The following is a 922,746-nucleotide window of genomic DNA, read 5'->3' as shown; positions in this document are numbered from 1 at the left end:
CCATGGCCGAGGTGATTCCCGCCCACATCACCCTCATCACCACCACCCCTACTTCCGACTGGGAAGCGACGAGGGACCATGTCCGTGAAGTCGCCCGCACCCAAGCGCCCTTCACCATCACAATCTCCGGAACCGGCTCGTTCCGTCCGGTGTCGCCGGTAGTGTTCGTCAACGTGGAACAGGGTTTTGAGGAGTGCGTGCAGTTGCACGAGAAACTCCAGAGCGGCCCCCTTGAACGGCGCCTCCCGTTCCCCTACCACCCGCATGTCACGGTGGCTCACGATGTAGCCCAGGAAAATCTTGATGAGGCCGAAACGGTCCTCAGTGATTACCGGGCCACCTTCCCTGTGGTTAGCATGGGTCTTTACGAGCACGACACCAATGGAATATGGCAGCTACGGGAAGAGCTCGACTTTGGCGGCGACACTGACGAAGCACAGCAGGCGGAACCCTCGTCCTCAAGCGGACAGTCCGCCGCTTCCAACTGAGCTCGCCAAGCTAAGGCTCGAACTTCTCCACAAACGGCAGGACTGGGGCAAAAGCAAACGGGCCGGGGACGGCCTGCCCCGGAAGGCCGGCGCATTCTTCGCCCTCGTCCTGGCCCGCCTGAACACCAACCGCGGCATGCGTTCCTTTCAGCACTACACGCGGCAGCATGGGCCGTTGCTCAGTGCAGGCATTGGTTTCAACATGTTCTTCTCCGTCACGGGCCTCCTGACCACCGGCTTCGCGGTTGCCGGCATCGTACTGGGCGGCAATCCCGTGCTTGAGGATGCTGTCATCCGCAGCGTCGCCTCCGCTGCTCCCGGCCTCCTCCAAGTTAACGGCGGGGAGGGCCTGGTGGATCCGCAGACCCTCCTGAATCCCTCCGGCCTCGGCTGGACTGCCCTGATCGCCGCGGTGGTCACCATCTTCACCTCGCTCGGCTGGATCGCCAGCGTCCGGGAAGGGCTGCGCGGGGTCATGGAGGAGGGCCCGCTGCAGCGCAATGCCCTCCTGCAGAAGCTCGTCGATGCCGGAACGCTGTTGCTTCTCGGAGTCATCCTGGTGGTGAGCGCCGGAGCGTCGCTCGTCTTCGGCACTGCGGCGGACTGGTTCTTCGAACTGTTGCGCTTGGATGAGGCGGTGGCCGGTCCTATTGCCGCAGTGGTCAAGATCGTTGTTCCGCTGCTGTTGAACTGCGCGACGGCGGCAGTCCTGTTCCGGGTCGCAGGCGGCCTTGAGCTGGGGCGCCGCGCATTCGTGGAAGGGGTGCTCCTGGCAGGCGCCGGTACTACGGTGCTCCAACTGTTCAGCACCGAACTCCTTGCGCGTGCCGGAAACAACCCCGTCCTTGCATCGTTCGCCATCATCATCGGCTTGTTGATCTGGTTCAACCTGGTCAGCCAGGTGTACCTCATCTCCGCGTCCTGGTCAGCCGTTCGCGAAGCCGACGCCCAGGCGGGGGAGGAGCCACGCAAGCGGTTCCTCGGTGCCCGGCGCGCAACTCCCCAGACCTGACCGAGCCCGGAGCCCCGCCATGAACAACCAGTTGTGGATTGCCTGCCTGATCGGAGCTGCGGCCGGGCTGGTGATTGGCCAGCTCGTGTTCAATTCCCCGTTCGTGGGCATCCTGGTCGGGGTGGGCTTGGGCGCTTTGGTGGGCGCCTCGCTCGGGTCCAAGCGGGAGTGAGAGCCTACGGTGCCTGTACCAGTCCCTCCCACTTCACGGTCCAGTCCGCAGGGAAACCTGGCGCATGCCGTGCCGGACCGTTGTCCCACCCCGCAGCCATGAGCGCCACTGCCGCCAACAGGCCGCCGTTGCCGGGAAGGTACAAGGGCAAGGAATCGGTCTGGCGGTTGTGTCCGTTGGCCAGGACAGTGTTCTTGCCGGCGGTCATGAGAAGTGCGTCGACGGCGGCCTCGGGGTCTTCGAGCCGCGCTGCCGTCATCGCCATCACCGGGTAGTCCCAACCCCAGGTGCTGGCCCAGTCCCAATCCGCCAGGACGTCGGCGAGGGTGGCTTTCATGATGGCCGGATCGATGAGCCCGGTGCGGGGCAGTACGCCCAGGGCGCAGAGCATCGAGGGATGATCGGTCCGGATGGTGAAGGGTTCCACGTCAATGGCTGTATAGACGCCGTCTGCCACGTGCGGCGTAACCATTTTGTCAGCCACTTCATCCCATAGTGGGAACGGGTCAAGGCCCAGCCTTTCCCGCCATTGGGAAGCGACGCGCAGCGCCCATTGCCAGTAGGCGAGCTCGAACGTGGGGTTGCTGACCTCACCGCGCATGAACCCGTAGCTTTCCTGTGCCGGAACCAGCGGCGGACCCAGCTCGAAGCCTCGCCCCGTGGGGTGGGCGAAACTGGCCATGAATGCCGCGGACTCGAACACAATCCCGGCGAATTCCTCCAGCACCTCGCGGTCCGGAGTGGCGCGGTAGGCGAGTTCAGCCAGGTAGATGGGATGTGGTTGCTGCCAGATCAGGAAGGTGCCGATCGTGCTGGGGCTCTCGCGCCCGTCCGGTCCCACCTGCTTCGGCCAGCGGACACCCTCAAAGCCTTGTTGTTTGGCTGTCTGCCGCGAGGCCTCCAGGATGGACGAATACCATCTCAACGACGGCAGCAGCAGTTCCGTGCGGTTCCAGAGCGCAAAATGCGCAGCATGCCACCAGTGCATCTCCAGATGGAAGCGGCCCCGCCAGGAGTTGCAAACCAGCCCGGTTTCCTGCGGCGGCAACGAGCCCGCACAGTTGATGGCGGTCACGTACTGGGAAAGGACAATCCGCCGTTCCAGCTCCTTTGCCCTCGGATCGTTCGTTGCGTTCAGTTCGATTGCCCCGCCGGAAGTCCAGAAGCGGGGCCAATGGGCGGCCGCAGCCGCCGTTACCCGGCTCCCGGCGCCGTCGGAAGAAGGTACGACGCCGGAGGCCGGGTCGGCGTCGAAACCTGCCGCAGGCGCTACCCCGCTGTGGCGGTTGTTGCCCCGCGGGGTGCAGTCGCCGCCTTCACCCGGGGTGAACGTGAGGGAGAAATCGAGGACCGTGTTCTGGCTTTGCGGCGCGATACGAAGCGAGTGCAGCCCGGTCTGCTCCACCATCAGTTCTTCTCCGGCAATGGCAACGTCGTAGCGCGAATCGTCCAGTTCCCTGTGCGCCACCCACTGTCCGTCCAACACCGTGCTGTGTGCCTCAGGCTTGGACCAGTCCGCGGCGTCATGCCATGATTCAGACCCGTAAGGAAAGTCGATGCCCACCACTAGGCCCGAGCCCAACGCGGGTGACTCGACTCGGAAGCCGAGCTCGTCGCGGGAGGGGTGGCACGCCGTCGTGACTTTGACCTGCTGGCCTGCCAGCGTGAAGGTGCTGGTCACTGTTCCCGACCACAGGTCCAGCGTTTGCGTGGCCTGCGTGATGTCCTCGGGGGTGATGCCGCGATCCAGCCCGTCACGGACCATCCGGAATCCGATGCGTCCCAGGTCCAGCCGGTGCGGGTTTGCCCGGAGCCATGTCTCCGCAGCGGACGTCCCGGTTTCGCGGTCATTGACGATGTCTCCCATCATGTCGACGTAGGGCACCGGGCCCCGCGGGGAGTCATAGAGGACGGTGGATCCGGCCAAATCGTGGGGCGATGCAGGTGGGATGGAATGCCATCCCCACTGGGCTTGCGTGCCCAGCAGGGTGCCCGCTGGAAGCTCGCCGCGGGCTCCCACGGGGTAGGAGGCGGGCAACGTCTGGAGGCCCGTCAAGTCCATGGTGAACGCGAACTCGCCATTGCCAACGGAAACGGGGCTGCGTGGATCGAGCTCCTGCTGCGTGACGTGGTGGCGGCGAACCAGGTCCTCACGGTCAATGGGGTTCCCTGCGCCCGGGAAGGGAACGTCCAGAATTACCGAGTCCTCGGTCTCCCGGAGGGCGAAGAATGCGGCCCGCTCGTGGGGACTCTGGTTGGGCTGGTGGAGCGTAAGGATGAGCCCGCCATCGAGTTTCCGGGCAATCATGCCGTGGCCGCCATCCCTGCCCCAGATAGGTTCGGGCTCCTGTATCCAGGGCCCCAGAACGGTGCCTGATGCACTGCGTGCGATTCCTATGGCATAACCGTGATCCCCGAAACCGGACCACAACATGATCAGCTTGCCGTTGGCCATCCGGTGGAGGAAAGGACCGTCGGTCACGTAGACGGGGGCTTCCCGGTCAGCTACCGCGGGCACATCCAGCGCGCGGGACCAAGGGGCCTCGGAGGCGGCGAACAGAACAGTCCGTTCACCCACGGTTGTCCGCAGATCGTGGCTCAACTGCTGGGCAACAATGGTGCCGTCATTGACCTGCTTCCATTCATGGCAGAAGACCAACCAGGGCGTTCCTCCCGCGTCGATATGCAGGGTCCCGTCCAGGCATTCCCAGTCCAGGGGAGTCACGGGTCCGTCGCTCCAGGGCGTGTAGGGACCTTCCGGTGACTCGGCGGAAAGGATCTGGGTTCCGCGGCAGTGTCCCGGTGCGGTGAACGTCGCGAACATGAAGTAGCGGCCTTGGTAGCCATGCACTTCAGGGGCCCAGTATTGCTCCTTGCTCCAGAACCCGGGGGAGGGACGGAACGCGGGAATGGGTCCGTCCCAATCCTCAAGGTCGCGGCTGCGGTAGCAGTCGAACCCTGTGGCAGGACCGGACCAGATGTTCTTGTCCGTGCTGCCGAAGAGCAAATACCCGGCGTCGTCGGGCAGTGTGAGGAGGAACGGGTCACGGATTTGGATGTCTGCCAGCTTGGTCAAGGGAGAGCCTCCGGGGCGTCGGCGAAATAGTTAACAGCGGGAACTATTGACGCACTCTATCGTAGTTGATACGTTTCAGGAACCGTTTTCTGAGCGTAAAGGAAGCTTACCCAATGGTGCGTAAACCTGTACTGAGTGTCCGAAAAACAATGGCCTTTGTCGTGGCCATGGGCCTTGCCGGCCTGGCCACGGGCTGTGCCGGCGGCGGCAGCAACAACCAGCCCGAGGATGGTCCGGTGGAGATCAGGTTCTCCTGGTGGGGCAACGCATCAAGGGCCGAGCTGACCAACAAGGCAATCGCGGAGTTCGAGGCCGCCAACCCGAACATCAAAGTAAAACCCGAGTATGGCGACATCAACGGCTACTTCGACAAGCTGGCCACCCAAGTCGCAGCCAATGACGCTCCGGACGTCATCACCATGGGTGGAGCCTACCCCGCCGAGTACGCCAACCGCGGCGCCCTCCTGGACCTGTCGAAAGTCAGCGGGTCGCTGGATCTCTCCAAGCTGGACCAGGGCGCCGTGGAAAACGGTCAGGTGAAGGGTACCCAGTACGGTGTGTCCACGGGCGCCAACGCCCTGGCGATCGTGGTCAACCCAGCTGTCTTCCAGGCCGCCGGCGTCGAAATGCCGGACGACAACGCCTGGAGCTGGGACGACTTCGCCAAAATCGCCAAGGAAGTTACTGAAAAGAGTCCCAAAGGAACGTACGGGACTGCGACGGTCCTGACGCACGACTCCCTGGATGCCTTCGCACGCCAGCGCGGCCAGTCCCTGTATACGCAGGACGGTCAGCTGGGCGTGGAAAAGGACACAGTGCAGGCCTACTTCGACTACTCACTGAAGCTCAGCGAATCGGGCGCTGCCCCCAGCGCCTCCGAGACAGTGGAAAAACTGAACGTCAGCACCGAGCAGACCCTTATGGGCATGGGCAAGGCCGGCATGATGCTGACCTGGAGCAATTCGCTCTCTGCTCTCAGCAAGGCCTCCGGTGCCGAACTGAAGCTGCTCAAACTCCCGGGCGAAACCCCCACGCCGGGCATCTGGCTCCAGTCCTCGCAGTTCTACACCATCTCCGCCCGCAGCAAGCACACCGACGCCGCAGCCAAGCTGGTGAACTTCCTGGTCAATAACGAGGCCGCGGGCAAGATCATCCAGAGCGACCGGGGCGTACCCGGCAACTCGGCCATTCGCAGCGCTATCCAGGACCAGCTCACGCCGCAGGGCAAGGTCGAGGCGGCCTACATCGACCAGATCGGCAAGATGGAATTCGCACCCACCTACATCGGCCCCACAGGTTCCACCGCCGTTTCCGAGATCACGGCCCGCATCAACACCGAGGTCCTGTTCAAGCGGCTGAGCCCGGAGAAGGGCGCAGAACAGTGGCTGGCCGAAAGCAAGGCGGCCATCGGCAAGTAGCACCCAACTAAGTAGCAGCAGAGCGCGTTCTGGACGTCCAGAACGCGCTCTGCTGCGACCCAGTTGGGTGCCTAGGAGGCTGGGTCTTCTTCGCGCAGCTCCACGTAGGGATCCGCCCACGCGCCGATGATCCGTGCCACCCGGGCAGCCTGGCCCTTGCCGGTGAGCAGGTGCTCACTGCCTTCAAGGGAAACGAAGCTCCGCGGATGCCGGGCCGTGCGGAAAATCTCGCTGGCGTTGTCGATCCCCACGGTGTTGTCCGTAGGGGAGTGCATCACCATGAGGGGCCTGTGCAAGGTGCGGATGCAATCGCGCAGGTCGGCCCGTTCCACATCCTCCACGAAGTGCCTGCGGATCTCCATCGGACGACCGCCGAGGTCCACCACTGCGCTGCCGTCGCGGCGGATGGCCTCGATCTCGGCGTCGAACATGTGCTCAACGTGCTTGGGCTCGTAAGGTGCGCCGACCGTCACCACCGCATTTGCCTCAGGAACGTCGCGGGCGACGGCAAGAACGGCCGCACCACCAAAGGAGTGCCCCACCAGCAGGGAGATTCCCCGGCCCTGCTCCCGCATGAACTTCGCGGCCAGGATGGTGTCCGCCACCTTCACGCTGAAAGAGCCGGCCGACCACTCTCCGGCGGAGCCGCCCAGCCCGAGGTTGTCGAAACGCAGCATCCCGATTCCCTGCTCCGCGAGGCCCTTGCAGATCCGGGAGGCGGCGGGGCTGTCCTTGCCCAGCGTCAGCCCGTGGGAGTAGATGCCCCACCCGCGGACGGGACCTTCCGGAACATCGATGATTCCCGCCAAAGCGTCCCCGGTGCTGCCCGTAAAGGTGATTTTCTCTGGGCGCGACATGCGGCCTCCTTGGTGATTGGATCCGGCACGCTGTGGCCGGTTGATGATTAACGACGACGGCGCCGCTCACCTGGAGGTGGGCGGCGCCGTTCTTCGCTGTGTTCCTTGGGGAACCGTGGATCAGATCTTGCGGGACAGGATGGCCTGCTTGACCTCGGCGATGGCCTTGGTCACCTGGATGCCGCGGGGGCATGCCTCGGAGCAGTTGAATGTGGTGCGGCAGCGCCACACGCCTTCCTTGTCGTTGAGGATCTCCAAGCGCATGTCGCCGGCGTCATCACGGGAATCGAAGATGAAGCGGTGTGCGTTGACGATTGCTGCCGGACCGAAGTACTGGCCGTCGGTCCAGAAGACCGGGCAGGACGAGGTGCAGGCGGCGCAGAGGATGCACTTGGTGGTGTCGTCGAAGCGCTCACGGTCTTCAACGGTCTGCAGGCGTTCCTTGGTGGGTTCGTGGCCCTTGTTGATGAGGAACGGCATGACTTCGCGGTAGGACTGGAAGAAGGGCTCCATGTCCACGATCAGGTCCTTCTCCACGGGAAGGCCCTTGATCGGCTCCACGATGATGGGCTTGGACGTGTCCAGGTCCTTCAGCAGGGTCTTGCAGGCCAGGCGGTTACGGCCGTTGATGCGCATGGCATCGGATCCGCAAACACCGTGGGCGCAGGAGCGGCGGAAGGAAAGGCTTCCGTCGATGTCCCACTTGACCTTGTGCAGGGCATCCAGGACGCGGTCCGTGCCGTACATGGTCAGCTTGTACTCGTCCCAGCGGGCTTCGTCCGAGATCTCGGGGTCGAAGCGGCGCACCTTCAAGGTGATATGGAACGTGGGGATCTCACCCTCGCCGGCAACGCTTGCGGGCAGCTCGATCTTGGAAGCGGGTTCCGCCATTTCGGTGGTCATTAGTACTTACGCTCCATTGGCTCGTAACGGGTGAAGACAACGGGCTTGGTCTCAAGACGGATGCCCGCAACGGACTCGGCAGACGAGTCGGCGGTGACGGTGTTGTCCAGGTAAGCCATGGAGTGCTTCATGAACTTTTCGTCGTCGCGGTCCGGGAAGTCCTCGCGGTAGTGGCCGCCACGGGATTCCTCACGGTGCAGGGCACCGACAGTCATGACCTTGGCCATGTCGAGCAGGAAGCCAAGTTCAACGGCTTCCAGGAGGTCCAGGTTGAAGCGCTTGCCCTTGTCCTGAACGGTGACGTTCTTGTACCGCTCCTCGAAGGAGGCGATGTCGCGGAGGACCTGCTCCAGGGATTCCTTGGTACGGAACACCTGCATGTTGGCATCCATGGTGTCCTGCAGTTCCTTGCGGATCTGGGCCACACGCTCGGTGCCGGTACCGCTGAGCAGGCTGTCCAGGATTCCGCGGGTCATTGCTTCCGGGTTCTCCGGGAGTTCAACAAAGTCCGCGGTCTTGGAGTACTCCGCGGCCGCAATGCCTGCACGCTTGCCGAACACGTTGATGTCCAGGAGCGAGTTGGTGCCAAGGCGGTTGGAGCCGTGGACCGAAACGCAGGCCACTTCGCCGGCGGCGTACAGGCCGGGAACAGTGGTGTCGTTGTCCTGCAGGACCTCGGTGGTGATGTTCGTGGGGATACCACCCATGGCGTAGTGGGCCGTGGGGAACACCGGCACGGGATCCGTGAACGGTTCCACACCGAGGTAGGTGCGGGCGAACTCGGTAATGTCCGGCAGCTTCGCTTCGATGTGCGCGGGCTCAAGGTGCGTCAGGTCAAGGAGGACGTAGTCCTTGTTCGGGCCGCAGCCGCGGCCTTCACGGACTTCGTTGGCCATGGCGCGGGCCACTATGTCGCGGGGCGCGAGGTCCTTGATGGTGGGGGCGTAACGCTCCATGAAGCGCTCACCCTCTGAGTTACGCAGGATGGCACCCTCACCGCGGGCACCTTCGGTGAGGAGGATGCCCAAGCCGGCGAGGCCGGTCGGGTGGAATTGGAAGAACTCCATGTCTTCCAGGGGGATACCGCGGCGGAATGCGATGCCCATGCCGTCACCGGTCAGGGTGTGTGCGTTGGACGTGGTCTTGAAGACCTTGCCCGCGCCGCCGGAGGCGAACACCACGGACTTGGCCTGGAAGACGTGCAGCTCACCGGAGGCGAGGTCGTAGGAGACGACGCCGGCAACGCGCTTCTGCTTGTAGGGCGTGCCGTCTTCGCGAACGGCATCTTCCTCAACCAGCAGCAGGTCGAGGACGTAGTACTCGTTGTAGAACTCAACGTTGTGCTTGACGCAGTTTTGGTACAGCGTTTGCAGGATCATGTGGCCCGTACGGTCTGCTGCGTAGCAGGCGCGGCGGACAGGAGCCTTGCCGTGGTCACGGGTGTGGCCACCGAAACGGCGCTGGTCGATCCGGCCTTCGGGCGTGCGGTTGAAGGGCAGGCCCATCTTTTCCAGGTCCAGCACGGCGTCGATGGCTTCCTTGGCCATGACCTCGGCTGCGTCCTGGTCAACCAGGTAGTCGCCACCCTTGATGGTGTCGAAGGTGTGCCACTCCCAGTTGTCTTCCTCGACGTTGGCCAGTGCTGCACACATGCCACCCTGGGCTGCACCTGTGTGCGAGCGGGTGGGGTAGAGCTTGGTCAGTACCGCGGTGCGTGCACGCTGACCGGATTCGATCGCGGCGCGCATGCCGGCGCCACCTGCACCGACAATAACGACGTCGTACTTATGGACCTGCATACCAGATGCTCTCTCTTTCAAAAATTCAGATGGTCGGCGGAGTCTGTTCCGCTGGTCGGGTGGCCGGTTGGAACCGGCCCGCCGGAACCGCTACGGTGCCGGGCAGAATCCACCCGGCAGCTGGACACCGTCGACTACGGGGCACGGGTCGAAGGTGAAGATCACCAGGGTGCCGAGGATGACGATGACGAACGTGGCGGCGTACAGGACGCCCTTGAGCCAGAAGCGCGTGGAGTCCTTTTCCGCGTAGTCGTTGATGATGGTGCGGACGCCGTTGGTGCCGTGGAGCATCGCGAGCCAGAGCATGGCGAGATCCCAGAACTGCCAGAACGGATCGGCCCACTTGCCGGCCACGAAGCCGAAGTCGATGGCATGGATGCCTTCGCCCACCAGCAGGTTCACGAAGAGGTGACCGAAGATGAGGACCACCAGCACGACGCCGGACAGGCGCATGAAGAGCCATGCGATCATCTCGAAGTTGCCGCGGCTGGAGCCGGAGCGGTTGTACTTGGGGGCGATCTTGCCCGAACGCGGGGCCTGGATAGTAGTCATGGCTTAGTGGCCTCCCAGCGCGAGGGAAAGGTGGCGGATAGCGAAACCTGCGAACGTAACCAGCCACAGTGCAAGTACGACCCACAGCATTTGGCGCTGGTACTTTGCGCCCTTCTTCCAGAAGTCGATGGCGATCACGCGCAGGCCGTTGAAGGCGTGGAAGATGATCGCAGCGACCAGGCCCGTTTCACCCAGGGCCATGAGGGGGTTCTTGTAAGCGCCAATGACGGCGGTGTAGGCCTCCGGGGACACACGCACCAATGAGGTGTCCAGCACGTGGACCAACAAGAAGAAAAAGATCACTACACCGGTAATACGGTGTCCAACCCAGGACCACATGCCTTCACGGCCGCGGTACAAGGTGCCAGCTGGTTTTGTCGGCACTGAATAAACCTTCCTGCAACACAGCGGCGCTGGCATGGGATCCACGCGGGGGGAACGCCTGCTGCGAGAGCACTCGTAGCTCACGCCTAAATCTAGGCTTCGCTCACAGCTTATTCAATTCAGGACCGGCTGCATTGCTTGGCCGTCCGGCGTTTCCTGCCTGTATTTCCGCCGATTTTCGGACAACATGAGACGAAAGCCACATCTGCGTCGTGCCCGGGTGCAAGGCACCGTGTCGGATAAAGTGTTGAGGTGAGTACAGAAGACGCGACAATTCCGGAATCGCCATTGGACCGCTTTCATGCGGTAATTCCAGCCGGCGGTGTGGGGACCCGGCTGTGGCCGCTTTCGCGGGCCGCCGCGCCCAAATTCCTCCATGACCTGACCGGATCCGGCAGCACGTTGCTGAGGTCCACGTACGACCGCCTGGAGCCGTTGGCCGGTGAGCGGGTCCTCGTGGTGACCGGCGAAGCCCACCGTGCAGCCGTGTGCCGCCAACTCCCCGAGGTAGGGGATGACGAGCTCGTGCTGGAAAGCGAGCCCAAGGATTCCGGTGCCGCGATCGGCCTTGCCGCCGCCATCCTGCACCGCCGCGATCCGGAGACCATCATGGGCTCCTTTGCCGCGGACCAGGTGATCAGCCCTGACGACCTCTTCCAGGACACCGTGCGCGAAGCGATCTTCACGGCCGCAACGGGCAAGATCGTGACCATCGGCATCAAGCCGACCCACCCATCCACCGGCTTCGGGTATATCCGCTCCGGAAAAGCCCTGAAGGTGGACGGCGCTCCGAACGCATTGGCCGTAGCCGAGTTCGTGGAGAAGCCCAGCGAAGACGTCGCCCGCAAATACGTGGAAGCGGGCGACTACGTCTGGAACGCGGGCATGTTCGTTGCACCCGTAGCCCTCATGCTCAAGCACCTCGAAGCCAACCAGCCCGAACTCTTCGCAGGCGTCCAGGAGATCGCAGAGGCTTGGGATACGCCGCGCAGGGCAGAAGTGACGTCCCGTGTGTGGCCCACCCTGCCCAAGATCGCCATCGACTACGCCGTTGCTGAGCCGGCAGCGGCAGCCGGGGATGTCGCCGTCGTGCCCGGTACCTTCCGGTGGGACGACGTCGGCGACTTCGCCGCGATTGGCCGCCTCAACAACGCGGGCGACGTCGACGAAGTGACCGTCCTGGGTGATGGGGCACGCGTTTTCGCGGAGAATGCCAGCGGCGTGGTGGTTACGGACACCAAGCGGGTGATCGCCCTCATCGGCATCAAGGATGTGGTTATCGTGGACACGCCGGACGCGCTGTTGGTGACCACCAAGGAGCACGCCCAACGGGTCAAGGGCGCAGTTGATGCGCTGAAGGCCAGCGGAGATACCGACGTCCTCTAGGTCCGATTCCCGGGCTTTGATCCCCGTACCGGAAGCCACCCTTGGTTGCCTGCGACTGAACGCAGCGTAACCAAGAGGTGGCTTTCGGTCTTCGGGGGCCGTGGATGGCTAGAGTTGTTTCGTGCGCAATTACACGACTGAAACCGAGCCAACACCCGTCGTGAGTCCTTGGGTGGATGAGCTCCTGCCCGGACTCATCGAATTCAGGCGTGACCTTCATGCGCACCCGGAACTGTCCTTCAAGGAATTCCGCACCACGGACAAGCTCGTCGAGCGGCTGGAGGCCGCAGGCCTGAAACCCCGCCGGCTCGAGGGCACGGGGCTGACCGTGGACGTGGGGGAGGGGCCCATCGCAACGGCCCTGCGCGGCGACATCGACGCCCTGCCGATCATCGAGGAGACGGGGCTAGCGTTCGCCTCCAAGAACCATGGCGTGACGCATGCCTGCGGGCACGATGTCCACACCACCACCATGCTGGGCATCGCGTTGGTCCTGCAGCGTATGCACAAGAACACCCCGCTGGGTGGATCGGTGCGCATCATCTTCCAGCCTGCCGAGGAAACCATGCCGGGCGGGGCGTTGTCCTGTATTGAGCAAGGCGTCTTGGAGGGCGTGCCGAGGATCCTCGCGCTGCACTGTGATCCGCGCATCAACGTGGGGCAGATCGGTACCCGCATCGGTGCCATTACCTCGGCGTCGGACACCATCAAGATCGAGTTGACGGGCCGCGGCGGCCACACTTCGCGCCCGCACCTGACCGAAGACCTGGTCTTCGCCCTGGCCCAAATTGCGGTCAACGTCCCCGCGGTCCTGTCGCGCCGCGTCGACGTCCGCAGCGGCGTGTCCGTGGTGTGGGGCCAAATTTCGGCAGGCTCCGCCCCGAACGCCATTCCGGGTACCGGCTACATGGCCGGAACCATGCGGTGCCTGGACCGCGATGCCTGGCACGATGCCGGCGAACTGCTGGACGAAGTGGTCAAGCAGGTTGCCGCCCCGTACGGAGTGGACGTCCATTTGGAGCACACCCGCGGCGTCCCGCCCGTAGTGAACTCCGAACACGAGACGGCGCTGATCGAAGCCGCTGCACGTGCGGAGCTCGGCGAGAGCGCCGTGGTCCTGACCCCGCAATCCATGGGCGGCGAGGATTTTGCCTGGTTCCTGGCGGACCTGCCGGGCGCCATGATGCGCCTCGGCACGCATACCCCCGGCGGCGAAGTCTATGACCTTCACCGTGGCGATTTCATCGTCGACGAGCGGGCATTGGGCTACGCGATCCGCGTCCTGAGCGCGGCCGCCTTGCGGACCATCCGCGACCAGCAGCAATAGACCCAACTGGGTAGCAGTAGTGCGACTCTTCTATGGTTGTCAACGGAACGATGGCATGGGGCTGTTGGCGTTGAGTGTGCGGTAGATCCGTCGGGCGAGGTAGCGTTTGACGCACCGGCGGATCTCCTTTTTGGTACGGCCTTCTGCTTCACGTTTTGCTGTGTAGTTGATGGTTTCCGGATCGAACGCCATCCTGCTCCGGGCAGCCATGTGGAGGGCTTTGTTCAGGGTCCGGTCGCCTCCGCGGTTGAGCCTGTGGCGGACGGTATTTCCGGATGAAGCGGGAATGGGGTTGGCCCCGGCCAGGGAGGCGAATGCAGCCTCGGAACGTACCCGTCCGCGATGGGACCATGCGGTGAGACAAATGGCTGCGGTGACTGGTCCGAAGCCGGGTTCTTGTAGCAGGGGCGCGGCTTCGCTGATCTCGACGAGTTCGGTGATCCGGTTGCCGTTGGTTTTGATGTCCGCGTCAAGGTCGTTGATGCGCTTGGCGAGCCTGACGGCTTCGGAGCGGGCCACCGACAGGGCAAGGGGTTCTTCACGGGCACGCCATCTGGAGATCTCCAGGATCTGGGTCCCGGTCAAGGGCTTACGGGCATCGGCACCCAAATCGTTGACCCGCAGCAGCGCGGTCAACGCGTTCACGGTCCTGGTCCGGTCGGTGGTCATTGACTGACGTGCACTGACCAGGACCCGCAGGGCTGCGCGGACCCCTTCGTTCAACCGTGGCCGGCGCAGCTTGTCCTCTTCCAGGGAAAGGACTGTTGAAGCGATCCGGTGCGCGTCCAACGGATCGGACTTACCGATCCCGCGACGTGTCTTGGCATCCATGCGGGCGGCTTCGGCGACCTGGTAGCCGGCAGCTGCGACAGCCCCGGCCAGCACCGCACCATAAGAAGCCGCGCCCTCGATCACCCACAAAGTGGCCGGATCGGCCCCGGTCAAGCGCGCTACCCAGGCAATGGCACGGTCGATCCCGGCCCCGGTGGCCGGGAAATCCCGGGTGTCGATCCGTTCGCCGCTTGGCGCGGCAAGGATGGAATACACATGTTTCCTGGCGTGGGTGTCGACGCCGACGACAAACGGGTGGGAATACGCAACGATAGTCATAGCGGTTCTGGCACTTTCCTCATTTCGCGGACATGGTCAGGGCCGTTACGGGCCGGTACCAGTCCGGGTAGAGGTCACTTCGGAACAGCACTGTGACGAGTCACGCCCCCGCGCCGGGGGCGGACAATCTTCTGATCAAGTCACCGAGGTGGGCCGGGCAGGTACCGGCCGCCCACCCCGCAGACGGACAAGTCGCACTAAAGGCACACCCAAGACAGGGGGCCAAGCGTTTTGTGAGTCACGACCGCGGGGTGGAACGACCTGCACCTACTCTGCCAGCCAATCCCAGACCAGCCACCCCAATCCTCACAGCGTTTTGAACGCTGAAAACGCGCACTAATGCGACCCAGTTGGGTGAAGTGCGGGAGATTAAGTTGTGCACAACTTAATTGTGCACTATCGTTTCCGGTATGAGTGATGCACCCCGGCTCCGTCATCAGGTTTGCTTTGCGCTGTACTCGGCATCCAAGGCTGCGACGGCGGTCTACCGCCCTGTGTTGGATGAACTGGGGCTGACTTATCCGCAATACCTCGTGATGCTGGTGCTGTGGGAAAACGATCCCCGCAGCGTGCGCGAACTTGGCGCCGAGCTCGGGCTGGATTCGGGCACGCTGTCGCCACTGCTGAAGCGGCTCGAAGCCCTGGGGCTCGTCGAACGGCGCAGGTCATCCGAGGACGAGCGCCGCGTGGACGTGGTGCTGACCGACGCCGGCACCAAGCTCAGCGAACGGGCCGGGGATGTGCCACGAAGGTTGGCGGACGCGGCGGGGCTCACGCCTGCAGAAATCGGGCAGCTGCACGCCACCCTGGGCAAGCTCACCGCCGCATTGCAGAAATCGCTCTGAATTTTCCTCGCAAGAAAAGATTTGCCACAACCAGAAAGGCAGACACCCATGAAGACCCTCTACACAGCCGAGGCGCTGGCTTCGGGAGAAGGCCGCGACGGCAACGCCCGCACCAAGGACGGCAAGCTTGATGTCACCCTCGCCAGCCCCGTCGAACTGGGCGGAAACGGACAGGGAACCAACCCCGAACAACTGTTCGCTGCAGGCTACGCCGCGTGCTTCCACTCGGCCCTGCGCTTGGTTGGACGCAAGGAACGCGCCGACCTCACTGATTCGGCGGTGGCGGCCAGGATCCACATCGGCCCCCTCGCCGAGGGAGACGGGTTTGGGCTCGCCGCTGAACTCGAGATCGCACTTCCTGCGCTGGACCGGGCCACGGCGGAAGAACTCATGGCCAAGGCCCACCAGATTTGCCCGTACTCGAATGTCACCCGCGGCAACATGGCGGTCGACCTCAAGCTCGTGGAGTTCGCCGCATGAGCACTTCCACAAGCACTCCTGTGCAGACCCGCGAAATCCACCTTGCCTCCCGGCCGGAGGGCCGTCCGACTCCGGAGAATTTCCGGCTGGTCTCCTCCGACCTGCCCGAACTCAAGGACGGGCAGATCCTGGTGGAGAACCGCTTCATGTCGGTGGATCCGTACATGCGCGGCAGGATGAATGACCGGAAATCCTACTCGGCCCCCTTCCGCCTTGATGCAGCGCTCGACGGCGGTGCGGTCGGTGAGGTGATCGCGTCCAGGTCCGGCGCGCACAAGGTGGGTGACGTCGTCGTGCATCAACTGGGTTGGCGCGAGCACGCGGTGGTGGACGGCTCGGCCGCCAGCACGGTTCCTGCCGGCCTGGCGCCTGATTCGGCGTTCCTTGGTGCTTTGGGCATGACGGGCCTCACCGCCTATGCGGGGTTGCTCAAGGTGGCCGAGTTCAAGGAAGGCGACGTCGTTTTTGTCTCCGGTGCGGCCGGGGCCGTTGGCTCCATGGTGGGGCAGATCGCCAAGGCGATGGGCGCCGGCAAGGTGATCGGCAGCGCAGGGTCGCCGGAGAAGGTGGCACGGCTGCTGGAACTGGGCTTCGACGCGGCTTTCAACTACAACGACGCTCCCGTGGTGGATCAGTTGCGCGACGCGGCGGGGGAGCGCGGTATCGATGTGTACTTCGACAACGTGGGCGGCGACCATCTGGAAGCGGCCCTGGAAATGTTGAACGTCGGTGGCCGGGTTGCCATGTGCGGGGCCATTGCCCAGTACAACTCAACCGAGCCGCCTGCGGCACCGCGGAACCTGGCCGTTGCCATCGGCAAGCAGCTGACGCTCCGGGGTTTCCTTGTTGGGGGACAGCGCGCACACGCGGCGGAGTTCCGGGAAAAGATGGCGGCATGGCTGGCGGACGGCACTGTCCGCTACGACGAGACAATCGTGGACGGGCTGGAAAATGCGGCCGGGGCATTCATCGATTTGCTCGAGGGTGCGAACACCGGGAAGATGCTCGTCCGCCTGTGACTTGCGGGGCGCCCTACTGGTTGGTAACAAAAAGTCAACGATCTGTGCCAGAGGCTGCTTTTGTGCTACCTCCATGTGTTTTTCGCCACTAGTCTGGTTGCATCAGTGCGCTTCGGCGCAGTGCTGCGAAGCATCAGTGAAAACAGAATTTCTGCCCCGGGGTTTTGGAAACGGACACTCATTGACCACCAGTCGTAGCGCCAAACACTTTCTTCCTGGAGGAACATTGAAGAAACCACTGCGTGCCACCCTTAAGCGCGGTTCGATGGCCGGAGTCGCCACCATGGGCGCGGCAGCGCTCCTGCTCAGTGGCTGTGGACAGGCACCCGACGCCGGTTCCAGCACCAACGCCGCCAGCGACTACACGGGCTGCATTGTCTCCGACTCCGGTGGCTTCGATGACCAGTCCTTCAACCAGTCCTCCTTCGAGGGCCTCAAGAAGGCAGAGAAGGATCTGGGAATCACCACGAAGTCGGCCGAGTCCAAGGCCAACAGCGACTTCGAGACCAACCTCAACGGCATGATTTCGGCCGGCTGCAACCTGACCGTCACGGTCGGCTTCCTCCTGGGCGACGCCACCAAGGCTGCTGCGGAGAAGAACACGGACAAGCACTTCGCGATCATCGACTTCGCTTACGAAACGCCGATCGCCAACGTCAAGCCCGTTGTCTACGACACCGCACAGGCTGCATACCTGGCCGGCTACGCGGCGGCTGCCACGACCAAGACCGGCAAGGTGGGCACGTTCGGCGGCATCAAGCTCCCCACGGTCACCATCTTCATGGACGGTTTCTATGACGGCGTCCAGGCCTACAACAAGGCCAAGGGCAAGTCCGTGCAGGTGGTGGGCTGGGACAAGGCTACCCAGGACGGTTCCTTCACGGGTGACTTCGAGAAGCAGGACACCGGCAAGCAGATCACCATCAACCTTTTGGACCAGGGCGCGGACATCGTGATGCCCGTTGCAGGTCCGGTTGGCAAGGGTGCCGGCGCTGCCCTGAAGGAAGCAAAGGCTGCCGGCAAGGACGTCAAGCTCATTTGGGTCGACTCCGACGGCTACCTCACCGCTCCGGAGTACAAGGACCTCATGCTGACCTCCGTGGTCAAGCAGATGGGTGAAGCCGTGGAGTCCGTGGTGAAGGATGACAAGGACGGCAAGTTCAGCAACGAAGCCTACGTTGGCACGCTGGAGAACGACGGCGTCGCCCTCGCACCGTTCCACGACCTTGACTCCGTAGTTTCGGCCGAAACCAAGTCCGAACTCGACGCCCTCAAGGCAGACATCATTTCGGGCAAGCTGGTTGTTGAATCGGCGGCCAGCCCGAAGAAGTAACAACTCTCGAACAAGCCGCCAGTACCGGGCCCCGGTACTGGCGGCACGTTTTTGCCCTGACTACGCTGCTGCCTACAGGTAGTGAGCAATACAGCCGTCCCTCGGACTCACAGAACGGTGGGAGTTGTGAAACTCGAATTGAAGGGGATCTCGAAGGCATTCGGGAGCTTCTACGCCAACCAAGACATCGACCTTGTGGTCGAATCCGGACAGATCCATTGCCTCCTCGGCGAGAATGGTGCCGGAAAATCAACCCTCATGAACGTGCTGTATGGACTTTATGAGCCTACGGCCGGACAAATCCTCGTTGACGACCAGCCGGTAGCTTTCCGGGGACCGGGGGACGCCATGGCTGCCGGGATCGGCATGGTGCACCAGCACTTCATGCTCGTCCCGGTGTTCACTGTCGCAGAGAACGTTGCGCTCGGCGCGGAACCAACGTCCGTAGGCGGCGTCCTCAGCATGGACGAAACCCGCCGGAAGATCCGCGATATCTCCGAAAAGTACGGCTTCGACGTCGATCCCGATGCTTTGGTGGAAGACCTCCCGGTTGGGGTCCAGCAGCGCGTGGAAATCATCAAGGCGCTGGTCCGGGAGGCGAAGGTGCTGATCCTGGATGAGCCCACCGCCGTGCTCACTCCGCAGGAAACCGATGAGCTCCTGGACATCATGAGGCAGCTTAAGGCCGGCGGGACATCGATCGTGTTCATCTCGCACAAGCTGCGTGAGGTCAAGGCTGTCTCGGACGTCATCACCGTGGTCCGACGCGGAAAAGTAGTCGGCGATGCCCCGCCTACTGCTTCTGCGGCAGAGCTTGCCTCCATGATGGTGGGCCGGCCTGTCAGCCTGAGTCTGCATAAAGCCGCGGCCCAACCGAAAGAGACCACTTTCAAGGTGGAGAACCTGACGGTGCGGGCGCCGAACGGCACCAACATCGTGGACGGAATCAGCTTCGACATCGCCCAAGGCGAGATCCTTGCGATCGCAGGTGTCCAGGGCAACGGCCAGACCGAGCTGACCGAAGCAATCCTTGGTGTCCAGGAACACGTGACCGGATCGGTCACCCTCGACGGAAAGCAGTTGCTGGGACTGCCGGTGAAGGAAGTCCTGCGTTCCGGCGTCGGCTTCGTTCCGGAGGATCGCACCGTCGATGGCCTGGTGGGTCCGTTCTCCGTGGCCGAGAACCTGGTGCTGGACCTTTACGACCAAGCTCCCTTTGCCCGCGGCGTCAGCATGAACCCGGGCAAAGTGGCCGAGAACGCCAGGGCCAAGATCGAGGAGTTCGATATCCGCACCCCGTCCGCGGGCGCTGCGGCAGGGACGTTGTCGGGCGGCAACCAACAAAAGGTGGTTATGGCCCGTGAGTTGTCCCGCCCCCTGCGGCTCTTCATTGCAAGCCAACCGACCCGCGGCGTGGACGTCGGTTCCATCGAATTCCTGCATAAGCGAATCGTCGCGGAGAGGGATGTGGGAACGCCGGTGATGATCGTCTCCACGGAACTCGACGAAGTCATGGAGCTCGCAGACCGCATTGCGGTGATCTACAAAGGCAAGCTCGTGGGCATCGTTCCCTCGGGCACATCCCGCGACACCCTCGGCCTGATGATGGCCGGCGTCAGCCCGGAAGGGGGCTCCGATGACACCCAGTGAACCGACCGGCAACCCCGGCGATCAGAAGAAGAACGAACCGGCCGCGGAAGCGGCACGGCAGGAATCCACCACCGACGTCCAGGCCGCCGACGTCGCACTGGACACTGCGGGGGGCACCTTGGAACCGTCCATTGTTCCGGTGTCCTCCCAAAGCGGAGACGTCGGGCGCCAGCAAGGCAGCCTGTTCCGCCGGATCGTCATGGGGAATGGATTCGTTTCCGTCCTGGCCGTCCTTGTTGCCTTAATCCTCGGCGGCCTGTTGATCGCCAGCACCGACGACAGAGTCGCCAGGACCGCAGGGTACTTCTTTGCCCGCCCCACCGACTTCCTGTCGGCGCTCTGGGGCGCCATGACCAAGAGCTACGTTGCCCTCTTCCAAGGAGCGGTTTTCAACCCCCGGCAGGGCCTCATGCCCTTGCTGGAGACCATGACCGTAGCCACCCCGTTGATTTGCGCCGGCCTGGGCGTGGCCCTGGCTTTTCGGGCAGGTTTGTTCAATATCGGTGCCCAGGGCCAGATCATCATCAGCGCCACCCTGGCCGCCTATGTCGGCTTCGCCTGGGACCTTCCCTTCGGCTTGCACCTGCTGGTGGTCATCATTATGGGTGTCCTGGGTGGAGCGGTCTGGGGAGGCATTGTGGGCATCCTCAAGGCCAGGACGGGCGCCCACGAGGTCATCGTGACCATCATGTTGAACTACGTGGCACTGTTCCTGCTCGACTTCCTCCTGAACACCGCGGCGTTCCGGCGTCCGGGGGACAACAGCCCCATTTCGCCCCGGCTGGATGAATCGGCTACCTACCCCGTGCTCATACCCGGCTCGCGGCTGCACCTGGGCTTCCTGGTGGCCGTTGCGCTGACGGCAGGTGTCTGGTGGATGCTCAACCGTTCCACCATTGGCTTCGAATTCCGTGCTGTGGGCGCAAATCCCGCTGCTGCGCGCACGGCCGGCGTCAAGGTTCCGCGGGCCACCATCCTCGTCATGGCGTTCGCCGGAGCCCTCGCAGCCTTCGGCGGCGTGGCGCAGGTAGCGGGTACCGAGAAGGTCCTGACCGGCGGGGTCGCGGCACAGATTGGCTTCGACTCCATCACCGTGGCCCTGCTGGGACGCAGTACGCCGTGGGGCACGTTCTTTGCCGGCCTCCTGTTCGGCGCTTTCCGCGCCGGAGCCGTGCAGATGCAGATCCAGACGGGAACACCCATCGACATTGTTTTGGTGGTGCAGTCGCTGATCGTCCTGTTCATCGCAGCCCCGCCGCTCATTAAGTCCATCTTCCGCTTGGAAAGCACCAAGAAGAAGAAAAAGGTCGCCCGGAAGGCCGCCCTTGCCAACGCCACCGGAGGTGCCAAATGAGCGCAACAGCAACCGCCCCCCGGGCCGGAGCTCCGTCCCTTCCGGGCTTCCGCCCCTCGTTGAAAGTCCCTGTTTCCCTCAGCGTCCTGGCCCTTGTTGCGCTGGTCTTCTTCGGATTGCTGGGCTCCGGGCAAACGGCGGAGATGAAGGTCAGCGATCCCGGCGATGCGGTCCAGATCCCTGCGCTGATGATTCCCGGACAGGCCGGCGGCATTGTGCTGGCCGTTTTGCTCCTGGCCATGGCCGCCTACTCGATCTACCTCTGGACGCGCGGAGAACGTTCACCGAAGTGGTTGCCCATTGCTTTCGCCGTGGTCTTCGTCTTTGCCGTGCTCGTGTGGATCGTGGCCGGCGCCCGGCAACCGTCCATCTCGTTGGCCGGCCTGGTGGCAGGCTCGGTGACGCTGGCGGTTCCCCTCGTCTTCGGGTCCCTGTCCGGTGTGCTCTGTGAGCGGGTAGGCGTGGTCAACATCGCCATTGAGGGCCAGCTGCTGGGCGGGGCTTTCACCGCTGCCCTCGTGGCCACCGTGACCGGCAGCCCCTACATCGGGCTGCTCGCCGCTGCTGCCGCGGGCGCCGCCGTCTCCATGGTGCTGGCAGTCTTCAGCATCAAGTACCTCGTGAACCAGATCATTGTGGGCGTGGTCCTGAACGTGCTGGTATCAGGCCTCACCGGCTTCCTGTTCGGCACGGTCATGGCACCGAACAAAGAGCAGTTCAACACCCCGGGCCGCCTGGACATCCTGCCGATTCCGCTGCTCTCCGATATCCCCATCATCGGGCCGGTCCTTTTTGAGCAGTCCGTGGCCGGCTACCTGATGTACATTGCAGTGGCTGTTGTGTGGTTCGGTTTGTTCAAGACGCGGTGGGGCCTCCGGGTCCGGGCCGTGGGTGAGCACCCGCAGGCCGCCGACACCCTGGGCATCAATGTCAACGCCACCCGCTTCTGGAACGTCACCCTGGGCGGGGCCATCGCAGGCATCGGCGGAGCGGTGTTTACGTTGGTGACCATCGACTCCTTCACCAAGGACATCTCCGGAGGTCGCGGCTTCATTGCCCTGGCTGCGCTCATCTTCGGGCGCTGGAACCCGATCGGCGCTTTCCTGGCGTCCTTGCTGTTCGGTTTCGCCTACAACCTGCAGTCGATTCTGGGCATTATTGGTACTCCGGTGCCCAGCCAGTTCATGGCCATGCTGCCGTACCTGGTGACCATCTTCGCCGTCGCCGGTTTGGTGGGCAGGTCCAGGCCGCCCGCGGCCAGCGGCATACCGTACGTGAAGGGTTGACGTGATGAGCCACATCGATTGGCAAGCGCTGGAAGCCGCGGCGAAAGACGCCATGGACCGGGCCTACGCGCCCTACTCCAAATTCCCGGTGGGGGCCGCAGCCCTCACCGACGACGGCCGGATCATTAGTGGCTGCAATGTGGAGAACGCCAGCTACGGGCTCACCCTCTGCGCCGAGTGCACGTTGGTGGGCCAGTTGCACATGGGCGGCGGCGGACGGCTGGTGGCGTTTTACTGCGTGGACGGCGACGGCAGCATCTTGATGCCGTGCGGACGCTGCCGGCAGCTGCTTTACGAATTCCGGGCGCCCGGCATGCAACTCATGACCAGTCAAGGCATCAAAACCATGGACCAGGTGCTGCCTGACGCCTTCGGTCCGGAACATCTGGAGGAAACCCCGTGACCAGCACCGAAGCCTTCGACGCCGTCCAGATCATCACCATCAAGCGGGACAAAGGCACCCTGACGCCGGAACAGATCGACTGGACCATTGACGCCTACACCCGCGGGGTCATTGCCGAAGAGCAGATGGCGGCACTGAACATGGCCATCCTGCTCAACGGCATGGACAGGGCCGAGATCTCCCGCTGGACGGCCGCGATGATCGCCTCCGGGGAGCGGATGGACTTTTCGTCGCTGACAACGCCCGACGGCGGCAGGAAACCTACCAGCGACAAGCACTCCACCGGTGGGGTAGGGGACAAGATCACTCTTCCCCTGGCTCCGTTGGTGGCCGTCTTCGGAGTGGCAGTACCGCAGCTGTCCGGCCGCGGATTGGGGCACACCGGGGGCACGCTGGACAAACTGGAAGCCATTCCCGGGTGGCGCGCGAACCTCAGCAACGCGGAAATCATGGCCCAGCTCCAGGACGTCGGAGCAGTGATCTGCGCGGCAGGCTCCGGGTTGGCCCCGGCTGACAAGAAGCTGTACGCCCTCCGCGATGTTACGGGCACCGTCGAAGCCATCCCGCTGATTGCGTCGTCGATCATGAGCAAGAAGATCGCCGAGGGTACGGGGTCGCTGGTGCTGGACGTGAAAGTGGGCTCGGGTGCGTTCATGAAGGACGAAGCCCGGGCCCGGGAACTCGCGGAAACCATGGTGGCGTTGGGCAAGGACGCCGGGGTGCACACTGTTGCGCTGATGACCGATATGTCCACGCCGTTGGGGCTGACCGCGGGCAACGCCATTGAGGTGGAGGAGTCCGTGGAGGTCCTGGCAGGCGGTGGCCCGGAAGACGTCGTCGAACTGACGGTACGGCTCGCTGAAGAAATGCTGGCCGGCGCCGGCATCCACGACGCAGATCCTGCCGCGGCACTGAAGGACGGCCGGGCCATGGATGTGTGGAACCGGATGATCGAGGCCCAGGGCGGAGATCCGCGCGCTGCCTTGCCCGTGGCCAAGGAATCGGAAGTGGTGTACGCCCCGGCGGACGGCGTCCTGGTGGAGCTGGATGCCCTCTCGGTGGGCGTGGCTGCCTGGCGCCTGGGCGCGGGCCGGGCCAGGAAGGAAGACACCGTCCAGGCAGCGGCGGGCGTCCGCCTTCACGCGAAGCCTGGTGCCTTGGTCCGTGCAGGGGAGCCCCTCATGACGCTGCTGACGGACACTCCGGAGAAGTTTGATCGTGCCAAGGAAGCCCTGGCGAACGCGGTGGTGATCGCACCGGAGGGATCCCGTCCCGCCCACCGGCTCATCATCGACAGGATCGCCTAGGCTTAATTACCGTGCAGGCCATCAATGATTTCATTCTCGCCGCGGCCGAACAGCCGTGGGTGTTGTTCCTGGTGCTGGCCTGTTGCCTGATCGATGGTTTCTTCCCGCCGATTCCCAGCGAATCGGTGGTGGTTGGTTTGAGTGCTGTCTCCGGCAGCAGCGGCTCGCCTAACGTCTGGCTGCTGGGGGTGGTGGCGGCCATCGGGGCATTCTCCGGGGACAACATCGCCTACATCATCGGCGCCCGCATCGGGATCCGGCGGTGGCGCTGGATGCGCACCCAGCGCATGCAGGGCGCCTTCCGCTGGGCCGGGAAAGAACTTCGACGGCGGTCGGCCTCGCTGATCATGGTGGCCCGGTTCATTCCGATCGGCAGGGTGGCAGTGAACCTCACGGCCGGTGCCACGCACTTCCATCACGGCCGGTTTGTTGCCCTCACTTCTTTGTCGGCCGTCTTGTGGGCCAGCTATTCGGTGGTCCTCGGGTATTTCTTCGGCGTTTGGTTCGAAGACAACCATCTGCTGGGAGCTGTGATCGCGATCGTGGTGGCCGTCATCCTGGGCATCATCATTGACCGCATCATCAGCAAAGTGCGCGGGGCCGCTCCCTTGGACGGAAAGAACCTTCTTGAGGACCAGAAACCAACGGAAGAAGGCACCGGGGCTCCACCTACGGTATGAGCCTGCAGGTAGCCCAAGATCACCCCGTCGGGTGACGCCGGAACCTCCGCCGCGCAGCTAGCGTTAAACGTGTGATCCCGAGGCTGGGGCGTAGCGAACGACGTCCCGGCCATGGGACACTAAGAGCGATCTACGTCACAGTGTCAAGTCACATTCATCTAGGAGCTACCGCCGCGTGGAGTTTTTGAACGAAATGCTCGAGCATGCAGCCGGGCAGCCCTGGATTTACCCGGTACTGCTGGTGTTCTTCTTCATCGACGGATTCGCCACCATCCTCCCCAGCGAAACAGCGATCGTAGGCCTGTCGGCACTGTCCCTCCACAGCGGCCAGCCGAACCTCTGGATCCTTGGGTTCACGGCCCTCATCGGTGCCATGGCGGGGGACAACATGGCGTACATGCTCGGCCGGAAGATCGGGCTCACCCGGTGGAAATGGATGCGCCGGCCCAAGGTCCAGAAAATGTTCGCGTGGGCTCAATACGAACTGGACAAGCGCGGAGCCGTGCTCATCTTCACCGCCCGCTACATCCCGTGGGGCCGCGTGGCCGTGAACTACGTGGCCGGCCAGACCGGCTTCCGCCACCGCACCTTCTTCATCCTTGATGCCTTCGCATGTATCACGTGGGTGGGCTACTCGATCGGCATCGGACTCCTCGCCGGCCAGTGGGTGCACAACAATCCTTTGCTGGGCGTTGGCATCGCCGTGGCGTTCGCGGTGCTTCTTGGCATCGTCGTAGACCACGCCCTTCGCTGGTGGCACAAGTACCTGGAGCGTAAGGACGCTGCGCGCGCAGCCGCCCGGGAAGCCTCTGAATCTGCCGCGCCCGCTGTGGACCGCAAGCCGGTTGTGGGCGCTGACCTCTCCAAGCCTGCTGGCTAAGGACCTGTCATCCCCCTAGAGTTGGTCTGTGACTGAGCCAATTGTTGACGCTGCCCCTGCCCTCGACTTTGATCTGAAGAGTCTTCCCAAGATTTCCCTGCACGACCATCTGGACGGCGGCCTGCGCCCTGCCACCATCATCGAACTGGCCGAAGCCGTGGACCACACCCTTCCTTCGACGGATCCGGTGGCACTGGGTGAATGGTTCCGCGAATCGGCGGATTCCGGTTCCTTGGTGCGCTACCTCGAAACGTTCGACCACACCATTGCCGTGATGCAGACCAAGGAAGGTCTCTTCCGGGTTGCCAAGGAGTTCGTGGAAGACCTCGCCGAGGATGGCGTGGTCTACGGCGAAGTCCGTTGGGCTCCCGAGCAGCACCTCCGGAAAGGCCTGACGCTTGACGAGGCCGTGGAAGCCGTCCAGGCCGGACTCGAAGCGGGCGTGGACGCAGCCGACGAAAGCGGCCGGCAGATCCAGGTGGGACAGCTGATCACCGCCATGCGCCACGCTGACCGTGGCCAGGAGATCGCCGAACTCGCCGTCCGCCACCGGACCCGGGGCGCAGTTGGGTTCGACATCGCCGGAGCGGAAGACGGCTTCCTGCCCTCCCGGTTCAAGGACGCTTTCACCTACCTGGCGGCCAACAACTTCCCGGCGACAGTCCACGCGGGCGAGGCCGCCGGCTTGGAGAGCATCCAGTCAGCCCTGGTGGACGGCCGCGCGCTGCGTCTGGGCCACGGCGTCCGCATCGCGGAGGACATCACGGTTGAGTTCGAAGACAACGCCGACGACGACGGCGAGGGCACGGTCGGCCTGGTCACCCTGGGCAACGTGGCCGGCTGGGTCCGGGACCGGGGAATTCCCTTGGAAATCTGCCCTTCGTCCAACCTGCAGACGGGTGCGATCGCCAACTTCGGCGAAGGCATCGAAAGCCACCCGTTGGACATGCTCTTCCAGCTCGGTTTCAACGTCACCATCAACACGGACAACCGGCTCATGAGCGGGGTGACCCTGACGGACGAGTTCGAACTCCTGGTGGAAACCTTCGATTACGACCTCGATGATCTCCTGGAACTGACGCTCAATGCTGCCGAGGCAGCTTTCCTGCCGCTGGATGAGCGCGAGGCTTTGGTGGAGTACATCAACGATGCCTACGCCAACCTCGGCTAAGGAGCCCGCCAACAGCATCGACCGGCTGCTGGGGACGATTGCCGCCCTGCGTGAGCACTGCCCCTGGATGGGTGCGCTCACGCATGAATCGCTGGTGGAATACCTGATCGAGGAAGCCTACGAGGTAGTGGATTCGATCGAAGCCGGTTCCGTTGATGACGAACTCCGCGGTGAGCTGGGCGACGTACTGCTTCAAGTGGTGCTGCACGCCCGGCTCGCCAAGGAGCGCGGCAGCTTCGACTTCGAAGCCGTCGCAGAGGGCATCAACGCCAAGATGATCCGGCGGAACCAGCACGTCTTCAAGGCCGACGGTTCCCTGCAGGAGAGTTTCCCGGCCAGCGTCGAGGAAATCATCGTCCGGTGGGATGCGGCCAAACGCGCCGAGAAACCGGAGCGCGCCGATCCGTTCGAGGGAATACCGCCGCACCTGCCCGCCTTGGCGGCGGCGCAGAAATCCCTGGACAGGGCCGCGCGCGCCGGCCTGGCCATCGATCAGCAAGGTGCGCCGGCCGCCGTCGGGCCTGTTGCGGTGCCGGACTCCGAAGAGGCGCTGGGCGAGCTGCTGCTGGCAGTCGTCGCCGGCGCCCACCGGCAGGGACTCGACGCCGAACGCGCACTCCGGAAGGCCGTGCGTGCCTTCCACGATGGTCACGAACGGCATTCGTGACGTGCTCCCGAGGAAACCGTTCCGTAACCTAAGCCACTCTCGACTACGCTAGTAGCGACGAGGACGTCGAGAATTCCCCTCTAGATTCCTGTAAATCGCTTCACCATAAGGAGCACATCCATGGCGCTTATCGATGCCATCCACGCCCGCGAGATCCTTGATTCCCGCGGAAACCCGACCGTAGAAGTAGAGGTCCTGCTCTCCGACGGCCAGATCGGCCGCGCAGCAGTTCCCTCCGGTGCCTCCACCGGCGAGCACGAGGCCGTTGAGCTCCGCGACGGCGACAAGGGCCGTTACCTCGGCAAGGGTGTCCAGAAGGCCGTCGACGCTGTGATCGACGAGATCTCCCCGGCCCTGATCGGCTTCGACGCCACGGACCAGCGCAGCATCGACCAGGCGATGATCGACCTCGACGGCACGTCCAACAAGGGCAAGCTCGGCGCCAACGCCATCCTCGGCGTGTCCCTCGCCGTCGCCAACGCCGCCGCAGCCTCGGCCGACCTGCCGCTGTACAAGTACCTGGGCGGCCCGAACGCCCACGTTCTTCCGGTCCCGCTGATGAACATCCTCAATGGCGGCTCGCACGCAGACTCCGACGTTGACATCCAGGAATTCATGATCGCTCCGATCGGTGCCGAGACCTTCTCCGAAGGCCTCCGCTGGGGCGTTGAGGTCTACCACAACCTCAAGTCCGTCCTGAAGGAAAAGGGCCTCTCGACGGGCCTCGGCGACGAGGGCGGCTTCGCTCCGAACCTGCCGTCCAACCGCGCTGCACTGGACCTGATCCAGGAAGCCATCAAGAACGCCGGCTACACCCCGGGCACGGACATCGCGCTGGCCCTGGACGTCGCTTCCTCCGAGTTCTACAAGGACGGCGCCTACCAGTTCGAAGGCAAGGCCCTGAACTCCACCGAGATGAGCGCCTACTACGCCGAGCTGGTTGCCGACTACCCGCTGGTCTCCATCGAAGACCCGCTGGATGAGAACGACTGGGAAGGCTGGAAGACCCTCACCGACACGATCGGCGACAAGGTCCAGCTGGTTGGCGACGACCTCTTCGTGACCAACCCGGTCCGCCTGCAGCAGGGCATCGACGCCGCCACGGCCAACTCGCTGCTGGTCAAGGTCAACCAGATCGGTTCCCTGACCGAGACGCTCGACGCCGTGTCCCTGGCACAGCGCGCCGGCTACACCACCATCACCTCGCACCGCTCAGGCGAGACCGAGGACACCACCATTGCCGACATCGCCGTTGCCACCAACGCCGGCCAGATCAAGACCGGTGCCCCGGCCCGTTCCGAGCGCGTAGCCAAGTACAACCAGCTGCTGCGCATCGAGGAAGAACTGGACGACGCCGCACGCTACGCCGGACGCAGCGCCTTCCCGCGTTTCAAGGGCTAGCCTTCCGCGAAAACAGCTGACCGGTGGCTATGGTGGAAAGACCATAGCCGCCGGTTCTGTTTAACGCTTGCCTGCTGGACCGCGGGCCAAGGAACCAACGCAAGAATGTCAGGCGCGAGGGCAAGCGCAGCAACCCGCCAGGCAAGCACCGGGCATTACAGGAGTGTCATGGCCACCCGTCGTCCAAAGGTACCCAGGGCCGACGCCCTCGGCAGGCCGTCCGGCTCCCCGCCCGCCCCCGAACGCCACCAGGCCGGCGGTCCCGCCGATGAAACGGCCGGTGAGATCATCGAGGCCTCATTCGGCAGCAGCCCCTCGACCACGCCGGCAGGAACGACCGGTAGCGCCATCAAGGGAAAAGCAGCGGGCGCGCAGGGCGGTGCCGGCGCCGCGACTGCCGTGAGGAAGCCGTCCGCGCGTACCGGCACGTCGTCGAAATCCGCTCCTTCCCTCCGCGGGGCCTCCGCTCCGGACAGTAAGTCAGGAGGCGCCAAACAGGTCCCGGGTGATCCTGAAAGCATCGATCCGGTACCGGCCAAGGCCTTCTCGGGACGCCTGTTGGCCTTTGCAGTGGTCATGATTGCCATCACGGTCATGCTGGCCCCCACGGTCAAGGTGTTCCTCGAGAAACGCTCCGAAATCTCGGCCCTGGAAGCGGAAATCGCGGCGAAGGAAGCCGAGCAGGAGGACTTGAACAAGCAGCTATCGCGGTGGCAGGACCCCAACTACGTGAAACAGCAGGCCCGCGACCGCATTAACATGGTTATGCCGGGTGAAACGGGATACTGGGTGTTTGGCGGGGAAGATGCCGCCGGAACGCCTGGGGGCCGCACCGGCTCCGGCACATCCGAAAACCCGGCCAACTTGCCCTGGGTGGATGCGCTTTGGGAGTCCATCAGACGATCGGCAACAGACTAGACGCGGTGCCCGCCGCCGTCGTGCCCTCCGGGGAGGCGACCACAAAGGGCAGGAAGGTTGGCAGCACAAGTGGAAGCAAACACGGCAGCCTTGCCGCAGGAATCCCGCCAGCCATCAGAACACGACCTGGATGTCCTGAGCCGCCAGCTCGGCCGTCCCGTCCGTGACGTCGTGGAGATCCCCGCCCGTTGCGTGTGCGGCAACCCGCTGGTTGCGGCCACGGCACCCCGGCTGAGCAACGGGACCCCGTTCCCCACGACGTTCTACCTGACCCACCCGGTCATTACGTCGGCGGTGTCCCGTTTGGAAGCAGCCGGGCTCATGAACCGGATGAACGACCGCCTGTCCGCCGAGCCAGATCTCGCCGAGTCTTACCGCGGCGCCCACGAGTCCTACCTCCAGGCCCGGGACCAGATCGCCGAACGTTCCGGTACGGGTGCGGTTCCGGAGATTGCCGGAGTCTCGGCAGGCGGCATGCCCACCCGCGTGAAATGCCTTCATGTCCTGGTGGGCCACTCACTGGCGGCCGGTCCCGGCGTGAACCCGTTGGGTGATGAAGCGCTGGAAGCCATCTCGGAGTGGTGGACCAGGGACCGCTGCTATTGCGACGGCGCATGGGACACTGAGGGTGAGGCCCCGTCGAGGGACCTCAGCCGCCATGGCCCGCAGGGCTTGCCCGGCATCGTTGGCCGGCCGGCCCCGGTGCGCAAGTCAAAGACCCCTGAGGACACCACTGCCGAAACGACGGAAGAGCATCCATGAGCCGTGTGGCCGCCATCGACTGTGGAACCAACTCGATCCGCCTGCTGATCGCCGATTCCCCCAACGGGGGATCCGGGCCATTGACTGACGTTGTCCGCGAAATGCGCGTGGTCCGCCTGGGACAAGGCGTTGACGCAACCGGGGAGCTCGCTCCCGAGGCCCTTGAGCGTACCTTCGCTGCCGCCAAGGATTACGCGGAACTGATCAACAAGCACGACGCCGGCAAGGTCCGTTTCGTCGCCACGTCGGCAACGCGGGACGCCCGGAACCGGGACGTCTTCGTCGATGGCATCCGCGGATTGCTGGGCGTGGAACCCGAGGTCATCTCCGGCGACGAGGAAGCCTCCCTGTCCTTCGCCGGTGCCAGCAGCGTGCTGCCGGTCAAAGACGACGACGCCGTCCTGGTAGTAGACCTCGGCGGCGGCAGCACGGAGTTCGTCCTGGGTGACTCCAACGGCGTCATCGCTGCCCGTTCGGTGGACATCGGCTGCGTCCGCCTGACGGAACGGCACCTCAAGGGCGATCCTCCCACCGCGGAAGAGATCGCAGCAGCGGAAGCCGACGTCGACGCAGCCATCAACCTCGCAGCGGAAACCGTTCCCTTCCACCGTGCCACCGCCGTCGTGGGCGTTGCCGGTTCCATTACCACCATCACGGCCCACGCCCTGGGCCTGAGCGAGTACCAGCCGAACCGGATCCATGGCGCCTACCTCGATTCCGCCACCATCAGTGATGCTGCGACCAACCTGCTGAACATGGGCCGTGCCGATCGTGCCGCCCTGCCCTACATGCACCCTGGCCGGGTGGATGTTATCGGAGCCGGCGCACTGGTGTGGCGACGCATCGTCGCCCGACTGGTCGAAACGGGCAACGGACGCATCACCGGGGCGTTGGCCAGCGAGCACGACATCCTGGACGGCATTGCACTGAGTATCCGGGGTTCTGCATGAGTATGCGGTTCCGGCGCAGCTTTTCCGCCTCGCTCGCGGCCTTCCTGGCCGGGGGAGCGCTGGTGGGCTCGCTGGCGACCGCACCGGCGGCGATGGCCGACTCGTGGCGGGACAAAGAGCACTGGCTCAAGGAATCGGGAATCACCAACGCCTGGCAGGTCTCGAAAGGGGCCGGCGTCAAGGTAGCCATCATCGACAGCGGTGTTGACGGCAACCACCCGGACCTCAAGGGAGTTGTCACCGGCGGCGCTGATGCCTCGAAAGCGGGAGCGCCGAACGGCCAGAAGAGCATCGGCGCCAAACCGGAGCACGGCACATTGGTGGCCACCATGCTGGCCGGCCGCGGACACACAACGCCGACAGCTTCCCCGTCCGCCTCGCCGTCAGCGGCCCCCACCACGCCACCTGCGGGAGGGCCTGACGGGATAGTGGGCGTAGCGCCGGAAGCCGAACTTCTGTCCGTCTCAACGTGGCTTGGCTCGCCGAACCCCGGCGGAAAAACGGACCAGGAACAAATCCCGGATGCCGTTCGCTGGGCCGTGGACAACGGTGCCAAGGTCATCAACATTTCCTTGGGCAGCACGTCTCCGGACTGGCCGCAGAGTTGGGACGCGGCCTTCCTTTACGCCGAACAAAAGGACGTCGTCATCGTTGCTGCCGCCGGGAACCGGGTTGGCGGCAACGTCCAGGTGGGCGCACCCGCCACCATCCCCGGGGTCCTCACGGTCGCAGGCCTGGACGGCGACGGCAAAGCCAGCGTGGATTCCTCCTCCCAGGGCATCAGCATCGGTGTGGCGGCCCCCGCTGAAGACCTCGTGGGCGGCATCCCGGGCGGCGGTTACGCCGAGTGGGCCGGAACCTCGGGTGCAGCGCCCATCGTTTCCGGGGTCGCCGCGCTCATCCGGTCCAAGTGGCCGGAGATGAGTGCAGCGCAGGTCATCAACCGAATTGTGAGCACCGCCAAGGATGCAGGCTCCCCGGGCAAGGACCCGCTGTACGGCTACGGGATCCTCGATGCCGAGGCTGCTTTGAAGGGCACTGTCCCCACAACCAGTACCAACCCGTTGGGCTCCATCGGCGATTGGATCAGGGTCCATCGACGCGGCGACCTCAGCGCTCCGACCCAGGCTCCGGTCGAGAGTCCCACCAGCGCGCCTCCCACCTTGGCGGACCCCACCGTTCCCGTGGCGCAGGCTCCGGCGACGGTCGACGATGCTCTGCCGGCCGCCGTCGTGCTTGGTTTCGGCGCCTTGTTCATCGCCATCATTGCCGGTGCCGCAATACAGTTGCGCCGGGCTTATAAAAACCCGCCGGCGACGCCGGAGGAGGCCGATACCGGCGTCATGGAAGCGGTGGATCCACCTACCAAACGTAGTTAGTGAAGATTTTCACAAAGTAATGTACTCTGGTGTCATGGCAACCACCCCAGAGCTCATTGACCGTCCCCGGGTTCTCGTCGTCGGCGGCGGCTACGTCGGCCTGTACGTAGCACTCAAACTGCAGAAGAAGATCGCGAATGCAGGTGGCATCGTCACCGTCGTGGATCCACTGCCCTACATGACCTACCAGCCGTTCCTCCCCGAGGTAGCCGGCGGCAACATCGAGGCACGCCACGCCGTTGTTTCCCACCGTCAGCACCTGAAGCAGACTGAGCTCATCCAGGGCCGCGTCACCAGCATCGACCACGCCAACCGCACCGCTGTGGTTGCGCCCTCGGACGGCGGCGCTCCGTTTGAGATCCCGTACTTCGACGTCGTCATGGCCGCTGGTGCCATCACCCGTACGTTCCCCATCAAGGGCCTCGCGGACAAGGGCATCGGCCTGAAGACCATCGAGGAAGCTGTTGCACTGCGCAACAAGCTCCTTGAGCGCATCGAAGCCGCATCCACCATGACGGACCCGGCCGCACGTGCCAAGGCCCTGACGTTCGTTGTTGTTGGCGGCGGCTTCGCCGGCATCGAGTGCCTCACCGAAATGGAAGACCTCGCCCGCGCAGCTGTGCGCAACAACCCGCGCATCCGCCAGGAGGAAGTCCGCTTCATCCTGGTCGAAGCCATGGGCCGCATCATGCCCGAGGTCACCGCTTCCCAGGCCGAGTGGGTTGTGGAACACCTCCGCAGCCGCGGCATTGAGGTCCTGCTGAACACCTCGCTGGACAGCGCCGAAGGCAACCTCAAGCTCATCAACCTCCCGGACAAGACGTCCGCCGGTGAAGTCGAAGCAGACACCCTGGTCTGGGCTGCAGGCGTGCAGGCCAACCCGATGATCCGCTCCACCGACTTCCCGCTCGAACCCCGTGGCCGCGTCCGCGTCCTCCCGGACCTGCGCATTGCAGGCGACGAAGGCATCATCGAGAACGCCTGGGCTGCCGGCGACATCGCCGCTGTTCCGGACCTGACCGGCAAGGGCCTCCCGGACGGTACCTGCGTACCGAACGCACAGCACGCACTTCGCCAGGCCAAGAAGCTCGCCAAGAACCTCTGGGCTTCCCGCTGGGACAAGCCGTTGCACGATTACAAGCACAAGAACCTTGGTGCTGTAGCCGGCTTCGGTGAGTGGAAGGGTGTTGCGAACATCAACCTGCTGGGCCGCATCGGCCTCAAGGGCGGACTCGCCTGGTTGGCACACCGTGGCTACCACGGCATGGCCATGCCCACCGTTGAGCGCAAGTTCCGCGTGGTCTTCGGCTGGATCCTGGCTTTCTTCGCCGGCCGCGACACCACGCAGCTGATGGACCTGGACAACCCGCGCGGTGCGTTCGTGGCCGCAGCAACCCCGGCCCCGAAGCCGGCTGCTGCCGCTCCCGCACCTGCTGAAGCCAAGCCCGCTGAGGTCAAGACCCCGGTAACGGCTGACGCCAAATAGCAAGAAGTACGACGGCGGCTGCTCCCCTGAGGGGAGTGGCCGCCGTCGACGTTTAACGCCCCGCCGTCACACCGTGGCGGGCGCGCCTAGACTGTACGCATGCCCGGCGAAACCGACTTGGAAACACTTCTCGAATCCATGCACCCCGTTGTCCGCGAGGGCGACTACGTCTACGCACTGTGGCCGCACGGAAAGCCGCTGGAAGGCGACATCGAGGCTGCGGTCCGGGAAGCGGAGGGCCTGACCGTGGTGCTGCGGCGCGACGAAGCGGACCGGCTCGGCCTGCACTATGACTTCGTGGCTGCATGGATCACCTTGCAGATCCATTCGGCCCTGGAAGCTGTTGGACTGACTGCTGCGGTCAGTTCGGCCCTCACCCATGCCGGCATCAGTTGCAACGTCCTGGCCGGCTTCCACCACGACCACCTGCTGGTACCGGCTGCCGAGGCCGGACGCGCCCTTGATGTGCTCCGCCTGCTGGGACGCGGAATAGTGCTGAGGGACGAGCAGCCGGAGGATCGTCCGGCCATCCTGGCACTCGCCGCGAAGGCGTTCTCCGTTTCGCCGGTCACGGGGGAACCCGTCCAAGGTACGCCAGCGGAGGTGGGCCTGCTGCGGGAGCTCTTCGAGTGCGACGAATACATTCCGAACCTGAGCGTCGTGGCGGAAATCGCCGGTGAGATCGTGGGGCACGTGATCAGTACCCGGGCATGGGTGGGGGACCTGGAACTCCTTGGCCTCGGGCCCATAGCGGTGGAGCCCACGCTCCAGCGGCGGGGGATCGGTTCTGCGCTGATGCGCGAGACCACGCTGCGGGCCACAGCGGCAGGGGAGCGCGGAATCGCTTTGCTGGGAAGTACCAGCTACTACCCGCGCTTCGGCTACGTCCCGGCGGCAACCGTTGGCGTCGCTCCGCCGGACGCCGCGTGGGGCGATCACTTCCAGTTGTTGCGGCTTCCGGCATGGCCCGACGGCGTGCGGGGAACCTTCCGCTACGCGGCGCCGTTTGAGCGCCTTTAGCGCAGGACATCTTCAGCTGGGATAACATGGTCCGGGCGCCCCAGTAGCCCAATTGGCAGAGGCAGCGGACTTAAAATCCGCGTGTTGTGGGTTCGAGTCCCACCTGGGGCACAACGGGAAAGGGAAGCGGAAATCCGCTTCCCTTTCCTGCTTTCTTTTTGAAGAGTTTTCCCAGCTGGCTCGTAGATTCCCCACAGGCAACGAGTGTTATAGGGATGTGACCTCAATCACTTATTTTCGCCGATCAATTGCACTAGTTTGAGTCTTAATCAGGAATACCTGAGTTATCGCATCAAAGGCGGTTCGCACCTTTCGATCGAGGAGACAACGAATGTTTGATCTTTCCCAAGCGGCGCCCCGGGCCGCCAAGCTGACAGCGCTTGGCATTGGGGTCGCTCTGCTCGCCACAGCCTGTGGCGGGTCTTCAACGCCGAGCCAGTCCAATACCGGCTCCAGCTCGGCCGCCGCAGCAGGCATTTCCTGCCCGGCACCCAGTGGAGGGGCGGGTGCAGGCAACAGCCAGGCCGCTACCAACTCTGGCCCCGTACCTCCCTCGACCACCACTACCTCCACTCCGCTCAAGATTGGATCGCTCCTGCCGACAACGGGGTCGCTGGCGTTCCTTGGCCCGCCCGAAATTGCCGGTGTAAACCTCGGCATCAAGGAAGTCAATGATGCAGGCGGCGTGCTCGGTGCTCCCGTCGAGGTAATCCACCGTGACTCCGGTGATACCAAGACCGATATCGCTACGCAGTCCACCACCGCCCTCCTGGGCCAGGGAGTCAGCGCCATCATCGGTGCAGCCTCCTCGGGTGTCTCAAAGACCGTCATCAACCAGATCACGGGTGCCGGTGTCATCCAGTTCTCGCCGGCCAACACCTCGCCGGACTTCACTACGTGGGGTGACAAGGGGCTGTACTGGCGTACTGCGCCTTCCGACGTCCTGCAGGGCAAGGTCCTCGGCAACTACATGGCCACCTGTGGAGCCCAGACCGTTGGCATGATCGTGCTTAACGACGCTTACGGAACCGGCCTGCAGAAGAACGTCAAGGAAGCCTTCGAGGCTGCCGGCGGCAAGGTTGTGGCTGAGGAACTGTTCAACGAAGGCGACTCGCAGTTCAGCAGCCAGGTGGACAAGGTCCTCGCTGCCAAGCCGGATGCCATTGCCCTGATCACCTTCGACCAGGCCAAGAGCATCGTTCCGCTGATCACCGGCAAGGGCATCAAGCCGACGCAGCTGTTCATGGTTGACGGAAACACTTCCGACTACAGCAAGGACTTCCAGGCAGGCACCTTGAAGGGCGCCCAGGGCACCATCCCGGGTACCTTCGCCAAGGACGCCTTCAAGCAGAAGCTCCTGGCCATCGATCCCGCCCTGAAGGATTACAGCTACGCAGGTGAGTCCTACGACGCCGTGAACCTGATCTCCCTGGCCGCCGAGGCTGCCAAGAGCACCAAGGGTCCGGACATCGCAGCCAAGCTGAAGGAAGTTTCCGAGGGCGGCGAAAAGTGCAACAGCTACGCTGCTTGCGTGACGCTCCTTCGCGAAGGCAAGGACATCGACTACGACGGCCAGTCCGGTCCGGTGACCTTCTCCGACGCTGGTGACCCCACCGAGGCGTACATCGGTATCTACGAATACCAGGATGACAACACCTACAAGCCGGTTCGTGAAGAGTTCGGCAAGCTCTAAGCCGCACGCTCCTCAGTAACCAAACGGGTCCCCCTCCAGCCGGAGGGGGACCCGTTGTGCGTGTCGGGCGCTGACGTCTGCAAAGTGGGTCGTGGCGGCACGCGGCCGTTCGGCCAATCACTCTCCGGCCTAACAAGAATCCGGCCCAACAAGCCGACTTAACAAGAACAGGTCCCCTTCCAACCGGAAGGGGACCTGTTTGGAAGCAGAGGCCTCCTAGACCTCGTCGGCCAAGGTGCCCAGGTAGAGCTGGATGACCTTGGGATCCTTCATGAGTTCGCGTCCGGTGCCCGTGTAGGCGTCCCTGCCCTGATCCAGGACGTATCCGCGGTCGCAAATCTGCAGGCAGCGGCGTGCGTTCTGTTCCACCATGATCACCGAGACGCCGGCACGGTTGATCTCGTGGACGCGCAGGAATGTCTCATCCTGCTTGACGGGGGAGAGGCCGGCCGAGGGCTCATCCAGGAGCAGCACGGCCGGGTCCATCATGAGGGCACGGCCCATGGCCACCATCTGCCGTTCACCGCCGGACAGCGAGCCTGCACGCTGCGCACGCCGCTTGCCGAGTTCGGGGAAGAGGCTGGTGACAAAGTCGAAGCGCTCGTTGAATACCTTGGGCCTCTGGAACAGGCCCATCTGGAGGTTCTCTTCGATGGTGAGGGTGGAGAAGACGTTGTTGGTCTGCGGTACGAAGCCCACACCCTGCGTCACCAGTTTGTTGGCTTTGAGGCCCGTAAGGTCCTTGCCGCGCACCACGACAGTGCCTGAGTGGACCTTGACCAGTCCGAACATCGCCTTCAGGAGAGTGGACTTGCCGGCACCGTTGGGACCGATGATTCCAATCAATTCACCCTTCCGGGCTTCAATGCTGCACCCGTTGAGGATATTGACGCCCGGCAGATAGCCGGCCACGAGGTCGGTGACCTTGACGACGGCTTCTTCCGTGGGACTGCCTGCGGCGGCAGGCATGGCACTGGTGGCGCTCACTTGCCCTCCTCCTGTTTGGTTTCGGTGACGTCGGTGGAAAGGATGCCGGCGTCCTCGGTTCCCACTACCGACTCGTCATCGGCAACGAGTTCGGCTTCGAGTTCCTTGATACCTTGGGCGTCGCCCAGGTCGACGTCGTGGTGGGCGCCGAGGTAGGCGTCGATCACGGCGGGGTTCTTCATGACTTCCCCTGGAGGGCCCTCAGCCACCACCTTGCCTTCGGCCATGACCACCACCCAGTCGGCGATGTGGCGCACCATGTTCATGTCATGCTCCACGAAGAGCACGGTCATGCCCTCGGCCTTGAGGTTCTTGATGTGGTCAAGCAGCGACTGGGTCAGGGCAGGGTTGACGCCGGCCATGGGCTCGTCCAGCATGACCAGCTTGGGACGGACCATGAGGGAGCGTGCCATTTCCAGGAGCTTCCTCTGGCCACCGGACAGGGAAGCGGCGTAGTCGTCCTTCTTGGCGTCCAGCTTGAACTTCTCCAGCAGGACGTTGGCCTGCGCGGTGATCTCCTTCTCGCGGCCGCCCCACATGCCCTTGAAGAGGGCCTTGGACAACCGTTCTCCGGGCTGGTTGGCAGCGCCCAGGCGCATGTTTTCCATGACCGTCAGCTTGCCCATCACTTTGGTGAGCTGGAAGGTCCGGACCATGCCCATGCGCGCCACCTTGTAGGAGGACACGCCCGCCAGGCTGTTGCCCTCGAACTGCCACTGCCCCGAGTTGGGGGTGTCGAAGCCGGTCAACAGGTTGAACAGCGTGGTTTTGCCCGCGCCGTTGGGGCCGATCAAAGCGGTGATCTTGTGCCGGGGAATCTCGAGGTACTCGACGTCGACGGCGTTAATGCCGCCGAAGGATCGCGTGACATTCTCCGCCACCACAATAGGATCGCGTTTCTTGCACCCGGGAGTGTTCTCGCCGACAGCGATCGGGCGGGTGTCGGTCATGTAGTCGACGTTCTCCGTTGTTCCGGAGCCGCCGATTCCGGGGCTGGTTTGGTTGTTGCTTTCACTCATGCGAATGCAAGCTCCTTCTTATTGCCGAAGACGCCTTGCGGGCGGAAGATCATCAGGAGCATCAGGGCTACACCTACAAGGATGTACCGCAACTGGCCTGCCTGGACAGTGGTCAGCCACGTGATGGCACCCGATTCGATGAGGCCGTACAGGATGCTCTGGGTCAGGGACAGGACAACCCAGAAGATCATGGCGCCGATCACCGGCCCGAGCACGGTAGCCATGCCGCCGAGCAGGAGGCAGGTCCACAGGAAGAACGTCAGTTCGGTTCCATAGTTGGACGGCTGGACGGCGCCGCGGGGGAGCGTGAAAATCATGCCGGCCAGGGCGCCAAGGACACCGCCGATGACGAGCGCTTGCATCTTGTAGGCATAGACGTTCTTGCCGAGCGAGCGCACCGCATTCTCGTCCTCGCGGATGCCCTTAAGCACACGGCCCCAGGGGCTGCGCATCAGGAGCCAGACGAGGAGGCAGCAGATGATCACCAGGGTCCATCCGACGACGCGGATGAAGAAGTCCCTGTTGTTCATGCCCAGGTAGGACCCCTCCGGGAAAGGGTTCATTGAGTAGAAGTCGCCTTCGAAGGCTGCCAGGCCATTGGCTGAACCTGTCACGCTGGTCAGTTGGTTCGTGGTCACTACATAGCGGACGATTTCCGCCGATGCGATGGTCACGATAGCCAGGTAGTCGGCCCTGAGGCGCAGTGTGGGTATGCCGAGGATGAAGGCGAAGATGACCGAGCAGAGAATGGCGATTAGCAGTGCTACGAAGAACGGAGCCTTGAACGTCAGGGTCGAGATCGCGAAGCCGTAGGCACCTACGGCCATGAAGCCTGCCTGGCCGAAGTTCAGCAGGCCTGAGTAGCCGAAGTGGACCGCAAGGCCCAAAGCGGCAAGTGCGTAGGCCGCCGTCGTCGGACTGTAAATTTCGCCAAGGGCGCTGGAAAAAATGAATCCGAAATCCATGGCCCGCTCCTAACCCACACGCTCACGCCGGCCGAGGATGCCCTGCGGTCGGAACAAAAGGACAACGATCATGATGAACAGGGCGCCAACGTACTTGAGGTCGGCGGGAAGGCCGAACACTGTTGTCAGCTCCACGAAGATTCCCACCACGATGGAACCGATCAGGGCTCCGAAGACGGTTCCAAGGCCACCGAGGGTAACGCCGGCGAAGATGAGTAGCAGGATCTGCGAGCCCATGTCGAACGTGACGCCGGGGCGGTAGTAGGCCCACAGGATACCGCCCAGGGAGGCGAGGATGCCGCCCGTTACCCACACGATGCGGATGACGGAGTCGACGTCGATGCCCGAGGCGGCGGCCAGTGCCGGGTTGTCAGCGACAGCACGGGTTGCCTTGCCGAGCCTCGTCTTCAAAAGGACGATTCCGATCACGGCAATGACCACGGCGCTGATGATGAGGGACCACAGGTTGTTGGGGGAAATGGAGACGGGGCCGATCTGGATCTCCGCGCTCTGTGCCCCGGGCAGCTGCTGCGTGGCGCCGCCGAAGAAGAACTGGATGACGTAGCGGACGGCCAATGCCAGGCCGATGCTCACGATCATCATGGGAACGAGGCCCGTACCGCGGCGCCGCAGAGGACGCCAGAGGCCCGCGTCCTGGGCGTAACCGAAGAGGCCGCCGCCCAGCAGCGCCAGGAGGATGGCGAGCCAGAAGGGGAATCCGAGTCCATTGAAAAGGAACACGAGCACGGCGCCCAGGGTCACCATCTCGCCGTGGGCGAAGTTGGTCAGGCCCGTGGTACCGAAGATCAGGGAGAGCCCCACGGACGCCAAGGCAAGCAGGAGGCCGAAGCTCAAGCCCGCCACAAGGCGGTTGAGCAGGTTTTGTCCGAAGTCCTGTTGCTGGACCACGATGCCTTCGCCGAAGGCGAAGATCACGGACAGATTGGACGTCTGGCTAAAGGTGACATCGCGGGGATTCTCTTGGCCGTCCGCGAGCTTGATGCCGTCCGGAAGGGTGGATTCGTCCAGTTCCACCTTGTAGGTGCCCTGGACCGGAACACCGATGCGCCAGGATCCGTTCTCGCTTGAGGTGGCCTCGCCTTCGAATCCGTTGCCGGTTGCCTTGATTTTGACGCCCGACAGTGGATTCCGGCTGTCATCGCGGAGGAAGCCGCTGATGCTGTTTTGGAAATTGGTGGCTGACGGCGAAGGCGAAGGGGTAGTTGCCTGCGCCGCGGGGGCGGCGATCAGCAGAACGGCAATGAGGGCGGCAAAGAACGCCCCCACGGATCTCTGCAGTCCTCTGGACCGTCTGGTAGACGGGTCGCGCAGTGTGCTTCTCAAAATGGAAAACCTCCACAGTGGGGGTGGTCCCGGCTGCGCCATTGCGGCCGGTGCGAACGGTTAGGGGGCTCGGAAAACGGTCATACCTAGTTGCCTCGAATGTGATCCAAGTCACCCGTGTGTGGCCTATGTTACCGCCCGGTGGGATTGAAAAAAGGTCCACGTCAGGCGCGCGAAGATCGCGATCGGATAACAACTGTGCCGCCACGGGCAACAAGGGTGCGGATCACGTTTCGGTTGCGGCTGGGGACGGCAGGGAACTATCCCTGCCGTCCGGTCGTGGTAATTGGTACCGTAAATTATCACTTAGCCCTTTCTCAGGAGGACACCCGCAATGGCCCTTGGCGGAAACCCGATCTTCAACGGAAAGAATTTCCGTGGAGCGAAGCAGGCCCCGCCTGTACCGCAGAATCCGTATGGCAACCCCTACGGTCAGCAGTTCAACCAGGCCCCCGGACGTGCTCCGAGCCAGGTCATGGACGGCCACGCCGCTTGGTCTGCGCAGCAGCAGAACATGACCAACGAGCAACTGCAGCAGATGTACAACCAGCCTGCGGCAGGCCCGGCCGACACCGGACGGATGACGTACGACGACGTCATCATGAAGACCGTCATGTGCCTTGTTGTCCTGGTGCTTGGTGCCGGAGTCACGCTCTTCGTGGCACCGGCCATGGCCACCATGCTCATGATCGTCGGCGCCCTGGGCGGTTTCGTCCTGGCCTTGGTCAACACCTTCAAGAAGCAGCCTTCGCCCGCGCTGATCCTCGCGTATGCCGGCCTCGAAGGTCTCTTCCTGGGTGGTCTTACCCGCTTCCTTGACGCCATGTACCCGGGCGTTGGCCTGCAGGCAGTCATCGGCACCTTGGCCGTCTTCGGCGTGACCCTCGCCCTCTTCAAGAGCGGCAAGGTCCGTGCGACCCCCAAGATGGTCCGCTTCTTCATGATCGCCACCATCGGCTACGCAGTATTCGCCCTGATCAACCTGGTGATGATGTGGACCGGCGCCGTGCAGGAGCCGTTCGGCCTGCGCACCAGCGTTGAAATCTTCGGCATTCCGCTGGGCGTCTTCATCGGCATCCTTGCGATCGGCCTTGCAGCCTTCTCCTTGATCATGGACTTCACCAGCATCGAGGAGGGCGTTCGTGCAGGCGCTCCGGAACGCTACTCCTGGACGGCTGCCTTCGGCCTGACGGTCACCCTGGTGTGGCTGTACGTCGAAATCATCCGCCTCCTGGCAATCCTGCGCGGCGACGACTAGCCCGGACCCAAGCAACGCAATGCCCCCGAAGAGTCTTCGGGGGCATTGTTGTACCAGCACGCGGCTGAGGGCCGGCCTGACGGCGCCCGGGGGCCGGGAGCCAGCTCCTCGGGCCTAGCGCAGGCGTTCCAGCACCACGGCCATTCCTTGTCCGCCGCCCACGCACAGTGTGGCCAGGCCCAGGGTTTTGTCGCGTTCCTGCAGGCCGTTGATCAGGGTGGTAGCCATCCGGGCCCCGGTCATGCCGAAGGGGTGGCCCAAGGCAATGGCTCCGCCGTGGACGTTGAGCTTTTCCGGATCGATGCCGAGCTCCCTCGCGCTCGCGATCACCTGCACTGCGAAGGCTTCATTGAGTTCCACCAGGTCGATGTCCGCCATGGCGAGTCCGGCTGTGGCCAGCGCGCGGCGCGTGGATTCAACGGGGCCCATGCCCATGAGTTCGGGGGAGAGTGCGCTGACGCCAGTGGAGACCACCCGCGCCAGGGGTTCAAGTTCCAACTCGCGGGCCCTGGCATCGCTCATGACCACCATGGCCGCGGCGCCGTCATTCAGCGGGCACGCATTGCCCGCGGTCACTGTGCCCTCGGTCCGGAAGGCCGGTTGCAGGGCCGAGACCGCCTCCAGCGTCACGCCGGGCCGGGGCGAATCGTCGCGATCCACCACTGATCCGTCCTTGCGGGTGTACGGAGTGATTTCGCGGGCGTAAAAGCCCGAAGCGATGGCAGCCTCTGCCCGGTTCTGGCTCAGCACGCCCCATTCGTCCTGTTCGGCCCTGCTGATGCCGTACGACGTCGCCACGTTCTCGGCCGTTTGGCCCATGGAGATGTACACGTCAGGCAGCCGTCCGCCGAGGCGGGGGTCGGTCCACGGAATGTTCGACGCCGCGCGGGCGGCGGTCCGCTGGGCGGCAGATTCAAAGGCCGGGTTGTGGTTGGCTGCGTCCGTTTCCCCGGCCCCGGCCCAGTCCCGGTAACGGGATACAGCTTCTACGCCTGCGGACACGATCGCGTGCGCTTCGCCGGCCTTGATGGCATGGAAGGCCATCCGCAGGGTCTGTAGGCTGGACGCGCAGAAGCGGTTGATGGTGGCGCCCGGAACATGGTCAAGCCCGGCGAGGACACCGACGACGCGGGCCATGTTGGAGCCGGCCTCGCCGCTCGGTTCGGCGCAGCCCAGCAGGAGATCGTCCAAGCCACGGCCATCCTCGGCTCCGGGATCGAATCCGGGCAGCTTGGCCAGGGCAGCTTCCACCATGGCGGTGGCAAGATCGTCCGGGCGCTCGTCCTTCAGGGAGCCCTTGAAGGCCCGCCCGATGGGGCTCCTGGCGGTGGAAACAATCACAGCCTCAGTCATTGCCCCAGCTTACGCCCGCGGTGCGGGCCGGGCCGCAGGCGCCTAGGCGAGACGAAAAGCCCCTTCGGCCGGCGTCACAGTGAAGATGTCCGGTGCGGTGTAGCCGGCTTCGGCGAAGGAACGCACGACGGCGTCGCGCACCTTGTGTTCCTCACCCACCGGTGTCAGGGCGATGGCCGAGCCGCCGAAGCCGCCGCCGGTCATACGGGCCCCGATGGCCCCGTTGGCACGGGCGGTGTCCACCGCAAGATCGAGTTCCGGGCAAGAAATTTCGAAGTCGTCCCGCATGGACGTATGGCTCGCATCCAGCAGCGGCCCGATGCTGGCCGGTCCTTGCGCACCAAGCAATTCCACCGTTTGCAGCACCCGGTCGTTTTCCGTCACCACATGCCGGACCCGCCGCATGGTCACCTCATCCAGCAGCCCGGAGGCCGCTTCCAGGTCTTCAACGCCAACATCCCGTAGCGCCGTGACTCCCAGTACCTGGGCGCCGAGCTCACAGGAAGCCCTCCGGGAGGCATATCCGCCGTCCGCGTGGGAGTGCGAGACCTTCGTGTCGATCACCAGGAGAACCAGTCCGGAAGCCTCGGCGTCGAACGGAACGAGTTCCACGTGCTGGTCCCTGCAGTCAAGGAACACGGCCTGTCCCTTGGCGCCGCGGAGCGAAGCGGACTGGTCCATGATGCCTGTGGGGGCGCCCACAAAGATGTTTTCGGCCCGCTGCGTAGCGAGAACCAGTTCTTCGGCCGCAAGGTTGGCTCCGGTGAGCTCATTGAGGGCGGTGATGACGGCGCACTCGATCGCATGCGAGGAGGACAAGCCGGCGCCGAGGGGAACGTCCGAGTCCAGCAGGAGTTCGAAGCCGGGGACGCTGACCCCGCGTTCCTTCAGTGCCCAGGCGACGCCCAAGGGGTAGCGCGACCACCCTTCCCCGGAACCGGGTTCAAGGCCGTCAAGGCTGGCTTCGACCAACCCGTGCCCGCCGAAGGTGGACAGCAAGCGGACCGTTGAATCGTCGCGGACCCGCACAGCGACCTTGGCTGTCTTATCGATGGCGAACGGCAGGACGAAGCCCTCGTTGTAGTCGGTGTGTTCCCCGATGAGGTTGACCCTCCCCGGTGCTTGCCAGACGCCGTCCGGGGCTGTTCCGAATGCTTCATGGAACGCCGCGGTCAGGGCGAAGACGTCGGTGCTGGTGGTCATGCGGGGGAGTCCTCCATGGTCTTGGCGGAGACTGGTGCCACGGCAACGCTGCGCAGTCGGTCAGCCACTGCCTCCGGGGTGGTGTCGTTGATGAATGCGCCCATGGCGGCCTCCGATCCGGCAAGGTACTTCAGCTTATCCGCCGCCCGCCGCGGTGAGGTCAGTTGGAGGTGCAGCTGTCCGGACGGCCGGAGCACCGGGTCCAGCGGGGCTTGGTGCCACGCTGAGATGTAGGGCATGGGCGTTGGGTAGAGGGCATCCAGGCGCTTGAGGAGGTCAAGGTAGACGTGGGCCAGCTCTTCCTTTTCCTCACCCTTGAGGCCCGCCAGGTCGGCCACATGGCGGTGGGGGACAAGGTGCACTTCGAGGGGCCACCGCGCCGCGAAGGGAACATAGGCACTGAAGTGCTTGCCTTCGAGGACCATGCGGCTGCCGTCCTCCCTTTCCGCCCGCAGAAGGGATGCCGCCAGCGTTTCTTTCGCACCGACGTCGTCATAGTAGCGGCGGGCGACCGCACCCAGGTTCGCTGCCCGCGGCGTCACGTACGGGTAGGCGTAGATCTGGCCGTGGGGGTGGTGGAGCGTCACCCCGATGTCCGCGCCACGGTTCTCGAACGGGAACACCTGTTTGACGCCGGGCAGGGCGCTGAGGGCTTCAGTCCGTTGAGCCCAGGCTTCGATGACGGTCCGGGCGCGGGTTTCCCCCAGCTCTGCGAAGGATCCGGTGTGCTGCGGGGTGAAGGCGACCACCTCGCAGCGGCCCAATGCCGGTCCCTTGAGTCCGTGGCCTCCGACCGCAGGCGCCGGAGGGATGTCGCCCGCAACCGGTCCCAGGGACGGGAAGCGGTTCTCGAACACCACGACGTCGTAATCAGGTGCCGGGATCTCCGACGGATTCGCCGCCGTGGTGGGGCAAATGGGACATTGATCGGCCGGCGGCAGATGGGTGCGGCTTTGCCGGTGGGCCGCGATGGCCACCCATTCTCCGGACAACGCGTCAAACCGGACTTCGCCGGGTTCCCCGCGGGGCGGGAGGTTGCGGTGGTCCACCAAAGCCCCTGGCGGGCGCGAGGGGGTTTCAGGGTCATCGAAGTAGATCAACTCGCGGTTGTCCGAGAGGCGGGTGCTGGTAACGCGACGGCTCATATGGACCATGATTCCACAATCGATCAAAAACGCATAATTACTAACAAAACTTAACATCGGTCGATGGTGCGGGCCGGACGAGTACGGTATTGCCATGCCCGATTCTTCCGCGCCCCCAGCAACCACTCCCGAAACCGCACCCCGCCGGTACGCCACCGGCCGCCAGTTCGAACTCCGGCGAGGTGACGCCGTCGCCGTCGTTACCGAGTTGGCTGCCGGACTGCGGCTCTATGCGCGGGCGGGCGTGCACCTGACCGAAACGTACGGCGACGCGGACATCCCGCCGGGCGGCACGGGAATCACGCTCGCACCGTGGGCAAACCGCATCGAGGACGGTGCGTGGTACCTCGACGGCGAGAAGCAGCAGCTGGACATCACCGAAGTCGCCCGCAACAACGCCAGCCACGGACTGCTCAGGAACACCGGGTACGCCCTGGTGGACGAATCTGAATCCTCCGTCACGCTCGAAGCCACCGTCTTCCCACAGCACGGGTACCCGTTCCTGGTACGGCACCGCGTCTGTTACGAACTGGACGCGGACATGGACCTTCGCGTCCGGCAAACCCTGGTGAACGACTCGACGGCGGACGCCCCCTTCGTCCTCGGCGCCCACCCCTATCTCCGGATCGGCGAGGTTGCGAGCGAGGACCTCACCCTCACCGTCAAAGCCGGTACGCGCTTGGTCGCCGACGATCGGCTGATACCCCGCAGCGCAGCTGCGGTGGACGGGGAGTTCGACCTTTCGGCAGGCCGGACCGTTGGTGGGTTGGACATCGACGCCTCCTACACGGACCTGGAGTTCGACGGCGGCATCGCGCGGCACACGTTGACGGCACCGGACGGACGCAGCGTCAGCCTGGTCCATGACCAGAGCGCCGGATACGTCCACGTCTTCGTGACCGACAAGTACCCTGGACGTCCCAAGTCAGTGGCCATGGAGCCCATGACCGGTCCTGCCAACGCCTTCAACAGCGGAGACGGGCTGCGCTGGCTGCCGCCGGGCGGTTCGTTCACCATGTCCTGGGGAATCACGGCGGCGCTTTAGCAGGACTTTCCGCGTCCGGGCCGCTCAGTTTCCCATACGGCCCGGGCTACGGAATTATGGGTTCATGACGCCAACACCGGACGCCAAAACCCGTAGTGACCGCCAAATTGCCGAAGATATCCCGTACGGCGTGCGCATAGCAGCAGCCTGGTCATGGCGGGTAGGCCTGATCCTGGTCATGATCGGCATCCTGGTGTGGTTGCTCGGCAAGGTCAGCTTCCTCATCATTCCCGTCATGGTGGCCTCGCTCCTGGCGGGTCTGCTGTACCCGGTGGTGGTGTGGCTCCGCAATCGGAAGGTACCCAACGGCCTGGCTGTGGCCATTACGGTCCTCGGCTTCATTGGGTTGATCTCCGGTTCGCTCGCTTTGGTGGGCCGCCAGCTTGTTTCCGGATTCGGGGAATTGTGGCAGGAAGCGCTCGCCGGCATCCAACAGATCCAGACATGGCTTGCTGACGGACCGCTGCACCTGACCGCGGACCAGATCGACCAGTACATTGCCGATGCCGCCAACGCCCTGCAGAACAACAGCAGCAGCATCCTCAGCGGTGCCCTGTCCTTCGGCAGCACCGCCGGGCATTTCGCCGCAGGCCTGGTCCTGGCGCTGTTCATCCTGATCTTCTTCCTCCTCGAGGGCCAGCGGATCTGGGCTTTCCTGGTCCGGCTCCTGCCGAAGAAGGCCCGTGCTGCCACTGACGGAGCCGGCCGGCGCGGTTGGACCTCGATGGTCAACTACGTACGCATCCAGATGTTCGTCGCCTTCGTTGACGCCGTGGGCATCGGCGTCGGTGCCGCCATCATCCAGGTACCGCTGGCGCTGCCCTTGGCCGTACTGGTTTTCATCGGTTCATTCATCCCCGTGGTCGGTGCCCTGGTTACCGGTGCCATCGCCGTGCTGCTTGCCCTGGTGGCCAACGGTCCGGTCAACGCCCTGATCATGTTGGCGATCGTCCTGCTGGTCCAGCAGCTGGAAAGCCACATCCTCCAGCCCCTGGTCATGGGCAAGGCCGTGGCACTGCATCCGGTGGCCGTCATCCTCACCGTCGCTGCTGGTTCCTACCTCGCAGGCATTCCCGGAGCGCTCTTCGCAGTCCCCATCCTCGCCGTAGTAAACACGGCCGTTCGGTACATTGCCGGCCGATCGTGGGAACATGATGGGGGACCGGGTGCCGTGGGAGCTCCAACGGCTGAAGGTTCGCCGGGACCGGACGGTGACTCCAACTTCAAGGACGTGGAGTTGCCCGTAGTTCAATCACGCGGCGCCACCGGTACCGAAAGCAAGGCCAGGGCTTCAGGAAGCATCCCCGAGGAGCGACCCGGAGCCGACACCACAAAAGGAGAATAGTCAGTGAATACCCTCGAAACCCTGCCCGTCACCCTGGACGATGTCCTTAAGGCGCAGGAGCTGCTCGAGGGCATTATTACCAAGACTCCCGTGGAGTCGTCCCGTGCCTTGGGAAGCCTCGTGGGCGGGAACGTCTTCTTCAAGTGTGAAAACCTCCAGCGCGCAGGATCGTTCAAGGTCCGCGGCGCCTATGTCCGGATGGCACGTTTGTCCGAGGAGGAGAAAAAGCGCGGCGTGGTTGCGGCCTCGGCCGGTAACCATGCCCAAGGCGTTGCTGTTGCTGCCAAAAGCCTTGGAATCAAAGCCCGGATCTACATGCCGTTGGGCGTGGCACTGCCCAAGCTGGCCGCCACGCGAAGCCACGGCGCAGAGGTGGTGCTGCACGGCCACAACGTGGACGAGGCACTCGCCGAAGCCGAACGCTACGCCAACGAGACCGGAGCGGTCTTCGTCCATCCTTTCGACAACGTGGACGTCGTAGCGGGACAGGGCACCATCGGCCTGGAGATCCTGGAGCAGATCCCCAACGTTGACACTGTTCTCATGGGCGTCGGCGGTGGCGGACTGCTGGCCGGCGTAGCCGTGGCCATCAAGGCGAAAGCCAAGGAGCTCGGCCGGGAAATCCGCGTCATTGGTGTGCAGGCGGAGAACGCTGCCGCCTATCCGCCGTCCCTGGCCGCCGATGCCTTGGTGCCGCTGAAGAAGGTTTCCACCATGGCGGACGGCATTGCCGTGGGACGGCCGGGACAGTTGCCGTTCAGCATCATCCGCGAGTTGGTGGACGATGTAGTGACTGTCAGCGAGGACTCCCTGGCCCGGGCACTGATCTTCCTGCTCGAACGCGCCAAGATGGTTGTGGAACCTGCCGGTGCCGTGGGCGTAGCCGCACTGCTGGACGGCAAGATCGAAAACCCGGGGAACACCGCCGTCGTACTTTCCGGCGGCAACATCGATCCCATGCTGATGCTGAAAGTCATCCAGCGCGGCTTGTCCGCGGCCGGAAGGTTCATGACCGTCCGGATGATGCTTGACGACCGTCCCGGCTCGCTGGCCACTATCGCCCGGATCATCGCCGAAAACGACGCCAACGTCACCGGGCTGGACCACACCCGCCTGGGCGGCTCGATCAGCATGGGCGATGTGTCCATCACCATCAACCTGGAAACCAAGGGACACGAACACGGCGAACAGGTCCTTGGCGCGCTACGGGCCGAGGGCTTCCAGCCGATCGTGGTGCACTAAGGGGGCGCCATGGTGCTTGGAAGACCTGACGGATCCAGTGCAGAGACCCGGGAGTCGCTGGCGGCCAGGGCCAGGGGCGGCCTGCTGTTCATGGGCGGCTTCGTGGCACTGCTCTACGCCATCGAGTTCGTGAACACCCTGATGCTGCATGGACTGAACCGCACTTTCGGCCTGCGGTCCCGCACCTTTGACGGCGTCCTGGACATCCTGACGTTTCCTTTGCTGCACGCCAACCTTAACCACCTGTTGTCCAACACCCTGCCCTTGCTGATCTTCGGGTTCCTGGTGTTCCTGGCCGGCCTGCGTGTTTTTATCACTGCCTTGGCCTTCAGCTGGCTGGGTTCGGGCCTGACCGTGTGGCTGATTGGCGGGGGAAGCGTCACAGTGGGCGCGTCCGGCCTGGTGTTCGGCCTGTTCGCGTTCCTGTTGGTCCGCGGGTTCTTCAACCGCAACTGGTGGCAGATCCTGCTGTCCATTGTGCTGTTCATGGCGTACGGCGGCATCCTCTTCGGAGTGTTGCCCACTGTCATGGGTTTCATCTCCTGGCAGGCACACCTTGGCGGCGCGATCGGCGGCGTCGTTGCTGCCATCCTCCTTCGCCCCAAGCCCCGGGACACTCCAAGCAGCAGCTCCCGCTTCCCCGTCTGACCCAACTGAGTCGCAGCTGTGCGACTCTTCTATGGTTGTCAACGGAACGATGGCATGGGGCTGTTGGCGTTGAGTGTGCGGTAGATCCGTCGGGCGAGGTAGCGTTTGACGCACCGGCGGATCTCCTTTTTGGTACGGCCTTCTGCTTCACGTTTTGCTGTGTAGTTGATGGTTTCCGGATCGAACGCCATCCTGCTCCGGGCAGCCATGTGGAGGGCTTTGTTCAGGGTCCGGTCGCCTCCGCGGTTGAGCCTGTGGCGGACGGTATTTCCGGATGAAGCGGGAATGGGGTTGGCCCCGGCCAGGGAGGCGAATGCAGCCTCGGAACGTACCCGTCCGCGATGGGACCATGCGGTGAGACAAATGGCTGCGGTGACTGGTCCGAAGCCGGGTTCTTGTAGCAGGGGCGCGGCTTCGCTGATCTCGACGAGTTCGGTGATCCGGTTGCCGTTGGTTTTGATGTCCGCGTCAAGGTCGTTGATGCGCTTGGCGAGCCTGACGGCTTCGGAGCGGGCCACCGACAGGGCAAGGGGTTCTTCACGGGCACGCCATCTGGAGATCTCCAGGATCTGGGTCCCGGTCAAGGGCTTACGGGCATCGGCACCCAAATCGTTGACCCGCAGCAGCGCGGTCAACGCGTTCACGGTCCTGGTCCGGTCGGTGGTCATTGACTGACGTGCACTGACCAGGACCCGCAGGGCTGCGCGGACCCCTTCGTTCAACCGTGGCCGGCGCAGCTTGTCCTCTTCCAGGGAAAGGACTGTTGAAGCGATCCGGTGCGCGTCCAACGGATCGGACTTACCGATCCCGCGACGTGTCTTGGCATCCATGCGGGCGGCTTCGGCGACCTGGTAGCCGGCAGCTGCGACAGCCCCGGCCAGCACCGCACCATAAGAAGCCGCGCCCTCGATCACCCACAAAGTGGCCGGATCGGCCCCGGTCAAGCGCGCTACCCAGGCAATGGCACGGTCGATCCCGGCCCCGGTGGCCGGGAAATCCCGGGTGTCGATCCGTTCGCCGCTTGGCGCGGCAAGGATGGAATACACATGTTTCCTGGCGTGGGTGTCGACGCCGACGACAAACGGGTGGGAATACGCAACGATAGTCATAGCGGTTCTGGCACTTTCCTCATTTCGCGGACATGGTCAGGGCCGTTACGGGCCGGTACCAGTCCGGGTAGAGGTCACTTCGGAACAGCACTGTGACGAGTCACGCCCCCGCGCCGGGGGCGGACAATCTTCTGATCAAGTCACCGAGGTGGGCCGGGCAGGTACCGGCCGCCCACCCCGCAGACGGACAAGTCGCACTAAAGGCACACCCAAGACAGGGGGCCAAGCGTTTTGTGAGTCACGACCGCGGGGTGGAACGACCTGCACCTACTCTGCCAGCCAATCCCAGACCAGCCACCCCAATCCTCACAGCGTTTTGAACGCTGAAAACGCGCACTAATGCGACCTGGTTGGGGGGAGTCGGGGACGCAAAACGCCGGCCCTCCCACGCAAAGGGAGGACCGGCGTCGTGCTTTAAGCGTTTGGTACTTTAGGCCGAGTACGGCTTGGCGGAAACGATCTCCACCGTGATTTCCTTGCCGTTGGGGGCGGTGTAGCTCAGCTTGTCGCCTTCCTTGTGGCCGATGATGGCGGCGCCCAGCGGGGACTTCTCGCTGAAGACGTCAATATCGGAGTCGCCGGCGATTTCGCGGGAACCGAGCAGGAACCGCTCTTCGTCACCGGCGATCTTGGCGACAACCAGCATGCCGGGCTCGACGATTCCGTCGTCTGCGGGAGCCTCGCCGACCTGGGCGTCGCGCAGGAGCACCGTGAGCTGGCGGATGCGGGCTTCGATCTTGCCCTGCTCTTCCTTGGCTGCGTGGTAGCCGCCGTTTTCCTTAAGGTCGCCTTCTTGGCGTGCGGCTTCGATCTTCTGGACGATTTCCGCCCGGCCAGCGCCGGAAAGGTGGTCCAGCTCAGCCTTCAAGCGGTCGAAAGCTTCCTGGGTAAGCCAAGCTGCTGTGGCGCTGTTGGTGGTAGACACGGATTTCTCCTTTTGATCTGACAAAGCAAAGACCCCGCCGAGGTGGCCACTCGTGAAACTCAGTAACCAACTTAACGGGGTTGAAGGTTTCATCCATTGTAGTAAATCCTTTGGATGAACCCAAACTGGTTGCGTCACGGGTCACATTCTTGTTATTTACCGCTATCCACGATCCAGCAGTTGTCCACTACGCCGGAGACTGCCGGGGATTCCGTGGCCAGGACCGTCCGCTGGGCAGTGGTCCGCCCGCCGTCCGCATCCTGCTCCGGATTGTTGGGACCAATTTCAACGACCTTCCAACCCACCACGGCGAACTTGGAATCCATGGCCTTGATGGCACACTTGGCCGTTGCTGAAGGGGACTTGCTGACCTGGTAGTCCACCTCGGCCTGCGTCCCGTCCACGGTGCTGTAGCCGATGTCCTTGAACGTCACAGGGGCAGTAGCGGATCCGGTGGCCACGTAGGCGGCGAAGCCGATGCTCACAACCAGGGCGCCAATGACGATGTTTCGCTTGGCCTTCCGGCTCAGGCCGCGCTTTTGACCGCCGTAGCGATTGGCTAGGCTGTTGCTTGCCGGAAATTCGGTGGCCGATGGATCCTCAGAAGTCACCCATCCAGTTTAGTGCCGATCCCGGCACCGCCGGCACAGCCTGCATCGCAACACCATGGAAGAGGAGCCGTCCCGTGACCGCGTCCAGCACTTCGGAGCAGCTTCGGTTGCTCGCCGTCCACGCACACCCGGACGATGAGTCCAGCAAAGGTGCGGCGACCATGGCAATGTATGCCGCCAACGGCGTCGAGGTCATGGTAGCCACGTGCACGGACGGCTCACGCGGTGATATCCAGAACCCCGCCATGGAGGACGCTCCGCATCCCAAGCGGGATATGGCAGGGGCACGCCGGCTGGAAATGGCCAACGCGGCCGCCGTCCTGGGCATCCGCCAACGGTGGCTCGGTTTTGTCGACTCCGGGCTGCCCGAAGGCGATCCGCTTCCCGCGCTTCCTCCGGGATGCTTCGCGTTGCAGCCGCTGGAGCGGGCCACTGCGCCATTGGTCCGGTTGGTCCGGGACTTCAAGCCGCACGTGATCATCAGCTACGACGAGAACGGCGGGTACCCCCACCCGGACCACATCATGGCCCACAAGGTCGCAGTTGAGGCCTTCGAAGCAGCAGGCGACCCCGCCAGGTATCCAGGCATCGGCGAACCGTGGCAGCCAAGCAAGCTGTACTACGATCGCGCTTTCAGTCCCGAGCGTTTCCGCGCCCTGCACTTCGCTTTGGAAGAGGCCGGCCTGCAGTCGCCGTACGCGGAAAGGCTCGCAGCGTGGTTGGAAGCCGACGCCGAAGGCCACACTCCGCCGGCCGCGGCCCATCAGACCACCACCCAGATCGACTGCGGGGACTTCTTCGGGAAGCGGGATGAGGCACTGAAGGCCCACAAGACCCAGATCGACCCCGTGGGTTTCTTCTTCGCGGTGTCTTCGGACTTCCAACGTACGGTGTGGCCGTGGGAGGACTACACCCTCATCCAGTCAAAGGTGGAATCGGAACTGCCGGAAAAGGATCTCTTCGCGGGGATAAGATAGGGAGAGCCGGCTTTCTATCGTTTGTAGAAGTTGCCCGGACGCCCCCAGGCTTCCAGTTCCGCCCGGACCGGTATGCATCAACTCCCATAGAAGGTTTGAACGTGCACCACTTGCTCCTCGCCCTGACCGTCAGCCCGTCGCCCGATCCCACCGGCACGCTGCGCCCGGGCCTGTCCGAGGACCAGGTGACGCCGGGAACGTGGGGTTTCGTCCTCACGGCATTCATCGTCATCCTCACCACCTTCCTGATCGTGGACATGGTCCGCCGGATCCGCCGCGTGCGTTATCGGGCACAGGTCGAAGAGGCCCGCTTGGCCGCGGAGGCAGGACCTTCGAGCGACGAGAACGGCAATGACGCTCCCGGGTCACGCTGACCGCCCGGAAGCACCATGGCCCGGCGCATCCAACGCGCTGGGCACCGAACCCTCTGCCTATCTGCGCCAGCATGCCGGCAATCCGGTGTTTTGGCGTCCCTTTGGTGATGAAGCCTTCGCCTTGGCCGCTTCCCGGGATGTTCCCGTCTTCCTTTCCATCGGATATGCGGCCTGCCACTGGTGCCATGTCATGGCCCACGAGTCGTTCGAAGACCAGGAAACTGCCGACTACCTGAACGCGCACTTCGTCCCGGTCAAGGTGGACCGCGAAGAGCGTCCCGACGTCGATTCGGTGTACATGGCCGCCACCCAGGCAATCAGCGGGGAGGGCGGCTGGCCGATGTCGGTCTTCCTCACCCCGGATGGTTTGGCCTTCCATGCCGGCACATACTTCCCGCCCGTGCCGCTGCCCGGCAGGCCCTCCTTCAGGAACGTCCTGGAGGCCGTCCATGAGGCCTGGGTGGAGCGTCGCGATGCCGTCGAGCAGAACGCCAGGGGGCTCGCCGCCAGTATGCGCAGCGCCCAGCTGAGTGCTGCCGTGAGGCTGGACGGCCCGCCCGAAACGCTCGACGCCGGGCTGCTGTCCGAGGCTGTCGGCGCGTTGGCGAGGTCGGAAGACCCCGACGCCGGCGGGTTCGGCACCGCCCCCAAATTCCCGCCGTCGGCCGTCCTTGAATTCCTGATCCGCCATGCCGCGATGCCCTCGGATACCGCCGAAGCCGCCCGCGACATGGCCGGCCGGGCATTGGCCGCCATGGCGCGGTCCGCCCTGCGGGACCAGCTCGACGGCGGTTTTGCCCGGTACTCGGTGACGGCGGACTGGTCCGTGCCGCATTTTGAAAAGATGCTGTACGACAACGCCCAGCTCCTGCGCGTCTACACCCACTGGGTGCGACTGGGCGGGAACCCGGCTATTGGCGCTGCGGAGGCCGCTGAGGTTGCCACCGGCTGCGCCGACTGGATGCTCGACTCCCTGGCACTGGAAGGTGGCGCGCTGGCGTCGTCGTTGGACGCCGACACGGTGGTTGACGGCGTGCACCACGAGGGCGCGGCGTACCTGTGGACGCCGGACACCTTGAGGGAGGTCCTGGGCCCCGGGGATGCAGCCGCCGTGGGTGCCCTGATGAACGTGTCCCCTGAGGGCACGGTGTCCGGTTTGGGTTCGCCGCTGCATCCCGGACGCGCCTTCGACGAAGCGGAGCAGGCCTTGTGGGAACGCGTCCGGCCGGCACTCCTGGCAGCACGGAATCAGCGGAATCAGCCCGCCCGCGACAACAAGGTGGTGGCAGGCTGGAATGGCTTGGCTGTAGCGGCCCTGGCGGAAGCCGGCGCGGTGATGGGCAGGACGGACTACGTGGACGCGGCAGAAAACATCGCCTCGTATCTGGAGCGCGTGCACTGGAACGCTCCGGACCGGCTCCTCACCAGGGTTTCGCATGAATCCGTGGTCCGGGGGATCGGCGGTTTGCTGGAGGACTACGCCTTCTGCGCCGAGGGACTCTTCGCCCTCTACGCAGTCACGGGAAGGACGCGGTGGTACGCGCTCGCCGAAAGCCTGGTGCTGGCAGCGGCAGACCGCTTTGAGGAGGACGGGAAGCTGGCTGATTCGGCAGGGGAGTCCGCCCAGGTCTTCAACGCCCAAGGGCAGCAAACGTCCTTGGACCCGTTCGACAACGCCGCCCCAAGCGGAGCTTCGGCCTTTGCAGGGGCGCTGCTGAGCTACGCCGCGTACTCCGGCTCCCATGCCCACCGGCTGATGGCAGGCAACATCCTCGGGTTGCTCCCACCGCTGGCCGTTCGTGCACCCCGCGTGGCAGGGTGGCTCCTGGCCACGGCGCAAGCCGCACTTGCCGGGCCGGTGGAAGCCGCCGTCGTTGGTCCTGCTTTACCGGCACGGGCGGAACTGCACGCCTCGCTGCTGGGCTCGCCAAGCCCGGGCTTGGTGGTGGCGCTGCAGTCCGATGACGACGGCGGGTCCCCGGCTGCCGGCGTCGAGGTGCCTTTGTTGCAGCACCGTTCAGGGGCTGCAGACGGCTCTCCCCGGGTGTATCTCTGCCGGGACATGGTGTGTGAGCGCCCCCTGCAAACGGCGGCTGAGGTGAAGGTCCGGCTGGCGGCGATGACTAGCTGAGCACGGCAATCATGATCGCGATGAAGTGGGAGGCGAAGCCAAACACCGTGAAGGCGTGGAACAGCTCGTGGAAACCGAAGTGGGTGGCACTGAAATTGGGCTTCTTGAGGCCGTAGAAGACTGCTCCGGCGATGTAGAAAGCCCCGCCCACGCAAATCAGAATCGCTGCTGCGGCATTCGCGGTGAAGAACTGCGGAAGGTAGAACAAGGCCCCGCAGCCGAGTGCAATGTAGACAGGGACGTAAAGCCACCTCGGGGCATGGGTCCAGATGACCCGGAAGAGGACGCCTGCGATGGCGGCGGACCAGATGATCCACAGGAGCGTTACGGCTTGGGAGCGTTCCAGCAGGGACCAGGCGAGCGGCGTGTAGCTGCCGGCAATCACCAGCATGATGTTGGTGTGGTCCAGCCTTTTGAGGACCATCCTGGCAGTCGGGGCCCAGTTGCCGCGGTGGTAGACCGCGCTCACGCCGAACAGGAGGACCCCCGTCAGGGCGTAGATCCCGGAGGTGATTTTGCGGTCCACGGTAGGGGCCAGTACCACCAAAACGATTCCCGCGGCCAAGGCAAAAGGCGTGGCTACGGCGTGGATCCAACCGCGCCACAGCGGCTTGTCATTGAGCAGTTCGACCATCCTTCCAGCATAACTTACGCTTCGGTAAGTTACTGGCTGGTAACCCCTCCTTGGCTTCACTCCGGAGTGCTGGCTGCACTGGCCGGGCTGTCCGGGCAGGTAGCCTTGACTGTGCGCGGTTGATCGAAAACAGGCGGTTGATCGAAACAGGCGGTTGATCGAAAACAGCAAGGAAGTCAGGTGAGAGTCCGGTGGAACTACCCGGTTTCCTCTATGGCTTCTATGAACGCCGCCTCCTCAAATCCCTGGACCATGAAAGAATTCCGCGTCACATAGGCGTCATGGTCGACGGCAACCGCAGATGGGCCAGGCAATTCAACGCCCCAACAAGCCAGGGCCACCAAGCGGGCGCGGACAAAATCCACGAGTTCCTTGGCTGGTGCCAGGAACTCGGAGTCAAGGTAGTCACCCTCTACATGCTGTCCACCGACAACATGAACCGCTCGGGGGAGGAACTCGACCTCCTGATGGGCATCATCGCCAACACCATGGACCGGCTGGATGAAAACGCCGACATCTCCGTCCATGCCATGGGCGCACCGGAGCTCCTGCCCGATTACCTCGCTGAACGCCTCAACAAGCTGACAGCCAGGACGCCTGTCCACGAGAAGATCCACGTCAACGTCGCTGTGGGCTACGGGGGCCGCCGTGAAATCGTCGACGCCGTCCGCGAACTTTTGCACGACGCCGTCGCCAAGGGCCGGAACATGGCCGACGTGGCGGACGAGCTGTCGGTGGACGACATCTCCCGCTTCCTTTACACCCGTGGCCAGCCGGACCCGGACCTGGTCATCCGGACCTCGGGCGAACAGCGGCTCTCCGGCTTCCTGATGTGGCAGAGCGCCTACAGCGAGTTCTACTTCTGTGAAGCCCTGTGGCCTGCCTTCCGCAAGGTCGACTTCCTGCGCGCCCTCCGCGATTACGCAGGCCGCCAGCGGCGCTTCGGTTCCTAGCACCACACTGCAGGCTTGGTCCTCGGTAGCCGGGACATCCGGTTTACGAAAAATTCATCCTCCCGACCCGCGACTTGCCGGGGGAGGACCACGGAAATGATTGTGGGCGGGATTACGTTATTCCCATCAGCAGGCAAAACCGCCCGCTGATCGGGGAGGCCAGTAGATGGAGCGGAACATCGCACCAGTTACAGGGGAGGCCACGCCCGGCCTTCCGGCCGAGCCGCTTTCACCATAAGGCCGGGCAAACGCCCGGGGCTGGAGTCGATGTGGCTATTTCAGAGCAACTGCCCGCAATGGTTTCCGACGGGGAAAGTGCAGCTACCTCCCGCGCCAAGCGCGCCACCAAAGGGACAATAAGCGCCGCGTCACCCACTGGCCACAGCTACGTCATCGACACTTCCGTGCTTCTCTCCGATCCGCACGCCCTGCTGCGCTTCGCCGAGCACGAGGTGATCGTTCCGATCGTGGTCATCAGCGAGTTGGAAGGCAAACGCCACGATCCCGAGCTGGGGTACTTTGCCCGTAAGGCATTGAGGCTCCTCGATGACCTCCGGATCGAACACGGCGGTTTGGACCACGCCATCCCCATAGGCTCGGAGGGCGGGATGCTGCGCGTCGAACTCAACCACATCTCCCCGGAGGTGCTCCCCGCGGGCTTCCGCGGCGGCGACAACGACAGCCGGATCCTGGCCGTGGCCAAGAACCTGGCCAATGAAGGACGCAACGTCACGGTGGTTTCCAAAGACCTGCCGATGCGGGTCAAGGCATCAGCCATGGGCCTCCAGGCTGACGAGTACCGCAACGAACTGGTCAAGGACTCAGGCTGGACCGGCATGGCCGAGATCGAGGCCAACGAGCAGGAGATCAGCACCCTCTACGGCCACGAACCCGTCTTCATCCCGGCGGCTGCGGAATTGCCCGTCAACACCGGGCTGGTGCTCCTCTCCAACCGTGGCTCGGCCCTCGGCAGGGTTGGCCACGACAAGCAGGTGCGGCTCGTCAAGGGCGATCGCGACGTCTTCGGATTGCACGGCCGCTCCGCCGAACAGCGGCTCGCCATCGACCTCCTCATGGACCCCTCCGTCGGCATCGTATCGATCGGCGGACGCGCCGGCACGGGCAAGTCCGCTTTGGCACTGTGTGCCGGCCTGGAAGCAGTCCTGGAACGCCGTGAGCACCGCAAGGTCGTCGTCTTCCGCCCGCTCTACGCGGTGGGCGGCCAGGAGCTGGGCTACCTCCCCGGGTCCGAGTCGGAAAAGATGAACCCGTGGGCCCAGGCCGTGTTCGACACCCTCGGCGCCTTGGTCAGCGAAGAGGTCGTCGAAGAAGTCATGGACCGCGGGATGCTCGAGGTACTTCCCCTCACGCACATCCGTGGCCGCTCGCTGCACGACGCGTTCGTGATCGTGGATGAGGCTCAGTCCTTGGAGAAGAACGTGCTCCTGACGGTCATGAGCCGCATAGGGCAGAACTCCAAGATTGTCCTCACGCACGACGTTGCCCAGCGCGACAACCTCCGCGTCGGGAGGCACGACGGCGTGGCCGCCGTCGTCGAAACGTTCAAGGGCCATCCGCTGTTCGGCCACATCACCCTCACCCGCTCCGAGCGTTCACCGATCGCGGCGCTCGTAACGGACTTGCTCGAAGGGGCAGAAATCTAGGGTGTCTGCCGCAACGGTTAGGTCCGCGCGACAGCGGCCTCCCGCCGTCGCTTAGACACAACGCATAAGGCCCCCTTCGGTCGCTAAGCGACCTTAGGGGGCCGATGCGTCGCGATGCGCTCCTTTCCGGGAGCCCGCCGTCGCGCTCGGGCTCGCCGTCAGAGGCCCAAGTAGGTTTTCAGCCCTTCGTGGCCTTGGACTTTGAGGGGCCAGTCGGGGCGTTTGAAGGTGGGTGGGGTGAGGCGGACCCTTTGGACTTCCTCTACCTCGGTGCCCCAGGAGTCCCGGAAGAGACCGTTGGGTTCGTAGCCGAGACTGGTGGAGACGCCCAGGGACTGTTTGTTCCAGGCGGCAGCTTCGGATTCGGCGACGTCGGCGCCCAGGTAATCGAACGCGAAGCTCACGACGGCGGCGCGCATCTCCCTGCCGATGCCGCGGCCCTGAGCCGCTTGCTTGAGCCAGGACCCGGTGCTGACCGTTTTGAGGACGGCGAAGTTCCTGGCCCCAAGGTCCTGGACGCCGAGGAGTTCACCGTCCTGCCAAACGCCCAGCAGGAGCGTCCATGATTCGCGGGTGAAGCCGGCACGGCAGCGCCAGTACCACTGGGCCATGTTCGGTGCCAGCTCGTCCTCCGGTAGCTCCGCCCACGGGGTGCTGAACGGGCTCTTGCCCGGCTGGTGGACGCCGGAACGGGCGGCCGCGACGGCAGCCGGGATGTCGGCGTCGAGAATTGGCCGCAAAGTCAGCCGCGGCGTGGCCAGGGTAAGGGCGAAAGGGGGCCAGATGTCTGCCAACGAGGTCATCGCCGTAGTCTAGCCAAGCTTCCCGTTCGGCGTGGTCAGGCTGCAGGGCCGATGTCCCAAGGGATGTGCCGGCGGACGTCTGTGAGGTTCATGGACTCGGCCAGGAAAAGGTCGTCCAGCATGTACTCGTCAACGCCCAGGATCTTGAGCCAATGACCTTTTCCGGACGAATCGCCGTCGAGCGACCGGCTCGCGACGCAAACGCCCGTCTGGATATCGATGCGGATGAGCGTGCGGCCCGGATGCGCCAAAGGCTGGTCCGGGTCCAAGGGGCGGTATGTCCGGCCGCGGGTGACAATGGCCTCCAAAGCCGGGCGGCCCTCATGGTCCACCTCGCGCGGCTCCGGAAAGGAGACCGGGTTGGACTCGGGAAACTCCAGGGGCACGGGGGCATTGCCCGCCAACTCCACGGGGTCCAGCGCCGCCGCCAGCCTGCCGTTGCCGAACGACGGTTCACCGTAGGCCGCTTCCGGCCGCCGCTGCACCAGGCCGGCGTCGTCATAGACAGGGGTCACCAGATGCGGAGGCAGGAGCCATGAACGGCGTGTGGAGCTGACGTAGAACTCATCCTTGGAGTCGTTGATGCCGGTGGTGCTGTAGAGCAGCTTGCCGGCGGGGCTCTCCAGCCTCAGGGCCCCCGGACGCCTCAACCAGGCACGGACCATGGCAGCGCCCGTTCCCGGCAGTTCGAGGTATTCGAAACGCAGGCTTGTCCATCTCCACGGTGAAGAGCGGCACAGGTTCCGGAACCCCATATCCACAGTGTACCCAGTGGTGCAATCCGGTCCCGGGCCCAATCCGCGGTAGCATCCGATGGTGATTCGACGACTTGCCGAGCTCTGGACCGCCAGCCCTTTTGGATTCTGGCTGGTGCTGCTGGCATGCCTGTTCTTCCTGGTCATGGCAGCGCGGCTGACAGTGATCGATATCCGAAGCCACCTTCTGCCCAACCGCATCGTCTTTCCCTCCTACGCAGTGGCAGGGGTTCTGCTTCCGGGCGCTGCGGTAGTCGCCGCCATAGGGGGTGCGGACAGGGACCTCGGCGCACCCCTCTTCGGCGTGCCGGGCCTCAATGTCCTTGCCGGAGGTGCGGCTCTGTGGCTGTTCTACTTCCTGCTGCGCACCGTCTACCCGCCGGGCATGGGGTTCGGGGACGTCAAGCTGGCAGGGGTGCTCGGCCTGTACCTGGGGTACCTGGGATGGGGGCACGTCTTCGCGGGCACGTTCGCGGCGTTCCTCCTGGGCGGACTGTGGGGAGTGGTAGTCCTGGTGGCGCGCCGGGCCAATCTTGGCTCCGCTATTCCGTTCGGTCCGTTCATGCTGGCCGGCGCGGCCGCCGTCATGGTGGTTTTGCCGGCTTGATCCCGCAGAGCTTGAGCCCACAGAGTACGACGACGGCCGGTTACCTTCCGTGCGGAAGGCAACCGGCCGTCGTCGTACTCACTCATGCCTCGCCGGAGGCGGCGGGGACTATGCCTTGTGCGCCGGGGCGGTCATGGTGGTGACATCCAGGGCGTTGTCCAGGTCCGCCTCGGAGACCTTGCCTTCGCCCTCACCCACGAAGCCAAGCTGTTCCGTGGCCTGGCGGACGGTCAAGCCGTCCTTGACGGCGAGCTTGGCGATCTTCGCGGCGTTCTCGTAACCAATGTACTTGTTCAGCGGGGTCACGATCGAGGGGGAGGCCTCGGCCAGGAAGCGTGCGCGCTCGACGTTGGCGGTGATGCCGTCGATCATCTTGTCGGCCATGACGCGGCTGGTGTTGGCCAGCAGGCGGATGGACTCAAGCAGGTTGGCGGCCATGACGGGGATGCCGACGTTGAGCTCGAAAGCGCCGTTGGTGCCGGACCATGCAATGGCGGTGTCGTTGCCGATGACCTGGGCGCACACCATGATGGACGCCTCGCAGATGACCGGGTTGACCTTGCCCGGCATGATCGAGGAGCCCGGCTGCAGGTCCGGAATCGCGATTTCGCCGAGGCCGGTGTTGGGGCCGGATCCCATCCAGCGGAGGTCATTGTTGATCTTCATGAAGGAGATCGCAATGTTGCGCAGCTGGCTGGAGCCCTCGATGAGGCCGTCGCGGTTGGCCTGGGCTTCGAAGTGGTCGCGTGCCTCGGTGAGGGGCAGGCCCGTGTCGGCTGCGAGGAGTTCAATGACGCGTTCCGGGAAGCCAGCCGGAGTGTTGATGCCGGTGCCCACGGCCGTGCCGCCCAGGGGAACCTCGGCAACGCGGGGGAGTGCGGCGTTGATGCGCTCAATGCCGTAGCGGACCTGGGCAGCGTAGCCGCCGAACTCCTGGCCGAGCGTGACCGGGGTGGCGTCCATGAGGTGCGTACGGCCGGACTTGACGACGTCCTTGAATTCAGCGGCCTTGCGCTCAAGCGATGCTGCCAGGTACTCCAACGCCGGGATCAGGTCGTTCATCAGGGCGGAGGTGGCGGCAACGTGCACGGAGGTCGGGAAGACGTCGTTGGAGGACTGGGAAGCATTGACGTGGTCGTTGGGGTGGACCACCTTGTCGCTGCCGGCAGCGGAGAGAGCACGCGAAGCGAGTTCGGCGATGACCTCGTTGGTGTTCATGTTGGACGACGTGCCCGAACCGGTCTGGAAAACATCGATCGGGAAGTCGCCGTCGTACTTGCCGGTGGCAACCTCATCGGCTGCAGCAGCGATGGCCTCGGCGAGCTCGCCATCGAGCACCCCCAGTTCGGCGTTCGCGAGTGCAGCAGCCTTCTTGACGCGGGCAAGGGCCTCAATGTGCGCACGTTCCAGGGTCTTGCCGGAAATCGGGAAGTTCTCCACGGCGCGCTGCGTCTGGGCGCGGTACAGGGCGTTCACGGGGACGCGAACTTCGCCCATGGTGTCATGTTCAATACGGAACTCAGTGGTGGAAGTCATGGGGCTAGCTTAGGGCGACTTCAGGCTCCATCGAAAACCAGGAGGTCAGTGCTACGTGCCCCGGCTGGAAGGCCGGGGCACCAGCCCTTAAACGTCGCCGATCGCGGAAACAAGGGCCGCCTGGCCCTCGCCGAGCTTGTAGGAAAGGCCGATGACGGCAACGCGGCCTTCTTCAATGGCGTCGGAAATCACACGGGAGCTGTCCGCGAGGCGCTGCGCGGTCTGCTTGACGTGCTCCACCACCATGTCGTTGACCTCTTCCTGGCCATTGCGCTTGGCCGTGAGCACCGACGGGGTAATGCGTTCGACGAGGTCCCTGATGAAGCCCGGGGGCATCTCACCGGTTTCCACGGCGCCCTTGGTGGCGGTGACTGCCCCGCAGCTGTCGTGGCCCAGGATGGCGATCAGCGGAACTTTGAGTTCGCTGATGCTGTACTCGAGCGAACCCAGAACCGCGTCATCGATCACCTGGCCTGCTGTCCGCACCACGAAGGCGTCGCCCAGTCCGAGGTCGAAGATGATCTCTGCCGCGAGGCGCGAATCCGCGCAGCCAAAGATGACCGCGAAAGGATTCTGGCCCTCAAGAAGCGACGAACGACGGGCCGCATCCTGGTTGGGGTGGCGCGATTCGCCGGAAACAAAGCGTTCATTACCCTCGCGCAGCCGGCGCCAGGCAAGGGCTGGAGTCAAATAAGTAGGCACCTTATTACTTTACGGCGCCCGACCCTTAGGTCACGAAGTGTTGCGTCCGGCGTCAGGGAGCCGGAGTCGTGGCCGGCGCACCGGCCGCAGGAGCCTCGTCTGCAGACTTCACGACGGCGGCAGCCAGGGCCGCGAATTCCTCAAGGTTCGCTGTGCCGCTGAGGATGATGGTGGTGCCTTTGTACTCGAGGGTCATGCTGCGCTTTTCCTTGCCGGAATCGCGAAGCTCCCAGTCTTGTCCGCCGGCGTTCCGGGTACCCGTCACGGGCAGGTTGCCGGTCTGCTGGAGGACCCAGGTGGGGTTCGCTTCCCGGGTCTGGGTCAGGCCGATGAAGGCTTCCTTCGGCGTCAGGTAGCCGACTTCCCACGTGGGGACGCCTGTGCCCGTGCCGCTTTCCCAACGGGCGTAGTTGGGCCGGAATGTGTCACCGGTATCCGGAGTTACGGGTGTGAATCCGGCCACATCCGCAGCGTTCCGGGCGATCGCAGGGACGTCGACGGCGGGCCGGAAGTTCTCGCCCTTGGGGGCCGGATTCATCAAGACCACAGGAAGGAATGCGAGGACGCAGAGGACCAAGGCAATAACCATGCCGACGACCGAAGCATTGGCGCGTTTTGCCGCCTTCGCCGCAATGACGGGTTTGTACGGGGCTTCCGAGGCGTCCGGGGCGTTGGTCGAATCGGGCTCCGGGGCGGTCCGGTCATTGCCGGCGGCGGGCTTGTCCTGCGTTTCACTCACACTTCCATAGTCCCTTATCGCCGCACCTAACACACAACCGGGAACCTCACCGCGGGTATTGCGGGCGGTGGTCATTCAGAGGCTCCAAGCCGCTCCGGCGACTATGATCGTTGGTAGGGACCCCGGGTTAGCCCCAGTGCAACCGTGTCCGGCCCCGTGAATCGTCACTCGAAGAAGAGGTTCAAGTGTCTCCTGCACCAATGACCCAGCAGTATTCCACGATTTCGCCGTCGCTCGCCGTCGGCACCGACGAACCCGACCGCAACCTCGCGCTGGAACTCGTCCGTGTCACCGAGGCCGCGGCTATTGCCGGTGGCCACTGGGTTGGTTTCGGCGACAAGAACAAGGCAGACGGCGCCGCCGTGGATGCCATGCGTTCGTTCCTTCACACCGTCCACTTCAACGGCGTCGTGGTGATTGGTGAAGGCGAAAAAGACGAAGCCCCCATGCTGTTCAACGGTGAGCAGGTTGGCGACGGCACCGGCCCCGAATGCGACGTCGCCGTCGACCCCATCGACGGAACCCGCCTGACCGCCCTTGGCATCAACAACGCCCTTGCAGTCCTGGCGGTTGCCGAGCGCGGATCGATGTTCGACCCCTCGGCCGTCTTCTACATGGAGAAGCTCGTCACAGGCCCCGAAGCCGCCGACATGGTGGACCTCCGCCTCCCGGTCAAGCAGAACCTGCACCTCATTGCCAAGGCAAAGGGCGTCAAGGTCAACCAGCTCAACGTCATGATCCTTGACCGCGACCGCCACCGCCCGCTCGTGGAGGAAATCCGCGAAGCAGGTGCGCGCACCAAGTTCATCATGGACGGCGACGTAGCCGGCGCCATTGCCGCGGCCCGTACCGGCACCGGCGTCGACGCCCTCATGGGCATCGGCGGCACCCCCGAAGGCATCGTTGCAGCCTGCGCCATCAAGTCCTTGGGCGGCGTGATCCAGGGCCGTCTCTGGCCCACCTCCGATGACGAGAAGCAGAAGGCCATCGACGCCGGCCACGACCTCGACCGCGTGCTGTCCACCAACGACCTCGTCACCTCGGACAACTGCTACTTCGCAGCGACCGGCATCACCGACGGCGACCTCCTGCGCGGCGTCCGCTACACCAAGGACCGCGTGGTCACCCAGTCGATCGTCATGCGCTCCAAGTCCGGAACCGTGCGCTTCGTGGACGCAGAGCACCTGGCGTCCAAGTGGGAGACGTACGCGCGCAAGGCCTAGTACCCCCGGCTCATCGCGCCCTGGGCGCGAAAGGCGCCCCATCGCTCTGCGGCTATCTCCTCGTTCCTCGTCGATTTGATGCCGCTGACGCGATGGGGCGCCTTTCGCTATCCCGGTGCGTTTGGTGCCGCGCTTAACCCTTGGCGCGTTTTGGGGTGATTAGGGGCGGGGGAGTTTGTTGCGGAGGGTTTTTGCTGCGTCACGGAGTTTCCTGGCCAGTTGGTAGGCGCCGTAGCGGGCTTTGTTGACCGGGAGGTCCCAGGTGCCGGGGTATGACACCTCGCGTCCGCCGAAGGACTTCTTGAAGGCCGTGAAGCCCGCCCACTTGTGGTCCGGTTCGCCTTCCGGGGCCACGCCCCACAGGTCCACGTGCTTGAGGCCCTTCTCCTTGGCATCGGCCATGAGGTTGACCAGCAAGGGGATGCCCGCGCTGAGCTTCCGGTGGGCGTCGTCCAGGGCTGCATGGGCGTAGACGCGGGTATCGGCGGAGTCATAGGCGAAGGCCGCCGCGATCGGCTCGCCCTCAAGCTCGGCGATGAACAACATGCCCGCGCCGGAGGGAAGCAGCGACTGCGCAACGGTGGTCAGGTACCCATCACTCTGCGGTTTGAACCCGTTCCGGGCCGCGGTGAGGTGCAGGAAGTGCAGGAGGACGGAAATGTCGGCGGGGTCCTGCGACGTCCGGAACGTCACACCCTTCTTGTGGATGTTGCGGTAAAGGTTGCGGTTGGTCGGCTTCATCCCGGCCAGCACATCCTTGAAGTCCTCTTCAAGGTCAACCACCCAGCTCAGCTCCGGCTGCTGGTTGACCGGCGCCGGCCGCAGCCCGCGGGCTCGCAGGAGGGGGCCGGCGTCGGACGCTGTGAATCCTGCCGCGACAGGCTCCATGCGCACAAAGACGGCATGGACCTCCTTGGCCAGGGCCACCAGAGCCGCCGTGGCGGCGTCGAACGCTTCCACGGAATCCGCCACGGGTCCGTAGGGGGAGTAGAGAACCTTGCCGGCGGGGTTTTTTTCCTCGATCGCGAGGAAGCTCCAGCCCGGTCCCGATTTCTCGTGGACCCGGCGGCCGAGGGCACGCTGGACATCGGCCCACGCGGGCGTCTGCAGGAAATGGTCCATGCTTATTTCCCCAGTCCGGTGGTCACGGCGAAGGCCACGCTGGTCCCCGTGGCACCCTGGACAGGGTGTACGTTGACCGGGTTCTCAATCTCCGGGATGAACGCGGCACCACCGCGCTGCACGCGGAGATCGCTCTTGGGGGAGTCGAGGACCACTGCTCCGGCAACAACCACGACGACGGCGGGACCGGTTTGTGCCAACGGCACCGGGGCTGCGTCCGGACCCAGTTCGATCCGTTGGAGCTGGAATTCCTTGAACGGCGGACGGTACAGTTCCTGCCCGAATTCCGTGCCCTCGGCCAACACCCTGGGCACGCCCAAAGACTCGAAGCGGACGGTCTTGAGCAGTTCGTCCACATCCACATGCTTTGGCGTGAGCCCGCCGCGGAGCACGTTGTCCGAGGACGCCATGACCTCAATGCCCAAGCCCCGGATATAGGCGTGGATGTTCCCGGCAGGGAGGTAGATTGCCTGCCCCGGCTCCAAGGACACAAGGTTCAGCAGCAGCGAAATGAGGACGCCGGGATCGCCGGGGAAGGCGTCGTTGATGTCCAGGAGGGTGGTCAGCGCTTCCTGGTGAGGTTCCCGCGGCGCACCTGCGCGGAGCACGGATTCCACGGCGACCACGGCTCCGGAAACCGTGCGTCCACCTTCAATCAGCCGGGTAAAAGCGGCCCGGAGCGCTGCCGACTCGTCAGGCTGGCCAAGATCGGCGATGACGCCCGTAATGGTGTCCGGGACATCCATGGCTGCCGAATCCAGGATCGTCGCAAGGTGTTCGAAGATGCTCTTCGCGGCTGCGGCGGACCGGAAACCGCACAGGGCCCGGAATGGCGTCAGGGCGAAGATCATCTCCGGCTTGTGGTTGTCATCGCGGTAGTTCCGCTCGGCGGCACCGGCGGGCAACCCCGCAGCATTCTCCCGCGCGAAACCCTCACGCGCCTGCTCCAGGCTCGGGTGTACCTGCAGCGACAGCGGCTGCTCAGCTGCGAGGACCTTGGTCAGGAAGGGCAGCCGGGGGCCGAACTCCGCCAGGCTCTCTGCGCCCAGATGGTGCAGCGGGTTCGAGGCGATCAATTCATCCAGGGACTGCGTCACGCCGTTGGGGTGGATGGCGGTGGACGGCGAATCCGGATGGGCCCCGATCCAAAGCTCCGCTTCCGGACCGCCCGAAGCGGGCCGCCCCAGCAAGTCCGCGATCGCCGTCGTCGAACCCCACACGTAGGGCCGCAAAACATTCTCAATCTGATACACGGAAAGAAGTCCTTATGTTGCTCGGAATGGGATGAAAAGGGGCGGTTAGAGCGGGGCGCACTGGCCATTGGTGGCCACGAGGTTACGGATACCCTGTTCGTCACCCTGCGCTTTGAGGCCGTTGAGCAGTTCCTCCGTGATCGGGGTGCCGTCAGGGGTGGTGGTGACCGGAGTGAAGTCCGACGACGACGGCGAGGGCTGCTGGCCGGCGGGCTTGAGTGCCGCTGGCTGGAAGGCTGCCTGTTGCTGGAGGGAGAGCTGCGGTTGAACCGGACCGGAGGCGGCTATCGGGCCCGCTCCCTGCACGGTGTTGGACACCAGGGAGTCGTTGGCCTTGGGCCCGTTGGAAGGCGTCAGCAGTTGCTGGACCCTTGAATGGATCAGGTCGAAATCGGGCACCGTGGAGAAGGAGGCGTCGAAGTCCGGCGGGCCGATGGTGAGGCGTTTGACCGGCTGGTTCTTCGATTTCAGAGCGAGGTCGACGAAGCTGCCCAGCTGGGAGGACGAGATGTTCGAATCCACCACCTTGGTTCCTGCGTTGGCGATGTCCTCGAACTTGGTCAGCAGGGTTGCCGGATCCAACTGCTTCAGCATGGCCTGCTGCACGCACTGCTGGCGGGCGATGCGGGCGTAGTCGTCCACGAACTCGCGGGACCGTCCGTACCACAGGGCGTGGAAGCCATCCAGGTGCTGGTCGCCGGCCGGGATCCAACCGTCAGGCATGCCGTGGATTCCGTTGGCTTCGTCGGTGACGGGACCGCTGATGGGAACCCAGCCGCCGGCCTTGATGCGGATGCCGCCCATGGCATCGATCAGTTTGGCGAAACCGTCCATGTCCACCAGGACATAGGCCTGGACAGTGATGCCAAGTGTTCCGGACACAGCCTCAAGGGTGGCTTGGGCCCCGGGGTCTGCCACACCGGGGTACAGGTCCTGGTATTTGTTGGTGACTTCCGTGTTGACGGCGTTGATGAGGCACTCGTCGCCGCAGTTGTACCCGTCGGGGTAGATCTTGCGCATCGGCGAATCTTCGCTGAACTGCGCGTTCTGGAGGTTTCGGGGCACCGAGATGATGGCGCTTTCGCCGGTCTTGGCGTCCACGCTGATGACGGAGAGGCTGTCCGGACGGCGGCCGGTGCGGTCATCTCCGGCGTCGCCGCCCATCATGAGGAAGTTGTAGCGTCCGTCCACCGGGTCAATGGCGGGCCCGGCATTGAAGATGCTGCCGATCGCGTTCCTGCTGACATTCAGGACGTAGGCGAGGTAGCCGAGTGAACCGCTCCCCAGGACAGTGGCAGCGACCAGCACGACGGCGATGATGAGCCGCATGCCCGGGGCCAGCAAAACCGGACGGATGATCCGGAGGGTGTTGAGGAACAGGAAGGCCCAGCCAAGGGCCAAGGCAATGAGCACCACGATGATCACAAGGGAGCCGACGGGGTGCGTGACTATGCCCAGCAGGAGGCTGCGGTTAAGGACGGCGATCAGTAAAGCCAGGATCGCTACCGCCCAGACTGCGAGGGTTACGCGCAGGGCAAGGCGGCCGAGTTTCCGGTCGCCGGCTACGATCTGGGCGCTGCCGGGGACGAACAAGGTGAGGAGGACCAGCACGAACGCGCGTTTGGTCCGCACCGGGGCGCTGGCCCCGGACGGATATCTGACGGGATCAGTCAGGGCTCCGCCTGGCTGACGGGTGTTCTGGTTCATGGTGGTCATCCGCGGCCTTCCTAGCGGGTGCTCCCCTCGGAAGTGTTTGCGGAAGCGAAGACCTCGCTGACTTTTTGCCGCAGGTTTTCGCCCTTCCTGGTGGCGGTATCGTTCAGTTCCCGGGCGAAGGTGAGGAGGTCGTCGCGGAGGCGGACAGCGAGGTCGTCAGTTCCTGATGCCAGCATCCGGACGGCCAGCAAGCCTGCGTTCCGGGCACCGGCGATCGAGACGGTGGCCACCGGAACGCCGGCAGGCATCTGGACGATGGACAACAACGAGTCCATGCCGTCCAGGGTCTTCAAGGGAACAGGAACACCGATCACGGGAAGGGGGGTGACTGAGGCCAGCATGCCCGGCAGGTGTGCCGCTCCGCCGGCGCCGGCGATGATGACGCGAAGTCCGCGCTCATGGGCAGTCTGGCCGTACCGGATCATCTCCGTGGGCATCCGGTGGGCGGAAACGACGTCTGCTTCGAACGGAATGCCGAACTCCGCCAAAGCATCGGCCGCGGCCTCCATGACCGGCCAGTCCGAATCCGAACCCATCACGAGGCCTACCAAGGGAGCGACTGTGGGGTTTGTCATGCGTTCTCCTCAGAGGATTCCGACGGGACGCGGCCGTCCCGGATGGTGTTTGCGACTGCCGTTGCGCGGGCACGGACGGAATCCACGTCGGAGGCGGTTGTGCCCAACAGGTTGACGTGGCCGATCTTGCGGCCGGGGCGCACGGACTTGCCGTAGCAGTGCACCTTGGCAGCCGGTTCAAAGGCCAGGGCCAGGGGGAAGGCAGCAAAAAGATCCTGGTTTTCCCCGCCCAGGAAGTTCTTCATGACGGCCACGGGTGCCAGGGCGTCCGTGGCACCCAGCGGAAGGTCCAGGACCGCTCGCAAGTGCTGTTCGAATTGGCTCGTGATGGAACCGTCCTGGGTCCAGTGACCCGTGTTGTGCGGGCGCATGGCGAGCTCGTTGATGAGGAAGCCGGCACCGACTCCCGGGGTTTCAAAGAGTTCGGCCGCCATAACGCCCGTGACGCCAAGCTCGGTGGCGATGCGCAGGGCAGCATCCTCGGCTGCGGCAGCCACTTCCACTGAGATGTTCTGGGCGGGGGCGATGACTTCATCGCACACTCCGTCCACTTGGATTGTGTGCACCACTGGCCACGCACGGGCTTCGCCGCTGGGTGTCCGCGCAACCAGGGCGGAGAGCTCGCGGCTGAAGTCCACCTTGGCTTCGGCAAGGAGGGGACTCATGGCTTGGAACCAGCTGGCGGTGTCTGCGGCATCCTCGGGGGAGTCGACGATGCGCACGCCCTTGCCGTCGTAACCGCCGCGGGGTGTCTTCAGGACCACCGGCCAGCCGATCTTGTCTCCGAACGCCACCAGCTCCTCCACCGTGTTCACGGCAGCCCACTCGGGGTTGGGAAGTCCGAGGCGGTCGATCGCGGCACGCATCACCAGTTTGTCCTGGGCGTTCACCAGTGACTCCGGCCCGGGTTGGACGTTCACGCCGGCGTCAAGCAGGGCGTGCAAGTGGTCCGTGGGAACGTGTTCGTGATCAAAGGTCAGGACATCCACGCCCTTGGCAAACTCGAGGAGGGTGTCCAGGTCCTTGTAATCGCCAACAGGCGCTGTGGCCACGGCGGCTACCGCTGAAACGTCCTCACCTTCGGCCAGGACGCGGAGTTCAAAGCCCAGTGCAGTAGCGGGCGGGGCCATCATGCGTGCGAGTTGGCCTCCGCCAACAACGCCAATAACAGGAAAAGTCACAAGGTTCAGCCTACCGAACCAGCGGCTCGATCACGGATTCCCCAGCGTAGTCAACTGTTTGCAGGAGCGTAGTCAACTGTGTTCAGGAGCGTAGCCACCTGTGTTTTAAAGGCCGCGGGGGACCCTGGAAGTACCGTCAAACAGCGTCTGCACAGGCTGCTCCAAGGCAACGCGAAAAAATCGGCGCTAAAATGGATGAGGCCCACCGGCCCTAATTTTCAACGGCCTTGGAGGGTCATGATCACCACACTTGCAGATCGCATCCGCGGACTTGCCTCGCTCTTCTGGCGCGAAGTAGCCAAGTTCGGCGCCGTTGGAGGTGTAGCTTTCGTCATTGACTCCGCCGTTTTCATTTGGCTCTTTTCGGGTCCCATGCACGGCAGCGAGGTCTGGGCCAAGGCGATCGCGACGATCGTTGCGAGTATTTTTTCCTGGATTGCCAACAGGTTCTGGACCTTCCGTCACCGGAAGCAAGCGAACGTTGTCCGTGAGGCCATTCTCTTTGCCGTGATGAACTTCGTCGGGCTTCTCATCGCGTCGGGCTGCGTGTGGGTTGCCAAGTACATCCTCAACCTCAATGACAAACCATCACTGTTCATTGCCGGCAGCGTAGTGGGCTTGATTCTCGGGACGATCTTCCGGTTCTTCGCCTACCGTTTCTGGGTCTTCAACGAAGAACTCGATGCAGAGCCCGAGTTCTCGCACGACCACGAGATCCTCGAGGTCCACCACAAAGGCCAGACCGGAACCGCCGGTGCCGGCCACGCCGGACCTCCGACGGGCGAGTTTCCCCGTATAAAGAACGGTTGACGGGCCTACGAACGGCTGACGCGCTCGTTCTCGAGCAGATGTTCGGTCACATCCACATCCTCGTGCACCAACACCACTGAACCGTCCCCCTGCCAGGCGCCAAGAGCTGCCGACAGTCCGGACTCCAGTCCCTCGGAGGCCCGCACCAGCAGGCGGACGCCGGGCTCGGCGGCTTCCGCAAACCGCTCCATAAGTTCCGCGTGGGCACAGCCGGCGCTGCCACGCACGGCTGCGAGTTCCGGGGTGGGCTCGTTGTGCACCATGAACACGTCACCGTGGGAACGCACTTCGGCAGCGTAGTCAACGACGCCGGGAGGCAGCTCGCCCGGCCAGCTCATGGCCAGCGCCGCGAGGGGTACCGCCACGACAGCGTCGTATGCCGCGCCCGGGTGGTCAGAGGGTTCATTGGTCACCAGCAGATCTGCGGCTGAGCCGTCCAGAACAACTTCCATGCCGAGTTGCCAAGCGGCCAGCGCCCACACAAAGGATTTCCAGTGCGCAGGGAGGTCGATCCTGATGGCCGTGCCCGGTTCGGCGTCGAGTTCGTCCTGCAGCAGGTTGCTGGTTTTGGCCACCCAGTTGTCCAGGACCCGGCCGGACAATTCCACCCGTTCGGAGTCGGGGCCGTACCACGTGAGCCTCGGCGAGGTGGAGTGGCCGGATCGCAGGGCGGACATCAAGTTGGCTGCCGGGATACTCATGGGTCCATCTTGGCACGCGTTGCACTGGCAGCGGGATGCCCTGTGTGAAATGCCGCACACCGGGATTAGTCCATTCGCTGGCGGGGCCGGCAGCCATGGCGGGAATCCGCGGAAAGCCGGGGTACGCGGGCGGCAAGCAGGATGTCGCTTTCGTTTTGGTTCCGCCACGCCCGGGGACCAGTACCAAAACGTTGGGCGTGGCGCAGCCCACGTTTCTACAGATTCTTGATTATTATCCCGGCGCGGCTTGACTGGCAGCTAGTTACACACGTGTAATTAGTAATCAAACGCCGCTGCACAGAGGACCGGAACGAACACCGGGAATCGGAAAACATCCAAGCAGCAGCTGCAAAATCAGGAGGGACGCCATGGGGCAAGCGTTGCGTATCCAGGAAGATGCAGTCGTCGCAGAACACGCGTCGGTAAAATACCGGTCGCGGGAAGTACCCGGGGATTGGTATGTGGATCCGGCGGATCCCGAAGCGGCAGAGAAATACAACCAGAACGTGCAGCAATCGCTGGAGGAGCAGGCAACGGCGCTCCTCGCAGCCCACGAGGCCTTGATCGGGGACGACCCCGCCGCGGCTGAGGACGAACTTGACGATCCACCCATGGAGTTGCGCCGTCCGCTTGAAAACCCGGTGCAGCCTGTCTGGATCGGGTTGCCTACGCACGCTGACTTCGATGATGAAGGTGAGCTTGGCTGGCAGACGGATGCGCTGTGCGCACAGACCGACCCCGAAGCCTTCTTCCCTGAAAAGGGCGGTTCCACCAGGGACGCCAAGAAGGTCTGCGGAGCGTGCAACGTCCGCTCGCAGTGCCTTGAGTACGCCCTCGCGAACGACGAACGATTCGGCATTTGGGGCGGCCTCTCCGAGCGTGAGCGTCGTCGGCTAAGGAAGCGAGCGGTCTAATTCTTAAGGAAGTGCACGTTACCGCCGTCGTGGTTGCCCACGACGGCGGGAACTATCTCCCCAGGACATTGGCGGCATTGTCGAACCAGACGCGTTCGGCAGATGCCGCCATTGGCGTTGATGCGGGATCGACCGACCATTCGGCGGAACTGCTCCGTAATGTGCTCGGCGATGCCAACGTGGTGGAACTTCACCACCACGCAAAAGCCGGGTTTGGTTCTGCCGTCCGGTCCGGATTGGAGCAGTTGGCTCCCGCCGGATCAACGTCGTCGGAAACAACGGAATGGATCTGGCTGCTTCATGATGACGCGGCCCCGGCCCCGGATGCGCTGGCGGAACTCCTCCATGCCGTTGAGCGGACTACGTCGGTAACAGTTGCCGGCTGCAAGCAGTTGGGCTGGGACGACGAGCGGCACTTGGTTGATGTGGGCTTGTCCACGAGCCGATGGGCAGAACGCCTGACGCTGATCGACGCTGACGAGGTGGATCAGGGCCAATACGATGCCCGCACCGACACCTTCGCAGTCAATTCGGCAGGCATGTTGATCCGACGCGACGTCTGGGAGCAGTTTGGCGGCTTCGACCCCGCACTGCCCGGGAGCGGCGATGACGTCGACTTCTGCTGGCGGAACTGGCTTGCAGGCAACCGCGTGGTTGTTGTTCCCAGCGCACGGATGTTCCACGTGGAGCACCGCCCCAACGGCCTGGGAACCTCCGCGGCTGCCCGTAAGGCCCAGATCCACCTCCGCCTCAAACACACTGCCTGGTGGAAAGTGCCGTTCCACGCTGTGGGCGCGCTGCTGGGCTCTTTGCTGCGCCTGGTCCTCAGCATCCTGGTGAAGGAACCCGGCTACGGCTTCTCGCAATTCACCTCCACGGTTTCCGCCCTAGCCCGTCCAATGGCAGTGGTGCGAAGCCGACGCTCAGCCGCCCGGACGCGGAGCCTGCACCGGACCGTGGTCCGGGGACTCCAACGCTCCTCGCGCGAGGTCCGCGCGCACCGGCGTTCCCTGCTGGAAGCCATCCGACCCCCTGAAGAGCGCCAAGAGGTCTCCGATCTCCTGGCACCGGAACCCAGCGGAGACTCCACGGACGACTTCGCGGCACTGGCCACGAACGAGCGCGGTTGGGTGGGAACGGGAGCGGTGGCAGCGGTCCTCGTCACCCTTGCCGCAGCGATGGTGGGACTTCTCGGGCTTCTCCGCACGGGAGCAGTTACAGGAGGAAGCCTCCTGCCGGTGTCCGCGACTCCGGGAGCCATGTGGGACAACGCCTCCACGTGGTGGATTTCCTTGGGCGCCGGATTGCCCGGCCATGGTGATCCGTTCGGATACGTTCTGTGGGCAATCTCCATCCTGGGCGGTGGCGACGGAAACGCAGCGATGAGCTGGCTGTTGGTCCTGGCCCTGCCCCTGTCCGCACTGGGCGCTTGGTTCGCCGTTGGTGCGTTGACCAGGCTCCGCCGTTTCAGGATGGTAGCGGCCCTTGTCTGGGGAAGCGCGCCTGCACTTTTGATTGCCGTCAACGAGGGCCGTCTTGGGGCCCTCGTGGCACATGTCCTGATGCCCTTGCTGCTCTTGGCGCTGTTGCGGGCGTCCGGTTCAGCACTGGCCAACGGTGGCCGTCACCAACTCCCCGCCCGTCGTCCCGCCCCGGGCCGAAGCAAGCCCGGGGTCAACGGAGTGCCCTCATGGACAGCAGCTGCTGCAGCGGGCCTGGTCATGGCTGCCATTACGGCATCAGCTCCCTCGTTGCTGGGGCCCATCGCCGTAGCCATTGTCCTGGCTGCCGTTGTTTTGGGACGTCGGGGAAAAACGCTGTGGTGGTCGCTTCTGCCCAGCGCCGCACTCTTCATCCCGTATGCGATTTCCGCCGCGGACCGTCCCCGCTCCTTGCTCGCCGATCCCGGCGTGCCCCGGTTCTTTGAAGCGGCACCGCTTTGGCAGCAACTCCTCGGGCAGCCGCTGGCGTTCGACGTCGACGGCGGACTAACCGGTCTGGGGCTCTTTGGGCCGGGGTCGGTTCCGTGGGCCCTGATCCTTGCATTGCTGATCGGCGTCCCGGTGCTGGTGCTTGCTGTCGTCGCCTTGTTCCTGCCCGGTAAGCGCATGGTCCTGGCCCGTATTTTCTGGCTGGCCGCCCTGGCCACTCTTGCCTGCAGCTGGTTGTTCGGGCATGTGGCTACGGGCGTGAACAACAACGTACTGGCCGGCCCCTTCACAGGACCGGCTGTTTCGGCGGCCGGGGTACTGCTGTTGGGTGCTGCGATGATCGGCGCCGACCGCATCTTCGGCACGTCCCGGTCCGCGGGTGCAGTGCGTTGGAAGCCATCGCTGCGCGGAGCCGTCTCGGGCGTCACCGTCGCCGTCCTGTTGGCTGGCCCGTTGGCCGGCATGGGCGCTTGGGTAGCGCAGAACGTCCTGCAACCGGATGCCCCGACGACGCAACGTGCGGAGGCCGGTGCGGCCGCCTCACTCGGCGCTTCACGACACGTCCGGGCGGTGGAGACCGCCACCTTGCCGGCCACCGCCGTCGACCGCGGCGTGGGACCCGAGCGCACCAGGACGCTGGTTATCACCAGCGGCGAGCAGGGCGAGTTCACGTCGTCATTGATGCGGGGTGCCGGGACCACTCTGGACAGCCTTTCCACGATCGCCTCGGCCCGCACCATCAGCGGTGCGCCGGGCCGGGAGGAAATGAACACCGACGACGCCGCAACCGCCTCGCTCCGCAGGGCCGTAGCGACGATCGTGGCCAGCACGGGCGTGGATCCACGTGCCGATCTGGAACAACTCGGCGCAGGTTTTGTGGTCCTCAAGGCTGCAGACAGCGCCGCGCAACTGACCGCCAGCCGGATAGACGCAGTTCCCGGACTTGTTGCTGTGGGGCAAACCGAAGCTGGATGGCTGTGGCGCGTTACTCCGCGCGGAGCGGCGGCCACCACGGTCTCGGACACCGCAGTCCGCGCACGGATCATTGACGCCAAGGACACCGTGATCGGTGCCCTGCCTTCCGAGGACGTAAGCGTGGCCGGGGACGTGCCCTCAGGCGACCCGGGACGCAAGGTAGTACTCGCTGAACGCTTCGACACCGGCTGGAAGGCGTGGTTGGACGGCAAGGAGCTCCCGGCCACGACGTCCGGCTGGTCCCAGGCCTTCGAACTTCCCGCCACCGGCGGGCACCTTGAAATTCGCCACACCAACCCTTGGGCCCTATGGCTGGGAATCCTGCAGGCACTGGTATTCGGGCTCACGGCACTCCTGGCCGTACCCGTACCCGCCCGCCGTTCCCGGACCGGCATGACAAGGGACGAAGTTTCCCTCCGTAAGGAGTACAGCAGTGTCTGACGAGCAGGAGAAAGCGGGCCGGGACAACCGGCGCAATTCCAAGAGCCGGCGCGGTTCCAACAAGGGCGTTGTCGGCGGCGTGGTGTCCGCGGTGGTGATCCTGGTCGCCGGGGGAGGCGCCGTGGCAGCATCCGGAATGGTTCCCGGTCCAACGGGCAGCAGCAACGTCGAAGTGAAGCAAGCCGATGTCCCTGCCGGGCGGTCGCTTGGCGTCTGCCCTGAGCCTGCCCGGTTGGTCACTGGAACCGATGTGGATACCGATGCCGACTTCAGCCCGGTATCGACAACCGCGACGAGTGCGCTCAACGCCGTCGTCCTCAGCAATCCGGCCGGAACGGTCCCCGGCAGCAACGTCACGTCCCTGGACGGCAAGGGCATAGCCAGGATCGCCCAGGCTCCCGCCAGCAAGCCTTCGCCCACGCCGGGTCCGCCCGTGCTGGCCGCAGCCGTTGCTTCCATCACGTCCGTGACGGCCCCGGCAGTGGTGGGCGCGGATCCGATCGGAAACGAACAAGCTTCCCTGTCTGCAAACCTCAGCTATTCGGCCACGGACGGTGACCTGCGGGGCATGGCGGCCGCGCAGTGCCAGCAACCCGGAAACGACTCATGGTTGCTCGGCGCCAACACGGCTTTGGGGCGGACTGCGGTGCTCAATCTCAGCAATGCGTCCGAGACCCCTGCCACGGTCAGCCTGGACCTTTTTGGTGCCCAGGGGCAGATCCAAGCCCCCGGCGCCAGGGGACTCCTGGTCGCGCCGGGGACCACGCGTTCGGTGAACCTGGCTGGATTGGCTCCGAACGAGTCGGAACTGGCGGTGCACGTCCGCAGTACCGGCGGGCCCGTGGCTGGAACCATCCAGCAGAGCGCCCTGCGGGGGCTTGTCCCCGGCGGCGTCGACTTCCTCTCGCCCGGCACGGCGCCGTCCACGCTTCAGGTGATGTCCGGCGTCGATATCCAGGACGCCGCAGCTGTTCAGGCGCTCGGCGGGAAGCCAGGTTTCACCGATGCTGTCCCGTCGCTCCAACTGGCCGTTCCGGGCTCCAGTGACGCCGTGGTGCAGGTGAAGGTCTACGGCGCCAACGGAGAACGGCAAATCCCCGACGGGGGAGTGGTGACCGTGAAGGGCGGCACTGTTGCGTCGTTGAAGCTGGATGGACTTCCTTCCGGCAGTTACACCGTCACGGCGAGCTCGGACGTGGCGTTCGTGGCCTCCTCCCGCGTTGTCCGGGGAGCCAAGGCTGACTCACCGGCCGATTTTGCCTGGTCCCCTTCTGCTTCCCGCTTGGGCAGCCAGCACTTGGTAGCTGCCCCGCGCGCGGGCCAGAGCTTCTTCAGTTTCGGGGTGCCGGAAGGGCGGGCAACCGTGAGCTATGCCCCGGTAACCGCCGATGGCAAGGTCGGGAAGTCCGTGGACGTCGATATGTCCGGCGGCACGACGTCCCTGATCGAGCTCCCGGCCACGTCGGGCGGTGCTGCGGTAGCCGGTTACGTGGTTTCAGCTGAAGGTGATCCCGTCTACGGTTCCGTGGTCCTGGGAAACAAGGACCGTCCCGACGTGTCCGTGCTGGCCATTCAGGACGCCGCGGACGGCCTGCGGAAGGTGCCCGTCACGGTCGGTTACTGAGCGGCCTGCAGCCGGTTCGGCCCGGCTTGAGGCTGCCGGCACACCGCCCTACTGATAACGACGGCGGTACACGGGGTCGAGCGTCTCAGGTGGCACTCCGAGCATCTCGGCCGTGTACTCCACCACAACGTCATGGACCAGGTCCTGGAGTTCCTCGCGGGTGCCCGCAGCCTGTTCAACAACCCGCCGGTACACCGTGATCATGGGAGGTTCGCCTCCACGGGCCGGCGTGTATGCCCCCATGGGCGCTGCCGTGCGTTCGGCGACCAGCTGCTCCAGCCGGGGCGGGATCTCATCCACGGCAAAGAGCACGCCATCGAGTTGCTGGCCCCACATCTCCTGCAGCCGTTCGGCCGAGTCGAGCACCATGTCATCGAAGCGCTCGGAGCGGGACCGGAAGCCCGGAAGGTTGGGGAGCATCAGCTCGCCCCGCAGGCCCCGCCCGTGACGGTTGCGACGGCGCCGCCGGAACCCGCGGGGGGCTTGCGCAGCAGGGTCAGTGGCCTGACTGCCGTTGGCGTCATTCCACTGGATGGTGAAGCCAGGAACCTGTGGCTGTGACTGCATACAACGACTGTAGTCCCGCCATACCGCCAGCGCGACATCATGGGGCCGGCGCCGCCGTCGGGCCCTGCTTCGGAGCCGAAATGCAGCCTGCTGTGCCCGTCAATGCACGCTCCAGGGGCCAACAGCGGCTAATCTGGGATGTTGTGGGTGCTATTCGCCAGTGTTCAAGATCAGCCTGCCGCCAGTCAGCGGTAGCTACTTTGACGTACGTCTATGCCGAGTCGACCGCCGTTCTGGGCCCGTTGGCAACGTACGCCGAACCCCACGCTTATGACCTCTGTGCCCAGCACGCGGAGACGCTGACAGTGCCGCGGGGATGGGAAGTGCTTCGCCTGGCCATGCCGGGCACCCCGCCGCAGCCGGGGCCGGATGATCTGCTGGCCCTTGCGAACGCAGTGCGGGAAGCCGCATCCGCAGCACCGGAAAGCCCTGCCCGTACCCCGCGCACACCGGTGGAACCGCCTGCCGCAGTTGAGGGCACCCGACGGGGACACCTGAGGGTCCTGCGCGAACCTTCCTGACCCGGCAGCCAGCCCGGGGACGGAGGCAATATTTCGCCGGCTCCGTGACGCATAGTCCCGCGCGGTAGGCTGGAACCTGCAGAATAATCAGCCCGTGGCGCCATGCCCGGCGCCATCCAGGGAGCATTCACCATGCCAAAGGTAAGTCCTGAACTGTTGTCCATCCTGCGTTGCCCGGTGACAGGGTCTGCGCTGGTGCAGGAAGGCGAGGAGCTCGTCTCCACGGAGGCCGACGCCGCCGGCAACAAGGTCCATTACGGAATCGAAGACGGAATTCCCCTGCTCCTGCCGCCGGACCTTCTTCCGGCCGCCGACGCCTGATTCTCCCAAGACACGAATTCCACAAGGTACATCGAAGGACACCCATGACTTTTGACTACAAAGTAGCCGACATCTCCCTGGCCGAGGCCGGACGCCACCAGATCCGCCTGGCCGAGCATGAAATGCCGGGCCTGATGTCGCTGCGCGCAGAATTCGGCGCCTCCCAGCCCCTGAAGGGTGCCCGGATTGCCGGCTCGCTGCACATGACCGTGCAGACTGCCGTGCTGATCGAGACCCTCACCGCTTTGGGCGCCGAAGTCCGCTGGGCATCGTGCAACATTTTCTCCACCCAGGATGAGGCCGCGGCCGCCGTCGTGGTTGGCAAGGGAACTCCGGAAGACCCGCAGGGTGTTCCCGTCTTCGCTTGGAAGGGCGAAACCCTGGAAGAGTACTGGTGGACCGCAGAGCAGATCCTCACCTGGCCGGGTGCCGACAGCAACCCGGAGCTGGGCCCCAACATGATCCTCGACGACGGCGGCGACGCAACGCTCCTGCTGCATAAGGGCGTTGAGTTCGAAGCCGCCGGGGCTGTCCCGGCCACAACGGAAGAGGACCCCGAGGAATACGGCATCATCCTGGACGTCCTTCGCCGCACGCTTGCCGAGGACCCGCAGAAGTGGACGCGCACCGCGGCCCGCATCCAGGGCGTCACCGAGGAGACCACCACGGGTGTCCACCGCCTGTACCAGCTCGCCGAGCAGGGCAAGCTCCTCTTCCCGGCCATCAATGTCAACGACTCCGTGACCAAGAGCAAGTTCGACAACAAATACGGCATCCGCCACTCCCTCCCTGATGGCATCAACCGGGCCACCGACGTCCTCATGGGCGGCAAGGTCGCCGTCGTTTGTGGCTATGGCGACGTCGGCAAGGGTGCGGCCGAGGCGCTCCGGGGCCAGGGTTCCCGCGTCGTGGTCACCGAGATCGACCCCATCTGTGCCTTGCAGGCCGCCATGGACGGATACCAGGTGGCCAAGCTGGAGACGGTTCTGGCGCAGGGTGACATTTTCATCACCACCACCGGCAACAAGGACGTCATCTTGGCCGAGCACATGGTGGGCATGAAGAACAAGGCGATCGTGGGCAACATCGGCCACTTCGACAACGAGATCGACATCGCCGGCCTTGCCAAGCTTCCCGGCGTCAGGAAGGTTGAAATCAAGCCGCAGGTCCACGAATGGGTCTTCGACTCCGGAACGGACAACGAGCGCTCCATCATCGTGCTCTCCGAAGGCCGCCTGCTGAACCTCGGCAACGCCACGGGCCACCCGTCGTTCGTGATGAGCAACTCCTTCGCCAACCAGACCATCGCGCAGATCGAACTGTGGACCAAGCACGACCAGCCTGCCGGCGAGCGTGAGTACGAGAAGCAGGTTTACGTCCTGCCGAAGATCCTTGACGAGAAGGTGGCACGCCTCCACCTTGACGCGCTTGGCGTGGAGCTGACCGAACTGAGCAAGGAACAGGCCGAATACCTGGGCCTTGACGTTGCCGGGCCCTACAAGCCGGAGCATTACCGCTACTAAGCCTTGTGACAAGAACTGGAAGGCCGGACACGCGAACCTGCGTGGCCGGCCTTTCGGCTAAAATTGACTGTTCAGTAAAGCTGCCGGGGGACAGGAAGACGGGAACCATGACCGAAGTCGCAAAGCGGAAGACAGGCAAGGTCGTTGCCATCATCGGGATCTGCGCGGCCATTGCGGCCGGCGGAATCGGTGTGGCCACCGTCCCCGGCCTCCTGCCGGGCTCCGCTTCCAATGACCCAGGAATGGTGCAGTCGCCCGCTCCCGAGGCCAAGCCCGTGGAGCTCGGCGTCACTCCGCTTGACGGTGCGGTGGAGTGGAATCCGGTGGTTGGTCCGCAGGTGAAAGCTGTCAACGGCAAAATCAAGGACGTTCGCCTGGTTCCTGCTGACGGAGGTACTCCCGTGCAAGGGAAGATCAGTCCGGACGGCAGCACGTGGACCACGCTGGAGGTCCTGAAGTTCAAGACCCAATACAACTACTCCTTCACGGTGGCTGACTCTGCCGGCAAGGAAACCACCAGAAACCAAACTTTCACCACCGTCTCGGCAGCCTATGAAGCGGATGCGTCCATCTACCCCCGCAACGGCACCGTGGCAGGTTCAGGGCAGCCGATCGAGATCAACTTCAGTGAACCGGTCCTGGACAAGGCCGCCATGGAAAAGCGCGTTGCCATCACTGTCTCCTCGGGACAGCCGGTGGCCTGGCACTGGTACTCGGACAAGAAAGTACGCATCCGGCCCGAAGCCTTCTGGGCCGCGGGAACCACTGTCACGGTGGACATGAAACTCCTGGGCGTCGACTTCGGCAACGGAATGATCGGCAACGGGGACGTCACGTCCACCTTCACCACCGGTCCGCAGCGCATAGCCGTGGTTGACGACACCACCAAGACCATGAACGTGTACATCGACGGCAAGCTGGCACACACAGCGCCGGTGTCCCTGGGCGGGGAGGACTGGCTCTCGCCCACGGGCTATGCGGTGATCATGGAGCAGGAACGCCACTCCAACTTCAACGCCGGGACCATCGGGCTGAAGCCGGGGGACAAGGGCTACTATCCGCCGCTGGTGGTGGAGTACGCCAACCGGCTGACGTGGTCCGGCGTCTACGTTCACCAGGCTTTGGAGGCCGCGTGGGGTGCCATCGGACGCGCCAATGTGTCGCACGGTTGCGTGGGTCTCTTGCCTGAGGATGCCGCCTGGTTCTTCAACAACATGAAGACCGGCGACGTCGTGCAGATCCTCAACACGGGCGCCCCCGCCGTCGAGCCGCTCGAAGGCTTCGGTGACTGGAACATTCCATGGGCAAGCTACGCCCAAAGGTAGGCCCCTAGCCCAAGTGGGTCGCAGTTAAGCGCGTTATGACGGGTCTAAACGCGCACTATTGCGACCTGGTTGGGTGCGGTCAGCGCTCCGTGAACGGCAGCTTGCGGAGCCTTTCACCGGTGGCCAGATTGCGCTGCTCGGCACGCTTGAGCCGCTCGTACTCCCGGTTCCGGCGTTCGCCCAGGACTGCCCCGATGTAGTCTCCGGGCATGGTTCCTGCCGGCGGGGGCGGAGCCACATAGCTGGCAAGTTCGGAAGCCAAGGCAATGGCCATGTTGGTTCGCGATGCCGGCGCCATCCGATATGCCTGTTGGACGAACGTCGCCGCACGGCGCGCGGTATTGTCCGGGATGCGCCCGATGTCGGCCATGGCCACCCACCCTTGAAGGTACGGTGGCGCGGCAGGCAGGATACGCGGTTCCACAGGAACCCTCTGGCGAAGGGAGTATGTTCCGGCCACGATGTCACCCAACCGTTTGGACTTCTCGCTGAACAGCGCCACACCAATGGCGAGTCCACCAAACGTCACGTAGATTTCGAGGAACCCGAGCAGCCCGCGGATCACCGCATGCCGGAACCGGATGGAACCGCCGTCGTCGCGGACAATGCGGAGTCCTGCGGCAAGTTTGCCCAGGGAACGACCACGGGTGAGGGTTTCCACCGTGACCGGGACGATGACGAACGAGAAAACGACGCAGGCCAGGATGATGGCCCGCGTTGCGGCCGCGTCCAGGTCCGGGGCGGCGAAGCCGACGAGGATGATCAGCAGGATGAGCAGCACGACGTTCGCGATGACGTCCAGGACCAGGCCCAGGGCGCGGGCGGCGAATGAGGCAGGGCGCAGTTCAAGGACTACTGCCTCGCCTGTGACGATTGAACTCAACCGGGCGCCGCCTCTCTCGTAGCTTTTTGCCCTGCGAAAGGCATGACCTGCCTTTGCTGCACTGAGTCTAGCCGCGTCCCCGCTGCCGCGCGCGCGTCAGGGGCTAGGGTGGAGCCGTGGACATCGATGCCTTCTCAGCCGTGAACGGGAGCAAATGGTCCAGGCTTACTTACCTGGCCCATAAACGGCGGCTGACCGGGGAAGAGGCCGACGAGTTGCTGCGGCTGTACCAAACCGTGTCAGCGCACCTCTCGCTGATCCGTTCCGTGGCGCCGGAATCGGCCTTGTCGTCGTCCCTGTCCGCAGCCTTGGCCCAGGCACGTACCCGGTTTACAGGGGCCAGGTCCAACTTCATGGAAGACCTGGCCCGCTTCTTTGTGATCGCGTTGCCTGCGGCTTTCTACCGGATCCGCTGGCTGACTGTGTGGTGCGGACTTTTCTTCCTGGCGGTGGGTGGGGCGTATGCGTTGTGGATCGGTACCTCGCCGGAGGCCTTGCGGGCGGTATTCGGCAGCGACGACAATATCCGCCGGTACGTCGAGGACGACTTCATCGACTACTATTCCGAAAACCCCGCAGCATCATTCGCCGGCGCCGTGTGGACCAACAACGCCTGGATCTCCGCGCAGGCTGTTGCCTTCGGCATCACCGGATTCTGGGTGCCCATGATCCTCTTCCTCAACGCCCAGGCGGTAGGAGCCGCGGCCGGAGTCTTCGTGGCGACCGGGAAGCTGGACATCTTCTTCAGTTACATCCTTCCGCATGGCCTGATGGAACTGACGGCCGTCTTCATTGCATGCGCAGCCGGATTGAAGATCTTCTGGGCCATGGTCCAACCGGGCCCGAGAACCCGGCTCCAGGCTGTTGCGGAGGAAGGCCGCTCCTTGGTGACCGTTGCGCTGGGACTGGTTTTGGTGCTGCTTGTCTCGGGCGTCGTAGAAGCATTCGTGACGCCCAGCCCTTTGCCGGTGTGGGCGAAGATCACCATCGGGGCGATGGTCCTCGCCGCCTACTGGGTGTACGCGCTGCTGCTGGGCGGACGTGCCTTCCGCGCCGGGGAAACAGGAGACCTGGAAACGAACGACGCCGGATACCGGGGCATAGCTGTGTAGGCACCTTACAGTTACGTTTCAATCTTGCCGACGGCGGGGTGGCTCCTGTTTCGGTGCAAGGGCGGACTGTAGGCTCGAATGCAGACAAGAATCCGGCAGCACGCAGTGGCCGGTCGATGCCTACGGAAGTGAAACCGCTGTGAGCGACAAGAGCCCGAAACCACAAGAACCGGACACGGACGTCCACGACGATCCCGATGAACCGGCCTTCGAATGGATGAAGCCCGCATCGTCCGACGCCACGTCGGCTGCGGGGAACTCCGCCCCAGCCGATGCAGCAACAAAAGCCCAGCCGGCGTCCTCGGCCTCGACTGGATCCCAGCCCGCGGCCCCGACTGGAACCCAGCCCGAAAGCCGCGCCGGCCGCAAGGCGGCCGAAGCTGCGGAAACTGAGCCCGAGCCCCCGCTGTTCGCAGGTTCTTCCCCTGCCGGCAAACCAACCGGCGGCGCGTCGCACTCGGAGCCGTTACCGACGTCGGCCCTTCAGGTCCGTCCGCCCGAAGAGGAAGTTGCCCGCCGCAACGCAGAGCGCGAGCAAGCGGCCAAGGTGAAGCCGCTGGCGCCCCGCATCTTCCAAGTGCTGCTCGCGATTTTCTTCCCCATCATCTTGCTGGTGCTTGCCGTCCGTGCAGTAGCCAGCCCCCTGTTCCTCTGGATCGAGTACAACCGGCCGGGTTTCCCCGGGGACGGCTACGGGTTCAGCACCGAAGACCGCATGACCTACGGCTCCTATGCAGTGGACTACCTCAGCAACTGGGCGGGTCCGCGGTACCTGGGCGGCCTGGTCCATGAGGACGGCAACCAGCTGTTCAAGGACTCCGAAGTTTCCCACATGGCCGACGTCAAGCTGGTCATCCTGTCTTCCTTCGGGGCCGGTCTCCTGCTGATTATCCTGAGCTTCATCGCCATCATGTACCTCCGGAAGAAGAGCGACGGCGGTGTCCGCCGCGGCCTGTTCGCCGGCTCGATCGTCACGCTTGTGATCATCATCGGTCTTGCCGTGTTGGCGGTCCTGAGCTGGCAGCAGTTCTTCACCGAGTTCCACCGCATCTTCTTCGCCAGCGGCACGTGGACTTTCTCGCTCGAGGATACGCTCATCCGCCTCTTCCCCGGCCAGTTCTGGGTTGACGCCGGAATCGTCATCGGCGCCCTGGTGTTCCTGGCAGCAACGGTGACCTTCATCCTGACGTGGCCCACGCGCCGTCGTCGCGGTCTGGGAGCCAAGTCGGCGGATGCCAACGAAGCTGCCGATGTTGAGGCCGAGGCTGCAGACCCCACCGAGGAATCAGCAACCACCAAGCGGTAAGGCTGCGTTCAGCGTAGGTGGCACTACTTTGCGTAAAGCTTCTCCACCAGCTTGGAAAAGTCGTTCGTCACTACATCGCGCTTCAGCTTCAGCGACGGCGTGAGGTGGCCCGATTCTTCGGTGAGTTCGCTGGTGATGAAGTCGAACTTCCGAATGGACTCTGCGGCGGACACCAGCTTGTTGGCTTCATCAACCGCGGACTGCACTTCAGCGCGTACCCGCGGGTCTGTGGATGCTTCCTGGAGGGAAAGCGCACCGAGCTTGTTCTCCGCGCACCAATCCGCAAGTCCTTCAGGATCGAGGGCGATCAATGCGGCAACGAACGGCTTTCCATCGCCGACGACCACTGCCTGGCCCACCAGTTGGTGTTCACGGAGCTTCTCCTCCAGCGGTCCCGGGGCGATGTTCTTGCCAGCGGCAGTGACCAGCAGGTCCTTCTTGCGGCCGGTGATGGTGAGGAATCCGTCCTGGTCGAGCTCGCCGAGGTCTCCCGTGCGGAAGAACCCGTCGACGAACGCTGCCTCCGTGGCGGCCGGGTTGTTGTGGTAACCCTTGAAGACGCCGATGCCCTTCACCAGGATTTCTCCGTCGGCGGCTATCCGGATGGTGGTCCCGGGGAGTGGAATGCCCACGGTGCCGATGCGGAACATGCTGGGTGTGTTGACCGTGCAGGGAGCAGTGGTTTCGGTCAGCCCGTAGCCTTCCAGGACGGGAACGCCGGCCCCGTGGAAGAAATGGTTCTCCCGAAGGCTGAGCGGGCTGGCACCGGAGACCGTGTAGCCCACGGCCCCGCCAAAGACCTCACGGACCTTGGGGTAGAGGAGCTTGTTGAACACTGCATGCTTTGCGCGCAACGTCCAGCCGGGCCCGGTGCCCTGCCCGCGCGAGGCGAGGTCCGCCGCCGTCGAATACTCCACAGCCGTTGACGACGCCGCGGCGAAGAGCCGCCCTTTGCCGCTCATGGCAGCCTTGTGCCCGGCTCCTGCGTAGACCTTTTCGAAGATGCGGGGGACAGCCAGCAGGAACGTCGGTTTGAAGGCCCCGAGGTCATCCATCAACCCGCTCGCTCCTGCGCTGTGGCCCATGGTGATCCCGCCGGTCATTGAGACCACCTGCACGGCCCGCGCCAGGACATGGGCCAACGGCAGGAACATCAGGGTCCTCGCCCCCGGCTGCATGAGCAGTTCAGGCAGGAAAGGAATGACGTTGCGGGTGATGCGGACAAAGTTGCCATGGGTGATTTCGCAACCCTTGGGCCTGCCCGTGGTGCCGGAGGTGTAGACAATCGATGCGACATCGGCAAGGTTCGCGGCGCTGCGTTGCCGTTCCAGCTCAGCGTCGGTAATGCCGGTCCCGACGGCGGACACGCTGGTCAGGTGCGGTGCCTCACCTTCGTGTTCCATGCGGATGATGGTGACCAGGTCATCACCCAGGGCGGCCGACTTATCCACCACAGTCCGGACCAGTTCAGCCTTGGCTGTGTCCTCGACGAAGACGCGGCGGGCTCCGGAGTCCACCAGGATCCATTCGATCTGGCTTGCCGATGACGTCTCGTAAATAGGAACGGTGACCCCGCCGGCCATCCAAATGGCGAAATCCAGCAGCGTCCACTCGAAGCTGGAGCGGGAGAGGACAGCCACCGGATCTCCAGGGTTGAGTCCTCCTGCAATCAAGCCCTTGGCGAGTGCGCTGACGTCGGCCAGGAACCGGGATGCCGTGACGTTCAACCAGCCGTTGGGTGTCTTGTGGGCATAGAGGATGCCAAAGGGATCTTTGGTGCACCGTTCCAGGAGGAGGTCCGTGACGTTGCTGTCCTCATCGGCCTCCACCAGAAGCTCTGTGCTTGCTTCCCTCACGACCCTCCTCGCTTCCTGGGCTTGGCTGTGTGCCCTTGCCTGCGCATTTCTTCCATGGATCAGCCTAAATCCATGAAGGCATCCACATCCTCATCCGCCAGTCCTGGTAACTGATGACCTCTGCAGTCAGGACGGGGTAGAAGAATGCCGTGGCAATCACAGCGAGCATCACCACGAGACCAACGACGTACAGCCCTGAGCGGCGCCGCCAGGGTGGATCGTTGCTCCGCCCCAGCGCCAGGCCGAGGACGTAGGTGAGGGCAAGGACCAGGAAGGGCTCGAAGGACACTGCATAGAAGACGAACATGGTGCGTTCGGGATACATGAACCACGGGAGATAGCCTGCGGCAACCCCGGCCAGGATGGCTCCGGCACGCCAGTCACGCCGGCCCGCCCACCACAAAAGAAGGATGACCAGGGCAATGGTTCCGCCCCACCACACGACGGGGTTTCCGACTGGAAGGATCGCCGAGGAGCAGGTTTCAACGACGCAACCGGACGTGCCCTGCTTGGGGGCCTGGTAGTAGAAGGACGTGGGCCGGCCCATCACCAGCCACGTCCAGGGACTCGATTCGTAAGGGTGGTCCGAGCTGAGGCCCTGATGGAACTTGTACGCCTCCAGGTGGTAGTGCGCCAGGGATCGAATTGGGTTCGGCAGCCAGTCCCAGCCGGGCGAAGGGTTGGTGGCAGCCCATTGGCGGTAATAGGCGTCCTTCGACAGGAACCACCCGGTCCAGGTGGCCACGTACGTCACGCATGCGACGGGGATGATGGTGAAGAAGGCCGCGATGCCGTCCTTGATGATCGCCCCGCTGGCCCAGCTCCGGATTCCTGCAATCCTGCGGGCGCTCATGTCCCAAAAGACCGTCATCAGACCGAATACGGCCACGAAGGAGAGCGCGGACCACTTGGTGCCCACCGCCAAGCCGAGGCAAAGGCCCGCAACCAGGCGCCACCAACGCATTCCCAGCCATGGACCGGAGAGGAGCTGAAGCGGGGATGGCACCCCGCCGGGCGAAGCAGCCGCTTGTGCGGCGAGCCGGGAAGCCAAACGACGGCGGCCGTCGTCGCGGTCCAACAGCAGGGCGCCGAACGCCACCAGGATCCAGAAGGCCAGGAAAATATCCAGCAAGGATGTCCTGGAGAGCACCAGGTGGTGGCCGTCCACTGCAAGCAGCACTCCGGCAACCATACCGAGGGTGTGCGAGCGGAAGAGCTTGAGCGCGATCAGGGACACCAGGAAAACCGTCAGTGTTCCGATGAGAGCCGCCCCGAAGCGCCACCCGAAGGGGTTGTCTGCTCCGAACAGCCACATGCCGAACGCGATCATCCACTTGCCCACAGGCGGGTGGACTACATACTCAGGACTGTTCAGGAGGACGTCGGGGTTGCCCGCGTTGAAGGAATCATTGGCCTTGGCCGGCCAGCTCCGTTCGTAGCCACTCACCAGGTAGGAGTAGGCGTCCTTGACGTAGTAGGTCTCATCGAACACGAGGCTGTGCGGAACCTCAAGGCGGACGAAGCGGAGTACGCCGGCCAGGACGGCGGTCAGGGCAGGGATGAGCCAGAACCAGAGACGCAACGACGGCGGGTAGTCCCGCCAGCTGTGTATGCCGCCAATGAGGCGGTTCCGGAGGCTCTTCGAGGTGAAGGCTTCAGCCGGCCGTGCGATCCAGGATTGCCGCTCCAGCCCGCGCGGCTTAAGCCGGGCGTCCTTTCGGTGGTTTTGCGGGAGCTCCCAAGTAGTCAGTTCCCTTACCGGTTCTTTTGTGTCAGCGGCCGCCGTTCCGTCGGTGTCCCGGGAGGGGACCGGCGTCTCGGCAGTTCCGGAATCGGTGGCAGGAACGGACGACTGGTTCACCCGCCCCATGCTACCTTTCCGTCCTTGGGAGAAACCGGAACTGCCTTTGAACGGCTGGCCGGGGCAGTAGGCTTGGCAAGTGGACGAAGAACGCAGCACCCCTGTTGAGAACCCCTTGGACGACGAATTTTCCGCAGGGGAAACCGTGCAGTCTCCGGAGCGGGGCACCCCCGGTATTGGCAGGATCGTCCTGGCCGCCACACCGATCGGGAATGTGGGCGACGCATCCTCGCGGCTGATCGAGCTCCTGGGCACATCGGACATCATCGCTGCGGAGGACACCCGCCGGCTCCATCGCCTGGTCCAGGCCCTTGGCGTTGAGGTATCCGGCCGCGTGATCAGCTACCACGAGCACAATGAGGTGGCCAAGACCGGCGAACTCCTGGACCAGGTGCGCGAGGGCAAGAGCATCCTCATGGTCAGTGACGCGGGCATGCCGGCGGTTTCCGACCCCGGCTTCCGTCTGGTCGAAGGCGCTGTTGCCGCGGGCCTGACCGTCACCGCTGTTCCCGGCCCCTCCGCGGTGCTGACTGCCCTGGCGTTGTCCGGCCTCCCGACGGACCGCTTCTGTTTTGAAGGCTTCCTGCCCCGAAAATCCGGGGAAAGGAATTCCCGGCTGGGCGAGCTGGCCGACGAACGCCGCACCATGGTGTTCTTCGAGGCCCCGCACCGGCTCGAAGTGATGTTGCGTGCCCTCCATGAGCGGTTTGGCCCGGAGCGGCGTGGAGCGGTGTGCCGTGAGCTGACAAAAACCTACGAGGAAGTCATCCGCGGGTCCTTGCGCGAACTCCTGGAATGGGCCGAGAACAACGAGGTCCGTGGGGAAATTGCCGTGGTGGTGGGCGGTGCACCTGAACAGGCGCCCGGAAAACCGGAAGACCACGTGGCGGCTGTCAATGAGCTGGTAACCCAAGGCATCCGCCTGAAAGAGGCCGTGGCCGCAGTTGCCGAAGACGCACGCATCAGCAAGCGCGAACTCTACGCGGCGGTCCTCGCGGCGCGCTAGGAAGTGCTGTGCAGCTGCACAATTACGGGGGCACTGTGCAGTGCGCACAGGCGTAGACACTCCTTCCGGCCGGGCAGTACCGTGGCAGTAATTCAAGCCACTTCTGGCAAGGAACCCTAGTGGTGCAACACTCCAAAGCACCCAAGACGAAGGAGTCGCCATGACTGTCACGGTTGAACGCGAAAGCGAACTGCTGGCTTCCGTCCCTACTGGCCTGCTGATCAACGGTCAGTGGCGCCCCGCGGGATCCGGAAAGACCTTTGATGTTGAGGACCCGGCCACGGGCAAGGTGCTGCTCAGCATCTCCGACGCCGGTCCGGAAGACGGCGCCGCTGCCCTGGACGCAGCCGCGGCTGCCCAGGCCGACTGGGCCCGCACGGCACCGCGCGAACGCGGCGAAATCCTGCGCCGGGCGTTCGACATGGTGACCGAGCGCGCCGAAGACTTCGCACTGCTGATGACCCTCGAAATGGGCAAGCCCCTGGCCGAAGCCCGCGGTGAAGTAACCTACGGCGCCGAGTTCCTGCGCTGGTTCTCCGAAGAAGCAGTCCGTGTCTCCGGCCGCTACTCCGCAGCCCCGGACGGGAAGAACCGCCTCCTGGTCCAGAAGAAGCCCGTGGGCCCCTGCCTGTTGATCACTCCGTGGAACTTCCCGCTGGCCATGGCCACCCGCAAGATTGCCCCCGCCGTTGCCGCCGGTTGCACCATGGTCCTCAAGCCCGCCAACCTCACCCCGCTGACGAGCCTCCTCTTTGCACAGGTCATGCAGGAAGCCGGCCTTCCCGCAGGTGTCCTGAACGTCATCCAGACCTCCACCGCAGGTGCCGTCACCGGCCCGCTGATCAAGGATGACCGCCTCCGCAAGATCTCCTTCACCGGCTCCACCCCCGTGGGCCAGGCCCTCATCCGTGAGGCCGCGGACAAGGTCCTGCGCACCTCCATGGAACTGGGCGGCAACGCCCCGTTCGTCGTCTTCGAAGACGCCGACCTGGACAAGGCCGTCGAAGGCGCCATCGCTGCCAAGATGCGCAACATGGGCGAGGCCTGCACAGCAGCCAACCGCTTCATCGTCCACGAGTCCGTCGCCGACGCTTTCGCTGAGAAGTTCGCAGCGAAGATCGGTTCCCTCACCACCGCCCGCGGCACCGAGCCCGAATCCAAGGTCGGCCCGCTGATCGACGGCAAAGCCCGTGACGGCGTCCACGCCCTGGTCAGCGAGGCAGTCGCAGGCGGCGCCGAGGCAGTCACCGGTGGTGCCGCCGTCGACGGTCCCGGCTACTTCTACCAGCCCACGGTGCTCAAGAACGTGGCCGAGGGTGCCCGCATCCTCAAGGAAGAAATCTTCGGTCCGGTTGCCCCGATCATCACGTTCTCCACCGAAGACGACGCAGTCCGCCTGGCCAACAACACCGAATACGGCCTTGTGGCCTACGTCTTCACCAAGGACCTCAACCGCGGCCTGCGCGTCAGCGAGAAGCTCGAGACCGGCATGCTCGGCCTGAACGCCGGTGTCATCTCCAACGCCGCTGCTCCGTTCGGCGGCGTCAAGCAGTCCGGCCTGGGCCGCGAAGGCGGCGCAGAAGGCATCGAAGAGTACCTCTACACCCAGTACGTAGGTATCGCGGACCCGTACGCCGACTAGCATCCCTTCCGTGTCCACCGCTCCCGCAACAAGCCGGTAGATGCAAGAAAGACCCTGCCCCTGGAACCACACGTTCCGAGGGGCAGGGTCTTTTTACTGTGCGGCCCTGTATGGGTCCGGTTGTGACCCCGCGCGGGTCAGCGGCGCTGGGGGAGCAGTTGCCGCAACCCCCGCCATGACCTGGCAAGCCCGGCACCGGCCCGCCTCGTGACCGAGGCCAGCGCCCGGAAAGGCGCGCCGAGCGCGTGGAGCCACCGTCGCATCAACGACGGCGGAAGCCAGTCCGCCCGGAAACGGACCCACCAGCCTGAATTGTTGCGCAACGACTCACGGACGACGGCGATCCTGGACGCTGCGGGCGCGGCGGCGGTATCCGAGGGGCGGCCATAGCGCTGCCGTTCGAAGTCGGCGGTGAGGGAGGCAACCGCCCGGTGGGCGGCGTCGTCGAATCCGCCGGGGTCACCAAGCACCGGGCTGGAGCGGAACCTTGCCGAGAAGTGCCGTGGGGTTTCGCTTGGTGTGGAGGGCACGCCAAAGTCCGCGGCCAGGTCCAGCAATTCGGCCCATGCCAATCCTGCGGACGGGTACTCCGGGAGTGGCTGGTCGTCCCCGGGTTTGCGGCGCTTCAGCCGGCGGCGGCGAAGCACGGAGCGGGTAAGGCGCGGAGAACCCAGGAACGCCGCCAGGAGGACGACGGCGGCGGATGTCGCGGCAATAGCGGGAAGCGGGTTCCCCTGAACAGGCCCTTGGGCCGGGGTGTCGATACCGGGCAGCGGGGCCGTGGTGGGAACGGGCGTCGGCGCCGTGCTGGGAACGTCCTTCTCATCGGTGTTCGTGCTGAGGTTTCCGGTGGTGGAAGCCTCGGTGGCATATTCGGGAACGACGCCGCGGGAAGGCGTCGGCTCAAAAGGAACCCACCCGAGGCCTTCGAAGTACAGTTCCGGCCAGGCATGGGCATCACGGGCGTCCACTTCATACTCGGGGAAGGATCCTTGGCCCACCAACGCCACGGATTCGCCGGTCAGCCGGCCCGGTGCGTATCCGACGGCGATTCGGCTGGGGATGCCCTCAACCCGCGCCATCACAGCCATCGCCGATGCGAAATGGACGCAGTAGCCGCTCTTGACGGAAAGGAAATCCGCCAGGACTGACAGGCCGTTGCCGTCATACCCGTTTTGGACCGGAGCCTGGAGGGAGTAGATGAACTCGCCTGAGCGGAGGTATTTCTGGATGGCCAGCGCCTTGGCGTAATTGTTGCCCGCCGATGCCGTCACTGTCCGGGCTGTGTCCCGGACGATGCCCGGGAGGTTTCCGGGGATGCGCAGGAAGTCTTCGGAAATGGAGCGGGGCGCAGCGTTCGCCTGCGACAAAGCCTGGGCCGTGACCTTGGGCGCTGCAGAAAACACAACATACCGCTGTGCCAAAGTGCTGGTTTCCGTGCTCATGATGGTCAGCGTGTCGGGGTCCCACGTCCAGCGTCCGTTGAGCCCGTTGACGGACACTGGTGCAAAGGGTGCAGGCAGATACGGGCTGGTGAAGAGTCCTGCGTTGATGGACGTGACGGCGTTGACTATTTCTCCCTGGACGGAGTACCCGGCCTCGATCCGGTCCGCCCCCGCCCGCCGCGAGCCGGCACGATCATCCGGCGCCCAGGTTTCGCCGTCGAAGTGGTCAATGGTGACCGAGCGCAGGTACAAAGGTCCGCTGGAACTGGTGGCGTAAGTAATCCGGCCCGCGCCGCTGGGGCTGCGGAGGCTGTTGCCCAAGGTGATCATGGGGTTGAGCCCGTTCGAGGTTCCCCACGGCGTGAGCCGCGAGCCTTGCGGGAAGGTACCGTTGTCGAAACCCGGTATTGCCAGCGGCACCACCATCGCCAGGCCAAGGGTCAGCACCCCTGTGACCACCAGGCGCTTGAACTGGCCCGCGCCCCGCGGAGCCCCGGATTGCAGCCGCGAGTCGGGAGCGAACCATTGGCTGCAGCCGAGGATCAGCAGGAACCCGATGGTCGCGCCAATAAAGCCCGGCACGCCGACGCTTTGCGGTTTGATGGTGGCCGGAACAACCATGATGGCCAGCAGGCCGATGCCGCTCGCCGCGGGCATGGAAAGGGGGACGGCCAAGGCATCGATCAAGACCACCAAAAGCCCAAGGCAAGCGCACGTGACGAAGACGATGCCGACGTTTGGAGCCACTGGAGCGCTCTCGGAAACCACGGTTTCCCCGGCACGCTTGATGAGCCTTCCCACTGCCTGGAGCGTCTCCGGCGTGGGGATGAACCCCAGGAGGCTTTCCTGCCGGCAGAACGTGAAGGCCAGGACCCCGATCAGGGAAGCCAAGGAGCCAATGGTGGCCAGCAACGGTTGCACGCGCAAGGAGCGCAACACGGCCAGCGTCAGCGCCACGGCAACCACGGTGGTGATCAGCGGCATGAACCACGCCCAGCCCCGGAAAACCCCGTTCAGTGAAAGCGCGGCACCCAGTACGCCCACGGAAATGGCCCCGGCCATCGCCCAAGGGAACGCGCCCGGACCCGGGCCCGAGGTGCGGCGCCGTGTGCCCGGCGTCGAAGTTTTGCTCCGGGGATCTGCACTCGGCCGCGAAGTGACGGTCATCGCGGCACCGCCGCTCCCCGTCGGACGTCCATGGCAGCCGCAGCCGCAGCCACCATTCCGCCCTCATCGAACGCGGCCCAGGCAGCCGCCAACGGCGTCCTTGACGTAACGGCGACGGCCCGCCATCCACCCTGCCGCAGAATCTCCAGGACTTGCTCGTTGTTGCGGGAGGCATCAGTAACCAGCAGCGCAAAAGCGTTGGCCCCGTAGGCTGCAGCCGGAGCCAGGGCTTTGGCCTCGGGCACGGTCAGGTTGCCAAGCAGCGCCAGGAGGGGGCCGCGCAACCGATGGGCCGCGAGCTTGTCCATGAGCAGGTCATCGAAAGCCGATTCTCCGCCTTCCGGCGATTCATCGACGTTCCTGGCGCCGCGGCCAGGGCCTCGGCCGGCAGCAGCGGTCCTGCCCGGGTTGCGCCGGTCCGCAGACGCTTCTTCGTCCTGACGGGCGTGCTCGGGCCGATGATGCCGGGGACCGGACAACTCAATTGCTGCCAGGCCCTCGGCGATGGCGTGCAGGCCGCCCGCCCCGTTGAATTCCTCCGCGGTGGCGTCAGGAGCGGATTTTGAGTGGCTGAAAGCGGGATGCCCCGAGGCGTCCAACATTCGCAGCGAATAGTTCCGCTCGGACAGGTGTGCGCTGATGGACATCGCAGCCGTCACCACCCACTCGAAACCGGGCGTGGTCAGCAGATCAGTGTCCTCGTCATGGCTCCCGAAGACCGATCCGGTGCTTGGAGCAAAGGCTGCCAGCCGCTGGTCCAGGACGATCGTGGCCTCGGGAGTGGTCACGGACTCTTCCTGGCGCACCATCAATTGCCCGTGGCGCGCCGTTGCCGGCCAGTGAACCCGGCGCATCGGATCACCATGGCGGTACTCGCGGGTCATGATGTCGTCATCGCTCGGGTTGGCGCGGATCCGGGTTGCCGTGACGCCGTCATTTCCCCGGGCACCGGCCAGTCCCGTCGCGGGAAGTTCGACGGCGGCGGGCGTCACGGTGAGGAGGTCGCCGTCGTCGATTGAATGGCGGCGCAAGGACAGGCCAAACGGATCGCTGAACTCCGCGGTGACCGGACCGATCCGGAATTGGCCGCGCTTCCCGGAACGGAGGTGGTACTCATAGCGGCTGGTTCCGCCGGTGGCGGAGCGGGCAGGGAAGCGGAACGCAGGCGGATCCCCGAAACGGGGCGGAAGCTGCTCCTCCATGACCACCTGGCCGGTGCCGTACGAGGTGCGGGCCACGGCCAACCGCACGGTGGTTGCCATGGCGGTTTCCACAGTGGAGGGATTGAACTCCCGGTACACCTGGAATTTAGGTTTGAGGATACGGACCCCCGCCAGTGCCACAAGGGGCAACAAAATCAGGAACACTGCCAAGGTGAGCAAGTCGCGCCGGCCCATGATGTGGGCACAGACGATGGACACCACGCCTGCGGCCAACAAACCCCAACCCCGGTTGGTGAACAGATGCTTGGGAAGCCGATCCACGAGTGCCATCCGGACCGCCTAGGCGCTTTGCTTATCCCTGCGCCACGCGCCGGGCGGTTCCTGGGCGACCGGGAGCGAGGCAAGGATTCCGCGCAGGACGGTCTGGGGGGTGTCGCCGGCGCTCGCCGCTTTCCTGTCCAGGATGATGCGATGCGCCAGGACGGACTCGGCGACGTCCACCACATCGTCAGGGAGAACGAAGTCCCTGCCGTCCAAGGCCGCGGTTGCCTTCGCAGCACGCAGCAACTGGAGCAAGGAGCGCGGACTGGCACCCAACCGCAACCGGGCACTTTCACGGGTGGCGCGGCCTATGGCTACGGTGTACTCCTTGATGGCGGGGGACACGTACACCTGCTGGACCGTGGCAATCATGGCTGCGACGTCGTTGGCGGTGACCACCGGCGTCACCTTGGCCAAGGGCGAAACAGCCTGGTGGGTCTCCAGCATTTCGATTTCCGCATCCCGGTCCGGGTACCCCATGGAGATGCGCGCCATGAAACGGTCGCGCTGGGCCTCGGGGAGCGGGTAGGTGCCCTCCATCTCGATGGGGTTCTGGGTAGCGACCACCATGAACGGCAGGGCCAACGGATAGGAGTGCCCGTCCACCGTGACCTGGTGCTCCTCCATGCACTCGAGCAGTGCGGACTGGGTCTTGGCCGAAGCACGGTTGATCTCGTCACCAATCACGATGTTCGCGAAAACGGCTCCGGGCCGGAACTCGAACTGCCGGGAGGACTGGTTATAGATGGAGACGCCCGTGACATCCGAAGGCAGCAGGTCCGGGGTGAACTGGATACGGGAAACCGTGCAGTCAACGGTTCTGGCAAGTGTCTTTGCCAGCAGGGTTTTCCCTACTCCCGGCACGTCCTCAAGCAGCAGGTGCCCCTGGGCCAGAAGGACCGTCAGGGCCAGCTTGGCGGCATCGGCCTTCCCGTCGATCACCTTGCTGATCGCACCGAGGATCCGTTCGCTGGAATCGTGGAAGCGTTCGGCATCCATGACGTGCGGCTTGTGCCCGTTGTGCACGGCGTCCGGGTTGCGCGAAGCATTCCCGTTGTCTGCAGCGTCCAGGGGCACAGCGCTGTACGCCTCGCCCTGAAAAGAAGCTGGTTCAACAGTGGCGCGTCGCTTGGACTCCATGGAATGCCCTTCAGCCGTGGCCGCCCGCCCGGCAACGTGCCGGCGTTGGCCGCCTTGTCCGTTCCAGCCTACCCAGACTTTGGGCGTCGCTGACATAGTGCAGGGGGAATTTGTGTGCTGCATGGAGTTCGTCACCGCGGGCCGCGGGGATGGGGGAGGACCGCGGTCCGATTAAGGTGGGAGCATGTGCAATTCCCTCGCCCCTGCTCCCTATCGCACGTCCGCAGACCCAGACGATGCCAAGGCATCGCGCAAGGAATATCCACCCGCGCCCCAACCGCTCCCCGTCCCCGTGATGGACAACCACACGCATCTGGACTTCCGGCACGGCCTGATCGAGGTAAGCGTCGCCGACGCCATGGACGCAGCCGCCGCCGTCGGTGTTCAAGGAGCCATCCAGGTAGGGTGCGACCTCGAGTCGTCCAGGTTCACCGTGCAAGCGGTGGAAGCCGACCCGCGGCTTCTGGGCGCAGTGGCGATCCATCCGAACGATGCTCCCGTTTACGCCGGACGCGGAGAGCTGGAGTCAGCGCTCGCCGAGATCGAAGACCTTGCCCGCCATCCCAGGGTCCGTGCCATCGGCGAGACCGGCCTGGACTTCTTCCGCACGCACGGCGAGGGACTGGCGCATCAGCGCTATTCCTTCCGGCGCCACATAGATATTGCCAAGCGCCTTGACCTCACCCTGCAGATCCACGACCGCGATGCCCACGACGACGTGGTGCAGGTGCTCAAGGAAGAGGGCGCTCCGGAGCGGGTGGTCTTCCATTGCTTTTCCGGCGACGAGGAGCTGGCGAGGATCTGCAATGACAACGGCTGGTACATGTCCTTCGCCGGGACCATGACGTTCAAGAACGCGCAGAACCTCAGGGACGCCCTGGCCATCGCGGAACCATCCAGGGTGCTGGTGGAGACCGATTCGCCGTTCCTCACCCCGCACCCTTACCGGGGACGTCCCAACGCAAGCTACATGGTTCCCTACACTGTCCGCTCCATGGCCGATGTGACTGGAGGTGACCTCTCCGAGCTGTGTTCGCGCCTCGCGGAAAACACCGTCAATGCCTACGGATCATGGGCATAAGGGCCATCTGACGTGCAGGTATTCGATGTGATGCTGAATACCCGGTATGCATTTTGATTGGCTCGTTTATAACAAATCGGTTACTGTGAACCAAATAGCCGGGGTCGGGGAAGGCCTTCGGACAACTGGTTCGGCAGGATCCGGACTCACCAGTTGAATGTCGTGACGGCGCAGCAGCCGGCAGTGAAGCGTGGGACCGGGCGTGAGCCAGGCCCCTCTGTTTTGCCGCTGGTGTGTTTCTTTGCGCTTTTCCCCGTGCCCGGATGGTCTGAGAGTTATGGGCAAACGTGATCAAGTTCTTCACAACGGACGGCAAGTTCAGTTTCCTCAAAGTGGGCGCCCAGGTGCTGGTGTTAGTGGCACTGGTAGCCGGTGTTGTTGCCTTCGTGGGCAACAACAAGACGGTCACCTTGAACGTCGACGGAAAAGTGAGCTCCATCCAGACCTTTGGCGGAACCGTCGACCAGGTGGTCAAAGCAGCCAAGGTTGAACTGAAGAACGATGACCGGGTGACTCCCGCGCTGGAATCCCGGGTGGAAAACGGCTCCGTGGTGAACGTCAACCTCGCCAAGGCCGTCTCCATCGAACTGGACGGCGCCCGGAAGACGGTCAACACCAACGCTCCCGATGTGGCAGGCCTGGTCAGCGAACTCGGCGTCGCCGGTTCTTCCGAAATTTCCCAGCCCAAGGATGCTTCCCTCGAAGTCCAGGGTTCCTTCGTGTCCATCTCCACGCCCAAGACCATCAGCCTCGTAGCCGACGGCAAGGACACCAGCACCACCACCACGGCCTCCGACGTCGCCGAGGTCCTCAAGGACGCCGGGATCACCGTGGGTGCCAATGACCGCGTCTCCCAGCCGAGCAACGCCCCCATTGTCCAGGACATGGTCATCAAGGTCTCCCGCGTGGACACCAGCAAGACTGCCGAGACCACCGAGGAAGTCCCGTTCGAGAGCGTCAAGAGCGAAAGCGCGGAGCTCTACAAGGGTGAGGAAAAGGTAACGCAGAAGGGCGTCGCCGGCTCCGTGGTCAAGACGTTCAAGCTGGTCCTCGTGGATGGCCGTGAAGCCTCCCGCACCCTGGTCTCCAGCAACGTGACCACCCAGCCCGTCACCGAGAAGGTGGCTGTTGGAACCAAGGCACGTCCGGTGGCGGCAGCGAAGGCAGCCGCTCCCGTATCCAGCGGCCCCACCGGTGCTCCCAACGAAGCAATGTGGGACCGTATTGCCCAGTGTGAATCCGGCGGCAACTGGTCCATCAACACCGGCAACGGCTACTACGGCGGCCTCCAGTTCTCCAGCCCCACCTGGCTCGCCAACGGTGGTGGCGCCTACGCACCGACCGCCAACCTTGCCACCAAGGCACAGCAGATCGATATCGCCAACCGCCTCTACGCCAAGAACGGCCTCCGCGACTGGGGCTGCGCGCACGCGGCCTAGCCCGGCGCAGACGATACGATACCTAGGTGACTGAACCGAATTCCGAACCCGCCGCCGTCGCGCCTTTGCTGGGCGCAACTGACATCCGACGGTTAGCCGAGGAAATCGGTGTCCGCCCCACCAAGACCCTGGGGCAGAACTTTGTGATCGACGGCAACACCATTCGCAGGATCGTGTCCGCGGCCGGCATCGACCCGGACGAGACCGTGCTGGAAGTTGGACCCGGCCTTGGCTCGCTGACGTTGGGCCTGCTGGACGCGGCCCGCGAGGTGGTCGCCGTCGAAATCGATCCAGTGCTGGCCGGCAAGCTGCCGGAGACGGTCCGTACCTGGCGGCCCCAGGCTGAGGAGCGCTTCCACCTGGTGCTGTCCGATGCCATGAAGGTGACCGAACTGCCGGTGGAGCCCACTGCCTTGGTGGCCAACCTGCCCTACAACGTGGCCGTCCCGGTGGTGCTGCATCTGCTCCAGCACTTCCCGGGCCTGCGCCACGGCCTTGTGATGGTGCAGGACGAGGTGGCCGACCGCCTCGCGGCGTCGCCAGGTTCCAAGATCTACGGCGTCCCGTCCGTCAAGGCCGCCTGGTACGGGCGCATGCGCAAGGCCGGTGTGATCGGCATGAACGTGTTCTGGCCGGCACCCAAGATCCATTCGGGCCTGGTGGAATTCACGCGCCACGAGCCGCCCGCCACCCACGTGACGCGGGACCAGGTCTTCGCCGTCATCGACGCCGCGTTTGCGCAGCGGCGCAAGACGCTCAGGGCTGCGCTGGCGGGTTGGGCAGGCGGTGCCGTGGAGGCCGAACGGTGCCTGGTAGCTGCAGGGGTGGACCCCACCGCACGCGGCGAAGTCCTGGACATTGGCGCGTACGTGCGGATCGCCGAAGCGCGCCACCCCGCAGCAGTATGACCCCGGGAATCCGCAGGCCCGGGGAACTGCCCTACCAAGGGGAGCGCTTCCGTGCACGCACGGTCCGGGTGAAAGCGCCCGGCAAAGTCAACGTCTCGCTGGCCGTGGGACCCTTGCGACCCGATGGCTACCACTCCGTGGCCAGCGTCTACCTGGCAGTGTCCTTGTACGAGGAGGTTGCTGCGACCAGCACTGAAGCCCCCGGGATCACCGTCAGCATCAGCCCGGCGAGCACCTTGGACCTGGACGGCGTCGATATCCCGCTGGATGAGCGCAACCTGGCTTACAGGGCAGCCGCTGTGATGGCCGAGATGTCGGAGAAACCAACCGGCGTGCACTTGGAGATCACCAAGCGCGTTCCCGTCGCCGGCGGGATGGGCGGGGGGTCCGCCGATGCCGCGGCCACGCTGTTGGCGTGCGATGCCTTGTGGAACAGCGGCCTCTCCCGCGAGGAACTTGCGCACGTGGCCGCCGAACTTGGCGCGGATGTGCCGTTCTCGCTCCTGGGCGGGACCGCGGTCGGGCTCGGGGTAGGGGACAAGCTCTCGCCGGCACTGGCCAAAGCACAGATGGACTGGGTGCTGGTTTTCGCCGACTACGGACTGTCGACCCCGGACGTATTCCGCACCCTGGACGGGCTGCGGGATTCGGAAGGCGCGGACGTTCCGGAACCCGTGGAGGTGGATCCAACCATCCTCCAGGCCCTACGGAACGGCGATCCTGAAACCCTGAGCCGGGTCCTCGTCAACGACCTGCAAAGAGCCTCGATAGCCCTGGCCCCGCAGCTTCGCGACACAATCGGGCTTGGGGAGGCGCAAGGCGCCCTGGCCGGCATGGTCTCCGGCTCCGGACCCACCGTGGCCCTCCTTGCGAGGGATCCCGGTGCCGCCTCCGTGCTGGCCGAAGACCTGACACACCGGGGGCACAACGCCATCGCTGTGCACGGACCCGTGCCAGGCGCCCGGATCATCTCCGATACCCTCCTTTAGTAGCTCCCTGCCTTTATTAGCTCCCTGCACACCAGCTCCAGAAAGTAGTACCCATTGGCCCACCTGCTTGGCGGCGAAAACCTCTCTGTCACCTATGGCACCCGCACCGTGCTCGACGGCGTCACCCTCGGTTTGGAGGATGGCGACCGGATTGGCATGGTCGGCCGCAACGGCGACGGAAAGTCCACCCTCATGCGGCTGCTTGCGCTGCGATCCACTCCGGACTCGGGCCGGGTCACCAAACGCAACGACGTCACTGTGGGCTACCTGGACCAAAGCGACGTGCTCGACGGCGACCTGACGGTGGGTGCCGCGATCGTCGGCGACCAAGCGGACCACGAATGGGCAGCGAACCCGAAGATCCGGGAAATCATGGGCGGCCTGGTAGGCGACGTTGACTGGCACGCCAACGTGCACTCGCTCTCCGGTGGCCAGAAGCGGCGGGTGGCACTGGCCAAGCTCCTGATCGGCGACCACGACGTCATCATGTTGGACGAACCGACCAACCACCTCGACGTCGAAGGCGTTGCGTGGCTGGCGCGGCACCTCAAATCACGCTGGCGCGCCAACCAAGGCGCGTTCCTGGTGGTCACCCACGACCGCTGGTTCCTCGACGAGGTCTGCAACTACACCTGGGAAGTCCACGACGCCATGGTGGACATGTTCGACGGCGGGTACGCCGCCTACGTCCTGGCGCGCGCCGAGCGCGACCGCATGGCCGCCGTCGTCGAGAATAAGCGCCAGCAACTGGTCAAGAAGGAACTCGCCTGGCTGAGGCGTGGCGCACCGGCCCGGACCTCCAAGCCCAAGTTCCGCATCGAAGCCGCCAACGAGCTCATCTCCGACGTCCCCGAACCCCGCGACTCCGTGGCGCTGAGCAAGATGGCCACCGCCCGGCTGGGCAAGGACGTGCTGGACCTTGAGAACATCACCCTCGACTTTGAGGGAGGCGAATCCGGGCAGAAGCTGTTCAACAACATCACGCTGCGGTTGGCGCCGGGGGAGCGTCTGGGGCTGGTAGGGGTCAACGGCGCCGGCAAGTCCACGCTGCTGCGGCTCCTGAACGGCGACATCCAACCAACGTCGGGTCGGCTCAAGCGCGGTAAGACCGTGGTCACGGCTGTCCTTACGCAGGACGTGAAGGAACTTGACGAGGTCTCGGACCTCCGTGTCATTGAGGTCATTGAACGCGAGAAGCGCTCGTTCAGCGTTGGCGGCAAGGAGTTCACGGCCGGGCAACTGGTGGAGCAGTTGGGCTTCACCAAGGAAAAGCAGTGGACGCCGGTCTCCGACCTGTCCGGTGGTGAGCGCCGCCGCCTCCAACTCCTGCGCCTGCTGGTGGGGGAGCCCAACGTCCTCATGCTGGACGAGCCCACCAACGACCTCGACACCGACACCCTGGCCGCCGTGGAGGACGTCCTGGACGGCTGGCCCGGAACGCTGGTGGTTGTCAGCCACGACCGGTACCTGCTGGAGCGCGTCACCGACCACCAAATGGCCTTGCTCGGTGACGGGAAGCTCCGTGGGCTGCCCGGCGGCGTGGACCAGTACCTTGAACTGCGCGAAGCCGCCCTGGCTTCCGGGTCCCTCGGCGGTTCCACCGCACCTACCGCCGGTTCTGCGGGAGGTTCCGCTCCGACGTCGGCGGATGGACCCAGCGAGGCCGAAAAACGCGAAGCGCGGAAGGACCTCAACAGGATCGACCGTCAGCTCGGAAAGTTGGCCCAGCAGGAGGAGAAGCTCCACGCCCAGATGGCAGCCAAGTCCGAATCCGGAGACTTCGACGCCCTCGGGGAGCTCAACGCCAAGCTGCAGGAACTCCTCGAGGAGAAGGAAGGCCTGGAGCTCGAGTGGCTCGAAGCCGCTGAAGTCCTCGGGGAGTAAGCCCGCCCCAGCAACGCTCTTTCACGTCCCGTCGGTTTGTGGGGGTTGCTCTGTCACGTCCCGTCGGTTTGCGGGGGTTGCTCTTTCACGTCCCGTCGGTTTGCGGGGCCGGTTCGTACCCCAGGAGCCAGTGCAGGCCGTAGCGGTCTATCACCTGACCATCAGATGCGCCCCACGGCTTCGGGCCCAAGGGATCGACTACCTTGCCGCCGTCGGCGAGTTTGTCGAACCACTGGTGGAGAACCGCCGGGGCAGCTGTGCCAAGGAGCGAGAGCATGAGGCCCTCCATGCGGACGCTCGGCCCACCCTCCGAGGCGTCGGCTCCAGCTAGGCTCACTGGTCCGTCGAGGACGCCGTGTGCGATTGCGTCTGCCGGTCCGTCAACGCGTCCAAATTCCTCATAGGAGTAGAGGGCAAGAGAGCCGCCGAAGACTCCCGCGTAGAAGGTAAGAGCCTCGCGCGCAGTGCCGGGGAAGAGGGCGTAAATCTGCAGTGGAGTCATTCCGGGATCCTATCCGCCGTGATAGAGGAACGCCCGTAGGCGGCCGGGATGTGATAGAGGAACGCCCGTAGGCGGCTGGGAAGTGATAGAGGATCAGGGGGCGGAGCGGAGGGCGGGCTCCTTTTGGAGGCCGGTCAGGCCGTTCCACGCCAGGTTCACCAGGTGTGCCGCTACGGCCCTCTTGTCCGGCTGCCGGCTGTCAAGCCACCATTGGCCCGTCATCGCCACCATGCCCACGAGCATTTGCGCATACATGGCACCGTCCGCGGCGCTGAAACCGCGGCGGGCGAACTCGTCGGACAGCAGGTGTTCCACCCTGGCGGTGACATGCGAGAGCAGGGTGGAGAAGGCACCTTCGGGTTGCGACGGCGGTGCGTCGCGCATGAGGATGCGGAAACCGTCGGTGCGTTCCTCGATGTAGCCCAGCAGTGCCAAGGCCGCCCGCTCCACGAGGACGCGGGGCTTGGCCTCGGTGCTGAGGGCCTCGGTGATGGAGTCCAGCAGGATCCGGAATTCCGCATCGACCACCTGCCGGTAGAGACCCTCCTTGGAACCGAAGTGCTCGTAGATGACCGGTTTGGAAACCCCGGCAGTCGCTGCGATTTCCTCGATGGTGGTGCCGTCCAGCCCGCGGGTAGCGAATAATGACCGGCCAATCCCGATGAGCTGCTCGCGACGTTGTTGGCCGGTCATCCTGGCACGGACCGTGGTGCCGCCGGAGGCGTGTTCCGAGGGCCCGCGGGACGGGATTGACCGGGAAAATTCAGTGCGCTTGCTCACTTGTCCATCATGCACCACCGGCGGTATTGGAGCCGGACAGGACCGCTGATACCGTGCCGAACGGGCATTTCCGGGCCGGTCCACGCCGGTCAAGTCGCGAAGCACGCAAAGGTCATGGCAAACTAGTTTCTTGTGTGTGCATCCCGGTTAGCCGGGAAGGCTTCCAAGCCTCAGGACTTGGGCTCGCCGGGCATGCACGGTCCGCTCTGGTGTAACGGCAGCACCCCGGCCTTTGGAGCCGTGGAGTATAGGTTCGAATCCTATGGGCGGAACGGTCGGAATGCGCTCCACTCTGTACCTGGAACGGCTCGAGCGGTGTCTGGGTCCAAGGCTTGGATGGCAGTATTCCGAAGCCGGGTCATCCGGGACAAACCGAGCAAGGAGAGCCAGTACGTGAGCCCCGAAACCACCGGTCCCGCAGCGGTCATCGTCCTGGCCGCAGGTGCCGGAACGCGAATGAAGTCGCGGACTCCCAAGATTCTCCACGAAATCGGCGGCCGTTCCATGGTTGGCCACGCCATCCTCGCCGCCCGTTCGCTTAACCCGCAGAGGCTTGCCCTTGTGGTCCGCCACGAGCGTGACCGCGTGGCCGGGCACATTTCCACGCAGGACCCCGAGGCCCTGATCGTGGACCAGGACGACGTTCCCGGCACGGGACGCGCCGTGGAAGTGGCGCTGAAGGCCCTCGATGCCCAGGGCGACGTCACCGGCACCGTGGTTGTAACTTACGGCGATGTTCCCCTGCTGACGGGTGAATTGCTGGGCGAACTGGTCTCCACCCACGAATCCCAGGGCAACGCAGTAACCGTCCTGACCGCGGTCCTGGACGACGCCACCGGCTACGGCCGGATCCTTCGTGCCGAAGACGGAACCGTGCTGGGCATCCGCGAGCACAAGGATGCCTCCGAAGAAGAACGCAGCATCCGCGAGATCAACTCCGGCATTTACGCCTTCGACGCCGCCGTCCTTCGCACCTCCCTGGAAAGCGTCACCACGGACAACGCCCAGGGCGAGATGTACCTGACCGACGTCCTTGGCCTGGCGCGCGACGCCGGTGGCCGGGTTGCCGCCGTCGTCACCACTGACCGCTGGCAGGTTGAAGGCGCCAACGACCGCATCCAGTTGTCCGCGCTGGGCGCCGAGCACAACCGCCGCATCATCGAATCCTGGATGCGCGCCGGTGTGACGGTAGTGGATCCTGCCACCACCTGGATCGATTCCACCGTGACCCTGGACGAGGACGTCAGGCTGCTGCCCAATACGCAACTGCACGGTTCCACCACCGTGGCGAGGGACGCCGTCGTCGGTCCTGACACGACGCTCACCGACGTGAACGTGGGTGAGGGCGCCAAGGTTGTCCGCACGCACGGATCCGGTTCCACCATCGGTGCCAAGGCAAGCGTTGGACCGTTCACGTACCTTCGCCCGGGCACGGTCCTTGGCGAAACGGGCAAGATCGGCGCCTTCTACGAGACCAAGAACGTCACCATTGGCCGCGGCTCCAAGCTGTCCCACCTCGGGTACGCCGGTGACGCCGAAATCGGCGAGGACACCAACATTGGTTGCGGCAACATCACAGCCAATTACGACGGCGAGAAGAAGCACCGTACGGTGATCGGCTCGGGCGTCCGCACCGGTTCGAATACGGTCTTCGTGGCCCCGGTGACCGTAGGTGACGGCGCTTACAGCGGTGCCGGCGCCGTGATCCGCAAGGATGTGCCCGCAGGCGCCCTTGCCCTGAACGTCGCCGCCCAGCGGAACGCCGAAGGCTGGGTCCTGGCCAACCGCGAAGGCTCCGTCTCCGCCCGCCTTGCCGAAGCGGCACTGGAACCGCGGCTGGCTGCCGCCCCCACATCTTCACCATCCCCGGCAACCACAGAAGAAGGCAAATAGGAATGAGCGAAATTACCGCACACGGCGAGAAGAAACTGGTTCTCGCCTCCGGACGGGCGCATCCGGAGCTGGCGCAGGAAATCGCAAAGGAACTGGAAACCGAACTCCTTCCGGTGGACGCGTACGACTTCGCCAACGGGGAAATCTATGTGCGGTCGGCCGAGAGCGTTCGTGGTACGGATGCGTTCGTTATCCAGGCGCACCCGGCACCGCTGAACAACTGGCTGATGGAGCAGTTGATCATGATCGACTCCCTCAAGCGCGCCTCTGCCAAGCGCATCACGGTGGTTTCGCCGTTCTACCCCTACTCCCGCCAGGACAAGAAGGGCCGTGGCCGCGAGCCCATCTCCGCCCGCCTGGTTGCTGATCTCTACAAGACCGCCGGCGCTGACCGCATCATGTCGGTGGACCTGCATACCTCGCAGATCCAGGGCTTCTTCGACGGCCCCGTTGACCACTTGATGGCCATTCCGCTCCTGGCCGACTACATCCGCACCAAGGTGGAAGCTGACAACATCACTGTCGTTTCGCCTGACACCGGCCGCGTCCGCGTTGCCGAACAGTGGGCCGAGCGCCTTGGCGGCGCCCCCTTGGCTTTCGTGCACAAGAGCCGCGACCTGACCGTGCCCAACCAGGCCGTGTCCAAGACCGTCGTGGGCCAGGTCGAAGGCCGCACTTGCGTCCTGATCGACGACATGATCGATACCGGTGGAACCATTTCCGGTGCCGTCCAGGTCCTGAAGAACGCCGGGGCCAAGGACGTCATCATCGCCTGCACGCACGCCGTGTTCTCCGATCCCGCAGCCCAGCGCCTGGCCGAGTCGGGTGCACGTGAAGTGGTGGTCACCAACACCCTGCCGATTCCTGCCGAGAAGCGCTTCCCGCAGCTGACGGTGCTGTCCATCGCACCGCTGATTGCCCGCGCCATCCGTGAAGTGTTCGACGACGGTTCGGTCACCAGCCTCTTTGACGGCAAGGCGTAACGCCGGACTGCTGTACGTAGACGGGCCATCGGCCGCCCCAGCGGCGGCCGATGGCCCGTTTTCATTTTTGCCCGGCACCGCTGGTAAACTTTCGGGGATACCTTGGCGAGGGAGAGCACCCCTGGTTTCGCAACCGGGAAAGTGTCTCCGTCATCGACTGGGTCTGTAACCTCCTTCGACGAAGGCGGGCCGGCGCTCAAGCCCGGGCCCGCGGGCGTGGAAGGTCACTCCAGACCTCCGCCCTTGCTGATCACCACGCCGCCTCAGCGGCACACCAGTAATCAAGGAGTACACATGTCTGAGCAGAAGCTCGCAGCAGAACTGCGCACCGAATTCGGCAAGGGCTACGCCCGCCGTGCCCGCGTCGCAGGCCGCATCCCCGCAGTCATCTACGGCCACGGTGCCGAGCCGGTCCACGTAACCCTCCCGGGCCGCGAGACCACCCTGGCAGTCCGCGTTGCCAACGCCCTGCTGAACCTGGACATCAACGGTGAAGCCCACCTGACGATCGTCAAGGACATCCAGCGCAACGCGATCAAGCAGACCATCGAGCACATGGACCTCCTGACCGTCCGCCAGGGCGAGAAGGTCACCGTGGACGTTCCCGTACACGTAACCGGTGAAGTTGCTCCGGGCGCCGTTGCCAACCAGGAAGCCGTCACCATCTCCGTTGAGGCCGAGGCAACCCACCTGCCGACCGCCCTCGAGGTTGACATCGAAGGCCGCGAAGCCGGCGCGCACGTCCACGCTTCCGACGTCGTGCTCCCCAAGGGCGTCAGCCTGCTGACCGAAGCCGACACCCTGGTGGTCAACATCTCCGAGGCCACCGCTTCCGCAGCCGGCGAAGAAGCTGCTGAAGGCGAAGAGGCTCCCGCAGCCGAAGAAGCCGCTGAGTAGTCTTCTGACTGCCTGAGGCTGTTATTGCCTTGAGAGTGGCCGGGTCCCATGGGGGTCCGGCCACTTTCCTTTGTCGCCTGACCTGCACCTTCTTCCATTCCCTAGGATTGAATCCATGACTGACACCTGGCTCATTGTTGGCCTCGGCAACCCCGGCAGCGAATACAGCGGCAACCGCCACAACGTGGGCCAGATGGTGCTGGATGAACTCGCATCGCGCATCGGCGGCAAGTTCAAGGTCCACAAATCCCGCGCCCAAGTGGTGGAGGGCCGTATGGGCATCGGCGGCCCGCGCGTGGTCCTTGCCAAGCCGATGACATACATGAATGTTTCCGGCGGGCCTGTCTCCGCGTTGGCCAAGTTTTTCGATGTGGCTCCGGACCACGTGATCGCCGTCCACGATGAGATCGACATCCCGTTCAACACGGTGAAACTGAAGATCGGTGGCGGGGAAGGCGGCCATAACGGTCTTCGCGACATTTCCAAGGCCCTCGCCACCAAGGATTACCTGCGGGTCCGCGTGGGCGTGGGACGTCCTCCGGGACGCATGGATACAGCCGACTTCGTGCTCCGTGACTTCGCCACCCCGGAGAAGAAGGACTTGCCGTTCCTGCTCGATGAGGCGGCTGATGCCGTGGAGCTCCTTATCACTGAGGGCTTGTTGTCTGCCCAACAAAAACACCACGCCGCACGATCTTGAGCAAATCTTGAGGAAAGCCTGATCAAAGCCTTACGGTCGATGGGACCCTTGGCCCTATAAAGTGTCGCGCCCCGGCGGTAGTGTGCATGGTACGCAGGTGCACGGGGGAACTGAGCGAGGGGTGCGGGTGTCGGCGGAGTTGCTTAACAGGAACCGGGGAGGCGCGGCCAGGGCTGCGGCTCCCGATCTTGTTGGCGGACCATCCGACCGTCAAACGTGGTCCCTCCTGGCCCGGAGCCATGACTTGGCGAGGGCCGGCAAGCACCTTGAAGCTCCGGACTCCTACGGCGTGATACTCACCGGAGACCGGGGCATCGGAAAATCCGGACTGGCCCGCGCTGTGGTTGCTTCCCTCGGTCCGAAGGTCCACAGCCTGCAGCTGCGCAACACTTTGGCCGGCGGACAAACCCCGTACGGGTGCCTCGGCTTTCTCCTCGCCCGCCTCCCTTCGGAAGCAGTGAGTACTCCCACCGGGATCCTGCACTCGGTGACGTCCCTGATCCGGGCGGAAGCGGCGGGACGCCAAACGGTGTTCATCGTGGATAACGCCGGAGGCATGGACCCCATGAGCACCGGCGTGCTGCTCAACCTCATGGCCACTGGAACGGCCAAGGTCATTGCCACCGTGCAACGCGCCAGCGACCTCCCTGCAGATTTCCATCGCCTGGTCCTGGAAGGCCAGTTGGGCGAGGTCCATCTGAACACTTTGACGGAGGAACAGACCAAGCAAGTGCTCGGCTCCGTGCTGGGACATTACGTGTCGTCCACACTGGTCGGCTCCCTGCACTCGGCCGTGGGCGGCAACCCGATGCTGCTGCACGCCCTGCTGGATGAACAGCGGCACTCCGGCAACCTGGTCCTCAATGACTCGGTGTGGACGTTGCGCGACCGGATCAAGCTCGAAGGTGCCACGGTGGTGGAGGACTTTGTCCGTTCCAGGCTGGCGCGCGAACCACAAACCAACCGGACCGTCATTGAAATCCTGGCGTGTGCGCAGCGCGCAACCCTGGTGGACCTCGCAGCGATTTTCAGCACCGAGACCCTGGTGGAGATGGAGGAATCCGGTTTCCTGACAATCGACCGGGCCGGTGAGCACTGGGTGTCGCTCCGTGATCCGTACCTCGGCGAAGTGGTCCGCGGTTGGCTCAGCACCAGGCGCCGGAGGGAACTGTGGTTGATGCTGCTGGGGCCAAAGGAACCCGAACTCGAGGGCCTGGCACCGCAGGACCTGTTGAGCTACGCGGCGTGGATGCATGCCTGCGAGGATGAGCCGTCGCCGTCGCCTGCCCACGCGCTTGCCGCCGGTCGGGCAGCCCTGGACGATTACGATCCCAACTTCGCCATCCAGTGCACCCTCTCCCTTGACCCGAAGGACCCCGAATGGGTGCCGGGGCAGCGGGTGAAAGCAGCCGCGTACCTGATGCTCGATCTGCCGCTGCATGCCGCCCAAGCCCTCGATGAGGTCACCGAGGACCAGTTGGCGGCATTGGAACCCGTTGAATTCGCGGAAATCATGGCGGCCAAGTGCCAGGCGATGACGTGGATCGACGGCCGCTCCGGTATGGTTCCCGGCGTCATTGCGGAGGCCAACGCTGCCCTGGATGACATGGAGGCCAGGGCCGGGCACGGAGCGCGGGCCTTCCGCCTTGCCAGAAACCGCATGCGCTTGTGCAACTACGAGTACCAGACCTACATGGGAGAGTACGCACGGATCATCGAGGACCTGGAGGCGGAGCTGCAGCAGGACCCGGACTTTGACCGGGAGCACTGGCTGCGGTCCGGCTTCTTCCTGATCGAAGCCCGCTGCATCCTGGGCCGGGAGCTGGAAGCCCAGCAACTGGCCCGGAGCATGTCCCAGGCTCTGCGTGAGGCGGGGAGCCCCGCGCCCTTGGAGGAGGCCTTGGCCCGGCATGCGTTCCTGGCCCTGTTGTTGTCCGGCCAGTGGCGTAAGTGCATCGAGCTCATGCGCCGCGCCCCGTCCAAGCCCTCCCGCCTCCAGTTCCGTGGAGCCATCACTGAGCTGGGCATCGGCCTGGCGTATGCCTATGCAGGCAAGCCCTCCAGCGCCATTGAACCGCTGCGCTCCGCGGCTGCCCAACTCGAGCTTCGCCCGGCCATGAACCTGGTCAAAGTCGCCTACGCCGCCACGGCCTTCGCCTACGCACAACTGGGCAATTCCTTGGAAGCCGGACGCTACCTGGACCTGTACCGGACCTGCCGGGGGACGGGCACGTTCTTCTCGGAATCCGTGGCCGGTTTCTGCGCGGACATGGCCGGCCGCTGGATGGGTGACCCCGACGTCAAGCAGCGGCTCCTGGCAAAGGTCCGCGAGGACTTCGACAACCAGCGGTTTACGACGGCGGGGATCTGCCTTTTCGGCGCGACGGTCGAAGGTACGGACGCCGAATACCGCCTGCTGGAGGACATCGCCGGGAACCGCCAGGGTCCCTTGGCCGAAATTTCCGGACAACTGGCCAGGGGCTCCCTGGGCCGCAGCTCCAAAGCCCTTTTGGCCGCCGCCGATGCCGCGGCAGCGCTGGACCTGCTGGTGGTGGAGGCCCGGTGCGTCGCCATGGCCCTGGACTTCGCCCGCGACGCCGGCGAGACCACCACGGCCCGGACAGCCCAGCTCCGCCTGGAACGACTCGAACAATCCGTGTCGGCCCTGCCGATCCAACCTCGCAGTGACGCGCCGGTGTTGACCGAGCGCGAACGGCAAATCGCCAAACTCGCTGGAAAGGGTGTCAGCAACCGTGAAATCGCGATGGATATTGGGGTGTCTGTGCGCACAGTGGAAGGCCACCTCTACCAGGTGTTTACCAAGCTCGGGGTGTCGTCGCGGGGTGAGCTCAATGGTCTCCTCTGAGCAGGCATACCCGATGACGGACTACTCGTTGAGATTCGCCGATGCAGGCTGAGTACCTGGTGGGCCGGGAAGCAGAGTTGGACCTGGCCACGGAAATTTTGACACAGGAAGGCGCGGGGGCAGTACTGCTCATCGCTGACCCGGGCATCGGCAAGACGGCCATGGCGGCAGAGCTTGCGTCCCGCCTGTCCGGCGAAATGGTGGTGATGCACGTCCACGGCAGTCCTGCATTGTCGGCTGTTCCGTTCGGCGTGCTGGCGCCGTACTTGCTGGACCTGCCCGTGGACCAAGCCACCTCTCCCGTGGCCATCCTGCGGGAGTTCTGGTCCCAGTTCGAAAAAAGGCGGGGCAGCGAAGGCAACCGCCTGTTGCTGGTGGTTGACGACGCCCACGATCTGGATGAGGGGAGCACGCAGATCCTCGCTGAGTTGGTGACGGCGGGTTGGGCCAGGTTGGTGGCTACGAGCCGCCCGAGGCCCGGGCTCCCGCCCGCCCTGCTCCAGCTCTGGTACGACGGCTTGGCCGAACGCCTGGAGCTGCACCCCTTGGAGCAGGAAACCGTCACGGAACTGGCAGAGAAGATGCTGGGCGGAACCGTCATGGCCAGCACCGCCGACGTCCTGCACACGGTCTCCGAGGGCAATCCGCTCCTACTCCGTTCCCTGGTGGAGGATGCCAAAGCTGACGGGAACCTCGTCAGGCGCAACGGAGTCTGGTTCCTGACCCGCGCCCTGACCGGTAGCGGCGAAGGGTTGGCAGAGGTTGTCCGGAACAAAGTCCTCCGGACCAGCGAGGCAGAACGCGAAGCGATGTTCGTGGTGGCGTTGTCCGAGCCGGTCCCGGCGGCCGTGCTGGATTCACTGGTCGGCAGGGAGACCGTCCGCTCGTTAATGGACAACCGGCTGATCCTGTCCACGAACGGCATCGGAAGTCCCCTGAAGATGTGGCACCCGATGTACGGGGAAGCCCTGCGCCAGATCGTGTCCCCGGCGCGCAGCCTCCAGATACGCCAGCGGATGGTCCACCACCTGGCCGCGGAGCCGGCCACCGCTGAGGGCTTGCTGCGGATGGTGAGCTGGGCGCTGGACTGCGGTGCCGACGTCGAGGACGAACAGCTCCTGCAGGCCGCCTTCCTGGCAGCGAAGCTGCTGCAAAACCAGCTGGCCATGGCGGCGGCCGCGAAAGTGCGTTCAGAGGTGCTGCGTCCCCGGGCCCGCGTGGTCATGGCAATGGTCAGCTATAACGACGGCGACTACCGCGCTGCCGTCCGGCTGCTCGAGGAAGATTCGGGTTTCCTGGACGCAGATCCGTCCGGTCCTTTGGGAGCAGGCCTCCTGTGGGCGGCCGCCCGATCGGCGCTGGGCGACTCGTCGGCAGATATTGCCGCTGACGCCCGGGCCGCTGCCGAGGGCCTGGCTGCGCGGCACAGCGCGGATCCGGCGAAGGTGGCCGAGATCCGCCGCCACGCAGACGCCTTGGAACTTGCCGCTTTGGCCCACTCGGGCCACTATGCGGAACTGCGCGAAGGGTTGGAAAAGTTCGAGGCGGGCATGGCAGCCGATGAGCCCGACTTCGTCATGAACCAACTCTTCCTGCTTGCCATGACGTGCGAGCTCCTCATGGTGGAGGGCCAGGCGGTCCAGGCCTTGGACAAGGGGCGGGACGCCCTGGTGCTCCTGGACGAACACAAGGATGATCTCCTCTACTTCAGTGATTTCATCGTGGTCCGGTACGCGCTGGCAGCCCTGGAAGCCGGGGAATGGCCGGCCGCGGAATCTGCGCTGGACCGTTACGCGGCGAGTTCTGCCATGGGACTGATCATCTTTGGTGGAGACATCCAGACGCTCCAAGGCTTGTCCCTGCTGCGTCAAGGCCGGCTGGAGCAGGCCGCTGCGGTGCTGACGCCCGCTGTGGAAGCACTCAAGGTCAGGGACCCCCAGCGGTTGCGGCGCCTGGGCGTTGCGCTGGCCTTCTATGCGGCGGCGCGGACGGGCGACAAGGATCTGGCCAGGCGCCTGGCCGGAGAAGTGGACACGGCCGCAGCCGGCGGAGCCTACATCGAAGCCCTGGCTGAACTGTTCGTACTGGCCGCCAAAGAACACCTGGACAGGGGCGCGGGGCTGGAAAAGCTGCGCGAGCTGCCGGAGTCGTCCGCCCTGCACCGGTTGCCCGGAGTCCTCCTGCAGAACGTCGTCCTCCGTGCCGAGCTCGGCGACCTTCCCGCCATGGAGGCCATCCGGGACACCGCTTCACCCATGGGTGGATCGTGGGCCAACGGCTGGGAGTCCTTGGCGGTGGCCCAGCTCGGCGGGGCAGGGGACGGCTTCGTCAACGCCGGCAACCTCCTTGCCGCGGCAGGCATGCCCGGGCCGGCCGCTGTGGCATTCGATAAGGCGGCCAACGCCTTCGACGCCGAGGGCAAGCGCCCCGAAGCGCGGCAGGCGGCGGTGCTGCGTGATGCCAGTGAAGCCAACCTCGGCAGTGCCCTGGTCCATGACCCGCACACGGAAACCGACCGGTCCGTCCCGCTGACCCGCAGGGAACAGGACATTGTTGCCCTCGCTGTTTCCGGACTCACGGACCGGCAGATCGCAGAGAAACTCATGGTCTCGGTGCGCACGGTGGAGGGTCACCTCTACCGCAGCTACGCAAAACTGGGAATCCGGCGTCGTGAAGATCTGGGTGCTGCGGTCCGCAGCTGAAGGCGCGTTCCGAGTACCGTCCAACCACTCGTGAAACCACTGGCCCGCGCCACTCAGCGGATTTTAACCAATGAATGGAGTAATACCTGCTTGCGGTGCGCCGTGACCAAGTAGTGCGCCCCGAAAGGACTGAGTACAAAGGAGTACCCGGGCCCGCAAACAGCGCAGGGAATCGAGTACCAACTACTGGTGATCCGGTTTCGGCCAGACGGTTAACTGTTTCTTGGAAGGACGGTTAGCCCCAAGCATCGCCGGAATTCCAGTCGCAACAGTCGCATCGGTGGTCTCTTTGAACCGGTGCTCCGGCCGTCGCAAGACGGTCCGGCCCTGGACGAAGCCGGCGGCGACAGAGTCTTCTGAGACCGAGACTCTCCCCCCAGCCGTCGCCGGCTTCTAGGCCAGGGATCCGCGCTCGCGGAAATTCAACCTTCTCCCCGAACAAGGGACTTTTGCTGCTTATTGGAGTGCGCATGTTGCCGGACCCTTGGCTGGACGAAGACACCGTCGCAGCAGGGTCGGGGCCATCGGCACTTCCGGACCGCCGGCAGCTCCTGGAGCTCATCGTCGGAGCCATAGCGTCACCGTCAACCAACGGCATAGTGGTGGTGGGGGACAAAGGCTCGGGCAAGAGCCACCTGCTGCTCTCCATCCAGGCCGGATTGCCCGAATCGATGGATGTCCGAACATACGCAGGCACGCCTGAACTCGAAGCGATACCTTTTGGAGCCCTGACATCGCGCGCTGAAGCTGCGGGGGAGTACTCCGGTCTTCCGGGGCTGCATGTTTTCCGGGCGCTCACCGCAGCCCTCGGTCCTGCCGACTATTTATATACGCCCGCGCCGCGCCGCCGCGGCCGGAAAAGCATGACGGCGCAGCGGCGTCCTCCGCTGGTGTTGTTGGTGGATGACATCCATCACGTCGACCCGGACTCGTTGGCCGTATTGTTGCAGTTGATGCCCGGCTTCGGTGCCACCTTGGTGGCTACCGCGGACAGCAGGAGGCCCTTGCCGCAGGACCTCTACCAGCTATGGGAAGACGGCTTCCTTGAGCAGTATCTCCTGCCGCCCTTCACCTTCCAGGAAGCCCAGGCGCTGTGCGAGGACCTCCTGGGCGGACGGATCCAGCGCCGGGTCAGCAGCGTCTTTGCGGTCATCAGCGGTTTCAACGTGGGTCTGTTGTGCCTCGCCGTCGAGGACGCCCGGCGAGCGGAGTTGCTGGTGCATCGGCGCGGATTCTGGACCCTGGACCCGCGTGCCCGCTGCCGGTGGCCGGGCGTGGTGGAACACGTTGCGGCGGAAAATGCACTCTGCCCGCCCGAGGAACGCCAGGCGTTGGAGGTCATCGCGCTGGGGGAGCCGGTGGCACTGGAGACCGTGGAACGCAGCTTCGGGCAGCGGACCATGGACAACCTGCTTGCGGCAAACCGGATCCGGCTGATCCCCGGCAGCCCGCCCATGGTCCGGACCAGTTCCTGGCTTTGGGGCGAGGGCACCCGGCTGTCCGTTCCGCGTTCGCGCAGCACGGCCCTCCGGATCGGCGTCGAGGGTCCCAAGCTGACCAAGGAGTCCGCTCCAACGATGCTGCGCTGGATGACCTGGACACTGGACTCCGGGCTGAGCTTGTCCGATGAACTGATCCTGTCTGCTGCGCCTGCCGCGGATAGTCCGTCCACCGCAGAGCTGGCCCTCCGTGCCGCCGCAGCCGTCAAAGAACCCGGGAATGTGCCTGAAGCCAAGCTCTTGAGGGCCCGGGCGCTCATTGCCGAAGGCCAACTGCAGGCGGCCACACCCGAACTGCGGGCACTGGCCACCGCGGATCGGCAGCCGGGTGTGAGGTCCGCGGCGGCCAACCGGCTGGCGGCCTTGAGCCTCATGGGCGCGGCCCCGGTGCCGGCAGCTGCTGATGTCTCCGAACCGGCAGCGACCATCGTCGACGTCGTCCGGGAAGCCGGACAGTTGCTCACGGCAGGAAACGCCCCGGAAGCCCTGGCGAGGTCGACGGCGGCCGTCCTGGCCATCGGTGCAGACCCGGATGCGGAAATCTTCCGGCCGGGTCTCCTGCTCCGGCACGCCATGTGCCTGCGCCACAACCTCGCGTGGGCGCCCTTGGAAACGGTGCTGCACGCACGGGCGAGCTATGCCATGCCCGCCCATCTGGCCGGCTGCCTTGAGGTTGCCCGGGGCTATGCACAGTTGAGCCAGGGACTTCCCCGCGCTGCCCGCCGGACGCTGGAACCGGTGGTTGCTGACATGGCCGACGCCGGCCTGCCGTTGGTAGTGGCTCTCGGCGCGGCCATGCTGGCGTTCTGTGAAGCACAGGACGGCGCCGGGCGGGAAGCACAGTCCAGCATCGCCCAAAGCCAGGCGGCCTTGGCCGAAGCAGGTCCGCGGGCAGCCGCCATGGACTCCGGGGTGTTGCGCGATTACTGTGCACTGTTCATCGCCGCCGCTCAGGACTACGTGGCTGGTCCAGGTGCCCTGCTTGCCCTCGCCGAGGAATTCCAGGCGACGAACTCCATGATCGCGGCCGAGGCCCTCTCCCTCCTTGCGCTGAAGGCCGGTGCCGCCGTCGTCGACGATCTGCCGCTGTTGAACCGCCTTGGCGGGCTTGCCGAAAACCTGGAGGGCGCGGGCGGGGTTTCCTTGCGGACGTTTGTGCAGGCCTGGTGCGACGGGGAGCCCAGGGCCCTGGAGGCCGCGGCCCGCAGCCTGTCCGGGAACAGGCAGTTCGCCCATGCTGTGCTCTGCTACGCCGCAGCGGCGGACAAGTATGAAGCGCGCTCACGCGGCGCAGCGAGCCGCCGGGCTTCGCTGATGGCGGAGCGGCTGCGTGCGGTGATCGACAGCGGCGATGTTCCCCCGCTCGGCTGGCTTCCGGGACCGGCGGGACGCTGACGTGCCCGAAAGCACATCAACGGTTGAGGCCACCCGTGGGATAATTGAGTGTCCCTGAAGGCTTTCCGAGGAGTCACCCTTGACCGTCGTATCAACTCCCGCATCGCTGCAGCAGTCCGTGCAAGCCATGGACAACGCCGAGGTGTTGAGGATCCGGAACGACTTCCCTGTCCTGAACCAGCAGGTCAACGGCAAGCCACTGATCTACCTGGATTCCGGCGCAACATCGCAAAACCCGTTGAGCGTGATCGAAGCCGAGCAGGAATTCTACGAACAGCGCAACGCGGCAGTGCACCGCGGCGCCCACCATCTGGCCGTCGAAGCCACGGAGGCGTTCGAGGACGCACGGCAGACGGTGGCGGACTTCATCGGTGCCCGTTACGAAGAGACGGTCTGGACCTCCAACGCCACCGAAGGCCTGAACCTCATCAGCTATGCGCTGTCCAACGCCGCGCTGTGGGCCGCTCAAGGGCGCGGTAGTTCGGCGCTGAAGGACCTCTCCATTGGTCCGGGGGATGAGATCGTGGTGACGGAAATGGAGCACCACGCCAACCTGATCCCGTGGCAGGAGCTGGCATTCCGCGCCGGTGCCACCCTCAAGTACATCCCCGTCACTGACGAAGGAATGCTGCGGCTGGATGCCGCGGCGGAAATCGTGGGGGAGCGGACCCGCGTGCTGGCCTTCACGCACGCCTCCAACGTCCTGGGCACCATCAACCCCGTGCGTGAACTGGTTGCCCTTGCCCGCCGTGCCGGCTCGCTGGTGGTCCTCGACGCCTGCCAGTCCGTGCCGCACATGCCTGTCAACGTCAAGGACCTGGACGTTGACTTTGCGGTGTTCTCAGGCCACAAGATGCTCGCACCCACCGGCGTGGGGGTGCTCTACGGCAAGCAGGAGCTCCTGGATGTGCTCCCGCCGTTCCTGACGGGTGGTTCCATGATCACCACGGTCACCATGGACCGGGCAGAATACTTGCCGGCACCGCAGCGCTTCGAGGCCGGCACCCAACGGATTTCCCAGGCAGTTGCCCTTGCTGCGGCCGTGAACTACCTGTCCGAAACGGGAATCGACCGCATCCACGCGTGGGAGGCCCAGTTGGGCGAGCGGCTGGTCAGGGGCCTGGAATCCATCGACGGGGTCAGGGTGGTGGGCCCGGCCTCCGGTTCCGAACGCATCGGCCTGGCCGCGTTCGACGTCGCCGGCGTGCACGCGCACGACGTCGGACAGTTCCTTGATGACCGCGGCATCGCCGTCCGCGTGGGGCACCACTGCGCGCAGCCGCTGCACCGCAGGCTCGGCCTTACCGCCACCACGCGGGCCAGCACCTACCTCTACAACACCACCGACGACGTCGACGCTTTCCTCGATGCCGTATCCGGCGTGCGGGCCTACTTCCAGGCCTGACGCCGGTCCTTCACCCTTCGACGAACAGGCAAGCACCATGAGTCTCGACCAGTTGTACCAGCAGATCATCCTGGACCACTCCAAGCAGCGCCACGGCAGCGGCCTGGCGCGGACCGCCGCACCCGAAGGCGCAGCAACCGGGCAATCACACCAGCTCAACCCGGTGTGCGGTGACGAGGTCACCCTGCGCCTTGCCGTAGCCGATGGCACGGTAAAGCAAGTGAGCTGGGACGGTGCCGGCTGCTCCATCTCCATGGCCTCGGCCTCGGTGTTGAGCGAACTGGCGGAAGGGCTGTCCGTGGAGGAGCTGCACGAGGTCATCGACAACTTCCGCGAGGTCCTCCGGTCCCGGGGCAAGGTCCAGGCGGACCCGGAGATCCTTGGGGATGCCGCAGCCTTTGAAGGCGTGTCCCGCTACGCGGCCCGCGTCAAGTGCGCCATGATTTCCTGGGTGGCGGCCGAGGACGCCCTCAACCAGGCCACAGCATAGGCCAGCCCAGGCCACAACGGCCTAGCCGCGGGCGAAGACGTCCGGTACGCCGTCGCCGTCGTCATCCCGTGCTTCTTCCGCCGCCACCAGCCGGTAGCGCCGGTTGCGGGCCTTGAGCACTATCGCGGCAAGCAGTGCCGAGATCAGCGAACCTGCCAGGATGGCTACCTTGGCGTGGTCGTTGTGGGCGGACCCGGACCCAAAACTCAGCTCGCCGATCAGCAGCGACACCGTGAAGCCGATGCCGGCGAGGAGCGCCAGGCCGAAGAGGTCGATCCATGAAATGCTGGGATCCAGGCTGGCCCGCGTCGTCTTGGTGACCAGGAACGTGGTACCGAAGACGCCGACTGCCTTGCCGATGACCAGCGCCGCGATGACTCCCACCGCCACAGGATCCTGCAGCGCAGCGGCCATCCCGTCAAAGCCTCCCAACGCAACGCCCGCGGAGAAGAACGCGAACACGGGGACGGCGAAGCCTGCCGAGAAGGGACGGAGGCGGTGTTCGAAGCTTTCGGCCAGTCCCTCCGCCGGTTCCCCTTTCTTTCCACTCGCGGCCACCGGCACGGCGAAGCCGAGGATCACCCCGGCAACCGTGGCGTGAATACCGGAGGCGTGCACGAAGCCCCACGTGGCGAAGGCCAGCGGGAGCAGCAGGTACCAGCTGCGGACCCGCTTCTGGACGAGGAAGGTGAACAGCGCCAAAGGGACGAGTGCGGCCAACAGCATGAGCGGCTGCAGCCCGGTTGAGTAGAAGAAGGCGATGATGCCGATGGCGATCAGGTCGTCCACCACGGCGAGCGTCAACAGGAAGGTCCGCAGGGCTGCCGGAAGGTGGGTGTTGATCACAGCCAGCACGGCCAGGGCGAAAGCGATGTCCGTGGCGGTGGGAATGGCCCAGCCCTTGAGGGTTTCCCCGGCAGAGCCCAGGTTCACCAGCACGTAGATCAGTGCCGGTATGACCACCCCGCCAAAGGCTGCGGCGACGGGAACAACTGCTTTGGCGGGAGAACGCAGCTCTCCAGCCACGAATTCCCTTTTGAGTTCAAGGCCGGCGAGGAAGAAGAAAACGGCCAGCAAGCCATCGGACGCCCAATGTCCGAGGCTGAGCTCCAGGTGCCAGGGCTCGTAGCCGATGGTGAAGTCCCGGAGGGCGAAGTAGGCATCGGCTGCGGGGGAGTTGGCCCAGAGCAGTGCGATGACTGTGGCGATGAGGAGGAGTGCTCCGCCCACGGTTTCCGTGCGAAGGATGGCGAGGATCCGGCGGTACTCGGGGTAGGTGGCGCGGGTGAAGATCGTGGGCGAGCGGTCAGCCACAGGGGCTCCTTGTCCGGTTCGGGGTATTCGGGGTATCACAATGACTCCGCCGACCAGACTTCCCGGCACACCAACGTCCATCCTACCCAACTGGGTCGCAGTAGTGCGCGTTTAGAGACGTCAAAACGCGCTTAACTGCGACCCAGTTGGGAGAAATTAGGGGAGCAAACCCGCGACGCCGATCGCCGCCGTCGCGAGGCCCAGCACCATGGAGATGGTCACCAGGACCACGTGCACGGTCAGGAACCGGGTCGCCTTGCCCGACGCGTCCCGCGCACGCGGATCCTTCATCACGCGTTTGAGGAACTGCGGCCACACAACCAGTGACCAAACGCCCGCGACGATCAGGACAACCGCCAGGATTGCGGGAAGTTCCACGCTAGTGGCTTTCGAGCCAGGCCTGGGCCTGCTGGGACTGGATGTTCAGGGCCTTGCCGACCATCGGTTCCGCGGCGTCGGCGATCTTGCCGCCGAGGAACGGAACAGAGGACTTCACGTTGCCCTCCAGCTCGATCCGGGTGCTGCCGCCTTCAGCCACCAGGCGCTGGACAGCGGTGACATCCAGGGGCGCACCGGCCACCTTCAAGGCGATGGTGCTGGCGCGGGATCCGTCAGCTGCCGGGGCCTCCCACTGCTCGGTCTGGGTGACCGTGAGGCTCTCGCCGACGAACTTGCGGGCGATGTCCGGCAGTCGCGTCGTGGGCAGCGTGCGGACGGTGGTGGTGCTGAACGCGCCGGCGGTGTCACCGTCGATCGTGAACGATTCCAAGGAGCCGCCCACCAGTTCGCTCGTGTGACGCAGGAAGTCCTCGTCGACGAATACAGCGGCGACGCGGTCAACGCTATGCGGCAGGGTGGTGGATGCGCTCAGGGCCATGGGTCCTCCGTGGATGTGGTGGTGTTGAAGCTCTTTTAGCTCCCAACATCCTACGGGGTGTCGCTGGCCGCGCCCGAACCGGCCCCGGCTGCACCCTGCTCGCGGGATGCTTCCTGCAGGGCCGTGGCGGCCGCCGAAATGTTCCGCGCCATGGACGGGAAGATCACCCCGTGGAACGGGTAAACGCCCAGCCAATACAACCGTCCTGCCAAGCCGCGCGGGAAGAAAATGGCGCGCTGGCGATACAGGCTGCCGTCGCCGTCGGGCTCTACCGCCAACTCCAGCCACGCGCGCCCGGGCGCCCGCATCTCCGCCCGCAGGCGCAGCAGGTGGCCACGGTCAATGGCCTCCACCCGCCACCAATCCACCACCTCCCCACTATTGAGTGTTTTAGGGTGTCGTCGCCCGCGCAGCAGGCCGGCCCCGCCCTGCAGTTTGTCCATCCAGCCGCGGATACGCCAGGCCAAGGGCAACGAGTACCAGCCGTTCTTGCCGCCGATGCCTTCGATGATGGTCCACACATGCTCCGGCCGGGCGGGGCTGTGGAACTTCCGTTCGTCCACGTACACCTTGTACCCGGCCCAGTCGGGGTCGCTCGGGAGGGGATCGGAGTCCACGCCGGCGTTGGCCCACGTGGTCTCCACCTGCCCGTCGCGTTCCTTGCCCAGCGCCAAGGCAACAGCGCGGCGGTACGGCGTCAGGCCGCCGTCGGGCAGGGGAATGTAACGGTCGACGTCGTGCTCCCGCGACACAGCGTCGTGCTGCAGTGACTGCACCAGCGGGAAGGACATGGACAGCGGAATCGGTGTCACCAGGGCAACCCATAGCCCGGCCAGCTTCGGTGCGGGAACCGGCAGGGCAATGACCAGCCGCCGGGGGAGGCCACGCTCCACGGCGTACTGGTTCATCATGTCCTTGTACTTCAGGACGTCGCGGGAACCGATGTCGAAGGTGCGGTTGAGCTTGTCCGGAAGGGTGGCAGCGGCAACGAGGTAGTGGAGCACGTCCCGCACCGCGATCGCCTCGATCCGGTTATTAACCCAACTGGGCGCCGGCATGACGGGCAGCGTGTCAGCCAGATGACGGATCATTTCGAAGGACGCGGAGCCCGAACCGATCACCACGCCCGCCTGGAACACGATGGAATCAACCCCGGACTCCAGGAACACCCGGCCCACCTTTTCCCTGGACCGCATATGGGTTGAAAGCAGCGCATTGTCAGGATGGAGCCCGCCGAGGTAAACGATCCTGGATACCTTGGCGGCGGACGCGGCAGCTGCCACCAGGCGGGCCATCGCTTCTTCCTTGGCCTCGTAGCCGCCGCCCGATGCCATGGAATGGACCAGGTAATACAGCACGTCCACGCCTTCCATGGCCTTCGCTGCGGTGTCCTGGTTGTCCAGCGAATCCTGGATGATTTCCACGTCGCCGTGCCACGGGACGTCAGCGATCTTCTGCGGGGAGCGGACCAGGACTTTTACCCGGTGGCCGGCCTCGAGCAACCGCGGAACCAGGCGGCCGCCGATGTAGCCGGTGGCGCCCGTTACCAGGACGGTCTTGCGGGAAGGCTGTTTTTCAAGCGGTTGCTGTTCGGGCGCTGGCTGCAAAGGAACTCCTGGGGCTGGAGGGAGGGGTAGGCTGGAATCAACCCGGCATTCATTCGAATTTCCGGGCATTTGTGTTGCCTGCCCTTGGACCCACCCTAGGAGTTTCAGCCATGAGCCTCAACGGCCTGCGCCGCGCACTGGCGGAAGACAAGACTTTTGCGCGCGTTCGAACAGAGGCTGGGCGGCCTTTCGAGTCCCGAAGCACCGACTATCAAATCAGCGCGCCCACGGGCATGCGATCCGTCCTGCTCGCCGAAATGGCCGACGCCCTGGCCACCGGTGCCGCCGGTGATCCGGTGGTACTGGCCGTGACAGCCACCGGGCGCGAGGCCGAGGACCTCACCGCCGCGCTCGCCTCCTACCTGCCCGCCGACTCCGTTGCCACTTTCCCCAGCTGGGAAACCCTCCCGCACGAACGCCTCTCGCCCCGCTCTGACACGGTGGGACGCCGCCTGTCGGTCCTGCGCAGGCTCGCCCACCCGGAAAGTTCGACGTCGGCCCCGCTCCGCGCGGTGGTTGCACCCGTTCGCGCCGTGGTCCAGCCGATTGTGGCCGGCTTGGGCGACCTCGTCCCCGTCACCTTGAAGGTAGGGCAGGAGCGCTCCTTCACCGACGTGGTGAGGGCGCTGTCCGACGCGGCCTACGCCCGGGTGGACATGGTGACCCATCGCGGTGAATTTGCGGTGCGTGGCGGCATCCTGGACGTCTTCCCGCCCACGGAAGACCACCCCATCCGCGTGGAGTTCTTCGGCGACGAAATCGACCAGATGCGCTGGTTCGCCGTGGCCGACCAAAGGTCGTTGTCCGCCCCGGGCATCCACCACCCCACGGAGCTCCACGCTCCGCCGTGCCGCGAAATCCTCATCACCCCTGCGGTCATGTCCCGCGCGGCCAAACTGAAGCCGGACATGCCGGCCGCGGCCGACATGCTGGAGAAGATCGCCGGCGGCATTGCCGTGGAGGGCATGGAATCCCTGGCGCCCGTGTTGGTGGACGCCATGGTTCCTTTGGTGGACCAGCTTCCCGCAGGCTCCATGACGGTAGTCATTGAGCCGGAGAAGGTCCGTACGCGGGCACACGACCTCGCGGCCACGAACGAGGAATTCCTGGAGGCGGCTTGGTCGACGGCGTCCGACGGCGGCGCCGCGCCTTTGGACTTGTTGTCCCGGGCGTCCACGGACCTGCATGCTGCAAGCTTCCGATCCCTCACCGACACCCGCTCCGCAGCACTGGAACACGGCGTTTCCTGGTGGTCCATCACATCCCTTGCCTCCGACGAGGACCTGGTCCTGGACATCGACGTCCTCAACCTGCACGCCCGCGAACCGCGCGGATACCAAGGTGACGTGGCTGAAATGCTGGAGTTCATCGGCTCCCGCGTCCGCGACCAGTGGCGGATCGTGGTGGTCACGGACGGCCCGGGCCCGGCCCAGCGCCTGGCCGAACTGTTCCACGACGCCGAGATTCCGTGCAGCCGCGTGGACTCCCTGGACAAGGAACCGCAGCCCGGAATCATCGAGGTGACCTGTGCCGCCGTCGGACGCGGTTTTGTGCTGGACGGGCTCAAACTGGGCCTCCTCACGGAAGCCGATTTGCTGGGACGGGCGTCGGCAAGTTCCACGAAGGACATGCGGCGCATGCCGTCCAAGCGGCGCAATGCCGTGGACCCGCTGCAACTGCATGCCGGCGACTTCGTGGTCCATGAGCAGCACGGAATCGGCAAGTTCGTTGAGTTGATCCAGCGCAAGGTTGCCGGTACGTCGGCCTCCGATTCGGGCCTTCGGGAGTATTTGGTCCTGGAGTATGCTCCCTCCAAGCGCGGCGCTCCGGGGGACCGGTTGTTCGTTCCCACCGACCAGCTGGACCAGGTGACCCGCTATGTAGGCGGCGACGCTCCGGCCCTGAGCAAGATGGGCGGCGCCGACTGGGCCAGCACCAAGTCCAAGGCGCGCAAGGCCGTGAAGGAGATCGCCGGGGAGCTGATCCGCCTTTACTCGGCGCGCATGGCCAGCCGGGGGCACGCCTTCGCCCCGGACACCCCGTGGCAGCGCGAGCTTGAAGAAGCCTTCCCGTATGTGGAAACACCGGACCAGCTGACCACCATCAATGAGGTCAAAGCGGACATGGAACGCGAGATTCCCATGGACCGGCTGGTGTCCGGCGACGTTGGCTACGGCAAGACCGAAATCGCGGTCCGGGCCGCGTTCAAGGCCGTCCAGGACGGGAAGCAGGTGGCTGTCCTCGTGCCGACGACGCTCCTGGCACAACAGCACTATGAAACTTTCACCGAACGCTTCAGCGGGTTCCCGCTGCGGGTGCGGCCCCTGTCCCGTTTCCAGACCTCGAAGGAGGCCAAGGAAACCGCCGAGGGCGTCAAGAACGGTTCCGTGGACGTCGTGATCGGAACCCACCGGCTGCTGTCCAAGGATTTCGAGTTCAAGGACCTCGGCCTGGTGATCGTCGACGAAGAGCAGCGGTTTGGCGTGGAGCACAAGGAAGCGCTGAAGAAGATGCGCACCAACGTGGACGTCCTGGCCATGAGTGCCACGCCGATTCCGCGCACCTTGGAGATGTCCCTGACAGGCATCCGGGAAACCTCCACCCTGGCCACGCCGCCGGAGGAACGCCACCCGGTGCTCACGTATGTTGGCCCGTACACGGACAAGCAGACCTCGGCTGCGATCCGCCGCGAGCTCATGCGTGAAGGACAGGTGTTCTTCGTGCACAACCGCGTCTCTTCCATTGAGCGTGTCGCGGCACAGATCCGCGAACTGGTTCCTGAGGCCCGCGTGGAAGTGGCCCACGGGCAAATGTCCGAAAGCCGCCTGGAAAAGATCATTGTGGACTTCTGGGAGAAACGCTTCGACGTGCTGGTGTGTACCACCATCATTGAGACCGGCCTGGACATTTCCAACGCCAATACCCTGATTGTGGACGGCGCGGACAAGTATGGCCTGTCCCAGCTGCACCAGCTCCGTGGCCGGGTGGGCCGTGGGCGCGAACGCGCCTACGCCTACTTCCTGTATCCCTCGGAAAAGCCGTTGGGCGAGGTGGCGTTGGAACGCCTCAAGGCCGTGGCTGCCCACAACGAGCTGGGCGCCGGCATGCAGTTGGCCATGAAGGACCTCGAAATCCGCGGTGCCGGCAACCTCCTGGGCGGCGAGCAGTCCGGCCACATCCAGGGCGTGGGCTTCGACCTCTACATCCGCCTGGTGGGCGAAGCCGTGGCCGAGTACCGCGGAGACGCGGAGGAGAAGGCCGCGGAGATGAAGATCGAGCTTCCCGTCAATGCGCACTTGCCGCATGACTACGTGCCCGGCGAGCGGCTTCGCCTGGAGGCCTACCGCAAGTTGGCGGCCGCCGTCACCAACGAGGCCATCGAGGAAGTTCTGGCCGAACTCGTGGACCGGTACGGCGCGCTCCCGCTGCCCGTGCAAAACCTGATCGCCGTGGCGCGCTTCCGTGTGGGGGCCCGCGAAGCCGGCCTGTCCGACGTCGCGCTCCAGGGAAACTTCATCCGTTTCTCGCCGGCGCAACTGCCCGAATCCAAGGTCATGCGCCTGAACCGCATGTACCCCGGTTCCCAGGTGAAGCCTGCGCTGGATGCCGTGTTGATCCCCAAACCCAAGACCGCCCGGATCGGCGGACGCGACCTGCAGGACGCCGAAATCCTGGAGTGGGCCAACAACGTCATCGAGGCGATCTTCGCCGATGTACCCGTGAAAGCCGGCTGACTTCAATGATGGGAGGACACCACGCCGCGTCGGGAGCCGCGGCGTGGATCGCTATTGCCTCGACCGGGCCGTACGCACTGGGCTGGTACCCGCTGGATTCCACGGGCATCCTCATCGGGGCCATGGCGACGGCGGGAACAGCACTCGTGTGCGACTGGGACCACCGGCACAGCACCATTGCGAACTCGCTGCCCCCGGTGTCCAACGTGATCGCCGTCGGCATCGAGAAGGCCAGCGGCGGGCACCGCCAGGGGACGCACTCGCTGCTGGGAGCCTCCGCCTTCGTGGTGCTGGCAGCAATGGCCGCCCAGTTCCAGATGGTCACGCCGGTGGGGAAGTTGTCCGTGGGCGCCGGACTCCTGTGCATGTTCATGATCAACCTCGCGGCCAAGGCCCTGAAGCTGTTTCCCAAGTCCGGCTGGATCACCAACTGGATCTTCGCCCTTGTCATGGCCGGATTGGTGACGTGGTTCGCCCCGGACCAGTGGGGTTGGCTGCCTCTGTCCATGCTGACGGGCGTGGTGGTCCACATCGTGGGGGACATGATCACTGTGGGCGGTGTGCCCCTCTTATGGCCCATCGTCATCAAGCCGCCCAAGTTCCTCCGCAAATCGGCCATCAAGGGAATCTGGCGGCCGAACGGCGCGTTTTCCCTGCCCTTGCTCGGCCGCGCGGGATCCCGTCGCGAGTGGCTGGTGCTGATCCCGGTGAGCGGCTACGCCATGGTGGGAATGGCCGTCTCCGCCTGGGCCCTTGCCCGGCAGCATTGGCCCGGAATGGTGGCTGCTTTGGGCGGTGCACTGCAGCTTCCTTGAGCTCCCCGTTTGGTCCATTGCTTGAAACGTCCATCAAATTCGCGTCATGACTCATGGCCTCCCTCCACATCCAAACGGGCGCCTTTGCCCCGGTAAGACTTTGGTTTGGGGAACTTGGAGGTTCACATGGACTTGTTCCGTTCGCACGGCATCCATTCAGGCAGCAAGGAAAGTGAGGCACAGCGACGCACCCAATCGTTGCGGCGCTCACACGTTGACCTTGAGGTAATTATTCCGGCGTACAACGAGGCTTCGAGGATGCCCGGCACGCTGCGACAGACAGCCGACTTCCTCGCCGCGCAGCCGTGGTCTTCGCGGATTGTGGTGGTGGACAACGCCAGCGTGGACGAAACAGGACCGGTGGTCCGGAAGCTGTCCAGGGAAGCGGGAAGCCCGGTGCCGATCTCGGTGATCGGCTGTGCCCGCCGTGGCAAGGGCGCTGCCGTCCGTCGGGGGCTCCTGAGCGGGACCTCGCGGTTCACTGGTTTCTTCGACGCCGACATGGCCACTCCCGTGGAGACCCTGGCTGCTGCCATGTCCCACCTGCAGCATGGTGCCGCAGCCGTGATCGCGTCGCGGCATGCGCCCGGAGCCACGCTCGTCCGGCCCCAACAGCTGGGCCGGCGCCTGGGCGGCAGGGCGTTCAGGGCCTTGACCAGGACAAAGGTCAAGGGCATCGCCGACACACAATGCGGCTTCAAGTTCTTCGAACGTGATGCGCTCACCGCTGCCATGGTGCAGTGCCGGGCAACGGGCTTCGCCTTCGACGTCGAGCTGCTTCTCAGGCTTCAACTCCAGGACGCACCGATTGTTGAACTGCCGGTCGCGTGGACGGATGGCGCATCGTCGTCCTTCCGGCCCCTCCATGACGGCGTAGCCAGTTTCGCCGCCGTTTTCCAGCTCCCAAAGTCAACGCCGTGACCGCGGTACTGACGCACGAAACCGCCGTCGCGCGGCTGGCTGGAAAGCACGTGCTGGTCCTCAACTGGCGGGACGTGTTGCACTCACAGGCCGGCGGGGCAGAGCAATATATGCACGAGATTTCCCGGAGGTGGGTTGAGCACGGAATCAAGGTCACCTGGTTCACCGGCCGGGATACCGGACAAGCCGCCGCTGACGTCATCGACGGCGTTCGGGTACTGCGTGCCGGCGGGCCCCTGGCCATCTATGCCCGGTCAGCACTCAAGCTTTTGAGGTCAGGCGAAACGTTCGATGCAATTGTTGACTGCCAGAACGGAATCCCTTTCTTCTCTCCGTTGTTCGTACCGGCCGATACCCCGATCGTCCAACTGATCCACCACGTCCATCAAGAGCAGTTCGCCACGAGGTTCGCTCCTCCCTTGGCAGCCCTTGGCCGCTTCTTGGAGAACAGCGGCGCGAAGGCGGTCTACGGTCAGCGGGCCATTGCGGCAGTATCGGTGTCCACGCGGCTGGAGCTGCGCAAGCTTGGCTTCACCGGTCCCGTGCATGTGGTCCCGAACGGCACCATCGACGTGCCCGCAAGGCCGGGGCCCAGGGACCCGGAACCAACCATTGGCGTCGTCAGCCGGTTGGTTCCCCACAAGCGGCTGGACTTGTTGCTGGGGCAGTTCGCGGTTGCGGCGCGGAGTATTCCGAATCTGCGCCTGGAAATCGTGGGAGACGGTCCGGAGAAGCCCCGTTTGCAGCAGTTGGCCATGGACCTCGGACTGGACCACGCAGTGACGTTTCACGGATACCAGCCAAACGAAGTCCGCGACGATCTCTTGAACCGCGCCTGGCTCACAACATCGACCTCCGCTTCCGAAGGTTGGGGATGCTCGGTAGTGGAGGCCGCAGCGTGGGGCGTCCCCTGCCTGGCATTGCAGGTCCCGGGAATCCGGGACTCAGTGGTGGATGGGCGGACGGGCTGGTTCGTGGACACACCCACGGAACTTGGCGCTGCCATGGTTTCCGCGTTGGAGGCTTTGGCTGATGCGAACATCGCCAAGGGCATCTCTGCCCAGTGCCAGGAGTGGGCCCGGTGCTTCACCTGGGACCGCTCCTCTGAATTGCTGGCCGGAGTCCTGCTGGAGGAGACCCTGCGCCGCCGGGGCGTTGATGGCTATGCCAGCGTTTCGGACATGTCCACCGTGGCACGCTTCGAACTTCCCGCGGGAGTGGACCTCGGAAGCATACGGAGCGTCCTCAGGCCCACGGATGAAGTGCGGGAGACCGAGGGCGACGTGGAAGTGCTCATCAAAGGGCGCGATGAATTCGAGGCGTTCGCTGCCTTGAAAAGCGTGGGTGTGATTGCCGCGGAGGTGCGGCCGGCAGGGAGGAGCAGCCTCCTCGCCGGACCGGGCAACGGGTTCACTCCTGCCGACGCTGTTCATGACCTATAGCGGGACACGCTCCGGCAGCGCGCCGGCATACCGAAGCCGTGCCAAAGCCGGCCAGGCAAGCAAAGTAGCGGAGAACAGCGGCATCCTGGCGGTCTCGGCGGGACTGGTGGGGGTAGTGAGCTACGTCTGCACGCTCCTCATGGCCAACAGGCTTGAGACCACCGACTACACGCATTTCGCCGCAGCCGCGATGCTCATGGGCATCGTGGGAATTGTGGCCTCGGCGTTGGTTCCGTTGCCGCTGTCCCACATCGTGGCGGTCCATCCTGCGGGTTCGGAGGAGCGCAGGGACGGGATGGCCTTCGCGGTTTTCGTTTCGTGGGCGGCGGGCGCGGCTTCGGCGCTGCTCACGGGAGGGTTGGCGCTTGTTTTCGCAGGTCCGGACCTGGCGGCAGCAGTGGCGTTGGGCTCCCTAGGGATCTTCGTCGTCACGGCGCATGCCGGCTGGCTTCAGGGCGAGCTGAGGTTTCCGTGGTATTCCCTGACCACCATCGTCGAGGTGTTGGTTCGGCTGCTCTTCAGCCTGGTGGTCATCGCCCTGGCATGGGGCGCAGGGGGAGCAGTGGCGGGATTTGCGGTGGGCTCCCTGGTGCAGTTTGCCGTGCCGCGGTCCTTCTACCGGGATCTGACGTGGCGTCCGGGAGTGCTTCGGGAGAAGTGGCGCTGGGCTGAAACCAGCGACATCGCCTCGGTCCTGTGCGTCGTGTCCGTCCTGGTGGGCATCGACGTCGTCGTGGTCGGTTTCCTGGGCGGCGGCTCCGCGGAAGCGGCAGGCTTCCAAGCGTTGGCCACCATCGCAAAAGGACCTGTCTATGTGGCCGCGGGGACCGCGCTGGTTGCGTTTCCCTTGCTACGCAGTCCGGGAGCAAATGTCCGGAAGGTCCTTGCAGAGGCTTTTGTCTCCTTCGGGCAGCTCGGGACGGTGGCTTTTGCCGTCATTGCCACGGCGCCACCGATGATGTCAGGGCTCATTGTTCCGCAGAAATACCACGGATCCCTGGGGCTCCTGCCGTGGCTCGCTGCGGCCGGCCTGGGCTATGCGGTCCTGATGGTCCTCACCACGGTCCTCCTGGCCCTGCGCGCCTACCGCCGCTGCCAATTGGGCCTCGCCATTGCCTCCGTCCTGGTGCTGGGTGGCTTGTGGGCCGGCTGGGAGTTCGATGGCGTGCGGGGCATGGCCATTGGTTGTGGCGTAGGTGCCGTGGCTGCGGCTTTGGCGCTGGCTGTCATTGCCCGGCCGGTTCTGGCCGTCCATGCCTCCTCCGGTTCGGGGCGGTCCGGCTTCGCTTGGGCGGCGGGCGTCCTGGCCCTTCTGGTGGTCCTCGGTGTGGCCGCCTGGCTGCAGCCCGTTGTGTGGTTGTTGCTGGCCGGCGTGGGCGGAACAGGAGTCCTTGCCCATCAACGGGGACTTCTGCCCACGCGCAACGACCTCCGGATATTACGACGGCGGCGGGCCGCGGGCCGGCGGTCCAAGCCCGTGGGCCGGCGGTCCAAGCCCGTGGGCCGGCGGTCCAAGCCGCAGGCACTTTCGGCAGGGCGGCTGGCCCGGATCGGAGCCCGCCTCTCCGCCAACACGGCCGCCACGTTCGTGCTGGTGACGGTGGCAGGATTCGGCGTGCGCGCCCTTGGCCTGGAGCGGGGCTTTGAACTGTGGGTTGATGAAATGCTGTACGTCAGGCTCGGCGAATCGGTGGGCGCGGGTGAATTTCCGACGTTGCCTGACGGTCCGTTCTTCCTGCACCCTCCGGGCTACTTCCTGCTCGAAGCCGGCGTCATCAAGGTGTTCGGCGTGTCCGGAGACATCATCCCGATGACCCTGCAGCTTCGCTGGCTTAACGCCGTCCTGGGAGCCGTCACTGTGGGTTTGGGCTACCTGCTGATCCGCAAACTGGCCGGCCTGGCCGCCGCGTGGCTGACTGCGGTGATTTTGTCCTTCGAGCCGTTCATCCTTCGCAACAACAGCCATGCTTTCCTGGAGACCTCGGCCATGGTGCCGGCGCTGGCCGGGTTGGTGCTCCTGGTGGGCAGCCGGGAGGGGGAAGGCCGTCTGCGTTCCTTTGCGAGGTTGGCAGGGGCCGGCTTACTGCTGGGGTACTCGGTGGTGTGCAAGGACTTCTTCCTCATTTGCACTATCGCTACCGTGCTTGCGGCCCTGGCGTGGAAGAAGACCCTCCCGTGGCGTCAAGGGCTGGTGGTCACTGGCTTCGGCATTGTTCCCTACGCCGTCTACCTGCTGGTGGTGACTGTCCATGGACACTTCCCTGCGTGGCAGTGGGCCAAGAGCCATGGAGTTGTCCGCATGTCCGGGGTGGAGAAGTCCACCGGGTTCACCGCGGAGGGGTCGCCGAGCATCGTCTCCCGGCTTGTGGAGCAGGTAGGGCAATTCGGTACCAGCTATCTCCTCCTGGTGTTGTGCCCTATTGCCGGATTGCTGCTGTGCTTCAGCATTCACGCCGGTCGGCGGCTGATGGGGCTGGCCGGCCTGGCGCTTGGCGCCGCGGGAACTTACAGCGCTTTGTTCGGCACCTTTGAGGAACAGTACGGGTACGGCGTCATGGTGGTTGGCGCACTGTGCGCCGTCCTGTTCGTGGTGGAGCTCAGGGAGAGGTTTCCGGGCACGCGCAAGGTGCTGGCCGTGATCGCCGTGGTCCACGTGCTGCTCACGGTGGCGCTGGGACTGCGGACCGCCCTGACCCAGGACAACGGATTTGTCCGCGCCGATGAGTGGATCCAGGCCAACCTCCCGGCCGAGGCGCGGATCAGCGTCACCAACAGCACGGGGCACTTCGCCTACATGCACGATCCCCGTTTTGGCATCTGGCCGGATGCGCCATTGATGGAACAGAACGGCGTGAGCTATGTCCTCACCCAATCGAAACCAACGAGGCAGGGATACGGATACGCCAATCCCGCCATGCTCGCCTGGTTGGAGGAACACGCAACGCCCATGGTCACCACGGCCGGCCCAACCAACGGCGAAACCACCATCTGGTATGTGGATCCGGCGAAACGTCAGGCAGCAGCCGCTGCCAACGTCGGGGTGCCCTCCAAGAGCTACGGGACAGAAAGGTAATCATGAGAGTTTTGCATCTGGGGTTCGAGGACCCCCGCATGCCCGGGGCCGGCGGCGGATCCGTCAGGACCCATGAAATCAACCGGCGCCTTGCCGCCCGGGGATTCGACGTTACTGTGCTCACCACTAGGTATCCCGGGTGGCAGGAACGGGTCCAGGACGGCGTCCGCTATGTGCCCATCGGCCTTGGCGGTGGCGGCACCAGGCTCACCAGACTGGTGGCGTACGTGCTGCGGTTGCCCTTCGAAGTGCGGCGGCGCCGGGTGGCGGCCGATCTGGTGGTGGAGGATTTTTTCGCACCCTTCTCCACCATGGCTGCGCCGCTCTGGACCAAACTTCCCACTATCGGCGTTGTCCAATGGCTGCATGCCAGGGACAAAGCACGGCAATACAAACTGCCCCTGCACTGGGTAGAAAGGTGGGGCGTTCGCAAGCACCGGAGGCTCATTGCAGTGTCCCGGGGCATCGCAGACAACCTTGCTGCACTGAATCCGGCCCTCCATGTGGACGTGATCGGAAACGGCGTGGATCCCGCCGCGTGGAAACCAACGCCCCACAAAGGCCAAAATGTCCTCTTCGTAGGGCGCCTGGAACTCGGTCACAAAGGTTTGGACCTGCTGATGGCGGCTTGGGCCAAGTGCTGCGCGGAAGTGGACGGGATGCTCCTCGTTGCCGGCACGGGCCCGGACGAAGCAAAGCTGCGTGTGCTCATCCGCGACGCCGGTCTCTCAGAGCGCGTGCGGTTGCTCGGGTGGCTCTCCGGGGAGGAGAAGTTCCGCGCTTTCAGCGAGGCGCGCCTGGTGGTGGTGCCTTCGCGGCACGAGACCTTTGGACTCGTGGCCATCGATGCCCTGGCGACGGGCACGCCGGTGATTGCCTTCGACATCCCGTGCCTGCGGGAGATCGTCCCGCCAGGGGTGGGGTGGCTGGTTGAGGCGTTCGACGTCGGCGCGTTCGCAGATGAGATAACGCGCCGATACGCACAACCCGGCTTGGAAGCCGTGGCTGAGGAAGGACGGAAGTTCGCGGCCGGCTACAACTGGGATGCGCTCGCGGACCGCCAGGCCGAGGCATACCGTGCCGCCTTGGAGGCACTTTCCGCAACAACCGGTCGGCAGGACAGTGCCGCTGAAAGGGACTAGATGACACAGCAAACACGGGTTGAACGCTCCATGGCAGGAAATGCTCCTTGGCTTGTGCTGTCGCCCCATCTTGATGATGCAGTGCTCTCCTGTGGTGCGCTGCTCGAGGCCCAGGCGCAAAAGCGCACCATCGTGGTGGCCACCGTGTTCACGGAGGAGGGCTCCCCGCCGCACACTCGCGCGGCGCGATCGTTCCTGGGCCAGTGCTGCATCACCGAGGCCGGGGGACTCTTTGAAGCCCGCAAGGCCGAGGACAGGGCCGTGCTGGCTGCCATGGGTGTCCAGTACCTGCACCTGGGAGAGGTGGATGCCCTCTTCCGGAAGCGCGAACCACTCCGCCATCGCAGGCCGTTCCTTAGGCAGGGGCTCGTGGACAAGGTCTGGTGCAAGCTGCCTCCTGAACTGACGCACCGTTACCCGACCTACCGGTTCGATATCGCTTTGGGAAGAGTGGCGCCGGGCGATCAAGCGCTCATTGGGGAGCTGAGGGACAAAGTTGCCGGGCTCATGGCCAGCACCCAGGCGGAGTTGCTTTTTTGTCCGGTGGGAGTGGGACGGCACGTTGACCATCTGATCACGCGGGAGGCGGCAGCAGGGCACCCGGACAACGTCGTCCTGTACTCGGACTTCCCCTATAACGTGGCGACACCACCGGACGCGGCATTGCTGGAGCGGCAGGGCTACCGCCCCTGGACGTGGGAGGCCGGCGCTGCCTCCAAGCTTTCGCGCATACGGGAATATGCCACCCAAGCTGATGCCCTGTTCCCGAGCGGCGTGATTCCCGTCAAAGCGGAAACGTATTTCGCTGCGGACTGATCCCGTGGGGCCGGACTGATCCCGTGGGGCCATTGAAACAGCAAGGATTCTGAAACAGCAAGGCCCGGGCGAATCCGCCCGGGCCTTGCTGTTGTTCGTCTTGCCGTTATACGAAGTTTAGTTTTCGCCTGCCGAGTCCGAACGGCCGAGGATGGTCTGCGGGATCCAGAACGCGAGGGCGAAGAGACCCAGGCACACGGCCATCGGCCACGGGTTGTCCAGCGTCAGGAAGGACAGCGAGTAGATTGCGCCGAGGAACAGGACGATGATCACCAGGAACAGGACAATGCTGGTGCCCAGGTTGTTCTCTTTTTCAATCGGGGCAGTGTTCTTGGACATTCATTCCTCCTCGGCCCCGCAGGGCTCAAATTCCGTGGCGGCTTCCGGAAGCCTCAGTAGTCGGATGAACCCTGTTCACCCTTGACGATGGCAATCCCGGAGCTCGCTCCGATACGTGTTGCACCAGCAGCTATCATAGCCTGTGCGTCGGCCAGGGAGCGCACTCCGCCCGAGGCCTTGACGCCGAGATCCGGGCCCACGGCCTTGCGCATCAGGGCAACGTCTTCTGCGGTGGCGCCTCCGCCGTTGAAACCGGTGGACGTCTTGACGAAGTCGGCGCCCGCCTCCACGGCAGCCTCGCAGGCAATGACCTTCTGCTCGTCGCTCAGCAAGGAGGTTTCAATAATGACCTTCAGGATGGCCTCGCCTCCGTGGACAGCCTCGGCAACCTTGGCGATGTCTTCCACCAGGGCGCCTTTGTCATTGGCACGCGCGGCGGCAATGTTGATCACCATGTCCACCTCGTCCGCTCCGTCCAGGACCGCGCCGCGGGCTTCGAACGCTTTGACGTCGCTGGGCGTAGCACCGAGCGGGAAGCCCACCACGGAGCATGTCAGCACTCCCGAACCCTTGAGGGCGTTCTTGACGGTCTTGACCCAGACCGGGTTGACGCAGACGGACTTGAATTTGTACTCGACGGCCTCAGCGCACACCTTCAGGACGTCCGCCTCGCTGGCCTCGGGCTTCAGCAGCGTGTGGTCGATGTAGGAGGCAATGCCGGCTTCAGTGCTCATGGGATCCTTCCGTGCCGGGCGTGGCCGGCCCGGTGGCCGCAGGGTTGTCACTGCCCGTCAAAGGACCATCTTGCCATAAGTGCCGTGGCCCGATCGGAGGTTGCACGGCCCGATCAGGTGGTTGTTCACGCCGCTTCCCGGGTGTCCTCCGCGTTCCCGAAAGCGGCCGCCGGGGCACCTGAAAGAATCCCCGCGGCACACAGCATTGCTGAGGATTCGGCCGAGAGGAGCAGCCCCAGCCGCAGGCCGTCGCAGGAAGCTGCGTCGCCGATCGCCCAAATGCCGGGCACCGAGGTGGCGAGGTCGCGCCCGACTGCGATGCCGCCGTCGGAGGCTATCCGCAGGCCCGCCGTCAGGGCGAGTTCGGTGCGGGCGATCCGGTCTTCGGCAAGGACCACGAGGTCGCCGTTCATGCTGCTGCCGTCCTCGAACAGGATGCCGGCGGCCGGCAGCGGGGAACCGGCCAGGGAAGGTACGACGGCGGCCGGGCGCAGCGTGGTGCGGACGGGACGGACTCCGCGGGCCCGGAGGACCGCCTCGGCTTGTCCGGCAGCGGGTCCGGTGCCTACCAATATTCCCAAAGGCCGGTGACCCACCACGCGCGTGGCGTCCTTGATGGCTTCCCCGATGGGCCCGGCGTCGTCGATGGTGGAGTAGCTCAGGCCGCAGTAGGCGCCCGTGACCGGCGGCAGCAAGGGAGCTGAGCCGGTGGCGATGACCAGTTGGTCGTAGGCGAACTCCATGCCGTCCACGGTGGTGACTGCCTTGGCTTCAGCATCGATGTAGCTTGCCGCCTGGCCGAAGCGGACGGACACGCGGGGGAGTCCGGCCAGTTCGAGGAGTTCCTGCGGGCATTCATCACGGTTGCTCAGGACCGTGATGGTGCCGTCGAAGAGGCGTTGGCCCTGCGGCCGGGGTCCTTTGCCCGCCAGCCGCCGAACCAAAGCCTGGGCGGCCGGACCTGCGCCTGCGATGACGATGTGCCGGGAAGAGGAGGACATGGTGGGCCCTTTCGCTGTGACCTGCCTGGTGCTTGTGTCCATCAGCCTAGGAGCCGGGTTTTTCGGGGGTGTTTCCCCGCTGTTGCCATTGGAGGCGCGTTTGTAGCGCGGCGTTTACCCGCCGGTAATAAGCTGGATCACACTCTCGCTTGCGGGGTGATGTGACCAAAGCTGCAGGTCAGTAGCGGTGGAGCAGTTCCCGGAGCCCGTTTGCGGCGAATCCCGCGGCGGCCCCGGCCCGGTCAATAAAGCCGTGGGCGCCTACCGGTTCAACGGAGGCCAGGAGTCCGGCCGCGTCCGCCAACGTCATCCGCACTTCGGTGCGCGTATCCCCGAGGGCCAGTTCTGCGCGGCGCGAGTCCATCCAGGCGTCCGGCCCGGGGTCGTCGTGGAGGGTCCGGGTCACGGTCAGTTCCTGCCAGGAACCGCCCAGCCGCACCTTTCCGCGGTAGGTGACCTGGTCGCCGTCGGACTCCACCCGCCCGTCTGCCACGAACACACGGCCGCCAACCCCCGCATGATCGACGTAGCCGGTGAACCGGGGCGGCCCTGCGACGGCAGCGGTAGGGAGTACCACGGTGGCCCGGAACGTCAGCGGGCTGCCGCCGATGTCTCCCCGCAGGGTGTCGTTGAAGCGGACTCCGGGGGGCGGTTCCGTCATGGCAGTACAGCCGGCGTCCTTGGCCACGCCCTCCGGTTGCAGGGAATCGAGGTAGCTGCGGGCGTCGCGGTACCCCATGCCGATCAACGTCCCGGCGTCCACCCGGTTCAGGTAGAACTCGGGATCCAGGGGAAGCGGGTGTTCGGGTTTGATGACGTGCAGCACGAAGTGCCGGCCCGTCGCCGCAGCTGCCTCGAAGTCCGCCAGCAGCGCGCCCATGGCACTCATTTCGATCATGTGGACGTACTGTTCCAGCGGACCGTCACCCCAATACGGGGAGTTGCCGATGCACCAGATGAGCCACACTTCATCGGCGCCCCGCCGGAGCGCCTCGGCGACGTTTGCGTCCCGGACCCAGACGGCGTCGGTCCAGATCCTGCCGTCGCGGCGCAGGGGAGTGAGGAAGATCGGCAGGGACATGCCCGCGGCCATGAGTTCGGCGTCGATGTCCCTGGCATCGATTGCGTGGCACCGCTTCTCGGTGAATTCAACAACGTTGAAGGAACCTTCGACGGCGTCCGGCGCAGTTGCGTGCCGGCGCACGGCATCGGCGTCGACGCCCAGGGCAGGGAACACTTTGTTGAGGATGCCGTCGGCGTCGCCGATGGCGGGCAGCGACCACGGACCCTTGAGGTAGTCGCCCACGGGCAGTGCGGAGCCGAAGTCCTTGACGTCCACGTCCAGCCACCGCCTGCACATGTCCTCCGGGGATACGCCGGACAGCAGCATCCCGGCAGTGAGGATACCCCCGGACGTTCCATCCACGTGATGGAAATCGATCCCTTCCTCGGCCAGTGCCCTGACCACTCCTGCCTGCCATGCAACGCGCATCCCGCCGCCCGCCAATACCAAGGACCGCTTCATGGCGTGAGTCCCGCCGGGGCCGCGGCACCGAGCCGCCGCCAGTAGATGAAGAGGAGCACCGCCGTCGCGAGGTCGAAGAAGGCAACCAGCAGGGCCAGGGGCGAGAAAACGCCGTTGAGGACCCCGATCCCTACGGCTCCGAAGGCCCCGGTCTTCTGCACGCCGGACCACAGGACCACCTCGGGAGAGGGCACTGTGTTGAGCAGGGTGTGAAGGAGGAGCCCGCCCACCACCACCATGAACATGCCCACCGTGCCAAACAGCTGCCGGGTTTCCGGGGTCGAGTCCGCGCCGAGCAACTGGAGCAGGGGGCCTCCGAAGGGCACTTCCACCACGCCCGTCAGCACCGTGATGATCGCGATGAGGGCCAGGACGGCCCGGAGGGGATCGGCCGTTGCCCAGGCCACGGTCCCCGGCGGGTGTGGTTTGCGGGACTCAGCGTGGGCGCTCACCCGAACGACTCCAGCAGCCGGCCCCGGTCAACGAGGAGCCACACCATGGCAGCCCACGTCAGGGTGGAGACGTAGAAACGGATGTCATTGAGCATCATCCACCGCTTGAGGAGGGAGCGCAGTTCGGCGTCGTCCTTGAAGTCGCCGCCGCGGATCCGGACGTTGATGGGAATGATGATGCCCTGTCCCACCCAGGTCAACACGATGATGCCAAGCAGGCAGATGATGGCCGGAACAACCCGGATGGTGCCCCACTCGGACCAGACGAGGATGCCGCCGGAAATGAACATGACGGGCACAACCACGGTGAAGAACTTGGTGGCGGCACGGGTGGGAATCCCGAAGTGCATGTCCACGTTGTCCTGCGCGAGTGAACGCCACGTGGGGTAGAGGAAGAACTTGAGGACCCACATGGTGCCCACGTACATGGTGGCGCCGAACAGGAAGTACAGGGCGTTGATGAGCAGCAGCCAGTTCATCGGGTACCGCCCGGGGTGTTGGCCGCAGCGCCCGGCACCCGGCTGCGGTCAGGCGGCGCCAGCCACTCCTGGCCCTGCCCGAGGTTCACCACGCTGTCCAGCATCTCTCCGCCCCGCAGGCCCGCAGCGCCGGCCTCGGTGGGCGCCGTCAGGAACCAGGCCTCATAGTGGTCGTCCAGGACGCCGTGCGCCGTGGGCAGCCACGCGGTGAAGATCGGTTTCGCTTCCGGCTCCAGGTTCTTCAAAGGTGCGACGCCGGGCGCGTCGCCAAGGATGAGGCGCGCCTTGGCCTGTGCCCCGAAAGCAATGTCTCCCGTGGCTTCAAAGTAGATGTCCGATTTCCAGAGCATGTTCCGGAACGCGCAGTAGTTTGACGCTGCGAGTTTCAGCGGGATGCCCAGCGGATCCGGGCGGTCGATCTCGATGTAGCAACCGAGCTTGCCGTCCTTGTCGTACTGGGCGGAGACCGTGGAATCGGTCACCACGAAGTCAAGGTTCGCCTGGTGCTTGGGCATGCCCCAGATGCCCTTGCCGCCCTTGACGGAGATTTCGGTGCTGACGGGGAGGTCCACCACGAACTGGCCAAGCTTGAACGTCTTCTGGAAGAGCAAGGGAAGCAGCGGTGGCGCAGGTCCCAGGCCGTGGGTAATGGCGATGGCCAGCGAATACTCGATGTACTTGCCTATGTCCGTGGACCGGTAATTGACCACCGTGACCACCAGCAAGCCCTTGCCGCCCAGGCTGAATGGCCGCAGCTCAGGTCCGGGAAGGATGGCGGCCGCAGCCTTCTTGTTGATGGGGAAGGCCGCCATGAGCACCGGTGAATCGTCGGAGTTGACGGGCATGACGTACTTGATGCCGTCCGCCAGGGCGTGTTGGCCCCGCAACCGCTCCTGGCGGCGCGGTACGGGAGAGGGCATGACCTTGAGCAGTGGGGTGATCAGCTCGGTGAGGGTTTTCATGGCTTGAGCTCCTGGTGTCCGTTCAGCTCGTCGATGATGATGGGGAAAGTGTCCTGCCAGGCGTGTTCGCCAAAGAAGACGTCCAGATGCCCGTAGCCGGGGATGAGGTGCAGGGAGTCCTTGCCCGGGCGGTGCTTGCGGAAGAACTCGTAGCTGCGCTGCTGGCTCTCGGGCAGGAAACACAGGTTGTCCAGTCCCGCGATGAACGCGAACCGTGCATCCGTCTGCGGGGCCTCGGCCACGTAGTCCTTCGGCAGTTCCGGATGGTTCCCCGCCGCGACCATGTGCCCGGCTTTGATGCTGCGGCCCATCTCCTCGAAGAACGTCACCGGCACTTCGGCGAACTCGCCGCTGAGCCACTGGTGCGTTGCGTCGTCGAGGTTTTCATGGGCCCACAGGGCCGGGCGTCCGCTGCCGTAGGTGAAGCTGACCATCTTGCACACGGTGTTGTCGCACTCGTGGTGCGTGGCCTTGACCAGGCCGCGGATGGCCCGGGTGAAGTAGCCCTGCGACTTGTAGCCCCATGCCGGTGACAGGTAGGGGGTAAAGAGTTTCACCACGGGCGTGAGGTAGTCGATCTTCAGGCGCGAGAACGCGGGGACCACAGGGTGCAGCGAGACCGCGTTGGAGACGATCGTGTCCACCTGTGGCAGCAGGCCTGCAACCGCGGACATTGTGAAGGACGTGGAGCCCTGGCAGTGGATCACTGCCTTCATGGTTTCGGCGCCGGTCTCCCGCAGCACGTACTCGACGGCGGCCGGGTGGTCATGGACCGCCGCGTCAGCGAGCGTCCAGGACAACGGCTCGAGGTCGATCGAGGCGCGCCAGTTCAACATCCAAACATCCCAGCCGTCCTCCAAGAGCACGTCCACGATGGTGGTCCGGATGGGCGGCCGGAACAGTTCGGCCCGGACGCCGGAACCGTGGACCAGCAGCACAGGGCCCTTGGTGGGTTCGGCCGGTGACGTGACGTGGACCAGGCTCAGGGGAGTGTTGTCCCGGGCACGGAACGGGATCACCTCGGTCCGGTGCGCGGCGCGGGTGATGGTCATGGCATGGTTCCCTTCCGTGCGATGGTGATCGGTTCTTCAAGAAGCCGCACGGCCGGCAAGCCGGACTCCGGAACCAGCCGCGCGCCGTCGTCGTTGTCTGCCAGCCGCCAGTCGCGGCAGATGGTGTCCACCACCAGCGGGTAGACGGTGAGGTTGCCGTCGGTGCCCAGATGAATGCGGAGGAAGCCCTTGTGGTCCTCGATCGACTGCCCGGACATCTTCCACGAGTCCACCTCGCCGCTGGGCGTGGCCAGGATGAACAGCGCGAACGCCTCACTCCCCAGCACCCACCCGCCGCCGTGCACCAGGGCCAGCGCCACGAGCACCACCAGGATGTCCGGCCAGTGGCGCGGCCACGGGATGAGGATCACGACGGCGGCACTCACCGCGAGCGCGGACAGTTGGTACAGCGTGCCGCGGGCAAAAACGACGATGCCGGCTGTGGCTATTCCCAGTGCCCGTGACAGCAGGGAGACCACGAGCAGGAGGACCGGCATGGCGAGGACCAGCACGGTGATGGTCAGGGGCAGGTTTCCGGTGCTTGCCCCGCGCAGGGCGTCCACGAAGGACTCGCCTTGGAACGCGCTGAACACGGTCCAGACGGTGAGTGCGGCCACGACGTGCACGGCTCCCATGGAAAGGCCGAAGCCGGGGTTGCGTACGGGAAGCCACGACGGCGAGAACGGGTTGGCCAGCCGCGGGCCCAGGAGGTGGGACTCGGATTGGTCGGGGTAGATGGTGGGGGCGCGGGTGAAGCGGCGTCCGGCAAGCGGAGTGTCCCTTCCTGTGTCAGTGTCCGTGCCTGGGCCAGTGTCCGTGCCTGGGCCAGTGTCCGTGCGGGCGCGGGCGCCGGAGGTTTCTCCTGCCCCTGCCGGTGCGGGGAGGAGCAGCTCCTTCGGGAGCCAGTGGGCGTCCGAGAGGTAGGCTCCGCCGAGGCCGCACGTGATCATCTGGGTCTTGGCGGCACCGGTGATGGGGTTGCTTGGTTCGGGACTGGCTTCTTCGTAGCGGGAGTAGTGGTGGAGGTCCCCCGTGAGCCACAAGCGGACACTGGCCCCGGTGGGTTCGAACAAGCCGGTCTCCGGGTTGAACCGTCGCCGCAGGTAGTCCTGTTCGAAGAAGTCGGCCTGGCGGAACTCGTTGGGCTTTTCCCCGGTGCGGTCAGCGTCGGCGTCCACCCAGACGGGAGCGGCAACGCACAGAATGACCGCGTCCCCGGGCTGCAGTTGGAGGGTGACATTGCGGTAGAAGTAGTCCAGCTGGGGTTCATCGATGTACTGGCCCAACTGGCTGTCCAGGCCCAGCAGCCACCAGCCGGGGGTGCCTTTGCGGCCGGGGCCGGGGCCTTCCCCTGTCAGCCGGACGGCGAAGTAGCTGCGGCTTTGGATGGTCCGCCACGCGCCGATGTTCCGTTGCCGGGTGAACGTCCGGATGAACGAGGTCAGGCCGTCGTACCAGTCGTGGTTGCCGGGGAGCGCGAGCATCACAGGGATCTGCGCGGTTTCTCCCGGGGTAGGGGTGCCCGCCGGGGACCGCGAGGCCGGGAACGCTGTGCGGTACGGCCCTACCATGCGGTTCTCATAGGCTGACGGGGATGCCACGGGGTACACCTCGTCGCCGCCCAGCACCAGCACCCGGCCGCGGGGAAGCTCGTGGCCGTCCACCCTGAGTGATTCCTGTGCCAGGAGCGAGGCCACGGTGTAGGTGGCGTCGAAGCCGTCGCCGAGGTCGGCAGTGAAGTCGAGCCAGAGCTCACCGGGCGTGGAACGCGGGCCCTCAGTGCGGGTGCCGGCGCCCATCCCGGGGGTCGGCATAGCCCGGCTGGTGACAGGCGGCTGGGCCGGTTGCCCCGGCACGGGAAGCTTGTCCAGGCGCAGCGGATCGTCCGGGAAACTGCCTTCGAGTTCGCGTTTGTCGCCGAAGTCCGCGAACACGGTGGCCGCCATGACCTTCAATGCCGTCCGCGCCAGGGACATGGGGGAGAGCCAGCGAACAGCCGGCTGCGGGGTAAATCCCAGCAGCGCCCGGTGCTTCCCGAGCTTCCGGCTTTTCATCGCGGGGTCATCGTCCTGGCCGCTTCGAGGGGCCGGCTTGGCCCCGGAAAGGGAAGGGCACCCGCCTGATCCCGTGGCCGTACACCCGCCAGAGCTCGCCCCCGAAGAGCTTCATGAACGCTGCCAGGCCCGCGGCCGGTGCGGGGCCTTCCGCCCGGAACGTGGTGAGCTGTTTGGCGAAGTCCAGGGGGCGGATATACAGGATGCCCGCACCGGAGGGTTCCGGTGCCTCCTGTGTGCCGTCCCCTGGTGGTACGTGGCCACGGAGGATCGTGGCATAGAGGATGGTGGTGTCCGGCCAGAGATCGAAGCCGGCCTCGTTGTGGATCTGCTTGTACCCGGTGAAGGTGAAAGGCGTGCCGCCGGGATCCCGCAGCCACAGCCGGTACAGCATGCGGCGCGCCGGACGCCCATCGGTGGAATCATCCTCGACGAACAGGTTGAACCAGCCCTGTTCCACCGGCATCCGGCCGCCGAAGTAATCGGCCAGCACGTACCCCTCCGCTTTTGCCGGATGGCTTGGATCGGCCACGAAGGCGTCAATGTCCTCGGCGGTAATGGTTAGTTCGAACATGATCTTCCGGTTGCGGTCCCGGCCCAGGCTCCGGCCTTTCTCCGGGTCTGTTACGCCGGGGCTGAACCAGCCGTGCATCTGCTCGGTGAAACTCACGGACGTGGAAGGCGCGGCGCTGGCTGCGTCCGGCGTCAGCCCACGGCTACGCGTTTGCGATGCGGGGACGCTTGCGGGTTGCTCCTGGCGCGCGCCCTTGCCCTTGGTAGCGTCCGGCGCCAGGGCGCGTGGAGCCAGCGCATCGACGTCGACGACGGCGCCCGCGGCTTCCTGCCCGACGGTCGCGTTTGCGGGGCCGCCGGCAGCATCCACCGGGCCGCCGGCAGCATCAGAGGGCACGATCCCGCGATGGGCCGGGGCGTTCACGATCCGGGCACACGCCCTCTCGGCGAAGGCGGCAATGGTCAGTGACGGGTTGGCGCCCACGGGCCCGGGCATCGCGGCGCCGTCCACGACGAACAGGCCAGGGTAGCCGAAGACCTCCCCGTACGAATCGCACACGCCCTCTCCGGGGTGCCTGCCCGCGGGGGCCCCGCCGATGGGATGAACGGTGATGACCCGTTTGGCCCACCAGAGCGGGTTGTCCACGAAGTCCCCGTCCAGGTCCCCGGCAATGGCGGACATCGTGGCCCGCACCCGCCCGAAGTACTCCTTCGAGGTGGACATGGTCCAGGACACGGCGAGCCGTCCGTCCCGGAGCGTCAGCACGCCGTCGGGAACGTCCCGGCCCATGCCCAGCAGCGGGACCGAACTCGAGGACAATCTTCCATCGCCGAGGGCAGCGGCCAGGTCGGCCGACACGTTGGACCGCCCTGCGTCAAAGAGCCGGTCCGTGAGCAATCGCGCGGCAACTTTGGCCGTGCGCTTGACGGTGGTGCGAAGCTGCGCGGTTTCCATGAGCCAGTTGATGAATGCCGGATACCCGGCGTCTTCCACGTAGTAACCGCGGCCGTCGCCGTCGTCGTCATTGCTGTCCGGCACCCGGATCGCAGTGGTGATGACCGGACCCCGGCTGCCGGTGAGGGTGCGGACGCCCGGAGGCATGCCGTTTTCCCCGGGCGTCTTCGCGCCCATGACGAACGTCAGGAGGTCGCCGTTGCCGCTGAACCGGGTGCCCAGGGCGTCGCTGAGGGCCGGGAGCGAACCCCGGTTGCGGAGGAGCAGGAAGTTGCTGCCGAACGTGCCGGCGCCAAGGAGGAGCCTGCGGCAGTGGATGATGTGTTCGTCCAGCAGCCCGCCCTGGTTGTCCGGGTGGTGGATGACATAGCGGACTTCATAGCCTCCGCCGTTCAAGGGCCTGATGCCCCGAACGTCGTGGAACGTCCGGACGTCGGCGCCCTTCGCGGCCGCGGCCGACAGGTAGTTGTGGTCCAACGTGTTCTTGGCGCCGGAGTTGCAGCCGATGTCGCACTCGCCGCTGAGGGTGCACGTGGTCCGGACGGTGTCCGGGCCGTGGATGCTTCCGTACTCCGGGAGGCGAAGCGGCCGGTTGGTCCGGGGTTCCTCGTTGGGTCCGGTGGCGAAGGTGACGGCGATGGGAGGCCTGCTGATGGACAACCCCAGGTTGGCCGCCGTCTTTTCCATGGCGAGCGTCTTGAGGGTGTCGTTGTAGGGGTAGGGCACGGGGCGGAGCATGTCCTCGGCGAGCTTGTAGTAAGGATCAAGGTCCGCCCGCGTGAACGGCCAGTTTTCGTAGCCGCCGCCCGGAATGGGGGATTCGTTGACGAACCACTTCTCGTCCTTGCGCAGCAGCACGTTGGCGTAAATCAGGGAGCCGCCGCCGAGTCCGCTGGATACCAGCCCCTCCGTGCCGCGGAAGGTCCATGCGTCGAACAGGCCGTAAAGGCCGCGGTCCGGATCCCAGAAGTTCCGGCCCATCTCCGACGGCGAGCGCGCGAAGCTGCCCGGCGGGTAGGGCTTGCCGCGTTCCATGAGCACCACGGATTGTCCGGCCTCGGCCAGGCGAAGGGCTGCCACGGAACCGCCGAAACCGGACCCGACCACTACTGCGTCCACCTTTTCCGGTGGGGCACCCCGCCGTGGTGTATCGACGGCGGGCTGTGGACCCGGGTTCCCAGTGTTCGTGTTCCCCAGCCGAACCATGGCCGTTCCCCTCAAACGAGAGCTGACCTGGAGTTACCCGAACGTGCCCCGGGTGATGCCTCCGCGGATTATGGCCCTTATGTTCCCACCGGTCCGGGTATCTGTCCATGCTGTGGAGTAACCCGGGTGTACAACATGTCGAAGTCATGTTCCAAGGGTCCGCCGGGGTAGGTGCCGCGTTCCAGCCGGGCGGTGATGGTGTTGCCGTCCTCGCTGAAGCGGCCGACGAAGCGTTGCGGCCAGTCCGGCCCGTCCCGGAAAAGGGTTAAGACGTTGTCCTTCAGCGTTATGTCGTAGATTCGTGCCACCCCGCGGGAGTCGTAGTAATGCTGCTGGAACGCGCCGTCCGATCCCGTGGCTCCGATGATGCTGACGGAATTGGGGTATTCGGGTCTCTCCACGGTGGATCGTTGGATGAGGAAGCCACCACCCTCCAGCCACTCGAAAGTGGTTCGCCCCCTCGTCTCCGCACCGGGAATGCTGGTTTCCCAGTCGCCGACCAGGACGTCGAGTTGCTCCAAAGCGGGTTCCGGTTCGCGTGCCATGGCCACCCCTGCCTTCAATGATGTGGACACGTTCAGCCTAGGACCGGTCCCGGTGAAGGAACAGAGCCGGCCGGACACGTAGGGTCGGATCATGAGCCCGCACAACCCTGCAAAGGTCGCCGTCATCACCGGCGTCGGAAGAAGGCGTTCCATCGGCGCTGCCCTGGCCACAGGTCTTGCCTCGGACGGCTGGAACCTGGTTATCAACTATTGGAAGCCTTACGACGACCGGCTCGGCCTCGAAGCGTCCCCGAACGATGCCGCCGCCATAGCCGCCGAATGCCGCGAACTGGGCGCCGGCGTCGTGCTGGTTCCGGGCGACCTCAGCGATCCCCGGTTTGCCGCCGAACTGATCGCAGCCGGACAGCCGCTTGGACAGGTGACAGGCCTGGTGATGTCCCACTGCGAGTCCTTGGACAGCAACATCCTCACCACGTCCGTGGAGAGCTGGGACCGACACTTCGCCGTGAACGCGCGCGCCACGTGGCTCCTCATCAAGGCACTCGCGGAGCAACTGCCCTCCGTCTCCCCGGGCGAGGCGGGAGGGAGAATCGTGGCACTCACCAGCGACCACACCGTCAACAACCTGCCCTACGGGGCGAGCAAAGGTGCGCTGGACCGGATCGTGACCGCAGCCGCCGTTGAGCTTTCCGGGCTCGGCGTCCGGGCCAATGTCATCAACCCCGGTCCCATCGATACCGGCTGGATGGACGAGTCCGTGCGCTCCTGGACCACGGCGGCCACTCCGGCCGGTCGACTCGGCACGCCTGCGGACACGGCGGGGTTGGTGCGGTTCCTGTTCTCGGATGCGGGCTCGTGGATCAACGGTCAGGTCCTGCACAGCAACGGCGGGTTCAACGCTTCTTGACCTGTGGCGCCCCGGTGGCAGGATGGGCGCATGAGCCAAGTTACATGTGACCTGACCGTGTCCCTTGACGGCTTCGTGGCAGGTCCCCACCAGACCATGGAGGCACCGCTTGGCGCGGGCGGTGAAAGGCTGCACCGCTGGCAATTCGAGGAGCAGGACGCCAACGCCGCCGAGATCGCCGGGATCCTTGAAGCGGGCGCCTACATCATGGGGCGGAACATGTTCGCCGGTCCAGGAGACGGGCCATGGCCGGATGACTGGCGCGGGTGGTGGGGTGAGGATCCGCCGTACCATGCGCCCGTTTTCGTGCTGACATCCCATGCCCGCGAGCCCTTGGAGATGCAAGGCGGCACGACGTTCCATTTCGTCACCGAGGGCATCGAATCCGCGCTGGCCCGTGCCCGGGACGCTGCAGGCGGGAAGAACATCGCCATAGCCGGTGGAGCGTCGACGGCCCGGCAGTTCCTTGCCGCGGGACTCATCGATGAGCTGCGGCTGCACGTCGCGCCGATTGTGCTCGGCGGCGGGGAACGCCTCCTGGACGGGGTGGGCGAGGTGCAGCTCGAGCCTGTGGAGGTTCGTGGGACGCCGCTGGTTTCACACCTGCGCTACAAAGTGGGCTGAACCGCCGTCGACTTCGCGGGAAAGCTGCCCGTTCGCTGTAGACTTCCCTGCGAACGGGCACTGTTCCAGCGAAGTCGGCGAGGTCGCGGGAACCTCACGCGGGACGCGCCGTCGAGCTCCGCACCACCAGGCGGGGAGTGAAACGGCGGTCGGCAGCCGGTGCCTCGGGGTTGCGGAGGCGTTCCAGGGCAACCTGGCCTGCTGCTTCCCCGAGCCGGGCGGCGTGGAGGTCCACGGAGGTCAGGTCGATGCCGTGCAGCCCCGCGGTCCGTGAATTGTCATAGCCGATGAGGGACAAATCCCGGGGGATCGACAGGCCCATGGCATAGGCAGCTTCCCGGGTACCGAGTGCCAGTTGGTCGTTGTGGCAGAAAATCGCGGTGGGCCGGTCCGACTGCCCCAAGAGGCGTGCTGCGGCCCGGTGCCCGGATTCCTGCGTGAAATCGTCCGCGCACAGTGTTTGCGGCACGAGGCCGGCCCGGCGCATTGCCTGCTCATAGGATCGGCGGCGAACCACGTGCCCGTCATGGGCGGGGCCCGCCAGGTGGGCTATCCGTGTGTGTCCCAGCGCCAACAGATGCTCCACCGCGGCGCGTGCACCGAAGGAGTCATCGGAGTAGACACTGTCAACCCCGGCCACCGGCCGGGTAACGCTGACCAGCGGCACCGAGGCGGCCATCTCATGGACGGCCTCGTCCGGATCCAGCAGTGTGGCGGCGATGATGATTCCCACCCGGGCTTCGATCAACGACTCCACGGCGCCGCGGTCCTCGCCGTCAACGGAGCGCGAGACGCTGAGGATCAGCCGGTTGGGCTCCTGGGAGAGCGCTGTGCGGACGCCGCTGAGGATATCGGCGTAGATTTCATTGCGGATGTCCAGGAGGTAAAGCCCGACGGCGGAGCGGTGTTTGCGTGCAAGGTCGGCGGCTACTGCGTTGGGCCGGTACCCCAGACGTTTGGCGGCGGCGAAGATGGCCTGCTTGGTTTCATCGCTCACTCCGGGCGCGCCGCGGAAGGCAAATGAAACGAGCGTGCGGGATACCCCAACCTCGCGTGCGACATCGCTTTGCGTGGCCGGACGTGGAGGACGGTCGGAAGCCATGGCTACATCCTGCCATGACACAAAACCGAACAATTAAAGTCATTTGTTAGTTTGACCTTACATTTAAGCCTTTCGCGCGTTAGTCTTGTTCCAGAGCGGGTGGGTATGACCCGCAACACACTGACAAAGGAGTCCTGATGTCTGCTACGCAAACGCAGCGGGAGAGTGCGCATAATGCGGTGTTGCCTCCGCTGACGAACGGCCCCCACCGTAAGCGGTTGGGCCTGGTAGCCCTGGTCGCCACGTTCGGCGGCCTTCTGTTTGGTTACGACACCGGTGTGATCAACGGCGCCCTCCGGCCTATGACGGTGGACCTTTCCCTGACGCCGCTGACGGAAGGAATCGTCACCAGCTCGCTGCTCTTCGGCGCGGCCGCAGGAGCGGTGGCGGGCGGAAGGCTTTCCGACGGCTGGGGCCGCAGGAAGACCATCATCCTGCTGGCCATCCTTTTCTTCCTCGGAACGCTGGCGTGCGTCTTTGCTCCGAGCTTCGAAGTCATGGTCCTGGGCCGCATCATCCTTGGCCTCGCCGTGGGCGGCGCGTCCACCGTGGTTCCCGTGTTCCTCGCCGAGCTCGCACCGTACGAGATCCGCGGGTCCCTGGCCGGCCGCAATGAGCTCATGATCGTCATCGGCCAGCTCGCCGCATTCGTGGTCAATGCCATCATCGGCAACATCTGGGGCGAATTCGGCGGGGTGTGGCGCATTATGCTCGCCGTTGCCGCCCTGCCGGCCATTGCCTTGTTCTTCGGCATGCTGCGGATGCCCGAATCGCCCCGCTGGCTCATCTCCAAGGGCCGGTCCGCCGAGGCGCTGGCCGTCCTGAAGACCATCCGCTCCGAAGACCGCGCCGAGGCCGAGATGGCCGATGTCAAGCACCTGGCCGATGAAGAGAAGGCTTCGAGGGCCACTTCATGGGCGGCTTTGAAGGACAAGTGGATCCTGCGCATCATCCTGGTAGGCATCGGCTTGGGCGTCGCACAGCAGCTGACCGGTATCAACTCGATCATGTACTACGGACAGTCCGTGCTCGTGGAAGCCGGCTTCGACTCCAGCGCCGCACTGATCGCCAACATCGCGCCCGGCGTGATCGCCGTCGTCGGTGGTGTCATCGCCCTGACGTTGATGCAGCGCATCAACCGCCGCACCACGCTGTTGCTCGGTTTCACGCTCACCACCATCTGCCACTTCCTGATCGGCATCGCGTCGATCGTCCTGCCGGTCGGCAACGAGGCGCGGCCGTTCGTGATCCTCTTCCTGGTGGTGGCGTTCGTCGGTTCGATGCAGACCTTCCTCAACATCGCGGTGTGGGTGATGCTCTCCGAGATCTTCCCGCTGCATGTCCGCGGCTTTGCGATCGGGCTTTCGGTGTTCTGCCTCTGGATCGCCAACGCGCTCCTGGGCCTGTTCTTCCCCACGCTCGTGGCCGGAGTAGGCATCACGGGAACGTTCTTCCTGTTCGGCGTGGTGGGCATCGCGGCCCTCATCTTCATCTACACGCAGGTTCCGGAAACCCGCGGCCGCACGCTTGAAGCACTCGAGGAAGATGTCACCACGGGTGCCATCTACCTGGTGCACAAGAAGTAGCCGGTCAACAGAAAAAGCCCGCCGCTCCATTCGTGGAGCGGCGGGCTTCTTCCGTTGCGGTCCCGGACCCGGTCAGGCTTTCTTCACGACGCTCGACTTCAGCTGCATCGGACCGAAGCCGTCCACCTTGCAGTCGATGTCGTGATCGCCCACGCCATCCACCAAGCGGATGTTGCGCACCTTGGTGCCCACTTTGATGGAGGTCGGGCTGCCCTTGACCTTCAGGTCCTTGATGATGGTCACGGTGTCGCCATCGTTGAGAACGTTTCCAACCGCGTCCTTGATCAGCCTCTCCGCGGCACCGGCGTCGGGGTCTTCGCCCTGGGGCTCCCATTCGTGGGCGCATTCGGGGCAGACAAGCAGCTCGCCCATTTGGTAGGTGTACTCGCTGGAGCACTCGGGGCACGGGGGCAGGGATTCACTCATGGTTCGGTTTTCTTTCTCTCGGTGGCTGCTTGGGCCGTTCGTGCTGCAGCGGCCCGGCTGACGTGGCTGCGTGCGTGTTCGACGGCGGCTGGAAGGTCGCTGAACAGGTGTTTATGGTGGCGAAGGGACTCAATCACGCCAACCTTTGTGGCCAAATGCAGGTGCCTGTCCTGGATGCCCTTGATCAGGACGGTGATCCCGCGCCGCTCCAAAGCCTGGATGATGTCCGTGATGACGCGGGCACCGGTCGCGTCCAGGATCTGCAACTGGGACATCCGGAGGATGACGACGTCGACGTTCCGGATGTCGGTGACGCGTTCGAGCACGCGTTCGGCGGCGCCGAAAAACAAGGCACCGTCAAGGCGGAACAATGCAATGTGTTCATCGCCGTCCATGATGGGGCCGGGGATTTCTTCCCGGTGGACACCGGAGGAGCGCACCAGGGAACGCAAGGCGAAGAACGCGGCAACGACGATGCCGATTTCCACAGCCTCGATCAGGTCGAACGAGACCGTGATGACGGCGGTGACGAAGAAGACGATCGTGTCAGCCCGTGTGGAGCCGATCACCGCCCGCAGCGTCGGCAGCGAGACCATCCGGGCCGCCGTCACCATCAGGACCCCGGCCAACGCTGCCAAGGGGATGCGGGACACCACGCTGGTTGCCAGGTACACGACGGCCAACAGCACCAGGGCGTGGGTAATGGCTGCCGCCCTGGTCCGGCCTCCGGAACGGATATTCACGGCGGTCCGCGCGATGGCACCGGTGGCAGGCATGCCGCCAAAGAACCCGGACGCGATCGAGGCAAGGCCTTGGCCGAACAATTCCCGGTCGGCATCGTAGGCGCCGGTATCGGAGATCGAGGACGCGACCCTGGCCGAGAGCAAGGATTCGATGGCCGCAAGCGCAGCGATGGTTGCCGCCGGACCAACCAAGGCGGACAGGACCTCCATGTTCAGCACGGGAAGCGCCGGGGCCGGCAAACTTGTGGGCAGTGCGCCGATCCTGGCCACCGGAAGCGCGAAAACCTCGGCAATAACGCTGGCAAGCACGATCGCCACCAAGGACCCGGGCAAGCGGGGATGGATTTTCGGGGCCAGCACCATGACCGCCGCCACTACGGCCACGATCCCCAGGGACGCGCCGGTCGAAACCCATCCCGCTCCGGCGGCGTTCACGGCACCTGCCGCGTGCACTGCGGCCAGCACGGCATTGGTGGAGTCACCGCCGTCAGTTGCCAGGGCAGCAGGCACTTGCTGGAGGAAGATAATGGCCGCAATGCCCACCGTGAAGCCCTCGATCACGGGCCAGGGAAGGAACGTCACCACGCGGCCCAGTTTCAACGCCCCTGCAGCCAGGACAATCAATCCGGCCAGCACTGAAACGGCGGCGAGGGCGCCCAGTCCGTGGGCGGCTATCACCGGGGCGAGGACAACAACCATCGCCCCGGTGGGGCCCGAAACCTGGACATGCGAACCGCCAAACACCGCCGCTACCAGGCCGGCAACCACTGCCGTAATCAAACCACTGGCCGCTCCGGCACCTGAACTGACGCCGAAGGCCAACGCCAACGGCAATGCCACGATGCCTACTGTCAGGCCGGCCACAAGGTCAGCACGCCAGGACGCACGCAGCCCGGCGTAATCGCCCCGGCCCGGCAATAATGCCCGGGCGGCAGCCAAGCCGGCGTGGACGGTTTTCACGGCGTGCCGCCCGGAAATGCCTCTGCAGCATCGGAGGATTCGAGGTTGTCCCGCGTGGTGCGCAGGATCTCTCCGAGCAAGGATCTGGCCACCGTCAACAGCTCGGCCACCTGCGGGTAGGCCAGGGAGTAGAACATCTGCAGAGCGCGCCGTTCGGACACCACCAGCTGATACCGCCGCAAGACCGAGAGGTGCTGCGACAAATGGGAGGCCTCCAGGCCGGTGGCGGACAACAGGTCCGTTACGGATACCTCGGGCGCTTCGGCCAGCAATTCAAGGACCCGGATGCGCACCGGGTGCGCCAAGCCCTTGAACAAGTTGGCTTTGACCTCATACAGCGGTGCCCGGGCATCCGAATAGGCCACGAGGCTCATCTCCAATACACGCTGATTGACTAATTGATGAATTCATCAATTAGTGTACCAAGCGTACGCGGGGATGGGTAGAAGGATGAGCCCGGAACCTAGGCGCGCAGCCGGTACCCGCGCTTGACGACCGTTTCAACGAGTTTGGGGTCCGGAAGGGACGAACGCAGCCGGCTCACGGTCATGTCCAGCGCGTGGACGGAACCACGGAGGTCCAGGAGGTCCGATAACGCCTCACGCGAGAGCACGGCCCCGCCGGCACCCAGAAGGGCGCGGAGCAGCAAGAGCGGGGCGGGGGCAAGCTCCACCACTTCGCCGTTGATGCGCAGGCAGCGGCCACGCAGCTCGATCGTGGCACTCTTCGTTTCCAGGCGGCGGACGTGGTTCAGGGACAGATGCTCGGTCACCAACCGGATCAAGGCACCCATGCGGTAGCGGTCCGGGATCAAGGGCGACAGTCCGGCGTCGACGAGCGGCTGGGCGGTCACGGGACCCACTGCCGCCACGGTTACCGGTCCCTTCAGGGCCTCGATCAGCTGGCGGTACAGGCCCATCTCGTGGGCCGTGCTCCACATCGCATCCACCGCAGGGGCGCTGGTGAAGGTGAGGACATCAAGGTTCCCGCCCACCACGGCCTCGATAAGGCGCGGCAGCTTGTCCTCGCCGTCGGGCTTGACCCACCGGTACGGGGTGACGGTGAGGACCGTGGCGCCGGACATGCGCAGCCGCTCCAGCTGCCGAACATCCGTGTAGCCGTGCAGCTGCACCGCCACGGTCTTGCCGCGGACACCCTCGGCCAGGAGCATGTCCACCAGCGTTGCGGTGGTTTCGTCACTGCTGATTCCGACGTCGGCAAGACCGGCCGCGCGGACGGCGCCGCGGGCTTTCGGTCCCCGGACGAACATCCGGCACGCCGCAAGGGTTTCCAGGAGCTGCTCGCCGATGCCGAACGAGTCAGCGGCCTCGCACCAGCGGCGCATGCCGTACGCGGTGGTCGCGATGCAGATGTCCGGCCGCGCCTCGATGATGGTGCGCGTATCCTCGATGAGCACCAGGTCTTCCTGGACGGGGGCTATCTTCAACGCCGGGGCGTGGAGCACGCTGGCGCCGCGGCGTTCCAAGGCCTCGATGAGGTCCCGTGAGCGGCGGTGCGAGGTGACGCCGATGCGAAAACCATTCAATGGCAAATCAGCGGAATCCGTAGCCTCGGACGGTTCTGCCGACGGGGTCACGGAGTCGAGGGCGTGTGCAACAGTCATGGAATTACCTTCAGGCTTCAAGGAGCGAAGCCGCCAGGCGGCTCAGTTCAGCGGACGCATCGGCATGGCTACGGTTGGCCTCGGCAACCCTGACTACCTCGCCGATGACCAGCACGGCCGGGTTGCTGCAGCCCGTAGCTGCCGTTTCGATGGTACCCAGATCAGCGATGGTAGTGCGCTGTCCGGGGCGGTACCCGCGCTCCACAACGGCCATGGGCATGTCAGGTTCCATGCCGGCACGGCGAAGGCCTGCCGCGAGCTGGGGCAGGGTGCCGATCCCCATGAGGACCACAATGGTGCCGCCCAGCCCGGCCAGGTGCAGGTGCTCCTTCTCGGTCAGCGGCGCGTGGCCGGAGACGACGGTGAACATGTGGCTTACTTCCCTGTGTGTCACCGGAATTCCGGCGGCCGCGGGGACGGAGATGGCGCTGGTGACACCGGAAATCACCCGCACCGGAACGCCCGCGGCAACGCATGCTGCCACTTCTTCCCCGCCACGGCCGAACACGTACGGGTCGCCGCCCTTGAGCCGGACCACGTTCCGGCCCAGCAGGGCCGCTTCCACCATGAGCTTCTCGATGTCACGCTGCGTCACCTTGTGATGTCCGGGCTGCTTTCCAACGTCCACCAACTCGGCAGAGGTCAAAGCGGCCAGTTCCTGGTAAGGGGCCAGCCGGTCGTAGAACACGGCGTCGGCATCGCGCAGGGCGGCGACGGCGCCCACGGTCAACAGATCCAGCGCGCCGGGTCCGCCGCCGACCAGGGTGACGTGGCCCTCCGGACCGGCAGCCGGTTCGTGTGCCACCGGGATGCCGGCCTCGCGGCAGCGTTCCAGCAGCGGAAGCCAGCCGTCGTCGCCGTCGTCCACTGCTGCCACCAGGAACGGACGCTCGGGGAGGGGACCGTCGGAAGCCGCGCCGGCCGGAGCGCTGAGCCGGTACACGGTAGCACCTGCCTGCTCGTAGCGGCGCACTGCCTGGCGGGCGGTCACGTCCGAGCCGGTGACCAGGACGTCCCGGCCGGTGAGGTCGATGGTGAGCTGCATGGAATTCCCCTAGTTCTCTGCGCCGGCAGTGCTGCGGACCGGGATGGTGGAGGCGATGAGTACGGCGCCCTTTTCCTCATGGGTTGCCGGACGGATCTGGCCGCGCTCGGGAACGAACGCGATGGAGTCGTCCTTCTGGTTGGGGGCGTTGACGAAGGAACGGAATCGGCGGAGGCGCTCCGGATCCTTCAGGGTCTCGGCCCATTCGTCCTCGTAGGTGTCGATGTGCTTGGCCATGGCTGCCTCAAGCTCCGCGGCGATGCCAAGGGAATCGTGAACCACCACGTCCTCAACGTGCTTCAGCCCGCCGTCGAGCTCTTCCTGCCACCGGGCGGTGCGCTGGAGGCGGTCCGCAGTGCGGATGTAGTACATGAGGTAGCGGTCGATGTACTTGATGAGTGTGTCGTCGTCCAGGTCCTTGGCCAGCAGCTGGGCGTGGGCAGGGGTGGCACCGCCGTTGCCGCCCACATAAAGGTTCCAGCCGTCGGCGGTGGCGATCACGCCAACGTCCTTGCCCCGGGCCTCGGCGCATTCGCGGGCGCAGCCGGAGACGCCCATCTTCAGCTTGTGCGGGCTGCGGAGGCCGCGGTACCGCAGTTCCAGCGCGATGGCCATCTGCACGGAGTCCTGCACGCCGAAGCGGCACCACGTGGAACCGACGCAGGACTTCACCGTGCGCAGGCTCTTGCCGTAGGCCTGGCCGGACTCGAAGCCGGCGTCCACCAGTTCCTTCCAGATATCGGGAAGCTGCTCCAGGCGTGCACCGAACATGTCGATGCGCTGTCCGCCGGTGATCTTCGTGTACAGGCCGTACTTCTCGGCAACGGCGGCGATGACGCCGAGGCCCTTGGGGGTGATCTCGCCGCCGGCGATGCGCGGAACCACCGAGTACGTGCCGTCCTTCTGCATGTTGGCCAAGGCCCGGTCATTGGTGTCCTGCAGAGTGCCGCGGCCGGCATCGAGCACGTAGGCGGAGTGCTGGCTGGCCAGGATGGAGGCGATGGTCGGCTTGCAGATATCGCAGCCTTCACCCGTGCCGTACTTGGCCATGATGTCCTCGAAGGAATTCAGCTCCAGGACACGGATGGTTTCGAACAGTTCCTGGCGGGAAAGGCTGATGTGCTCACACAAGGCCTTGGAGACCTCAATGCCGGACTTCTTCAGTTCACCTTCCAGGAGTTTCTTGAGCATCGGCACGCAGGAACCGCACTGGGTACCGGCGCGGGTGCAGCCCTTCAAGCCGCCCAGTTCCTGGACGGGGGCGTTCCCTTCGCAGCTGCCGCAGCCATTGATGGCGTCACGGATGGAACCTGCGGCCACGTTGTTGCAGGAGCACAGGATCGCATCATCCGGCAGCTCGGTCTCGGGAGCTTCGCCGCCCCCGGCTGCGCTCAAGTAGGCACCGGGCTCGGCGGGCAGTTCCCGGCCGAGCAAGGGGCGCAGGCTCATGTACGGGGAGGCGTCGCCCACGAAGATGCCGCCCAGGAGGGTCTTGGCATCATCGGTGGTCACGATCTTCTGGTAGACACCGCGGGCGGGATCGGCGTAGACGATTTCCAAGGCATGTTCGGTCTTGGCGAAGGCATCACCGAAGCTGGCCACATCCACGCCGGAGAGCTTGAGCTTGGTGGCCGTGTCGAAGCCCGGGAACGTTGCCTCGCCGCCGTGCAGCCGGTCGGCCACGATCTCCGCCATGGTGTTGGCCGGGGCTACCAGGCCGAGGCACATGCCGCCGAAGTTCGCTACCTCGCCGATGGCCCAGATGTTGTCCACTTCGGTGGCGCAGAAGTCGTTGATGACCACCCCGCCGCGCTGGCCCAGGCTGAAGAGCTGCTCCTCGCCTTCGGCTGCGCGGAAAAGGTCGTCGCGGGGCTTCACGCCGATTGCCACGATCACCAGGTCGGCAGGGATGGTGCGGCCGTCCGCCATCAGCACCCCGGTGACCTGGCCGTCGTCGTCGGTCAGTACCTCGGACGGGAACACGCCGCCGTGGACTTCAAAGCCCTTGGCCTCGATCAACCTGCCGAGGGCCTGGCCGGCGCCTTCGTCCAGCTGGGTGTTCATGAGCCAGGGGGAGCCGTTGATGACGATCGGGTTGGCGCCCAGCTGCTCGGTGCCGGCAGCGGATTCCAGTCCCAACAGGCCGCCGCCGATCGTGACGGCGTTGACCCTGCGGCCGAGCTTGGCGCCCAGGTCCGCGATGGCCTTGTTGATGGCCCAGACGTCCTCGAGGGTGCGGTAAACGTGGGTGTGCTCAGCGCCGGGGATGGGGAGCCGCGCTGCGTCCGAGCCGGAAGCGACCACCAGTTCGTCGTATTCGTATTTGTTGCCCGATGCGGTAAGGACGCTCTTGGCTTCAGCGTCGATCTTGACGGCGCGCTCGCCGGTCTTGAGCGTCAGGGCCTCGTGGTCCCACATGGACGCCTCGCCCAAGGTAAGGTCCACGCCGGTCTCGGTCAGCGCCTTGCTCAACGCCACGCGGTCGTAGGGGAGGTGGGCTTCCTCGGTGAGGACGGTAACCTGCCAGCCTTCGAGACCGCGGTTGTACATGGCATCGGCAAAGCGGTGGGCTGCTGGGCCGCCTCCGACAACGACGATGCGGCGCGGGTTCTCTGTGCTTGAAGTGTGTCCGGTCACTGGTGGGCCTTTCGCAAATGTCGCAGACGGATCTCCGCAACTTGTGAATTCAGCCTAGGGACGGGCAGTTTCACTTCAGTTTCCCTTTTGTTTCGTGATCTTAACTTCTGCATCACGAACGCATTTCGCAGGGTGTGAGGTCTCTTTTACCCATCGGACACAATGCGGGACTCCAGCTGAAACAGTGGCGTCCTAGCTTTGGAGAGTGGCCGCAGGCGTGGCCCGGTCCGGGGGAGTGACGGTGGAAAGTGCCAGCACCCGGACACTGTGAGAGGGGTTGACATGACCGTAATTCTTGACCGTGCAGAGGATCTGGCCACCACCGGCACATGGCACCGCGTGTGCCCGCTGGATGAGCTTGAGCCGGCGTGGGGCGAGGCAGCACTGATCGACGGCCGCCAGGTAGCGCTGTTCCGTACGGCGCCCGGTGAGGTCTACGCCGTCGTGCAGCAGGACCCCGCCACGTTCGCCAACGTCATGGCACGCGGCATCATCGGTTCCCGGGGCAGCCGGCCGACCATTGCCTCGCCGCTGCACAAGGAGGTCTACGACCTCGAAACCGGCGAGTGCTTCACCAACCCGGAACTGAAACTGGCAACCTTCGCCACGCGCGTCGTTGACGGTTACATCGAGGTTGAACTCTAGAGTCCCAGCGCTTCGCGGACATCCCTGAGGACGTTATCCAGGGATGTCCGCGCTGCCTGGCGGGCAGCGGGAAGTTCCGCCGCCGACTCCACAGCCTGGATGACCTCCAGGTAACACTTCAGCTTTGGCTCCGTGCCGCTGGGCCGGATGATCACGCGGCTCTGGTCCCGGGTCAGGTACAGCAGGCCGTCCGTGGGCGGCAGGGCTTCGCTGCCTTCGGCAAGGTCCGTAAAGACCTCGACGGCGGAACCCCCGAACGCTTCAGGCGGGTTGACCCGCAAGCGGTTCATCATGGCATCCAGCAAACCGAGGTCTGCCACGCGGATGCTCAACTGGTCGCTCGCATGCAGGCCATGCACAAGGTACAACTCATCGAGGGTGTCAAAAACGGTCTTGCCTTGAGCCTTGGCAGCGGCGGCCATCTCCGCGATCAGCACTGCCGCAGAGATTCCGTCCTTGTCCCGGACCAGGTCCGGCGCGACGCAGTAGCCGAGCGCCTCCTCGTACCCGTAAAGCAGGCCCGGAACACGCGAGATCCACTTGAAACCGGTCAGTGTTTCCTGGTGGGCGTAGCCGGCGGTGGCGGCGATGCGGGAGAGCAGCCTGGAGGAAACGATCGAGTTGGCGAAGACTCCCTCGACTCCATCGTCGCCGGCCTTTGCGGGCTCGCCTGTCTTGGCGGTCTCGCCGGCCTTGGCGGCAAGCCGGGCCACCGTGTGCGCTCCCAGGAGGGCGCCCACCTCGTCGCCGCGCAGCATGCGCCAAGCCTCGGTGGCAGGGTCCAGCGCGGCTACCGCGGCACGGTCGGCGTCGGGGTCGTTGGCCAGCACGATGTCCGCGCCCAGCTCTTCGGCGGCAGCCAGCGCCAGGTCCAACGCGCCAGGTTCCTCAGGGTTGGGGAACGCGACAGTGGGGAAGTCGGGGTCGGGGCGGGCCTGCTCTGCCACGAGCGTGACGTCATCGAAGCCTGCTGCCTTGAGGACCGAAACAGCAGTATCACCACCCACGCCATGCATGGGCGTCAGGACGATCTTGAGGTCGCGGGCCGGGAAGTGCTCCCTGTCCACCAGCCCGGCGACGGCGGCTTCGTAGTCCGCAGCGATCGATTCCGGCAGTACCGTCCAGCCGTCCCCGGCCAGGACAATCGAGGACAGCGGACCCACGGCATCGATTTTCGCCGCGATTTCAGCGTCGTAAGGCGCGACGATCTGTGCTCCCCGGCCGCTTTCCGGCACTGCATGCCGTCCCAGGTACACCTTGTAGCCGTTGTCCTGCGGAGGGTTGTGGCTGGCTGTGACCATCACGCCGCCGTCGCAATCCAGGGCGCGGACCGCATAGGCGAGGATCGGCGTCGGGAGCGCTGCCGGCATGAGGAACGCTTCGATGCCGGCGGCAGCGAAGATGGCTGCCGTCTCCCGGGCGAAGATGTCGGAGTTGTGGCGGGCATCGAAACCGACGACGGCGCGCGGCCGGGTTCCCGGCGAAGCCGCACCAACCGCGTCAACCAGGAAGGCTGCCAACCCTGCGGCGGCACGGCGCACTACCACGCGGTTCATGCGGTTCGGTCCTGGCCCTAGCGCTGCACGGAGGCCGGCCGTGCCGAACTGCAGTGTGCCGCTGAAGCTGTCTCCGAGCTCTTGTGCCGCCACCGCGTCACCTTCGGAGGCGAGGGTGAGCAGGTCGCGGAGCGTCGCGGATGTGGCTGGATCCGGGTCCTCGTCAGCCCACTGTCGGGCGTCGCGGATCAGCTGTTCAAGTGCGGCATCGCTCGAGGTCATAAGCACAAAACTATCCTCAATCCGGCCCTGACAGGCAACGAGGGGTGAGATCCCGGCATTACGGGGAGTCGTAAATGCCGGGATCCCACCCCTCAGCGCAAGCTAGAGAGACCGCGACCGCACCGCGAACGCGGTCTCGCCCTCCATGCTGAAGACGGAGGCGCCAATGTGGTCCCAATCCGGGAAGAAGGTATCGGTGACCACGGCCTGGCCGTCCTGGGCGAAGACCTCCACGGAGGACGTATCCAGGAGGATCCGCAGCCGCACCTTCCCGTCGGCAGGGCGTACGGTCACCTGGTGATAGGGGCTGAACTTCTCGGAGAAGTTGCTGGTTCCGGCGTTTGAGCGGTCCACCTTGAGGGTGCCGGAGTCCTTCTCATACGAGATCCGAAGGCCGTCTTGGGCGTCGGGGGAGTGCCGGAGCAGGATCCCCGCTTCCCTGGCCGTGCCGAGGTCCAGTTCGAGGTCGATCAGCTGGGTTCGCGCGGCGAAGTCCGTCCCAAGATCTTCACTTCCGGAGGACACGGTGAGGTCCTTGCCCTTTTCCTCACCGCGCTCCAGGACCTCCCGCGCTGCGGCGGCGACGCCGGAGCGCAGTTCGAACCGCTTTTCACCGCGCACCAAGGTCAACTCACGCGGAATCGCCATGGCACCGCGCCACGGTGTGGTGGGGACGTGCTGGGCGTAGTCCCAATTGCCCATCCAGCCAAGCAGCACCGGCTTGCCGCCGGGAGCTCCGGAAACGGAGTTCGCGGCGTAGTAGTCGGCGCCGTAGTCCAGCCATTGCGATTCCTGCAACGGAGCATCCGGCGCAGCGGCGTCTTCGGCCATAAACCGTGTGCCGTCGAATTCGCCGACGAAATACTGCATGCCCGATCCTCCGGCAATGCCGCCGGGGTTGATGCTGAGCAGCATGACCCACTTCCTGGCCGTGGAGCCTTCGACGCTCATCTGAAGGAGTTCGGGCACTTCCCACAGCCCGCCCTGTGCTCCGACGCCGGAGAAATCGCTCAGGAAGTCCCAGTGCAACAGGTCGGTGGACTTGAACAGTTTGACGACCTGCGCGTCGGCCACCACGGTGGTCATGACCCAGTAGCGGCCGGGCTCGTACCAGGTGACTTTGGGATCGCGGAAGTTGTTGTTGGTGGGCTCAAGGTTCAGCACGGGGTTGCCGCGGTGCTTTTGCCAGGTGGTTCCGCCGTCGGTGCTGTACGCGGCCGACTGCGCCTGCGCTCCCTGGGGAAGCGCCCCGTTCTTGCCGTAGGCGCTGGTGTAGAGGGCCACCAGGGGCGGGTTCTGTGCGGAGCCAAGGCCGGAGGCGTTGTTGGTATCCACCACGATGCAGCCGGAGAAGATTTCCTCGTCCACGCTCGCCTCCATGGCCACGGGCTGCTGTTCCCACTGCACCAGGTCCTTGCTGGTGGAGTGGCCCCAGGACATGTTGCCCCACGAGTTTCCGCGCGGGTTGTATTGGTAGAAGGCGTGGTAGGTGCCGTCGTGGTACACCAGGCCGTTGGGGTCGTTAAGCCAATTCTTTTCGGCTGTCAGGTGGACCGCCGGGCGCCACGGATCCGAAGCGGACGACCTGGGACCTCGGGAGACCGGGGCCGGCGTCGGGCTTTCACTGCCGCGCGGAGGCGTGCAGGAGGCGGCCGCGAAGGACACCACGACGGCGGCGCTTGCCGCCAGCAGGTTGCGGCGGGACAGGTGATGGCTGGGAGAAGTCATGGGGAAGATCCTGGGGTTGGGGGGGGCTGGTGTGCCCGGAGGTGATGGTCCGGGCACACCAGCCGTGGCTCAGGGCCGGTCTTGCCGGCCGGTGGCCGGTGTTACTTGTAGAGGCCTTCGCCGCCCACGCGCTTGTTGGTGGGCAGGTAGCCGAAGGGGCCGAGGCCGTTCTTGCCGAAGCTGCGGTCCACCTGTGTCACGCCGGCCTTGAAGTTCATCTTCACGGTGGGGGACAGGGAGCCGCCGCGGACGCCGTCCACGTTGTCGATGAACGACTGCACCAGGCCGCCGGGCTGGACGTAGTGCGAGTACGCCTGGAACTGCCGGCCGTTCTGGCGCGGGTCCGGACCTTCGGGCGCGTTGGCAGGCATGTTCAGGTCCGTGGGGGAACCCAAAGCCAAGCCGCTGTTGTTGACCGGCTGGTAGTCGGAGCGGACGCCGTCGCCGACGAAGCCGTAGACGCCATCGGGGCCGCGCATTCCGTCTGCGTAGGTGAACTGGTGGCTGATGGTGAACAGGTAGTACTTGTTCTTGCCGTTCTCGTTCTGGATGTAGATCTGCGGGCGCTCAGTCTGGTCGTTGACGCAGTTGGCGGACAGGATCGGCGGCAGGAAGCTCCACTTGGTGAGGTCCTTGTTGTCCGCCACAGCCAGTCCCACGTTCGCGGTCTGGTACCAGGCGCCGGTGGTGCTGTTCACCTGGTCCACGGTTTCTGCGTGGGGATCGCCCGGGCGGTAGCCGAGGTCTTCCTGCTTGCACTTGTACGCGCCGCGGTTGCCGCCGGTGTTGCCTTCGAACACCATGAAGGTCTTGCCGGGGTGTGCCGGGTCGGCGAAGGTGTACGGATCACGGAAGGCGAAGCCCGGGTTCTGGGCTTTGTTCTGGTAGAGCTTTCCGTCCGGCTCAAGCAGCTTTGTGTGCTGGAAGCCGTCGAACGTCACGCCGTCCTTGGTGGCGTGGATGTTCCCCAGGGCCTTGGCGATGACGGCGTCGGGAGCAATTCCGCCGCCGCCGGCGTTCCGCTCAGCCACATCGTAGAAGGTGGTGGCCGTGTAGAAGACGTTGATCTTGTTGCCCTGCATCAGGCGAGTGGAGCCGGACCATTCGGTGTTGCCGATGGACGTGTTGTCCAGGAACAGGTGTCCGCCGTAGTTCCACTTGTCCTTGGCGGGGTCGGCGTTGGTCTTGCGGAAGAAGTAACCGATCCGTGCGTTCCAGTGGCGCTGGTCGAAACCGTAACCGGCGTGGCGGTCAGCGACCAGAGAGAAGATGACGTCCCAGCCCTTGTAGCTGATCTGGTTGGCATTCTCGTCAGTCAGGGACCAGGTGTCCCAGACCCACACGTCGTCGTTCATGGCGGGGAAGTCCTTGGGGATTTCCGGCATGGTGACGTTGGGGCTCATGGAATTCTGTCCCGGAGCGACGTTGGGGTTGCTCTGCGCCATGATCTGCTTGGCGTCGGCGCGGGTCCACTTGGACGTAAAGTCGGCTGCCGGATCGTAGGCCTGCTGCGTGTGGACGGTCGGCAGCGGGAAACCGGGGGTGGGCGCCGGCATGGTGCTCGACGGCGGATCGGCAGGGAGGTTGGCCTGTGCGGCAGGCGTTACCAGCAGGATGCTGCCAGCAACGCTTGCCGCCGCTGCGACGGCGGCTGCCTTTCGCAAACGGCGGCGCGGCCGTAACGGGCTTGGGTGCGTGTTCATGCTTGCTCTTCTCGCGGAGTGTTGGACTTCGTGGAGGCAAGGATTCCCTTGATGAGGGAGTCCTCAGCCGAGGCGTCCGTCGATCCGCTGGTGGCGTCATCGAGGGACGCCATCGTTTCGAGGTGCGGCGGGCCGGATTCGGTGACCGCCGGAGTTGTCCCGGCACGTCGACTTACCGGAACTGTCTCCACGCTAAACACGTGTGAGGCGCGAGTGCAAAGCCTGTTTCTTCCTCCCGAAGGCGGCGGTGGCGCTGATGGTGCAAGCGCTTACATTGCCAGCACGCGCGCGTGCCACGGATGAAGGTGGGGAATCAAATGTTGCGTCTTAAAGCAGATTTATTCGGGGACTCTCTTGACCCCCGTCACCCAACTGGGTCGCAGTAGTGCGACTCTTCTATGGTTGTCAACGGAACGATGGCATGGGGCTGTTGGCGTTGAGTGTGCGGTAGATCCGTCGGGCGAGGTAGCGTTTGACGCACCGGCGGATCTCCTTTTTGGTACGGCCTTCTGCTTCACGTTTTGCTGTGTAGTTGATGGTTTCCGGATCGAACGCCATCCTGCTCAGGGCAGCCATGTGGAGGGCTTTGTTCAGGGTCCGGTCGCCTCCGCGGTTGAGCCTGTGGCGGACGGTATTTCCGGATGAAGCGGGAATGGGGTTGGCCCCGGCCAGGGAGGCGAATGCAGCCTCGGAACGTACCCGGCCGCGATGGGACCATGCGGTGAGACAAATGGCTGCGGTGACTGGTCCGAAGCCGGGTTCTTGTAGCAGGGGCGCGGCTTCGCTGATCTCGACGAGTTCGGTGATCCGGTTGCCGTTGGTTTTGATGTCCGCGTCAAGGTCGTTGATGCGCTTGGCGAGCCTGACGGCTTCGGAGCGGGCCACCGACAGGGCAAGGGGTTCTTCACGGGCACGCCATCTGGAGATCTCCAGGATCTGGGTCCCGGTCAAGGGCTTACGGGCATCGGCACCCAAATCGTTGACCCGCAGCAGCGCGGTCAACGCGTTCACGGTCCTGGTCCGGTCGGTGGTCATTGACTGACGTGCACTGACCAGGACCCGCAGGGCTGCGCGGACCCCTTCGTTCAACCGTGGCCGGCGCAGCTTGTCCTCTTCCAGGGAAAGGACTGTTGAAGCGATCCGGTGCGCGTCCAACGGATCGGACTTACCGATCCCGCGACGTGTCTTGGCATCCATGCGGGCGGCTTCGGCGACCTGGTAGCCGGCAGCTGCGACAGCCCCGGCCAGCACCGCACCATAAGAAGCCGCGCCCTCGATCACCCACAAAGTGGCCGGATCGGCCCCGGTCAAGCGCGCTACCCAGGCAATGGCACGGTCGATCCCGGCCCCGGTGGCCGGGAAATCCCGGGTGTCGATCCGTTCGCCGCTTGGCGCGGCAAGGATGGAATACACATGTTTCCTGGCGTGGGTGTCGACGCCGACGACAAACGGGTGGGAATACGCAACGCTAGTCATAGCGGTTCTGGCACTTTCCTCATTTCGCGGACATGGTCAGGGCCGTTACGGGCCGGTACCAGTCCGGGTAGAGGTCACTTCGGAACAGCACTGTGACGAGTCACGCCCCCGCGCCGGGGGCGGACAATCTTCTGATCAAGTCACCGAGGTGGGCCGGGCAGGTACCGGCCGCCCACCCCGCAGACGGACAAGTCGCACTAAAGGCACACCCAAGACAGGGGGCCAAGCGTTTTGTGAGTCACGACCGCGGGGTGGAACGACCTGCACCCACTCTGCCAGCCAATCCCAGACCAGCCACCCCAATCCTCACAGCGTTTTGGACGCTCAGAACGCGCAGTGCTGCGACCCAGTTGGGTGCCTACTGCAGACTTATTGGTGGTCCGCTACAGCTTCGCGATGATTCCCGCTAGCAAGGTCGAGATCCGCTTGCCTGCCGCTTCGCCCGCTTCCAGGACTTCGGCGTGGCTCAGGGGGACGGGGCTGATGCCCGCGGCGAGGTTGGTCACCAGTGAGATGCCGAAGACCTCCATGCCGGCGTGCCGTCCCGCGATGGCTTCCAAGGCCGTGGACATGCCCACGAGGTCGGCGCCGATGCGCTTGGCGTACTGGACCTCGGCCGGTGTCTCGTAGTGCGGTCCGGTGAACTGTGCGTAGACGCCTTCCTGCAGGGAGGGGTCCACTTCACGGGCCAGGTCGCGGAGCCGTGCGGAGTAGAGGTCGGTGAGGTCCACGAAGGTGGCGCCCTCCAGGGGAGATGTGGCGGTGAGGTTGATGTGGTCGCTGATCAATACGGGTGTGCCGGGCTTCCAGTCCTCATTGAGTCCGCCGCAACCATTGGTGAGGACCAGTGTCTTGCACCCCGCGGCTGCTGCTGTCCGAACGCCGTGGACGACGGACCGGACGCCCCTGCCCTCGTAATAGTGCGTCCGTGCGCCCAGGACCAGTGCGCGCTTGCCCTCGGTGGTGAGGACCGAGCGGATGGTGCCCACATGGCCAACCACAGCGGGCTTGTGGAAGCCCGGAACCTCCGAGGCGTTCAACGTGGCGGTGGTCTCGCCGATCAGGTTGGCGGCCTCGGCCCAACCGGAGCCCAAAACCAGGGCGACGTCGTGGGACTCGACGCCGGTCTCGGACGCGATGTAGTCGGCGGCGGCTTTGGCGGCTTCGAAGGGGTCTGTGTTCATCAGCTCAGTGTTACTCACTGGTACAAGCTACCTTGCGCGCGCGCCAAACCGGTAGGGACGCGTCCGGCCTCATCCGGGGCCGCCATGGAGGGTGAGGCAGGGCTGACTGGCAGCATGGGCATGGATACGCGAGAATTGGGAATTGTGACCACCCAAGTTGATTTCAGTTCCCCCCGAATCGCGATCCTGGGAGGTGGTCCCGGCGGATACGAAGCTGCCATGGTGGCTGCCTCCCTCGGTGCGAAAGTCACCATCATCGAGCGGGCCGGCCTCGGCGGCTCCGCGGTGCTGACCGACGTCGTGCCCTCCAAGACCCTCATCGCCACCGCAGACCTGATGACGCGTGTCAGCGAAGCCGATGAGCTGGGCGTCAAGTTTGACGATTCCGCGTCCAAGCCGCATGCAGACCTCAAACACATCAATGACCGCGTCCTGAACCTTGCGCGGGGCCAGTCCAACGACATCCGTGCAGGCCTCGAGCGCCTGGGCGTAGACATCGTCATCGGATCCGGAAAGCTGCTGGACAACAACACCATTGAGGTCCTCACCCTTGAGGGCACGCGCACTATCGACGCAGACGCCATCCTCCTGGCCGTCGGCGCCCACCCCCGCGAACTTCCAACGGCAAAGCCCGACGGCGAACGCATCCTGAACTGGGCGCAGATCTACAACCTGGACGAACTCCCCGAGGAACTGATCGTGGTGGGTTCCGGTGTCACGGGCGCCGAGTTCGCGTCTGCGTACAACGGCCTGGGTTCCAAGGTCACGCTGATCTCCAGCCGCGACCAGGTCCTCCCGGGCGAGGACACCGATGCCGCCAAGCTCCTGGAAGGTGTGTTTGAACGTCGCGGCGTGCGCGTTCTGTCCCGTTCCCGCGCCAACGCGGTTGAGCGGACGGACGACGGCGTGAAGGTCACCTTGGGTGACGGATCGGAAGTGACAGGCTCCCACTGCCTGGTGTGTGTTGGTTCCATTCCGAACACCGCAGGGATCGGGCTGGAAGAAGCCGGCGTGGCCGTGACGGAGTCCGGGCATATCAAGGTTGACGGTGTTTCCCGCACCACAGCCCCCAACATCTACGCTGCCGGCGACTGCACGGGCGTGTTCGCTTTGGCTTCCGTCGCCGCGATGCAGGGCAGGATCGCCATTGCCCACTTCATGGGTGACGGCGTGAAGCCCCTCAAGCTCAACCAGGTTGCTTCCAACATCTTCACGTCCCCGGAGATCGCCTCCGTGGGTGTGTCCGAGGCGGATCTTGCGTCCGGCAAGTACCAGGGCGACGTTGTGATGTTGTCCCTGCTGAGCAATGCCCGTGCCAAGATGCGCAACACCAAGGATGGCTTCGTCAAGATCATCGCCCGCAAGGGTTCCGGCACTGTCATTGGCGGCGTCGTGGTGGGGCCGAACGCCTCCGAGCTGATTTTCCCGATCTCCGTGGCCGTGGCGCAGAAGCTCCACGTCGACGACGTCGCCAGCACTTTCACGGTGTACCCGTCGCTGACCGGATCCATCTCGGAAGCAGCCCGGCGCCTGCACGTACACATGTAGCCGGCGGCGGGCCGGGCTCAGGCAACCGCCGCCTGGAAGTGTTTCTCGATGAGGCCCTTGATGTCCTCGTGGCAGCCGCCGCATCCGGTTCCGGCACGGGTGGCCTTGGAAACCTCGGCCACGGTGGAGCACCCGTCCTCCACGGAATCCCTGATGCTGGCCGCGCTGACTCCTGCACACCGGCACACAGTGCGTTGGGGGTCGTTGCTGGTGGCGGCCCCGGAGTCCAGCTGGTCAGGTCCATCCAGGCGCAGCAGCAGCGAGCGGTCCGCCGGGAGTTCCGAGGCACGCTCGAAAAGCACCACGAGCTCGGCCGCGGTCCGGGGCATTCCGACGGCGACGAGCCCTTCCAGCACTCCGCCGCGGGTGGTCATCTTGACGTAGCGTCCGTGTTCGGGATCCGCCCACTGGGAGACTTGCCGGCGGGCGCGTCCCGCCACGGCCCCGGCTTCGAGGAGTTCGTCATCCCAGGGATCGGCCTGGTTGTCTCCGGCCAGGGCCAGGTTGATGCCCCGGGCTTTCAGGATAATAACACCCGGTTTCTCGGTGGCGAGCGGTTCAAGGGCATCGGCTGCCTCCTGGCCGTCGCGTGCCAGGACCAGCAGGTAGTCGGCCAACCACTCGGCCTGGCGCCACCCCGGTCCCACCAGGCCGGAAGGACCGCCGGCTGTCCGGCACTCAACGCAGGAAGCATCAGGGCAGCGCACTTCCGCGCAGTCGCCGATGGCGAACATGTGGGGTTCGTGATACGTGCGCAGGTGGTGGTCAACCAGGATTCCCGTGCCGACCGGAAGGCCGCAGCCCTCGGCCAGCCCGATGCGCGGACGGACGCCGCAGGACAAAACCAGGAGGTCGCCGTCGATCGCGGAGCCGTCGTCCAGGAGCAAAGCTGAGAACGAACCGTCAGGACCAGACGTTTCCACTGCGGTGGAGCGGGCATTGCCGGCCATGCGGACGCCGCTGGCCCGCAGGCTGTTGGTCAGGACCGATCCGCTGCCGCGGTCGATGCTGCGGCCCAGGGGGAAGGGGCCGTTGTGCACCACCGTGGCCTGCGCCCCTTCTTCCGAGGCAGCAAGGGCCGTCTCCAGGCCGAGCACGCCGCCGCCGAGGACTACCACCCGCTTGCGTCCGGCCACAGCTTCGCGCAGGACGGCGGCGTCATTGAGGTCCCTGAGTGTGATCACGCCCGGGGGCAGTACCGGCCCGGCAGGATCCGGGTTCAAGCCCGTCAGGTTGGGGATAACGGGCCGTGATCCTGTCGCGAAGACCAACCGGTCATAGTGTTCGGCGGAGCCGTCCGACAGCACGACGTGCTGCCGGGCCCGGTCGATCCGGCGGACCTTGGTGCCCAGGCGGACCTGCACGCCGGCAGCCTCCAGCTCCGCGGCGTCGGCCATTGCCAGTGCCTCCACTGAAGTACGTCCCACGCCCAGTTCAGCCACCATCACGCGGTTGTAGGCAGCTTCGGCCTCCTGTCCAACAACCAGCAGTTGCACCAGGCCGGAGCGGACGGCAGGAACCAGTTCCTCCACCAACCTTGCGGCCACGGGGCCGAATCCAACAACAACAATGCGCTCGCTCATGAAGCCTCCTTGGAGTGCAAGGGCAGTCCCGCATCCGCAAGGACCGCGGGAACCGGGGTGGACGCTGCCCGCCGGACCCATACCCGGCTGGTCTTGAATTCCGGCATGCCGGAGATGGGGTCGGTCGCGGCCTCCGTGAGCCGGTTGGCGTTCTCCTGGCCGGGGAAGTGGAACGGCAGGAACACGGTGTCGGGCCGCACGGCGTTGCTCAGTTCGGCGCGGCACAGCACTTCGCCGCGCTCGTTGGTCACGGTGGCGTAGTCGCCGTCGGTGATCCCGCGTGAAGCAGCCGTAGCAGGATGGATCAGCAGCCGGACCTGGGGTTGGGCCGCCAACAGCTCCGCAACGCGGCGGGTCTGGGCGCCGGACTGGTAGTGCTCCAGGAGGCGGCCGGTTGCCAGGGCCAGCGAATCGTCGGCAAAGGAACGCGAGGCCCGCTTGGAGGGTTTCACCGGAACCATGACTGCCCGGCCGTCCGGGTGACCAAAAGCGTCGGTGAACAGTCTGGGTGTGCCACTGCTGCCAACGGGATACGGCCAGTAGGCTGCTTCGCCACGGTCCAGCATGGCGTAGTCGATGCCGGAGTAGTCGGCCAAACCACCGGCGGAAGCCAAGCGAAGCTCTTCGAAAACGGTCTCGGGGTCGTCGCTGAACGTTGAAGGAGCCTGAAGCAATTCCGCGAGCCTTGCCATGAGCCACAGCTCGCTGCGGACGCCCGGGGGAGGGGTCAGCGCGCGCCGGCGCCGGATGACCCGCCCCTCGAGGTTGGTCAGGGTGCCTTCTTCTTCCGCCCACTGGGTCACGGGAAGCACCAGATCGGCTTCCAAAGCCGTCTCCGACATGAAGAAATCGCACACTACCAGGAAGTCGAGGGCACGCAGCCCGGCAGTGACGGCATTGGTGTCGGGTGCCGAAACTACCACGTTGGCGCCGTGCACCAAAAGGCACCGGACGCCGTCGGGCTTTCCCAGCGATTTAAGAAGTTCGACGGCGGGCAGGCCGGGTCCTGGGATCAGCGACTCATCGATGCCCCACACCCGGGCGACGTGGGCGCGGGCGGCGGGGTCGGTGATTTTGCGGTAGCCGGGGAGCTGGTCTGCCTTCTGGCCGTGTTCCCGGCCGCCCTGGCCGTTGCCCTGCCCGGTGAGGGTGCCGTAGCCGTTGCGGGCCGAGCCGGGCAGGCCCAACAGCAGGCTGAGGTTGATGGCGGCCGTGGCGGTGTCAGTACCATCGACGTGCTGTTCCACGCCCCGGCCGCTGAGGATGTAGCTGCCCCCGGTACGTGCGCCCTGTGCCAGCCGCCGGGCGGTTTCGCGGATGAGGTTGGCCGGAACTCCGGTGATCGTTTGGACGCGCTCCGGCCAGAAAGCGTTCAAGCTGCGCACCACGGAGGCGTAGCCGGAGGTCTTCTCCTCCACGAAGGCCGAATCCACGAGGCCCTCATGGACCACCACGTGGCTGATGCCCAAAAGGAGGGCCAAATCGGTACCGGGCGTCGGCTGCAAATGGAGGCCGCCGCCGTCGGACGTGAACGCGGCAGTCGCCGAGCGGCGGGGGTCCACCACAATCAGGCCGCCCGCGTCCCGTGCGCCCTGGAGGTGCTGGACGAACGGAGGCATGGTTTCGGCGACGTTGGAGCCGAGCATCAGGATGACCGACGCGGAATCGAGATCGGCCACCGGGAACGGCAGCCCCCGGTCTACGCCGAAGGCGCGGTTCCCGGCAGCCGCTGCGGAGGACATGCAGAACCGGCCGTTGTAGTCGATCCGTGAGGTGCGGAGGGCCAGCCGGGCGAACTTGCCCAGCATGTAGGCCTTCTCGTTGGTGAGGCCGCCCCCGCCGAAGACTCCTACGGCGTCGTTCCCGTACTGCCGCTGCGTATCCTTCACGGCAGCCACGATCAGCGCCAGGGCCTGCTCCCAGGAGATGGGCTGGTGGACGCCGTCGGACCCTTTCAGCAGCGGTTCCGTGACCCTGCCGTTGTGGTTCAACAACGACGCCGACGTCCAGCCTTTGCGGCACAGCCCTCCACGGTTGGTGGGAAAGTCGCGTCCGGAAACGTCAAGGGGCGCGGTGGGCTTGGCAGGCTCTGCGGCGGGTGCGGGCGCTGCCCCCGCCCCGTGGTCCGGGGCAGGGGTCAGCGTCATGGCGCACTGGAGCGCGCAGTAGGGGCAGTGGGTATCGGCGCCGTTGGGCATCTAGATGTGTCCGATCATGTTGCGCTTCCGGGCGGGACGGATGTAGCAGGCCCAGCACACGGTGAGCATCAGGACATACGCTGCGACGAATCCGTAGAAAGCAGGGGTGTAGGAACCGGAGGCGGTGTTGGAGGCATTGAGCACCTGGGGGATCACGAATCCGCCGTAGGCGCCGATCGCTGAGATCAGGCCCAGGGACGAGGCCGCGAGCCGGGCGGTTTCAGCGCTGCCGGCGCCGGAGCGGGCGGCCCGGCTGGAGGTCGCGAAGATGACCGGAATCATCCGGTACGTGGCGCCGTTTCCGAAACCGCTGGAGACAAAGAGCAGGAGGAACAGGCCCAGGAAGAGCCAGAAGTTCTTCAGCGGCAGCGTCCAGATCATGGTGAGCGTGATGACAGCCATCGATGCGAACGCTGTGATACTCATGCGGGCTCCGCCCATCCGGTCGGCCATCCGGCCACCGTAGGGACGGGCCAGGGAACCGACCAGCGGACCGAGGAACGCCAGGGAGAGCGCCACCGCTCCGACGTGGATGGAGGAGAACTCCGGGAAGTAGTCCTTGATGAGCTTGGGGAAGACGCCTGCGAAGCCGATGAACGAGCCGAAGGTGCCGATGTAGAGGAACGCCATGATCCACAGATGCGGTTCCTTCAGCGCCGCAACGGATCCGGCGATGTCGCCCTTGGCGCTGGTGAGGTTGTCCATGTATTTCCAGGCACCGAACGCCGCGACCAGGATCAACGGGATCCAGATGAGGCCGGCCATGGGGAGGTTGACGGTTCCGGCGGCCAGTACCGTGACGGCGATGGGAACAACCAACTGCGCGACGGCGGCACCCAGGTTTCCTCCGGCGGCGTTCAGGCCCAGTGCCCAGCCCTTCTCGCGGGCGGGGTAGAAGAAGGTGATGTTCGCCATCGAGCTGGCGAAGTTGCCGCCACCGAAGCCTGCGAGCGCTGCCACGAGGAGCATGACCCCGAACGGCGTTTCCGGGTTGGAGACGCACATGGCCAGGCCCGAGGCGGGGATGAGGAGGAGCAGGGCCGAAACGATGGTCCAGTTCCGTCCGCCGAACTTGGGAACCATGAACGTGTAGGGGATGCGGAGGGTGGCTCCTACCAGGCTGGGGATGGAGATGAGCCAGAAGATTTGGTTGGTGTCGAAAGCGAAGCCGGCGGCGGGAAGCTGGACGACCACGATCGACCAGAGCTGCCAGACAACAAAGCCGAGGAATTCGGCGAAGATGGACCAGTACAGGTTGCGCTTGGCGATGGACCGGCCTGCGGCCTCCCACTGCTCCTTGTTCTCGGCATCCCAGTTGGCGATCCAGCGGCCGGGGCGGTGTTCAAGGGCGGGGGTGGTGGTCGCAGTGGACTGGTGGGGTGCCAGTTCTGCGGTGCGGTCAACAGTCACGGGAGTGCCTCCTTGGTGGGGGACGTTGTGATTCCAAGGTAGGTTTCGCGCATTTCGCGGACCGTCGCCCTTTGTAAACGTGCTGTGACATTTCCCTATCTGAGGCATCACGGATGCGTGAGACGATGGTGAGGTTGTGGCGCGGCCCACAGGGTGAGATTTTCCAACTTGTCCGAATGGCGGACGTGATTGTCCAGTCGATGGACTGCGGGAACTATTATTGAACTCTCAAATACGCCTTCGCCGGCAGCCCGCCTGGTGCGTGGCCGGCGTGAACGAAAGCTGCATTTACATGTCTTCCACCGCTACATCCCAGGGAAGCGGGTCCACTGCACCGGTGAACTCGCGGGGACGGGTGATCGTTGCCAGCCTCATCGGCACGACCATCGAGTTCTACGACTTCTACGTCTACGCCACAGCCGCAGTGCTGGTCTTCCCCAGCCTGTTCTTCCCGAACCTGAATGCCACCACTCAGCTCCTGAGTTCCTTTGCCGTCTTTGGCGTGGCCTTCGTAGCGCGTCCGCTCGGCTCCATCGTGTTCGGCCACTTCGGTGACAAGTTCGGCCGCAAGGGAACACTCGTGGCATCCCTGCTCACCATGGGCATCGCCACGTTCCTGATCGGTTGCCTCCCCACGGCCGAAGTCCCCGGGTGGACCATCCTGGCTCCGGCACTGCTGGTGGTCATGCGCTTCGCACAAGGCCTTGCGCTGGGCGGAGAGTGGAGCGGTGCCGCCCTGCTGGCCACCGAGAACGCACCCGCCAACAAGCGCGCCATCTACGGCACCTTCCCCCAGCTGGGAGCCCCCTTCGGCTTCATCCTGGCCAACGTCATCTTCCTGGTGTTCAGCTACACCCTGTCCCCGGAGGCCTTTGCGGCATGGGGCTGGCGTGTGCCGTTCCTGCTCAGCGCCGTCATGGTGATCATCGGACTCTACGTCCGGCTCAAGCTCATTGAAACTCCTGCTTTCACCAAGGTGGTGGAGTCCAACGAGGTGGCCAAGCTGCCCATCGGCCGCGTTTTCAAGAGCAGCTGGCGCGAACTGATCCTTGGCACGTTCATCATGTTGGCCACCTACGTGCTCTTCTACCTGATGACCACGTTCACGCTCACCTATGGCACCAAGCCCACCCTCGAAGGCGCCCAGGTGGCTGCGGAGAAGGCCGGCAAGCCCATGACCGAAGCCGCAGCCGCGGCATTCATTCCGGGCCTCGGCTACACCCGCAACGACTTCCTGTGGATGCTGATTGCCGGCGTCGTGTTCTTCGGCATCTTCACCCTCGTGGCAGGACCGCTCGCCGAAAAGTTCGGCCGCCGCAAGATGCTCATGGCCGTGACGGCCGGTATCCTCCTCTTCGGCCTGCTCTTCGTTCCGCTCTTCAGCGGAGGGTTCGTGGGAACCATGGGACTGCTGATCATTGGCTTCACCCTGATGGGCCTGACCTTCGGACCAATGGGTGCGCTCCTGCCGGAACTGTTCCCCACCAACGTCCGTTACACGGGCTCGGCAGTCAGCTACAACGTCTCCAGCATCCTGGGTGCGGCCGTGGCCCCGTTCATTGCCGTGTGGCTCTGGGAACTCGGCGATGGCAGCACGTTCTGGGTAGGTGTCTACCTGAGCATCATGTCCGTCCTCACCCTCATCGCGCTCTTCCTGTCCAAGGAAACGCGGGACACGGACTACGAAAACAACGTCGCCTAAGCAGCCCGATAACGACGCCGGCCCCGCACCGTTTGGTGCGGGGCCGGCGTCGTGATGGGGGTACTTGCCGTTAGTCCTCGATGGTGGCGATGACGGCGCCCGCTGAAACGGTCTCGCCCGCCGAAGCCGTCAGGCCGCGGACGGTTCCGGCCTTGTGGGCGGTGAGGGGCTGTTCCATCTTCATGGCTTCGAGGACCACGATCAGGTCTCCCTCGGCCACGACGTCGCCCTCGGCAGCGGCGATCTTGACGATCGTTCCCTGCATGGGGGAGGTCAGCGCGGTGCCGCCGGCTACCGCGGCGGAAGCGCCGGCGGAGCGTGAACGCTTCTTCGACTTGCCGGCCTTGGTCTTGGTTCCGGCTCCGGAAGCAGCTGCCATACCGGCGCCGAGGCCCGAAGGCAGGACGACCTCAAGGCGTTTGCCGCCGACCTCGACGACGACGCGCTGGCGATCACCGGCGTCGGAGGTTTCCGCATCCGTGCCGGTGGGCTGCCACGCCGGAATGTTGTTGACGAACTCGGTCTCGATCCAGCGGGTGTGGACCTTGAAGGGTCCTTCTGCCGGGGCGAAGTCGGGGTCGGTCACAACGGCGAGGTCGAAAGGAATGACGGTGGGAATGCCTTCCACCACCATCTCCTCGAGGGCGCGGCGGGAGCGCTGGAGTGCCTGTTCGCGGCTGGAACCGGTGACGATGAGCTTGGACAGCATCGAGTCGAAGTTGCCGCTGATGACATCGCCCTCTTCCACGCCCGAATCCACGCGGATACCGGGGCCGGTGGGGTTCTTCAACGTGCTGATGGTGCCGGGCGCGGGCATGAAGTTGCGGCCCGGGTCCTCGCCGGTGATGCGGAATTCGAAGGAGTGGCCGCGGACTTCGGGGTCCTCGTAACCGAGGGCTTCGCCGCGGGCGATGCGGAACTGCTCACGGACCAGGTCGATGCCCGTGACTTCCTCGGAGACGCAGTGCTCAACCTGGAGGCGGGTGTTCACCTCGAGGAAGGAGATGGTGCCGTCCTGGCCCACCAGGAACTCGCAGGTGCCGGCGCCCAGGTAATGGGCTTCCTTCAGGATCGCCTTGGAGGATTCGTAAAGGCGCTTGTTCTGCTCTTCGGTGAGGTACGGAGCCGGGGCCTCTTCCACGAGCTTCTGGTTGCGGCGCTGCAGGGAGCAGTCGCGGGTGGAGACCACAACGACGTTGCCGTAGGCATCGGCCAGGCACTGGGTTTCGACGTGGCGGGGCGCGTCCAGGAACCGCTCGATGAAGCATTCGCCGCGGCCGAAGGCTGCGACGGCTTCACGGACGGCGGATTCGTAGAGTTCCGGAATCTCTTCCATGGTCCGGGCTACCTTGATGCCGCGGCCACCGCCGCCGAACGCTGCTTTGATGGCTACGGGCAGGCCGAACTCCTCGGCGAACTTGAGGATCTCATCGGCATCCTTGACGGGGTCTGCCGTGCCGGGGACCAGCGGGGCTCCGACCTTCTCCGCGATGTGGCGTGCCTGGACCTTGTCACCCAGGGCAGAGATGGCCTCGGGGGAGGGGCCGATCCACGTGATGCCGGCCTCGATCACCTTGGCGGCAAATTCCGCGTTCTCGGCCAGGAAGCCGTAGCCGGGGTGGATGCCGTCGGCGCCCGCCTGCTTTGCGACGTCGATGATCTTGTCCATCACCAGGTACGACTCGGCAGCCGTGTTGCCACCCAGTGCATACGCCTCGTCGGCAAGGCGGACGTGCAGGGCATCGCGGTCCGGGTCTGCGTAGACGGCTACGGAGGCAATGCCTTCGTCCCGGGCTGCTCGGATGATGCGGACCGCGATTTCGCCACGGTTGGCAATCAAGACCTTGGTAAGAGGGCTGGAAATGGGCTGCGCCGGGTTAGCTGACAAGTTGTTGACTCCTTCTGTCCTTCAGGGAGCCTAGCGCGATTGTGAGGGTTCCGCCCATATTGATGGCGGATTCCGTGTGTGAAGCGCTGTTCCTTTGTAGGGTTGCTACAAAGCCGGGTTCGCGCCGGGCACAGCCCACAGTTCGGTGATTCCCACATTCGCGTGGCTGAGCAGCTCGCGGAGCGTGGAGATGGAAAGCCCGACGACGGCGTGCGGGTCGCCGTCGACCTTGCGGATGAAGGCCCCGCCAAGGCCGTCGATGGTGAATGAGCCCGCGCAGTGGAGCGGTTCACCGGTGGCAATGTAGGCGTCGATGTCCTGGTAGGACATCTCGGCGAAGTGTACTTCCGCGCTGGAGACGGCACCCAAAGTGGCGCCGGTCCCGGTGGCGGGCTCGTCGTCGTCGACGTCGGCGGCAGTCTCCCGGCAGTCCACCAGCCAGTGCCCCGTGTGGAGGACCCCTTTGGATCCGCTCATGCGCAGCATTCGTTCGCGGGCAACCTCGGCGGTGTAAGGCTTGCCGTGCGATTCGCCGTCGAACTCGAAGACCGAGTCGCAGCCGATCACCAGGGCGCCGTCCGCCTCGGGGAGCGCCGCTACGGCCTCTGCCTTGGCCCGGGCGAGCAGCAGTGCGGTGTCGTGGGGATCAGTGACGCCGTACCTGGCCTGCACCGTGTCCTCATCCACGTCCGACACCAGGATGTCGTGCTGGATGCCCGCTTCGGCGAGGAGCTTGGTGCGGGCAGGGGACTGGGAGGCAAGGATCAATCGGGTCACGCCACCAAGCCTAATACCCCCACCGCCCCCCGACGCTCTATCACTTCCCGCCCCCAAACGCCGGTTGCTCTATCACGTCCCACCCCTAAACGCCGGGTGCTCTATCACTTCCCGCCCCTAAACGCCCGATGCTCTATCACTTCCTTCAGGCAAGCGATAGAGCATCGGGGATAACCGGTGGTTATGTGATAGAGGAACCGGGGGTGTGGGTGGTGACGTGATAGAGGGTTAGTGGACGAGTTCCGCCGAGCCGGCCTTCGGGCGGTCGCTGCGGTTCAGCTTGGCGCCCTCAACGTCGACGTCCGGCAGCAGGCGGTCCAGCCACTTCGGCAGCCACCAGGCCTTCTCGCCGAGCAGGTACATGATCGCGGGCACGATCGTCATGCGGACAACGAACGCGTCAACCAGCACACCGAAGGCCATGGCGAAACCGAGCGGGCGGACCATGGTGAGGTGGCTGAAGATGAAGCCCGAGAACACGCTCACCATGATGATCGCGGCGGCCGTCACCACGGCAGCTGCGTGGCTGAAACCGGTCCGGACGGCGTGCCGGGCGTCTTCACCGTGCATGTAGGATTCCCGCATGCCCGAGGTGATGAACACCTGATAATCCATGGCCAGGCCGAACAGCACGCCGATCAGGATGATGGGCAGGAAGCTCAGCACGGCACCCGGATTGGCGACGTCGAAGATTCCGCCGAGCCAGCCCCACTGGTAAACAGCCACGACGGCGCCAAACGCTGCGGCCAGCGACAACAGGAAGCCTCCCGTGGCCAGCAGCGGCACCACGATTGAGCGGAAGACCAGCAGCAGGAGGATCAGGGACAGCCCGACGACGATCGCCAGGTACGGCGGCAGGGCGGCGCCGAGTTTCTCGGAGACGTCCACGTTGCCCGCGGTCTGGCCGGTCAAGCCGATGGAAACCCCGGTGTCCTCGCGGATCTGGGCGCCCTTTTCACGGAGGTCCGAGACCACCTTCACGGTGCTGGCGCTTGCCGGCCCCTCCTTGGGAATGACCTGGTAAACCGCGGTGCTACGGTCCTCACTCAGGGCAAAGGGCACGGCAGCAACCACGTTCTCAACACTGCGCAACTGCTCGGCGACATCGAACTGCTTGTTCTTGGCATCGTTTTCGCTGAGCCCGGCGGGCAGTTCGCCAACCACGATGATCGGGCCGGTGACGCCTTCGCCGAAGCTGTTGCGTGTCAGGTCATACGCCTTGTAAGCCTGGGAGTCCACAGGTTCGGACCCGCCGTCGGGCAGTGCCAGCCTCAGCTGCGAAGCGGGCAGTGCAACTGCCCCGAGCAGTACCACGCTGAGAATCAGCGCCACCCACGGATGGCGGGTGACCAAGCCACCCCAACCGCGCGTGCTGCGCTTCTCGTCCAGGTCGCGGTCGGCAGCTTCATGGCCCGGTTCGGCGTTGTGCCGGGCGGCCTTTGCCCAAGCCCGCTTGGAGATAAGCCGGCGGCCGATCAGGCTCAGGACGGCGGGTGTCAGGGTCAGGGCAACGACGACGGCGACGGCTACAGTCGCTGCTGCTGCCACACCGAGGATTGCCAGGAACGGCAGCCCGGGAATGACCAGGGCGGCGAGGGCGATGATGACCGTCAGGCCCGCAAACATGACGGCATTGCCCGAGGTGCCTGTGGCCAAAGCGACGGATTCCTCGCCATCCATGCCGGCAAGCAGCTGGTTGCGGTGCCGGTTGACGATGAACAGCGAGTAGTCGATGCCCACGGCCAGGCCCAGCATGAGTGCGAGCATGGGGGAGATGGAGCTCATGTCGATCACGCCGGTCAGCGCGAACGTGCCACCGACGCCCACGGCCACGCCGATCAGCGCCATGATGAGGGGCAGGCCCGCAGCAATGAGCGTGCCGAGCATCAGGATCAGGACCAGTGCGGCAACCGCGACACCAACGATTTCCGCCACGCCGAAGATCTGCGAAACGTCTTCGGTGATGTCCTTGCTGGCATAGGCAGTCACGCCTGCTGAGGAGACCCCGTGGACGATGTCCTGTACTTCCTGCCGGACGGCGGGCGGGACGGCGTTGATGGACGTCTTGAACTGGATCTGCGCGATTGCTGCCTTGTTGTCGCTGGAAACAAAGCGCAATCCTTCAGAGGCTTGCGCCTCCCGCTTGCCGAGGGCCAGCGCGGCGGCGCCGTCGGCAGCTTCCTTGGCTCCGGCGTCGAGCTTCTCCTTGCCTGCCGCGAGCTCGGCACGCCGGGGAGCCAGCTGTGCCTCGATCTGCGCCGGCGGCAATCCGGCCGCCGCAAGCTGCTGTTCGGCCGCGGCCAGCTGTTCTTCGCCTGCCGCAATCTGTGCGCGGGAAGCGTCCAGTTGGGCCTTGCCTGCTGCAGCCTGGGCTTCGCCCTCGGAGATCTTGGCGGCTGCCTGGTCCAACTGTTCCTGCGTGGTGAAGGGGTTGACCACGGACTGGACGTCGGGGAGTTTTTCGAGTTGGGCCAGGGCGTCGGCCACAGCGTCCTTGCCCGCTTGGTCGAAACCTGAAGCGCCTGCCTCGAACGCCACGCTTGCGGACCCGCCCGACGCGTCAGGGAGTGCTTCCTTCAGCTTGTCAGCCATCTGCTGGGTTTCGGTGCCCGGGATGGTGAAGTTGTTGGACATGGTGCCGTGGAACGCGGCGGCAGAGCCGCCCACAGCGACCAAAACGGCCAGCCATAGTGAGATGACCAGCCAACGGCGGCGGTAGGAAAACCGGCCGAGTCGGTAGAGGAACGATGCCATGTCAGAACCGATCTGTGGTGGGTGGAACGGAGGAAGTGCCTTCGGTGCGCGAAGACGGGGACGACGACGGCGCGAAGCCGGCTCCGAGGAGCCCCATCGCGTCGATGAGGTGCTGGCGGAGCACCGCCAGGGATTCGGGGGAGAGGTCCGGTCCGCATTCGGCGAACCAGACGTTCATGGCAGCCTTGCCGCAGGAAATGACCGAGCCGGCCAGGGCATGCAGGTAGAGCTCACTGACGTCCGGTCCCAGCCTTGTCCGTGCGGCGGCGATGATTTGTTCGGTGCAGTGGTCCCAGGCCTCGAGCTCGGACCGGGCCAGGGAGCGGTTGTCCTGGGTCAGGCTGAACAACTCGGCCATCGGAGCAACCGACATGGGGTCTGCCAGGGCCATGAGCGCGGCCTGGGCCGACTCGAGGATGGTCTCGTCGGCCGGACGTAGCTGGAACTGCTCGAGGGCACGGTCCATGAACCCGTCAGCCACCGACGCGAGGGCCGCCTCGAGGCTGGGGAAGTAGTTGAAGAAGGTGCGGCGGGAGACACCGGCGCTGGCCGCAATGTCCTCCACCGTGAAGTTTCCCGAGCCCTTGGCCCGGAGTAATTCAAGGGCTGCTGCGGCGATGGAACTACGGGTGGCGGCCTTGTTGAGCTCCCGCCGGGAAGGGGTGCTCGACTCGGTCGCAGGCTGCGTGGAGGTGTCCTCCTGGCTGCTTGTTTGGGTCACATAATTACACTAAGTGCAAACTTGCACTCTGCGCAATTTGCGGATTAGATGGCACGCGCAGGAAGGTGTCTTTGGGGTAGACGCGGGACTGACTGGACTGGGTGGCAGGAGGCGGGCGTGACTAAAACCAGTACTGCTGAGCTGGAAGTACGTCCCGCCCTGCTTCGCGACGTAGCGTCGATCGTCTTCTTGTTGCGCCAAACCGGCTGGGCTCAAACCGATCCTCATGCGTTGTCGGCGGCCGTGAATGACGAAAACCGGCACGTTGTCGTGGCCTGCCGTGGGTCCAATCTGATCGGATGGGGAAAGACGCACTTCTGGGATTATTCAGACGGAAACGCGCCCGCGGGTTATTACCTCGGTGGTGTCTCGGTTCTGCCTTCCGAACGCCGACGCGGAGTAGCGAGTGCCCTCACCGAGGCGCGGTTGCAATGGATCTGGTCCCGGGTGCCACAGGCCTGGTACGTCGTCAATGCCGGCAACACTGAGTCCATTGAGCTGCACAAAAGGTGGCACTTCATCGAAGTAGGACGCAGCCCACAGTTTCACACGACCACCTTCGCCGGAGGCGTGGGTCTCCTCATGAGGGCAGAACGACCCAGTCCGTGATACTGGGGGCCTAATAATGTCCGACCCCCTTGGCAGACTGGATTCATGGAGGACAGGCAGAGGCTTCGCGTGGAAACCAGGGCATCAGCGCCCGGGGCGGCGATGCTGCCTGTCTCTGACCAGCCTCTGGCCGTAGAGGCGTCAGTTGAGCCCCATGAGACCGCCCGAGCACTCATCGAACAGCTTCGAGTGTTGGAAGATATGAAGTCCGCCATCTCCGGGCTGCAGGCAAAGATCGCAGCCTCCTTCGAGCTCGCCCAACGCCAGGCAGATGCGGCGGCAGGCGTGCCCGCCCCGAAGCAGGGCGGGGGAGCTGCGGCGCAGATCGCCCTGGCCCGGCGCGAGTCGCCCCATCGCGGATCGAGGCTCCTAGGGCTCGCCAAGGCACTGGTCAAGGAGATGCCACGGACCCTCGCCGCCCTCGACTCCGGTTTGCTCAACGAGTGGCGCGCCACCCTTCTGGTGAAGGAAACGGCGTGCCTGTCCGCCGAGGACCGCTGCGCCGTGGATGAAGAGTTGGCTCCGGACACCGGGACTTTGGACGGCATGGGGGATCGGGCGATCATCGCCGCTGCCAAAGCCGCTGCGTACCGACGTGACCCGCGATCGGTTACCCGGCGGGCCGCACATGCTGCCAAGGAGAGGCACGTCAGCATCCGGCCCGCGCCGGACACGATGACGTATCTGACTGCTTTGCTGCCCGTTGCCCAAGGCGTCGCAGCCTATAAGGCTCTCAAAGAAGCTGCTGACTCAGCCCGATGCTCCGGTGACGAACGCTCCCGCGGCCAAGTCATGGCGGACACGCTAGTGGAGAGACTCACGGGTACGCCGGGCGGTATTTCCAAGGTGGAAGTGCAGCTGGTCCTGACGGATCGCACTCTGTTCCAGGGCGACAGCGAACCCGCAAGGCTTGAGGGCTACGGCATAGTGCCGGGTGGTTGGGCCAGGGAGCTTGTGGGACTGGGTAGGGGTGCAAGTCCCTCCGGGAACATCAAAGCGCTGCCAGCGGACCCAGGCTTCGTGGTCTGGCTTCGAAGACTGTACACAGCACCGAATACCGGGGAACTCGTGGGCATGGATTCCAAAGCCAGGCTCTTCCCACCCGGCATGCGGCGATTCATCGAGGCCCGCGATGCTTCATGCCGAACACCCTACTGCGATGCGCCTATCCGGCACATCGACCACATCGTTCCATGGCAAGGCGGTGGACCCACCAGCCTCGGCAACGGCGCAGGGCTGTGCGAACAGTGCAATCACACCAAGGAAAACCCCGGGTGGGCCGCGAAGCCACTGGCAGACGCCTCCGGGGTGCACGCCTTGGACCTGACCACGCCCACGGGCCACACGTACCGGTCCAAAGCACCACCGTTGCCGGGAGCGGTACCGTTGCCGGGGCATGGTCCTGCCTGGGTGTAGCTTGGACCCTGGCCCGGACGGCTTAGTACTGTGACTGGCCGGGGAAAGGCTGCGACTGGCCCGGCTGCTGCCCGCCCATTTGCGGCTGGACCGGGGGACCCGGCTGCGGGGGCGCAGGCTGGCCCGCTCCCTGCTGGGGTTGCTTGGTCAGGTAGATCGACTGCCCCGTGGCGCCCGGTTCCCCTTCGCCCAAGGGAAGCACGTAGACGGCAGTGCCGTAGGCGCACACTTCGGTCCAGTTGGTGCCCATCTCCGAGGTATCGAACCGCATGGCCACGATGGCGTTGGCTCCACGCTGCTGGGCCTCGCTGACCATGCGGGCCATGACTTCCTGCCGGCTCTCGTACAGGGCGCGCGTCATCTCGGGCAGTTCGCCGCCGCCCAAGGAGCGGAAGCCGGCCAGCATCTGGGACCCGATGTCCCGTGAACGCACGGTCAGGCCCATCACTTCGCCGAAGACGGCGTCGATGCGGTGGCCCGGAATTTCATTGGAAGTGACAATCAGCATGCCCCGAGCCTACTCAGGATCCGACCTTAAACGACGCAATCCCCCGGGGTTTCTCACCGGGGGATTGCGGAGGGGATTACGGAAGCCCTTAGCGCTTGGCGTCAGCCAGTTCGCGCTCTTCAGCAACGGCTGCAGCCTTGTCGGCAGCGAACTCGTCATTGAACGCGGCACCGTTGCGGGGAGCGTTGTACAAGGACTGGTCCAGGATGCCTTGGCGCTTGGCCACGAGGGTCGGCACCAGGGCCTGGCCTGCGACGTTGACGGCGGTGCGGCCCATGTCCAGGATGGGGTCGATCGCCAACAGGAGCCCGACGCCGGCCAGCGGCAGTCCCAGCGTGGACAGTGTCAGCGTCAGCATGACGACGGCGCCCGTGGTGCCTGCCGTTGCCGCGGAACCGAGGACGGAGACCAGCACGATCAGCAGGTACTGGCTGAAGTCCAAGTTGATACCGAAGAACTGGGCCACGAAAATGGCGGAAATGGCCGGGTAGATCGCGGCGCAGCCGTCCATCTTGGTGGTGGCACCCAGTGGCACGGCGAACGACGCGTAGCCGGAAGGAACGCCGAGGTTGCGCTCGGTGACACGCTGCGTGAGCGGGAGCGTTCCGATGGAAGAGCGCGAAACGAAGGCGAGCTGCACAGCCGGCCATACACCGGAGAAGTACTGCTTGATGGACAGGCCGTGGACGCGGACCAGCACCGGGTAGAGAACGAACAGCACCAGGGCCAGGCCGATGTAGATGGCCGCGGTGAACTTTCCGAGGGAACCGATGGTGTCCCAGCCGTAGATGGCTACAGCGTTGCCGATCAGGCCCACGGTACCGATCGGAGCAACGCGGATGATCCACCACAGGACCTTCTGGATGACTGCGAGGGCGGAGGCGTTGAAGGTGAGGAAGGCTTCAGCCTGCTTGCCTACCTTCAGCGCTGCAATACCGACGGCGATGGCCACAACCAGGATCTGCAGGACGTTGAAGGAAACGGACGTGCTGACAGTCGTGGCAGCGTTGGCGCTTTCGGTGACGGTGGAGCTAGCGCCCAGGCCAAGGAAGTTCTTGGGGAAGAGTCCGGTGAGGAAGGCCCACCAGTCACCGGTCTTGCCGGCGTACTCGGCCTTCTGCGTGATACCCGTGGCGGCGCCGGGCTGCAGCAGCACGCCCAGGCCGATGCCGATGAGCACCGAGACAAACGACGTGATGGCGAACCAGAGCAGCGTGTTCCAGGCCAGGCGTGCGGCGTTCGACACTTGGCGCAGGTTCGCGATGGAGCTCACGACGGCGGTGAAGATCAACGGAACGACGGCGGTTTGCAGCAGTGATACGTAGCTGGAACCGATCGTCTGGAGCGTGGCGCCCAGTCCGTTGGGAGCAGCCTTGGTGCTGCCCGTGTACTTGGCGACCAGGCCGAGGACCAGGCCGACGATGAGGGCGGTGATAATTTGGACGCCGAAGGAGCTCGCCCACTTGGGGAGCCGCGGACCGGCCTTGCCGGATGCAGGAGTGATGGTATTTGAGGTGCTCACCGGAACACGGTAGGTGCTTCGCAAATAACATAGCGAACGGACGTTTAGAAATGTTACGTGCGAAAAAGTTATTCCCTGTGCGTTTGTGACGTTACTCTCCCCGACAATACTCAGCCCAGCAGAGCCCTTCGCAGCACATCCAGGCCTACCGAGCCTATGTTCAGGGCCTTGCTGTGGAAGGACTTGAGGTCGAAGCCTTCGCGGGACTCGAGTTCGGCGCGGATTTGTTCCCACAAGCGCTGGCCTACCTTGTACGACGGAGCCTGTCCCGGCCAGCCCAGGTAGCGGGCGAATTCGAACTGGAGTTGGCCTTCGCTGATGTCGAGGTTGGCTTTGAGGAAGTCGAAGCCCTTCTCCGGGGTCCATGTTCCGGTGCCCCAGCGTTCGGGAACGGGCAGCTCCAAGTGCACTCCGATGTCGAACACCACACGCGCGGCACGCATGCGCTGGCCGTCCAGCATGCCCATGTGGTCGCCGGGATCCTTGAGGTACCCCAGTTCCAACATGAGCTGCTCGGCGTAAAGTGCCCAGCCCTCGCCGTGTCCGGAGACCCAGCAGACGTTGCGGCGCCAATTGTTGAGGAGTTCGCGGCGGTAGGTGGCCGTAGCTACTTGCAGGTGGTGGCCGGGCACGCCTTCGTGGAACACAGTGGTGGTTTCGCTCCACGTGGTGAACGTGTCTTCGCCGGCGGGGACGGACCACCACATGCGGCCTGGGCGGGAGAAATCATCGGAGGGGCCGGTGTAGTAAATGCCGCCCTCGTCGGTGGGGGCGATCATGCACTCCAGGGTCTTCATGACATCCGGGATGTCGAAGTGCACGTCGGCCAGCTCTGCGACTGCCCGGTCCGACAGCTCCTGCATCCAGGCCTTGAGGGCATCTGTGCCCTTGATCTGCCGGGAGGGATCGTTGTTGAGGATTTCCTTGGCTTCTTCGATGCTTGCCCAGGGCTTGATCTGCCCTGCCACTTTCTCCTGTTCGGAGATGAGCCGTTCCAGCTCCTGCACGCCCCAGGCGTAAGTCTCCTCAAGATCGACGGCGGCACCGAGGAAGGACCGCGACGCCAAGGCGTACCGTTCCCTCCCGACAGCATCCTTGTCGGGGGCCTGGGGGAGTAGTTCGTCCCGCAGGAAATCACCCAGCGAACTGTACGCTTCGCGGGCCGCGGAGGCTCCGGCGTCGAGCCTTGCCTGGACGTCCGCCGGCAACGGCGCCCCGCCGGCGAGGGCATCGGAGGCGAGTTTTGCGAAGAAACCGTCCGCGGCGGCGTAGCGGCTGGTCTGGTCGATGACGATCCGGACCTGGCGTGCTGCGGAAACCTTCCCTGCGGCTGCGCCGGCGCGCAAGGACGAGATGTAACCGGCAATGGCCTCCGGAACGTTGGCCGCACGGCCGGCAATGTGCTCCCATTGCTCCACGGTGTCCGTGGGCATGAGGTCGAAGATGGCCCGGATGTCCTGCGCCGGGGAAGCGATGTTGTTCAGGTCCGCGGCGTCCCAACCGGACTCGTGGATTTCCAGCTCCAGGCCCAGACGCTCGCGCATGGCGTCGAGGGTTACCGCGTCGGTATCGTCGCGCGGTTCCAGGGCCGCCAGCGCTTCCAAGGCTTTCCGGGTGGCTTCGGCGTGGGCTTCGGCCCCCGCCGGGGAGAAGTCCTGGTACTCGGTTTCGTGTCCCGGCAACCCCAAGGTGGTGGCGAAGCTGGGGTTGAGTTCGATCAGCTTTTCTGTGTACGCATCAGCTACGGCGTCGATGGCGGTCTTGGCGCGTACGGGGGTGTTTGCAGTAGTCACCCCCAGAGCCTAGCCGCCACCTCCGTCACGTGAAAGGGTTGTTGAAAGCTTTAGCCGCGGCTGCGGCGCCATGCGCCCGGACCCGGGGTCGGGTCCAGCCGCAATTGCTGGCGGCGCACCCAGTGGCGCACGTTCGGCTTGGCTGCCTCCGGCGTCGGGGGTACTCCCACAGAGGCGACGACGGCGGCAAGTGCCGCGAGTTCTTCCGGCGTGGGATCGCCTTTGACCACGGAAAACATGGGCAGTGCCGGCTCCTCGGCCGGCAGGGGGCTCTTTGCCGCGCTCACAGGGGAATGTTCCCGTGCTTCTTGGTGGGCAGGCTGGCCCGCTTGTCCCGCAGTGCACGGAGGCCCCGGATGATCTGCAGGCGGGTGTCCGACGGCGCGATGACGGCGTCCACGTATCCAAGCTCAGCAGCCTGGTACGGGTTGAGGAGTTCTTCCTCGTAGCCCTGGATGATCTCGGCACGGCGGGCCTCAACGTCGCCCCCTGCCTCGGCAACGGCGGCAAGGTCGCGGCGGTAGAGGATGTTCACCGCACCCTGTGCTCCCATGACGCCGATCTGTGCGGTGGGCCAGGCAAGGTTCAGGTCGGCTCCAAGCTTCTTGGAACCCATCACGATGTAGGCCCCGCCGTACGCCTTGCGGGTAATGACAGTGAGCTTCGGGACAGTTGCCTCGGCGTAGGCGTACAGGAGCTTGGCGCCACGGCGGATGATGCCCTGGAATTCCTGGTCCTTGCCCGGGAGGAAGCCGGGGACGTCCACCAGCGTGATGATGGGGATGTTGAAGGCGTCGCAGTGGCGGACAAAGCGGGCAGCCTTCTCCGAGGCGGAGATGTCCAGGGTTCCGGCGAACTGCATGGGCTGGTTGGCCACGATGCCCACGGTGTGCCCCTCCACCCGTCCGTAACCGATGATGACGTTCGGGGCGTAGAGCGACTGCATCTCCAGGAAGTGCGCGTCATCGACGATCTGCTCGATCACTTTGCGCATGTCATAGGGCTGGTTGGCGGAATCAGGGATGAGCCCGTCCAGGGCGAGGTCGTCCTCGTCCAGTTCCAGTTCCTGGTCGTGCTCCACCACGGGGGCTTCGGAGAGGTTGTTGGACGGCAGGAAGTCGAGCAGTTCACGGACGAACTCGATCGCGTCGGCTTCATCGGAGGCGAGGTAGGTGGAGGTACCTGTGGTGGCGTTGTGCTGGCGGGCGCCGCCCAGGGTCTCCATGTCCACGTCCTCGCCCGTGACGGTCTTGATGACGTCGGGGCCGGTGATGAACATGTGTGAGGTTTTGTCCACCATCACCACGTAGTCGGTGAGCGCCGGGGAGTATGCGGCGCCGCCGGCACACGGACCCATGATGAGGGAAATCTGGGGGACCACGCCGGATGCGTGCACGTTGTTGCGGAAGATGTCCGCGAACATTGCCAGGGACGCGACGCCCTCCTGGATCCGTGCGCCGCCGCCGTCGTTGATGCCAACCACCGGACAACCGTTGCGGAGGGCGAATTCCTGGACCTTGACGATCTTCTCGCCGTTGACCTGGCTCAGGGAGCCGCCGTAGACGCTGAAGTCCTGGCTGTAGATAGCGATCAGGCGGCCATCAACGGTGCCGTAGCCGGAAACGACGCCGTCGCCGAGCGGCTTCTTCTTTTCCATGCCGAAGGCGGTGGAACGGTGGACAGCCAGGGCGTCGAACTCGACGAACGATCCGGGATCAACCAGCAGCTCGATGCGCTCGCGGGCAGTGTTCTTGCCGCGCGCATGCTGCTTCTCTATCGCTTCCGGGCCGGAAGGCTGCTCGGCACGGGCCTGGCGGTCGCGGAAGTCGGCAATCTTTCCCGCTGTCGTTGTCAGATCGTGGCTCATCAAGTGTCTCCGGCTCTGTAGCTGATATTCGCTGGCGCGGTTCTGGTTCGGCAAACAGCTGATTAAGTAGCTTCCGTACAAAGAACAGGCCCTGATGGCCAGTCTAGTGACGCAATAGCCGCGAACCGCTGTAGAAACCCTACAATTTTCTGCGCCCAAGCCCGAAGCCCTGCCTGCGCTGCTTGCCGGGGCACGAGTGATGTTACCCGTCAGTAACATCTTTGGGTTAGAGTGGCTGCATGACTCAAAGCAATGCCGCTTACGTTGCCACCGGCTCGCTCAAAGGCCGCACCATCATCATGTCCGGCGGGAGCCGGGGGATCGGTCTTGCCATTGCCACCCGGGCCGCCCGCGACGGCGCCAACATCGTGCTCATGGCCAAGACGGGTGAACCGCACCCGAAGCTCGAAGGCACGGTTTTTACGGCCGCGGAGCAGCTGGTCGCCGCCGGCGGACAGGCCCTGCCGATCGTCGGGGACGTCCGGAATGATGACGACGTCGCCACTGCCGTGAGTGCCGCCGTCGAGCGTTTCGGGGGCGTGGACATCGTGGTCAACAATGCCTCGGCCATCGACCTGTCCCGCACGGACGCGATCGACATGAAGCGCTACGACCTGATGCAGGACATCAACGTCCGGGGCACTTTCCTGCTGTCCAAGCTGGCGCTGCCGGCACTGCGCGAGTCGGAACACGCGCACATCCTGACGCTGTCCCCGCCGCTCAACCTGGATCCCAAGTGGGCCGGGATGCACTTGGCGTACACCATGGCGAAGTACGGCATGAGCCTGACCACGCTGGGCCTGGCCGAGGAACTCAAGGATGATGGCGTCTCCGTCAATTCGTTGTGGCCCTGCACGCTGATTGACACTGCGGCCATCCGGAACATGCCCGGCGGCCGGCAGATGGTCAAGGCTGCGCGTGGTCCGGAGATCATGGCCGATGCAGCCCATGCGATCCTGACGGGTGCCAACCTTACGGCGGGCGGTTCCACGAGCGGCAACTTCTACACCGATGAAGAGGTCCTGCGCGCGGCAGGGGTTTCCGACTTCGCCCCCTACAGCCTCGGTGCGCCGGAGGACCGCCTGGTCCCGGACATCTTCCTCTGACCGGATTCATACCCTCGGAGGAGAGCCTGGAGCTCCTTGACTGGATAGGATTCAGCTATGGATGCCCAACAGCCCGCCCCACGTGAAAGCCCCGGTTCCGGGGAAAACCCCGCACTGGATCAGCGGTCGCTGTTGGCGCCTGATTTCCTGTCCGCTACCGGCATCTCCCGCCTCGACGTCGTGGAGTCCACCGGGTCCACCAATACCGACCTGGTGCGCGCCGTGACCATGGAACCCAAAAAATGGGCAGACCTGGCCGTCCTGACCGCAGAGCACCAGACCGCTGCGCGAGGCCGGTTGGACCGGCACTGGGAATCCCCTGAACGCTCCGCAGTTTCTGTTTCCATGGTGCTGCGGCCCGTCACGGCGGACGGCATGCCGGTCCCCACCCAAAGCTATTCATGGTTGTCCCTCCTGGCTGCCATCGCGCTGCGGGAAGCGCTGCAGGAGACGGCAGGCGTGAAGGCGCAGATCAAGTGGCCCAACGATGTCCTGGTCAACGGGCGCAAGATCGCCGGCATCCTGGCGCAACTAACGGCGCTTGGCGACGGCTCCGTACCTGCCGTCATCCTGGGTGTCGGCCTTAATGTCACCCTGACTGAGGACCAACTGCCCGTCCCGACGGCCACGTCGCTTGCCCTCGAAGGTAGCACGACGACGGATCGAACGGCGTTGCTGAAGGGTTACCTGACGCACTTCACCAGGCTGTACCGCAGCTTCTGCAATGCCGAGGGCGATCCGCACGCCGGGCTCGCAGGTGGTCCGTCTCTGCATAAGAGGGTGGAATCGGCCATGATCACCCTGGGCCGCGAAGTGCGGGCCCACCTGCCGGGCGACCATGAGCTGGTGGGACACGCCTCGCGCCTGGACGACCACGGATCGTTGCTGGTGGTGGACCACGGCGGGCGGGAGCATGTGGTGACTGCGGGGGATGTGGTGCACCTGCGTGCCACAGAAAGCGGTTATGCGTAAAGAACTGCTTCCGGGGGAGCAGGTCCTGACCATCACGCGCCAGCAGGCCCGTTCACTCGTTTTTCCGGCGCTGGTCTTCGTCCTGGTTCCGGCACTGGCAGGATACGCATGTGCTTGGATTATCAAGGGGAATCCACAGCGCCTGGCCCCGTTCATCACGGCGGCCTGGACTCCTTGGCTCGTAGGAGCCTGCCTTGGCCTGGCGGCATGGGTCCTGCTCGCATATTGCCTCAAACGGGTGCTGCGCTGGCATTCCGTTCGCTACATCCTGACCAGCCGCAGGGTCCTGGCCAAGTCCGGAATGTTCCGCCGCGGTGAGTGGCAGGTGTCCTTGATGGCTGTCCGGAATGTGGGAATCGAACAGGGCATGATCCAGCGGTCCTTGCGCTCGGGGAATATATCCTTGGATACCGGGCACTCGGGGATTTACCTGTTGAAGGATGTCCCGGAAGTCGGGAAATTCCGGGGCTTCATTCTTGATGCCATGGACCAGCTGCCCCGGGGCGAGGTTCTTGAAGGTGAAGTTCTGCCGGATGTCGATGTGAGTGGTTTGCCGTGGGAAGTGAGAGAAGGTGGAAGAGATGAGCGTTGAGGATCAGTCCGACGAGGACCTGGACCAGGAGTTCGACGCCGTACCCGAACCTTCAGAGAATGAAGACGCGGTACCGGAACCAGCCAAGGCCATACCCACCGGACCCCCTACCGGTGTCATGTCCGCAGAGCGCCTCGCGATCAAAGCGCTGGAAGCCAGGTTGCTGGGCGGTGAACGCAAGCTCCGCCGTCGTGAGATTGCTGCCGGTGCCGGCGTGTCGGTGCTTTCTGCCCGAAAACTGTGGCGCGCTCTCGGATTTCCAAACTTCGGTGACGACGACGTTGCCTTCACTGAGCGCGACCAGGCTGCCCTGACAACCATTCTTGACCTCGTCCGTGCCGGTCTCCTGACGGAAGAAGCCGCGATCTCCATCACCCGTTCCATTGGCCAGATGACGGACCGCATGGTGGTCTGGCAGATCGAGGCCCTGGTGGAGGACATGGTCCAGGAACAAGGGATCAGCGATGCCGTGGCGCGCAAGCAGTTGGTGGGCCAGCTGCCTGCCCTGGTGGATTCGCTGGAGGAGATCCTCGTCTACTCCTACCGCCGCCAGCTCAATGCCGGTGTGCAGCGGCTGGCAGTCAGGGCGGAAGCCGGACTGCAGGCCAGCGAAGAGGGCCGCGAAGGCGACGAAGACGATTCGCCGTTGCCGTTGGCCCGTGCGGTGGGCTTCGCGGACCTGGTCTCCTACACCAGCCTCTCCCGGCGCATGAACGAGAAGACGCTGGCGCAGATGGTGCAGCGTTTCGAGAACAAGTGTGCCGAGATCATTTCCATTGGCGGCGGTCGGCTGGTCAAGACAGTCGGTGACGAAGTCCTGTACATTGCCGAGACGCCTGCGGCCGGTGCGGAGATCTCCCTTGCCCTGGCCCAGGCCTTCACGGAGGATGAGATCCTCCCGCAGGCGAGGGTCTCCATGGTCTGGGGGCGCATCCTTTCCCGCCTTGGCGACATCTACGGGCCCACGGTCAACCTCGCCGCACGGCTCACCAGCCTGGCGCAGCCCGGCACTGTGCTGGTTGATGCCATGACCGCGGCCGCCCTTGGCCAGGATGAACGCTTTGTGTTGATCCCGCAGGCCTCGGAAAACGTCCGCGGCTTCGGGGAGATCCACCCCGTCATGCTGGCCCGCGGCCGGGGCAAAGGGCTCGTCCTGGACTGAGTGGAGGGGCGGCAGTAGTCCAGGTCACATCTTCGCAAATCGATGGATTAACCCGGTAGGCTTGGGGACTGTTCGCGTCAAGCCAGCCGCGCGGAGGGTGACGGCTGCCTACTTAACCGGGGGAAGTCCATGGCTCCGAGCAGGAGGCCCGCCCAACGAGCGCCCAAGCGGCAATCATCACGGAAGCGGCACGCCAGGATCCTGGGTGTCACCGCCTTCACGGCAGCTGCGGCTGTGCTTGTAACCGGAGCCATCCTCTACCCGGGTTTCAAAACCACCGAGGTGGACCTCAACGACGGCGGCGTCTGGGTTGTCAGCAAATCGAAGAACGCCGCCGGCCGGCTGAATTACCCTTCAAAATCCCTCGACGGTGCCGTCACTCCGGCCAGCGACGACTTCGAGATCCTTCAACAGGCAAGCGACATCTTCATTGACGACGCCGGCGGGGCGACGATCAACCCGGTCAGCGCCGCCAACATGCGCCTGGGCGGGGACCAGCAGCTTCCGGGAGCGGCCCACGTCAGCTTCGGCAGCAAAGTCCTGGCCGTCACTGATTCAGCCAAGGGCAAAGTGTGGGCCGTTTCGCCCACCTCCTTGGGCGGCTTCAGCGATGAATCCACGCCATTGTTCGAACAGTCCCAAGGCATCACGTCCGTTGTGGGGACGGACGACACCATCCACACCCTGGACCCCAAAGCAGGGAAGCTTACCGCCACCACAGTGGATGCGGACGGCAACGTCGTCGACTCGCAGGTCCGCTCCGACGATTCCCTCAAAGCCGACGGCGACGTGCAGCTCACGGCCGTTGGCGGCAAGGCGGTTGTGCTGAACCAGGCCAACGGCAACATCATCCTGCCGGGCGGTTCAGTGGTCCATCTCGCCGATGCCAGGGACGCCAAGCTGCAGCAGGCCGGTCCGGAGGCCGGCACCGTGGCCATCGCCACGAAGGATGCCCTGTTGCTGCAGCCCTTGGACGGCGGCACGGCCACAACCGTTCGTGCCGACGGGCAAGGGACCCCGGCGGCGCCTGTCCATGTGGGTACGTGCACTTACGGGGCGTGGTCCGGGGCCAACAAGTACGTCCGGGAGTGCAGCAATGAAGCCGACAACCGCCGCGCCGACGTGCCCCAGGCGAGTGCGTCGCCGTCGTACGTTTTCCGGGTCAACCGCGACCTCGTGGTCCTCAACGACGTCAACTCGGGCAACGTCTGGATGGTCAACCAGAACATGCAGCTGGTGAACAACTGGGACGATGTCATTCCGCCCCAGCAGACCTCGGACGATGCAGACAAGGACTCCGCCGACGAAGTCCAGCAAACAGTCCTTCCGGATCGCAGCAAGCCGAACACCCCGCCGGTGGCCAAACCCGATTCCTTCGGAGTGCGCGCCGGGAAGACCACCATCCTGCCGGTACTGGACAATGATGCCGATTCCGACGGCGACGTCCTGACCGTCAGTGCGGCCGAACCGCTCAAATCGGGAGCATTGTCCCCGGTTTACGGGGGGACGGGTTTCCAGATTGCGGTGCCGGCCGGCACCACAGGCACCGAAACCTTCAAATACTCCGTGGACGACGGCCGCGGAGGAACCGCTGCCACCGAGGTGGACCTGCGGGTGGTGCCGCCGGAGGAAAACAACGCGCCGCAGCCCAAGCCAAACCGCAACAACACGCTGGTGGTGCAGGCCGGCAAGATAGCCAACCAGTACATCCTGACGGATTGGATCGATCCCGACGGCGACGACATCTTTGCCGTGTCGGCCTCGAGCAGCGATCCTGCCGACCAGGTCCGGATCAGGCCCGACGGCCTGCTGACTTTCCAGGATTCCGGAACCGGTCCCGGCCGCAAGACCATCACGGTGACGGTGTCGGACGGCACCGACAGTACCGATGGGCAGGTCGTCGTGGACGTCCGCGCCCCCGGAGCCCTGCCGCCCATCGCCAACGCTGACCACGTCGTTGCGGTGGCCGGCCAGGACACCGTGATTGCGCCGCTCAAGAACGACACCGATCCCCAGGGCGGAACGCTCCGCCTGGCGCAGGCCCAACCCGATGGGCAGTCCACGGCGGTCATCGGGCCTGACCAGCAGACGTTCACGTTCAACTCCGGTGCCGTAGGCGCCCACTACGTGACCTACATGGTGACGAACGGGCCAGCGAGCGCGCAGCAGTTGGTCCGGGTAGACGTGGTCTCGGGAAACAGCGATGACGCGCCGGTTGCCGTGCGGGATATTGCCCTCCTGCCGAGCGGAGGCAGCACAGTGGTTGATGTCCTCGGCAACGACTCGGACCCGGCTGGAGGCGTGTTGGTGGTGCAGTCGGTGACGGCCGTGGACGGCCTGCCCGTCAGCGTGGCCGTACTGGACCACTCGGTCGTGAAGATCACTGACATCCGCGCCGAAGGCCAGCTGTCGCTGAAGTACACCATCTCCAACGGCAAGGCTTCTGCAACCGGTGACATCTCGGTCCAGGTGGTGCCGGCGCCCACCAAGCTCCAGGCGCCGCAGGCAAAGCCCGACGACGTCACGGTGCGGGCAGGCGACGTGGTGACCATCCCGGTGCTGGAAAATGATGCGGATCCCAACGGGGGCGAACTCACCCTGGACCCGGTCCTCGCACAGCAGCCGGACGAGGCGGACGGCCGGATGTTCGTGGCCGGCAAGACCCTCCGTTTCATTGCCGGAGAAGAGGCCAAGACCGTCTACGCGATCTACAAGGTCACCAACGCTTCCGGCCAATCGGATTCCCAACAGGTCACCATCCGGATCAGGGCCCGGGACGACGCCACCAACACCCGGCCGGAGCCGAAGAACCTGACGGCCCGTGCGGTGGCGGGAATGACAGTCAAGATCCCTGTTCCGCTGGATGGCATCGACGCCGACGGAGACTCGGTCCAGGTGATCGGCATCGACAAAGCCCCGTCCCTGGGGACCGCCGTACTCCGCGACGGCTACCTGGAGTACACGGCCGGCGGTAAATCGGCGGGGACCGACACCTTCAGCTACCGCGTGAAGGACCGCATCGGCGCGGAAAATACCGGCAACGTCATTGTCGGTATCGCGCCGGCGGAAGCAGACAACCAAAAGCCAATAGCAGTGGATGACGCCATCGACGTGCGTCCAGGGCGGCGCGTCGCCGTCGATGTCCTCAACAACGATTCCGACCCCGACGGCGACCCCATCGGCTTGGTGCCGACGTTCGATGCCAAACCCGGGCTGGAGGTCGAAGCCGTTGCCGGTAAAGCGGTGTTGACCGCGCCGGGTACCGCCGGCGTGGAGAGTATCGGCTACCGGATCCAGGATGACAAGAAGGCCGAAGCAAGTGCCGTGATCCGCGTCCAGACCAGTCCGTCGGCCCCGCTGCATGCACCGATCGCCGTTGATGACCATGTGACCCTCGCGGAGACGTTGGGGAAGACCGCGGTGGACGTGCCCGTCCTGAAGAATGATTCCGATCCTGACGGGGTAGCCGAAGACCTCAAGATCTCCTTGCCTGACGGCAACCCCAACGCCCGTGTGGGCACCTCGGGAAACGTGGTGGTCACGCTGGCGCCCCAGGACCAGCTCATTCCGTACACAGTGACGGACATTGACGGCCAAACGGCCACGGCTGTCATGTGGATTCCCGGACAGGGCCTCCAGTACCCGACCCTTTCCAAGACCGACGTCGTGGAAGTCACCGCGGGCAAGGAAGTGACGCTGTCACTGAAGGAGTGGGTCAAGGTCCGTGACGGCCGCAGCCCGCGGATCACGGTGGCGGACAAGATCAAGGTCCAGGGCGGTGACCCGCTGAATGTCATTGCGGGCGACGGCGGTGCCCTTCGCTACGCTGCGCAGGCGGACTACGTGGGTCCCGGCTCTGTGACGTTCGAGGTCACGGACGGTTCCGGTCCCGACGATCCCGAGGGGCTGAAGTCCACGCTCACCATCATGACCAAGGTCCTGCCGGATCCCAATGCCAACCATCCGCCGACCTTCAGCGGTGCCGTCATCGACGCTCCGCAGGGCGATGTCACCGAACTGGACCTGTCGAACCTCGCCGGCGACGTGGATGAGCAGGACCAGGGCAAACTGAAGTTCGAATTCGACGGCCAGCAGCCCGGCGGGTTCGAGGCCCGGATCGACGGCACGGTCCTGAAAATCACGCCCGGCGGATCCCTCAACCCGGGCGCACGCGGCGTGGTGCCGCTGAAGGTGACCGACGGCCGGTCCGATCCGGTCCGTGCGGCCGTGACCGTCACGGTGGTGTCCTCCAACCGGCCCAAACCGGTGGCCAACGACGACGCCGTGGAGAAGGCCGATGCCGGCAAGCCGCAAACCGTCAATGTGCTCGGCAATGACTTCAATCCGTTCAGCGAGCCGTTGGGCATCGTGTCCGCGGTGGTGGAGATGGGTTCAGCCGGGCAGCCCGAAATCTCGGGCGACTCCATCACGGTGACGCCGTCCGCGGGCTCAAAGGGCGTGCTGGTAGTCCGCTACACCATCAAGGACAAGACTGACGATCCGAGCCGCCAGGCAGTGGGCCGCGTCCGCATCACTGTCCGGGATAAGCCCGATGCTCCTTCCGCGCCTGCTGCCACCGATGTCCGGAGCCGCACCGCCGTCCTCAAGTGGGCCCCGCCGTCGGACAACGGCGCAGTCATCACCAAATACACCGTGAAGGCTGCGGGATTCCAACAGGAATGCCCCACCACCACCTGCACCCTGACGGGGCTCACCAACAACGTGAGCTACGTATTCACCGTGACGGCCACCAACGAGGTCGGAGAGTCCGGTGCGTCGCCGGCTTCCAACGAGATCAAGCCTGACGAAAAGCCGTCCCCGCCGGACGCTCCCGCCGTGAAAGCCGGGGACAAGGACCTGGCCATCACGTGGACCCCCGCGAAGACCGAGGGCTCACCCGTCAAGCACTACAACCTTGAGATTTCCCCGCCCCCGGGCAACGGAGTGGCGGTCAAGAACGAGGTCACCGGACTCTCCTACACCTGGACCGGACTCACCAACGGAGTCAACTACAAGGTTCGGGCCCAGGCGGTCAACGAGCTCGGACCTTCCGACTGGAGCCTGTACTCCGCCGAAGACCACCCGGCCGGTCTCCCCGGCGCCCCGGCGGCGCCCACCACCGCCGTCGTGTCTTCCGTGGGTTCGCAGAACCAGCTCCGGGCTGACTGGACAGAGCCGGACATCAACGGCGACCCCATCAAGAACTACTACGTCACCATGAGCGGCGGCAGCGGCGCTACGCAGACGCAGACCGTTCCGGGCAATACCCGTACAGCTACCTTCACGGCGAATAACTCGGAATCCGGCTACACGTTCACTGTTCAGGCCGAGAACAAGGCCGGCAAGGGTGCGGTCAGTGCGGCCTCTGCTCCACGGCGGGCAACCGGCAAGCTGGGAACCGTGGGCAACGTCAGTGCCACACCGGCCAACACCGGGGGAGCAGGCGGCCAGCTCACCATCAACTTCACAGTGTTGAACCAAGCCCAACGCAACGGTTCAAGCGCCAATGAAGTCAGTTACACCTACCGCGCCAGCACCGGCCAGTCCGGCCCCATCCAACCGGGGCAGACCGTTGGAGGTTTCGCCAATGGCCAGGCCATCAGCATCACGGTGACTGCCCAATCTTCCGTTGCACCGAGCTCGGATGCGAGTGCTCCCGCTACGGCCACGCCGTATGGTTCGCCCGGAACGCCGTCGGCATCGGGAACGAACGGTGCGATGAATGATCCCTCGGTCACCCTCAATTGGTCCTCGCCCTCAACATCCACCAATGACGTCAAGACCACCAAGATCAGGATCAACGGCGGCGCGTGGGAGACGGTTGCGGCATCCGGCAGCCGGACTATCAATACCGGCGGCTACGAACAAACACGGACCATTGACGTGCAGACCTTCAACTCCCTGGGTACCGGTGGGCCGGTAGCCAGCGCCAGCGCCACATCCGGCAAGAAGGGGGAATGGACCACCACCATGAACCCCGGTGCCGTGGAACGATCCTGCAGTTACACCCTTGGTGGAGCCAATTACGATCCAAACAGGTTCACGTGTGACGGCAAGGGCGGCAACCAGCCGCCATGGATGTACACCTCGGATCAAGGGAAGATTGTTGTCCGTTGCTACATCGACCAGTCGGATGGCTGGGTGGGCATGCAGCGTTGGTGGCGCATTGAATCAGGCTCCTACCGGAACGTAGGCCGGTACATCATTGCAGGTCACACCTATCTGGGTGATCCAGCAGGCATCGGAGCGCCCCGATGCTGACCCGTCGCAAGGCCGGCAACAGGGGAGAGGTCCCCATCGCCGCGACCGGGACTAAGACAGTATGCTGTCAAAGCCATTGGAGAGTCCGGTATCGGCTTTCCATGATGGGCCGTGTGGTGAGTGGGATAGTCTTAGGGACTGAAAATTCCGCCGCCGTATGGGGGTACTGCGGAATGAACGGCTGCCGGCGATTGCCGGTGGGCTCGGAAGCTGCTCGGGGCGGCTGCTATAAAAAGGGAATTTTGGGGTCGTGACTTCTTTCTTCGGCAAGCTGGGGCTGAAAAAGCGTCGAAACAGAAAATTGGTGTCCGCAACCGCGGCAACGGCAGCAGGTGCCGTGCTGGTGGCGGCAGCTGTGCTGTACCCGGGATTCAAGACCACCGAGGTGGACTTGAACGACGGCGGCGTATGGGTTGTGAGCAAGACCAAGAACGCCGTGGGCCGGCTCAATTACCCTTCACGGGTACTGGACGGGGCGGTCACTCCGGCCAGCACCACCTTCGACGTGCTTCAGCACGACAGCAACGTGTTTGTCGACGACGAATCCGGCTCCACCATCAACCAGGTCTCCGCCGCGAACCTGAAACTTGGCGGCGATAAGCAGCTTCCGTCGTCGGCGCAGGTCAGCTACGGCTCCACGGTGCTCTCGGTCACTGATCCTGCCAAGGGCAAGGTCTGGGCGCTTTCTCCCTCCACCGTCAACGGGTTCGATGAAGAAGGGACCGAACCCGTCCTGACCGGTTCCCAAGGCCTCGTGTCCGCGGTTGGCAATGACAACCGTATTTACACCGCGGATCCGGGCAAGGGCGAGATCACCGTTACCACCGTGGACGTCAACGGGGAAAGGACCGCCTCGGAAGTCACCAAAGTCGATGAGCTCAAGGGCGCCGGGGACTTGCAACTGGCTGTCGTGGGAGACAATCCGGTGGCGCTGGATGCCGCGTCCGGCAACCTGTTCCTGCCGGGCGGGCGCAAGCTGCAACTGGCCGATGCCCGTGAGGCCAAGCTCCAGCAGACCAGCGCGGAAAGCGGCTTCGTGGCCATCTCCACCCGCAAGAACCTGCTGAAGCAGCCGCTGGACGGCTCCACTGCCGATACGGTCAGCGCCGACGGCGAAGGTGTTCCCGCCGCGCCCGTTCAGGTGGGCAAGTGCGTCCACGCCGCGTGGGCCGGAGCCAACAAATACGTGCGTGATTGCGAGAATGACGCAGACGACAAGAAGAACGACGTCCCCAAGGCAAGCGCTTCGCCCAACTACGTGTTCCGCGTCAACCGGGACCTGGTGGTCTTGAACGACATCAATTCGGGCAGCGTGTGGCTGGTCAACCAGAACATGCAATTGGTCAACAACTGGGACGAGGTTGTCCCGCCCAAGAACCAGTCCGACGACCAGGACCAGGAGTCCGCGGACAACAACACCATCAACGTCCTTCCGGACCGGACCAAACCCAACCGGGCACCCGAGACCAAGCCCGACGAGTTCGGAGTACGGCCCGGACGCACCACCATCCTCAGTGTCCTTGACAACGACTCGGACCCCGACGGTGACGTCCTGACAGCCGCCGTGGGTGCCAATGCCCCCAAGGCAGGTGCGCTGGAGAACATCTATGGAGGGTCGGCGTTCCAGATCAAGGTCCCTGCCGAGGCTAAGCCCGGCACGGAGACCTTCGACTACAACGCCTCCGACGGGCGTGGACTCTCCGCTGCCGGCAGGGTCACGCTGCGGGTCGTCGGTCCGGAAGAGAACAAACCGCCGTTCTTCAAGCGCGCTGAGCCCACCACCATGCTGGTGGAACAGGGCAAGTCCGTCAGCCAGAACATCCTGACTGACTGGATGGATCCCGACGGTGACGACCTCGTTCTGCTCGACGCCAAAGCCGACAACGAACAGGACCAGGTGAAGGTCCGGCGGGACGGCCTGCTGACTTACCAGGATTCCGGCGCTGCCCCGGGCAAGAAAAACGTCACCATCACCGTCTGGGATGGACGGGACACGACGACGGGCCGCGTGGTGGTCAACGTCCAGCCGCCGGGAGCTTTGGCGCCGGTGGTAAACGCCGACCACGTCACGGCTGTTGTGGGCCAGGACCTGGTGATCTCTCCGCTGAAGAACGACGTCGATCCCAACGGCGGCGCTTTGCGTGTTGCCCACGTGGAAGCGGCCGGCCAAGCCGAGCTGGGTCCCATTACCGACGGCGGGACGTTCACCTTCCGCAGCAACACCCCCGGACCGGTGTACCTGACGTATATCGCCAGCAACGGACCCCAGAGCAGCCAGGGGCTGATCCGGGTGGACGTTGAATCCGGCAAGGACACCGGCGCACCCGTTGCCGTCCATGACGTGGCATTGCTGCCTGTGGGCGGAAGTGTCCTGGTGGATCCCTTGGCCAACGACTCCGACCCGTCCGGGGGAGTGCTCGTTTTGCAATCGGTCACCGTTCCGGAGGGCTCATCAGCTTCGGTGAGCGTGATCGACCACAGCGTCCTGCGCATCACCGACGTCCTCGGCGCCAAGGAACCGTTCGTCTTCAGTTACACGATGTCCAACGGCCGGGCCTCGGCCACCGGCACGGTGGGCGTCGTCCCGGTGCCTGCACCCGCCGTCGTGGAGGCTCCCCAGCCCAAGCCGGACGAGGTCAACGTACGCGTGAACGACGTCGTGACCGTTCCGGTCCTGGACAACGACACGCACCCGCAGGGCCAGGAACTCACCGTTGATCCGGTGCTGGCCCAGACCGTTGCCGAGGAAGACGGCAAGGCTTTCATCTCCGAGAACACGCTCCGCTTCATCGCAGGCCCCACGCCCAAGACCGTCCGCGCCATTTACAACGCCGTCGATCCCCAGGGCCAGAAGAGCGCCGCAGCGGTGACTATCCACATCCTTCCGCTCGAAGGCGCGCAAAACTCCCGGCCGCAGCCGCAAAACCTGACGGCCCGCGTGGTTGCCGGTGGAACCGTTCGGATTCCCGTCCCGCTGGACGGCATCGATCCCGACGGCGACTCGGTCCAGCTCACCGGCATCGACAGCACGCCCACCATGGGAACCGCGACGGCGGGAAGCAACTTCATCGACTTCGTCGCTGCAGGCGACGGCGCAGGGACGGACACCTTCCGTTATAAGGTGATCGACCGGCAGGGTGCCGTCAACACCGGAACCGTAACGGTCGGCGTCGCACCCCGGGGCGAAAACAACCAGAAGCCCACCCCGGTGGACGACGAGGTCCAGGTTCGCCCGGGCCGCCAGATCGCCGTCGATGCGACAGCCAATGACACCGACCCTGATGGCGACCAGATCCGCATCCTGACCGACAGCATTGAGGCCGACGCCGCCCTGGACGCCCACGTGAGCAAGACCAGCGGCCGCATCCTTCTGACCGCTCCGGCGGCCGAAGGCACCGTCAACGTCCGCTACGCAGTGGCTGACGATCGCGATGCCGTAGGACAGGCCACCATTCGCGTGGTGGTCGAGAACGACGTCCCGCTGCAGGCGCCGATCGCCCGCGATGACCGCGTCACGTCCGCCCAGACCCTCGGCAAGACCGCCGTGGATGTTCCGGTGCTCAAGAATGACGAGGACCCGGACGGAGTGGGCGAGAACCTCAAGATCGCCACCGACTCGCCTACCGCACGGCCTGGTGCCGAGGGGAACGTCTTTGTGGAACTCACCGAGCAGCCGCAGCTGGTGCCCTACACCGTGGAGGACGTGGACGGACAGAAGTCCACGGCCATCATCTGGGTCCCCGGCGTCGGCCAGCAGGTGCCCACACTCGCCAAGGACGAGGTAGTGGAGCTGGTCTCCGGCCAGTCCGTCACTGTCAACCTCTCCGAGTGGGTGAAGGTCCGTGAGGGCAAGTCACCGCGGCTTACCCAGGCCGACCGCATCAAGCTCATCGGTTCCGACGGCAGCGATCCGATCGCCGGCAATGGAACCGCCATCAAGTACACCGCCGGTGCGGAGTATGTTGGCCCGGGTTCCATCAGCTTCGAGGTCACCGACGGTTCAGGCCCGGATGATCCCAACGGCTTGAAGTCCACGCTCAGCATCCGGACCAAGGTGCTGCCGGACCCGAACAAGAACAACCCGCCGGAGTTGCTGGGCAGCGACCTTGAAGTGCCCAAGGGTGACTCCGCGAGCCTGGACCTGGAAAAGCTGACGTCGGACCCGGACGCGGACGATGTCCGGAACATGAAGTATGAGCTGGTGGGTTCCGCGCCCGGCGGCTTCCGCGTGCAGCTCGACGGCAAGACGCTGAAGGCATCCGCCAACGATTCGGTGCAGATCGGCCAGGGCGGCACGGTGCAGGTCAAGGCCAAGGACCCTCGCGGACTCGAAGCCCTGGCGAGCTACAAGCTGACGCTGACGGCGTCCAACCGCCCCAAGCCGGTGGCAAATGACGACGTTGAGCCGGACGCACAGGCAGGCAAGCCTGTCACCGTCAATGTCCTTGCCAATGACTCCAACCCGTTCCCGGATACGGCCTTGAAGATCGTCTCCGCCGTGGTGGAAACCGGCGAGGGCGCGGCTGAACCCGGCGGCGACAGTGTGACGGTCACCCCTGGCGGCGGTTTCACGGGCACCATGGTGGTTGCGTACACCGTGTCCGATAAGACCGGGGAGCTGTCCCGCTACTCGACGGCCCGCATCCGCCTGACGGTGAAGGACAAGCCGGCTGCCCCCACCACGCCGTTGGCGCAGAGCGTGGGCGATCAAACGGCATTGCTGACCTGGACTGCGCCGGCAGACCGGGGCTCACCCATCACCAAGTACACCGTCTACGGCGAGGGCGGATTCAAGCAGGACTGCCCGGCCAACACGTGTACGTTGACTGGCCTGACCAACAACGTGAAGTACCACTTTGCCGTGACGGCCACCAACGCAATCAATGAATCCGAGCGTTCACCGGTGTCCGCGGAGGTCCGGCCCGACGTTAAGCCTGACACCCCCTTGGCTCCGACCCTCAAGTTCGGCGACAAGCAGTTGTCTGTCGCGTGGGTTCCGCCGGCCAGCAAGGGCTCTCCGGTGAAGTCGTACGACTTGGAGATCTCGCCTGCCCCTGCCGGGCAAAACCCGCAGATCCAGAATCTGACCGGGGCCAGCTACGTATGGAAGGGCCTGACGAACGGCGTGGCCTACAAGGTGCGCGTGCTTGCCAGGAACGATGCCAAGGAACCGTCCGAGTGGAGCCCCTATTCGGCGGCAGAAACGCCTGCCGGTGTTCCGGCGACGCCGTCGGCACCGTCGGTGTCCGGCGCCGGGTCCGTGGGCAACCAGAGCCAGCTGAAGGTCAGCTGGGCAGCCCCCAACAACAACGGTGACCCGGTCTCCGCCTACACGCTGACCACCTACCGTGGCGGCGCCGTCGTGACGACGCAGACTGTAGCGGCCACCTCACAGAACGTGACCGTCGCCAACTCCGAGGCCGACTACACGTTCACGGTCTCCGCCACCAACAAGGCCGGAGTCAGCGGTGTCAGCCAGCAATCGGCGGCGATCCGTGCCGCGGGCAAGCCAGGGACAGTTGGCAGCGGGTCGGTCAAGGAAACGGGTACCAGCGGCCAGCTGCAAGTGACCTTCACCCCGCTGACAGCGGCCGAACGCAACGGTTCCCAGGACAACGAGATCACCTACCGCTGGCAGACGGCGTCCGGTTCCGGACCCATCGCGCGCGGTGGCGGTGTGATCGGTGGACAGCCGAACGGTACCAACGTGGTGGTCAATATCATTGCCACCTCCGTGAAGAACAACATGGCCGGCGACGCCAAAGCAGTTGGAACCGGCAACCCCTACGGTCCGCCGAACGCGCCCAACGTCAGCGGTGGCAAATCGGCCAAGGGTGACGGCCAGGTGCACTGGACGTGGAACAACCCGGCCACCAACGGTCGCCCCTTGGATCACTTCGAAGTCTCGCTCGACGGCGGCGGCTGGACCAGCGTTGGCAAGGCAAACCGCTACGACGTTTCCGCCGGAGGTTGGGAGAAGACCCGCAGGCTGAACGTCCGTGCCGTCACGGTTGTGGCAGGACCGCCCAGTGGGAACGTGACGGCCACCAGCGGAGCAGACCCCACGCCACCGCCACCACCGCCGACGCCGTCGCAGATCCAGGTGGAAGCAGCCAGCGTCCGGACGTGCCCGGGTAAACCGGGCCTGCCCGACTCCTACACTCCCGGCAGCCCGGCCAAATGCGGCGTCGGTTGGGTAGAGCGCTCGTGGGGCAAGATCACCATCGACTGCACCAAGAACATCTATGGCGGTAGTACTGCCTGGTACCGCCTCAAGGGCAGCCCCAAGGATGGCTGGTACGTGAAGTCCACCACCGTGGACCTTTACGGACCCCGGCCCGGTGGTTGCTGATGACCCGCGTGGCACCACCGCACTCAACTCCACAAGAACACTTCGGACTGAAGAAAAGGACTCCCAAGCGATGACCATGACAAACGAGCAGGCCGCGTGGTTTGCAGAAACGTTCGAGAAGCTCGTTGCCAACGTGGGCCAGGCAGTCCTGGGCAAGGAACACGTCATCCGGTTGACGTTCACCGCAATGCTGGCCGAGGGCCACGTGCTGTTCGAGGATGCGCCGGGTACCGGTAAGACCTCGCTGGCACGTGCCCTCGCGGCGACGGTGCAAGGTTCCCACAACCGCATCCAGTTCACCCCTGACCTCCTGCCCTCGGACGTCACGGGTGTAACGATCTACGACCAGAAGACGCAGAAGTTCGAGTTCCACAAGGGGCCGGTGTTCAGCAACATCGTGCTCGCTGACGAAATCAACCGTGCGTCGCCGAAGACCCAGTCCGCCCTGTTGGAAGTCATGGAGGAGTCCCGGGTGACCGTGGATGGCACCACGTACGACGCCGGCCGGCCGTTCATGGTCCTGGCGACCCAGAACCCGATCGAGCAGGCGGGCACCTACCGCCTGCCGGAAGCACAGCTGGACCGCTTCCTCATCAAGACTTCCATCGGCTACCCGGACCACGCCTCCACGGTGCGTCTGTTGGGCGGGAGCAACCTGAAGGACCGCTCCAGGGATCTCTCGGCGATCATCACCACCCAGGCTGTGGCCGACATGGCCGACCTCGCCGCTACCACCCACGTGGACACTGCAGTGCTTGAGTACATCTCGCGCCTCTGTGAGGAGACCCGCAACGCTTCCGAGACGCGCCTTGGCGTCTCCGTCCGTGGTGCCTTGGCGATGGTTCGCGCCGCCAAGGTGTGGGCAGCAAGCCAGGGACGCAACTTCGTCCTGCCGGATGACGTCAAGGAACTGGCGCCCGTCGTGTGGACGCACCGCTTGGTCATGGACCCGGAGGCTGAGTTCTCCGGCGCCACGCCCGAGGTAGTCCTGACGCGTGTCCTGGCTGACGTAGCCGCGCCGCAGCAACGCGCCAGCGCATAGTTCCTGCAGCTTCACACCCGCATCCCCGGCACGAACAAAGGTCTCCACATGTCCTCCAGCACACCCCTGAACAGGGCTGCTGATTCGCTCAAGCGTGCAACATCGGCGCTTGGCAGCAAGATCCGCTCAGTCGGCGGTTCCGGCAAGCACCCGGGCGGCCAACCCGGTGGCCAACCCGGCAACCGGCCCCGCGCGGGAAACGGCAGGGGCAAGCAGAGCAAGCTCCACCCGGCGGCCGTGTGGGCTGAAGCCGCGGGGACAGCAGGGGAGTTGCTTGCCCCGGTGTGGTCCAAGGTCCGGACCTACTGGTTGCGTTTTGCCTGGCCGGTGCTTTCCGTGGTGAGCGTCCTGGGCTGGGTCGTGCTGGCAGCGGCCATTGCTTTGTGGATCGCAGGGCAGTCCTGGGGCTGGCAGGAAGCGAAATCCGCCGCGATGGTGGCATTCCTGCTGTTCGTGTTCGCCATCGCTTTCATCGTGGGCCGCTCGGCGTACGGTGTGGTGCTGGACCTGGCCCGCACCCGTGTTGCCGTGGGCGATGACGCGGTGGGCAGCATCGCCGTCTCCAACGTCTCCGCACGGCCTTTGCTCCCGGCATCACTGGAGCTTCCGGTGGGGGCCAACACCGCCGTCTTCCACTTGCCCCGCATGAAGCCCGCGCAGGTCCATGAGGATCTCTTCACCATCCCCACTGCCCGGCGGGCCGTGATCGTGGTGGGTCCCGTGCGTTCCGTGCGCGCCGACCCCCTCCACCTCCTGCGCCGAAGGGTGCTGTGGACTGAACCTGTGGACCTGTACGTCCATCCCCGGACGGTGCCGTTGGGTGGTTCTGCCGCAGGTTTCATCCGTGACCTCGAAGGTATGCCCACCGCCGAACTTTCCAGCGCGGACGTCTCTTTCCACGCCCTCCGGGATTACGTGCCGGGCGATGACCGCAGGCACATCCACTGGAAGACCACGGCACGCACCAACAAGCTGATGGTCCGGCAGTTCGAGGAAACCCGACGGGCCCACCTCGCCATCTCACTGTCCATCAACACCGACGAATACGATTCCGAACATGAGTTCGAGATGGCCATCTCGGTGGCTGGTTCCATTGGCCGCCAGGCCATCCGCGAGCAGCGCGAACTGGACGTTCTGACGCAGAAGGGGCCGCTTCGTTGCGAGACCGGCCGCAACTTGCTCGATGACATGACGAGGATCGTCGGGGCACCCATGCGGAAAACCGCCGTCGACCTTGCCCGTACGTTGTCGGACACCGTCCCAAACGCCTCCGTGGTGTTCTTCGTCGTGGGCAGCCAAGTCACCGCGACGGAGCTGCGTTCGGCTGCAGCCTCCATCATGCCGGGTGTCCGGAGCCTTGCCGTGCGCGTCCAGCCGGGCGCGGCGCCGTCGAGGGCGAACATCGCGGACCTCACGGTCCTGACCGTCGGTGACCTGGATGACCTTGCGATTGTCCTTCGAAAGGCGGCAGCATGAGCACCGCGCCGAATCTTCGCACCCGCGACCGCAGCCGGAGCGCCAAACCTGTACCGTCCTTCTTCGCCGACGGCCGGCCGGCATGGCATTTCGCCATCGACTGCGGCGCTTTGGTTGTCCTGTTGTTCCTGGGCGTCCTTGGTTTCAGCCTGAGCTTCGGGGGAGACCCGCGCTACCTCATTGCCGGGCTGGGCGGCATCCTGCTGGGCCTGGGAATTGCCGTGCTGAATGCGCACCTTCGCCTGGGGCTGCTGATTACCACGGCGCTGGCGTTCGGCGCCTACATGCTTTTTGGATCGGCCCTGGCGGTCCCTGACACCGCAGTGCTGGGGTTCCTGCCAAGCCTCGATTCGCTCAGGACCCTGCTTCTGGGAATTGTCTTCGCCTGGAAGGACATGCTCACCGTCGGTGTGCCCGTGGGCACCGCGAACGGCATGCTGATTGTGCCGTTCCTCAGTTCGTTGATCACCGCGCTGGCGGCAGGCCTGTTGGCTTGGCGGCTCAAGAGCCCGTACTGGCCGCTCTTGCCGGTCCTGGCGCTCTTTGTGACGGGTATTGCCTTCAGCACAAGCGCCGGTTTCCTCAACGTGGAACGCGGCGTTTCCCTCACCATCATCGCGATCGTGTGGGCAACCTTCCGGCGCGACGCCCTGCGCCAGTCCAGCACCAAGACAGTGTCGGCCAACCGGACGGACCACGACGCCGGTGCGGCCCACCGCGGCAAGCTCCGCCGCCTGGGGACCGGGGCAGCGGTCATTGCCGCCGCCGTCGCCATTACCGCCGTCGCATCGCCGCTGGTGACCGCCAGCGATGACCGGAAGGTGCTGCGCAACACAATCGTGCCGCCGTTCGATCCACGCGACTACGTCACGCCGCTGGCCAGTTTCCGGAACTTCGTGAAGGACCAGAAGGACAGCACGCTCTTCTCGGTGAAGGGCCTGCCCAAGGACGGCAGGGTCAGGCTGGCCGCCCTCGATTCGTTCAACGGGCTGAACTACACCATGGATCCGAACAGCTCCGGCAACTTCAGCAAGGTCGGTGACGCCCGGTCGTTGAACACGCTGGCGGATACGGGCAGCCCCGTCGCCAGCACCAATTACTCGCTGGACATCACTATTGAGGACTACCAGGGGTACTTCGTCCCCGGCGGGCGCCACACCACCGGCCTGAGCTTCGCGGAGGCCGCGGGAGCGGCTTCGGGCCTGTACTTCAATGCCGGGACGGACACCGCGGTGACCACGCAGGGCCTGGGCAAGGGTGACTCGTATACGGTGCAGGTCTCGGACCCCGGGAAACTGGAGCACGGTCAGCTCACCCAGTACGACTTCGCCAAGATCACCCTGCCGGACGCCCAGGAAGTTCCGCCGATCGTGGCTTCGCAAGCGAACGAACTGTCGGCTGATGCTCCCACGGCGATCGACCGGGTCCGCCAGATCGAGGCGCACTTCCAGAAGAGTGGTGCGTTCAGTAACGGCCTGGTAGCCGAGGGCCAGTTGCCCAGCCTGCCCGGCCATAGTGCCGCACGTGTCCGCAACCTGCTCTCCGCCAAGCAAATGCTGGGCGACGACGAGCAATATTCGGTTGCCATGTCCCTCATGCTGCGCCACCTGGGCATCCCCTCCCGCGTGGTCATGGGGTTCTACCCGGACCCCAAGAGCCCGGAAAACGGTGCCGGCGACATCAAGATCACAGGCAAGGATGTGCACGCCTGGGTGGAGGTTGCCTTTGACCGGGTGGGTTGGGTGGCGTTCGATCCCACGCCGCCCAAGGACAACGTGCCCATCCCGCCGGACCCGGAGAGCAAATCCAAGCCCAAGCCGCAGGTCCTGCAGCCGCCGCCCCCGCCGCAGGAGCCCGCGGACCTGCCGCCGGACTCCACCCCGGACGCCCTGGATGCCGACGAGAAGAAGAACAACCCCTGGCTCTTCTGGGGTCCGCTGCTGGCCGCCATTGGCGTTGCCCTGATTCCGCTGGGGATCCTGGCCATTCCGCTGTTGCTGATCCTTCTGTTGAAGGCACGACGCCGGAAGGCGCGTTTCCGTGACGGCCACCCCGCCCAGCGGGTCGGCGGAGGATGGAACGAGGTGCTGAGCCTTGCCACTGACATGGGTGCGTCAATCGACAACAAGTCGACGCGGCGCGAATCGGCCTCGGTCATTGCGGATGCCTTCCCCGTGGCAGGCAGCACCACCACGGTGCTTGCCCACCGTGCCGACGCTGCCGTCTTCGGAGCCGGGCAGCCGAGCGAGGATGAGGTCAAGGAGTATTGGAAGATCGTTGACTCGTCGCTGGAGGACATCACGGGAAGCGTTGGCTTCTGGAAACGGCAGCAGGCCCGGTTCTCGCCGCGGTCCCTGCTGGCGGATGGACGCGCCGCCCTGAGGCGACGGGAACAGCGGGAGACCGTTCCCGGCAGCGGGCCGCGGACAAGCGTGAGCGTACTTGCCAAGCTGAAATCCCTCTTCAGGAAGGGCGGATCGGGTGAACAGTGATGTTGAACTGTGCCCGGCCTGCCGCCATGGAGTGCGGCCCGGCGCTGCTTTCTGCACCTTCTGCAGTTCTCCGTTGAGCAACCGGGGAGCGCGTCGGGAACGCAACGTGAACCATGCGCACCTGGCTGCCCAGGACCAGGCGAACCATCAAGGCGGGCCCGGTCCCGGTAGTATCTCGGTAGTGTCCGCTCAGGAAGCTGCGGGGCGGACAGCCGCGGCGATGCCTGCAACCATGGCAGGCACAGGGGTGAATCCAGGGGGAGGGACCACGGTGTCGACGAAGCTTGAACTTGTGCCGGCTTCAGCGGGCAAGCGCTTGGGCGCCGCCGTGCTCGACTGGCTTCTTCCCCTTGCCGTCCTGGTCACTACCTTTGCCATCGGCATTGCCGGGATCACGCAAACCCGCCGGAACGGTTTCATTGTGTATGACACCGGCCTGCTTGTGTTGCTCGGCAGCATCGGACTGGCCGTCACCGTGGCCTACATGTTTGTGTTGCTCGGCATCGAGGCCAAGTCCGGCAACACCATCGGCAACCAGCTCATGGGCATCCGGAGCTCTGACGCCGACGGTTACGCTCCCGGCGCTGGAGCCGTCTTCGTCCGGGGCATCGTCACCGGCGGTGGCCTGTTGCTGGGGGCAATCGTCGGTGCTGTGCTGCTCGCCATCGGCCAGCTTGGCCTGGTTCTTTTCATCGCGCTCCCGCTGATGGTGCTGGGCGCTATCTGGGCCATCCTCGTGGTGGTCTCCAGCGCCTGGGACAAGAACGGCAAGCTGAAGGGATGGCAGGACAAGGCAGCCAAGACCCTGGTCTTCGATGTCCATGCGGGTCGCAACCCCGTAGCCACCGGCGGCATCCAAGGACCGTACAGCTTCGCGCCGGTGGACTTGCCTCCGGTGCAGCCCGTTATCTCGCCGGTTCCGAGCCCGTCGGCAGCTCCGGCACCGGCTCCCGTCCCCGCACCGGCGGCGACCGAACCGGCGTCGGGCTCCTCGCCTGCTGTGCCCGCACAGGGCGCGTTGCCTCCGCACGATCCCAACCAGTGGCGTCCGCCCACTGCACCGCGTCCGGTCCCGCAGGCATCCGTGCCCGCCGTTGCCCATCCTGATGACGACCTCGACCGCACCCGGATGCGACCGGGTGCGGCACGGGCCGAGGCAGTCCTGCGGATCCGCATTGACGACGGCCAGGATGTCCAGCTCGGCGGCACGGTTCTCCTTGGCCGCAACCCCGCACGACAGCCCGGCGAAGCTACCCAGCAGCTGTTGCCGGTATCCGACCCGGGGCGCTCCATCTCCAAGACGCACCTGCACCTGCGGGTGGATGGTGACGGCGTCTGGGTCACCGACCGCAACTCCACCAACGGCAGCGCGGTCACCACCCCCGACGGCCTCCAAACCCGTTTGCAGCCAGGTGTTGCAGTTTTCGTCCGCCCCGGTTCCACCGTCCACTTCGGTGACCGTTCCTTCCACCTAGGACAAGCATGAATTCACAGCCGGCAACCCCCGATGCCGACGCCAACGCAGCCGCTTCCAGCTTCCAATTGAGCTACGGCTACGGTACGGACCGCGGTTTGCGCCGCGAGTTGAATGAGGATTCGTTCATTGCCTCGGATCCTGTCTTTGCCGTGGCCGACGGCATGGGGGGCCACGAAGCGGGAGAGATCGCCAGTGGCATGTGCGTTCGCACCCTGGGCAGCGCCCCGGAACTGGCAACGGGCACACGGACGGCGTCGGCCGGTGAGCTGCAGGGCTGCCTGTTGAAGGCGGACGCGGCCATCCGCAATGCCACCGGTGGACGCGCAGGGACCACGTTGTCCGGCGTCGTGGTGGTCGAGCAGATGGGTGTGCCGTACTGGCTGGTCATGAACATCGGCGATTCCCGGACGTACCTGCTGAGCCAGGGCCAGTTCTCGCAGGTCAGCGTGGACCATTCGGAAGTGCAGGAACTGGTGGATTCGGGGGACATCACGGCAGAACAGGCGGCCATCCATCCGCGCCGCCACGTGGTCACCCGGGCCCTGGGCACCGGCGATGAGACCGAGGCCGATTTCTGGCTCCTCCCCATCCAGGAGGGCGACCGGATCATGGTCTGCTCCGATGGACTTAACGGGGAACTCGGGGACGACCACCTGTTCCGCATCCTCAGCACCGTTGCCCACCCGCAGGACGCGGTGGACGCCCTGATCCAGGCGGCCCTCCGCAGCGGCGGCCGGGACAACGTGAGTGTCATTGTGGTGGACGCCAAGAACGTCCTGAACGACGCCGGTATTGCCACCACTGCGCCGCGCCCGGAAGTTGGCAACGACGTCGAAGAGGACACCCTGCCACGGGCTTGGGTCAACGGCGCGGATACGGAGGACGGTGCTGATGGCAAGTAATGGCGTACCTGCCGTCGCCCGCTACCGTCACGGCGACTGGTTTGGAGTGCTGCGCCGGGGAACAGTCGTCCTCCTCGGCCCGGAGACTCCGGAGTCGCTGGTGGAGTCCGTGTGGGAGCTCCTGGCCTCCGCGCCCGAGGCCCACGAGGTACTCCATGAGGTCACGGAGGCGTTCGGCGTATCCCTGACCCGGATTCCGCCCTTCGGCATCATCGATTCCAAAGACCAGCTCAGGGTCTTCCTTCGCGGCGACCTCGACCTTGAAGTCCACTCGGCCACCGGCGGCGAGCAGTTGTCCGGCCGGGACGTGACCACTTGGACGGAACGGCGGCTGCAGTCACCGGACTCCTTCAGCCTGCGGATCGGTTCCGGCGGAACCACGACGGCGGCTGGTACCGTCCCGCTGGGCCTGCCGGTGGTTGAGGGAGTAGTGCGGCTTGCCGCGCTGGAGGTCGTCCTTGCCGGCGTTCCGGCGGCTGCCCCGGCCCCCGGAACTGAAACACCCGCAGCCGACGCTGAGCCCGTGGTGTCACCGGCGGACGCTGAGCCCGTGGCGGCACCGGGCGGCGGACGGGTCTCGGATGAGACTGTGCTTGGCTACACCGACGTGGACCTTGGCTTGACGATCGCTCCGCACACGGACGGTCTGCCTGTTGTTGCCGGTCCGGAGGCCGCCGCAGCGTCTGCGCCGGAAACCGCTCCCGGGCCCGCGGAAGACGTCGTTCCAGGGGAGGACCCTTCAGACGAATTCCAGCCGGATGAGTCCGTGGACCCTCCTGCGGCAGCCGAAGCTTCCGAGGACTCCGGTGGCGTTCCGGTCCACACCAGCACCACGGATCCCATGGTTCCCACGCTGGAAACCACCACCAACTATGACCACCTGTGGGATAAGACCGTCATGCGGAACATCGAGGACGCAGCGGTCAGGATCGTGGGAGACGAGGACGACCACGACGTTCCTGCAGCCCAGGTGCCCTCGCCGCCGATCCCCGAAGGAGTGCCGCTGCCGGCGCCGAAACGGGCCGACGCGGAAAGCGACGGAGCCGCCGAAGGAGGGACCGGCGTCGTACTTGGTCCGGCCGGAGCCGTACCGGGTACCGGCGACGGGTCCGCAGGCCAGGCCCCTCTTGGTGTACCGGCCCTGATTGACTCCGTGCCGTGGCTGCGCAGCGGTGCCTCCTCCGAGGCTCCTGAACCGGCAGCGCCCGTTCGGCAGTTCACTTCCAGTCCACCCGCGGTGCAGGCTCCCGAGGAAAATGATCCGGACCATGATGGCCAGACCATCATGAAGAGCAGTGTTGCAGCGGACGTTCCTGAGGGAATGGCCGCAGGTGGCTCCTCAACCGGCACCGCAACCGGCCAGGAAGGCGCGGGCAACCACGCCACGGGACCCAGCGTTTTAGCACGGGTGTGCGGGCAGGGACATGCAAACCCGCCCACTTATCCGCAGTGCGCTTCCTGCGGCCTCGCGCTGTCCGGAGACGCGGTCCAGGTGCCACGCCCCAGGCTTGGCCGGATGCGTATCTCCACGGGCGAGTTGATCGACCTTGATAAGTCGTTGATCATCGGCAGGCAGCCGTCCGTCTCCAGGGTCCAGGGCGGCACCATGCCGCGCCTCGTCCAGGTGGAAAGCCCCGGGGGAGACATCTCCCGGTCGCACGTCGAGGTCCGCTTGGAAGGATGGCACGTCATGCTGTGCGACCTGAAGGCGACCAACGGCACCGTTCTTATCCGGGAGGGCCAGGCACCGCGCCGGCTCGCCCAAAACGAGATGGCCATCCTGCTCGACGGCGATATTGCCGAGTTGGGTGACGACATTTCATTGCGTTTCGAGGAGATTCTTTGAGTTCCAAGAGGCCCCCTGCACCGCCTCCCCACATCCCGGGTTTCAAGTACGTCAGCCTGCTGGGATCGGGCGGCTTCTCTGACGTCTTCCTCTACGAACAGGACAGGCCGCGCCGCAAGGTAGCGGTCAAGGTGCTGTTGTCCGACCTGAAGACCGAGGGTGCGCGCCGTCGCTTCGAGTCCGAAGCAAACCTGATGGCGCAACTTTCCTCCCACCCGTACATCGTGACCATCTTCGAAGCGGAGACCACAGAAGACGGACACTCCTACCTGGCCATGGAGTACTGCTCACGGCCCAGCCTCGATGTGCGGTACAGGCGCCAGCGGTTCAGCGTTGACGAAGTCCTGGCTGTCGGGATCCAAGTGGCTTCCGCCGTCGAGACCGCGCACCGCGCCGGCATTGTCCACCGGGACATCAAGCCGGCAAACATCCTGGTCACCGACTACAACCGGCCCGCCCTGACCGACTTCGGCATCTCCGGGACCATCGGCGGGGACAACGACGACGACGCCGGAATGTCCATCCCCTGGTCGCCCCCTGAGCAGTTCCGCGGCGGGCCCGTGGACGGCGTGCCCGTGGACATCTGGGCCTTGGGCGCAACCCTGTACACGCTGCTGGCCGGACGTTCCCCGTTCGTTTTGCCCGGGCAGGACAACTCGCAGCGGGAACTGATTTCCCGCATCACCAACTCCCCGTTGCCCCGCCTGGGCCGCGCGGATGTTCCCGAATCGCTGGAACTGGTCCTTGCCACCGCCATGGCCAAGTCCCCGGAGTCGCGGTATTCGTCGGCGCATGCCTTCGCCTTGGCATTGCAGCGCATCCAGGCGGAACTGAACCTGTCAGTGACGCCGTTCGAAGTCCTGGCGGACCCGGGGCACGGGGATGAACAGCACCCGGACGACAACGTGGAAGAGACCCGTGTCCGGAGCATCGCTTCGATCGATCCCGATGCGTCCGGAACCACAACCACCGGATCGGCCCCCACGTTTCCTGCGCGGACGTTCCCGTCCACCATGCCGGGTACGTCCACCAGCGCCGGCACTTCCACCAGCCCTACGCGGCCAAAGCAGCAGTTCCCGGCACCGCAAACCAACCTTCCGCAGTTCCAATCACCTGGTGTCCACGCGCCCAACGCCGCCCCGGAACCGGAAACGGCCGAGTCGACGGTTTTGCGCGGCTGGCAGCCGCCCGCGCACGATGACCTTGCCGCCACGGTCAATCGTTCGGGTCCCGCAGCCGAAGAAGCCGGGGCCCCGGAAGCCGACCACAGCAAACGCAACCTCTGGCTAGGCGTGAGCGGTGCAGCAGTGTTGGCTGTCGCCGTCGTCGTCGGTGTGGTGCTGGGCGGTTCCGCGCAGCCCAAAGTGGCTCCCAGCGAGACCGCGAGCAAACCGCCCGCAGACGCCATCAGCGACGGCAATGTGCCCGATGTGACGGGCATCCGCGCCGAGGTCCAGCAAGGCGGCGGCCCCGGGCTGGTGATCTTCAGGTGGGATCCGGTCGCGCTCAATTCCGGAGACACCTACAAGTGGCGGACCAAGTCGGCCAAGGCGGACGGACCGTACGAATCGACGTTGGCCTCCAACGTGGTACTCCCCGGTACCACGCAGTTGCCGGTGTGCATCCAGGTGATCGTTGTGCGGGCCGATGGCTCGGCGTCGCCGGGAGGTCCTGAATCCATCGGCTGCCTTGAAAAGTAGCCCGTTCCCGAAAGTAACAAACAGTCCTGCAAGGAGGCACAGATCATGGGGGATCTAGCAATAGATTTCTGTGGCGAATGGTACGAACCGTCAGATGAGGATGTATTCGACATCGGCCGCGAAGGCGACCTTGAAGTAGATGACAATCCCTACCTGCACCGCCGCTTCCTGCAAATTGCCCGTTACGACGGAATTTGGTGGCTGAGCAACGTGGGGAGCATGTTGTCGGCAACCATCGCCGACGGCTCGGGCGGCATGCAGGCCTGGCTTGCTCCGGGCGCGCGGATCCCGCTGGTCTTCAGCCACACCAACGTCATCTTCACGGCGGGCCCCACCACCTACGAATTCGCCGTCCACCTGAAGACTCCGTCCTTCCGGCACGAAGCCCGGGACGAGGACCAGGCGGGGGACACCACCATCGGGCCCGTTGTTTTCACCGATTCGCAAAAGGCGCTCATCGTGGCCCTGGCCGAACCCATGCTGCGACGGGATGGCACCGGATTCAGTGCCATCCCGTCGTCCGCGGAGGCCGCCAAACGCTTGGGATGGGCGCTGACCCGGTTCAACCGGAAGCTGGACAACGTGTGCGACAAACTCGATCGCGTGGGCGTCGTGGGGCTCCGCGGCGGCGCCGGGAAGCTCGCCACCAACCGGCGTGCCCGGCTCGTGGAGCACGCCGTGACCTCACACCTGGTCACCCCGGCCGACCTGTACTTGCTTGAGACTGAGAGTGGAGTCGACGAAGGATGAAGTTTCGCCTGACCCTGCGGCGGGATCCCGCGGAAGCCAAGGACCTGGCCGTCACGGTGGATGGCCGTGCCACAGTGGCCGACATCGCCACGGAACTGTGGGCCGCGGACCCCGCACGGAAGGGGACCGAACCGCCGTCGAACCTCTCCATCAGCGTGGATGAGGCGTTTGTTGGCGGCGGGCTGTCCGGGCAGGTCCTGCGCCCGACCGACAACCTGCTGGAATCCGGGCTGCGGCCCGGTTCCAAGGTGTCCCTGACACAGGTGAGCGAACAGTTCGCCTCGAACGCGCCCGGCACCAACCGCGGACCGGCGGCAGCTACCCTGCGCGTCATGGCAGGGCCCGACGCCGGCCGCGAGTTTTCGCTGCCGTTCGGTACCAGCTACATCGGCCGGGACCGGGACGCCGACGTCAGGCTGTCCGACCCCCTGACGTCCAAGCGGCATGCCCGCATCACGGTGGGGGAGACGGTGGAAATCGTCGACACGAACTCCGCCAACGGCCTCCTTATGGACGGGCTGCCCGTCACGCGGGCCACGCTGGAATCCTCGGACACCGTGACGTTGGGCGACACCACCGTGGGCGTCGTTTCGCTCTCGCGCAACCACTCCGGAGGACCCACCTCGCCGTTGGTCGACTTCAACAGGTCACCGCGGGTGGTTCCCCGGTTCGAATCGCCCAAGCGCGTGCCTCCGGCGGGCCCCAAACGCCCTGAACACCAGCCGTTCCCGTACATCATGCTGGTCACGCCGCTGCTGATGGGCGGCGTCCTTTTCGCCCTGACGCAAAACATCCTCTCCGTCATCTTCATGGCCATGATGCCGCTGTTCATCGTGGGGCACTACGTGGACCACAAGATGCAGGGCAAGCGCCAGGCCAAGGAAGGGCACAAGCAGTTCAACGCCGCCATGCTGGCGTTCCGGGAAGACATCGACCGGCAGCAGAACATCGAACGTGCGGTCCGCCTGCAAGAGGCGCCATCGGTCAGCGACACAGTGGATGCCATCTACAAGCTGGGTCCGTTGCTGTGGACCAACAGGCCCGAACACCAGCACTTCCTGAGCGTCCGCTTCGGCCTGGGCTCCGCGCCGTCCCGCATCCAGTTCGACGAGCCGGGGGCCAACGAAACCGAGCCGAAGTACATGCGGGAAATCCAGGAATGCCTGCAGCAGGTGCGGGTGATCGAAGGCGTGCCCATCGTGTCGCAGCTGCGCGCGTCCGGCTCCTTCGGCGTCGCCGGAGACCGCAGTGTGGTGGACGACGTCGCGCGCGGCATGGTGCTCCAGTTGGTGGGCCTCCACTCGCCCGCGGAACTCGTCCTCACGGCGCTGACGTCCCCGCGGTCCCGGGAACGCTGGGACTGGCTGCAATGGCTGCCCCACGTCGGTTCAGGCCACAGCCCCCTCACGGGCGACCATCTTGCCGCCGGCCCGGGTGCAGGCTCCGCGCTGTTGTCCCGGCTGGAAGACCTGGTGGAGCAGCGTGAAGCCCAGGCCAAGGAACCGGGCCAACAGCCCCGGCCCGGGCTGAAGAATGAGCACGAAGAGACTCCCGGACCTGTTGTGCCCACGGTGTTGGTGGTGGTGGAAGACGATGCACCCGTGGACCGTGGACGCCTTACCCGTTTGGTGGAACGCGGTCCCGATTTTGGCGTCCACGTCATGTGGGTGGCCGCCAACGTGCAGTCATTGCCTGCCGCATGCCGGGACTTCCTCTCGGTCGACGGCGATCACGGCACCACGACGGGCCAGGTCCGGCTGGGCCGGCACACCTATCCGGTGAGCTGCGAAAGCCTCGACGTTGAGCTGGCCACGCAATTGGCCCGCATGATGTCTCCACTGGTGGACGTCGGCAACCCGCTCGAGGACGACTCGGACCTCCCGCGCGCCGTTTCCTACGCCACGTTGATCGGCAAGGAACTGATGGACAACCCCCAGGCCGTGGCCGAGCGCTGGCAGGAAAACAACTCTGTCCATGCCACCGCCGTGCCCAACCGCAAGGACAACGGCAGCCTCCGGGCCTTGGTTGGTTCCAAGGGTGTTGAGCCGTTCTACCTGGACCTGAAGAACGAAGGCCCCCACGCCTTGGTGGGTGGAACCACCGGTGCAGGCAAGTCGGAGTTCCTCCAGTCCTGGGTCATGGGCATGGCTGCTGCGTACAGCCCGGACCGCGTGAGCTTCCTCTTTGTCGATTACAAAGGTGGAGCCGCGTTCGCGGACTGCCTGCACCTGCCGCACACCGTTGGCCTGGTCACCGACCTCTCGCCGCACCTTGTCCGGCGCGCCCTGACCTCGCTCCGTGCCGAGCTGCACTACCGCGAACGGCTCCTGAACCGGAAGAAGGCCAAGGACCTGCTCGCCCTGCAGCGCGAAGCGGACCCCGAGGCTCCGCCCTACCTCATCATCATCGTGGACGAATTCGCCGCGCTGGCCACCGAGGTCCCCGAATTCGTGGACGGCGTTGTTGACGTGGCCGCGCGTGGCCGTTCCCTTGGCCTGCACCTGATCCTTGCCACGCAGCGGCCGGCCGGCGTCATCAAGGACAACCTGCGCGCCAACACCAACCTCCGGGTCGCCCTGCGCATGGCCGATGAAGTGGATGCCGTGGACATTCTTGGTGTTCCGACAGCCGCCTACTTCGATCCCTCCATCCCGGGCCGCGGTGCGGCGAAGACCGGGCCCGGGAGGATCCAGGGTTTCCAGACCGGTTATGCCGGCGGGTGGACCACGGAGAAGCCGCAACGGCCCCGCATCGACATCGTGGAGATGGCCTTCGGCTCCGGACCTTCCTGGGAGCCGCCGCCCGCGACGGATATCACCGAGGAACCGGCCGGACCGAACGACATCGCACGGATGACGGCCAACATCATCAGGGCGGCTGACGTCCTGGCAATCGAGCCGCCGCGCAAGCCCTGGCTTAACGAGCTGGCCACCACGTACGACTTCTCCAAGCTGCCCAACCCCCGTACCGATGAACGCCTCCTTCTTGGCGTTGCGGACGATCCCGCCCACCAGGACCAGCCCACGGTCTTCTACGAGCCCGACAAGGACGGCAACATGGCCGTCTACGGCACGGGTGGTTCAGGTAAGTCGGCGGCACTGCGCGGCATCGCCATCGCCGCTGCCGTGACGCCCCGCGGCGGTCCCGTGCACGTCTACGGCATCGACTGCGGATCTTCGGGCCTGAAGATGCTTGAGGGCCTTCCGCACGTGGGAGAAATCATCAACGGCGACGACGTCGAACGCGTCGGCCGCCTGCTGCGCTGGCTCAAGGACATCGCGGATGAGAGGGCCACGAGGTTTGCCGAAGTCCGGGCTTCCACCATCGTCGAATACCGCCAATTGGCTGACCGGCCGGATGAGAAGCGCATTTTCATCATGGTGGACGGCATGTCCTCCTTCCGCGAATCCTACGAATACAGCAACCTTTCTTCGCTGTGGGATATCTTCCTGCAGCTCGCCACGGACGGCCGTCCCCTCGGTATCCACCTCGTGGTGAGCGGCGACCGTCCCAACTCCGTACCGGCGTCGCTCCTGGCCTCCATACAGAAGCGGCTGGTGCTTCGCTTGAGCTCGGAAGACGACTACATGACGCTGGACGTCCCCAAGGACGTGCTGAACGCAGCGTCACCTCCTGGGCGCGGGCTCCTGGACGGATTGGAAGTGCAGTTGGCGGTGCTGGGCGGCAATTCCAACCTGGCCCTGCAGGCGCGCGAAGTGTCCAAGCTCAGCCAAGCCATGCTCCGGCAGGGACTCAGCCAGGCTCCACAGATCCAACGGCTCCCCGAACTGGTGGACCTGGACATCCTGCCCGTGGGAGCCGTGGACAATCCCATCATCGGCGTCGACGACGAGACCCTCGGTTCCGCCGCCATTGCCGCGAAAGGCCCCTTGCTGCTGGCAGGGCCTCCGGGTTCCGGGCGAACGGTGGCACTGGTTACGTTGGCCTACGCACTGCGCCGGTCCAACCCGCGGACCGACCTTATCTACATCGGCTCGCGCCGTTCAACGGTTGCCTCCTTGAACATCTGGAGCCGTGCCCTGGTGGGTCCGGATGAGGTGTCCGACGTCGTGGATGACCTGGTGGACAAGGCAAGCGACAACCCGGGCACCATGGCGATCTTCATTGAGGGCCTCACGGAGTTCACCGATACCCTCGCCGAGTCCGGCGTCGGGCGCCTGGTGACGGCCGCCATCAAGGCCGACCAGTGGGTAGTTGGCGAGTCCGAAACCTCCACATGGTCGCAGGCGTGGTCCTTGGCGCAGCCCTTCAAATCCGGGCGCAGGGGACTGCTGCTCAACCCCGGCGACGTGGAAGGGGACAGCCTCCTCAACACGTCACTGGGACGGCTCAGCAAGGACTTCATCCCGGGCCGCGGGTACATCGTGGGACGCGGCAAAGTACGGAAACTGCAGGTTGCCATGCCGCCCGAAAACCGGAGCTAGGATTTGCGTCTTCGCTGGTGTGTGTAGGAGGATGCCGGAAACGTACCGCACTTCCGGACCGCTCAAAGCGCCCCAACGCCCCCAGCGAGGTCATGCCCCATGCAACCCACCGTTCCCCCTGCCGCTGTGCCCGCCTCCAGCCGGCGCCGCGTCCCTGCCGTTGTGGCGGGCGTCCTGCTCGCCGCCGCCGTATGGCTGGCACCGCAGGGCGCTGCCCACGCAGCGCCCTGCATCCCGGAGGCGGCGGGAAGTTGTCCCTCCTTGGAAGCCCCGGGAGATCCAACTCCCACCGAACAGGTCCTCGCACCTGAAGTAACGAATACCAAGCCGGCGCCGGACCGTGACGTGAAGCCCGCGCCTGAACCAACCCGCGTCCACGACCGGAAGCAACCGGCCGCGCCTGCTCCGGCTCCGGCAGCTCCCGCGCCGGCCGTCCAAGCGCCGCAGCCCGCCGTCGTCCAAGCCCCGGCGACGGTAGAGCCTGAGGTGGCCGAAACGCCGTCGGAAACTCCGACGGCGGCACCCACCGCTACAGCCACCGCCACGGCGAGTGCGACGCCGTCTGCCTCGCCGAGTCCCTCGAAGTCCTCCAATTGGGACACGCCGATCGATCAGGGCAAGGAAACCCAGGCCGCAGTCCTGGCCACGGGCAACTTCTCCGGGCCCAACATGCTGGGGCTTTTCGGCATCCTGGGCGGGGTACTGCTTGTTGGTTTGGGCGGCCTTGCGTTCGCGCTGTGGAGCAAGAACCGCCTGTCGTCGCACTGAGCGGCCCGCCACATAATGTCCGGGGTGTATAGCAAGATAGACCTGTGAGCACACCAGAGAATCCAGATCGGGTCAGCACCACATCCACGGCCGCCGTCGCCGTAGAGGAGGGTGCGCCGCCGTCGGAAAACCTCCGGGAAGAGTACCAGGAACTGGTTGACCTGGTCCGGAAGTACCGGTATGCGTATTACCAGGAAGACGCTCCCACTGTTTCCGACGCTGAGTATGACCTCCTGTATCGGCGCCTGGAGGAATTGGAAGCCCTCCATCCGGAGCTCGTCGCGAATGATTCACCCACCCAGGAAGTGGGCGGCGAGGTCTCCGCGGCTTTTGCCGCCGTCGAGCACCTCCAACGGATGTACAGCCTCGATGACGTGTTCTCGCTCGACGAGCTGGAGGCCTGGGTGCGGAAGGTCGAGGCGTCGGTGGCCAAGCTCGGGGACAGGGTCCCGCCGATCTCGTGGTTGACCGAGTTGAAGATCGATGGCCTGGCCGTGAACCTGCTGTACCGGGACGGCAAGCTGGTGCGTGCTGCTACCCGCGGCGACGGCACCACGGGTGAGGACATCACCCACAACGTCCTGACCATCAAGGAAATCCCGCGGCAGCTCAGCGGCTCGGGGTATCCGTCCGAAGTTGAGATCCGCGGCGAGGTCTTCATCCCGTCCAAGGCTTTCGCGGAGTTCAATGAGTCGTTGGTGGCAGCGGGCAAGGCGCCGCTGGCCAACCCCCGCAACGCCGCCGCGGGTTCGCTCCGGCAAAAAGATCCAGCGGAGACAGCCAAGCGTCCCCTCAGCATGTTCGTCCACGGCATCGGGGCCCGGGAAGGGCTGGAAGCGGCCGGCCAGTCGGAGACCTACAAGCTCCTGGGCGAATGGGGACTCCCGGTCAGTCCCTACTCGAAGGTCCTGGACTCTTACGACGGCGTCCTGGAATTCATTGCCCACTACGGCGAACACCGCCACGACCTCCTGCACGAGATCGACGGCATCGTGGTGAAGATCGATGACTTCGCCACCCAACGCGCACTCGGCTACACCTCCCGCGTGCCGAGGTGGGCCGCCGCGTACAAGTACCCGCCGGAAGAGGTCCACACCAAACTGCTGGACATCATGGTCAACGTCGGCCGGACCGGGCGTGTCACTCCGTTCGGGTTGATGGAACCCGTCAAGGTGTCCGGCTCCACCGTGGGCATGGCTACGCTGCACAACCAGGACGTCGTCAAGGCCAAAGGCGTGATGATCGGCGACATCGTGATTCTTCGCAAAGCCGGTGACGTCATCCCCGAAATTGTCGGTCCGGTACTGGCGCTTCGCGATAAGCAGGATCCGCCCGTCCGCGAATTCGTCATGCCCACCGAATGCCCTTCCTGCGGCACTCCGCTCGCGCCTTCCAAGGAGGGCGACGTGGACATCCGCTGCCCCAACGGAAAGTCCTGCCCTTCCCAGTTGCGTGAGCGGGTCTTCCACGTGGCCAGCCGTGGCGCCTTCGATATCGAGGCCCTGGGCTGGGAAGCGGCCATCGCGTTGACCCAGCCCGCAGTACCGGAGATTCCCCCGCTGACCAGCGAGGCCGCGCTGTTCGACTTGACCCGCGAAGATCTGGCAAACGTGATGATCCGCCGCGAGAAGAAATCCAAGGGCGTCGGCACAGGCCAGTACGAACTCGTTCCCTACTTCTATACGAAGGCCACGGCCAAGACGCCGTCCAAGCCCACTGCCACCACGGAGAAGCTTTTCGCGGAGCTGGAGAAAGCCAAGAAGCAGCCCCTGTGGCGGGTGCTTGTAGCGTTGTCCATCCGCCACGTCGGACCCACCGCCTCGCGGGCACTGGCAACCAACTTCGGAAGCATGGATGCCATTCGGAATGCGACCGAGGAACAACTGGCCCATGTGGACGGCGTCGGACCGACCATTGCGGCTGCCCTTAAGGAATGGTTCGCGGTTGACTGGCACAACGAGATCGTGGACAGGTGGGCTGCCGCCGGCGTTCGGATGGAGGATGACCGGGATACGGCTACTCCGCGCACGCTTGAAGGACTGACCGTGGTGGTCACGGGAACCCTGCCGAACTTCAGCCGGGATGAGGCCAAGGAAGCCATCATCATCCGTGGTGGCAAGGCGGCAGGCTCGGTATCGAAGAACACCAGCTATCTGGTGGCCGGTGAAAGCGCTGGTACCAAGCTGGACAAGGCGGAACAGCTCGGGATCCCGGTGTTGGATGAGGACGGATTCCGTGAGCTCCTGGCCAATGGGCCAGCTGCGCCGGAAGGTCAGCCCGCCACGTCCGAAGACCGGGAGAATGGCGATGAAGCTGCCGCGCGGGAAGGGGAATCCGAATGACCGCCGGGCATTCGCGCGCCGCAGTCCTGGAATTGCTGGAGGTCGCCAAAACGGCGGCCGCAGCGGGAGCCTCAGTGCTTGCCCAACGTTCGGTCACCGGAAGCGGTGGTGACGGCCTCGGAATGAGTAACAAGGGCGAAGCCGGGGACTGGGTAACGGAGTTCGATCTCGCAGCGGAGAACGCCGTCAGCCGGGCCATCGCCCAGGCACGGCCACACGACACGATCACGGGCGAGGAACAAGGAACCACCCGGCCGGAGCAGGCGTCCGGCTACCGCTGGTCCATCGATCCGCTGGACGGCACCACCAACTTCATCCGCAACATTGTTTACTACGCCACGTCCGTTGCCGTGGCAGATGCCGACGGCGTGTGGCTTGCCGGCGTGGTCCACGCGCCGGCGCTGGGCCGCGTCTACTCGGCTGCCCGCGGGCACGGCGCATGGGTTGAGGTTGCCGGGACCTCAACGCAGCTGACGGGCCCGGTCCCGGGGAGGAAAGGGCTGATCCTGGCAACGGGCTTCAGCTATGACCCCTCCACCCGCGCCAACCAGGTGGAGGGGCTGGGCGAACTCATGGAGGGCTTCGCTGATGTGCGGCGGTTGGGTTCGGCAGCACTGGACCTGTGCTTCGTCGCCGACGGCACCGTGGACGCCTTTGGCGAGCGGGGCTTGAACGAACACGATTACGCCGCCGGGGCCTTGATAGCCGAGGAGGCCGGTTGCTGGGTCCGCAGGCCAAAGCTGACAAGCCCGCTCGACGGCGGCCCAAGCACCGAAGACCGGTTGGCGGCCTGGACGTGCGCGGCCACGCTGGAGCTCTCCGGAAAGTTCCCTCTGTAGGGCTCCCATGATCCGCGCACTGGCCATCGCCAACTACCGCTAGAAGCCGGATCCGATCGAGGTCAGCTCCCGTGCGGGTGCGCCCGCGAAGCGGTTCACCGGCCGGTCCAGGCCATAGTGTCCCCGCAAGGTGGATGCCGTGTATTCGGTACGGAAGAGACCAAGCCGCTGAAGGATCGGCACCACCTGATCCACGAACACTTCCAAACCTGAAGGAAGCACCGGGGGCATGATGTTGAAGCCGTCCGCTGCTCCGGCGTCGAACCAGTCCTGAATGGCGTCCGCTACTTGTTCGGGGGTGCCGGAGAAGGTCCGGTGCCCGCGACCGCCGCCCAAACGACCGATGAGCTGCCGGACGGTGAGCTGCTCGCGCCGGGCCAATTCCACGATCAGGGTGTAGCGGCTCTTGGCGCCCTCGATGTCGTCCTCCGATGGAAGATCGGCCGGGAGTTGACGGTCCAGTGGGAGGTCTTCGGGTGCGAGCCGGAGAGTCTTGGCCAGCTGTTCGCGGGCGTATTCGGGTTTGATCAGTTCATCGAGTTCGCGCTCGAGCCGAAGGGCCTCGGCCTCGGTGGACCCGATCACGGGAACGATGCCCGGGAGGATCTTGATGCTGTCACGATCACGGCCCGCCGCCACGGTCCGTGCCTTGAGGTCTGCATAGAAGGCTTGCGCGTCTGCCAGTGTTTGGTGGGCGGTGAACACGGCTTCGGCGTAGTGCGCTGCGAGCTTCTTGCCGTTTTCGGAGGAGCCGGCCTGAACGATCAGCGGGTGGCCCTGCGGAGAACGAGGGACATTGAGCGGGCCGCGGACCCGGAAGTGCTTGCCCTCGTGTTCTATTGCCCGGATCCTGGTGGAGTCGCCCCAGACGCCGGCGGCCTTGTCCGCGAGCACGGCGTCGTCTTCCCAGCTGTCCCAGAGTTTTTGGGCCACGTCGATGAACTCGGCAGCGCGCTCATAGCGGACGGCGTGGGCCGGCTGGTCGGCGACGCCGAAGTTGCGCGCCGCGTCCGGACCCGCCGTCGTGACGACGTTCCACCCGGCCCGCCCGCCGCTGACCCAGTCCACCGAAGCGAAACGGCGTGCCAGGTTGAAGGGCTCGTTGTAGGTGGTGGAGGCGGTGGCGATCAGGCCGATCTTCTGTGTTGCTCCTGCGATGGCGGTGAGCAGGACGGTGGGTTCCAGCTTGCCTGCAGGGCGGCGCCCCACCTCGCCGAAGAGCACGGGGGAGTCGGCGAAGAAAATCGAGTCCAGCTTGCCGCGTTCGGCGGTGCGGGCCAGGTTTTGGTAATGACCGATCCTGGTGGAGGCCAAGGGGTCGCTTTCCGGGAGCCGCCAGGAGGCCTCGTGGTGGCCGGTGCTCATGAGGAACGCGTTGAGGTGCAGCTGACGCGGTGGTGTGGGCATGATCGAATCCTTTGGTTTTGGGGTGGCGTGGTCAGGTTTGCCCACTTCAACACGGCCGCGGCTCGGGGCGCCAGCCTTCCGAAACAAGGCCGCAACGGTGCGAAACCGGGCTTCATGGCGCGCAATCCGACTCAATCCCGCGATACCGGGTGACACACACAGGAGTGATAGTTCTGTCACGGAAAGCGCTGTTTCGCCGAATGCAACGCCCGGTTACCACTACCATTGACAGGTGCTTTCGCCGATTACTGTCCGTCCAGCCGTACCCGAAGACTACGACGCCGTTGCCCGCATAACGCAGGATTCGTACGTCACTGCGGGGTACTACGGCAGCGCGGATCACCCGTACCTGCAGCAACTTAAGAACGTGGCTGGCCGGGCGCAGCATGCGGACGTGCTGGTGGCCGAACGCGACGGGACCATCATCGGCTCAGTGACCGCTGCTCCCGCCGGAGGCGGCTTCTCCGACATTGGCTTGGACGGCGAGTTGGAGCTGCGGACCCTCGTGGTGGATCCGGCGGTGCAGCGCTCCGGCGCGGGCACTGCTTTGGTGAGTGCCGTCGTCGAGCAGGCCAAGGCGAGCGACGGTATCAATGCCGTGTGCCTCACCACCGGCGCCACGTGGGAGAGCGCCAACGCCCTCTACAACCGGACCGGTTTCGACCGGGTCCCCGAACGGGACTGGTTCGTCCCCGGCACCGACATAAAGTTGTTCGTTTACAGGCTTGAGCTCTCCCAGTCCTAGAGTTTTCCTCGGAAATCCCGGCAGCAGGCCGGGAGATGAACAGGAAGGCGCGGCATGCGCAAGACATACGGTTCAGGTTCGGTGTGGGAACAGACCCTTGGGTACTCCCGTGCGGTCCAGGTGGACAACACCCTTTACATTTCCGCGACGGCGGCCAGCGGACTCGACGGCATTGTGGGCGATGACTTCTACTCGCAGACCAAGTACATCCTCGAGAAGCTCGGCGCCGTCCTGGAAGAAGCCGGCTTCTCCTACGCGGACGTTGTCCAGTCCAAGCTCTACCTGACGGACATCAGCAAGTGGGAAGACGCCGGCCGCGCACACGGTGAAGTTTTCGGCGAAATCAGGCCCACCCTCTCCCTGGTGCACGTTCTGCCGTTCCTTGATCCGCAGATGCTGGTGGAGATCGAACTGGTGGCGCAGAAGTCCGCGTAGCGCACCCAACTGGGTCGCATTTAAGCGCGTTTAGCGTGCTCAAAACGCGCACAATTGCGACTCAGATGGGTCAGCCCGGGATGCCGTAACGGTGTTCCGGGCGGCCCGTGGTCCCGTAGCGCAGTTGGATTTCGACGGCGCCATCGTCCGCGAGCGAGGACAGGTACCTTTGCGCCGTGGCCCGGGACACGCCCACGCGGTCTGCGACTTCGGCAGCCGAGTACTGCTCGCCAGGCACCAAGGACTCCAGGACTGCTGCCTCGGTAGCCGAGCGGGGTTTGGCCGACGGCGTGACGTCGCCGGGGATCAGGGCACGCTTGGCCCGCTCGATGCTTGCCTGGTCAACGCTGGTTTGTTGCCCCAGGATGCGGCGGTACCGGGCGTAGGAGCGTAGCTGCTGGGACAGGGATTCCGCGGTGAAGGGTTTGAGCATGTAGCCCAGCGCACCGCGGCGCAGGGCCACCCGGATGGATTGCGCGTCCGAGGCCGCCGTCAGCATCACGGCATCGACGTCGAGCTGGCCCAGCAGGTCCAGCCCTGAACCGTCGGGCAGATAGACGTCCAGCAACACGAGGTCCGGGCGCAGGCTGTGGATCGCCTGCAACGCCTGGGACACTGAGCCCACGGGTGCCAGCGCCATGAATCCCGCCACGGAATCGACGTAGGCCGCGTGCAGCCTGGCCACGTGGAAGTCGTCGTCCACGATCAACACTCTCAAGTCCTCAGCCAATGCTGTCCTTCCTCGCCGTTGGCCCCGTCCCGGTTTCCGGTGCATCCATGTCGTCGTCCCGCACACCCGTGCCGCCCATGACGCCGGGAACGGTGGCCATGAAGACCGCCCCGGGTCCGCCGGGCGTGCCGCTCTCCAGAACCCTGACCTCGCCGCCCCGGCGACGTGCCAGGTTCCTGACCAACGCCAGCCCGAAACCTTGCCCGGCTGCCGCGCCGGACGGTTGCGCCGCCGTCGTGAATCCTTCCGCGAAGACCTCCTCGGGTCCGGCACCTGCCAAACCATCTCCCGAGTCTGCCACCACTATGTGCAGGGTCCCGCCGTGGCTGGCGTCGTCCAACAGTTCCACTTCCACCCAGCGTTCGGCTGCGGAACCCCCGACGGCGGCACTCACGGCGTTGTCGATGAGGTTGCCGAGCACTGTGGTGACGTCTTGGGGATCCACGACGTGGCCGCGTACCAGGGTTTCCGGACCGATGCGCAGGGTGACCCCCCGCTCGGAGGCTTCCACGCTCTTGGCGCCGATAAATGCCTGCAGGTAGGGATCCTGGAGCAACTCCGCCTGTTCCACAGGGAACTTCAGCGGTCCCGTGGCTGAGAGCCGTTCCAGGTATGTCTTGGCCTGTTCGTGCTGGCCGATGCTCATGAAGCCGGCAATCGTGTGGAGCTGGTTGGCGAACTCGTGGCGTTGGGCGCGCAGGGCCGTGGACATGGTTCCGACCGCGTCCAACTGCCGGGTGAGCTGCTGCAATTCGGTGCGGTCGCGCAGCATGACTACCCACCCGAGGTCCTCCTTGCGGTGCCAGGCCTTGCGGGCACTCGCCACGAGGACGCGTCCACCGGCCACAACCTCCACGGCCTCGGCGTCTTGGGCCGCAGGGCGGGTGAGTTGCTTGAGCTGGCCGGGAACGTTGGCGGATACCCAGTCCTGGCCGGTGATGTCCGGTAGGTCGAGGAGCCGTGATGCGGCAGCATTGAAGACCGAGATCCGACCGTCGGCAGAGATGCCGATCACGCCGTCGTCCACGCCCTGCAACACGGCCACCTGATCGTGGACCAGGGTGCTGATTTCCTCCGGTTCCAGCCCCAACGTCAGGCGCTGCAGGCGGTGGCGGAGCAGGAACGATGCCAGGACTCCGGCCAGCAGGGCGCCGCCGGCGGTCAGGGCGATCGGCACGATGTCCCGGGCAAGGCTCTTGGTCAGTGACTCCACTGAGTACCCCACGCTGACTTCGCCCACGATCGTGCCGGTCCGGTCCGCGGGGCCGGGGGCATAGACGGGAACTTTCGCGCCTGCGGAGGGGCCCAACGTGCCGGTGTTGCGCGTGGTGATTTCTTCGCCGCCCAGGGCAACGGAAGGATCCGTGCTGACCCGTTCGCCAAGGCGGGCGGGTTCGGGGTGGGCCAGTCGCAGGCCGGTTTCGTCGGTGATCACCACGAACAGGGCGCCGGTGCGGACCCGGGCCGCCTCAGCTGCGGCTTGGAGCGGTCCCTGCAGAAGGACCGGCGGGGGAGGAGTGCCTTCCTCCTTGCTGATTTCCTGGACGTCGGCCCGTACATCGGGGTCGGCGGCGACGGTCCGGGCGAGCGTCAAGGCCTGGTTCTCCGCCTCAGTGCCGATCCGGTCATAGACAAGCCAGGCGTGAACGGCGCCGCTGAGCAGCACCACCAGAAGCACGACGCCCAGTTGGAGAAGGAGCGTCTGGGTGGAAAACCGCATGCTGACATTGCTGCTGCGCACCTTCGCTCCTTTCCGTTATCTCCATTGAAGCATTGAGCACAATGCGCAAAACGTGCGCAACGAGCAGTACTTCCATCAATTCCCACAAACCCCGGCACGTGACCCGGACCACCCTAAGTTTGTAGTGCGCATCACACCGAAGTGTGCCATTCACAGTAGTAAGGAGCCGGCCGTGCTGGTTTTGCTTGGATTCGCAATGATTGCGGTATTCATGGTCCTGATCATGACCAAAAAACTGACGCCAGTCCTGGCGTTGATCATCGTCCCCACCGTTTTCGGACTTTTCGCCGGCGCCGGGCTGGGAATCGGGCCCATGGTCATGGATTCGATGAAGTCCATGACCTCCACGGCCGCGCTCCTCATGTTCGCGATCATCTACTTCGGTTTGATGATCGACGTCGGGCTCTTCGATCCGCTGGTGAAGTTCATCCTCCGGAAGCTCGGCAACGACCCCGCCAAAGTGGTCCTCGGCACCGCGATCCTCGCTGCGGCGGTTTCCCTTGACGGCGACGGCTCCACCACCTTCATCCTCACGACGGCCGCGATGCTGCCTGTCTACCTGCGGCTCAAGATGAGCCCCGTGGTCCTCACCTGCGTGGCAGGCCTCGCCAACGGCACCATGAACATCCTGCCGTGGGGCGGCCCCACCGCCCGCGCCGCCACCGCACTGCACCTGGACGTCAACGACGTCTTCGTTCCCATGGTCCCGTCGTTGATCGTCGGCCTCATCGTTGTCCTGGTCTTCGCCTGGCTGCTCGGCCTGCAGGAACGCAACCGCCTCCGCGCCACCGCTCCGGAAATCTGGGGTGACGTCGCCGGCGGTTCGGACGCGTTCGACGGCGGCAAGGGCCGCGGCGGTTCTGTCGCCGGCGGTTCGCGCAACGGCGGACCCCGCATTGGCCGCACCGGCACAGCCACAGGCGCCGGCAAGCCGGGCACCGGGGGAGGCACCGGCGTCGCAGTCCTCGAACGCACCGAAGAATTGGTGGACGAGCATGACACCGCCATGGCGGATACGGCACTGGACCCCAACCGTTCAACGCTTCGTCCCAAGCTGTTCTGGTTCAACCTCGGCCTGACGGTCGCCGTCATGGTCACCCTGGTTGCCAACATCGTCCCCCTGCCGTTCGTCTTCATGGTCGGTTCCGCAATCGCTCTGCTGGTGAACTTCCCCAAGGTCAAGGACCAAGGCGCACAGCTGATCGCCCACGCACCCTCGATCGTGGCAGTGGTCAGCATGGTCATGGCAGCCGCAGTCCTCACCGGCGTCCTCAACGGCACGGGCATGGTCAAGGCGATGTCCGAGTGGCTCGTTCAGATCATTCCCTCGGATATGGGCCCCTTTATGGCCGTCATCACCGGCGTGCTCAGCATTCCCATGACGTTCTTCATGAGCAACGATGCCTTCTACTTCGGTGTCCTCCCGGTCCTCAGCGAAACCGCGGCACACTATGGAGTCGATGCGGTCGACATGGCCCGGGCTTCCGTCACCGGCCAGCCGTTCCACTTGCAGAGCCCGCTGGTTCCGGCAATCCTCCTGCTGGTCTCCCTGGCCAAGGTGGACCTCGGCGACCATCACAAGAAGGTCCTGTGGCGCACCGCCGTCATCTCGCTCGTCATGCTCGCCGTGGGCATGCTGACCGGAGCCATCGGCATCGGCTGACCGTCGCACGTCCGTGCAGCCAAGCCAAGTAGACTGGTTCGGAAAACCATTTGAACTTTGCAGGGGAGATCCATGGCTGCGATCAACCGTGACGACGTCGCGCATCTTGCGCGTCTGGCTCACATTGAGATGAGTGACGAAGAGCTGGACAGGATGGCGGGCGAACTGGCCGTCATCGTGGACGCGGTGAAGTCCGTGAGTGAAGCCGCCGGGGATGATGTACCGGCCACGTCCCACCCTATTCCGTTGACCAACGTGTTCCGCGAGGACGTTGTTGGCCACACCTTCACGGCGGACCAGGCGCTGTCCGGAGCCCCGGATGCGGCCGAGAACCGCTTCAAGGTCCCGGCAATCCTGGATGAGGACTAACACGATGACTGAACAGAACAACGAACTCATTCGCCACTCAGCTGCCGACCTCGCCGCCAAGCTGGGCGCCGGCGACGTCTCCGCCGTCGAGGTCACCCAGGCGCACCTGGACCGGATCGCGGACGTCGACGGCCAGGTCAACGCCTTCCTGCACGTCAACGCCGAAGAGGCCCTGGCCGTCGCTGCCGAGGTGGACGCCGCCCGTGCAGCCGGCGAGGACCTGCACGCCCTCGCCGGTGTGCCGATCGCGGTGAAGGACCTGATCGTCACCATCGGCCAGCCCACCACGGCGGGCTCCAAGATCCTCGAGGGCTGGCACAGCCCCTACGACGCCACGGTGATCAAGAAGCTCCGTGCCGCGAAGATGCCGATCCTCGGCAAGACCAACCTTGACGAGTTCGCCATGGGTTCCTCCACGGAGCACTCCGCGTTCGGGCCCACCCGCAACCCGTGGGACCTGGACCGGATCCCCGGCGGTTCAGGCGGCGGGTCCGCTGCCGCCGTCGCTGCTTTTGAAGCGCCGCTCGCCCTGGGCACGGATACCGGCGGATCCATCCGCCAGCCCGGTGCCGTCACCGGAACCGTGGGCATGAAGCCGACGTATGGTGCCGTGTCCCGTTACGGAGCCATTGCGATGGCTTCGTCGCTGGACCAGATCGGTCCTGTGTCCCGTACGGTGCTGGACTCCGCACTCCTGCAGGAAGTCATCGGCGGCCACGATCCTTTCGACTCCACGTCACTGACCGATCCGTTCACCAACCTGGTTGAGGCTGCCCGCCTGGGCAACGTTGCCGGGATGAAGATCGGCATCATCAAGGAACTGCACGGCGAGGGCTACCAGGCCGGCGTCGAGAACCGTTTCAACGAATCCCTCGAGCTGCTCAAGGAAGCCGGAGCGGAAATCGTTGAGGTCTCCTGCCCCAACCTGAAGTACGCCCTGGGCGCCTACTACCTCATCATGCCCTCCGAGGTCTCCAGCAACCTGGCCAAGTTCGACGGCGTCCGGTACGGTCTGCGGGTACTGCCCAAGGACGGTCCCATGACCATTGAACGTGTCATGGCAGCCACGCGCGCCGCTGGTTTCGGCGACGAAGCCAAGCGCCGCATCATCCTTGGAACCTATGCTTTGAGCGCCGGCTACTACGACGCCTACTACGGTTCCGCGCAGAAGGTCCGCACGCTCATCCAGCGCGACTTCGATGCTGCGTTCGCCCGGGCGGACGTCCTGATCTCCCCGACGGCGCCCACCACGGCGTTCAAGCTGGGGGAGAAGCTCGACGATCCGCTGGCCATGTACCTGAACGACGTCGCTACGATTCCTGCCAACCTGGCCGGCATTCCGGGTCTCTCGCTGCCGGGCGGCCTGGCCGATGAAGACGGTCTGCCGGTTGGTATCCAGTTGCTGGCTCCGGCCCGCGAGGATGCACGCCTCTACCGCGTGGGCGCGGTGCTCGAATCCGCCCTCGAAGAGAAGTGGGGCGGCCCGATGCTTGCGCAGGCACCTCTGTTGAATAAAGCCGGGCTCGGCACTGTTACATCTACCGCCGGAGGTTCCAACTAATGTCCGTCGACGCAATCCTGAGCTTCGAGGAAGCCATGGAGAAGTACGATCCCGTCCTGGGGTTTGAGGTCCACGTTGAGCTCAACACCAAGACCAAGATGTTCTCCTCAGCCCCGAACGTTTTCGGCGACGAGCCGAACACCAATGTCAACGAGGTGGACCTGGGCATGCCCGGTGTCCTTCCCGTCGTCAATAAGGCGGCTGTGGAGTCATCCATCAAGATCGGCCTCGCCCTGAACTGCAAGATCGCCGAGTCCTGCCGTTTTGCCCGGAAGAACTACTTCTACCCGGACACGCCCAAGAACTTCCAGACCTCGCAGTATGACGAGCCCATTGCCTACGACGGCTACCTGGACATCGAGCTCGAGGACGGCACGGTCTTCCGCGTCGAGATCGAGCGTGCCCACATGGAAGAGGACGCCGGAAAGCTGACCCACATGGGTGGCGCCGCAGGCCGCATCCAGGGCGCCGACTACTCCTTGGTGGATTACAACCGCGCCGGTGTTCCCCTCGTGGAAATCGTCACCAAGCCGATTGAGGGCGCGGGCAGCCGCGCACCGGAACTCGCGAAGGCCTATGTGGCTGCCGTCCGCGAGATCGTGAAGAACCTTGGCGTGTCCGACGCCCGCATGGAACGCGGCAACGTCCGTTGCGATGCGAACGTGTCCCTGCGCCCGCACGGCCAGGAGCGCTTCGGTATCCGCTCGGAGACCAAGAACGTCAACTCGCTGCGCGCCGTCGAACACGCCGTCCGCTACGAAATCCAGCGTCACGCCGCGGTGCTGGATTCCGGCCAGCCGGTTGTCCAGGAGACGCGCCACTGGCACGAGGACACACGTTCGACGACGTCGGGCCGGGCCAAGTCCGACGCCGACGACTACCGCTACTTCCCGGAGCCGGACCTGGTTCCCGTGGTTGCCTCGCGTGAGTGGGTGGAGGAGCTTCGCGCCACCCTCCCCGAGCCGCCGGCCGAGCGCCGGAAGCGCCTCAAGGAAGCCTGGGGCTACTCCGACCTCGAATTCCGCGACGTCGTCAACGCCGGGGTCATGGACTCCGTCGAGGAAACCGTCGCTGCCGGTGCCACGGCCGACGTAGCCCGCAAGTGGTGGATGGGCGAGGTTGTTGGCCGCGCCAAGGTTGCCGACGTGGAACCGGCAGAACTCGGCGTCACCCCGCAGCTGATTGTTGAACTCAACAAGCTTGTTGAGGGCGGCAAGATCAACAACAAGATGGCATCCCAAGTACTGGACGGCGTCCTCGCCGGAGAAGGTACGCCGGAGGAGATCATCGCCAAGCGCGGCCTGGCCGTAGTTTCCGACGACGGCCCCCTCCTGGAAGCCATTGACGCAGCCCTTGCAGCCCAGCCGGACGTCGCCGAGAAGATCCGCGGCGGCAAGATCCAGGCCATCGGCGCCATCGTGGGCGGGGTCATGAAGGCCACGCGCGGGCAAGCCGATGCCGGACGCGTCCGTGAGCTGATCCTCGAGAAACTCGGGGTCCAGGGCTAGTTAGCCCAACCAGCTGGCAGCAGTGGTTGTTTTGAGCGGTCAAAACAACCACTGCTGCCAGCTATTTTTTTGTCTCAGCCGCGCGCTGTGACGAAAAGTGATTTCTAAACGCAGTTTCGATCACGATGTTGCAAAAAGAGATGCGAGTCACTTATGGTTTGTTAAACGGTTAACGAGCGTGGCTTGAATCACATCGATGGTTTCGCTCAGCACTTGAGGAGACTGCATGAACTCGACGACGGAACAGGCTCCGGTATTGCCCGAAGCTCGCCGAGTCCCGGATCGGGCGGGCGTAACAGTCCGCTCCTCCGGTCCGAAGAAGCGGAAGAGGAGCAACGTCCAGAAGCAGAGTTTCCGGGCCCGCCTGCGGAGCGACAAGCAGATGCTGCTCATGATGCTCCCGGGAGTGGCCTTTCTCCTGCTCTTCTTCTACATACCCATCCTGGGCAACGTCATCGCGTTCCAGGACTACCAGCCCTACCTGGGCATCGGTGACAGCCTGTGGGTGGGCTGGCAGAACTTCGTGGACCTTTTCGGCAATCCGGACTTCATCCACGCTTTCTGGAACACCTTGTACCTGGCCGCCTGGCAGTTGGTCTTCCTCTTCCCGGTGCCGCTGGTCCTGGCACTGATCGTGGATTCACTGATCAGCACCCGCGTCCGCCGGATTTTCCAAAGCATCGCCTACCTGCCGCACTTTCTTTCCTGGGTCTTGGTCATCGCGTTCTTCCAGCAGATGCTCGGCGGCGCAGGTTTCGTCAACAACGTGCTCCGGGACTGGGGCATGGAACCGATCCCGTTCATGACCAACCCGGAGACGTTCCCGGTGTTGGTGGTGGTCCAGATGATCTGGAAGGACGCCGGCTGGGCAATGATCATCTTCCTTGCGGCACTTGCCAGCATTGATGCCTCGCTCTACGAAGCGGCAGCGGCCGACGGTGCGGGTCGCTGGCGCAGGATGTGGCACATCACCCTGCCCGGCCTCAGGCCCGTGATCGTCCTCCTGCTCATCCTTCGCATCGGCGACATTCTTTCCGTGGGCTTCGAGCAGTTCATCCTGCAGCGCGACGCCGTGGGAGCAGGCGCCGCGGAAGTGCTTGACACCTTCACCTACTACACGGGCGTGGTGGGAGGCGGCTGGAGCTCGGGCGCGGCAGCCGGACTGGCCAAGGGCATAGTCAGCGCCCTGCTGATATATGGCGCCAACAAACTTGCCCACCGCTTCGGCGAAGACGGAATCTTCGCACAACGAGTGCGCTGAAAGCCACGCTGACCCGCGCGCCTGCCGCGCTGCGCCCGCCGCATTAGGAGAAACCCCATGGCAACAACACTTTTCACCATGAAACCCCGGGAGCTTAGCTACAACCCCAAGCGCCCCGTGTGGAAGGAGAAGCCTTCCGCCCTGTATCAAACGGTCAAAGCCGTAGTCCTGGTTGTCTTCAGCGTGTCCATCCTGACGCCCATTTTGCTGGTAGTCTCCACGTCCCTGGCTGACAACGAACAACTCGTGAAGGCCGGCGGGTTCGTACTCTGGCCCGAACGTCCAACCTTGGAAGCCTACGCCACCATTTTCAAGGGCCCCATGGTGCTGCAATCCCTCGGGGTCAGCATGCTGGTAACCGTGGTGGGTACCATCCTGGCGCTGTTCGTGACCATCACCATGGCCTATGCCACCAGCCGCACGGTCCTGTTTGGCCGGCCGGTGGTCCTTGCGGTCCTGCTGACCCTCCTGTTCGCACCGGGCCTGATTCCGTCCTTTCTGATGATCCGCCAGCTTGGCCTGCTGGATTCGTTGTGGTCGCTGATCCTTCCGGGCATTTTCGGGGCCTTCAACTTTGTGGTCATGCGTTCGTTCTTCATGAATATCCCGGGCGAGCTCATCGAAAGTGCCAGGATCGACGGCGCCAACGACTGGCAGATCCTGTGGCGCATCGTGATGCCGCTGTCCAAAGCCGTGATCGCCGTCGTCGGGCTGTTTTACGCAGTGGGCTTTTGGAACTCGTTCTTCAACGCTTTGCTCTACATCAACGACCACAGCAAGTGGCCCATCCAGTTGCTGCTCCGCAATTTCGTGGTCCAGGGCAGCGGTGCGGCGGACCAGCTGGGAATCACCACCTCACCGCCACCCCAGTCCATCCAGATGGCAGTGGTGGTGGTAGCGCTTGTCCCGATCCTGATGGTCTACCCGTTCCTCCAAAAGCACTTCGCCAAGGGCGTGATCACCGGCGCCGTCAAGGGCTAGCGCCCCGCCGGGAACACGCGTTCACCAAGCACTTCAATCACGCATATCAGCTATGAAGCAAGTAACCAGAAAGGGTTATGCCATGACCAGCACTACCTCTCAGGCTGGATTCAGCCGCCGCGGTTTCCTTGGCCTCGCCGGGCTGGCCGTCACCGCCGCAGGCTTGTCCGCCTGTGGTGGCGGCGGGGCCGCAGGCAACGGAGGCGCCGCCGCCTCCGCGTCGGTCACGTTGCCCACGTACAAGGAATTCACCGGCGTCACTCCGGATATCGCCGGTAACGCAAAGGGCCTCCAAGCCGCCTACTTCAAGCTGCCCACCGCCGTGCAGTCCGTGAAGGCGCCGCCGCTCAAAGGCAAAGTCACCGGCCTGACGGAAACCTTCGAAACCATGAGCCCCGGCCTGAAGGACAATCCCTTCTGGCAGCGGCTCAATGCCAAGCTCGGCGGCGACCTGGAGCTTCAGATTGCCGAAGACATTGGCGACGGCTATCCGGCCAAGTTCGCCACGGTGCTTGCCAGCAATGATCTTCCGGACATGATGTGGGTTCCGCCGAACCAGGGTATCCCCAACGTTGGCCCGATGCTCGAGGCCAAGTTCCAGGACCTGACGCCGTACCTTTCCGGTGACGCAGTCCTTGAGTACCCCAACCTTGCCGCACTGAAGCCCGATTCCTGGAAGACCGCCGTCGTGAACGGCAAGATCTGGGGAGCTCCCATCCCGAGTACCCCCTTCGGGCAGGTCTACGCGGGCAACCATGACGTGTGGGCGCAGGTGGGTGGCTTCGAAGCTGCCAACGCCGGGGAATTCCTGGAGAAGGCCAAGGAGCTGACCCGTCCCGGTGAACAGAAATACGCGCTGGAACCTGCCTACATCAACGCCCTCCACATGGTGACTGAGTGGTTTGGTGCGCCGAACAGTTGGGCCGTCAATAAAGACCGCACGCTGACCCATCTGTATGAAACCGACGAATATATGGCGGGCGTGGAGTTCACGGCCAAGATGTTCGCGGCCGGTGTCTTCTACCCGGACGCCAAGGCCTCGGACATCCGCACGCGGGTGGCCAACGGCAGCGTTGCCGCGCAGGTGCTGGTGGGCCCGCACGATATCCGCAGCTACCGCGCCCTGAACAAGAACGCGAAATTCGACATCCTGATCCCGTTCAGTGCCGACGGCAAGGTCAAGCCCGTCTACGACATGGGCTATGGAACGGTGGGCTTCACCCCGTTCAAGAAGGCGGAAGAGGGAAAGATCCGTGAGTTGCTGGCGCTGATGAACTACCTGTCGGCGCCGTTCGGCACGGTGGAGTACATGCAAAAGAACTTCGGCGAGCTTGGTCAGGATTACACCCTTGATGCTTCAGGGAATCCTGCATTGACGGAGGCAGGAGCCATCAATGCACCCGGTTTGGTGTCGGCGTTGAACATCATGTCCAGCCCCGAGAACGTCATTTTCAACCCCGGGTTCGACGACGACACCCGGTACGTCAGCCGGCAGGAAGAGAAACTGCTCGAGTTTGCCTGGCGCAATCCCACCAACGGCTCCTACTCGGACACCAACGCCAAGGTGGGTGCCAAGATCACCAAGCAGCTGCGCGACAAGGTGGTGGATATCATCACCGGCCGCGCAAAGATCGACGAACTCAAGGACGCGGTCAAGCGCTGGAAGAGCGAAGGCGGAGACAAGATGCGCGATGAGTACCAGGCCGCGTTGGACCCCAACGCGCCTGTCTTCAGGAGCTAGCCTCAAACCAACAACGAAACCACTCGGACGCGAAGAACACAGCAAGGGGAACCATGGCAAAAGCGGGCACCACAGGAGTCAGGCCCACCATCCGCATGGTGGCCGAACTCGCGGGCGTTTCCACAGCCACGGTTTCCTATGTGTTGTCAGGTCGCCGCGGTGAGGGCGGACCCGGGGTGTCGGATGCGACGGCGGACAAGGTCAAGGCGGTAGCCGAGCGGCTCGGCTACCGCCCCAACCAGGCTGCCCGGGCCATTCGGACAGGCCGGACAAATACGGTGATCCTGTCCCTGACCATGCTCTCCGACCCTTGGTCGCTGTCGGTCATCGAGGCCGTTCAGAAAGCGTCAGCTCCACTGGGCATCACGCCGATGATTTTGGGTGACGCCGACTGGGTCAAGGTGCTGGGCACGCACAATGCCGATGCGGTCTTCGTGGACGCAGTCCGTCCTGAGCAGCGGGAAGCCCTGCGCCGGCTCGCCGGGCACGGCACCACGCTGGTGGTCTTTGACGAGGAGCTGCCCGCGGAGGGCTTCGATGTCATCCGCTCCATCGCCGGACCAGGCTGCCGCGTGGCCGTGGAGCACCTGCTCCACGGCCACCGGCGGATTGCCTGCCTGACCCCGGCATCAGCGGGAGGCAAGACCGGAGGGACCAGGTACCAGGCCTACTCGTCCGCTTTGGCTGCGGCGAAGATCCCGGAAAGAGAGGATTACGTAGGCCTGTTCGACGGCACCACCGCCGGCGCCTACGCTGCGGCAACACGGCTGCTCAGCATGCCGGACCGGCCCACAGCTATTTACGCCACCACGGATTACGCCGCGGTCAGCGCCATCAACGCTGCCCAACGCCTGGGCCTCGCCGTGGGCACAGACGTGGACATCATCGGTGTGGGCAACACAGTGGAAGGCGAACGGATGTCGCCCTCGCTGAGCACTGTGGGCCCCGTTGATTTCTTCGACAAACTCGCCCGACTGCTCCTGCGGCGGGCAACCGGTCACGCCGTCCCGGAGGCACCCGGAGTCCTCGACTTCCCCTGGCACTTGTTCGTGCGCGAATCGGCGCCGCACCGAAATGCCGAAACCAGACTCAACTAAAACAGCAGAAGGAAAAATTACACGCCATGGAAAAGGATTTGAAGGTCGGCATCGTGGGTTTCGGCTTGCGTTCAGGGCTGTGGAAGCACGCCCACAAGCCGGGCCAAGGCTCCGAAGTCACCGTTGTTTGCGACCTCAGTGAACGTGGCCGGGCAGACGCCGCCGGCAGCATCCCGACGGCCCGCATCACTGGAGATCTTGAGGAACTGCTGGACAGCGGGATCGACGCCGTCCTCGTCCTGACCCCCGACAACCAGCACGCCGCCGTCGCCGTCCGAACGCTTAAGGCGGGCATCCCCACTTTCTGCGAGAAACCCCTGGACATCACGGTGCAGGCTGCGGACCTGATCCTGAAGACGGCCTTTGAAACCGGAACCCGTCTGTACGTAGGCCACAACATGCGCCACATGCCCGTGGTGGTCCAGATGCGCAACCTGATCGAGGAAGGCAGGATCGGCGACGTCAAAGCGGTCTGGTGCCGCCACTTCGTCGGCCACGGGGGAGACTTCTACTTCAAGGACTGGCACGCCCAGCGCGCCAACGTCACGTCCCTTCTCCTTCAAAAAGGTGCCCACGACATTGATGTCATCCACTGGCTGGCCGGCGGGTACACCAAGCGGGTTGCCGCCGTCGGAGACCTCGCAGTCTATGGTGAAGTGGCCAACCGCGGTGATAACACCGGCAAGCGCATGGGGGACTGGTTCTCGATCGACAACTGGCCACCCACCGAGCAGAAGGACCTGGCGGAGATCATTGATGTCGAGGACATCTCCATGATGAACATGGTGCTCGACAACGGCGTCCTGGCCAGCTATCAGCAGTGCCATTTCACCCCTGATTACTGGCGCAATTACACGGTTATCGGCACCAAAGGCCGGATCGAGAACTTCGGCGACGGGCCGGGGGAGACCATCAAAGTGTGGACCAGCCGGACCTCCGGCTACGCGGAGCCGGACCAGGTCATCCCCATTCAGGACGGCGAAGGCGGCCACGGCGGTGCGGACCCTCTCCTGATCGGGGAGTTCCTGCGCTTCGCCTCCGAAGGCGGCCGGACCCGGACAAGCCCGGTTGCCGCCCGGCAGGCAGTAGTGGCCGGCATCCTCGCCACGGAATCGCTGCGCAGTGACGGCTCGGCCCGGGAGGTACCGGAGCTTCCGGCCGATTTGGTGGCGTACTTCGACGCCGGCCAGCCCGCTCGCCACGCGGTTAACTGCGGTCTACCTGGGTGAGGAGAGCCCGGCCATGACGGTTTGAAGTGACTCGCAAACCATCATGACCGATTTCCGTTTGAGCGTTTCGGGCCGTGCAAGGATGTCGATCTTGCGGACCGAATTCACGCCCGACAGTGGACGCAGTACCACCCCGGCGTCCAGCACCCGCCGTGCCGTGAACCGCGGCAGCAGGCCGATCGCGCCACCGGCAGATACCAGCGCCGCCACGGTCGAATAGTCGTTGATGCGGTGCAGCACCTCGGCAGGCCGCCCGCTCACGGCAACGACGGCGGCAAGGACGTCCGCGGGCGAATAGCCATCGCGGCTGGTCACCCACGGTTCATCCACGACGTCGGACGGACCCAGTTGGCGCCGCGAAGCCAGCGGGTGTCCTGCCGGCAAAGCGACATCCAGGGGTTCATCGGCCAGCGGAATAACGGCAACTTTGTCTTCGGGCCATGGCGGGCTGTTGTCCATGCGGTGGGCGAGGACCAGGTCGTAGCGCGCTGCCAACCCCGGGAAATCCTCCTGGGCCACGTCCTCGTCTGCGAGGCGCAGGCGGGGTGACTTCCCGCCGTCGGACTCTGTTTTCGAAGCCAGCAGCGCTGCCAGGGGAGCGAACAGCGCCTGCCCGGCGCTATGGAAGGCGCTGACGCTGACGGGCGCGTCCGGGGCGTCGTGGTAGGCGCCAATCGCCGCCCGCGCATCCGCCATGGCGTTGACGACGGCGGCGCCCGCCTCGGCGAGGACGCGGCCGGCGTCGGTCAGCACCAGGGCGCGGCCCTCCTTGCGCGTCAACGGCACGTCCACGGATTTCTGCAGCAGCGCGAGCTGTTGGGATACGGCTGAGGGCGTCACCATGAGCGTGTCTGCGACGGCCTTGACGCTGCCCAGGTCGCCGAGTTCGCGAAGCATCTGCAGCTGGTGAATTTCCATTAGCAAATCCTAAATCGTTGATTGAGAAGATTCTAATTGTGCTAAATCGTTGGCGAGGCTCTAATAGAAGTCAGCAGCAGCGAAGCAGCCCTGGCAGTGAGGAATTCCATGAAGGCTCTCTACAAATCCGGACCACACGCAGGGTTCGAACTCGTCGAACGTCCAGAGCCCCAGGCGGGTCCCGGCGATGTCAAGATCCGTGTGATGACCACCGGCATCTGCGGCACCGACCTCCACATCCAGAGTTGGGACGCCTGGGCGCAGGGCATCATCGAAACGCCCCTCATCGCCGGCCACGAGTTCTACGGCGAAGTAGTGGAAATCGGCGAGGCCGTCCGCGACGTCAAAGTAGGGGACAGGGTCTCCGGCGAAGGCCACGTGGTGTGTGGAATCTGCCGCAACTGCCGTGCCGGACGCCGCCAGATGTGCATTCATACTGTTTCCGTCGGCGTGCAGCGCGATGGTGCCTTCGCCGAATACGTCGTTATCCCGGAAACCAACGTCTGGGTCCACCACGACGAGTCCGTTACCCCTGAACTCGGCGCCATCTTCGATCCCTTCGGCAACGCCGTACACACCGCGCTGAGCTTCCCCTTGGTGGGCGAGGACGTCCTCATTACCGGTGCCGGGCCCATCGGCCTCATGGCCATCGCCGTCGCCCGCCACGCTGGCGCCCGGAAAATTGCCATCACGGACGTGTCCGCTCCGCGGCTTGAGCTGGCCCGCCGGATGGGCGTGGACCTCGCCGTCGATGTTTCCAAGATGCGCGTCCGTGAAGCGCAGCAGGAACTGGGCATGCGCGAAGGCTTCGACATCGGGCTCGAAATGTCCGGACACCCCACGGCACTGCCTGAGATGATCGACAACATGAACCACGGCGGACGCATCGCCATGCTTGGCCTTCCGAGCCAATCCATCGACATCGACTGGGGCAAGGTTGTCACCCACATGCTCACCCTCAAGGGCATTTACGGCCGTGAAATGTTCGAGACCTGGTACGCGATGAGTGCCATGCTCTCTTCCAACCCCGTACTGCACCGCAGCATCTCCGCCGTCGTCACGGACAAGCTGCCCGCCACCGAGTGGGAGAAGGGCTTCGAGATCGCCCGCAACGGTGTGGGCGGCAAAGTGGTCCTTGACTGGACTGAACTGTAACCGCCCCGCACCGCATTCGACCCCGGAAAGACTGAGGAGCACCATGTATTCAGCCATCAAAGACCAACTGCAGGCCGAACTTGACGAGATCCGGAGCGCCGGACTCTTCAAGACCGAACGCCACATCGATTCGCCGCAGGCCAGCCACATCGCAGCGGGCCAGCTGGGGCAGCCGGCCAACCAGGTCCTGAACTTCTGCGCCAACAATTACCTGGGCCTGGCCGACCACCCGGACATCATTGCCGCGGCCAAGTCGGCAATGGACGAGCGCGGCTTCGGCATGGCTTCCGTGCGGTTCATTTGCGGAACCCAGGACCTTCACCTGGAACTCGAGGCCCGTGTTTCGCAGTTCCTGGGCACCGAGGACACCATCCTCTTCTCCAGCTGCTTCGACGCCAACGGCGGTGTCTTCGAGTCCCTGTTCGGGCCGGACGATGCCATCATTTCCGACTCCCTGAACCACGCGTCCATCATCGACGGCATCCGCCTCAGCAAGGCCAAGCGTTTCCGCTACGCCAACCGGGACATGGCTGACCTTGAAGCCAAGCTGCTTGAAGCCTCCGGTTCGCGGCGGAAGATCATCGTCACCGACGGTGTGTTCTCGATGGACGGCTACCTCGCCCCGCTCGAGGCCATCTGCGACCTCGCCGAGAAGCATGACGCACTGGTCATGGTGGATGACTCCCACGCAGTCGGCTTCATGGGCCCCACTGGTGCCGGCACGCCGGAGCACGCCGGGGTTTCCGGGCGCGTGGATATCTACACGGGCACGTTCGGCAAGGCACTGGGTGGCGCCTCCGGTGGTTACGTTTCCGGCCGCGGCGAAATCGTGGCGATGCTCCGTCAAAAGGCACGCCCTTACCTGTTCTCCAACTCGCTTGCCCCGGCGATCGTTGCGGCAACCATCAATGCGATCGAGCTCGTTCAGGGCTCGGGGGAGCTGCGCACCAAGCTCTTCGAAAACGCCGCGCTGTTCCGCCGCCGGATGAGCGAGGAAGGCTTCGAGCTGCTCGACGGCGAACACGCTATTATCCCGGTCATGTTCGGCGACGCCGTGGTCGCGGCCCGTATTGCCGACGAGATGCTCAACAACGGCGTCTTCGTGACTGCCTTCAGTTACCCCGTCGTGCCCAAGGGGGCCGCCCGCATCCGCGTCCAGCTTTCTGCCGCCCATAGCACGGACGACGTCGAAGCCTGCGTTCAGGCGTTCGTCAAGAGTCGCGCCGCGGTCGCCGTCGCCTAAACGCCCCACCCGTCCCTCTATCACTTCCCGTCGCCTTTCTGGCATTCCTCTGTCACGTCCCGTCGCCTTTCTGGCGTTCCTCTGTCAGGTCCCGCCGCTCCCAGCTTTCTTCAGGAGAGTGATAGAGCGATGGGGGTTTTGGGGTGGGATGTGGCAGAGCGGTGGGGGTTTTGGGTGGGATGTGATAGAGCGGTGGGGGTTTTGGGGTGGGATGTGAGAGAGGATGGTCCCATGGCTTCGATTTATGACGTTGTGATCGTTGGCGGCGGAATCGCCGGTTTGTCCCTCGCTTCGGTGCTGGCCGGGAAGTGTTCGGTGGCGCTCCTGGAAGCGGAGCAGGAGCTGGCCTTCCATACGTCCTCCAGATCCGCCCGCCAGCTGATTCCCAGCTATGGCCCGCCGGTGGTGCAGGAACTGACCATGCGGACCTTGGAACTCTTGAAGGCCAGGGACGACGACGCTCCGGAACCCGTCCTGACGCCGCGCAGCTTCATGCTGGTGGGCGATGAGGAAACCGTTCGGGCCGAGGCGAGCGGGAACATGACGCCGATTCCGCACGCCGAGGCGCTCGAATTGTGTCCCGTCCTCAAGCCGGATTCCTTCACTGCAGCCGGACTGGACAGCGGCTCCTTCGGTTGTAATGCCCCGCTGTTGCTCGAGGACCACCGCCAAAAGGCCGAGGCTGCCGGCGTCGACATCATCACCGGCGCGCGGGTCCATTCCGCACAGCGACTGGGAAGCGGCTGGGAGGTGGGCGCCGGCGTCGAGGCCTTCCAGTCCGCCGTCGTTGTTAATGCCGCGGGTGCCTGGGCTGACGAACTGGCCGTCATCAGCGGCGTGGAAAAACTGGGCTTGCAGCCCTACCGCCGGACCGCGGCGATCGTCAACGTGCAGACACCGCTCGCGCCGCAAACCCCTATGGTGTGCGCCGCGGACGATTCGTTCTACTTCCGCCCGGAAGGTCAGCAGGTTCTCATCTCGCCGTCGGAGCATGTGCCAAGCGGCGCCGAAGACGCCAAACCATATGCAGGCGACGTGGACAAGCTGATCAGCGTGCTGAATTCGGTCACCACCCTGGGCATCCAGGGCACGGACCGATCATGGACCGGCCTCCGGACCGAAGCAGCTGACGGCGTCCCGGTGGTGGGGTTCGACGCCGAGGCCAAAGGTTTCTTCTGGCTCGCCGGCCAGGGCGGGTACGGCTTCCAGACCTCCTCGGCAATAGCCGAGCTGGCCACCGCCATCATCATGGGGGACAGTCCGGAATCCCGGACAGCTGAACAGCTGGCTGCCGTCCGCTGGTCCATCCGGCGCTGAACAATAGGGACATGAGCCGAACAACCCCAGCCAGCACACTCATCACCAACATCGGGGAGCTGATGACCCAGGACCTGGAACACCGGGTCTTGAAGGACGCAGCTCTGGTGTTCGAAGGCGAGCGGATTTCCTGGATCGGGTCCAGCGCCGCTGCTCCCGCCGCAGATGAAAGGGTCGACGCCGGTGGCCGCGCCGTCTTGCCGGGCTGGGTCGATTCGCATTCCCATCTGGTTTTCGCAGGGGACCGCACAGCGGAGTTCGAAGCCCGGATGGCGGGGGAGAGCTACACCGCGGGCGGGATCGCCGTGACCACGGGCGCCACGCGCAGTGTCAGCGATGCCGAGCTGGCGGGCCTGGTCAGGGAGCGGGTCCACGAGGCCGTCTCCCAAGGGACCACGTACCTCGAAAGCAAGACCGGCTATGGGCTGGACGTGGCGAACGAGGAACGCAGTGCCCGCATCGCTGCGGAGCTGGTGGACGAGGTCACCTATCTTGGCGCGCACCTGGTGCCGGCAGGTGCGGACCCGGAGGAATATACGGACCTGGTGTGCGGAGCAATGCTCGACGCCGTCCTGCCGCATGTCCGTTGGGCGGACGTCTTCTGTGAGCAGGGCGCTTTCACCGAGGACCAGTCCCGGCGCGTCCTCAAGTCCGCCAAGGATGCGGGCTTGGGATTGCGCGTCCATGGCAACCAGTTGGGCGAAGGGCCGGGGGTGGCGCTGGCCGTCGAGTTCGGCGCCGCGAGCGTGGACCACGTGAACTACCTTTCGGACAAGGATGTGCTGGCGCTCGCCGAAACGTGGGCCCATTGGAACCCGGCCACCGGTACCGGCACGCGCGGCACAGTGGCTACCTGCCTTCCCGCCTGCGATCTCTCCACACGACAGCCCTTGGCGCCCGGCCGTGAGTTGATCGACGCGGGCGTGCAGATCGCGCTGGCGGCGAACTGCAACCCCGGCACGTCCTACACCACGTCCATGGCGTTCTGTGTCACCACGGCCGTGCTGCAGATGCGCTTGAGCGTCCATGAAGCGGTCCGGGCGGCGACATACGGCGGCGCGTTGGCGCTTGGCAGGGAGTCAGGGAACGACGTCGACGGTCAGCGGGCGGTGGGTTCGCTCGCCGTCGGTCATCGCGCGGATTTGCACATGCTGAAGGCTCCTTCGGCTACGCATTTGGCGTACCGTCCCGGGATTCCGTTGACGTATTCGGTGTGGCGGGCCGGCGTGCAGGCTGTTTGAGGACGATTCAGAAGTACAACAAAGAGGGGCTGTGTTCCGGGTGGAACGCAGCCCCTCTTTTGCTTTCCGGACTGCTGTCCGACGATGCGCACCGAGTGGGCAGTCCCATCCCCGCCAATGATCCTTGTTAGATCGAAAATGATCGTTTAGTGTTTCTATAGATCAGAAAACGTCATTAGATGAGCAGGGGCGGAAACGGACGATGAGCGAGAACATGCTGGGTGCCTTTATGGAAGAAGAGCTGGTTTCCCAGCCCGAGGTCTGGCAGCGCGCCATGGAACAAGCCCGCACCGAGCAGTTGCTGCCGGGGGACGGCAAACGGGTCGCCGTCATTGGCTGTGGCACGTCATGGTTCATGGCCCAGAGCTATGCCGCTGCCAGGGAAAGCGCGGGCAAAGGCGTGACGGACGCGTTCGCCGCGTCGGAAGCATTCCTGAACAGTAACAGCCCCGGGCGGAAGTACGACGCCGTTGTGGCCATCACCCGCTCCGGCACCACCACGGAGGTGCTCGGCATTCTGGCTGAGTTGCAGGGGAATGTCCCCACCGTAGCCATCATCGGCGACACTTCCTCGCCGATCGTCGGGCTGGCAGACACCGTGGTGGACCTCCACTACGCCGATGAACGCTCGGTGGTGCAGACCCGCTTCGCCACCACGGCCTTGGTCTACATGCTCACCAGCCTTGGCATCGACGTTCAGCAAGCAATTGATGACGCCCGTGGCGCCGTGGCAGCGCCGGTCTCCCGGGAACTTCTGGACGCAGAGCAATTCACTTTCCTCGGCACCGGCTGGACAGTGGGGCTGGCCCACGAGGCCGGCTTGAAGATGCGCGAAGCCGTGCAGGGGTGGACTGAGTCCTACCCCGCCATGGAGTACCGCCATGGCCCCATCTCCATCGCGGCACCGGGCCGCGTCACGTGGTTGTTCGGTGCACAGCCGGAAGGCTTGGACAGCGACATGGCCGTCACCGGCGCTCTTTATATCCACACGGACAAGCATCCGCTGGCTGAACTGGTCCGTGTCCATAAGGTCACTTTGGAACGTGCGCGCGTTCGTGGCTTGAATCCGGACCTGCCGCGAAACCTGACGCGCTCCGTTATTCTCGACGCCCCGGCCTAGGCAACCGGTCATGGTTCTCGGAACCGCAGAATCAGCGGTCTTGTGTTTCGACGTTGGCGGGACGGACATCAAGGCCGGCGTGGTGGATGCCAAGGGGCAGGTCCTGGGCATGCGCCGCGTCCCTACGCCGTTGGACCCTGCCCGACCCGGCGAAGCCGTCCTGGACAGGCTTGCTGAGCTAAAAGCCGAGTTGGCATCGGAATTTCCTGAAGCGCCCGCCAAAGCGGCAGGCATCATCGTCCCGGGAATCGTGGACTCCGTAGCGGGGGTGGGCATCTATTCCGCCAACCTTGGGTGGCGCAACTTCCCTTTCACGGCCGAAGCCACAAAAAGGCTTTGCATCCCCGTTGCGTTCGATCACGATGTCCGCTCCGCGGCCGCGGTTGAGCACAGCTTTGGCGGATCCAAGGAATTCAACGACGTTGTAGTGATGGTGGTCGGGACAGGGATTGCGGCAGCAGTGTTCTCGGGTGGCAGGGCTGTCACCGCAGGCGGTTTCGCCGGCGAGCTCGGCCACGCCCAGGTTCCGGACCCCGACGCCGCAGGCTCCACCATCCTGGAAGCAGTGGGCTCGGCAGGGGCGATTGCCAAGCGTTACCACCGGGAATCGGGAATCCGTGTGGACGGTGCACGCGGTGTGCTGCTCCGGGCAAACGCCGGAGATGCAGTTGCCGCCCGTGTCTGGGCTGATGCCGTTGATGCCCTGGCCTTCACTATCTGCCAATGCGTGAACATTATTGGAACCGAAGCCGTGGTGGTCGGTGGAGGGCTGGCTGAAGCAGGCGACGACTTGCTCGAGCCACTCCGGAAACGGGTGGACGCCATCCTGGACTTCCAGCGCAGGCCCCGACTCATCCGTGCCCAGCTGGGGCAGGACGCCGGTTTGCTCGGTGCCGCCCTGAATGCCCGGGCCCTCCTGGGAGGCACCCCATGAAACGAGCCAGCGTGAACCGCATAATTACGGTGACTGCCAATCCGGCCATCGACATGACCTACACCGTGCAGGGGATCACCGAGGGTGCCAGCCACCGGGTTCCCACGCCCTTGAGCCGTGCGGGGGGCAAGGGCATCAACGTAGCCCGGGTCGCCCACCAGCTGGGATACCCCGTACTCGCCATTGCACCTACAGGTGGCGCGGCAGGGCAGACACTCGCGGCCGAACTGTGGACCAGCGGTGTTCCGCACACGCTGGTGGCAGTCGCCGCCGAAACCCGCCGCAGTATAGCGCTGGTGGATACCGTCGCGGGGGAGACGTCCATCTTCAACGAGGAAGGCCAGGCCCTTTTGCCGGACGAGTGGCGTTCACTGCGGGTCGCCGTCGTTGATGCCGTGAGCGGCAACCGCAACCTGCCAGCCTCCGTCCTGGTCGGTTCGGGAAGCCTGCCGCCGGGTGCTCCCGCGGATTTCTACCCGGAGCTGGTGCGACTGGCCCACGACGCCGGCATCCCGGCAATCATCGACACCTCCGGTCCCGGCATCATCGCCGCTGCGAAAGCCGGCGCCGACATCCTTAAACCCAACCATCATGAACTTGCCGAAGCGACCGGGGAGCCCAGCCTCGAAGCTGCCGCCCTCGCCCTGATCGACATGGGTGCCCGCACGGTCCTCGTCAGCGCCGGCGCGGACGGCATGCTCGCCTTCGACCACGCCGCCCCGGGCGGATACTGGAGCGCCCGCCTGCCGGAGGCGCTCAGCGGCAACCCCACAGGGGCGGGCGACGCCGGTGTGGCTGCTGCCGCCGTCGCGCTCGCCGAAGGCATCACCGAACCGCGGGAAATCCTCCGCCGGGCCACCGCATGGTCCGCCGCGGCCGTGCTCATGCCCGCCGCAGGCGAAATCTCGCCGCGGTACCCGGAACTCCAAGACCAACTGATCGTGACATGGAAGGAGGTCCCGTGACCCTGGTCAACACCCGGGAACTCATGGACAGGGCCACCGCCACAGGAACCGGCCAAGGCGCCTTCAACGTCATCCACGTGGAGACGGCCGAGGGGCTGGTGGGAGGTGCGGAGGCGGCGGGGGTGCCGCTCATCCTGCAGATTTCAGAAAACTGCGCCAAGTACCACGGCGGGCTCGAAGCAATCGGCCTGGCAGCACTTGCCATTGCCCGGACTGCCGCGGTTCCCGTTGCGGTCCACCTCGACCACGCTGAATCCGAGGACCTGGCGCTGGAAGCGGTGGATCTAGGGTTCGGTTCGGTGATGTTCGACGGCGCCCATCTCCCTTACGACTGGAACGTGGAAGTCACCAGGCGCGTGGCCGCCTACGCGCACCAACGCGGGGTCTACGTAGAGGCGGAGTTGGGTGAGGTAGGAGGCAAGGACGGCGCGCACGCCCCGGGGGTCCGCACCGATCCCGCCGAAGCCGAAGCGTTCGTGGCCGCGACCGGCGTCGACGCCTTGGCCGTGGCGGTGGGCTCCTCACATGCCATGACCGAACGCCGCGCCGTCCTTGACCTGGACCTGATCACCAAACTGAAGTCCGCCGTCGGGAAGCCTTTGGTATTGCATGGCTCCTCCGGCGTCACAGACGAGATGCTCGTAGCGGCTATTGCCGCTGGTATGACTAAGATCAACGTATCCACACATTTGAACGGGTTCTTTACCCGCGCCGTCCGTGAGTACCTCGATGCCAACCCAGCAGTGGTGGATTCCCGAAAGTACATCAAGGCAGGGCGGGACGCCTTGGTGTTGGAATCTGCTCGTATGCTCACGCTGTTCGCCAAGGCGAAATAGCCGGACCGTGAAAGGCTAGTCATGACCCGCACCGACCGGTTGACCGCCATCCTGGACCTCCTGGCCGAGTCCGGCCGGATCGAGGTCGAGGACATCGTGACCCGGCTCGGGGTGTCGCCGGCAACGGCGCGACGGGACCTGGACAGCCTGGCCAAGCAGCGCCTGCTGAGCCGGACCAGGGGCGGGGCGACCACGGGCTCTGTTGCCTATGACCTTCCGGGCCGTTACAACCGTGACGACCACGCCGAGGCCAAGCAGGCGATCGCCCAGGCGGCCTCCGAGCTGATAGGGCCCGGCGCCGTCATCGGGCTCAGCGGGGGAACAACCAACACGGCCTTGGCCCAGATCCTCTCCACCAGGGAGGACCTCAACGCCCCCTCCAACCGGCCCACCCTCACGGTGGTCACCAACGCCATCAACATCGCCGCGCAACTGGCAGTGCGTCCCCACATTAAGATCATGGTGACCGGCGGGATCCTCAATCCGCGTTCCTATGAACTCGTGGGACCTTACACGGATGTCATCATGCAGAAAGTGGCCTTGGACATCGCGTTCATCGGCGTCAACGGCGTGGACCCGGAGCTGGGACCCACCATCACCGACGAGGGCGAAGCCATGGTGAATACGGTCATGGCGGGGAGGGCCACAGAGTCCTACGTGCTCGCTGACTCCTCCAAGGTGGGGCACCGGGCCTTTGCCGCGATGGCCGGCTACGAGTTCCGGCACCTCATTACGGACTCCGGGATCAAGCCCGCAGACCGCGCGGCGTTTGAAGCCAAGGGAACCGAGGTCATCGTCGCCGCCACGCACCTTGCGGACTGACCGCTCCCGGGGAAGCAACAGGATCTGAAGGCAAGATAGGAACATGCTCCTAGCCTCACGACGCCGCCTGCGCGCCGAAGTACTCATTGTTCTGGGTCTTTCGCTGGGCCAGTCTGCCGTGTATTCGGTGGTCCAGCTCCTGGACAAGATGACCAGGGCGCCGTTGTCGGAGGCAACCTCGACGCTCAACAGGTCCCAAAGCACGCGCGAGTACTTCGACCTCACCTACCAATTGCTGGACATCCTGTTCGCCCTGGTGCCGGTGGTCCTGGTTTTCTACTTCCTGTCCCTCCATGCCTCGGGAGGATCAGCATTTGCCCGTCTTGGCTTCAACTTCGCCCGGCCAGGCAAGGATGCGCTGCAAGGCCTCGGCCTGGCTGCGGCCATCGGGATTCCGTCCCTGGGCCTGTATGCCGCGGGCCGGGCACTGGGCATCACCACGGCAATCATTCCCAGCGGCTTGGACACGTACTGGTGGACCGTGCCCGTGCTGGTGCTCTCCGCCATCCGCCACGGGATCGTCGAAGAAGTCATTGTGGTGGGCTACCTGCTGGACCGTTTCGGCAAGTTCGGGTGGAGCACAGCCGCGGCAATCGTGGTCAGCGCGTTGCTGCGGGGCAGCTACCACCTCTACCAAGGGTTCGGTCCGTTCATCGGCAACGTCGTCATGGGCCTGGTGTTCGCGTGGCTTTATACCAAGACCAAGCGCGTGATGCCGCTGGTGATAGCCCACGCGCTGCTGGACATTGTGGCATTCGTGGGCTTCAGCCTCTTCGGGAAGGCCGTAGGGCTGGGCTGACCGGGTAGGCGTAGGACCGGGAGGCCTGTGGGCCTGGAAGCCCGGACCCGCCCCTTAAAGGTATTCGGCCGCCATCGGTGGGTGACGTCATTGGCACCCGCTGATGGCGGCCGAAGTATTGTGTGGAACAGCGTCAGATGGTGACGGCTCCTGCGGCGGTTTCGAAAGTGACGGACATGATGCCGGGGGTTCCGTGCGGTGCCATCCACTGGACGGCGACGTCCTCGAGCGGCTTCTCCACGGGTTCACCCAACCACTCGGTCACGCGCTCTGCGGAACCGGCAATGGTGAGGCTGGACATCTTGACGTCGCTCTCGTAGACCTTGGACGGGTGCAGGGACGGGTCGCCTTCCCACTTGAGCATGTACGGCACCTGGGGGTCGGCGATCAAGCCGAGGATGCCGATCTGCTGCCACACCAGTTCGCGGCCGTCCGGGAACTTGCGGTTGCCCGGGACTGCGGAGCGGCCGAGGCGTGCTTCGAACGGGGCAAGGTCGTCAACGGCGACGCACCAGCCCATCCATCCACCGCCGGCTGCCGAGCGTGCCCGGACTGCCTGGCCAAAGGGTGCCTTATCCGAAGCGGGGTGGTCCAGGACCTCCACGACTTCAAGGTATTTGCTGTCCGCCAGGGGAATGATCATGTTCCGGGTGCCGAAGCGGGGGTGCACTCCGCCCCGGACTGCGTCCACTCCCAGTGCTGCGGAAATTCGTTCGGTAGTGGCCAGGAGGCCATCTTTTTCACAAGCGTAAGAGACGTGATCCATGCGCATGGCTTCATCTTGGCACTTTGTGATTCGGGTCTCAGCTAAGTCTTGCCTAACTAAGGTGGGATGTTACGGTGTGCCCTGAGGCCGGGCACCGACCCCGGCCCTGTCCCGTCGCGGAAAGACCGAAAAATACTGTCTTCGTCATAAAGGTGGGTAATTCCGTGCCGGCTTCCTAGACTGGCCGCAGTTCCAAGCACTCCCCGTTACTAAACCCATGCGCTACGAAGAGGAGCCACGTCATGTCCCAGGGATGGTCTTTCGAAACCCGCCAGATCCACGCCGGCCAGGAGCCGGATGCTGCAACCGGTGCACGCTCGCTGCCGATTTACCAGACCACTTCCTTCGTGTTCCCCAGCGCGGAGAGTGCCGCCAACCGGTTCGCGCTGGCGGAACTGGCTCCCATCTACACCCGCATTGGCAACCCCACCCAGGACGCAGTGGAACAGCGCATTGCCAGCCTTGAGGGCGGGCTCGGGGCCCTGCTGCTCAGCTCGGGCCAGGCGGCGGAGACCTTCGCGATCCTGAACATCGCCGAGGCCGGTGACCACGTGGTGGCCAGCCCCAGCCTGTACGGCGGAACCTACAACCTCCTGGCGCACACCCTGAAGAAGTTCGGTATTTCCGTGACCTTCGTCGAGGATCCGGACAACCTGGAGCAGTGGCGCAACGCCGTGCAGCCCAACACCAAGCTGTTCTTCGGCGAAGTTGTATCCAACCCCCGCCAGGACGTGCTGGACATCGAAGGCGTCGCCGCGGTTGCCCATGAAGCGGGTGTCCCGCTGATCGTGGACAACACGCTTTCCACGCCTTACCTGATCCGTCCCATCGAGTGGGGTGCGGACATTGTGGTCCACTCGGCCACCAAGTACCTGGGTGGTCATGGTGCTGCCATTGCCGGGGTAATCGTGGATTCCGGAAACTTCGACTTCAGCCAGGACCCGGAGCGCTTCCCGAACTTCAACACCCCCGACCCCAGCTACAACGGCCTGGTCTACGCCCGGGACCTCGGCAAGGACGGCGCCCTCGGCGCCAACCTTTCCTACATCCTGAAGGCCCGCGTCCAGTTGCTGCGCGACCTCGGTTCCGCAGTATCGCCGTTCAACGCCTTCCTCATTGCCCAAGGCCTGGAAACCTTGAGCCTGCGGGTGGAGCGTCACGTGGCCAACGCCACCAAGGTGGCCGAATGGCTTGAAGCCCGTGACGACGTCGAAGCGGTCGCCTATGCGGGCCTGCCATCAAGCCCCTGGTACGACCGTGGCCGCAAGTACGGTCCCCGCGGCACGGGAGCCGTTGTTGCCTTCACCATCAAGGGTGGCGTCGAAGCCGGCAAGCGCTTCGTCGATGCCTTGGAACTGCACTCCCATGTGGCGAACATCGGTGATGTCCGTTCCCTGGTCATCCACCCTGCGTCGACCACCCACAGCCAGCTGACCGCTGAACAGCAGGCCGTTGCCGGAGTGAACCCGGGCCTCGTCCGCCTGTCCGTGGGAATCGAGCACATCGATGACATCATTGCCGACCTCGAGGCAGGATTCCGCGCGGCAAAGGGTGCCTGACCCCGCCTGACGTGCGTCGCGGCGGGCCGCCCGGACTGAGGATTCTTCGCCGGGCGGCCCCGTCACGTGCGCATTCGTGAACTAAAACGCCCTGAACCGTCATACTGCTGTCACATTCTTCGCCAGAACGGCCGTTCTCTTCCTAAACTCTAGGTGTTAGGTCATGAGTGCCAGCGATCAGCCCCGGCTTGCTGGCCGGCAACCCTCCTCCGCGGTGGGGTGCCCCGGGTGAGGACCTGGCCTGCCGCAATAACGGCGGCGGGCAAGCGCGAGGTTTAGGTGTCAAAGGAATGACCATTACTGCCACATCCCTTCCCACATCGGAAGAACAGGACGGAACCGTCAAATACGCCCGGGTGGGTTCCCTGGAGCTGGAAGCCGGCGGATTTCTCCCGGACGTTGTCCTGGCCTATGAGACTTGGGGCAAGCTCAATGCCGACGCCTCAAACGCCGTCCTCGTGGAGCACGCCCTCACGGGTAGTACGCACGTTGCACGCGGCGCCTCGGACGAGGAGGGCTGGTGGGAGCAGCTGGTTGGCCCGGGCGCAACGATCGACACCAACAGGTTCTTTGTCATTTCCATCAACATCGTGGGCGGCTGCTACGGCAGCACCGGGCCGTCGTCGCAAGCCCCGGACGGCAAGCCTTGGGGCTCCCGCTTCCCGCTGGTGACCCTGCGCGACAGCACAGTGGCCGAAGCCCGGCTCGCCGACGCCTTGGGGATCCGGCAGTGGCATGCAGTGCTGGGCGGCTCGATGGGCGGGGCGCGCGCCTTGGAATGGGCGGTGACCTTCCCGGACAGGGTAGAGCGCTGCGCCGTGATTTCCGTAGGTGCCTACAGCACCGCGGAGCAGATCGCGTTTGCGCAGGCACAGACGCTCGCAATCCGCCAGGATCCGAACTTCAACAACGGCGACTACTACCATGGCCCGGCACCTGAAACCGGCCTTGCCTTGGCGCGGCGGATTGCCCACATCACGTACCGTTCCGCGCTGGAGCTGGACCTCCGCTTCGGCCGGGAAGCGCAGCCGCAGGAGAAACCGCTGGCCGCCGCCGTGCTGGGGGAGCGGGGGCGCTACCAGGTGGAGAGTTACCTGGACCACCAGGGCACCAAGCTGGTGCGCCGCTTCGATGCCAACAGCTACATTGCGATCACCGAGGCCCTGATGTCCCACGACGTCAGGCGGGGACGCGGCCCGCTCAAGGAAGCGTTGTCCCGGGCCACGGCACAGTTTTTTGTGGCGGCCGTGAACTCCGACCGGCTCTACTTCCCGGCACAGTCGCACGAACTCGCCGAAGCCTTGCCGGGCGACGTCCCGGTCCACATCATCGAAGCCCCCATTGGGCACGACGGCTTCCTCACGGAGATCGGCCAGCTCGCGGGCCAGCTGGGCGCAGCCTTCTTTGCCGAAGACCTCAGCCGTTCATGATCTCGCCGCGCTGCTTCATGTAGTCCTCCATGGCGATCTCGCCGTTGCTGAACTTCGCGTCCAGCTCTGCGAGCTTCCGCGCCCGGTAGCCCTGCGGCGCAGAGCCTCCACTTGGCGGGGGCGGCACCTGTGGTGAAGCGCCCGACGGCGGTACCTCCGGCGGCGTTGCATCAGCCGGGCGGATGTCGGCTGGTCCCGTCGGGTACCCGGGGTAGTTCTGCGGGGGATAGGCCTGGCCGGGGTAGTTCTGCGGCGGGTAGCCTGGCCCGGGCAGGTTCTGCGGCGGGTAGCCACGGAAGCCGTCGTTATGGATTCGGCGCGCCTTGGACCGGTTGTACATGCGGATTCCAACTGGAATCACCCATGAGCAGACGATGATCCAGAAGATCAGATTGTTCACAGTGGAGCCCTCCTAGGTCCTATCCCAGCTTAGCCCCGTCGCGTCAGACCAGCCTGGTTCTCATTCCCAGGAACCGCCCGTAACGGTCCACTTCGGCTTCCAGGGCGGCCTGTACTTCGGGGGTGGCGGGGCGGTTCATGCGGACCTCCACGTCGCACCCTCCGCCGGCGAAGTGATGCCGCCACCAACCGGCCAGGCGCCCGTCCAGGAGCACTACGTGCATGGGGCCGTTGTCCTCGGGAAAATAGGGCGCAGTGCCGCCGAGGTAGTGCCGCGACTGGGAATAGCCCATCACGTACTCGTCGTAGCACTGGATGAGGTCCACGCGGGGATAGCCGGCGCCTGGGTCCGGTGCGGAAAAGCTCCGGTCATCGTTCGCAGCGCTGGCGAACCCCGCGTCCACGTAGTAGTCCACGTCGTCGATCCTGACGATGGACAGCGTTCCCGAAGACAGCGCGCTGGCCACCTGCAAGCCGCGTTTTACGTCCTTCATGGTCAGTCCCGACCACACTGCGCAATCCTTGACGGTGGCCGGTCCACGGCTGCTGAAGTACCGCAGCACCAGCCGTCCCAAGGCCTCGTCGCGCCCTTCGGCCGAAAGATCTGCCGGACCAACATCCGGAACCCGCTCCGAAAACAAGGCGTAGGTCTGCTTGAGTGCGCCCCCGGGGGACCGGACGGGGGTTCCGCTGACGAGGACCCTGCTGATCTCCGCGTGCATCAGGTGATACACGAACGCCAGTCCCTTGCCGGGCAGGCCTGCTTCTTCCATGGCCGCGCCAAGTTCCTCGCGGGTCTTGTGCGCACCGCCTTCCACGGCTGCAGCCAGCACAGCGGCGCTGCGTCCGGCACTCTCCCCATCGACGCCGGTCTGCCGGTACATGCCCTTGTTGCCCCAATGGAGCCGCTCCGAAGACAGGGCCATCAACCAGCCAAGATCATCCCGATGCACAAAATGCCACGTGGGGCGGAGGATGTGGGTCCGCAGGACAATCCCATCAGCCACCAGCGCCTCGACGTCAGCGGCGGTGGCACTGGCCGCGCGCTGTGCCACCGTCCACCGGGCGTAGGGGAACTCCTGGGCCTGGACGGCGAGGAGGTTGCGGACAACCTCTGCTGCGTTGGCGGCGAACGGGGCCCGGAGTTGCTGATGGCCCAGCCGGGCCCCGACCACATCGTCCGGCCGCCACTGCGATGCAGTCACCGGGCCCACGCACCAATCATCGGACCCATGCAGCAGTCACCGCGTTCACGGGAGGTTCACGCTAGCCGCGCGGCAATCCGGTGACATCCGGACCGAAGACGGGACCCGGCGTCGGGCGCTTAGGCGTGATGCCATCCCCGGAAGATTGGTGCCGCAACCTGCGGATGACCCACGGGACGAAGTACTCGCGGGCCCACACGAGGTCCGAGGACCTGGCTTCGCGCCACGTGCGCGGCGGGAGGGGTTTGGGTGCCATCGGTTCCAGGGTGTGTGGCACGTTCAGTGCCTCCAGCACCATGGTAGCGATGGTGTGGTGGCCCAGCGGCGAGAAATGCAGCCGGTCCACGTCCCACATCTGCGGATCAGCGAGTTGCCGCAGGGACCACATGTCGGCGACCACTGCGTCGTGCCGGGCGGCGACGGTTCGCAGGTTCTCGTTGTAGATGGCCACCTTGCCGCGGATCCGGCTCAGCACCGACGCCGCAGTATCAGGGCCGTTGAACAGCACCACGGTGGCGCCGCCGGAACTGAGTTCCTGCACGGCGGCATCGAGCTTGTTGGCCAGGACGTCGGGGTCGCCGCCGGGGCGGATGAGATCGTTGCCGCCGGCCGAGATGGAGACCAGGTCCGGTTGGAGTGCCAGGCACGGGCCCACCTGCTCGTCCAGGATCTGCTGCAGCAAACGCCCGCGGATGGCAAGGTTGGCGTAGGCAAAATCATCATGCCCTCGCCCGAGTTCCTCCGCCACGCGATCGGCCCAGCCGCGGAACCCGCCCGGGCTCCCGGGTTCAGGATCTCCAATGCCTTCGGTAAACGAATCTCCCAGCGCCACGTACCGGCTCCAGGGATGCTTTTGGACAGTTCCTCCGTGCGTCACCAATGAATTGCTCTCACTCACGATTCATATCCTGCCCCGTACATGCGAACCTACGCGACCGTAAGTTGTTACCCGCGGGTAACTGCAAGAATGGACCCATGACTGAAGCCGGAGCTTTTCCCTCACCCGTTGTCCTGTGGTCCCATGACGAAGCCGAACGGGCCGGCAAGCCCCTTCTGGTCCTGCTTCATGGATACGGCTCCAACGAGGACGATCTCTTCAGCCTCGCCGGCCTGCTGCCCGCCGACTTCGTCGTGGCCTCCCTGCGGGCTCCCATGCCCATGGGCCCCGGGTTCACGTGGTTCCCGCTGACCGCCTCGATCGACTACTCCCTGGACGCCGTGAAGCTGGCGGCAGAGTACGCCCTCGAATGGTTGGACACTGTCAAGGCGAACCACTCGTCCGTGACGTTGCTGGGGTTCTCCATGGGCATGGCCATGGCAACCACCATGCTCCGGTACCGGCCCGCCGACTTCGCTGCCGTCGTCGGGCTTTCAGGCTTCGTGATCGACGCCGGAGCTGACGCGGACTTCCGCGACGACGAACTGGACGGCTCGGTGCCGATGTTCTGGGGACGCGACCAGCAGGATCCGGTGATCACTCCGGACAAGATCGAATACACCATGGGCTGGGTCCGCAAGCATGTGGACCTCACCAAGGTGCTTTACACGGGAATGTGGCACGGCATCAACCAGCAGGAAATCGGCCATGTGGGCGAATTCCTCACCCACAAAGTACTCGGCTAGGAACGTCCGGCGATCCTGACCGTCTGGCCGTTCACTGTGACGGTGTCGCCGGGATGGAGCTGGCGGCCACGGCGTTCTTCGATGTCGTTGTTGACTTTGACCAGTCCGTTCTTGATGAGCTCCGTCGCCTCGACTCCGTCCTCCACCAGGTTGGCAAGCTTCAACAGTTGCCCCAGGCGGATCATGTCGTCGCGGATGGGAATCTCTTCGATTTCGGGATTGCTCATAGAGCAATAATGCCTGAAGTAGTGTGGTGACAGTGCCGAATCCTTCCCACCGTCCCGCGTTTCCGCTTGCCCTCGGGCTGCCGCTTGCCCTGGTGACAGGCCTGGTCCTGCCGCTCCAAGGCCGCATTAACGGGGCGCTCGCCGTCAAGCTCGAGGATGGCATTACCGCTTCCGTGGTGAGCTTTACCACAGGCCTGGTGGTGATCGCGGCTATCTCGCTCGCTACGCCCAGAGGCAGGTCGGGGCTGCAGAGTATTCTCCCGGCCGTCCGCAACCGCAGCTTCCCGCCGTACTACGTCATGGCCGGGGCCGTCGGCGCCCTTTTCGTTTTTGCGCAATCCTTCACGGTCGGCTTGCTGGGCGTCGCGCTGTTCACCGTTGCCACCGTTACCGGACAGACCCTCAGTGGCCTGCTGGTGGACCGCATGGGCATCGCTCCCGGCGGCAAGCGGTCCATCACGGGCGTACGGGTCCTGGGAAGCGTCCTCACCGTGGCCGCGGTCGCCTGGGCCGTGTCCCCGCGCTTTGGTGGAACGGCCGACGTCGGCGCTTTGGTGCTGCCGGTCATCCTGCCTTTGGTGGCGGGTTTCCTCATGAGCTTTCAACAGGCCATGAACGGGACCGCCACCGTCCACTACGGCACCCCCATCGCGGCCACGCTCGTCAATTTCCTGGCCGGCTCCGCAGTCCTCTGGGTGGCCTTGCTGATCAAGCTCGCGGTAGCCGGGGCCGGGAACCCCCTTCCCTCCGAGTGGTGGTACTTCGCCGGCGGACCGTTGGGCTGCATCGCCATCGGCCTGGCGGCCCTGCTGGTGCGGAGCCTTGGCGTCCTGGTCACCGGGCTTGGCATGATCGCCGGGCAACTGGTGGGGTCCTTGGTGCTCGACGTCGTGATCCCCACTGCGGGCACGGTGGTCGCCTTGCCCACGGTGCTGGGCACGCTCCTGACGCTGGCGGCGATCGTCGTGGCCAGCCTTCCCTGGCCCAGGGGATCCTTCCCCGGAAGGCCAAGCGCCAAAGGCCGGTAGGCTAGAACAGGCATTGTCCCAAGCAACCGCGGACCGCACCCAGCGGCCCTGTAGAAATATGGAGTACCCCATGGCAGCAAAATCCGTCCTCGACCAGGTCATTTCCCTCTCCAAGCGGAGGGGCTTCGTGTTCCAGGCCGGTGAGATCTATGGTGGCTCCCGCTCTGCGTGGGACTACGGTCCCCTCGGTGCAGAGCTGAAGGAAAACATCAAGCGCCAGTGGTGGCAGAGCGTTGTCCGCGGCCGTGAAGACGTGGTGGGCCTGGATTCCTCGGTGATCCTGCCCCGCCAGGTATGGGAAGCATCCGGCCACGTGGAGGTCTTCTCCGATCCCCTGGTGGAGTGCCTCTCCTGCCACAAGCGCTACCGGGCCGACCACCTCGAAGAAGAGTACGAGGAAAAGAAGGGCCGCCCCGCGGAAAACGGCTTGGCGGACATCGCCTGCGCCAACTGCGGAACCCGCGGGCAGTGGACCGAACCCCAGGAGTTCTCCGGCCTGCTGAAGACCTTCCTTGGCCCGGTGGCCAGCGAGGAAGGCCTGCACTACCTGCGCCCGGAGACGGCGCAGGGTATCTTCGTGAACTTCAACAACGTGCTCACCACGTCCCGGAAGAAGCCGCCGTTCGGCATCGGACAGATCGGCAAGTCCTTCCGCAACGAGATCACCCCCGGCAACTTCATCTTCCGTACCCGCGAGTTCGAGCAGATGGAGATGGAATTCTTCGTCGAGCCCGGCACGGATGAAGAATGGCACCAGTACTGGATGAAGGAGCGCATGGCCTGGTACACGGGCCTGGGTATCCGCGAAGAAAACCTCCGGTTCTTTGAGCACCCGCAGGAGAAGCTGAGCCACTACTCCAAGGGCACAACGGACATCGAATACCGTTTCGGTTTCCAGGGCTCCGAGTGGGGCGAGCTGGAAGGCATCGCCAACCGCACCGACTTTGACCTCTCCACCCACGCCAAGGCCTCCGGCACCGACTTGAGCTACTTCAACCAGGCCACCAACGAACGCTACACGCCGTACGTGATTGAGCCCGCGGCAGGCCTGACCCGTTCCTTCATGGCGTTCCTCATCGATGCCTACACCGAGGACGAGGCACCCAACGCCAAGGGCGGCGTCGATGTCCGCACGGTCCTGAAGCTTGACCCCCGCCTTGCGCCGGTCAAGGCCGCTGTCCTGCCGCTGAGCCGCAACGAGGACCTGTCCCCGAAGGCCAAGGCCCTGGGCGCCCAGCTGCGGAAGAACTGGAACATTGACTTCGACGACGCCGGCGCCATCGGCCGCCGCTACCGCCGCCAGGATGAGATCGGCACTCCGTTCTGCATCACCGTTGACTTCGACACCCTCGAAGACCAGGCCGTGACCATCCGTGAGCGCGACACCATGAGCCAGGAACGCGTCTCCCTGGACAAGGTGGAGTCCTACCTGGCAGCCCGCCTGATCGGCGCCTAGCAGTGGCCATCGAGTACCGCGAATGGAAGGAGGGCGACGACCTCGCCCTCCTGGAGATCTGGGGAGACCCTGAGACCCTGCCCGCGGAGCAGTTCCGTGCTGCCCTGGCGCCGTCAAGCAACCAGCCGTGGCGCCGGTGCATCGTGGCTGAGGACGTCGTGGACGGAGTCGGCATTCCGGTGGCAGCAGGCGTGGTCCATGAGGCTTCCTTGCATCCTGAACGGCTGTGGGCCTACATCGAGGTTGCCAAGGACCACCGTCACTCGGGCATAGGCGCCATGATCCTGGCCATGCTGCGCCGCGAAGCCGCGAACTCGCCGTCGGGCGTTTCCAAGCTCCGCAGTAAAGTGGAGCCGGGAACGCCGGGTGCTGCCTTTGCGCAGGCGGCCGGGCTTGCCCCCATCCAGCGCTCCAGGCTTGTGGTGGTGGATCCCGAGCCGCTGAAGTTGCCACGGTTCGGTGACGGCTCGGAAGAAGCCGCGTCCGAGCGCGTGGAAGACCTGGCCACCGGTTCGGTGGAACTGAGCGACGTCGTAGGACGGTACTACTCTGCCGTGCACCACTGGGACAGCCCGGGAGAGCTCAGCATCGCCACCGTCCAGCGCCTGTTCCTGCATGACCTGACAGGGGCTCACGGTGCGATTGTGCTCCGTGCGCCGAAGGCCAGCGCCTTTGGAGCCGGTGTGCCCGCTTCGAAGAAGGGCAAGCTCCAGGCGTTTGCCATCAGCTATGCCCAGGGGAACTCGGAAGAGCCCTCGGACGTGTTCCTCGGCCACGATCCCGAGCTGTCCGCGGAAGACGCCGAATCAGCCGTCCGGGACCTGCTGGCCCTCATTGCGTACCAGCACCCGGTGCTGCTGGAAGTGGACGAATCCATGACTGCCCTCGGCGCCGTCCTGGAACCGTTGCTTGAATCCGGCAAAGCGCATGTACGCGGCGCGGACACACTGATCGTCAGCGACTGAACTCGAGGTTGTATTCCTGATGGGCCACGGACACCCGCACTCCGGTACTGCCGCTCCAACCGCTGAAGCGGTCGCCTCCCGCAAACGGGCCAACTGGCTCCTCGCGGCCGTGCTGGTTCCGTTGGGAGTGTTGACGCTCGTGGCCATGGTGTTGATGTGGCCCTCGGGCAGCCGGGAAGGGATCTCGTTCGCGAGTCCCTACCAGGCAGCCCCGGGGGTCACGTTCGACACCGGCAAGATCCAAAGGGTGGTGCAGGAGAGCTGCACCCAGACCGGGCAGGCCACCGGTGAAACGGGGGGCCAGTCCGGCGGCTCGGAATGCACTTTTGCTTTCACCGGGCCGGACAAGGGCGGGGAACCCGTCAAGGTGGTCATCAACCCGGATGTCGCCAAGTCCCACGGCGTGGACGTGGGCGACTCCATCCGCTACCTGAATCTCTCCGGCGTCCAGGGCGCGGCGGCAAGCAATGGTTCGCCATCGTTCGTCTTTGTGGACTTTGTCCGCGACGTCCCGATCACCCTGTTGGCCGTCCTCTACGCCGTCGTGGTGATCGCCGTCGCCCGGTGGCGCGGCTTCCGGGCCCTGCTGGGCCTGGTGGGCGCGTACGCCGTCCTGGTCAGCTTCATCCTTCCGGGACTGGTGGAGGGCAAACCGCCGCTCCTCTTGGCGTTGGTGGGTTCCACGGTGATCATGATCGGGGTGCTCTACTTCGCCCACGGCTTCTCCGCCCGGACATCCACCGCCTTGCTGGGCACTATTTTCGGGCTGGGAATCACTGCGCTCCTGGCGGCGTGGGCCACCGACGCCGCTAATCTCGCGGGCGTAGGCAACCATGACGCCGCGACGCTCGTGAACATGTCCGGGAACATCTCCATTTCCGGCATCATCCTTTGCGGCCTCATCATCTCCGGGCTTGGAGTGCTTAACGACGTGACCATCACCCAGTCCTCGGCGGTGTGGGAGCTCTACGAACTCGCCCCGGACACGACGGCACGGAAACTCTTCACCTCCGCCATGAGGATCGGCCGGGACCACATCGCGTCCACCGTTTACACCATCGCGTTCGCCTACGCCGGTGCCGCACTTCCCATCCTCATCATCGTCATGCTGTACGACCGCCCCCTCGCCGAGGCACTCACCAGCGCCGAACTCTCCGAGGAAGTCATCCGCACGCTCGTCGGCTCCATCGGCCTGGTCCTCGCGATTCCGGTCACCACTTTCATCGCAGTGCTTGTCGTCAAGGCGACCGGCATGCGGCGGTTGGCCGGCACGTCTGCCGTGGGCCCGGACGACGTCAACGACGCCGGTTCCCTGGCTGCCGCGGCCGCCGTCGTCGGTTCCACTCCGGACGACACGCACTACGCCGGAACGCACGACGCCGGAACTCACCAGGACGGCACAGCCGCCGACGGCGGGTCACCGGCCAGCCCCGGCAGCAGGCGGGCCAGGCGCCAGGCCGAGCGCCGCGAGGCCGGATCCGACTGATCGGGATCAGCGGGATCGGCGGATTTGTTCTGATTTGCAACAATGGATAAGTGACCGTCGTAGCAACGCCCCCCACTCCAAAGCTTGAACTTCCGCCATTGCAGCTTGGCGGGATCACCGTGGACACCCCGGTGATCCTTGCTCCCATGGCCGGAATCACCAACTCCGCCTTCCGCCGCCTGTGCCGTGAATACGGAGGCGGGCTCTACGTAGCGGAGATGGTGACCTCCCGCGCCCTGGTGGAGCGGACTCCGGAATCGCTGCGCATCATTTCCCACGATGAGGACGAAAAAGTCCGGTCGGTTCAGCTCTACGGCGTCGACCCCAAGACCGTGGGCGCAGCAGTCCGGATGCTGGTGGAGGAAGACCGTGCGGACCACATCGACCTCAACTTCGGGTGCCCTGTGCCCAAGGTCACGCGCCGCGGCGGTGGATCCGCGCTGCCGTGGAAGATCGACCTTTTCACCGCGATCGTGCAAACGGCAGTCAAGGAAGCCTCCAAGGGCGGGCTGCCGCTGACCATCAAGATGCGCAAGGGCATCGACGAGGACCACCTGACGTACCTCGAGGCCGGTCGGATTGCCCGCGATTCCGGGGTGGCCGCCGTCGCACTTCATGGCCGCACTGCGGCGCAGTTCTACTCGGGCCAGGCTGACTGGTCCGCGATCGCGCGCTTGCGCGAGGCCCTCCCGGACATCCCGGTCCTGGGCAATGGCGACATCTGGTCCGCGGAGGACGCTGTCCGCATGGTCCGGGAGACCGGCGTCGACGGCGTTGTTGTGGGACGCGGCTGCCAAGGGCGTCCGTGGCTGTTCGGTGACCTTCAGGCAGCGTTCGAAGGCAGCGACCAGCGGCACCGTCCCGGCCTGCGCCAAGTGGCTGAGGGCGTCTACCGGCACGCCGAGCTCATGGTGGAGACGTTCGGCAACGACGAATACAAGGCCCTGCGGGAGATCCGCAAGCACATGGCCTGGTACTTTAAGGGCTACGTCGTGGGCGGGGAGCTCCGCGCCAAGCTGGCCACGGTTCCCACCCTGGCGGTCTTGCGGGAACTCCTGGACCAGCTGGACCTGGACCTGCCGTACCCGGGCGTCGATTCGGAAGGCCCCCGGGGCCGTGCCGGCTCGCCCAAACGGCCCGCCCTGCCCAAGGACTGGCTGGACAGCCGCCAGCTGAACGCTGAACAAAGTGCCGACATCGCCGCTGCCGAGCTGGACGTGTCAGGCGGGTAGCTTTCCGCGTGAAAGACTGGCTCAAGAGGCACCCACCCCGGCGCTTGAAGGAGGCAGAGACCCATGGGAACCGAAGCGACAATCGGCCGCACCGGCAACGCAGGCAACTATGTCCAGGCGATCCCCGGTTACACCGAGGCGGACTCGGCGCGTTGGGTCGAAGAACCGAGCAAGACCACCTACCGCTCGGACTTTGAACGTGACCGCGCCAGGGTCCTGCATTCTTCTGCCCTTCGGAGGCTGGGAGCGAAGACCCAGGTGGTTGCCCCGGATACGGACGACTTCGTCCGGACCAGGCTGACCCATAGCCTGGAAGTCGCCCAGGTGGGCCGGGAACTCGGGCGTTCGCTGGGGTGCGATCCGGACGTCGTGGACACAGCCTGCCTGAGCCACGATCTCGGCCACCCGCCGTTCGGCCACAACGGTGAATCGGCATTGAACGAGGTTGCCCACGCAATCGGCGGATTCGAGGGGAACGCGCAAACCCTGCGCCTGCTCACGCGGCTGGAGCCCAAAGTCCTGACCGATGACGGCCGTCCTGCCGGGCTCAACCTCACCCGTGCCAGTCTCGATGCCGCCTCCAAGTACCCGTGGTCAGCGTTGGATGCCCCCGTCATCCACGGCCACCGCACCAGCAAGTTTGGCGCCTACGAGGACGACCTTCCGGTGTTCGAGTGGCTCCGCGAAGGCGCCCCCGGCAACCGTTCGTGCATCGAAGCCCAGGTGATGGACCTGGCCGACGATATTTCCTACTCTGTCCATGACGTGGAGGATGCCATCGTGGCCGGACACTTCCAGCTCAAATGGATGGACAACCCGGACCACCGCGCACGCGTCGTCGGCTACACCCAACAGTGGTACCTGCCGCATAACGATCCCGCCGAGATCGATGCCGCCCTGGCACGCCTGGAAGCCACCCGTGTGTGGGTCCGGGAAGCCGATGGCAGCCGCAAATCCATGGCCGCGTTGAAGGACATGACCAGCCAATTGATCGGCCGGTTCTGCCAAAGTGCCATGGAGACCACCCGGGCGCACTTCGGCCCGGCCAACCTCACGCGGTACGGGGCCGAGCTCATGGTGCCCGAGGAGACCGTCACTGAAATTGCGGTCCTCAAGGGACTGGCAACGACGTTCGTCATCTCCACTGACCACCGGCAACCCGTGTACGAGCGCCAGCGCGAAGTCCTGCACGCCTTGGTCGGAGTCCTTAATGCCACCGGCGACCGTCACCTGGAGCCCATGTTCGCTGCTGACTGGCGGGCCGCCGTCGACGACGGCGCAAGGCTGCGTGTGGTGATCGACCAGGTTGCCTCGCTGACGGACGGCTCGGCGTTGGCCATGTACGAACGCCTTGTGGGCAGCCTTCCCTCGCTGTGGTAAGCACTAGGATGGTCACGTGGCTGGCTTGATCAAACGTGAAGATATCGACGAAGTACGCCAGCGCACGGACATCAAGGAAATCGTTGATGGCTACGTCACCCTCAAGACGGCCGGACTGGGCAGTTTCAAGGGCTTGTGTCCCTTCCATGATGAGCGTTCCCCGTCCTTCACCGTCCGCCCGCAGGTAGGCCGCTACCACTGCTTTGGTTGCGGGGAGGACGGCGATGCCATCTCCTTCATCCAGAAAATGGACCACAGCTCCTTCCATGAGGCCGTGGAGAAGCTCGCGGCCCGGATCGGCTACGAGCTCCGGTACGAGGACGGCGGAACGGGCCCCAGCCGCGAAGAAGTGGGCAAGCGGCAGCGCCTTCTTGATGCCCACAAAATTGCCGATGAGTTCTTTCGTGCCCAACTCCTGACTCCCGGTGCCGGGGAAGCCCGCAGCTTCCTGGACGGCCGCGGATTCGACCGCGCCGCGGCAGAACACTTCGGGGTGGGATACGCGCCGCAGGGCTGGGACGCGCTGCTGAAGCACCTCCGCGGCCGCGGCTTCACGGACGCGGAGCTGAAGCTGACGGGCATGTTTTCCGAAGGCAACAGGGGCATCTACGACCGTTTCCGCGGCCGGCTCATCTGGCCTATCCGCGATATCGCGGGGGATACCATCGGCTTCGGTGCCAGGAAGCTCTACGAGGACGACCAAGGCCCCAAGTACCTGAATACGCCCGAGACCACGCTGTACAAGAAGTCCCAGGTCCTCTACGGCATCGACCTCGCCAAACGCAGTATCGCCAAGGACCGGCAGCTGGTGGTGGTGGAGGGATATACGGATGTCATGGCCTGCCACCTGGCAGGAATCACGACGGCGGTGGCCACGTGCGGAACCGCGTTCGGCACCGAACACATCAAGATCGCCCGGCGCCTGCTTTCCGACGACGGCACCGGGGGAGAGGTGGTGTTTACCTTCGACGGCGACGCAGCCGGCCAGAAGGCGGCGCTGCGGGCGTTCGAGGAAGACCAGCGCTTCGTCGCCCAGACGTACGTCGCGGTGGAACCCACGGGCGCCGATCCCTGCGACCTGCGCCAGCTCAAAGGTGATCCTGCTGTGCGTGAGCTGATCAACAGCCGCAAGCCCCTGTTCGAGTTCGCCATCCGTGCCACCCTTCGCAAGCACAACCTGGATACCGTGGAGGGCCGGGTGGCTGCCCTGCGCGAAGCCGCTCCCGTGGTGGCACAAATCCGCGACACCGGAATCCGGCCTGCCTACACCCGGGAACTCGCCGGGTGGCTTGGCATGCCCATCGAGGAAGTCAGCCGCTACGTAGGGGCTGCTGCCAAGCGTGCTGCCTCAGGTGGCACCCCCAACGGCCAGCCGGAGCAGCCGACGGCGGCGACAGCACCGCCGTCGAACGCTCCGGCATTCAACCGTCCGGACCCGCGCGATCCCGTGGCGGGCATGGAGCGGCAGGCGCTCGAGGTGGTGCTTCAGGAACCCTCCGTCCTGGGCGGGGGAAACTGGGAACGCTTCGAAGCATCGCATTTCTCGACGCCGGCCTATGCCGCTGTTCATGCGGGAATCAGGGCAACCGGTGTTGCCCAGGCAGCGGACCCCGTGGCCTGGGTGGAAAAGGTGCGGCAAGAAGTGCCGGACCCCTTGCGTCCCCTCGTCTCTGAGCTCGCTGTCACCCCGCTGCCGGCGAGCACCCCCGAAGCGATGCAAAGGTATTGCCGGGACATTCTGGCCCGGTTGTTCGAATTGCAGATCACCCGCATCAAGGCGGACAAGATGGGGCAGCTGCAGCGCTTGGATGCGGCCGCGTACCCGGAAGAATTCCAGCGCCTGAACCGTGAGCTGATGCAGTTGGAGATGCAGCGGCGGGCGCTTCGGGCCGAGGCGTGAGGCTTCCCCGAAGGCGTCGCAGCCCGCGGAAGAGCCGATTTCGCTTTTCGGCCAGCCCCTGTTAAGCTAATTACCGCTTCATTCCTCCGTAGCTCAATTGGCAGAGCATTCGACTGTTAATCGAAGGGTTACTGGTTCAAGTCCAGTCGGAGGAGCGCGCAAAACCCCCGTTCCGGTCAGCCGGAACGGGGGTTTTTTCATACCCCCGGGAGGTATGCGGGGCCGATTTCGCTTTTCGCCGGAGCCCTGTTAAGCTAATTACCGCTTCATTCCTCCGTAGCTCAATTGGCAGAGCATTCGACTGTTAATCGAAGGGTTACTGGTTCAAGTCCAGTCGGAGGAGCGTACAGAACCCCGCACCGGATCTTCCTGGTGCGGGGTTCATTTTTTTATACGAAGTCCATCTCCACTTGGAGGAAGCGGGCCGCCTCCGCAACGGCCGCCTCAAAAGCTTCGTGCTCGGTGGGCGGCGTCCGCGGTTCCCGAGGATGCCATTCGTGCGGAGCCGAGTAGACGCGCGTGAAGCCACCCCCGGGCGGGGCGTAGAAAATTCCGAAGCGCTGCACAGGCCATTCGGGGGACGTCTCGGGGGCCACCAAGAGGGCGGCATCAGCATCCGGGTTGTACCACTGGGCTATGGGACGGCGACGATCATCCGTGAAAAGCCCTGCGGCATAGAGCGCCGCCGATTGGGGACTCGTGACGGAGCACAGCCTGTCCCACCACAGCGGCAGGATGCGTTCATCCCTGCGCTGCCACGGTGCCGGAAGCGGCTGCAGTTCTTGCCAGTGAGGCACACATCAACTTTATCGTTCGGGACGGGCCCGCAACAGGGGCCGGATTGCCTGCCGGACGGCCTGTTGCGGCTCAGGGAGCCAGCCCCAGCCGCGGATAGAGCACGTCGAATCCCTTGGTCAATCCTGCGTTCAGGGCGATGCCAACGTGGCCCCCGTTGGGTATCTCGTAATACGTCACCGCCATGCCGGACTCCCGGGCCGCCGCGGAAACGGCCTTGGCGGCAGCTACGTAAGTGACGTCGTCGGACCCGACCGTGAAGATGGCGGTGGTGTCCGGGAACTGCCGGCCCTTCATGATGTTGATGGGCTTCAGGGCATCGTACGCTGCCTGGTCGCCGTGGAAGATCTCCGCGAGGTTCCCGGACGGATCTTCGGCGCCGGGGAATTCTTCGCCGGAGATGTCAACCACGTTGCCCCACATCTGCGGGTACTTTACCGCGAAGGAAATGGCGCACTGTCCACCGTTCGAGTACCCGGCAATGGTCCAGTATTTGCGGTCCGGGAGGATGTTCAGGTTTTCCTTGGCCCACGTGACGACGTCCACGTTGATGTACTTTTCGACGTTGCCGTATTTGGCCGTGTCCAGGCAAAGCGTGTCGTCCTGGTCCGGTCCGATCTGGTCCGCAACGATCGCGATGGGTGCCAAGCCCTTGTTCTTCGCCGCGAAATCGTCCAGGGCAGCAGATACGTACTGGGGATCGGGCAGCCCCGGCTGCCCCATCATCAGCACATAAAGCGGAAGCCGTGGCGGGTTCTCCGTCAGCGCGGCAGGTGGCAAGTAGATGCCCGCCGGGCGCGCATTGAAGCCCGAGGCCGTGGCCGGGATGACCTGGGTGCCCACCCTGCCCGCCGTGGGCATGTCCGCCGGGGGCTCCCAGTTCTGCCACAGCGGTCCGGTTGGTATGGCGGAGTCCGGATTGGGCTTCTCCAGCTGGATCTGGCCCTCGGTTGAGATGCCAAAGGCCGATCCCAAGGTGTTGTTCAGACCGAACTCGGTGTTGATGCCCAGTGCCGGGACCACGAGGAAGACAGGGATGGAGAAAGCCGCCAGTACCTTCCGCCGGACTGAGCTGCTCCTGAAGCTCACCGTCGCCAGTCCGAGGGCAGCGAACGCAGCGATGGACCAGAACCACACCCATGGGGTCAGGCCCACGTGGAAGACATCCATGACGTCCTCCACGAGCCACACTGTCAGCCAGCCCAGCAGGCCGGCCACCAGGATCGCCAGGAGTGCGGTCCTGAGCCACCGCCACGACGGACGAAGGAGCAGCAGGAGAAAGAAGCCGACGCCGATCGCAATGGCTATGGACATCACCACGGGACCGGTGATGTCGGTCCTCAGGATGGCATTCACTGCGCCGGTTCCCGGGCCACCATGTGGCGCAGCAGTCCGGCGCTCCGGGCAGGGGACAATCCCGGCAGGTAGGCCGAGCCCACCGCCAGGCCGATCGACGGAAGGGACAGGGGATCCTGGTAGTACATGTACAGGGTCCGGTGCTCGGGCTGGAAACGGGATTTGAAGGCCGCGAGCGACTTGAAGCCATACATGGGTTCCAAGGCGTTCCCCAGGAGGGCAAGCACCCGGTCCAAGGCGCTGTGGTCGCCCTCGCCCGGGTCCGTACCGTCGCCGCTGCCTGTGGTGTTCCGGCCGTCAGTGTTGGCGAGCGGGGAGCCGGACAACGAGATCTGCGGCACGTCCTCCTTGAAGTGGTTTACCGCCGAAGCAATGAGGAATTCCATCACTCCCTTGAAGCCGGTTGTGCGCCGCCGCATGAAGTCCAGTGTCCAACCGGTCACTGCTCCATCAGTGAAGACAGGCAGCCAACTGGTAACACCGTGGACCAGGCCGTCATCGTCCACAGCCACGCAGCACAGGACCTCGGGGTCCTTGAGTTCGTCAAGGCCGCCCAGCGTGAAACCCATCTCCGGCAGGGCTTTGTCCGCCACCCACTCCTCGGAGATCTCCGCCAACTGTGCCCGGATGCCCGGCGGCATCATCCGGTAATGGTGCCACTGGTCCGTGATGGAAAGCTTGTCCGCGCGATTGAGGGCCGTGCGGACGTTCTGCCATTCCTTGCCCTTGAACGTCATCGTCTGGATGTTCAGGAGGGTCTCTTCGGCGACCTCGAGCTTGCGGAAGCCGCGGGGGAGGAGCGGGCCATCCAGCTCATCCGTTGCCGAATAGAAACAGGGAGTGAGGCCCAGGGCCGAGCAGTGGGCCAGGAATCCCGTGGCGGCGTCCGCATGGTGTTCCGCGGCACCAAAGGGCCCGGCCACCGTGAGGGCAACGCCGTTGTGGACCTGGTAGGCGACGCCTGCTTTGCGATCCGGCGTGAACCAGTATTGGTTGTTCTCCCACAGCGCCATCCAGGACAACGACCCGCCGCCGTCGTGGATCAGCTCGCGGGCGTGGCCAAGGTCGGCTGCAGGGTCGGTCGCGACGGCCCGGAACTTTTGGTAGTTGCCCAGCACCAGGAACAGGATGCACAGCCAGATGACGTCCCCGCCAAGGCCGTAGAGGACGGTGCTGAGAAGACCTTGGGGAAGTTCGGTGACGAACGGGACCGGGAATGGTACGAGGATGTGCGTCAGCTGCCCCGCAAGGTCCCACCCTGTGGAGCGTCCCGGATTTCCCTCGAGGAACCAAAAAAGCGCATAGAGGGCTACCGCCGCGCCAGCCATGATCAACGTGGTCCGGCCGAGCGCGCGATAGCTGGCGTCACTGGATTCGACCCTGAACTTATGCCGGTTGGCCAGGAGGAGGAAAGCGATGATCAGAGGGGCCACAATGGCGGGGATGGCGTACAGCAGCAAGTAGCCGACGTCGTCGTTGCCGAGCGTCACGTCGGGGTCGGTGACGTACTTGAGCACGGCGAAGGTAGTGACAGCTGCCAGGTACAACTGGATGGTGAGGGTCAGCCGGTAGGCAAGGCGGCGCCCGCGGCGCAGGCCCTCGGCGCACACCAGCAGCAGCAGGACCGGTATCAGGCTGAGGATGGTGGCACCAAAGCTTTGGACACCCACCACGCCTTGCAGGGTGACGCAGCTTTGGTCGTCGTCGCAGGCCTCGCGGACCTCGTCCGCCGTCGGACTGGCCTGCAGCATCACCTGCGACACCACCGACAGGGGACCGACGTCCAGGGTGCCGGTGAGCTGCGTCAGCAGGGGTCCCACAGCGAACACGCCCACCACGGTGCCCACCAGGAAACGGGTCTCCCGAAGGCTCGACGAATGGAGGTTCCCTGCCTGGCGCCGGAGGATCCACGATTGGGCGGCCCAGCCCGCCAGGATGCCGATGACTGCGCCGCTGAGGGCCTGCAAGGTCTGGGCCACGCCCACGAAGAGCGCAAACATGAGCGTCGCCGCCACCAGCCACGTCCGCAGCCGCCGGCGCCACAGGGACTCAAGCGCCGCCGTCGAGCATCCCAGGGCGGCAGCGGCACCGCCGTAAGCACCCACCACATACTCGCCGCCCAGGAAGCTGAGCCATTGATCGCTGTTGTCCGTGCCGTATTCCACCAGTGCCACCAGCACCAACGCGCTCAGGGCTGAACCCGCCACAAAGGCCGCCAAGGCAAGCCAAGGGCCCATGGTCCGCTCGGCGATGCCCACCCCGATGAGGATCATCACGGTGCAGGCGAGATAGTCCAGGAGGGAGGAAGCAAAGAACCCTGACGTAAAGACCGCCCACCAAGGCCCGGGCTCCACGGCCAAGCCGATTCCCACCTGTTCAAGAAGCGGTTCAGGAGGGCCGGCGAGCAGGCTACCGGTGGTTGCACCCACAATCCAGAGGACTGCGATGAGTCCCAGCGTCAACGGCAACTTGCGCAAGGCAGCCAAGCGTCGCCAGTTGCCCTTTTGTTCCACAGCCGTACTCATGTGATGTCCCCTCCACAGGCAGGCGCGGGTAACCCCGGCTGGCCACTATTCTGCCTTGCGGGCCCTTGGAAGGGGAGACGTTCCTACTCCCTGTTCCAGGGACCGGGGTTCACGCGGTACAGCAGGGCCGAGCCAATGACGGCGCCCAGGATGGCGCCAAACAACGCGCTGCCGGCGAGGCGGCCCAGCAAGGCTCCGACGACGGCGCCAAGCAAGGCTCCGAGGAACAGGCCACGGCCGTTGCGGTGCGGTTTTTTCGCCATGGGTTCCAGCCTATGCGCACCACGGGTGAATCGCGTCAGTGGATGGACGGGACCGAACGGGGACGGACCACCAGCCACAGCGCACAAATGGCTCCGGAGATGCACAAGACCTGGACAGCGCCCATGGGCACTGCCGAACTGACGCCGAGCCAACCGACCACCGGGGGCACGACTCCGGCCATGAGGAACTGGGCTGCGCCCAGCATGGAGGCGGCTGTGCCGGCCTGTGCTCCGTGATTGGCCAGGGACAGGACCTGGACGCACGGGAACATGAAGCCGGTGGCGCAGATGTAGAACCACAGCGGGACCAGGATGCCCCACAGTCCTATCTGCATCAGGTCCAGGACGATGATCAGCGCGGCCATCACCAGCATGAAGAGCGTGGCTCCGGCAACAATCCACTGCGGTGCCACCCGCTTGATGAGCCGTGAACTGATCTGCACGCCTGCCACGATGCCCAGTGAATTGACGCCGAACAACAGGCCGTACTCCTGGGCGGAGAAGTCGTAAATGTCCTGGAAGAGGAACGTCGAGGCGGACAAGTAAGCGAACAGGCCGCCGAAGTTCAGGCTTCCCACCATCAGCATGCCCACGAAGATACGGTCCGTCAGTACCTTCTTGTAGCGCTGGCGGACAGTGACGTCGGACTTTCCGCGCTGCTCGGCAGGAAGGGTTTCCTTGATGAAGAAGATGGCCGCCAGGATCACCAGCGTGCCATAGCAGGCAAGGAAGTAGAAGATGCCGGGCCACGGAAGCACCAGCAGCAATTGGGACCCGATGATCGGGGCAAGGATGGGAGCCAAACCGTTCACGAGCGACATGCGCGAGAACATCCGGACCATGGCGTAGCCGTGGAAGAGGTCACGGACCATCGCCATTGCCACCACGCCGCCGCCGGCCGCGCCGATGCCCATCAGCACGCGGAACAGGGAGAGGACGCCTATGTCCGTGGAAAGGGCGGCGCCCAAAGAGGAACCGATGTGAAGCGCCGTCGCAAGAATCAGCGGCAACCTGCGCCCGAATTTGTCGCTGAAGGGCCCCACCACCAGTTGTCCCAGGCCGAACCCGACCGTGGTGCCGGTCAGTGTCAGCTGGATAGCGGCCGCGGAAACGTCGAAGCTCTCCTCAAGGGCGGGAAAGGCCGGCAAGTAGAGGTCTACCGTGAAGGGGCCCAAAGCCGTCAATGCACCGAGGAGCAGGATATAGACAAGCTTTTCGCGTCGGCTCAGGGAATCGCCCGGGGTGAGGTGATGGGTCACGATTATCCATCCTATGGTGAAACATCATATTTATGGGCCCATGGCGGGCGCGCCGCAGGCTCGATGGCTGAAGTTCAGCACGAACCTGAATGATAGTTTTGAGGACAAGTGCCTGCGGCGTGCTGTTTGGCCGCTTTCACCCATCACGAAGCCCAGAGGAAGCAGTTAGGCGGAACCCATGAGCGGACGTCACACCAGTCGGACCGGCAAAGGCCCAGCCATCCGTAGTTTGCCGAAGACCCTCAAGCTCGTTGCCCGTTTGGCACCCAGGCAACTGAATGACGAACTGGCGCTGGCCAAGGTCGAACTCAAACGCAAAGCCGCACAGGTAGGTGTGGCGGGTGCGTTCTTCGGCGTTGCCCTCGTCTTCCTGATGCTCCTGGTCATTGCACTGGTGGTGGCAGCCATCCTCGGCCTTGCCACCATCATGCCCGGATGGCTCGCGGCCCTGATCGTTGCTGCGGTGTTCCTGCTGATTGTTGCCCTGGGTGCCTTGATAGGCACCGCCAAGTTCAGGGCAGCCATGCCGCTGGTTCCGGAGGATACTATCCGCGGAATCAAGCATGACCTGGGCATTGCCAAGGAAGGCTCGGCCTTCGACGAGTCCATCCTTGATCCCAATTCCCCCGCAGCCAAGGCGGCCAAGGCCCAAAAGGAAGCTGAAGCGCAAAAAGCGAAGGCTGAGAAAGCGGCCAAGGAGGCCGCGAAGGACGCCGATGCCGCCAAGGCACCCACCGAAGCTGAACTGCGGCGCCGGCTGGACAAGCGCCGCGAGCACCTTACCGGAGTCCGCGACGAACTCGGCGAGGAGCTTGACGTCAAGAAGCAGGGTCAGGCACTGCTGGAGACTGCCAACCAGAAACTGCAGGAAGGCCGTGAATTTGCGGCCGCCAAGTTCGCCGCTGCCGGCGAATCGGTTCCCGAGGACTTCACCGGACGCCTTGCCGCCCGCTGGAAGGACCTCGTGGCGTTTGCTGCCGCTGCCGCCGTCTTCGTGGTTGCGCTGCGGAAGCTGCTCAAGAAGTAAAAGCTTGCGGCAGTAACGCACACACTGAAGTAGAGGAGGGGGACATCATGAGGCTGATCGGTGCAGGGTCACGCCCCGACCGTCCCCAAGTGGACCACGACCTCATCGTCACCGTCCCGAACATCCTGACCGTCCTGCGCTTCATGGGTGTCCCGCTCTTCGTCTGGCTTGTCCTGTCCCAGCGGGAGTATGGCTTTGCCGTGCTGGTCCTGGTGGTCATGGGCAGCACCGACTGGGTGGACGGCTACATCGCCCGGCGTTTCGACCAGACCTCCAAGCTTGGCCGGATACTGGATCCGATGGCGGACCGGGCAGCCCTCATAGCGGTGGCCGTCACCCTGGCGATTGCCGGCGTCGTGCAGTGGTGGTACCTGGCCGCGCTGGTGGTTCCGGACATCATCCTGGCCACTGCCTCCCTGATCTACTTCCGCAGCCACCCGGACCTCCCCGTGAGCGTCGTCGGCAAGATCCGTACGGCGCTGTTGCTGCTGGGCACTCCGTTGTTGGTGCTTTCCAAACTCCAGATTCCCTTCACTGACGTGTACTTCGTGGCGGCGTGGACGTTCCTTGGCCTTGGCCTGGTGGGGCACTGGATCGCCGCCTACAACTATTTCTGGGCCATCCTGCGGAAAGGCAAGGACCTGCAAAGCGACGACGACGGCGGACACGGCTGATGGTTTGGCTTGCGGTCTTCCTGGCAGTGCTTGGCGCATTTTTCCTCGCCATTGGTGCCCAGCGGCAGGGCAGTGCGGTCAAAGCCGATACCGGCGGCCTCGCCCTCAGCTCCAACGGGTTCCTGCGCCTGCTCCGTAACCCGCGGTGGATGTTCGGCCTCCTGCTGCTGGCGCTGGGCATGGCAGCGAACGCGGTGGCCCTCGTCTCGGCGCCCCTGACCGTGGTGCAGCCCATCGGCGCGATTGCGCTGGTGATCACCACTGTGGTGAACGCAAAGGACCAAGGCCTCAGCATCAACCGCGCCACGGTAGTGGCCATCACTGCGTGCGTCACGGGATCGGCATTGTTCGTGCTGCTGGCGGTGACGGTAACGCAGGAAAACCACCATGTGAGCGCCGAGGACGAGCTGACCATTGTCTTGCTGCTGGCCCTGGCCGTCGGTTTGTTCGGGACACTGGCCGTGCTTTTCAAGCACAGGATGAGCGCCTTCATCTACATTATCGGGGCAGGTGTCCTGTTCGGTTTTGTCGCCGTTCTGACCCGGATCATCGGCAAGCACCTGCTGGATCCCAACGGTCTGTTCCTGCTCAATGTCCAGTGGTACACGCTGATCGCCATCGCCGCGGCGGGCGGACTCGGTTCCTGGTTTGTGCAGAGCGCCTACTCGAGCGGACCGCCGGACCTGGTCATTGCAGGATTGACCGTCATCGACCCCATGGTGGGCATTGCCATCGGCATCATCATCCTGGGTGAGCTTCGTCCCGATGTCCACACCGTCATGGCAATCGCCATGGCTGCGGCGGCCGTCCTTGCTATCGTGGGGGTAATCGCCCTGAGCCGCCATCACCCGGAAGTTACCAAGCGCAAGAAAGAAGCCAAGGGACCTCACCGGAAGGCCTAGGGGGTAAGCAGTACCTTGTGCCACCGCTTCGGCGGTCCGGCAAAACCGGCGACACCGCAGCATAGCCACCTTCCATGCTGTCCGCACCGTGACCATCAGGAGTTCTCCACGTGACCATTCCCGACACCAATAAACCCCTTACCATCCTGATTGCGGCGGACACATACCCCCCGCACGTCAACGGAGCAGCCCAGTTCGGGTACCGCCTGGCCAAGGGAATGACGGCGCGTGGACACAATGTGCACGTCCTGGCGTGCCGGCAGGACAAGGGCAAGAGCTTCACGGAGTTCCGGGATGAAGCCACGGTGCACCGGCTTCGTTCGCACAGCGTTCCCACGCACGAATACTTCCGCATCTGCTTCCCGTGGGAGATCAAGAAGGAAATCAGCCTTCTTTTCGACAAGGTCCAGCCTGACGTCGTCCACATCCAGAGCCACTACATGATCGGCGAGCATGTCCTCTATGAGGCTGTAAAGCGCGGTGTGCGGATCGTGGCCACCAACCACTTCATGCCTGAAAACCTGAACCCGTTCCTGCCCTTCCCACAGTGGTTCAAGGACATCGTCGGACGGATCTCGTGGAAGGACATGGGCAAGGTGATGGGCAAGGCGGACGTCGTCACCACGCCAACGCCCCTTGCGGCGAAGGCGATGCACCAGCACGCCTTCCTTCGCAAGGTCCTGCCGTTGTCCAACGGCATCGACTCGGCCGCCTACGAGCTGCAGCCCGGAGAGACCGTTGAGCGGCCTGCGCATCCCACCGTGCTCTTCGTCGGTCGCCTCGCCGAAGAAAAGCATGTGGACGTGCTCATTGACGCCGTCTCCAAGACCCCGCGCGAATTGAACGTGCACCTTGAGATCGTGGGAGGTGGCGAAGTCCGCCCGGCACTGGAAGCGCAAGTGGCAAAGCTCGGATTGCAGGATCGCGTGAAGTTCCTTGGCCTGGCCAGTGATGAAGAATTGCGGGAGGCCTACATCAAGGCCGATGTCTTCTGCATGCCCGGAACCGCCGAGCTCCAGTCCCTGGTAACGCTCGAAGCCATGTCTGCGTCCACGCCTGTGTTGCTGGCGAACGCCATGGCGCTGCCGCACTTGGTCCGCGACGGTGAGAACGGCTACCTGTTCACTCCTAATGACAGCAACGAACTCGCCGCGAAGATCACCGAGCTGGTGAAGCTTCCCGAGGACCAGTTGCGTGCCATGGGCAAGGTCAGCCGCGAGATGGTGGAACCGCACAGCATCAACAGCACCCTGCAGACTTTCGAGGACCTGTACCGGGGCGCGAGCTATGACGACATGGTGGTGTGACCGGAGCACTGCCTTCCAGCTATTAGTATTGCTAGAGTGCTTTGCCCTCCAAACGTCTTTCATGGCGGATTGAAGGGCTTCACGGGGCTATAGCTCAGCTGGTTAGAGCGCGGGACTCATAATCCTAAGGTCCTCGGTTCAAGTCCGAGTAGCCCTACCTCACGGGAGCCGTGGTTGACGTCCGGGACGTCAGCCACGGCTCCTTTTGTATCTCCTGATGATTCGGAGCCAGGGCAGCGGATGCTTAGTTGTCCAAGGCGTGCGACAACGCCTGCCGGATCCGGGCCTCCTCACTGCTGCCCGTAGTAGCCAGGCGGAGGAGAGGAAGCCCGTGCGCCGAACAGATGGCATTCTTATGGGCGTCACGCATCCGCTGGACGGCATTGTTCTCGTGGAATTCGAAGCCATCGACCTCTACTGCCAGGACTGCCTGCCGCGTGATGCGGTTGTAAATCACGAAGTCGAAAGTAGCTCCGTTATTGATGTAGCTGATGTGCTCCGGTGTGAGCGCCGTGGTCGCCCGCAGCAAACTCTTCAAGAGGACCTGGGGTGCCAACGCAAGGTCGGTGAACGGGGCTTCTGTGAGTATTTCGCTCAACACCGTGTGAATGATGTTCTCCGAAGCAAACGCTGAATCCTTCTTGAGCCTGTCCGCGAGGGGTTGCAGCACCGCCGAGTACTCCCTGTAGAGCAAATCGAATACCGACACGACCGTGCTCTCGACCACTCCTTCACCCGGATTGCTGTAGCGGATGAACAGGACGAGGTCCCGGAGGTGGCGGCTTTCGGGGACCATGTCGTAATTAGTGACCAACACGAACCGCTTTGTGGCCCGCGAGACTGCCACGTTGACGAGGTTGGGATCATCGACGAACTGTATTCCGCGGTGACCCTCTGCGGTTTCATCGACGACTGTGCTCATGATGACCACTTCCTTCTCCCGGCCTTGGAACTTGTGGACCGTGTCCGCCTGGATGTCATTGATCATGGCATCGTCCGTCTGGATGCGCTCGAGGAGGGCGTCCGTTATCTTGTCCACCTGCCGGCGGTAGGGACTTATGACGCCGATGTTCTCCCGGCGCACGTCCTGGCAGAAATCGCGGAGTACCTCCTGCGCGATGACCTCCGCTTCGCGTTGATTCGTGCGGCCTCCCGAGCTATGGGCCCGCATGTGATTGCCGGCCGTGGTCCGTACGACTACCAGGGCCGGGTGGTGTCGTGGACCCGCTGGAGGGACCGGTATCAATTGACCGTCGTAAAACTTCTTGTTGCAGAAGTCGATGATGGCGGGGTCGCAGCGATAGTGTTCCCGGAGCATGGTGCGGGGGAGTGATTGCCCGTACGCCGCGATGACGGCGGAGAGGATGCTGTGCCGTTTGTAATCGAAGTGGGGGACCGGAGGGGTTTTGGCGGCCCTGATTGGGGTGGCTATGTGCTGAAGTTGCTTCAGATCGCCGACGATCACTACGTTCTTGGCACATGACAATGCCAGCCCGGCAACGAGCAGATCCACCTGCGAGGCTTCATCGATAATCAGATAGTCCAGCAACTGCCCTCTTGGGACGTTCCGGCGGAGGGAGTGGCACGTGCTGAGAAGTACCGGGTAGTCGGCAGTAAAGTCTGCGAACTGTTTGTTATAGGTTTCCTTGGCGTAGATCCGCCGTGGCATGGCCATGTACCGCCGGCGGAGCAGTCCCTCCAAGCGCCGCTTGGAAGAGCTGCAATATTCCGTCTGAACGCGGGCATACTCCGAAGAAGCCAACAGCCCGGAAGCCTTCTCCACCTGTTTCTCAAGCTCGGCGACTTTGAGATCGTAGAAGGCCTTATGGAGGCTAAGGACTGTGTTGCTGTCGCCCAGGTCCAGTTGGCTAAGACGTCCATATCGAAGTCGAAGCCGGAGCCGGCGGATGAACTTCCCCAGCCTGCCAGGGGCTGGCGGTGCAGAGACCGTTTCAGCCAGGAACCGCAGTACCTGGCCGGAGGTTTGCAGACGTGAAAGGCCCTCCAACTCCGGCAAGTCTGCCCGGTCCACGCTGAGCAGGAAGTGATCCCGTTCAAGCTGGAAAGCATCCAGCTCCTGTTGCCACAGTGCCAGCTGCCGGGATGTCTCCTGCAGCGTCCGCAATTGCCGGGCGGAACTTTCCAGATCTTCATCGGAGATCTCTTCAGGTACGGGACCACGGAGCCAGGCGTCCAGGTCGGAGTTCCGTTCGCCTTGGCGAAGGAAGAACTCATCCCTTTTTTCCTGGCGGCCGAGGTCGGCCACGATATGTCCCAGACCATGATCAATGAGTTTGTCGCGGACGTTCTCCACCGCTGCGTTGTTCAAGGAGGCAACTCCGACGGTCTTCCCTTGAACGCTGACCAGGTTGGCTATCAGGTTCACAATCGTCTGTGTCTTGCCTGTCCCCGGAGGGCCGTCAATAACGGAGATCCGGTTTCCGAGCGCCATGTCCAAGGCGTCGCGCTGGCTGATATTGGATGAGAACGGCTCCAGCACTGGCGCGGCGGGATCTACGGACATTGGGGGCCTGCCCTCAAGTAAGAACCGCAAGGCGCTGTCAGCAGGGATGTCCTTGAAGTTCGAATACTCACGACGAACGAAATCGTTCAGCGCCAGGTTGGCAGCGAGGTCCCGCCAATAGTCCAGTACTGCTTCTGCTGCCTGGACCTCTTCCGGCTTTCTGGTCACCCTCAATTGGGTCTCAGGGCATGTCGTGTACCCGTCGCCTGACTCGCTGCTGTAGAAGACCCGAAACCAGGACTCTCGCCCGCCCGGAAAGCGGAGGATCTCCGTGACGCCCTGAATGGTCTCGCCCCGAATCTGTACCGCGTCCGCACGATGGATAGCGATGACCTCCGGATTGCCAAGGACGACGACATTCGTCGCTGCATAGCGGTAACTCCTGCCGCCGTTCCGTGAGCCCAAAGTCACGTTGATGACGTTTCCGGCTTCGTGGTACGCCAGCACCTGGGCTGTCTTGTCGTCAAACCCGCCCCGCTCCTTATTGCGGATGAGGACTACTTCCTGACGTGGATCGATCATGGCTGCCCCAATCATTCTTGCCGTTAAGCCCCGAGGCTACTGGCAGGAGTACCACTCCGGAGGGAAGACATTGCCCGAAGCGGGGGAGTGAGGTATGTTACTGACCAGTAACATACCCGTTGGTAACTTGCCGAACCCCGTCTTGGTCGCTGTGGACCAATCCAGGAGGAGAGAACATGTCGAACGCCCCCTTCGATCCCGCTACCCTGCCCTACGCCGACGGCGACTTTTATGCTTTCGAGCAGTTGCTGACAGGAAAGGAACAGGACCGCCTGGCAGAAGTTCGTGAGTTCCTGGCCCGCGAGGTCAAGCCGATCGCTGTGGACTGCTGGAACCGCGCCGAGTTTCCCACGGACCTGATACCCAAACTTGCCGAACTGGACCTTGTCAGCCCGGTCCGTCGGCAGGGCTACTCCAATGTGTTCGCAGGTATCCTGCATGCCGAGATGACGCGGGCTGACGCATCGATCGCCACGTTCATGGGTGTCCATGACGGGCTCTTCACAGGTTCCATCGAAGCCCTGGCTTCCCAGGAGCAGAAGGACGCGTGGCTTCCGGACATCTACTCCTTGAAGAAGATCGGAGCCTTTGGGCTGACCGAGCCGCTGGGAGGTTCCGACGTGGCCGGTGGAACCCGAACCACTGCCCGGCGGGACGGTGACAACTGGATTCTTAATGGCGCCAAGCGTTGGATCGGGAACGCGACGTTCTCGGACTGGGTTGTCATCTACGCGAAGGACGTTGAGGACAAGCAGGTCAAGGCGTTCCTGGTGGACACCTCCCTCCCCGGTTTCTCTGCGAGCAAGATCGAGAACAAGATTTCCCTCCGGACCGTGCAGAACGCGGACATTACGCTGGAGGACGTGGTGGTGCCGGACTTCTTCAAGCTGGCGCACGCCAACAGCTTCCGAGACACCAACAAGGTCCTGAAGGTCACCCGGCTTGCGGTTGCATGGCAAGCCGTGGGACTGCAGTTGGCAGCCTTCGATGTGGCGCGCAGCTACGCTGTGGAGCGCCAGCAGTTCGGCAGGCCTTTGGCCCGCTTCCAGTTGGTGCAGAACCAGTTGGTGCAGATCCTTGGCAATACCGTGGCTTCCATGGGCATGATGGTCCGCTTGGCCCAGTTGGAGGACGCCGGAGCTGCCAAGGATGAACAGTCGGCGCTGGCGAAAGCCTTCACTACAGCCCGCATGCGCGAAAGTGTTGCGCTCGGCCGCAGCATCCTGGGCGGCAACGGAATAGTCACCGACTACGGCATGGCCAAGGTCTTCGCTGATGCCGAGGCCATCTATTCGTACGAGGGCACGCACGAGATCAACACACTGGTCACGGGGCGCGCCATCACGGGAGTCTCCGCGATCGTCTAAGGATCGGGCGCGCCGGGGGTGGGCACAATGGTGCCGCGGCATGGGCCGGTTCAAGGGCGGGCCGGTCTGTTCAATCAAGCGGCAGCAGTATTGAGGGACGCAGGTCCTGCACGAACGCCAAGGGATTGACGTAGTCGTCGCCGCGCCGGACACCCCAGTGGAGGCACTTAGCTGCCGGGCAATGCCCCGCGATGTCCTCGATTGTGCCGATCACCTGCCCTTTCGCCACGGGGTCGCCCTGCTGAAGTTCGCTGGCCACCGGCTCGAAGCTGCTCCGCAGGCCGCCGCCGTGGTCGATGGTGATGACCTTCCTGTCAACAACGACGCCGGCGAAGGTCACCACGCCGTCGGCCGGGGCGAAGACCTGCGAATCCGCCTTCCCGGGAGTGCTGGAGGACTCTGGCGCCAGATCCACGCCGCGGTGCCCGCTGAGCCAAGGCTTGTCCGGAGGATCGAACTGTTGCGCCACCTTGGGTTTGGGGGACAGCGGCCAGTCCCAGCGTGGCTGCGCAGGAGCCGGTGCCGCGCCAGGCGCGGCAGGGGCGGAGCCTGCCAACACGGCGGCTGCCAGCAGGAGGTGAGCGATCTTCGGCAGGGTCATGGAACCAGCCTCCAGCGTGTGGCTGCGCGGGGCCGTGACCCGGGTTCCGTATGTGGATAAGCACGCCTTGGCCTGCCCCGGCGGACGGTCAAAAATGCGGGTCTGCTGTAGTACACTTGATGGAGCAGTTTGCTGTGCCCTCAAGCTTATTCAGGAGCGCGTCTCATTCAGGTGCGCGAGGGGCTCAACCTGACTACGCGTATCCAGCCCTCCATCAGCGGAGCCTCGTGGCTCCACGCTGCGGAGGATTGTGCCTCCTGCGGTCCGGCCTGACTTGTCCGGATGGGAAGTGCAATGGATGCCAGGAGCCGTGCCCGTCCGGGCCATGGCTAAGAAACCGTCAACTATTGGCAGGGTAAGAGCAGCCCTCGGGGCTCTCTCATGAATGACCTGCCGGAAGGAGCGTCGGCATGCCCGTCGTAACCATGCGCCAGCTGCTTGACAGCGGCGTCCACTTTGGACACCAGACCCGTCGTTGGAACCCGAAGATGAAGCGCTTCATCTTCACGGAGCGCAACGGCATCTACATCATTGACCTCCAGCAGTCGCTGTCCTACATCGACCGCGCCTACGAGTTCGTCAAGGCTACTGTCGCCCACGGCGGCACGGTCCTGTTCGTCGGCACCAAGAAGCAGGCCCAGGAAGCAATTGCCGAGCAGGCTACCCGCGTTGGCCAGCCGTACGTCAACCAGCGTTGGCTCGGCGGTATGCTGACCAACTTCCAGACTGTCGCCAAGCGTATCCAGCGCATGAAGGAACTCGAAGAGATCAACTTCGACGACGTCGCAGGCTCGGCATACACCAAGAAGGAGCTCCTGCTCCTCAAGCGCGAACTCACCAAGCTTGAAGCCAACCTCGGTGGTATCCGCAACCTGACCAAGGCTCCTTCGGTTCTGTGGGTTGTTGACACCAAGAAGGAACACCTTGCTGTTGACGAAGCCAAGAAGCTGAACATCCCGGTTGTTGCCATCCTGGACACCAACTGCGATCCGGACGAAGTCGACTTCCCGATCCCGGGCAACGACGACGCCATCCGCTCCGTGAACCTGCTCACCCGCGTTGTTGCCGACGCCGTTGCTGAGGGCCTCATCGCCCGCAACCAGCGCTCCTCCGGCACCACCGAAGCTCCGGAAGAGCCGCTTGCCGAGTGGGAGCGCGAACTCCTGGAAGGCAGCAAGGCAGAAGCAGAAGCCAAGGCCGCTGAAGCAACCGAGGCTCCCGCAGCCGGCGAAGCTGAAGAAGCCAAGTAAATCTGTACCTTCCCTGACGCCGGAAACCGCGTCGGGGGCTACTGACAGGATGGCGGCCCACACTGTGGGTTGCCGTCCTGTCAGTTACGTAAACACCAAAAATTTCTAGACAGAGGGGTTCCCATGGCGAACTACACTGCTGCTGACATCAAGGCCCTGCGCGAGCGCACCGGCGCCGGCATGATGGACGTCAAGAAGGCTCTTGACGAGGCCAACGGTGACGCCGAGAAGGCCATCGAAATCATTCGCATCAAGGGCCTCAAGGGCGCTACCAAGCGCGAAGGCCGTTCCACTGCCGAGGGCCTGGTTGCTGCCAAGGTCACCGGCGGCGTTGGCGTAATGATCGAGGTCAACTGCGAGACCGACTTCGTCGCCAAGGCTGACAAGTTCATCCAGCTGGCTGACAAGGTCCTCAACGTTGCAGTCGAGTCCGGCGCAGCCGACCTCGACACCCTGCTCGCCACCGAGGTAGACGGCAAGAAGCTTGCCGACGTCGTCATCGAAGAGGGCGCAGTCCTCGGCGAGAAGGTTGTTGTCCGCCGTATCTCCCGCGTTGAGGGAACCACGGTTGACGCTTACCTGCACAAGACCTCCAAGGACCTCCCGGCCCAGGTCGGCGTTCTGTTCGCTGTTGACGGCGAAGGCGAAGCCGCTGCCACCGCAGCACACGACATCGCCGTCCACGTTGCCGCCATGGCTCCGAACTACCTGACCCGCGAAGACGTTCCGGCCGAACTGGTCGAGTCCGAGCGCCGCATTGCGGAAGAGACCGCCAAGGCTGAAGGCAAGCCGGAAGCTGCACTTCCCAAGATCGTCGAAGGCCGCGTGACGGGCTTCTACAAGGGTGAAGTTCTGGTTGACCAGGCATTCGCCAAGGATTCCAAGAAGACCGTTGCCCAGGTCCTCGAGGAAGCCGGCGTCAAGGCAACCGCAGTTACCCGTTTCCGCGTCGGAAACTAGCAAGTCATGAAGAGGGGTGGTCACTTCGGTGGCCGCCCCTTTTTCATGCATCCGTCAGGGTAGTACCTGGGCGGACCAACAGCACGATAATCTAGCCCAAGTCCACCAACGGGAAGGCACCATGGAAACCGTCAACACTGCAATCCAGCCCGAGAAGAGCCGCCGTCGTGTACTGCTGAAGCTGTCCGGCGAGGTCATCGGCGGGGGCAAGCTCGGCGTCGATCCCGAAACCGTCCGGGCGATCGCGAAGCAGATCGCTGCCGCTGTCTCCGACGTTGAAGTGGCGATCGTGGTGGGTGGAGGTAACTTCTTCCGCGGCGCCGAACTCTCCCAGAGCGGCATGGACCGCTCCCGTGCGGACTACATGGGCATGCTTGGTACGGTCATGAACTGCCTGGCCCTTCAGGACTTCCTGGAGCAGGCCGGTGTGGAGACGCGGGTGCAGAGCGCGATCACGATGGGCCAGGTGGCCGAGGCTTACATTCCGCGCCGCGCCATCCGCCACATGGAGAAGGGCCGCGTGGTCATCTTCGGTGCCGGCGCCGGTTTGCCGTACTTCTCCACCGACACCGTAGCCGCGCAGCGTGCCCTTGAAGTGCACGCCGACGTCGTCCTAATGGCCAAGAGCGGCGTGGATGGCGTATACACCTCCGATCCCAAGAAGGACCCCACCGCGGAAAAGCTGGATGTGCTCAGCTACGACGATGCCCTCCGCCGCGATATCCGTGTCATGGACCAGACGGCGATGACCATGTGCAAGGACAACAACCTGTCCATGGTGGTCTTCGGCATGGAGGGCGAGGGCAACGTAACCCGCGCCATCCGCGGTGAAACCCTCGGAACCCTGGTTACCCCCTAGCAGCGGCTAGGATATTTCTAGGACCGTCCGCCCGCAGTGGCGGATCTTTACTGTGCATGGCCGCCCGTAGCAGGGCAGCGACTATTACTGAGGAGAACCCCGTGATCGAAGAGACCTTGCTCGAAGCCGGCGAGAAGATGGACAAGGCGGTTGAGGTAGCCAAGGAAGACTTCGCCTCGATCCGTACGGGCCGGGCGAACCCCGGACTCTACAACAAAGTGATCGTGGAGTACTACGGCACCCCCACGCCGCTCCAGCAGCTTGCTTCGTTCGCCGTTCCGGACGCACGCACCATCCTCATCACGCCCTACGACAAGAGCGCGCTCCGCGACATCGAGAAGGCCCTGAGCGACTCCGAGGTGGGTGCCAACCCCTCCAACGACGGCAACGTCATCCGCGTGACCATTCCTGAGCTCACCAAGGAACGCCGCAAGGAATACGTCAAGATCGTCAAGGGCAAAGGCGAGGACGCCAAGGTGTCCGTCCGCAGCATCCGCCGCAAGGCCAAGGACGCCCTGGACAAGCTGGTCAAGGACGGCGAAGCCGGTGAAGACGAGGGTGCCCGCGCCGAAAAGGAACTCGACGCCATCACGAAGCAGCACGTCGACAGCATCGATGACCTGCTGAAGCGCAAGGAAGCCGAGCTGCTCGAGGTCTGATGAGTCAGCCAGAGCCGGCGCCCGCCGGGCAGGTCCCGACGTCAGGGGCGCGCAGACTGGCCAGGCGCCTGCAAGGTAACCCGACGCCGAAGGCGGGCCGCAATCTGCCCGCCGCCATCGGCGTCGGGCTTGCCATGCTGTTTGCCGTCCTTGGCGGACTGCTTTTCCTGCCGCTGGGCTTTGTCCTGCTGGTTACCGCTTTCGCTGTCCTGGGTGTTTGGGAAGTATTCCGTGCCCTTGAGGCCCAAGGCACCCGCATGCCGGTGATCCCGGTGATGGTGGGAGCCTTGGCGATGCCCGTATCCGCCTACTTCGGCGGACTTGAGGGGCTCCACTTCACCATGGTGGCCAGCAGTGTTGCCGTGCTCTTGTGGCGTTCCATCGAAAGCGCCGCCGGGGCGCCCCGCAGTGTCTTTGCCGGGGTGTTCACGCTGGCATGGGTGCCTTTCCTGATCAGCTTTGCGGCGTTGCCGCTCCATGCCGCGGGTGGTGCGACTCCCGTGGGCCTGTGGCCGAACGGAATCCCCGCCGGGGCATGGCAGATCGCGTCGATGCTCCTGCTGGTGGTGGCCAACGACACCTTCGGCTACATCGTTGGTGCCTCGTTCGGCAAGCACCCCATGGCGCCCAAAATCAGCCCCAAGAAGTCCTGGGAGGGCTTCGCAGGATCGGTTGCCGGTGCCATGGTCATCGGCGTGCTGGCCTGCCTGCTGTTCCTGGACAAGCCCTGGTGGGTCGGGCTGATCCTGGCCACCGGCATGGTTGCCGCAGCCACTGCCGGCGATCTTGCCGAGTCCATGGTCAAGCGTGAACTCGGGGTGAAGGATATGAGCAGCATCCTCCCCGGCCACGGCGGCGTCATGGACCGCCTGGATTCAATCGTGTTCGCAGCCCCCGTGGCTTTTGTTCTGTTCGCGCTGCTGAGCGGCGTCTGACACCCCCGACGAAGGATAGTTGATGGCATTGGATATTCGACGCCAGATCCCGGCAACGTTCGAGCGCGTGGAGCGCAACAAGTACGGCTACAACGCCAAGCAAGTGGACGCGTTCCTCAGCCGTGCACGGAACTCGTTCGAGAACCCGGGCAACACGGCCGATCCCGTGGCCAGTGCCGACGTCAGGGATGTGGCCTTCGATCCCGTCAAGGGCGGGTATGACGCCCAAAGCGTCGATGCCGCCTTGGACAGGCTTGAGGATGCCTTTGCGCGCCGCGAGCGGGATGACCTGATCAACCAGCAGGGCGAGGAAGCCTGGCTTCGGCAGATCGGCAAGCTCTCCGGCATTTTGCGTGGGCGGCTTCACCGTCCCGACGGCGAACGGTTCCGCCGGCCGGCCAGGAAGCGGACCCGCAGCTACAACGTCCAGGACGTAGACGCACTGTGCGTCCAGTTGATCGACTACCTCGAAAACGATCAACCGCTCAGCGTGGATACGGTCCGCAGGGCCGTCTTCCGGGCGGCGAAGGGCGATGAAGGCTACGACGAGGCACAGGTGGACGTCTTCCTGGACCGCGTTGTGGAGTTGATGGCGGCCATCGATTAGGGCGTCTTCGGGCCGCCCCCGGCAGGACTGCCCCCGGCAGGGGAGACGGATGTGAGCTTCCGCCAGACGTCGTCGTAGCGACGTTTGCCGCGGAACAAGGACGTCACCAGGAAGGCCAGCCCGGCCACCACCCCTGCGCCCACGGCGAATGGTGCTGCCAACCCGGCCACCAACAAAGCCGACCCCACCAGCAGGCCGATCAATGCGGCGTTGACTGTGCCCATGAACACCATGCTGCTGCCTGCCACCTGGCTGAAGTCCCGCCGACCGCCGAAAAAGTAGTACGTCCGTTTAGCGCCTTCTTCGTCATCGGTGAAGCCGGCCATGAGGTAGGGGGCAATACCGGGATCCAGGTCAACGTAGGCAGCCCTCAGCCTGTTCATGGCTATGACGTACATGAGGTCTTCCATGCCGACGCTCATGACGCGGACGTGGGTCAGCAGGCCTACCAGCACGTCGATGCTGAGGATGGTCAACGCGAAAGCCCGGAAGGCATCCGAGAACTGCGTTGCGTTGCCCACCAAGGCCACGCTGAGCAGGCTCGCCGAGGTGAACGTCAGGAACATGCTGATCCGGGTGAGGACCTCGCCCTGGGTGGTACTTCGTGAAGCGAGCAGGCTCCAATGCTCAGTGGCCAGCAACTGGGCCCGGACACCCGGGGCGGCTGCCGGATCAGCTGGTGGCTGGATGTCCGCAGGGCCCGCTTCGTGGGACATGGCGCCATTGTCCACCCCGCAGGAGCTGCGGACAACCGGTCAGGGCAGTTGGCGTTCGGTGACTACCGGCCGTTCCGGTACGTGCAGCCTGGACATCACGCGGTTCACCGAGGCAGGTACCCGTCCTTTGGTGGCCACGGACACGCCAACGGTCACGGCGAACGCCGCCGGAACCGTCCAGGCTGCAGGCTGGGCCAACCAGAAGGGGGCTGCACTTGCGCCCAGGACGGTGCCAGCCACCATAGCACCGCCGCACAACACGCCGCCCGTGACCATTCCGGCGATGGCGCCCGCGTCCGTCAAACCCCGCCACCAGATGCCCAGCAGCAGCACCGGGCAGATGGTGGATGCCGTGAAGGCAAAGACCAAACCGACGCTGCCTGCCAACGCCAGGGAATCGGTGGTCAAGGCAAAACCCAAGGGGACGACGGCGGCCAGCAGCGCCGCGAGCCGGAAGCCGCGGACGCTGCCTCCGAAGAGGTCCTGGCTGATGACGCCCGACAGCGAAACCACCAACCCGGAGGTGGTGGACAGGAAAGCCGCAAATGCGCCTGCCACGACGAGCGCAGAGAGAAGGTCGCCGGCCGTTCCGCCCACGAGCTTGCCAGGAAGCAGCAAAACCAAGGCGTCAGCCTGCCCGGACCGGGCCAGCTCCGGCGCGTAGATCCGCCCCAGGGCACCTGCCAGGGTAGGGAAGAGGTAGAAGACCGATAGCAGGCCCAGCACAATCAATGTTGTACGCCGGGCCGATTGCCCATCGGGATTGGTGTAGAACCGGACGAGCACGTGGGGCAGGCCCAGCGTCCCGAACAACAGGGCAACCAGCAAGGACACGTTGTGGTAGACGCCGGCGGTGGCCGTTTCCGTGGGGTTGATGGGAAGCGCCGCCACGGGAGCCGTGTCATTGGCCGTCAAGGCCAGGAGGATAAAGACCACCGGAACAGCCAGGGCCGTGAGTTTGAGCCAGTACTGGAAAGCCTGGACAAACGTGATTGAACGCATCCCGCCTGCCACTACCGTCAGGCACACAACCAGTACCACCGCCGTCGAGCCTATCCACGACGGCAGGCCCGTAGTGATGCGGATGGTAAGTGCCGCACCGTGGAGCTGCGGCACGATGTACAGCCACCCCACGGCGACTACCACCAGGCTCGTGACGCGCCGGACCATCTTGGAGTCCAGGCGGGCTTCGGTGAAGTCGGGAATCGTGTAGGCCCCGGACCGGCGCAGGGGAGCCGCGACGAATAACAGCAGCATCAGGTAGCCGGCCGTGTAGCCAACCGGGAACCACAAGGCGTCAGTACCGGACAGGAGGATGAGGCCGGCAACGCCCAGGAAACTGGCGGCCGACAGGTATTCGCCCCCGATGGCCGAGGCGTTCCACCATGGCCGGACGGTCCGGGACGCGACGTAGAAATCCCCGGTGGTCCGCGAAATGCGGAGGCCGTAGAAACCGATGGCCGCCGTCGCGAGGGAGACCGCGACGAAAGCGAACAGACCGACCGCCGGGTTCACCGCTCCTCCGTCAAATCACGGTAGCGGGCCTCGTTGCGGGCCGCCGCGCGGGTGAAGAACCACGCGCTGAGCCCTATGACCGGATACACCCCAACGCCCAGCAGAAGCCAGTCGAGACGGATTCCCAGCACAGTTGTCTCCGCAACCCCGGGTCCAAACACCAGGAAGGCCGCGAAAGCGGCGAGGATCAGCAGGAAACCGCAGGCCACCACCAGCGCCAGGCGCAATTGCGAGCGGATGAGCGAACGGACAAAAACCTTGCCGGCGTCGGACTCTTCGTTGACGTCACCGTACGCAAGCCGGCCCCGGGGCACCGGTACCGAATGGCGCGGCGCGGTGACACGGACCCGCGTCATCCTTGCGGCCGGGGACGGGTGGCTTCCAGCCGGTCCCGGACGGAGGGAAGGTGGCGGCGGCTGATGGGCAGCTCGGCGCCGGCCACGGTGACGCTGGGGGACGAAGCCGAAAGTTTGAGGTGTCCCACGTGGTTGAGCGCAATCAGGTAGCTGCGGTGGATCCGGATGAAGCCCGCCTCCGCCCACTGCTGTTCAAGGTCGCTGAGGGGAACGCGGATGAGGTAGCTCGCTTCGGCGGTGTGCAGCCGGGCATAGTCGCCCTGGGCCTGGACGTAGCTGACGTCGTCGCGGCGGATCATGCGGGTGGTGCCGCCGAGGTCCACGGTGATCATCTCCGGCGCCGGGGCGCCGTCCTTGATGAGCTCGCTGATCCGGTCCACGGACCTGGCCAGCCGTTCAGCCCGGAGCGGCTTCAGCAGGTAATCGACGGCGGCAAGATCGAACGCCTCCAAAGCGCAGTCCTCGTCGGCCGTGACAAAGACGACGGCGGGAGGGTTGCTGCTGCGGGAGATGGCCCTTGCGATGTCCAATCCGGACAAGGCCGGCATGTGAATGTCGAGGAAAACAGCATCTACGGACTCGGTTTCCAGGGTCCGCAGGGCCTCGCCGCCGGAGGAAGCGCGGTGGATTGTGCCAATGCGGCCGTCCCGCCCCAGCAGGAAGGCGAGCTCCTCAACTGCGGGCAGTTCGTCATCGGCGACGAGCACGTTGATCATGGTTCCAGATTAGCCTTATGCGTCGTGGCGAGGTTGGGACTTGGGCACGCGCATCGTAATCAGGGTGCCTTCGCCGGGGGCCGTGTCGATCACCAGGCCGTGCTCGTCGCCGTAGACCTGCCGAAGCCGTGCATCCACGTTGCGAAGGCCGACGTGGTCGCCGTCGCTGTGCCCGGCGAGCACTTGCCGCAGGTGCTCCGGGTCCATCCCCACGCCGTCGTCCTCGATGGTGACTTCCGCAAACGCGCCGGAATCATTGGCACAAATGGTGATGTGTCCGGGCCCTTCCTTCGCCTCGAGACCGTGACGGACCGCGTTCTCAACCAGCGGCTGGAGGCTGAGGAACGGGATGACCGTGCTCAGCACCTCCGGCGCGATCCGCAGGCTGACCTGGACACGCTCGCCAAACCGGGCCCGTTCCAGCAGGAGGTAGCGGTCAATGCAGCGAAGTTCCTCGGCGAGCGTGGTGAAGTCGCCGTGGCGACGGAAGGAATACCTGGTGAAGTCGGCAAACTCCACTACCAGTTCCCGTGCCCGGGCGGGGTCCGTGTTGATGAAGGAGGCAATGGCGTTCAAGGAGTTGTAGATGAAGTGCGGGCTGATCTGGGCCCTGAGAGCGCGGACTTCGGCCTCCATCAGGAGGGTCCGGGATGCCTCGAGCTCAGCCAGTTCCAGCTGGGCGCCGATCCAATCGGCCACTTCGCTGGTGGCCCGGACCAACCCGGCGCCCGCCGACGGCGCCAGGGCCGCAACTGTCCCCACCACCTTGGAGCCGGCGCGGATGGGGGCGATGACGGCACTGAAACTGTCCGGTCGACCTGTCGCGTGGGGAACCACCGCGGTGCGTCCGCTTTCCAGCACCCCGCGGACAATGCCCATGAGCGCCGGCCTGGTGTCCTCGGCCGTTCCGTCCCACGCCACCACCGCTTCAGTGTCCGTGATCGCCAAGGCCTCGCAGCCAAGGAGCGCCCGCAACTGCTTGCTGGCCTTCCCCGCCCCGGCGGGTTCCAGACCGCCGCGAAGGTGCTGTCCCGCCCGCGATGCGGCGTGCAGCGTCTTGTAGGTTGCCTGCTCGGCGTCCGTGCCGAGGTCCCGGAAGGAGCGCACCACTTTCAGGCCGACACCCACGACGACGGCCACCGCCAGGACGATCACGGCGATCGCGGCTGCTGTGAAGAGCGGGGAATCGGGCATGGAGCAAGAGTAGCCAATGCGCGGGCACGACGACGGCGGCCGGCCCGCCGCTTGCCGTTTGGCGCAGCATAGGGACCGTTGGGCGACGACGGCGGGCAATGTGCTGGAATGACTGCCCCGGCCCGTCAATAGTGATTGCAGTCACATTGGCCGGCTGTGTGGAGCCGATGTGGGCACAACAACCAGGAGGAACCATGGGTAATGATGCCCAACCCCAGGACGCGACAGCGTCCGTGGACTTCCAGGAAGTCCAGCAGACGGAGCGGTTCAAGAAGTTGCGCAAGCGGCACAGGAGCTTCGTCTTCCCCATGGCAGCAGCGTTCCTGCTGTGGTACTTCGCCTACGTTCTCTTGGCCGACTACGCGGTCGGCTTCATGTCCATAAAAGTGTGGGGAAACATCAACGTCGGCCTGATCCTGGGGCTGCTCCAGTTCGTCACCACTTTCGGAATCACCGCGTGGTACGTCAGCTACTCCAACAGGAAACTCGACCCCATCGCCGCCGAAATCCGGAACGAAATCGAAGGCCATGAGTTTGATAAGTCCGGCAGCCTGACCCGTGGGGGAGCACAGTGAACACCATGGTCCCTGCAGTGGAAGTTGCTGCACTCAAAGACACCACACTCTTGAACATGGGCATCTTCGCCCTCTTCGTTGCGGTCACCATGGTGATCGTCTTCCGTGCCAGCAGGAACAACAAGACTGCGGCCGACTACTACGCCGCCGGACGTTCCTTCACGGGCTCCCAGAACGGAACGGCCATCGCCGGCGACTACCTTTCGGCGGCCTCGTTCCTCGGCATCACCGGCGCGATCGCCATCAACGGTTATGACGGATTCCTTTACTCGATCGGGTTCCTTGTGGCCTGGCTGGTTGCCCTGCTGCTTGTGGCAGAGCTGCTGCGGAACACCGGTAAGTTCACCATGGCCGACGTCCTGTCCTTCCGCCTCCGCCAGCGGCCGGTCCGGATTGCCGCTGCGCTCTCGACGCTGGCGGTCTGCTTCTTCTACCTGCTGGCCCAGATGGCCGGAGCAGGCAGCCTGATTTCGCTGCTGCTGGGCATCAGCGACTGGGGCGGCCAGGCGCTGGTGATCATCGTCGTCGGCGCCCTCATGATCATGTACGTCCTGATCGGCGGCATGAAGGGCACCACCTGGGTGCAGATCATCAAGGCCATCCTGCTCATCGCCGGCGCGGCCGTCATGACAGCCTGGGTGCTTTCCATCTACGGCTTCAACCTGTCCAACCTCCTGGGATCGGCAGCGGAAGCCGCCAACAATCCCGCAATCCTGAACCCCGGCCTGCAGTACGGTAAGTCGGACACCTCCAAGCTCGACTTCATGTCCCTTGGCCTGGCGTTGGTCCTCGGCACGGCAGCACTGCCGCACGTCCTGATGCGCTTCTACACCGTTCCCACGGCCAAGGAAGCGCGTAAGTCCGTGGTGTGGTCCATCTGGTTGATCGGCCTCTTCTACCTCTTCACCCTGGTGCTGGGTTATGGTGCCGCAGCCCTGGTGGGCGCGGAGACCATCAAGTCTGCCCCGGGCGGCGTGAACTCCGCGGCTCCGCTGCTGGCCTTCCACCTGGGCGGGCCGCTGCTGCTGGGCTTTATCTCGGCCGTCGCTTTCGCCACCATCCTCGCGGTGGTTGCCGGCCTCACCATCACGGCGGCGGCATCGTTCGCCCACGATATCTACGCCAACGTCATCTCCAAGGGCAAAGCCGACGCCACCACGGAAGTGAAGGTTGCACGGCGCACCGTGGTGGTCATCGGCATCCTGGCAATCCTCGGCGGAATCTTCGCCAACGGACAGAACGTTGCCTTCCTGGTGGCACTGGCCTTCGCGGTCGCTGCCTCGGCCAACCTGCCCACCATTGTCTACTCCCTGTTCTGGCGGAAGTTCACCACGCAAGGTGCGGTGTGGAGCATGTACGGCGGGCTGGCCTCAGCCATCCTGCTGATCACCTTCTCGCCGGTGGTGTCCGGTGCCAAGACCTCCATGATCCAGGGCGCCAACTTCGCGTTCTTCCCGCTCAGCAACCCCGGTATCGTCTCCATACCGTTGGCCTTCTTCCTGGGCTGGTTGGGTACCGTCCTGGACAAGCGGCGTGAAGACGCTGCCAAGCAGGCCGAAATGGAGGTGCGCTCGCTGACCGGCGTCGGAGCCGAGAAAGCGGTAGACCATTGATCCACTAAACCATCGCGGTCACGCTGTGGAAGCAGTGCCCCTCATGCCTTCGGGCGGAGGGGCACTGCTTCTTTGAGCGTCGCTACCTCTTTAAGGCCAGCCATTCCCGCAACTGCGCCAGCGGCCAAGTTGTTACGATCCTTTCCCGGGGAACACCGGCGGCCTCTGCCCGCTCCGCACCGTATTGCAGGAAGTCCAGCTGGCCGGGAGCATGGGCGTCACTGTCGATGCTGAAGAAGCACCCTGCATCAAGGGCCATCTGGATGAGCCGCTCGGGCGGGTCCTGGCGCTCCGGCCGGGAATTGATCTCCACCGCTACTCCCCATTCGGCACATTCCTTGAAGACCTTTGCGGCGTCGAACTCGGATTCGGGCCTGGTGCCGCGCGAACCCTGGACCAGCCGCCCGGTGCAATGGCCCAGGACGTTGGTGTGGGGGTCGCTGATGCCGCCGAGCATGCGCTGTGTCATGGTCTTCGAATCGGAGCGCAGCTTGGAATGGACGCTGGCCACCACCACATCCAGCCGTTCCAGCATTTCCGGCGTCTGGTCCAGGGTTCCGTCTTCCAGGATGTCCACTTCGATGCCGTTGAGCAGCCGGAACCCGTCCTGGCCGGCGTTGACCTCCTCCACTATTCCCAATTGCCGGTCGAGGCGTTCCGCGCTCAGGCCGTTGGCAATCGTGAGGTTGGGGGAGTGGTCCGTCAGTGCGAGGTACTCGCGGCCCAGGGTGCGGGCTGCCGCCACCATTGTTTCGATCGGCGATCCGCCGTCGGACCAGTTGCTGTGGCTGTGCAGGTCGCCGCGCAGGGCCGAAGCAAGCCCATGGCCACCGGCGGCGAGCGGTTCGCTGCCCCGCTCGCGGAGGTCGGCCAAGTAGTCCGGAACGCGGTCTTCCATGGCCTGCGAAATGACTTCCGCGCTGCGGTTGCCAACCCCCTTGAGGCTCGTCAAGCGGCCGGACGCGATCAGGCGCGGCAGCTCGCCGGGCGGCAGCTGCCGCACGACGTCGGCCGCTTTCCTGAAGGCCTGCACTTTGAACGTCGGTGCGAGGCTGCGTTCCAGCCAGAAGGAAATTTCATCGAGCGCCTCAACGGGATCCATGGCTCCATGATCCCCGATGCTATGGGCGCAGGCGGATACTGCTCATTTTGAGGTCGTTCGTGCCCTCGAAGACATAGTGGAGGTTGATCGTCTTGCCGTCGCACTGCAGCGTCCCGGAGAGATCGGCCTTGTTGTTCCCGTTGTTGTTGTTCACGCTGACGGAGTTGTAGTTGGGCTTGCAGGAGTTATCCAGTTCCAGGCTTGCAATGCCGTCAATGAACGACTGCTTGTCCAGTTCGTCCTTGAGGGCCTGGTGGAGGTAGTCGTCGTAGGCTTCCTCGGTATCGCCGGCCACAACCAGTTTGGTGAACTCGTCGGCCAGCCCGCGCGCCTTCGACGTCGCGTTGCCAACGACGTTCACGAGCACCAACACCCCCACCACGGCGAGGACGATCACGCCGGCTACGATGCCCAGGACGATCCATAGCGTCTTCCGCTTCTTGGCAGGAGGAGCGGACGGCTGCCCGTACTGCCCCGGCGGGTACTGGCCTGGTTGGGGCGGGTATTGCCCTTGCCCTTGTTGGGGGTAGGGGTTTGGACTTCCGTAGTTGGGTGCGCCTCCCGCGGGACTTCCCTGCGGAGCTGCGTACGACGGCGGCTGTTGCCACTGCGGAGGCGTCCCGGACTGTGCGGGGTTGCCTGATGGCGGCGGGTACGGACCCGCCGGATTGGGATTCCGTGGAACATCGCCTTGTCCGTTGGGCTCTTGTGGATTACTCACTCTCGGACCCCTTTCAGCAGCCTGCTTCCGCGCCACCTTTGTGGCCGGGAACTTCCGGCAGCCCCCGATGCTTTCCTTTGAATCAAACAGCATCCTGACAGTCCGGGCAAGAGTGACTGCTACCCTTCCGAGCGCCTTCCCAGAAGCGGCTGGACCCGGTAGGGAATCATCTCCCGCATGGCCAGCGCTGTATCCGTGCGCTCAACGCCGTCGCAGGCCAGGATCTTGCCGTTGATCCTGAAGAGGTCCTCCGCGTCCAAGGCCACCACCCGCAACAGCAGGTCAGCCGAACCGGTCAGGCCGAAGCCTTCCAGGATTTCCGGGATATCGGCCAGGTCCTTCGCCAGCGTTGCCAGTTTCTGCTGCTGCACGTGGACGCTGATGAAGGCTGTGAGCGGGTACCCCAGCGCGACCGGATTGATGCGCCGTTCGAAGGACAGGAAGGCGTGCTTCTTCTCAAGCTGTGCCATGCGCGCCTGGACGGTGTTTCTGGAGAGGCCGAGCTTTTGGGCCAGGGCGACCACTGTTCCCCGCGGGTCCTTCGCCATGGCCGAGAGGAGACGGGTATCGGTGCCATCCAGTGGTTGCATAATGCGCAAGATTAGCACGGGCCTGAAGGGACAAACATGGCAGGATGCTCAATTTCCAGCAGGGTAGTTGTACCCCATGCCCTTTGTGAGTAGGGTCACAAATAACCCGGGCGAAGGAGCCCGGGGGCCGGTCTGCGGCTGGATCACAAGTCCCGCGCGGGCCGACGAATACGAGCCGGAAGGTCGCGATCACCAATGTTGACGGACAAGGCGGGAACGGACGCAGGCACCACTGCTCCGGACCCGGGACTCAGCGGACACAATCCCTTGCGGACCGGCGGCGGGATGCTGCAACTGGTCTCCCCGGAGGGGGAGCGGATAAGCCATCCCGAGTTCGATCTCTGGATCAAGGACATCGGAGACGAACAGCTTTGTTCCCTCTTTGAGGACATGACTGTCATCCGCCGCATCGACGCCGAGGCCACCGCACTGCAACGCCAAGGTGAACTGGCCCTATGGCCGCCCCTGCTCGGCCAGGAAGCATCGCAGATTGGTTCCAGCCGGGCCCTTCGTGACGAAGATTTCGTCTTTCCCAGCTACCGCGAGAGCGGCGTGGCGTACGTACGCGGCGCCCACGTGTCCGAGATCGCCAAGGTCTGGCGCGGCAACGCTTTATACAGCTGGGATCCGCAGCGGATCAACATGGCCACCCCCCAAATCATCATCGGGTCCCAGAGCCTGCACGCCACCGGCTATGCGATGGGCGTTCAGCTGGACGGCGCCAGCTCCGCGGTCATGGCCTACTTCGGCGACGGCGCTACCAGTGAAGGCGACGTCAACGAGGCCATGGTCTTCGCCGCCAGCTTCCAGGCCCCCGTGGTGTTCTTCTGCCAGAACAACCACTGGGCCATTTCCGAGCCCGTGCGCGTACAGTCCCACGTCCAGCTGGCGGACCGTCCCACCGGTTTCGGCATTCCCAGCATGCGGGTTGACGGCAACGACGTCCTGGCCGTCATGGCAGCCACCCGGGTGGCGCTGGACAGGGCACGCAAGGGCGGTGGGCCGACGTTCATAGAAGCGGTCACGTACCGCATGGGTCCGCACACGACGGCGGACGACCCCACCCGTTACCGGGACGCGAACGAACTGGAAGACTGGGCAGCGAAGGATCCCATCCTCCGCATTCGCAGGCTGCTCGATGCCAAGGGCCTGCTGACGGAGGAACTTGAAGCACAGGTCAAAGCGAAGGCCGACGCCGTGGGAACCGAATTGAGGACCAGTTGCATCACCATGCCGGATCCCCAACCCCTGGATGTTTTCAACCACGTCTACAGCACGCCCAACCCTTGGATTGAACGGCAGAAGGACCACTATTCGCGCTACCTGAACAGCTTCAACACCGTCGAGGAAGGTGCCCGCTGATGTCCAAGCTCACTTTTGCCCGGGCCATCAACGCAGGGCTCCGCAAGTCATTGGAAAACGATCCCAAGGTAGTTCTCATCGGCGAGGACATCGGTACCCTCGGAGGTGTTTTCCGGGTCACCGACGGACTCCAGAAAGACTTCGGGCGGCACCGCGTCATCGATTCGCCGCTGGCGGAGTCGGGCATCGTGGGCACGGCAGTCGGCCTTGCCTACCGCGGCTACCGCCCTGTGTGCGAGATCCAGTTCGACGGTTTTATCTACCCTGCTTTCGACCAGATCGTCAGCCAGGTGGCCAAGATGCACTACCGGACGCAGGGCAGGGTCAAAATGCCCATCACCATCCGGGTTCCCTTCGGTGGCGGCATAGGGTCTCCGGAGCACCACTCGGAGTCCCCGGAGGCCTATTTCACCCACACTTCCGGGCTGCGGGTGGTGGCCGTATCCAATCCGCAGGATGCCTACACCATGATCCAGCAGGCCATCGCCTCGGATGACCCGGTGCTGTACTTCGAACCCAAGCGCCGCTATCACGACAAGGGCGATGTGGATGAGGCCGCGGACCTCTCCTCGGCACTTCCCATGGACAAGGCAGCCGTGGTGAACGCCGGCACGGACGTCACCCTGGTGGCCTACGGTCCCTTGGTCAAGACGGCCAGGGATGCCGCGCAGGCAGCGGCGGACGAGGGAACCTCGGTGGAAGTCATCGATCTTCGGTCCTTGGCGCCGGTGGACTATCCCGTGGTCGAGGCGTCGGTCCGCAAGACCGGCCGCCTGGTCATTACGCATGAGGCAGCCCAATCCGGCGGCCTGGGTGCCGAGATCGCGGCCAGCATCACGGAGCGCTGCTTCAACTACCTCGAAACAGCGCCGGTGCGGGTCACTGGCTTCGACGTTCCCTACCCCTATTCCAAGCTCGAAATGCACCATCTGCCGGACCTGGACCGGATCCTGGATGGCGTTGATCGCGCGCTGGGCCGCCCCAACTCGTTGAGTGGACTGGAAGGATGAGCGCCACCATGATCAAGGAATTCAAGCTGCCGGACCTCGGCGAGGGCCTCACGGAGTCCGAGATCCTTAGCTGGAAAGTGGCGGTGGGGGATACCGTCAGCCTCAACCAGGTCATTGCCGAGGTTGAGACGGCCAAGGCAGTGGTGGAACTTCCGTCCCCGTTTGCGGGAGTGGTAGCGGCTTTGCATGAGGAACCCGGCACGGTGGTTGAGGTGGGCAAGCCGATTGTCTCGTTCGAAGTGGACGACGCCGGAGCTGCCCAGGGCGCAGAGGCGACGGACGCCGAATCTCCGGCCGGTCCCGCCAAACGCGAGCCGAACCTGGTAGGTTACGGCGCCGTCGTCGAGCATTCCGGGCGGCCCGCGAGGCGTGCCCGCGCTGCTGCCCCGGCGGTTGCTCCCCGGGCAGGGGAAACCGCCGTCGGGGAGCGGCCACGTTCCACGCCGCCTGTCCGCAAACTGGCCCGGGACCTCGGCGTCGATCTGGAGCGCGTCACCGGAACCGGCCCGCACGGGCTGATCACCCGCGAGGATGTACAGAACTTTGCGGGCGCACCGGCACCGGACGCACAGGCCCCCACGGCGCCGGCCGCCGGCGGCCGGGAAACCCGGACCCCGGTCAAGGGCGTACGCAAGTTCAGCGCGGCTGCCATGGTGCAAAGCGCCTTCACCGCACCGCACGTCACGGAGTTCCTGACCGTGGATGTCACTCCAACCATGGAGTTGCTGGCCCGGCTAAAGAGCAACAGAGCGTTCGACGGCGTGAAGTTGACCCCGCTCACCATCGCGGCAAAGGCCGTGCTGATTGCGCTGCGGAACAACCCCACCCTCAATACGCACTGGGACGATGAGAAGCAGGAGATTGTCCAGTACCACTACGTCAACCTCGGCATCGCGGCCGCTACTCCACGCGGCCTGACGGTGCCGAACATCAAGGATGCGGAGCAGTTGCCGCTGCGTGAGCTCGCCGTTCAGTTGTCCGAACTGACGGACACTGCCCGGGCAGGGAAGACATCCCCGGCGGATCTGTCGGGCGGCACGATCTCCATCACCAACATAGGCGTCTTCGGCATTGACGCCGGGACGCCCATCCTCAACCCGGGCGAAGCGGCCATTGTGGCGTTGGGAGCGGTGCGGAAAGCGCCGTGGGTGGTGGACGACGAACTGGTGGTCCGCCAGGTGATGTCGCTCAGCCTGTCCTTCGACCACCGCCTGGTGGACGGGGAACAGGGTTCGCGGTTCCTGGCCGACCTCGGCGCGATCCTTTCCGACCCGGCGATGGTGCTGACCATGGTCTAGCTTGCCTGGTGGGTGTCCCGCCAGCTGTGTTCGGGTTCGAATCCCAAGAGCCTCCGGGCCTTGTCGATGGACAGCATCGTTTCGTGCGGCTGCAGTTCCTTGACGACGTCGACGCCGGGAAAGACTTCCGCGGTAAGTTCGGCACTGCTCCGGCTCATGACGGTGTCTGCCGCGGCGATGATGAACCGTTCGAACCCTGGCGGGGCAACCTCGAGGGCGCGGGCCACGGCCTGGGCGCCGTCGCGGGCGTCGATGTAGCCCCAAAGGTTCCACTTACGCCGGGTCGCGTCAGCGTCGAAGGACGGGAACGCGGCGTAGTCTTCAGGATCCATGACATTCGAAAAACGCAGGGCCGTGATGCTGAGCTCAGGGTCCCAGCGGGTGAGTTGGATGGCCATCTGCTCTTCCAGGTGCTTGACCAGCGAATACGTGCTTTCGGGCCGGGCGTCGTATTCCTCATCCACCGGGATGTAGGGCGGCGGCGCATCGAAGGGTAGGCCAAGCACTGTCTCGCTGGAGGCGTAGACGACCTTCTTGATGCCTGCACGGCGTGCTGACTGGAACACGTTGTAGGTGGAGAGCATGTTGTTCTCGAAGATCGCGGAGTCGGGGGCCAGCCCGGGGGCCGGGATGGCCCCTAGGTGGACGATCGCATCCAGACCGTCGTGCCGGTCGTCGAGCCCAAGGATCACGTCCACCACCTGGCCGTAGTTGCGCAGGTCGACGCTGACGTATCCAGGACCCCGCTCACCGTCCCGGTCGAGGTTGAACACTTGGTGGCCATCCTCTGTCAGCCTCCGCACGACGCTCCTGCCCAACTTTCCGCTTCCACCGGTGACAGCAATCTTCATGGGGTTCTCCTTTGATGATCAGGTGTGACGTTTCAAAGCTGTCTACAACCCTAGGGGGCGGCCCATGGGCGGGGACATACTTCAAGCTGGCCCTGTGAGTCCTAGGAAGGGCAGGGCGGGTCCTGGAAGGCAGAGCGGGTCCTGGAAGGCAGTTCGTCAGCCCGCCGGCGTTCCAACAGTTGCGGCCGCCAGTGCCATCCGTTCAAGGACCGGTCGGGCAGACTTCACGGCGATCTTCCTGCCATGCTGGCGGACGGAATGCGGGGTGGAATTGATCAGGCCGAAAGCGGCATGCGCGCGGACCCGAAGCTCGGCGGGATCGCTGCCGGGATGCACCTCCTTGAGGACATCAACCCACGTCTCCACATAGCCTCGCTGGAGGGCCCGGACCTCCGCCTGGTCAGCTTCGCTGAGGCTTCCGAAATCGCGGTCCTGGACCCTGATGACGTCCGGATTCCGCAGGGCAAAGTCCACGTGGAAGGCAACCAGGCCTTCCAAGGCCGCAAGCGCATTCCCGGCTTCGGCCACCACCTTGAGCCCACCGTGCTGCAGCTCGCGGCTGACGCTCAGGAGGAGCTCGCCCAACACGGCCTGCTTGCCGGGGAAGTGCCGGTACACGGCAGGTCCGCTGACGCCCGCGGCGGCGCCGAGATCCTCAAGGGAAACCCTGGCGAATCCGTTCTCCGCGAAGAGGCCGGCAGCGGCGGAAAGCAACGCCACGCGCCGCTCTTCCTTGGCCTGGCTGCGCTGGGTGGCTTGGCTGCGCTGTGTTGCCTGGCTGCGCTGTGTTGCCTGGCTGCGCTGTGTTGCCTGGCTGCGCTGGGTTGCTTGGCTGCGCTGTGTTGCCTGGCTGCGCTGGGTTGCTTGAGCATGCTGGGTCACAGTTTCCTCCTCGCCGCCCGCAGTACGTGCTGGACATCACAGTTAATCAAGACTAACCTAAATTTCAGTTATGAGGCACTAACCGAAATGACGTGGATCTGACACCGTTCGGACCGGAATGGGACTGTAGTCGATGGAGACGATAGCCAGCGTTGCAGGGGCTGCCACGAGCACCTTTGCCGCCAACGAGGAAGCCCAGCGCAAGCTGGTGGATGAACTTAAGGAGCGCCTCGCAACCACTGCGCTGGGCGGCCCGCCCAAGTCCCGCGAGCGCCACATTTCCCGTGGAAAACTCCTTCCCAGGGAGCGCATCGACTACCTGCTGGACGAGGGCAGCCCGTTCCTGGAGATTGCGCCGCTGGCGGCCAACGGCATGTACAACGACGATTCTCCCGGCGCCGGGGTCATCGCAGGCATCGGGCTGGTTCATGGCCGGCATGTGCTGGTCATCTCCAACGACGCCACCGTCAAGGGCGGAACCTACTATCCCATGACGGTGAAGAAGCACCTTCGGGCGCAGGAGATCGCACTGGAGAACAAGCTGCCGTGCATCTACCTTGTGGACTCCGGGGGAGCTTTCCTGCCCAAGCAGGACGAGGTGTTCCCGGACAAGGAACACTTTGGCCGGATCTTCTACAACCAGGCGCGCATGTCGGCGGCCAAGATTCCACAGATCGCCTCCGTGATGGGTTCCTGCACGGCCGGTGGCGCCTACGTCCCGGCGATGAGCGATGAGACGGTCATTGTGCGGAACCAGGGCACCATCTTCCTTGGCGGACCGCCGCTGGTGAAGGCAGCCATCGGAGAGATCGTCACGGCGGAAGAACTCGGTGGCGGGGACGTTCACGCCAAGGTATCCGGCGTAGCGGACCACCTGGCCGAGAACGACCAGCACGCGCTCGAAATTGTCCGCGACATCGTGGCGACGTTGCCACAGCCGGCCCCGCCGGCCTGGGACGTGCTCGACGTCGTCCTGCCGCCCGTCGTCGAACCGTCCGGTATCTACGGCGTGGTTCCGACCGACGTCAACGCGCAGTACGACGTTCGCGAAGTCATTGCCAGGATCGTGGACGGTTCCGAATTCCATGAGTTCAAGAAGAACTACGGGACAACGTTGGTGACGGGTTTTGCGCATCTGCACGGACACCCCGTGGGCATCGTGGCCAACAACGGCGTGCTGTTCAGCGAGTCCTCACTCAAGGGGGCGCACTTCATTGAACTCTGTGACCAGCGTGGAATTCCCTTGATCTTCCTGCAGAACCTTTCCGGGTTCATGGTGGGCAAGGACTATGAACAGGGCGGCATAGCGAAGAACGGCGCCAAGATGGTCACTGCGGTTGCCACAGCCCGGGTTCCGAAACTGACGGTAGTGATCGGCGGCAGCTTCGGGGCGGGCAACTACTCCATGTGCGGCAGGGCCTACTCGCCACGGTTCCTGTGGATGTGGCCGGCAGCCCGTATTTCCGTAATGGGCGGAAACCAGGCTTCCAGCGTTCTTGCCACCGTCAAGCGCGAACAGTTGGAGGCCGCGGGCCAGGAGTGGTCCGCCGACGACGAGGAAGCCTTCAAGGCGCCCATCAAAAAGCAATACGAGGACCAGGGGAGCCCTTACTACTCAACGGCGCGGCTCTGGGACGACGGCATCATCGACCCCGCCGACACCCGCCGGGTCCTGGGGATGGCCCTGGAGGTCGTTTCCCGCCAACCGCTGCCCGAAACTTCCTTCGGCCTTTTCAGGATGTGACCATGACCGTGCCCACCACAACCCGGAATGCGCCGGCAGAGCCGGCCGAGCGGCATTCCTTCACAACAGTCCTGGTAGCCAACAGGGGAGAGATCGCCTGCAGGGTCATCCGGACGCTGCAGCACATGGGCATCCGGGCCGTGGCTGTCTACTCAGATGCGGACAAGGACGCCAAGCACGTGGCCATGGCAGACGCTGCCGTGGGCATCGGTGGAACGGCCCCGGCGGAGAGCTACCTGAAGATCGACGCGATCATTGAGGCCTGCCGCCAAACAGACGCCGAAGCCGTGCACCCGGGATACGGTTTCCTGTCCGAAAACGTTGAGTTCGCCAAGGCGCTGGATGCCGCCGGCATCGTGTTCATTGGGCCCGGGATCGAAGCGATCGAACTGATGGGCGACAAGATCCGTTCCAAGAACCACGTAATGTCCTACGGCGTTCCCTGCACGCCGGGCATCGCAAAGGCCGGGCTGACGGACCAGGACTTGATTGACGCCGCACCATCGGTGGGCTTTCCCCTGCTCATCAAACCGTCGGCCGGTGGCGGCGGAAAAGGTATGCAGGCGGTGGAACGGCCCGAAGACCTTCCTGCAGCCCTGGCCGCAGCCCGGCGGGTCGCGGCGGCCGCCTTTGGCGACGACACCCTTTTCCTGGAACGTTTGGTCCGTTCCCCCCGCCACATCGAAGTCCAGATCCTGGCAGACAACCACGGGAACGTCATCCATGTGGGCGAGCGCGAATGTTCCTTGCAGCGCCGGCACCAGAAGGTGATCGAAGAAGCCCCCTCGGCACTTTTCCGTTCCATGCCGGACGGTGAAGCGCAACGGGCCCGGATCGGAGAAGCCGCCTGCAACGCGGCCCGGTCAGTCAACTACAGCGGTGCCGGCACCGTGGAATTCCTGGTGTCCGATGACCATCCTGACGAGTTCTTTTTCATGGAGATGAATACGCGCCTGCAGGTGGAACACCCCGTGACGGAACTCGTGACGGGCATCGACCTGGTGGAATGGCAGGTGCGGATCGCTGCAGGTGAGGTCCTCACCCTGGCGCAGTCCGACGTCGTACTTAACGGGCACGCAGTAGAGGCGAGGGTTTACGCGGAGGTTCCCGAACGGAACTTCATGCCGTCCATGGGGCGGGTTGTGCAGCTGGCCGAGCGGGGACTGCCGGATCGGCGGATCTCCGGAGCCCGGGTGGGCGATGCAACGGTCCGGATCGATTCGGCCATGCGGCAAGGGCTCGACATCACGGGCGACTACGATCCGATGCTTGCCAAAGTGATCGCCTGGGGCCCGGACCGCGCGGCCGCCCTTGACGAACTGGATGCCGCGTTGGGCCGCTACACGCTGCTCGGCCTGGACACCAATGTGGAGTACCTGCGGCTGCTGATCAACGAACCCGACGTCCGTGGGGGCCACCTGGACACCGGACTCATCGAGCGGAAACTGCCGGGCATGACCTTCCGCCACATCGGACCGGAGGAAGTGGCGGCGGCCGGAGTTGCGCTCTGGCTTGAGCGGACCGGTTTCCCGCTGGCCGGGGATGCCTGGGCGCTGCCGGACTCCTGGCGCGTAGGGCAGCCGGCGGCTTGGACAGCCGCGTTCGGGCTGCCGGACGGCTCTGTGGCTACCGCCTCGATAGCTGACCACGGCGGCCAGGTGAGAGTAATGCTCGACGGCGGTCCCGGCGTCGGGCGCCAGGCCGTCACAGTGACCGGGGTGGAGCGGACCGACGACCGGATCAGCCTGGACGTCGACGGCGTGAACCTCACCTACGCGCTGGGCCGGGACAACCGGGGAATCCACCTCGGAAACGCCGGCTGGTCTTGCCGCCTGGAGGTCTTGAACCGCGCCGAAAAGCTCAAGCGCATGCTGGCCGGAATCCAGCAGGAGGAAGGAACCGCGGACCCCGAGGTGCGCTCGCCCATGCCCGGAACGGTGGTCTCCGTTGCCGTTTCCGACGGCGAAACGGTCGCCGAAGGGCAGGTACTCCTCGCCGTCGAGGCCATGAAGATGGAGCACCAACTGGTGGCCTCCGTCCATGGAACAGTCCACCTGACGGTAGCAACAGGCGACCTCGTCAAGGCAGACCAGGTACTCGCCAGCATCCATGCCACCCCGACCAGTGCCGTCCCAACCACTAAGGAAACCCAGCCGTGAGCACTTTCGACCTTTCCGAGGAATACCAGGACCTCAGTGACTCCGTCCGCGAGTTCGCCGATGAAGTAGTGGCCCCCGTCTCGGCCAAGCACGACGAAGAACACAGCTTCCCCTACGAGGTCATCAAGCAGATGGGGGAGATGGGGCTCTTCGGCCTGCCTTTTCCCGAAGAGTACGGCGGCATGGGCGGGGACTACTTCGCGCTCGCACTGGCCCTGGAACAACTGGGTCGCGTGGACCAGTCGGTAGCCATCACTTTGGAAGCCGGAGTGTCCCTCGGCGCGATGCCCGTCTACCGGTTCGGGACCGGGGAACAGAAGGAACAATGGCTTCCGCCCCTTGCCTCCGGGCAGGCGCTCGCGGGGTTCGGGCTGACCGAACGCGAAGCCGGATCCGATGCCGGGGGCACTAAGACCCACGCCCACCTGGAAGCCGGCGAATGGGTGATCAACGGCAACAAGGAGTTCATCACCAACTCAGGCACGGATATCACCCGGCTGGTCACTGTCACCGCGGTCACCGGCAAGGAAGAACGCCCGGACGGCAGTATCAAGAAGGAGATCTCCACCATCCTGGTGCCCACGGAAACCCCCGGCTTTAAAGCGGAGAAGGCCTACAACAAGGTGGGCTGGAACGCTTCGGACACCCACCCGTTGACACTGGACAACGTCCGGGTTCCCGAATCCAACCTGCTCGGCGAGCGCGGACGCGGCTACGCCAACTTCCTTTCCATCCTTGACGAAGGCCGCATCGCGATCGCGGCTTTGGGTACAGGAGCCGCCCAGGGATGCGTGGACCTGTCCGTGAAATACGCCAAGGAACGCAGTGCCTTCGGGCAGAACATCGCCAAGTACCAGGCCATCCAATTCAAGATCGCGCGGATGCAGGCCAGGGCCCACACGGCACGTCTTGCCTACTACGACGCAGCGGCCAGGATGCTCGCGGGGAAGCCGTTCAAGACCGAGGCGGCCATCGCTAAGATGGTCGCAGGCGAGGCTGCCATGGACAACGCGCGGGATGCCACCCAGGTATTCGGCGGGTATGGCTTCATCAACGAATTCACCGTGGCCCGGCATTACCGGGACTCCAAGATCCTTGAGGTCGGGGAGGGCACCACGGAGGTTCAATTGATGCTCATCGCCCGCGAGCTGGGTCTTTAACCGCAGGGGAAGGATCAAGGATGATTGACAAGGTTGTTGCCAGCGCCGCGGAAGCGGTGAAGGACATCCCGGACGGTGCTTCGCTGGCCGTCGGTGGCTTCGGACTGTGCGGAATTCCGGTCGCGCTGATAGACGCCCTGCATCAACAAGGCACCACCGGGCTGGAGACGGTCAGCAACAACTGCGGCGTGGACGACTGGGGCCTTGGCATCCTCCTCAAGGACGGCCGCATCCGGCGAACCATCAGTTCCTACGTGGGCGAGAACAAGGAATTCGCCCGCCAGTACCTCGCCGGTGAACTGGAGGTGGTCCTCACCCCGCAGGGAACCCTGGCGGAGAAGCTGCGTGCCGGCGGCGCCGGGATCCCCGCTTTCTATACCAAAGCCGGCGTGGGCACCCAGGTGTCCGAAGGCGGGCTGCCGCAGAAGTACGACGCCGACGGGAACGTTGAGAAAGCGTCGGCGCCCAAGGAGGTGCGCGCCTTCAACGGTGCCGACTTTGTCCTGGAGGAGTCCCTGACCCCGGACTTTGGACTTGTCCACGCCTGGAAGGGCGATCGCCACGGCAACCTCGTCTTCCATGCAACGGCAATGAACTTCAACCCGCTGTGTGCCATGGCAGCAAAGACCACCATCGCCGAAGTGGAGGAACTGGTGGAACCGGGGGAGCTCGATCCCGAACACATCCACACTCCGGGCATCTTCGTCCAGCGCGTGGTGGTATCGCCGACGCCGGAGAAACGGATCGAGAAGCGCACCGTATCCGTCACGGACACATCCGGCGCAGGCACGGCGGAGCAGCAGGCGGGAGGAGCCTAACCATGGAATCGAACACGTATCACGATGTCCCGCCACGTCCCGAAGCCGTGCGGCACGAATACCGCAGGGCCGACGTCGACCATCACGACGCCAAAGGCTGGACGCGGAATGAACTGGCCGCCCGGGTGGCCCGCGAACTGGAGAACGGGCAATACGTCAACCTGGGGATCGGCATGCCCACCCTGATTCCCAACTACATCCCTGACGGGGTAGAGGTCATCCTGCACTCGGAGAACGGCATTCTGGGCGTGGGTCCCTACCCGGCCGAGGACAAAATCGACCCCGATGTGATCAATGCCGGCAAAGAAACGGTCACAGTGAACGCCGGCGCAGCTTTCTTCGATTCCGCGTCGTCGTTCGGGATGATCCGCGGCGGCCACGTGGATGTCGCCGTCCTGGGCGCCATGGAGGTGGCCTCCAACGGCGACCTCGCCAACTGGATGATCCCGGGAAAGATGGTCAAGGGCATGGGCGGGGCCATGGACCTGGTGTTCGGCGCCAAGAAGGTGATCGTCATGATGGAACACGTTGACCGTAACGGCCGCCCGAAAATCGTGAAGGACTGCACCCTTCCGCTGACCGGCAAGGGATGCGTGGACCGCATCATCACCGACCTTGCCGTGATCGACGTTGTGAAGGACGAAGGCGAACCCCGGCTGGTCCTGCGGGAACTTGCGCCAAACGTCACCTTGGACGACGTCGTGGCGGCAACTGGTGCGGAACTGTTCGAAGAAGACCAGGAACTCACCGTATGACCCGGGTAGTGGTGCAGCGCGGTCTCTATTTTGACGAACTGGAAGAGGGCGTCGTGTATGCGCACAGGCCCGGCCGCACAGTGACCGAAGCGGACAACGTCCTCTTCACCACCATGACCATGAACACCCAGGCGCTGCATCTGGACGCAGCCTGGAGTTCGACGCAGCCGTTCGGCCAGCGCCTGATGAATTCCATGTTTACGCTGTCGGTCATGGTGGGCCAGTCCGTGACCCAGCTGACCCAGGGCACCATCGTGGCGCAGTTGGGGCTGACGGATGTAGCTTTCCCGCACCCGCTCTACCACGGCGATACGCTGTACACGGAGACAGAGGTCACCGGGAAGAGGCTTTCGTCGTCCCGTCCCGGCCAAGGGTTGGTGACCATGCAACACACCGGCCGGAACCAGGACGGCAAGGAAGTGGCGCTGGCAACGCGGACGTGTTTGATGTGGACCAAGGAAGCGCACGCCTCCCAAACCGACGTCTCCAAGCACTAGTCACGCCCAGCAGCAAGGAACCCGATGCCCACTCCTGCCGACCTTCCCTTCACCATGGGTCCTGCCCTCCTGTTCTGCCCTGCGGACCGCCCGGAACGCTACAGCAAGGCGGCCGACCGCTCCGATGCGGTGATCCTGGACTTGGAAGATGCCGTTGCGCCTGCTGACAAGCAGCGTGCCCGGGGTGCCATCCTGGCCCAGCTGGGCGCGGCGGGAGATACGCCGGAGCTGGAACCCGGCCGCACCATCGTGAGGGTCAATCCGGTGGGCTCGGCTGAGTTCGGGAAGGACCTCCACAGCCTGGCCCACACGCCATACCGCACTGTGATGGTTGCCAAGGCGGAGAGGGCAGAGGACATGCGGGCCCTTGACGGTTACCGGGTGATTGCCCTCTGCGAAACAGCTGCCGGTGTGTTGAATGCCGCTGCCATCGCGGCGGAACCAAATGTGGTGGCGCTCATGTGGGGCGCGGAGGACCTGCTGGCATCCCTGGGCGGGCTTTCCAGCAGGAACGACGACGGCGGGTACCGGGCTGTTGCCCTGCACGCCCGTTCCGCTGTACTGCTTGCCGCAAAAGCCGCGGGCAAGGAAGCCATCGACGCCGTCTACGTGAACATTCCGGACCTTGACGGCCTGGCCGTGGAATCGCGGGATGCCGTGGCGAGCGGTTTCGGGGCGAAAGCCTGCATCCATCCGTCCCAAGTGGCTGCTGTGCGGGAAGCCTATGCGCCTGCGCCCGAAGCAGTGGAGGAAGCGCGCGAGTTGTTGGATGCCGCCTCCGCTGCTGGCAGCGGTGTGTTCCAGTTCAAAGGGAAGATGATCGACGGCCCCATCCTTAAGCACGCTGAATCGGTGCTGCGCAGGGCCCGCTGAGGCCCGTTAACAGGCGCGAGGTGGCATTTAATGCCAATGTTTCCCGGAAACACTGTCATCAAATGCCACCTCGCGTGTGGGTCTTAGGCTGAGACCTTGGTGGCCAGCTCAGTCAGCGGCACTGCCGGCGGCCGTTGTGCCGTGCTCTTGATCGATACCGACTGCCCCGACTTGGCAGACTCAAGGACCGACTCCATCACCTCAAGGGCGTGGAACGCGAGCCCGCCCCCGGCACGCGGTTCCTGGCCTTCGGGAGTTGCCGCAAGGTCGGCAATGCCAAAGCCCCGGCCCGAGTCCACATAGCCGGCCGAGACGGGCAGTGTTTCCCAGTCCTCGGCGCCGAGCGCGAACAACTGGACCTCGCCGTCGAAATGGTTGGGATCCGGAACCACCAGGGAACCCTTCTCGCCGTGGATTTCCAGGTTGGGACTCTTGGTCTTGACGGCGTCGAAGCTCATGAAGAGCGTTGACAGCGCACCGGAGGCATGGACCAATACTCCTGTCACGTGCGAGTTGATGTCCACCGGTACTTTCTGGCCCTCGCGGGGACCGGAACCGATGGTGCGTTCATTCCTCGTGTGGCTCGCGGCGCCCACCACGGAGACGACCGGACCCAGGAGAGTGACCAATGCCGAGACGTAGTACGGGCCCATGTCCAGCAGCGGTCCGCCGCCGGGCTGGTAGTAGAAGTCCGGGTTCGGATGCCAGCGTTCGTGGCCGGGCGTGGCCATGGTGGCCGTCGCCGAGATCGGGGTACCGATCAGGCCGTCGTCGATCGCTTTGCGGGCCGTTTGGATGCCCGTGCCCAGGACCGTATCCGGCGCACAGCCCACCACCACTCCGGCGGCCCGTGCAGCGTCGAGGACCTGCCGGGCCTCTTCGGTGGTAGCGGCGAGCGGCTTCTCCCCGTACACGGACTTGCCGTTGGCGATGGCCTTGAGGGCCACGTCGGCGTGCGCCGCCGGGATAGTCAGGTTGAGCACCAGGTCGACGTCGTCCGCCGCCAACAGCTCTTCCACCGACACTGCCCGGACGCCTTCGTAGGAGTCCGCCACTGCCTGGGCACGGGCCGGATCGAGGTCCGCCACGGCCACGAGGTTGACCGGATCAAGGCGCCGGAAATTGCTCAGGTACTGGGCGATGATGGCGCCGCAGCCGATGATTCCGACGTTAAGCTGCTTGGTGTTTTCTAGCGGGTTGCCCACAGCATGCCCCTCTCGATGATGGTGCGGACGTTGGAGTCCTGGAGAACTTCCACACGGTGTCCCGGGGTGCAGACGAAGATCCTGCCCTTGCCCCACTGGCGCGTCCAGATGGCAGGGGAAGTGACCTCCCGGTTCCAGGGGTCCCAGTCGCGCACCTTCTGGGTGGTGGTGGCCAGGACGTCGATGTAGTCGTCGGCCAGGACCCAGTACTGCTCGGTGACCAGGTCAAAGTCGGACAAGCCGGCAGTGATGGGGTGTTCTGCGGCCGCAGGGAGCATGTTCACCGTGTAAGGAACGTAGTTGTCCGACTGCTCGCCGATTCTTTCGTCCGGGTGCTTGCCGGGATGGCAGGCGAACTGGCCCCCGATCAGGTGGAGGTAGTCGGAGTTGTTGCGGTAGGAGTCGGCGATGCCGCCATGCCAGCCCGCCAGGCCCGTACCGTTCTCGACGGCGGCACGAAGTCCCTCGAACTCGTCCTTCTCGATGGTGGACATGGTCATGCACTGCACGATCAGGTCCACAGTTGCCATGTAGTCGGCGTCTGCGTAGATTTTGGGCGATTCCTCCACCCGTACCTCGAAGCCTTGGGCTTTGAGGTACGGGATGAAGAGTTCGGTGGCCTCCACAGGCTGGTGTCCGTCCCAGCCCCCGCGTACCACCAGGGCGGTTTTGTTGTTGCTCGACATGTTTTCCTTAATTTTTTTCGGGGCGTATCCGGTGAGTCGTTCAGCGTGTTGCGAAGGCGGCATCGAAGGCCGCTGCGGGTGGCTGGATAGTGGCAAGTTCCTTGACCATGGCCAGTGCCTGCGGAGCACCGACCAGGCGGTCCATGCCCGCGTCTTCCCACTCGATGCTGGTGGGTCCTGCGTAGCCGATGGCGTTGAGGGTCCGGAAGATCGGTTCCCACTGCACGTCTCCGTGGCCGGCCGTGACGAAATCCCAACCGCGGCGGGGATCCGCCCATGGCAAATGCGACCCCAGGCGTCCGTTGCGTCCGTTCAACTGCCGGACGGACTCCTTTACGTGGACGTGGAAGATCCGGTCGGCGAAGTCCTGCAGGAACATGACAGGGTCCAGGTCCTGCCATATGAAGTGGGACGGATCAAAGTTCAACCCGAAGTTCTCCCGGTGCCCGATGGCTTCGAGCGTTCGCTTGGCAGTCCAGTAATCGTAGGCAATCTCGGAGGGGTGGACTTCCAGTGCGAACCGGACCCCCACCTCGTCGAAGACGTCCATGATGGGGTTCCAGCGGTTGGCGAAGTCCTGGTAGCCGCGCTCGATCATGGCATCAGAGGCGGGAGGGAACATGGCAACGCATTTCCAGTTGGAGGAACCCGTAAATCCGGTGACGGTCTTGACCCCCAGCTTGGCCGCAGCGCGGGCCGTCGCCTTCATGGTCTCTGCTGCGCGCCGGCGGACGCCTTCCGCATCACCATCACCCCAGACATCGGCGGACAGGATATCCCGGTGCCGTTCGTCGATGGGATCATCGCAGACTGCCTGCCCCGTGAGGTGGTTGGCGATGGCATGGACCGACAAGTTGTGCTTGTCCAGGATCTCCAGCTTGTTCCGGAGGTAGGCATCGTCTTCCACTGCCCGTACCGGATCGAGGTGGTCGCCCCAGCAGGCGATCTCCAGGCCGTCGAAGCCCCATTCGCCTGCCAACCGGGCAACTTCCTCAAAGGGAAGGTCTGCCCACTGACCGGTAAAAAGTGTGATGGGTCGGTTCATCAGTGCTCCTTGTCAACGTTCTGCCAACGGCTTTCCGCCGCAGCGCTCGCCTCTACGGCGGCCAATACCTTCTGGACCTGCAAAGCATCAGCGAACGACGGCGACGGCTGCTCACCGGCGCCGATGGCATTCACGAGGTCCACCACCTGATGGGTGAAGCCGTGCTCGTACCCCAGTCCATGGCCGGTCGGCCACCAGTTGCCCGTGTAGGGGTGGGACGGTTCGGTGACCATGATCTTGCGGAAGCCCGCATCGGGTTCAAGCGAGGCTTCGTAGAACTGCAGGGAATTCATGTCCTCGAAGTCGAAGGCCAGCGAACCCTTGGTGCCGTTCAGCTCCAGTCGCATTGCGTTCTTTCGGCCCAGCGCGAAGCGGGTGGCCTCGAAGATGCCAACGGGACCAGTGCCGCCGTCGTGCTTTCCGCTGAACCGGGCAGTGAAAAGGGCGGCGTCGTCAACGGTTACCGGGCCCTTGGGGCCGTCGGAGCCACCGTGGCCGCCGAGTCCCACGAAGTCACCACCCACCGGGCGTTCCTTAACGAATGTTTCCATCAGGGCGGAGACCCCGGTGATGGCTTGTCCGGTGATCCACTGGGCCGCATCAATGCTGTGGGCGCCGATGTCGCCCAGGGAGCCGGAGCCTGATTTCGACTTGTCCAAGCGCCACGTGAGGGGAGCGTCGGCATCCGAGAGCCAGTCCTGAAGGTACTGGGCGCGGACGTGGCGGATATCGCCCAGGCGCCCTTCGTCAACCATCCGCTTGGCCAAGGCGAGCGCGGGCGTACGGCGGTAGCTGAAGCCGCACATGGAGAGGACTCCGCGTTCGGCCGCGGCCTGCGCAACGGCCGTCATCTTCCCGGCTTCCTCCACGGAGTTGGCCAGGGGCTTCTCGCACAGGACGTGCTTTCCCGCTTCCAAGGCCGCGATCGCAATCTCGGCGTGGGTGTTGCCTGGAGTGCAAATATCAATGAGGTCGATGTCGTCGCGCTCGATCAAACGCCGCCAATCCGTCTCCACCGATTCCCAGCCGTACTTGGCTGCCGCCGCCCGGACTCCTTCTTCATTCCGGCCGGCCACCGCGGTGAGTTGCGGCGCCAAGGGCAGGTCAAAGAATCGCGGGGCGGTACGCCATGCGTGGGAGTGGGCGGCGCCCATGAAGGCATAGCCCACCATGCCCACACGCAGGGGTCGTGGTTCAGTCACAACTGATCCTTTCTAGTCTGCCGAATCCGGCTACTTGCTGAATCCGGCGGTCAGGCCGCTCAGGAGCTGACGCCGTCCTACTACGTACAGCACCAGGATGGGCAAGGTGCTCAGGACAACCGAGGCCAGGACCGCCGGGATGTTCACGCTGAATTCGCCCTGGAACGTCCAGAGCCCCAACGGGAGGACACGAAGGTCCGGGTTTTGGGTCAGCACCAGCGGGAGCAGGAACCCGTTCCACACATGCAGGCCGTTGTAGATGGATACCGTTACGATCGCCGGACGGGTCAGGGGCAGCGCCAGGCGCCACATGGTCTGCCATTCGCTGCACCCGTCAAGCCGCATGGATTCGAACAGCTCGTTCGGGACGTCGCGAATGAAGTTGGACAGGATGAGTACCGTCAGCGGAATCGCGAAGGCGATGGACGGGAGCATGATGGCCAGCAGGCTGTCGTAGAGGTTCAACCTGATGATCATCAGGTAAATGGGGATGATGGTCGCCTGCAGGGGGATGGCCAAGCCCATCAGGAACATTCCGTTGACCAGCTTCAGGAACCTGCCACGTCCGCGGACGATCGCGAAGGAAGCCATGAAGGAAATCAGGACCGTCGGAATGACGGAACCGAGCGTCACGATCGCACTGTTCATGAAGTACGTCGCGAAGTTGGATTCCAGGACCAGCTGGTAGTTCTCCAAGGTGGGCGACGTCGGCGGAGCCAGCGGGCTTTGCCCGAAGTAGCCCTCTGCCGTCTTCAGGCTGGTGATCACAATGTAGTAGACCGGGATGATAATGATGGCCAGCCAGATCCAACCGCCAAGGCCCCCGGGGATGTTGAGTCGACGTATCCGCGTGGCCAAGCTGAGCTTGACCAGGGGCGGGTCGGTCTTGGCGCCGGTTGCCGGCGTCTCTTCTGTGTTCGTCAGAACGGTGCTCACCCTACATACCTTCCAATTGGCTGCCCTGCTTGTCCTTGCCTCCAAGACGCTGGAGGAACAAGGCCAGTGCCAGGCCGATGACGACCAGAATCACCGCGATGACGCTCGCCGGGCCCATGAGGTTGGCCCGGAAGCCCCTGAGGTACATGTCCAGGGCCAGGATTCGGGTGGAGTTGCCCGGACCGCCGCCGGTGAGGACGAAGATCAGGTCGAAGTACGTCAGGGACCCCACCACCATCAAGGTGGAGGACGTGATGATGGTGTACTTCAGCTGCGGGAGCGTGATGTGGAAAAACTGCTTGATGGTTCCCGCGCCGTCGATCTGCGCCGCCTCGTACAAGGACTTCGGTATCTGGCGCACGCCGCCTTGGTAGATCAGCGTGTGGAACGGAACGAACTGCCAGGCGATGACGAAGATAACCAGCCCCAGTGCCAACTGCGGAACGCCCAACCAATCCTGTGCCAGGAAGGGCAGGCCGAGGCCCATGGCCAGGCCGAAGTTCGGGTCCAGGAGGGCCTTGAATGCGATGGCCACCGCTGCCGATGACAGAAGGAGGGGCAGGAAGTACAACACAGCCAGGGCCGCACGGTATTTTTGGCTACCGGCCGTGAAGACTCCCAACAGCAGGCTGATAGGTGTCTGCACCAGCCAGGACACGATCATGATCACGAACGTCAATCCCAGCGCGTTGTACAGTCCGGGATCGGCGAGGACCGATGTCCAGTTGTCCATCCCGGCAACGCCGATTGCGCCGATGCCGTCCCAGTCGGCGAAGCTGAGGACCAGGACGCCCGCCAGGGGAATGACGGCGAACAGGACAAAGAACAGCAGCGCCGGAACCGTCAGCCATGCCAGTGCGGAGTTTTTCTGCCCCTTGGTCTTCTCGCCAGTCCGGTGGGCGGCCGTCCTGGTCAACGTTGAAGTGCTCATTTGCCAAGCGTTGCGTTCATGTTCTCGGCGAACTGCTTGGGCGTGATGGACTTCAGGAACAACTGGTCGATGTTGTTCAGGAGTGCCTCGGCGGCGGTCGGGCTCAGTGCCTGGTCCCAGGATTGCTGGAACGTGGGCGCGTTCTTGGCCAGGTCGTAGACAAAGTTCAGGAAGTCCTTGTCAGGTGAGGAAGCAAGCTTGTCCTCGATACCGTTCACAATCGGCACGGAGCCGGAGTTGATGTAGGCATCAATGACTTTGTCCGTCAGGATGCCCTCCTTGAAGAACTTCTTGGCGGTCTCCTTCTCCTGGTCGCTGGCCTTGGCGGAAATGGACATGTACTGGGCAGGGTTTCCCACGCCGCTCTTCGGGTCGCCCTTGCCGCCGGGGATGGTCGGGAAGTGGACGAAGCCGAGCTTTCCGTCCTGGACGAAGTTCTGGCCTTCCTTCTTCATGGCACCGTAGGTCCAGGATCCGTGGAGCATCATCGCAGCCTTGCCGGTGAACAGGAGGGCCTGGTCAGCCTTGGAGTCTGCCGTGATCGAGGAGAAACCCTTGATGAAGCCGTCAGCGGAGACCAGTTCCTGGATCTTGGTGCCGGTTTCGATGACTGCCGGGTGCATCCAGGAATCGGGTTTGCCTTCGAAGATGGCATTGAAGACTTCGGCCCCGCCGATGCGGTCCAGGAGGTATTCGAGCCACATCATCGAAGTCCAGCGGGACTGGCCGCCGAGCGAGAACGGTGCCACGCCCATGTCATTGAAGGTCTTGACCAGGGACATGATGTCGTCCCAGGTCTTGGGAGGCTGGACGCCGGCCTTCTCGAAGAGTTCCTTGTTGTAGAAGAGCACGATCGGAGCCACGTACTGGTTAGGCAGGGCGTAGATCTTGCCGTTGACCGTCGCAGCGCCGAACGAGGACGGGAAGAACTTTTCCTTCACGTCCGGGTTGGCATCGAACCAGGGAGTCAGGTCCTCCACCTGGTTGGCCTCGGCGTAGGTCTTCAACCCGCCGCCACCCCAGCCGTAGACGATGGTCGGGGCCTGGCCTGCACCGATGGCCGTCTTGATCTTGGTCTTGTAGGCGTCGTTCTGGAAGTAGGTGACGTTGATCTTGTGGTCCGGGTTCGCGGCGACGAATGCGTCAACGGCGTTCTGCATGGTGGTCTGGTTGGGCTCGCCGGTGAGGAACCACATGCTGGCACCGCCACCTCCGCCGCTCCCGCCCGGTCCTGACGTTCCGCAGGCAGTCGTTGCCATGGCTGCGAAGGGTGTGAGTGCAGCGAGGGCCAGGAAGGAACGCCGGGAGGACTGGAATTGCTTCATTGCTTCTCCATGTGTTTTCGCTAGGTTGAACAAGAAGGTTCCGAAAAAAACCGAAATATTTCGCAACCGTGATTAAGATCACGGTCTAAACTAAAGCTAATTGGATGATTCGTCAAGACGGCTTTTTCCTCGTTACTGAGCAGAATTTGCACTTTTGCGCAGAGCGGCGCATCCTCGAAACTGCCGAAACAATTTCGAAAGTGGGGGACATGACTATCGGGACAAAGCCGTCCAAGCCAACCCTGGCCGCAGTAGCCGAGGAGGCCGGCGTCTCAGCGCCGACTGTTTCCAAAGTGATCAACGGCCGCGAAGACGTAGCCGATGAGACGCGCGCCCGGGTCCTCGCGGCGCTGGAGAGGATCGGTTACAAAACCCCCTCGCAGCGCAGGAGTGCTCCTTCCCGCCGCGCAGTCGAGGCAGTGTTCGATTCCCTCAACTCGGCGTACGCGGTTGAGGTCCTGAACGGCGTGCTGGAACAAGCAGCGATTGCCGACATGGAGGTGGTCCTCTCCGTCACCAGCCGGCAATCAGGGTCTCCCTTGGGACCTGAAGAGCGGGCCCAACGGCTGATCGACGAGGGGCGCAGCGGGATGATCGTGGTCACTTCCGCCTTCAATTCGGGCCAGCTCAACGCTTTCCAGCGCAGGAGGATTCCCATCGTGGTGGTCGATCCGCTCAATCCTCCGCCCGGCGATGTCTTCAGCGTGGGTGCCAGCAACTGGGCCGGAGGAAAGGCTGCCGCAGCGCACTTGATTGAGCTTGGCCACCGCAGGATCGCCTACGTTGGAGGACCGGAGTCGGCAGAGTGCAGCCAAGCGCGGCTCCACGGCTACATGGCTGCGCTGATGGCCGAGGGCATCAGCGTGCACGATGATTACGTCCTTGCCGGGCCCTTCCGTCCCAGCAACGGAGTTCAGGCGATGAGGGCGCTGCTGGCGTTGGATGATCCGCCCACAGCCATTTTTGCTGCCAGCGACAGCATCGCTTTGGGCGTTCTCGCCGAGGCCCGGCGACAGAACGTGCACATCCCTGAGGAGATGAGCCTTGTGGGCTTCGACGGGACCCACCAGGCCGCGGAGTCAGTCCCGCCGCTCACGTCGGTTTCCCAACCGCTGCAGGACATGGGCCGGTCCGCAGTGAATTTCATCCTCCGCCAAATGAACGGGGAGGACATCGATTCGCGCAGGGTCGAGCTGGCCACGCACCTTGTGGTGCGGGAGTCGACGGCAGGCCCCAGACCGGCTGCCCACCGCTTCACTACCAGGGAAGCCGACGCCGGGAATCGAGGGACATAGGCGCAATGGCCTCGTACAGCGGTATCCTCACCCAACGCTCACCCGTCGTCCTGAATTCTGCGCGGCTGGCGAAACGGTAAAGGTACGTCTGCACGCGCACCCAACGGGGGCGGCCGCCGTCGAACGGGTCATGGCCAAGCAGCCGAAGCGTCTGCGGATCGGCTGTGAGGAGCTTGTCCAGGAAACGGTACAGCCATTCCTCGTGCACGGTGCGCAGCGGCAGGAACCACATCATCCAATCCAGCCGAAGGTGGTAGGGCGCCCATTGACGCGGCATTCTTCGGACATCTCCCGGTTTCCCCTTGAACCCGTACTCCAGCCAGGCCTCGTCCGGGGCGTCGGGGTCTTCGTCGGAGGTTCCTTCCACCACTACTTCGATGCGTTGCTTGGTGACCGTGCCAAATGCTCCATACGCATTGACCAGCCTCCAGCGGTTGAAGCTTGCATTCATGAGTTGCTCCCGCGAGAACAGGTTCAGCAACGGGCGGTAGCTGAACACCAGCAACAGCAACGTCACGGCGAGTACGACGACGAGCCACCACACCGGTGTGGTTGCACCGGAGTGCCACTCAAGCGGGATGAACGGGAAGACCGCGTGGGCCACGGGATCGCTCACAGCTGCGAAAGCAAGGATGATGGCGGCCCAGTTCAGCCACGCGAAATTGCCCGAGCCCACAAGCCATAACTGGGTCAGGATGATGATGTCGGCGGCAATGCCGGCCACGGGCTGGGGTGCGAACAGGAAGAAGGGGACCACCAGCTGGGCGAAATGGTTCCCCAGCACCTCGACTTTGTGCAGCGGCCGGGGGAGGAAGTGGGCTTGGCGGCTGAGAGGGCCGGGCATCGGCTGGGTTTCGTGGTGGTAGAACATCGCTGTCAGGTCCCGCCATTCCCTGCCCCCGCGCATCTTGATCATGCCGGCGCCGAACTCAAGCCGGAACACCAGCCACACGACCAGTACCAGGATGGTGGCGGGCGGGGGAGTCTGGTCGGATCCCAGGAAGGCTACCGTGAACCCTGCTTCCAGAAGCAGCACTTCCCAGCCGAAGCCGTAAAAGGTTTGTCCCACGTTGACAATGGACATGTAGAGGAACCAGAGGGCCAGGAAAGCAATCATCGGCAACCACGGCGGCCCTGTCTGCGGAAGTCCGAGGACCAACAACGCAGACACCGCCAGCCCAAAGATGCAGACGGCCCGCAGCAGCCTGTCCGAGTAGCGCCAACGGAACAGCGTAGGCCGCCCCATCCGCCGGACAACCCCAAGGAAATCCGGGACGGGAAGCAGGCCCCGCTCGCCCAGGAGCGCCGGGAACTGGTTCAGCGTCGAAAGAAACGCAAGGAAGTAGAGCGTAGCCGTGCCGCGCTGCAGCACCTGGCGGGCGAATTCGTAGTCCCGGGCGTCGAACCAAGAGAGCCACTCCACGATTTCCACGTTACCCATGGGACGGAGGGGCCAACAGACGTTTGCACATATGGGTCCGCCGTGTTCGCCCTGCCCTCCGGCGGCTGGGATACTTGACTCATGCAGCCGCGCAAGATCGTCATCCTCGGGTCCACCGGTTCCATCGGCACGCAAGCAATTGAGGTGATCGACGCCGCTCCCCACCTTTTCGAGGTAGTGGCACTCAGCGCAGGAGGCGGAAACCCGGAACTCATTGCGCAGCAGGCTGTGCACACCCGCGCGCAGGCAGTGGGAATTGCCCGGGGCGACGCTGCTGCCCTGCAACAGCTCATCGCCGGCTTTGCCGCAACCGCCGGGCTGAAAGGCTTTGCTCCGGAAATCTTCGTGGGGCCCGATGCCTCGGCCAGGGTCGCGGGCATCCCCAGTGACGTTGTCCTCAACGGCATCACAGGATCCATTGGTCTTGCTCCTACCTTGGCGGCCCTGGAGTCCGGGGCCACCCTGGCGCTCGCCAACAAGGAATCGCTGATCGTCGGCGGCGCTCTGGTTAAGGCAGCCGCGGGTCCAGGCCAGATTGTTCCCGTCGACTCCGAACATTCGGCAATTGCACAGTGCCTCCGTTCAGGCGCGGTAGCGGAAGTCCAGAAGCTGATACTTACGGCTTCGGGCGGTCCTTTCCGGGGCCGGACGCGCGAACAGCTGCTGGACGTCAGCCCCCAGGAGGCGTTGGCGCACCCCACCTGGGACATGGGGCTGATGGTCACCACGAACTCCGCCAGCCTGGTCAACAAGGGCTTGGAAGTGATCGAAGCGCACCTGCTGTTCGACGTGCCCCTGGACCGGATCGACGTCGTGGTGCATCCCCAGTCCGTGGTCCATTCAATGGTGCAGTTCGTGGACGGCTCAATCATCGCGCAAGCTTCCCCGCCGGACATGCGCCTTCCGATCGCGCTGGGGCTCGGCTGGCCGGACAGGGTTCCCGGCGCTGCCCGGGCGTGTGATTGGAGCCAAGCCACAAGCTGGACCTTCGAACCGCTGGATTCGGAGGCGTTTCCCGCCGTGGACCTCGCCAAGGAGGCAGCCAAGCAGGGGAGCACCTTCCCCGCGGTGTTCAACGCGGCGAACGAGGAAGCTGTGGAAGCGTTCCACGCCGGCCGCATCCGCTTCACCGACATCGTCGATACCGTGGAGTCCGTTCTCAGCGAACATACAGGCTCTTCGGAGCTAACGCTGGAATCCGTGTTGGATGCTGAAGCGTGGGCACGCAGCCGTACCCACGATCGTTTAGCCACCAGCCGCCTGTAGCCCACCCCACCCCACCTGATGGAAGCAGTACCGCCCGAATGAGCCCCGTCCTTCTCTTCATCCTCGGAGTCATCTTCGTCGCCATTGGCGTCGCGGTCTCCATCGCGCTTCACGAGGTGGGGCACCTGGTTCCTGCCAAGCTGTTCAAGGTGCGGGTGACCAAGTACATGATCGGTTTTGGTCCCACGCTGTGGTCGCGCAAGAAGGGTGAGACCGAGTACGGTTTCAAGGCCCTGCCGCTGGGCGGCTACGTCGCCATGATCGGCATGTACCCGCCGAACAAGGAGGACGGCGGCGTCCGCCCCTCCAGCACGGGTATGTTCCAGACGCTTGCCTCGGAGGCCCGCTCGGCAGCCCACGAGGAAGTGGGCCCGGACGACGCAAACCGGGTGTTCTACAAACTGCCGGTCTGGAAGAAGATCATCGTCATGCTGGGTGGTCCGGCCATGAACATGCTCATCGGCCTCGTGCTGACGGCGGTGTTGTTGATGGGCTTCGGGACGGCCCAAGCAACCACCACACTTGCCGATGTTTCCAAATGCCAAGTGGCAGCCGGCCAGACCGTCGATCCCGATTCCGCGGAGTGCAAGCCCACCCCCGCCGCGGCTGCCGGCCTGCAGCCCAATGACACCATCAAGTCCTTCGATGGAAAACAGGTCACGGAGTGGGACGAGTTGACCAGCTGGATCCGTGCATCCGCAGGGCGTGAGGTCCCTATTACGGTTGAGCGCAACGGGGCCCTCGTGTCCACCACCGTCACGCCTGTACTTTCTGCGCGGCCCGTCATCGGTTCCGATGGCCGGCAGGAACAGGATGCCGACGGCGTCCTCAAGTACCAGGAAGTCGGGTTCCTGGGCATAGGTGCCCAAAGCGTCCTGGTGCCGCAGCCGGCGTCGAGCGTTTTGCCCATGGCGGGGGAGAACATCAAGCAGATCTCCGGTGTGATCTTCAACTTGCCCGCCAGGGTGGTTGGCGTGGCCAAGGCAGCCTTCAGCGAAGAGCCCCGCGACCCCAACGGCCCCATCAGCGTGGTGGGCGTCGGCCGGGTGGCCGGTGAAGTAGCCGCTATGGAGCAGGTGCCCTTGGAGGCCAGAATCGGCACGCTGGTGGGCTTGTTGGCAGGCCTGAACTTTGCCTTGGCGATTTTCAACCTCATCCCCTTGCTTCCGCTTGACGGCGGGCATGTGGCCGGTGCCCTGTACGAGGGAATCCGGCGTCGGGTGGCCAAGCTGCTCGGCAAGCCGGACCCCGGTGCTTTCGACATTGCCAAGCTCCTCCCGGCAACGTATGTGGTGGCTGCCCTCTTGATGGCCATGGGCGCGTTGCTGATCTACGCGGACATCGTGAAGCCGGTGAACATCTTTGGCTAGGAGCGTCTCCGGCGGCCTCCCCGGTGGCAGAGCATCCGCACCCGGCGGGATAGGCTAACACCATGACTGTTTTCGCTGTTGAGTATGTTTACGCGGCCGACTCCGGGGCCATCCGCGACGAGACCCGTCCCGCACACCGCGCTTGGCTTAGCGACCTCCCTGACGAAGGTGCGCTGCTTGCCAGCGGTCCGTACGGTGACGGCGCAGGCGCGCTGCTGATCTTCAAATCCCGCGACGAAGCTGAACTCACTGACCTCCTGAAGCAGGATCCGTTTGCTGACGCCGGCGCCATCGCCGGAATCCGCACCACCGAATGGTCGCCCATTATTGGGCTTCTTTCGGAGCACGCCTCCTGATTCAGGTACCCACCACCAGATACACCCAACCCAAGGAGTCCACGTGACCTCGGTCAGCCTGGGAATGCCAGCCGCCCCTCCACCCGTCCTCGCTCCGCGACGCAAAACGCGGCAAATCAAGGTCGGCTCGGTAGGTGTTGGCTCTGATTACCCCATCAGCGTGCAGTCAATGACCACCACTCCCACCACGGACATCAATGCCACGCTCCAGCAGATCGCCGAGCTGACCGCGTCCGGTTGCGACATCGTCCGTGTTGCGTGCCCTTCTGCCGATGACGCCGAGGCCTTGCCGATCATTGCCCGCAAGTCGCAGATCCCGGTGATCGCGGACATCCACTTCCAGCCCAAGTACGTCTTCGCCGCCATTGAGGCAGGGTGCGCCGCTGTCCGTGTGAACCCGGGCAACATCCGGAAGTTCGATGACCAGGTCAAGGAAATCGCCGCTGCTGCCAGGGACCACGGCACTTCCATACGCATCGGCGTCAACGCCGGTTCGCTGGAGCCCGGCATCCTCAAGAAGTACGGCAAGGCCACTCCAGAAGCCCTGGTGGAATCAGCCGTATGGGAAGCTTCGCTCTTTGAGGAACACGGCTTCCATGACTTCAAGATCTCCGTGAAGCACAACGACCCCGTGGTCATGGTTGCCGCCTACGAGATGCTCGCAGAAAAGGGTGACTGGCCCCTGCACCTGGGCGTCACAGAAGCGGGCCCTGCCTTCCAGGGAACCATCAAGTCGGCCACGGCTTTCGGCGCGCTCCTGTCCCGCGGCATCGGTGACACTATCCGTGTGTCCCTGTCCGCTCCTCCCGTCGAGGAGATCAAGGTGGGCAACCAGATCCTGCAGTCGCTCAACCTTCGCCCGCGCAAGCTGGAAATCGTGTCCTGCCCGTCCTGCGGCCGTGCCCAGGTGGACGTCTACACCCTCGCCGAGGAAGTGACGGCAGGGCTGGAAGGCCTGGAGATTCCCCTTCGCGTAGCGGTGATGGGTTGCGTAGTGAATGGACCCGGTGAGGCCCGTGAAGCGGACCTCGGCGTTGCTTCCGGCAACGGCAAGGGGCAGATCTTCGTGAAGGGCGAAGTCATCAAGACCGTGCCCGAAAGCCAAATTGTTGAGACACTGATCGAAGAGGCGATGCGCATCGCCGAAGAGATGGGGGAGGCCGATGGCGAAGATGCTGTCAAAGGTAGCCCCGTGGTTAGCGTCTCGTAACGAGGCCGGCCTGGGAGTCAGGGTGCTCGGCGCTGCCGACACCCTGGCCCTTCGCGCGCTTGCGAATGAAGATCCTGTAGCGAACGTTTTCATCCTCGCGCACTTGGACAGCGTAGGAACAGCGGCGCCCACCAGCGGTGGCGCGAAGGTCTACGGCGTTTTCGACGACGACCGGCTCATCGGGGCTTGCTGGGCAGGAGCCAACATGGTCCCTGTTCAACTGGACCCCGCACTGGTGGAGCACGTAGCCGCAGCGGCACACCAAGCGGGCCGTCGCTACGCCTCCATCTTCGGCCCGGCCGAGAGCGTCCTGGCCCTCTACTCGAAGTTTGAGCAACTAGGGCACTTTGCCCATGAAGTCCGCGAGCGGCAACCCCTCCTCACCATCTCGGGCGCACCGGCCATTCCAGCCAACCCCTCATTGATCTTCGGCACCATGGCGGACTTCGATCGGATACTTCCCGCTTGTGCTGCCATGTTCGAAGAGGAAGTAGGGTATTCGCCGTTCCTCGGCGGCCAGGACTTCTACAGCCGGCGTGTTGCCGGCCTGATCCGGCAAGGCCACTCCCTGGTCCACATCGATGCGGATGGCACCGTGGTGTTCAAAGCCGAACTCGGCGCGGTCACGCGGGACGTCACACAGGTGCAGGGCGTATGGATGAACCCCGGTCTCCGCGGCAGGGGTGAGAGCGCCGGCTACATGGCCGCCGTCGTCAACCTCGCCAAGACCTTCGCCCCCGTCACAAGCCTCTACGTCAACGACTTCAATGCCAAGGCGCGGGCAACCTATGAGCGGGTGGGCTTCACGCAGGCGGGCACGTTTGCCACGGTGCTCTTCTAGCGCGGGGTGCCGGAGAACCCCTGTTCGGGCTTGTAGGCTTGTCCCGGCCAACAATTGTCGGCTCATCGCTCGAACTCATTGGGGAAAAAATGAAGAGGAACGCTCTGCGCGGATTTGCCGCAGCAGGACTTTTGGTCATCGGACTTACTGCATGTGGCGGCGGCGCATCGACGGACGCTGCGTCCTCGGCTCCGGCCGGCGAAACCCCGTCCGCCACACCCACGCCCACCGAGGCAAAGCAGTACACCACGCAGGAGCTCGTAGACCTCGTGAAGCAGATCAAGGCCGACGACGGGTCCGAACTTACGGTCTCTGCCATTGACGATCTTGCCAGCCAGCAGAACCCGCTCAAGGAACTCATCAGCCAGATGACCATCGAACCGGCAGAGTGCAAAGAGCTCAGCACCCTGGGTGCGTCCCAGTCGATCGAGGGCTCCACGGCCGCAGCAGGAGCCAAGATTGACACGGATGCCCAGGTGGTCACCGGCATCTCGCTCATTTCCGGCGTTGACAAGGAAGTTCTGACGAAGAGCCTGGAAGACAACGAGGACCAGGCTGCCAAGTGCGCGAACATGACCATGACCATGGGCGGTTCCACCCTGAAGGTGAGCACCGAGAAGTTCGACGGCATCAGCTCCGTGCCCGGGGCCAAGGGTTTCAAGACCGCAATGGTCCTGCCCGACGGCCGGAGCCAGTCCACGTACATGGGCTTTGCCATCAAGGACGGCGTGCTGATTTCGGCAACCGCCTCCGGTGCCAACGCTGAGAGCGAAGGGGTTGCCGCAGCAGGCGCCCTGATGGACCAGGCCGCGGCACTCATCAAGTAGCACGCAGCCATCGGGCAGTTGTGGTTGCTCCCAAGCCGGGAACAGCCACAACTGCCCGCTGCGTGTCTGCTGCGGCAAGCACCTGCCGCCCGTGGCTTAGGTGGTCTGCCTCCGCAGCGTCAGGGAAGCGAGCACCAGCACTCCCACCACGATTCCACCCATCACGGCAGTATCCTGCCACAGGGCTTCCGTGGCGTCGGTGTGGGCTGCGATTTCCTGCAGGGCATCGACCGAGAAAGTCAACGGGAGCGCACCTGAGATACCGTCGAGGACATCGTTCATGTTCTCCCGGGCCACGAAGAGTCCGCACAGCAGGATCTGCGGCACTACGACCACCGGCATGAACTGGACGGCCTGGAACTCGGTCCGGGCAAACGCCGAACACAACAGCCCCAGTGCCACGCCGAGGACGGCATTGATGACGGCGATCATCACCACCAGGCCGGGGCTTCCTTTGATGTCCAAGTCGAAAATCCAGTAGGCAACGGCTGTAGCCACCAGGGACTGCAGGGCAGCCATGAGGGAGAAGGCCAGGGCGTAGCCGAACAGCAGGTCTGCTTTGTGGATGGGGGTGGTCAGCAGCCGCTCAAGCGTTCCCGAGGTCCGTTCGCGGAGCATGGTGATTGAGGTGACGAGGAACATCACCACAAACGGGAAGATGGCGAGCATCATCAGGCCCACGCGGTCGAAGGTCCTTGGAACCCCTGGCGGCAACGTCTCGTTTTCGAACAGGAAATAGACGGCTGCCAGCAGCAGTGCCGGAACCACCAGGATGAGGGCAATACTGCGGTGATCGTGCCGCAGCTGGCCCAGGACGCGTGCGGCGGTGGCCAAGGTCATGCGCGGGTTCATGATGCGGCACCAGTCTTTTGGGTATCGGTGATTATGGCCAGGAACGCCCGTTCCAGGTCCTTGTTCCGGCCGCGTTGGGCCAGTTCCTCCGGCGTCAGCTGTGCCAGCAACTGTCCCTCGCGCAGCAGCAGTAACGACGAACAATGGGACGCCTCCTCCATGACGTGGGAGGAGATCAGCAACGTGGTTCCTGCAGCAGCCATTGCAGCGAACCGTCCCCACAGCTCGGTCCGCAGCACCGGGTCCAGGCCCACTGTCGGTTCATCGAGCACCAACAGCGCGGGATGCGACACCAAGGCACAGGCCAGCGACACGCGGCTGAACTGCCCGCCTGAGAGGTCCGCGGCCTTCCGGCGCATGTGGGATTCAAGCCCGACGGCGGCAATCGCCTGGGCGACGTCCGCCGCCGTCGCGCCGTGCATGGCGCCGAAGTACTTGACGTTCGCTGCCACGCTCAGGTCTCCGTACACGCTGGCACCCTGGGTGACATATCCGACGTCGTGCCTCAACGCTGCGCTGCCCGCCGGGCGGCCAAGGACGCTCAAGGTTCCCCTGCTGATCTTCTGCACGCCGACGATCGCCCGCATGAGAGTGGTCTTGCCACTGCCGGAGGGGCCAATCAGGCCCGTAATCCGCCCCGGCATGATGCTGAACTCCAACCCGCGCAGGATTGTGGTCCGCCCCCTGGAGACGTGCAACCCTGAGGCCGCGATTGCGGCAGTTTCCGCGTCCTGGGAAGGGGCTGTTCCGCGTGGCATTGCGTGCCTCCCGACGCATAGCTGATTCACCAACCGGTGAATTGAAGCTAGGCCGGGACAGGCCACCCGTCAATGCCCTGGGGCGGCTGGTTCCTTGAAAAGGTGTCTCCAATCACATACATTCGTCCCTAGCCGTGTCGTTGGGGGCAAGGGTGGCAAAGGGGGAAACCATGGAACTTACCTCAAAGGGTATGTGGTGCCCTCCGTCCATCCGTAAGCTCGGCAGTGACCAATGCTTCCCAGTCGCAGGAGGTCCTTTTCCGCTGGAGGGAACAGGAGTCTAGTTTCCATACGGAGTCTGCGGCCGGCCGGCCGTTGAGCCACGCCATTGCAGGATGACCAGCCGGTTCGGCCAGGGGCTTCCAAACGCGAAGGCGTGGCTCATCTGTTTCCACGTTCCAAAGGCGCTCCCGCCAGCCGGTAGATTAGTAGGAGTTCTTTTTGCCCTGCTGCCATAGAAACGGATAAGTACCCGTGGTCCTTCGCCTCTCCCAGTTGTTCCTGCGCACTTTGCGCGAAGATCCCGTCGACGCCGAGGTGGCCAGCCACAAGCTTTTGGTCCGCGCCGGCTACATTCGACGGGCTGCTCCCGGCATCTACACCTGGCTGCCGCTGGGGTTGAGCGTGCTGCGCAAGGTGGAAGAGATCATCCGCCAGGAAATGGCCGCCATCGGCGCCCAGGAAGTGCATTTCCCTGCCCTCCTGCCCCGGGAACCCTACGAGGCCACCAACCGCTGGACCGAGTACGGCGAAGGCCTCTTCCGCCTCCAGGACCGCAAGGGTGCGGACTACCTGCTTGCGCCGACGCACGAAGAGATGTTCACGTTGCTGGTCAAGGACCTGTACTCGTCCTACAAGGACCTGCCGCTGAGCCTCTACCAGATCCAGAACAAGTACCGGGACGAGGCACGTCCGCGGGCCGGCCTGCTGCGCGGGCGCGAGTTCATCATGAAGGACTCCTACTCCTTCGACGTTGACGACGCCGGCCTGGACGCCAGCTACGCCGCCCACCGAGCCGCCTACCTCAAGATCTTCGAGCGCCTGGGCCTGGAAGTTGTTCCGGTAGCGGCCACCGCCGGCGCCATGGGCGGCTCCAAGAGCGAAGAATTCCTCTTCCCCACGGAGATCGGCGAGGACACCTTCGTCCGGTCGGCCGGCGGGTACGCTGCCAACGTCGAAGCAGTCACCACCGTGGTCCCGGCGGAGATCGACTTCACCAACGCCCCGGCTGCCGAGGTGCTGGACACCCCGAATACGCCCACCATCGAAACCCTGGTGGACGCTGCCAACCAGCTCGCTCCCCGCAGCGGGTCCGACGGCGGCGCCTGGACTGCCGCCGACACGCTCAAGAACGTCGTCCTTGCCGTCACCCTGCCCACGGGTGAGCGCCAGATCGTAGTCATCGGCGTCCCGGGCGACCGCGCGGTTGACCTCAAGCGCGTTGAAGCCAATATCGGCGCCTTCCTGCCCATCGGCGGAGAGGTGGGACTCGAAGCTGCCAACGAGGAAGACCTCAAGAAGCTGCCGTGGCTGGTCAAGGGCTACATTGGCCCGGGCCTTTCCCTTGATGAAGCTGTCCTGGGGCTCGAGGGTTCCTCCAAGCTCCTCTACCTGGTGGACCCGCGCGTCGTCGCCGGTACCACCTGGATCACCGGCGCCAACCTGGACGGCAAGCACGTCTTTGGACTCGTAGCCGGCCGCGACTTCACGTGGGACGGCGTCATCGAAAGCACGGAGGTCCGCGCGGGAGATCCCGCTCCGGACGGCTCCGGTCCCTTGGAAACTGCCCGCGGCATCGAGATGGGCCACATCTTCCAGCTCGGCCGCAAGTACGCCGAAGCCCTGGACCTGAAGGTACTGGACCAGAACGGCAAGCAGGTGGTGGTCACCATGGGCTCCTACGGTGTAGGCGTCACGCGTGCCGTGGCTGCCCTCGCCGAGGCCAACCATGACGACCGTGGCCTGGTGTGGCCGCGCTCGGTTGCTCCGGCCGACGTCCACGTTGTGGCTGTAGGCCGCGGTGACGAGATCTTCGAGGCTGCCGGAAAGCTGTCCGCGGAGCTGCAGGACGCGGGCCTGGACGTCATCTTCGACGACCGTCCCAAGGTCTCTCCGGGCGTGAAGTTCGGGGACGCGGAGCTCCTGGGCGTTCCCACCATCCTCGCTGTCGGCCGCGGCCTGGTTGACGGCGTGGTAGAGGTCAAGGACCGCCGCAGCGGCGAGGCTGAAAATGTCCCGGTGGACAAGGCCGTCGATTACGTGGTCAACGCTGTCCGCAGCCGTTGATCTCCGGCTTCGAAGGAATCCAGCTCACCACGCTCATCTTGATTGTGGTGGCTGGATTCGCAGCCGGCTGGGTTGACGCAGTGGTGGGCGGCGGCGGACTGATCCAGTTGCCCGCACTGCTCCTGGTACCGGGGATCACCCCTGTCCAGGCGCTGGCCACCAACAAGATGGGGTCCATCTTTGGTACTGCCACCAGCGCGGCCACGTATTACCGGCGGGTTGGTCCTGACCTCAAGACGGCCGTTCCCATGGCAGTCATCGCCCTCGCCGGCAGCTTCGGCGGGGCGGTCCTTGCCGCGTCGCTGCCGGCCAGCGTCTTCAAGCCCATCATTGTGCTGGCGCTCATCGCCGTCGCCGTTTTTACTGCCGTGCGCCCGAACGCAGGTGAGTTGACGGCGTTACGCCACGACGGACACAGGCATTACGTCATTGCCTGCCTGATTGGCGGCGTCATCGGTTTCTATGACGGCCTGATCGGACCCGGGACGGGATCGTTCCTGGTCATCGCCTTGGTGTCCGCGCTCGGCTATGCGTTCCTGGAGGCCAGTGCCAAGGCGAAGATCGTCAACATGGCCACGAACGCCGGCGCTTTGCTCTTCTTCCTCCCGCACGGTTCCTTGCTGTGGGGCGTGGGCCTCGTCCTGGGGTTCGCCAACATGGCCGGCGGCTACCTCGGAGCCCGCACGGCCGTGGCCAGGGGGAGCCGTTTTGTCAGGCTGGTCTTCCTGGTGGTGGTCGCCGCGCTGGTCATCAAGCTTGGCATTGACGTGTGGAACGAGAACTTCGCCTAGCTCCGGGCCGCTCCCGGAACCGGAAGCTCGTGGGCGCGGGGGAGGCCGTCCAGGGTCTTGCCTGCCAGCGTGCTGGCCACCCACAGGGAACGCGCCACGTCGCCGCTGTGGCCGTGTTTTTGGGCATACCACAGGGCGTTTTGGACCTCGCGGGCGATGCTCCACTGCCGGGCGGCCTCGGGATCGAGTCCGGCGGCGATGCTGAACTCCAGGCACCGCTCACGTAATCCCGTCTCCGGGTCTGCGGGCGGCAGGTCCGGGATCCGGTTCCACAGAACAGGTGCCACGGCAAACTCGGCCTCGCCGATCTGCGGTTGGGGATCGAGGGCCAGGTAGCCCTTTCCGTCCTCTGTGGCCAGAATGTTCATGAAATGAAGGTCAGTGTGGACCAGGACGTCCTTGCCTGAGCGGCGGCCCACTGCGCCGCGGGTCTGGCAGACCTCCAGTGCCGCTTCCAGCAGCCAGCGGGGGAAGGGCATGCCCAGGAGTGCCCAGTCCTGCGGGAGCTCATCACTCCATCGCTCGGCAGTCGCTGCAATGTGATCCATGGCCATCCATTCCGGCCTGTCGTCCGGGGTGATCGACAATCGACGGACGACGTCGGCCCAGACCTCGCGCGCCTGGTCCACCGGTACATCCTGCAGCGACGCCGATGCGTCCAAGCGGTCCAGCAGCATTGAACAGTTCCGGCTGTCCACCTCGAGGAGCCGCACCGCGCCGTTTCCGTTCCAGAGTGCCAGGGCGAGGGGCTCGGCAAGGGCTTCGTCGTGGGGGTAGGCGATCTTCAGGGCTGCCGGCTTGTTGTTGCGGAGAACCGGGATAACTACGGCCCCGTGGCCGTTCCATGGTTGGTTCCCTGCTCCGAGGTCCACCTGGAGGTCCCAGCGGTCCACTGCGCCCCGGATGAGCCCGGGGAGGCTTGCCAGCCAATCCCGCCCGGCGGAGTCGCGGTTGTACCGGGCGTGCAGCTCGCCCGGGATCGGAATCGCAGCGTGTGGTCCCACGTCCTCAGCCTAGCTCCCGCACCCGGGTTGTTGCTGTTCCTGGCCGGGACACGCCCCGCTAATTGCCCGCCGCGGTGGGAGCAGGCGTCGGCAGGGCAGGCAGGTCCTCGACGTCCACCGCCAAGCCCGGGAGCGCGGGCCACGCAGCACCCCAGGCCAGGGCGCGCCGTGTGGCTGCCATCAGGGCTTCGGCGGCCCACGCCCGGGTCCGTCCGTCGGAGAGGGCGATCAGGTCACCAAACGCCGGCAGGGAGCCGATTTCCATCGTGCCCAGGGCGGCGGCAGGGTCCTCCGTGAAGTGCTCGCCGAGGCGGTAGCCTGCCTCGCGCCGGGGAACATCCGCGCAGTTGGCACGCGTCAGCAGCTCGGCTTCCTTGAGCAGCTGCTGATGTGCCGCCAACGACTTCGCGGCTTCGCTTGCCTCCGCCTCCGGGAGGCGCTTCAGTGCTACCTGATAGACGTAGACCGATTCGTGTTCCAACCGCACGGCAGCAGCCAAGGCCGAAGCCGTGGTCGCAGCGTCCGGATCCGTCGCAGGGCTGGCCGATGCGCAGGCCGCGTCCTGTCCGCCGGAGTCCGAAGCAGCGGGTCCTGGAGAACCAGCGGGCCCTGGAGAACCAGCGGGTCCTGCAGGAGCGGGGGCGGGCAGCTTGAGCCGGGCTGCGATTCTTTCGGCTTCCAGGACCTGGGCGGTTCCGACGGCGGCCAGCAGCCGGGACGTCCCGCCGTCGGCCATCTCTGCATCGCGGAGACGCTGTCCTCCGCTGGCGGAAAGGCGGGTAACCACGTCAGCCGGGGTGTCCTGGTCCGTAACGCCGGCCCGTGTCGGGGACTCCACGGGTGGACGGTCCCCGGCCTTCAGCAGGGCCCGTGCATGGGTTGTCAGCAATGTCACAGCGTCCGCCAGCGCGGTATCCGCAGCGTTGCTTCCTTGCGCGTCCACCAGCCTGCCGGCGGATTCCCGCAGGGCTACCGCGTCTTCGTAGGCGGCCGCGCGTGCACTTTCAGAGAACGGAACCGGCTCAGGATCCCCGGAATCCCGCGGAAGGATGACCATTCCGGTAGCGGCCACCAGCAGCGCAACCAAGCCAACGAGCACGATGCGCGGCCAATGACGCGGCGTCTTTTTTGGGCTCATCAGCTTGTTCACAAATCACCATGGTGTCATGCGGCGGGTGAAGCCGGTGCACCATGTTGCCGCGAAAATCGTTAGGCTAGTAGTCACAACAACATCTATCGGGAGGCGGCGGGCAGCGTGAGTGACTCGGAAGCCACTACTTCAACAGACCGTGCTGGCACGGACTCATCGGCCACCGTCCACAACCCGGAAGAAAGCAGGCTCAAGGCCCTGCTGGAGCCGGCTGTCCTGGCCAACAGGCTCTACCTTGAGGACGTCTCCATCCATGTCGCCGGTTCGCACCGGACCGTTCATGTGGTGGTGGACCTGCCCCAGGAGGAGACCGGCGGCGTCAGCCTTGACGCGATCGCCGATGTGTCCCGTGGCCTGTCCGATATCCTTGACAACGATCCCCACGACGACGGCCGTCCCTATGACCTCGAGGTGTCCTCGCCCGGCGTCGGACGCCCGTTGACCGAACCGCGGCATTGGCACCGCGCACGTGGCCGCATGGTCAAGGTCAACGTCATCCAGGGAGAAAACATCCTCGGGCGCATCGCATCCGTGGATGATTCGGGTGTGACCCTTATCCCCGAGCACGAGGTCAAGAAGGGCATGAAGCCCAAGCAGGGTGACCCCATCACTATTCCTTTCGACAGGATCCGCCAAGGAAAAGTCGAGATTGAATTCAGCCACCTCCAGGAGGCCGGGCTGGCAGACGAACACAATGGACCTTCCGAGGAGGCCTAATGGATATTGACATGAGCGCACTGAGACTTCTGGAGCGTGAGCGTGAAATCCCGCTGGACCTCCTGATCCCCACCATCGAGCAGGCGCTCCTGGTGGCCTACCACAAGACGCCCGGCGCCTTCGAGCGGGCCCGCGCAGAGCTTGACCGCAAGAGCGGGCACGTGACCATCTGGGCAACCGAAATCGACGACGACGGCGAGGCCGTTGGCGAGTTCGAGGACACCCCTGCCGGGTTCGGCCGCATTGCGGCCAGCACCGCACGCCAGATCATCCTCCAGCGCCTTCGCGACGTCGAGGACGACAACGTCCTGGGTGAGTTCAAGGGCCGTGAGGGCGAGCTCGTGGCCGGCATGATCCAGCAGGGCAACAACCCGCACATGATCCAGGTCAACCTGGGCACGGTGGAGGCTTTGCTGCCGCCGCCCGAACAGGTTCCGGGGGAGAAGTACCTGCACGGAAGCCGCTTGCGTGCCTTCGTCGTCGATGTGCACCGCGGCGCCAAGGGTCCGTCCATCACCCTGTCCCGCTCGCACCCAGGATTGGTCCGCAAGCTCTTCGAAATGGAAGTTCCGGAGATTGCTGACCGTTCCGTGGAGATCGTGGCACTCGCCCGCGAAGCCGGGCACCGGACCAAGATTGCAGTCAAGGCCAACGCCCCCGGCGTCAACGCCAAGGGTGCATGCATCGGCGAGATGGGCTCCCGTGTCCGCGCGGTCATGACCGAGCTGAACGACGAAAAAATCGACATCGTCGACTACAGCGAGGATCCCGCAACGTTCATCGCGAACTCGTTGTCGCCGTCGAGGGTGAGTTCGGTCACCATCACTGATGAGGCCACGCGTTCGGCACGTGTGGTTGTGCCGGACTACCAGCTGTCACTGGCCATCGGCAAGGAGGGCCAGAATGCGCGGCTCGCCGCCAAGCTGACCGGCTGGCGGATCGACATCGTGTCCGACGCCGCCGGCACTAAAACTGACTGAATAAGGCCTGTGCCGTGAGCCCCCGCCATACCCGGCGGGGGCTCCGGTTTCGGCTGTCAGGAGCAGGGGGCTAGAATAGATGGAACCGGGCTTACGTCCGGTATCCGTTCGTAGAGGTGCGTAAGGCAGGTTGGGACACATAGTGGCTGAACTGCCCGGACATGGCCCTGGCCCTGTCCGCACCTGCATTGGATGCCGGAAGCAAGGCTCCCGGTCCGAGCTCCTCCGGCTGGTCGCCCAAGGCAACGGTTCGTCCGTTGTCGTAGTGGATGAACGACGCCGGATGGCCGGCAGGGGTGCGTGGCTGCACCCCGACGAAAAGTGCCTGGCATTGGCGATCAAGCGGCGCGCTTTCGGAAGGGCCCTTGCGGGCGCTGCCGAAACGACCGCCGTCGAACGCTATTTCATGCCGGGTATGCCACTTGCGGAGGCCCCGGCCTCCGCGGGAAAACCGTCCAAACCTGAAAGCGGGTCAGAAATCTGATGGAAACCCGATGAGTTCCCAGCGATGAGTGCGTAACGATGACAACTTTGTTGCGCTCTGCAATGGGCCTGTCCGCCGTGGAAGCGGTAAGGGCCCGCAGTAAGAAGTAGACGGTTCGTGCCTGGCTCGGTGCGGACCGAGACAGGAGAAATGTGGCCAAGGTCCGCGTACATGAGCTCGCCAAAGAGCTCGGTATTACTTCCAAAGATGCAGTAACCAAACTGCAGGAATTGGGCGAATTCGTTCGCTCCGCCTCTTCCACCATTGAGGCCCCCGTCGTGAAGAAGCTTCGCGACGCTTTCCCGGGTGCCGGCGCTGCAAAGTCCGCCGCCCCCTCAGCTGCACCTGCAGCACGTCCCTCAACACCGGCAGCATCCCGTCCGGCTGCGCCGACTCCGGGACCTGCAGCACCGAAGGCTCCGGCTGCTCCGGCTCCGGCAGCTCCGGCTGCCTCCACGCCTGCTCCGGCGGCGCCCGCGGCTCCGGCAGCATCCACTCCGGCTGCATCCGCTCCGTCTGCGGCAAAGCCCGGTGCCCGGCCTGCTCCCAAGTCGGACTCGTCCTCTGCCCGTCCGGGTGGACAGGCGCCCCGTCCGGGCGGTCCGCGTCCGGGCAACAACCCCTTCGCTACGTCCCAGGGCATGCCCCGCGGCCGTGGTGGCGATGGTGAACGTCCGCCGCGTCCGGGCAACAACCCCTTTGCAACGTCCCAGGGCATGCCCCGTCCGGGTGGCCGCACTGACGGTGAGCGTTCCGGCGGTCCCCGTCCCGCAGCAGGCGCCGGCGGTCCCCGTCCGGCAGCCGGTTCCGGTGGTCCCCGTCCCGCTGCAGGCTCAGGCGGTCCGCGTCCGGGTGCTCCGCGCCCCGGCGCTCCCCGTCCCGGTGCTCCCCGCCCCGGCGGCGGCCCTGGCGGAAACCGTCCTACTCCGGGCATGATGCCCAACCGCACTGAGCGTCCGGCTCCCACCGGGGGTCGCCCGGGTGGTCCGGGTCGTCCGGGTGGTCCGGGCCGTCCCGGCGGCGGACCCGGTGGTGGCACCGGTGGCGGAGCTCCCGCCGGCGGTGGCTTCGGCAAGGGTGGCCGCGGTCGCGGTGGTACCCAGGGTGCGTTTGGCAAGGGCGGCGCAGGCCGTGGCAAGCAGCGTAAGTCGAAGCGCGCAAAGCGCCAGGAACTGGAGCAGATGAGCGCTCCGTCGCTGGGCGGCGTCACCGTACCCCGCGGCGACGGCGAAACGATCATCCGCTTGCGTCGTGGTTCCTCCATCACTGACTTCGCAGAGAAGATTGATGCAAACCCCGCCTCGCTGGTGACGGTTCTGTTCCACCTCGGCGAGATGGCTACGGCAACGCAGTCCTTGGACGAAGACACCTTCGCCCTGCTCGGCGAGGAACTCGGCTACAAGCTGCAGGTTGTCTCTCCGGAAGACGAGGAGCGCGAACTTCTCGACTCGTTCGACATCGACCTCCAGGGTGAACTGGATGCCGAAGGTGACGACGTCCTTGAGCCGCGTGCACCCGTTGTTACGGTCATGGGCCACGTTGATCACGGTAAGACCCGCCTTCTGGACGCCATCCGCAACTCCAATGTTGTGGCCGGCGAACACGGCGGCATCACCCAGCACATCGGTGCTTACCAGATCAGCCACGTCCACGAGGGCACTGCCCGCGACATCACGTTCATTGATACCCCGGGCCACGAGGCCTTCACGGCCATGCGTGCCCGTGGTGCCAAGGTCACCGACATCGCGATCCTGGTTGTCGCAGCCGATGACGGCGTCATGCCGCAGACGGTCGAAGCGCTCAACCACGCCCAGGCGGCCGGTGTGCCGATCGTGGTGGCCGTGAACAAGATCGACAAGGAAGGCGCCAACCCGGACAAGGTCAAGGGCCAGCTCACCGAGTACGGCCTGGTTCCCGAAGAATACGGTGGCGACACCATGTTCGTTGAGGTCTCTGCACGCCAGAACCTGAACATCGACGAACTGATCGACGCTGTCCTGCTGACGGCCGACGCCGCCTTGGACCTGCGTGCCAACCCGGACAAGGACGCTCGAGGCATTGCCATCGAAGCGAACCTGGACAAGGGCCGCGGTGCGGTTGCCACCGTTCTGGTGCAGTCCGGAACGCTGGCTGTCGGAGACACGATCGTCGCCGGTACCGCGCACGGCCGCGTCCGCGCCATGTTCGACGAGAACGGCGAGGCGCTGGACGTTGCGCTGCCGTCACGTCCGGTCCAGGTCCTCGGTTTGTCCAACGTGCCGCGTGCAGGTGACACCTTCCTGGTGACGCCGGACGAGCGTACGGCCCGCCAGATCGCCGAGAAGCGTGAAGCCGCGGACCGCAACGCCGCCCTGGCCAAGCGCCGCAAGCGCATCAGCCTCGAAGACTTCGACCAGGCTGTTGCCGAAGGCAAGATCGACACCCTCAACCTCATCCTCAAGGGTGACGTTTCCGGTGCCGTGGAAGCCCTCGAAGATGCCTTGCTCAAGATCGACGTCGGCGACGACGACGTTCAGCTCCGCGTCATCCACCGCGGTGTGGGTGCCATCACGCAGAATGACGTCAACCTGGCGACGGTGGACAACGCCATCATCATCGGCTTCAACGTCAAGCCTGCCGAGCGGGTGGCCGAACTGGCCGACCGCGAAGGCGTGGACATGCGCTTCTACTCCGTCATCTACGCAGCAATCGATGACATCGAGATGGCCCTCAAGGGCATGCTCAAGCCGGAGTACGAGGAAGTCCAGCTTGGTACCGCCGAGGTTCGCGAAGTCTTCCGTTCTTCCAAGTTCGGAAACATCGCCGGCTCGATCGTCCGTACGGGCATCATCCGCCGTAACGCCAAGGCACGCGTCAGCCGTGACGGCAAGGTCATCGGTGACAACCTCACCGTTGAGACCCTCAAGCGGTTCAAGGACGACGCCACCGAAGTCCGCAGCGACTTCGAGTGTGGTATCGGTCTTGGCTCGTACAACGACATCGCCGAAGGCGACATCATCGAGACCTTCGAGATGCGCGAGAAGCCGCGCGTCTAAGGTTCCGTTGGAGCGGGTCCGCCGGGATTATCCCGGCGGACCCGTTCCGTTCCCGTTTCTACTTTCCAGGAGGAAGTCATGGCTGATCCGGCACGCGCTGCCAAATTGGCACAGCGGATTAAGGTCGTGGTTGCCGAGGCCCTCGGGCGTCGGGTCAAGGATCCGCGCGTCGAGTCCGTCACCGTCACCGACGCCCGCGTCACCAACGACCTGCAGCATGCCACGGTGTACTACACCGTGTTCGGCGACGAGGTTGCACAGTCCGATGCCGCAAAGGCCTTGGAGAAGGCCAAGGGCGTACTGCGCCAGGAAGTCGGCCGCAACATCACCGTGCGCCTGACGCCTACCCTCGAGTTCGTTGCCGACCAGATCCCGGTCAACGCCTCGAACCTCGAGGAGCTCCTGCGCGAAGCCAAGCGCCGTGATGCCGAGCTTGCCGCATTGCGCGCCAGCGCCAAGCACGCAGGCGAGGCGGACCCGTACAAGAGCGATTCAGCGCACGACGTTGACGAAGACGATTTCGACGAAGAGGACATTGACCTCACCGACGATGACGACGTGGACGAAGACGGCAACCGCTAGGACTGTCTCAATGAAAAATGCCTCCGGGGACCTTGTACCCCGGGGGCATTTTTCGTCTCTGCACTCGCTAGGATCGAGGCATGCCAGCGCACAGCGAAGAACAACGCAACGAGTACCTTGAACAGGCCATCCGGTTGGCGATCAGGAACGTCTCCGACGGCGGTGGCCCCTTCGGTGCCGTGGTGGTTACTCCGGACGGGGCCGTTCATGAAGGCGTCAACCGCGTGACCCTTGACAACGACCCCACGGCGCACGCCGAAGTCGTGGCCATCCGTCGCGCGGCGGCTGATACGGCGAATTTCGACCTCACCGGTTCCGTGCTCTACGCAAGCTGCGAACCCTGTCCGCTGTGCCTGTCGGCGACGTTGTGGGCGAGGATCGGGCACGTCTATTACGCAGCGGACCGTCACGGCGCGGCGCGTGCGGGCTTTGACGATGCCCTCTTTTATGAATACTTTGCCGGTACCCGTCCCGAGCTGCTGCCGGTGGAGCACACCCCGCTGACGGCGTCGGATTCCCCGTTCGAGGCGTGGCGGAACTACGCGGGGCGGGTCGACTACTGACGCCGCTGCGCTCCGCCGTCGGGCACCCGCCTCAGGCCTTGGCGGGAAGCCGTCCGACGCCGTCGAGCAGGTCCTGTTGCTTGCCGCACAGCGCGATGCGGATCCAGCCTTCGCCGATCGACCCGAAGGCTGTGCCCGGGGCGAAAGCTACGCCGGATGAGGCCAGGAAAGCGCGGGTCCACGCCCGGACGTCCCCGCCGCTGACGTGCGAGACATCCGCCCAGAGATAGAAAGCTCCCTGCGCCCCCAGGAACGGTATGCCCTTCGCCGTGAGGATGGCCGAGGCGGCATCACGGTTGCTCCGGTAGTGGTCGCGGGCGGTGTCGACATAGTCCTGGGGCCCGGTCAGCGCTGCGAGGGCCGCGTATTGGGATGGCGACGCCACGCAGGAGACGATCGACTCCATCACGTTGTTCATCAGCTTCTCCATGCCCGGGGGACACACCAGGGCGCCGATGCGCAGGCCTGTCAGTCCGTACGTCTTGGACAACGTCAGCGACGTGAAAACGCGTGCCTGGCCCGGGACATCGCTATCGAAGCGTGCGGGACTGACATGCGGGACGTCGAAGGTGAACGCTTCGTAGCACTCATCGGAAATAATCCAGAGATCATGCCGTACAGCCAGGTCAACCAACTGGCGCATGGTGTCTTCCTGGATGACGGCGCCCAGCGGATTCGACGGCGAGTTGAGCATCAGGACTTTGGTTCGCGGGGTGATGAGCGCTTCGATGTCCGTGATGTGCGGCTGGAAGTCGTTCTCCGGGTAGAGCGGGTATTCGACCGGCACGGCGTGGAGGAGGCTGCTGGTCATGGCGAAGGTGGGGTACCCGGGATTGGGGATCAGGATTTCATCGCCGGGGGAGAGCAGCATGCTCATCACGAAGTGCAGGCCCTGCTGCGCCCCGTCCACGACGTAGACCCGCTCGGATCCCACGGCTACGTGCTGCGTTTCGCGGAAACGTGCGGCAAACGCCTCCCGCAGGGCGGGGATCCCGGCGTTGGGTGTGTAGTTGGTTTCGTCACGATCCAGGCACGCCATGCCCGCCTCGACCACATGCCTTGCCAGCGGGAAACCGGGTTCGCCGATGCTCAGGACCACCGCCCCGGGAGTGGTCCAGGCCGCCTCGGTGATTTCGCGGATCTGGTTGACGGGGACATCGCGGACGTGCTCGGCAAGCTGGGGCATGGGAGCCATCCTAGCCACCGATATACTGGTAAGCGTGCTTTCTGGACTGGTGATCGTTGACAAACCGCAGGGATGGACCAGCCACGATGTGGTTGGCCGGATGCGGCGGCTGGCAGGTACCCGGAAAGTGGGGCACGCGGGCACGCTCGATCCCATGGCCACGGGTGTCCTTGTCCTTGGCATCAATAAGGCCACGCGGCTCCTGACGTACATCGTGGGTACCTCCAAGACCTACACGGCCACCATCCGACTCGGCGAAACCACTATCACCGACGACGCCGAGGGCGACGTTACCGAGGCGCGGACCGCCGTCGACGTCACCGATGCCGCCATCGCTGCCGGCGTCTCGGCCCTGACCGGCCCCATCCAGCAGGTACCCAGCAGCGTCAGCGCCATTAAGGTCAACGGGGAACGGTCCTACGCCCGCGTCCGCTCGGGCGAGGAAGTCAAGCTTGCTGCCCGTCCGGTGACCATCCATCGCTTCGATGTCCACGGCATCGAAAGGATCGACGGCGGCAGGGTAGTGGACGTCGATGTCACGGTCGAATGCTCGTCCGGCACGTACATCCGGGCCTTGGCGCGGGACCTGGGAAATGCGCTCGGGGTCGGGGGCCACCTGACGAAGCTTCGGCGGACCCAGGTTGGCCCGTACACGATCGACCAGGCACGGACACTGGAACAGCTTGCCGAAGACCTTGAGGTTCTGGAGATGTCCGCCGCGGCACGGTCGCTGATGCCCAACCGCGACCTGAGCGAAGACGAGGCAACGGAGATTTCCTTTGGTCGCCGCATCGCCGCCGGACCCGGCGCGGGGACCCCGGAGGCTGCCACGGTGGAGAATCCCGCCGCGGCCTTCGCGCCGTCGGGCGAACTGGTTGCCCTCCTGGCGGACACGGGAGCCTTTGCCAAGCCGGTGTTGGTTTTCGCGCCGGGAACCGGGGCGGCGGCCCCGGCGGCCCCGGCTGCTGCAACTGACGCGGGAACGGAGAGCAACAACTGACTATGGACGGATACTTTTACTCCATCCTCATAGTGGGCCTCATCTCCACGATCATGTGTGTTGTGGCCGGCCTGATGAAAAAGGCGCCCAACGACGCCACAATTTTCTCCGTCCTCGCCGTGGAGCTTGCCCTGTTGGTCTACCTGGTGGGTTCCATCGTGCGGGTGGCCATGGGGGAGCAGATCGCGGGCGAGCCTTGGGAGTTCTGGGGCTACCTCGCAACAGCCCTCATAGTTCCCGTAGGCGCTGTGTACTGGTCCATCCTGGAACGCACCCGCTGGAGCAACTTTGTCCTGGCCGCCGTGGGCGTCACGGCTTTGGTGATGGCTGCCCGCATGAACCAGATCTGGTACTGACATGAAGGAAGAACACATCGTGACTGGAGTCGAGTCCGAAACCGCCGGAACCGGTCAGAAGGACACCCGTAATACCGGCCCCGGACGGTTGTTGATTGCCGTATACGGGGTCTTTGCCCTCTCGGCGACAGCGCGTGCGGGCTACCAGATCGCGACCAAGTTTGCCGAAGCTCCGTTGGCGCACCTGTTGTCGGCGTTTGCCGCCGTCGTGTACATCGTGGCCACCATATCGCTCGCCAAGCCGGGACGGACCTGGTTCAAGGTTTCGCTGGCCGCTGTCCTCGTTGAACTTATCGGGGTGCTGGTAGTGGGCGCGATGAGCCTGTTCGATCCTGTGGCCTTCCCGCATGACACCGTGTGGTCGGTCTTCGGACGCGGCTACGGCTTCGTGCCGCTCGTGCTGCCCATCCTGGGACTGCTGTGGCTGAACCGGCGCAGGCCGTCGGATTCTCCGTCCCGGGCCTGAGGCGTATTGCGGGTAACCTTAGATTGTTCCGGCGCCGGATGGTTGCCGGGTGCAACGAAAATCAGCAGTAAAAGGCGAGGTTGATGGTCCACATTTGGAACGATCCCACCGAGGTCCCGCGCGACTTCGGCCCAACAGTCGTTACCATCGGCAACTTTGACGGCGTTCATCGCGGTCATCAGCATGTCCTCGCGCAAGTCACCCAGACCGCCCGGCGGCACAACATCCCCGCAGTGGCAGTGACGTTCGATCCCCACCCGGCGCAGGTCCACCGTCCGGAGTCTGCCCCCGAGCTGATCATGGGACTGCAGGACAAGCTTGAGGCTTTGGGCTCCACCGGCTTGGATGCGGTGTTGGTGATGAAGTACACCTTGGACCTCGCCGCCATGACCCCGCTGGAATTCGTGCGGGACGTGCTGGTGGAAAGCCTTCACGCCGAACATGTGGTGGTGGGCCACGACCTCCGCTTCGGTGCAGGTAACGGCGGAGACGTCGGCACCATGCAAGAGCTGGGGGAGAAACTGGGGTTTAGCGTCCAGGTGGTCAACGAGTACGGAGCCGGCGGCTTCCCCCTCCATCACGACGGCGACGCGGACCGCCGGTGCTCCTCGACGTGGGTGCGCGAAGCATTGTCGCAAGGCGACGTCGTCACCGCCGCAGCGGTCCTGGGGCGCCCGCACCGAATGCGCGGCGAGGTAGTCCATGGTGCCGCGCGGGGCCGCGACCTCGGTTTTCCTACCGCGAACCTGTCCCATGATTCCACCGGGTACGTTCCTGCCGACGGCATCTACGCCGGCTGGCTGATCGATGAGTCCGGGACCCGGTGGCCCGCAGCGATCTCCGTCGGTTCCAACCCCACGTTCGACGGGGTGAGCCGCCAGGTGGAGGCCCACGTGATAGACCGTCCCCGGGAAGCGGTGGAGGACTTCGACCTTTACGGGCAAACGGTGGCGGTGGAATTCACCCGGCGCCTGCGGGGCATGGTGGCCTACCAAGGGCCGGAAGCCCTGGTGGAACAAATGAACCTCGACGTCGCCCAAGCGCACGAGTTGCTGACTTCGCACTAGGCATCAAACCGCCCGCCGCTAGCGCTTTCGACAACAACACTGACCTGCCGGTAAACTGATGAGTGGTTCCGGCCGCAGTCCGTGGCAGCTGGACCTGTTTTTGTGTGCGGCGACGCACCCAAGACAACCCGCCAGCGAAGTGTTGGGCGGGAAGCACGGCACAACTCTAGGAGTTCACGTGGCACTTGACGCCGCTGTAAAGCAGTCCATCATCAAGGAATACGCAACCTCTGAAGGCGACACCGGTTCGCCCGAGGTCCAGGTTGCAGTCCTGACTCAGCGGATCAAGGATCTGACTGAGCACATGAAGCAGCACAAGCACGACTTCCACACCCAGCGCGGTCTCCTCGCCCTGGTTGGTCGCCGCAAGCGCATGCTTTCCTACCTGAAGGACACCGACATCGCCCGCTACCGTTCGCTCATCGAGCGTCTCGGCCTGCGCCGCTAGTCTGCCTTGGCGGCCCGGTCCTTCGCGGAGCGGGCCGCTTTCTTCACCACAATTAAAAACAGGAATCAACCGCATCGCGCATTCGCGGTCCTCGGTAGTGATTCCCGGGAGGGGCGTCGTTTGACGCTGCAGCCCGTGGATCTCGATCGATGACCGGGTGTCGTACAGGCCAGTAATAAAGAAGGGGCCTGGGTTGGTGCGGCGACTTCCGCCAACAGAAACGGAGGTGACCCATGGAGGGTCCCGAAATCCAGTTCTCAGAAGCCACAATCGACAACGGCCGCTTCGGCAAGCGCGTTATCCGCTTCGAAACCGGCCGCCTCGCCAAGCAGGCTGCCGGCGCGTCGATGGTGTACATCGACGATGACACCGCGCTTCTCTCCGCAACCACCGCAGGCAAGCAGCCGCGCGAAGGTTTCGACTTCTTCCCGCTGACCGTTGACGTCGAAGAGCGCATGTACGCTGCCGGACGCATCCCGGGTTCGTTCTTCCGCCGCGAAGGCCGTCCTTCCACGGAAGCCATCCTGGCCTGCCGCCTGATGGACCGCCCGCTGCGCCCGGCCTTCGTCAAGGGCCTCCGCAACGAGGTTCAGATCGTCGTCACCGTCCTGGCCATCAACCCGGACGAGCTCTACGACGTCGTTGCCATCAACGCTTCTTCCATGTCCACGCAGCTGTCCGGCCTGCCGTTCTCCGGTCCGATCGGCGGCGTCCGCGTTGCGCTCATCGCCGACGAGCAGGGTTCCCAGTGGGTGGCCTTCCCCAAGCACTCCCAGCTTGAGAACGCCGTCTTCAACATGGTTGTTGCCGGCCGCGTCGCCGGTGACGACGTCGCCATCATGATGGTCGAAGCAGAAGCCACGGACAACTCCTGGGACCTCATCAAGGAACAGGGCGCTACCGCCCCCACCGAAGAGGTTGTCTCCGAGGGCCTTGAGGCTGCCAAGCCGTTCATCAAGGCACTGTGCGACGCGCAGGCAGACCTGGCAGCCCGCGCTGCCAAGCCGACCGTTGAGTTCCCCGTCTTCCTTGACTACCAGGACGACGCTTACGCCGCTGTCGAGGCCGCCGCCGCCGAGAAGCTCGCCGCTGTCTTCCAGATCGCGGACAAGCAGGAACGCGACAACGCCTCCGACGAACTCAAGGACGAAGTCCTGGGCTCGCTCGCCGGCGAATTCGAAGGCCGCGAGAAGGAACTGTCCGCAGCATTCCGTTCGGTCACCAAGCACGTCGTCCGCCAGCGCATCCTGAAGGACCAGATCCGCATCGACGGCCGTGGCCTGACGGACATCCGCCAGCTGACCGCCGAGGTAGAGGTTCTGCCCCGCGTGCACGGTTCGGCCATCTTCGAGCGCGGCGAGACCCAGATCATGGGTGTCACCACGCTGAACATGCTGAAGATGGAACAGCAGATCGATTCGTTGTCGCCGGTGACGCGCAAGCGCTACATGCACAACTACAACTTCCCGCCGTACTCCACCGGTGAAACCGGCCGCGTGGGTTCCCCGAAGCGCCGCGAAATCGGCCACGGTGCACTCGCTGAGCGCGCCCTGGTTCCGGTCCTGCCCAGCCGCGAGGAATTCCCGTACGCCATCCGCCAGGTATCCGAGGCCCTTGGCTCCAACGGTTCCACCTCCATGGGCTCGGTGTGTGCTTCGACGCTCTCCATGCTGAACGCCGGCGTGCCGCTGAAGGCTCCCGTGGCAGGCATTGCCATGGGCCTCGTTTCGGACCAGGTTGACGGCCAGACCCGCTACGCAGCCCTGACCGATATCCTCGGTGCCGAAGACGCCTTCGGCGACATGGACTTCAAGGTTGCCGGTACCTCCGAGTTCGTCACGGCCATCCAGCTGGACACCAAGCTCGACGGTATCCCGGCATCGGTCCTGGCAGCAGCCCTGAAGCAGGCCCGCGAAGCCCGCCTCCACATCCTCGAGGTCATCAACGCCGCGATCGACACCCCGGACGAGCTCTCCGAGTTCGCACCGCGCGTCATCGCCGTGAAGATCCCCGTGGACAAGATCGGTGAAGTCATCGGCCCCAAGGGCAAGATGATCAACCAGATCCAGGAAGACACCGGCGCGGATATCTCCATCGAGGACGACGGCACGGTCTACATCGGCGCGACGAACGGCCCGTCTGCAGACGCAGCACGCTCGGCTATCAACGCCATCGCCAACCCGCAGGTACCCGAGGTCGGCGAACGCTACCTGGGCACCGTGGTGAAGACCACCACGTTCGGCGCTTTTGTCTCCCTGACCCCGGGCAAGGACGGCCTCCTGCACATCTCCGAACTCCGCAAGCTGGCCAACGGCAAGCGTGTGGACAACGTTGATGATGTTGTTTCCGTGGGCCAGAAGGTCCAGGTTGAGATCACCAAGATCGACGACCGCGGCAAGCTCTCCCTCTCACCGGTTGTGGCCGAGGAAGAAGCAGCTTCCGGCGACGCACCGGCGGAGACCGCTGAAGAGTCCGCAGAGTAGTCTGCAAGCAGTACCCTGAAAGGGCCGGTGGGCCGTAAGTCCACCGGCCCTTCCGGCTTATCTGAAAGGTTTTAATGACTGTCGTACCCTTGCCCTTGGAGCAAACACTTCCCGGCGGCGAACTGATTCACGGAGCCGAAGGCGGCTCCGTCGTGAGGCGTTCCGTCCTGCCAGGCGGCGTCCGGGTGCTTACCGAGGCAATGCCGGGCCAGCGTTCTGCCACCATCGGGTTCTGGGTCGCAGTTGGTTCGCGCGACGAGGCCGAGGGCCAGCATGGTTCAACGCACTTCCTGGAGCACTTGTTGTTCAAGGGAACCAAACGCAGGACCGCACTGGAAATTGCCTCGGCGTTCGACGAGGTGGGTGGCGAGTCCAACGCGGCGACCGCGAAGGAGAGCACCTGCTACTTCGCGCGCGTGCTGGACTCAGACCTGCCCATGGCCATCGACGTCATTGCCGACATGATCACCGGCGCCGTCCTCGACCCCGCGGAACTTGAGCAGGAGCGCGACGTCATCCTCGAAGAGATCGCGATGGACAGCGACGATCCAACGGACGTCGCCCACGAGAAATTCGTGGCGGCAGTTCTTGGGAGCCACCCCCTGGCCCGCCCTATCGGGGGTACGCCCGATGCCATCAAAGCCGTCGCCCGGGACTCCGTATGGGCGCACTACCAGCGCTACTACCGTCCGGAGGAGCTGGTGATTACCGCGGCCGGAGGCTTGGACCATGACGTCGTGTGCGATCTTGTCCTGAAGGCGCTGCAGGCCGCGGGGTGGAATCTTGACCCCGCGGCAGCTCCCGTCGACCGCCGTCCCACCGATCGTGCCGTCATTACCGGCGCAGCGGGCCTGCATGTCGTGAAGCGCCCGGTGGAGCAGGCCAACATCATCGTGGGCTGCCCTACGATCGTGGCCACCGATGACCGCCGCTTCGTCATGAGCGTGCTCAACGCCGTCCTCGGCGGCGGGATGTCCTCCAGGCTGTTCCAGGAAATACGGGAGAAGCGCGGGCTCGTCTATTCGACGTATTCCTTTTCAGCGGCCTACGCCGATGCCGGATACTTCGGCATGTACGCAGGCTGCACCCCCTCCAAGGTCCGCCAGGTCCTCGAACTGCTGGGCGTGGAGCTGGACAAGCTCGCGGCCGACGGCATCACGGAGGAGGAACTGCGCAAAGCAGTGGGCCAACTGAGTGGTGGCATCGTCCTGGCCCTGGAGGACACCGGTTCGCGGATGTCCCGTCTTGGCCGGGCCGAGCTGGTTTCCGGAGAGTTCCAGGATATCGACGAGACCCTGGAACGTATCCGGGCGGTCACGGTGGACGAAGTCCAGGAACTCGCCAAAGAGCTCGCCGCAGCGCCGCGGACCATCACCGTCGTGGGACCCTTCGAAGAGAACGAAACGTTCGGGTTTTAAAGCAAACGCTGGAGTCGCCGTGGACACACCAAAGAACGCCGCAGAGGTCCTGCGCCCATTCCTGGGGCGCTGGCGGGGCATCACGGAGATAGCGTCTTCGGCGTGGGGCCCGGCACGTACGGCTGAGGCCGAGGCTGTCTTCTCGGCTGCAGCCGGCGGGCATGCCGTCGTCCAGAGCTACAGGCACAAGGAACCGGGCGGCGCCCACCTTGAGGGCCACGGGATGTTCACGGTGGATCCGGCGCACGGCGGCACCCTGTGGTACTACGTGGACAGCCATGGGCAGGCGCCCTCAGCGCCGGTCCGGGGCCACTGGACATCGGGCACCTTGGGTTTCGAGCGGCGAACGGCCGACGGCGTTGCCCGCCACACGTTCCGCGTGGAGGAAGGAACCCTGGTTCACACGGCGGAACTGCGCCTGGAAGGCAGAACCGCGTTCAGCCCGCTGCTCAAGAGCGTCTTCCGGAAGGCCTAACCGCCGGCGAAAGGCGGGAGGACGTCAATGACGTCCTCCGCTCCCAGCGGCGCGGAGTGGTCCCTGACGGCAACCTCGTTCCTCAGGAAACTGCTCCTTGCCACGATCCGCGCAAGCGCCGGGGTGCCTTCGGGAGGCTGGGGACGTTCGACGGCGAGCGCCGCTTCCAGCAAGGCTTCCAGGCTGGTGCCTTCCGGAAGGTGGTGGATTTCTTCTTCAACGCCTGCCGCGGCGCGCGCGGCAGCGAAGTAGCGGACGAGCAAGGTATCAGCCTCCGATTGCGCTCATGCTGCGGTCAGGTTGCACGAAGTCGGGTGCACCCAGGCCCGTGTGGTCCATGCCGTGGGCCTTGGGCTTGACCCACATCGCGTCCTGCCACCGTTCGGCGAGTTGCTGGTCCGTTGCTCCTGCGCGGAGGAGGCCCAGGAGGTCAAACTCTTCGTGGGAGAAGAGGCAGCTCATGATCTTGCCTTCGGCGGTGATCCGGGTCCGGCGGCAATCGGCACAGAACGGTTCGGTGACGGACGCGATGATGCCGACTGTTCCGAGGACCTCACCTGCCGGTTCACCGGTAGCCGCATCCCGGCGTCGTACTTCAAAACGTTCCGCCGGAGCCCCGTCGCGTTCGCGCGGATCCGCGCTCAACACGAACTCAGTCGACAACATCTCCCGGATCTCGGCGGCCGTAATCATGTTGCGGCGCGTCCAGCCGTGGTCCGCGTCAAGCGGCATTTGCTCGATGAACCGCAGTTCGTAACCACGGCCCAACGCCCATGCCAGCAGGTGCGGGGACTCGGCATCATTGATGCCGCGCATCAGGACAGCGTTCAGCTTGACCGGTCCCAGCCCTGCTTCCCAGGCCGCATCCACGCCCGCAAGGACACGGTCCAGGAAGGGACGCCGGGTGAGCTTGGTGAACGTTTCCTCGTGCAGGGAGTCGAGGGAAACGTTGATGCGGGTCAGGCCCGCGGCCTTCAGGGCGGCGGCTTTCTTGTCCAGGCCGACGCCATTGGTGGTCATGGAGATGGGGAGGTCCGGGTGTTCTGCGCGAAGGGCGGCGATGATGTCCACCAGGTCGGCCCGTACCAAGGGTTCGCCTCCGGTCAGGCGCAGTTCGCGGACGCCCAGGGCCCCGACGCCGACACGCACGATCCGGACGATCTCGTCCTTGGTCATGACGGCTTGCTTGGAGAGCCACTCAAGCCCTTCGGCGGGCATGCAATAGGTACACCGGAGATTGCATTTGTCGGTCAGGGAAAGCCGCATGTCGGTGGCGCGGCGTCCGTAACGGTCCCACAACCCCGTCGGCACATCGGCGGGCCGTGGGGGCGGAACCTGTCCCGTTCCTGCCGTGCCGCCCGAGGGAAGCGGCGGCATGCCCAGCTGAACACTCATGAATTCAGGCTACGCCACCGCGACGTGATGCGTGACACCAGTCCCACTCAGCGGACTCCCCGGAAGCGCTCAAGCCACCTTGCCAGTTCTTACAAAATCCCTACGCTTTGGCTCCCGGGACCCATTTCCCGTGCCGGGCGGGTCCGGCGAACCTATGCTGAAAATGTGAGCACAAATGCGGCAACACCGCCGGCGGAGCCCGGCAACCGCCGGATCCTCCTGGTCGAGGACGAGGAAACAATTGCCGGCGTCGTACGGGATTACCTGACCCGGGCCGGCTTCCAGGTGGACCTCGCCGCTGACGGGTTCACGGCCCTTAAGCTGGCGGCGGAGCGTCAGCCCGACCTGGTGCTCCTGGACCGCATGCTCCCCGGGCTGGACGGCGTGGAAGTGTGCCGCCGGCTGAGGGTGGCCATGAGCGTGCCGGTGATCATGCTTACCGCTTTGGGAACCGAGGACGATCGGATCCTGGGATTGGAGATGGGTGCCGACGACTACGTCACGAAACCCTTTTCACCCCGCGAACTGGTGCTGCGGGTCAAGTCCGTGCTGCGGCGCAGCATCAAGGAGTACTCTCCCGAGCCGACCGTGGAGCTGGCCGGCTTCGTGCTGGATCCTGCGTCCCGCACAGTCACCCATCACGGCGCGGCCTTGACCTTGACCGTGCGTGAGTTCGACCTCCTGGCGTTCCTCCTGCGGCGACCCAACCAGGTGTTCAGCCGGGAGGAACTCATCAAAGCGGTGTGGGGCTGGGACTTCGGCGACCTCTCCACGGTGACGGTCCATGTTCGCCGGTTGCGCGAGAAGATCGAGGAGAATCCCACCAAACCTGAACTCTTGAAGACTGTATGGGGAGTTGGCTACCGGTTCGATTCAGGAGACGGGCATGCAGGGCACTGAACTTGCCACCATCCTTGGCTGGGTGCTCTTGTGGGCGTTGGTTATTGGAGCCTTCACGCTCTTCCTGCTCCGGCTCCTGCGCCGTGCGTCTGTACTGGCGCAGATCTGCCTGGTGGTGGTGGGCACCGTGGCAGTCCTGGTGGCCGGCATGGTCAGCGCGTTCAACGCCATGGTCATCTCGGCCAGGGACCTCGAAATCATTTGGTACATCCTGGCCATGGCCTCGGTGGTTGCGGTGGTGCTGTCCTTGATGCTGGGAGTGGGGGTTTCCAGGAATGCCTCGCGCCTGGTGGAGGCCGCGCGGAGGATTGGACGGGGTGAAACGTTGGAAGCAGGGGATGGCGCGGAGCGCGCTGCTCCGGCCATGACCTCCGAACTCGCCCGGTTGGCACAAGAGCTGGAAGCGAGCAGCCGAAGCCTGGCCGAATCACGGCTCCGGGAAGCGGCCGTGGAAGCTGCGCGCCGGGAGCTGGTTTCCTGGATTTCGCATGACCTCCGGACGCCGCTGGCAGGTATCCGTGCCATGACCGAAGCACTCGAGGATGGCATGGCCGCCGACGTACCGGGTTACTACCGGAAGATCATCGGACAAACCGAACAAATGACGGCGATGGTCAACGACCTCCTGGAGCTTTCCAAAATCCAGGCAGGGTCGCTCCAGCTGCGGGCCGAAGCCCTGGACCTGTACGACCTCGTGAGCGATGCACTTTCCGATCTCGCGCCCTTGGCGGCCGGCCGCGGTGTGACCCTCGACGGCGGCGGCGACCGGGAGTGCATGGCAGTGGCTGACGGCCCCAGCCTGGCCAGGGCCTTGCGTAACGTGCTGCATAACGCGGTCATCTACACGGGCAGCGGCACGGAGGTCCACGTCTCGGTAGGGCGCGAGGATGGATACGCCGTAGTGGCTGTCCAGGACCAATGCGGCGGGATTCCGGAGGAGGACATCCCGCACCTGTTCGAAACCGGGTGGCAAAGGGACCCGTCACGTGGCGCGCCGGCGGGGCTCCAGGGTACGTACAGCGGCGCGGGGATCGGGCTGAGCATGGTTGCCGGAATCGTCAAGGCGCACGGCGGAACGGTCCAGGTGGAGAACGTCGACGGCGGTTGCCGCTTTGCGCTGGCACTGCCGGCAGGAGAGTCCACTGGAGCCGGCGCCCACCAGGGAGGGACACCATGAAAGGAACGGACACCACGAAAGGGCCGGACACCACGAAAGGGCCGGGCACCATGAAAGGGCGCGACGCCGTGAAGGGCCGGGCCGCCGTCGGCAACAGTGCGTGGTGGGCCGCGTGCGCCGGCGTGGTCTCCGGCGGAGCAGGCATCGCGGCAGGCGAGGTGACGGCAGCATTTCTCAGCCCGCTGGTCTCACCGGTCACGGCGCTTGGGGGAGCGGTCATCGACGCGGTACCGCCGGTAGTCAAAGACGTGGTCATCCGGCTTTTCGGCACGGCGGACAAGATCGTGCTGGTGGTGTCCATCGTCGTGTGTGCTGCCATCCTGGCCGCTGCCGCCGGAGTGCTCGAACGCCGGCGGACCGGGTGGGGGCTCGCACTCGCCGGGCTGGCCGGCGTCGCCGGATTGACGGCCGTCCTGACCCGGGCGCAGTCCACCCCGCCGGCGGCTTTCGCCCCTGTGCTTGCGGCGGTCGTGACCATGGTGGTGCTCCGGGCGTTGATCCGCCGCTTGGACGCGTGGGACCGGCCGGTGGAGGCTGTGCCCCGCACATCCCTGGCCCGCCGCAGCTTCCTCAACGCCTTGGGCGGCTGGTCCATGGCAGCAGTAGCTGCTGGAGCGGTGACGGTCGTCCTTACCCGGGCAACCGCCGTCGCGTCCGGGTTCCGCGGGTCAATGACCCTGCCGAGGCCCGCCACAACGCCGCAAACGGTTCCAGCCGGGGCCTCGCTCCCGGTGGAGGGCATCAGTGCCTTGGTGACGCCGAACCCCGACTTCTACAGGATCGACACCGCATTGACCATACCGGTCATTGACCCGCCGTCCTGGAAGCTCAAAGTCACAGGGCTCGTTGAACGCGAGATCGAGATCGACTTTGCGACCCTCCTCGCCAAGCCCATGACGGAGCGGCACATCACCATCGCCTGCGTATCCAACGAGGTGGGCGGTGACCTGATTGGCAACGCGCTCTGGCTCGGTTGGCCCGTCAGGGAACTGCTGGCGCTCGCCGTCCCCAAACCGGGGGCGGACATGGTCCTGTCCACGAGCAACGACGGGTGGACTGCCGGCACGCCGCTCGAAGCGCTCACCGATGACAGGGACGCCCTCCTCGCCGTGGGCATGAACGGCGAACCGCTGCCCCTTGAACACGGATTCCCGGTTCGCCTGGTGGTCCCTGGCCTGTACGGATTCGTCTCCGCCACCAAGTGGGTCACCGAATTGAAGGTCACCCGCTTCGGGGACGAAAAAGCCTATTGGACAACGCGCGGGTGGAGCGACCGGGGTCCCATCAAAACCCAGTCGAGGATCGATGTGCCACGCAACGGGCGGACCGCAACAGCAGGGACTGTACAGTTCGGCGGCGTCGCCTGGGCCCAGCACCGGGGCGTCAGCCGGGTGGAATTGCGTGTCAACCGCGGGGACTGGAGAGAGGCTGCGCTTGCTCCAGGGATCTCCGCCGACACCTGGTACCAGTGGCAGTTGGCCTTTGACCTCGCCCCCGGCGACTACGAGGTGCAGGTCCGGGCGACGGACTCCACCGGCGAACCGCAGGTCGAGAAGCGCTCGCCCGTAGCTCCCGACGGCGCCACGGGTTACCACACCATCAACGTGAAGGTCGCCTGAGGCCCTACGCTGGGTAGGTCCGGATCGTACGGACCTGAGAATGACCCTGAACACAGGAGGACGCCCGTGCCAAGATCCGTTGCTGCCCACCGCGGCGCCGTCGTGGAACTGCTCGCCAGGCAAGCAGCCCGGAAAGGCACCGAGGAACTGCCGCTGCTGGATGCCATAGGAAGAGCGCTCGCAGCAGACCTGCGGGCGCCGGTGTCGCTGCCGCCGTTCGCCAACTCGCAGATGGACGGTTTTGCCGTTTCCTCGGCGGATATCCCCGACGGCGGCACGGAGCTCAGGGTGGGCGCTCCGGTTCCGGCCGGTGCCGGGCCGGCGGCACTGGAACGTGGCTTTGCCGTTCCCATCATGACCGGCGCCATGCTTCCCAAGGGGGCAGACGCCGTCGTCCCGATCGAGCGGGCGGTTCCTTCAGTGTTTCCTGCCGCCGGAGCCGTAGATGCGCTGGTCCGGCTTCCTGCCACAGCTCCCGGAACCTTCGTCCGGGATGCCGGAAGCGACATCGCCGAAGGTGCTTTGGCGTTGGCAGCCGGGACATCACTGGGGCCGGCGCAACTGGGCTTGCTGGCGGCGCTCGGTCTGACGAGCGTGGAAGTGCGCAGTCCACTGCGGGTACTGCTGGTCACCACCGGCGATGAGGTCGTCGAACCCGGAACCCCGCTGGTGACAGGCAAAATCTACGACTCCAACGGAACGCTTCTGGAGGCGTCCATGCGCCAGGCGGGGCTTGAGGTGGTGCGGAACGGAATCTCCGACGACGATCCTGCCGGGCTGCTCGATGTCCTGCGGAAGCACACGGACCACGGAAATGCCGTGGATCTTGTGGTCACTACCGGCGGGGTCAGCAAAGGCGCGTACGAGGTGGTGCGCCAGGCAATGGCAGGCGAAGACGTCGAATTCGTGCCCGTGGCCATGCAGCCGGGCGGGCCGCAGGGAATCGGGACCTTCAACGACGTCCCTTTCCTTGGCTTTCCCGGGAACCCCGTCAGTTGCCTCGTGTCGTTCGAAATGTTCCTCCGGCCTGCGCTATCGGAAGTCCTCGGTGCGCCGAGGCCCAGGCAGATGCTGCCGGCACGGCTCGCCGAACCGTTGACCTCGCCCAAGGGAAAGCACCAAGTGCGGCGCGGGATCATCGAAAACGGCGTAGTCCGCCTTGAAGGCGGCGCTGGTTCGCACCTCGTCCATGCGCTGGCCCGCTCCAACGCATTGATCCAGGTGCCCGCCGACGTCACGGAATTACAAGCAGGAGACGAAGTGGAAGTATGGGTGCTGTGAACCAAACTTCCCATGAATCCGGTGGCCTGACGCACCTGCGCCAGGACGGTACGGCCCAGATGGTTGATGTCTCTGACAAAGCTGTCACCACCCGCGAAGCCACAGCCGCAGCAACAGTGCGGAGCACGCCCGAGGTTCTTGCCCTCCTTGGTGCCGGCGAACTGCCCAAGGGCGATGCCCTGGCGGTTGCGCGCGTCGCCGGAATCATGGCAGCCAAGAAGACTCCCGAGCTCATTCCGTTGTGCCATCCGCTGCCCATCTCCAAAGTCACTGTGGACTTTGAACTGGGGCGGGATGCTGTCCAAATCCTCGCCACGGTCAAGACCCGGGGCGTCACCGGAGTCGAGATGGAAGCCCTGACGGCTGCTTCGGTGGCCGCGTTGAGCGTCTACGACATGATCAAGGCTGTGGACAAGCACGCGGTCCTCTCAGACATCCATGTGCTGGCCAAGAGCGGCGGCAAGAGCGGCAGTTGGAGCCTTGGGGGCCAACCGGGAGTCACTGGAACTTCCGACGCTGCAACCTCCGGCGCCGGGACCGTTGCCGACCCTTCCGCTGGAGGACAGGCATGAGCGCCTGCGAGCCTGGCGCGCACGGGCCCCGGAAGGCCGGCGTCGTGATCGCCTCCACGCGAGCGGCGGCCGGAACCTACCGTGACGGGACCGGCCCGGTCATCCAGGATTGGCTGGCGGAGCACGGCTTCGATGTATTTCCGACCATGGTGGTGCCGGACGGTGAGCCGGTGGGCGCGGCCCTGCGTGCGCTCCTGACCCAGGGGCCCTCGGTGATTATCACCAGCGGCGGGACGGGACTCAGCCCGGACGACCACACGCCCGAGATGACCCTGCCACTCCTGGACCGCGAAATCCCGGGAATCATGGAAGGGATCAGGCGTGCAGGCAGCGAAAAAACACCCATGGCCATGCTGAGCCGGGGCCATGCCGGGACCGCCGGCAAGACCTTCATCATCAACCTCCCCGGTTCGCCGAAAGGGGTCATGGACGGTTTGTCCGTGCTGGACCCGCTACTCGGACACCTTTGTGAACAATTGGAAGGAAACCATGGCCACTGAAACAGACTTCGAAGTTGTCAGTGCAGTGCTCAGCGCCGAGCCGATCTCCGTGGACCAGGCTATAGCCGCCGTCGAATCGGATACGGCCGGGGCCGTCGTCAGCTTTAGCGGCGTAGTACGCAACCACGACGGCGGCAAACCCGTGGACCGCTTGAGCTACAGTGCGCATCCCACTGCCCACCGCACCATGTCCGAAGTAGTGGCCGCGCTCGTGGCCGAGCATTCCGGAGAGGCCCAACAACCTGTCCGGATCTGGGCCGCGCACCGCGTGGGTTCCTTGGAAGTCGGAGACCCCGCCTTGGTGTGCGCCGTGGCAGCCGCGCACCGTGGGCAGGCCTTTGCCGTCTGCGCCGAGCTGGTTGACCGGATCAAGGCCCAGGTGCCCATTTGGAAGGAACAGTTCTTCAGCGACGGCACCGTGGAATGGGTCGGCGCGGGGGAGTAGCCGGGGCTCTGCCTGGCAGACGATCGCCGGCCTGGTAACGGTTCCGTCCTGTCCGGGCCCCGGCGGTAGTGTTGATGCCATGACCGAACAACTTGCCGTAGCAGTACTTGGCGCCCGCGGGCGCATGGGAATCGAAGCCGTCAAAGCTGTTGAAGCAGCCGAGGACATGAAGCTGGTAGCCGCCCTTGGCCGCGGCGATTCCCTGGAGACGCTGCTTGAGGCAGGAGCGCAGTACATCGTGGACCTGACAGTCCCCGACACCACCGAAGCCAACGTCCGGTTCGCCGTCGAGCACGGCATTCACGCCGTCGTTGGAACCACGGGATGGGACGCGTCACGCCTGGACTCGCTGCGCGAATTGCTGGAGCAGCAGCAGGGCACCGGCGTCCTGATCGCTCCGAACTTCGCCCTCGGGTCGGTACTGGCATCTGCGTTCGCCGCCAAGGCGTCGAAGTACTTCGAATCGGTGGAAATCATTGAGCTGCACCACCCCAACAAGGTGGACGCCCCTTCGGGAACAGCAGTACGGACAGCGCAGTTGATCGCTGAGGCACGCAAGGAAGCGGGCCTGCCGTCCAGCCCGGACGCCACGGAGTCCGCCCTTGAGGGGGCCCGGGGATGCGACGTGGACGGAGTCCGCGTGCACAGCGTCCGCCTGCGCGGCCTGGTGGCTCACCAGGAGGTGCTCCTGGGCGGCCCCGGCGAGCAGCTGACTTTGCGTCACGACTCCTTTGACCGTGCCTCCTTCATGCCCGGTGTCCTGCTGGGCCTGCGCAAGGTTGCTGCCCACCCCGGCCTTACTGTGGGCCTTGACGGGTACTTGGACCTGGGGCTTTAGGACCATGTCGAACTTCTGGCACACCCTCAAGAACAACAGGACCAAGATCTGGGTTGGCGCCATCACCTTGCTGCTGGTGCTGTACTTGGTGGTTTCCCTGCAACGCTCGTTGTTGCTGCTGGGGGACTCCAACCCCGTGGCCAAGGGGATCGGTGCGGCCTACCTTGTCCTGCCTGTGGTTGGTGCGTGGGCGCTGATCCGCGAGCTGCTCTTCGGTGCGCGGACTGAACAGATGGCCAAAGTCCTCGAAGCCGAGGGCGGCCTTCCGGTGGATAACCTGCCGCGCACTCCGGGCGGAAGGATCGTCCGCTCCGCGGCGGACGCTGAATTCGAAAAGTACAAGGCCGAGGCCGAGGCAGCCCCGGAGGACTGGCGCTCATGGTTCCGGCTCAGTTGTGCGTATGACGCTTCAGGTGACAGGAAGCGTGCCCGGGCATCGATGCGCGACGCCGTGAAACTGTTCCGCGATCAGTCGACGGCCGCCGGGCGGTAGCTCCCCAGGCGTGAGGCCTGGTGGGCCAGCCACTCCAAGGGTCCGCGGCGGCGGAGCAGTGCAAAGACGGCACCTACGGCGATCACTGTGAGTGCCTGCGCCCAGTACATGGTTTCGTTCGTCCAGCCGCTGGGAAGGGGCTGGTCCACAAACCAGGACACCGCCCACACATGGAGCGAATACAGCGTCAGCGTCATGGCTCCCGGACCGCTGAGGACCAGCAGGAACCGTACGCCAATCCTTTCGGACCAGCTGCCCAGCAGCAGGAAGAAACCTATTGCCGCGGCGGCCGTTCCGCCGGTGTGGAGCAGGTCAAGCGTGGTTCCGGCGTGTGGTGATGCGGTGGCCAGCCACCACAACGAGTCCGTTTGGCGCAGGCCAGTCAGGTTCACTTGGAGCATGCTCTCCAGGGGGTAGCCGCGGACGCCCGGCAGCGTACTCAAGGCAGCCCGCCCACCCCAGGCTTCCATGGCCAGGATTCCCAGGACTTTCGACACGATGGCCAGGGCTGTTCCGACGGCAAGCAGGAGGACTTGCACCCGCTGCTTGGACAACGCGAGCCTGCCGATCAGCAAACCGAGCAGAAGGTACGAGATCCACTGGCACACGGGGTAGTAACCCGTGAAGAAGAGGTCTGCGAGGAGCGCCCCGGGGGTCTGCAGGTCTTCAACGTTGGGGTTGTGCCCTAGCTGCAAGGGCGGGTTTGCCTCCAGTAGCACCGGTCTGACGAGGTAGCCGAGGACCGGGGAGAGCAGTATCCATCCCGCCGCCCACGCGCTCAGCGCCCGGACGCCCAGTCCAAGGAAGGGCAGGATGCACAGGAACAGGACTGCATAGTGCACCAGGATGATGGCTACGTTGACTTCCAGCCCGCCCAGCGCCAGCCCGACGACGGCGATCACCAACGCGCGCAGCGCTACGCCACTCCTGGCGGCCCCCAGCTCAGTCCCCCGGCGCGGTGCCTGTTTGCCCGTGGCGAGGGCAAGACCGACTCCGGCGAGGACCGCGAACAACGCTGACGACCTTCCGGAGAAGGTCAGGCCGATCCATGTTGGTTCCCAATCCGGTGCAGGTCCGAAGGTCGGCAGGAGATGGGTGGCCATCATGCCCAAGAGCGCGGCACCGCGTGCCGCGTCGATGCCCGTGAGGCGCGGAGAGAAGTTGCGGCCCGGCGAAGCCATGCTGTTCGGCGTCGTGTCCGGGGAAGTCATGAAGTGATCGTCTCACGGCCGACGGCGGCCTGAATTATCGAAAGCTCCCCGGATGTGCCATGACGCCTCCCCAAGCCGAGGCCTTGTCTTCGAATATATGTTCGAATAATATGGCGGCATGAACGACGCTTCCCGATCCGCAGACGGCATGCGCGGCCCCATGAAGGCCATGAGTCCAGGAGTGGTGGACTTCCTGTTCAGGCAACTCGTGGCAGGCGAACCGCCGGAGGATGTGCAGTGGCGCCACGAGGGTGTGGTGCTCGGTGAACAGGCTCCCGGCGCCGAACTCGCGCGCAGGTTGACCGAGACGGACCTCGACGCCCTTACGCCCCTGGAGCTGTTCGAATATGTGCGGGCCACCCAGCGGCTGGTGACCTGGGCTGAGCACCTCAAGGAGTTGGCCGTATCGCGCTACTGTTCGGAGGAGGCGGCGGGAGCCCCCGCGAGTCCCAACGTCCGGTGATGACGACCATCACGCGGGCCGCATTCCCGTAACCGGCGCGGGACAGGGTAACGTTTTTCCTATGTCTGACTCCCGCGCGCGCATTCCCGCTCTTGGTACCCTGCTGACCGCCATGGTCACCCCGTTCACCGAGGATGGCAAGGTCGACTACGACCAAGCCGCAGCGCTGGCAGAAAAGCTCGTCCAGGACGGTTGCGACGGCCTCGTGGTCACCGGCACCACGGGGGAGACCTCAACCCTCACTGATGAGGAAAACCTCGGCATGTTCCGTGCCGTCAAGGAAGCCGTTGGCGGCAAGGCCGCCATCATCGCCGGAACCGGCACCAACGACACCGCACACTCGGTGCATTTGTCGCAGCGTGCCGCCCAGCTGGGTGTTGATGGTCTTCTGATCGTCACTCCCTACTACAACAAGCCCAGCCAGGCCGGCGTGCGGGCGCATTTCGAGACGATCGCTTCTTCCACGGACCTGCCCGTCATGCTGTATGACATTCCGGGCCGATCCTCCATTGCCATCGCACCCGAGACCATGATCGCGCTGGCTCAGCACCAGAACATCGTTGCCGTGAAGGACGCCAAGGCCGATTTCGCCGCCGCCACGCGGGTCATGGCTGAAACGGACCTCGTCTTCTATTCGGGTGATGACGGCCTGACCCTCCAGTGGATGGCGATGGGTGCTGCCGGCCTTGTGGGCGTCACCACGCATGTGGCCACCCGGCGCTTCCGTGAGCTCATTGATGCCATGAACGCGAACGACCTCGCGACGGCGAGGACCATCAACTTTGAATTGGAGCCCGTGGTGCGCGCAACCATGACCCGGGTCCAAGGCGCAGTAGCCGCCAAGCAGATTCTCAAGTGGCAGGGAGTCCTGCCCAACTCGGTTGTCCGTTTGCCCCTCGTGGAGCCGGACCAGGCCGAGATCGACACCATCCGCGGGGACTTGGCTGAGGCCGGAATGGACTTCAACGTCTAGGACGGTTCCGCCGGAAAGAAGCAAAATATGACCCAAACCGCCCTTCCTGGACTGGTTACTCCGCCCAAACTGCCACACGGCACGCTGCGGATTGTTCCGCTCGGTGGACTGGGGGAGATTGGCCGCAACATGGCGGTCTTCGAAATCAGCGGCAAATTGCTGGTGGTTGACTGCGGAGTGCTCTTCCCGGAAGAAACACAGCCCGGCGTCGACCTGATCCTGCCCGATTTTTCCTACATCGAGGACCGCTTGGACGACGTCGTCGGTGTTGTCCTGACGCACGGACACGAAGACCACATCGGCGCCGTACCCTATCTGCTCCGCCTCAAGGCCGATATCCCGCTCATTGGCTCCCAGCTGACCCTTGCCTTGGTGGAGGCGAAGCTGCAGGAGCACCGGATCAAGCCCTATACCCTCACCGTCACAGAGGGTCAGGTGGAGCAGTTCGGCCCGTTCGAATGCGAGTTCGTGGCGGTCAATCACTCGATTCCCGACGCCCTGGCAGTGTTCATCCGTACCGAGGGTGGAACCGTGCTCCACACCGGCGACTTCAAGATGGACCAGTTGCCGCTGGACGGCCGGATCACCGACCTTCGTCACTTTGCCCGTTTGGGTGAAGAAGGCGTCGACCTTTTCATGGCCGACTCCACCAACGCCGACGTTCCTGGCTTCACCACGGCCGAAAAGGAAATCGGTCCCACGCTGGACCTGCTGTTCGGGCAGGCGCAGAAGCGCATCATTGTCGCGTCCTTCTCCTCCCACGTCCACCGGGTGCAGCAGGTTCTGGACGCCGCTGCCAAGCACGGGCGCAATGTGGCTTTTGTTGGCCGTTCCATGGTCCGCAACATGGCTATCGCCGCCAAGCTTGGATATCTCGACGTCCCGCCGGGAATCCTCGTGGACATCAAGAACATCGATGACCTGCCGGACAACCGCGTCGTCCTCATGTCCACAGGCTCGCAAGGAGAGCCCATGGCGGCGTTGTCGCGCATGGCCAACGGCGACCACCGCGTCGTGGTGGGCGAAGGCGACACGGTCATCCTGGCTTCGAGCCTCATTCCGGGCAATGAGAACGCTGTCTTCCGTATCATCAACGGCCTGCTGAAGCTCGGTGCAGCGGTCATCCATAAGGGAACCGCGAAGGTGCACGTCTCGGGTCACGCGGCAGCAGGGGAGTTGCTGTACTGCTACAACATCCTCAAGCCCTTGAACGCCATGCCCGTCCACGGTGAAACCCGGCACCTGATCGCCAACGGAAACATTGCGGCCGCGTCCGGCGTGCCGGCGGAGAATGTCATCCTGAGCGACAACGGCACCGTCATCGACCTGAGGAACCAGAAGGCACGAGTCGTAGGACAAGTGGAGGTTGGCTTGGTCTACGTCGACGGCTCGAGCGTCGGCGAGATCACGGATGCCGATCTGAAAGACCGGCGCATCCTTGGCGATGAAGGCTTCATCTCCGTCATCACCGTCATCAACCGGACCACCGGCAAAATCGTTTCCGGGCCCGAAATCCATGCACGCGGTGTGGCTGAGGATGACTCCGTCTTCGACGAGATCATCCCGAAGATCAATGCCGCGCTGGAAGAAGCCGTCCTGAACCACGCTGACCACACCAACCACCAGCTGCAGCAGGTGGTCCGGAGGGTTATCGGCACGTGGGTGAACCGCAAGTTGCGCCGACGCCCGATGATCATTCCCGTGGTCCTGGAGGCATAGGCCGCCAGGCAGCCGGCAGCAGGCAACATGCAGTCCCGAGGGGGCCTGAAATCCGCGGATTTCAGGCCCCCTTGCGGTAGCGTGGCAGATATGGCGACCCGTACCTCCTCCACGCCACGAGGCAGCTCAAGCAGTAAAACCGGCAGCGGCCGGGGCTCAGCTGCAACCAAATCCAGCGCGACGGCCAAAAGCAGCCGCAGCGGATCCACGCGGACCAAGCAGTCCGCCGTCGAACCCCAAGCGCCTTTCCCGGTCCGGATGCTGTCCGGTGCATGGCAGGGCATCGGACACGTGGTCGGTGCGGGAGTGCGCCGTATCGGTTCGGACGTGAGCGACCTTGACCCCGAGGACCGGCGGGACGGCGCTGCCCTGTTCAACCTGGTGCTGGGTATTGCTGTTGCGACCTTCGCCTGGTGGGGATGGACGGGCTGGTTGCCGGACATCGTCTACAGCGTCGTCAACGGCACGTTTGGCTGGATGTCCCTGCTCTTGCCGCTGATGCTCTTCATTTGCGCGTTCCGGCTTTTCCGGAAACCGCAGGACGGCCGCGGAAACAACCGCGTGGGAATTGGTTTCCTGGTGATGACGCTGGCGGGGTCGGCCCTGGCGCACGTCATCGGGGGACAGCCTTCCGTGGGCGAAGGATTTGACGGGCTCCGTCGCGCAGGCGGAATGGTGGGTTTCCTTGCTGCCTCGCCACTGGCGGCCATCCACGTGGCCATACCTGTCCTCATTTACAGCCTCCTCGCGTTCGTGTCGGTGCTGATTGTGACCGCCACTCCCTTCGGGGCCATTCCTGCCCGCATCCGCTCGGGTTACGAACACCTCATGGGCGTGGACCTGGAGGAAGCCCGGGCAAGCCAGGAAGCGCATGACCGCAGCTACCTCTACGGAGAGGACAAGCCGGCCAAGGCCGGCAAGAAGAAGCGCACACGCCTCTTTGGCAAGGACCAGGAAGCCGATCCACACTTGGAAGGCTACGTGGGCGACGAGGCCTTCGAGCACGCCATCGTGGACGACGACGAAGCTCCCGCCGATGCCGCTCCGCGCGTCCCGCCGGGCGTGCGGCGGCCCACCCAGGCCGAAATCGCCGTCGGAAAGATCAAGGCCGCACAGGGCCTGGCCGCTGCGCCGGGCGCAGGTGCCACCCCGGGTGCCGACAATCCCACCGAGGCCATCCCCGTATTGAGTCCGGAGATGACAACTCCCGTGGCACAGGTTCCGGCCAAGCCCGCCGGAGCCCCGCTGCCCCAAACTCCCATCCCGCAGCGCACGGAACAGTTGTCCTTGGCCGGAGATGTCACCTATACGCTTCCTGCCTCCGACTACCTCACGCCTGGGTCCATTCCGAAGGAACGCACAGAAGCGAACGACGCCGTCGTTGCTGCCCTGACGGACACCCTGACCCAGTTCAATGTCGACGCCACGGTGACGGGTTTCAGCCGTGGACCCACGGTCACCCGGTACGAGATCGAACTGTCCCCGGGAACCAAGGTGGAGCGCGTTACGGCGCTGTCCAAGAACATCTCCTACGCTGTTGCTTCCAGCGATGTCCGTATCCTGAGCCCCATTCCGGGCAAGTCGGCCATCGGCATCGAAATCCCCAACACGGACCGCGAAACCGTGTCCCTGGGAGACGTTTTGCGGAGCCAGAACGCGCGGCGGACAGACCATCCCATGGTGATGGGTGTCGGCAAGGACGTCGAGGGTGGCTACGTCGTGGCCAACCTCGCCAAAATGCCCCACCTCCTGGTTGCCGGTGCCACCGGCGCCGGCAAGTCGAGTTTCGTGAACTCCATGATCACGTCCATCCTGATGCGTGCAACTCCCGATGAAGTCCGCATGGTCATGGTGGACCCCAAGCGCGTGGAACTTACCGCCTATGAAGGTGTTCCCCACCTGATCACGCCCATCATCACCAACCCCAAGAAGGCTGCGGAGGCCTTGCAGTGGGTAGTGCGTGAAATGGATGCCCGCTATGACGACCTCGCGAACTACGGCTACAAGCACATCGACGACTTCAACAAGGCGGTCCGTGCGGGCAAGGTCACGCCACCGGTCGATTCCAAGCGGATCATCAAGCCCTACCCGTACCTGCTGGTGATCGTGGACGAACTCGCGGACCTCATGATGGTGGCACCGCGTGACGTCGAAGATTCGATCGTCCGCATTACGCAGTTGGCCCGTGCGGCCGGTATCCACTTGGTGCTGGCAACCCAGCGTCCTTCCGTGGACGTCGTCACCGGCCTCATCAAGGCCAACGTCCCCTCCCGAATGGCCTTTGCCACCTCCTCCGTCACCGACTCCCGCGTCGTGCTGGACCAGCCGGGTGCAGAGAAGCTGATCGGTCAAGGCGATGCCTTGTTCCTGCCCATGGGCGCTTCCAAGGCCATGCGCGTCCAAGGTGCCTGGGTGACCGAATCGGAAATCCACAAGGTGGTGGAACACGTCAAGGGGCAGCTACAGGCCGTCTACCGTGACGACGTTGCCGCCGAGGCTCCCAAGAAGCAGATTGATGATGACATCGGAGACGATCTCGAAGTCCTTCTGCAGGCCACGGAACTCGTGGTCACCACGCAGTTCGGTTCCACGTCCATGCTCCAGCGCAAGCTCCGCGTCGGATTCGCCAAAGCCGGACGCCTCATGGACCTCCTGGAGTCCCGCGGCGTCGTGGGCCCCTCCGAGGGCTCCAAGGCCCGGGACGTTCTGGTCAAGCCGGACGATCTCGCCGCCGTGCTGGCTGCCATGAAGGGCCAGGAGGCCCCTGCGGCTCCCGACGCTCAGACCGCCGCCCTGAGCGATAACGCCAACGCCAACATTGCGGTCGGCGGCTACGCAGAGGACGTCGTTGCCGCAGACCTCGACAACCGCACCCAGGCGATCGATTATTTCGACGGGGCCGATGGTTCCGATGACGACGAAGGCGGCGAAGACGCTTGGTCGCTCACAGGCCGCTGACGTCCAGACGGTAGCCTAGAGAAGTGACTACAGCCGAGGGCGACAACGCCACGTCTAGGGGTTCCGAAGTGTGGAACCTGCCCAATATCCTCACCATGCTCCGCATCGTCCTGGTGCCCTTTTTCGTGTGGTTCCTGCTCGCGGACGATGGCCGGCACGGTCTCTGGCGGTGGGCCGCCGTCGTGGCTTTCGCTGTGGCGATCTACACGGACAAGCTCGACGGCGACATCGCCCGGGCGCGGGGCCTCATCACCAATTTCGGCAAGATCGCCGATCCCATTGCGGATAAATTGCTGATCGGTTCAGCGCTCGTCCTGCTCTCCGTCCTGGGGGAGCTGCCTTGGTGGGTGACCATCCTGATCCTGGTCAGGGAGTGGGGTATTACCGCGCTGCGGTTCTTCGTCATCAGGTACGGCGTGATGCCCGCTTCCCGCGGAGGCAAACTCAAGACGGTTGTGCAGACCGTGGCCATCTTCCTGTACACCATGCCCCTGAAAGCCATTGCGCCATGGCTCGTCGACGTCGCGTTCTGGGTGATGATGGCTGCGCTGGCCATCACGCTCTGGACCGGCGTCGAATATGTCATCCAGGCTCTCAAGCTTCGGGCCGCCGGGCGGAAGGCATGAGCGCCCCCGTAGGTGCCGACGCAGCGGAAACCGCGACGGCGGCTGTCCGGCTGGCGCTCGAACGGCACCTGACAGTGGCCACGGCAGAGTCGCTGACGGCCGGAATGGTGGCCGCTGCCCTGGCGAATACTCCCGGCGCGTCGGGGATGCTACAGGGCGGTGTAGTCGCCTACCAGAACTCCGTGAAGGCGTCGGTCCTGGGCGTCCCGCAGGATCTCCTTGACGCCGTTGGATCCGTTGATGGAGACGTGGCGGCAGCGATGGCCACGGGAGCCCGCCGGGCCTGCGGGGCGGACATCGGCATTTCCACTACCGGAGTCGCCGGGCCGGACGCCCATGACGGCAAGGCAGTGGGGACGGTCTTCATCGGAATCGCTACGGAATCCGGATCAAAGGCGTTTGAATACTCCTTCGAGGGGGACAGGCAATCCATTAGGAACCAGGCTTGTGTTGCGGCGTTGGCGAGGCTGCTTGGCGGGTTGGAAGGCGATGGTTACCGTTCGTAAAGTAGTCGGGAACAAAAACTGATTGCCAATAGTTGTGTCATTGTGTCGCTTCGGAATGGTCGGGGCGCCTAGGATGTAGAAACCAACCCGGTCCGCCAACCAGCGAACCGGAAGAACGAGGGAGCAAGGCGATACAGATGGTAAAGCAGCCCGTATCCGTGAACGGCGTTGTCCGCTGGAAGGATGTGGGCTTGGCTGATCAGGCACAGAGCGAACAGAAGGAGCGCAAAATGGTCGTACTACGCCACGAAATCGGTGATGTACTGCGCGATGTCCGCCAGCGTCAGGGCCGCACCCTCCGCGAGGTCTCGCACAGCGCCCGCGTTTCACTCGGATACTTGAGTGAAGTTGAACGCGGCCAAAAGGAAGCTTCGTCCGAGCTCCTGTCTTCTATCTGCACCGCACTGGACGTACCGTTGTCCAGCATGCTGCGCGAAGTAAGCGACCGCGTCGCAGTTGCAGAGGGAGTTGCGGTACCGGACACGGTTCCGCAGGAATTCTCCCAGCGTTACGGTCGGGATCTCGATCTCACCGACGACTTCGGCCAGGGCATGCTGTCCGGAGCGCGGTAACCGTCCCCTAGTACGTCGAAGGTCCCCGGCCACTGGCTGGGGACCTTTCGCGTTGGTGGCACGGGTAGCGGTTCCGCCGGATCTGCTACTGCGCTGCGTCCCCGGGGTCTTTGGCAGTGTCGTCTCTAGCTGGGGCCTCCTTGATCAGCCCCTCTCCGTACACGGCGTTGAGCCTTTCCATGTACTCGGCGAGGGTCTGCACGTCCTCCAGCGGCCATGTCCCCAGGCGTTCGCGGAAAGCCTGCCGGCGGGCGTCCTGGACCTGGTGCATTTTCTCTTCGCCCTTGTCCGTCAACCGGATGGACTGAGCCCTGCCGTCCTGCGGATCTGCCTCCTTATAGACAAGCCCGAGGCTCTCCAGGAAGGCGATTTGGCGGCTCACGGAAGGCTTGCCGACTCCAACGCAGGAGGCCAGGTCTGTCAGGCGGATGGGGCCCTCGCGGCGGATGATGGTCAGCAGTCCATAGGCGGCGGGTTCCATGTCCGGGTGGACCTGGCGGGAAAGCTGGTGCGAGATGGAACGGGCGCGGCGCCAGAGCAAGCTCAGCTGGTGTTCAACCTGCTGAAGGGCATCATCCACTTCGTCGCGTTGGACGGCAGAGGCCGGTGCATGGGGGAGAGGATTGCTCATGGCAACCATTCTAGGGTCCGGCAACATGAGAGACTCTATCCGTGAGGGCAAGTGATTTCTGGCGGTTGATGGACGACGAATTCGGGGCGGGCTACTCCCGGGTGCTTGCCGGATCCCTGGTGCTGGCCGGAGTTGGCGGCCGCACCGCTACGGACGCCCTCGCCTCGGGTTTCGACCCCCGCGATGTTTGGCTGGCAGTTTGCGACGTGCAGGACGTGCCTCCCGAGCGCAGGCTTGGCCGGGACATCAAACCCACCGGTTAGCCGTAACCCGGTCCCGCTGGTCGACGCCGGGACGGGACACGCCGTCGCGTTGTTCGAATATCTGTTCGGATTTGGATATGCTCCTGTGAGAGGAAAATTGATCCTGAAGGACGCATTCCACGCTCCGGCGGCCCTTGTTTTCCACATAGGCCAAGCGGGCAGCTAAAAATGTCAGAGCGCCGCACTAGCGTCAGACGTGACAGGAAAGCGGCCGTTCAGGCCACTCCACAGCGAGAAAGCATCAGAGGTGTGAACCATGGCGGCAACCCCGGATCGTGAGAAGGCGCTCGAGGCAGCGCTTGCCCAGATCGACAAGCAGTTCGGCAAAGGCTCCATCATGCGCCTGGGTGATGACACCCGCGCTCCGATCGAGGTCATTCCCACCGGTTCCATTGCCCTGGACGTGGCGCTTGGCATCGGCGGACTCCCGCGAGGCAGGGTCGTGGAAATCTATGGACCGGAATCTTCCGGTAAGACCACCGTCGCCCTGCATGCTGTAGCCAATGCACAGCGTAACGGCGGCATCGCGGCCTTCATTGACGCCGAACACGCCCTGGATCCCGATTACGCCGCGAAGCTTGGCGTAGACACGGACGCCCTGCTGGTTTCACAGCCGGACACCGGTGAACAGGCGCTGGAAATCATGGACATGCTGGTGGGCTCCGGCTCGCTGGACATCATCGTCATTGACTCCGTGGCTGCGCTGGTTCCCCGCGCTGAAATCGAGGGCGAGATGGGCGATTCCCACGTTGGCCTCCAGGCGCGCCTCATGAGCCAGGCCCTTCGAAAGATCACCGGTCGCTTGAGCCAGACCAAGACCACCGCGATCTTCATCAACCAGCTGCGTGAGAAGATCGGCGTCTTCTTCGGATCGCCGGAAACCACCACCGGTGGTAAGGCACTGAAGTTCTATGCCTCAGTGCGTATTGACGTCCGCCGCATCCAGACGCTGAAGGAAGGCGCCGATTCCGTCGGTAACCGGACCAAGGCAAAGATCGTCAAGAACAAGATGGCTCCGCCCTTTAAGGTTGCCGAGTTCGACATCATCTACGGCCAGGGGATCTCGCGCGAAGGCGGCATCATCGACATGGGCGTGGAACACGGCATCATCAAGAAGTCGGGATCCTGGTTCACCTACGACGGCGATCAGCTCGGTCAGGGCATGGAGAACTCACGTCGCTTCCTGCGGGACAACCCGGAGCTCGCCCAGGAGTTGGAACGCCTCATCAAGGAAAAGCTTGGCGTCGGCGTGAAGCCCGAAGAGGAATCGCCCAAGCTGAAGGCCGTTGACGGTTAGGAACGGGCCGGATCCGGATTCGCCGGTTGCTGCCGATCCGGAGCCGGACCCGGAATCTGTTGCGCGCGCCATCGTTTTGAGGCAATTGACGATGGCGCCGCGGAGCCGGCTCCAACTGGCACGGAAGCTTGCCGAACGGAAAGTGCCTGAGCACGTTGCCGAGGCTGTTCTCGATCGCTTTGAGGAAGTCCAGCTCATCGACGACGCCGAGTTCGCCCGCATGTGGGTACGAAGCCGATCGCAGACAAAGAAGCTCGCCAAGGGCGCCCTGCGACGGGAACTGGCTGACAAAGGCATCGAACTTGAAGATGCCGAGGAAGCCTTGGCCCAGGTCTCGGACAAGGACGAGGAACTTGCAGCGCGCGAGCTTGTCCAGCGGAAGTTGAGGCCGGGCATGGATTTGACCGACCGGGCTGAGCGGGACAAGTACACACGCCGGTTGGCTTCCATGCTCGCGCGCAAGGGCTATTCCCCTTCACTGGCCTTCAGGATCGTCGGTGAGGTGCTGGCAGAAGCCGGTACCCTTGAGTAGTGAGTTTGACCATTCCATCCCCTGCACAAGATTCCACGCAGCCTTCCCTGGTACCTGGGACGCTTCAGGAGGCGGCATCCTCCGTGGAGCCCAGGACCTACCAGGTCCGGACCTTCGGTTGCCAGATGAACGTCCATGATTCCGAGCGCATGTCCGGTCTCTTGGAAGAAGCCGGCTATGTTCCGGCGGACGGGGAGTTTGCCGACGTCATCGTGTTCAACACCTGCGCGGTGCGGGAGAATGCGGACAACAAGCTCTACGGAAACCTGGGACAACTTCGCCAGGTCAAGGCAGCCAACCCCGGAATGCAGATCGCGGTGGGTGGATGCCTGGCCCAGAAGGACCGGGAAACCATTGTGCGCAAAGCACCGTGGGTGGACGCCGTTTTTGGTACGCACAATGTGGGCGCCCTTCCCGCCCTCCTGAACAGGGCGCGGCACAACAATGAAGCCCAGCTCGAAATCCTCGAGTCCCTTGACGTGTTCCCGTCCACGCTTCCCACCAAGCGTGATTCCGTGTACTCGGGATGGGTTTCCATCTCGGTCGGCTGCAACAACACCTGCACGTTTTGCATCGTGCCTTCGCTTCGCGGCAAAGAGAAGGACCGCCGCCCCGGTGAGATCCTTGCCGAAATCCAGGCACTGGTTGACGACGGCGCCGTGGAAGTAACTCTTCTCGGCCAAAACGTGAACTCCTACGGCGTGGAATTCGGTGACCGCCAGGCGTTCTCCAAGCTGCTGCGTGCATGCGGCCAGATCGCAGGGCTGGAACGCGTCCGTTTCACGAGTCCCCACCCCGCCGCCTTCACGGATGACGTTATTGAGGCCATGGCGGAGACACCCAACGTCATGCCACAGCTGCACATGCCGCTTCAGTCCGGTTCCGACAAGGTCCTTAAGGACATGAGGCGCTCCTACCGTTCCAGCAGGTTCCTGGGCATTCTGGACAAGGTCAGGGAGCGGATTCCGCAGGCGGCCATCTCCACGGACATCATCGTGGGTTTCCCGGGTGAGACGGAAGAAGATTTCCAGGCCACCCTGGATGTCGTGGAAAAGTCCCGCTTCGCATCGGCCTTCACCTTCCAGTACTCCAAGCGTCCGGGAACCCCCGCTGCCGAGTTGCCCGAGCAGCTCCCCAAAGCCGTGGTCCAGGAACGCTACGAACGTTTGACCGCGCTTCAGGACCGCATTGCAGCCGAGGAGAATGCCAAGCAGCTTGGCAGGCAGGTCGAGGTGTTGGTGACCGCCCAGTCGGGCCGGAAAGCAGGGGAGACCCACCGCCTGTCCGGCCGTGCCAAGGACCAACGCCTGGTGCACTTCTCCGTCCCGGAGGGCGCAGAAGCACCCCGTCCCGGCGATTTCGTCACAGTCACTATTACTGAGGCCGCGGCATTCCACCTGGTTGCGGACCCTGCCGGACCCGAGGATTACATCCTGCGCCGGTCCAGGGCAGGCGACGCTTGGGACCGTTCGCAGGCCGAGTCCTGCGGTGTACCGGCGCCAGGTGCCGGTTCCGGGAAGGCCGGTGTTTCGCTGGGCATGCCCGCCGTTCCGGCCCGCCGGGCCTAGCCGGGGGTAGATCCATGTCCGTCGTTGGCAGTGATGTGCCGTCTTTGCCTGTCATCGCCGTCGTGGGACCCACGGGTTCGGGCAAGTCGGACCTGGGGGTGGAGCTTGCCTTGGCCTTGGACGGGGAGGTCATTAATGCTGATGCCCTTCAGTTCTACCGGGGCATGGACATCGGCACGGCCAAAATCACGGTGGAAGAACGCAAAGGCGTTCGCCACCACCTGTTGGACACCATGGAAGTGACTGAAGAAGCCAGCGTGGCCGACTTCCAGCAGGAATGCAGGGCTGCCATTCGTGACATCCGGAGCCGGGGAAAGCAGCCGATCATGGTTGGCGGCTCCGGTCTCTACGTCCGTGCGGCCTTGGACGTCCTGGAGTTTCCCGGTACCGATCCGGAGCTGCGCAAGCGCCTGGAAGGCGAATACGAAGCACAGGGACTCATGCCATTACGGGAACGGCTCCAGGCGGTGGACCCGGACTCGGCCGCCCGGCTGGGGGATGCCCGGCGCGTCATCAGGGCACTGGAAGTGTATGAACTGAGCGGCCGGCCCTTCAGTTCCTTCATGCCGCAACGCCAGTACTTCCAGCCGGCACTCCAGATCGGGCTTTCCGTGGATCGGGAAGAGCTGCGGGAGCGCTTGGCAGCGCGGGTCCACCGGATGGTTGATGCGGGGCTCCTGGAGGAAGTGGAACGCCTTGACGCTGCCGGATTGAGGCGGGGGAAGACCGCTTCCCGCGCGCTGGGCTACGCACAGTTCCTGAAAGTGCTCGACGGCGACTGGAGCGTAGCAGAGGCGGCAGAGGCCACGATCATCGCTACCCGTCAATTCGCGCGTCGCCAGCTCACTTGGTTCCGCGCCGATCCCCGGATCAGCTGGCTTGACTGGAAGGACGCCGACCTGGTGGCCAAAGCTGTGGCCCTTGCGGAGGCAGGATAATTTCTGGCCGTCCACCCGTGGCAGGTAGCCTAGTCCCATGGATCAGACCCCCGCAGTTTCCGCCCGGCAGTCCGCCGCTGCCGAGCTCCCCATGACCGCCGCCAGCCTGTCAGGTGTGGCGTTTTCGAAGGGCCATGGCACGGGAAACGACTTTGTGCTGATCGCCGATCCCGGTGCTGTCCACGACATCACCCCGGAGCAGGTGGCCGCCCTGTGCGACAGGCACCGCGGCATCGGTGGGGACGGGCTGATCCGCGCTGTTCCTTCACGCGACCTTCCCGAAGGCCGGGCGCTGCTGGAGCAGGACGCTTCCGCTGAATGGTTCATGGACTACCGCAACGGCGACGGTTCCCTGTCCGAGATGTGCGGCAACGGAGTGCGTGTATTTGTGCACTTCCTCATTGACCAGGGCCTGGTGGACCTGGGGCCGGGTGAGGCACTGACGATCGGTACGCGCGGCGGGATCAAGAAGATCGCGCGCTCGGACAATGGCTACGCAGTGGATATGGGTCCGTGGGAGTTCATTTTCCCGACCGAGGCCACGTCGAAGGCCATGGATGCGCTGGTCAGCGCCGATGGCCTGGAAGTAGCCCGACCGGGACTCTCGGTGAGCATGGGCAATCCGCATACAGTGGTGGCTTTGGCGGAGCTTAGCGAACTCGCCGCAACGCAGCTTTTCAAGGCCCCGGTAGTTGACCCCAAGCCGGCCAACGGGACAAACGTCGAATTCGTGGTTCCGGCAGAGCCGCTGGTTCACGATGGCTTCGGCACCATCACCATGAGGGTGCACGAGCGTGGTGTGGGCGAAACCCAGTCATGCGGCACCGGAGCGTGCGCGGCCGCCGTCGCCATCCGTCACTGGGCCGGGAACACGGCACCGAACGCTTGGCACGTCAATGTGCCGGGCGGCGTGGTTGACGTGAAGTTCTTCCCGGGCGGGGACGGCCGCGAGCACGTAGAGCTCAGCGGCCCCGCGGTTATTGTGGCTAGCGGGACGCTCGCCTGACCCTGAGGATCCTGAAGGATTTGGACGTGCTTTCCCGGGACACCGCAAAGGAATCGTCCAGTTCGCCGGCCAGCCAGCGCTGCAGGGAATCCGAGCCAAGGTTCTTTTGAACCACAAGCCAGGCGTTGCCGCCCGGTGCCAACCGCGGAAGCCAGGTCAGCAGGAGCCGGTGCAGTTCTTCCTTGCCAATGCGGATCGGCGGGTTGGACCAGATGGTGTCGAATTCGACGTCGGCCGGCACGTCCTCCGGCAGGCTCGCCTTGACGTTCCCGAGGCCAAGCGATGCAGCGTTCTCGTTGGTCAGCGCGATGCAGCGCTCATTGACGTCAACTGCATGCACCTGGGCCGAGGGCGACTTCAGGGCCATGGTCAGCGCAATGGGACCCCAACCGCAGCCGATATCCAGCAGGTTTCCCTGCGGCGAAGGATCCGGCACTTCGCCCAGGAGGACAGCGGTTCCTTTGTCGATGCCGTCCGGGCTGAAGATGCCTGTGGAGGTCTGCAGATGCCTGGGTGCCCCTGCAAGTTCCACGGTGAGGGGCTTGCGGGTAAACGGTCCGGCCGGTTGGGCGCTGAAATAGTGTGCAGACTCCATAATTTGCCAGATTAGTTGGCGTTGGGCGGCATGGGAAACTGTGGTGCCTGCGCCCAAGCCCGACGTTGCCCCTGCCGTCGCCTCCACCGTGGCCGGGACAATTTGACACGGCTGATAGTCTTGGATGCATGTTCTTGATCTTTGAGTAGCCTGCCGCCTATCCGGCAGAACAGCCGGCCAATCATCGGCACCGCCCCGCGACGTCCGCCTGCGTACACATGACACGCATGGCCATTCCGCCCGGCGGGTTTCACGGCCCTCGGAAGATCACTTCAACTCCGCTTTCCAGCGCTCCAGTGCCGCCTTTCCGGTTCCTCCGGAGGGGTGCAGGATGTCCACGCCGGGTAAGCCGGAGTATCAGGCTTTCTTCACACGGACCTGACGGACCCTCCACAGCGGACCATCACAGAGTCGGGCAGCACAGTAATCGCTGCCATACGAACCAACAGGAGGCCCTTTTTGGCCCAGGCCCGTCAGCCCAGCGCGAATACCCACGCGAAAGACACCAATCAGCACTATTCTGGAATTGCCGAACAGTCTAAGGAGACCATGACCACCCAGAAGCACTCCGGATCCGATTCCGACGCCCAGGACATGAGTCCTGAAGAAATCCAGGCCGTCATCGACCGGATTCTGTCCAAGGATGTACCCGCAGGGGCATCCGGGGATACCGACGCCAAAGGCGTCCTTGGCAAGGCCCAGGCGATCTCCGCGGTTGAGGAAGAGCACAGCGTTTACGACGGTGAGCAGGAAGACCTGGCCGAACGTCGGGCACTGCGCCGAACAGCAGGCCTTTCAACCGAACTCGAAGACGTCACCGAAGTCGAATACCGGCAGTTGCGCCTCGAGCGGGTGGTCCTCGCCGGACTGTGGACCGAAGGCACCTTGGCTGACGCCGAGAACTCGCTCCGTGAGCTGGCTGCGCTGGCAGAGACGGCAGGTTCGGAAGTCCTCGACGGAATCGTCCAACGCCGTACCAAGCCGGACCCGGGGACGTTCCTCGGCTCCGGAAAAGCCCAGGAACTGAAAGCTATTGTGGCGGCAACGGGCGCGGACACCGTGGTGGTAGACACCGAGCTCTCCCCATCACAGCGCCGAGGCCTTGAAGACATCGTGAAGGTCAAGGTAGTGGACCGCACGACGCTGATCCTGGATATCTTCGCCCAGCACGCCAAGAGCCGTGAAGGCAAGGCACAGGTGGAGCTTGCCCAGCTGGAATACCTGCTGCCGCGGCTTCGTGGCTGGGGCGAATCGATGTCCCGCCAGGCCGGTGGCCAGGTGGGTGGCGCCGGGGCCGGTATGGGCTCCCGCGGCCCCGGTGAAACCAAGATCGAACTTGATCGCCGCCGGATCCGGACACGTATGGCTAAGTTGCGGCGGGAAATCGCCGCGATGAAGCCGGCGCGCGAGACCAAGCGCGCCAACCGCCGTCGTAATTCCGTGCCGTCGGTAGCAATTGCCGGCTACACGAACGCCGGCAAGTCCTCGCTGCTCAACCGCCTGACAGACGCCGGCGTCCTGGTGGAGAACGCACTGTTCGCCACGCTTGACCCCACAGTGCGGAAGGCGCAGACCCCGGACGGCATCGGGTACACCTTGGCGGACACCGTTGGGTTCGTCCGCTCCCTCCCGACGCAGTTGGTGGAAGCGTTCCGTTCCACGCTGGAAGAAGTAGCGGACGCGGACTTGATCCTGCACGTCGTCGACGCATCACACCCGGATCCTGAAGGCCAGATCGCTGCCGTTCGGGCCGTGTTCAGCGAGGTCGACGCCCGCAAGGTTCCGGAAATCATCGTCCTGAACAAGGTGGACGTAGCTGATCCGTTTGTGGTGGAGCGCCTGAAGCAGAAGGAGCCACGCCACGCGGTTGTTTCCACCCGTACGGGGCAGGGAATCCAGGAGCTTCTGGAAACCATCAGCCAGGCCATCCCTCGTCCGGGGGTGCGTTTGGAGCTGCTCATTCCGTATGAGCGCGGCGAACTGATCAACAGGCTGCACAGCCCCGATGCCGACATCCTCAGCATCGAACACGAGGAAAACGGTACGCGGGTGGTGGCGATGGTCCACGAAGGCCTGGCCGCCGAGCTGGAGTCATTCGTCACCAATGGTTGAGCAGGTGGCGGCGGAGACCGCTGAAACGGCAGGGGAGAGGTTTACCCTCGAACTGCTGGAGAAGGCTGTTGCCGGTTTGGGTGGCCAGAGCCGCCCCGGGCAGCAGGAAATGGCAAAGCATGTGACCCGGGCCATCGAGTCCGGCGAGCATCTGTTGGTCCAGGCAGGGACGGGCACGGGTAAGTCGCTGGCCTACCTGATCCCGTTGATTGCCCATTCCATGGACAGCAACAAGCCGACGCTGGTTTCCACCGCCACTTTGGCCCTCCAGACCCAGATCGTGGGCAGGGATTTGCCCCGCCTGCTGGAGACCATTACTCCCGCCTTGGAGCGCCCGGTCAACGTGGCGCTCGTCAAAGGCCGGGCGAACTACGTTTGCCTGCAGAAGCTCGAAGGTGGCTTCCCCAGCGAGGAACCCTCCGAGGGGCAGCTTTTCTCGCTCGGAGAGGACACCAGCGTGCCGCACTTTGCGGCCTCGGTGGGCGGGGCGTCTTCGCAGTTGGGCAAGGAAGTCCTCCGGCTGCGGGAGTGGGCCGGCAAGACGGCCACAGGCGACCGCGATGAGCTCATGCCCGGCGTTACGGACAGGGCGTGGAGGCAGGTTTCGGTCACGTCCATGGAATGCCTGGGGGCGCAGAAGTGTCCGCTCGCCGAGGAGTGCTTCAGTGAGTTGGCACGGGCCAGGGCGGCGGAGGCGGACGTCGTGGTCACCAATCACGCGATGCTTGCCGTCAGTGCTTTCGAGGGCCTGGCCGTGCTGCCCGAGTACGACGTCGTGGTGGTCGATGAGGCCCACGAACTGCAGGACCGGGTTACCGGAGCGGTATCCGGGCAGCTGTCGGTGGCCATGGTCCACGCCGCTGCGTCCAGTGCCCGCAAACACACAGCCATTACCGTCGACGCCTTGAATGCCGCTGCGGACCGCCTGGATCTGGCGCTGGTGGGGGTTCCCAGCGGCTTGCAGCCGAACGGCTTGAACGACGAGCTGCTCGACTGCCTCGACCAGCTGCGGGACGCCACGCGCGCCGCGCTGTCCGATTCGAAAACGGACTCCTCCAACGCCGTCGACGGCGGGCGGCAGCTTGCGCGGTCGCGCCTGATGCTCATCCTGGAACTCTGCGAGAGGCTGCTCAGGGCGAAGGAAAACCGGGAGGTGGTCTGGTTCTCCAGGAACGCTGCTTTCGATCCGCAGCAGGGCTACTCCCAGCCCGATGACTCCGCACCTGCGCTCATCAACGTCGCACCGCTGAGCGTCGCAGGGCGTCTCCGTGAAGGACTGTTTGCCGATCACACAGTCGTGTTGACCTCCGCTACGCTTGCCATCGGCTCGGCCTTCGAACCGGCCGCCGGCGGATTGGGGCTGGTGGGTGACGGCGCGCCCAGCTGGACAGGGCTGGACGTCGGGTCCCCCTTCGACTACCCCAAGCAGGGTGTTTTGTATGTCGCCCAGCACCTGCCGAAGCCGGGCAGGGGCACGTCGCCGGAAGCCCTGGACGAACTCGAAGACCTCATTCGGGCATCCGGTGGGGGAGCGCTGTGCCTTTTCTCCTCGCGGCGCGCGGCGGAAGAGGCGGCTGATGCCATGCGGTCGCGTTTGGATGTGGACATCCTGTGCCAGGGCGAATCCACCATGGCGGCGCTTGTGAAGCAATTCTCCGATGAACCGGACACCTGTCTCTTCGGCACGATGTCCCTGTGGCAGGGAGTGGATGTTCCGGGTGGTTCCTGCCGCCTGGTTGTCATCGACCGGATCCCCTTCCCGCGGCCGGACGATCCACTCATGACCGCACGCTCCCGGGCGGTGGCACAGTCCGGTGGTAACGGATTCATGGCGGTCTCAGCAACGCATGCGGCCATTCGCTTGGCACAGGGCGCCGGGCGCCTCATCCGCTCGACAGGGGACAAAGGCGTGGTTGCCGTTCTCGACTCCCGGCTCTCCACGGAAAGGTACGGAGGCTTCCTGCGTGCCGCACTCCCGCCATTCTGGACGACGACGGACCGCAAGGTAGTGCAGGGAGCTTTGGGGCGGTTGGCGAAGCAGGACCCTTAGAGGGAGCGCAGCACCGAAACGACCTTGCCCATGATGGTGGCCTGATCGCCGAGGATGGGCTCGTACTGGGTGTTTTGCGGGAGTAGCCAGGTGTGCCCGTCCCGCTGGCGGAAGGTCTTAACGGTCGCTTCGTCATCAAGCAGGGCGGCCACGATGTCGCCGTTGACGGCGTCGTTCTGACGGCGGACCACCACCCAGTCGCCGTCGCAGATCGCGGCATCGATCATCGAGTCACCGGCGACTTTGAGCATGAACAGTTCGCCGTGGCCAACCAATTGCCGGGGAAGCGGGACGACGTCCTCGACGGATTGATCGGCGAGGATCGGGCCGCCGGCCGCGATCCGTCCTACCAGGGGCACCATGGCGGTGTCACTGGCAGTTGCCAGCGAGGTGACATCCAAGCCGCCGCTGCTGAGCAGTGTGCCGGGAGCCTCCACCCCGGGAATGCTGGCGCCGCTGTCCAACGTCAGGGGCATGAGGACTTCCATGGCACGCGGTCGCTTGGGATCACGACGGAGGTAACCAAGCTTCTCAAGCTGGGATAGCTGATGGGTAACGCTGGAGAGGCTGGCGAGGCCTACGGTATCCCCGATCTCGCGCATGCTGGGTGGATACCCGTTGTCATTGACCGACCGCTGGATGGTCTCGAGGATTTTCTTCTGCCGGACGGTGAGGCTCTTGGGGGCTTTGGAGGCCTGTTGGCTGCGCAGGGATGCCCTGCCTCCTGTGGCTTTTGCTGCCATGTTCGCCAATGCCCTTCCGTTCCGCCCCGGGCCTGGTCCGTTGATGCCCGAAGATTCCGGGCCCAAAAATGTCAGACCCTCCTGTTGCACTGAATCTGTGCCTGTTTCTTCACTCAAACGTAGGTCAGGCACGGGCGTTTATCAAACATTTGTTCTAGCGAGTCTCGACACCATTCGTTGATAAGTGCTAAAAATGTCATAGCAAGGTTCGAATATGTGTTCTATAAACCGTTGCGGGTGTTCGAAGGATGTTCGAACGCCGGCGCGGAGTGCACACAGAGAATTGGCAAGCCTGCGCGGTTCACCGCCGGCGCAGGCAATCCTTCAGGAGGGCTCAGGCTCATGTCCGCTGTTACGTTCCACGATTTCCGCTCCACCCCCGCTCCTGCGCGCATCAGGCTGACGCGGCGCGGCAGGATGGTCTTCTTCGGCATTCCCGCAATGCTCCTGGTTGCCGCGCTGCTCAGCCTGGCGGGCTTCCTCAACTCGCCGGCAAAGGCATCGGACAGCCAGGCGCAGCTTCAGCCTCCTGTCGCAGTGAGCGTGACCGTTCAGCCGGGTCAGTCCCTCTGGGGAATCGCGGGAGCTGCTGCGCCAGAACGTGACCCCCGTGACGTGATTGCGGAAATTATCGAGCTCAATGATCTCCGCGGAGGCCGTATCCAGCCTGGCCAGCAGCTGTTCGTCCCTGCCGGCTAGCCCACCGGAAAGGTTCCCAAGGGCCAGGCTCGGTGTCACAGTTACAGGGCACTTCGGCCGGACCCTTAAACTGTTGTAGTGACTGACCAGCTTGAGCGACTCGACCGACTTCCCCTCCGGACCAACCTGCGTGGACTGAGCCCCTATGGCGCTCCGCAGCTTGATGTCCCGATTTTGCTCAACGTGAACGAAAACACCCATGGTGTTCCTGCCGATGTTCAGGCGGCCATCACCGAAGCCGTCGCGGCGGCGGCCACCGGGCTCAATCGCTACCCGGACCGTGAATTCACCGAACTCCGGGAAGCGCTGGCAGAGTACCTCGGCCATGGACTTACTCCCGGCAACATCTGGGCGGCCAACGGCTCAAACGAAGTTCTGCAGCAGATACTCCAGGCCTTCGGGGGCCCGGGCCGTAAAGCGTTGGGCTTCCCGCCCACGTATTCCATGTATCCGTTGCTTGCCAGCGGAACCGATACCGAATACGTCCTCGGTGTCCGGGCGGATGACTACGGTCTGGATGCAGCCTCAGCGGCCAGGCAGGTCGCCGAAACCGGCGCCAACATCGTCTTCCTTTGCTCCCCGAACAACCCGACGGGTACCGGCCTTGGGCTGGATGTCGTGGAGGCCGTCTATGAAGCGGGTGAAGCCAGCCAGGCAATCGTGATCGTGGACGAGGCTTATCACGAGTTCGCCCACGACAACACCCCGAGCGCCTTGACCCTGTTGCCCGGGAGGGAGCGCTTGATCGTCTCCCGGACCATGAGCAAGGCTTTCGCTCTTGCCGGAGCCCGGTTGGGTTACATGGCGGCTGCTCCCGAGGTGACCGATGCGATCAGGCTTGTCCGCTTGCCCTACCACCTCTCTGCCGTCACGCAGGCTACGGCCCTCGCCGCTCTGCGTCACCGTGAGGCCCTGATGGCCGACGTCGAGGATATCAAGGTGCAGCGGGACCGGATCGTGACGGAGCTCCTTCGAATGGGCCTCAAGCCCGCGGCGTCGGACTCCAACTACGTGTTCTTCGGCGGCTTGGAGAACCCGCACGAGGTATGGCAGGGCCTGCTTGATGCCGGCGTGCTGATCCGGGACGTCGGTATCCCCGGCCACCTGCGCGTCACGGCCGGGACTGAGGCGGAAACCACGGCCTTCCTGGAAGCGCTGGAGTCCCTTCTGGAATCCAAGTAGTCCCTGGCCCAACTAGACTTGTCCGTAGATCCACCCCTCTGTTTGAAGGACGTTCCCCCCATGAGCGAAACCGGTTCAACGCCGTCCGCTGCCCGTACCGCGCGCATGGAGCGCACCACCAGCGAATCCTCCGTGCTGGTGGAGATCAACCTCGACGGCTCCGGCGTCTCCGATATCAGCACATCGGTGCCGTTCTACGACCACATGCTGACGGCGTTGTGCAAGCACTCGCTCATCGACATGACCGTGAAGGCTACGGGCGATACCCACATCGATGCCCACCACACGGTGGAAGACGTGGCCATCACTTTCGGAGAGGTCCTGCGCACGGCCTTGGGCAACAAGGCCGGAATCCGTCGTTTCGGCGAGGCCACCGTTCCCCTCGATGAAGCGCTGGCGCACGCGGTCGTGGATGTATCCGGCAGGCCCTACCTCGTCCACGGCGGCGAGCCGGCCGGGCAGGAATACCACTTGATCGGCGGACACTTCACTGGATCCCTGACACGTCACGTCTTCGAGGCCATCACTCTCCACGCCGGCATCTGCCTCCACATGAACGTCCTGGCCGGTCGGGATCCCCACCACATCGTGGAGGCCCAGTTCAAGGCCTTCGCCCGCGCGCTGCGTGCCGCCGTTGAGTCCGATCCGCGCGTGGAGGGCATACCCTCCACGAAGGGAGCACTATGAGCAACCAGATCCTCAAGGACGGAGCCGTAGCCGATGCCTCGGCTACGGCCAAGCCGGAGTCTCCCGAGGGTAAACCGACAGTTACCGTACTGGACTACGGTTCCGGCAACGTGCGCTCGGCCGTGCGTGCACTCGAACGCGCCGGAGCGCATGTGGTCCTCAGCTCCAAGCCGGAAGATGTCCTTAATGCCGACGGCCTGGTGGTCCCCGGTGTGGGTGCCTTCGAAACGGTCATGAAGGAATTGAAGGCCGTTGACGGTATCCGCATGATCGGCCGTCGTGTGGCCGGCGGACGTCCCGTGCTGGGCATTTGCGTTGGCCTTCAGGTCCTGTTCGAGGCAGGAGTGGAGCACGGCACCGAATCCGAAGGCATGGGCGAGTGGCCGGGCAAAGTAGAACTCCTCCCGGCCCCGGTTGTTCCGCACATGGGATGGAACACTGTGGACGTGCCCGAGGGGTCCAGGCTTTTTGACGGCGTGGAAGGCGAACGTTTCTACTTCGTCCACTCCTATGGCGTCCAGGAATGGAACTTCGACGTCGTCCAGCCGCGGATGGCACCACCGAAGGTGACGTGGGCCGAACACGGTGCCCGCTTCATTGCCGCCGTGGAGAACGGGCCGCTGTGCGCTACGCAGTTCCACCCGGAGAAATCCGGTGACGCCGGGGCACGGTTGCTGCGCAACTGGGTGGACGGCCTGAGGAAGCCGCAGGCCGAAAGCACCGCGGCCGCGGGCAGCGACGGATCCGAAGGCGCCGCCTGAATGTGGTCCGTAGTCCTCATGGGCCTGGCCGGGCTTCTGGTCGGTGGCGGCATTTCCTTCCACCAACAGAAGAAGCCCCGCTGGGTTTCCATATCTTTCTACGTGCTGGCCGGGATGTCCCTGCTCGCTGCGTATCTCCTGACGCTCCCCGGTAAATAAGCCGCGCTCCCACCAACTTCAAGGACACTCATGACTTCCTCCGCCCAGCCTGTACTGGAACTCCTGCCCGCCGTCGACATCGTCGACGGCCAGGCGGTCCGCCTCCTCCAAGGCGAAGCAGGATCCGAAACCAGTTACGGAACGCCGCTGGAAGCTGCCCTGAACTGGCAGGAAGCCGGCGCCGAATGGGTTCACATGGTGGACCTGGATGCCGCGTTCGGCCGCGGGAACAACGCCGACCTCATCAGCGAGGTTGTCTCGCAGTTGACGGTAAAGGTGGAACTGTCCGGCGGCCTGCGTGACGACGAATCGCTGGAACGGGCACTCGGCCTCGGGGTGGCCCGGGTCAACCTCGGCACGGCCGCCCTTGAGAACCCGGAGTGGACCCGCCGCGCCATTGAGCGCTTCGGCGACAAGATCGCCGTCGGACTGGATGTCCGCGGAACCACCCTTGCAGGCCGCGGCTGGACCAAAGAGGGCGGCGACCTCTGGGAGGTACTGGGCCGGCTGGAAGATGCCGGCTGCGCGCGCTACGTGGTGACCGATGTGACCAAGGACGGCACCTTGCAGGGCCCCAACGTCGACCTTCTGCGCCAGATGGTGGAAAAGACCGGCAAACCGGTGGTTGCCTCGGGCGGCATTTCCAGCCTGGAGGACCTCCGGGTACTCCGTGAATTGGTCCCGCTGGGCGTTGAGGGCGCGATCGTGGGGAAGGCCCTGTACGCCGGCGCCTTCACCCTGCCCGAAGCCCTGGATGTTGCCGGGCGCCGCTGATGCCGGACAACCAAGCACCCCGACGCGAACTGCCGGGCCACATCGCCGCGGCACTGGCAGGTGCCGGGGGAGCGACTGATTCCGCAGGGCAACCGTGGGCCGGGCGCAGCCTGAGCGGGGACGCCGCGAAAATCCACAACTTCGAGGACGACGACGGATCAGCCGACGCCGCCTACCTTGCCGCTGTCCGGTCCCTTCTTGACGGTTCGGGCAGCGAGGCGGCCGTCGTTGCATCGCTCGCGACCGCGAGGGTCTTCGTTCCGGTGGTCGCCACGCTCGCCGAGGAAGCTGAAGGGGTGGATGGCCTCCACGCCGACAAGCAGGCCGACATGGCGTTGGTCACCCTCAAGGCACCGGACGGGCGCACGGCAATGCCCGTGTTCACCTCGTCCGCTGCACTCGGGAAGTGGCATGCGGGGGCACGGCCGGTAGCTGTCTACGCTGCCCGTGCTGCCCTTTCCGCAGTTTCCGAGGACGCCCAGTTGCTGGTCCTGGATCCCGGGTCGGAGTTCACGTTCGTGGTCCGCCGTCCCGCCGTGTGGGCATTGGCGCAGCAGCGGGACTGGACGCCGTCGTACCAGGATGATCAACTGGAGTCGGCTCTCGCTTCTTCCGCGGCCGCTTTCCCGGCTGTCCGGGGCCTGGAGACCCGGCCCGGTGCCGGAGTCGCCTCATTCACGGCGGACGGACGCCAGGTTGCCGGCGGCGGTGCCGGCCCCGAACTTCGCGTCGTGCTGTACCTCGAGGACGGACTTGACGCAGCGGCCGTGCAGTCCTTGGTGGCCGGATTGAACGAAGCGTGGGCCAACCTGGAATCATTCGCCGAAGGCGTCGATTCCATCGAAGTTAAACTGCAGCGCGCGGCGCAGAAGCCCGGGCTGCACTAACGGCAGTACCCGTTCTCCGGGGACTGCCCCGGGGGAACACGAGGAACCAAGCTGTGAACTTTGCTCTCTACAAAGAGATGCTGGCCAACCGCCCTGTGCGGAGGCTCCTGCTGGTAGGGATGATTGCCCGCATCCCGCACTCGGCAGCAGGCGTGCTGTTGACGCTTCACATCGTCCTCACGTTGGGCCAGGGTTACGCGGCTGCGGGCGCTGCCGCGGCGATCATGACCATCGGCATCGCCCTTGGTGCACCGTGGCGTGGACGGCGCGTGGACATTGTGGGCCTTCGCAAAGCCCTGATCCCTTCGATCGTGTCCGAAGCTGTCATCTGGTCGCTGGTGCCCCACGTGTCCTACGCCTGGCTGTTGCCCCTGGTGTTTGTCGGAGGCCTTTTCACGTTGCCGATCTTCAGTGTGGTGCGGCAGTCGCTGGGCGTCATGGTGGACGGCGAACAGCGCAGGGGAGCGTTCGCCCTGGATTCCATCGCCACGGAACTGGTGTTCATGATTGGCCCCGCGGTGGGTGCCGTCATCGCCACCAGCGGCCTTTCGGCCCTGGGCCTGACCGCGGTAGGCCTGTCCGTCTCAGCCGCGGGACTGTTCCTGATCTGGTTCAACCCGCCCACCCGCAGCGACACGGCATGTAGTCCTGAGGAGTCGGCGGAGCGTGCGGCTGATGAGCTTTCCGCCGCCGAGGCGGCAATGGTTGCCTCGGCGCCCGGCCACGTCCAGGAGGCTGCATCGGAGATGGCCCCCGCGGTGTCCCGAGCCGCTGGACTTCGGAGCCGGGTTGCGCGGAACTTCGCGTGGTTCACAGTTTCCGTGGCGGCACTCTTCGCCGTAGCAGCCGGCGCCGGGATGGTCCTGAGTGGTTCGGATGTCAGCATCGTCGGCCTCTTGGAACGCGGCGGCCACGAGAACCAGATCGGCATTGTGTTCTTCTTCTGGTGCGCGGCCTCGGTTGTTGGCGGGCTGGTGTACGGCGCCATGAACCGCCCCGTTCCGCCCATGATCCTGCTGCTGGGGATGGCGGCGTTGACTATTCCCATGGGTTTCGCCACGGACACGTGGTCGCTGGCACTCCTGGCTATCCTGCCGGGTCTGCTGTGTGCTCCGGTGTTGTCTGCGTCATCGGAAAAGGTGGCCGACCTCGTGGACGAGGAGCGGCGTGGCGAGGCCATGGGCTGGTACGGCTCCGCACTGACCGGTGGTGTTGCCTTGGGCGCACCAATGGCGGGCATCTTCATTGACACTGTCGGCCCAGGGGGTGGTTTCGCCGCCGTCGGAATCGGCGGCGTTGTGCTCTGCCTGACCGGACTGCTGCTGCTCTCCCTGCGGCGGCGCGCTGCCCGCGTACCGCGCTGAGTGCCTGCCGGAAGGACGTTTCCGAAGGTTCAGCGTTTGCCGATGACAGAGCAGCCGGGTTAACGACGACGGCGACTCCACCTTGCGAGGTGGGGTCGCCGTCGTCGTGATCAACCTTGTGGGGGAGTCAGTTCACCGGTCCGGTGAACTTCTCGCCCGGGCCCTTGCCCGGGGCATCGGGGATGAGGGAGGCCTCACGGAAGGCCAGTTGAAGGGAACGCAGGCCGTCACGCAACGGTCCGGCATGCTGGGATCCGATCTCGGGAGCGGCCGCGGTCACGAGCCCGGCAAGGGCGGTGATGAGCTTGCGTGCTTCATCGAGGTCCTTGAGGTCTTCGGCATGTGGATCATCGGCCAGGCCCACCTTCACGGCGGCTGCGCTCATGAGGTGTACCGCGCCTGTGGTGATGACCTCCACCGCGGGGACCTCGGCGATGTCTCGGATCTGCTGGGAAACACCGGCGGCGGCGTCGCTGCCGAAGGAGTTCCGGGAATTGCTGTCTTCAGTGCTCATACTGGTAAGCTTGCCACAGACCGACTGGAAGTCGTTATTCAGCATGAGTCCTCCCGCCGCGTGAATGTGCGCTTGGCGGGTTATTTCTGTAGAATTGATTTTCAGTTTGCAAGCGGAGTTCTCTCCCACCCGCGTCAGCCGTTTTCCTTCGGGAACCAGAGGTTGCCGGGTACCTGGTCGGACATTTCCGGGCAATGCCCTGAAATGCGTAGCCCCCTTATGTGGGGGACTGCTCCCGATCTTCGAGGCCTTCGATTGCACCGGCAATTGGAGGCCTTCTCTTTTTGCCGGCGAACTCACCACAACCACAGGAGCTTTAACATTAGCGAGCCAAGAATCAATGAGCGTATCCGCGTCCCCGAGGTGCGGCTGGTCGGCCCTGCCGGCGAACAGGTAGGAATTGTCCGTATCGAGGACGCCCTGCGTCTGGCTGCGGAGTCCGATCTCGATCTCGTTGAAGTTGCCCCGCAGGCTAAGCCCCCTGTTTGCAAGTTGATGGACTTCGGCAAGTACAAGTACGAGGCCGCAGTGAAGGCGCGCGAGGCCCGCAAGAACCAGACCAACACGGTTCTCAAGGAAATCCGTTTCCGCCTGAAGATCGACAAGCACGACTACGAAACCAAGCGTGGGCATGCCCTCCGCTTCCTCGGTGCCGGAGACAAGGTCAAGGCCATGATCCAGTTCCGTGGCCGCGAGCAGCAGCGTCCCGAGATGGGCATCCGCCTCCTGCAGCGCTTCGCTGAAGACGTTGCCGAGGTCGGCGTTGTGGAGTCCAGCCCGCGCATCGATGGCCGCAACATGGTCATGGTGATCGGTCCGCTGAAGAACAAGGCCGAAGCCAAGGCAGAAGCGCGGCGCGCTGCCCAGCGTGCCGAGGCCAAGGCCCAGAACGAAGCCAAGGCGGCGTCCCGCGTGGATACCTCCGGCGGCCAGGCTCCGATGACCCAATCCCTCGGAGACCTTCTGCCCGAAGGCCTCCGGTCGGCCGGCGAAGAGCCGGTGCAGGAAACCGAAGCTCCGGTAGTTGAGGCTCCGGCAGTTGAGGAAGCCGCCCCGGCTGTGGCCGAGGAAGCTCCCGCAGCTGAAGCCCCGGTCGAGGAAGCCCCGGTCGAGGAAGCCCCTGCGGCAGAAGCACCTGCAGCGGAAGCCCCGGTTGAGGAAGCCGCCCCGGCTGTGACCGAGGAAGCTCCCGCAGCTGAGGCCCCGGCCCAGGAAGCACCCAAGCCAGCTGTTCCGGCGGCGCCGAAGCCTGCCGTTCCGGCAGCGCCGAAGCCGATGGCCAAGCCTGCAGCTCCGAAGCCGGCAGCACGCCCGGCGGCTCCCAAGGCCACGCCGAAGCCTGCATCACGCAAGACCAACTAGTTCGACGCCCTTGGAGCTTTGCTTCCAAGGGCAAGCAACCAGCAGGCCGGCCCTCGTAGGCCGGCTGCACGAAAGAACTGCGGATACTGTCCGCGGAGACGTAAGGAGATCGGTTCCCATGCCGAAGATGAAGACCCACAGCGGTGCTAAGAAGCGCTTCAAGCTGACCGGTACCGGCAAGCTGAAGCGCCAGCAGGCCAACCGCCGCCACTACCTTGAGCACAAGGCTTCCACGCTGACCCGTCGCCTTGCCGGCGACAAGATCGTCTTCAAGGGCGATGCCAAGGTCATCAAGAAGATGCTCGGCGTCTAAGTTCCAAGTTCTTCGGCGGCTGCCAACCGGCAGTTGCCAACTACACCAAAAGCCTTCTCAGGCCCGCCGGGAATCCCGGTAGTAGCAGCTTGGGATAAAGATTTCTGAAGGAGTACGCACGTGGCACGTGTGAAGCGGGCGGTCAACGCCCACAAGAAGCGCCGGGTTGTCCTCGAACGCGCCAAGGGTTACCGCGGTCAGCGTTCGCGCCTTTACCGCAAGGCAAAAGAGCAGCTGCTGCACTCGTTTGTTTACAGCTATGGCGACCGCCGCAAGCGCAAGGGTGACTTCCGTCGCCTCTGGATCCAGCGCATCAACGCTGCATCCCGCGCCAACGGCCTCACCTACAACCGCCTGATCCAGGGCCTCAAGGCCGCTGAGGTTGAGGTTGACCGCCGCATGCTGGCAGAACTTGCCGTCTCCGATGCCAATGCTTTCACCGCTCTGGTGAACGTTGCCAAGGCAGCACTGCCGTCCGACACCTCCGCTCCGGCCGCCAAGGCTGAAGTTGCTGCTCCCAAGGCAGCCAAGGTTGCTCCGGCCGCCGCTACCGCTACGGCTGTCAAGGCTGTTGTTTCCGAGAAGCCGGCCATCGACGGTGCTGTTGCTGCCGTTGACGGCGAAGGTGCTCCGGAGGGCTACGCCATCAAGGGCAACGCCGAGTCCAAGAAGTACCACGTTCCGGGTTCCACCTGGTACGAGAACACCGCTGCTGAGTACTGGTTCTCCACCGTTGAAGCTGCAAAGGCTGCAGGCTTTGAGCCTGCCGGTGGCGAAGCACGCCAGCAGATCAAGAACTAGTCGCAACTGCCACTAAAGTTCTTTATATGAACGAAACCGGGCGCCCGCAAGATTTTCCGATGACCAACCCCCGAGCCGATCGGGTGAAGGATGTCGCGAAGCTTGCCGGGCGCCCGGCGCGTTTAAAGCGCAAGAGGTTCCTCGCAGAGGGGCCCCAGGCCGTACGGGAGGCTCTGACGCTGCACCGTGAGCGGCTCGCCTCAGGGGGCGCCGCCGTCGTCCATGAGGTCTTTGCCAGTGAAGCGTGCCTGGACCGGCTGCCGGAACTTGCCGATCTTGCCAAGGGCACCCTGCTTCGCCTCGCGAGCGATGAGGTCCTGTCCGCCATGGCGGACACCGTGAACCCCCAGGGGATCGTTGCGGTGTGCAGCTTCGTGGACGTGCCCCTTGAGGAAGTGCTCGACGCCGGTCCACACCTCCTCGCCGTGATGTGCCAGGTGCGGGACCCCGGCAATGCCGGCACAGTACTGCGCGCAGCAGACGCTGCGGGTGCCGACGCGGTGATCCTCACGGGATCAAGCGTGGACATCTACAATCCCAAGGCCGTCCGGTCCACCGCGGGGTCTTTGTTCCACCTCCCGGTGGTGCTGGGCGCTGACGTGGAGCAAGTGGTGGCCTTGTGCAAGGCCCGGGGGATCGGCATCCTGGCCGCTGACGGTTACGGCACCGTCAACCTGGACAAGCTGCAGGACGAGAATGCAGCCCGTCGCCTGGGCAACACCGACGTAGCATCCGACTACGCGCTGGAAGCCCCCACCGCCTGGCTCTTCGGGAATGAGGCACAGGGACTGTCCGACGCCGAGCTGGCCTTGGCTGATCATAGGGTTGCTGTGCCGGTCTACGGGGCGGCAGAGAGCTTGAACCTGGGTACTGCAGCTACCGTCTGCCTCTACGCCAGCGCCCGCTCCCAGCAAGATGCCGGGGTTCGGAGGCCCTAAGGCTCAGGCCAGCGGCTTCCTGCGTTCCACGAGCCCGCTGATCACTGCTACGCCCAGGCCGAGAACGGCGAGCACTGCACCGACCAGCGCCGGTGCCACGTAGCCCCAGCCCCAGGCGATGACGGTGCCGCCGAGGAAAGCTCCCAGGGCGTTGGCGATGTTGAGCGCGGAATGGTTTAGAGAGGACGCCAGGGAAGCCGCGCCGGGGGCGGCGTCGAGGAGCCGCGTCTGCAGGGCGGGAGTCAGCATGGAGCCGATGCCACCGACCACGAAGGCCATGAGGAACGCGGACCAGGCCCAGTTGGCCGCAATCGCGTAGACCACCAAGGCAACAGCGATGCCCGGCATCACGAAGTAGATGGTGCCCATGACGGACCGGTCGGCGATGCGCCCGCCGATGATGTTGCCCACCACCATGCCCACGCCATACAGGGCGACGACTGCGGGTATGAAGTTCTCCGGTATGCCTGCGACGCTGGTCATGGTGTGGGCGATGTAGGTGTAGACGGCAAAGAACCCGCCAAAGCCGATGATGCCGATCAGCAGTGCCAGCCAGACTTGCAGCCGCTTGAGGGCGCCGAGTTCGCGGCGGATGCTCGCCTCCGGATGGACGGGTTCGAAGGGCACGAATTTCCAGACCATTGCCACCGTGCCGAGGCCGATGGCCCCCACGATGACGAACAGCAGCCGCCACCCGAACGTCTGACCAACCCACGTGGCCAGCGGGACGCCGATGACGTTGGAGACGGTCAGCCCGGCCATGACCATGGAAATCGCCCAGCCGCGCTTGGTGGGCGCCACGAGGCTCGCTGCAATCACGGCCGCGACGCCGAAGAAGGCGCCGTGGGGTAGTCCCGAAGCGAAGCGCGACACCAGCATCAGGCCGTAGTCGGGAGCGATGAAGGACGTCAGGTTGGCCACCGAGAGGAACAGCATGAGACCGAGGGCCAGATGCTTCCTTGGCAGTTTGGCGCCGAAGGCCGCAAAGACCGGCGCTCCAATGACCACGCCAAGGGCGTAGGCGGAGATCAGGTTGCCGGCCTCGGGGGTGCTGATCGCAAGCCCTTCTTCAACTTCCTTCAGCAGGCCCATCATGGCGAACTCGGTGGTGCCGATGGCGAATCCGCCCATGGCCAGCGACAGTATGGCCAGACCAAGGTGGCGTTTGGCGGATCGCTGGACGGGTGGAGACATGGTTGTAGTCATGAGCCTGCTTCTTGAGGGTGCCTTGGGGCCTGGGAAAGTGGAGAAAGTCCAGAGTCAAGCTTAGTGCTCCGGAGGGTTCGCAGCCGTGTTATGTGATAATCCCCATGGCCCCGGCCACCCTAGACTGGTGCGGTGACTGCAATGATCAATGTCGTGGGGGCGGCCGTCGTCGACTCCTTGGAACAACCCTCCAGGCTGTTGGCCGCCCGGCGTACCGCGCCGCCTAAATTCGCCGGGATGTGGGAGTTCCCCGGCGGAAAAGTCGAGGCGGGCGAATCCGCTGAGGCTGCCCTGCATCGCGAACTGGGCGAGGAACTGGGCATCACCGTGCGTCTTGGCCGTGAAGTGGACTCCGGAAGTCCGTCCGGCTGGCCACTGAACGAGCATGCGGTAATGCGGGTCTGGTTCGCGGAAGTGTCAGCGGGAGAGCCGCAACCGCTCGAGGATCATGACGAGCTCCGCTGGGTGCGTCTTGACGGGCACGGGGAGGTCATGGAACTTCCATGGATCCCCGCAGATCTGCCCATTGTGCAGGCCTTGCTGGACCGGGTCGCAGCGGAGGGCTAGCCACGGCGCAGGCGATGTAATCCGCAAGCGCGGGGAGCCTAGAACAGCGGCTGTTGGTCCGGGGTGTGTGCAGCCTGATGCTCGGCATCAGTGCGGCTGGAAGCCGCCGGTTTGGCGTTCCGGTGACTGAATCCGGACGTGCCCTTGAATCCGTACTTCGCCTTGAAGTAATTGATCCGACCGGACAACCACACCCGGTAGTCTTTCGCGGCGTAAGCGCCTTGACCGTAGAGGCGGCGGTAGCGGCCCACCAGCTCCGGATGGTTGGCGGCGAGCCATCTCAGATACCACTCGCGGGTGCCTGGCTTGAGGTAGAGGGCGCCGGCTGTGACCCCTGTGGCACCGGCAGCCGCCAGTTCCGAAAAAAGCGAGTCGAGTGCTTCATCGGAGTCGGTCAGCCATGGAAGGATCGGCATCGCCATGACGCCGCAGCCCAGGCCTGCGTCGCGCAGCCTTGCTATGAGCTTTAGGCGTGCCCGGGGCGACGGCGTTCCAGGCTCCATCAGTTCGGCGAGGTCCGAGTTGGTCATTGCGAGTGAGATCCCAAGGTCCACCGGAACGTTGGCAGCTGCATGCTTGAGGAGGGGAATGTCCCTTGCCAGGAGGGTGCCCTTGGTCAGAATCGAGAACGGCGTCCCGGAGTCGGCCAGGGCACGGATAATTCCCGGCATCAACGCGTACCGGCCCTCGGCACGCTGGTAGGGGTCGGTGTTGGTCCCCAGCGCAACCTGATGCCGCTGCCATGACGGCTTCGCCAACTCCTTGCGCAGCACCTCTGCTGCGTTGATCTTCACCACCACTTGGGAATCAAAGTCCCGGCCGGAGTCGAAGTCCAGGTAGGTGTGGGTCTTGCGGGCAAAGCAATAAACGCAGGCATGGCTGCAGCCACGGTAAGGATTGACGGTCCATTCGAAGGGCATGTTTGAACCGGACGGCACCTTGTTGAGCACTGACTTGGCGGTGACCTCGTGGAAGGTGACTCCGGAAAACTCGGGTGTTGAGATGGAACGCACCAGCCCGGCCAGTGGCAGCAGGGCATCCGTGACCGGGGCAGGGCCTGGAGTTCCGCCTTCACTGTTTCCGGACAAGCCGTCACTGGTAGGTGAAAGTGCTTGTGCGTTCCATCTCATGGGTTCAATTCGAAGGTATGTTCGAATTTAAGTCAAGCGTCCGCAGGAGCATCCCCGGGTTGCTACTGTTGCCCCATGATCCTCCTGACCGGGTTCGAGCCCTTTGGCGGCGATTTCGTGAATCCTTCCTGGCCGGCAGTAGGGGGCGCGGCTGCGTTGCTGCGCGGCGACGGCCTTGATGTTGAGACTCTGGAGTTGCCGTGCGTGTTCGGCGAATCGGCGCGCGTCCTGGAGGAAACCATCGATGCGATCCACCCCCGGATTGTCGTGGCCGTAGGACTGGCCGGAGGCCGTTCACGGATGTCCCTTGAACGCGTGGCCATCAACGTCGATGACGCGCGAATACCGGATAACCAAGGGAACAGGCCCATCGACCAGGACATAGTCCAGGGCGGACCGGCGGCATACTTCACCACCTTGCCCATCAAAGCGGCCCTGCGGAACCTGCAGATTGAGGGCATCAGGGCGGAGGTCTCGCAGACCGCCGGGACCTACGTCTGCAACCACGTGTTCTACTCGCTCATGAAGACGGCGGCAGGGAAGACCGGAATCCGGGCGGGCTTTATCCATGTGCCCTACCTGCCGGAGCAGGTGCCTCCCGGAAGCAGCGTCCCGACCATGGTCCTGGATGACATGGTGCGGGGGATTTCCGTGGTTGTCCGCACTGTCCTTCAAACCACGGTTGACGAGCAGTTTGCTGCCGGGGCGATCCACTAAGCCTTAGCCGGCTACCAACTCCCATTCCACCCTGACACTTGCGGACACCGACGATGTGCCGGCCTCCACGGGCAGTGCCTCGGCAGCGTAGGCACGTACCAGCCCACCCACCGGGACGGGTGTACCGGCCGGTGCCTGCTCTGAAACGGAGATGACCCCGCCGAGCTCAGCTCCCGCCAGCCGGGCGTAGCGCTGCGCTTTGGCCAAGGCATCGGACCAGGCAGCTTCCTGCGCTGAAGCGATCAGGCCTGACGCATCGGCGAAGCTCTGTTCAAGGCCGTTGATCCTGATGGCGTCGCCGCCTGCGGCAACCGCAGAAGCGATGACGGCGGGAGCGCTTGATGGTGAGCGGAGGCCCACGTGCAGGGCCGCCGTGGCCACGTAGCCCGTCACCTTCTGTCCCTGGCCTTCGGCCCACACCGAATCCGCGCGAAGATTGAGTCCGCTCGTGCGCAGATCGGCCTCCAGTACCCCCTCGGACCGCAACGCTGCGGCAACAGCGGTGGCGGCAGCACCGGCGTCGGAATAGGCCCTTTCTGCCGTCTCACGGCGGGTCTCGACTCCGAGCGTCAATGTCACGGTGTCCGGAGTTGCCGAAGCACTGCCCGTTCCCGTTACCGTCATGGTGCGTTTCATGCTGCCTCGATTCCTTCTCCGGCATGCCGGTGTTGGCCAGGAGGGCTGATGTAGCCGCCGGCCTCAAGTCCGGCCTGGCGTTCAAAGATATTGGCCAGGCCCGGATTGCCCGTACGCAGTACGGACCAGCAGGCAGCCGCCCCGTAGAAAACCAGGAAGGGCAGGCCCAGGCAGTAGGCGTACTGGGTGCTGTGACGTTCCTCGTGGCCAAGCAACACTTCGTTGCGGCCGGCTACGTCGCGACCAGCCCTGTAGAGAACGACGTTCCCCATGGTGAAAGCCCCCGCCTTGGGAAGTTTCCATCCATAGTCGGAAGCGATGATCAGTCCGCGTGGACCGGGACGCCGCGGCGACTTGGACGCGACCGCTATCACCAGGCCCAGCGGCGTGCTGAGATTGACGACGTTCGCGATCTGGCGCAGGCGCTGCCCGGGAGTCATGAAGCCATGCTAACCCCGGGCCTTGCCCGGCAGCAGGGCAAAGACCGGCAAGGCGGAGCGGTTCAATTAGACTGGAAGGCGGTGTCCGCCATGCGGCGTCCACCACCGTTTGTCCTGCAGCCGCCACGCCGGCCGCTTCCGACTCGTAGCTAAGAACAGTAGATGACTGACACTTTGCCAGGCGCCGCCGTCCCGAACCCTCTGGACGAAGCCGCCATCACCGCTGCCGTTGAGGACGCCCTAGCAGCCATTGCCGGCGCAACCTCCCTCGAAGAACTCAAGGCCGTCCGCCTCGCGCACACCGGCGAGAAGTCGCCGCTCAGCCTTGCCAACCGCGAAATCGGCGGCTTGGCGAAGGAACACAAAGCGGCCGCCGGCAAGCTGCTGGGCTCCTCCCGGGGTCGCGTCAACCAGGCGCTCGCAGCCCGCAACGAGGTCCTCGAAGCGGAGAATGACGCCCGCATTTTGGTGGAAGAGACAGTAGACGTCACCGCCGCTCCGCGCCGCCGTCGCGCAGGCGCCCGCCATCCTCTGTCCACGCTGCAGGACCGCGTCTCGGACATCTTCGTCGGGATGGGCTGGGAAATCGCCGAAGGCCCGGAGGTGGAGTCCGAGTGGTTCAACTTCGACGCCTTGAACTTCAAGCCGGACCACCCTGCCCGCGAAATGCAGGACACGTTCTTCGTGGAGCCACCGGAGGCGCATCTCCTCATGCGCACCCACACCTCACCGGTGCAGGTGCGTTCCATGCTGGAGCGCGAGGTTCCCATCTACGTGCTCTGCCCCGGAAAGGTGTTCCGGACCGACGAGCTCGATGCGACCCACACGCCGGTGTTCCACCAGTTCGAGGGCCTGGCCATCGACAAGAACCTCAGCATGGCGGACTTGCGCGGAACGTTGGAGCACTTCGCCCGGCAGATGTTCGGCGACGAAGCTTCCATCCGCCTGCGCCCCAACTACTTCCCCTTCACGGAGCCTTCGGCGGAGCTGGACATCTGGCACCCGGGCGCCAAGGGGGGCCCGCAATGGATTGAATGGGGCGGTTGCGGCATGGTCAATCCCAACGTCCTCCGGGCAGCAGGCATCGACCCGGAAGTCTATTCAGGTTTTGCCTTCGGCATGGGCATCGAGCGCACCCTCATGTTCCGCAACGAGGTTGGCGACATGCGCGACATGATCGAAGGCGACGTACGTTTCAGCGAGCACTTCGGGATGGAGATCTAACAGTGCGTATCCCACTTTCCTGGTTGCGCGAGTTCGCACAGGTACCGGCCGATGCTACGGCCGAAGACGTCATGGCTGACCTGGTCAAGGTCGGCTTCGAAGAAGAAGAGGTCCATCGGCCCACGGACACCCTGAAGGGGCCGGTCGTCGTCGGGCAGGTGCTCAGCCTGGTCAAGGAGCCGCAGAGCAACGGCAAGACCATCAACTGGTGCCAGGTCCGGGTCGTTCCCGAAGGGCAGGAACAGACCCTCACCGGCAAGGGCATCGATCCCTCCGGAGTCCAGGGCATTGTTTGCGGCGCGCACAACTTCGTGGAGGGGGACAAGGTTGTTGTGACCCTGCCGGGCGCCGTGCTGCCCGGGGACTTCCACATCTCTGCCCGCAAGACCTACGGTCACATGTCTGCTGGAATGATCGCTTCGGTCCGCGAGCTGGGTATCGGCGACGACCACGACGGCATCCTGGTGCTGTCCCGGATCGGGTTGGACCCGGAAATCGGAACCGACGCAATGGAGCTGCTCGGCCTGTACGACCAAGCAGCGGAAATCAACGTCACTCCCGACCGCGGTTATGCCTTTTCCATCCGAGGAGTGGCCCGCGAATACGCCCACGCCACGGGTACCGCCTTCACGGATCCGGCATCCAGGGTCAACGCGCCTGCCGGCCTCCAAGGCGGATACGGCGTCAAGCTCAACGACGACGCTCCCATCTACGGCAAGCCCGGCTGCGACCGTTTCGTCGCCAGGACTGTCCGGGGTGTGGACCCGACGCGTCCCACGCCGCCGTGGATGTCATCCCGGCTTCGTCTGGCCGGCATCCGGAGCATCTCCCTGCCGGTGGACATCTCCAACTACGTCATGCTGGAACTCGGCCAGCCGAACCACTGCTATGACCTGGACAAGCTGTCCGGTGACATCGTCGTGCGCCGCGCCGTGGCCGGCGAGAAGATCACCACGCTCGATGACAAGGAGCGGACCCTCCACCCCGAGGATCTGCTGATCACCGATGATTCCGGTGCGATCGGCATTGCCGGCGTCATGGGCGGTGCCCACACCGAGGTATCTGATTCCACCACCAGCATCCTGGTGGAAGCGGCACACTTCGACGAGGTTTCGATTGCCCGTTCCCGCCGCCGGCACAAGCTGCCGTCCGAGGCTTCCAAGCGCTTCGAACGCGGGGTGGACTGGCACGTGGCCGACGTCGCCGCCCAGCGCGTCGTGGACCTGCTGGTGGAACTGGCCGGCGGCACCGCTGACGCGACCGGGACGGACGTCGGAACCGCGCCGGACGCCGTCACCATCGAACTGCCTGCCGACTATGCCTCGAAGCGGATCGGCATCGATTTCACGGAGGAGCAGGTCACCACTTCCCTCGTTGACCTTGGCGCCACCGTGGAAAAGAACGACGGCGGCTACCGGGTGACCGCTCCAAGCTGGCGCCACGACCTCGAAACCAAGGAAGACCTGTCCGAGGAAGTCGCCCGCCTGGTCGGTTATGACAACATTCCCGCCACCTTGCCCGTGGCACCTCCGGGCCGTGGCCTGAGCCGGACCCAGCAGCAGAAACGTCGCGTAGTGCAGGCCCTGGCCGATGCAGGCCTGACTGAGGTTCTGTCCTACCCGTTCGTCTCCAAGGCCGCCAACGATACCTTCGGGGTAGCCGAGGAAGGCGCCGAACGGCCGGCACTGAAGCTCGCCAACCCGATCAGCGAAGAGCAGGGTTTCCTTCGCACGTCGATCCTGCCGGGACTGATCGAAGTCGCACGCCGGAACCACTCGCGGGGCTTCCGCGACGTAGCGTTGTACGAGGCCGGTTCGGTGTTCTTGCCGGAAGGGAAAATCGGTACCGAAAGCATCCCGCCGTTGGGCGTCAGGCCTGCGGATGAGGTTCTGGAGGGATTGTTCGACGGCGTTCCGCACCAGCCGCTGCACATCGCGGCGGTCCTGACCGGCCATGATTCGCCGGCTGCCGCGACGCACACGCCGCGTGCCTGGGACTGGGCCGATGCCTTGGATGTTGCGCGGCTGATTGCCGACGTCCTTGGGGTTGAGTTGGTAGTCAGCCAGGGCAGCCACCAGGCCTTCCACCCGGGCCGGGCTGCCCGTCTGGCACTGCGCAGCGGTGACGTCGTGGGCTACGCCGGCGAACTGCACCCCAAGCTTTTGGCCGCCCACGACATGCCTGCGCGCTCCGTGGCGATGGAGATCAACGTCGAAGCGCTCTTTGAGGCTGCTGCTGACGTGATCGTCGCCAAGCACATCTCGGGCTTCCCCGTGGCCACCCAGGATGTGGCCTTGGTGGTCCCGCAGGATGTGCCCGCCGATGACGTCCTTGCCGCGCTCCGGGAGGGCGCAGGAGTGCTGCTGGAAGACGTGGCACTGTTCGATGTCTACTCGGGGCCGGGCATCGAAGAGGGTAAGAAGTCTTTGGCCTTCGGACTGCGCTTCCGCGCTGATGACCGTACCCTGACGGCAGATGAAGCTTCAGAGGCCCGGTCAGCTGCGGTGGCTGTTGCTGCCGAACGCTGTGGAGCCGTCCAGCGATAGCAGTGCTGGCAGGGAAGTGAAAGGCCCTGACAACCGTTCCGTCATGGATTCGGTTGTCAGGGCCTTTTGTCGCTTCAGGGCCTGGGTGCTGTCCCGGTCGCGGCTAGGGGAGGAGCAGCACCTTGCCGGTGGTCTTCCGGCCTTCCAGATCCCTGTGGGCCTGGGCTGCTTCTGCCAGCGGGTAGGTGGCGCCGACCCGGACGGACAACGTGCCGTTGGCGGCGGCGTCGAAAATTTCTGCGGCCCGCCAGCGCCGTTCGTGGGCGTTCTGGACAAAGTGGCCCATCGTGGGACGCGTCAGGGAGAGCGAACCTCCGGCGTTGAGCCGCTGGGGATCGAACGGTGGAACGGGCCCGGAAGCCGCACCGAACAGCACCATGGCGCCGCGGATCCGCAGGCTTCTCAGGGAATCGTCGAAAGTGTCCTTGCCGACGCCGTCGTACACCACATTCACGCCCTCGCCGTCGGTGAGTTCCCGTACCTTGTCCGCAAAACCCTCGTAGCGCAGGACCTCATCGGCTCCCGCAAGCCGGGAAAGTTCGGCTTTTTCGTCCGAAGAAACGGTGGTGATGACCCTGGCTCCGCGTGCCTTCAGCAGCTGGGTCAGCAGGAGCCCGACGCCACCGGCGCCTGCGTGGAGCAAAACGGTGTGTCCCGGTTCCACTCGGAATGACGAGTTCATGAGGTAGTGGGCAGTGATGCCTTGGAGCGGCAAAGCGGCTGCGGTGTGGTCATCAACCCCGGCCGGGACAGGCAGGGCCTTATCGACATCCACTACGGCGTACTCGGCGTAGGTCTTGGTTGCTTCCGCGGTGGCTACCCTGTCGCCAACAGCAAAATCTTCGACGCCTTCGCCCACCGCTTCAATGGTCCCGGCGGCTTCTGCGCCGGGAGTGAAAGGGTATTGAACCTTGTAGATCCCGCTGCGCTGGTAGGTCTCGATGAAGTTGACGCCGGCCGCCGCGACCTTGATCAGCAGCTGGCCTGCGCCTGGGACGGGAGGTTCGACTGAAGCGTACTCGAGGACTTCAGGTCCTCCCGGTTGGTTGGCAACAATGGCGTGCGACATGGTGGCTCCTCACTCCGGGACGGTCCTTCCGGTGCCCGGTTCCAGGTTCCATCCTAGGGACGGACGGGACGCGACCGCGAAATTCCTAGCGTCGTCCGTGGGTTGAGGCCACCGGGCAATCGAAGCCGCGCCCGGCCGCCAGGCCTACCTCATTCAGGTACCTGACCACTATTCCGTAGGACCCGGCCAGGGACGTTTCCGTGTACGGGATGGAGTGCTTGGCGCAGAATGCACGCACTATTCCGGCTGCCTGGTGCAGGTGCGGGCGGGCCATATCCGGGAACAGGTGGTGCTCCACCTGCCTGTTGAGGCCGCCGAGGAGGAAATCCATGAAGCGGCCGCCGGCGATGTTCCGTGAGGTCAGGACCTGCCTGCTGAGGAAATCCATCCGGCTCTCTTTCGGCAGGACCGGCATCCCTTTGTGGTTGGGAGCGAAGGAGGCGCCCATATAGAAGCCGTACACCATGATCTGCACGCCGAGGAATGCGAACGCCATGCCGATGGGCAGGAATGTGAAAGCCAGAACGGGCAAAGCGGCAAGCCGGGCCACGAGGATAGGGGTCTCTACCCAGCGGTGGCGGACCTTGCCCCGGCTGAAGACGTATCGAAGGGAATCGAACTGGAGGCTGATGCCGAGCAGCGTGAGGAGCGGAAAGAAGAACCAGCCTTGCTTCCGGGTGAGGAACGCCAAAGGTCCTTTGCGTTGCGCCACTGCCTCTTCGTAGAACACCAGGGCGTTGTTCCGGATGTCCGGATCCTTGGAAATGACGTTCGGGTGGTTGTGGTGGGCTCCGTGTTTCTGTTCCCACCACGAATAGCTGATGCCTGCCACCCCCGTAGCCAACAGGCGGGCGGACCAGTCATTGGCGCGGCGGGATGCGAAAATCTGCTTGTGGCCGGCCTCGTGGGCCAGGAAGCTCAGTTGCGTACAGAAGATCCCCAGGGCTGCGGCGATCAGCAGCTGATACCAGGAGTCGCCGATGAGTGCGAAGCCCAGCCAGGTACCTGCCATGAGGAGCATCAAGGCCACGAAGAGCCAGATGTAGAAGCCGCTGCGGCGTTCGAGCAGCCCGGCCTTCTTGACGCTCTTCAGGAGTTCCGAATAGCTCTGGACCACCGGGTTGGGTTGGATTGCGCGAACTTTGGGCCGCTCAGATGTGGAAGTGGGTGCCAAGAATGTGCCCCGTATCGATAACGGGCAACGCTGCAGCCGACGTTCGGACTGCACGGTCTGGATCACCCTCCATCAAGCATACCGGCAATGTCCTAACAAACACGATGTTTTAGGCATGCATAAATATCGACCCCAATGAATACTTTTGCTGTATCATGGGGCTCATGACTATTTCTGTTGCCGTCTCCGGTGCCAGTGGCTATGCCGGGGGAGAAGTGCTGCGCCTGCTGGCCAACCATCCCAACGTCACCATCGGCGCCATTACGGCGCACAGCAACGCCGGTTCCAGACTAGGCGAGTTGCAGCCTCATCTCCATGGGCTCGCCAGCCGGATCCTGGAAGACACCACCGTGGAGAACCTGGCCGGGCATGACGTCGTGTTCCTCGCCCTTCCGCACGGTGCCTCCGCGGAGATTGCCGCGCAACTGCCGGAAGGAACAGTGGTCATCGACGCCGGAGCGGACCACCGTTTGCAGGACGCCGCCGCGTGGGAAAAGTTCTACGGATCCGCCCATGCAGGTACTTGGCCGTACGGCCTGCCCGAACTCCCGGGCCAGCGCGAGGCGCTGAAGGGCGCAACGCGGATCGCCGTTCCCGGCTGCTACCCGACGTCGTCGCTGCTGGCGTTGGCGCCGGGCTTCGCCAGTGGCCTCCTCCAGGCGGACGACGTCGTCATTGTCTCCGCGTCCGGAACCTCCGGTGCCGGCAAGGCAGCGAAGGTGAACCTCATCGGTTCCGAGGTCATGGGCTCCATGAGCCCTTACGGCGTGGGTGGCGGGCACCGCCACACGCCGGAAATCGAACAGGGACTCAGCAACGCCGCAGGCGAACCCGTAACGGTGTCCTTCACGCCCACGCTGGCGCCCATGAGCCGCGGCATTCTGACGACGGCCACCGCGAAAGTGCGGCCGCAGGCAGGACGCAGCGTGACAGCCTCCGAGCTGCGCCAGGCATGGGCCGACGCCTACGACGACGAGCCGTTCGTTCACCTTCTGCCGGAGGGGCAGTGGCCCAGTACCAAGTCCGTACAGGGCTCCAACCACGCCGTCATGCAGTTGGCTTTCGATGCCCACACCGGCCGGGTGATCGTCACCTGCGCCATCGATAACCTCACCAAGGGAACTGCCGGCGGTGCCGTGCAGTCAATGAACATTGCCCTCGGCCTGGATGAAACCGCCGGCCTGAACCTGCAGGGAGTTGCACCGTGACCATTACCGCCCCCAAGGGATTCCGCGCCTCTGGAATCACAGCCGGCATCAAGGCCTCAGGCAATCCAGACCTGGCCCTCGTTGTCAATGACGGCCCGCAGAAAGCAGCGGCCGCAGTCTTCACGTCCAATCGTGTTGCCGCAGCTCCCGTGCATTGGTCGCGCCAGGTTGTCACGGACGGCCGCGTTGACGCCGTCGTCCTGAATTCGGGGGGCGCCAACGCCTGCACGGGTCCGCAGGGTTTCCAGAACACCCACGCCACCGCTGAGAAAGTGGCCGAGGTGCTGGGAGTCTCAGCTTCCGACGTCGTGGTGTGTTCCACCGGCCTGATCGGCGAGCAGCTCCCCATGGACAAGATCCTCCCGGGTGTCGAAGCGGCAGCCAAGGAACTGAGCGAGGACGGCGGCAGTGCCGCGGCCACCGCCATCATGACCACGGACAGCGTCTCCAAGGAAGCTGTCTTCACGGGCAAGGACGCACAGGGCAAGTCCTTCACCGTGGGTGGCATCGCCAAGGGCGCAGGCATGCTCGCCCCGGGCCTCGCCACCATGCTGGTGGTCCTCACCACCGACGCCGAGGTGCCGGCCAACGAACTCGACGTCGTCCTCCGCGACGCCACTCGCGTCACCTTCGACCGTGCTGATTCCGATGGCTGCATGTCCACCAACGACACCGTGGTGTTGCTTGCCTCAGGAGCGTCGGAAGCACTGCCCTCCGCCGAGCAGCTCAGCGAGGCCGTCACCAACGTGTGCGCCGATCTCGCCCGGAAGCTGATTGGGGATGCCGAAGGCGCCAGCCACGACATCGCCATCCGCACTTTCAATGCAGCCAGCGAACGCGACGCTGAAATCGTCAGCCGGGCAGTAGCCCGCTCCAACCTGTTCAAGGCCGCCATTTTCGGGAAGGACCCCAACTGGGGCCGGGTCTTGTCCGCAGTGGGCACCACCGATGCCGTCTTCGAAGCAGACCAGCTGAACGTGTCCATGAACGGCGTCCAGATCTGCCGCAACGGCGCCATTGGTGATGACCGGAACCTCGTGGACCTCGAACCGCGTGAAGTCCGGGTGGACATCGACCTCCAGGCAGGCGACGCCGAGGCCACCATCTGGACCAACGACCTCACGCACGACTACGTGCACGAGAACAGCGCGTACTCGAGCTAAGGATGACAATGACCGCACACACGCGCGACACCACGTCCATGGCCGACGCCCAGGACAAAGCGGGGACCCTCATTGAGGCCCTGCCTTGGATCCAGCGCTTCGCCGGAACCACCATGGTCATCAAATACGGCGGCAACGCCATGGTCAACGACGAACTCCGCCGTGCCTTCGCCGAGGACATCGTGTTCCTCCACCACGTCGGGATCCACCCCGTGGTGGTCCACGGCGGCGGTCCGCAGATCAACTCCATGCTCGGACGCCTCGGCATCGAATCCGAATTCAAAGGGGGCCTCCGGGTCACCACGCCCGAGGCCATGGACGTAGTCCGCATGGTCCTCACAGGCCAAGTGGGACGCGAACTCGTCGGGCTCATCAACTCGCATGGACCCTATGCGGTGGGTATGTCCGGTGAAGACGGCGGCCTGCTCCGTGCCGTCCGGACCGGAACCGTCGTTGACGGCGAAGAAGTGGACCTGGGCCTGGTGGGCGAGGTGGTCGGCGTCGATCCCACGGGGATCAAGGACATCCTCGACGCAGGACGCATCCCCGTGATCTCCACGGTCGCGCCGGAGATCATCGACGACGCCACCGGCTTCCAGACCACGGGGCAGGTCCTCAATGTCAACGCCGATACCGCCGCAGCGGCTGTTGCTTCGGCGCTGGGAGCCTCGAAGCTCGTTATCCTCACAGACGTTGAAGGGCTCTACGCGAACTGGCCGGACAAGTCCTCGCTGATCTCGTCGCTGAGGGCGTCCGAACTCCGGGACATGCTGCCGCGCCTGGAATCGGGAATGATTCCCAAGATGGCCGCCTGCCTGAAGGCAATCGACGAGGGCGTGGAACGCGCCCACATCGTGGACGGGCGGCTCGCCCACTCGATGCTGCTGGAAACCTTCACGACGGCGGGCATCGGCACACAGGTAGTACCGGACCAGGAAGTAAACGCATGAGCAGCAACGAAACACAGTTGGCGGAAGCCGCGGCGTCGACGCTTGTCACCCAGAGTTCAGGCGCCGATTGGCTGGCCCGTTACTCGTCCTCGCTCATGGGCGTCTTCGGCACCCCGCAACGGGTGCTCGTCCGTGGCGCCGGTTGCCTCGTCTGGGACGCGGACGGCAAGGAATACCTTGACCTCCTCGGCGGCATCGCCGTCAACGCCCTCGGCCACGCGCACCCGTTCGTGACGTCCGTGATTTCGAGCCAGCTGTCCACGCTCGGGCACGTTTCCAACTTCTTCACCAGCCCGACGCAGATCGCGCTCGCGGAGAAGCTCCTGGCCATCAGCCACGCACCGGCCGGTTCCAAGGTGTTCTTCGCCAACTCCGGAACCGAAGCCAACGAGGCAGCCTTCAAGCTGGCCCGCCGGAACAGCGGCGACGGCAAACGTACCAAGATCATTGCCCTCGAAGGCGCCTTCCACGGCCGCACCATGGGGGCCCTCGCCCTCACCGCCAAGGAAGCGTACCGGGCACCGTTCGAACCCCTGCCCGGCGGCGTGGTCCACATCCCGTTCGGCGACATAGAGGCCCTGCGTGCCGCCGTCGACGATTCCACCGCCGCAGTGTTCCTGGAACCCATCCAGGGTGAGGCTGGCGTGCGTCCGCTCGGCGCCGACTACCTCCGGGCAGCCCGCGAGGCAACCACCGCAGCCGGCGCACTCCTGATCCTGGACGAAGTCCAGACGGGCATCGGCCGCACCGGCAAATGGCTGGCCAGCGAAGACGCCGGAATTGTTCCGGACGCCATCACGCTCGCCAAGGGCCTGGGCGGCGGCTTCCCGATCGGCGCCCTGGTGACGTTCGGAAGTACGACGTCGGCCCTGCTCACCGCCGGGCAGCACGGCACCACCTTCGGCGGGAACCCGGTGGCAACCGCCGCGGCGCTAGCGACGCTGCACGCCATCGAAAGCCAGGGCGTGCTGCAGAACGTGCAGTCTGTGGGGGAGTACCTGCGAACCGGAATTGCCGCCGTCGACGGCGTTACCGAAGTCCGCGGAGAAGGCCTTCTGATCGGCTTCGACCTGACAGCCGACATTGCCCCCGCAATGGTCACGGCAGCCTTGGACGCCGGGTTCATCATCAACAGCCCCGGCCCGCGGACCATCCGCCTGGCACCACCGCTCATCCTGACCACCGAACAGGCTGACCGGTTCCTTGCCGCCCTCCCTTCCTTGATCGCAACGGCTACCGCCACCACCGCTAAGGACGCACAGTGACTACTCCTTCCACCAGCACCCGGCACTTCCTCAAGGACACGGACCTGACACCGGCTGAACAAGCCGAAGTCCTGGAACTGGCCGTCCGCATGAAAGCCGCCCCCTACAGCGTCCAGCCGTATGCCGCGGAGGGAAGCGGACGCAAGACGGTCGCCGTGATCTTTGACAAGACCTCCACCAGGACGCGTGTTTCCTTCGCAGCCGGCGTGGCGGACATGGGCGGCAACGCGCTCATCATCAATCCGGGCGAAGCACAGATCGGGCACAAGGAGTCCGTCGAGGACACCGCCAAGGTCCTGGAGCGCATGGTGTCCACCATCGTGTGGCGCACCGGCGCCCATGCGGGCCTGGTGGCGATGGCGGAAAACTCCAAGGTGCCCGTCATCAACGCCTTGTGCGACGACTACCACCCCTGCCAGCTCCTGGCCGACCTCCTGACGGTCAAGGAGCACAAGGGGGAGCTGGCCGGACTCACCATGGCGTACCTGGGTGACGCCGCCAACAACATGGCCAACTCCTACCTGCTGGCCGGGGTGACCGCAGGGATGCACGTGCGGATATCCGGCCCCGATGGCTACCTGCCCGCCGCGGAGATTGTGGCTGCGGCAGAGCAGCGGGCCGCAGAGACCGGAGGTTCGGTACTCATCACCACGGACGCCAAAGAGGCCCTCAAGGGAGCTGACGTCGTGGCCACCGACACCTGGGTTTCCATGGGACAGGAAGCGGAGAAGGAAGCCCGCCTGCAACTGTTCCGGGACTACTCCGTGGACGAGGCCGCCATGGCGCAGGCAGCTCCCGACGCCGTCGTCCTGCACTGCCTCCCTGCCTACCGCGGTTACGAGATCTCCGCCGGCGTCATCGACGGACCGCAGTCCATCGTGTGGGACGAAGCGGAGAACCGCCTCCACGCCCAGAAAGCACTCATGGCCTGGTTGATGCACCGCTCCGGGCTCGCGTTTGTCGACGGCCTCGCACCCGTCGAGGGAACCGGCGAGAGCACGTTCTAGTGTCCGTCAACCCGACCGTTCCGGGCGCCAGCCCGGCCACCAAGACTGCCCGGCAGGCGCGCATCACCGCGATCCTGACGGGCGAGTCGGTGCGCTCGCAGGCAGAGCTCGCGGCCCTGCTCGCGGACGACGGCGTCCAGGTCACCCAGGCGACCCTCTCGCGGGACCTCGTGGAACTTGGCGCCGTCCGGGTGCGGGGCAAAGACGGCGCCTTGGTCTACGCCGTTCCCGGCGAAGGGGGAGAGCGGCACGCCAAGAGCGGTGTCACACAGGAAATCCTTGATGCCCGGCTCAGCCGCCTCTGCGGCGAACTGCTTGTGACGGCCGAGGCATCGGGCAACATCGTGGTCCTCCGAACACCGCCGGGTGCGGCGAATTTCCTTGCCCTGGCCATCGACCACTCCGTGATGCCGTCCGTTTTAGGTACGATCGCAGGCGACGACACCGTGATGTTGGTGGCACGCGATCCTGACGGCGGGGCGGAACTGGCGGCCCGTTTCCTGCAATTGGCCGAGGAAGCCGGACCCGGCAACTGAACGATTTTTCTTCAAGCATTAGATACAACCAAGCAACAACCAAAGGAGCACTCTCGTGACTGAGCGCATTGTTCTGGCCTACTCCGGTGGCCTCGATACGTCCGTAGCCATCGGCTGGATCGGTGAAGCTACCGGCGCCGAGGTCATCGCCGTAGCAGTTGACGTTGGACAGGGCGGCGAGTCCCTCGAGACCATCCGCCAGCGCGCCTTGGGCTGCGGCGCCGTCGAGGCCTACGTCGCGGACGCCCGCGACGAGTTCGCCAACGAATACGCGATGCCCACTTTGAAGGCCAACGCCCTCTACCAGGGCCACTACCCGCTGGTGTCCGCTATTTCGCGTCCCGTGATCGTCAAGCACCTCGTGAAGGCTGCCCGCGAATTCGGCGCCACCACCGTCGCCCACGGCTGCACCGGCAAGGGCAACGACCAGGTCCGCTTCGAAGTCGGCATCCAGACCCTCGGCCCGGACCTGAAGTGCATCGCACCTGTCCGCGACCTGGCCTTGACGCGCGACAAGGCCATTGCCTTCGCCGAAGAAAAGGGCCTGCCGATCGAGACCACCAAGAAGAACCCGTACTCGATCGACCAGAACGTCTGGGGACGCGCCGTCGAGACCGGCTACCTCGAGGACATCTGGAACGCTCCCACCAAGGACATCTACGACTACACGGCTACCCCGGAATTCCCGCCGGCACCGGATGAAGTCACCATCTCCTTCCAGGCCGGCATCCCGGTCGCGATCGACGGCGTGAAGGTCACCCCGCTGCAGGCCATCCAGGAACTCAACCGCCGTGCCGGCGCCCAGGGTGTTGGCCGCATTGACGTCGTCGAGGACCGCCTCGTCGGCATCAAGTCCCGCGAGATCTACGAAGCTCCCGGTGCCATGGCGCTCATCACCGCGCACAAGCACCTCGAAGATGTGACGATCGAGCGCGAACAGGCCCGTTTCAAGGCAACGGTGGGCCAGCGCTGGTCCGAGCTGGTCTACGACGGCCAGTGGTTCTCCCCGCTGAAGCGCTCCCTGGACGCGTTCATCGAGGACACCCAGAAGTACGTCTCCGGTGACATCCGCATGGTCCTCCACGGCGGCCAGGCAATCGTCAACGGGCGTCGCTCGGATACCTCGCTGTACGATTTCGACCTTGCCACCTACGACACCGGCGACACCTTCGACCAGTCCATGGCCCGCGGCTTCATCGAGCTGTGGGGCATGTCCTCCAAGGTTGCCTCGGGTCGCGATCTGCGGGTTGCCGGCGAATGACGTCAGCAACAAACGAAGGTGCACTGTGGGGCGGCCGGTTCGCCGGCGGCCCGGCAGACGCCCTGGCCGCACTGAGCAAGTCCACGCACTTTGACTGGCGGCTGGCCCGCTACGACATCGCCGGGTCCAAGGCGCACGCCCGCGTGCTGCACAAGGCCGGACTCCTGGACGACGCAGAGCTCGAAGGCATGCTCGCTGCCCTCACGCAGCTGGACGAGGACGTCGCCAGTGGCGCTTACCTCCCGGCCGAGAGCGACGAGGATGTCCACGGTTCCCTGGAGCGCGGCCTGATCGAGCGGGCAGGTGCCCGGCTGGGCGGAAAACTGCGCGCCGGCCGGTCCCGCAACGATCAAGTGGCAACGCTGGGGCGCATGTTCCTGCGTGACCACGCCCGGATCATTGCCCGGGGCGTCCTCGCCACGATCGATGCCCTGGTGGAGCAGGCAAAGGCACACCCCGGTGTAGCCATGCCTGGCCGTACGCACCTGCAGCACGCCCAGCCGGTCCTGCTGAGCCACCACCTCCTGGCCCACGCCTGGGCGCTGCTGCGCGATGTCCAGCGGCTCCAGGACTGGGACAAGCGCGCGGGTGTGTCACCCTACGGCTCCGGAGCCCTGGCAGGGTCCTCACTGGGACTGGACCCCGAAGCGGTTGCTGCGGACCTGGGTTTCTACTCGGCCGTGCACAACTCGATCGACGGCACAGCGTCCCGCGACGTCTTCGCCGAGTTCGCCTGGGTTTGCTCGATGATCGGCGTGGACCTGTCCCGGATTTCCGAGGAAGTCATCTTCTGGGCCACCAAGGAGTTCTCCTTCGTGACCCTGCATGACTCGTACTCCACGGGGTCCTCCATCATGCCGCAGAAGAAGAATCCGGACGTTGCCGAGCTCGCGCGCGGCAAGGCGGGGCGCCTTATCGGAAACCTCACCGGCCTGCTGGCCACGCTCAAGGGCCTGCCACTCGCGTACAACCGCGACCTGCAGGAAGACAAGGAACCGGTCTTCGACGCCGCCGACACCCTGGAGCTCCTGCTTCCGGCCGTGTCCGGCATGATCGCCACGTTGAAGTTCAACACTGAGCGCATGGAGTCCCTGGCTCCGCAGGGCTTCGCCCTGGCCACGGACATCGCAGAATGGCTGGTCCGCCAGGGCGTGCCGTTCCGTGAAGCGCACGAGCTCTCCGGGGCGGCAGTGAAGCAGGCTGAAAGCCGCAACGTGGAGCTCTGGGACCTGAGCGATGATGAGTACGCCGCGATCTCGGAGCACCTGACTCCCGAGGTCCGCAGCGTCCTCAGCACCGAAGGTTCGCTCAACAGCCGTAACTCGCAGGGCGGAACCGCGCCGGCCGCCGTCGAACGCCAACTCAAGGCTCTCGAAGCGGAACTGGACGCAGCACGCTCCTACGCGTCATAGCCTGCTTGACCCGTGGCGGGACGGTGCCTTCCGGCACCGTCCCGCCCTTGCTTTAGCTGTCCCGCTCTTGATTCAGGGGTGCGTTAGCATGGCGCTATGACCCCGATCACAGCTGAGACGCTGCCCGCAGAGCTTCACAAAGCCGCCGGCACCGTCACCCGTCTTCTCTCCACCATGGACGAATCGTCCGTCACCGGGCCATCTGAACTCCCCGGCTGGACACGCGGACACGTACTGGCCCACATCGTTGGAATCTGCAATGCCATGGCCCGGCAACTGGAATACGCGCAGCGGGGCGAAAAGATCGAACTGTATGACGGCGGCATGGAAGGCCGCACGAAGGCGATCGAACTTGCTGCCGGACACAGCCTCGCCGACCACACCGCTTCAGTGACCACCGCCGTCAACGCCGCAGTTGCGGCCTTCGACAGCTTGGAACCGAACGGCTGGCAGGCGCCCATCAGCTACCGCGACGGAACGGTGTTCGACGGCGGCCTGGCGCTTTGGCGCGAACTCACCATCCATGCCTCGGACCTGGGCATGGGCTACGGGCCGGAGACGTGGAGCCGTCCCTTCTGCGAGCACTTGTTCAGCTTCCTTGAACCCCGTGTCCCGGCCGACTACAAGTTCGTCCTGCAGCCCACGGGGCTGGCCCCGCTGACCCTTGGCCATGGCGGTACCTCCATTGCCATCACCGGGATGCTCACGGACATCGCGGCCTGGCTCGCCGGACGGGAACCGAGCCTTGGCAGCCTTCGCGCCACCGCAGCCGCCGACGGCGTGGACCTCCCGGACCTGCTGCCCTGGCCCGCAGGTGTCCCCACCCAGCCGGCCCGCTAACCCCCCCGTTCCTCTATCACTTCCCGTCGGGTTTCGGGCAACCCTCTACCACTTCCCGCAGAAAGGCTCGACGGCGCACGTGGCCGCCGTCGTCGGGCGCGTGGAAGTGCGACGTTTGGCATGTCAGGGCTTGACCGCCGCGCGCCACAGGTGCATCACTGCATAAGAACGCCACGGACTCACTTCACGGAAATCGGCGCTCAGCCCTGACCCGTCAGCCACAACTTTCAGCCCGTTGCGCACAGCGGCATCGTTGCCAAGGAAAACGTCGGGCGCGCCAAGCACCCGCATGGCCACGTAGCCCACGGTCCACGGCCCGATCCCGGGAAGCGGAAGCAGTTTCCGGGCCAGGGCTGCTTCGTCGTCGCCGTAACCGAAGTCAACACTGCCGTCGGCCATGGCGGTAGCCGTTGAAATCAACGCGTCAATTCTTCGCTGCGGCCCCCGGAGCAGCGCCCGCCCGCCTTCGGCGATCTGGGCCGCCGTCGGGAAAAGTCGATCGGGTCCGGCTGTGCCCCTGCCGACGGGAGTCCCAAGAACGGATAGTTGCGTTAGCGCGGTCCGGGCGGCCGCCACCGTGATCTGTTGGCCGATCATGGCGCGGATGAGTAGCTCCGCGGGATCAACAGCCCCGGGCAACCGGATACCCGGCAGCGCCACTACGCTCCCGCGCAGCCGCGGATCGACGCTCAGTGCCTCATCAATGGCCAGGGGGTCGGCGTCGAGATCGAACAGGCGCCGCACCCGGCTCAGGAGTGCCGGAAGGTCATGAAGATCCGCCAACGTGGCCCGGAGTTGCAGCCGCGAACCGCCGGAGCCCCGGTCGACCGCACCCGCTGGGCCAAACGACACCGTAAAAGATGCCTGGCCGCGGGGGAGCTGAAGCGAACGGGAGTAGCTCCTGCGCCCCTCCTCCACGGTGGCTGCCTCGATGCCGGGGATCGCCCTTGCCGCAAGGAAATCGAAGATCCCGGCGTCGAAGGGTTCCCGGTAGGGGAGATTCAGTGTCAGCGACGCCGGCGCCGGGGCCGGGCCGGCGGACCCCCGGCGCGCCGGGGACTTTGCGGCAGAGCCGCGTAACGCCGTCGGGGTCATGGCGAAGACTTCGCCGATGGTGTCGTTGAACTGCCGGATGCTGTTGAATCCCGAGGCAAAGGCCACATCGGAGAACAGCATGTCCGTGGATACCAGCAGCGTCCTGGCAGTTTGTGCGCGGCTTGCCCGGGCGAGCGACAGGGGGCCGGCGCCGAGTTCGTGGCTCAGGATCCTGTTGAGTTGGCGCGTCGAGTAACCGAGCCTGCGGGAGAGGCCGTCAACGCCTTCGCGGTTGATCACGCCGTCGTTGATCAGGCGCATTGCCCTGCCCGCAACGTCGGACCGGACGTTCCATGCAGGGGTCCCGGGCACGGCCTCGGGCAGGCATCGCTTGCACGCCCGGTAGCCGGCCTCGTGGGCAGCGGCCGAGGTCTCGTAGAACGTGACGTTCCCGGGCTTGGGTGTCCGTGCGGGGCACGAGGGCCTGCAGTAGATCCCGGTGGAACGCACAGCGGTGTAGAACTGGCCATCGAACCGGGGGTCGCGGGTGTCGATCGCCCGGTAGCGCTGCCAGAAGTCCATGGACCTATCCTCCCAGCCCGGCACCATCGCTGCTAGCGGAAATCGGACGCGGGCTCCGAGGCGGCTTGCTATGGTCGGTCTATGACAGCCAGCCCCGCCAGCGACCCCCGTGCTGTCCGTGATTTCCTCAGCGGAGACCCGCGGACCATCGCCCCGCTTTTTCTTGGGGCGGTCCTGACGCACGAGTCGGAGGCAGGCCCGGTGTCAGTGCGGTTGACAGAGGTGGAGGCTTACCTGGGCCCCCGGGATTCCGCCCATCCGGACCCGGGGTCGCACACCTACGGCGGACGCACGGCCAGGAACGCGCCAATGTTTGGTCCGGCAGGGTTCCTCTACGTCTATTTCACCTACGGGATGCACTATTGCGCCAACATCGTGTGCGGACCGGATGGCTCGCCCTCGGCGCTCCTTCTGCGGGCGGGCGAGATCGTGGCCGGCCAAGAGCTCGCTGCCGCGCGCCGGCCTGCGTCCAAGGCACACAAGGATTTGGCCAGCGGACCGGCCCGTCTCGCGTCTGCATTGGGGCTTACGACGGCGGACACCGGGCGGGATGCGCTCGCCGCACCTTTCAGTGTGCGGTTGCCTGAGTTCGCGGCCTCTGCAGTGGCCAGTGGTCCACGCGTCGGCGTTGCCGGACCCGGAGGAACCACGGAGTATCCGTGGCGGTTCTGGATCGAGGATGACCCCACCGTTTCCCGGTACAAGGCGGCACGGCCCAAAAGCCCCCGCAAACCGGCATGATGCCTACCCCCGGGTGGTCCCGCGCCCGGCGTTTCCGATATGTGGCATGCGCCCGACGTATTTAACAAAATCGCTGTAGAATGGACGGTCTGTCTTTTTCGATAGGGGTTACGGTTTCGATGCACGACGCTGATTTGGTTCACGAGCAGGAATACGTTGCCGGGTTGTATGCCCGGCTCGATGAGCTGCGCGAAGAGAAGCGCGCCCAGCTGGCGCAGGTTCGCAAAGCCGGTGCCGTGGGAACCATGCAAAACGTTTCTGAACGGGACGCCTTCGCAGCACTGTACGAGGACCGCCTGGCCCAGCTCGACGCCGTCGACGATCGTTTGGTCTTTGGCCGCCTCGATTTGGACAACGGTGAAGCCCAGTACATCGGCCGCATCGGTTTGTCCACGGCCGACCTCCAGCGGCTCATGGTCGACTGGCGCGCCCCTGAAGCCGGGCATTTCTACCAGGCAACAGCGTTCGATCGCCAGGGTGTGCGCCGCCGTCGCCACCTCATCCTGCAGGGGCGTGAGGTAAAAGCGATCGAGGACGACGTCCTGGATGCTGACATGCTTGCCGATGACGACTCCCTGCAGGGCGAAGGTGCCCTGCTGGCTGCACTGAACTCGAAGCGTACCGGGCGCATGTCCGACATCGTCGGCACCATCCAGTCCGAGCAGGACAGGATCATCCGCTCCTCCATTTCCGGTGCTTTGGTGGTGCAAGGCGGGCCGGGTACCGGCAAGACCGCAGTCGCCCTGCACCGTGCCGCATACCTGCTGTACACCCACCGGGACAGGCTCAAGAGTGCCGGTGTCCTGTTGGTGGGCCCGTCCTCATCCTTTATGCACTACATCGAACGCGTGCTGCCATCGCTCGGCGAAACCGGCGTTGTGATGGCCAGCCTGGGCCGTCTCATGCCCGGCATCAACGCGGTGCCGGAGCAGGACGCCGACGTCGCTGCGCTCAAGGGCAAGCTGGACATGGCCGCAGTGGTGGCCAACGCCGTCGCCAACAGGCAGCGGACCCCCGGCAAGGACCGGATCCTGGAAGTCGATTCCCGCAAGCTCACACTCACTGAGCGCCAGGTACGCCGGGCGCGGGACAAAGCCCGCGCTACCGGCAAGCCCCACAACGAGGCGCGGCTGACGTTCATCAAGATCCTCCTGCGCGAACTCACTGAGCAGCTCACCGAACAGGTGGAAGCCGACAACATCGGCAACAATGCGGACCGCGCCTACCTCGCCGAAGATGTCCGGACCGCCCGCGATGTGCGCATCATGCTCAATCTGTGCTGGATGCCCATGACGCCTGAAAAGCTCATCTCCGAACTTTTCAGCAAGCCCGCCATCCTGGAGGCCTGCACGCCGCACCTGACCCCGGAACAGCGTGCCCTGCTCCAGCGACCGGCAGATGCGCCGTGGACCGAAGCGGACGTTCCGTTGCTCGATGAAGCAGCCGAGCTGCTGGGCGAACTGGATCCGGCCGCCGGCAGGGGACTGGCGCAACAAGAAGCAGACCGCGCCCGCGATCTTGCCAACGCCAAGCAGACCCTCGCCAACATGGAGGCCATGGGCGTCGACGTCCTCATGACCGCCGAGGAACTGGCTGAACAAAACCAGGAACGCGAGAACCGCCTGACGGCCGCCGAACGGGCCACCAGCGACCGGTCGTGGGCCTTCGGGCACATCGTGGTTGACGAAGCACAGGAATTGTCGCCCATGCAGTGGCGCCTCCTTGTCCGACGCTGCCCGCTGAAGTCCTTCACCATCGTCGGCGACATCGCCCAAACGAGTGCCGCGGCAGGTGCCAATTCCTGGCAAAGTGCCTTGGCGCCGTCGTTCGGTGACCGCTGGACGTTGGAAGAACTGACGGTCAACTACCGCACGCCGTCCCAGATCGCCGAGGCCGCCGTCCGCATGGCGAACCGCGCGGGCCTGGTTGTCTCCGCGCCGAAGGCCGTCCGCGAAGGCAAATGGTCACCCATCGTTGACCGTGTCGACGAGGATGGCATCGTTCAGCGGTTGGTGGAAGTCCTGCCGGAGGAAATCGACGCGATCGACGGCGGCCTGCTCGCCGTTATTGCCGATGGTCCCTTGCTGCCGGCAGCCGCCGCGGCACTGCGGGAAGCCTACGGCAAGCGCATCGGGACAGGTGCCGGCAGCTACGAGCAGGACATCGTCGTGATCAGTCCCAAGGAGGCCAAGGGCCTGGAATTCGACGGCGTCGTGGTGCTGGAACCGGCCGCGATGCTCAATCACGAGCACGGCAAAGTGGGGGACCTTTACGTCGCCATGACCCGGCCGACGCAGCGCCTTCGCCTCATCACGGCCGCACCCCTGCCCGCCGGCATTGAACGGTAGGCAATCCGGGGTGGTCAATCCTGCTAACTTAGATCTCGTGTCACACGTAAACAACATCGAGTCCCAACACAACGATCCCGCCTTTGCCAACATCTGGCAGGAGCTCAAATGGCGCGGCCTGGTGCACGTTTCCACCGATGAAACGGAACTGGAAAAGCTGCTCGCCGGGGACCCGATCACGTATTACTGTGGCTTCGACCCCACCGCACCGTCGCTTCATCTGGGCAACCTCGTGCAGCTGCTTTTGATGCGTCGCTTGCAGCTGGCAGGCCACAAGCCGCTGGGCTTGGTCGGCGGTTCGACCGGCCTGATCGGGGACCCGCGTCCGACGGCGGAACGCACCTTGAACACCAAGGACACCGTTGCGGAATGGGTCGGCAGGCTCCAGGGGCAGGTACGCCGCTTCCTGAGTTTCGACGGCGACAACGCCGCCCGCATGGTCAACAACCTGGACTGGACTGCGCCGCTGAGTGCCATCGATTTCCTGCGGGAAATCGGCAAGCACTACCGCGTGGGAACCATGTTGCGGAAGGATGCCGTAGCGTCCCGCCTGAACTCTGATGAGGGCATCAGCTACACGGAGTTCAGCTACCAGATCCTCCAGGGCATGGACTACCTTGAGCTCTTCCGCGAGTACGGTTGTGCGCTGCAAACCGGCGGCTCGGACCAGTGGGGGAACCTGACCAGCGGCACCGAACTGATCCGCAAGGTGGAGGGCAAGAGCGTCCACGCCCTGGGCACGCCGCTCATTACCAACTCCGACGGCACCAAGTTCGGCAAGTCCGAGGGCAACGCCGTGTGGCTGGATGCGGAGATGTGCAGCCCGTACACCTTCTACCAGTTCTGGTTGAACACTGCTGATGCCGACGTCGTTGATCGCCTCAAGGTGTTCACGTTCCTGACCCGTGCGGAGATCGAAGAGCTGCAGCAGTCCGTGGCAGAACGGCCTTTCGCCCGCGAAGGCCAGAAGAAGCTTGCGTACGAGGTGACGTCCCTGGTCCATGGCGTGGAAGCGACCGAGAAGGTCATTGCTGCCTCGGCTGCGCTGTTCGGCAATGGCGATCTCTCCGTGCTCGACGAGCCGACCCTTGCTGCCGCAACGGCGGAACTTCCGTCGGCAACCGTCGGTGCCGATGGCTTGGGAATCATCGACCTCCTGGTTGCATCCGGTTTGTCCGACAGCAAGTCAGCAGCCCGCCGGACCGTAGGGGAGGGAGGTGCCTACGTGAACAACGCCAAAGTCTCGGACCCCGACGCCGTGGTGGCACAGGAGCAGCTCCTTCACGGCCGGTACCTGTTGCTTCGGCGTGGCAAGAAGAACCTTGCCACCGTGGAAGTCTCGGCCTAAGCACCCGTCCCGCGTCATCCCGAAGGCCGGCAACCCCAGTGGTTGCCGGCCTTCGGCATACCCCTCCCGTTCCTCTATCACCTCCCACCCCCTTTCCGGCGTTGCTCTATCACGTCCCGTCGGTCTTGCAGAGTTGCTCTATCACCTCCCGTCGGTCTTGCGGAGTTGCTCTATCACCTCCCGTCGGTCTTCCAGAGTTGCTCTGCCACCGGGATTCCAAGGGCCGGAAGGGGTAGGTGATGGGGCTCACGGAAGCGCAGTTTTGATGACTGGGATTGTTTTCGCGCCGTTCCCCCTGTGTTTCAGGGCATTTGGGCGGGTTCCAGGCCGATTTGTAAGTCGGGGTAGAGGCGTGTAATGTCTTCTGAGTCGCCGCGAGTGAGACAGCCTGAGGCTGGAAGCCGCGGAGGCCAAACCCCTTGATAACAGCCTGAAAATGGTTCGCTTTTATGAGCGACTTTTGCCGGGCGGGGCCGAAACCCCGGTCTGAATCGCGGAAACGCTGATTTGCCAAGACCGAGCTGGTTCGGGTAAGTTTGAAAAGTTGCTCCGGAGCGATCTGCTGGCCTTTGTGGTTGGTGGTGGTACTGCTTTGGATTAGTGACCTGTTGTTTGAGAACTCAATAGTGTGCCAAGTTTGTTGATACCGATTGTTTTTTGATTGGTTGAATTTTTTGCCGGGCCATTGCGCACCCCCGTGTGTGGTGGTTTGGTTTTCAGCTGGTTTCAGATTTGCAGCTGCTTCTTGCCGTGATTTCCGGTGGGGGTGGTTGTGTTTCGTTTTTTGTTTTTGAACGGAGAGTTTGATCCTGGCTCAGGATGAACGCTGGCGGCGTGCTTAACACATGCAAGTCGAACGATGATCCGGTGCTTGCGCCGGGGATTAGTGGCGAACGGGTGAGTAACACGTGAGTAACCTGCCCTTGACTCTGGGATAAGCCTGGGAAACTGGGTCTAATACCGGATATGACTCCTCATCGCATGGTGGGGGGTGGAAAGCTTTTTGTGGTTTTGGATGGACTCGCGGCCTATCAGCTTGTTGGTGGGGTAATGGCCTACCAAGGCGACGACGGGTAGCCGGCCTGAGAGGGTGACCGGCCACACTGGGACTGAGACACGGCCCAGACTCCTACGGGAGGCAGCAGTGGGGAATATTGCACAATGGGCGAAAGCCTGATGCAGCGACGCCGCGTGAGGGATGACGGCCTTCGGGTTGTAAACCTCTTTCAGTAGGGAAGAAGCCCTCTTTGGGGGTGACGGTACTTGCAGAAGAAGCGCCGGCTAACTACGTGCCAGCAGCCGCGGTAATACGTAGGGCGCAAGCGTTATCCGGAATTATTGGGCGTAAAGAGCTCGTAGGCGGTTTGTCGCGTCTGCTGTGAAAGACCGGGGCTCAACTCCGGTTCTGCAGTGGGTACGGGCAGACTAGAGTGCAGTAGGGGAGACTGGAATTCCTGGTGTAGCGGTGAAATGCGCAGATATCAGGAGGAACACCGATGGCGAAGGCAGGTCTCTGGGCTGTAACTGACGCTGAGGAGCGAAAGCATGGGGAGCGAACAGGATTAGATACCCTGGTAGTCCATGCCGTAAACGTTGGGCACTAGGTGTGGGGGACATTCCACGTTTTCCGCGCCGTAGCTAACGCATTAAGTGCCCCGCCTGGGGAGTACGGCCGCAAGGCTAAAACTCAAAGGAATTGACGGGGGCCCGCACAAGCGGCGGAGCATGCGGATTAATTCGATGCAACGCGAAGAACCTTACCAAGGCTTGACATGGACCGGAAAGACCTGGAAACAGGTGCCCCGCTTGCGGCCGGTTTACAGGTGGTGCATGGTTGTCGTCAGCTCGTGTCGTGAGATGTTGGGTTAAGTCCCGCAACGAGCGCAACCCTCGTTCTATGTTGCCAGCGGTTCGGCCGGGGACTCATAGGAGACTGCCGGGGTCAACTCGGAGGAAGGTGGGGACGACGTCAAATCATCATGCCCCTTATGTCTTGGGCTTCACGCATGCTACAATGGCCGGTACAAAGGGTTGCGATACTGTGAGGTGGAGCTAATCCCAAAAAGCCGGTCTCAGTTCGGATTGGGGTCTGCAACTCGACCCCATGAAGTCGGAGTCGCTAGTAATCGCAGATCAGCAACGCTGCGGTGAATACGTTCCCGGGCCTTGTACACACCGCCCGTCAAGTCACGAAAGTTGGTAACACCCGAAGCCGGTGGCCTAACCCTTGTGGGGGGAGCCGTCGAAGGTGGGACCGGCGATTGGGACTAAGTCGTAACAAGGTAGCCGTACCGGAAGGTGCGGCTGGATCACCTCCTTTCTAAGGAGCTGCTAACGGCGTCCGGGTCTGCCTGCATGGGCGGGTTCCGGGGTTGTCAGTGTTGCCCATTGCGCAGGCGTCTGTTCTGCGGTGGGTGCTCATGGGTGGAATATCAGCAAATCAAGTTTTTGGCATGGCCTGTTGGTGGTGGTGTCCTGGCGTGAGTACGGCAGCCCCTTTTCGCACTTTTGTGTGGGGGGGTGTTGGGAAAGCGGTCCGGGGTGTTCGTTGCCGGGTTGTGTTTGGCGCACTGTTGGGTCCTGAGGCAACAGGGCCTTTTTGCAGCAATGCAGGGAATCCTGGTGTTTCTTGTTGTTCCTGCGGCCGGCACCCCCCTCGTGTTTGTGTGGGGTGGGTGTGGTTGACGGGGTTGTTGTTTGAGAACTACATAGTGGACGCGAGCATCTGGACACATGGTCCTGCACTCTTTTTGGGGGTGTGGGTTGTGTGTTCTAGCAATTTCTTTGATGAATGAACCTGGCCCTTTTGTGGTCGTGGTTCTCTCGAATTGATTGAGTGCATCAGCCGCGGCCCGTTGGGGTTGTGGTTTTGTGTGGTCAAGTTTTTAAGGGCGCACGGTGGATGCCTTGGCATTAGGAGCCGAAGAAGGACGTAGGAATCTGCGATAAGCCTGGGGGAGTTGATAACCGAGCGGTGATCCCAGGATGTCCGAATGGGGAAACCCCGCACAACGCTGTGAGGTGATTGTGTGACCCGTGCCTGAATTCATAGGGTGCGTGGGGGGAACGCGGGGAAGTGAAACATCTCAGTACCCGCAGGAAGAGAAAACAAGAGTGATTCCGTTAGTAGTGGCGAGCGAACGCGGATGAGGCTAAACCGTTCCATGTGTGATAGCCGGCGGGCGTTGCGTGGGCGGGGTTGTGGGACTTTCCGTGCTGGTTCTGCCGGACCGGTGGGGTGTGGGTGTGCGTATAGGTGAACGGTCTTGAAAGGCCGGCCAGAGAGGGTGTGAGTCCCGTAACCGTAATGTGTGGCACCGCCTTTGGAGAGGATCCCAAGTAGCACGGGGCCCGAGAAATCCCGTGTGAATCTGTCAGGACCACCTGATAAGCCTAAATACTTCCTAATGACCGATAGCGGACCAGTACCGTGAGGGAAAGGTGAAAAGTACCCCGGGAGGGGAGTGAAACAGTACCTGAAACCGTGTGCTTACAATCCGTCAGAGCATCTGCAGCCCTTCGGGGTTGTATGGGTGTGATGGCGTGCCTTTTGAAGAATGAGCCTGCGAGTTAGTGTTACGTCGCGAGGTTAACCCGTGTGGGGAAGCCGTAGCGAAAGCGAGTCTGAACAGGGCGTGTTCAGTGGCGTGATCTAGACCCGAAGCGGAGTGATCTACCCATGGCCAGGTTGAAGCGACGGTAAGACGTCGTGGAGGACCGAACCCACTTCAGTTGAAAATGGAGGGGATGAGCTGTGGGTAGGGGTGAAAGGCCAATCAAACTCCGTGATAGCTGGTTCTCCCCGAAATGCATTTAGGTGCAGCGTTGCGTGTTTCTTGCCGGAGGTAGAGCTACTGGATGGCCGATGGGCCCTACAAGGTTACTGACGTCAGCCAAACTCCGAATGCCGGTAAGTCAGAGCGCAGCAGTGAGACTGTGGGGGATAAGCTTCATAGTCGAGAGGGAAACAGCCCAGACCACCAACTAAGGCCCCTAAGCGTGTGCTAAGTGGGAAAGGATGTGGAGTTGCTTAGACAACCAGGAGGTTGGCTTAGAAGCAGCCATCCTTGAAAGAGTGCGTAATAGCTCACTGGTCAAGTGATTCCGCGCCGACAATGTAGCGGGGCTCAAGTACACCGCCGAAGTTGTGGCATTCACGCATTACCCTAGCCTTCGTGGTTCAGGGGTGTGGATGGGTAGGGGAGCGTCGTGTGGGCGGTGAAGTCGCGGTGTAAACCAGCGGTGGAGCCTACACGAGTGAGAATGCAGGCATGAGTAGCGAAAGACGGGTGAGAAACCCGTCCGCCGAATGATCAAGGGTTCCAGGGTCAAGCTAATCTGCCCTGGGTAAGTCGGGACCTAAGGCGAGGCCGACAGGCGTAGTCGATGGACAACGGGTTGATATTCCCGTACCGGCGAAAAACCGCCCATGTTGAACGGGGGATACTAACCACCGCCGGTCTTTCTTGTTGCGCCACTTGTGGTGTGATGGTTGGGCTGGTGCTGGGACCTGATCCCGGGAGGCAAGCGTATTAACAGGTGTGACGCAGGAAGGTAGCCGGGCCGGGCGATGGTAGCCCCGGTCCAAGGATGTAGGGTCAGGGATAGGCAAATCCGTTCCTGTGTGTTTCGAGCACGATCCTGAGATCTGATGGGACCCCCGCATGGGGGGATCCGGTGATCCTATGCTGCCTAGAAAAGCATCGACGCGAGGTTTTAGCCGCCCGTACCCCAAACCGACACAGGTGATCAGGTAGAGAATACCAAGGCGATCGAGAGAATTATGGTTAAGGAACTCGGCAAAATGCCCCCGTAACTTCGGGAGAAGGGGGGCCTGCCCCGTGAAACGACCTTGCGTTGTGGAGCGGGTGTGGGCCGCAGAGACCAGGGGGAAGCGACTGTTTACTAAAAACACAGGTCCGTGCGAAGTCGCAAGACGATGTATACGGACTGACTCCTGCCCGGTGCTGGAAGGTTAAGAGGACCGGTTAGCCCCTTTGCGGGCGAAGCTGGGAATTTAAGCCCCAGTAAACGGCGGTGGTAACTATAACCATCCTAAGGTAGCGAAATTCCTTGTCGGGTAAGTTCCGACCTGCACGAATGGAGTAACGACTTCCCCGCTGTCTCAACCATAAACTCGGCGAAATTGCAGTACGAGTAAAGATGCTCGTTACGCGCAGCAGGACGGAAAGACCCCGAGACCTTTACTATAGTTTGGTATTGGTGTTCGGAGTGGCTTGTGTAGGATAGGTGGGAGACGTTGAAACCCGGACGCCAGTTCGGGTGGAGTCATCGTTGAAATACCACTCTGGTCACTTTGGACATCTAACTTCGGCCCGTGATCCGGGTCAGGGACAGTGCCTGATGGGTAGTTTAACTGGGGCGGTTGCCTCCTAAAAAGTAACGGAGGCGCCCAAAGGTTCCCTCAGCCTGGTTGGCAATCAGGTGTCGAGTGTAAGTGCACAAGGGAGCTTGACTGTGAGAGAGACATCTCAAGCAGGGACGAAAGTCGGGACTAGTGATCCGGCGGTACATTGTGGAATGGCCGTCGCTCAACGGATAAAAGGTACCTCGGGGATAACAGGCTGATCTTGCCCAAGAGTCCATATCGACGGCATGGTTTGGCACCTCGATGTCGGCTCGTCGCATCCTGGGGCTGGAGTAGGTCCCAAGGGTTGGGCTGTTCGCCCATTAAAGCGGTACGCGAGCTGGGTTTAGAACGTCGTGAGACAGTTCGGTCCCTATCCGCTGCGCGCGCAGGAAATTTGAGAAGGGCTGTCCTTAGTACGAGAGGACCGGGACGGACGAACCTCTGGTGTGTCAGTTGTACTGCCAAGTGCACCGCTGATTAGCTACGTTCGGATGGGATAACCGCTGAAAGCATCTAAGCGGGAAGCTCGCTTCAAGATGAGATTTCCAAACACATTATGTGTGAGAGGCCCCCAGCCAGACCACTGGGTTGATAGGCCGGATGTGGAAGCGAGGACTAAAGACTCGTGAAGCTGACCGGTACTAATAGGCCAACAACTTACACCACACACAACACACTGCACGCGTCCACTATGTGGTTCCCAACCAACAACCCGGGAACACCAACACAACAACACAACAACACAACTAAACAAGCACCACAGTTGTAACCACACACACTTCCCACCCCCACCACAGGCGGGGGACGGGTAACAAGGTTACGGCGGTCATAGCGTGGGGGAAACGCCCGGTCCCATTCCGAACCCGGAAGCTAAGACCCACAGCGCCGATGGTACTGCACCCGGGAGGGTGTGGGAGAGTAGGACACCGCCGGACATAAATTACACAGTGAGCCCCGACCACGACGGTCGGGGCTCACTGCATTTAAAACCCATTCGACACCTGGCCATACAAGCCGCTGACGCGGCTGTGAGTCTTACCACGAGTGGGGTTCGGGCCGGGCTCCGGGTTCGGTCGCTGCGACGCGGTCGCCTAGAATTGCATAAGACATACGGGCCGGGCTTTAAAGGTGCTGGCCGCGTGATAACGAAATACGGGTTATGAGCGACTACGCACGCGCCACTGGTCGGCTCGCAACAGGAGGAATCCATAATGGCTGAGCACAACGGCGGCAATCGCGGCGGTAATCGCGGAAACTTTGGCGGAGACCGCAGTGACCGCGGGTCGTTCCGCGCCAACAACAACTCCGGCGGTGACCCGCGGGGCTTCCGTTCCCGCGAGAACCGGGACGGCAATAACAACGGCCGCCCCTATGGTGATCGTAAGCCTTCCGGCGACCGTCCTGCCCGTGACGGAGAGCGGCGGCCTTTCGGCGACGGCGACCGCAGGTCCTATGGCGAGCGTCCCGACCGCGGTCAGCGGAATTTTGATCGCCCCCGTCGCGACAATGAAGATCGGCCCCGCCGTGACTCAGGCGACCGCAGGCCCTACGGCGAGCGGTCCGAGCGCGGACCCCGCAACTTCGATGGGCCGCGTCGTGATGGTAATGATCGTCGTTCCTTTGGTGGGGATCGTGATCGTAAGCCGTTTGGTGATCGTCCGGAGCGTGGACCGCGGAACTTTGACCGTCCCCGTCGCGATGGTGATGGCCGTCCGCGTCGTGATGGTGATGATCGTCGTTCCTTTGGTGGCGATCGTGATCGTAAGCCGTTTGGTGATCGTCCGGAGCGTGGACCGCGGAACTTTGACCGCCCCCGTCGCGATGGTGATGACCGTCCCCGCCGTGACAGCGGCGACCGCCGCTCGTTCGGCAGCGACCGAGGTCCCAGGGAAGACCGTCCCGCCCGCGTCCCGAATGCCCGGGACATCCGCAGTGCCAACCGCCCTGACCGCGAGCGTTCGCCGGAAATCGATCCCGATGTCACGGGACGCGAATTGGACCGGGCAACTGCCCATCAGATCAACACACTTGAAGACCAGAGTGCCGGCTGGGTTGCCAAGCACTTGGTCATGGCCGGACGCCTGATCGATATAGAGCCCGAGCTTGCCTTCCAGCACGCCCTGGCAGCCAGCCGCCGTGGGGGTCGCTTGTCGGCCGTTCGCGAAGCTGTGGGGCTGACGGCGTATGCTGCCGGCCACTACGGCGAGGCTTTGCGGGAATTCCGTACCTACCGCCGAATCAGCGGCTCCAACGCGCACTTGCCGGTCATGGCCGACTGCGAGCGTGGACTGGGCCGCCCGGACCGTGCCCTGGATATGGTCCGCTCACCAGAGGCCCAGGACCTCGATGCTCCAGGCAAGGTGGAATTGGCCATTGTGGCGTCGGGTGCCCGCGCGGACCTCAACCAGCTGGATGCGGCCGTCGCTGAGCTCGAGATTCCGCAGCTGGATATTAATCGTGCGTTCTCCTACAGCCCGAGGCTGTTCCGTGCCTATGCGGAAGCTCTGACGGCGGCAGGTCGTGCCGAGGAGGCCACCAAGTGGGAGCGCCAGGCTGTCGTGGCGGAGAACGCCCTCGGCGTCGGCGAGTTCGCTGAGCCCGAGATCCTTGACCTGGGCTGGGACGAGGAGGAAGAGGCGGCCGCGCGTAAGCCGCGTTTCCAGAAGACCGACGGCGGTACCGACGTCGTGCAGGCTGAACCGGAAACCGTCATCGCTGAAGCTGCGGCAGCGGACGCCGCCCACGACGACGTTGAAGTGGACGACGCCGAGTCGGACTACTTCGAGTCCGATGACACGGAATCGGACATCGACTCCATTGACGAAGACGCCGACGAAGAGGAAGACGAGGACGCCGGCGAAGAGCAGGAAGAAGGCCAAGAGGAAGCAGGAGAAGGCAACCGGAATGGCTGATTCACTGATCTCGGCGTACGACGCCGTCCTGTCCGACCTTGACGGCGTCGTTTATGCCGGACCGCATGCCATCCCGGGTGCCATCGAGTCGCTCCAGCGCCTTGCCACCGTCGGTGTGGGCCTTGGTTACGTGACGAACAACGCGTCCCGGACTCCCGCGCAGGTTGCGGCGCACCTTCGTGAACTGGGCGCGCCTGCAGAGGACCACCAAGTGGTCAGCTCATCCCAGGCGGCGGGCGAATTGTTGGCGTCCATGTTGCCCCAGGGCGCACGCGTGCTCATTACGGGAAGCGCGGCCTTGGCGCACGAGATCGAACTGGTGGGCCTGAAACCGGTACACAGCGCCGCTGAGAATCCGGTGGCAGTAGTACAGGGGTTCAGCCCGGAGCTTGGCTGGAAGGACCTGGCGGAAGCCTCGTACGTGGTGGCCGCCGGAGCCCAATGGTTCGCAACGAATACGGACATGTCCATTCCGCAGGCCCGGGGCATCGCCCCCGGGAACGGCACTTTGGTTGCGGCTGTGGCGGCCGCCACCGGAAAAAAACCGCTGGTGGCAGGCAAGCCCGAGGCGCCACTTTTCCACGCCGCCGCTAAGCGGTTGAGCGCCGACCGGCCCTTGGTTGTGGGCGACCGGCTGGATACGGACATCCTGGGCGGCAACCGCGCCGGCTATGCCACCGCGGCCGTCCTGACCGGCGTCGACACCACCCACAGCATCCTGTCCGCCCGCACCGATGAGCGGCCCACCTACCTGCTGGCCAACCTGCAGGACCTGTATGATCCCTACCCCCGTCTAACAAACGACGGCGGCACGTACTACTGCGGTGCTGCGTGGGCGACCGCCGTGGACGGGGAAGTCACCGTGACGGGCCCGAAGGATAGCCTCGACGCCTGGCGTGCTGCCTGCGCGGCGTGGTGGGCGGCGGTTCCTGACGCTCCCGTGGCGCAGTCGCCGCGGCTTGTCTGGCAGGCTCACTAAACTGGCGTGATGAGCGATCCCACTGTTCCTGGGGAAGCCGAGGCCGTTGTTCGCTGGCCGGGTGTTCCTGAAGAGACACATGACCCCGCGGTTGACCGGGCACTTGGCTTCCTGGCAGGTATACCGGATGCAGCCGTGGCGGACCACGTGGATATCTACGCCGCCGTCCACGACTCCTTGCTTGAGGCACTCGACGCGGAACCCGGGTTGCCTCCTGCCGCACCCCGGGAAACATCCCTGAACCCGGAAGGCACCAACTGACGCATGGCACGACTTGACCAGGAACTCGTCTCGCGTGGTCTCGCGAGGTCCCGGACGCATGCGGCGAAACTGATCAGCGACGGCAAGGTGAGCTCAGGCGGTGCGGTCTTGTCCAAGGCGTCCCTCCACGTTGATGCGCAGGCACAGCTGGAGGTCGCTGCCCATCCGGAGGACGTGTACGTCAGCCGGGCCGGCCATAAACTCGCTGGGGCGTTGGCGGCCTTTCCCGCGGTCGCCGTGGCCGGGCGCAGGTGTCTGGACGCCGGTGCCTCCACGGGCGGGTTCACTGATGTGCTGCTTCGGCAGGGTGCGGCGGAAGTCGTTGCCGTGGATGTCGGGCACGGGCAGTTGGTCCAACCGCTCCGCGAGGATCCGCGAGTGGACGTCCACGAGGGCCTGAATGTCAGGTACTTGACTCCGGACCTGATCGGCGGGGTTGCAGCGTTGACTGTCGCGGATCTTTCCTTCATATCCCTGACCCTCGTCGTGGAGCCGTTGGCTGCCTGCACGGAGCCGGGTGGCGATTTGGTGCTGATGGTCAAGCCGCAGTTCGAAGTGGGCAAGGAACGGTTGAGCCGTACCGGCGTCGTTTCCTCGGACCATGAACGACGGCGGGCGGTTGCCCGGGTGGCGGGTGCTGCGGTCGATGCGGGGCTGGAGCTGAGGGGATTGGCTGCCAGCCCGTTGCCGGGGCAGGACGGAAACATTGAATACTTTCTGTGGATGAAACGCAGGATGTCCGTGCCCGTGCCTAAGATCGAAGGGCGGGACGAGGATGTTGCTGCGTTGATGAGAACACTCTGGCCGAACGACTAGGAAGCAGAATCCGAATGAGCAGGCACGTACTTGTCCTTGCCCACACCGGACGGGAGGAGTCCCTCCGGGCGGCGTGGGATGCGTGTACGCAGCTGCATTCGTCCGGGCTGGTGCCCGTCTTGCAGAAGTCGGAACTGGCGGACGTTGAGCGGTTCTTCGGCGCCGTGGACACGCCGATCGAGATCCTCCATGACCACGTCAGCCTGGAGGACGTGGAACTGGTGATGGTCCTTGGCGGCGACGGCACCATCCTGAGGGCCGCGGAGCTGGTCCGGGAAGTGGATGTCCCCCTCCTGGGAGTCAACCTCGGCCACGTGGGTTTCCTGGCAGAGAGCGAACGGGCGGATCTTGCCCAGACGGTGGAGTGGATCGCCAGCCGCCAGTACACGGTGGAAGAGCGCATGACCATCGATGTCCAGGTCTGGATCAAAGGTCAGAAGATCTGGCACACGTGGGCGTTGAACGAGGCAGCGATAGAGAAGGCAAACCGGGAACGGATGCTGGAGGTCGTCACGGAAGTGGATGAGCGGCCGCTGACCTCCTTCGGCTGCGACGGCGTGGTCCTGGCGACTCCGACCGGCTCCACAGCTTATGCGTTCTCCTCCGGGGGCCCGGTGGTCTGGCCGGAAGTGGAGGCTTTGGTGATCGTCCCCATTAGCGCGCACGCCTTGTTCGCCAAACCCCTTGTGGTCTCGCCGAGTTCCAAGCTCGCCGTTGAAATCATGAACCGGACTGATGCGTTGGGCGTGCTGTGGTGCGATGGTCGGCGATCGGTCGACCTTCCTCCGGGAGCCCGCGTGGAGGTGACGCGTTCAGCAACCCCGGTACGGTTGGCCAGGACGCACAAGACGCCCTTCTCCGCCCGGTTGGTGCGGAAGTTCCAGTTGCCCATCCACGGCTGGCGTGGTCCCGCGCCACGGACCGGCGAGGTCCATACGGGGCCGATTCCCGTCATCCGTACCCCCTCCCCGGCGCCCCTTCCGAGCCCGCACGAGCTTGGGCCCGGTGAACCCTCCGATCCCACGAATGCGAAGTGAAGCATGCTTGAAGAACTCCGAATCCGTGACCTCGGCGTCATCACTGATGCCGCCCTTCCGCTTGGCCCGGGCCTCAGCGTCGTCACCGGTGAAACCGGCGCCGGAAAGACCATGGTGGTCACCGCCGTCGGGCTCCTCCTGGGCGCGCGTTCGGACGCCGGCGCGGTGCGCAGCGGGGCCAAGTCAGCCTCCGCCGAAGCGGTGCTCAAGTTGGACCCGGGGCACGCCGCCGTGGAACGTGCCCGCGAAGCCGGCGGGGACGCGGAGGAGTTCGACGGCGTAGCGGAGTTGCTGCTGGCCCGCACGGTAGGCGCGGACGGACGCAGCCGTGCCCACGTTGGCGGACGGACGGCACCTGTGGGCGTCCTGGCGGAGCTGGGCGAGAGCCTGGTGGTGGTCCATGGCCAAACGGACCAGATCCGCTTGAAGGGGGCAGCCGCCCAACGCCATGCGCTGGATCGCTTCGCCGGGGCTGCCCTGGCCAAGTCCCTGGGGGAGTACCAGGACCTTTACCAGCACTGGAAGTCGATTCAAGGCGAACTGGAGACCCTGCGCAGCGAAGCGCGGGAGCGGCTCCGTGAGGCCGAGTCGCTGGAGGCGGCGCTGAGCGAAATTGACGGGATTGATCCCCAGCCCGGAGAAGACGAAGCCCTCAAAGCGGAAGCCGTGAAACTGGCCAACGTCGAGGAGCTGCGCCTGGCCGCCGCGTCCGCGCACGAGTCGCTCATCGCTGAGGAGTTCGGCGACGCGGGGGACGCGACCTCCTTGGTGGATGCTGCGAAGCGAACATTGGAACACGTTGCGGACCACGATGAAGCGCTGGGGGCTGCCGCTGCCCGCCTCGCGGAGGTAGGGTTCCTCCTCAACGACATCGCCGCCGAACTTTCCAGCTATCAGGCCACCTTGGATACCGAGGGGCCGGAGCGGCTCTCCGGGATCGAAGAACGACGGGCCGCGCTGGCGAAGTTGATCCGCAAGTACGCGCCGAGCATTGACGAAGTACTCGAGTGGGCGGCCACCGCGCGCACCAGGCTTGATGAGCTCCAAGACGACTCGAGCCGCATCGAGTCATTGGACGCCGAGGTGGTGGCCTCCGAAGAAAAGCTCAAGAAATTGGCAGCTGCGATCACCAAGGCGCGTACCAAGGCAGCCAAGGATCTTTCGGCGCGGGTCAGTGCGGAGTTGAAGGCGCTTGCCATGGCTGACGCCACGCTGGTGATCAAGGTGGAGGACGCCGGATCCCTTGGTCCGTGGGGGGCCGATGAGATTGCGTTCCTGCTGCGCCCGCACTCGGGGGCTCCGGAGCGTCCGCTGGGGAAGGGCGCCTCGGGCGGTGAACTCTCACGCGTGATGCTGGCAATCGAAGTGGTGCTTGCCGCCGTCGATCCCGTCCCGACGTTCGTCTTCGACGAAGTGGACGCTGGCGTGGGCGGGCGGGCCGCCGTCGAGATCGGCCGCAGGCTGGCCATGCTGGCCCGCCACGTCCAGGTGCTGGTGGTGACCCACTTGCCGCAGGTTGCCGCTTTCGCCGACCAGCACATCCGGGTCACCAAGACGTCGGTTCGCGGGGCTGACGGGAAGACCACCAGCGGGTTCACCTCGAGCGATGTGCAGTTGCTTTCAGAGGAAGAGCGGGTCAAAGAGCTGGCCCGCATGCTTGCCGGACAGGAAGACTCTGAGTCCGCCCAGGCACACGCACAGGAGCTCCTGAACGATGCAAAACTCCTGCCCCAACGGGCCTAGCGCCAAACTGGGAGCACAATCACATCCGCCCGATTTGTTCCCCGGGGCCTTGATTACTGGCAGGGAACCGGGCAACCATGGACCATTTGGGGAACCCGAACCGGACGCTTGGAAGGCGTAATTGATGATAAGCTCGAATTCCGTGGTGCAGCGATCAAATTCCCGTGTAAATTCCCGGTTCCCGGGCTCGTCCAAGACGACCAAACACATCTTCGTCACCGGTGGTGTGGCGTCCTCGCTCGGTAAGGGTCTGACGGCTTCCAGCCTCGGCCACCTGCTGCGGGCACGCGGTTTGTCTGTAACTATGCAGAAGCTCGATCCCTATCTGAACGTGGATCCGGGCACGATGAATCCCTTCCAGCACGGCGAAGTTTTCGTCACCGATGATGGCGCAGAGACCGACCTCGACATCGGACACTACGAACGCTTCCTCGACGAAAACCTCGAAGGCTCGGCCAACGTCACAACGGGCCAGGTCTACTCCACGGTCATTGCCAAGGAACGTCGCGGCGAATACCTCGGGGACACCGTCCAGGTCATCCCGCACATCACGGATGAAATCAAGCGCCGCATGCGCCTGCCCGCCGAGGGCAAGAACGCTCCCGACGTCATCATCACGGAAATCGGCGGCACGGTGGGCGATATCGAGTCCCAGCCGTTCCTTGAGTCCGCACGCCAGGTGCGCCAGGACGTCGGCCGGAACAACGTGTTCTTCCTGCACGTTTCACTGGTTCCGTACATCGGTCCGTCCCAGGAACTGAAGACCAAGCCGACGCAGCACTCAGTGGCAGCACTGCGTTCCATCGGCATCCAGCCCGAGGCGATCGTGATCCGTTCGGACCGTGAGGTGCCCGAGGCCATGCGCGAGAAGATCGGCCGCATGTGCGACGTCGACATCGATGCCGTGGTCAACGCTGCCGACGCGCCGAGCATCTATGACATCCCCAAGACCCTGCATTCCCAGGGGCTGGATTCCTACATCGTCCGGGCCCTGGACCTGCCGTTCAAGGACGTCGACTGGAGCAAGTGGGACAAGCTGCTCGAAGCCGTCCACAACCCGAAGCACCATGTGGAGATCGCCCTGGTGGGTAAGTACATCGACCTTCCTGATGCTTACCTTTCGGTGACTGAAGCCCTCCGTGCCGGCGGTTTCGCCAACGAAGCCAAGGTCAAGATCCGTTGGGTGCCCTCGGATGAGTGCGAAACGCTGGAAGGGGCCACCAAGTCCTTGGCCGGCGTTGACGCCATCTGCGTGCCCGGCGGCTTCGGCATCCGCGGCCTTGAAGGCAAGCTGGGCGCCCTGAAGTTCGCCCGCGAAACCAAGCTCCCCGTTCTTGGCTTGTGCCTTGGCCTGCAGTGCATGGTGATCGAATACGCACGCAACGTCGTGGGCCTTGAAGGTGCATCCTCGAGCGAGTTCGAGCCCGACTCCAAGTACCCGGTCATTGCCACCATGGAAGAGCAGCTGGACATCGTGGAAGGCAAGGGAGACCTCGGCGGCACCATGCGCCTGGGACTCTACGAAGCCAAGCTCGACGAGGGCTCCGTGGTTGCCGAGACCTACGGCACCACCACTGTCAGCGAACGCCACCGGCACCGCTACGAGGTCAACAACAAATACCGTGACCAGATTGCGGCCCAGGGCCTGGTGTTCTCCGGTACCTCACCTGACGGCAAGCTGGTTGAGTACGTTGAGCTTCCCCGCGAAGTGCACCCGTACTACGTTGCTACGCAGGCCCACCCGGAGCTCAGCTCACGTCCGACCCGTCCGCACCCGCTGTTTGCCGGACTGGTCAAGGCCGCGCTTGAGCGCCGAGAAGGTGCCGCTGTCGGGACCGATACCGGCGCCCGCACGGTAGCTGCCAAGTAATAACCGAATAAGCAAAGGACGGCGCGATGCCCGGTACTTCTGAAACCCCCAACACGACACGGCAGGTTTCGGACGTGCCGAGCCCGCGCCGTCTTTTGTCTTCCAGCAAGGTCTACGAGGGCCGCATTTGGGACGTCGTCAGCGACGAATTCCAGCTGGCGGAGGACACAGACGCGCTGGTCCGGGACTACATCGACCATCCCGGCGCGGTGGCAGTCCTGCCCATGAACGTGGACGGTGAAGTGCTGCTGCTCAAGCAGTACCGGCACCCGGTGGGCATGGACCTCTGGGAGATTCCGGCCGGGCTGTTGGACATCGAGGGGGAGGACTTCGTGGTGGGCGCTGCCCGCGAACTTGCCGAAGAAGCCGACCTCGTTGCTGCGACGTGGAACGTCCTGGTTGACTTCTTCAACTCACCGGGCTCCTCCAGCGAAGCGGTCCGTATCTACCTTGCCCGGGGACTCACGGACGTGCCGGAGGCCGACCGCCACGTCCGGACGGACGAAGAAGCCGAAATCGAACTGCATTGGATTCCGCTGGAAGATGCCGTCCGCGCTGTGCTGGAGGGCAGGCTGCATAACCCCTCCGCAGTGCTGGGCATCCTGGCTGCCGCGGCGGCCAAGGCGGACGGCTTCAGCAGCCTGCGGCCTGCTGATGCCCCGTGGCCGGCCCACCCCAGCCAGCGCTGAGCATGCCCGGGCCCGGGGAGGCGCGCGCTGTCAACAGTGTTGACCGCGCAATGACTGACTATCTCCAACACGTGGGGGTGGAGCGCGGGTTGGCTGCCAACACTCTGTCCGCCTACAAACGCGACCTCGCCCGCTACGCGAACTTCCTGGCCGCCCAGGGAGTATCCGGGCCCCGGGACATTACCAGACACCACGTCACCGCCTTTGTGCAGGCGTTGTCCGACGGTTCCGACGGCGCGTCGGCACTGAACGTCCGCTCCGCAGCGCGCACTGTGGTGGCGGTCCGCGGATTGCATAAATTCTGGGCGCTGGAAGGAATCACGACGGCGGATCCCGCCAGCGAGGTCCACCCGCCGATGCCGGGCAGGAGGCTTCCGAAAGCCATCACCGTGGACGAAGTAACGAGGATTCTGGAGGCAGCAGGCACCGACACTGCCACCGGACTACGGGACCGGGCCCTCCTGGAATTCCTGTATTCCACCGGTGCGCGCATCAGCGAGGCGGTCGGCCTGGACGTGGACGACGTTTCGCTGGACAGCACGTCAACCGACAGCACGACAACGGACGGCGTGGCACCGGACGGCGGTGCACCGGACGGTGCGGTGGACGAACCCGCGATCGTCAGGCTCTTCGGAAAGGGTTCCAAAGAGCGGCTGGTGCCGCTCGGTTCCTACGGTGCCCGGGCTATCAACGCCTACGTCGTCCGTGGACGGCCCTTCCTGGCGTCCAAGGGTAAGGGGACCCCGGCCTTGTTCCTCAATGCCCGCGGCGGAAGGATTTCCCGCCAGAGCGCCTGGACTATCCTCAAGACTGCCGCGGAGAAAGCGAACATCACCAAGGACGTGTCACCACACACGCTGCGCCATTCCTTCGCAACCCACCTCCTGGAAGGTGGGGCGGATGTCCGGGTGGTGCAGGAATTGTTGGGCCATGCGTCAGTTACCACGACGCAGGTCTACACCCTGGTGACGGCAGATACTCTGCGGGAAGTCTACGCAGCGGCGCACCCGCGCGCCCTGGGCTGACCGTCCACGGATCCCAGGCGCCCTACTCCAGGACGCTGATGGTGAGTTCCACGGCATCCACGAAGACTGCCAGCAGCGACGTTCCCAGCCCGGCAACCAGCAACAGTCCCGGATGGGCCAAACCCACAACTACCCTCTTCAGGTCCGGGTGGCGGCGCAGGAACTTCCTGGGGACGCGGGTCTTGAGCGGCATTTCCCGCCAGCCACGAAGCCGTCTCAGGAACCATGCGCAGCGGATGATGAAAGCCATCCACAGGACGGACAGCACCAATGGGACGGCCGCCAGCATCAGGTTGAAGCCCAGGGCAGTGACTTCTTTCTCCGAGTCCCCGATGAGGGTTTGGACCGTAGTTGAGATGGAAGCACTCATCACCACTGAAGCTGCCCAGACCATGAACGCCGCGACGAGTGCCAGGAACCTGACGAAGAAGTGGCCCAGCACCGTGGAATCCACTGCGCGCAGGTGGCTGCGGGGCGTTGCATGAAGGACGAACAGGGTGGAGACGATCGTGGGCAGCGCGGCAGCGAAGACCAGCAGGTACCACGTCCAGCCTGCCAGGTCCACCACCTCGTCCACGACGATCAGCCCGGCCCATACAACAGTCCATGCCCAACCGACGTACAGGGGGTGGGCTACAAGCCACTTGGGAAGCCGGACATCACGGTGCGGAGCTTTTTGCTGTGGCTTGCCCGGAGCCCTAGTTGCTTCGGGTGCAGTGGTCAACGTTTCCCGGGCTTCGGCTGCCCCCGGCTCCGCGATGGTTCCGCTGTCGCTGCCGGCGGCTGTGGCCGCGCGCATTTCACCCCCGGAGTTGTTCATGCGCTCACTGTAGCAATGGCGGCACCGGCGGGGGATATCGGGTTAAGGTGGGCTGCATGACAGCAGCCCACGTGACTCTTTGCTTCCTTCTTCGAAACGACGCCGAGGGAGAGCACGTCCTGCTTGGTACCAAGAAAACGGGCTTCGGAAGCGGGAAGGTCGTGGGTGTCGGAGGGCACGTGGAGCCCGGCGAGACAGCCGTTGAAGCAGCCGTACGCGAGGTCATGGAAGAGATCAACGTCGTGGTCAGGGCAGCGGACCTCGTCCAGGCGGGAACGGTCGACTTCATCTTCCCTGCCCGGCCTGAATGGAACATGGCCACTACCGTCTATTTGACCCGTACCTGGATAGGGGAGCCATCGGAAAGCGATGAGATCGCCCCTGACTGGTATCCGGTGGCGCAGCTTCCCGTGGAACGCATGTGGGCGGACGCCGAACACTGGCTGCCTGCCATGATCGCGGGGCAACGGATCGCAGTGCAGGTTGACCTTGCGCCGGACAACCAGAGCGTCGCGAGCGTTTACACGGTCGCCTGGTCGGGCAGCTAAGGGCACCGGAACAAAGCGGGGACTCGTGCATGCGAACGACGGCGGCCCCGCCACGTTAAGGTGGCAGGACCGCCGTCGTTTGTGGTGCTTTCACACCCGAGTACTGCTTTTCAACCCCGGTATTAGGGGACGTGGCGCTCCTCCGGGCCGTTGTATTCGCTGAGCGGCCGGATCAGGGAGTTGGATGCCAGCTGCTCCATGACGTGGGCGGTCCACCCGGTGATGCGGCTGGCCACAAACAACGGCGTGAAGGTTTGCGTGTCAAAGCCCATCAGGTGGTACGTGGGTCCGGCCGGGTAGTCGAGGTTCGGCTTGATGGCCTTCGCCTCGTCCATGGCCTGCTCGAGGCCGTTGTAGAGGCCCAGGAGTTCCGGACGCCCGTAGTGGGCAATCATCTTGTCCAAGGCGGCCTTCAAGGTGGGAACGCGTGAGTCGCCGTGCTTGTAGACGCGGTGACCGAAACCCATGATCTTCTTCTTTTGGGCGAGGGCTTCTTCCATCCAGGACCGGGCCCTGGCCGCGGCTTCTTCGAGTGTTTCTTCGCTGCGGATGCCGATCTCGTCGAAGGTGTGCATGACAGCTTCGTTGGCGCCGCCGTGCAGGGGTCCCTTGAGCGCCCCGATGGCTGCGGTCACGGCAGAGTGCAGGTCGGACAACGTCGAGGTCACCACGCGGGCGGTGAACGTCGAGGCGTTGAACGAGTGCTCCGCGTAGAGGATCATCGAGACGTTGAAAGCCTCTACCACCTCGTCAACGGGTTCCTCACCGAATGTCATCCAGAGGAAGTTGGCTGAGTAGTCCAGGTCCTCCCGGGGTTCAACGACGTCCTCGCCCCTGCGGCGGCGCTGGTCGTAGGCCACCACGGCAGGCATGGCAGCCCACAGATCGATGGCCTTCTTCATGTTGGCTTCGGGGCTGGAGTCCTCGGCGAGTTCGTGGCGTGCACCAAGCACTGAAGCCGCGGTCCGGCAGACGTCCATGGGGTGCGCGGTAGTGGGAAGCGTGTCGATCACGGTCTTGACCACGGGATCCAGCGCGCGGCCCGCGCGCTCGCGGGCTGTGAACTCAGCCAGTTGGGCCTGGTCCGGAAGTTCACCGTTCCAGAGGAGGTAGGCGACCTCCTCGAAGCTGCACTTGGCGGCCAGCTCCTGGACCGGGTAGCCGCGGTACAGCAGCGAGTTCGTCTCCGGGTTGACCTTGGAGACTGCGGTGTAATCCACCACGACTCCGGCGAGGCCCTTCTTGATGTCAACATCTGCCATGTTGAACTCCTTCGTTCTAGTGCCGGCCGCCGGAAGATTCCGGTGGCCAGCGTCCCCTTGTTGGTACGGGCCTAGCGGATGCCAGGAACCTGGAAATTGAAAACGCCGGTATCGAACTGGTTGTATGCCTCGTAGTCCACGAGTTCGTAGAGGCGAGCGCGCGTGAGCATGTTCTCTACTTGCGCCTCTTGGGTCCCCGCAGCCTTGATCGTTTCCAGAGTACGCTCTGCTGCGCCCATGGCAATGCGGAGAAGGGTGACGGGGTAGATGACCATGTTCACGCCCACCTCCTGGAGCTGTTCGACGGTGAAGAGCTCGCTTTTTCCGAACTCGGTCATGTTGGCCAGGATGGGCACGTCCACGGCGTCGCGGATGGCTTGGAACTCGCGTAGGTCCCGCATGGCTTCGGGGAAGATCGCGTCGGCGCCTGCGTCCACGAGTGCTTTGGCACGATCCTTCGCGGCCTCCAAACCGTCAACGGCGCGGATGTCCGTGCGGGCCATGATGAGGAAGTTCGGGTCCCGGCGTGCGTCGGCTGCGGCGCGGATGCGTTTGGTGGCGGTGTCGAGGTCCACCACGTTCTTGCCGTCCAGGTGGCCGCAGCGTTTGGGGTTGAACTGGTCCTCGATGTGGCAGCCGGCCAGGCCGGCGTTTTCGAGTTCCTGGATGGTGCGGGCCACGTTCATGGGTTCACCGAAGCCGGTGTCCGCGTCCACGATTGAGGGCAGGTCCGTCATCCGGGCGATCTGCCCGGCGCGGGTGGCGACTTCGGTGAGGGTGGTCAGGCCGATGTCGGGCAGTCCGAGGTCGTTGGCCAGGACGGCCCCGGAGATGTAGACCCCGGCGAAGCCTTTTTCCTCGATGAGGCGGGCGGAGAGCGGGTTGAACGCGCCCGGGAACTGCTGCACGGTCCCGGAGCCCAGCAGCTCCCGCAGTTTCACCCGTTTCTGTTCGGGCGTGGTGGTGGAGTAGAGCATTTAGAACAGTCCCTTCGGAGCTGCTTCGAGGTTGATCACGCCGGGGGCGGCGGTGATGTTGAGCTGGTCAAGTTCGCCGGCGCCGAGTTTGGTGAGGCGTTCGACGGCGGCGAGGAACCGTTCGATCTCGGCCTCCTCGACCAGGCCGGCGGCGAGGGTGCGGAACTTGTTGACGTACTGCTCGCGGGCGAACGGCCGGGCGCCGAGCGGGTGGGCATCGGCGACGGCGATTTCATCGGTGATGACCGTGCCGTCCTTGAGTGTGATGACAACGGTGCCGCCGAAGGCTTTCTCCGTGATGTCCAGGGAGTGGTAGCGGCGGGTCCACTCGGGGTCCTCCACGGTGCTGACCTTGTGCCAGAGTTCCACGGTGTCCGGGCGCGCGGCGCGTTCGGGGGCGTAGGAGTCCACGTGATGCCAGGCGCCATCCTGCAGGGCGACGGTGAAGATGTACGGGATGGAGTGGTCCAGGGTTTCCCGGGACGCCGTGGGGGAGTACTTCTGGGGGTCGTTGGCCCCGGAGCCGATGACGTAGTGGGTGTGGTGGCTGGTCTTGATCAGCACGGAGTCCACGTTGGCCGGGTCGGTGGTTTCGGGGTGCTCGCGGTTGAGCTTGCGGGCCAAATCGATCCAGGCCTGGGCCTGGTACTCAGCGGAATGTTCCTTGGTGTAGGTGTCCAGGATGGCGCGCTTGGCCTCGCCCTTTTCCGGCAGCGGCACTTCGTAGGAAGCGTCGGGGCCATCGAGCATCCAGGCGATCACGCCGTCTTCGCCCTCGTAGATCGGCACGGGGGAGGTCTGTCCGCGCATGGCACGGTCGGCGGATTCAATGGCCATCTTGCCGGCGAAGGCCGGGGCGTGGGCTTTCCAGGTGGAGATTTCGCCCTTGCGGGACTGCCGGGTGGCGGTAGTGGTGTGCAGTGCCTGGCCCACGGATTGGAAGATGGTCTCCACGTCCAGGCCAAGCAGGGTTCCGATGCCGGCGGCGGCCGAGGGACCGAGGTGGGCTACATGGTCGATCTTGTGCTTGTGCAGGCAGATGGCCTTGACCAGGTTCACCTGGATTTCATAGCCGGTGGCGATCGCCCGGACGAGGTCGGCACCGTTGGCCCCGGTGTGCTGGGCAACGGCCAGGATCGGGGGAATGTTGTCGCCGGGGTGGGAGTAATCGGCGGCCAGGAAGGTGTCGTGGTAATCCAGTTCCCGTACCGCCACGCCGTTGGCCCAGGCGGCCCACTCCGGGGAGACCCGCTCATCGATGCCGAACACCTTGGCGCCCTTGCCGTTGGCGGAGGGGCCGTGGGCCAGTGCCTGCGCCCTCGCGGCAACGATCGGTGCACGGTTCAGCGAAGCAATCGCGACGGAGGCGTTGTCGATGATCCGGTTGATCACCATCTCCGTCACTTCCGGCGTCACGTCTACGGGGTCAGCGGCAACCACCGCGATCTTGTGGGCCAACTGCTCCTCACGGGGCAGGTTCTCCTCGGACTTGTAAACACGAACGTGGTGGTTCCGGACCATGGTGCTCCTTCGGGTAGGGCGTTTCAGCGTGCCGCGTATGTGGCTTTGAGATGGGTAAGGCTGCGGTGCAGGTGGACGGTGGTAGCCGCTTCGGCCAGCCGGCTGTTTCCGGCAGCTATGGCTTCGGCGATGGCAGCGTGCTCTGCGGACGCAGCCTTTAGCCGCGCCGTGTCGTCGGCCGCGAGGCGCCGCACCCGGACCAAGTGCACGCGCAGGTTGCGCATGGCTTGGGCCAGGTAGGAATTTGCGATGGCGGCGTCCATGGCGTCATCCAGCCGGCTGACCAGGGCGTAGTATTCGCGGCGCGCAGGGTCTTCGCTGCTGAGCAGTTCAGGTGCCCTGAGGAGTTGGGCCTGCAAGTCCGCAAACACAGCGGGTTCCCCGCGAACGGCAGCGAGGGCTGCTGCGCGGACCTCCAGGGTTTCTCTCAGTTCGAAAAGTTCATCGATGCTGTCGAGGGAGATGTCGGTGACGACGACGCCGCGGCCGCCTGCCGCCGTCGTCAGTCCTTCTGCGGTCAGCCTGCCCAATGCCTCCCGAAGGGGAGTGCGGGACACGCCAAGCCGCTCGGATTGCTCCACTTCGGCCAGCACCGCCCCGGGACGAAGACGCCACTCAACGATGTCTTCCCGGAGGGCGGCGTAAGCCCGGTCACTAGCGCGCATGCCGTCAGTGTATACATCAAGGCCCCTTAAGCGCTAGTGCGCTACTCTGCACGGGTTGAATGTATACAAAGGGGCGTTAGGTCCGGTTCCAGCCGTATTCGTTCTCCGGGCGCCCCGGCGTGCCGTACCTGGGGGCCCGGGTGACAGTTCCGGCGTCGGCGAGGTACTCAAGGTAGCGGCGCGCCGTGACCCGGGACATCCCGAGCGCTTCCATTACTTCGCTCGCCGACACCGGTCCCGGGTTGCCCCGGACGAACTCCTTCACCATGTCAAGGGAAGACCCGGACAGCCCTTTGGGCAGGGGCAGTTCCGTGGGGGCCCGGAGGCTGGCGAACGCCTGGTCCACGTCGCTTTGGGAGGCGCCGGCTTTCGACGGGCCTGCAGCGGGGCCGGCCAATTGGTCCCGGAAGGTGCGGTAGCTGTTGAGCTTGTCGGCGAAGGTGGCGTAGGTGAAGGGTTTGATCAGGTACTGCACGACCCCGATCGACACCGCGCTCCGGACGATGCTGAGTTCGCGGACCGCAGTGATGGCGATGATGTCAGCGAATATTCCGGCCGAACGCATGCGCCGCGCGACGTCCAGGCCGTGCAGGTCCGGCAGGTTCATATCCAGGAGCACGAGGTCCACGGGCGCGCCGGACGCGGAAAACTCGCCCAGGATCCGGAGCGCCGACTGTCCATCCGCCGCAGTGCCGACCAGCGTAAAGCCCTCAACCCTGCCGACGTAAGTGGAATGTGCGTCCGAGGCAATGGGTTCGTCCTCGACCACCAGAACGCGGATGTCCGTCATGCCTTCTCTTCCTTGGGAACGGGCGCGGGCAGTACAACATGGAAGCGGGCGCCTCCGGTGCCGTCAACCGACCCCTCACCACCATCGGTGAGCCCCCGGTTGTCGATGGACATCCTACCGTTCAGCCGCCGGACAGCCTGGCGGACCAGGGCCAGCCCGACGCCCCTGCCGTGGCCGCCGCGGGGATCGTGCGGGGACTTGGTGCTGTAGCCGTACTGCAGGATGTCGTCAATGGAGGTCGGGTCGATCCCGGGGCCCGAGTCCCGGACGGTAAGTTCGACGACGGCGTCCCCGGCGCCCACGGCCAACTCCACCTTCCGGGGCGGCTCGCCGGCGGCCGCGGCGTCGATCGCGTTGTCCAGCAGGTTTCCGAGGATGGTCACCAGGTCCTGGATTTCAACGCCGCGCACGTCGGCGTTGCCCGATGTTCGGACGGAAAGCTCCACTCCACGTTCGTGGGCTTCCGCGGCTTTGCCCATGACCAGCGCACTCATGACCGGCTCGTCGACGGAAGCCAGCATGTCGTCGGTCAATTGCTGGCTCAGCTCCAAATCCTTGGTGGCGAATTCCAACGCCTCCGGCGTGCGGCCCAATTCCAGGAGGGACACGATCATGTGAAGCCGGTTGGCGTGTTCGTGGGTCTGTGCCCGCAGGGCGTCGGAGAGTGTCTTCATGGTTTCCAGCTCCGTGCCGAGCGACTCGATCTCCGTACGGTCCCGGATGGTGGCAACGGTGCCGTACACGGCGGGCTTTTGGCGGTTTCGCGTGGTGGTCGGTCCGGCAGCAGGGGCCTGGTTGACCACCAGGATGCGCGAACCCGTCAAGTGGATCTCGTCATGGGCGGTCCTGCCGGATTCAAACAATGCTTTGAGGCTGCCTTCCAGCGGAAGCTCACTGAGCCGTGGAGCCTGGTCGGGGGAGCGGTCGGCAGCCGCGGGCTGAAGTCCCAGCAGCTCTGCGGCCTGGTCGTTGTACATCACCGCTTTGCCCTGCGTGTCGATGAGGATGAGTCCCTCCCGGACCGAATGCAGGACCGATTCGTAATAGGCGAACAACTGGGCAAGCTGTTCAGGACCCCAGCCGCGGGTGACTGTACGGAGGTAGCGGCCCAGCAGCCAGGATGCGAAGGAACCGAAGATCAGCACACCTATGGCGATGCCGCCAATGACCCCCAGCCGTTGGGCCAGGTCCGTGTCCACGGTGCGGACAGTGACGCCGGCCGCCACCAGGGCCTTCACGGCGCCCTCCGGGTCCTTGACGGGGGCAATGGTCCGGACGGAAGGCCCAAGCGTGCCGGCGGTAACTTCCGTAAACGTTTCGCCCCGCAGCGCCGGCTCAATGGTCCCTATGTACGCCCCTCCGATTTCCTCGGGGCGGGGGTGGGTCCAGCGTGTCCCGTCCGGCGCCATGATGGTGATGAAGTCGGCCTCGGCATCGGCCATGACCTCCATTGCGTAGGGCTGCAGGGACGCTGACGGATCAGGTGCGGCGGCGGCCTGCAGCACAAAGGGGTTGTTGGCTATGGACGTAGCGATGGCCCGCATCCGGATGCCTGCATCGTCGTACGCCCGGTCGCGGGCCTCCACTACCGAGAAGGCGCCGAACACCGCGGTGAGGACCAGGACGAACAGCAAGTTCGCCACGAACAGGCGGCGGGCAATACTCCAGCTGTGAAACACGTGTGGCCTCCCATGACCAATATGACCGCAACGGTGATACGTGTCACCACTGGCTGAATGATGGATATCACACAAGGACAGCGGAGTGGGCTGGCAAGCAGCACCGCGGCGCCTTACACAGTATCCAGAAGGAGAATCCAATGACCTCTCAACGAGGAGAGTCGGCAGTCGCCGCCGCAGGAGGGCGTAAGGGGCTCGACAAGTCGCATTACCTCTACATCGCCGTCATCCTGGCCGTAGTCCTTGGAGCCGTGGTGGGCCTCGTGTTCCCCGAAGCAGGGAAATCGCTCAAGCCGCTCGGCGACGGCTTCATCAAGCTGATCAAGATGATGATCGCGCCCGTGATCTTCTGCACCATCGTCCTGGGCATCGGCTCCATCGCCAAGGCAGCCACCGTCGGAAAGGTCGGCGGACTGGCCCTGGGCTACTTCGTGGCCATGTCCACCTTCGCACTCGCCATCGGCCTGGTGGTGGGCAACCTGATCCATCCCGGAGAAGGGCTGAAGCTCACTCCCTATGACCCCAACAAGAAGGCCGCAACGGACAGCACCGTGGACTTCCTCCTCGGGATCATCCCGGGCGATATTCCGGTCCTGCCGACGCTGCTCGCGGCTATCCTGGTAGGTTTCGCGCTCCAGAAGATGGGCAAGCAGGGCCAGCCGATCCTCAACGCCATCGGCCACGGCCAGCGTTTGGTCTTCCGCATCCTCATCATGATCATGTGGCTCGCCCCGGTAGGCGCCTTCGGTGCCATCGCCGCCGTCGTCGGTGCAACCGGCGCCCAGGCAATCCTGAGCATGTTCACGCTGATGCTCGCCTTCTACATCACCTGCGCGCTGTTCATCGTGGTCATCCTCGGCACCTTGCTCCGCACGGTAGCCGGCGTCAATATCTTCAAGCTGATGAAGTACCTTGCCCGCGAGTACCTCCTCATCTTCTCCACGTCATCTTCCGAAGCTGCCCTTCCGCGCCTCATTGCCAAGATGGAACACCTCGGTGTCTCCAAGCCCGTGGTCGGTGTCACGGTTCCCACCGGTTACTCCTTCAACCTCGACGGAACTGCGATCTACCTGACAATGGCCTCGCTGTTCGTCGCCAACGCCATGGGCACGCCCCTTGACCTCGGCGCGCAGATCTCCCTGCTGGTCTTCATGATCATCGCTTCCAAGGGCGCGGCAGGCGTCACCGGAGCAGGCCTGGCCACCCTGGCCGCCGGCCTCCAGGCCCACAAGCCCGAACTCCTCGGCGGCGTGGGAATGATCGTTGGCATCGACCGCTTCATGTCCGAGGCCCGGGCCCTGACCAACTTCACGGGCAACGCCGTGGCCACCGTCCTGATCGGCACTTGGGTCAAGGAGATCGACTCAACCCAGGTCAACCAGGTCCTGAGCGGAAATGCACCGTTCGACGAGCAAACCATGATGGCGCACGATGAGGTGGCCGACGTTCCACAGGAACGGGAAAAGGCTTCTCTCTAACCCCTTGTTGCACCAAGGAAGGCCGGTACCCGCAAGGGTGCCGGCCTTTCCCGTGTCCGGATGGACCGACGTGAAAGACAAGCAACCTTCCACCTCAACTAGAGGGTAAAGGCTCACGAATGAAGGAAAGTCAAGTTCCCAAAAATACCGTGTCGGGGGCTGTAGCCTAGGTGGGTAGCAGGGCTGAACCTCAAGGATCAGCGGCAGGGAAGATCGTCGTCGAAAGAGTGGTTGGATTAGTGAGCATCGAACGGGGAACAGCAACCCTGGCAGGCACCGAGCTCGATCTGGAAGACGCCATCATGGGACCTACGGGCCGCCCTCACCGCGAATTCCCGGAACCGGCTCCACTTGCCTCCCACGGACCTGCGCGGGTTATCGCCATGGTCAACCAAAAAGGCGGCGTCGGCAAGACCACCTCCACCATCAACCTGGCCGCTGCGCTCGCCGAGTTCGGCCGCAAAGTCCTGTTGGTGGACTTCGACCCCCAGGGTGCGTTGTCGGCAGGACTCGGGGTCAACCCGCATGAGCTGGACCTGACGGTCTACAACGTGCTCATGGACCGCAAGGTGAGTATTCGCGATGCCATCCACCAGACCGGCGTCGAAGGAGTGGACCTCCTGCCGGCAAACATCGACCTCTCAGCGGCTGAAGTGCAGCTTGTCAATGAAGTTGCCCGCGAGCAGGTGCTGGACCGTGCCTTGAAGAGCGTCGAAGACGAATACGACGTCGTCCTGATCGACTGCCAGCCCTCCCTCGGGCTGCTGACCGTCAACGCGCTCACCGCCGCCCACGGCGTCATTATTCCCCTCATTTGCGAGTTCTTCGCGCTCCGCGCAGTCGCCTTGCTCGTGGAAACCATCGAGAAAGTCCAGGACAGGCTGAACCCCAGGCTCCAGGTGGACGGCGTATTGGCAACCATGTACGACGCCCGTACACTGCACAGCCGCGAGGTCATTTCCCGGCTCGTGGAAGCTTTCGGAGACAAGGTGTTCGAGACCGTCATCAAGCGTTCCATCAAGTTTGCCGACGCCACGGTAGCTGCCGAGCCCATTACCAGCTATGCCGGCAACCATGTGGGTGCTGATGCGTACCGCCGGCTGGCCAAGGAACTCATCTCGCGCGGCGGCGCGCCCTAACCGACGGCGTGACTCTTCCGGTAGTTCCGCAGGCGGTGGACCCGTCTCCAGAAGGGCCCGACGCCGCTGCCTCCTCCGACGCCGCTGCCTCCTCCGGCGGCAAGGGTAGCTTCGAGGTACGGCTGGCCAACTTCACCGGGCCGTTCGACCTCCTGCTGGGCCTCATTGCCAAGCACAAGATGGACATCACCGAGGTTGCCCTGGCAACGGTGACTGATGAATTCATCAAGTACATCCGCAGGCTGCAGGACCTCGGTGAGGATTGGGCCTTGGACGAGGCAAGCGAGTTCCTGGTGATTGCCGCCACCCTCCTGGACCTGAAAGCCGCCCGCTTATTGCCGGCGGGCGAGGTGGAGGACGACGAGGATATCGCCTTGCTGGAAGCGCGCGACCTTCTCTTCGCCCGTCTCCTGCAGTACAAGGCCTTCAAGCAGGTGGCAGGGATACTGGCCGGCACCTTGGAAGAGGAAGCCCGCAGGTTTCCGCGCCAGGTGGCCCTTGAAGGGCACTTCGCGGCTTTGTTGCCGGAGCTTCTATGGCGGCACACCCCGGAGCAGTTCGCCGCGCTGGCTGCCAAGGCGCTCAAGCCAAAGGAAGCGCCGCCAACCGAGGTCGGACTGGAGCACCTGCATGCGCCGCCCGTGAGCGTCAGGGAGCAGGCAGTGCTCCTGGGGGACAGGCTGAAGCGCGGCGCACCGCTGACTTTCCAGGCCCTGGTTGCCGACGCCGACAGCACCTTGGTGGTCGTGGCCCGCTTCCTGGCGTTGCTGGAGATGTTCCGGGACCGCGTTGTGGCCTTTGAACAGCCGGCACCGCTGGGCGGATTGACCGTGCGGTGGACAGGTCAGGATGCCGGGTGGGACGGCTCCAACCTCAGCGAAGAGTACGAGGACGAAGGAGATGGTGGCATCGATGACTGAGCAGAACGCCGAAGACGGCCTCGCCGAACTGGAAGCGTTGCCGGGAGGGGCGCGGGCAGCCCTGGAAGCCGTGCTGATGGTCATTGATGAGCCGGCCACGTCCGAAGAGCTGGCCGCAGGCCTCAACGTGACGGTCGCCGTCGTCGAAGATTTGCTGCAGGACCTGCAGCGGGAGTATAGCGGCTATACTGTTAAAGCCCCGGACGTGGACGTTGACGGCTTTGCCGCTGCCAGCACTGCACCCCGGGGTTTCGAATTGCGGAACGTCGCCGGTGGCTGGCGCATCTATTCGCGGCCGGACTTTGCTGACATCGTGGGGAAGTTCGTCCTTGAAGGGCAAACTTCCAAGCTGACGCAGGCAGCACTGGAGACGCTGGCGGTGATTGCCTACCGGCAGCCTGTCTCCCGGGCGAGGGTTTCGGCAATTCGCGGCGTTAACGTCGATTCCGTCGTCAGGACGCTGACCCAGCGCGGGTTGATCGAGGACGCCGGGAACGATCCCGAATCCGGCGCAATCCTGTACCGGACCACCTCCTACTTCCTGGAGCGGATGGGAATCGGCTCGGTGGCTGAACTGCCCCAGCTGGCTCCGCACCTTCCCGGTTTGGAAGGGATCGAGGAGTACTACGACGCCAGCCGGATGTGAGGACATCCTCCGCCGGCACGAAGTAATTTAATACGGAATTCCATGGCACGCGTGACGCGTGCCGGAGCAGCAAGGGGCAGACTACACCTGCCCGGCTGGCTAGTGTTGGTTCCAACACCCAATGCCGGCCATAACAACACAAGGACGGGTCATGACACAGGCGGGACGCCAGGGTTCACCACGTAACGGTTCGGGACGCAACAGCGCCGGACGCAATGGAGCACAGGGCGGCGCAAGCCGTTCCGGTTTCACCCAGCGAGGCGGCAACGCCGGTGCGGGTAAGCGCTCCTTCAATCAGGGCGAAGGCCGCCCCTTCAAGGCTGCGAAGCCCCGGGAAGAACGGCCGTTCGATCCCGACAACCCCACGACGGCGGATAGCTTCAGGGCCGCAAAGCCGGCCAAGCCCTTCCGCAAGCCGGGTTCCAACAAGCCGGGCTACGGCAAGGCTCCCGGAACGCCCGGGGCCTTGAAGCCCAAGAAGAAGCCCGGCAACGCCAAGCAGTACGGGTCCAAGGCTTTCGGCAGCGAGCGGTTCGGCCGCAACCTGGGCCCTGTCCGCAAGCCTGCGGGCAACCGGAGTTCCCGGCAGGAAGTCCCGCAGTCCGAGGTCCACGATGCTGACGGCGTGCGCCTGCAGAAAGTGATGGCACAGGCCGGCGTGGCATCGCGCCGCGTCTGCGAGGAAATGATCCTCGAGGGACGCGTCGAGGTCGACGGGCAGGTTACTACCGAGCTCGGCGTCCGAGTGGACCCGAAATCCGCCGTGATCCACGTTGACGGGATCCGCATCCAGCTCGACGAGACCCTCGTGTACATGGTGTTCAACAAGCCCAAGGGCGTAGTTTCCACCATGGAGGACCCCGAGGGCCGGCCTTGCATCAGCGATTTCCTCAAGACCAACAAGAACAAGGGCGAACGCCTTTTCCACGTCGGCCGCCTGGATGTCGCCACCGAGGGGCTGCTGTTGTTGACCAACGACGGCGAACTCGCCAACCGCTTGACCCACCCTTCCTACGAGGTCCCCAAGACCTACTTGGTCCAGGTGCGGGGGCCGTTCCCGCAGGGCGTGGGCGCGCAGCTGAAGTCCGGCGTCGAGCTTGAAGACGGCATCGCGGCGGTGGATTCTTTCCGGCTGGTTGACTCCACGCCCGGCCACGTCCTGATTGAGGTTGTCCTCCACTCGGGCAAGAACCGCATCGTCCGCCGCATGTTTGATGCCGTGGGCTTCCCGGTTGAGCGGCTGGTCCGCGTCAAGGTTGGACCCATCGGCTTGGGCGACCAGCGCCAGGGAAGCATCCGCAACCTCGGCAAGCAGGAGATCGGCCACCTCATGGCAGCGGTGGGACTCTAAGCTATGTCGGCATTCCGCGCGCATGGTCGCGGCCACTTGGACGGGCCCGTCGTCATCCTCGGCACGGGCTTGCTGGGCGCCAGCATTGGCCTCGGCCTGCGTGGCCGCGGCGTACCGGTTTTCCTCTTTGATACCTCGCCTACCAACCAGGCTGTGGCCGTGGATATTGGTGCAGGCAGGCCACTGGAGGAACTGGACGGTCCACCCCAGCTGGTGGTTGTGGCTGCTCCGCCGGACGTCACGGCGCAGGTGGTGGAGAAGGCCTTGGCCGATTACCCGGAATCAGTGGTGGTGGACATCGCCAGCGTCAAGGCCGGCATCCAGGCCGAACTCCGCGAACGCGGCGTGGACCTTTCCCGTTACGTAGGCACGCATCCCATGGCGGGCCGGGAGAAGTCCGGTCCTGTGGCTGCGCGGGGTGAATTGTTCACGTCCATGCCGTGGGTCATCTGCCCCACGGAAGAAACCGGCGCGGCAGCGCTGCAGGTTGCCCGTTCGCTGGCCGGCGACCTCGGCGCGATCGTCTCCCAGTTCACTGCTGATGAACACGACGAAGCCGTGGCCCTGGTGTCGCATTTGCCCCAGATCATGTCATCGCTGCTGGCGAGCCGGTTGCAGGGGACACCGCTGCACGCATTGTCCTTGGCGGGAAACGGCTTGCGGGACACTACCCGGATTGCTGCGTCCGACCCCACGCTGTGGGTTCAGATCCTGGGTGGCAATGCTGAGAAAGTGGTCAGCATCCTGCACGGTGTCCGTGAGGACCTCAACCGGTTGATCGGGACCCTGGAGTCCCCCCTGGCCCCCGGCGCCCGCTTGGACCTGGCCCAGCTCATCAGCGAAGGCAACGCCGGGCAGGCCCGGATTCCTGGCAAGCATGGAGGACCGCCCCAGGCCTACTCCTGGCTGACGATCCTGGTGGACGACAAACCCGGCCAGATCGCCCGCCTCCTGACGGAGATCGGTGAAGTCGGCGTGAACGTCGAAGACCTTCGGCTCGATCATTCCTCCGGGCAGAACGTGGGCATGGTGGAGCTTTCCGTCCTGCCCAACAAACACGACCTCCTTGTTGAAGCTTTGACCGACCGTGGATGGCGGGTACTGCAGTAATGACGCGTGAATTCTTTGGCCCTGAGACGGTTGCCCGTCCCGGCAAGCCCTTGGTGATTGCCATCGACGGACCCTCGGGATCCGGCAAGTCGAGTGTGAGCAAGGAAGTGGCCCGGCGCCTCAAGCTCGCTTACTTCGACACCGGCGCCATGTACCGGGCGTTGACCTGGTACTGCCTGAAGACCGGCGTGGACCTCCACGACGGCGCCGCGGTGGAGCAAGCGTCCAAGGCCATGCCCTTGGAGATCAGTACCAGTACGGCCACCGAATACGTGGCTGTTGACGGCACGGACATCACTGAGGAGATCAGGGAGCCGCGGATCTCCTCTTCGGTCAGTGCAGTCGCCACCACCTTGGGAGCGCGGACGGAGCTGATCCGCCGGCAGCGCCAGCTCATCGACCAGCACCACCACCGCATGGTGGTGGAGGGACGGGACATCACCACCGTCGTGGCGCCCGCCGCGGAGGTCCGCATGCTCCTGACGGCCAGCGAGGAAGCCAGGCTCCGGCGTCGGGGTATCCAGCTGGGCGGTACGCAGACCAGAGAGCAGCTGGCTGCCCAGGTTATCCAGCGCGATGCCAAGGATTCCACCGTGGTCAACTTCACCCAGGCCGCCGATGGCGTGGTGACCCTGGACTCCTCCGACCTGGACTTCGAAGAGACCGTGGACACCGCACTGGCGATTGTCAGCAAGGTCATTTATGGCGACTAGCAACAATCTGCCCGCGACGTGGAGCCGGGCCTGGAGCCGTCCCGTGGGCTGGTTCCTCGATCACGTCCTCTACCGCACGGTCATCACGGGAAAGAGCAACATCCCGGCAGCGGGACCCGTGATCTTCGCCGGCAACCACATCAGTTTCCTGGACGGACCGGTGATGTTCGGGGCTGCCCCGCGGCCCATGCACATCCTGGTCAAGAAGGAGATGTTCAAGGGTTTCCTCGGCAAGGTGCTGAAGGCGTCAGGGCAGCTACCGGTTGACCGGACCGGTGACCGCACCACCCTGCAGCTGGCCAGGCGACTGCTCGACGCCGGCCGGTGCGTTGGCATCCTGCCCGAAGGTACCCGGGGGAGCGGGGCCGCGGAAAGCATCAGCAACGGTGTGGCGTGGCTGGCGTTGAACTCGGGAGCAACCGTAATCCCCGTCGCCATCCTGGGAACCCGGCAGGGCCGGGAGCACCGCGACCATATACCTGCCATGCGCCGCACGTTGTATGTCAGCTTCGGCGAACCACTCACCGTCCAGCGACGGAAGGGCGAATCCGGGCGTGCTTCAATGGACAGGGCGGCGGCAGTAATCCGCAGTGCCCTGGCCGGACACGTCCAGGAAGCAGTCCGCAACACCGGTCAGTCCCTCCCGGAAGCTCCAAGGGCCACCCCTGATCCGGACCACCGTCCCACCGCAGTAGCCGGAACCCCGGCAGACCACCACTAAGGAAAAGTGCAATGAGCGATACGACTCAAAAATCCGGCCACCACGGCGCCGGCGACGACGAATACACGCCCACCGGCACCGATCAGGTGGCCGAGAACCTGGCTGCCCTGGATGACGAGGAAGCCGAACTCCGCGCAGCCACACTGCGGGCGGGACTGGACGACTACGATCTCGACGAAGACGACGCCGCCCTGCTTAGCGGTGACTACGACGACGAAGGCGAAGAGGGACCCCTCAAGCTTGACCCCGTCCTGGCCATCATCGGCCGGCCGAACGTGGGCAAGTCGACTTTGGTGAACCGCATCCTGGGCCGTCGCGAAGCGGTCGTCGAGGACACCCCCGGCGTGACCCGCGACCGTGTCATGTACTCCGCGCGCTGGAACGGCCGCAACTTCACCTTGGTGGACACCGGCGGGTGGGAGCACGATGCCAAGGGCATCCACGCCCGGGTGGCGGACCAGGCCGAAATGGCCGTGGAACTGGCCGATGCAGTGTTGTTCGTTGTTGACTCCGCGGTTGGCGCCACTGCCACCGACGAAGGCGTCATGAAGATGCTCCGCAAGTCCAAGAAACCGGTCATCATGGTGGCCAACAAGGTTGACGACTTTGTGCAGGAGGCCGACTCTGCAGCACTTTGGGGACTTGGCTTCGGCCAGCCGTACCCGGTTTCAGCACTGCATGGCCGGGGCGTTGCCGACCTCTTGGACCACGTCATGGACACTCTTCCCGAGTTCTCGCAGGTAGAGGGTGTGGACCGTTCCGGCGGACCCCGCCGCATTGCCCTCATCGGCCGTCCCAACGTCGGCAAATCCTCGCTGCTGAACAAGCTTGCAGGCTCGGAACGCGTGGTGGTGGACCCGCTGGCCGGAACCACACGTGATCCCGTGGATGAGTTCATCGAACTGGGTGGACGCACCTGGCGCTTCGTGGATACAGCCGGTATCCGCCGACGCCAGCACATGGCGCAGGGTGCCGATTTCTACGCCTCCCTGCGGACGCAGGCCGCGCTGGAAAAGGCGGAGGTCGCCGTCGTGCTTCTTGCCGTTGACGAAGTGCTGAGCGAGCAGGATGTCCGCATTCTGCAGCTGGCGATCGAATCCGGCCGGGCCCTGGTCCTGGCATTCAACAAGTGGGACCTGCTGGACGACGAACGCCGCCGCTACCTTGAACGCGAGATCGAACAGGACCTTGCCCATGTTGACTGGGCGCCCCGCGTGAACATCTCCGCCAAGACGGGCTGGCACAAGGACCGCCTGGTTCCTGCCCTTGATACCGCGTTGGAAAGCTGGGACCGCCGTATCCCCACGGGGCGCCTCAATGCGTTCCTTGGCGAGCTGGTGGCTGCCCATCCGCACCCGGTTCGCGGTGGCAAGCAGCCGCGCATCCTCTTCGGTACGCAGGCCTCGAGCCGTCCGCCGAAGTTCGTCCTGTTCACCACTGGCTTCCTGGATCCCGGATACCGCCGCTTCATCACGCGTCGGCTCCGTGAGACCTTCGGCTTCGAGGGCACACCCATCGAGGTCAGCATGCGCGTCCGCGAAAAACGGGGCCGCAAACGCTAAATGAGACGGGCATCACAGGCGACTTTGGCTCTGATGGCGCAAGCACCCTCCAACGTCGTGTAAGCTTTTGGAGGTGGTTCGGCCGGACTGCTTAGGAAGGACTCTTCGGAGGAAAACCTGGGCGGAGAACGGTAGAACCAGCGGGCTGTAGCGCAGCTTGGTAGCGCACTTGACTGGGGGTCAAGGGGTCGCAGGTTCAAATCCTGTCAGCCCGACCAAAAAGGCCGGAACTACGCAGAAATGCGGAGTTCCGGCCTTTGGCCGTTAACGCCCTAGGCGTGCTGCAGTGCCCCCAGCGCCCGGACGAGCGGTTCAAGTTCGGGAACCTCCTCCGCTGCCTGCAAAGCTGCTGCGAGAGTGTCGTCGTGCACAGGCTTGGTCTTCTGCAGGAGTTGCTGTCCCGCCGCGGTCAATTCCGTGTAGATTCCCCGCCGATCGTCTGCGCAGAGGATCCGGGTCAGCAAGCCGCGGTCTTCGAGGCGGTTCACGAGGCGCGTGGTAGCGCTGCTCGAAAGGGCTGTGGCCCGGGCAAGCTGCTGCATGCGCATGTGCCAGCCGTCCTGGCGGCTCAGGGCATCGAGCACCGTGTATTCCACCACCGAGAGCTCGCTGGAGGCCTGCAGGGCTTTCTCCAGTTCGGTTTCGATGCTTCCGTGGAGGGCCGCGAGGGTGCGCCATCCCTGTGCCCGTACCTCTACGGCGTCATCCTTGATGCCCATGTCTCCTGTGCTCCTGCCTCATGTTCGCAATATCCGGCGCAGACGGCAAAGTAGTTGCTTGCGCAAATACCCAGCGTGTGCAACTATTTATACAGCGTCTGCAACTAATATTCTACGGTTCCCGGCGACGCACTTCCACTTTCAAGGGAGCCATTCCATTTAAGGAGCGTTTTATGCCCGCAGGGTTGATTGCCCTTGCCCTCGGCGGATTCGGCATTGGGCTGACTGAGTTTGTCATCATGGGCCTCCTGCCCGAGGTAGCGGCCGATTTCCGCGTCAGCGAAGCGTCGGCCGGCTGGTTCATCTCCGGCTACGCACTAAGCGTCACCGTCGGAGCCTTGGTGGTCACGGCAGCTGTCACCAAGCTTCCCCGCAAGTCCGTGCTGATCGGCTTGCTGGTGCTGTTCATTGCAGGGAACCTCCTCTCCGCTGTTTCGGAGAGCTACTCGACGATGCTGATAGGCCGCATCATTGCCGCGCTCTGCCACGGCGCCTTCTTCGGCATCGGTTCGGTGGTAGCGGCCAGCCTCGTGCCGGCCAGCAGGAAGGCCGGCGCCATTGCCATCATGTTCACCGGCCTGACTGCCGCCAACGTGCTGGGTGTTCCCTTTGGAACGCTTCTTGGCCAGAACTTCGGATGGCGCTCCACCTTTTGGGCCATCACCCTCATAGGCGTCGTGGCCCTGGCGGGAATCGCATTGCTGGTTCCCAAGCAGGACGCCGCGGCCGCCAAGAGCCTGCGCAGCGAACTGGGTGCGTTCAAGTCCACCCAAGTGTGGCTCTCCATCCTGGTCACGATCCTCGGGTTCGGCGGCATGTTCGGCGCCTTCACCTACATCGCCTTCACGCTGACCGAAGTTTCCGGTTTTGCCTCGACGTCCGTCCCATGGCTTCTGGTGCTCTTCGGAGCAGGCCTGTTCGTTGGAAACTTCATGGGTGGGAAAGCGGCAGACAAAGCACTGGACAAGTCCCTGATCCTCATCCTCTCGGGACTGGTTGCAGTCTTGGTCTTCTTCGCGCTGACCGCCTCCAGCCCGGTCGCCACCCTGGTGTCCCTGGCACTCATGGGCGGATTCGGATTCGCCACTGTGCCCGGGCTACAGATGCGGGTCATGCACTTCGCCTCATCGGCCCCCACGCTCGCCTCCGGCGCCAACATCGGGGCATTCAACCTCGGTAACGCACTCGGTGCCTGGCTCGGGGGAGTGACCATCAGCGCCGGGCTGGGCTACACCTCGCCCATCTGGGCCGGTGCGGGAATCACCCTCGCGGCCCTGGCGGTCATGGTTGCCGCCGGCGCGGCTGCCCGCCGGACTGTTGCCCCTCACGCAACTGACCGGCACACCACTGACCCCAACGCTGCTGACCCGAACCCTGTGTCGGCGGCACCTGCCGGGACGGCCGACGTCGGGGGTGAACCCCGGGAGGCGGCAGTCCGCTAGGCCGGACGGCCCTATGGCGCAGCCCCCCACGGCAAAGCCCGGTACGGTTCTGTTTCCGTGCCGGGCTTTTTGGCGTCCGGTCCACTGCCCTGCGCTCATCGGAAAAACGGCAATTATGCCTATACTTTCAGCGGTGGCCGGATGCCCGGCCCGCCGTCGAGGTTCATGAACGTCCCGATGAAAGGCGACCCATGAGTAATATTCCAGCCGATCTTTCCTACACCGCAGAACATGAGTGGGTATCGGAGCCGGATGCTGACGGCGTAGTCCGCGTCGGCATCACCGACTTTGCGCAGGATGCCCTGGGCGATGTCGTCTACGCACAGATGCCGGAGGAAGGCACCAAGATCACCGCCAATGATGTGGTGGGGGAAGTGGAATCCACCAAGAGCGTCAGCGATATTTATGCGCCCGTCAGCGGTGAAATCATCAACCGCAACGACGCCTTGGACCAGGATCCGGCACTCATCAACTCCGATCCTTACGGTGAGGGGTGGCTTTTTGAAGTAAAGCTGGCCGAAGCTGACGCGGTGGAATCCCTGCTCAGTGCATCGGAGTACGAACAACAGGTAGGCTAAAGTTATCTGGCCCGCCCTGCTGCATTTTCCCTCGTGGGAAGCGGGACGGCGGGCCAGCAACCGATTTGCCCGGCGGTTACCGGGAGGTGGATGTGTCCGGCAGGTTTTGGAACTGCCGGCGGATGAGGAGGAAGTTCCATGGTTGGCGGCGACAAGAACCAAGCCAATGCCGGAAACGGCGCGGAAGAACAGCCGACGTCGGAGACCACCTCCATCAGCATCACGCCAACGTGGGACGAGCCAAGCATCGCTCCCAAGCTGGCGCCGGAGGAGCGGGCCTCTGTAGACGCCCTGCCGCCCAACTCCGCGCTGTTGATTGCCCATAGCGGACCGAATGCGGGCGCGCGCTTCCTGCTCGACGCCGACACCACCACGGTGGGCCGGCACCCGGATGCCGATATCTTCCTGGACGACGTCACGGTGTCGCGCAAGCACGTCGAGTTCCACCGGAGTGCAGCAGGCTTCGAGCTCGTTGACATGGGCAGCCTGAACGGTACTTACGTCAACCATGACCGCGTGGACCGTGTGCAGCTCAAGACGGGCAGCGAGGTCCAGATCGGCAAGTTCCGGCTGACCTACTACCTGAGCCCCAGCCGCCCCGCGGGCCACGTCTGACCCCGGGATACCTGCCTGTGGCAATGGCCCAGCCGGAACGTCGCGGACCCCAGGTCCTGAACATCGGGGAAGTCCTGGCGCAGCTGAGCGACGACTTCCCGGGAATGACCGCGTCCAAGATCCGTTTCCTCGAGGAGAAGGGGCTGATCAACCCCAAGCGGACTCCTGCCGGATACAGGCAGTATGCGGACAGCGATGTTGAGCGTCTTCGTTTTGTCCTCGCCCTGCAGCGCGATCAATACCTGCCCTTGAAAGTCATCAAGGATTACCTTGACGCGATCGATCGAGGGGAACGCCCGGACAACCTGCCCCCCGGTGTGACGGTCTCGCCCCGGGTGGTCACTGCTGAAATGGCCGCGGACATCCAGGGACGTGCCCGTACCCTGACCGAAGAGCAGCTCCGCACGGAGTCCGGTGCCAGCGCCGGCCTGCTTGAGTCGCTCCTGAGTTACGGTTTGATCAGCCACGAAGACGGTAAATTTGACGAGCATGCCCTCCAGGTTGCACGTGCCTGCGTCCAGCTCGAAGTGCACGGTTTGGAACCTCGCCACTTGAGGCCGTTCCAGGCAGCTGCGGATCGCGAGTTCGGTTTGGTGGAGCGTGCCGTTGCTCCGCTCACTTCGCGCAGGGACGCCGCCTCGCAGGCGAGGGCGGCCGAGGCGGCCCGTGAAATCAGCGATCTCTGCCTGACGTTGCACAGGGCGCTTGTTCACCACCGCATCTCAAGGATGGACTCCTGATGATCGAAGTTGAAATCGTGGGTGTTCGGATCGAATTGCCCTCCAATCAGCCGTTGGTCCTCCTGCGCGAACTCAAGGGTGAGCGCCACGTTCCCATCTGGATCGGCACCCCCGAAGCCAGCGCGATCGCCCTCGCCCAGCAAGGTGTGGTTCCGCCCCGGCCCATGACCCACGATCTCCTGATCGACGTCGTTGAGTCGCTCGGTCATTCCATCATCAGCGTCAATATTGTGGCGGTGGAGGACAACATCTTCTACGGACAGCTGCAGTTCGACGACGGCACGGTGGTCAGCTCCCGCGCGTCGGACGCCCTGGCCCTGGCCTTGCGCGCAAAGTGCCGCATCTGGTGCGCCGATGCCGTGATGGAGGAGGCTGGAGTCCGTATCACCGAACATGATGAGGGCGAGGACTCCGAGCCGGATCCCAGTGTCGATGAGGAACGGGAGCTGCGCCGCTTCCGGGAGTTCCTGGACGACGTCGAGCCCGAGGATTTCGAAGGATAACTGACCCTCAACCTAAAGTTGAGGGTGAAACTTTCGACACGACCACTTTTGGAGCCCAACGTCTTTGACCTAGGGCCCTCGCGGGCCTAACGTCGAAGTATCAAGTTCCCGTTGCATACGCTCGCGACGCAAGTCACACTGGAAGGTGCGGACTTGTGGGAATTACACGGCTGAATTTCGGCGTTCGTGTTAAGTGTGTGCACCATCCCCAGGGGAGCTGACAACAAGGAGGTCACGTGAGTCCGAAAGGCGAAGCAGGCGAGTTGAAGCAGGCCCCGTCCGGCATTGCTGCGCCCGCAGCCGGCGCCCAAGGTCTGCTCTTCACCGAGGACCTTCCGGTGCTGGACGAGGACGCAGGTTACCGCGGCCCCACAGCATGCAAAGCCGCCGGCATCACCTACCGCCAGCTCGACTACTGGGCGCGGACCGGGTTGGTAGAGCCGGCAGTCCGCGGAGCTGCAGGTTCAGGCTCCCAGCGGCTCTACGGTTTCCGCGACATCCTCGTGCTCAAGGTCGTCAAACGCCTTCTGGACACCGGTGTTTCCCTCCAGCAGATCCGTACTGCCGTTGAACACCTCCGCGAGCGGGGCGTTGAGGACCTTGCGCAGATCACACTGATGAGCGACGGCGCGAGCGTCTACGAATGTACGTCGGCGGATGAAGTGATTGACCTCGTCCAGGGCGGCCAGGGCGTCTTTGGAATCGCCGTTGGACGCGTATGGCGTGAAGTTGAAGGAAGTTTGGCCGCTCTGCCGAGTGAGCATGCAGCGGAGCAGTCCTTTCCCGACGACGAATTGAGCAAGCGGCGCGTTGCGCGTCGGATTGGATAACTCCGATTTCAGAAGAAAGCCGCCCGTCCGACGTTTGTCGGGGGCGGCTTTCTTCTGTCTTCTGCCTCTTTACTGGCGTTGCCGACGGTCCCTGAAACTCGTCTGGTTCTTCAGGAGGCTCTCCAGCAGGGCGTCGAAGAGCTTCGCGGCGTTCTTGGCGGAGTCGCCCGGCCAGTGATGGACGGAATGTGCAGCGCCTTGAATCTGCTGCCAGTTGGCCTGTTCCGGAATGTGCGGGGTCAGCAGCAGATCACCGAACATCGACTCCATCTCGGCAAGCCGGAACGTGTGCTCGGTGGAGCCCGTCCGCACGCGGTTGGCGACGATGCCCGCCGGTGCGAGGTTCGGGGCAAACTCCTGCCGGAACAGCTGGATGGCACGCATGGTGCGCTCGGTTCCCGCAACGGAAAAGAGCCCCGGCTCGGCGACGAGTACTACGCGGTCGCTGGCACTCCAGGCCATACGGGTCAGCCCGTTGAGGGACGGCGGGCAGTCAACCAGCACCAAGTCGTAGCTGGATGTCCCGGCGAGAACTCCGGAGAGCCTCCGGAGATCGCGTCGGCCGAGGTCGGGGCGATCATAGATTCCGGTCAACGCTGAACCTACCGCAACGTCCAAGGTGCCGTCACTGGAACCGTTGGCAATCCAGCTGCTGGGGGAGACGTTCTCCGCCAGCTTTGCCTTGCGGGGGCTCTTGAGCATCCGGCCAACGTCGAGCTTTCCGTTGGGTTGGACACCGAGGGCTGTTGTGGCATCAGCGTGGGGGTCAAGGTCCACTACCAGTGTGGAGATCCCTGCCGCGAGGGCCGCCGAAGCGAGGCCGGTGGTCACAGAGGTCTTTCCCACGCCGCCCTTGAGGCTGCTGATGCTGACTACTTGCACTTGTTACCCAAAACCTAACGCCGGTTGCCGTATCGCGCTGTTTTCAACTCCGGGATAATCGGAGCCGGGGCTTGCCGAAGCCCCTTCAACATCATATGTTGCGTGCTCCCGGAATCCCGATTTCTACGCGCCACGGGGCGCATCGGGAAGCTGCGATATATCACGCAGCGGACGCGCGCGTACGTATATACAGTGCAGATGACGAATCCTTTGTGATGGTTGCCACAAAGATTTGTGTTTGATGCTGGCGGCACTACACACTGTGACCACCGACCGATCCACCGCAATGATGCAGGAGAAGCATGTTTTCGAAAATTCTGGTGGCCAATCGCGGCGAGATCGCGATCAGGGCTTTTCGCGCTGGTTATGAACTGGGCGCCAAGACCGTGGCTGTCTTTCCGTACGAGGATCGCAACTCGATCCATCGGCAGAAAGCGGACGAAGCGTACCTGATTGGCGAGGTGGGTCATCCCGTCCGCGCCTACCTCGACGTAGACGAAGTCATCCGCGTCGCCAAAGAAGCCGGCGCTGATGCAATTTACCCGGGCTACGGGTTCCTGTCCGAGAATCCGGACCTTGCCCGCGCCGCAAAGGCTGCAGGCATCACGTTCGTGGGCCCCCCGGCTGAAGTGCTGGAACTGGCAGGCAACAAGGTTGCCGCCTTGGAAGCCGCCCGCAAAGCAGGTGTTCCCGTCCTCAAGTCCAGCAAGCCGTCCAAGGACCTGGATGAGCTGATTGCCGCAGCGGACGAGATCGGTTTCCCCATTTTCGCCAAGGCGGTGGCCGGTGGCGGTGGTCGCGGCATGCGCCGTGTGGAAACCCGCGAAGCGCTCCCGGAAGCCTTGCAGTCCGCGATGCGCGAAGCCGACGCCGCGTTCGGTGATCCCACGATGTTCCTTGAGCAGGCGGTGCTGCGCCCCCGCCACATCGAGGTTCAAATCCTGGCCGACGCCGAGGGCAACGTCATGCACCTCTTCGAGCGTGACTGTTCGCTTCAGCGCCGCCACCAGAAGGTGGTGGAAATCGCCCCGGCGCCGAACCTGGACGACAACATCCGCCAGGCCCTGTACCGCGACGCCGTCGCGTTCGCGAAGGCCTTGAACTACGTCAATGCCGGAACGGTCGAGTTCCTGGTGGACACCGAAGGTGCCCGCGCAGGCCAGCACGTCTTCATCGAAATGAACCCCCGCATCCAGGTGGAGCACACCGTCACCGAGGAAATCACCGACGTGGACCTGGTGCAGTCGCAGATGCGTATTGCCTCGGGGGAGACGCTGGCCGATCTCGGACTGAGCCAGGACACCGTGTCCATCAAGGGTGCTGCGCTCCAGTGCCGTATCACCACCGAGGACCCTGCCAACGGTTTCCGCCCGGACGTCGGAAAGATCACGGGCTACCGCTCAGCCGGCGGTGCCGGCGTTCGGCTCGACGGCGGGACGGTTTACTCGGGCGCGGAAATCAGCCCGCACTTCGACTCGATGCTGGTGAAGCTGACCTGCCGCGGACGCGATTACCCCACTGCCGTTGCCCGTGCCCGCCGTGGCTTGGCCGAGTTCCGCATCCGTGGCGTATCCACCAACATTCCGTTCCTCCAGGCAGTGCTGGCAGATCCGGACTTCAACGCCGGGAACGTTGCTACTGACTTCATCGACAAGCGTCCTGAATTGCTGAAGTCGCACATCCCTTCGGACCGCGGCACCAAGCTGCTCACCTGGCTTGCCGATGTCACGGTCAACAAGCCCAACGGCGACCTGAAAGTCCAGTCGGACCCCGCCAGCAAGCTGCCGGTCATCGATGGTCCCGTGCCGACGTCGGGCTCCCGCCAGCGGCTGCTTGAACTTGGTCCGGAGGGCTTCGCGAAGGCGCTGCGCGAGCAGGAAGCCCTGGCGGTTACGGACACCACGTTCCGTGATGCGCACCAGTCGCTGTTGGCAACCCGCGTCCGTACCCGCGACCTCGTGGCCGCCGGGCCGGCCGTGACGGCATTGCTGCCCGAGCTTCTGTCCGTGGAGGCCTGGGGCGGTGCAACGTACGACGTCGCGCTCCGCTTCCTTGGTGAGGACCCCTGGGACCGCTTGGCTGCTTTGCGCCAGGCGCTGCCCAACACGTGCATCCAGATGTTGCTCCGTGGACGCAACACGGTGGGCTACACGCCGTACCCCGAAGAAGTCACGGAGGCATTCGTCAACGAAGCCGCCGCGACCGGCATCGACATCTTCCGGATCTTCGATGCACTGAACGACGTGAACCAGATGGCTCCGGCCATCCGCGCAGTCCGGGCAACAGGAACGGCAGTGGCCGAAGTGGCACTTTGCTACACCGGCAACCTCCTGGATCCGGAAGAGGACCTGTACACCCTCGACTACTACCTGGACCTGGCCCAGAAGATCGTCGATGCCGGCGCCCACATCCTGGCCATCAAGGACATGGCGGGACTCCTGCGTCCGGCCGCCGCTGCCAAGCTGGTTTCGGCCCTGCGCGAGCGCTTCGACCTCCCGGTCCACCTGCACACGCACGACACCGCAGGCGGACAGCTCGCAACGCTGCTCGCCGCCGTCGAGGCCGGAGTCGACGCGGTGGACGTCGCCGCGGCGTCCTTGGCCGGCACCACCAGCCAGCCGGCTGCGTCGGCGCTGGTTGCCGCCTTGGCCAACACCCCTCGGGATACGGGCCTCAGCCTGGAAAACGTCGGCGCCCTGGAGCCCTACTGGGAAGCAGTGCGCCGCGTCTACGCACCGTTCGAGTCGGGCCTTCCGGGTCCCACAGGCCGGGTCTACAAGCACGAGATCCCGGGCGGCCAGCTGTCCAACCTTCGGCAGCAGGCCATTGCCCTGGGACTCGGTGAACAGTTCGAAGCCATTGAGGACATGTACACCGCCGCCGACCGGATCCTCGGGCGCCTGGTTAAGGTGACCCCGTCATCGAAGGTCGTCGGCGACCTCGCCCTCCACTTGGTGGGCCTGAACGCCAATCCTGCGGACTTCAATGAGAACCCGCAGAACTACGACATCCCCGATTCCGTGATCGGTTTCCTGTCCGGCGAGCTTGGAGATCCTCCCGGAGGCTGGCCTGAGCCGTTCCGCACCAAGGCCCTCCAGGGCAGGAGCGTCAAGGTACGCGATGTAGAGATCAGCGCCGAAGACAGTGCCGCCCTCAAGGCCGACTCGAAGACGCGCCAGCAGACGCTGAACCGCCTGCTTTTCGCCGGGCCCACCAAGGACTACCTCAAGAGCCTTGAAACCTACGGCAATGTCTCCGTCCTTGACACCCGCGACTACCTGTATGGCCTGCAGCGCGGCCAGGAGCACGTCATCGAGTTGGAAAAGGGTGTCCGCCTGATCGCCCAGCTCGAAGCCGTCTCCGACCCGGACGAGAAGGGCATGCGGACGGTGATGTGTACGCTCAACGGCCAGTCGCGTCCCGTGGTTGTCCGCGACCGTTCCGTCGTCAGCAACGTCAAGGCTGCAGAGAAGGCCGACCCCGCCCAGCCGGGACAGGTTGCCGCACCGTTCGCCGGGGCCGTCACGGTCACGGTGAAGGAGGGCGACGAGGTCAAGGCCGGCGATACGGTGGCCACGATCGAGGCAATGAAGATGGAAGCGTCCATCACGACGCCGGTGGCCGGCAAGGTCTCGCGCCTGGCCATCTCCTCGGTCGAGCAGGTCCAGGGCGGGGACTTGCTCCTCGTAGTGGGCTAGCGATTGAAACCAAAGAACCCCGCCGGAACATTCCGGCGGGGTTCTTTGCTGCAGGAAGTCCTTTGGCTGTGAGGCCTAGGAGGTTCGCGGAGCGGCGTACATCTCTTCGATCACGGCGTCGAAATCCTTCATGACCTGGGCCCTCTTGACCTTGAGGGAGGGGGTGAGGTGGCCGGACGCTTCAGTGAAGTCGGAGGCGACGATCCGGAAAGCCTTGATGGCCTCGGCCTGGGACACGGACTGGTTGGCATTGCTGATGAGCTCCTGAACGGCAGCTTTCACCACGGCGTGGTTGGCGGCTTCGTCCAGTGACGTCGTCGAGGGCAGGCCGTGGCGCTCCAGCCATCCGGGCAGGGCTTCCTCGTCCAGGGTCACCAACGCGCCGATGAACGGGCGGTTGTCGCCGACCACCAGCACCTGGGAGACGAGGGCGTCCGCCCGGATCTGGTCTTCGAGCAATGCCGGCACCACGTTCTTGCCGCCGGCAGTGACAATGATTTCCTTTTTGCGGCCGGTGATCTTGAGGAAGCCGTCGCTATCCAACTGTCCGATGTCGCCGGTACGGAACCACCCGTCGTCGAACGTTTCGGCCGTGAGGTCCTCACGCCCGTGGTAGCCGCGCATCACGCACACTCCCTTGGCGAGAATCTCGCCGTCATCGGCAATCTTCACCGAGTTGCCCGGCAGGGGAGCGCCCACCGTGCCGATCTTGATCCGGGACGGGCGGTTGACGGAAATGGGTGCTGTGGTCTCCGTCAGGCCGTATCCTTCCAGGATCTGCAGGCCGATCCCTTGGAAGAAGTGGCCCAGGCGCTCTCCGAGCGGCCCTCCGCCGGAGACGGCATGGGACACCTGGCCGCCCATGGCGGCCCGCAGCTTGCCGTAGACCAGTTTGTCGAACAAGGCATGCTTGAGCTTGAGGCCCAGCCCCACGGATCCGGACTCCCGGGCCTTCGAGTAGGCAATCGCCGTGTCCGCAGCGCGGTGGAAGATGGCGCCCTTGCCGCCGTCTTCGGCTTTGGTCAGTGCGGAGTTGTAGACCTTTTCGAACACCCTGGGAACGGCGAGGATGAACGTTGGCTGGAAGCTTTGCAGGTCGGCCAACAGGTTCTTGATGTCCGGCGTGTGCGCCACTTTGACTCCGCCGGCCACGGCAAGCACGGAGATGAACCGGGCGAACACGTGGGCGAGGGGGAGGAACATGATGGTCTTGGCCGATTCCTTGACCACTTCCGGGATGGCAAGCCTGGCGTTCTCGGACAACTCGACGAAGTTGCCGTGGGTCAGTTCACACCCCTTGGGGCGGCCGGTGGTACCGGAGGTGTAGATGATCGTGGCCAGGTCATTGAGGCCGGCTGCCGAACGGCGGGCTTCCAGTTGCTCGTCGGAGACCCCCGAACCGGCCGCACGCAGGACGTCGAGTCCTGCACCGTCCAATTGCCAGACGTGTGCCACGGAACTGATGTCTTCCGCAGCTACGGCCTGGCGGATGACGTTCTCATGGTGGGCGCTTTCACCGAAAGCCGCCACGGCCGCGGAGTCGCCGAGATTCCATGCCACCTGCGAAGGAGACGATGTTTCGTAGATCGGCACCGAAACGGCTCCGGCAAACCAGATCGCGAAGTCCACCAGCGACCACTCGTAGCGGGTGCGGGACATGATGCCAACGCGGTCTCCGGGTCCCACGCCGCTGGCGATGAGACCTTTGGCGAGGACCTTCACGTCGGCCAGGAACTCCGTTGCGCGGATGTCCTGCCACTGACCTGCACCGTCCAGCTTGGCGAAAAGCGCCGGATTGGACGCCTTTGCGGCCTCCCGGATAACAAGGTCCGTGATGTTGGTTTCAGGGGAAACATTAATAAGGGGAGGAACACTAAATTCGCGCACGGTAGCTCCTTTGATATCCACGGGCCGCGAGGGGCACTTTTCACTCTAGTATGCCGACTCGAGGAAGTGTGTCCGATTTCACCTACTGGCGAGTAACTTTACGGATTCGCTGCCGTTTTGGGCAACTTCACGCCATAAAGGGCCTTCCGGCGCCATCGGAGCGTTCCTCGCGGAGGCGCGCGGAATAGGATGATGGGATGCCCCAACACCGGTCCAGTTCGCGCCCCGGGCTCCGGCCCTCCTTCGGATCCCGCAAAGATGTTCCCTGGGCACCCCGGCGGAACCATCTTGGCCGCAGGGGACTTGCCATCGGCATCGACATCGGCGGAACAAAAGTGGCAGCCGGCGTTGTGGACGCCGACGGCCGCGTCCTGGCCGAAGCCCGCCGGTCAACTCCGGGAGCGGACCCGCGCGCGGTGGAGCGCACCATCGTGGAACTCGTTGATGAGTTGAGCGCCGGGCATCGCATCTCTTCTGTCGGAATCGGTGCAGCCGGTTGGATGGACCTCGACGGCGGCACGGTGCTGTTCAGTCCCCATCTGGCCTGGCGCAACGAGCCACTGAGGGACAGCCTGCAGAACCTGCTGCGGCGCCCGGTGCTGCTGACGAACGACGCCGATGCCGCCGCCTGGGCGGAGTGGCGCTTCGGTGCGGGGCAGGGGGAGAGCCGGCTGGTCTGCATCACCCTGGGTACCGGAATCGGGGGCGCCATGGTGATGGACGGCCGCGTAGAGCGCGGCCGCTATGGCGTCGCCGGCGAATTCGGCCACCAGATCATTTTCCCCGGCGGACACCGCTGTGAATGCGGCAACCGTGGCTGCTGGGAGCAGTACGCCTCAGGAAATGCCCTGGGGCGGGAGGCACGGCAACTGGTGAAGACGAATTCCCCGGAAGGCCGCGCCCTCCTGGAGAAAGCCGGTGGTGACGCGGACAGCATCACCGGGGCAACCATCACGGCGCTGGCGCTGGCCGGCGATGCCACGTCCAGGGAACTCATCGCAGATCAAGGCGAGTGGCTGGGGCTGGGCCTGGCCAACCTCGCTGCCGCGCTGGATCCCGGCATGTTCGTCATCGGCGGCGGGTTGTGCGACGCCGGCGACCTCCTCGCCGATCCAGCGAGGGCGGCTTTTGCCAAAAACCTGACGGGCAGGGGCTTCAGGCCCATGGCCCGGATCGAGCTCGCGGCGCTTGGTCCGCGGGCGGGGATGATCGGCGCAGCGGATCTCTCCCGCGTCAGCGGACGGGCCTACAGCTAACGTCCCGGCCTCGACGGTCAACTCCGGTGGACAAAACATCGCCGCCCAGGCACTTGGATACGGGCGCCGAGGCACCTAGATGCGGGCGCCGTCGTCGTACTCGTCTTTTTCATGCGGCAGCCGCATGATCAGGTACACCACCGAGGCCACGAACGCCGCAACAATCCCCATGACGGCCGCCAGTGGGGCTGACCGCCAGAACAACGCAGTGAACAGGAGTGCGATGGGACCGCCCACCGCACCGAGCCAGGCCAGCATGGTCAATGGTTCGGTTCCGGCAAGGCTGGGCGGTTCTTCCGGGACGAAATCGCCGTCCGTATCGTTGTCCACCTCGTAATCCCGTGGCCCTCCCGGAGACTCTTCCTGGCCGTTACGGCGCTCCGGGCGATCCTCGTCGGGGCCTTCTGCCTGTGTCGCAGACGTCGCCAACCCCAGGGGGTCGAATGCGCTGAAAGGCTTCCGCGCCGGCGGTACACTGCCGGGTGCCCCGGCATCCGGCCGCCCGTGCTCCTCCGCGGAATCCCCGGAGGAGGACGACGTAGACTCCAGCCGCGCCACCAAATCCAGCCAAACGGCGTCGTCGTCCTTATTGGCGCTCTGGTCGGCAGGGTCCGGATCAGGCCTGGTCATTGGCTTTGTCCCTATCCAGCGAGCGGTCCCCGGACGCGAGGTCGCCAAGCCGTTTGTTCATGAAGTCCACCGTGCCGGCAAAGATGGCCGGGGCGTCGTTGTCCAGCGTGGCCACATGGTAGCTGTTGTCGAGGTAGCTGATTTCCACGGGAGCCTGGACCCGCGACTGCAGGAACTGCAGGCTGGCATTCGAGACGACCTTGTCCACCGTGGACCGGAACACCCTGACAGGAGCCGTTATGCGGGGGAGGATTCCCGCGGTGTCTTTATACATCTTCTTCAACTGGTGGGCCGCGGCTACGGGGGTCCGGGCGTAGGCGCCCTCGTCCTGGTCCGGCTTGAGGATATCGTTGGCAATCGCCGGAGTGCTTTTGACGACGTACTTCAGGGCCGCAACGACTACGGCCCGCGGGTCATCGAGCACCATTCCCGGATTGACCGCGATGGTCCCTGCCACGGGCCGGGTGGCAGCTATGCGCAAGGCCAGCGTGCCGCCCATCGACAGGCCGGCGGCGAAGACGTAATCGCATTCGGACGCCATTTCCAGGTAAGCATCGTCCACCGCCCTGTGCCATTCCCGCCACGACCGCGTGGCCATGTCCTGCCATGTGGTTCCGTGGCCGGGCAGCAACGGCAGATTAACCGCAAAACCGGCCTCCGCCAGGTGCTCGGCCCAAGGCCGGACGCTGTGCGGGGAACCTGTGAACCCGTGGGACATGACGACGCCCACCCTTGGGCCGGTACCGGAGTAGGCGCTGCGGAAGGGCGAGAAATCGGGAAGCACTTTCATGATGTCTCCGAGGCTACTCTGTCCTTGGCATGTTGACGCAAAAACCGTGCTGATTCTTCGAAGATGGTCGGTGCATCGACGTCCAGTGTGGCCACATGTCCGCTTCTTGGCAGCGAGACCACCTTCAGCTGTTCCTGATCCATGTGCTTGGTGATGGCTTTGAGGGAGCTTGGCGGAATTACACCGTCCACGGCGGACTTGAAGACCAAAGCCGGCGCCTTGACATGGGGGAGGGCGCGTGTGGCCTGGCCGAAAAGCTTCTTGAGTTCGTGGACGGACGCCAACGGCGTCTTCGAGTAATCGCCGTCCTCAGTGGCTGCGGCCGTTGGCGCTTCCTCTTCGATGGGCGTGGTGGTGCGCATGACGTATTTGAGGGCACCTATGTAGCGGACCCTGCGATCGTAGAAGCTAAGGCCGGGGTTGACCAGGACCACGCCCGGCACCGGGTGCCTGGAAGCTGCCCGCAGTGCCACGGCTCCACCCATGGACAGGCCGGCCACGAAGCAAGCATCCGTCTTTGCCTCGAGGTCGAGGTAGCTGGATTCGAACGTCCGGTACCAGTCCTGCCACGTGGTGGTGGCCAGGTCACGCCAGTTTGTTCCATGCCCGGGAAGGAGGGGGACTGAGACGGCGAAACCCTGCCCGGCGAGGTATTCGGCCCAGGGCAGGATGCTGAGGGGGCTGCCGGTGAATCCATGGCAGATGGCTACGCCCGTCGAAGCGTTTTCACCATGCCCCGGGTGATGGAAAGCGAGCGGGGCGCCGGGTTGGTTGCGTTCCGTCATGGCACCATCGTGTCACTGTTCCACGCATTTCTCACTGGAGTAGGGTTGCTGTTGAATCCCGGCCGTGAAGCGGCCGGAAACAGCCAAGCCGGCGGTGGTGAGAGGACGAGCGTGTTCTATTGGGTCATGAAGAGGATCTTCCTGGGTCCCGTCCTGAAACTGTTGTTCAGGCCGTGGGTCAAGGGTTTGGACAATGTCCCCGACACGGGTGCCGCGATCCTCGCCTCCAACCACCTGTCCTTTTCGGACTCCATTTTCCTCCCGTTGATGGTTCACCGTCCCGTGATCTTCCTGGCCAAGTCGGAGTACTTCACGGGCAAGGGAATCAAGGGCCGGCTGACGGCGCTGTTCTTCAGGCTCAGCAACCAGCTGCCCATGGACCGCTCCGGGGGCGCTGCGTCCGAGATGTCCCTGCAAGCCGGAAAGGACGTGCTCAACTCCGGGGGCCTGCTGGGCATCTACCCGGAAGGGACCCGCAGTCCCGACGCCCGGTTGTACCGCGGCAAGGTGGGCGTAGCCAGGCTTGCCCTGCAGTCGCGGGTTCCCGTCATACCGGTGGCCATGATCGGCACCGAGAAGGTGCAGCCGATCGGCAAGCGACTGCCCAACATCCGCCGGATCGGGATCATCTTCGGGCAGCCCCTGGACTTCAGCCGCTACTACGGCATGGAAGATGACAGGGTCATCCAACGCGCTGTGACGGACCAGATCATGTACGAACTGATGAGGCTTTCCGGCCAGGAATATGTGGACGAATACGCTGCGGTGGTCAAAGCGCGGCTGGCGGGCAAAGGGCCCGAGCCGGTGCACAAGGTTGAAGCCGCAGAGGAGTCGCCGAGTGATATTGCCGAAGACCGCGATGAGCCCGTAGCCGAGCCCGGCGATGACACTGCCGGGGGTTCCGGGAAACTGTGACGCCTCCCGCCGGGTGGGTTACGGCAGCAGTGCCCCAACCCCGGCGAAGGCTACTACTCTTGTAGGGTGACTGAGCTATCCGCGAACCCCGCACCATCAGCAGCAGATCCGCTTGCGAGCACCGCCCAGAGCGGCGCGGCGGACTACCCCGGGCTTGACGCCTGGCGGGACCTGCCCATTTCCCAGCAGCCTTCATGGGCAGACCAGGAAGTCTTCAAGGCCACGGTCAAGGAACTCTCGATCGTGCCGCCGCTGGTTTTTGCCGGCGAGGTGGACGTCCTGCGGGACCGTCTGGCTGCGGCAGCGCAGGGCAAGGCCTTCCTCTTGCAGGGCGGTGACTGCGCGGAGACTTTCGAGGCAGCCACGGCTGACAAAATCAGCGCCCGGGTCAAGACCATCCTGCAGATGGCCGTTGTCCTCACCTACGGTGCCGCCATGCCCGTCATCAAGATGGGCCGCATGGCCGGCCAGTTCGCCAAGCCCAGGTCCTCGAATGACGAGACCCGAAACGGCGTGACCCTCCCGGCTTACCGGGGAGACATCGTCAACGGCTACGACTTCACCCCTGAGTCACGCGCGCACGACGCCGGAAGGATGTTGCAGGCCTACCGCACGTCTGCTTCCACGCTCAACCTCATCCGTGCGTTCACGCAAGGCGGCTTTGCTGACCTTCGCCTGGTGCACCAGTGGAACAAGGGCTTCACCGAGAACCCTGCACACGCACGCTACGAGTCCCTGGCCCGCGACATCGACCGTGCCATCAAATTCATGGATTCCTGCGGGGCTGACTTCGAAGCCCTCAAGCGGGTGGAGTTCTTCGCCAGCCACGAGGCCCTGCTGCTCGACTACGAGCGTGCCCTCACCCGCATCGACTCGCGCACCGGCCTGCCCTACGACACGTCGGCGCATTTCCTTTGGATCGGCGAGCGGACCCGCGAACTCGATCACGCCCACGTGGACTTCCTGTCCCGGGTCCGCAACCCCATCGGCGTCAAGCTTGGCCCCGGCACGTCCGGCGACGACGCCCTGCGGTTGATCGACAAGCTGGACCCGAACCGCGAACCCGGCCGCCTGACATTCATCACCCGCATGGGCGCCAAGAACATCCGCGAGAAGCTGCCCGCCGTCGTCGAACGCGTGACTGCCTCCGGCGCCCAGGTGCTCTGGGTGACGGATCCGATGCACGGCAATACCGTCACCTCGCCCAACGGCTACAAGACCCGTAACTTTGACGACGTCATTGATGAAGTCCGCGGCTTCTTCGAAGTGCACCACTCCCTCGGCACGGTCCCCGGCGGCCTGCACGTCGAGATGACCGGTGACGACGTTGCCGAGTGCCTGGGCGGCGCCGATCCGATCGACCAGGACGCTTTCCTGGACCGTTACGAATCCGTTTGCGATCCGCGTTTGAACCACATGCAGTCGCTGGAGATGGCATTCCTGGTGGCAGGGGCCCTCGCCAAGCGGTAGGTCCGCCGGCAGCAAACAGCGAAAGGCGCGGTCCGAATCGTCGGGCCGCGCCTTTCGTTCGTCCTCGGCTAGACCACCGTCAGGGTGACCGTTGACCCTTCGGGGACTTCGTTGTTGACGGGGTTCTGGTCGCGCACCGTCCCGAAGAAGCCTCCGAGAATCTTGTTGACGTCAACCTTGAAGCCCAGCTTCTTCAATTCCCGCTCGGCGTCGTCGGCTTGCTTCCCGATGAAGTTAGGCACCTTCACCATCTTTGGACCCTTGGAAACCGTCAGCGTCACGGTGTCACCCTTGAAGAGGTTTCCATTGGCCGGTGCCTGCGAGACGATTGCGCCCTTCGGCACCGTTTTGTCGTTGACCGTCTCAGGCGCGATGACAGCCTTCAGGCCGGCATCCTGAATAGCCTTGACAGCCGCGTCCTGCGGCTGGCCACGGACATCGGGTACCGGGATGGGCTGGGGTCCTTTGGAGACGACCAGCGCCACCGGGGTGCCGTGCCGCACCTCGGTGCCCTTCGCAGGGTCCTGGGAAAGCACGACGCCGGCCGGTACTTTGTCGTCGTAGGCTTCGGTGACGTTGCCCAGTGCCATTTCCGCAGCGTTGAGGGCAGCTTTGGCCTCGTCCAGCGTCCCTCCCGTCAGGCCCGGCAACGCGAAGAGCTGGGCCCCCTTGGAGACAAAGAGCGTGATGGGCTGGAATTTCCGGACCTGGGACCCGGGCGGCGGTTCGGTTCCGACCGCCATGCCCGGCGGGATGTCGTCGTCGAAGACGTCCCGTGGTTCCGACTGGAACCCTGCAGTCCGCAGGAGCTGCTGTGCCTCCGCTACGGTCTTGCTCTTCACTTCGGGCACGGTGCCTGGTGAACCCGGGCCCATTCCGAAGAACCATCCGGCAGACGCGGCCAGAACGGCAAGGATCACCACCACAACCGTCCAGATGACTCCCCGCCTGCGCGGGTTGCCCTCGCGCAGCGGACGGACCGGAGTAGCTGCGGCCCGGGCGCGGTCCTTGACCTCTTGCCGTTGCATCCGTTTTAGCTCGCGCTTACCGGGCTGCGGGGTACTCGTATCCACCCCGGAGACTATCCCGCCCGGCCCGGGCCGGGGCGGGGCGGAAGCAGCCAACACAGTGGTGGGATTGCTCTGTTGTGCAATGAACTCGGTCGGGGCGGCGGTGGTGCGGATAGACTCCGTGCGCTGATCCATGGCGTCCCCGCGGCCCGGTACGGCGGGCATCGCGCCGGGCGTGGAGGAGGGCTGGCGGTGGTCGAGCTGTTCGTCGCTCAGCGTGGTTCGAATGTGCCGCAGCTCCGTGAGCAGGGCAGTACCGTCCACCGGCCTGTTCTCACCATCCACCGCGGTGCACCATTGCACCAGTTCGTCGAGGTCCTGGGCCAGGCCCGGAGCAAGCTGCGAGGGTTTGCCCACGGACGAGTTGACGTGCTGGTAGGCCACCTGGATGGGGGAGTCCCCGGCGTAAGGCTGTTGTCCGGTGAGCATTTCGTAGAGCATGATGCCCGCGGAGTAGATGTCACTGCGGGCATCGGCGGCCTGGCCCAGCACCAGCTCCGGCGCAAGGTAGGCGACCGTGCCGATCAATGCCCCTGTACTGGTGGTGGCCGTGACAGCCCGGGACAGCCCAAAGTCGCCCACTTTGATGCGTCCGTCGTCGGCGATCAGCACGTTCTCCGGCTTCACGTCCCTGTGGATGAGGCCGGAGTTGTGCGCCGCAGCAAGCCCTTCGACGACAGGATCCAACAGTGCCAGCGCCAGGCGCGGGGGCAGGGCGCCCTGTTGGTTGAGGACGTCCCTGAGGGTGTGGCCTTGGACGTACTCCATCACCAGATAGGCAATGTGGCCGTCCTCCCCTTGGTCCAGGACACCCACGACGTGCGGGTGCGAGAGGCGCGCGGCCGACTTTGCCTCGCGGCTCAACCGTTCCAGGAACACCTGGTCGTTCGCCAGGTGGGGGTGGAGGACCTTGAGGGCGACGTCGCGTTCCAACCGCTGGTCCGTCGCCAAATAGACCGTGGACATTCCGCCGCTGGCCAGGCGTGAGCGTACCTGGTAGCGCCCGTCCACAGTTGTGCCGATCAGGTGGTCCTGCGTAGCTTCTTGCACCCTATGATCCTAATCGAGGCAAGGAAAAGGCCCGAATTCCTGCGGAATCCGGGCCCCGCCCATGAAGCATGGCCAGGTCTAGCCAAACGTGCGTTGACGCGCTTTGATCGACTCGACGTAGCGTTTGGTGTCGTCGTACATGCCGTACTTGCTGACGGAGTACTGGCCCTGGTAGTAGCCTGCGATCGCAGTGTCCAGGTCCTTGCTGGTGGCGATGAGTGCACGGATGATGGCCACACCGGCCGTGGCATTGTCGTACGGATCCAGGAGGTTGAGCTTCCGGCCCACCAGGTCGGAAGCCCACTGTCCGGACGACGGAATCACCTGCATGGTGCCGATGGCATTGGCAGGGGAGACGGCGCGCTGGTCGAAGCCGGACTCCTGCTCAGCGAATGCCAGCGCCAGGGACGGGCTGACGCCCATGCGGCGGGCGGTATCGGCAACGATGGTCTTCATCTCGGCCCTGCTAGGCACCGGCGATGCATTCAACAGCGCCTTGTTTTCGTTCGCGGAGCTGACCACGGCCGGCGGGTAGGTGAAGCCAAGGAAGGTGCTTGGGACCAGGGGCTTGGTGTCCCCGGCCGGCTGCAAGGCACCGCTGCCCGGAACCGTCAGCTTCTGCCCGGGGTAGATCACGGTGGTGGCCGTGACGTTGTTCGCGCTCATGAGCGCGGACAGGGAGACTCCCAGGCGTGAGGCAATGGCACTCAGGGTGTCGCCTGCCTTGATCGTGTAGCTGCCGGTGTTGGCGAGGGCCGGTGACGGCGCAGCCGGCGTGGCGGGTGCCGGGGCCGACGGCGCCGGGGCGGTACCGCCCCCGCTGACCTTGATCTTTTGGCCGGGGTAGATGATGGAGCTTCCGCTCAGGTTGTTCCAGCTGAAGATGCTGGACAAGGGGACGCCGTGCTTGGCCGCGATGGCGCTGAGGGTGTCACCGGGAACTACGGTGTAGGTCGCGGCGGCGTTTGTTGCCGGTGCCGGGGCGGCAGGGGCAGGTGCCGGTTGCGCCGGCTTGGGGGCGCTGCCGGTGAGCTTGATGGTCTGCCCGGGGTAAATGATCGTGGTGGCGGTGAGGTTGTTCAGCCGCAGGAGATCGTTCGTATCAAGGTTGAACCGGTGCGCGATGGCACTGATGGTGTCGCCCCTGACGATCTTGTAGGTGTCCGGCGTGTCCGGCGTCGAAGGGGCCATCGGTCGCAGCGCCGAAGGCAGCGTGGAGGCGACGGACTGCGCCGGAATGACAGCGGCCTTTTGTGCCGCTTGGGCCTGCATGGCCGCAGCGAGGGTAGCGGGGATCTTGCGCTGTAGCGGAGCCGGCGCTGCGGTGGCCGGCTGGGCCACGGCGAGCGAGGACAAGACCACGGCAGGAAGCGCAGCCGTGGTAGCCGCGATTACCGGCATGCTCATGGTTCGTTTCGTCGGGCGGGGCGTGGTCATGGATGGTGTCCTCGTCTAGGCAGCGGAGACGGTCAGTGTGACCGCTGTTACCAGTGTTGCCAATGTTACTAATGTTGTACGTGATACGAATGTGATCAGTGTGAATCTCTCACACTTATTCCCGTGGCACAAGAAATCCGCTGGATTTCGGAAACCAAAAAGTGAAATGCCCTCCCGCGATCCGGCCTCATGCTTTTCCTGCGGGGCCTTTTACTGTCGGCTAGGCGAGCGGCGGGTTGGCGTGGCAACCTTGTTCCGTGAGTAATGTAGAAAGCCTTGTTTCCGACTGGTTGCCTTTGCCTGATGTTGCCGAACTGCTTGATGTCAGCATCACCAAAGTGCACGGACTGCTTGATGAGCGCGCGCTGGTGGCCCTCAAACGCGGTGAACGGAAAATTCGTTCCATCCCTGCTTTGTTCATCCAGGACGGGCATGTAGTTGACAGCCTTAAAGGCACAGTGGCCGTCCTGGGCGACGCCGGCTACAGCGACGAGGAACTGATTATCTGGCTGTTCACCCCGGACGAGTCCCTGGGTGGCCGTCCCATCGACGCGCTGCGGGAAGGCCGGAAGACCGAAATCCGGCGGCGTGCACAGTCCCTGGCGTGGTAGCTGGCCCGTTCAAGGCCACAACGGAAGATGCACGACGGCGGCAAGCACCGCCGTCGGGCATCTTCAGTAAAGCGAAACCCGGGAAAGCTTCTTTAAGCAGCGCGGCTGACCGCGGCTTCCGCCAGGCGGCGGAGCGCCGTCAAGGGCAACTCTGCCAAGGGGAGTTGTTCCAGCGCCGCGAAAGCTGTGTTGCTAAGGTCCGCAATGAGGGACTCCGTGGCTTCCAGTGCACCGCATTCGACAACAATGTGACGGATCCGGTCAACTTCAGCCTGGTCCAGGTCGGGTTTTCCAAGCATTTGGTCTACGTAGGCGGCGTCATCCGCCGAAGCCATGTTGATGGCGAAACCAACCAATACAGTGCGCTTGCCCTCGCGGAGGTCATCCCCGGCAGGCTTTCCGGTGGTCTCCGGATCCCCAAAGACCCCCAGAACGTCGTCACGCATTTGGAAGGCCTCGCCCAAGGGCAGCGAGAAGTCCGAGTAGCCCGCGAGCAGTTCTTTTGAGGCTCCCGCCAAGGCCCCGCCCAGCGCGAGTGGATGCTCAGTGGAGTATTTTGCCGATTTGTACCTGATGATCGCCTTGGCGCGCTCTACCGAGCCGGACCGGTCCCTGACGGGTCCGGCCACTTCTTCGAGGATGTCCAGGTATTGGCCTGCCATGACCTCGGCGCGCATCAGGTTGAAGATGCGGCGGGCTTCGGTGCCTGCGGCGGCCCGAAGTCCCACGCGCGTGAAGGCCTCTTCACTGAAGGACAGGCAAAGATCGCCGGTGAGTATTGCTGCCGCATGACCGAAGCGTTCAGCGTCCAGGGCCCAGCCGTTGTCCGAATGCAGTTGACTGAAGCGCTTGTGGACGCTGGGGCCGCCCCGCCGGGTGTCGGAGCGGTCAATAATGTCGTCGTGGATCAACGCGGCGGCCTGGAACAGTTCAAGGGCACAGCCGGCTGTGAGGATTTCGTCATCCCCGGCTGCGCCGCCGGCCCCCCGCCAGCCCCAATAACACATCAGGGCGCGCATCCGCTTGCCTCCGGACACAAGGTTGGAGATCGAGTCCAGCAGCGGGGCAACGTCCGGTGAAATGGGGGCCATAAGGTCCTGCTGGGCGGACAAGAAGGAACTCAGTTCTCCCGAAACGCCTGCGATGAATGCTGACTGCTCTTCGGCTAGTTGTTCCACGGGACTCACTTAACGGAACCAGCCGCCACGTTGGCGCCAATAGTGAAGGTGGAAACGCCTTCTTTCTGCCGCACGGACAGGTTCACGGTTTCACCATCGCCCCTGATGAAGTCGATCGACGTGACGTTGCCCACCGCTTCAGGACCAGGAACCACCTTGAAGCCCTGGGCCTCCAAGGATGCCTTGTAGAACTCCACCACTCCCTCCGGCGGAGCCTTCACGGTGCCCACCAGTGCCACCGTGGCGGGGGAGGCTGCTTTATCGAAGCTGCTGGACCGGACCGAGGTCTTGGGCATGACGGGGATCAACTGCTGGGGGAAACCCTCAACCAGCGCTCCGACCGTAGCGGTTGCGCTCGGCGCCGGCGCCGGGGCCGTGCTGCTTCCGGAGGGCGTTGCAGTTGCAGAGGCACTGCCCGCAGAAGGTGACGCCGAAACGGGAGCACTGGATGACGTGCCGGAGGAGGGGGCGGCAGAACCGCCGGATGGCTGGGTGCAGGCCGAGGCCGTTATGGCAACGCCAACGGCGAGCAGGGCGAGCCCTCGCGTTCGGGGAGTTCCAGAGAGCTTCACGGGGATGTCCTTCCTTGGGGTGACACCGGGGCTTGGCGTGGGCTGACGCCGGGCTGAGCCTCCAGTTTAGTCAGTGGCCGGGCATAGTATTGCCGTTGTGAGGCACGATGTACCGGGACCCGGCCCTGGAGATAGCCGGAAGTCCCACCGCACCCCGGAAGAATTGCTGCAGCAGATGCGCCGGACAAGCATTCTGCACGTGGACATGGATGCCTTCTTCGTATCCGTCGAATTGCGCAGCAGGCCTGACCTGCGGGGCAAACCCGTGATCGTCGGCTTCCCGGCTGAGCGATCGGTGGTGCTCTCAGCGTCCTACGAAGCCAGGGCGACCGGCGTCAAGTCCGCCATGCCCATGGCCATCGCCATGCGGATGTGTCCGGCCGCCATCATCATCGAACCGAGGCACAAGCTCTACTACCAGGTCTCCGGGCAGATCATGAATATCTTCTCGTCCATCACGGACCTCGTGGAGCCACTGAGCGTGGATGAGGCGTTCCTTGATGTCAAGGGAGCCATCCGACGCCTGGGATCCCCCTTGGACATCGGGCACATGATCCGGGCCCGGGTTCAGTCCGAGCTTGGCATCACGGCCTCAGTGGGCATCGCCGGCACCAAGTTCGTGGCCAAAATAGCTTCCACGCGGTGTAAGCCGGACGGCATCCTGCAGATCGATGCGGAAGATACCCTGTCCTACCTTCACAGCCTTCCGGTGAATGCCTTGTGGGGCGTGGGTGGCCGAACAGGCGAAGTCCTTGCCCGCCTCGGTATCAGGACCGTTGCCGACGTTGCAGCAACTCCCGTGGCGTCCTTGAAGAAGGTCCTCGGAGCCGCCGGCGAGCACGTGCACAGGCTCTCCCTGGGAATCGATCCCCGTCCCGTGACGCCCACCCGCTTGGAAAAGAGCATCGGAGCGGAGGAGACGTTCAGCACGGACACCACTGATCCCGCACTGCTCAACCGTGAGTTGCTGAGGCTTTCCCATCGCACCGCCACCCGGCTCCGCAGCTCGGACATGCTGGCCCGTACCATCGCCTTGAAGCTGCGGTATGCGGACTTCTCCACCGTTACCAGAAGCCGGACCCTGCACACGCCGGTTGACAGTGCCCAGTTGATCTATGAGGTGGCCGTTGGTTTGCTTGAGTCGCTGGGGCCGAGGGCCCAGAGCGTGCGCTTGGTGGGCGTCAGGGCAGAACAGTTGGAACCGACCGCACGGACGTCCATGCAATTGAGCCTGGATGGCAGGGACGACAACTGGCGGGCTGCCGAGCAGGCCCTTGACCGGGTAGCTGAGCGTTTTGGTTCAAAGACACTCCTGCCGGCCGCTCTCCTGGAACGGGCGAGGCACGCGGAAGACCAATGACTCCGGCCCTGGCATTGCCCGCCATGCCCCCGTCAGGTGTGCTCAGGCCGTCTTTCAGAACAGCGCTGGACAAACTATCCTAAGGAGTACAAATATCCAGATCGTCTGGACTGCTGATCGGAAAGTTCGGGTCCCGGGAGATCCGCCAGGGCGGCGGGGGTAACGGGGAACGAATTTTCAGGCTTGTTCGTTCTGAATCACAGACGCACAAGCCACGGTTTTTCCAGACGCCGGCTGACTTAAGGAGGTCGCGATGCCCCTGTCGGAGCACGAACAGAAGTTGCTCGAACAACTTGAGAAGCAGCTTCATGAGGACGATCCAAAGTTTGCCAACACCATGGGTTCGGATCCCATCCGCAGCTGGTCCACCAGGCACGTCATCATAGGTGTGCTGGGCGCCATTGCAGGCATCCTTTTGTTGCTCGTTGGAGTGTCACTCCAGCAAATCTTTGTGGGAGTTCTGGGTTTCATTGTCATGGGGGCCGGCGTGTACTTCGCCACACTCCGCGGTACGGCATTCGCCAAGGGGCGGAAGGGCAAGCCGGGCAAGGCCAAGTCGAAGAGTTCCTTCATGAGCAGCCTCGAAGAGCGCTGGGACGAACGCCGCCGGGACGACTCCTGACCGTTCGCCTTTTGCCGACGCGCTGATGGATGCTGCCTGACAGCCTCCTCCAAGCCGACTTGCTTCCGGGCGACTTGTTCAGTCTGCGTGGCCAGCCAGCATTTTCAGGTGAGCTTGTTCAGTCAGCCCCTGGGCGACTTCGTGAGTCAGCGACCTACCGGTCCTTGATTCTTTTCTTATGAGTCCTCGATTGATACAGGGCGCCCTGGAGTAGTGGAGCGCCCAACATCCTGGAATCACAGCTTTGTTGAATCCCAGCATTCCCGAAGCCGATCATTGCCGGGCCCGTTGCGGGCCCTTTTTCTGTTTAACGGACCGCTCTGTTTAACGGACCGCCCCGTATAAACGCCCGCTCTGTTGAATGGCCCGCTCTGCGGTCCAGGCCCGCAGCCCGGTCCTGTGGCCCGCGGCGCCCTCCACTTCCATCCCCGGGGACGTTCTTACTCCACTTGTCCCCACTACGGCCCCGGCCAGGGCGGCATGCGCTTGGTTCTGCGCTGCTCCCGCCCCGGACAACGCGCCCGGGGCGGGACTGAGCCTCCACTTCGCCCCACCGCCGGGAATTCCGCGTCACGGCGCCACTCTGGAAACCCAAGGGGTGGAGAAACGCGTCCATCTGCGTTGACTGTGGTGCTTTGTGGAGTAAAGTGGAGCGCATAAGAGGGTAATGGCATAGCAGGGTATGGGCGGGCACCTTAGTTGAGGGGCGGTGGGCCGGTGTTTCTAGGCACCCATTCGCCGCGTCTCGATGAAAAGGGCCGGATCATACTTCCCGCCAAGTTCCGTGAGGAGCTTGCGGCGGGCCTGGTCCTCACAAGGGGGCAGGAGCGATGCATTTACGTCTTCAGTCAGAAGGAATTCGAACGCATTCACGAATCGATGCGGGAGGCACCGCTGTCCTCCAAGCAGGCTCGTGATTACATTCGGGTCTTTCTGTCCGGGGCCTCTGACGAGGTACCTGACAAGCAGGGGCGCGTGACGATTCCGCCGGCGCTCCGGGCATACGCAGGGCTTGGCCGCGAGCTGGCTGTTATTGGAGCCGGTACCCGGGCCGAGATCTGGGACGCCGAGGCTTGGAATGAGTACCTCGCCGAGAAGGAAGCTGCCTTCTCAGAAACGGATGACGACCATCTTCCGGGCTTCTTCTAGCCGGTAGGGGGAGTCCTCCTGTTCTTGGATGGGATCTCCAGCCGCCCATCGATCTGCTTTCCTGGCTCAACTTCCCCGGAGCCAGGCCGGCGGGACGGTAGGCGCGGATGGGGATCCGATCCAAGAAAGAAGCAAGCAGGGCTAGTGAGGAAAGAGGAGGCAGCGTGGAGGAGCAGGACGCGGCGAAGCCGACATCGGAACGCCACGTGCCCGTCTTGAAGGACCGCTGCATCAATCTCTTGGCTCCCGGTTTTGAAGCCGCACGGAAACGCGGGGAAACGCCGGTAGTCATCGATGCCACGCTTGGCATGGGCGGCCATTCCGAAGCCATGCTGCAGCGCTTCGGGGATCTGCATCTGGTGGGAATCGATCGCGACGAAGAGGCCTTGGCGCTTGCCGGTGCGCGACTTGAGCCCTTCAGTGCACGTACGGACCTGGTTCATGCCGTCTATGACGAGATAGCCGACGTCCTGGAGGATCTCGGCATTCCCGAAGTCCACGGCGTCCTCATGGACCTGGGTGTTTCCTCCCTGCAGCTTGACGAGCGGGAGCGGGGCTTCGCCTACTCCTATGATGCTCCGCTGGACATGCGCATGGACACCAGCCGGGGCCAGACAGCGGCAGACGTAGTCAATACGTACAGCGAAGAAGACCTGGTGCGCATTATCCGTAAGTGGGGCGAGGAGAAGTTCGCCGGAAGGATCGCCAACAGGATCGTTCGAGCCCGCGAACAGAAGCCGTTTGCGACCACCGGTGAGCTGGTCGAAGAGATCCGGGCCGTAGTCCCAGCTGCCGCCGCAAAGAGCGGTGGCCACCCGGCCAAGCGAACCTTCCAGGCCTTGCGCATTGAAGTCAACGAGGAACTGGATGTCCTGGAGCGGGCCGTTCCGGCAGCAGTTGCGGCAACGGCGTTGGGGGGCCGGGTCGTGGTGATGTCCTACCACTCCCTCGAAGACAAGATCGTGAAGTCCGTCTTCCAAGCAGGTTCCAAGTCTTCGGCTCCCTTGGGTTTCCCCGTTGAACTGGAAGAGCACAAGCCGGAACTCAAAACCCTTACCAAAGGCACTGAGGTGCCTACCCCAGCGGAAATTGCCGAGAACCCACGCGCGGCGTCTGCCCGGTTGCGGGCCGTGGAGCGCATCAAACCGAGGAGAGTCGTATGAGCACCGCCGCAGCTAAGACAATGCCCTCGGTTGTGGGTAACACGGCGCGCGTCCTTCCCGCGGGCAAGCCGGACACCGCCCGGAAGCCGCGCACGCCGCTTTCCGTGGTGCGCAGTGCACCCGGCAAACGCCGCACGCCCGTGGTTGTTTTGTGCGTCCTGGCGTTGGCTGCGGCCCTGCTGACGGTACTGGTCCTCAATATCTCCGTGTCCACCGCGCAGTACCGCTTGGTGCAGCTTAAAGCCGAGGCGGCGACCCTCACCAAAGAGAACCAGGACCTGACACAGAAGAAGCAGAACTTCGAAGCTCCCCAGAACCTGGCTGCCAAGGCGGCAGAATTGGGAATGGTCCAGTCCACTGTCAAAGGCCAGATTGATGTGAACACCATGACGGTTACAGGCAAAGCCACTCCTGCGGTCAAGGGAGACAATCCCTCGGCCCTGATCGCACCCCCGGCGATCGCCGGCCAGCTTGATGTGGTTCCCTCCGTGACTACTAAGGAGCCGCTGGAGAACCTGAAGCCGTCGGCGCCTGCGGCAGGCGCACCGGCAGCTACTCCGCCGGCCGCCTCAACGGCTCCGGCAGCGCCGTCTGCTGAACTTCACGGCGGATCCGTACCGGCTCCGCAGCAGAAGGCGCCCGGCCAGTAACCAACCGTCCACCGATTCAACGCCAGCAGCAAGGAACCAACGTGGCGCATAACTCCGGCAAAACCAAGAAGACGAAAGTGCCGGTGGCCAGGAAGCGCCTCCGGGTTGGTTTGGGGATCATGCTGACCTTGCTGCTGGTGGTAGGCGGCAAGCTGTTCATGGTCCAGGGACTGGACATGGGCGGAATGGCAGAAGCTGCCCTGGCCAGCAGGCTCACGCCCCAGGTGCTCCCGGCCGAGCGCGGCAAGATCGTCGACGCGAACGGAACAGTCCTGGCGAGCAGCGTGATCCGTTACAACATCGTGGTGGATCAGGTCCTCAATACCGCTACCTCCGACTTCAAGCGGTACAACCAGGACACTGAGACCGTTGAGACGATCACCAGGGACCAGGGCATCTCGGAACTGGCTACCCTCCTGGGTTCCGACGTCGCGAAGGTGCGGGACTCACTGACCGGCGACAAGAAGTATGCCGTAGTGGCCAAAGACATCAAGCCGGAGCTCGAAGACCGCATCACCAAGCTTCGGATCCCGGGAGTCTCGGCAGAGGGCGTGAGCAAGCGGGTCTATCCCAACGGCAGCGTTGCCGGGGGAGTTGTTGGCTTCCTGCAGGATGGAACTACGGGCCAAGCCGGAATCGAGCAAACCCAGGACGAGATCCTGCGTGGCACCGAAGGCAAGCGTGTCTTCGAGATCGGCGCCGACGGCCTGCGGATCCCGGTCGCCACCGACGAGCTGACTCCGGCAGTGGACGGCAGCGACGTTAAGCTGACCCTCAACACCGACATCCAGTACTTTGCCCAGCAGGCCATCCAAAGCCAGGTCAACAAGCTCAACGCCGAATGGGGCGTCATTGTGGTGATGGACGCCAAGACCGGCAACCTGATCGCTTTGGCCGATACGAATGCCCCGGACCCCAACGATCCCGGGAAGGTCGATGCCAAAGACCGCGGCGTGCGGGCAGTGACTGCCGCTTACGAGCCCGGTTCGGTGGAGAAGATGATCACGGCGGCAGCGGTCATCGAAGAAGGCAAGTCCAGCCCCCTGGACCATTTCACTATCCCGTCGTCCTACACGATCGATGGCCAGACCTTCACTGATGCTTTCGAGCACGGGACCGAGGAACGCACGCTGGCCGGCATCCTTGGCTGGTCGATGAACACAGGCACCGTTATGGCCGGCAGCAGGTTGAGCAAGGAACAGCGCTATGACTGGCTGAGGAAATTCGGCATCGGCGAAAAGACCGAGGTGGGCCTCCCGGCTGAAGCCACGGGCATCCTCGCAAAACCGGAGCAGTGGGACGACCGCCAGCAGTACACGGTGCTGTTCGGCCAAGGTGTTTCGCAGTCGACGCTGCAGACGGTGCGCGCCTACCAAAGCATCGCCAATGACGGCGTCATGCTCCAGCCGAGGCTCATTGACAGTTACATCGATCCCGACGGCGTTGAACAGAAGGTGCCGGCCAAGGATCCCCGGCAGGTGGTCTCCAAGGACACGGCGCAGCAAGTACGGGATATCCTCGAAAGCGCCGTGACCGAAGGGCAGATCAAGGACGCCGCGATCGACGGCTACCGGGTAGGAGCGAAGACGGGAACATCCCAGGCTCCCCGTGAAGACGGGCTCCCCGGTTTTGACGGCTACACGGCATCGATGGTCGGAATGGCACCCATGGACGATCCCAGGTTCATTGTGGAAGTCGTCCTGCAGCGCCCGAAGGGAAGCATCTACGGCATCACCAACGGCCCCGTGTTCCGGTCCGTGATGTCCCAAGTGCTGCGGACCTATAACGTCCCGCCGTCTACCGGTACACCCGCGCGCTTGCCGCAGTTCGTCAAGTAAGCTTCTTGGGCGCCTGTTTCGGCCCAGGATCAGATCCCGCACACCGACCGGGCGCCGCTGGCCCCCAGCCGGTCGTTCCACTGAGCACCATTGGAGAACCACGTGTCAGAGCACCATCAGGCAGATTCCAGCGCCACGACGCCCGACGACGGGGAGCCCGGGTTCCGGCCCCGGTCGGTAGCGGCAGTGCCGTTGTCGGAGATCGCCGAAGTGCTCGGCGTCACCGTTCCGGAGCAGGATTCGGGCGGGGGAGTGACGGGTATTTCCCTTAATTCCCGGGCTGTTGAGCCAGGGGACCTCTACATGGCGTTGCCGGGTGCCTCGCGCCACGGGGCCGACTTCGTGCCCCAGGCCGTGGAGTCCGGTGCCGTTGCGGTGGTGACGGACGACGCCGGTGCCCGCCAGCTTGCGTTGGCAGGCGAGCAGCCCGTTCCTGTCCTGATTGTCCAGGAGCCGCGTACCGCCGTCGGGCGATTGTCCGCCCTTATCTACCGGAGCCAGCCCGCAGAAGGTGGCCACCCCACCCTTTTTGGTGTCACCGGAACCAACGGAAAGACAACCACCACCTACTTCATCAATTCCTTGTTGCGTGCGCTCGGCAAGACGCCCGGTCTCATCGGGACGATCGAGATCCTTGCCGGCGGCGATCCCATCCCAAGCCTGCTCACGACGCCCGAATCCACCGATGTCCACGGTCTCTTGGCGCTCATGCGCGAAAGGGGCCTGGAGGCGGCGTCGATGGAGGTCTCATCCCACGCCATTTCGTACCATCGCGTTGACGGAGTGATGTTCGACGTCGCGGGGTTCACCAACCTTACGCAGGATCACTTGGATCTCCACGGTGACATGGAAGAGTATTTCCGGACCAAGGCGGAGTTGTTCACGGCAGCCCGTGCCCGGCGGGCCGTGGTGACGGTCGATGACGGGTGGGGCCGCCAACTGGCACGCATGGCGGACATTCCGGTCACCACGCTGTCCACGACCCCTGATGACGTGGAGGCGGACTGGCACGTTGCCTCGGTTGCTTCCCGCGGACTGGGGACGGAATTTGAGCTCGTGCACAAGGACGGCGGGTCGCTGCGCGTGCACACGGGCCTGCCCGGTGATTTCAACGTGTCCAACGCTGCTTTGGCGACTGCCATGGTGGCGGCTTCCGGTGTTGACCTTGAAGTGCTCCAGGCGGCACTTGACCAGCACGATCCCTTCACGGTTTCCGTGCCGGGCCGCATGCAGTTGATCTCCACTGCGCCCGCGGCAGTGGTGGATTTTGCCCATAACCCCGATGCCCTTGCCCGCGCATTGAAGGCTGTCCGCTCAGCCGAAGAGGGTTCACGGGTCATTGTGGTCTTCGGAGCCACCGGGCAGCGGGACCAAGGCAAGCGGCCCACCATGGGAGCGATCGCCGCGCGACTCGCGGACGTAGTCATCATCACTGACGATGACCCCCACGACGAAGACGCAGCCGCCATCCGTGCGGATGTCCTCGCCGGGGCCCGTGCCGCCGTTGAGAAGGAAGGACTGGACAGCGAAATTGTCGAGTCCCACCCCCGTGACGAAGCCATCAGGCTTGCTGTGGAACTGGCCACTTCCAAGGACACCATCCTTGTGGCCGGCCGCGGCCACGAAGTGTGGCAGGAGGTCAAGGGAGTCAATCTGGCACTTGACGACAGGGTGGAACTGCGGGCCGCCTTGACATCCAAGGGATTCAGCGTTTCAACGGACCAGCGGATAGAGTCCTAAACCGAGATGATTGCATTTACTGCGGCTGAAATCGCCGACATTACCCATGGCCGCCTGACCGGCAGCGGGGAGCTCGTGCCCGCCTCCGTCGTCACCGATTCGCGGGAAGCGACCCCCGGCGCGCTGTACGTGGCCAAGCCCGGCGAACACGCCGACGGCCACGACTTTGTTGCCGCTGCCTTCGAACGCGGTGCCGTTTTGGCGCTGACCGAACGCGAAGTCGCCGATGCCGGCGGTACGCCGTTTCCCGCCGTCATCGTTGATGACGCAGTCCTGGCCATGGGCGAACTGGCTGCCGAGGCCGTACGCCGGATCCGGGCCAAGCGTGCCGGGCGGGGTGAAGACTTCACGGTGATCGGGATTACCGGTTCCGCGGGAAAGACCACCACCAAGGACCTCCTGGCGGGCATCTTGTCCCAGGCCGGACCTACGGTCGCGCCGCAGGGCTCCTACAACGGAGAGGTTGGCGTCCCGCTGACGGTCTTTGCCGCAACGGAAGACACCCGCTACCTGGTCATCGAGATGGGCGCGACGGGGATTGGCCACATCAAGTACCTCGCTGACATGGTCAAGCCGGACATCGGCGTTGTCCTGGTGGTCGGGACGGCGCATTCCGGTGAATTCGGCGGCGTCGAGAACATTGCCAAGGCCAAAGGCGAAATGGTGGAGGCGCTCGGCGAAGAGGGTACCGCTGTCATCAACCTCGACGACGGCCGGGTGGCTGCGATGCGCACCAGGACCAGGGCCAAGGTCCTTGGGTTTACGGCCTCCCCGGCAACGAACGAAGAAGTGGAAGCCCGCAACGTGGTGGTGAACGCCCAGGGCCACCCGGACTTTGACCTGGTATTGCCCGACGGCGGGCCCTCCGTTGCCGTCCACAGCAAGCTCATCGGCGGTCACCACGTGACCAACCTGCTTGCGGCAGCCTCAGCGGCTTTCGCAGCAGGCATCCCCGCACCGGACATCGCGGCCTCGCTGAGTTCCCAATCGGCGGCCAGCCGCTGGCGGATGGAACGGACCGAACGGCCGGACGGCGTCACCATCATCAACGACGCCTACAACGCCAATCCCGAGTCGATGCGGGCCGCTTTGCGGACCCTTGCCGACCTCGGACAGGGACGCCGCACGTGGGCCGTGCTCGGTGCCATGCTGGAGCTCGGCGACGATTCAATCCGCGAGCACACGGCCGTGGGCACGCAGGTGGTCCGGCTCAACATCTCACGCCTGCTGGTGGTGGGCCGTGAAGCCCGTGCCATGTACGTATCCGCCATCCAAGAGGGCTCCTGGGGCGACGAGTGCCTATTCGCCGAGACAGTGGAAGAGGCCTATGAAATCCTGCAGAGCGAACTCCGGCCCGGCGACCTCGTCCTCTTCAAGTCCTCCAACGGTGTTGGGCTGCGGCATTTGGGCGATCGGATAGCATTACCCCCACGGGCCGAGCCCACCGGGGAAAGCGCGGCCAATGGCGCCGCAAGCGAAGGGAACGAGCTGCAGTGATTGCACTTTTGATCGGCGCAGGCGTCGCCCTCCTGGTGGCACTCATCGGGACCCCGTTGTTCATCCGGTTCCTGGTGGCCAAGAGCTACGGGCAATTCATCCGCGATGACGGACCCACCTCGCACCACACCAAAAGGGGCACGCCGACCATGGGCGGAACCGTGGTGGTGGCGGCCGTGCTGCTCAGCTACTTCGTGACCCACCTCATTATGTGGCTGATAAACCCGCGGTCGCCCGGGCCATCGGCGTCCGGCCTCCTTTTGTTGTTCCTCATGGTGGGCATGGGCTTTGTAGGCTTCCTCGATGACTACATCAAGATTTCGAACAAACGGAGCCTGGGCCTCAACGCCAAGGCCAAACTGATACTCCAAGCCGCCGTGGGCATCATCTTCGCTGTCCTGGTTCTTCAGTTCCCCAACGAAGACGGACTGCGCCCTGCCTCCACGCAGATATCGCTGGTCCGTGACATCCCTTGGCTGGACCTCGCCTTCGGCGGGACCGTCCTGGGAGCAATCCTCTTTGTGCTGTGGTCCAACCTGATCATCACGGCAGCCACCAACGGCGTGAACCTCACGGACGGGTTGGACGGGCTCGCGGCCGGGGCATCCATCATGGTGTTCGGGGCCTATACGATCATGGGCATCTGGCAGAACAACCAAGCCTGCGGGTCCCCCAGGGAGGCGGGCAGCGGCTGCTACCAAGTGCGCGACCCCATGGACCTGGCGCTCCTCGCCGCGATACTGAGTGCGGCCCTGGTGGGCTTCCTGTGGTGGAACACATCTCCCGCCAAGATCTTCATGGGCGACACCGGTTCCCTGGCCATTGGCGGCGCCGTGGCAGCATTCGCGATCCTCTCCAGGACCGAACTGCTCCTGGCCTTCATCGGCGGCCTGTTCGTCCTCATCACCCTGTCCGTCATCATCCAGGTCGGCTTCTTCAAACTGAGCGGCGGCAAGCGCGTCTTCAAGATGGCGCCGCTGCAGCACCACTTCGAACTCAAGGGCTGGGCCGAAGTGACTGTCGTCGTGCGGTTCTGGATCCTCGCCGGCCTGTTTGTCGCTGCCGGCCTTGGAATTTTCTACGCTGAATGGGTGGTGCTGCTGTGAACGCAAGCCCGGAAACCGTCCCCGATCGTCTTGAGGGGCTCACCAGTTGGGACTCCGACTGGAGCGGGCTCCGCGTCGTGGTCACCGGGATCGGCGTCTCCGGCTTTGCCGCCGCAGACACGCTCATCGAGCTCGGGGCAAAAGTGGTGGTTGTGGATGCATCCACCACAGCCAAGGCACACGCCCAGGCCGACACCCTCAAGATCGTGGGTGCAGTGGATGTCCTCCTTGGGCAGGATGCCGTGAACAGCTTGCCGCTCATCGAAGGCGAAAAGCCCGAACTCGTCGTCACCTCGCCGGGGTGGCGTCCGGACCAGGCCCTGCTCGCGGCCGCCAAACGGAAGCACATCCCCGTGTGGGGCGACGTTGAACTGGCATGGCGTCTAAGAGTGCGCGAAGGCCGTAAGACGGCCGACTGGTTGGCCATCACCGGAACCAACGGCAAGACCACCACTGTGGGTATGACGGAATCCATGCTGCAAGCGGCCGGATTGAAAGCCATCGCCGTGGGCAACGTGGGCACACCCATCCTGGACGCCCTGCGTGACCCGGTGGATTACGACGCCTTCGCGGTGGAACTCTCCAGCTTCCAGCTTCACTGGAGCCATTCATTGTCTCCAGTGGCCAGTGTGTGCCTCAACGTTGCAGAGGACCACGTGGACTGGCATGGCTCCTATGAGTCGTACTTGGCGGACAAGGCCAAGGTGTATGAGAACACGCAGAAGGCGGCAATCTACAACGCCGAGCAAATCGAGACCGAACGCATGGTGGAAAATGCGGACGTCGTCGAAGGCTGCCGCGCGGTCGCCTTCACCACCAACACCCCGGCCATCAGCATGGTGGGGGTCGTGGACGGTTTGCTCGTGGACCGCGCCTTCATCGCCGAACGCAAGGATTCTGCGGCCGAGCTCGCCGCCCTGTCCGACCTCGGCCCGGTAGCGCCCCGGCACATGGTGGCCAATGCCTTGGCGGCCGCTGCCTTGGTCCGCGCCTACGGTGTGGAACCGGCAGCGGTGAGACAGGGCCTGGTCAACTTCCTTCCGGGTGAACACCGGATCCAGTTGGTTGCCAAGCAGAACGACGTGCTCTGGGTCAACGACTCCAAAGCCACCAATCCGCATGCGGCGTCCGCAGCCCTCTCTGCCTTCTCCAACGTCGTGTGGATCGCCGGCGGCCTCTCCAAGGGCGTCAACTATGACGACCTCGTCAAGGAGCATGCCCACCGGCTCAAGGCGGTTGTCCTGATCGGTGCGGACACCGGTGCCCTGGAAGGTTCGCTGCGGCGACACGCGCCCGATGTCCCCGTGATCCTCCAGCCCAAGGGTGAAACTGAGGAAGTGGAGACCGCAGTTGCCTCACCAATTTTCGGTGAGACCATCATGGCCCAGGCCGTAGCTTCGGCCGCCGATGTGGCAGCCCCGGGCGACACCGTCCTCATGGCACCGGCCGCGGCCTCCATGGATCAGTTCTCTTCCTACGCTCACCGTGGCGACGCTTTCATCCAGGCAGTCCGCGAGCTCGTGGAAGGGCAGGCACAGACCACCGAGGAGTAACAATGGTCAGCACGCCCACGCGTAGCCGCGGCAAAGAGCCCGACGCCGGTGACTCCGGTTCCCAGCGGACCAGCGTCCAACGGACCAAGGCCAAGCAGCCGGTCCGGCTTCGCGGACACGTAAGGAAGTTTTGGGAAGCGCTGGAAGGCCGCAGCAAGGCGCCCAACAGTTCCACCTACTACCTCATCCTCGGGTGTGCCATGGCGCTGACAGCCATCGGCGTCATGATGGTGCTGTCGGCCTCGAGCGTCGAAGCGATCTCCGAGGGCAAGTCGCCGTATGCGGACGCCCTCAAGCAGGCAGCCTTCGGCGTCATGGGCCTCATCGCCATGTACGTCATCTCGCGGACAAACGTGAACTGGATGAAACGGCTGTCCTGGTGGGGCTTTGGCATCGTCGTTGTCCTGCTGGTACTGGTGCAGGTCATCGGCAACAGCGTCAACGGCAACCGGAACTGGGTGGACATAGGCGGCATCACCATCCAGCCCTCCGAAATCGCGAAGCTGGCCTTGTGCGTGTGGATCGCTGCCGTGCTCGCGCGGAAGGAAAAGTACCTCACCAGCTGGTGGCATGTGATTATCCCCGTCATCCCGGGAGCGGGCCTCGTCATTGTTTTGGTAATGCTCGGCAACGACCTCGGAACGGTCATTGTGATTGCGGCGATCATGGTGGCTGCATTGTATTTTGCCGGTGTTCCGGCCCGCATGCTGGCCATCGTCGGCCTCATCGGCGCCGCCGGGGCAACAGCGGGTACCCTCAGCAGTGCCAACCGGATTTGCCGGATCACGTCGTGGCTCGGTAATCCTTCGGCCACCTGCACCGAACAGTTCGACTTCGACTTCCAATCAACCAACGGCATGTACGGCCTGGCGCAGGGGAGTTGGACAGGTTTGGGGCTCGGGCAAAGCCGGCAGAAATACAACTGGCTGCCGGAAGCACACAATGACTTCATCTTCGCCATCATCGGCGAGGAGCTGGGCTTGGTTGGCACCCTCGTGGTGTTGGTCCTGTTCGCAATCCTCGGTATTGCCATTTTCCGGGTTGTGGTCCGCCAAACGGATCCGTTCCAGCGCACGCTGGCCGGCGGCATCATGGTGTGGTTGCTCGGCCAGGCCAGCATGAATATGGGTGTTGTCACCCAGCTTCTGCCCGTGATCGGCGTCCCGCTGCCCTTCATCTCCTATGGCGGTTCAGCCCTGGTGATGTCACTGTGCGGCGTCGGCGTAGTGTTGTCTCTGGCCCGGGGACAACTGCCCCCGCAGCAACGCCCCGGATTCATTCCCGGTCGATCTCCCAAAGCCGCACGAAAGCGTACCCGCACTTCATGACTGCAGATTCACACCAAGCCATCACGCCGTTGTCAGTTGTCCTGGCAGGCGGCGGTACGGCAGGCCATATCAGCCCGCTGCTCGCGATCGCCGACGCGATCCGCTCACAGCGTCCCGACGCCGCCATCCTGGCCGTCGGCACGCCGTCGGGCATGGAAACCAGGCTGATACCGGCGGCCGGCTATGAACTGGCCACCATCGACCGGGTGCCTTTCCCGCGACGTCCCTCCATGGACTTGGCCCGGTTGCCCGGGCGGCTCTCGGCAGCCGTCAAACAGGCCGGGCGTATCCTCGATGATGCCGCAGCAGATGTGCTGGTAGGCGTGGGCGGGTACGTCTGCACGCCCATGTACCTCGCCGCCCGCAAGCGCCGGATCCCCATCGTGATCCATGAGGCAAACCTTAAAGCCGGGCTGGCCAACCGTGTGGGCGCCCGGTTCAGTAGGCACGTCGCCGTCGCCTTCGAGGGAACCAGGTTACCCGGTGCCCGCCACGTTGGCATGCCCATGCGCAAAGCCATTTCCGGCCTGGACCGGACGGCCGCGGCGCACGCCGCCAAGACTGCCCTTGGCCTGGACCCGGACCGCCCTGCGTTGATTGTGACCGGGGGATCCTCCGGCGCTGCCAGCATCAACCGCTCCGTTGCCGCGGTACTGCCTGCCCTCGCCGCTGCGGGGATCCAGACGCTGCACATCACCGGCGTGGGCAAGGCTGTCATGGATGACGACGGCGGGCTCCTCGCCGGAGACGGCTACCGCCAGGTGGAGTACGTCGACGGCATGGAGACTGTCTATGCCGCCGCCGACGTGCTCCTCGCCCGGGCCGGAGCTGCCACGGTCAGCGAGATTGCAGCAGTAGGCGTGCCCGCGGTGTTCGTTCCCTTGCCGATCGGCAACGGGGAGCAGGCTTTGAACGCCGCAGCCTTGGTCAAGGCTGGGGGTGCGTTGCTCGTTGCGGACAAGGACCTGACTCCGCAGTGGCTGGAGAGCGAGCTCATTCCGCTCCTGTCCGACCAGCAGCGCCTCAACGCCATGGCACGGGCAGCTGAAAGCCTTGGTATCCGAAACGCCGATCAGCGGATGGCTGATCTTGTCCTGGAAGCGGTATCCGCATGACCCACACTCCTGTGTCCCTCGAATCGCCCGGGTCCCTTCAGTCCTTGGGCCGCGTGCATTTCATCGGCATTGGCGGCGTTGGCATGTCAGCCGTCGCCCGCATCATGGTCTCGCGGGGTGTCCCTGTCAGCGGAAGCGATGCCAAGGACCTCCCGGTGATGCATGACCTTGCCAAGGCAGGGGCTGGAATCAGTGTCGGATATGACGCCTCGAACCTGGGGGACGCCCAGACCATCGTCGCGGGATCGGCCATCAGGGAGGACAATCCAGAGCTCGCCGCCGCGCGTGCACAAGGCCTTCCCGTACTGCACCGTTCCCAGGCTTTGGCTGCGACCATGGCCGGTCACCGGGTGGTCACCGTGGCAGGCACCCACGGCAAGTCGACCACCACCTCCATGGTTGCCGTGCTGCTCAAGGAGGCGGGCTTTGATCCCACGTTCGCCATTGGGGCGAACGTCCCTGCGCTCGGTGTGAATGCAGCGCACGGGTCCTCGGACATCTTCGTGGCGGAAGCTGATGAGTCCGATGGGTCGTTCCTGAACTACCGTCCGTTGATCGCGGTGGTGACCAACGTCGAGGCCGACCACCTGGACCATTACGGGACGGCCGAAGCCGTTTTTGCCTCCTTCGACAGTTTTGCCGCGCTCCTCCCCGCGGACGGCGTCCTTTTGGCGTGTGCCGACGACGCCGGTGCGCGCGCGCTTGCCGGGCGCACCGCCGCGAAGGGAACCACGAGGGTGCTGACGTATGGAACAGCCGACGACGCCGACATCCGGCTCTCCGACGACGGTCCCGGACGCGTTTCGGTCACCGTGGACGGGGCCAATCATGGCCTGGACCTGCAGGTGCCGGGCCGGCACAACGCGTTGAACGCGGCCGCTGCCTTCGGCGTGGCTCTTGAACTGGGCGTTGATCCGGAGGTGGCCGCTGCAGCCCTGGGCCATTTCACCGGCGCCTCCCGGCGTTTCGAACTCAAGGGCCAGGCCAGGGGAGTGCGGGTCTATGACGATTACGCCCACCATCCCACGGAGGTCAGGGCTGCGCTCTCAGCGGCCAGGTCCGTGGCAGGGCAGAACAAAGTCCATGTCCTGTTCCAGCCGCACCTTTTCTCCAGGACGCGCGAATTCGCAGCTGAGTTTGCCGAGGCACTCGATCTTGCGGACACCGCCCTGGTCCTGGATATCTACCCGGCGCGGGAGGATCCCATCCCCGGGGTTACCAGCGCCCTGATCGCTGACAAGCTCTCCAAGGGGCGCCTGGTGAGCCAGGAGGAAGCAGTGACCGCAGTTGCCGGTGTTGCCGGGGAGGGCGACGTTGTCCTGACTGTAGGGGCCGGAGATGTCACCGCTTACGGGCCGTTGATCGTGGAGCAGCTGGATGGCTAGCACCCGGAAGCCGACCTTCAAGCCTGCGAATGACACTGCGAAGGGCGCCGCGCGGCCTTCAACCGACCCGGACCCGCGGAGCAATGCGGCACCGGGCGATGTCATCAGCGCAGAGCGGATTGTGGAACCCGGGCAAGTTCCTGGCAGGAAAGGGGCCGGTTCCAAGCTTGCTGCTGCTAAGGCAGCAGCAGCCAGGAAGCCCAAAACGGGGCGACCCCCGGCCGGGCAGTCCGCTCCCGACGACAACGTCATTGCTTTTCCGGAGCCGAAGCGTCACAGGACCCGCCGCTACATCCTTTGGACGGCGGCGGTGACCGCTGCCGTGGTGGCGGCCATCATTGCGGGCGCCGTTTTTTCGCCCGCCCTTGCGGTACGGGCCATCACCGTTGACGGGACCAAGCTGCTCACCGTGGATGCGGTGCAGGAGGCCTTGGCGCCTATGGAGGGCAAGCCGCTTCCCCAAGTGACGGAGCAGGACGTCAATGACCTGCTCAAGCCCCTTGTGCAGGTGCGGTCGGCCACCATCGAGGCCCGTCCGCCGTCGGAACTCCTGGTCCACGTGGAGGAGCGCGTGCCGGTAGCGCTGCTTAAGCAGGGCGATTCTTTTGTCATGGTGGACGTCGATGGTGTGCAGCTCGGAGCCACCGCGGATCAGTCGGCGGTGGCTCTGCCGCTCATTGATGCGGGAGCCGGCGCGGGCAACACGCAGCTCTTCAAGGCCGTCGCCGCCGTGCTGGACACATTGCCGGCTGATGTCCTGGCAAGAATGTCCGCTGCCTCGGCTGCTTCGCCGGACGCGGTGGAGCTAAAATTGGTGGACGGAAAGACGGTAGTGTGGGGCAATGCCGAGGACCGGGAACTGAAGGCGAAAGCACTTGAGGCGTTGCTGAAAATGCCCGCTGATCCGAAGGTTCCCGTGAACGTCTACGACGTGAGCGTTCCACGGCATCCATTCACCAAATAGCTGTTTCATAAGTAACCTGCCGCTGACGGGGCCGCGGTTGAAACTCATTCAGGCGACACGCGCAAGCGGTCATTGCATGAGGGAACCAGAGGAAATACCGTCGCAGTAGAGTTACTTGACATAACTATAACCTTCAACTAGAGGGTTAAGGTCCAAGGATTCAAGTTGGACTCGATCGGTTTCGCAATAGGACACAAGCAAGGGGCACGAAACGTGGCAGCACCGCAGAATTACTTGGCCGTCATCAAGGTCGTCGGCATCGGCGGCGGTGGCGTGAACGCAGTCAACCGGATGATTGAAGTCGGCCTCCGCGGAGTCGAGTTCATTGCCATCAACACTGACGCGCAGGCGCTGCTCATGAGCGATGCCGACGTCAAGCTCGACGTCGGACGTGAGCTCACCAGGGGACTCGGCGCCGGCGCCAACCCCGAGGTCGGCAAGCAGGCCGCCGAAGACCATGCCGATGAGATCGAGGAAGTGCTCCGCGGCGCCGACATGGTGTTTGTCACCGCCGGTGAGGGTGGTGGTACCGGTACAGGCGGTGCGCCCGTCGTTGCACGCATCGCCCGCTCGCTTGGCGCCCTGACCATCGGTGTCGTCACCCGCCCCTTCACGTTCGAAGGCCGTCGCCGTGCAGGTTCGGCTGAAGCCGGAATCGACGCCCTGCGCGACGAAGTCGACACCCTGATCGTCATTCCCAACGACCGGCTGCTGTCCATCAGCGATCGCAACGTCTCTGTCCTTGACGCCTTCCGTTCCGCTGACCAGGTGCTTCTCTCCGGTGTCCAGGGAATCACCGACCTGATTACCACCCCCGGCTTGATCAACCTCGACTTCGCCGACGTCAAGTCGGTCATGCAGGGTGCGGGCTCGGCCCTGATGGGCATCGGTTCCGCCCGTGGCGAAGACCGCGCCGTCAAAGCCGCAGAGCTCGCCATTGCGTCGCCGCTGCTGGAGGCATCCATCGATGGTGCACACGGCGTCCTCCTGTCCATCCAGGGCGGTTCGGACCTCGGCCTGTTCGAGATCAACGAGGCCGCCCGCCTGGTCCAGGAAGTCGCGCACCCCGAGGCCAACATCATCTTCGGTGCCGTGATCGATGACGCCCTGGGCGACGAAGCCCGCGTCACGGTGATCGCTGCCGGCTTCGACGACGTCAAGGCCACCTCGCCGTCCATGGACCAGTCGCGTCCGGCCCAGAATCCGGTCCCGGCCGAGCGTCCCGCGGCACCCGCATCCGCCCCTGCCAGCGCACCTGCACCGCAGCACGCCACGGCAGGAATCGGTGCAGCCGGGCTGAGCAACTGGGGCCAGCAGCGTCCCGCTGCCCTGCCGGCCGATTCGGGTTTCGACGTTGACCTGCCGGCCGTCGTGGAACCGGACCTTTCGGGTAACCGTTCGGACGACCTCGACGTTCCTGATTTCCTGAAGTAAGCCGAGGCGGAGGACCCAGTAGCCGGTGTTTTCATGGCGCAGTGAAGTGCGGCCAGGCATCTCCGTAGCGTTCACTGATATGCGCGCCGGTAATCTGGCGCTGCATGTCGGGGACGACCCCCGGCAGGTGGATGAACGGCGCCGAGGCGTCGAATCCACCGTTGGTTTGTGGGATGCCCGGTTCCAGTACATGAATCAGGTGCATGGCAAGGACGTTGCCGTCATCTCCCGTTACGGGCCCGGGCCGACGGCGGATGCCATGGTCTCGACCTCGACCTCGGGCGCGGGATCGGCGCAGCCCCTCGCTGTCATGGTGGCCGACTGCGTTCCCATTGTCCTGGTTGGCGACACCGCGGCAGGGCAGCCCGTTCTTGCGGTGGCGCATGCCGGACGTCCCGGTGTGGCGTCGGGAGTCGTTCCCGCAACGGTGGCTGGGATGCGCAGGCTCGGGGCGCTCACCATCAGCGCGTGGCTTGGCCCGTCGATCTGCGGGCGCTGCTATGAGGTGCCCGCCGAGATGCGGGCGGGCGTTGCCGCCGTCGTGCCGGCCACGGCATCGGAGACCTCGTGGGGGAGCCCGGCGCTGGATCTTCCAGCCGGCGTCCGCTCGCAACTCGCGGATGGCGGTGTGCAGGTGGAGTATTCGGGCGGATGCACGCTGGAGGACGAGGGACTGTTTTCCTACCGGCGCGATCCGGGGACCGGTCGATTCGCAGGATTGGTGTGGACCCTTGACTAACCAGGAGCACGGCGTTCCGGCGGACCCTGCGGACCCCCGTTCCGCCCAGCTCGCGGCCCGCTTGGCGGAAGTGGACCGGCGCATAGCCGACGCAACCACGGCTGCGGGTCGTTCAAGCAAGCCGAACTTGATCGTTGTCACCAAGTTCCACCCTGCGGCAGATGTCGTCAGGCTGGCTGCCCTCGGTGTGCGGGACGTCGGCGAGAACCGCGACCAAGAGGCTGCCGCGAAGGCGGCCGAGGTTGGCGATCCGCGGGTCCGCTGGCACTTCATCGGGCAGCTCCAGAGCAATAAGGCAAAGTCCGTGGTCAAGTACGCATCGTCGGTGCAGTCGGTTGACCGGACCCAGTTGGTGGATGCCCTTGGCAAAGCCGTGGCCCGCCACATGGATACCTCCGCGCGTGCGGAGCTTGACTGCTTCATTCAGGTGAGCCTGGAAGACGACGCCGGTGACCACCGTGGCGGAGCCCGCCCGGCCGATGTGATGAGCCTTGCGGACCGGATCGAGGGGCAGGCCGGCTTGCGGCTGGCCGGCCTCATGGCGGTTGCTCCACTGGGCGGCGACCCCGGGTCGGCCTTCGAAAAACTGGCAGGGATCTCGGAGGAACTCAGGTTGGTGCACCCCGGAGCAAGCGCGATTTCCGCAGGAATGAGCCAGGACCTTGAAGCAGCGATTAAGTTCGGGGCGACACACCTGAGAATCGGCTCCGATATTCTCGGTTCACGTCCGGCCGTGGGGTAGCGTCAAAGTATTGGAATGACGGGCCGGGGTTCCAACACGTCAGGTCATGGCGGCCCGCCTACTGCAGAAACGATAGGAGTGCACCATGGCTGGCGCTCTGCGCAAGACAATGATCTATCTTGGGCTCGCCGACGGCGATGAACACTACGAATCTGAGCAGGCTGTCGCGCCCCACGAAGAAGAACGCCCCCAGTCGCAGGAACGGGAAGAGCGGCGCGCTCCTGCACCCGTCCGGGAAGTTGTCCGTGAAATGCCCACTGTTGACGCCGAAGAGGAATACCGCGCACCCGTGACCCCCATCAAGCGTGCGGCCTCGAGCCGCGAAGACGCCTCTGGCCTGAGGCAAATTACCACCGTCCACCCACGGTCCTACAATGACGCCAAGCTCATCGGCGAAAGTTTCCGGGACGGTATTCCGGTCATCATGAACGTCACGGATATGGGCGAAGCTGATGCCAAACGCCTCGTGGACTTTTCTGCCGGGCTGGTCTTCGGCCTCCACGGCAGCATTGAGCGCGTGACCAACAAGGTCTTCCTGCTGTCGCCGTCGTACGTAGAGGTCATCGGGGACGACAAAAAAGCCAGCGAATCGCAGGCCAGCTTCTTCAACCAGAGCTGAGCACTTCCCTTTTTTGCGGATGCCAGGCGGGCCGACCCGCCTGGCATCTGTGTTGCAATAGTAGGGACCGATCGGTATTCCGAAACAAGTGGGAGATCTGAGCTAACTCGTGGGCATTGTTTTCGGCCTTATTTATATAGTGTTGTTGCTGTTCTTCGTGGCTCTGATCATCAGGTTGGTCTACGAATGGGTGCAGATGTTCGCCCGCCAGTGGCGGCCCCGGGGTGTGGCGTTGGTAACAGCCCACGTGGTGTACTCGCTTACCGATCCGCCCCTCAAGGCTTTGCGGAGGCTGATCCCGCCTCTGCGGCTGGGCGGCATTTCGCTGGATTTGGGTTTCATAATCCTTTTCATCGCTGTCTACATAGGCATGTCGGTGACTGGCGGCTTGGCATAGCTTCCTGCGGTGCTGCTCCGGATGGGCAGCCGCAAATTCTCCAAATCAACACGATGGTGTTGAATTAGAGGAACCAGACGATATTTAGGTACCGTAGTTTTGGACGGCCGGAAGGCCTACTGACTAACTAGACCAACGAGGTGACCAGATGGCTTTGACGCCAGAAGACGTTGTCAACAAGCGCTTTCAGCCGACCAAGTTCCGCGAAGGCTACGACCAGGACGAGGTGGATGACTTCCTCGACGAGATCGTGGTGGAACTGCGCCGTCTGAACCAGGAGAATGACGAACTTCGCAAGAAGCTCGGCGAGGCCGGTTCCGCCGTGCCTGCGGCAACTGCTGCTGCTCCTGTGGTCGAAAAGGTCCCCGCGCCGGTCAAGGTGGACAAGGAAGCTGAAGCCAAGGCAGAAGCCGAGGCCAAGGCTGCTGAAGCTGCCAAGAAGAAGGAAGCCGAGCAGGCAGCTGCCGCGAAGGCGCCTGCTGCAAGCAACACGTTGCCGCCGTCCGCCGAGTCCGCGGCAGGCCTGCTGGCCATGGCCCAGCAGATGCACGACAAGCACGTTGCTGACGGTGCACAGCAGAAGGAAAAGATCATCGCGGAAGCGCAGATCGAGGCCTCCAGCCTGGTCAACGACGCGCAGGAGAAGTCCCGCAAGATCCTCGGGGCCCTCGAGCAGCAGCGCTCCGTCCTCGAGCGCAAGGTGGAGCAGCTCCGCGGCTTCGAGCGTGACTACCGTTCACGCCTCAAGGCGTACATCGAAGGCCAGCTCCGCGACCTCGACGCCCGCGGTTCCGTTGCCGCTCCTGAGGTTGGCGAAGCAACAGCTGACGTTTAGCAAGTATTCTGAAAGCCGGTGGCTGAGGACTCCTCGGCCGCCGGCTTTTGCTGTTAAAGCCCTCCCGCTCCATCACGGTTCACGAATGAAAGCCTTATGACCGACGACCTCACCGACGGCGCATCGCAGCCGGCCCGCACTGCCCAACGCAAGTGGCGTCCCGCCATGATCTGGCTCTTCGCGGGTTTCGCGGTATTTGCCTACGTCTTCGACCAACTGACCAAACTCTGGGTGACCAGCACCATGGTTGAGGGTGAAAGGATTCCGGTCCTCCCTCCGTTGCTGCACTGGTACTACATCCGCAACTCCGGCGCGGCTTTTTCCATTGGCGAGAATGTGACCTGGATTTTCACCATCGTCATGGCCGCCGTATCGGTGGCGATCTTGTTCCAACTGCGGAAACTTGGCTCAGCGTGGTGGGCGTTGTCCCTGGGCCTGTTGCTCGGCGGTGCCCTGGGCAACCTGACGGACAGGTTGTTCCGTGAACCGTCGTTTGCCATGGGACACGTGGTGGATTTCATTCAGCTGCCGAACTTCGCCATCTTCAATATTGCCGATTCCGCAGTGGTGTCGGGGGTCGTCATCATCTGCCTGCTGACGTTGCGGGGCATCGGCATGGACGGGAAGCGCCACGTCCCCGCTTCGAAGCACCCCAAGGAGTCAACAGAGGGGCAGCCCGGTGAGTGAGTCCGTTGTAGTCCCCGACGATTTGGCGGGTGCGCGGGCCGACGCCGGACTTGCCAAGCTGCTGGATATCTCCAGGTCCGCCGCGGCCCTGCTGCTCGCCGAGGGAAATGTGACCAGCAGCGGAGCGGTACTGGGCAAATCAGCGAAACTCGTGGCGGGCGCCGTTTTGAGCGTGACGGTTCCGGAGCGCCCGGACCCCTTGGAAGTGGTGGAGGAAGTTGTGGAAGGCCTGAAGATCCTGTTGGATGACGAGGACTTCGTCGTCATCGACAAGCCGGTCGGCGTGGCTGCACACCCTTCGCCGGGTTGGGTGGGTCCTACGGTTGTGGGCGGCCTTGCGGGCGCCGGGTACCGTATCTCGACCTCCGGCGCGCCTGAACGTGCCGGCATAGTCCACAGGCTCGACGTCGGAACCTCCGGAGTGATGGTGGTGGCGAAGACGGAGCATGCCTACACGGTTTTGAAGAAGGCCTTCAAGGAGCGCACGGTGGACAAGGTCTACCATGCCGTGGTCCAAGGCCTTCCGGATCCCCTGGAGGGAACCATCGACGCCCCGATCGGACGCCACCCCGGCCATGACTGGCGGTTCGCCGTGATCGAAGACGGCCGCCCTTCGGTGACCCATTACGAAGTCCTTGAGGCGTTTGGCAAAGCAACGCTGGTGGAGGTCCACCTGGAGACAGGGCGCACCCATCAGATCCGTGTGCACTTCTCGGCATTGCGCCACCCGTGTGCTGGAGATCTCACCTACGGCGCGGACCCCCGCCTGGCAGCGGACCTTGGGTTGACCCGGCAGTGGCTGCACGCCCGTCAGCTCGGGTTCAACCACCCGCGCACAGGGGAGTGGGTAGAGGTCACCAGCGAATACCCGGCAGACCTGCAGTACGCCCTTGACTTGCTGGCCAGTGGAGAAGCGTAGTCGTTGACGCGGCCTGCCGTCCGGGTTCTGTCCGACCCGGACGGTAGACTATCGGGGTGAGTTCCAGCAATGATTCGTTCGTCCATCTGCACACCCACACCGAGTACTCCATGCTGGATGGAGCTGCGCGCCTCGGCGAGCTCTTCGATGAGACAGAGCGCCTGGGCATGCCTGCACTGGCCACGACGGACCACGGTTATCTCTTCGGCGCCTTCGACTTCTGGCGGAAAGCCACGGACAAGGGCATCAAACCCATCATCGGCGTTGAAGCCTATGTGACTCCCGGAACCGCCCGCGGTGACAAGGAACGCGTACGTTGGGGTGACGAGAGCCAACGCAAGGATGACGTCTCCGGCGGTGGTTCGTACACGCACATGACGTTGTTGAGCTACAACAACGTGGGCATGCGCAACCTGTTCCGGGCCTCCTCCATCGCCTCGCTGGATTCGGTCTTCGGCAAATGGCCCCGCCTCGACCGGGAGTTGCTCAACACCTACTCGGAGGGTTTGATCGCCACCACAGGGTGCCCCTCCGGCGAAGTCCAGACCCGTTTGCGGCTGGGCCAGTACAGGGAGGCCCTGGAAGCAGCTGCCGAATTCCGCGATATCTTTGGCGCCGAGAACTATTTCTGCGAGCTCATGGACCACGGGCTGGATATCGAACGCCGCGTTACCGGCGACCTCCTGCGCCTGGCCAAGGAACTGAACCTCCCGCTCGTGGCGACCAACGACCTCCACTACACGCACGAGCACGACGCCAAGGCCCACGAAGCACTCCTGGCGATCCAGTCCGGCTCCACGCTCCTGGAACCCACGTATGACAACGGCGGCTCGCGGTTCGCTTTTTCCGGCAGCGGCTACTACCTCAAGTCTCCCCAGGAGATGCGCGAACTCTTCCGCGACCATCCCGAGGCCTGCGATAACACACTCCTCATCGCTGAGCGTTGCGAGGTTTCGTTCAACACCAACGCGAACTACATGCCGCGGTTCCCCTGCCCGCCGGGCGAGGACGAGACGTCCTGGCTGGTCAAGGAAGTGGACAAAGGACTGGCCTACCGCTACCCCCAAGGCGTGCCGGACAAGGTCCGGAAGCAGGCGGATTACGAGCTCGAGGTCATTACCTCCATGGGCTTCCCGGGCTACTTCCTGGTGGTGGCCGACTTCATCAACTGGGCCAAGAACAACGGCATCCGGGTCGGCCCGGGCCGTGGTTCCGGCGCAGGCTCCATGGTGGCCTATGCCATGCGTATCACCGACCTCGATCCGCTGCAGCATGGCTTGATCTTTGAACGGTTCCTGAACCCGGACCGTGTCTCCATGCCCGACTTTGACGTCGACTTTGACGATCGCCGCCGCTCCGAAGTCATCGATTACGTCACCCGGAAGTACGGGGATGAGCGTGTAGCGATGATCGTTACTTACGGCACCATCAAGACCAAGCAGGCGTTGAAGGACTCCTCGCGCGTCCTTGGCTACCCGTTCAGTATGGGTGAACAGCTGACCAAGGCACTTCCGCCGGCCGTCATGGCCAAGGACATCCCGCTGGCCGACATCCAGAACCCCGAGGCCAAGCGCTACAGCGAGGCCGGCGATTTCCGCCAGCTCATTGCCACCGACCCCGAAGCCGCCAAGGTTTTCGAAACTGCACTGGGCATCGAAGGCCTGAAGAGGCAGTGGGGCGTCCACGCCGCGGGCGTCATCATGTCCTCGGACCCGATCATCGATGTCATCCCGATCATGCGCCGTTTCCAGGACGGCCAGGTCATCACGCAGTTCGACTATCCCACGTCCGAAGGCCTCGGCCTGATCAAGATGGACTTCCTGGGCCTGCGGAACCTGACGATCATTTCCGATGCCCTCGAGAACATCAAGATGAACCGGGGCGTCGACCTCGACCTTGAAAACCTGGCACTGGATGACGCGGCTTCCTATGAGCTGCTGGCGCGGGGCGACACCCTGGGTGTTTTCCAGCTCGACGGCGGACCCATGCGGTCGCTGCTCAAGCTCATGAAGCCTGACAACTTCGAAGACATTTCCGCCGTCCTGGCGCTGTACCGTCCCGGTCCGATGGGTGCGAACGCCCACACGGACTACGCCCTGCGCAAAAACGGGATTCAGGAAGTTATTCCGATCCACCCTGAACTTGCCGAGCCGCTGGAAGATATCCTCGGTGGAACCTTCGGCCTGATTGTGTATCAGGAACAGGTGATGGCCGTGGCGCAGAAACTTGCGGGATACTCGTTGGGCCAAGCCGACATCCTGCGCCGCGCCATGGGTAAGAAGAAGAAGTCGGAACTGGACAAGCAGTTCGCAGGCTTCTCCCAGGGCATGCAGGACAACGGGTACTCCATGGACGCGGTCAAGACGCTGTGGGACATCCTGCTGCCGTTTTCCGACTACGCCTTCAACAAGGCCCACTCAGCCGCGTACGGCGTCATTTCCTATTGGACTGCCTACCTCAAGGCCCACTACGCCCCCGAGTACATGGCTGCCCTCCTCACGTCGGTGGGTGATGACAAGGACAAATCAGCCATCTACCTCAATGAGTGCCGGCGCATGGGCATCACCGTGCTGCCGCCGGACGTCAACGAGTCGTCGCTGAACTTCACCCCTGTGGGGAATGACATCCGCTTCGGCATGGGCGCCATCCGCAACGTCGGCGTGAACGTCGTCGAGGCGATGGTTTCCGCCCGTGCAACGGAAGGGGCCTACACCTCCTTCAAGGACTTCCTCATGAAGGTTCCGGCCATCGTGTGCAACAAGCGCACGATTGAGTCGCTGATCAAGGCCGGCGCGTTCGACTCGCTCGGCCACCATCGCCGGGCCTTGGCGATGATCCACGAAGAAGCCATCGACTCCGTCATTACCTTGAAGCGCAATGAAGCGATCGGCCAGTTCGATCTTTTCGCCGGGTTCGAGGACCAGGAGCCGGAAGCGTCGCTGACCACTGAAATTCCCGACCTTCCGGAATGGGAAAAGAAGGACAAGCTCTCCTTCGAGAGGGACATGCTGGGGCTCTATGTCTCAGACCATCCACTGCAGGGCCTCGAAGGGGTACTCAGCCAGCACGCAGAACAGTCCATCACGTCGATCATCGCCGAGGACGGACCACACGACGGTGCGATCGTCACTATCGCGGGCATGATCACCTCCTTGAGCCGCCGTATCGCCAAAGCGAGCGGCAACGCCTACGCCCGCGCCGAGATCGAGGACCTTGGCGGTTCAATGGAAGTCATGTTCTTCGGACAGGTCTATGGTCCGATCGCATCGGTACTGGCCGAGGACTTGATCGTTGTGGTCAAGGGCAGGCTGCAGCGCCGCGATGACGGAGCGGTGACGCTCAATTGCATGGAACTGTCTGTCCCGGACCTCAGTGAGAGCGTCAATGGTCCAGTGGTGATCACGATTCCCACGTTCAAGGCAACCGAGGCGGTGGTGACGGACCTGCGCGACGTCCTGCGCACGCACCGCGGCAATTCCGAGGTGCGGCTCAAACTGATGGGTGACACCAAAGTGGAAGTCATGGGCTTACCGGTGCATATGAGGGTGAACCCCAGCCCGTCGTTGTTCGGGGATCTCAAGGTGTTGCTGGGACCGGCCTGCCTGGACAATTGAGTCCTGCAGCGCCGGACCAGCGCTAAAGCCCAGTCCAGCGCTAAATCTCGTAGTCCAGTGGCGCGGGCTTGCTGTAACTGCCGCTGTGGTAGAGCAGGGGAGTGCCGCCGTCGCCTACCTGGCCGTCGACCACTTCCACCACTACTACTGCGTTGTTCTCGAAGGACAGCCGCATCTGGATCTTTCCGACGAGCCAGCCTGTGACGTCCTTCAGAATGGGAACCTCGTAGGGGCCGGGTTCCCAGTGGTCGCCCTCGAAACGGTCACGGGTTCGGGCAAAGCGATCGGCGAGGGCTTGGTTCTCGAGGCCCAGCATGTGGACCCCGATGTAGCTGGCGTTTGCCACCGCGGGCCAAGAGCTGGAGCTTCGGGCCATATTGAAAGTGAACCGCGGAGGCTCAGCTGACAGAGAGGCCACCGACGTCGCGGTGAAGCCGAACGGCTTTCCGTTCAAGTTGGCGGTGATGATCGCCACCCCGGCCGCATGGCGCCGGAACATTTCCCTGAAGGTCTGCTCGAAGCCGGGTACTGCATTTGCCACGGTGGTCTGTCTCCTGGGTCAGCGGGGTCTCTCCCTTCAGGGTATGCCTGGCAGCGCCGTCCATCCGCATTTGTGTTGAGCGGGGGTGAACGTTTGTTAATGTGAAGTCCATGACCGAGCCCACTCCGCCCCTCATTGCCGCAATCCGGGACACCGGCCCCTCCGCCCCCACGGTGCGCACGGACCGTTTCCGCAAGGACATCGCATGGGTGGCCGCACCATTGGCGGCCGGAGTGATTACCGGTTTCCTGTGGTGGTTGCTGGCCCCGGGAGGCGGAAACGTGCTGTCCGGAAATCCCGAACTGGCCAATCCTTCAAACCCTGACTCGTGGTTGCCGCGGGATCTGACCCTGGCTGCCCTCATGGTGCTGGCCGGTTGCATTATCGGCCTGACCTTGGACGGCAGGCTTGACGGACCGGGAGCCGGGAGGCGGTTCGGCTTCGCCTTGGCCGGAGGAGCAGCAGGCGCCTTGGCCGCGTGGGGAGTCGGGCTCCTGGCCGGGCTGCTGTGGGGTCCCGCGCCGGAGCCTGGATTGGGGTCGGAATACGGCTTCACGCTGCGATCCTTTGCTGCGCTCTTGCTGTGGCCGGCCGCCACGGCCTTCGTGACGTTCGCCTTGGCGCTGTTCGGGGTTCTTTCCCGGAAGCCCGTAAAATAGCTCGGGTGAGCTCTCCTTCTGATTCCAATGCAACTGTCACCGCGTCTTTGGACTTCCGCAGCATCGATTTCCGCGGCCGCAGGCTTTCGCTGGCGGAGCTGAAGTCCGCCTTGCCCCGTGCCAAGCATCAGACCATGGCGGACGCGGAACAGAAAGTGCTGGACATCATCGCCGATGTTCGCAGCCGCGGCTTCGGCGCCCTGGCGGACCTGGCAGCAAAGTTCGACGGCGTTGAGCAGTCCCACCCGCGCGTCCCGGCTGAAGAGATCGCCAACGCGTTGCGGCGGCTGGATCCCGGCGTGAGGGCTGCGCTGGAAGAATCCATCACCCGCGCCAAACAGTTCGCCGAGCGGCAGAAGCCGGCAAATGTCGATGTGCAGCTGGCTGATGGTGCCGTAGTGAGCCAGAACTGGATTCCCGTGGGGCGGGTGGGTCTTTATGTGCCCGGCGGCCTCGCGCCCCTGGCGTCCTCGGTCATCATGAATGTTGTGCCCGCCGTGGCGGCCGGGGTTGAATCAATTGCTTTGGCTTCACCGCCCCAGAAGGATTTCGGGGGCCTCCCGCACCCCACCATCCTTGCTGCTGCAGCGCTCCTCGGCATCGACGAGGTCTATGCCATCGGGGGAGCACAGGCCATCGTGTCCTTCGCCTACGGAGTTCCGGGCGACGGCACCGAACTGCCGATTGAACCGGTGGATGTGGTGACAGGACCGGGCAACATCTTCGTGGCCACGGCCAAACGCCTGGTCAAGGGCGTCGTTGGCATCGACTCCGAAGCCGGCACCACCGAGATCGCGATCCTGGCGGACGCCACTGCCAAGCCCGCCCTGGTAGCTGCCGACCTGATCAGCCAGGCCGAACACGACCCCAAGGCCGCATCGGTCCTGGTGACCGAATCCGCGGAACTGGCCGGCGCCGTCGTGGATGAACTGAACCGGCAGGCCGCGGCCACCAAACACAGCGCCCGGGTCCGTGAGGCCCTTTCAGGCCCTCAGTCCGGTGTTGTCCTGGTGGATGACCTGGAACAGGGGATCGCGGTGTGCAATGCCTATGCGGCTGAGCACCTGGAAATCATGACCGCCAATGCTCCGGCCGTGGCGGGACGGATCCGGAACGCCGGCGCGATCTTCGTGGGCGATTACAGCCCGGTCAGCCTGGGCGATTACTGCGCAGGATCCAACCACGTTCTTCCTACCAGCGGTACGGCTGCCTTCTCCTCCGGACTGAACGTCACTACCTTCCTCAGGGCAGTCCAAGTGATCAATTATGATCGTGCGGCCCTTGAGCAGGTCAGCGGGCACATCGTGAATCTGGCCGGCGCGGAGGACCTTCCCGGGCACGGGGAGGCTGTGCAAATTCGGTTCGCCGAACGGCCCTGACCACTATATATACGGGCGGCCACCACTACATATAGTAATTACAAGCTTGTCATTAGCCTGTGGGCGACCCTAAAATGGTGCCGGAAGCGAAACTTCCGGCACCATTTTTTATCCGGCGGCTCTGCCGGAACAGCCAAGCCGGAACCATCAGGGAGGCCCAGCGTGTACTGTCCGTTCTGCCGGAATCCTGATTCGCGCGTCGTTGACAGCCGCATGGCCGATGACGGTTCGTCCATACGCCGCCGGCGCCAGTGCCCTGAGTGCGGCCGTCGCTTCACCACTGTGGAAACCACGAGCCTGTCGGTCATCAAACGCTCAGGGGTAGGGGAGCCGTTCAGCCGCATCAAGGTGATCAACGGCGTCCGCAAGGCTTGCCAGGGGCGCCCCGTGACGGAGGACGACCTCGCCATGCTCGCTCAGGAGGTCGAAGAGAACATCCGCTCCTCGGGCGCAGCCGAAATTGATGCCCACGAGGTCGGACTCGCCATTCTGGGCCCGTTGCGCAACCTCGATGAAGTGGCCTACCTGCGGTTTGCCAGTGTCTACCAGGCGTTCGAGTCGCTGGAAGATTTCGAATCAGCCATCGCGTTGCTGCGCCACGACGGCGGCGCACACGCCAAGGCCGCAGGCCTCAAGGATGCCAAGAGCGCGGAGAAGAGCCAGCTATAAAAGCTTGATGGCGGCTGCGGAGGGGAAGCCGCAGCCGCCATCTTCATACGCGCACTATTTGGCGAGTTTGTGGTGCAGTGCGACTTCCAGTGCGGCGCCCACGATGCCGGCGTCATTCTTCAGCTTTGCCGTGACGATCCTCGTGCGAAGGTCCAGGTGGGGGAAGTATTCGTCCGACCGCTTGGAGATTCCACCGCCGATGATGAACAGTTCGGGCGAGAAGAGGAACTCCACGTGCTGGAGGTAGCGGTTAAGCAGTACTCCGTATTCGTCCCAGCTCAGCCCGTCCCGTTCCCGGGCAACAGCTGAGGCCTTGGTTTCGGCGTCGAATCCGTCCACCTCAAGGTGGCCCAACTCGGCGTTCGGCACCAACTGGCCGTTGAAGATGAACGCCGATCCGATACCCGTGCCCAGCGTGATGACCAGGACCGTCCCGCCGACTCCTTCGCCGGCCCCGTAGCGGGCTTCCGCCAGGCCGGCAGCATCGGCGTCATTGATGACCTCCACAGGGCGGCCCAGACGCTCAGTGAGCTGCTTGTCGATGTCGGTGTTGAGCCATGACTTGTCGACGTTAGCCGCGGAATGGACCACACCGTGCTGGATAATGCCGGGGAAGGTCACGCCCACCGGCGAATCCGGGGCGGGAGCATCAGGACGTTTGGAGAGTTCTTCGACGATTTCGGCAACTACCTCGGCGACCGCCTCCGGCGTAGCAGGCTGCGGGGTCGGCACGCGGAACCGGTCGCCGATCAGCTTGCCCTTCTTGAGGTCGACAATGCCGCCTTTGATTCCCGTTCCACCGATGTCGATTCCGATCAGCGGTGCGTGCTTGTAGGTCTTCTCATCCTTTTTGGACAATTCAATTCCGATCATGGCAGGAGGGTTGGACATGCCGCAGCCACGAAAGCTGCGTGGACCTTCCGGAAGTTCTCAGGGAAGGGTAAGGATTTCCGCGCCGGTCTCTGTGACCAGCAGGGTGTGCTCGAACTGGGCTGTGCGTTTGCGGTCCTTGGTGACGACTGTCCAGTCGTCGGCCCACATGTCCCATTCGATGGTGCCGAGGGTCAGCATGGGTTCAATGGTGAAGACCATGCCGGGTTCGATCACGGTGTTGTAAGCGGGGGCTGCGTCATAGTGGGGGATGATGAGGCCCGTGTGGAATGCCTCGCCGACTCCATGCCCCGTGAAGTCCCTCACCACGCCGTAGCCGAAACGCTTTGCGTACGACTGGATGGCGCGGCCTATGACGTTGATTTCGCGGCCCGGAGCCACGGCCTTGATGGCCCGGTTGAGCGACTCCTGCGTACGCTCAACCAGGAGACGGGACTCTTCATCCACGTCGCCCACCAGGAAAGTGTAATTGGTGTCCCCATGGACGCCATTGATGTATGCGGTGATGTCTATGTTGAGGATGTCGCCGTCCTGGACCACTGTGGAGTCCGGGATCCCATGGCAGATGACCTCATTCAGCGAGGAACACAATGACTTGGGAAATCCGCGGTACCCCAGCGTTGAGGGATAGGCCTTGTGGTCCAGGAGGAATTCATGCCCTACCCGGTCCAGCTGGTCCGTGGTGACGCCGGGCTTGATGTGTTTCCCCACTTCGACGATAGCCTGCGCCGCGATCCTGGCTGCGACCCTGATTTTTTCGATGGTTTCCGCGGACTTGACCTCGGAGCCCGTGAATTTGGCCGGTGCCTTCTTGCCGACGTACTCGGGACGGGGAATCGACGCCGGTACGGGCAGTTCGGGGCTGACGGTTCCGGGAGTGAGCGTGCCGATGGGTGCGGTCAAAGCGGGAGAAGGCATAGATTGATCATATAAGGCACGCAAGAGACGCAGGTAACAGAGGCCGGGGTCGTCGGCCAAGCCTGCCAAACGTTACGTGCCACCGGTCCGCAGATGGAGGAGGAAACGTGACGGAGTACTGGTACAACGTCAAGACGCACCAGATCGAAGAGGACGCGATGTCCGACTGGACCCAATTGATCGGACCGTACAAGACGCGCGAAGAAGCCGAACACGCTTTGGAGAAGGTCCGGGAACGCAACGAAGCCTGGGACGCCCAGGACGACGACTAGAACGAGTGCTCAGGCCCGGGGAATTGCCCGGACCTGACGTCCTCTCCGTAGGCGGCGGCTGCTTCCGTGAGCGTTGACCGCAGGTCCGCGTATTGCTTGACGAATTTGGCCATCTTGCCGCCACGCAGCCCGGCCATGTCCTGCCAGACCAGAACCTGGCCCGTGGTCCTGTTGCCTGCACCGATGCCTACGGTCGGTACGCGGAGGGCGGCGTCAACAGCGGCCGCGGTTTCGGCAGGGACCATTTCCATCAGGACGCTGAAGGCCCCTGCGTCCTGCAGGGCCACCGCATCATCGATCAGCCGCTGGGCGTCGTCGCCGCGGCCCTGGACGCGGTAGCCGCCCAATGCGTGCTCGCTCTGGGGCGTGAATCCGATATGGGCCATCACCGGGACGCCAGCCTGGACCATCGCGCGGACGGTTTCGGCGTAGTAGGCGCTCCCTTCTATCTTGACCGCGTGGGCGAGGCCCTCCTTGAGGAACCGGACGCCTGATGCCACCGCTTGGGCCGGTGAGACCTCGTAGCTGCCGAAGGGCAGATCGGCCACTACCAGGGCACGCTTCGCTGAGCGGCTGACGGCCCTGCACAACGGCAAGAGTTCATCAACCGTCACGGGCAGGCTCGTTTCGTTGCCGAAGACATTGTTGGACGCCGAATCGCCCACCAGCAGGACTTCGATTCCGGCCTGGTCAAAGATCTCGGCGCTGTATTGCTCATACGCGGTGAGCATAGCGAAGCGCCGGCCTTCTTCCTTGGCCTGCTGCAAGTGGTGGATGCGGACTTTGGCTGCCGGTTTCTTTCCCGTGGGCGGCAGGTGCGCGGCATCGGCAGGCCCCGAACCATAGGGTGCGGGAACTTCGGCGGGCATGCTGGACTCGGGATGGTTGCTTGGGGCCATGGTTAGAGCCTAAGCCGTGCCGACAGCGGCTGCCAGCAGTGTGCCAAGCGTCACCATTTGTAAACGCTGTGTTACGCGGCGCTGCAGCATCGGCATTCGCACTGATTGCTTAGTAGAGTGAAGGCTGAACGCCGCGGCTCCTTCCTGTGGAAGGCGCTGCGTGGATACCGACCGGAAAGAGGCCCCATGGACCGCCAGCAAGAGTTCGTTCTGCGGACAATCGAAGAGCGTGACGTGCGCTTCGTACGCTTGTGGTTCACCGACGTCGTTGGTTCCCTGAAGTCTGTTGCGCTGGCACCTGCCGAAGTTGAAGGAGCCTTCGAAGAAGGCCTCGGGTTCGACGGTTCGGCGATCGAGGGCCTGGCCCGTGTCTTCGAGTCGGACATGCTGCTGCAGCCGGATCCCTCCACGTTCCAGATCCTGCCCTGGCGCGGAGAGACGGAACAGACCTCCCGGATGTTCTGCGACATCCTGACCCCCGACGGTGAACCGTCCGCAGCCGATCCCCGCAACGTCCTCAAGCGCACCCTTGCCAAAGCAGCCGACATGGGCTTCACCTGCTACACGCATCCTGAGATCGAGTTCTATCTCCTCAAGTCCCAGGAACTGGGTGCCAACGGCGCCCCAGTACCCGTTGACGAGGGCGGGTACTTCGACCACGTTCCCGGCGGCGTTGCCCAGGACTTCCGCCGGACCGCCGTGACGATGCTCGAGTCCGTGGGAATTTCCGTGGAATTCAGCCATCACGAGGGCGGCCCGGGCCAAAACGAAATCGACCTCCGTTACGCCGATGCCCTGCAAACCGCGGACAACATCATGACGTTCCGCACCGTGATCAAGGAAGTTGCCCTGCAGCAGGGAACGTACGCGACCTTCATGCCCAAGCCCTTCACGGACCACCCGGGCTCAGGGATGCACACCCACTTCTCGCTCTTCGAGGGCGATACCAACGCGTTCTTCGAAGCGGGCACCGAGTTCCAGCTTTCCAAGACGGCCCGGCAATTCATTGCCGGCATCCTGAAGCACGCTCCGGAATTCACGGCAGTGACCAACCAGTTCGTGAACTCCTACAAGCGGCTCTGGGGCGGCGGCGAGGCGCCCAGCTACCTGAGCTGGGGCCACAACAACCGCTCTGCCCTGGTACGTGTTCCGTTGTACAAGCCGGGCAAGGGCCAGTCGGCGCGGATCGAATACCGCGGCATCGACTCCGCCACCAACCCGTACCTCGCCTACGCCGTGCTGCTTGGCGCGGGACTTAAGGGCATCGAGGAGGGCTACGATCTTCCCGCAGCCGCTGAGGACGATGTGTGGTCGTTGACGACGGCCGAACGCAAGGCCATGGGCCACGCTCCGTTGCCGGCCAGCCTGCATGACGCCATCCGCGCGATGGAGGAGTCCGAACTCGTGGCCCAGATCCTGGGCGAGCAGGTCTTCGAGCATTTTCTGCGGAACAAGCGTGCCGAGTGGCAGGACTATCGCCTCCAAGTCACTCCGTACGAGTTGCAGCGCAACCTCGGCATTCTCTAGGAGGCGCTGTGAGCCTGGCGCGCCGGCTCATCTCGGCCGGCTTCAGTGACCTGGAAAAGGGCGAGAGGTTCCTTTCTGCCCCGGAGCTGGACGGCATCGAACAGGAAGCACTGTTTGCGGGACTGTCGATGGCGGCGAGCCCGGATACTGCCCTGCAATCGTTGGTCCGCCTGATTGAGAAAAATCCCGGGCTCAAGGAGTTGGCGGCTGCGGATCCGGACACCAGCGAGCCGCTGTACCGGTTGCTGGGTGCCTCCGAAGCGCTGGGAGAATTCCTCCTGCGACGGCCCGAGCACTTGGACGTCTTCCAAGGGAAAGTCAGCCCGGAACCCCTCCAGGCTTCCAGCGAGCAACTGCGCGCAACACTGCTGCGTTCGGTCAAGGCGGAGCCCGGAGCGCATCGCCCCGTTGCAGGGCTGACGGGAGTTCCGGCGTACACGGCGCTGCGCACGGCCTACCGCCGGGGATTGGCTGAGCTGGCTATCAAGGATCTGTGTGCCGCCTCGCCGCAGGACTTCATGCCCATGGCCGGGGCTGAATTGGCGGACCTCGCCGGGGCTGCCGTTGAGGCCGCTTTGGCCGTGTCCCGGGCAGAGGCGGCCGGCCAGTTCGACGCCGCGGAGGTAGCCGGCGTCGGGTTGTCAGTAATTGGCATGGGCAAGTGCGGCGCCCGGGAGCTCAACTACATTTCCGACGTCGACGTTATCTACGTGATCGAGTCGCAGGACCTTGACGACGCCCGCGCCTCGACCATCGGCACAGCGCTGGCATCAGGCATTTCCAGGGCGATCTCTTCTCCGGCTCCCGAGCCGGGCCTCTGGGAGGTGGATGCGAACCTCCGCCCGGAAGGCAAGTCCGGTCCACTCGTGCGGACGTTGGAGTCACACCTGAGCTATTACGCCCGCTGGGCTGAAAGCTGGGAATTCCAGGCGCTGTTGAAGGCGAGGACCATCGCGGGGGACACGGACCTGGGCCAGCGCTATGAAAAAGCAGTCGAACCGCTGGTGTGGGCTTCGGCAGGCCGGGACGGTTTTGTGGAGTCCGTGCAGGCCATGCGGCGCCGGGTGACCGAGCACATCCCCGCCGTCGAGGAACACCGCCAGATTAAGCTTGGGCGGGGCGGACTCCGGGACGTTGAGTTCACTGTCCAGCTTCTGCAGTTGGTCCACGGCAGGTCCGACGAGTCCTTAAGGTGCCGGGACACGACGTCGGCCATCGCGGCACTCTCTGCCGGCGGCTACATTGGCCGCGCCGACGCCGCAGCGTTCGATAGCGCCTACCGCTACCTGCGCGTGCTCGAGCATCGCATCCAGCTGTTCCAACTCAGGCGCACCCACTTGATGCCGGAAGCCGAGGACGCGCAGCGGTTCCTGGCCAAAGCCGTCCTAGGGCCGTTCTCGCATGGGCGGCCCCACCCCGACCAGTTGATCGCCGCCTGGCAGAAGACCAAGCGCTCGGTCCGTGAACTTCATGAGCGCATCTTCTACCGGCCACTGCTGAACACCGCGGCGAAGCTCAGCACCGAGGACGCAAAGCTCAGCCCGGAAGCAGCCGAGGGCCGGCTTGCCGCGCTCGGGTATCTCGATCCCAAAGGTGCCATGCGGCACATCGAGGCGCTCACCGCCGGGGTCAGTCGGCGGGCAGCCCTGCAGCGCCAGCTGCTGCCCATCCTGTTGGGGTGGCTTGCCGACGGCGTGGATCCCGATGCCGGCCTGCTTGCGTTCCGCAGGGTCAGCGAAGCGTTGGGTACCACCCACTGGTATCTGGGACTCCTGCGGGATTCGCAGGCCGCTGCGGAGAGGCTGTGTCACGTCCTTGCCAATTCGCGCCTGATTTCGGATTTGCTGGAGGTGTCACCGGAATCCGTAGCGTGGTTGGGCAGCGACAAGGATCTGGCACCTGTGCCGTTCTCCGCGCAGTGGCAGGAGATCAAGTCCAAGCTGTCCCGCCACCCGGATGCGGGAAGTGCCATGCGGCTGATCCGCCTCATCCGGCGCAGGGAGATCCTTCGAACGGCCATTGCGGACAGTTCGGGATTGCTGGACCAGGACGCCGTCGGGCTGGCGCTGGCAGAGGCGGACCGTGCTGCGGTGCTGGGGGCCCTGCATGTGGCCGAAAACGCCATAGTGGAGGACGGCCCGTTGAAGACCGACGTTCTGGTGGTGGCCATGGGGCGGCAGGGGGGTCGCGAAATCGGCTACGGGTCGGACGCGGATGTCATCTACGTGCACCGGGCCCGCCCTGGATTCAGCGACGTCGAGGCACAGGAGCAGGCGGCCGCGATCGTCGCAAGGATATCCAGCCTCCTGACGCAGCCGCTCAAGCCGGCAATCATGGCCGAGCGTGTTCTCCAAGTGGATGCCGACCTGCGTCCCGAGGGCAAGAACGGCGCCATGGTGCGCTCCCTGGACTCCTATGCCGAGTACTATCGCCGTTGGTCCTTGATCTGGGAGGCCCAGGCGTTGCTGCGCGCACGTCCCATGGCAGGCTCGGATGAATTGGCTGCCGACTTCATGAGCTTGATCGATTCCATCCGGTACCCGGAGGAGTTATCGGACGCGGACGTGCGCGAAATCCGGCGTATCAAGGCCCGGGTGGAGTCCGAGCGCCTTCCCCGCGGCGCAGACCCGGCCCGGCACGTAAAGCTTGGCCGTGGCGGGTTGAGCGATGTGGAATGGCTGGTTCAGCTGCTCCAGTTGCAGCACGCCGGGAAGCATCCGGAACTGCGGACCACGTCCACGTTGGAAGCACTCGCCGCCGCTGAACAGCTGGGTTTCATTGACAAGAACGACGCCGGACTGTTGCGTCAGGCATGGCGGCTCGCCAGCCGGATACGGTCGGCCAACGTCATTGTCACCGGACGGGCCTCCGACCTGCTGCCCTCCTCGCGGCGGGACCTTGAGGCCGTGGCCCGGTGGTGCGGTTACGAGCCGGGAGCGGCGGGCCGGTTCGAGGAGGACTACCTTCGCCTGAGCCGCAGGGCGCGCGGCGTTTTCGAGAAAAAGTTCTATGGCAACTAGCTCTGTATGGCTCATTCCCCTCAAACTCCTGGATGAGGACGCGCGGGCCATCCAGCTGGCGGAAGTAGCGGGACTGCGCATCCTCCCCGAGCAACAGGACTTCGTGGGGGATCCCCTGCGGATGATGCTCGTCGCCCTGGATGAGGGCTCGCGGTTCCCCTATGTCATAGAGTCTGCCGGCAAAGCTGTTGGGGTCCTGACCCTCCAGGCCGGAGCGGCCACTCTTGCCGGGTGGGAAGATGACGATTCGGCCTGGCTGCTCAGGGGATTCCTCATAGACTCACGGTGCCAGGGCAAGGGCCTTGGCCGCCAAGCGGCGGCAGCGGCCCTGCTGGAGGCGCGCAGGCTGACGCTGCGGCACCGTGGCGGGCAAACCGGCGTCGTACTTTCCGTCAACGAACGGAATCCGGCAGCGCAGGCGGCGTATGCCAAGGCCGGCTTTGTTGACTCCGGCCGCTACCTCGGGGGAGATGCCGGACCCCAGAGGATCATGCACGCAGATTTCCTGAACGAGGGCAGGACATAAACGACGCCGGAAGCAGCTGTTCGGCGGCCCCGTTTTGCCCTATGCTTCATCCCGTGACGGTCAGAAGAGACCCGGACGGAGCATGGTACTCCGACGCCCTGTGCTTCCGCTGCGCGCAGGCGGGGCCGCATTGGAAATCACGTCACGCCCTGGCCGGGGAGTATTCCTGCCGGCGTTGTTTTGCCACCTTTGCGGACGTGGAACCGGCGGGCAGCAAACACACGGTCCTTGGACAGGGACTCTCAGTCCCGGAACCCGTGCAAGTCTTCGAAACCAAGTAGCGGCACCACCGATCCGCTGAAAAAACGAGTACACGCTACTCGTGCCACTGCTGGTGGCCGTTGGGCAGCATTAGGGCTATGACAGCCTACGTGATCGAATCATCAGCCCTGGTGCACCGCTGCCAATGCTGCGGCGAGGAAACGGACAAGGTGTTCTGCAGTGACTGTGCGGCCCCTGAAGAGCCGGGAAAGTCGCCAACCATCAAACACTGAAGTGCGGCAAATTCATAAGTCCCCTTATAGACTCATCGGGTAGATGTTCTCAAGGAAAGGGGAAGTACATGGATTACAACGCAAGCCCTTCAGAGCGGGCCGTGCGGGCGGGCGACCTCGATCGGCGCCACGTCGGTCAATCGGTGAGCTTCCAGCCGAATGACTTCACTGTGGTGTTCGGTACCATTGCCGGCATTGCCCGGACCGAGGCCTTGGTGTACTTGTCCCTGGCAGGGGTGTCCGGTGGCACCCATTTGAAGGATGAGTACGATCTGACGATCGATCACGAGGTCTACCTGCAACTGGATCCGCTGAGCAGCGCCGAGAAAGGCTTCGCCGAAGCTGCGAAAGCCGTCAAGGAGAAGCTGGACGAGTTTGGCCGGAACATCCGTGACCGGGACCAGAACAGGGAATCCGAGTAGGTTCCGTTCGGATTCTTCCTGAAACAAGCACAAAGGCCGCTCCCGGTGATCCGGGAGCGGCCTTTGTCATTGCGTAGAGACTAGACGCCGTAGTAGAGCTCGAACTCGTAGGGGTTCGGGCGCAGGGACAGCGGGCGGATCTCGTTCTCGTACTTGTACTCGATCCAGGTGTCGATCAGGTCCTGGGTGAAGACGCCGCCGGCCTGGAGGAACTCGTTGTCCTCACGGAGGGCTTCGAGTGCTTCTTCCAGGGAACCCGGAGCCTTGGGGATGTCCTTGGCTTCCTCGGCGGGGAGCTCGTAGAGGTCCTTGTCGATCGGAGCCGGGGGTTCGATGCGGTTGCGGATGCCGTCAATACCGGCCATCAGCTGGGCTGCGAACGCCAGGTACGGGTTGGAGGAGGGGTCCGGCGCGCGGAACTCGATGCGCTTGGCCTTCGGGTTGGATCCGGTGATCGGGATACGGATACCAGCGGAGCGGTTGCCCTGCGAGTAGACCATGTTGACCGGAGCTTCGAAGCCCTTGACCAGGCGGCGGTAGGAGTTGACGGTCGGGTTGGTGAAGGCAAGGACAGCCGAAGCATGCTTCAGCAGGCCGCCGATGTACCAGCGGGCGGTGTCGGAGAGGCCTGCGTAGCCCTTCTCGTCGTAGAACAGCGGCTCGCCGTTGCTCCACAGGGACTGGTGGCAGTGCATGCCCGAACCGTTGTCACCGAAGACAGGCTTCGGCATAAAGGTTACCGACTTGCCCCAGGCATCGGCCGTGTTCTTGATGACGTACTTGAACTTCTGCAGGTCATCGGCAGCAGCAGTCAGCGTGGTGAACTTGTAGTTGATTTCAGCCTGGCCCGCCGAACCTACTTCGTGGTGCGAACGCTCAACTTCGAGGCCTGCCTTGTCCAGCTCAACGCACATGGCGTCACGGAGGTCAGCCTGCTTGTCGGTGGGGGAGACCGGGAAGTAGCCACCCTTGACGGGGGTCTTGTAACCGAGGTTGCCGCCCTCTTCCTTGCGGCCGGTGTTCCAGTGTGCTTCTTCGGAGTCGATCTTGTAGAAGCTGCCCTGCGGTGAGGATTCGTACTGGATGTTGTCGAAAACGAAGAACTCAGCCTCGGGTGCGAAGAACGCGGTGTCCGCGATGCCGGTGGAAGCCAGGTAGGCCTCAGCCTTCTCCGCCACGCCGCGGGGGTCGCGGTGGTAGGGGTCACCCGTACGGGGGTTGACGATGGAGAAGTTCAAAGCCAGGGTCTTCTCGATGCGGAACGTGTCAACGAAGGCCGAGGTCACGTCCGGGATGAGCTGCATGTCGGATTCGGCGATGCCCTGGAAGCCGCGGATGGAGGAACCGTCGAAGAGCTGACCGTTCACGAAGAAGTCGAGGTCGACGCTCTTGGCCGGCACGTTGAAGTGCTGCTGGACACCGGGGAGGTCGGTGAAGCGGATATCGACGAACTTGACGTCTTCTTCTTTGATGAACTTGAGGACTTCGTCCGCAGTCTTGAACATCTATGCTCCTTATGCATATCAAGTAACAGGCCGGGAAGGCCGCGTGGTGCAGCCCGGGCCGGGGATCTGGAGACGCAGAAACTCCCCTTGCCTCGGTGGCTGGCAACTCCTATCACCTTAGGGAGACGGGATTTCCCGGGAATGTCAGTATTGTTTCCGGGAGGTTACAGAATCATCTGTTGTGTAAACGGTAGTCGGCTTGCGGGTCTCAGGTCCACCAGGTCCGCTGGCTGAACACGGCCAACGGATTCCACAGCGCCGTGCAGGTGCAGGCCGGCACCCCGGCGACGTTCGAACAGTTAAGCTTATGGGGTGGTTGATCGCAAAGACATAGGCTCCTGGCTCAGTGGGCCGGACACATCCGGCATCTCCAAATATCCCGGTGAACGATTGGGACTTCCTGAGTCCGGGCCAGGCTCCATCGCCCGGGCCGGACGGCGCATCCTGGGCATCGTGATCGACTGGACCGTAGCGTTGGTCATCAGTAACTTCGCGTTCGGTGGCAACCAATGGGCCACCTTGGCTGTTTTCGCGGCAGAGCAGATACTCCTCATCGGCACCCTCGGATACAGCATTGGCCACAGAGTGGCCGGAATCCATGTTGTACGCCTCGGCGGGAAACCGGCCGGCCCTTTGGCCGCACTGGTCCGCACCGTGCTGCTGTGCCTGGTTATTCCCGCGGTGGTCTTCGATCCGGACCAGCGAGGTCTCCATGACAAAGCCATGAATACCATCCTGATCCGGATGTAGCCAAACCCTGCCCAACAAAAAGCCGCCCCGGCGCTTCGCGTGATGTGATCACTCGGAGCCGGGGCGGCTTTTTAGTTTCGGATCTTTAGCGGCCGCGTGCAGCCTTGCGGTCCGGACGGGCCTTATAGGGATCAATGCCCTTGGGGATCGGAAGGCGGTTGCCCAGGGAGTTGATTCGCTTGGACACGGCGTTCACTTCCACCTTGGTCAGTTCCTTCTTCATCTTGCCCATGGTCTTGGCAATCTGGTTCAGCGGCACCTGGCCTTCGCCGCGGCCGGACTCAATCACGTGGACGCTGACGTTGGGAAGAATGCGGGTCAGGCGCTTGCGCTCTCCGTCCACCAGGGTCTTGACGCGATGGCTGGGTCCCTCGCTGACCAGGACAACTCCGGGACGACCGATGGCCATGAAGACGGCGTCCTGGGTGCGCGGGTTCACGGCAACAGGCTGGTCCTGCGTGATCCACCCGCGGCGAAGCGTGCCCAATGCGGCACCCGAGGCGCCCGGCTGGTTCTCGATCTGGGCGAAAGCTGCGCGCTCAGCCCTACGGGAAAGGATGAAGACCGCGGCCAGCAGTCCCAGAGGAATGCCGATAATGAGGCCGGTGACCCAGTTTTCCAGAAGGAAGCCGATAAGGAAGGCAACGGCTACCACGGCAAGGAACGCCAGCACCATGATCCATACAACCTGTGGATCATTGCGCCGGGTCATCTTGAAGACTTCGGCGATCTGCTTCAGCTGGCTGGGCTTTTTGGCCTTGGCTTCTTTGGGCTTGCGCTGGAACAGGCCACGCTTGGGAGCGTCGGCCGAAGGGGTCGAGTTGCTGGAGTCAGGGGATTTCGCCATAGTGCCTTAATTCTACGTGATGCATGCACCAGCACCGGAACCTCCGGCACCGGTAAGTGTTCTTACAGGCGCCGGAGGCTCCGATGGTTTGGTTCGTCTTCTGTTTTGGGTGCTGTGCTTGGTTAGCCGCGGGCTGGTTTAGCCGTGGGCGGCGAGGATGGTGGAGGCTTCCTGGCGGGTGGTGCCGGAGGATTCGATGTGGGAAAGGGCTTCGGGGATGGCCCAGCCTTTCTTCCGCATCGCGGTGGCCCAGAGGCGCCCGGCGCGGTAGGAGGAGCGGACCAGGGGCCCGGACATGACGCCGAGGAAGCCGATCTCTTCGGCTTCGTGCTGGAGGTCCACGAATTCCTGGGGCTTGACCCACCGGTCCACGGGCAGGTGCCGCTCGGAGGGGCGCAGGTACTGGGTGATGGTGATCAGGTCACACCCGGCATCGTGGAGGTCCCGGAGGGCTTCGGAGATTTCCTCGCGGGTCTCGCCCATGCCCAGGATCAGGTTGGACTTGGTCACCATGCCCAGGTTGCGGCCTTGGGTGATCACGTCCAGGGAGCGCTCGTACCGGAACGCCGGACGGATCCGCTTGAAGATCCGGGGCACGGTCTCGACGTTGTGCGCGAACACCTCGGGCTTGGACTCGCAGATCGCGGCGATGTGTTCGGGTTTGCCGGAGAAGTCCGGGATCAGCAGTTCCACCCCGGTGCCGGGGTTCAGTTCGTGGATCTTCCGGACCGTTTCGGCGTACAGCCACACACCCTCGTCCTCGAGGTCATCACGGGCCACACCGGTCACTGTCGCGTAGCGCAGCTGCATCGACTGCACACTCCGTGCCACCTTGGTGGGTTCGAAGCGGTCCAGCGGGGAGGGCTTGCCGGTATCGATCTGGCAGAAATCACAGCGCCGGGTGCATTCGGACCCGCCGATCAGGAACGTCGCTTCCTTGTCTTCCCAGCACTCGAAAATGTTCGGGCACCCGGCCTCCTCACACACCGTGTGCAGGCCTTCCTTCTTCACCAGGTTCTTCAACCCAACAAACTCAGGGCCCATCTGGACCTTCGCTTTGATCCACTCGGGCTTACGCTCAACCGGGACCGCCGCGTTACGCTGCTCAACGCGCAGCAACTTACGGCCTTCAGGTGCCAGGGTCACTGGAGTGCTCCTTCTGGTGTTGCAACAAGTGCTTCTTCGTGCTTGCGGAACTCTTCCACAAACCTGTCAACGATGTCCGCCGGATTGATGGTCCGGCCGGTCTCCAGCGACATGGTGGTGACGCTGGCGTCCGTGATTCCGCAAGCGATGATCTGGGCGTACGGGGAGAGATCGTTGCTGCAGTTGATGGCAACACCGTGCATGGTGACGCCATCCAGGACGCGGATGCCGATCGCTGCGATCTTCCGGTCCGGTCCTTTGTCATCCGCCAGGACCCAGACGCCGGCCCGGCCCTTGATCCGAACGGCCTTGATCCCGTAATCCTCCATGACCGCGATCATGATGGCTTCCAGGCGCTCAACGTAGTCGCGGATGCCTGCGCGGTTCTTGAGTTTGAGGATGGGGTAGGCGATGAGCTGCCCCGGTCCGTGCCAGGTCAGTTTGCCGCCCCGGTCCACTGGAACCACCGGGGTACCGTCGAAGGGGCGCTCATGGTCTTCGGTGAGTTTGCCGGCCGTATAGACGGCTGCGTGCTCCAGAAGCAGGACGGTACTGGGTTTCTCGCCCGCAACAACTTTGTTGTGGATTTCGCGCTGCAGGTCCCAGCCCTGCATGTAGTCAACGAAATCAGGGGCAAGACCCAGCTGTGAGAACTCAAGAGTCATGACTTCAAGCTTAGACCCCGTGGAACGGTGCCCATGGTTTTGTGGTGAACCTCTCAGTCGCATCCGTGAGGCGTCGGGCGGATCGGGCGATGGCCTTGGAGCCTGTGGATAACTTCTGCAGGAAAACCCGGTGTGGGGTAGACCTTTTGACATGGGTTCTCCGGATAAATCTCCTTCATCTCCGCCCGCCATTCCCGGCTATCGGGTCCACCGTTTCCTGGGTCGAGGTGCATCCTCCACAGTCTGGTTGGCTGAAAAGGACCACGGCCCGGGGGACGGGCCCGGCTCACGGTTCGCCATCAAGTGCATCGCCGTCCCGGAGAAGGATGCCGGGAACGTGCCCATGGTGGACGGCGCGTCCCGCGAGGTGGCAGTGATGTCATCGCTCCGGCACGGGCACTTGCTGAGGGTTCACGACGTCGTGCAGTTCAGTGGCAACGGTTCCGACGGCGTGGGACTCGTCCTCGACTACGCCGCCGGAGGCTCACTGGCCGCCCTCGTCGCGATACGCGGCAGCCTCGGCGTCGGCGAGACGGTGACCGTCCTGGTTCCGCTGGCGCATGCACTGTCCTATCTGCACGGTGAGGGCACTGTGCACGGTGATATCTCGCCCGGTAACGTCCTTTTCACCTCCCACGGCAAGCCCTTGCTGGCAGATCTGGGTACGGCAAGCCTTCTGGGAGAAGTCCAGGACTCCCACCCGGCGGGGACCGAAGGCTTCGCAGACAGTTTTTCCACTGGCCGGGCGGGCAGGAGGATCCTCCAACCTGCCCGCGATGTGTACTCATTGGCTGCGTTGGGTTGGTTTTGCCTCACCGGCCATGCTCCTGAGCCTGGCCCCGAACGGCCCCCGTTGCCGTTGTTGGTTCCGGGGGTTCCTTCCGGCCTTGCCGCGGCCCTCGAGGCCGGGCTCGATCCCGATCCGAAGGCCCGCCCGACTGCCAAAGAGTTCGGTACGGCCGTGCACCGAAGCGCGGCCGCGCATCCGGTGGATCTTGCCGGGGCGGTCCACCCGTCCGTCATTCCAGAGCTGTTGACCCGCCGGCGGGACGCGGATACACGACGACGGCGGCTCCCGTGGCGCCGCAAGCGGGCCACGCCATTGGTTTGGGAAAGTGACGTAACCTCCTCCGGGAACCTGCGTGCCGCTGGCCGCCGGTCCTCCGGCAAAGGCGTTCGGGGAGGCATCGTAAAGGCCGGAACGATCGGCGTAGCCGGTCTGGCGCTCCTTGCGGCCGGGGCCTACTTGTGGCCCAACGGATCCCCCTCACAGCAGACCCCTGATGCCACCGCTGTTTCGACGGGGGAGCGGTCCGCTGTTCCAGTCGCCGGGACCACACCATTCAGCCATGACCTCCCGGCCGACCTCGCCCAAGCTCTCAAGGCGACCGAACCCGAGGCCGCCCTCCCGGCACTGTCACGAGTGCGGGACCTTGCATTGCGCGAAGGACGCCCGGAGCTGCTGGCCCTGGTCAATGTTCCCGGCTCGCCGGCTGAGGCTGCAGATAAGGACTTATCCGGGCACCTCGTCTCGCAAGGCATCCGGCTGGGCGGCCTGTCCACCGAGGTGGCCAACGTTTCCCTGCGAAGCAAGGATGGAAACAGCGCCGAAGTGGAACTGACAGCAACCACCTCCGACTACGAAGAGAGGGACGCAGCGGGCCGGGTCATGCACCGGCAGCCGGCAGGCAAACCCCAGGAACTGCGGCTCGTCTTGAAACGGACGGAAGGGGCATGGCGCATCGTCGAAATCCTGGCTTCGGACCAGTGAGGGCTTCCGGCCGGTGAGGGGGTCGGGCTTTGAGGCTGTTGAACTTACCGGCCAGGCCGGCTCGTCAGCCAGGCCACTGCCTGACGCAGTTCGGGATGCTGCCACGTAAAGCCCGCCCCGGCCAGCTTGCCTGGATACATCGCTTGGTCTGCCATGACCAGCTCATCGGCAAGTCCGCCCAGGACAAGCCTGAGGGCCGGCCAGGGTACCCGCAGGAATGCCGGCCGGTGGAAGCCCTCGGCCAGCCGGGCAACGATTGTGTTGACGTCCGCGAGGCCCGGAGCGCAGAGGTTCACGGCGCCCTCAAGTTGCGAATCCACAAGGAACGCCAGCGCCGAGGCCTCGTCGGCCAGGGTGATCCACGGCCAGTACTGCCGGCCGTTGCCAAAGGGGCCGCCCAAGCCAACTTTGAGGAGTGGAAGCAACGGACCCAGCGCCCCGCCTTGGGTGCTCAGCACGACGCCGGTACGGGGAGTCACCACCCTGACACCGTCGGGAGCCGTCCTGGCCGCTTCCTCCCACTGCACGCACAATGGCGCCAACACGCCGCCTTCGCCGGGGGCTGAGTCCTCATGAAGGACTTCCCGGCGGGACGCTCCGTAATACCCCGACGCCGACTGGCTGACGAAGGCGCGTGGCGGGGAACCGAGCCTGCCCATTGCCGCCGTCAGGGTCCGGGTAGGTTGGAGCCTGGAATCGTGCAGGACCCGGATCCTGTTCTTAGTCCAGGGACGGTCACCGATCCCCGCGCCGGAAAGGTTCACTACGGCGTCGGCACCGTCCAGGACCGCTTCGTCCAATACACCTGCGGACGGATCCCAGGTCCACTCCTTGTTGTTGGCCGCAGGCCTGCGCACCAACCGGATCACCTCATCCCCACGGGACTCCAGCAGCTTGGACAACGCGGTGCCAATCATTCCGGAAGCTCCGGACATCACGATTCTCATGACCCATCTCACCACGGGCCGGTGCATGCTGGAAACGCCGCTGAACAGCGGCGACGGTGTTTCGCCTTCTGACTATGATCGAACAATGACCTCTTCCAGTTACCTCCGCTTTCCGCATGTGCACGGCGACCTTGTCACGTTCGTGGCCGAAGACGACATCTGGATTGCTCCCGTCACGGGCGGCCGCGCCTGGCGGGTCTCCTCCCAGCAGTTGCCGGCACGGAATCCCAGGTTCACCCCGGACGGCAAGCGACTCGTGTGGACAACGGTGGTGGGAACGGCGCCGGAAGTGGTGACTGCCGATATCAACGGTGCCGGTTACAAACAGTTGAGCTACTTCGGGCACAGCACTACCAAAGTCAAGGGGTTCAACCCATCGGGCCACATTGTGGTGACCAGCGCCTTCCAGAAGGCCGAAAGCCGGCACACCCACGCCTATAGCCTGCCGCTGGAAGGCGGCGCCGCCGTCGAACTTCCTTTCGGACCTGTAGAGGGTGTCGCGTTCGGCCCGGAGGTTGGGGATGAGCGGCCGGTTGTCCTGGCGAGCGTCCTGTCCCGGGAACCTGCGTGGTGGAAGCGGTACCGGGGTGGTATGGCAGGGAAGTTGTGGATCGATGCTGACGGCAACGGTGAGTACGAGCGGTTGGTCCCGGAGCTCGACGGCAACCTTACCGACCCCCTGTGGATCAAGGACCGCATTGCCTTCCTCTCCGACCATGAGGGATACGGCAACCTGTATTCGGTCCGCCCGGACGGTTCCGATCTGCGCCGGCATACCGACCACGAGGACTTCTACGCCCGGCACGCAAGCACGGACGGTACAAGGGTGGTGTTTGAATCCGCGGGGGAGCTGTGGATCCTTCCGTCACTGGATTCCGAGGCTGTAGCCACCAAACTGGAGATCACGCTCGGGTCCGCTTCACCGGCTCGTCGCCCGGCCCCCTTGAAGGTGTCGGGCCACCTCGGTGACGTGGTTCCCAACATCAACGGAACCGCCAGCGCCGTTGAAACCCACGGCACGGTCCACTGGTTGCGCCATAAGGACGGCCCGTCGCGCGTGGTTGAAGCGACGCCCGGCGTGCGTGCGCGCCTCCCGCGTCCCCTGACGGACGGCAGGATTGCCTACGTAGCCGATCACGACGGCGTCGAAGCCCTCTACATCAAACGTATTGCCGCGCGCTTGGCCCCTCCCGCAAAGCCTGCGACGGCACAGGCTGTGACGGGCCAGTCCGCCGCGGAGCCGTCGCCGGAAGAAGCCAGCGAAGCGCCGGACGGAGTCCTCCCGAAGCCGGTGGCCGTATCCCGCGTTGTGGGTCGACCCGAATCAGCGGCGGGAGCCCCGCAGGAACCCAAGGCCGGAGACCCCGCGTCGGCAAGCGCGGGAACAGCGCAAGCGGACACCGGAGCTCCGTCACCGGACACGGCGGCTGCGGCGGCGGAGCACACTGCTGCCCCCGAAGCGGAGCACCACGGCGAAGTCAGGGTGGAACTTCCGGCGCCTGCCAGGGTCAGCGCGCTGGAAGCAAGCCCCGATGGCCGCTGGTTGGCGATCGGAACTGCGTTCGGTGACGTGTTTGTGGCGGACGCGGCGTCCGGAGCCTTGTCCCGGCTGGTCAGCATCGGTGAAGGCAGCGTCGAACAGCTGGCTTGGTCGGCGGATTCGCAGTGGCTCGCCTGGTCCGAGCCGGTGACGTCGTTCGGGACGCGCAGCAAGCTGAGGATCGCCAAGCCCAACGGGGGTGCAACCGACATCATCGACGTCACTGACGGACGGTTCTGCGACGAATCGCCTCACTTCACTCCGGACGGCAAATTCCTTGCGTTCCTTTCCAACCGGAGCTTCGACCCCGTCTATGACGGACACTCCTTCGACCTGTCCTTCCCGAGCCCCATCAAGCCGTACCTCGTAGCCTTGGCTGCGGATACGCCGTCGCCGTTCGGGCCCTCCATCGACACCCTTGAAGACGGTCCCGCCGACGCCGGGAAGAACGACGACGGCGACGCTCCCGTCGTGCGGGTGGATGCGGAGGGACTCGCCCACCGCGTCATTGCCGTGCCTGTGCCGCAAGGGAATTACTCCGCGTTGACGGCGGGCGAGGGATCCCTCCTCTGGCTGGACACGGAGTTGTCCGGCGTCACGGGAGAGGGCAAAGGAACGCTGCAGGACAAGAAGCCCGCTCCGGCACTGATCCGCTACGACCTCGCAAAGCGCCAGGAGACCACCTTGGTCAAGGCCGCCGACCGTTACCGGCTCAGCGGCGACAGGCAACGGATCGTCTACGTGCTGGACCAGCAGGTGACGTCAGTTCCGGCTGATAAGAAAGTCGACGACGAGTCCGGCGACCTGGTGAAGGTTGAACTCAACAGGATCCGCGTCATCCTGGACCCCGTCGCGGCGTGGGGCCAGGCCTTCGACGAGGCCTGGCGCCTCCAGCGGGACTTCTTCTGGGCACCGGACATGGCAGGCCAGGATTGGGAGTCCGTGCATCAGCGCTATCGCCCGATCGTGGAGCGGCTCGGTTCGCATGATGACCTGGTGGATCTTCTCTGGGAGATCCACGGGGAGTTGGGTACCTCGCACGCTTACGTCAAGCCGGCTGCTGTCAGTGAGCCGGGCCGGAACGGCCAAGGACGGCTGGGAGCCGAGTTCCAGCTGGGAGAACACGGTTGGGAGATCACCGCCATCCTGGCCGGCGAATCCTCCGATCCCCTCGCCACCTCACCCCTGACACGTCCGGGAGCGGACGCGAAGGTGGGCGACGTGCTTCTGGCGATTGACGGCGTCGGGCTTTCTGCAGCCGTGACCCCGGCGATGCAGTTGGTCGGTGCGGCCGGCCGCACGGTGGAGCTGACCCTGGTGAATGGCCCGGGCCATGGCATCGCAGCAGGGGTCCAGCGGCGGGTTGCCGTGGTGCCCGTACGGGACGAGGAACGGCTGCGGTACCAGGACTGGGTGCGCGGCAACCGCCGCACTGTCCGCGAGGCGTCCGGAGGTAAGTTCGGCTATCTGCACGTTCCGGACATGATGGCCAACGGATGGGCGCAGCTGCACCGTGACCTGGATACCGAAACCGCCCTGGACGGGTTGATTGTTGACGTTCGGCGGAACCGTGGCGGCCATACCTCGCAGTTGGTGGCCGAGCTGATCGGCCGGAAAGTCACAGGCTGGAGCATGCCCCGGGGCGAAAAACCGCGGACCTATCCGCATCATGCACCCCGGGGGCCGGTGGTCATCCTGGCCGATGAGTTTGCCGGTTCCGACGGCGACATCATCACCCAGGTTTCGAAGCTGCGTGGCATCGGTCCCGTGATCGGCACCAGGACCTGGGGAGGGGTGGTCGGCATTGACAACCGCTTTGCCTTGGCAGACGGGACGGGCGTTACGCAGCCCCGGTACGCCACGTGGTTCGGCGGAGGCATCGGCTGGGACGTGGAAAACCGCGGCGTGGAACCGGACATCGAGGTACTGTTCCCTCCGCACGCGTACGCAGCGGGCATTGATCCGCAGCTGGAGTACGGCATCGGCGCGCTCAAGGAAATGATCCAGGAGTTGCCTACGGACAGGCCTCCGCTCCGGGAGGGCTACAGGAGCGTCCGGCCAGGCGCGTTGCCGGCCCGCCCCCAGGCCCGCTAGGACTACGGGAAAGGCCCTGCACTTCTTCAAGTGCAGGGCCTTTTCCGTATTACAGGATGGTTTGTTCCCGACAGGATTGTCCTCAAGCGGACAGTCTGTGCGGGAAACTTGCCGGCTTAGGCGGCGAGGGTGGCATCCAGGGTGATGTCGATGCTCGAGAGTGCGCCGGACACGGGGCAACCGGTCTTGGCTTCCTCCGAGATGCGGCGGAACTCTTCTTCGGAGATGCCGGGGATGCGGGCGCTCATGGTCAGGTGGCTGCCCGTGATGCCGGTACCCGGAACGAAGGTCACGTCCGCTTTGGTCTGGACTTCTTCCGGAGTGTAACCGGCTCCGGCCAGGGCGTGGCTGAATGCCATGGAGAAGCACGCAGAGTGGGCCGCTGCAATAAGTTCTTCGGGGCTGGTCTTGCCGCCGGCCTGTTCGGTCCGGGCCTTCCAGGTGACGTCGAACGTGCCGAGTCCCGAGCTGTCCAGCGTGGTGTTGCCGGAGCCCTCCATCAGGTTGCCGTTCCAGACGGTGTGTGCGGTGCGTACTGCTGCCATATCCACTCCTTGGGTAGTTGTGAGCCGGCACCCGCCTTCGCGGGTTGCCACCGTGTCCAATCCTATGGATTCGGGGGAGGGCGTGCACGGACATTCCGCTGTCAGTGGATTGTGACCCCCCGGCAAGCAGGGCGCCGGGCAAAATACAGCCGCCCTGCCATGGGCAGGACGGCTGTTGACCGGTGTCGGTGCTTGGCGCGACTGGGACGTGCAGTAGATGGTTCCGCCGTAGGTGGTTCCGGAACCCTTAGTTCCAGAGGGTGGCTAGAGCGATGTTGACCAGCGCCAGCCCGCCGACTCCGTGAGCCAGGCCGGTGGAGACAGGCTCGCCCTTCTTGACCTTGCGGGAACCGATGACTGCCAGGACTGCCACCACAATCGCTATGGCGAACTTGATGCCCAGCTTGATGTAGTTCGGGTCCTTGTCATCCATGAAGGGAATAAGGCCCATCATGGCGATGCCGGTGAGGAGCTGAAGGAACGCACCGTCCCGCTGGCGGGGATGCACAGTGGGCGTCTTCATGGTGGCGATCCAGTAGCCCACGATCATGGCGGCGCCGACGATGTGCAGGAACACCAGAATGCTGTACAGGATACTCATGAGCCAAGCTTAGCCAGTTTCTTCTACATCACGTAGCAGAAACGTGCTTGTCCAGGGGGCGTGGCGACCGGAACACGGAAGAGGGGCAGGTTTTCCGGGCCTACCCGGAGAACCTGCCCCTCTTCTTAGCTACGGTGTGCTGTGACCGGGCTTAGAGGCCCAGGTCCGCTTCGAACGCACCTTCCTCAAGGCGGGCCTTGAGGGTCTGGAGGAAGCGGCCGGCGTCGGCGCCGTCCACCAGGCGGTGATCGTAGGTCAGCGACAGGTACATCATGGAGCGGATGGCGATCGAATCGTCGCCGTTCTCGTCAGCTACCACTACAGCGCGCTTGACGATCGCACCCGTTCCCAGGATGCCGACCTGCGGCTGGTTGATGATCGGAGTGTCGAACAGCGCGCCGACAGAACCGATGTTGGTGATGCTGAACGTGCCGCCTGACAGTTCATCCGGACCGATCTTGCCATCACGGGTGCGGCCTGCGACGTCGGCGATCTTGCTGGCAAGACCGGCGAGGTTCAGGTTGCCCGCGTCTGCGATGACAGGAACAAGGAGGCCCTTGTCCGTGTCCACGGCAATCGCGAGGTGCTCGGCGTTGTGGTAGGTGATTTCCTGCTTGGACTCGTCGTAGGCAGCGTTGAGCTTGGGGTGCTGCTTCAGGGCTTCGGCAACAGCCTTGGCGATAAACGGCAGGAACGTGAGCTTGACGCCGTTCTGGGCCTGGAAGTTGTTCTTGGCCTTGAGGCGAAGCTTGGCGATCTTGGTCATGTCCACTTCGTGCACCTGCGTCAGCTGCGTGGAGACCTCAAGCGACTCGCGCATGCGGCGGGCGATGACCTGACGGATGCGGGGTGCCTTCTCGGTGGTACCGCGCAGGGACGAAGCAACAACCGGAGCAGCAGCCTTGGGGGCGGCAGCAGGAGCAGCGGCCTGTGCCGGTGCTGCAGCAGCCTGCTTGGCTTCGGCAGCTGCGAGCACATCCTGCTTGCGGATGCGGCCGCCGACGCCGGTGCCGGAGACGGAGGCGATGTCTACGCCGTGCTGGTTTGCGAGCTTGCGCACCAACGGGGTGACGTAGCCGGACTCGGAGGAGCTGCCGGACTCGGACTGGGCTGCTGCAGGGGCAGAAGGAGCGGGTGCTGCTTCCTGGGCCGGAGCAGCCGGGGCAGCCGGCGCCTCGGGGGCCGGGGACGCTGCGGGAGCCGGAGCTTCCTCGGCAGCAGGAGCGGCGGGAGCCTCGGTTGCTGCAGGCGTTTCCGCCGCAGGTGCGGGAGCCGCAGCAGGTGCCGCTGCGCCGGAGCCGATGACGGCCAGGACCGAACCGACCTCAGCTGTTTCGTCCTCGCTGACGCGGATTTCCTGCAAAGTTCCGGCAACGGGGGAAGGAATCTCGGTATCGACCTTGTCGGTGGAGACCTCCAGCAGGGGCTCATCAACCTCAACGGTGTCGCCAATGGCCTTCAGCCAGCGGGTAACGGTGCCTTCAGTGACGCTCTCGCCGAGGGCCGGGAGGGTGACCTCGTGGCCCTCGCCGCCGGCAGCGGGAGCTTCCTGGGCCGGTGCTTCCTGGGCCGGCTGCTCAGCCGGTGCTTCAGCGGCGGGAGCTTCCTGGGCCGGCTGCTCAGCCGGTGCTTCAGCAGCGGGAGCTTCCTGGGCAGGTGCCTCCCCGGCCGAGCCCGAACCGGAGCCATCGCCGATGCGGACCAAGGGGGCGCCGACTTCCGCGGTCTCGTCTTCAGCGACGAGGATTTCTTCGATAACGCCAGCGACCGGAGAAGGGATTTCGGTGTCTACTTTGTCGGTGGAAACCTCGAGCAACGGCTCGTCGATCTCTACCCGGTCACCAACCTGCTTGAGCCAGCGGGTGACGGTTCCTTCGGTGACACTCTCACCGAGGGCGGGCAAGTTAACGGATTCAGACATGTCGTCCCCGTTCTCCTTATTGATCTTTTGTGCGGATGAGTTCTGCTGGTCCGGAACGGGCGTGAGCGGCCAATGATGCCGCAGACGCCCGTTCCGTGTGTGTCTTGGTGGGGACTTAGCCGTGGAGCGGCTTGCCCGCGAGGGCAAGGTGGGCTTCGCCCAGGGCTTCGTTCTGCGTGGGGTGGGCGTGGACCAGCTGGGCCACGTCTTCCGGGTAGGCTTCCCAGTTCACAATGAGCTGGGCCTCTCCGATTTGTTCACCCATACGGGAACCGATCATGTGAACGCCTACAACGGGGCCGTCCTTCTGGCGGACGAGCTTGACGATGCCGCCGGTGCCCAGGATGGAGCTCTTGCCGTTACCGGCAAGGTTGTATTCCTGGGTCTGGACCTGGTCTTCGCCGAACTTTTCCTTGGCTGCCTTCTCCGTGTAGCCAACGGTGGCAATCTCGGGCTCGCAGTAGGTGACCTTGGGGATGTTGATGTCTTCGACGATTGCGGGGTTCAAACCGGCGATCTCTTCGGCGACGAAGATGCCCTGCTGGTAGCCGCGGTGGGCGAGCTGAACGCCCGGGACGATGTCACCGACGGCGTAGATGTTGCCCACGCCGGTGTGGAGGCGCTCGTTGGTGATGACGAACCCACGGTCGATGGTGAGGCCGGCTTCCTCGTAGCCGAGGTTGGCTGTGACAGGGCCACGGCCGACGGCTACCAGGAGGAGGTCGGCTTCGAAGGTCTTGCCGTCAACCAAGGTGACCTTGACGCCGTTTTCGTCCTGCTCGACGCCCTGGAAGAAGATGCCGGTGCTGAACTTGATGCCGCGCTTCTTGAAAGCGCGCTCGAGGTTCTTCACGATCGTGGCGTCCTCGTTCGGCACGAGGGAGGGGAGGCCTTCGACGATGGTGACGTCCACGCCGAACGACTTCCAGACGGAAGCGAACTCGACACCGATAACGCCGCCGCCGAGCACGATGGCGCTCTTGGGGATGTAGTCCATGGTGAGGGCCTGGTCCGAGGTGATGACCTTGCCGCCGATTTCCAGGCCGGGCAGTGAACGCGAGTAGGAGCCGGTGGCCAGCACGATGTTCTTGCCCTTGTAGGCGGTCCCGTTCACCACGACGGTGTCGGTGCCCTGGAGCTTGCCTTCGCCTTCGATGACCGTGATGCCCTTGGACTTAATGAGTCCCTGGAGGCCCTTGAACTTACCGGCGATGATGCCGTCCTTATATGCGTTGACGGCCGGCATGTCGATGCCGTCAAGCGTCACGTTCACGCCGTACTTGGCGGAATCACGTGCATGGTCTGCCAGTTCGGCAGAGTGCAGGAGGGCCTTGGTGGGGATACAACCGTTGTGCAGGCAGGTTCCGCCGAGCTTTGCCTTTTCCACAAGGCCAACGGTGAACCCAAGCTGTACGGCCCGCAGGGCCGTGGCGTAGCCGCCGCTGCCGCCACCGAGTACCAGGATGTCGAATTCTTGCGCAGTTGCCTGATCGGCCACTAAAACGCTCCCTCGCGTGAATGATGACACGGGTGTGCGTGCCATCTGGTCTTTGGAACTTGTACTGCCGCGATTATGCCAGCACGTAAGTTCTCTTGCATTTGTGACTATCGAGTTCACCTTAGCGAACCACCTACCCATGCTCCACCCTCCGCGGGCGAATGTGGAGCGCTTGTGTCGAGACTCACGTTCGCGTGTGACACAGCGCTATCAGCCGCATGATTCCGGGCTTCCGCGGGCCGCCGGAGTGTTCCCGGCCGGCCCACGGAAGCTTTGGTGGAGCGGGTAGCGGAGCTAGGCGGAGGCGGTCAGCAGGTCTTCCGCGTACGCCACGAGGGTCCGGACGGTGCATCCGGTTCCCTGCTTGGGGGTGTATCCGTACGGGCTGCCGTTGTTGAACGACGGCCCGGCGATGTCCACGTGGGCCCACGGGATCTGTTCACCGTTGCCGTTCTTGCCAACGAACTCGCGCAGGAAGACGGCTGCAGTCATCATGCCGCCATTGCGCTCACCAATGTTTGCCAGGTCTGCCACCTGCGAGTCCAGGCTCGGGCGCAGTTCCTCGGGCAGCGGCATCGGCCAGACCAATTCACCGGCCCGGTCGGCTGCGGACTTCAGGGCCGAGGTGACCGAGTCGGTCCCCATCACGCCGGCTGTGCGCAGGCCAAGTGCGATCAATTGCGCACCGGTCAGGGTGGCGACGTCGATGATCGCGTCGGGTTTCTCTTCGCTGGCCGCAACGATGCCGTCGGCCATGACCAGCCGGCCCTCGGCGTCGGTGTTCAGGACCTCCACGGTCTTCCCGCCGTAGACGGTCAGGACGTCCGCGGGCCGCTGCGCCGCACCGGAGGGCATGTTCTCCGCTATGCAGAGCCACGCGGTTGCCTTGATGGGCAGGCCAAGGGATGCGATGGCCAGGACGGCATTAAGTACGACGGCGGCCCCGGCCATGTCGCTCTTCATGTCGCCCATGCCGAGGGCCGGCTTGATGGAGATACCGCCGGTATCGAAAGTGATGCCCTTGCCCACGAGTGCAATCTTGCGGGCAGCTTTAGCCGGGGCGTATTCAACCTTGACGAGGCGCGGCTGCCTGGTGGATCCCTTGCCGACGCCGAGGATGCCGCCGAATCCTTCCTTTTCCAGGCGCTTCTCGTCCCAGACCGTGACCTTGACGGGGAGGCCCTTGGAAAGTTCCTTCGCGGCTTCGGCGAATGATTCGGGGAAGAGGTGGCTGGGCGGCTGGTTGACCAGCGTGCGCGTGGCGTTGACGGCCCGGGCGAGGACGACCGCCCGGTCAAGGGCCGGTTGCGCTTCCTTGGCATCCACGGCTGTGAAGATCGAAACCTTGGCTACCGGCGCCTTCAAGCCGTCCTTGCTGGAGCGGTGCTCGGTGTAGGAGTAGGCACCCAAGGCTGCGCCTTCGGCCACGGCAGCGACGTCGGCGAGGGCCGTCGTCGGGAACGCCAACGTCACCGATGCCAAGCCCGCAAGCTGGCGGACCGCGGAGCCGGCCGCACGACGCAGTGCTTCGCCGGTGAAGCTGCCGTCTGCTTGCGGCTTGCCGAGCCCGGCGAGCACGAGGAGTTCCGAGCCCGTCTCCTGAAGGCCCGGAAGGCGGTGAACCTGGTCCGCTGCTCCCGTAATGCCCAGGACCTTCAAGGAACCCGCGATGGACTCGGCAGCCTTTGCGCTCAAGGGATTGGAGAGCAGCACGGGACCGTCTGCACCTTGCGCTACGCCTACCACGAGGGCGTCGCTGGGGGACTTCTTGAGGTCCTTGGCAATCACGCCGAGGATGATGTCAGTAGTCTTGACCACGAGGATGTTTCCTCACTTCTCTCTGCATTGCATGGCGGGACCGCATGTTTGGCGCCCTGCCCCGGTACGCGCCCGACGTCCTCTTGCGACGGCGGCCTTGGTCTAGGGCCAGCTTAACGAAAAGGATGCCGGCCCGTTTCGATCGTAGTCTCTTGCGGGCTGCGGACGGCAATTAAATGAGAGCTGCGGCACACGGGCAGGCAGGAATGCCAGCCCGACGTGCGGCGTTGTATGAATACGGACCATGGGGAATGGTCTTCGGCCGCCTGGGGGTTTCCCCTCACGGCCGGCCCCGTGAAACTTGCCACAGCGAAAGGAACATGCCGTGTTTGAACGGATATCCGGCTCCCTCCTGGACCCCGAGGCGCTCTATGCCAGCAACATCGAGATCTTCCATAGCCCCGAACTGCGGGGCTTGAATCTGGTGATGGGATTCACCGGTTTCGCCGACGCCGGACAGGTAGTGCGGCAGATCAACGCGGAGTTGCTGGACCAGCTCGACGCCGAGGTGGTGGCAATGTTCGACGCCGACCAGCTCATTGACTACCGTTCGCGCCGCCCGCACATCAGCTTCGTTGAGGACCACCTGCAGGACTACCAGCCCCCGCAGCTTGGGCTGTACAAGCTCAAGGACGGGCTGGGCCAGCCTTTCCTACTGCTCGCCGGTTTTGAGCCGGACCTGCAGTGGGAACGTTTCTCGCGGGCCGTCGTCGGAATCGTCGAGAAACTGGACGTCAACCTGGTCACGTGGATCCATTCCATTCCCATGCCGGTACCGCATACTCGGCCCGTAGGAGTTACCGTCCACGGAAACAGGCCTGAACTCATCGACGGCATCTCGAGCTGGAAACCTACCGTGGAAGTGCCTGCCGCGATCGGGCACATCCTGGAGCTCCGGCTCATAGAGGCCGGACGCAATGTTGCCGGCTACGTCATTCACGTTCCGCATTACCTTTCCGAGGCCGAGTATCCGCAGGCCGCGGTGGCAGGGCTCGAATACCTTGGGGCTGCTGCCTCGCTCATGCTCCCCACCGACAGGCTGCGCGAGTCCGGGCGGGAAGTGGTCCGTCAGATCGCCGAACAAATAGAAGCTTCCCAGGAAGTGCAGGCGGTAGTCTCCAACCTCGAAGCCCGCTACGACGAAAAGTCCGAAGGCATGGTCCGCCGCTCCTTGCTGGCCGACGAGAATGACGAGCTGCCCAATGCCGAGGACCTCGGTGCAGCCGTGGAGGCCTACCTCGCACGCAAGGATGCTCCTCAATAAATCTGCTTTGATGCCTGTGGCGGGCATACTTAAAGGGTGAACTCTCCACGCGCCTGGCTCATTTGGACGATCGGCGTTTTCGCCTACTTGGTGGCCGTGGCGCAGCGGACATCTTTCGGGGTCGCGGGCCTTGAGGCCACTGAGCGGTTCCACGCCAGTGCCGCAGCTGTTTCCTTCTTCACGGTCCTCCAGCTGCTGGTCTACGCAGGACTGCAGATACCCGTTGGTGTGCTGGTGGACCGTTTCGGCTCACGCGTCATGGTGGCAGGCGGGGCCGTGTTGATGGGGGTGGGCCAGTTACAGCTGGCTTTCGCGGACAGTGTCCCCGGGGGAGTGCTGGGCAGGGTGCTGGTTGGCGCCGGTGACGCCATGACCTTCATCTCCGTCATCCGGCTTGTACCGCTGTGGTTCGCTCCCGCCCGGGTGCCCCTGGTGACCCAACTGACGGGGATGTGCGGCCAACTAGGCCAACTCTTCAGCGTCGTCCCGTTCGCGTTGCTGCTGCAATCCGCGGGTTGGACCCCGGCGTTCCTGTCCCTGGTGGGCCTGTCCGTCCTCGCCGTCGTCCTGGTCCTTGCCCTCCTGCGTGATGCCCCGCCGGGACATTCCCCGCAGAACGCGGCGCAGGGGCTCAAAGCGACCGGCATCTCCCTGTCGCGTGCCTGGAAGCAGCCGGGGACGCGGCTGGGCCTCTGGAGCCACTTCACGGTCCAATTCAGTGGCAACCTCTTTGCCATGACGTGGGGCTATCCGTTCCTTCTGTCCGCCCAAGGCCTGGACGGGGCAACAGTGTCGGGGCTCATGGCGCTGTTTGTTGCCACGGCGATCGTGTCCGGTCCCGGCGTGGGACGCTTTGTCTCCAGGCACCCGATGCGGCGTTCGGCGATGGTGCTGCTGATCGTCCTTGCCACCGCAATCGTGTGGGCCGCCGTATTGTCGCTGCCGGACCGGGCGCCGCTGTGGTTGCTGGTGGTGCTCGTCGTGGTGCTGGCGGTCGGCGGTCCGGGTTCCATGATCGGTTTTGATTTCGCCCGGACGTTCAACCCTTCGCACCGGATCGGGACGGCAACCGGCATCGTCAACGTTGGTGGCTTCATCGCGGCACTCGTAGCCATCTATTTGATCGGCCTGGTGCTGGACGTCTTGAATGGCTCCGGATTCTCCGGAGGCAACCTGTATGGTTTGGCACCGTTCCGGATAGCCCTCAGTGTGCAGTTCGTGCTGCTCGGATTTGGCACGCTGATGATCCTCGCCACCCGGCGCAAGGTGCGGGCGCAGATGGCTGCCCAGGGAGTGCATGTGCCACCGCTGGTGGTCACCCTGGCCAAGCAACGCCGGGAACGCATGGAGCGCAGGCGCGCTGCACGCCAGGAGCGCACCTAGCACGCACGCACCTGGCAGTCCGGCGTTTTCCACATAGCCACAACAGCCACTGTCCGGCGTTTCAGGTCAGCACCAAGCTTGAGTCATGACCATCAAGCAAACACTCAGCATTCATCAACCCGAAGACGTCCTGGGCTATATCCCGCACCTGCTGGGCTATTGGCCCCGGGAGAGCCTGGTGGCAATCACGATGCAGGGAAAGGCCCTGGGAGCAACGCTGCGGGTTGATTTGCCGCCGGCGGACAACCCCCACGCCCAGGCTGATTTTGCCGCGTACGTTCGCAACCAGCTGCTGGCGGACGAACGCGCCGACGGCGTCCTGCTGGCGCTGTATTCCGCGGCGGGTTGGGATGACGGTTCGGTCCTGGACTGGACCATGCCCTTGCTGGGGATCCTGCAAGAGGCCCTGGCCCCGGTGAACTTGACCGTCCGTGACGCCTGGCTGATCGGTGACGACTATTGGCGCAGTGCGTTCTGCACCGATCTCTCTTGCTGCCCGGTTCCCGGTCTCCCTTTGGAGCGCATCCACAACAGCAGGATCAGCGCTGAGATGGTGTACCGGGGAAGCACAGTGGGCGCCGCCCCGGACAGCACCGTGGATCCGCCCAAACTAGCCCTCCCCGGCAGGCCCGCCGTCGATGTCCTTGAAGCTGAGCAACGATTCGAGGACCAGTTGTTGGAGTCAGGGCGCAGTGAGTGCTGTTTTGATGCCGTACTCGATGCTTGGGCCCAGGTCCTTGAAAGATGTCCCCGGGCTGATGGGCTGGGGCCATCGGACATTGCCGGGGCCGTTTTCGGGGGACCGGCCGGATCTGAACTGATGGGGTTCCTCCGGGCGACACTCGCCGTTCCTGCCTGGCGGGACGCCGTTATTGTCATGGCAGCCGCGGACGTGGCCTCCGCGAAGGCCGGTGGACGTGCCTTCGATCTCTTCTCCGGTGATAACTCCAGCTCGCTTCCTTTCGACCCCCTGGCCCTGGGGCTTGCCATGCCACCGGCGGCCGCTGCGGGCGCCGCTTCAAACGGCCGCAGTCCCGAAGAGTCCGGAGCTACCTTGTTGGACGGGATGTCAGAGATGCCTTCTTACGGCGGAGTCCTGCTCGGCGAGGAACCTGAGATACCGGACTGGCGCCTGTTGGACTCTTTGGGAAGGATCCTGTCCGCCCTGTCCTACGACGATGAGGAGGGTGGCCTCGCAGCGGCGGCACTCACGCTCCAGGGATGGGTCGCGTGGGCCAAAGGAAACGGGTCGTTGGCCCATGCCAGCCTGCTCCGTGCCGCTGCGGCGCATCAGGGCTACCGATTGGCTGACTTGCTGGACGATGTACTGGGGCAGGGCACCATCTGCGGCTGGGCGCGGCGGCCTGAGTCGGCATGGGGCACCTACAAAGCCTCGCGCAACTAGTCGCTCCGTGCGGTGGCTGACGCTTTCGCTCTCCACAAAGGCGTACGATTCGCAAATCCGTGAGACAATGGATGCCGAGACCCGGTTGGGTCCGCGTTTGAATGCCCGTATTGCCCCCTTAATCAGGGAACAATACGGCGGCGCCGGCAGTTGTACCTAGAGACTCTGCAGGCGGCGATTGCGTTTGAAATTAATCGCGGACTTGACAGGGTCATAGTGGTGTTGCCCACATGGTGATTCCACAGACCGCCGCTAGAAAGGTTTTCTGTGACCCCGTCTTCCGTCGAGAAGGAACCCGCCGCCCAGGCCGAACTGTCCGCTGAGGAAAAGAAGGCGGCACCGGCCAAGCGTGCGGCGACACGCGCTGCCAGCAAAGCTTCAGAGGGTGACTCCGGCAAGCCGGCCCCCAAGAAGCGCGGGCCCAAGCCCGGTGGCAAGGCCGCGGCCGAGGCCGCCGGCAAGTCCCCGGATACCGAAGAGGACGCCGAAGAGTCGGTTGAGGACGAGGAATTCGACCCCTCGGCTGCTGAAGAAGTGGAAGTCGGCGACGACGACGTGGAAGAGGTCGCCTCCTCCAAGGACAAGCCTGCGCCCTCAGGCTCCGGATTTGTCTACTCCGACGCCGATGATGACGACGCCCCCGTCCAGCAGGTCATGTCAGCCGGTGCCACTGCGGACCCCGTCAAGGACTACCTCAAGCAGATCGGCAAGGTAGCGCTCCTCAACGCCGAGCAGGAAGTCGATCTCGCCCTGCGGATCGAAGCCGGCTTGTTTGCCGAAGAAAAGATCGCTGCTGACGACGGTTCCATGGACCCCAAGCTCAAGCGCGAACTTGAGTTCATCATCCACGATGGCAAGAGGGCCAAGAACCACCTGCTTGAGGCAAACCTCCGCCTTGTGGTCTCCCTGGCCAAGCGCTACACGGGCCGTGGCATGCTGTTCCTGGACCTTATCCAGGAAGGCAACCTTGGCCTCATCCGTGCAGTCGAGAAGTTCGACTACACCAAGGGCTTCAAGTTCTCCACGTACGCCACGTGGTGGATCCGCCAGGCCATTACCCGTGCCATGGCCGACCAGGCCCGTACCATCCGTATCCCGGTGCACATGGTCGAAGTCATCAACAAGCTCGCACGTGTCCAGCGTCAGATGTTGCAGGACCTCGGCCGCGAACCCACGCCGGAAGAGCTCGCCCTCGAACTGGACATGACTCCCGAGAAGGTTGTGGAAGTCCAGAAGTACGGTCGCGAGCCCATCTCCCTCCACACCCCGTTGGGCGAGGATGGAGACTCCGAGTTCGGTGACCTCATTGAGGACTCCGAAGCCGTGGTACCCGCGGATGCCGTGAGCTTCACCCTCTTGCAGGAACAGCTCCACTCCGTCCTGGACACGCTTTCCGAGCGTGAAGCAGGCGTGGTCGCCATGCGCTTCGGGCTCACTGATGGCCAGCCGAAGACTTTAGACGAAATCGGCAAGGTCTACGGAGTGACGCGCGAACGCATCCGCCAGATCGAATCCAAGACGATGTCCAAGCTGCGGCACCCCTCCCGCTCGCAGGTCCTCAGGGACTACCTGGACTAAGTCCGTTGCACGGTGATCAGCCCGGCAGGAATTTCCTGCCGGGCTGATGTCGTTCCAGGCACTGCCTCATCGCATCACTACCCGCCCCACGCGCCCCGGCTACGGGTGCGGTCGGCGCGTAGGGGTCCGGTGTCGACGTGGTGTGGGTGCGGTCGGCGGGTAGGGGTGCCGTGTCGACGTGGAGTGGGTGCGGTTGGCGCGTAGGGGTGTGCGGTGCTGGCCCTGAGCCCAAGAACCGGGGAGTGTTTAACGAAGCAAGGCCCCTCCCGCCGGGAGGGGCCTTGCTCTTTCATCTGCTCAACTCATCTGCGCAACCAAGGTGTGGTGCCCTCAGTCGACCGGAACAGGTGCCTTCTCGTTGAGGCGCTCGGTCTCGTCATGCCAGTCGGAGGTCAGGGGCCGGAGCGTGGCCTCGACTGCGCGGGCGTGGTGGCCGCAGAAAAGCAGCTCACCGCCGGAGGACTCGAGTACAACGCGGACATATGCTTGAGCCCCGCAACGATCGCATCGGTCAGCTGCGTTTAGCGTGCGGTCTGCAACTGCTGTTGTCATGTCGGCCTCCTTAGTAGTTCTGTACATCCATATAACCAGCATTCGAGGCAGAACCATGGCAAGGATGGGTCACTTTCGCTGTCCGCGTATCACATGTGCGTAACGTAACTTTGCCTTCGACGCCCGTTCGGGTGTGGCGGGCGGGTCCGGCAGCCGCGCGAGACTAACCTAGTATGGGCAGTGTTTGCCTTGACCACGTTGGCTTACAGCTGCTGGAAACACCCTGAGCTATACCCCGAAGGAGCACACCGCGAGTGGCACCGAGTTCTGAATACAACGCCCGGCATCTTTCCGTCCTGGAAGGGCTGGAAGCGGTCCGCAAGCGTCCGGGTATGTACATCGGTTCCACTGACTCCCGGGGACTCATGCACTGCCTCTGGGAGATCATCGACAACGCGGTGGATGAGGCACTGGCCGGATTTGGGCACGACATCAAGGTGATCCTGCACGCGGACAACTCCGTGGAGATCCACGACGACGGCCGCGGCATTCCGGTGGACGTTGAACCGAAGACGGGCCTGACCGGCGTCGAGGTCGTGTTTACCAAGCTCCACGCCGGCGGTAAGTTCGGCGGCGGTTCGTACACCGCCTCGGGCGGTCTCCATGGCGTGGGCGCTTCCGTTGTCAACGCACTCTCGAGCCGCCTCGACGTGCAAGTGGACCGCGGCAGCAAGACGTACCAGATGTCCTTCAGGCGCGGTGAGCCGGGACGCTTCCAGGACTCCGGCAGCAAGGCCGGTCCCGACTCGCCGTTCGAACCGTTCGTCGAAGGATCCGTCCTTGATGTCGTCGGCAAGGCCAAACGTGGGGTGACCGGAACCCGCGTGCGTTACTGGGCGGACCGCCAGATCTTCACTCCGGACGCGAAGTTCTCCTACGACGACCTCGTGGCGCGGGCGCGCCAGACCTCCTTCCTGGTCCCGGGCCTGCGGATTACCGTCCGGGATGAACGCAAGCTGGCAGGAACACCCGGTGAAAACGGCGTGCACGAGGAGGTCTTCCACCACGACGGCGGTATCTCCGAGTTCGTTGAATTCCTCGCCTCGGACACCGGGGTAACGGACGTTTGGCGTTTGCACGGATCCGGCAAGTTCAAGGAAACCGTTCCGGTCCTGGACGAGAACGGCCACAGCAAGATCGCCGAAGTCGAGCGCGACTGCGAGGTGGACATCGCCCTCCGCTGGGGGATCGGCTACGAGACCACTGTCCGCAGCTTCGTCAACATCATCGCAACGCCCAAGGGCGGGACGCACCAGGCCGGATTCGAGGCTGCCCTGCTGAAAACCTTCCGCAAGACCGTGGAAGCGAACGCAAGGAAGCTCAAGGCAGGCAATGACAAGATCGAAAAGGACGATGTCCTTGCCGGACTGACTGCCGTGCTGACGGTGAGGTTGGCAGAGCCTCAATTCGAGGGACAGACCAAGGAAATCCTGGGCACCTCGGCAGTGCGCGCGATCGTCGCCAAGGTGGTAGAGAAGGAAATCTCCGCGAAGCTCGGCTCGGCGAACCGCAATGACAAGGCACAGTCTGCTTTGCTGCTGGAGAAGATCGTCAGCGAGATGAAGTCGCGCATTTCGGCCCGCGTCCACAAGGAGACGCAGCGGCGAAAGAATGCGCTGGAGACGTCGTCGATGCCCACCAAGCTCGCCGATTGCAGGACCGACGATGTTGCCCGTTCCGAACTGTTCATCGTGGAAGGCGACTCCGCGCTGGGCACCGCGAAGCTGGCACGCTCCTCCGATTTCCAGGCCCTGTTGCCGATCCGCGGAAAGATCCTGAACGTCCAGAAAGCCTCCGTGGGAGACATGCTGTCCAACGCCGAGTGTGCTGCCTTGATCCAGGTGGTGGGCGCGGGCTCGGGGCGCAGCTTCGACCTGGACGCTGCCCGCTACGGCAAGGTGATCCTCATGACCGACGCTGACGTCGACGGCGCCCACATCCGTACCCTGCTGCTGACGCTCTTCTTCCGCTACATGAGGCCGATGGTTGAAGCCGGCAGGGTCTTCGCCGCGGTTCCGCCGCTTCACCGCGTGGAGGTCATCAACCCCGGCCAGAAGGCCAACGAGATGATCTATACCTACTCCGAAGCGGAGCTCCATGTGCTGTTGTCCAAGCTCGCCAAGGAAGGGAAACGCTACAAAGAGCCCATCCAGCGTTACAAGGGCCTGGGTGAGATGGATGCCCAGCAGTTGGCTGAGACCACCATGGATCCGAGGCACCGCACCCTCCGCAAAGTGGGGATCGAAAGTGCCCAGCGGGCCGAGGAAGTCTTCGACCTCCTGATGGGATCGGACGTGGCGCCGCGCAAGGAGTTCATCATCGCCGGTGCTGCCACGCTGGACCGCGAGCGGATCGACGCGTAGGGAGCCGGGTCGGCGGAGCTAGCCGAGTAGTCCGGGGACGATCAGCAGCGCTGTCGGGACGGCCAGGAGAAGCGCGGACGCCACCAGGACGAGGCTTCGCAGTGCTTTGCTGAGGGGAGGCTCCGGTGAGAGGAGGCGGCTGACGCGTGACGCCGTCGTGCGTGGCGAGTCCGCTCCACCGGTGGCACTGACCCGGCCGCCCTCGAGTATGGCACTTCCGGGTTGGAGTGCGGAGGCATTGAGGGCGGACCCTGGAGCCGGAGCGGTTGAGCCGCTGGAGACGATGGCGATGGCCTTGATGAGGGTGCTTTTGCTTTCGGTCCTGAGGGCGACGTCGTCGGCGAGCATCTCGATCAGGGAGTTCACTGCTGTTTGGGCGAGCTTGGTGGTGGGGAACCATGGAAGCGCCTGGCGCCAGGCGGCGAACGCCCATAGCAACAGGTCATGGCGCTGGGAAAGATGGGCCTTCTCGTGAATGACCACGGCCCGGAGTTCGTCCGGTTCCAAGGCCGCCATCAGCCCGTCGGAGAGGACCGTGACCGAGCGGGCGCCGCCGGGAAGGCAGTACGCGACGGGGGAGTCGTGGTTGATGACCATGGTGGCTGACCCGTCGGACGACGGTGAGGCAAGCAGCGCCAGGAGTTCCCGGTGGCGCCGGCGCTGCCGTTCGATCTTGTAATAGGTCAGCAACAGGGTGAAGACCAAATGGGCGGTAAGCAGCGCAGCTGCGGACAAAGCGAACAGGTGCCAAAATCCCAGCGCAGTGGTGGGCTCGTCGTTCAGGACCATCCCGGCAAGGCTTCTGAGCCCGGCGAGGAGGTTGTTGCCGATGGGTTCCAGGCCGTAGACCAGCATTGCGCCGATCATGGACAGGCCACCTGCGAGGGCGATGGCCTGCCACAGCACCATGGCCGTGAAAGGCGAGCGTGCCGGCCAGTGCGCCCGCGACAGCAGGACGGGCACGGGCCACGCCAGTATCAATGCCAGGACCGCCAGGAAGTATGAGGTCCAGAACATAGTGGCTAAGTTTAGCCGAGCATCTTGCGCAGGGCAGCAGCTTCGCTTTCCGAGACGGAACCGATGAAGCGGGCGAGGACGGCTTCGCGGTCCGGTGCCGAACCGAGAACCTCGTGCATCAGCTCCGCGGTGTGGTCAGCACGGCTGGACACGGCCTGGTAGCGGTGCGGGCGGGTACCGCGTTCGCGCTCCACGAGGCCCTTCTTTTCCAGGCGGGAGAGAACGGTCAGCACGGTGGTGACCGCCAGGTCCTTGCCCTGGTGGCCTGCCGAACCGTCGCCGGCTTCGGAGTCCTTGGCGAGCAAATCACGCAGTGTGTTCGCGGTAGCCGCCTCTTGGCCCGCCCAGAGCAGGTCCATTACTGCCCGTTCCAGTTCCCCAAGACTCGCCATGTGTACGTCCCTACCTTCCGCGCCCCGCTCATCTTTCGACGGGGAGCGATGATCCAACATTCCACGATAAATTTACCGCTTTTCAGTCTTTCATTCTACGCGAAGTAGAACTATCGGCGTGCCACCGTGCCGGCGCGGCCCCTTGCGGGTGTGTAACGCCACTTGAAGAATTGGACTGGGGCGCCCCCAGTTGTTCTACACTTTGTAGAAGTTAGTTTTCTACGAGACGTAGAACTATGCAGGCCCCGGAAGGGCCGCCGTACGAAGGACAGCCATGGAAGCTTTGGAAATTGCACGCTGGCAATTCGGAATCACCACCGTCTATCACTTCATGATGGTGCCCCTCACCATCGGGCTCGGCCTGGTGGTGGCCATCATTCAGACACTCTGGTACCGGACGGGCAAGCCGGAGTACCTCCGGATGACCAAGTTCTGGGGCAAGCTGTTCCTGATCAACTTCATCATGGGCGTGGCCACCGGAATTGTTCAGGAATTCCAGTTCGGCATGGCGTGGAGCGAGTACAGCAGGTTCGTCGGAGACGTATTCGGCGCACCGTTGGCCCTCGAGGCCCTGCTTGCCTTCTTCGTCGAATCCACCTTCCTGGGCCTGTGGATCTTCGGATGGAAGCAGCTCAAGCGTGGCGTACACCTGGCCTGCTTGTGGATCGCGGTGATCGGTTCAGTGTTCTCGGCCTACTTCATCATTGTGGCCAACTCGTGGATGCAGCACCCGGTGGGCGTGGAAATGGTGGACGGGCGTCCCGTCATGACCGACGCGTGGGCCGTCTTCACCAACAACACCGCGCTGGTAGCGGTCCCGCACACGCTCTTTGGCGCACTCGGCGTAGCCGGCGCGTTCCTGCTGGGCATTGCCTGGTACCACCTCTGGCGCCGCCGCCATGACGGCATCGACGTCGTCCGCGCGGACGGCACCATAGTTCCCGGAGAGGCCGCCATCGCCGGCCGCGACAAGACCGACTACACGGTATGGATGCGTTCGCTCCGCATCGGCGCCGTGGTGGCCATGGTGTCCTTCGCGGGTACCGCGATCACCGGTGACCTGCAGGGAAAACTGATGTTTGAGCAGCAGCCCATGAAGATGGCGGCCGCGGAGGCTGCCTGCCACGACGGAACCGGTTTTTCGGTGCTGAGCGTTGGCAACCTTGGTGCCAGCAACTGCGATGACATTGTTGCCGTCATTGAAGTTCCGGGCATCCTGTCCTTCCTGGCCAAGGGCGATTTCACCACCGAAGTCAAAGGCGTCAACAGCCTCCTTGGCGAGTACAAGGAGAAGTACGGAACGCACCTCCCGGACAACCCCCTTTACGGCGAGCGGGCCGGCCAGGAAATCCAGTACGTACCGGTCATGGAAGTGACCTACTGGGGCTTCCGCATGATGATCGGCTTTGGTGGTATTGCCGCACTGGCTGCCCTCCTGGCCCTGTGGGTGACCCGTAAGGGCGTGGTGCCCGAATCCAGGTGGCTCATGCGCCTGGCGGTCTTCGGGATTTTGGCACCCTTCGGGGCGAACGCGGCCGGATGGATTTTCACCGAGATGGGACGCCAACCCTTCGTCGTGGCGCCCAACCCGGACATGAACGGGATCGACCAAGTGTTCATGTTCACCGCAGCGGCTGTCTCGCCCGGTGTCACAGCCGGCGAACTGATGACGTCCCTGGTGGTCCTGACTGCCATCTACGCCGTCCTGCTGGTGGTCGAGGTCAAGCTGCTCGTGAAGTACGTCCGGGGCGGCGTCGCCTCCGCCATGCCGGAGCTCACGCACGCGGCAAAGACAAAGGACAACGATCCGGACTCCGGCAAGGGCGACGGTGGCTCCGGCCCGGACACGTCCGACGACGTCCTGGCATTCGCCTACTAGAACGGGAGACCTGACATGGAACTGTTGCCCACCATCTGGTTCGTGGCCATCGCGGTCCTGTGGACCGGATACCTCTTCCTTGAGGGATTCGACCTTGGCGTCGGCATGCTCATGAAGCTCTTCGCCCGCAACAACACCGATCGCCGCGTCCTGCTCAACACGATCGGGCCGGTCTGGGACGGGAACGAGGTCTGGCTGCTCACGGCGGCGGGCGCTACGTTCGCAGCTTTCCCCCTCTGGTACGCCTCGCTGTTCTCCACGCTCTATGTACCGCTCCTCCTGGTGCTGGTGGCGTTGATCTTCCGCGCCGTGGCCTTCGAATACCGCGGGAAGGTGGACACGGAGAAGTGGCGCAATAACTGGGACTGGGCAATAGCCATAGGATCCTTCGTTGCAGCCTTCGGCATCGGCGCCGCCCTGGCGTTGACCACCACCGGCCTGCCGATCGATGCCAACGGCGACAGGAGCGGCGGGCCGCTGTCCTGGTTCAGCTGGCACGCCCTGCTGGGCGGATTCGGGGTAGTCGCCTTTGCGCTCGTCCACGCCCTGGCGTTCCTGGCGTTGAAGACCGACGGCGATGTGCGGCACCGTGCCCGCAGCTGGTTTGTGCGGTTGCTTCCGTTAGCGGTCCTGCCCATGCTGGGCTGGATGGTGGCTGTGCAGTTCCTCAGCGGGAAGCCGTGGACGTGGGTCCTCGTCGCAGCGGCTGCGGTCGCCGTCGGAATCGCGTGGCGTGCGGCGAAAGCCGGCTCGGAGGGCATGGCGTTCGGGGCAACAGGTGCGTTCGTCCTCTGCGCCACGGCGTCGATCTTCTGGGCAGCCTTCCCGGTGGTCATCCCGTCCACGATCGACCCCGCTTTCGATCTGACCATTTCCAACGCCTCGTCCTCGGACTACACCCTGGGCCTGATGAGCATCGTTGCGGCCTTCGGCCTTCCGCTGGTGATCGCCTACCAGGCGTGGACCTATTGGGTCTTCCGCCGCAGGGTCAGTGCCGCCCACATCCCTGAAGCCCACGGTTTCCTTCCGGCCATCGCCTCAAAGGTGCTTGCCGGAGACAAGGGACCCGAGTCCCCGCGGAGCGGGGCGTAGGAAGCCAATGAAACCCGCTTTTCCCTCCGGCCAGGCAACCCGGTCAGCCCTGTATGGCATTGGACTGCTTGCTGCCCTTAAAGCCCTCGCGCTGGTCCTTATGGCCCAGGCCGTGGCCGGGATGCTGGCCGGGCTCGCCGGCGACGGTGCCGACTGGAGGAGTGGCCTGGCACTGGGGGCGGCGGGTGCGGTGCTCCGGTCGCTCGCCGTCTGGGGCCAAGGTATCGCCTCGCGCCGGGCGGCCCTGGGAGTCAAAGAGGAACTGCGGGCGCAGCTGATCGATCGGGCACTATCCGACGGCGGGTCCACCTCGGGCAGCCTCAACGACGGCGGCCTGGCCATCCTGGCGACCAGGGGACTGGACGCCTTGGACAACTACTACACGCAGTACCTGCCCGCCTTGGTGAACTGCGCGGCCATACCCCTGCTGGTGGGCACCAGGATCCTCTTCGCGGACTGGGTCAGCGCAGTGGTCATCGTCCTGACCGTCCCCCTGGTTCCGCTGTTCATGGTCCTCATCGGCCGGCATACCGAGGACCATGTCAAGGACGCCCAAAGCACCCTCCGCAGATTGTCCGGGCACATCCTCGAACTCGCCAAGGGACTGCCGGTCCTGGTTGGCCTGGGCCGGGCAAGCGAGCAACGCGCAGCACTGGAAGAAATTTCCGAACAGTACCGCAACCGGACCATGGTGACGCTGCGGACGGCGTTCCTCTCCGCGCTCGCCCTTGAACTCATCGCAACCATTTCCGTTGCCGTGGTAGCCGTCTTCATCGGCGTACGCCTGGTGGGCGGGGACATGGCCCTCGAAGCAGGTCTCCTTGCCCTGATCCTGGCCCCCGACTGCTACCTGCCCCTCCGGGAACTGGGAACAGCGCACCACGCCAGCGACGACGGCCGTGAGGCGTTGCAAACGACCACCGAAGTCCTGTCCGCGCCCCGGTCCACACGAATACCCGATGCCCCCGCCCACAGCGCGGCACCCGGCGAGGTTGTGGTCAGCGACCTCTCCGTCCGTTTCGCGGGACGGAACGTTGCCGCCGTCGGGCCCCTGTCCTTTACGGCCCCTGCACGGATGGTGACCGCCCTGGACGGTCCCAGCGGTGCTGGAAAGAGCACCGTGCTGGGCGTGCTCGCGGGACTGGTGGGGGATGGGGCCACAGCCAGCGTGGAGGGCACAGTGGCCGGCGCAGGTCCCGACGACGTCGCCCTGGTCCCACAGCATCCGGTGATCGCCTGCGATTCCGTGCAGGAGGAAATCGAACTGTACCTGGGCGCGGGCGACGACGACGCCGTCGCCCGGATCCTCGAAGCGGTGGCCGCCGGCCATCTGGCGGCCAAGCATCCCGCCGAACTCAGCCCCGGTGAGTTGCGGCGCGTCGCGCTGGCGCGTGGACTGGCCCGGCTCCGGTCCGGCGCTTCCATCCTGCTGCTGGACGAGCCAACGGCCCACCTGGACCCCCTGACCGCTTCGGTAGTGCGCACCACCATAGAGTCCTTGCGCGGGTTAGCGACTGTGATCCTTGTTGCCCACGACGCCGCAACCAAGGCACTTGCTGACACTACCGTGCATCTGGGGCCGTCCGGGCAAACCGGCGGTCAGCGTGGGACGGAGAACATCGGCGCCACGGCACCCGCCGGTGGCCTGCCTGTTGCCCCGGCAGAGTTTCCGCGCCCAGCCATCGACGACGCCCCCGCCCGCCCGGCTCTCGGCGCGGGTGGTTCCGGACGCTTCGCCGCAACCACAGCGCTCGCAGCCGTCCTGAAGCCGGTCGGCTGGAAGTTCACCGGCGCGGCCGCGGTAGGAGTCCTCGCCGCGCTCTTCGCAGTGGCCCTCTCCGGCCTCTCCGGCTGGCTGATCATCAGGGCCAGCCAACAGCCACCCATCCTCTACCTGTTGGGCGCCATTGTGGGAGTGCGGTTCTTCGGCATCGGCAGGGCCGTCCTTCGCTATTGCGAACGTTTGCTGACCCACGACGCAATCTTCGCAGCCATGACGACGCTGCGGGGTTCTCTCTGGGGAACGCTGTCCCGCCGGGCACTTGCCCTCCGCCGCCTGCTGCAGGGAGGCAACGTCCTGGGCGCCATCGTCGACGACGTCGACACGCTGCGGGACCTCCTGCCCCGCGTGGTCCTCCCGCCACTGACCGCAATCGGAGTCGGCGCGGCCGCCGTCATTGCAACCTCCATAGTGCTGCCGGGGGCGCTGCCGGCCACCATCCTCGCCGTGCTCTGCGGTCTGTTGGCAGCCCCGGCCCTGTCCCTTCTGGCTGACAGGAACGCCGCAAAAGCCGAGCAGAGGCTGCGGTCGCAGGTACTTGGTGGCGTGGCCGCCGCCCTTGACGCCCGTGCCGACCTGACGGCCAACCGGGTAGCCGGACCGCTGCTCAAGGTTCTCCGCGACAAGGACCGGGCCGCCACCACAGCAGCGCAGCGATCCGCCTGGGCCGAGGGGCTGGGGCAGGCGGTCACCGTCCTCGGATGCTCCCTTGCCGCGCTGTGGACCGGCACCCTTGCCGCCGGAACAACAGTCCCGCCCGAACTTGTGGCAGTGATCGTCCTGATGCAGTTGGCACTTGTTGAGCCCTACGCCGGGGTGGTGACGGCTGTCCGGCAGGCCCCGGCACTTGCAGCCGTCCTTCAACGGGTCAGCGCCGCCGGCGCACTCGACAAGGAGCCGGAGGCCGGTACTGAACCGCGCACAGCAGCAGGGGAAGCGCACGACGACGGCAGTGCGGTCGCGCCGGCACTGCTTCCCCACGCCGGACTCCGGTTGGACGGCATTGCCGCCCGCTGGCCCGACGGGCCCACGGTGTTCTCCAACGTCTCGGCCGAGGCCAGGCCCGGACGGTGGCTTGCGGTCACCGGACCGTCGGGCTCGGGCAAATCCACGCTCCTGTCCGTGCTCCTCGGCTTCCTCCCTGTCACGGAAGGCACTGTCCGGCTGGCCGGGACCGTCGCATGGTGCCCCCAAGAGGCACATCTCTTCGACTCCACCATCCGCGGCAACCTCATGCTCGGCAGGCCCGCCGCCAACAAACCCGGCGAAGCGGAGATGTACAAGGCGCTGGCGGATGTTGGCCTGGATGCGCTCGTGGAGACCCTTCCCGGGAAACTCGATACGCGGATCGGGCCAGGTGGCGTGTTCCTCAGCGGCGGCGAACGGCAGCGGCTCGCCATGGCCCGGACACTCCTGACCGGTGCCAGGATCCTCCTGCTCGATGAGCCGACGGCCCACCTGGACGCCGGATCCGCGGAAACCATGATGACTGCCCTGCGCCGGGGATTGAAGGACATCACCGTGGTACTGGTGACCCATAACCCGGCCGACATCGATCCGGCCGACGCCCGCCTTGACCTGCCGGACCGGCAGACCCTCAGCGAAAGCGCGGCGGAACTGGTGGGACACCCGACTCGTCAGTAGCCTGTTTCCATGCCCGAGGAGACCCTGCCCCAGACCGTCCCCAACCAACAGCTTGCCGCCGACGCCTTTCCGGACCCCGCCGCGACCGGGCTGCGCTGGGAGCCTGCTTCCGCCGCGCATCTGGAGACGTGGGCCGCGCTCATCGCCCGGACGGCCGCCGTCGAGCATCCCTCCTGGTTCGAAAAGCCCGGCGACCTGGTCCACATCCTGGAGTCCACCACCAACGAGGCCAAGACCCATACCTTGATCGGCCTCGACAGCGACGGGGTGGCAAGGGCATATGGCCGCATCACCAAAAACCCGGAAGGTGACAAGGCAGCCGGCATGGGCTGCGTCGACCCGGAGTGGCAGCGCCGCGGAATCGGTACGGCCGTGATCGCCTGGCAGGAGGCACAAACCCGGAAGCGCTTTGACCGGGACAAAGCTGCCGGGCACGCCACTGGCCGCCCCCGGCTGCGGATCCGGACTGAGGAACAGCACAGCCATCAGGCGCGGCTGCTGGAGAGCTTGGGATACGGCACCGTCCGCTGGTTCAACGAGATGCACAGACCGTTGTCGCAGCCTCTGCCCGACGTCCCCGTGCCCCCGGGCTTCGAGTTCAAGGTACTGGAACCGGCCCTCTTTGAGTCCGTCCGCATGGCCCACAATGAGGCATTCCAGGACCACTGGGGAAGTGAGCCACGGGACAAGGAATCGTGGCATTTCACCATGCACGAGCCCACGGCACGGCATGACTGGAGCGGAGTGATCCTGGACGTCGCCACGGGCGAGGTGGCAGCCTACCAGTTGGCCAGTTACGACCCCGACGCCGCAAAGGACCGTGGCTTCAAGGAGGGGTACACGGAACTCCTGGGCGTGCGGCGTGCCTACCGCGGCAAGGGCCTGGCCCAGGCCTTGCTGGCTGAAGCCATGCGCCGCTTCACCGGGGCAGGCATGGACGTAGCCTCCCTTGACGTCGACTCCGCCAATCCGACGGGCGCGCTCGCCTTATACGCAGGGATGGGCTATGCCCCGGTGAACCGCAGCATGACGTGGGAAAAGCAGTTGTAGGTGCCTAGCCGTCCACGTCGTGAAGGTGATGGACGACGTCGTGCAGGAAGTATTGGGAGAACGTCAGGACCGTGAATTCCGAACCGTTGCTCCGGGTTCCGGTTCGTTGCCATTCGTCCTGGGTGACCCGGGCGAATGCCTCCGCCGCCTGTTCCCCCTCCGAAACGAGTTCATCCGAAACCTGCGCGGGGTCGGCTGAGGCGTAGTCGCCGTCGAGGGCCGCTTGGTCCTGGTCCCAATTGTCGAACGCCGCGCCGTCCTGGGTGAGCATGAGGTCAAGGCGATGGCTGAAGAGGCTGAAAACGTCCCGCACGTGGCAGGCGTATTCCACCGCGGACCAGGTGTGATCGTCGGGACGGACCATGGCGTCGCCTCGCCGGAGGACGGCACGCCAACGGGGGAGCATGTTCAGGACGCTCCCCGGGACGGTGGCAGGGGTGACCGTGGAGGGATCGAAGCCGCACTCGGGGCAGGGCTTTGACGTTACCCAGGTCCAGTCTTTCTCATCCGGAATGATCGGCATGCGGACAGTCTATGCGGCTTCCCCGCCCCGGGTGTTTCAGTGCGGAAAATTTCAAGCCCAATGCCGATTGCTTCGTGTGGCCGCAGGAGTAGAGTTCGTTCCGGGGGGAGAGCCGGAAAGAGAAAACCATGCTCAAGGATCAACAAGTTGCTGCCGTTCTCCCGGCACAGGATCTGAACCGGGCCCGCGCGTTCTACAGCGAGAAACTCGGTCTTGACCCCGACAACCCGGAGGCGGAGGACAACCTTCAGTACACGTGCGGCGGCGGAACCGGCTTCCTTGTTTATCAAACACCGAACGCCGGAACGGCCAAGAACACGCAAATAGGCTGGATGGTCAGCGACGTGGCGGCCACAGTGGCCGAGTTGCGTGATAAAGGAGTGGTCTTCGAAGACTACGATTTCCCGGGGCTGAAAACGGAAAACGGCATAGCCACCATGCCCGACGGCAGCGCCGCGGCCTGGTTCCTGGACAGCGAGGGGAACATCCTTAGCATCAACCAAACCGGCTAGCCGGAAATGACTGTGGGGCCGGTGATGTGCCGGCCCCACAGTCATGCATCCTTTGGGCCCTAGTGGGCGGCGTCCCCTGATTCAGCCCCGGCCATGCTCGGCCCGATTGCTTCCACCGGCTGGGACAGCGGGACTCCCGAACCGTCCCGGCGTCCGTGCTCCACCGGCAAGGCCCTGGCTACGCCTGCCGCCGAGGAAGCCTTCGCCGGACCATGCCCGGCCCACGCAAGCAGCAGGGTGTCCTCGCCCTTGAGGAACCGGTGTGCGCGGACGCCACCAGTGGCCCGGCCCTTCACCGGGTATTCCTCAAAAGCCGTCACCTTGGCGGTCCCCGGCGCGGTTCCCGGCAGGGCGCCGTTGGTGCCGGCAATGGTCACCACGACGGCGGCAGGATCGCCGGCGCGGACGGCGCCGAAGTGGATGACCTCGTCGCCGGCGGCAAGCTTGATGCCGGCCATGCCACCGGCAGTCCTGCCCTGCGGCCGGACGTTGGCGGCACTGAAGCGCAGGAGCTGGGCCTGCTTGGTGATGAAGACGAGGTCGGTGTCGTCCTCCGGCGCGGGCTCGACGGCGAGGACGGCATCTTTGTCCTTGAGGGAAATGATGTCCCAGTCTTCCCGGTTCAAGGGGTAATCGGGCTGGACGCGCTTGACCACGCCTTGCACCGTGCCGATGGCCAGGACCGCATCCAGCGGGACGAAGGCCACGAGCGTCTCGCCCTTGAGCAGTGTAATGAATTCCTTGGCCGGTACGCCCCCGGCGAGGTTGGGCAGCCCGCTGACAGGCGGCAGGACGGGCATGTCCAGCACCTGGAGGCGCAGCATGCGGCCAAGGGATGTGACGGCACCGATTTCACCGCGGGCGGTGGTCTTGACCACTGAGCGGAACACATCGTGCTTGGTGCGCGGACCGGCCTCGGCCAGGGGTTCCTGGTTGGAGGTCCGGGCGATCTGCCCGGAGACACTCAACAGCGCCCAGCAGGGATCATCCGGTATCTCCAGGGGCAGGGCTGCTGCCTTGCCCTTGGGGCCGGGCGCAGCCATCGACGCCGCGACCGTGGGGGAGACCGCCTCGGACTCCAGGAGTACAGTCCTGCGGGGTGTCCCGTACTTCTCGGCAACGTCGGCGAGCTCACCCGAGACGAGCTCACGCAGGAGCTGGTCTGAACCAAGAATGGCTTCCAAGGCCTCGATCTCCCGGCGCAGCTCCTCCTGTTCCTTTTCGAGCTCGATCCGTGAGTACTTGGTCAGCTGCCGCAGGCGCAGTTCAAGGATGTAGTTGGCCTGGATTTCCGTGAGGTCGTAAATGGACATCAAACGGTCCCGCGCGGCCGCGGCTTCGTCCGAAGAACGGATGACCTGGATGACTTCGTCGATGTCCACGATCGCAATGAGCAAGCCCTCCACCAAGTGGAGGCGGTCCTTTTTCTTGCCGAGCCGGAAACTGGTCCGGCGCCGCACGACGTCCAGTCGATGGTCCACGTAGACCTGGAGGAGCTGCACCAACCCCAGCGTCTGGGGCTGTCCATCCACGAGGGTGACGTTGTTGATCCCGAACGAGTCTTCCATCGGCGAGTAGCGGTAGAGCTGCTGCAGCACGGCGTTGGGGTTGAAGCCGTTCTTCAACTCGATAACCAGGCGGAGCCCGTGGTTACGGTCGGTCAGGTCCACCACATCACTGATGCCGGTCAGCTTCTTGGCATTGACGGCATCCTTGATCCGCTCGATCACCTTCTCCGGGCCCACCATGTAGGGGAGCTCCGTTACCACCAGGCCCGTGCGGCGGGCCGTGAGTTGCTCCACTTCCACCTTGGCCCGCGTCTTGAAGGAACCGCGGCCGGTGGCGTACGCATCACGGATGCCGTCCAGGCCAACAATGCGGCCGCCTGTGGGAAGGTCCGGGCCGGGAATGAAGCGCATGATGTCGTCGAGGGTGGCATCGGGATTGGCAATCAGGTGGCGGGCAGCCGCGATCACTTCCACCAGGTTGTGCGGGGCCATGTTGGTGGCCATGCCCACCGCAATGCCCGTGGTGCCGTTCACCAGCAGGTTGGGGAAGGCAGCCGGGAGAACTTCCGGCTGCGTCAGTTGGTTGTCGTAGTTGGGAACGAAATCCACCACGTTCTCGTCGAGGTGGTCGGTCATGGTCAGGGCTGCAGCCGCGAGCCGGGCTTCCGTGTAGCGGGGAGCCGCCGGGCCGTCGTCGAGCGAGCCAAAGTTGCCGTGGCCGTCGATCAGGGGGAGCCGGAGCGAAAAGTCCTGCGCCATGCGCACCATGGCGTCGTAGATGGCTGCGTCGCCGTGCGGGTGCAGCTTGCCCATGACTTCGCCCACCACGCGTGCGCTCTTGACGTGGCCGCGGTCGGGGCGGAGGCCCATGTCGGCCATCATGTAGAGGATGCGCCGCTGTACGGGCTTGAGTCCGTCGCGGGCGTCGGGAAGGGCCCGCGAGTAGATGACCGAGTAGGCGTACTCCAGGAAGGAGCCCTCCATCTCGGAAGTGACGTCAATGTCGACGATCGTCTCGGTGAAATCGCCGAGCGGCTCGCCTTTGCGTGCGGAAGTTTGGCTGCGGGCCATGGGGCAGGTGGATCCTTAAACGTGTACTGCGGATGTTTTAGCTAGGCTAAGCCTATGGTGGATCAGCCCGGGGCCGGCATTTATCCGGAATATTGGGAGGCCGATGTCGTCCTGCGCGACGGCGGAACCGCCCACCTTCGTCCTATTCGGCCCGAGGACGCGGATGCACTGCAGGCATTCCACGCCGGCCAGTCACAGGCCTCCATCTATATGAGGTTCTTCTCCTTCAAGCCCAAGCTGTCCGGCAAGGAAGTCCGGCGTTTCACCGAAGTCGACCACGTCAATCGTGTGGCATTCGTCATCACCATCGGTGGAGAAATCATGGGCGTGGGCCGCTACGACCGGCTCGATGATCCCGCTGAAGCGGAGGTGGCCTTCAATATCTCGGATAAGCACCAAGGCCGGGGTATTGGCTCCATCCTCCTGGAGCACCTTGCCGTGGCTGCCCGGGAGAACGGCATCCGGCGTTTCACAGCCGAGGTCCTCCCGGAAAACCGGAAGATGCTCATGGTCTTCGCCGACGCCGGGTACGACCTCACGCGGCAGTTCGACGATGGCGTGGTCAGCGTCGAATTCAACATCGATCCGACCGAAAAATCCCGGGCCGTCATGGAGTCCCGCGAGCACCGCGCGGAGGCGCGCAGCGTACGCGACTTGCTGGCGCCGTCGTCGGTGGCTGTCATCGGTGCCAGCCGCAAGTGGGGAACAGTCGGCTACCAACTGCTGGAGCACATCATCGAGGGCGGCTTCAAGGGCCCGGTTTATGCGGTGAACCCGGAGGCATTCGAACTGGCGGGCATGCTGTCATTCGGCAAGCTGTCCGAGATTCCCGATCCGGTGCAGCTGGCCATCATCGCCGTGCCGTATGAGGAAGTACCTGCAGTGGTGGCGGATTGCGCTGCAGCCGGCGTCAAAGGGCTCGTCGTGGCCACGGCAGGCTTCGCCGACGACGGCGAACGGGGCCTCGCGCGGCAACACGAGCTGGTTCGGCAGGCCAGGGCGAACGGCATGCGCGTGGTCGGTCCGGAATCCCTCGGAATGCTTAACACGAACCCGGACGTTTCCCTCAACGCGTCCATGGCGCCGTCCATGCCGCCAAGGGGCGGCTTGGGCCTGTTCACGCAGTCGGCCGCAGTCGGGGTGGCCGTGTACGCGGCGGCGAGCCGCAGGCGGCTCGGAATATCCTCCTTTCTTTCCGCGGGAAACCGCGCCGACGTCTCCGGCAATGACGCCATGCAGTACTGGGAAGACGATCCCGATACCTCCGCCGTCGGCTTGTACCTCGAGTCAATCGGCAATCCGCGCAAGTTTTCCCGGCTGGCCCGTCGGTTGTCCCGCAGCAAGCCGGTGATCGTCGCCAAGTCGGACGTCACCGGGCTCCGCCTCCCTCCGGGCCATGAGGTGCGTACTACGCAGGCGCCCTCGGCCGCGTTGGATGCCATGATGCGCCAGGCCGGCGTCATCCGGGTGGATACGATCGAACAGCTGATGGACATTGCCCAGGTGGTCTCCACGCAGCCCCTTCCCAACGGTCCCGGAGTGGCGGTCTTTTCCAATTCGGTCGCCTTGGCCACCGTGGTGGCCGATACCGCCGTTCCGGCCGGACTGGACATTGTCCGGACGGTGACGGACGTGGATCTCGACGCCGGAATGTCCGTTGCGCTGCCGGCTTTCCGGGAGCGGGTGCGGGAGGTCCTGGCGGACGACCACGTCAATGCCCTGGTGGCCGCGCTGCTGCCTGCACGGGGATTAACGGTGGAAGCATTGGCCGGTGTCCTGGCGGAGTGCGCCGAAGAGGCAGGCAAACCTGTGGTCGCGGCGTTCTCCGGAATCCTTGACGCCTCCATCCACGTGGAAGGCTTGGTGGGTGGGCCCGGCAAGCCCCGGCTCCCTTGCTACTCCAATTCGGGCTCGGCTGTGGCAGCGCTGGCAGCCATCGTCGAATATGCCCAGTGGGTGGGCAGGGACCATGGCCTGTTCGCCGAGCCCGAGGGGTGCGATGCCGATGGGACCCGGGAAACACTGGCCGCGATGCTGTCAGGGGTCACAGGCGAAAAGCTGAGGAAGCTCGACGCCGGTGCTGCCGCGACGCTGCTTTCCGGCTACGGCATCAACGTTGTGCCCACGTTCGGCTTTGGCACGCCGGAGGAGGCCGTGGCAGCAGCCGAATCGATCGGCTGGCCGGTGGTCCTCAAGACGACCGATCCGGCCCTAAGGCACAGGCTGGACCTCGGCGGCGTCCGGTTGGACATCCAGGACGCTGCCTCGCTCCGCCAGAACATCGACCAGATGCACCGGGCTTTGAAGCCCTACGGATCGCCGTCCCTGGAACTACAGGCCATGGCTCCGGTCGGCCAGGCGTGCACCTTCCGTGCCATGGAAGATCCCTTGCTTGGTCCGGTGCTGTCTTTCGGATTGGCCGGTGATGCGGTGAACCTCCTGGAAGACTGGGCCCACCGGGTGCCCCCGTTGTCCGCCGCCGACCTCCATGACATCATCCGGTCCCCGCGGGCCTCCCGGAAACTCTTCGGCTACCAAGGCCTGCCGCCCGTGGACGTGGGCGCGCTGGAAGACATCGCCGCCCGCCTGGCCAAGCTGAAGGACGACCATCCCGGGATCGCGTTGGTTGAGCTCAACCCGGTACTTGCAGGCCCAACAGGTGCCACCATCCTCGGTGCCGATGTGTGGATCGCCAACGCGGCCCAACGCACTGACAGTGCCCGCCGGGCGATGCGGGGCTGACTGCTGCCTGATGCGCGGGTAGACGCGCGGGCCCAAGGGATGGGGATAACGGTTAGGAAGTCCTTAGGCGATCTGTGAAAATGGGGGAATGAGCACCCAGTCCCCGACGCCTCAGTCCCGTCCGTCCAACACCGGCCACCATTCCGGGCAAAACCACAGCTCACAGGGACAAAGCCTGGACCAGGCGCTGCAGCAGGCGGGCTTCTACCCCCGCCTTGTGGCCGACGTCGTGAACGACGCCCTGGATGGCAGGGACTGCCTGTCCCACCTGGTGCACTTGGAAACCCATTTCGACCGTGCCGAGGTCAGGCGCCACATCACCGTTCTGGTGCTCACCGAGGACATGCTGGTCATCACCCATGTGGACGACCAGCAGCTGGACGAAGCCGGTGAGCAGATTGTTGCGCAGATTTCCACCGAGTCCGTGCCCGTGGCGCAAATCCGGTCCGTGGTGCTGAGCTACATCTACGCCCAGCCGCAGGACTACAAACCGTCGGACCCCGTGCGGGAACTGACCGTGTCCATCGCCTGGTCCGGCGGACAGCGATTGGACATGGGGCCGGCCAGTTGCGGTGATCCGCAGTGCGAAGCGGACCACGGCTACACGGGCACCATCGCCCAGGAGGACATTGTCTTGCGCATCAGTGCAGAGGCCGACGGGCTCCAGGCAGTCCAGGACGCGAAAGTTTTCGCGAGGGCTTTGCGCGCTGTCAATACAGGCCAGCAAACACCGGTTCCGCACGCCGGCATCCCCGCTCCGCGGCCACGCTCAGGTGTCTTCAGCAACCGGCTAAGCCGCGGGCACCAGCGTTGAGCGTGGCTGCCCAACCCGATCCCCTTGCGGCGCCCGATCTTCCCTCACCGCCCCTTTTTGGCAGTAAATCCATAGCGGAAGTCTTCACCAGCGCTGCGGCAAGCCTGGGCCTTCCGGGGTTCAGCAACCACCTCAAGCTTCCCGCGGCGGACCGGGTTTGCGTGGTCCTGGCGGACGGCTTGGGCCGCGGGCTCCTGAAACAGAAGGCTTCACACACGCCCTTCCTCCGCTCAGTCGTGGCGGGCGGCCAAGGGAGCGTCCCAACCTGGATTGACGCGGCCTTTCCCAGCACCACGGCAGCATCGCTGGCCAGCCTGGGCACAGGCAGGCCGGCGGGACACCACGGGATGGTTGGGTACGACGTCCTGGACCCGGCCCAGGACAAGGTTGTCAATTTGCTGGGCAACTGGGATGCCCTGGTTGATCCCGCTGTTTGGCAGCCGCACCGCACGGTTTTTGAGCAAGTGGCCAACGAGGTCGACGTCGTTACGGTGAGCCTGCCCCAGTTTGGCAACTCACCCATGACGCAGGCCGCTTTGCGGGGCAGCCGCTTCGTCGGCGGGACCACCTTGCATTCACGCACCGCATCCGCAGGCGAGGCAATGTCCGGCAGCCCCCGTTCCCTGATGTACTTCTACGTCAATGAACTGGACAAGGCGGGCCACCGCTACGGCTGCCAGTCCGCACGGTGGGAACACCAGCTCGAAGAACTCGACGCCACCGTGAAGCGGCTGTCGGCGTCCCTGCCGGCCGGTACCACCATTGTGGTCACGGGGGATCACGGGATGCTTGACGTCCCGGAGTCGCAGCGCCTGGACTATTCCGCAGATCCCGCGCTGGTGGCAGGTGTCCGGCATACAGCCGGCGAACCCCGCATGGTCCATCTCTACCTCGAACCGGATGCCGGGAACACCGTAAAGGAAGAGCTCATCGCTGCCTGGCGGAAGCGCTTCGGGGAGCGCGTATGGGTCTTCACCCGCGAGCAGGCCATAGCGGCCGGGCTCTTCGGCGAGGTCCAGGCCCAGGTTGCTCCCCGGATCGGTGATGTCATGATCGCGGCCCGGGACACCCTCGCGCTCTACGATGCCCGGCGCGTGCGCCCTGCCGCCATGGAAGTCGTGGGCCAGCATGGTTCCCTGACCAAAGCCGAAAGGGAAGTCCCGTTCCTTTGCTTTACGGCGACCGGCAGAAAAGGCGCCCGTGGCTGAACTGGTTTTCTTCTCCGGAACGATGGACTGCGGAAAATCCACGCTCGCCCTGCAAATGGATTACAACCACCGGGCCAGGGGCAGGGGAGGGGTGAGGTTCAGCTGCAATGACCGCGCCGGTGACTCCACCATCTCCAGCAGGCTCGGCCTGCAGACGGATGCCGTTGAAGTGCACGGCAGCACGGATTTCTGGGACGAGGTAGTGGTCCGCAGAACCAGCGGGCTGCGCGTCGACTACCTCATCTGTGATGAAGCCCAGTTCTATGCCCCCGCCCAAGTGGAGCAATTGGCGCGCCTCGTGGACGAGATGGACGTGGACGTCTTCGCGTTCGGCATCACCGCCGATTTCCGGACCAAGCTGTTTCCCGGGTCCCAGCGGCTGATCGAGCTTGCCGACAGGGTCCAGGTCCTGCAGGTAGAGGCTCTCTGCTGGTGCGGCCGCCGTGCTACCCAGAACGCCAGGACCGTCAACGGCATCATGGTGGTGGAAGGCGAACAGGTGATGGTAGGTGACGTCGCTTCCAGCGGGAGCGACGTGGAACCCGCTGGCCTGGTGGGGTACGAGACCCTGTGCCGGCGGCACTACATGCGGAGGGTAACGGCCCATGGTGCCAACCTCATGGCCGGCTCGGACCAGACGTTGCCTTTCGACGTCGACGCGTGCCTGTGGCCCGGCGCGGGCGACATACGGGCTTAGTCGCCACGCTTAGTCGCCGCGGGCACCAAACACGATCTCGTCCCAGCTGGGGATGCTGGAGCGCTTGGGGCGTGAAGGCTGCCGTTCCACGGGTGCTTCGTCGCCTTTTGCTCCAGGGCGTTCCTTCGCCTCGGTGTCCTGGTGCTCTGTTGCCGTGTGCACGCGTGAGGTCCGGCTTTCCGCAGAGGCCGATCCACCCAACAGCTCATCCAGGCCGGGGCGCTTCACCGGAGTAGCAGGCTTGACACTGTCCTTGGCTTCCTCTTCAGGGTGCGGCTCGCTTGGGGCCTTGCGACCCTCCAAAGGGGCCACGGGACGAAGGGGGCCGGCAACCACGGTGATTTCGCGGGTTTCCGTACTGACGCCGTCGTGCAGCCGGAGGGAATCGTCGGCGTCGTCCGCGTCCGAATGCCGCGGCGCCAGGCTGAGCCTGCTCAACATTGACTGGCGGCTGTCCTTGCGCGCAGGGGGAGACTCGGCAGGGATTTCGACGGCGGGGTCCTGGCCGGTTTCCTCGGCTGACCCGTCGTCCTCGGGCCTCGGGTGGGCCGCTGGCACGTTGCTGAGCAACACGGCCAGGGCGTCGTCAGCGTCCTCGTCCACGCCCAGGCGTTGCCCCCGGCGGGAGCGCAACATTTCCAGGAGGTTATCCGAATCCTTGGCCGCGGCGCGGCCGGCAGCCTGGGCATCGGCTTCGAAGTCGAAGGGACGGTCCGAAACCGCCGTCAGGCGACGGGCCGGGACGGGGCCATCAAGGGGCTCGAGTTCGCTGAGCTGCTGCGCCCACCGGTTGGCGTTCTGCAGTGCTTTCCGTTGCGGACTGAAAGTCCACATGGCGGGCGGTTCCTCCCCGATGCTTCCGGCCGCGGCCGGTACGGCCTCGAAACGCGCGACGACGGTCCACGAACCGTCTGCCCGGCGCCAGGAATCCCATTCAACGGTGGAGGGGTCAATGCCGTGTGCCGACAGCCGGTGTCCGACCATCTCTTCAAGGGTGGCGGGGTTGTCCCCGAAGGCAGTGCGGTAAGCGTCGTGGCCGGGTACCGGGGAAGCCACTTCAACCTTGCGGGCTTGCTGGGCCACGTAGTCACGCTCGGCGAGGACAGGGCCTTCGTACCGCTGGACGTTGGCCAGGGGGAGGCCGGAAAGTTCGGCAACCTCCGCTGCGGTGGCGCCGCTGCGGATCCGGGCCTGGATGTCCCGGGGCGACATGGCCACGGGAGTGATCGATGCCCGCGCGGCAACCTGGGCAGGGGTCCGGCTCGCCGCGGCACGCAAGGCCTCGTCGATCGGAAGCTGGAACATCGCACCGCCGGGTCCGCTCAGGAGCAGATGCCCGCCGTCGTCGTGGACGCCTACCAGCCGTAGATCCTGCATAACACCCTCCACCACATGGCATAACTGACATTCGAAACTCTGCCACCCAAGCAGGCCTTTTCCTGTTAGGAGAAAGGGCGTGCCGTGATATTGGCGCTCAAAGCGGTGATATTGGCGGCCCACGCGTCCATCTTGGCGGCGAAGTGCGCCGTTTTTTCCGGGTGCTCGGACCGGTTGCGGACCCTATGGACAAAGCCTGCCGGGAGGAGGAAAATCTGGCCGATAATCGGGCACAAAAACGCGGTGCCCGGTGTTACATGTGAACATCCGGGCGTGCCGCCCAGCGAACCGCCCGGTCCAAACCACTGCCTGTATTAAGGACGAAGAAGGACCATGGCCACGGACTACGATGCCCCTCGGAAGACCGAGGAAGACGTCAGCGAGGACTCCATTGAGGAGCTCAAGACGCGTCAGCCGGGAAAACAATCCTCGGCGGTGGATGTCGACGAGACTGAACTGGCCGAGGGCTTCGAACTCCCCGGAGCGGACCTTTCCGGCGAAGAACTGCTCATCCAGGTGATGCCGCCGCAGGCGGACGAATTCACGTGCTTCAACTGCTTCTTGGTGAAGCACCGTTCACAGATTGCTGCGGAGCGCAACGGGCACCTCTACTGCACGGAGTGCGAGGGCTAAGGGCGCTGTTCCCGGGTTTCGGTCAGGGGCCCGGTTTCGGTCAGGGCAGCCACCAGTTCTTCCGGTCTGCGTGACGACGTGAGCCAATAGGGGGTCCGGTCGGCCGGATCGGTGATCTGGATCTTCACCACGGGATCGATCCAGCCCCGGAAGCACATAAAGGCGAGTCCGTTAAGGCGCGGGCCGCGCTCGGCGGTGGCTTCGGCGCCCCGGAAGGATTCAACGGTCCCGACGAACTTGCGCTCGATGCTGGCCCGCCCGACGCGCAGGTTGGTGCCGGAGACGGTGATAGTGGGCGTCGACAGGATCAGCAGCGTGGCGATGATCGTGAGCAGGACCAGTGCGGCGATGATGCCGGCGGCAGCGCTGATGGGGGAGAACATCAGGATTCCCGCACCCGAAAGCCCCACGGAGATGACCCAGATCCATGGTGAGGGCCAGAGTTTTTCCTTGAAGAGGAACTCCGGCGCCGAAGAAGCGTTCCGGGCAGGCATGGAGGCGGACTGGTCAGGCGTAGGCATGCACCCAGCTTATCCGTCGGCGTGGACCCACGTAGAATGGACGACTGTGAGCAACGAGACCGCAGTATTCAGCACAGACGCCGGCGCAAGCGGGACGGGAACCGACAACCATGGGACGTATGGAGCTCCTACGCTCGAGGTCCGGTTGAAGATGCTTGACGAAGGACTCGAAGCACCGTCCTACGCCCACCCCGGTGATGCCGGCGCCGACCTCCGCGCCCGTGAGGACGTTTATCTTGCACCGGGGGAACGGAAGCTGGTTCCCACCGGCGTTTCCATTGCCCTGCCCAACGGCTTCGTGGCGCTGATCCACCCCCGTTCCGGATTGGCCACCAAGCACGGCCTGACCGTCGTCAACGCCCCCGGCACCGTGGACGCAGGCTACCGTGGCGAAATCGCCGTGACGCTCCTGAACACGGACCAGCACAAGGCCATCGAACTGAAGCGCGGCGATAGAATTGCCCAAATGGTGATCCAGCGCGTCGAGTACGCGCGCTTCGTGGCCGTCGACGAACTGAGCGGGTCGGCACGGGGTGCCGGTGGCTTCGGTTCCACCGGAGGCTTCGCCACGCCCGTCGCCTGATCCGGGGCAGGCGACCCGCCAAGGCATACATTTCACGCGTGAAAGAGCAGCCCCTCCGGCATTGCCGAACTTTGACGCGGTTGCGGTTTACTGGGGGATAGACCACTACTAAGGAGACAACCCACATGGTTATTGGGCGCAAGAAGTCCAAGGCTGACCGGCCTGAATCCGCAGACTCCGAGCTGGAAAGCACCGGCGGCTCCGCAGCGGGAGAACCCGGCAAGGGCGACCTCCGCCAGAGCAAGGGCCCGTGGGACATCGACGAAGTGGAGGACCGCGACGGCTACGTAAACCTGGGCGCCCTCCTGATCGCTCCCACCGAAGGCCTGCAGTTGCGGCTCGAGGTGGAGGAAGCCACGCAGCGCGTGGTGGCAGTCACCATGGACCTGGGCGGTTCGAGCCTCCAGCTCCAGGCGTTTGCCGCGCCACGCTCCGAGGGCCTCTGGGAGGAGATCCGGGAGCAGATCAGCCAGTCCGTGGCCAGCCAGGGCGGTGAATCGGAAGAGATCGAAGGCGCTTTCGGAATCGAACTGGTCGCCAAGCTTCCCGCCGAAGCTGCCGATGGCAGCCGCGGATACCGTGCTGCCCGCTTCATGGGTGTGGACGGCCCGCGCTGGTTCCTTCGGGGCGTTCTTGGCGGAGCTGCGGCCCTGGAGCGCGAGGCTGCTGCCCCGCTGGAGGATCTCTTCCGCCAGGTGGTGGTGGTCCGCGGTGGAAACCCGATGCCGCCAAGGGAACTGCTCCAGTTGCGCCTGCCCAAGGATGCCGCGGCCCAACCGCCGGCGCCCCAGGGCGGACCCGGAGTCCAGCGTCCGGAACGGGGCCCGGAGATCACCCAGATTGGCTGAATCACCAGGGCTGCCCGCCCGGGAAGGCCGCTCCGGGCCTTCCGGTCAGGGCATTAAGGACTTGCCGGTCCGCGGCAGGGCCACCTGTACGGGCTTTATTGAGTCCGTCACCCATCAGCCGCCCAGCGAGCAACCGTTCTTCTCCGCAATCGTGGTTGATGCGCTGGAGCATGGCTCATTGTTGGCGGGCAGGGGCGGCAGTTCCCGGAAGTCCTACCAGCGGCTGCGCGTCGTGTGGTTGGGCCGCACCCGGGTGCCCGGCATCGAAGCCGGGGTCCAGCTGCGTTTGAACGGCATGGTGGCCCCGGTCGGCGGGCTTCCCACCATGTTCAACCCCCGGTACGAAATACTTTCCCGTCAGGAGAACCAATGACCGTGGCCAACGGATCCGATCCCAAAGACGGCAACCCGCCACAGCCGCCCTCCGAAGGCACTCCGGCCGGCCCGGCTGCAGATCACCGGCGGGCTGCCCCTGAACCCGGAACCGCAAATCCTACTGTGGCGGACCTTGCAGCGGGCTACGCCCAAAAAGCGGGCCTGCACCGCAACAGCGCCGGCCATGTTGACATGCTGAAGTCGGCCGGCGGAATCCAGGGAATTGCCGAAAGTATCCTGCCCGGCCTGGTCTTCCTGGTGGCTTTTACCATTACCCGGGACCTGACCCTCTCCTTGGTCGGCGCCCTTGCTGCTGCCGCCGTCTTCACGGTGGTGCGGTTGGTTCAAAAGCGGCCGTTGACCCAAGCGCTGGCCGGCGTGGTCGGCGTCGGTATTTCCGCGTGGCTGGCCAACAGCACCGGCAAGGCCGAAGACTTCTATGTCCTGGGTTTCCTGACCAATGCCGCTTACATAGCGGGCATGGTCCTGTCCATCATCCTCAAATGGCCCCTCGCCGGGCTGCTGTTCGGCTTTGTCCGGAACGAAGGGCTGGACTGGCGCAAGGACCCCGAACGCCTGCGGGTCTATCAGCTGGGCACATGGATTGTGGTGGCCGTCCTGGCCCTGCGCCTTGTAGTGCAGGTTCCGCTGTACCTCATGGGTGAGGAAGGGCTGACCGCGCTTGCCACCACGAGGCTCCTCATGGGCGCGCCGCTGTACATTTTGGGACTGTGGGTTGCCTGGCTGGTCACCAAGCCTGCGCCTCAGCCGTCGAACCCGTCGTCCTCCACGGACTGATCCGGGACCGGAACTGCTCCCTCGCGATGGTCGCTGCCGTCCGTTGATCCCGGGGAGAGCAGTGCGCGCAGCCCGTCTTCAGCCGCGATCGTGGTGACGAAGAAGAGCTCGTCGCCGCCGTCCAGGACGTCGTCGCGGCTCGGTGTGATGGGGGCTTGATCGCGGAGGATGGCCACCAGGGTGGCATCCTCCGGCCATTCGATGTCTCCCACCGTGCTGCCGATGATGTGCGAGTCGTGCGGCACGGTGAACTCGACGATCGACGCCACGCCCGTCTGCAGCGTCAGGAGCCGGACGATGTCCCCGATTTCGACGGCCTCTTCAACCAGCGCCGTCATCAATTGCGGAGTATTGACTGCGACGTCCACGCCCCAGGAGTCGTTGAACATCCAGTCGTTCTTGGGATTGTTGACCCGGCCGACGGTTCGTCCCACGCCGAATTCGGTCTTGGCGAGCAGGGAAACCACCAGGTTCACCTTGTCGTCGCCGGTTGCGGAAACCACGACGTCGGCGTCCTCCAGTTTGGCGTCCTGCAGGGTGCTGAGTTCGCAGGCATCGCCCACCAGCCATCGGGCACCGCGGAGTCCGCTGCGGCCGATGACCTCGGGTTTCAGGTCGATGAGGAGTATTTGGTGGTTGTGGGCCAGGAGTTCGCGCGCAATGGAGGATCCAACGCTGCCGGCGCCGACGATGACAACTTTCACTACGACTCCTTGGCAGGTGCTTTGGCGAGGACACGGCTGATCTCGGTTGTCCTGTCAACGCTGATCATCGCGTGGACGGTGTCACCCTCCTGGTAGGACGTTCCGGGCCCGGGAAGGAGGCCTTCCCCGAACCGGGTGAGAAACGCGATCCGGATGCCGGCTGCAGCCTCAATGGCGGCGAGGTTCTGGCCTATCCAGCCGTCGTGGAGGTCAACTTCGGCCAGCACCAGCCGGCCGGACGGTTCCCGGTAGTCACCGGCAAGGTGTTGCTCGGGGAGGATGCGGCGCAGGACCTGGTCCGCGCTCCACCGCACCGCCGCCACGGTGGGGATGCCAAGGCGCTGGTAGATTTCCGCGCGGCCGGGGTCGTAGATGCGGGCCACAACGTGCGCGACGTGGAACGTTTCCCGTGCCACGCGGGTGGCCAGGATGTTGGAGTTATCGCCGCTGGAAACGGCCGCGAATGCGTAGGCCTCTTCAACGCCGGCTTGCTTGAGGGTATCGCGGTCGAAGCCGACGCCCGTTACTTTGCGGCCGGTAAAAGTGTTGCGGAGGCGGCGGAAGGCCCGCTCGTCCTGGTCAATGATGGCCACCGAGTGGCCGGAGTCTTCCAAGGTGTGTGCCAAGGTTGCGCCAACACGGCCACAACCCATGATCACGAAGTGCGCCACCGTGTCTCCTTTTGATGTATCCGAACCGCTCCGTATGACTTTACCGGTGCGAACGTCGCGTTGACGTTACCGCAGTCATGACACCGCCGGGGTTTCCCGTCATGACATCGCCGGGGATTCAGAGTAGCTTTGCGGAGTGCTGACAATACTGAATGCGGCCAAGCGGGTATTGGTGGGTCGGCCGGTCCGGAATGACCGCTTGTCCCACACCTTGCTGCCCAAACGCATTGCGCTGCCGGTCTTCGCCTCGGATGCGCTTTCTTCCGTGGCCTACGCGCCGGATGAGATCCTTCTGACCCTCGCCCTGGCCGGGGTCAGTGCCGTTGCCTTTTCGCCGCTGGTGGGACTCGCCGTCATGGTGGTCTTGCTCACGGTGGTTGCTTCCTACCGGCAGAACGTCCACGCCTACCCGTCCGGTGGCGGCGACTACGAGATCGCCAATGTCAACCTGGGCAAGTATGCGGGACTCACCGTGGCTTCGGCACTGTTGGTGGACTACGTCCTCACGGTTGCCGTGTCCATGTCATCGGCGGCCACTTACCTGACCACTGCCATCCCTTCACTGCACGGCCAGCAGGCCCTCATTGCGAGTGTCGGCGTCGTGGTCCTTGCCTTGGTGAACCTGCGCGGCGTCAAGGAGGCCGGCAGCGTCTTTGCCGTGCCGACCTACATCTTTATGGCCTCCATCCTGGGCATGACGGTGGTTGGCATCTTCCAGGCGCTGACCGGGCAGCTGGGTGAGGCTCCCTCAGCCAACTTCACGATTGTTCCGCAGCCCGGATTCGATGAAGGCCTGGTGGGCCTCGCCGGCGCCTTCCTTCTCCTGCGTGCGTTCTCCTCCGGTGCGGCTGCGCTGACCGGCGTCGAGGCCATCAGCAACGGCGTGCCCAACTTCCAGAAGCCAAAGAGCAAGAACGCAGCCACCACGCTGCTGTTGCTGGGGGCCATCGCAGCCGCCATGCTGGCCGGCATCCTTTATTTGGCCAATGCCACCAAGGTGCACATCGTCCTGGACCCCGCAACCGAGTTCCTGGTGGACGGCAAGCCCCTCCCGGAGGGATACATCCAGAACCCTGCCATCAGCCAGATCGCAGACACGATTTTCGGTGCAGGGTCGATTCCTTTCTACATTGTGGTTGCAGCCACCGGCATCATCCTGGTGTTTGCCTCCAATACCGCCTTCAACGGCTTTCCGGTCCTTGGTTCGATCCTCGCCCAGGACGGCTACCTCCCCAGGCAGCTCCGCACGCGCGGCGACAGGCTGGCGTTCAGCAACGGCGTCCTGGCTTTGGCCGCGGGCGCGTTGGTGCTGATCCTGTCGTTCGATGCCGATGTCACCAAGCTGATCCAGTTGTACATCGTGGGCGTGTTCATTTCGTTCACGGCGAGCCAGCTGGGCATGGTGCGGCACTGGGGCCGCGAGTTGAAACTCGTCCGGGACAAAGCCCTCCGGCGGAGGATGATCAAATCACGCACCATCAACATGGTGGGCTTCGGCATGACTGCGCTGGTGCTGGTGATCGTGTTGATCACCAAGTTCGAACAGGGCGCGTGGATCGCCCTCCTGGCCATGTTCATCCTGTTCCTGATCATGTGGAGCATCCGGGCCCACTATGACAACGTCGCCAAGGAACTGGCCGTCGACGAAGACTCTTCGCCCCGTGCACTGCCCACACGGGTGCACGCAGTCCTGCTGGTCTCCCATGTCCGTAAACCGGTGCTTCGTGCGCTTGCCTATGCCCGCGCATCCCGTCCTTCCCGCCTGGACGCCATCACGGTGGACATCAACGCAGAAGAGACTGAGCATACGGTCCGGGATTGGGAGAAGCTCGAAATTCCCGTACCCTTGACTGTCCTCGCCAGTCCGTACCGCGAGACGGTGACGCCCATCATGGAATACATCAAGAACATGCGGAAAGACTCTCCGCGGGACCTGATCGTGGTGTACATCCCCGAATACGTGGTGGGCAAATGGTGGGAACAGCTGGTCCATAACCAAACCGCACTGAGAATCAAGACGCGGCTCCACTTCGAACCCGGCGTCATGGTCGCCAGCGTTCCGTGGCAGCTGAAGTCCTCCGAAGAAGCAAAGGCACTGCAGGATACCCAATGACCCCCAAGGAAACTTCCACCCGGTCCCACGAAGCGGGCAGCCAGGGCGCTCCAGGCACAGAACTGGTGGTGGACATCGGTCCTATTGCCCACGGGGGCCACTTCGTGGCACGGCATGAGGGGCGGGTCATCTTCGTCCGCCACGGAATACCCGGCGAAAAGGCACGTATCCGGCTTACCGACTCCGGTGCGGAATCGCGCTTCTGGCGTGCCGACGTCGTCGACGTCCTGGAACCTTCACCCGACCGCGTGCCGCACGTCTGGAAGAGCGCCGATTCACCCTCCGCCTGGCGGCGCGGCGGTCCGCCCGTGGGCGGTGCTGAGCTCGGGCACATTGCCTTGGAGCGGCAACGCTCCCTTAAGTCCGAGGTTCTCGCCGAACAGTTGAAACGGTTGTCGGGATTGGAACTGTCCGTGCCTGTCGAGGCTGTGGGAAACGACGACGACGGCGGCCTCGGCTGGCGTACGCGTGCCGCCTTTGCGGTCACGGACAACGGCCGGCTGGGTATGCACGCCCACCGTTCGGACGTTGTGGTTCCGGTGCGGGAGATGCCGCTTGCCCACCCCGGCATCAACCAGCTGCGGTTGTGGGAGGTGGACCTGACCGGGATCGAGCGCGTGGAAGTCGCCGCGCCTGCCAACGGTTCGAGGCCCCTGGTGCTCTTGGCGCCCCGCGAAGGGACAAGCCCCAAGCGCCTGCACTCCATAGCGTCCGCCTTGCCGGAGGACGTGTCGGTTGCCGGCTTCGAACCCAACGGACAGGTGGTCCGGCTCCGCGGCAGGACCTGGGTGCAGGAATCGGCGGCGGGCCACGAATACCGCGTGACGGGGGAGGGGTTCTGGCAAATCCACAAGGATGCACCCGCCACGTTGGTCAATGCGGTCACCGACTACCTCTCGGGCGGGGGCTACCTCCAGCCCGGTGCCGTCGTCGCGGATCTCTATGCCGGTGCCGGGCTGTTCACGGCACCCCTCGCTGATGCCGTGGGAATTACCGGTTCGGTGCTTTCGGTGGAGGGTTCGCCGGGAACGAGCCGCGACGCGAAGAAGAACCTCCATGGCCAAAGCCAGGTCGAAATCGTGCAGGGGCGCGTTGAGCGCGTACTCCACCAGCGGCAGAGGAACTTTGATGCCCTCATCCTGGACCCGCCCCGGGCAGGGGCGGGCAAGGCCGTGGTTCGGCAGCTCATGGAGAGCGGCCCCCGTGCAATTGCCTATGTGTCATGCGATCCGGCATCGTTTGCGCGTGATTTGGGTTACTTCCAGCGGGGTGGCTGGCAGCTGTCGGAACTGCGGGCGTTCGACCTGTACCCGCACACCCATCACATGGAAACCGTGGGCTTGCTTATCCCCGGAGCATAGGTCCGGGGGCAACAGGCCCGCACAGTAGTGGGGCAATAGTGATTCGAGCCACTACGATTGCCTTTAAGTAGTCCCGCTCCGTTCAGTGCCGCGGTTGGATCCCGGCCTTCGGGCCGGGGTGATCAAGAGCACGTGCCGCGGGACCAAGTTAGGGCTGCCTAACTGGCCTGCGGCCAACCACGCGACAAAGATGAAACTGTTGCGAGAGGAGTCCTGCCATGAGCACTGTGGACAGCTTCGGTTCCAAAGGCGTACTGAATGTAGCCGGCACCGATTATGAAATTTTCCGGTTGAACTCCGTAGAGGGCGCAGACAGCCTTCCGTTCAGCCTCAAGGTATTGCTTGAAAACCTCCTGCGGACCGAAGATGGCGCCAATATAACGGCTGACCACGTCCGCGCCCTGGCCGGTTGGGACCCCAATGCGGAGCCCGACACGGAAATCCAGTTCACCCCGGCCCGCGTCATCATGCAGGACTTCACCGGCGTTCCCTGCGTAGTGGACCTTGCCACCATGCGTGAAGCCGTGAAGGAACTCGGCGGCGACCCCAAGCGCGTCAACCCGCTGGCACCTGCCGAAATGGTCATCGACCACTCCGTCCAGATCGACGCCTTCGGCAACGCCGGCGCGCTGGAGCGCAACATGGAGATCGAGTACCAGCGCAACGGTGAGCGTTACCAGTTCCTGCGCTGGGGACAAACCGCGTTCGACGACTTCAAGGTTGTTCCCCCGGGAACCGGAATCGTCCACCAGGTCAACATCGAATACCTGGCACGCACCGTCATGACCCGTGAAGTGGACGGCGCGCTCCGCGCTTACCCGGACACTTGCGTTGGTACCGACTCGCACACCACCATGGTCAACGGCCTGGGCGTGCTGGGTTGGGGCGTCGGCGGCATCGAAGCCGAAGCAGCGATGCTCGGCCAGCCTGTTTCCATGCTCATCCCGCGCGTCGTTGGCTTCAAGCTCAGCGGCAGCATCCCCGCCGGTGCCACCGCTACCGACGTCGTCCTGACCATCACCGAAATGCTGCGCAAGCACGGTGTTGTGGGCAAGTTCGTTGAGTTCTACGGTGAAGGCGTAGCCGCCGTGCCGCTGGCCAACCGCGCCACCATCGGCAACATGAGCCCGGAATTCGGTTCCACCGCAGCCATGTTCCCGATCGACGACGTCACCCTCGACTACCTGCGCCTGACCGGCCGTTCCCAAGAGAACATTGCACTGGTTGAGGCTTACGCCAAGGAACAGGGCCTCTGGCACGATCCTTCCCGCGAACTCCGCTTCTCCGAGTTCCTGGAACTGGACCTCTCCACCGTGGTTCCCTCCATCTCCGGCCCGAAGCGTCCGCAGGACCGCATCGAGCTCAGCGATGCGAAGGAGCAGTTCCGCAAGGACATCCACAACTACGTCACCATCGAAGACGGCAGCGTGGATGAGGCGCTTGACGAGTCCTTCCCGGCATCGGACGCTCCGTCCTTCACGCACGCGGACTCGCACACCACCGAGACCGCACGCGCTGCCTCCGCGGCCAACGGTGCGAACGGCCGCCCGTCCTCGCCCGTCCAGGTAAAGACGGCCGATGGCCGCGAGTTCGAGCTGGACCACGGCGCCGTTTCGATCGCGTCGATCACCTCCTGCACCAACACGTCCAACCCTTCGGTCATGCTTGCTGCCGCGCTCCTGGCACGCAACGCCGTGGACAAGGGCCTGACGTCCAAGCCGTGGGTCAAGACTTCCGTCGCACCCGGCTCCAAGGTCGTCACGGACTACTACGAGAAGTCCGGCCTGACCCCGTACCTGGAGAAGCTCGGCTTCTACATCGTCGGTTACGGCTGCGCCACCTGCATCGGTAACTCCGGCCCGCTGGAGCCGGAAATCTCCGAGGCCATCCAGGCCAACGACCTCTCCGTTACGGCTGTCCTGTCGGGTAACCGCAACTTCGAAGGCCGCATCAACCCTGACGTCAAGATGAACTACCTGGCCTCCCCGCCGCTGGTCATCGCGTACGCCCTGGCCGGCACCATGGACTTCGACTTCGAAACCGATGCCCTTGGCACGGACTCCGAAGGCAACGAGGTATTCCTCAAGGACATCTGGCCGAACCCCACCGAGGTGCAGGAAGTCATCGACTCCTCCATCGACGAGGGCATGTTCGCCAAGGGTTACGAGGGTGTCTTCGAAGGTGACGAGCGCTGGAAGGCCCTCGATACCCCCGCCGGAGATACCTTCGCTTGGGCAGAGGACTCCACCTATGTGCGGAAGCCCCCGTACTTCGAAGGCATGAAGGCCCAGCCGGACCCCGTCCAAGACATCACTGGCGCCCGCGTCCTGCTGAAGCTCGGCGATTCGGTCACCACCGACCACATCTCCCCGGCCGGCTCCTTCAAGTCGGACACCCCTGCCGGCCAGTACCTGCTGGCCAACGGCGTGGAACGCAAGGACTTCAACTCCTACGGCTCGCGCCGTGGCAACCACGAGGTCATGATCCGCGGTACGTTCGCCAACATCCGCATCAAGAACCAGCTTCTGGACGGCGTCGAGGGTGGCTTCACCCGCGACTTCACCCAGGACGGCGGTCCCCAGGCCTACGTTTACGACGCAGCCCAGAACTACCAGGCAGCCGGCACTCCGCTGGTTGTGCTGGCAGGCAAGGAATACGGTTCCGGTTCGTCCCGTGACTGGGCAGCCAAGGGCACCGCGCTCCTGGGTGTCAAGGCAGTCATCGCCGAAAGCTACGAGCGTATCCACCGCTCCAACCTGATCGGCATGGGCGTCCTTCCGTTGCAGTTCCCTGCAGGGGAGTCCGCTGCGACCCTCGGCCTGACCGGTACGGAGACCTTCTCCGTGGAGGGCGTGACCGAACTCAACAACGGCACCACGCCCAAGACGCTGAAGGTCACTGCAACGGCCGAGGACGGATCGTCCAAGTCCTTCGACGCAGTGCTTCGCATCGATACCCCGGGTGAAGCCGATTACTACCGCAACGGCGGTATCCTGCAGTACGTGCTTCGCCAGATCTCCGCATAAGGAATCGGCAGGCCTACCGCCGAATTACCCGCCAGGCAGCCCCTGCTGGTCCTCGACCGGCAGGGGCTGCCTGCTTTTTATGGCCGGTCCAGCCACGCACGGATCATGGCGGCGGCGTCCATGGGCTTCAAGGGTGCGGGCAACGCGCTAAAGTTAACAAGCACGTCATTCACGTAAGGAGGGCCTTTGGGACTCTTGGAAACCATCAAGGATCCGCAGGACCTGGCCGGCCTGACCAGCTCCGAATTGGATCAGTTGGCCGGCGAGATCAGGGACTTCCTGATCACCAACGTAGCCGCAACCGGTGGTCACCTGGGGCCCAACCTTGGCGTTGTGGAACTGACCATGGCGGTGCACCGGACCTTCGAATCGCCACGGGACAGCATCGTCTTTGACACAGGCCACCAGTCCTACGTGCACAAACTGCTGACGGGCCGGCAGGATTTCAGCACGCTGCGGCAGCAAGGCGGCCTGTCCGGCTACCCGGACCGTGCCGAGTCCGAGCATGACATCGTCGAAAGCTCCCACGCATCCTCGTCCCTGTCATGGGCGGATGGCATTTCCAGGGCCCGGCAGCTGACCGGCGAAGGCGACCGGTTCGTCGTCGCCGTCGTCGGCGATGGAGCGCTGACGGGTGGCATGACGTGGGAAGCCATCAACAACATCGCTGCCGATAAGCGCCGGCGCGTGGTGATTGTGGTCAACGACAACGGACGCTCCTATGCACCCACCGTTGGCGGCCTTGCAGACTACCTTGCCTCGCTGCGCCCCACCATCGATTCCCTCCGCACTGCTCCCGCCTACGAAGGCATGCTGGACTGGTGGAAGAAGCGCCTCCAGAACGGCGGGCCGGTAGGGCAGTTCACGTACAAGAGCCTGCACGCGATGAAGAAGGGCATCAAGGACTGGTGGGCGCCCCAGGGCATGTTCGAGGACCTTGGGATGAAGTACATCGGCCCTGTTGACGGGCATAACCTCCAGGCGCTGGAACACGCCCTGAGTACCGCCAAGGCGTACGGCGGTCCGGTGATCGTCCATGCCATGACGGAGAAGGGCCACGGGTACGCCCCGGCTCTGGCCAACGAGGCCGACCAATTCCACGCAGTCGGGATCATCGACCCGGAGACCGGAGAGTCCACCGAGACCCCGGGCGCGCGCTCATGGACGTCGGTCTTTGCCGAGGAGATCGCGGACATCGCGGACGAACGCCAGGACATCGTCGGCATCACCGGGGCCATGTTGATCCCCGTGGGACTGCACAAGTTCGCCGAGCGCCACCCCGAACGCGTCATCGACGTCGGCATCGCCGAACAGCACGCGCTGACGTCTGCAGCTGGAATGGCCTATGGCGGCCTCCACCCCGTGGTGGCTGTGTACGCCACCTTCCTGAACCGCGCTTTCGACCAGTTGCTCATGGACGTGGCGCTTCATAAGGCCGGCGTCACGGTGGTCCTGGACCGCGCCGGCGTGACCGGTCCTGATGGGCCCAGCCACCACGGCATGTGGGACATGGCAATGGTGCAGATTGTCCCGGGCCTGCATCTGGCTGCGCCCCGCGATGCAACCCGGCTCCGCGAAGAACTCAGAGAAGCCGTGGCCATCAATGACGCTCCAACGGTGGTGCGCTTCTCCAAGGGCAGCGTCGGCAAGGAAGTCGAAGCGATCGAGCGGCTCAAGGACGGCGTCGACGTCCTGGCGCGCCGTCCGGAAGGGTCCACGGAAAACGACGTCCTGATCGTCAGCGTGGGAGCCATGTCCGAACTCGCCTTGGACGTGGCCGGCCGCTTGGGCGCCCAAGGCATTAGCTCCACGGTGGTGGATCCGCGCTGGGTCCTGCCGGTCCGGAAGTCGATCATTGCCCTCGCTGCCCGGCATCGCTTGGTGATCTGCATCGAGGACGGAGTCCGTGCCGGCGGTGTGGGCTCGCGGATCCGGCAGGAAATGCGTGCTGCGGGAGTGGACACCGCCCTCAACGAAGTCGGGTTGCCGGTGGAGTTTCTCGTCCACGGGTCCCGCAGCCAAGTCCTGGAGCGCGTCGGCCTGACGGCCCAACAGATAACCCACGACGTCGTTGCCCAGGTTTTGGGCACCAAGGTCCCCTTTGCGCGGCCCTTGCCAGGCCAGGCCCACCCCACCACCGGCAGCTTGCCCACGTTGTGAGCGGGGGACGCGAGCCCGGAGTGCTGCAGCCCGGCGACCTGGTGGTGGCACGGAACAGGAAGTGGGACGGGAGGGCCCACTGGGTAGTACCGGGAAGATACCTCGGCGAGGACATTCACGGATGGTGGATCTTCCAAGGCAAAGGTGAATTCTGTGCCCGCCCCGGAGCTGCCTTCTACACAGCCTCGGACGCCTTGCTGCTGGTGCCCCGAACAGGGGAGTACGTTGCTACGTTCTACGACGACACGTACCCCGGCGACTTCCGGATCTATGTGGACCTTGCCACCGCCCATGAATGGAAGACCATCCGCCCGGGCGTGACGGAGTTCCACTTGATCGACATGGACCTTGACGTGATCAGGTCGACCGTCCGTGGCGTCTTCGTCGACGATGAGGATGAGTTCGAAGAGCACCGCATACATATGGGCTATCCCGGGGAAACTGTCTCAGCCATGCGCACTGAGTGCGCGGTTCTCCTGGCGGCAGTCAGCACCATGGAAGCACCCTTTGATGTTGCCTCACCAGGAAGCGCCAGCGCCGAATGGTTCACGAAAGGACGGGCATGAGCGGAATCATCCGCATGTACCAGCGCGATGAGGACGGAGTCCTGCATTTCCGCGAAGCATGGTTCGACGACGAGGACCGGCACTTTGTGGTCAACCACGGCGTGGTCGGGCACCAAAGCCGGACCGAAGAATCGGAAATCGGGGAGGACACCTCGGTGGACGGACTGATGGCTGCGTTCGCTGCGCAGTGCGAAGAGGACGGCTACGCGGAGATTCCTCCATCCGAACAGTTCTGGGTGGTGGCGCAGTTCGCGTTGAAGACCAAGGACGGCACCGAACGTGATCGCTACTTGGAACGGAATGCCAAAGCGGCACTCACCGCGGAGCTCGCCTGGCGGGGCCTCGGGACGGTGGAACGCTCAGAGGTAGGGAACTCGCGGCTGAACATCTTCTGCCTCTGCCCGGACGTCAATAAGGCCGTCAACGCCATCAAAGTCTGTATCCGCAACGAGGACCTTGATTTCACCAAGCTCAGCATCGCAGCGGCCCCGCATGGCGAACCGACCGGGTTTAAGTTGAAGCACTCGCCCCGGAAGGGTGCTGGCTTTACGCTCTAAGTACAAGCGACCGCACCAGGAGGGACCGTTCCATGCCACAGAAAAGCAACTGGCCCGGACATACGCCGCTGCCAAAGGGCCTCGCAGCTCCGGCCAGGCGGGCGTTGGCCCACGAGGGCATTGAAACCTTGGAACAGTTGGCAGCGTTCGGTGGGCTGGAGGCCTCGAAACTGCATGGATTGGGCCCCGTGGCCATAGCCCAGTTGGAGGATGCGATGGAAGAATCCGGCATCTCCTACGGAGCCGTCCGGGGGGACTGAGTTCCCGCGCCGGTGCCCCGGCCGCACGTACTAGGCTGGGGCCATGACTGAATATCGACGCCTTGGCCGCTCCGGACTGACCGTCTCCGTCGTGGGGCTGGGCTGTAACAACCTCGGCCGCGCCAATACGCCTACGGAATCCCAGGAGGGCACGGACGCGGTGGTCCATGCCGCCCTCGACGCCGGGGTGACGTTCTTCGATGTTGCCGATGCGTATGGTCGGGAAGCCGGCCTCAGCGAGACGATGCTGGGGAAAGCCCTCAAGGGAAACCGGGGGGACGTGGTCATTGGCACCAAATTCGGCATGGACATGAAGGGCGCCAACGGCAAGGACTTCGGGGCACGGGGTTCCCGGCGGTACATTGTGCGGGCCGTGGAAGCTTCCCTGCGCCGTTTGGACACCGAATGGATCGACCTTTACCAGTACCACACCCCGGACCACGCAACACCGGTGGACGAGACCCTCGCGGCCCTGGATGATCTGGTGACCAGCGGCAAAGTCCGGTACATCGGGCACTCCAACTTTGCCGGATGGCAGGTGGCGGAAGCAGAGTACGTGGCACGCCAGCTTGGTGGATCCCGGTTCATCTCGACCCAGAACCACTACAACCTGCTGGACCGCCGTGCGGAACTGGAGATCCTTCCCGCGGCCGAAGCTTTCTCCTTGGGTGTGCTGCCGTACTTCCCGCTGGCCAACGGCCTCCTCACGGGTAAGTACTCGGCGGGGAAGGCCCCGGAGGGATCCCGCTTGAGCCACACCCGCACGCATCTGGTCCATGACGCGGATTGGGACCAGTTGGGCCGGTATGGACAGTTCGCCAAGGAGCGCGGCCTGAGAGAGGTGGAGCTTGCCTTCTCGTGGCTTGCCGCCCAGCCGTGCGTGGCCAGCGTCATCGCAGGGGCCACCAAGCCGGAGCAGATCCGCCAAAACGCCGAGGCCGTCCGCTGGGTGCCCTCGCAGAGCGACCGGGACGAACTCGATGACATTTTCCCGAAAACTCCCAAGGTTGCACTCTTCTAGTTCTTGATCAGACCAGAGGACAGTGCCAACGTCAAAGGCCGTGGACCACGGGTCCACGGCCTTTGACGTTGCTGCGGTTAAAGCGCCGCTGAGGCGACACCCGGTGCGTGGAAACGCTTCCCATTGACCCGCTCCGACGCCCCCACCCGGTCCAGGTATGGAGTGATTCCGCCGAGGAACATGGGCCATCCGGCACCGAGGATCATGCAGAGATCGATGTCCTCAGGACCTGCCACGACGTTTTCGGCCAGCATGAGCCCGACCTCTTCGGCGAGGGCATCCTGGGTCCGACGCAGGACCTCTTCCCCGGTGGACGGACTCTGGCCGAAGGACAGAATGGCGAGTGTCTCCTCGGGGAGGACAGGCGCACCATCGGGGCCTGCAACCCACAGGGACTTCACGCCGTTGTCGATCAGCTTCTGCAGGTTCTGCGACACCGGGAAGCGGTCGCCAAAGGCCGCATGGAGTGACTCCTGGACATGCTGTGCCACGGGCAGACCCACCATGGCACTCAGGGTGAACGGCGTCATGGGCAGGCCCATGGGGCGCAGCGCCGTGTCGGCCACCTCTGCGGGAGTTCCCTCGTCGAACGCTGCAATGACTTCGCCCGTCAACCTCAGGAGGATCCGGTTCACAACGAAGGCCGCAGCGTCCTTGACGAGGACTGCGGTCTTCTTGAGCCCCTTGGCGAGTTCGAAGGCCGTGGCGAGGACGGCGTCTTCCGTCTTCGGTGCCCGCACTATTTCGAGCAGCGGCATGACTGCCACGGGGTTGAAGAAGTGGAAGCCCACCAGGCGCTCGGGATGCCGGAGGTCCTCGGCCATGGCTGTCACCGACAGGGATGACGTGTTCGTTGCCAGGATGCACTCGGGGGAGACGATCGCCTCCACTTCGGCGAAGACCTGCTTCTTGACGCTGAGTTCTTCGAAGACCGCCTCGATCACAAAGTCGGCGTCGCTGAAGGCCTCCTTGGACACCGATCCGGTGACCAGTGCCTTCGTCCTGTTCGCGGCATCGGGGCTGATGCGCTTCTTGCCGAGCAGCTTGTCCACTTCGGCGTGGACGTAGGCCACACCCTTGTCGACGCGGGACTGGTCAATGTCGGTCATGACCACGGGGACCTTCAGCTGCCGTGCGAAGAGAAGCGCCAGCTGGCTGGCCATGAGGCCTGCACCGACGACTCCCACTTTGGTAACCGGCCGGGCCAGCTTCCGGTCCGGCGCACCGGCCGGCCGCTTGGACCGCTTCTGGACGAGGTCCAGGAAAGCGTAGACCGTGGCGCGGAATTCGTCCGACTGCATCAGGTCCGCCAGCGTCCGGCACTCAAGGGCAGCCGATTCCGCCTGGGTCATGGTCCGGTTGGCCTCCATGATGTCCAGCACCTTGCCCGGGGCGGGCGCTGCGTTGGAGATCTTTGCTTCCACCACGTCCCTGCCTGCGGCCACGGCGGAGGCCCAACGCTCTGCCACGGCGCGGTCGGCAGGATCGACGGCGTTCTGCCGGTCGGGGGCGGTACGGCCGGAGATCACCCCGGCGGCCCAAGCCAGGGATTGCTCAAGGAAGTCGGCGGGTTCGAACATGGCATCGGCAATTCCCAGCTCGAAGGCTTGGGGACCCGTCAGCGTCTTGTTGTTGTTGAGGGCGTTCCCGATCATGACCTGCACGGCGTTTTCCGGGCCGATCAGCCTGGGGAGGATATAAACCCCGCCCCAACCCGGTACCAGGCCCAGGAACGCCTCGGGGAGCGCCAAGGCGCCTGCGCCGGTGGACACCGTCCGGTACGTGGACTGCAGCGCTATCTCCAGCCCGCCGCCGAGGGCGAGGCCGTTGATGAACGCGAAGCTGGGGACACCCAGGTTGGCGAGCGTGCCGTAGACCTCGTGGCCGAGTTGGGCCATCCACAGGCCGTGTTCGCGCTCCTTGAGGGTCTTGACCGCGGAGAGGTCTGCACCCGCCACCAGGAAGTAGGGTTTTCCGGTGACGCCTACGCCCACGATCTCACCCGTGGCGGCCCGGTCCCGAAGGGCTTCCAGGACGCCGCCAAGTTCGACGAGGGTATTGGGCCCAAGGGTGGTCGGCTTGGAATGGTCCAGTCCGTTGTCCAGGGTGATGACGGCGAAGGTCCCGGCACCGTCGGGAAGCTCGATGTCCTGCACATAGGAGTGCGTTACCACTTCGTCCGGAAACAGGGCGGCAAGCTTCTGGAAATCGTTGGCGCTCATGCGGCGGCTCCTTCTTCGGAGGTGGAATCGGTGGTGGAGGTGGCTCCATAGTCTGCGTGGTGCGGGTTCTCCCAGATCACGGTGGCGCCCATGCCAAGGCCGATGCACATGGTGGTGATGCCGTACCGCACGGAAGGGTCCTGTTCGAACTGCCGCGCCAGCTGGGTCATCAGCCGGACCCCGGAGGAAGCGAGGGGATGTCCGACGGCGATCGCGCCGCCATAGCGGTTCACCCGGGGATCGTCGTCCGCGATGCCAAAGTGGTCGAGGAAGCTCAGGACCTGGACTGCGAAGGCCTCATTGATTTCAAAGAGTCCGATGTCCGTGATGTCCAAGCCTGCATTCTTCAGCGCCTTTTCGGTGGCAGGGACCGGTCCGATTCCCATGACCTCCGGCTCCACGCCGGCAAAGGCGTAGGACACCATGCGCATCTTTACGGGGAGGCCGAGTTCGCCCGCTGTGTCTTCGGCCGCGAGCAGGGCTACGGTGGCGCCGTCGTTCAATCCTGCCGCGTTGCCGGCGGTGACCCGGCCGTGGGCCCGGAAGGGCGTCTTGAGCCCGGCCAGATCCTCCACGGTGGTTCCCGGGCGGGGAGGCTCGTCTACGGAGTGCACGGTCCATCCCTGGCCCGGCTTCATGGTGGCCACCGGAACAAGGTCGCCCTGGATCTGTCCTTCGGCGTAGGCCGCCGCAAGCTTCGCCTGGGAGGACGCAGCGTAGGCGTCCGCGCGCTCCTTGGTGATGGCGGGGAACCGGTCGTGCAGGTTCTCGGCCGTGTTGCCCATGTTGAGTGCGGCCGGATCGACGAGGCGTTCGGACATGAAGCGCGGGTTGGGATCAGCGCCGGCACCCATGGGGTGGTTGCCCATGTGTTCCACTCCACCGGCGATCACGACGTCGTAAGCGCCGAAGCCGATGCCGCTCGCCGTCGTCGTGACTGCGGTCATGGCGCCTGCGCACATGCGGTCGATCGCGAAGCCCGGAACGGTCCGGGGGAGACCGGCCAGAAGCGCGGCCGTGCGGCCGATGGTGAGGCCCTGGTCTCCGGTTTGCGTGGTTGCTGCGATGGCTACCTCGTCAACGCGTTCGGCCGGGAGGGAAGGATTCCGGCGCATGAGTTCCCTGATGCACTTCACCACCAGGTCATCTGCACGCGTTCCGGCGTAGATGCCTTTGTCTCCGGCCTTGCCGAAGGGAGTGCGGACGCCGTCCACGAAGACGACGTCGCGGACGGTTCTTTGCGCAGTGCGTGATGGACTCATGTGAAACTCCTCGCTGAGACACGGTGCCGGAACCGCAGGGCGGAATCCGGAGGGCATTGCTGCAATGTTACTCACCAGTAACTTTGCGTGCAAGGCCTGCATACGGCAAGAGCCCGCATCCACGAAACGGGGTTCATGAACGCGGGCCTTCAGGTGGCTACGGAGAATCTTTGGGCTTGGGCTCCTTGGCCGGGAGCGGCTGTGGGTTCAGGCATGCCTCGACGATGATCGGGGCGGCGAACGAAATCTGCCATTCGCGGGCTCCCAGGGCGCGCAGTTCGTCGGCGACCGTCCGGTGCGAGACTTCCGACGGCGGCCGCCACAGTACCCGCCGCAGGTAGTCCGGGGTCAGCAGGTTTTCCACCGGCAGCTTCAGCTCGTCCGCCTTTTCCTGGAGGGCAGGCCGGGCAGTGGCGAGGCGGGCGGCCGCTTCAGCATCGCGGTCTGCCCAAACGCGGGGCGGCGGCGGTGCGTTGGTGGGCAGATGCAGCGGGGGAAGCTCGGTCAGCATACGGGCCGCGGTGATGCAGCGGAGCCATCTGGGTGCTTCCCGTTGCGCCGACCTGCCGTGGAATCCCTTGGTGGCCAACAATTGGGGGACCGTGGTGGGCAGGGCTTTTGCGGCGGCCACCAGTGCGGAATCGGGGATGAGCCGTCCCGGTGCTACGTCCCGCTTCCGCGCCAGCTGGTCCCGCTCCAACCACAATTCGCGCACGGCTGCGAGTTGCCGCCGGTCCCTGATCTGGTGGAGCCCTGACGTCTTGCGCCAGGCATCCACACGGGGAGGTGCGATCCCGGCGGCGAGGATACCGGCGAACTCCTGTTCGGCGAATTCCAGCTTTCCGTCGGCTTCCAGGAGTTCGATGAGTTCCTCGCGCAACTCTGCGAGGACCTCGACGTCCAGTGCTGCGTACCGCAACCACGGTTCAGGGAGCGGTCGGGTGGACCAGTCGGCGGCGGAGTGTTCCTTGGCCAGGCCGAAGCCAAGCAATTGCTCGATGACGGCTGCCAGGCCTACCCGGGGCAATCCGGCGAGGCGGGCGGCAAGTTCGGTGTCGAACAGCTTGTCCGGCCACATGCCGAGCTCGGACAGGCAGGGGAGGTCCTGCGTTGCCGCATGGAGGATCCATTCGACGCCGCGGAGGGCGTCATTGATGATGGCCAGGTTCTCAAACGGTTCAGGATCGATCAGCCACGTGCCGGATCCTTCCCGCCGGATCTGGACAAGGAAAGCTCGTTGGCCGTAACGGAAACCCGAGGCGCGTTCGGCATCGACCCCTGCAGGCCCGGATCCGGCGGCAATCGCTGCGGCGCAGCGCTCCAGTCCGGCCATGGTGTCGATGACCGGAGGGACGCCTTCGCGCGGTGAATCCAGTTCGATGATTTCGGGAACGTGGCTGTCGAAGCCGTCCACCTTGATGTGGGTTGTGGGATCAGCAACCGGGTCGCCGGTTGTGGTTTTTTCCAGTTTTTCAGGGGTCATGATTGCTTAAGCTTACCGAGTCCGGCGCGCCGGGGCCGGATCGGGAGTGCAGCGCGGCTTCAGTTGAGCCTCCTGTTGGGCAGTCCCGTCACTCCCGGCGGCAGGGGCGGGAGGCCGGCGAAGGTGCACACCATGTCCGACCAGGCTTCCAGGTGCGCCTGTACATCGGAGGAGGCCGGTGTCCATGAGGCCCGCAGTTCTATGTCAATGGTGTCCGGCCGGTCAGCCAGCGTCCCAAAACTCTCGGAAAGGATCCGCGTGGCCGTGCCACCGGCCGCTTTGTACTGCGCGTTGTGGTTTTCCAACGCTTCCACCAGCCAGGTCCACGCCACTGAGCCGAGCATGGCGTCGTTGCCCATGTCGGCGTCCAGTTGGGCCCGGATATAGGTGACGATCCGGAACTCACCTTCCCAGACCGCCGACCCTTCGGGATCGTAGAGGAGGATGAAGCGGCCTGTAGCGAGTTCGTCGTCTTCGTCGTCGCCGGGGTGCTGACCCTGTTTCTCGATGAAGGCCTTGGCCACGGGACCGTGCACCGGCACGCGGCGGGTGGCTGCCGTGGGCCGGAAGACTTCGGCTCCCAAAGCCACGGCGTACGGCGCGAGCCGTGCCGGGGCGGGGATCTCATCCAGTCGCAATTCGCTGCGGCACTGTGCTTTTCGTAGCGTTCCCAGGGCTGAAAGGAAGTCCGCGGGAACCTGTGAGAGGGCGTTCACCATGGCAGATTATGCGTCCGGGGCGGCGTTTCTGTGCAGGCTCGCCGCCCCGGAACCCAGCCGTTATCCCGCAGCCACTTCCCGCCTGATGGCTGCCACGAACGCGTCGATGTCTTCCTCAGTGGTGTCAAAGGAACACATCCACCGCACCTCGCGCCGTGCAGCGTCCCAATCGTAGAAAGCGAACTGTGAGCGGAGGCGGTCGGCAACACCTTGCGGCAGGATGGCGAAGACGCCGTTGGACTCGGTTGCCTGGGTGGGCTCAACGCCGTCGATCTGATCAACGGCTGCCCGCAGCCGCGTTGCCATGGCGTTGGCATGCGCGGCCGACCGCAGCCAGAGGCCGTCCTCCAGCAGGGCTATGAACTGGGCGGAGATGAAGCGCATCTTCGAGGCCAGTTGCATGTTCATTTTCCGGAGGTACTTCAGGCCGTGGGCTGCCTCGGGGTTCAAGGCCACTACTACCTCACCGAAAAGCAGGCCGTTCTTGGTGCCGCCGAAGGAGAGGATGTCGACGCCGGCGTCGCGGGTAAAGGCGCGGAGCGGAAGGTCGAGGTGGGCGGCTGCGTTGGCAAGCCGTGCCCCGTCCATGTGGAGCTTCATGCCCTTGGCATGCACGTGGTCCGCGATCGCACGGACTTCCTCCGGGGTATAGCAGGTGCCAAGCTCCGTGGTCTGCGTAATGGAGACCACCAGCGGCTGAGCCCTGTGTTCATCGCCCCAGCCCCATGCCTCACGGTCGATCAACGCGGGAGTGAGTTTGCCGTCGTCGGTGGGCACCTGAAGGAGCTTCATGCCGCCGATCCGTTCGGGGGCACCGTTCTCGTCCATGTTGATGTGGGCCGTGGAAGCGCAGATGACAGCTCCCCATCGGGGGAGCAAGGACTGGAGGGACAGCACGTTGGCTCCCGTGCCGTTGAACACGGGGAAACATTCGATCCCGGTCCCGAACTGCTGCTCAAGGACTTCCTGGAGCCGGGCCGTGTAGATGTCCTCGCCATAGGAAACCTGGTGGCCGCCATTGGCTGCGGCCAGGGCAGCAAGGATTTCGGGATGCACGCCGGAGTAGTTGTCCGAGGCGAAGCCACGCACGGAGGGGTCATGCAGCCGGCTGTGATCCGTAGTGCTGCCGTCAAGGTGGATAGCCTGTGTAGTGCTCGTCACTTGTTCATTCACGCTTTCAAGTTTATTTCGCCGGCAGGATGCGTACGGGGCATCAGGCCGCGGTCGCGCCGGTGATGCCGGTGGTGGACTCGATGACGGGGCGCATCTTCTTCTCCAGGGCTTCGTAGAACATGGACAGGGGGAACTCGTCGTCCAGGACCTGGTCGGTGAGCGCCCGCGGCGGTCCCGCCAGCGGAAGGGCATCGGGACCCTTGGCCCACACCGACGCCGGATGCGGAGTGACGGTCCCGGAAATCAGCTGGTAGGCGGCCAGCCAGTGAGCCGTCTTGGGGCGGTCGATGGAACGCCAGTACAGTTCCTCGATGCGGGCGCCCAGTTCAACCACGACGTCGGCAGCTTCCGCCCAGTCGATGCTGAGTTTGCTATCGGTCCAGTGCAGGACATGGTGCTGGTGCATCCAGGCGAACAGCAGCTGGCCGCCGAGGCCGTCGTAGTTTCGCACGCGGCTGCCGGTAATGGCGAAGCGGAAGATGCGGTCGAAGATGACCGCGTACTGCACGAGCTTCGCGTGCCGGCGGGCATCGGGGTCTGCTTCCTCGTCTTTTTCGATGCGGACGGCCTCACGGAACGCCGTCAGGTCGCAGCGGAGTTCCTCCAGGGAGTACAGGAAGAAGGGCATGCGCTGCTTGATCATGAACGGGTCGAACGGAAGGTCCCCGCGCATGTGCGTGCGGTCATGGATCAGGTCCCACATCACGAACGTGCGCTGGGTCAGCTCCTGGTCCTCCAGCAGCTCTGCGGCATCCTCCGGCAGTTCCAGCGACGTCGTTTCCGCGGCAGCCTTGAGCACGCGGCGGAAGCGTGCTGCCTCGCGGTCGGCGAAGATGGCGCCCCACGTGAACGTCGGGGTCTGGCGGACTGCCACTGTCTCAGGGAACAGGACTGCGGAGTTGGTGTCGTAGCCCGCGGTGAAATCGACGAAACGGATCGGGACGAACAGTTTGTTCGAGTACTCGCCGCCCTCCAGGCCGGCAATGAACTCGGGCCAGATGACCTCGATCAGCACGGCTTCCACGAGGCGGTTGGTGCTGCCGTTCTGCGTGTACATCGGGAAGACCACCAAGTGCTGGAGGCCGTCGATGCGCTGCTTCTGGGGTTGGAAGGCCTGCAGGGAGTCAAGGAAATCGGGGACGCCGAAGCCACCCTCTACCCAGCGCGCGAAGTCCGCCACCAGCAACTCGAGGTAGTCGGCGTCGTGGGGGAAGCTGGGCGCCAGGCGGGTGATTGCATCCTGGATGGTGGCAACGCGCCGTGCCGCTTCTGCGTGGGCGGCGGGATCGGCGATGGAGCCGTCCTGCTGCTGGTGTGCCTGCAGTGCTGTTGCTGCTGCCTTAAGGGACTTCCAATCCGCGTTGTCTGCAGTGACGAGCGGACGGGTGGAGGCGGCGATGGTTGTCATGTAACTCGGCCCTTTCGAAGGAGGTAATGCTTCTGAGGCGAGCGTAGCAACGCAGAAGTATCGCTAATTCAAAAAAGGGTCGAGCATAAGAAAGTCTTGGCCATGGCCCTGGAAGCGTGGCCCCAAGGTCCAGCGGAACGCGGACCTGGGCGCGGAATTCCCTCCCGGAAACCCGCGCCCTCCAGCAGTTAGTCCGCGTCGGTTTCCACCAAGCGCAGGGAGATGGAGTTGATGCAGTAGCGCTGGTCGGTGGGAGTGTCGTACCCCTCGCCCTCGAAGACATGCCCCAAGTGCGAATCGCACTTGGCGCAACGAACCTCGATCCGCTCCATGCCCAGTGTGCGGTCATGGAGGTACCGCACGGTGCCCTCGGCCAACGGCGCCCAGAAGGACGGCCAGCCGCAGTGCGAATCGAACTTCTCCCGGCTGGTAAACAACCGGCTTCCGCAAGCACGGCACTGATAGACACCCTCAGTGTGGGTGTCCCAGTACTCGCCCGTGTAAGGACGTTCCGTTCCGGCCTGCCGCAACACCCGGTACTCTTCCGGAGTCAATTCCTGGCGCCACTGGGCATCGGACTTTGCCACGGGCACATCGGTAGCTGGGGTGGTGTTCTCAGATGAGCTCATGTTCTATGCAACGCTCACGAGTCACCGATAAATCCCGAGCCCGCGTAAAGATGCAGCACGGGAAGGCCCAACTGGTCCTGCGCCTTATTGGCCCAGTCCGTGTGGAAGGTATCGGCTATGGCATGCGGACGCGTGACGACGACGGCCTGGGCGGCACCGAGGTCCCGAACCTTGGCAACCAAGCCGGCCACGGCACCGCCGTCGACGATCTCTCCGGTCACGCCCCCGCCCAGGCCTTCCAGTGCCGCCAACGACGTCGCCAGCGTCTCAGACGCGTGCGCCCGCTCCACCTCCGGGTCCGGGGACTTGGCGCCAAGTTCCTTGAAGGCCTTGGCAATATCCAGCAAGGAGAGATTCTCCAGGAAATCAACCAAGAGATGCCGTTCCGTGTTCGCGGGGACCAGGACCACCACCGGAGCGTCACCGCCGTCGAGCAATTTGGCAATGTTGGCACGGTCGTCGGGGCCGAGGGGTTCTTCTGTCAGGATGACGATGGGATCGCTCATGGCTACAGCGTAGACCTGCGATCGCGCACAACGCAGGGTTTTGCCCGCAATTGCGGCATTGCGCCACGGCTACCAGCGAGAATGGAACCATGGCAACCAATTCCCGGTCAGCGAGCGACGCTGCAGACTCCACCCTCAGCCTGCGTACCAAGTGGGCAATCGCCGGAATCCTCACGGGGACCTCATTGGCGGCCTTTGTGGGTGCCGGCTCCTCGGCACTCGCCGTCTACTTCGCCAGGCGCGTCATCACGCCCTCTGCCAAGAACGCTGACCAGGAGGTCCTGGCGGTCATCCAGGGCGACGCGGGCCCGCAGGTCATTCTCGCCGCGACCCCGGACACAACTGTGGACGGCGTGTACAGCCTCTTCTTCGACAACGGCAAGGGGCATGCCAGGATCGGCCGGATTGTTTCCTACTCGCCGGCCGAGCAGACCGTACTGAGGGAGGTGGAAGAGGTCTACTCCGGGAACCTCTCCGAAGCCCGCCGGGGTTGGTGGAGCGGTGCCGCCTACCACCACCCATCAGCCATAGGCGTGGCAGCTGACGAGGTGGAGATCGAGGTGGAAGGCGGGACGGCGCCTGCCTGGTTGATCCGTGCCGAGGCGGCCGCAACCGCTCCTGTCTGGGCCATCATGGTCCACGGCCGCGGAGCCACCCGGATGGAATGCCTGCGTGCCGTCCGGACGGCAAAGGAACTGGGCCTGGACAGCCTGCTGGTGTCCTACCGCAACGACGGCCTGGCCCCTTCGGCCCTGGATGGCCGTTACGGACTCGGCTCCACGGAGTGGCGGGACGTTGAGGCGGCCATCGGATATGCCCTGGACCACGGAGCCCGGGAAGTGGTTCTCTTCGGCTGGTCCATGGGAGGTGCCATCAGCCTGCAGGCAGCGGACCTCTCCAAGCACCGGCAACGGATCCGGGCCCTGGTGCTGGATGCACCCGTGATCAATTGGGTCAACGTCATGGCCCATCACGCGCAGGTCAACAGGATTCCCTACAACGTGGGACGTTATGGGCAGTTGATGCTCGGCCATCCTTTGGGACGCCGCTTGACCGGGCTGGCCGCCCCCGTGAACCTGAAGGCCATGGACTGGGAAGCCCGCGCCGTTGAACTGCGGACCCCCACCCTGCTGATCCACAGCGTTGATGACGAATACGTGCCGTTCGAACCTTCGGCAAGCCTGGCGGAGAAGAATCCGGACATGGTGACGTTCGAGGCGTTCCACGGGTCGCGGCACACCAAGGAATGGAACGTGGACCCGGAGAAATGGGAGCGGATGGTGCGTTCCTGGCTGCTGCAGCAGCTGGCTCCCCGGAACAACCCCGGAGGCACCGGCGCGGACGCCGAACCGGCAGGAGAGGCCGCAGGCCGTTCCTAGTCCTTGGCGGAACCGATTGCGGCGGTCACCGCCCGGGTGAGCCGCACAAGATCGGCTGGAGCCACTTCGATGTCCAGGCCACGCCGGCCGCCGGAGACAAAGATGGTCTCGAAACCCAGGGCGGACTCGTCCAGGACGGTGGGAGAGGGCTGGCGTTGGCCAAGGGGAGAGATGCCGCCCAGGACATAGCCCGTGCGCCGTTCCGCCGCCTTTGGATCAGCCATGGACGCCTTCTTGGCACCCAGGGCACCGGCAACAGCCTTCAAATCCAGGCTGCCGGACACCGGGACAACCCCCACAGCCAGGCGCCCTTCCACCTCCACCATGAGGGTCTTGAAGACCCGGGCGGGATCGATGCGCAGAACCTCGGCCGCTTCCAACCCGTAACTGGGAGCTGAGGGGTCATGAGCGTAGGGGTGGACGACGAAGGGAACGCCGGCCGCAGTCAGTGCTGCGGTAGCCGGCGTTCCCTGGGAAGCCATCTTCTTGGCCATGCTTAGCTTTCCAGCTTGTTGGCCGCTGCGACTTTCCTCTTGATACGTCCCAGCATGGCCGTCATCCCGCGCATGCGCAGGGGAGTGATGGCACGGGTCAAACCCAGCAGCTCCGGCATGTCGTCCGGCACCGCAAGGATCTCCGCCGCGGTCAGTCCGTCCAGTCCCTCATGGAGGACTCCAGCGAAACCACGCGTGGTGGGTGCTTCCGGCGGGGCTTTGAAGAACAGGCGGTAGGCGCTGGGGCCATCCGTTTTCCTCTCCGATTCAATGGTGAGGAACAGCGGCGACTGGCACTCCACCACCTGTTCCAGCAACTCCGGATGGTTCGTCAGCCGTTCCGGCAGTTCGGGCAGGCCACGCGAAAACTCCAGCAGCAGTTGCAGGCGTTCAGGCTCGGACAGTGCCTGGAAGTCGTCGACGATTTCCGCCAGTGCGGTGGGCAAAGTGTTGGTACTCATCACATCCCAGCTTACGCACTAGGTAGCACGATGACGTGCTAGTTACGGACCAGGGAGGCCGGAACGGATCCGCGCTCGGCTCCCTTGACGATGGGAACGCGTACTGCATTGCCCCATTCGGTCCATGAGCCGTCGTAGTTGCGGACGGACTCAAAACCCAGCAAGTACTTGAGGGCGAACCAAGTGTGGCTGGAACGCTCGCCGATGCGGCAGTACGCCACGACGTCGTCACCGGCCTTGAGGCCTGCTTCGCCAAGGTAGAGGGCTTCGAGCTCTTCGCGCGAGCGGTAGGTGCCGTCCTCGGCAGCAGCCTTGGCCCAGGGGACAGAGGCAGCCGTGGGAATGTGGCCGCCGCGCAGCGCGCCCTCCTCGGGGTAAGCCGGCATATGCGTGCGCTGGCCGGTGTACTCCTCGGGGGAACGCACATCGATCAACGGCTTGCCCAGGTGTGCCAGGACGTCTTCCTTGAATGCGCGGATGGGAGCATCGTTCCGCTCCACCTCGGGATAGTCGCCCCGGGCGGGAGCAGGGACGTCGGTGGTGAGTTCACGGCCTTCGGCAATCCACTTGTCGCGGCCGCCATCGAGGAGACGGACATCCTCATGACCGAACAGGGTGAAGACCCACAGTGCGTAAGCGGCCCACCAGTTGGACTTGTCGCCGTAAATGACCACGGTGCTGTCGCGGGAAATTCCCTTGGCGGAAGCCAGGGCGGCGAAAGCCGCGCCGTCGACGTAGTCGCGGGTGACTTCGTCATTCAGGTCGGTGTGCCAGTCGATCTTGACCGCGCCCGGGATGTGGCCGGTTTCGTAGAGGAGGACATCCTCATCGGACTCCACAACCACCAGCTTGCCGTCGGCAACGGCGCCATCGGCCAGCGCTGCCGCGAGCCACTCGGTGGATACGAGGCGTTCGGGGTTCGCATAAGCTGCGAACTTTTCGTTCTGTTCAACGGGGTAGGACATGGTGGTGGCCTTTCACTGACAACGGACGGAGCCAGGCCCAACGTAGCTCCTGTGGCCGGCCCGGCATGTTCACAACACTAACTACCATGCCGGGTTCGTGCTGTTCCGCCGGTCATACGGTGAAACATGGCTTTGGTCACGTGCGCCGTCCGGCCGCCCGCGTTGCCGGTATTCTTGCTGGGGACCCACTACCGGAAGAACGGACCACGCCTGGTGCACATCGAACAACTGACAGCCCGCACGCCGTCAGTCTCTGTGGAGGAACTTCTCAAGGGTTTCTACCCCTCTCCGCGGTTTGGCGAGGTGTCGTTCGACAGTTACCGGCCCGACCCGTCGCAGCCGAGCCAGGCCAATGCCGTCAAGGTGCTGTCCTCCTTCGCGGACGCCGTGGGGGCTGAAGACAACGGCGGTCTCTTCAAGAAGCTGTTCGCCAAGAAGTCCACCTCTCGGGCGGGCATCTACCTGGACGGTGGCTTCGGCGTCGGGAAAACCCACCTCCTGGCGTCCCTGTGGCACCGGTCGCCCGGTCCGAAGGCCTTCGGCACGTTCGTTGAGTACACCAACCTCGTGGGCGCCCTGTCTTTCCGCAAGACTGTTGACGCCCTCAGCAATTACAAGCTGGTCTGCATCGACGAATTCGAACTTGATGACCCCGGCGACACCGTCCTGATGTCGCGCCTCATGCGCGAATTGGCGGACGCGGGCGTCAAGCTGGCTGCAACGTCAAACACCCTGCCCGGCTCCTTGGGCGAAGGCCGCTTCGCAGCCGTGGACTTCCAGCGCGAAATCCAGGTCCTGGCGGACCAGTTCGATGTTGTGCGGATCGACGGCGAAGACTTCCGGCACCGCGGATTGCCTGCAGCTCCTGCACCCCTGAAGACCGAAGAGCTCAAGCACCGGATGCGCAGCGAGTTCAAAGGCCAGACTGTTGCCGTTGACGACTTCCGCACGCTGGTGGACCACCTCGCAGGCGTCCACCCGAGCCGGTACCGGCAGCTGATTTCCGGGATCGACGCCGTGGTGTGGCGTGACGTGGACACCATCACGGAGCAGGCTGTAGCCCTGCGCTTCGTGGTGCTGGCCGACCGCCTGTATGACAAGGACGTGCCGATCCTGGCCAGCGGTGTTCCGTTCGACAAACTGTTCACCGAAGAGATGATGGCCGGCGGCTACATGAAGAAGTACTTCCGCGCCGTTTCCAGGCTCACTGCCTTGGCGCGCGAGGCCCAGAACCACGAGCCTTCCTGACCAGCGGGCCGGGCTTCAGCAGCCACCGGACCAGGATGCCGCACGTCAGAGCCCAGAACGCGGCCCCGATGCCGCCGAAGCTGAGGCCCGAGGCTGCCAGCAGGAACGTAATGCAGGCAGGAACGCGTTCTTCTGCTTCGGCCAGCGCCGAGGAGATGGCAGCGGCCAAGGTCCCCAACAGCGCGAGGCCGGCAACAGCTTCCAGCAATCCCGGCGGAGCCGCCGCAACAACGGTGACCAAGGCGGCGGAAAACACGGCAAGAACCAAATAGGCGAGTCCTGACACGAAAGCGGCGCGCCACCTTTGGCCGGGGTTCCTGCCCGCTTCCTCCCCGGCAGCCAATGCAGCGCTGAGGGCCGCCAAGTTGATGGCATGGCCACCGAACGCCGCCCCCGCCATGGTGCCGGCTCCGGTCATCACCATGGAAGACCGCCATGGGGTGGTGAAACCGAACGACTTGAGGACGGCTACGCCTGGGATGTTCTGCGACGCCATGGTGACGATGAACAGCGGCAGGGCCAGCCCGACCGCAGCCTCCACACTGAAAGCCGGCGTTGTCCATTCAAGCCTGGGCACCAGCGCGTCAGCGGGAAGGTACGTCCCGTTCACGCCAAGATGGATTCCAATCACCGCCAGTGCCACCACCAATGCTCCCGGCACTGCCCACCGGGGAGCGAGCTTCAGCAGGACCAACCAGCACAAGGCAACAGGACCAACCAGCAGCGGCGCCGTTCCCAAGGACTTGAACGGTGCCAGGCACAGGGGGAGCAGGACGCCCGCCAGCATGGCTTGGGCCAAGGCGGTGGGGATCCTTCCCATGAGCCTGCCCAGAACGGGGAGCAACCCGGTCAGCAGGATCAGCACCCCCACCAGCAGGAAGGCTCCTACGGCTGCCGGCCACCCGCCGTCGACCATCCCGGCAGAGGCGAGCAAGGCGGCGCCAGGCGTGGACCACGCCAAGGTCACCGGCATCTTGGAACGCCAGGACAGCCAGAGAATTGCCGCGCCGAACGTCAAAGTCAACGCCAAGAGTCCACTGGCTGCCTGGGATTGAGTGGCTCCCACGGACTGCAATCCTGCCAGGACGACGGCGAACGATGACGTGAAACCCACGAGTGCGGTGACCACTCCCGCTGCGATGGGCGGTCCGAGGCCCTCGCGCCGGGGAGGGTGCTGAATAACGCTGGGGGCGGAAGGCATAGTGACCAAGGTACCGGAAGGCCGCCAGCCTGCCCGCCCCGGGATAGCCAAGCGGATCTACTGGCTGATTAAACGCCAAGGGCACCGGCGTCGCCTCTCGGCGGGACCGGTGCCCCCTTGACGTATCTGTTGCGGCGGCTCAGGCAGCTAGGGCTGCTTTGGCTCATCCGTTGCGGGAGCCGGATCGGCTTCACCGTCGTTCTTGGCCACGAAGTTGGAAGCGGCATTCTGGACTGCATCAACCTGTCCGGCGAACTTGCCGCCGGTCTTCTGGTCGACGAAGTCTCCGGCCTTTTCGATGCCATTCTTGATGGCTTCTTCGTTGCCCTGAATGAGACCCTGAGCCTTGCCCTTCAGGTCGTCAATTAATCCCACGGGCACCTCCCTTCCTTCGCGGAGCCAGTTCGCTCCTCCGCGTCCGACCCTAACACCAGATGGTGGGGGTGCCAAGGACCAGGCGGTTCGCTACGCCAAGGGCTTACTTGTCTCCAGGTGACGCGGGCTGTCCGGGTTCATGAGCGAGTGCTTCCGGCCGTAGAAGTAGTAGATCGCCAGGCCGATGACCAGCCACACGCCGAAGCGCACCCAGGTCTCCCAGTGCAACTGAACCATCAGGAAGGCCGAGGCCAGGACGCCGAATGCGGGGACAACCGGCATGAGGGGGAGCCGGAACGTGCGGGGCGCGTCGGGCTTGGTGTAGCGGAACATGATGACGGATACGCACACCACGACGAACGCCGCGAGGATGCCGATGTTCGTCAGGTCGGCAACTTCCTTGATGGGGAAGATGCCTGCCAGGAAGGCGGAGGCGACGCCGGCGATCCAGGTGACACGTTGGGGCGTACCGTGGCGGTCCGTTTTGGCGAACCAACCGGGGAGGAGGCCGTCACGGCTCATGGAGAACCACACGCGGGTGACACCCAGAAGGAAGGTGAGCATCACAGTGAGGATGGACAACACCGCGAAAACCGAGATGATGGTGGCGATCACCGGCAGTCCGACGCCCGTGAATGCCGAGGCGAAGCCGGCGGCGGGATCGATGTCCTTGTAGTTCTGCATGCCGGTCAGGACCAACGTCGCGGCAACGTAGAGCAGCATCGCGATGACAAGCGACAGGATGATGGCCTTGGGCATGTGCTTCTTGCCGTCCTTGGCCTCCTCCGCGGCTGTACTCATGGCGTCGTAGCCGAAGACGGCGAAGAAGACCGTGGCGGCACCTGCCAGGACCGGACCGAAGCCGCTGGGCATGAACGGGTTGAAGTTCTCGGTATTGATGTAGAAAACGCCCAAACCGATGATGAACAGAATCAGGATCACCTTAATGGCGACCGCTACGAGTTCGAACCGGCCGAAGGTCTTGGTTCCACGGCTGAGGATCCAGGTCACCAGGAGGCAGACCAGGATTGCGGGAAGGTTGATGATGCCGCCCTTGCCCTCATCGGCTGTGGAGGTCATCCAGGTGGGCATGTGGATTCCGATGCCTGAGAGGAAAGCGTCAAAGTATCCGGAGATGCCGATCGCCACCACAGCCACGATGGCGATGTATTCCAGCAGCAGATCCCACCCGATGAACCATCCAATGATCTCGCCGAGGGCAACATAGCCGTAGGTGTACGCGGAGCCGGCGCGCGGAATCATGCCGGCGAATTCGGCGTAGGAGAGGGCTGCCGCTCCGGATGCCAGGCCTGCGATGAGGAACGAGATCAGCACCGCGGGGCCCACCCCGGGATTGCCCTCCGATCCGTGCGCCACCAGCCCGGCAAGGGAGAAGATTCCGACGCCGATGATTCCACCGACGCCGATGGCCGTCAGTTGCCAGAGGCCAAGGCTTTTGAACAGCCCGCTGTGTTTGCTTTCTTCCTCGATGTCGTCGATCGGCTTGCGCCGCATGACGGATTGGGAAGCCGTCTGTTGATTCATGGGGTACTCCTGCCAGTGGCGTGGATTGGTGATGAACTCGCAGTACATTATGCGAGCCCAATCACATTAGATAAAGCGACTTTTTCTTAGCGATATCGGTTACGGCCACTGATGAATTGCAGAAACTGGTTTCTGGCACAAAAAAAGCAGCTCCGGGGAGCTGCTTTTTCTTGGAGCGGACGACGAGATTCGAACTCGCGACATCCACCTTGGCAAGGTGGTGCTCTACCAGCTGAGCTACGTCCGCACATGCTCCTAGCCGGGCTGGAACCCGGCTAGGAACAACAAACAAGTTGCCTTGTTTTGGTGGGCGATACTGGGATCGAACCAGTGACCTCTTCCGTGTCAGGGAAGCGCGCTACCGCTGCGCCAATCGCCCAAGCATCCAGCACTGCTGAAAGCATGGTTTTCACCGAGGTGGGTACGGGATTCGAACCCGTGTATACGGCTTTGCAGGCCGCTGCCTCGCCTCTCGGCCAACCCACCGTGTAAGCAGGATTCCGAAGAATTCTTGCCTGACAGTGCCTTGCGAGCGGACGACGAGATTCGAACTCGCGACATCCACCTTGGCAAGGTGGTGCTCTACCAGCTGAGCTACGTCCGCATTGTTGGTTAGCGTGGGCCGCCTTGCAGGCATTCCGTCGCTTTCCGACGAGTAAAAACTCTATAGGAGGTTCCAGCAATCTCCAAATCGCGCAGCCGCTTTCCACTCGGAGACTGCCCGGATGCCTGGTCTGACGCGGGATTTCGCGTCTTTCACGGCTGTAATTTCAGCTGTGTAGTTCCGGCTCCTGGTTCGTTTTGCATTCCTGCGATGGTGGGCTAATCTTCTATATGCACCGGCCCGTAGTTGCGAAAGCGCGGCAAGGTTCGGGGCGATTGGCGCAGTGGTAGCGCGCTTCGTTCACACCGAAGAGGTCACTGGTTCGAACCCAGTATCGCCCACCAGGAAAAGCCCCCGAGTTACTCGGGGGCTTTTGCTTTTTGGTTTGCTGCTGCGTTGCGGATCGGGCCGCTAACGCCGGATCGGCTACTGCTGCGGATCGACGAGGCCGGCTGAAGCTGCGTCTGTGTCGCCGTCGATCTTCGCTACGTAGTCCGAGGCTGCGCCTTGGACCAGATCCACTTGTTCAGCGAACTTGCCGTCGGTTTGTTCGTCGACGAAGTCGCCCACCTTTTCGATGCCTTCCTTGATGGCCTCTTCCTTGCCGGCTATGAGGTCTCGCGCCTTCTTCTGCAGATTGTTAAAGAGTTCCATGGGTTTCCTCTTCCATGAGTCGTTGTCATCACAGAGCGGGTTCGCTCCAGTGGATCTGTCTGGCAGGGAACGCGTTTGTGTCGCGGCGGGGCCATTATTCGGATGCGTTTCGTCACGATCATGGTCTTTCGTCACGATCATGGTCGGGACGGCACAAGGGAAGTGTGCACAATCACCATTGCCCCGAAGCAGGCGTAACCACTACTGATGTTTCCTTGGTTCTGCGCGTTGAGGAACTTGCCGGGAAAGCGCCAATCCTGGCCGCGAAGCTCGCCAGGCTGGATCCCCGGCACCTCACCACCCTGCTGGGTTCCCCGGCCGTGGGGACGTCCGGCGGGGCTACGGATTCCGGATCCGATCAGCCGGGAAGCCCCGAACCGCAGGCCTGAGGGGAATTCTGTCGGTGGTCTGTGTCAGAGTCTTTATATGACCGCACCACTGCTTGCCCACGCTACTGACTACGGACGCATGTACGCCCGCTCCACTACTGAGCAATTCGCTGTTCCTTCCATCACAACAGTGATTGCACAGCAGGCGCACGCCCTGGATGGTTGGTTCAGCTACATGGGAGCAAGCAGCCTTGCCGCAGATCCGGAACTCCCGGCAATGATCGGCAGCCCGGCAAGGATCCGCCAGGCAGTCAACAAGGCCGCCAAAGCCGCTGAAACATACCGCGATGAAGCAGCGGCCCGCGGTGACCGGGTCCATACCTACTGCGAGCAAGTGGCGCTCCGCGCGCTGGGCCGTCCGCACCGCATGCAGGAATGCCGGGACGAACTCGCTTCGCATGGGGAGCAGGCTTTTGCAGCGCGCTTCGACGAGTGGTGGGAGCTGTACCGCGTGGAACCTATCGCGCCTGAGATCACCGTCTGGAACCAATCAGTAGGTTATGCCGGCACCTTGGACTTGGTGGCCCGTATTAATGGACGGATCTGCCTGATCGACTACAAGACCAAAGGAACAACCCGTGACGGCACGGTGAAAGCCCTGGATGACAAAGTGGTCATGCAACTGGTGGCGGGAATGAAAGCCGAGGAAAGCCTGGTGGATCCCGTGGCCGGGCAGTGGGAGCCCTGGAAGTTCGGTGAGAACCCCATGCTCCTGGCCGTAGCCATCGGTGAGACGGAAGTTCGCCCGCAGCGCGCCAATCCCGACGTCCTCAAGCACCATTGGTGGAAGTTCTGCGCCCTCCGCCGCGTGTGGGAGATGTCCGCCGACGTTTCTGCGGCTGGTCAGGCCCTCCTGCCGATTGCCCCGCCACCGCTGGCGGCTCCTGCCAGGGTAAGCGTTGGGGCCGGAGCGCTGGGCTGAACGCCCGGCGCCTCCTTGACCGTCTCAACTAAACTGGCTTTGGCTCCGCAACGCGGACCAAAGACAGACAAAAGTGAGGACTGGCAACAGATGGCAATTTTGAGTATCCGAATCATCGGTGATCCGGTGCTGCGAACCGTAGCGGATCCTGTAACCGATTTTGGTCCGGAGCTCGCCAAACTGGTCGCGGACATGATGGACACCATGGAGGACGTGGAGGGTGCAGGCCTTGCCGCGCCCCAAGTCGGCGTGAGCAAGCGCGTCTTCACCTACCGCGTCGGTGGCGTTGCCGGCCACATCATCAATCCCGTGCTGGAAAACAGCGCGGATTTCCAGCCCGATGAGGTGGAGGGCTGCCTTTCGATCCCCGGACTGGGCTTTCCCGTCCGGCGCCACCGTGCCACCCGGGTCACCGGTGTGGACCTTCACGGCAAGCCGGTGTCCGTAGAGGGCGAAGGCATGCTGGCCCGTTGCTTCCAGCATGAAACCGACCATTTGGACGGCATCCTCTACACCGACAGGCTCGAAGGCGAAGACCGGAAGGCTGCCCTGCGCGCCATCCGCAACGCCAATTACCATGCCGTCACGGAAGAGACCACGTCCAAGCGTGCTTCCTCCGTCGGCTCGAGCTTTGGCGGCGGCAGCTTCGGGATTCCCGAGTGAGGGTATTGTTTGCCGGAACTCCGGCGGTAGCCGTTCCGTCATTGGACGCGCTGGTCAAAGCAGGGTTCGACGTCGTCGCGGTGCTGACCCGGCCGGACGCTCCGCTGGGACGAAAGCGCGTCCTCACTCCATCTCCCGTGGCTGCCCGCGCCGAAGAGCTGGGAATCCAGGTGATCAAGGCGGCCAAAGTAGACGCTGAGACCACGGCGCACATCGCTGACACTTCGCCCGACGTCGCCGCAATCGTCGCCTACGGAGGAATCGTTCCCCGGGACGCCCTCGCTGTTCCCGCGCACGGCTGGGTCAACCTGCATTTCTCCCTGCTTCCGGCATGGCGCGGGGCGGCTCCCGTGCAACGGGCGCTGATCGCAGGTGACGATGTGACAGGCGCGGTGACCTTCCAATTGGAGGAAGGCCTGGACACCGGTCCTGTCTTTGGAACCCTGACGGAATCGGTCCGGGATGAGGACACCGCCGGTGACCTCCTGGAGCGGCTCTCGGTCAGCGGTGCGGTTCTCTTGTGCCAAACCCTCTCCGCGATTGACGCCGGCCAGGCGGCTCCGCAGCCGCAGTCCGGTGAGGTGACCCTGGCCCCCAAACTCACCCTGGAAGACGGACGGTTGGATTGGCAGCAACCGGCCCTGGCGCTCCACCGCAGGTCCCGGGGCGTTACCCCCGAGCCCGGAGCCTGGACAATGCTGGAGGGCCAGCGGATCAAGCTTGAGCCCGTGGCCTTACGGCCGGACGTGAACGATCTTGCGCCGGGTCGTGTCCGTCCCGAAGGTAAAGCCGTGCTGGTAGGGACAGGCTCCCATGCCGTACAGCTGGGGCGTGTCCAACCCGCAGGCAAAAAAATGATGCTGCCGGCCGATTGGGCCCGCGGCTTGGCAACACCCGAGAAAGTGGTCTTCGAATGAGTGAGTCCGGCCGGCGAGGCCCCAACAGCAGCGGTGGCCGCGACGGGGGTGGCCGAGACAACCGGGACAACCGGGACAACCGTGGCACCCGGGGCGATCGTTCAGGAAGCAAGCGCAACGCCCAGGGCCGCGAACGCAACCGGGGTCCGCAGCGTGGCTTCTCCACCAATGCCCCTTCGCAGCGGACCCGGCGTGCTGATCCTGCCCGTCTGGTGGCTTTCGAGGTGCTGCGCGCAGTTGCTTCCGAAGACGCTTATGCAAACCTCGTCCTCCCCGCCCGCATCCGCGAACACCGACTGGACCGCCGGGATGCCGGCTTTGCCACGGAGCTCAGCTACGGAGCGCTTCGCGGGCAGGGAACGTACGATGCCATTCTTGCCCGGTGTGTGGACAGGCCGCTTGACCAGCTGGACCCCGCCATCCTTGATGCCCTGCGGATCGGAGCGCACCAGCTCCTGTCCATGCGGGTGCCCGCCCACGCTGCCTTGGACCAGACCGTTGGCCTGGCGAGGGCAGTCATCGGCGCAGGGCCCTCAGCGCTCATCAACGCGGTCCTGCGTAAGGTGGCGGCGCACTCGATGGAGGAATGGCTGGACCTTCTCCTGGACCAGGAATCGGATGCCACCAGGATTGCCGCCTTGCGCCACTCCCATCCGGAATGGATCGTCCGTGCTTTGCGGCAATCCTTGGTGAACCACGGCAGGCCTGCCTCGGACATCGAGGCACTGCTGGAAGCGGACAACGCCGCTCCGGTGGTAAATCTGGTGGCACTGCCGGGACTCGGAGACCTGGACGAAGCCCTCGAACAAGGCGCCACGGCAGGGGAACTCGTTGAGGGCTCGGCGATGTCCGCGGGCGGCGACCTCGGCAGGCTTGAATCCGTGCGTCAGGGCACCACGCGTGTCCAGGACGTCGGTTCGCAGCTTGTGGCGCGTGCCGTTGCGGGCGCTGACGTCGAAACTTCTGCCGACGGCAATGAACGGTGGCTTGATCTGTGTGCCGGTCCCGGCGGGAAAGCCGCGCTGCTTGCGGCTTTGGCCCACCGCGACGGTGCCACCCTCCTGGCCAATGAACCTGCACCCCACCGGGCAAAGCTGGTACAGCAGGCGCTGTCCGCCGTGCCGTCCGCAACGTGGTCTGTCCGCACGGGGGACGGCAGGGAAGTAGGCAGCGAAGAGCCGGAGTCTTTCGACCGCGTGCTGGTGGATGTTCCCTGCAGCGGCCTCGGAGCGTTGCGACGGCGGCCGGAGTCCCGTTGGCGCCGGTCACCGAAAGATATCGCAGACCTGGGTCCGTTGCAGCGCGAACTCCTGGCATCCGCCATTGCTGCCGTCAAGCCCGGGGGAGTAGTCGGCTACGTCACCTGTTCACCCCATCCGGCCGAAACCACCGCGGTCGTCTCCGATGTCCTTGCCAAACGGACGGACTTGGAACTGCTGGATGCCGGAGAAGCCTTGGACCGGGTCAGCCTGGGCAGGGAACTCGGCGCCGGTCATGAGCTGACAGCCCAGCTCTGGCCGCATGTCCACCAAACGGATGCCATGTTCCTGGCGTTGATCCGCAAGAAGGCCTAGTTCTGCTGCAGTTGTTCGCCCCACCAACCACCCGAAGGATTTTCCTTGACTCAGTGCTGTATCAACCCGAGCATCCTGTCCGCGGACTTCGTCAACCTTGAGGCCGAACTGCAGCGCATCAGCAATGCCGATGCCGTGCACGTGGACGTGATGGACAACCACTTCGTCCCCAACCTCACCCTCGGGTTGCCCGTCGTGCAGAGGATTCAGGCTGTCAGCCCGGTTCCGCTGGATGCACACCTGATGATCTCCGACGCCGACCGCTGGGCGCCGGCCTACGCGGACGCAGGCGTCGCTTCAGTGACGTTCCACGCGGAAGCTGCGATGGCGCCGGTCAAGCTTGCCCGCGAATTGCGGGCGCGCGGCGCCAAGGCCGGTATGGCGTTGCGGCCGGCAACTCCCGTGGAGCCGTATCTGGACATGCTGAGCGAAGTGGACATGTTGCTCATCATGACGGTCGAGCCGGGCTTCGGGGGACAGGCATTCCTTGACATCACGCTGCCCAAGATCCGTCGTGCACGTGAGGCCGTTGAGGGTTCGGGTATCGGTGTCGCCATCCAGGTGGACGGCGGGATCACCGAGGAAACCATCGTCCGTGCCGCCGAGGCCGGGGCCAATGTCTTCGTGGCTGGCTCGGCTGTTTACGGCCACGCGGATCCCGCGGCGGCGATCGACCGGCTCCGGCTCGCCGGGACCAAGGCCACACAGCCCGCTGCCTAGGCGGCAAGGCAGCCCAAGCAGCAACAATGTGTCACGAAGATGGCCGGGAATAGCCCGGCCATCTTCGAGGTTGTGGCACAATAGCACCACACATATACGTGCTCCGGGGTCGGTGTAAGTCCGAACCGGCGGTTATAGTCCGCGACCCGCGCGCTTACGGTTACCACTCTTGTGGAGCCGGAAGCAGACGGTTGAACCGGTGGAATTCCGGTACCGACAGTTAAAGTCTGGATGGGAGAAGCACGTACAGGTATGCCGTCGGCGTCCTTTGAGGATGGCCGGGCGGGCATGCGCTGTCGTACACCCCCGGAGCCATCGCGGTCACTGGGAAGGAACGGCATGGATTTTCTGCGATGGCTCTTCGAAGCACAGATTCCCGTTGGAGGGTCTGCGCTTGTTCTACGCGAAGTGCTTGGCAACATCTTTGGGCTCGCCAGCGCCCTCGGCGGAATGCGCCGCAAAGTCTGGGCATGGCCTGTTGGCATCCTCGGCAACCTCCTGTTGCTGACCGTGTTCCTCGGGAACGTCTTTGGCGCAGCGGCGCCGGCCACTTTGTGGGGCCAGGCGGGCCGCCAAATCATGTTCATGGCCGTCGCAATATACGGCTGGTACCGGTGGCAGCAGGGACGACACCTTGCAGGCGAAGGCCACGCAATCGTGCCGTCCTGGGCCAGCAACAAGGTCCGCATCGCTTTGATCGGCGCCATGGTGGCGGGAACGGCAGCACTGACACCGCTGTTCGACGCCCTCGGCTCCTACCCGCCGGTGTGGGCGGACGCCTGGACTTTCATGGGGTCACTGTTGGCCACCTACGGCATGGCCCGCGGCTGGACCGAATTCTGGCTGATCTGGGTGGCCGTGGACGTTGTGGGCGTCCCGTTGCTGTTCACCGCCGGCTATTACGCCAGTGCCTTCATGTACCTCTTCTATGGATTCTTCACGCTCGCCGGGTTCTTCGTCTGGCGGCGGGCGTCCAAACGCGCAGCTGCAGTGGCCGGTCCGGCACCCGTCGCAGTGGGGGCCGCCCGATGAACGCGGTTGCCACCACCTTCAGCGCGCTTGAGTCTGCGGCCATGGACACGGCTCTGCGTGCGGCCTTGCAGGGTCCCCGTGGCGCCAACCCCCTGGTAGGTGCCGTCATCCTGAACGCCGACGGTGAGCAGGTCGCCGTCGGCTATCACCGTGGCGCCGGAACGGCACATGCCGAAGCGGACGCCATCCTCGAAGCGCGGAAGGCAGGGATCGAGCTGCGCGGCACCACCATGGTGGTGACGCTGGAGCCCTGCAACCACGTGGGACGTACCGGCCCCTGTGCCCAGGCGATCATCGCCGCCGGTATCACCAGGGTGATTTACGCCGTCGACGATCCCCATGATCCCGCGGCAGGAGGCGCCCGCACGCTCCGTTCCGCGGGTATCACAGTGGAGTCGGGCCTCGCGGCAGCAGACGCTTTGGAGCTGAACCGGGAATGGTTCGACGCCGTTGCCTCCAAGCGGCCCTTTGTCACCTTGCATATCGCCCAGACGCTGGACAGCCGCATCGCGGCAGTGGACGGCACCAGCCAATGGATCTCCAGTCCGGAGTCGCTGGCGGACAACCACAGCCTGCGCGGACTTATTGATGCGATCCTCGTGGGCACCGGGACGGTCCTGATCGACAACCCCCGGTTGACTGCAAGGGATCCGGAGGGTGGACTTTCCGGGCGTCAACCGCTCCGCGCGGTCATGGGCCGGCGGGAGGTGCCGCAGGACGCGGCAGTGCGCGGGACGGACGGGCGCTTCCTCCACCTGGCCACCCGGGATCCGCACGAAGCCTTGGCCATGCTGTTCGAGGAGGGCGTCCGGCACGTCATGGTGGAGGGTGGTTCGAGCATCCTCAGCACCTTCCTGGCGGCGGGCCTGGTGGATGAATTGATTGTCTACCTGGCTCCCACCCTGCTGGGCTCCGGAACCCCTGCCCTGAACGACCTCGGCATCACAACCCTGTCCCAGGCCCAGCACTGGATCTGGGACGAGGCCGGCGGCGGTTCCGTGCGGACCCTCGGCAATGACCTTCGACTTCATCTCCGGCCCACCCGGCCGGCTACCACACAAGAAAATTCCCTTCACGGCAGCGAAGCCGCGGAGTACGTCTCAGGAGGACACTGATGTTTACCGGAATCGTTGCCGAACAGGGCACCGTACTTGGCATCGACCACGACGGCGAAGCCAGCGCCACGTTGCGGCTTAAAGCCCCTACCACCACGGAGGGCCTCGCCTTGGGCGGTTCGATCGCCGTCAACGGTGTGTGCCTGACGGCTACGCAGATCAATGGGCAGGAGTTCAGCGTCGATGTCATGGGGGAGACCCTGCTCCGGACCACCATCGGTCAGTTGGCGGCGGGGGACAGCGTCAACCTGGAACGGTGCGTTCCTTCCGGCGGACGCTTGGACGGGCACGTGGTCCAGGGACACGTCGATGGCGTCGGCGAATTGCTGGAGCGTGAGGCCCTGGGCAACTGGGACCGCCTGCGGTTCGGTGTACCTGCCACGTTGGCCCGCTACATTGCCGAGAAGGGGTCCATTGCCGTTGACGGCGTGTCGCTGACCGTGACCGCCGTCAGTCCCGCTGCCGACCCGGAGCCATGGTTCGAAGTCGGCCTGATCCCCACCACCCTCGAAGAGACCGGCCTGGGTGCAAAGCCGGTGGGCGCCAAGGTCAACCTCGAAGTCGATGTCCTGGCCAAGTACACCGAACGGCTGCTGTCCTTTGCACCCCAGGGCAAGCCTGCCCACCGTGCCGATGATGAGAGCCGGTCCGCAAGCCCCGAACAGACCACGGAAGCCCAGGAGGCTGTGCGATGAGCGCCCCCACCAAGACCGATCCCGCCCGGGTACGCAGGCAGGGCCTGGACCCCGTTGAAGCGGCCATTGCCGCAATGGCAGCCGGGAAACCAGTGATCGTGGTTGACAACGAAGACCGCGAGAACGAAGGCGATATTATCTTCGCCGCCCAGCACGCCACCCCGGCCCTCATGGGGTGGACCATCCGCTACTCGTCCGGCGTCATTTGCGTGCCGCTGGAAGGAGAGCGGGCGGACGCCTTGGCACTGCCGCAAATGGTGGCCGTCAACGAGGATGCCAAGGGAACCGCCTACACGATCTCCTGCGATGCTGCCCACGGAGTGAGCACCGGGATTTCAGCGACGGACCGCGCACTGACAGCCCGGATCCTGGCGGATCCGGCGAGCACCCCGGCCCACATCACGCGCCCCGGGCATATTTTCCCCCTCCGAGCAGTTAAGGGAGGAGTGCGTGAACGCCCCGGACACACGGAAGCTGCTGTGGACTTGTGCCGGCTCGCCGGGCTTGCCCCGGTGGGTGTGATCGCGGAGTTGGTACACGACGACGGTGAAATGATGCGCCTGGACAGCCTGCGCGAGTTTGCCGCCGGGCACGGATGTCCCCTCATTTCCATTGAGGACCTGGTGGCATACGTCGAGGCGGTAGAGTCCCAGCAGGAAGAGATTCCAACGGCACACCTTTCAGTGGCAGACGAGGAGAAGCGATGACGGCATCCATCACGCGCAGCAGCGACGAGACCGAACGCACGCCCCACCCCGTGAGCGGGGGGCCGATCGTCCAATTGCCCACCGCTTTCGGAGACTTTGTGGCACAGGCCTGGACGGACCACGAGACCGGAGTTGAACACCTGGCTGTCAGCTCGCCGAATCCGTCCAAGAGCGGGAAGGCTCCGCTGGTCCGGCTGCACTCCGAGTGCCTCACCGGGGACGTCTTCGGGTCCTACCGCTGCGACTGCGGAGAGCAGCTGGCTTTTGCTCTCGAACTCATCAACGCCGAGGGCGGCACGTTGTTGTACCTGCGCGGGCAGGAAGGCCGGGGCATCGGCCTTGCCAACAAAATCAAGGCTTACGCGTTGCAGGAAGCCGGCTTCGATACCGTTGAGGCCAACGAGCAGCTGGGCCTGCCGGTCGACGCGCGTTCTTACAACGCTGCCGCGCAGATCCTCGCGGAAATGGGCCTGCAGGAAGTCCGTTTGTTGAGCAACAACCCGGACAAGCAGAACCGCTTGGCACAGGCGGGCGTCACCGTGGTGGAGATGGTAGCCACCGAGGTTCCCTCCCGCGAGCAGAACCTGCGCTACCTGCAGACCAAGAAAGACCGGATGGACCACCGTCTGACGCTCCAGGCAGAGCACGCAGGCAACGGGAAGACCCCGCTGGCCCACCCCTTTGACAGCATCAACGACTGAACGGATCTACTGCACACAATGAGCGGACACGGCGCCCCCACCATTGACCTCACCACCCTCAACCGCGAGGAAACCTCACAGCTGAAACTGGCCATTGTCGCCGCCAGCTGGCACACCCAGATCATGGACGGCCTGGTTGACGGAGCCCTCCGCGCCGCCAAGGAAGCCGGCATTGCTGAGCCCGTCCTGCTGCGGGTTCCGGGCAGCTTCGAACTCCCGGTAGCGGCTGCCCGCCTTGCTCCGCACTTCGACGCCGTTGTTGCCCTGGGCGTCGTCATCCGCGGCGGCACCCCGCACTTCGATTACGTCTGCCAGGCCGCGACGTCGGGACTTACCGACGTGTCAGTCCGCACCGGCGTGCCTGTCGGCTTTGGCGTCCTCACCTGCGATACCGAGCAGCAGGGCCTGGACCGCGCGGGACTTCCCGGCTCCAGCGAGGACAAGGGCCATGAAGCTGTTACCGCCGCCTTGGCCACGGCAGTAACGCTTAAGCAGTTCCAGTAAAAGGCGGCGAGCTGCCGGCCCCGGAATAAGGCCCGGCAAGGGGATGTGGGTGTGTGTTCACTCACATCCCCTTCGTCATCCAAGGCCCCAACAAGCGGTGGTTGCCGTGAAGGAAGTAGTCTGTAGGGCGTGAAGAATTTCGAGACGCTGTTCGCAGAACTGAGTGAGAAAGCAGCGACCCGCCCGGCAGGTTCGCGCACGGTAGCCGAACTGGACTCTGGAATCCACGGCATCGGCAAGAAGGTAGTCGAAGAAGCCGCCGAAGTGTGGATGGCTGCGGAATACGAATCCGACGAAGCCGCTGCCGAGGAAATCTCCCAGTTGCTGTACCACCTGCAGGTCCTCATGCTCGCCAAGGGCCTCAGCCTGGAGGACGTTTACAAGCATCTTTAGCCACGCCTCCCGGGCTGTGTCCTGCAGTGGAAACAACCGGGCCCGCAGCGTGGCCGATGTGCCTGAAAACCTCCAACAACAACAGAAAGTCTCCCAATGCTCCGTGTAGCAGTCCCCAACAAGGGATCCCTCTCCGAAGCCGCCTCAGCCATGTTGTCCGAGGCCGGCTACCGCCAGCGCCGCGACAACCGTGAACTGGTGATGGTCGATCCCGACAACGATATTGAGTTTTTCTTCCTTCGTCCCCGGGACATCGCGGTCTACGTTGGACAGGGAACGCTGGATGTCGGAATCACCGGCCGCGATCTCCTGCTCGATGCGCAGGTTGAGGCCGAAGAGCTCCTCCCGCTTGGCTTCGCCGCGTCCACCTTCCGCTTCGCGGGGCCCGTCGGTGACTTCTCCGCCGTCGAAGAGCTTGAAGGCAAGCGCCTGGCCACCAGCTACGACGGCCTCTTGCGCGACTATCTCGCAGAGCGCGGGGTCAACGCGAAGGTGGTCCGCCTGGATGGTGCCGTGGAATCGTCGGTGCGCCTCGGCGTCGCTGATGCCATTGCCGACGTCGTCGAAACCGGAAACACCCTCAAGGCTGCCGGGATGGAAATCTTCGGCGACCCGATCCTCCGCTCCGAAGCGGTGCTCATCCGGCGCGCAGGCAAGGGCGGTGCCGCCAACGGTACCGCCAAGGAAATCGACGTCCTGATCCGCCGCCTCCAGGGCGTACTGGTGGCACGGCAATACGTGCTCATGGACTACGACATCCGCAAGGACCTCGTGGAAGACGCCGCCGCCCTCACCCCGGGCCTGGAATCGCCCACCGTGTCTCCGCTGCGGGATTCGGAATGGGTTGCCGTGCGGTCCATGGTTCCCAAGAAGGAAACCAACCGGATCATGGATGAGCTTTACGACCTGGGCGCCCGGGCGATCCTGGTCAGCAGCATCCACGCCTGCCGTATCTGACCCGCGCTCCGATCAGCAGAACCGCAGAATTGAGGATCAGCACATGGCTGTAGCCGTACGCGTTATTCCCTGCCTGGACGTTGATGCAGGCCGCGTAGTCAAGGGCGTCAACTTCGAGGGCCTCCGGGACGCGGGGGACCCGGTGGAACTGGCGCACCGCTACGACAACGGAGGCGCCGACGAACTGACGTTCCTGGACGTCACGGCGTCGTCCGGCAACCGCGAGACAACCTTCGACGTCGTCCGCCGGACCGCCGAGGAAGTCTTTATTCCGCTCACCGTCGGAGGCGGCGTCCGTGGCGTTGCCGAGGTGGACAAGTTGCTCCGCTTTGGTGCCGACAAGGCCTCGATCAACACGGCAGCCGTCGCCCGGCCGGAGGTCATCGACGAAATCACCCGCCACTTCGGCTCCCAGGTCCTGGTGCTGTCCGTGGATGCGCGCCGCACCCGCGAAGGCGACGCCCCGACGTCGTCGGGCTTTGAAGTCACTACCCACGGCGGCCGCAAGGGCACCGGGATCGACGCCATTGCCTGGGCGAAGGAAGCCGCGGACCGTGGCGTCGGCGAAATCCTGCTGAACTCGATCGACGCCGATGGAACCAAAGACGGTTTCGACCTTGAACTCATCCGCCTGGTCCGGGCAGCCGTGAACATTCCGATCATCGCCTCCGGCGGTGCGGGGGAGCCGCAGCACTTCCCGCCCGCTGTTGAAGCAGGAGCCGACGCCGTGCTGGCTGCCTCCGTGTTCCACTTCGGACCGGACGACATGATTGCCCAAGTCAAGGCAGCGATCGCGCAGGCCGGCTTCGAAGTACGTTAACCCGTACGGTAAGCGTTCACAACAACGAAAGGGCCACCTGCAGGTGGCCCTTTCGTTGTTGTTGTTGCGGGTTTGCCCTAAAGTCCGATGTCGGCCGACTGCAAAAGCGCGACGGCGTCCGGCTGGCCTTCGAACGTGACCAACGCCTGGTTGGTCCGGCCGTGGGCGTGCATGATCAGTTCGCCCGGCTCTCCGACGATTGCCACCGATACGGGTGCCCGCTTGGCCACGTGGCGGGGTCCCGTGGGCCGCACGAGCACGATGCCAAGATCGACTCCGCGGTAAAGGAAAGCTGCCCGCTTGATGAGATCGTCCCAGAGGGCGTCCGAATAGGCTTCGTCCAAGGCGCGGGGCGCCCAGCGGTCACCGGCCCTGCGGATGTCCTCGGTGTGCACGAAGTATTCAATGAGGTTGGACGTTTCGTCCAGGGCTTTGATCCTCAACGGCGAAAGGGCCGGCGGGCCTGCCCGGAACGCCTTGACCAACTTGGCGTAGTCCTCGGCAGTCTTCAGCTTGGAAGCCAGCTTGGCCGTCGCCTTGTCCGACGCTTTCCCGAGGCTTGGGATCAACAGCCCGATGCCCACGGATGCTTTGCGTTCACGCAGGTACAAGTGGGCGGCAAGATCGCGCGTCAGCCACCCTTCACAGAGCGTGGGGGAGTCAGGTCCGGCCGCCAGCAAGGTTTCGGCCAGTACTTCTCGGGAAGGATCGACGAAATGCATCACTTGTGAAACTAGCACGATCGAGCCGCTGTTGCGCAGAGGAACCGCCGCAGGAACCGGGCCCCGGCAAAGGCACTAGACTTGATCTGATGTCTGAGCAGTCCACCCCCAGCCCAACTCCCGCCGCGGAGGCAGCGAGCGACCCCGCCGCAACCCTGCCGCAGGAGATTTCCAGCGCGCTCAAGCGCGATCCTGCAGGCCTTGTAGCCGCCATCGTCCAGCAGCATGACACCAACGAGGTCCTCATGCTGGGCTGGATGGATGACGAAGCTCTTCGGCGCACGATGACCACCGGTCGTGTCACTTTCTACTCCCGTTCGCGCCAGGAATACTGGCGCAAGGGCGACACTTCCGGGCATGTCCAGTTCGTGAAGTCCGTCGCCCTTGACTGCGACGGCGATGCCCTTCTGGTCCGGGTGGACCAAGTGGGCGCTGCCTGCCACACGGGAACCCGGACCTGCTTCGACGGACGCGAGCTGACCGTCGTCGCCGGCAACCGTGACTAGGGCCCCCATCCTTAACCACTGACTCACCACCTCACACAAAGGCGGAAAGATATAGCCATGCAGGACCTTGGAATCATCAGCCCGGGCCTGGAAGAGTTCCGGAAACTCGCCGCCCACAGCCGTGTCATCCCCGTTCGACTCAAAGTACTGGCCGACGCCGAGACACCCATCGGCCTCTACCGGAAGCTGGCGCAGGGCCAACCCGGCACCTTCCTGATGGAGTCCGCTGCTGTCGGCGGCTCATGGTCCCGTTACTCCTTCATTGGCGCCAAGTCCCGCGCCACCCTGACCACCAAAGACGGAAACGCGCACTGGATCGGCCAGCCGCCGGTGGGTGTCCCGACGTCCGGCAACCCCGTGGAAGCCGTCCGCGACACCATCGCGGCACTGCAAACCGACCGTTTTGAAGGCCTGCCTCCCTTCACGTCCGGCCTGGTGGGCTTCCTCGGCTGGGAGACGGTGCGCCACTGGGAGCGCTTGACCTCCCCGCCCGAGGACGATCTGCAGTTGCCGGAGATGGCCCTGAACCTCGTGACGGACATGGCCGTGCATGACAATGTGGACGGAACGGTCCTGCTCATTGCCAATGCGATCAACTTCGACAACAGCTCCGAGCGCGTGGACGAGGCATGGCATGACGCCGTGGCACGGGTCAAGGCGTTGCTGGAGCAGATCAGCACGCCCGTCGCCCAGCCGGTCTCCGTGCTGGAAAGCGCCGCCTTGGACTTCGCTTCCAGCGTGCAGGAGCGTTGGGACGAGAACCAGTACTTGGAAGCCATTGACCGCGGCAAGGAAGCCATTGTTGATGGTGAAGTCTTCCAGGTGGTCATCTCGCGCCGGTTCGAAATGGAATGCGCCGCTGATCCCCTGGATGTCTACAGGGTCCTGCGCAATACCAACCCGAGCCCGTACATGTACATTTTCAGCCTCGCCGATGCCGACGGCCGGGAGTACTCAATTGTGGGTTCGTCCCCGGAGGCGCTGGTCACCGTGACCGGCGGTGAAGTCATCACCCATCCGATCGCAGGTTCGCGTCCCCGGGGCAAGACCGTGGAAGCCGACAAGGCCCTTGCCACGGAGCTGCTGGCTGATCAAAAGGAACGCGCGGAGCACCTGATGCTGGTGGACCTGTCCAGGAACGACCTCTCCAAGGTGTGCGTGGCTGGAACCGTGGATGTCACCCAGTTCATGGAGGTGGAGCGCTTCAGCCACATCATGCACTTGGTCTCCACCGTGGTGGGGGAGCTGGCTCCCGACGCCAAGGCGTATGACGTCCTCAAGGCAACCTTCCCTGCGGGGACCCTGTCCGGTGCCCCCAAGCCCCGTGCTTTGCGCCTCCTGGACGAGCTTGAACCACACCGTCGCGGAATCTACGGCGGGGTGGTGGGCTACCTCGACTTCGCCGGCGACATGGATATGGCCATTGCCATTCGCTCTGCCCTGCTGCGCGAAGGACGGGCCTACGTGCAGGCCGGCGGAGGCATCGTGGCCGATTCGCACAAGCCGTCCGAGGCCTTGGAAACCGTCAACAAGGCGGCAGCACCCCTGCGCGCGGTCCACACCGCCGGTTCGCTGCACAACATCGCTGCTGACGGCGTGGGCGAGGCCGGAGCCGACGAGGACGGAACTCCTGCACCGTGACGGCAAAGGCGCAAGACAAGACCACCGGCGTTGAGCGGCGGTGGACCCGGAAATCGACCGTGGTCCTGGCCACCGTGATTCTGGCCTTCGCGGTCTTCGGCACTACGACGCAGACGTGGATCGAGGTCCGCCTGGACCCGGCTGCCGTTTCCAACAGCAACCTCCAAGTACCCGGCAACAAGGCCGCCACCGCAGTAACAGCCCTGGCGCTCGTAGCCTTGGCCGGTGCCCTTGCGGCATCCATCGCCGGCAGGATTGCCCGGTGGATCATCGCGGTGATCATCGGGTTGTCGGCTGTCGGTACCATCCTGGCTGCCGGGACGGTCCTCGGTGATCCGTTGGGAGCCGCACAAGGTTCCATCGCTGCAGCAACCGGGGTCTCCGGCGGGCAGGCCGGAGTGAGCACCACGGTGTTTCCTGTGCTTGCCGTTGCTGCGGCCGCACTCCTGGCAGGCTGCGCCGTATGGCTCCCGTTGGTCGGGCGCCATTGGAAGACCAGGACCAAGTACGACGCCGCCGGCCGCGCAGGGGAGCGCGGCACCGGTCCGGTCGATGAGATCGACAGTTGGGACAGCCTTTCCCGCGGGGAAGACCCCACGTAAGCGGCGTGTCCGGCGCGGGGGCCGCCGTCGAACATCAACTTCCGCAACAAAAGGGCCCGGCACTCGCCCTGACGTCGGTCGATGTCCCGGCCACCGCCAATAAATGGCAGAATGTAAGCAGTATTCATCCCGAGGAGATTCCACATGAGCAAAACCACAGTGTCCGCCAACCAAGCCGAGTCCGCCATGGCCAGCCACGCTGACGCCATCGGCCACGGAAACAGCCCGGCTGCCTGGACCTGCGTGATTGTGATGCTGGTCGGCGCCCTCGTTGCCTCCATCGCTTTCGTGATTGCCAGCACGCCCATCTTCATCGGCGGCATCGCAGTCATGGTCATCGGCCTGATTGTTGGTTGGGCCATGCGCAAGGCCGGCTACGGAGTGGGTGGCAGCAAGCTGCAGAACAACGGCCACTAATCGTGACCGTTCTTGACGACATCATCGTCGGCGTCAAGGAGGACATGGAGGCCCGTCGGCGGCTTGTTTCTCCCGTTGAGCTGAAGGACCGCGTAGCGGCAGCCGCCCCGGCACGTGATGCCTGGGCAGCGCTCGGCGGACCCTCAGCCACGCGCGAAGACCTGAAGGTCATCGCGGAGATCAAGCGGCGCAGCCCCTCCAAGGGTGACCTTGCACCGATCGAGGATCCGGCGTCCCTCGCCGCACAGTACGAAGAGGGCGGTGCGTCCGTCATCAGCGTGCTGACGGAGCAGCGCCGCTTCGGCGGATCGCTGGCCGACCTGGATGCCGTGCGCGCCACCGTGGACATCCCCCTGCTCCGCAAGGACTTCACGGTTGACGAGTACCAGATCTGGGAGGCCCGGGCCCACGGCGCCGACCTCATCCTGCTGATCGTCGCCGCGCTGTCCGATGCCCAACTGGCGGACTACAGCGCACTGAGCCGGGAACTTGGCATGAACGTCCTGGTGGAAACCCACACCGAGCAGGAAATTGAACGCGCCGTGGCGGCCAATGCGCGCATCATTGGCGTCAACGTCCGCAACCTGAAAACGCTCGACGTCGACCGCTCCCTTTTCGCCTCGCTCGCCGGTCTTATTCCGGCTGAGGCGGTCATTGTCGCCGAGTCGGGCGTGCGCGGTGCCGATGACGTTTCGCACTACGCCGCGAGCGGTGCCAACGCCATCCTCGTCGGTGAAGCGTTGGTCAGCGATGCCACGCCGCGGGAACGCATCAACGAATTCAAAGCAGCTGGAGCTGCCGCCATCGCTGTCAGGAACTGAGACGCACCTGAAGCAGGGCGTTAGCTACGAGGCAGCCCGGACCATGGTCCGAGGCTGCCTTGTGGCACGTGAATACCCATTGAACTAACTGGAACAGGACGGTGAGACTGATGGTGGACGCGCCAACAGCCAACTCGGAAGAGAATGCGGCCGACGCATTCCTGCAAGGTGGCATTTCGCTGCGCAACGCTGCCGGCCCGTACTTCGGCAAGTACGGCGGCCGCTGGATGCCTGAATCGCTCATCGCTGCCCTGGACGAGGTCCAGGACACGTTCGAGAAAGCCAAGGCCGATCCTGATTTCCTTGCCGAACTGAAGGACCTCAACAAGAACTACTCCGGCCGTCCGTCGCTGTTAACCGAAGCCAAGCGTTTCTCCCAGCATGCCGGTGGCGCGAGGATCTTCCTCAAGCGCGAGGACCTCAACCACACCGGATCGCACAAGATCAACAACGTCCTGGGCCAGGCCCTCCTTGCCAAGCGCATGGGCAAGACCCGCGTCATCGCCGAGACAGGCGCCGGCCAGCACGGCGTTGCCAGCGCGACTGCCGCGGCCCTGCTGGGGTTGGAATGCGTGGTGTACATGGGCGCCGAGGACTGCCGCCGGCAGGCCCTCAACGTGGCCCGGATGCAGCTCCTTGGAGCAACCGTGGTGCCGGTCACCAACGGTTCCCAGACGCTGAAGGACGCCATCAATGACGCCCTGCGTGACTGGGTCGCCAACGTGGACAACACCCACTACCTGCTGGGTACTGCGGCAGGGGCCCACCCGTTCCCCGCGATGGTCCGCTTCTTCCATGAAGTGATTGGCGAGGAAGCCCGCGCCCAGATCCTCGAACAGACCGGCAAACTCCCGGACGCCATCTGCGCCTGCATCGGCGGCGGCTCCAACGCGATCGGCCTGTTCCACAGTTTCCTGGACGACGCTTCCGTGAAAATCTACGGCTTCGAGGCCGGAGGCGAAGGCCTGGAAACGGGACGCCACGCTGCAGCTATTTCGCTGGGACGTCCGGGTGTGCTGCACGGTGCCCGTTCCTACCTCATGCAGGACGAGGACGGCCAGACGGTGGAGTCGCACTCGATCTCCGCCGGACTGGACTACCCGAGTGTCGGTCCCGAACACTCCTACCTTGCCGACATCGGCCGCGTGACCTACGAGCCCATCACGGACACGGAAGCAATGGATGCCTTCAGCCTCCTCTGCCGGACCGAAGGCATTATTCCCGCGATCGAGTCCTCGCACGCCCTCGCCGGGGCCATCAAGGTGGGCCAGCGACTCACGGCAGGCAAGGAGAACCCGGCCGAGGTGACCATCATCGTCAACCTCTCCGGACGCGGCGACAAGGACGTGGAGACCGCTGCGGCATGGTTCAACATGCTCGACGAGGAAGGCCACGTCAAGGGCACCACACTGTCCACCCGCAAGCCCAAGGGGCCCACGGAGCACACCTCCGAAGCTGCCGTGGATGTCAACGAGGACCAGAACTGATGACCGAGCAATTCCAGAGCAAGTCCGCTGCGGCGATCGACCGTGCCAAGTCCGAGGGGCGTGCCGCCCTCATCGGGTACTTGCCGGCCGGCTACCCCACGGTCCAAGCCAGCATCGACGCCGGTATTGCGTTGGCCCGCAACGGCGCTGACCTGATCGAGATCGGCATCCCCTACTCCGATCCCGTCATGGACGGCCCCGTTATCCAGGCAGCCACTACCGAAGCCATCAACAACGGTTTCCGGGTTTCCCACGTGTTTGACGTCGTTGCCGGCATTACGGCGGCAACGGATGCCGCAGTCCTGGTGATGACCTACTGGAACCCCGTAATGCGCATGGGCGTGGACGAGTTCTCCCGCCGCCTGGCAGAAGCCGGGGGAGCAGGCCTCATTACCCCGGACCTCATTCCCGACGAAGCCGCTGAATGGGTCGAAGCCTCGGACAAGTACGGCCTGGACCGCGTGTTCCTGGTGGCCCCGTCCTCCACGCCCGAGCGCTTGGACATGACAGTCAAGGCGAGCCGCGGATTCGTCTACGGCGTTTCCATCATGGGTGTCACGGGTGCCCGCCAGTCGGTCAGCAGCAGCGCCGAGGACGTAGTGGCACGGGCGCACGCGGCGGGAGCCGAGCGTGTCTGCGTGGGCCTGGGTGTTTCCAACCCTGACCACGTCCGCGAGATAGCCGCGTATGCCGATGGCGTGATCGTCGGCACCGCCCTGGTGGCGGCCCTGCGTGATGGCGGCGTGGACGCCGTCGGGCAACTCACCAAGAACCTCAGCGCCGGCCTGGGCCGCGCGGCTGCAGACGCCTAGGAAAAGGAACAGCGACGCACATGCACAACGTCCTCCACGCAGCGGCCATGGTCCCGATGAGCATCCCAAGCCCATCGTGGTCCGGATTCGACATACCGCTCCCGTGGGGGACGTTGCGCATCCACGCCTACGCCTTGTGCATCCTTGCCGGGATCATCGTTGGCCTGTGGCTCACCTCGGTCCGCTGGAAGCGTCGCGGCACTCCGGAGGGCAGCCTGTGGGATATTGCCATCTGGGCAATTCCCCTGGGAATCATCGGGGGCCGGCTCTACCACGTGTTCTCGTCACCGGACGCGTACTTCGGCCCGGGCTTTGACGGCACCGGTGACTTGTCCCTGATCCCGCAAATACAGCGCGGCGGCCTGGGCATCTGGGGTGCGGTGCTCCTGGGCGCCGTAGGAGCCTGGATTGGCTGCCGGCGGGCAGGGGTCAAGCTGACCGCCTTCCTGGACGCGGCAGCTCCGGGACTCCTGCTGGCGCAGGCGATCGGCCGCTGGGGCAACTGGTTCAACCAGGAACTGTTCGGCGCCCCGACGACGCTTCCCTGGGGGCTGCAGATTGATCCGGCCAACGCGAACTTCCCGGCCGGCATGGCTGCCGATACCCTCTTCCACCCCACCTTCCTCTATGAGTTCCTGTGGAACCTCGTTGGCGTCGGCATCCTCTTGGTCCTTGACCGCAGGTTCAATTTCCGGAAGGGACGCCTGTTCTGGCTCTACGCGATGTACTACACCGTTGGCCGCGTATGGATCGAGGCGCTGAGGATAGACGATGCCGAGCAGATCAGCCTCTTCGGTATCACCACCCGGCTTAACGTATGGACCAGTATTTTCGTGTTCCTTGCGGCGCTGGTGATCTTCCTCCTGCTGGGCAGGGGAGGGCGCCCGGTGCCTGACAGCCCCTATCTGCCGGGCAAGGAGCCGTCCCCGGAGGCTGCTTCCGAGGCTTCCTCCCGGTCCTCCGGGGATGCCTCGACGGTGACGAGCGTCACGAGTCATGATGCGGACCGATCTGTCTCAGATAGTGGTTCCCGTGATAATCTCCCAGATAACCAAAGCGATCCGGGCCACGTTGACCAGCCGCAGGAAGCAGCAGGGGATTCCGGCCGAGGCACCCAGGCCACGACGGAATCGGAATCTGCTGGTACTGCCGCGAGGAAGGCCCCCGGATCTTCGCCGGAAGGTGACGTCACCAAGTAGTCGCGTCCGGCAAAAAGGGGCAACAGAGTCACCGCTCGTAGGGCCCAGTCCACAGCGTCGTGGCACCCCGGAATCCGGATCGCAAAACACACCGATGTTCACCGGTCTTGCCGGGGCCAGTGGTCTGCGCAGCTGTTCAGCTGAGTTGACTGGCTGGCCTACAATTTCCATTAACTAGCGCTTTGTTGTGCCCATCACAAGGGCCTGCAAGGTGGGGCCAACGTTGTCCCTTCCATACGCACGATCTCGAGGAAGGACGTCTCCCATGACCCATCTTCATAACCCCGGATGGTCCGAAAAAATCGAACCCCAGGGTGCCATGTCTCCGTTCAAGCGCTTCGCTGCGCTGCCGGAGGCGCAGGGTCTCTACAACCCTGATGCGGAGAAGGACGCCTGCGGCCTGGCTATTATTGCCACGCTCCGCGGGGAACCGGGATACGACATCGTGGAAGCGGCCCTGACCGCCCTCCGCAATCTCGAACACCGCGGCGCTGTTGGCGCTGACGAGGGAACCGGTGACGGCGCGGGCCTGCTCATGCAGATCCCCGACGAGTTCTTCCGTGCAGTGGCTGAATTCGAACTCCCCGCGCCCGGCCAGTACGTCGTCGGTACCGCGTTCCTTCCTGCCGAGTCACGTGAAGCCGCGACGGCGAAGGCCGGCATTGAAGCACTGGCTGCCGATGAGGGCCTCAAAGTCCTCGGTTGGCGCGAAGTGCCTGTGGTCGCAGACCTGGTCGGTGCCATGGCACGCGCATGCATGCCGTACTTCTCCCAGCCTTTCCTGGCCTCTGCTACCGGCGAGCAGCTGGAGCGCAATGAGCTGGACTCCCGTGCCTGGCGGATCCGCAAGCGCGCGCAGAACAAGTTCGGCGTCTACTTCCCGTCGCTCTCCTCGCGGACCATTGTCTACAAGGGCATGCTGACCACGGCGCAGCTCGAGCCGTTCTACCCTGATCTTTCGGACAAGCGCTTCAAGACGAAGCTTGCGATCGTCCACTCGCGCTTCTCCACCAACACGTTCCCGTCGTGGCCCTTGGCGCAGCCGTTCCGCACCATTGCCCACAACGGCGAAATCAACACGGTCAAGGGCAACCGCAACTGGATGCGTGCCCGCCAGTCGCAGCTGGCCAGCCCGCTGTTGGGCGACACCCCTGAAGAGCTATACCCGATCTGCACCCCCGGCGCCTCGGACTCGGCATCCTTCGACGAGGTGGCCGAACTGCTCTGGCTCTCCGGCCGCCCCATTACGCACTCGATCATGATGATGATCCCGGAGGCGTGGGAGAACCACGCAACCATGGATCCGGCACGCCGCGCATTCTACGAATACCACTCCCTGCTGATGGAACCGTGGGACGGTCCTGCCGCAGTGTCCTTCACCGACGGCAACCTCGTCGGCGCCACCCTGGACCGCAACGGCCTGCGTCCTGGCCGCTACTGGATCACCGAAGACGGCCTCGTTGTCTTCGCATCCGAGGTGGGCGTTATTGAAGTCGAGCCCTCCAACGTTGTGAAAAAGGGCCGCGTTGCGCCCGGCAAGATGTTCCTGGTGGACACCGAAGCCGGCCGCATCATCGATGACTCCGAGGTCAAGGCAGAGGTAGCAGCTGCGAACCCGTGGGCCGAGTGGCTTAAGGACAACCTGATCGACATCAACGAGCTCCCTGAACGTGAGCACGTCCTGCACACCGCAGCGTCGGTCAACATCCGCCAGCGGACCTTCGGCTACACCACCGAAGAGCTCAAGATCCTGCTCGGGCCCATGGCCCGCACCGGCGCCGAACCCCTCGGCGCCATGGGATCCGATACCCCGGTTGCTGTGCTGTCCAAGCGCCCCCGCCTGCTGTTCGACTACTTTGTGCAGTCGTTCGCCCAGGTGACCAACCCGCCGCTGGATGCCATCCGCGAGGAACTCGTGACCTCGCTGAAGTGTGCCATCGGCCCGAACGGCAACCTCCTGGACGGCAAGCAGGTCCGCCAGCCGCAGATCTCCCTGCCGTTCCCGGTGATCAACAACGATCAGCTGGCCAAGATCGCGAACATCGAAAACCCCGACGGCGACCGCATCGCCATGAAGGTACGCGGCCTCTACCGCCCCGAAGGCGGAGAAGCTGCGCTGCGTGCCCGGCTGACCGAGATCTGCGAGCAGGTTTCCGGTGCCATCAACCGCGGCGTCCAGTACATCGTGCTCTCCGACCGCGACTCGAACGCCCAGTGGGCCCCCATTCCGTCGCTCCTGCTGGTCAGCGCCGTGCACCACCACCTGCTCCGCAGCGCGAACCGCACCAAGACGGCGCTCGTGGTGGAAGCCGGCGACGTCCGCGAGACCCACCACGTGGCAGTGCTGATCGGTTACGGCGCCTCCGCCGTGAACCCGTACCTTGCCATGGAGTCGGTGGAACAGCTGATCGCCAACGGCGACGTTGTTGGAGTGACGCCCGAAGATGGCGTCTACAACCTCATCAAGGGCCTCGGCAAGGGTGTCCTGAAGATCATGTCCAAGATGGGCATTTCCACGGTGGCTTCCTACACCGGCGCCCAGACCTTTGAGGCACTGGGCCTGTCCCAGGAACTCGTGGACGAATTCTTCTCCGGCACCCACTCCCAACTGGGAGGCGTCGGCCTGGATGTCATCGCCGCGGAAGTTTCCGCACGGCACCAGATGGCCTACCCCGACGGCGGCATCGAACAGCCGCACCGTCCGCTCCTGGGTGGCGGCGAGTACCAGTGGCGCCGCGACGGCGAACCGCACCTCTTCAACCCGGAGACGGTGTTCCGCCTGCAGCACGCCACCCGCGAACGCCGGTACGACATCTTCAAGTCCTACACCAAGGGCGTGGACGACCAGTCCGAGAACCTGATGACGTTGCGCGGCCTGCTGAAGTTCAAGGCCGGCGTCCGTCCTTCGGTTCCGCTCGAGGAAGTGGAGCCCGTCTCCAGCATCGTCAAGCGTTTCTCCACGGGTGCCATGAGCTACGGCTCCATCTCCAAGGAAGCGCACGAGACACTGGCGATCGCCATGAACCGCCTGGGCGCCAAGTCCAACACGGGCGAAGGCGGCGAGGACGTCGAACGCCTGCTTGACCCGGAGCGCCGCTCTGCCATCAAGCAGATTGCCTCCGGCCGTTTTGGCGTGACCAGCCTCTACCTGACCAACGCCGACGACATCCAGATCAAGATGGCGCAAGGTGCGAAGCCCGGTGAAGGCGGCCAGCTGATGGCACAGAAGGTCTACCCGTGGGTGGCCCGGACCAGGCACTCCACGCCCGGGGTCGGACTTATCTCCCCGCCCCCGCACCACGACATCTACTCGATCGAAGACCTCGCGCAGCTCATCTACGATGCCAAGCGCGCCAACCCTTCGGCCCGGGTACATGTAAAGCTTGTTTCGGAAGTCGGGATCGGCACTGTGGCGTCCGGCGTCACCAAGGCGAAGGCCGACGTCGTGCTGGTTTCAGGGCACGACGGCGGTACCGGCGCCTCGCCGCTGAACTCGCTCAAGCATGCGGGTGTGCCGTGGGAACTCGGCCTGGCCGAGACCCAGCAGACCCTGATGCTCAACGGCCTCCGCGACCGTGTTGTGGTCCAGGTGGACGGCCAGCTTAAGACCGGCCGCGACGTCGTGATCGCTGCACTGCTGGGCGGTGAAGAGTTCGGCTTTGCCACCGCTCCGCTGGTGGTTGAAGGCTGCATCATGATGCGCGTCTGCCACCTGGACACCTGTCCCGTGGGTGTTGCCACGCAGAACCCCGAGCTCCGTGCACGGTTCAACGGCAAGCCCGAGTTCGTGGTCAACTTCTTCGAGTTCCTCGCAGAAGAAGTCCGCGAAATCCTGGCAGAGCTCGGCTTCCGCAGCCTCGAAGAGGCGATCGGCCACTCCGAGGTCCTGGATACCCGCGACGCGATCGACCACTGGAAGGCAGACGGACTGGATCTCGATCCGATCCTGCACGGCCTCGAGTTTGACGACGACGTGCCGCTGCGCAACATGGTGGGCCAGAACCACGAGCTGGACAAGCACTTCGACCAGCGGCTGATCACCATGGCACAGGAAGCCCTGAGCGACCGCATGCCCGTGAAGATCACCCTGGATGTCATCAACACGGACCGTTCCGTGGGCACGATGCTGGGCCACGTGGTGACCAAGACGTTCGGTACGGACCTCCTGGCAACCGACACGATCGACGTCACCCTCAACGGCACCGCCGGGCAGTCGCTTGGCGCGTTCCTTCCGGCCGGTATCACCCTGCGCATGTTCGGCGATTCCAATGACTACGTTGGCAAGGGCCTGTCCGGTGGTCGCATCATCGTCCGCCCCGACCGCACCAACGTGTTCCAGGCGGAGCGGAACGTCATTGCCGGCAACGTCATCGGCTACGGTGCCACCAGCGGCGAGATGTTCCTCCGCGGCCAAGTGGGCGAACGGTTCCTGGTCCGCAACTCCGGTGCGACTGCCGTTGTCGAAGGTATTGGCGACCATGGTTGCGAGTACATGACCGGTGGCCAGACGCTGATCATCGGACGCACCGGGCGCAACTTCGGTGCCGGTATGTCCGGAGGCACCGCCTACGTGCTGGACCTGCAGCCTGAGCGTGTCAACAAGGATGCGCTGGACTCCGGCGAGCTCCAGCTCCTGGAGCTGGATGCCGAAGACCGCGACATCGTGCACGGCCTCCTCACCAAGCACCTTGAGGAGACCGAATCCGTCCTGGCCGGCCGTCTGCTCGAAAACTTCGACGACACCGCCGCCCGCATCACCAAGGTACTGCCGCGCGATTACGCTGCAGTCCTGCAAACCCGACTCAACGCCATCGAAGAAGGCCTCGACCCCGACGGCGAAGAAGTATGGTCACGAATCCTGGAGGTAACCGGTGGCTGATCCACGCGGATTTCTGAAAGTCCGGCAGCGCGAAACGCAGCCACGCCGTCCCGTTCCCGTCCGCATCATGGACTGGAAGGAAGTGTACGAAGCCCAGGAAAAGGGCGTCCTGAAGAGCCAGGCCGGCCGTTGCATGGACTGCGGCATTCCCTTCTGCCACCAAGGCTGCCCGCTGGGGAACCTCATTCCCGAGTGGAACGACCTAATGTGGCGGGACAAGGGTGAAGAAGCGATCGAGCGCCTCCACGCCACGAACAACTTCCCCGAGTTCACGGGCCGCCTGTGCCCGGCGCCGTGCGAAGCTTCGTGCGTGCTTGGCATCAACCAGCCGGCTGTCACCATCAAGCAGGTTGAGGTCTCCATCATTGATGAGGCTTTCGACAACGACTGGGTGCACCCGCTTCCGCCCACCCGCCTCACCGGCAAGACGGTCGCCGTCGTTGGTTCCGGCCCGGCGGGCCTGGCAGCTGCCCAACAGCTGACCCGCGTTGGCCACACCGTTGCCGTCTACGAGCGTGACGACAAGATTGGCGGCCTCCTCCGCTACGGCATCCCCGACTTCAAAATGGAGAAGGAACAGGTTGACCGCCGCCTGGAGCAGATGAAGGCCGAGGGCACCCGTTTCCGTACCGGAGTGGCCGTTGGTACGGACGTCACCTGGGAGCAGCTCCGCCGTCGTTATGACGCCGTGGTTGTTGCTACCGGTGCCACCGTTCCCCGCGACCTGCCCATCCCGGGCCGCGACCTTGACGGCGTCCACTTCGCCATGGATTACCTCGTCCCGGCCAACCGCGTGGTGGCGGGGGAGAACCCCGCGAACCACATCGATGCCCGCGGCAAGCACGTGGTGATCCTTGGCGGCGGCGATACCGGCGCCGACTGCATCGGTACCGCGCACCGCCAGCAGGCAGCATCCGTGACGACGCTCGCAATCGGCAAGCAGCCGCCGTCGGAGCGTGCCGCCCACCAGCCGTGGCCGACGTTCCCCACGCTTTTCGAGGTGGCCAGCGCCCACGAAGAAGGCGGCGAACGCACGTACCTGGCGTCCACCGTTGAGTTCGTTGGCGAAAACGGCAAGCTCACGGGCGTGAAGGTTGCCGAGACAGAATTCGTTGACGGCAAGCGTCTCCCCAAGGCCGGAACCGAGCGGGTCATCCCCGCGGACCTCGTGTTCCTCAGCCTTGGTTTCACCGGCCCTGAACCGGCCGGTATCACCGAACAAGTAAGTGCAGAGTTTGACGGTCGTGGCAACGTTGCCCGCGATGGCTACTACATGACGAACACCGAGGGCGTGTTTGTTGCCGGCGATGCCGGGCGTGGCCAGTCTCTGATTGTGTGGGCCATCGCGGAAGGCCGTGCTTGCGCGGCCGCCGTGGATAAGTTCCTCATGGGAAGCACCATCCTGCCGGCGCCGGTCGCCCCCACAGACCGGGCAATCGCGGTCTTATAGCGCCGGAAGGAACTTTCTTTTACTCAATCAGCAGCACACTACTTAGGGTAGGTATATGAGACGCGCGAAAATTGTGGCAACATTCGGCCCGGCTATTTCCAGCTTCGACAACACCCTCGCGGTGCTGGAAGCCGGCGTTGATGTTGCGCGTATGAACATGAGCCACGGCGACTACTCCGTGCACGACAACACCTATGAGAACGTCCGCAAGGCTTCCTCGCAGCTGCGCAAGCCGGTGGCGATCATGGCTGACCTCCAGGGTCCCAAGATCCGCTTGGGCCGCTTCGTGGACGGACCGCATGAGTTGGCTGTTGGTGACACCTTCACCATCACCACCGAGGACGTTCCGGGAACCAAGGACATCTGCTCCACCACGCTGAAGAGCCTCACCGAGGACGTCAACGTGGGCGACGCCCTGCTGATCGACGACGGCAAGGTCGCGCTCCGCGCGATCGAGGTTGACGACGTCAAGGTTGTTGCCACCGTGACCGTGGGCGGCAAGGTGTCCAACAACAAGGGCATCAACCTCCCCGGCGTTGCCGTGAACGTTCCCGCCTTGAGCGAGAAGGATGAGGACGACCTCCGCTGGGCGCTCAAGCGCGGCGTCGACCTGGTTGCCCTCTCCTTCGTGCGTGACGCTGCCGACATCAAGCGCGTCCACGAGATCATGGACGAAGAAGGCCGCCGCGTGCCGGTCATCGCCAAGATCGAAAAGCCGCAGGCCGTGGACCAGCTCCACGAGATCATCGATGCGTTCGACGCGATCATGGTTGCCCGTGGCGACCTTGGCGTTGAGCTTCCGCTCGAAGAGGTGCCGATCGTCCAGAAGCGCGCCATCGAACTGGCCCGCCGTTGGGCCAAGCCGGTCATCGTGGCCACGCAGGTCCTTGAGTCCATGATCGACAACCCGCGTCCGACCCGTGCAGAGGCTTCCGACTGCGCCAACGCAGTGCTCGACGGCGCCGACGCAGTGATGCTCTCCGGTGAGACGTCAGTGGGTCAGTACCCGATCGAAACCGTCAAGACCATGGCCCGGATCATCGAATCCACCGAAGAACACGGCCTGGAACGCGTCCCCCCGCTGGGCACCAAGCCCCGCACCCGCGGCGGCGCCATCACCCGTGCCGCCGTCGAAATCGCCGACCAGCTGGACGCCAAGTACATCTGTACGTTCACGCAGTCCGGTGACTCCGCACGTCGCCTTTCCCGCCTGCGCCCGGTGAAGCCCGTCTTCGCCTTCACGCCCGTGGAGCACGTCTGGAACCAGTTGGCCCTCACTTGGGGTATCCGCCCCGTGCTGGTCTCCATGGTTGGCCACACCGACGAGATGACCGCCCAGGTGGACAAGAGTCTGCTGGACATGAAGCTCGTGGACGAAGGGGACCTGGTGGTCATCGCTGCCGGTTCGCCTCCCGGACAGGCCGGCTCCACCAACTCGCTCAAGGTCCACAAGGTGGGCGATCTCGCAGACACCTCCAAGGTCTCCGGTTCGCGCAAGGAACCTGTTGGACCGTGGCCTGAAGACGAGACCAAGAACAAGGCCTAGTCTTCGTAGTGGCTTGGCAGGACCCCGCCTTTTTGGAGGCGGGGTCCTGTTTTTTGTTTAGGCACGACGGCGGGTGGGGGCTGTGTTGCTTTGGCGGTGGGAGCTGACGTTGCCGCTTTGGCGGCGGGTGGTGACGTTGCCGCTTTGGCGGCGGCCGCCGTCGTGCCTGTTTTTGGGGACGCAAAAGGCGGCCTCCCGGTGGGGAAGCCGCCTTTCTTGCTGTTAGTTGACCTGGTTGATGATGGTCTCGGCAACCTCGCGCATGCTGAGGCGGCGGTCCATGGAGGTCTTCTGGATCCAGCGGAAAGCCTCGGGCTCGGTAAGGCCCATCTTGGTGGTCAGGAGGCTCTTGGCGCGCTCCACAAGCTTGCGGGTGGCGAACTGCTCCTGGAGGTCCGAGACCTCGTTCTCGAGGGCCTTGATTTCCTCGTGGCGGGAAAGGGCGATCTCGATCGCGGGAACCAGGTCCGCCGGCGTGAACGGTTTCACGACGTACGCCATGGCGCCGGCATCGCGGGCGCGCTCCACCAGTTCCTTCTGGCTGAAAGCCGTCAGGAGGACCACGGGTGCGATGCGGGCTTTGACGATCTTTTCAGCCGCGGAGATGCCATCCATCACCGGCATCTTGACGTCCATGAGGACGAGATCCGGCTTCAGTTCCTCGGCCAGTTGCACGGCCTTCTCACCGTTGTCCGCCTCACCGACGACGTCGTAACCCTCGCCCTTCAAAATCTCGATAATGTCCAGTCGGATGAGGGTCTCATCCTCGGCAACGACGACGCGTCTTGCCGGCTGGGCTGCGGGTGCGGACTCCGTCTGTTCGGTCACGGGATCTCCTTGCAAAGGTTCGGCGGGTTCATGTCCATCTTAGTGCGGGCGCATCCGGGGCAGGTTTTGTTGCACGCGGCGCGTCCGGTTCTTTGAAACAGCCTATCTGCATGTAGAGTAGTTTCGCGTGCTGGGAACGGATCGCGTTGCTCACAGAAATGTAGCCGCTTTCAACCCGGTATCTCCGCGCCCGAGTGGCGGAATTGGCAGACGCGCCGCACTCAAAATGCGGTATCGAAAGGTGTGTGGGTTCGAGTCCCACCTCGGGCACGATGTGACCCCTCTTCGGAGGGGTCTTTTGCTTTTCAGCGTGTACGAATGTGGACACGTCCTTCTGATTGGGGATCCGCTGACTCAGGCCTGGCCGCAGCGATCGGTCTGGGGTCGTCTGATGTCCGTTTCTGGTGTTCCGCGGCCCTGTTGACCGCTCAAAAAACCTGATGGTGGGCTGTAGTCAGTTCGAGATGACTTATAGGTGGCTATGTCGGGTCTTTCCCGTGAAAGCGTGCTCTTCCTAGGCCATGGCGTCGACGCCCTGATCTGCAACGTAGGCACGGGGCTCCTAGGCGACGCCCTCGTGCCCGGTCTGGGAGTTTGAGTCTCTCCTGGAGCCTTTCCCTCTTGGACCGACAGTTCGCACACCGGCAGCGGCGTCGGCCCGCCGCAGTTCCGCAGTAAGAACATTTCAACTGAACCAAAAGACAGTCCGTGACGACGCGCTTGCTCAGCACGGCGTCCCCATTACGGCGGCAGATACTCGACAACAAGAGTGCGGCTATGTAACGGGGGACGGCTCGCTACCGGAGGCAGTGGCGCAAGTACACCTGGAAAGCTCCGGAGCTTTCCCACTCAGCAGCCGTCATCACCTTTTTGACCTTGCCCACGTAGCCGGAGGCGGTGTCGAGGAGCTCACTTGAGAGGCCGGTAAGGTCCACTACTTCGTTGACTGCATCCAACTGGTAGTTGGCCGTCGTTATGGCTCTCTGAAACTCTTCCCACACAGTCTTGTGTGTCGGGGGTTGGAAGGGGGCAGGGGAGGGGATCCCTGGCAGTGGGTTAGGTGAGGTCTTCGAAGTCTTCGACATTCCATCGGCGTACAGCGAGCAAGTAGTGCTTTTCAGTAGCCGCCGTGCTGTGGCATCCAAGTGCTGCCTAAACGCTTGCGAGGGCGTTCTCATCAGGGAAGCTGATACAAGTTCGACCGCGTCCTTGCTGATGAAACCCATGACCTCATCTGAGACGCCCAACATTGCAGCAACCTGTCTTAGCGCCGCTGCGCGCTGCGCGGCGGCATCAACGGTTGCCTTCTCGGAAGCACTCAGCGAGGTTCCTTCCGGGATGTCTTTCAGCATGTCATCAATCTTCGTGGACAGGCTTTTGAACTCCGAAGGGTCCGCCGCCCTGGTCAAGAGGCTTCCGGCTTCATCTGCGCTGCTCTTCAGATTCGCCAGGGCCTGAACAGGTTTGCCGCACGATGTCAGGACCAACAGCAGAGCGGCGAACAACACCGACAGGAGATACTGTCGTCGTCCTTGCTGCCGCATACTGGCCACCTTCAGCCGCTGGATCCTGGACTCCTGTATACGCCGGGTGGGCAGCGGCGTCCAGAGGGCGTGGCGCCATTGGAAGTCAGCTACAGACGCCTTAACCCAGCCTTGCGTCAAGCTGTGTTCTGGTCGCTGCAAGCAGAGTATGCACGTTGCCCCCTCATCTCAGTCAGCTGGATAGGTGCTGCTGTCACGTATATTTGTTCATCTTTGAGGGTCTCCGGACGGTGACGGGCCGATGATTCATTCCTCGGATTCGGGCTTAAGCGTGGTGGCCGCGTCGAGGGCGTCGTCCACCACGATGAGGTAGTTGTCCCTGCCTGCGGACAGAGGAATGGAGTGCTCGCCGTACTTGTTGTAGGCGAGGTCGACGGCGTCTTTGGCGTTGGTGATGTTGAGCCGGCGGAGGAGACGGGCGATGTCCAGGATGTCCTTGTCCCGTTCGGCAGCGATCTTCATGGCCAGAAGTGTTTGCGGGTCTGCGGCGTGGACGGTAAGCCCGTCGAGGTGTTCGAGTTCGACCCATCCGGCGTTCTCCGGGAGGAAAGCCGCAGCATTGGAGTTGAGCCAGTCCGGTGCGAGGTCGTAATCCGCGGCCATGTCCGTGACGACGGCGCCGACAACAGTCTTATCGGTGTAGCTGGCGTCGATGTCGGCGGTGGGGCGGTTACCGATTCCTTGCAGGATGAGCGCCGCGCCGCCGACGAGTTTGATGTCGCCGTGGATGCCGCGCTTTTGCAGGCGGCGGCCGAGTTCTTGGAGGAGTGCGTGGATTTGAGCGGCGGTGAGTTCTCCGCCGCTCATGCGGTGCCCAGACTGCGCTCGCGAATAAAGACGTTCATGGCGGCGATTTCTTCCGGTGTTTCGGACATGGTGAGTTGCTTCATGGGTTCGCGGACGTGCCGGTAGGACTCGGCTGGCATCCAGGCTTCCTTGAGTGGTTTGATCCGTCGGGTCCAGGACGGTGCAGGTTGGCCGAGCCGGTGTGCCGTGTAGGTGGTGATGCCTGCGAGGGCGGCTGACCACTTCGGGTCCTTGAGGCGCGGGCTGCGCTGGAGCAACGGCCTGCCGGCCTTGAGTGACGCTGTGGTGTAATCCGCGAGCATCTTTATGGCGAACTCGAAGTCATGCCTTGCGATCAATTCGTTGAAGGTTTGTGTGTAGTCGCGGCGTGCGGGGTCGTGGTCGCTTCCGCGGGGGATGGGGTCGGTGGCTTCCAGTGACAGGCCAAGCGCTGCCAGGACGGCGAGTGTCTTGCCGAGTTCGGCGCGTTCATGACCGGCTTCGAGATCTATAAGGAACTTTCGTGACACCCCTGCCTTGTCGGCCAGGGCGTGTTGGGAGAGCCCGCATTCCTGGCGGCGGGTACGGATGATCGCTCCGGCCGAGGCCGGTGAGTTGATGCTGGTTCTAGACGTCATGTTGTCCTCCCTTCCGATCATTGTGTCACCGAATGGTGACAAGTGCATTCCTGGAGGCGCGACCGGCTTCTCGATCCGGCCAAGCATGCAGTGTGTGGCCGATGGCGTGATTAAAAGGGAGGACACATTTCTGGATAGCAGGGAGAGGTGTTCAGCCTTCAAGCTTGGAATGCTCGCCCAGACGGTGCCATGAACGGTTGTGGTAGACCAGAGCATCGCCGGGTTCGCCCACGTGGACGTCACGCATTACCCGGGACTCCAGGGCGTGAACGGCGATGATCGTGGAGGTCCCTACCTCCATGCGATCGATGACGGCGCAGCGCACCCAGGCGCGGACGTCGTCATACACCGCTTCGCCGGTTGCAAGGGCCGACCAGCGGTGCGTCTGGTCAAAGCGGTCGGCGCCGGGGGTCGCGCCAAACTTCGCCAAGTCGACGTCGTGCGCGTCCAGCAGGTGCACGACGACGGTCTCGGCGCGCGAGAGCACATCCGACGCGGAGGACAGTGCCGAGACGGAGAAAATCAGCAATGGAGGTTCCGCACTGACCGACACGACCGACGACACCGTCAGTGCCACCGGTCCTTCGCCGGCATCGGCCGTGATGACGGCGACACCTCCGGGGTGGCCACGGAACAATGCTTTGAAGTCGTCGGCCGAGAGGGAAGACGGGAAGCTTTGCGTCGGAGCCCCGAACCAAGTGTCTGCGGGATAGGCGTGGAACATCGTTATGACACCCGGGGGGCGGAGCGGGCGAGTTCCTCGCGAATGATTTTGGTCCCTGCGCTGAGAGCACTCAGCTTGGCCAGTGCGACGTCACGGGGGAACGGTGCCATGCCGCAGTTGGAGCTGGGGATGAGCTTGTCCGCATCGACGAACTTAAGTGCCTTGCGGAGGGTATCGGCGACCTCCTCCGGGGTCTCGATGGTCTCGCTTGCGACGTCGATTGCCCCAAGCATGACGTTCTTGCCGCGGAGGAGCTCGATGAGGTCCATGGGCACGTGGGAGTTCTGGCATTCCAGCGAAATGATGTCGATGCTGGAGCTCTGCAACAGCGGGAACGATTCCTCGTACTGCCGCCACTGTGAGCCGAGCGTCGCCTTCCAGTCAGTATTGGCCTTGATCCCGTAGCCGTAGCAGATGTGCACGGCGGTCTCCGCGCGCAGACCTTCTGCCGCTCTTTCAAGCGCAGCCACGCCCCAGTCCTTGACCTCATCGAGGAAGACATTGAACGCGGGCTCGTCGAACTGGATGATGTCCACGCCGGCCGCCTCCAGCTCTTTCGCCTCCTGGTTCAGGATCGTGGCAAACTCCCAGGCGAGCTTCTCGCGGCTCTTGTAGTGGTCATCGTAGAGCGTGTCCACCATCGTCATGGGACCGGGAAGTGTCCACTTAATCGGCTGGTCCGTGGCTGCGCGGAGGAACTTTGCGTCGTCGACGAATACCGGCTTCTCGCGGCGCACCGGTCCGACGACGGTCGGCACGCTGGCGTCGTAGCGATCCCGGATGCGCACGGTCTTGCGCTGTTCAAAGTCGACCCCGCTGAGATGCTCGATGAAGGTTGTGACGAAGTGCTGGCGGGTCTGCTCGCCGTCGCTGACGATGTCGATGCCGCGTCGGCTCTGCTCGTGGAGCGCGATCCGCAGCGCATCCTGCTTGCCCTCGAGCAGCGCTTCTCCCTCCAGCTTCCACGGGGACCAAAGAGTCTCCGGCTGTGCGAGCCAGGATGGTTTCGGCAGGCTTCCGACAACGGTGGTGGGCAAAAGTGTGTTCATGATCGACGATTCTCCGTAGGTCAGTTGACGAGGGCGGGATAGTTGGCGGTCCACTGGTCCAACAGATCCTTGTGGGGGGTGATGAAGTGCTCCTCCGTGTACTTCGCCTGAGTGACCGCGAGCTGGCTGCGCTCGACGCGGTTGTAGGCGATCTGGGTCCGCGAGAAGTCCTGCTCGCCCAGGCTCGGCTGGTAGACGTGGGCGGCGGCCGAGTTCGCGTTGTAGATCTCCGGGCGGTAGATCTTCTGGAACGTCTCCATGGTGCTGATCGTGCCGATGAGCTGCAGGTTGGAGTAGTCGTTGAGCAGGTCGCCGCGGAAGTAGAAGGCGAGCGGCGCAACGCTGCCGCGGGGCATGAAGTAGCGGACCTGCAGTCCCATTTTTGCGAAGTACGCGTCCGTCAGCGAGAACTCGTCTTGCTGGTACTCGACGCCGAGGACCGGGTGACGGTTTCCGGTCCGCCGGTACGTCTTGCTCGTGGAGACGCTGATGCAGACCACTGGCGGCTGCGGGAAGCGTTCCTGGCCTTCGGGGGAATCGAGGAAGTGCTGGAACAGTTTGCCGTGAAGATCGCCGAAGTCTTCGGGAACGGTGGGCTTGCCTGAGTCGCCTGCTGCCGCGGGCAGCACGACGCTGAAGTCGAAGTCACGGACGTAGGAGGAGAAATTGTTTCCCACGATGCCTTGGTGACGAACCCCGTTCAGCAGGTCGAGGATCTGGATGTCGAGGACTTCGAACAGCGGGAACTGCTGATCCGTTCCGTCCCCGGTGAGCTGTATCTGCACGGAGACGATCTCAAGCTCCAGGGCGTAGCGGTCCCGGTCCGGGTTGTCCCAGTCTGCGAGGTCGTTGAAGCGGCGTCGCATCATGGTCAGGGCATTGCGAAGGTTCTCCTGGCGGTGCTCGCCACGTGCCAGGTTGGCGAAGTTCGTGGTGATCCGCGAGCCTTCCGAGGGCGAGTAGTCCTCGTCGAAGCGGGTGGTCGTGATGCTGAAGGAGAAGTCGTCTGCCATGCGCTGCCAATCCGTGGGTGATGGGCCGGGACGGCCTTTTCGAAAGGGGATGCATCCATGGTGCCGACTTTCAAGGGGTATCAAGTAACTCATGGATACTATACATTCATATAGACTTTTCCTATGGCCCAGATTTCGAGCGGATTGACCCTGCAGCAGCTCCGCTACTTCATTGAAGTTGCCGCTGAGGGGTCGATCTCCGCAGCTGCCGATCTTCTCTACGTAGCGCAGCCGACAATGTCCGCAGCAATGAAGGAGCTTGAGGCCCGGGTGGGCCGTGCGCTCCTGCTTCGCTCCGCGCGCGGGGTCACCCTTACCGCCGACGGGGTAGAGTTCCTCGGTTACGCCAGACAGGTGGTCGAGCAGTTCTCCCTCCTCGAGCAGCGCTACCTTGGCAGGCCACCAACACGGCGACTGCTCGGAGTTTCAACGCAGCACTACTCGTTCGCGGTGGATGCCTTCGTCCGGATGGTCAAGGCCACTGAGGTGGCCGAGTACGAGTTCTCGCTCCGTGAGTCCCGCACCTGGGACATCATTGAGGATGTCCGGACGCTCCGCAGCGAGGTAGGCATCCTCTACCGGAACGATTTCAACGGGAAGGTCATTGACAAGCTGCTCCGGGAATCCGGGCTCGCGTTCACACCGCTTTTTCTCGCCGATCCGCACATTTTCATTTCACGAAAGCACCCGCTCGCCTCGAAGGAGCGTGTAGCTCTCGCCGATCTCGCCGGCCTGCCGCGGCTAACCTTCGATCAAGGTGCGAACAACTCTTTTTACTTCGCCGAGGAGATCCTCTCCACGCTGTCCAGCAAGCAGGAGATCCGGGTTTCCGACCGTGCCACGATCTTCAACCTCATGATCGGGCTCCACGGTTACACGATCTCGACAGGCATCATCAGCGGGGAGCTCGACCCGGAGATCGTAGCCATCCCGCTCGACGTTGACGAACGCATCGAGATCGGGTGGATCGGCCACGCCTCGATTCCGCTCACCGACCAAGCACAGCGCTACCTCAAGGAATTGCGCGCCGTGGTTGCTGAGTTCGGCGTAGCGTTGCTCGACTGACTGCAATACAGCGGACGACGTAAAAATGTCACTTGATGGTCTAGATATATGGAAAGCTAACTAAGCGAGGGAATGCGCGAGGCCTAAGGTGACCTACATCACATTATTTCGGCCGTGAGGATTCGTCTGGCAAGCACGTCTTATTCATGACGGCGCACAAGAAGCGCCGCAATCAACGGACAGGAGCATCGCCATGACGATCGAGACGCACACCCCCGCAGACGTACCGGCCAAGAACAAGCAGAACGCCTCTGCAGCCGTGGCGGATGCACCCACCCGGGACAAGGGCAAGGACGGCCGCGGCGCAACCACCGTCGCCGATGGAGTAGTAGCCAAGATTGCCGGCATCGCCATCCAGGAGATTCCAGGAGTCCATGCCCTGGGCGGCGGTGCGGCACGCGCCATCGGTAACCTGCGGGAGAAGGTTGGCCAGAAGGACCTCACCCAGGGGGTCAACGTTGAGGTAGGCCAGACCCAGGTAGCCGTTGACGTGACCCTGGTTGTCGAATACCCGCACCCGCTCCAGGAAGTAGCGGACAACGCCCGCGACGCCGTGTACACCGCCATCGAGGACCTGGTGGGCATGGAAGTAACCGAGGTCAACGTGACCATCACGGACATCCACGTTCCGTCCGAGGACTCCGACTCCGAAGACTCCGACCGCGAACCGAGGGTCGCATGAGCCCCACGATTGCGGGCCTTGCCATAGGGGCGGTTCTAGCGCTGGCGGGTCTTGCCTTCGGGTTCCGGGGCCTGCTGCTGACGGCACTTCTCATGGGTGTCGGGGCGGTGCTGGGCCGTTCCGCCGAGGGAAAGCTTGACCTTCGCGGGGTGCTTGATGCCCTGCGGGGCAAGCGCTCCTCCTCATGAGCAGCGCCGCCGCCGCAAACCGTGGCTCGCTCGATGCTCACCGGATCGGACATAACCGGCTGACCTACACCGCGATCCGGAAAACCGTGGAGTCGGTCACGGCCCAGGCGTTTCATGTAGACGCGGGCGACGTGTCAGCCACGGTGGAGGACGACGCAGGAAAGCTCGGCGTCAGCGTCTCCGTCAAGCTGACCCTCCCGCCGCTGCTGAAGCCCGTCCCGCTGCTGAAACCCCAGCCCGGCGGGGAACCGCAGCCCGCCACCGCGACCGTTTTCGAACAAGCCCGGGCTGCCCGGAAGGAAATCGTGGCCCGTGGCACGGCAATCACTGGCCTGGACATAGGCCGGGTGGACATCCGCCTCACCGGAGGAAAGTCCGGACAGCCCAAGGAAAGGAGGGTCGAATGAGCAAAGACGTCACTATCCGCCGCCTGGTCCGGCGTGAAAATCACTCTTCGAGGGCGGTCCCGTCCATTGTGGTTGCCTCCCTCCTGATGGTCGCTTCGCTGTGGTTGGCCTTGGAATCCGTGCTGTGGCTGCTCAAAGACCAGCCCCTGCTGGCCAGCCCCGCAGAGATGTTCCGCTGGTTGATCGAGCTTCCGGCCAACACCACACCTACAGCCCTGGTGGCGTCCGGTGCCGGGTTGGGAATCCTGGCGCTGGTGCTGTTCGGACTGGCCTTTGGAAGGGCCCGCAGGCAACGCCTGACCCTGGGGAGCCAACGCGCTGCCGTCGTGGTGGACCACGAGGTGATTGCGGCAGCGGTGTCCCGCAAGGTCCGCCGCCCCGCGGGCCTCGCTCCGGGCCAGGTGACCACCACCGTCGGTGGACGGTCCGTCCGCGTCCAGGTGCGTCCGACGTCGGGCGAACCGCTGGTGCCGGCAGGCATCCAGGCGACGGTCGACGGCGAACTGGCCGCCTACGCGCTGGATCGTCCAGTGCGGTCCAGCGTCAACATTTTGAACGAAGGAGCGGTAGGGCAATGAGAAACACGAACAGGGCCCTCAACCGCATTCTGCTCAGCGTTCCGGCGGTGGTCCTGCTGGCAGCCGGAGCCGCATTGATCGCGGCCGGCACCCTGCCTGGGGCTGCAGAGTCCTGGACAACCACAGCGGCTTCAGCACGGGACGCCGTGCGCGAGCTGGCGGGCACTGCGCCCCTGCCTGACCCCGTCCGGAGCTGGTGGTTGGTGTTGGCGGTCGCCGTCCTGCTGGCAGGCGCCATCCTGGGCGCAGCCTGGATCGCTTCCCAGGGCGGCGGCAAAACACCACGCCTCGCCGAGGACTCGGAAGGCATTGCGGGCCGAACCGTGGTGGATGCCGGGCTGGTCTCAGCCGCCGTCAAGGAAGCCCTGCGTGGCAACCCCGATGTGCTCGCCACCTCTGTTTCCGCGTGGGAATCCCGGCGCGGCACTGCCTTGCGGCTCCGTCTGGAAGCGCGCAAAGGGGCATGCCCCAGGGAGCTTGCCGACACGGCGGCCCGGGTGCTCCAGCAACTTGATGCCTGGCTGGGCCATCCGGTGCCCGCCCTGGTCCGAATCACCAGCGGTCCCAGGACCCAGGTGTCCGGATCGCGCGAAGCCCGGTAAGCAGTGCCCGGTAAGTAGAGCCCGATAAGAGGCATCGCAACGTACTCCACACAGGAAAACACCAACAGAAAAGGGAACACCATGGGAATCAACGACAAGATCAACAACGCCGCCACCGAGCACCTTGGTGCGGCCAAGGAAGGTGCCGGCAAGCTCACCGGCGACTCCGCACTGGAGCGCGAGGGCCAGCACGACCAGGCCCAGGCCAAGCTCCAGCAGGCCGGCGAAAAGGTCAAAGATGCCGCAGCTGACATCGGCGGGAACATCCGGGACGCTGCCCGCAAGCTCAAGGAAGGCTTCACGGAGAAGTAGGCCGGCAGCAGGGACGGTTCCGCCGCACGGCGGGACCGTCCCTGTCCTTCCGGAGATCAAGCGCCGGACTCACAACACTGGAAAGGCAGGAACGTGACTGGTTCACCTGTGGCCTCTGCCGCAGCTCAGCAACACCTGGACCTCGTACCGGACGACGGCGCGGCGGTTGACCGGCACCCTGGCAGACGCTGACGACGTCGTTCAGGAGAGCCTGATGCAGGCGTGGGAACAACTGGACAACCTTCGGGATCCCGCTGCAGTAAAAAGCTGGCTGCTTCGCATCGTGGGCACCCGCAGCATTGACCATCTCCGCAAGCGGCGCAACCACGTGGCCTTGGACGAGGCGGAGACACTCGCTGATGCCCCTTCCGACCCACGCATCCAGGATCCGGAAAGCACCGCGGTGAACGCCTCCAGGGTGGACGCGTTGAAATCGGCGCTCCAACGGCTTCCCGAGGAGCAGCGCCGCTGTTGGGTACTCAAGGAATTCAACGACCTGAGCTATGAGGAGATTGCACTGACCTTGAACATCAGCCCCGACAGCGTTCGTGGCCGTCTCGCCAGAGCACGGACTGCCTTGGCCCGCACAATGGAGGAGTGGCGATGAAAACCCCTGGCGATGCACTGGAATGCGGGCACAGCCTCGCGGAACTGAGCGCCTACTTGGACACGGGATACATTGCGGATTCCGCACACGTAGATGCCTGCCCCGAGTGCCAGGCCGGCCTGGCTTCTTTGCGCAGGCTCTCCGAACTGGGCAATGAACTGCTGGCCTCGGACGTGGCCGACGCCGGCTCGGGCAACGATGACTGGATGCAGAACATCCTGAATAACCTTCAGCTGGAGCTGCGTCCCGGCCGTAGCATTCCGCTCCGCGCTAAGGACCCGCACGATGCCCTCTGGGAGACCGAGGGCTCGGTGTCAGCGTTGATCCGTTCAGTGGTCGACTCCATGCCCGGAACAGCGGCCGGTAAATGCCGCCTGACGGGAGACATCACGACGCCGGGAGCAGGAATCGACGTCGACGTGGAGATCGCGGTGGTCTTCGGACGCTCTCTGGAAGAGCACGCTGTGACGCTGCGGAATAAGCTGGCGGACATCCTGGCGGCCCAGACCGAACTCACCATCCAAGCCATCAACATCACCGTCACCGACGTGCTGGAGCCTCCCGCCCCGGCCGTCACGCCCACCACGGAGGACCAACCATGACGGAACATGTGGAGACCAATACCCCCGCCCTTGCCGAGGAACTCCTCGGCGTTGTCCAAGCGGTGGACGGTGTCACGGCGGTCTTCCCTGCCCAGCCCTTGTGGCAGTCGATAGCCGGCGCAGCAGCCGCGGCGGTCACCGGAGAACAGCAGCCCTTAGTCGGTCTTTCGGGACAGGGGGAGGGAATTGGCGTCAAGGTGCGGATCGGCGTCGGAATTCACCGGCCCGCCCCGGAAGTGGCCCGCGACGTGGCCGCAGCGGTCCGCAAGCACTTGAGAAACGCGAGCACCGTCGTCGAAGTCCTGGTGGTCAAGATAGGCCACTAGGAACCCACGGCGTCGAAGACTTTCCTCCGCTCGTTCTTCTGTACGCGCCGGGCTCCGGTGCGGGCAGAACGTTCAGCTGCGCGGTGTAACGGCAAGTTGGAATCCTCTACGCACCGGTCGAGTTTCAGACGATCACGGGAGGCGCTGACGAGTGAACAGACGCGTTTGACGGCTCAGGGAGCCCTGGTGGACGCCCTATCCACGGCGCTGTTATGGAGGTTCATCGCGGAGCTTGAAAATTCCCCTGCTGCCCTGCCTGAGCCAATCGAAGCGGCGCGCCTGTTCATCCATCAACTCCTCAGCGAAGAGTTGACCTTAAGTGCGATCGCCAGCGCCGCTAATGTCACGCCCGCATATCTCGTCCGACTTTTCAGGGAACACATGGGCACCACGGGATGGCGCCCTCAGAGCTCCGCCGGTCCAACGGGGGGAATTGTCCACTCACGGCAGTAGTGACGGCAACCGGAGAATCTGAATGTTTTGCTTGTGGAAATCTGGGCTTCAGATGATGGCGTTCATGACGTTCCAGCCCGAGTCGATGGCGGGACCGTTACCGAGAGCGCCACTTCCGCCCAGTAGAGCCAGAGCGTTCCCACGGCATTCCGGTCCGCATCTCTGTCGAAGTCAGGTTCCCGGGGAACATCGTATTCACGACGTAGTGGAGAATAGGCGCAGTGACCAGTACGCGAGCCATGTTCAAAAAGCCCAAGTCCGTCCTGCGCCGCGTAGTGAATGTGTTGCTCGCCGCCGTGTTGATGCTGGCGGGACCCGCCCTGATGATCACCAGCTATCAGCAAGTTGACGCCGACGAAGAGCTCGCCCGCACCGGCGTCCACGTCACCGGGACCATCACCTATTTCAGCGACGCCAGGAAGGCGTCGAACCGTGACATCACGGTGGAATACGTGGCGGCCGACGGCGTGAACCGCTACGCCAATGCGCCCGTGGATCATGAGCAGCACCCCTCCGTTGGCGGGCAGGTCACCGTCTCCTATCGGCAACAAAGCCCTGACCAAGCAGTCGTGCTCGGCTATGGAAGCAACAGCGAATTTCTGGGGGGTGTCGGCCTGATCTTGACGGTAGTTTTTACAACGTCTGGCCTCGCCCTCTTCGTTTCAGGGTTGCGGAGGCGGCGACGGGCCACTGCCAGTGGCGGCTCCGGGCCTGAACGCTGACCAAGCCCCCAACAGGCCTGCCGGCAGCTATTTGGTTGCGGCCGCGTGCTTTGCCTTGTAGCGGTTTCGTCGTGCCCGGAGGTATAGCGCTCCAATGGCAGCAACGATGACGGGAACTGTAATGCCCAGAGGAGCAGCCCAGTCCTTGGTGACGTCGCTGACGACTTTGAGGATGCTGACGTTGACGTTGATGTCGCGTGTGTAGGTTTCAACTTCGAATTCGCCGTCGACGTTCGGAATGGGCGCGATCAGCCGGAGGGTCAGCGTTTGCGTGCCGGGTTTGTTGGGTGTGATGTACCAGCCCCATTCGCCAACCTCGTCGCTTGGCAAGGCGATAACGCCTGAGGAATCGCCACGCCGTTCGATGTCGAAACCTTCACCGGTGAGGTCGGCGCGCATGAGGGCGCAGATCCGCGGGTGTTCGGTGGCTACCGGACTGCCGCCGGGGAAGCCTGTGGCCGGGTTCTCTTCCGCGCCGTGCAGGGCGACCCGAAGGATGAATTCTTCGCGGCTGCCCAGTTCCATGGCTGCCGGAGGTGAGTAGGCAACTGTGCCCTTGAGGCATTTCTCCAGATATTCCTGGACATCACTTCCAGGCTCTGCGGAGGACGTTGCCGTGGGGTCCGGCGTCCCGGTGTCGCTGGGGACGGGGCTGCCGGAATTGCTGCCGCTGGCTGTTGGAGTCGTGGAAGGTACAACAGGGGTTCCTGTTGGCTTTGGCGTGCCGGTTTCTGTTGGCGGCGGTTGTGCCTGCGTTATCTGGAGCTCGATGGCTTGTGACTCGCCCTGGGCGTTCGTGATTCGGGCGGTGTAGGCTCCGGGGGCCGGATAGGTGTGGTTCGTGCCGGCGCCGCAGGGGAATGCGATGGGGGCGGTTCCGTCTCCGGCGTCGAAGGTGCAAACCGCCGACGGCGGATACGTCACCTTTGGTTTGAAGGTGCATGATGACGTTTTGCACACCGCCGAATAACTCACTGACATCACCTCCGCATTCGTCGGTGCGGGTTTGTCTGGGCCGAAATCCGGAAGCGGACGTGAGGTAGCGGTAGGGGTCGGAGTTGACGGTGGCAGGACGGCCTTTTGGCTGGGGGCTGGGGGGAGAGGCGCTACCCCGGTGGCGGTGAGGCCCACTCCTCCCAGGGCGGACGCCAAGCCAAGCAGCAATGCGCCGGCCCCCCGACTCCAGCGGCTTGTTCCGCTCCGGCGCTTCGGCAAGTAGAGCATGGCATACCGAACCCATTGAGTATCCGCGACGATGCACGTCCTTTAGGGGCAGTTTGCGCCCTCACGTGGCCGGATTCAACCATCGATTTTATTGTGGGATGAAGTGGGAGAACGCCATCAGTGGGGTTAATTCACCGCTGCGGAAGCACCTGAGAAATCTTAAGCAAATGAGAAAAGATTCTTGCTTTAACGTGACCTGCGGCATAAGCTCGATTTATCAGGTTTTCCGGGCCGGTCAGCCGGCCCAAACAGTCGGAGGCACGTCATGTTGCGCATAGTTGGAGAACACTCGGTCGGCCATACACATCGTTGCCGGTACGTTGCCGGCACGGGTTCCCACTGTCCGGTGAGCGGTATCTGGGCTCCCATTGGTGTTGTTGGTCAGGGACTTCAGGTGCTTGAAGGAAGCATCATGCCAACGCATAGCAACGCAGCTGTGGTTTGGCATCTGGTCCAGGGCCTTACCAGCCGTGACTTACGTAGCTGAGGCAAGGCCGCGCCGGAGGAAGGCACGCCATGAGCCCCGCCGAAATGCCTTGGAGCGCAGGCTCTCGCAGTCGCGGGTGACTCGCGCCCGGGTAGACAGCCATGTACGGCTGCTGCTCGGGCGTCGAAACGAGGCGATTGGTGCGGCCCTGGCGGACAAGGTCCCCCTGGCCACGGTCTCCAAGATCGTCGGAATCCGGGCGAGCGACGTGAAGAGGCTCGGTGGCGCCTATCAGGATTTGGACTTTTCGGGGTTCCCCGAGGAATGGCACATAGCAGTACTTTCAGCCGCGGTCCGGCGACTCGACAGGGCTTTGGCTGAGAAGCAGCGGTCAGTGCACGAGCTCCGCGCTGACGTCCTTGTTGGTTTGGAGCAAGGGGGCATGGATCTCTTCAGGATTGCGGCCCTGACTGCGCTTCCGGCCGAAAGAATCCGCGAGCTTATCCGCGATCCGCGGCCCATCCAGTGAGCGCACCCTTAAGTGCCGCAATCAGCCGGGCGGTAGCTTGGTCTTTGTTGAGGCCGATGGTGTTGATCAGGTCCAGAATTTCACGGGGGTCGAAGAGGATGTTCCACAAGAACATTGCTTCATCGCCAATCGGCGGCAACCCCAGCTCCTCGCATGCTTCACGTAGCGGCCGCTCCAGGGCATCGGCCTGGACGGTCAGATAGAACGCCCCCGCACGCAGGCGGGCCAGGTAACCTTCCCCGGAACGGGTGTAGAGCATTGCGCCGCCATGCCGCGTCACGAGGTCCACCCATTTGCGGCTCACGACCGTCAGAAGTTCGACGCCGGCCAGTTCCTGCTGCTTGAGGCTGAAGTCGCGCAGCTTCTCACCAACGCCGAAGCGGTACTCCGCCAGGATGTCCTCGACGGAGGCGAAGTGCCGGTAAGCGGTGGCGGTGGAAATTTCCGCATGCTTCGCCACATCGGTCATGCTGATCGGGCCGCGGCGGGACGCGAAAAGCTGCCCCGCGGCCTTGACCAACTGTCTGCGGTTGCGCTGTGTATCACTACGCATTGATAGGCACCCTTTCGTCACCTCAAGCTTAGGTCCTTGAAGACGACCACCCGGTCAGGGCGGCCGTGAACGTTGCGACCAGCCGGGCAGATACCTCCGCCTCGTCCAGATCCAGGCTCCGGAGGAGGTCGTGGATCTCGCGGGGGTCGAAGAATCCGTTCCACAGGAACAGGGCTTCGTCGCCGGGATCTTCGATGCCGAGTGCCTCTGCGGCCTCCCGCAGGGGCTTCCTGAGTGCCTCTGCCTGGACAGTCAGGTAGTAGGCCCCTGCTTTGACGCGGGCCAGGTACCCTTCCGCCGACCTGGTGTGGATCATGGACTCGCCGTGCTGGACCACTAACTGCACCCACTTGCTGCACACGGCATCCAGGAGTTCCAAACCTTGGGCTTGATGGTTTTGGCTGAACGCCAGGAGTTCACGGCCCACCTCGAAGCGGTACGCAGCCAACACGTCATCCACGGACGCGAAGTGCCGGTAGGCAGTTGCTGATGAGATGCCGGCTTCGGCTGCGATCTCGCTCATGGTAGCCGAACGGCCGGCTCCGAAGAGCCGGCCGGCGGCATCCACCAACAGGGTCCGGTTCCTTTGCAGATCCAGGCGCTGGCCGGATGGTTGGCTGAGCAAGGTCATCCTACTGGCCGCAGTGCCGCCAGGCCTGCGGCCAGCCGTTGGACGCCGATGGAAATTGCTTCGGCACTGGCGGCGTAGGAGAGGCGGAGATGGTGTTCACCGTTCCGGCCGAACTCGCTTCCCGGACGAACGGCGACGCCGAACTCACGCAGGTGCGCCACCATCCGGGCCGCGGGCATGTCGACGTCGTACTTGGGGAAAAGGTAGAACGCGCCTTCGGGAGAGCTGACGGTAAGGCCGGGGATCTTGCTGAGGCCCTCAACCATAAGTTGCCGGCGCTCGGCGTAGGAGGCGTGCATGCGCTTGATGTCCGGCCCGCAGGTCTTGAGCGCTGTCAGTGCCGCCATTTGAACGGCAGTGTTCATGGAGCCGTTGAAGGTGTTGTGGACGCGGGCGGCAGAGGCGATGACCTCGGACGGCCCCCAGAGGTAGCCGACTCGCCAGCCTGTCATGGCGTAGCTCTTGGAGAACGTCTGGCAGTAGATCGTCCTTCCGGCCAGTCCGGGGATCTCCAACGCAGAGGTGAAAGGTTCTTCCGTGTAGACGAGGTCGCTGTAAGCCTCATCTGACAGGACAAGGGTGTCCGTGTCCGCCAACATCCCGGCGAGGGCTTCGAGCTCTGCGCGGGAGTGGACTATGCCTGTGGGGTTTGACGGGTTGCAGAAGACGAACATCTTGGCGCCTTCAAGGGCTGTGGCCAGCGCCTCAAGGTCCCAGTGCAGGTCCTCGGCCAGCGGAACGGGAACAACCATGCCGCCCGCCATGCTGACGAGGTCCGCATACAGGGAGTAGGTGGGATCCGGAATGACCACCTTGTCGCCCGGGTTGACGATGCCCAGGATGGCCGCCGAAAGGCCGGCTGTTCCGCCTTGGGTGATCAGCACGTCGCCGGGGCCGGCCACTTCGCCGAGGAGCCGGCCGATACGGGCAGCCAGCTCCTCGCGAAGCACCAGCTCGCCGAGCAACGGCGAGTAGTGGGTGTATCCCTCTTCCAGTGCGCGTGCGGCGGCGGCGCGTACTTGTTGGGGGGTGTCGAAGTCCGGCTCGCCCATGGCGAGCGAGACGAGGTCGCCTTTGGACTGGGGTTGCTGAACGCGCAGGGACGTGCGCTGGACCCGCAGCACAGCTTCAGAGGGTTGGAAGGTCGCGACGGCGGTGGATGGTTCGAGGGTCATGGCAGTCCTGCTTCGAAGTGGTTGGGCTGGAAAGTAAGGGGGAGTAGCGGTCAAGGCTGCGGCAGATCGTCCTGGGGCGCGCCGGTCCAACGGCTGATTTCGATGTCACCGGAGGTGTCGCGCTGCACGGTGGGTGCGATCACGAGCTCCTGGACCACGGTGCGCTGCGGCAAGGTAGCCACCAGGTGGATGGCGCGGGCCACGTCCTCCGGTTGGACCATGGCTTCGCGTTCCTCGGACCTGGGTGGCCGTGCCCGGTTGTCCAGGATGGGTGTCGCCGTTTCCCCTGGAAGGATGGTCACGGCGCGGAGCCCTTCATTGCGGAAAGTATTGTGGAGGTAGGTCATGAAGTTCCGGACCGCGGCCTTCGCTGCACCGTAAGCGGCGCCGCCCAGGAGGTTCGGGTTTACTGCCGCCAGTGAGGAGACAGTAATGATGGTGCCAGTGTTCCTGGAGAGCATGCCCGGAAGCACTGCCTGCGTCAGCAGGTAGACGGCGTTGAGATTCACATCCAGGACGTCGTTCCATTCCTGCTGGCTGATCCACCGCACATTGAGCACCTTGCTGGCACTTCCGGCGTTGTTCACCAGGATGTCCACGGGGCCGAAGTTTTCCGAAACCCACTCAACCAGGGCATCGACGTCGTCTTTTGACGCGATGTCCGCGGCGCGGGCCTGCACTGTGCCGCCGGCGGCCTTGATCTCTGCGGCGGCTTCCTCAAGAACGGCAAGGCGCCGGCCCACAAGGACCACGTTCGCTCCTTCGGCTGCGAGCAGCGCGGCCGTGGACCGGCCCATGCCGGTGCCCGCGCCGGTAATTACGGCAACTTTGCCTTCGAGAAGTCCCATGGTTCCGTTCCTGTAGGGTGGGTGATCTTGAGAGATTCATCGCATATGCGAAAAGTTTCTCATTTGTTGGGCCTGGTGGTCAAGCGTCGCCGGGGAGAATGATCAGGCCGCCGCAGCGGTGGTGACCTGCCCGGAGTGATGCGGGAGGCCGGTGGCCGCGAACAGGTTGGCTACCCGCGATTCGAGCAGGCCAAGCAGGCGTTGCGACTCGCGGTACGCCTCCACGGCATCGTGCTGGTTGACCCAGCGGAAGGTCATCCGCTGGCCGGGACGTGCCTGTCCCAGCATGGGCAAGGACGCTTTGGTGGCGAAGGCCACGATCGGGTATCCGGCGGTGAGCGTCCGGTAGCGGCCCAGGATGATGAGTTCATCCCCGTGCGGAATCTCGAAGGCTCCGATCGGAACGCCGTGGGACACTATCTCGCCGAGGCCCTCAGGGTGAACCACCGGTCCGTCCAAGCGGAGTCCGACGTGGTTGGACTTGGCTGTGACTGTGTATTCACGCGAGGAGAGCAGTTCCCGGATTCCGGCCGCCGCATCTGTCTCCGGGCCTTCAACGATGTCAATGGTCCAGAGCGGGTGGTCAAACGACGGGATGGGCACGGGAAGCCTGAAGAGGGGCTGGGTGAGGTACGGGTGCTCGAAGCCGGCATAGGAGGTCCTTAGTTCCAGTTGCTGCCCCGCCGCAATGGTTTGCGGAAATCCCATCCGCGCCTCAGGTGCGGCGCTCCCCATGAAATGTCCTGATGCCAAGGTTCCGTTGAAGGCCACGTAGTTGCGCATCCCGCCGCGGGCGTTCGCAATCACCACCCGCCCCTTGGCAGGGACGCAGACGGGCTCCCACAGAGAGGCTTTGCCGCCATTGACCGTCACGTCCGCCGGGGCTCCTGTCACCGAGATCAGGATGGGTTCGGAAGCCGTGAAGGAAAACCGGCCGCCCATGAGTTCCAGCAACGTGGCCCCCCGCTGATTACCTACCAGGACGTTGGCCACAGCTGCTGAATGCTGGTCCGCAGCTCCGCCGCTGGGAACACCCAAGGCTTCAGACTGTTCCCTGCCCAGATCCTGGAAGGTGGCCAACCAGGCTGTCTCGCGGACTTTGAGGGTAACGCCCCGCTCCGGTGCCATCAGTGTGCCCTTTCCATCAGGTATGGCTCGTTCATGAGGAACCGCCCTTCCAAACGCTCCCACTCCGACTCCGGCACGACCTTGAACCTGACGGTATCCCCGGGTGTGTAGGAAGTGGGCGGGTCCTGCCGGATATCGCAGATGGTCAGGGGAGTGCGCCCGATGACTTTCCAGCCAGTGGGGCCGGGGAAGGGCTGGATGATGGCGTTGGTTCCGGCGACCATGACGGATCCGGTATCAACGTTGGTCCTTGGCTCCTTGCAGCGGCTGACCTGTCCCGGGAACTGTACTGTGCCCATCATGGGGGCCATTGCGGACGCCAGCAGATTGATCGACAGCAGCGAATCCTGGAGAGAGCCCAAGACCGCTTCCTCGCTGATTCCCAGCTCCGCGGCAACGTCCTGCAGATCCGGCGCGAAGGCTTGGTTGACCACCATCGGGATCACGAAATGCTTGTGCGCATGAGTGTGCCCGGTGGTGTCCTGGAAGCGTCCGGAGGCGGCCAACCGGATGGTTTGCGCCAGCTGCTCGTGGCCCACGGCCAGGCAATCGAACTCCACCAATAGCGAATCGACACCGGCCACGACGTCCTGCAGTCCGTAGGGGCGGACCTCGAGGAGGATTTCGCGGAGCCTGCGGCTGCCCGCTTGTCGTTCCTCGACGGTCCCGGAGGCCAGGCTGATCATCAGGGCGGAGTCACCGAAGGGGACCGCCTTGATGTCCGGAGTCTGCCCGGGGTCTGGGTTCGTACTCATGGGTCCTTAGCTTGTTGTCTCAGGGAAAGGGTCAGACAGCGGCCAGCTTGGCCTTTTCGGCCAGTACTTCCTGCAGGCCCGTGGCCTGGATGCCGGCCTGGGCCAGCGCGGCGCGAAGTGCGGTGCCGTTCTCGAGGACTTGCGGGTGGTCGCCATGAAGAAGGGCGACGTCTGCATCGTGGCCGAGCGGGACCACCTTGCCGGTTACGGCGCGCACCGTTCCTTCGGTGACTACCTGGACAACGCGTCGGCCGATCTCCCCGGGGTCATGAAGAAGGGCGCCTTCAGTGTTGCGGGAGACGGGCATGCCGTCCTCGCCGTAACCACGGTCAGCCAGGAAGACGTAGCCAACCTCCAAGCCGCGTTTGCGGGACTCCTCGGCGAGCAGGCCGTTCTGGCAAATCACAATGTAGGAAGGGTCGTAGGCCTTGATGGCGTCGGTGATCGCGCGGGCGTGCTTGGCGTCGGTCTGGGCGATGCTGCCCATGCGGCCATGTGGGGCAACGTGGCTGATCCTGCCGCCATGGATGCGGGCAAAGGCGTCCAAAGCACCGATCTGGTAGAGGACATCGGTGCGGATTTCTTCTTCGCTGGCTTCGATCAGGCGGCGGCCGAAGCCCACGAGGTCCGGGTAGCCCGGGTGCGCACCGAGTTCGATGCCGCGCTCGACGCAGGCCTTGACTGTGGTGTCCATGACGCGGGGGTCTCCGGCATGGAAGCCGCAGGCAATGTTGGAGGCCGTGACAAGGCCCAGCAGGGCGTCGTCATCGCCGATGGTGTAGTTTCCGTAGCTTTCGCCGAGGTCTGCGACGACGGCGACAGAGTTGATGCCCAAAATGACTCCCAATGGTTTTCGTTGTGGTGCTTCATGGTCCAACGACGGCGGCTGTGCGGCAATGGCGGCAGGCCGCCGTCGTACTGTTTGTTAGTGGGTGGCCAGTGGCTGGCCCTTGGTCTCCTTCAGGAAGTAGACCGAAACCAACGTGATGATTGCCGTGCCGATCGACGCGTATGCCGGGACCATGCTGTTGCCTGTGGCCTTGATGATTTCGGTCATGACCAGCGGAGCACTGCCGCCAAAGATGATGGTGCTGAGGCTGAAGCCGATGCTGTAGGCGCTGTAGCGGACCGTGGTGGGGAACATTTCGGTCAGGACCGTGTGGACTACGGCTGCGTGGCCGGAGAACGCGATGGCCATGACCACCGTGGCGATGCAGGCCATGAGCATGTTGCCCGTGGTGATCATCGCGAACATCGGATAGGACACCACGGCCATGAGAACGGCGGAGAGTGCCAGTACCGGCTTCCGGCCGATACGGTCCGAAAGCCGCGCCATCAGTGGGATGGCGATGATGATGGCTACCAAGCTGAAAGCGGTGACCGTCAAGGCCTGCAGCATGCTGAAGTTGTTGCCTTGTCCAAGTTGCGTCTTCAGGTAGGTCGGCATGTAAGCGAAGAGCAAGTAGTAGCCCGGGCCGTTCAGGGCCGGAAGGAAAATGGTCAGGGCAATGGCCTTGAGGTGGCGCTTGGAGGTGAAGACGGCACGCAAAGGGTTGCGTTCCACTTCATTGCGCTCCCGGAGTGCCTCGAAGTGCGGGGTGTCTTCCATCTTGGAGCGGATGTAGTAGCCGACGTAGCCCAACGGCACAGCGAACAGGAATGGAATGCGCCAGGCCCAGGATTCCATGGTGGCGTCGCCCAGGGTGGTGATGAGCACCGCCGAAAACGCGCTGCCGAAGAGCAGGGCGCAGAAGGAGCCGACGGCGATGAAGCTCATGGAGAAGTTGCGGTGCTTGTTGTGCGCGTACTCGCCTACGAAGGCCATGGCGCCGGCCACTTCGCCGCCGGCCGAGAAACCCTGCAGGATGCGGAGCAGGATCAGCAGCGCCGGAGCAGCCCAGCCAATCACGGACGACGACGGGATCAGGCCGATGCAGGCAGTGGCGCCGGAGATGAGCAGCAGAAGCATGGACAGCAGGTTCTTGCGGCCCAGCTTGTCACCGAGGTAGCCGCAGATGACGCTGCCGAAGGGACGTGCCAGGAAACTGACCAGGAAGCCGACGTTGGTCAGGAGCAGGGACCCGATGTCCTTGGAGCCCATGATGTTGATGGCGAGGTACGTTGTCAGGAGGCCATAGATGCCGTAGTCGTACCATTCCACGAAAGAGCCCATGGTGCCGGCAATGGTTGCTTTGCGGACCATCTTGCCGTCAGCAGTGACGACTTTTACTTGTGCGGTGTTCAGTTCCACTGATTCCGTCGATGAAGTAGACATTGGTGGTTCTCTCAGTTTAGGTCCCGGTATGGGGGCAGGGCGGAGATTAGCTGTATTCCCGGGTGATCTCGGCTGTCATTTCCGCCTCGTGGACTGCTACGGCCTTGACCAGTTCGAGGATTTCCGCGGCCCGGGCCTGCGGGATGATCACGACGCCGTCATCGTCTGCGGCGACGATGTCACCGGCGGAGCATACGATTCCGCCGATCGCGACGGGCTCACCAATCACCCCGGGCCCGTTCTTGAACGGGCCGGCGGGGGTGGTGCCGCGGGCGAAGACCGGGAACTTGATGTCGGTGATGGTCGCCCGGTCGCGGATGTAGCCATCAATGACGGCGCCCGTTGCACCGGCGGCCTCGAAGCGCTGGGAGAGTTGCTCGCCCACCAGTGCCCGGTGCTCATGGCCGAAGCCGTTGATCACAAGGATGTCGCCTGGCTCGATGTAGTTGAGGGATTCGATGACCGCAGCGTTGTCGCCTGCTGCACCTAGGACGGTGAGGGCTGACCCGACACATTTGGCGCCGGCCCAGACGGGATTGATGTTGCCGTCCACGAGTCCGAGGCGTTCCATGGCGTCGCCGATGTTGGCTACCGGGAACTCTTCGAAGGCGCGGACCAGTTCCCGCGGCGGGCGCGTCCACTGTGCCTTGCGGACTGTGAGCTCGAGAGTTGTTGCCATAGGTGTTCCACCTTTGGGGTTGGTACGAAGTCGGGGAGACTGCGGCGGTTGAGACCGCAATCACATATGAGAAAAGTTTCGCGTTTTTTCGTCTCCGCGTCAAGCCCTCATGTCATCTGCCCGAAAAAGAAGGAGGGCACCCCGAGTCCCTGTGGGAGAACTCACAAAAAAGCGTTGACTTACGGTTCGTGATTTGCGAAGCTCTTCTCATTCGCGAAACTTATCGCAGTTCACTTCCCTTGGATTCCAGCCGGCTTCGGCCCGTTCGCATCCGCCGAGGCCAGGCCCAAGGGCGACCAGGAGGTTCATCCCCTATGCAAGGACGTTCCACGTTCATGGCCGCGGCGGCAGCTGCCACTGCCGCCGCTTTCCTCTTGACCGGTTGCACCACCGGCGGCCAGGCTCCGGCGGGCAGCACTGATGGCGGTGGCATGTCCACGGACACCATCCGAACGGCGCTCAATGCCGACCCAACCACCTTCAACGCCGCCAAGGCCAACGCCAAGGACGACTACGAGGTTGCCAGGTTCCTGTTTGACACTGTGGTCAGGCGTGATGCTGACGGCAAGTTCATTGGAGGGCTGGCCACAGAGTGGAAGTCCACAGCCACCAACGCCACCTTGACCATCCGCAAGGACGCCACCTGCGCAGACGGGACGCCCATTACCCCCTCGATCGTGGCCAAGTCGTTGAGCTACTTTGCCGACCCGGCCACCAAGAACAACTTCGGCAAGCTCGTCTTCGGTCCAGGTCAGCCCACGATCACCGGTGACGACACCGCCGGTACCGTGGACATCAAGCTGGCCCAGCCGTGGTCCGAGCTCATCGGCGGCCTGACCCTCGCCCAGACAGGCATCATCTGCCCGGCCGGCCTCGCCGACTTGGAAGGGCTCGCCAAAGGAACAGTCAAGGGAGCCTTTTCCGGTCCCTACACGCTCACCAAGTCCTCCCACGGCGTCAGCTACGACATGACGCTTCGCGAGGACTACGACGCCTGGCCCCGGTACTCCAAGCCGCTGGAAGGTGTTCCGGCCAAGACCGTCCGGTTCTTCCCCGGCGTGAACAAGACCACCGTGGCAAACCAGCTGCTCACCGGCGAAATGGACGTCTCCGACATCGCACCCGCAGACGTCCAGCGTTTCGAAGGAAACAAGGACTACACCGTCACGTCGGTACCCTTCGCCGGCATCTTCCTCTTGTTCAACCAGCGTGAAGGCAGCCCCTTCACCGATCCTGCCCTGCGTAAAGCAGTCGCCCAGCTGATGAACCAGCAGGCGTTCAACGCAGCTGCCTACGCCGGCAAGGGCATCACGTACAACTCAATCGTTGCGCCTACAGTCCCGTGCGTCCTGCCCGATAACTCCAGCATGACCAAAGAGGACGCCGACGCAGCCAAAGCCGTTCTGGCAGGGAAGACCTTCAAGATGGTGGGCACCACCAGCATCGGCCCCAACGGAGCAGGCAGCACCTATGTCCAGGAGGCCCTCCGGGCAGCCGGGGCGACCGTAGACCTGCAGCTCGTGGACAACGGAACCTGGGCCACAATGACCCAGACCAAGCCGGAAACCTGGGACCTGACCGTCCAGGGCGACGCCAACTTCGTGGGGACGGTCGCGGCCTCCCTCACGCGCATCGCCGGAGTGCCTACCGAAAAGGGCGGCCGGAACATCGGCGGCGGCGAGAACGCAGACATCCTGGCCGAAATCGCTACTGCACAGTCAGCGACGGACGAGGCCGCCCGCTGCGAGGCCTACACGAAGGCCCAGAAGAGCATCCTGAGCGACAACGACATTGTTCCTTTCGTCGGTGAACCGCAGATCGTCGCCCAGCGCTCCGGATTCTCCATCCAGGCGCCATCCGGGATTGTCGACTACGCCACTCTTCGCATCACCAAGTAAGCAAAGGTTTCACGATGACTGAACCCACCATGCTCTCCAAGGAAGTACAGATCCTTGAGAGCCAAACCCCGGGGGCCGCCAAAGGCCCCCGGGGCAGGGCCCTGAGCCTCTCACCTTGGGCCGACTACGCCCTTCGCCGCGCCGGCGGCGTCCTCCTCTCCGTCGCCCTGCTCGTCGTCGTGACCTTCTTCATGGTTCCGCTCATCCCGGGCGACCCGGCAGTTGCAGTAGCCGGCGCTGACGCCACCACCGAACAGATCGAGGCGATCCGGAACAACCTCGGACTCAACGATCCCCTCTACGTGCAGTTCATCAACTACGTCGGCGGCCTCCTCACCGGTGACCTCGGCGAATCATTCGCCTACAGCACCTCCGTGTCCCAGATCATCGCCACCAAACTGCCGTTCACCGCCGAAATCGCCCTGCTCGGAATCATCCTGGTGCTGGTGGTTTCGGTTCCGGCGGGCATGCTGGTGGGAATCCTCACCCGCGGAGGACGGAACAAATGGCTCGACGTTTCCTTCGGGATGCTGACAGCCTTCTTCCAAGCCGTACCCCAGTACGTGGTATCCACCATGCTCGTTGTGGTTTTCGCCATCATCCTCAAGGTGCTGCCCGCCGCAGGCGCCGCCTCGCTCAGCGCACTCATCCTGCCCGTTGTTGGCTTGTCCATAGCCCCCATCTGCTCCATTGCCCGCGTGGTTCGCCGCGAGACGGCAACTGTCCTGGAGCAGGACTACCTGCGGACCGGACGTGGCTGGCGGCTTCCGGCGCTACGGCTCTATGCCCGGCACGCCTTGCCCAACCTGCTCACCACGGCCCTGACACTGGCTGGACTCATCCTGGCCGGAATGCTGGGCGGGGCCATCATCGTGGAGAACGTCTTCAACTGGCCCGGCCTTGGACGGGAGATCGTCACGGCGATCGTGAACAAGGACTACCCGGTCATCCAAGGGATCATCCTGGTACTGGGTTTGCTGGCGATCCTGCTCAACTTGCTGGTCGACGTGATCCTCGGCCTCATCGACCCCCGTACGCTGGGAGGCAAATCCAATGGCTGAGACAGCTCCGCGCCGCAGGTTCCGTTGGACCACCGGCCTGATCATCGGCATCGTGCTCATGACTGTCATGGTGCTCACCGCCCTCATTGCACCGTTGTTCCTCAGCGACGCTGCCGAGAAGCTGACGCCCCAAGCGTCCCAAGGCCCCAGTGCCGAGCATTGGTTGGGGACTGATGACTTCGGCCGCGACGTCCTCGCCCGGTCCTTGGTGGCCGCCAGGCTGACCCTGCTCATGACCGCGGCAACCACGGCCATTGCCGTCGTCGCCGGCATCGCGGTGGGTACCGCAGTCTGGCTCGCACCGCGCCGCATCCGTACGGCGGTCCTCCGGGTGATCGAAGCTGCCGTGGCCTACCCGAGCCTCATCTTTTCCCTGCTGATCGCGGCCATCCTGGGCCAGGGCACCTGGTCTGCGGTACTGGCCATTTCCATCGCGAGTATCCCGGCCTTCGCACGCTTGACGGCGAACATGGCGGCCTCAATTTCCCAGCGCAACTACGTCTCCACAGCCAGGTTGCTTGGCGTATCAGGGCCGCACATCATCACCCGGCACCTTCTGCCGAACATGGCCGAACCCCTCCTGGTCCTGACGGCTACGGTGTTCGCCACTACCCTGATCGACCTGTCCAGCCTGTCCTTCATTGGCCTCGGCGTGCAGAACCCCGAGTACGACTTCGGCCGGCTCCTCAACGAAGCCTTGGTCAACATCTACTCCCAACCGCTGCAGGCAGTGATGCCATCCATCATGATCACCATCACCGGACTCTCCGCGATGCTCATCGGTGACGGTCTCGCCGCAGCCACCGATCCCCGCGGCGGCCGCAAGTTCGGCAGCCTCCGCAAGGCATCCGAGGTACCCGCCTCCCTGCGGGCCGACGCCGAAGCGCTGGTTGAGGTGGACAACCTCACTGTCACCACGCCGTCGGGCATTCCGTTGGTGAAGGGCGTATCGCTCAGTATCCACCCGGGCGAAGTGGTCGGGCTGGTGGGCGAGTCCGGCTCCGGCAAATCGTTGACGGCCATGTCCATCGCCGGGCTGCTACCGGAAGAGTTGGGGGTCAATGCGAAGACCATGCGCCTGGGCGAGCTCAACCTGCTCAAGAAGAACAACCCCCGCGAGCTCGCCACCTCCATCGGACTCGTGTACCAGGATCCGGGAACCAGCTTCAATCCGGCCCTTCGCATCGGCTCGCAGCTGACCGAAGTGAGCCGTGTGCACTTGGGGCAATCCAAGCAAACCGCCTTTGCGCGGATGGTCAAGGCGCTGGCCGACATCCGGATCACGCAGCCGGAGAAGCGCATGAAGCAGCACCCGCATGAACTCTCCGGCGGCATGCTGCAGCGGGCCATGATCGCCTCCACGCTGGTAACAGACCCGCGCCTGATCATCGCCGATGAACCCACCACGGCTCTTGACGTGACCGTCCAGGCTGATGTGCTCCGTCAGTTCCGGACCATCAACCGCGAGATGGGCACCGCCATGCTGTTCATCTCCCACGACATCGGTGTAGTCCAGGCACTGTGCGACAAAGTCATTGTGATGAACGGCGGCAAAATCCTGGAACGCCTCACGGGCGAGGAACTGGCTGCCGGCAAGGTCAAACATCCGTACACCAAGGCCCTTCTCGCCGCGACACCGTCGATCGCCGAGCGCAAGGCCGAACTGGTGACCGTCAAGGCAACGGACTTCGAAATGGACGAAATTTACGACGACGAACCAGCCGCCGGCAGCAGGGTCGAGGAGGCAGCACAATGAGCGCACAAGCAGTGTTGGAACTGCAGGATGTCAGGGTCACCTTCGGTTCCGGGCGGTCAGCCGCAACCGTACTGAAGGGTGTCAGTGCAAGCATTCCCCAAGGGAACACCTTGGGAATCGTGGGGGAGTCCGGCTCAGGCAAGTCCACCATGGCCAAGGCGATCGTCGGGCTGGTGAAACCCAGCGGCGGCACCATCTCCTTCGACGGACGCGATGTCACTGCGATGTCCGGTGCTGACCGCCGCCGGATGCGACGCATGGTCCAGATGGTTCCGCAGGATCCGTATTCCTCCTTGAACCCGCGGAGGACCATCGGACAAACCTTGGCCGAGGCTATTGATCCGTTGCGGGCCAATCCCAAGGAGCATCGCGGGAAGATCTCGTACTGGCTCTCCACCATCCGGCTCGATCCGGACGTGGCCGAACGCTACCCCCACGAGTTCTCCGGAGGGCAACGGCAGCGCATCGCCATAGCCCGGGCACTGGCTGTCCAGCCGAAGCTCATCATCGCAGACGAGATCACCTCCGCGCTCGATCTCTCCGTTCAAGCCGAGATCCTGAACCTGATAGGGCGGCTTCGTAAGGAACTGGACCTGACAATGGCCTTCATCTCCCATGACTTGGACGTGGTGCACCACGTCAGTGACCAGATCCTGGTGCTGTTCCACGGGGAAGTCGTTGAACACGGGGACGTCGATGCCGTCTACGGCAACCCCCGGCATCCCTACACCCGTCGCTTGATCGACTCCGTTCCGGGCGGGCCCGGCTTTGATATCGGCGAACGGCGCGTGGCGGCAGTATAGGAAAAATCCAATCCGGGAAGGCCCTTGGGCGCCAGCCAATCCATGCAGGGGCTGGCGCCAGGGGCTCGACTGGTGCCTTGACGATCACCTGTTCACTTGGTGTTCGCGGGGCCGAACGTTGCACCGGCGTCGGTGGACACCACCACCTCATCAACGGTGGCCACCCACAGGGACGGACTCCCGCTTGATCCGTTTCCTGCCGCGATGGCCTGAACCTCGGATGCGACGCGGCCTTTCCTGGTCCAGGTAACACCGGCGTCGGCGGAGTGGTACGTGGTCCCGTCCGGAGCCACTCCGAAGGCTTCGGTGGGGTCCGCGAACGCGGCGAACTGGATCACGGGTCCGTCGGGGACCGCTTTCCAGGTCTTCCCGCCGTCGGTGGATCGCTGGATCCCGTTCTCGGTGGTGGCCAGCACCGTGTCAGAGTCGGCATGTCCGGCCAGGACGGCAGGGGCGAAACCGGCAGCAGCGACCTCCCAGGCTTTCCCGTCAGCACTTCCGCGCAACTGGCCGTCGTAGCCGACAATTCCGGACTTGGTGACTGTCAGGGCGTGGAAGTCTGATTCGCCTTGCCGGGAGAGTGGTTCCCAAGTCTTCCCGCCGTCGGTGGATTTCATCAATCCCAGCGGGTCGGGCAAGGACGATCCGGGCCCGGGATGGCCGGAGGCGTAGAAGACGTTACCTGCGCCGACGGTGAAACCCATGAGGTCGTTCGTGTCACCGATCTTGGTCGCGGGGGTAACAGTAACGTCAAACAAACCCTCGTGGGTGGCGAGCAGGACCTGGCCGGACCCACTGTTGACGGCCAGCGCGTGCACGTGGTTGCCGGGCAGCGTGTTGTCCGTCATCCCATGTGAAGACTCTGCAGGGCCGGAAGACGGAGAGGGCTGGGTGCAGGCAGCCGCGGCAGGAAGGAAGGCGAGGAGTGCGGCGACTCCTGCGGCCCGGTATAACGACGGTTTGGCTAAAGGCATGGGAAGCTCCAGGGCTCGATGGCAGGGATGAGTCAAAGACGGAGGGGAGTGCCGGCCGTTCCAAGGCCGGCACTCCGCTGGCTGCTAAAAGGACGGCGCCGGCCGCTAGAGGCCGGCCAGCAGTTGCTCCATCTCCTTGATCTCTGCCTCCTGCGCGGTGATGATCTCCTTGGCCAACTTCACGGCATCGGTGTTCTTGCCTTCGCGGGTTTCCGTCTCCGCCATCGCCACGGCACCGCGGTGGTGGGCAATCATCTGCGACAGGAACAGTCTGGCAGCCTCGGTACCCTGGGCTGCATCGAGTTTGGCCATGTCATCGTCACTCATCATGCCGTCCATGCTGTGGCCCGAGGGCATCATCGTGGACTCGTTCCAGCCTTTCAACCAATCGGTCATTGTCTCGATTTCCGGGCCTTGGGCATCCTTGATACGGGTTGCCAACGCGCTCACCTGGGCAGGGATGTCCTGCTTGGCGAGGATCATCCCGCTCATCTCCACGGCTTGGGCATGGTGGGGGATCATTGCCTGCGCGAACATCGCGTCGGCCGCGTTATGGTCCCCGGCGCTCGCGGGCGCGGATTGCGCGGGGGCGCTGGAGGAGCCCATATTTCCGTGGTCCATCCCGGGCATGGACGTCCCTGACGAACCGGGGGTTCCGGTGCTGCATCCTGCGAGTGCCAGGGAAGCGACAAGGGCAACAGCGGAGAGGGGCAAAAGCTTTTTGGTTTTCACAGAACAGTCCTTCAAACGGGTTCTCGTGAACGCCAACGCGCTCACGGCAAGGCGGGATATGTGGATGCCGGACCGGAAGCCCGGGCGCCGCCGAGGGGGCGGCGCAAGACAGAGTGGCCCCCGGGTAGGCGGGGCGAAGGCCGGTGCCTATGTTCTGCTGATCGACAGTTCGCCCGGGGATGGACTTCCGGGCAGGTAGGACCACAGCGTGCTGGAACCTGTAGCGACAGGCCGGAACGAGGATGGCACCGTCGTGGAGGTGTCCGGCAGCGGGGCTGCCAGGACGCTGGTGGCGGTTGAGGGGACACAGGAGACGCCCATCGCATGCTCCGTGGAGCAGTTCCCCGAGCAGGCGCATTGTGCCAATGCACCCGCGGCCGGACCCGCGGCCGGACCCGCGTCGGCCTGCGCATCAGTGATGCCCGCCCCTCCGCCGTGGGGGTCGTGGGCGGCCGTGCCATGGTCCACCGTTTCAACGGATATGACCGTTGTTGTTGCTGCGGTGGTCATGGGGTGTTGGGTGTGCAGACCGGTCATGACGTGCATCCCCAACACGCCGGCGATCAATGCCATGACTGTCACCAGCAGCCCGATGCTAAGGAAGGTCCCGGTCATGGTGCGGCGTGCCTGCATGACTGTCTCCTTCCTTTCGTGCGGGCTGCATGGCTTCTTGTGCTTCCAGCCTATCGGCCCCCGGCGCCGCCCCGATCCGTGGGGTGGGGCGCCCGGTGCGTGGTTGGTTTAACGAACCTGGGAGGGGTTCAGTTTCACCCTTCGGAGAAGCTGGGCGTTCAGGGCCACGACGATCGTGGACGCAGACATGAGTACTGCCCCGGCTGCCGGGGACAACACGACCCCCGCGAAGGCCAGGACGCCGGCAGCCAAAGGCACGGCGATGATGTTGTAACCGGTGGCCCAGATGAGGTTCTGCCACATCTTGGTATAGCTGGCCCGGGACAGATCAACCATGGACAGCACGGCGCGGGGATCGTTGCCGGCCAGGATGACTCCGGCCGATTCCATGGCGACGTCGGTGCCGGCGCCGATGGCGATGCCGACTTCGGCCCGGGCCAGGGCGGGGGAGTCGTTCACCCCGTCACCGACCATCGCAACTTTCAGCCCGCGGGCCTGCAGTTGCGCGACCTTCTTGTCCTTGTCGGCCGGGAGGACCTCGGCGAAGACCTCGTCGATGCCAAGCTCGGCCCCCACAGCATCCGCAACCTGGCGGGCGTCACCGGTGATCAGAGCCACCTTGATGCCCCGGGCCTGCAGGGCCTTCACTGCCTGCCGTGACTCCGGACGGATCGCATCTTCCAGGCTCACCGCTCCGAGGATCCGGTCACCGTCTACGACGTGCAGCACCGCAGCGCCACGTCCGGCCCATTGCCTGGTGGTGGCGGCCATGGCGTCGGTTTCGGTCAGGTCGAGCTCGCGGAGCAGGGCCGGCCCGCCGACCTGCACTGTCCGGCCATCGATCATCGCCCTCACTCCGCGGCCGGTCATTGAGGAAAATCCGGTCGCGGTTGGCAGGTCCAGGCCTTGGTGGTGCGCGGCGCGGACGATGGCCCGGGCGACGGGGTGTTCACTGTCGGATTCCACGGCTGCGGCCACTGCCAGCAGCTCCCGGGGCGTGGTGCCGTCGACGGCGGTGATGTCTTTGAGCTCAGGTTCGCCTTTGGTCAGGGTGCCGGTCTTATCGAACAGGACGACGTCGACGGTGCGCATCCGTTCAAGGGCCATCCGGTTCTTGATCAGCACCCCGACCCGGGCGGCTTGTTCGGTGGATATGGCGATGACCAAAGGGATGGCCAGGCCCAGTGCGTGAGGGCAGGCGATGACGAGCACTGTGACAGTGCGGGTCACGGCGTCGGGCAGGCTGCCGAGCAGGATCCAGGCGATGAAGGTGACGACGCCGGCGATCGTGGCGAAGTAGAACAAGAACGCCGCCGCCCTGTCGGCCAGGGCCTGGGCTTTGGAGGAGGAAGCCTGCGCTTCCGCGACCAGCCGCTGGATACCCGCCAGGGCTGTGTCCTCTCCGACGGCGGTGATGCGCACCCGGACGGTGTTGTCCGTGGCGACTGTGCCGGCAACCACGGGGTCCCCGGGCCCTCGGGCGACGGTCTTGGACTCGCCGGTGATCATTGATTCGTCGAACTCGGCCTGCCCTTCCACGATCGTCCCGTCCGCGGGCATCCGGGCGCCGGAGCGGACCAGCACTACATCCCCTGGAGCGAGGTCGGTGACCGGGACTGTTTCCGTGCCGTTGGGGGTGACGCGTTCTGCTTCATCAGGCAGTAAAGCGGCCAGGGCATCCAGGGCACCTTGGGCCGAACCAAGGGCGCGCATCTCCATCCAGTGCCCCAGCAGCATGATGGCGACCAGCAGTGCCAGTTCCCACCAGAAGTCCAGATCGAAGTTCCCGATCCGCAGGCTGGTGGCCCACGAGGCGATGAACGCGACGCTGATTGCCATGGCAATCAGCAGCATCATGCCCGGCTTCCTGGTTTTCAGCTCACTGAGTCCTCCTTTGAGGAACGGCATGCCGCCGTAGAAGAAGATCACGGTGCCCAGCGCTGGTGGGATCCAGGCCGAGCCCGGGAACTCCGGCGGCATGTAGCCGAGCAGGTGGGCGAACATCGGGCTGAAGAACACCACCGGGACGGACAACGCCAGGGTCAACCAGAACCGGTCCTTGAACATCGCCGTACTGTGCCCGGCATGCTGCCCATGGCTGTGCACCATATGGTCGTCGTCCGGACCGTGGCCGTGGTGCTGTTTGTGCTGGTCGCCGTGCATTTCAGGGTTGTGCCCGGCGTGGTGGGTGGGGTCCGGTTCGGGTTCCCTGACCGGTGAGTGCGGGTGGTGGTGGGTGTGCTCTGTCATGGCGTGCTCCTCCAGTAACGGCCGCGTCAACGCCACAAGAGGCGGCACTGGCCGTTGGTGTATGGACTAGCGGTTGTTGGTGAGGCTGTAGCCGGCGGACGCCACAGCGTCCCGGACAGCGGAGGGCCCGGCAGGCCCGGTGACGACCAGGCGGGAGACCCCGCCCGGGACCAGCCCGACCGTGGCGGACCCGACGCCGTCGACGTCCCGTACGGCGCGTTCAACGCGGTCCGCACAGCTGCCGCAGGTCAGGCCTTCGACGCCGTACTCAACACCTTGGGCGGTGGAGGCGGGGGATTCGGATCCGTTGGTGGAACAGCAACCGCAACCTGAGGAGGACTTTGCGATGAGGGGCAGTTCGGTACGTGGTGGTGTTTGCATGCCAGTTTCCATTTCTTAGCGGATGAGCGATGGATGCTGGGGATGAACGGCTGTGAAAGAGGGCGGACCCTCCGGGACATACCACTTCACTGACAACACCATCAATATACCCCTAGGGGGTATGCGCGGCAAGGTGCTCACGACTGGAGCTACGTCACTTCAATGGACCCCATCATTCCCAAGTCTTCGTGGTCCAGGATGTGGCAGTGATAGACGGACCGCCCGCGGAAGTCTTTGAACGCCACCCTGACCTTCACCCGCCCGTTGGCGGGTACATTGACCACGTCCTGCCAGATGGCATCGTCCACGGACTGACCGTTCTCCTCGATGATCTGCATGGGCCAGACATGAAGGTGGAACGGGTGATCCATGGGACTGGCGTTGGTCAGCGTCCATTCCTCCACGGATCCGGAAGCCACCCTTGTGTCTATCCTCGTTTCCTGGAATTCCTTGCCGTTGATCGTGAAGCGCATCATGCCTCTGCCCATGCCGGCGGCCAGTACGATCCGCCGGCGTGCCGCCACCGCCGCTGACCGCAGGTCTATTGGTACGTCCTGGATGGGCACCGTCGGTAGTGGCGGGACCGGTTCGCCGGCCACGCGGAGAGTTGCCAGTGCCGTACCGTCCGGCTGGTCGGCCGGGCCTCGTTCTCCGGGCATCTGCCCCATCATCCCCGGCATACTTCCCCGGTCCTGGTAGAGCGCGCGCAGTACCGATCCGCCGTCGGAAGTCACAAGAAGGTCAGCGCGGTTTCCCGGGGTCAGGAGAACTTCATTGACCGGCTTGGGAGCCGGGAACCGGCCGGAGTCCATGCCCAGTAGTTGCATTTGCTGACCGTCGAGCCGCAACCGGAGGTAGCGGGCCACGCAGGTGTTGACGATGCGCCACCTTTCGCGCTGGCCCGGGCGGGCATCGAAGTGCGGGTTGCTTTGACCGTTGACAAGGAGCAGTTCACCCTGCCGGCCCATCATCCGTTCCATCATGGGCACTTGTGCAACGTTCCCTTGCCCATCAAGGGTGGTGTCGGAAATAAGCAGCACACGTTCCAGGGCAGACTCAATCGGTTTCCGGTCCTCGACGATGATTGCTCCGAAGAGTCCAGCGAAGATCTGGTCGGCTACCATGCCGTGATGGTGGGGGTGATACCAATAAACGCCCGGGGGATGGTCCGCAGGGAGTTTGTAGCCATAGGAAAAGGCGTCGCCGGGGTTCACCGAAACAAAAACGTTGTCGCCGTTGCCTTCCGGTGAAACATGGAGCCCGTGCACATGCAGGTTGGTGGCTTGGGCAAGGTTATTGACGAGTTCCACGCGGAGCACATCGCCTGGAAACAAACGAAGCGTTGGGCCGGGAATGCCGCCGTTGTAGCCCAGTGCCGTGGCTTGCCGTCCTCCCAACACCATCGGTCCTGGTGCTGCTTGGAGGCGGACCTGCAACTGGCCGTTCGTGCTCCGCACTTCCGCGGGCTGGACCAGTTCGCCGCCCGTCCCGGCCGTCGTCCGCGAGGCCAGGGTCCAGGCCAACCCGCCCCCGCCGGCTGCAGTTGCCGCTATGCCCAGCCCGCCCAGGAGCAACGCCCGACGGCGACTGAGCGGCTTCATTACGGGCCCTCACCAAGCACTTTGAGATGTTCGCGGTACTGGTCCGCCGTGAGTTCTCCTCTGGCAAAGCGCTCATCAAGGATCCGGCGGGCTGTGCTCCGTCCCGTAGGCGGGATGGCCCCCGGCATCTGTGGGCCGGCGGGTCCGTGTCCGCCAAAGAGCTTGACTGCCAGAAGTACCAGAATCGCGACGCCGACCAGCAGCAGGGGGACCCACAGCCACATCCACATCATGCCTTGTCCGTAACCCCACATCATGACCGGTCCTTCCGCTTTGGAGGTTTACTCCAGTCATAGCGCGGAGCCATGGCGGGTGGTAGGGTCCGAGGTCCCGGGACGGCATGCTGCCGTCCCGGCAGTGGGAGTCCTGCCGCCAATCGGATTCAGTTCCGGATGAGATCCAGGACGGCATCCCGAACGGACTGCATGGTTGCGGCATCATTGGCCTCAACGTTCAGGCGGAGCAGCTCCTCGGTGTTCGATGCCCTGACGTTGAACCACCAGTGGCCTGATTCCGCGGCTATGGTCAGCCCGTCCGACTCGTCAAAAGCAACACCGGGTGCCGGTTCGTAGGAGTTCCGAACCGCCGCGATGGCGTGATCGGCATCGGTGACAGTGGAATTGATCTCCCCGCTGGCAGAGTACGGCTCGAACTTCCCGGCAAGCGTGGAGAGCGGCGCATCCTGTTCGCCAAGGGCGGCGAGGACATGCATCGCGGCCAGCAGTCCCGTGTCCGCGTTGTAGAAGTCGCGGAAGTAGTAATGGGCCGAATGCTCGCCTCCGAAGACAGCGTTTACCTCGGCCATGCGTGCCTTGATGAACGAATGGCCAACGCGCGTGCGGACGGGCCGTCCACCGGCCTGTTCGACGAATTCAGGCACTGCCCGGGACGTAATGACGTTGTGGATGACGGCCGGGGCGGCCTCGCCCTGCGCCTGGGCCCGGGCAATTTCGCGGACGGCTATCATCGCGGTGATTGCCGACGGCGATACCGCCCGCCCTGTCTCGTCGACGACGAAGCAGCGGTCCGCGTCGCCGTCGAAAGCCAAGCCAATATCGGCACCGTGCTCCAGGACGGCTGCCTGCAAGTCCAGCAGGTTCTCCGGCTCCAAGGGGTTGGCGGGGTGGTTCGGGAACGTCCCGTCCAGTTCGAAGTACAAAGGGACAATGGTGAGGGGCAGGCCGTCCAGCAATTCGTTGCCCAAGACGGCCGGAACCGTCAAACCTGCCATGCCGTTCCCGGCGTCGACAACAACCTTGAGGGGCCGCACGGTGTCCAGGTCGATGAGTGTACGCAGCTTCGCGGCATAGTCGCCAAGGACGTCGAGCGGGGCGATATTCCCTGCCCTTTCCGCCGTGGGGTAGCCCCCGTCCAGGTAGCGTTGCGCGAGATCGCGTATGGCGAGCAACCCCGAGTCGGATGAAATGGGAACGGCCCCGGCTTTGGCCATCTTGATTCCGTTGTACTCGGAGGGATTGTGACTTGCCGTGAAAATGGCACCGGCGACGTCGAGCGCACCGCTGGCAAAGTAGAGCTCATCGGTGGAAATCAGCCCGAGGTCGTACACCTCGGCACCCCGGCGGGACGCCCCGAGGGAGAACGCCGAGACGAATCCCAGGGATGACGGGCGCATGTCGCCTCCGCAGAGAACCTTCCGGCCGGCGAGGCCCAGGACGTCGACGAAGGCGGCGCCTATGGCTTCGGCGGCTTCGTCAGTGAGTGAATCACCTACTATGCCCCGCACGTCGTAGGCCTTGAACGCGGAAGAAAGATCCATGTGACTCCTAAAAAACACCCGTGGTGACAGCTTGCGGTTTCCGGGCCCTAGCGTGCGCCGAAGTCGGTGTCGGTGTACGAACCCACGTGCCGGGCGTGGCCGGCACCGCACGTGCAGGTGTTCTCCACTTCAACGCGCACGGCCAAGGGCGCGTCCCCCTCGATGGTGAGGGAGAGGGGTTCGTGGTTTGGGGTCGATACCTGGAGGGTGCCTTGGGGTGAAATGACAGACATGACGGTCCTTTGGTTGATTGGTTGATTGGTTTTGGGATGAATGGTTTGGGGTGGGCTGCCGGTGTCAGCCCATGGCATCCAGCACGCCGCGCACAATCGTGGCGGCCGCGCCAAGATAGGCCAGGATGATCAGCAGGATCTGCGCTGCGCGGGCTGAAACGCGTTTGGCTGCCAGGTCACCCAGCACCAGTCCGGCCAGGCAGGCTGCCGCGACGGCGAGCCACATCGTCATGGGTAGAACCGGAAATGACGCGGGGGCGGTGATGGCTTTGGAGAGGAGGGAAAACGAGCCGATGGTGAAAAAGTAGGGCTGCATGGTGGCGGCGAAGGACTTGTGCTGCCACCGGGTTGCGATGGAATACATGCTGACCGCCGGTCCGCCCACTCCTGCTGCGGTATTCATGAAGCCGCTGAGTCCGCCTGCCGCGAAGAGGTACCGACGACGGCGGGGGAGGACTGCCGATTTCATCACCAGCAGGACTGTCAGCCCGATGGCGAGGATGACTCCGATGGAAATCTCAAGGACCGGAGGTGGCAGGAACCGGATGAGGATGGCCGCCGGCACGATTCCCACCAGCGCCGACGCAGCCAACGCCAGGTACTGTTTCCAGTCAATGTCCCGAACGACGCGGAAGATAATCGCTCCCGCGGTCACGGCTCCGCAGACGTTGACCAGCACCACGCCCTCCACCGGGCCCAAAAGCAGGACCAGGAACGGGGCGGCCACCAAAGCAAACCCCATCCCGGTGGCACGCTGCATGCCGGCGCCCATGACGACGGCGCCCAGGACCAGCCCGGTGGTCAGCATCTAGGCCCTCCACGCCACGTACTGGACCTCCTCAAACTCCTCCAGGCCGAGGCTGGACCCTTCCCTGCCGAGGCCGGACTGCTTGGCACCGCCCATGGGGGCGAAGGCTACTGAGGGGAGGGGGTCGTTGACTCCGACGATGCCTGCCTCCAGCTGCTCAGGGACTTCCCAGCCCCGCCTGGCGTCCTTGCTCCACACGTAGGCAGCAAGCCCCATTTCAGTGGCGTTTGCCTTGCTGATGGCTTCGTCCTCCGAGGCAAAGGTGACAACACCGGCTGCAGGTCCGAAGACCTCGTCGCTGACCAACGGCGCGTCCGCGGGAACGTCGACGAGGAGGGTGGGTGCCAGGAAGGAACCCTGGCCGGGGACCTGGGTACGTTCGGTGACGCGGCGTGCGCCGCGGTCCAGGGCATCATCGATCAACGCCTGCACCGCGCGCACCCGGTCGTCGTCGATCACGGGTCCCAGATCGGGGAGTGCCGAGTCACCCTCGGGAACACCGTGGCCGATCGTCAACGCATCGAATTTCGCCGCCAGTTTCCGGGCGAACTCGTCCGCGATGCTGTCCTGAACCAGGAAGCGGTTTGCGGCTACGCAGGATTGGCCGGTGTTTCGGAGCCTGCCAAGAACCGCCCCTTCCACGGCCGCGTCAAGGTCGGCATCCTCGAACACAATGAACGGGGCGTTGCCGCCCAGTTCAAGCAGCGGCCTCACAATGCGGTCCGAGGCGGACGCCATGATCTGGCGGCCAACCCCGGTGGAGCCGGTGAAGCTGACAGCGCGCACGGCGGGGTGCTTGAGCAGCGCTGCGGTCGTTTCGCGGGACGGGCCGTGGACCAGGTTCACGACGCCGGCAGGGAAGCCGGCGTCATGCAGGACTTCGAAGAGCCCGGTGACGGCTAGAGGCGCCTTTTCAGAGACACGGCCCACGACGGTGCATCCGGCGGCGAGCATGGCCGCCAGCTTCCGGGCCTGGATGGAAACCGGGAAGTTCCACGGGGTCAGGCTCAAAGCCACACCTATTGGTTTGCGCGTGCTGAGATGGCGCCGGCCCCTGAGCTCGGGGGGGCTGACCGTTCCGGTGCTGCGGCGTACTTCCTCCGCGAACCAGCGGAAGTATTCCACGGAGAAGTCCACTTCGCCTTGGGCTTCCGGTAGCCGCTTGCCGGCCTCCAACGCCAACGTGTGGGCGAGTTCGTTGCGTCGCTCGGCCAACAGGGCGGCCGCATTCTGAAGGAGGTCTGCACGGGTCCGGACGGTGGTCCGGGACCAGCTGCCAAAAGCCTCCGCTGCTGCATCGGCGGCCCGTGTTGCGTCCGCGGCGTCGCCCCACGCGACCTCCCCGACTGTGCTGCCATTGCCTGGATCCAGCACATCCTTGGAGGAGTCGGACGAATGCCAGGTCCCATTAATCAGGTGGTGTGCTGATTTCAGGTTCACGATGTTGCCTTTCGGATGCTCATCCCTTGCTGGCGCCTGCGGTGATGCCCGCTACAAAGTAGCGCTGCAGGAAGATGTAGGCGACGACGACTGGCAGGGAAGCCAGGATGACGCCGGCAAACAACAGGGGATAGTTGGTTTGGAATTCACCCTGGAAACTGAGCAGTGCCAATGGCAGTGTGCGGTTTCCGGGGGACTGGATGAACAGGAGCGGATACAGCAGTTCGTTCCAGTGGATGACGAACAGGAAGATGGCCGCGGCCGCGATGGATGGAGTCGAGAGAGGCAGGGCGATGGAGGCGTAGGTCTTCCACGGGCCGGTGCCATCGATCGAGGATGCTTCGTAGAGTTCCTTGGGAAGGGTGCGCATGAAGCCACCCAGGATGAACACGGCGATCGGCAGGGTTGAGACGACGTTGGCCAGGATCAGTCCCGTGAGGCTGTCCAGGAGGCCGAGCCGACCGAAGAGCACATACAGCGGGACCATATTGGCTTGGGCCGGGATTGCCATGCCCAGGACCAGGAATCCGAAGATGGCCCACGACACGAATCCCCTGAGCCGTGACACTGCATAACCGGCCAGGCTGGCGATGAACAGAGTGAGCGGAACGGATATCGCGGTGACGATCACGCTGTTCAAGAATGACGAACCGAGGTCCTGGCCACCAATGACTTCGGCATAGTTGGACGGGGAGAGGGATTGCGGCAGGCTGAAGGGGCCTTCGAACAATTCCTGTGTTGATTTGAAGCTGCCAAACCCCACCACAGTCAGTGGGACGATGATGATCAGCGCGTAGATGCCAAGGATGGCGCGGCGGCTTATTGAGGCGAGCATGCTGTTATTCCCCCTTCGGGGTCAGCCGGAGCAAGCGACGCTGAAGCCAGGTGACCAGAGCGATCATCGCCATGAAGATGATCGATTGGGCGGCCGCATAGCCGAACTCCGAGTTGGCGAAGGTGCTGTAGATGCGTGTGGAGAGGATGTCCAGGGAGCTCTTGGGCGGATTGCCTGCGATGCCGAGGATGAGGTCGAACGCCTTGAACGATTGCACGGTGGTGTAAGCAACCACGATGGACGTTGCGGGTGCCACGAAGGGCCAGGTAATGGACTTGAACTGCTGCCACTTGTTTGCGCCATCCATCTCCGCAGCCTCATAAAGTTCCCGCGGTATGGCCTGCAGGCCCGCAATGTAGACCACCATCATCTGCCCGGCGTGGAACCAGACCTGCGTTACAGCTACCCAGTACAAGGCCTGGTTGTTGTCGCCCAGGTAAGAGCCTTGGAGTCCTTCCAGGCCCACCGCACCCAGGACCGAGTTGGCCAGGCCGAAGTTGGGATCGTAGATGAACTTCCAGATGAACGCCACGGAGACGGAGGACAGGATGGTCGGGAAGAAGAACAGGGCTCGAAGCACGATGCTGCCGCGGGAGTTCTTTGTCAGGAGCAGCGCCAGCAGAAGCGAGAACACTGTCTGGGCGATGACGACCAACAGTACAAACTTCAGGTTGTTCGTCAGCGCGTTGGTAAACAACGAGTCCTTGGTGAACGCCCGGACGAAGTTGTCCACGCCCACGTAGTTGAACGCCGCCGAGAAGCCGTTCCAGTCAGTGACCGCATACTGGAATGCCTGGAGGGTCGGCATCACCAGGAAGAAAGCGATGATGGCCACTGCCGGCAACGGAAACAGGTAAAGCGCAGGATTCACGCGCGTGGGGGACCGGCGCTTCTTCACCGGAGCCCCCGCTTTGCTGTCGGGCGCTTGCCGCTTGGCAGCCATTCCGGTGTGGGTGCTCATAGCCGTTCGTCCACGATCTTCTGTGCAGCTTCGGCCGCTTGCTGCGGGCTGGTGCCGGAGATGACGGCGGTGGCGCTGGCCTCCACGGCATTGCGGACATCCAGGTTCTGAAATTGGAACCGGGCGGCCAGCGCCGTCTTCTTGTCCAGCCACGGGCTCAGGCGCTTCAGGTCCGGGTTGGTGTAGTCAACATCCTTGACGGCAACGTGCTGGGCCGTCTCATTGGCGTAATAGGCCGCGTTTTCGGGTTCGGACAGGAAATCGATCCAGGCTGCGGCTGCCGCCTGGTGCTTGCTGGCCGAGTTGACGCCGAGGATGAAGGTGGCGTTGTAGACGCCCTCGTATTTGCCGTTGCCGCCCTTGGAAGTGTTGGGGAAGACCAGTTCGATGGGGAACGTCGCGCCCAGGTTCCGGACGGCGGCGAGGTGGTAGGACCCGGTGGCCAGCATGGCTGCCTTCCCCTGGGAGAAGAGGTTCTGTGCCGGTTCCACGGCAGTACCCGTGGCGTTGGCCTGCAGGAACGGGACCAGGTCCTTGTACTGGTTCAGCATGGTGATGAACCAGTCGTCCGTGCACTTGAGCTTGCCCTGTTCGATCTGGGCGCACATGTCGTCCACGGGGGCGTTGTTGGCAATCATGCAGTTGAACAGCTGTCCGCCGTTACCGACGTCACCGCCGGGCCAGGAGATCGGCGTGACGCCGGAGGATGCGAGCTTCTCGCACATGGCAAGGAAAGCGTCCCAGTCCTTCGGGGCCAGATCGGCACCGGCCTTGTCGAAAAGGTCAGTGTTTGCCATGGGCATCGGGAAAACTACCTGGTACGGCAAACCCAGCTGGTTCTCGCCGGACTGCCCGGCCGACAGCAAGCCCTTTTGGTAGTTGCCGACCGCCTTGCTGTTCTTGAGCTCCGTATAGATGCCGGCCTCTGAGAAGTTGGTGAACTGCGCCCCGCGGAAGGTGGCGAACGCGTCACCGATTGCTGCGCCGCGGACTTTCTGCAGGCCCTGTGCGTTGTAGTCGTTGGAGGTCGAGATGTCCTGGACTACTTCCGCGCCGCTGTTCTTGGCAACGAAGCGCTTGATGAGCTCGTCGAACACTGCTTTGTCTTCGCCACGCCAGTGTGCGAAAGAGACCTTGCCGGTGATGTCGCCGGTGGCCGGAGCGGAGGGGCCGGTGGCGCCACCCGGGGCTGGGGAACCGCCGGGGCCCGCGCATGCGGCTGCGGTGGCGGTGAGGCCGAGGGCACCGAGAATGGCCATGGCTTGCCTGCGTGAAATCTGACTCACAATATTCTCCTCGTTGAGTGTTTGCTGTGCCTGGTTGGTGTTGGGGGACGTCGGTATCAGGCGTTGGTTCGCTGGGCGGTTACCACTTCATCGACGACGGCGCAGAGCCGCTGCAGCCGCTGGACGGCGTCGGTGGACAGGGATTCAATGACATCGGGTGAGCCGATGCACGAGGCCCAGACCGCCCGTCCGGCCAGGAATCCGCTGGCGCCTTCAAGGCAGGCCCAGCGGACGGCCTCCGGGAAGACGTCTTCCGGGACGCCCGATGAGAGCACCACCCACGGGCCGTCGATGGCTTTGCTGAGTTCGGCGCAGGCAGCGCGGACTTCGGCTTCGGAAGCCTGGCCCTTGAACGGGACCTCAGCCTTGTAAAGGTCTGCGCCCAAGCTGCCCAGTTCCTTGGCTGCGGCCAGGATGCCGGCGTTCCAGTCGAAATCGCCACCTGCCAGCGGTTTGCGGGAGACGGGTTCGATGATGCTGATCAGCCCGGCAGACTTGCAGCTGTCCACGAATTCGCGGACCATTTCCACGCGTCCTTCGGCGGGCTCGTCCGGGCGGTAGAGGACCAGAAGTTTCAGGGCCTTCGCGCCCAGGGCAGCGTACTTCCCGGGGTCCACCAGCTTGTCGATGGTTACTTCGCCCACCAGCTCATCGTGTGCGGACTCGAAATGGTCGGCGGAAGCGATGAGTCCGCAGCCGGGGTCCACCACCTTTGCTTCGATGGCCTGGTCCAGGGCGAACTGGCGGTCAATGAGGACACCCGATGCATAGGGGGTGAGGATTCGTGCGGCCGCAAGCTTGAAGTCCCGCAGGTCCTCGTCGGTCACGGGCTGGTCCGTGTGCTCGGCGAACATGTTGCGCATCGCCTCGCGCTGGTCAACGGCGAGCATGGCGAACGCGCCGGAGGGGCGTTGGAGGGCGGAAAGGTCGGTAGTGCTCATGGGCTGCTTCTTTCAGCTAGGGAGTTGAACTTAGGTAAGTACTGGGGTGATGGTTTGGCGGGGAATCATGGAGCGTCCGTCCAGTCCGGCGCAGGATGCGGACGCGGTGCGTCCTGCGAACGCAGCTGCTTCGGGGAGCGGAAGCCCTGCGGCGACAGCCGCGAGGATCGCTCCGTGGTAGACGTCTCCGGCGCCCAGCGTAGAGACGATGTCGGCGGGAGTTGCCGGCACGTGGAACGGCACGCCGCCCTTTTCAAGTCCCCAGGCGCCCTCGGAACCGGCTGTCGCGACGACGGCGGTGGCGCCGTCGTCGACGGCTTTTTGCAGGAGCGTTTCGGGCGAAAGGCCGTCGCCGTATTCGGCCTGCAGCCGTTCGATCGTGGGCACATACAGTGCTACGCCTTGCGGGCTGAAGGAGGGGATGGGGTTCCCGGCGTCGACACTGATGCACAGGCCCGGCACATGTGCGACGGCGCTCCAGCCCAAGTGATCGACGTGGACCCAGGCAGCTGTCCCCAGAAGTTCATGGAACCGGCTGCCCTCGGGAAAGCGGACAGGAGGGACAGGCCGCGTGACGATTGCCCGGCTTTCGGTGGCTTTGCTGACCACAATCACGCTGGCGCCCGTCCTGGCATCCGGATTCCGGATGACCGCAGAGGTGTCAACACCCTCGGCTTCCAGGCCACCGATGATGCGGTCGCCCTCTTCGTCGGCGCCAACAACTCCTGCGAAAGCTGCACTGGCTCCGGCGCGGGCCGCGGCGACGGCCGCTGTGGCCGCGGGGCCGCCACCTGCCGTGGCAAAGTCGCTGGCAACGGTCCGGCTGTCGGCTGCGGGGTAGTCCTGCACCAGGGCGATGGAGTCCAATGTGGCACACCCGACGAAAAGCAGGGTTTCGGATGACAGTTGGGGCACGTTCCACCTCGTTGTAGTTGGGCTGGTGTGAAAAAATATACACACGCTATGTGTGAAAAACAACACATTCGGTATAGTGATGTTTGGGATGCAACGCCCGACCCCAACGAACTCAACGCAGAGAAAACGGAGCAGATCAATGTCATTGCCCTCTGGAGAAGCAGCGCAGACCATCCGCTATGGCCTCATCGGTGCCGGCCACATGGCGCGCGAACACGTTCGAAACCTGGCTTTGATCCCGGGAAGCCTTATTACCGCGGTTTCGGACCCGACGCCGTCGTCCCTGGAAGAAACCGCGCGGGAAATCGGCTATGACGTACAGACCTTCTCCGCCCACAAGGACTTGTTGGCTTCAGGGCTGGTGGATGCGCTTGTGATCGCCAGTCCAAACGACACGCACCTGGAGATCCTGAAGGACATCTTCGCCAGCGGGACAAACCTGCCTGTGCTGGTGGAAAAGCCGGTGTGCACCAGTGCGGAGCAAGCGGACGAGCTTGAAGAACTTGCGGCCACCTACACGGCTCCAGTGTGGGTGGCGATGGAGTACCGCTATATGCCGCCCGTTCAGGAGATCATCCAGGCCGCGCACAGCGGCAAGCTTGGCAATATCCACATGCTCTCGATCGTCGAGCACCGCTTCCCGTTCCTGCACAAGGTGGATGCCTGGAACCGCTTCGCGGAGCGCACCGGAGGGACCCTGGTGGAAAAGTGCTGCCACTTCTTCGACCTCATGCGCTTGATCCTGCAGGACGAGCCCACCCGCATCTACGCCAGTGGCGGCCACGACGTCAATCACATGGATGAGGTCTACGACGGCCGGATCTCCGACATGGTGGACAATGCCTACGTCATTGTTGACTTCAAGGGTGGGCGCCGGGCCATGCTGGAGCTCTCCATGTTCGCCGAGGGCTCCAAGTTCCAGGAGCGCATCTCGATTGTGGGTGACGCTGCCAAGATCGAGACCCTTATTCCGGTCGCCGCCAATCACTGGATCGAAGGCGACGAAACGGAAGCCACCGTCGAATTCAGCCCCCGCTCCCCGCTGGGCCCGGAAAAGCATGAGGTCCCCGTGGATGAAGCGGTGCTGGCCGCAGGCGCGCATCACGGCTCCACCTATTACGAACACCTCGGATACCGCAAAGCCATCCTCGGGGAGGGGCCCGTTGATGTCACGGTGGCTGATGGCCTCCAGTCGGTGCGGATGGGCCTGGCTGCAGAGCAGTCCATCATTGAAGGACGCGCCGTAGAGCTCCTCGCGCCGAGTGTTGCTGTGCAGAAGTAGCTAGGATTGTGTTGGAATTACAACACTCTGCCACGCCGACCGTCGGTTTACGGGGCAGGAGAGGAGGAGCCATGAGCGTCACACGGGAAGAGGCCGCGCTGACCCCGCGTCAGCGGACCATTCTGGACGAGCTCGGGCGGCGGGGGTTCCTTTCCACCACCGACCTGGCGGGGACTTTCGACGTGTCGGATATGACCATCCGCCGCGATACGCGCGCACTCTCCAAGATGGGGCTGGTCAAGGTGGTCCACGGCGGCGTCAGTGCCGTCGAGGGGCACGGCCAGAACGCTGACTTCGCCGCCCGGGCCCGGGAGGATGCTGCCGCGAAACGGCGCGTAGCCCGGGCTTGTGTGGATCTCATCGCCGAACGCGACGCGATCATCCTGGATGCAGGAACAACCACGTACCAGATCGCGCAGGAACTGCCCGCGACCTTCACGGGCACGATCATCACCCATTCGGCTCCCGCAATTCAGCGGTGCCTGCAGCTGACGTCTGCCCGGACGATCTGCCTTGGGGGAGAACTGCTCCTCGACAGCCAGGCCTTCAACGGTGCCATCACCGTCAGCGCCGCTGAGGGCCTGCATGCCAAAACAGCGTTCATTGGGGTCAGCGGGATCCATGATGAGGCTTTCTATATCGAACGGGACGTCGAACGTGCCACAAAGCTCGCCTTGATGGCGTCCGCGGAGCAAGTCGTGGTGGTTGCGACGCATCAGAAAATGCTCCGTTACGCCTTGGCGCGGTTGGCAGCGTTCGACGCCGTCGACATCCTGGTCACGGATGCGCCACCGCCGGCGGAGATCATGACCGCGTTGGAGGCAGCAGGAGTGAGGCTGATAGTAGCCGCGTGACGGCTGCCTACCGGGTTGCTTGCTGACCTGGGGGGCTGCTCTCCGTACGCTCCGAACACCGGGCCTGGTCCTGGTCCGGACCCGTTCCCGGTATGGGCTGTGCCCATGCATTGATTTCCCGCATCCTTTGAATGTCGGAAAATAAACTTTCTCTGGTGGATTTCCACCATTAAGCGTTAAGATCGAAGCAGGCCCTCGCTCAGTGGCCGCTAACTTATTGAGGAGATGCACATGACGTGGCTGAACAGCGCCGCTCACGCACGTTGGCTCGAAACAGAAACAGACCGGCTCATCAACTTCGCTGCCGGTTCCAAGGTCTCCACCGGTTTCGGTTGGCTGGACAACTACGGCAAGGTTCAGGCCGACAAGCCGACCCACCTCTGGATCACGGCACGCATGGTGCACAGTTTTGCCATCGCCGCGCTGATGGGGCGTCCGGGGGCAGGCTCCTTGGCGGACCATGGCATTGCCGCGCTCAACGGGGCCTTCCGTGATGAGGAGTTTGGCGGCTGGTACGCCGAGGTGGATGAGAACGGCCCCGTAGATGACACCAAATCCGGCTACCAGCACTCGTTTGTCCTCCTGGCCGCCGCCAGCGCTGTTGCAGCCGGCCGCCCGGGAGCGCAGGAGCTCCTCGAAGAAGCCCTGCGGATTGCCGACTCGAAATTCTGGGATCACGAATCCAATATGTGCTTCGACTCCTGGAACCGCGACTTCACGGAGACCGAGGCCTACCGGGGCGGAAACGCCAGCATGCATTCCGTTGAGGCCTACCTCATAGTTGCTGACGTGACCGGCGAAAACCGCTGGATCGAACGCGCCCTCCACATCGCCGAGGTGTTGATCCACCAGTTCGCCCGCAACAACAACTACCGCGTCTTCGAACACTTCGACCCGGAATGGAACCCGATTCCGGACTACAACACCGACGATCGGGCCAGCCAGTTCCGCGCCTACGGCGGAACCCCGGGCCACTGGGTCGAGTGGGCCCGTTTGCTCCTCCACCTCCGCGCCGGCCTGGAGGCACGCGGCCTCAGCGTTCCGGACTGGCTTCTGGAGGATGCCAAAGGCCTGTTCGACGCTGCCATCCGCGACGCCTGGGAGCCCGACGGCAATCCCGGGTTCGTGTACTCCGTGGACTGGGAGGGCAAGCCGGTTGTCACCTCCCGCATTCGCTGGGTTCCCGTCGAAGCTATAGGAGGTGCCGCGGCACTCTACATGGCCACCGGAGACCAGGCATACGCGGCCTGGTACGAGCGGATCTGGGACCACGCCCGGGACTGGTTCATCGACTATGAGCACGGTTCCTGGAAGCAGGAATTGGACGAGCACGGCAACGTCGCCTCCACGGTCTGGTCCGGCAAGGCAGACGTATACCACTTGTGGCACTGCCTGGTAGTCCCGCGTCTTCCGCTGGCACCCGGTTTGGCGCCGGCGCTGGCGGCAGGGCTGCTGGACTCGGACCTTCGTTTCGGCAAGGCGGATAGCTGACCCGTTTCCGGGAATCCAACGGGACCCGGCAAAGGCTGCTGCGTCAACCCCCGGCACCAGACATCACAGTGGGGAAGGCGGACCGGGGGATCATTTTGACTTTCCCCTGCCAAGGGGCCGTCCTGCGCAGCTGGGCCGGGATGCCAGGCATCGCCTGGCATCCCGGCCACTTTTCATGACCCGGCCGCCGTCATCTATTCGGCGTCGTGGTCGGTCTCGAGGATCCTCGCCAAGCTGTCCAAGGCAGCGTCCGCGCCTTCGCCCTCGGCACGGAGGACCACTACATCGCCCTGGGCCGCCCCCAGGCTCATGAGGGACAGGATACTGCCGGCGTCGGCCTGATCATCGGGAGTGCTGAGGCGGGCTATGGTGACATCGATGCCGAGTTCGGCGACGGCGTCCACAAAGATGGCGGCAGGCCGCGCGTGCAGGCCGACGCTGCCGGCAATGGTGGCGGTACGTTCGGGCATGGTATTCCTTCTTTCGCTGGTTGTGGTTGATTCTTCGCGGGTTTAGAGCCCGAGTTCCGCCAGGACGGGGAGCCTGTTGCGGGCCGCCTTGCGGGCTGCGGCCGCGGACGGCGCCGCCAGGGCTTCCATGGCTATGCGTTGGGCCTGGACGAGGGTCACCGTCGAAAGCACGGCGCCGACGGCGGCAAGCGCGCGTGCGCTCATGGACAGTGACGCGGCACCGAGGCCAACCAGCACGACGGCGAGGGCGGGGTCCGCCGCTGCCTCGCCGCAAACTCCTACCGGTTTGGGTGCTCCCGTCATGGCGCTCGCCTGCGCCGCGCCGTCTGCAGCCAACTGGATGAGTTGCAGGACCGCCGGCTGCCATGGGTCGTTGAGCGTCGCGAGCGGACCGAGTTGCCGGTCAGCTGCCATCGCGTACTGCGTGAGGTCGTTGGTACCCAGCGATGCGAAGGCGACTTCCTGGAGTACGGCAGACGCTGTCAGGGCCGCCGACGGAACCTCGACCATGACTCCTGGCGTCCTGAGTCCGGCAGAAGCGCACAGTGAGGCAAAACGGCGCGCCTCCTCCGCCGTCGAAATCATGGGGGCCATGACCTGTACGTCGGAACTGTGGGCTGCTGCTGCGGCGGCGATGGCCCTGAGCTGACGCTCAAGCACGCCCGGAGTGGTGGCGTCGGTGCGGTAGCCGCGGACGCCCAAGGCCGGATTGGGTTCTTCGATGTTACTGAGGAACGGCAAGGGCTTGTCCGCCCCTGCATCCAATGTTCGAACCACTACCTTCCTGCCGGGGAAGGCCGCGAACACGGCACCATATGCAGTGACCTGTTCGTCGAACGACGGCTCGGTGTCCCGGTCCAGGAAGCAGAACTCCGTCCTCAGGAGTCCCACGCCTTCGGCACCCGCCCGGGCTGCCGCCCCGGCATCGGCCCCGTGACCCACGTTGGCGAGCAGCGGGACCGGCAGGCCATCGGCCAGGGTGTTGTTGCCGCCAAACGCAGGCCGGGAGTTTGCCTTGGTGGTCCAGTGTTCGGCCGCTTGCAGCAGCTCGCCGTCCGGGTTGGTGCACACTGTACCCTCAGCACCGTCGACGTAGACGACTGTGCCTTCGGGGATGGACTCCACGCCCGGGGCGGCAACAACCGCCGGCAAGCCAAGTGCCCGGGCCAGGATGGCTGTGTGCGATTGCGGGCCTCCGCCGGAGGTGATGAGCGCCAGTATTTTGGCCGGATCCAACGTGGCGGTGTCTGCCGGTGCGAGGTCATGCGCGACGAGGATGAAGGGGACCTCGCATGTGGGAATCCCGGGCGCCGCCAGGCCTTGGAGCCCGGCTACGATTCGTGCCCGCACGTCCAGGACGTCCGCTGCGCGTTCGGCCATGTAACCGCCCAGGGCTTGCAGGGTTTCGGCCACCTCTGCGCCCGCTTCCCATACCGCCCGTTCGGCGCTGCGGGCACCGCCCGGGTTCGCGGGGGAGAGCCTGGCCACCGCCGACTTCAGGAGCAGGGGGTCCGTGGCCATCCGTGCTGTGGCCAGAAGGACTTCCTTGGCGTCGCCGTCGGTGGTGTCCGCACGAAGCCGAAGCTGGCCCTGTACGGATGCGGCGGCAGCCCTGATCCGCTCTCCTTCCGACTCCACCGTGGTTCCGGGTGGCATGCCGGCGTGCTCCGTCGGTTCGGCCACAGGCGAGGGCATGTGCTTGACCACGGCGACGACGCGTCCGGGTGCCACGCTAACACCCTTGATGGTCCGGGTCAGCGGCAACATCCGCTGATGGTGGTTGATGTCGGGCGTTGCGGTGGTGGTGGTGGGTGCGGTGTCCTGTGGCTTCAGCATGAACGTGCCTTGTCGAGGGCGGATCGGGTGGAGGCCAGGAGGTCATTCCAGCTGGCGGCGAATTTTTCCAGGCCATCGCGCTCGAGGTGCGTTACGACGTCGTGGTAGGAAACGCCCGCCGCCTCGAGGTCTTCGAAGACAGTGCGCGGTTCGTGATACCTGCCGGTGAGTGTGTCCCCGGTGATGACGCCGTGGTCGAAGGTTGCCTCGAGGGTCTTCTCCGGCATGGTGTTCACGACGCCTGCGGCAACAAGTTCGGTGACGTAGAGCGTGTCGGGATACGCCGGGTCCTTGACGCCGGTGGAGGCCCAGAGGGGTCGCTGCCTTCGGGCGCCTGCGTCGGCCAAGGCCTTCCAGCGTTCGGTGGAGAACAATTCCACGTAGGCCTGGTAGGCAAGACGCGCGTTGGCCACACCGGCACGTCCTTTGAGGGACAGCGCCTGCGGCGAGCCGATGGACTCGAGCCGTTTGTCGATTTCAGTGTCCACCCGGGAGACAAAGAATGATGCAACGGAGTGGATCGTGGAGAGGTCGTGGCCGTTGTCCCGGGCTTGTTCCAGTCCGGTTTGAAACGCGTTGACCACTGCGTGGTAGCACTCGAGGGAGAAGATCAGTGTCACGTTGACGCTGATTCCCTCCGCCAGCACAGTCTTGACGGCCTCAAGGCCGGCGAGGGTTGCCGGGATCTTGATCAGGACGTTGTTCCTGTTGATCTTCTTGTACAGCTCCCTCGCTTCGGCGATCGTGCCTTCGGTGTCCCACGCCAAGCGGGGGTCGACTTCGATGGATACCCGACCGTCCACGCCATCAGTGGCGGCGGCGACCGGAGCCAGGAGGTCGCACGCCTCCACGACGTCCGACGTCGTGAGCTCCATAACAGTCTCTTCGGCGCCGGCGCCGGCTGCTGCGTGCGCCGCTATTGCGTCGTCGTAGCCGGTGCCGGAGGTGATGGCGGCCTGGAAGATAGAAGGGTTGGTGGTGACGCCGACGACGTTCCTGTGGTCCATGAGCTTCTGCAGATTGCCCGACCGTAGTTGCCTGCGGGAGAGATCATCGAGCCAGATGGAAACGCCGGCGTCTGCCAGTTGCTGAGTGGGTGTTGTGGTCATGGGGGTCCTAGCAAAGATTGAACGGTTATTGGGTTTGGCCTGGTGTCCGGGCATCAGGCCTTCTGGTTGTCCTTGGCCCCGTCAAGCTCGGCCAGCCACGAATCGCGTGCAGTCCCGGGAGTCCACCCGGTGTTCACCACCTTCTTCTGGAAGATGATGGCTGCGGTCACCAGGACGGCGGCGATCACGATGGTCAGGACCGCTCCGAGTGCGGTACCACCCTTGAGGCTCACGCCGATGAGTGTTCCGAACCACCCGAAGTCAGCGTCGCCGAACGTGCTGTTGGACAACCCGAACTGGCCCAGCACCAAGAGGAGGACGGCGGGAAGGAGCGTGATGATGATGCCGTTGACCAGACCACCCACCACGGCTCCCTTGCGGCCGCCTACGGCGTTGCCGTAGACGCCGGCTCCGCCGCCGGTGAAGAAGTGCGGAACCATGCCCGGCAGGATCAGGGCCAGGCCGAACATGGGGTTCAGCCAGGCTGCCAGGATGCCGAGCGCGAGGAGGCCCCCAGCGAAGGATGAGAGGAATCCGATCAGGACGGCGTTGGCGCCGTACGGGAAGACAATGGGGATGTCCAGGGCGGCCTTGGCGCCGGGAACCACCTTGTCCGCAATGCCTTGGAAGGCCGGAACGAGTTCGCCGAGGACCGTACGGACTCCGTAGAGGATGACCGCGACGCCGACTCCGAACTGCAGGGCCTGGGCGAAGGCCGACATGACGAACGCGCCGGCGTCGGCGGACCCAAAGATGGGAAGGGCAGTTTCCAGGGGAAGGGCGATCAGGCCCCACACCGTGAAGACCATGTAGATCAGCACCATGGACAGCGAGGTGGCCACCATGGAATCGCGGAGGAACTTCAGGCTTTGGGGGAACTCGATTTCTTCAGTGGATTTGCTGCGGCGGCCTACTGCTGCTCCGGCAATTCCGGCAGCGAGGTAACCCAAGGATCCGAAATGGCCAATGGCAATCGCGTCGTTGCCGGTGATCTTCTTGGTCCACGGGTGGATGAACGCCGGCATGACGACCATGATGACGCCCAGAAGGATGGCGCCGATGAGGACCACCAGCCATCCGCTGTCCTGCCCGAAACCGACAGAGAGGACCACCGTGATCATGGTTGCCATGAACACCATGTGGTGTCCGGTCAGGAAGACGTATTTGAGCGGGGTGAACCTTGCCAGGACCAGCATGAAGATGAAGCCGAGCGTCAGGACGTAGGCGCTTTGCGCCCCGAACTGTTCCTGGGCCATGGCGGTGATGACCTCGTTGGTGGGGATAACGCCCTGGGCGCCCGTGACGGCCAGGATCAATTCGCCCAGCGGCTTGAGCGACCCGACGACGACGGTTGCGCCGGCGCCGAGGATCAGGAAGCCGACGGCGGCTTTGAGGCCTCCGCCGATGACCTGCCCCGCATTGCGCCTCAGCGCGATCAGGCCCAGGGCGGTGATGATGCCGATGAGGTAGGCGGGCACGTTCAGGACCTGCTGCCCGATGAAGTTGAGGATGACGACGAGCCATTCCATGGTGTTGCTCCTTTCCTGGTGTGGGCAGCCGGTTACTGGACCGCGTCGGAGATCTTGGCGGTGATCTCGCCGAGGTCGAAGAAGTTGTTGATGATGATGACCTTCGCCGGGACATCGCCCAGCTCGCTGGCGAGCTCATCGGATGTGAGCACGATGTTTGCCGATTGGGCGGCGCCGCGGGCCACTCCAATATCGGCGGCCTCGACGTCGGCCTCGATTCCCAATTGGTTGAGGACCTTCTCTGCGTTCATCTTCAGCAGTACCGATGTGCCGATACCCATGCCGCAAACTGCAACGATTTTCATGTGTGGTGCCTTTCGGGTGGTTGTTGGTGGTGGGGTGAAGGCCTAGGCCGTGGCCTGGCTGAGGATTGCGCGGACGTCTTCGGGGGTCTGCGCCTCACTAAGCCGCGCCCTGATGGCGTCGTTTCCGAGGACTCCGGCCATGGCCTTGAGCGCCTCGATGTGGGCGGTGTGGTCCAGGGCAGCGAGCCCGATGACCAAAGTGACCGGATCATTCCGGGGGTTGCCGAATTCAACCGGCGATTCGAGGCTGACCCAGCTCATGCCGCCGTGGAGGACGGCGTCCGAGGGCCGGGCATGGGCCAGGGCGATGCCGGGGGCAATGACGATGTAGGGTCCGTGTTCTTCAACGGCTGTGATCATTTGCTCCGTGTACTCGGCGGTGGCGGCGCCCCCGTTCACCAGTCCGTCCCCGGCAAGCCGGATGGCGGCACGCCAGTCCCGGGCCGGCGCGTTGGTCGAAATGGAGCAGAGGGATTCGGCAAGGCTATGAGACATGAAACTGTTCTTTCAGATATTTTGGGCGCGGGGCATCGCGGTGATGGCCTGCTGGTGAAAATGGACGTGCGGAAGTACTCCGCGGTGTCCCGGCGGGTGCCGGGAGCTCTAGGAGGAGGTGGTGAGGGGGCTAGTTACGGGAGCCGCCGGAGTCACGGACGATCAGCCGGGGCGCCAGGCGCACTTCCCTCGGTTTGAGTTCGGGGTGTTCCAGCCGCTGGATCAGCATTTCGGCGGCCAGGGTTCCGAGTTCTTCCACGGGTTGTGCCATGACGGTCAACCGGGGGTCGAAAAGGTCGGCCCATTCAAAGTCGTCGAAGGCTGCCAGCCCAATATCGGCCGGAACACGGAGGCCCAGTTCCCTGAGGCCCCGCATGGCCCCGATGGTCATTTGGTTGTTGGCGGTAATCAAGGCGGTTGGCGGCGAAGGCAGTGCCAAGAGCTCTTTGATGGCCTGGGCTGCCGGGCCGGCTTCCGAGTGTCCATCGCGGATGAGGTCCTCATCCGGCCGGATCCCGGATCGTTCCAGTCCCAGGAGGTATCCTTCGGTGCGTTCTATGGATGTCCGCAACCCGCTGCGTCCGGAGATCAGTGCGATGCGGCGGTGTCCTCGCCCGGCAAGGTGCTGCACCAGCTGGGACATCGCTTCGGTGTTCTCCACCCCCACGGCATCGATGGGCTGCGTGGGATCCAGCTGTTCCGGTACACGGTCCAGCAGGACAGTGGCGATGCCCCTGCGGGAGATTTGCCGCAAAGCCTCGTGCGGGTCGGCGGAGGGAGCAAGGATGATCCCTGCCGGCCGTTGGGCCAGGAGGTCCCGGACAGCCCGCAATTCGCGCTCGGGATCGTCGTGGGTGTCGGCCAGCACCAGGCTGTAGCCAAGATCCGACAGGTGCTTCTCAATGGAGTGGACGACCTCCCCGAAGTACGGGTTGGACATCGCGGAGATAGCCAGCCCGATGGAGTTGGTCTTGCCCGTGCGGAGGGACTTGGCGATCCCGTCGTTGACGTAGCCTGTGGCTTCGATGGCCGCCTTGACAGCCTTTTCCGTCTCCGGGGCGATGCGTCGGGTCTTGTTGACCACATGGGAAACCGTGCTTTGTGAAACGCCCGCCACACGGGCTACTTCGCTCATGGTCACCATGTGCTCTCCTTCCGCCGCCTCCATTGTTCCATCCGGCCGGTAGTTCGCCATCACGACGCTCTGTCCCACCGTCACGCGAAACGAATGATCAGGTCGGCGGACTCCATGGTTGTCCTGATGAAGTCCGCATTTGATTCATCCGAACCATGGACCCATTCAAGGGCCTTGGACCTGGCTTTGCCGAAGTGGACGTGGCGGTCGATGAGCCGCGCAACCCGAACCTCGTGGGGGATCTCCAGGTACCAGACTTCATCCAGCAACGCCCGCGCATCCTGCCACTGCGGAACCGGAGCGAGGAGGTAGTTGCCTTCGGTGATAACCACCGGGACGCTCCTTGGCACAGCGATCGAGGCGGCGATCGGCTCTTCCAGTCCCCGCCGGTAGGCGGGGGCGTAGACGACCTCTTCGTTCCGGGAACGAAGCCGCTGCAGCAGGGAATGGAACCCACCGATATCGAACGTATCAATGGCACCCTTTCGTTCAAGCTTCGGCGAATCCTTGATGACCTCGTGGCCTAAGTGGAACCCGTCCATGGGAACCACCACGGCCGTATCACTGCCCAGTTTTGCGGCCAGTTGTTCGGCGAGGGTTGACTTGCCTGCCCCGGGTGCGCCGCACACGCCCAGAATGAACCTGCGGCCGGGGACCAAGCTGCCGAGTATGCGCTGCGACAGCAGTCCAACATCGGCCTCCAGGGTCTCCGGAAACGGCCGCTGCTTACTCAGCTCCATGGAAAGTACTCCTCGATGGATAGTGCCGGCCCGGCCGGCAGGACCAACCGGCCCGGGGGATTAGAACGCGAATTCGCTGACGTTTGCCGGCGTGACGGTCTTGGCTGGTCCGAGGATCACCACGTTCTGTTCTCCCACCGTGTAGGAGCCCAGGGTTCCGGCGTCGAAGGTCTCGCCCGCCTTGCCCGTGACGCTGCAGCCGGCAACGGCCTTGGCTGCGTAGAAGGACAGGTAGCCGAGGTCGGAGACGTTCCACCAGATGTCCTGGACGTTGCCTGTTTCGATGTGCTTCCTGATCAGGGAGGCGGGCGCGAGGCCCGTGAGCTTCACTTTGCCCAGCGCGCCAATCTCATCCAAGGCAGTAGCGGCAGCGGGCAGGGAGATTCCGGCGGGGACAATGATGCCCTTGAGGTTCGGGTGGGTGGTCACCAGCTCCTTGGCGCGGTTGGCGCTGACGTCCGCTTTCTCCTCGCCATAGACGACGTCCACGAGTTTCATGCCGCTGAACTTCGACTCGGACTCAAGCCGCTTCTTGATATCGGCGATCCAGGCATTCTGGTTGACGGCTGTCTGGGTGGAGGACAGGATGGCAAATTCACCCTGGCCGCCCAGCAGATCGCTCATGCTGTCCAGCATCCCTGTGCCCAGTTCTTCAGTCTTGGCCTGGTTCACGAACAATGACCGGGCTTCCGGCGCCACATCCGAGTCAAAGGTGATGACCTTGATGCCCTGGGCCTGCGCCTTTTTCAGTTCGGCTGCTGCGCCATTGAGGTCGCTGCCCGAGATGGCTATGACATCCACCTTCTGCGAGATCAGCTGCTGCACGAACGGAATCTGGGCTGCACCGGTCGCTTCGCTGGGTGAGGTGTAGACGACCTTGTTGCTGCCACCCAGTTCCGCCGCCGCTTTTTGGGCGCCGTCCCGGACTGTGGTCATGTAGGGATCGTCACCGAGCTTGGGAATGTACCCCACGGTGATGTTGTCCTTGGGGGTGCACTCGCCGGCATTGGCGGCGCCGCCTCCGGCGGGTGTACAGGCGGTCAGGGCAAGGCTTGCCAAACCGATGGCAGCTACGCCGGACAGGGCAGCCCTGGTGGTTGTACGCATTTAAGTCCTCCTGGGGATTGTTGGGGCTTGCAGGTGTGTCATTTGCTGGATGGAACGGGTGGGGAAACTGGTTGCCCGCTGCCTGGACCGAGCTTTTGGGCCCTGGTTCTGCGGGCTGCCAGCGCTGAGGAGATGGTATTGGTGATGTTGGCCATGAGCAGCGAGAGGATCAGGACGAGGCCCACCACGGCCGCTTGGCCGTAAGCGCCGAAGTTTTGGAGCTGGAGCATGCTCCGGATGGCGATGACCACTACCAGGGCCCAGAAAACGCCGGTCATGCGGCCTTTTCCGCCCAGGAAGCTGATCCCGCCGAGGAAGACGACCGTTACGACGTCCAGCTCGTAGCCCAGCGCCCCGTCGGGAGACGCTGATGAAGTGATGCCCACGTGGATGATGCCTGCGAGGGCGGCCACCAGTCCCGAGGTGACGAACAGCTCGAAGATGATCTTCCGGTTCTTGACTCCTGAATAGGAAGCGGTGGCCGGGTTGCCGCCGATGGCAAAGACGCGGCGGCCGAACGGGGTCTTGTGAAGCACGACGAAGAAGACAGGGGCCAGCAGCAGGAACGGTACGATTGCCGCCGGGATGTAGGTTCCGAGGATGGAATCGTTGCCCAGGGAGATGATTTCCGGGGGCATGTTGCTGATGGGAGTGCCGCCCACCAGGACGTAGCACAGACCGCGGAACAGGGCCAGGGTACCCAGCGTGACTACCAGCGAGGGGAGGCCGAGGACGGCCACAAGGAAACCGTTGAGGACCCCGCAGGCCAGGCCCACCGCCAAAGCGGCCACTGCGGCAACGGGCGTGCTTCCTCCGGACTGGATCACCATGCCGAATGTGATTCCGGTCAGTCCGGCGATGCTTGCCACGGAGATGTCGATCTCCCGGGCAATGATCAGGAACACCAGGGGCAGGACCATGAGTGCCTTGGCTGCCATGCGGGCCACCGACGATCCAAGGTTGTAACCGTCGGCGAAGCCGGGCGTAGTGAGGACCGCCGTGAGGATCAAGAGGATGGCGAAAGCCCCGAGGAGCCCTTCCCAGGTCAGCAGCCGCGCTTGCAGGCGGTGCAGGGGAGCTGCGGTTGATGCGATGGACATGTCAGTTTCCCTTCGCCTTCTTGTGGCGGTTATGGAGGATGACGTCGACGGCGACTGCCGCGATGATGGCCGCACCGTAGACGGCCTGCAAGTACTGGTCAGGGACGCCTGCGATGGTGAGGACCTTTCGGATGGCCAGGAGGCCCAGGGTGCCGATGAGGACTCCGACCACTGTTCCCGAACCGCCACGGAGGGCCACTCCGCCGACCACCACTCCGGCGATGACGGCGGTCTCCAGTCCGAAGGCCACTTGCCCGTCAACGTAGGGGTAGTACGAGGCCCACATGGCTCCGACTGCTCCGGCCAGCAGCCCGGAGATGGTGAATGCGCTCAGGGTTCGCCGCTTTGCCGGAATGCCGATCAGCTCTGCGCCCGCAGGATTGGATCCGGCGAAGTAGGTCTCCCTGCCTTTCGAGGTCCACCACAGCAGGAAACCTGCTGCACCGAAAACAACGACGGCGGTCAACAAGACCGGAGAGATCCCGAGGATTTCCGACTTGGTCATGGCGAGCCAGTCTGAGGGGACCTGTTCCGGTTTCACGCGGTCACCGGATGAGCTGATGCTGAGGATCCCGCGATAGAGGGCCAGGGTTCCAAGCGTGACAACGATTGACGGCACTCCGCCGTAGGCAATGACAAGGCCGTTCAGGAGGCCGCACAGCAGGCCGACCAGCAGGGCAACTGCAATGCCCAACAGGATCGGGGCGTCAGGTACTGCCCGCATTGTGGCGGCCGAGACGTACGCAGCGAGTCCAAGGGTGGAGGCAACGGAGAGATCGATGTTCCGCGTCAGGATCACCAGCATCTGTCCGATGCCGATGATTCCGAGCATCGCCGAATAGTCCGCGAGATCGTGCAGGTTGTCGCCGGAATAGAAGTTGGTGTTCAACAGGCTCAGGGGCGCCACTACGGCGGCAAGGGCCAGGAACAGTCCCACTTCCCGTCGGCCAAGCGCTTGTTTCAGCCACCATCCGACGCCGTTTCGTGAAGGGGGCGTCGGCTCCTGGGGGCGGGTGGCCGGGGGAGAGGTGGACGGGGCGTTACTCTTTCCCTGCCCCGCTGCCTGGCTCTGCGCCGCTGCCGTCAGTCCAGCAGCTGGGGTGTCCCCGCTCCGTGCGGAGGAGTGGACTCCCGTGGCAGCCAGGCCGATGTCGTACTGGTTGGCATGTTCGCGGTCGAACTCGGCGACCAGGTTGCCGTGCTTCATAACGTAAATTCGGTCGCAGGCGCCCAGGAGCTCGGGCATGTCGGAGGAGATCATGAGGATGGCGATCCCTTGGGCTGCCAGTTCGCGGATGATGCGGTGCACCTCGGCCTTGGCTTGGACGTCGATGCCCTGGGTGGGCTCGTCCAGGATCAGGAGCCGCGGGTTGGTGGCCAACCATTTTGCGAGAACAACTTTTTGCTGGTTTCCACCTGAGAGGTTGCCGATGGGCTGGCTATAGCCGGCGAATTTGAGCTTCATGCGCTGGAGGGGGCCCTGGACCATGGCCAGTTCGGCCTTGGTGCTGATCAGCCCCCAGCGGGTGGTCTTGGTAATGACCGGCAGGGTGGCGTTGTCCAGGATCGAGAAATCTTCCACGATGCTCTGGCCGCGCCGGTCCTCGGAAACATAGGCAATGCCTTCTGCGATGGCGTGGGCGGCGGACTTGATCGACACCGCGTGGCCGTCCAGGAGGATTGTCCCGGATGTTGGCCGTTCGATGCCGAAGACCGCCCGCGCGACTTCCGTGCGGCCGCTGCCGATGAGCCCGGCCATGCCCACGACCTCGCCGGCCCGGACCGTGAGGTCGATATTGTGAAACTGGCCCTGGTGCGTCAGTCCCTGGAGTTCAAGAACGGTGCCACCCAAGACTGCAGCCGACCGTTCGTAGAGGTCTCCGAGTTCGCGGCCGACCATGAGTTTGACGATTTCGCGCTCCGTGATGTCGGAGGCGCGGACCGTGTCCACCAGGGCGCCATCACGCAGGACGGTCAAACGATCCGCGATCCGGAAGATTTCCTCCAGGCGATGACCGACGAACATCATGGCAACGCCCTGTTCCTTCAGCCGCTCGATCACGTCGAAGAGACGGTCAACCTCTGCCGTGGTGAGGGACGCAGTGGGCTCGTCCAAAATCAGGACTTTGGCTTCGGAGACCAAGGCACGGGCAATTTCCACGAGCTGCTGCTCTGAGACCCGCAGTGAACCGACTGGCATGCTGACGTCGCGGTTAAGCCCCAGCGTGTGCAGGACCTTCTGTGCTTGGACTTTCATCCCGGCGTGGTCGAGGAGGCCCGCACGGGTCTTCAGCGGTTGTCCGGCGAAGACGTTCTCCGCGATCGACAGGTCGCCGAACAATCCCGGGTGTTGGTGGACGACGGCCACGCCGTGGCGGTGTGCGTCCATGGCAGTGGCGAAGTGAACATCCTCGCCTGCGATGCGGACCGTGCCGGCATCGGGGTGGTAGACGCCGCCGAGCATCTTGACGCAGGTGCTCTTGCCTGCGCCGTTTTCTCCGACGAGCGCCAGTACCTCGCCCGTGAACAGCGAGAAAGAAACATTCGAGACGGCGACCGTTGATCCAAAGATCTTGGAGACGCCGGACAGCTCGGCGGCGGGCGCAGGCGCATAGGTGCCTGGCGCCAGGTTCCCCCCTTCTTTGGGTGAGGTGAGTTGGGCTTGTGATACATCCACGATGATGTCCTCCGTGCGGTAGGGGCAACCGAATCAAATCGGGAAGCATTCGTATGCGCAATCGTATGCGCATGTGATGCAAATGACAAGTACCTACTGTGTGGAGGAAGCTTCACCGCCCGGACGGTGTCATATGTGGACGCCAAAAAGGGGTGCCGCCGGGCTGATGACCACCCGGCGGCACCCCGATAGCAGCTGGGGCCCTCGTAAATTGCGGGGGCCCCCGGTAAACGCCCGGGCTGGTGCCGTCAGCCGAGGGCCGTCCAGTCCGGCACTTACTTCGTGCCGGCCGTGCCGCTCGTCGTCTGGTCGCCGTCGTACTCTGCGGACTCAAGGGCCTCGCCCACCGTGACCCCGTCCACGGCGGCCGCGTCGTCCGGCATGCGGGGGTTGTCCTTCTCCGCAGTACGGCGGGTCTTGAGCAGGCTCGCCAGGGTGGCGACGGCGATGGTGCTGCCGATGAAGAGCAGGGAGAAACCGATGGGGATCTCGGGTACCCAGAGGAGCGGCTCGCCTCCGTTGATGAAGGGCAGCTCGTTGACGTGCAGGGCGTGGAAGACGAGTTTCACGCCGATGAACGCGAGGATCACGGCGAGCCCCTGGGCGAGGTAGATCAGGCGTTCGAGCAGCCCGCCGATGAGGAAGAACAGCTGCCGCAGGCCCATCAACGCGAAGGCGTTGGCCGTAAAGACGATGTACGCCTCACTCGTCAGGCCGTAGATTGCGGGGATGGAATCGACGGCAAAAATGAGGTCTACGAAGCCGATGGCGATGATCGTCAGCAGCATCGGAGTGATGAAGCGGGTACCGCCCTTCTTCACGGTGAGCCGGTCCCCGTGGTACTCGTTGGTCACGGGCAGGACACGGCGCACCAGGCCCATGAACTTGCCGTTGGCCGGGTTGGATTCATGTCCGCCGAACGCCTGCCGGTAGGCGAGGACAAGCAAGAGTGCGCCGAAAATGTAGAAAATCCACGAGAAGTTCTCGATCAGTCCAGCGCCGATGGCGATGAACGCCCCCCGCAAAACCAAAGCAATGATGATCCCTATCATCAGCACTTTTTGCTGGTACATCTTCGGTACGGCGAAACCGGTCATCACAATGAGGAACACGAAGAGGTTGTCGATCGACAGGGCCTTCTCGGTGAGATAACCCGCGAAATACTCGCCGCCGAACGTCCAGCCCGAGACTACGCCGATGCCGACACCGAACAGGACGGCGAGGATGATGTAGAACGCGGACCAACGTGCGGATTCGGCGATACCCGGCTCGTGGGGTTTGCGCACGTGGGCAAAAAACTCGTAGACGAAGAAGAGGATCGTCACGCCGATGGTGATAAGCCAGATCAGGGGTGTGACTTGCATGGGAGCTCCAAAGGGTAGGCGTCGGATACAGGCGCCAAGGTCTCCTCCGCCCGGATGGGACCGGGACCGATGACCCGGGATGCATTGCTGCATCCGTAATGACGGATCAATCGCTAATGGGAGTACTCCCCTTGATGGAAGAATAGTAGCGCCCCGCAGCGTGCCCTCTCAACCCGGGGCATCCTGCGAGGCGCTGTACCAGGCTCAGTGCACGTCCACAGGCGCTTCGTGTCCGGTGTGTTGGACCGCCGGGTTCCAGGTCATCCGCACAATGAAGTGGCCTTCCGCGGTTGACTTGGCGACGAGCGCTCCTGCGTCGCCGGCGAGCTTGATGCCGAATTCGATTTCCAGGGTTTCCGGAGCGAGCTCCTGCATCGAATCCAGTGCAGCCGTGGCGGCCGGACGAACGCCGGCGAGGGCGTCTTCCAGGCGCCGGCCGACATCCAGGATGCCTTGTTCGTTGCGCCCGGGGTGGTCCACTCCGAAGCTGCCGTCTTCAACCTCCACCAGCACTGTTCCGGCGCCAACTTCATATCTCAGTACGTCCGTCACGGCTACTCCTGCTGTGAATTAAAGCGGTGGCCCACAATGTCCCTCCCATGATCAGTTACGGCCTGCCGGTGCAACAGGGACAAAGGACCTATGAATCCGTAGAGCTGCCATCCTCGCTGGGAGGTACGACGACGGTCGGGCACGGAAGGTGGGTCAGTACACCATGGGTTGTGGAGCCAAGGACCAGGCGGGCGAAGCCGCCCCGGCCATGGCTGCCCATGACCAGCATCCGGGCCCCTGCGGCCGCATCGGTGAGGGCACGGACCGGTTCCTTGCCGGGTTCGAGCACTTTGTGAACAACCAGGTCCGGGTAGGTGCTGCGGAGGCCCGCAACCGTCTCGGACAGGATGACGCGTTCCTGGTCATCCATCAGTTCCGCGAGCTCGGCCGGTGCCAGCCCCGCGTCGCTGACCGGGTCCGGAGCCTGATAGGCGTGGAGGACGGTGAGTTCCTGTCCTTCCCTGTCCGCCTCCGCGGCGGCGAACTCGACCGCACGCAGCGAAAGTTCGGAGCCGTCGGCGCCCACCACGATGCCGCTCCCGCCATCCGCGTCAGCAGTACCGACCACTGCGAGAGGAGCCGGTGTAACTCCTGCGATCTGCAGGGCCCTGTCGGTAAGGGTGCCGCCAAGATGCGGACTTCCGGAACCGACCACCACGAGCCCGACGTTCGGACCGTAATGGCCCAGTGCGCCGGCGACGCTGCCGGTCAGCAGCTCGGTGGTGGCATCGATACCGAATTGCCCGCTCACCCGGGAGGCGGCCGATGCCAGCAGCTCCTCTCCGGCCTTCCGGAGCTGTTTATTCCACGTAGCGGGGTTCAACGACCAGTGATCGTCGGCCACATGGAGGATGACCAACGGCACATGGTGCTTGCGGGCCCGTGAAGCGGCCCACCCAAGGGCCGCCTCACTTTGCGGAGAATCCTTGACGGCCACAACGATTGGGTTGGTGGTGCTCATGGCGGTGCTTCTTTCTTCTGTCCTGCCGCGTCCCGCCGCGTTAGGAATGCATGGACCTCACGAGGCGGGTGCCTGCCGGCCCCTAGTGTCCTGGGCTACAGGCCACACCACCCGCGTTTGCCACGTGGCAGGGTCCGGTTCCCTGACCGGGTCGCTGAGGTAGAACTCCCACATGGTGTCTGAAGGCGTCTTGCCCTCTGCACTCATTCGCTCAATGATGAGCGCGTAGGTTTTTTCGAGGGTGTCGTACGGGCCCCGATGGATGGCCTCGAAAGCTTCGGACTCCGGCAGTTTGCTGGCTGCCACGTCGCTGGTACCCGTGAAGTTGGGGGTGATCGGAAACCCGGCTTCCACATCAACGGTGTCCGTCGGCATGCCGTGATACATGGCAAAAGGCGGGCCAACGGGGCTTGCATGCTGAGCCTGCGCCGCTGCCATGACGGCACCGAAGGCCCGGCCGAAAAAGTCGGTAAGTCCGGTCATTGCGACGCGCTCGCGGACCACTGCAGTGTGCTGCTCCGGGGACGTGATGGGCCGGGGCTGGGGTTCGATGGTAGCCATAAGACCAGAATCGCCTCACAGCCTGCCCGGCGGCAGGGCCAAAGGACCCTAAGCTGCCTCGAACGCCAGCCGGAGCCAGTGCCGGACCTCGGTGTCAACGGACTCCGCTGTGGGCAGTTCCAGATGATGCATCCATCGCCCCGCGGCCGGTTGGACGACTTCCTTGAACCTGGCCGAAGGTAGCCGGTAGGGCAGTGCCAGGGACAGGACTGCCGGTACGGACGACGTCACATACATGGCGGGCCGCCACAGGTAGGCAAACCCCCGGCCATGCCGGAAAGCGATCTGGCTTTTTGTCACCCGGACTTCACACTGGCCCACGTCGTGGATGCAGGCGAACACCGCTTCACCGATGTCCAACCCTGCCGGGGAACCGGCGAAGAAAGTACGGGCTTCCTCTGGAAGTCCCGGTGCCGCGGCGCTGGTGCTCACAACGCCCGGGCCAGGCTTCGCCGGAGCAGCCAGGTTCCCAGGACCAACAGACCCGCTGCCATCGCTGCCAGGACTCCCAGGTGCGGCAGGATGTCCGGCAAGGCCGCTTCGTGCCGCTGGACCTCAGCGATGGCGTCGTAGGCCCAGCGGTGCGGAGTGAAGCGCGACACCGCAGCCATCGGTTCGGAAAAGAACTCAGGCGGCACCATGCAGCCGCCCAAGCCGGCCACCACCAATCCCAAACCTATGCCCACACCGGTTGCGGCGCCGTCGTGGTCCAGCATCGAGCCGACCACCATCGCAGCTGCCGCGGCCACCAGGCTGAAGACGCCGACCACCAGCATCGCGAGCCACAGGTTCCCCCAGTCAACGCCGAACAGCAGGGCGGTACCCAGCAGGATATAGACGCCTTGGACCCCTGCGATGGCGAATCTGCCCAGAGCCAGGCCGGTCATGGTCCGGGCGGCCGTCACCGGCGCCGCCAAGGCACGGGAGATCACGCCGTAGCGGCGCGCCTGGATCAGGGCGGCCGCGCCTGTCAGGGAGCTGAGGAAAATAAACAGCAGCAGTTGTTGGGCAGCGCCCAGGTCGAACCGGCCCAGGCCCCGGAACTCCGAGGAGACACCACCGGATTCCATCACCTGCACCGTGGGTTCAACGGTGGAGGTTTTGGCACGTGCCAGTGCCGAGCGCGCGGCGTCCTCCGTCACGCCGCCGTCCATGAGGGCCCGTAATTGCAGCTGCGTCCTGCCCAGGTCCCGGACTGTTGCCCGTACAGCCTGCAGAGCGGTCTGCCCTGAAGCATCGGGCGCGGCGAGAACCTCAAGTTCCACCGGTCCGGCGTCGTCATAGGCTTTCCCGGCCTGCTCGCTGATGAAAAGTCCGACGTCGGTGCTGCCGCGGCTTACGTCGCGGCGAACCGCGGACGCCGTGTCCGGCCGGACGGTGAGGCCTTCTGCCTTGAGACGGTCCGTGAGGTCGCGGGCCAGGGGCGTGCCCTCGCCCCCTGCCACAGCCACTATTGGTCCCGCGGACCCCACCCCGAACTGGATTCCCAGCAGGAGGATCAGCATCAGGGGAAAAATGAAGACGAAGAAGATGTTGGACCGATCCCGGAAGAACCGGCGGAGTTCCACACCGGCAATGGCCAGCACGGGGTTCATTGCGCCGCGCTCCGATCGGGAATGAATCGGGAGAGGAGCGTACAGGCAGCGGCAAAGATCCACATGACGCCAAGGGGTCCCAGGACATCCCCGATTCCGCCGCCCCCGGCTGATATTCCCAGCCCGCGGATGAAAGCCCCCACTGGATTCCACTCCAGCACCGTTGCCAGGAACCCCGTGGATTGAAGGGGAAAGAAGGCGCCGCCTGCGATTCCCAGGACCATGGCAATAATCGACTGGGCTACGTTGGCTTGTTCAGCCGAACGGACCAGCCGCACCACGATGAAGGTCAGGCTGGTGGCCGCTGCGGCAGCCGAAATGACCAGCAATCCCACCACTACCGGAGAACCGAAGGCCACCCCGAAGAACACCATGCCACTGGTGAGCAGGACCGTGCTGGCGGCTACTCCCAGCAGGAACCCGACCACGGCCTTGGACGCCGTGATGGTCCATGGGGGAACCGCAACGGACCTGATCCGGGCAAACGTTCCTTGTTCCTTTTCCACCAACAGCCCCACCACGCCAAAACCCACCGTGAACAGCAGGAACAACCCTGTTTGGCCGGCCACGAGCGAGGCGCGGAGGGGTAGTTGCTCAGTGGGTGCTGTGGCTTCCTTGAGCGCCATCAGCGGTGGGGCGGCCGCCGTCGACCGTGCGATGTCGCTCGCTGCGGCAGGGGAGAGGCCGGCGATCCGGCCTGCCGCTCCGGTGAGGGAGGCGGCATGGAGCTCCTTGACGATCTCTTTGACCACGGAGATGAGCACATCGGTTTCCAGTGAGGGGCTGGAGCCCCTTATGAGCTGGAGGGTAGCGGCGCTTCCGGTTGTCAGTGACTCGGTGAAATCCCGCGGGATGACAATGCCGAGTGAACTCCCGCCGTCAAGGGTGGTCCGGGCGACGTCGGCGGGTGCCACCCGCTGAACGGAAACCTCCAAGGCAGGCGAGGAAACCAAGGATTCCAGGACCACATCGCCCAGCGGCCCTTGATCGTCGACGCCGGCGATGAGGGTCACGGGCTTGAGGGCCGGACCGTCGTCGCCCAAGCCCCCGAAGGCCAGATTGAGCACGGTCATCAATGCCAAGGGCACCAAAAGGCCGAAGATCAGGACTGATTTGTCCCTGAGCCGTTGCTTGAGGTCGTTGGCCACCAGGGCCGTGAGTGCGTTCACGTCAATCCCTGAGTGCCTTCCCCGTGAGATGGAGGAAAACTGATTCGAGATCCGGCCTGGACACTTGGACGGACGTGACATGCATTCCGGCAGTTGCAGCCCCGGTCACGATCGAGGCGAGAATGCGGGGCCCGTCGGAAACCGTCAGGGTCAAGCCTGAGGTCCCCACCGGGCTTATCCGTTGAACGCCTTGTATCCCTCTGATGGCCTGCGCCGCTGCCGCCATATCCCCGGTGCCTTCCAGATCGATGCGGTCAGCTCCACCGGTCAGGGTGATGAGTTCGTCGCTGGTACCTTCCGCCTGGACGCTGCCCTGGTCAAGGATGGCTATCCGGTCGCAGAGGCGTTGGGCCTCTTCCATGTAATGGGTGGTGTACAGCACGGCAGTGCCCGCGGCGGACAGTCGATGCACGGCATCCAGGATCGAATTGCGCGATTGCGGGTCCACGCCCACCGTCGGCTCGTCCAGGATCAGCAAATGCGGACGGTGCAGCAGTCCGATCCCGATGTTCAGGCGCCGCTTCATGCCGCCCGAGAACTTCTTGGTTTGCTCTTTGGCCCGGTCGCTCAAGCCGAGAAGATCCAGGACTTCGGTGACCCGGGCCTCCCGCTCCTTACCGCGCAGCCCTTGCAACCTGCCGAAAAAGTGCAGGTTCTCCCGGGCGCTGAGGTCCGGATAGATGGCAAGCTCCTGCGGTACCAGCCCGATGTTCCGCTTGGCCTGGACGCTTGAGGGGGACATGGCGGTGCCGGCAACGTCCACGCTGCCGCCGTCGGGAGGGAAAAGTCCGGCAACCATGGAAATAATGGTGGTCTTCCCGGCACCGTTCGGCCCCAGGAGGCCGAACGTCTCACCCGGGCGGATCTCAAACGATACGTCGTTGACCGCGGTGACGTCGCCGAATTTCTTGACCAGGTGACTGACGGTCAGGACTCTGTCCGTGATGCTGGTGGTCGTTCCGCCAGTCACCATGGAACCTATTCCAGGCCTGCCCTGGTGGCCTCGTTGAGCGGAGTGTCGAACGAGTTGGTTGCGCTCAGGTCGAAGCGCCGTCCGGTGATGGAGTCAGGAACTATCACGTACAGCAGTTCCTTGCCGACCCCCTGCCAGGGGAACATGCCCCGGCGGGCCTCGGTGAGGCCGGGGCTGGAGGGACCGGCCTGCGTCGCTTGGCCCTTGATGACGACGCTCCAGGCAAGCCCGAACTCGGCACTCACCGCATCGGCTTCGAGGGCCACCACCGAGTCCGCCTCGATGGCCTGCTGTTTGGTTCCCATACCGGTACGGAACACCACGCTGCGGCCGTCCACCACGAAGCTCACCGGGAAGATATCCGGATGGCCGTTCGCGATGACAGAAAGCCGCCCGACGTTGGTCTCGGTGAGCAGCCGCCAGCAATCGTCGGGCTCCAGTATTTCCGGATCAGGCACTAGGTTCTTCTCGTTCATGCCGCGATCCTATGGTCGGTCCGGATTACCCGACAGGGCCCAAAGTCCCTTGGGCGCGCGGACCGGTGACTTTCTTCCCCGCGTTCACGGGGCCGGGGAGCGGGGAGGCGACCTTGAGCATCAGCAGCAACAGGCCAAGCTCGGCAAGTCCTGCGCCGAAATAGACCGCCTGCAGCACACTGAACGGGATCAGCATCATTTGGACGAAGATCCAGACCAGGATCGAGTAGCCCGCTGCTGCCGTCAGCAGGCCCGCCAAGCGGTGGTGCCGCAGCATGGCCACGAAGGCAGCGACATGCAGGCCGCCGACAATGAGGGCCAGCAGGAGCCCTGGGACCACGAATGAGCTGAAGGGCGAACCATTGAGGTACTCAAGGGGCACCTGCGCTTCAACAGGCAGTCCCAGTCTTTCGGGGCCCAGCCAGGAACCGAGCGCCATGGCAAGTCCTCCGGCCAGGGAGGTCAGCGCCACGAAGCCCAGCACGATCAGAAGCAGTATGCGGACCATGTGAGTCTCCTACAGATGTTGGGACGGACGTTAGGTGATGTTGGGGCGGAAATGTTTGTCCAGCGCCACTACTCCCCACGCCGCAGCGGCCGCCAGGAAGACCGCAAGCCAGGATTGCAGGTCCAGGGGCGCGGTATGGAACAGTGTGTTCATCGCCGGGAGGTAGGTGATCGCGGCCTGGGCCAGAACCTGCAGGAGTACCCCTACGGCCAGCCAGCGGTTGCTGAAGGGCTTGACGGTCCACGCCGGGTGGCCGAGTGAGCGGCAACTGAAGAGGTAGAGAATCTGGAAGGCCACGAACAGGTTCAATGCGGCCGTGCGGGCTTCGGGAAGGGAGGCTCCCCGCCCCAGTTCGCCCTGGAAAGTCCACCAGGTTCCGCCCACCAACAGGGCGGAAACGAGCAGGACACGCAAGCCCAGCTGCCGGGTGAACAGGGGCCGGTCAGGGTCCCTCGGTGGCCTGGACATGAGGCCTGGTTCTTTGGGTTCAAAGGCCAGCATGAGGCCCAAAGCCACGGCAATGGTCATGTTGATCCACAGAATCTGGGTTGGGAGGATCGGCAGCGTCCATCCCATGAGGATGGCCACGGCCTCGGCCCGGGATTCCTGCAGCAGGCCGATGGCGAGGTTCACGATCACGACCACCGAAATGACCAGGGCGTCCACATACTCAGCCAACAGAAGGGTGACTGCCACGGCTGCGAGCAAGACGTAGATGAGGGGGTCGTTGACCTGGTGGATCAGCGACCGCAGGAATCCTGCGCCTTGCGGGCGGGGAAGCACGTTGGGTCCGAAGACGCCCTTGCGGGTCGCGGCTTCCTGCGGACTCAACCCGTTCAGGGCGTCCGTCTCCAGGATGAGGACCACTTCATGCGCAGCCAGGCTGTGGTGGGCCGTATCGGACGCGGTGTTCATGCCGGGATTCCGTATGCCTAGGGGCCAAGCAGCCGGTCGAGGGTCACAAAGCCGTACCCGGCGGACCGGATGCCGTCAATGACGTCAGCCAATGCGTCGGCGTCGAGGGTGCTTCCGTCGTCGGGATTCGAGCCGAGGTGCATGAGGATGATTCCGCCGGGTTGCAGGTTGCCCAGGACCCGCTCTGCCACCCCGCTCCGGGACATGCCGCCGCTGGTGCCTTTCCACCCCAAAGTGTCCACGGTCCAGCGGACAGGGACGTAGCCCAAAGAATTGACCGCGTTGATGGTCCGCTCATCCCGGTCTCCGAACGGGAAGCGGAACAAAGGCCGGGGGTCGCCTCCGGCAGCGGTTATCGCCGCTTCGGCATCCCGGATTTCCGCGGAGATGGCCTGCTCCGGGAGCCGGGTCATTGCGGGATGGGTCATGGAGTGGTTTCCCACCCGATGCCCGGATGCCACGATCCGTGCCACGCCGGATGGGTTGGATGCGGCCCAGGCCCCGGTCAGGAAGAACGTGCCTTTCACCTGCCTGTTGGCCAGCGTTGCCAGGATGCTGTCCAGCCCGGCGGCGTTCGCGCCGGCGTCGAATGTCAGGACGATGTTGTTCCCGGCCCCCGGGATGATGGTCAGGTCCTGCCCCAGCAGCCCCGGCGGAAGGGGTGGCGCGGCTGTTGCACCGGGAGTCGCGGGCGGCGCGGGGCTGCTCGCGGTGGGGCCGGGTTCCGGGGGGAGCGGCGTCGGTCCGCCGGTCTTTGCCGTGGGTTCCGTGTCCGCGGTGGGTCCCGTATCGGCGGTGGGGGAGGGAGACACGACGCCGGTGGTGCCGGGGGTCGGGGCCAGGGAACCCGAGGACGTGGTCGCCGACGGCGTCCCGCCGGGCCCCGCCACCAGGAGCGTGATCGTGACGGCGGCCGCCAGGAGGATCACGGTCGCTGCCAGCACGACGGCGACCACCCGGCGTCGTGCCCTGCGTCCCTGCTCCGGGCGTGGTGACTCAGCCCCGGTCGCCGCCACCGTCAGGCCTTCCGGGCCGCCCGGCCGGCGGACCCTGGTGGCCGGCCGGGAGGGGGTCCGTGTCCCCGGGGGCCGCTGGATCGGGTTCGTCAGGTCCCTGGTCCAGGCGGAACGGCGGGTATTCGTCCCTCATGAGGGCACCGTAGACGACGACGCGGTAAGCCCAGCGGTTGATCCCCATGATGAAGGCGAAAAGGGGTCGCGGATAGCGTCCGGAAAAGAGCAGGATCACCAGGGCGATGAGCACCAGAAGGGCCAACAGGGACAACCCGCCGCCGCGTTCGGTGACCACCCCTGCCGGGCCGTCCTGGGTGCGCCAGGCCCACGTCGCACTACCGGTGACGGCTCCGATGACGAGCCAGTGCGGGATCAGCAGCAGCCACGATTTCACGAGGACCAGGCCACGCGAGAGCCGTTGCGGGTATTGGACGTCCAGGGTGGCTGGGTAGTCGGCGTGCTCGAGGGTGAAGGGCGGATACTTGTCCGTTCCTCCTGCCGCGTAGGCGTAGAACGCGACGCGCCACGTCCAACGCAGCACACCGACGTTGAAGTGGAAGAGCGACTGCGGGTACCGGCCGGTGAAGAGGATGGCGAACCACGCCACAACTGTTGTGACGGCGAAAGCGAACCACAGGAAGAACAACACGAAGAAGTGCGGAATGGCCAGCAGCCATTTGACGAGCCACAACCCGCGGGAGAGGCCGGCGTCAACATGGCCTGTCAGCCTGACGGGATGGGCTTGGTCCCACGTGATGGCCGGCGGCGACCCACCGGGTACCGGCGATTCACTGCGTGCCGGGGCGGGGCCGCGTCCGGGAACCCCTGCCGGTGGTGGCGGCCCGGGCGTCCCTCGACGCCCCAGTCCCACCGCGCCGATGACCAGCAGTGGCAAGCCGACTACCAGCGCCAGTCCGCCGGCAACCAGCAGGCCGGTTGCTGCGGGCCTGATGAGCTCGGACCTGAAACCCGCCTGCAGGTCCGCGGAGACACCTTGGGCCGCGTCGGCGTTCATGACAACTACCGTCCAGGTGCCGGGTGTGATCTTCCATGTCAGTTCCTGCAGGCCTTGGCCCGATGCGGAAGCAACCCAGATGTCCTGGCTGCTTGCCGGGGCCGGGCTGGACAGACCGGAAACGTCCCGGTAGACGGGCCGGAAGGGATTGAACTTCACTTCCTGCAACTCGGTGTAGTGCACTCCGGCAAGGTAGCGGTCCACGTCTTCCCGGGGTGCGATCCCGATGAAGATGCTTTGGTCCGGATCCGCGGCCGTCGCCCGTAGCCGCAGGGTTCCGACGTCGAAGGGGAGCCTTTCGGGGGTTCCCTCACCAACAGCGTCCAGATGCGGCGAAACCAAGGCGAAGGACGGGACAGTGAAGCGCTCCGTGCGGGACGTGAAGTAACCGCCGTCGCGCTGTGCGGCGCCCAGCCAGGCCGCCGCAGCACCGGCGGAGGCGAGGGTGAAGCCGATGAGGGAGAGCACGATTCCCACTGTGAGCATCACGATTGCGCCGGGTCGCTTCATGGCTGCAACTCCTTCCGCTGGAAAACGAACACGGCCACCGCGACCGCCGCCCCGGCTGCAATCAGCGTCGTCACCACGGGCCACACCGCTGCGGGATGGCTTTGGCCGGCGGCCACGCTCGCCGCGATCCCGGGCACGCCGGCCGGCGAGAACCTGAACAGGGGGTCCCACGCCCCGCCCACCGCCAACAGGGCGTACAGTCCCAGGCCTGCACCGGCTGCGCCGGCCGGGGCGGGAATGACCACCGAGAAGAACTCCATGAACGCCAGCAGGAGCAGCGCCAACAGGCAGAGCATGGCGGCCGGACCCCACAACTGCGCAGCCGGTGCCGTGCCGAACACCACACCCGTGGTGATCCATGTGATGGTGGTTCCTGCCGCGAACACGGCCGCGATGAAAAGTGCATGGACAACGGCCTTGGCGGTGATGAAGGTGGCGCGTCGCACGGGCTTGGTCAGCACGAAGGCGGCCGTACCGTCGCGCACCTCGGTGGAGACGATCCCGCCGTACATGATGATGATGGCGAAAAGGACCAGTTGGGACAGGTTCTTGACCCATTGGCCGTAGGCATCGGCGAACGTCGCCGGCGGCAAAACAAGGGATTGTTGGCCAGATGGCGTGAGGGACGCCAGGAGTTCGGGGGTGATCTTCGCCAGGGGTGGGCCACTCACCGCGAAGACAAGGATGATCGCGGGAAGAACCCAGATCCGCCACGTGTGGACGATCTCCTGTGTTTCTTTGGCGGCGAGGGCCGGGAAGGTTTTCACTGCGCTGGTACTCCCGTCAGCTCAAGGAACACGTCTTCCAGGCTGAGCTCGGCGCTGTCCAGCCGGACCAGGCCAATGCCAGCGCTCGCCACGAGCGCAGGAATTCCACGTTGGGCAGCAGCAGGGTCGGTGGCCCGCACCATGATTTCGCCGCCCGGCCCCGGCCGCACTGACAACGCCCAAGGGGCTTGGGCGATCCGGTGGGCCAACTGCTCCGCCCCGTCCGTGACTTCCACGGCGATGGTTTGTTGGCCGTGCCGGGCACGGAGTTCCTCCATGGTGGACTGGGACAGGACCTTCCCTTTGTCCAGGACAGCAACGTGGTCGCAAACCCGCTCGACGTCACTGAGGATGTGCGTGGAGAAAAAGACCGTGGTCCGGCCCCGCAAGGTCACAAGGAAATCGAGCAGTTCCTTCCTGCCCGCGGGGTCAAGCGCACTGGTGGGCTCGTCCAGCAGCAGCAGTTTTGGTGCGTTGATCAAAGCCTGCGCAACTCCGAGACGCTGGCGCATGCCGCGTGAGTACTTGCCGATGCGCTGTTTGCCCGCTTCGAGCCGGACGAGCTGCAACGTGTCGCGGATGCGCCCGCTGAGTCCGGCTCCGTCGAGGCCGGATAACCGGCCGGCCAGCCGAAGCGCCTGGGTGGACGTCATCCCGTCGTAGAACGCGGGAACGTCCGGAAGGTACCCGATATCCCGGCGCACGTCCGGGTCATCGGCGCGAAGTTCCCGGCCCAACAGGTGCACGGATCCGGCCGACGCCCGGGACAGCCCTGTGAGGATGCGCAGGAGCGTGGTCTTCCCCGCCCCATTGGGCCCGACGAGTCCGAAGATGGAACCCGGAGGGACATGCAGGTCGATGGCGTCCAGCGCCACATGGCGGCCGAACGCTTTGCTCAACGCAGAGCACTCGACGGCGGCCGGAGGGTTCGCCAGGTGCGCGGACTCCTGCGAAGGCTGGGGAAGGATGTGGTGTGCTTCCATCTGAAGGGGCCTGCTTTGTTCCGACCTTTGTTCCGACGCGATGCCTAAGGTGTGTGGACCACGACGACCGGGCAGTGGGCATGGGCTACCACCGCGGAACTGACCGAACCCAAAAGAAGCCCGCCGAAGCCACCGTGCCCCCGCCGTCCTACAACCAGGAGGGCGGCATGCTTGCTGCCTTCCACCAGGGCCGCCCGGGGGGAGCCTTGGACCAGCCGCGTACTGACATTCTTGGGCAACTTCGGACCAAAGACTTCCTTGAGGGTTTCTTTGACGTTTTCCTCTGCCGTGTGGGCAAATCCGTCAATTCCCATGGCAAGGTAGCCTTCGTAGCCCAAGGGAAGTTCCCAGCAGCCCCACGCTTCGAGCGGGGCGTTAAGCGCGAGCGCCAGGCGTTGCCCTTCGCGAAGGGCTTGCTTGGACGCGGCGGAACCGTCGACGCCGACGATGATTTTGCTGGGATCCAGACGGCTGCTCATGATGTGCCCTTCCTTGACGCGAGGGCTTTCACCGAGGCCGCCAGTTCATGGCTCCAGGAGAAGGCCCGTTTGATTTCGCCCTCCAACAGCGGCCCTTCCGTGCCTTTGACGTAGAAGGGCATGGGCTGGGCCACGATCGTGGCCCCGGCTTTCTGCAGTCCGTGGGAGATCTTCTTGGCGGCATCGCCATGGATGAACAATTTGACCCTGGTATCGAAGGCCGCAGCCAGCACGCCGGCCAGGCCGTCCGCTCCGGCTGCGTCCAGGGCCTTGGTGACGGCTTCGGTAGGGCGCCACCCGTTGATCGGACTGCCGACCACCAGCAGGTCCCCGACTGAGACGTCGCTGCTGCGGAATTGCGACACCGGGACAGTCCGGCTGTTCTCCAACCCCGCTGCTATTGCTTCTGCCACGGACTTTGTGTTCCCGTAGGCCGAGTCGTACATGATCACAGCTTTCATGGCATTTCCTCGTGGGTGTTAGGGAGGTTCCCCGCATTCTTCGGGGCGCGTCGAAGAGGGCTGTCGTCCATGAGCAGTGTTGCCCAGTAGGTGCCGCCGCCCATCATCATGAAACCCAGCACCCCGAGCGGGGGACTGCCCAAAGGGAGGCTGGCCAACAGGATCCCCAGGCCGCCCAAGGCCACCAGCAAGCCTCGTTGGGTCCGCTTCCAGCGGTGTCCCCGGAGGTCCTGAAGGCTCATGAGGGTGGCAAGTCGTGGATCGTCTTCTTCCAGCCCGCGCGCGATCTTGTCCAGTTCCTGTTTCTCGAAATGTGAAAGTTCCATGGTCGGCCTCCTGCTTGTGCCTCCAGCATGCTCAATGGGGGCACAACCAAAACAGGGCCGAAAGTCACCTCAAGCGGCGGGTACAAAGACCCTCCCGCATCGTGGCGGGCCAGCGCAGAATCCATTCATGGATTCAGCACCGAAGGCTGCCTTGGCCAACACCCATGTCCTGTGGTTCGACGCTGCCGGTCTTGCCGACATTCCAAGGATCGGGGGGAAGAACGCCTCCCTTGGCGAGTTGACCCGGGCTTTGCAGGCTGCCGGCGTCCGGGTCCCCGAAGGCTTCGCAACGACGGCGGATGCGTACCGCCAGTTCCTGGCCGTCAATGGCCTGGAGTCCTTGATTGCCGGTTGCATCAACGATTACCGCCTGCGGAAGACATCGTTGAGGGAAGCCGGAAGCCGCATCCGGAACGCCATTCTGGGGGCAGAGTTCCCGCCTGAAACCGCTGCAGCCATCAGTGCCGGCTACGCTGAACTTTGCCGCCGTGGCAGCGGGCAGAACGTGGCCGTGGCAGTACGAAGCAGTGCGACGGCGGAGGATCTTCCCGATGCCAGTTTCGCCGGACAGCAGGAAACCTACCTGAACGTCTCGGGATCCGCAGCGGTCCTGGACGCCTGCAAGCGCTGCTTTGCTTCCCTCTTTACCGACCGGGCCATCAGCTACCGGGAAATCAAGGGGTTTGAGCATCTGGATGTCGCTTTGTCAGTAGGCGTCCAGCGCATGGTGCGCTCGGACCTTGGCGCATCCGGGGTGATGTTCTCCATCGACACTGAGTCGGGCTTTCCGCGTTGTGCTGTGATCAGCGCGGCCTGGGGACTCGGAGAGACTGTGGTCCAGGGAACCATCAACCCGGACAAGTACCAGGTCTTCAAGCCTTTGCTCGCCGATCCTGACCTTGTTCCCATCATCCAGCGGGAGGTCGGGACCAAAGAGCGCAAACTCATTTACGGCCAGGACGGGGACACCGGAACGCAAATGGTGGACACGAGCGAGGCGGAGCGGAAGGCGCTGGTCCTCAGTGATGCTGAAGTGCTCCTCCTGGCCCGCTGGGCTGTCGCTGTGGAAGAGCACTACGGACGGCCGATGGACATGGAGTGGGCCAAGGACGGAATCACGGGCGAACTGTTCATGGTCCAGGCCCGGCCCGAGACCGTCCAGGCCCAACGCCCGCTGACGTCCTTCCGGATGTACAAACTGGAGGAAAGCGGAACTGTCCTGGCCCGCGGCGCGGCCGTGGGAGATGCCATCACCACCGGTAAAGTGTCGCGGATCCTGGACGCCCGGGACCTTGAGGACTTCATCGACGGTTCCATCCTGGTGACCCGCGTGACGGATCCCGACTGGGTGCCCATCATGAAACGGGCTGCCGGCATAGTCACCGATCACGGCGGTCCCACCAGCCACGCGGCCATCGTCAGCAGGGAACTCGGCGTGCCGGCGGTGGTCGGTACGGGAAACGCAACCCTGACCCTGGAGCAGGGCGCCCCTGTGACTCTCTCCTGCGCCGAAGGTGAACAGGGCCGCGTCTACGAAGGGACGTTGAAGTTCGACGTCGAGGAGGTGGACACCGGGACGCTGCCCGCCATTAGAACCCAACTCATGATCAACATGGCCAGCCCGGCAGCAGCGATGCGGTGGTGGCGGCTGCCGGCCGCCGGCGTCGGACTGGCCCGCATGGAATTCATCATCAACAACCTGATCCGCGTCCACCCGATGGCACTGGTCCACCCGGAAAGGGTCACTGACGTTGCCGAAGCTGAAACCATCAAGTCCCTGTGGGCAAACCACGCGGATCCCGAGGAGTACTTCGTTGACGTCCTGGCCACCGGGATCGCGAAGATTGCGGCCCCGTTCCACCCCAAGCCGGTGATTGTGCGGCTCTCCGACTTCAAAAGCAACGAATACGGCCACCTCATTGGCGGGACGTTCTTTGAGCGTCCCGAGGAAAATCCCATGCTGGGCTTCCGCGGCGCGTCCCGCTATTACAGCGACGAATACCGGGAGGCCTTTGCTTTGGAATGCCGTGCGTTGAAACGGGTCCGGGAGAAGGCAGGCTTCAGGAACGTCATTGTGATGGTGCCGTTCTGCCGAACCGTCCAGGAAGCGCGCACCGTGCTGGAAGCCATGGCAAGCAACGGCTTGGTCCGTGGGCAGGACGGCCTGCAGGTCTACATGATGTGCGAGATACCCTCCAACGTGGTCCTCGCCGCCCGGTTCGCCACGTACTTCGACGGCTTCTCCATTGGATCCAACGACCTCACCCAGCTGGTCCTGGGCGTTGACCGGGATTCCGAGCAGCTCTCCGGACTCTTTGACGAACGGGACCCGGCCGTGACGGCCATGATCTCCCAGGCAATCCGGGAAGCCCACAAGGCGGGCATCAAGATCGGACTCTGCGGCCAAGGGCCCAGCAACCATCCGGACTTCGCTGAGTTCCTGGTGGGTGAAGGCATCGACTCGATCTCGCTCAACCCCGACACCTTCCTCCGCACTCTGCCATTGATCGCCGACGCCGAGTTCCGATGGCTGTAGCGGTCAATGAAAAAGTCGCCCACCGCAGCAGCGGCTGCAGCTCCTTACGACGCAGTCATTCTTGACCTGGATGGAGTGGTGACAAATACGGCCCTCGTTCACCTCGCGGCGTGGAAAGAGGCGTACGAAGCCATCATTAATGACCCCCGCTACCCGAAGGATGGAAGCCGGGCCCCCTTCACACCGGATGACTACTACGCCTTGGTGGACGGCAAGCCCCGGGAACAAGGGCTGATCGGGCTCATGGCATCCAGGGGAGTGGACATCCCGCCGGGAACCCCGCAGGACGCCGGCGGCGACTGGACCGCCGTCGGGCTTGGGGCTTGGAAGAACAAGGCCTACCTGAGACGGCTGCAGGAAGGAGGCGTGCAGATCTTTCCGGGCACCGGCCGGTTCCTGGAGAACTTGAAGGACGCCGGTGTCGCCACCGCGTTGGTAACCTCCAGCCGGAACGCGACCCCCGTCCTTGCCGCCGCCAACCTGCTGGACTCGTTCTCGGTGGTCATCGATGGCCGCGTGGCAGCGTCGCATGGCCTGGCCGGCAAACCGGCCCCCGATACATTCCTGGAGGCCGCCCGCAGGCTGGACGTGAGCGTGCGGCGCGCCGTAGTGGTGGAAGACGCCGTCGCCGGGGTCCTGGCCGCAAGCCGGGGCGGATTCGGCCTGGTGGTGGGCGTTGACCGGCACGGCAACCGGGCGGACCTGGAAGCTGCCGGTGCCGACGTGGTGATCAACAACCTCGCCGAACTGGACCTGGGCCTCGTGATGCGGGATCCGTGGCTGCTGATCTACGAGGGCATGGATCCTGAGCATGAAGGCCACCGCGAAGCCCTGACCACCCTCGGCAATGGATACATGGGGATACGCGGAGCCGTCACTGAAAACCGCAGGCCCGGCCGCTATGCCGGAACGTATCTGGCCGGTGTGTATAACAGGGTTTGGGCCACGATTGGCGAGGGAACCGTCGCGGAAGAGCACATGGTCAACCTGCCCGACTGCCTGCCCCTGGACCTGCGCCTGGAAGGCACCCCGTGGTGGTCCGGGGGCGGCCTGGAGATCCTCCATGAACGTCGCGTCCTCAATATGGAAAAGGCGGTCCTGACCCGGCATCTCCTGCTGGAAGCGCCGGACGGGAGGCATCTCCACCTGGAAGAAACGAGGTTCGTGTCCATGGACACCCGGCACATCCTGGCTATCCGGACACGGCTCACACCCCGCGACTGGAGCGGGCTCCTGGATATCACCGCCGGGGTCAACTGCCTGGTCCGCAACAGCAACCTGCCCGAGCCCGCGCTGAGTTCCCAGGTCCATCTGATCGACAGGACCATACCGCCATCCCGCGACGCCGGCCCGGTCCTGGCCGCGGAGGTGGAGACCACCCAAAGCCAGGTGCGCGTGGCCATAGCGGCGGCAGTTGATGTTTCCGGGTCCACCGGAGTGACCGAAAGCCGGGCGGGTTTCCACTTCCGGAGCTTCCAGGTCCGGTCCTCGGAGGAAAACCCCGTCACAGTGGATCGGATCATTGCGATCTCCACGTCCAGGGACCGGGCAGCCTCGTCGGCAGCCACGTCCGCTGCCGCTGCGTTGGCAGGTTCCGGGGGCGACTTCGAAGAACTGATGCGCCGGCACAAAGCGTCCTGGCGGCGTGTGCTTCGGCCGTTCAAGGTGCAGCTTGATGCGCCCGTGCAGGTTCAGTTGGTGCTGAACCTGCACTTGTTCCACCTCCTGCAGACCCTGACTCCGCACACGGCCGAACTCGACGTCGGTGTTCCCGCCCGTGGACTGCACGGCGAGGGATACCGCGGCCACGTGTTTTGGGACGAGCTGTTTGTCCTCCCGGTCCTGAACCCGCGCATGCCCGAGGTTTCCAAAGCCCTGCTGGACTACCGTTGGCGGCGGCTGCCCGCCGCCCGTCGGGCCGCCGTCGCAAGGGGCTTGTCCGGTGCGCTGTTTCCGTGGCAGAGCGGCAGCGACGGCACGGAAGAAACACCGGATTGGCTTTACAACCCGCGCTCAGGACAATGGGTGCCGGATTATTCGCACCTGCAGGTCCACGCCGGACTCGCAGTGGCGTTCAACGCCTGGCAGTACTTCGAATCCACCAACGACGTCCCGTGGTTGCTGGGACACGGCGCGGAGCTGCTCATAGACGTGGCACGCTGTTTTGCTTCCCTTGCCGTCCACGATCCCGGTCACCGCCGCTACCACATCCGCGGAGTGGCGGGCCCGGATGAATACCACACCTGGTTGCCCGGGCGGGATGTTCCCGGCCTGGACGACAACGCTTACACGAACGTCATGGCGGCGTGGGTTTGTGGCAAGGCCGCCGAAGTCACCTCAATGTTCCCGGGCCACGAACAGCAGGAACTGCTGGAACGGCTGGGTGTCGGCAAACGCGAGCGGGCACACTGGCGCAGGCTCTCCCGGGCCATGTATGTGCCGTTCAACAAAGACGGACTGATCAGCCAGTTCGAAGGCTACGATCTGCTGCGGGAGCTGGACTGGGATGGCTACCGGCAAGAGTACGACAACATAGAGCGGCTGGACCTGATCCTGGGGGCGGAAGGCGATGACGTCAACCGCTACAAGCTCGCCAAGCAGGCGGACGTCCTCATGTTGCCGTACTTGCTGGGTGGTTCCGGCCTCATCGCGATGCTCCACCAACTGGGTTACCGCATGACCGAGGCGCAGCTGGCGCGGACCGTTGAGTACTACCTCGCCAGGACAGCGCACGGCTCGACACTGAGCAGGGTGGCGCACGCTTCCGTCCTGGCTGCCGTGGACCCTGACCGCGCCTGGGAAAGCTACCGCGAAGCACTCGACGCGGACTTGGATGACACCCAGCACGGCACGACCAAAGCCGGTATCCACCTCGGTGCGATGGCGGGCACGGTGGACGTCATCCAAAGAAGTTTCGCGGGGCTGCGGATGGACCGTTCAGGAATCACCTTCACCCCCAATATGCCGCACGGACTCAACGCCGTGTCCTTCACGGTGACGACCCAGGGACACTGGCTGGGCATCGAACTGACCACGGAACGGATCCGGGTCACGTCCTCTCCCGGCAGCGCTCCTCCGCTCCGGATCCAGGTCCGTGACCAAACACTGATGCTGCCGGCAGGAGAGAGCCGGAGTTTCAGGCTGCAGGCGGGTTCGCGATGAAAAGGTTGGGGATCCTGACGAGCGGTGGCGACTGCCCGGGCGTCAATGCCGTCATCCGGGGAGCAGTCCTGGCCGGGGTCCGGACCGGGCAGTATGACTTCGTGGGCTACCTGGACGGTTGGAGCGGCGTGCTCAGCAACAACTCCGTACCCCTGACCCTTGAATCGGTCAGGGGCCTTTCGCGTTTGGGCGGAACAATACTGGGAACCTCCCGGACCAACCCCATCACGTCCGGGGGAGCCCCGGCAGTCATCGCATCCTTGGAGCGCGGCCAGGTTGACGGCTTGATTGCGGTGGGGGGAGAGGGCACCCTCGCCGCTGCCCGGATCCTGGGCGAATCGGGCATCAAGGTCATCGGCGTCCCCAAGACCATCGATAACGACCTCAGCGCAACGGACTACACCTTCGGGTTCGACACCGCCGTGCAAACGGCCACCGAAGCGATCGATCGGCTGCGCACCACCGGCGAATCCCACCACAGGTGCATGATTGCCGAGGTCATGGGGCGCAACGCCGGCTGGATTGCCCTTCATGCAGGCATGGCCGCCGGAGCGCACGCCATCTTGATCCCGGAACGCCGGGTGAGCCTGGAGCAGGCAGCGGCGTGGGTCCTGTCAGCCCGGAACCGGGGCAGGGCGCCACTGGTGGTGGTGGCGGAGGCCTACGTTCCATCAGGCCAGGATGCTCCCTACTTCCCGCGCGGACTCGATACCTTTGGCCGTCCGCGCTTGGGCGGGATCGGATACCTCTTGGAGGAACAGCTCCAGGAACTGACGGGAATCGAATGCAGGGCCACGGTCCTGGGGCACATCCAGCGGGGCGGGGCGCCCACGGCCTTCGACAGGGTCCTGGCAACGCGGTTGGGAATGGCCGCTGTCCGTGCAGCATCCAAGGGGGAGTGGGGCGTGATGGTTTCCTCGCGGGGCACGGACGTCACTACTGTTGACCTTGCTGCCGCGATTGGTGAGCTGCACACGGTCCCGGAGGACCGGTATTTGGAGGCCGAAATGCTGTTCGGCTGACCTGCCCTGCCGCCCTGCTGCCTTACTGTCTGGGCGTCTGGCGTCAGGCGAGGGAGAGGAACAGCTTCTCCAGCTCTTTCCTGTCCATCGTTTGGTCCTCCTGGATGATGCACTGCTCCAGGCCCGTGGCGATGATGGCGAAGCCGGCCCGGTCCAGCGCCTTCGAAACTGCGGCGAGCTGGGTGACGACGTCTTTGCAGTCACGGCCTTCTTCCAACATGCGGGTGACGGCGGCGAGCTGCCCCTGTGCGCGCTTGAGGCGGTTGATCACAGGCGTGAGTTCGGTGGGGTTCAGTTCCATGAGGGTGCTCCATCGGTGGGTTGCTGCCCTCCATGGTATACCCCCATGGGTGTACTGATAGCGGCGGCTGGTGACAGGCCGGGCAGGTGCCATTCCATCCGCACCTGCCCGTAGCACGTTCTCAACTCCTGGTGATGGGAACCTTCGACGGCGAAGCTGCCGCTGTCTTTTCCGGGATGGGTGCCCGTACTTCGAGGACGCCGTCCTTGTAGGAAGCGGTCACGTCGCCTTCCTTCACGCCGTCCGGCAAAGGTATGCGGCGGACAAAGGAGCCATACCGGAACTCCGAGCGGTAGCTGTCCTTTTCCTTGTGCTCCTTCTTTTCCTGGCGTTCGGCCCGGATGGTCAGGCCGCCGTCGGAGACGGTGATTTCCGCGTCCTTTTCCGGGTCGATGCCGGGAAGTTCGGCACGGATCACCAACGTATTCCCGTCAACCACTTCCTCGACTTTGATCCCCCCGGCGGTGCTGTCGCCGTCGAACAATCTCTCGATAAGCTCCATCGGTGAGCGACGCGCATCAAGCCATTTCGTCAGCTCGGTCATGCCAGCCTCCATCTCTTATCCGCCGCGGAACCTTTCCCGGCAGTACCAGCTTTTCGCCTTGGCAGCGCGGCTTCCAGAGTCCAAAGTCCCCGCCCGCGCCGGGGTCTTCCGGCCCTTACCCTGCGCCGGGGACTGCTGCAGGATGGGGACATGCCCGCGGAATTGCCGGGTGCAGGGAGGAGTCAGTGATGGGTGGACGGGTCAACCCGGAGTCGGAGCCCCAACGGCCCAACGACGGCCAGGGAAAAGGGCGTTCCCGCAAGAGGCTGACGGGTCTCCCTCTCCAAGGCAGCCCCCTGGTCCAAAGGATGCTCCGCATCGGCAAACGCCGGGAGGCCGCGGAAGAAAAGCTGGAGCGCCGGCTGGGTGGAGATGACACGGAGACTCATAGCTGACGTTGCCCCTGGTCCCCACACGCCGGGCCGTCCACGGCGTCGCGTCGGTGGACCTGTCACCGCATCTTCAGAACCGCAGCGCCGGTGACGCGGTCGTTGGCCAGATCCTCCAGCGCACGGTCCGCTTCCGTGAAGTCGTAGGTGGTGACGGTTGGGGCCAGTCCGATCTCCGCGGCCAGGGCCAGGAATGCGGTGCCGTCGGCCCGGGTATTGGCGGTGACGCTGCGGATCTGCCGTTCATAGAAGAGTTCATTTTCGTAATTGAGGGACGGGATGTCCGTGAGGTGGATGCCGGCAATGGCCAGGGTTCCGCCGCGATCCAACGCCCGCAGGGCGACCGGAACCAGATCGCCCACGGGAGCAAAAAGAATGGCTGAGTCCAGGGGGAGCGGCGGAGCATCGTAGGCGTCGCCGGCATAAACCGCTCCGAGGCTGAGGGCCAGGTCCCGGGCTTGTGCCGAACGGGTCATGACGTAGACCGACGCGCCTTGGCTGATGGCGATTTGGGCCGTCAAGTGGGCGGACCCGCCGAAGCCATAGATGCCCAGCCGCCCTCCCGGCGGTAGCGCAGCCCGTTCCAGGGCCCTGTAGCCAATAATCCCCGAGCACAGGAGCGGTGCCGCTTGTTCGTTGGTGAAGCGCGCAGGCAAGGCATAGGCGAAGTCCTCATTCACCGTCATGTGGTCGGCAAAGCCGCCGTCACGGTCCCACCCCGTGAATCGGGGCGCCAGGCAGAGATTCTCCTGGCCGCGCCGGCAGTAGGGGCAGTGGCCACAGGTCTGGCCGAGCCACGCGACGCCGATTCTGTCCCCGCGGGAGAAGCGGCCCCCGCTGAAACTTTCCATGACCGTCCCTACGGCCTCGTGGCCGGGGATCACCCCGGCGTGGCGGGGCGGAAGGTCGCCCTCGGCGAGATGGAGGTCGGTGCGGCAGACACCGCACACGTCCACGCGCAGCAGTACCTCGCCCGGCCCGGGCCGCGGGTCCTCGCGTTCGCCCATCCTCAAAGGCCTGTCCGCTATCTTCCCCGGCACATCAACCCACCATGCACGCATGACTCTTCCTCGTCGTCGGATATCACGAGCCTCGCACGGACCCTTCCCGCCTTCCAGAGGCGAAAGTCACGTCCGCACCGTGGTTGCCACGGGTGACGTACCGTCCCACAAGCTCGACGGCGGCGCTTGCCGCCAGTGCGGTCAGCACCGAGACCAGCAACAGGTCAGGCGGAGGCCATTCGAGCAGGAAGAACCCGCGGAGGAAATCAAGGCCCATCACCGCTGCCATCCCCACATAGCATCCCGCCAGGACCAGTACCTTCGTCGCGTTCAGGGGCCGGGCAGTCACAGCCAGGATCCACGATCCGATGATGGTCAAGGTGATGGTGGTGGCCGAGCGGCTTGTCAGGACACTGTGATCGCCGCTGAGGGACGCATAGGTGTTGACCCCAAGAATGGCAGTGGCCGTGATGACTCCTGCCGGGATCGCGAAGGACAGGGAACGCTTCAGAAAGCCCGGGACGTAGCGACGACTGCTGGGCAGGAGCGCCAGGAAGAACGCCGGCAATCCAATGGTCAGGCCATCGACGGCGGACAACTGGCGGGGGAGGAAAGGATACGGCTGCAGCAACAATCCGCAGGCCACGGCCAGGACCGTGGCATAGGCGGTCTTGCTGAGGAAGAGCATCGATACCCGTTCCATGTTGTTGATGGCCCTGCGCCCTTCGGCCACAATGCCCGGCAGGCGGCTGAAGCGTCCATCGAGCAGGACCAGCCGTGCCACGGCTTTGGTTGCCGGGGCGGCCGTGTCCATCGCGATGCCCAGGTCGGCAACCTTGAGTGCGGGGATGTCATTGACGCCGTCGCCCGTCATGGCAACGGTGTGGCCCTTTCGTTGAAGGGCCTGGATCAGGTCCTTCTTCTGGTGGGGGCCTACCCGGCCGAACACAGCATTGTCCTGGACGCAGGATGCCAGGGCTTCAGGATCCGCGGGAAGTGTTGTGGCGTCACAGGCAGGGCGGCCACCCAGTCCCAACCTCCCGGCCAGCAGTCCCACTGTCCGGGGATCGTCGCCGGAAAAGATCTTGATCTGCACGCCCTGTTCCCGGAAGTAATCCAGCGTGGCTGAGGCGTCCTCCCGTATCGATTCCCGAAACGTGACCAACAGCACCGGTGAAGCGCCGGCGGGAGAAGGAATCCCGCCGGTACCCCCGGCGTCGTTTCCTGCAGCCAGTACCAGAGCCAGGGTCCGGAGACCGGAGGAGGCCAAGGCGGAAGCGCGCCCACGCGCCTCTTCAGCCGTGCCAAGAACAACCCCGGGGGCACCCAGGAGCCACGTCCGGGGCACTCCTGAGGCACCGGCGAACGTGACGGAGCTCCAGCGCCGCGCAGGGTCGAAAGATACCGAGGCCAGGAGAGGTTGTGCACTTCGCGGCGGAAAGGCGGCCTTTAAGGCGCGGGCGGTCGCGTTTGTACGCTGGGTGGCACCGAAGCATTCCAGGGCATCCCGCCACTCCGGAAATTCTTCCTCCGGTCCGAGCAGATGAACTGCGTCGAAAACCATCCGGCCGTCCGTCAGCGTCCCGGTCTTATCCAGGCACAGGACGTCAACCCTCGCCAAGACCTCCACGGCGGCCAGTTCCTGGACGATGACCCGCAGCCTGGCCAGCCGGATCGCCCCGACGGCGAACGCCACGCTGGTCAGCAGGACCAGGCCCAAGGGGATCATCGCGATGGTGCTGGCCACGGCCGGCACCACGCCTTCCTTCCAGTCGCCGGACGCGAGCGCCGCGTTCCATCCGCCGTGCTGGATCATTTGGGAATTGAGGACCAACGCGGACAACGGAAGGACAAGCCATGCAATGACTTTCAGGACCTTGTTGATTCCGGAGCGGATCTCGGAGGTCACGAGCGAGAAGCGTTTGGCTTCCGTCGCGATGCGTTGGGCGAAGGTCTCAAGGCCCACGGTGGTGATCCGGGCGAACCCCGATCCGGACACCACCAATGAACCCGACAGCAGGACCTGGCCGGCACTCTTCCGGGCGGGTTCGGATTCTCCCGTCAGGAGTGATTCGTCGACGTCGAGGCTGCCGGCGCCAAGGCTGACGGCGTCGGCAGACAGCTGGTCCCCGGCGCCCAGAACCACAATGTCGTCCTTGACGAGTTCCCGTCCCGGGATCACTTGTTCCGTCCCGTCCCGGAGCACCGTTGCCGGCGCACTATGCAGGATGGCCAAACGGTCCAGGGCCCTTTTGGCCCGGTACTCCTGAACCACTCCGATAATGATGTTTCCCATCGCGGCGAGCCCGAAGAGTGCATCCTGCCATTGCCCCAGGACGAGCAACATCGCAAAGGCCGCAAAAACCAGGCCATTGAAAAGTGTCAGGACGTTCGCCCTGATGATGGCGCGCAGGCTCCGACTGGCTGGTAGTTGTGCACTGTTGTCCAAGCCATGGTCGATGCGGAGTGCGACGTCCGCCCGGGTGAGTCCTTGCATGTCCCGGCGCCCTACAGTTCAATGCGGCGCCGCCACTGGCGTTGACCGCCGTCGCAGGGATGGGTGCGGGCCCGACGCCGGGGGCCAGCGCGGAGCGGGCTTGGTGCTGTGGTCTTCCACCAGGCCGGTACCTGCACATTCGCGCACGTCGAAGATGGCGATGGCTATCGCCTGTTTGTCGTCGTAGGGGCCTGACTCCAGCAGGGTGTTTCCCCTGGGGCCAACAAGGCGGAACCGAAAGTGGGAATACGCATCGACGAAAACTTCGAAATGTCCAGACATGGTGGAACTCTCAACTAGAACGTCAACGCCCCTTCCCCGGTGGCGTGGGCGCGCTGGTGGTCGGAAGTCGTGGGCATCCGGGTCCCAAGGGTGTTGTTACACCTATTCTTGACCGTTCCCGCCGACTGGATAAGGGACGAACGGCCCTGTTGCGGAAACCGGCCCTTGTCCGCAGCGACGGATGACCGGCATTGCTCAGAAGCCTGTGGGCTCGGTTTCGAGTTCCGGTTCATCGGGAAGGTATTCACGGTGCAGCGGCCGAAGGGCGGTCGTCGTGGGCAACCAGACGAGGCCGTCATAGCGTTGCCCCATGACGGTGGGGACGTAGTTGCCCCGTTCACGCGCAGGGTTGTAGACGACGCCGATGGCTCTGTGCCCGCGCCACGTGGAGAGCCAGCGTCCGGCCCGGCCGGCGCCGTAGACCAAAGCCGACGGCCCATTCAGTGCGCTGTGGAGGAGGTCCTCGTGGCTTCCTTGAATTGCGTTGGGTACGTCCATGGTCTGCCCGGGCGCACCCCAGGAGTGCGCAGCTGTCACTGAGCCGCTGTACGAGGCGAAGCCGACCAACGCTACTGAACCGTGGTGGCGCCGGCGCATCAGTTGTCCGATGTTGACCATGCCGCCGGCTGCCATGTCCGTCGCCCGGGCATCCCCTATGTGCGTGTTGTGCGCCCAGATGATTCCCTTCGAACCGGCTCCGTGATGGCGGGACAGCCGGTCTATGGTGTCGCTCATGTGGTAATCCCGGATGTTCCAGGACTGTTCGTCACCGCGGACCATGGTCCGGTAATAGTGTTCTGCGTTTGAGGCGACTATTGCGTTCTACATGACGTCGAAAGCCAGGGGATCCTGTTCCACCCGGCCCAAGGTCTGCCGGTTGACCTCAGCCAGCAGCCCCACAACGTCCGCCTCGCAGGAGCGGGGAACCAGCCGGGTAGCCGAGGCATATCGCTGTGGGTCCTCGCCGAATGGCACGAAGCAACGCCATGCCTGCAGCGCCGCGGGAACTGACTCCGGCGCATTGGACTCAAGCCAGCTGAAGATTTCCCGTAGGGAGTCCCACAGGGAATAGACGTCCAGCCCGTAAAACCCCGTTCGCCGGTCTTCGGGGCGGCCCGAATTCCATTGATGCAGCCAGTCAAGGAATTGGGCTACTTCCTCATTGGCCCACATCCACGTTGGCCAGCGCGAAAAGGCAGCAAGGACCTGCGCCGCGTCGAGCTCCTGTTCGGCATGGCCGCGGAGCCACTGGTTGATGCGCCAGCAGTCCGGCCAATCGCCTTCGACTCCGATCCAGGTGAAACCGTGTTCCTCGATGAGGCGCCTGCTCAGGACGGCACGCTAGTGGTAGTACTCCTGTGTTCCGTGGGACGCTTCCCCGAGGCAAACAAAACGGGCAGGTGCGCATAAAGTGACCAGGTCGTCCAGGTCCCCGGCTGCCTCAAGGGGTCGCGCCAGTGCCCTGATTTCTTCGGATTCCGTTGCGTGGGCGTGTGCTGCGTTCATGGCAGAAGCTCCGACGCCTGGCTTTTGCTTGCGGCGGGCAGCAGGTATCGGGCGAACCAATCAGCAGCCAGCGCAGCCACCTGGTCCAGGGTGCCGGCCTCTTCGAACAGGTGGGTGGCCCCCGGGATGAAGTCCAATCGCACGGTGGTGCTGCCGATGCGGGCCATCGCCTGCCGGTTCAATTCCAGGACGTGGGTGTCCGCTCCGCCGACAATGAAGAGGGTAGGAGCCCTGACGGCCGCGAGTTTATCCCCGGCAAGGTCGGGCCGTCCGCCACGGCAAACGACGGCGGAGATGTTCGCCTGCGGCTCGGCGGCCGCCCACAAGGCTGCACCGGCTCCCGTGCTTGCCCCGAAGTAGCCGATGCCGATCCGGGAGCCGGCATGGCGGGCCTCAATCCACCGCGTCGCGTGGTGAAGCCGCTCCGCGAGGAGTGGGATGTTGAAGACATTGGAACGGTCGCGTTCCTCGGCCGGGGTGAGGAGGTCCAGCAGGAGGGTGCCCAGACCGGCGTCATTCAGGGCGCGTGCCACGAAGCGGTTGCGGGGGCTCTGGCGGCTGCTGCCGCTGCCATTGGCGAAGATCACCACGGCCCGGCATCCCGGCGGCTCATGGAGGTTGCCTTGCAGCCGCACCGATCCGGCCGGTATGCCTACGTCATTCCCCTCACCGTGTTCATTCCCGGCGCGGTGTTCGTACCCATGGTCCGCGCCGGAGGCCTCCGGCGGGCGCAGCATGCTGGCCGCCGCGTCCAGCAGCCGCACCACTTCCTCGTCTTCCACGGGAGAGAAGTCGCGGTAATGGTAGCCCACGGCACGGAAGTCCCGGGGCGTCATCAGGCAGATCGTCTCGTCAGCCTCCAGGAAAGAGGCAGCCGTACCCGCCGGTGCCACCGGAACGGCCATAATGACTTGTTGTGCGCCGAGCATCCTGGCCGCACGGCAAGCCACCCTTGCCGTGGAACCAGTGGCGATGCCATCGTCCACGACAATGGCGGTCCGTCCATGAAGGTCCACGCGCGGGCGGCCTTGGCGGTAGCGTGCCACCCTTTGGTTGAGGAGCCGGCGTTCCCTTTCCTCGACCGCCGCCACGTCCCCTTCTGTAAGGCGGCCCCTGGCAACAGTTTCCTGGTCGAGGAACCGTATGTTGCCTTCGCCGATTGCACCCATGGCAAGCTCCGGGTGGAAAGGCACGCCAAGCTTCCGCACCACTATGACGTCAAGGGGAACGCCCAGGGTCTTTGCGACTTCGTAGGCAACCGGCACGCCCCCACGGGGCAACCCCAGGATCACCACGTCATCGAACCGCAGTGCTGCGATTCGCTGTGCAAGTTGCCGGCCGGCGTCCGCACGGTCCGTGTATTCAAGCATCATGACTTACTCTGTTCCGCTGGTGGCGGCCCTCAGGAGCCGCCCGGACCTGCGTTCTGCCACAGGCCGATGACATTTCCTTCGGGGTCCGTGAAATAGGCATTCCAGCCGCTGCCGGGAACTTCCATCTTTCCCCGGAGCGTGCTGCCTCCGGAGTCGTTGATGCTTTGCAAGGCGGCATCGATATCGGCCACTTCTATGGTCACCACAACCGAGTTCAACCCGGCGTTCCTGCGGTAAATCCCGCCATTGATGGAGGTAGGAGGTGCGTCTGCGGAACCGGGCTGCTGACCGGAAGTCTGCGCAAGGCTGTATTCCGATTCAGGTATCACCTGGAATGACCAGCCGAAATTGGAGTGGTAGAAATTCCTTGCCCGGTCTTCATCATCGGCCGGGATCTCAAAATGTACGACGCCGCCCATTGTCGGCCATGCCCTCAAGCACGCTCCGGAACGGTAACCGTTCCGGCAGTATCGCCGCCGTCGATGATGAACTCAGCTCCGGTGACAAATGATGCCTCGTCCGACGCGAGATAAAGAACAAGGTCGGCGACCTCACCGGGATGGCCCACCCGCCCCATCGCCACATGGCTCATGTCGTTCGTCATTCCGGCGGTCATCGGCGTGGAGATAACACCGGGGTGGACTGAGTTGACGCGGATGCCGTAGTGTCCCAGATCCAAGGCGGCACTCTTGCTGAGTCCCCGGACGCCGAATTTCGACGCCGTGTACCCGGGAATTTGTTCGTAACCGCGAATACCGGCAATGGAGGAAACGTTGATGATCGAGCCGCCCCTGGACTTTTTCAGGGCCGGTATCGCAGCCTTGATGCCGTTGAAGCAACCGGTCAGGTTCACGGCAATGATGGTGTTCCATTGGTCAAGGGTGTAATCCTCGATCGGGGCAGCATTGACGATTCCGGCATTGTTCACCAGGACATCCAGGCCGCCGAATTCATTGACGGCGGTGGCCACTGCCGACTCCCAGTCATCGGGACGGGTGACATCCAGGCGCACCGCTACCGCCCCGGCTCCGATCCGCGCGGCTGTTTCCTTCGCCTCTTCATCCAGCACATCTCCGATCACAACCCTGGCCCCCTCGCCATGGAGGCGCGCGGCCACAGCGGCACCGATGCCCCGGGCGCCGCCGCTGATCAGCGCTACTTTGTCGATTAGACGTTCCATAATTGGGTTCTCCATTGCCGGATGGCCGCGTTGCTTCCGCGCCGCCATCGATGAACGCAGTTGCCATTTCATGCTCCATGGAAGCGTGTACCGGCAACAGTGCCGAAAGTCACGGCCTGACCGCGGCGCGGCCGGCCTTACCAGCGCCTCAGGACTTTCGACTCTGGCAGAGGCTCCGCGGGAGCAGTGGCATTGATCCATGAGCGCCCGAACAAGCCAATGGCCGCTGATCCGCAAGGACCTTTCCACCATGAAAGTTCCGCCGAACATGCTGGACTATGAGCGAACACGGGCCGCCTTTTCCTGGGACGATGCCCGCAGCGCGCTGACCGGGACCCCCGGGGGCGGGTTGAACATGGCCTTTGAAGCAGTGGACCGGCATGCGGCAGGGCCCCTCGCCAACCAGGACGCGCTGCGCTTCATCCAAGGCACCGGGGAAGTCCTGAGCGTGAGCTATGGAGAACTGGCCGCGTCTTCGAACCGGTTCGCCAACGTTCTTCAGAGCCTGGGCGTGGCCAAGGGTGACCGGGTATTCTCGCTGATCGGCCGGACGCCCGAGCTCTACACAGCCGTTGCGGGCACCTTGAAGAACGGGAGCGTCTTCTGTCCGCTGTTCTCCGCGTTCGGCCCGGAACCCGTAAAGCAGCGCCTGCTCCTGGGCGAAGGGAAGGTACTTGTCACCACGCGGGCGCTCTACCGCAAGAAGATCGTGCCCATCCGGGAGTCCCTCCCCGAACTGAGGCACGTGTTGCTGACAGACTGCGAAAGCACACCGGACCCGGGCACGGAAGACCTCACGGTGCTGATGCGCGAGGCATCCGCGGACTTCACCCTCCGGCCCACGCAGGCGGGGGATCTGGCGTTGCTGCACTTCACCAGCGGAACCACAGGCACTCCCAAAGGTGCCGTACACGTTCACGACGCCGTCACAGCGCACTACATGACCGGACAGTATGCCCTGGATTTTCACCCCGGCGATATCTATTGGTGCACGGCGGACCCCGGGTGGGTGACCGGAACGTCCTACGGCATCATTTCACCGTTGGCGCACGGCCTGACCACGGTCGTGGACCAGGAAGAAATGGACATCGACCGTTGGTACCGGATATTGCAGGATGAATCGGTAACCGTCTGGTACACCGCCCCCACTGCCTTGAGAATGCTCATGAAGGCCGGTGCCGACCGTGCCAGGGACTACGACCTGTCAGCATTGCGGTTCATCGCCAGCGTCGGAGAGCCGTTGAATCCGGAGGTGGTGATGTGGGGCAGGGAAGCATTCGGTCTGCCGATCCACGACAATTGGTGGCAGACCGAAACCGGCGGAATCATGATCTCCAACTACGCTGCCATGGACATCCGCCCTGGCTCCATGGGCAAGCCCCTGCCCGGAATCGATGCCGCGCTGGTTCTGCGGGACGAGGATGACCGCCCGGTTCTCCGCGATGGGGAAGCGGTCCTCGTAGAGACGCCGGACACCATCGGCGAACTGGCCCTGAAGCCCGGATGGCCGTCAATGTTCCGGGGGTACCTGAACGAGGAAGAGCGCTACCGCAAGTGCTTCGCAGGTGGCTGGTACCTCACCGGGGACCTGGCCAAGCGCGATGAAGACGGCTACTTCTGGTTCGTCGGCCGCGGCAACGACGTCATCAAGTCCTCGGGGCACCTGATTGGCCCGTTCGAGGTGGAAAGCTGCCTGCTGGAGCATGAGGCAGTGGCTGAAGCGGGGGTGATTGGTGTCCCGGACGCTGTTGCCGGTGAGCTGGTCATGGGGTTTGTGGAGCTCAAATCCGGCTTTGAGCCGACTGAGGACGTCCGTCGGGACATTGTGGCTTTCAGCCGCAGGCGCCTGGGGCCGGCCGTTGCTCCGAAGTCCATTGAGTTCAGCGCCGACCTGCCGAAGACGCGCAGCGGAAAGATTCTCAGGCGGCTTTTGAAGGCACGGTTCCTGGGGCTGCCGGAAGGCGATACGTCAACGCTTGAGCCCTCCGGCACGGACGCCCGGCAAGGGAGGCTGTCATGAGGGATCCGATGTCGGCCCCGCCCGGCAGGCTGGATCGCGAAGAAGGGCTCCGACTCCTTCGCCAGATGCTCCGCCTACGCAGGCTTGAGGAACAATGCGTTGAACTGTACAGCGCATCCCGGATCCGGGGTTTCCTCCACGTCTACATAGGCGAGGAAGCCGTCGCTGCCGGGGTGATGGAGACGCTGGGCCCGGAGGACGCCGTTGTTGCAACCTACCGCGAGCACGGCCACGCCCTGCTGCGCGGCGTGGATGCAGGCCGCATCCTGGCGGAGATGTACGGGTGCATCGAAGGTTGCTGCCGGGGCAGGGGCGGCTCCATGCACCTCTTCGATGCCGCCACGAATTTCTACGGTGGCAACGCGATTGTTGCCGGCGGGCTTCCCTTGGCTGTGGGCCTGGCACTTGCCAACAAACTGCAGGGCAAGGAGGGCGTCAGCGTCTGCTTTTTTGGCGAGGGGGCAGTAGCCGAGGGCGAATTCCACGAGAGCCTGAACCTGGCAGCGTTGTGGCAGCTGGCGGTCCTGTTCTGCTGTGAAAACAACCTCTACGCCATGGGCACCGCTTTGGGGCGCTCGCAATCGCAGACGGACATCGCGCTCAAGGCCGCAGGCTACGGTATGCCGGCGTGGGCGGTGGACGGAATGGATGTAAGGGCGGTCAAAGAGGCGTCCCGTCGAGCAGTGGATGCGGTGCGTTCAGGCGGTGGGCCACACTTCCTGGAGTTCCGTACATACCGGTTCCGTGCGCATTCGATGTTCGACCCGGAGCGTTACAGGGACAAGGCCGAAGTCGCCAGGTGGCAGGAACGGGACCCTGTCCTGTTGCTGCGCTCGGCCCTGGAAGCAAACGGCGACCTTTCCGAGGAAGCCAGGAAGGAGCTCGAATCCGCCGTCGACGCCGAGGTGGCAGCCGCCGTCGAGTTCGCGGAAAAGGGGACCTTGGTACCGGTGGAGCAACTGTCGCGCTTTGTCTACAGCGAAGGGGGAGATGATGAAAACAAGCTACCGTGAAGCACTCCGGGAAAGTGTCCGTGATGCCCTGCAGCGCGATGACAGGGTGTTCCTCATGGGGGAGGACGTGGGTGCCTACGGCGGTTCATTTGCCGTCAGCCTCGGCCTGCTGGAGGAGTTCGGCCCTGAGCGCATCCGGGATACGCCACTTTCCGAGTCGGCGTTCGTAGGAGCCGGTATTGGTGCGGCACTGGGCGGAATGCGTCCCATTGTGGAGATCATGACCGTGAACTTCAGCCTCCTGGCGCTGGACCAGATCGTCAACAACGCAGCTTCGCTGCTGCACATGTCCGGTGGACAGTTCCACGTTCCCCTCGTGATCCGGATGACGACGGGAGCGGGCCGGCAACTTGGCGCCCAACATTCGCACAGCCTCGAAGGCTGGTACGCGCACATCCCCGGCGTGAAGATCCTGGCCCCGGCCACTCTCGAGGATGCCAGGGGCATGCTCTGGACCGCCCTGGAAGACCCGGATCCTGTGCTGATTTTTGAGCATGGATCCCTGTACAACGTCGCGGGGGAACTCAGTGACGACGCCGGACCGGTTGACATCAGCTCGGCTGCCTTGCGGCGCAGGGGCAGCGACGTCTCCCTCATTACCTATGGCGGCACCCTTCCGATGGTCCTGGACGCCGCAGGGCAGCTTGCAGCAGAGGGCATCGAAGCCGATGTCCTGAATCTGCGGTCCCTGAGGCCATTGGACGAAAAGGCGATAGTGGAAACCGTGTCCCGGACCGGAAAGGCCGTGGTGGTTGACGAGGGCTGGCGCAGCGGGAGCATTTCTGCCGAGATCATTGCCCGCATCATGGAACGTGCCTTTTACGAGCTCGATGCTCCGGTGGCCCGGGTGTGCAGTGCGGAAGTGCCCATTCCCTACTCCAAGCATCTGGAGCTGGCTGCCTTGCCTTCTGCGGAAAAGGTAGTAGCTGCCGTGAAAGAAACGATGGGCCATGGTTGATTTCCTCATGCCTTCCCTCGGCGCGGACATGGACCACGGAAAGATCGTTGAATGGCTGGTCAAGCCCGGAGACTACGTCCGCCGCGGCGACATTGTGGCTGTGGTCGATACGGACAAAACAGTCATGGACGTGGAGACCTTTCACGAGGGAGTTGTTTCCGAGCTCCTGACCGGGATCGGTGAGACAGTCCCGGTTGGCACGCCCCTGGCGAGGATCACCCCCACGCCTGCGGAAACCGCACCGGTTCAGCGGGCAAAGGCGCAGAAGCCATCAAGCAGGCCTGCGCCGACCCCTCCAGTGCGGCACTTGGCCCACCGTCTGGGAGTGGAAGCCTCGGAGGTGCACGGCACCGGGAAGGACGGCAGGGTCACCCGGGCGGACGTCGAACATGCCGTGACCGCCGGAACACGGAAAGAGGTAAAGTCCTCACCCAGGGCCAGGCGCTTGGCGCGCGAATCGAACGTGGACATGGCACTGGTCACCGGAACCGGTCCCGGTGGCGCCGTGACCGAGGCCGATGTCAGGCGCTACCTCCTGCAATCACCTGACGGCAGCACAACAGTCCAGCCAGCGGACGCGCCCGGTACTGCCGGGCCCCCGGAAAGCGAAGGACAGCCGCCAAGCAATCCGCCCGCCGGTCCGCCGGCTCTGCACGAAACGCCGGAACGGGCCGATACTCTGCGCCGTGCCATCGGGACGCTGATGGCACGGTCGAAGAAAACCATCCCGCACTACTACTTGACGGAGACCCTGGACCTTGAGCACGCGGTCCAGTGGATGACGGCAACCAACGCCCAGAGGGCGGTGGCGGAGCGTTTGGTGGCCTCCGTGCTGTTGCTCAAGGCAGCCGCTGTGGCTGCCCGTGATGTGCCTGAAGTGAATGGGTTCTTCCAGGACGGCGGGTTCCAGCCGGCGTCGTCGGTTCACTTGGGAGTTGCAGTGGCACTGAGGCGCGGAGGGCTGGTGGCGCCGGCCATCCACGACGCTGACACGTTGTCCTTGGATGAACTCATGAAGCGGCTCAAGGACCTGGTGAGCCGTGCCCGGTCGGGTCGTCTGCTGCGCGCCGAGATGGCCGACCCCACGGTCACCGTCACCAACCTTGGCGATTTGGGCGTGGAGAGCGTCTATGGCGTGATCTATCCGCCACAGGTGGCGATGATCGGAATCGGCCGCGTGAGCGAGCAGGCTTGGGCGCGGAACGGAATGCTGGGGATCCGCCACGTTGCGGCTGCCACGCTGTCCGCCGATCACAGGGTCAGCGACGGCCTGCGGGGTGCGCGATTCCTGAACCGCATGAATGAGCTGCTGCAGGAACCGGAGGAGCTATGACCCACGATGAAGCACGCGATGCCGTCCAAGCCGCCTTGGGCGTGGTTGCTCCGGACATAGACCTGGACGAGGTCGAAGGCCGATCCCGTCTTCGACAGGATCTTGAGCTGGATTCCCTCGATTTCCTGAGGTTGGTGGAAACCTTGGACGTTCAGACAGGGGTCAACATTCCGGAAAGCGACTATCCCAAAGTGGGTACCGTGGACGGGCTCATCGACTATCTCGCCTCCGCCGGTGCAGGGGACCGCTAGTCCGGAGCGGGCTGTGGCACCCAAGCCCATGACTTCCGGAGTCATCCGGTTATGGCTAGCATGGCCTTGAAGTACCCGATTCCGCATACGCCTGCGGATGAGGGGAGACCCGGTTAACGGCAGAAGCTGAACTTGGTTGTTGTCCGACCGGTTCTGCGGCTGCGTGATACGAATCGTTGCGTTCTTGACCTTGGGGACCGTAAACCGGCTGGATTTGCAGGTTAGCCGGTTCAGGAGGTCCGGACATGCAAGGCACAGAGGGCTGGACTTCCCCTATGAAGGGCCGGGTCGACTTGCTGCTCAGGGAGTTCGTGGCCCGTGCAGATGAATTGCTCCATGCCCAGGAGCAGATGAACGGCCTGCTGGCAGCCGTCGTGTCCATTGCTGAGGACTTGAGCCTTGAAGCAGTCCTTGACCGCGTCGTGAATTCTGCCTGCCTCCTGCTAGATGCGCGGTTCGGGGCGTTGGGGGTGATAGGGGAGGACCAGCGCCTCAGCCACTTCATCACCGTTGGTATCGATGAGGAAGGGATCAGGTCGATCGGGGACCTGCCCACCGGGCACGGGGTACTGGGTCACCTGATCAGGGAACCTGCGCCCCTGCGTCTTCATGACCTTGGAAAGCATCCGATGGCGGTTGGCTTTCCGCCGCACCATCCGCCCATGAAGACTTTCCTGGGCGTACCCATCCGGGTGCGTGACACGGTGTTCGGCAACCTGTACCTCACCGAGAAGAAAAACGGCCAGGACTTTACGCGCGCTGACGAGGACCTGGCGGTGGCGCTTGCTGCTGCAGCAGGCGTCGCTATCCAAAATGCCCGGCTTTTCGATGAGAGCAATCGGCGGAGGCGCTGGTTGGAGGCCGGTATGGAGCTCGCCAGCCTGCTGATTGCCGGAGAGCCCGACGGCGGCCAGACGGACCTTGATCGCGTGGGGGAAGCTGCCGTGCATGCTTCGGACTCAGTCTTGGCGGTGATTGCTGTTCCGGACCCGGAGGGGACTCTGCGTTGCCGGTCCGCCGTGGGAGTCCAAGGGATGTACGCGGGCCAGGAGTTGCCGGGTTCCGAGGTAGTCGATGCCGTGCAGGAATCCGGCCAGTCACGCCTTATCCATGATGCTTCCACGGCATTGGGAGTAGGCATGTCGGAGAAGCTTGGCACCGTGCTTGTGTCTGCGCTGGGCCACCGTGGCACGGACAACGGAGTGCTGATGCTCGCAAGGGCCGCGGGAGCCCCTGCCTTCACGCATTCAGACCTTGAATCCAGCGCTTTGTTCAGCAGCAGGATCGGTTTGGCGCTGGATCTTGCCCGGGCCAGTGCCCGGAGGGAACAGAACGTAGTGTTGTCAGATCGCGAGCGGATCGCCCGTGACCTGCACGACCTGGTGATCCAGCGTTTATTCGCCGCAGGGCTTGGGATCCAGAACCTCAAGAGGTTCGTCGACGACCCGGCCGGACATGAACGGATGCAGGCCGTCTCCCGGGAACTCGACGGCATCATCCACGCCCTGCGGGCCACCATTGAAGAGCTCCGCGCCGATCCGCCGGGAGAGGCGGAGTGACTTTCGGCCCTGTTACTTACCATCCCGCCGGGTGATCCTGACCTGACCGGAACGCGAGACGAGCAGGAGGCCAAGGATGCACCAGGAGACCCCGGGCAGCGGGATCGTCGTGGGAGTTGATGGATCCGAGGCGTCCATCGCCGCGCTGCGTGAGGCCCGCCGGCTTGCTGATGCCACGGGGCAGACTGTGGAGGCCACTGCGTTCTGGGAGTATCCCCAAGTAGTTGACGGCTACGTTGCCGTGGGGATCGGTCGCTTCGAAGATGCAGCGGCTGAGATATTGCAGCAGTCGGTGGAGAAGGCCTTCGGCCCGGCCCTCCCGGACAATGTGGTGACCCGCTTGGTACGAGGCCATCCCCGGCAGGGGCTCATAGAGGCCAGCCGGAACGCCGGCATGGTGGTGGTGGGGCGTCGGGGGCATGGTGGTTTTGGCGGCCTCCTGCTGGGGTCGGTCAGCTCGGCATGTGTTGCCCACGCCCATTGCCCTGTCCTCGTGGTGCATGCGCCGGAAACAGACGTCCACTAGGGAGCAGCAGGGGAGCAATGGAAGCTTTGGTGATCTACGAGTCGATGTACGGCAACACCCGGCGGGTCGCGGAGGCCATTGCCGACGGACTGGGTGGGGCAGTTGCTGCCAGCGTCGTTCCGGTCGGTGATGTTGAGGAGGGACGGATCATCGGATGTGATCTTGTGGTCGTTGGCGGCCCGACCCACGTTCACGGCATGAGCAGGCCCTCAACCCGGCGACGGGCAGCCGACGTCGGATCCGCCACCGGGGAACTCGACGTGAGTACGCAGATCAACGTAGGCGTCCGCGAATGGTTGGCGGCAACCCGCGCGGCTGTGCCCGGGCAGAACGCAGTGGCCTTCGATACGCGGAACCATGGCCTGGAAATCATCACCGGCAGCGCGGCGCGGGGTATCAGCGAAGGACTGCGCAAAGCCGGATTCCAGCTCCTGGCAGATGGTGAGAGCTTCGAAGTAGGTCCCGGACCAGCAGTGGACCAGGAGGAAATTGACCGGGCCTCCCGTTGGGGTGCTGAACTGGCGCAATTACTTGTAGAACAACAGACCGGAGAAAATGATGAATGAGACGCAGCCTGCCCGACTCGATGGAGCCCGCCACGTCAGCGAGGAATTATCCCCCGAGCGCTGCTGGGAGCTGCTGCGGTCCGAAGAAACAGGCCGGGTGGGCTTTGTACACCATGGCCGCGTGATGATTCTTCCGGTGCATTACCTGGTCCGTGACCACGCCATCTATTTTCGGACGGCGCCTTCCGGTTTCATTGGAGAACCGTCGGCCCGGCTCCAGACGTCCTTCCAGGTCGACCACACCTGGCCGGACCGGAGCGAAGGCTGGTCGGTACTGGTCAGCGGGCCGTCCTCCCACGTCCTGGAAGAAGAAACCATCAAGGAGCTGTGGGGCAAAGTGATGCCCGAACCCTGGGCCGGTGGTGAACGGACTCTGTTTATCCGCATCCAGGCGGACCTCATTTCCGGACGCCATGTGCATCTGAGCTAGGATCAGTGCCCCTCAAATTCCTGGCCCACGCAGACACCAGGCCACCCAAACTCCCAGCCCACCCAAACTCCCAGCCCACGCAAAAATCCGGCTGCCCCTTGCTGGTGATCAGCCAAGCGCAGCCGGATTTGCGTGGGGACGCCGGGGTCAGCCCTTGTGCTTGACCGGCTTCACCCTGGTGATGATGGTCGGGCACGGCAGTTTCGCAAGAACGGCATGTGCGGTGGAACCAAGCATCAGGCGTTTGAAGCTGCCGCGGCCGCGGCTGCCGACAACCAGCAAGGATGCGGTCTTTGCAGCTCCCAGCAGCGCCTCTGCCGGGCTTCTGTCTGTCTGCAGCACTTGGTGGACCGTGAGGTCAGGGTAGGTATCGGCCAGGCCGGCCACCGTCTCGGCGAGCACCACCCGTTCTTCTTCCTCGATGATGCCGTTGAAGTCACCGCCCGGCATCCCCCGGCTGAGCCACGGATCCGGGAGCCGGAAGGCGTGCAGCACGGTCAGTTCCTGCCCTGTCCGGTCGGCCTCGGCAGCGGCGAAGCCCACCGCCTGGATGGATTCTTCGGATCCGTCCGCCCCGACCAGCACGCCTTGGCGGGTGCTGAGGTCATGTTCGCCGATCACGGCCACCGGGCACTGCGCGACCGCCGCGACCTGGAGCGCACGGTCGGTGAGTGAACCACCAACCCAACTGTGGCCGGAACCGATCACCACCATGGAGGCCTTCTTGGACTTTTTCCGCAGCGAGTAACCGGGTGCGCCGTGGACCAGGTCCGTGCTGAGGCTGACTGTCGGTTCCATCTTGGCGGCTCGGTCCTTGGCATCTGAAAGGAGGGCAGCGCCGGAGTTGCGGATCCAGTCGTTGTAGCCAACAGCGTCATAAGCCCACCTGTCGTCCACGGCATGGACAAGGAGGACGGGCAACTTCAGCGCGGCGGCCCGGTGCATCGCCCAACGCATTGCCGCTTCACTGCTGGGAGAGTCGCCGACACCGACGACAATGGCCTCACTCATGACTGATCCTCATCTTCTTGAAGGTCGCCCGGTCGCGACGCCGGGTCGTGTCACTCCAGTCTTGACCGGCGCTGATGTGATGGTTAGGGCCCTAAGTCCCGGAGCAGGGCCTAATCCGGATCGTTCAAGCTGATCGTCTCCAGGTATTCGGGGACGCGGGCCTTCCAGCCCAGCTCGTGTTTGATGCGCAACCGCAAAGCATCCGATGCCTCCGGCTCGCCGTGCGTGATGTACGTCATCCGCGGGGCCTTCGGTGCCGTGCGCATCCACCGGATGATGGCATCGGCGTCGGCATGTGCGCTGTAGCCTTCCAGTTGCACAACTTCGGCCCGGATATGGACGTCCCGGCCGTAGATGCGAAGGTCGCGTGTTCCTGCCGCGAGGGTGGCTCCCCGGGTCCCGCCGGCCTGGTAGCCGCTCAGGACCACCGTGTTCTTTGGATCCCCGCCGTATGCCTCAATGTGATGGAGGACCCGGCCGCCCGTGAGCATCCCGCTGGCAGAGATGATGATCATGGGCCCTCCCCGAAGGTTCAGGAGCTTGGAATCATCGGCAGTGCGGGTCATGGTGGCCAGCTGGTACATGGCATTGAACTCTTCGGGCTTGAGGCGATGCTCCTCCGGGTGCTGTTGGTACATGTAGGACGCATCAATGGCCATGGGGCTGTTGAGATAGATGGGGACCTCGGGTATGGCCCTTTTCCGTCGGAGCCGCGCCAACTGCAGCAGGAGCGTTTCTGCCCTGCCGACGGCGAAGGCAGCTATCAGAACGACGCCGCCCCGTTTCACCGTGCGCTTCACCACATCACCCAATTCGCTTTCGGCATCGCCCGGCGGGTGCTGCCGGTTCCCGTAGGTCGATTCGGTGACGAGCACGTCAACGGCTTCCAGGTCCCGGGGTGGGTACATGAAGGGATCATCCGCGCGGCCAAGATCACCGGTGAAATGCACCGAGGCGTTTCCGGCCTGGAGCCGGATCTGGGCCGCGCCAAGGATATGGCCGGCTGGTACGAATACCGCTTCGAAGCCGGTTCCTATCTGCAAGGGAGTGTCGAAGTCGACGGGGCGGAAACTCTGCAGTGACCGTGTCGCATCCAAGGCGGTGTACAGGGGCAGCACGGGGTCGTGCTGGGAGGAACCGGCATGTGCGGCGTGCCTCGCTTCCTCTTCCTGGAGGTGCCCGCTGTCCGTCAACAGAAGCTTGGAGAGTTGGCTCGTGCCCTGCGTGCTGTAGACCGGGCCGCGGAAGCCGTCCCTGACCAGCAGGGGAAGGTACCCGGTGTGGTCAAGGTGGGCATGGGTCAGGAGGACTGCGTCGATCGACGACGGACTTACCGGGAACGGCCTGCGGTTGCGTTCGCGGAGGCGTTTGTACCCTTGGAAGAGACCGCAGTCCACCAGCACGCGGGTGCCTTGGTGGTCGAGGAGGTACTTGGATCCTGTCACTGTATCTGTAGCCCCCAGGAACCTGAGGCTGGCAACGTCGCTGTTCTTCATTGTTCCTCCCGGACCTCCGTTGGACAGGCAAATCCGGCGCAGCGGAGTCCGCAGCGCCGGATGTGTTATTGGGTTCAGGGTGCCGCTGCAACGTGGTGGTGCCGGTATTCCTCGGTGCTTGGCCTGATGGCAAAGGCTGTGACAACCAGGGCGACTGCCCCGGCGATCCATGCCGTCCAGGCTGCTCCGGTAGCCGAGGTGTAGTTGCCCAGCCAGGGGGCCAGCAGCAGGACTACGGCCACCAGTGCTTGTGCCCACTCAACAACCGGCATTCCCGGGAGGGCGAGGTTGATGGCTCCGCTGATGACCAGCAGGACACCCAAGGTGACCATCATCGCCGTCGACATTCCTGTTTGGGAGGTCCAGAGGACCGACAGCGCCGTGTAGGCGCCTGCTGCGACAACAACGTAATCCTGCCATCGCGTCCACTTTTTCATGGGGATCATGCTCCTTCATTTCCTTGATACCGGAAGCAACCGTTGCGTCCCCGGTATCCTGTAGTTCCAGATTCCCCTTCCACCGGGCTGCGCAACAGGGCCGAAAGTCACCGCCCGCGTAGGCCTTTGGTCCCTTGCTTGGATCCGGCGGGCAGACAAGAATCGGAATGCACCACGTGGGTGCAGAATCCACTACACGGGTTGAGGCTATAGGCGCAGGCTGTGCGCCGGACGGGAGGGTCATGTTCGCGGACGCGCCCGCTACGAGCGGCGACCACACTCCCGGAGTTTTGCGGGTCTTCATCCTTGACGACCATGAATTGGTACGGCGGGGCCTGCAGGAGCTGTTGGAAAACGAAGGCTTCCTGGTAGTCGGGATGTCGGGTTCGGCAGAGGAGGCGGCCCGAAGGATCCCGGCGTTGCGGCCGGACATTTCGGTCCTGGACGCGCGTTTGCCGGACGGCACCGGCATTGAAGTATGCCGCAACGTCCGGTCGGTGGATCCGTCGCTGAACTGCGTTATTCTCACCAGTTACGACGACGAGCAGGCCCTCAGGGGAGCGATCATCGCCGGCGCGGCCGGCTACATACTCAAGGAAATTGGCGGCAGCGACCTGCTGGGTGCACTGCGCCGCGCGGCGCACGGAGAATCCCTGTTCGACGAGGCGGTCAAGGCCCGGGTTGTGCAGGGGCTCACAGAACCCAAACGGGACGATCCCAGGCTGGCGGCACTGACGCCCCAGGAGCGGAGGGTCCTGAAGTTCGTCGGCGAAGGCCTGACCAACCGGCAAATCGGAGAAGAGATGCTGCTGGCAGAGAAGACCGTCAAGAACTACGTGTCCTCCCTGCTGGCCAAGTTGGGATTCGAACGCCGGACGCAGGCGGCGGTCTACATGGCGCATAGCCCCGACGAAGCCGACGGCGGGCCCGCGCACTGAGCAAACCGCGCACTGAGTCAGCCGCGCACTGTGTCAGCCGCGCACCGGACCGTCAGCGCAGGGGAACGGACCACGTCAACGATGTTCCGTCGCCCGGGGTGCTGGTGACGGCACAGGAACCATTGAGATCGGCTGCCCTCTTTGCCATGTTGGCCAAGCCGTTTCCTGAACCTGGATGGCTGAAGCCCCGGCCGTCATCCCTGACTTCCACAGTCAGGGCATCGGCCGTCATGCCGACGGTGACGTTGATGGTTTGTGCGTCCGAGTGCCGCACCGCGTTGCTCAAGGCTTCGGAGATCACTGCCAGCAAGTGCTCGATGACGATCTCGTCCTCCACCACGTCAAGGGCCCCGATCAGGGTGAGGTGGGGCGCGAACGGGAGAGAGGCCGATGCCGACTGCACCGTCTCGACAATCCGGCTGCTGACCAATTGGCGGCCGGCAGCAGCTGCACGCAGTGAATAGATGGTGTTGCGCAGGTCCCGGATGCTGGAATCGAGCTGATCAGTGATGGCGTCGATCCGGTCCGGAGCTTCCGGGGCTGTGGTGTAGCGCCGCAAGCTCTGGATGCTCAGTCCTGCCGCGAACAGTCTTTGGATGACAAGGTCGTGCAGGTCCCGTGCGATCCGGTCCCTGTCGGTGGAGACCACCGACTCTTCCCGGTACCTTCGGATTCTGTCCAGGGCAAGGGCCAAGGCAACGTGCGAACCGAACACAGCGGACATTTCCACATCCGTTTGCCTGAACGGTTCGGAGTCGGAGTCCCGCACCGAGACCAGCAGGCCATAGTGGGTTCCTTGGGCGCTCAGGTCCACGGCCAGCAATTTTGCGGGGGTGGATTGCACGCCCGGGCCGAGGAGGTTCCAAGGGTCATCCATGGCGATGCTTCGCCCCGTGAGAACAATGTCCTTCATCCCGGTCGAACCAACGGTCAACTTCCGGCCCATCAGTTCGCCGGCGCCCCTGCCGACGGCAGAGGCCACCGTGTAAGAATCTTTCCTGACTGCCGGAGTCAGCGCCACGGCCACCCGGCCATCCGTCAGGCGGGCCGCAGCCTCAGCGACGATGCGGAAAGCAGCGTGCTCGGTGTGGTCCTCCCTGCTGTCCTCCAGCAGGTAGCCGGTGGCATCCATGCAGGCCTCCAGCCAGGATGCCCGCCGTTGGGCGTCTTCGTACAGGCGGGCGTTCTCAATCGCCACGCCCGCGGCCGCGGCAAGTGCCACAGCCAGGTCCTCGTCCTCGGGCGTGAAGTCCTCTCCACCTTCCTTTTCCGTGAGGTAAAGATTCCCGAAGACGGCGTCGCGGACCCTGATGGGTACCCCGAGGAACGATTTCATCGGCGGATGATGTGCGGGAAATCCGTAGGATTTGGGATGTTGCCGCAGGTCATGCAGGCGCAGGGGTGCAGGACCTGTGATGAGGAGCCCCAGTACTCCGTGGCCGGTGGGAAGCGGACCAATGCGCTCGGCGAGTTCCTGGTCGATACCGACGGTGACGAAGTGGCTGAGGGTGCTGTCCTCGCCGATGACGCCCAGCGCTCCGTAGCGGGCATGAAGCAAGTGGCACGCCGAATCCACCACGCGTTTCAGGACCGTTTCCAAGCTCAGTTCTCCGGCAACGGTCACCACGGCTTCGAGCAAGCCCCTGGTCCGTTCCTCGGCCATGAGCAGTTCGTCCGCCCGGGACATGAAGGTCCGCAAGAGTGCCTCAAGGGGAATGGCGGCCGCCGGTGGTTCGTCCGGTGACGACTGGTAAGGGTGGCTCATCATCGTCTTTCCGCGGTGCCGGCCAGGGAGTGCGGCGCCGTCGTGCAAAGATTACTCCGGACCCGACGGCGCTGGCGATACTGTTGCGGACGGGACGGGAGGAACGGGCCTTTCTACCCTGTCCAACCACACTTTCCGGGTTTACCGTCTAGCCATGGACAAGCGCGCAGTACCCGAAATCGAAAACCTCGACGTCAAGCAGTGCTGGGAGTTCCTTCGAAGCGTGTCGGTGGGACGGCTGGCCGTCTGGGCCGGCGATCATCCGGACATCTTCCCCATCAACTACAAGGTGGATCACGGGACCTTGGTCTTCCGGACGGGTGAGGGGACAAAACTCCACACAGTCTTGGGGGCCACCCCGGTAGCCGTAGAGGCCGACGGCGTGGACACCGCTTCGGGGGTGGCGTGGAGCGTGGTGCTCAAGGGAAAGGCCGAAAGCATCAAGCTGACCCAGGACGTCCTTGACACGGTCGGGCTGCTGCTTTTCCCGTGGCAGGCAGGCCGCAAGGACCACTTCATCCGGGTTGTCCCGACGTCGATGACCGGGCGTCGCTTCAAAATCACCGAGCCGTTGACCTGGTGGAGCCCCCTGGATGATGCCACCCGCGCCGGCCTCGAGTGACTTCCCGGCCCGGCGGTCCGGGACCTAAGGGCGGTCCGGGACCTACGGCCCTAACGGGGGCGCCCCGGCACGGTTAGCGTCAGGGCATGGAATCGACCTCACAGACAGCCATCGAACGCCTGGATCCTGAAGAATGCTGGGCGCTGCTTGGCCAAATGAACGTTGGCCGACTGGCTGTCCTGGTGGAGGGGCATCCTGACATCTTCCCCGTGAACTATGTCCTTGACGGTCAGGGAATCGTCTTCCGCACGGGCGCCGGAACGAAGTACTGGAGCGCCATGAAAGCGCCAACGGCCCTTGAGATCGACGGATTCGAGGCCGGAGCGTCAAAGGCTTGGAGCGTCGTGGCCAGAGGCCGGGCAGCAGTCATCCTCGAACGCCATGAACTCGCGGAGGCTGAGGCGCTGGACCTTGAGCCGTGGCAGGCCGGAAGTAAAAACCACTACGTCAGGATCATTCCGGAATCCATCACTGGCAGGCGCTTCACCACTACCCGTCCGGATATCTGGAAAGCACCACTCAATGACGCCCGTAGGGAATCCTTCCGCTGACGGGCACCACGGAAAGGCAATGCGATGAAAGCGCTGGTCTACGACGGTCCCGGAGCCAAAGCCTGGAAAGAGGTTCCGGACCCGGTGATTGCCCACCCTACCGACGCCATAGTCCGGATCGATACCACCACCATCTGTGGAACGGATCTTCACATCCTCAAAGGTGATGTGCCGGCCGTAGTGCCCGGGAGGATCCTCGGCCACGAAGGAGTGGGGACGGTGACGGAAGTGGGAAGCTCAGTCAGCGGCCTCAAGCCCGGCGACCGCGTCATAGTGTCGTGCATAAAGTCGTGCGGACATTGCAGCAATTGCCGTAAGCAGCTGTTCTCCCACTGCCTGGGGGACGAAGGGCAGGCCGGTACGGGATGGATTTTCGGGCACCTCATTGACGGGACGCAGGCAGAATTCGTGCGGGTGCCTTATGCCGACAACTCCCTGCATAAACTGCCCGAAGGCGTCAGTGATGATGAGGCAGTGATGCTTTCGGACATTCTGCCCACGGCTTTCGAGATCGGTGTCCTCGACGGCAGGGTCGCCCCCGGTGACATCATCGCCGTCGTTGGAGCCGGCCCTATCGGTTTGGCCGCCATGGCCACGGCGGGGCTTTGCGGCGCCGCCACCATCATCGCCATCGACCCCAACGACAGCCGCCTGGCGCGCGCCGTCGACTTTGGTGCCACGCACACCATCAACCCGACCAGCGCTGACTGGCTGTCGCAGGCGCTGGCCCTCACCGACGGTGCCGGCGTGGACGTCGCCCTCGAAGCCGTAGGCATCCCGGAAACGTTCGGCATGTGCCTCCAACTGGTCCGGCCCGGCGGGAACGTGGCGAACATCGGTGTCCACGGCAAGCCCGTTGAGTTGCCCCTGCAGGACTTGTGGATCCGCAACATCAACATCAGCATGGGGCTGGTGAACACCAACACCACTCCCATGCTGCTGAGGCTGGTTGCGCAGCGGAAACTTCCCGCCGGAAAGTTCGCGACCCACCATTTCCCGCTCGACCAGATCATGGACGCCTATGACACTTTCTCCCGGGCCTCCGAGACGGAAGCGCTGAAAGTCGTCCTGTCCCGTGGCGCGCATGAGTGAAGTCAGGCTCTTCACCCTTGCCCGCAGGTACCCCCTTGTGGGCGCGATCCTCCTGGTGGGCTTACTGGTCGCTGTCCTGATCCTCAGTGGCCAGGACGCCGCGGCCCAGGGCATCGCATCCATCTTTGCCCTGGCCGTTGCGCTGTACCGTGCCGGTTCCATGGTCAAGGATCTTTTCCGCGGCAGGTGGGGGATCGACCTGCTGGCCATCACGGCCATCGGTGCAACGGTGGTCGTCGGTGAGTACATCGCGGCTCTGGTGATCGTACTCATGCTCACCGGAGGTGAAGCCCTGGAGGACTACGCCCAGGGCCGCGCCACCCGGGAACTCACCGATCTGTTGAAACGCTCCCCGCGCAACGCACACCGGGTAGAGGCCTCAGGAGACCTGGTGGACATCGCCGTGGAGGACGTCAACCCCGGTGACGTATTGCTGGTCAAGCCCGCAGAGACCGTTCCGGTGGACGGCGAACTGCTGTCCGAGGCGGGCAGCTTCGATGAATCAGCACTGACCGGCGAGAGCCTGCCCGTCGAACGGTCCCGGGGCGGTTCCGTGCTGAGCGGCACCGTCAACGGGCCCGCGGCCGTGCGCATCAAAGCGACTGCCACCGCCAAGGAATCGCAGTACAGCCAAATTGTCGCCTTGGTCCAGGAAGCAGCTGCCAGCCGGGCCCCCACAGTCCGTTTGGCTGACAGGTACGCCATCCCTTTTACAGTGGTGGCGTTTGCCATGGCCGGCGTTGCCTGGTTCATCAGCGGCGATCCCGTGCGTTTTGTTGAGGTGCTGGTTGTCGCTACTCCCTGCCCGCTCCTTATAGCCGCCCCGGTAGCCTTCCTGGCGGGGACCAGCCGGGCCGCCAAGGCCGGGGTGATCATCAAGAACGCAGGGACCCTTGAGCAGCTCAGCAAGGTCAGGACGGCTGTCTTTGACAAGACCGGGACGCTGACGGCCGGCAAACCCACCCTCGTGGCCGTCAGGCGTGCCGGGTCGGATTCACCGAGCGAAGAGACGCTGCTGCAGTTGGCTGCCTCGGCTGAACAGTTCTCCTCCCACGTGTTTGCGACCTCGGTCATGGCGTCGGCTGCCGAGCGCGGACTGCCGCTGTTGCCTTCGACGGCGGCCATCGAGCACGCCACCAACGGCGTCGCCGCCCGCGTGGGCAGCCACGATGTGGTGGTCGGAAAAGCTGCGTTCGTCCGCGAGCAGACCACGGGTTTCGAACACTACGAACTCGCCGGCGGCCAGTTGGCCATTTACGTGGGCGTCGACGGAAGGTATGCCGGTACCCTCATCATGAGCGATCCCTTGCGGGTCAACGCCATGGACACCCTGGAGAAGCTTCGGGAGCTTGGTGTCCGGGAATCCTTGTTGCTGACCGGCGACGCCGAGAGCGCCGCCCGGAGCATCGCCGCCCAGGCAGGAATGGAAACGGTGCTTGCCGAGTGCCTTCCCGGCGACAAAGTCAGGGCGGTCGCCGGGCTGAAGACGCGCCCGGTCATGATGGTCGGGGATGGCGTCAACGACGCCCCGGTCCTGGCAGCGGCCGACGTCGGAATTGCCATGGGCGCGCGCGGCGCCACCGCGGCGAGCGAGTCAGCGGACGTGGTGATCCTGCTCGATGACCTCTCCAAGGTGGCGGTGGCGGTCGACGTCGGGCAGTACACCCTGCGCATTGCCCGCACCAGCATCTGGACGGGTATTCTGCTGAGCCTGGTCCTGATGGTGTTCGCTTCCTGGGGTTTCATTGTGCCCGTGGCAGGGGCGCTGCTGCAGGAACTGGTTGACCTGGCCACCATACTCAATGCGCTGCGGGCGCTGGGAAGGAAGCAGCCCCGGGGGTCCCGCCCCCAGGGAGCGGGACCTAGTAGCGCTCGGGTTCGTCCCCCAGCTCAAAATGCCGGCCGTGCACGCGGGTAGGACGGATCTCCACGTAGGTGTACTTCCGGGTAGGAATCCATGGTTTCAGGGGGAGCTTGTCCGCCTCGTCGATTTCCGACTGGGACTCGATGACGCGTGCCGTGCCTTTGATGACAACGCTCCACGCCTCGCCGTCGCCTATTTCCTCGACTTCGAAGGCGACTTTCTCGTTGACCGTCAGCTCAGCAAGCTTGGTTCCCGGGTTGGTCCGCACCAGCAACCTGCCCTGGTCCGCGATGAAGTTCAGCGGGTAGATGTCCGGCTCTCCCAACACGCTGACCGCCAGGCGGCCGTGCTGGTTCCTTTGCAGGACGCTCCATGACTCATCGTCGGACAAGATCCTGCCTGGGCGCTCGTCGGTTTCCATGGGCATTGTCCTCCTGTAAGGGATGGGGCGGCGCGACCGGTGGCCTGCACCTGGGGTACTTGCGATCCTAGGGACAGGCGCCGACGCCTAATAGGGTCCAAGGTCCCCGGCGCTGCCACGGGGCGGGATTCTTTCTGGCTTTATCACCGCCTGCCCGTCACCCTTGAAGTCACAGGAGATGCTGGACTCACCGGAATTGACCGCATGCCAGGAAGGGAGACCGCATGGTGCAGGGACTCTACATTGCGTCTGCGGGACCCGGGTCCGGAAAATCACTGGCAGTGCTGGGCATGGTGGACGCACTTCATCGCCACGCCGGGCGCCTGGGGTTCTTCCGCCCGCTGGTGGCCGGAGACGCCGTCGACGATGATCCTGTAGTCCTGTTGCTGCGGCGGCTGTACGAACTGGGTGCCTCGCGGAGCAAGGCTGGAACAACAACGCCCGCCGCCTTGGCCGAAGCGAGGTCAGGGCAGCAGGACGAGCTGGTGTCACGCATGATCGGGATATACAACCGCTTGTCCCGTGGTTGCGATGCCGTCGTGGTGGATGGCTCCGACCTTCGGAGTCCCGACGCGGCGGGCGAGTTCGAACTGAACGCCGCCCTTGCCAGCAACCTGGGACTGCCCGTCCTGGCAGTGGTCGGTGGCCGGGGAGTCCCGCCGGCCCGGATAGGGGAGTCTGTCGCCACAGCCCTCAAGCAGTTCAAGGCAGCGCGCTGTTCCGTGCTGGCTGTCGTGGTCAACCGGGTGGAACCCGGCACGGAAGAACGGGTGGAGCAAGCCCTCCGGGAAGCGGCCCCGGACGTTCCCTGCTACCTCATCCCCGAGGTAGCTGAAATCTCCACGCCTACCGTCGCCGACATCGCAGGGGCGCTTCAGCTGGTACCAAGTACCGGCAGCAAGGAATGGGACCGGGATATCCGCCGGATCCGTGTTGCAGGGATGGGCGCTGACGACTTCCTTCCCGCCGTGCAGACCGGAGACATGGTCCTGGCTTCGGGGGACCGTACGGACATCATCCTTGCCTGTTTGGCGTCGGCGTTGGCACCGGATCTGCCGAGCCCTGGAGGGATGATCCTGACAGATGGCCTGCAACCTTCCCCGCATGTGAAGCGGCTGCTGGAGCGGGCCCCTTTTCCGGTCTTCCTTGAGCGTGGGGACCTGTACTCCGTAGCGCAGGGTGCGGCGAGCGTCCGCAGCGAAATCCACACGGGAGGGAAACGCAAGGTTGCTGCCGCCCTGGGCCTGTGGTCACGCCACATCCCCGAAGCGGACCTGCTGAAAGAGCTGGCGCTGCCCCGCCCATCCACCATCACCCCGCTGCGTTTCTTCAACGACCTGATTGAACGTGCCCGGCAACGGACAAGCCATGTTGTCCTGGCCGAAGGAGAGGACGTTCGGATCCTGCGGGCAGCCGACATCCTGCGGCGCCGCGACGTCTGCCGGCTGACGCTGCTTGGCAGGCCGGAGGTGGTCAGTGAGCTGGCTGCCACGCAAGGAATCGACCTCGACGGACTTGCCGTCATTGATCCCGCCACCTCACCTGACCGTGAGCGCTTTGCCCGGGAGTACTGCAAGCTCAGGGCCAACAAGGGCATGATCATGGAACGGGCACGCGAAATCATGCTTGACGCCGCCTACTTCGGGACGATGATGGTCCGGTTGGGCTGCGCGGACGGCATGGTGTCCGGAGCGGCACACACGACGGCGAACACCATCCGTCCCGCCTTGGAGTTCATCAAGGGAGACGATCCGCAGGAAGTGGTGTCGTCGGTGTTCTTCATGCTGTTCCCGGACAGGGTGCTTGTTTACGGCGATTGCGCAGTGGTCCCCGACCCAACGGCCGGGGAGTTGGCCAGGATCGCGATTGCCTCAGCTGAAACGGCGGAACGCTTTGGTGTGGAGCCCAGAGTCGCCATGCTCTCCTATTCCACCGGTGAGTCCGGAGCCGGCACGTCCGTGGACAAAGTCCGCGAAGCAACGGCCCTGGTGAGGGCTTCCCGGCCGGGCCTCCCGGTGGAGGGCCCCATCCAGTATGACGCTGCGGTGGACGTCCGGATCGCGAGCACCAAGCTGCCGTCGTCCACAGTGGCAGGGAAGGCGACGGTCTTCATCTTTCCTGACCTGGACACAGGCAACAACACCTATAAGGCCGTTGAACACTCGGCCGGCGCAATCGCCGTCGGCCCTATTCTTCAAGGCCTGCGCAAGCCCATCAACGATCTTTCCCGGGGGTCCTCGGTGGAGGACATCATCAACACCGTGGCCATCACGGCCGTACAGGCCCAGAGGTGACCCGGCCCAAGGGTGACCGGGCCTAGTGCTGACCGGGCCCAAGGCCGATTAAGGCAGCACGTCGTCCGCCCCTACCAGAAGTACGGGACAGTGGGCATGGGCGGCGCAGGCCCTGCTGACTGAACCGATCGCCTGCCCCAGGAAGCCACCGCCACCGTGCCGGCCAATGATCAACATCAGGGCGTCATTGCTTTCCTCCACCAGGACCTTTGCCGGCTCGCCGAACTTGACCGTAACAGTCAGGTCGGCAGGCCGGTTTCCGGCGAAGGCACGATCCACGGCCTCTTCGGCCATCCGCCTGGCGGTTTCCTCGAGCTCAGAGGTGAACTTGGTCAGTTCCTGCTCAAAGCGCGACGTCAGGTAGTAGTCGGACATGCCGATGCAGGTGATCACCTCGAGCGGCACGCCAAAAACCGGGGCAACCCGCCCTGCCATGGTCAAGGTTTTCGATGAGAATTCCGACCCGTCCACGCCGACGATGATTCTCCGGGGGCTGTTTGGTGAGTTCATGGGACAAGCTTTGTTGCGGTTTTCGGTGCACGCTAGGGCCTAATGGCATGCATCGCCAATGACCGCCCGGCCGGGTGCCTCAGCCTCTTGTACAGCAGGTCGACCGCGAGGACCGCCGGGAAAGCGAGAATGGCGATGATCCATCCGGCTGGTGTGGGCGGCGCCTGTCCAAGGAGGCCTGCCACCGGAGCCAGGAACAAGAAGACGGCCAGGGCAACAATTTCGGCAGCGACCGCCCACAGCAGCAGGCGGTTCGTGAACCACCCTTGCTGCCAAGGCGGGGTGGTGGCGCTGCGGCAAGCGAATGCCGTGGCCATTTGACCGATGACAACCGCGGCAAAGGCGGCTCCGGAGGCGGTCATGAGGAGGCCGGGGTCCAGGGGTTCAGTCCTGGTCCAGCCTCCGGAGACCAGCACGGTGGTAAACGCCGCCATGGAGATGAAGGCTTCCGTGGGCCCCATGATGAGGAATGCCCGGAGCATGAGTTGGCGATCCATGAGGTGCCTCTTCTCGGGTGGCCTCTGAAGCACGCGCTTCCCCGGCGACTCGGCACCGAGCGCGAGCGCGGGAAGGAGGTCCGTGCCAATGTCCAGGGCCAGGATCTGAAGCACGCCCAGGGCCAGGGGGAACTGCCCTCCGGACAGCGCCCAGATGACGAACGGGGCCAGTTCCGCCACGTTGTCGGTGAGGTGGTACGTCAGGAACCGGTGGATGTTGGCATATGTCGCGCGGCCCTGCTCGATCGCGGCAACAATGGTGGCGAAGTGGTCGTCCAGGAGGACGAGGTCCGCGGCTTCACGGGCCACGTCGGTGCCACTGAGGCCCATGGCCACCCCGATGTCGGCCTGCCGCAGGGCCGGGCCGTCGTTGACGCCGTCGCCGGTCATGGCAACCACATGGCCGCGGGATTGCAGCGCCTTGGCGACGCGCAGTTTTTGCTCGGGCGATACCCGGCTAACCACCACCCCGTCCCTGTCCAGCAGGGCACCGAGCATCTGCTCGTCCTCCGGAAGATCCGAGCCTTGGACCACCAGGCGGTCCGGGCCCATCAGGCCGATCTCCGTTGCGATGGCGCCGGCGGTCACCGGGTGGTCGCCTGTGATCATTGCAATGCGGATTCCTGCGTGCCGTGCCGTGGCAATGACGTCGCCGACTCCGGCCCGCGGCGGATCATGCAGTCCGATCAGGCCAAGGAACTCCAACTCCTGCTCGGCTTCGGCTGCGCTCCGTCCGAGCCAGTCGGCGGGGGAGCCCGGAAGCTGCCTGCGGGCGGCTGCCATCACCCGCAACCCGCGCAAGGCCATGGCTTCGACCTCGGCGGCCAAGGCCTCGGCATCTACTAAGGTGCACAGTGGAAGGACGGACTCGGGAGCACCTTTCACGTACAGGACAGGGCCCATGACGGCCGATTCCCTGCGCCGTGCAGCATCGAACGGGAACCGCTTTTCCGGCGGCCTGTCCGTAGATCCCTTCGCGGAAGGGGGCCCGGCCTCTGGAAGCCTGCGGGCCAGCACATCCAGTGCCGCTTCCATGGGGTCTCCGGATGAGGTCCATTGGCCATCGTGGAGCACGGCCCGGCCCTGCGAGGCGGTGCGCGCGCAGAAGGCCGCTTCGGCGGCAGCAGAGACGGCTTCACCGCTGACCTGCGCCTCCGGTTCGTAGCCCTCTCCTTCAACCTTCACGGATCCGGCCGGTGTGAAAACCTCGACGGCGTTCATCCGGTTTTGCGTCAGGGTGCCCGTTTTATCGGTGCAGATGAACGTCGTGGAGCCCAGTGTCTCAACGGCCTCGAGATTCCGTACCAGCGCCTGCTTCGCGGCCATTCTTTGTGCGCCCATGGCCAGGGAGAGAGTGACAGTGGGCAGGAGTCCCTCGGGTATGAGGGCCACGGCCACGCCAATGGCAAATAGGAAGGAGTCGCGCCACTGGATCCCGACCAGGAGGGAGACCACAAAGAACAGCCCGGCAACTGCCAGGGCCACCAGGGCGATGAGCCGCACGATCCTTCGCAGCTCCAGTGTCAGGGGAGTGGGAGGGGATTTGGTGTCGCTGGTGAGGGCCGCTATCTCAGCCAGTTTGGTGCGCCCGGCGGTCGCGGTCACCAGACCCTCGGCGTCGCCGTTCACCATGAACGTTCCGCCCCAGCCCTCCTGTCCCGCCGCTTTGTGGATCACCACGCTCTCACCGGTGAGCATTGATTCATCCACCGTGCATCCGGCAGCTTCCAGGAACCGGATATCTGCCGGGAGGCGGTCCCCGGCCGCAAGAACCACGACGTCGCCGGGCACGAGTTCGCTGGCATGCACGGTCCGGATCGTGCCGTCGCGGCGAACGCTGACCTCGGCAGGGAGGAGCCGTTGCAGCCGTTCGGCGGCGTGCTGGGCGCGTTCTTGCTGGATGTGGGCGAAGAGGCCGTTGACGATCACCACCACGATGATGGCTATGCATAGTTGCGGCATGCCTGCGACGTACGCCAGGGCTGCGGCGGCCCACAGCATCAGGGCAAAGAAGTGGGTAAGTTCGGCCAGCAGCCTTCGCCACTGTGGAACCTTCCTGGCAGTCGGCAGCACGTTCGGACCGGTTGCCCGCAGCAGTTCAGCTGCTGCGGTTGAGGTGAGGCCCTCCTTGCCGGTTAGGACAGGATGGTCGGGCATCGGAGATTCAGGAGTATGTGCTGTGCGACCGAACCCACCAGGACGGACAGTCCGCCCTTGCCCTTACGCCCGATCACCAGCAAACGGGCACCGCGGGAAGCCTCCGTGAGGGCCTCCGCCGGGGTGTGTACCGGGTCGCTAAGGATTCGCATGCTGATATCCGGGAAGTTCCGGTTCACCCATTCCGCTGATTTCCCGGCCACGTCATCAGGACTTCCGCCGGCTGCGTGCGGATCGACGGCGTGGACAATGATCAGCTCTTCGTTGAGCCGGCGGGCCTCTCCGGCGGCCAATTTCAGGGCACCGGCCGCATCCGGTGATCCATCCACGCCAACCACCACGCCCGAAGATTGCCCCGGCGCGTTGTGGGGGATGACAGCCACCGGGCATCGGCTGGTCACGGCCACTTGGAAACTGACGCATCCGAATCCTTCGCCTTCGGTGCCGGGGCCGCGGTCTGTGCCGACCACCATCAGTCCCGCCTTCAGGGACAGCGCGGAGAGCGCCTCGGCAGGTTCTCCGGTGGCAATTGTCGTAGCTGCCTCCAGGTCCGGATACACCTGGCGGACCCTTGCGGCTTCGCTTTCGAGCAGGTCTTCGGCCCGTTTGAGGGCGAGGGTGTGCTCGTCGGGCACTTGGAAGACCCAGACGGGAAGAACGACGTGGACCAAGGTGAGCCGATCGCCCATGGCGTGTGCCCGCGCGGCCGCCCAGTCTGCCACGAAGCTGCCGGCGACGGAACCGTCGAGCGCAGCCACCACGTGCCTGTTGGAAGGTGCCGTTTGCATCTCCGAAGTCATGATCACCACTATTGACCGGCCGCAATCAGCCCGCAAGGGGCCTAAGGTCCTGACATGGGCCTCTTTCCGGGATAGGGTCACCCGGAGAGTGCTTTCCTGTCCCAAGGCCCCTGTGGAAGGATCCCATGCGCGTCCTTGTCCTCAATCCGGGCTCCTCATCCTTGAAATACCATCTGCGGGAGACAGCCGGCGTCCCCACCGGCAACGCTGTCCTGCACTCGGGGCAGTTGGAGTGGGCCGATGATCAGCAAGGTCGGGGCGGGAGCTTGCGCCGGGTGCTGCTGGAGGTCGAGCGGGACTTTGGCCGACCGGATGCGATCGGGCACCGGGTAGTCCACGGCGGGGAAAGTTACACCTCACCTGTCTCCGTCACCAGCGATGTCATCGCGATGATCCGGAGCCTTGGGACGTTGGCCCCGCTCCATAATGCTTCAAGCGCCGATTGCATGGAAGCTGCTGCGGATCTGTGGCCCGGGCTGCCCCAAGTGGCCGTCTTCGACACGTCCTTTCACCGTTCCATCCCCGATTTCGCGTCGAGGTACGCCGTTCCTGAGAATGCCTACATGGCGCACCCCATACGGCGGTACGGCTTTCATGGGATCTCCGTGGAGCTGGCCTGCCGGGATGCCGAGGGCTTCCTGGCGAAACCGAACGGGTCCTTGAATGCGGTAGTGGCCCACATCGGCAACGGTGCATCGGTGACTGCCGTGAAGGCCGGACGCAGTGTTGACACGTCGATGGGCATGACCCCCTTGGAAGGGCTGGTGATGGGCACGCGATGCGGAGACCTGGATCCGGCACTCGTGCTCCTGATGCTTGGTGAGGGAGCCACAGCCAGCGACGTCGATGACATCCTGAACCATCGTTCCGGGCTCTTGTCCTTGGCGGGAACAGCAGATATGCGCACCATCGCGGCCGGTTTCCATCGAGGCGACCCGGGAGCTGTCCTTGCCGTGCAGGCGTCCAGCTACCGTCTTGCCAAGTACATTGCCGCGTACGCCATGGCGGTCGGAGGCCCGGACGCGGTCATTTTCACCGGGGGAATCGGCGAGAACTCGGCGCTGTACCGGGCAGCCACCCTCGAGTGGCTTCGGCCGCTGGGCTACGCCCTGGATGAGGACGCCAACCAGTCCGATCAAACAGGTATCCGGACCGTCAGTACCACCGGATCCGCTGTTCCTGTTCTGGTCGTACCCAGTGACGAAGAACGGGCCATCGCTGAGTCGACGGCTTCCCTGCTGGGATCCGATAAGAAATGAGGTCATGAGATGGTCGATAGCGTCAGGGATACCGCAGAGGATTTGGAACTGCTCAACAGGTACTGGGCTGCGGCCAACTACCTCACCGTTGCCCAGATCTACCTGCAGGACAACCCGCTCCTGCGCGAACCGCTCCGTCCCGGACACATCAAGCCCAGGCTGCTGGGCCACTGGGGGACCAGTCCCGGGATCTCGTTGATCTACGCCCACCTGAACAGGGTCATCCGGCGCACCGGCGCCCACGTACTTTTCGTGACCGGACCCGGTCACGGAGGTCCCGCCGTCGTGGCCAATACCTATCTGGAGGGCACCTACTCCGAGGTCTATCCGGAGGTGGGGCAGGATCTTCAGGGCTTGCGGCGCCTGGTGAGGCAGTTTTCCACCCCGGGCGGGATTTCCAGCCACGTTGGTCCCGCTACTCCGGGGTCGATCCACGAAGGCGGCGAGCTGGGATATTCGCTCATGCATGCCACCGGCGCCGTGATGGACAACCCGGAGCTGATTGCGGCCTGCGTTGTGGGAGACGGCGAGGCGGAAACCGGGCCCCTGGAGGCCTCGTGGAAGGCGCCGAACTTCCTGAACGCGGCGAGGGACGGGGCGGTGCTGCCCATTCTCCACCTGAACGGATACAAGATCTCAGGCCCCACCGTTCTCGGCTGCCGCACGGATGCCGAGGTCGCGGCGCTTCTTCGGGCCCAGGGGTGGGAGCCGGTGGTGGTCTCCGGTGACGATCCCGGCGCAGTCCACCGCTCGATGGCCGCGGCCATGGACGGGGCCCACGGAAGGATCCGTGGGATCCAGGCCGAGGCCCGGGAACAGGGGGTGACGGGCCCGGCGCGCTGGCCGGCGATCGTCTTGCGGACGCCCAAGGGCTGGACAGGGCCGCGGGAAGTGGACGGCCAACCAGTCGAGGGTTCCTTCCGGTCCCATCAGGTTCCGCTCCCGACCGTTCGCGAAAACCCCCGGCACCTTGCCCAGCTGGAGTCCTGGTTGCGGTCCTATCGCCCGGAGAAGCTGTTCGACGACGACGGGAGGCTGGTTGCCGAACTCGCCGCACTGCTGCCTGATGCACCTTTGCGGATGGGCGCGCTTCCGGCGTCGCGGGGAATCGGTGGCGGAAAACTCCCGGTGCCGGATGCGGGCCCGTACGCCGTCGACGCAATGCCCCGTGGCCAGGTGAAGGTCCACAGCACCGCACCGTTCGGGGAGTTGCTCCGGGACACTTACCGACAGACCGCCGATGATCCACGCTTCCGGCTGTTTTGCCCGGACGAGACGAACAGCAACCGGCTGGGTGCAGTGTTCGAAGCCACGGACCGTTGCCTTGTGGTGCCGGAACCGGCGGCCGGGACACTGGAGCACGTCTCGGCGGACGGCAGGGTCATGGAAGTCCTTTCGGAGCATCTCTGCCAGGGGTGGCTGGAAGGGTACCTCCTGACCGGGAGGTACGGCCTGTTTGCCAGTTACGAGGCGTTCGCGATGGTCAGCGCCTCCATGACCATCCAGCATGCCAAGTGGCTCCAGCACTCCCGTGACCTTCCGTGGCGGGCGCCGGTTCCCAGCCTCAACATCCTGCTCACCTCCACGTGCTGGCGCAACGACCACAACGGTTTCAGCCATCAGGGGCCGGGGCTCATCGACTCGGTATTGTCGTTGTCCGGCTCGGTGGTGCGCGTGTACCTGCCCCCGGACGCCAACAGCCTCCTGGCCGTTGGTGAGCATGTGCTGAAGAGCAAGGACTACGTCAACCTGGTAGTCATCGACAAACAGGAGCACCCCCAGTACCTGTCATTCGAGGAAGCCCGCAAGCACGCGGCAGCTGGTGCGTCTGTGTGGGACTGGGCGGGAAACGAATCAGATACGCCTGCCGCGGAGGGTGACCGTCCCGACGTCGTACTTGCCTGCGCCGGTGACGTGCCCACGCAAGAGGCGCTGGCTGCCGCCTGGCTGCTCCGGCGCCATGTCCCGGAGCTTCGCCTCCGGGTGGTCAATGTCATTGACGCCATGGCACTGACTCCGCCGGATGTCCATCCACACGGCTTGTCACAGGATGCGTTCGAAGAGCTGTTCACCTCGGACGTGGATGTGGTGATGGCGTGGCACGGCTACGCACGGGCGCTGCATCAGCTGCTCCACGGGCGAACCCGGCCGGAACGTTTCCATGTGCGCGGCTACAACGAACAAGGAACAACCACCACGCCGTTCGACATGGTGGCGTTGAACAAAGTCAGCCGGTACCACCTGGTGATGGAAGCGCTGCGCCGCACACCGCGGAACCTTGCGGGGGCGGAGGACTTGCTGGGCCACTGCGAGTCCATGCTGCAGGCGCACACCACCTACATCCGGGAGCATTTCGAGGACATGCCGGAGGTGAAGGACTGGGCCTGGACCGATCCGGCCAACTAGGGCGTTCGGCGGGACAGGCCCGCGCAATCGTTCCAGGCTGCAGGCACAAAGCCTAAGCTGTGCGCATGACTGATCACCGGATCACGTGGCATGGGGAACATAAAGCAGGACTGACCCGGGGCGAACGGGCCGCAGACATCCTCCGGAACGGTATGGGCAGCTGGACGTTCGTTGGGTTGTTCATCCTGTTCATGGCCGCCTGGGCCGCGGTCAACACCTTCCTGCTCGCAACCCGGGCATGGGATCCTTACCCCTTCATCCTGCTCAACCTGTTCCTGTCCATGCTGGCCGGCCTGCAAGGGGCCATCCTCCTGATCGCAGCCAAGCGCCAGGATGCCATAGCCGCCGCAATGGCCTTGCATGATTTCGAAACAGACGTCCAAGCCAAAATCGAGATAGAACGGCTCATGGCCCTCAATCGCCAACAGCTTGAGATGCTGCAGGGCGTGCGGACTTTGTTGGAAAGGACGCAAGGGATTGGTCCGGACGCCGCGGATGAACCACGTGAGGGTCGCGAAACCGCTAAGCGGCGGAAGGGAGGCGAAGTCAGTCCGGAAACTTGACCGCGAGAATCGCCCGCGACAACGTCACGGCACGGTCCGCCATCTTTTCGAGTTCGGCGCCTCCGCAGTCGGCAGGGGTCCAGCGGGTGGCCCCCTCGAGCAACGTCATCACTACCCTCACGTGTTCCCCGGCGTCCTCACATCCCATGTCGCGTGCTGCGGCGACATACATCTCCTCATGGAGTGAGAGCCAGTCATCGACCTGGGCGCGCAATTCCGTGGGCAGGATGTTTGCCATCCTGTCGGTTGCGACCAGCAGGTCCCAGAGATTGCTCTCGGGGAGCCTGACCTGCCGCGTGAAGTGAAGCCTGACCATGGCATCCCAGAATTCGTCCGCTGTTTTTGCGGGGTCCACGGCTTCGAGTAGTGCTACGCCAAAGCGATGGAAATGCCAGCGGAGCGACTCGGCAACAATCTCGTCCCGACCTTCGGGGAAATGCGAGTAGAGGCTGGGCGGTTTGACGTTGACGGCGTTGGCGATGGTCCGCATGGAGACCGAATTGAAGCCGTGGGCTATGGCGAGTTTCAGGAACGCTTCCAGAATGTTCTGCCGCCCGGCTTTCTGGCCTGCCCAGTTCCATTCCTCCAAGCGGGTCCTGAAGGCCTTACGGGCTACTTCATAGGAGGTATCGCTCATGGTACGCAATCCTAACATCCGTTCGTTAGCAAAATCTTATCAAAAGTCGTTTCCTAACGTCTGTTAGTTAGGTAAGCTGAAAGTGGCGCGGGACACATGTCCCGTTGCTGTGAAAGCGGCGAAGTGGAGCGAACCATGGTCACTGACAACTCGAGCGTGGGGGCCGCTCACAACACCACCAATATGTTCGGCAGCGGGCTATCCGGCATGGTTGCGGCGTATATCGGCGCACGTGCGCTCGAGGATGAGGCGTACCGGAACGAGGACTGGAGCGCGGAGCGCGTCTTCCGTCCGAAACTGCCTAGATGGCGCCCGCGGAAGACCCGTCCCGGCGAGTCCGGCCCGGCACTGGCTCCCTGACACGCTTACCTGAAAGAGATCTGCCCCGATGTCTGCTGAACTTTTGACCCCTTGGCCGTTGGAGACCCCTCACGAGACAAACCGGGTCCGTGAACTGTTCCTCATGCAACCCCACGCCGACCTGAGCGGCATCCGCCCGATCGTGGCCCGGTCCTGGTACCGCAGCCGTGCTGCGGGAGTGGATGCCTTTGCCGACCGCGGGTTCTATGACGAAGGGCGCGTTGACGAGTACACCATCGCGGCGGCGGGCCCGCACCTGCAAAAACTCGATGAAGTGGCAGCCGATCTGGGCGGCTACGTCAACATCACGGCCCCCAACGGTGTCCTGGTCAAAGCGGACTTCCTGCGTGATGACGGTTTCCCGGCCGGCTATTCCTTGCTGGAGGAAAGCTGCGGCAGCAACGGTGAGGGACTGGCTTTGGAGGAGGGCCGTGGTGTCTGGTTGGCCCCGGAGGAACACTTCCGGGAGGACATGCGCGGAAACTGGTGCTTCGCCTCCTTGGTGCGGGATCCTTTCCACAACCGTGTACGGGCAGTCATAGGCCTCACCCTCCCCGCCAACCGGGTACCCAGCCTGGAGCCGTCCTCTACGCTGCTGATGCTTGAGGGTGTTGCCTCGCGGATCGAGCGGGACATCGAAGTGCGGACCTCGTCCAAGGAAAGGGCGCTCCTGAGTGAGTATCTGAGGGTCTCACGGCGCCGGGGGAACCGGCCTGTGATAGCAGTCGACGGCAAGAATTCCCTGCAGAATGCCGCTGCCACCGCCACCCTGGCAGACAACGATTTCTCGATTATCTCCGGCTACGCCAAGGCAGTCATGTCCTCCGGACGTGACATGAACTGCGAAGTGATGCTTCAAGGCCCCGGGGTGTCCACCCTGGAGATCTCTCCCGTGACCCTGTCCGCGGCCAACGTGGGAGCAATAGTCGTGGTCCGTCCGCATACACCCGGCAAGGAACAACGGGCAGGCGCCGCGAGGGGCGCCCTGACATTGGAAGCAGCGCCGCAGCCCACAGCTGAAAGGCTCCTGAAGCACCTTAACGGCACGAGTACGGAATTCAAGCGCACGCTCAACCTTGCCCGGAAAGCGGTGGACCAGGACCGTTCGGTGGTCCTGATCGGTGAGCTGGGCAGCGGAAAACTACGCCTGGCCAACGCCATCGCATCATTACGCGGCGGCCAGATGGTGGTCGATGCCCGCGGCGGAGACCTGAGGAACCCCAACCTGAGGGACGTCCTGCACCGGGTAGCTACCGAACTTCCGGCCACGCTGATCGTGGAGCACGCCGATGAGCTGTCGCAGAACGAAGCAACGGAGGTAGCACACAATTTGCGGGCAAACTCCAACACCAAACTGATCTTCACCATCACGCGTCCCACGGATGCCACGCTCCTGCTCTCGGAGGCCTTCGACGTCCTTGAGATCTCCGTGGCGCCCCTGCGTAACAGGCGCGAAGACATCCCCCACCTCGCCAACGCCATCGCCGGGGAACTGGGGGAGAGGCGGCTGTCCCGCAGGCTGATCACCACCCTCACGCATGCTGACTGGCCCCGGAACATCGATCAGTTGCGGGCCGTCGTCTCCAATGCCGTTGAACGGGCCGAAGGCGCGGAGGTCACAGCTGACGACCTGCCACAGGGATTCCACCGCGTCCTGACGAAGGGCAGGCTCTCCCGCCTTGAGGATGCGGAGCTCAGCGAACTGCGAACGGCGCTCCAGGAAGCAAAGGGCAACCGCAGCCTTGCCGCCGAAACCCTGCAGATCGGACGCTCCACCCTCTATCGCCGCATGGACTACTTCCGCAGCCGCGGTTTCGACCTCTGATCCCGGGACGGGATAACAACCAGCCCTGCTTGAACCAGCCGGCCATCCTCGCGATGGCCGGCTCCTGCACGTGCGGTCGCCCCGCCGTGGGACACGTGACCCACGGCGGTGTCTCGATCTGGTACGGATCGGCGCCTTGATCCCGCGTTGTACTGGAAATCACCCGACGCCGGCCGCCCCAAGGAGTGGCCGGCAGCGACCGAGGGTACGACGACGAACAGGACGAACACACTATGACCCGCGATGCCCAGGGGACCATTCTTGTGGCCCCCCACCACTTCCCGGACCTGGACCGCGAGCACGCGCTCGCGGCGGAGTTCGGTTACACACTCAAGCCGGCGGCAGACATCGAAGCCTTCCGTGAGGCCCTGCCCGAAGCCGACATCGTGATGATCACCCCTTACGCCAAGCTCACTGCCTCCGACTTTCCTTCGATGACCAAATGCCGGGCAGTCATCCGCTACGGAATCGGCTACGACAACATCGACGTTGCCGCAGCAACCGAGGCGGGCATCCCGGTCTCCATCGTCCCCGGTACGGCCTCGGAAGAAGTTGCCTCCCACGCCTTCGCCATGGGCCTGGCGTTGGCCCGCCGTCTGCCCGCCGGAAATGCTGCGATCAACAACCTCGGATGGGCCGGAACCATCGGCTACGACACGCCTGTTCTCTCCGAACTCGAAGTCGGCGTGCTGGGCATGGGACGCATCGGCCAGCACGTTGCCCGCATGTACGCAGCTGTAGGGGCCCGCGTCCGCGCCTACGATCCCTTCGTTACGGACAGCTTCGTGGACATGGCCGGACTGGAAACCATCCTTGGGAATTCCGACGTCGTGTCCCTCCACCTGCCGCTGAACGAGGACACCGCGAACCTCATCTCCACGGATGTCCTCGCCGCGATGCGCAAGGGCACTGTGATCGTCAACGTGTCCCGCGGCGGCCTCATCGATGAAGTAGCGCTGGCCGGGGCGTTGTCCTCGGGGCATATCGGCGGCGCCGGCATCGACACGTTCGCCCAGGAGCCCCTCGGCGCGGACCACCCGCTTCGTTCTGCGCCCAACGCTATCCTCACCCCGCACATCGCCTGGCGTTCAAACCGGTCCACGGGGGCCCTGCAGGACGGTGCCGTGGAACGGGTCCGCCTTGCGCTGACGGGCCAGCCCCTCATTGACCTCGTGAACTGATATGTCCCGTGAGCTGAAAAGACTTGTGAACTGAAAAGACTGGAGAAACCTGAATTGGCAACCACCAACCATCTGGAACAAACGCTTGAGGTGCAGAACCCGGTCGAGGACCCGCACCTGCGCCGGGGACCGCGGGGCTTCCCGCTCCTGCCGGGCGGTTACGGGCGCTCAACCTATTACACCGGCGCTCCGAGCCCCTACGCGATCAAGGGTGAGGGCTACCGGGTGTGGGATGACCGCGGCCGCGAGCTGATTGATGCAAACAACAACTTCACGTCGCTGATCCACGGCAACGCCCACCCCGACATCACCGAGGCCGCCACCAAGGCCCTCACCAGCGGCGCCAGCTGGGGTATCCCCAACCTTTACGAATGGGAACTGGCGGAACTGTTGCTGGGCCGCCTGCCGGAGCTGGACCAGGTGCGGTTCGCGAACTCCGGTACCGAGGCCGTCATGTCCGCCATCCGTATTGCCAGGGCCAGCACCGGACGCGAAAAGGTCATCGTTACCAAAGGCGGTTACCACGGCACCTCCGAGGTTGCCCTGGTTCCCGGCGGTCCTTCCTACCAGCGCGGCGTCACCCGCGGGGTAATCGACGACGTCACTGCGGTGCCGCTGAACGACGTCGAATTCCTGCGTCAGGCGGTTGAAGCCGCTCCGGACGCATACGCCGCCATCATCCTGGATCTCTTGCCGAACCGGGCCGGGCTCCTGAGGATCAACCAGGAATTCGTCCGCACCGCCCGGGAACTTGCTACCCGCTACGGCATCGTCCTGATCATCGACGAGGTCATCAGCCTCCGCCTTGGCTACAACGGCTTCAGCGGCGAGTACGGAGTTACGCCGGACTTGCTGACCACGGGAAAGCTCATCGGCGGGGGCTTCCCCGTCGGTGCTGTTTGCGGCAAGGCCGGGCTCATGGCGGAGGTTGACCCGACCCGTCCCGGGAGCCTGCCGCACGGAGGTACGTTCTCCGGCAACCCGGTCAGCATGGCCGCCGGTGCCGTTGCCCTTCGCCTCTATACCCAGGATGAAGTCAAGCGCCTGAACCTGTTGGGCGATACCGCCCGCGAAACGGTGAACTCCCGTGTGGCCGACGCCGGTTGGGAGATCCGTGGCCGTGGCTCACTCCTCCGCGCGGTTCCGGCCGGCGCGGAGAAGGTGGACGAACACACCCAGCACAGCCTGTGGTGGGCCTCCTACGAGCGCGGACTGCTCGGTTCCCCGGCCAACCTGCTGTCCCTGTCCACGCCTATGGACGAGAAAGTAGTGGCCGACATCGCAGACCGCCTGGCCGACGCCGTCCTGGCTGTGGCCTTGCAGGCTCCTGCGACGGAAGGTGCCAAGTAGCCATGAAGATCGTTTCCTATGAACACGAATCCGGCATCCGCGGCGGTGTGCTGATCGAGGACACCGTCTACGACCTGGAGCTGCTCCTGCAGGGTTCCGGCCAGGCAGTGCACGGAGCCACCACGTCCGTCCGGGAATTTCTGGAACTGTATGGCGACCGGCTCGAGGCCGTGTCAGCCGAAGTCAGCGCCCTCGCCGGCCACGACCCGGAAGCCCATGTGGGGGCCAGGGCCGATGTACGCCTGACCACGCCCGTACCGGACCCCTCCAAGGTGCTGTGCATCGGCCTGAACTACAAGGACCACGTCGCAGAGACCGGCCGTGCGCTCCCCGAGTACCCGGACGTTTTCGCCAAGTTCGCGTCCACCATGGTGGGGCCCGACGACGACATCGGCGGCGCCAGGGTCAGCGAAAACCTCGATTTTGAAGGTGAGCTCGCCGTGGTGATCGGTCGCAGGGCCAGCGAAGTTTCCGAAGAAGAAGCACTCGGCTACGTAGCCGCAGTGGCCCCGCTGAACGATGTCACCGCCCGGGACCTGCAATACCGCGGCACGCAGTGGCTGGCAGGCAAGGCCGTTGACGGGTCAACCCCGTGGGGTCCTGCACTGGTCACCTTGGACGAAGTGGGCGATCCCCAGAACCTGGACCTCGCAACCCGCGTGAACGGCATCGAAGTGCAGCGCTCCAATACCAGCTACCAGATCTTCCCGATCGCGCGGATCGTCTCCTACCTCTCTGGTTTCCTCACACTGGAACCGGGCGACGTCATTGCCACGGGGACTCCGCAGGGCATCGGTGCCAAGCGGAACCCGCCTGTCTGGCTGGAACCGGGAGACACGGTGGAAATCGACATCGAGAACGTGGGACTGCTCCGAAACACCGTGGGCAAGCCCCAGCCCTAACCCCTGCAAACTCTACGAAAGTTATGAAGACCATGAGTGATGTACAAACACAACCAGGTGAGGCCAGGTATCGGATCGCCGTCGACACCGGCGGTACCTTTACCGACGTCGTTGTCGGTTCCAACAGCGGTGACATGGCAGTCGGCAAGGCGCTGACCACCTACGACCGCGTGTTCACCGGTTTCGAAGCATCGGTTCGCCGCGCGGCGGAATCCGTTGGCTGGAGCGGTGACGACGTGCTGCGCAACGCAGACGTGATTGTCTACGGCACCACCCACGCCACCAACGCAGTGCTCACCGGCAAGGTCGCCAAGACTGCGCTGCTGACCACGGACGGTTTCGCCGACACCCTGTTGCTGCGCGAAGGTGGCCGTCGTGATGCCTTTGATTCCAAGGCTGCCTACCCGGCGCCGTACATTCCCCGCCACCTGACCTTCGAAATTACCGAACGAATCTCCGCCGAGGGCGACGTCCTGGTGCCCTTGGACGAGGAGCAGGTCCGCGAGGCCCTCGCTTCCTTCAAGGAACAAGGGATCGAAGCCGTTGCCGTCTCCTTCCTGTGGTCGATCATCAACGACGTCCACGAAAAGCGCGTGGCCGAACTGATCCACGAGATCCTTCCCGGGGTTCCCTACACGCTCTCCAACGAGGCCAACCCCACCATCCGCGAATACCGCCGCTCCTCGGCAGCCTCGATCGACGCCTCCCTGAAGCCGTTGATGGCCGACCATTTGGGCAAGTTGCGCGCAGACCTGCAGGAGTACGGTTTTGCAGGCGATCTGCTAGTGGTCACCTCCGAGGGCGCTGTCCTTGACGTCGCGGATGTCCTTGACCGTCCGGTCCTGCTGCTGAACTCCGGCCCGTCCATGGCACCCCTGGTGGGCGCCGCGGCGGCCCCGGACCGCGACACCGTGGTGGTTTGCGACATGGGCGGCACCACCTTCGACGTCTCCCTGGTGGAGGAAGGCGTGGTTCGCCACACCCGCGAGGCATGGCTGGGCGAACCCTTCGTCGGCCACCTCACAGGCCTGTCGTCCGTTGCCGTGTCCAGCATCGGCGCCGGCGGCGGCAGCATCGCATGGATCGACGGCGGCGGCCTCCTCCGCGTAGGACCGCAAAGTGCGCGAAGCACGCCCGGCCCCGCAGCCTACGGCCGCGGCGGCGAAGAACCGACCGTCACCGATGCGTGCGTGGCACTGGGCTACCTCGACGCCGACGGTTTCGAGGGTGGCTTCACCCTCGACCGTGAAGCTGCCATCAAGGCAATCGACACCCGCATCGCCGGTCCATTGCAGATGGACACGCTGCAGGCCGCCCAAGCGATCCTGGATGTCTCCGCCAACCACATGGCCACAGCCATCCGGCAAGCGTCCTTGGAACAGGGTGTGGACCCACGCGGTGCCCTGATCGTTGCAGGTGGTGGCGCCGGTGCCATGGTCGCGGCTGCCATCGGTAGGCTTCTCGAAGCCGACACTGTCCTCATCCCGGCCACCGCCGGCGTCCTGGCCGCCTACGGCGCCCACCGGGCACCCATCGCCACCGAATTCCTCTCCCCGCTGCACAACGACACCCGCAGTTTCGACGCCGGTTCGGCAACTCGCGCCGTAGAGGATCTCACAGCTAAGGCCGAGGTCTTCAGCAAACGCTTCGACGGCGTGGGGGATGCCCCCAATGTCACCTACTTTGTGGATGCGCGCTACCCCGGGCAGGCCTGGGACTTGAGGGTCTACCTCGACGAAGCGCCGGACACCTCCGGCGATGCAGCGGGCATCATCGAACGCGCCTTCCACCAGGAGCACGACCGCCGCAACGGCACCCATGACCCCGACAGCCGCGTGGAGATCATCACGTGGGGCGTCCGCGTGGAAATCCCGCGACCGGAGCATACCAAGTCCGAAGGCCAGCTCAGCCGCACGGCGGAAATCCACCGCACGGACCGGATCATCTTCGGCGGCGAAGGCTTCAGTACCCAGCGTTACCGCGGCGTCACGCTCGCACCACGCGACAAGATCGTGGGCCCGGCCGTCATCGACCAGCCCACCACCACGATCGTCGTTCCACCGGAGTGGGACGCCACGCTCGATGAACGATCCAACATCTACCTCACCCGTAAGGAGGCCTGACCGTGACCCGCGAATTCGATCCCGTGAAACTCTCGGTGCTTGCCAACGCATTCGACGGCATTGTCCGCGAGATGACCAGCGGCTTGCTCCGCTCCGCCCGCTCTTCGGTCATCAACACGGCCCGCGACTTCTCCTGCGCCGTGCTGACCGCCGACAACCAGCTGCTCGCTGCAGCGGAAGGCGTGCCGGTACACGTCTTCGGTGCAGGCCCGCTGGGCGAGGACATGGTGGAACTGCACAAAGACATCAAGGAAGGCGACGCGTTCCTGCACAACGACCCTTACATGGGCAATTCCCACGCTGCAGACCACGTGATCCTGGTACCCATCTTCATCCAGGGGCGCCACCTCTTCACCGCCGTGACCAAGGCCCACCAGGCCGACTGCGGCAACTCCCTTCCCACCACGTTCTTCGCCACCGCAAGGGACGTCTATGAAGAAGGGGCACTGATCTTCCCCTGCGTGCGGATCCAACGCGACTACACGGACATCGAAGACATCATCCGCATGTGCCGCTCCCGCATCCGTGTTCCCGACCAGTGGTACGGCGACTACCTGGCGTCCGTCGGCGCCTCGCGCATTGCCGAACGCCGCATTCACGAACTCGCTGAGAAGTTCGGCGTGGATGACCTTGTGGACTTCGTGGATGCCTGGTTCGACTACTCCGAGCGGCTGACCGCCAGCGCGATCGAGAAGCTGCCCGAGTACATCCTCCACGGCACCTCCGCCCACGATCCTTTCCCCGGAACAGGCCCTGACGGTGTGCAGCTCCAGGCAACCCTGGAGGTCAAGCCCAAGCAGGGCAAAGTCGTGATCGACCTGCGCAACAACCCGGACAACCTGCCCAACGGCCTGAACCTGACCAAGGCAACGGCAACCGGTGCGGCACTGGCCGGCATTCTTTCCGGCATCCCGGAAAACCTGCCGAGCAACGCCGGAACTTTCCGACGTGTTGAGGTGCTGCTGCGCGACGGCTGCGCCGTCGGAGTTCCCAAGCACCCCTACTCCTGCTCCTCGGGCACCACCAACCTGGCAGACCGCGTCGTCAACATCGTCCAGGCCGCCTTCTCCCAGATCGACGACGGCTACGGGACTGCCGAAGGTGCTGCCGGACAGGCGCCGGCCAAGTCGGTGATCTCCGGAACGGACGAACGCAACGGCAACGCCTACGTGAACCAGATCCTGGTAGGCGGCGTCGGCGGTCCGGCCACCCCGTACGTTGACGGCTGGCCCACCTACCAGCGTCCCGTCTGCGGGGCCCTCCTCTACCACGACAGCGTGGAAGTGGACGAGCAGCGCTACCCGATCCTCGTCCACGAACGCACACTGGTCGCAGACTCCGGCGGAGCCGGCCGCCAGCGCGGCGGCCTGGCAACCCGCGTCACCATGGAACCCCGCGGTGAAAGCGTCACCCTCACCTACGGCATCGAAGGCAAGATCAACCCGCCGAAGGGCGTCCGCGGCGGCCACGACGGCGCCGGGCCCTCCGCCTGGGTGGAAGACCTCAAGACCGGCGAACGCCGGGAGATCCCCGTGGTGGGCCGCTACGACCTGCAGTCGGGCGAGAAAGTCGTGTCCATCACCCCCGGCGGTGGCGGCTACGGCGACCCGCTGGAGCGTGACGTCCTGGCAGTCCTCGACGACTACCGCGAATCCCGGATCACGCTCGACGCTGCAGCAGCCGATTACGGCGTGGTCATCACAGGCGGGGCCGTGGACGAGGCCGCCACGGCCAAGGCACGCCAAGAGCGCCTGGCCGTTTAGCCACCCACCCGGCCATCCGGCCACAGCGCTATAGCAACACGTCCCGGGGCGGGGTATCCTCGCCCCGGGATGTTCCAACAAGCACTAACGGAGATTCACATGGAACCCATTCGAGTCGGCATCATCGGCGTCGGAAACGTCCTCAACCAGTACCTGGACAAGATCGGCGTCCACCCCGACGTCGCCGTCGTGGCACTCGCGGACGTGAACGCCGAGGCGGTTAGGAAGCGCGCTGCCGAATACGATGTCCCCAAGGCCCTCACTCCCGACGAGTTGCTGGCCGATGAGGGGGTGGAACTTGTCCTCAACCTCACGCCGCCCAAGCTTCATGCGCCCGTCACGCTCCAAGCGATCGCGGCCGGCAAGCACGTACTCTCCGAGAAACCCTTCGCAACGTCCCTTGAGGAAGCAAAGCAGATCCTGGATGCAGCACGGGAAGCCGGGGTCAAGGTAGGTTCCGCACCCACCACGTTCCTGGGCTCCGGGATGCAGACCAGCCGCAAGCTGATCGACGATGGCTGGATCGGCACGCCGGTGGCAGCTTTCGCGTCCTTCGCCTGCCGCGGTTACGAGCACTGGCACCCGAACGTCGACCCCTTCTACAGCCCCGGAGCCGGCCCCATGCTGGACATCGGACCGTACCTGATCACCAACCTGGTGAACTTCTTCGGCCCTGTGTCACGCGTCTCCGCGACCACGCCTCGTTCGTCCGGAACGCGTCCCCGTCCGGGCAAGGAAGGGGAAGTCATCCGGATCCAGACCCCGACCCACGTCACGGGAACCATTGACTTCGAGTCCGGTGCTGCCGCCACCGTGATCGTCAGCTGGGACATCTGGAACCACAACCTGCCGCATCTGGAGGTCTACGGCACCGGCGGCTCGCTGGCAGCGCCGAACCCGGACCACTTCTCCGGGGCTCCCGTGCTGCGCCGCGGCGAGCCGGGGGACCTCGCGCTGGACATGACGCCTCCCGGCGGTGGTGAGTGGCGCGAAACGCCCATCACCCACCGTGACGATGCCTACCGCGGCATCGGGCTGGCAGAATTCGGCTACGCCATCCGCAATGGCGTGGAACCCCGGACGGGCGGCGATTTCGCCTACCACGTCCTGGAAGTGCTCTTGGCCTTTGAAGCCTCCTCGGAGCAGGGCAAGCACATAGACATCGAGAGCACCTGCGAGCGGCCCCGGCCGCTGCCCTCGGTTGGCCCGCAGGAGCCCTACCGGTTCGACTAGAGGCCAGGCGTAGACAGCGGCCGACGGCGGTACTCGCGTGCCGCCGTCGGCCGCTGTTTTTTGCGTGTCCGGGGCAGTAGGGGGCCGCGTCCCAAAGTGGGACACAACGTTGCTTTCCCGCAGTGAAAACCTGAGGTTCGGGCGAATCGGTTTGCAAATGCCGACGCACCTACGAATTTAGGAGAACGCATGACTACCACAGCCGCTGCTGACATCGGCACAGACGTCAAGACCGCAGCCGACAAAAAGGCCGTCCGCCGCCGCACTGTCGCACAAGCAATCGTTGAGTATTTGCAGGTCCAGTACAGCGAACTGGACGGCGAGAAGCGCCGACTGGTCCCCGGCATGTACGGCATCTTCGGCCACGGCAACTCCGTCGGCCTGGCACAGGGCATCGACGAATACGGTTCCGACTTCACCTACTATCAGGCCAAGAACGAACAGTCCGCAGTTCACGCAGCCATCGGCTTTGCCAAGGCGTCCAACCGTGCCGCCACGCTGGCTTGCACGGCCTCTGCCGGCCCTGGTTCCACCAACATGGTCACCGGTGCTGCAACCGCCACGACCAACCGCCTCCCGGTGCTGTTGTTCCCCGCGGACATCATCAACAACCGCTTCGGCGATCCCGTGCTGCAGCAGATCGAGCACCCGGTGGAGCGCGATGTCTCCGCCAACGACTGCTTCCGTCCGGTCAGCCGCTACTTTGACCGGATCACCCACCCGGCCCAGCTGCTGTCCACCCTTCCGGAGGCCATGCGCGTCCTTACCGACCCGGTGGAAGCCGGTGCGGTCGTAGTATGCCTGCCGCAGGACATCCAGGGTGCCGAGTTCGACTTCCCGGAGACCTTCTTCACCCCCCGCGTGTGGCATATCCGCCGGCGCCCGGCAGTTGAGGACGAACTTCGTGACGCCGCCGGGATCATCCAGAACGCCCGGCGTCCGCTGCTGATCGCCGGTGGTGGAGTCCGCTACTCCAAAGCACAGGAAGAACTGGCGCGTTTCAGCGCCGAATTCGGCATCCCTGTCTCGGAAACGTACGCCGGTAAGGGCAGCGGCCCCGTCACCGACTTGAACCTTGGTGCGCTGGGCGTGACGGGCACAGTGGGTGCCAACGAGATCGCCGACGCCGCGGACGTCGTGATTACGGTGGGTTCGCGCCTGCAGGACTTCATCACGGCCTCGCACTCCCTCTTCCAGAACCCTGACGTGAAATTCGTCAACCTCAACGTTGGTGCGTTCGACGCCCACAAGATGGGCTCATTCCCCGTCATCGGAGATGCCAGGCTGAACCTCGCGGCCCTCCGGGAACGCCTTTCCGCCGTCGGCTATTCGACATCCGCGGGATTCAGGAGCGACATTGCCGATGCACGCAAGGCCACGCTGGAAGTGCGCAAACACGACCTGCAGGCCTTCCCGGGCGAGAAGATGAGCCAGGCGCAGGTCATCGACGTCTTGAACAGGACCACCACGGGCGAGGACGCGCTGATCCTGGGCTCCGGTGGCGTGGTGGAGGGCATCCACAAAGCCTGGGATCCTTCAAACGGCACCGAAATCCACTTCGAATACGCCAACTCCTGCATGGGCCATGAGATACCCGCAGGACTGGGCTACCGAATCGCCCGCGACGGCGAGCCCGGTGAGGTCTATGTCCTCATCGGTGACGGCACGTACTTCATGCAGCCCACTGAACTGGTAACCGCAGTGCAGGAGCGCCAGAAGATCATCACGATCGTGGTCGACAACCGTGGCCACCAATGCATCTGGCCCCTCCAGGTCGCCAAGGGCGGCCCGGGCCGTGAATTCGGTACGCAGTACAAGGAGCGCAACGCGGGGTCCGGACGCCTTGACGGGCCGGTCCTGGAGTTCGACATCGCTGCCAACGCGGCCAGCATGGGCTGCGTCGCGTGGTCAACAACCACCATCGAGGAGTTTGAGGGCGCCCTCGCCGAGGCCCGTGCCGCTGAGGGGCCCGCCGTGATCGTCGCCCACGTCGAGCAGTACCGGTACCTGTCCGGCAACGGCGCTTTCTGGGACGTCGGAGTGCCGATGACCTCCCAGCGCCCGGGCAGCCAGGAAGGTACTGCCAAGCACCTCGAAGGCCGCGCCCGCCAGCGCTACTACGCTGCCACCACCGCACCCGAACCGCGCTAGGCACATGGGGCGGGACCGCTCCATCGGCGGTCCCGCCCGCTTGTTTTCCGATAACAGTCCCCATTTTCTGACCAAGGAGCATTCACTATGAGCTCATTTGCCGTTACTGATCCGGCTACCGGAACCATTCATGCCGAGTACCCAGCGGCCAGCGACGCAGAGGTCGAGGCAGGACTCGGCGCAGCACAGAAGACCTACCAGGAGTGGTCCCGGACCACGACCGTGGCCGAGCGCGCTGTCTTGGCCAAGCGCCTCGCGGACCTGTTTGTTGAGCGCAAGGACAAACTGGCCGCCATCATCAACCGTGAGATGGGCAAGCCGTTGCAGCAGGCCGTGGGGGAAGCCGAGTTTTCCGGTTCCATCGCAGCTGCCTTCGCCGAGCACGCGGAAGAGTGGCTCGCGGACGAGGAACTGGAGGTGGCGGATGGACTGAGGACCTTCTTCCGCTACCAGGGCCTCGGCGTGATCCTGGGCATCATGCCGTGGAACTACCCCTACTACCAAGTGGCACGGTTCGCGATCCCCAACATCATCGTTGGCAACACGGTGATCGTCCGCCACGCCAGCCAGTGCCCGGAGTCGGCGTTGGCGTTGGAGGAACTCTTCCGCGACGCAGGTTTCCCCGAGGGTGCCTACGTCAACCTGTTCGCCACCCACCAGCAGATTTCCACCATGATCGCCGACGACCGCGTACAGGGTGTCTCGCTGACCGGTTCGGAGCAGGTGGGTGCGATCGTGGCGGAGCAGGCCGGACGTGCCCTGAAGAAGTGCGTCCTGGAACTTGGCGGCGCCGACGTGTTCCTGGTGCTCGATACCGATGACGTGGACCTTGCAGTGAAGAAGGCCGTGATGGGCCGCATGGGCAACACGGGCCAATCGTGCAACGGTTCCAAGAGGATTGTGGTGCTGAACAAGTACTTTGACGAGTTCGCCGGGAAGTTCAAGGCTGCCATCGCCGGCCAGTCCTACGAGAACGGCGACTTCGGCCCGATGTCCTCAGATTCGGCCACCAAGTTCCTGGCTTCCCAGGTACAGGGTGCGTTGGACCAGGGCGCCGAAATCCTGGTGGGCAACAATGAGCCGCAAGGCAACGTCTTCACTCCCACGGTGATTACCAACATCACCCCGTCCATGGACGTTTACAGCGAGGAGCTGTTTGGTCCGGTCGCCCAGTTGTACAAGGTCAGCAGCGACGAGGAAGCAATCAAGCTCGCGAACTCCTCGCCGTACGGCCTGGGTTCGGTGGTGATCTGCGACGACGTCGAGCGCGCCGAGCGCGTCGGCAACCAGCTCGACGTCGGCATGGTCTTCGTCGGTGCCTACGACCTCAGCGGTGCGGACGTGCCATTCGGCGGCGTCAAGAAGTCCGGCTACGGCCGCGAACTGGGCAAGGTGGGCATGTTGGAGTTCGCCAACAAGAAGCTGTTCCGCTTCGCGAAGTAGGTCCTTGGAGTGTAGTTTTCAACGCAGCAGAAGGAGGCCGGATCATTACGATCCGGCCTCCTTCTTTGTCCCGGTTTCCTTCGTTGCCCCCGATTCCTTCTTTGCCCGGGACTCAGGCTCCGTACGTGGTCTGCCCGGACACTTCCGGGATGTCCACCCAGCCGCCGGAACCGGCGCTCGTCAGGGAGGCATCAACGAGTTCCGAGGCGGACCAGCCGTCGGCGGCGGAGGGGCCGAGCTGCTTGCCTTCGGCCACGGAACGCAGGAACAGCGCGGCCTCGATGGTCTTGAGGTCGTTGAATCCGATGCCGGGGCCGGGTCCTGGCTGGAAGCGGCCGAATTCTCCGTAGGACGGCGGGGTCATGATGGTGCGGTATCCGCTGCGGTCCGTGGCGAGTTCAAGCTGGTTCATTCGTTCGAAGTTCCAGCGCAGCGAGCCTTCCGAGCCGTACACCTCGATGATGTATTCGGCGTGCGGGCCAATGGCTACACGGGTGGATTCGAACATACCGATCGCGCCGCCTTCAAAACGGGCCAACATCGCCGTGTAGTCCTCGTTCTCCACTTCACGGGTGACGTCCGATGCCTGGCCCATGTCGAAGGAGTTGGAGGAGTTGCCTGCGGGCAGTGGACGGTCCTTGATGAAAGTTTCGGTGACCGCGTTGAGCGAGGTGATCCGGCCAACCAGGAACTGTGCAAGGTCGAAGCCATGGCTCAGGACGTCGCCAAGGACTCCCGAACCGGCGCGTGCCTGCTCGTAACGCCATGTGAAGACCTGCGTCGGGTCGGAGGCATAGCCCGTGAGGAGGCGGATCTGCACGTTGGTGATCCGGCCCAGAGCGCCGGACCGGATGAGCCGACGGGCTTCCGCGACGGCCGGTGCGTGCCGGTAGTTGAAGCCCACGGAGGTGATCAGCTCTGCGGCTTCGGCGCCCTGGGCTATTTCGCGGGATTCCCGGGCACTGCGGCCCATGGGCTTTTCGATCCAGAAGTGCTTGCCGGCCTCGATGGTTGCCATGGCGATTTCGTGGTGCAGGAAGTTGGGGGAGCAGATCGAGACAACGTCGACGTCCGGGTTCTCGAGTACTTTGCGGTAGTCGGTGGCCGTTTCCTTATAGCCGAGTGCGTCCTCGGCGTGGTGGCGACCGGCGTCGTCGGGGTCTGCGGCGATCACCAGCTCGGGGTGGCGCGGCAGTTCAGGGAAGAACTGCTTCGTAGCGAGGTAGGCGCGCGAGTGCAGGCGCCCCATCCACCCCACCGAGATGAGGCCAACGCCAATGCGGTTCTGGTCTTTCAAAGTGGACTCCTTAGTCTGTGCCGCTTTCAGGCGGTGCTGTGCCGCGAAGAAAGACGGCATCTGCCCATCAGCCTAGGAACCCACGGAGGGTGCGCTGTGTCTCAATCTGAGACATCCGGGGCCGGGGCCGGACTGTTTGAGTAGAACGTACTAGTCCCGCAACGCCAACCAACAGGAGCCGTCGACGATGATGCACCGCAGCCCGTGGAACCGGACGGAACCCTTGCGGGTGATCGTCACAGGAGCGACGTCCGGCGTCGGAGAAGCGACCGCGAAACTGTTCGCTGCCCGTGGTGCCCGGGTAGCGCTGCTGGGCCGCCGCCCGGGGGAGCTGCTGCGCGTTGCGGGAGAGCTCGACGGCGGTGCGCATCACGTGGTTGCCGACGTCGCCAGTGCAGAATCGGCCCGGAACGGCGTCCGGGGAGCCATTTACGCCCTCGGCGGGCTGGACGTGGCAGTCAACGCTGCGGGCGTTGCCGGCTACGCGGCCCTTGAGGACCTGGACGAGGACCGCTGGCGTGAGGTGCTGGACACCAACCTTTCCGGCACCTTCTACATCGCGCGGGAAGCGGGCCTCCACATGCGCAGGTCCGGGGGAGGGTCGATTGTCAACGTTGCCTCGGACCTCGCAACCATGGGCGTTGCAGGACTGGCCCACTACTGCGCTGCGAAGGCCGGCGTCGTGGGGCTGACCAAGGCGCTGGCCCTTGAGTTGGCGCCCTCTGTCCGTGTCAACGCCGTCTGCCCCGGGCCGATCGACACGCCCATGCTGCGCGCCGGCCTGGACGCCGCGCCGGACCCGGTTGTGGCCCTGCGGCAGAAGGAGAGCACCGTCCCGCTCAGCCGGCTCGCGGAGCCGGAAGAAGTGGCGGCGGCCATCTACTTCCTCGCCGTCGAGGGCACGTTCGCCACTGGTACCAGCATGGCGTTCGACGGCGGCACTTCGGCCGCTTAGCAGCCGCACCCAAGACCTCATCAAGACAAACAAGCCAAGGAGCTTTGAAGGTTATGTCCGACTCGAAGTACAACGATCTCCGCAGCGCACGCTGGTTTGCGCCGCACGACCTCACCGGATTCGTGCACCGCACCGCTATCCAGGCCGAAGGCTTCTCGCGCTTCGCCATTAAGGACCGGCCGGTCATTGGCATCGCCAACTCCTGGTCGGAGCTGGTCAACTGCAACATCCACTTCAAACTGCTTGCCGAGGCCGTGAAGCGTGGCGTCCTGATGGCCGGTGGTTTGCCGCTGGAGTTTCCCACCATCTCCTTGGGCGAGAGCCTGATGAAGCCCTCGGCCATGCAGTTCCGCAACCTGATGGCCATGGACGTCGAGGAATCCATCCGCGCCTACCCTCTCGACGCGATCGTGCTGTTGGGCGGCTGTGACAAGACCGTCCCCGCGCAGCTCATGGGAGCCGCCAGCGCAGACATTCCCACCATCATGCTGACCGGCGGCCCCCAGGAGCCCGCCCACTTCCGGGGCAAGCAATTGGGTGTCGGGACGGACACCTGGAAGTACGCCGATGAACTGCGGGCAGGAAAGATCACCGAGGCCGACTTCGACGAACTTGAGTCCGCCGCCAAGCCCTCCGCCGGGCACTGCAGCGAAATGGGCACGGCCTCCACCATGACGTCCCTCGTTGAGGCCTTGGGCATGTGCCTCCCGGGCAGTGCGTCCATCCCCGCCGTCGACGCCCGGCGCGGGCAAGCCGCGGAAGCCACTGGCCGCAGGGCCGTTGACATGGCCCTGTCAGGTCCGAAGCCCAGCGAGATCCTGACCAAGGAAGCGTTTGATAACGCCATCACGTTGCTGATGGCCGTAGGTGGCTCCACCAATGCCGTGGTTCACCTTTTGGCACTTGCCCGCAGGGTGGGTTACGAACTTCAGCTGGACCGGTTCCACGAGATTTCGCAGCGCACTCCGCGGATCGCCAACGTCCGCCCGTCCGGTGAATACCTCGTGAAACAGCTCTTCGAGGTCGGCGGCATCCCCACGGTGCTGAAGGCCCTGGATCCGCTGTTGCACCGGGATGCCTTGACCGTCACGGGCGAATCCCTCGCAAAGGGCTACGAATCGGCACCTGAGCCGGACGGCGTCGTCGTGAGCACGCTTGAGGCGCCGTTCGATGCATCCGGTGGCATCGCCGTCGTTCGCGGCTCGTTGGCCCCGAACGGTGCGGTGATCAAGCGCAGCGCAGCCTCCAAGGACCTGCTGCAGCACAAGGGTTCGGCCATAGTTTTCGAGGACATCTACGACCTTGGCCGCAGGATTGACGATCCGGACCTGGACATCACGGAGGACTCGGTCCTGGTGCTCCGCAACAGCGGCCCGGTGGGTGCGCCCGGAATGCCGGAATGGGGCATGCTGCCCATTCCGCAAAAGCTGCTGCGCAAGGGCGTCCGGGACATCGTGCGGATCTCCGATGCCCGCATGAGCGGTACCGCGTTCGGCACCACGGTGCTGCATGTGTCCCCTGAAGCTGCCGTGGGCGGTCCGTTGGCCATTGTCCGGGACGGCGATCCGATCGTGCTGGACGTCGAAAACCAGCGCCTGGACCTCGACCTCCCCCAGGAGGAGATCGAAGCCCGGCTCGCTGACCTCAAGCTTCCGCAGCCCAAGTATCGCCGCGGCTACGGTCGACTGTTCATTGACCACGTCAACCAGGCTCACGAGGGCTGCGACTTCGATTTCCTCAAGGGCCTCCCTGATGAGGAACCGCAGCGCCTGCCGTATGGCCTGATGAGCGGCTGGCAGGGCGGCTGGTGAGAAGCCGCGACGAGGAAGGACAGGGAACGGGCATGTCACGACCAAAAGTAATCGTCATCGTCCAGGACGGCCGGCCGTTGCCTCCTGTGGAGCGGCTGGACGCCGAGGCCGAGGTAGTGGTGGTGCGGACCGCCGAGGAGTTCCGGGCCGCGCTGCCCGGAACGGAGATCCTGTTCCTCAACGATTTCCGCACCAAGCTCTTGCACGAAGTTGGCCCGGGGGAGTTGCGGTGGATCCACACCTCCAGTATCGGCGTGGACAGCCTCATGACCGAGGAGATCATCAATAGCGAGATCGTGGTCAGCAACTCCCGTGGAGTGTGTGAACGCCCCATCGCGGAGTGGGTCCTGGGTGTCCTGTTGATGTTCACCAAGGACCTGCGCCGAACCATCGAACTGCAGCAAGCAAGGACCTGGCAGCACCGGGAAACCGAACCGTTGCTGGGACGCAAGGTCCTGGTGGTCGGCCCTGGACCCGTGGGGCGCGAGACAGTCCTGCTGCTGCGTGCGGCGGGCATGGATGTGTCGGTCGTCGGGCGGACAGCGCGTGAGGATAAGCAACTGGGCACCATTGCCTCCTTCGAGGAGCTGGACCTGCTCCTTGGGGAGGCCCAGGACGTGGTGCTGACGGTGCCGCTCACTGAGGAGACCCGCGGGCTGTTCAACGCTGCACGCTTTGACAAAATGCGTCCGGGAGCACGGTTGGTCAATGTGGGCCGCGGGGCCGTGGTGGTGGAACAGGACCTGCTCGACGCCATCGACGCCGGGCACGTGGGTGCAGCAGCCCTGGACGTTTTCGAGAACGAGCCGTTGGCAGCTGAAAATCCACTCTGGAGCCGCAGCAACATCCTGGTCTCGCCCCACGCCTCCGGGGACCTGGTCGGGTGGCGTGGCCGGGTTGTGGACTGCTTCGCAGCAAACCTGCAGAAGTGGAAGACGGGCGAGCCGCTCAATGACATCGTGGACCTGAAAAAGCTTGGCGGAACTGCTCCAAAACCCCTGTCCCAAGCTGGTACAGTGCTCCCACAATCCGCGTCGATAGTGTGATTCAGCACTCAAAACTGCGACGAGGATTACATGTCAAGCACAACAAAAGGGAAGCAGACGCCTACCCGGACCCAGGAAGACAAGCTCAGCGGCAACATGGGGGTGGGCGAGCTCGTGATGAACGTGCTCGCCTTCTCCTCCCCGCTGACCACCGTTGCAGGCACCCTGCCTGTGATGCTCCTTTTCAGCGGGCACACGGCTCCGGGCATCTACCTCCTGGTGACGTTGATGCTCCTGATCTTCTCAGTGGGGTTCGTCAGGATGAGCCGCAGCGTGGACGCTCCAGGCGGCTTCTATTCATTCGTCACCGCCGGCCTTGGCAAGCCGGCCGGTCTTGGTGGTGCACTGTTGGCGCTGGTGGGTTACATCTTCATCGGCTTCTTTGCGCCGTCCCTCTTCGCCCTCACCCTGCAGGGCTTTGTGGTAAACACCCTGGGTGGTCCGGAGATTCCGTGGTACTGGTACGGGTTGGGCATCATCACCGTCACCACGCTGTTGGCTTACAACCGCATCGACTTGTCGGCAAAGGTCCTGACGGTAGTCATGTTGCTGGAATCGGCCGTGGTGGTCATTTTCGATGTGGCCGCGTTCGCGTCGGGCGACGTGTCACAGGGTGTCGGGTTCTCCATGCCCTGGATCACCGACGCCGGGTTGGGCCTGGCCCTGTTGTTCGCCGTGGGAAATTTCTTCGGGTTCGAAGCGACGGTTATCTACCGGGATGAAGTGAAGAACCCTGACCGGACCATTCCCAGGGCCACGTATCTGGCGGTGGTCGGCATTGGCCTGTTCTACGCGGTGGCCGCATGGGCCTACACGGCATTCCTCGGCGCCGACAATGTCCAGGACGAGGCCAAAGCAAACACGGTGAATCTGTTCAACGACGGAGCCACTGTGCTGGTCGGCAAGATTTTTGCCGATATCGGGGTGGTCCTGTTGATCACGTCGATCCTGGCCTCCATGCTGTCCATCCAGAATATTGCGGCCCGGTACAGCTTCTCGCTGGCGGCCGACGGGGCGCTGCCGAGGATCCTCGGCCGCGTCCACCCACGGCATAAGTCCCCCTATGTTTCGGCGGTGGGCGTGGGCATGGTTTGGGTGGTTGCCACTGTGGTGTTCACCCTGGTGGGGGTTGCTCCCGAGGCCCTCTATCCGATCGCCAGTGGAAGCGGCACGTTCTCGGTCCTGCTGCTGATGTTCATTACGAGTTTCGCGGTGCTGGTCTACTTTGTGCGCCGCCGCAGTTTCGCTCCCGAATCCGTGTGGAAGACCATTGTTTCCCCCATCGTCAGCGTGTTGTTCCTTGGCCTGATTACTTATCTGGCAATTGCGAATTATCCCGAGCTGATCGGCGGATCGGCCGTCATGACGGCAATTTTCATGACATTTACTTTTGCTTTGTTCATCGGCGGCATTATTTATGCATACTTCCTGCGTTCAAAGCGCCCCGAGGTCTATGCGCGTTTGGGCCGGCAGAAGATTGATCAATAACTACTGCATTATTGGAGGGCTGCAATGACGCAACAGATCAGGGTTGGCCTGTTCGGGACCGGGAGGATCGGTCAGGTGCATGCCATGAGCCTGGCAACGTTGGAAGAAGCGACGCTCACTTGGGTGTGCGATCCATACCTGGAAGGTGCCAAGCGGACTGCTGCCGAGTTCGGCGGCAGGGTCAGTGACGACCCCGCCGAAGTCTTTGCTTCAGGGGAAGTGGATGCCGTCATCGTGGCCTCTCCGACCGCTACCCACGTGGAACTCATTGAACAGTCGATCGATGCAAATATCCCCGTGCTGTGTGAGAAACCTGTTGACCTGGAGATTGCCCGGGTTGATGCACTCCGGGCCAAGGCGGCTGCTGCGGATGTTCCGATCGCTTTGGGGTTCAACAAGCGTTTTGACCGGCATTTTGTGGAACTACGGCGGCGGGTGGGGGCCGGGGAGATCGGTGCCTTGGAGCAGCTGATCATCACCAGCCGGGATCCAGGGGAGCCGCCGGCGGCTTACCTGACCCAGTCCGGCGGGATTTTCCGGGACATGACCATCCACGACCTGGACATGGCCCGCTACTTTCTTCCGGACATTGTGGAGGTCTCGGCCCGCGGTGCCAACGTCTTCAGCGAAAGCATCCGGGAGGCGGGCGACTTCGATTCCACCGTGGTCACCCTTCGGGGTTCCAACGACCAACTCGTGACCATCCTCAACTCAAGGCATTCCGCGTACGGCTACGACCAGCGCATCGAGGCCTTCGGCTCCACCGGTTTGCTCCAGGTGGCCAACAAGAACGACAGCCTGGTGCGGCATTGGGGCGCGCGTTCCGTTGAGGGGACAAGCCCGTACCAGAACTTCTTCCTGGAGCGCTATGCGGAGGCGTACCGGCTTGAAGTCGCCGAGTTCCTGCGCGCTGTCCGCGGCCTGCCCTCCCGGAGTCCCGGCTTCGAGGACGGCCGTGCTGCCTTGGTCCTGGCCGACGCGGCGGAGAAGTCAGCCCGAACAGGCGCTGCCATTGCCGTGGATTTGTCAGCGTAGCCCTTTGACTGCCCGGCTCGGGCACGGATTCTTTCGCAACAATCCGTGCACGGGCCGGGCATTTCCCTTTTAACTCCGGCTAATTGCGATTGATTCGTTTCCTATGGCAACAATTTCTGCAAGCCGTGTTCCAAAGTGGCACACACGCCGTTGCATCGCGTCCGTCAAAGTTCAAGTAAGTGAAACAGAGTGGCGCAGGTCACGCGGTTTACGGGTGTCTTTGGATTTCCCGCCTCCGCAACGTCAAACAATGTGGTTGGACGGACCATCGCCAATGGTGTTTCACCGGTTCATTTGCTTGGCCCTATCAATCGAGGATGAGATGACCGATGCACCACCGGTGACAGCTCCACTTGTCGCCCTCAAGGACATACACAAGACATTCGGGGCGGTGTCCGCTTTGCGCGGCGTCAGCATCGATGTCATGCCCGGCGAAACCTTCGCTCTGCTAGGAGACAACGCCGCCGGCAAATCAACGCTCATGAAAGTGCTGACGGGCGTCTACCAGCCCGATCGGGGCGCCATTGAGCTGGATGGAAAACGGACCGAGTTTCCTACGCCGTCCGCTTCCCGGGACCAGGGTGTCGAGATGGTCTACCAGGACTTTGCCCTGGCAGACAACCTGGACGTACGCACCAACATCTTCCTTGGCCGGGAACCACAGAAGAATATCCTCGGTCCGCTGGTGCGGATCATCGATCGCAAGAAGATGGAGTCCGAGACCAGGCGCGTGCTGGAGCGCCTGGACATCCCCATCAACCCGCGCCTGAAGGTCAAGCGCCTCTCGGGCGGTCAGCGGCAGGCCGTGGCCATTGGGCGCGCCCTGGCATTCGATGCACGTCTGATCATCATGGACGAACCCACTGCCAACCTGTCGGTGGCGAAGGTGGACAAGTTGATCGAAGTCACCCAGCGGCTCAAGGATCTGGGGATTGCAGTCATCATCATTACCCACCGGCTTGACGAAGCCTTCGCAGTGGCAGACCGCTTCGCTGTCATGCGCCAGGGGCAGGTGGTGGGCCGGTTCCGCGTCGGCGAGGTCTCGGAAGCCCAGGTGGCCCACCTGATCTCCCACGGCACCTTGGATGAGTACGTCGACACTGGAAGCGGCATCCCCGATGACCGCCGCAAGATCGGAAGCACGTCAAGCAAGGAAGCCGTTGATGCCATGGCCGTTGGCGGACCTACAACCGGGAGCGACTCATGAGCCTCACCATGGACAACCTCAAGACAAAATTAGGACCCGCCGATCTCAAGGAGGGCCTGACGGCCACCAAGGTCAAGCGGTTCATTGGGGACTACGGGATCATCATCCTGTTCGTGGTGATCCTCATCGTCCTCGCCGCGGCCGCGCCGAATTTCCTGACCCTGAACAACATCGTGAATGTGGTCCGGCAGTCATCGATTATCGGCTTGATCGCGCTGGGAATGACGTTCATCATGATCACCGCGGGTATCGACCTGTCGGTTGGTTCGGTCGTCGGCTTGGCGGGCATGACATTCGCCATCCTGGCACCCGCCAGTGGCGGCGCCTTCTGGCTCCCGCTGATAGCCGGCCTGGGTGTGGGACTCCTGGTCGGTTTCCTCAGCGCAGCCATGGTTGTCTGGGGAGCAATCCTTCCCTTCCTGGCCACGCTGGCCACCATGGCCATAGCCCGTACCGCAGCCCTGGTCATCACTGACGGGCAGGTTGTTTCCGGGTTGAGCGGACCGGCCGAATGGCTGGGCTCCGGATTCCTGGGTCCCGTTCCGGTCCCTGTGATCATCTTCCTGCTTGCCGCCATCATCTGTGAATTTGTGTTGAGCCGTACCAAGTTCGGCTCCCATGTGTACGCCGTGGGCGGCAACGAAGAGTCGGCCAAGAAAGTGGGCATCTCCACCAGCCGCGTGCTCTTCACCGTCTACCTGATCGGTGGCGTGACGGCTGCCTTGGGCGGTCTTGTCCTGACGGCCCGCCTGGATGGCGCCGCACCCGTGGCAGGTACCGGATACGAGCTCCAGGTGATCGCCGCCGTCGTGATTGGCGGTACGAGCCTCTTCGGTGGCGTCGGCACCATCCGGGGAACCGTGATCGGGGTCCTGCTGCTGGGCGTCGTCATGAACGGCATGAACCTGCTCGGCGTTTCCTCCTACTACCAGCAAGGCGTACAAGGCGTGATCCTCGTCCTCGCCGTGCTGCTGAACCGCTGGAAATCCGACTAGTCCAGCACCCAACCAACGCAACACCACCATCTCCAAGCGCACAGACAAATACCACTGAAAGGATCAACCATGGGAATGCGACACAAGCTCGCTGCGGCCACAGCCATGTTGGCTGCCGGAGCCCTGACCCTCACCGGCTGCGGAGGCAGCAGCAACGCCAGCGGTTCCGAACAGTCCGGGAAGAGCTACAACATCGGCGTTGTGGTCCTCGACCTGCAGGACCCGGATTTGGCGCACATGACCGACGCCATGAAGAAGACGGCTGAAGAAAAGGGCGTCAAGCTCAACATCACCGACTCCAAGAAGGATGTGGGCAGCGAACTGAACCAGGTTGAGGACCTCCTCACCCGCCAGGTGGACGCTGTGATCATGCAGCCGCTGGACGGGGATGCCAGCCAGAACGCCGCCAAGCGGGTCATCGCTGCCAACATCCCGTTGTTCATCCTGTCCACCGAGTTCGCGGAAGGCTCTGATGTCGGCTACAAGAGCTACATCGGTGTCGATGACACCGTAGCCGGCCAGATGCAGGCCGAGTACCTCAACAAGGTCATGCCCGACGGCGGCAACCTGGTGTTCGCCGCGGGCATCTACGGTGCCTCGTGGACCGACCGCCGCAAGTCCGGATTCGACAAGACGATCAACAAGAACTTCAAGATCGTGGCCGAATTCCAGGCCAAGGGCAGCCGTGATGACGCCAAGCGCAACATGGAAGACACCCTCCAGCGCTTCCCGTCCGGCCAGATTGACGCCGTGGTGGCCAATAACGACGAGATGGCCATTGGTGCCGCGTCGGCCATTGAGGACGCAGGCCGTACGGCTGAGTTCAAAGCGGTAGTCGGCGTCGACGGAACCGAGCCTGCCTTGCAGGACATCAAGGCCGGCACCATGTCCGCGACGGTCCGCCAGGACTCTGCGGGGCAGGGCGTCAAGGCAGTGGAGGTTGTTACGGACTTCCTCAACGGCTCCAATGTGGACAACCGCTACACGCTGCCATTCACCCTCATCACCAAGGACAATCTGTCCGAGTTCCTGAAGTAGCCACTTCCGCATAAGGAAACGGGCACAGCGGATTCCGTCCGCTGTGCCCGTTCTGTTTTGGCACAGTCCGCCTGGCGGGCCTCCGCCTAGACTTCCAAAGGACCACTATGGAAAGGGAGAAGTCGATCATGCCCCACGGCGACGGCGGAGACTCAACACTGACGCGGCTGCTTGCCCGTCTGCGCGGGCAAGGCATCGAGGTGGATGATTCTCCGCGTCGCCTCTCCGAATACTCCTATGACGCCTCCAACTACCGCGTCCGGCCTGCCGCCGTAGCTTTTCCGGCAAACGTCGACGACGTCCGGGCAGTCGTGCGCGAATGTTCGGCCCTGGGCATATCCATCACGCCGCGCGGCGGCGGCACGTCCATGGCGGGCAATGCGATAGGCACTTCCTTGGTGCTGGACCTGTCACGCCGGATGGCGGCCGTGGAAAAGCCCGACGCCGGCGAGGCAGCAGTGTGGGTGGATGCCGGCGTGGTCCTCGGTGAGCTGCGCTCGTACATAGAGTCCGTCACGGCAGGCATGTTGACCTTTGCTCCCGATCCCTCATCCATGACCCGGGCCACCGTGGGCGGTTCGATTGGCAACGACGCCTGCGGCAACCACTCAGTGGCCTATGGACGCATGACGCAGCACGTCGAGGAGGTGGAGCTCGTTACGGCTGACGGTGCCTACCTGCGCGCCGGGCGGAACTTCCTCAGCGCCGTCGATCACCGGGACGGGCACTCCGTTGCCCGGGCAGCAGAGCTGCTCCACGGGTTGAAGGGGCTCGCCCAGGCCAACCTGGCTGCACTCCGGGTAGAACTGGGAAACATCCCGAGGCAGGTCTCGGGTTACCACTTGGGACACTTGTTGCCCGAGAACGGCCTGGATGTTGCCGCTGCCATGGCCGGCAGCGAAGGCACCTGCGCCATCGTGGTCAGGGCCAAGGTACGCCTGGTTCCCAAGCCGCGCACAACAGCGCTGCTGTGCCTCGGTTATGCGAACACCATAGATTCCGCCCGCGACGTGATGACCATCCTCGCCGCCAAGCCAAGCGCCATCGAAGGCCTCGACGCGTCAATTGTGGACATTATGCGCCACAGGCGTGGTGCCGGCAGCGTTGACTCCCTGCCGCAGGGCAAGGCGTTCCTGATGGTCGAATTCCCGGGGGACACGATTCAGCAGGCCTCGGCTGCTTGTGAGCGGCTGCTGGCCAAACTCGCCGCCGACGGCAGGATCCTCGATCATGCCCTGGTCACCGAACCCCTGGAGCGGGCCAAGCTCTGGCGCGTCCGTGAAGACGGGGCAGGGCTGTCATCCCGCCGGATTGACGGGATCCAAACATGGCCGGGCTGGGAAGACTCCGCCGTTGCCCCGGATCGATTGGCGGACTACCTCGCGGAGTTGCTGCCCCTCGTGGAGAGGTACGGCTACACCGCTTTCATGTACGGACACTTCGGCGCCGGCTGCGTCCACATGCGCCTCGATTACGATCTCCGCAGCGACAACGGACGTCAAACGTTCGAGGACTTCACCCGGGAGGCGGCCAAGCTCGTGGTGGCCCACGGCGGGTCACTGTCCGGAGAACATGGCGACGGTCGCGCACGCAGCGAACTGCTGGAGGTGATGTACACACCGGCAATGCTGGGCATCTTCAAAGCTTTCAAGCACCAATGGGACCCTGCAGGAATCCTCAATCCCGGAATCATCGTGGACCCCGAACCCTTCGCCGCGTCGCTTGCCTTGGCGGGTGTTGCCCAACCCGGCCCCGGCCACGGCGAGCCCGACGCGGCGCCGGGTACCGCCGTCGTGCATTCTGCAGGAAACCGTGAACTGCTCCCGGTGGTGAGCCCGTTCGTGGGCAACACGCACGCATGCATCGGGGTGGGGCGCTGCCGGGCGACGTCCGGCGGATTCATGTGCCCCAGCTACCGCGCCACCAAGGACGAGAAGGACTCCACGCGGGGACGGGCAAGGGTTCTTCAGGAACTGGTACGGGCCAAGGGAACCAGCCATGACGGCTGGTCCAGCCCCGAAGTCCGCGAGGCCCTGGACCTCTGTTTGTCGTGCAAAGCGTGTTCCGCCGACTGTCCCACGGGAGTGGACATCGCCGAAGCAAAATCCGAACTGGTGGATGAACATTACCGGGGCAAGGTCAGGCCGTTCACGCACTACTCCATCGGTTGGCTGCCGCGCTGGCTTCCGTTTCTGACGCGCATCGCGCCGATCGCCAACGCGGGAACCGCTGTCCGCCCCTTCCGCATCGTTGGTGAATGGCTGGGCGTCAGTGCACGACGCCGGCTCCCGGACTTCGCGAAGCGGGGCCGGATCCGGCGCCGGGTACGTGAGGCACGCTTCACGGACAATGCCGACCTCCTCCTGTTCATCGACAGCTTCACCCGCGCCTTCCGCCCCGAAGTAGTCCCGGCCGCTGCCCGGGTGCTGCGCGACTCGGGCACCTCCGTGGGCTGCACCCCGGACGCTTGCTGTGGCCTGACATGGATCTCCACTGGTCAACGTGACGGGGCGCGACGCCGGCTGGAACGGTTGATTACCAGGCTCGACGACGGCACGGACCGGCCCATCGTGGTCCTGGAACCGAGCTGCGCGGCCACTATCCGTGACGAGGGTCCCAAGATGGTGGGCGGGGCGGCGGCTGCGCGGGTAGCTGCCCGGGTCCGCTCGTTCTCCGTCGCCGTTGATGAAGCGATGTCACGCGGCTGGAGGCCCACGGCCCCAGCGCCGGAAAAGGCCGTACTGCAAACCCACTGCCATGAACACGCCGTGTTCGGCTCCGGCGCCCAGAAGCGCGTTCTCCAAGCCTGGGGCGTGCCGGAGCTCGTGGAGTCGTCCTCATGCTGCGGAGTTGCCGGCAACTTTGGCTTTGAGGCTGAACACTTCGACGTGTCCATGCAGGTAGCCCGGCACTCCCTTGCGCCGGCGCTGGCAGCCGGCGGCGGGGCGCTGGTCCTGACAGACGGGTTCAGCTGCGCCATGCAGGTCTCGCAGCTTGATTCCAATCGCTCCAGCCTCCATTTGGCGGTGGCGTTGGATCCCGGACCGTCCCGCGAAGCCGGGTAGGTGCCTGGTTCATGATGACCGGGCGGCGCGCGGCCGCGGGTGTCCCAAACTGACACGGTTGGTGCGTTGGCAGGGGACGGATGCTTGAAGAGACCCAACAACCCCCTTATTTTTGAGAGTTGATCTCGATGATGAACAGGAAGCTCGCAGAAGGACGGCACGCCGAATGGTTGCGGGCATCGGCACGCTTCAACGAAACCGATCTTGGTGAGCGGACTGACCTTCACGTGAAGCGCTCCGGGAAGCTCGTCCACCGGATCCTTCCGGACATGGCGCAAGGGCGCGACATCCGCGACGCCTCGCCATGGCCAACACCGGGCTCTTAGCGGGACGAAAAAACCCCTTCCCTGCCTAACGACCGTTAGTTAGACTCTAGGGATAGCCATCCCATCCTGAGGAAGCAATGAGTCAATCGCCGCGTGAGCAGGCAAACGCCGCCATCAAGAAGTTTCTGTCCCGCCGGGATTGGTCCGCCGAATCTCCTGCCCGCCGCCGTACGCTGGCCGCCTTTCTTCGCCTGGCCACGGAACACGGCTTCGAATCAGTGTCAATGCGCACCTTGAGCCACGAGCTTGGCTTGAAGGCTCCGAGCCTCTATTCGAGCTTTCCCCACGGCAAGGACGAGATTGTCGCCGAGTCACTCCGCTGGTTCACGTACAGATTCGCCCATGACCTGCTCGACGCCGCCCTGCCCTCGAGGAGTCCCGAAGAGTACTGGGAGGTGCTTGTGCGCTTCCATTTTGCCCAGCAGCTGCGGCGGCCTGAAGCCGATCTCTGGAACTTCCTGGTTGCCAGGGACAAGGTGGCGCCATTCCTGGACCCGGATGCGCGTGAAGAAGCCTATTCGTGGCTGGAGCTGCATGAACGCATGTACGGCGCGGCGGCGGAAGAAATGGGAAGGAGCATCACCGCTGAAGGCATCAAAGCGGTCTTCACGGTGCTCGACGGAGCACAACGATGGACCGCGTGGAACGGAACCGAAGCCGAGCTGGAACGCCTTTCAGACCACGCCGTCGAGTTGACCCGATTGATTCTTGACGTCGGAAGCCGGGAGCCCGTTCCTGGCCGGATGGTTGCCGCCGCCGCGCACTAAACCCCCAAGCGGATCCGGGTCCGGACGGGACCCCGGCCCTTGCCGGGCTGTTAACGGCAAGGGTGTCCCGATCCGGCACAGCATCGGCTGGAGGCCAGTCGATACTCTCATTCAGCATTGAACATCCAGTGATGAGGATTACATGAACAACACCTCGCTTGACGTACCAAAGGTGACGCGTCAGAACAAGGAAAACCGGCTCAGCGGCAACATGGGAGTCGGCGAGCTCGCAATGAACGTGCTGGCCTTCTCTTCGCCCTTGGCTACCGTAGCCGGTACCCTCCCCGTCCTGCTGATGTTCAGCGGCCAGACGGCACCGGCGATTTACATCGGCGTGACGCTCATGCTGCTGATCTTCTCTGTGGGTTTCGTCAAGATGAGCCGCAGCGTCCAAGGCCCTGGTGGTTTCTATTCCTTCGTCACTGCGGGCCTGGGGAAGCCTGCGGGCCTGGGGGGTGCGTTCCTGGCGCTGGTCGGTTATATCTTCATCGGATTCTTCGCCCCATCCTTCTTCGGGGTGACGCTGCAAGGATTCGTGGCCAGCACCCTTGGTGGCCCGGACATCGCCTGGTACTGGTATGCGCTGGCAATAACGGCTGTCACCACGGTACTGGCCTATAACCGGATTGATTTGTCGGCGAAGCTGCTCACCATCGTGATGCTGCTCGAGGTGGCCGTCATCATCGTTTTCGACATCGCCTCGTTCTCCGCCAACGGTCTCGAGACTGTCCAGAGTGTTGGCTTTGCCCTGCCATCGATCACGGACGCCACCTTGGGACTGGCGTTGTTATTTGCCGTGGGGAACTTCTTCGGTTTCGAAGCCACTGTCATCTACAGGGATGAGGTCAAGGATCCGGATAAGACCATCTCCCGCGCCACGTACCTGGCGGTAGCAGGCATCGGCCTCTTCTACGCGGTAGCAGCGTGGGCGTTCATCGCGTTTCTTGGGCCGGAGAAGGTCCAGGGAGAAGCTGAGAGCAATACAGTCAACTTGTTCAGCGATGCCGTCACCGGACTTGTCGGCAGAATCTTTGCGGACATCGCGGTTCTGCTTCTGATCACCTCAGTGCTTGCGTGCATGTTGTCCATTCAGAACATTGCCGCGAGGTATAGCTTCGCCTTGGCCTCGGATCGTGCCCTGCCGTCGTTCCTGGGCCGGGTCCACCGGCGCCATAAGTCGCCGTATGTTTCCGCCGTAGCAGTGGGCATCGTTTGGGCCGCGGCAATCATCCTCTTTACCGTCCTGGGTGTCGCCCCGGACGTTCTCTACCCCATCGCCAGCGGCAGCGGAACTTTCGCGGTGTTGCTTCTCATGTTCATTACGAGTTTCGCCGTGCTCGTGTATTTTGTCAGGCGCCGCAGCTTCGCACCGGAATCAGTGTGGAAGACGGTGGTTGCACCTGTCATCAGCGTCCTGTTCCTGGGCGCGATCACGTATCTGGCCATAGCCAATTACCCCGAGCTCATCGGGGGATCGCAGCTCCTCACCATCATCTTCATGACGTTCACCTTTGCCCTCTTCCTTGGCGGAATTGCCTACGCGTTGTTCCTTCGCTCCAAACGACCCCACATCTATGCGGGCCTGGGCCGCCAGCGGATCGACTGATGCCCGACGGCCGCTGAGCCTCATGCGGCGACTGAAGGCATCACGGGAAATAAGCATCCTGATTAGTTTGGGCTGCGGCGGATAGCATGGGAGCATGAGTGCATTTGCGCAGCCGACAGTTGTCCTCGGAAACCTCTTTGCCACGGAGTTCCCGGAATTGTCCGTGCCGTGGCAGGCGGAGCAGGCACCTGCCCCGCAACTGGTGGTACTCAACGAGGGACTGGCAGGGGAGCTTGGCCTGGACACCGCGTTCCTGCGGAGCGAGGAAGGTGTCCGGTTGCTGCTGGGCGGCGCCGTCCCTGCAGGTGCGGCGCCGGTAGCGCAGGCTTACGCGGGGCACCAATTCGGCTGGTATTCGCCCCGGCTTGGTGACGGCAGGGCGTTGCTGCTGGGGGAGCTCACCGACGTCGAAGGGCGGATCCGTGACCTGCACTTGAAGGGTTCGGGGCGGACCCCTTTTGCCCGGAATGGTGACGGGCGGGCCGTTCTGGGTCCGATGCTGCGTGAGTACATCGTCAGCGAGGCCATGCACGCACTGGACATTCCCACCACCAGGTCGCTGGCGGTGGTCGCAACAGGAGCCCACGTACAGCGGGAGTCCGTACAGCCCGGAGCAGTCCTTGCCCGGGTGGCCGGCAGTCACCTGAGGGTGGGAACTTTCCAGTATGCCCGCAGCACCAATGACATGGGTCTTCTCCGCCGATTGGCCGATCACGCCATCCGGCGCCACCACCCCGCAGCCGGCGAGGAGGACAATCCATACCTTGCCCTGCTCAGGTCCGTCATTACTGCCCAGGCATCCCTCGTTGCCCGGTGGATGCTGGTGGGCTTCATCCACGGGGTGATGAACACCGACAATATGACCATCTCAGGCGAAACCATTGATTACGGCCCGTGTGCCTTCATGGAAGGCTTCGACCCCGGCACGGTCTTCAGCTCCATCGATGAAACGGGCCGCTATGCGTACCGGAACCAGCCTCCCGTGGCTGAATGGAACCTTGCCCGGTTCGCTGAATCGCTGCTGCCCCTCATCCACCCGGACCAGGAGCGGGGTGTTGCCATGGCTGTCGAAGCCCTGGAAGGATTCCGCTCCCAATACAGTGCCGCTTGGTCTGAGGGGATGACCAGGAAGATCGGTCTCTCCCACGCCACGTCAGGGGAGGACGGTACAGTGCTGGTGGATGAACTGCTGGCTATTGTCCAGGAAGCAGGCGCCGACTACACGTCGTTCTTCCGGAAGCTCGGCCAAGCGGCCCGGGGTAATGCCGCCCCCGCCCGCGGAATGGTCCTGGACCTCCCTCGTTTTGATCGTTGGCTGGCTTCGTGGCAAGCAGCGAATCCGGACGCTGACGCCATGGATAAGGTCAACCCCGCCTACATCCCGCGGAACCACTTGGTGGAGGAGGCCCTATCGGCAGCGAGCGGCGGGGACACCGGCCCGGTTGCTGCGTTGCTTGAGGCCGTCACCTCGCCCTGGCTGGAACGGCCGGGCTTTGAGCGGTTCGCTGAACCGGCACCCGACGGCTTCGGTCCCTACCGCACCTTCTGCGGGACCTAGCCGCCGGGCCGGTTGTCACTGCACGAGGTCCAGGACAGCACGGACCATGCTGTCGGTGTCGATCCCGTGGTAGCGGTAGACGTCGTCGACGGCGCCCGCCTGGCCGAAAGCGTCCACGCCGAGGTTGCGGCTCTTGACCTGGTGCACGCCTGCGAGGAACGCGAGGGTGTGGGGGTGGCCATCCAGCACGGTCACCATGGGGACTGCCCGCTCAGCGGGCAGGATCTGGTCCAGGATCCAGGTGGGTGCGTCCGGGTTTTGTCCGTTGCGGCCTTGCAGGGCTTCATAAAGCAGGCCCGGGCTGGTGACGCAGACGACGTCGACGGCGGTGCCCTGTGCGCCCAGGCGATCGGCGGCGGCAAGCGCATCCGGCACCATGGCGCCCATGGCGGCGATGGTCGCCGCCGGGGCAGGGGTGGCCCGCAGGAGGTAGCCGCCGGCCACGGCTTGACGACGGCGGCGCTCACGGGCGGCGGGATCGGCCGGTACGGCGGCCAATTGCTGGTCGACGGGTTTCGTGGAGAGCCGCAGGTAGGCGGATTTGCCGCCGGGGCGCCCCAGCTGGGACATGGACGCCAGCAGCGTCCATTCCACGTCGATGGCGAAAGCGGGCTCGTAGCTGGTGCAGTTGGGCTGTTCCAAACCGATGGACGGGGTCTTGATGGATTGGTGTGCCCCGCCTTCGGGGGCCAGCGTCACCCCCGACGGGGTGCCGACCAGAATGGATTGCCCGCCGGCATAGATGCCGTAGGACCAGGGTTCCAGGGCCCGCTCCACGAACGGGTCGTAGAGTACGCCGATGGGGAACAACGGCTGTCCCCATCGGCTCCAGGTTGCGCCGAGTTCGCCCAGGAGGCTCACCAGGTTCACTTCGGCGATGCCAAGTTCTATGTGCTGGCCTGTGGGTTTCTCGTGCCAGTGCATGACGGTCTCGGCGTCGTCGCTGAACCAGTTGGTCCGTTCTTCAACCGACCACACGCCTACCTTGTTCACCCAGCCGGCAAGGTTGGTGCTGGAACTGACGTCCGGGCTGACGGTCACCAGCCGGCGCGCGACAGCGGGTGCCGCACGGTTGACGTCGAGCAAGGTTCGGCCCAAGGCTGCTTGCGTGGTTGCCGTGCCCGACGGCGTCCTGCCGAAGTCCACCGGGACGGCGGGCGGGGCCGTTGCAGGTTCAGCGACGCGCCGCAGGGCTTCTGCAGTGGTCCTTACCAGTTGCCCCTCGGTGCTGTCGGCGTCGAAACGTCCCCAGGGTGCGTCGGGGTCCTCACCCATGGCGTCCGCGAGTTGGCGGTACTGGTCCACGGTGAGCAGCGAGGAATGGTTCTGTGGATGCCCTTCGGTAGGCAGGCCGTTGCCTTTGATGGTGTAGGCGATGATCACGGTAGGCCGGGTGTCATCGATCCGGGAGTACGCTTCGCGGAGCGCGGCGAGGTCGTGGCCGCCGAGGTTCCTGATGGCCCGGGTCAGGGTGTGGTCGTCGACGCCGGAAATCAGCTCCGCGATAACCGCAGCGTCGGCGCCCCCGCCAGGGAGCCGGCGTCGAACTTCCTCGGGGGAGCAGCGCAGCAGCCGCTGGTATTCCGGGTTGGACATGTCGAGAATGCGCTCCCGCAGCGCGCCGCCGCCGGGCCGGGCCAGGAGGCTTTCCAGCAGGTGGCCGAAACGCACAGTGATGACCTGCCAGCCGGCAGCCTCGAACAGGCGCTCGATTTTGCCTGCGGCCACGTTCGGCACCACCCGGTCAAGGGACTGCCTGTTGAGGTCCACAATCCAGACGATTTCCCCCAGATCCGCAACATTCGAGTCCAGGACGGCTTCCCAGATGGCGCCTTCGTCGAGCTCCGCGTCGCCTACCAGCGAGTACTGGCGCCCCCTGCCCGGTGTGCCGCTCACAGCCCCGCCGTTCACAGTCCCGCCGTTCACAGTCCCGCCGTTCACAGCCCCACCGTTCACAGTCCCCCCGCTCACGGTTTCGATGTACCGCCGCGAGATGGCACCCCAAATGGGCGCGGTGGCCCCGATGCCGACGGAGCCAGTGGAGTAGTCGACGGGATCCGGATCCTTGGCGCGGCTGGGGTAGCTCTGCAGGCCGCCGAATTCACGCAGCGTGGTGAGGTACTTTTCGTCGAGGCTGCCCAGCAAATAGTTGATGCTGTGGAGCACCGGCGAGGCGTGGGGCTTCACGGAAACACGGTCCTCCGCGCGGAGTTGCCCGAACCACAGAGAGGTCATGATCGTGGCCATGGAGGCACTCGAGGCCTGGTGGCCGCCAACCTTGATGCCAGAAGGGTTGGGGCGCACCCTGTTGGCGTGATGGATGATTGAGGTCGCAAGCCACAGCACCCGTCGTTCTATCGCGGCAAGGGCCTCCAATTCAGGGGTGCAAAGCGTCGGGGCTGCAGTGCTGGCCAGGGGGTCGCTGACTGGGGTTGGATTCATACGATGCCTTACTGGGGGTGTCGGTGGGACAGGGGTATGGCGGATGCCGCGGAGACGGGCCGCCAAAGTTGTGGGGTAACGCCGCTGCTTAGTGCGCGATCAACAGTCCGCGCTTGAGAACTCCAAGGGGCGTTTGGAGGGTGGTGATGTCTTGGAGGGGGTCTGCCGAAGTAAAGATGAGGTCGGCCCACAAGCCGGGCCGGACGCGTCCCACTTGCGACTCCAACCCAAGCATGGAGGCGGCTTCAGTGGTCGCGGATTTCAGCGCATGCTGTGCTGTGAGGCCGGCAGCAACGTAGCGCTCCAGCTCGCGGGCAAGGAGGTCGAAGGTGACGTGCGCAGGGCCCGCGTCCGTCCCCGCCACGATGGACACGCCGGAGTGGAGGAACTCCGTCACGTTGGTGAACCGCGATTCGAGCCTTGCCACCACGTTGCGGTCCAGCGGGTTGGCCAATACCTGGCGTCCCTCCTGCAATTGCCGCGAGACAATGTCTGCCGCTATGACGGTCGGCACAATGTGGATGCCGGCATCGGCCGCCCTGCGCAAGAGCCCGGGATCGGGGGAGCATCGTTCGTCGGGCCCCAGCATCGAGGCATGTTCCAGCGTATGGACGCCGGCGTCAATGCAGGCGGCCATGGAGGAACTGGCGTGTGCGTGCGCTGCGGTCTTCATGCCGTAGGAACCGGCGATCACCACTGCCTCCCGGAGAAGCACGGGATCGAACTCAAAGACGCTGGGACTGGTCCCGGGCGTGAAGCCGCCGCCGCTGGCCATGAGCTTGATCCAGGTGGCACCGGCCGCGTGCTGTTCAGCGATCAGGGTGTGGACGTCGTGCCGGGTCCGTACTTCTCCGCCCATGTCGTGGGCGTGCCCGCCGACCCTGCAGAGCGGAGCACCACAGTGAACCACAGTTGCGACGTCCGATGCCATGCCCAGTGCTGCCCGCATGGGAGCGAGCAGCCGCTTGGGTGTTCCGCAGTCGCGGACTGTGGTGATACCGGCCCGGAGCGCAATCCGTGCGTTCGATACAACCTGCGCAATGATTTCTTCATCGCTGCTGGACTGGTGGGTGGCCTTGGGGTCGTCGCCGCCGTCGAAGGCCAGATGGACGTGGGCATCCATCATCCCGGGAACCACGAAGTTTCCCTTGAGGTCAAGCACATTCCCTGCGCCGGGTACCCGGCCCGCAGGGGTGACACGGGAGATCTGCCCCGCCTGGAGCCATACGTCGCTGGGGGAGGAGGATGTGCCCGTCCCGGGATCAACAACACGCGCGTTGAGCAATACGGTGACTTCGTCACCCCGCCGGGCAGCCCGGGGGGCGCTGAACGGCAGGGGCCGGTCCGTCACGTCAACGGTGGTGGTCATGTCAGGAGCTCCTTCTTGCTCACGTGCATTGAGTAGGTTTCGTCCAGCAATTCGCAGAGGGCTTCCGCGGCGAGGCGTACACCTGCGGCGTCCACATCAAGGTGGGTGACGGCACGAATCGTGGAGGGGCCAAAAGCGCCCATTCGAACCCCGCACTTCCGGAGCAGGCGCTCCACCAGAACCGGGGCAGTGACTGGGCAGTCCACCAGGTCAAAGAGGACAATGTTGGTCTGAACCGTGGCGGGGTCGATCGAGATGTGGCGGTGACCGGCCAGCAGCTCAGCCAGGAGGCGGGCGTTGGCGTGGTCGTCGGCCAGTCTGTCCACGTTGTTGCGGAGGGCAAAGGTGCCGGCCGCGGCCACGATGCCGGACTGGCGCATGGAGCCACCCCACCGTTGTTTCAGGCGCCAGGCTTCGCTGATGAAATCCGCGTCTCCTGCCAGCACTGCTCCCACGGGGGCGCCCAGTCCCTTGCTGAGATCCAGCCAGACTGAGTCGAACGGGGCACAGAAATCGCGGGCGGACACTCCGGTGGCTACTACCGCATTGAGCAGGCGGGCGCCGTCCATGTGGGTCTTGATCCGATGCGCCCGTGCTACCGCGGTCACGGAGGTGATGCCCTCCAGGGACCAGCATGTGCCGCCGCCGAGGTTGGAAGGCTGCTCAATGGAGAGCACCGCATTCCGGGCCATCGACCGGCCCTCCGGGCGGAGGGCCGCTGTGAGCTGGTTAGCGGAGAAAACACCACGATCGGCTTTGATGGGCCTGAACAAGGCTCCGGCCAAGGCTGGTGCCCCGGTTTCCTCGTGGCAGAGCGAGTGCGCGTTGTCGTCAACAAGGATTGCATCGCCCGGGCGGCAGTGCAGGGCGTAGGAGATCTGGTTGCACATGGTCCCTGATGGCAGGAAGACCGCTTCTTCCTTGCCCAGCAGTTCCCGGGCCAGCGCAACGAGTTCGTTGGTGGAGGGGTCTTCACCCTTTTGTTCATCCCCCACCTCGGCGTGGGCCATGGCCTGCCGCATGGCCCCTGAAGGCCGGGTAATCGTGTCGCTGAAAAGGTCGATGCGGATCGGGTAGGGGGACCCGACGGGAATCACAGGGCGCCCTTGGTTGCCGGGGCAGTGCGGGGTTGGAACAACTTATAGCCGTCCCGTGGGATGCCCACGCGCACATGGGACGAGTCCGTCCGGTCGCGGGTTTCCACCACCAGCGACTGCTCGCCGACCCCCACCCTGTACTTGAAGTGATGGCCGTGATAGGACCTCTCCAGGACGGGGCCGTTGACCGTCATTTCATAGCCCTCGGAGGGTGCGTCGTCGGGCAACAAGGCCAGGGCCTCAGGCCGGACGGCAACCACGACGCCGTCGGAATCCAAGGACGACGGCACGTGGATCGCCTGGTCCAATCCGTCGATCTTGATCGTCAAAACTCCCTTGGACCGGGAGATGACCGTGCCCTCCAGCAGGTTGCTGGTGCCCACGAAATCGGCCACGAATATATCGGCGGGATCGTTGTAGATCTGCTCAGGCGTGCCGATCTGCCGGACCATGCCGGCCGACATGACCGCGATCTTGTCACTCATGGCCAGCGCTTCGTCTTGGTCGTGGGTCACGAACACCGTGGTCACGCCAATCCTGCGTTGCAGCTGAAGCAACCAGTCGCGGGTCCGTTCCCGCAGCTTGGCATCAAGGTTGGAAAACGGCTCGTCAAGCAGCAGCAGCCGGGGAGGGAAGGCCAGTGCACGCGCCAAGGCGACGCGTTGTTGCTGACCACCGGAGAGCTGGTGCGGGTAGCGGTCTGCCTGATCGGCGAGGTCCACCAGTTCAAGAACTTCATCGACGCGGCGGCGGAGTGCATCGGATTTGTACCGTCGCAGCTTCAGCGGGTAGCCGACATTGTCGCGGACCTTCATGTGCGGCCACACGGCATACGACTGGAAGACCACGCCGCAGTCGCGGCGTTCCGGAGGCAGGAAAGCGGACGTGCCGTGATCGAACAAGGTGCGGTCGCCCGCGACGATGCTGCCGCCGTCGGGCTTGAGCAGTCCTGCGACCGACCACAGCGTTGTCGACTTCCCGCAACCGCTGGGCCCCAGCAGGGTCAGGATCTGCCCGTCGGAAGCGGTCACCGATACGTTGTCCAGGACCGTCAGGTGGCCGAACTTCTTGGTGAGGTTGGTAATGACCAGATCAGACATTGGGGCGAACTCCAAACAGAAGGCGTCCTGCGGCCAGGACTGCTGCGGTGATGACGAGTTGGATGACTCCGAGGGCGGCGACGGTACCGCCGAGGCCTGTGGCCGCGATTTGGAGCATGGCCAGTCCCAGAACCTGCGTTTCAGGGGTTACCAGGAAGACTGCGGCGTCGGCTTCGTTGAGCATGGCCACAAAAAGCAGGACGAACGAAATCCCCATGGCCGGCCTCAAGAGCCGGATGATGATGGTTCGCATCGCGGTCCACCAATCCGCTCCTGCGGAGCGCGCAGCCCGGTCCAGGTCCTCACCCAGTGCGGCAAGGGAGGGATAGAACGCGGCGTAGCCCATGGCCAGGGCCCGGACGCCGAAGGCGATTCCCACGGCCCAGAGTGTGGCCCTGAACGTTCCTGATTGATCCAGGATCGCGAAAGTCCAGAAGAAGGCCATGCCGGTGATGATCCCCGGGACGGCCCGGGGATACAGCACGATGTGTTCCAGGGATCCGCGGAACCGGAAGGTGGAGCGGTGGGCCACCAGTGCGATGACCGCGATGCACGCTGTGGCGATCGCGGCACCAACGATGGCGATCAGCAAGCTGTTGCCGATGGCTCCGGTGTACAGCGGGTTGGTCAGGATTGCCGAAAAGTGGTCAAGCGTGAGGAGGCTGAACGGGTTGATTGCCGGCGTCAGAACCGCGGTCACCGAGGCGAGGACCACGCCGCCCAGCGGAATGATGGTCGCCGAGCCCAGGACAATTCCGACGACGGCGGACAGCACCCAGCGCAGGGGGCCGAGTTTGACGACGTTGGCAGGCCTCGATGACTTGCCGCCGGTGGTGGTGAAACGGGCGAGGTCCCCGGCCAGCCGGTTGCGCAGCAACAGCAGCAAGGTGACGGCGAGCAGCAGCATGACGGCACCTGCAGGGAGGACTCCGCCGCCGCCGTCGGCACTTCCCGTCCATTGCCGGTAGAGATAGGTGGACATCATGTCGATGTTCTTTGACGTGCCAAGGATCAGCGGAATACCGAGTGTTTCCAAGGCCAGGGCAAACACCAGCAATCCGGAATTCAGCAGTGCCGGACGCAGCAGGGGCAGGGTCACCGAGAGCACGGCGCGGAGGGGACCTGCGCCGGCGCACCGGGCGGCTTCCTCCAGCGTCGAGTCACCGGAGGAGAGCGTCCCGCGGGCAAAAAGGTACACCACGGGTGAGCCTAGGACGGTGCCCATGACCACCATTCCCGCAACACTGTAGAGGTCAAAGGGGACACTGAAAGGCGAGAACTGCTCCAGTACGTGGGTGGCGTATCCGTTCTTCGACCACATCGACTGCCAGCCAACGATCAGCACCAGTCCGGGCAGGACCAGGGGCAGGACGATCAAAGCTGAGTAGAGCTTCCGGAGCGGCAGGTCGGTCCGTGCCACCAATAGGGCGACGGTGGTTCCCACCAGCACTGACCCGACGGTTGTGAAAACGGCGAACTGCAGGCTGTTGGCCACTGCCGACCACCACAGGGGGTCGGCCGCCAACTTGCCGAAGTTCTCAAGAGTGGCGCTGCCACCGCCCTCGTAAAGGGGTGTGGACCAGAGCGATGACCAGACAATCGGCACGATCGGGCCGAGAACCAGCAGGACCGTCAACAACCAGACACCGTAGTGGATGACTTTTTCGGGTAACCATGCCCGCTTGATGGGTCCGTACCCGGGAGGCCGCTCCTGCGTCCCGGGTACGGCGAGCGTGGAGCTGCTCATCGTCCGAATGCCTCTTTCCAACGGTTCTTGAACGCCGGCGAATCGTTGATCAGGGCCTCATCCCACGTGGCGATGTTGATGTTTTCAGCGCCCAGTTGCTCCGTGACCTTTGCCAGGTTTACCGGGCAGTCCACGCCGTCCAGGTAGGGTGCGAATCCGCCGGTACAACCGGCTGTCTGGCCGGCCTTGTCAATGAGGAAATTGACGAACACCTTTGCCGCGTTGGGGGACTTGCCACCTGTTGTCGCCCCGGCGCCGCGGGGCATGAAGGGAGTTCCGTCCTTGAAGAACCTGTAGTTCAGTACCTTGGCGGTCGCGCCGGTGAGCAGCGGCCTGGTGGCACCGGATTGGAAGTAGGACATGGTGTACTCGCCCTGCAGGAGTTTGTTGAACATGGGTCCTGCGCTGGCTTCCACCTTGGTGTTCGGACCGAGCTGGTCCAGGATTTTCCATCCCGCTTCTCCGGCTTTGGCGATGTACGCGTGGTTGACTGTGTAGCCGAACTCCGTGGTGCCGTCATACGTAACGATCTTTCCCGCCAGTTTAGGGTCGCCGGACATCCTGGCGAGCGCCTCGAGGGAATCTGGCTGCTCGGACTCGGGCAGGAGGGTGGTGTTGATCAGCGCCATGACCGGATTGAGTTCCATGGCGAAGACTCCCGGGGCGAGTTTCGCGAAGTCCGGCAGTGGCGCAGCGGCAGGAGGCGTGAAGTCCTGGATGTCGCCCCGCTTGACCAAGTCCAGGAAGTTCGCGCCTTGCAGGCTGACAATCACGTCTGCGGTCTTTCCGCCCGTGGCCTTCTCGTTGAGGTAGCGCTGGAAGCTTTCGGTTCCGCCGAGGCTGATGTAACTGGTCTTTATGCCCGGATATTGGTCTTGGAAGGCGGCCAGTACCGGCTTCATGGATGCCTCGTTGGCCTCGCCGTAAACCAGCAGCGAGCCTTCCTTGTTTGCAGCCTCAACGATCGCCGGATCCATGGCGGCTGCGGTGGGGATGTCAGTCTTGGCAGCGTACGCATTGGGAGTCTCACTCCCACTGCTGCTGCAGCCAGTCAGGGCTGCGAAACCGCAAAGTGCGGCCACGGCGAGTATTGCACGTCGTTTCATGTGGGACTCCTTTGTCACTGGACGTTGCTCTTTGTCTCTACGGCGACCTTGGCTTTACGCCGCCCTTGGCTTGAGCGGCGAAGGGGATATCGCGAGGAGATGGTCAGGGGCCTGTGCTCCTTGGGGTCCACGGGCAGGTGGGCCGCCAGGGTGACTGTTGTTGCTGTGCCCCCGGTTTTCGACCATCTCAACATTCCGTAAGTGAATCTGCCTCGGCCTTCGAGGTTTTCTTTCCGTGCTGCTCGCGCTGCGGGGAAGAGCTGGTGGTCCCGCTGCGGCGATGTGCAGTAAGCCCGCTTACTAACTCGCATCCATGGATGCGGATGAGTTCCTGTGGCTTGTTCTTCAACTTTGGCACGCGGCGGGCTATTGCGCAATAAGTGAATCTGATTAATCTTGAGATATGGAGAAAGCGTCCACAGCCCCGGAACGCGGTACACGGCCCCGCAACCGCCGAGCCCTCATACTCGCTGCGGCGGCGGACCTCTTCGCGCAACGGGGGTATCCGAAAGTCAGCATGACCGATGTAGCCAAGGCGGTCTCCGTGCAGCCGTCGGCCCTGTACCGGCATTTCCCAGGCAAAGGCGAACTGCTCCGGGAGGCCGTGGCGGCGAACCTCCAGCCTGTTGTGGAGAGCGTCATCCAGGCGCCCGACGGCGATCTTGACCAGTTGGTCTTGTCACTCGGCCGGGCGCTTTTGGAGCATCGCGGGAACGGCGTGCTGTGGGAGCGGGAATCGCGCCACCTGCCGCCTGCGGTCCGCTTCGATATAGCCAGCGGCGCCAAGTTCGCCATCAGCAGCAAGCTCCAGTCCGGCACTGCTGCGCTTCCCGCAGCAGAGGCCGATCTGCGGGCGTGGGCGATGTTCGCTGTGATGGTCAGTGTGTCGTGGCATCCGAACCGGCTCTCGAAAGCGGACGAGGAAACCCACCTCGCCACGCTTGCCCGCACTGTGATCGACATGCCGTTGCCGCCGATCAAGGAATCGGACCATCGAGCCGGTGCGGCACTCTCCGTGCCGCGCAGCCGCCGCGAGGCTCTGTTGGCTGCCGCAATCAGGCAGTTCGCTACGTCCGGTTTTGATGCGGTCAGCCTTGACGATATCGGCGCCGACGTCGGGATAGCCGGCCCCGGCATCTACCGTCACTTCAGCAATAAGGCAGAAATGCTCGCTGCCGCGCTTTACCGGGCCACGGAGGTCCGTTGGATGGACTTGTCGCGCGCCCTCTCTGAAGCCTCGGATTCATCCGCGGCGCTCCAGCGCATCCTGTCGTCGCACATTTCCTTCGCGCTGTCCTGCCCGGAATTCCTGCAACTGGCCGTCTCCGAGCGCCAGCACGTTCCCGAACGGGACCTGCAGAATCTTTTGGAGGCGCAGAACGACTATGTCGCCGACGTCGCCTCACTGGTCCAGGACGCTTACCCGGGTACGGATCAAGAAGTAGTCAGAGTCCGCGTGAAAGCAGCTTTGCATGTGATCAGCAGCGTCGTCCGTACGCCGTTCCTGCGGGACATCCGCGGCATTCAGGACATCCTCGAGGACCTCGCGTGGGGAATTATGGTGCCCGCTGCCGATCAAGGCGCCACGTCATGAGCATCGGCCGAAGGGACTAGCCCACAGCAAACAGTTCCTGTTCGCACCACGCCGGAAGCCCCTCGGGGGCTCCACCACTGCCAAAATGAGATCTTGCGCACAAGACATCTCAGCAATAAGATAATCAACACTGAAGTAATTTGCATCACTTCAGATCTCATTCTCAGACAGGTGCCTTGGCTGCCCTGATCACCAGGGCCCACGCAAAGCGGGGCCGACTGTTTGCAAAATTACCTGGAGGCACAATATGAGTGCAGTGGTCCCACAACCATCGGGCGGCAGCTCTCCGAGAAAGGTCGCCATCGCGAGCCTCATCGGCACAACCATCGAGTGGTACGACTTCTTTATCTACAGCACCGCAGCGGTGCTTGTTTTCAACCAGCTCTTCTTCCCGGGCTTCGACCCCACAACCGGCACGCTGCTCGCGTTCTCGACCTTCGCCGCCGGCTTCGTCGCCCGCCCCGTAGGAGCCATCGTCTTCGGCCACTTCGGTGACAGGGCGGGCCGAAAGCCGATGATGGTCCTCACCATCCTGATCATGGGCATAGCCACGGTCGCCATCGGATTATTGCCTACCTATGACGTCATGGGTGTGTTTGCCCCCGTCTTGCTGGTGATCCTGCGGCTTTGCCAAGGGTTTGCGCTCGGCGGAGAGTGGGGCGGGGCCGTGCTGATGGCTACCGAGCACTCCCCGCAGGGCCGGCGCGCCTTCTTTGGCAGCTGGCCGCAAGCAGGCGTGGCTGTGGGACTCATCCTTGCCATGACCTTGTACATCCCGCTGGAATCCATGTCGCCGGACGCCTTCATGGCCTGGGGCTGGCGGGTTCCGTTCATGCTGAGTGCCGTGTTGGTCATCACCGGCCTGGTCATCCGCGTAAAGGTGGCAGAAAGCCCGGAGTTCGATCGAGTCAAGGCTAACCACAGCGTTGTGCGCATGCCCGTCATCGAAGTACTTCGAACCCACCCGAAGCAGGTGTTCCTTGTAGCCGGCGCAAGCCTGGTTCCGGGCATCTTCTTCTACCTCATCACCGTGTACAACTTCGTCTACGCCGGTAAGTCCGAAGAGTTCGATTCGACCTCCATGCTGGTGCTGGTGATCATCACCTCGGCCGTTGGTTTCTTCGTCAATCCGGCAGCAGGTGCCATGGCGGACAAATACGGCGCACAGCGGGTTTACCTGTGGGGCCTTGTACTCATCGTGGTGGTTGCGTTTCCGCTCTACTTCGCCCTCGACGGCGGCTCGTACGGCTTGATCGCCGTTTGCTACTTCGCCGCAACCATCGCCGTGTACATCCCGTGGGCATTGTCGCCTGCGTACTTCTCCACGGCCTTTGACGCCAAGGTCCGTTACAGCGGGTTGTCCCTGGCAACCACGCTTGGCAACCTCCTCGGCAGCGCCATTGCACCCCTTATTGCCGGCGCCTTGTTTGCTGCGACGAAAGCGTCGGTCTCCACCTCCATTTACGTCTTCGTCGCCGGTGCGGTTTCGATCACCTGTGCGTTGGCGCTGGGGCGCGTCATCCGAAACAAGGCCTTGCGGGCCGGGAAAGGCAGCGACGGCAGTGTGCAGGAGTTTGCTGCCCGCACGTATTCGGAATGAGTCGACACCAAAGGATTTCCCAACAAAAGCAGCCCGTCTGATCAGTCAGCGTTGACGGACACGGGCTCCATGCAACAGACCAAACAAAAGGAAGGAACGACCATGAGCGGCAATGATCAAGAGTTCAAGACATTCACTGTGGAACGTGCGACACCGACTATCGGAGCCTACATCCACGGGCTGGATCTGCGTGAGGGCATCACTCCTGAGTGCCGGCGGGAACTCCGGGAAGCATTCCTTGAATACCAAGTGCTGTTTCTCCGAGACCAGCAAATTACTCCGGACGACCAGATTGAGTTCGCCAAGGTCTTCGGCGATCCGCAGGAAGTCAGCGCATTCTTCCCATCCCTTCCCGGCTATCCGCACATTGAGGTGTTGGAGTCCCGGGGCCGGGCTGCTGGAACCGACGTGTGGCACTCCGACCTGACGTGGCAGGCTACGCCGAACTCCGCCACCTGCCTCCATGCGCAGGAAATTCCCCCGTGCGGCGGCGACACCCTCTGGGCAAGTATGACCGCGGCTTATGACGCCCTGCCGGAGAACGTGAAAAACGTCATCGACGGGCTTGAAGGAGTGCACGACTGGGAAAAGGAACTGACCGGCGTCGTCCGGCAAGGCCCGGATGGCGAGGCACGCTATGAGGAAACGCGACGCAAATACCCGCCCATGACCCACCCCGTGGTGCGCAAGCATCCGGAAACGGGCCGCAAGCTCGTGTACGTCAATGCGTTGTTCACCACCCGCCTCACGGGTATTTCCACGCAGCTGGGCGACTCGTTGCGGAACATGCTCACGGACCTCGCCCGGACCCCCGAGTACCAGGTCCGGTTCCGGTGGGAGCCCAACTCCTTGGTGATCTGGGATAACCGTTCCACCCAGCATTACGCAGTGGGCGACTACCACCCGCATTACAGGCTGATGCACCGGGTCACGCTGAAGGGCGACCGCCCGGCCTAGTGAAACTGCCCGCTCCGGGTGGCCCGAACGGGCCACCCGGGACGGTTGTTTGCGAAACCAGGAATCAACCACGGCGGTAGTCCGTGGAAAGCGCCTACATGGCGAGAGTGAAAGAAGGCTGACCAATGCGAGGCCAGAAATTAGGGGCGGGCCTGATAGCCCAGAGCCAGTCCGCCCTCCCACCGTTTGTTCTGCATCGGCCTGCTTCACTGGGAGAAGCTGAGGCGCTGGTCCGACAGCACCCACACGCTGTGATCGCGGCGGGCTGCTCGGATCTCATGGCCCAAATCCGTGAAGGATTGGAGCCACAGGTGCTGATTTCCCTGCAGGGAATCAAGGAACTGCGGGCTGTCTCGAACGACGCCGGAACTCTGCGCATCGGTTCCTTGGTCAGCCACTACGAAGGCAGCAGGAGTCCGGAAATCCTGTCGTCCCTCCCGGCCCTGGCTGCGGCTTGGGGATCGATTGCAACAGTTCGGATCCGTTACCGCGGCACCCTGGGAGGCAACCTCCTTGCGCGTCGGTATCGCTATGAAATGCCGGTCATTTTGTCCGCCCTCCAGGCTCGCATGCACTTTCAGGGCGGAGACCTTGCAACCCTCCCGGTTGCGGAGCTCTGGGAGGGGGAGCGCAGGAGCCCTGGTGTCATGACAGCCGTCAGCGTGGACACCGCATCCCTGCTGTGGTTCGGATACGAACGCACCATGCGCCCGGTCAGCACAGTGGCCATTGCCGTGCGAAGCAACGCCAGTGGCGACGTTACGGTAACCGCCGTCTGCGGGAGCGAATACAGGCGGCCCTATGTCCTCACCCACACCGTCCCCTCCCACGCCGACCTCTCCCATCCCGCCGGTGGAACTGCAATAGCTGACCTCGACCCTGCCTCTGTCGCAGAGATTCTCGCAGCGCAGCTCCCGGAGGAGGCGGCCGACTACGCCGGATCCATCAGTTACCGCCGGCACCTGGCGTCTGTGCTTTGCCGCCGTCTTCTCGTCCAAGCAACCGGAAACCAAAGGAAAGGAAGCCAGCCATGAGCCTTGAATCGCCGGTGCCCGGCCACGACCCCGTTACCCACGATCTCGAATTCGAACTGAACGGAAGCCCCGAGAGGCATCGTGTTCCTACCAGCGCGACCGTCCTGGACGTGTTGCGCAACGCCTGCGGGAAGCAAGGGGTTCGTGCCTCGTGCGAGCGCAGTGTCTGTGGTGCCTGCACTGTCCTGGTGAATGACTTTCCGGTAGCCGCCTGTTCCACGTTTGCCTTCGACGTCGAGGGTGCCCGGGTTGAAACGGTGGAGGGCCTGGCCCGCCGGGATGGGACGTTGAGTGCCCAGCAGCAGGCATTCAGGGAATGCGGCGGCTTCCAGTGCGGGTTCTGTACGTCGGGCATGCTGATGCTGACCACTGGCCTGCTGCGGCAGGATCCACAGCCGGACCGGGACCGGATCCGGGAATGGATCAGTTCGAATACCTGCAGGTGCACGGGATACGAAATGATCCTGGAATCCGTGGAACGTGCCGCAGAGCTCTCCGCCGCGGAGCAGCAGGAACGGGCGTCGGAATGAACGGGACAGCCACTCCCGGCAAGGCAGGGGAGCCGATCGCGGGACGCGACCGCCCGCGCCTGGACAGCACCGCCAAGGTCACCGGACGCGCACTTTACACGGTGGACATCAAGAAGGCCGGAATGCTCCATGCCAAGGTCCTCAGAAGCCCGCATGCACATGCCCGGATCCTGGGCATCGATGCTTCGGCGGCCCGCGCGCTGGCCGGAGTCACTGCGGTCCTCACGCGTGAGGAGATCGGTGGTTTGAAGTCCTACGGTACCTACGTCAAGGACCAGCCCATCGTCGCTACGGACTCGGTCCGCTACGTTGGCGACGTCGTTGCGGCAGTTGCTGCCGTGGATGAACGCACAGCCATCGCGGCCCTGGATTTGATTCAGGTGGAGTACCAGCAGTTGCCGGCTGTTTTTGGTGCCAAGGAAGCAACGGACGCCGCGGCACCTGCCATTTTCCCGGAGCAGCCATTCGCCGTCTCCCCAACGTACGGGGACGGCGCCTTCGGTGCGCCACATACCGCGCACAACGTGAGTTACGAGTTCCGCTACGAAACGGGGGACGAGGGCGTCTGGGCAGAGTGCGACTACGTTTTTGAAGACACGTTTACGTTCTCCCGGATGAACCATCTGCACCTGGAACCCTTTGTCACCGTGGCCGAAGCGACCTCGGGGCAGATCGAGGTATGGACCTCCACCCAGAGCCCGTTCCCCATGCGGACGGAGCTGGCGCGGGTCTTTGGCGTGCCGGAGAACGATGTCCGGGTGAACGTCCCATTGCTGGGCGGCGGCTTCGGGGCCAAGAACGGCCCAAAAACCGAGGCTATCGCCGTCCGCCTGTCGCAGTTGTCCGGCGGCCAACCCGTGCGCTACTGCATGAGCACCGAGGAAGTCTTCCTGACCTTGAGCCAGCATGATGCAATCCTCACGGTTAAGTCGGGACTCAAGGCTGATGGGGAGTTCGTGGCCCGCCAGTCCAGGGTGTTGCTCAACGGCGGTGCCTATGCGGATGCAAGTCCGTTGGTGGCAGAAAAAGCCGGTTATCGGATGCCGGGGGCCTACCGCTGGAAGCGGATCGATTCGGTGTGCCAGGCGGTCATCACCAATACAGTGCCGGCAGGCGCATACCGTGGTTTCGGCGCGACCCAGGCCACCTGGGCCAGTGAACGCCAGGTGGACTTGATCGCTGAGCGGCTGGGATTCGACCCCCTGGAACTGCGGCTGAAGAATGCCAAGGGCCTGGGCGAGGAATTCGTCCCGGGCGAAACGCCCATCGATTCGGACCTGAGGCACGGTTTGAACCTCGTAGCGGACGCCATCGGCTATCGCGACCGGAGCCGCTTACCCAACCGTGGCATGGGTGTCGCCATAGGAATCAAGGACGGTGGCGGCGTCAACAAGCCCGCCCAGGCCCGGGTCAAAGTGGCCACCAACGGCGATGTCTTCCTCAATTGTGGCCTGGTGGAAATGGGCCAGGGCGGCCATTCGGCGCTGTGCCAGATTGTGGCGGAGACTCTGGCGTGCGATCCGAAGCGGGTTAAATATGCGGCCATCGACACCGATAACACCCCCTTCGACCAGGGAACCAATGCCTCATCGGGCATCGCCGTCATGGGTCACGCGGTCCTGCAGGCTGCTGAACGCGTGAAGTGCTCAGTGCTGGACGTAGCGGCCGAGCAGCTGCGGTTGGATCGCGAATCGATCCGCCTTCAGGACTGGCACATCATTGATGCCGACGGTGCCACGCATGATCTTCCGCCGTTGATCATGGACAGGTTCGGCGGGACAGGCTACGAGTTCACCGGGGACGGATACTTCAAGGTACGTAATTCCAGCCGCGCCCCGCTGGAGGCGCCGTGCATGTTTTGGGAGATCGGCTGGGCAGCTGCCGAAGTTGAGGTGGATCCCGAATCCGGGCGGGTGGAAGTCCTGCAGCTGGTCGTCAGTGGCGACGCCGGCAAGGTGGTGAACAAGCTTGGTTGCCGGGGCCAGGACGAAGGCGCAGCGGTCTTCGGACTCGCGCAGGCACTCTTTGAGGAACTGCGGTATGACGACGACGGCCAGCTGCTGAATGGTGAAGCACTCCTCTACCGCGTCCCGTTGGCCGAGGACATCCCGCAGCGCTTCTTCTCCATCACCCAGGAACAGGGCCATGGCGCTGGACCCTTCGGAGCCAAGGGCATGGGCGAGGGGGGCATGCTGCCTATCGCTCCTGCGATTGCCCAGGCAATTGCCGACGCCACCGGGGCGCAGCTCACGTCGCTGCCCATGACGCCGGAACGGGTCTACAACGGCATCCGGGCTGCGCAATCGCGTCAAGGCAGGGTCGAGGCCGATGCGTGAAGTGATGGAAGCGCTCGACGGGGCGTTTTCCGACGGACGGCGCGTCGCGATGGCCACGGTGGTCCGAACCGAGGGATCAGCGCCACGCGCAGTCGGTACGTCCATGCTGGTCACCGGCGAGGGGTCGCCGATCGGCTCGGTGTCGGGTGGCTGCATTGAGGCCAGCGTGATCGAACAGGCTGCCACAGTGCTCGCCACCGGGGTCCCGGAGCTGCTTCATTTTGGCATGTCCGACGACGACGGGTTCAGTATCGGCCTCACGTGCGGCGGCAGCGTGGATATTTTCGTGCAAGCATTCGAGCGTGCCACCTGCCCACATTTTGCGTCCTTGCAGAAGGCGTTGGAGCAGAATTCACCGTGCGCCATGGTCACCATTTTTGAGGGCGCACCTGGACTGCTGGGTCGCTCCTGGCTGGTCCATCAGGGTTCTGCCATCACACAGCTGTTTGCCGGTGCAGGCTTGGCGCGGGATGTTGTTCAGGCCGCAGACAGCGCCGTTCAGGAGGCCATAGCGTCCGGAAGATCGACGTCGGTCACTCTTCCTGCTGTGACCGGCAGCGACGAACGCCTGTCCTTGCTGATCGATGTCTTCCGCCCTGCGCGCCGGCTGGTGATTTTCGGGGCGGTTGACTTCTCCGCGGTTAGGCGCCTTTCTTGGCTTTCACGTCACGGTGTGCGATGCCCGGGCCGTTTTCGCCACGCCCGAGCGGCTGCCGTCAGCCCACGACGTCGTGGTGGATCAACCGGCACGCTACTTACAAAAGGAAATCGCACTGGGACGGCTGGGGCCCGATGCTGCTATCTGTGTCCTGACGCACGATGCGAAATTCGATGTTCCGGTCCTCGATGTGGCGCTTCGGGAAGGTTTTGCGTACATCGGGGCGATGGGTTCGCGGCGGACTGCCAATGACCGCAGGGGCAGGCTCCTGGCATTGGGCCACACGGAACGGTCCCTGTCGCGGCTCCGCTCGCCGATCGGCTTGGACCTTTCGGCTTCCACTCCGGAAGAAACGGCAATCTCCATCATGGCGGAGGTCATTGCGGCCCGGCACCAGGCTTCCGCCCTGCCCTTGGCGTTCACGTCCGACCCCATCCACAAGGGTTTGGGGGAGCGCGCAGCTCTCGCGCCGCGCCCGGGCGGCCAGCCGTCGTCGTCCTCTACCTGCAGCGTGGGGCAGGAACTTCAGCTCCCGCCGCTGCGCAACAATCAGAACGAAAATATCTTGACATAAAGTATCTTAGGACTGATATTCTTTTTCTATGACGCAGTTCACGTAACTTGCGCAAAGCCGCTCGCGGCATCCCGCTTGAAACCCCTCCGTGGGCACTACACACAAATGGACGGAACCCGAAGATGAGTACGGACAGCCTTACAGAGAACCCCTCCCGGTCCGCTCGGGAAGAAACCCGGGCACCCAGCGCGGCCGGTCTTCGCAACGGACCTGATACGCGGGACGAGATCTTTGTTGGCGGCGTGTGGACCCGGGGTAGTGGTGCGCTGATCGAGTCGGTGAATCCCGCTACGGCAGAAGTTTTTGCCACCCTCCATGCAGCAACGGCGGCCGATGTGGACGCCGCAGTGGCTGCCGGCCTGGAGGCTGTCAAGGCGTCGGGGTGGGCAAGAAGGCTCCCGCACGAACGCGCCGCAGTCCTTCACCGCATCAGCTCCGCGATCGAAGCCAACGCTGACAGGATCGCCGAGCTGCAGACGCTTGATACGGGCAAAACCCTCGTGGAAACGAAGGCATTGGCCATGAGCGCCGCGGCAACCTTCCGCTTCACGGCAGCTGCCCTGGAGACCATGGAAGATGCCCTGACGCCGCCGCGGGGCAACTACCTCAGCATGTCCACTTATGAGCCGATCGGGGTGGTGGGGGCCATCACGCCGTGGAATTCACCCATAGCCAGTGACGCGCAAAAGGTGGCTCCGGCACTCGCGGCAGGAAACGCCGTCGTGGTGAAACCGCCGGTGTGGGCCCCCTGGGTCTCGCTGCTGCTGGCCCGCCTTTGTGAGCAGGCCGGTCTTCCTGCCGGTTTGCTGTCGGTCCTGCCGGGCCCTGGCCGGGTAGTGGGCGACGCCATCGCCAAACACCCGGAAGTTGGGAAGATCTCCTTCACGGGCGGCACGTCCACGGGGCGTCAACTCGCCCACATTGCGGCCGAAAAGATCATGCCCGTCACGTTGGAACTGGGTGGAAAATCACCCACGGTCATTTTCGCCGATGCCGACGTGGACCAGGCTGTGGCCGGAGTGCTCTACGGCATCTTCTCCTCAAGCGGTCAAAGCTGTATTGCCGGCTCGCGTGTCTTCATCCAGCGCGCCGTCTACGACGACGTGGTGGAAAGGCTCGTGAAAGGGGCAAAAGCCTTGCGGATCGGACCGGGCACAGACCCGGCTACGCAGGTCGGGCCCCTGGTGGCTTTCGCGCACCGCGACACCGTTGCGGGCATGGTCGAAGCAGCGAAGGCGGCCGGCGCGCAGGTTTTGTGCGGAGGCGCTGTCCCCACGGAGTCCCGGTTGCAGGGCGGGGCGTTCTATGAGCCCACCATCCTTGCCGGTGTCAGTAACTCGGACGCCATCTGCCAGGAGGAAATTTTTGGTCCCGTGGCCGTCATCCTGCCGTTCGACGACGACGCGGACCTCATCGCCCAGGCAAACGACAGCGTCTTTGGCTTGGCCTGTGGCATCTGGACTGCCGACTACCGCCGGGCCTGGTGGTTGGCGCGGGCCATTGCCGCCGGCACCGTGTGGATCAACACCTACAAGCAGTTCAGCATCTCGACCCCCTTCAGCGGGCTTAAGGAAAGCGGTCTGGGCACCGAAAAGGGCCGCGACGGCATTCGTTCCTACATGCGCCAAAAGAGCATCTATATGGACCTCTCGGGTGCACCCATCCCATGGGCCGGCCTTTAAGTGAACCGGCCCGCATCACCAGCTTCCGAAAGGTAGATCAATGAATGCCCACCCCTACAGTCCGGCCTTCGTGGCCGGCGGATTCGGCTTCGTCTCCGGCGCCTTGTCGGTGGATGAGAGCGGTACAGCCGTACCGGGCCGCTCGGAGGCGCTCGTCGCAGCAGGCGCGAGGCTGGCCGAACGATTGGAATCAGTCGGCATGTCCTTGGCGGACGTCGTCAAGACCACCTACTTCGTCACCGACGTAACGCTGCGGGACGAAGCAAACCTGCACTACGAGCTGCTGTTCGAAAATCCCCGCCCGGCACGCTCGTTCGTTGAAGTCGCCGCACTGCCCTACGGCGCGTCGGTGGAGATCGAAGCAATCGCGCATCGGAGGAGTTGAGGACCATGAGCGTGGACATACAGAACCGTGGGACAACCATCCCCGAGGACACCGCAGACGTTCCGACGTCGGGTGCTGGCACAGTAGACCAGGCCGCGATCATCGCCGCGGAACCCAAAGCACTGACGCTGAGGGTGCAGCAGAAACGGTGGGAGGCGGACGGAGTTGTCAGCATCACCTTTGTTGATCCCCAGGGGGCGGAACTCCCGCAGTGGCTTCCGGGCTCCCACCTGAGCCTCCACTTGCCCAACGGGCTGACGCGCGAATACTCCCTGTGCTCGGACCCCAACGATTCCTCCGCCTGGACCGTGGCAGTGCTGCGGACCACCGATTCCCGCGGTGGCAGCAGGCTGATCCATGACGAACTGCCAGTGGGCACGCTCCTCACAGTCGAAGGTCCCCGCAACAACTTTGAGCTCGAGCAGGCGCAGCGGTATGCGTTGGTGGCCGGAGGCATTGGCATCACCCCGATCATTTCCATGGCGAGGCGCCTGGAAGCAGCAGGCGCTGACTGGTCCCTCCTGTATACGGGACGGTCCCGGTCCACCATGGCATTCCTCCCGGAAATCTCCGGCTTCCCCGCACACCGGATCAGCATCCACGCCATGGACGAAGCCGGGGGAGCCTACGCGGATCTCCCCAAAGCGGTTGGTGCCCTTCCCCCTGAAGCATTGGTTTATGCCTGCGGCCCTGAATCGTTGATGCAGGCAGTGGCCGGCGCCATGGCGGACGATTCGCAATTGAGGATAGAGCGGTTCAAAGCGCCGGAGGTCGTGCCCGGTCCGGAAACCGAGGCCACAAGCTTTGACGTCATCTGCCAACGGTCGAGCCAGCGCGTTGCTGTTGGGCCTGACATCTCAGTCCTGGACGCCCTGAACGACGCCGGCATCTTCGTGCCCAGTTCATGCGCGGAGGGCATCTGCGGAACCTGTGAGACCGGCGTCATAGCCGGCGACGTCGAGCACCGCGACTTCCTGCTCTCCCCGGCTGAACAGGCAGAGAACAAGACGATGTTCGTCTGTGTCTCGCGTTGCCGGTCCCGGGAACTGATTTTGGATCTCTAGTACGAACACCACCCGACTGAAGGCTGATTCCCATGAACTTTTTCTCAAGCGAGCCTGTCTGCAATCTGCGTTCGCTGCGTTCCGTGTCCTTGAAAGTACCCGATACCAAGCCGGCCAAGGACTTCTATGACCAAGTCTGGGGTCTCTCCACGGTAGAAGAGGACACAGACAAATTCTGGCTCCGCGGTACCGGATCCGAACACCACATCCTGAGGCTGGAAACGGGTGAGCAGAATGCCCTGGGCGGGGTCTCCTTCGCACTGGCCACGCCGCAGGACGTCGATTCCGCGGCTACCAAGCTCGTTGCCCTGGGAATACCGCTTTTCCGTGAGCCCGGACCCCTGGATGATGCTGCCGGTGGATATGGCTTGCACCTGGTGGATCCCGAAGGCAGGCTCGTGGAACTTTCCGCGAACGTCCATGCAGTGGTCAGCCAGGAGCCGGCCGGCCGGCGCGCCCTTCCACGCAAGATCGCCCACGTGGTCCTTAACACCGTGGACATCGACCGCGCCACCGCGTTCTACACCCAGGTGCTGGGGATGCGGATATCCGACTGGTCCGAGCACCAGATGGCCTTCCTCCGGTGCAACAGCGAGCACCACGCAATCGCGTTCAACCAGGCGCCCTGGACTTCGGTCAACCACGTGGCCTATGAGATGCAGAGCATTGACCACTTCATGCGCGGCATCGGCAACCTGAAACAGCACAACATTGCTCCGCAGTGGGGTCCGGGCCGGCACGGTCCCGGCGACAATACCTTCTCCTACTTCACGGACCCCGCGGGACTGGTCTGCGAATACACCTCCGAAGTTGCCCAGGTGGATGAGGACAGCTGGCTCTGCCGTACGTGGGAGCGAACGCCCGAACTGTCCGACCAGTGGGGCACTGCAGGTCCGCCGACTACCGCGGTGCGAAGCGCCATGGCGGGCGTTCCGGACAGCGGTTACCGGTCCCTGGTGGTCCCCGGCCGTGAGGACTACTTCTCCCCGGCTAAGGCCCCAGCCACTGAAATAGCCCCTGCCACAGAAAAATCCCATGCGTAGCGGCTCGTTGCCGGCGCCCACCGCCGCTTCGACCCCCGCTGTTGCCGAGCGCCGAAAGTCCGTTCACGGAGTCTCCCTCGTAGTTCGCGGGGAAGGGATTCCCGTCTTCCTGATGCACGGCATCGGGGGAGCCGCGTCGTCCTGTGGTGCGCTGGCCCAACTGTTGAGCGCCCACGGCTACCAGACCTTCTGCTGGGATGCGCCCGGTTACGGCGAGTCCGCCGCTCCAACCGACGGACTGGATCATCCTTCGTTGGTGTTGGACATCCTGGCCACCCTCGGCGTTGGGCCGGCGCATCTCTTTGGCACATCCTGGGGTGGGGTCATCGCCACCACCGTCGCAGCAAGGGCGCCGGAGGCAGTGCGGTCCATTGTCCTGGCCGACAGTACGCGGGGTTCTGGAACCACGCACGACACAGCGCAACGCATGCTGGCCCGTGTTCCTGAACTGGCCGCCGTCGGGCCTGAAAATATTGCAGCCCGGCGCGCCTCGAAGCTGGTCTCTCCATCCGCCCCCGCCTGGGTGGCCGAAGCTGTCCGGGCGGACATGGCCTCCGTCCGCCTGTCCGGGTTCGCGTCGGCGGCCACCATGATGGCGCAGTGTGATACGACGGACCTGCTGCCCGGGCTGCGGGTTCCGGCGCTCGTGCTGGCCGGACAGGACGATGTAATCACGGGCGTGCCCGAATCGAGGATCCTCGCCGAAAAAATTCCAGGCGCCGAACTGTGCATTATCCCCAATGCGGGCCACGCGGCAGTGCAGGAGAAGCCCCTTGAGATGTCGGCGGCCATCCTTGCTTTCTGGGACGGCATCCAATGACGCGCCTGGTGGTAGTGACGGGATCCGGGCGTGGCCTGGGCTTCGACATTGCCGAACGACTGGCACGTGCCGGAGACCGGATAGTCATCGCGGAGAAGAACGCGGACCTCGCGGAACGGGCCGCCGCAACACTGCATGAACGCGGGTTGGATGTCACGGCGGTGGTCACCGACATTGCTGACAAGGCCTCGGTGGAGGCCCTGGCGACGGCGGTCCGGCAGCTGGGCGGCGCGGATGCGCTGGTCAACAACGCGGCACTGGCCGACGGCGTAGGCGGCGATACTTTCTGGGAACTGGAGGAAGGATTCTTCCAAAGGGTGATGACCGTCAATGCCTACGGGACCTGGCTGGTCAGCAAGCACCTCTTCCCCCAGCTTGCCCAGTCCGCGGCGGGCGCGATCGTGAACATCGCCTCGGACGCAGCGCTCTACGGAAGCCCACGGCTGGTCCACTACGTCGGATCAAAAGGGGCCGTGCTCGCCATGACCCGGTCCATGGCCCGCGACGCAGGGCCATCGGGAGTCCGTGTCAACGCGGTGGCCCCGGGGTTGACCCGGGTGGAAGCCACTGAATCGGTGCCCGCCTCCCGCTACCGGCTCTATGAAGACAACCGGGTGCTGCCCAGGGACCAACAACCCAACGATGTATCGGGAGTGGTCCAGTTCCTGCTCTCCGACGCCGCGGGGTTCATCACCGGCCAGACCATCGTGGTGGATGGCGGCTTCGTGATGGGCCACTGATGAGCTCAACCACGGCCACAACAAAACCGGCCAATGCACACTATGCCGGCCATTAGACAAGGAGTCCCACACATGGACCTGCAACTGAAGGACGGCACGGTGGTGGTCACCGGGGCGAGTTCCGGCGTCGGCCTTGCCACCGCACGCTACTTGCTCAGTGAAGGTGCGCGGGTCGCCGCCTGTGCCCGTGACCTCGGCCGGCTGACCGCGGCGTTCGACGAGTTTTCCTGGGCGGACAAAGACTCCATCCACCTTGCCTCGTGCGACGTCACCGACCAGGAAGCCACCAACGCCTTCATCGCCGGAACGCTGGATCGGTTCGGCGCCATAGACGGGCTGGTCTGCAACGCCGGACGATCCCTCATGGCCACTCTCCAGGAGACCACGGACCAGCAACTGCGCGACGAGTTCGAGCTGAAGATCTTCGGCGTCCTCAACATGGTGCGGTCGGCCAGGATCGCCTTGAGCGCCTCCGCCCACGGGTCCGTGGTCAACGTCAACGCCATTCTTGCCCGGCAGCCCGAGCTGCGCCTGGCCGCTACCTCCGCCGCCCGCGCCGCGCTGTTGAACCTGACCCATTCCCTTGCCGAAGACCTGGCAACGGACGGCACGCGCGTGAACTCGGTCCTGCTGGGACTGGTGGACACGGGACAGTGGCGGCGACGCTTCGAAAATGCCGGCACCGACCTCGACTACGAGGCCTGGAGTGCGGAAATCGCCGGGGACCGCGGCATCAAGCTGGGCCGCTTCGGCACAGCGGAGGAGGTTGCGTTCCATATTGTCTGTCTCCTCTCGCCCAACAGCGGCTACACCACTGGGGCGACCATCGACGTCGGCGGTGGCGTTGGGCGCTATGTCTAGGCAGGGCGCAGGGAAACCAGAGCCCGCACCTCAACGGAAACCCATCGGCCCACGGAAGTTCACCACGAAAGAGAACCGGAAATGTCACTGACACAAGAAGCAACCGTCCCGAGGGGGCCAACAGGAGGCGATGTCCTGGTCCGTGTGCTGCGCCGCCACGGCATCGACACCGTCTTCGGCGTTATCAGCATCCACAACCTGCCCCTCGTTGAAGCTGTGGACAGGGAACTGAACTTCGTCGCCATGCGCCATGAGGCCGCGGTCGTCAACGCCGCTGACGGGTACGCCCGCGCGTCCGGCAAGTTCGGCGTTGCCTTGACCAGCACGGGCACGGGAGCCGGCAACGCCGCTGGTTCCATGGTGGAGGCGCTCACTGCGGGAAGCCGCGTCCTGCACATTACCGGTCAGATCGACAGCGAATTCATGGGCAGCAACCGCGGGGTGATTCACGAGGTACCACGCCAGCTCCAGATGCTCCACGCCGTCTCCGGGTATGCCCGGACCATCTTCAACGGCAAGGATGCTGAGGCTGACCTCGAGGAGGCGATCGCGCACCTCCTTTCCGCCCCGCACACACCGGCCAGCATCGAGTGGCCTACGGACCTTCAGTACCTGGCTCATCCGGACGATCAGCGCCCCGTCGATGCCCGGGTGAAGCCCGCCGCCGCGTACGACACCCTGGCCGTCGCGGAAGCCGCCCGCCTCCTGGCAGGTGCCAAGCGGCCCCTGATCTGGGCCGGGGGAGGAGCGGCCGGAGCCGGTAAGGAACTTGCTGCCCTGCTGCACGGGCTTGGCGCGGGACTGCTCACCAGCAATTCCGGGCGGGGCGTCGTTCCGGAGGATGACCACCTTGTCATCGGGAACTTCGCGACCACTCCGGCCGGCGCCCGGCTGCTCGGGGAATCCGACCTGTTGCTCAGTATTGGAACGCATTTCCGTTCCAACGAGACACAGCATTACTCATTGAAAGTTCCCTCCACCCACATCCAGCTGGACCTGAACCCTGACGCCGTCGGGCGGGTATACCCGGCCACCGTCTCCCTGGTGGGCGACTCCCGCGCCATTCTGGATACGCTCGTCCAGCAGTTGCCGAGCCATTCACCGGACCCCGGCTGGACGCAAAAGGTTCACGACGTACGCCGCGAGGTACGCGATGCGCTGACCACCTACATTGGCGGTTACGCGGAGATCTGCCACAGCCTCCGGGAACGCCTGGACCGCAGGTCCGTCGTGGCCCGGGACGTCACCATCCCCTCCAGCCAGTGGGGTAACCGCCTGCTGGAAATGTACTCACGCGAAACCAACATCTTTCCCCTAGGGGGCGGCATAGGCCAAGGACTCGCCATGGGGATAGGGGCTGCCTGCGCCCGCCCGGAGGTTCCCACGGTAGTCATTGCCGGGGACGGCGGGCTTGCCGTTCACCTGGGCGAGCTTGCCTCCCTGGCCGGCTCCGGCGCCTGGTGCGTGGTGTTGGTCTTCAACGACGCCGGCTACGGGGTGCTGCGCAACATGCAGAGGGCCAACGGTTTCGCGGAGGCAGGAGTCGACCTGCATACACCGGACTTCGCCTTGTTGGCCCGGTCGCTGGACCTGCCGTTCCGGCGGGTGGGCGGGCCGGGAACCTTCGATCCGGCCCTGGCCGAGGCGCTCGCCCTCAGGGGGCCGGCGGTCATCGAAATTGATGTCAATGCCTTGGAACCTGCTCCCGGAGCCTTCGTCCCTCCGGTGCACGTTCCAACCGCAGATCACTAGTAGAGCAGGTGAGCACATGAACCCAAGTACTGATCCGGACCCGTACGCCGGCCCTGGGCCCGACGCGGCCGAGCCGCGGCATGACGTGGTGTGTCTGCGCGGCGGCGCAGGGACCGGAGAGTGGGATGAGCATCAACTGGACACGTTGGGAGCCCGTTCCTGGGAACCTGAAACGGGTCTTGCCCTGGACGTCGGGGGACCACCTGGCCAACTGGACGCCTGGGTTCAAGCGGCCTCTGAGGCGCTCCGGGAGTCTACGGCCGGCCCGGCGCATGTCCTGGCCAACGGCGCAGCCGCCTACGGTGCCATACTCCTCGCCGCGCGGCATCCTGAACAGGTCAAGAGCATGATCCTTGGCGACCCGCTGGTGGACACGTCCACTGACGGATTCGTGGCAGCGCTCCGGCAGGTTCGCGCACCGTCCCTGGTCATTGCCGCCGCACCCGACATCGACGCCGATGTTTCCATAGCCCAATGCATCGCAGGCGGCATCGGCAACGGTGTCTTCGTCATCATCGACAACGCCACCGTGCCGGCACATCAAAGCCGATCCACCTCGTTCAACGAGTGGAGCAGGTCGTTCATGAAGATCGCTGAAGGCCTGCACACCGTCTCGCAAACACTCCCCACCCAATTACAGGAGGAACCCCGTGCCTGAGCAATACCTGGATGCCAACCAGTCCCGTGTCGGTCCGCCGAACCCCTATGAGCTGAAGCTCGCCGGCGCCCTGTCCGAAATTTTCGCCAGCGGCAGCCACGAACTTCCGGCGGTCATTTCGGGGTTGAACAACCTGGGGCTTAATGCCCCGGACGGCCAGCCGTGGGATGAAGCCCGATTCCGTTCCGAAATGCGACGACTGGGAGAGTAGGAAATGACAACTGCAACTGCAACTTCAACCGGGGCAAGGGCCGGCAGGGCCATGCCGAAAACGGTGGTCGGTACCCGGCGTCAGCTCGATGCCGCAGAACTGGCTGCCACAGGACTGCGGGACCGCTGGTACGCCATCTATCCCTCCCGGTTCGTTGGCCAGGGGGATATGGTCAAGGTCCGGCGGTTGGGCGTGGATTGGCTGCTGTTCCGTGATGCCCGGGGACAAATCCGGATGCTGGAGGATCGCTGCCCCCACCGCAGCGCGCCCCTGTCCGTAGGCCAGCACCTGGGTGACCGGGTGGCATGCAAGTACCACGGAGTTCAGGTGGACGGACACGGAACGGTGGTGTCGGTTCCCGGCATGCCCGGCTGTGCGCTGGAGGGGAAAACAGTCACTGCGTCCCTGGCCGTGGAGGAGGGCGCGGACATGATCTTCGCTTTCATGCCACTGACCGCGGACTCGGAGGTAACCCCCTTCAAGTTGCCTGATCGCCTGGACAACCCCGCTATTTCCTGGTTCTCCAATTACGCGGAGTGGAACAGTCCCTGGCGGTTCTACATGGACAACGTCCTGGATCCCATGCACGGGGCGTTCCTGCACCGTGAATCGCATTCAATGTTTGGCGGAGACACGAGCGCCCGCTTCCGCATCCGCGAAACGGACCGCGGCTTCTTCTTCGAGAAGACGGACCAGCGGGGCAAGAACTTCGACTGGGTGGAGTACTGCCGCGAGGCCATGGACTACGTGGACCTGGAGATTCCTTACGCCGATTCTGCCGGTCCCGGCGGCTCCTTCGGCATCGTCGGGATGTCCACTCCCATAGATGCGGATACCTCCGCTGTGTTCCACTGGCGTACCCGGACCGTCTCCGATTGGGAGCGTGACGTCTGGCGGTTCATGTACAAGACAACACTGGAGGAAAAGCACTGGGTGGTCCTGGAACAGGACCGCGCCCTGTTGGAGGCTCTGGCGGCCGACGCCGACAGGGACGAGCACCTGTACCAGCACGATCTTGGCGTGGCCAGGATCAGGCGCATCCACGACGCCGATGCACAGAAGCAGGCAGCCATTCTCGCAGAGGGGACCGCATAGCGCCTGCGGAGTGCGTGGTTCCACCACCGCGCAATTGAGGCAGTGAGTAAGAGCCTGCAGCCCGACCAAGTCCGGGCTGCAGGCTCTTTCCTGTGCTCTTTTTCGTTTGCTTTTTGTTGGCCCGGCGCCCGGGGCAGACGTTTCCCGATGCCGCAGTTTTCCGGCAAGAAGAAACCCGGGTACCGGCCATCGCCGGTACCCGGGCTCCCAGGGGGCTAGCGGGTCACGCCATACATCTCCGACGTCGGCGGGTAGAAGGGGATCTCCGGCTTCTTTGCGCCGATGATGACGCAGATGAGTGCGTCGTCATCGCTGACGGTCCGCAAACTGCGGGGGACACCGGCCGGAACGCGGATCAGGTCGCGGTAGCCAAGCACGCGGCTTGCTTTCTTGGTCCCGTCTTCAACGTCATGCACGCTGAACTCGACCTGCCCCTCAAGCACGAAGAACACCTCTTCAACGTCCGGGTGCGTATGTTCGGGTCCAACGCATCCGGCCGGCAGCACCATGTTGGAGAAGGTGAAGTGCTCTGCCTGGAGAATGTTGTTGTCGTTGGAGTGGTCACCGGTTGCCCCGGAACCGATGTAGCGGACCTGGCCGCGACGGAACTTCTCACCCATTTTGGTCTGGAACTTGAGCGTATTGAAGTCAACTACCCGACTGTCACGGGAGGCGATGGACGAGTCAATCAGCTCCTCAAGTTCCGGAATTTTGCTTGCGATAACGTCGCCCATGATGGACCTCTCTCTGGTGGTAAATTGCCGGATTTCGTAAGGGCCTTGCAGGAAGTGAATCTTCCTCGGCCCTAACTATCTCAAGACTAAGATATAATGGAAAGCGCTGCAAGACATTCGCGGGAACGGGCGCGGTTCACCGGGGCATTGGAAAGCTCAGTGTTAAGATGCTTAGACGAAATTAAGGAGAGAGCACATGACCACCGAGCCCCAAAACACCGACCCGGATGCCGTAGATGCGATCATCGAGGACTGGCGTCGCGAACGTCCCGAACTCGATGCCAGGACCATTGGCGTTTTTGGCCGCCTGCAAAGCCTCGTTGCCCGGCAGCGCGCCGTGCAAGACGCGAACTACGAGGAGCACGGGCTCACGTTGGCGTCCTTTGACGTCCTGGCAAATTTGCGCCGATCAGGGCCTCCCCACCGCAAAACCGCTGGTGAGCTCGCAAGTTCGTCCATGCTGACCACGGGAGGGATCACGTTCCGCCTGGACCGCATGGAGGAGCAGAACCTCATCGAGCGCGTTCGATCAAAAGAGGACCGCCGCGTCGTCTATGCCCAGATCACCGAGCACGGCAAGAAGCTCATCGATGAGGTGATTTCCAAGCATCTGGAAACGCAGCGCAACATGCTCTCCGGCCTCACAGCCGAAGAGATTGAACAACTGGCCCTCTTGCTCAAGAAGGCCGAAGCCTCCATTGTCGCCTATGACCCCAAGGCTTCCTCCCAGGACAAGGTCCCTTCCAATGCCTAGGCGGTCCTGGGGCGGAATGTCCGCCTAACCCACTAGTAAGGAAACGCATGAAGCCAGTAGCCCGCAAAATCGGAATCATCGGACACGGGGCCATCGGGGCCCGGGTGGCTGCGGATGTTGCCGCAGGGAAAGTGGCAGGTGCCTCTCTGGAGGGCATCGTCAGCCGCAGTCCCGTTCCAAACGCTCCGGCGCCCCGCCTGGACATGGCTGAGGCGTTGGAGCGTTGCGATGTGCTGGTCGAATGCGCGGGCCAGGAAGCCCTTGCCGAACACGGCGAGGCAGTGCTGTCTGCGGGTGTCGATCTGCTGGCCACATCGCTGGGAGCCCTGGGGGACCCTGATCTTTCGGGCCGCTTGTCCGCAGCCGGTCCGGGCAGGCTCTTCCTGACGTCCGGCTCCATCGGTGGCTTGGACCTGTTGGCGTCGGGAGCCCGGGCAACGGGTTATGACGCCGTCAAAATCACGACGACCAAGCTGCCCGCTTCCCTGGTGCAGCCATGGATGGATGAGAAGGAAGCCGATCGAATCCGGAACACCGCTGTTCCGCTCGAAATCTACCAAGGCCCTGCTGACCAGGCCACGCGCTTGTTCCCGAAATCGCTCAATGTGGCCGCGGCGGTCGCTTTGGCCGTAGCGGACTGGGGCGTGGACGTGTCCGTGCGGGTGGACCCGGCTGCCCGGCTGACGACGCACGTGATCGAGGCCGCCGGGAACAGCGGGACCTACCGCTTCGAAATCTGCAATCAGGTATCGCCGCAAAACCCGCGCACCAGCGGCATTGTGCCGTTTGCCGTGCTGCGATCACTGGAACTGATCGTTGGCGCGCGGGGCGGAATTATCTAGTCCTCCCTGCGCAGCCCACTGGCTTTGCGCGCCAGGTCCATCCGATTTGTCGAGCCAGTTTTCCGCAAGAGGTGGGAGACGTGCGTACTGACGGTTTTCTCGCTGATGAAAAGGTCTGCGGCGATCTCCTTATAGGTACTGCCGGCGATTAGATGTTCGAGAACGTCGGTTTCGCGGGCGGTCAGGCCCGGGAACGGTCCGGTGCTGCTCCGCGTCGTGGGTGGTTCAGCGTCGAGTCGTATCCGTCCATGGTCCGCCAACCCCAGTAGCGCCGTCCGCACGGGCGTGGCCTGCAGTGTGGTTGCCAGTTCCAACCCGCGGCGCAGTATCCCTGCTGCGTTCGTTTGGCCATGATGGGTATGGAAGAGCATGGCTTCACCTGCGCGTTGGCAGGCGTACGCCTCTTCCCATGCCAGGTTGGCTTCTTTGCATGCGTCGGCGGCAGCGATCCACATTGCGTCGTTCCGCTTATCCGCCAGTGCCCGTCCGGTCTCGGCGGTATACAGCATGTCGAAGGCCTTGATCTGGCGTTGGTAAAGGGGGGTTGCCTGTCCGGGTTCGTGGAGCGCGGCCGGGAAACGTTTCCGCACATCCCGCACTGCGGCTTCCAGTCCGGACAGCGGCCCTCCGGTATCCCTGGCTTGGATGATCATGTCGGCGGCGGCCCTCATGGCCAAGGGCAGGAGCCACTCGCACATGGTGGGTGCATGACCGGCCCGGGATGCAGCGGCCACGGCTGTTTCGAATCCTGCCTTGGGGTTTCCCGCCATGATGTTGAGTTCGGAACGAATGCCAGCGAAATTCAGGTTGACGAAGGCATCGGATTCACGGTTCACCTCTTCGGCGCGAGAAAGGTGCGCCAAGGCGTCGTTGGTCCTGCCTTGCAACGCATCCAGCCGGGCCAGGGTGAGCCGGGCACTGACGTCTCCCATGGGCCCGGGGTCAAAACTGATGGCTGTTCGTAAAGCTGTTCGAGCCTTCTCCCATGCCCCAATGGCCAGGAAGCTGGCGGCCTCGTCGGCAGCTACTTTCGACATGAAGGAATGCGGAGCGCCCAGCCGGGAAAGTTCCTCCCTGCCGGAGCTCATGATGGCGCCGTACTGTTCGCTGATCCACCCTTCCGTGGCATTTGCCAGCCACGCCAAGGCATGGCAAAAGGCCCAGTAGTCCTGCGCCAGGGCCGCTTCCGAGGCACCCTCACGGGCGGCTTCCCTGGCCGCGCCGGAGTCGCCGCTGAACACTGCCGCCATGGCCGAGGCAGTGAGCGCGAAACTCAAAGCCCGGTGATGCCCTGTCTTGCGGGCCGCCTCAACAACCTTCGCGCAGTCCGGAGAGCCGTTGTATTGGTCCATCCAGAGTTTGGCGTGAACCAGCTCGGCCATCGCCAAGGCATGGTGCCAGCTGTCAGGCTCCACGGACGAAAGCTGCACGGCGCGTTCGGCCTCTGCCGGATCCAGGAAGGAGAGACCCAGGGACATTCGCAAGTGCATGCGCCTGATGATCAGTGCAGCCACCTCGAGTGGCTGGAGGCGCTCGTTGAGGAGTCGAAGCAGGGCCTCGATAGCGTCGAGTTCTGCCTCGAAAGCGCCTGCATTGAAAGCGCTCCGGCGCACTTCCTGCCACAGGTCACGCCATTCCCCGGCAGCGACCACCTTGGGCCGTAACTCCAGGACCCGGTGGTACTGGGCAAGGGCCTTGTTCCAGTCCCGCGAGGCCGATTCCTGACGTGCCGCCTCAAGCGCCCACCGGTAGGCCTCCTCGTAGTTCCCGGAGCCGTAGAAGTGTTGGGCAAGATCGGCGGCCGCCCGGTGGTGGAGCTCGCCTGAACCCGGAACTGTCGAGTAGGCCTCGGCGAACAGCCGGTGCCACTGGATCCGGTCCTCGGAAAGTGTTTCGGATGCCAGGATCTCGGCGATGAGCGGGTGGTGGAACCAGTAGCTGCCGTCGGGTTGGCGGTCGAGGATCCCGGCTGTCGACGCAGCCAGGAGAACAGAAAGGGCATCCTGCCCGGGTAGCGCCCGCTTCACGACCACCGTGAACACTTCAACCGGAGCATTCTTGCCGCCAACAGCCAGGACCTGGGTAACCCGTCGGGCAGACTGCGGCAGGGCCCGCCAGGAACGCAGCACTGCGGTCCGCAGGTCGGGCGGGAGTCCGGGCGGAAGGGACGATGCGGCCGGATCCAAGGGCTCCACCAGGAGTTTGGTGAAGTACGGGTTTCCATTCGCGCGCCCGTACACTTCCGTAATCAGGGACTGATGCGGTTCGCGACCCAGCAGCGATGCGATCAATGCGGACGTGGCCGGGCGGTCCAAGGGGCCAAGGCGTTCAATGCTGACACCGGGGATCCGCCGCACATCGGCAAGCCACCCCTCCAGAAGTGACCCCTCCGTCACCGCATCCGCCCTGACTGTTGCTACGAGCCCCAGCCGCCGATCGGACGGTCCCGCAATCAGAAACATCAACGTATCCAACGTGCCCTGGTCCGCCCAGTGCAGGTCATCGATCGCGAGGAGCACCGGATGCGCGGCTGTGACCGCACTCAACCATTGATCCAGGAAGAGGGGAGTGCTTGCCGGATGTTCGGCCGCGCTGTCCTCACTAAATGGTTCCGGCGTTCTGATGCCGGCAGTGCCCCTGAAGGCCGCGCGCAAGGGTTGGTACGGGATCTCGATACTGCGAAGGGGAAGGGCAGCACCGGACAGGACAATAACGTCCCCCGGGAGTCCCGCAATGGCTTCGTTGATCAGAGCGGTCTTCCCGATGCCGGCGTCGCCAGTGACCAAAACGGTTCTTTGCCGGCCGCTGCGGACTTGCTGCAGTGCGTCACCGAGCCGCGACAATTCCTTCGTCCTGCCCACCAAAGGAGGGGAACCCGAATCGATGAAGCCCGTCATTTTTCAAGGGTGGCACCGAGCGCCGGGCCGGAAAAGAGCCGGCGACCTGAAATGTCAGGGTTCCGGCGCCAAATCTAAGGACACCTCCCGGATGTTCCCCGAGGGGTCCGGAGCGCACTGTGAAGGAGTCAACAGACACCCACTGTCACCCGAGGATCACCATGTTCAATCCAGCCAGCCATTCAAGAATCATGGGCATCGCGATATTGCTGCCCTTCCTCTTCCTGCCGGCAGCTCCGGCAAACGCCGGCTCTGAGCAAGCCGGCGCTGAGCAAGCCGGCACACAGCAAGCCACCGACTACTTCACCTACAGCAACTGCCCCTTGGAACGCATAGGCACGCAGCTGGTTCGCTGCGATGTCCTCACGGGCACCGGTGTGGATGCTCCCTACTGGATTCCGGAACAGGAATAGTCAGCGCTTCTGCCCCTGGGAGCCGCCCCGGGCGGCATCGCCGCCTGGGGCGATGTCAGCCAGGACAGCATTCAATCGATCATCGGTCAGGTAGGTCAGGCCCGTCAGAAGGGACGTAATCTTTTCGCGCTCCCGTTGGTTGAAGCGTGTGTCATCGAGGATGTCACTGACCCAGAGCCCGTCCATGGCCAGGCGCACGATGATCCCGATGATCCCCACCGGTTCGTCCGGGGCCAGGTCTTCCCGGTCGAGCCGGCGGTTCAAGTACAGAAGGGATTCGGCCAGGTTCGGCCGGGATATGGCAGTGGCCAAAAGAGCCGCCTGGTTCCGGTCACTGTTGGCCCGCGCGTCAGAAAATGCCTGGATATAGGCGCGCTCTTCGGCACCCACAGGATTGGGGTCAGCCTCCGCGACCCTCCCCAGCTCATGCACGAGTTCAACAATCATCGACTCGACGTCCTGCTCGATTTCTTCGATGGGCGCATCCGGCCTGAACATTTTCCCCTCCAGTGCTGCAATCGACAATCTCCGCTTCCGGCCAGTCTAGCCACGAATGGAAGTGGAGCGGGGCTTAGAACAAAGGCCAGGGCACGGCCGGCATGCCGCCCCGCGGCGCCGGAAACCTTCCAGCCGAACGCAGGCGTTCGCAACGGAGCGCGAGGGCTGAGACTTCTTCGGGGCTCAACAGCTCTGCCAGCTCCCGGCCCAGCCCGCCGCGCAATCCTTCGCTGACGCGCTCTACTCCTTCCCGTTCTTCGGCAGACAAGGCCTCGCCGAGCCACCCCCAAAGCACGGTGCGCAGCTTGTGGTCCGTATGGAACGTCAGTCCGTGGTCCACGCCGTGGCGATGCCCGTTCGCCATGGCAAGAATGTGGTTGCCCTTGCGGTCGGCGTTGTTGACGACGACGTCGAACACGGCCATGCGCCTGAGCGCAGGTGAGTCTTCGTGGACCAGGGCGACTATCCGCCCGTCGTCGTCCTGCCCCTCGAGGACCTGTTTCCAACCGGCCTCCGGAACGTCATCGCTTGGCCTCAGGTCCACCGGATCCTGGGAGGGGTCCTGCTCTTGCCAGAGCTGCACCATCCCGCGGCCCAGTGGTCCGTCGCGCAGCCAGGTGCGCGGCACGATGTCCCAACCCATGGCCTGGGAGACCAGGAAGGACGCCATCTCGCGGTGGGCCAGGGTGCCGTGCGGAAAGTCCCAGAGGGGGCTTTCGCCGGCTATCGGCTTATAGACCACGGGAACGTCGTCGATGCTGCCCAGAAAGGTGGCATTTGAGGCCGTTGTAATGCGGCCGGTCAGCGTCAGCTCTGCGGCGACCAGGTCCGGTGTTGGCATCAGGCCTCGGGAAGCGTGCAGGTGTGCCCGTCGGGATCAATGGGGTAGCCGCAGATCGTGCACAAGGGACGTCCGGCCGCCACGATTTCCCGGGTGCGCTTGGTGAAGGCACGGGCGGTGCCTACAGGCATGCGCACTAGCAGCATTTCCGGTTCGTCGGCGCCATCCAGGTCAAGCGGCTCATCTCCGTCGATGTCACTGATCGGGTAAGCCTCCAGGACTATCTGGGCGGTGGTCGGATCCCAACCCAGGCTCATCGCGCCGGTGCGGAATTGCTCCAGGGGGTCCTCAAGCGGGTCATTGTCCATCAGTTCGACCGGCGTGCTGGTGGGAACGCTGAAGGGGTTGCCATCGATCGTGAGGAGCTGGTCGAGGATCTCGTCGATCTTCTCCGCAAGCTGGGCTGACTGCTGCTTCTCGAGGGCAATGCTGACAATCTGCGTTCCTGCGCGCACCTGCAGGTAGAATGTGCGGTCTCCGGGTTGTCCTATGGTGCCGATGACAACCCGGTCGGGCCAGGCAAACTCGTGAACGCGCGTAGGCATGTCAGTATTCTAGGCACACGGGCTCAGGGCGTCTGCCCACCTGCGCCGCCGCCCACCGGTGCGTCGCCCGAACGGAGGCCGCTCGAGAGCCAGGACAGGTCGCCGGCTTCCGTGTTGGTCGCGTGGACGCTCGGCCGGTTTGCACCGTAGGTGACTATCGACACGGAAGCCGGACCCACGCTGATCCGCTGAAAAAGGTCAAGGTGCATGCCGAACGCGTCGGCGAGGATGGACTTAATGACGTCGCCGTGGCTCACCGCCACCCATACGGCTCCGGGCCCGTGCTCGGCTTCGAACGCTGCATCATGGCGCCGGATGGCCGCCACTGAGCGGGCCTGCATGGCCGCCATGGCCTCACCGCCGGGAAATACGACGGCGGATGGTTGCGTCTGCACCACGGGCCACAGTTTCTCGGTGGCCAGGTCGGACAGGGCCCGGCCCTGCCATTGACCGTAATCGCACTCCGTAAGGTCGGGCTCGACCGGTGCGTACGGACTGCCTGTTTGCCGGTCAAGAATGAACCGGGCTGTTTGCAGGCAGCGTTCAAGGGGGCTGGATACCACTCCCACCACGGGCACCGCCGCGAGCCGTTCCCCGGTCAGGGCAGCCTGCCCGCGTCCGATCTCGTCCAAGTCAACACCGGCTGCCCGGCCGGCCAACAATCCGGTGGCATTGGCCGTGGTGCGGCCGTGCCGCACGAGGATAACTGTCGCCATCTGCCCAGCCTAGCCAGAAACGGAGCCCCGGGCCGACGAAGGTGATGACCGCCTTGCGTTCACCCCGCGGACCCGCCGCGACGGAGAGGCCGGAACCCCTGGGGCTAGAGTGGAGCTATGGCTACCAGCCGCAACCCGCTCGATGACCTGCGGGAGACCATTGGTCATTTGGCCAGTCAGCTTAAGCTGACCGGTTCCGAACGCGTCGATGACCTGATGGGGGACCTGATCGGCCAAAGGTCGGGTCCGGCCCGTCCGCTATCGGAAGTGCAGGCGGAGTTGGACGCCCTGATCGGGCTGGAGACGGTGAAGGAGCAGGTGCGGGCCCTCGTCGCGCTGCTCCAGGTCCAGGCCCGCCGCAAGGCCCACGGACTGCCCGAAGTGGCCACATCCCAGCACCTGGTGTTCCTCGGCAACCCCGGAACAGGCAAGACGACGGTAGCCCGACTCCTGGCCGAGATGTACCGTGCGGTGGGGCTGCTGCAGAAAGGCCATCTGGTGGAGGTGGACCGTTCGGGCCTGGTAGGGCAATACGTCGGGGAGACTGCCATCAAGACGGACCGGGTGATTCGGCGGGCGCTGGACGGGGTCCTGTTTATCGACGAGGCATATGCGCTCGCCCCGGAGGACGGCCGGATGGATTTCGGGCCGGAGGCCATAGAAGTGCTGCTCAAGCGGATGGAAGACCACCGCCACCGGTTGGTGGTGATCGTGGCCGGATATCCCCGGCTGATGGAATCCTTCCTGATCTCCAACCCCGGACTGCGTTCCCGGTTCGCCCGCGAAATCACCTTCCCTGATTACTCCGTCGATGAACTGGAGATGATCTTCCACCGGATGCTTGAGCACCACGAGTACATGCTGGAACCGGGTGCGGACCAGATGCTTCGGCGGATTTTCTCCGGACTCCGCACGGGGGAGGAGTCCGGCAACGCGCGGTTCGCCCGCACACTCTTTGAACAGGCACTCAATCGGCAGGCGCTGCGGCTGTCACTCGACGCGGAGCACAGCCTGGATGCGCTTGGCCGTGAGGCCGTGGTCACCCTCACTTCTGATGACATTGTTGAGGCGGCGCTGGCGTTGGGCGAGGAACCGGAGCCGGAAAATACACCGGAACCGGAGCGGCCGCGCTGGTGGCGTTGGCTCGTCTGAGAGGCTCGCGAACGGCAACCGATTTTCGTACGGCTACCTATTGATAAGGCGCCTTACAAATGGTGTCATAGTACTGGAATAAAGAGTTTGTCTTCCTGCCGGATCGACCAGCTGCCCGCCGAGCAACGGAGCCATCATGTATGGGATTAGCGGCCCGAGCCTTCACCGGCTCACCCAGGAAACCCGGGCCTTGGGATGCCTGCACTGCGGATCCAACGAGTACGTTGCGATCGAATCAATAGAGTCCCTGCCTCCGCATCCGGGTGAACTTCACGTCGAGGTGGAGTACGCCTGCCGTCATTGCCAGGGGAGCTATCAGCACAGGGCGCGCTTCCGCGACGTCGCTGCCATCCTTAACCGCACCAAGACCTTGGAGGGACTGTTCCGGTTTGCGGGGGAGTACTTCCACTGTGGTGAGGCCATGCGTGTCGAGGGAACCGGGGTCAGGAACATCCATGCCCCGTTGCCCGCCAGGGAACCGGAACTGGACGACGGCGTCAGCGTGGGGACCAGGGTCCTGAGGTGCCGCTGCGGGTTCCGTTTGGAATTGCCCAACTAGGTGAGGCGTCTCAGGCGCGGCACGGACGTCGGGGAACCAGCAGCAAGTGCCGGTGAGAAGAAGCAGTGGGAAGTAGCGGTGCCACGTAGCTGTTCCACGTAACGGTGCCAGGTAGCAAGGGTGCTGATTGAAGAGCTGGTGATGCTTTCCTACATTGGTTCCATGCCTGCCGATAAACCGCGCGTCGATGATTTGGAACTGATCGAAGACCTCCTGGTTGCTGCCAACGGCCTGCAGGACTTCGTGCAGGGGCTATGCGACGTGGCTGCGCAGGTTGCCTCCCGGGAAACCGGCATTGCGGTTGACTGCGGGATTTCCCTAAGCCGCCCCAAGCGTCCGTCCGCCGTGGCAGGCAGCACTAGCATCGCGGCACAGCTCATGGATGGAGAGCACGACACTGTGGACGAGGGTCCCTGCCTGGAAGCCTGGGCAACGGGATCGCGCGTCCTGGTGGGGGCCGATGCGATGGAGCAACGCTGGCCGTTGCACAGCAAGACCTTGGCCTTGGCCGGCTACGCAAGTGCCTTACTTGTCCCTTTCGCCTTCCGGGACGGGGCCTGCGCTCTGATGGTCTTCCTGGCGGCGACGCCGGGCGCCTTCACCGAAGACGCTACGCCGGTCATCGACAGATTCAACCACACCGCCCACCAAGCTCTGCAGATCGCCTTGAAGACGGCCGCCGGCTCGGACCTGATCAGTGACCTGCATGCCGCCATGCGGAGCAGATCCGTCATCGACACCGCGTGCGGGATGATCATGATGCAGGAGCGCTGCACCCAGGAGGAAGCGTTCAGAACGCTCCAACGAGCATCAAGCGCACGCAACAAGAAACTTCGCCTCGTGGCTGAGGAGATCCTCCGGAGGGCCAACTCTTCTGCTGTCAGGTGTCGGGAATCCGGCGTGGGAAGCAGCCATACCTGAGTTTGCGTGAGGGTACTGACAACAGCCCGGGCGTGCGCGATACTTGGCCCATGGGCGCTGGGTCGAGCCCTGGCACTGCTTTTGATTACTGGTTCTTCGAACGGCTGGTCATTCAATGAAACCGCCGACCCGTTTGCTGGTCCTTCCCGCCATTCTGATGGCGCTGATACTTTCCGGGTGTACGGGCTCCGAACCGGAGCCGGCCCCCTCGCAGAGTTCACTCATGGCAACTGATACGTTGGACTACGCCATGACGTCCTTCATGAATGAGGACGCCGTGGCCGTTCTGGCTGAGGTCCGGTGGCCGGGCGGGGAGTGGTCAAAATCGTACGGAGTACGTGACCTGGACAGCAAAGAACCCGCCCGCCCCGACGACAGGGTTCCTGTAGCCAGCGTGACGAAGACCATGACCGCCGTATCGGTGCTGAAACTGGTCGATGAAGGGCTCATCGGGTTGGAGGACCCGGTCAACGGGATGCTGGAAGCCTTTCAAGCCGGGCTGAAGCCGCCCGGCCCGATCACCCTGCGGCAACTGCTCTCCCATACCTCGGGCATGCCGTCATACGGAGAGGCTTTGTACAAAGGCATTGACGACCTGGTCCCGGTGTCCAACCAGCGGTTGTCCCTTCACCGCGTCATGGAACTCACCAGCACTTTGCCGTGGGAAGCGAGGATGGTGGGCTCGTTCCGCTATTCGGATTCCAACTACGCCGCGCTGGGACTTATCCTGGAAAAACTGCGCGGCAAGCCCTTCGCCGAAATCCTGAGGAACGACGTCGTTGAGCCGTTGGGTCTGGATAAAACCACGGTGGACGACCCCCTCGTCGCAGCCCCGGACCTCGTGAAGGGGTATGTCACCATCAAGGGTCATCGGGAGGAAGCGGGAGTCACCCAGGAACAATTGGGTTCGCCGTCGCATGGCGTAGTTTCGTCCGTACCCGACGTCAACGATTTCCTCGCCGGGCTTTTCACGGGCCGCCTGATCTCAGCCGGCGCCTTGGCGGAGATGAAGAGGCCGGTTGTGGGCCCCTACGGTCTGGGGTTGTTCGAATGGTCTGAGGACTGTACGGGCGCTCCGCGCTATTTCGCACGCGGCGACTTCTTCGACTTCCAGACCGTTGCCCTTAGCTCCGCCGACGGGCGCTACCAAGCGACGATGACCGTGGCTTCCCCGCCTGCCCCGACGCCCTTCGAAGATCCTGACGTGGAAAGGGAGCGGGCACTCTGGAGCGACCAAATGAGGTCAGCTTTGCTCGAGACCATGGATCGGCTCTGCCAGTAGCACGCCGCCCCGGGAGATCATGCTGACCAGTGAATGATCAGGTCGGCGTCGGCCTTGGTCGATTCGATGAACCTCGCATTGGTTTCATCGGGCCCGTTGGCCCACGCTTCAGCGGCGGCAGGGTCCATGCCGGACGCTATGTGCCGTTCGATGAGCCGCGGGATTCTCGTCTCTGGAGGCGTCTCGACGAACCAGGCCGCATCAAGGCAGGTGCGTACCTTGCTCCATCGGCCTTCGGTGGCCAGGAGGTAATTGCCCTCAACAAGGACGTATTTGACAGAGCTTGCTATGGCTATCGATGCGGCGATCGGTTCCTCCAGCCCCCTGCGATAGGCCGGCGCATAGATGACGTCCTCGTCGTTGCGGCGGAGACGCTCGAGGAGCGAAAGGAAGCCGCCGACGTCGAAAGTGTCGATGGCTCCTTTGCGGTCGCGGAGCGGAGTGCCGTCGATGATCGGGGTCGCGAGGTGGAAGCCGTCCATGGGGACGACCACACTTTCGTCGCCCAACTGTTCGCTGAGGCGTCCGGCCAGTGTGGATTTGCCGGTCCCGGGAGGACCGGCAATCCCGATGATTTGGCGATCGGCGGAACGGCTACGGATTCGGTCCGCGAGGCCTGCCGCGGTATCCAAGACCTTGGTCTGCACGGCTTAGCGCTTGAGAGTGCTGTCGAGGAGGGTCCGCAACTCCTGGAAGTGCCGCTCGGTTGCCTCGTCATGGAAGGCCGAAGTGTCCGCCATCGTGTAGCCGTGCGGCGCCCCTTCATAGATCTCGTTCGACGCCTCAAGTCCGGAATCCGCCAAGGCTTTCCCGAGGAGGGCCACAGCGTCGGGAGCCATGCTGGGGTCCTTGTCGGCGTGGCCGAAAACGAATCGGGCGCGGGCGTTGACCAGCCCCAAATGCGGACTGTCCGCCTCGTCAGTGGCCAGGCCGCCACCATGGAAACCACCGCAGGCGGCCACTCTTTGTGGGTGCAGGTTGGCAGTACGGACGGCCAACCTGGCGCCCATGCAGTATCCCGTGGTTCCGATAGGCCCGGGCTTGACGCCGTCCAATCCGGCCAACGCGGATACCCATGCATCGATGTCCGGCTCCGCCTTGGCCGACGTCAAGCGGCCCACCCGGGGAAAGGCGATCTTGCCCGCAGCCGTTCTGCCCTCCCGGGTCCTCATGTCTCCGGCCGGTGCGAGGTCGGCTATGGTCCCTTCGCGGTAGAAGACATTCGGCGCCAGCACAACATAACCCCAGTCGGCAATGCGTTGGGCCATTTCCTCGATGCGCGGGCGGAGCCCGAACGCGTCCATGTAGAAGATGACGCCGGGAAATTCTCCGTCCCCGGTTACCGGTCGGGCGACAAAAGCCTCGGCGCTGCCGTCAGCGGCAGGAACATTGATCAACATGGGTTCACATTATCGGAGGGCTCCGGGTGTTCCGGGTCAGACTCCACATCCGGAATGTGTAGATCTATTGACGCTCGTAAAAAATGCACTATAACCTGAGTGGACACGTATCAGGGGTCAGCGCCGCAGCCCGAGGTGACTTTCACGGACCGGCGCCTGTCCGGAGTCCACTTGCTGTCCAGTTTCACATGCTATTCAAAGGAGAAAAGTCCATGACTGTTGTGACCAGCAGGCCGGAAGAGAACGGTGCGCAAGCAGTGGGCCTTCCAGTGGCCGCACCCCGGAACGTCAGTGAGCTTGTTGGCTACACGCTCGCACGGCTTGGGGCCGGGCATGTCTTTGGAGTAGTGGGCAGCGGAAACTTCGTGGTGACCAATGCGCTGCGCCGGGCGGGTGTTCCGTACACCGCCGCCCGCCATGAGGGCGGCGCTGCAACCATGGCCGACGCCTATGGACGCATGTCCGGCAAGGTAGGAGTCGTTTCCACGCACCAAGGGTGCGGTTTGACCAACGCCACCACCGGCATCGGAGAGGCGGCCAAGAGCCGAACGCCAATGATCGTGGTCACGGCAGACACAGCGGGCTCCGCCATTGGCTCGAACTTCAGGATTGACCAGGACGCGTTGGCCCGGAGCGTCGGTGCTGTGCCGGAGCGGATCCATTCACCCGCCAGCGCTGTCGCGGACACCGTCCGCGCCTACAGGACCGCCGTCAATGAACGCCGCACGGTGGTCCTGTCCCTTCCCACGGACATCCAGGCCGCACCCGTTCCGGACGGACTGGCAGAGGTTGATCCCTTGCCCCTTCCCCAGCGCATTGCCCCCTCGACGGCAGCTGCCGGGGAACTCGCCGCGCTCATCCGCAAAGCAAAGCGGCCCGTGTTCGTCGCCGGGCGGGGCGCCCGTGGAGCCGGTCCCGAAATTGCCGCCCTCGCGGAGGCGTCAGGGGCACTCGTGGCGACATCCGCCGTCGCGCATGGCCTCTTCCATGGGGACCCTTACAACCTGGGGATTTCCGGCGGTTTTTCGTCGCCGTTCACGGCCGAAACCATTTCGGGCGCCGACCTGATTGTCGGCTGGGGGTGTGCCTTGAACATGTGGACCATGCGGCACGGGTCCTTGATCGGGGAAGCGGCCACGGTGGTCCAGGTAGACGTGGAAGACCGGGCCCTCGGCGCCAACCGCCCCATCCACCTTGGCGTGCTCGGCGACTGCGGGGAAACCGCAGCTGCGGTACTTGCAACGCTGCAGTCGTCGCAACACCATACGGTTGGCCTGCGCACTCCGGACATGGCCCGGCAGATTGCCGAGCGCTCCCGCTGGAACACCGAACGCACGGAGGACCTTTCCACGCCGGATGCCATTGACCCGAGGGTGTTGAGTCGGGCGTTGGACGGAATCCTCCCCGCGGACAGGATCGTGTCGGTAGACTCCGGCAACTTCATGGGCTATCCCAGCGCTTACCTCGCCGTCCCGGACGAGTTCGGATTCTGCTTCACGCAGGCCTTCCAGTCGATCGGGCTGGGCCTCTATACGGCTATTGGAGCAGCCAAAGCCCGGCCGGACCGCTTGCCGGTCCTCGGCGCGGGCGATGGCGGGTTCCTCATGGCAATCTCCGAACTGGAGACCCTGGTCAGGGAACGCATTCCCCTCGTGGCAGTCGTGTACAACGATTCGGCCTACGGCGCCGAGGTGCACCACTTCGATGTGGACGACGCTGACCTTGACGTCGTGCGTTTTCCGCCGGTGGACATTGCATCGATCGCCCGCGGCTACGGCGCCGCAGCGATCACGGTCCGGACCGTCGGAGATCTTGCCGGCGTTGAGGAATGGCTTTCAGGGCCGCGGGATGTGCCCTTGGTGATCGACGCAAAAATTGCTTCCGATGGAGGCGCCTGGTGGTTGGCGGAAGCGTTCAAAGGCCACTGAACATCAAGAGCGGCGCGTGTGAAATATGCTGGTGAGGACCACGGCCCCAACAGAATCGAAAGCTACTCCGGTGATTGAGGTTCCCGCACCTGCGCTGCCCCAGCAGCAGCTCATCCTGACCATTTATGGTCTCTACGGGCGCCGCGCAGGCGGGCAACTGCCAATCTCCGTCCTGATCCAGATGCTGGGCGACCTCGGCCATGACGCACCTGCGGTCCGTTCTGCTGTTTCCCGCCTCAAGGCCAAGGGCGTGCTGGCCAGCGTCAAGGGCGGGGGATTGGCCCGTTATGAGCTGTCGGACGCGTCCCTGAAGCTGATCAGCGAAGGCGACGAGCGCATCTTCGCTCCAGCCCGGGCCAATCCCGGCGCACCGTGGGTCCTGGCCATATTCTCCGTCCCCGAGTCAAAGCGGGAACGGCGCCACCAATTGCGTGCGGAGCTCACCAGGCTCGGTTTTGGCTCCATGGGAGCCGGAGTGTGGATTGCTCCGTCCGGGGTGCGCGAAAGCGCGCAGCAGCGCCTCGAGGCCCGCGGGCTGGACAAGTATGTGGAGTTCTTCACCGGCGACTACTCCTCGGAATCGGACATGAGGTCCAAGGTGGCCCAATGGTGGGATCTTGAGGCCTTGGGCAGTCAGATTTCGCAGTTCATGGACACCTTTGGCGGTTCGCTGGAGGAATGGACCGCGCTGGTGGGCGAGGATCCCGGAGCGGCGTTCGCTGCGTCGTCGCCGGAGCTGCGCCGGAATGCCTTCCGTTATTACGTGCCAATGCTCACCTTGTGGCGGCGGTTGCCTTACCGGGATCCCGGGCTTCCCCTTGAGTATCTGCCGGTTGGATGGCAGGGTCCCGAGGCGCGCAGGATCTTCTTCGGAGTTCACCGCCTCATCGGGCCAATGGCCGAGAGCTACGCGATGTCCCTCGTGGAAGAAGCCGAAGCGGCCTGAATCACGACAAACCTGAATCACGACAAAGAGGATCCGGTAAGCCATAGGGCTTGCCGGATCCTCTTTGTGGTGCGGGATCTTCCGTCGTGCCGGATCTTCCGTACAGGTCCTCAGCGGTCGGCGATGACGGCGATGGCTTGGATCTCGATCATGGCTTCTTTCTGCCAAAGGCGCGTGACGCCGATGCCTGCCATGGCAGGGTACTGCGAGCCGGCCATCTCCCGCCAGATACGCCCGATCTCCCGGCCATTGGCCATGTAGTCGTCCACATCCGTGAGGTAGATGGTGACGTTGACCAGGTCCTCGGGCTGCCCTCCGGCTTCCCGCAGGGTGGTGAGCACGTTCGAAAACGCCTGGGTGAACTGTTCGACGATGCCGCCGGGGACGATGTTCATGTCCTTGTCCAGGGCGGTCTGGCCGCCCAGGAAGACGGCATTTCCGGCGAGAATGCCGTGGGCGAAGCCCGATGGTTTGGGCAATGACTCCGGGTTGATGGTCTTGTGCGCCATGCTGTTCCTCCTCGTTGTGGCAGCCGCCAAAAAATTCTGAAAAGCCCCTGTGCAGATCAATTCCGCCGTGCTACGTTGAGCATATGTGACGATCGTAAAAAAGTCGACACATCAAGTCTCGAAACCCCGAAGGGACACATTCCATGAAACTTGCCACCCTGCGAACCTCCGGCGGACGTACGACGGCGGCACTCGCTACGGGCGACGACACCTACGTGGCGCTTCCGGCCAGTGACGTCGGTGCATTCCTTGGCCTCGAAAACTGGCGGGCCCTAGCGGAATCCGCGGAAGGGGAAGCCCTGACGGCACCCGATTTCGCAGCGCTGCTTCCCCATGCCGGCAAGGTGATCTGCTGCGGACTGAACTATGGCGACCACATCCAGGAGATGGGCCGGGAGCTTCCCGAGTACCCCACGCTGTTCGCCAAGTACGCGGACACGCTCCTGGGTGCAAACGACGCCGTGGAGATCCGCGGCAGCGGCCGCGTCGACTGGGAAGCCGAGCTCGCCGTCGTCGTCGGTTCGGAGCTGTACCAGGCCGACGTTGACCAGGCACGCGAAGCGATCGCCGGGTACACGGTGGCCAACGACGTGTCCATGCGCGATTGGCAGAGCCGGACGCTGCAGTGGTTCCAAGGCAAGGCCTGGGACGCCACCACTCCCGTGGGGCCCGTCATGGTCACCCCGGACGAGGCCGGCGAAGAATTCCAGGTCCGCGGGTACGTCAACGGAGAGCTGGTGCAGGACGGCAACACCCGGACGCTAGTTTTCGGTCCCGCGCAGCTGCTGTCCTACATTTCCCAATTCACCGTCCTGCGCCCCGGCGACCTCGTCCTCACCGGGACACCCGGGGGAGTGGGCATGGGCATGAACCCGCCGCGCTTCCTGCAGGACGGGGACACCCTGGTCACCGAAATCGACGGGATCGGACGGCTGGAGAACACGTTCCGCATCCACGCGCCCGTCACTGCAACAGCCTGAACCCCAGCAGCCTGAACCCCAACAGCCTCAACCCCAACTGCTTGTAAAGAACCCAGAAGGAGAACCCCATGAGCCAGGCCACCACCGACTACCGCCTCGAAGGCGACAACTCCATCTACGCCCAGGCAGACGGCAAGGTAGTTCCTGTCGTCACCCGCGCGGGAGAAGAGGACACCAACACGGCCCAGTCCGGTGACTGCATCCGTGTTTCGGGCGTCAGCATCCAGCACACCCCGGCAACCAAGATCTGGTTCGGCCAAGTGTCCAACGTTCCCGGTTACCGTTCCCTCCCGCACCACCACGGCGAAGCGGAAACGGGCGGCTACGTCCTCCGCGGCCACGGCCGGATCTACTTCGGCGAAAACTACTCAGAGTTCATCGACATGAAGGCCGGCGACTGGGTCTTCGTGCCCCCGTTCATGCCCCACGTCGAGGCGAACATGTCGGTCACCGAGGAACTCGTGTGGCTGACCGCCCGGACTCCGGAAAACCTCGTGGTCAACCTCGACGACGTCCCGGACGAGACCCTCGCCGACTACCGCCGGGCATAACCATGATCACGGGAACCCTGACGTCGGAAACCTTCCTCCGCGCCGTAGACCTCACCGCCACGGACGCGCAGGTCTTCGATGAAGCCTACGAGGCAACCACCCAGTACGTGCCGTGGCCCAAGGCCTATGGCGGGGACATGGTTGCCCAGGCCGCAGCCGCAATGATGCGCTCGGTGGACGCTGACCGGCAGCTGCATTCCATGCACAGCTATTTCATGAGGCCCGTGGATATCGGTTCCACTGTCCGGTACGAGGTGGAACGGCTGCGGGACGGCCGCGGTTACTCCACCCGTACCGTGCGGGGTTTCCAGAACGGCAAACCGGTCTATGCTGCCATGGGATCCTTCCAGGTCCCCGAAGACGGACCCGGGTTCCAGCCGGAGGCGCCTGCCGCCGTCGAGCCTGAATCGCTGCGTACAGCCGAAGATGCGCTGGCAGGCGTGGACAGCAAGGCAGCCGAGTACTGGGCAACCGGGCGCAGCTTCGACATGCGGCACATTCCCGGTCCGCTGTACGTCCAGCTGGAAGGCGGCACCGCTCCGCAGCAAGCGATCTGGGTGAAGGCGTTCGATGCCTTGCCCGACGACCCGAACCTCCAGCGCACCGCCCTCGCGTACGTCTGCGACTACACCATCCTGGAACCGCTTCTCCGGGTCAACGGCCTCAACTGGTCCAGCCCCGGACTCGCCACCGCCAGCCTTGACCACTCCATGTGGTTCCACCGCGACGGACGCGTGGACGACTGGGTGCTCTACGCCCAGGAAGCCGTCTCCGGCCAAAGCAACCGCGGCCTGGCGATGGGCAGGTTCTTCGACCGCCAAGGGCGGCTCCTGGCTACCGTCGCCCAGGAAGGCATGATCCGCGCAGGCGCGTAGTCAGCCCCCGGCACCACCAACCCCAGCCCCAACGACGCACCACTGAAAGGAACGGCCATGAGCATGTTGCCATCGGCCCACGTGGACACGTTCACCCGCGACCACCTGCCGTCCGCCGATACCTGGCCGGCGTTCGAATTCACCCTCCCCGAACTGAACTACCCGGACCGGCTCAACGCCGCGGCCGTACTGATCGACGACGCCGTCGCCCGGTACGGTGCCGCGCGGCCGGCGCTCCGTACCCCCGACGGCGAAGTCTGGACCTACGGCGAGCTGCAGACCCACGCCAACCAAGTGGCCCAGGTGCTCACGGAGGACCTCGGTGTGGTCCCCGGCAACCGGGTGCTCCTGCGCGGACCCAACAACCCGTGGATCGTCGCGGCCTGGCTCGGCGTCCTGAAGGCCGGCGCCGTGGTGGTCACCACCATGCCCATGCTGCGCTCCACCGAGGTGGCCACGATTATCGGGCTCACCAAACCGGTGGTCGCCATCTCCGATCACCGGTTCGTGGACGAACTCGCGGTCGCGGCAGGGGAGGACGTCACCGTCCTGACCTACGTTGCTGACACGGAAACGCACGACGACGGCGACCTCATCTCCCGCTGCTCGCGCAAGAGCGGGGAGTTCACCGCGGTGGACACCGCCTCGGACGACGTTGCCCTGCTGGGACCGACGTCCGGCACCACGGGCGTGCCCAAGGTGACCATGCATTTCCACCGGGACATCCTTGCCAACGCGGACACGTTCGCCCGGTACATCCTGGAGCCCACCGAGGATGACGTGTTCGCCGGCTCGCCTCCGCTGGCCTTCACTTTCGGCCTCGGCGGACTCGTGGTCTTCCCGCTGCGGTTCGGCGCGTCGGCCCTGCTGACCGAGAAGGCCGGGCCCGTGGAACTGGCCGAGCGTGCAGCGGAGGCCGGCGCCACCGTTCTGTTCACCGCCCCCACCGCGTACCGTGCCATCCTCAAGGAGAACCGCGGCGACCTTCTGAAGAACCTCCGGGTTGCCGTCTCCGCGGGGGAGCACCTGTCCAAGGAAACCTGGGAAGCCGTCCACGAGGCCACCGGCCTGCGGCTGGTCAACGGCATCGGCGCCACGGAAATGCTGCACGTTTTCATCTCCGCGGCGGGGGACGATATCCGCCCCGGCACCACGGGCAAAGCCGTGCCGGGCTACCGGGCCACCATCCTGGACCAAGAGGGCAATGAACTTGGCCCCGGCCAGACCGGTCGCCTTGCCATCATCGGCCCCACGGGTTGCCGGTACCTGGACGATCCCCGGCAGCTGAACTACGTGGTGAACGGCTGGAACGTCACGGGGGACACGTTCTCCATGGACGAGGACGGGTACTTCACCTACCAGGCGCGCTCGGACAACATGATCGTCTCCTCCGGGTACAACATCGGCGGCCCCGAGGTTGAAGCAGCCATTGACCAGCACCCCGACGTTGTGGAGAACGCAGTCATCGGCATCCCGGATGAACAGCGGGGCAGCATCGTCTGCGCGTTCGTTGTGCTTCGTGAAGGCGTCACCGGCGACGCCGGCAAACGCAAGGAAATCCAAGACTTCGTCAAGCGCACCATCGCCCCTTACAAGTACCCGCGCGACGTCCGGTTCGTGACCGAACTCCCGCGGAACCCCAGCGGAAAGCTGCAGCACTTCAAGTTGCGCGATCGCGTCCGTGCAGAGGACGCCTCAGGGGTTTCCACCGAGGGGAACACCCAACAACTCACCGCCGCAGGCCAGAGCCAGGCGTAGAAGGAGCAAACACCATGAAGATCGCAATCGTCGGAGGCGGCCCGGGCGGCCTGTACTTCGCAGCATTGATGAAGCAGTTGGATCCGTCCCACGACATCACCCTCTGGGAACGGAACGCCGCGTCCGACACCTTCGGGTTCGGCGTCGTATTTTCCGATGAAACCCTGGGCGGAATCGGCAACGCCGACCCCGTCGTGGCCGAGTACATGAGCCGCCGGTTCGCCCGCTGGTCCGACATCGACATCCACTTCCGCGGCGAAATGATCACCGTGGGCGGCCAGGGTTTTGCCGCCATGAGCCGCAAGGAACTCTTGGAACTGCTCCAGCGCCGCTGCATCGAACTCGACGTCGACGTCCGTTTCAGCACCATGGCCCCTGCCATTGAGGAACTCGAAGCCAACTACGACCTGGTCCTGGCCGCCGATGGCGTCAACTCACAGATCCGCGCCAAATACGCCGACGCGTTCGGCCCGGACCTGGACCCCCGCACCAACAAATACATGTGGCTGGGTACGGACCAGGTGTTCGAGGCCTTCAAGTTCTTCGTGAAGGAGACCGAGTGGGGCGTCATGCAGATCCACGGGTACCCGTACTCCGATGAAGGCTCCACGTTCATTGTCGAGATGCATGAGGACGTCTGGCACGCCGCGGGCTTCGATGAGACCGCCAACGAAGTCTTCCCTCCGGGTGTTTCCGATGAGAAGGCCATCGCCAAGATCCGTGAGATCTTCGCCGAGGAACTCGCCGGCTACGAGGTCCTTTCCAACAACTCCAAGTGGCTGAACTTCAACACCGTCCGCAACCAGAGCTGGCGCAAGGGCAACGTGGTCCTGGTGGGCGATGCCGCCCACACGGCGCACTTCTCCATTGGCTCCGGCACCAAGCTGGCCATGGAGGACTCCCTTGCCCTGGCTGCCTGCCTCCACGAGCACCCCACGGTGGCAGAGGCACTGGAGGCCTACGAAACCGAGCGGCGTCCCGTGGTCGCCTCCACGCAGCGTGCCGCGCAGGCTTCGCTGGAGTGGTTCGAACGCATCGGCCAGTACAAGGACCAGGACCCAACGCAGTTCGCCTTCAACCTGCTCACCCGCAGCCGGCGCATCACCCAGGAAAACCTGCGCCTGCGCGATCCTGAGTTTGCCGACGCCGTGGACCGCAACTTCGCAGAGTCCCAGGGGCTCACCGACGTCGCCCCGGCCATGTTCCAGCCGTTCCGTATTGGCGAACTCGAACTGAAGAACCGCATCGTCGTCTCCCCGATGGACATGTACTCCGCCACGGACGGCATCCCCGGCGACTTCCACAAGGTCCACCTCGGCTCCAAGGCCCTGGGCGGCGCAGGACTGGTCATGACGGAAATGGTGTGCGTCTCCGAAACCGGCCGCATCACCCCGGGCTGCAGCGGCCTCTACACCGACGAACAGAAGGACAGCTGGAAGGAAATCGTCGACTTCGTCCACGCCCGCTCCACCGCCAAAATCGGCGCCCAGCTGGGACACTCCGGCCGCAAGGGCTCCACCAAGCTCATGTGGGAGGGCATTGACCAGCCGCTCGAGTCCGGCAACTGGACTGCCGTCGGGCCGTCCGCCCTGCCGTACGGCCCCGACAACCAGACCCCGGTGGAACTGGACCGTGCCGGGATGGACGCCATCAAGGCCGAGTTCGTCGCTGCCACCTGGCGGGCCGACGAAGCCGGCTTCGACCTCCTGGAGATCCACGCAGCCCACGGCTACCTGCTCTCCTCCTTCCTGTCGCCCGTTTCCAACCAGCGCACCGACGAATACGGCGGCAGCCTGGAGAACCGGCTGCGGTTCCCGCTTGAAGTGTTCGACGCCGTCCGCGCGGCGTGGCCGGCAAGCAAGCCTGTCACGGTGCGCATCTCCGCCACGGACTGGATCGACGGCGGCAACACCTCCGACGACTCGCTACAGATCGCGAAGGCTTTCGTAGAGCACGGAGCCGCGGGCCTTGACGTCTCCACCGGCCAGGTGGCCAAGGAAGAAAAGCCCGCGTTCGGACGCAGCTACCAGACCCCGTTCGCCGACCGTATCCGGCAGGAAGTCGCCGCTCCGGCAGGCGTGGCAGTGATCGCCGTCGGCGCCATTTCCAGCTACGACGACGTGAACTCGATCCTGCTCGCGGGCCGCGCCGACCTCATCGCCCTTGGCCGCACGCACCTGTACGATCCCCAATGGACCCTGCACGCAGCAGCCGAGCAGGAATACCAAGGCCCCGGCGCCCAGTGGATCCCGCAATTCCGCGCCGGACGCCGCAAGCCACCAAGCTCACGCACCGACGCCGTACGTCCCCGCCTATCCCTCTTGAAGGAGCCCGATGCCCAAGAAACCACCAGCCACCTCCGCTGGACGCCCGCTTCCGCTGCAGCATCGGTCCTGGTGAAGTAGCCATGGCCGCCGCACCTGTCAACACCTGGAACGTGCCCAAGCGCACCACAGGCGTAGTGCTCTTCTGCTGCTGGCTGGCGATCCTCGCCGAAGGCTACGACGTCGGCGTGCTGGGAGCTGTCCTCCCGGCACTGGCCGAATACAAGGAATGGAACCTTTCCCCGCTGGCACTGGGCGGCTTGGGTTCCTACGCCCTGATCGGCATGCTGATCGGCGCCTTGTTCATCGGCACCCTGAGCGATCTGGTGGGCCGCAAGAAAATGCTGCTCGCCTCCATGATCATCTTCACCGTCACCCAGGCAGGTGCCGCCTGGGCACCGACTCCGGAACTCTTCGGGTTCTTCCGCCTGGTCGGCGGGCTCGGCATGGGTGGCGTGATTCCCGTTGCCGCGGCCTTGACCATCGAATACTCGGCGCCCAACAAGCGCTCCTACAACTACGGCCTCATGTACTCGGGCTACTCGCTGGGGATCGTGGCTGCTGCGCTTGCCGCGCTCCTGGTCCTCCCCATGGGTGGTTGGCGGATGGTCATCGCGATCGGCGCTGCCCCTGTGGTGCTGCTGCCGGTGATCTGGAAGTTCCTGCCGGAATCGCTGGAGTATTTGGAGTCCAAGGGTCGCGGTTCCGAGGCAAAGGCCTTGGCCGCCAAGCTGGGCATCACTGATTACAAGCCCGTCGTCCCGGTGGCACCCACTGCCGCGCAAGCTGCGGATCCGTGGTGGAAGACAATCACCACCATGTTCTCCATGCGGTACCTGCGCTCCACGGTGTTCTTCTGGATTTCGCTGTTCTGTGGCCTGCTTTTGGTCTACGGCCTGAACACCTGGCTTCCGAGCATCATGAAGAAGGCCGGCTACGACCTCGGTTCCTCCCTGACCTTCCTCCTGGTCTTCAGCCTCGCCTCGGCAATAGGCGGCCTGCTCCTGGGCCGGGCTGCGGACAAGTACGGCAAGAAGCTGATTCTGGTGGTCTTCTACATCCTCGGCGGCCTGGGCATCATGCTCCTGGTTTTCCCCAACACCATGGTGGTGAACCTGCTGTTCGTGGCCTTCGCCGGCATCGGCTCCATCTCCACGTCACTGGTCCTCACCGGTTACATCGCCGACTACTACCCGGCGAAGGTCCGCGGTACGGCCACCGGCTGGGCGCTCAGCTTCGCCCGCCTCGGCGCCATCTCCGGACCATTGATCGGTGGCTGGATTGCCGGTTCGAAGCTCCCCTTCGAAGCCAACTTCGCCATCTTCGCAGGTATTGCGGTCCTGGCGGCGGTCGCCGTCGCACTGATTCCCAAGCCGCAGCCGGAGCAGCCCGTGGCCGCAGAGGACCCGGACGGCCGAAATGCCGCAATCGGTGCCCGATAACGCGCGCCTGGTCCGCGAAGACAAGTACCTGGATGGGGGACCGGAGGCAAAGGTAGAGCGCATTGTCGAATGGGTGGACACCGATGCTTCCGGCCACCAACACAACTCGGCCATCCTGCGCTGGGTGGAGTCTGCAGAGGCTGAGCTGTTCCGGAATCTTGACCTCCCGGACTACTTTCCCAGCGCACCCAGGGTCCAACAGGTCATCAACTACAAAGCGAAACTGTGGTTCGGGCAGCGCGTGACCGCAACAGTGCGGATCGCGGCCCTGGGCCGGACCTCCATGACCATGGAGTTCGAAGTCCGTGGCCATTCCGCCGGGGCGGCAGGGGACGCGGGGGAGGTTGCCGCCTTCGGCTCCGTCACCACCGCTCACGTCCCGCCCGGCGCCACCTCGGCCCACCCCTGGCCGGAACACTTCGTCGCTGCGGTCACCGCCGGAGCGTAACCATTCCGGCAAACTTTATCGGCAAAAGCCCGACGTCGGCACCCCATCCCGGGGTTCCGACGTCGGGCTTTTCCCCATTACCCGGCAGGCCCCCGACGCAACAAGTCATGTCCGCTTCATGACGTGTGCGTTAAGTTGCGCTGATCACATGAGTTTGCTTCCGGGGGCCTGGTCCCCACAGTCTTGCATCACCCTATTTTTCAGCGCTTGTCAGCGCGTGCCCAACGAAGGACACCATTTATGACTGACGTTCTCTGGTTTTCTGATCTTGGCTTGTCCGACCTTGACCAGGTTGGCGGCAAAAATGCTTCCCTCGGCGAAATGGTTCGCAACCTCGCCTCCGCGGGAGTAAAAGTTCCGGACGGTTTTGCCACGACGGCGGACGCTTACCGGCGTTTCCTCAGCGAATCCGGCCTGGATGCCAGGATCGAGGCCATCATTGCGGGGCTGGACAGCGGCGACGTGGCCGCTTTGGCCCGCGTTGGCCAGCAGATCCGTGACTTGATCCGTGAAACACCGTTCCCGGCCGGTTTCGAAGAGGAAATCCGCGCCGCATACCACCGCCTGACCGCAGAGCATGGCGACGATGTGTCCTGGGCTGTGCGCTCGTCCGCCACGGCCGAAGACCTTCCCGACGCCTCCTTCGCCGGCCAGCAGGAAACCTTCCTTAACATCCGGGGCATTGAGAACATCCTGGTCGCCATCAAGGATGTTTTCGCCTCGCTGTACAACGACCGCGCGATCGCCTACCGCGTCCACCACGGGTTCACCCACTCGGAAGTGGCGTTGTCGGCCGGCGTGCAGCGCATGGTCCGTTCGGACGTCGGGGCATCCGGCGTGATGTTCACCATGGACACCGAATCCGGGTTCAATGACGCCGTGTTCGTTACCTCGTCGTACGGACTTGGCGAAGCCGTGGTGCAGGGCGCCGTGAACCCGGATGAGTTCTATGTCTACAAGCCTGCCCTTACCGCGGGCCGGCCGGCCGTGCTGAAGCGCGGCTTGGGTGACAAGGCCATCCAGATGGTCTACACCGAATCCCGCGAGGTTGGCAGGACGGTGGACTTCATCCCCGTCCAGCCGGACCTGCGGAGTAAGTTCAGCCTGAACGACGCCGAAGTTGAGCAGTTGGCCCGGCACGCCATGGCCATCGAGGCCCACTACGGCCGGCCCATGGACATCGAGTGGGGCAAGGACGGCGTGGACGGTGAGCTCTACATCCTGCAGGCCCGCCCGGAAACGGTGGAGTCCCGCAAAGCGGCCGGTTCCGTCTCCCGCTACACCCTCGCCGAGCGTTCCACCGTGCTGGTGGAAGGCCGCGCCATTGGCCAGCGGATCGGTGCAGGGCAGGTGCGCGTCCTGTCCTCCATCGACCAGATGGCATCCTTCCAGGAGGGCGATGTCCTGGTGGCGAACATGACCGACCCTGACTGGGAACCGATCATGAAGAAAGCCGCAGCGATCGTCACGGACCGTGGCGGGCGCACGTGCCACGCCGCCATCATCGCCCGCGAACTGGGCATCCCCGCCGTCGTCGGAACCGGGTACGCATCCCAGATCCTCAAGGACGGAACGCCGGTAACGGTGTCCTGCGCCGAAGGTGAAGCCGGCCTGGTGTACGAAGGACTGCTCGAGTACACCCTCCAGGAAACGTCCCTGGAGACCATGCCCGAGGCGCCGGTGAAGATCATGATGAACGTCGGCACCCCGGAGCAGGCGTTCAGCTTCGCCCGGCTCCCGCACCATGGAGTGGGACTGGCCCGGTTGGAGTTCATCATCAACCGCCAGATCGGCATCCACCCCAACGCCTTGCTGGCCGTCGCCGGTGACATTGCGCGCCCGGCGTCCCTGGACGATTTCACCGTCAGGCAGATCCGCGAGAAGATCGCGGCCTACGACGGACCGCGGGACTACTACGTGCGTCGCCTTGCCGAGGGCATCTCCATGATTGCCGCCGCGTTCGCGCCGGAAACGGTGATCATCCGGCTCTCGGACTTCAAGTCCAACGAGTACGCCAACCTGATCGGCGGCCCGGCGTTCGAACCGGAAGAAGAGAACCCGATGATTGGCTACCGGGGCGCCTCCCGGTACTTGTCGGACTCTTTCCGGCAGGCGTTCGAGCTCGAGTGCGAGGCCCTCAAGTACGTGCGGAACCAGATGGGCCTGAGCAACATCAAGCTCATGGTTCCTTTCGTGCGGACCTTGGACGAAGCCCGTGGCGTCATCGACCTGCTGGCGGAGAACGGCCTGCGCCGCGGCGAGAACGGGCTGGAGATCGTGATGATGTGCGAACTTCCCGCCAACGCGCTGCTGGCCGATGAGTTCCTGGAGTACTTCGACGGGTTCTCCATTGGTTCCAACGACCTCACCCAGCTCACCCTGGGCCTGGACCGCGACTCTGCGCTGGTGGCCGATGGCTTCGATGAGCGGAACCCCGCTGTCACCAAGCTCCTGGAAATGGCCATCAGCGCCTGCCGCGCCAAGGGGCGGTACGTGGGCATCTGCGGCCAGGGTCCCAGCGACCACCCGGACTTCGCGGAATGGCTGCTGGCGCAGGGAATCAGCTCGATCTCCCTGAACCCTGACGCCGTCACGGAAACGTGGCTGCGCCTGGCACGCACGGGTAACCGCGTGGCGCTGTAGATGACGGATACGCATGCCGTGGGGGCGGGCTCCGCGCCCGCTCCCACGGTGTTCTTTCTCTCCGACAGCACCGGCATCACCGCCGAGACCCTGGGCAACACATTGTTGACGCAGTTCCCGGCGCACCGGCTGGAACGCCGCACCATCCCGTTCATCACCACGGTTGAACAGGCCCGCGCGGTGGTCCACGGCATCAACCGGGTGGCGGCTTCGGGCACCCGGCCGCTGGTTTTCTCGACGACGGTCAATCCGGAGGTGCGCGCTGTCCTCGCCCAGAGCGCAGGGCGCTTCTTCGACCTCTTCGACGCGCACATCGGCCAATTGGAAGACGCGTTGGGCACCTCCGCCAGCGGCGCTCCCGGGCAAGCGCACGGCGTCGGGGACGCTGTTCGCTACCAGTCCCGCATGGCCGCGGTCGAGTACGCGATAGAGCACGACGACGGCCAGTCGCTGCGGGCGCTGGAGCGTGCCGAGCTGATCCTCATAGCGCCTTCGCGGTGCGGCAAGACCCCCACCACCATGTATCTTGCATTGCAGCACGGCATCCTTGCGGCAAACTTCCCCCTGGTGGAGGAAGACTTCGACACGATGTCGTTACCCAAACCGTTGCTGGCGTTCGCGGACAAGTGCTTTGGCCTCACCTCCCAACCCGTGCGGCTGAGCCAGATCCGCCAGGAGCGCCGCCCAGGCAGCAACTATGCCTCGCTGCAGCAATGCAGTTTTGAACTCAGGAACGCCGAGGACATGTACCGGGCGAACAACATCCCGTACGTGAACTCGGCCACGATGTCTGTGGAGGAAATCTCGGCCACGGTGCTCCAGCGGATGCAGCTTCATCACTGATCTGTGGGGTAGCTGACGTCGGGGAGCTTACACGGCGAGCTGACGTGGTGCGCTGACCGGCCACCAAGGCTGCTCCGCGCCGCGTGGCTTCATTGCGGTGCCGGCAGGGGACCCCTAGGGTAGTAAGGAAGCTTAGCTTTTTAGCTGAGCTGCCGGCTTTGCCACAAACCCGAGGAGAACCCATCGTGCCAAACGAAGACAACGTCCGGATTCCCGGCGCTCCGTCAAGTGAGCCCGCAAGCGTGGAAGAGCCAACCGGTCCCCGTGAACCTTTGCCGCCCAAGCCCGACCAGCAGGCGCCCGAGGCTGTCTCGCCCACGGGTAGCCCCACAGGTGCGCCGGCAAACGCCCGGGCCCAGTCCGGCCAATACCTGACAACTGCCCAGGGGCTGAGGCTCGCCGACACGGACCACTCACTCAAAGCGGGTTCACGCGGGCCCACCCTGCTGCAGGACCACCACCTCCGCGAAAAGATCACGCACTTTGACCACGAACGGATCCCGGAGCGCGTAGTCCATGCCCGTGGAGCCGGCGCACACGGCGTCTTCCGTTCCTACGGCACGGCCTCGAAGGTGACCAAGGCCGGCTTCCTGGCAGCCGACGTCGAAACGCCGGTTTTTGTGCGGTTTTCCACCGTACTGGGTTCACGGGGTTCGGCGGATACTGTCCGCGATACCCGCGGATTCTCGACGAAGTTCTATACGGATGAGGGCACGTACGACCTCGTAGGCAACAACATCCCCGTTTTCTTCATCCAGGACGGCATCAAGTTCCCGGACATCGTGCATGCTGCCAAGCCCCATCCGGACCGGGAGATCCCGCAGGCCCAGAGTGCCCATGACACCTTCTGGGACTTCGTTTCACTGCACACCGAGGCGCAGGCCCACACCTTGTGGAACATGTCCGACCGCGGCATTCCGCGGTCCTACCGGACCATGGAGGGATTTGGTGTCCACACCTTCCGGCTGGTGAACGCAGACGGCGAAACCACGCTGGTCAAGTTCCACTGGAAGCCCAAGCAAGGTGTCCATTCACTGGTCTGGGAGGAAGCCCAGATCATTAACGGCATGGACCCCGACTTCCATCGCCGGGATCTGGCCGACGCCATTGAGGCGGGGGCATATCCCCAGTGGGAATTGGGCATCCAGGCATTCCCGGATACCGAAGACCAGATGTTCGAGGGCATCGACCTCCTGGACCCCACCAAGTTCGTCCCGGAGGAACTCGCCCCGGTCCAGCCAATCGGCCTGATGACCCTGAACGCCAATCCCACCAACTACTTTGCCGAGACGGAGCAGGTCGCCTTCCACCCGGGACACCTGGTGCCCGGAATCGATGTGACGAATGATCCGCTGCTCCAAGTGCGGCTCTTCTCCTACCTGGACACCCAGATCTCCAGACTGGGTGGGCCGAACTTCGCGCAACTTCCCATCAACCGGCCGCACGCTCCGGTCAACGACATGCTCCGTGACGGGATGCACCAGACGGCGGTCCACTCCGGCGTGGCTCCCTACCACCCGAACTCACTTGATGGCGGATGCCCGTTCATGGCGGGGCAGGACGTCGGTGCGTTCGTGGAGGTTCCCGAAGAAATCGCAGAGGCCATCAAGGAGCGCCGCAACCCGGCATCCTTCGACGACCACTACAGCCAGGCACGGTTGTTCTTCCGGAGCATGACCCCGGTGGAGCAGGACCACATCATCCAGGCCTACACTTTCGAGCTCGGCAAATGCTTTGAAGCTGCTGTCCGGGAACGGCAGTTGATGGCATTGGCCAACATCGACGCCGGACTGTGCGAAGCCGTCGCCAAGGGCCTTGGCATGCCGGTTCCCGGCGCCACCGTGGATGTCCTCGACTCCGAGCCCAGCCCGGCGCTATCCCAGTTGGGCGGCACATGGCCCGTCGCAGGCCGCGTAGTGGGGATCGTCGCCGACGCCGGCAGCGATCTTTCGCTGATCGCTGCGGCCCGTGAAGCGCTGGAATCAGAAGGAATCGTGCCGTTGCTTGTTGCGCCGGTGGGTGGCCACCTCCAAGCGGACGACGGTCCTGCCTTGACGGTCCAGCGGACCTATCTGACGGCGCGGTCCACCGAGTTCGACGCCCTCGTCCTGGTAGGCGGAGCTTCGCCGGCTCCGGACGCCATGCCCGGCCGGGACGCCAAGGCGGGGGAGCCCGGAGCCACGGTGGACCCCCGCGTCGTGCTTATGGCCTCGGAAGCCTTCCGCCACGGCAAGGCAATCGGTGCGTGGGGTTCGGGAGCTTCCTGCCTCGATGCTGCGGGCATACCCCAGGACGCTCCGGGGATCGTGGCCGGGGATGACCCGGGCGCTGTGATCCCTGCCCTCCAAGAGCTCTTGTCCACGCACAGGGCCTGGGAGCGGTTCCCGGCTGCGGGAGCGTCAGCTTAGCGTCCGCCTGCCTCCAGGGGACTCACGACGGCGGGTGGTTGCCACATCGGTGACCACCCGCCGTCGGCGTTAGGTGAATCGCGACGTCAAACCCTACTCAGTCCGGAATTCAAGCACTAGGCTCAACGCCATGGAGAACACTGCTTCAGTACAAGACACCAAAGAGCTCAGCGTCCATGACTGCTGGAAGTATCTGCAATCCACATCGGTCTGCAGGATCGGCCTTGTCATCGATGGAAATCCGGAGATCTTCCCCATTAACTTCGTCTCCAATTACGGAACGATCATTTTCCGCATCGGGGAAGGCACCAAGGAGGCCGCTCTACGGGGCGCGTCACGCGTTGCACTTGAGGCAGACGGTTTCAACAGCTACGGAACCATTGCCTGGAGCGTGATCGTCAAGGGCAATGCCGAGTTCGTCTCGGACCCGAACGAGATCCAGGAAGCCGTGGACTCGGGACTTGCCCCGTGGCAACCGGGCAGCAAGGACATCCTGGTGAGGGTGACGCCGTCGGACATCAGCGGCCGCAGGTTCGTCATCAACCCGCCCAGCCAGTGGCGGCCAAATGTTGATCCGGAGACCTTGACGGACGAACAGCGATCCTAGGTGCATCCGGTCCGGGGGCGGGGCATGCGCCCCGCCACCGGCGGCTGCTAGCGGATGAACTTCTCCGCAAGCCCCTCCGAAGCCCGGGCCAGGACCGAGACGTCGGCGCCTACCAGCACGAACGAGGCGCCGGCGTCGAGGTAGGACCTGGCTGTTGCTTCGTTGAAGGCGTTTACGCCGGCCGGTTTGCCCGCCGCTTTGGCGGCTTCAAGGCAATGCTCGACGACGGCCCTTACCAAGGGATTCTCCTGCTGGCCCAGCAGGCCCATTGAGGCGGCGAGGTCGGAGGGGCCAAGGAAGATTCCGTCCACCCCCTCCACGGCGAGGATTTCTTCGACGGCGGATGCTGCCGCCTCGGATTCGATCTGGACCGTCAGGCTGATGCTGTCCGAAGCAGTGGCGAGGTAGTCCGGGATGCGGTTCCAGCGCGCCGAGCGTGCCAGTGCGGACCCGACGCCCCGGACCCCGTGCGGCGGGTAACGGACGGCGGCCACCGCGGCGGCAGCTTCGAAAGCGGAGTTGACCATGGGAATCATGAGATTCTGCACGCCAAGGTCCAGGTATTGCTTGATCACCACGGTGTCGTTGACAGGAGGCCGGACCATGACCTGGATGGGGTAGCCGCTGGTGGCGTGGAGTTGGGCAAGGATCGATTCGAGGCCGTTGGGGCTGTGTTCGGCGTCGATCAGGAGCCAGTCCAAACCGGAGCCGGCGCAGATTTCGGCCACCAACGGGCTGCCCGAACACACCCACATTCCCACCAGGGGGCGATCCGATTCCCGGAGGACTGTGTAGAACCGGGGGTCTAGCTGAAGTGGCATGTCACAACTCCCAAGGGTCCGTAGTCGGCGTGGACGGTATCGCCTTTGTACACCCACAGGGGGCGGGTGAAGGAGCCGGCGAGGATGATGTCCCCGGCTTTCATGGAGTCGCCGTGGGCTGCGATCTTGTTGGCCAGCCAGTGGACCCCGTTGGCCGGGTGGTCCAGAACGCCCGCTGCCACTCCGGTCTCTTCCACGGTTTGGTTCTTGTAGAGGATGGCCGAAACCCAGCGGAGGTCGACGGCGTCGGGCTTCACGGGGCGCCCGCCGACCACCATGGCGCCCATGGCGGCGTTGTCCGAGATCGTATCCACGATGGTCCGGCCCTCCATTTCGATCCTGGAGTCCAGGATCTCCAGGGCAGGAACCACGTAGTCGGTGGCGTTGAGGACATCGAAGATGGTGCAGCCGGGTCCCTTCAGGCCGTCCTTGAGCACGAACGCAAGTTCCACCTCCACCCGCGGGTGGGTGTACCGGTCCCACTCCACGGAGCAGCCGGTTTCGAAGACCATGTCATCGAAGATCGCTCCGTAGTCAGGTTCGGTGATGCCGGTGGCAGCCTGCATGGCCTTGGATGTGAGGCCGATCTTGCGCCCTACCAGCGTGCGGCCGGCTTCTTCGTTGCGTTGCTGCCACAGCTTCTGCACGGCGTAGGAATCGTCCACCGTCATCTCCGGGTAGCGCGCGGTCAGGCGTGGGACCGGTTTGCGGTTCCTGCCCGCCTCGACGAGTTCGTCGGCGATGGCTTCGATTGTCCGGGCATCCAACATTCTCAGACCTGCGCTCCCAGTTTGAATCCTGCGGCTCCGGTGGCCTCGTCGGGTCGCGTGTAGGAGAAACCATCGGCCCCGACCGTCACTGCCATTTCGGACTTCTCTTCGCGCTCAATGACTGGCTGCGGATTGCCGTCGAGGTCCAGGACCAGGGAAGCTTCGGTGTACCAGGATGGGACCACGGGGTTGCCCCACCAGTCACGGCGTTGGTTGTCGTGCACGTCCCAAGTGACGGTGGGGTTGTCCGGGTCGCCGGTGTAGTAGTCCTGCGTGTAGATCTCCACCCGGTGGCCGTCCGGGTCCAGGATGTAGAGGTAGAACGCGTTGGAAACACCGTGCCGGCCGGGGCCGCGTTCGATGCGGTCGCTGATTCGCAGGGCACCCATTTTGTCGCAGATTTGGATGATGTTGTGCTTCTCGTGGGTGGAGAACGCAATGTGGTGCAGGCGGGGGCCGTTGCCGCCGGTCAGGGCTGTGTCGTGTACGGTCTGCTTGCGGTGCATCCACGCCGCGTACGTGACGCCGTCGGAATCCTTGATGTCTTCGGAGACCCGGAAGCCAAGGTCCTCGAGGTACTTGCGGCCGCGGGGAACGTCCGGGGTGACCTGGTTGAAGTGGTCCAGGCGGACCAGCTCACCGGCTGAGTAGAGGTCGTAGCGTTGGGTGAGGCGTTCGACGTGCTCAACCTCGTAGAAGAACTCGTACGGGAAGCCCAGCGGATCCTCCACGCGGACGGAATCGCCCACGCCTTTGGTGAAGCCTTCCTTGCGGCGTTCCACCCGGCAGCCGAGTTCGCGGTAGTAGGCCTCGGCGGCATCCACCTCAGCGGGGGACTTCACCCGGTAGGCGAACGCAGCGGCCGCGGCCACGGGGCCCTTGCGCAGGACCAGGTTGTGGTGGATGAACTCCTCGAAGGAACGGAGGTAGATGGTGTTCTCGTCCTCCTCGGTGACGTGGAGGCCAAGGAGGTCCACGTAGAACGCGCGGGACTTTTCCAGGTCCGTCACCACCAGCTCAAGGTAGGCGCAGCGAACGATGTCCGGAGCCGGGACAGTGGGGGTGGGGATGGGGCCGGTGAAGGGAGTAGTCATGATGGTCTTTCTTCGTCGAAAGGATGGTTGTAGGTACCCAACTGGGTCGCATTTGTGCGCGTTTTGGGGGCTGAAAACGCGCACTATTGCGACCTGGTTGGGTGCTAGGCGCCGGACTTGGGCGTGTCGCCGAATTTGGGGGTGTGGACGGAGCCGAGGGTGATGTGCACGGCTTGCTGGTCGGTGTAGAAGTCGATCGAGCGGTAGCCCCCCTCGTGGCCCAGGCCGGAGGCTTTGACGCCGCCGAACGGGGTGCGCAGGTCGCGGACGTTGTGGCTGTTGAGCCACACCATGCCGGCCTCGACGTTTTGGGAGAAGTTGTGCGCCCGGGTCAGGTTCTGGGTCCAGATGTAGGCGGCCAGGCCGTACTTGGTGTTGTTCGCCAGGGCGAGGGCTTCGTCGTCGTTCTCGAACGGGGTGATGGCCACGACGGGACCGAAGATTTCCTCCTGGAAGATCCGCGCGTCAGGTGCGACGTCGGCAAACACGGTGGGTGCCATGTAGTTGCCTTCGGGGAGGTGGTCGGGTCGGCCGCCGCCAGCCAGGAGCCGGCCTTCGGACTTGCCGATCTCCACGTACGATGCAACCTTCCGGTAGTGCTCCGGGTGGACCAGTGCCCCGACCTGGGTCTTGGGATCGTGGGGATCGCCCACCACGATGTTCTTGGCCCGGGCGGCGTACTTTTCACAGAATTCGTCGTAGATGGCGCGTTCCACCAGAATGCGGGAGCCGGCGGTGCAGCGTTCGCCGTTGAGCGAGAACACGCCGAACAGGGCCGAATCGATCGCGGCGTCCAGGTCGGCGTCGGCGAACACGACGCACGGGGACTTGCCGCCGAGTTCCATGGACAGGCCCTTGAGGTTCTCTGCAGCGTTGCGGAAGATCGTCTGGCCGGTGGTGGTCTCGCCGGTAAAGGAGATCAGCGGAACATCCGGGTGCTTCACCAACGCATCACCGGCTTCCTCACCCAGGCCGTTGACCAGGTTGAACACCCCGTCGGGCAGGCCGGCGTCCTTGAAAATCTGCGCCCACAACGACGCCGAGAGCGGCGTGAACTCGGCGGGCTTCAGGACTACGGTGTTGCCGGTGGCCAGGGCCGGGGCGAGCTTCCACGACTCCAGCATGAACGGGGTGTTCCACGGCGTGATCAGGCCGGCGACCCCGATCGGCTTGCGGTTGACGTAGTTGATCTGCGAGCCGGGGACCTTCATCGCGTCGTCGAACTGGGCCACGATCAGGTCCGCGAAGAAGCGGAAGTTCTCCGCCGCCCGGAGTGCCTGGCCCTTGGCCTGGGTGATCGGCAGGCCGGTATCGAACGTCTCGAGCTCGGCGAGGCGCGCTTCCTGCGCCTCGACGGCGTCGGCGATCTTGTTCAGCACCCGGGCACGCTCGCGGGGCTTCATCTTCGGCCAGGGACCGTTGACGAACGCTTCGCGCGCCGCGGCGACGGCGAGGTCGATGTCTTCCTTCTGGCCCGCGGCGGCGGTGGCGTAGTTCTGGTTGGACACCGGGTCCAGCACGTCGAATGTCTTCCCGGAGACGGAGTCAACGAACTCGCCGTTGATGTAGTGCTGGATATGGGTGGGCAGGTCCTCGGGAACGTAGTGTTTGGTGGTTTCGGTGGAGGTCGTCATCGTTGAGTTCCTAACTGGATACGGCGTGGGCGAGGTAGGCGTCGAGGGTGGCGGCGCGGTGTTGGCGGGCAGCTTTCTCGATGGTGTCGGCGTCTGCTCCGGACTCGATGAGTTGGAGCAGGGCCTCGTGTTCACGCACCGATTCCTGGGCCCGGCCGGGCACGAACCGGAACGTGGATGAGCGCAGGGACGCCAGCCGGTTCCAGCCGCGGTGGACCAGGTCAAGGATGTGCGGGTTGGGGCAGTGCTCGAACAGGACGGAATGGAAGTCCTGGTTCAGGGCGGTGAAGCGGACGGGGTCAAAGTGTTCCAGGCACTCGCGCATCTCGGCATTCACTGCACGGGCGCGGGCGATCGTGGCCGGATCAATCAGCGGTGCGGACAACGCGGTGGCCGCACCTTCCACGATGCTCAGGGTCTGCATCGTGTACAGGTACTCGGTGGGGTCGATCCCGGAGACCGTCGCGCCGACGTTCCGTTCGAACTTCACCAGGCCTTCGGCCTCCAGCCGGCGGATGGCTTCGCGGACAGGGACCACGCTGAAGCCCAGGTCTTCGGCGATCTTGGCCAGGACCAGCCGGTAGCCGGGGGTGTAGGCGCCCTCGACGATCCGGGCCTTCACGGCCTCATACGCTTGCTGGGATTTGCTCCCGACGGCGGTTTCAGTCACCGTGGGCTCCTTCCGTGGCTTGCAGGGACAGCCATTCGGCGTAGCGGGCCTGCCACTCCTTGTTCATGGGGTAAAGACCATCCACGCTGTTGCCTTGCTTGACCATCTCAAAGATGAAGACTTCTTCCTTTTCCTGGGCGATGCAGTCGTCCACGAGTTCCTCGGTGATGGCCGGGGGAATGACCAGGATCCCGTCGGAATCGGCAACGATGATGTCGCCCGGCTGCACAGTGGCGCCGCCGCAGGCAATGGTGATGTCGGTGTCCCACGGGATGTGTCGCCGTCCGAGCACGGCCGGGTGCGGGTTCGCGAAGTATGTCGGCATGTCCAGGTCCGCCACGGCAGAATAGTCGCGGACACCGCCGTCGGTAATGATCGCCGCGGCCCCGCGGACCTGGGCCCGCAGTGCGAGGATGTCCCCCACTGTTCCGGTGCCCTTTTCTCCGCGGGCTTCCATGACCAGGATTTCGCCTTCATTCACCGAATCGATCGCGCGTTTCTGAGCGTTGAAGCCACCGCCGTGGGTCTTGAAAAGGTCCTCACGGTTGGGTAAATAGCGCAGCGTCCGGGCCAAACCCACCACCTTGCGGTCCGGGCGGGTGGCCTGCAAGCCGTCGATGCTGACGTTGTTCAACCCGCGCTTGCGAAGCTGCGACGACAGGGTAGCGGTGGCCACCGATTCGAGCTTCGCCTTTAACTCCGGCGTCAGCACACTCGCGGCAGCCGCCGGCTCCGCGGGTGCCAGCCCGGCGGCTTCGCGGGAACCGTAGGCCTCTTCCCGCTGCGTGTCATCGGTCTTGGGGCCGGCACCAAAGTCCGCGAACGGCGTCGTACCTTCCGTCACCTTGGTGGTGAGGCGGCCGGTGCTGAAACCACCTCCGGTGACCTCGATTTCGACGACGTCCCCCGGGACAGCCACGGAAGCTCCAGCGGGGGTGCCGGTGAGGATGATGTCGCCCTCCTCGAGCGTCAGCAGCTGGGAGAGGTCCGCGACGAGCTGCGCGAAGGGGAAGAGGAGGTCCTCGGTGGTGTCGTCCTGGACCAGGTCACCGTTGTGCCAGGTGCGGATGCTCAGTTTGGAAGGGTCGACGGCGTCTGCCGGGATGAGCGCCGGGCCAACGGGCGTGAAGCCGTCACCGCCCTTGGAACGGAGGTTGGAACCCTTGTCCGCGTAGCGGAGGTCGTACACGCCGAGGTCGTTGGAAGCGGTGACGGCGGCAACGTGGCTCCACGCATCCTCCAAGCCAACGCGGCGGGCAGCTTTGCCGATCACCAGTGCGATCTCGCCCTCGTAACCGAGCAGCTCACAGCCGGCAGGGCGTTCAACGGTGCCGGGAGCATCGGGGGAACCCAGGGACAACGACGACGGCGGCTTCAGGAAGTAGGACGGTTGCGCGGGAGTCCGCCCACGCTGCGCAGCCCTGCTGGGGTAGTTGATATGGACCGCAATCACCTTGCGCGCTGACGCCAGGGTGTCCCATGTGACCTGTTCCAAGCCCACTCCTCATCGAGTATGAAATCGTATACGATCACTCTGGCTCATCTGATGGAAGGTGTCAAGGGCCCTTCGTGCTTACTATGGCTGGACACCCGGGTCCGCCTGAAAGGGCGGTTGCCCTCCAGCCGCAAGGAGCAGCCATGACGCTAAGCAAAGGCACGCACGTCGAATGGAACACGTCCCAGGGCACGACGCACGGGAAGATCGTCGAGAAGAAGACGTCCGACTTCGAACTCGAAGGCAACACGCACCGGGCCAGCGAGGATGAGCCGCAATACATCGTGGAGTCGGACAAGACCGGTGCCCGTGCGGCGCATAAAGCTTCGGCCCTGACCGAGAAGAAGTAGCGCTGGCGAGAAGAAGTAGCGCTGGCGAGGAGGAGCACTATGGCCAAAGAGCTTGCAACCCAACTCATCGAACAACTCCAGGCTGCCGGAGTTCAGCGTATCTACGGGATCGTGGGCGACAGCCTCAACCCCCTCGTCGATGCTGTCCGGCAGACCGGCGGCTCCGCCCAAGGGGGTATCGATTGGATCCACGTCCGGCATGAAGAAGCTGCCGCGTTCGCCGCAGCGGCCGAAGCGCAACTCACCGGAAAGCTGGCCGTGTGTGCCGGCTCCTGCGGCCCCGGCAACCTCCACCTGATCAATGGCCTCTATGACGCCAACCGCACCGGCGCCCCGGTGTTGGCGATTGCCTCCCACATCCCAAGCAAGCAAATAGGCAGCGGGTTCTTCCAGGAGACCCACCCGGACCGGCTCTTCAACGAATGCTCGGTGTACTCCGAACTGGTGAGTACCACGGATCAGGCGCCGCGCGTCATGCACAGTGCCATCCAGAATGCCGTCGCGTTGAGGGGCGTCGCCGTCGTGACGCTTCCCGGTGACATTGCGGGCCTGGAAGCCACGGCTTCAACGCCGCTTCCTGCGACGTTCCGTCCCGCCAGTTTGGTTCCGGATCCGGCCAGCGTGCAGGAACTCGCCGATGCCATCAACGACGCCGGCAAGGTCGCCATTTTTGCCGGCGCGGGCGTCGAGGGAGCACACAGCGAGTTGATTGCCCTGGCTGAGTTGGCGAAGGCTCCGATCGGGCATTCCCTGCGCGGCAAGGATTTTGTCCAGTACGACAACCCGTTCGACATTGGCATGACGGGACTGCTCGGCTACGGAGCTGCGGCCGAAGGCATTGAAGACGCTGACCTGCTGGTCCTCCTGGGAACGGACTTTCCCTATGACCAGTTCCTTCCGGAGACCCGCACGGCGCAGGTAGACCGCGCCGCCCAGCGACTGGGGAGGCGGACCGACGTCGATATCGCCGTCCAGGGTGATGTGCTCCCCACCCTCACTGCGCTCCTGCCCCTGGTGAAGCCGAAGTCGAGCCGCCGCTTTCTGGACCAGATGCTCAAGAAACACGACCGCTTGATGAACAAGGCTGTGGGAGCCTACACGCGGAAGGTGGAGAAGAAGCAGCCCATCCACCCGGAATACGCGGCGTCGTTGTTGGACCAGGTAGCCGCCGAGGATGCGATCTTCACTGCGGACACCGGCATGTGCAATGTGTGGACGGCGCGCTACATCAACCCTTTGGGGACCCGCCGGCTGATTGGGTCGTTCCTGCACGGCTCCATGGCCAACGCCCTCCCGCACGCCATTGGTGCGCAACTGGCCTATCCGGGCCGCCAGGTGGTGTCGGTCTCCGGCGACGGGGGACTGTCCATGTTGCTGGGCGAACTCATCACCGTGGCTGCCCACAAGTTGCCCGTGAAGGTGGTCGTGTTCAACAACTCCACGTTGGGCATGGTGAAACTGGAGATGCTGGTGGATGGCCTGCCCGACTTCGGGGTGGACGTACCGGATGCCAACTATGCCGCTGTGGCCAAAGCACTCGGTTTTCACGCGGTGCGGGTGACGGACCCGGCAGACATTGAGTCAGCCTACCGGGATGCGTTCGCACATCCCGGCCCTGCACTCGTGGAACTGATCACCGATCCGCAGGCGCTGTCCATCCCTCCGAAGATCTCCGGCTCACAGGTCATCGGTTTCGCCACGGCCATGTCCAAGGTGGTGCTGAACCGCGGAGCGGGGGAGGCCGTCAGCATGGCCCGCAGCAACCTCCGCAACATTCCGCGCCGCTAGGACCCTGGTTCCGGCGGGCCGGGGGCTTACCTCTCCGGTCCGCCGGACCATTCCTTTCCGGCCCACGGATCGTAGTCGGCAATCAGCTTCTCCTGCTCCGGTCGCCTGCCCTCGGCTACGTGCTGGAGGTTCACGCGGACGCGGTACCAGAGCGAGCTAGAGCCGCGCATGCCATCCACCAGGATGTCCGCCGGATGGAGGTCCGGAACAACGTCCTTGTGGTTGGCTTTCCACTTCTCCAAGGCATCAAGGGCTTCGGGCTTGGTTTTGGTCCGGGCCACTTCGATGAGCGGCATGGTCGATTTACGGCGGCCGGACCCGTCTCCGCCCCGGGGAGCTTTCTCCGCCGGGCCCAACTCCTCCGCCAGCGCGAGGAGCCCGTCGAGGCTCCCTGCAGCCTGATCGATGCCGTCGTGGGGATCGCCGATGTCCTTGAATCTTCCAGGGACCGTGAGGACAGTGAACTGGTCCGGCCGGATGGTGGCCACTTCTTCCCACGTCAGTGGCGTGGAGACTCTGGCGTCCGGCAGGGGCCTGATGGAGTAGGCGGACGCCACTGTGCGGTCCTTGGCGTTCTGGTTGAAGTCCACGAAGACGCTCTCACCCCGCTCTTCCTTCCACCACCGGGCCGTGGCCAGCCCCGGTGCCCGGTTCTCGACTTCCCGGGCCAGGGACTCGGCAGCCAGCCGGACCTGCCGGTAGTCATGGTCCGGGACTATCCGGACCAGGATGTGGAGTCCGCGGGAGCCGCTGGTCTTGGGCCAGCCCACCAGTCCGACGTCGTCCAGCACCTCCCGTGCCACGTACGCGACGTCCACTATCTGTTTCCAATCCACGCCCGGCATCGGGTCAAGGTCAATACGGAGCTCGTCCGGATGGTCCAGGTCCTCGGCCCGCACCGGGTGGGGATTGAGGTCCAAACATCCAAGGTTCACTACCCACGCCAGACCTGCAGCGTCGCGAATCACCGCTTCCTCGGCAGACGTGCCCGAGGCGTAGTGCAGGGTTGCCGTGTCTATAAAGGGTGGGTGGTTCTCCGGTACGCGCTTTTGGAAGAACGGCTCCGCGTCGATGCCCTTCGGGAAGCGCTTAAGGACCATGGGCCGTCCGCCGGCTCCGCGGAGTGCGCCTTCGGCGACCGACAAGTAGTACCGGACGAGGTCCAACTTGGTCAGGCCGGGCTCCGGGAAGACCAGCTTGTCCGGACTGGAGATGCGGACGTCCACATCGTCGATCGTAAGAATCTCGGCCGGGGTCTTGGACGGAGTCATGGCGCCACGCTAGCAACGATGGACGGTGCGGACCATAGCTTCCAGTGCAGGTGCGGACCCTTGAGCGCCCTTGGCCATGGCGATAGCATGGCCGCCTCCGGATGGGCAGGCCGCGTCCGGACGGCTGAGACCATGTCCGGTTGCAGAGCCGCTTTAGGGTGGGGCGCGGGTCGAGTGTCCTGCCATGCACAAGGAGCCAATCATGAGTGAAGTAACAGAAAAACCCGGCGCAGAGCTGATGGTCGATCTGATCATCACCTTGGACGGGTACGCCTCCGGGGAAGGATGGCCGGGGTGGTGGGGCTTGGAAGGGCCGGAATACCTTGCCTGGCTCGAAGAAGAAGGAAAGAAGGATTTCACCACCCTCATGGGAGCGAATACCTACAGGGTGATGGCAGGGTTGTCCCAACAGGCGGCTGACGACTCTGCCGCATTCTCCGAGGAGGAGGGTGCCAGTTTGGGCGGCCTGGCCGATATGCCCAAAGTCATCTTCTCTTCCACCCTGCAAGAGCCCCTGGCCTGGCCGAATTGTGAGTTGATTCGCGGCGATGCCGTGGAAGCCGTCCGCGGGATGAAGCGCACCCGGACCGGGACGTTGTCAACGCTGGGCAGCCTCTCCCTGTCCAGGTCCTTGCTGAACGCCGGGCTCGTGGACCGGTTCCGGCTGGTTATCTTCCCTGTGATCACGGGCCGTACGGGAAGCGAAAGGATCTACGACGGCTACCCGGACGTTGCCCTTGAGTTGGTCAACAGCAGGACTTTTGATGGCCGGTCCCAATTGCTGGAGTACATCCCGACGGTCTTGGAAGGCCCGCCCCCGGCTAGAAAATAAGGCAACTTACTAATAGTCTGACGTGGGGACCTTCCCTGACCAGAGGAAAGAGGAGAACATGACTGAAGAACACGACATCAGCAAGGTCACGGAAATCATCAACGACTCCAGGATCGGGATGCTCACCACCATCAACGAGTCCGGAGCGCTTGTCAGCCGGCCCCTCGCCGTCCAGGAGGTCCAGGAAGACGGCGACCTGTTGTTCTTGACGTCCCTCGAGACATCCCAGGTGGCCCACGTGAAGGCAGATCCCCGGGTCAACGTATCGTTTGGTCGGAAGACTGAGTGGGTCTCTGTGGCGGGAACGGCGGAGGTCGTGACGGACCGGGACCAGATCCGCGAGCAATGGAGCCAGGCTGCGGAGGCATGGTTCCCTGACGGACCGGAGACTCCCGAGGCTTGCTTGCTCCGCGTGGATTCCGACTCCGCCGAATACTGGACCTGCCCCGGCGGTACCGCGGCCACTGTGTTGCAGTGGGTCAAATCCAAAGTGACGCATTCCCGGATGAGCGTTGGCGAGAGCAACACGGTGGATCTCTGAACAATGGTTGATGCAGAGCGGTTCCGCGCGATCCTGAATCAGGAGAGGGAGCAGAAACGAACCCTTCTTGATTCGCTTCGCGGCGACATCCGCTCAGTCAGCGCCGCCCGGGTGGACTCCAATGTGGACGACGAACACGACCCCGAAGGCAGCACCATAGCGTTCGAGCTGTCGCAGGCCGGGGCGCTCATGGAGCAAAGCCGTGCGGGATTGGAGCAGATTGAGGCGGCGCTGGCCCGCATCGACGACGGCACCTACGGGCGCTGTGCTGTCTGCGGGGAAGCAATACCCGAGGGCAGGCTCGAAGCCCGGCCTTGGACTCCGTTCTGCGTCCGGCACGCATCAGGGCGCACGAAGAACTAACCCGTGGACTCCGGTCCGTCCTGCCCCGCCGTCGGCGTCGGCGTCGTCGCACGGTCGGCAACGGGAGCCTGCCTGCGGCTGGCGAGAAGGAACGGGACGGCCAGCAACTCGATGACACCGGCAATCGCCAGCGACGCGGGGTAGCCGTACAGGTCCGCGCTGCGGCCCAGGAGGGGTTGGACTACCACGCCGCCGCTGGAACCCATCAGGGAATCGAAGCTCAAGACCGTGGCGCGTTGCTTGGAAGGGATCATGTCGTTGACATACGCCTGCCGCACTGGAAGGGCCGCCGAACCCATCACCGCCCACAATGCCAGCAGCACCAAAGCAACCCAGAACAGGCGCGTGAACCCCAAGGCCAGCAGAATGGCACCGCCGATCACGCCCGTCAGGATCAGCACCGAGGTTCGCTTGTGGAACAGACCCCTCAGGTGCGGCGCCAACCAGCCACCCAGAATTTGCGAACCGGCAACGATCGCGGCGGCGAGCCCCGCGATCGAGTAAGCCTTGGGGTCGCCGAACAGCTCCAGCAGGAAAGGCTGCAAAGCGTAGAAAACATAAATCCCGACGCCGGCGGTAAAGGGAGCAGCGAGCATCACGTACCGGACGGGCCGGTTCTTCAAACCGTTGTCGAGCGAGGCCGACAGCACTGCACGGGTGGCCGCCACAGGACGCGCCGACCTATCAGGCGAGAACCCGACGTCGTGCATCAACCGGAACGCGACCGCGAACATGGCCACGAGCACCAGGACCCTGAGCAGGAACGGCACGCCAAGGTCCGTGGCTTGGGCAATAACCCCTCCTGCCACGGAGCCAACCAGCATTGCGATTCCTTGCGCCATCTGACCGCGGCCCAGGACAGTCTCCAGTCCGCCCTCGTATCCCGAATATCGCAGGGCATCCACCAGCCAGGCTTCCACTGCGCCTGAGAAGAACGTGAAGCCCAGCCCCAACAGCACCGAGACCACCGCCCACATCCAAAACGGTGCGGAAATCTGCCAGAGCACGTAGTACAGGTAAGTGGACCCGGCCAGCGTCATGGTGCCCAGCAGGAACGACGTACGCCGGCCCCAGCCGTCGGCCACCACGCCGGTAGGTACCTCGAACAGGACCATGCCCGCGGTGAAGAACGCGTTCGCGGCGAAGGCCTCGAGGTTGCTCAGCCCCGCGTCCAGCAGGAAAAGGGTGTTAATGCCCCAAATGAAGGATGCAGCGATGGTGTTGCCCAGCGTCAGCGTCAGATAGACACGTTGTATCGCGCGGGCGGCATCGTTCATGGTGTCGCCGCTGCCTGTGGAGGGAGGAGGGGCCACGAGCCCATTGTCTTACCGTTGGACCCTTGCCGCCATAGGTGCAGGTGGACCGCAGGATAAAGTGACCCCATGAAATCCGCCGCCGTCAAGGCAGCCGCCGGGGTCGCCGTCGTGGTCGTCGCGGGCGTGGGAGTTGCGGGCCTGGCATCCAAGCCAAGCATGGGTCCGGCAGGACCCGACTACTGCCTTGCGCCCGGAAGCCAGGCCACCCGGATCCACCAGTATGTTGTGGATGGCTATAAGGACCCGGAAGACACCTCCCGCTCGCTGCAACAGGCCATTGACGCTGCGGCGAAGAGCGGAGGGGCCGTAGTGCAGCTTCCCGAAGGTACCTTCATGCTGGCTGAGCCATTGCTGGTCAAATCCAACGTTGCCCTCAGGGGACAGGGCGCCGGCACAATACTGAAGGCCGGACCCGGTTTCCTGTCTTCCGAGGGTCCTTTCGGCGGACATCCGCTCATCACCACCAATGGGGCCAACAACGTGACCATCGCCGGACTGACCGCGGACCACAGCGGGGACCAGCTCGACGGGAATACCCGCGGCCGGCTCTCCGAGTACCTCGTGGACGTCCGGCATTCCAGGAACGCGCTGGTGGAGGGGATCCGGACCCAAAATCCCTTCACCTACTCAATCGCCGTGGTGGCAAGCAGCGATTTTTGTGTCCGCAACAACCAGACCGTAGCGGACAGCAGTGGCTCGTATGACCAACTGGACGGGATCCACATCACCGACTCCCACGGCGGCGTGGTGGAAGGCAACACCGTGGATCAGGGGCAGGGAGCAGATGGCGACGACGGCTTGGTGGCCCAAACGATCGGCGCCGAGGTCTTCGACGTGGTCTACAGGAACAACAACGTCCGCGGCGGTCCGCACGGCTCCGGTTTGCAGCTGGCTGTCGGGAAGCACTCCATCCGGAACATCACGGTGGAAAACAACACCTTCCGCAAGTCACCCAACGGAATCCAGACCGGTTACTACGACGGATTTTCAGCGGTCCGGGACATCCACGTGGTGGGAAACTCTTTCGCGGAGATGCCGGGGCCGTGGCTGACGTTCCATGGTGAGCTGCAGAATATCAACGTCGCGGACAACCTCTACTGCCACACAGGAAGCCTCAGGCTTGGCGCTGGGCCCGGAAACAAGGCGGTCAACAACAAAGAGGGGTGCTAGCTGTTCTCCGCAGCTTAGTTAGCTGTGCCCGAATCTCAGTTAGCTGTGCCCGAACCTCAGTTGCCTTGGGCCGGAACAAAGTACGTCTCGGCCCGCGGTGGAATCTTGCCGCCGGGGAAGAGCGAGCCGGCCTGGGTGGCATACTGGCGAATCCGCCCCTGCTTTGAGGCGAGCCCCCGGTCCCATGACCAGGGGACGTAGCCGAGGCGATCCAGCCGCGAAGTGTCCGGGCCGGACACCAGGTCGTAGGGAAAGTCCGAATACAGCACCAGGTTCTGCTGATGCGCCATACCGGCTTCCCGAGTGATCAGGTGGTCCACGTGCTTGCCCACGCCCACGGGACAAAACAGGAGTTCGGCGCCTGTGAGTGCCATGAGCTCGGCGACGTCCCCCTGCAGCCGGTTGATCAAGGCCTTCTCTGCGTGGGAGATACGACCCAGGGCAACGTCGAACCGGAAGGTCGGATAACGATGGGGAAGTCCGGGCCGCACCCTGCCCCACGCCGGGTTGCCGATCCGCGGGAGCCGGCGTCGGCGGAAGAGGGCGTCCACGCCGCCCATGTGCAAGGGGCGGGCACCCATCTCCGTCAGGACCTTGTTGTCCTCTGTCTTGCGGGCTTCAAACAGGTCCAGTGCGCTTGAATGCGTGCACTGCCGCAGGAAAGACCGGGCTGCCCGGGTGTGCGGGCCAGGGGTTGCTTCGGTGAACAAGCTAGCCACGATGATTTCCCTGCCACCGGCCTGAGCCTCGATCAGAGCCCCGCAGGAAAGGACCGCATCGTCCAGATGGGGAGACAGGAAGAGCCAGGGTGCGTCACCGGCCAGCGAGCGTTCAATGCGTGTGTGCGCGGGCATGGAGATCACATCTCCGTCCGTGCCATGGTGATCCCTCGCGCGGACGGTGCCATGTGCAGGTGCAGCAGATCCATGAAGAACCTCCAATGAGCCAGACAACGTGACGTTGGGGTCCAAGCTATTGGGGGCCGTCATAGCAGGGCACGAGTAGTCGCTACTCGAATATGTGCGGTGTGGTTCCTGGTCGCCGCTTCGGGTACGCAGTTTTTTCGCGGGGGAGTACTTGCCCGCATCGATGATGGGGCGGGCACCCGGGGTGATCTGCCGGCCATTCGAGCCGGAGAGCCTCGGGGCCCGCCCTGTTCACCTGCGGTTTGCCCGCTCTGTGTACCTGGGTCCTGTGAGGATCAGGCGTGCTCCACCACGGCGGTGCTTGCCGCGGCGGTACTTGCAGCGGTAGGCGCCTCCGCCGTCGTAGGGACGTGCACCTCACGGGCCTTCGGCGCCGACCTGAGGCCCGCGAAGAATTCGGCGAGTTCCGCCGTCGCACTCAGCGGCAGGACGTTGGCGACGTACTGGTCGGGCCGGACTACCACCACCACCCCGTCCCGGCTGAGTCCGCGTTCGTCGAAGATGTCCGCTGCCGGGTCGGTGCCGAAGACCTTCTCCAGGTAGGTCAGTTTGAACGGTCCGACGGCGGGTTTGAAGACCGCGGGGACGGCATTGATGTCCACGTTCGTGTGGTCTTGCTGATAAATCACCTTGACGTCGAACCAGGCATCGCGGTCAAGGGTCGACGGCGTAGCAGCCAGTGGTGAGTCCGGTGCCGTCTCGAGCCACTCGGCAAAGTCGGCCACTGGGCCAGGGGCGCCTGCCGGTGCCGCGTCGGCGAAGACATAGATGCGCCAGCGCCCATCCGCCTTGGCATGGTGGCCCAAATGGATCGGGTTGGTGTCGCAGACCCGTCGCACGGGGGCGGACTTGAAGCGCTTGCCGACCGGAAAGCCAGTTGCAAGGTCCTGGTGGGTTGCCTCGGCAACCACCATGGAGGGGGTGTATTGGGTCATGAAGCCGGCCGGGAACTCTGCGGTGCTGGTGTAGAAGTTCTCCAGTTCCGTGGGGTCCTCAAATTCCTCGGGCTTTTTGGCCATGAGGGATGACCATTGCTTGTCGAAGTCGATGAGGTTCTTGGCTACCACTTGCCGTTCACCGGAATAGGTATCCAGCAGGGACTCCGGGCTCCGGCCTTCCAGTACGTGGCCGAGTTTCCAACCGAGATTGAATCCGTCCTGCATGGAGACGTTCATGCCCTGCCCGGCCTTGGCGGAATGGGTATGGCAGGCGTCGCCGGTGATGAACACGCGAGGGGTACGCTTGCCGCGCTCCTCCGGCAGAACGTCGTCGAACCTGTCCGTCAGCCGGTGGCCCACCTCGTAAACGCTGTGCCAGGCGACATTGCGCACGTCCAGGGTATAGGGATGCAGGATCTGGTTGGCTTTGTGGATAATCTCCTCGATGGTCGTCTTACGGACCGCGCCGTGGTCCTCCGGGGAAACCTCGCCCAGGTCCACATACATACGGAACAGGTGGCCACCCTCGCGGGGAATGAGCAGGATGCTGCCGCCCGAGCCGGACTGGATGGCACACTTGGTGCGGATGTCCGGGAAATCTGTCACCGCCAAGACATCCATGACGCCCCACGCGTGGTTGGCCTGGTCCCCGGCCAGGTGGCATCCGATGGACTCCCTGACCTTGCTCCGGGCACCATCGGCACCTACTACGTACTTGGCGTTGATAACCCGTTCCTGCCCTTCCAAGGGGCCTGCACTGTGAACGAGGGTCACGGAGACGGGGTAGGCGGAGTTGTCAGTAACCCGAAGGCTGCGGAATTCGTAGCCATAGTCCGGCTTCATCCTGGCGGGGGAGTTGGCCATGAACTCGGCAAAGTAGTCCAGCACGCGCGCTTGGTTCACGATCAGGTGGGGAAACTCGCTGATTCCGGTGGGGTCGTCAACTGCTCGCGCGCTACGGACGATCCTGGAGTGGTCCTCCGGGTCCGGCTTCCAGAACGCCATCTCGGTGATGCGGTAGGCCTCGGCGATGATCCGCTCAGCGAAACCGAAAGCCTGGAAGGTCTCGACGCTGCGGGCCTGGATGCCGTCAGCTTGCCCGATGGCCAGGCGGCCCGGACGACGTTCCACGATGCGCGCAGTGATATCAGGGAACTGGGCCAACTGGGCCGCCGTCAGCATCCCTGCGGGGCCTGACCCAACAATGAGCACGTCGACCTCATCGGGCAGATCCTCCGGCCGGTTGATCCCCACTCCGGCTGCAGGTTCAACTCTGGGGTCGCCGGATACGTAACCGTGGTGGTGGAAATGCACGGGCTTTCCTCACTTCTTTGTGACGGGGCAACCTTGGGATGCCGCTGTGTTCTATAATAGAACTGGGTGTTCGATTATTGCGAATACCATAGTAATCCGGCTCACATCACCGAACAAGTCCGAATCACTCCAAACAGCGTCACCGCATGTCAGGATCAGGTATGGCCCGACTTATGCTCTTGGACACTGCCTCGCTCTACTTCCGTGCCTTCTATGGCGTTCCGGACACCATCCGCCGAAAGGACGGCACCCCGGTCAATGCCGTCCGCGGCCTTCTGGACATGATTGCCAGGCTGACCACGGATTATCACTCAACGCATCTGATCGCTTGCTGGGATAACAACTGGCGGCCCCAGTGGCGGGTGGACCTCATACCCAGCTACAAATCCCACCGTGTGGCGGAAGAGGTAAGTTCAGGTCCCGACGTCGAGGTTGTCCCCGAAGCCCTCCAAGCGCAGATTCCCCTGATCAGCCACGTGCTTGAACTGGCTGGAATCGCGGTGGTGGGCGTCGACGATCACGAGGCCGATGACGTGATCGGAAGCTATGCGGGCCGACAGTCCATGCCGGTGGACGTTGTGACGGGGGACCGGGACCTTTTTCAATTGGTGGATGACGAGAAGGCGATCCGTGTTATCTACACGGCCCGAGGCATGAAGAACCTTGAGGTACTGACAGAGGTGGACGTCGTGCGCAAGTATCGCGTCCTGCCGCAGCAATACGCCGACTTCGCCACGCTCCGGGGAGATTCATCCGATGGACTGCCGGGCGTGGCGGGCATCGGCGAGAAGACAGCTGCGTCGCTGCTCGCCACACACGGTTCACTCGCCGGCCTCCTCGAGGCGGCAGAAGCGGCCGACGGCGGGCTGTCCGCCGGCGTTAAAGCAAAACTCGCCGCGGCCGCCGACTACCTGGAGGTAGCTCCTGCGGTGGTCAACGTGGTCCGTGACCTCGACCTGCCTTCCCTCGACGAGGTCGGCGCACAGTTGAAACCGGTAACCGGGGTCTCCCGTGACCAGTTACAGGAGCTCAGCACTGAATGGAACCTGGGCGGTGCCGTGAAACGCCTGCTCGATGCCTTCGACGCTCCCCGGTGATGCCCTGACTGGTCGGCTCACAGCTTTGTCCATACGTTCACAGCCAATGAACAGCTTCGCATCAGCCTCCGCCGGGGTGGTCACCGCACTCTTGAGTCAGGGCAGCAACCCGGCTGCCCACCAGCAACAACGGTGACGCAACCTGGCGGTTGCGAAGTGAGGACTAGTTATGTCAAGAACCAAGCAAATCACGTTGGGTCTAGCGGCGGGAGCATTGGCCCTCGGCACCGGACTTGGTGTCACGAGCATGGCTTCGGCAACGACGACGCCGGACCCCGGCTCCACGTCGACGCCCGGCGCAACGTCGACGCCGAGTGAGACGGCAACGCCAGGCCAAACGTCAGGTGACGGGTTGGCACCGGGCAAGGGACATGGCCGTCACGGCGGCCCCGGACGGGATGCAGGCCACCTGGCTTCTGCACTGGCCGCCAAGCTGGGGGTTGATGAAACCAAAGTCACCGACGCCTTGAAGGCGTTCCGCGACGCCAACAAACCCGCTCAGGCTCCGTCTGACGACACTAAACCCTCAGAGGGAAGCACGCCGTCCGATGGAACCGAGCAGTCCAAGGGATCCGAAACCGGACGGCCGGACCGGGCAGCGATGGAGGCCGCGCTGGCAAAGTCGTTGGCGTCCTCCTTGGGTGTTGAGGAATCGAAGGTCACGGCGGCCCTCGAAGAGATACGTTCGGAGGCGAAGTCAGACCGTGCCGCCGAGCTCAAATCCAGGCTCGACAAGGCCGTCACCGATGGCAAGTTAACCCAGGCCGAGGCCGACGCAGTGACCAAAGCCGTGGAGGCAGGAGTCATTGGAGGGGGAGCCCGCTGACGTAGTCCCGCCGCTCGCGGTGAGGGGCCGGGTGAGCCATTGGCTTCGGAAGCCGTAGCGCACCCGTTTCCCCACTGCAGGACAACTGACTGAATACCGTGGCATAGCCGTTCTGAGTGACAGGATCCTTCGTGATTGCGGAGGATCCTGTTGTTTTGTTGCCCCAAGGCGCCGGGGGTCTGATGGCGCTCAGGGGTTGGCTGGGGGCGCGCCAAGTGGCTGGGGTGTGTCGGGGCGGCCGTGGGTGCTTTCTGTTTTGGGGCAGGGTGTCATGTTCGGTGGGGTGTGTGGTGGTGGTTTCGTTGTGGTGTTTGGGTGGGGTCGATGTGGGGTGGTGGTGTGAACCATGGGATGCCTTGGTGGGTGGTGATTTTCCATTGTTCTTTGTGGATGAGGTGGTGGTGGGAGCACAGGAGGGTGCCGTTGTTGGTGCTGGTGGTGCCTCCTTGTGACCAGTAGGTGATGTGGTGGGCTTCGCACCAGGGTGCGGGGATGGTGCAGTCGGGGAAGGTGCAGCCTTGGTCTCTGGCGGCGATGGCTTTGCGGATGTGGGGTGGGAAGATCCGGGTGGTGCGGCCGATGTCGAGGACTTGTCCGTGGGTTCCGAGGAGGACGGGCAGGATGTCGGCGTCGCAGGCGATTTTGCGGATGGTGCTGGCGTGGATGGGGCCGGTGAAGGTCGCTGTTGCGCTGCCCGGCCGGGCTGAAGAGCCGCCCTGGTCTGGCTGGTGTGGTGGGTTTTGGAGTCGGGATAGAGGTCGTTAACGTCGATGGTGACGGTGAGTTGGGGTTTGAGGCCTCCGTTGGCGGGGAGTTTGCCGGTGCGCAAGGCGTAGTTGCAGCCGGTGATGAGACCGTCGAGGAGTTTCTGGGCTCGGGAGCGGCGGTCCAGCTCGGGCCCGGGTGTGCTGCGCCCGGTGACCCTGACGGCACTGACCGTGCTGGTGTTGCTGACGCTGGCGGCGCTGACGGTGCTGGTGGTGGCGGTGCTGCCGGGTTGGTCGCGGTCCGGGGCGGGGACCAACCCGGGAGTGGTGGTGCTGTTGCGGGGGCTGGCAGTAGTGCCGGCCCCGCTGCCGCCGGCGGTGGTGCTGGGGCTGGCAGTAGTGCCCGCGCTGCTGGCCGCGCTGGGGAGGCCGGTGTTGGTGTAGCTGTGGATGGCGGTAGTGCCCGCGCTGTTGGTGGTGTTGTGGCCGGGGTTGTTGGTGGTGTTGGGGTTGTTGTGTGGGGTTAGGCGTGGGTTGGTGGCGGTGTTCATGGTGGTAATGAGGGTTTCGTATTGTTCGTCGGTGGCAAAGATTTCGATGTGGTGGAGTCCGCGGCGGGGTTTGCGGATGAAGGCTCCTTGGATGGTGCGGAGTTCTTCTTCGGTGGGTTCGGGTCCGTCGTGGTCGATGCGGTTGATCCAGTGTTGGGCGGTTTTGGCCAGGAAGTCGGGGTCGTTGTGGGTGGCGGTGCGGGTCAGGGCGTGTTCCATGGTGGTGAGGGTGTCGGGGTGGGCGATGAAGGCGACGCGTTCGAGGGCTGTGGTGATGATGGTCGCTGAGCGGGAGGGCACGTCGGTGGCGGCGAACGCGGCGGCGAGGTGTTCGTGGCGTGGGGTGGTGGTCTCGCCGGTGAGGGTGGTTCCGGGCAGCAGGAGCGCGGCCTGGGTCAGGCGGCGGCGGGCTTCGCGGATATCGATCCGGAGCCTGGCGCGCAGGAACTCGGCGGCGTTGCGGTACCCGTCATCGAGCACCGAACCAGGCCCCGCAACAGAAGACCTCACAGGCCCGGACCCCACAACGGCCCCAAGCACGGCACCGGCAGCGGAGGCCGGTCGACCGGCCCGGGCAGTGGTGCCGGGTGTGTGCGGGTGGGCGGGGTGTGGGGTTTCGGTCCAGCCGGTCCGCCAGCCCGGGACGGGCTTTGCGGGGTTGTGTTTGGCTTCGGTGCGGGTGCGCTCGACCGCGTGGGCTGCAATGATCTGCAGGTAGCCGATGCTTCGGGAGAGGGGGTGTCAGATGGTTTGTGTAGGAGTTCCGGTCCTTGGTTGATTGGAGAAAGCTATGACTATGACTGGTTCTAGTGAGGAGCTCGGCGCGGAGCTTGCCGCCAAGGTGGCTGCCGCTGGTGGGATGGAGCAGCTGCGGGAGTCGGGTGCGTTTGATGAACTGATGGAGCAAATCGACTCCGGAGAGCTCCAGATTGATGGTAAAAACGGTTTCCTGAACCAGATGATCAAGGCCGTTCTGGAGCGTGGACTGAAGTCCGAGCTTTCCGGTCATCTCGGCTATGAAAAGGGTGATCCTGCGGCACGGTTGCTGCCCAACTCACGTAATGGGTTCTACCCGAAGACGCTGGCCAGCCAGGCCGGCGATGTGGACCTTGCTATCCCGCGGGACCGGAACGGCTCTTTCGTTCCGCGACTGGTACCCAAAGGGTCCCGCCGCACTGGCGGCTTGGACGAAATCATCGTCAGCCTCTATGCCGGCGGCATGACGGTTAGGGATATCCAGCACCATCTGGAATCGACGATCGGAACCGAACTTTCGCACGAGACGATATCGAAGATTACCGATGACGTTCTTGACGAAGTGATGATCTGGCAACGCCGCCCGCTTGATCCGATCTACCCGATCCTTTACCTGGACGCCATCGTGGTCAAAATCCGTGACGGGGCACAGGTACGGAACAAAGCGGCCCACATTGCCGTAGGTGTCGACATGGACGGCACCAAGCACGTCCTGGGTATCTGGGTCGAGGCCACCGAAGGGGCCAAGTTCTGGGCCGGGGTCTGCGCGGAACTGGCCAACCGCGGAGTCCGGGACGTCCTCATCGTGTGCTGCGATGGGCTGACCGGCTTTCCCGAAGCCATCGCCGCGACGTGGCCCATGGCAACGGTCCAAACGTGCGTGGTCCACCTGATCCGGGCCTCCATGCGGTTCGTTGGCTACCACGACCGGAAACGGGTCGCTGCCGCACTCAGGCCGATCTATACAGCGTCTTCAGCCGAAGCCGCGGAAACGGAGCTGGAGGCATTCGCTTCCTCCGAGCTCGGCAAGAAATACCGTGCCACGGTGAACACCTGGCGCAACAGCTGGGAGAAGTTCATTCCCTTCCTGGCTTTTGCGCCGCCATTGCGAAAGGTCATCTACACCACCAACGCCATCGAATCCCTGAACTACCAGCTACGCAAAATCATCAAAAACCGCGGTCACTTCCCGAACGACACCTCTGCGGTGAAACTGCTCTGGCTGGCCATCTGCAACATCGAAGACAAACGCGCCACCGAACGCGCGAAAATCCATGGGCAAGCACGGGAGAACAAAAGCAAATCCGTGCACACCCTTATCGAAGGTGCCCAAAGCCAAGGCTGGAACGAAGCACTGGGCATCCTCGCGATCACCTACCCGGAACGAATCGAACCCCATCTGGGCTAACCCCAGCCCACCTCTTACACAAAAACTTGACAAGCTCTCGGGAGAGGTCCTCGACCCGGGCAGCGAAGTCTGCTGCTTCCTGAACATCGAACACCCGCCCTGCCGGTAACGCCAGGGCACGCGCAGCCTCCAACACCGCCGCCCCGTCCTCCAACGCCTCCATCACATCCTCAACGACCCAACCGCCGCCATCAGCAAGACCCATGCCAACGGACGAACCAACGCCACCAGAAGAACTGCCGACGCCGGTAGGCTCACCGCGGTCAGAACTGCCAACGCCGGACGGGTGAGCGGCGCCAGAACTGCCGGCGCCGGGAGGTCCACCGCCATTAGCAGCCGCAGCACCGGGCCTACCCGCCCGTTCAACCACAACCTGCCCGCTCAAACCCATAAACCAAGCCTTCCACCCCACCCAAACCCTGTAACCAGACCCCAGCCCGTATGTGGAAAAACCAGCCAGGAAACCAGCCAAAACCTCCCCAAAACTCCGGTAAAAGGACCCTCGGATGGGTACAGATTCGGTACGTCGTACTGGGTAGGACTCTCCATCCCAGACTCAACAGTGCCTCCCTCGACTTCGGAATACAGGGTTAGATGGAGGTATCCGCACATCGTTATAACGCAGGAGAAACATGCCTACCGCTACCGCATACGCTGCCCCTTCGACCACAGGAGACCTCGCCCTCACCACCATTGAGCGTCGCGAAGTCGGCCCGCACGACGTCCACATCGACATCAAATTCGCTGGCATTTGCCACTCGGACATCCACACGGTCCGCGGCGAATGGGGCCCGCAGCAGTACCCCCTGGCACCCGGACACGAAATTGCCGGGATCGTTACTGAAGTAGGTTCCGAGGTGACCAAGCACAAGGTCGGCGACCGCGTCGGTGTGGGCTGCATGGTCAATTCGTGCAAGGAATGCGCCAACTGCGAAGCAGGCGAAGAGCAGTACTGCTTGAACGGTAACGTCGGCACCTACGGATCCGTGGACCTCGACGGCACCATCACCCAGGGCGGCTACTCCAGCGACGTGGTGGTGAACGAAGATTTCGTTGTTTCCATCCCCGAATCGCTGGACCTCGACGTTGCAGCCCCGCTGCTGTGCGCCGGAATCACCACCTATTCACCCCTGCGTCACTGGGGCGCGGGACCCGGCAAGAAGGTCGCTGTGGTGGGACTCGGCGGCTTGGGCCACATGGCTGTCAAGCTCGCCAGCGCCATGGGTGCTGAGGTCACGGTGCTGTCCCAGTCCCTCAAGAAGATGGAGGACGGCTTGAAGCTCGGGGCCAAGGACTACTACGCCACCAGCGACCCCGCCACCTTTGAAAGGCTCGGGGGAACTTTCGACCTCATCATCAACACCGTCAGCGCATCCATTGATATCAGCGCCTACCTGAAGCTGCTCGCCCTGGACGGAACGTTGGTCAACGTGGGCGCCCCCGCAGAACCGCTACCTGTCCAAGCGGGCGCCTTGATCGGCGGACGCAGGTCCTTCGCCGGGTCTGCGATCGGTGGCATCCGCGAAACCCAGGAAATGCTCAATTTCTGTGCCGAGCATGGCCTCGGTGCCGAGATCGAAGTCATTCCTGCGGAGAAGATCAACGAAGCCTACGAGCGCGTCCTCGCCTCGGACGTTCGGTACCGCTTCGTCATTGATGCGGCCACCATCGCCTAGCCACCCCAGCGCCCAGGCACGCAGCACCCAGCCACTCCAACGCCCAGGCACGCAGCACCCAGCCAGCCAGCATCGGGACGGCCGTGAACTCCTGAAACAATAGGCTGGTGACTTTTTCACTGGATGCCATTGGAAGCGGCCTTGTCTTCGCCGGTTCCCTGGGCAAACTCGCCGACGCTTTGGAAAGCGGGCACGACGGCGGCACGGCCGTCGTGCAGGCACCCCCGGGAACCGGCAAGACAACTCTTGTGCCGCCGTTGGTGGCCAACGTCGCAGCGCGGCGGGGCCGAACAGCTCCGCGGGTGGTGGTGACCCAGCCCCGTCGCGTTGCTGCCCGCTCCGCTGCCCGTCGCCTTGCCACGTTGGACGGAAGTCCGCTCGGAGACCGGGTAGGCTACACCGTCCGTGGCGAGTCGCGGACGGGTCCCGGGACTGTAGTGGAATTCGTCACCCCGGGCATCCTCCTCCGGCGACTCCTGGCAGACCCCGGCCTCGACGGCGTTGACGCGGTGGTCCTTGACGAAGTCCACGAACGCGGCCTGGAAACGGACCTTCTGCTGGGCATGTTGTCCGAAGTGGGGCAGCTGCGTGAGGAACTCATCCTGGTGGCGATGTCTGCCACGCTTGACGCGCAACGTTTCGCGGCCCTGCTGGGGCAAACCTCCGACGGCGGCGGGCCGGCGCCCGTCGTCGACTGCCCGTCGGCGCTCCACCCCCTGACAGTGGAATGGGTTCCAGCGCCGTCACAGCGACTGGACGAACGTGGCGTAACCCGTGCATTCCTCGACCACATTGCGGAGACAACTGCGGTGTCCCACGCAAGGGCTTTGCGCAGGGATCCCTCGGTGGACGCGCTGGTCTTCCTCCCGGGCGTCCGTGAAGTCTCGGACGTGGCGGCGAGGCTTCGTTCCGGGCTCGTTCCCGGAACCGAGGTGTTGGAGCTTCACGGGCAGGCAGCTGCGGATCAGCAGGACCGGGCCGTGTCCGGCCGGCGGTCCGGGGACCCTCCGCGGATCATCGTGTCCACCGCCCTCGCGGAGTCGTCACTGACTGTTCCGGGGGTCCGGTTGGTGGTGGACTCGGGGCTTTCCCGGGAGCCCCGGCGTGATGCGGGGCGTGGCATGTCGGGGCTGGTCACCGTATCAACGTCGCGGGCGTCGGCCGGGCAGCGGGCGGGCCGCGCCGCACGCCAAGGTCCCGGTACAGTGGTCCGCTGCTACGACCAGCAAGCTTATGCAGCCGCTCCAGCGCACCAGACTCCGGAGATCGCCGTCGCCGACCTCACCTCAGCGGCCCTGCAGCTTGCCTGCTGGGGTGCGCCCAGGGGCGAAGGCCTTGCCCTTCCCGATGCCCCGCCGCGGGCTTCGATGGATGATGCGGTGGAGGTCCTGCGGGAACTGGGGGCCCTCACCGATGCGGGACTGGCGACAGATCTCGGCAGGGTGCTGGCACGAATACCCGCTGACCCCAGGCTGGCCAGGGCTTTGCTTGACGGGTCTTCCACCGTCGGGCGGAAGCTTGCTGCAGAGACCGTGGCCCTCGTGTCGGGGGATCAGCGTGCCCCGGGCGGAGACCTGGTGCAACTCCTCAGGGCGATGCGCAGTGGATCCCTTCCGGCGTCGCGGCGTTTTTCAGAAGAAGCCCGGCGGCTGGAATCCATGACCCGCAACGTGGGCAACGCCGTCGTTCCGTCCGATACGTCCCTCAAGCTGACTGGGGACCGCGCGCCCGGATACGTTGTTGCCCTGGCGTTTCCGGACCGGATCGCCCGGAGGGCAGCGGACCACGGCTCCAGCTATCAACTCACATCGGGGACCCGCGCCGGGTTGCCGGCGGGAGGTCCGCTCGCCGCGCACGAGTGGCTCGCGGTTGCGGAAGTATCGCGGGCCCAGGGGCGCGATGCTGCCGGGACCGGGGCTGTGATTCGTTCGGCTGCTCCGCTGTCAGAATCTTTGGCCCGGGCAGCGGCTCCGAGCCTCGTGCAGGAAATCGTGGAGGCGCGGTTTGACCAAGGTCGCCTCAGCGGCCGTTTGGAGCGGCGCATCGGCGCGATCGTGGTCTCCTCGACGCCCATCCGGCCTTCTCCCGAAGCGGGGCGGGAAGCCATTGCCACGGCTTTGGGCAGGGGCGGCCTGGCAATGCTTGGCTGGTCGGAAGCGGCTGATTCGCTTCGTCGGCGGCTGGCGTTGTTGCATCGGGAGTTGGGCGGAGCATGGCCCGACGTCAGTGAGGCCGGCCTGTTGGCGCGCCTTGACGAATGGCTTGCCCCCGAACTCGAGGCCCTTGCGGGCGGCAAGCCGCTGAACGCAGTCGATCTGGCAGAACCGTTGCGGCGCCTTTTGCCGTGGCCGGAGGCGGTTCACTTCGACGCCCTCGTTCCGGAGCGGTTGGAGGTTCCCAGCGGCTCGCGCGTACGCATCCTCTACCCGGAGGTTGCGGAAAGTGCAGCGGACGACGGCGGCAGGCCAGTGGTGGCGGTCAAGCTTCAGGAATGCTTCGGCTGGGACCGCACGCCGCGGTTGGTCGACGGCAGGGTACCGGTTCTGTTCCATCTCTTGTCTCCGGCGGGCAGGCCGCTGGCAGTGACGGACGATTTGGCCTCGTTCTGGTCGGGTCCGTATTCCCAGGTCCGTGCCGAGATGCGGGGACGCTACCCGAAACATCCCTGGCCGGAGGACCCTTGGACCGCGCCCGCCACGGCCAGGACCAAGAACCGCATGTAGCTCCCGGACTTCTTGCGTAGCATTGCGACGGTGACTCAAACCCCTGTCGAATCTTCCAGCGTGCCCGCAATATGGTGGTCGGCCGTTGTCCGTGGTTTTACGGACGTCCACACCACAACGGTGCCGCTGCCGGTTCTCCTGGCCATTATCGGCGGCGCGACGCTGCTGAGTCTTCCCCGCGTCACGTGGCGCTGGTTCGGCCTGTATGTCACGTTTGTCCATGAACTCGGCCACGCCTACGCCGCCCTGATGACAGGCCGCTTCGTCCATAGCCTCCGGATCGGACTGGACCACTCCGGCCGGCTCGTCAGCAGTGGACGCAGCGCGTTCGGAGCCGCGTGGTCCGGTTTTTGGGGGTATCCCGCACCTGCCGTTGTGGGGCTGGCCCTGATCGCCGCCTTCTCTGCGGGCCGAGCCGGCGCCGCCATGTCCGTCGGCGCTGTGATCCTCTTGGTCTCCTTGATCTTCCTCCGTAACCTGACAGGCATCCTCGTTGCCGTCATCAGCGCGGGAGTAGCCCAGCTGCTGCTTGTGTTCGCCGACCCCGGGACAGTGAACTACGTCGTGCTTGCCCTGGGCATCGCGCTGTCCGTGGGGGCCGTGCGGGACCTCTTCAAACTGGCCGGGGTGCACACCCGTCACAGGTCGCGGATCCAGTCCTCTGACGCGTGGATCCTGGGCAGAACCACGGGAGCACCGGCGTTTGTCTGGTTGAGCGCCTTCACGGTTGTTATCTCGGCAAGTGTGCTGGTGTCCGGCTGGTTGTTGTGGGGCATGCTGGATTTTGTGCGTCCCTAGTGCTTGCCCTGTGGTCGCTTGAGGGTGTCCAATCCTTGTACATGTCCGAACCGCCTCTGAGCTCGGACACGAACTTGGCTACCACCCAGGAGGTGCCCATGTCCGCGAAAGGTACGCGCGAAGCGGCCAAAACCACAGTCCAGGGCGGACCCGAGCCACGCCGGTCCGACGGGACAGCCCTCGCAGCCAGCCAACCCGCCAACGTCCGGAACGTGGCACTCGTAGGACATTCGGGTGCCGGGAAGTCGATGCTCGTTGAAGCGCTCCTCGCGGCAACGGGGGCCATCACACGGATGGGGTCCATCACGGATGGAACCACTGTGAGCGACTCGGACCCGTCCGCTGTCCACCAACAGCGCTCCGTCACGCTCTCCGTAGCGCCGATCCTCGTGGGCGACGTGAAGGTCAACCTGATAGATACCCCCGGCTACACCGACTTCACCGGCGAATTGCGTGCCGGTTTGAGGGCCGCGGACGCGGCCCTTTTTGTTGTCTCGGCCGTGGACGGGATCGACGGCGCGACCGTCGCGCTGTGGGGCGAATGCGAGAAGATCCAGCTTCCCCGGGCCGTGGTCATCAGTCGGCTGGACCACCCACGGGCAGACTTCCGCGCCGCCGTCGAACGCAGCCAGGACGCTTTCGGAGAGGCCGTACTGCCGATGTACCTGCCCACTCCTGACGTTGTGGCCGGCGTCCTCGACCCCCCGGGCTCCGCAGACCCCGCGCTTGAGTCCGCGCTCGAGGCTGCCCGTGGGCCGCTCATTGAGGGCATCATCGCCGAAAGCGAGGATGAAACCCTCATGGACCGGTACCTGGGCGGCGAAGAACTCCCTCTGTCGGACCTCCTCCAGGATTTGGAGACAGCGGTTTCGCGGGGCCGTTTCTTCCCGGTCATGCCAACCTCGGCCGAAACCGGTCTTGGGTTGCAGGAGCTGATGTCGCTGCTCGTCGATGCCCTGCCGTCGCCCCCGGAGCGTCCCGCGCCGCCGGCCATGAAGCTGGACGGGTCATCCCTGAAACCGCTGAGCTGCGACCCGGACGGGCCGTTGGCTGCGGAAGTGGTGAGGACCACGGTTGATCCGTTCCTCGGCCGGGTTTGCCTCGTGAGGGTGTTTTCCGGAACCTTGCGGGAGGATTCGTCGATCCACATCGGCGGCCGTGGATTGGCGGACAGGGGCCACGAGGACCACGATTCCGACGAACGCGTCACTCATTTGTACTCGCCCGTGGGTTCCAGCCTCAAAGCTGTTCCCTATTGCATCGCGGGAGATATCTGCGCCATCAGCAAACTGGCCGGAGCTGAGACCGGGGACACGGTGTCGGACCGCGAAAGCCCCTTGCTCATCGAGACGTGGAACATTCCCGAACCGTTGATGCCCATCGCGGTCGAAGGGGCCTCACGCAGCGATGAGGATGCCCTCGCCAAGAACATCGGAAAGATCGCTGCGGCAGACCCTACCCTGAGGGTGGAACGCAACCAGGACACCCACCAATTAATTCTTTGGTGCATGGGCGAGGCCCACGCTGAGGTGGTCCTGGACAGGTTGCGTGCCCAGGGCGTGAAACTCCAGACCGTCGATGTCATCACGCCGTTGCGGGAGACTTTCGCCGGCAACGCATCCGGTCATGGACGCCACGTGAAGCAGTCCGGAGGCCACGGACAATTCGCCATCTGCGACATCGACGTGGAACCGTTGCCGCGCGGTGGGGGTTTCGAGTTCGTGGACAAGATCGTCGGAGGTGTCATCCCCGCCACCTACGTGGCTTCCGTGGAAAAGGGCATTCGGGCCCAGATGCTCAAGGGCGTGGCTGAAGGCTTTCCTGTGGTGGACATCAAGGTGACGCTAACCGGCGGAAAAACCCACAGCGTGGACTCCTCGGATGCCGCCTTCCAGGCAGCCGGCGCGCTGGCACTTCGGGAAGCGGCAGCAGCCACCAGGATCCAGCTGCTGGAACCCGTTTCCAGTGTGGTGGTGAACGTCCCCGACGAGTACGTGGGCGCGGTCATGAGCGACCTCTCGGGCCGCAGGGGACGCGTGACGGGCACTGACGCAGCTCCCGGCGAGGGCGCCGAGATCAGCGCGGAAGTGCCGGACCAGGAACTCCTCCGCTACGCAGTGGAGTTGAGGGCCCTGACTGCCGGCACCGGACGCTTCCGGCGGTCCTACCTTCGGCATGAGCCCGTGCCCAAGTAGGCCAGGCTGGTACTGCCGCCAGCCGCTCAGGGATTGTTCCGCTCAAACTGTGCAACGGCGGGTGCCAAGGAAGCCCCGATCTCCGCCGCGCTCCGTTTGGCACCCTTGACCGCGAAAGAGTGGTCCCCGCCCTCACACCACTGGAGCGTCGCCGTCGGTCCAATGCGTTCTACTACCGACTCCAACAGCCCGGGCGTTGCAAAGGTATCCCGGGTGCCTTGAAGGAAGAGCATGGGAACAGCGATGCCGTACAGGTGCTCATCGCGCAACTTGTCGGGCTTCCCGGGGGCGTGCAGGGGATAGCCGAGATACACCAGACCGCGCGTTTTCATGCCCTCCGCGACGGCCATGGACGCCATCCGGCCCCCAAAGGACTTTCCGGCCGCCCACAGCGGCTCGCCCTCGGACAGTCCGGCTGCTGCCTCCATCGCCGCGGTCCACGCAGCGATGGCCAGCGGTGGCCGGTCCGGGAACCGCCTGCCGGCTTCGCGATAGGGAAAGTTGAACCGGAGGGTCGCCACGCCTTCATCGGCCATTGCCTCCGAGAAACCCTGCAGGAACGGATGCTCCATCCCGGCACCCGCTCCATGGGCCACCACCATCGTGGCGAGGGGCTTGGAGGGGCGGATCGAAAGGCCGGAGACTTCGGCGTCGCCGACGTGGATGGACACTGCGCGGGGCGTTAGGGGCATGCATCCATCATGAAGGACGCGTGGCCATATTCGGGCGCATTGCGCGAAATGCCTTCGAGCTGCAGACGCGCACGGCCCGGACACGGTAGCTTGTGGGCATGGCGAGCGAATCCACCACCATCACAGTGCCCGGTCCCGATGGCCCCCGGGAGGTGCGGATTTCAAGCCCGAACCGCGTGCTGTGGCCGGAAGCGGGTCTCACCAAACTTGATCTTGCGAACTACCTGGTGGCAGTGGGGGAGGCCTTCGTGGCCGCCAACGGCAACCGTCCCGTCAGCCTCCAACGGTATTCCGGAACCATCGAAGGCGACATGTTCTTTTCCAAGAACCCGCCCAAGGGTGCCCCGGACTACGTCAGGTCGGTGATGGTGACCTATCCCAGCGGACGGTCGCATCCGCAACTGGTCATCGACGAGCCTGCAACTGCCGTGTGGGCAGCCCAGATGAACACCGTCGTCTTCCACCCGTGGGCCTCCAAAGCAGATAACCCGGACAACCCCAATCAACTCCGCATTGATTTGGACCCCCAGCCCGGCACGGACTTTGCCGATGCGATCCCGGCGGCGCAGGAACTGCGCAAGGTCCTTGACGAGGCAGGACTGACCGCCTTTATCAAAACGTCCGGCAACCGCGGCCTCCACGTGTACGCACCTATTGAGCCCAAGCACGAGTTCCTCGAAGTCCGCCATGCCGTGATTGCCGCCGGACGCGAGCTGGAGCGCCGGATGCCGGACAAGGTCACTACGGCGTGGTGGAAGGAAGAGCGCGGAACCCGGATCTTCGTGGACTTCAATCAAGCGAACCGGGACCGCACCATTGCCGGGGCTTACAGCCCGCGGGCGGTTCCCCAGGCACAGGTTTCCTGCCCCCTGACGTGGGATGAACTGGAGGATGCCGACCCAGCGAAGTACACCATCCGGACTGTCCCGGAACGGCTGGAAAAGTCAGGGGACCCGTGGGCCACCATGCACGATGCCCCCGGGAACATCGATGTCCTGCTGCAGTGGTGGGAGCGTGACGTCAAGAACGGCCAGGGCGAAATGCCGTTCCCCCCGGAATTTCCCAAGATGCCGGGGGAGCCGATGCGCGTGCAACCCAGCCGGGCCCGCAAGCCGGAGGAGTAGGCGGGGTCGGACAGTGAGATGGGGGCTGACTCCAGCGGTAGTTGCGGCACGGCCTGGCCCCCGCCGCTGCGTGGGGGCGCGTCTTTCGGCTGCACTTCTTGGACTCGGCCTGCTGACCGCCTGCACCGGTTGGCCGGATCAGCCGCCGCCTGACGTCCCCTCGCCGGCAACTACTGCAACTGGACCGTCGCCTACCCGGTCAGGTCCGACGTCGGACCCTCCTGAGGCGTCCTGGTCGCCGGCAGTACCTACTGACGCAATGACAGCATCGGCGGCTTTCCGTGAGTTGCAGTCCAGCATTGAACTTTTCAGCCGTGAGATGATCGCGCTCGGCGCCCCGGCTGTCATCGTGGAGGCGAGGTCCGGTGCCCAGGTCTGGAAGCACGCGGCGGGCTTGAGGAACACTGCAACCGGCACACTGGCCGGGCCCGATGATCCCATGGTGATGGGTGGGGTGTCCCGCAGCATGCTCGCGGTTTCCGTGCTGAAGCTCGCTGAGGAAGGGATCCTGGTTCTGGACGCCCCGGCCTCCGCTTATCTCGCGCCTGCGGACATCCCTCCTGGCGGTGCGGCCGCGACCATCCGCGGGTTGCTCGCGGACCCGGACAGCGGGCGTACGGACTTGCTGCTGCGCCGGGTTGTGGAGGTTTTGCGGGGCACTGGGTACTCCGAGGTCCTGGCCCGGGACATCCTCGATCCGCTCGGCCTTCGCGCGGTGGCTGTCTACGGTCCTGAACCCATACCGCCCGGGGTGGTGCACGGCTACGTACAGCTCAATGGGAAAACCGTTGATGTGATGGAGACCGGAGCGCTGGGGTCCCGCGGTGCGCAGTTGTTTGGCACGGTGGGGGACATCAACGCTTTCTACTCAGGCCTCCTCGGCGGCAAGCTCGTGGCACCCTCCAGCCTTATCCTGATGAAAGGGAGCGTCCTGGCAGAGTACGGACTAGGCCTGGACCAGTGGCAGGATCCCTGCACCAACGGAAATTACTACGGCCATGCGGGCGATGTGCCTGGGTACGGAGTGATGTCGCTGAGCAGCGCTGACGCCAACAGGCAGATCACTATCGCCGTGGCGTATCCGCCGGCGCCTTTGGCGGAAGCACCGTCGGCCGTAGCTTTGGAGATCACCAGCCTCGCCCAAGTGGTGCTCAACGCGGGCTGCCGGTTCCGCTTTGGATAACCCGGGGGCTATTCGAAACGCGACGGATCGCCGGTTCCGCGGCGGACAACCTCGGCGAAACCGCTGGAGAAGTCGATGACGGTGGTCGGTTCCGACCCCGTATCGCCGGAATCGATGACTGCATCCACCTCGTTGTCCAGGCGCTCCTTGATTTCCCATCCCTGGGTCAGTGGTTCTTCCTGGTCGGGCAGGAGAAGCGTGCTGGACAGCAGCGGCTCCCCGAGCTCAGCGAGGATGGCCTGAACCACCTTATGGTCCGGAATTCGCACCCCTACCGTCTTCTTCTTGGGATGCAGGAGGCGCTTGGGAACTTCCCGGGTAGCCGGAAGGATGAACGTATAGCTCCCGGGGGTGACGGCCTTGATGCTCCGGAAGACGTCATTGTCCAACATGACGAACTGTCCCATTTGCGCAAAGTCCTTGCAGACCAGGGTGAAGTGGTGTTTGTCATCAAGGTGCCGGATGGTGCGGATCCGGTCCAGCGCCTCCCGGTTTCCTATCTGGGCTCCCAAGGCATAGCAGGAATCAGTGGGGTAGGCGATGAGACCGCCGTTTTGGACCATGTTCACAACCTGGCTGATGGCGCGCGGCTGTGGGTCAACTGGGTGGACGTCAAAGAATCTGGCCATGGGACGAGCCTACGTCAAAGCTAAGACAGAACGTCCTTATTGGAGAATTTCGCGTACGTCAGGGCACCGCAGACCGCCACGTACCCTGCCTGGAGAAGCGCGTTCTCCCCAAAGGAGTTCCAGGACATGGGTTGCCGCAGCAGATCGGCGAAGCCAAGCCAGTGGTGGCTGAACAACCACGGATGCAGCCAGTCGAGCTGCGGGAGGTTGTCCAGTACCTGCGAAACCACCGCCAGAACAACCGTGGCGGCCATCGCGCCAACCGGGACATCCGTGAAAGTCGACACCAGGAGGCCGATCGCGGACAGCCCCAGCAGGGAAACCGCAATGTAGGCGGCAATGAGGAGCGTGCGCACCGCGGCCTCGCCCACACCAATAGTGTCACCCGACAGTAGGGTCACCGGACCCACCGGAAAAAGTACGACGCCGGCCAGGGCACCTGACGCGGCCACGATCAACGTCGCTGCGCAGCAAAAGGCAACGGCGCCGGTGTACTTCACCAGCAGTAGCCGGACGCGCCCTGCCGGCGCGATCAGGAGATACCGCAACGTCCCAAGGTTGGCTTCTCCGGCGATGGTGTCTCCCGCTACGACACCTACCGTGAGGGGGAGAAAGAGGGGAACGCACACCACCAAGGCGGTAAAGGCAACGAACAGTCCGTTCTGGCTGACGCGGTCAAGGAAGAGCGGACCCCGTCCGGGCGGCATGTCCCTGCTGGAAAGCTTCACGGCGACGGCAATCAGGATCGGCACAGCTGCCAGGGCCAGGAGCATGGCCCACGTCCGCACCCTCCGGAACAACACGGACAGCTCTGAACCCAGGAGGGCCAGCCCCGCACCGCCCGAGGCAACTGAACCGCCGTCGGGCTGCCTCCGGGTTTCAGCCGACGACATCGAACCCCGCGCCCGTAAGCGCAACATACTGTTCCTCGAGGCTCGCGTTTTCCACCGAGAAACCGCGCACCCTGACGCCGTCCCGGACCAGGGCAGCCGAAATCGCCTCAGGGGCAACGCCGTCCATCCCGGTGGCCATCGCCGTTCCTGCCGACGGCGTGCCGGGCACCAGGCCAAGGCGCGCCAGGACACTGACGGCTTGATCGACGTCGGGCGTCTTTACCGTGACCCGGGACTGTCCGGCAGAGCGCAACTGCTCCAGCGGCCCTTGGGCAACCAGCCGGCCGGCGCTCATGATGCCCACGTGGGTGCACATCTGTTCCACCTCGGACAAGAGATGGCTGGAGACAAAGACCGTGGTCCCGTCGGCCGCGAGGGAGCTCACCAGATGCCGGACCTCCCGGGTTCCTTGCGGATCCAAACCGTTGGTGGGTTCGTCGAGGACCAGCAGTGACCGGTCCCGCAGCAGCGCGTTCGCCAGGCCCAACCGCTGCTTCATGCCCAGCGAATAGGCCCGGACCTTCTTCCGGGCTGCATGTTCCAGGCCAACCCGTTCGAGTGCCGCGGCCACCCGCCCCTTCCGGGTTGCCGCTTCGGCATGCCGGTCGGCAGTATCCAAGCGCAGCAGATTCGCCTCTCCGGACAGGAAAGGGTAGAAGCCCGGCCCTTCCACCAACGCCCCAACGTCGGGGAGTACGTTGGCAAGCCCCCGCGGCATGTCCTGGCCCAACACGGTGATGCTGCCTTGGTCGGGTGACACCAGGCCCAACAGCATGCGGATGGTGGTGGTCTTTCCCGAACCATTCGGGCCAAGAAAGCCAAACACGGAACCGCGGGGAACGGCCAGATCGGTGCCGGCCACGGCGGCTCGTTGTCCGAACCGCTTCACCAATCCTCTGGTCTGAATGGCCAGGGCTGTGCTGTTGCCGCCCCCGGGCTCCGCCATGGAGCCGTCCTCAGCCGGCAGCAGTCCCGCGCGCACCGGCAACGTCCTGGAGGCGTTCCAAGGGAACCATTCCGGCGAACACGCGGCCGTCGTCGAGGATCAACACGCTCACAAGGGAGGTAGTCAGGGCACGTCCCCCGGCAACCGGCTGCAGGGCCTGGGCAAGCTGCGGATTGGTCACGAGGCCTTGTGGGGCCGAACCTGCTGGCAGTACCACCACCGAGTCCCAGCCCTGGCCGGAGACTTCTTTGCTTGGGTGGCGTGGCCCTGCCGGGCCCGAACTTTCGGACGGCTTCGGACGAGGTGCCCACGTTGGTGCTTCCTTTTCCGTCACGGCGGCCTCCTTTACGGTGGCACCGGGCGGGGGAGTGAACGTGAACAACGCAGGGTCCGGAACGCCCGGATCAAAGCTTGAGAAGCTGGCGCTGAAGGCAGGATCTGCCTGCCCTTTCGCCCGGACTGTGACGCCCAGGGGGAAGCCCGTTTCGGAATCGACGTTGATGGCGATCCTATCCACCAGGGTGTCCGTGCTCCGGGGCACGAGCATCAGGGTGTATGCGCCCCGGCCAGCTACGGTTGCAGGTTCGCCAACGCTCACTTCCGTGTGGTCGTCCATGGCTTCGAGGAACCTGTCCGCGAGTGCTTCGGGGCTGGGGAGGTTCCGTGCGGTGTCGTCAGGCGCTGCGGGGCTGGTGGCGGCCTCCGGACGTGCGGGCAGCGTGGTGTGAACGGCGCTGTTGTCCGCCGAGCGGTAGAACCAGGCCTCCGTGCCGTTGACCACCACGTCGCGCTCAGCCATCCGGTCCAAGACTTGCAGCCGCGCTTTGGAGGGACCGGCCACGTAGATGCGGGCCTCGTGCGAACCCGTGAGGAATTCGAAAAGGGAAGGCTCTCCCTGGCCTCCGCCGGGTACGCCTACGTTCAGGTCCGGAAGTCCCAGCTTGGAACTCTGCGACACCGTGCCCGAGAACGCGCGGACCTCGGTCCGGGCGATCATGGCCACGATTTCCTCCGCTGACTTGGGCGGCAGGGTGGGAGTTGCGCCGGCTTGCACCGTGCCCACCAACACCGCAGCAAGGAGGGCAAGCGGAATCAGCAAGGCGGGCAGCCACCGCTGCTTTGCCCGCGCCATTGCTACCGACCACCGCTAGTGAAAGGCATGCATCCAGATTACTCCGGATACCGGCACTAAGTACCCAGTAGACCTTCGGCCAGCGTCACTGCTCCCTGGACAGGGGAGCGATCCAGGATCCGTACCGCGGAAGGATCGTCCAGGGAGAGCTTGCGTGCCACTGCATCGGCCAGTTGCCTCTGATTAACCAGGAGTCCACCTGCCATCACCAACGGCAAGTCCAAGCCAAGTTCCCCGAGGACCTGGCGTGCCATGGTGGCCAGCGAGTGCGCCGCTTCGGCCTGGATACGCAGGGCCGCGGGGTCCCCGGATACTGCCAGGTCAAGAACCAGTGGCGCCATCGACGCCCAGTAGTCCGGTTCGGGTTTGGCATAGAAGTGGTCCATCAACTGGAGCGCGTCCGCGCTCTGTGTTGCAGTCAGCACGGCCTGTACCAAGGGACCTGGTTCCAGCCCGGCGTAATGCTCACGCAATGCCTCGCGGACTGCGTCCCGGACCACCGAATAGCCCCCGCCCTCATCGCCCAACAGGTAGCCGTAGCCGCCGCTGCGGGCTTCCCTTCCCTCCCGGTTCCGGCCCCAGGCAACCGAGCCCGTACCGGCCACCAGGACCGCCCCTGCGTCGAGGCCTGCTGCTGCGAGGATGATGCGGGTGTCATGGACGACGTCGATCACGGCGCCGGGAAAGTGCTCGGCGAGCAAGGCGGACAGCACGGCCCTGCTGGCTGGAGTATCGGCTCCCGCTGCTCCGGCGCAGACGGCCCGGACATCCTTTCCGACGGCCGCGGCTATCCGGCGAAGGACCGCATCCACGCCGTGGTGGCCCACGGAGGACAGGTTGGCGCTGGTTTCGGTGATCTCCGGGGTGTCCGGTTCATTCCGGGACTGCCCCGTGCGCCCGGGCTCGTGCCGTAGCGCGTGTGTCCTGGAACCACCTATGTGGAGGCCCAGTACTGCCGGGCTCACAGTATCACCCCAAGGCTGGCGGAAGGGGACTGCCGGGCGGGGTGCTGCAGGGGGATAGGCAAGGGCAATCCTTCCGATCGGGCCGCGGGGCGGGGAGCTGGGGCGGTGCACCAGCGCTGGTGCACCGCCAACGCGGCATGACTCTGGTCACGTAACGCTGACACCCACGAGGTTACCGACGAATTCGGCACTCGGCACGGCGTAGAGCTCCACAATCTTGGAGAACAGCCCGGCGGCATCGATCCCCGGCCAATCATCGGGCAGGAAAGAGGCGGGCAATCCGGGATCCAGGTACGGGATGATCCGCCAACGGTCGATGCTCCTGACATAGGTGGCGAAGGCCTCCGCCGAAGGCCCGGCGCCCGCCGTGCCGTTGGGTGAGTCGACCGCGGAGGAATGCTCCCTGATGAAATCGCGGTGCAACTGTGCCAGTGCGTCCAGGTCCCACCACTTCGCGGCAGTTTCTTTCAGCCCTCCTCCCGGCAAGGGAGGCTGCGTCACGAAGATCGTGGCCATGCTGCGCAGTTGAAGATCAGCCAGGATTTCTTCCACTTCACCGCGGAGCGTGTCCGGACAAATCCAGAGTCCCGCTGCAACTGTCCCGCACCCTATCCAATACAGCCTGCGGCGGAGTTGATGGCGCTTGTCCCGTTCAGTTTCGGGTATCGAGAAGGACACCAGGCACCAAGGATCGGTCGGGGCCATGGTCCGGGGCGTGAAGATCCTCCTGTCGCCCCGGGCCAGCATGGACGCGGCACCCGGAGTGAGGGTGAATCCCGCCAGGCCGGAGCGGGTGTCCGGAACCAAGACATCCTTTTTCCGGAGGCGCCCGAGGGCCGTCCGGGTGACCGTCCCCGACGTACCCAACGCTTCCATCAAGGCAACGATGTCCTTGGTGGCCATCCAACCGCCCGCCTCGCGCATGTACAAGCCGACGACGGTCCGCAGCAGTGACGTAGTACTCCCGGGGCGGGAGTCCATATCGTCAAGGACAGCGCTCACTGCAGTTCCAGCAGGACATCACGGATTGCCGTGATTCCAAGCTCCACTTCCGCGTAGCTGGTGCTCAACGGCGAGAGCCCGATCCGCAGGCCGTGCGGCGGGCGGAAGTCGGGGATTACCCCGCGTTCCCAGAGCTTCGCAGTGACGTCCGCAAAGAGTGGATGGTCCACCGTGACGTGCGAACCACGCTCGGCAGGGTCCCGGGGGCTGGCGATGGCAACGCCCAGGGGCACCAGCATTTCATCGGCGAGGTTCATGGCATGTTCGGTGAGCTTAAGGGACTTCTCCCGAACAGCATCCATGCCCACGGAGGCGATGAGCTCCACCATGTCCTTGAGGGGCTGCATGGCAAGTACCGGGGGAGTACCTGTGATGAAGCGGCGGATGCCCTGTGCAGGCTGGTAGGCGTCAGTCATGCCGAAGGGATCGGCAGCCCCCATCCACCCCCAGATCGGTTGTTGGAGGATATCTTGGCAGGCGCTGTTCACATAGGCGAACGCAGGAGAACCCGGACCGCCGTTGAGGTACTTGTACGTGCAGCCCACGGCGAGGTCGACGTTCCAGGCGTCCAGTTCCATGGGCACCGAACCCACCGAATGGCACAGGTCCCACAGCATCAGGGCCCCGGCATCGTGCACCTTGGCCGTGATCGCCTTGACGTCGGCAAGGAACCCGGAGCGGTAGGCCACATGGCTCAGAACCACGACGGCGGTCCGCTCGCCCAGCAGCCCGTCGAGGTCGTGCGGACGAACCCCCGCGGCCGGGTTCCCGGCAATCCACCTGATGCTGGCGCCGCGTTCCTTGGCGATACCTTCGATGATGAAACGATCGGTGGGAAAGTTATCCCGGTCAATGATGATTTCGTCCCTGCCTGGCTGTGAATCAACAGCGGCGCGAATCAGTTTGTACAGCATCACCGACGTCGAGTCCCCAACAGTTACCTGCCCAGCGGCGGCACCCATTGTTACCTCGCCGATGCGGTCGCCGACCCGCGTTGGTTCGTCCATCCACTGCTCGTCCCAGCCGCGGATCAGCCGGCTGCCCCACGCGTCCTGGACGAACGACTGCAGCGAGGCCACTGTGATGTCCAGCGGCCTGCCCAGCGAGTTTCCATCCAGGTACGCGGTGAGCTGGCCGTCGTCGGGCGTGTAGAAAGCGGCCCGCTGTGCGGCGAGCGGATCAGCGGCGTCGAGTTGCGCCGAGGTGGGCCGAAGGGTTTGGTGTGCGGTGGTCATGGGTTCTCCTGCGGAGGTGGGTAGGGGGCTGCGCGTAGGGAGGCTGTGGCGTCCGGAAATGGAGCCGCTGTCAGGAACGGTTCAACTGCCGATCTCCGTCCGGACGGCATAAAGCTCCGGGAAGAACGTCAGGTCCAGTGCACGCTTGAGGAAGTCGACCCCCGACGATCCACCGGTACCCACCTTGAAGCCGATGGTCCGCTGCACGGTGCGGAGGTGACGGAATCGCCACGCCTGGAAGTTGTCCTCCACGTCCACCAGGTCCTCGCAGGCTTCGTACAAACCCCAGGGGGTGTCATCGGATTCATAGATCTTTTGGAACACCGGCACCAGTTCCTTGTGGAAGACCCACGGTTCCGAGGTGTCGCGGTGCAGCACGTCGACAGGGATGTCGTAGCCGGCGCGGGCAAGGACAGCCAGGAAGGAGTCGTAGAGGGTGGGCTCGGACAAAAGCGTACTCAGCAGCGCGTGGGCTTCGGGGTCGCTTTCAAAAACCCGCAGCATGCCGCGGTTCTTGTTGCCCAACAGGAATTCCACGCCGCGGTATTGATAGGACTGGAAACCGGAGGAGTTGCCCAGGAAACCGCGGAACTGCGCATATTCCCGGGGCGTCAGTGTCCCCAGTACAGACCATTGTTCGGTCATGGTCCGTTGGATCGCCTTGACCCGGGCGATGCACTTCAAGGCCTTTCCGAGGTTGTCCTGGTCGAACAAGCGGCGAGCTTCAAGGAGTTCGTGAAGAATCAGCTTGAGCCACAGCTCGCTGGTCTGGTGCTGGATGATGAACAGCAGTTCGTCATGGTGTTCGGGCTTGCTCACCGGGTGCTGGGAGCTGAGCAGCCGGTCCAGGTCCAGATAGCTGCCGTAGGACATGGCGTGCCGGAAATCGGTATGGACGGTGTCCTCGATGGGACGTATGTTCCGTGAACCGGGGGATTCGGAAGCAGGGGCGGCCGATTGCGCGGCGGGGTTTTCCATGCATCTAGAATATCACTGAGTTGACGAGCGTCAAGGAAATGATTTGCGCCGGTCCTCCTGCCGGCTGTGCCGTAGGCTGACCTTAACCTTTGGGGAAGGGAGAACGCGGATGGCATCATCCGTCAGGCCGGTATCCATCTATTTGGACGTCGACGGCGTGGTGAACCCGTTCAGCCCTGTCGGCACCACCGACTGGGGCGGTGACTGGTGCATCGCGGACGCCGGCATCCTGGAGGTCGCCTTCGCACCGGAAGTCGTGGAGGCCCTGAACGACCTGGCCGCCCACCCTGCCGCGCGCTTCGTGTGGCTCACCACGTGGGAGCGGCTTGCCCCGGAGTTCCTCTGTCCGGCCATAGGTTTGAAGGGGCAGGACTGGCCCGTGCTGTCCAGCCAAGGCTGGGACGAAGGTCCCGAATGGTGGAAGCTCACTGCCCTGCAGAAAGATCTCGCGTCTTCGGGCTCGGACCGGTTCGTGTGGCTTGACGATCAACTGGGCCGCGACGCGGACGCACAATCCTGGGCCGACTACCAGGAAGACCGCGTGTTGTGCATCTCACCGGATCCCCGCCAGGGCCTGTCGCGCAGCCACCTTGCTGCCGTCAGGGCCTTCCTGGGCTGATCACGCCGGGGCGCACGTTTGGCCGGAGGGTGGCTGGCACGTAGGATTCTTAAGGTTTCAGCCCGCACAATGAAGCCGGCAAGTCCAGCCAGTTGAACAGCTGCTGAACTATGCTGTGCTTGGCAGGTATGGGGAAGTGAAACTGCTGAACGTCGACTCTGCAGATTGGGCAACAGGTGGAAATCACCTTCATGGTCGCGCTTGTCATAGCGTTGGCCCTCTTCTTTGACTTCACCAACGGGTTTCACGACACAGCCAATGCGATGGCAACTCCCATTGCTACGGGGGCGATCAAACCCAAGACTGCGGTAGCGCTGGCCGCCGTGCTGAACCTGGTGGGCGCGTTCCTCTCCACGGAGGTGGCCAAGACCATTTCCGGGGGCCTGATCCGGGAAGGCGCCGACGGTATCCATATCACTCCGGACATCATCTTTGCCGGGCTCATGGGTGCCGTCCTCTGGAACATGATCACCTGGCTCAAGGGCCTTCCATCGAGTTCCTCGCACGCCCTGTTCGGCGGCTTGATCGGCGCGGCAGTGGCGGGTATCGGCCTCCACTCCATCAACTTCGAAACAGTGCTTTTGAAGGTGATCCTTCCTGCCCTCTTCGCTCCGCTGATCGCAGGAGCCGTGGCCTACATCTGTACCCGGCTCGCCTACGCGCTGACCTCGCGGCACGATCCCGAAACCGGTGACAAGCTGACCCAGAAGCGTGGGGGCTTCAGGACCGGCCAGATCTTCACGTCGAGCCTCGTGGCGTTGGCCCACGGAACCAACGACGCACAGAAGACCATGGGCATCATCACCCTCGTACTCATCGCCGCCGGCACCCAAACTCCCGGCTCCGGCCCACAGTTCTGGGTCATCGCAGCCTGTGCGTTCGCCATTGCCATTGGTACGTACGCCGGCGGTTGGCGCATCATCCGCACCATGGGTTCGGGCCTGACGGAAGTAAAGCCCGCCCAGGGATTCTCGGCCGAAACCAGTACCGCGACGGCCATCCTTGCCTCCTCGCATCTGGGCTTCGCACTCTCCACTACGCAGGTGGCCTCCGGCTCCGTCATCGGCTCCGGCCTGGGACGCAAAGGCACCTCGGTCCGTTGGGGTACCGCTGGCAAGATCGCCTTGGGCTGGCTCTTCACTTTGCCGGCATCCGCGATCGTCGGCGGCCTGACGGCGCTTCTGGTCAATACCGGCGTCGTTGGCCTGGTCATTGCGGCCGTCGTAGGCACCGCCGCCATTCTCTTCATGTTCGTGGTCTCCCGCAGGGAGCACGTCGGCCACCACAACGCCGTCGAGGTGGATGAAGCCGGCCACGCGGTTGTGTTCCGCAAGAAGAAAAAGTCCAAGTCCAACAAGAACAAAGGTGCACAGCGATGAAGTGGTTGGAATTGCTGCTGGTTGCCGGGGTGACACTCGTGTCCGCGGTGACGGTCGTGGTCCTCTACTCGCTGGGTGTCCGGCTGACCGCGATAGCAGGCGACGTACAGCAGAAGTCGCCGGCACTCTTCAAAAGCCTTGCCTACGTTTGCTTCGGCATCTGCGGGCTGGCTGTGCTGTTCGGGATCTACCTGATCGTTCCGTACTTCGGAAAGTAGCCCCCTCTCTGGCAGTAAAGCCCATTCGGGAGAATAATCGGCAGTGAAATTACATCACTGCACCCTGGTGATCCGGCAGATGCGGGGCTGTCATGAAGAGCCGATCCCTAAGCCACCTCATCGGACTGGCCTTGGCGCCGGTCCTGATGCTGGGCCTTTCTGCCTGCCTTCCCCCCGGTTCCGACTTCAACAGCCCCTCACCCAACCCGGCGCCGGAACCAACCTCTGCTGCGGCAACCACCCCGCCTCCCGCCGTCGAACCTACAGCGGCCCAGCCCGCCGGCCCGGCCGGTCCCGCGGCACCGCAAGCTGAGGCGCCGGTGGTCCGCTGGGTGCCGGTCGGACCGGTCGGTCCCAATGACCCGACGGCGGGACAGCGCTACCTGCTGCTGCAGCAGTTCCAGTGCGACGCCCTGGCTGAAAGCGTCCGGCCGGACAGCGTCCAAGGGACGGCAGACGTGACTGTCTGGCAAGCGGCAGCGGCCGTATGCCGCGCCGTGCAGAGCGGTTCCGAACAGGATTGGCTGCAAGCGTCAGTGGCGGTCGCGGCGACTCCGCGCATCCCGCAGACGCAGTGCCTGGAGTCCACGGTTGCAGCAACATCCGCCGCAGTCATTGCGCAGCACCGGGCCAGCCCGGGCCTGCCCATCAAGGCCACCTCGCCTCCTGGCGAGGCGTGCCCGCGCCACCTTAGCGGCCTGACAGTAGTGAACGAGGACCTGACGGCGGTGCCGGGCCAACTCCGGGCCTCCGGACCCCGTTCGGGCGGCACAATCGTGCGGCTGGACGGCTACTACGTCCGCGTAGGCGACATCCTCTTTGACGGAGAACCCGCCTTCCCCGAAATTGTGTCCGGTGGAGGCGATTACCAGACGATGTACCTCAGGATTCCTCCGGCCAACGGGCGGGACACCCTCCGGATTTCCATCACTGACACCGTGGATATCAGCGGAACAGTGACCTTCTACTATGAGGACACCGCGCCCTCGTCACCTCCGCCTGCCACCGGGCCAAGCCAAACGCCGTCGCCCCAACCGGGTGGGACGCAACCGGGTGGGACGCAACCGGGTGGGACGCAACCGGGTGGGACGCAACCGGCCCCTTCACCCAGTACCGCTCCCAGTGAAGCGTCACCCACGGCGTTGCCGTGAGCGGACAACCGGCGGCAGGAGCTCCGGAGGAGGACGAGCGCAGCCTCGTCAACACCCGGTGGCAGCGCACCCTGGACGTTTTGTCCGTGATTGGTCCGCCTTTGACGGTGGCCACGGCACTGCTGGTCTATTTCGGCTGGGCACGTACCGACGCGCAGGCAAAGGCAATGGGCCTCGACGTCAGCCTCTTTGGCTACACCGTGCAGGATTTCATTCTTCGGAGCATCCAGTCGCTCTTCCAGCCCTTGGCATGGCTCGCGGTGATCGGCCTGCTGTGGCTGATGCTGGACCGGGCTGTTTCCCGGCTTCTGGACGCCTCAAGGCACAGGACGCTGTTGCACCGCACAGCGCTGGTGGTCCTGGTGCTGGGATTCGCGTTTGCTGCCGTGATGTGGGTGGCCGTTGTTACCCAGCCGGGCCGGACTTTGCTGTACGTGCCCTTCCTGATAGCTGCAGGCCTGATAGTCGGCGCCTGGGGCCTGAGCGTTCGACGGCGTGCAGCGGCCCCTGCCGTCCGCACGCTGCGGGTCACGCCGCGCGCCCTGGAACGGTCCCTCGTTTTTGTCCTTGTCACCCTCCTGCTGTTCTGGGGTACCTCCGACTACGCCCAGGCACTGGGCCGCGGCGCCGCCGTCGACTACCAGGAGCGCTCCGGGCTTTTGCCCACCGCAGTGGTCTACAGCAAAGAGCGCCTGGGCGTCACTGCACCCAACGTCCGTGAGGAGTCAGCTGGAACGGATGCGGCTCCGCTGTACCGCTATTCCGGCTTGCGGCTGCTGGTGGTCAGCGGCGGGCGGATCTTCCTGCTCAACGATCGGTGGACCCTGGCCCAAGGCCGCGTGGTGGTGCTGAGGGACGACGGGAGCGTGCGGGTGGAATACGGCAACGCAGGCGCGGACTGAATTGTCGGTGGGTTTTGGCTAGTCTGGGGCCATGTCGATCTTCCAGTACTACGTGGCATCCACCATTGACGGCTTCATCGCTTCCCCGGATGACGATCTGGGCTGGTTGCTCCAGTTCGACAAGGTGGAGGGGGTCAGCGGAAGCTATGAGTCCTTCTTCTCCGGCGTCGGGTGCATTGCGATGGGTGGGGACACCTACCGATGGCTCATGGCGCACGAGGCCGGGAAGTGGCCTTACCCGAACATCCCGTGCTGGGTTTTTACCCATCACGAATATTCCGCCCCGGCAGGCGCCGACGTGACATTCGTCCGTGGCGACGTCCGCGAATTCGCCCCGGACCTGTTGGCGGATGCCGGGGACAAGAACGTCTGGCTGGTCGGCGGCGGGGACCTGGTAGCCCAATTTGCCAACGCGGGGCTGCTGGACGAGATGATCGTCACGATCATCCCGGTGGTGCTGGGAGCGGGTAAGCGGCTGCTGCCGCTTAACGGCCCGACGGCGCCGCTGGAGTTGGTCTCATCGAAGATCCTTGGCGGGGCCGCGGCCGAACTGCACTACAGGATGCCGGAAAAGAGGATGCCGGAAAAGCGCGCCTGACGCCTAGCTGGCACTTTGCCCGCCGGCTCCGCCCGACAAGCGGTCAGTGACGGTTATCGCGGATCATGTTCGTGATCCGCGCGGTGGAGAGCCTCCGCCCCTGCTCGTCAGTGATCACAATCTCGTGCGTCGCCAGCGTGCCGCCAAGGTGGATTGCCGTGCAGGTTCCCGTGACGGTTCCGGTAGCAATGGAGCGGTGATGGGTTGCGCTGAGCTCGATGCCCACTGCGTGGCGGCCTGGACCTGCGTGAACGGATGCCGCGAAGGAACCCAAGGTCTCGGCGAGGACTGCGTGCGCCCCGCCATGAAGGATTCCGGCTACCTGGGTGTTGCCCTCCACCGGCATGGTGGCAACGCTGCGTTCGGCGCCCAGTTCGCTGAAGCGGATGCCCATTTTGACCACCAGTGCGCCGACGCCGCCGGCCGATAGCCACTCGTGGAATTCTTCCGGTACGCCTGCTTGCCTGAGCTCATCCACAAACTGGTTCGGCGTGAAATTGTCCATCATGCCAACTAGGCTGGCACCTGTGAGTGAAACAACCAAACCGGACCAGGTTCCAACGGCCCAAGCTTCTGCCATCGCCACGGCAGCCCCCTCTTCCGCATCCCGAGCGAACATCACGGGGGAGGAGCGGCCCAGGCTGCTGGTCCTGGATGGCCACTCCATGGCCTTCCGCGCCTTCTACGCGCTCCCTGCGGAGAACTTCTCCACCGCCCGGGGGCAACACACCAACGCAGTCCACGGATTCACGTCCATGCTGATCAACCTCATCAAGGACCAGAAGCCCACGCACGTGGCAGTGGCGTTCGATGTCTCCGACGACACCACGTTCCGGAAGGCCGAATACAGCGAATACAAGGGTGGACGCAACGCCACACCGCCCGAATTCCAGGGCCAGATCGGACTCATCGCCCGGGTGATGGAAGCGTGGGGGATCAAGACCATAGCCCTGCCCGGCTATGAAGCCGACGACATCCTCGCCACCCTCGCCGCCCAGGCCGACACCGAGGGTTTCGAAGTGCTCCTGGTCTCCGGAGACCGGGATTCGTTCCAGTTGATCAATGACAACGTCTTCGTGCTTTATCCCAAGCAGGGCGTCAGCAACATTCCCAAACTCGATGCTGCAGCCATCGAGGAAAAGTACTTCGTCAAACCGGCTTTCTACTCTGACCTCGCCGCGCTGGTGGGCGAATCCGCGGACAACCTTCCGGGCGTGCCCGGCGTCGGCCCCAAGACGGCGGCAAAATGGATCAACCTCTACGGCGGCCTGGAGGGAATTCTCGAGAACCTCGATTCCATCGGCGGCAAGGTAGGCGGCGCCCTCAAGGAGAACGTCGAGAACGTCAAGCGCAACCGCAGGCTCAACCAGTTGTTGACGGATCTGGACCTGCCCGTATCACTGGCGGACCTTCATGAACCGCGCCCGGACCGGCAAGCCATTGAAGAGCTGTTCGAGGAACTCGAGTTCCGCACGCTCCGCACCCGCCTTTTCGACCTCTACGGCGACGACACCGCGGGTGCAGCGCCGGACACCATCGAGGCTCCCGAGTTCACCACGCTCACCGACGCGGCCGCTTTGGAGGAGTTCTTTGCGGCCGGTTCGGGTGTCCGCTCCGCCCTCGCAATCCAGCAGGTTCCGGGCCGGATCGGCGAGGACGCTGCCGCGGTTGCCGTAGTCCGCAACAACGGTGCTGCCTTCATCGAGCTGACCTCCTTGGACGCCGCCGCCGAATCAGTGCTTGCAACGTGGCTGCAGGACCCTGAGGAAGCCAAGGTGGTCCACGAGTTCAAAGCCGCGCTAAAAGCACTGCACAACAGGGGACTGGGACTTGAGGGAGTGGTGGATGACACTTCCATCTCCGGCTACCTCATCCAGCCGGACCGCCGCAGTTACGATCTCTCCGAACTGGCCCAGGTCCACCTGAAGATCACCCTTGGCGCCGTGGCTGCGCCTTCCGGCCAACTGGAGCTGGATCTCGCCGGGGGAAGCGACCAGGCTGCCGCCGCAGCGCTGGTCCAGCATGCCGCCGTCGTGCATGCCCTCAGCAAGCACTTCGAAAAGGAACTTGCCGAGCGGAAGGCCGATGCCCTCCTGACCACGCTGGAACTTCCCGTGGCCCGCGTCCTGGCGCAGATGGAGCTCACCGGCATCTACGTCTCCATGGACCGGATGAATGAGCAGCTCGCCGATCTCACCAAAGTCATCGAGAACGCCCAGGAACAGGCCTTCGCGGCGATCGGACATGAAGTCAACCTTGGTTCGCCCAAGCAGCTGCAAACAGTACTGTTCGATGAACTCGGGCTGCCCAAGACCAAGAAGATCAAGTCGGGGTACACCACCGATGCCGCCTCGCTGAAGGCCCTGTTGGAGAAGACCGGGCACGAATTCCTGGTCCAGCTCATGGCGCACCGTGAATCGTCCAAGCTCGCCCAGATGGTGGAGACGCTGAAGAAGTCCGTGGCGGAGGATGGCAGGATCCACACCACCTATGCCCAGAACATCGCAGCAACGGGCCGCATCTCATCCAACAACCCCAATCTGCAGAACATCCCTGTCCGCAGCGAAGAAGGCCGGCGCGTGCGCAGCATCTTCGTTGTCAGCGACGGCTACGAATGCCTGCTGTCCGCCGACTACTCCCAGATCGAGATGCGCATCATGGCGCATTTGTCCGGGGACGAAGCTTTGATCCAGGCGTACCGGGACGGCGAGGACCTGCACCGCTTTGTCGGTTCACGAATCTTCAACGTGGCTCCTGCGGAAGTCACAAGTGCCATGCGTTCCAAGGTCAAGGCGATGTCCTACGGGCTTGCCTACGGGCTCACTTCCTTTGGCTTGTCCAAGCAGTTGGAGATTTCCGTGGACGAGGCCCGGACCCTCATGAAGGACTACTTCGACCGCTTCGGCGGTGTCCGCGATTACCTGAGGGGCGTTGTGGACCAGGCCCGCGTGGACGGCTACACGGCAACCATCGAGGGGCGGCGGCGCTACCTTCCGGACCTGACAAGCACCAACCGGCAGGCCCGCGAAGCGGCCGAACGCATTGCCTTGAACTCTCCCATCCAGGGGTCGGCAGCAGACATCATCAAGCGGGCAATGCTCGGCGTGGCCGCGGAACTCGCCGGCCAGGGCCTGAAGTCGCGCATGCTGCTGCAGGTTCATGACGAACTGGTGCTCGAAGTTGCCCCCGGCGAACGGGAAACCGTAGAGAAGCTCGTAGCCGAGCAGATGGGCGCGGCGGCGGATCTGTCGGTTCCCCTTGATGTCCAGATCGGCATCGGTGCCAGCTGGTACGAGGCAGGCCACTAAGCACGTCCCACCAAGAGGTCCGGCCAAGGGGCGCGCCGCCGCAAGGCTGGCGCGCCCCTTCGGCTCTGGCTAGGCTCGGGTGCGTGGCTGATCCCAAGGAAGAAAAACCAGGAAAATACACCGTCCACCAATTCGCTGCCGCCACGCAGGGCAGCCCCGATTTCGACCGTAGCGCCGCATGGGTGCAGGCGGTCTCCCACGGGTTCCACCAAAACCGGCGGGACGAAGACTACATCCGGAAAACGCTGGCGGCCTACAAGGCGGACCAGCGCACCCTGACAGGCGTTTACGTCGACGGCGACGTGCCCCCGCATTCCCTCGCCGCAGACGTCCCTGTCGCCACGTATGCCACCATGCGGAAGCCACTGAACATCGGCTTTGGCAAGCAACTGGAGGCAAGCCTGGTAACGGCCGTAACCGTCCGGGTAACCCACAGGCGCCAAGGCATCCTCCGCGGAATGATCACCGCGGACCTGGAAGCTGCAAAGGACGACGGCATCGCGATCGCAGCCCTGACCGCTTCCGAAGGCAGCATCTACGGACGCTTCGGTTTCGGTGTGGCCACCTACGAGCGGAACATCACGGTGGATGCCGGCGCCCGCTTCCGGCTTCGGGGCAGCATGACGGGGACGGTCGAGGTTGCCGATCCTGCTGTCCTGCTGGGGCTTGCTCCGCAAATTTTCGACCGTGTGCAGCGTGCCACGCCGGGGTCCATCGGGCGCCAGGAGTACTACCGCCTCCTGGCGTCGGGCTCCATCGGGCATGACGGCAAACCCGACACCGCTGTGCGGAGTGCCCTCCACTACGGTGCCGACGGCGCTCCTGACGGCTACGTCTCCTACCGTTTCAAGGGCTGGGACACCAAGCCCTACACCATGGAAATCGTGGATCTTGTCGCCGGCAGTGACGCAGCCTACCTTGACCTGTGGCGCTTTCTGGGGAGCATCGACCTTGTTGATGTGCTGACGTGGGCGGAAGCACCGGTCCATGATCCTTTGGCATGGGCCATGGAGGATCCCCGCTGCCTGGTGGACTCCGATGTCCGTGACATGCTGTGGCTGCGCATCCTGGACGTGCCCGCCGCGTTGTCGGCGCGGCAGTACGCAGCGGCGGACAAGCTCGTCCTGCGGGTCGCGGATGCGCTCGGACATGCGCACGGCACCTGGGAGCTTGATTCCGACGGCGGACCGGCGGCAACCGTCCGCAAGGCCGCCGCACGTGAGGCGGACCTCGAGCTGGACGTGGCTGACCTGGCTTCGATCTACCTCGGCGCCGTTTCACCTGTGACGCTGGCTGCGGCCGGCCGCGTCAAGGAACTGAGCCCGAATGCAGCTTTCCGGGCCCAGCAATTGTTCGCGGTTGAACGGCCCGCGCACTGCCTGACGCACTTCTAAGGGCATCGCACACGTCCTTTTGACCCTGCTTTGCAGAATCAACTACAATAAACGGGCGTGTACTACGTGCGCGCAGCCATTTTGTAACATTCCACAAATCAGGATGACCCGGCACTTTGCCGTATTCTGCCGTCCGGAGCCGGGCGGCAGCGGTTTGCCTGACCGACATACTATCCACAACGGAGCCCCTACTACATGACCATCACCTCCACCGAGAAGCCCGGTGCCCCCGTCGTCGCGATCAACGACATCGGCACCGCTGAGGACTTCCTCGCAGCAGTCGACGCCACCATCAAGTACTTCAACGACGGAGACCTCGTCGAAGGTACTGTCGTCAAGGTCGACCGCGACGAAGTCCTGCTCGACATCGGTTACAAGACCGAAGGTGTCATCCCTTCCCGCGAGCTTTCCATCAAGCACGACGTTGACCCCGGCGAAGTCGTCGCCGTTGGCGATCAGGTCGAAGCCCTGGTTCTCACCAAGGAAGACAAAGAAGGCCGTCTGATCCTCTCCAAGAAGCGCGCACAGTACGAGCGCGCCTGGGGCGACATCGAGAAGGTCAAGGAAGAAGACGGTGTCGTTACCGGTACCGTCATCGAGGTTGTCAAGGGTGGCCTCATCCTGGACATCGGCCTGCGCGGCTTCCTGCCGGCATCCCTCGTCGAGATGCGTCGCGTCCGCGACCTCGCTCCGTACATCGGTCAGCAGATCGAAGCCAAGATCATCGAGCTGGACAAGAACCGCAACAACGTTGTCCTTTCCCGCCGTGCATGGCTCGAGCAGACCCAGTCCGAGGTCCGCTCCACGTTCCTCAACAAGCTGGAAAAGGGCCAGGTTCGTCCGGGCGTCGTTTCCTCCATCGTCAACTTCGGTGCCTTCGTGGACCTTGGCGGCGTAGACGGCCTCGTCCACGTTTCCGAGCTCTCCTGGAAGCACATCGACCACCCGTCCGAGGTTGTCGAGGTTGGCCAGGAAGTCACCGTCGAGGTCCTCGAAGTGGATCTGGACCGCGAGCGTGTCTCCCTGTCGCTCAAGGCTACGCAGGAAGATCCGTGGCAGACCTTCGCCCGCACCCACGCCCTCGGCCAGGTTGTTCCGGGTAAGGTCACCAAGCTGGTTCCGTTCGGTGCGTTCGTTCGCGTCGAAGACGGCATCGAAGGCCTCGTGCACATCTCCGAGCTGGCTGTCCGCCACGTGGAGCTCGCCGAGCAGGTTGTCTCCGTTGGCGACGAACTGTTCGTCAAGGTCATCGACATCGACCTCGAGCGTCGCCGCATCTCCCTCTCCCTCAAGCAGGCTAACGAGGGCGTTGACGCTGACAGCACCGAGTTCGATCCCGCTCTGTACGGCATGGCCGCAGAGTACGACGAAGAGGGCAACTACAAGTACCCCGAGGGCTTCGACCCCGAGTCGAACGAATGGCTCGAGGGCTACGAAGCACAGCGCGCAGCCTGGGAGCAGCAGTACGCTGACGCCCAGACCCGCTGGGAAGCACACAAGAAGCAGGTTGCACAGCACGCTGCTGACGACGCCGCTGCTGCAACGTCCGGCGAAGGCGACTCCGGCGCTACCAGCTACTCCTCGGAGCCGGCTGCTGCCGAGTCCAACGCAGGCACCCTGGCTTCCGACGAGGCCCTCGCTGCACTGCGCGAGAAGCTCACCGGCAACTAATTCCGCCCGCCCTTCGGGGTTGAGCTGAATAGCCCAAAAAGGACTCCCACCGCATGCGGTGGGGGTCCTTTTGCGTCCGGACGGTGGTGCGGCACAACGGCCGTTCCGCACCGGCGGGAGGCCGGCGGGCAGGCAGGAACCTAGCGGGGAACGTCAACCCATTCAGTTCCCTGCGGATTCAGCACCGAGGCACCCGCCGTCAAGGCCGCCACCCGGGCTTGGGCTTCTTCCAGTAAGGCGGGCTCGTCAGGGAGGGCAACCCTGAGTACGGCCTGCCGGGCTTCGTACAGCGTTTCCGCCATGACGAAGCCCCCGCTGCGAAGTTCGTTTTCCAGTCGTCCGGCGTCCGCGTGCGGCACGCCGATGTCACAGAGGCGGAGGCGTTTCCGTTCGACCAAGGGAGCAAGGTCCAGGGCTTTGGAAACCGATTCGGAATAGGCCCTGACCAAGCCGCCCGCTCCCAGCAGGATTCCACCGAAATAGCGCACGACGACGGCACTGACGTCGCTCAGGTCGGTGACCCCGTCCGCCGTCTCGCGCTTGATAAGCGCCTCAAGCATGGGGATTCCGGCCGTGCCGGAGGGCTCACCGTCATCGGACGACCGTTGGATCATACGGTCCGGGCCGATGACGAAGGCAGAGCAATGGTGCCGGGCATCGTGGAATTCCCGGCGGAGATCGGCCACCAGGGACCGGGCAGTGTCCTCATCCGGCGAACGGCGGAGCACCGTAATGAAACGGGAGCGGCGGATCTCGAGTTCGTGGCGGAAATCGGACCCGGCCGCCAGGGTTGTGTAGCTGGTTGCTCGGCTGTCGTCCTGAATTTCCACCGCTTCAGTCTAGTGTGGAGGGGTGCTGAAGATCGGGTTGACGGGTGGTATCGCCTCAGGGAAGTCGTTGGTGGCGTCGCGGTTGCGCGAATTGGGAGCAGTACTCATCGACGCCGATGTCCTCGCGCGGCAAGTGGTGGAACCCGGCACGCCCGGCCTGGCCCAGGTGGCCGAAGCCTTCGGTCCGGACGTGATCCGGAGCGACGGCACCCTTGACCGCCCCGCGCTGGGCGCGATTGTGTTCCAGGACCCGTCCAGGCGGGAGGTGCTCAACGGCATCATCCACCCCTTGGTCCGTGCTGCCGCAGCCGAGATGCTGGCCGGCGTGCCCCAGGGGGGCATCGTGGTGCAGGACATCCCCCTGCTTGTTGAGACCCGGCAGGGGAGTGCCTTCCACCTGGTGGTCGTGGTGGACGCGCCGGAGGACCTCAGGGTGCAGCGCATGGTCGATGACCGGGCGATGACGCCCGAGGACGCCCGCTCCCGGATGGCTGCGCAGGCCAGCCGTGATGACCGACTGGCGGCTGCCGACGTCGTTCTCGACAACGCCGGCAGCCGGGAAGAGCTGCTCACCAAAGTCGATTCACTCTGGAACGAACGGCTCGTGCCCTTCGCCGCGCACCTCACCCAGGGGACACGTGCGCCCCGCACTGCCGGACCGGTTATTGCAGCGCCGCAGTCCGACTGGAGCGCGGCTGCGGACCGCCTTATCGGCCGCATCAAGGCAGCAGTACCGGATGCCCTTGCCGTCGACCACGTTGGATCCACCGCCATACCCGGTCTGCCTGCGAAGGACGTCATTGACCTGCAACTTGCGGTGAAGGATCTGCAGACGGCAGACCGCATCGCACCGCTCCTTGCCGCCGTCGGATTTCCGGCCGTTCCCGGCGTCACAGGGGATACCCCCAAACCGTCCCATCCCGACCCCGCCGGCTGGCAAAAGCGGTTCCACGCGAATGCCGACCCCGGACGGCCGGTCAACCTCCACGTCCGGGTCGCCGGCTCACCGGGGTGGCGCTACGCGCTCATGTTCCGTGACTGGCTCAGGGCGGATCCCGAGGGGCGCGCCCTCTATGAAGCCCACAAACTCAAGCTCGCTGACGAGTACGCCGGGGATTCAGGCACGGACGGGTACGCGGAAGCGAAGGAACCTTGGTTCACTGACGTAGCCTGGCCCCTGATGGAGGAGTGGGCGACCCGGACGGGCTGGCTTCCGGAGCCGTATTCCCACTAGCCTGCGCAGAGCGCAATGTGACGGTTCTCCCTTGGCTGAAGACGCCTATTCCGGACAGCAGGTGTCCGCAGGCGGGGGTAGATTGAATTCATGAGCCTTGCCCAGGAAATCAACCGCGTCGTCGCACCGTTTGAAGTAGTCAGTGAGTATAAGCCTGCCGGCGATCAACCGGCGGCGATTGCCGAGCTTACGGAGCGCATCAACAACGGCGAAAAGGATGTTGTCCTCCTGGGGGCCACCGGTACAGGCAAGAGCGCCACCACTGCCTGGCTCATCGAGAAGGTACAGCGGCCCACGCTGGTCCTTGTCCAGAACAAGACGCTGGCAGCACAGTTGGCCAATGAGTTCCGTGAGCTCCTGCCCAACAACGCGGTGGAGTACTTCGTTTCCTACTACGACTACTACCAGCCGGAGGCCTACGTAGCGCAGACGGATACGTTCATCGAAAAGGACTCCTCCATTAACGAGGAAGTTGAAAGGCTCCGCCACTCGGCCACCAACGCGCTGCTGACCCGCAGGGACGTGATCGTGGTTGCCACGGTTTCCTGCATCTACGGCTTGGGAACCCCCGAGGAATACATTGCGGGCATGGTCACGCTGCGCAAGGGCGCTGAGATGAACCGCGACCACCTCCTCCGCAAGTTCGTCTCGATGCAGTACACACGGAACGACATGGACTTCCACCGCGGGACCTTCCGGGTCCGCGGCGACACCGTGGAGATCATTCCCATGTACGAGGAACTGGCGCTGCGGATCGAATTCTTCGGCGACGAGATCGAGAACATCCAGACCCTCCACCCGCTCACCGGTGAGGTTATTCGCGACGAGGAGGAAATGTATGTCTTCCCTGCCTCGCACTACGTTGCCGGTCCTGAACGGATGTCCCGGGCCATCAAGAGGATCGAAGACGAACTCGCCGACCGCCTGAAGGTCCTGGAAAGCCAGAACAAGCTTGTTGAGGCCCAGAGGCTGCGGATGCGGACCACCTATGACCTCGAAATGATGCAGCAAATGGGCTTCTGCAACGGCATCGAAAACTATTCCGCGCATATTGATGGCCGTGAACCGGGCACGGCTCCGCACTGCTTGCTGGACTACTTCCCGGATGACTTCCTCCTGGTGGTTGATGAGTCCCACGTGACCATCCCCCAGATCGGTGCCATGTATGAGGGCGACATGTCCCGTAAGCGCAACCTGGTGGACTTTGGTTTCCGTTTGCCTTCCGCCATGGACAACCGGCCGCTGAAGTGGGACGAGTTCCTCGAACGCATCGGCCAGACCGTCTACTTGTCAGCAACGCCGGGTAAGTACGAGCTCGGCAAGGCGGACGGGTACGTCCAGCAGATCATCCGGCCTACGGGCCTGGTGGACCCCGAGGTGGTGGTCAAACCGACCAAGGGCCAGATTGACGATCTCCTGGACGAGATCAGGATTCGAACCGCCAAGGACGAGCGCGTCCTGGTGACCACGCTCACCAAGAGGATGGCCGAGGATCTGACGGACTACCTCATGGGCCACGGCGTCAAAGTGGAGTACCTGCACTCGGACGTCGATACCCTGCGCCGCGTGGAACTGCTGCGCGAGCTGAGGATGGGTGTCTTCGATGTCCTGGTGGGCATCAACCTCCTCCGCGAAGGCCTGGACCTGCCGGAAGTGTCGTTGGTGAGCATCCTCGACGCGGACAAGGAAGGCTTCCTGCGGTCCTCCACCTCGCTGATCCAGACCATCGGCCGTGCGGCGCGTAACGTCTCAGGCCAGGTGCACATGTACGCGGACAAGATCACTGATTCGATGGCACAGGCCATCGATGAGACAAACCGCCGCAGGGCCATCCAGGTGAAGTACAACAAGGATCACGGCATCGATCCCCAGCCGCTCCGCAAGAGGATCGCGGATATCACCGACCAGCTGGCCAAGGAAGACGCCGACACCCAGGAGCTGCTGAACAACAACAGGCTCGCCAAGGGTGGCAAGCGGGGCAAATCCTCGACGAAGGCTGCCGCCACCGTCCGCCAGGACGGTCTTGCGGCAGCGCCTGCCGAGGACCTGGTGGGGCTGATCGAACAGCTCACGGAACAAATGCATGGTGCCGCTGCTGAGCTTCAGTTCGAAGTCGCGGCCCGGATCCGGGACGAAGTCAAGGAGTTGAAGCGCGAGTTACGCCAGATGCAGTCGGCCGGCCACGCCTAGGGTAAAGTTGGCTCAACGTAGGGGAGTATCCCAAGCGCTACGTCCGTCAACACGCAAGGCACAGATGCCTCGCCGGGCCTAGCGGGCCGCCACATCGCGCCTTGGAGCGCATCGGCAGGCCGGAGAGACTTACACCATTTTCCCGTACCCTGCGAAAGGCCTTCTTTAATGGAGCTCCCTGTCTGGTTCGAGGTCGGCTCGTTCGTCGCCCTCGGAATCATCTTGGCCATAGATCTGCTTTTGGTGGTCAAGCGTCCCCACGAACCGTCCATGAAGGAAGCCGGCTTGTGGGTCGCCTTCTATGTGGCTTTGGCTTTGGTCTTTGCCGGTGCCATGTTCTACTTCACCGGCCCCGAATACGGCGGCCAGTTCGTCGCAGGTTGGGTCACTGAGTACAGTCTCAGCATCGACAACCTCTTCGTGTTCATCATCATCATGGCCAGGTTCTCCGTACCCAGGAAGTACCAGCAGGAAGTACTGATGGTGGGCATCATCATCGCGCTTGTCCTGCGGGGTATCTTCATTGCCCTGGGCGCCGTGGTCATCGAACAGTTCAGCTGGGTCTTCTACATCTTTGGCGCATTCCTTCTCTGGACGGCCTGGAAGCAAGCGACGGATTCCGGCGAGGATGAAGAGGACGTCGAGAACCCGCTGATTGCCCGCCTCCGCAAGGTCCTGCCGATGTCCGAGAAGTTCGACGGCGGCAAGCTCCGGACCACCGTGGACGGCAAGAAGGTCTTCACGCCCATGCTGATCGTGTTCATCACGATCGGCATGACGGACCTGCTGTTTGCCGTCGATTCGATTCCGGCAATCTTCGGCCTGACGCAGAGCGCCTTCATCGTGTTTACCGCCAACATCTTCGCCCTGATGGGCCTGCGCCAGCTGTACTTCCTCCTCGGCGGCCTGATGACCCGCCTGGTCTACCTGAAGCACGCTTTGTCTGTGATTCTCGCTTTCATCGGCGTCAAGCTTGTCCTGCACGCCATGCACGTCAACGAGCTTCCCTTCATCAATGGCGGCCGGCACATCGAGTGGGCTCCGGAGATTCCGACCTTCGTTTCCCTGGCCGTGATCGTCGGAACCATCGTCGTCGCCGTCGTCGCCAGCCTGCTCAGCCCGGCGGCACGCCGGGCCAAGATCGACGCCCGGTTGGAAGAGGATGCAAAGAAGTCCATGAGCCAAGCCGACTAGGCATGGCTTGGCTGTAGTCTCTTGGGGTGACTACCACTTCATCAACGGCGCTGGATCCGCAACGGGTCCAGCGCCGTTCTGTTGCCCTGCTCAGCGGTGCCCAGCTCTTGAGCGGCATCGGAAACGGCGCCACGTTGTCCATCGGCTCCCTGCTGGCCGTCGACCTTTCCGGCTCGCAATTCTGGGCCGGGTCCGTCACCACCATCCTCACCCTTTCAGCCGCTGTGTTCGCCTTGCCACTTGCCAGGCTCGCAGAGCAGCGGGGGAGAAGGACGGGGTTGGTCGCCGGGCTGGTTGCTGCACTGGCCGGTGCGCTGCTGATGATGGCTTCAGTGGTGGCGGGATCGTTCCTGCTCCTCCTTCTGGGCGGGGCTTTCCTCGGCCTCGGCACCGCCGCCAACCTCCAGGCCAGATTTGCCGCCGTCGATCTTGCGGACGCAGAGCATCGCGGAAGGTCGCTCTCCACGGTGGTGTGGGCGATTACCATCGGTGCAGTGGCCGGGCCGAACCTCATCCAGCCCGGCGCAGTGGTGGGAACCGCGCTGGGGATGCCACCAATTGCCGGCCCTTTCGTCTTCTCCGCAGCGGGCTTGTTCCTCGCAGCCGCGCTGCTCTTCTTTGGCCTCAGGCCGGACCCGCTGCTCCTTTCCCGCCGCCTGGCCTCGGAAGGGTCAAAAAGCGACCTTCCCCCGGCCCGGGGTACTGTCCGTTCGGGATTGGCCGCAATCCGCGCGTCGCGACCGGCGCTTTTGGCACTCTGCGCAGTGGTTACTGCCCACGGCGTCATGGTCGCCGTCATGTCCATGACGCCCCTGCACTTGCAGCAACTCATCGCAGGAACCTCCACTGCGTCCGGGCACCAGCACGCCTCGGTGAGCGACAGCACCGACGCCCTGGTAGTGATCGGGTTGACTATTTCCCTCCACATTGCCGGTATGTTCGCGTTGTCCCCGGTCTGGGGTTGGCTTACTGACAAAGCGGGCCGCTACGCGAGCATCATCGCGGGACACGGGCTGCTGCTCGTCGCCGTCGTCGTCGCCGGATTGGGCCAGCATGAGCCGTCGCTGGTGACCGTAGGCCTGATCCTGCTGGGGCTTGGCTGGTCGGGTGCCACGATCGCAGGCTCCACGCTCCTTGCCGAAAGCGTCCCGGAAAGCCAACGGGTAACCGTACAGGGTGTCTCTGACACTCTCATGGGTGCTGCCGGGGCTTTGGGCGGCGCGACGTCAGGCCTGGTCCTGGCCTCGGCCGGGTATCAGGGCCTCAATACAGCCGGGGGCGTGCTGGCCGCAGCGGTGCTCGCGTTCGCGGTCACCGCTGCGACCCGTCGGAAGTCGGCCACCTCCGCCTAGGTGAAGCAACTCCGCGGCTTATCAGCTGCCGGGACGGACCAGCCCCAACAGGCGCCGGAATATGCCTTCGCCGTCTTCGCCGATACCGTCGTGGTGGAAGGCATCGGTCACCCAAGGCTGGAGGCCCCGTACCGCCGACGCAGTCTCCATGGATAATGCGTGGTCCACGTAGATATCGTCCTGATACACCGCGGCGGCTACAGGAACAGTGTTCATCGCGAGCCTCTGCGCGTCATAGAGGGGACCCCAGTCCGCCTTGCTGGCAAGCAACTCCGCGACCGGTTGGAAAGGCACAAGCGCAGGATCCTGCACGAAGTACCAGGGATAGACCATTTCGCCGGTGAGAAGCGGTTCGTCCGCGGAGGGTTCGAACTCCGGGTACTCCTCCAGGACCCGCCAGGCTGCCCACTTGGTGGCCTCGCCCTGCGCGTAGATGGACTCGTGCAGTACGGCGTACAGCGGGTTGCCGGCACGGCTCACAAGCGAACGGACCTGCTCAAGGAACGCTTCGGACAGACGGGGTCCCGTGGCTGTTTCGATGAACGCGTCCTCCAGGAGGTAATGCAGGGCATCTACCCGCGTGTTGCCACCGAGGAATGAGCCCACCATCTGGAATCTTTCCGGGGTGAGCCGCTCGCCGCTGGCCAGATGCTCTGGCTGGTCCGCCAGATGGCGCATGATCCGGGTAATACGCCCGCGGTCTTCGGGGTACCAAGCGAAGTACTCGGCGTTGCGCGCGGCAACGCGACGGAAGGTAGCGCGGTACACCCGTTCGGCCGGCCCTTGGAGGGGCGCGAGGCCCCCGGTGATAAGGACTTCACGAAGTCCCTCCGGTGCAAAGGACAGGTAAGTGAGTGCGCAGAATCCGCCGAAGCTTTGGCCCAGCACCGTCCAAGGTTCCGCCCCGAGGATCCGGCGAATCATCTCGGCATCGGCCACGATCGAGTCAGCCCGGAAGTGCGCCAGGTACTCGGCCTGCCGCTCTGCGTCTCCGCGACGTGCCAACGATTGGAATTCAATGGGCGTGGACAGGCCGGTACCGCGCTGGTCCAGCATCAGGATGCGAAAATCCTTGGCGGCAGCCTTCATCCAGCCGGACAGGGAGGTTACCCGGTTGCCGCGTCCGCCCGGTCCACCCTGAAGGTACAAAAGCCAGGGCAAGCGTGCCGCGTCCTCCGCCGAGTGTTCCGTGGAGGTGTACTCGCGGGCGAAGACCGTGATGGACTCTTCGCCAGCGATTGCCTCGCGGCCGTTATGGCCCGCCCAAGCCTCTACCGGGCCATGGTCAAGGGGCACCGTGAAGAAGTGTTCCACGGTGCGGAGGCCCCGGAACTCGTGCCTTGCGCGGATGCTGTGCAGTTCAGCCACGCGCCAACGCCCTGTCCGGCGCCCCGGCTGCCGATCCGAAAGTTTGAAGGGCTTCGCCCGTCAGGCGGAACGTGGACCACTCCTCCATGGGCAGCGCGCCCAGGTTCTTGTAGAACTTGATGGACGGTTCATTCCAGTCCAGGACGCTCCACTCCACGCGTGCGTATCCGCGTTCGACGGCGGTAGCGGCCAGGTGCTGCAGCAGCGCCTTTCCGTGGCCCTCGCCACGGGCTTCGGGCCGGACATAGAGGTCCTCGAGATAGATGCCGTGGACGCCCTCCCACGTCGAATAGTTCAAGAACCACAGGGCAAATCCCTGGACCTCGCCGGCCGCGTTCTCTGCCATGTTTGCGAACACCCGGGGGTTGTCCCCGAAGAGGACCTCGGTAAGTTTTTCGGGCGTGTTCTTGACGGCGTCCGGTTCTTTTTCGTAGATGGCGAGGTCATGGATCATGCCAAGGATCGCGGGGACATCATCAGCGGTTGCGGGGCGGATTACACTCATGGTTCCGAGCTTACTAGCGCCCGGCCCCGGCTGCCTGATGCCGCAAAGCTCAGGCCTTGCCCCACAAGAGCTGTGACGAGCCATAGGCAACAGGCGCGCGGGTGTAAGTGACAGGAACACCGTCGGCCAGCAGCGGCGGACCGACGAACCGGAGATGGCCGTGGACACTCTCCATCCCGTGGTATCCAGGTTCCGGCAGTGGCTCCGGCTCGTGGCCACGACCCGGGGCAGGAAGGAATCCGGCCCCGAGAAGCTCCTCAGCGGTGCGGACCAGCGACATCGTGGCCACCCCGCCCCGGCCCGTGCGGGTCCGTTCCGCAAGCAATCCCAGAATGGCCGCTGCCAGGCCGTAGCCCGTCGCGTGGTCCAACGCCTGGACCGGAAGCGCACCCGGCCGCCATCCGGCGTCGCCGTCGCTTCCGTAGTCAGCAGCAATGCCACAGGCGGCTTGGACAATACTGTCGAAACCCCGGCGTTTCTGCCACGGACCGGTACCCCAGGCGTTAAGCGTCGCCACCACCAGTCCACCATTGTCGCGTGTCAGATCCACCGTTCCCAGTCCGAAGCGCTCCAGGCTCCCGGATCGGTAGCCTGTGACCACGACGTCGGCCCGTGCCACCACAGCGCGCACCTCTTCAAGAACCGAAGGCACCGAGAAGTCCGCCACGACGCTTCGTTTGTCGAATCCGCAATCGATGAACGCATCGGGAAGTTCGGGAAGTCCGGACGGGTCGATCCGGAGGACGTCCGCCCCCAGCGCGGCGAGGAGCCGGGTGGCCGTTGGTCCCGCTATGACCCTCGTCAGGTCGAGGACCCTCAAGCCCTTCAACGGACGGGCGGCATCGCGGGCCGGGACCCAGCGGCGTGCCCCTGATGATCCCCCGGACTCCCTCAGCGCGATCCAGGGACCGCGGCTTGCCGCTTGGTGCATGGGGGAGCGGGTCCATTCCGCTCGGGTTCGAACAGCCGCGGCAACGCCGCCTTTGGCGGTAATCACTGATTCCGCATCCGACGCTGTCAGCTCCCTCAGTGCGGGGCCGACGTCGGCGGTTGAGGAAACGCCAAGGGCCTGCAAAAGCCTGGCCGCGTGGTGCGGGTAGTTGGCATGCAGCCTGACCCAACCGTCCGACGTCGGACGGAAGCCGGAGAGGGGCGCGAAACCTTCCGGCTGCTTTCCGGCGATCCGCAAGTGCCGCAGCGAGTCAAAGGCGGCTGCGGTCCCCGCTGACGGGACCGAATAGGCCGACGTGCCTGTCAAGGCGTTGAGGGCGGTCGCCGCAGCCTGGACCGACCCAATGGCGAGGCCCTCCACATCCAAGGGTCCGCGCCACCACAGGCGCGGCCCCGACCATTCCGCAACAGGCACGTCCTTGACGGCCTCCAGTTTGCGGAGGCTGTCGGCCAGGTTGGGAACAGGATGCATTCGCGCCTCTTCGCTACGACCCGCTACAGGCGGCCAACGTCGGTCACGCGGACCACGGCGGTTCCCGTTTCATCGGAGGCCTGGAGGTCGACTTCCGCCGAGATACCCCAGTCGTGGTTGCGGGCGGGGTCGTCAAAGATTTGGCGGACGATCCACTTGCCGGGTTCCTCGGTGATGATCAGCAACCCGGGTCCGCGGGCATCGGGACCTGTTCCAATGTCGTCGTGTTCGTCGAAGTAGTCGTCCAGGACTTCTTCCCAGCGATCGGCGTCCCAACCGGCCTCGCCGTCGAGTTCGCCCAAGGCGGCCGAGTCTTCGTCAGCAAACAGCTCCACCCTGCGGAACATTTCGTTTCGCACCATCACCCGGAATGCCCTGGCGTTGGATGTCAACGACGGCGGAGGCGGCGGGGGAGCATCATGCGGCGTCGGAGCCAGCCCGGCCGTCAGTTCCTCCCATTCGTCAAGGAGGCTCGAGTCCACTTGGCGGACCAGTTCCCCCAACCATGCGATGAGGTCTTCGAGGTCCTCCCGCAGCACGTCCTGTGGTACGGTTTGCCGGAGGGCCCGGAAGCCGTCGGCGAGGTAGCGCAGGACGATCCCTTCGGAACGTGCCAGGCCATAGAACTGGACGAACTCGCCGAAATTCATGGCGCGCTCGTACATATCGCGAATGACCGACTTGGGCGCCAGCTCGAAGTCACCCACCCACGGTGCCGCCTTGCGGTAGACCTCAAAGGCCTCGCCCAGAATTCCGGCAAGGGGCATCGGGTACGTGACTTCCTCCAGCATGGCCATGCGTTGGTCGTACTCGATGCCGTCCGCCTTCATGGCTGCGACGGCCTCGCCGCGGGCCTTCTTCTGCTGGGCAGAAAGGATCTGGCGCGGCTTCTCAAGCGTGGCTTCGATGACCGACACGACGTCCAAGGCGTACGACGGCGACTCCGGATCGAGCAGCTCCAAGGCAGCCAGCGCGAAGGGGGAGAGAGGCTGGTTGAGGGCAAAGTTGGCCTGAAGATGGACCGTCAGCCGCACGGAACGGCCCTCAGCGTCCTGTTCCTCGGGAGGAACGCGCTCAACGACACCCGCCGCCAGCAGTTCGCGGTAGATACCCAAAGCCTTCTTCATGAGCTTGAGCTGGGACGCCCTGGTTTCGTGGTTTTCCGTCAGCAACCGGCGCGTCGCCAGGAAGGGGTCGCCCGGCCGTTCCAGCAGGTTCAACAGCATTGCGTGGGTGACCGTAAAGCTCGAGCTCAGCGGTTCCGGCGTCGATTCCACCAGTTTGTTGAATGTCGGTTCCCCCCAGGAGACAAAACCCTCAGGCGGCTTCTTCTTCACCACTTGGCGGAGCTTCTTCTGGTCGTTGCCGAACTTCGCGGTCGCCTTGGCCATGGCCTTTGTGTTCTCGACAACGTGTTCCGGAGCCTGCACCACCACTGTCCCGGCGGTGTCGTACCCGGCCCGACCCGCACGGCCGGCAATCTGGTGGAACTCGCGGGAGTTAAGCAGCCTGGTGCGAACGCCGTCGTACTTGCTCAAAGCGGTGAGCAGCACCGTGCGGATAGGGACGTTGATACCGACGCCCAGCGTGTCCGTGCCGCAGATGACTTTCAAGAGTCCGGCCTGGGCCAACTGCTCCACGAGCCGGCGATACTTGGGGAGCATTCCCGCGTGGTGCACCCCGATTCCGTGGCGGACAAGGCGGTTCAAGGTCTTCCCGAAGCCGGCCGCGAACCGGAAGTTCGCGATCAGCTCGGCGATGCGGTCCTTTTCTTCGCGGCTGCACATGTTGATGCTCATCAGGTTCTGCGCGCGCTCGATCGCTTCCGCCTGGCTGAAGTGGACCACATAGACCGGGACCTGTTTGGTGGAGAGCAACTCCTCCAAGGTCTCGTGGACAGGGGTGACGTGGTAGTAGTAATGCAGCGGGATGGGCCGCTCCGCCGAGCTCACGGTGGTTGTGGGCCGCCCGGTCAACTCCGTCAGGCCGCGCTCGAACCGGGTGACGTCGCCCAAGGTGGCGGACATCAGCAGGAACTGCGCCTGCGGCAGTTCCAGCAGCGGCACCTGCCACGCCCAGCCGCGTTGCGGGTCGGAGTAGAAGTGGAACTCGTCCATCACCACTGAGCCAAGTTCCGCAGCCGCCCCCTCGCGCAGCGCGGTGTTGGCCAGGATTTCGGCCGTGCAGCAAATGATGGGGGCGTCCTGGTTGACCCCGGAATCGCCGGTGATCATGCCGACGTTCTCCGCGCCGAAAATCTCGCAGAGGGCAAAGAATTTCTCGGAGACAAGCGCTTTGATGGGAGCGGTGTAGTAGCTTCGTTGGCCCCGGGCCATGGCCTCGAAGTGGGCCGCGATCGCCACCAGCGACTTTCCTGAACCCGTGGGCGTCGCCAGGATGACGTTGTTGCCTGCGGCGAGTTCCATGATGGCCTCGTCCTGAGCGGGATAGAGCTGCAACCCGCGGCTCTCCGTCCATTCGACAAACCGCGTGTAGATCTCGTCAGGGTCGAGGGGCCCGGCGCCCGTGGAAGCTGGAAGCTGCTCTGGAAGTTTCATTGGTTTCCAGCTTAGTGCCCGGACGCACTAGGCTCGCTCAGGTCAGCAGTACCCGGTCCGGAGCTTGCCTGAAGGGTTGTCGAATGAAGTGGGATCCCAGTAAATACGTCCAGTTCGGTGACCATCGTGACCGTCCCTTCCATGACCTCGTTGCCCGGATCCGGGCCGATGAGCCCACACGGGTGGTGGACCTTGGATGCGGGCCCGGCAACCTTACCGCCACCTTGGGAAGGCGTTGGCCGGAAGCACGGGTGACGGGGATCGATTCGTCTGCCGAAATGCTGTCCAAAGCTGCCGCGCTGGCCGAGCCCGGCCGCCTCGGCTTCCAGCACGGCGATATTGCCGATTGGCAGCCGGAGCCGGACGTGGACGTCGTCGTCACGAATGCAGCACTCCAATGGGTCCCCGGCCATCAGGAAATGCTGGCTTCCTGGTTGCGCGCTTTGCAGCCAGGGGCCTGGTTTGCCTTGCAGGTCCCCGGCAATTTCACCTCGCCGTCTCACACCCTGATGCGTGAACTCGCCGACTCGCCCGCCTGGGCGCCGCGCCTGGCCGGGGTACTGCGGCACGACGCCGTCGGCAGCCCTGCTGACTACCTGAACATCATGCTCGACGCCGGTTGCACGGCTGACGCTTGGGAAACGACCTACCTGCAGGTGCTCCCGGGCGACGACCCTGTCCTTGATTGGGTGCGGGGCACTGGACTCCGGCCGGTACTGGCAGCCCTGTCTCCGGCCGAGGGAGCCGAATTCGAGCACGAGTACGCCGCTATGCTGCGTCAGGCCTACCCTCCATCGAGGCATGGCACCGTGTTTCCGTTCAGGCGGATTTTCGCCGTGGCACAGAGGAATCCGTGACAGGCAACGGGGCCGAACCCGTTCCCGCGAGCCGTCATGGCTTGTCCCGGCACTTCGACGCTGGTCTAATTTTCGGCATGGACCAAGGACGTTTCGCTGACCAAGGCACCGCCGCCCAGGTGCCGCCCTGCCGGTGCCCGCAATGACCGGCAACGGTGAGTTTCCTGGAAACTGGCGTCCGAACACCAACAGCGGAGTTGCCCTGTTCGAGCAGTTGAGGCTGCGGATCATCGAACTGGCCGACTCCGGCGTCCTGGCCGTGGGTGCCAAGCTTCCCCCGGTGCGGAACCTTGCCGGGGTCCTTGATGTTGCGCCCCACACTGTTGCCCGGGCCTACAAGGAACTCGAAGCCGCCGGCGTCGTTGCCACCAGGGGCCGCAACGGGACCGTGATCTGCGCCCGCGACGACCGGTGGGGCGCTCTGGCCGAAGTCGCCGCCCAATATGCTGCAGCCGCGAAGGCCCAGGGGGCATCGTTCGCGGAGGCGGTGCAGCTTCTGGCCGCAGCCTATGATGCCGACTGATACCGCCGGGGAGGGTGTGAGCAACGACATGGAAATTCGAAGACGTTTTCGACTAGCATTGTTGGGTGCCCAAAGCCTTAGCTGAAGATACAGCCGTCCATGACATGAACACTGTTTCCGTCGCACCTGACGCCAAGCCCGTACGCCCGGATCTGTCGCGCCTGGTGGTCAAGGGTGCGCGTGAGCACAACCTCCGCAATGTCGACCTCGATCTTCCCAGGGATGCGATGATCGTCTTCACCGGGCTCTCGGGATCCGGTAAGTCGTCCCTTGCCTTCGACACCATCTTTGCTGAGGGCCAGCGCCGCTACGTCGAGTCGCTGTCCGCCTATGCGCGCCAGTTCCTGGGGCAGGTGGATAAGCCCGACGTCGACTTCATCGAAGGCCTCTCGCCCGCGGTCTCCATCGACCAGAAGTCCACCAGCAAGAACCCGCGCTCAACCGTTGGCACGATCACCGAGATTTACGACTACATGCGCCTCTTGTGGGCCCGTGTGGGACGTCCGCACTGCCCGGTCTGTGGTGAGCCCATCACGCGGCAGACTCCGCAGCAGATTGTCGATCAGCTGCTCGAACTCGACAAGGGCACGCGCTTCCAGGTCCTCGCCCCGGTGGTCCGCGGCCGCAAGGGCGAATTCGTGGATCTCTTCAAGGAGCTCACGGCCAAGGGCTATTCCCGCGCCCGGGTGGATGGTGAACTGGTCCAGCTCAGTGAAGCTCCCAAGCTGGGAAAGCAGTTCAAGCACACCATTGAGGTTGTGGTGGACCGCCTGGTGGTCAAGGAAGATATTGGCCAGCGCCTCACCGACTCCGTGGAAACCGCACTGGGCTTGGCCGAGGGCCGCGTACTGGTCGAGTTCGTTGACCTCGATGCCAAGGACCCCGCACGGATTCGCGCTTTCTCCGAGAACCTGGCATGCCCCAACGAGCATCCGCTGGCTATTGACGAGATCGAACCCCGCTCCTTCTCCTTCAACAACCCTTTCGGCGCCTGTTCTGCCTGCAGCGGCATCGGTACCAAGCTTGAGGTGGACGAGGAACTGATCGTTCCCAACCCGGAACTCTCCTTGGCCGAGGGCGCCATTGCGCCGTGGTCGATGGGCAGTGCCACCGCGGAGTACTGGAACCGGCTCCTGGAAGGTCTTGCCTCGGAGCTGGGCTTCTCCATGAATACGGCCTGGGAAAAACTGCCGAAGGACGTCCGCAACACGGTCTTGCACGGCAAGGACCACAAAGTGGTTGTGCAGTACCGGAACCGCTTTGGCCGTGAGCGCAAGTACAGCACCGGCTTCGAGGGCGCCATCCAGTATGTGCACCGCAAGCACGGCGAGACGGACTCCGATTGGGCGCGGGACCGGTACGAAGAGTACATGCGCCAGATTCCGTGTCCCGAGTGCAACGGTGCCCGCCTCAACCCGGCATCCCTCTCGGTGCTCATCAACGGCAAATCCATCGCCGAAGTCGCTGCGCTGCCCATGCGGGAGTGCGCTTCCTTCCTCGGCAACCTGACGCTCACCGGCCGTGAAGCGCAGATTGCGCACCAGGTCCTCAAGGAGATCCAGGCCCGCCTGACGTTCCTCCTGGACGTCGGCTTGGAGTACCTGAACCTGGAGCGCCCGTCCGGTACCTTGTCCGGCGGAGAGGCCCAGCGTATCCGTCTGGCCACGCAAATCGGCTCGGGATTGGTGGGCGTCCTCTACGTATTGGATGAGCCGTCCATCGGACTCCACCAGCGCGACAACAGGCGCCTCATCGAAACCCTGACCCGGCTGCGGGACCTCGGCAACACCCTCATTGTGGTGGAACACGACGAAGACACCATCCATGAGGCCGACTGGGTAGTGGACATCGGACCGGGCGCAGGTGAGCACGGTGGCCAGGTGGTCCACTCGGGCACCTACAAGGAACTGTTGGCGAACACGGAATCCCTGACCGGTGATTACCTGTCCGGGCGCCGGAAGATCGACGTCCCCGCCAAGCGCCGCAAGTACGACAAGAAGCGTGAGCTGAAGGTCGTTGGGGCACGCGAAAACAACCTGAACAACGTGGACGCGACCTTCCCGCTGGGCCTGTTTACTGCCGTGACGGGCGTCAGCGGCTCCGGAAAGTCCACCCTGGTCAACGAGATCCTTTACAAGGTCCTCGCCAACAAGCTCAACGGTGCCAAGCAGGTAGCCGGAAGGCACCGGACAGTGAACGGCCTGGAGCACCTGGACAAGGTGGTCCACGTAGACCAGAGCCCCATCGGCCGGACCCCCCGGTCCAACCCGGCAACCTACACCGGGGTCTTCGACAACATCCGGAAGCTCTTCGCGGAAACAACGGAAGCCAAGGTTCGTGGCTACCTGCCCGGGCGGTTCTCCTTCAACGTCAAGGGCGGCCGCTGCGAAGCCTGCTCCGGAGACGGCACGTTGAAGATCGAAATGAACTTCCTGCCGGACGTGTATGTGCCCTGCGAGGTCTGCCATGGTGCCCGCTACAACCGGGAAACGCTGGAAGTGCACTACAAGGGCAAGACCATCGCCGATGTCCTCAACATGCCGATCGAGGAAGCTGCCGAGTTCTTTGCGGCGTTCACTCCGATCGCCCGGCATTTGAAGACCTTGGTGGACGTCGGCCTCGGGTATGTTCGCCTTGGCCAGCCGGCCACCACCTTGTCGGGCGGCGAAGCGCAACGCGTGAAGCTGGCAGCCGAGCTCCAGAAACGCTCCAACGGGCGCAGCATCTACGTGTTGGATGAACCCACCACCGGCCTGCACTTCGAGGATATCCGGAAGCTCCTCATGGTCCTTCAGGGCTTGGTGGACAAGGGCAATACGGTGATCACCATCGAACACAACCTGGACGTGATCAAGTCCGCCGACTGGATCGTTGACCTCGGTCCAAACGGTGGCTCCGGAGGCGGCCGGGTGGTGGCCACGGGCACGCCCGAGCAGGTGGCCAAGTCGACCGAGAGCCACACGGCAAAGTTCCTGGCCGAGATTCTCGGTTAACGACCCTTTACTGCGGTCGAAGTATTCCCGTAGCGGCATGCGAGTTTCAGGCATGCCGCTACGTGTGGGAAACTAAGCCGGTGACTCATACAAAGGTGCCCGTAATTTTCGATCTGGACGGCACCCTTGTCGATCCAGCAGGCGGTATCACGGGAGGCATCTCGACTGCCCTGCGGGAAATGGGACTACCGGTTCCGGACCAGGCCGTGCTGAATTCGATGGTCGGACCCAAGCTCAGCGACGCGTTGCTGAATCTTGCGCGGGTGCCCGCGGCCCTGGTGGATGAGACCATCCATCGCTACCGGAGCCATTACCGGGAAACCGGAATTGCCCAGAGCAAGCTTTACCCCGGCATCTTCGATCTCTTGGAGTTCTACGCCGAGTCGGGCCGGCCTACCGCTGTGGCAACGCAGAAACCGCAAGGGATTGCGCGGCTGGTCCTTGAGCACCACAACATCGCAGACTTCTTCGTTGCCATTCACGGAGCTCCGGACGACGAATCACTCGGTACGAATGCCGCCCCCGGCAAGGTCGGCATCGTGGGGGCCGCGTTGGCCTCACTGCACAGCCAGCCGGCGGTCATGGTCGGCGACAGGCACCAGGATGTCGCCGGGGCCATGGCGAACGGTCTGGACTGCATTGGTGTCAGGTGGGGATTCGCTCCCGACGGCGAACTTGAGGAAGCCGGGGCTGTGGCCGTGGTGGCCACGACGCTGGAACTGCGAAGCAAAATTGAAGAACTTGATGCTGTCCGAGCGGCGGCCCTGAGCGAGGTACATAACGATGGCAGTATTTGATGCGATCCGGTGGACTACCCGTGGACTGATTTCCACCACATGCCGGCCAACGGTCATCGGCCTTGAGAATGTGCCCAAAGAAGGCCCCTTCATCGTCGCACCCAACCATCTTTCCTTCCTGGACAGCGTCATTGTCCAAGCGCTCATGCCTCGGCCGGTAGCTTTCTTCGCCAAAGCCGAATACTTCACCACCAAGGGCGTCAAGGGCGCCGTCATGAAGTCCTTCTTCGAAGCTGTGGGTTCCATCCCCGTGGAACGCGGCGAACAGGCAGCCAGCGTCCAGGCGTTGAAGACGCTGCTGGATATCCTCGAGGATGGCAAGGGCATTGGCATCTACCCTGAGGGAACCCGATCCCGGGACGGGATCCTGTACCGCGGACGGACCGGAGTGGGCTGGCTGGCGTTGACCACTGGCGCACCTGTCATTCCGGTGGGACTCATCGGCACTGAGAAGCTGCAGCCGGCAGGCAGGAACGCTGTGCGCCCCCAGCACTTCACCATGAAAGTGGGAGAACCGCTGTACTTCGAGAAGACCGGCCCCGACCATTCACTGCCGGCCCGGCGCGAAGTTACTGACCGCATCATGGATGCCATTGCGGCGCTCAGCGGGCAGGAGCGCTCCACCAGCTATAACCAGAGCAAGACCGTGGAGTAGCCCGCCCGGGTACCCGCCATCCAGTGCGCCGCCCATCCTCTGCACTGACCATGCTGCACGGCGGCGGCGTATGCTGTCCGCCCCGATCACTAGACTTGAAACGTGGCACATCCAGCAAGTTACCGCCCTAAAACAGGCGAAATCCCCACCAACCCCGGCGTCTACCGCTTCCGCGACCCGCACGGCCGCGTCATTTACGTGGGCAAGGCAAAGAACCTCCGTTCCAGGCTGAATTCGTATTTCGCCAATCCGGCGGGCCTGCTGCCAAAGACGCACGCCATGGTGCACGCCGCGAGCAGCGTCGAATGGACGGTGGTGGGCAGCGAGCTGGAGTCGCTGCAACTCGAGTACACGTGGATCAAAGAGTTCAAGCCGCGCTTCAACGTGGTGTTCCGGGACGACAAAACGTACCCGTACCTCGCTGTGACCATGGGGGAGAAGTACCCCAGGGTCCAGGTCATGCGTGGCGAGAGGAAAAAGGGCACACGCTACTTTGGCCCCTACACCGCAGGCGCCATCCGCGAAACCATGGACACCCTGCTCCGGGTCTTCCCGGTCCGCAGTTGCAGCGCAGGCGTTTTCAAACGCGCCCAGGCCAGCGGCAGGCCGTGCCTGCTGGGGTACATCGACAAATGTGCCGCGCCGTGCGTGGGCCGGGTGAGCCCGGAGGAACACCGGGGCCTGGCCGAGGACTTTTGCTCCTTCATGGGCGGGGAAGCCAAGCGGTTCATCAACAAGCTCGAGAAGGACATGGCCGCCGCGGTTGCCGAGCTCGACTATGAGAGGGCAGCGCGCCTCCGGGACGACATCATCGCCCTTCGCAAGGTCTTTGAACGCAACGCAGTGGTCCTGTCCGAAGACACGGACGCCGATGTCTTCGCCCTGCACGATGACGAACTCGAAGCGTCCGTCCAGGTCTTCCACGTTCGTGGCGGACGGGTCCGCGGCCAGCGTGGCTGGGTGGTGGAGAAAGTGGAAGACGCCACCACTCCCGAGCTCATTGAGCACTTGCTCCAGCAGGTTTACGGCGAGGACAGCGAAGTCCAGGGCCGCATTCCGCGCGAGGTCCTGGTTCCTGAAATCCCGAGCAACCATGACGAACTTTCCGAATGGCTGGCCGGCCTGCGTGGCGCCAAGGTGGACATCCGGGTGCCGCAGCGGGGGGACAAGGCCGCCTTGATGTCCACCGTCAAGGAAAACGCGGAACAGGCCCTGAAGCTGCACAAGACCCGCCGGGCAGGGGACATCACGGTGCGTTCCCTCGCCCTGCAGGAACTCCAGGAAGCACTGGAACTGCCTGTTCCACTGCTTCGGATCGAATGCTTCGACATCTCCCACGTCCAGGGCACCAATGTGGTTGCATCCATGGTGGTGGTCGAGGACGGCCTGCCCAAGAAGTCCGACTACCGCAAGTTCTCCATTACCGGAGCGGCTGCCGCGGACGATACCGCGGCAATGCACGACGTCCTCACCCGCAGGTTCAGGCACTACCTCAACGACAAGGCCGAGCAGGTGCCCGTGTCCGGTGAGATCGTCAACCCGCTCCAAAAGGCGGTGACGGGCGCTACCGAAGAGTCGCCGTCGGACCCGTCCCAACCGGCGCCGAAAGCCAAGTTCGCCTACCCGCCCAACCTGGTGGTGGTGGACGGCGGACAACCGCAGGTGAACGCAGCTGCGCGGGCCTTGGCCGAGCTGGGGATTGACGACGTCTACGTGGTGGGCCTGGCCAAAAGGCTTGAAGAGGTGTGGCTGCCGGACAGTGATTTTCCGGTGATCCTTCCGCGCACGTCCCAAGGCCTCTACCTGCTGCAACGTATCCGCGATGAGGCACACCGCTTCGCCATCACGTTCCACCGGCAAAAGCGCGGCAAGGCCATGACGGTCTCGGCACTGGATGGTGTTCCCGGCCTGGGAGAAGCCAAGCGGAAGGCCCTCGTGGCGCATTTCGGGTCCTTGAAGAAGATCAAGGCCGCTTCCGTCGAAGAACTGACGTCGGCCAAGGGGATCGGGCCCGCCCTGGCTGCCGCTGTTGTCCGGCACCTCGGTTCCGCAGAGAATACAGAGGACGCCGCACCGGCCATCAACATGACCACCGGCGAAATCCTGGAATCTTAGTTAGGGTAAGAACTTGACCGGTGGCCGCGTTCGCGATGCCGCCGGCGCATATGCATGCCTTCAACAGGCGGTTTGTGGGACACACCACTTTCAGGGAAACGGGGACGACGGATGGACGAGGCAACGGCAGGATCGGGCGCGGAGCAGGACGGGATGACCCCCGTCAAGCCGCCGGAGGCCGAACTGCTGGTGGTGACGGGCATGTCCGGGGCAGGCCGAAGCACCGCGTCGGACGCGCTGGAGGACCACGGTTGGTATGTGGTGGACAACCTTCCCCCGCAGATGCTGGGCACGCTCGCCGAGATCGTTTCCCATGCCCCCAAATCGATTCCCAAACTGGCCGTCGTCGTTGATGTCCGGAGCAAGGACCTCTTCACGGACATCCAGACCGCCTTGGGTGCCCTGAGTGCCAGCGGCGTTACGTTCCGTGTCCTGTTCCTCGACGCCAGGGACGAAGTCCTGGTGCGCCGGTTCGAGCAGGGCCGCAGGCCGCATCCGCTGCAGGGCGGGGGACGCATCCTGGACGGCATCGGAGTGGAGCGTGAGGTCCTCCGGGAACTCAAGGAACACGCCGACATCGTCCTGGATACCAGCGATTACAACGTCCATGGCCTGGCTACGGCGATCACCGAACTGTTCAGCGACACCGGCCCGGTCACCCTCCGGCTGAACGTCATGAGCTTTGGCTTCAAGTACGGGCTTCCCGTGGATGCGAACTTCGTTGCCGATGCCCGCTTCATTCCTAACCCGCATTGGGTTCCGCAATTGCGCCCGCATACGGGATTGGACCAGGACGTCAGCGACTACGTGCTGGCAGCCGACGGTGTCCACGAGTTCGTCGACCGCTATGTCAGCGCCCTGGAGCCGGTACTTGACGGTTACCGCCAGGAGAACAAGCACTACGCCACGCTGGCCGTGGGCTGTACCGGCGGCAAGCACCGCTCGGTGGCTGTCGCCGTCGAGCTTTCCAAGCGGCTCGCGCAGTACCCGCGGGTGACCGTGACAACCACTCACCGAGACCTGGGTCGCGAGTAATGGGCGTCCTCACCGGTCCGCTGCCGCTGATCCCGCCCAAAGGCGTTCCCGGCAGCCAGCAGGACAAGACCCCCTCCGTCGTCGCCCTCGGTGGCGGCCATGGGCTGGCCGCTTCCCTGTCCGCCCTGCGCCTTCTGACCTCCGAGCTGACGGCGATCGTCACGGTAGCGGACGACGGCGGTTCTTCCGGGCGCCTGCGGGACGAGTACGGCGTCCTCCCGCCCGGGGACCTGCGGATGGCACTCAGTGCGCTCTGTGATGACACCGATTGGGGCCGCACCTGGCGCGATGTCATGCAGCACCGGTTCAACGCGGGAACCGCCAAAGGTGGTTCACTGGACAATCACGCCATGGGCAACCTGCTGATCGTGACGCTGTGGGAACTGCTGGGCGATACTGTGGCAGGCCTCAAGTGGGCCGGCGCGCTGCTGGGTGCCCGCGGACAGGTCCTGCCCATGTCCAGCGTGCCGCTGACCATCGAAGGGCAAGCCCGGGTGGAACTTCCCGGAGGCGGACATGAGCTGCAGACGGTGCGCGGCCAGGCCAAATGCGCGGTAGCCGGAAAGCTCGAGGAGGTCCGGCTCCTTCCCGAGGACGCACCGGCCTGCACCGAAGCGCTGACCGCCATTGAGCTGGCCGACTGGGTCATCCTGGGCCCCGGCTCCTGGTACACCTCGGTACTGCCGCACCTCCTGTTGCCCGAACTTCGCCAGGCATTGGGGGAGACAACCGCAAAACGCTGCCTCACCATGAATCTCGACGTCGAGACCAAGGAAACCTCAGGCATGACCGCCGCCGACCATTTGGATGTCCTGCGGCGCTACGCCCCGGAATTCAGCGTGGACGTTGTCCTTGCCGACCCGGCCGCCGTACAGGACCTCAAAGCCTTCGAGAAGGCCGCCGGGATGATCGGGGCCGAAGTCGTCTTGGGTAGAGTAGGGGCGTCGAGACGCAGGCCCGTCCATGACCCACTGCTCCTGGCGGCGGCGTACCACGATATCTTTGGGAACAGTTAGGAATACATACGCGATGGCACTTACCGCGTCGGTCAAGGACGAACTGTCCCGGCTGGACATCAAGAAGTCCTCAGTCCGCAAGGCCGAAGTCTCGGCCATGCTCCGGTTTGCGGGCGGCCTGCACATTATTTCGGGCCGGATCGTCATCGAGGCCGAGGTGGACCTGGCTTCCACCGCCCGGCGGCTTCGGGCGGCCATTGCCGAAGTTTACGGCCACCAAAGCGAAATCATCGTCGTCTCCGGCGGTGGCCTCCGCCGCGGCAGCCGTTACGTCGTGCGCGTGGTCCGCGACGGCGAGGCGCTGGCCCGGCAAACCGGCCTCCTGGACGGCCGGGGCCGGCCTGTGCGGGGGCTGCCGTCGGTGGTCGTCAACGGTTCGGCGGCGGATGCGGAGGCCGTGTGGCGCGGGGCCTTCCTCGCCCACGGCTCGCTCACGGAACCGGGACGGTCCTCCTCCTTGGAGGTGACGTGCCCGGGTCCCGAGTCCGCATTGGCACTGGTCGGCGCAGCACGCCGCCTTGGCATCCAGGCCAAAGCACGGGAGGTACGGGGAGTTGACCGTGTGGTCATCCGCGACGGCGACACCATCGCCGCTTTGCTGACCCGGATGGGGGCCCACGATGCACTGATGGTGTGGGAAGAACGGCGAATGCGGAAGGAAGTGCGCGCCACGGCCAACAGGTTGGCCAACTTCGACGACGCCAACCTGCGCCGCTCCGCCCAAGCGGCCGTTGCTGCCGGCGCCAGGGTCGACAGGGCCCTGGAGATCCTCGGCGACGACGTTCCCGAGCACCTGAAATACGCGGGGGAGCTGCGGGTTGCCCACAAGCAGGCAAGCCTGGATGAACTGGGCCGGCTTGCCGATCCGCCCATGACCAAAGACGCGATCGCCGGACGCATCCGGCGTCTGCTGGCCATGGCGGACAAACGCGCGCTCGACTTGGGCATCCCGGGTACAGAGGCAAATGTGACTCCGGAAATGATGGACGAATAGCCGCCGCCCATAGAATCGACAGGGTGCGGGGGAAATACTCCGGGGGCCAGTCGGGTTGTCGCCCGTAGACTCAACAGGAGGCTTCACCGCCCAAGGGTTTCCGGCCGGTTCATCGGCCGGATGAACAGAACGAGAGTTACCAACCGGACTTCGGTCCACTACATTGGAGGATTTCGTGACAGAGTACGTCCTGCCCGAGCTCGGCTACGACTACGCAGCACTGGAGCCGCACATTTCGGCAAAGATCATGGAGCTGCACCACAGCAAGCACCATGCCGCCTACGTTGCCGGCGCCAACAACGCCCTCGCACAGCTGGCCGAAGCCCGCGAAAAGGGTGATTTCGCCAACATCAACCGCCTCTCCAAGGACCTTGCGTTCCACACCGGCGGCCACATCAACCACTCCGTGTTCTGGAACAACATCTCCCCGGACGGTGGCGACAAGCCCGAAGGCGAGCTCTCGGCAGCCATCGAGGATGCCTTCGGCTCGTTCGATGCCTTCCGCGCACAGTTCACTGCCGCAGCACTTGCCTTGCAGGGCTCCGGCTGGGCCTTCCTTGCCTACGAGCCCATTGGCGGCAACCTCGTGATCGAACAGCTCTACGATCAGCAGGGCAACGTTGCCGTGGGCACCACCCCGCTGCTCATGCTCGACATGTGGGAGCACGCTTTCTACCTGGACTACGTCAACGTCAAGGCTGACTACGTGAAGGCTTACTGGAACATCGTCAACTGGGCAGACGTAGCCAAGCGCTTCGAAGCAGCCCGCGCCAACGCCACGGGGCTCATCGTTCTCTAGGTGGTGAGGCCGCGTTCATTGAGGTGTAACAAAAGTCACATTTCAGTGAAATAGGCCCAAATGCTGAAATGCCTGCCTCCGCAGTTGCGGGGGCAGGCTCAGTTAAACGTAAGATGGATCACGGAAGGCGGTTAGCCTTCAGCAACGTGGCTGGTCGCCCTCCGATCTGATAATCACCTCTGCCCAATGACGTGCGGGGTCTGTTGGTTGGACCCAAATCCAACTCACGAGGCGTGCTTGCAAGAGCACCAAGGAGATTGACAAACAGTGACCACCCGTATTGGTATCAACGGCTTCGGCCGCATCGGCCGTAACTACTTCCGCGCCGCGCTGGCACAGGGCGCAGACCTTGAGATCGTGGCAGTCAACGATCTCACCAACCCTGAGACCCTGGCGCACCTCCTGAAGTACGACTCCGTCGGAGGCCGTCTGACCCAGTCCGTGGAAGTTGTGGACGGCAACATCGTCGTTGACGGCAAGTCCATCAAGGTTCTGGCAGAGCGTGATCCCGCCAACCTTCCCTGGGCCGACCTCGGCGTTGACATCGTCATCGAGTCCACAGGCTTCTTCACCGCAGCTTCGGCAGCGCAGAAGCACATCGACGCCGGCGCCAAGAAGGTTCTTATTTCGGCGCCTGCCAGCGACGAGGACATCACGATCGTCATGGGCGTGAACGACGACCTCTACGACCCCGCCGCCCACAACATCATTTCGAACGCATCGTGCACCACCAACTGCCTCGGCCCCCTGGCCAAGGTTGTCAACGACGCCTTCGGCATCGAGCGTGGCCTGATGACCACCGTGCACGCGTACACGGCAGACCAGAACCTGCAGGACGGCCCGCACAAGGACCTGCGCCGCGCACGTGCAGCTGCCATCAACATGGTGCCCACGTCCACCGGCGCTGCGAAGGCCATCGGCCTGGTGCTTCCCGAACTCAAGGGCAAGCTTGACGGCTACGCCATCCGCGTGCCCGTCCCCACCGGTTCGGCTACGGACCTGACTGTGACCGTGTCCCGCGAAGTGACGGTTGAGGAAGTCAACGCGGCTGTAAAGGCTGCTGCCGAGTCCGAGGAGTGGGCGGGCATTCTTACCTACACTGACGCCCCGATTGTTTCCTCTGACATCGTGGGGGATCCGGCGTCGTCCATCTTTGACTCGGGCCTGACCAAGGTCATCGGCAACCAGGTCAAGGTTGTTTCCTGGTATGACAACGAGTGGGGCTACTCCAACCGCCTCGTAGACCTCACGGAGCTCGTTGCATCCAAGCTGGGCTAGGGTAGACACATGACATCTCACACCCTCAACGAACTCATCGCTGAAGGTGTCCGCGGGCGGTACATTCTGGTACGAAGTGACCTGAATGTGCCGCTCGACGGCTCTACAGTGACCGATGACGGCCGCATCAAGGCTTCCCTTCCGGTCCTTAAGAAGCTCTCGGACGCCGGTGCCCGCGTGCTCGTAACCGCCCACCTCGGACGCCCCAAGGGAACTCCCGAGGAAAAGTACTCCCTCAAGCCTGCTGCAGCCCGTCTGGCTGAGCTCGCCGACTTCAAGGTCCAGTTGGCCGAAGATACCGTCGGAGAGTCCGCCAAGGCCCTGGCTGCGGCGTTGCAGGATGGTGAAGTGCTCGTCCTGGAGAACGTCCGTTTCGACGCACGCGAAACCAGCAAGGACGACGCCGAACGTGGCTCCTTTGCTGACGAGCTTGTAGCGCTGACCGGGGACAACGGAGCATTCGTGGATGACGCTTTCGGCGCCGTCCACCGCAAGCACGCCAGCGTCTACGACGTCGCTACCCGCCTGCCCGCTTACTTGGGCGACCTCGTCCACTCCGAGGTTGAGGTCCTCCGGAAACTCACCACGGACACGCAGCGTCCGTATGTGGTGGTGCTTGGCGGTTCCAAGGTCTCGGACAAGCTCGCGGTTATTGACAACCTCCTGGGTAAGGCGGACACCATCCTCGTTGGTGGCGGTATGCTGTTCACCTTCCTGGCAGCGGCCGGCCACAAGGTGGCGGGCAGCCTGCTGGAAGAGGACCAGATTCCCGTTGTCCAGGACTACCTCAAGCGCGCTGCCGATGCCGGTACGTCATTCGTCATCCCGACCGACGTCGTGGTCGCTTCCAAGTTCTCCGCAGACGCGGAGCACGAGGTAGTGAAGGCTGACGCCATTGAGGAAAGCTCTTTCGGCAAGAGCGGTATCGGCCTGGACATTGGTCCGGAATCAGCTTCCGCTTTTGCTGCCCAGATCGAGGGTGCCAAGACTGTTTTCTGGAATGGCCCCATGGGCGTTTTCGAGTTCGAGGCCTTCTCCGGCGGCACACGTGCCATCGCCCAGGCCCTGACGGACACCGTGGCTTTCACAGTGGTTGGCGGCGGCGATTCGGCTGCGGCCGTTCGTACCCTCGGGTTCGAGGACTCGCAGTTCGGCCACATTTCCACCGGCGGCGGTGCCAGCCTTGAGTACCTCGAGGGCAAGGAACTTCCGGGCCTCAGCGTCCTGGACCGCTAAATCAGCAATCCGGCCGGCGGGACGCCCCTGCGTTCTGCCGGCCGTTCACTTTTCACAAGCAATCTTGGAGTTCACGTGACTACTTCTGCCAACGGCAACTTCGTCCGCAAACCCTTCATCGCCGGCAACTGGAAGATGAACATGGACCATGTCCAGGGCATCACCCTGTTGCAGAAGCTGGCGTGGACGCTTTCGGACGCCAAACATGACTACAACCGTGTTGAAGTTGCCGTCTTCCCTCCGTTCACAGACCTTCGCGGTGTGCAGACTCTCGTCCAAGGCGATGAACTGGACGTCGTCTACGGCGGCCAGGACCTTTCCCAGTTTGATTCCGGCGCGTACACGGGAGACATCTCCGGTCAGTTCCTGAACAAACTGGGTTGCGCCTATGTCCTGGTTGGGCACAGCGAACGCCGCACCATCCACAACGAATCCGACGAGGTCCTGAACGCCAAGGTCAAGGCGGCGTTCCGCCACGAAGTCACTCCCGTCTTGTGCGTTGGTGAAGGCCTCGAGGTTCGCCAAGCGGGCACCCATGTGGACCACACGCTGGCCCAGCTGCGGGCCGGAGTCGAGGGACTCACGGCAGAGCAGGCAGCTCAGCTTGTGGTTGCGTACGAGCCCGTGTGGGCCATCGGCACCGGCGAGGTGGCTGGCCCGGACGATGCACAGGAGATGTGCGCAGCCATCCGCGCTGAACTCGCGCAACTGTTCGACGCCGACGTGGCAGGGAAGACCCGGCTGCTCTATGGCGGATCGGTCAAGGCCAACAACGCTGCGGCCATCATGGCCGGGACCGACGTCGATGGCCTGCTTGTGGGTGGCGCCAGCCTTGACCCGGCCGAGTTTGCTAACATTGTCAGGTTCGAGAGCCACGTCGCCAAGGGCTAGTCGGGCTCCCGTTTTCCGTTTCTTCGAAAGGCCGTCGTGGACGTTCTTCAAGTCATCCTGCAGATTCTGCTGGGCATCACCAGCCTCCTGCTGACCTTGCTCATCCTCCTGCACAAGGGCCGCGGTGGCGGCTTGTCGGATATGTTCGGCGGTGGCATGAGTTCCGGGCTGAGTTCGTCCGGCGTCGCTGAGCGGAACCTGAACAGGTTTACCATCATCCTGGGTGTTACGTGGGGTGTGGTGATCATCGGGCTGGGCCTGATCATGCGCTTCACCTCCGGTGGGGATTCCTAGCCTTCATCCGAAGGGTGCCGCCGTCCGCGCCCTGGCATTAGACTGTGCGTGTCGGCCTGAAAGGCCTACTGGCCTTTCAGGCCGATCACCGAGTCGCTAGGGGATCGAAATGGTTCATGGCACGCAAGGTTACCGGGGCACCCGGGTGGGCGTAGCCCAGGGGTCGCCTCCCAGAAATCACAGTGATCATAGTGATGGAGAACAACTGCCGCGTATTCGTGTTCCCTATTGGTGCGCCAAGGGACACGAGACGCGGCTTGTTTTTCTTAAGCTGCCCGAAGATCAGATACCAGTGAGCTGGGATTGCCCGAAGTGCGGGCTACCCGCCTCCAGGGATCCGCTGCACCCGGCTTCGGCACGCTCCGAGGACGAGATTTTCAAGTCGCACCTGGACTACGTTAAAGAAAGACGCTCCAGCCAAGACGCGGAAAAGGTCTTGGCCGGAGCGCTTGAACGCCTACGCGCCCGCGGGGTCCTTCCGGACCAGCTGCTGGGGGACGCGTGAAGCCGCATTCTCATCAATAAGCCACAGTGTCCTGGCTTGGCCCACGGGGCCTGCTGCGGGCACCTGTACTGGATTGGCACCGGCCAAGGCCAGGCCTACCGCGCCGGCCTTGTCCTCGCCCGCAACCACCATCCAGATTTCCTGGGCGGTGTTGATGGCGGGGAGCGTCAGCGAAATACGCGACGGCGGCGGCTTCGGCGAGTTCTCGACCCCCACTACCGTTCGGCTCTTCTCCCTGATTGCACCCTGTTCCGGGAAGAGGGAGGCCACATGCGCATCCGGACCGACACCCAGCAGCAAGACGTCGAAGCGGGGGAGTGCTGCGGGCTCTTCCGGACGATCATCTGACATGTCGGCTGCGTGCTCGGCTTCCGCTGCTTCCTTGAGCTTGGTTGCGTAATCCTGGGCTGCTTCGTCGGCAGTCGCAAAATCGTCAGACGAGCCAGGTTCGTGGACCCGGTTCGGATCTACGGGCAGATGTGCCAACAGAGCCTGGTAGGCCTGACGCGTGTTCCTGTCCTCGCTGTCGGCGGGCACAAAACGTTCATCCCCCCACCAGAAATTCACCCGGGACCAGTCGACTGCCGGAGCCGCGGCCGACTCCGCCACGGCCTTCAGCGTGCCGATACCGACGGTTCCGCCGGTGAGGACCACCGTAGCTTCCCCGTGCTTGTCCTGGACGTCCACAAGCTTGGTGATGAGGCGTGCCGCAATGGCTGCCATCAGAACCTTGGAGTCGGGGTGGATGCTAACTCTTGGCTCAGCGCGCACTGGTCTGGACTCTCCTTTGACTGGTAAGTGGAAGTCCCATCGTAATCACTTCTCCGAAGACTTCGTCGGGGTCGAGCCGGCGGAGTTCTTCTGCGAGGCAGTCCTTGAGGCTGCGGCGCGGAAGGGCAATGCGCTGCGCAGGCTGTCCCGGCTGGGTCAGTTCCGCCACGGACAGACCCGGCCGGAACAACTGCACGTCGCCGCTGGCCCGCGTCAACCGCACCCGCCGAATGCCCGTTCCTGCGGGGTCGGCCACAATAGTGACCGGTGCCTGCAGCGCCAAGGTCAACCACGCCGCCAGCAGGAGCGTGCTGGGTGAATCCGACGCGCCTTCAACGGCGATGGCCGACACGGGATCGCTGTCCACCTGGTCCAGCACCGCAGCGAGTTGGATGCGCCAGTTGGTCAGGCGGGTCCAGGCGAGGTCGGTGTCGCCGGCCTTGTAGGTTCGGCGGATGTTCTCCAGGGCCTGGGCGGGGTCCGGTTCGTTTGCGGAGTCGGTGATCCGGCGGTGCGCGATCGCTCCGATGGAGGTCTCGCACGCGCTTTCGGGTGCCCCGTTCGGCCACCAGGCCACGATCGGGGCGTCCGGGAGCAGCAGCGCAGCCACCAGGGACTCGCTTTCGTGGGCCATCTGCCCGTACCCGCGCAGCACGATCACTTCCGAGGCACCCGCGTCGCCACCGACGCGGATCTGCGCGTCCAACCGGTCCGGGGCCTGCGCTCCGGCGTCGGCCAGCACGATGATCCGGCAGGGGTGCTCACGGGAAGCTTCGTTAGCGGCCTCGATCGCTTCTTCTTCCTGCCCGGACCTGGTCACCACCACCAGCGTCAGCACCCGGCCCAGCGCAATCACCCCGCCCTGCTCACGCAACGAGGTGATCTTCTTGGAAATCTTCGAGGTGGTTGTATCGGGAAGATCTACGATCATGGCCTTCTCCAGGTTCGTCCGTCACGGGCCAGGAGCTCATCGGCCGAAGCCGGCCCCCAACTGCCCGGTGCGTAAGGTTGCGGTTGTTCGTCCAGCCCGGCCCAGTACTCCTCGAACGGGTCAAGGATCTTCCAGGACAACTCCACTTCCTGATGCCGGGGGAACAACGGCGGCTCACCCAGCAGCACGTCCAGGATCAGCCGCTCATACGCCTCGGG

805 protein-coding genes, 12 tRNA genes, 3 rRNA genes, 6 pseudogenes and 2 riboswitches (2 of these 828 cut by a window edge) are annotated in these 922,746 nt (G+C 64.3%); of the genes and pseudogenes, 502 read left to right on the top strand and 324 right to left on the bottom strand.

The window, feature by feature from the left end; translation table 11 throughout:
• The 3 genes in view from HMI59_RS15455 to HMI59_RS15445 are tightly spaced (at most 19 nt apart) and all read left to right on the top strand, a layout consistent with a single transcriptional unit that may run on beyond the window.
• Nucleotides 1–488, top strand: partial view of a 2'-5' RNA ligase family protein gene (locus tag HMI59_RS15455; protein ID WP_021474139.1) — the 3' portion only. Its footprint begins 190 nt before the window's first position; the window shows 488 of its 678 coding nt (coding positions 191–678); its start codon lies beyond the left edge, outside the window; the stop codon is at nucleotides 486–488.
• The gene (locus HMI59_RS15450) at nucleotides 415–1,500 is read left to right on the top strand and encodes a YihY/virulence factor BrkB family protein (RefSeq protein WP_193591785.1); all 1,086 of its coding nucleotides are present in this window, start codon (nucleotides 415–417) and stop codon (nucleotides 1,498–1,500) included. Before HMI59_RS15455 ends, HMI59_RS15450 begins: the two co-directional genes overlap by 74 nt.
• A gap of 19 nt (nucleotides 1,501–1,519) precedes the next feature.
• On the top strand, nucleotides 1,520–1,672 hold the full coding sequence (locus tag HMI59_RS15445; protein ID WP_164888695.1) for a glycine zipper domain-containing protein: 153 nt from the start codon (nucleotides 1,520–1,522) through the stop codon (nucleotides 1,670–1,672).
• A 4-nt stretch (nucleotides 1,673–1,676) separates the two neighbouring features.
• Here the strand turns inward: HMI59_RS15445 and HMI59_RS15440 are convergent, their stop codons facing one another.
• Nucleotides 1,677–3,833, bottom strand: coding sequence for a hypothetical protein (locus HMI59_RS15440; protein WP_370583588.1), 2,157 nt, complete (start codon nucleotides 3,831–3,833; stop codon nucleotides 1,677–1,679).
• A gap of 102 nt (nucleotides 3,834–3,935) precedes the next feature.
• A pseudogene (locus HMI59_RS26105) lies at nucleotides 3,936–4,748 on the bottom strand (glycoside hydrolase family 43 protein); the annotation flags it as partial.
• A 113-nt stretch (nucleotides 4,749–4,861) separates the two neighbouring features.
• Here HMI59_RS26105 and HMI59_RS15435 point away from each other — a divergent pair.
• Nucleotides 4,862–6,166: an ABC transporter substrate-binding protein gene (locus HMI59_RS15435; RefSeq protein WP_193591783.1), complete on the top strand. Its 1,305-nt coding sequence runs from the start codon at nucleotides 4,862–4,864 to the stop codon at nucleotides 6,164–6,166.
• 71 nt (nucleotides 6,167–6,237) lie between these two features.
• Here the strand turns inward: HMI59_RS15435 and HMI59_RS15430 are convergent, their stop codons facing one another.
• The 5 genes from HMI59_RS15430 to sdhC form a co-directional block, all read right to left on the bottom strand.
• Nucleotides 6,238–7,023, bottom strand: a complete 786-nt coding sequence (locus HMI59_RS15430; RefSeq protein WP_193591782.1) for a carboxylesterase — start codon at nucleotides 7,021–7,023, stop codon at nucleotides 6,238–6,240.
• Nucleotides 7,024–7,143: 120 nt separating this feature from the next.
• The gene (locus HMI59_RS15425) at nucleotides 7,144–7,926 is read right to left on the bottom strand and encodes a succinate dehydrogenase iron-sulfur subunit (protein ID WP_021471547.1); all 783 of its coding nucleotides are present in this window, start codon (nucleotides 7,924–7,926) and stop codon (nucleotides 7,144–7,146) included.
• Nucleotides 7,926–9,725 carry a succinate dehydrogenase flavoprotein subunit gene (sdhA, locus tag HMI59_RS15420; protein WP_021471546.1) on the bottom strand — a complete coding sequence of 600 codons (1,800 nt, stop codon included), beginning with the start codon at nucleotides 9,723–9,725 and terminating at the stop codon, nucleotides 7,926–7,928. The genes HMI59_RS15425 and sdhA overlap by 1 nt, the downstream gene beginning before the upstream one ends.
• Before the next feature lie 90 nt (nucleotides 9,726–9,815).
• A complete protein-coding gene (locus HMI59_RS15415) occupies nucleotides 9,816–10,277 on the bottom strand; it encodes a succinate dehydrogenase hydrophobic membrane anchor subunit (RefSeq protein WP_021471545.1) in 462 nt (153 codons plus the stop codon).
• A gap of 3 nt (nucleotides 10,278–10,280) precedes the next feature.
• Nucleotides 10,281–10,661, bottom strand: a complete 381-nt coding sequence (gene sdhC, locus HMI59_RS15410) for a succinate dehydrogenase, cytochrome b556 subunit (RefSeq protein ID WP_018777254.1) — start codon at nucleotides 10,659–10,661, stop codon at nucleotides 10,281–10,283.
• Nucleotides 10,662–10,913: 252 nt separating this feature from the next.
• On the opposite strand from sdhC, the gene HMI59_RS15405 reads away from it, so the two are divergent.
• Nucleotides 10,914–12,047 (top strand): mannose-1-phosphate guanylyltransferase, encoded by a 1,134-nt coding sequence (locus HMI59_RS15405; RefSeq protein ID WP_193591781.1) that lies wholly within the window; start codon nucleotides 10,914–10,916, stop codon nucleotides 12,045–12,047.
• Between the two features lie 121 nt (nucleotides 12,048–12,168).
• Nucleotides 12,169–13,374 (top strand): amidohydrolase, encoded by a 1,206-nt coding sequence (locus HMI59_RS15400; RefSeq protein WP_193591780.1) that lies wholly within the window; start codon nucleotides 12,169–12,171, stop codon nucleotides 13,372–13,374.
• A 39-nt stretch (nucleotides 13,375–13,413) separates the two neighbouring features.
• Here HMI59_RS15400 and HMI59_RS15395 read toward each other — a convergent pair whose 3' ends face one another.
• The gene (locus HMI59_RS15395) at nucleotides 13,414–14,484 is read right to left on the bottom strand and encodes an IS110 family transposase (RefSeq protein WP_193591762.1); all 1,071 of its coding nucleotides are present in this window, start codon (nucleotides 14,482–14,484) and stop codon (nucleotides 13,414–13,416) included.
• 410 nt (nucleotides 14,485–14,894) lie between these two features.
• Between HMI59_RS15395 and HMI59_RS15390 the strand changes: the two genes are divergently transcribed.
• From HMI59_RS15390 to HMI59_RS15285, 22 genes are all read left to right on the top strand, one after another.
• Complete coding sequence (locus HMI59_RS15390) at nucleotides 14,895–15,329, top strand: MarR family winged helix-turn-helix transcriptional regulator (RefSeq protein ID WP_193591779.1); 435 nt, start codon at nucleotides 14,895–14,897, stop codon at nucleotides 15,327–15,329.
• 48 nt (nucleotides 15,330–15,377) lie between these two features.
• Nucleotides 15,378–15,809: an organic hydroperoxide resistance protein gene (locus HMI59_RS15385; protein WP_166185088.1), complete on the top strand. Its 432-nt coding sequence runs from the start codon at nucleotides 15,378–15,380 to the stop codon at nucleotides 15,807–15,809.
• Entirely contained in the window at nucleotides 15,806–16,828 is a 1,023-nt protein-coding gene (locus HMI59_RS15380) for an NADP-dependent oxidoreductase (protein WP_193591778.1), read from the top strand. Before HMI59_RS15385 ends, HMI59_RS15380 begins: the two co-directional genes overlap by 4 nt.
• Nucleotides 16,829–17,093: 265 nt before the next feature.
• The gene (locus HMI59_RS15375) at nucleotides 17,094–18,161 is read left to right on the top strand and encodes a BMP family protein (RefSeq protein ID WP_052474227.1); all 1,068 of its coding nucleotides are present in this window, start codon (nucleotides 17,094–17,096) and stop codon (nucleotides 18,159–18,161) included.
• A 126-nt stretch (nucleotides 18,162–18,287) separates the two neighbouring features.
• Nucleotides 18,288–19,811 (top strand): ABC transporter ATP-binding protein, encoded by a 1,524-nt coding sequence (locus tag HMI59_RS15370; protein WP_193591777.1) that lies wholly within the window; start codon nucleotides 18,288–18,290, stop codon nucleotides 19,809–19,811.
• Complete coding sequence (locus tag HMI59_RS15365; protein WP_193591776.1) at nucleotides 19,798–21,165, top strand: ABC transporter permease; 1,368 nt, start codon at nucleotides 19,798–19,800, stop codon at nucleotides 21,163–21,165. Before HMI59_RS15370 ends, HMI59_RS15365 begins: the two co-directional genes overlap by 14 nt.
• Nucleotides 21,162–22,451 (top strand): ABC transporter permease, encoded by a 1,290-nt coding sequence (locus tag HMI59_RS15360; RefSeq protein WP_021471535.1) that lies wholly within the window; start codon nucleotides 21,162–21,164, stop codon nucleotides 22,449–22,451. The genes HMI59_RS15365 and HMI59_RS15360 overlap by 4 nt, the downstream gene beginning before the upstream one ends.
• Nucleotides 22,452–22,455: 4 nt before the next feature.
• Nucleotides 22,456–22,854 carry a cytidine deaminase gene (locus HMI59_RS15355; RefSeq protein WP_069694714.1) on the top strand — a complete coding sequence of 133 codons (399 nt, stop codon included), beginning with the start codon at nucleotides 22,456–22,458 and terminating at the stop codon, nucleotides 22,852–22,854.
• Nucleotides 22,851–24,161 (top strand): thymidine phosphorylase, encoded by a 1,311-nt coding sequence (locus tag HMI59_RS15350; protein ID WP_193591775.1) that lies wholly within the window; start codon nucleotides 22,851–22,853, stop codon nucleotides 24,159–24,161. The genes HMI59_RS15355 and HMI59_RS15350 overlap by 4 nt, the downstream gene beginning before the upstream one ends.
• A gap of 11 nt (nucleotides 24,162–24,172) precedes the next feature.
• Nucleotides 24,173–24,841 (top strand): DedA family protein, encoded by a 669-nt coding sequence (locus tag HMI59_RS15345; protein ID WP_062095675.1) that lies wholly within the window; start codon nucleotides 24,173–24,175, stop codon nucleotides 24,839–24,841.
• A gap of 193 nt (nucleotides 24,842–25,034) precedes the next feature.
• A complete protein-coding gene (locus HMI59_RS15340) occupies nucleotides 25,035–25,721 on the top strand; it encodes a DedA family protein (RefSeq protein WP_031216242.1) in 687 nt (228 codons plus the stop codon).
• 28 nt (nucleotides 25,722–25,749) lie between these two features.
• Nucleotides 25,750–26,892 carry an adenosine deaminase gene (locus HMI59_RS15335; RefSeq protein ID WP_193591774.1) on the top strand — a complete coding sequence of 381 codons (1,143 nt, stop codon included), beginning with the start codon at nucleotides 25,750–25,752 and terminating at the stop codon, nucleotides 26,890–26,892.
• Nucleotides 26,870–27,559 (top strand): MazG nucleotide pyrophosphohydrolase domain-containing protein, encoded by a 690-nt coding sequence (locus tag HMI59_RS15330; RefSeq protein WP_193591773.1) that lies wholly within the window; start codon nucleotides 26,870–26,872, stop codon nucleotides 27,557–27,559. Before HMI59_RS15335 ends, HMI59_RS15330 begins: the two co-directional genes overlap by 23 nt.
• Nucleotides 27,560–27,679: 120 nt before the next feature.
• Nucleotides 27,680–28,960, top strand: coding sequence for a phosphopyruvate hydratase (gene eno / locus HMI59_RS15325; RefSeq protein WP_021471528.1), 1,281 nt, complete (start codon nucleotides 27,680–27,682; stop codon nucleotides 28,958–28,960).
• Nucleotides 28,961–29,128: 168 nt separating this feature from the next.
• Nucleotides 29,129–29,878, top strand: a complete 750-nt coding sequence (locus HMI59_RS15320; RefSeq protein WP_193593782.1) for a septum formation initiator family protein — start codon at nucleotides 29,129–29,131, stop codon at nucleotides 29,876–29,878.
• Nucleotides 29,879–29,947: 69 nt separating this feature from the next.
• Entirely contained in the window at nucleotides 29,948–30,640 is a 693-nt protein-coding gene (locus tag HMI59_RS15315) for a DUF501 domain-containing protein (protein ID WP_193591772.1), read from the top strand.
• Nucleotides 30,637–31,590: a Ppx/GppA phosphatase family protein gene (locus tag HMI59_RS15310; RefSeq protein WP_193591771.1), complete on the top strand. Its 954-nt coding sequence runs from the start codon at nucleotides 30,637–30,639 to the stop codon at nucleotides 31,588–31,590. The genes HMI59_RS15315 and HMI59_RS15310 overlap by 4 nt, the downstream gene beginning before the upstream one ends.
• The gene (locus HMI59_RS15305; protein ID WP_193591770.1) at nucleotides 31,587–32,969 is read left to right on the top strand and encodes a S8 family serine peptidase; all 1,383 of its coding nucleotides are present in this window, start codon (nucleotides 31,587–31,589) and stop codon (nucleotides 32,967–32,969) included. Before HMI59_RS15310 ends, HMI59_RS15305 begins: the two co-directional genes overlap by 4 nt.
• A 34-nt stretch (nucleotides 32,970–33,003) precedes the next feature.
• Nucleotides 33,004–34,455, top strand: a complete 1,452-nt coding sequence (locus HMI59_RS15300) for an NAD(P)/FAD-dependent oxidoreductase (protein ID WP_166185118.1) — start codon at nucleotides 33,004–33,006, stop codon at nucleotides 34,453–34,455.
• Between the two features lie 99 nt (nucleotides 34,456–34,554).
• A complete protein-coding gene (locus HMI59_RS15295) occupies nucleotides 34,555–35,475 on the top strand; it encodes an N-acetyltransferase (protein WP_193591769.1) in 921 nt (306 codons plus the stop codon).
• Between the two features lie 37 nt (nucleotides 35,476–35,512).
• Nucleotides 35,513–35,586, top strand: a tRNA-Leu gene (locus tag HMI59_RS15290).
• A gap of 220 nt (nucleotides 35,587–35,806) precedes the next feature.
• The gene (locus tag HMI59_RS15285; protein ID WP_193591768.1) at nucleotides 35,807–37,168 is read left to right on the top strand and encodes an ABC transporter substrate-binding protein; all 1,362 of its coding nucleotides are present in this window, start codon (nucleotides 35,807–35,809) and stop codon (nucleotides 37,166–37,168) included.
• Between the two features lie 216 nt (nucleotides 37,169–37,384).
• Here the strand turns inward: HMI59_RS15285 and HMI59_RS15280 are convergent, their stop codons facing one another.
• The 4 genes from HMI59_RS15280 to HMI59_RS15265 form a co-directional block, all read right to left on the bottom strand.
• On the bottom strand, nucleotides 37,385–38,155 hold the full coding sequence (locus HMI59_RS15280; protein WP_021471519.1) for an ABC transporter ATP-binding protein: 771 nt from the start codon (nucleotides 38,153–38,155) through the stop codon (nucleotides 37,385–37,387).
• A complete protein-coding gene (locus HMI59_RS15275; RefSeq protein ID WP_370583587.1) occupies nucleotides 38,152–39,105 on the bottom strand; it encodes an ABC transporter ATP-binding protein in 954 nt (317 codons plus the stop codon). Before HMI59_RS15275 ends, HMI59_RS15280 begins: the two co-directional genes overlap by 4 nt.
• 65 nt (nucleotides 39,106–39,170) lie before the next feature.
• Nucleotides 39,171–40,139 carry a branched-chain amino acid ABC transporter permease gene (locus HMI59_RS15270; protein ID WP_021471517.1) on the bottom strand — a complete coding sequence of 323 codons (969 nt, stop codon included), beginning with the start codon at nucleotides 40,137–40,139 and terminating at the stop codon, nucleotides 39,171–39,173.
• Nucleotides 40,140–40,148: 9 nt separating this feature from the next.
• Nucleotides 40,149–41,426 carry a branched-chain amino acid ABC transporter permease gene (locus HMI59_RS15265; RefSeq protein WP_021471516.1) on the bottom strand — a complete coding sequence of 426 codons (1,278 nt, stop codon included), beginning with the start codon at nucleotides 41,424–41,426 and terminating at the stop codon, nucleotides 40,149–40,151.
• 391 nt (nucleotides 41,427–41,817) lie between these two features.
• Here HMI59_RS15265 and HMI59_RS15260 point away from each other — a divergent pair, with 391 nt between their 5' ends.
• A complete protein-coding gene (locus tag HMI59_RS15260) occupies nucleotides 41,818–42,741 on the top strand; it encodes a Bax inhibitor-1/YccA family protein (protein WP_021471515.1) in 924 nt (307 codons plus the stop codon).
• Between the two features lie 114 nt (nucleotides 42,742–42,855).
• Here the strand turns inward: HMI59_RS15260 and HMI59_RS15255 are convergent, their stop codons facing one another.
• From HMI59_RS15255 to galT, 3 genes are read right to left on the bottom strand one after another with little or no spacing between them, the layout of a single operon-like run.
• Complete coding sequence (locus HMI59_RS15255) at nucleotides 42,856–44,094, bottom strand: acetyl-CoA C-acetyltransferase (protein ID WP_193591767.1); 1,239 nt, start codon at nucleotides 44,092–44,094, stop codon at nucleotides 42,856–42,858.
• 42 nt (nucleotides 44,095–44,136) lie between these two features.
• On the bottom strand, nucleotides 44,137–45,297 hold the full coding sequence (gene galK, locus HMI59_RS15250; protein WP_193591766.1) for a galactokinase: 1,161 nt from the start codon (nucleotides 45,295–45,297) through the stop codon (nucleotides 44,137–44,139).
• On the bottom strand, nucleotides 45,294–46,442 hold the full coding sequence (gene galT, locus HMI59_RS15245; RefSeq protein ID WP_370583508.1) for a galactose-1-phosphate uridylyltransferase: 1,149 nt from the start codon (nucleotides 46,440–46,442) through the stop codon (nucleotides 45,294–45,296). Before galT ends, galK begins: the two co-directional genes overlap by 4 nt.
• A gap of 94 nt (nucleotides 46,443–46,536) precedes the next feature.
• Here galT and HMI59_RS15240 point away from each other — a divergent pair, with 94 nt between their 5' ends.
• From HMI59_RS15240 to HMI59_RS15225, 4 genes are all read left to right on the top strand, one after another.
• Entirely contained in the window at nucleotides 46,537–47,487 is a 951-nt protein-coding gene (locus HMI59_RS15240) for an aldose 1-epimerase family protein (RefSeq protein ID WP_193591764.1), read from the top strand.
• Between the two features lie 64 nt (nucleotides 47,488–47,551).
• Nucleotides 47,552–48,832 carry an AI-2E family transporter gene (locus HMI59_RS15235; RefSeq protein WP_193591763.1) on the top strand — a complete coding sequence of 427 codons (1,281 nt, stop codon included), beginning with the start codon at nucleotides 47,552–47,554 and terminating at the stop codon, nucleotides 48,830–48,832.
• 3 nt (nucleotides 48,833–48,835) lie between these two features.
• Nucleotides 48,836–50,074, top strand: a complete 1,239-nt coding sequence (ilvA, locus tag HMI59_RS15230; RefSeq protein ID WP_062095695.1) for a threonine ammonia-lyase — start codon at nucleotides 48,836–48,838, stop codon at nucleotides 50,072–50,074.
• Between the two features lie 9 nt (nucleotides 50,075–50,083).
• A complete protein-coding gene (locus tag HMI59_RS15225; RefSeq protein ID WP_021471508.1) occupies nucleotides 50,084–50,722 on the top strand; it encodes a rhomboid family intramembrane serine protease in 639 nt (212 codons plus the stop codon).
• A 38-nt stretch (nucleotides 50,723–50,760) separates the two neighbouring features.
• On the opposite strand, the gene HMI59_RS15220 is transcribed toward HMI59_RS15225, so the two are convergent.
• The 3 genes from HMI59_RS15220 to HMI59_RS15210 all read right to left on the bottom strand — a co-directional run bounded on the left by HMI59_RS15220 (nucleotide 50,761) and on the right by HMI59_RS15210 (nucleotide 53,367).
• Nucleotides 50,761–51,831, bottom strand: a complete 1,071-nt coding sequence (locus HMI59_RS15220; protein ID WP_193591762.1) for an IS110 family transposase — start codon at nucleotides 51,829–51,831, stop codon at nucleotides 50,761–50,763.
• A 430-nt stretch (nucleotides 51,832–52,261) separates the two neighbouring features.
• Nucleotides 52,262–52,756 carry a transcription elongation factor GreA gene (gene greA / locus HMI59_RS15215; RefSeq protein WP_021471507.1) on the bottom strand — a complete coding sequence of 165 codons (495 nt, stop codon included), beginning with the start codon at nucleotides 52,754–52,756 and terminating at the stop codon, nucleotides 52,262–52,264.
• A gap of 152 nt (nucleotides 52,757–52,908) precedes the next feature.
• The gene (locus tag HMI59_RS15210) at nucleotides 52,909–53,367 is read right to left on the bottom strand and encodes a DUF4307 domain-containing protein (protein ID WP_193591761.1); all 459 of its coding nucleotides are present in this window, start codon (nucleotides 53,365–53,367) and stop codon (nucleotides 52,909–52,911) included.
• A 74-nt stretch (nucleotides 53,368–53,441) separates the two neighbouring features.
• Here HMI59_RS15210 and mca point away from each other — a divergent pair, with 74 nt between their 5' ends.
• The 3 genes from mca (at nucleotide 53,442) to HMI59_RS15195 (ending at nucleotide 56,849) form a co-directional block, all read left to right on the top strand.
• Nucleotides 53,442–54,344 carry a mycothiol conjugate amidase Mca gene (gene mca, locus HMI59_RS15205; RefSeq protein ID WP_062095700.1) on the top strand — a complete coding sequence of 301 codons (903 nt, stop codon included), beginning with the start codon at nucleotides 53,442–53,444 and terminating at the stop codon, nucleotides 54,342–54,344.
• A 101-nt stretch (nucleotides 54,345–54,445) separates the two neighbouring features.
• The gene (locus HMI59_RS15200) at nucleotides 54,446–54,718 is read left to right on the top strand and encodes a hypothetical protein (protein WP_021471504.1); all 273 of its coding nucleotides are present in this window, start codon (nucleotides 54,446–54,448) and stop codon (nucleotides 54,716–54,718) included.
• On the top strand, nucleotides 54,696–56,849 hold the full coding sequence (locus HMI59_RS15195) for a thioredoxin domain-containing protein (RefSeq protein WP_193591760.1): 2,154 nt from the start codon (nucleotides 54,696–54,698) through the stop codon (nucleotides 56,847–56,849). Before HMI59_RS15200 ends, HMI59_RS15195 begins: the two co-directional genes overlap by 23 nt.
• Here the strand turns inward: HMI59_RS15195 and HMI59_RS15190 are convergent.
• Nucleotides 56,842–57,483, bottom strand: a complete 642-nt coding sequence (locus HMI59_RS15190; RefSeq protein WP_021471502.1) for a hemolysin III family protein — start codon at nucleotides 57,481–57,483, stop codon at nucleotides 56,842–56,844. The genes HMI59_RS15195 and HMI59_RS15190 overlap by 8 nt on opposite strands.
• Nucleotides 57,484–57,674: 191 nt before the next feature.
• On the opposite strand from HMI59_RS15190, the gene HMI59_RS15185 reads away from it, so the two are divergent.
• Nucleotides 57,675–58,436, top strand: a complete 762-nt coding sequence (locus HMI59_RS15185; protein ID WP_021471501.1) for an isoprenyl transferase — start codon at nucleotides 57,675–57,677, stop codon at nucleotides 58,434–58,436.
• A gap of 74 nt (nucleotides 58,437–58,510) precedes the next feature.
• Nucleotides 58,511–60,100 (top strand): PhoH family protein, encoded by a 1,590-nt coding sequence (locus HMI59_RS15180; protein ID WP_370583507.1) that lies wholly within the window; start codon nucleotides 58,511–58,513, stop codon nucleotides 60,098–60,100.
• Between the two features lie 158 nt (nucleotides 60,101–60,258).
• On the opposite strand, the gene HMI59_RS15175 is transcribed toward HMI59_RS15180, so the two are convergent.
• Both HMI59_RS15175 and HMI59_RS15170 read right to left on the bottom strand, forming a co-directional pair.
• A complete protein-coding gene (locus HMI59_RS15175; protein ID WP_166185157.1) occupies nucleotides 60,259–60,903 on the bottom strand; it encodes a GNAT family N-acetyltransferase in 645 nt (214 codons plus the stop codon).
• Between the two features lie 35 nt (nucleotides 60,904–60,938).
• On the bottom strand, nucleotides 60,939–61,658 hold the full coding sequence (locus HMI59_RS15170) for a hypothetical protein (RefSeq protein ID WP_021471498.1): 720 nt from the start codon (nucleotides 61,656–61,658) through the stop codon (nucleotides 60,939–60,941).
• A 61-nt stretch (nucleotides 61,659–61,719) separates the two neighbouring features.
• On the opposite strand from HMI59_RS15170, the gene HMI59_RS15165 reads away from it, so the two are divergent.
• A complete protein-coding gene (locus tag HMI59_RS15165; RefSeq protein ID WP_193593781.1) occupies nucleotides 61,720–62,265 on the top strand; it encodes an A24 family peptidase in 546 nt (181 codons plus the stop codon).
• A 108-nt stretch (nucleotides 62,266–62,373) separates the two neighbouring features.
• On the opposite strand, the gene HMI59_RS15160 is transcribed toward HMI59_RS15165, so the two are convergent.
• From HMI59_RS15160 to HMI59_RS15150, 3 genes are all read right to left on the bottom strand, one after another.
• Nucleotides 62,374–63,801, bottom strand: coding sequence for a class II fumarate hydratase (locus HMI59_RS15160; protein WP_193591758.1), 1,428 nt, complete (start codon nucleotides 63,799–63,801; stop codon nucleotides 62,374–62,376).
• An 87-nt stretch (nucleotides 63,802–63,888) separates the two neighbouring features.
• The gene (locus tag HMI59_RS15155; protein ID WP_031216233.1) at nucleotides 63,889–64,503 is read right to left on the bottom strand and encodes a carbonic anhydrase; all 615 of its coding nucleotides are present in this window, start codon (nucleotides 64,501–64,503) and stop codon (nucleotides 63,889–63,891) included.
• Between the two features lie 52 nt (nucleotides 64,504–64,555).
• Nucleotides 64,556–65,242 (bottom strand): DUF4245 domain-containing protein, encoded by a 687-nt coding sequence (locus HMI59_RS15150; RefSeq protein WP_227471405.1) that lies wholly within the window; start codon nucleotides 65,240–65,242, stop codon nucleotides 64,556–64,558.
• 200 nt (nucleotides 65,243–65,442) lie between these two features.
• Between HMI59_RS15150 and glpX the strand changes: the two genes are divergently transcribed.
• Nucleotides 65,443–66,465, top strand: coding sequence for a class II fructose-bisphosphatase (glpX, locus tag HMI59_RS15145; RefSeq protein ID WP_021471493.1), 1,023 nt, complete (start codon nucleotides 65,443–65,445; stop codon nucleotides 66,463–66,465).
• Nucleotides 66,466–66,624: 159 nt separating this feature from the next.
• Here glpX and HMI59_RS15140 read toward each other — a convergent pair whose 3' ends face one another.
• Genes HMI59_RS15140 through HMI59_RS15120 form a run of 5 tightly spaced genes read right to left on the bottom strand, consistent with a single transcriptional unit; the run spans nucleotide 66,625 to nucleotide 72,312 of the window.
• A complete protein-coding gene (locus HMI59_RS15140) occupies nucleotides 66,625–67,587 on the bottom strand; it encodes a peptidoglycan bridge formation glycyltransferase FemA/FemB family protein (protein WP_193591756.1) in 963 nt (320 codons plus the stop codon).
• Between the two features lie 2 nt (nucleotides 67,588–67,589).
• Nucleotides 67,590–68,840: a mannose-6-phosphate isomerase, class I gene (gene manA / locus HMI59_RS15135; RefSeq protein WP_193591755.1), complete on the bottom strand. Its 1,251-nt coding sequence runs from the start codon at nucleotides 68,838–68,840 to the stop codon at nucleotides 67,590–67,592.
• Nucleotides 68,841–68,885: 45 nt separating this feature from the next.
• Nucleotides 68,886–70,556 carry an LCP family protein gene (locus tag HMI59_RS15130; RefSeq protein WP_370583506.1) on the bottom strand — a complete coding sequence of 557 codons (1,671 nt, stop codon included), beginning with the start codon at nucleotides 70,554–70,556 and terminating at the stop codon, nucleotides 68,886–68,888.
• Nucleotides 70,557–70,567: 11 nt separating this feature from the next.
• Nucleotides 70,568–71,131, bottom strand: coding sequence for a 5-(carboxyamino)imidazole ribonucleotide mutase (gene purE, locus HMI59_RS15125; protein WP_021471489.1), 564 nt, complete (start codon nucleotides 71,129–71,131; stop codon nucleotides 70,568–70,570).
• A complete protein-coding gene (locus HMI59_RS15120) occupies nucleotides 71,128–72,312 on the bottom strand; it encodes a 5-(carboxyamino)imidazole ribonucleotide synthase (RefSeq protein ID WP_082038921.1) in 1,185 nt (394 codons plus the stop codon). The genes purE and HMI59_RS15120 overlap by 4 nt, the downstream gene beginning before the upstream one ends.
• Before the next feature lie 237 nt (nucleotides 72,313–72,549).
• Here HMI59_RS15120 and HMI59_RS15115 point away from each other — a divergent pair, with 237 nt between their 5' ends.
• Nucleotides 72,550–73,122 (top strand): GtrA family protein, encoded by a 573-nt coding sequence (locus HMI59_RS15115; protein ID WP_021471487.1) that lies wholly within the window; start codon nucleotides 72,550–72,552, stop codon nucleotides 73,120–73,122.
• 5 nt (nucleotides 73,123–73,127) lie between these two features.
• Here HMI59_RS15115 and HMI59_RS15110 read toward each other — a convergent pair whose 3' ends face one another.
• Nucleotides 73,128–73,823: a TIGR03089 family protein gene (locus tag HMI59_RS15110; RefSeq protein ID WP_021471486.1), complete on the bottom strand. Its 696-nt coding sequence runs from the start codon at nucleotides 73,821–73,823 to the stop codon at nucleotides 73,128–73,130.
• Nucleotides 73,824–74,191: 368 nt separating this feature from the next.
• On the opposite strand from HMI59_RS15110, the gene HMI59_RS25980 reads away from it, so the two are divergent.
• The 3 genes from HMI59_RS25980 to HMI59_RS15095 are packed head-to-tail and all read left to right on the top strand — an operon-like array spanning nucleotide 74,192 to nucleotide 79,708.
• Nucleotides 74,192–74,737, top strand: a complete 546-nt coding sequence (locus HMI59_RS25980) for a WhiB family transcriptional regulator (protein ID WP_193591754.1) — start codon at nucleotides 74,192–74,194, stop codon at nucleotides 74,735–74,737.
• A gap of 11 nt (nucleotides 74,738–74,748) precedes the next feature.
• Nucleotides 74,749–78,084, top strand: a complete 3,336-nt coding sequence (locus tag HMI59_RS15100) for a glycosyltransferase family 2 protein (RefSeq protein ID WP_193591753.1) — start codon at nucleotides 74,749–74,751, stop codon at nucleotides 78,082–78,084.
• Complete coding sequence (locus HMI59_RS15095; RefSeq protein ID WP_193591752.1) at nucleotides 78,077–79,708, top strand: DUF5719 family protein; 1,632 nt, start codon at nucleotides 78,077–78,079, stop codon at nucleotides 79,706–79,708. The genes HMI59_RS15100 and HMI59_RS15095 overlap by 8 nt, the downstream gene beginning before the upstream one ends.
• A 48-nt stretch (nucleotides 79,709–79,756) precedes the next feature.
• Here HMI59_RS15095 and HMI59_RS15090 read toward each other — a convergent pair whose 3' ends face one another.
• A complete protein-coding gene (locus tag HMI59_RS15090; protein WP_193591751.1) occupies nucleotides 79,757–80,275 on the bottom strand; it encodes a metallopeptidase family protein in 519 nt (172 codons plus the stop codon).
• A 143-nt stretch (nucleotides 80,276–80,418) separates the two neighbouring features.
• On the opposite strand from HMI59_RS15090, the gene HMI59_RS15085 reads away from it, so the two are divergent.
• The 4 genes from HMI59_RS15085 (at nucleotide 80,419) to HMI59_RS15070 (ending at nucleotide 83,965) form a co-directional block, all read left to right on the top strand.
• Entirely contained in the window at nucleotides 80,419–80,796 is a 378-nt protein-coding gene (locus HMI59_RS15085) for a DUF3499 domain-containing protein (RefSeq protein WP_031216227.1), read from the top strand.
• 132 nt (nucleotides 80,797–80,928) lie between these two features.
• Nucleotides 80,929–81,117: a Trm112 family protein gene (locus HMI59_RS15080; RefSeq protein ID WP_031216225.1), complete on the top strand. Its 189-nt coding sequence runs from the start codon at nucleotides 80,929–80,931 to the stop codon at nucleotides 81,115–81,117.
• Nucleotides 81,118–81,161: 44 nt separating this feature from the next.
• Complete coding sequence (gene ahcY, locus HMI59_RS15075) at nucleotides 81,162–82,640, top strand: adenosylhomocysteinase (RefSeq protein WP_193591750.1); 1,479 nt, start codon at nucleotides 81,162–81,164, stop codon at nucleotides 82,638–82,640.
• Between the two features lie 107 nt (nucleotides 82,641–82,747).
• Nucleotides 82,748–83,965 (top strand): Ig-like domain-containing protein, encoded by a 1,218-nt coding sequence (locus HMI59_RS15070; protein WP_193591749.1) that lies wholly within the window; start codon nucleotides 82,748–82,750, stop codon nucleotides 83,963–83,965.
• A 79-nt stretch (nucleotides 83,966–84,044) separates the two neighbouring features.
• On the opposite strand, the gene HMI59_RS15065 is transcribed toward HMI59_RS15070, so the two are convergent.
• Nucleotides 84,045–84,848, bottom strand: coding sequence for an RDD family protein (locus tag HMI59_RS15065; RefSeq protein ID WP_021471477.1), 804 nt, complete (start codon nucleotides 84,846–84,848; stop codon nucleotides 84,045–84,047).
• A gap of 116 nt (nucleotides 84,849–84,964) precedes the next feature.
• On the opposite strand from HMI59_RS15065, the gene HMI59_RS15060 reads away from it, so the two are divergent.
• Nucleotides 84,965–85,960, top strand: a complete 996-nt coding sequence (locus tag HMI59_RS15060; RefSeq protein WP_193591748.1) for a stage II sporulation protein M — start codon at nucleotides 84,965–84,967, stop codon at nucleotides 85,958–85,960.
• A gap of 139 nt (nucleotides 85,961–86,099) precedes the next feature.
• Nucleotides 86,100–87,266 (top strand): TIGR01906 family membrane protein, encoded by a 1,167-nt coding sequence (locus HMI59_RS15055; RefSeq protein WP_193591747.1) that lies wholly within the window; start codon nucleotides 86,100–86,102, stop codon nucleotides 87,264–87,266.
• Nucleotides 87,267–87,289: 23 nt separating this feature from the next.
• Here HMI59_RS15055 and HMI59_RS15050 read toward each other — a convergent pair whose 3' ends face one another.
• Together HMI59_RS15050 and HMI59_RS15045 are read right to left on the bottom strand one after the other, a co-directional pair.
• Nucleotides 87,290–89,122, bottom strand: coding sequence for a long-chain fatty acid--CoA ligase (locus HMI59_RS15050; RefSeq protein ID WP_193591746.1), 1,833 nt, complete (start codon nucleotides 89,120–89,122; stop codon nucleotides 87,290–87,292).
• Between the two features lie 64 nt (nucleotides 89,123–89,186).
• The gene (locus HMI59_RS15045) at nucleotides 89,187–90,983 is read right to left on the bottom strand and encodes a dolichyl-phosphate-mannose--protein mannosyltransferase (RefSeq protein ID WP_236593491.1); all 1,797 of its coding nucleotides are present in this window, start codon (nucleotides 90,981–90,983) and stop codon (nucleotides 89,187–89,189) included.
• A gap of 175 nt (nucleotides 90,984–91,158) precedes the next feature.
• Here HMI59_RS15045 and rsmI point away from each other — a divergent pair, with 175 nt between their 5' ends.
• On the top strand, nucleotides 91,159–91,989 hold the full coding sequence (rsmI, locus tag HMI59_RS15040; protein WP_052474137.1) for a 16S rRNA (cytidine(1402)-2'-O)-methyltransferase: 831 nt from the start codon (nucleotides 91,159–91,161) through the stop codon (nucleotides 91,987–91,989).
• Between the two features lie 160 nt (nucleotides 91,990–92,149).
• Nucleotides 92,150–93,631: an NAD-dependent succinate-semialdehyde dehydrogenase gene (locus HMI59_RS15035; RefSeq protein ID WP_021471471.1), complete on the top strand. Its 1,482-nt coding sequence runs from the start codon at nucleotides 92,150–92,152 to the stop codon at nucleotides 93,629–93,631.
• 137 nt (nucleotides 93,632–93,768) lie between these two features.
• On the opposite strand, the gene HMI59_RS15030 is transcribed toward HMI59_RS15035, so the two are convergent.
• Genes HMI59_RS15030 through HMI59_RS15020 form a run of 3 tightly spaced genes read right to left on the bottom strand, consistent with a single transcriptional unit; the run spans nucleotide 93,769 to nucleotide 98,867 of the window.
• On the bottom strand, nucleotides 93,769–96,243 hold the full coding sequence (locus HMI59_RS15030) for a DUF3488 and DUF4129 domain-containing transglutaminase family protein (protein ID WP_370583505.1): 2,475 nt from the start codon (nucleotides 96,241–96,243) through the stop codon (nucleotides 93,769–93,771).
• Nucleotides 96,240–97,736 (bottom strand): DUF58 domain-containing protein, encoded by a 1,497-nt coding sequence (locus HMI59_RS15025; RefSeq protein ID WP_166185194.1) that lies wholly within the window; start codon nucleotides 97,734–97,736, stop codon nucleotides 96,240–96,242. The genes HMI59_RS15030 and HMI59_RS15025 overlap by 4 nt, the downstream gene beginning before the upstream one ends.
• A gap of 9 nt (nucleotides 97,737–97,745) precedes the next feature.
• The gene (locus HMI59_RS15020) at nucleotides 97,746–98,867 is read right to left on the bottom strand and encodes a MoxR family ATPase (protein ID WP_031216222.1); all 1,122 of its coding nucleotides are present in this window, start codon (nucleotides 98,865–98,867) and stop codon (nucleotides 97,746–97,748) included.
• A 184-nt stretch (nucleotides 98,868–99,051) separates the two neighbouring features.
• Here HMI59_RS15020 and HMI59_RS15015 point away from each other — a divergent pair, with 184 nt between their 5' ends.
• The 5 genes from HMI59_RS15015 to HMI59_RS14995 all read left to right on the top strand — a co-directional run bounded on the left by HMI59_RS15015 (nucleotide 99,052) and on the right by HMI59_RS14995 (nucleotide 105,168).
• Entirely contained in the window at nucleotides 99,052–99,948 is an 897-nt protein-coding gene (locus tag HMI59_RS15015) for a TatD family hydrolase (protein ID WP_193591744.1), read from the top strand.
• Between the two features lie 287 nt (nucleotides 99,949–100,235).
• The gene (locus HMI59_RS26040; protein WP_193591743.1) at nucleotides 100,236–101,387 is read left to right on the top strand and encodes a resuscitation-promoting factor; all 1,152 of its coding nucleotides are present in this window, start codon (nucleotides 100,236–100,238) and stop codon (nucleotides 101,385–101,387) included.
• A 26-nt stretch (nucleotides 101,388–101,413) separates the two neighbouring features.
• Complete coding sequence (gene rsmA / locus HMI59_RS15005) at nucleotides 101,414–102,295, top strand: 16S rRNA (adenine(1518)-N(6)/adenine(1519)-N(6))-dimethyltransferase RsmA (RefSeq protein WP_021471465.1); 882 nt, start codon at nucleotides 101,414–101,416, stop codon at nucleotides 102,293–102,295.
• Nucleotides 102,292–103,284: a 4-(cytidine 5'-diphospho)-2-C-methyl-D-erythritol kinase gene (locus HMI59_RS15000; protein ID WP_166185203.1), complete on the top strand. Its 993-nt coding sequence runs from the start codon at nucleotides 102,292–102,294 to the stop codon at nucleotides 103,282–103,284. The genes rsmA and HMI59_RS15000 overlap by 4 nt, the downstream gene beginning before the upstream one ends.
• 54 nt (nucleotides 103,285–103,338) lie before the next feature.
• Nucleotides 103,339–105,168, top strand: coding sequence for an ABC-F family ATP-binding cassette domain-containing protein (locus tag HMI59_RS14995; RefSeq protein ID WP_166185205.1), 1,830 nt, complete (start codon nucleotides 103,339–103,341; stop codon nucleotides 105,166–105,168).
• Nucleotides 105,169–105,253: 85 nt separating this feature from the next.
• Here HMI59_RS14995 and HMI59_RS14990 read toward each other — a convergent pair whose 3' ends face one another.
• Nucleotides 105,254–105,670 carry a VOC family protein gene (locus tag HMI59_RS14990; protein ID WP_193591742.1) on the bottom strand — a complete coding sequence of 139 codons (417 nt, stop codon included), beginning with the start codon at nucleotides 105,668–105,670 and terminating at the stop codon, nucleotides 105,254–105,256.
• Nucleotides 105,671–105,763: 93 nt separating this feature from the next.
• Nucleotides 105,764–106,363, bottom strand: coding sequence for a TetR/AcrR family transcriptional regulator (locus tag HMI59_RS14985; RefSeq protein ID WP_031216219.1), 600 nt, complete (start codon nucleotides 106,361–106,363; stop codon nucleotides 105,764–105,766).
• A 287-nt stretch (nucleotides 106,364–106,650) separates the two neighbouring features.
• Here HMI59_RS14985 and HMI59_RS14980 point away from each other — a divergent pair.
• The 10 genes from HMI59_RS14980 to sufU all read left to right on the top strand — a co-directional run bounded on the left by HMI59_RS14980 (nucleotide 106,651) and on the right by sufU (nucleotide 121,280).
• Nucleotides 106,651–106,722: transfer RNA gene (locus HMI59_RS14980), tRNA-Gln, on the top strand.
• 121 nt (nucleotides 106,723–106,843) lie between these two features.
• Nucleotides 106,844–108,343: a bifunctional UDP-N-acetylglucosamine diphosphorylase/glucosamine-1-phosphate N-acetyltransferase GlmU gene (gene glmU, locus HMI59_RS14975; protein WP_193593778.1), complete on the top strand. Its 1,500-nt coding sequence runs from the start codon at nucleotides 106,844–106,846 to the stop codon at nucleotides 108,341–108,343.
• Between the two features lie 2 nt (nucleotides 108,344–108,345).
• Complete coding sequence (locus HMI59_RS14970; protein ID WP_021471459.1) at nucleotides 108,346–109,326, top strand: ribose-phosphate diphosphokinase; 981 nt, start codon at nucleotides 108,346–108,348, stop codon at nucleotides 109,324–109,326.
• Between the two features lie 294 nt (nucleotides 109,327–109,620).
• Entirely contained in the window at nucleotides 109,621–110,223 is a 603-nt protein-coding gene (locus tag HMI59_RS14965) for a 50S ribosomal protein L25/general stress protein Ctc (protein WP_021471458.1), read from the top strand.
• A 115-nt stretch (nucleotides 110,224–110,338) separates the two neighbouring features.
• Nucleotides 110,339–110,923: an aminoacyl-tRNA hydrolase gene (gene pth / locus HMI59_RS14960; RefSeq protein WP_021471457.1), complete on the top strand. Its 585-nt coding sequence runs from the start codon at nucleotides 110,339–110,341 to the stop codon at nucleotides 110,921–110,923.
• A gap of 127 nt (nucleotides 110,924–111,050) precedes the next feature.
• Nucleotides 111,051–113,789, top strand: a complete 2,739-nt coding sequence (locus HMI59_RS14955; RefSeq protein ID WP_227471403.1) for a LuxR C-terminal-related transcriptional regulator — start codon at nucleotides 111,051–111,053, stop codon at nucleotides 113,787–113,789.
• 41 nt (nucleotides 113,790–113,830) lie between these two features.
• Nucleotides 113,831–116,491, top strand: coding sequence for an AAA family ATPase (locus HMI59_RS14950; RefSeq protein WP_193591741.1), 2,661 nt, complete (start codon nucleotides 113,831–113,833; stop codon nucleotides 116,489–116,491).
• A gap of 470 nt (nucleotides 116,492–116,961) precedes the next feature.
• Entirely contained in the window at nucleotides 116,962–119,385 is a 2,424-nt protein-coding gene (locus tag HMI59_RS14945; RefSeq protein ID WP_193591740.1) for an ATP-binding protein, read from the top strand.
• Nucleotides 119,386–119,464: 79 nt separating this feature from the next.
• The gene (locus tag HMI59_RS14940) at nucleotides 119,465–120,790 is read left to right on the top strand and encodes a cysteine desulfurase (RefSeq protein WP_193591739.1); all 1,326 of its coding nucleotides are present in this window, start codon (nucleotides 119,465–119,467) and stop codon (nucleotides 120,788–120,790) included.
• A 37-nt stretch (nucleotides 120,791–120,827) separates the two neighbouring features.
• A complete protein-coding gene (gene sufU / locus HMI59_RS14935; protein WP_193591738.1) occupies nucleotides 120,828–121,280 on the top strand; it encodes a Fe-S cluster assembly sulfur transfer protein SufU in 453 nt (150 codons plus the stop codon).
• Between the two features lie 21 nt (nucleotides 121,281–121,301).
• On the opposite strand, the gene nhaA is transcribed toward sufU, so the two are convergent.
• The 6 genes and pseudogenes from nhaA to HMI59_RS26090 form a co-directional block, all read right to left on the bottom strand.
• Nucleotides 121,302–122,594 (bottom strand): Na+/H+ antiporter NhaA, encoded by a 1,293-nt coding sequence (nhaA, locus tag HMI59_RS14930; protein ID WP_227471402.1) that lies wholly within the window; start codon nucleotides 122,592–122,594, stop codon nucleotides 121,302–121,304.
• Between the two features lie 156 nt (nucleotides 122,595–122,750).
• Nucleotides 122,751–122,972, bottom strand: coding sequence for an SCO4848 family membrane protein (locus HMI59_RS14925; protein ID WP_166185225.1), 222 nt, complete (start codon nucleotides 122,970–122,972; stop codon nucleotides 122,751–122,753).
• A 1-nt stretch (nucleotide 122,973) separates the two neighbouring features.
• Nucleotides 122,974–123,471: a DUF2505 domain-containing protein gene (locus HMI59_RS14920; RefSeq protein ID WP_021471449.1), complete on the bottom strand. Its 498-nt coding sequence runs from the start codon at nucleotides 123,469–123,471 to the stop codon at nucleotides 122,974–122,976.
• A 50-nt stretch (nucleotides 123,472–123,521) separates the two neighbouring features.
• Nucleotides 123,522–124,043 (bottom strand): annotated as a pseudogene (locus tag HMI59_RS26100) (DUF2867 domain-containing protein); the annotation flags it as partial.
• Between the two features lie 350 nt (nucleotides 124,044–124,393).
• Complete coding sequence (locus tag HMI59_RS26095) at nucleotides 124,394–124,507, bottom strand: hypothetical protein (RefSeq protein ID WP_370583586.1); 114 nt, start codon at nucleotides 124,505–124,507, stop codon at nucleotides 124,394–124,396.
• A gap of 187 nt (nucleotides 124,508–124,694) precedes the next feature.
• Nucleotides 124,695–125,147 (bottom strand): annotated as a pseudogene (locus HMI59_RS26090) (NAD(P)H-binding protein); the annotation flags it as partial.
• A 41-nt stretch (nucleotides 125,148–125,188) separates the two neighbouring features.
• Here HMI59_RS26090 and mfd point away from each other — a divergent pair.
• The 7 genes from mfd to HMI59_RS14880 all read left to right on the top strand — a co-directional run bounded on the left by mfd (nucleotide 125,189) and on the right by HMI59_RS14880 (nucleotide 137,021).
• Nucleotides 125,189–128,812, top strand: a complete 3,624-nt coding sequence (gene mfd, locus HMI59_RS14910; RefSeq protein WP_193591736.1) for a transcription-repair coupling factor — start codon at nucleotides 125,189–125,191, stop codon at nucleotides 128,810–128,812.
• A 5-nt stretch (nucleotides 128,813–128,817) separates the two neighbouring features.
• Nucleotides 128,818–129,627: a metal-dependent hydrolase gene (locus HMI59_RS14905; RefSeq protein WP_193591735.1), complete on the top strand. Its 810-nt coding sequence runs from the start codon at nucleotides 128,818–128,820 to the stop codon at nucleotides 129,625–129,627.
• A gap of 126 nt (nucleotides 129,628–129,753) precedes the next feature.
• Nucleotides 129,754–130,548: a glycosyltransferase gene (locus HMI59_RS14900; RefSeq protein ID WP_021471445.1), complete on the top strand. Its 795-nt coding sequence runs from the start codon at nucleotides 129,754–129,756 to the stop codon at nucleotides 130,546–130,548.
• The gene (locus tag HMI59_RS14895; protein WP_227471401.1) at nucleotides 130,545–131,990 is read left to right on the top strand and encodes a glycosyltransferase family 4 protein; all 1,446 of its coding nucleotides are present in this window, start codon (nucleotides 130,545–130,547) and stop codon (nucleotides 131,988–131,990) included. The genes HMI59_RS14900 and HMI59_RS14895 overlap by 4 nt, the downstream gene beginning before the upstream one ends.
• Nucleotides 131,980–135,063, top strand: coding sequence for an oligosaccharide flippase family protein (locus HMI59_RS14890; RefSeq protein ID WP_193591734.1), 3,084 nt, complete (start codon nucleotides 131,980–131,982; stop codon nucleotides 135,061–135,063). The genes HMI59_RS14895 and HMI59_RS14890 overlap by 11 nt, the downstream gene beginning before the upstream one ends.
• 2 nt (nucleotides 135,064–135,065) lie before the next feature.
• Nucleotides 135,066–136,205 (top strand): glycosyltransferase family 4 protein, encoded by a 1,140-nt coding sequence (locus tag HMI59_RS14885; RefSeq protein WP_227471400.1) that lies wholly within the window; start codon nucleotides 135,066–135,068, stop codon nucleotides 136,203–136,205.
• A complete protein-coding gene (locus HMI59_RS14880; protein WP_227471399.1) occupies nucleotides 136,206–137,021 on the top strand; it encodes a PIG-L deacetylase family protein in 816 nt (271 codons plus the stop codon). It begins immediately after the preceding gene.
• A 117-nt stretch (nucleotides 137,022–137,138) separates the two neighbouring features.
• Here HMI59_RS14880 and HMI59_RS14875 read toward each other — a convergent pair whose 3' ends face one another.
• From HMI59_RS14875 to HMI59_RS14825, 11 genes are all read right to left on the bottom strand, one after another.
• Nucleotides 137,139–137,360 (bottom strand): hypothetical protein, encoded by a 222-nt coding sequence (locus HMI59_RS14875; RefSeq protein WP_021471440.1) that lies wholly within the window; start codon nucleotides 137,358–137,360, stop codon nucleotides 137,139–137,141.
• A gap of 53 nt (nucleotides 137,361–137,413) precedes the next feature.
• Nucleotides 137,414–138,094, bottom strand: coding sequence for a deoxyribose-phosphate aldolase (deoC, locus tag HMI59_RS14870; protein ID WP_021471439.1), 681 nt, complete (start codon nucleotides 138,092–138,094; stop codon nucleotides 137,414–137,416).
• A 125-nt stretch (nucleotides 138,095–138,219) separates the two neighbouring features.
• Nucleotides 138,220–139,095: an FAD-dependent oxidoreductase gene (locus HMI59_RS14865; RefSeq protein WP_021471438.1), complete on the bottom strand. Its 876-nt coding sequence runs from the start codon at nucleotides 139,093–139,095 to the stop codon at nucleotides 138,220–138,222.
• 178 nt (nucleotides 139,096–139,273) lie between these two features.
• Entirely contained in the window at nucleotides 139,274–140,620 is a 1,347-nt protein-coding gene (locus tag HMI59_RS14860) for a patatin-like phospholipase family protein (protein WP_193591733.1), read from the bottom strand.
• Nucleotides 140,617–141,072: a hypothetical protein gene (locus HMI59_RS14855; RefSeq protein ID WP_227471398.1), complete on the bottom strand. Its 456-nt coding sequence runs from the start codon at nucleotides 141,070–141,072 to the stop codon at nucleotides 140,617–140,619. The genes HMI59_RS14860 and HMI59_RS14855 overlap by 4 nt, the downstream gene beginning before the upstream one ends.
• Nucleotides 141,069–141,551: a DUF1772 domain-containing protein gene (locus HMI59_RS14850; protein WP_193591732.1), complete on the bottom strand. Its 483-nt coding sequence runs from the start codon at nucleotides 141,549–141,551 to the stop codon at nucleotides 141,069–141,071. The genes HMI59_RS14855 and HMI59_RS14850 overlap by 4 nt, the downstream gene beginning before the upstream one ends.
• Nucleotides 141,548–142,513 (bottom strand): acetoacetate decarboxylase family protein, encoded by a 966-nt coding sequence (locus tag HMI59_RS14845; protein WP_193591731.1) that lies wholly within the window; start codon nucleotides 142,511–142,513, stop codon nucleotides 141,548–141,550. Before HMI59_RS14845 ends, HMI59_RS14850 begins: the two co-directional genes overlap by 4 nt.
• Entirely contained in the window at nucleotides 142,510–143,565 is a 1,056-nt protein-coding gene (locus tag HMI59_RS14840; protein WP_193591730.1) for an alpha/beta fold hydrolase, read from the bottom strand. The genes HMI59_RS14845 and HMI59_RS14840 overlap by 4 nt, the downstream gene beginning before the upstream one ends.
• Nucleotides 143,562–145,619, bottom strand: a complete 2,058-nt coding sequence (locus HMI59_RS14835) for a hypothetical protein (protein WP_193591729.1) — start codon at nucleotides 145,617–145,619, stop codon at nucleotides 143,562–143,564. The genes HMI59_RS14840 and HMI59_RS14835 overlap by 4 nt, the downstream gene beginning before the upstream one ends.
• A 7-nt stretch (nucleotides 145,620–145,626) precedes the next feature.
• Entirely contained in the window at nucleotides 145,627–148,293 is a 2,667-nt protein-coding gene (locus tag HMI59_RS14830) for a GMC oxidoreductase (protein WP_193591728.1), read from the bottom strand.
• 77 nt (nucleotides 148,294–148,370) lie between these two features.
• Entirely contained in the window at nucleotides 148,371–148,868 is a 498-nt protein-coding gene (locus tag HMI59_RS14825) for a DUF1579 domain-containing protein (protein ID WP_227471397.1), read from the bottom strand.
• A 61-nt stretch (nucleotides 148,869–148,929) separates the two neighbouring features.
• Between HMI59_RS14825 and HMI59_RS14820 the strand changes: the two genes are divergently transcribed.
• Together HMI59_RS14820 and HMI59_RS14815 are read left to right on the top strand one after the other, a co-directional pair.
• Nucleotides 148,930–149,706 (top strand): SDR family oxidoreductase, encoded by a 777-nt coding sequence (locus tag HMI59_RS14820; protein WP_193591727.1) that lies wholly within the window; start codon nucleotides 148,930–148,932, stop codon nucleotides 149,704–149,706.
• A gap of 30 nt (nucleotides 149,707–149,736) precedes the next feature.
• Nucleotides 149,737–150,330, top strand: a complete 594-nt coding sequence (locus tag HMI59_RS14815; protein WP_193591726.1) for a dihydrofolate reductase family protein — start codon at nucleotides 149,737–149,739, stop codon at nucleotides 150,328–150,330.
• 94 nt (nucleotides 150,331–150,424) lie between these two features.
• On the opposite strand, the gene HMI59_RS14810 is transcribed toward HMI59_RS14815, so the two are convergent.
• On the bottom strand, nucleotides 150,425–151,432 hold the full coding sequence (locus tag HMI59_RS14810; protein WP_193591725.1) for a LacI family DNA-binding transcriptional regulator: 1,008 nt from the start codon (nucleotides 151,430–151,432) through the stop codon (nucleotides 150,425–150,427).
• A gap of 137 nt (nucleotides 151,433–151,569) precedes the next feature.
• Between HMI59_RS14810 and HMI59_RS14805 the strand changes: the two genes are divergently transcribed.
• Entirely contained in the window at nucleotides 151,570–153,018 is a 1,449-nt protein-coding gene (locus HMI59_RS14805; RefSeq protein ID WP_193591724.1) for a sugar porter family MFS transporter, read from the top strand.
• Between the two features lie 72 nt (nucleotides 153,019–153,090).
• On the opposite strand, the gene HMI59_RS14800 is transcribed toward HMI59_RS14805, so the two are convergent.
• From HMI59_RS14800 to nirB, 6 genes are all read right to left on the bottom strand, one after another.
• Complete coding sequence (locus tag HMI59_RS14800; protein WP_166185259.1) at nucleotides 153,091–153,444, bottom strand: zinc ribbon domain-containing protein YjdM; 354 nt, start codon at nucleotides 153,442–153,444, stop codon at nucleotides 153,091–153,093.
• On the bottom strand, nucleotides 153,441–155,147 hold the full coding sequence (locus HMI59_RS14795; protein ID WP_193591723.1) for a SulP family inorganic anion transporter: 1,707 nt from the start codon (nucleotides 155,145–155,147) through the stop codon (nucleotides 153,441–153,443). Before HMI59_RS14795 ends, HMI59_RS14800 begins: the two co-directional genes overlap by 4 nt.
• A complete protein-coding gene (locus HMI59_RS14790; protein WP_021471424.1) occupies nucleotides 155,144–155,521 on the bottom strand; it encodes a metalloregulator ArsR/SmtB family transcription factor in 378 nt (125 codons plus the stop codon). The genes HMI59_RS14795 and HMI59_RS14790 overlap by 4 nt, the downstream gene beginning before the upstream one ends.
• Nucleotides 155,522–155,610: 89 nt before the next feature.
• Nucleotides 155,611–156,771, bottom strand: a complete 1,161-nt coding sequence (locus HMI59_RS14785; RefSeq protein ID WP_166185265.1) for a uroporphyrinogen-III synthase — start codon at nucleotides 156,769–156,771, stop codon at nucleotides 155,611–155,613.
• Between the two features lie 10 nt (nucleotides 156,772–156,781).
• Nucleotides 156,782–157,816: a uroporphyrinogen-III C-methyltransferase gene (cobA, locus tag HMI59_RS14780; RefSeq protein ID WP_193591722.1), complete on the bottom strand. Its 1,035-nt coding sequence runs from the start codon at nucleotides 157,814–157,816 to the stop codon at nucleotides 156,782–156,784.
• A 9-nt stretch (nucleotides 157,817–157,825) separates the two neighbouring features.
• Nucleotides 157,826–160,453, bottom strand: coding sequence for a nitrite reductase large subunit NirB (gene nirB / locus HMI59_RS14775; protein WP_193591721.1), 2,628 nt, complete (start codon nucleotides 160,451–160,453; stop codon nucleotides 157,826–157,828).
• 282 nt (nucleotides 160,454–160,735) lie between these two features.
• Between nirB and nirD the strand changes: the two genes are divergently transcribed.
• On the top strand, nucleotides 160,736–161,098 hold the full coding sequence (gene nirD / locus HMI59_RS14770; RefSeq protein WP_069694760.1) for a nitrite reductase small subunit NirD: 363 nt from the start codon (nucleotides 160,736–160,738) through the stop codon (nucleotides 161,096–161,098).
• Here nirD and HMI59_RS14765 read toward each other — a convergent pair.
• The 6 genes from HMI59_RS14765 to HMI59_RS14740 form a co-directional block, all read right to left on the bottom strand.
• Nucleotides 161,095–162,876: a phospho-sugar mutase gene (locus tag HMI59_RS14765; protein WP_193591720.1), complete on the bottom strand. Its 1,782-nt coding sequence runs from the start codon at nucleotides 162,874–162,876 to the stop codon at nucleotides 161,095–161,097. The genes nirD and HMI59_RS14765 overlap by 4 nt on opposite strands.
• A gap of 102 nt (nucleotides 162,877–162,978) precedes the next feature.
• The gene (locus HMI59_RS14760; protein ID WP_193591719.1) at nucleotides 162,979–164,604 is read right to left on the bottom strand and encodes a glycoside hydrolase family 32 protein; all 1,626 of its coding nucleotides are present in this window, start codon (nucleotides 164,602–164,604) and stop codon (nucleotides 162,979–162,981) included.
• A 101-nt stretch (nucleotides 164,605–164,705) separates the two neighbouring features.
• Nucleotides 164,706–166,307: a glycoside hydrolase family 68 protein gene (locus HMI59_RS14755; RefSeq protein WP_193591718.1), complete on the bottom strand. Its 1,602-nt coding sequence runs from the start codon at nucleotides 166,305–166,307 to the stop codon at nucleotides 164,706–164,708.
• On the bottom strand, nucleotides 166,304–166,498 hold the full coding sequence (locus HMI59_RS14750; RefSeq protein ID WP_139126740.1) for a hypothetical protein: 195 nt from the start codon (nucleotides 166,496–166,498) through the stop codon (nucleotides 166,304–166,306). The genes HMI59_RS14755 and HMI59_RS14750 overlap by 4 nt, the downstream gene beginning before the upstream one ends.
• Before the next feature lie 214 nt (nucleotides 166,499–166,712).
• Nucleotides 166,713–167,783 (bottom strand): IS110 family transposase, encoded by a 1,071-nt coding sequence (locus HMI59_RS14745; RefSeq protein WP_193591717.1) that lies wholly within the window; start codon nucleotides 167,781–167,783, stop codon nucleotides 166,713–166,715.
• A 383-nt stretch (nucleotides 167,784–168,166) separates the two neighbouring features.
• Nucleotides 168,167–168,967 (bottom strand): purine-nucleoside phosphorylase, encoded by an 801-nt coding sequence (locus HMI59_RS14740; protein ID WP_021471415.1) that lies wholly within the window; start codon nucleotides 168,965–168,967, stop codon nucleotides 168,167–168,169.
• 144 nt (nucleotides 168,968–169,111) lie between these two features.
• On the opposite strand from HMI59_RS14740, the gene HMI59_RS14735 reads away from it, so the two are divergent.
• Entirely contained in the window at nucleotides 169,112–170,515 is a 1,404-nt protein-coding gene (locus HMI59_RS14735; protein ID WP_031216200.1) for an NAD(P)H-quinone dehydrogenase, read from the top strand.
• Between the two features lie 17 nt (nucleotides 170,516–170,532).
• On the opposite strand, the gene HMI59_RS14730 is transcribed toward HMI59_RS14735, so the two are convergent.
• The 3 genes from HMI59_RS14730 to HMI59_RS14720 are packed head-to-tail and all read right to left on the bottom strand — an operon-like array spanning nucleotide 170,533 to nucleotide 175,706.
• Complete coding sequence (locus tag HMI59_RS14730) at nucleotides 170,533–172,098, bottom strand: FAD-dependent oxidoreductase (protein WP_193591716.1); 1,566 nt, start codon at nucleotides 172,096–172,098, stop codon at nucleotides 170,533–170,535.
• Entirely contained in the window at nucleotides 172,095–174,296 is a 2,202-nt protein-coding gene (locus HMI59_RS14725) for a molybdopterin oxidoreductase family protein (protein ID WP_193591715.1), read from the bottom strand. The genes HMI59_RS14730 and HMI59_RS14725 overlap by 4 nt, the downstream gene beginning before the upstream one ends.
• Nucleotides 174,297–175,706, bottom strand: a complete 1,410-nt coding sequence (locus tag HMI59_RS14720; RefSeq protein WP_021471411.1) for an MFS transporter — start codon at nucleotides 175,704–175,706, stop codon at nucleotides 174,297–174,299.
• A gap of 292 nt (nucleotides 175,707–175,998) precedes the next feature.
• On the opposite strand from HMI59_RS14720, the gene HMI59_RS14715 reads away from it, so the two are divergent.
• Nucleotides 175,999–177,408, top strand: coding sequence for an MFS transporter (locus tag HMI59_RS14715; RefSeq protein ID WP_193591714.1), 1,410 nt, complete (start codon nucleotides 175,999–176,001; stop codon nucleotides 177,406–177,408).
• A 70-nt stretch (nucleotides 177,409–177,478) separates the two neighbouring features.
• Here HMI59_RS14715 and HMI59_RS14710 read toward each other — a convergent pair whose 3' ends face one another.
• From HMI59_RS14710 to HMI59_RS14695, 4 genes are all read right to left on the bottom strand, one after another.
• Nucleotides 177,479–179,296, bottom strand: a complete 1,818-nt coding sequence (locus tag HMI59_RS14710; RefSeq protein ID WP_166185289.1) for a biotin carboxylase N-terminal domain-containing protein — start codon at nucleotides 179,294–179,296, stop codon at nucleotides 177,479–177,481.
• Nucleotides 179,297–179,401: 105 nt separating this feature from the next.
• Nucleotides 179,402–180,073 carry a nucleoside triphosphate pyrophosphatase gene (locus tag HMI59_RS14705; protein ID WP_193591713.1) on the bottom strand — a complete coding sequence of 224 codons (672 nt, stop codon included), beginning with the start codon at nucleotides 180,071–180,073 and terminating at the stop codon, nucleotides 179,402–179,404.
• A gap of 228 nt (nucleotides 180,074–180,301) precedes the next feature.
• Nucleotides 180,302–182,827, bottom strand: coding sequence for an MMPL family transporter (locus HMI59_RS14700; protein WP_193591712.1), 2,526 nt, complete (start codon nucleotides 182,825–182,827; stop codon nucleotides 180,302–180,304).
• Nucleotide 182,828: 1 nt separating this feature from the next.
• Complete coding sequence (locus HMI59_RS14695; RefSeq protein WP_166187077.1) at nucleotides 182,829–183,548, bottom strand: TetR family transcriptional regulator; 720 nt, start codon at nucleotides 183,546–183,548, stop codon at nucleotides 182,829–182,831.
• A gap of 117 nt (nucleotides 183,549–183,665) precedes the next feature.
• On the opposite strand from HMI59_RS14695, the gene HMI59_RS14690 reads away from it, so the two are divergent.
• Together HMI59_RS14690 and HMI59_RS14685 are read left to right on the top strand one after the other, a co-directional pair.
• On the top strand, nucleotides 183,666–184,157 hold the full coding sequence (locus HMI59_RS14690; RefSeq protein ID WP_227471396.1) for a GNAT family N-acetyltransferase: 492 nt from the start codon (nucleotides 183,666–183,668) through the stop codon (nucleotides 184,155–184,157).
• 45 nt (nucleotides 184,158–184,202) lie between these two features.
• Nucleotides 184,203–185,573: an HNH endonuclease signature motif containing protein gene (locus tag HMI59_RS14685; protein WP_193591710.1), complete on the top strand. Its 1,371-nt coding sequence runs from the start codon at nucleotides 184,203–184,205 to the stop codon at nucleotides 185,571–185,573.
• A gap of 22 nt (nucleotides 185,574–185,595) precedes the next feature.
• Here HMI59_RS14685 and HMI59_RS14680 read toward each other — a convergent pair whose 3' ends face one another.
• The 5 genes from HMI59_RS14680 to HMI59_RS14660 all read right to left on the bottom strand — a co-directional run bounded on the left by HMI59_RS14680 (nucleotide 185,596) and on the right by HMI59_RS14660 (nucleotide 191,263).
• Entirely contained in the window at nucleotides 185,596–186,081 is a 486-nt protein-coding gene (locus HMI59_RS14680) for a YbjQ family protein (protein WP_166187080.1), read from the bottom strand.
• Between the two features lie 88 nt (nucleotides 186,082–186,169).
• Complete coding sequence (locus HMI59_RS14675) at nucleotides 186,170–187,603, bottom strand: dicarboxylate/amino acid:cation symporter (protein ID WP_193591709.1); 1,434 nt, start codon at nucleotides 187,601–187,603, stop codon at nucleotides 186,170–186,172.
• 110 nt (nucleotides 187,604–187,713) lie between these two features.
• Nucleotides 187,714–189,396: a DUF885 domain-containing protein gene (locus tag HMI59_RS14670; RefSeq protein WP_193591708.1), complete on the bottom strand. Its 1,683-nt coding sequence runs from the start codon at nucleotides 189,394–189,396 to the stop codon at nucleotides 187,714–187,716.
• A 50-nt stretch (nucleotides 189,397–189,446) separates the two neighbouring features.
• A complete protein-coding gene (locus HMI59_RS14665; protein ID WP_083261817.1) occupies nucleotides 189,447–189,635 on the bottom strand; it encodes an acyl-CoA carboxylase epsilon subunit in 189 nt (62 codons plus the stop codon).
• A gap of 44 nt (nucleotides 189,636–189,679) precedes the next feature.
• Nucleotides 189,680–191,263, bottom strand: coding sequence for an acyl-CoA carboxylase subunit beta (locus HMI59_RS14660; RefSeq protein WP_021471400.1), 1,584 nt, complete (start codon nucleotides 191,261–191,263; stop codon nucleotides 189,680–189,682).
• A gap of 239 nt (nucleotides 191,264–191,502) precedes the next feature.
• Here HMI59_RS14660 and HMI59_RS14655 point away from each other — a divergent pair, with 239 nt between their 5' ends.
• The 18 genes from HMI59_RS14655 (at nucleotide 191,503) to HMI59_RS14570 (ending at nucleotide 227,787) form a co-directional block, all read left to right on the top strand.
• Nucleotides 191,503–192,369: an NAD(P)-dependent oxidoreductase gene (locus HMI59_RS14655; protein ID WP_193591707.1), complete on the top strand. Its 867-nt coding sequence runs from the start codon at nucleotides 191,503–191,505 to the stop codon at nucleotides 192,367–192,369.
• A 57-nt stretch (nucleotides 192,370–192,426) separates the two neighbouring features.
• A complete protein-coding gene (locus HMI59_RS14650; RefSeq protein ID WP_193591706.1) occupies nucleotides 192,427–193,341 on the top strand; it encodes a biotin--[acetyl-CoA-carboxylase] ligase in 915 nt (304 codons plus the stop codon).
• The gene (locus HMI59_RS14645) at nucleotides 193,334–193,933 is read left to right on the top strand and encodes a PH domain-containing protein (protein WP_193591705.1); all 600 of its coding nucleotides are present in this window, start codon (nucleotides 193,334–193,336) and stop codon (nucleotides 193,931–193,933) included. Before HMI59_RS14650 ends, HMI59_RS14645 begins: the two co-directional genes overlap by 8 nt.
• The gene (locus HMI59_RS14640; protein ID WP_193591704.1) at nucleotides 193,923–195,095 is read left to right on the top strand and encodes an adenylate/guanylate cyclase domain-containing protein; all 1,173 of its coding nucleotides are present in this window, start codon (nucleotides 193,923–193,925) and stop codon (nucleotides 195,093–195,095) included. Before HMI59_RS14645 ends, HMI59_RS14640 begins: the two co-directional genes overlap by 11 nt.
• 129 nt (nucleotides 195,096–195,224) lie before the next feature.
• The gene (locus tag HMI59_RS14635) at nucleotides 195,225–201,356 is read left to right on the top strand and encodes an Ig-like domain-containing protein (RefSeq protein WP_193591703.1); all 6,132 of its coding nucleotides are present in this window, start codon (nucleotides 195,225–195,227) and stop codon (nucleotides 201,354–201,356) included.
• 250 nt (nucleotides 201,357–201,606) lie between these two features.
• Nucleotides 201,607–207,708: an Ig-like domain-containing protein gene (locus HMI59_RS14630; RefSeq protein WP_193591702.1), complete on the top strand. Its 6,102-nt coding sequence runs from the start codon at nucleotides 201,607–201,609 to the stop codon at nucleotides 207,706–207,708.
• 70 nt (nucleotides 207,709–207,778) lie between these two features.
• A complete protein-coding gene (locus HMI59_RS14625; RefSeq protein ID WP_193591701.1) occupies nucleotides 207,779–208,750 on the top strand; it encodes a MoxR family ATPase in 972 nt (323 codons plus the stop codon).
• Between the two features lie 48 nt (nucleotides 208,751–208,798).
• A complete protein-coding gene (locus tag HMI59_RS14620; protein ID WP_193591700.1) occupies nucleotides 208,799–210,226 on the top strand; it encodes a DUF58 domain-containing protein in 1,428 nt (475 codons plus the stop codon).
• Complete coding sequence (locus HMI59_RS14615) at nucleotides 210,223–212,718, top strand: transglutaminase domain-containing protein (protein ID WP_193591699.1); 2,496 nt, start codon at nucleotides 210,223–210,225, stop codon at nucleotides 212,716–212,718. The genes HMI59_RS14620 and HMI59_RS14615 overlap by 4 nt, the downstream gene beginning before the upstream one ends.
• Entirely contained in the window at nucleotides 212,708–214,204 is a 1,497-nt protein-coding gene (locus HMI59_RS14610) for an RDD family protein (protein ID WP_193591698.1), read from the top strand. The genes HMI59_RS14615 and HMI59_RS14610 overlap by 11 nt, the downstream gene beginning before the upstream one ends.
• Nucleotides 214,201–215,097 (top strand): PP2C family serine/threonine-protein phosphatase, encoded by an 897-nt coding sequence (locus tag HMI59_RS14605; RefSeq protein ID WP_166187093.1) that lies wholly within the window; start codon nucleotides 214,201–214,203, stop codon nucleotides 215,095–215,097. The genes HMI59_RS14610 and HMI59_RS14605 overlap by 4 nt, the downstream gene beginning before the upstream one ends.
• Nucleotides 215,087–216,943, top strand: a complete 1,857-nt coding sequence (locus HMI59_RS14600) for an FHA domain-containing protein (protein ID WP_193591697.1) — start codon at nucleotides 215,087–215,089, stop codon at nucleotides 216,941–216,943. Before HMI59_RS14605 ends, HMI59_RS14600 begins: the two co-directional genes overlap by 11 nt.
• Complete coding sequence (locus tag HMI59_RS14595) at nucleotides 216,940–218,643, top strand: serine/threonine-protein kinase (protein WP_193591696.1); 1,704 nt, start codon at nucleotides 216,940–216,942, stop codon at nucleotides 218,641–218,643. Before HMI59_RS14600 ends, HMI59_RS14595 begins: the two co-directional genes overlap by 4 nt.
• 45 nt (nucleotides 218,644–218,688) lie before the next feature.
• Complete coding sequence (locus tag HMI59_RS14590) at nucleotides 218,689–219,393, top strand: hypothetical protein (protein WP_021471386.1); 705 nt, start codon at nucleotides 218,689–218,691, stop codon at nucleotides 219,391–219,393.
• Entirely contained in the window at nucleotides 219,390–223,838 is a 4,449-nt protein-coding gene (locus tag HMI59_RS14585; RefSeq protein WP_193591695.1) for an FtsK/SpoIIIE domain-containing protein, read from the top strand. Before HMI59_RS14590 ends, HMI59_RS14585 begins: the two co-directional genes overlap by 4 nt.
• A 99-nt stretch (nucleotides 223,839–223,937) precedes the next feature.
• Nucleotides 223,938–224,606 (top strand): hypothetical protein, encoded by a 669-nt coding sequence (locus tag HMI59_RS14580; RefSeq protein WP_193591694.1) that lies wholly within the window; start codon nucleotides 223,938–223,940, stop codon nucleotides 224,604–224,606.
• 44 nt (nucleotides 224,607–224,650) lie between these two features.
• Nucleotides 224,651–226,948 carry an NAD-dependent DNA ligase LigA gene (ligA, locus tag HMI59_RS14575; protein WP_193591693.1) on the top strand — a complete coding sequence of 766 codons (2,298 nt, stop codon included), beginning with the start codon at nucleotides 224,651–224,653 and terminating at the stop codon, nucleotides 226,946–226,948.
• The gene (locus tag HMI59_RS14570) at nucleotides 226,945–227,787 is read left to right on the top strand and encodes an inositol monophosphatase family protein (protein ID WP_166187100.1); all 843 of its coding nucleotides are present in this window, start codon (nucleotides 226,945–226,947) and stop codon (nucleotides 227,785–227,787) included. The genes ligA and HMI59_RS14570 overlap by 4 nt, the downstream gene beginning before the upstream one ends.
• Nucleotides 227,788–227,826: 39 nt before the next feature.
• Here the strand turns inward: HMI59_RS14570 and HMI59_RS14565 are convergent, their stop codons facing one another.
• Nucleotides 227,827–229,194 carry an LLM class flavin-dependent oxidoreductase gene (locus HMI59_RS14565; RefSeq protein WP_193591692.1) on the bottom strand — a complete coding sequence of 456 codons (1,368 nt, stop codon included), beginning with the start codon at nucleotides 229,192–229,194 and terminating at the stop codon, nucleotides 227,827–227,829.
• A 232-nt stretch (nucleotides 229,195–229,426) separates the two neighbouring features.
• On the opposite strand from HMI59_RS14565, the gene HMI59_RS14560 reads away from it, so the two are divergent.
• Together HMI59_RS14560 and HMI59_RS14555 are read left to right on the top strand one after the other, a co-directional pair.
• Nucleotides 229,427–229,939, top strand: coding sequence for a GNAT family N-acetyltransferase (locus tag HMI59_RS14560; RefSeq protein ID WP_193591691.1), 513 nt, complete (start codon nucleotides 229,427–229,429; stop codon nucleotides 229,937–229,939).
• 54 nt (nucleotides 229,940–229,993) lie between these two features.
• Nucleotides 229,994–230,374 (top strand): RidA family protein, encoded by a 381-nt coding sequence (locus HMI59_RS14555; protein ID WP_079941342.1) that lies wholly within the window; start codon nucleotides 229,994–229,996, stop codon nucleotides 230,372–230,374.
• A 70-nt stretch (nucleotides 230,375–230,444) separates the two neighbouring features.
• Here the strand turns inward: HMI59_RS14555 and HMI59_RS14550 are convergent, their stop codons facing one another.
• Complete coding sequence (locus HMI59_RS14550; protein WP_031216188.1) at nucleotides 230,445–231,104, bottom strand: response regulator; 660 nt, start codon at nucleotides 231,102–231,104, stop codon at nucleotides 230,445–230,447.
• Complete coding sequence (locus HMI59_RS14545) at nucleotides 231,097–232,824, bottom strand: sensor histidine kinase (RefSeq protein ID WP_193593770.1); 1,728 nt, start codon at nucleotides 232,822–232,824, stop codon at nucleotides 231,097–231,099. The genes HMI59_RS14550 and HMI59_RS14545 overlap by 8 nt, the downstream gene beginning before the upstream one ends.
• A gap of 193 nt (nucleotides 232,825–233,017) precedes the next feature.
• On the opposite strand from HMI59_RS14545, the gene HMI59_RS14540 reads away from it, so the two are divergent.
• The 9 genes from HMI59_RS14540 to HMI59_RS14500 all read left to right on the top strand — a co-directional run bounded on the left by HMI59_RS14540 (nucleotide 233,018) and on the right by HMI59_RS14500 (nucleotide 244,255).
• A complete protein-coding gene (locus tag HMI59_RS14540; RefSeq protein ID WP_193591690.1) occupies nucleotides 233,018–234,508 on the top strand; it encodes a CitMHS family transporter in 1,491 nt (496 codons plus the stop codon).
• Nucleotides 234,509–234,580: 72 nt separating this feature from the next.
• Nucleotides 234,581–234,877, top strand: a complete 297-nt coding sequence (gene gatC / locus HMI59_RS14535; protein WP_021471375.1) for an Asp-tRNA(Asn)/Glu-tRNA(Gln) amidotransferase subunit GatC — start codon at nucleotides 234,581–234,583, stop codon at nucleotides 234,875–234,877.
• A gap of 4 nt (nucleotides 234,878–234,881) precedes the next feature.
• Nucleotides 234,882–236,438: an Asp-tRNA(Asn)/Glu-tRNA(Gln) amidotransferase subunit GatA gene (gatA, locus tag HMI59_RS14530; protein ID WP_021471374.1), complete on the top strand. Its 1,557-nt coding sequence runs from the start codon at nucleotides 234,882–234,884 to the stop codon at nucleotides 236,436–236,438.
• A complete protein-coding gene (gatB, locus tag HMI59_RS14525) occupies nucleotides 236,438–237,946 on the top strand; it encodes an Asp-tRNA(Asn)/Glu-tRNA(Gln) amidotransferase subunit GatB (RefSeq protein WP_166187780.1) in 1,509 nt (502 codons plus the stop codon). The genes gatA and gatB overlap by 1 nt, the downstream gene beginning before the upstream one ends.
• A gap of 226 nt (nucleotides 237,947–238,172) precedes the next feature.
• Nucleotides 238,173–239,207, top strand: coding sequence for a sugar ABC transporter permease (locus tag HMI59_RS14520; RefSeq protein WP_193591689.1), 1,035 nt, complete (start codon nucleotides 238,173–238,175; stop codon nucleotides 239,205–239,207).
• 57 nt (nucleotides 239,208–239,264) lie between these two features.
• On the top strand, nucleotides 239,265–240,188 hold the full coding sequence (locus HMI59_RS14515; protein WP_193591688.1) for a carbohydrate ABC transporter permease: 924 nt from the start codon (nucleotides 239,265–239,267) through the stop codon (nucleotides 240,186–240,188).
• A gap of 82 nt (nucleotides 240,189–240,270) precedes the next feature.
• The gene (locus HMI59_RS14510) at nucleotides 240,271–241,929 is read left to right on the top strand and encodes a sugar ABC transporter substrate-binding protein (RefSeq protein WP_193591687.1); all 1,659 of its coding nucleotides are present in this window, start codon (nucleotides 240,271–240,273) and stop codon (nucleotides 241,927–241,929) included.
• 53 nt (nucleotides 241,930–241,982) lie between these two features.
• Nucleotides 241,983–243,026, top strand: coding sequence for a LacI family DNA-binding transcriptional regulator (locus tag HMI59_RS14505; RefSeq protein ID WP_166187787.1), 1,044 nt, complete (start codon nucleotides 241,983–241,985; stop codon nucleotides 243,024–243,026).
• 26 nt (nucleotides 243,027–243,052) lie between these two features.
• Nucleotides 243,053–244,255: a Gfo/Idh/MocA family protein gene (locus HMI59_RS14500; protein ID WP_193591686.1), complete on the top strand. Its 1,203-nt coding sequence runs from the start codon at nucleotides 243,053–243,055 to the stop codon at nucleotides 244,253–244,255.
• Here the strand turns inward: HMI59_RS14500 and HMI59_RS14495 are convergent.
• The gene (locus HMI59_RS14495) at nucleotides 244,244–245,173 is read right to left on the bottom strand and encodes a LysR family transcriptional regulator (protein WP_166187791.1); all 930 of its coding nucleotides are present in this window, start codon (nucleotides 245,171–245,173) and stop codon (nucleotides 244,244–244,246) included. The two genes, HMI59_RS14500 and HMI59_RS14495, sit on opposite strands and share 12 nt — an antisense overlap.
• Before the next feature lie 108 nt (nucleotides 245,174–245,281).
• Here HMI59_RS14495 and tdh point away from each other — a divergent pair, with 108 nt between their 5' ends.
• The 10 genes from tdh to HMI59_RS14445 all read left to right on the top strand — a co-directional run bounded on the left by tdh (nucleotide 245,282) and on the right by HMI59_RS14445 (nucleotide 255,605).
• Nucleotides 245,282–246,328 (top strand): L-threonine 3-dehydrogenase, encoded by a 1,047-nt coding sequence (gene tdh, locus HMI59_RS14490; RefSeq protein ID WP_021471366.1) that lies wholly within the window; start codon nucleotides 245,282–245,284, stop codon nucleotides 246,326–246,328.
• Nucleotides 246,329–246,371: 43 nt separating this feature from the next.
• The gene (locus HMI59_RS14485) at nucleotides 246,372–247,571 is read left to right on the top strand and encodes a glycine C-acetyltransferase (RefSeq protein ID WP_193591685.1); all 1,200 of its coding nucleotides are present in this window, start codon (nucleotides 246,372–246,374) and stop codon (nucleotides 247,569–247,571) included.
• A gap of 231 nt (nucleotides 247,572–247,802) precedes the next feature.
• Nucleotides 247,803–248,888, top strand: coding sequence for an FAD-binding oxidoreductase (locus HMI59_RS14480; protein ID WP_193591684.1), 1,086 nt, complete (start codon nucleotides 247,803–247,805; stop codon nucleotides 248,886–248,888).
• Nucleotides 248,889–248,899: 11 nt separating this feature from the next.
• Nucleotides 248,900–250,129 carry an imidazolonepropionase gene (gene hutI / locus HMI59_RS14475; protein ID WP_193591683.1) on the top strand — a complete coding sequence of 410 codons (1,230 nt, stop codon included), beginning with the start codon at nucleotides 248,900–248,902 and terminating at the stop codon, nucleotides 250,127–250,129.
• A 202-nt stretch (nucleotides 250,130–250,331) separates the two neighbouring features.
• Entirely contained in the window at nucleotides 250,332–251,249 is a 918-nt protein-coding gene (locus HMI59_RS14470; protein ID WP_193591682.1) for an SIS domain-containing protein, read from the top strand.
• 10 nt (nucleotides 251,250–251,259) lie between these two features.
• Nucleotides 251,260–252,183, top strand: a complete 924-nt coding sequence (locus HMI59_RS14465; protein WP_166187803.1) for an ROK family protein — start codon at nucleotides 251,260–251,262, stop codon at nucleotides 252,181–252,183.
• Nucleotides 252,180–253,148, top strand: a complete 969-nt coding sequence (locus HMI59_RS14460; RefSeq protein ID WP_193591681.1) for a 1-phosphofructokinase family hexose kinase — start codon at nucleotides 252,180–252,182, stop codon at nucleotides 253,146–253,148. Before HMI59_RS14465 ends, HMI59_RS14460 begins: the two co-directional genes overlap by 4 nt.
• Nucleotides 253,130–253,984 (top strand): class II fructose-bisphosphate aldolase, encoded by an 855-nt coding sequence (locus HMI59_RS14455; protein ID WP_193591680.1) that lies wholly within the window; start codon nucleotides 253,130–253,132, stop codon nucleotides 253,982–253,984. The genes HMI59_RS14460 and HMI59_RS14455 overlap by 19 nt, the downstream gene beginning before the upstream one ends.
• Before the next feature lie 21 nt (nucleotides 253,985–254,005).
• On the top strand, nucleotides 254,006–254,806 hold the full coding sequence (locus HMI59_RS14450; protein ID WP_021472545.1) for a DeoR/GlpR family DNA-binding transcription regulator: 801 nt from the start codon (nucleotides 254,006–254,008) through the stop codon (nucleotides 254,804–254,806).
• Nucleotides 254,807–254,849: 43 nt separating this feature from the next.
• Nucleotides 254,850–255,605, top strand: a complete 756-nt coding sequence (locus HMI59_RS14445) for a CPBP family intramembrane glutamic endopeptidase (RefSeq protein ID WP_062095882.1) — start codon at nucleotides 254,850–254,852, stop codon at nucleotides 255,603–255,605.
• Between the two features lie 133 nt (nucleotides 255,606–255,738).
• On the opposite strand, the gene HMI59_RS14440 is transcribed toward HMI59_RS14445, so the two are convergent.
• Nucleotides 255,739–256,377 carry a VOC family protein gene (locus tag HMI59_RS14440; RefSeq protein ID WP_021472547.1) on the bottom strand — a complete coding sequence of 213 codons (639 nt, stop codon included), beginning with the start codon at nucleotides 256,375–256,377 and terminating at the stop codon, nucleotides 255,739–255,741.
• 236 nt (nucleotides 256,378–256,613) lie between these two features.
• On the opposite strand from HMI59_RS14440, the gene HMI59_RS14435 reads away from it, so the two are divergent.
• Together HMI59_RS14435 and HMI59_RS14430 are read left to right on the top strand one after the other, a co-directional pair.
• Nucleotides 256,614–257,930 (top strand): bifunctional o-acetylhomoserine/o-acetylserine sulfhydrylase, encoded by a 1,317-nt coding sequence (locus HMI59_RS14435; RefSeq protein WP_062095884.1) that lies wholly within the window; start codon nucleotides 256,614–256,616, stop codon nucleotides 257,928–257,930.
• Between the two features lie 159 nt (nucleotides 257,931–258,089).
• Nucleotides 258,090–258,205: riboswitch (SAM riboswitch) on the top strand.
• Nucleotides 258,206–258,220: 15 nt separating this feature from the next.
• A complete protein-coding gene (locus HMI59_RS14430) occupies nucleotides 258,221–259,360 on the top strand; it encodes a homoserine O-acetyltransferase (RefSeq protein ID WP_193591679.1) in 1,140 nt (379 codons plus the stop codon).
• Here the strand turns inward: HMI59_RS14430 and HMI59_RS14425 are convergent.
• From HMI59_RS14425 to HMI59_RS14415, 3 genes are all read right to left on the bottom strand, one after another.
• Nucleotides 259,347–259,760 carry a hypothetical protein gene (locus tag HMI59_RS14425; RefSeq protein WP_193591678.1) on the bottom strand — a complete coding sequence of 138 codons (414 nt, stop codon included), beginning with the start codon at nucleotides 259,758–259,760 and terminating at the stop codon, nucleotides 259,347–259,349. The genes HMI59_RS14430 and HMI59_RS14425 overlap by 14 nt on opposite strands.
• 43 nt (nucleotides 259,761–259,803) lie before the next feature.
• A complete protein-coding gene (locus HMI59_RS14420) occupies nucleotides 259,804–260,964 on the bottom strand; it encodes a winged helix DNA-binding domain-containing protein (protein WP_193591677.1) in 1,161 nt (386 codons plus the stop codon).
• Nucleotides 260,965–261,025: 61 nt separating this feature from the next.
• On the bottom strand, nucleotides 261,026–261,862 hold the full coding sequence (locus tag HMI59_RS14415; protein ID WP_193591676.1) for an SGNH/GDSL hydrolase family protein: 837 nt from the start codon (nucleotides 261,860–261,862) through the stop codon (nucleotides 261,026–261,028).
• Nucleotides 261,863–261,939: 77 nt separating this feature from the next.
• Between HMI59_RS14415 and HMI59_RS14410 the strand changes: the two genes are divergently transcribed.
• A complete protein-coding gene (locus HMI59_RS14410; RefSeq protein ID WP_193591675.1) occupies nucleotides 261,940–262,587 on the top strand; it encodes an alpha/beta hydrolase in 648 nt (215 codons plus the stop codon).
• On the opposite strand, the gene HMI59_RS14405 is transcribed toward HMI59_RS14410, so the two are convergent.
• Complete coding sequence (locus HMI59_RS14405) at nucleotides 262,584–262,814, bottom strand: RNA-binding S4 domain-containing protein (protein ID WP_021472554.1); 231 nt, start codon at nucleotides 262,812–262,814, stop codon at nucleotides 262,584–262,586. The genes HMI59_RS14410 and HMI59_RS14405 overlap by 4 nt on opposite strands.
• Before the next feature lie 23 nt (nucleotides 262,815–262,837).
• Between HMI59_RS14405 and HMI59_RS14400 the strand changes: the two genes are divergently transcribed.
• The 9 genes from HMI59_RS14400 to HMI59_RS14360 all read left to right on the top strand — a co-directional run bounded on the left by HMI59_RS14400 (nucleotide 262,838) and on the right by HMI59_RS14360 (nucleotide 272,604).
• The gene (locus tag HMI59_RS14400; protein WP_193591674.1) at nucleotides 262,838–263,842 is read left to right on the top strand and encodes a DMT family transporter; all 1,005 of its coding nucleotides are present in this window, start codon (nucleotides 262,838–262,840) and stop codon (nucleotides 263,840–263,842) included.
• A 70-nt stretch (nucleotides 263,843–263,912) separates the two neighbouring features.
• On the top strand, nucleotides 263,913–265,298 hold the full coding sequence (locus HMI59_RS14395) for a glycine--tRNA ligase (protein ID WP_021472556.1): 1,386 nt from the start codon (nucleotides 263,913–263,915) through the stop codon (nucleotides 265,296–265,298).
• Nucleotides 265,299–265,300: 2 nt separating this feature from the next.
• Entirely contained in the window at nucleotides 265,301–266,263 is a 963-nt protein-coding gene (locus HMI59_RS14390) for a GNAT family N-acetyltransferase (RefSeq protein WP_193591673.1), read from the top strand.
• 19 nt (nucleotides 266,264–266,282) lie between these two features.
• The gene (locus HMI59_RS14385; protein WP_193591672.1) at nucleotides 266,283–267,749 is read left to right on the top strand and encodes a YibE/F family protein; all 1,467 of its coding nucleotides are present in this window, start codon (nucleotides 266,283–266,285) and stop codon (nucleotides 267,747–267,749) included.
• Nucleotides 267,750–267,799: 50 nt separating this feature from the next.
• Nucleotides 267,800–268,981 (top strand): tRNA dihydrouridine synthase DusB, encoded by a 1,182-nt coding sequence (dusB, locus tag HMI59_RS14380; RefSeq protein WP_021472559.1) that lies wholly within the window; start codon nucleotides 267,800–267,802, stop codon nucleotides 268,979–268,981.
• Nucleotides 268,982–269,044: 63 nt separating this feature from the next.
• On the top strand, nucleotides 269,045–270,361 hold the full coding sequence (locus tag HMI59_RS14375; protein WP_193591671.1) for a deoxyguanosinetriphosphate triphosphohydrolase: 1,317 nt from the start codon (nucleotides 269,045–269,047) through the stop codon (nucleotides 270,359–270,361).
• A gap of 16 nt (nucleotides 270,362–270,377) precedes the next feature.
• A complete protein-coding gene (gene dnaG / locus HMI59_RS14370; protein ID WP_193591670.1) occupies nucleotides 270,378–272,261 on the top strand; it encodes a DNA primase in 1,884 nt (627 codons plus the stop codon).
• A gap of 82 nt (nucleotides 272,262–272,343) precedes the next feature.
• Nucleotides 272,344–272,416, top strand: a tRNA-Asn gene (locus HMI59_RS14365).
• A 115-nt stretch (nucleotides 272,417–272,531) separates the two neighbouring features.
• Nucleotides 272,532–272,604, top strand: a tRNA-Asn gene (locus tag HMI59_RS14360).
• A 46-nt stretch (nucleotides 272,605–272,650) separates the two neighbouring features.
• Here HMI59_RS14360 and HMI59_RS14355 read toward each other — a convergent pair.
• The 5 genes from HMI59_RS14355 to HMI59_RS14335 all read right to left on the bottom strand — a co-directional run bounded on the left by HMI59_RS14355 (nucleotide 272,651) and on the right by HMI59_RS14335 (nucleotide 278,465).
• The gene (locus HMI59_RS14355) at nucleotides 272,651–273,058 is read right to left on the bottom strand and encodes a hypothetical protein (RefSeq protein ID WP_021472562.1); all 408 of its coding nucleotides are present in this window, start codon (nucleotides 273,056–273,058) and stop codon (nucleotides 272,651–272,653) included.
• 70 nt (nucleotides 273,059–273,128) lie between these two features.
• Nucleotides 273,129–274,412: an esterase family protein gene (locus HMI59_RS14350; protein ID WP_193591669.1), complete on the bottom strand. Its 1,284-nt coding sequence runs from the start codon at nucleotides 274,410–274,412 to the stop codon at nucleotides 273,129–273,131.
• Nucleotides 274,409–276,937 (bottom strand): DUF2156 domain-containing protein, encoded by a 2,529-nt coding sequence (locus HMI59_RS14345; protein WP_193591668.1) that lies wholly within the window; start codon nucleotides 276,935–276,937, stop codon nucleotides 274,409–274,411. Before HMI59_RS14345 ends, HMI59_RS14350 begins: the two co-directional genes overlap by 4 nt.
• Nucleotides 276,938–277,020: 83 nt before the next feature.
• Nucleotides 277,021–277,200, bottom strand: coding sequence for a glycine zipper domain-containing protein (locus tag HMI59_RS14340; protein ID WP_021472565.1), 180 nt, complete (start codon nucleotides 277,198–277,200; stop codon nucleotides 277,021–277,023).
• A gap of 35 nt (nucleotides 277,201–277,235) precedes the next feature.
• The gene (locus HMI59_RS14335; RefSeq protein WP_193593769.1) at nucleotides 277,236–278,465 is read right to left on the bottom strand and encodes a multidrug effflux MFS transporter; all 1,230 of its coding nucleotides are present in this window, start codon (nucleotides 278,463–278,465) and stop codon (nucleotides 277,236–277,238) included.
• A 172-nt stretch (nucleotides 278,466–278,637) separates the two neighbouring features.
• On the opposite strand from HMI59_RS14335, the gene HMI59_RS14330 reads away from it, so the two are divergent.
• The 5 genes from HMI59_RS14330 to HMI59_RS14310 all read left to right on the top strand — a co-directional run bounded on the left by HMI59_RS14330 (nucleotide 278,638) and on the right by HMI59_RS14310 (nucleotide 282,526).
• Complete coding sequence (locus tag HMI59_RS14330; RefSeq protein ID WP_193591667.1) at nucleotides 278,638–279,486, top strand: phage holin family protein; 849 nt, start codon at nucleotides 278,638–278,640, stop codon at nucleotides 279,484–279,486.
• Between the two features lie 47 nt (nucleotides 279,487–279,533).
• Complete coding sequence (locus tag HMI59_RS14325) at nucleotides 279,534–280,160, top strand: CDP-alcohol phosphatidyltransferase family protein (RefSeq protein ID WP_166183904.1); 627 nt, start codon at nucleotides 279,534–279,536, stop codon at nucleotides 280,158–280,160.
• Entirely contained in the window at nucleotides 280,160–281,062 is a 903-nt protein-coding gene (locus tag HMI59_RS14320) for a DMT family transporter (protein WP_193591666.1), read from the top strand. The genes HMI59_RS14325 and HMI59_RS14320 overlap by 1 nt, the downstream gene beginning before the upstream one ends.
• Nucleotides 281,063–281,172: 110 nt before the next feature.
• A complete protein-coding gene (locus HMI59_RS14315) occupies nucleotides 281,173–282,369 on the top strand; it encodes a glycosyltransferase (protein WP_021472570.1) in 1,197 nt (398 codons plus the stop codon).
• A gap of 83 nt (nucleotides 282,370–282,452) precedes the next feature.
• Nucleotides 282,453–282,526: transfer RNA gene (locus tag HMI59_RS14310), tRNA-Ile, on the top strand.
• A gap of 87 nt (nucleotides 282,527–282,613) precedes the next feature.
• Here HMI59_RS14310 and HMI59_RS14305 read toward each other — a convergent pair.
• Nucleotides 282,614–285,415 (bottom strand): AAA domain-containing protein, encoded by a 2,802-nt coding sequence (locus HMI59_RS14305; RefSeq protein WP_193591665.1) that lies wholly within the window; start codon nucleotides 285,413–285,415, stop codon nucleotides 282,614–282,616.
• A gap of 176 nt (nucleotides 285,416–285,591) precedes the next feature.
• Between HMI59_RS14305 and HMI59_RS14300 the strand changes: the two genes are divergently transcribed.
• A complete protein-coding gene (locus tag HMI59_RS14300; RefSeq protein WP_193591664.1) occupies nucleotides 285,592–286,782 on the top strand; it encodes an acyl-CoA dehydrogenase family protein in 1,191 nt (396 codons plus the stop codon).
• 70 nt (nucleotides 286,783–286,852) lie between these two features.
• Here the strand turns inward: HMI59_RS14300 and HMI59_RS14295 are convergent, their stop codons facing one another.
• Complete coding sequence (locus tag HMI59_RS14295) at nucleotides 286,853–287,383, bottom strand: M23 family metallopeptidase (RefSeq protein ID WP_193591663.1); 531 nt, start codon at nucleotides 287,381–287,383, stop codon at nucleotides 286,853–286,855.
• 410 nt (nucleotides 287,384–287,793) lie between these two features.
• On the opposite strand from HMI59_RS14295, the gene rpsB reads away from it, so the two are divergent.
• From rpsB to HMI59_RS14265, 6 genes are all read left to right on the top strand, one after another.
• Complete coding sequence (gene rpsB / locus HMI59_RS14290) at nucleotides 287,794–288,633, top strand: 30S ribosomal protein S2 (protein WP_062095912.1); 840 nt, start codon at nucleotides 287,794–287,796, stop codon at nucleotides 288,631–288,633.
• A gap of 123 nt (nucleotides 288,634–288,756) precedes the next feature.
• Complete coding sequence (gene tsf, locus HMI59_RS14285; protein WP_021472575.1) at nucleotides 288,757–289,593, top strand: translation elongation factor Ts; 837 nt, start codon at nucleotides 288,757–288,759, stop codon at nucleotides 289,591–289,593.
• 121 nt (nucleotides 289,594–289,714) lie between these two features.
• Nucleotides 289,715–290,452: a UMP kinase gene (pyrH, locus tag HMI59_RS14280; protein ID WP_021472576.1), complete on the top strand. Its 738-nt coding sequence runs from the start codon at nucleotides 289,715–289,717 to the stop codon at nucleotides 290,450–290,452.
• Between the two features lie 101 nt (nucleotides 290,453–290,553).
• Nucleotides 290,554–291,111 carry a ribosome recycling factor gene (gene frr / locus HMI59_RS14275; RefSeq protein WP_021472577.1) on the top strand — a complete coding sequence of 186 codons (558 nt, stop codon included), beginning with the start codon at nucleotides 290,554–290,556 and terminating at the stop codon, nucleotides 291,109–291,111.
• Nucleotides 291,111–292,046 (top strand): phosphatidate cytidylyltransferase, encoded by a 936-nt coding sequence (locus HMI59_RS14270; protein ID WP_193591662.1) that lies wholly within the window; start codon nucleotides 291,111–291,113, stop codon nucleotides 292,044–292,046. The genes frr and HMI59_RS14270 overlap by 1 nt, the downstream gene beginning before the upstream one ends.
• Before the next feature lie 22 nt (nucleotides 292,047–292,068).
• A complete protein-coding gene (locus HMI59_RS14265) occupies nucleotides 292,069–292,653 on the top strand; it encodes a DivIVA domain-containing protein (protein ID WP_021472579.1) in 585 nt (194 codons plus the stop codon).
• Here HMI59_RS14265 and HMI59_RS14260 read toward each other — a convergent pair.
• Genes HMI59_RS14260 through HMI59_RS14240 form a run of 5 tightly spaced genes read right to left on the bottom strand, consistent with a single transcriptional unit; the run spans nucleotide 292,650 to nucleotide 297,150 of the window.
• Nucleotides 292,650–293,369 (bottom strand): hypothetical protein, encoded by a 720-nt coding sequence (locus HMI59_RS14260; RefSeq protein WP_193591661.1) that lies wholly within the window; start codon nucleotides 293,367–293,369, stop codon nucleotides 292,650–292,652. The genes HMI59_RS14265 and HMI59_RS14260 overlap by 4 nt on opposite strands.
• Before the next feature lie 39 nt (nucleotides 293,370–293,408).
• The gene (locus HMI59_RS14255; protein WP_193591660.1) at nucleotides 293,409–294,884 is read right to left on the bottom strand and encodes a cation acetate symporter; all 1,476 of its coding nucleotides are present in this window, start codon (nucleotides 294,882–294,884) and stop codon (nucleotides 293,409–293,411) included.
• Nucleotides 294,881–295,240: a hypothetical protein gene (locus HMI59_RS14250; protein WP_166183917.1), complete on the bottom strand. Its 360-nt coding sequence runs from the start codon at nucleotides 295,238–295,240 to the stop codon at nucleotides 294,881–294,883. The genes HMI59_RS14255 and HMI59_RS14250 overlap by 4 nt, the downstream gene beginning before the upstream one ends.
• A complete protein-coding gene (locus HMI59_RS14245) occupies nucleotides 295,237–295,956 on the bottom strand; it encodes a LytTR family DNA-binding domain-containing protein (protein ID WP_021472583.1) in 720 nt (239 codons plus the stop codon). The genes HMI59_RS14250 and HMI59_RS14245 overlap by 4 nt, the downstream gene beginning before the upstream one ends.
• A 15-nt stretch (nucleotides 295,957–295,971) precedes the next feature.
• Nucleotides 295,972–297,150 (bottom strand): histidine kinase, encoded by a 1,179-nt coding sequence (locus HMI59_RS14240; protein ID WP_193591659.1) that lies wholly within the window; start codon nucleotides 297,148–297,150, stop codon nucleotides 295,972–295,974.
• Nucleotides 297,151–297,344: 194 nt separating this feature from the next.
• Between HMI59_RS14240 and HMI59_RS14235 the strand changes: the two genes are divergently transcribed.
• Nucleotides 297,345–297,725, top strand: a complete 381-nt coding sequence (locus HMI59_RS14235) for a DUF485 domain-containing protein (protein WP_021472585.1) — start codon at nucleotides 297,345–297,347, stop codon at nucleotides 297,723–297,725.
• A 5-nt stretch (nucleotides 297,726–297,730) separates the two neighbouring features.
• A complete protein-coding gene (locus tag HMI59_RS14230; protein ID WP_031216614.1) occupies nucleotides 297,731–299,338 on the top strand; it encodes a cation acetate symporter in 1,608 nt (535 codons plus the stop codon).
• Between the two features lie 82 nt (nucleotides 299,339–299,420).
• Here HMI59_RS14230 and HMI59_RS14225 read toward each other — a convergent pair whose 3' ends face one another.
• From HMI59_RS14225 to HMI59_RS14215, 3 genes are all read right to left on the bottom strand, one after another.
• Nucleotides 299,421–300,440 (bottom strand): PHP domain-containing protein, encoded by a 1,020-nt coding sequence (locus HMI59_RS14225; protein WP_193591658.1) that lies wholly within the window; start codon nucleotides 300,438–300,440, stop codon nucleotides 299,421–299,423.
• Nucleotides 300,441–300,459: 19 nt separating this feature from the next.
• The gene (locus HMI59_RS25715; protein WP_227471395.1) at nucleotides 300,460–301,161 is read right to left on the bottom strand and encodes a hypothetical protein; all 702 of its coding nucleotides are present in this window, start codon (nucleotides 301,159–301,161) and stop codon (nucleotides 300,460–300,462) included.
• 119 nt (nucleotides 301,162–301,280) lie between these two features.
• The gene (locus HMI59_RS14215) at nucleotides 301,281–301,751 is read right to left on the bottom strand and encodes an Lrp/AsnC family transcriptional regulator (protein ID WP_031216615.1); all 471 of its coding nucleotides are present in this window, start codon (nucleotides 301,749–301,751) and stop codon (nucleotides 301,281–301,283) included.
• 195 nt (nucleotides 301,752–301,946) lie between these two features.
• Between HMI59_RS14215 and pdhA (HMI59_RS14210) the strand changes: the two genes are divergently transcribed.
• The 3 genes from pdhA (HMI59_RS14210) to HMI59_RS14200 are packed head-to-tail and all read left to right on the top strand — an operon-like array spanning nucleotide 301,947 to nucleotide 305,421.
• Nucleotides 301,947–303,113 carry a pyruvate dehydrogenase (acetyl-transferring) E1 component subunit alpha gene (pdhA, locus tag HMI59_RS14210; protein WP_021472590.1) on the top strand — a complete coding sequence of 389 codons (1,167 nt, stop codon included), beginning with the start codon at nucleotides 301,947–301,949 and terminating at the stop codon, nucleotides 303,111–303,113.
• On the top strand, nucleotides 303,113–304,123 hold the full coding sequence (locus HMI59_RS14205; RefSeq protein ID WP_166183927.1) for an alpha-ketoacid dehydrogenase subunit beta: 1,011 nt from the start codon (nucleotides 303,113–303,115) through the stop codon (nucleotides 304,121–304,123). The genes pdhA (HMI59_RS14210) and HMI59_RS14205 overlap by 1 nt, the downstream gene beginning before the upstream one ends.
• Nucleotides 304,120–305,421 (top strand): dihydrolipoamide acetyltransferase family protein, encoded by a 1,302-nt coding sequence (locus HMI59_RS14200; protein ID WP_193591657.1) that lies wholly within the window; start codon nucleotides 304,120–304,122, stop codon nucleotides 305,419–305,421. Before HMI59_RS14205 ends, HMI59_RS14200 begins: the two co-directional genes overlap by 4 nt.
• Here HMI59_RS14200 and HMI59_RS14195 read toward each other — a convergent pair.
• Both HMI59_RS14195 and HMI59_RS14190 read right to left on the bottom strand, forming a co-directional pair.
• Nucleotides 305,418–306,272 (bottom strand): NAD(P)-dependent oxidoreductase, encoded by an 855-nt coding sequence (locus tag HMI59_RS14195; protein WP_193591656.1) that lies wholly within the window; start codon nucleotides 306,270–306,272, stop codon nucleotides 305,418–305,420. The genes HMI59_RS14200 and HMI59_RS14195 overlap by 4 nt on opposite strands.
• A gap of 156 nt (nucleotides 306,273–306,428) precedes the next feature.
• Nucleotides 306,429–307,154, bottom strand: a complete 726-nt coding sequence (locus HMI59_RS14190; RefSeq protein ID WP_193591655.1) for a TetR/AcrR family transcriptional regulator — start codon at nucleotides 307,152–307,154, stop codon at nucleotides 306,429–306,431.
• A gap of 133 nt (nucleotides 307,155–307,287) precedes the next feature.
• Here HMI59_RS14190 and HMI59_RS14185 point away from each other — a divergent pair, with 133 nt between their 5' ends.
• Genes HMI59_RS14185 through HMI59_RS14155 form a run of 7 tightly spaced genes read left to right on the top strand, consistent with a single transcriptional unit; the run spans nucleotide 307,288 to nucleotide 315,160 of the window.
• Complete coding sequence (locus tag HMI59_RS14185) at nucleotides 307,288–308,898, top strand: carboxyl transferase domain-containing protein (protein WP_193591654.1); 1,611 nt, start codon at nucleotides 307,288–307,290, stop codon at nucleotides 308,896–308,898.
• A 2-nt stretch (nucleotides 308,899–308,900) separates the two neighbouring features.
• Nucleotides 308,901–311,057: a biotin carboxylase N-terminal domain-containing protein gene (locus HMI59_RS14180; protein WP_193591653.1), complete on the top strand. Its 2,157-nt coding sequence runs from the start codon at nucleotides 308,901–308,903 to the stop codon at nucleotides 311,055–311,057.
• Nucleotides 311,054–312,217: an acyl-CoA dehydrogenase family protein gene (locus HMI59_RS14175; protein WP_166183939.1), complete on the top strand. Its 1,164-nt coding sequence runs from the start codon at nucleotides 311,054–311,056 to the stop codon at nucleotides 312,215–312,217. Before HMI59_RS14180 ends, HMI59_RS14175 begins: the two co-directional genes overlap by 4 nt.
• A gap of 20 nt (nucleotides 312,218–312,237) precedes the next feature.
• A complete protein-coding gene (locus tag HMI59_RS14170; RefSeq protein ID WP_021472598.1) occupies nucleotides 312,238–313,035 on the top strand; it encodes a CoA transferase subunit A in 798 nt (265 codons plus the stop codon).
• A gap of 2 nt (nucleotides 313,036–313,037) precedes the next feature.
• Nucleotides 313,038–313,790: a CoA transferase subunit B gene (locus HMI59_RS14165; RefSeq protein ID WP_166183943.1), complete on the top strand. Its 753-nt coding sequence runs from the start codon at nucleotides 313,038–313,040 to the stop codon at nucleotides 313,788–313,790.
• Nucleotides 313,787–314,287: a MaoC family dehydratase gene (locus HMI59_RS14160; protein ID WP_166183944.1), complete on the top strand. Its 501-nt coding sequence runs from the start codon at nucleotides 313,787–313,789 to the stop codon at nucleotides 314,285–314,287. The genes HMI59_RS14165 and HMI59_RS14160 overlap by 4 nt, the downstream gene beginning before the upstream one ends.
• A 24-nt stretch (nucleotides 314,288–314,311) precedes the next feature.
• The gene (locus tag HMI59_RS14155) at nucleotides 314,312–315,160 is read left to right on the top strand and encodes a CoA ester lyase (protein WP_193591652.1); all 849 of its coding nucleotides are present in this window, start codon (nucleotides 314,312–314,314) and stop codon (nucleotides 315,158–315,160) included.
• A gap of 83 nt (nucleotides 315,161–315,243) precedes the next feature.
• Here the strand turns inward: HMI59_RS14155 and HMI59_RS14150 are convergent, their stop codons facing one another.
• The 7 genes from HMI59_RS14150 to HMI59_RS14120 form a co-directional block, all read right to left on the bottom strand.
• Complete coding sequence (locus tag HMI59_RS14150) at nucleotides 315,244–316,365, bottom strand: Gfo/Idh/MocA family protein (RefSeq protein WP_193591651.1); 1,122 nt, start codon at nucleotides 316,363–316,365, stop codon at nucleotides 315,244–315,246.
• Entirely contained in the window at nucleotides 316,350–317,051 is a 702-nt protein-coding gene (locus HMI59_RS14145; RefSeq protein ID WP_166183949.1) for a ThuA domain-containing protein, read from the bottom strand. Before HMI59_RS14145 ends, HMI59_RS14150 begins: the two co-directional genes overlap by 16 nt.
• Nucleotides 317,052–317,091: 40 nt before the next feature.
• The gene (locus tag HMI59_RS14140; RefSeq protein WP_193591650.1) at nucleotides 317,092–318,096 is read right to left on the bottom strand and encodes a sugar phosphate isomerase/epimerase; all 1,005 of its coding nucleotides are present in this window, start codon (nucleotides 318,094–318,096) and stop codon (nucleotides 317,092–317,094) included.
• Complete coding sequence (locus tag HMI59_RS14135) at nucleotides 318,096–319,298, bottom strand: Gfo/Idh/MocA family protein (RefSeq protein WP_193591649.1); 1,203 nt, start codon at nucleotides 319,296–319,298, stop codon at nucleotides 318,096–318,098. Before HMI59_RS14135 ends, HMI59_RS14140 begins: the two co-directional genes overlap by 1 nt.
• 30 nt (nucleotides 319,299–319,328) lie before the next feature.
• Nucleotides 319,329–320,156 (bottom strand): carbohydrate ABC transporter permease, encoded by an 828-nt coding sequence (locus tag HMI59_RS14130; protein WP_210731132.1) that lies wholly within the window; start codon nucleotides 320,154–320,156, stop codon nucleotides 319,329–319,331.
• A gap of 79 nt (nucleotides 320,157–320,235) precedes the next feature.
• Nucleotides 320,236–321,165, bottom strand: coding sequence for a carbohydrate ABC transporter permease (locus HMI59_RS14125; protein ID WP_193591648.1), 930 nt, complete (start codon nucleotides 321,163–321,165; stop codon nucleotides 320,236–320,238).
• A complete protein-coding gene (locus tag HMI59_RS14120; RefSeq protein WP_193591647.1) occupies nucleotides 321,162–322,490 on the bottom strand; it encodes an extracellular solute-binding protein in 1,329 nt (442 codons plus the stop codon). Before HMI59_RS14120 ends, HMI59_RS14125 begins: the two co-directional genes overlap by 4 nt.
• 209 nt (nucleotides 322,491–322,699) lie before the next feature.
• Between HMI59_RS14120 and HMI59_RS14115 the strand changes: the two genes are divergently transcribed.
• Nucleotides 322,700–323,785, top strand: coding sequence for a LacI family DNA-binding transcriptional regulator (locus HMI59_RS14115; RefSeq protein ID WP_193591646.1), 1,086 nt, complete (start codon nucleotides 322,700–322,702; stop codon nucleotides 323,783–323,785).
• Here HMI59_RS14115 and HMI59_RS14110 read toward each other — a convergent pair.
• On the bottom strand, nucleotides 323,748–325,208 hold the full coding sequence (locus HMI59_RS14110; protein WP_193593768.1) for a lipase maturation factor family protein: 1,461 nt from the start codon (nucleotides 325,206–325,208) through the stop codon (nucleotides 323,748–323,750). The two genes, HMI59_RS14115 and HMI59_RS14110, sit on opposite strands and share 38 nt — an antisense overlap.
• Before the next feature lie 99 nt (nucleotides 325,209–325,307).
• Here HMI59_RS14110 and dxr point away from each other — a divergent pair, with 99 nt between their 5' ends.
• The 6 genes from dxr to HMI59_RS14080 all read left to right on the top strand — a co-directional run bounded on the left by dxr (nucleotide 325,308) and on the right by HMI59_RS14080 (nucleotide 331,096).
• Nucleotides 325,308–326,492, top strand: coding sequence for a 1-deoxy-D-xylulose-5-phosphate reductoisomerase (gene dxr, locus HMI59_RS14105; protein WP_193591645.1), 1,185 nt, complete (start codon nucleotides 325,308–325,310; stop codon nucleotides 326,490–326,492).
• 38 nt (nucleotides 326,493–326,530) lie between these two features.
• The gene (locus HMI59_RS14100) at nucleotides 326,531–327,862 is read left to right on the top strand and encodes an RIP metalloprotease (RefSeq protein WP_193591644.1); all 1,332 of its coding nucleotides are present in this window, start codon (nucleotides 326,531–326,533) and stop codon (nucleotides 327,860–327,862) included.
• A gap of 62 nt (nucleotides 327,863–327,924) precedes the next feature.
• Nucleotides 327,925–328,218 carry a YciI family protein gene (locus HMI59_RS14095; protein WP_193591643.1) on the top strand — a complete coding sequence of 98 codons (294 nt, stop codon included), beginning with the start codon at nucleotides 327,925–327,927 and terminating at the stop codon, nucleotides 328,216–328,218.
• Between the two features lie 43 nt (nucleotides 328,219–328,261).
• Nucleotides 328,262–329,428 (top strand): flavodoxin-dependent (E)-4-hydroxy-3-methylbut-2-enyl-diphosphate synthase, encoded by a 1,167-nt coding sequence (ispG, locus tag HMI59_RS14090; protein WP_193591642.1) that lies wholly within the window; start codon nucleotides 328,262–328,264, stop codon nucleotides 329,426–329,428.
• Complete coding sequence (locus tag HMI59_RS14085; protein ID WP_193593767.1) at nucleotides 329,391–330,269, top strand: GNAT family N-acetyltransferase; 879 nt, start codon at nucleotides 329,391–329,393, stop codon at nucleotides 330,267–330,269. Before ispG ends, HMI59_RS14085 begins: the two co-directional genes overlap by 38 nt.
• 89 nt (nucleotides 330,270–330,358) lie before the next feature.
• A complete protein-coding gene (locus HMI59_RS14080; RefSeq protein ID WP_193591641.1) occupies nucleotides 330,359–331,096 on the top strand; it encodes a hypothetical protein in 738 nt (245 codons plus the stop codon).
• Nucleotides 331,097–331,192: 96 nt separating this feature from the next.
• Here HMI59_RS14080 and HMI59_RS14075 read toward each other — a convergent pair whose 3' ends face one another.
• Together HMI59_RS14075 and HMI59_RS14070 are read right to left on the bottom strand one after the other, a co-directional pair.
• Nucleotides 331,193–331,936: an ABC transporter permease gene (locus tag HMI59_RS14075; RefSeq protein ID WP_227471634.1), complete on the bottom strand. Its 744-nt coding sequence runs from the start codon at nucleotides 331,934–331,936 to the stop codon at nucleotides 331,193–331,195.
• 8 nt (nucleotides 331,937–331,944) lie between these two features.
• The gene (locus HMI59_RS14070; protein WP_193591639.1) at nucleotides 331,945–332,706 is read right to left on the bottom strand and encodes an ABC transporter ATP-binding protein; all 762 of its coding nucleotides are present in this window, start codon (nucleotides 332,704–332,706) and stop codon (nucleotides 331,945–331,947) included.
• A 474-nt stretch (nucleotides 332,707–333,180) separates the two neighbouring features.
• Between HMI59_RS14070 and HMI59_RS14065 the strand changes: the two genes are divergently transcribed.
• Together HMI59_RS14065 and HMI59_RS14060 are read left to right on the top strand one after the other, a co-directional pair.
• Entirely contained in the window at nucleotides 333,181–334,992 is a 1,812-nt protein-coding gene (locus tag HMI59_RS14065; RefSeq protein ID WP_193591638.1) for a proline--tRNA ligase, read from the top strand.
• Nucleotides 334,989–335,783, top strand: coding sequence for a TSUP family transporter (locus HMI59_RS14060; RefSeq protein ID WP_166183969.1), 795 nt, complete (start codon nucleotides 334,989–334,991; stop codon nucleotides 335,781–335,783). The genes HMI59_RS14065 and HMI59_RS14060 overlap by 4 nt, the downstream gene beginning before the upstream one ends.
• On the opposite strand, the gene HMI59_RS14055 is transcribed toward HMI59_RS14060, so the two are convergent.
• Nucleotides 335,780–336,787 carry an aminoglycoside phosphotransferase family protein gene (locus HMI59_RS14055; RefSeq protein ID WP_166183971.1) on the bottom strand — a complete coding sequence of 336 codons (1,008 nt, stop codon included), beginning with the start codon at nucleotides 336,785–336,787 and terminating at the stop codon, nucleotides 335,780–335,782. The genes HMI59_RS14060 and HMI59_RS14055 overlap by 4 nt on opposite strands.
• Before the next feature lie 58 nt (nucleotides 336,788–336,845).
• Nucleotides 336,846–337,925: a DUF4439 domain-containing protein gene (locus tag HMI59_RS14050; RefSeq protein ID WP_227471394.1), complete on the bottom strand. Its 1,080-nt coding sequence runs from the start codon at nucleotides 337,923–337,925 to the stop codon at nucleotides 336,846–336,848.
• A gap of 117 nt (nucleotides 337,926–338,042) precedes the next feature.
• Between HMI59_RS14050 and rimP the strand changes: the two genes are divergently transcribed.
• Nucleotides 338,043–338,654, top strand: coding sequence for a ribosome maturation factor RimP (rimP, locus tag HMI59_RS14045; RefSeq protein ID WP_062095970.1), 612 nt, complete (start codon nucleotides 338,043–338,045; stop codon nucleotides 338,652–338,654).
• On the top strand, nucleotides 338,654–339,634 hold the full coding sequence (nusA, locus tag HMI59_RS14040) for a transcription termination factor NusA (protein WP_062095972.1): 981 nt from the start codon (nucleotides 338,654–338,656) through the stop codon (nucleotides 339,632–339,634). The genes rimP and nusA overlap by 1 nt, the downstream gene beginning before the upstream one ends.
• A 91-nt stretch (nucleotides 339,635–339,725) precedes the next feature.
• On the opposite strand, the gene HMI59_RS26085 is transcribed toward nusA, so the two are convergent.
• A complete protein-coding gene (locus HMI59_RS26085; RefSeq protein WP_370583593.1) occupies nucleotides 339,726–339,944 on the bottom strand; it encodes a hypothetical protein in 219 nt (72 codons plus the stop codon).
• On the opposite strand from HMI59_RS26085, the gene HMI59_RS14035 reads away from it, so the two are divergent.
• The 4 genes from HMI59_RS14035 (at nucleotide 339,864) to HMI59_RS14020 (ending at nucleotide 344,298) form a co-directional block, all read left to right on the top strand.
• Nucleotides 339,864–340,118, top strand: a complete 255-nt coding sequence (locus tag HMI59_RS14035; protein ID WP_370583585.1) for a YlxR family protein — start codon at nucleotides 339,864–339,866, stop codon at nucleotides 340,116–340,118. The two genes, HMI59_RS26085 and HMI59_RS14035, sit on opposite strands and share 81 nt — an antisense overlap.
• A gap of 152 nt (nucleotides 340,119–340,270) precedes the next feature.
• On the top strand, nucleotides 340,271–343,153 hold the full coding sequence (gene infB / locus HMI59_RS14030; protein ID WP_021472626.1) for a translation initiation factor IF-2: 2,883 nt from the start codon (nucleotides 340,271–340,273) through the stop codon (nucleotides 343,151–343,153).
• A 78-nt stretch (nucleotides 343,154–343,231) separates the two neighbouring features.
• The gene (gene rbfA / locus HMI59_RS14025) at nucleotides 343,232–343,735 is read left to right on the top strand and encodes a 30S ribosome-binding factor RbfA (protein ID WP_021472627.1); all 504 of its coding nucleotides are present in this window, start codon (nucleotides 343,232–343,234) and stop codon (nucleotides 343,733–343,735) included.
• Between the two features lie 80 nt (nucleotides 343,736–343,815).
• Nucleotides 343,816–344,298: a nucleoside deaminase gene (locus HMI59_RS14020; RefSeq protein WP_193591637.1), complete on the top strand. Its 483-nt coding sequence runs from the start codon at nucleotides 343,816–343,818 to the stop codon at nucleotides 344,296–344,298.
• Between the two features lie 31 nt (nucleotides 344,299–344,329).
• On the opposite strand, the gene HMI59_RS14015 is transcribed toward HMI59_RS14020, so the two are convergent.
• Nucleotides 344,330–345,484, bottom strand: a complete 1,155-nt coding sequence (locus HMI59_RS14015; protein WP_193591636.1) for a pyridoxal phosphate-dependent aminotransferase — start codon at nucleotides 345,482–345,484, stop codon at nucleotides 344,330–344,332.
• 34 nt (nucleotides 345,485–345,518) lie between these two features.
• Here HMI59_RS14015 and truB point away from each other — a divergent pair, with 34 nt between their 5' ends.
• The 8 genes from truB to HMI59_RS13975 all read left to right on the top strand — a co-directional run bounded on the left by truB (nucleotide 345,519) and on the right by HMI59_RS13975 (nucleotide 353,197).
• The gene (gene truB, locus HMI59_RS14010; RefSeq protein ID WP_193591635.1) at nucleotides 345,519–346,484 is read left to right on the top strand and encodes a tRNA pseudouridine(55) synthase TruB; all 966 of its coding nucleotides are present in this window, start codon (nucleotides 345,519–345,521) and stop codon (nucleotides 346,482–346,484) included.
• Between the two features lie 2 nt (nucleotides 346,485–346,486).
• Nucleotides 346,487–346,840 carry a hypothetical protein gene (locus tag HMI59_RS14005; RefSeq protein WP_021472631.1) on the top strand — a complete coding sequence of 118 codons (354 nt, stop codon included), beginning with the start codon at nucleotides 346,487–346,489 and terminating at the stop codon, nucleotides 346,838–346,840.
• 1 nt (nucleotide 346,841) lies between these two features.
• Nucleotides 346,842–347,306, top strand: a complete 465-nt coding sequence (locus tag HMI59_RS14000; protein WP_193591634.1) for a hypothetical protein — start codon at nucleotides 346,842–346,844, stop codon at nucleotides 347,304–347,306.
• 83 nt (nucleotides 347,307–347,389) lie between these two features.
• The gene (locus HMI59_RS13995; protein ID WP_193591633.1) at nucleotides 347,390–348,373 is read left to right on the top strand and encodes a bifunctional riboflavin kinase/FAD synthetase; all 984 of its coding nucleotides are present in this window, start codon (nucleotides 347,390–347,392) and stop codon (nucleotides 348,371–348,373) included.
• Between the two features lie 178 nt (nucleotides 348,374–348,551).
• Nucleotides 348,552–348,821 (top strand): 30S ribosomal protein S15, encoded by a 270-nt coding sequence (gene rpsO, locus HMI59_RS13990; protein WP_021472634.1) that lies wholly within the window; start codon nucleotides 348,552–348,554, stop codon nucleotides 348,819–348,821.
• A 233-nt stretch (nucleotides 348,822–349,054) separates the two neighbouring features.
• Nucleotides 349,055–351,304 (top strand): polyribonucleotide nucleotidyltransferase, encoded by a 2,250-nt coding sequence (locus HMI59_RS13985; RefSeq protein ID WP_021472635.1) that lies wholly within the window; start codon nucleotides 349,055–349,057, stop codon nucleotides 351,302–351,304.
• A gap of 74 nt (nucleotides 351,305–351,378) precedes the next feature.
• Nucleotides 351,379–352,722 carry a pitrilysin family protein gene (locus tag HMI59_RS13980; protein ID WP_166183987.1) on the top strand — a complete coding sequence of 448 codons (1,344 nt, stop codon included), beginning with the start codon at nucleotides 351,379–351,381 and terminating at the stop codon, nucleotides 352,720–352,722.
• A 19-nt stretch (nucleotides 352,723–352,741) separates the two neighbouring features.
• Nucleotides 352,742–353,197, top strand: coding sequence for a DUF1579 family protein (locus tag HMI59_RS13975; protein WP_166183989.1), 456 nt, complete (start codon nucleotides 352,742–352,744; stop codon nucleotides 353,195–353,197).
• Here the strand turns inward: HMI59_RS13975 and HMI59_RS13970 are convergent.
• Together HMI59_RS13970 and moaA are read right to left on the bottom strand one after the other, a co-directional pair.
• Complete coding sequence (locus HMI59_RS13970) at nucleotides 353,194–353,460, bottom strand: MoaD/ThiS family protein (RefSeq protein WP_021472638.1); 267 nt, start codon at nucleotides 353,458–353,460, stop codon at nucleotides 353,194–353,196. The two genes, HMI59_RS13975 and HMI59_RS13970, sit on opposite strands and share 4 nt — an antisense overlap.
• Nucleotides 353,461–353,464: 4 nt before the next feature.
• Nucleotides 353,465–354,592, bottom strand: coding sequence for a GTP 3',8-cyclase MoaA (gene moaA, locus HMI59_RS13965; protein WP_193591632.1), 1,128 nt, complete (start codon nucleotides 354,590–354,592; stop codon nucleotides 353,465–353,467).
• A gap of 165 nt (nucleotides 354,593–354,757) precedes the next feature.
• Here moaA and HMI59_RS13960 point away from each other — a divergent pair, with 165 nt between their 5' ends.
• The 9 genes from HMI59_RS13960 to HMI59_RS13920 all read left to right on the top strand — a co-directional run bounded on the left by HMI59_RS13960 (nucleotide 354,758) and on the right by HMI59_RS13920 (nucleotide 362,417).
• The gene (locus tag HMI59_RS13960; protein ID WP_227471393.1) at nucleotides 354,758–355,492 is read left to right on the top strand and encodes a response regulator transcription factor; all 735 of its coding nucleotides are present in this window, start codon (nucleotides 354,758–354,760) and stop codon (nucleotides 355,490–355,492) included.
• The gene (locus tag HMI59_RS13955; protein ID WP_166183992.1) at nucleotides 355,479–356,669 is read left to right on the top strand and encodes a sensor histidine kinase KdpD; all 1,191 of its coding nucleotides are present in this window, start codon (nucleotides 355,479–355,481) and stop codon (nucleotides 356,667–356,669) included. The genes HMI59_RS13960 and HMI59_RS13955 overlap by 14 nt, the downstream gene beginning before the upstream one ends.
• Nucleotides 356,666–358,288 carry a molybdopterin-dependent oxidoreductase gene (locus tag HMI59_RS13950; protein WP_370583501.1) on the top strand — a complete coding sequence of 541 codons (1,623 nt, stop codon included), beginning with the start codon at nucleotides 356,666–356,668 and terminating at the stop codon, nucleotides 358,286–358,288. Before HMI59_RS13955 ends, HMI59_RS13950 begins: the two co-directional genes overlap by 4 nt.
• A 66-nt stretch (nucleotides 358,289–358,354) precedes the next feature.
• Nucleotides 358,355–359,569, top strand: coding sequence for a gephyrin-like molybdotransferase Glp (glp, locus tag HMI59_RS13945; protein WP_166183994.1), 1,215 nt, complete (start codon nucleotides 358,355–358,357; stop codon nucleotides 359,567–359,569).
• A complete protein-coding gene (gene moaC, locus HMI59_RS13940) occupies nucleotides 359,557–360,141 on the top strand; it encodes a cyclic pyranopterin monophosphate synthase MoaC (RefSeq protein ID WP_166183996.1) in 585 nt (194 codons plus the stop codon). The genes glp and moaC overlap by 13 nt, the downstream gene beginning before the upstream one ends.
• Complete coding sequence (locus HMI59_RS13935) at nucleotides 360,138–360,641, top strand: MogA/MoaB family molybdenum cofactor biosynthesis protein (RefSeq protein ID WP_021472645.1); 504 nt, start codon at nucleotides 360,138–360,140, stop codon at nucleotides 360,639–360,641. Before moaC ends, HMI59_RS13935 begins: the two co-directional genes overlap by 4 nt.
• Nucleotides 360,631–361,086 (top strand): molybdenum cofactor biosynthesis protein MoaE, encoded by a 456-nt coding sequence (locus HMI59_RS13930; protein WP_021472646.1) that lies wholly within the window; start codon nucleotides 360,631–360,633, stop codon nucleotides 361,084–361,086. The genes HMI59_RS13935 and HMI59_RS13930 overlap by 11 nt, the downstream gene beginning before the upstream one ends.
• 79 nt (nucleotides 361,087–361,165) lie before the next feature.
• The gene (gene dapB / locus HMI59_RS13925; protein ID WP_166183997.1) at nucleotides 361,166–361,924 is read left to right on the top strand and encodes a 4-hydroxy-tetrahydrodipicolinate reductase; all 759 of its coding nucleotides are present in this window, start codon (nucleotides 361,166–361,168) and stop codon (nucleotides 361,922–361,924) included.
• Between the two features lie 4 nt (nucleotides 361,925–361,928).
• Nucleotides 361,929–362,417, top strand: a complete 489-nt coding sequence (locus HMI59_RS13920) for a hypothetical protein (RefSeq protein WP_166183999.1) — start codon at nucleotides 361,929–361,931, stop codon at nucleotides 362,415–362,417.
• On the opposite strand, the gene HMI59_RS13915 is transcribed toward HMI59_RS13920, so the two are convergent.
• Complete coding sequence (locus tag HMI59_RS13915; protein ID WP_193591630.1) at nucleotides 362,393–363,628, bottom strand: heparan-alpha-glucosaminide N-acetyltransferase domain-containing protein; 1,236 nt, start codon at nucleotides 363,626–363,628, stop codon at nucleotides 362,393–362,395. The genes HMI59_RS13920 and HMI59_RS13915 overlap by 25 nt on opposite strands.
• 118 nt (nucleotides 363,629–363,746) lie before the next feature.
• Between HMI59_RS13915 and HMI59_RS13910 the strand changes: the two genes are divergently transcribed.
• From HMI59_RS13910 to HMI59_RS13880, 7 genes are all read left to right on the top strand, one after another.
• The gene (locus tag HMI59_RS13910) at nucleotides 363,747–364,091 is read left to right on the top strand and encodes a hypothetical protein (RefSeq protein ID WP_166184000.1); all 345 of its coding nucleotides are present in this window, start codon (nucleotides 363,747–363,749) and stop codon (nucleotides 364,089–364,091) included.
• A 61-nt stretch (nucleotides 364,092–364,152) separates the two neighbouring features.
• Nucleotides 364,153–365,064: a 4-hydroxy-tetrahydrodipicolinate synthase gene (dapA, locus tag HMI59_RS13905; protein ID WP_021472651.1), complete on the top strand. Its 912-nt coding sequence runs from the start codon at nucleotides 364,153–364,155 to the stop codon at nucleotides 365,062–365,064.
• 27 nt (nucleotides 365,065–365,091) lie between these two features.
• On the top strand, nucleotides 365,092–366,783 hold the full coding sequence (locus HMI59_RS13900; RefSeq protein ID WP_021472652.1) for a ribonuclease J: 1,692 nt from the start codon (nucleotides 365,092–365,094) through the stop codon (nucleotides 366,781–366,783).
• Between the two features lie 90 nt (nucleotides 366,784–366,873).
• Nucleotides 366,874–369,741, top strand: a complete 2,868-nt coding sequence (locus HMI59_RS13895; RefSeq protein WP_166184002.1) for a DNA translocase FtsK — start codon at nucleotides 366,874–366,876, stop codon at nucleotides 369,739–369,741.
• 23 nt (nucleotides 369,742–369,764) lie between these two features.
• Nucleotides 369,765–370,367, top strand: a complete 603-nt coding sequence (gene pgsA, locus HMI59_RS13890) for a CDP-diacylglycerol--glycerol-3-phosphate 3-phosphatidyltransferase (protein ID WP_031216628.1) — start codon at nucleotides 369,765–369,767, stop codon at nucleotides 370,365–370,367.
• The gene (locus HMI59_RS13885) at nucleotides 370,364–370,873 is read left to right on the top strand and encodes a CinA family protein (protein WP_166184003.1); all 510 of its coding nucleotides are present in this window, start codon (nucleotides 370,364–370,366) and stop codon (nucleotides 370,871–370,873) included. Before pgsA ends, HMI59_RS13885 begins: the two co-directional genes overlap by 4 nt.
• Before the next feature lie 137 nt (nucleotides 370,874–371,010).
• Entirely contained in the window at nucleotides 371,011–371,445 is a 435-nt protein-coding gene (locus HMI59_RS13880) for a helix-turn-helix domain-containing protein (RefSeq protein WP_021472656.1), read from the top strand.
• A gap of 85 nt (nucleotides 371,446–371,530) precedes the next feature.
• Here HMI59_RS13880 and HMI59_RS13875 read toward each other — a convergent pair whose 3' ends face one another.
• Entirely contained in the window at nucleotides 371,531–372,076 is a 546-nt protein-coding gene (locus HMI59_RS13875) for a MarR family winged helix-turn-helix transcriptional regulator (RefSeq protein WP_227471391.1), read from the bottom strand.
• Nucleotides 372,077–372,144: 68 nt separating this feature from the next.
• On the opposite strand from HMI59_RS13875, the gene HMI59_RS13870 reads away from it, so the two are divergent.
• The 6 genes from HMI59_RS13870 to dapF all read left to right on the top strand — a co-directional run bounded on the left by HMI59_RS13870 (nucleotide 372,145) and on the right by dapF (nucleotide 377,680).
• A complete protein-coding gene (locus HMI59_RS13870) occupies nucleotides 372,145–372,339 on the top strand; it encodes a DUF3046 domain-containing protein (RefSeq protein ID WP_021472658.1) in 195 nt (64 codons plus the stop codon).
• A 256-nt stretch (nucleotides 372,340–372,595) separates the two neighbouring features.
• Nucleotides 372,596–373,636, top strand: a complete 1,041-nt coding sequence (gene recA, locus HMI59_RS13865; RefSeq protein WP_166184007.1) for a recombinase RecA — start codon at nucleotides 372,596–372,598, stop codon at nucleotides 373,634–373,636.
• Nucleotides 373,626–374,168, top strand: a complete 543-nt coding sequence (locus HMI59_RS13860; protein WP_062095992.1) for a regulatory protein RecX — start codon at nucleotides 373,626–373,628, stop codon at nucleotides 374,166–374,168. Before recA ends, HMI59_RS13860 begins: the two co-directional genes overlap by 11 nt.
• The gene (gene miaB / locus HMI59_RS13855) at nucleotides 374,168–375,736 is read left to right on the top strand and encodes a tRNA (N6-isopentenyl adenosine(37)-C2)-methylthiotransferase MiaB (RefSeq protein ID WP_217375992.1); all 1,569 of its coding nucleotides are present in this window, start codon (nucleotides 374,168–374,170) and stop codon (nucleotides 375,734–375,736) included. The genes HMI59_RS13860 and miaB overlap by 1 nt, the downstream gene beginning before the upstream one ends.
• Nucleotides 375,737–375,750: 14 nt before the next feature.
• Entirely contained in the window at nucleotides 375,751–376,674 is a 924-nt protein-coding gene (gene miaA / locus HMI59_RS13850; protein ID WP_166184009.1) for a tRNA (adenosine(37)-N6)-dimethylallyltransferase MiaA, read from the top strand.
• Between the two features lie 37 nt (nucleotides 376,675–376,711).
• Nucleotides 376,712–377,680, top strand: coding sequence for a diaminopimelate epimerase (dapF, locus tag HMI59_RS13845; RefSeq protein WP_166184010.1), 969 nt, complete (start codon nucleotides 376,712–376,714; stop codon nucleotides 377,678–377,680).
• On the opposite strand, the gene HMI59_RS13840 is transcribed toward dapF, so the two are convergent.
• Nucleotides 377,661–378,275 (bottom strand): class I SAM-dependent methyltransferase, encoded by a 615-nt coding sequence (locus tag HMI59_RS13840; protein WP_193591629.1) that lies wholly within the window; start codon nucleotides 378,273–378,275, stop codon nucleotides 377,661–377,663. The genes dapF and HMI59_RS13840 overlap by 20 nt on opposite strands.
• A 549-nt stretch (nucleotides 378,276–378,824) precedes the next feature.
• On the opposite strand from HMI59_RS13840, the gene hflX reads away from it, so the two are divergent.
• Together hflX and HMI59_RS13830 are read left to right on the top strand one after the other, a co-directional pair.
• Complete coding sequence (gene hflX, locus HMI59_RS13835) at nucleotides 378,825–380,387, top strand: GTPase HflX (RefSeq protein ID WP_193591628.1); 1,563 nt, start codon at nucleotides 378,825–378,827, stop codon at nucleotides 380,385–380,387.
• Complete coding sequence (locus HMI59_RS13830) at nucleotides 380,380–382,437, top strand: ATP-dependent DNA helicase (RefSeq protein ID WP_193591627.1); 2,058 nt, start codon at nucleotides 380,380–380,382, stop codon at nucleotides 382,435–382,437. The genes hflX and HMI59_RS13830 overlap by 8 nt, the downstream gene beginning before the upstream one ends.
• Here HMI59_RS13830 and lexA read toward each other — a convergent pair.
• Complete coding sequence (gene lexA, locus HMI59_RS13825; protein ID WP_193591626.1) at nucleotides 382,434–383,180, bottom strand: transcriptional repressor LexA; 747 nt, start codon at nucleotides 383,178–383,180, stop codon at nucleotides 382,434–382,436. The two genes, HMI59_RS13830 and lexA, sit on opposite strands and share 4 nt — an antisense overlap.
• Before the next feature lie 342 nt (nucleotides 383,181–383,522).
• Between lexA and HMI59_RS13820 the strand changes: the two genes are divergently transcribed.
• From HMI59_RS13820 to HMI59_RS13785, 8 genes are all read left to right on the top strand, one after another.
• Complete coding sequence (locus HMI59_RS13820) at nucleotides 383,523–383,879, top strand: LysM peptidoglycan-binding domain-containing protein (RefSeq protein WP_193591625.1); 357 nt, start codon at nucleotides 383,523–383,525, stop codon at nucleotides 383,877–383,879.
• A gap of 78 nt (nucleotides 383,880–383,957) precedes the next feature.
• On the top strand, nucleotides 383,958–385,061 hold the full coding sequence (locus HMI59_RS13815; RefSeq protein ID WP_031217151.1) for a histidinol-phosphate transaminase: 1,104 nt from the start codon (nucleotides 383,958–383,960) through the stop codon (nucleotides 385,059–385,061).
• A 60-nt stretch (nucleotides 385,062–385,121) separates the two neighbouring features.
• Complete coding sequence (hisB, locus tag HMI59_RS13810; RefSeq protein WP_021474318.1) at nucleotides 385,122–385,748, top strand: imidazoleglycerol-phosphate dehydratase HisB; 627 nt, start codon at nucleotides 385,122–385,124, stop codon at nucleotides 385,746–385,748.
• On the top strand, nucleotides 385,745–386,509 hold the full coding sequence (gene hisH / locus HMI59_RS13805; protein ID WP_193591624.1) for an imidazole glycerol phosphate synthase subunit HisH: 765 nt from the start codon (nucleotides 385,745–385,747) through the stop codon (nucleotides 386,507–386,509). The genes hisB and hisH overlap by 4 nt, the downstream gene beginning before the upstream one ends.
• Entirely contained in the window at nucleotides 386,510–386,668 is a 159-nt protein-coding gene (locus HMI59_RS13800) for a hypothetical protein (RefSeq protein ID WP_021474316.1), read from the top strand. It abuts the gene before it with no gap.
• Between the two features lie 30 nt (nucleotides 386,669–386,698).
• Nucleotides 386,699–387,442, top strand: coding sequence for a bifunctional 1-(5-phosphoribosyl)-5-((5-phosphoribosylamino)methylideneamino)imidazole-4-carboxamide isomerase/phosphoribosylanthranilate isomerase PriA (priA, locus tag HMI59_RS13795; RefSeq protein ID WP_166184022.1), 744 nt, complete (start codon nucleotides 386,699–386,701; stop codon nucleotides 387,440–387,442).
• Nucleotides 387,442–388,329 carry an SseB family protein gene (locus tag HMI59_RS13790; RefSeq protein WP_193591623.1) on the top strand — a complete coding sequence of 296 codons (888 nt, stop codon included), beginning with the start codon at nucleotides 387,442–387,444 and terminating at the stop codon, nucleotides 388,327–388,329. The genes priA and HMI59_RS13790 overlap by 1 nt, the downstream gene beginning before the upstream one ends.
• 53 nt (nucleotides 388,330–388,382) lie before the next feature.
• Nucleotides 388,383–389,693, top strand: a complete 1,311-nt coding sequence (locus HMI59_RS13785) for an MFS transporter (protein ID WP_193591622.1) — start codon at nucleotides 388,383–388,385, stop codon at nucleotides 389,691–389,693.
• 127 nt (nucleotides 389,694–389,820) lie between these two features.
• On the opposite strand, the gene HMI59_RS13780 is transcribed toward HMI59_RS13785, so the two are convergent.
• On the bottom strand, nucleotides 389,821–390,207 hold the full coding sequence (locus tag HMI59_RS13780) for a DUF1844 domain-containing protein (protein WP_031217149.1): 387 nt from the start codon (nucleotides 390,205–390,207) through the stop codon (nucleotides 389,821–389,823).
• A 363-nt stretch (nucleotides 390,208–390,570) separates the two neighbouring features.
• Between HMI59_RS13780 and infC the strand changes: the two genes are divergently transcribed.
• The 4 genes from infC to HMI59_RS13760 all read left to right on the top strand — a co-directional run bounded on the left by infC (nucleotide 390,571) and on the right by HMI59_RS13760 (nucleotide 393,621).
• On the top strand, nucleotides 390,571–391,569 hold the full coding sequence (gene infC, locus HMI59_RS13775) for a translation initiation factor IF-3 (protein WP_236593504.1): 999 nt from the start codon (nucleotides 390,571–390,573) through the stop codon (nucleotides 391,567–391,569).
• A 118-nt stretch (nucleotides 391,570–391,687) separates the two neighbouring features.
• Nucleotides 391,688–391,882: a 50S ribosomal protein L35 gene (gene rpmI / locus HMI59_RS13770; RefSeq protein ID WP_021474310.1), complete on the top strand. Its 195-nt coding sequence runs from the start codon at nucleotides 391,688–391,690 to the stop codon at nucleotides 391,880–391,882.
• Between the two features lie 120 nt (nucleotides 391,883–392,002).
• On the top strand, nucleotides 392,003–392,683 hold the full coding sequence (gene rplT / locus HMI59_RS13765) for a 50S ribosomal protein L20 (RefSeq protein WP_166184027.1): 681 nt from the start codon (nucleotides 392,003–392,005) through the stop codon (nucleotides 392,681–392,683).
• A gap of 26 nt (nucleotides 392,684–392,709) precedes the next feature.
• Entirely contained in the window at nucleotides 392,710–393,621 is a 912-nt protein-coding gene (locus HMI59_RS13760; RefSeq protein WP_193591621.1) for an RNA methyltransferase, read from the top strand.
• A 3-nt stretch (nucleotides 393,622–393,624) separates the two neighbouring features.
• On the opposite strand, the gene HMI59_RS13755 is transcribed toward HMI59_RS13760, so the two are convergent.
• Nucleotides 393,625–394,827: an MFS transporter gene (locus tag HMI59_RS13755; protein ID WP_166184031.1), complete on the bottom strand. Its 1,203-nt coding sequence runs from the start codon at nucleotides 394,825–394,827 to the stop codon at nucleotides 393,625–393,627.
• A gap of 132 nt (nucleotides 394,828–394,959) precedes the next feature.
• On the opposite strand from HMI59_RS13755, the gene HMI59_RS13750 reads away from it, so the two are divergent.
• On the top strand, nucleotides 394,960–395,394 hold the full coding sequence (locus HMI59_RS13750) for a (deoxy)nucleoside triphosphate pyrophosphohydrolase (protein WP_193591620.1): 435 nt from the start codon (nucleotides 394,960–394,962) through the stop codon (nucleotides 395,392–395,394).
• Between the two features lie 38 nt (nucleotides 395,395–395,432).
• Here HMI59_RS13750 and HMI59_RS13745 read toward each other — a convergent pair whose 3' ends face one another.
• Nucleotides 395,433–396,524 carry an Rv2578c family radical SAM protein gene (locus HMI59_RS13745; RefSeq protein ID WP_166184034.1) on the bottom strand — a complete coding sequence of 364 codons (1,092 nt, stop codon included), beginning with the start codon at nucleotides 396,522–396,524 and terminating at the stop codon, nucleotides 395,433–395,435.
• A gap of 75 nt (nucleotides 396,525–396,599) precedes the next feature.
• On the opposite strand from HMI59_RS13745, the gene pcp reads away from it, so the two are divergent.
• The gene (pcp, locus tag HMI59_RS13740) at nucleotides 396,600–397,241 is read left to right on the top strand and encodes a pyroglutamyl-peptidase I (RefSeq protein WP_193591619.1); all 642 of its coding nucleotides are present in this window, start codon (nucleotides 396,600–396,602) and stop codon (nucleotides 397,239–397,241) included.
• A 3-nt stretch (nucleotides 397,242–397,244) separates the two neighbouring features.
• On the opposite strand, the gene HMI59_RS13735 is transcribed toward pcp, so the two are convergent.
• Nucleotides 397,245–397,877: an SIMPL domain-containing protein gene (locus HMI59_RS13735; RefSeq protein ID WP_166184038.1), complete on the bottom strand. Its 633-nt coding sequence runs from the start codon at nucleotides 397,875–397,877 to the stop codon at nucleotides 397,245–397,247.
• Entirely contained in the window at nucleotides 397,874–398,317 is a 444-nt protein-coding gene (locus HMI59_RS13730; RefSeq protein WP_193591618.1) for a hypothetical protein, read from the bottom strand. Before HMI59_RS13730 ends, HMI59_RS13735 begins: the two co-directional genes overlap by 4 nt.
• Nucleotides 398,318–398,479: 162 nt before the next feature.
• Between HMI59_RS13730 and pheS the strand changes: the two genes are divergently transcribed.
• Together pheS and pheT are read left to right on the top strand one after the other, a co-directional pair.
• On the top strand, nucleotides 398,480–399,541 hold the full coding sequence (pheS, locus tag HMI59_RS13725; protein WP_062096013.1) for a phenylalanine--tRNA ligase subunit alpha: 1,062 nt from the start codon (nucleotides 398,480–398,482) through the stop codon (nucleotides 399,539–399,541).
• Nucleotides 399,542–399,543: 2 nt separating this feature from the next.
• Entirely contained in the window at nucleotides 399,544–402,087 is a 2,544-nt protein-coding gene (gene pheT, locus HMI59_RS13720) for a phenylalanine--tRNA ligase subunit beta (RefSeq protein ID WP_193591617.1), read from the top strand.
• A 103-nt stretch (nucleotides 402,088–402,190) separates the two neighbouring features.
• Here the strand turns inward: pheT and HMI59_RS13715 are convergent, their stop codons facing one another.
• Both HMI59_RS13715 and HMI59_RS13710 read right to left on the bottom strand, forming a co-directional pair.
• The gene (locus HMI59_RS13715) at nucleotides 402,191–403,156 is read right to left on the bottom strand and encodes a quinone oxidoreductase (protein ID WP_193591616.1); all 966 of its coding nucleotides are present in this window, start codon (nucleotides 403,154–403,156) and stop codon (nucleotides 402,191–402,193) included.
• An 85-nt stretch (nucleotides 403,157–403,241) separates the two neighbouring features.
• Nucleotides 403,242–404,330 carry an acyl-CoA desaturase gene (locus HMI59_RS13710; RefSeq protein WP_193591615.1) on the bottom strand — a complete coding sequence of 363 codons (1,089 nt, stop codon included), beginning with the start codon at nucleotides 404,328–404,330 and terminating at the stop codon, nucleotides 403,242–403,244.
• Between the two features lie 164 nt (nucleotides 404,331–404,494).
• Here HMI59_RS13710 and argC point away from each other — a divergent pair, with 164 nt between their 5' ends.
• The 9 genes from argC to HMI59_RS13665 all read left to right on the top strand — a co-directional run bounded on the left by argC (nucleotide 404,495) and on the right by HMI59_RS13665 (nucleotide 413,972).
• On the top strand, nucleotides 404,495–405,538 hold the full coding sequence (gene argC, locus HMI59_RS13705) for an N-acetyl-gamma-glutamyl-phosphate reductase (protein WP_166184045.1): 1,044 nt from the start codon (nucleotides 404,495–404,497) through the stop codon (nucleotides 405,536–405,538).
• A complete protein-coding gene (gene argJ / locus HMI59_RS13700) occupies nucleotides 405,535–406,701 on the top strand; it encodes a bifunctional glutamate N-acetyltransferase/amino-acid acetyltransferase ArgJ (protein ID WP_021474295.1) in 1,167 nt (388 codons plus the stop codon). The genes argC and argJ overlap by 4 nt, the downstream gene beginning before the upstream one ends.
• Nucleotides 406,702–406,709: 8 nt before the next feature.
• Nucleotides 406,710–407,651, top strand: coding sequence for an acetylglutamate kinase (gene argB, locus HMI59_RS13695; RefSeq protein WP_166184047.1), 942 nt, complete (start codon nucleotides 406,710–406,712; stop codon nucleotides 407,649–407,651).
• Entirely contained in the window at nucleotides 407,648–408,916 is a 1,269-nt protein-coding gene (locus tag HMI59_RS13690; protein ID WP_166184048.1) for an acetylornithine transaminase, read from the top strand. The genes argB and HMI59_RS13690 overlap by 4 nt, the downstream gene beginning before the upstream one ends.
• On the top strand, nucleotides 408,913–409,923 hold the full coding sequence (argF, locus tag HMI59_RS13685) for an ornithine carbamoyltransferase (RefSeq protein WP_166184050.1): 1,011 nt from the start codon (nucleotides 408,913–408,915) through the stop codon (nucleotides 409,921–409,923). The genes HMI59_RS13690 and argF overlap by 4 nt, the downstream gene beginning before the upstream one ends.
• The gene (locus HMI59_RS13680; RefSeq protein ID WP_021474291.1) at nucleotides 409,923–410,459 is read left to right on the top strand and encodes an arginine repressor; all 537 of its coding nucleotides are present in this window, start codon (nucleotides 409,923–409,925) and stop codon (nucleotides 410,457–410,459) included. The genes argF and HMI59_RS13680 overlap by 1 nt, the downstream gene beginning before the upstream one ends.
• 55 nt (nucleotides 410,460–410,514) lie before the next feature.
• Nucleotides 410,515–411,720 carry an argininosuccinate synthase gene (locus tag HMI59_RS13675; RefSeq protein WP_021474290.1) on the top strand — a complete coding sequence of 402 codons (1,206 nt, stop codon included), beginning with the start codon at nucleotides 410,515–410,517 and terminating at the stop codon, nucleotides 411,718–411,720.
• On the top strand, nucleotides 411,717–413,132 hold the full coding sequence (argH, locus tag HMI59_RS13670; RefSeq protein WP_193591614.1) for an argininosuccinate lyase: 1,416 nt from the start codon (nucleotides 411,717–411,719) through the stop codon (nucleotides 413,130–413,132). Before HMI59_RS13675 ends, argH begins: the two co-directional genes overlap by 4 nt.
• A gap of 96 nt (nucleotides 413,133–413,228) precedes the next feature.
• Nucleotides 413,229–413,972, top strand: coding sequence for a maleylpyruvate isomerase family mycothiol-dependent enzyme (locus tag HMI59_RS13665; RefSeq protein ID WP_193591613.1), 744 nt, complete (start codon nucleotides 413,229–413,231; stop codon nucleotides 413,970–413,972).
• A gap of 123 nt (nucleotides 413,973–414,095) precedes the next feature.
• On the opposite strand, the gene HMI59_RS13660 is transcribed toward HMI59_RS13665, so the two are convergent.
• A complete protein-coding gene (locus HMI59_RS13660) occupies nucleotides 414,096–415,589 on the bottom strand; it encodes an AlkA N-terminal domain-containing protein (RefSeq protein ID WP_193591612.1) in 1,494 nt (497 codons plus the stop codon).
• Nucleotides 415,590–415,670: 81 nt separating this feature from the next.
• Between HMI59_RS13660 and HMI59_RS13655 the strand changes: the two genes are divergently transcribed.
• The 6 genes from HMI59_RS13655 to rrf all read left to right on the top strand — a co-directional run bounded on the left by HMI59_RS13655 (nucleotide 415,671) and on the right by rrf (nucleotide 426,332).
• Nucleotides 415,671–416,330 (top strand): DNA-3-methyladenine glycosylase, encoded by a 660-nt coding sequence (locus HMI59_RS13655; protein WP_193591611.1) that lies wholly within the window; start codon nucleotides 415,671–415,673, stop codon nucleotides 416,328–416,330.
• Between the two features lie 119 nt (nucleotides 416,331–416,449).
• Nucleotides 416,450–418,678, top strand: coding sequence for an AAA family ATPase (locus tag HMI59_RS13650; protein WP_193591610.1), 2,229 nt, complete (start codon nucleotides 416,450–416,452; stop codon nucleotides 418,676–418,678).
• A 37-nt stretch (nucleotides 418,679–418,715) separates the two neighbouring features.
• Nucleotides 418,716–420,026, top strand: coding sequence for a tyrosine--tRNA ligase (gene tyrS / locus HMI59_RS13645; protein ID WP_193591609.1), 1,311 nt, complete (start codon nucleotides 418,716–418,718; stop codon nucleotides 420,024–420,026).
• Between the two features lie 791 nt (nucleotides 420,027–420,817).
• Nucleotides 420,818–422,346, top strand: a 16S ribosomal RNA gene (locus HMI59_RS13640).
• A 555-nt stretch (nucleotides 422,347–422,901) separates the two neighbouring features.
• Nucleotides 422,902–426,063, top strand: a 23S ribosomal RNA gene (locus HMI59_RS13635).
• A 152-nt stretch (nucleotides 426,064–426,215) separates the two neighbouring features.
• Nucleotides 426,216–426,332: ribosomal RNA gene (gene rrf / locus HMI59_RS13630) — 5S ribosomal RNA — on the top strand.
• The 16S, 23S and 5S rRNA genes sit together here, the layout of an rRNA operon.
• A 594-nt stretch (nucleotides 426,333–426,926) precedes the next feature.
• On the opposite strand, the gene HMI59_RS25710 is transcribed toward rrf, so the two are convergent.
• Entirely contained in the window at nucleotides 426,927–427,412 is a 486-nt protein-coding gene (locus HMI59_RS25710; RefSeq protein ID WP_227471390.1) for a hypothetical protein, read from the bottom strand.
• Between HMI59_RS25710 and HMI59_RS25705 the strand changes: the two genes are divergently transcribed.
• The 9 genes from HMI59_RS25705 (at nucleotide 427,392) to xerD (ending at nucleotide 436,729) form a co-directional block, all read left to right on the top strand.
• Nucleotides 427,392–428,309, top strand: a complete 918-nt coding sequence (locus HMI59_RS25705) for a hypothetical protein (protein WP_227471389.1) — start codon at nucleotides 427,392–427,394, stop codon at nucleotides 428,307–428,309. The genes HMI59_RS25710 and HMI59_RS25705 overlap by 21 nt on opposite strands.
• Nucleotides 428,302–429,288 (top strand): HAD-IIA family hydrolase, encoded by a 987-nt coding sequence (locus tag HMI59_RS13620; protein WP_193591607.1) that lies wholly within the window; start codon nucleotides 428,302–428,304, stop codon nucleotides 429,286–429,288. The genes HMI59_RS25705 and HMI59_RS13620 overlap by 8 nt, the downstream gene beginning before the upstream one ends.
• Nucleotides 429,289–429,297: 9 nt before the next feature.
• Entirely contained in the window at nucleotides 429,298–429,549 is a 252-nt protein-coding gene (locus tag HMI59_RS13615) for a hypothetical protein (protein WP_193591606.1), read from the top strand.
• A gap of 3 nt (nucleotides 429,550–429,552) precedes the next feature.
• Complete coding sequence (locus tag HMI59_RS13610; protein ID WP_166184069.1) at nucleotides 429,553–430,365, top strand: TlyA family RNA methyltransferase; 813 nt, start codon at nucleotides 429,553–429,555, stop codon at nucleotides 430,363–430,365.
• Nucleotides 430,366–430,379: 14 nt separating this feature from the next.
• The gene (locus tag HMI59_RS13605) at nucleotides 430,380–431,402 is read left to right on the top strand and encodes an NAD kinase (protein WP_021473420.1); all 1,023 of its coding nucleotides are present in this window, start codon (nucleotides 430,380–430,382) and stop codon (nucleotides 431,400–431,402) included.
• 3 nt (nucleotides 431,403–431,405) lie between these two features.
• Nucleotides 431,406–433,145, top strand: a complete 1,740-nt coding sequence (recN, locus tag HMI59_RS13600; RefSeq protein ID WP_193591605.1) for a DNA repair protein RecN — start codon at nucleotides 431,406–431,408, stop codon at nucleotides 433,143–433,145.
• Between the two features lie 124 nt (nucleotides 433,146–433,269).
• Entirely contained in the window at nucleotides 433,270–435,015 is a 1,746-nt protein-coding gene (locus HMI59_RS13595; RefSeq protein ID WP_021473418.1) for a CTP synthase, read from the top strand.
• Between the two features lie 26 nt (nucleotides 435,016–435,041).
• The gene (locus HMI59_RS13590) at nucleotides 435,042–435,704 is read left to right on the top strand and encodes an NUDIX hydrolase (protein ID WP_021473417.1); all 663 of its coding nucleotides are present in this window, start codon (nucleotides 435,042–435,044) and stop codon (nucleotides 435,702–435,704) included.
• Nucleotides 435,705–435,706: 2 nt separating this feature from the next.
• On the top strand, nucleotides 435,707–436,729 hold the full coding sequence (xerD, locus tag HMI59_RS13585; protein WP_227471388.1) for a site-specific tyrosine recombinase XerD: 1,023 nt from the start codon (nucleotides 435,707–435,709) through the stop codon (nucleotides 436,727–436,729).
• Between the two features lie 22 nt (nucleotides 436,730–436,751).
• Here xerD and HMI59_RS13580 read toward each other — a convergent pair whose 3' ends face one another.
• Nucleotides 436,752–437,549: a hypothetical protein gene (locus HMI59_RS13580; RefSeq protein WP_193591603.1), complete on the bottom strand. Its 798-nt coding sequence runs from the start codon at nucleotides 437,547–437,549 to the stop codon at nucleotides 436,752–436,754.
• Nucleotides 437,550–437,605: 56 nt separating this feature from the next.
• On the opposite strand from HMI59_RS13580, the gene HMI59_RS13575 reads away from it, so the two are divergent.
• The gene (locus tag HMI59_RS13575; protein ID WP_166184077.1) at nucleotides 437,606–438,097 is read left to right on the top strand and encodes an 8-oxo-dGTP diphosphatase; all 492 of its coding nucleotides are present in this window, start codon (nucleotides 437,606–437,608) and stop codon (nucleotides 438,095–438,097) included.
• Nucleotides 438,098–438,219: 122 nt separating this feature from the next.
• Here HMI59_RS13575 and HMI59_RS13570 read toward each other — a convergent pair whose 3' ends face one another.
• The 6 genes from HMI59_RS13570 to HMI59_RS13545 all read right to left on the bottom strand — a co-directional run bounded on the left by HMI59_RS13570 (nucleotide 438,220) and on the right by HMI59_RS13545 (nucleotide 444,991).
• Nucleotides 438,220–439,359, bottom strand: coding sequence for a bifunctional 2-methylcitrate synthase/citrate synthase (locus HMI59_RS13570; protein WP_193591602.1), 1,140 nt, complete (start codon nucleotides 439,357–439,359; stop codon nucleotides 438,220–438,222).
• 71 nt (nucleotides 439,360–439,430) lie between these two features.
• Nucleotides 439,431–440,336, bottom strand: coding sequence for a methylisocitrate lyase (gene prpB, locus HMI59_RS13565; protein ID WP_166184078.1), 906 nt, complete (start codon nucleotides 440,334–440,336; stop codon nucleotides 439,431–439,433).
• On the bottom strand, nucleotides 440,337–441,857 hold the full coding sequence (locus HMI59_RS13560; RefSeq protein ID WP_193591601.1) for an MmgE/PrpD family protein: 1,521 nt from the start codon (nucleotides 441,855–441,857) through the stop codon (nucleotides 440,337–440,339).
• A 23-nt stretch (nucleotides 441,858–441,880) separates the two neighbouring features.
• Nucleotides 441,881–442,522 carry a GntR family transcriptional regulator gene (locus HMI59_RS13555; protein ID WP_193591600.1) on the bottom strand — a complete coding sequence of 214 codons (642 nt, stop codon included), beginning with the start codon at nucleotides 442,520–442,522 and terminating at the stop codon, nucleotides 441,881–441,883.
• 76 nt (nucleotides 442,523–442,598) lie between these two features.
• Nucleotides 442,599–443,312, bottom strand: coding sequence for a response regulator (locus HMI59_RS13550; RefSeq protein WP_166184083.1), 714 nt, complete (start codon nucleotides 443,310–443,312; stop codon nucleotides 442,599–442,601).
• Nucleotides 443,309–444,991 carry a sensor histidine kinase gene (locus tag HMI59_RS13545; protein WP_193591599.1) on the bottom strand — a complete coding sequence of 561 codons (1,683 nt, stop codon included), beginning with the start codon at nucleotides 444,989–444,991 and terminating at the stop codon, nucleotides 443,309–443,311. Before HMI59_RS13545 ends, HMI59_RS13550 begins: the two co-directional genes overlap by 4 nt.
• A gap of 140 nt (nucleotides 444,992–445,131) precedes the next feature.
• On the opposite strand from HMI59_RS13545, the gene HMI59_RS13540 reads away from it, so the two are divergent.
• The 10 genes from HMI59_RS13540 to HMI59_RS13495 all read left to right on the top strand — a co-directional run bounded on the left by HMI59_RS13540 (nucleotide 445,132) and on the right by HMI59_RS13495 (nucleotide 454,849).
• The gene (locus tag HMI59_RS13540) at nucleotides 445,132–446,469 is read left to right on the top strand and encodes a cation:dicarboxylate symporter family transporter (RefSeq protein WP_193591598.1); all 1,338 of its coding nucleotides are present in this window, start codon (nucleotides 445,132–445,134) and stop codon (nucleotides 446,467–446,469) included.
• A 239-nt stretch (nucleotides 446,470–446,708) separates the two neighbouring features.
• Nucleotides 446,709–447,608 (top strand): ParA family protein, encoded by a 900-nt coding sequence (locus HMI59_RS13535; protein WP_166184089.1) that lies wholly within the window; start codon nucleotides 446,709–446,711, stop codon nucleotides 447,606–447,608.
• A 122-nt stretch (nucleotides 447,609–447,730) separates the two neighbouring features.
• Nucleotides 447,731–448,528, top strand: a complete 798-nt coding sequence (locus tag HMI59_RS13530; RefSeq protein ID WP_205679612.1) for a ScpA family protein — start codon at nucleotides 447,731–447,733, stop codon at nucleotides 448,526–448,528.
• Nucleotides 448,521–449,174 (top strand): SMC-Scp complex subunit ScpB, encoded by a 654-nt coding sequence (locus HMI59_RS13525; RefSeq protein ID WP_069695318.1) that lies wholly within the window; start codon nucleotides 448,521–448,523, stop codon nucleotides 449,172–449,174. The genes HMI59_RS13530 and HMI59_RS13525 overlap by 8 nt, the downstream gene beginning before the upstream one ends.
• Before the next feature lie 151 nt (nucleotides 449,175–449,325).
• A complete protein-coding gene (locus HMI59_RS13520; RefSeq protein ID WP_166184093.1) occupies nucleotides 449,326–450,525 on the top strand; it encodes a pseudouridine synthase in 1,200 nt (399 codons plus the stop codon).
• Between the two features lie 3 nt (nucleotides 450,526–450,528).
• Nucleotides 450,529–451,635, top strand: a complete 1,107-nt coding sequence (locus tag HMI59_RS13515; RefSeq protein ID WP_193591597.1) for a prephenate dehydrogenase — start codon at nucleotides 450,529–450,531, stop codon at nucleotides 451,633–451,635.
• Nucleotides 451,635–452,348 carry a (d)CMP kinase gene (gene cmk / locus HMI59_RS13510; protein WP_193591596.1) on the top strand — a complete coding sequence of 238 codons (714 nt, stop codon included), beginning with the start codon at nucleotides 451,635–451,637 and terminating at the stop codon, nucleotides 452,346–452,348. Before HMI59_RS13515 ends, cmk begins: the two co-directional genes overlap by 1 nt.
• Entirely contained in the window at nucleotides 452,338–453,069 is a 732-nt protein-coding gene (locus tag HMI59_RS13505) for a 1-acyl-sn-glycerol-3-phosphate acyltransferase (RefSeq protein WP_166184098.1), read from the top strand. The genes cmk and HMI59_RS13505 overlap by 11 nt, the downstream gene beginning before the upstream one ends.
• An 11-nt stretch (nucleotides 453,070–453,080) precedes the next feature.
• Complete coding sequence (gene der / locus HMI59_RS13500; RefSeq protein ID WP_021473399.1) at nucleotides 453,081–454,631, top strand: ribosome biogenesis GTPase Der; 1,551 nt, start codon at nucleotides 453,081–453,083, stop codon at nucleotides 454,629–454,631.
• Between the two features lie 141 nt (nucleotides 454,632–454,772).
• Nucleotides 454,773–454,849, top strand: a tRNA-Pro gene (locus HMI59_RS13495).
• Between the two features lie 54 nt (nucleotides 454,850–454,903).
• Here the strand turns inward: HMI59_RS13495 and HMI59_RS13490 are convergent.
• Entirely contained in the window at nucleotides 454,904–455,350 is a 447-nt protein-coding gene (locus HMI59_RS13490; protein WP_166184128.1) for a MarR family winged helix-turn-helix transcriptional regulator, read from the bottom strand.
• 173 nt (nucleotides 455,351–455,523) lie between these two features.
• On the opposite strand from HMI59_RS13490, the gene HMI59_RS13485 reads away from it, so the two are divergent.
• From HMI59_RS13485 to HMI59_RS13460, 6 genes are all read left to right on the top strand, one after another.
• On the top strand, nucleotides 455,524–456,792 hold the full coding sequence (locus HMI59_RS13485; protein ID WP_193591595.1) for an MFS transporter: 1,269 nt from the start codon (nucleotides 455,524–455,526) through the stop codon (nucleotides 456,790–456,792).
• A 191-nt stretch (nucleotides 456,793–456,983) separates the two neighbouring features.
• Nucleotides 456,984–457,370 (top strand): glycine cleavage system protein GcvH, encoded by a 387-nt coding sequence (gene gcvH, locus HMI59_RS13480; RefSeq protein ID WP_021473396.1) that lies wholly within the window; start codon nucleotides 456,984–456,986, stop codon nucleotides 457,368–457,370.
• Nucleotides 457,371–457,508: 138 nt separating this feature from the next.
• Entirely contained in the window at nucleotides 457,509–457,985 is a 477-nt protein-coding gene (locus HMI59_RS13475; protein WP_069695341.1) for an FHA domain-containing protein, read from the top strand.
• A 23-nt stretch (nucleotides 457,986–458,008) separates the two neighbouring features.
• Nucleotides 458,009–458,725 (top strand): MerR family transcriptional regulator, encoded by a 717-nt coding sequence (locus HMI59_RS13470; protein WP_166184132.1) that lies wholly within the window; start codon nucleotides 458,009–458,011, stop codon nucleotides 458,723–458,725.
• Nucleotides 458,725–459,228: a bifunctional nuclease family protein gene (locus HMI59_RS13465; protein WP_021473393.1), complete on the top strand. Its 504-nt coding sequence runs from the start codon at nucleotides 458,725–458,727 to the stop codon at nucleotides 459,226–459,228. Before HMI59_RS13470 ends, HMI59_RS13465 begins: the two co-directional genes overlap by 1 nt.
• A 236-nt stretch (nucleotides 459,229–459,464) precedes the next feature.
• Nucleotides 459,465–460,058, top strand: coding sequence for a MerR family transcriptional regulator (locus HMI59_RS13460; protein ID WP_021473392.1), 594 nt, complete (start codon nucleotides 459,465–459,467; stop codon nucleotides 460,056–460,058).
• A 69-nt stretch (nucleotides 460,059–460,127) separates the two neighbouring features.
• Here the strand turns inward: HMI59_RS13460 and HMI59_RS13455 are convergent, their stop codons facing one another.
• Nucleotides 460,128–460,940 (bottom strand): ParA family protein, encoded by an 813-nt coding sequence (locus HMI59_RS13455; protein ID WP_021473391.1) that lies wholly within the window; start codon nucleotides 460,938–460,940, stop codon nucleotides 460,128–460,130.
• 302 nt (nucleotides 460,941–461,242) lie between these two features.
• Here HMI59_RS13455 and HMI59_RS13450 point away from each other — a divergent pair, with 302 nt between their 5' ends.
• A complete protein-coding gene (locus tag HMI59_RS13450) occupies nucleotides 461,243–464,638 on the top strand; it encodes a pyruvate carboxylase (protein ID WP_193591594.1) in 3,396 nt (1,131 codons plus the stop codon).
• A 75-nt stretch (nucleotides 464,639–464,713) separates the two neighbouring features.
• On the opposite strand, the gene HMI59_RS13445 is transcribed toward HMI59_RS13450, so the two are convergent.
• Entirely contained in the window at nucleotides 464,714–466,525 is a 1,812-nt protein-coding gene (locus HMI59_RS13445; protein ID WP_193591593.1) for a long-chain fatty acid--CoA ligase, read from the bottom strand.
• 197 nt (nucleotides 466,526–466,722) lie between these two features.
• On the opposite strand from HMI59_RS13445, the gene HMI59_RS13440 reads away from it, so the two are divergent.
• Entirely contained in the window at nucleotides 466,723–467,781 is a 1,059-nt protein-coding gene (locus tag HMI59_RS13440) for an ROK family protein (RefSeq protein ID WP_062096092.1), read from the top strand.
• Between the two features lie 75 nt (nucleotides 467,782–467,856).
• Here HMI59_RS13440 and HMI59_RS13435 read toward each other — a convergent pair whose 3' ends face one another.
• Genes HMI59_RS13435 through HMI59_RS13425 form a run of 3 tightly spaced genes read right to left on the bottom strand, consistent with a single transcriptional unit; the run spans nucleotide 467,857 to nucleotide 469,986 of the window.
• Nucleotides 467,857–468,411, bottom strand: coding sequence for a hypothetical protein (locus tag HMI59_RS13435; protein WP_193591592.1), 555 nt, complete (start codon nucleotides 468,409–468,411; stop codon nucleotides 467,857–467,859).
• On the bottom strand, nucleotides 468,398–469,201 hold the full coding sequence (locus tag HMI59_RS13430) for a carboxylesterase (protein ID WP_193591591.1): 804 nt from the start codon (nucleotides 469,199–469,201) through the stop codon (nucleotides 468,398–468,400). The genes HMI59_RS13435 and HMI59_RS13430 overlap by 14 nt, the downstream gene beginning before the upstream one ends.
• Nucleotides 469,198–469,986, bottom strand: a complete 789-nt coding sequence (locus tag HMI59_RS13425; protein WP_193591590.1) for a carboxylesterase — start codon at nucleotides 469,984–469,986, stop codon at nucleotides 469,198–469,200. Before HMI59_RS13425 ends, HMI59_RS13430 begins: the two co-directional genes overlap by 4 nt.
• 111 nt (nucleotides 469,987–470,097) lie before the next feature.
• Here HMI59_RS13425 and HMI59_RS13420 point away from each other — a divergent pair, with 111 nt between their 5' ends.
• Nucleotides 470,098–470,901: a 1-acyl-sn-glycerol-3-phosphate acyltransferase gene (locus HMI59_RS13420; RefSeq protein ID WP_031216821.1), complete on the top strand. Its 804-nt coding sequence runs from the start codon at nucleotides 470,098–470,100 to the stop codon at nucleotides 470,899–470,901.
• A 66-nt stretch (nucleotides 470,902–470,967) separates the two neighbouring features.
• Nucleotides 470,968–472,371, top strand: a complete 1,404-nt coding sequence (locus HMI59_RS13415; protein ID WP_021473383.1) for a class II 3-deoxy-7-phosphoheptulonate synthase — start codon at nucleotides 470,968–470,970, stop codon at nucleotides 472,369–472,371.
• A gap of 68 nt (nucleotides 472,372–472,439) precedes the next feature.
• Here the strand turns inward: HMI59_RS13415 and pknB are convergent, their stop codons facing one another.
• Nucleotides 472,440–474,491 (bottom strand): Stk1 family PASTA domain-containing Ser/Thr kinase, encoded by a 2,052-nt coding sequence (gene pknB, locus HMI59_RS13410; protein ID WP_193591589.1) that lies wholly within the window; start codon nucleotides 474,489–474,491, stop codon nucleotides 472,440–472,442.
• A 78-nt stretch (nucleotides 474,492–474,569) separates the two neighbouring features.
• Nucleotides 474,570–475,928, bottom strand: coding sequence for a lytic transglycosylase domain-containing protein (locus HMI59_RS13405; protein ID WP_193591588.1), 1,359 nt, complete (start codon nucleotides 475,926–475,928; stop codon nucleotides 474,570–474,572).
• A gap of 257 nt (nucleotides 475,929–476,185) precedes the next feature.
• Here HMI59_RS13405 and HMI59_RS13400 point away from each other — a divergent pair, with 257 nt between their 5' ends.
• Nucleotides 476,186–476,539, top strand: coding sequence for an Rv2175c family DNA-binding protein (locus HMI59_RS13400; RefSeq protein WP_193591587.1), 354 nt, complete (start codon nucleotides 476,186–476,188; stop codon nucleotides 476,537–476,539).
• A 92-nt stretch (nucleotides 476,540–476,631) separates the two neighbouring features.
• Here the strand turns inward: HMI59_RS13400 and HMI59_RS13395 are convergent, their stop codons facing one another.
• Both HMI59_RS13395 and HMI59_RS13390 read right to left on the bottom strand, forming a co-directional pair.
• Complete coding sequence (locus HMI59_RS13395; protein WP_021473379.1) at nucleotides 476,632–477,726, bottom strand: polyprenyl synthetase family protein; 1,095 nt, start codon at nucleotides 477,724–477,726, stop codon at nucleotides 476,632–476,634.
• Nucleotides 477,723–478,289: a hypothetical protein gene (locus HMI59_RS13390; protein ID WP_031216814.1), complete on the bottom strand. Its 567-nt coding sequence runs from the start codon at nucleotides 478,287–478,289 to the stop codon at nucleotides 477,723–477,725. The genes HMI59_RS13395 and HMI59_RS13390 overlap by 4 nt, the downstream gene beginning before the upstream one ends.
• A 175-nt stretch (nucleotides 478,290–478,464) precedes the next feature.
• On the opposite strand from HMI59_RS13390, the gene dinB reads away from it, so the two are divergent.
• The 23 genes from dinB (at nucleotide 478,465) to dnaE (ending at nucleotide 505,745) form a co-directional block, all read left to right on the top strand.
• The gene (dinB, locus tag HMI59_RS13385) at nucleotides 478,465–479,649 is read left to right on the top strand and encodes a DNA polymerase IV (RefSeq protein ID WP_193593764.1); all 1,185 of its coding nucleotides are present in this window, start codon (nucleotides 478,465–478,467) and stop codon (nucleotides 479,647–479,649) included.
• Between the two features lie 253 nt (nucleotides 479,650–479,902).
• Nucleotides 479,903–480,271, top strand: coding sequence for a DUF3040 domain-containing protein (locus HMI59_RS13380; protein WP_021473375.1), 369 nt, complete (start codon nucleotides 479,903–479,905; stop codon nucleotides 480,269–480,271).
• Nucleotides 480,272–480,988: 717 nt separating this feature from the next.
• Nucleotides 480,989–481,420 carry a division/cell wall cluster transcriptional repressor MraZ gene (mraZ, locus tag HMI59_RS13375; protein ID WP_021473374.1) on the top strand — a complete coding sequence of 144 codons (432 nt, stop codon included), beginning with the start codon at nucleotides 480,989–480,991 and terminating at the stop codon, nucleotides 481,418–481,420.
• A gap of 164 nt (nucleotides 481,421–481,584) precedes the next feature.
• On the top strand, nucleotides 481,585–482,583 hold the full coding sequence (gene rsmH / locus HMI59_RS13370; RefSeq protein WP_193591586.1) for a 16S rRNA (cytosine(1402)-N(4))-methyltransferase RsmH: 999 nt from the start codon (nucleotides 481,585–481,587) through the stop codon (nucleotides 482,581–482,583).
• On the top strand, nucleotides 482,580–483,233 hold the full coding sequence (locus tag HMI59_RS13365; RefSeq protein WP_021473372.1) for a hypothetical protein: 654 nt from the start codon (nucleotides 482,580–482,582) through the stop codon (nucleotides 483,231–483,233). The genes rsmH and HMI59_RS13365 overlap by 4 nt, the downstream gene beginning before the upstream one ends.
• A 41-nt stretch (nucleotides 483,234–483,274) precedes the next feature.
• Nucleotides 483,275–485,071, top strand: coding sequence for a penicillin-binding protein 2 (locus HMI59_RS13360; protein WP_193591585.1), 1,797 nt, complete (start codon nucleotides 483,275–483,277; stop codon nucleotides 485,069–485,071).
• Between the two features lie 102 nt (nucleotides 485,072–485,173).
• Nucleotides 485,174–486,811 carry a UDP-N-acetylmuramoyl-L-alanyl-D-glutamate--2,6-diaminopimelate ligase gene (locus HMI59_RS13355; RefSeq protein ID WP_021473370.1) on the top strand — a complete coding sequence of 546 codons (1,638 nt, stop codon included), beginning with the start codon at nucleotides 485,174–485,176 and terminating at the stop codon, nucleotides 486,809–486,811.
• A 6-nt stretch (nucleotides 486,812–486,817) separates the two neighbouring features.
• Nucleotides 486,818–488,308, top strand: a complete 1,491-nt coding sequence (gene murF, locus HMI59_RS13350; protein WP_193591584.1) for a UDP-N-acetylmuramoyl-tripeptide--D-alanyl-D-alanine ligase — start codon at nucleotides 486,818–486,820, stop codon at nucleotides 488,306–488,308.
• Complete coding sequence (mraY, locus tag HMI59_RS13345) at nucleotides 488,305–489,414, top strand: phospho-N-acetylmuramoyl-pentapeptide-transferase (RefSeq protein ID WP_021473368.1); 1,110 nt, start codon at nucleotides 488,305–488,307, stop codon at nucleotides 489,412–489,414. Before murF ends, mraY begins: the two co-directional genes overlap by 4 nt.
• Nucleotides 489,396–490,967 carry a UDP-N-acetylmuramoyl-L-alanine--D-glutamate ligase gene (gene murD / locus HMI59_RS13340; protein WP_193591583.1) on the top strand — a complete coding sequence of 524 codons (1,572 nt, stop codon included), beginning with the start codon at nucleotides 489,396–489,398 and terminating at the stop codon, nucleotides 490,965–490,967. Before mraY ends, murD begins: the two co-directional genes overlap by 19 nt.
• A gap of 2 nt (nucleotides 490,968–490,969) precedes the next feature.
• Nucleotides 490,970–492,295: a putative lipid II flippase FtsW gene (ftsW, locus tag HMI59_RS13335; protein WP_021473366.1), complete on the top strand. Its 1,326-nt coding sequence runs from the start codon at nucleotides 490,970–490,972 to the stop codon at nucleotides 492,293–492,295.
• Entirely contained in the window at nucleotides 492,292–493,410 is a 1,119-nt protein-coding gene (gene murG, locus HMI59_RS13330; protein WP_193591582.1) for an undecaprenyldiphospho-muramoylpentapeptide beta-N-acetylglucosaminyltransferase, read from the top strand. Before ftsW ends, murG begins: the two co-directional genes overlap by 4 nt.
• Nucleotides 493,407–494,795: a UDP-N-acetylmuramate--L-alanine ligase gene (gene murC / locus HMI59_RS13325; RefSeq protein ID WP_193591581.1), complete on the top strand. Its 1,389-nt coding sequence runs from the start codon at nucleotides 493,407–493,409 to the stop codon at nucleotides 494,793–494,795. Before murG ends, murC begins: the two co-directional genes overlap by 4 nt.
• Nucleotides 494,788–495,759 carry an FtsQ-type POTRA domain-containing protein gene (locus HMI59_RS13320; RefSeq protein ID WP_193591580.1) on the top strand — a complete coding sequence of 324 codons (972 nt, stop codon included), beginning with the start codon at nucleotides 494,788–494,790 and terminating at the stop codon, nucleotides 495,757–495,759. The genes murC and HMI59_RS13320 overlap by 8 nt, the downstream gene beginning before the upstream one ends.
• 213 nt (nucleotides 495,760–495,972) lie before the next feature.
• Nucleotides 495,973–497,193, top strand: a complete 1,221-nt coding sequence (gene ftsZ, locus HMI59_RS13315; protein WP_031216808.1) for a cell division protein FtsZ — start codon at nucleotides 495,973–495,975, stop codon at nucleotides 497,191–497,193.
• A 25-nt stretch (nucleotides 497,194–497,218) separates the two neighbouring features.
• A complete protein-coding gene (locus HMI59_RS13310) occupies nucleotides 497,219–497,932 on the top strand; it encodes a polyphenol oxidase family protein (RefSeq protein WP_193591579.1) in 714 nt (237 codons plus the stop codon).
• A complete protein-coding gene (locus tag HMI59_RS13305) occupies nucleotides 497,925–498,674 on the top strand; it encodes a YggS family pyridoxal phosphate-dependent enzyme (RefSeq protein WP_227471387.1) in 750 nt (249 codons plus the stop codon). Before HMI59_RS13310 ends, HMI59_RS13305 begins: the two co-directional genes overlap by 8 nt.
• 85 nt (nucleotides 498,675–498,759) lie before the next feature.
• Complete coding sequence (locus tag HMI59_RS13300; protein ID WP_021473359.1) at nucleotides 498,760–499,293, top strand: cell division protein SepF; 534 nt, start codon at nucleotides 498,760–498,762, stop codon at nucleotides 499,291–499,293.
• Between the two features lie 109 nt (nucleotides 499,294–499,402).
• A complete protein-coding gene (locus HMI59_RS13295) occupies nucleotides 499,403–499,690 on the top strand; it encodes a YggT family protein (RefSeq protein ID WP_021473358.1) in 288 nt (95 codons plus the stop codon).
• Nucleotides 499,691–499,838: 148 nt separating this feature from the next.
• Nucleotides 499,839–500,525: a DivIVA domain-containing protein gene (locus tag HMI59_RS13290; protein ID WP_021473357.1), complete on the top strand. Its 687-nt coding sequence runs from the start codon at nucleotides 499,839–499,841 to the stop codon at nucleotides 500,523–500,525.
• Nucleotides 500,526–500,621: 96 nt separating this feature from the next.
• Nucleotides 500,622–501,212, top strand: coding sequence for a signal peptidase II (gene lspA / locus HMI59_RS13285; protein WP_021473356.1), 591 nt, complete (start codon nucleotides 500,622–500,624; stop codon nucleotides 501,210–501,212).
• The gene (locus HMI59_RS13280; protein WP_193591577.1) at nucleotides 501,205–502,131 is read left to right on the top strand and encodes an RluA family pseudouridine synthase; all 927 of its coding nucleotides are present in this window, start codon (nucleotides 501,205–501,207) and stop codon (nucleotides 502,129–502,131) included. Before lspA ends, HMI59_RS13280 begins: the two co-directional genes overlap by 8 nt.
• A 56-nt stretch (nucleotides 502,132–502,187) precedes the next feature.
• Nucleotides 502,188–505,745: a DNA polymerase III subunit alpha gene (dnaE, locus tag HMI59_RS13275; protein ID WP_062096138.1), complete on the top strand. Its 3,558-nt coding sequence runs from the start codon at nucleotides 502,188–502,190 to the stop codon at nucleotides 505,743–505,745.
• A 40-nt stretch (nucleotides 505,746–505,785) separates the two neighbouring features.
• Here the strand turns inward: dnaE and HMI59_RS13270 are convergent, their stop codons facing one another.
• Nucleotides 505,786–506,244 (bottom strand): flavin reductase family protein, encoded by a 459-nt coding sequence (locus HMI59_RS13270; RefSeq protein WP_193593763.1) that lies wholly within the window; start codon nucleotides 506,242–506,244, stop codon nucleotides 505,786–505,788.
• A 152-nt stretch (nucleotides 506,245–506,396) separates the two neighbouring features.
• Here HMI59_RS13270 and HMI59_RS13265 point away from each other — a divergent pair, with 152 nt between their 5' ends.
• The 3 genes from HMI59_RS13265 to nrdR all read left to right on the top strand — a co-directional run bounded on the left by HMI59_RS13265 (nucleotide 506,397) and on the right by nrdR (nucleotide 508,993).
• Entirely contained in the window at nucleotides 506,397–506,945 is a 549-nt protein-coding gene (locus tag HMI59_RS13265) for a hypothetical protein (protein ID WP_227471386.1), read from the top strand.
• Between the two features lie 5 nt (nucleotides 506,946–506,950).
• Nucleotides 506,951–508,324: a histidinol dehydrogenase gene (gene hisD / locus HMI59_RS13260; protein ID WP_193591576.1), complete on the top strand. Its 1,374-nt coding sequence runs from the start codon at nucleotides 506,951–506,953 to the stop codon at nucleotides 508,322–508,324.
• Between the two features lie 162 nt (nucleotides 508,325–508,486).
• Nucleotides 508,487–508,993 carry a transcriptional regulator NrdR gene (gene nrdR / locus HMI59_RS13255; RefSeq protein WP_031216805.1) on the top strand — a complete coding sequence of 169 codons (507 nt, stop codon included), beginning with the start codon at nucleotides 508,487–508,489 and terminating at the stop codon, nucleotides 508,991–508,993.
• Nucleotides 508,994–509,047: 54 nt separating this feature from the next.
• Here nrdR and ppgK read toward each other — a convergent pair whose 3' ends face one another.
• Together ppgK and map are read right to left on the bottom strand one after the other, a co-directional pair.
• Nucleotides 509,048–509,851: a polyphosphate--glucose phosphotransferase gene (gene ppgK, locus HMI59_RS13250; RefSeq protein WP_166184198.1), complete on the bottom strand. Its 804-nt coding sequence runs from the start codon at nucleotides 509,849–509,851 to the stop codon at nucleotides 509,048–509,050.
• A 72-nt stretch (nucleotides 509,852–509,923) separates the two neighbouring features.
• A complete protein-coding gene (gene map, locus HMI59_RS13245; RefSeq protein ID WP_166184170.1) occupies nucleotides 509,924–510,802 on the bottom strand; it encodes a type I methionyl aminopeptidase in 879 nt (292 codons plus the stop codon).
• A gap of 107 nt (nucleotides 510,803–510,909) precedes the next feature.
• Here map and HMI59_RS13240 point away from each other — a divergent pair, with 107 nt between their 5' ends.
• The gene (locus HMI59_RS13240; RefSeq protein ID WP_021473347.1) at nucleotides 510,910–511,074 is read left to right on the top strand and encodes a hypothetical protein; all 165 of its coding nucleotides are present in this window, start codon (nucleotides 510,910–510,912) and stop codon (nucleotides 511,072–511,074) included.
• Here HMI59_RS13240 and panB read toward each other — a convergent pair.
• Nucleotides 511,071–511,973, bottom strand: coding sequence for a 3-methyl-2-oxobutanoate hydroxymethyltransferase (panB, locus tag HMI59_RS13235; RefSeq protein ID WP_062096144.1), 903 nt, complete (start codon nucleotides 511,971–511,973; stop codon nucleotides 511,071–511,073). The two genes, HMI59_RS13240 and panB, sit on opposite strands and share 4 nt — an antisense overlap.
• A gap of 186 nt (nucleotides 511,974–512,159) precedes the next feature.
• Between panB and glnA (HMI59_RS13230) the strand changes: the two genes are divergently transcribed.
• The 4 genes from glnA (HMI59_RS13230) (at nucleotide 512,160) to HMI59_RS13215 (ending at nucleotide 517,962) form a co-directional block, all read left to right on the top strand.
• Nucleotides 512,160–513,500 carry a type I glutamate--ammonia ligase gene (glnA, locus tag HMI59_RS13230; protein ID WP_021473345.1) on the top strand — a complete coding sequence of 447 codons (1,341 nt, stop codon included), beginning with the start codon at nucleotides 512,160–512,162 and terminating at the stop codon, nucleotides 513,498–513,500.
• A gap of 8 nt (nucleotides 513,501–513,508) precedes the next feature.
• On the top strand, nucleotides 513,509–516,520 hold the full coding sequence (locus tag HMI59_RS13225; protein WP_193591575.1) for a bifunctional [glutamine synthetase] adenylyltransferase/[glutamine synthetase]-adenylyl-L-tyrosine phosphorylase: 3,012 nt from the start codon (nucleotides 513,509–513,511) through the stop codon (nucleotides 516,518–516,520).
• Nucleotides 516,510–517,046: a GNAT family N-acetyltransferase gene (locus tag HMI59_RS13220; protein WP_193591574.1), complete on the top strand. Its 537-nt coding sequence runs from the start codon at nucleotides 516,510–516,512 to the stop codon at nucleotides 517,044–517,046. The genes HMI59_RS13225 and HMI59_RS13220 overlap by 11 nt, the downstream gene beginning before the upstream one ends.
• 562 nt (nucleotides 517,047–517,608) lie before the next feature.
• The gene (locus HMI59_RS13215; RefSeq protein WP_021473342.1) at nucleotides 517,609–517,962 is read left to right on the top strand and encodes a hypothetical protein; all 354 of its coding nucleotides are present in this window, start codon (nucleotides 517,609–517,611) and stop codon (nucleotides 517,960–517,962) included.
• 80 nt (nucleotides 517,963–518,042) lie between these two features.
• Here the strand turns inward: HMI59_RS13215 and glnA (HMI59_RS13210) are convergent, their stop codons facing one another.
• The gene (gene glnA, locus HMI59_RS13210; protein WP_021473341.1) at nucleotides 518,043–519,467 is read right to left on the bottom strand and encodes a type I glutamate--ammonia ligase; all 1,425 of its coding nucleotides are present in this window, start codon (nucleotides 519,465–519,467) and stop codon (nucleotides 518,043–518,045) included.
• Between the two features lie 312 nt (nucleotides 519,468–519,779).
• Between glnA (HMI59_RS13210) and HMI59_RS13205 the strand changes: the two genes are divergently transcribed.
• Nucleotides 519,780–520,217: an RDD family protein gene (locus tag HMI59_RS13205; protein ID WP_166186147.1), complete on the top strand. Its 438-nt coding sequence runs from the start codon at nucleotides 519,780–519,782 to the stop codon at nucleotides 520,215–520,217.
• An 85-nt stretch (nucleotides 520,218–520,302) separates the two neighbouring features.
• Here HMI59_RS13205 and HMI59_RS13200 read toward each other — a convergent pair whose 3' ends face one another.
• From HMI59_RS13200 to lipB, 3 genes are all read right to left on the bottom strand, one after another.
• Nucleotides 520,303–521,064: a DUF4191 domain-containing protein gene (locus tag HMI59_RS13200; RefSeq protein ID WP_021473339.1), complete on the bottom strand. Its 762-nt coding sequence runs from the start codon at nucleotides 521,062–521,064 to the stop codon at nucleotides 520,303–520,305.
• A 138-nt stretch (nucleotides 521,065–521,202) separates the two neighbouring features.
• A complete protein-coding gene (lipA, locus tag HMI59_RS13195; RefSeq protein WP_193591573.1) occupies nucleotides 521,203–522,210 on the bottom strand; it encodes a lipoyl synthase in 1,008 nt (335 codons plus the stop codon).
• Complete coding sequence (gene lipB, locus HMI59_RS13190) at nucleotides 522,207–522,875, bottom strand: lipoyl(octanoyl) transferase LipB (protein ID WP_193591572.1); 669 nt, start codon at nucleotides 522,873–522,875, stop codon at nucleotides 522,207–522,209. Before lipB ends, lipA begins: the two co-directional genes overlap by 4 nt.
• A gap of 151 nt (nucleotides 522,876–523,026) precedes the next feature.
• Here lipB and HMI59_RS13185 point away from each other — a divergent pair, with 151 nt between their 5' ends.
• Nucleotides 523,027–524,646 carry a serine/threonine-protein kinase gene (locus HMI59_RS13185; RefSeq protein WP_193591571.1) on the top strand — a complete coding sequence of 540 codons (1,620 nt, stop codon included), beginning with the start codon at nucleotides 523,027–523,029 and terminating at the stop codon, nucleotides 524,644–524,646.
• A 44-nt stretch (nucleotides 524,647–524,690) separates the two neighbouring features.
• Here the strand turns inward: HMI59_RS13185 and HMI59_RS13180 are convergent, their stop codons facing one another.
• Nucleotides 524,691–525,593, bottom strand: a complete 903-nt coding sequence (locus HMI59_RS13180) for a TIGR01777 family oxidoreductase (RefSeq protein ID WP_193591570.1) — start codon at nucleotides 525,591–525,593, stop codon at nucleotides 524,691–524,693.
• A gap of 85 nt (nucleotides 525,594–525,678) precedes the next feature.
• Between HMI59_RS13180 and HMI59_RS13175 the strand changes: the two genes are divergently transcribed.
• Nucleotides 525,679–529,227: a S41 family peptidase gene (locus HMI59_RS13175; RefSeq protein WP_193591569.1), complete on the top strand. Its 3,549-nt coding sequence runs from the start codon at nucleotides 525,679–525,681 to the stop codon at nucleotides 529,225–529,227.
• A 116-nt stretch (nucleotides 529,228–529,343) separates the two neighbouring features.
• On the opposite strand, the gene HMI59_RS13170 is transcribed toward HMI59_RS13175, so the two are convergent.
• The 5 genes from HMI59_RS13170 to HMI59_RS13150 form a co-directional block, all read right to left on the bottom strand.
• A complete protein-coding gene (locus HMI59_RS13170) occupies nucleotides 529,344–529,772 on the bottom strand; it encodes an OsmC family protein (protein WP_166186152.1) in 429 nt (142 codons plus the stop codon).
• Between the two features lie 247 nt (nucleotides 529,773–530,019).
• Nucleotides 530,020–530,373: a hypothetical protein gene (locus HMI59_RS13165; RefSeq protein WP_166186153.1), complete on the bottom strand. Its 354-nt coding sequence runs from the start codon at nucleotides 530,371–530,373 to the stop codon at nucleotides 530,020–530,022.
• A gap of 151 nt (nucleotides 530,374–530,524) precedes the next feature.
• Nucleotides 530,525–532,294: a 2-oxoglutarate dehydrogenase, E2 component, dihydrolipoamide succinyltransferase gene (gene sucB, locus HMI59_RS13160; RefSeq protein WP_166186154.1), complete on the bottom strand. Its 1,770-nt coding sequence runs from the start codon at nucleotides 532,292–532,294 to the stop codon at nucleotides 530,525–530,527.
• Between the two features lie 115 nt (nucleotides 532,295–532,409).
• Nucleotides 532,410–533,792 carry a dihydrolipoyl dehydrogenase gene (lpdA, locus tag HMI59_RS13155; RefSeq protein WP_021473131.1) on the bottom strand — a complete coding sequence of 461 codons (1,383 nt, stop codon included), beginning with the start codon at nucleotides 533,790–533,792 and terminating at the stop codon, nucleotides 532,410–532,412.
• Nucleotides 533,793–534,086: 294 nt separating this feature from the next.
• A complete protein-coding gene (locus HMI59_RS13150) occupies nucleotides 534,087–535,610 on the bottom strand; it encodes a leucyl aminopeptidase (protein ID WP_193591568.1) in 1,524 nt (507 codons plus the stop codon).
• A gap of 325 nt (nucleotides 535,611–535,935) precedes the next feature.
• Here HMI59_RS13150 and HMI59_RS13145 point away from each other — a divergent pair, with 325 nt between their 5' ends.
• The 4 genes from HMI59_RS13145 (at nucleotide 535,936) to HMI59_RS13130 (ending at nucleotide 541,240) form a co-directional block, all read left to right on the top strand.
• A complete protein-coding gene (locus HMI59_RS13145; RefSeq protein WP_021473129.1) occupies nucleotides 535,936–536,874 on the top strand; it encodes a proteasome assembly chaperone family protein in 939 nt (312 codons plus the stop codon).
• Between the two features lie 36 nt (nucleotides 536,875–536,910).
• Complete coding sequence (locus tag HMI59_RS13140) at nucleotides 536,911–538,257, top strand: nitrate/nitrite transporter (protein ID WP_193591567.1); 1,347 nt, start codon at nucleotides 536,911–536,913, stop codon at nucleotides 538,255–538,257.
• An 85-nt stretch (nucleotides 538,258–538,342) separates the two neighbouring features.
• A complete protein-coding gene (locus HMI59_RS13135; protein ID WP_193591566.1) occupies nucleotides 538,343–539,662 on the top strand; it encodes a DUF4192 domain-containing protein in 1,320 nt (439 codons plus the stop codon).
• A gap of 267 nt (nucleotides 539,663–539,929) precedes the next feature.
• The gene (locus tag HMI59_RS13130; RefSeq protein ID WP_021473126.1) at nucleotides 539,930–541,240 is read left to right on the top strand and encodes an RNA polymerase sigma factor; all 1,311 of its coding nucleotides are present in this window, start codon (nucleotides 539,930–539,932) and stop codon (nucleotides 541,238–541,240) included.
• A gap of 330 nt (nucleotides 541,241–541,570) precedes the next feature.
• Here HMI59_RS13130 and HMI59_RS13125 read toward each other — a convergent pair whose 3' ends face one another.
• Nucleotides 541,571–541,792 (bottom strand): hypothetical protein, encoded by a 222-nt coding sequence (locus tag HMI59_RS13125; RefSeq protein ID WP_021473125.1) that lies wholly within the window; start codon nucleotides 541,790–541,792, stop codon nucleotides 541,571–541,573.
• A gap of 254 nt (nucleotides 541,793–542,046) precedes the next feature.
• Between HMI59_RS13125 and HMI59_RS13120 the strand changes: the two genes are divergently transcribed.
• Nucleotides 542,047–544,155 (top strand): type IIA DNA topoisomerase subunit B, encoded by a 2,109-nt coding sequence (locus tag HMI59_RS13120; RefSeq protein ID WP_193591565.1) that lies wholly within the window; start codon nucleotides 542,047–542,049, stop codon nucleotides 544,153–544,155.
• Between the two features lie 18 nt (nucleotides 544,156–544,173).
• Here the strand turns inward: HMI59_RS13120 and HMI59_RS13115 are convergent, their stop codons facing one another.
• Together HMI59_RS13115 and HMI59_RS13110 are read right to left on the bottom strand one after the other, a co-directional pair.
• Complete coding sequence (locus tag HMI59_RS13115; protein WP_166186159.1) at nucleotides 544,174–545,172, bottom strand: M56 family metallopeptidase; 999 nt, start codon at nucleotides 545,170–545,172, stop codon at nucleotides 544,174–544,176.
• Between the two features lie 11 nt (nucleotides 545,173–545,183).
• On the bottom strand, nucleotides 545,184–545,564 hold the full coding sequence (locus HMI59_RS13110) for a BlaI/MecI/CopY family transcriptional regulator (RefSeq protein ID WP_031216740.1): 381 nt from the start codon (nucleotides 545,562–545,564) through the stop codon (nucleotides 545,184–545,186).
• 274 nt (nucleotides 545,565–545,838) lie between these two features.
• Here HMI59_RS13110 and HMI59_RS13105 point away from each other — a divergent pair, with 274 nt between their 5' ends.
• Genes HMI59_RS13105 through HMI59_RS13090 form a run of 4 tightly spaced genes read left to right on the top strand, consistent with a single transcriptional unit; the run spans nucleotide 545,839 to nucleotide 553,009 of the window.
• A complete protein-coding gene (locus HMI59_RS13105) occupies nucleotides 545,839–547,443 on the top strand; it encodes a cytochrome ubiquinol oxidase subunit I (RefSeq protein ID WP_193591564.1) in 1,605 nt (534 codons plus the stop codon).
• Nucleotides 547,444–547,458: 15 nt separating this feature from the next.
• Complete coding sequence (cydB, locus tag HMI59_RS13100) at nucleotides 547,459–548,535, top strand: cytochrome d ubiquinol oxidase subunit II (protein ID WP_193591563.1); 1,077 nt, start codon at nucleotides 547,459–547,461, stop codon at nucleotides 548,533–548,535.
• Between the two features lie 7 nt (nucleotides 548,536–548,542).
• On the top strand, nucleotides 548,543–551,959 hold the full coding sequence (gene cydD, locus HMI59_RS13095) for a thiol reductant ABC exporter subunit CydD (RefSeq protein ID WP_193591562.1): 3,417 nt from the start codon (nucleotides 548,543–548,545) through the stop codon (nucleotides 551,957–551,959).
• Nucleotides 551,960–551,968: 9 nt separating this feature from the next.
• Nucleotides 551,969–553,009: a GNAT family N-acetyltransferase gene (locus HMI59_RS13090; protein ID WP_193591561.1), complete on the top strand. Its 1,041-nt coding sequence runs from the start codon at nucleotides 551,969–551,971 to the stop codon at nucleotides 553,007–553,009.
• 4 nt (nucleotides 553,010–553,013) lie between these two features.
• Here HMI59_RS13090 and HMI59_RS13085 read toward each other — a convergent pair whose 3' ends face one another.
• On the bottom strand, nucleotides 553,014–553,532 hold the full coding sequence (locus HMI59_RS13085; protein ID WP_166186164.1) for a DinB family protein: 519 nt from the start codon (nucleotides 553,530–553,532) through the stop codon (nucleotides 553,014–553,016).
• A gap of 128 nt (nucleotides 553,533–553,660) precedes the next feature.
• Between HMI59_RS13085 and HMI59_RS13080 the strand changes: the two genes are divergently transcribed.
• A complete protein-coding gene (locus HMI59_RS13080) occupies nucleotides 553,661–554,044 on the top strand; it encodes a VOC family protein (RefSeq protein ID WP_021473116.1) in 384 nt (127 codons plus the stop codon).
• Nucleotides 554,045–554,103: 59 nt separating this feature from the next.
• Here HMI59_RS13080 and HMI59_RS13075 read toward each other — a convergent pair whose 3' ends face one another.
• On the bottom strand, nucleotides 554,104–556,623 hold the full coding sequence (locus HMI59_RS13075) for a DNA topoisomerase (ATP-hydrolyzing) subunit A (protein ID WP_193591560.1): 2,520 nt from the start codon (nucleotides 556,621–556,623) through the stop codon (nucleotides 554,104–554,106).
• 54 nt (nucleotides 556,624–556,677) lie between these two features.
• Here HMI59_RS13075 and HMI59_RS13070 point away from each other — a divergent pair, with 54 nt between their 5' ends.
• The 4 genes from HMI59_RS13070 (at nucleotide 556,678) to HMI59_RS13055 (ending at nucleotide 562,084) form a co-directional block, all read left to right on the top strand.
• A complete protein-coding gene (locus tag HMI59_RS13070; protein WP_193591559.1) occupies nucleotides 556,678–559,365 on the top strand; it encodes a bifunctional GNAT family N-acetyltransferase/acetate--CoA ligase family protein in 2,688 nt (895 codons plus the stop codon).
• A gap of 88 nt (nucleotides 559,366–559,453) precedes the next feature.
• On the top strand, nucleotides 559,454–560,179 hold the full coding sequence (locus HMI59_RS13065; protein ID WP_193591558.1) for a DUF5998 family protein: 726 nt from the start codon (nucleotides 559,454–559,456) through the stop codon (nucleotides 560,177–560,179).
• Nucleotides 560,176–561,387 (top strand): alkaline phosphatase family protein, encoded by a 1,212-nt coding sequence (locus tag HMI59_RS13060; RefSeq protein WP_193591557.1) that lies wholly within the window; start codon nucleotides 560,176–560,178, stop codon nucleotides 561,385–561,387. Before HMI59_RS13065 ends, HMI59_RS13060 begins: the two co-directional genes overlap by 4 nt.
• Entirely contained in the window at nucleotides 561,380–562,084 is a 705-nt protein-coding gene (locus HMI59_RS13055) for a thymidine kinase (protein ID WP_193591556.1), read from the top strand. Before HMI59_RS13060 ends, HMI59_RS13055 begins: the two co-directional genes overlap by 8 nt.
• Nucleotides 562,085–562,093: 9 nt before the next feature.
• On the opposite strand, the gene sepH is transcribed toward HMI59_RS13055, so the two are convergent.
• Nucleotides 562,094–563,461: a septation protein SepH gene (gene sepH / locus HMI59_RS13050; protein ID WP_193591555.1), complete on the bottom strand. Its 1,368-nt coding sequence runs from the start codon at nucleotides 563,459–563,461 to the stop codon at nucleotides 562,094–562,096.
• A gap of 333 nt (nucleotides 563,462–563,794) precedes the next feature.
• Between sepH and HMI59_RS13045 the strand changes: the two genes are divergently transcribed.
• Nucleotides 563,795–564,094, top strand: a complete 300-nt coding sequence (locus HMI59_RS13045; RefSeq protein WP_021473108.1) for a DUF4193 domain-containing protein — start codon at nucleotides 563,795–563,797, stop codon at nucleotides 564,092–564,094.
• On the opposite strand, the gene HMI59_RS13040 is transcribed toward HMI59_RS13045, so the two are convergent.
• The gene (locus HMI59_RS13040) at nucleotides 564,091–564,588 is read right to left on the bottom strand and encodes a DUF3093 domain-containing protein (protein WP_193593761.1); all 498 of its coding nucleotides are present in this window, start codon (nucleotides 564,586–564,588) and stop codon (nucleotides 564,091–564,093) included. The two genes, HMI59_RS13045 and HMI59_RS13040, sit on opposite strands and share 4 nt — an antisense overlap.
• 73 nt (nucleotides 564,589–564,661) lie before the next feature.
• On the opposite strand from HMI59_RS13040, the gene dut reads away from it, so the two are divergent.
• From dut to HMI59_RS13020, 4 genes are all read left to right on the top strand, one after another.
• Nucleotides 564,662–565,198 (top strand): dUTP diphosphatase, encoded by a 537-nt coding sequence (gene dut, locus HMI59_RS13035; protein ID WP_227471384.1) that lies wholly within the window; start codon nucleotides 564,662–564,664, stop codon nucleotides 565,196–565,198.
• A gap of 125 nt (nucleotides 565,199–565,323) precedes the next feature.
• Nucleotides 565,324–566,046 carry a DUF3710 domain-containing protein gene (locus HMI59_RS13030; protein WP_193591553.1) on the top strand — a complete coding sequence of 241 codons (723 nt, stop codon included), beginning with the start codon at nucleotides 565,324–565,326 and terminating at the stop codon, nucleotides 566,044–566,046.
• On the top strand, nucleotides 566,039–566,419 hold the full coding sequence (locus HMI59_RS13025) for a hypothetical protein (RefSeq protein WP_227471383.1): 381 nt from the start codon (nucleotides 566,039–566,041) through the stop codon (nucleotides 566,417–566,419). Before HMI59_RS13030 ends, HMI59_RS13025 begins: the two co-directional genes overlap by 8 nt.
• Complete coding sequence (locus HMI59_RS13020) at nucleotides 566,416–567,219, top strand: DUF3159 domain-containing protein (protein ID WP_193591552.1); 804 nt, start codon at nucleotides 566,416–566,418, stop codon at nucleotides 567,217–567,219. Before HMI59_RS13025 ends, HMI59_RS13020 begins: the two co-directional genes overlap by 4 nt.
• On the opposite strand, the gene HMI59_RS13015 is transcribed toward HMI59_RS13020, so the two are convergent.
• Nucleotides 567,186–567,923, bottom strand: a complete 738-nt coding sequence (locus HMI59_RS13015) for a TrkA family potassium uptake protein (RefSeq protein WP_062096184.1) — start codon at nucleotides 567,921–567,923, stop codon at nucleotides 567,186–567,188. The genes HMI59_RS13020 and HMI59_RS13015 overlap by 34 nt on opposite strands.
• Nucleotides 567,923–568,594, bottom strand: a complete 672-nt coding sequence (locus HMI59_RS13010; RefSeq protein ID WP_021473101.1) for a TrkA family potassium uptake protein — start codon at nucleotides 568,592–568,594, stop codon at nucleotides 567,923–567,925. The genes HMI59_RS13015 and HMI59_RS13010 overlap by 1 nt, the downstream gene beginning before the upstream one ends.
• Nucleotides 568,595–568,730: 136 nt before the next feature.
• Here HMI59_RS13010 and HMI59_RS13005 point away from each other — a divergent pair, with 136 nt between their 5' ends.
• From HMI59_RS13005 to HMI59_RS12970, 8 genes are all read left to right on the top strand, one after another.
• Complete coding sequence (locus tag HMI59_RS13005) at nucleotides 568,731–570,707, top strand: APC family permease (RefSeq protein ID WP_069695715.1); 1,977 nt, start codon at nucleotides 568,731–568,733, stop codon at nucleotides 570,705–570,707.
• Nucleotides 570,704–572,068, top strand: a complete 1,365-nt coding sequence (locus tag HMI59_RS13000) for a class I SAM-dependent RNA methyltransferase (RefSeq protein ID WP_193591551.1) — start codon at nucleotides 570,704–570,706, stop codon at nucleotides 572,066–572,068. The genes HMI59_RS13005 and HMI59_RS13000 overlap by 4 nt, the downstream gene beginning before the upstream one ends.
• A gap of 218 nt (nucleotides 572,069–572,286) precedes the next feature.
• Nucleotides 572,287–575,094: an aconitate hydratase AcnA gene (gene acnA, locus HMI59_RS12995; protein WP_062096185.1), complete on the top strand. Its 2,808-nt coding sequence runs from the start codon at nucleotides 572,287–572,289 to the stop codon at nucleotides 575,092–575,094.
• A gap of 186 nt (nucleotides 575,095–575,280) precedes the next feature.
• Nucleotides 575,281–577,254, top strand: coding sequence for a 1-deoxy-D-xylulose-5-phosphate synthase (gene dxs / locus HMI59_RS12990; protein WP_062096186.1), 1,974 nt, complete (start codon nucleotides 575,281–575,283; stop codon nucleotides 577,252–577,254).
• Entirely contained in the window at nucleotides 577,251–577,820 is a 570-nt protein-coding gene (locus tag HMI59_RS12985) for a DUF402 domain-containing protein (RefSeq protein WP_193591550.1), read from the top strand. The genes dxs and HMI59_RS12985 overlap by 4 nt, the downstream gene beginning before the upstream one ends.
• The gene (locus HMI59_RS12980) at nucleotides 577,817–578,377 is read left to right on the top strand and encodes a hypothetical protein (RefSeq protein WP_193591549.1); all 561 of its coding nucleotides are present in this window, start codon (nucleotides 577,817–577,819) and stop codon (nucleotides 578,375–578,377) included. The genes HMI59_RS12985 and HMI59_RS12980 overlap by 4 nt, the downstream gene beginning before the upstream one ends.
• A gap of 32 nt (nucleotides 578,378–578,409) precedes the next feature.
• Nucleotides 578,410–578,637 carry a hypothetical protein gene (locus HMI59_RS12975; protein ID WP_021473094.1) on the top strand — a complete coding sequence of 76 codons (228 nt, stop codon included), beginning with the start codon at nucleotides 578,410–578,412 and terminating at the stop codon, nucleotides 578,635–578,637.
• A gap of 43 nt (nucleotides 578,638–578,680) precedes the next feature.
• A complete protein-coding gene (locus HMI59_RS12970; protein ID WP_193591548.1) occupies nucleotides 578,681–579,658 on the top strand; it encodes an aldo/keto reductase in 978 nt (325 codons plus the stop codon).
• 77 nt (nucleotides 579,659–579,735) lie between these two features.
• On the opposite strand, the gene HMI59_RS12965 is transcribed toward HMI59_RS12970, so the two are convergent.
• The 8 genes from HMI59_RS12965 to HMI59_RS12930 form a co-directional block, all read right to left on the bottom strand.
• Nucleotides 579,736–581,880 (bottom strand): 3-hydroxyacyl-CoA dehydrogenase NAD-binding domain-containing protein, encoded by a 2,145-nt coding sequence (locus HMI59_RS12965; protein ID WP_193591547.1) that lies wholly within the window; start codon nucleotides 581,878–581,880, stop codon nucleotides 579,736–579,738.
• The gene (locus HMI59_RS12960; RefSeq protein ID WP_193591546.1) at nucleotides 581,877–583,142 is read right to left on the bottom strand and encodes an acetyl-CoA C-acyltransferase; all 1,266 of its coding nucleotides are present in this window, start codon (nucleotides 583,140–583,142) and stop codon (nucleotides 581,877–581,879) included. Before HMI59_RS12960 ends, HMI59_RS12965 begins: the two co-directional genes overlap by 4 nt.
• Before the next feature lie 157 nt (nucleotides 583,143–583,299).
• Nucleotides 583,300–584,625 carry an HRDC domain-containing protein gene (locus tag HMI59_RS12955; RefSeq protein ID WP_166186178.1) on the bottom strand — a complete coding sequence of 442 codons (1,326 nt, stop codon included), beginning with the start codon at nucleotides 584,623–584,625 and terminating at the stop codon, nucleotides 583,300–583,302.
• A gap of 59 nt (nucleotides 584,626–584,684) precedes the next feature.
• A complete protein-coding gene (locus tag HMI59_RS12950) occupies nucleotides 584,685–585,344 on the bottom strand; it encodes a DUF3000 domain-containing protein (RefSeq protein ID WP_166186179.1) in 660 nt (219 codons plus the stop codon).
• A 60-nt stretch (nucleotides 585,345–585,404) separates the two neighbouring features.
• Nucleotides 585,405–586,484 (bottom strand): low specificity L-threonine aldolase, encoded by a 1,080-nt coding sequence (locus HMI59_RS12945; protein ID WP_193593760.1) that lies wholly within the window; start codon nucleotides 586,482–586,484, stop codon nucleotides 585,405–585,407.
• Nucleotides 586,485–586,557: 73 nt separating this feature from the next.
• Entirely contained in the window at nucleotides 586,558–587,925 is a 1,368-nt protein-coding gene (locus tag HMI59_RS12940) for a DUF6421 family protein (RefSeq protein WP_193591545.1), read from the bottom strand.
• A 188-nt stretch (nucleotides 587,926–588,113) separates the two neighbouring features.
• Nucleotides 588,114–588,554: a peptide-methionine (R)-S-oxide reductase MsrB gene (msrB, locus tag HMI59_RS12935; protein ID WP_031216735.1), complete on the bottom strand. Its 441-nt coding sequence runs from the start codon at nucleotides 588,552–588,554 to the stop codon at nucleotides 588,114–588,116.
• Between the two features lie 14 nt (nucleotides 588,555–588,568).
• Nucleotides 588,569–589,060, bottom strand: coding sequence for a hypothetical protein (locus tag HMI59_RS12930; RefSeq protein ID WP_166186181.1), 492 nt, complete (start codon nucleotides 589,058–589,060; stop codon nucleotides 588,569–588,571).
• 89 nt (nucleotides 589,061–589,149) lie between these two features.
• Between HMI59_RS12930 and HMI59_RS12925 the strand changes: the two genes are divergently transcribed.
• Nucleotides 589,150–590,439: a S9 family peptidase gene (locus tag HMI59_RS12925; protein ID WP_166186182.1), complete on the top strand. Its 1,290-nt coding sequence runs from the start codon at nucleotides 589,150–589,152 to the stop codon at nucleotides 590,437–590,439.
• Here HMI59_RS12925 and ybaK read toward each other — a convergent pair.
• The 3 genes from ybaK to HMI59_RS12910 are packed head-to-tail and all read right to left on the bottom strand — an operon-like array spanning nucleotide 590,436 to nucleotide 592,359.
• The gene (gene ybaK / locus HMI59_RS12920; protein WP_193591544.1) at nucleotides 590,436–590,933 is read right to left on the bottom strand and encodes a Cys-tRNA(Pro) deacylase; all 498 of its coding nucleotides are present in this window, start codon (nucleotides 590,931–590,933) and stop codon (nucleotides 590,436–590,438) included. The two genes, HMI59_RS12925 and ybaK, sit on opposite strands and share 4 nt — an antisense overlap.
• Before the next feature lie 2 nt (nucleotides 590,934–590,935).
• Entirely contained in the window at nucleotides 590,936–591,394 is a 459-nt protein-coding gene (locus HMI59_RS12915) for a SufE family protein (protein ID WP_193591543.1), read from the bottom strand.
• Nucleotides 591,395–591,432: 38 nt separating this feature from the next.
• Nucleotides 591,433–592,359, bottom strand: coding sequence for a sulfurtransferase (locus tag HMI59_RS12910; RefSeq protein ID WP_062096202.1), 927 nt, complete (start codon nucleotides 592,357–592,359; stop codon nucleotides 591,433–591,435).
• 210 nt (nucleotides 592,360–592,569) lie between these two features.
• Here HMI59_RS12910 and zapE point away from each other — a divergent pair, with 210 nt between their 5' ends.
• Nucleotides 592,570–593,607: a cell division protein ZapE gene (gene zapE / locus HMI59_RS12905; RefSeq protein WP_193593759.1), complete on the top strand. Its 1,038-nt coding sequence runs from the start codon at nucleotides 592,570–592,572 to the stop codon at nucleotides 593,605–593,607.
• Here the strand turns inward: zapE and HMI59_RS12900 are convergent.
• The 7 genes from HMI59_RS12900 to HMI59_RS12870 form a co-directional block, all read right to left on the bottom strand.
• Nucleotides 593,564–594,808, bottom strand: a complete 1,245-nt coding sequence (locus HMI59_RS12900) for a benzoate/H(+) symporter BenE family transporter (RefSeq protein ID WP_193591542.1) — start codon at nucleotides 594,806–594,808, stop codon at nucleotides 593,564–593,566. The genes zapE and HMI59_RS12900 overlap by 44 nt on opposite strands.
• 147 nt (nucleotides 594,809–594,955) lie before the next feature.
• The gene (locus tag HMI59_RS12895; RefSeq protein ID WP_021473078.1) at nucleotides 594,956–595,189 is read right to left on the bottom strand and encodes an antitoxin; all 234 of its coding nucleotides are present in this window, start codon (nucleotides 595,187–595,189) and stop codon (nucleotides 594,956–594,958) included.
• Between the two features lie 84 nt (nucleotides 595,190–595,273).
• On the bottom strand, nucleotides 595,274–596,728 hold the full coding sequence (locus tag HMI59_RS12890; RefSeq protein ID WP_069695709.1) for an amino acid permease: 1,455 nt from the start codon (nucleotides 596,726–596,728) through the stop codon (nucleotides 595,274–595,276).
• A gap of 171 nt (nucleotides 596,729–596,899) precedes the next feature.
• Nucleotides 596,900–596,975: transfer RNA gene (locus HMI59_RS12885), tRNA-Gly, on the bottom strand.
• Nucleotides 596,976–597,032: 57 nt separating this feature from the next.
• A tRNA-Val gene (locus HMI59_RS12880) sits at nucleotides 597,033–597,107 on the bottom strand.
• Nucleotides 597,108–597,143: 36 nt separating this feature from the next.
• Nucleotides 597,144–597,214, bottom strand: a tRNA-Cys gene (locus tag HMI59_RS12875).
• Between the two features lie 45 nt (nucleotides 597,215–597,259).
• A tRNA-Gly gene (locus HMI59_RS12870) sits at nucleotides 597,260–597,332 on the bottom strand.
• 269 nt (nucleotides 597,333–597,601) lie between these two features.
• Between HMI59_RS12870 and HMI59_RS12865 the strand changes: the two genes are divergently transcribed.
• Nucleotides 597,602–597,676 (top strand) — tRNA-Val (locus tag HMI59_RS12865).
• Nucleotides 597,677–597,758: 82 nt separating this feature from the next.
• Here the strand turns inward: HMI59_RS12865 and HMI59_RS12860 are convergent.
• Nucleotides 597,759–597,986 carry an antitoxin gene (locus tag HMI59_RS12860; protein ID WP_193591541.1) on the bottom strand — a complete coding sequence of 76 codons (228 nt, stop codon included), beginning with the start codon at nucleotides 597,984–597,986 and terminating at the stop codon, nucleotides 597,759–597,761.
• 164 nt (nucleotides 597,987–598,150) lie between these two features.
• Here HMI59_RS12860 and HMI59_RS12855 point away from each other — a divergent pair, with 164 nt between their 5' ends.
• From HMI59_RS12855 to hisF, 15 genes are all read left to right on the top strand, one after another.
• Nucleotides 598,151–598,375 carry a hypothetical protein gene (locus HMI59_RS12855; protein ID WP_166186105.1) on the top strand — a complete coding sequence of 75 codons (225 nt, stop codon included), beginning with the start codon at nucleotides 598,151–598,153 and terminating at the stop codon, nucleotides 598,373–598,375.
• A gap of 37 nt (nucleotides 598,376–598,412) precedes the next feature.
• A complete protein-coding gene (locus HMI59_RS12850) occupies nucleotides 598,413–599,297 on the top strand; it encodes a cytochrome P450 (protein ID WP_021473074.1) in 885 nt (294 codons plus the stop codon).
• 90 nt (nucleotides 599,298–599,387) lie between these two features.
• Nucleotides 599,388–599,960, top strand: coding sequence for a peptide deformylase (def, locus tag HMI59_RS12845; protein WP_193591540.1), 573 nt, complete (start codon nucleotides 599,388–599,390; stop codon nucleotides 599,958–599,960).
• Nucleotides 599,957–600,877 carry a methionyl-tRNA formyltransferase gene (fmt, locus tag HMI59_RS12840; protein ID WP_193591539.1) on the top strand — a complete coding sequence of 307 codons (921 nt, stop codon included), beginning with the start codon at nucleotides 599,957–599,959 and terminating at the stop codon, nucleotides 600,875–600,877. The genes def and fmt overlap by 4 nt, the downstream gene beginning before the upstream one ends.
• A complete protein-coding gene (locus tag HMI59_RS12835; protein ID WP_193591538.1) occupies nucleotides 600,874–602,451 on the top strand; it encodes an RsmB/NOP family class I SAM-dependent RNA methyltransferase in 1,578 nt (525 codons plus the stop codon). Before fmt ends, HMI59_RS12835 begins: the two co-directional genes overlap by 4 nt.
• 45 nt (nucleotides 602,452–602,496) lie before the next feature.
• Nucleotides 602,497–603,171: a ribulose-phosphate 3-epimerase gene (gene rpe / locus HMI59_RS12830; protein ID WP_021473070.1), complete on the top strand. Its 675-nt coding sequence runs from the start codon at nucleotides 602,497–602,499 to the stop codon at nucleotides 603,169–603,171.
• A 94-nt stretch (nucleotides 603,172–603,265) separates the two neighbouring features.
• Nucleotides 603,266–603,419: riboswitch (FMN riboswitch) on the top strand.
• A gap of 91 nt (nucleotides 603,420–603,510) precedes the next feature.
• The gene (gene pnuC, locus HMI59_RS12825) at nucleotides 603,511–604,203 is read left to right on the top strand and encodes a nicotinamide riboside transporter PnuC (RefSeq protein ID WP_021473069.1); all 693 of its coding nucleotides are present in this window, start codon (nucleotides 603,511–603,513) and stop codon (nucleotides 604,201–604,203) included.
• The gene (gene ribD, locus HMI59_RS12820) at nucleotides 604,200–605,318 is read left to right on the top strand and encodes a bifunctional diaminohydroxyphosphoribosylaminopyrimidine deaminase/5-amino-6-(5-phosphoribosylamino)uracil reductase RibD (protein WP_193591537.1); all 1,119 of its coding nucleotides are present in this window, start codon (nucleotides 604,200–604,202) and stop codon (nucleotides 605,316–605,318) included. Before pnuC ends, ribD begins: the two co-directional genes overlap by 4 nt.
• Nucleotides 605,318–606,013 (top strand): riboflavin synthase, encoded by a 696-nt coding sequence (locus tag HMI59_RS12815; protein ID WP_193591536.1) that lies wholly within the window; start codon nucleotides 605,318–605,320, stop codon nucleotides 606,011–606,013. The genes ribD and HMI59_RS12815 overlap by 1 nt, the downstream gene beginning before the upstream one ends.
• Nucleotides 606,010–606,720 carry a 3,4-dihydroxy-2-butanone-4-phosphate synthase gene (ribB, locus tag HMI59_RS12810; protein ID WP_069695706.1) on the top strand — a complete coding sequence of 237 codons (711 nt, stop codon included), beginning with the start codon at nucleotides 606,010–606,012 and terminating at the stop codon, nucleotides 606,718–606,720. The genes HMI59_RS12815 and ribB overlap by 4 nt, the downstream gene beginning before the upstream one ends.
• Entirely contained in the window at nucleotides 606,717–607,421 is a 705-nt protein-coding gene (gene ribA / locus HMI59_RS12805; RefSeq protein WP_166186096.1) for a GTP cyclohydrolase II, read from the top strand. Before ribB ends, ribA begins: the two co-directional genes overlap by 4 nt.
• 18 nt (nucleotides 607,422–607,439) lie before the next feature.
• Entirely contained in the window at nucleotides 607,440–607,925 is a 486-nt protein-coding gene (gene ribH, locus HMI59_RS12800; RefSeq protein ID WP_193591535.1) for a 6,7-dimethyl-8-ribityllumazine synthase, read from the top strand.
• A gap of 129 nt (nucleotides 607,926–608,054) precedes the next feature.
• Entirely contained in the window at nucleotides 608,055–608,318 is a 264-nt protein-coding gene (locus tag HMI59_RS12795; RefSeq protein ID WP_018778638.1) for a phosphoribosyl-ATP diphosphatase, read from the top strand.
• Between the two features lie 96 nt (nucleotides 608,319–608,414).
• Nucleotides 608,415–609,275: an ATP phosphoribosyltransferase gene (hisG, locus tag HMI59_RS12790; protein WP_069695705.1), complete on the top strand. Its 861-nt coding sequence runs from the start codon at nucleotides 608,415–608,417 to the stop codon at nucleotides 609,273–609,275.
• Nucleotides 609,276–609,318: 43 nt separating this feature from the next.
• Nucleotides 609,319–610,095, top strand: coding sequence for an imidazole glycerol phosphate synthase subunit HisF (hisF, locus tag HMI59_RS12785; protein WP_021473062.1), 777 nt, complete (start codon nucleotides 609,319–609,321; stop codon nucleotides 610,093–610,095).
• A 77-nt stretch (nucleotides 610,096–610,172) separates the two neighbouring features.
• Here hisF and HMI59_RS12780 read toward each other — a convergent pair whose 3' ends face one another.
• The gene (locus HMI59_RS12780) at nucleotides 610,173–610,817 is read right to left on the bottom strand and encodes a TIGR03085 family metal-binding protein (protein WP_021473061.1); all 645 of its coding nucleotides are present in this window, start codon (nucleotides 610,815–610,817) and stop codon (nucleotides 610,173–610,175) included.
• Between the two features lie 89 nt (nucleotides 610,818–610,906).
• On the opposite strand from HMI59_RS12780, the gene hisI reads away from it, so the two are divergent.
• From hisI to pyk, 11 genes are all read left to right on the top strand, one after another.
• Nucleotides 610,907–611,323 (top strand): phosphoribosyl-AMP cyclohydrolase, encoded by a 417-nt coding sequence (gene hisI / locus HMI59_RS12775; protein ID WP_021473060.1) that lies wholly within the window; start codon nucleotides 610,907–610,909, stop codon nucleotides 611,321–611,323.
• A 57-nt stretch (nucleotides 611,324–611,380) separates the two neighbouring features.
• Entirely contained in the window at nucleotides 611,381–612,964 is a 1,584-nt protein-coding gene (locus HMI59_RS12770) for an anthranilate synthase component I (protein ID WP_069695704.1), read from the top strand.
• Nucleotides 612,961–613,566, top strand: coding sequence for a Trp biosynthesis-associated membrane protein (locus HMI59_RS12765; protein WP_193591534.1), 606 nt, complete (start codon nucleotides 612,961–612,963; stop codon nucleotides 613,564–613,566). The genes HMI59_RS12770 and HMI59_RS12765 overlap by 4 nt, the downstream gene beginning before the upstream one ends.
• 144 nt (nucleotides 613,567–613,710) lie before the next feature.
• Entirely contained in the window at nucleotides 613,711–613,983 is a 273-nt protein-coding gene (locus tag HMI59_RS12760) for an HGxxPAAW family protein (RefSeq protein ID WP_021473057.1), read from the top strand.
• Between the two features lie 2 nt (nucleotides 613,984–613,985).
• Complete coding sequence (gene trpC, locus HMI59_RS12755) at nucleotides 613,986–614,804, top strand: indole-3-glycerol phosphate synthase TrpC (RefSeq protein ID WP_193591533.1); 819 nt, start codon at nucleotides 613,986–613,988, stop codon at nucleotides 614,802–614,804.
• 110 nt (nucleotides 614,805–614,914) lie between these two features.
• Nucleotides 614,915–616,291 (top strand): tryptophan synthase subunit beta, encoded by a 1,377-nt coding sequence (gene trpB / locus HMI59_RS12750; protein ID WP_021473055.1) that lies wholly within the window; start codon nucleotides 614,915–614,917, stop codon nucleotides 616,289–616,291.
• Nucleotides 616,291–617,103 carry a tryptophan synthase subunit alpha gene (gene trpA / locus HMI59_RS12745; RefSeq protein ID WP_193591532.1) on the top strand — a complete coding sequence of 271 codons (813 nt, stop codon included), beginning with the start codon at nucleotides 616,291–616,293 and terminating at the stop codon, nucleotides 617,101–617,103. The genes trpB and trpA overlap by 1 nt, the downstream gene beginning before the upstream one ends.
• A 20-nt stretch (nucleotides 617,104–617,123) precedes the next feature.
• Nucleotides 617,124–618,302: a prolipoprotein diacylglyceryl transferase gene (gene lgt, locus HMI59_RS12740; RefSeq protein WP_193591531.1), complete on the top strand. Its 1,179-nt coding sequence runs from the start codon at nucleotides 617,124–617,126 to the stop codon at nucleotides 618,300–618,302.
• A gap of 265 nt (nucleotides 618,303–618,567) precedes the next feature.
• Nucleotides 618,568–623,181: a glutamate synthase large subunit gene (gene gltB, locus HMI59_RS12735; RefSeq protein ID WP_062096237.1), complete on the top strand. Its 4,614-nt coding sequence runs from the start codon at nucleotides 618,568–618,570 to the stop codon at nucleotides 623,179–623,181.
• Nucleotides 623,174–624,631, top strand: coding sequence for a glutamate synthase subunit beta (locus tag HMI59_RS12730; RefSeq protein WP_062096239.1), 1,458 nt, complete (start codon nucleotides 623,174–623,176; stop codon nucleotides 624,629–624,631). Before gltB ends, HMI59_RS12730 begins: the two co-directional genes overlap by 8 nt.
• A 55-nt stretch (nucleotides 624,632–624,686) precedes the next feature.
• Nucleotides 624,687–626,177, top strand: coding sequence for a pyruvate kinase (gene pyk / locus HMI59_RS12725; RefSeq protein ID WP_031216728.1), 1,491 nt, complete (start codon nucleotides 624,687–624,689; stop codon nucleotides 626,175–626,177).
• A gap of 222 nt (nucleotides 626,178–626,399) precedes the next feature.
• Here pyk and HMI59_RS12720 read toward each other — a convergent pair whose 3' ends face one another.
• Entirely contained in the window at nucleotides 626,400–627,005 is a 606-nt protein-coding gene (locus HMI59_RS12720) for an ANTAR domain-containing response regulator (protein ID WP_021473049.1), read from the bottom strand.
• Between the two features lie 188 nt (nucleotides 627,006–627,193).
• On the opposite strand from HMI59_RS12720, the gene HMI59_RS12715 reads away from it, so the two are divergent.
• Nucleotides 627,194–627,275: transfer RNA gene (locus HMI59_RS12715), tRNA-Leu, on the top strand.
• 527 nt (nucleotides 627,276–627,802) lie between these two features.
• Here the strand turns inward: HMI59_RS12715 and HMI59_RS12710 are convergent.
• The 6 genes from HMI59_RS12710 to HMI59_RS12685 all read right to left on the bottom strand — a co-directional run bounded on the left by HMI59_RS12710 (nucleotide 627,803) and on the right by HMI59_RS12685 (nucleotide 632,759).
• Nucleotides 627,803–628,357: a hypothetical protein gene (locus HMI59_RS12710; RefSeq protein ID WP_193591530.1), complete on the bottom strand. Its 555-nt coding sequence runs from the start codon at nucleotides 628,355–628,357 to the stop codon at nucleotides 627,803–627,805.
• 438 nt (nucleotides 628,358–628,795) lie between these two features.
• Entirely contained in the window at nucleotides 628,796–629,356 is a 561-nt protein-coding gene (locus HMI59_RS12705; RefSeq protein ID WP_193591529.1) for a DUF6036 family nucleotidyltransferase, read from the bottom strand.
• Entirely contained in the window at nucleotides 629,353–629,973 is a 621-nt protein-coding gene (locus tag HMI59_RS12700; protein WP_193591528.1) for a helix-turn-helix transcriptional regulator, read from the bottom strand. Before HMI59_RS12700 ends, HMI59_RS12705 begins: the two co-directional genes overlap by 4 nt.
• A 151-nt stretch (nucleotides 629,974–630,124) precedes the next feature.
• Nucleotides 630,125–630,697 (bottom strand): flavin reductase family protein, encoded by a 573-nt coding sequence (locus tag HMI59_RS12695; protein ID WP_193591527.1) that lies wholly within the window; start codon nucleotides 630,695–630,697, stop codon nucleotides 630,125–630,127.
• Nucleotides 630,698–630,699: 2 nt separating this feature from the next.
• Nucleotides 630,700–631,746, bottom strand: a complete 1,047-nt coding sequence (locus tag HMI59_RS12690) for a methionine synthase (protein ID WP_193591526.1) — start codon at nucleotides 631,744–631,746, stop codon at nucleotides 630,700–630,702.
• A gap of 20 nt (nucleotides 631,747–631,766) precedes the next feature.
• The gene (locus HMI59_RS12685; protein WP_193591525.1) at nucleotides 631,767–632,759 is read right to left on the bottom strand and encodes a DUF1852 domain-containing protein; all 993 of its coding nucleotides are present in this window, start codon (nucleotides 632,757–632,759) and stop codon (nucleotides 631,767–631,769) included.
• A gap of 123 nt (nucleotides 632,760–632,882) precedes the next feature.
• Here HMI59_RS12685 and HMI59_RS12680 point away from each other — a divergent pair, with 123 nt between their 5' ends.
• The 11 genes from HMI59_RS12680 to HMI59_RS12630 all read left to right on the top strand — a co-directional run bounded on the left by HMI59_RS12680 (nucleotide 632,883) and on the right by HMI59_RS12630 (nucleotide 639,303).
• Nucleotides 632,883–633,824, top strand: coding sequence for a LysR family transcriptional regulator (locus HMI59_RS12680; RefSeq protein WP_193591524.1), 942 nt, complete (start codon nucleotides 632,883–632,885; stop codon nucleotides 633,822–633,824).
• Nucleotides 633,825–634,017: 193 nt separating this feature from the next.
• On the top strand, nucleotides 634,018–634,506 hold the full coding sequence (locus HMI59_RS12675; protein WP_193591523.1) for an Asp23/Gls24 family envelope stress response protein: 489 nt from the start codon (nucleotides 634,018–634,020) through the stop codon (nucleotides 634,504–634,506).
• A complete protein-coding gene (locus HMI59_RS12670; protein ID WP_193591522.1) occupies nucleotides 634,503–634,694 on the top strand; it encodes a hypothetical protein in 192 nt (63 codons plus the stop codon). Before HMI59_RS12675 ends, HMI59_RS12670 begins: the two co-directional genes overlap by 4 nt.
• Nucleotides 634,691–635,101, top strand: a complete 411-nt coding sequence (locus tag HMI59_RS12665; RefSeq protein WP_193591521.1) for a hypothetical protein — start codon at nucleotides 634,691–634,693, stop codon at nucleotides 635,099–635,101. The genes HMI59_RS12670 and HMI59_RS12665 overlap by 4 nt, the downstream gene beginning before the upstream one ends.
• Complete coding sequence (locus HMI59_RS12660; protein WP_193591520.1) at nucleotides 635,098–635,679, top strand: hypothetical protein; 582 nt, start codon at nucleotides 635,098–635,100, stop codon at nucleotides 635,677–635,679. Before HMI59_RS12665 ends, HMI59_RS12660 begins: the two co-directional genes overlap by 4 nt.
• On the top strand, nucleotides 635,676–636,281 hold the full coding sequence (locus tag HMI59_RS12655; RefSeq protein WP_193591519.1) for a hypothetical protein: 606 nt from the start codon (nucleotides 635,676–635,678) through the stop codon (nucleotides 636,279–636,281). The genes HMI59_RS12660 and HMI59_RS12655 overlap by 4 nt, the downstream gene beginning before the upstream one ends.
• 81 nt (nucleotides 636,282–636,362) lie before the next feature.
• Nucleotides 636,363–636,593 (top strand): CsbD family protein, encoded by a 231-nt coding sequence (locus HMI59_RS12650; protein WP_166186351.1) that lies wholly within the window; start codon nucleotides 636,363–636,365, stop codon nucleotides 636,591–636,593.
• A gap of 166 nt (nucleotides 636,594–636,759) precedes the next feature.
• Nucleotides 636,760–637,200: an RNA polymerase sigma factor gene (locus HMI59_RS12645; protein ID WP_255527595.1), complete on the top strand. Its 441-nt coding sequence runs from the start codon at nucleotides 636,760–636,762 to the stop codon at nucleotides 637,198–637,200.
• Nucleotides 637,197–637,802, top strand: a complete 606-nt coding sequence (locus HMI59_RS12640; protein ID WP_193591518.1) for an Asp23/Gls24 family envelope stress response protein — start codon at nucleotides 637,197–637,199, stop codon at nucleotides 637,800–637,802. Before HMI59_RS12645 ends, HMI59_RS12640 begins: the two co-directional genes overlap by 4 nt.
• Nucleotides 637,799–638,128: a hypothetical protein gene (locus HMI59_RS12635; protein WP_193591517.1), complete on the top strand. Its 330-nt coding sequence runs from the start codon at nucleotides 637,799–637,801 to the stop codon at nucleotides 638,126–638,128. The genes HMI59_RS12640 and HMI59_RS12635 overlap by 4 nt, the downstream gene beginning before the upstream one ends.
• Nucleotides 638,129–638,802: 674 nt before the next feature.
• Nucleotides 638,803–639,303 (top strand): DUF3592 domain-containing protein, encoded by a 501-nt coding sequence (locus HMI59_RS12630; RefSeq protein WP_193591516.1) that lies wholly within the window; start codon nucleotides 638,803–638,805, stop codon nucleotides 639,301–639,303.
• Between the two features lie 27 nt (nucleotides 639,304–639,330).
• Here HMI59_RS12630 and HMI59_RS12625 read toward each other — a convergent pair whose 3' ends face one another.
• Nucleotides 639,331–640,227, bottom strand: a complete 897-nt coding sequence (locus tag HMI59_RS12625; RefSeq protein ID WP_193591515.1) for a hypothetical protein — start codon at nucleotides 640,225–640,227, stop codon at nucleotides 639,331–639,333.
• A gap of 770 nt (nucleotides 640,228–640,997) precedes the next feature.
• On the opposite strand from HMI59_RS12625, the gene HMI59_RS12615 reads away from it, so the two are divergent.
• Nucleotides 640,998–641,483 carry a hypothetical protein gene (locus HMI59_RS12615; protein WP_193591513.1) on the top strand — a complete coding sequence of 162 codons (486 nt, stop codon included), beginning with the start codon at nucleotides 640,998–641,000 and terminating at the stop codon, nucleotides 641,481–641,483.
• Here the strand turns inward: HMI59_RS12615 and HMI59_RS12610 are convergent.
• The 9 genes from HMI59_RS12610 to HMI59_RS12570 all read right to left on the bottom strand — a co-directional run bounded on the left by HMI59_RS12610 (nucleotide 641,455) and on the right by HMI59_RS12570 (nucleotide 649,527).
• The gene (locus tag HMI59_RS12610; RefSeq protein ID WP_193591512.1) at nucleotides 641,455–642,036 is read right to left on the bottom strand and encodes a TetR/AcrR family transcriptional regulator; all 582 of its coding nucleotides are present in this window, start codon (nucleotides 642,034–642,036) and stop codon (nucleotides 641,455–641,457) included. The genes HMI59_RS12615 and HMI59_RS12610 overlap by 29 nt on opposite strands.
• Before the next feature lie 28 nt (nucleotides 642,037–642,064).
• Nucleotides 642,065–642,661, bottom strand: a complete 597-nt coding sequence (locus tag HMI59_RS12605; protein WP_227471382.1) for a TetR/AcrR family transcriptional regulator — start codon at nucleotides 642,659–642,661, stop codon at nucleotides 642,065–642,067.
• A 2-nt stretch (nucleotides 642,662–642,663) separates the two neighbouring features.
• On the bottom strand, nucleotides 642,664–643,842 hold the full coding sequence (locus HMI59_RS12600; RefSeq protein ID WP_193591510.1) for a pyridoxal phosphate-dependent aminotransferase: 1,179 nt from the start codon (nucleotides 643,840–643,842) through the stop codon (nucleotides 642,664–642,666).
• A gap of 50 nt (nucleotides 643,843–643,892) precedes the next feature.
• Complete coding sequence (locus HMI59_RS12595; protein WP_193591509.1) at nucleotides 643,893–644,690, bottom strand: SDR family oxidoreductase; 798 nt, start codon at nucleotides 644,688–644,690, stop codon at nucleotides 643,893–643,895.
• A gap of 102 nt (nucleotides 644,691–644,792) precedes the next feature.
• Nucleotides 644,793–645,818, bottom strand: a complete 1,026-nt coding sequence (locus HMI59_RS12590) for a biotin-dependent carboxyltransferase family protein (RefSeq protein WP_227471381.1) — start codon at nucleotides 645,816–645,818, stop codon at nucleotides 644,793–644,795.
• Entirely contained in the window at nucleotides 645,818–646,573 is a 756-nt protein-coding gene (locus HMI59_RS12585; protein ID WP_193591508.1) for an allophanate hydrolase subunit 1, read from the bottom strand. The genes HMI59_RS12590 and HMI59_RS12585 overlap by 1 nt, the downstream gene beginning before the upstream one ends.
• 31 nt (nucleotides 646,574–646,604) lie before the next feature.
• The gene (locus tag HMI59_RS12580; RefSeq protein ID WP_193591507.1) at nucleotides 646,605–647,408 is read right to left on the bottom strand and encodes a LamB/YcsF family protein; all 804 of its coding nucleotides are present in this window, start codon (nucleotides 647,406–647,408) and stop codon (nucleotides 646,605–646,607) included.
• Between the two features lie 90 nt (nucleotides 647,409–647,498).
• On the bottom strand, nucleotides 647,499–648,848 hold the full coding sequence (locus HMI59_RS12575; RefSeq protein WP_193591506.1) for an MFS transporter: 1,350 nt from the start codon (nucleotides 648,846–648,848) through the stop codon (nucleotides 647,499–647,501).
• Between the two features lie 46 nt (nucleotides 648,849–648,894).
• The gene (locus HMI59_RS12570) at nucleotides 648,895–649,527 is read right to left on the bottom strand and encodes an RraA family protein (RefSeq protein WP_193591505.1); all 633 of its coding nucleotides are present in this window, start codon (nucleotides 649,525–649,527) and stop codon (nucleotides 648,895–648,897) included.
• 314 nt (nucleotides 649,528–649,841) lie between these two features.
• On the opposite strand from HMI59_RS12570, the gene HMI59_RS12565 reads away from it, so the two are divergent.
• The 4 genes from HMI59_RS12565 to HMI59_RS12550 are packed head-to-tail and all read left to right on the top strand — an operon-like array spanning nucleotide 649,842 to nucleotide 655,045.
• Nucleotides 649,842–651,425 carry an ABC transporter substrate-binding protein gene (locus HMI59_RS12565; protein ID WP_193591504.1) on the top strand — a complete coding sequence of 528 codons (1,584 nt, stop codon included), beginning with the start codon at nucleotides 649,842–649,844 and terminating at the stop codon, nucleotides 651,423–651,425.
• A 14-nt stretch (nucleotides 651,426–651,439) separates the two neighbouring features.
• Nucleotides 651,440–652,486, top strand: a complete 1,047-nt coding sequence (locus HMI59_RS12560; protein ID WP_227471380.1) for an ABC transporter permease — start codon at nucleotides 651,440–651,442, stop codon at nucleotides 652,484–652,486.
• Nucleotides 652,479–654,242: a dipeptide/oligopeptide/nickel ABC transporter permease/ATP-binding protein gene (locus HMI59_RS12555; protein WP_193591503.1), complete on the top strand. Its 1,764-nt coding sequence runs from the start codon at nucleotides 652,479–652,481 to the stop codon at nucleotides 654,240–654,242. The genes HMI59_RS12560 and HMI59_RS12555 overlap by 8 nt, the downstream gene beginning before the upstream one ends.
• The gene (locus HMI59_RS12550; protein ID WP_193591502.1) at nucleotides 654,239–655,045 is read left to right on the top strand and encodes an ABC transporter ATP-binding protein; all 807 of its coding nucleotides are present in this window, start codon (nucleotides 654,239–654,241) and stop codon (nucleotides 655,043–655,045) included. Before HMI59_RS12555 ends, HMI59_RS12550 begins: the two co-directional genes overlap by 4 nt.
• A gap of 92 nt (nucleotides 655,046–655,137) precedes the next feature.
• Here the strand turns inward: HMI59_RS12550 and HMI59_RS12545 are convergent, their stop codons facing one another.
• The 16 genes from HMI59_RS12545 to HMI59_RS12470 form a co-directional block, all read right to left on the bottom strand.
• Entirely contained in the window at nucleotides 655,138–656,019 is an 882-nt protein-coding gene (locus tag HMI59_RS12545) for a F510_1955 family glycosylhydrolase (RefSeq protein ID WP_193591501.1), read from the bottom strand.
• Between the two features lie 105 nt (nucleotides 656,020–656,124).
• Nucleotides 656,125–656,751 (bottom strand): DUF305 domain-containing protein, encoded by a 627-nt coding sequence (locus HMI59_RS12540; protein WP_227471378.1) that lies wholly within the window; start codon nucleotides 656,749–656,751, stop codon nucleotides 656,125–656,127.
• 147 nt (nucleotides 656,752–656,898) lie between these two features.
• Nucleotides 656,899–657,384: a hypothetical protein gene (locus HMI59_RS12535; protein ID WP_193591499.1), complete on the bottom strand. Its 486-nt coding sequence runs from the start codon at nucleotides 657,382–657,384 to the stop codon at nucleotides 656,899–656,901.
• 108 nt (nucleotides 657,385–657,492) lie between these two features.
• Nucleotides 657,493–659,634, bottom strand: a complete 2,142-nt coding sequence (locus HMI59_RS12530; RefSeq protein ID WP_193591498.1) for a copper-translocating P-type ATPase — start codon at nucleotides 659,632–659,634, stop codon at nucleotides 657,493–657,495.
• A 66-nt stretch (nucleotides 659,635–659,700) separates the two neighbouring features.
• Entirely contained in the window at nucleotides 659,701–660,015 is a 315-nt protein-coding gene (locus tag HMI59_RS12525; RefSeq protein ID WP_166186359.1) for a heavy-metal-associated domain-containing protein, read from the bottom strand.
• 149 nt (nucleotides 660,016–660,164) lie between these two features.
• Nucleotides 660,165–661,616: a multicopper oxidase family protein gene (locus tag HMI59_RS12520; protein ID WP_193591497.1), complete on the bottom strand. Its 1,452-nt coding sequence runs from the start codon at nucleotides 661,614–661,616 to the stop codon at nucleotides 660,165–660,167.
• Nucleotides 661,616–661,873: an SHOCT domain-containing protein gene (locus HMI59_RS12515; protein ID WP_166186361.1), complete on the bottom strand. Its 258-nt coding sequence runs from the start codon at nucleotides 661,871–661,873 to the stop codon at nucleotides 661,616–661,618. Before HMI59_RS12515 ends, HMI59_RS12520 begins: the two co-directional genes overlap by 1 nt.
• 125 nt (nucleotides 661,874–661,998) lie before the next feature.
• Entirely contained in the window at nucleotides 661,999–663,393 is a 1,395-nt protein-coding gene (locus HMI59_RS12510) for a phosphomannomutase/phosphoglucomutase (protein ID WP_193591496.1), read from the bottom strand.
• Nucleotides 663,394–663,440: 47 nt separating this feature from the next.
• Nucleotides 663,441–663,626, bottom strand: coding sequence for a hypothetical protein (locus HMI59_RS12505; RefSeq protein WP_166186376.1), 186 nt, complete (start codon nucleotides 663,624–663,626; stop codon nucleotides 663,441–663,443).
• Between the two features lie 64 nt (nucleotides 663,627–663,690).
• Entirely contained in the window at nucleotides 663,691–664,434 is a 744-nt protein-coding gene (locus HMI59_RS12500; RefSeq protein ID WP_193591495.1) for a sulfite exporter TauE/SafE family protein, read from the bottom strand.
• Nucleotides 664,435–665,874, bottom strand: a complete 1,440-nt coding sequence (locus HMI59_RS12495) for an NAD-dependent succinate-semialdehyde dehydrogenase (RefSeq protein WP_193591494.1) — start codon at nucleotides 665,872–665,874, stop codon at nucleotides 664,435–664,437.
• A gap of 19 nt (nucleotides 665,875–665,893) precedes the next feature.
• A complete protein-coding gene (locus HMI59_RS12490) occupies nucleotides 665,894–666,709 on the bottom strand; it encodes a carbohydrate ABC transporter permease (protein WP_021472105.1) in 816 nt (271 codons plus the stop codon).
• Nucleotides 666,710–666,713: 4 nt separating this feature from the next.
• Nucleotides 666,714–667,670 (bottom strand): carbohydrate ABC transporter permease, encoded by a 957-nt coding sequence (locus tag HMI59_RS12485; protein WP_166186379.1) that lies wholly within the window; start codon nucleotides 667,668–667,670, stop codon nucleotides 666,714–666,716.
• A complete protein-coding gene (locus tag HMI59_RS12480; protein ID WP_193591493.1) occupies nucleotides 667,667–668,956 on the bottom strand; it encodes an ABC transporter substrate-binding protein in 1,290 nt (429 codons plus the stop codon). The genes HMI59_RS12485 and HMI59_RS12480 overlap by 4 nt, the downstream gene beginning before the upstream one ends.
• Nucleotides 668,957–669,012: 56 nt before the next feature.
• The gene (locus HMI59_RS12475; protein ID WP_021472108.1) at nucleotides 669,013–669,897 is read right to left on the bottom strand and encodes an aldolase; all 885 of its coding nucleotides are present in this window, start codon (nucleotides 669,895–669,897) and stop codon (nucleotides 669,013–669,015) included.
• A gap of 30 nt (nucleotides 669,898–669,927) precedes the next feature.
• On the bottom strand, nucleotides 669,928–670,812 hold the full coding sequence (locus HMI59_RS12470) for a PfkB family carbohydrate kinase (RefSeq protein WP_193591492.1): 885 nt from the start codon (nucleotides 670,810–670,812) through the stop codon (nucleotides 669,928–669,930).
• 139 nt (nucleotides 670,813–670,951) lie between these two features.
• Between HMI59_RS12470 and HMI59_RS12465 the strand changes: the two genes are divergently transcribed.
• The 3 genes from HMI59_RS12465 (at nucleotide 670,952) to HMI59_RS12455 (ending at nucleotide 674,439) form a co-directional block, all read left to right on the top strand.
• Nucleotides 670,952–672,094, top strand: a complete 1,143-nt coding sequence (locus tag HMI59_RS12465) for a Gfo/Idh/MocA family protein (RefSeq protein ID WP_193591491.1) — start codon at nucleotides 670,952–670,954, stop codon at nucleotides 672,092–672,094.
• Nucleotides 672,095–672,165: 71 nt separating this feature from the next.
• Complete coding sequence (locus HMI59_RS12460; protein ID WP_021472111.1) at nucleotides 672,166–672,948, top strand: DeoR/GlpR family DNA-binding transcription regulator; 783 nt, start codon at nucleotides 672,166–672,168, stop codon at nucleotides 672,946–672,948.
• Nucleotides 672,949–673,179: 231 nt separating this feature from the next.
• Nucleotides 673,180–674,439, top strand: coding sequence for an AGE family epimerase/isomerase (locus tag HMI59_RS12455; protein ID WP_166186384.1), 1,260 nt, complete (start codon nucleotides 673,180–673,182; stop codon nucleotides 674,437–674,439).
• 194 nt (nucleotides 674,440–674,633) lie between these two features.
• Here the strand turns inward: HMI59_RS12455 and HMI59_RS12450 are convergent, their stop codons facing one another.
• The 29 genes from HMI59_RS12450 to HMI59_RS12310 all read right to left on the bottom strand — a co-directional run bounded on the left by HMI59_RS12450 (nucleotide 674,634) and on the right by HMI59_RS12310 (nucleotide 701,570).
• A complete protein-coding gene (locus HMI59_RS12450) occupies nucleotides 674,634–674,909 on the bottom strand; it encodes an HPr family phosphocarrier protein (protein WP_062096657.1) in 276 nt (91 codons plus the stop codon).
• Nucleotides 674,910–674,951: 42 nt separating this feature from the next.
• Nucleotides 674,952–676,676 (bottom strand): putative PEP-binding protein, encoded by a 1,725-nt coding sequence (locus HMI59_RS12445; protein ID WP_193593755.1) that lies wholly within the window; start codon nucleotides 676,674–676,676, stop codon nucleotides 674,952–674,954.
• Nucleotides 676,677–676,738: 62 nt separating this feature from the next.
• Nucleotides 676,739–677,854, bottom strand: coding sequence for a transaldolase (tal, locus tag HMI59_RS12440; protein ID WP_166186385.1), 1,116 nt, complete (start codon nucleotides 677,852–677,854; stop codon nucleotides 676,739–676,741).
• Nucleotides 677,855–677,907: 53 nt separating this feature from the next.
• Nucleotides 677,908–679,383, bottom strand: a complete 1,476-nt coding sequence (locus tag HMI59_RS12435; protein ID WP_166186386.1) for a PTS ascorbate transporter subunit IIC — start codon at nucleotides 679,381–679,383, stop codon at nucleotides 677,908–677,910.
• Between the two features lie 32 nt (nucleotides 679,384–679,415).
• Nucleotides 679,416–679,688, bottom strand: coding sequence for a PTS sugar transporter subunit IIB (locus tag HMI59_RS12430; protein ID WP_193591490.1), 273 nt, complete (start codon nucleotides 679,686–679,688; stop codon nucleotides 679,416–679,418).
• A gap of 42 nt (nucleotides 679,689–679,730) precedes the next feature.
• The gene (locus tag HMI59_RS12425) at nucleotides 679,731–680,183 is read right to left on the bottom strand and encodes a PTS sugar transporter subunit IIA (RefSeq protein ID WP_193591489.1); all 453 of its coding nucleotides are present in this window, start codon (nucleotides 680,181–680,183) and stop codon (nucleotides 679,731–679,733) included.
• Nucleotides 680,184–680,313: 130 nt separating this feature from the next.
• A complete protein-coding gene (locus tag HMI59_RS12420) occupies nucleotides 680,314–681,327 on the bottom strand; it encodes a LacI family DNA-binding transcriptional regulator (protein ID WP_193591488.1) in 1,014 nt (337 codons plus the stop codon).
• Between the two features lie 71 nt (nucleotides 681,328–681,398).
• Nucleotides 681,399–682,058: a nucleoside/nucleotide kinase family protein gene (locus HMI59_RS12415; protein WP_062096669.1), complete on the bottom strand. Its 660-nt coding sequence runs from the start codon at nucleotides 682,056–682,058 to the stop codon at nucleotides 681,399–681,401.
• Nucleotides 682,059–682,118: 60 nt separating this feature from the next.
• Nucleotides 682,119–683,165, bottom strand: coding sequence for a rhamnose ABC transporter substrate-binding protein (locus HMI59_RS12410; RefSeq protein WP_166186388.1), 1,047 nt, complete (start codon nucleotides 683,163–683,165; stop codon nucleotides 682,119–682,121).
• Nucleotides 683,166–683,203: 38 nt separating this feature from the next.
• The gene (locus tag HMI59_RS12405) at nucleotides 683,204–684,265 is read right to left on the bottom strand and encodes an ABC transporter permease (protein ID WP_193591487.1); all 1,062 of its coding nucleotides are present in this window, start codon (nucleotides 684,263–684,265) and stop codon (nucleotides 683,204–683,206) included.
• Nucleotide 684,266: 1 nt separating this feature from the next.
• Complete coding sequence (locus HMI59_RS12400) at nucleotides 684,267–686,942, bottom strand: ATP-binding cassette domain-containing protein (RefSeq protein ID WP_227471377.1); 2,676 nt, start codon at nucleotides 686,940–686,942, stop codon at nucleotides 684,267–684,269.
• Nucleotides 686,943–687,217: 275 nt separating this feature from the next.
• Nucleotides 687,218–688,306 carry a TerC family protein gene (locus HMI59_RS12395; RefSeq protein WP_193591486.1) on the bottom strand — a complete coding sequence of 363 codons (1,089 nt, stop codon included), beginning with the start codon at nucleotides 688,304–688,306 and terminating at the stop codon, nucleotides 687,218–687,220.
• Nucleotides 688,307–688,510: 204 nt separating this feature from the next.
• The gene (locus HMI59_RS12390) at nucleotides 688,511–688,858 is read right to left on the bottom strand and encodes a CU044_2847 family protein (protein WP_193591485.1); all 348 of its coding nucleotides are present in this window, start codon (nucleotides 688,856–688,858) and stop codon (nucleotides 688,511–688,513) included.
• 88 nt (nucleotides 688,859–688,946) lie between these two features.
• Nucleotides 688,947–689,819: a universal stress protein gene (locus HMI59_RS12385; protein ID WP_193591484.1), complete on the bottom strand. Its 873-nt coding sequence runs from the start codon at nucleotides 689,817–689,819 to the stop codon at nucleotides 688,947–688,949.
• A gap of 57 nt (nucleotides 689,820–689,876) precedes the next feature.
• On the bottom strand, nucleotides 689,877–690,380 hold the full coding sequence (locus HMI59_RS12380) for a GyrI-like domain-containing protein (RefSeq protein ID WP_193591483.1): 504 nt from the start codon (nucleotides 690,378–690,380) through the stop codon (nucleotides 689,877–689,879).
• Nucleotides 690,381–690,428: 48 nt separating this feature from the next.
• Nucleotides 690,429–690,812 carry a DUF5655 domain-containing protein gene (locus tag HMI59_RS12375; RefSeq protein WP_227471376.1) on the bottom strand — a complete coding sequence of 128 codons (384 nt, stop codon included), beginning with the start codon at nucleotides 690,810–690,812 and terminating at the stop codon, nucleotides 690,429–690,431.
• Entirely contained in the window at nucleotides 690,809–691,975 is a 1,167-nt protein-coding gene (locus HMI59_RS12370) for an ABC transporter permease (RefSeq protein ID WP_193591482.1), read from the bottom strand. Before HMI59_RS12370 ends, HMI59_RS12375 begins: the two co-directional genes overlap by 4 nt.
• On the bottom strand, nucleotides 691,972–693,144 hold the full coding sequence (locus HMI59_RS12365) for an ABC transporter permease (protein WP_227471375.1): 1,173 nt from the start codon (nucleotides 693,142–693,144) through the stop codon (nucleotides 691,972–691,974). Before HMI59_RS12365 ends, HMI59_RS12370 begins: the two co-directional genes overlap by 4 nt.
• Before the next feature lies 1 nt (nucleotide 693,145).
• Entirely contained in the window at nucleotides 693,146–694,117 is a 972-nt protein-coding gene (locus HMI59_RS12360) for an ABC transporter ATP-binding protein (RefSeq protein ID WP_193591481.1), read from the bottom strand.
• A 5-nt stretch (nucleotides 694,118–694,122) separates the two neighbouring features.
• Nucleotides 694,123–694,593, bottom strand: coding sequence for a pyridoxamine 5'-phosphate oxidase family protein (locus HMI59_RS12355; RefSeq protein ID WP_021472120.1), 471 nt, complete (start codon nucleotides 694,591–694,593; stop codon nucleotides 694,123–694,125).
• Nucleotides 694,594–694,618: 25 nt separating this feature from the next.
• Complete coding sequence (locus tag HMI59_RS12350) at nucleotides 694,619–695,101, bottom strand: hypothetical protein (protein ID WP_227471374.1); 483 nt, start codon at nucleotides 695,099–695,101, stop codon at nucleotides 694,619–694,621.
• A gap of 30 nt (nucleotides 695,102–695,131) precedes the next feature.
• The gene (locus HMI59_RS12345) at nucleotides 695,132–696,016 is read right to left on the bottom strand and encodes a cation transporting ATPase C-terminal domain-containing protein (protein ID WP_193591480.1); all 885 of its coding nucleotides are present in this window, start codon (nucleotides 696,014–696,016) and stop codon (nucleotides 695,132–695,134) included.
• A gap of 17 nt (nucleotides 696,017–696,033) precedes the next feature.
• Complete coding sequence (locus tag HMI59_RS12340; RefSeq protein ID WP_227471373.1) at nucleotides 696,034–697,032, bottom strand: polysaccharide deacetylase family protein; 999 nt, start codon at nucleotides 697,030–697,032, stop codon at nucleotides 696,034–696,036.
• Nucleotides 697,013–698,554: a DUF4389 domain-containing protein gene (locus HMI59_RS12335; RefSeq protein WP_193591479.1), complete on the bottom strand. Its 1,542-nt coding sequence runs from the start codon at nucleotides 698,552–698,554 to the stop codon at nucleotides 697,013–697,015. Before HMI59_RS12335 ends, HMI59_RS12340 begins: the two co-directional genes overlap by 20 nt.
• Nucleotides 698,551–699,321 carry an ABC transporter permease gene (locus HMI59_RS12330; RefSeq protein WP_166186261.1) on the bottom strand — a complete coding sequence of 257 codons (771 nt, stop codon included), beginning with the start codon at nucleotides 699,319–699,321 and terminating at the stop codon, nucleotides 698,551–698,553. Before HMI59_RS12330 ends, HMI59_RS12335 begins: the two co-directional genes overlap by 4 nt.
• The gene (locus tag HMI59_RS12325; protein WP_193591478.1) at nucleotides 699,318–700,304 is read right to left on the bottom strand and encodes an ABC transporter ATP-binding protein; all 987 of its coding nucleotides are present in this window, start codon (nucleotides 700,302–700,304) and stop codon (nucleotides 699,318–699,320) included. Before HMI59_RS12325 ends, HMI59_RS12330 begins: the two co-directional genes overlap by 4 nt.
• A gap of 44 nt (nucleotides 700,305–700,348) precedes the next feature.
• Nucleotides 700,349–700,783, bottom strand: a complete 435-nt coding sequence (locus tag HMI59_RS12320; RefSeq protein ID WP_193591477.1) for a universal stress protein — start codon at nucleotides 700,781–700,783, stop codon at nucleotides 700,349–700,351.
• The gene (locus tag HMI59_RS12315) at nucleotides 700,780–701,244 is read right to left on the bottom strand and encodes a flavodoxin domain-containing protein (protein ID WP_166186263.1); all 465 of its coding nucleotides are present in this window, start codon (nucleotides 701,242–701,244) and stop codon (nucleotides 700,780–700,782) included. Before HMI59_RS12315 ends, HMI59_RS12320 begins: the two co-directional genes overlap by 4 nt.
• On the bottom strand, nucleotides 701,241–701,570 hold the full coding sequence (locus tag HMI59_RS12310; RefSeq protein ID WP_166186264.1) for a DUF3040 domain-containing protein: 330 nt from the start codon (nucleotides 701,568–701,570) through the stop codon (nucleotides 701,241–701,243). The genes HMI59_RS12315 and HMI59_RS12310 overlap by 4 nt, the downstream gene beginning before the upstream one ends.
• Before the next feature lie 127 nt (nucleotides 701,571–701,697).
• Between HMI59_RS12310 and ppsA (HMI59_RS12305) the strand changes: the two genes are divergently transcribed.
• Genes ppsA (HMI59_RS12305) through HMI59_RS12295 form a run of 3 tightly spaced genes read left to right on the top strand, consistent with a single transcriptional unit; the run spans nucleotide 701,698 to nucleotide 708,290 of the window.
• Nucleotides 701,698–704,106: a phosphoenolpyruvate synthase gene (ppsA, locus tag HMI59_RS12305; protein WP_193591476.1), complete on the top strand. Its 2,409-nt coding sequence runs from the start codon at nucleotides 701,698–701,700 to the stop codon at nucleotides 704,104–704,106.
• Nucleotides 704,107–704,112: 6 nt separating this feature from the next.
• Entirely contained in the window at nucleotides 704,113–707,268 is a 3,156-nt protein-coding gene (locus tag HMI59_RS12300; protein ID WP_193591475.1) for an HAD-IA family hydrolase, read from the top strand.
• Nucleotides 707,265–708,290 carry a 6-phosphofructokinase gene (locus HMI59_RS12295; protein ID WP_166186267.1) on the top strand — a complete coding sequence of 342 codons (1,026 nt, stop codon included), beginning with the start codon at nucleotides 707,265–707,267 and terminating at the stop codon, nucleotides 708,288–708,290. The genes HMI59_RS12300 and HMI59_RS12295 overlap by 4 nt, the downstream gene beginning before the upstream one ends.
• A gap of 43 nt (nucleotides 708,291–708,333) precedes the next feature.
• On the opposite strand, the gene HMI59_RS12290 is transcribed toward HMI59_RS12295, so the two are convergent.
• From HMI59_RS12290 to HMI59_RS12250, 10 genes and pseudogenes are all read right to left on the bottom strand, one after another.
• Nucleotides 708,334–708,591: a metal-sensitive transcriptional regulator gene (locus HMI59_RS12290; RefSeq protein ID WP_021472132.1), complete on the bottom strand. Its 258-nt coding sequence runs from the start codon at nucleotides 708,589–708,591 to the stop codon at nucleotides 708,334–708,336.
• Between the two features lie 121 nt (nucleotides 708,592–708,712).
• Nucleotides 708,713–709,135 (bottom strand): Hsp20/alpha crystallin family protein, encoded by a 423-nt coding sequence (locus HMI59_RS12285; protein WP_193591474.1) that lies wholly within the window; start codon nucleotides 709,133–709,135, stop codon nucleotides 708,713–708,715.
• Between the two features lie 451 nt (nucleotides 709,136–709,586).
• The gene (locus HMI59_RS12280) at nucleotides 709,587–710,585 is read right to left on the bottom strand and encodes a zinc-dependent alcohol dehydrogenase family protein (RefSeq protein ID WP_193591473.1); all 999 of its coding nucleotides are present in this window, start codon (nucleotides 710,583–710,585) and stop codon (nucleotides 709,587–709,589) included.
• Nucleotides 710,586–710,607: 22 nt separating this feature from the next.
• Nucleotides 710,608–713,022, bottom strand: coding sequence for an HAD-IC family P-type ATPase (locus HMI59_RS12275; protein ID WP_193591472.1), 2,415 nt, complete (start codon nucleotides 713,020–713,022; stop codon nucleotides 710,608–710,610).
• An 18-nt stretch (nucleotides 713,023–713,040) separates the two neighbouring features.
• Entirely contained in the window at nucleotides 713,041–713,304 is a 264-nt protein-coding gene (locus HMI59_RS12270; RefSeq protein WP_193591471.1) for a YegP family protein, read from the bottom strand.
• Nucleotides 713,305–713,499: 195 nt separating this feature from the next.
• Nucleotides 713,500–714,621: pseudogene (locus HMI59_RS12265) on the bottom strand (erythromycin esterase family protein).
• Between the two features lie 24 nt (nucleotides 714,622–714,645).
• The gene (locus HMI59_RS25700; protein ID WP_227471372.1) at nucleotides 714,646–714,810 is read right to left on the bottom strand and encodes a hypothetical protein; all 165 of its coding nucleotides are present in this window, start codon (nucleotides 714,808–714,810) and stop codon (nucleotides 714,646–714,648) included.
• Nucleotides 714,807–716,180, bottom strand: coding sequence for a phosphoribosyltransferase family protein (locus tag HMI59_RS12260; RefSeq protein ID WP_193593750.1), 1,374 nt, complete (start codon nucleotides 716,178–716,180; stop codon nucleotides 714,807–714,809). Before HMI59_RS12260 ends, HMI59_RS25700 begins: the two co-directional genes overlap by 4 nt.
• A gap of 32 nt (nucleotides 716,181–716,212) precedes the next feature.
• Nucleotides 716,213–716,602, bottom strand: coding sequence for a VOC family protein (locus HMI59_RS12255; RefSeq protein ID WP_193591470.1), 390 nt, complete (start codon nucleotides 716,600–716,602; stop codon nucleotides 716,213–716,215).
• Between the two features lie 14 nt (nucleotides 716,603–716,616).
• Complete coding sequence (locus HMI59_RS12250; protein ID WP_227471371.1) at nucleotides 716,617–717,363, bottom strand: glucose 1-dehydrogenase; 747 nt, start codon at nucleotides 717,361–717,363, stop codon at nucleotides 716,617–716,619.
• A 199-nt stretch (nucleotides 717,364–717,562) separates the two neighbouring features.
• On the opposite strand from HMI59_RS12250, the gene acsA reads away from it, so the two are divergent.
• The 9 genes from acsA to HMI59_RS12205 all read left to right on the top strand — a co-directional run bounded on the left by acsA (nucleotide 717,563) and on the right by HMI59_RS12205 (nucleotide 726,019).
• Nucleotides 717,563–719,383, top strand: a complete 1,821-nt coding sequence (gene acsA / locus HMI59_RS12245; RefSeq protein ID WP_193591469.1) for an acetate--CoA ligase — start codon at nucleotides 717,563–717,565, stop codon at nucleotides 719,381–719,383.
• A complete protein-coding gene (gene pdhA, locus HMI59_RS12240) occupies nucleotides 719,380–720,396 on the top strand; it encodes a pyruvate dehydrogenase (acetyl-transferring) E1 component subunit alpha (RefSeq protein WP_227471370.1) in 1,017 nt (338 codons plus the stop codon). The genes acsA and pdhA (HMI59_RS12240) overlap by 4 nt, the downstream gene beginning before the upstream one ends.
• The gene (locus HMI59_RS12235) at nucleotides 720,377–721,354 is read left to right on the top strand and encodes an alpha-ketoacid dehydrogenase subunit beta (protein ID WP_193593747.1); all 978 of its coding nucleotides are present in this window, start codon (nucleotides 720,377–720,379) and stop codon (nucleotides 721,352–721,354) included. The genes pdhA (HMI59_RS12240) and HMI59_RS12235 overlap by 20 nt, the downstream gene beginning before the upstream one ends.
• Nucleotides 721,347–722,687: a dihydrolipoamide acetyltransferase family protein gene (locus HMI59_RS12230; protein WP_193591468.1), complete on the top strand. Its 1,341-nt coding sequence runs from the start codon at nucleotides 721,347–721,349 to the stop codon at nucleotides 722,685–722,687. The genes HMI59_RS12235 and HMI59_RS12230 overlap by 8 nt, the downstream gene beginning before the upstream one ends.
• A complete protein-coding gene (locus tag HMI59_RS12225) occupies nucleotides 722,684–722,938 on the top strand; it encodes an acyl carrier protein (protein WP_166186275.1) in 255 nt (84 codons plus the stop codon). The genes HMI59_RS12230 and HMI59_RS12225 overlap by 4 nt, the downstream gene beginning before the upstream one ends.
• A 245-nt stretch (nucleotides 722,939–723,183) precedes the next feature.
• On the top strand, nucleotides 723,184–724,497 hold the full coding sequence (locus HMI59_RS12220) for a GAF domain-containing protein (protein ID WP_227471369.1): 1,314 nt from the start codon (nucleotides 723,184–723,186) through the stop codon (nucleotides 724,495–724,497).
• A 76-nt stretch (nucleotides 724,498–724,573) separates the two neighbouring features.
• Nucleotides 724,574–725,023, top strand: coding sequence for a universal stress protein (locus HMI59_RS12215; protein WP_021472151.1), 450 nt, complete (start codon nucleotides 724,574–724,576; stop codon nucleotides 725,021–725,023).
• Between the two features lie 17 nt (nucleotides 725,024–725,040).
• On the top strand, nucleotides 725,041–725,589 hold the full coding sequence (locus tag HMI59_RS12210) for a flavodoxin domain-containing protein (RefSeq protein WP_062096725.1): 549 nt from the start codon (nucleotides 725,041–725,043) through the stop codon (nucleotides 725,587–725,589).
• Nucleotides 725,579–726,019 carry a pyridoxamine 5'-phosphate oxidase family protein gene (locus HMI59_RS12205; RefSeq protein ID WP_031216504.1) on the top strand — a complete coding sequence of 147 codons (441 nt, stop codon included), beginning with the start codon at nucleotides 725,579–725,581 and terminating at the stop codon, nucleotides 726,017–726,019. The genes HMI59_RS12210 and HMI59_RS12205 overlap by 11 nt, the downstream gene beginning before the upstream one ends.
• Before the next feature lie 147 nt (nucleotides 726,020–726,166).
• On the opposite strand, the gene HMI59_RS12200 is transcribed toward HMI59_RS12205, so the two are convergent.
• The 3 genes from HMI59_RS12200 to HMI59_RS12190 form a co-directional block, all read right to left on the bottom strand.
• Complete coding sequence (locus HMI59_RS12200) at nucleotides 726,167–727,030, bottom strand: universal stress protein (protein WP_021472153.1); 864 nt, start codon at nucleotides 727,028–727,030, stop codon at nucleotides 726,167–726,169.
• 110 nt (nucleotides 727,031–727,140) lie between these two features.
• Nucleotides 727,141–728,526, bottom strand: a complete 1,386-nt coding sequence (locus HMI59_RS12195) for an MBL fold metallo-hydrolase RNA specificity domain-containing protein (protein ID WP_193591467.1) — start codon at nucleotides 728,524–728,526, stop codon at nucleotides 727,141–727,143.
• 74 nt (nucleotides 728,527–728,600) lie between these two features.
• Nucleotides 728,601–728,972 (bottom strand): SPW repeat protein, encoded by a 372-nt coding sequence (locus HMI59_RS12190; RefSeq protein ID WP_227471368.1) that lies wholly within the window; start codon nucleotides 728,970–728,972, stop codon nucleotides 728,601–728,603.
• A 233-nt stretch (nucleotides 728,973–729,205) separates the two neighbouring features.
• On the opposite strand from HMI59_RS12190, the gene HMI59_RS12185 reads away from it, so the two are divergent.
• Nucleotides 729,206–729,901 carry a response regulator transcription factor gene (locus HMI59_RS12185; RefSeq protein ID WP_021472156.1) on the top strand — a complete coding sequence of 232 codons (696 nt, stop codon included), beginning with the start codon at nucleotides 729,206–729,208 and terminating at the stop codon, nucleotides 729,899–729,901.
• 52 nt (nucleotides 729,902–729,953) lie between these two features.
• Here the strand turns inward: HMI59_RS12185 and HMI59_RS12180 are convergent, their stop codons facing one another.
• A complete protein-coding gene (locus HMI59_RS12180) occupies nucleotides 729,954–731,669 on the bottom strand; it encodes a GAF domain-containing sensor histidine kinase (protein WP_227471367.1) in 1,716 nt (571 codons plus the stop codon).
• Between the two features lie 151 nt (nucleotides 731,670–731,820).
• Here HMI59_RS12180 and HMI59_RS12175 point away from each other — a divergent pair, with 151 nt between their 5' ends.
• The 4 genes from HMI59_RS12175 to HMI59_RS12160 all read left to right on the top strand — a co-directional run bounded on the left by HMI59_RS12175 (nucleotide 731,821) and on the right by HMI59_RS12160 (nucleotide 735,849).
• On the top strand, nucleotides 731,821–732,288 hold the full coding sequence (locus tag HMI59_RS12175; protein WP_193591466.1) for a pyridoxamine 5'-phosphate oxidase family protein: 468 nt from the start codon (nucleotides 731,821–731,823) through the stop codon (nucleotides 732,286–732,288).
• 86 nt (nucleotides 732,289–732,374) lie between these two features.
• Complete coding sequence (locus HMI59_RS12170; protein ID WP_193591465.1) at nucleotides 732,375–732,839, top strand: pyridoxamine 5'-phosphate oxidase family protein; 465 nt, start codon at nucleotides 732,375–732,377, stop codon at nucleotides 732,837–732,839.
• A gap of 24 nt (nucleotides 732,840–732,863) precedes the next feature.
• Nucleotides 732,864–733,931: a zinc-dependent alcohol dehydrogenase family protein gene (locus HMI59_RS12165; RefSeq protein ID WP_166186278.1), complete on the top strand. Its 1,068-nt coding sequence runs from the start codon at nucleotides 732,864–732,866 to the stop codon at nucleotides 733,929–733,931.
• The gene (locus HMI59_RS12160) at nucleotides 733,924–735,849 is read left to right on the top strand and encodes a heavy metal translocating P-type ATPase (RefSeq protein ID WP_193591464.1); all 1,926 of its coding nucleotides are present in this window, start codon (nucleotides 733,924–733,926) and stop codon (nucleotides 735,847–735,849) included. The genes HMI59_RS12165 and HMI59_RS12160 overlap by 8 nt, the downstream gene beginning before the upstream one ends.
• On the opposite strand, the gene HMI59_RS12155 is transcribed toward HMI59_RS12160, so the two are convergent.
• Nucleotides 735,794–736,216 (bottom strand): pyridoxamine 5'-phosphate oxidase family protein, encoded by a 423-nt coding sequence (locus tag HMI59_RS12155; protein ID WP_031216469.1) that lies wholly within the window; start codon nucleotides 736,214–736,216, stop codon nucleotides 735,794–735,796. The two genes, HMI59_RS12160 and HMI59_RS12155, sit on opposite strands and share 56 nt — an antisense overlap.
• 224 nt (nucleotides 736,217–736,440) lie before the next feature.
• Between HMI59_RS12155 and pta the strand changes: the two genes are divergently transcribed.
• The gene (gene pta / locus HMI59_RS12150) at nucleotides 736,441–738,510 is read left to right on the top strand and encodes a phosphate acetyltransferase (RefSeq protein ID WP_193591463.1); all 2,070 of its coding nucleotides are present in this window, start codon (nucleotides 736,441–736,443) and stop codon (nucleotides 738,508–738,510) included.
• A gap of 48 nt (nucleotides 738,511–738,558) precedes the next feature.
• Here the strand turns inward: pta and HMI59_RS12145 are convergent, their stop codons facing one another.
• The 3 genes from HMI59_RS12145 to HMI59_RS12135 are packed head-to-tail and all read right to left on the bottom strand — an operon-like array spanning nucleotide 738,559 to nucleotide 742,474.
• The gene (locus tag HMI59_RS12145) at nucleotides 738,559–739,020 is read right to left on the bottom strand and encodes a universal stress protein (protein ID WP_166186281.1); all 462 of its coding nucleotides are present in this window, start codon (nucleotides 739,018–739,020) and stop codon (nucleotides 738,559–738,561) included.
• 32 nt (nucleotides 739,021–739,052) lie between these two features.
• Nucleotides 739,053–741,674: a cation-transporting P-type ATPase gene (locus HMI59_RS12140; protein ID WP_193591462.1), complete on the bottom strand. Its 2,622-nt coding sequence runs from the start codon at nucleotides 741,672–741,674 to the stop codon at nucleotides 739,053–739,055.
• Nucleotides 741,653–742,474 (bottom strand): universal stress protein, encoded by an 822-nt coding sequence (locus tag HMI59_RS12135; protein WP_227471366.1) that lies wholly within the window; start codon nucleotides 742,472–742,474, stop codon nucleotides 741,653–741,655. Before HMI59_RS12135 ends, HMI59_RS12140 begins: the two co-directional genes overlap by 22 nt.
• Nucleotides 742,475–742,599: 125 nt before the next feature.
• On the opposite strand from HMI59_RS12135, the gene HMI59_RS12130 reads away from it, so the two are divergent.
• The 3 genes from HMI59_RS12130 (at nucleotide 742,600) to HMI59_RS12120 (ending at nucleotide 746,702) form a co-directional block, all read left to right on the top strand.
• The gene (locus HMI59_RS12130) at nucleotides 742,600–743,733 is read left to right on the top strand and encodes an acetate/propionate family kinase (protein ID WP_193591461.1); all 1,134 of its coding nucleotides are present in this window, start codon (nucleotides 742,600–742,602) and stop codon (nucleotides 743,731–743,733) included.
• A gap of 9 nt (nucleotides 743,734–743,742) precedes the next feature.
• Nucleotides 743,743–746,139, top strand: coding sequence for a phosphoketolase (locus HMI59_RS12125; RefSeq protein WP_193591460.1), 2,397 nt, complete (start codon nucleotides 743,743–743,745; stop codon nucleotides 746,137–746,139).
• A gap of 65 nt (nucleotides 746,140–746,204) precedes the next feature.
• Nucleotides 746,205–746,702, top strand: a complete 498-nt coding sequence (locus tag HMI59_RS12120; protein ID WP_193591459.1) for a DUF1003 domain-containing protein — start codon at nucleotides 746,205–746,207, stop codon at nucleotides 746,700–746,702.
• Here the strand turns inward: HMI59_RS12120 and HMI59_RS12115 are convergent.
• Nucleotides 746,686–747,339: a TetR/AcrR family transcriptional regulator gene (locus HMI59_RS12115; RefSeq protein ID WP_166186286.1), complete on the bottom strand. Its 654-nt coding sequence runs from the start codon at nucleotides 747,337–747,339 to the stop codon at nucleotides 746,686–746,688. The genes HMI59_RS12120 and HMI59_RS12115 overlap by 17 nt on opposite strands.
• A gap of 135 nt (nucleotides 747,340–747,474) precedes the next feature.
• Here HMI59_RS12115 and HMI59_RS12110 point away from each other — a divergent pair, with 135 nt between their 5' ends.
• The 10 genes from HMI59_RS12110 to HMI59_RS12065 all read left to right on the top strand — a co-directional run bounded on the left by HMI59_RS12110 (nucleotide 747,475) and on the right by HMI59_RS12065 (nucleotide 761,670).
• Entirely contained in the window at nucleotides 747,475–747,699 is a 225-nt protein-coding gene (locus HMI59_RS12110; RefSeq protein ID WP_166186287.1) for a hypothetical protein, read from the top strand.
• 28 nt (nucleotides 747,700–747,727) lie between these two features.
• The gene (locus tag HMI59_RS12105; RefSeq protein WP_193591458.1) at nucleotides 747,728–749,524 is read left to right on the top strand and encodes a sigma-54-dependent Fis family transcriptional regulator; all 1,797 of its coding nucleotides are present in this window, start codon (nucleotides 747,728–747,730) and stop codon (nucleotides 749,522–749,524) included.
• Nucleotides 749,525–749,757: 233 nt separating this feature from the next.
• Nucleotides 749,758–750,705 carry a C-terminal binding protein gene (locus tag HMI59_RS12100; protein WP_193591457.1) on the top strand — a complete coding sequence of 316 codons (948 nt, stop codon included), beginning with the start codon at nucleotides 749,758–749,760 and terminating at the stop codon, nucleotides 750,703–750,705.
• Nucleotides 750,706–750,759: 54 nt separating this feature from the next.
• Nucleotides 750,760–752,055: an aspartate aminotransferase family protein gene (locus HMI59_RS12095; RefSeq protein ID WP_193591456.1), complete on the top strand. Its 1,296-nt coding sequence runs from the start codon at nucleotides 750,760–750,762 to the stop codon at nucleotides 752,053–752,055.
• 2 nt (nucleotides 752,056–752,057) lie between these two features.
• Nucleotides 752,058–752,957 (top strand): fumarylacetoacetate hydrolase family protein, encoded by a 900-nt coding sequence (locus tag HMI59_RS12090; RefSeq protein WP_166186289.1) that lies wholly within the window; start codon nucleotides 752,058–752,060, stop codon nucleotides 752,955–752,957.
• Between the two features lie 32 nt (nucleotides 752,958–752,989).
• Complete coding sequence (locus tag HMI59_RS12085; protein WP_193591455.1) at nucleotides 752,990–755,080, top strand: hydantoinase/oxoprolinase family protein; 2,091 nt, start codon at nucleotides 752,990–752,992, stop codon at nucleotides 755,078–755,080.
• Nucleotides 755,081–755,082: 2 nt separating this feature from the next.
• The gene (locus HMI59_RS12080; RefSeq protein ID WP_166186291.1) at nucleotides 755,083–756,843 is read left to right on the top strand and encodes a hydantoinase B/oxoprolinase family protein; all 1,761 of its coding nucleotides are present in this window, start codon (nucleotides 755,083–755,085) and stop codon (nucleotides 756,841–756,843) included.
• 99 nt (nucleotides 756,844–756,942) lie between these two features.
• Nucleotides 756,943–758,076: a Gfo/Idh/MocA family protein gene (locus HMI59_RS12075; RefSeq protein ID WP_227471365.1), complete on the top strand. Its 1,134-nt coding sequence runs from the start codon at nucleotides 756,943–756,945 to the stop codon at nucleotides 758,074–758,076.
• A 189-nt stretch (nucleotides 758,077–758,265) separates the two neighbouring features.
• Nucleotides 758,266–760,227 carry a 3D-(3,5/4)-trihydroxycyclohexane-1,2-dione acylhydrolase (decyclizing) gene (iolD, locus tag HMI59_RS12070; RefSeq protein ID WP_193591453.1) on the top strand — a complete coding sequence of 654 codons (1,962 nt, stop codon included), beginning with the start codon at nucleotides 758,266–758,268 and terminating at the stop codon, nucleotides 760,225–760,227.
• An 87-nt stretch (nucleotides 760,228–760,314) separates the two neighbouring features.
• Nucleotides 760,315–761,670 (top strand): aldehyde dehydrogenase family protein, encoded by a 1,356-nt coding sequence (locus HMI59_RS12065; RefSeq protein WP_193591452.1) that lies wholly within the window; start codon nucleotides 760,315–760,317, stop codon nucleotides 761,668–761,670.
• Nucleotides 761,671–761,782: 112 nt separating this feature from the next.
• Here HMI59_RS12065 and HMI59_RS12060 read toward each other — a convergent pair whose 3' ends face one another.
• Nucleotides 761,783–762,967, bottom strand: coding sequence for a Gfo/Idh/MocA family protein (locus HMI59_RS12060; RefSeq protein WP_166186295.1), 1,185 nt, complete (start codon nucleotides 762,965–762,967; stop codon nucleotides 761,783–761,785).
• Nucleotides 762,968–763,154: 187 nt separating this feature from the next.
• Here HMI59_RS12060 and HMI59_RS12055 point away from each other — a divergent pair, with 187 nt between their 5' ends.
• From HMI59_RS12055 to HMI59_RS11995, 13 genes are all read left to right on the top strand, one after another.
• Nucleotides 763,155–763,922 (top strand): SDR family NAD(P)-dependent oxidoreductase, encoded by a 768-nt coding sequence (locus HMI59_RS12055; RefSeq protein ID WP_166186296.1) that lies wholly within the window; start codon nucleotides 763,155–763,157, stop codon nucleotides 763,920–763,922.
• 53 nt (nucleotides 763,923–763,975) lie between these two features.
• Nucleotides 763,976–765,733: an IlvD/Edd family dehydratase gene (locus HMI59_RS12050; protein ID WP_193591451.1), complete on the top strand. Its 1,758-nt coding sequence runs from the start codon at nucleotides 763,976–763,978 to the stop codon at nucleotides 765,731–765,733.
• A gap of 32 nt (nucleotides 765,734–765,765) precedes the next feature.
• On the top strand, nucleotides 765,766–766,779 hold the full coding sequence (locus HMI59_RS12045; protein ID WP_193591450.1) for a D-2-hydroxyacid dehydrogenase: 1,014 nt from the start codon (nucleotides 765,766–765,768) through the stop codon (nucleotides 766,777–766,779).
• 30 nt (nucleotides 766,780–766,809) lie between these two features.
• Nucleotides 766,810–768,267, top strand: coding sequence for an APC family permease (locus tag HMI59_RS12040; RefSeq protein ID WP_193591449.1), 1,458 nt, complete (start codon nucleotides 766,810–766,812; stop codon nucleotides 768,265–768,267).
• A gap of 24 nt (nucleotides 768,268–768,291) precedes the next feature.
• The gene (gene iolG, locus HMI59_RS12035; protein WP_193591448.1) at nucleotides 768,292–769,302 is read left to right on the top strand and encodes an inositol 2-dehydrogenase; all 1,011 of its coding nucleotides are present in this window, start codon (nucleotides 768,292–768,294) and stop codon (nucleotides 769,300–769,302) included.
• Between the two features lie 322 nt (nucleotides 769,303–769,624).
• On the top strand, nucleotides 769,625–770,509 hold the full coding sequence (locus tag HMI59_RS12030) for an ATP-binding cassette domain-containing protein (protein ID WP_166186301.1): 885 nt from the start codon (nucleotides 769,625–769,627) through the stop codon (nucleotides 770,507–770,509).
• Complete coding sequence (locus tag HMI59_RS12025) at nucleotides 770,506–771,504, top strand: ABC transporter permease (RefSeq protein WP_021472189.1); 999 nt, start codon at nucleotides 770,506–770,508, stop codon at nucleotides 771,502–771,504. Before HMI59_RS12030 ends, HMI59_RS12025 begins: the two co-directional genes overlap by 4 nt.
• Before the next feature lie 69 nt (nucleotides 771,505–771,573).
• Nucleotides 771,574–772,542: a sugar ABC transporter substrate-binding protein gene (locus HMI59_RS12020; protein WP_021472190.1), complete on the top strand. Its 969-nt coding sequence runs from the start codon at nucleotides 771,574–771,576 to the stop codon at nucleotides 772,540–772,542.
• A gap of 107 nt (nucleotides 772,543–772,649) precedes the next feature.
• The gene (locus HMI59_RS12015; RefSeq protein ID WP_166186302.1) at nucleotides 772,650–775,607 is read left to right on the top strand and encodes an FAD-binding and (Fe-S)-binding domain-containing protein; all 2,958 of its coding nucleotides are present in this window, start codon (nucleotides 772,650–772,652) and stop codon (nucleotides 775,605–775,607) included.
• 128 nt (nucleotides 775,608–775,735) lie between these two features.
• On the top strand, nucleotides 775,736–775,933 hold the full coding sequence (locus tag HMI59_RS12010) for a hypothetical protein (protein WP_166186303.1): 198 nt from the start codon (nucleotides 775,736–775,738) through the stop codon (nucleotides 775,931–775,933).
• 77 nt (nucleotides 775,934–776,010) lie between these two features.
• Nucleotides 776,011–776,700, top strand: coding sequence for a TetR/AcrR family transcriptional regulator (locus tag HMI59_RS12005; RefSeq protein WP_166186304.1), 690 nt, complete (start codon nucleotides 776,011–776,013; stop codon nucleotides 776,698–776,700).
• 142 nt (nucleotides 776,701–776,842) lie between these two features.
• Entirely contained in the window at nucleotides 776,843–778,306 is a 1,464-nt protein-coding gene (locus tag HMI59_RS12000; protein WP_193591446.1) for an APC family permease, read from the top strand.
• A 94-nt stretch (nucleotides 778,307–778,400) separates the two neighbouring features.
• Nucleotides 778,401–779,864, top strand: a complete 1,464-nt coding sequence (locus HMI59_RS11995; protein WP_193591445.1) for a YdiU family protein — start codon at nucleotides 778,401–778,403, stop codon at nucleotides 779,862–779,864.
• 15 nt (nucleotides 779,865–779,879) lie between these two features.
• Here HMI59_RS11995 and HMI59_RS11990 read toward each other — a convergent pair whose 3' ends face one another.
• From HMI59_RS11990 to HMI59_RS11960, 7 genes are all read right to left on the bottom strand, one after another.
• Complete coding sequence (locus HMI59_RS11990) at nucleotides 779,880–782,306, bottom strand: pyruvate dehydrogenase (RefSeq protein WP_193591444.1); 2,427 nt, start codon at nucleotides 782,304–782,306, stop codon at nucleotides 779,880–779,882.
• Nucleotides 782,307–782,394: 88 nt separating this feature from the next.
• Nucleotides 782,395–783,675 (bottom strand): amidohydrolase family protein, encoded by a 1,281-nt coding sequence (locus tag HMI59_RS11985; protein ID WP_193591443.1) that lies wholly within the window; start codon nucleotides 783,673–783,675, stop codon nucleotides 782,395–782,397.
• Nucleotides 783,672–784,772, bottom strand: a complete 1,101-nt coding sequence (locus HMI59_RS11980) for a low specificity L-threonine aldolase (protein WP_193591442.1) — start codon at nucleotides 784,770–784,772, stop codon at nucleotides 783,672–783,674. The genes HMI59_RS11985 and HMI59_RS11980 overlap by 4 nt, the downstream gene beginning before the upstream one ends.
• On the bottom strand, nucleotides 784,769–785,872 hold the full coding sequence (locus tag HMI59_RS11975) for an ABC transporter ATP-binding protein (RefSeq protein ID WP_193591441.1): 1,104 nt from the start codon (nucleotides 785,870–785,872) through the stop codon (nucleotides 784,769–784,771). Before HMI59_RS11975 ends, HMI59_RS11980 begins: the two co-directional genes overlap by 4 nt.
• Nucleotides 785,865–787,619, bottom strand: a complete 1,755-nt coding sequence (locus HMI59_RS11970) for an iron ABC transporter permease (RefSeq protein WP_193591440.1) — start codon at nucleotides 787,617–787,619, stop codon at nucleotides 785,865–785,867. The genes HMI59_RS11975 and HMI59_RS11970 overlap by 8 nt, the downstream gene beginning before the upstream one ends.
• Entirely contained in the window at nucleotides 787,616–788,725 is a 1,110-nt protein-coding gene (locus HMI59_RS11965) for an ABC transporter substrate-binding protein (RefSeq protein ID WP_227471364.1), read from the bottom strand. Before HMI59_RS11965 ends, HMI59_RS11970 begins: the two co-directional genes overlap by 4 nt.
• Nucleotides 788,726–788,739: 14 nt before the next feature.
• A complete protein-coding gene (locus tag HMI59_RS11960) occupies nucleotides 788,740–788,919 on the bottom strand; it encodes a hypothetical protein (RefSeq protein ID WP_193591439.1) in 180 nt (59 codons plus the stop codon).
• Between the two features lie 209 nt (nucleotides 788,920–789,128).
• Between HMI59_RS11960 and HMI59_RS11955 the strand changes: the two genes are divergently transcribed.
• From HMI59_RS11955 to HMI59_RS11870, 19 genes and pseudogenes are all read left to right on the top strand, one after another.
• Nucleotides 789,129–790,319 (top strand): TetR/AcrR family transcriptional regulator, encoded by a 1,191-nt coding sequence (locus HMI59_RS11955; protein ID WP_193591438.1) that lies wholly within the window; start codon nucleotides 789,129–789,131, stop codon nucleotides 790,317–790,319.
• A 247-nt stretch (nucleotides 790,320–790,566) separates the two neighbouring features.
• Complete coding sequence (locus HMI59_RS11950; protein WP_193591437.1) at nucleotides 790,567–791,919, top strand: MFS transporter; 1,353 nt, start codon at nucleotides 790,567–790,569, stop codon at nucleotides 791,917–791,919.
• A gap of 102 nt (nucleotides 791,920–792,021) precedes the next feature.
• On the top strand, nucleotides 792,022–792,876 hold the full coding sequence (locus HMI59_RS11945; protein WP_062096780.1) for a TauD/TfdA family dioxygenase: 855 nt from the start codon (nucleotides 792,022–792,024) through the stop codon (nucleotides 792,874–792,876).
• A gap of 125 nt (nucleotides 792,877–793,001) precedes the next feature.
• On the top strand, nucleotides 793,002–793,910 hold the full coding sequence (locus tag HMI59_RS11940; RefSeq protein WP_193591436.1) for a xanthine dehydrogenase family protein subunit M: 909 nt from the start codon (nucleotides 793,002–793,004) through the stop codon (nucleotides 793,908–793,910).
• On the top strand, nucleotides 793,907–794,440 hold the full coding sequence (locus HMI59_RS11935) for a (2Fe-2S)-binding protein (RefSeq protein ID WP_193591435.1): 534 nt from the start codon (nucleotides 793,907–793,909) through the stop codon (nucleotides 794,438–794,440). Before HMI59_RS11940 ends, HMI59_RS11935 begins: the two co-directional genes overlap by 4 nt.
• Nucleotides 794,437–796,776, top strand: coding sequence for a xanthine dehydrogenase family protein molybdopterin-binding subunit (locus HMI59_RS11930; protein ID WP_193591434.1), 2,340 nt, complete (start codon nucleotides 794,437–794,439; stop codon nucleotides 796,774–796,776). The genes HMI59_RS11935 and HMI59_RS11930 overlap by 4 nt, the downstream gene beginning before the upstream one ends.
• Nucleotides 796,769–796,942: pseudogene (locus HMI59_RS25960) on the top strand (XdhC family protein); the annotation flags it as partial. The gene HMI59_RS11930 and the pseudogene HMI59_RS25960, both read left to right, overlap by 8 nt.
• Nucleotides 796,943–797,447: 505 nt before the next feature.
• Nucleotides 797,448–798,008 carry an XdhC family protein gene (locus HMI59_RS25690; RefSeq protein WP_255527585.1) on the top strand — a complete coding sequence of 187 codons (561 nt, stop codon included), beginning with the start codon at nucleotides 797,448–797,450 and terminating at the stop codon, nucleotides 798,006–798,008.
• Nucleotides 798,009–798,130: 122 nt separating this feature from the next.
• Nucleotides 798,131–799,690, top strand: coding sequence for an aldehyde dehydrogenase (locus HMI59_RS11920; protein ID WP_193591433.1), 1,560 nt, complete (start codon nucleotides 798,131–798,133; stop codon nucleotides 799,688–799,690).
• Nucleotides 799,691–799,730: 40 nt separating this feature from the next.
• Nucleotides 799,731–800,075: a RidA family protein gene (locus HMI59_RS11915; protein ID WP_179013854.1), complete on the top strand. Its 345-nt coding sequence runs from the start codon at nucleotides 799,731–799,733 to the stop codon at nucleotides 800,073–800,075.
• A gap of 5 nt (nucleotides 800,076–800,080) precedes the next feature.
• On the top strand, nucleotides 800,081–801,139 hold the full coding sequence (locus tag HMI59_RS11910; RefSeq protein WP_193591432.1) for a PDR/VanB family oxidoreductase: 1,059 nt from the start codon (nucleotides 800,081–800,083) through the stop codon (nucleotides 801,137–801,139).
• Nucleotides 801,140–801,171: 32 nt separating this feature from the next.
• Complete coding sequence (locus HMI59_RS11905) at nucleotides 801,172–802,182, top strand: VOC family protein (protein WP_193591431.1); 1,011 nt, start codon at nucleotides 801,172–801,174, stop codon at nucleotides 802,180–802,182.
• Nucleotides 802,175–803,002 carry an alpha/beta fold hydrolase gene (locus HMI59_RS11900; protein WP_193591430.1) on the top strand — a complete coding sequence of 276 codons (828 nt, stop codon included), beginning with the start codon at nucleotides 802,175–802,177 and terminating at the stop codon, nucleotides 803,000–803,002. The genes HMI59_RS11905 and HMI59_RS11900 overlap by 8 nt, the downstream gene beginning before the upstream one ends.
• Nucleotides 802,999–803,742 carry an SDR family oxidoreductase gene (locus HMI59_RS11895; protein ID WP_193591429.1) on the top strand — a complete coding sequence of 248 codons (744 nt, stop codon included), beginning with the start codon at nucleotides 802,999–803,001 and terminating at the stop codon, nucleotides 803,740–803,742. The genes HMI59_RS11900 and HMI59_RS11895 overlap by 4 nt, the downstream gene beginning before the upstream one ends.
• A 72-nt stretch (nucleotides 803,743–803,814) precedes the next feature.
• Entirely contained in the window at nucleotides 803,815–804,603 is a 789-nt protein-coding gene (locus tag HMI59_RS11890) for an SDR family oxidoreductase (RefSeq protein WP_193591428.1), read from the top strand.
• Nucleotides 804,604–804,684: 81 nt separating this feature from the next.
• Complete coding sequence (locus HMI59_RS11885) at nucleotides 804,685–806,355, top strand: thiamine pyrophosphate-binding protein (protein ID WP_193591427.1); 1,671 nt, start codon at nucleotides 804,685–804,687, stop codon at nucleotides 806,353–806,355.
• Nucleotides 806,356–806,371: 16 nt separating this feature from the next.
• Complete coding sequence (locus tag HMI59_RS11880; RefSeq protein WP_193591426.1) at nucleotides 806,372–807,013, top strand: alpha/beta fold hydrolase; 642 nt, start codon at nucleotides 806,372–806,374, stop codon at nucleotides 807,011–807,013.
• Nucleotides 807,006–807,224 (top strand): recombinase-like helix-turn-helix domain-containing protein, encoded by a 219-nt coding sequence (locus HMI59_RS11875; protein WP_021472218.1) that lies wholly within the window; start codon nucleotides 807,006–807,008, stop codon nucleotides 807,222–807,224. Before HMI59_RS11880 ends, HMI59_RS11875 begins: the two co-directional genes overlap by 8 nt.
• Nucleotides 807,225–807,227: 3 nt before the next feature.
• Nucleotides 807,228–808,319: a Rieske 2Fe-2S domain-containing protein gene (locus HMI59_RS11870; RefSeq protein WP_193591425.1), complete on the top strand. Its 1,092-nt coding sequence runs from the start codon at nucleotides 807,228–807,230 to the stop codon at nucleotides 808,317–808,319.
• A gap of 215 nt (nucleotides 808,320–808,534) precedes the next feature.
• On the opposite strand, the gene HMI59_RS11865 is transcribed toward HMI59_RS11870, so the two are convergent.
• Nucleotides 808,535–809,053 (bottom strand): cupin domain-containing protein, encoded by a 519-nt coding sequence (locus tag HMI59_RS11865; RefSeq protein ID WP_021472220.1) that lies wholly within the window; start codon nucleotides 809,051–809,053, stop codon nucleotides 808,535–808,537.
• A 196-nt stretch (nucleotides 809,054–809,249) separates the two neighbouring features.
• Between HMI59_RS11865 and HMI59_RS11860 the strand changes: the two genes are divergently transcribed.
• Entirely contained in the window at nucleotides 809,250–809,807 is a 558-nt protein-coding gene (locus HMI59_RS11860) for a MarR family winged helix-turn-helix transcriptional regulator (RefSeq protein ID WP_193591424.1), read from the top strand.
• A gap of 47 nt (nucleotides 809,808–809,854) precedes the next feature.
• Entirely contained in the window at nucleotides 809,855–810,649 is a 795-nt protein-coding gene (locus HMI59_RS11855; RefSeq protein ID WP_193591423.1) for an aspartate dehydrogenase domain-containing protein, read from the top strand.
• Here HMI59_RS11855 and HMI59_RS26035 read toward each other — a convergent pair.
• Nucleotides 810,646–813,546 carry a helix-turn-helix transcriptional regulator gene (locus HMI59_RS26035; protein ID WP_193591422.1) on the bottom strand — a complete coding sequence of 967 codons (2,901 nt, stop codon included), beginning with the start codon at nucleotides 813,544–813,546 and terminating at the stop codon, nucleotides 810,646–810,648. The two genes, HMI59_RS11855 and HMI59_RS26035, sit on opposite strands and share 4 nt — an antisense overlap.
• A 161-nt stretch (nucleotides 813,547–813,707) precedes the next feature.
• Here HMI59_RS26035 and HMI59_RS11845 point away from each other — a divergent pair, with 161 nt between their 5' ends.
• Nucleotides 813,708–813,959 (top strand): hypothetical protein, encoded by a 252-nt coding sequence (locus HMI59_RS11845; RefSeq protein ID WP_227471362.1) that lies wholly within the window; start codon nucleotides 813,708–813,710, stop codon nucleotides 813,957–813,959.
• Here the strand turns inward: HMI59_RS11845 and HMI59_RS11840 are convergent, their stop codons facing one another.
• The 4 genes from HMI59_RS11840 to HMI59_RS11825 all read right to left on the bottom strand — a co-directional run bounded on the left by HMI59_RS11840 (nucleotide 813,960) and on the right by HMI59_RS11825 (nucleotide 816,559).
• Nucleotides 813,960–814,457: a TetR family transcriptional regulator gene (locus HMI59_RS11840; protein ID WP_166187040.1), complete on the bottom strand. Its 498-nt coding sequence runs from the start codon at nucleotides 814,455–814,457 to the stop codon at nucleotides 813,960–813,962.
• 73 nt (nucleotides 814,458–814,530) lie between these two features.
• Nucleotides 814,531–815,298, bottom strand: coding sequence for an SCO1664 family protein (locus HMI59_RS11835; RefSeq protein WP_193591421.1), 768 nt, complete (start codon nucleotides 815,296–815,298; stop codon nucleotides 814,531–814,533).
• Nucleotides 815,298–815,843: a DUF3090 domain-containing protein gene (locus tag HMI59_RS11830; protein WP_193591420.1), complete on the bottom strand. Its 546-nt coding sequence runs from the start codon at nucleotides 815,841–815,843 to the stop codon at nucleotides 815,298–815,300. Before HMI59_RS11830 ends, HMI59_RS11835 begins: the two co-directional genes overlap by 1 nt.
• A gap of 23 nt (nucleotides 815,844–815,866) precedes the next feature.
• Nucleotides 815,867–816,559 (bottom strand): MSMEG_4193 family putative phosphomutase, encoded by a 693-nt coding sequence (locus tag HMI59_RS11825; RefSeq protein ID WP_193591419.1) that lies wholly within the window; start codon nucleotides 816,557–816,559, stop codon nucleotides 815,867–815,869.
• A gap of 117 nt (nucleotides 816,560–816,676) precedes the next feature.
• On the opposite strand from HMI59_RS11825, the gene HMI59_RS11820 reads away from it, so the two are divergent.
• The 4 genes from HMI59_RS11820 (at nucleotide 816,677) to HMI59_RS11805 (ending at nucleotide 820,473) form a co-directional block, all read left to right on the top strand.
• On the top strand, nucleotides 816,677–817,711 hold the full coding sequence (locus tag HMI59_RS11820; RefSeq protein ID WP_193591418.1) for an AAA family ATPase: 1,035 nt from the start codon (nucleotides 816,677–816,679) through the stop codon (nucleotides 817,709–817,711).
• Between the two features lie 136 nt (nucleotides 817,712–817,847).
• Nucleotides 817,848–818,270 (top strand): hypothetical protein, encoded by a 423-nt coding sequence (locus HMI59_RS11815; protein ID WP_193591417.1) that lies wholly within the window; start codon nucleotides 817,848–817,850, stop codon nucleotides 818,268–818,270.
• Between the two features lie 120 nt (nucleotides 818,271–818,390).
• Nucleotides 818,391–819,191 (top strand): GAF and ANTAR domain-containing protein, encoded by an 801-nt coding sequence (locus HMI59_RS11810; protein ID WP_193591416.1) that lies wholly within the window; start codon nucleotides 818,391–818,393, stop codon nucleotides 819,189–819,191.
• Between the two features lie 223 nt (nucleotides 819,192–819,414).
• Nucleotides 819,415–820,473: a serine hydrolase gene (locus HMI59_RS11805; protein WP_227471361.1), complete on the top strand. Its 1,059-nt coding sequence runs from the start codon at nucleotides 819,415–819,417 to the stop codon at nucleotides 820,471–820,473.
• A 17-nt stretch (nucleotides 820,474–820,490) separates the two neighbouring features.
• Here the strand turns inward: HMI59_RS11805 and HMI59_RS11800 are convergent, their stop codons facing one another.
• Both HMI59_RS11800 and HMI59_RS11795 read right to left on the bottom strand, forming a co-directional pair.
• Nucleotides 820,491–821,120, bottom strand: coding sequence for a nucleoside/nucleotide kinase family protein (locus HMI59_RS11800; RefSeq protein WP_227471360.1), 630 nt, complete (start codon nucleotides 821,118–821,120; stop codon nucleotides 820,491–820,493).
• Nucleotides 821,121–821,123: 3 nt separating this feature from the next.
• Entirely contained in the window at nucleotides 821,124–821,873 is a 750-nt protein-coding gene (locus tag HMI59_RS11795) for a dienelactone hydrolase family protein (protein WP_193591414.1), read from the bottom strand.
• 212 nt (nucleotides 821,874–822,085) lie between these two features.
• Here HMI59_RS11795 and HMI59_RS11790 point away from each other — a divergent pair, with 212 nt between their 5' ends.
• Both HMI59_RS11790 and HMI59_RS11785 read left to right on the top strand, forming a co-directional pair.
• Nucleotides 822,086–823,801: a thiamine pyrophosphate-binding protein gene (locus HMI59_RS11790; RefSeq protein WP_193591413.1), complete on the top strand. Its 1,716-nt coding sequence runs from the start codon at nucleotides 822,086–822,088 to the stop codon at nucleotides 823,799–823,801.
• 31 nt (nucleotides 823,802–823,832) lie between these two features.
• Nucleotides 823,833–824,747 (top strand): PaaX family transcriptional regulator C-terminal domain-containing protein, encoded by a 915-nt coding sequence (locus HMI59_RS11785; protein WP_227471359.1) that lies wholly within the window; start codon nucleotides 823,833–823,835, stop codon nucleotides 824,745–824,747.
• 110 nt (nucleotides 824,748–824,857) lie between these two features.
• On the opposite strand, the gene HMI59_RS11780 is transcribed toward HMI59_RS11785, so the two are convergent.
• The gene (locus HMI59_RS11780; protein ID WP_021472237.1) at nucleotides 824,858–825,256 is read right to left on the bottom strand and encodes a RidA family protein; all 399 of its coding nucleotides are present in this window, start codon (nucleotides 825,254–825,256) and stop codon (nucleotides 824,858–824,860) included.
• 143 nt (nucleotides 825,257–825,399) lie between these two features.
• Here HMI59_RS11780 and HMI59_RS11775 point away from each other — a divergent pair, with 143 nt between their 5' ends.
• From HMI59_RS11775 to HMI59_RS11725, 11 genes are all read left to right on the top strand, one after another.
• The gene (locus tag HMI59_RS11775) at nucleotides 825,400–826,236 is read left to right on the top strand and encodes a fumarylacetoacetate hydrolase family protein (protein WP_166187047.1); all 837 of its coding nucleotides are present in this window, start codon (nucleotides 825,400–825,402) and stop codon (nucleotides 826,234–826,236) included.
• 68 nt (nucleotides 826,237–826,304) lie between these two features.
• A complete protein-coding gene (locus HMI59_RS11770) occupies nucleotides 826,305–826,787 on the top strand; it encodes a cupin domain-containing protein (protein WP_062096795.1) in 483 nt (160 codons plus the stop codon).
• A gap of 2 nt (nucleotides 826,788–826,789) precedes the next feature.
• Nucleotides 826,790–827,662 carry an acyl-CoA thioesterase II gene (locus HMI59_RS11765; protein WP_021472240.1) on the top strand — a complete coding sequence of 291 codons (873 nt, stop codon included), beginning with the start codon at nucleotides 826,790–826,792 and terminating at the stop codon, nucleotides 827,660–827,662.
• Between the two features lie 57 nt (nucleotides 827,663–827,719).
• Nucleotides 827,720–829,420 (top strand): AMP-binding protein, encoded by a 1,701-nt coding sequence (locus tag HMI59_RS11760; protein ID WP_193591412.1) that lies wholly within the window; start codon nucleotides 827,720–827,722, stop codon nucleotides 829,418–829,420.
• A 14-nt stretch (nucleotides 829,421–829,434) separates the two neighbouring features.
• Nucleotides 829,435–831,825, top strand: coding sequence for a bifunctional salicylyl-CoA 5-hydroxylase/oxidoreductase (locus HMI59_RS11755; protein WP_193591411.1), 2,391 nt, complete (start codon nucleotides 829,435–829,437; stop codon nucleotides 831,823–831,825).
• 2 nt (nucleotides 831,826–831,827) lie between these two features.
• Entirely contained in the window at nucleotides 831,828–833,186 is a 1,359-nt protein-coding gene (locus tag HMI59_RS11750) for an aromatic acid/H+ symport family MFS transporter (RefSeq protein WP_069696503.1), read from the top strand.
• Nucleotides 833,176–833,634: a thioesterase family protein gene (locus HMI59_RS11745; protein ID WP_227471358.1), complete on the top strand. Its 459-nt coding sequence runs from the start codon at nucleotides 833,176–833,178 to the stop codon at nucleotides 833,632–833,634. Before HMI59_RS11750 ends, HMI59_RS11745 begins: the two co-directional genes overlap by 11 nt.
• 240 nt (nucleotides 833,635–833,874) lie before the next feature.
• Nucleotides 833,875–836,277: a phosphoenolpyruvate synthase gene (ppsA, locus tag HMI59_RS11740; RefSeq protein WP_193591410.1), complete on the top strand. Its 2,403-nt coding sequence runs from the start codon at nucleotides 833,875–833,877 to the stop codon at nucleotides 836,275–836,277.
• Nucleotides 836,278–837,120: a pyruvate, water dikinase regulatory protein gene (locus tag HMI59_RS11735; protein ID WP_193591409.1), complete on the top strand. Its 843-nt coding sequence runs from the start codon at nucleotides 836,278–836,280 to the stop codon at nucleotides 837,118–837,120. It begins immediately after the preceding gene.
• A 185-nt stretch (nucleotides 837,121–837,305) separates the two neighbouring features.
• On the top strand, nucleotides 837,306–839,528 hold the full coding sequence (locus HMI59_RS11730) for a catalase (protein WP_193591408.1): 2,223 nt from the start codon (nucleotides 837,306–837,308) through the stop codon (nucleotides 839,526–839,528).
• Nucleotides 839,529–839,658: 130 nt separating this feature from the next.
• Entirely contained in the window at nucleotides 839,659–840,135 is a 477-nt protein-coding gene (locus tag HMI59_RS11725) for a pyridoxamine 5'-phosphate oxidase family protein (RefSeq protein ID WP_166187054.1), read from the top strand.
• A gap of 47 nt (nucleotides 840,136–840,182) precedes the next feature.
• Here the strand turns inward: HMI59_RS11725 and HMI59_RS11720 are convergent, their stop codons facing one another.
• From HMI59_RS11720 to HMI59_RS11695, 6 genes are all read right to left on the bottom strand, one after another.
• Nucleotides 840,183–840,956 (bottom strand): aldolase/citrate lyase family protein, encoded by a 774-nt coding sequence (locus HMI59_RS11720; protein ID WP_193591407.1) that lies wholly within the window; start codon nucleotides 840,954–840,956, stop codon nucleotides 840,183–840,185.
• A complete protein-coding gene (gene hpaH / locus HMI59_RS11715; protein WP_193591406.1) occupies nucleotides 840,941–841,726 on the bottom strand; it encodes a 2-oxo-hept-4-ene-1,7-dioate hydratase in 786 nt (261 codons plus the stop codon). Before hpaH ends, HMI59_RS11720 begins: the two co-directional genes overlap by 16 nt.
• 2 nt (nucleotides 841,727–841,728) lie before the next feature.
• Nucleotides 841,729–842,820 carry a 3,4-dihydroxyphenylacetate 2,3-dioxygenase gene (hpaD, locus tag HMI59_RS11710; RefSeq protein ID WP_193591405.1) on the bottom strand — a complete coding sequence of 364 codons (1,092 nt, stop codon included), beginning with the start codon at nucleotides 842,818–842,820 and terminating at the stop codon, nucleotides 841,729–841,731.
• Nucleotides 842,821–842,924: 104 nt separating this feature from the next.
• Complete coding sequence (hpaE, locus tag HMI59_RS11705; RefSeq protein ID WP_193591404.1) at nucleotides 842,925–844,454, bottom strand: 5-carboxymethyl-2-hydroxymuconate semialdehyde dehydrogenase; 1,530 nt, start codon at nucleotides 844,452–844,454, stop codon at nucleotides 842,925–842,927.
• Nucleotides 844,455–844,464: 10 nt separating this feature from the next.
• On the bottom strand, nucleotides 844,465–845,124 hold the full coding sequence (locus HMI59_RS11700) for a GntR family transcriptional regulator (RefSeq protein WP_062096804.1): 660 nt from the start codon (nucleotides 845,122–845,124) through the stop codon (nucleotides 844,465–844,467).
• Nucleotides 845,117–846,619: a fumarylacetoacetate hydrolase family protein gene (locus HMI59_RS11695; protein WP_193591403.1), complete on the bottom strand. Its 1,503-nt coding sequence runs from the start codon at nucleotides 846,617–846,619 to the stop codon at nucleotides 845,117–845,119. Before HMI59_RS11695 ends, HMI59_RS11700 begins: the two co-directional genes overlap by 8 nt.
• A 143-nt stretch (nucleotides 846,620–846,762) precedes the next feature.
• On the opposite strand from HMI59_RS11695, the gene HMI59_RS11690 reads away from it, so the two are divergent.
• Both HMI59_RS11690 and HMI59_RS11685 read left to right on the top strand, forming a co-directional pair.
• On the top strand, nucleotides 846,763–846,969 hold the full coding sequence (locus HMI59_RS11690; protein WP_166187059.1) for a DUF2945 domain-containing protein: 207 nt from the start codon (nucleotides 846,763–846,765) through the stop codon (nucleotides 846,967–846,969).
• 39 nt (nucleotides 846,970–847,008) lie between these two features.
• Nucleotides 847,009–848,757, top strand: a complete 1,749-nt coding sequence (locus HMI59_RS11685) for a pyruvate dehydrogenase (RefSeq protein WP_193591402.1) — start codon at nucleotides 847,009–847,011, stop codon at nucleotides 848,755–848,757.
• 26 nt (nucleotides 848,758–848,783) lie between these two features.
• Here HMI59_RS11685 and ligD (HMI59_RS11680) read toward each other — a convergent pair whose 3' ends face one another.
• Nucleotides 848,784–850,028, bottom strand: coding sequence for a non-homologous end-joining DNA ligase (gene ligD, locus HMI59_RS11680; RefSeq protein WP_193591401.1), 1,245 nt, complete (start codon nucleotides 850,026–850,028; stop codon nucleotides 848,784–848,786).
• A gap of 202 nt (nucleotides 850,029–850,230) precedes the next feature.
• Between ligD (HMI59_RS11680) and HMI59_RS11675 the strand changes: the two genes are divergently transcribed.
• Genes HMI59_RS11675 through HMI59_RS11665 form a run of 3 tightly spaced genes read left to right on the top strand, consistent with a single transcriptional unit; the run spans nucleotide 850,231 to nucleotide 851,764 of the window.
• Nucleotides 850,231–850,860: a dihydrofolate reductase family protein gene (locus HMI59_RS11675; protein WP_193591400.1), complete on the top strand. Its 630-nt coding sequence runs from the start codon at nucleotides 850,231–850,233 to the stop codon at nucleotides 850,858–850,860.
• A gap of 58 nt (nucleotides 850,861–850,918) precedes the next feature.
• Nucleotides 850,919–851,401, top strand: coding sequence for a pyridoxamine 5'-phosphate oxidase family protein (locus tag HMI59_RS11670; RefSeq protein WP_193591399.1), 483 nt, complete (start codon nucleotides 850,919–850,921; stop codon nucleotides 851,399–851,401).
• Nucleotides 851,402–851,404: 3 nt separating this feature from the next.
• Nucleotides 851,405–851,764, top strand: a complete 360-nt coding sequence (locus HMI59_RS11665) for a TraR/DksA C4-type zinc finger protein (RefSeq protein ID WP_193591398.1) — start codon at nucleotides 851,405–851,407, stop codon at nucleotides 851,762–851,764.
• Here HMI59_RS11665 and HMI59_RS11660 read toward each other — a convergent pair.
• Complete coding sequence (locus HMI59_RS11660) at nucleotides 851,761–853,041, bottom strand: MFS transporter (protein WP_193593742.1); 1,281 nt, start codon at nucleotides 853,039–853,041, stop codon at nucleotides 851,761–851,763. The genes HMI59_RS11665 and HMI59_RS11660 overlap by 4 nt on opposite strands.
• Nucleotides 853,042–853,146: 105 nt before the next feature.
• On the opposite strand from HMI59_RS11660, the gene HMI59_RS11655 reads away from it, so the two are divergent.
• Entirely contained in the window at nucleotides 853,147–854,250 is a 1,104-nt protein-coding gene (locus HMI59_RS11655) for a glycosyl hydrolase family 28-related protein (protein WP_193591397.1), read from the top strand.
• A 56-nt stretch (nucleotides 854,251–854,306) separates the two neighbouring features.
• On the opposite strand, the gene HMI59_RS11650 is transcribed toward HMI59_RS11655, so the two are convergent.
• Complete coding sequence (locus HMI59_RS11650; RefSeq protein WP_227471357.1) at nucleotides 854,307–855,104, bottom strand: PIG-L family deacetylase; 798 nt, start codon at nucleotides 855,102–855,104, stop codon at nucleotides 854,307–854,309.
• A gap of 347 nt (nucleotides 855,105–855,451) precedes the next feature.
• Nucleotides 855,452–857,428 (bottom strand): FAD-binding monooxygenase, encoded by a 1,977-nt coding sequence (locus tag HMI59_RS11645; protein WP_193591396.1) that lies wholly within the window; start codon nucleotides 857,426–857,428, stop codon nucleotides 855,452–855,454.
• A 146-nt stretch (nucleotides 857,429–857,574) separates the two neighbouring features.
• Here HMI59_RS11645 and HMI59_RS11640 point away from each other — a divergent pair, with 146 nt between their 5' ends.
• The gene (locus HMI59_RS11640) at nucleotides 857,575–858,525 is read left to right on the top strand and encodes a 5'-3' exonuclease H3TH domain-containing protein (RefSeq protein ID WP_193591395.1); all 951 of its coding nucleotides are present in this window, start codon (nucleotides 857,575–857,577) and stop codon (nucleotides 858,523–858,525) included.
• Nucleotides 858,526–858,694: 169 nt separating this feature from the next.
• On the top strand, nucleotides 858,695–859,351 hold the full coding sequence (locus HMI59_RS11635; protein ID WP_193591394.1) for a hypothetical protein: 657 nt from the start codon (nucleotides 858,695–858,697) through the stop codon (nucleotides 859,349–859,351).
• Nucleotides 859,352–859,620: 269 nt separating this feature from the next.
• Here HMI59_RS11635 and HMI59_RS25955 read toward each other — a convergent pair whose 3' ends face one another.
• The gene (locus HMI59_RS25955) at nucleotides 859,621–859,992 is read right to left on the bottom strand and encodes an HNH endonuclease (RefSeq protein WP_255527678.1); all 372 of its coding nucleotides are present in this window, start codon (nucleotides 859,990–859,992) and stop codon (nucleotides 859,621–859,623) included.
• A gap of 644 nt (nucleotides 859,993–860,636) precedes the next feature.
• A pseudogene (locus HMI59_RS26080) lies at nucleotides 860,637–861,089 on the bottom strand (DUF222 domain-containing protein); the annotation flags it as partial.
• A gap of 310 nt (nucleotides 861,090–861,399) precedes the next feature.
• On the opposite strand from HMI59_RS26080, the gene HMI59_RS11625 reads away from it, so the two are divergent.
• The 5 genes from HMI59_RS11625 (at nucleotide 861,400) to HMI59_RS11605 (ending at nucleotide 870,165) form a co-directional block, all read left to right on the top strand.
• Entirely contained in the window at nucleotides 861,400–862,773 is a 1,374-nt protein-coding gene (locus HMI59_RS11625; protein WP_193591393.1) for an IS256 family transposase, read from the top strand.
• 632 nt (nucleotides 862,774–863,405) lie between these two features.
• Complete coding sequence (locus tag HMI59_RS11620) at nucleotides 863,406–864,449, top strand: NAD(P)-dependent alcohol dehydrogenase (protein WP_193591392.1); 1,044 nt, start codon at nucleotides 863,406–863,408, stop codon at nucleotides 864,447–864,449.
• A gap of 107 nt (nucleotides 864,450–864,556) precedes the next feature.
• Nucleotides 864,557–867,172, top strand: a complete 2,616-nt coding sequence (gene hrpB, locus HMI59_RS11615; protein ID WP_193591391.1) for an ATP-dependent helicase HrpB — start codon at nucleotides 864,557–864,559, stop codon at nucleotides 867,170–867,172.
• Nucleotides 867,173–867,202: 30 nt separating this feature from the next.
• Nucleotides 867,203–867,970 carry a M50 family metallopeptidase gene (locus HMI59_RS11610; protein WP_227471355.1) on the top strand — a complete coding sequence of 256 codons (768 nt, stop codon included), beginning with the start codon at nucleotides 867,203–867,205 and terminating at the stop codon, nucleotides 867,968–867,970.
• A gap of 98 nt (nucleotides 867,971–868,068) precedes the next feature.
• Nucleotides 868,069–870,165, top strand: coding sequence for an elongation factor G-like protein EF-G2 (locus tag HMI59_RS11605; protein WP_193591390.1), 2,097 nt, complete (start codon nucleotides 868,069–868,071; stop codon nucleotides 870,163–870,165).
• 26 nt (nucleotides 870,166–870,191) lie between these two features.
• Here the strand turns inward: HMI59_RS11605 and HMI59_RS11600 are convergent, their stop codons facing one another.
• The gene (locus HMI59_RS11600) at nucleotides 870,192–870,857 is read right to left on the bottom strand and encodes an alpha/beta family hydrolase (RefSeq protein WP_193591389.1); all 666 of its coding nucleotides are present in this window, start codon (nucleotides 870,855–870,857) and stop codon (nucleotides 870,192–870,194) included.
• 98 nt (nucleotides 870,858–870,955) lie between these two features.
• Between HMI59_RS11600 and ligD (HMI59_RS11595) the strand changes: the two genes are divergently transcribed.
• Together ligD (HMI59_RS11595) and HMI59_RS11590 are read left to right on the top strand one after the other, a co-directional pair.
• The gene (gene ligD, locus HMI59_RS11595) at nucleotides 870,956–871,981 is read left to right on the top strand and encodes a non-homologous end-joining DNA ligase (RefSeq protein WP_193591388.1); all 1,026 of its coding nucleotides are present in this window, start codon (nucleotides 870,956–870,958) and stop codon (nucleotides 871,979–871,981) included.
• A 259-nt stretch (nucleotides 871,982–872,240) separates the two neighbouring features.
• Nucleotides 872,241–873,164, top strand: a complete 924-nt coding sequence (locus HMI59_RS11590) for a serine hydrolase (protein WP_193591387.1) — start codon at nucleotides 872,241–872,243, stop codon at nucleotides 873,162–873,164.
• Nucleotides 873,165–873,172: 8 nt separating this feature from the next.
• Here the strand turns inward: HMI59_RS11590 and HMI59_RS11585 are convergent, their stop codons facing one another.
• The 8 genes from HMI59_RS11585 to kynA form a co-directional block, all read right to left on the bottom strand.
• A complete protein-coding gene (locus HMI59_RS11585) occupies nucleotides 873,173–873,793 on the bottom strand; it encodes an L-threonylcarbamoyladenylate synthase (RefSeq protein ID WP_166184212.1) in 621 nt (206 codons plus the stop codon).
• A gap of 20 nt (nucleotides 873,794–873,813) precedes the next feature.
• Nucleotides 873,814–874,686 carry an ABC transporter permease gene (locus HMI59_RS11580; RefSeq protein WP_193591386.1) on the bottom strand — a complete coding sequence of 291 codons (873 nt, stop codon included), beginning with the start codon at nucleotides 874,684–874,686 and terminating at the stop codon, nucleotides 873,814–873,816.
• A complete protein-coding gene (locus HMI59_RS11575) occupies nucleotides 874,673–875,632 on the bottom strand; it encodes an ABC transporter ATP-binding protein (protein ID WP_166184216.1) in 960 nt (319 codons plus the stop codon). The genes HMI59_RS11580 and HMI59_RS11575 overlap by 14 nt, the downstream gene beginning before the upstream one ends.
• Nucleotides 875,633–875,642: 10 nt before the next feature.
• Nucleotides 875,643–876,764: a DUF2092 domain-containing protein gene (locus tag HMI59_RS11570; protein ID WP_193591385.1), complete on the bottom strand. Its 1,122-nt coding sequence runs from the start codon at nucleotides 876,762–876,764 to the stop codon at nucleotides 875,643–875,645.
• A gap of 56 nt (nucleotides 876,765–876,820) precedes the next feature.
• Nucleotides 876,821–877,729 carry an N-acetylglucosamine kinase gene (locus HMI59_RS11565; RefSeq protein WP_193591384.1) on the bottom strand — a complete coding sequence of 303 codons (909 nt, stop codon included), beginning with the start codon at nucleotides 877,727–877,729 and terminating at the stop codon, nucleotides 876,821–876,823.
• A gap of 147 nt (nucleotides 877,730–877,876) precedes the next feature.
• Nucleotides 877,877–878,731: a PaaX family transcriptional regulator C-terminal domain-containing protein gene (locus tag HMI59_RS11560; RefSeq protein WP_193591383.1), complete on the bottom strand. Its 855-nt coding sequence runs from the start codon at nucleotides 878,729–878,731 to the stop codon at nucleotides 877,877–877,879.
• A complete protein-coding gene (locus tag HMI59_RS11555; protein ID WP_166184224.1) occupies nucleotides 878,728–879,966 on the bottom strand; it encodes a kynureninase in 1,239 nt (412 codons plus the stop codon). Before HMI59_RS11555 ends, HMI59_RS11560 begins: the two co-directional genes overlap by 4 nt.
• A gap of 81 nt (nucleotides 879,967–880,047) precedes the next feature.
• Complete coding sequence (kynA, locus tag HMI59_RS11550; RefSeq protein WP_166184225.1) at nucleotides 880,048–880,944, bottom strand: tryptophan 2,3-dioxygenase; 897 nt, start codon at nucleotides 880,942–880,944, stop codon at nucleotides 880,048–880,050.
• A 109-nt stretch (nucleotides 880,945–881,053) separates the two neighbouring features.
• Here kynA and HMI59_RS11545 point away from each other — a divergent pair, with 109 nt between their 5' ends.
• From HMI59_RS11545 to HMI59_RS11520, 6 genes are all read left to right on the top strand, one after another.
• On the top strand, nucleotides 881,054–881,563 hold the full coding sequence (locus HMI59_RS11545) for an HAD domain-containing protein (protein WP_021470379.1): 510 nt from the start codon (nucleotides 881,054–881,056) through the stop codon (nucleotides 881,561–881,563).
• Between the two features lie 176 nt (nucleotides 881,564–881,739).
• Nucleotides 881,740–882,942, top strand: coding sequence for an inorganic phosphate transporter (locus tag HMI59_RS11540; RefSeq protein WP_021470380.1), 1,203 nt, complete (start codon nucleotides 881,740–881,742; stop codon nucleotides 882,940–882,942).
• On the top strand, nucleotides 882,939–883,160 hold the full coding sequence (locus HMI59_RS11535; protein ID WP_021470381.1) for a hypothetical protein: 222 nt from the start codon (nucleotides 882,939–882,941) through the stop codon (nucleotides 883,158–883,160). The genes HMI59_RS11540 and HMI59_RS11535 overlap by 4 nt, the downstream gene beginning before the upstream one ends.
• A gap of 92 nt (nucleotides 883,161–883,252) precedes the next feature.
• On the top strand, nucleotides 883,253–884,311 hold the full coding sequence (locus tag HMI59_RS11530; protein WP_193591382.1) for a hypothetical protein: 1,059 nt from the start codon (nucleotides 883,253–883,255) through the stop codon (nucleotides 884,309–884,311).
• Nucleotides 884,308–885,213: a hypothetical protein gene (locus HMI59_RS11525; protein ID WP_227471354.1), complete on the top strand. Its 906-nt coding sequence runs from the start codon at nucleotides 884,308–884,310 to the stop codon at nucleotides 885,211–885,213. The genes HMI59_RS11530 and HMI59_RS11525 overlap by 4 nt, the downstream gene beginning before the upstream one ends.
• Before the next feature lie 31 nt (nucleotides 885,214–885,244).
• The gene (locus HMI59_RS11520) at nucleotides 885,245–885,811 is read left to right on the top strand and encodes a dihydrofolate reductase family protein (protein WP_193591381.1); all 567 of its coding nucleotides are present in this window, start codon (nucleotides 885,245–885,247) and stop codon (nucleotides 885,809–885,811) included.
• A gap of 43 nt (nucleotides 885,812–885,854) precedes the next feature.
• Here the strand turns inward: HMI59_RS11520 and HMI59_RS11515 are convergent, their stop codons facing one another.
• Complete coding sequence (locus tag HMI59_RS11515) at nucleotides 885,855–886,319, bottom strand: hotdog fold thioesterase (RefSeq protein ID WP_193591380.1); 465 nt, start codon at nucleotides 886,317–886,319, stop codon at nucleotides 885,855–885,857.
• Nucleotides 886,320–886,476: 157 nt separating this feature from the next.
• Between HMI59_RS11515 and polA the strand changes: the two genes are divergently transcribed.
• The 3 genes from polA (at nucleotide 886,477) to rpsA (ending at nucleotide 892,184) form a co-directional block, all read left to right on the top strand.
• Entirely contained in the window at nucleotides 886,477–889,119 is a 2,643-nt protein-coding gene (gene polA / locus HMI59_RS11510; RefSeq protein WP_255527677.1) for a DNA polymerase I, read from the top strand.
• A gap of 83 nt (nucleotides 889,120–889,202) precedes the next feature.
• A complete protein-coding gene (locus tag HMI59_RS11505) occupies nucleotides 889,203–890,513 on the top strand; it encodes a GNAT family N-acetyltransferase (RefSeq protein ID WP_193591378.1) in 1,311 nt (436 codons plus the stop codon).
• 195 nt (nucleotides 890,514–890,708) lie between these two features.
• Entirely contained in the window at nucleotides 890,709–892,184 is a 1,476-nt protein-coding gene (rpsA, locus tag HMI59_RS11500) for a 30S ribosomal protein S1 (RefSeq protein ID WP_021470388.1), read from the top strand.
• A gap of 140 nt (nucleotides 892,185–892,324) precedes the next feature.
• Here the strand turns inward: rpsA and HMI59_RS11495 are convergent, their stop codons facing one another.
• Nucleotides 892,325–893,014, bottom strand: a complete 690-nt coding sequence (locus tag HMI59_RS11495; RefSeq protein WP_166184234.1) for a YigZ family protein — start codon at nucleotides 893,012–893,014, stop codon at nucleotides 892,325–892,327.
• 22 nt (nucleotides 893,015–893,036) lie between these two features.
• Between HMI59_RS11495 and coaE the strand changes: the two genes are divergently transcribed.
• The 4 genes from coaE (at nucleotide 893,037) to HMI59_RS11475 (ending at nucleotide 898,984) form a co-directional block, all read left to right on the top strand.
• Nucleotides 893,037–894,248: a dephospho-CoA kinase gene (gene coaE / locus HMI59_RS11490; protein ID WP_166184235.1), complete on the top strand. Its 1,212-nt coding sequence runs from the start codon at nucleotides 893,037–893,039 to the stop codon at nucleotides 894,246–894,248.
• 90 nt (nucleotides 894,249–894,338) lie between these two features.
• Nucleotides 894,339–896,438, top strand: a complete 2,100-nt coding sequence (gene uvrB / locus HMI59_RS11485; protein ID WP_062096835.1) for an excinuclease ABC subunit UvrB — start codon at nucleotides 894,339–894,341, stop codon at nucleotides 896,436–896,438.
• A 168-nt stretch (nucleotides 896,439–896,606) separates the two neighbouring features.
• Nucleotides 896,607–897,632 carry a TerC family protein gene (locus HMI59_RS11480; protein ID WP_021470392.1) on the top strand — a complete coding sequence of 342 codons (1,026 nt, stop codon included), beginning with the start codon at nucleotides 896,607–896,609 and terminating at the stop codon, nucleotides 897,630–897,632.
• A gap of 26 nt (nucleotides 897,633–897,658) precedes the next feature.
• On the top strand, nucleotides 897,659–898,984 hold the full coding sequence (locus HMI59_RS11475; protein ID WP_021470393.1) for an MFS transporter: 1,326 nt from the start codon (nucleotides 897,659–897,661) through the stop codon (nucleotides 898,982–898,984).
• A gap of 21 nt (nucleotides 898,985–899,005) precedes the next feature.
• On the opposite strand, the gene HMI59_RS11470 is transcribed toward HMI59_RS11475, so the two are convergent.
• The 4 genes from HMI59_RS11470 to HMI59_RS11455 are packed head-to-tail and all read right to left on the bottom strand — an operon-like array spanning nucleotide 899,006 to nucleotide 904,838.
• Nucleotides 899,006–900,352, bottom strand: a complete 1,347-nt coding sequence (locus tag HMI59_RS11470; protein ID WP_193591377.1) for an alpha/beta fold hydrolase — start codon at nucleotides 900,350–900,352, stop codon at nucleotides 899,006–899,008.
• Nucleotides 900,345–900,857, bottom strand: coding sequence for a GNAT family N-acetyltransferase (locus tag HMI59_RS11465; RefSeq protein ID WP_021470395.1), 513 nt, complete (start codon nucleotides 900,855–900,857; stop codon nucleotides 900,345–900,347). The genes HMI59_RS11470 and HMI59_RS11465 overlap by 8 nt, the downstream gene beginning before the upstream one ends.
• A 49-nt stretch (nucleotides 900,858–900,906) precedes the next feature.
• Nucleotides 900,907–902,280 carry a CoA transferase gene (locus tag HMI59_RS11460; protein ID WP_193591376.1) on the bottom strand — a complete coding sequence of 458 codons (1,374 nt, stop codon included), beginning with the start codon at nucleotides 902,278–902,280 and terminating at the stop codon, nucleotides 900,907–900,909.
• 23 nt (nucleotides 902,281–902,303) lie between these two features.
• Nucleotides 902,304–904,838 carry an RNA helicase gene (locus HMI59_RS11455; RefSeq protein ID WP_021470397.1) on the bottom strand — a complete coding sequence of 845 codons (2,535 nt, stop codon included), beginning with the start codon at nucleotides 904,836–904,838 and terminating at the stop codon, nucleotides 902,304–902,306.
• Between the two features lie 83 nt (nucleotides 904,839–904,921).
• Here HMI59_RS11455 and HMI59_RS11450 point away from each other — a divergent pair, with 83 nt between their 5' ends.
• The 15 genes from HMI59_RS11450 (at nucleotide 904,922) to HMI59_RS11380 (ending at nucleotide 920,826) form a co-directional block, all read left to right on the top strand.
• Entirely contained in the window at nucleotides 904,922–905,695 is a 774-nt protein-coding gene (locus HMI59_RS11450; protein WP_021470398.1) for a trans-aconitate 2-methyltransferase, read from the top strand.
• Between the two features lie 142 nt (nucleotides 905,696–905,837).
• On the top strand, nucleotides 905,838–906,218 hold the full coding sequence (locus tag HMI59_RS11445) for a GntR family transcriptional regulator (RefSeq protein ID WP_021470399.1): 381 nt from the start codon (nucleotides 905,838–905,840) through the stop codon (nucleotides 906,216–906,218).
• A gap of 65 nt (nucleotides 906,219–906,283) precedes the next feature.
• Nucleotides 906,284–909,211: an excinuclease ABC subunit UvrA gene (gene uvrA, locus HMI59_RS11440; protein ID WP_193591375.1), complete on the top strand. Its 2,928-nt coding sequence runs from the start codon at nucleotides 906,284–906,286 to the stop codon at nucleotides 909,209–909,211.
• 80 nt (nucleotides 909,212–909,291) lie between these two features.
• Complete coding sequence (locus HMI59_RS11435; protein ID WP_193591374.1) at nucleotides 909,292–910,008, top strand: HAD hydrolase-like protein; 717 nt, start codon at nucleotides 909,292–909,294, stop codon at nucleotides 910,006–910,008.
• Nucleotides 909,995–910,663 (top strand): 1-acyl-sn-glycerol-3-phosphate acyltransferase, encoded by a 669-nt coding sequence (locus HMI59_RS11430; RefSeq protein WP_193591373.1) that lies wholly within the window; start codon nucleotides 909,995–909,997, stop codon nucleotides 910,661–910,663. The genes HMI59_RS11435 and HMI59_RS11430 overlap by 14 nt, the downstream gene beginning before the upstream one ends.
• Nucleotides 910,664–910,765: 102 nt before the next feature.
• Nucleotides 910,766–912,778, top strand: coding sequence for an excinuclease ABC subunit UvrC (gene uvrC, locus HMI59_RS11425; RefSeq protein ID WP_021470403.1), 2,013 nt, complete (start codon nucleotides 910,766–910,768; stop codon nucleotides 912,776–912,778).
• A gap of 111 nt (nucleotides 912,779–912,889) precedes the next feature.
• Complete coding sequence (rapZ, locus tag HMI59_RS11420) at nucleotides 912,890–913,813, top strand: RNase adapter RapZ (RefSeq protein ID WP_021470404.1); 924 nt, start codon at nucleotides 912,890–912,892, stop codon at nucleotides 913,811–913,813.
• Nucleotides 913,813–914,829 (top strand): uridine diphosphate-N-acetylglucosamine-binding protein YvcK, encoded by a 1,017-nt coding sequence (yvcK, locus tag HMI59_RS11415; protein ID WP_062096843.1) that lies wholly within the window; start codon nucleotides 913,813–913,815, stop codon nucleotides 914,827–914,829. Before rapZ ends, yvcK begins: the two co-directional genes overlap by 1 nt.
• Before the next feature lie 13 nt (nucleotides 914,830–914,842).
• Nucleotides 914,843–915,823, top strand: a complete 981-nt coding sequence (gene whiA / locus HMI59_RS11410; RefSeq protein ID WP_021470406.1) for a DNA-binding protein WhiA — start codon at nucleotides 914,843–914,845, stop codon at nucleotides 915,821–915,823.
• Nucleotides 915,824–915,998: 175 nt separating this feature from the next.
• On the top strand, nucleotides 915,999–916,622 hold the full coding sequence (locus tag HMI59_RS11405) for a superoxide dismutase (RefSeq protein ID WP_166184239.1): 624 nt from the start codon (nucleotides 915,999–916,001) through the stop codon (nucleotides 916,620–916,622).
• A gap of 267 nt (nucleotides 916,623–916,889) precedes the next feature.
• The gene (gene gap, locus HMI59_RS11400; protein ID WP_021470408.1) at nucleotides 916,890–917,900 is read left to right on the top strand and encodes a type I glyceraldehyde-3-phosphate dehydrogenase; all 1,011 of its coding nucleotides are present in this window, start codon (nucleotides 916,890–916,892) and stop codon (nucleotides 917,898–917,900) included.
• Nucleotides 917,901–917,909: 9 nt separating this feature from the next.
• Nucleotides 917,910–919,136 carry a phosphoglycerate kinase gene (gene pgk / locus HMI59_RS11395; protein ID WP_193591372.1) on the top strand — a complete coding sequence of 409 codons (1,227 nt, stop codon included), beginning with the start codon at nucleotides 917,910–917,912 and terminating at the stop codon, nucleotides 919,134–919,136.
• A 75-nt stretch (nucleotides 919,137–919,211) separates the two neighbouring features.
• The gene (gene tpiA / locus HMI59_RS11390; protein WP_021470410.1) at nucleotides 919,212–920,027 is read left to right on the top strand and encodes a triose-phosphate isomerase; all 816 of its coding nucleotides are present in this window, start codon (nucleotides 919,212–919,214) and stop codon (nucleotides 920,025–920,027) included.
• Nucleotides 920,028–920,063: 36 nt separating this feature from the next.
• Entirely contained in the window at nucleotides 920,064–920,321 is a 258-nt protein-coding gene (gene secG, locus HMI59_RS11385; RefSeq protein WP_021470411.1) for a preprotein translocase subunit SecG, read from the top strand.
• Between the two features lie 109 nt (nucleotides 920,322–920,430).
• The gene (locus HMI59_RS11380; RefSeq protein WP_079941385.1) at nucleotides 920,431–920,826 is read left to right on the top strand and encodes an RNA polymerase-binding protein RbpA; all 396 of its coding nucleotides are present in this window, start codon (nucleotides 920,431–920,433) and stop codon (nucleotides 920,824–920,826) included.
• On the opposite strand, the gene pgl is transcribed toward HMI59_RS11380, so the two are convergent.
• The 3 genes in view from pgl to zwf are tightly spaced (each overlapping or abutting the next) and all read right to left on the bottom strand, a layout consistent with a single transcriptional unit that may run on beyond the window.
• Nucleotides 920,779–921,597 carry a 6-phosphogluconolactonase gene (gene pgl, locus HMI59_RS11375; RefSeq protein WP_021470412.1) on the bottom strand — a complete coding sequence of 273 codons (819 nt, stop codon included), beginning with the start codon at nucleotides 921,595–921,597 and terminating at the stop codon, nucleotides 920,779–920,781. The genes HMI59_RS11380 and pgl overlap by 48 nt on opposite strands.
• Nucleotides 921,587–922,528 carry a glucose-6-phosphate dehydrogenase assembly protein OpcA gene (locus tag HMI59_RS11370; protein ID WP_021470413.1) on the bottom strand — a complete coding sequence of 314 codons (942 nt, stop codon included), beginning with the start codon at nucleotides 922,526–922,528 and terminating at the stop codon, nucleotides 921,587–921,589. Before HMI59_RS11370 ends, pgl begins: the two co-directional genes overlap by 11 nt.
• A protein-coding gene (gene zwf, locus HMI59_RS11365) for a glucose-6-phosphate dehydrogenase (RefSeq protein WP_193591371.1) crosses the window boundary here: on the bottom strand, nucleotides 922,525–922,746 show its end. The gene runs 1,335 nt beyond the window's last position; only the last 222 of its 1,557 coding nucleotides appear in the window; the start codon falls outside the window, past its right edge; it ends in the stop codon at nucleotides 922,525–922,527. The genes HMI59_RS11370 and zwf overlap by 4 nt, the downstream gene beginning before the upstream one ends.

Origin of the sequence: Paenarthrobacter sp. YJN-5 (assembly GCF_015040095.1) — a bacterium.
In the GTDB taxonomy this organism is placed as follows: domain Bacteria; phylum Actinomycetota; class Actinomycetes; order Actinomycetales; family Micrococcaceae; genus Arthrobacter; species Arthrobacter ureafaciens.
Note: the sequence above shows the minus strand (reverse complement) of the source record. Positions and strands in the feature narration are given on the sequence as shown.

Bases quoted from the DNA above. Each gene is read 5' to 3' on its own strand.
- HMI59_RS15445 (WP_164888695.1), top strand. From the start codon at position 1,520: ATGAACAACCAGTTGTGGATTGCCTGCCTGATCGGAGCTGCGGCCGGG.
- HMI59_RS15435 (WP_193591783.1), top strand. From the start codon at position 4,862: ATGGTGCGTAAACCTGTACTGAGTGTCCGAAAAACAATGGCCTTTGTC.
- HMI59_RS15430 (WP_193591782.1), bottom strand. From the start codon at position 7,023: ATGTCGCGCCCAGAGAAAATCACCTTTACGGGCAGCACCGGGGACGCT.
- HMI59_RS15425 (WP_021471547.1), bottom strand. From the start codon at position 7,926: ATGACCACCGAAATGGCGGAACCCGCTTCCAAGATCGAGCTGCCCGCA.
- sdhA (WP_021471546.1), bottom strand. From the start codon at position 9,725: ATGCAGGTCCATAAGTACGACGTCGTTATTGTCGGTGCAGGTGGCGCC.
- HMI59_RS15415 (WP_021471545.1), bottom strand. From the start codon at position 10,277: ATGACTACTATCCAGGCCCCGCGTTCGGGCAAGATCGCCCCCAAGTAC.
- HMI59_RS15395 (WP_193591762.1), bottom strand. From the start codon at position 14,484: ATGACTATCGTTGCGTATTCCCACCCGTTTGTCGTCGGCGTCGACACC.
- HMI59_RS15390 (WP_193591779.1), top strand. From the start codon at position 14,895: ATGAGTGATGCACCCCGGCTCCGTCATCAGGTTTGCTTTGCGCTGTAC.
- HMI59_RS15385 (WP_166185088.1), top strand. From the start codon at position 15,378: ATGAAGACCCTCTACACAGCCGAGGCGCTGGCTTCGGGAGAAGGCCGC.
- HMI59_RS15380 (WP_193591778.1), top strand. From the start codon at position 15,806: ATGAGCACTTCCACAAGCACTCCTGTGCAGACCCGCGAAATCCACCTT.
- HMI59_RS15375 (WP_052474227.1), top strand. From the start codon at position 17,094: ATGGCCGGAGTCGCCACCATGGGCGCGGCAGCGCTCCTGCTCAGTGGC.
- HMI59_RS15365 (WP_193591776.1), top strand. From the start codon at position 19,798: ATGACACCCAGTGAACCGACCGGCAACCCCGGCGATCAGAAGAAGAAC.
- HMI59_RS15360 (WP_021471535.1), top strand. From the start codon at position 21,162: ATGAGCGCAACAGCAACCGCCCCCCGGGCCGGAGCTCCGTCCCTTCCG.
- HMI59_RS15355 (WP_069694714.1), top strand. From the start codon at position 22,456: ATGAGCCACATCGATTGGCAAGCGCTGGAAGCCGCGGCGAAAGACGCC.
- HMI59_RS15340 (WP_031216242.1), top strand. From the start codon at position 25,035: ATGCTCGAGCATGCAGCCGGGCAGCCCTGGATTTACCCGGTACTGCTG.
- HMI59_RS15330 (WP_193591773.1), top strand. From the start codon at position 26,870: ATGCCTACGCCAACCTCGGCTAAGGAGCCCGCCAACAGCATCGACCGG.
- eno (WP_021471528.1), top strand. From the start codon at position 27,680: ATGGCGCTTATCGATGCCATCCACGCCCGCGAGATCCTTGATTCCCGC.
- HMI59_RS15320 (WP_193593782.1), top strand. From the start codon at position 29,129: ATGGCCACCCGTCGTCCAAAGGTACCCAGGGCCGACGCCCTCGGCAGG.
- HMI59_RS15310 (WP_193591771.1), top strand. From the start codon at position 30,637: ATGAGCCGTGTGGCCGCCATCGACTGTGGAACCAACTCGATCCGCCTG.
- HMI59_RS15305 (WP_193591770.1), top strand. From the start codon at position 31,587: ATGAGTATGCGGTTCCGGCGCAGCTTTTCCGCCTCGCTCGCGGCCTTC.
- HMI59_RS15300 (WP_166185118.1), top strand. From the start codon at position 33,004: ATGGCAACCACCCCAGAGCTCATTGACCGTCCCCGGGTTCTCGTCGTC.
- HMI59_RS15295 (WP_193591769.1), top strand. From the start codon at position 34,555: ATGCCCGGCGAAACCGACTTGGAAACACTTCTCGAATCCATGCACCCC.
- HMI59_RS15285 (WP_193591768.1), top strand. From the start codon at position 35,807: ATGTTTGATCTTTCCCAAGCGGCGCCCCGGGCCGCCAAGCTGACAGCG.
- HMI59_RS15275 (WP_370583587.1), bottom strand. From the start codon at position 39,105: ATGACCGACACCCGCCCGATCGCTGTCGGCGAGAACACTCCCGGGTGC.
- HMI59_RS15270 (WP_021471517.1), bottom strand. From the start codon at position 40,139: ATGGATTTCGGATTCATTTTTTCCAGCGCCCTTGGCGAAATTTACAGT.
- HMI59_RS15260 (WP_021471515.1), top strand. From the start codon at position 41,818: ATGGCCCTTGGCGGAAACCCGATCTTCAACGGAAAGAATTTCCGTGGA.
- HMI59_RS15255 (WP_193591767.1), bottom strand. From the start codon at position 44,094: ATGACTGAGGCTGTGATTGTTTCCACCGCCAGGAGCCCCATCGGGCGG.
- galK (WP_193591766.1), bottom strand. From the start codon at position 45,297: ATGACCACCAGCACCGACGTCTTCGCCCTGACCGCGGCGTTCCATGAA.
- galT (WP_370583508.1), bottom strand. From the start codon at position 46,442: ATGAGCCGTCGCGTTACCAGCACCCGCCTCTCGGACAACCGCGAGTTG.
- HMI59_RS15240 (WP_193591764.1), top strand. From the start codon at position 46,537: ATGCCCGATTCTTCCGCGCCCCCAGCAACCACTCCCGAAACCGCACCC.
- HMI59_RS15235 (WP_193591763.1), top strand. From the start codon at position 47,552: ATGACGCCAACACCGGACGCCAAAACCCGTAGTGACCGCCAAATTGCC.
- HMI59_RS15225 (WP_021471508.1), top strand. From the start codon at position 50,084: ATGGTGCTTGGAAGACCTGACGGATCCAGTGCAGAGACCCGGGAGTCG.
- HMI59_RS15220 (WP_193591762.1), bottom strand. From the start codon at position 51,831: ATGACTATCGTTGCGTATTCCCACCCGTTTGTCGTCGGCGTCGACACC.
- HMI59_RS15195 (WP_193591760.1), top strand. From the start codon at position 54,696: ATGACGCTCCCGGGTCACGCTGACCGCCCGGAAGCACCATGGCCCGGC.
- HMI59_RS15190 (WP_021471502.1), bottom strand. From the start codon at position 57,483: ATGGTCGAACTGCTCAATGACAAGCCGCTGTGGCGCGGTTGGATCCAC.
- HMI59_RS15175 (WP_166185157.1), bottom strand. From the start codon at position 60,903: ATGACCTCGTTGGCAGACATCTGGCCCCCTTTCGCCCTTACCCTGGCC.
- HMI59_RS15170 (WP_021471498.1), bottom strand. From the start codon at position 61,658: ATGGGGTTCCGGAACCTGTGCCGCTCTTCACCGTGGAGATGGACAAGC.
- HMI59_RS15160 (WP_193591758.1), bottom strand. From the start codon at position 63,801: ATGACTTCCACCACTGAGTTCCGTATTGAACATGACACCATGGGCGAA.
- glpX (WP_021471493.1), top strand. From the start codon at position 65,443: ATGACCCAGCAGTATTCCACGATTTCGCCGTCGCTCGCCGTCGGCACC.
- HMI59_RS15140 (WP_193591756.1), bottom strand. From the start codon at position 67,587: ATGGACCATTTCCTGCAGACGCCCGCGTGGGCCGATGTCCAGCGTGCC.
- HMI59_RS15130 (WP_370583506.1), bottom strand. From the start codon at position 70,556: ATGACCACCATGAACCAGAACACCCGTCAGCCAGGCGGAGCCCTGACT.
- purE (WP_021471489.1), bottom strand. From the start codon at position 71,131: ATGACAAACCCCACAGTCGCTCCCTTGGTAGGCCTCGTGATGGGTTCG.
- HMI59_RS15115 (WP_021471487.1), top strand. From the start codon at position 72,550: ATGATCACCACACTTGCAGATCGCATCCGCGGACTTGCCTCGCTCTTC.
- HMI59_RS15110 (WP_021471486.1), bottom strand. From the start codon at position 73,823: ATGAGTATCCCGGCAGCCAACTTGATGTCCGCCCTGCGATCCGGCCAC.
- HMI59_RS25980 (WP_193591754.1), top strand. From the start codon at position 74,192: ATGGGGCAAGCGTTGCGTATCCAGGAAGATGCAGTCGTCGCAGAACAC.
- HMI59_RS15090 (WP_193591751.1), bottom strand. From the start codon at position 80,275: ATGCAGTCACAGCCACAGGTTCCTGGCTTCACCATCCAGTGGAATGAC.
- HMI59_RS15080 (WP_031216225.1), top strand. From the start codon at position 80,929: ATGCCAAAGGTAAGTCCTGAACTGTTGTCCATCCTGCGTTGCCCGGTG.
- ahcY (WP_193591750.1), top strand. From the start codon at position 81,162: ATGACTTTTGACTACAAAGTAGCCGACATCTCCCTGGCCGAGGCCGGA.
- HMI59_RS15070 (WP_193591749.1), top strand. From the start codon at position 82,748: ATGACCGAAGTCGCAAAGCGGAAGACAGGCAAGGTCGTTGCCATCATC.
- HMI59_RS15035 (WP_021471471.1), top strand. From the start codon at position 92,150: ATGACTGTCACGGTTGAACGCGAAAGCGAACTGCTGGCTTCCGTCCCT.
- HMI59_RS15030 (WP_370583505.1), bottom strand. From the start codon at position 96,243: ATGACCGTCACTTCGCGGCCGAGTGCAGATCCCCGGAGCAAAACTTCG.
- HMI59_RS15025 (WP_166185194.1), bottom strand. From the start codon at position 97,736: ATGGCACTCGTGGATCGGCTTCCCAAGCATCTGTTCACCAACCGGGGT.
- HMI59_RS15020 (WP_031216222.1), bottom strand. From the start codon at position 98,867: ATGGAGTCCAAGCGACGCGCCACTGTTGAACCAGCTTCTTTTCAGGGC.
- HMI59_RS15015 (WP_193591744.1), top strand. From the start codon at position 99,052: ATGTGCAATTCCCTCGCCCCTGCTCCCTATCGCACGTCCGCAGACCCA.
- HMI59_RS15000 (WP_166185203.1), top strand. From the start codon at position 102,292: ATGACCCCGGGAATCCGCAGGCCCGGGGAACTGCCCTACCAAGGGGAG.
- HMI59_RS14990 (WP_193591742.1), bottom strand. From the start codon at position 105,670: ATGACTCCACTGCAGATTTACGCCCTCTTCCCCGGCACTGCGCGCGAG.
- HMI59_RS14985 (WP_031216219.1), bottom strand. From the start codon at position 106,363: ATGACCGGCCAACAACGTCGCGAGCAGCTCATCGGGATTGGCCGGTCA.
- HMI59_RS14970 (WP_021471459.1), top strand. From the start codon at position 108,346: ATGAGCGAAATTACCGCACACGGCGAGAAGAAACTGGTTCTCGCCTCC.
- HMI59_RS14965 (WP_021471458.1), top strand. From the start codon at position 109,621: ATGTCTGAGCAGAAGCTCGCAGCAGAACTGCGCACCGAATTCGGCAAG.
- pth (WP_021471457.1), top strand. From the start codon at position 110,339: ATGACTGACACCTGGCTCATTGTTGGCCTCGGCAACCCCGGCAGCGAA.
- HMI59_RS14950 (WP_193591741.1), top strand. From the start codon at position 113,831: ATGCAGGCTGAGTACCTGGTGGGCCGGGAAGCAGAGTTGGACCTGGCC.
- HMI59_RS14945 (WP_193591740.1), top strand. From the start codon at position 116,962: ATGTTGCCGGACCCTTGGCTGGACGAAGACACCGTCGCAGCAGGGTCG.
- sufU (WP_193591738.1), top strand. From the start codon at position 120,828: ATGAGTCTCGACCAGTTGTACCAGCAGATCATCCTGGACCACTCCAAG.
- HMI59_RS14920 (WP_021471449.1), bottom strand. From the start codon at position 123,471: ATGGCCCTGAGCGCATCCACCACCCTGCCGCATAGCGTTGACCGCGTC.
- mfd (WP_193591736.1), top strand. From the start codon at position 125,189: ATGAGCCTCAACGGCCTGCGCCGCGCACTGGCGGAAGACAAGACTTTT.
- HMI59_RS14905 (WP_193591735.1), top strand. From the start codon at position 128,818: ATGATGGGAGGACACCACGCCGCGTCGGGAGCCGCGGCGTGGATCGCT.
- HMI59_RS14900 (WP_021471445.1), top strand. From the start codon at position 129,754: ATGGACTTGTTCCGTTCGCACGGCATCCATTCAGGCAGCAAGGAAAGT.
- HMI59_RS14890 (WP_193591734.1), top strand. From the start codon at position 131,980: ATGACCTATAGCGGGACACGCTCCGGCAGCGCGCCGGCATACCGAAGC.
- HMI59_RS14885 (WP_227471400.1), top strand. From the start codon at position 135,066: ATGAGAGTTTTGCATCTGGGGTTCGAGGACCCCCGCATGCCCGGGGCC.
- HMI59_RS14880 (WP_227471399.1), top strand. From the start codon at position 136,206: ATGACACAGCAAACACGGGTTGAACGCTCCATGGCAGGAAATGCTCCT.
- HMI59_RS14875 (WP_021471440.1), bottom strand. From the start codon at position 137,360: ATGTCCAAGAACACTGCCCCGATTGAAAAAGAGAACAACCTGGGCACC.
- deoC (WP_021471439.1), bottom strand. From the start codon at position 138,094: ATGAGCACTGAAGCCGGCATTGCCTCCTACATCGACCACACGCTGCTG.
- HMI59_RS14865 (WP_021471438.1), bottom strand. From the start codon at position 139,095: ATGTCCTCCTCTTCCCGGCACATCGTCATCGCAGGCGCAGGTCCGGCC.
- HMI59_RS14860 (WP_193591733.1), bottom strand. From the start codon at position 140,620: ATGAAGCGGTCCTTGGTATTGGCGGGCGGCGGGATGCGCGTTGCATGG.
- HMI59_RS14850 (WP_193591732.1), bottom strand. From the start codon at position 141,551: ATGAACTGGCTGCTGCTCATCAACGCCCTGTACTTCCTGTTCGGCGCC.
- HMI59_RS14845 (WP_193591731.1), bottom strand. From the start codon at position 142,513: ATGAAAACCCTCACCGAGCTGATCACCCCACTGCTCAAGGTCATGCCC.
- HMI59_RS14840 (WP_193591730.1), bottom strand. From the start codon at position 143,565: ATGACCATCACCCGCGCCGCGCACCGGACCGAGGTGATCCCGTTCCGT.
- HMI59_RS14835 (WP_193591729.1), bottom strand. From the start codon at position 145,619: ATGAAAAGCCGGAAGCTCGGGAAGCACCGGGCGCTGCTGGGATTTACC.
- HMI59_RS14830 (WP_193591728.1), bottom strand. From the start codon at position 148,293: ATGGTTCGGCTGGGGAACACGAACACTGGGAACCCGGGTCCACAGCCC.
- HMI59_RS14820 (WP_193591727.1), top strand. From the start codon at position 148,930: ATGAGCCCGCACAACCCTGCAAAGGTCGCCGTCATCACCGGCGTCGGA.
- HMI59_RS14815 (WP_193591726.1), top strand. From the start codon at position 149,737: ATGAGCCAAGTTACATGTGACCTGACCGTGTCCCTTGACGGCTTCGTG.
- HMI59_RS14810 (WP_193591725.1), bottom strand. From the start codon at position 151,432: ATGGCTTCCGACCGTCCTCCACGTCCGGCCACGCAAAGCGATGTCGCA.
- HMI59_RS14805 (WP_193591724.1), top strand. From the start codon at position 151,570: ATGTCTGCTACGCAAACGCAGCGGGAGAGTGCGCATAATGCGGTGTTG.
- HMI59_RS14800 (WP_166185259.1), bottom strand. From the start codon at position 153,444: ATGAGTGAATCCCTGCCCCCGTGCCCCGAGTGCTCCAGCGAGTACACC.
- HMI59_RS14790 (WP_021471424.1), bottom strand. From the start codon at position 155,521: ATGAGCCTCGTGGCCTATTCGGATGCCCGGGCACCGCTGTATGAGGTC.
- HMI59_RS14785 (WP_166185265.1), bottom strand. From the start codon at position 156,771: ATGACTGTTGCACACGCCCTCGACTCCGTGACCCCGTCGGCAGAACCG.
- cobA (WP_193591722.1), bottom strand. From the start codon at position 157,816: ATGCAGCTCACCATCGACCTCACCGGCCGGGACGTCCTGGTCACCGGC.
- nirD (WP_069694760.1), top strand. From the start codon at position 160,736: ATGACCGTAATTCTTGACCGTGCAGAGGATCTGGCCACCACCGGCACA.
- HMI59_RS14765 (WP_193591720.1), bottom strand. From the start codon at position 162,876: ATGACCTCGAGCGATGCCGCACTTGAACAGCTGATCCGCGACGCCCGA.
- HMI59_RS14760 (WP_193591719.1), bottom strand. From the start codon at position 164,604: ATGACTTCTCCCAGCCATCACCTGTCCCGCCGCAACCTGCTGGCGGCA.
- HMI59_RS14755 (WP_193591718.1), bottom strand. From the start codon at position 166,307: ATGAACACGCACCCAAGCCCGTTACGGCCGCGCCGCCGTTTGCGAAAG.
- HMI59_RS14745 (WP_193591717.1), bottom strand. From the start codon at position 167,783: ATGACTAGCGTTGCGTATTCCCACCCGTTTGTCGTCGGCGTCGACACC.
- HMI59_RS14740 (WP_021471415.1), bottom strand. From the start codon at position 168,967: ATGAACACAGACCCCTTCGAAGCCGCCAAAGCCGCCGCCGACTACATC.
- HMI59_RS14730 (WP_193591716.1), bottom strand. From the start codon at position 172,098: ATGAGCGAGCGCATTGTTGTTGTTGGATTCGGCCCCGTGGCCGCAAGG.
- HMI59_RS14725 (WP_193591715.1), bottom strand. From the start codon at position 174,296: ATGCCCAACGGCGCCGATACCCACTGCCCCTACTGCGCGCTCCAGTGC.
- HMI59_RS14715 (WP_193591714.1), top strand. From the start codon at position 175,999: ATGTCTTCCACCGCTACATCCCAGGGAAGCGGGTCCACTGCACCGGTG.
- HMI59_RS14700 (WP_193591712.1), bottom strand. From the start codon at position 182,827: ATGGCATCGTTCCTCTACCGACTCGGCCGGTTTTCCTACCGCCGCCGT.
- HMI59_RS14685 (WP_193591710.1), top strand. From the start codon at position 184,203: ATGGAGGACAGGCAGAGGCTTCGCGTGGAAACCAGGGCATCAGCGCCC.
- HMI59_RS14680 (WP_166187080.1), bottom strand. From the start codon at position 186,081: ATGCTGATTGTCACTTCCAATGAAATTCCGGGCCACCGCATCGACGCC.
- HMI59_RS14665 (WP_083261817.1), bottom strand. From the start codon at position 189,635: ATGTTTTCCGTGGTCAAAGGCGATCCCACGCCGGAAGAACTCGCGGCA.
- HMI59_RS14660 (WP_021471400.1), bottom strand. From the start codon at position 191,263: ATGAGCCACGATCTGACAACGACAGCGGGAAAGATTGCCGACTTCCGC.
- HMI59_RS14655 (WP_193591707.1), top strand. From the start codon at position 191,503: ATGACTCAAAGCAATGCCGCTTACGTTGCCACCGGCTCGCTCAAAGGC.
- HMI59_RS14650 (WP_193591706.1), top strand. From the start codon at position 192,427: ATGGATGCCCAACAGCCCGCCCCACGTGAAAGCCCCGGTTCCGGGGAA.
- HMI59_RS14645 (WP_193591705.1), top strand. From the start codon at position 193,334: ATGCGTAAAGAACTGCTTCCGGGGGAGCAGGTCCTGACCATCACGCGC.
- HMI59_RS14640 (WP_193591704.1), top strand. From the start codon at position 193,923: ATGAGCGTTGAGGATCAGTCCGACGAGGACCTGGACCAGGAGTTCGAC.
- HMI59_RS14635 (WP_193591703.1), top strand. From the start codon at position 195,225: ATGGCTCCGAGCAGGAGGCCCGCCCAACGAGCGCCCAAGCGGCAATCA.
- HMI59_RS14625 (WP_193591701.1), top strand. From the start codon at position 207,779: ATGACCATGACAAACGAGCAGGCCGCGTGGTTTGCAGAAACGTTCGAG.
- HMI59_RS14620 (WP_193591700.1), top strand. From the start codon at position 208,799: ATGTCCTCCAGCACACCCCTGAACAGGGCTGCTGATTCGCTCAAGCGT.
- HMI59_RS14615 (WP_193591699.1), top strand. From the start codon at position 210,223: ATGAGCACCGCGCCGAATCTTCGCACCCGCGACCGCAGCCGGAGCGCC.
- HMI59_RS14605 (WP_166187093.1), top strand. From the start codon at position 214,201: ATGAATTCACAGCCGGCAACCCCCGATGCCGACGCCAACGCAGCCGCT.
- HMI59_RS14600 (WP_193591697.1), top strand. From the start codon at position 215,087: ATGGCAAGTAATGGCGTACCTGCCGTCGCCCGCTACCGTCACGGCGAC.
- HMI59_RS14590 (WP_021471386.1), top strand. From the start codon at position 218,689: ATGGGGGATCTAGCAATAGATTTCTGTGGCGAATGGTACGAACCGTCA.
- HMI59_RS14585 (WP_193591695.1), top strand. From the start codon at position 219,390: ATGAAGTTTCGCCTGACCCTGCGGCGGGATCCCGCGGAAGCCAAGGAC.
- HMI59_RS14580 (WP_193591694.1), top strand. From the start codon at position 223,938: ATGCAACCCACCGTTCCCCCTGCCGCTGTGCCCGCCTCCAGCCGGCGC.
- HMI59_RS14570 (WP_166187100.1), top strand. From the start codon at position 226,945: ATGACCGCCGGGCATTCGCGCGCCGCAGTCCTGGAATTGCTGGAGGTC.
- HMI59_RS14565 (WP_193591692.1), bottom strand. From the start codon at position 229,194: ATGCCCACACCACCGCGTCAGCTGCACCTCAACGCGTTCCTCATGAGC.
- HMI59_RS14555 (WP_079941342.1), top strand. From the start codon at position 229,994: ATGCGCAAGACATACGGTTCAGGTTCGGTGTGGGAACAGACCCTTGGG.
- HMI59_RS14545 (WP_193593770.1), bottom strand. From the start codon at position 232,824: ATGCGGTTTTCCACCCAGACGCTCCTTCTCCAACTGGGCGTCGTGCTT.
- gatC (WP_021471375.1), top strand. From the start codon at position 234,581: ATGGCTGCGATCAACCGTGACGACGTCGCGCATCTTGCGCGTCTGGCT.
- gatA (WP_021471374.1), top strand. From the start codon at position 234,882: ATGACTGAACAGAACAACGAACTCATTCGCCACTCAGCTGCCGACCTC.
- gatB (WP_166187780.1), top strand. From the start codon at position 236,438: ATGTCCGTCGACGCAATCCTGAGCTTCGAGGAAGCCATGGAGAAGTAC.
- HMI59_RS14520 (WP_193591689.1), top strand. From the start codon at position 238,173: ATGAACTCGACGACGGAACAGGCTCCGGTATTGCCCGAAGCTCGCCGA.
- HMI59_RS14515 (WP_193591688.1), top strand. From the start codon at position 239,265: ATGGCAACAACACTTTTCACCATGAAACCCCGGGAGCTTAGCTACAAC.
- HMI59_RS14510 (WP_193591687.1), top strand. From the start codon at position 240,271: ATGACCAGCACTACCTCTCAGGCTGGATTCAGCCGCCGCGGTTTCCTT.
- HMI59_RS14505 (WP_166187787.1), top strand. From the start codon at position 241,983: ATGGCAAAAGCGGGCACCACAGGAGTCAGGCCCACCATCCGCATGGTG.
- HMI59_RS14500 (WP_193591686.1), top strand. From the start codon at position 243,053: ATGGAAAAGGATTTGAAGGTCGGCATCGTGGGTTTCGGCTTGCGTTCA.
- HMI59_RS14495 (WP_166187791.1), bottom strand. From the start codon at position 245,173: ATGGAAATTCACCAGCTGCAGATGCTTCGCGAACTCGGCGACCTGGGC.
- tdh (WP_021471366.1), top strand. From the start codon at position 245,282: ATGAAGGCTCTCTACAAATCCGGACCACACGCAGGGTTCGAACTCGTC.
- HMI59_RS14485 (WP_193591685.1), top strand. From the start codon at position 246,372: ATGTATTCAGCCATCAAAGACCAACTGCAGGCCGAACTTGACGAGATC.
- HMI59_RS14480 (WP_193591684.1), top strand. From the start codon at position 247,803: ATGGCTTCGATTTATGACGTTGTGATCGTTGGCGGCGGAATCGCCGGT.
- hutI (WP_193591683.1), top strand. From the start codon at position 248,900: ATGAGCCGAACAACCCCAGCCAGCACACTCATCACCAACATCGGGGAG.
- HMI59_RS14470 (WP_193591682.1), top strand. From the start codon at position 250,332: ATGAGCGAGAACATGCTGGGTGCCTTTATGGAAGAAGAGCTGGTTTCC.
- HMI59_RS14465 (WP_166187803.1), top strand. From the start codon at position 251,260: ATGGTTCTCGGAACCGCAGAATCAGCGGTCTTGTGTTTCGACGTTGGC.
- HMI59_RS14460 (WP_193591681.1), top strand. From the start codon at position 252,180: ATGAAACGAGCCAGCGTGAACCGCATAATTACGGTGACTGCCAATCCG.
- HMI59_RS14455 (WP_193591680.1), top strand. From the start codon at position 253,130: ATGGAAGGAGGTCCCGTGACCCTGGTCAACACCCGGGAACTCATGGAC.
- HMI59_RS14450 (WP_021472545.1), top strand. From the start codon at position 254,006: ATGACCCGCACCGACCGGTTGACCGCCATCCTGGACCTCCTGGCCGAG.
- HMI59_RS14445 (WP_062095882.1), top strand. From the start codon at position 254,850: ATGCTCCTAGCCTCACGACGCCGCCTGCGCGCCGAAGTACTCATTGTT.
- HMI59_RS14440 (WP_021472547.1), bottom strand. From the start codon at position 256,377: ATGCGCATGGATCACGTCTCTTACGCTTGTGAAAAAGATGGCCTCCTG.
- HMI59_RS14435 (WP_062095884.1), top strand. From the start codon at position 256,614: ATGTCCCAGGGATGGTCTTTCGAAACCCGCCAGATCCACGCCGGCCAG.
- HMI59_RS14430 (WP_193591679.1), top strand. From the start codon at position 258,221: ATGACCATTACTGCCACATCCCTTCCCACATCGGAAGAACAGGACGGA.
- HMI59_RS14410 (WP_193591675.1), top strand. From the start codon at position 261,940: ATGACTGAAGCCGGAGCTTTTCCCTCACCCGTTGTCCTGTGGTCCCAT.
- HMI59_RS14405 (WP_021472554.1), bottom strand. From the start codon at position 262,814: ATGAGCAATCCCGAAATCGAAGAGATTCCCATCCGCGACGACATGATC.
- HMI59_RS14395 (WP_021472556.1), top strand. From the start codon at position 263,913: ATGGCAGCAAAATCCGTCCTCGACCAGGTCATTTCCCTCTCCAAGCGG.
- HMI59_RS14385 (WP_193591672.1), top strand. From the start codon at position 266,283: ATGGGCCACGGACACCCGCACTCCGGTACTGCCGCTCCAACCGCTGAA.
- HMI59_RS14375 (WP_193591671.1), top strand. From the start codon at position 269,045: ATGGGAACCGAAGCGACAATCGGCCGCACCGGCAACGCAGGCAACTAT.
- HMI59_RS14345 (WP_193591668.1), bottom strand. From the start codon at position 276,937: ATGAGTACGGCTGTGGAACAAAAGGGCAACTGGCGACGCTTGGCTGCC.
- HMI59_RS14340 (WP_021472565.1), bottom strand. From the start codon at position 277,200: ATGGCGAAAAAACCGCACCGCAACGGCCGTGGCCTGTTCCTCGGAGCC.
- HMI59_RS14330 (WP_193591667.1), top strand. From the start codon at position 278,638: ATGAGCGGACGTCACACCAGTCGGACCGGCAAAGGCCCAGCCATCCGT.
- HMI59_RS14325 (WP_166183904.1), top strand. From the start codon at position 279,534: ATGAGGCTGATCGGTGCAGGGTCACGCCCCGACCGTCCCCAAGTGGAC.
- HMI59_RS14320 (WP_193591666.1), top strand. From the start codon at position 280,160: ATGGTTTGGCTTGCGGTCTTCCTGGCAGTGCTTGGCGCATTTTTCCTC.
- HMI59_RS14305 (WP_193591665.1), bottom strand. From the start codon at position 285,415: ATGATCGATCCACGTCAGGAAGTAGTCCTCATCCGCAATAAGGAGCGG.
- HMI59_RS14300 (WP_193591664.1), top strand. From the start codon at position 285,592: ATGTCGAACGCCCCCTTCGATCCCGCTACCCTGCCCTACGCCGACGGC.
- HMI59_RS14295 (WP_193591663.1), bottom strand. From the start codon at position 287,383: ATGACCCTGCCGAAGATCGCTCACCTCCTGCTGGCAGCCGCCGTGTTG.
- rpsB (WP_062095912.1), top strand. From the start codon at position 287,794: ATGCCCGTCGTAACCATGCGCCAGCTGCTTGACAGCGGCGTCCACTTT.
- tsf (WP_021472575.1), top strand. From the start codon at position 288,757: ATGGCGAACTACACTGCTGCTGACATCAAGGCCCTGCGCGAGCGCACC.
- pyrH (WP_021472576.1), top strand. From the start codon at position 289,715: ATGGAAACCGTCAACACTGCAATCCAGCCCGAGAAGAGCCGCCGTCGT.
- HMI59_RS14270 (WP_193591662.1), top strand. From the start codon at position 291,111: ATGAGTCAGCCAGAGCCGGCGCCCGCCGGGCAGGTCCCGACGTCAGGG.
- HMI59_RS14265 (WP_021472579.1), top strand. From the start codon at position 292,069: ATGGCATTGGATATTCGACGCCAGATCCCGGCAACGTTCGAGCGCGTG.
- HMI59_RS14260 (WP_193591661.1), bottom strand. From the start codon at position 293,369: ATGTCCCACGAAGCGGGCCCTGCGGACATCCAGCCACCAGCTGATCCG.
- HMI59_RS14250 (WP_166183917.1), bottom strand. From the start codon at position 295,240: ATGACGCGGGTCCGTGTCACCGCGCCGCGCCATTCGGTACCGGTGCCC.
- HMI59_RS14245 (WP_021472583.1), bottom strand. From the start codon at position 295,956: ATGATCAACGTGCTCGTCGCCGATGACGAACTGCCCGCAGTTGAGGAG.
- HMI59_RS14240 (WP_193591659.1), bottom strand. From the start codon at position 297,150: ATGCCCGATTCCCCGCTCTTCACAGCAGCCGCGATCGCCGTGATCGTC.
- HMI59_RS14235 (WP_021472585.1), top strand. From the start codon at position 297,345: ATGGGTAATGATGCCCAACCCCAGGACGCGACAGCGTCCGTGGACTTC.
- HMI59_RS14230 (WP_031216614.1), top strand. From the start codon at position 297,731: ATGGTCCCTGCAGTGGAAGTTGCTGCACTCAAAGACACCACACTCTTG.
- HMI59_RS14225 (WP_193591658.1), bottom strand. From the start codon at position 300,440: ATGGATCCCGTTGAGGCGCTCGATGAAATTTCCTTCTGGCTGGAACGC.
- HMI59_RS14215 (WP_031216615.1), bottom strand. From the start codon at position 301,751: ATGCAACCACTGGATGGCACCGATACCCGTCTCCTCTCGGCCATGGCG.
- pdhA (WP_021472590.1), top strand. From the start codon at position 301,947: ATGTTGACGGACAAGGCGGGAACGGACGCAGGCACCACTGCTCCGGAC.
- HMI59_RS14205 (WP_166183927.1), top strand. From the start codon at position 303,113: ATGTCCAAGCTCACTTTTGCCCGGGCCATCAACGCAGGGCTCCGCAAG.
- HMI59_RS14200 (WP_193591657.1), top strand. From the start codon at position 304,120: ATGAGCGCCACCATGATCAAGGAATTCAAGCTGCCGGACCTCGGCGAG.
- HMI59_RS14195 (WP_193591656.1), bottom strand. From the start codon at position 306,272: ATGAAGATTGCTGTCACCGGTGGAAGCGGAAAGTTGGGCAGGAGCGTC.
- HMI59_RS14185 (WP_193591654.1), top strand. From the start codon at position 307,288: ATGGAGACGATAGCCAGCGTTGCAGGGGCTGCCACGAGCACCTTTGCC.
- HMI59_RS14180 (WP_193591653.1), top strand. From the start codon at position 308,901: ATGACCGTGCCCACCACAACCCGGAATGCGCCGGCAGAGCCGGCCGAG.
- HMI59_RS14170 (WP_021472598.1), top strand. From the start codon at position 312,238: ATGATTGACAAGGTTGTTGCCAGCGCCGCGGAAGCGGTGAAGGACATC.
- HMI59_RS14165 (WP_166183943.1), top strand. From the start codon at position 313,038: ATGGAATCGAACACGTATCACGATGTCCCGCCACGTCCCGAAGCCGTG.
- HMI59_RS14160 (WP_166183944.1), top strand. From the start codon at position 313,787: ATGACCCGGGTAGTGGTGCAGCGCGGTCTCTATTTTGACGAACTGGAA.
- HMI59_RS14155 (WP_193591652.1), top strand. From the start codon at position 314,312: ATGCCCACTCCTGCCGACCTTCCCTTCACCATGGGTCCTGCCCTCCTG.
- HMI59_RS14145 (WP_166183949.1), bottom strand. From the start codon at position 317,051: ATGTCGAGCAACAACAAAACCGCCCTGGTGGTACGCGGGGGCTGGGAC.
- HMI59_RS14140 (WP_193591650.1), bottom strand. From the start codon at position 318,096: ATGAACCGACCCATCACACTTTTTACCGGTCAGTGGGCAGACCTTCCC.
- HMI59_RS14125 (WP_193591648.1), bottom strand. From the start codon at position 321,165: ATGAGCACTTCAACGTTGACCAGGACGGCCGCCCACCGGACTGGCGAG.
- HMI59_RS14120 (WP_193591647.1), bottom strand. From the start codon at position 322,490: ATGAAGCAATTCCAGTCCTCCCGGCGTTCCTTCCTGGCCCTCGCTGCA.
- HMI59_RS14115 (WP_193591646.1), top strand. From the start codon at position 322,700: ATGACTATCGGGACAAAGCCGTCCAAGCCAACCCTGGCCGCAGTAGCC.
- dxr (WP_193591645.1), top strand. From the start codon at position 325,308: ATGCAGCCGCGCAAGATCGTCATCCTCGGGTCCACCGGTTCCATCGGC.
- HMI59_RS14100 (WP_193591644.1), top strand. From the start codon at position 326,531: ATGAGCCCCGTCCTTCTCTTCATCCTCGGAGTCATCTTCGTCGCCATT.
- HMI59_RS14095 (WP_193591643.1), top strand. From the start codon at position 327,925: ATGACTGTTTTCGCTGTTGAGTATGTTTACGCGGCCGACTCCGGGGCC.
- HMI59_RS14085 (WP_193593767.1), top strand. From the start codon at position 329,391: ATGCTGTCAAAGGTAGCCCCGTGGTTAGCGTCTCGTAACGAGGCCGGC.
- HMI59_RS14080 (WP_193591641.1), top strand. From the start codon at position 330,359: ATGAAGAGGAACGCTCTGCGCGGATTTGCCGCAGCAGGACTTTTGGTC.
- HMI59_RS14075 (WP_227471634.1), bottom strand. From the start codon at position 331,936: ATGACCTTGGCCACCGCCGCACGCGTCCTGGGCCAGCTGCGGCACGAT.
- HMI59_RS14070 (WP_193591639.1), bottom strand. From the start codon at position 332,706: ATGCCACGCGGAACAGCCCCTTCCCAGGACGCGGAAACTGCCGCAATC.
- HMI59_RS14050 (WP_227471394.1), bottom strand. From the start codon at position 337,925: ATGAGCCCAAAAAAGACGCCGCGTCATTGGCCGCGCATCGTGCTCGTT.
- nusA (WP_062095972.1), top strand. From the start codon at position 338,654: ATGGATATTGACATGAGCGCACTGAGACTTCTGGAGCGTGAGCGTGAA.
- rbfA (WP_021472627.1), top strand. From the start codon at position 343,232: ATGGCTGATCCGGCACGCGCTGCCAAATTGGCACAGCGGATTAAGGTC.
- HMI59_RS14020 (WP_193591637.1), top strand. From the start codon at position 343,816: ATGCCAGCGCACAGCGAAGAACAACGCAACGAGTACCTTGAACAGGCC.
- HMI59_RS14015 (WP_193591636.1), bottom strand. From the start codon at position 345,484: ATGCCCCAGCTTGCCGAGCACGTCCGCGATGTCCCCGTCAACCAGATC.
- HMI59_RS14005 (WP_021472631.1), top strand. From the start codon at position 346,487: ATGGACGGATACTTTTACTCCATCCTCATAGTGGGCCTCATCTCCACG.
- HMI59_RS14000 (WP_193591634.1), top strand. From the start codon at position 346,842: ATGAAGGAAGAACACATCGTGACTGGAGTCGAGTCCGAAACCGCCGGA.
- HMI59_RS13995 (WP_193591633.1), top strand. From the start codon at position 347,390: ATGGTCCACATTTGGAACGATCCCACCGAGGTCCCGCGCGACTTCGGC.
- HMI59_RS13985 (WP_021472635.1), top strand. From the start codon at position 349,055: ATGGAGGGTCCCGAAATCCAGTTCTCAGAAGCCACAATCGACAACGGC.
- HMI59_RS13980 (WP_166183987.1), top strand. From the start codon at position 351,379: ATGACTGTCGTACCCTTGCCCTTGGAGCAAACACTTCCCGGCGGCGAA.
- moaA (WP_193591632.1), bottom strand. From the start codon at position 354,592: ATGAGTGTTCAGCTGGGCATGCCGCCGCTTCCCTCGGGCGGCACGGCA.
- HMI59_RS13955 (WP_166183992.1), top strand. From the start codon at position 355,479: ATGCAGGGCACTGAACTTGCCACCATCCTTGGCTGGGTGCTCTTGTGG.
- HMI59_RS13950 (WP_370583501.1), top strand. From the start codon at position 356,666: ATGAAAGGAACGGACACCACGAAAGGGCCGGACACCACGAAAGGGCCG.
- moaC (WP_166183996.1), top strand. From the start codon at position 359,557: ATGGGTGCTGTGAACCAAACTTCCCATGAATCCGGTGGCCTGACGCAC.
- HMI59_RS13935 (WP_021472645.1), top strand. From the start codon at position 360,138: ATGAGCGCCTGCGAGCCTGGCGCGCACGGGCCCCGGAAGGCCGGCGTC.
- HMI59_RS13930 (WP_021472646.1), top strand. From the start codon at position 360,631: ATGGCCACTGAAACAGACTTCGAAGTTGTCAGTGCAGTGCTCAGCGCC.
- dapB (WP_166183997.1), top strand. From the start codon at position 361,166: ATGACCGAACAACTTGCCGTAGCAGTACTTGGCGCCCGCGGGCGCATG.
- HMI59_RS13920 (WP_166183999.1), top strand. From the start codon at position 361,929: ATGTCGAACTTCTGGCACACCCTCAAGAACAACAGGACCAAGATCTGG.
- HMI59_RS13915 (WP_193591630.1), bottom strand. From the start codon at position 363,628: ATGACTTCCCCGGACACGACGCCGAACAGCATGGCTTCGCCGGGCCGC.
- HMI59_RS13910 (WP_166184000.1), top strand. From the start codon at position 363,747: ATGAACGACGCTTCCCGATCCGCAGACGGCATGCGCGGCCCCATGAAG.
- dapA (WP_021472651.1), top strand. From the start codon at position 364,153: ATGTCTGACTCCCGCGCGCGCATTCCCGCTCTTGGTACCCTGCTGACC.
- HMI59_RS13900 (WP_021472652.1), top strand. From the start codon at position 365,092: ATGACCCAAACCGCCCTTCCTGGACTGGTTACTCCGCCCAAACTGCCA.
- HMI59_RS13895 (WP_166184002.1), top strand. From the start codon at position 366,874: ATGGCGACCCGTACCTCCTCCACGCCACGAGGCAGCTCAAGCAGTAAA.
- HMI59_RS13885 (WP_166184003.1), top strand. From the start codon at position 370,364: ATGAGCGCCCCCGTAGGTGCCGACGCAGCGGAAACCGCGACGGCGGCT.
- HMI59_RS13880 (WP_021472656.1), top strand. From the start codon at position 371,011: ATGGTAAAGCAGCCCGTATCCGTGAACGGCGTTGTCCGCTGGAAGGAT.
- HMI59_RS13875 (WP_227471391.1), bottom strand. From the start codon at position 372,076: ATGAGCAATCCTCTCCCCCATGCACCGGCCTCTGCCGTCCAACGCGAC.
- HMI59_RS13870 (WP_021472658.1), top strand. From the start codon at position 372,145: ATGGACGACGAATTCGGGGCGGGCTACTCCCGGGTGCTTGCCGGATCC.
- recA (WP_166184007.1), top strand. From the start codon at position 372,596: ATGGCGGCAACCCCGGATCGTGAGAAGGCGCTCGAGGCAGCGCTTGCC.
- miaA (WP_166184009.1), top strand. From the start codon at position 375,751: ATGTCCGTCGTTGGCAGTGATGTGCCGTCTTTGCCTGTCATCGCCGTC.
- dapF (WP_166184010.1), top strand. From the start codon at position 376,712: ATGGATCAGACCCCCGCAGTTTCCGCCCGGCAGTCCGCCGCTGCCGAG.
- HMI59_RS13840 (WP_193591629.1), bottom strand. From the start codon at position 378,275: ATGGAGTCTGCACACTATTTCAGCGCCCAACCGGCCGGACCGTTTACC.
- hflX (WP_193591628.1), top strand. From the start codon at position 378,825: ATGACCACCCAGAAGCACTCCGGATCCGATTCCGACGCCCAGGACATG.
- HMI59_RS13830 (WP_193591627.1), top strand. From the start codon at position 380,380: ATGGTTGAGCAGGTGGCGGCGGAGACCGCTGAAACGGCAGGGGAGAGG.
- lexA (WP_193591626.1), bottom strand. From the start codon at position 383,180: ATGGCAGCAAAAGCCACAGGAGGCAGGGCATCCCTGCGCAGCCAACAG.
- HMI59_RS13820 (WP_193591625.1), top strand. From the start codon at position 383,523: ATGTCCGCTGTTACGTTCCACGATTTCCGCTCCACCCCCGCTCCTGCG.
- hisB (WP_021474318.1), top strand. From the start codon at position 385,122: ATGAGCGAAACCGGTTCAACGCCGTCCGCTGCCCGTACCGCGCGCATG.
- hisH (WP_193591624.1), top strand. From the start codon at position 385,745: ATGAGCAACCAGATCCTCAAGGACGGAGCCGTAGCCGATGCCTCGGCT.
- HMI59_RS13800 (WP_021474316.1), top strand. From the start codon at position 386,510: ATGTGGTCCGTAGTCCTCATGGGCCTGGCCGGGCTTCTGGTCGGTGGC.
- priA (WP_166184022.1), top strand. From the start codon at position 386,699: ATGACTTCCTCCGCCCAGCCTGTACTGGAACTCCTGCCCGCCGTCGAC.
- HMI59_RS13790 (WP_193591623.1), top strand. From the start codon at position 387,442: ATGCCGGACAACCAAGCACCCCGACGCGAACTGCCGGGCCACATCGCC.
- HMI59_RS13780 (WP_031217149.1), bottom strand. From the start codon at position 390,207: ATGAGCACTGAAGACAGCAATTCCCGGAACTCCTTCGGCAGCGACGCC.
- rpmI (WP_021474310.1), top strand. From the start codon at position 391,688: ATGCCGAAGATGAAGACCCACAGCGGTGCTAAGAAGCGCTTCAAGCTG.
- HMI59_RS13760 (WP_193591621.1), top strand. From the start codon at position 392,710: ATGAACGAAACCGGGCGCCCGCAAGATTTTCCGATGACCAACCCCCGA.
- HMI59_RS13755 (WP_166184031.1), bottom strand. From the start codon at position 394,827: ATGACTACAACCATGTCTCCACCCGTCCAGCGATCCGCCAAACGCCAC.
- HMI59_RS13745 (WP_166184034.1), bottom strand. From the start codon at position 396,524: ATGAGATGGAACGCACAAGCACTTTCACCTACCAGTGACGGCTTGTCC.
- pcp (WP_193591619.1), top strand. From the start codon at position 396,600: ATGATCCTCCTGACCGGGTTCGAGCCCTTTGGCGGCGATTTCGTGAAT.
- HMI59_RS13735 (WP_166184038.1), bottom strand. From the start codon at position 397,877: ATGAAACGCACCATGACGGTAACGGGAACGGGCAGTGCTTCGGCAACT.
- HMI59_RS13730 (WP_193591618.1), bottom strand. From the start codon at position 398,317: ATGACTCCCGGGCAGCGCCTGCGCCAGATCGCGAACGTCGTCAATCTC.
- pheS (WP_062096013.1), top strand. From the start codon at position 398,480: ATGACTGACACTTTGCCAGGCGCCGCCGTCCCGAACCCTCTGGACGAA.
- HMI59_RS13715 (WP_193591616.1), bottom strand. From the start codon at position 403,156: ATGTCGCACGCCATTGTTGCCAACCAACCGGGAGGACCTGAAGTCCTC.
- argC (WP_166184045.1), top strand. From the start codon at position 404,495: ATGACTATTTCTGTTGCCGTCTCCGGTGCCAGTGGCTATGCCGGGGGA.
- argB (WP_166184047.1), top strand. From the start codon at position 406,710: ATGACCGCACACACGCGCGACACCACGTCCATGGCCGACGCCCAGGAC.
- HMI59_RS13690 (WP_166184048.1), top strand. From the start codon at position 407,648: ATGAGCAGCAACGAAACACAGTTGGCGGAAGCCGCGGCGTCGACGCTT.
- argH (WP_193591614.1), top strand. From the start codon at position 411,717: ATGACGTCAGCAACAAACGAAGGTGCACTGTGGGGCGGCCGGTTCGCC.
- HMI59_RS13665 (WP_193591613.1), top strand. From the start codon at position 413,229: ATGACCCCGATCACAGCTGAGACGCTGCCCGCAGAGCTTCACAAAGCC.
- HMI59_RS13660 (WP_193591612.1), bottom strand. From the start codon at position 415,589: ATGGACTTCTGGCAGCGCTACCGGGCGATCGACACCCGCGACCCCCGG.
- HMI59_RS13655 (WP_193591611.1), top strand. From the start codon at position 415,671: ATGACAGCCAGCCCCGCCAGCGACCCCCGTGCTGTCCGTGATTTCCTC.
- HMI59_RS13650 (WP_193591610.1), top strand. From the start codon at position 416,450: ATGCACGACGCTGATTTGGTTCACGAGCAGGAATACGTTGCCGGGTTG.
- HMI59_RS25710 (WP_227471390.1), bottom strand. From the start codon at position 427,412: ATGGGCAGTTGCCCGGTCCAATTCGCGTCCCGTGACATCGGGATCGAT.
- HMI59_RS13620 (WP_193591607.1), top strand. From the start codon at position 428,302: ATGGCTGATTCACTGATCTCGGCGTACGACGCCGTCCTGTCCGACCTT.
- HMI59_RS13615 (WP_193591606.1), top strand. From the start codon at position 429,298: ATGAGCGATCCCACTGTTCCTGGGGAAGCCGAGGCCGTTGTTCGCTGG.
- HMI59_RS13610 (WP_166184069.1), top strand. From the start codon at position 429,553: ATGGCACGACTTGACCAGGAACTCGTCTCGCGTGGTCTCGCGAGGTCC.
- HMI59_RS13605 (WP_021473420.1), top strand. From the start codon at position 430,380: ATGAGCAGGCACGTACTTGTCCTTGCCCACACCGGACGGGAGGAGTCC.
- recN (WP_193591605.1), top strand. From the start codon at position 431,406: ATGCTTGAAGAACTCCGAATCCGTGACCTCGGCGTCATCACTGATGCC.
- HMI59_RS13595 (WP_021473418.1), top strand. From the start codon at position 433,270: ATGATAAGCTCGAATTCCGTGGTGCAGCGATCAAATTCCCGTGTAAAT.
- HMI59_RS13590 (WP_021473417.1), top strand. From the start codon at position 435,042: ATGCCCGGTACTTCTGAAACCCCCAACACGACACGGCAGGTTTCGGAC.
- xerD (WP_227471388.1), top strand. From the start codon at position 435,707: ATGCCCGGGCCCGGGGAGGCGCGCGCTGTCAACAGTGTTGACCGCGCA.
- HMI59_RS13580 (WP_193591603.1), bottom strand. From the start codon at position 437,549: ATGAACAACTCCGGGGGTGAAATGCGCGCGGCCACAGCCGCCGGCAGC.
- HMI59_RS13575 (WP_166184077.1), top strand. From the start codon at position 437,606: ATGACAGCAGCCCACGTGACTCTTTGCTTCCTTCTTCGAAACGACGCC.
- HMI59_RS13570 (WP_193591602.1), bottom strand. From the start codon at position 439,359: ATGGCAGATGTTGACATCAAGAAGGGCCTCGCCGGAGTCGTGGTGGAT.
- prpB (WP_166184078.1), bottom strand. From the start codon at position 440,336: ATGCTCTACTCCACCACCACGCCCGAACAGAAACGGGTGAAACTGCGG.
- HMI59_RS13560 (WP_193591601.1), bottom strand. From the start codon at position 441,857: ATGGTCCGGAACCACCACGTTCGTGTTTACAAGTCCGAGGAGAACCTG.
- HMI59_RS13555 (WP_193591600.1), bottom strand. From the start codon at position 442,522: ATGCGCGCTAGTGACCGGGCTTACGCCGCCCTCCGGGAAGACATCGTT.
- HMI59_RS13550 (WP_166184083.1), bottom strand. From the start codon at position 443,312: ATGACGGACATCCGCGTTCTGGTGGTCGAGGACGAACCCATTGCCTCG.
- HMI59_RS13540 (WP_193591598.1), top strand. From the start codon at position 445,132: ATGACCTCTCAACGAGGAGAGTCGGCAGTCGCCGCCGCAGGAGGGCGT.
- HMI59_RS13525 (WP_069695318.1), top strand. From the start codon at position 448,521: ATGACTGAGCAGAACGCCGAAGACGGCCTCGCCGAACTGGAAGCGTTG.
- HMI59_RS13520 (WP_166184093.1), top strand. From the start codon at position 449,326: ATGACACAGGCGGGACGCCAGGGTTCACCACGTAACGGTTCGGGACGC.
- HMI59_RS13515 (WP_193591597.1), top strand. From the start codon at position 450,529: ATGTCGGCATTCCGCGCGCATGGTCGCGGCCACTTGGACGGGCCCGTC.
- cmk (WP_193591596.1), top strand. From the start codon at position 451,635: ATGACGCGTGAATTCTTTGGCCCTGAGACGGTTGCCCGTCCCGGCAAG.
- HMI59_RS13505 (WP_166184098.1), top strand. From the start codon at position 452,338: ATGGCGACTAGCAACAATCTGCCCGCGACGTGGAGCCGGGCCTGGAGC.
- der (WP_021473399.1), top strand. From the start codon at position 453,081: ATGAGCGATACGACTCAAAAATCCGGCCACCACGGCGCCGGCGACGAC.
- HMI59_RS13490 (WP_166184128.1), bottom strand. From the start codon at position 455,350: ATGGGCATCAAGGATGACGCCGTAGAGGTACGGGCACAGGGATGGCGC.
- HMI59_RS13485 (WP_193591595.1), top strand. From the start codon at position 455,524: ATGCCCGCAGGGTTGATTGCCCTTGCCCTCGGCGGATTCGGCATTGGG.
- gcvH (WP_021473396.1), top strand. From the start codon at position 456,984: ATGAGTAATATTCCAGCCGATCTTTCCTACACCGCAGAACATGAGTGG.
- HMI59_RS13475 (WP_069695341.1), top strand. From the start codon at position 457,509: ATGGTTGGCGGCGACAAGAACCAAGCCAATGCCGGAAACGGCGCGGAA.
- HMI59_RS13470 (WP_166184132.1), top strand. From the start codon at position 458,009: ATGGCCCAGCCGGAACGTCGCGGACCCCAGGTCCTGAACATCGGGGAA.
- HMI59_RS13465 (WP_021473393.1), top strand. From the start codon at position 458,725: ATGATCGAAGTTGAAATCGTGGGTGTTCGGATCGAATTGCCCTCCAAT.
- HMI59_RS13450 (WP_193591594.1), top strand. From the start codon at position 461,243: ATGTTTTCGAAAATTCTGGTGGCCAATCGCGGCGAGATCGCGATCAGG.
- HMI59_RS13440 (WP_062096092.1), top strand. From the start codon at position 466,723: ATGCCCCAACACCGGTCCAGTTCGCGCCCCGGGCTCCGGCCCTCCTTC.
- HMI59_RS13435 (WP_193591592.1), bottom strand. From the start codon at position 468,411: ATGACCAGGCCTGATCCGGACCCTGCCGACCAGAGCGCCAATAAGGAC.
- HMI59_RS13430 (WP_193591591.1), bottom strand. From the start codon at position 469,201: ATGAAAGTGCTTCCCGATTTCTCGCCCTTCCGCAGCGCCTACTCCGGT.
- HMI59_RS13425 (WP_193591590.1), bottom strand. From the start codon at position 469,986: ATGACGGAACGCAACCAACCCGGCGCCCCGCTCGCTTTCCATCACCCG.
- HMI59_RS13405 (WP_193591588.1), bottom strand. From the start codon at position 475,928: ATGACCACGCCCCGCCCGACGAAACGAACCATGAGCATGCCGGTAATC.
- dinB (WP_193593764.1), top strand. From the start codon at position 478,465: ATGCGCCGGACAAGCATTCTGCACGTGGACATGGATGCCTTCTTCGTA.
- HMI59_RS13380 (WP_021473375.1), top strand. From the start codon at position 479,903: ATGCCCCTGTCGGAGCACGAACAGAAGTTGCTCGAACAACTTGAGAAG.
- HMI59_RS13365 (WP_021473372.1), top strand. From the start codon at position 482,580: ATGAGCACCGCCGCAGCTAAGACAATGCCCTCGGTTGTGGGTAACACG.
- murF (WP_193591584.1), top strand. From the start codon at position 486,818: ATGATTGCATTTACTGCGGCTGAAATCGCCGACATTACCCATGGCCGC.
- murD (WP_193591583.1), top strand. From the start codon at position 489,396: ATGGGTGGTGCTGCTGTGAACGCAAGCCCGGAAACCGTCCCCGATCGT.
- ftsW (WP_021473366.1), top strand. From the start codon at position 490,970: ATGGTCAGCACGCCCACGCGTAGCCGCGGCAAAGAGCCCGACGCCGGT.
- murG (WP_193591582.1), top strand. From the start codon at position 492,292: ATGACTGCAGATTCACACCAAGCCATCACGCCGTTGTCAGTTGTCCTG.
- murC (WP_193591581.1), top strand. From the start codon at position 493,407: ATGACCCACACTCCTGTGTCCCTCGAATCGCCCGGGTCCCTTCAGTCC.
- HMI59_RS13320 (WP_193591580.1), top strand. From the start codon at position 494,788: ATGGCTAGCACCCGGAAGCCGACCTTCAAGCCTGCGAATGACACTGCG.
- HMI59_RS13300 (WP_021473359.1), top strand. From the start codon at position 498,760: ATGGCTGGCGCTCTGCGCAAGACAATGATCTATCTTGGGCTCGCCGAC.
- HMI59_RS13290 (WP_021473357.1), top strand. From the start codon at position 499,839: ATGGCTTTGACGCCAGAAGACGTTGTCAACAAGCGCTTTCAGCCGACC.
- lspA (WP_021473356.1), top strand. From the start codon at position 500,622: ATGACCGACGACCTCACCGACGGCGCATCGCAGCCGGCCCGCACTGCC.
- HMI59_RS13270 (WP_193593763.1), bottom strand. From the start codon at position 506,244: ATGTTCCGGCGCCATGCGGCCGGGGTGGCGATCATCACCGCCAACTTG.
- HMI59_RS13265 (WP_227471386.1), top strand. From the start codon at position 506,397: ATGACCGAGCCCACTCCGCCCCTCATTGCCGCAATCCGGGACACCGGC.
- map (WP_166184170.1), bottom strand. From the start codon at position 510,802: ATGCCTTCTCCCGCTTTGACCGCACCCATCGGCACGCTCACTCCCGGA.
- panB (WP_062096144.1), bottom strand. From the start codon at position 511,973: ATGGCCCCAAGCAACCATCCCGAGTCCAGCATGCCCGCCGAAGTTCCC.
- glnA (WP_021473345.1), top strand. From the start codon at position 512,160: ATGGACCGCCAGCAAGAGTTCGTTCTGCGGACAATCGAAGAGCGTGAC.
- HMI59_RS13220 (WP_193591574.1), top strand. From the start codon at position 516,510: ATGGCAACTAGCTCTGTATGGCTCATTCCCCTCAAACTCCTGGATGAG.
- HMI59_RS13215 (WP_021473342.1), top strand. From the start codon at position 517,609: ATGGATTACAACGCAAGCCCTTCAGAGCGGGCCGTGCGGGCGGGCGAC.
- glnA (WP_021473341.1), bottom strand. From the start codon at position 519,467: ATGTTCAAGACTGCGGACGAAGTCCTCAAGTTCATCAAAGAAGAAGAC.
- HMI59_RS13200 (WP_021473339.1), bottom strand. From the start codon at position 521,064: ATGGCGAAATCCCCTGACTCCAGCAACTCGACCCCTTCGGCCGACGCT.
- lipB (WP_193591572.1), bottom strand. From the start codon at position 522,875: ATGACTCTTGAGTTCTCACAGCTGGGTCTTGCCCCTGATTTCGTTGAC.
- HMI59_RS13185 (WP_193591571.1), top strand. From the start codon at position 523,027: ATGGGTTCTCCGGATAAATCTCCTTCATCTCCGCCCGCCATTCCCGGC.
- HMI59_RS13180 (WP_193591570.1), bottom strand. From the start codon at position 525,593: ATGAGAATCGTGATGTCCGGAGCTTCCGGAATGATTGGCACCGCGTTG.
- HMI59_RS13175 (WP_193591569.1), top strand. From the start codon at position 525,679: ATGACCTCTTCCAGTTACCTCCGCTTTCCGCATGTGCACGGCGACCTT.
- HMI59_RS13170 (WP_166186152.1), bottom strand. From the start codon at position 529,772: ATGGCAGCAGTACGCACCGCACACACCGTCTGGAACGGCAACCTGATG.
- HMI59_RS13165 (WP_166186153.1), bottom strand. From the start codon at position 530,373: ATGAGTATCCTGTACAGCATTCTGGTGTTCCTGCACATCGTCGGCGCC.
- sucB (WP_166186154.1), bottom strand. From the start codon at position 532,294: ATGTCTGAATCCGTTAACTTGCCCGCCCTCGGTGAGAGTGTCACCGAA.
- HMI59_RS13135 (WP_193591566.1), top strand. From the start codon at position 538,343: ATGACCATCAAGCAAACACTCAGCATTCATCAACCCGAAGACGTCCTG.
- HMI59_RS13125 (WP_021473125.1), bottom strand. From the start codon at position 541,792: ATGACAACAGCAGTTGCAGACCGCACGCTAAACGCAGCTGACCGATGC.
- HMI59_RS13115 (WP_166186159.1), bottom strand. From the start codon at position 545,172: ATGTTCTGGACCTCATACTTCCTGGCGGTCCTGGCATTGATACTGGCG.
- HMI59_RS13110 (WP_031216740.1), bottom strand. From the start codon at position 545,564: ATGGCGAGTCTTGGGGAACTGGAACGGGCAGTAATGGACCTGCTCTGG.
- HMI59_RS13105 (WP_193591564.1), top strand. From the start codon at position 545,839: ATGGAAGCTTTGGAAATTGCACGCTGGCAATTCGGAATCACCACCGTC.
- cydB (WP_193591563.1), top strand. From the start codon at position 547,459: ATGGAACTGTTGCCCACCATCTGGTTCGTGGCCATCGCGGTCCTGTGG.
- cydD (WP_193591562.1), top strand. From the start codon at position 548,543: ATGAAACCCGCTTTTCCCTCCGGCCAGGCAACCCGGTCAGCCCTGTAT.
- HMI59_RS13090 (WP_193591561.1), top strand. From the start codon at position 551,969: ATGCCCGAGGAGACCCTGCCCCAGACCGTCCCCAACCAACAGCTTGCC.
- HMI59_RS13085 (WP_166186164.1), bottom strand. From the start codon at position 553,532: ATGCCGATCATTCCGGATGAGAAAGACTGGACCTGGGTAACGTCAAAG.
- HMI59_RS13080 (WP_021473116.1), top strand. From the start codon at position 553,661: ATGCTCAAGGATCAACAAGTTGCTGCCGTTCTCCCGGCACAGGATCTG.
- HMI59_RS13075 (WP_193591560.1), bottom strand. From the start codon at position 556,623: ATGGCCCGCAGCCAAACTTCCGCACGCAAAGGCGAGCCGCTCGGCGAT.
- HMI59_RS13070 (WP_193591559.1), top strand. From the start codon at position 556,678: ATGGTGGATCAGCCCGGGGCCGGCATTTATCCGGAATATTGGGAGGCC.
- HMI59_RS13065 (WP_193591558.1), top strand. From the start codon at position 559,454: ATGAGCACCCAGTCCCCGACGCCTCAGTCCCGTCCGTCCAACACCGGC.
- sepH (WP_193591555.1), bottom strand. From the start codon at position 563,461: ATGCAGGATCTACGGCTGGTAGGCGTCCACGACGACGGCGGGCATCTG.
- HMI59_RS13045 (WP_021473108.1), top strand. From the start codon at position 563,795: ATGGCCACGGACTACGATGCCCCTCGGAAGACCGAGGAAGACGTCAGC.
- HMI59_RS13040 (WP_193593761.1), bottom strand. From the start codon at position 564,588: ATGCCTGCCCGGAACGCTTCTTCGGCGCCGGAGTTCCTCTTCAAGGAA.
- HMI59_RS13030 (WP_193591553.1), top strand. From the start codon at position 565,324: ATGGTTATTGGGCGCAAGAAGTCCAAGGCTGACCGGCCTGAATCCGCA.
- HMI59_RS13020 (WP_193591552.1), top strand. From the start codon at position 566,416: ATGACCGTGGCCAACGGATCCGATCCCAAAGACGGCAACCCGCCACAG.
- HMI59_RS13000 (WP_193591551.1), top strand. From the start codon at position 570,704: ATGACCCCCAAGGAAACTTCCACCCGGTCCCACGAAGCGGGCAGCCAG.
- acnA (WP_062096185.1), top strand. From the start codon at position 572,287: ATGAGCACTGTGGACAGCTTCGGTTCCAAAGGCGTACTGAATGTAGCC.
- HMI59_RS12980 (WP_193591549.1), top strand. From the start codon at position 577,817: ATGAGCGGAATCATCCGCATGTACCAGCGCGATGAGGACGGAGTCCTG.
- HMI59_RS12975 (WP_021473094.1), top strand. From the start codon at position 578,410: ATGCCACAGAAAAGCAACTGGCCCGGACATACGCCGCTGCCAAAGGGC.
- HMI59_RS12970 (WP_193591548.1), top strand. From the start codon at position 578,681: ATGACTGAATATCGACGCCTTGGCCGCTCCGGACTGACCGTCTCCGTC.
- HMI59_RS12965 (WP_193591547.1), bottom strand. From the start codon at position 581,880: ATGAGCGCCAACGATTTCCAGAAGCTTGCCGCCCTGTTTCCGGACGAA.
- HMI59_RS12960 (WP_193591546.1), bottom strand. From the start codon at position 583,142: ATGAGTCCATCACGCACTGCGCAAAGAACCGTCCGCGACGTCGTCTTC.
- HMI59_RS12955 (WP_166186178.1), bottom strand. From the start codon at position 584,625: ATGACCCCTGAAAAACTGGAAAAAACCACAACCGGCGACCCGGTTGCT.
- HMI59_RS12950 (WP_166186179.1), bottom strand. From the start codon at position 585,344: ATGGTGAACGCCCTCTCACAGGTTCCCGCGGACTTCCTTTCAGCCCTG.
- HMI59_RS12940 (WP_193591545.1), bottom strand. From the start codon at position 587,925: ATGACAACCATCGCCGCCTCCACCCGTCCGCTCGTCACTGCAGACAAC.
- msrB (WP_031216735.1), bottom strand. From the start codon at position 588,554: ATGAGCTCATCTGAGAACACCACCCCAGCTACCGATGTGCCCGTGGCA.
- HMI59_RS12930 (WP_166186181.1), bottom strand. From the start codon at position 589,060: ATGAGCGATCCCATCGTCATCCTGACAGAAGAACCCCTCGGCCCCGAC.
- HMI59_RS12925 (WP_166186182.1), top strand. From the start codon at position 589,150: ATGGCAACCAATTCCCGGTCAGCGAGCGACGCTGCAGACTCCACCCTC.
- ybaK (WP_193591544.1), bottom strand. From the start codon at position 590,933: ATGGCCAAGAAGATGGCTTCCCAGGGAACGCCGGCTACCGCAGCACTG.
- HMI59_RS12915 (WP_193591543.1), bottom strand. From the start codon at position 591,394: ATGAGTACCAACACTTTGCCCACCGCACTGGCGGAAATCGTCGACGAC.
- HMI59_RS12910 (WP_062096202.1), bottom strand. From the start codon at position 592,359: ATGTCCTACCCCGTTGAACAGAACGAAAAGTTCGCAGCTTATGCGAAC.
- HMI59_RS12900 (WP_193591542.1), bottom strand. From the start codon at position 594,808: ATGCCTTCCGCCCCCAGCGTTATTCAGCACCCTCCCCGGCGCGAGGGC.
- HMI59_RS12890 (WP_069695709.1), bottom strand. From the start codon at position 596,728: ATGAATCAACAGACGGCTTCCCAATCCGTCATGCGGCGCAAGCCGATC.
- HMI59_RS12860 (WP_193591541.1), bottom strand. From the start codon at position 597,986: ATGGAACTCTTTAACAATCTGCAGAAGAAGGCGCGAGACCTCATAGCC.
- HMI59_RS12850 (WP_021473074.1), top strand. From the start codon at position 598,413: ATGACCGCACCACTGCTTGCCCACGCTACTGACTACGGACGCATGTAC.
- def (WP_193591540.1), top strand. From the start codon at position 599,388: ATGGCAATTTTGAGTATCCGAATCATCGGTGATCCGGTGCTGCGAACC.
- HMI59_RS12835 (WP_193591538.1), top strand. From the start codon at position 600,874: ATGAGTGAGTCCGGCCGGCGAGGCCCCAACAGCAGCGGTGGCCGCGAC.
- pnuC (WP_021473069.1), top strand. From the start codon at position 603,511: ATGGATTTTCTGCGATGGCTCTTCGAAGCACAGATTCCCGTTGGAGGG.
- ribD (WP_193591537.1), top strand. From the start codon at position 604,200: ATGAACGCGGTTGCCACCACCTTCAGCGCGCTTGAGTCTGCGGCCATG.
- HMI59_RS12815 (WP_193591536.1), top strand. From the start codon at position 605,318: ATGTTTACCGGAATCGTTGCCGAACAGGGCACCGTACTTGGCATCGAC.
- ribB (WP_069695706.1), top strand. From the start codon at position 606,010: ATGAGCGCCCCCACCAAGACCGATCCCGCCCGGGTACGCAGGCAGGGC.
- ribA (WP_166186096.1), top strand. From the start codon at position 606,717: ATGACGGCATCCATCACGCGCAGCAGCGACGAGACCGAACGCACGCCC.
- ribH (WP_193591535.1), top strand. From the start codon at position 607,440: ATGAGCGGACACGGCGCCCCCACCATTGACCTCACCACCCTCAACCGC.
- hisG (WP_069695705.1), top strand. From the start codon at position 608,415: ATGCTCCGTGTAGCAGTCCCCAACAAGGGATCCCTCTCCGAAGCCGCC.
- hisF (WP_021473062.1), top strand. From the start codon at position 609,319: ATGGCTGTAGCCGTACGCGTTATTCCCTGCCTGGACGTTGATGCAGGC.
- HMI59_RS12780 (WP_021473061.1), bottom strand. From the start codon at position 610,817: ATGCATTTCGTCGATCCTTCCCGAGAAGTACTGGCCGAAACCTTGCTG.
- hisI (WP_021473060.1), top strand. From the start codon at position 610,907: ATGTCTGAGCAGTCCACCCCCAGCCCAACTCCCGCCGCGGAGGCAGCG.
- HMI59_RS12770 (WP_069695704.1), top strand. From the start codon at position 611,381: ATGCAGGACCTTGGAATCATCAGCCCGGGCCTGGAAGAGTTCCGGAAA.
- HMI59_RS12760 (WP_021473057.1), top strand. From the start codon at position 613,711: ATGAGCAAAACCACAGTGTCCGCCAACCAAGCCGAGTCCGCCATGGCC.
- trpB (WP_021473055.1), top strand. From the start codon at position 614,915: ATGGTGGACGCGCCAACAGCCAACTCGGAAGAGAATGCGGCCGACGCA.
- trpA (WP_193591532.1), top strand. From the start codon at position 616,291: ATGACCGAGCAATTCCAGAGCAAGTCCGCTGCGGCGATCGACCGTGCC.
- lgt (WP_193591531.1), top strand. From the start codon at position 617,124: ATGCACAACGTCCTCCACGCAGCGGCCATGGTCCCGATGAGCATCCCA.
- gltB (WP_062096237.1), top strand. From the start codon at position 618,568: ATGACCCATCTTCATAACCCCGGATGGTCCGAAAAAATCGAACCCCAG.
- pyk (WP_031216728.1), top strand. From the start codon at position 624,687: ATGAGACGCGCGAAAATTGTGGCAACATTCGGCCCGGCTATTTCCAGC.
- HMI59_RS12710 (WP_193591530.1), bottom strand. From the start codon at position 628,357: ATGCTGAAAGACATCCCGGAAGGAACCTCGCTGAGTGCTTCCGAGAAG.
- HMI59_RS12705 (WP_193591529.1), bottom strand. From the start codon at position 629,356: ATGAGCGGCGGAGAACTCACCGCCGCTCAAATCCACGCACTCCTCCAA.
- HMI59_RS12700 (WP_193591528.1), bottom strand. From the start codon at position 629,973: ATGACGTCTAGAACCAGCATCAACTCACCGGCCTCGGCCGGAGCGATC.
- HMI59_RS12695 (WP_193591527.1), bottom strand. From the start codon at position 630,697: ATGTTCCACGCCTATCCCGCAGACACTTGGTTCGGGGCTCCGACGCAA.
- HMI59_RS12690 (WP_193591526.1), bottom strand. From the start codon at position 631,746: ATGAACACACTTTTGCCCACCACCGTTGTCGGAAGCCTGCCGAAACCA.
- HMI59_RS12685 (WP_193591525.1), bottom strand. From the start codon at position 632,759: ATGGCAGACGACTTCTCCTTCAGCATCACGACCACCCGCTTCGACGAG.
- HMI59_RS12680 (WP_193591524.1), top strand. From the start codon at position 632,883: ATGGCCCAGATTTCGAGCGGATTGACCCTGCAGCAGCTCCGCTACTTC.
- HMI59_RS12675 (WP_193591523.1), top strand. From the start codon at position 634,018: ATGACGATCGAGACGCACACCCCCGCAGACGTACCGGCCAAGAACAAG.
- HMI59_RS12670 (WP_193591522.1), top strand. From the start codon at position 634,503: ATGAGCCCCACGATTGCGGGCCTTGCCATAGGGGCGGTTCTAGCGCTG.
- HMI59_RS12665 (WP_193591521.1), top strand. From the start codon at position 634,691: ATGAGCAGCGCCGCCGCCGCAAACCGTGGCTCGCTCGATGCTCACCGG.
- HMI59_RS12660 (WP_193591520.1), top strand. From the start codon at position 635,098: ATGAGCAAAGACGTCACTATCCGCCGCCTGGTCCGGCGTGAAAATCAC.
- HMI59_RS12655 (WP_193591519.1), top strand. From the start codon at position 635,676: ATGAGAAACACGAACAGGGCCCTCAACCGCATTCTGCTCAGCGTTCCG.
- HMI59_RS12650 (WP_166186351.1), top strand. From the start codon at position 636,363: ATGGGAATCAACGACAAGATCAACAACGCCGCCACCGAGCACCTTGGT.
- HMI59_RS12640 (WP_193591518.1), top strand. From the start codon at position 637,197: ATGAAAACCCCTGGCGATGCACTGGAATGCGGGCACAGCCTCGCGGAA.
- HMI59_RS12635 (WP_193591517.1), top strand. From the start codon at position 637,799: ATGACGGAACATGTGGAGACCAATACCCCCGCCCTTGCCGAGGAACTC.
- HMI59_RS12610 (WP_193591512.1), bottom strand. From the start codon at position 642,036: ATGCGTAGTGATACACAGCGCAACCGCAGACAGTTGGTCAAGGCCGCG.
- HMI59_RS12600 (WP_193591510.1), bottom strand. From the start codon at position 643,842: ATGACCCTCGAACCATCCACCGCCGTCGCGACCTTCCAACCCTCTGAA.
- HMI59_RS12595 (WP_193591509.1), bottom strand. From the start codon at position 644,690: ATGGGACTTCTCGAAGGCAAAGTTGCCGTAATTACCGGCGCGGGCACC.
- HMI59_RS12590 (WP_227471381.1), bottom strand. From the start codon at position 645,818: ATGGCACCGGAGCGGGGCGTTACCCTCAAAGTCCGCGAGACAGCCTGG.
- HMI59_RS12585 (WP_193591508.1), bottom strand. From the start codon at position 646,573: ATGAGTACGAACCCAGACCCCGGGCAGACTCCGGACATCAAGGCGGTC.
- HMI59_RS12575 (WP_193591506.1), bottom strand. From the start codon at position 648,848: ATGTCTACTTCATCGACGGAATCAGTGGAACTGAACACCGCACAAGTA.
- HMI59_RS12570 (WP_193591505.1), bottom strand. From the start codon at position 649,527: ATGGCAACAACTCTCGAGCTCACAGTCCGCAAGGCACAGTGGACGCGC.
- HMI59_RS12565 (WP_193591504.1), top strand. From the start codon at position 649,842: ATGCAAGGACGTTCCACGTTCATGGCCGCGGCGGCAGCTGCCACTGCC.
- HMI59_RS12560 (WP_227471380.1), top strand. From the start codon at position 651,440: ATGACTGAACCCACCATGCTCTCCAAGGAAGTACAGATCCTTGAGAGC.
- HMI59_RS12555 (WP_193591503.1), top strand. From the start codon at position 652,479: ATGGCTGAGACAGCTCCGCGCCGCAGGTTCCGTTGGACCACCGGCCTG.
- HMI59_RS12550 (WP_193591502.1), top strand. From the start codon at position 654,239: ATGAGCGCACAAGCAGTGTTGGAACTGCAGGATGTCAGGGTCACCTTC.
- HMI59_RS12545 (WP_193591501.1), bottom strand. From the start codon at position 656,019: ATGCCTTTAGCCAAACCGTCGTTATACCGGGCCGCAGGAGTCGCCGCA.
- HMI59_RS12535 (WP_193591499.1), bottom strand. From the start codon at position 657,384: ATGCAGGCACGCCGCACCATGACCGGGACCTTCCTTAGCATCGGGCTG.
- HMI59_RS12530 (WP_193591498.1), bottom strand. From the start codon at position 659,634: ATGACAGAGCACACCCACCACCACCCGCACTCACCGGTCAGGGAACCC.
- HMI59_RS12525 (WP_166186359.1), bottom strand. From the start codon at position 660,015: ATGCAAACACCACCACGTACCGAACTGCCCCTCATCGCAAAGTCCTCC.
- HMI59_RS12520 (WP_193591497.1), bottom strand. From the start codon at position 661,616: ATGAAGCCGCTCAGTCGCCGTCGGGCGTTGCTCCTGGGCGGGCTGGGC.
- HMI59_RS12515 (WP_166186361.1), bottom strand. From the start codon at position 661,873: ATGATGTGGGGTTACGGACAAGGCATGATGTGGATGTGGCTGTGGGTC.
- HMI59_RS12510 (WP_193591496.1), bottom strand. From the start codon at position 663,393: ATGGATCTTTCTTCCGCGTTCAAGGCCTACGACGTGCGGGGCATAGTA.
- HMI59_RS12505 (WP_166186376.1), bottom strand. From the start codon at position 663,626: ATGTCTGTCATTTCACCCCAAGGCACCCTCCAGGTATCGACCCCAAAC.
- HMI59_RS12500 (WP_193591495.1), bottom strand. From the start codon at position 664,434: ATGCTGACCACCGGGCTGGTCCTGGGCGCCGTCGTCATGGGCGCCGGC.
- HMI59_RS12490 (WP_021472105.1), bottom strand. From the start codon at position 666,709: ATGCTCGCCTCAATAAGCCGCCGCGCCATCCTTGGCATCTACGCGCTG.
- HMI59_RS12485 (WP_166186379.1), bottom strand. From the start codon at position 667,670: ATGAGCACCCACACCGGAATGGCTGCCAAGCGGCAAGCGCCCGACAGC.
- HMI59_RS12475 (WP_021472108.1), bottom strand. From the start codon at position 669,897: ATGAGCACTACCGACCTTTCCGCCCTCCAACGCCCCTCCGGCGCGTTC.
- HMI59_RS12465 (WP_193591491.1), top strand. From the start codon at position 670,952: ATGTCATTGCCCTCTGGAGAAGCAGCGCAGACCATCCGCTATGGCCTC.
- HMI59_RS12460 (WP_021472111.1), top strand. From the start codon at position 672,166: ATGAGCGTCACACGGGAAGAGGCCGCGCTGACCCCGCGTCAGCGGACC.
- HMI59_RS12455 (WP_166186384.1), top strand. From the start codon at position 673,180: ATGACGTGGCTGAACAGCGCCGCTCACGCACGTTGGCTCGAAACAGAA.
- HMI59_RS12450 (WP_062096657.1), bottom strand. From the start codon at position 674,909: ATGCCCGAACGTACCGCCACCATTGCCGGCAGCGTCGGCCTGCACGCG.
- HMI59_RS12445 (WP_193593755.1), bottom strand. From the start codon at position 676,676: ATGTTGCCGCTGACCCGGACCATCAAGGGTGTTAGCGTGGCACCCGGA.
- tal (WP_166186385.1), bottom strand. From the start codon at position 677,854: ATGACCACAACACCCACTCAGCAACTGGCAGACGCCGGCGTTTCCATC.
- HMI59_RS12435 (WP_166186386.1), bottom strand. From the start codon at position 679,383: ATGGAATGGCTCGTCGTCATCCTCAACTTCATCGGGCAGCAGGTCCTG.
- HMI59_RS12430 (WP_193591490.1), bottom strand. From the start codon at position 679,688: ATGAAAATCGTTGCAGTTTGCGGCATGGGTATCGGCACATCGGTACTG.
- HMI59_RS12425 (WP_193591489.1), bottom strand. From the start codon at position 680,183: ATGTCTCATAGCCTTGCCGAATCCCTCTGCTCCATTTCGACCAACGCG.
- HMI59_RS12420 (WP_193591488.1), bottom strand. From the start codon at position 681,327: ATGGTGACCATGAGCGAAGTAGCCCGTGTGGCGGGCGTTTCACAAAGC.
- HMI59_RS12415 (WP_062096669.1), bottom strand. From the start codon at position 682,058: ATGGAGCTGAGTAAGCAGCGGCCGTTTCCGGAGACCCTGGAGGCCGAT.
- HMI59_RS12410 (WP_166186388.1), bottom strand. From the start codon at position 683,165: ATGCGTACAACCACCAGGGCTGCCCTGTCCGGCGTAGCTGCCATCGGT.
- HMI59_RS12405 (WP_193591487.1), bottom strand. From the start codon at position 684,265: ATGTCCATCGCATCAACCGCAGCTCCCCTGCACCGCCTGCAAGCGCGG.
- HMI59_RS12395 (WP_193591486.1), bottom strand. From the start codon at position 688,306: ATGCAAGTCACACCCCTGATCTGGCTTATCACCATCGGCGTGACGATC.
- HMI59_RS12385 (WP_193591484.1), bottom strand. From the start codon at position 689,819: ATGAGCACCACCAACCCAATCGTTGTGGCCGTCAAGGATTCTCCGCAA.
- HMI59_RS12380 (WP_193591483.1), bottom strand. From the start codon at position 690,380: ATGGCTACCATCGAACCCCAGCCCCGGCCCATCACGTCCCCGGAGCAG.
- HMI59_RS12370 (WP_193591482.1), bottom strand. From the start codon at position 691,975: ATGAACCCCGTGCTGGCCATTGCCGGTGTGGAACTCCGCCGGTTCTTC.
- HMI59_RS12360 (WP_193591481.1), bottom strand. From the start codon at position 694,117: ATGGTGACTGGCGGAACGACCACCAGCATCACGGACAGAGTCCTGACC.
- HMI59_RS12355 (WP_021472120.1), bottom strand. From the start codon at position 694,593: ATGAACGAGAAGAACCTAGTGCCTGATCCGGAAATACTGGAGCCCGAC.
- HMI59_RS12350 (WP_227471374.1), bottom strand. From the start codon at position 695,101: ATGGTCCGCATACTGCTTCTGATCGTGCTGGGCTTCGTGGCGCTGACC.
- HMI59_RS12345 (WP_193591480.1), bottom strand. From the start codon at position 696,016: ATGAACACCGCGTCCGATACGGCCCACCACAGCCTGGCTGCGCATGAA.
- HMI59_RS12335 (WP_193591479.1), bottom strand. From the start codon at position 698,554: ATGAAGCGACCCGGCGCAATCGTGATGCTCACAGTGGGAATCGTGCTC.
- HMI59_RS12325 (WP_193591478.1), bottom strand. From the start codon at position 700,304: ATGGAAGCACACCACATCCTTCCCCAGCCTTCGCAGGAGTCCGCGCAC.
- HMI59_RS12320 (WP_193591477.1), bottom strand. From the start codon at position 700,783: ATGAGCAGCCGTCTGGATCCCAGCAAAATCATCGTCGGCGTCGACGGT.
- HMI59_RS12315 (WP_166186263.1), bottom strand. From the start codon at position 701,244: ATGAAAGCTGTGATCATGTACGACTCGGCCTACGGGAACACAAAGTCC.
- HMI59_RS12310 (WP_166186264.1), bottom strand. From the start codon at position 701,570: ATGGAACTTTCACATTTCGAGAAACAGGAACTGGACAAGATCGCGCGC.
- ppsA (WP_193591476.1), top strand. From the start codon at position 701,698: ATGGATTCAGCACCGAAGGCTGCCTTGGCCAACACCCATGTCCTGTGG.
- HMI59_RS12300 (WP_193591475.1), top strand. From the start codon at position 704,113: ATGAAAAAGTCGCCCACCGCAGCAGCGGCTGCAGCTCCTTACGACGCA.
- HMI59_RS12295 (WP_166186267.1), top strand. From the start codon at position 707,265: ATGAAAAGGTTGGGGATCCTGACGAGCGGTGGCGACTGCCCGGGCGTC.
- HMI59_RS12290 (WP_021472132.1), bottom strand. From the start codon at position 708,591: ATGGAACTGAACCCCACCGAACTCACGCCTGTGATCAACCGCCTCAAG.
- HMI59_RS12285 (WP_193591474.1), bottom strand. From the start codon at position 709,135: ATGACCGAGCTGACGAAATGGCTTGATGCGCGTCGCTCACCGATGGAG.
- HMI59_RS12280 (WP_193591473.1), bottom strand. From the start codon at position 710,585: ATGCGTGCATGGTGGGTTGATGTGCCGGGGAAGATAGCGGACAGGCCT.
- HMI59_RS12275 (WP_193591472.1), bottom strand. From the start codon at position 713,022: ATGCAAGGACTCACCCGGGCGGACGTCGCACTCCGCATCGACCATGGC.
- HMI59_RS12270 (WP_193591471.1), bottom strand. From the start codon at position 713,304: ATGTCTGGACATTTCGAAGTTTTCGTCGATGCGTATTCCCACTTTCGG.
- HMI59_RS25700 (WP_227471372.1), bottom strand. From the start codon at position 714,810: ATGAACGCAGCACACGCCCACGCAACGGAATCCGAAGAAATCAGGGCA.
- HMI59_RS12260 (WP_193593750.1), bottom strand. From the start codon at position 716,180: ATGCTTGAATACACGGACCGTGCGGACGCCGGCCGGCAACTTGCACAG.
- HMI59_RS12255 (WP_193591470.1), bottom strand. From the start codon at position 716,602: ATGGGCGGCGTCGTACATTTTGAGATCCCGGCCGATGATGAAGACCGG.
- HMI59_RS12250 (WP_227471371.1), bottom strand. From the start codon at position 717,363: ATGGAACGTCTAATCGACAAAGTAGCGCTGATCAGCGGCGGCGCCCGG.
- acsA (WP_193591469.1), top strand. From the start codon at position 717,563: ATGAGCGCCCGAACAAGCCAATGGCCGCTGATCCGCAAGGACCTTTCC.
- pdhA (WP_227471370.1), top strand. From the start codon at position 719,380: ATGAGGGATCCGATGTCGGCCCCGCCCGGCAGGCTGGATCGCGAAGAA.
- HMI59_RS12235 (WP_193593747.1), top strand. From the start codon at position 720,377: ATGAAAACAAGCTACCGTGAAGCACTCCGGGAAAGTGTCCGTGATGCC.
- HMI59_RS12230 (WP_193591468.1), top strand. From the start codon at position 721,347: ATGGTTGATTTCCTCATGCCTTCCCTCGGCGCGGACATGGACCACGGA.
- HMI59_RS12225 (WP_166186275.1), top strand. From the start codon at position 722,684: ATGACCCACGATGAAGCACGCGATGCCGTCCAAGCCGCCTTGGGCGTG.
- HMI59_RS12220 (WP_227471369.1), top strand. From the start codon at position 723,184: ATGCAAGGCACAGAGGGCTGGACTTCCCCTATGAAGGGCCGGGTCGAC.
- HMI59_RS12215 (WP_021472151.1), top strand. From the start codon at position 724,574: ATGCACCAGGAGACCCCGGGCAGCGGGATCGTCGTGGGAGTTGATGGA.
- HMI59_RS12210 (WP_062096725.1), top strand. From the start codon at position 725,041: ATGGAAGCTTTGGTGATCTACGAGTCGATGTACGGCAACACCCGGCGG.
- HMI59_RS12205 (WP_031216504.1), top strand. From the start codon at position 725,579: ATGATGAATGAGACGCAGCCTGCCCGACTCGATGGAGCCCGCCACGTC.
- HMI59_RS12200 (WP_021472153.1), bottom strand. From the start codon at position 727,030: ATGAGTGAGGCCATTGTCGTCGGTGTCGGCGACTCTCCCAGCAGTGAA.
- HMI59_RS12195 (WP_193591467.1), bottom strand. From the start codon at position 728,526: ATGAAGAACAGCGACGTTGCCAGCCTCAGGTTCCTGGGGGCTACAGAT.
- HMI59_RS12190 (WP_227471368.1), bottom strand. From the start codon at position 728,972: ATGATCCCCATGAAAAAGTGGACGCGATGGCAGGATTACGTTGTTGTC.
- HMI59_RS12185 (WP_021472156.1), top strand. From the start codon at position 729,206: ATGTTCGCGGACGCGCCCGCTACGAGCGGCGACCACACTCCCGGAGTT.
- HMI59_RS12180 (WP_227471367.1), bottom strand. From the start codon at position 731,669: ATGATGAGCCACCCTTACCAGTCGTCACCGGACGAACCACCGGCGGCC.
- HMI59_RS12175 (WP_193591466.1), top strand. From the start codon at position 731,821: ATGGACAAGCGCGCAGTACCCGAAATCGAAAACCTCGACGTCAAGCAG.
- HMI59_RS12170 (WP_193591465.1), top strand. From the start codon at position 732,375: ATGGAATCGACCTCACAGACAGCCATCGAACGCCTGGATCCTGAAGAA.
- HMI59_RS12165 (WP_166186278.1), top strand. From the start codon at position 732,864: ATGAAAGCGCTGGTCTACGACGGTCCCGGAGCCAAAGCCTGGAAAGAG.
- HMI59_RS12160 (WP_193591464.1), top strand. From the start codon at position 733,924: ATGAGTGAAGTCAGGCTCTTCACCCTTGCCCGCAGGTACCCCCTTGTG.
- HMI59_RS12155 (WP_031216469.1), bottom strand. From the start codon at position 736,216: ATGGAAACCGACGAGCGCCCAGGCAGGATCTTGTCCGACGATGAGTCA.
- pta (WP_193591463.1), top strand. From the start codon at position 736,441: ATGGTGCAGGGACTCTACATTGCGTCTGCGGGACCCGGGTCCGGAAAA.
- HMI59_RS12145 (WP_166186281.1), bottom strand. From the start codon at position 739,020: ATGAACTCACCAAACAGCCCCCGGAGAATCATCGTCGGCGTGGACGGG.
- HMI59_RS12140 (WP_193591462.1), bottom strand. From the start codon at position 741,674: ATGCCCGACCATCCTGTCCTAACCGGCAAGGAGGGCCTCACCTCAACC.
- HMI59_RS12135 (WP_227471366.1), bottom strand. From the start codon at position 742,474: ATGACTTCGGAGATGCAAACGGCACCTTCCAACAGGCACGTGGTGGCT.
- HMI59_RS12130 (WP_193591461.1), top strand. From the start codon at position 742,600: ATGCGCGTCCTTGTCCTCAATCCGGGCTCCTCATCCTTGAAATACCAT.
- HMI59_RS12125 (WP_193591460.1), top strand. From the start codon at position 743,743: ATGGTCGATAGCGTCAGGGATACCGCAGAGGATTTGGAACTGCTCAAC.
- HMI59_RS12120 (WP_193591459.1), top strand. From the start codon at position 746,205: ATGACTGATCACCGGATCACGTGGCATGGGGAACATAAAGCAGGACTG.
- HMI59_RS12115 (WP_166186286.1), bottom strand. From the start codon at position 747,339: ATGAGCGATACCTCCTATGAAGTAGCCCGTAAGGCCTTCAGGACCCGC.
- HMI59_RS12110 (WP_166186287.1), top strand. From the start codon at position 747,475: ATGGTCACTGACAACTCGAGCGTGGGGGCCGCTCACAACACCACCAAT.
- HMI59_RS12105 (WP_193591458.1), top strand. From the start codon at position 747,728: ATGTCTGCTGAACTTTTGACCCCTTGGCCGTTGGAGACCCCTCACGAG.
- HMI59_RS12100 (WP_193591457.1), top strand. From the start codon at position 749,758: ATGACCCGCGATGCCCAGGGGACCATTCTTGTGGCCCCCCACCACTTC.
- HMI59_RS12090 (WP_166186289.1), top strand. From the start codon at position 752,058: ATGAAGATCGTTTCCTATGAACACGAATCCGGCATCCGCGGCGGTGTG.
- HMI59_RS12085 (WP_193591455.1), top strand. From the start codon at position 752,990: ATGAGTGATGTACAAACACAACCAGGTGAGGCCAGGTATCGGATCGCC.
- HMI59_RS12075 (WP_227471365.1), top strand. From the start codon at position 756,943: ATGGAACCCATTCGAGTCGGCATCATCGGCGTCGGAAACGTCCTCAAC.
- iolD (WP_193591453.1), top strand. From the start codon at position 758,266: ATGACTACCACAGCCGCTGCTGACATCGGCACAGACGTCAAGACCGCA.
- HMI59_RS12065 (WP_193591452.1), top strand. From the start codon at position 760,315: ATGAGCTCATTTGCCGTTACTGATCCGGCTACCGGAACCATTCATGCC.
- HMI59_RS12055 (WP_166186296.1), top strand. From the start codon at position 763,155: ATGATGCACCGCAGCCCGTGGAACCGGACGGAACCCTTGCGGGTGATC.
- HMI59_RS12050 (WP_193591451.1), top strand. From the start codon at position 763,976: ATGTCCGACTCGAAGTACAACGATCTCCGCAGCGCACGCTGGTTTGCG.
- HMI59_RS12045 (WP_193591450.1), top strand. From the start codon at position 765,766: ATGTCACGACCAAAAGTAATCGTCATCGTCCAGGACGGCCGGCCGTTG.
- HMI59_RS12040 (WP_193591449.1), top strand. From the start codon at position 766,810: ATGTCAAGCACAACAAAAGGGAAGCAGACGCCTACCCGGACCCAGGAA.
- iolG (WP_193591448.1), top strand. From the start codon at position 768,292: ATGACGCAACAGATCAGGGTTGGCCTGTTCGGGACCGGGAGGATCGGT.
- HMI59_RS12030 (WP_166186301.1), top strand. From the start codon at position 769,625: ATGACCGATGCACCACCGGTGACAGCTCCACTTGTCGCCCTCAAGGAC.
- HMI59_RS12025 (WP_021472189.1), top strand. From the start codon at position 770,506: ATGAGCCTCACCATGGACAACCTCAAGACAAAATTAGGACCCGCCGAT.
- HMI59_RS12020 (WP_021472190.1), top strand. From the start codon at position 771,574: ATGGGAATGCGACACAAGCTCGCTGCGGCCACAGCCATGTTGGCTGCC.
- HMI59_RS12015 (WP_166186302.1), top strand. From the start codon at position 772,650: ATGGAAAGGGAGAAGTCGATCATGCCCCACGGCGACGGCGGAGACTCA.
- HMI59_RS12010 (WP_166186303.1), top strand. From the start codon at position 775,736: ATGATGAACAGGAAGCTCGCAGAAGGACGGCACGCCGAATGGTTGCGG.
- HMI59_RS12005 (WP_166186304.1), top strand. From the start codon at position 776,011: ATGAGTCAATCGCCGCGTGAGCAGGCAAACGCCGCCATCAAGAAGTTT.
- HMI59_RS12000 (WP_193591446.1), top strand. From the start codon at position 776,843: ATGAACAACACCTCGCTTGACGTACCAAAGGTGACGCGTCAGAACAAG.
- HMI59_RS11995 (WP_193591445.1), top strand. From the start codon at position 778,401: ATGAGTGCATTTGCGCAGCCGACAGTTGTCCTCGGAAACCTCTTTGCC.
- HMI59_RS11990 (WP_193591444.1), bottom strand. From the start codon at position 782,306: ATGAATCCAACCCCAGTCAGCGACCCCCTGGCCAGCACTGCAGCCCCG.
- HMI59_RS11985 (WP_193591443.1), bottom strand. From the start codon at position 783,675: ATGACCACCACCGTTGACGTGACGGACCGGCCCCTGCCGTTCAGCGCC.
- HMI59_RS11975 (WP_193591441.1), bottom strand. From the start codon at position 785,872: ATGTCTGATCTGGTCATTACCAACCTCACCAAGAAGTTCGGCCACCTG.
- HMI59_RS11970 (WP_193591440.1), bottom strand. From the start codon at position 787,619: ATGAGCAGCTCCACGCTCGCCGTACCCGGGACGCAGGAGCGGCCTCCC.
- HMI59_RS11965 (WP_227471364.1), bottom strand. From the start codon at position 788,725: ATGAAACGACGTGCAATACTCGCCGTGGCCGCACTTTGCGGTTTCGCA.
- HMI59_RS11960 (WP_193591439.1), bottom strand. From the start codon at position 788,919: ATGTTGAGATGGTCGAAAACCGGGGGCACAGCAACAACAGTCACCCTG.
- HMI59_RS11955 (WP_193591438.1), top strand. From the start codon at position 789,129: ATGGAGAAAGCGTCCACAGCCCCGGAACGCGGTACACGGCCCCGCAAC.
- HMI59_RS11950 (WP_193591437.1), top strand. From the start codon at position 790,567: ATGAGTGCAGTGGTCCCACAACCATCGGGCGGCAGCTCTCCGAGAAAG.
- HMI59_RS11945 (WP_062096780.1), top strand. From the start codon at position 792,022: ATGAGCGGCAATGATCAAGAGTTCAAGACATTCACTGTGGAACGTGCG.
- HMI59_RS11940 (WP_193591436.1), top strand. From the start codon at position 793,002: ATGCGAGGCCAGAAATTAGGGGCGGGCCTGATAGCCCAGAGCCAGTCC.
- HMI59_RS11935 (WP_193591435.1), top strand. From the start codon at position 793,907: ATGAGCCTTGAATCGCCGGTGCCCGGCCACGACCCCGTTACCCACGAT.
- HMI59_RS11930 (WP_193591434.1), top strand. From the start codon at position 794,437: ATGAACGGGACAGCCACTCCCGGCAAGGCAGGGGAGCCGATCGCGGGA.
- HMI59_RS11920 (WP_193591433.1), top strand. From the start codon at position 798,131: ATGAGTACGGACAGCCTTACAGAGAACCCCTCCCGGTCCGCTCGGGAA.
- HMI59_RS11915 (WP_179013854.1), top strand. From the start codon at position 799,731: ATGAATGCCCACCCCTACAGTCCGGCCTTCGTGGCCGGCGGATTCGGC.
- HMI59_RS11910 (WP_193591432.1), top strand. From the start codon at position 800,081: ATGAGCGTGGACATACAGAACCGTGGGACAACCATCCCCGAGGACACC.
- HMI59_RS11905 (WP_193591431.1), top strand. From the start codon at position 801,172: ATGAACTTTTTCTCAAGCGAGCCTGTCTGCAATCTGCGTTCGCTGCGT.
- HMI59_RS11900 (WP_193591430.1), top strand. From the start codon at position 802,175: ATGCGTAGCGGCTCGTTGCCGGCGCCCACCGCCGCTTCGACCCCCGCT.
- HMI59_RS11895 (WP_193591429.1), top strand. From the start codon at position 802,999: ATGACGCGCCTGGTGGTAGTGACGGGATCCGGGCGTGGCCTGGGCTTC.
- HMI59_RS11890 (WP_193591428.1), top strand. From the start codon at position 803,815: ATGGACCTGCAACTGAAGGACGGCACGGTGGTGGTCACCGGGGCGAGT.
- HMI59_RS11885 (WP_193591427.1), top strand. From the start codon at position 804,685: ATGTCACTGACACAAGAAGCAACCGTCCCGAGGGGGCCAACAGGAGGC.
- HMI59_RS11880 (WP_193591426.1), top strand. From the start codon at position 806,372: ATGAACCCAAGTACTGATCCGGACCCGTACGCCGGCCCTGGGCCCGAC.
- HMI59_RS11870 (WP_193591425.1), top strand. From the start codon at position 807,228: ATGACAACTGCAACTGCAACTTCAACCGGGGCAAGGGCCGGCAGGGCC.
- HMI59_RS11865 (WP_021472220.1), bottom strand. From the start codon at position 809,053: ATGGGCGACGTTATCGCAAGCAAAATTCCGGAACTTGAGGAGCTGATT.
- HMI59_RS11860 (WP_193591424.1), top strand. From the start codon at position 809,250: ATGACCACCGAGCCCCAAAACACCGACCCGGATGCCGTAGATGCGATC.
- HMI59_RS11855 (WP_193591423.1), top strand. From the start codon at position 809,855: ATGAAGCCAGTAGCCCGCAAAATCGGAATCATCGGACACGGGGCCATC.
- HMI59_RS26035 (WP_193591422.1), bottom strand. From the start codon at position 813,546: ATGACGGGCTTCATCGATTCGGGTTCCCCTCCTTTGGTGGGCAGGACG.
- HMI59_RS11845 (WP_227471362.1), top strand. From the start codon at position 813,708: ATGTTCAATCCAGCCAGCCATTCAAGAATCATGGGCATCGCGATATTG.
- HMI59_RS11840 (WP_166187040.1), bottom strand. From the start codon at position 814,457: ATGTTCAGGCCGGATGCGCCCATCGAAGAAATCGAGCAGGACGTCGAG.
- HMI59_RS11835 (WP_193591421.1), bottom strand. From the start codon at position 815,298: ATGCCAACACCGGACCTGGTCGCCGCAGAGCTGACGCTGACCGGCCGC.
- HMI59_RS11830 (WP_193591420.1), bottom strand. From the start codon at position 815,843: ATGCCTACGCGCGTTCACGAGTTTGCCTGGCCCGACCGGGTTGTCATC.
- HMI59_RS11825 (WP_193591419.1), bottom strand. From the start codon at position 816,559: ATGGCGACAGTTATCCTCGTGCGGCACGGCCGCACCACGGCCAATGCC.
- HMI59_RS11820 (WP_193591418.1), top strand. From the start codon at position 816,677: ATGGCTACCAGCCGCAACCCGCTCGATGACCTGCGGGAGACCATTGGT.
- HMI59_RS11815 (WP_193591417.1), top strand. From the start codon at position 817,848: ATGTATGGGATTAGCGGCCCGAGCCTTCACCGGCTCACCCAGGAAACC.
- HMI59_RS11805 (WP_227471361.1), top strand. From the start codon at position 819,415: ATGGCAACTGATACGTTGGACTACGCCATGACGTCCTTCATGAATGAG.
- HMI59_RS11795 (WP_193591414.1), bottom strand. From the start codon at position 821,873: ATGTTGATCAATGTTCCTGCCGCTGACGGCAGCGCCGAGGCTTTTGTC.
- HMI59_RS11790 (WP_193591413.1), top strand. From the start codon at position 822,086: ATGACTGTTGTGACCAGCAGGCCGGAAGAGAACGGTGCGCAAGCAGTG.
- HMI59_RS11780 (WP_021472237.1), bottom strand. From the start codon at position 825,256: ATGGCGCACAAGACCATCAACCCGGAGTCATTGCCCAAACCATCGGGC.
- HMI59_RS11775 (WP_166187047.1), top strand. From the start codon at position 825,400: ATGAAACTTGCCACCCTGCGAACCTCCGGCGGACGTACGACGGCGGCA.
- HMI59_RS11770 (WP_062096795.1), top strand. From the start codon at position 826,305: ATGAGCCAGGCCACCACCGACTACCGCCTCGAAGGCGACAACTCCATC.
- HMI59_RS11765 (WP_021472240.1), top strand. From the start codon at position 826,790: ATGATCACGGGAACCCTGACGTCGGAAACCTTCCTCCGCGCCGTAGAC.
- HMI59_RS11760 (WP_193591412.1), top strand. From the start codon at position 827,720: ATGAGCATGTTGCCATCGGCCCACGTGGACACGTTCACCCGCGACCAC.
- HMI59_RS11755 (WP_193591411.1), top strand. From the start codon at position 829,435: ATGAAGATCGCAATCGTCGGAGGCGGCCCGGGCGGCCTGTACTTCGCA.
- HMI59_RS11750 (WP_069696503.1), top strand. From the start codon at position 831,828: ATGGCCGCCGCACCTGTCAACACCTGGAACGTGCCCAAGCGCACCACA.
- ppsA (WP_193591410.1), top strand. From the start codon at position 833,875: ATGACTGACGTTCTCTGGTTTTCTGATCTTGGCTTGTCCGACCTTGAC.
- HMI59_RS11735 (WP_193591409.1), top strand. From the start codon at position 836,278: ATGACGGATACGCATGCCGTGGGGGCGGGCTCCGCGCCCGCTCCCACG.
- HMI59_RS11725 (WP_166187054.1), top strand. From the start codon at position 839,659: ATGGAGAACACTGCTTCAGTACAAGACACCAAAGAGCTCAGCGTCCAT.
- HMI59_RS11720 (WP_193591407.1), bottom strand. From the start codon at position 840,956: ATGCCACTTCAGCTAGACCCCCGGTTCTACACAGTCCTCCGGGAATCG.
- hpaH (WP_193591406.1), bottom strand. From the start codon at position 841,726: ATGTTGGATGCCCGGACAATCGAAGCCATCGCCGACGAACTCGTCGAG.
- hpaD (WP_193591405.1), bottom strand. From the start codon at position 842,820: ATGACTACTCCCTTCACCGGCCCCATCCCCACCCCCACTGTCCCGGCT.
- hpaE (WP_193591404.1), bottom strand. From the start codon at position 844,454: ATGACGACCTCCACCGAAACCACCAAACACTACGTTCCCGAGGACCTG.
- HMI59_RS11690 (WP_166187059.1), top strand. From the start codon at position 846,763: ATGACGCTAAGCAAAGGCACGCACGTCGAATGGAACACGTCCCAGGGC.
- HMI59_RS11685 (WP_193591402.1), top strand. From the start codon at position 847,009: ATGGCCAAAGAGCTTGCAACCCAACTCATCGAACAACTCCAGGCTGCC.
- ligD (WP_193591401.1), bottom strand. From the start codon at position 850,028: ATGACTCCGTCCAAGACCCCGGCCGAGATTCTTACGATCGACGATGTG.
- HMI59_RS11675 (WP_193591400.1), top strand. From the start codon at position 850,231: ATGAGTGAAGTAACAGAAAAACCCGGCGCAGAGCTGATGGTCGATCTG.
- HMI59_RS11670 (WP_193591399.1), top strand. From the start codon at position 850,919: ATGACTGAAGAACACGACATCAGCAAGGTCACGGAAATCATCAACGAC.
- HMI59_RS11665 (WP_193591398.1), top strand. From the start codon at position 851,405: ATGGTTGATGCAGAGCGGTTCCGCGCGATCCTGAATCAGGAGAGGGAG.
- HMI59_RS11660 (WP_193593742.1), bottom strand. From the start codon at position 853,041: ATGAACGATGCCGCCCGCGCGATACAACGTGTCTATCTGACGCTGACG.
- HMI59_RS11655 (WP_193591397.1), top strand. From the start codon at position 853,147: ATGAAATCCGCCGCCGTCAAGGCAGCCGCCGGGGTCGCCGTCGTGGTC.
- HMI59_RS11650 (WP_227471357.1), bottom strand. From the start codon at position 855,104: ATGCCCGCGCACACACGCATTGAACGCTCGCTGGCCGGTGACGCACCC.
- HMI59_RS11640 (WP_193591395.1), top strand. From the start codon at position 857,575: ATGTCAGGATCAGGTATGGCCCGACTTATGCTCTTGGACACTGCCTCG.
- HMI59_RS11635 (WP_193591394.1), top strand. From the start codon at position 858,695: ATGTCAAGAACCAAGCAAATCACGTTGGGTCTAGCGGCGGGAGCATTG.
- HMI59_RS11625 (WP_193591393.1), top strand. From the start codon at position 861,400: ATGACTATGACTGGTTCTAGTGAGGAGCTCGGCGCGGAGCTTGCCGCC.
- HMI59_RS11620 (WP_193591392.1), top strand. From the start codon at position 863,406: ATGCCTACCGCTACCGCATACGCTGCCCCTTCGACCACAGGAGACCTC.
- HMI59_RS11605 (WP_193591390.1), top strand. From the start codon at position 868,069: ATGTCCGCGAAAGGTACGCGCGAAGCGGCCAAAACCACAGTCCAGGGC.
- HMI59_RS11600 (WP_193591389.1), bottom strand. From the start codon at position 870,857: ATGCCCCTAACGCCCCGCGCAGTGTCCATCCACGTCGGCGACGCCGAA.
- ligD (WP_193591388.1), top strand. From the start codon at position 870,956: ATGGCGAGCGAATCCACCACCATCACAGTGCCCGGTCCCGATGGCCCC.
- HMI59_RS11590 (WP_193591387.1), top strand. From the start codon at position 872,241: ATGACAGCATCGGCGGCTTTCCGTGAGTTGCAGTCCAGCATTGAACTT.
- HMI59_RS11585 (WP_166184212.1), bottom strand. From the start codon at position 873,793: ATGGCCAGATTCTTTGACGTCCACCCAGTTGACCCACAGCCGCGCGCC.
- HMI59_RS11580 (WP_193591386.1), bottom strand. From the start codon at position 874,686: ATGTCGTCGGCTGAAACCCGGAGGCAGCCCGACGGCGGTTCAGTTGCC.
- HMI59_RS11575 (WP_166184216.1), bottom strand. From the start codon at position 875,632: ATGGCGGAGCCCGGGGGCGGCAACAGCACAGCCCTGGCCATTCAGACC.
- HMI59_RS11570 (WP_193591385.1), bottom strand. From the start codon at position 876,764: ATGGCGCGGGCAAAGCAGCGGTGGCTGCCCGCCTTGCTGATTCCGCTT.
- HMI59_RS11555 (WP_166184224.1), bottom strand. From the start codon at position 879,966: ATGACCACCGCACACCAAACCCTTCGGCCCACCTCGGCGCAACTCGAC.
- kynA (WP_166184225.1), bottom strand. From the start codon at position 880,944: ATGGAAAACCCCGCCGCGCAATCGGCCGCCCCTGCTTCCGAATCCCCC.
- HMI59_RS11545 (WP_021470379.1), top strand. From the start codon at position 881,054: ATGGCATCATCCGTCAGGCCGGTATCCATCTATTTGGACGTCGACGGC.
- HMI59_RS11535 (WP_021470381.1), top strand. From the start codon at position 882,939: ATGAAGTGGTTGGAATTGCTGCTGGTTGCCGGGGTGACACTCGTGTCC.
- HMI59_RS11530 (WP_193591382.1), top strand. From the start codon at position 883,253: ATGAAGAGCCGATCCCTAAGCCACCTCATCGGACTGGCCTTGGCGCCG.
- HMI59_RS11520 (WP_193591381.1), top strand. From the start codon at position 885,245: ATGTCGATCTTCCAGTACTACGTGGCATCCACCATTGACGGCTTCATC.
- HMI59_RS11515 (WP_193591380.1), bottom strand. From the start codon at position 886,319: ATGATGGACAATTTCACGCCGAACCAGTTTGTGGATGAGCTCAGGCAA.
- polA (WP_255527677.1), top strand. From the start codon at position 886,477: ATGGCCTTCCGCGCCTTCTACGCGCTCCCTGCGGAGAACTTCTCCACC.
- rpsA (WP_021470388.1), top strand. From the start codon at position 890,709: ATGACCATCACCTCCACCGAGAAGCCCGGTGCCCCCGTCGTCGCGATC.
- uvrB (WP_062096835.1), top strand. From the start codon at position 894,339: ATGAGCCTTGCCCAGGAAATCAACCGCGTCGTCGCACCGTTTGAAGTA.
- HMI59_RS11480 (WP_021470392.1), top strand. From the start codon at position 896,607: ATGGAGCTCCCTGTCTGGTTCGAGGTCGGCTCGTTCGTCGCCCTCGGA.
- HMI59_RS11465 (WP_021470395.1), bottom strand. From the start codon at position 900,857: ATGAGTGTAATCCGCCCCGCAACCGCTGATGATGTCCCCGCGATCCTT.
- HMI59_RS11460 (WP_193591376.1), bottom strand. From the start codon at position 902,280: ATGCATCCTGTTCCCAACCTGGCCGACAGCCTCCGCAAACTGGAGGCC.
- HMI59_RS11455 (WP_021470397.1), bottom strand. From the start codon at position 904,838: ATGAAACTTCCAGAGCAGCTTCCAGCTTCCACGGGCGCCGGGCCCCTC.
- HMI59_RS11450 (WP_021470398.1), top strand. From the start codon at position 904,922: ATGAAGTGGGATCCCAGTAAATACGTCCAGTTCGGTGACCATCGTGAC.
- HMI59_RS11445 (WP_021470399.1), top strand. From the start codon at position 905,838: ATGACCGGCAACGGTGAGTTTCCTGGAAACTGGCGTCCGAACACCAAC.
- HMI59_RS11430 (WP_193591373.1), top strand. From the start codon at position 909,995: ATGGCAGTATTTGATGCGATCCGGTGGACTACCCGTGGACTGATTTCC.
- rapZ (WP_021470404.1), top strand. From the start codon at position 912,890: ATGGACGAGGCAACGGCAGGATCGGGCGCGGAGCAGGACGGGATGACC.
- yvcK (WP_062096843.1), top strand. From the start codon at position 913,813: ATGGGCGTCCTCACCGGTCCGCTGCCGCTGATCCCGCCCAAAGGCGTT.
- whiA (WP_021470406.1), top strand. From the start codon at position 914,843: ATGGCACTTACCGCGTCGGTCAAGGACGAACTGTCCCGGCTGGACATC.
- pgk (WP_193591372.1), top strand. From the start codon at position 917,910: ATGACATCTCACACCCTCAACGAACTCATCGCTGAAGGTGTCCGCGGG.
- HMI59_RS11380 (WP_079941385.1), top strand. From the start codon at position 920,431: ATGGTTCATGGCACGCAAGGTTACCGGGGCACCCGGGTGGGCGTAGCC.
- HMI59_RS11370 (WP_021470413.1), bottom strand. From the start codon at position 922,528: ATGATCGTAGATCTTCCCGATACAACCACCTCGAAGATTTCCAAGAAG.